Annotated in this window: 895 protein-coding genes, 1 tRNA gene, 1 other RNA gene, 6 pseudogenes, 15 riboswitches and 1 other annotated feature (3 of these 919 cut by a window edge); of the genes and pseudogenes, 246 read left to right on the top strand and 657 right to left on the bottom strand. The window is 38.2% G+C overall.

The window, feature by feature from the left end; genetic code table 11:
* The 5 genes from JNUCC25_RS07970 to JNUCC25_RS07950 all read right to left on the bottom strand — a co-directional run.
* A protein-coding gene (locus JNUCC25_RS07970; RefSeq protein ID WP_064471510.1) for a sigma 54-interacting transcriptional regulator crosses the window boundary here: on the bottom strand, positions 1-2,330 show its 5' portion. It extends 457 nt beyond the left edge of the window; only the first 2,330 of its 2,787 coding nucleotides appear in the window; its start codon is at positions 2,328-2,330; its stop codon lies off the left edge, out of view.
* Between the two features lie 353 nt (positions 2,331-2,683).
* Positions 2,684-4,135, bottom strand: coding sequence for a glycoside hydrolase family 68 protein (locus JNUCC25_RS07965; RefSeq protein ID WP_013056293.1), 1,452 nt, complete (start codon positions 4,133-4,135; stop codon positions 2,684-2,686).
* Positions 4,136-4,723: 588 nt separating this feature from the next.
* Positions 4,724-6,184 (bottom strand): protein adenylyltransferase SelO, encoded by a 1,461-nt coding sequence (locus tag JNUCC25_RS07960; RefSeq protein ID WP_064471509.1) that lies wholly within the window; start codon positions 6,182-6,184, stop codon positions 4,724-4,726.
* 272 nt (positions 6,185-6,456) lie between these two features.
* On the bottom strand, positions 6,457-7,914 hold the full coding sequence (locus JNUCC25_RS07955; RefSeq protein WP_029324235.1) for a glycoside hydrolase family 32 protein: 1,458 nt from the start codon (positions 7,912-7,914) through the stop codon (positions 6,457-6,459).
* A gap of 21 nt (positions 7,915-7,935) precedes the next feature.
* Positions 7,936-9,177, bottom strand: a complete 1,242-nt coding sequence (locus JNUCC25_RS07950; RefSeq protein ID WP_078081655.1) for an MFS transporter — start codon at positions 9,175-9,177, stop codon at positions 7,936-7,938.
* A 309-nt stretch (positions 9,178-9,486) separates the two neighbouring features.
* On the opposite strand from JNUCC25_RS07950, the gene JNUCC25_RS07945 reads away from it, so the two are divergent.
* Positions 9,487-10,470, top strand: coding sequence for a LacI family DNA-binding transcriptional regulator (locus JNUCC25_RS07945; RefSeq protein ID WP_029324231.1), 984 nt, complete (start codon positions 9,487-9,489; stop codon positions 10,468-10,470).
* A gap of 90 nt (positions 10,471-10,560) precedes the next feature.
* A complete protein-coding gene (locus tag JNUCC25_RS07940) occupies positions 10,561-10,770 on the top strand; it encodes an alpha/beta-type small acid-soluble spore protein (protein ID WP_013058452.1) in 210 nt (69 codons plus the stop codon).
* Between the two features lie 89 nt (positions 10,771-10,859).
* Here JNUCC25_RS07940 and JNUCC25_RS07935 read toward each other — a convergent pair whose 3' ends face one another.
* The 3 genes from JNUCC25_RS07935 to JNUCC25_RS07925 all read right to left on the bottom strand — a co-directional run bounded on the left by JNUCC25_RS07935 (position 10,860) and on the right by JNUCC25_RS07925 (position 12,980).
* Positions 10,860-11,060, bottom strand: a complete 201-nt coding sequence (locus tag JNUCC25_RS07935; RefSeq protein WP_013056287.1) for a hypothetical protein — start codon at positions 11,058-11,060, stop codon at positions 10,860-10,862.
* A gap of 156 nt (positions 11,061-11,216) precedes the next feature.
* Entirely contained in the window at positions 11,217-11,438 is a 222-nt protein-coding gene (locus JNUCC25_RS07930; RefSeq protein WP_098287231.1) for a hypothetical protein, read from the bottom strand.
* 156 nt (positions 11,439-11,594) lie between these two features.
* Positions 11,595-12,980 carry an amino acid permease gene (locus tag JNUCC25_RS07925; RefSeq protein ID WP_064471506.1) on the bottom strand — a complete coding sequence of 462 codons (1,386 nt, stop codon included), beginning with the start codon at positions 12,978-12,980 and terminating at the stop codon, positions 11,595-11,597.
* Positions 12,981-13,441: 461 nt separating this feature from the next.
* Here JNUCC25_RS07925 and JNUCC25_RS07920 point away from each other — a divergent pair, with 461 nt between their 5' ends.
* A complete protein-coding gene (locus JNUCC25_RS07920) occupies positions 13,442-14,173 on the top strand; it encodes a ZIP family metal transporter (protein ID WP_064471505.1) in 732 nt (243 codons plus the stop codon).
* Between the two features lie 96 nt (positions 14,174-14,269).
* On the opposite strand, the gene JNUCC25_RS07915 is transcribed toward JNUCC25_RS07920, so the two are convergent.
* From JNUCC25_RS07915 to JNUCC25_RS07900, 4 genes are all read right to left on the bottom strand, one after another.
* Entirely contained in the window at positions 14,270-14,494 is a 225-nt protein-coding gene (locus JNUCC25_RS07915) for a hypothetical protein (protein WP_064471504.1), read from the bottom strand.
* A gap of 148 nt (positions 14,495-14,642) precedes the next feature.
* Positions 14,643-16,229 carry a DNA-binding protein gene (locus tag JNUCC25_RS07910; protein WP_454223059.1) on the bottom strand — a complete coding sequence of 529 codons (1,587 nt, stop codon included), beginning with the start codon at positions 16,227-16,229 and terminating at the stop codon, positions 14,643-14,645.
* Between the two features lie 181 nt (positions 16,230-16,410).
* Complete coding sequence (locus JNUCC25_RS07905; RefSeq protein WP_156622810.1) at positions 16,411-16,557, bottom strand: hypothetical protein; 147 nt, start codon at positions 16,555-16,557, stop codon at positions 16,411-16,413.
* 67 nt (positions 16,558-16,624) lie between these two features.
* Positions 16,625-16,765 carry a hypothetical protein gene (locus tag JNUCC25_RS07900; RefSeq protein WP_170960130.1) on the bottom strand — a complete coding sequence of 47 codons (141 nt, stop codon included), beginning with the start codon at positions 16,763-16,765 and terminating at the stop codon, positions 16,625-16,627.
* Between the two features lie 217 nt (positions 16,766-16,982).
* Between JNUCC25_RS07900 and JNUCC25_RS07895 the strand changes: the two genes are divergently transcribed.
* The gene (locus JNUCC25_RS07895; protein ID WP_064471502.1) at positions 16,983-18,656 is read left to right on the top strand and encodes a ribonuclease J; all 1,674 of its coding nucleotides are present in this window, start codon (positions 16,983-16,985) and stop codon (positions 18,654-18,656) included.
* 227 nt (positions 18,657-18,883) lie between these two features.
* Positions 18,884-19,036 carry a YpzG family protein gene (locus JNUCC25_RS07890; protein WP_014460817.1) on the top strand — a complete coding sequence of 51 codons (153 nt, stop codon included), beginning with the start codon at positions 18,884-18,886 and terminating at the stop codon, positions 19,034-19,036.
* A gap of 51 nt (positions 19,037-19,087) precedes the next feature.
* Here the strand turns inward: JNUCC25_RS07890 and JNUCC25_RS07885 are convergent, their stop codons facing one another.
* From JNUCC25_RS07885 to JNUCC25_RS07875, 3 genes are all read right to left on the bottom strand, one after another.
* Complete coding sequence (locus JNUCC25_RS07885) at positions 19,088-19,228, bottom strand: hypothetical protein (RefSeq protein WP_013056277.1); 141 nt, start codon at positions 19,226-19,228, stop codon at positions 19,088-19,090.
* A 70-nt stretch (positions 19,229-19,298) separates the two neighbouring features.
* Entirely contained in the window at positions 19,299-20,642 is a 1,344-nt protein-coding gene (locus tag JNUCC25_RS07880) for an amino acid permease (RefSeq protein ID WP_454223056.1), read from the bottom strand.
* Between the two features lie 118 nt (positions 20,643-20,760).
* Positions 20,761-21,384, bottom strand: coding sequence for a LysE family transporter (locus tag JNUCC25_RS07875; RefSeq protein ID WP_029324211.1), 624 nt, complete (start codon positions 21,382-21,384; stop codon positions 20,761-20,763).
* Between the two features lie 166 nt (positions 21,385-21,550).
* Here JNUCC25_RS07875 and JNUCC25_RS07870 point away from each other — a divergent pair, with 166 nt between their 5' ends.
* Positions 21,551-21,787, top strand: a complete 237-nt coding sequence (locus JNUCC25_RS07870) for a hypothetical protein (protein WP_013056274.1) — start codon at positions 21,551-21,553, stop codon at positions 21,785-21,787.
* A 136-nt stretch (positions 21,788-21,923) separates the two neighbouring features.
* Here JNUCC25_RS07870 and JNUCC25_RS07865 read toward each other — a convergent pair whose 3' ends face one another.
* The 16 genes from JNUCC25_RS07865 to JNUCC25_RS07790 form a co-directional block, all read right to left on the bottom strand.
* On the bottom strand, positions 21,924-22,772 hold the full coding sequence (locus tag JNUCC25_RS07865) for an MBL fold metallo-hydrolase (RefSeq protein ID WP_029324209.1): 849 nt from the start codon (positions 22,770-22,772) through the stop codon (positions 21,924-21,926).
* A 152-nt stretch (positions 22,773-22,924) separates the two neighbouring features.
* Complete coding sequence (locus tag JNUCC25_RS07860; RefSeq protein ID WP_013056271.1) at positions 22,925-24,364, bottom strand: aldehyde dehydrogenase family protein; 1,440 nt, start codon at positions 24,362-24,364, stop codon at positions 22,925-22,927.
* Between the two features lie 495 nt (positions 24,365-24,859).
* The gene (locus JNUCC25_RS07855; RefSeq protein WP_013056270.1) at positions 24,860-25,150 is read right to left on the bottom strand and encodes a putative quinol monooxygenase; all 291 of its coding nucleotides are present in this window, start codon (positions 25,148-25,150) and stop codon (positions 24,860-24,862) included.
* A gap of 204 nt (positions 25,151-25,354) precedes the next feature.
* On the bottom strand, positions 25,355-26,020 hold the full coding sequence (locus JNUCC25_RS07850; protein WP_013056269.1) for a type 1 glutamine amidotransferase domain-containing protein: 666 nt from the start codon (positions 26,018-26,020) through the stop codon (positions 25,355-25,357).
* Positions 26,021-26,281: 261 nt separating this feature from the next.
* On the bottom strand, positions 26,282-27,502 hold the full coding sequence (locus tag JNUCC25_RS07845) for an MFS transporter (protein WP_140456704.1): 1,221 nt from the start codon (positions 27,500-27,502) through the stop codon (positions 26,282-26,284).
* A gap of 354 nt (positions 27,503-27,856) precedes the next feature.
* A complete protein-coding gene (hutP, locus tag JNUCC25_RS07840) occupies positions 27,857-28,321 on the bottom strand; it encodes a hut operon transcriptional regulator HutP (RefSeq protein ID WP_013056267.1) in 465 nt (154 codons plus the stop codon).
* A gap of 210 nt (positions 28,322-28,531) precedes the next feature.
* Entirely contained in the window at positions 28,532-29,491 is a 960-nt protein-coding gene (locus JNUCC25_RS07835) for an L-threonine 3-dehydrogenase (RefSeq protein ID WP_029324207.1), read from the bottom strand.
* A 37-nt stretch (positions 29,492-29,528) separates the two neighbouring features.
* Positions 29,529-30,719, bottom strand: coding sequence for a glycine C-acetyltransferase (locus JNUCC25_RS07830; RefSeq protein ID WP_013056265.1), 1,191 nt, complete (start codon positions 30,717-30,719; stop codon positions 29,529-29,531).
* 487 nt (positions 30,720-31,206) lie between these two features.
* A complete protein-coding gene (locus tag JNUCC25_RS07825) occupies positions 31,207-32,667 on the bottom strand; it encodes an MDR family MFS transporter (RefSeq protein ID WP_029324206.1) in 1,461 nt (486 codons plus the stop codon).
* 302 nt (positions 32,668-32,969) lie between these two features.
* Positions 32,970-33,404, bottom strand: coding sequence for a ferritin-like domain-containing protein (locus JNUCC25_RS07820; RefSeq protein ID WP_013056263.1), 435 nt, complete (start codon positions 33,402-33,404; stop codon positions 32,970-32,972).
* Positions 33,405-33,511: 107 nt separating this feature from the next.
* Entirely contained in the window at positions 33,512-35,077 is a 1,566-nt protein-coding gene (locus JNUCC25_RS07815) for a glycoside hydrolase family 32 protein (RefSeq protein ID WP_029324204.1), read from the bottom strand.
* A 96-nt stretch (positions 35,078-35,173) separates the two neighbouring features.
* Positions 35,174-36,628: a glycoside hydrolase family 68 protein gene (locus tag JNUCC25_RS07810; RefSeq protein WP_029324202.1), complete on the bottom strand. Its 1,455-nt coding sequence runs from the start codon at positions 36,626-36,628 to the stop codon at positions 35,174-35,176.
* A 586-nt stretch (positions 36,629-37,214) separates the two neighbouring features.
* Positions 37,215-38,903 carry a gamma-glutamyltransferase gene (gene ggt, locus JNUCC25_RS07805; protein WP_454223051.1) on the bottom strand — a complete coding sequence of 563 codons (1,689 nt, stop codon included), beginning with the start codon at positions 38,901-38,903 and terminating at the stop codon, positions 37,215-37,217.
* Positions 38,904-39,133: 230 nt separating this feature from the next.
* The gene (locus tag JNUCC25_RS07800) at positions 39,134-39,850 is read right to left on the bottom strand and encodes a YjjG family noncanonical pyrimidine nucleotidase (protein WP_029324199.1); all 717 of its coding nucleotides are present in this window, start codon (positions 39,848-39,850) and stop codon (positions 39,134-39,136) included.
* Positions 39,851-39,886: 36 nt separating this feature from the next.
* Complete coding sequence (locus JNUCC25_RS07795; RefSeq protein ID WP_029324198.1) at positions 39,887-40,579, bottom strand: Crp/Fnr family transcriptional regulator; 693 nt, start codon at positions 40,577-40,579, stop codon at positions 39,887-39,889.
* A gap of 171 nt (positions 40,580-40,750) precedes the next feature.
* Positions 40,751-42,124: an amino acid permease gene (locus JNUCC25_RS07790; RefSeq protein ID WP_029324197.1), complete on the bottom strand. Its 1,374-nt coding sequence runs from the start codon at positions 42,122-42,124 to the stop codon at positions 40,751-40,753.
* A gap of 290 nt (positions 42,125-42,414) precedes the next feature.
* On the opposite strand from JNUCC25_RS07790, the gene JNUCC25_RS07785 reads away from it, so the two are divergent.
* Positions 42,415-43,029, top strand: coding sequence for a LysE/ArgO family amino acid transporter (locus tag JNUCC25_RS07785; protein ID WP_029324196.1), 615 nt, complete (start codon positions 42,415-42,417; stop codon positions 43,027-43,029).
* Positions 43,030-43,214: 185 nt separating this feature from the next.
* Complete coding sequence (locus tag JNUCC25_RS07780) at positions 43,215-44,357, top strand: SpoIIE family protein phosphatase (RefSeq protein WP_013056254.1); 1,143 nt, start codon at positions 43,215-43,217, stop codon at positions 44,355-44,357.
* 28 nt (positions 44,358-44,385) lie between these two features.
* On the opposite strand, the gene JNUCC25_RS07775 is transcribed toward JNUCC25_RS07780, so the two are convergent.
* From JNUCC25_RS07775 to JNUCC25_RS07730, 10 genes are all read right to left on the bottom strand, one after another.
* The gene (locus tag JNUCC25_RS07775) at positions 44,386-45,240 is read right to left on the bottom strand and encodes a CheR family methyltransferase (RefSeq protein WP_013056253.1); all 855 of its coding nucleotides are present in this window, start codon (positions 45,238-45,240) and stop codon (positions 44,386-44,388) included.
* A gap of 18 nt (positions 45,241-45,258) precedes the next feature.
* On the bottom strand, positions 45,259-48,012 hold the full coding sequence (locus tag JNUCC25_RS07770) for a CHASE3 domain-containing protein (RefSeq protein WP_454223049.1): 2,754 nt from the start codon (positions 48,010-48,012) through the stop codon (positions 45,259-45,261).
* 620 nt (positions 48,013-48,632) lie between these two features.
* Positions 48,633-49,514 carry a glycine betaine ABC transporter substrate-binding protein gene (locus tag JNUCC25_RS07765; protein WP_140456701.1) on the bottom strand — a complete coding sequence of 294 codons (882 nt, stop codon included), beginning with the start codon at positions 49,512-49,514 and terminating at the stop codon, positions 48,633-48,635.
* 21 nt (positions 49,515-49,535) lie between these two features.
* Positions 49,536-50,399 carry an ABC transporter permease gene (locus JNUCC25_RS07760; RefSeq protein WP_078081643.1) on the bottom strand — a complete coding sequence of 288 codons (864 nt, stop codon included), beginning with the start codon at positions 50,397-50,399 and terminating at the stop codon, positions 49,536-49,538.
* A 2-nt stretch (positions 50,400-50,401) separates the two neighbouring features.
* On the bottom strand, positions 50,402-51,655 hold the full coding sequence (locus JNUCC25_RS07755) for a quaternary amine ABC transporter ATP-binding protein (RefSeq protein ID WP_013056249.1): 1,254 nt from the start codon (positions 51,653-51,655) through the stop codon (positions 50,402-50,404).
* Positions 51,656-51,735: 80 nt separating this feature from the next.
* On the bottom strand, positions 51,736-52,884 hold the full coding sequence (locus JNUCC25_RS07750) for an aromatic ring-hydroxylating oxygenase subunit alpha (protein ID WP_013056248.1): 1,149 nt from the start codon (positions 52,882-52,884) through the stop codon (positions 51,736-51,738).
* A 66-nt stretch (positions 52,885-52,950) separates the two neighbouring features.
* Positions 52,951-54,111: an N-methyl-L-tryptophan oxidase gene (gene solA / locus JNUCC25_RS07745; RefSeq protein ID WP_053487048.1), complete on the bottom strand. Its 1,161-nt coding sequence runs from the start codon at positions 54,109-54,111 to the stop codon at positions 52,951-52,953.
* Positions 54,112-54,141: 30 nt separating this feature from the next.
* A complete protein-coding gene (locus JNUCC25_RS07740) occupies positions 54,142-56,565 on the bottom strand; it encodes a GcvT family protein (RefSeq protein ID WP_213019858.1) in 2,424 nt (807 codons plus the stop codon).
* Between the two features lie 362 nt (positions 56,566-56,927).
* Positions 56,928-57,569 (bottom strand): 3-hexulose-6-phosphate synthase, encoded by a 642-nt coding sequence (gene hxlA, locus JNUCC25_RS07735; RefSeq protein ID WP_013056245.1) that lies wholly within the window; start codon positions 57,567-57,569, stop codon positions 56,928-56,930.
* A gap of 201 nt (positions 57,570-57,770) precedes the next feature.
* Entirely contained in the window at positions 57,771-58,136 is a 366-nt protein-coding gene (locus tag JNUCC25_RS07730; RefSeq protein WP_013056244.1) for a winged helix-turn-helix transcriptional regulator, read from the bottom strand.
* Positions 58,137-58,300: 164 nt separating this feature from the next.
* Here JNUCC25_RS07730 and zwf point away from each other — a divergent pair, with 164 nt between their 5' ends.
* Complete coding sequence (gene zwf / locus JNUCC25_RS07725) at positions 58,301-59,815, top strand: glucose-6-phosphate dehydrogenase (RefSeq protein ID WP_078081641.1); 1,515 nt, start codon at positions 58,301-58,303, stop codon at positions 59,813-59,815.
* 152 nt (positions 59,816-59,967) lie between these two features.
* Here the strand turns inward: zwf and JNUCC25_RS07720 are convergent, their stop codons facing one another.
* The 6 genes from JNUCC25_RS07720 to JNUCC25_RS07695 all read right to left on the bottom strand — a co-directional run bounded on the left by JNUCC25_RS07720 (position 59,968) and on the right by JNUCC25_RS07695 (position 65,682).
* Positions 59,968-60,216, bottom strand: coding sequence for a hypothetical protein (locus tag JNUCC25_RS07720; protein ID WP_013056242.1), 249 nt, complete (start codon positions 60,214-60,216; stop codon positions 59,968-59,970).
* Positions 60,217-60,254: 38 nt separating this feature from the next.
* A complete protein-coding gene (locus tag JNUCC25_RS07715; RefSeq protein ID WP_013056241.1) occupies positions 60,255-60,740 on the bottom strand; it encodes a PaaI family thioesterase in 486 nt (161 codons plus the stop codon).
* A 139-nt stretch (positions 60,741-60,879) separates the two neighbouring features.
* Entirely contained in the window at positions 60,880-61,722 is an 843-nt protein-coding gene (locus JNUCC25_RS07710) for an aldo/keto reductase (protein ID WP_029324189.1), read from the bottom strand.
* Positions 61,723-61,839: 117 nt separating this feature from the next.
* Complete coding sequence (locus tag JNUCC25_RS07705) at positions 61,840-63,084, bottom strand: Bcr/CflA family efflux MFS transporter (RefSeq protein WP_078081640.1); 1,245 nt, start codon at positions 63,082-63,084, stop codon at positions 61,840-61,842.
* Positions 63,085-63,290: 206 nt separating this feature from the next.
* The gene (megL, locus tag JNUCC25_RS07700; protein WP_013056238.1) at positions 63,291-64,478 is read right to left on the bottom strand and encodes a methionine gamma-lyase; all 1,188 of its coding nucleotides are present in this window, start codon (positions 64,476-64,478) and stop codon (positions 63,291-63,293) included.
* 154 nt (positions 64,479-64,632) lie between these two features.
* Positions 64,633-65,682 carry an NAD(P)/FAD-dependent oxidoreductase gene (locus JNUCC25_RS07695; RefSeq protein ID WP_029324186.1) on the bottom strand — a complete coding sequence of 350 codons (1,050 nt, stop codon included), beginning with the start codon at positions 65,680-65,682 and terminating at the stop codon, positions 64,633-64,635.
* Positions 65,683-65,870: 188 nt separating this feature from the next.
* Here JNUCC25_RS07695 and JNUCC25_RS07690 point away from each other — a divergent pair, with 188 nt between their 5' ends.
* From JNUCC25_RS07690 to JNUCC25_RS07675, 4 genes are all read left to right on the top strand, one after another.
* A complete protein-coding gene (locus JNUCC25_RS07690) occupies positions 65,871-66,665 on the top strand; it encodes an ABC transporter ATP-binding protein (protein ID WP_013056236.1) in 795 nt (264 codons plus the stop codon).
* The gene (locus JNUCC25_RS07685; RefSeq protein WP_029324185.1) at positions 66,666-67,586 is read left to right on the top strand and encodes an iron-hydroxamate ABC transporter substrate-binding protein; all 921 of its coding nucleotides are present in this window, start codon (positions 66,666-66,668) and stop codon (positions 67,584-67,586) included.
* Between the two features lie 81 nt (positions 67,587-67,667).
* Complete coding sequence (locus JNUCC25_RS07680; protein WP_029324184.1) at positions 67,668-68,678, top strand: FecCD family ABC transporter permease; 1,011 nt, start codon at positions 67,668-67,670, stop codon at positions 68,676-68,678.
* Positions 68,675-69,682, top strand: a complete 1,008-nt coding sequence (locus JNUCC25_RS07675) for a FecCD family ABC transporter permease (RefSeq protein WP_454223042.1) — start codon at positions 68,675-68,677, stop codon at positions 69,680-69,682. Before JNUCC25_RS07680 ends, JNUCC25_RS07675 begins: the two co-directional genes overlap by 4 nt.
* Positions 69,683-69,794: 112 nt before the next feature.
* Here JNUCC25_RS07675 and JNUCC25_RS07670 read toward each other — a convergent pair whose 3' ends face one another.
* Positions 69,795-69,962 (bottom strand): YfhD family protein, encoded by a 168-nt coding sequence (locus tag JNUCC25_RS07670; protein ID WP_013056232.1) that lies wholly within the window; start codon positions 69,960-69,962, stop codon positions 69,795-69,797.
* A 128-nt stretch (positions 69,963-70,090) separates the two neighbouring features.
* Between JNUCC25_RS07670 and ytzI the strand changes: the two genes are divergently transcribed.
* A complete protein-coding gene (ytzI, locus tag JNUCC25_RS07665) occupies positions 70,091-70,225 on the top strand; it encodes a YtzI protein (protein ID WP_013056231.1) in 135 nt (44 codons plus the stop codon).
* Between the two features lie 31 nt (positions 70,226-70,256).
* On the opposite strand, the gene JNUCC25_RS07660 is transcribed toward ytzI, so the two are convergent.
* The 4 genes from JNUCC25_RS07660 to JNUCC25_RS07645 form a co-directional block, all read right to left on the bottom strand.
* Positions 70,257-70,454 (bottom strand): helix-turn-helix domain-containing protein, encoded by a 198-nt coding sequence (locus JNUCC25_RS07660; RefSeq protein WP_013056230.1) that lies wholly within the window; start codon positions 70,452-70,454, stop codon positions 70,257-70,259.
* A gap of 45 nt (positions 70,455-70,499) precedes the next feature.
* Complete coding sequence (locus JNUCC25_RS07655; protein ID WP_013056229.1) at positions 70,500-70,919, bottom strand: MarR family winged helix-turn-helix transcriptional regulator; 420 nt, start codon at positions 70,917-70,919, stop codon at positions 70,500-70,502.
* A 71-nt stretch (positions 70,920-70,990) separates the two neighbouring features.
* On the bottom strand, positions 70,991-72,616 hold the full coding sequence (locus JNUCC25_RS07650; protein ID WP_140456698.1) for a DHA2 family efflux MFS transporter permease subunit: 1,626 nt from the start codon (positions 72,614-72,616) through the stop codon (positions 70,991-70,993).
* Between the two features lie 33 nt (positions 72,617-72,649).
* Positions 72,650-73,288, bottom strand: coding sequence for an HlyD family efflux transporter periplasmic adaptor subunit (locus tag JNUCC25_RS07645; protein WP_013056227.1), 639 nt, complete (start codon positions 73,286-73,288; stop codon positions 72,650-72,652).
* A 279-nt stretch (positions 73,289-73,567) separates the two neighbouring features.
* Here JNUCC25_RS07645 and JNUCC25_RS07640 point away from each other — a divergent pair, with 279 nt between their 5' ends.
* Positions 73,568-74,029, top strand: a complete 462-nt coding sequence (locus JNUCC25_RS07640; protein WP_013056226.1) for a MarR family winged helix-turn-helix transcriptional regulator — start codon at positions 73,568-73,570, stop codon at positions 74,027-74,029.
* A gap of 49 nt (positions 74,030-74,078) precedes the next feature.
* Here the strand turns inward: JNUCC25_RS07640 and JNUCC25_RS07635 are convergent, their stop codons facing one another.
* From JNUCC25_RS07635 to JNUCC25_RS07565, 15 genes are all read right to left on the bottom strand, one after another.
* Positions 74,079-74,882 (bottom strand): endonuclease I family protein, encoded by an 804-nt coding sequence (locus JNUCC25_RS07635; RefSeq protein WP_013056225.1) that lies wholly within the window; start codon positions 74,880-74,882, stop codon positions 74,079-74,081.
* Entirely contained in the window at positions 74,879-75,838 is a 960-nt protein-coding gene (locus tag JNUCC25_RS07630) for a S8 family peptidase (RefSeq protein ID WP_454223039.1), read from the bottom strand. The genes JNUCC25_RS07635 and JNUCC25_RS07630 overlap by 4 nt, the downstream gene beginning before the upstream one ends.
* A gap of 200 nt (positions 75,839-76,038) precedes the next feature.
* On the bottom strand, positions 76,039-76,779 hold the full coding sequence (locus tag JNUCC25_RS07625) for a DsbA family oxidoreductase (protein WP_013056223.1): 741 nt from the start codon (positions 76,777-76,779) through the stop codon (positions 76,039-76,041).
* Positions 76,780-76,922: 143 nt separating this feature from the next.
* Positions 76,923-78,179 (bottom strand): alkaline phosphatase, encoded by a 1,257-nt coding sequence (locus tag JNUCC25_RS07620; RefSeq protein ID WP_029324180.1) that lies wholly within the window; start codon positions 78,177-78,179, stop codon positions 76,923-76,925.
* Positions 78,180-78,319: 140 nt separating this feature from the next.
* On the bottom strand, positions 78,320-79,300 hold the full coding sequence (locus JNUCC25_RS07615) for a DUF3231 family protein (protein ID WP_013056221.1): 981 nt from the start codon (positions 79,298-79,300) through the stop codon (positions 78,320-78,322).
* 253 nt (positions 79,301-79,553) lie between these two features.
* The gene (locus JNUCC25_RS07610; protein ID WP_013056220.1) at positions 79,554-79,781 is read right to left on the bottom strand and encodes an HAD family hydrolase; all 228 of its coding nucleotides are present in this window, start codon (positions 79,779-79,781) and stop codon (positions 79,554-79,556) included.
* An 18-nt stretch (positions 79,782-79,799) separates the two neighbouring features.
* Entirely contained in the window at positions 79,800-80,612 is an 813-nt protein-coding gene (locus JNUCC25_RS07605; protein ID WP_013056219.1) for a BtpA/SgcQ family protein, read from the bottom strand.
* Between the two features lie 84 nt (positions 80,613-80,696).
* On the bottom strand, positions 80,697-82,022 hold the full coding sequence (locus tag JNUCC25_RS07600) for a GntP family permease (protein WP_013056218.1): 1,326 nt from the start codon (positions 82,020-82,022) through the stop codon (positions 80,697-80,699).
* Between the two features lie 78 nt (positions 82,023-82,100).
* The gene (locus tag JNUCC25_RS07595) at positions 82,101-82,817 is read right to left on the bottom strand and encodes a GntR family transcriptional regulator (protein WP_013056217.1); all 717 of its coding nucleotides are present in this window, start codon (positions 82,815-82,817) and stop codon (positions 82,101-82,103) included.
* 11 nt (positions 82,818-82,828) lie between these two features.
* Complete coding sequence (locus JNUCC25_RS07590) at positions 82,829-83,845, bottom strand: sugar kinase (protein ID WP_098399749.1); 1,017 nt, start codon at positions 83,843-83,845, stop codon at positions 82,829-82,831.
* Positions 83,838-84,593, bottom strand: coding sequence for a 2-dehydro-3-deoxy-phosphogluconate aldolase (gene dagF, locus JNUCC25_RS07585; RefSeq protein WP_140456697.1), 756 nt, complete (start codon positions 84,591-84,593; stop codon positions 83,838-83,840). The genes JNUCC25_RS07590 and dagF overlap by 8 nt, the downstream gene beginning before the upstream one ends.
* A 1-nt stretch (position 84,594) precedes the next feature.
* Complete coding sequence (locus JNUCC25_RS07580; RefSeq protein ID WP_064471495.1) at positions 84,595-85,698, bottom strand: DgaE family pyridoxal phosphate-dependent ammonia lyase; 1,104 nt, start codon at positions 85,696-85,698, stop codon at positions 84,595-84,597.
* Complete coding sequence (locus tag JNUCC25_RS07575) at positions 85,676-86,776, bottom strand: amidohydrolase/deacetylase family metallohydrolase (RefSeq protein WP_064471494.1); 1,101 nt, start codon at positions 86,774-86,776, stop codon at positions 85,676-85,678. The genes JNUCC25_RS07580 and JNUCC25_RS07575 overlap by 23 nt, the downstream gene beginning before the upstream one ends.
* A 153-nt stretch (positions 86,777-86,929) precedes the next feature.
* On the bottom strand, positions 86,930-87,853 hold the full coding sequence (locus JNUCC25_RS07570; protein ID WP_064471493.1) for an oxidoreductase: 924 nt from the start codon (positions 87,851-87,853) through the stop codon (positions 86,930-86,932).
* 154 nt (positions 87,854-88,007) lie between these two features.
* Positions 88,008-88,379, bottom strand: a complete 372-nt coding sequence (locus JNUCC25_RS07565; RefSeq protein WP_013056211.1) for a thiol-disulfide oxidoreductase DCC family protein — start codon at positions 88,377-88,379, stop codon at positions 88,008-88,010.
* 420 nt (positions 88,380-88,799) lie between these two features.
* On the opposite strand from JNUCC25_RS07565, the gene JNUCC25_RS07560 reads away from it, so the two are divergent.
* On the top strand, positions 88,800-90,023 hold the full coding sequence (locus JNUCC25_RS07560) for an MFS transporter (protein ID WP_029324173.1): 1,224 nt from the start codon (positions 88,800-88,802) through the stop codon (positions 90,021-90,023).
* Here JNUCC25_RS07560 and JNUCC25_RS07555 read toward each other — a convergent pair.
* From JNUCC25_RS07555 to JNUCC25_RS07510, 10 genes are all read right to left on the bottom strand, one after another.
* The gene (locus tag JNUCC25_RS07555) at positions 90,005-90,232 is read right to left on the bottom strand and encodes a hypothetical protein (RefSeq protein WP_013056209.1); all 228 of its coding nucleotides are present in this window, start codon (positions 90,230-90,232) and stop codon (positions 90,005-90,007) included. The genes JNUCC25_RS07560 and JNUCC25_RS07555 overlap by 19 nt on opposite strands.
* A 122-nt stretch (positions 90,233-90,354) precedes the next feature.
* Complete coding sequence (locus JNUCC25_RS07550) at positions 90,355-91,566, bottom strand: MFS transporter (protein ID WP_029324172.1); 1,212 nt, start codon at positions 91,564-91,566, stop codon at positions 90,355-90,357.
* A 103-nt stretch (positions 91,567-91,669) separates the two neighbouring features.
* The gene (gene galU / locus JNUCC25_RS07545) at positions 91,670-92,578 is read right to left on the bottom strand and encodes a UTP--glucose-1-phosphate uridylyltransferase GalU (protein ID WP_029324171.1); all 909 of its coding nucleotides are present in this window, start codon (positions 92,576-92,578) and stop codon (positions 91,670-91,672) included.
* Between the two features lie 46 nt (positions 92,579-92,624).
* Positions 92,625-93,827 (bottom strand): macrolide family glycosyltransferase, encoded by a 1,203-nt coding sequence (locus JNUCC25_RS07540; protein WP_029324170.1) that lies wholly within the window; start codon positions 93,825-93,827, stop codon positions 92,625-92,627.
* Positions 93,828-94,114: 287 nt separating this feature from the next.
* Complete coding sequence (locus JNUCC25_RS07535) at positions 94,115-95,620, bottom strand: glycosyl hydrolase family 18 protein (RefSeq protein ID WP_223268925.1); 1,506 nt, start codon at positions 95,618-95,620, stop codon at positions 94,115-94,117.
* A 157-nt stretch (positions 95,621-95,777) separates the two neighbouring features.
* On the bottom strand, positions 95,778-95,999 hold the full coding sequence (locus JNUCC25_RS07530; RefSeq protein WP_013056204.1) for a spore germination protein: 222 nt from the start codon (positions 95,997-95,999) through the stop codon (positions 95,778-95,780).
* Between the two features lie 84 nt (positions 96,000-96,083).
* Complete coding sequence (locus JNUCC25_RS07525; RefSeq protein WP_064471492.1) at positions 96,084-96,938, bottom strand: DUF1206 domain-containing protein; 855 nt, start codon at positions 96,936-96,938, stop codon at positions 96,084-96,086.
* Between the two features lie 35 nt (positions 96,939-96,973).
* Entirely contained in the window at positions 96,974-98,476 is a 1,503-nt protein-coding gene (cls, locus tag JNUCC25_RS07520) for a cardiolipin synthase (RefSeq protein ID WP_013056202.1), read from the bottom strand.
* 256 nt (positions 98,477-98,732) lie between these two features.
* Positions 98,733-99,287 carry a hypothetical protein gene (locus tag JNUCC25_RS07515; protein ID WP_029324168.1) on the bottom strand — a complete coding sequence of 185 codons (555 nt, stop codon included), beginning with the start codon at positions 99,285-99,287 and terminating at the stop codon, positions 98,733-98,735.
* A 158-nt stretch (positions 99,288-99,445) separates the two neighbouring features.
* The gene (locus tag JNUCC25_RS07510; protein ID WP_029324167.1) at positions 99,446-99,841 is read right to left on the bottom strand and encodes a ribosomal maturation YjgA family protein; all 396 of its coding nucleotides are present in this window, start codon (positions 99,839-99,841) and stop codon (positions 99,446-99,448) included.
* Positions 99,842-100,064: 223 nt separating this feature from the next.
* Here JNUCC25_RS07510 and JNUCC25_RS07505 point away from each other — a divergent pair, with 223 nt between their 5' ends.
* The 3 genes from JNUCC25_RS07505 to JNUCC25_RS07495 all read left to right on the top strand — a co-directional run bounded on the left by JNUCC25_RS07505 (position 100,065) and on the right by JNUCC25_RS07495 (position 102,967).
* Positions 100,065-101,108, top strand: a complete 1,044-nt coding sequence (locus tag JNUCC25_RS07505) for a fatty acid desaturase (protein ID WP_013056199.1) — start codon at positions 100,065-100,067, stop codon at positions 101,106-101,108.
* A gap of 117 nt (positions 101,109-101,225) precedes the next feature.
* A complete protein-coding gene (locus JNUCC25_RS07500; RefSeq protein ID WP_013056198.1) occupies positions 101,226-102,368 on the top strand; it encodes a sensor histidine kinase in 1,143 nt (380 codons plus the stop codon).
* Positions 102,365-102,967 carry a response regulator transcription factor gene (locus JNUCC25_RS07495; protein ID WP_013056197.1) on the top strand — a complete coding sequence of 201 codons (603 nt, stop codon included), beginning with the start codon at positions 102,365-102,367 and terminating at the stop codon, positions 102,965-102,967. Before JNUCC25_RS07500 ends, JNUCC25_RS07495 begins: the two co-directional genes overlap by 4 nt.
* A 33-nt stretch (positions 102,968-103,000) precedes the next feature.
* Here the strand turns inward: JNUCC25_RS07495 and JNUCC25_RS07490 are convergent, their stop codons facing one another.
* The 3 genes from JNUCC25_RS07490 to JNUCC25_RS07480 form a co-directional block, all read right to left on the bottom strand.
* Positions 103,001-103,525, bottom strand: coding sequence for a cupin domain-containing protein (locus JNUCC25_RS07490; protein WP_013056196.1), 525 nt, complete (start codon positions 103,523-103,525; stop codon positions 103,001-103,003).
* A 127-nt stretch (positions 103,526-103,652) separates the two neighbouring features.
* The gene (locus JNUCC25_RS07485) at positions 103,653-103,835 is read right to left on the bottom strand and encodes a hypothetical protein (protein WP_029324165.1); all 183 of its coding nucleotides are present in this window, start codon (positions 103,833-103,835) and stop codon (positions 103,653-103,655) included.
* Positions 103,836-103,864: 29 nt separating this feature from the next.
* Complete coding sequence (locus JNUCC25_RS07480) at positions 103,865-104,182, bottom strand: hypothetical protein (protein ID WP_013056195.1); 318 nt, start codon at positions 104,180-104,182, stop codon at positions 103,865-103,867.
* 494 nt (positions 104,183-104,676) lie between these two features.
* Here JNUCC25_RS07480 and JNUCC25_RS07475 point away from each other — a divergent pair, with 494 nt between their 5' ends.
* Both JNUCC25_RS07475 and JNUCC25_RS07470 read left to right on the top strand, forming a co-directional pair.
* Positions 104,677-105,228, top strand: coding sequence for a TVP38/TMEM64 family protein (locus JNUCC25_RS07475; RefSeq protein WP_029324164.1), 552 nt, complete (start codon positions 104,677-104,679; stop codon positions 105,226-105,228).
* Positions 105,229-105,316: 88 nt separating this feature from the next.
* Complete coding sequence (locus JNUCC25_RS07470) at positions 105,317-105,619, top strand: hypothetical protein (RefSeq protein WP_029324163.1); 303 nt, start codon at positions 105,317-105,319, stop codon at positions 105,617-105,619.
* Positions 105,620-105,634: 15 nt separating this feature from the next.
* Here JNUCC25_RS07470 and JNUCC25_RS07465 read toward each other — a convergent pair whose 3' ends face one another.
* From JNUCC25_RS07465 to JNUCC25_RS07410, 12 genes are all read right to left on the bottom strand, one after another.
* A complete protein-coding gene (locus tag JNUCC25_RS07465) occupies positions 105,635-108,403 on the bottom strand; it encodes a bifunctional diguanylate cyclase/phosphodiesterase (protein WP_029324162.1) in 2,769 nt (922 codons plus the stop codon).
* Positions 108,404-108,500: 97 nt separating this feature from the next.
* Entirely contained in the window at positions 108,501-109,028 is a 528-nt protein-coding gene (locus JNUCC25_RS07460) for a GNAT family N-acetyltransferase (RefSeq protein ID WP_454223030.1), read from the bottom strand.
* Between the two features lie 109 nt (positions 109,029-109,137).
* Positions 109,138-109,689 (bottom strand): hypothetical protein, encoded by a 552-nt coding sequence (locus JNUCC25_RS07455; RefSeq protein ID WP_013056190.1) that lies wholly within the window; start codon positions 109,687-109,689, stop codon positions 109,138-109,140.
* 341 nt (positions 109,690-110,030) lie between these two features.
* The gene (locus JNUCC25_RS07450; RefSeq protein WP_318251982.1) at positions 110,031-110,792 is read right to left on the bottom strand and encodes a serine hydrolase; all 762 of its coding nucleotides are present in this window, start codon (positions 110,790-110,792) and stop codon (positions 110,031-110,033) included.
* Positions 110,793-110,806: 14 nt separating this feature from the next.
* Positions 110,807-111,814: an ABC transporter ATP-binding protein gene (locus tag JNUCC25_RS07445; protein ID WP_013056188.1), complete on the bottom strand. Its 1,008-nt coding sequence runs from the start codon at positions 111,812-111,814 to the stop codon at positions 110,807-110,809.
* A 12-nt stretch (positions 111,815-111,826) separates the two neighbouring features.
* A complete protein-coding gene (locus JNUCC25_RS07440) occupies positions 111,827-112,732 on the bottom strand; it encodes a C40 family peptidase (RefSeq protein ID WP_407728411.1) in 906 nt (301 codons plus the stop codon).
* 31 nt (positions 112,733-112,763) lie between these two features.
* Positions 112,764-113,708, bottom strand: coding sequence for a S66 peptidase family protein (locus JNUCC25_RS07435; protein ID WP_013056186.1), 945 nt, complete (start codon positions 113,706-113,708; stop codon positions 112,764-112,766).
* A gap of 88 nt (positions 113,709-113,796) precedes the next feature.
* Positions 113,797-115,440: a peptide ABC transporter substrate-binding protein gene (locus JNUCC25_RS07430; protein ID WP_035439263.1), complete on the bottom strand. Its 1,644-nt coding sequence runs from the start codon at positions 115,438-115,440 to the stop codon at positions 113,797-113,799.
* A gap of 23 nt (positions 115,441-115,463) precedes the next feature.
* Positions 115,464-116,462 carry an ABC transporter ATP-binding protein gene (locus tag JNUCC25_RS07425; RefSeq protein WP_029324157.1) on the bottom strand — a complete coding sequence of 333 codons (999 nt, stop codon included), beginning with the start codon at positions 116,460-116,462 and terminating at the stop codon, positions 115,464-115,466.
* Between the two features lie 4 nt (positions 116,463-116,466).
* Positions 116,467-117,423, bottom strand: coding sequence for an ABC transporter permease (locus JNUCC25_RS07420; protein ID WP_170959573.1), 957 nt, complete (start codon positions 117,421-117,423; stop codon positions 116,467-116,469).
* Positions 117,407-118,336, bottom strand: a complete 930-nt coding sequence (locus JNUCC25_RS07415) for an ABC transporter permease (protein ID WP_013056182.1) — start codon at positions 118,334-118,336, stop codon at positions 117,407-117,409. Before JNUCC25_RS07415 ends, JNUCC25_RS07420 begins: the two co-directional genes overlap by 17 nt.
* A gap of 14 nt (positions 118,337-118,350) precedes the next feature.
* A complete protein-coding gene (locus JNUCC25_RS07410; RefSeq protein ID WP_454223027.1) occupies positions 118,351-119,175 on the bottom strand; it encodes a M55 family metallopeptidase in 825 nt (274 codons plus the stop codon).
* A gap of 252 nt (positions 119,176-119,427) precedes the next feature.
* Between JNUCC25_RS07410 and JNUCC25_RS07405 the strand changes: the two genes are divergently transcribed.
* The gene (locus JNUCC25_RS07405) at positions 119,428-120,723 is read left to right on the top strand and encodes a purine/pyrimidine permease (RefSeq protein ID WP_013056179.1); all 1,296 of its coding nucleotides are present in this window, start codon (positions 119,428-119,430) and stop codon (positions 120,721-120,723) included.
* Between the two features lie 30 nt (positions 120,724-120,753).
* On the opposite strand, the gene JNUCC25_RS07400 is transcribed toward JNUCC25_RS07405, so the two are convergent.
* The 3 genes from JNUCC25_RS07400 to JNUCC25_RS07390 all read right to left on the bottom strand — a co-directional run bounded on the left by JNUCC25_RS07400 (position 120,754) and on the right by JNUCC25_RS07390 (position 126,958).
* Positions 120,754-124,959, bottom strand: coding sequence for a tetratricopeptide repeat protein (locus JNUCC25_RS07400; protein WP_454223025.1), 4,206 nt, complete (start codon positions 124,957-124,959; stop codon positions 120,754-120,756).
* 167 nt (positions 124,960-125,126) lie between these two features.
* Positions 125,127-126,368 carry an MFS transporter gene (locus tag JNUCC25_RS07395; protein ID WP_013056177.1) on the bottom strand — a complete coding sequence of 414 codons (1,242 nt, stop codon included), beginning with the start codon at positions 126,366-126,368 and terminating at the stop codon, positions 125,127-125,129.
* A 302-nt stretch (positions 126,369-126,670) separates the two neighbouring features.
* Entirely contained in the window at positions 126,671-126,958 is a 288-nt protein-coding gene (locus JNUCC25_RS07390) for a hypothetical protein (RefSeq protein ID WP_013056176.1), read from the bottom strand.
* A 277-nt stretch (positions 126,959-127,235) separates the two neighbouring features.
* On the opposite strand from JNUCC25_RS07390, the gene cspD reads away from it, so the two are divergent.
* Positions 127,236-127,439: a cold-shock protein CspD gene (cspD, locus tag JNUCC25_RS07385; protein WP_013056175.1), complete on the top strand. Its 204-nt coding sequence runs from the start codon at positions 127,236-127,238 to the stop codon at positions 127,437-127,439.
* 59 nt (positions 127,440-127,498) lie between these two features.
* Here cspD and JNUCC25_RS07380 read toward each other — a convergent pair whose 3' ends face one another.
* From JNUCC25_RS07380 to JNUCC25_RS07370, 3 genes are read right to left on the bottom strand one after another with little or no spacing between them, the layout of a single operon-like run.
* Positions 127,499-127,771, bottom strand: a complete 273-nt coding sequence (locus tag JNUCC25_RS07380) for a DUF2564 family protein (RefSeq protein ID WP_064471487.1) — start codon at positions 127,769-127,771, stop codon at positions 127,499-127,501.
* Between the two features lie 56 nt (positions 127,772-127,827).
* On the bottom strand, positions 127,828-128,010 hold the full coding sequence (locus tag JNUCC25_RS07375; protein ID WP_013056173.1) for a zinc-finger domain-containing protein: 183 nt from the start codon (positions 128,008-128,010) through the stop codon (positions 127,828-127,830).
* A 29-nt stretch (positions 128,011-128,039) separates the two neighbouring features.
* The gene (locus JNUCC25_RS07370) at positions 128,040-128,693 is read right to left on the bottom strand and encodes a ribonuclease H family protein (protein WP_064471486.1); all 654 of its coding nucleotides are present in this window, start codon (positions 128,691-128,693) and stop codon (positions 128,040-128,042) included.
* A gap of 219 nt (positions 128,694-128,912) precedes the next feature.
* On the opposite strand from JNUCC25_RS07370, the gene JNUCC25_RS07365 reads away from it, so the two are divergent.
* The gene (locus JNUCC25_RS07365; protein ID WP_013056171.1) at positions 128,913-129,311 is read left to right on the top strand and encodes a reverse transcriptase-like protein; all 399 of its coding nucleotides are present in this window, start codon (positions 128,913-128,915) and stop codon (positions 129,309-129,311) included.
* Between the two features lie 6 nt (positions 129,312-129,317).
* Here JNUCC25_RS07365 and JNUCC25_RS07360 read toward each other — a convergent pair whose 3' ends face one another.
* The 10 genes from JNUCC25_RS07360 to JNUCC25_RS07315 all read right to left on the bottom strand — a co-directional run bounded on the left by JNUCC25_RS07360 (position 129,318) and on the right by JNUCC25_RS07315 (position 139,939).
* Complete coding sequence (locus JNUCC25_RS07360; protein WP_029324151.1) at positions 129,318-129,593, bottom strand: DUF6123 family protein; 276 nt, start codon at positions 129,591-129,593, stop codon at positions 129,318-129,320.
* A 61-nt stretch (positions 129,594-129,654) separates the two neighbouring features.
* Positions 129,655-130,116: a divergent PAP2 family protein gene (locus JNUCC25_RS07355; protein WP_013056169.1), complete on the bottom strand. Its 462-nt coding sequence runs from the start codon at positions 130,114-130,116 to the stop codon at positions 129,655-129,657.
* Positions 130,117-130,246: 130 nt separating this feature from the next.
* Positions 130,247-130,561: a hypothetical protein gene (locus JNUCC25_RS07350; RefSeq protein ID WP_013056168.1), complete on the bottom strand. Its 315-nt coding sequence runs from the start codon at positions 130,559-130,561 to the stop codon at positions 130,247-130,249.
* Positions 130,562-130,666: 105 nt separating this feature from the next.
* Complete coding sequence (locus JNUCC25_RS07345) at positions 130,667-130,924, bottom strand: DUF2533 family protein (RefSeq protein WP_013056167.1); 258 nt, start codon at positions 130,922-130,924, stop codon at positions 130,667-130,669.
* The gene (locus tag JNUCC25_RS07340) at positions 130,921-131,694 is read right to left on the bottom strand and encodes a nucleotidyltransferase domain-containing protein (RefSeq protein WP_013056166.1); all 774 of its coding nucleotides are present in this window, start codon (positions 131,692-131,694) and stop codon (positions 130,921-130,923) included. Before JNUCC25_RS07340 ends, JNUCC25_RS07345 begins: the two co-directional genes overlap by 4 nt.
* A gap of 5 nt (positions 131,695-131,699) precedes the next feature.
* Positions 131,700-135,317, bottom strand: a complete 3,618-nt coding sequence (locus tag JNUCC25_RS07335; RefSeq protein WP_078081627.1) for a dynamin family protein — start codon at positions 135,315-135,317, stop codon at positions 131,700-131,702.
* A 384-nt stretch (positions 135,318-135,701) separates the two neighbouring features.
* Positions 135,702-136,259: an isoprenylcysteine carboxyl methyltransferase family protein gene (locus JNUCC25_RS07330; RefSeq protein WP_013056164.1), complete on the bottom strand. Its 558-nt coding sequence runs from the start codon at positions 136,257-136,259 to the stop codon at positions 135,702-135,704.
* Positions 136,260-136,264: 5 nt separating this feature from the next.
* A complete protein-coding gene (locus JNUCC25_RS07325) occupies positions 136,265-137,350 on the bottom strand; it encodes a type III polyketide synthase (protein ID WP_013056163.1) in 1,086 nt (361 codons plus the stop codon).
* Between the two features lie 224 nt (positions 137,351-137,574).
* The gene (locus tag JNUCC25_RS07320) at positions 137,575-138,117 is read right to left on the bottom strand and encodes a GNAT family N-acetyltransferase (protein WP_013056162.1); all 543 of its coding nucleotides are present in this window, start codon (positions 138,115-138,117) and stop codon (positions 137,575-137,577) included.
* Between the two features lie 397 nt (positions 138,118-138,514).
* Entirely contained in the window at positions 138,515-139,939 is a 1,425-nt protein-coding gene (locus tag JNUCC25_RS07315) for an NAD-dependent succinate-semialdehyde dehydrogenase (protein ID WP_029324149.1), read from the bottom strand.
* 130 nt (positions 139,940-140,069) lie between these two features.
* On the opposite strand from JNUCC25_RS07315, the gene JNUCC25_RS07310 reads away from it, so the two are divergent.
* A complete protein-coding gene (locus JNUCC25_RS07310) occupies positions 140,070-140,930 on the top strand; it encodes a LysR family transcriptional regulator (RefSeq protein ID WP_029324148.1) in 861 nt (286 codons plus the stop codon).
* 127 nt (positions 140,931-141,057) lie between these two features.
* Here JNUCC25_RS07310 and JNUCC25_RS07305 read toward each other — a convergent pair whose 3' ends face one another.
* The 5 genes from JNUCC25_RS07305 to JNUCC25_RS07285 all read right to left on the bottom strand — a co-directional run bounded on the left by JNUCC25_RS07305 (position 141,058) and on the right by JNUCC25_RS07285 (position 147,249).
* Complete coding sequence (locus JNUCC25_RS07305) at positions 141,058-142,368, bottom strand: nucleobase:cation symporter-2 family protein (protein WP_029325147.1); 1,311 nt, start codon at positions 142,366-142,368, stop codon at positions 141,058-141,060.
* A 1-nt stretch (position 142,369) separates the two neighbouring features.
* Positions 142,370-142,963 (bottom strand): xanthine phosphoribosyltransferase, encoded by a 594-nt coding sequence (locus JNUCC25_RS07300; protein WP_013056157.1) that lies wholly within the window; start codon positions 142,961-142,963, stop codon positions 142,370-142,372.
* 103 nt (positions 142,964-143,066) lie between these two features.
* Positions 143,067-143,168, bottom strand: a riboswitch (purine riboswitch).
* 97 nt (positions 143,169-143,265) lie between these two features.
* The gene (locus JNUCC25_RS07295) at positions 143,266-144,783 is read right to left on the bottom strand and encodes a carboxypeptidase M32 (RefSeq protein WP_029325146.1); all 1,518 of its coding nucleotides are present in this window, start codon (positions 144,781-144,783) and stop codon (positions 143,266-143,268) included.
* A gap of 124 nt (positions 144,784-144,907) precedes the next feature.
* Positions 144,908-146,845 (bottom strand): ATP-dependent DNA helicase, encoded by a 1,938-nt coding sequence (locus tag JNUCC25_RS07290; protein ID WP_013056155.1) that lies wholly within the window; start codon positions 146,843-146,845, stop codon positions 144,908-144,910.
* Positions 146,846-147,069: 224 nt separating this feature from the next.
* Positions 147,070-147,249, bottom strand: a complete 180-nt coding sequence (locus tag JNUCC25_RS07285; RefSeq protein WP_013056154.1) for a hypothetical protein — start codon at positions 147,247-147,249, stop codon at positions 147,070-147,072.
* Between the two features lie 332 nt (positions 147,250-147,581).
* Here JNUCC25_RS07285 and JNUCC25_RS07280 point away from each other — a divergent pair, with 332 nt between their 5' ends.
* From JNUCC25_RS07280 to JNUCC25_RS07265, 4 genes are read left to right on the top strand one after another with little or no spacing between them, the layout of a single operon-like run.
* Positions 147,582-148,673 carry an ABC transporter ATP-binding protein gene (locus JNUCC25_RS07280; protein ID WP_454223020.1) on the top strand — a complete coding sequence of 364 codons (1,092 nt, stop codon included), beginning with the start codon at positions 147,582-147,584 and terminating at the stop codon, positions 148,671-148,673.
* A gap of 36 nt (positions 148,674-148,709) precedes the next feature.
* Positions 148,710-149,957 (top strand): ABC transporter substrate-binding protein, encoded by a 1,248-nt coding sequence (locus JNUCC25_RS07275; protein WP_013056152.1) that lies wholly within the window; start codon positions 148,710-148,712, stop codon positions 149,955-149,957.
* Positions 149,941-150,894: a carbohydrate ABC transporter permease gene (locus tag JNUCC25_RS07270; protein WP_029325144.1), complete on the top strand. Its 954-nt coding sequence runs from the start codon at positions 149,941-149,943 to the stop codon at positions 150,892-150,894. Before JNUCC25_RS07275 ends, JNUCC25_RS07270 begins: the two co-directional genes overlap by 17 nt.
* A 14-nt stretch (positions 150,895-150,908) precedes the next feature.
* On the top strand, positions 150,909-151,721 hold the full coding sequence (locus tag JNUCC25_RS07265; protein WP_013056150.1) for a carbohydrate ABC transporter permease: 813 nt from the start codon (positions 150,909-150,911) through the stop codon (positions 151,719-151,721).
* 34 nt (positions 151,722-151,755) lie between these two features.
* Here the strand turns inward: JNUCC25_RS07265 and JNUCC25_RS07260 are convergent, their stop codons facing one another.
* Entirely contained in the window at positions 151,756-152,250 is a 495-nt protein-coding gene (locus JNUCC25_RS07260) for a hypothetical protein (RefSeq protein WP_029325143.1), read from the bottom strand.
* Between the two features lie 158 nt (positions 152,251-152,408).
* Between JNUCC25_RS07260 and JNUCC25_RS07255 the strand changes: the two genes are divergently transcribed.
* Positions 152,409-152,537, top strand: coding sequence for a hypothetical protein (locus JNUCC25_RS07255; protein ID WP_013056148.1), 129 nt, complete (start codon positions 152,409-152,411; stop codon positions 152,535-152,537).
* Positions 152,538-152,581: 44 nt separating this feature from the next.
* Here JNUCC25_RS07255 and JNUCC25_RS07250 read toward each other — a convergent pair whose 3' ends face one another.
* The 13 genes from JNUCC25_RS07250 to JNUCC25_RS07190 all read right to left on the bottom strand — a co-directional run bounded on the left by JNUCC25_RS07250 (position 152,582) and on the right by JNUCC25_RS07190 (position 165,365).
* Positions 152,582-153,727: a THUMP domain-containing class I SAM-dependent RNA methyltransferase gene (locus tag JNUCC25_RS07250; RefSeq protein ID WP_013056147.1), complete on the bottom strand. Its 1,146-nt coding sequence runs from the start codon at positions 153,725-153,727 to the stop codon at positions 152,582-152,584.
* 209 nt (positions 153,728-153,936) lie between these two features.
* Positions 153,937-155,604: a glycoside hydrolase family 13 protein gene (locus JNUCC25_RS07245; RefSeq protein ID WP_029325142.1), complete on the bottom strand. Its 1,668-nt coding sequence runs from the start codon at positions 155,602-155,604 to the stop codon at positions 153,937-153,939.
* A gap of 132 nt (positions 155,605-155,736) precedes the next feature.
* Positions 155,737-156,363: a response regulator gene (locus JNUCC25_RS07240; protein WP_029325141.1), complete on the bottom strand. Its 627-nt coding sequence runs from the start codon at positions 156,361-156,363 to the stop codon at positions 155,737-155,739.
* Positions 156,356-157,402, bottom strand: coding sequence for a sensor histidine kinase (locus JNUCC25_RS07235; protein ID WP_013056144.1), 1,047 nt, complete (start codon positions 157,400-157,402; stop codon positions 156,356-156,358). Before JNUCC25_RS07235 ends, JNUCC25_RS07240 begins: the two co-directional genes overlap by 8 nt.
* Entirely contained in the window at positions 157,399-158,127 is a 729-nt protein-coding gene (gene liaF, locus JNUCC25_RS07230) for a cell wall-active antibiotics response protein LiaF (RefSeq protein ID WP_013056143.1), read from the bottom strand. The genes JNUCC25_RS07235 and liaF overlap by 4 nt, the downstream gene beginning before the upstream one ends.
* A 137-nt stretch (positions 158,128-158,264) precedes the next feature.
* A complete protein-coding gene (locus JNUCC25_RS07225; protein WP_013056142.1) occupies positions 158,265-158,891 on the bottom strand; it encodes a PspA/IM30 family protein in 627 nt (208 codons plus the stop codon).
* Positions 158,892-158,927: 36 nt separating this feature from the next.
* Positions 158,928-159,272 (bottom strand): lmo0954 family membrane protein, encoded by a 345-nt coding sequence (locus JNUCC25_RS07220; RefSeq protein WP_454223017.1) that lies wholly within the window; start codon positions 159,270-159,272, stop codon positions 158,928-158,930.
* Between the two features lie 247 nt (positions 159,273-159,519).
* Positions 159,520-159,908, bottom strand: an RNA gene (gene rnpB / locus JNUCC25_RS07215) — RNase P RNA component class B.
* 63 nt (positions 159,909-159,971) lie between these two features.
* The gene (gpsB, locus tag JNUCC25_RS07210; protein WP_013056140.1) at positions 159,972-160,304 is read right to left on the bottom strand and encodes a cell division regulator GpsB; all 333 of its coding nucleotides are present in this window, start codon (positions 160,302-160,304) and stop codon (positions 159,972-159,974) included.
* Between the two features lie 104 nt (positions 160,305-160,408).
* On the bottom strand, positions 160,409-160,960 hold the full coding sequence (locus JNUCC25_RS07205; protein ID WP_013056138.1) for a DUF1273 domain-containing protein: 552 nt from the start codon (positions 160,958-160,960) through the stop codon (positions 160,409-160,411).
* Between the two features lie 68 nt (positions 160,961-161,028).
* Positions 161,029-161,493, bottom strand: a complete 465-nt coding sequence (locus JNUCC25_RS07200) for a spore coat protein (RefSeq protein WP_061859656.1) — start codon at positions 161,491-161,493, stop codon at positions 161,029-161,031.
* 346 nt (positions 161,494-161,839) lie between these two features.
* Positions 161,840-163,090 carry a ribonuclease H-like domain-containing protein gene (locus JNUCC25_RS07195; protein WP_029325139.1) on the bottom strand — a complete coding sequence of 417 codons (1,251 nt, stop codon included), beginning with the start codon at positions 163,088-163,090 and terminating at the stop codon, positions 161,840-161,842.
* 4 nt (positions 163,091-163,094) lie between these two features.
* Positions 163,095-165,365, bottom strand: coding sequence for a DEAD/DEAH box helicase (locus tag JNUCC25_RS07190; protein ID WP_013056135.1), 2,271 nt, complete (start codon positions 165,363-165,365; stop codon positions 163,095-163,097).
* A 121-nt stretch (positions 165,366-165,486) separates the two neighbouring features.
* On the opposite strand from JNUCC25_RS07190, the gene JNUCC25_RS07185 reads away from it, so the two are divergent.
* From JNUCC25_RS07185 to JNUCC25_RS07175, 3 genes are all read left to right on the top strand, one after another.
* Positions 165,487-165,738, top strand: coding sequence for a hypothetical protein (locus JNUCC25_RS07185; protein WP_013056134.1), 252 nt, complete (start codon positions 165,487-165,489; stop codon positions 165,736-165,738).
* 149 nt (positions 165,739-165,887) lie between these two features.
* Positions 165,888-167,399: a sensor domain-containing diguanylate cyclase gene (locus JNUCC25_RS07180; RefSeq protein WP_029325138.1), complete on the top strand. Its 1,512-nt coding sequence runs from the start codon at positions 165,888-165,890 to the stop codon at positions 167,397-167,399.
* Positions 167,400-167,549: 150 nt separating this feature from the next.
* Positions 167,550-167,861: a DUF6509 family protein gene (locus tag JNUCC25_RS07175; protein ID WP_013056132.1), complete on the top strand. Its 312-nt coding sequence runs from the start codon at positions 167,550-167,552 to the stop codon at positions 167,859-167,861.
* A gap of 26 nt (positions 167,862-167,887) precedes the next feature.
* Here JNUCC25_RS07175 and JNUCC25_RS07170 read toward each other — a convergent pair whose 3' ends face one another.
* From JNUCC25_RS07170 to JNUCC25_RS07160, 3 genes are all read right to left on the bottom strand, one after another.
* Entirely contained in the window at positions 167,888-168,064 is a 177-nt protein-coding gene (locus JNUCC25_RS07170) for a hypothetical protein (protein WP_170959566.1), read from the bottom strand.
* Positions 168,065-168,169: 105 nt separating this feature from the next.
* Positions 168,170-168,373, bottom strand: coding sequence for a cold-shock protein (locus tag JNUCC25_RS07165; RefSeq protein WP_013056130.1), 204 nt, complete (start codon positions 168,371-168,373; stop codon positions 168,170-168,172).
* A gap of 286 nt (positions 168,374-168,659) precedes the next feature.
* Positions 168,660-168,827, bottom strand: a complete 168-nt coding sequence (locus JNUCC25_RS07160) for a hypothetical protein (protein ID WP_013056129.1) — start codon at positions 168,825-168,827, stop codon at positions 168,660-168,662.
* A 111-nt stretch (positions 168,828-168,938) separates the two neighbouring features.
* On the opposite strand from JNUCC25_RS07160, the gene JNUCC25_RS07155 reads away from it, so the two are divergent.
* The 4 genes from JNUCC25_RS07155 (at position 168,939) to JNUCC25_RS07140 (ending at position 172,476) form a co-directional block, all read left to right on the top strand.
* Positions 168,939-169,484: a YhcN/YlaJ family sporulation lipoprotein gene (locus JNUCC25_RS07155; RefSeq protein ID WP_013056128.1), complete on the top strand. Its 546-nt coding sequence runs from the start codon at positions 168,939-168,941 to the stop codon at positions 169,482-169,484.
* A 292-nt stretch (positions 169,485-169,776) separates the two neighbouring features.
* Positions 169,777-171,255, top strand: coding sequence for a sodium/proline symporter PutP (putP, locus tag JNUCC25_RS07150; RefSeq protein WP_013056127.1), 1,479 nt, complete (start codon positions 169,777-169,779; stop codon positions 171,253-171,255).
* A 232-nt stretch (positions 171,256-171,487) separates the two neighbouring features.
* Entirely contained in the window at positions 171,488-172,147 is a 660-nt protein-coding gene (locus JNUCC25_RS07145; RefSeq protein ID WP_013056125.1) for an SIMPL domain-containing protein, read from the top strand.
* Between the two features lie 62 nt (positions 172,148-172,209).
* The gene (locus JNUCC25_RS07140) at positions 172,210-172,476 is read left to right on the top strand and encodes a hypothetical protein (RefSeq protein WP_029325137.1); all 267 of its coding nucleotides are present in this window, start codon (positions 172,210-172,212) and stop codon (positions 172,474-172,476) included.
* Positions 172,477-172,511: 35 nt separating this feature from the next.
* On the opposite strand, the gene JNUCC25_RS07135 is transcribed toward JNUCC25_RS07140, so the two are convergent.
* The 5 genes from JNUCC25_RS07135 to JNUCC25_RS07115 form a co-directional block, all read right to left on the bottom strand.
* Positions 172,512-173,693: a trans-sulfuration enzyme family protein gene (locus JNUCC25_RS07135; protein WP_013056123.1), complete on the bottom strand. Its 1,182-nt coding sequence runs from the start codon at positions 173,691-173,693 to the stop codon at positions 172,512-172,514.
* On the bottom strand, positions 173,677-174,822 hold the full coding sequence (locus tag JNUCC25_RS07130) for a trans-sulfuration enzyme family protein (RefSeq protein ID WP_029325136.1): 1,146 nt from the start codon (positions 174,820-174,822) through the stop codon (positions 173,677-173,679). Before JNUCC25_RS07130 ends, JNUCC25_RS07135 begins: the two co-directional genes overlap by 17 nt.
* A 71-nt stretch (positions 174,823-174,893) precedes the next feature.
* A riboswitch (SAM riboswitch) is annotated at positions 174,894-175,011 on the bottom strand.
* A gap of 167 nt (positions 175,012-175,178) precedes the next feature.
* Positions 175,179-175,841 (bottom strand): hypothetical protein, encoded by a 663-nt coding sequence (locus JNUCC25_RS07125; RefSeq protein ID WP_029325135.1) that lies wholly within the window; start codon positions 175,839-175,841, stop codon positions 175,179-175,181.
* Positions 175,842-175,905: 64 nt separating this feature from the next.
* The gene (locus JNUCC25_RS07120) at positions 175,906-177,024 is read right to left on the bottom strand and encodes a hypothetical protein (RefSeq protein WP_064471480.1); all 1,119 of its coding nucleotides are present in this window, start codon (positions 177,022-177,024) and stop codon (positions 175,906-175,908) included.
* A gap of 130 nt (positions 177,025-177,154) precedes the next feature.
* Positions 177,155-178,240: a CotH kinase family protein gene (locus JNUCC25_RS07115; protein ID WP_029325133.1), complete on the bottom strand. Its 1,086-nt coding sequence runs from the start codon at positions 178,238-178,240 to the stop codon at positions 177,155-177,157.
* Positions 178,241-178,410: 170 nt separating this feature from the next.
* Between JNUCC25_RS07115 and JNUCC25_RS07110 the strand changes: the two genes are divergently transcribed.
* Together JNUCC25_RS07110 and JNUCC25_RS07105 are read left to right on the top strand one after the other, a co-directional pair.
* Positions 178,411-178,965 (top strand): CotG/ExsB N-terminal domain-containing protein, encoded by a 555-nt coding sequence (locus tag JNUCC25_RS07110; RefSeq protein WP_454223011.1) that lies wholly within the window; start codon positions 178,411-178,413, stop codon positions 178,963-178,965.
* A gap of 145 nt (positions 178,966-179,110) precedes the next feature.
* Positions 179,111-179,257 carry a hypothetical protein gene (locus JNUCC25_RS07105; protein ID WP_013082337.1) on the top strand — a complete coding sequence of 49 codons (147 nt, stop codon included), beginning with the start codon at positions 179,111-179,113 and terminating at the stop codon, positions 179,255-179,257.
* A gap of 31 nt (positions 179,258-179,288) precedes the next feature.
* Here JNUCC25_RS07105 and JNUCC25_RS07100 read toward each other — a convergent pair whose 3' ends face one another.
* Entirely contained in the window at positions 179,289-179,702 is a 414-nt protein-coding gene (locus tag JNUCC25_RS07100) for a YppG family protein (protein ID WP_013056116.1), read from the bottom strand.
* Positions 179,703-179,931: 229 nt separating this feature from the next.
* On the opposite strand from JNUCC25_RS07100, the gene JNUCC25_RS07095 reads away from it, so the two are divergent.
* Both JNUCC25_RS07095 and JNUCC25_RS07090 read left to right on the top strand, forming a co-directional pair.
* The gene (locus JNUCC25_RS07095) at positions 179,932-180,126 is read left to right on the top strand and encodes a YppF family protein (protein WP_013056115.1); all 195 of its coding nucleotides are present in this window, start codon (positions 179,932-179,934) and stop codon (positions 180,124-180,126) included.
* Between the two features lie 126 nt (positions 180,127-180,252).
* Positions 180,253-180,423, top strand: a complete 171-nt coding sequence (locus JNUCC25_RS07090) for a hypothetical protein (RefSeq protein WP_165573332.1) — start codon at positions 180,253-180,255, stop codon at positions 180,421-180,423.
* Between the two features lie 355 nt (positions 180,424-180,778).
* Here the strand turns inward: JNUCC25_RS07090 and JNUCC25_RS07085 are convergent, their stop codons facing one another.
* Both JNUCC25_RS07085 and JNUCC25_RS07080 read right to left on the bottom strand, forming a co-directional pair.
* Entirely contained in the window at positions 180,779-181,129 is a 351-nt protein-coding gene (locus tag JNUCC25_RS07085; protein WP_013056113.1) for a YppE family protein, read from the bottom strand.
* Between the two features lie 45 nt (positions 181,130-181,174).
* On the bottom strand, positions 181,175-181,429 hold the full coding sequence (locus JNUCC25_RS07080; RefSeq protein WP_029325131.1) for a hypothetical protein: 255 nt from the start codon (positions 181,427-181,429) through the stop codon (positions 181,175-181,177).
* Between the two features lie 227 nt (positions 181,430-181,656).
* Here JNUCC25_RS07080 and JNUCC25_RS07075 point away from each other — a divergent pair, with 227 nt between their 5' ends.
* Positions 181,657-181,758, top strand: coding sequence for a spore protein (locus JNUCC25_RS07075; RefSeq protein ID WP_373274930.1), 102 nt, complete (start codon positions 181,657-181,659; stop codon positions 181,756-181,758).
* A gap of 11 nt (positions 181,759-181,769) precedes the next feature.
* Here the strand turns inward: JNUCC25_RS07075 and JNUCC25_RS07070 are convergent, their stop codons facing one another.
* On the bottom strand, positions 181,770-182,765 hold the full coding sequence (locus JNUCC25_RS07070; protein ID WP_029325130.1) for a DUF2515 family protein: 996 nt from the start codon (positions 182,763-182,765) through the stop codon (positions 181,770-181,772).
* A 73-nt stretch (positions 182,766-182,838) separates the two neighbouring features.
* Between JNUCC25_RS07070 and recU the strand changes: the two genes are divergently transcribed.
* Entirely contained in the window at positions 182,839-183,438 is a 600-nt protein-coding gene (recU, locus tag JNUCC25_RS07065) for a Holliday junction resolvase RecU (protein ID WP_013056110.1), read from the top strand.
* A 63-nt stretch (positions 183,439-183,501) separates the two neighbouring features.
* On the top strand, positions 183,502-186,336 hold the full coding sequence (locus tag JNUCC25_RS07060) for a transglycosylase domain-containing protein (RefSeq protein WP_454223007.1): 2,835 nt from the start codon (positions 183,502-183,504) through the stop codon (positions 186,334-186,336).
* Between the two features lie 35 nt (positions 186,337-186,371).
* Here JNUCC25_RS07060 and JNUCC25_RS07055 read toward each other — a convergent pair whose 3' ends face one another.
* The 19 genes from JNUCC25_RS07055 to JNUCC25_RS06965 form a co-directional block, all read right to left on the bottom strand.
* Positions 186,372-186,872 carry a YpoC family protein gene (locus JNUCC25_RS07055; RefSeq protein ID WP_029325128.1) on the bottom strand — a complete coding sequence of 167 codons (501 nt, stop codon included), beginning with the start codon at positions 186,870-186,872 and terminating at the stop codon, positions 186,372-186,374.
* Complete coding sequence (gene nth / locus JNUCC25_RS07050) at positions 186,859-187,530, bottom strand: endonuclease III (RefSeq protein WP_064471477.1); 672 nt, start codon at positions 187,528-187,530, stop codon at positions 186,859-186,861. The genes JNUCC25_RS07055 and nth overlap by 14 nt, the downstream gene beginning before the upstream one ends.
* Before the next feature lie 140 nt (positions 187,531-187,670).
* Positions 187,671-188,378: a DnaD domain-containing protein gene (locus JNUCC25_RS07045; protein ID WP_016763459.1), complete on the bottom strand. Its 708-nt coding sequence runs from the start codon at positions 188,376-188,378 to the stop codon at positions 187,671-187,673.
* Positions 188,379-188,714: 336 nt separating this feature from the next.
* Positions 188,715-190,007 (bottom strand): asparagine--tRNA ligase, encoded by a 1,293-nt coding sequence (gene asnS / locus JNUCC25_RS07040; RefSeq protein WP_028407969.1) that lies wholly within the window; start codon positions 190,005-190,007, stop codon positions 188,715-188,717.
* Between the two features lie 155 nt (positions 190,008-190,162).
* Positions 190,163-191,347: a pyridoxal phosphate-dependent aminotransferase gene (locus JNUCC25_RS07035; RefSeq protein ID WP_013056104.1), complete on the bottom strand. Its 1,185-nt coding sequence runs from the start codon at positions 191,345-191,347 to the stop codon at positions 190,163-190,165.
* A gap of 133 nt (positions 191,348-191,480) precedes the next feature.
* Positions 191,481-191,969: a cell wall elongation regulator TseB-like domain-containing protein gene (locus JNUCC25_RS07030; RefSeq protein WP_013056103.1), complete on the bottom strand. Its 489-nt coding sequence runs from the start codon at positions 191,967-191,969 to the stop codon at positions 191,481-191,483.
* A gap of 11 nt (positions 191,970-191,980) precedes the next feature.
* On the bottom strand, positions 191,981-192,151 hold the full coding sequence (locus tag JNUCC25_RS07025) for a YpmA family protein (protein WP_013056102.1): 171 nt from the start codon (positions 192,149-192,151) through the stop codon (positions 191,981-191,983).
* Positions 192,152-192,339: 188 nt separating this feature from the next.
* The gene (locus JNUCC25_RS07020; protein ID WP_029325126.1) at positions 192,340-193,137 is read right to left on the bottom strand and encodes a ComEC/Rec2 family competence protein; all 798 of its coding nucleotides are present in this window, start codon (positions 193,135-193,137) and stop codon (positions 192,340-192,342) included.
* Positions 193,138-193,226: 89 nt separating this feature from the next.
* Positions 193,227-196,028, bottom strand: a complete 2,802-nt coding sequence (gene dinG, locus JNUCC25_RS07015; protein ID WP_029325125.1) for an ATP-dependent DNA helicase DinG — start codon at positions 196,026-196,028, stop codon at positions 193,227-193,229.
* Between the two features lie 202 nt (positions 196,029-196,230).
* Positions 196,231-196,614 (bottom strand): aspartate 1-decarboxylase, encoded by a 384-nt coding sequence (gene panD / locus JNUCC25_RS07010; protein ID WP_013056099.1) that lies wholly within the window; start codon positions 196,612-196,614, stop codon positions 196,231-196,233.
* Positions 196,615-197,472, bottom strand: coding sequence for a pantoate--beta-alanine ligase (panC, locus tag JNUCC25_RS07005; protein WP_029325124.1), 858 nt, complete (start codon positions 197,470-197,472; stop codon positions 196,615-196,617). It lies immediately after the preceding gene.
* 1 nt (position 197,473) lies between these two features.
* Positions 197,474-198,307 (bottom strand): 3-methyl-2-oxobutanoate hydroxymethyltransferase, encoded by an 834-nt coding sequence (gene panB / locus JNUCC25_RS07000; protein ID WP_014460974.1) that lies wholly within the window; start codon positions 198,305-198,307, stop codon positions 197,474-197,476.
* A 272-nt stretch (positions 198,308-198,579) separates the two neighbouring features.
* A complete protein-coding gene (locus JNUCC25_RS06995) occupies positions 198,580-199,569 on the bottom strand; it encodes a bifunctional biotin--[acetyl-CoA-carboxylase] synthetase/biotin operon repressor (RefSeq protein ID WP_016763453.1) in 990 nt (329 codons plus the stop codon).
* Entirely contained in the window at positions 199,554-200,747 is a 1,194-nt protein-coding gene (locus JNUCC25_RS06990) for a CCA tRNA nucleotidyltransferase (protein WP_013082321.1), read from the bottom strand. The genes JNUCC25_RS06995 and JNUCC25_RS06990 overlap by 16 nt, the downstream gene beginning before the upstream one ends.
* Before the next feature lie 15 nt (positions 200,748-200,762).
* On the bottom strand, positions 200,763-201,890 hold the full coding sequence (gene bshA, locus JNUCC25_RS06985) for an N-acetyl-alpha-D-glucosaminyl L-malate synthase BshA (RefSeq protein ID WP_013082320.1): 1,128 nt from the start codon (positions 201,888-201,890) through the stop codon (positions 200,763-200,765).
* Complete coding sequence (gene bshB1, locus JNUCC25_RS06980) at positions 201,891-202,601, bottom strand: bacillithiol biosynthesis deacetylase BshB1 (RefSeq protein WP_016763451.1); 711 nt, start codon at positions 202,599-202,601, stop codon at positions 201,891-201,893.
* A 10-nt stretch (positions 202,602-202,611) separates the two neighbouring features.
* Entirely contained in the window at positions 202,612-203,010 is a 399-nt protein-coding gene (gene mgsA / locus JNUCC25_RS06975; protein ID WP_013056092.1) for a methylglyoxal synthase, read from the bottom strand.
* A gap of 12 nt (positions 203,011-203,022) precedes the next feature.
* The gene (gene dapB, locus JNUCC25_RS06970) at positions 203,023-203,823 is read right to left on the bottom strand and encodes a 4-hydroxy-tetrahydrodipicolinate reductase (protein ID WP_013082318.1); all 801 of its coding nucleotides are present in this window, start codon (positions 203,821-203,823) and stop codon (positions 203,023-203,025) included.
* A 13-nt stretch (positions 203,824-203,836) separates the two neighbouring features.
* Positions 203,837-204,166, bottom strand: a complete 330-nt coding sequence (locus JNUCC25_RS06965) for a nucleotide pyrophosphohydrolase (RefSeq protein ID WP_013056090.1) — start codon at positions 204,164-204,166, stop codon at positions 203,837-203,839.
* Between the two features lie 312 nt (positions 204,167-204,478).
* On the opposite strand from JNUCC25_RS06965, the gene JNUCC25_RS06960 reads away from it, so the two are divergent.
* On the top strand, positions 204,479-205,345 hold the full coding sequence (locus JNUCC25_RS06960; RefSeq protein ID WP_013082317.1) for a YitT family protein: 867 nt from the start codon (positions 204,479-204,481) through the stop codon (positions 205,343-205,345).
* A gap of 30 nt (positions 205,346-205,375) precedes the next feature.
* Here JNUCC25_RS06960 and JNUCC25_RS06955 read toward each other — a convergent pair whose 3' ends face one another.
* The 4 genes from JNUCC25_RS06955 to JNUCC25_RS06940 all read right to left on the bottom strand — a co-directional run bounded on the left by JNUCC25_RS06955 (position 205,376) and on the right by JNUCC25_RS06940 (position 208,605).
* Positions 205,376-206,053, bottom strand: a complete 678-nt coding sequence (locus tag JNUCC25_RS06955; RefSeq protein WP_013056088.1) for a zinc metallopeptidase — start codon at positions 206,051-206,053, stop codon at positions 205,376-205,378.
* Between the two features lie 64 nt (positions 206,054-206,117).
* On the bottom strand, positions 206,118-206,894 hold the full coding sequence (locus JNUCC25_RS06950) for a sporulation protein YpjB (RefSeq protein ID WP_013056087.1): 777 nt from the start codon (positions 206,892-206,894) through the stop codon (positions 206,118-206,120).
* A gap of 84 nt (positions 206,895-206,978) precedes the next feature.
* Positions 206,979-207,995 carry a CAP domain-containing protein gene (locus tag JNUCC25_RS06945; RefSeq protein ID WP_029325123.1) on the bottom strand — a complete coding sequence of 339 codons (1,017 nt, stop codon included), beginning with the start codon at positions 207,993-207,995 and terminating at the stop codon, positions 206,979-206,981.
* Positions 207,996-208,185: 190 nt separating this feature from the next.
* Entirely contained in the window at positions 208,186-208,605 is a 420-nt protein-coding gene (locus JNUCC25_RS06940; protein WP_013056085.1) for a CBS domain-containing protein, read from the bottom strand.
* 185 nt (positions 208,606-208,790) lie between these two features.
* Between JNUCC25_RS06940 and JNUCC25_RS06935 the strand changes: the two genes are divergently transcribed.
* Complete coding sequence (locus JNUCC25_RS06935; RefSeq protein ID WP_013056084.1) at positions 208,791-209,150, top strand: YugN family protein; 360 nt, start codon at positions 208,791-208,793, stop codon at positions 209,148-209,150.
* A gap of 36 nt (positions 209,151-209,186) precedes the next feature.
* Here JNUCC25_RS06935 and ctaG read toward each other — a convergent pair whose 3' ends face one another.
* From ctaG to cyoE, 6 genes are all read right to left on the bottom strand, one after another.
* Positions 209,187-210,125 (bottom strand): cytochrome c oxidase assembly factor CtaG, encoded by a 939-nt coding sequence (gene ctaG / locus JNUCC25_RS06930; protein WP_029325122.1) that lies wholly within the window; start codon positions 210,123-210,125, stop codon positions 209,187-209,189.
* 57 nt (positions 210,126-210,182) lie between these two features.
* The gene (ctaF, locus tag JNUCC25_RS06925) at positions 210,183-210,515 is read right to left on the bottom strand and encodes a cytochrome c oxidase subunit IVB (RefSeq protein ID WP_013056082.1); all 333 of its coding nucleotides are present in this window, start codon (positions 210,513-210,515) and stop codon (positions 210,183-210,185) included.
* A 4-nt stretch (positions 210,516-210,519) separates the two neighbouring features.
* Complete coding sequence (gene ctaE / locus JNUCC25_RS06920) at positions 210,520-211,140, bottom strand: cytochrome c oxidase subunit III (RefSeq protein ID WP_013056081.1); 621 nt, start codon at positions 211,138-211,140, stop codon at positions 210,520-210,522.
* A complete protein-coding gene (ctaD, locus tag JNUCC25_RS06915) occupies positions 211,140-213,005 on the bottom strand; it encodes a cytochrome c oxidase subunit I (RefSeq protein ID WP_029325121.1) in 1,866 nt (621 codons plus the stop codon). Before ctaD ends, ctaE begins: the two co-directional genes overlap by 1 nt.
* Before the next feature lie 34 nt (positions 213,006-213,039).
* Complete coding sequence (gene coxB, locus JNUCC25_RS06910; RefSeq protein WP_013056079.1) at positions 213,040-214,095, bottom strand: cytochrome c oxidase subunit II; 1,056 nt, start codon at positions 214,093-214,095, stop codon at positions 213,040-213,042.
* 137 nt (positions 214,096-214,232) lie between these two features.
* Entirely contained in the window at positions 214,233-215,171 is a 939-nt protein-coding gene (gene cyoE / locus JNUCC25_RS06905) for a heme o synthase (RefSeq protein ID WP_029325120.1), read from the bottom strand.
* 504 nt (positions 215,172-215,675) lie between these two features.
* Here cyoE and JNUCC25_RS06900 point away from each other — a divergent pair.
* Positions 215,676-216,578, top strand: coding sequence for a COX15/CtaA family protein (locus JNUCC25_RS06900; RefSeq protein ID WP_029325119.1), 903 nt, complete (start codon positions 215,676-215,678; stop codon positions 216,576-216,578).
* 39 nt (positions 216,579-216,617) lie between these two features.
* On the opposite strand, the gene pyc is transcribed toward JNUCC25_RS06900, so the two are convergent.
* The 3 genes from pyc to JNUCC25_RS06885 form a co-directional block, all read right to left on the bottom strand.
* The gene (gene pyc / locus JNUCC25_RS06895; RefSeq protein WP_454223002.1) at positions 216,618-220,067 is read right to left on the bottom strand and encodes a pyruvate carboxylase; all 3,450 of its coding nucleotides are present in this window, start codon (positions 220,065-220,067) and stop codon (positions 216,618-216,620) included.
* Between the two features lie 132 nt (positions 220,068-220,199).
* Positions 220,200-221,390, bottom strand: coding sequence for an FtsW/RodA/SpoVE family cell cycle protein (locus JNUCC25_RS06890; protein ID WP_029325117.1), 1,191 nt, complete (start codon positions 221,388-221,390; stop codon positions 220,200-220,202).
* Positions 221,391-221,533: 143 nt separating this feature from the next.
* Positions 221,534-221,800 carry a YlaN family protein gene (locus tag JNUCC25_RS06885; RefSeq protein ID WP_370506486.1) on the bottom strand — a complete coding sequence of 89 codons (267 nt, stop codon included), beginning with the start codon at positions 221,798-221,800 and terminating at the stop codon, positions 221,534-221,536.
* Positions 221,801-222,081: 281 nt separating this feature from the next.
* Here JNUCC25_RS06885 and JNUCC25_RS06880 point away from each other — a divergent pair, with 281 nt between their 5' ends.
* Positions 222,082-222,582, top strand: coding sequence for a hypothetical protein (locus tag JNUCC25_RS06880; protein ID WP_078081611.1), 501 nt, complete (start codon positions 222,082-222,084; stop codon positions 222,580-222,582).
* A 37-nt stretch (positions 222,583-222,619) separates the two neighbouring features.
* Here the strand turns inward: JNUCC25_RS06880 and JNUCC25_RS06875 are convergent, their stop codons facing one another.
* The gene (locus JNUCC25_RS06875; RefSeq protein WP_013056072.1) at positions 222,620-223,948 is read right to left on the bottom strand and encodes a PhoH family protein; all 1,329 of its coding nucleotides are present in this window, start codon (positions 223,946-223,948) and stop codon (positions 222,620-222,622) included.
* A gap of 216 nt (positions 223,949-224,164) precedes the next feature.
* Here JNUCC25_RS06875 and JNUCC25_RS06870 point away from each other — a divergent pair, with 216 nt between their 5' ends.
* Positions 224,165-224,764 (top strand): YhcN/YlaJ family sporulation lipoprotein, encoded by a 600-nt coding sequence (locus tag JNUCC25_RS06870; protein ID WP_013056071.1) that lies wholly within the window; start codon positions 224,165-224,167, stop codon positions 224,762-224,764.
* A gap of 26 nt (positions 224,765-224,790) precedes the next feature.
* Here the strand turns inward: JNUCC25_RS06870 and JNUCC25_RS06865 are convergent, their stop codons facing one another.
* A complete protein-coding gene (locus JNUCC25_RS06865) occupies positions 224,791-225,246 on the bottom strand; it encodes a pyridoxamine 5'-phosphate oxidase family protein (RefSeq protein WP_013056070.1) in 456 nt (151 codons plus the stop codon).
* Between the two features lie 185 nt (positions 225,247-225,431).
* Between JNUCC25_RS06865 and JNUCC25_RS06860 the strand changes: the two genes are divergently transcribed.
* Positions 225,432-225,632 carry a YlaI family protein gene (locus JNUCC25_RS06860; protein WP_013056069.1) on the top strand — a complete coding sequence of 67 codons (201 nt, stop codon included), beginning with the start codon at positions 225,432-225,434 and terminating at the stop codon, positions 225,630-225,632.
* 1 nt (position 225,633) lies between these two features.
* Entirely contained in the window at positions 225,634-226,068 is a 435-nt protein-coding gene (locus tag JNUCC25_RS06855; protein ID WP_013056068.1) for a hypothetical protein, read from the top strand.
* Positions 226,069-226,094: 26 nt separating this feature from the next.
* Here the strand turns inward: JNUCC25_RS06855 and JNUCC25_RS06850 are convergent, their stop codons facing one another.
* Positions 226,095-226,412, bottom strand: a complete 318-nt coding sequence (locus tag JNUCC25_RS06850) for a YlaH-like family protein (protein ID WP_013056067.1) — start codon at positions 226,410-226,412, stop codon at positions 226,095-226,097.
* Between the two features lie 159 nt (positions 226,413-226,571).
* A complete protein-coding gene (gene typA / locus JNUCC25_RS06845; protein ID WP_013056066.1) occupies positions 226,572-228,410 on the bottom strand; it encodes a translational GTPase TypA in 1,839 nt (612 codons plus the stop codon).
* A gap of 113 nt (positions 228,411-228,523) precedes the next feature.
* Here typA and JNUCC25_RS06840 point away from each other — a divergent pair, with 113 nt between their 5' ends.
* Positions 228,524-228,709 (top strand): YlaF family protein, encoded by a 186-nt coding sequence (locus tag JNUCC25_RS06840; protein WP_016763441.1) that lies wholly within the window; start codon positions 228,524-228,526, stop codon positions 228,707-228,709.
* Positions 228,710-228,817: 108 nt separating this feature from the next.
* Here the strand turns inward: JNUCC25_RS06840 and JNUCC25_RS06835 are convergent, their stop codons facing one another.
* On the bottom strand, positions 228,818-229,624 hold the full coding sequence (locus tag JNUCC25_RS06835) for an inositol monophosphatase family protein (protein WP_013056064.1): 807 nt from the start codon (positions 229,622-229,624) through the stop codon (positions 228,818-228,820).
* A 195-nt stretch (positions 229,625-229,819) separates the two neighbouring features.
* Entirely contained in the window at positions 229,820-230,005 is a 186-nt protein-coding gene (locus JNUCC25_RS06830; protein WP_013056063.1) for a hypothetical protein, read from the bottom strand.
* A 267-nt stretch (positions 230,006-230,272) separates the two neighbouring features.
* On the opposite strand from JNUCC25_RS06830, the gene JNUCC25_RS06825 reads away from it, so the two are divergent.
* Positions 230,273-230,908, top strand: a complete 636-nt coding sequence (locus tag JNUCC25_RS06825; protein WP_013056062.1) for a YktB family protein — start codon at positions 230,273-230,275, stop codon at positions 230,906-230,908.
* Between the two features lie 49 nt (positions 230,909-230,957).
* Here JNUCC25_RS06825 and JNUCC25_RS06820 read toward each other — a convergent pair whose 3' ends face one another.
* Positions 230,958-231,227 (bottom strand): UPF0223 family protein, encoded by a 270-nt coding sequence (locus tag JNUCC25_RS06820; protein ID WP_013056061.1) that lies wholly within the window; start codon positions 231,225-231,227, stop codon positions 230,958-230,960.
* 530 nt (positions 231,228-231,757) lie between these two features.
* Here JNUCC25_RS06820 and JNUCC25_RS06815 point away from each other — a divergent pair.
* Positions 231,758-233,233, top strand: coding sequence for an aminotransferase class I/II-fold pyridoxal phosphate-dependent enzyme (locus JNUCC25_RS06815; protein ID WP_013056060.1), 1,476 nt, complete (start codon positions 231,758-231,760; stop codon positions 233,231-233,233).
* 37 nt (positions 233,234-233,270) lie between these two features.
* Here JNUCC25_RS06815 and JNUCC25_RS06810 read toward each other — a convergent pair whose 3' ends face one another.
* Complete coding sequence (locus JNUCC25_RS06810) at positions 233,271-233,396, bottom strand: GapA-binding peptide SR1P (protein ID WP_013056059.1); 126 nt, start codon at positions 233,394-233,396, stop codon at positions 233,271-233,273.
* Between the two features lie 393 nt (positions 233,397-233,789).
* Between JNUCC25_RS06810 and JNUCC25_RS06805 the strand changes: the two are divergent.
* A pseudogene (locus JNUCC25_RS06805) lies at positions 233,790-235,246 on the top strand (BCCT family transporter).
* Positions 235,247-235,294: 48 nt separating this feature from the next.
* Here JNUCC25_RS06805 and JNUCC25_RS06800 read toward each other — a convergent pair.
* From JNUCC25_RS06800 to JNUCC25_RS06775, 6 genes are all read right to left on the bottom strand, one after another.
* Entirely contained in the window at positions 235,295-235,537 is a 243-nt protein-coding gene (locus tag JNUCC25_RS06800; protein ID WP_029325115.1) for a hypothetical protein, read from the bottom strand.
* A gap of 250 nt (positions 235,538-235,787) precedes the next feature.
* Positions 235,788-237,200, bottom strand: a complete 1,413-nt coding sequence (gene lpdA / locus JNUCC25_RS06795; RefSeq protein WP_013056057.1) for a dihydrolipoyl dehydrogenase — start codon at positions 237,198-237,200, stop codon at positions 235,788-235,790.
* A gap of 3 nt (positions 237,201-237,203) precedes the next feature.
* Entirely contained in the window at positions 237,204-238,505 is a 1,302-nt protein-coding gene (locus JNUCC25_RS06790; RefSeq protein WP_028407941.1) for a dihydrolipoamide acetyltransferase family protein, read from the bottom strand.
* Positions 238,506-238,607: 102 nt separating this feature from the next.
* The gene (locus JNUCC25_RS06785) at positions 238,608-239,585 is read right to left on the bottom strand and encodes an alpha-ketoacid dehydrogenase subunit beta (protein ID WP_013056055.1); all 978 of its coding nucleotides are present in this window, start codon (positions 239,583-239,585) and stop codon (positions 238,608-238,610) included.
* A gap of 3 nt (positions 239,586-239,588) precedes the next feature.
* Positions 239,589-240,704: a pyruvate dehydrogenase (acetyl-transferring) E1 component subunit alpha gene (gene pdhA, locus JNUCC25_RS06780; RefSeq protein ID WP_454222997.1), complete on the bottom strand. Its 1,116-nt coding sequence runs from the start codon at positions 240,702-240,704 to the stop codon at positions 239,589-239,591.
* Between the two features lie 580 nt (positions 240,705-241,284).
* Entirely contained in the window at positions 241,285-241,950 is a 666-nt protein-coding gene (locus tag JNUCC25_RS06775) for a YkyA family protein (protein ID WP_013056053.1), read from the bottom strand.
* A 169-nt stretch (positions 241,951-242,119) separates the two neighbouring features.
* Here JNUCC25_RS06775 and JNUCC25_RS06770 point away from each other — a divergent pair, with 169 nt between their 5' ends.
* Complete coding sequence (locus JNUCC25_RS06770; RefSeq protein WP_078081608.1) at positions 242,120-242,230, top strand: YjcZ family sporulation protein; 111 nt, start codon at positions 242,120-242,122, stop codon at positions 242,228-242,230.
* Positions 242,231-242,404: 174 nt separating this feature from the next.
* Positions 242,405-242,959, top strand: a complete 555-nt coding sequence (def, locus tag JNUCC25_RS06765; protein WP_013056051.1) for a peptide deformylase — start codon at positions 242,405-242,407, stop codon at positions 242,957-242,959.
* A gap of 28 nt (positions 242,960-242,987) precedes the next feature.
* Here def and JNUCC25_RS06760 read toward each other — a convergent pair whose 3' ends face one another.
* The gene (locus JNUCC25_RS06760) at positions 242,988-243,770 is read right to left on the bottom strand and encodes a Cof-type HAD-IIB family hydrolase (RefSeq protein ID WP_013056050.1); all 783 of its coding nucleotides are present in this window, start codon (positions 243,768-243,770) and stop codon (positions 242,988-242,990) included.
* Between the two features lie 549 nt (positions 243,771-244,319).
* On the opposite strand from JNUCC25_RS06760, the gene JNUCC25_RS06755 reads away from it, so the two are divergent.
* Together JNUCC25_RS06755 and rnjA are read left to right on the top strand one after the other, a co-directional pair.
* Positions 244,320-244,529: a DNA-dependent RNA polymerase subunit epsilon gene (locus JNUCC25_RS06755; RefSeq protein WP_013056049.1), complete on the top strand. Its 210-nt coding sequence runs from the start codon at positions 244,320-244,322 to the stop codon at positions 244,527-244,529.
* Between the two features lie 5 nt (positions 244,530-244,534).
* Positions 244,535-246,202: a ribonuclease J1 gene (gene rnjA / locus JNUCC25_RS06750; protein ID WP_013056048.1), complete on the top strand. Its 1,668-nt coding sequence runs from the start codon at positions 244,535-244,537 to the stop codon at positions 246,200-246,202.
* Between the two features lie 42 nt (positions 246,203-246,244).
* Here rnjA and JNUCC25_RS06745 read toward each other — a convergent pair whose 3' ends face one another.
* The 6 genes from JNUCC25_RS06745 to JNUCC25_RS06720 all read right to left on the bottom strand — a co-directional run bounded on the left by JNUCC25_RS06745 (position 246,245) and on the right by JNUCC25_RS06720 (position 253,181).
* Complete coding sequence (locus tag JNUCC25_RS06745; protein WP_029325114.1) at positions 246,245-246,907, bottom strand: potassium channel family protein; 663 nt, start codon at positions 246,905-246,907, stop codon at positions 246,245-246,247.
* Between the two features lie 151 nt (positions 246,908-247,058).
* The gene (locus JNUCC25_RS06740) at positions 247,059-248,864 is read right to left on the bottom strand and encodes an ABC transporter ATP-binding protein (RefSeq protein ID WP_029325113.1); all 1,806 of its coding nucleotides are present in this window, start codon (positions 248,862-248,864) and stop codon (positions 247,059-247,061) included.
* Positions 248,865-248,879: 15 nt separating this feature from the next.
* Entirely contained in the window at positions 248,880-250,616 is a 1,737-nt protein-coding gene (locus tag JNUCC25_RS06735) for an ABC transporter ATP-binding protein (RefSeq protein ID WP_013056045.1), read from the bottom strand.
* A 383-nt stretch (positions 250,617-250,999) separates the two neighbouring features.
* The gene (gnd, locus tag JNUCC25_RS06730; RefSeq protein WP_013056044.1) at positions 251,000-251,896 is read right to left on the bottom strand and encodes a phosphogluconate dehydrogenase (NAD(+)-dependent, decarboxylating); all 897 of its coding nucleotides are present in this window, start codon (positions 251,894-251,896) and stop codon (positions 251,000-251,002) included.
* A 187-nt stretch (positions 251,897-252,083) separates the two neighbouring features.
* Entirely contained in the window at positions 252,084-252,530 is a 447-nt protein-coding gene (locus JNUCC25_RS06725) for a redoxin domain-containing protein (RefSeq protein ID WP_013056043.1), read from the bottom strand.
* A gap of 102 nt (positions 252,531-252,632) precedes the next feature.
* Complete coding sequence (locus tag JNUCC25_RS06720; protein WP_013082283.1) at positions 252,633-253,181, bottom strand: peroxiredoxin; 549 nt, start codon at positions 253,179-253,181, stop codon at positions 252,633-252,635.
* 356 nt (positions 253,182-253,537) lie between these two features.
* Between JNUCC25_RS06720 and JNUCC25_RS06715 the strand changes: the two genes are divergently transcribed.
* On the top strand, positions 253,538-254,401 hold the full coding sequence (locus JNUCC25_RS06715; RefSeq protein WP_013056041.1) for a mechanosensitive ion channel family protein: 864 nt from the start codon (positions 253,538-253,540) through the stop codon (positions 254,399-254,401).
* A gap of 35 nt (positions 254,402-254,436) precedes the next feature.
* On the opposite strand, the gene JNUCC25_RS06710 is transcribed toward JNUCC25_RS06715, so the two are convergent.
* The 6 genes from JNUCC25_RS06710 to JNUCC25_RS06685 all read right to left on the bottom strand — a co-directional run bounded on the left by JNUCC25_RS06710 (position 254,437) and on the right by JNUCC25_RS06685 (position 258,912).
* Complete coding sequence (locus tag JNUCC25_RS06710) at positions 254,437-254,682, bottom strand: YkuS family protein (protein WP_013056040.1); 246 nt, start codon at positions 254,680-254,682, stop codon at positions 254,437-254,439.
* A 56-nt stretch (positions 254,683-254,738) separates the two neighbouring features.
* A complete protein-coding gene (locus JNUCC25_RS06705) occupies positions 254,739-255,866 on the bottom strand; it encodes an N-acetyldiaminopimelate deacetylase (protein ID WP_013056039.1) in 1,128 nt (375 codons plus the stop codon).
* Between the two features lie 144 nt (positions 255,867-256,010).
* Positions 256,011-256,730, bottom strand: coding sequence for a 2,3,4,5-tetrahydropyridine-2,6-dicarboxylate N-acetyltransferase (gene dapD / locus JNUCC25_RS06700; RefSeq protein ID WP_013082280.1), 720 nt, complete (start codon positions 256,728-256,730; stop codon positions 256,011-256,013).
* 129 nt (positions 256,731-256,859) lie between these two features.
* Positions 256,860-257,738, bottom strand: coding sequence for a LysR family transcriptional regulator (locus JNUCC25_RS06695; RefSeq protein WP_013056037.1), 879 nt, complete (start codon positions 257,736-257,738; stop codon positions 256,860-256,862).
* A 99-nt stretch (positions 257,739-257,837) separates the two neighbouring features.
* Positions 257,838-258,293: a cyclic-di-AMP-binding protein CbpB gene (gene cbpB / locus JNUCC25_RS06690; RefSeq protein ID WP_013056036.1), complete on the bottom strand. Its 456-nt coding sequence runs from the start codon at positions 258,291-258,293 to the stop codon at positions 257,838-257,840.
* A gap of 382 nt (positions 258,294-258,675) precedes the next feature.
* Positions 258,676-258,912: a YkuJ family protein gene (locus tag JNUCC25_RS06685; protein WP_013056035.1), complete on the bottom strand. Its 237-nt coding sequence runs from the start codon at positions 258,910-258,912 to the stop codon at positions 258,676-258,678.
* A gap of 280 nt (positions 258,913-259,192) precedes the next feature.
* Between JNUCC25_RS06685 and JNUCC25_RS06680 the strand changes: the two genes are divergently transcribed.
* Positions 259,193-259,429, top strand: a complete 237-nt coding sequence (locus JNUCC25_RS06680; RefSeq protein WP_013056034.1) for a glutaredoxin domain-containing protein — start codon at positions 259,193-259,195, stop codon at positions 259,427-259,429.
* 41 nt (positions 259,430-259,470) lie between these two features.
* Here the strand turns inward: JNUCC25_RS06680 and JNUCC25_RS06675 are convergent, their stop codons facing one another.
* From JNUCC25_RS06675 to fadH, 3 genes are all read right to left on the bottom strand, one after another.
* Positions 259,471-259,944 carry a DUF3993 domain-containing protein gene (locus JNUCC25_RS06675; protein ID WP_029325111.1) on the bottom strand — a complete coding sequence of 158 codons (474 nt, stop codon included), beginning with the start codon at positions 259,942-259,944 and terminating at the stop codon, positions 259,471-259,473.
* Positions 259,945-260,100: 156 nt separating this feature from the next.
* Entirely contained in the window at positions 260,101-261,312 is a 1,212-nt protein-coding gene (locus tag JNUCC25_RS06670; protein ID WP_013056032.1) for an EAL domain-containing protein, read from the bottom strand.
* A 105-nt stretch (positions 261,313-261,417) separates the two neighbouring features.
* Entirely contained in the window at positions 261,418-262,182 is a 765-nt protein-coding gene (gene fadH / locus JNUCC25_RS06665; protein WP_029325110.1) for a 2,4-dienoyl-CoA reductase, read from the bottom strand.
* A gap of 171 nt (positions 262,183-262,353) precedes the next feature.
* Between fadH and JNUCC25_RS06660 the strand changes: the two genes are divergently transcribed.
* Together JNUCC25_RS06660 and JNUCC25_RS06655 are read left to right on the top strand one after the other, a co-directional pair.
* On the top strand, positions 262,354-263,220 hold the full coding sequence (locus tag JNUCC25_RS06660) for a metallophosphoesterase (protein WP_013056030.1): 867 nt from the start codon (positions 262,354-262,356) through the stop codon (positions 263,218-263,220).
* A gap of 145 nt (positions 263,221-263,365) precedes the next feature.
* Positions 263,366-263,704 carry a hypothetical protein gene (locus JNUCC25_RS06655; protein ID WP_029325109.1) on the top strand — a complete coding sequence of 113 codons (339 nt, stop codon included), beginning with the start codon at positions 263,366-263,368 and terminating at the stop codon, positions 263,702-263,704.
* A 39-nt stretch (positions 263,705-263,743) separates the two neighbouring features.
* Here JNUCC25_RS06655 and JNUCC25_RS06650 read toward each other — a convergent pair whose 3' ends face one another.
* The gene (locus JNUCC25_RS06650; protein ID WP_064471474.1) at positions 263,744-265,867 is read right to left on the bottom strand and encodes an RNA degradosome polyphosphate kinase; all 2,124 of its coding nucleotides are present in this window, start codon (positions 265,865-265,867) and stop codon (positions 263,744-263,746) included.
* Between the two features lie 73 nt (positions 265,868-265,940).
* Positions 265,941-267,467, bottom strand: coding sequence for a Ppx/GppA family phosphatase (locus JNUCC25_RS06645; protein ID WP_029325107.1), 1,527 nt, complete (start codon positions 267,465-267,467; stop codon positions 265,941-265,943).
* Positions 267,468-267,576: 109 nt separating this feature from the next.
* Here JNUCC25_RS06645 and JNUCC25_RS06640 point away from each other — a divergent pair, with 109 nt between their 5' ends.
* Positions 267,577-268,089 carry a L,D-transpeptidase family protein gene (locus JNUCC25_RS06640; RefSeq protein ID WP_029325106.1) on the top strand — a complete coding sequence of 171 codons (513 nt, stop codon included), beginning with the start codon at positions 267,577-267,579 and terminating at the stop codon, positions 268,087-268,089.
* 255 nt (positions 268,090-268,344) lie between these two features.
* A complete protein-coding gene (locus JNUCC25_RS06635; protein ID WP_013056025.1) occupies positions 268,345-268,812 on the top strand; it encodes a YkyB family protein in 468 nt (155 codons plus the stop codon).
* 50 nt (positions 268,813-268,862) lie between these two features.
* Here JNUCC25_RS06635 and JNUCC25_RS06630 read toward each other — a convergent pair whose 3' ends face one another.
* Positions 268,863-269,768 carry a chemotaxis protein gene (locus JNUCC25_RS06630; RefSeq protein WP_013056024.1) on the bottom strand — a complete coding sequence of 302 codons (906 nt, stop codon included), beginning with the start codon at positions 269,766-269,768 and terminating at the stop codon, positions 268,863-268,865.
* 296 nt (positions 269,769-270,064) lie between these two features.
* On the opposite strand from JNUCC25_RS06630, the gene JNUCC25_RS06625 reads away from it, so the two are divergent.
* The 5 genes from JNUCC25_RS06625 to JNUCC25_RS06605 all read left to right on the top strand — a co-directional run bounded on the left by JNUCC25_RS06625 (position 270,065) and on the right by JNUCC25_RS06605 (position 273,422).
* A complete protein-coding gene (locus JNUCC25_RS06625) occupies positions 270,065-270,664 on the top strand; it encodes a TetR/AcrR family transcriptional regulator (RefSeq protein ID WP_029325105.1) in 600 nt (199 codons plus the stop codon).
* A 113-nt stretch (positions 270,665-270,777) separates the two neighbouring features.
* The gene (locus tag JNUCC25_RS06620; protein ID WP_013056022.1) at positions 270,778-270,972 is read left to right on the top strand and encodes a hypothetical protein; all 195 of its coding nucleotides are present in this window, start codon (positions 270,778-270,780) and stop codon (positions 270,970-270,972) included.
* A gap of 204 nt (positions 270,973-271,176) precedes the next feature.
* Entirely contained in the window at positions 271,177-271,398 is a 222-nt protein-coding gene (locus JNUCC25_RS06615; protein ID WP_013056021.1) for an IDEAL domain-containing protein, read from the top strand.
* 96 nt (positions 271,399-271,494) lie between these two features.
* Positions 271,495-272,658 carry an aminotransferase A gene (locus JNUCC25_RS06610; RefSeq protein WP_029325104.1) on the top strand — a complete coding sequence of 388 codons (1,164 nt, stop codon included), beginning with the start codon at positions 271,495-271,497 and terminating at the stop codon, positions 272,656-272,658.
* A gap of 152 nt (positions 272,659-272,810) precedes the next feature.
* Entirely contained in the window at positions 272,811-273,422 is a 612-nt protein-coding gene (locus JNUCC25_RS06605; protein WP_013056019.1) for a nitroreductase family protein, read from the top strand.
* Between the two features lie 36 nt (positions 273,423-273,458).
* Here JNUCC25_RS06605 and JNUCC25_RS06600 read toward each other — a convergent pair whose 3' ends face one another.
* Complete coding sequence (locus JNUCC25_RS06600) at positions 273,459-274,244, bottom strand: SDR family oxidoreductase (RefSeq protein ID WP_029325103.1); 786 nt, start codon at positions 274,242-274,244, stop codon at positions 273,459-273,461.
* A gap of 144 nt (positions 274,245-274,388) precedes the next feature.
* On the opposite strand from JNUCC25_RS06600, the gene JNUCC25_RS06595 reads away from it, so the two are divergent.
* A complete protein-coding gene (locus tag JNUCC25_RS06595; RefSeq protein WP_029325102.1) occupies positions 274,389-275,084 on the top strand; it encodes a GNAT family N-acetyltransferase in 696 nt (231 codons plus the stop codon).
* A 297-nt stretch (positions 275,085-275,381) separates the two neighbouring features.
* Here the strand turns inward: JNUCC25_RS06595 and JNUCC25_RS06590 are convergent, their stop codons facing one another.
* Positions 275,382-276,158, bottom strand: coding sequence for a hypothetical protein (locus JNUCC25_RS06590; RefSeq protein ID WP_013056016.1), 777 nt, complete (start codon positions 276,156-276,158; stop codon positions 275,382-275,384).
* Between the two features lie 240 nt (positions 276,159-276,398).
* Here JNUCC25_RS06590 and JNUCC25_RS06585 point away from each other — a divergent pair, with 240 nt between their 5' ends.
* From JNUCC25_RS06585 to JNUCC25_RS06575, 3 genes are all read left to right on the top strand, one after another.
* Positions 276,399-277,274, top strand: coding sequence for a LysR family transcriptional regulator (locus JNUCC25_RS06585; RefSeq protein ID WP_013056015.1), 876 nt, complete (start codon positions 276,399-276,401; stop codon positions 277,272-277,274).
* Positions 277,275-277,913: 639 nt separating this feature from the next.
* On the top strand, positions 277,914-278,282 hold the full coding sequence (locus tag JNUCC25_RS06580) for a CidA/LrgA family holin-like protein (RefSeq protein ID WP_013082263.1): 369 nt from the start codon (positions 277,914-277,916) through the stop codon (positions 278,280-278,282).
* Positions 278,279-278,965, top strand: a complete 687-nt coding sequence (locus tag JNUCC25_RS06575; RefSeq protein ID WP_013056013.1) for an LrgB family protein — start codon at positions 278,279-278,281, stop codon at positions 278,963-278,965. Before JNUCC25_RS06580 ends, JNUCC25_RS06575 begins: the two co-directional genes overlap by 4 nt.
* Before the next feature lie 41 nt (positions 278,966-279,006).
* Here JNUCC25_RS06575 and ptsP read toward each other — a convergent pair whose 3' ends face one another.
* From ptsP to JNUCC25_RS06530, 9 genes are all read right to left on the bottom strand, one after another.
* Positions 279,007-280,728, bottom strand: a complete 1,722-nt coding sequence (gene ptsP, locus JNUCC25_RS06570) for a phosphoenolpyruvate--protein phosphotransferase (protein WP_013082261.1) — start codon at positions 280,726-280,728, stop codon at positions 279,007-279,009.
* Positions 280,728-280,994 carry a phosphocarrier protein HPr gene (locus tag JNUCC25_RS06565; RefSeq protein ID WP_013056011.1) on the bottom strand — a complete coding sequence of 89 codons (267 nt, stop codon included), beginning with the start codon at positions 280,992-280,994 and terminating at the stop codon, positions 280,728-280,730. Before JNUCC25_RS06565 ends, ptsP begins: the two co-directional genes overlap by 1 nt.
* Positions 280,995-281,012: 18 nt before the next feature.
* The gene (gene ptsG / locus JNUCC25_RS06560) at positions 281,013-283,067 is read right to left on the bottom strand and encodes a glucose-specific PTS transporter subunit IIBC (RefSeq protein WP_013056010.1); all 2,055 of its coding nucleotides are present in this window, start codon (positions 283,065-283,067) and stop codon (positions 281,013-281,015) included.
* A 271-nt stretch (positions 283,068-283,338) separates the two neighbouring features.
* Positions 283,339-284,187, bottom strand: coding sequence for a glucose PTS transporter transcription antiterminator GlcT (gene glcT, locus JNUCC25_RS06555; RefSeq protein ID WP_013056009.1), 849 nt, complete (start codon positions 284,185-284,187; stop codon positions 283,339-283,341).
* Positions 284,188-284,318: 131 nt separating this feature from the next.
* The gene (locus JNUCC25_RS06550; RefSeq protein ID WP_013056008.1) at positions 284,319-285,191 is read right to left on the bottom strand and encodes a hypothetical protein; all 873 of its coding nucleotides are present in this window, start codon (positions 285,189-285,191) and stop codon (positions 284,319-284,321) included.
* Positions 285,192-285,628: 437 nt separating this feature from the next.
* A complete protein-coding gene (ribH, locus tag JNUCC25_RS06545) occupies positions 285,629-286,099 on the bottom strand; it encodes a 6,7-dimethyl-8-ribityllumazine synthase (protein WP_013056007.1) in 471 nt (156 codons plus the stop codon).
* A gap of 91 nt (positions 286,100-286,190) precedes the next feature.
* Complete coding sequence (locus JNUCC25_RS06540) at positions 286,191-287,384, bottom strand: bifunctional 3,4-dihydroxy-2-butanone-4-phosphate synthase/GTP cyclohydrolase II (RefSeq protein WP_013082259.1); 1,194 nt, start codon at positions 287,382-287,384, stop codon at positions 286,191-286,193.
* A gap of 16 nt (positions 287,385-287,400) precedes the next feature.
* Complete coding sequence (gene ribE, locus JNUCC25_RS06535) at positions 287,401-288,060, bottom strand: riboflavin synthase (RefSeq protein ID WP_013056005.1); 660 nt, start codon at positions 288,058-288,060, stop codon at positions 287,401-287,403.
* Positions 288,061-288,338: 278 nt separating this feature from the next.
* A riboswitch (FMN riboswitch) is annotated at positions 288,339-288,489 on the bottom strand.
* 107 nt (positions 288,490-288,596) lie between these two features.
* Positions 288,597-289,631, bottom strand: coding sequence for a YkvI family membrane protein (locus JNUCC25_RS06530; protein ID WP_013056003.1), 1,035 nt, complete (start codon positions 289,629-289,631; stop codon positions 288,597-288,599).
* A 344-nt stretch (positions 289,632-289,975) separates the two neighbouring features.
* Positions 289,976-290,082, top strand: a riboswitch (SAM riboswitch).
* A gap of 107 nt (positions 290,083-290,189) precedes the next feature.
* On the opposite strand from JNUCC25_RS06530, the gene JNUCC25_RS06525 reads away from it, so the two are divergent.
* The 3 genes from JNUCC25_RS06525 (at position 290,190) to JNUCC25_RS06515 (ending at position 296,650) form a co-directional block, all read left to right on the top strand.
* The gene (locus tag JNUCC25_RS06525) at positions 290,190-292,028 is read left to right on the top strand and encodes a bifunctional homocysteine S-methyltransferase/methylenetetrahydrofolate reductase (RefSeq protein WP_013082256.1); all 1,839 of its coding nucleotides are present in this window, start codon (positions 290,190-290,192) and stop codon (positions 292,026-292,028) included.
* Complete coding sequence (gene metH, locus JNUCC25_RS06520) at positions 292,029-295,472, top strand: methionine synthase (protein WP_057274553.1); 3,444 nt, start codon at positions 292,029-292,031, stop codon at positions 295,470-295,472.
* 380 nt (positions 295,473-295,852) lie between these two features.
* Positions 295,853-296,650, top strand: a complete 798-nt coding sequence (locus JNUCC25_RS06515) for a Cof-type HAD-IIB family hydrolase (RefSeq protein WP_013056000.1) — start codon at positions 295,853-295,855, stop codon at positions 296,648-296,650.
* Between the two features lie 57 nt (positions 296,651-296,707).
* Here JNUCC25_RS06515 and JNUCC25_RS06510 read toward each other — a convergent pair whose 3' ends face one another.
* The 5 genes from JNUCC25_RS06510 to JNUCC25_RS06490 all read right to left on the bottom strand — a co-directional run bounded on the left by JNUCC25_RS06510 (position 296,708) and on the right by JNUCC25_RS06490 (position 299,805).
* Positions 296,708-296,914: a hypothetical protein gene (locus tag JNUCC25_RS06510; RefSeq protein ID WP_013055999.1), complete on the bottom strand. Its 207-nt coding sequence runs from the start codon at positions 296,912-296,914 to the stop codon at positions 296,708-296,710.
* 48 nt (positions 296,915-296,962) lie between these two features.
* The gene (locus JNUCC25_RS06505) at positions 296,963-297,226 is read right to left on the bottom strand and encodes a hypothetical protein (protein ID WP_013055998.1); all 264 of its coding nucleotides are present in this window, start codon (positions 297,224-297,226) and stop codon (positions 296,963-296,965) included.
* Positions 297,227-297,430: 204 nt separating this feature from the next.
* Entirely contained in the window at positions 297,431-297,805 is a 375-nt protein-coding gene (locus tag JNUCC25_RS06500) for a cbb3-type cytochrome c oxidase subunit I (RefSeq protein ID WP_064471471.1), read from the bottom strand.
* A gap of 174 nt (positions 297,806-297,979) precedes the next feature.
* Positions 297,980-299,278 (bottom strand): NCS2 family permease, encoded by a 1,299-nt coding sequence (locus tag JNUCC25_RS06495; protein WP_078081604.1) that lies wholly within the window; start codon positions 299,276-299,278, stop codon positions 297,980-297,982.
* Between the two features lie 230 nt (positions 299,279-299,508).
* Positions 299,509-299,805 (bottom strand): hypothetical protein, encoded by a 297-nt coding sequence (locus tag JNUCC25_RS06490; RefSeq protein ID WP_029325095.1) that lies wholly within the window; start codon positions 299,803-299,805, stop codon positions 299,509-299,511.
* A 675-nt stretch (positions 299,806-300,480) separates the two neighbouring features.
* Between JNUCC25_RS06490 and JNUCC25_RS06485 the strand changes: the two genes are divergently transcribed.
* Positions 300,481-300,840: a YueI family protein gene (locus JNUCC25_RS06485; protein WP_014461047.1), complete on the top strand. Its 360-nt coding sequence runs from the start codon at positions 300,481-300,483 to the stop codon at positions 300,838-300,840.
* Between the two features lie 25 nt (positions 300,841-300,865).
* Here the strand turns inward: JNUCC25_RS06485 and JNUCC25_RS06480 are convergent, their stop codons facing one another.
* The 4 genes from JNUCC25_RS06480 to JNUCC25_RS06465 all read right to left on the bottom strand — a co-directional run bounded on the left by JNUCC25_RS06480 (position 300,866) and on the right by JNUCC25_RS06465 (position 303,411).
* A complete protein-coding gene (locus JNUCC25_RS06480; RefSeq protein ID WP_078081603.1) occupies positions 300,866-301,567 on the bottom strand; it encodes a cell wall hydrolase in 702 nt (233 codons plus the stop codon).
* Between the two features lie 312 nt (positions 301,568-301,879).
* Positions 301,880-302,206: a hypothetical protein gene (locus JNUCC25_RS06475; protein ID WP_013055991.1), complete on the bottom strand. Its 327-nt coding sequence runs from the start codon at positions 302,204-302,206 to the stop codon at positions 301,880-301,882.
* A gap of 147 nt (positions 302,207-302,353) precedes the next feature.
* Positions 302,354-302,548 (bottom strand): hypothetical protein, encoded by a 195-nt coding sequence (locus tag JNUCC25_RS06470; RefSeq protein ID WP_013055990.1) that lies wholly within the window; start codon positions 302,546-302,548, stop codon positions 302,354-302,356.
* A 17-nt stretch (positions 302,549-302,565) separates the two neighbouring features.
* A complete protein-coding gene (locus JNUCC25_RS06465) occupies positions 302,566-303,411 on the bottom strand; it encodes a patatin-like phospholipase family protein (protein ID WP_013055989.1) in 846 nt (281 codons plus the stop codon).
* A 307-nt stretch (positions 303,412-303,718) separates the two neighbouring features.
* Between JNUCC25_RS06465 and JNUCC25_RS06460 the strand changes: the two genes are divergently transcribed.
* Positions 303,719-303,904: a YkvS family protein gene (locus JNUCC25_RS06460; RefSeq protein ID WP_013055988.1), complete on the top strand. Its 186-nt coding sequence runs from the start codon at positions 303,719-303,721 to the stop codon at positions 303,902-303,904.
* A 316-nt stretch (positions 303,905-304,220) separates the two neighbouring features.
* Complete coding sequence (locus tag JNUCC25_RS06455; RefSeq protein ID WP_064471470.1) at positions 304,221-304,448, top strand: hypothetical protein; 228 nt, start codon at positions 304,221-304,223, stop codon at positions 304,446-304,448.
* 33 nt (positions 304,449-304,481) lie between these two features.
* Here the strand turns inward: JNUCC25_RS06455 and JNUCC25_RS06450 are convergent, their stop codons facing one another.
* The 9 genes from JNUCC25_RS06450 to JNUCC25_RS06410 all read right to left on the bottom strand — a co-directional run bounded on the left by JNUCC25_RS06450 (position 304,482) and on the right by JNUCC25_RS06410 (position 312,240).
* On the bottom strand, positions 304,482-305,183 hold the full coding sequence (locus tag JNUCC25_RS06450; protein WP_013055986.1) for an NAD(P)H-binding protein: 702 nt from the start codon (positions 305,181-305,183) through the stop codon (positions 304,482-304,484).
* Between the two features lie 68 nt (positions 305,184-305,251).
* Positions 305,252-305,749, bottom strand: coding sequence for a preQ(1) synthase (gene queF / locus JNUCC25_RS06445; protein WP_013055985.1), 498 nt, complete (start codon positions 305,747-305,749; stop codon positions 305,252-305,254).
* Between the two features lie 98 nt (positions 305,750-305,847).
* Positions 305,848-306,579: a 7-carboxy-7-deazaguanine synthase QueE gene (gene queE / locus JNUCC25_RS06440; protein ID WP_025749424.1), complete on the bottom strand. Its 732-nt coding sequence runs from the start codon at positions 306,577-306,579 to the stop codon at positions 305,848-305,850.
* A complete protein-coding gene (gene queD, locus JNUCC25_RS06435; RefSeq protein WP_013055983.1) occupies positions 306,572-307,012 on the bottom strand; it encodes a 6-carboxytetrahydropterin synthase QueD in 441 nt (146 codons plus the stop codon). Before queD ends, queE begins: the two co-directional genes overlap by 8 nt.
* Positions 307,012-307,677, bottom strand: a complete 666-nt coding sequence (queC, locus tag JNUCC25_RS06430) for a 7-cyano-7-deazaguanine synthase QueC (RefSeq protein ID WP_013082241.1) — start codon at positions 307,675-307,677, stop codon at positions 307,012-307,014. Before queC ends, queD begins: the two co-directional genes overlap by 1 nt.
* A gap of 230 nt (positions 307,678-307,907) precedes the next feature.
* Positions 307,908-307,951: riboswitch (PreQ1 riboswitch) on the bottom strand.
* A gap of 70 nt (positions 307,952-308,021) precedes the next feature.
* Positions 308,022-309,143, bottom strand: a complete 1,122-nt coding sequence (locus JNUCC25_RS06425; protein WP_064471469.1) for a GerAB/ArcD/ProY family transporter — start codon at positions 309,141-309,143, stop codon at positions 308,022-308,024.
* A gap of 26 nt (positions 309,144-309,169) precedes the next feature.
* Positions 309,170-309,406 carry a hypothetical protein gene (locus JNUCC25_RS06420; protein WP_029325091.1) on the bottom strand — a complete coding sequence of 79 codons (237 nt, stop codon included), beginning with the start codon at positions 309,404-309,406 and terminating at the stop codon, positions 309,170-309,172.
* 11 nt (positions 309,407-309,417) lie between these two features.
* Positions 309,418-310,617, bottom strand: coding sequence for a Ger(x)C family spore germination protein (locus JNUCC25_RS06415; protein ID WP_029325090.1), 1,200 nt, complete (start codon positions 310,615-310,617; stop codon positions 309,418-309,420).
* 24 nt (positions 310,618-310,641) lie between these two features.
* Positions 310,642-312,240, bottom strand: a complete 1,599-nt coding sequence (locus tag JNUCC25_RS06410) for a spore germination protein (protein ID WP_029325089.1) — start codon at positions 312,238-312,240, stop codon at positions 310,642-310,644.
* 207 nt (positions 312,241-312,447) lie between these two features.
* Here JNUCC25_RS06410 and JNUCC25_RS06405 point away from each other — a divergent pair, with 207 nt between their 5' ends.
* The gene (locus JNUCC25_RS06405) at positions 312,448-313,167 is read left to right on the top strand and encodes a 3-ketoacyl-ACP reductase (RefSeq protein ID WP_013055977.1); all 720 of its coding nucleotides are present in this window, start codon (positions 312,448-312,450) and stop codon (positions 313,165-313,167) included.
* Positions 313,168-313,232: 65 nt separating this feature from the next.
* Here the strand turns inward: JNUCC25_RS06405 and JNUCC25_RS06400 are convergent, their stop codons facing one another.
* From JNUCC25_RS06400 to nhaC, 3 genes are all read right to left on the bottom strand, one after another.
* The gene (locus JNUCC25_RS06400) at positions 313,233-313,358 is read right to left on the bottom strand and encodes a DUF6254 family protein (protein WP_013055976.1); all 126 of its coding nucleotides are present in this window, start codon (positions 313,356-313,358) and stop codon (positions 313,233-313,235) included.
* An 87-nt stretch (positions 313,359-313,445) separates the two neighbouring features.
* Positions 313,446-314,327: an alpha/beta hydrolase family protein gene (locus JNUCC25_RS06395; protein WP_013055975.1), complete on the bottom strand. Its 882-nt coding sequence runs from the start codon at positions 314,325-314,327 to the stop codon at positions 313,446-313,448.
* Between the two features lie 293 nt (positions 314,328-314,620).
* Positions 314,621-316,003 carry a Na+/H+ antiporter NhaC gene (gene nhaC, locus JNUCC25_RS06390; RefSeq protein ID WP_029325088.1) on the bottom strand — a complete coding sequence of 461 codons (1,383 nt, stop codon included), beginning with the start codon at positions 316,001-316,003 and terminating at the stop codon, positions 314,621-314,623.
* Positions 316,004-316,424: 421 nt separating this feature from the next.
* Here nhaC and JNUCC25_RS06385 point away from each other — a divergent pair, with 421 nt between their 5' ends.
* Positions 316,425-318,539 carry an AAA family ATPase gene (locus JNUCC25_RS06385; RefSeq protein ID WP_454222986.1) on the top strand — a complete coding sequence of 705 codons (2,115 nt, stop codon included), beginning with the start codon at positions 316,425-316,427 and terminating at the stop codon, positions 318,537-318,539.
* Positions 318,540-318,590: 51 nt separating this feature from the next.
* Here the strand turns inward: JNUCC25_RS06385 and JNUCC25_RS06380 are convergent, their stop codons facing one another.
* Entirely contained in the window at positions 318,591-318,857 is a 267-nt protein-coding gene (locus JNUCC25_RS06380) for a hypothetical protein (RefSeq protein WP_263033090.1), read from the bottom strand.
* A 340-nt stretch (positions 318,858-319,197) separates the two neighbouring features.
* On the opposite strand from JNUCC25_RS06380, the gene JNUCC25_RS06375 reads away from it, so the two are divergent.
* Complete coding sequence (locus JNUCC25_RS06375; RefSeq protein WP_029325087.1) at positions 319,198-320,781, top strand: PAS domain S-box protein; 1,584 nt, start codon at positions 319,198-319,200, stop codon at positions 320,779-320,781.
* A 24-nt stretch (positions 320,782-320,805) separates the two neighbouring features.
* Here the strand turns inward: JNUCC25_RS06375 and JNUCC25_RS06370 are convergent, their stop codons facing one another.
* Both JNUCC25_RS06370 and JNUCC25_RS06365 read right to left on the bottom strand, forming a co-directional pair.
* Positions 320,806-322,500 carry a M3 family oligoendopeptidase gene (locus JNUCC25_RS06370; RefSeq protein ID WP_029325086.1) on the bottom strand — a complete coding sequence of 565 codons (1,695 nt, stop codon included), beginning with the start codon at positions 322,498-322,500 and terminating at the stop codon, positions 320,806-320,808.
* A gap of 170 nt (positions 322,501-322,670) precedes the next feature.
* Positions 322,671-323,141 (bottom strand): MarR family winged helix-turn-helix transcriptional regulator, encoded by a 471-nt coding sequence (locus tag JNUCC25_RS06365; RefSeq protein WP_013055969.1) that lies wholly within the window; start codon positions 323,139-323,141, stop codon positions 322,671-322,673.
* A 199-nt stretch (positions 323,142-323,340) separates the two neighbouring features.
* Here JNUCC25_RS06365 and JNUCC25_RS06360 point away from each other — a divergent pair, with 199 nt between their 5' ends.
* Together JNUCC25_RS06360 and JNUCC25_RS06355 are read left to right on the top strand one after the other, a co-directional pair.
* A complete protein-coding gene (locus tag JNUCC25_RS06360; protein WP_013055968.1) occupies positions 323,341-324,108 on the top strand; it encodes a DUF4931 domain-containing protein in 768 nt (255 codons plus the stop codon).
* Between the two features lie 158 nt (positions 324,109-324,266).
* Positions 324,267-324,998, top strand: coding sequence for a ZIP family metal transporter (locus JNUCC25_RS06355; protein WP_029325085.1), 732 nt, complete (start codon positions 324,267-324,269; stop codon positions 324,996-324,998).
* A gap of 64 nt (positions 324,999-325,062) precedes the next feature.
* Here JNUCC25_RS06355 and JNUCC25_RS06350 read toward each other — a convergent pair whose 3' ends face one another.
* The 10 genes from JNUCC25_RS06350 to JNUCC25_RS06305 form a co-directional block, all read right to left on the bottom strand.
* The gene (locus JNUCC25_RS06350) at positions 325,063-325,302 is read right to left on the bottom strand and encodes an aspartyl-phosphate phosphatase Spo0E family protein (RefSeq protein WP_013055966.1); all 240 of its coding nucleotides are present in this window, start codon (positions 325,300-325,302) and stop codon (positions 325,063-325,065) included.
* 440 nt (positions 325,303-325,742) lie between these two features.
* Positions 325,743-327,083 carry a CoA-disulfide reductase gene (locus JNUCC25_RS06345; protein ID WP_029325084.1) on the bottom strand — a complete coding sequence of 447 codons (1,341 nt, stop codon included), beginning with the start codon at positions 327,081-327,083 and terminating at the stop codon, positions 325,743-325,745.
* 86 nt (positions 327,084-327,169) lie between these two features.
* Positions 327,170-328,204 (bottom strand): ABC transporter permease, encoded by a 1,035-nt coding sequence (locus JNUCC25_RS06340; RefSeq protein ID WP_454222982.1) that lies wholly within the window; start codon positions 328,202-328,204, stop codon positions 327,170-327,172.
* Positions 328,201-329,706 (bottom strand): sugar ABC transporter ATP-binding protein, encoded by a 1,506-nt coding sequence (locus JNUCC25_RS06335; protein ID WP_029325083.1) that lies wholly within the window; start codon positions 329,704-329,706, stop codon positions 328,201-328,203. Before JNUCC25_RS06335 ends, JNUCC25_RS06340 begins: the two co-directional genes overlap by 4 nt.
* 16 nt (positions 329,707-329,722) lie before the next feature.
* On the bottom strand, positions 329,723-330,799 hold the full coding sequence (locus tag JNUCC25_RS06330; protein ID WP_013055962.1) for a sugar ABC transporter substrate-binding protein: 1,077 nt from the start codon (positions 330,797-330,799) through the stop codon (positions 329,723-329,725).
* 122 nt (positions 330,800-330,921) lie between these two features.
* Complete coding sequence (locus JNUCC25_RS06325; RefSeq protein WP_013055961.1) at positions 330,922-331,437, bottom strand: 1,2-dihydroxy-3-keto-5-methylthiopentene dioxygenase; 516 nt, start codon at positions 331,435-331,437, stop codon at positions 330,922-330,924.
* Between the two features lie 15 nt (positions 331,438-331,452).
* Positions 331,453-332,091 carry a methylthioribulose 1-phosphate dehydratase gene (locus tag JNUCC25_RS06320; protein ID WP_013082222.1) on the bottom strand — a complete coding sequence of 213 codons (639 nt, stop codon included), beginning with the start codon at positions 332,089-332,091 and terminating at the stop codon, positions 331,453-331,455.
* Positions 332,088-332,753: a 2-hydroxy-3-keto-5-methylthiopentenyl-1-phosphate phosphatase gene (locus JNUCC25_RS06315; protein ID WP_013055959.1), complete on the bottom strand. Its 666-nt coding sequence runs from the start codon at positions 332,751-332,753 to the stop codon at positions 332,088-332,090. Before JNUCC25_RS06315 ends, JNUCC25_RS06320 begins: the two co-directional genes overlap by 4 nt.
* A complete protein-coding gene (gene mtnW, locus JNUCC25_RS06310) occupies positions 332,750-333,994 on the bottom strand; it encodes a 2,3-diketo-5-methylthiopentyl-1-phosphate enolase (RefSeq protein WP_029325080.1) in 1,245 nt (414 codons plus the stop codon). The genes JNUCC25_RS06315 and mtnW overlap by 4 nt, the downstream gene beginning before the upstream one ends.
* A gap of 79 nt (positions 333,995-334,073) precedes the next feature.
* Positions 334,074-334,180, bottom strand: a riboswitch (SAM riboswitch).
* 130 nt (positions 334,181-334,310) lie between these two features.
* Positions 334,311-335,483, bottom strand: coding sequence for a pyridoxal phosphate-dependent aminotransferase (locus JNUCC25_RS06305; protein WP_029325079.1), 1,173 nt, complete (start codon positions 335,481-335,483; stop codon positions 334,311-334,313).
* A 112-nt stretch (positions 335,484-335,595) separates the two neighbouring features.
* Here JNUCC25_RS06305 and JNUCC25_RS06300 point away from each other — a divergent pair, with 112 nt between their 5' ends.
* The 4 genes from JNUCC25_RS06300 to JNUCC25_RS06285 all read left to right on the top strand — a co-directional run bounded on the left by JNUCC25_RS06300 (position 335,596) and on the right by JNUCC25_RS06285 (position 339,320).
* Entirely contained in the window at positions 335,596-336,378 is a 783-nt protein-coding gene (locus JNUCC25_RS06300; protein WP_029325078.1) for a carbon-nitrogen family hydrolase, read from the top strand.
* A gap of 91 nt (positions 336,379-336,469) precedes the next feature.
* A riboswitch (SAM riboswitch) is annotated at positions 336,470-336,620 on the top strand.
* 135 nt (positions 336,621-336,755) lie between these two features.
* Complete coding sequence (gene mtnK, locus JNUCC25_RS06295; protein ID WP_029325077.1) at positions 336,756-337,928, top strand: S-methyl-5-thioribose kinase; 1,173 nt, start codon at positions 336,756-336,758, stop codon at positions 337,926-337,928.
* Between the two features lie 35 nt (positions 337,929-337,963).
* Positions 337,964-339,022 carry an S-methyl-5-thioribose-1-phosphate isomerase gene (gene mtnA, locus JNUCC25_RS06290; RefSeq protein ID WP_029325076.1) on the top strand — a complete coding sequence of 353 codons (1,059 nt, stop codon included), beginning with the start codon at positions 337,964-337,966 and terminating at the stop codon, positions 339,020-339,022.
* 133 nt (positions 339,023-339,155) lie between these two features.
* Positions 339,156-339,320 carry a hypothetical protein gene (locus JNUCC25_RS06285; protein ID WP_013055953.1) on the top strand — a complete coding sequence of 55 codons (165 nt, stop codon included), beginning with the start codon at positions 339,156-339,158 and terminating at the stop codon, positions 339,318-339,320.
* Here the strand turns inward: JNUCC25_RS06285 and JNUCC25_RS06280 are convergent, their stop codons facing one another.
* The 8 genes from JNUCC25_RS06280 to JNUCC25_RS06245 form a co-directional block, all read right to left on the bottom strand.
* Positions 339,321-339,824: a methylated-DNA--[protein]-cysteine S-methyltransferase gene (locus tag JNUCC25_RS06280; protein WP_029325075.1), complete on the bottom strand. Its 504-nt coding sequence runs from the start codon at positions 339,822-339,824 to the stop codon at positions 339,321-339,323. It lies immediately after the preceding gene.
* An 18-nt stretch (positions 339,825-339,842) separates the two neighbouring features.
* On the bottom strand, positions 339,843-341,999 hold the full coding sequence (locus tag JNUCC25_RS06275) for a PAS domain S-box protein (protein WP_258198329.1): 2,157 nt from the start codon (positions 341,997-341,999) through the stop codon (positions 339,843-339,845).
* Between the two features lie 443 nt (positions 342,000-342,442).
* Complete coding sequence (locus JNUCC25_RS06270; RefSeq protein WP_029325073.1) at positions 342,443-343,159, bottom strand: LutC/YkgG family protein; 717 nt, start codon at positions 343,157-343,159, stop codon at positions 342,443-342,445.
* The gene (locus JNUCC25_RS06265; RefSeq protein WP_013055949.1) at positions 343,134-344,573 is read right to left on the bottom strand and encodes a LutB/LldF family L-lactate oxidation iron-sulfur protein; all 1,440 of its coding nucleotides are present in this window, start codon (positions 344,571-344,573) and stop codon (positions 343,134-343,136) included. The genes JNUCC25_RS06270 and JNUCC25_RS06265 overlap by 26 nt, the downstream gene beginning before the upstream one ends.
* 17 nt (positions 344,574-344,590) lie before the next feature.
* Complete coding sequence (locus JNUCC25_RS06260; RefSeq protein WP_029325071.1) at positions 344,591-345,310, bottom strand: (Fe-S)-binding protein; 720 nt, start codon at positions 345,308-345,310, stop codon at positions 344,591-344,593.
* A 481-nt stretch (positions 345,311-345,791) separates the two neighbouring features.
* On the bottom strand, positions 345,792-346,622 hold the full coding sequence (gene nadE, locus JNUCC25_RS06255) for an ammonia-dependent NAD(+) synthetase (protein WP_013055947.1): 831 nt from the start codon (positions 346,620-346,622) through the stop codon (positions 345,792-345,794).
* A 35-nt stretch (positions 346,623-346,657) separates the two neighbouring features.
* Positions 346,658-348,178 carry a nicotinate phosphoribosyltransferase gene (locus JNUCC25_RS06250; RefSeq protein ID WP_013055946.1) on the bottom strand — a complete coding sequence of 507 codons (1,521 nt, stop codon included), beginning with the start codon at positions 348,176-348,178 and terminating at the stop codon, positions 346,658-346,660.
* 138 nt (positions 348,179-348,316) lie between these two features.
* Entirely contained in the window at positions 348,317-349,036 is a 720-nt protein-coding gene (locus JNUCC25_RS06245) for a FadR/GntR family transcriptional regulator (RefSeq protein WP_013082207.1), read from the bottom strand.
* 193 nt (positions 349,037-349,229) lie between these two features.
* Between JNUCC25_RS06245 and JNUCC25_RS06240 the strand changes: the two genes are divergently transcribed.
* Positions 349,230-350,999, top strand: a complete 1,770-nt coding sequence (locus tag JNUCC25_RS06240; RefSeq protein WP_013055944.1) for a B12-binding domain-containing radical SAM protein — start codon at positions 349,230-349,232, stop codon at positions 350,997-350,999.
* 27 nt (positions 351,000-351,026) lie between these two features.
* Here the strand turns inward: JNUCC25_RS06240 and JNUCC25_RS06235 are convergent, their stop codons facing one another.
* The 6 genes from JNUCC25_RS06235 to phaR form a co-directional block, all read right to left on the bottom strand.
* Positions 351,027-351,200, bottom strand: a complete 174-nt coding sequence (locus JNUCC25_RS06235) for a thiamine pyrophosphate-dependent enzyme (RefSeq protein WP_013055943.1) — start codon at positions 351,198-351,200, stop codon at positions 351,027-351,029.
* Positions 351,201-351,202: 2 nt separating this feature from the next.
* Positions 351,203-351,361, bottom strand: coding sequence for a hypothetical protein (locus JNUCC25_RS06230; RefSeq protein WP_025749458.1), 159 nt, complete (start codon positions 351,359-351,361; stop codon positions 351,203-351,205).
* Between the two features lie 290 nt (positions 351,362-351,651).
* Complete coding sequence (locus JNUCC25_RS06225) at positions 351,652-353,031, bottom strand: TrkH family potassium uptake protein (protein ID WP_255256020.1); 1,380 nt, start codon at positions 353,029-353,031, stop codon at positions 351,652-351,654.
* A gap of 455 nt (positions 353,032-353,486) precedes the next feature.
* Complete coding sequence (locus JNUCC25_RS06220) at positions 353,487-354,575, bottom strand: class III poly(R)-hydroxyalkanoic acid synthase subunit PhaC (protein WP_013055939.1); 1,089 nt, start codon at positions 354,573-354,575, stop codon at positions 353,487-353,489.
* 76 nt (positions 354,576-354,651) lie between these two features.
* Positions 354,652-355,395, bottom strand: coding sequence for an acetoacetyl-CoA reductase (gene phbB, locus JNUCC25_RS06215; protein ID WP_014461095.1), 744 nt, complete (start codon positions 355,393-355,395; stop codon positions 354,652-354,654).
* 81 nt (positions 355,396-355,476) lie between these two features.
* Positions 355,477-356,076: a polyhydroxyalkanoic acid synthase subunit PhaR gene (phaR, locus tag JNUCC25_RS06210; RefSeq protein ID WP_013055937.1), complete on the bottom strand. Its 600-nt coding sequence runs from the start codon at positions 356,074-356,076 to the stop codon at positions 355,477-355,479.
* 353 nt (positions 356,077-356,429) lie between these two features.
* On the opposite strand from phaR, the gene phaQ reads away from it, so the two are divergent.
* From phaQ to JNUCC25_RS06195, 3 genes are all read left to right on the top strand, one after another.
* A complete protein-coding gene (phaQ, locus tag JNUCC25_RS06205) occupies positions 356,430-356,909 on the top strand; it encodes a poly-beta-hydroxybutyrate-responsive repressor (protein WP_013082201.1) in 480 nt (159 codons plus the stop codon).
* 168 nt (positions 356,910-357,077) lie between these two features.
* Entirely contained in the window at positions 357,078-357,590 is a 513-nt protein-coding gene (gene phaP, locus JNUCC25_RS06200; protein ID WP_013055934.1) for a polyhydroxyalkanoic acid inclusion protein PhaP, read from the top strand.
* A 143-nt stretch (positions 357,591-357,733) separates the two neighbouring features.
* Positions 357,734-357,931, top strand: a complete 198-nt coding sequence (locus JNUCC25_RS06195) for an alpha/beta-type small acid-soluble spore protein (protein ID WP_013055933.1) — start codon at positions 357,734-357,736, stop codon at positions 357,929-357,931.
* Between the two features lie 50 nt (positions 357,932-357,981).
* Here JNUCC25_RS06195 and sigI read toward each other — a convergent pair whose 3' ends face one another.
* From sigI to JNUCC25_RS06170, 5 genes are all read right to left on the bottom strand, one after another.
* Entirely contained in the window at positions 357,982-358,692 is a 711-nt protein-coding gene (sigI, locus tag JNUCC25_RS06190) for an RNA polymerase sigma factor SigI (RefSeq protein WP_013055932.1), read from the bottom strand.
* A gap of 370 nt (positions 358,693-359,062) precedes the next feature.
* Positions 359,063-359,878: a TerC family protein gene (locus tag JNUCC25_RS06185; protein WP_013055931.1), complete on the bottom strand. Its 816-nt coding sequence runs from the start codon at positions 359,876-359,878 to the stop codon at positions 359,063-359,065.
* Positions 359,879-359,974: 96 nt separating this feature from the next.
* Positions 359,975-360,070, bottom strand: a riboswitch (yybP-ykoY riboswitch).
* A 76-nt stretch (positions 360,071-360,146) separates the two neighbouring features.
* Entirely contained in the window at positions 360,147-363,185 is a 3,039-nt protein-coding gene (locus JNUCC25_RS06180; protein WP_064471462.1) for a PAS domain S-box protein, read from the bottom strand.
* A gap of 144 nt (positions 363,186-363,329) precedes the next feature.
* The gene (locus tag JNUCC25_RS06175) at positions 363,330-364,073 is read right to left on the bottom strand and encodes a LytR/AlgR family response regulator transcription factor (protein WP_013055929.1); all 744 of its coding nucleotides are present in this window, start codon (positions 364,071-364,073) and stop codon (positions 363,330-363,332) included.
* A gap of 702 nt (positions 364,074-364,775) precedes the next feature.
* Positions 364,776-366,431, bottom strand: coding sequence for an alkaline phosphatase (locus JNUCC25_RS06170; RefSeq protein WP_035439404.1), 1,656 nt, complete (start codon positions 366,429-366,431; stop codon positions 364,776-364,778).
* A gap of 202 nt (positions 366,432-366,633) precedes the next feature.
* Here JNUCC25_RS06170 and JNUCC25_RS06165 point away from each other — a divergent pair, with 202 nt between their 5' ends.
* Genes JNUCC25_RS06165 through JNUCC25_RS06155 form a run of 3 tightly spaced genes read left to right on the top strand, consistent with a single transcriptional unit; the run spans position 366,634 to position 370,391 of the window.
* Positions 366,634-368,154, top strand: a complete 1,521-nt coding sequence (locus JNUCC25_RS06165; protein WP_029325067.1) for a spore germination protein — start codon at positions 366,634-366,636, stop codon at positions 368,152-368,154.
* Between the two features lie 14 nt (positions 368,155-368,168).
* Positions 368,169-369,254, top strand: a complete 1,086-nt coding sequence (locus JNUCC25_RS06160; protein WP_029325066.1) for a Ger(x)C family spore germination protein — start codon at positions 368,169-368,171, stop codon at positions 369,252-369,254.
* A 12-nt stretch (positions 369,255-369,266) separates the two neighbouring features.
* Positions 369,267-370,391, top strand: coding sequence for a GerAB/ArcD/ProY family transporter (locus JNUCC25_RS06155; RefSeq protein WP_029325065.1), 1,125 nt, complete (start codon positions 369,267-369,269; stop codon positions 370,389-370,391).
* Positions 370,392-370,416: 25 nt separating this feature from the next.
* Here JNUCC25_RS06155 and msrA read toward each other — a convergent pair whose 3' ends face one another.
* The 6 genes from msrA to JNUCC25_RS06125 form a co-directional block, all read right to left on the bottom strand.
* On the bottom strand, positions 370,417-371,379 hold the full coding sequence (gene msrA / locus JNUCC25_RS06150) for a peptide-methionine (S)-S-oxide reductase MsrA (RefSeq protein ID WP_078081593.1): 963 nt from the start codon (positions 371,377-371,379) through the stop codon (positions 370,417-370,419).
* A gap of 153 nt (positions 371,380-371,532) precedes the next feature.
* Positions 371,533-371,961 (bottom strand): MarR family winged helix-turn-helix transcriptional regulator, encoded by a 429-nt coding sequence (locus tag JNUCC25_RS06145; RefSeq protein WP_013055923.1) that lies wholly within the window; start codon positions 371,959-371,961, stop codon positions 371,533-371,535.
* Positions 371,962-372,162: 201 nt separating this feature from the next.
* Entirely contained in the window at positions 372,163-372,663 is a 501-nt protein-coding gene (locus JNUCC25_RS06140; RefSeq protein ID WP_064471460.1) for a MerR family transcriptional regulator, read from the bottom strand.
* A 137-nt stretch (positions 372,664-372,800) separates the two neighbouring features.
* Positions 372,801-373,598, bottom strand: a complete 798-nt coding sequence (locus JNUCC25_RS06135; protein WP_257205670.1) for a phosphotransferase family protein — start codon at positions 373,596-373,598, stop codon at positions 372,801-372,803.
* Positions 373,599-373,970: 372 nt separating this feature from the next.
* Complete coding sequence (locus tag JNUCC25_RS06130; RefSeq protein WP_064471459.1) at positions 373,971-375,137, bottom strand: ABC transporter permease; 1,167 nt, start codon at positions 375,135-375,137, stop codon at positions 373,971-373,973.
* A gap of 1 nt (position 375,138) precedes the next feature.
* Positions 375,139-375,876, bottom strand: a complete 738-nt coding sequence (locus tag JNUCC25_RS06125) for an ABC transporter ATP-binding protein (RefSeq protein ID WP_013055919.1) — start codon at positions 375,874-375,876, stop codon at positions 375,139-375,141.
* A 175-nt stretch (positions 375,877-376,051) separates the two neighbouring features.
* Here JNUCC25_RS06125 and JNUCC25_RS06120 point away from each other — a divergent pair, with 175 nt between their 5' ends.
* The 3 genes from JNUCC25_RS06120 (at position 376,052) to JNUCC25_RS06110 (ending at position 379,245) form a co-directional block, all read left to right on the top strand.
* Positions 376,052-376,750, top strand: coding sequence for a LytR/AlgR family response regulator transcription factor (locus JNUCC25_RS06120; RefSeq protein WP_029325060.1), 699 nt, complete (start codon positions 376,052-376,054; stop codon positions 376,748-376,750).
* A gap of 17 nt (positions 376,751-376,767) precedes the next feature.
* Entirely contained in the window at positions 376,768-377,724 is a 957-nt protein-coding gene (locus tag JNUCC25_RS06115) for a sensor histidine kinase (protein ID WP_140456684.1), read from the top strand.
* Positions 377,725-377,943: 219 nt separating this feature from the next.
* On the top strand, positions 377,944-379,245 hold the full coding sequence (locus JNUCC25_RS06110; RefSeq protein ID WP_013055916.1) for an NCS2 family permease: 1,302 nt from the start codon (positions 377,944-377,946) through the stop codon (positions 379,243-379,245).
* Between the two features lie 31 nt (positions 379,246-379,276).
* Here JNUCC25_RS06110 and JNUCC25_RS06105 read toward each other — a convergent pair whose 3' ends face one another.
* A complete protein-coding gene (locus tag JNUCC25_RS06105; protein ID WP_013082184.1) occupies positions 379,277-379,471 on the bottom strand; it encodes a hypothetical protein in 195 nt (64 codons plus the stop codon).
* Between the two features lie 174 nt (positions 379,472-379,645).
* Here JNUCC25_RS06105 and JNUCC25_RS06100 point away from each other — a divergent pair, with 174 nt between their 5' ends.
* The gene (locus tag JNUCC25_RS06100; RefSeq protein WP_013055914.1) at positions 379,646-380,815 is read left to right on the top strand and encodes an MFS transporter; all 1,170 of its coding nucleotides are present in this window, start codon (positions 379,646-379,648) and stop codon (positions 380,813-380,815) included.
* 59 nt (positions 380,816-380,874) lie between these two features.
* Positions 380,875-381,162, top strand: a complete 288-nt coding sequence (locus JNUCC25_RS06095) for a hypothetical protein (RefSeq protein ID WP_162245037.1) — start codon at positions 380,875-380,877, stop codon at positions 381,160-381,162.
* Here the strand turns inward: JNUCC25_RS06095 and JNUCC25_RS06090 are convergent.
* Positions 381,090-381,536 carry a GNAT family N-acetyltransferase gene (locus JNUCC25_RS06090; RefSeq protein WP_013055913.1) on the bottom strand — a complete coding sequence of 149 codons (447 nt, stop codon included), beginning with the start codon at positions 381,534-381,536 and terminating at the stop codon, positions 381,090-381,092. The two genes, JNUCC25_RS06095 and JNUCC25_RS06090, sit on opposite strands and share 73 nt — an antisense overlap.
* Before the next feature lie 113 nt (positions 381,537-381,649).
* Between JNUCC25_RS06090 and JNUCC25_RS06085 the strand changes: the two genes are divergently transcribed.
* Together JNUCC25_RS06085 and JNUCC25_RS06080 are read left to right on the top strand one after the other, a co-directional pair.
* Positions 381,650-382,006, top strand: a complete 357-nt coding sequence (locus tag JNUCC25_RS06085; RefSeq protein WP_454222967.1) for a CotG/ExsB N-terminal domain-containing protein — start codon at positions 381,650-381,652, stop codon at positions 382,004-382,006.
* A gap of 146 nt (positions 382,007-382,152) precedes the next feature.
* Entirely contained in the window at positions 382,153-382,950 is a 798-nt protein-coding gene (locus JNUCC25_RS06080) for a VOC family protein (protein WP_029325057.1), read from the top strand.
* A gap of 18 nt (positions 382,951-382,968) precedes the next feature.
* Here the strand turns inward: JNUCC25_RS06080 and JNUCC25_RS06075 are convergent, their stop codons facing one another.
* The 5 genes from JNUCC25_RS06075 to JNUCC25_RS06055 form a co-directional block, all read right to left on the bottom strand.
* Positions 382,969-384,582, bottom strand: coding sequence for a M20/M25/M40 family metallo-hydrolase (locus tag JNUCC25_RS06075; RefSeq protein ID WP_078081591.1), 1,614 nt, complete (start codon positions 384,580-384,582; stop codon positions 382,969-382,971).
* Between the two features lie 469 nt (positions 384,583-385,051).
* Positions 385,052-385,294, bottom strand: a complete 243-nt coding sequence (locus JNUCC25_RS06070; RefSeq protein ID WP_028414204.1) for a hypothetical protein — start codon at positions 385,292-385,294, stop codon at positions 385,052-385,054.
* A 67-nt stretch (positions 385,295-385,361) separates the two neighbouring features.
* Positions 385,362-385,463: riboswitch (SAM riboswitch) on the bottom strand.
* Between the two features lie 63 nt (positions 385,464-385,526).
* Positions 385,527-386,681, bottom strand: a complete 1,155-nt coding sequence (locus tag JNUCC25_RS06065) for a M20 peptidase aminoacylase family protein (protein WP_078081590.1) — start codon at positions 386,679-386,681, stop codon at positions 385,527-385,529.
* A 47-nt stretch (positions 386,682-386,728) separates the two neighbouring features.
* Positions 386,729-387,235, bottom strand: a complete 507-nt coding sequence (locus JNUCC25_RS06060; RefSeq protein ID WP_078081589.1) for a GNAT family N-acetyltransferase — start codon at positions 387,233-387,235, stop codon at positions 386,729-386,731.
* A 203-nt stretch (positions 387,236-387,438) separates the two neighbouring features.
* Positions 387,439-387,633, bottom strand: a complete 195-nt coding sequence (locus JNUCC25_RS06055; protein WP_223272336.1) for a hypothetical protein — start codon at positions 387,631-387,633, stop codon at positions 387,439-387,441.
* Between the two features lie 301 nt (positions 387,634-387,934).
* Between JNUCC25_RS06055 and JNUCC25_RS06050 the strand changes: the two genes are divergently transcribed.
* Entirely contained in the window at positions 387,935-388,687 is a 753-nt protein-coding gene (locus JNUCC25_RS06050) for a M48 family metallopeptidase (protein ID WP_078081588.1), read from the top strand.
* Between the two features lie 212 nt (positions 388,688-388,899).
* Here JNUCC25_RS06050 and JNUCC25_RS06045 read toward each other — a convergent pair whose 3' ends face one another.
* Positions 388,900-389,220 (bottom strand): DUF1259 domain-containing protein, encoded by a 321-nt coding sequence (locus tag JNUCC25_RS06045; RefSeq protein ID WP_029325053.1) that lies wholly within the window; start codon positions 389,218-389,220, stop codon positions 388,900-388,902.
* A gap of 345 nt (positions 389,221-389,565) precedes the next feature.
* Here JNUCC25_RS06045 and JNUCC25_RS06040 point away from each other — a divergent pair, with 345 nt between their 5' ends.
* The 3 genes from JNUCC25_RS06040 to lepB all read left to right on the top strand — a co-directional run bounded on the left by JNUCC25_RS06040 (position 389,566) and on the right by lepB (position 391,376).
* Entirely contained in the window at positions 389,566-389,904 is a 339-nt protein-coding gene (locus JNUCC25_RS06040) for a YmaF family protein (protein ID WP_013055902.1), read from the top strand.
* A gap of 394 nt (positions 389,905-390,298) precedes the next feature.
* Positions 390,299-390,634 (top strand): LapA family protein, encoded by a 336-nt coding sequence (locus JNUCC25_RS06035; RefSeq protein WP_013055901.1) that lies wholly within the window; start codon positions 390,299-390,301, stop codon positions 390,632-390,634.
* A gap of 190 nt (positions 390,635-390,824) precedes the next feature.
* Entirely contained in the window at positions 390,825-391,376 is a 552-nt protein-coding gene (gene lepB / locus JNUCC25_RS06030; protein WP_013055900.1) for a signal peptidase I, read from the top strand.
* A 35-nt stretch (positions 391,377-391,411) separates the two neighbouring features.
* On the opposite strand, the gene JNUCC25_RS06025 is transcribed toward lepB, so the two are convergent.
* The gene (locus JNUCC25_RS06025) at positions 391,412-391,858 is read right to left on the bottom strand and encodes a YndM family protein (RefSeq protein WP_016763336.1); all 447 of its coding nucleotides are present in this window, start codon (positions 391,856-391,858) and stop codon (positions 391,412-391,414) included.
* A 140-nt stretch (positions 391,859-391,998) separates the two neighbouring features.
* Here JNUCC25_RS06025 and JNUCC25_RS06020 point away from each other — a divergent pair, with 140 nt between their 5' ends.
* Positions 391,999-392,874 carry an aldose 1-epimerase family protein gene (locus JNUCC25_RS06020; RefSeq protein ID WP_454222962.1) on the top strand — a complete coding sequence of 292 codons (876 nt, stop codon included), beginning with the start codon at positions 391,999-392,001 and terminating at the stop codon, positions 392,872-392,874.
* A gap of 144 nt (positions 392,875-393,018) precedes the next feature.
* Here the strand turns inward: JNUCC25_RS06020 and JNUCC25_RS06015 are convergent, their stop codons facing one another.
* Together JNUCC25_RS06015 and gloA2 are read right to left on the bottom strand one after the other, a co-directional pair.
* Positions 393,019-393,885, bottom strand: coding sequence for a gamma-glutamylcyclotransferase (locus JNUCC25_RS06015; protein WP_013055897.1), 867 nt, complete (start codon positions 393,883-393,885; stop codon positions 393,019-393,021).
* 5 nt (positions 393,886-393,890) lie between these two features.
* Positions 393,891-394,289 (bottom strand): SMU1112c/YaeR family gloxylase I-like metalloprotein, encoded by a 399-nt coding sequence (gene gloA2, locus JNUCC25_RS06010; protein ID WP_014461134.1) that lies wholly within the window; start codon positions 394,287-394,289, stop codon positions 393,891-393,893.
* A 147-nt stretch (positions 394,290-394,436) separates the two neighbouring features.
* On the opposite strand from gloA2, the gene JNUCC25_RS06005 reads away from it, so the two are divergent.
* The 3 genes from JNUCC25_RS06005 to JNUCC25_RS05995 all read left to right on the top strand — a co-directional run bounded on the left by JNUCC25_RS06005 (position 394,437) and on the right by JNUCC25_RS05995 (position 396,645).
* Positions 394,437-394,637 carry a hypothetical protein gene (locus JNUCC25_RS06005; protein WP_029325051.1) on the top strand — a complete coding sequence of 67 codons (201 nt, stop codon included), beginning with the start codon at positions 394,437-394,439 and terminating at the stop codon, positions 394,635-394,637.
* Between the two features lie 227 nt (positions 394,638-394,864).
* A complete protein-coding gene (locus JNUCC25_RS06000) occupies positions 394,865-395,230 on the top strand; it encodes a MerR family transcriptional regulator (RefSeq protein WP_013055894.1) in 366 nt (121 codons plus the stop codon).
* Between the two features lie 59 nt (positions 395,231-395,289).
* Positions 395,290-396,645 carry a hemolysin family protein gene (locus tag JNUCC25_RS05995; protein ID WP_029325050.1) on the top strand — a complete coding sequence of 452 codons (1,356 nt, stop codon included), beginning with the start codon at positions 395,290-395,292 and terminating at the stop codon, positions 396,643-396,645.
* A 52-nt stretch (positions 396,646-396,697) separates the two neighbouring features.
* Here the strand turns inward: JNUCC25_RS05995 and JNUCC25_RS05990 are convergent, their stop codons facing one another.
* Genes JNUCC25_RS05990 through JNUCC25_RS05975 form a run of 4 tightly spaced genes read right to left on the bottom strand, consistent with a single transcriptional unit; the run spans position 396,698 to position 401,476 of the window.
* A complete protein-coding gene (locus JNUCC25_RS05990; RefSeq protein ID WP_013055892.1) occupies positions 396,698-397,408 on the bottom strand; it encodes an ABC transporter ATP-binding protein in 711 nt (236 codons plus the stop codon).
* A complete protein-coding gene (locus JNUCC25_RS05985; RefSeq protein WP_029325049.1) occupies positions 397,405-398,547 on the bottom strand; it encodes an ABC transporter permease in 1,143 nt (380 codons plus the stop codon). Before JNUCC25_RS05985 ends, JNUCC25_RS05990 begins: the two co-directional genes overlap by 4 nt.
* Positions 398,544-399,767: an ABC transporter permease gene (locus JNUCC25_RS05980; protein ID WP_029325048.1), complete on the bottom strand. Its 1,224-nt coding sequence runs from the start codon at positions 399,765-399,767 to the stop codon at positions 398,544-398,546. The genes JNUCC25_RS05985 and JNUCC25_RS05980 overlap by 4 nt, the downstream gene beginning before the upstream one ends.
* A gap of 14 nt (positions 399,768-399,781) precedes the next feature.
* Positions 399,782-401,476, bottom strand: a complete 1,695-nt coding sequence (locus tag JNUCC25_RS05975) for a hypothetical protein (protein ID WP_454222958.1) — start codon at positions 401,474-401,476, stop codon at positions 399,782-399,784.
* A gap of 516 nt (positions 401,477-401,992) precedes the next feature.
* On the opposite strand from JNUCC25_RS05975, the gene JNUCC25_RS05970 reads away from it, so the two are divergent.
* Positions 401,993-402,310 (top strand): iron-sulfur cluster biosynthesis family protein, encoded by a 318-nt coding sequence (locus JNUCC25_RS05970; protein WP_013055888.1) that lies wholly within the window; start codon positions 401,993-401,995, stop codon positions 402,308-402,310.
* A 56-nt stretch (positions 402,311-402,366) separates the two neighbouring features.
* Here JNUCC25_RS05970 and JNUCC25_RS05965 read toward each other — a convergent pair whose 3' ends face one another.
* Entirely contained in the window at positions 402,367-402,684 is a 318-nt protein-coding gene (locus JNUCC25_RS05965) for a hypothetical protein (RefSeq protein WP_013082157.1), read from the bottom strand.
* 15 nt (positions 402,685-402,699) lie between these two features.
* Positions 402,700-403,170, bottom strand: coding sequence for a MarR family winged helix-turn-helix transcriptional regulator (locus tag JNUCC25_RS05960; RefSeq protein WP_029325046.1), 471 nt, complete (start codon positions 403,168-403,170; stop codon positions 402,700-402,702).
* 160 nt (positions 403,171-403,330) lie between these two features.
* On the opposite strand from JNUCC25_RS05960, the gene JNUCC25_RS05955 reads away from it, so the two are divergent.
* A complete protein-coding gene (locus JNUCC25_RS05955) occupies positions 403,331-405,001 on the top strand; it encodes an alpha-keto acid decarboxylase family protein (protein WP_098287377.1) in 1,671 nt (556 codons plus the stop codon).
* A gap of 52 nt (positions 405,002-405,053) precedes the next feature.
* Here the strand turns inward: JNUCC25_RS05955 and JNUCC25_RS05950 are convergent, their stop codons facing one another.
* Positions 405,054-405,773: a DUF554 domain-containing protein gene (locus tag JNUCC25_RS05950; RefSeq protein ID WP_013055884.1), complete on the bottom strand. Its 720-nt coding sequence runs from the start codon at positions 405,771-405,773 to the stop codon at positions 405,054-405,056.
* Between the two features lie 163 nt (positions 405,774-405,936).
* Positions 405,937-407,814 (bottom strand): N-acetylglucosamine-specific PTS transporter subunit IIBC, encoded by a 1,878-nt coding sequence (gene nagE, locus JNUCC25_RS05945; RefSeq protein WP_377535824.1) that lies wholly within the window; start codon positions 407,812-407,814, stop codon positions 405,937-405,939.
* 327 nt (positions 407,815-408,141) lie between these two features.
* Between nagE and nagA the strand changes: the two genes are divergently transcribed.
* The 4 genes from nagA to JNUCC25_RS05925 all read left to right on the top strand — a co-directional run bounded on the left by nagA (position 408,142) and on the right by JNUCC25_RS05925 (position 411,671).
* Complete coding sequence (nagA, locus tag JNUCC25_RS05940) at positions 408,142-409,326, top strand: N-acetylglucosamine-6-phosphate deacetylase (RefSeq protein WP_029325043.1); 1,185 nt, start codon at positions 408,142-408,144, stop codon at positions 409,324-409,326.
* Positions 409,327-409,328: 2 nt separating this feature from the next.
* On the top strand, positions 409,329-410,060 hold the full coding sequence (gene nagB / locus JNUCC25_RS05935) for a glucosamine-6-phosphate deaminase (RefSeq protein ID WP_029325042.1): 732 nt from the start codon (positions 409,329-409,331) through the stop codon (positions 410,058-410,060).
* Positions 410,061-410,204: 144 nt separating this feature from the next.
* Positions 410,205-410,930 carry a GntR family transcriptional regulator gene (locus JNUCC25_RS05930; protein ID WP_013055880.1) on the top strand — a complete coding sequence of 242 codons (726 nt, stop codon included), beginning with the start codon at positions 410,205-410,207 and terminating at the stop codon, positions 410,928-410,930.
* A gap of 15 nt (positions 410,931-410,945) precedes the next feature.
* On the top strand, positions 410,946-411,671 hold the full coding sequence (locus JNUCC25_RS05925; RefSeq protein ID WP_064471447.1) for an SIS domain-containing protein: 726 nt from the start codon (positions 410,946-410,948) through the stop codon (positions 411,669-411,671).
* A 215-nt stretch (positions 411,672-411,886) separates the two neighbouring features.
* Here the strand turns inward: JNUCC25_RS05925 and JNUCC25_RS05920 are convergent, their stop codons facing one another.
* From JNUCC25_RS05920 to JNUCC25_RS05905, 4 genes are all read right to left on the bottom strand, one after another.
* Positions 411,887-412,372, bottom strand: coding sequence for a hypothetical protein (locus tag JNUCC25_RS05920; RefSeq protein WP_454222953.1), 486 nt, complete (start codon positions 412,370-412,372; stop codon positions 411,887-411,889).
* Between the two features lie 477 nt (positions 412,373-412,849).
* Positions 412,850-413,308 (bottom strand): GNAT family N-acetyltransferase, encoded by a 459-nt coding sequence (locus JNUCC25_RS05915; RefSeq protein ID WP_029325039.1) that lies wholly within the window; start codon positions 413,306-413,308, stop codon positions 412,850-412,852.
* Between the two features lies 1 nt (position 413,309).
* Positions 413,310-413,588, bottom strand: a complete 279-nt coding sequence (locus JNUCC25_RS05910) for a YesK family protein (RefSeq protein WP_013055877.1) — start codon at positions 413,586-413,588, stop codon at positions 413,310-413,312.
* 133 nt (positions 413,589-413,721) lie between these two features.
* The gene (locus tag JNUCC25_RS05905) at positions 413,722-414,231 is read right to left on the bottom strand and encodes an SUKH-4 family immunity protein (RefSeq protein ID WP_223268954.1); all 510 of its coding nucleotides are present in this window, start codon (positions 414,229-414,231) and stop codon (positions 413,722-413,724) included.
* Between the two features lie 454 nt (positions 414,232-414,685).
* On the opposite strand from JNUCC25_RS05905, the gene JNUCC25_RS05900 reads away from it, so the two are divergent.
* Positions 414,686-417,874 (top strand): Ig-like domain-containing protein, encoded by a 3,189-nt coding sequence (locus tag JNUCC25_RS05900; RefSeq protein WP_454222950.1) that lies wholly within the window; start codon positions 414,686-414,688, stop codon positions 417,872-417,874.
* Positions 417,875-417,913: 39 nt separating this feature from the next.
* On the opposite strand, the gene corA is transcribed toward JNUCC25_RS05900, so the two are convergent.
* On the bottom strand, positions 417,914-418,885 hold the full coding sequence (gene corA / locus JNUCC25_RS05895; RefSeq protein WP_013055874.1) for a magnesium/cobalt transporter CorA: 972 nt from the start codon (positions 418,883-418,885) through the stop codon (positions 417,914-417,916).
* 497 nt (positions 418,886-419,382) lie between these two features.
* Between corA and JNUCC25_RS05890 the strand changes: the two genes are divergently transcribed.
* Together JNUCC25_RS05890 and JNUCC25_RS05885 are read left to right on the top strand one after the other, a co-directional pair.
* Positions 419,383-419,754 (top strand): PilZ domain-containing protein, encoded by a 372-nt coding sequence (locus JNUCC25_RS05890; protein WP_454222948.1) that lies wholly within the window; start codon positions 419,383-419,385, stop codon positions 419,752-419,754.
* Positions 419,755-419,830: 76 nt separating this feature from the next.
* Positions 419,831-420,661: an LCP family glycopolymer transferase gene (locus JNUCC25_RS05885; RefSeq protein WP_029325036.1), complete on the top strand. Its 831-nt coding sequence runs from the start codon at positions 419,831-419,833 to the stop codon at positions 420,659-420,661.
* A 50-nt stretch (positions 420,662-420,711) separates the two neighbouring features.
* Here JNUCC25_RS05885 and JNUCC25_RS05880 read toward each other — a convergent pair whose 3' ends face one another.
* The 7 genes from JNUCC25_RS05880 to JNUCC25_RS05850 form a co-directional block, all read right to left on the bottom strand.
* On the bottom strand, positions 420,712-421,347 hold the full coding sequence (locus tag JNUCC25_RS05880; protein WP_029325035.1) for a cupin domain-containing protein: 636 nt from the start codon (positions 421,345-421,347) through the stop codon (positions 420,712-420,714).
* A gap of 110 nt (positions 421,348-421,457) precedes the next feature.
* Positions 421,458-422,780, bottom strand: coding sequence for an MATE family efflux transporter (locus JNUCC25_RS05875; protein ID WP_223268955.1), 1,323 nt, complete (start codon positions 422,778-422,780; stop codon positions 421,458-421,460).
* Between the two features lie 62 nt (positions 422,781-422,842).
* Positions 422,843-423,976: a DUF2087 domain-containing protein gene (locus JNUCC25_RS05870; RefSeq protein ID WP_454222945.1), complete on the bottom strand. Its 1,134-nt coding sequence runs from the start codon at positions 423,974-423,976 to the stop codon at positions 422,843-422,845.
* A gap of 166 nt (positions 423,977-424,142) precedes the next feature.
* Complete coding sequence (locus JNUCC25_RS05865; protein WP_171843212.1) at positions 424,143-424,280, bottom strand: hypothetical protein; 138 nt, start codon at positions 424,278-424,280, stop codon at positions 424,143-424,145.
* Positions 424,281-424,379: 99 nt separating this feature from the next.
* Positions 424,380-424,838 (bottom strand): VOC family protein, encoded by a 459-nt coding sequence (locus JNUCC25_RS05860; RefSeq protein ID WP_013055867.1) that lies wholly within the window; start codon positions 424,836-424,838, stop codon positions 424,380-424,382.
* 263 nt (positions 424,839-425,101) lie between these two features.
* Positions 425,102-425,965, bottom strand: a complete 864-nt coding sequence (locus JNUCC25_RS05855; protein ID WP_013055866.1) for a GRP family sugar transporter — start codon at positions 425,963-425,965, stop codon at positions 425,102-425,104.
* A gap of 408 nt (positions 425,966-426,373) precedes the next feature.
* Complete coding sequence (locus tag JNUCC25_RS05850) at positions 426,374-427,351, bottom strand: carbohydrate kinase family protein (RefSeq protein ID WP_013055865.1); 978 nt, start codon at positions 427,349-427,351, stop codon at positions 426,374-426,376.
* A gap of 462 nt (positions 427,352-427,813) precedes the next feature.
* On the opposite strand from JNUCC25_RS05850, the gene JNUCC25_RS05845 reads away from it, so the two are divergent.
* Positions 427,814-428,140 (top strand): cyclic-phosphate processing receiver domain-containing protein, encoded by a 327-nt coding sequence (locus tag JNUCC25_RS05845; RefSeq protein WP_025749520.1) that lies wholly within the window; start codon positions 427,814-427,816, stop codon positions 428,138-428,140.
* Between the two features lie 215 nt (positions 428,141-428,355).
* Here JNUCC25_RS05845 and JNUCC25_RS05840 read toward each other — a convergent pair whose 3' ends face one another.
* The 5 genes from JNUCC25_RS05840 to JNUCC25_RS05820 form a co-directional block, all read right to left on the bottom strand.
* Positions 428,356-429,192, bottom strand: a complete 837-nt coding sequence (locus JNUCC25_RS05840) for a formate/nitrite transporter family protein (RefSeq protein ID WP_064471442.1) — start codon at positions 429,190-429,192, stop codon at positions 428,356-428,358.
* A 24-nt stretch (positions 429,193-429,216) separates the two neighbouring features.
* Positions 429,217-429,987: a uroporphyrinogen-III C-methyltransferase gene (gene cobA / locus JNUCC25_RS05835; protein WP_029325028.1), complete on the bottom strand. Its 771-nt coding sequence runs from the start codon at positions 429,985-429,987 to the stop codon at positions 429,217-429,219.
* Positions 429,988-430,058: 71 nt separating this feature from the next.
* A complete protein-coding gene (nirD, locus tag JNUCC25_RS05830; RefSeq protein ID WP_029325027.1) occupies positions 430,059-430,385 on the bottom strand; it encodes a nitrite reductase small subunit NirD in 327 nt (108 codons plus the stop codon).
* An 18-nt stretch (positions 430,386-430,403) separates the two neighbouring features.
* A complete protein-coding gene (gene nirB, locus JNUCC25_RS05825; protein WP_064471441.1) occupies positions 430,404-432,818 on the bottom strand; it encodes a nitrite reductase large subunit NirB in 2,415 nt (804 codons plus the stop codon).
* 608 nt (positions 432,819-433,426) lie between these two features.
* Positions 433,427-434,173: an SGNH/GDSL hydrolase family protein gene (locus JNUCC25_RS05820; RefSeq protein WP_064471439.1), complete on the bottom strand. Its 747-nt coding sequence runs from the start codon at positions 434,171-434,173 to the stop codon at positions 433,427-433,429.
* Positions 434,174-434,623: 450 nt separating this feature from the next.
* Between JNUCC25_RS05820 and JNUCC25_RS05815 the strand changes: the two genes are divergently transcribed.
* Complete coding sequence (locus JNUCC25_RS05815; RefSeq protein WP_064471438.1) at positions 434,624-435,115, top strand: sigma-70 family RNA polymerase sigma factor; 492 nt, start codon at positions 434,624-434,626, stop codon at positions 435,113-435,115.
* A gap of 101 nt (positions 435,116-435,216) precedes the next feature.
* Here the strand turns inward: JNUCC25_RS05815 and JNUCC25_RS05810 are convergent, their stop codons facing one another.
* The 4 genes from JNUCC25_RS05810 to garR form a co-directional block, all read right to left on the bottom strand.
* A complete protein-coding gene (locus JNUCC25_RS05810) occupies positions 435,217-435,696 on the bottom strand; it encodes a competence protein ComK (protein WP_064471437.1) in 480 nt (159 codons plus the stop codon).
* A gap of 140 nt (positions 435,697-435,836) precedes the next feature.
* Positions 435,837-437,195, bottom strand: coding sequence for a GntT/GntP/DsdX family permease (locus JNUCC25_RS05805; RefSeq protein ID WP_013055857.1), 1,359 nt, complete (start codon positions 437,193-437,195; stop codon positions 435,837-435,839).
* 106 nt (positions 437,196-437,301) lie between these two features.
* Positions 437,302-438,741, bottom strand: a complete 1,440-nt coding sequence (locus tag JNUCC25_RS05800; protein ID WP_098315160.1) for a four-carbon acid sugar kinase family protein — start codon at positions 438,739-438,741, stop codon at positions 437,302-437,304.
* Complete coding sequence (garR, locus tag JNUCC25_RS05795; RefSeq protein WP_098287366.1) at positions 438,738-439,640, bottom strand: 2-hydroxy-3-oxopropionate reductase; 903 nt, start codon at positions 439,638-439,640, stop codon at positions 438,738-438,740. The genes JNUCC25_RS05800 and garR overlap by 4 nt, the downstream gene beginning before the upstream one ends.
* Positions 439,641-439,933: 293 nt before the next feature.
* Here garR and JNUCC25_RS05790 point away from each other — a divergent pair, with 293 nt between their 5' ends.
* A complete protein-coding gene (locus tag JNUCC25_RS05790; protein WP_078081568.1) occupies positions 439,934-440,560 on the top strand; it encodes a GntR family transcriptional regulator in 627 nt (208 codons plus the stop codon).
* Between the two features lie 24 nt (positions 440,561-440,584).
* On the opposite strand, the gene JNUCC25_RS05785 is transcribed toward JNUCC25_RS05790, so the two are convergent.
* The 6 genes from JNUCC25_RS05785 to JNUCC25_RS05760 form a co-directional block, all read right to left on the bottom strand.
* Positions 440,585-442,165 (bottom strand): FMN-binding glutamate synthase family protein, encoded by a 1,581-nt coding sequence (locus JNUCC25_RS05785; RefSeq protein WP_454222940.1) that lies wholly within the window; start codon positions 442,163-442,165, stop codon positions 440,585-440,587.
* A 43-nt stretch (positions 442,166-442,208) separates the two neighbouring features.
* Positions 442,209-443,930 carry a pyruvate oxidase gene (locus JNUCC25_RS05780; protein ID WP_454222938.1) on the bottom strand — a complete coding sequence of 574 codons (1,722 nt, stop codon included), beginning with the start codon at positions 443,928-443,930 and terminating at the stop codon, positions 442,209-442,211.
* Between the two features lie 100 nt (positions 443,931-444,030).
* Positions 444,031-444,798, bottom strand: coding sequence for a tyrosine-protein phosphatase (locus JNUCC25_RS05775; protein ID WP_146273828.1), 768 nt, complete (start codon positions 444,796-444,798; stop codon positions 444,031-444,033).
* Positions 444,799-445,077: 279 nt separating this feature from the next.
* Positions 445,078-445,815: a CpsB/CapC family capsule biosynthesis tyrosine phosphatase gene (locus JNUCC25_RS05770; RefSeq protein WP_207371954.1), complete on the bottom strand. Its 738-nt coding sequence runs from the start codon at positions 445,813-445,815 to the stop codon at positions 445,078-445,080.
* 138 nt (positions 445,816-445,953) lie between these two features.
* The gene (locus tag JNUCC25_RS05765; protein WP_207371953.1) at positions 445,954-446,715 is read right to left on the bottom strand and encodes a tyrosine-protein phosphatase; all 762 of its coding nucleotides are present in this window, start codon (positions 446,713-446,715) and stop codon (positions 445,954-445,956) included.
* 194 nt (positions 446,716-446,909) lie between these two features.
* Positions 446,910-447,686 (bottom strand): SGNH/GDSL hydrolase family protein, encoded by a 777-nt coding sequence (locus JNUCC25_RS05760; protein ID WP_207371952.1) that lies wholly within the window; start codon positions 447,684-447,686, stop codon positions 446,910-446,912.
* Positions 447,687-447,863: 177 nt separating this feature from the next.
* Here JNUCC25_RS05760 and tagU point away from each other — a divergent pair, with 177 nt between their 5' ends.
* Entirely contained in the window at positions 447,864-448,820 is a 957-nt protein-coding gene (gene tagU, locus JNUCC25_RS05755; protein WP_207371951.1) for a polyisoprenyl-teichoic acid--peptidoglycan teichoic acid transferase TagU, read from the top strand.
* 206 nt (positions 448,821-449,026) lie between these two features.
* On the opposite strand, the gene JNUCC25_RS05750 is transcribed toward tagU, so the two are convergent.
* The 15 genes from JNUCC25_RS05750 to JNUCC25_RS05680 form a co-directional block, all read right to left on the bottom strand.
* Positions 449,027-449,734 carry a CpsD/CapB family tyrosine-protein kinase gene (locus JNUCC25_RS05750; protein ID WP_207371950.1) on the bottom strand — a complete coding sequence of 236 codons (708 nt, stop codon included), beginning with the start codon at positions 449,732-449,734 and terminating at the stop codon, positions 449,027-449,029.
* Positions 449,724-450,479 (bottom strand): YveK family protein, encoded by a 756-nt coding sequence (locus tag JNUCC25_RS05745; RefSeq protein ID WP_207371949.1) that lies wholly within the window; start codon positions 450,477-450,479, stop codon positions 449,724-449,726. Before JNUCC25_RS05745 ends, JNUCC25_RS05750 begins: the two co-directional genes overlap by 11 nt.
* 176 nt (positions 450,480-450,655) lie before the next feature.
* Positions 450,656-452,404 (bottom strand): phospho-sugar mutase, encoded by a 1,749-nt coding sequence (locus JNUCC25_RS05740; protein ID WP_207371948.1) that lies wholly within the window; start codon positions 452,402-452,404, stop codon positions 450,656-450,658.
* Positions 452,364-453,371 carry a mannose-6-phosphate isomerase, class I gene (manA, locus tag JNUCC25_RS05735; protein ID WP_207371947.1) on the bottom strand — a complete coding sequence of 336 codons (1,008 nt, stop codon included), beginning with the start codon at positions 453,369-453,371 and terminating at the stop codon, positions 452,364-452,366. Before manA ends, JNUCC25_RS05740 begins: the two co-directional genes overlap by 41 nt.
* A gap of 162 nt (positions 453,372-453,533) precedes the next feature.
* On the bottom strand, positions 453,534-454,913 hold the full coding sequence (locus JNUCC25_RS05730; RefSeq protein WP_207371946.1) for a sugar phosphate nucleotidyltransferase: 1,380 nt from the start codon (positions 454,911-454,913) through the stop codon (positions 453,534-453,536).
* Positions 454,914-455,690, bottom strand: a complete 777-nt coding sequence (locus JNUCC25_RS05725) for a WecB/TagA/CpsF family glycosyltransferase (protein ID WP_242647183.1) — start codon at positions 455,688-455,690, stop codon at positions 454,914-454,916.
* Positions 455,691-455,695: 5 nt separating this feature from the next.
* Positions 455,696-456,907 (bottom strand): glycosyltransferase, encoded by a 1,212-nt coding sequence (locus JNUCC25_RS05720; RefSeq protein ID WP_207371945.1) that lies wholly within the window; start codon positions 456,905-456,907, stop codon positions 455,696-455,698.
* Between the two features lie 54 nt (positions 456,908-456,961).
* Positions 456,962-458,464, bottom strand: a complete 1,503-nt coding sequence (locus JNUCC25_RS05715) for an oligosaccharide flippase family protein (RefSeq protein WP_207371944.1) — start codon at positions 458,462-458,464, stop codon at positions 456,962-456,964.
* 14 nt (positions 458,465-458,478) lie between these two features.
* Positions 458,479-459,507 carry a polysaccharide pyruvyl transferase family protein gene (locus tag JNUCC25_RS05710; RefSeq protein WP_207371943.1) on the bottom strand — a complete coding sequence of 343 codons (1,029 nt, stop codon included), beginning with the start codon at positions 459,505-459,507 and terminating at the stop codon, positions 458,479-458,481.
* Positions 459,504-461,021 (bottom strand): O-antigen ligase family protein, encoded by a 1,518-nt coding sequence (locus JNUCC25_RS05705; protein WP_207371942.1) that lies wholly within the window; start codon positions 461,019-461,021, stop codon positions 459,504-459,506. The genes JNUCC25_RS05710 and JNUCC25_RS05705 overlap by 4 nt, the downstream gene beginning before the upstream one ends.
* Positions 461,022-461,050: 29 nt before the next feature.
* Positions 461,051-461,728, bottom strand: a complete 678-nt coding sequence (locus JNUCC25_RS05700) for a sugar transferase (protein ID WP_207372084.1) — start codon at positions 461,726-461,728, stop codon at positions 461,051-461,053.
* A gap of 38 nt (positions 461,729-461,766) precedes the next feature.
* Entirely contained in the window at positions 461,767-462,660 is an 894-nt protein-coding gene (galU, locus tag JNUCC25_RS05695; RefSeq protein ID WP_034263780.1) for a UTP--glucose-1-phosphate uridylyltransferase GalU, read from the bottom strand.
* Positions 462,661-462,963: 303 nt separating this feature from the next.
* A complete protein-coding gene (locus JNUCC25_RS05690; protein WP_207371941.1) occupies positions 462,964-463,731 on the bottom strand; it encodes a tyrosine-protein phosphatase in 768 nt (255 codons plus the stop codon).
* Positions 463,732-464,333: 602 nt separating this feature from the next.
* Positions 464,334-466,199: a transglycosylase SLT domain-containing protein gene (locus tag JNUCC25_RS05685; RefSeq protein ID WP_454222931.1), complete on the bottom strand. Its 1,866-nt coding sequence runs from the start codon at positions 466,197-466,199 to the stop codon at positions 464,334-464,336.
* A 959-nt stretch (positions 466,200-467,158) separates the two neighbouring features.
* The gene (locus JNUCC25_RS05680; RefSeq protein ID WP_207371939.1) at positions 467,159-467,584 is read right to left on the bottom strand and encodes a VanZ family protein; all 426 of its coding nucleotides are present in this window, start codon (positions 467,582-467,584) and stop codon (positions 467,159-467,161) included.
* Positions 467,585-469,093: 1,509 nt separating this feature from the next.
* Between JNUCC25_RS05680 and JNUCC25_RS05675 the strand changes: the two genes are divergently transcribed.
* Both JNUCC25_RS05675 and JNUCC25_RS05670 read left to right on the top strand, forming a co-directional pair.
* Positions 469,094-469,558 carry a VanZ family protein gene (locus JNUCC25_RS05675; RefSeq protein WP_454222929.1) on the top strand — a complete coding sequence of 155 codons (465 nt, stop codon included), beginning with the start codon at positions 469,094-469,096 and terminating at the stop codon, positions 469,556-469,558.
* 303 nt (positions 469,559-469,861) lie between these two features.
* Complete coding sequence (locus JNUCC25_RS05670; protein ID WP_207371937.1) at positions 469,862-471,337, top strand: glycosyl hydrolase; 1,476 nt, start codon at positions 469,862-469,864, stop codon at positions 471,335-471,337.
* Positions 471,338-471,398: 61 nt separating this feature from the next.
* Here the strand turns inward: JNUCC25_RS05670 and JNUCC25_RS05665 are convergent, their stop codons facing one another.
* The 12 genes from JNUCC25_RS05665 to JNUCC25_RS05610 all read right to left on the bottom strand — a co-directional run bounded on the left by JNUCC25_RS05665 (position 471,399) and on the right by JNUCC25_RS05610 (position 483,954).
* Positions 471,399-471,947, bottom strand: coding sequence for an acyltransferase (locus JNUCC25_RS05665; protein ID WP_207371936.1), 549 nt, complete (start codon positions 471,945-471,947; stop codon positions 471,399-471,401).
* Between the two features lie 213 nt (positions 471,948-472,160).
* On the bottom strand, positions 472,161-473,156 hold the full coding sequence (gene rfbB, locus JNUCC25_RS05660; protein WP_207371935.1) for a dTDP-glucose 4,6-dehydratase: 996 nt from the start codon (positions 473,154-473,156) through the stop codon (positions 472,161-472,163).
* A 449-nt stretch (positions 473,157-473,605) separates the two neighbouring features.
* Entirely contained in the window at positions 473,606-475,138 is a 1,533-nt protein-coding gene (locus JNUCC25_RS05655; protein WP_454222925.1) for a hypothetical protein, read from the bottom strand.
* 99 nt (positions 475,139-475,237) lie between these two features.
* Positions 475,238-476,305: a glycosyltransferase family 4 protein gene (locus JNUCC25_RS05650; RefSeq protein WP_454222923.1), complete on the bottom strand. Its 1,068-nt coding sequence runs from the start codon at positions 476,303-476,305 to the stop codon at positions 475,238-475,240.
* Between the two features lie 13 nt (positions 476,306-476,318).
* Positions 476,319-477,104, bottom strand: coding sequence for a glycosyltransferase family 2 protein (locus JNUCC25_RS05645; RefSeq protein ID WP_013055818.1), 786 nt, complete (start codon positions 477,102-477,104; stop codon positions 476,319-476,321).
* On the bottom strand, positions 477,101-478,303 hold the full coding sequence (locus tag JNUCC25_RS05640) for an O-antigen ligase family protein (protein ID WP_454222921.1): 1,203 nt from the start codon (positions 478,301-478,303) through the stop codon (positions 477,101-477,103). Before JNUCC25_RS05640 ends, JNUCC25_RS05645 begins: the two co-directional genes overlap by 4 nt.
* Entirely contained in the window at positions 478,296-479,741 is a 1,446-nt protein-coding gene (locus JNUCC25_RS05635; RefSeq protein WP_454222919.1) for an oligosaccharide flippase family protein, read from the bottom strand. The genes JNUCC25_RS05640 and JNUCC25_RS05635 overlap by 8 nt, the downstream gene beginning before the upstream one ends.
* A gap of 9 nt (positions 479,742-479,750) precedes the next feature.
* Positions 479,751-480,701 carry an NAD-dependent epimerase/dehydratase family protein gene (locus tag JNUCC25_RS05630; RefSeq protein ID WP_454222917.1) on the bottom strand — a complete coding sequence of 317 codons (951 nt, stop codon included), beginning with the start codon at positions 480,699-480,701 and terminating at the stop codon, positions 479,751-479,753.
* Positions 480,702-480,713: 12 nt separating this feature from the next.
* Positions 480,714-481,352 (bottom strand): sugar transferase, encoded by a 639-nt coding sequence (locus JNUCC25_RS05625; protein WP_013055814.1) that lies wholly within the window; start codon positions 481,350-481,352, stop codon positions 480,714-480,716.
* A 31-nt stretch (positions 481,353-481,383) separates the two neighbouring features.
* On the bottom strand, positions 481,384-482,016 hold the full coding sequence (locus JNUCC25_RS05620) for a CpsD/CapB family tyrosine-protein kinase (protein ID WP_338789188.1): 633 nt from the start codon (positions 482,014-482,016) through the stop codon (positions 481,384-481,386).
* Positions 482,006-482,740, bottom strand: a complete 735-nt coding sequence (locus JNUCC25_RS05615) for a YveK family protein (protein WP_338789187.1) — start codon at positions 482,738-482,740, stop codon at positions 482,006-482,008. The genes JNUCC25_RS05620 and JNUCC25_RS05615 overlap by 11 nt, the downstream gene beginning before the upstream one ends.
* Before the next feature lie 41 nt (positions 482,741-482,781).
* A complete protein-coding gene (locus JNUCC25_RS05610; protein ID WP_454222914.1) occupies positions 482,782-483,954 on the bottom strand; it encodes an acyltransferase family protein in 1,173 nt (390 codons plus the stop codon).
* 323 nt (positions 483,955-484,277) lie between these two features.
* Here JNUCC25_RS05610 and JNUCC25_RS05605 point away from each other — a divergent pair, with 323 nt between their 5' ends.
* Positions 484,278-484,613, top strand: coding sequence for a helix-turn-helix domain-containing protein (locus JNUCC25_RS05605; RefSeq protein ID WP_064471389.1), 336 nt, complete (start codon positions 484,278-484,280; stop codon positions 484,611-484,613).
* A 111-nt stretch (positions 484,614-484,724) separates the two neighbouring features.
* A riboswitch (cyclic di-GMP riboswitch) is annotated at positions 484,725-484,811 on the top strand.
* A 20-nt stretch (positions 484,812-484,831) separates the two neighbouring features.
* Positions 484,832-484,954 carry an anti-repressor SinI family protein gene (locus JNUCC25_RS05600; RefSeq protein WP_082888740.1) on the top strand — a complete coding sequence of 41 codons (123 nt, stop codon included), beginning with the start codon at positions 484,832-484,834 and terminating at the stop codon, positions 484,952-484,954.
* Positions 484,955-485,031: 77 nt separating this feature from the next.
* On the opposite strand, the gene JNUCC25_RS05595 is transcribed toward JNUCC25_RS05600, so the two are convergent.
* Complete coding sequence (locus tag JNUCC25_RS05595; protein WP_064471388.1) at positions 485,032-485,823, bottom strand: histidinol-phosphatase HisJ family protein; 792 nt, start codon at positions 485,821-485,823, stop codon at positions 485,032-485,034.
* A gap of 233 nt (positions 485,824-486,056) precedes the next feature.
* On the opposite strand from JNUCC25_RS05595, the gene JNUCC25_RS05590 reads away from it, so the two are divergent.
* Positions 486,057-486,614: an HPP family protein gene (locus JNUCC25_RS05590; RefSeq protein WP_064471387.1), complete on the top strand. Its 558-nt coding sequence runs from the start codon at positions 486,057-486,059 to the stop codon at positions 486,612-486,614.
* 107 nt (positions 486,615-486,721) lie between these two features.
* Here JNUCC25_RS05590 and JNUCC25_RS05585 read toward each other — a convergent pair whose 3' ends face one another.
* The gene (locus JNUCC25_RS05585) at positions 486,722-488,191 is read right to left on the bottom strand and encodes a zinc ribbon domain-containing protein (RefSeq protein WP_454222912.1); all 1,470 of its coding nucleotides are present in this window, start codon (positions 488,189-488,191) and stop codon (positions 486,722-486,724) included.
* Between the two features lie 64 nt (positions 488,192-488,255).
* Positions 488,256-489,167 (bottom strand): zinc ribbon domain-containing protein, encoded by a 912-nt coding sequence (locus JNUCC25_RS05580; protein WP_053486937.1) that lies wholly within the window; start codon positions 489,165-489,167, stop codon positions 488,256-488,258.
* Between the two features lie 376 nt (positions 489,168-489,543).
* Between JNUCC25_RS05580 and JNUCC25_RS05575 the strand changes: the two genes are divergently transcribed.
* From JNUCC25_RS05575 to JNUCC25_RS05555, 5 genes and pseudogenes are all read left to right on the top strand, one after another.
* A complete protein-coding gene (locus JNUCC25_RS05575; RefSeq protein ID WP_013055804.1) occupies positions 489,544-490,248 on the top strand; it encodes a DUF969 domain-containing protein in 705 nt (234 codons plus the stop codon).
* The gene (locus JNUCC25_RS05570; protein WP_055989202.1) at positions 490,249-491,214 is read left to right on the top strand and encodes a DUF979 domain-containing protein; all 966 of its coding nucleotides are present in this window, start codon (positions 490,249-490,251) and stop codon (positions 491,212-491,214) included.
* A 14-nt stretch (positions 491,215-491,228) separates the two neighbouring features.
* Complete coding sequence (pcp, locus tag JNUCC25_RS05565) at positions 491,229-491,870, top strand: pyroglutamyl-peptidase I (RefSeq protein WP_013055802.1); 642 nt, start codon at positions 491,229-491,231, stop codon at positions 491,868-491,870.
* A gap of 229 nt (positions 491,871-492,099) precedes the next feature.
* Positions 492,100-492,828 (top strand): flagellin N-terminal helical domain-containing protein, encoded by a 729-nt coding sequence (locus JNUCC25_RS05560; RefSeq protein WP_061859612.1) that lies wholly within the window; start codon positions 492,100-492,102, stop codon positions 492,826-492,828.
* 346 nt (positions 492,829-493,174) lie between these two features.
* Positions 493,175-493,288 (top strand): annotated as a pseudogene (locus JNUCC25_RS05555) (flagellin); the annotation flags it as partial.
* 106 nt (positions 493,289-493,394) lie between these two features.
* Here JNUCC25_RS05555 and JNUCC25_RS05550 read toward each other — a convergent pair.
* From JNUCC25_RS05550 to JNUCC25_RS05535, 4 genes are all read right to left on the bottom strand, one after another.
* A complete protein-coding gene (locus tag JNUCC25_RS05550; RefSeq protein WP_176525704.1) occupies positions 493,395-494,516 on the bottom strand; it encodes a class II histone deacetylase in 1,122 nt (373 codons plus the stop codon).
* Between the two features lie 38 nt (positions 494,517-494,554).
* Positions 494,555-495,427, bottom strand: coding sequence for a carbon-nitrogen hydrolase (locus JNUCC25_RS05545; RefSeq protein WP_098526629.1), 873 nt, complete (start codon positions 495,425-495,427; stop codon positions 494,555-494,557).
* Positions 495,428-495,479: 52 nt separating this feature from the next.
* Positions 495,480-496,859, bottom strand: a complete 1,380-nt coding sequence (locus JNUCC25_RS05540) for an APC family permease (RefSeq protein ID WP_454222907.1) — start codon at positions 496,857-496,859, stop codon at positions 495,480-495,482.
* Positions 496,860-497,364: 505 nt separating this feature from the next.
* Entirely contained in the window at positions 497,365-499,809 is a 2,445-nt protein-coding gene (locus JNUCC25_RS05535; protein ID WP_098804513.1) for a sensor domain-containing protein, read from the bottom strand.
* Positions 499,810-500,015: 206 nt separating this feature from the next.
* Here JNUCC25_RS05535 and JNUCC25_RS05530 point away from each other — a divergent pair, with 206 nt between their 5' ends.
* The gene (locus JNUCC25_RS05530; RefSeq protein WP_013055795.1) at positions 500,016-500,294 is read left to right on the top strand and encodes a hypothetical protein; all 279 of its coding nucleotides are present in this window, start codon (positions 500,016-500,018) and stop codon (positions 500,292-500,294) included.
* A 36-nt stretch (positions 500,295-500,330) separates the two neighbouring features.
* Here JNUCC25_RS05530 and JNUCC25_RS05525 read toward each other — a convergent pair whose 3' ends face one another.
* From JNUCC25_RS05525 to JNUCC25_RS05505, 5 genes are all read right to left on the bottom strand, one after another.
* Positions 500,331-501,260, bottom strand: coding sequence for an NAD(P)/FAD-dependent oxidoreductase (locus JNUCC25_RS05525; protein WP_454222904.1), 930 nt, complete (start codon positions 501,258-501,260; stop codon positions 500,331-500,333).
* 48 nt (positions 501,261-501,308) lie between these two features.
* Positions 501,309-501,953: a GTP cyclohydrolase I FolE gene (folE, locus tag JNUCC25_RS05520; protein WP_013055793.1), complete on the bottom strand. Its 645-nt coding sequence runs from the start codon at positions 501,951-501,953 to the stop codon at positions 501,309-501,311.
* 57 nt (positions 501,954-502,010) lie between these two features.
* Entirely contained in the window at positions 502,011-504,542 is a 2,532-nt protein-coding gene (locus tag JNUCC25_RS05515; RefSeq protein WP_098278298.1) for an EAL domain-containing protein, read from the bottom strand.
* 314 nt (positions 504,543-504,856) lie between these two features.
* Entirely contained in the window at positions 504,857-505,084 is a 228-nt protein-coding gene (locus JNUCC25_RS05510) for a hypothetical protein (protein WP_263033130.1), read from the bottom strand.
* Positions 505,081-505,299: a hypothetical protein gene (locus tag JNUCC25_RS05505; RefSeq protein WP_041816506.1), complete on the bottom strand. Its 219-nt coding sequence runs from the start codon at positions 505,297-505,299 to the stop codon at positions 505,081-505,083. Before JNUCC25_RS05505 ends, JNUCC25_RS05510 begins: the two co-directional genes overlap by 4 nt.
* A gap of 322 nt (positions 505,300-505,621) precedes the next feature.
* Here JNUCC25_RS05505 and JNUCC25_RS05500 point away from each other — a divergent pair, with 322 nt between their 5' ends.
* Positions 505,622-506,614, top strand: coding sequence for a DUF3231 family protein (locus tag JNUCC25_RS05500; protein ID WP_454222901.1), 993 nt, complete (start codon positions 505,622-505,624; stop codon positions 506,612-506,614).
* A 148-nt stretch (positions 506,615-506,762) separates the two neighbouring features.
* On the opposite strand, the gene JNUCC25_RS05495 is transcribed toward JNUCC25_RS05500, so the two are convergent.
* The 10 genes and pseudogenes from JNUCC25_RS05495 to JNUCC25_RS05450 form a co-directional block, all read right to left on the bottom strand.
* On the bottom strand, positions 506,763-507,401 hold the full coding sequence (locus tag JNUCC25_RS05495) for an SdpI family protein (RefSeq protein ID WP_338789166.1): 639 nt from the start codon (positions 507,399-507,401) through the stop codon (positions 506,763-506,765).
* Entirely contained in the window at positions 507,402-507,665 is a 264-nt protein-coding gene (locus JNUCC25_RS05490; protein ID WP_013082079.1) for an autorepressor SdpR family transcription factor, read from the bottom strand.
* A 105-nt stretch (positions 507,666-507,770) separates the two neighbouring features.
* Positions 507,771-507,944: a Fe3+ hydroxamate ABC transporter substrate-binding protein gene (locus JNUCC25_RS05485; RefSeq protein ID WP_097813325.1), complete on the bottom strand. Its 174-nt coding sequence runs from the start codon at positions 507,942-507,944 to the stop codon at positions 507,771-507,773.
* Between the two features lie 17 nt (positions 507,945-507,961).
* Positions 507,962-508,195, bottom strand: a pseudogene (locus JNUCC25_RS05480) (hypothetical protein); the annotation flags it as partial.
* A gap of 135 nt (positions 508,196-508,330) precedes the next feature.
* Positions 508,331-511,360, bottom strand: coding sequence for an efflux RND transporter permease subunit (locus tag JNUCC25_RS05475; protein WP_454222899.1), 3,030 nt, complete (start codon positions 511,358-511,360; stop codon positions 508,331-508,333).
* A 320-nt stretch (positions 511,361-511,680) separates the two neighbouring features.
* Positions 511,681-513,018 carry an MFS transporter gene (locus JNUCC25_RS05470; protein ID WP_064471377.1) on the bottom strand — a complete coding sequence of 446 codons (1,338 nt, stop codon included), beginning with the start codon at positions 513,016-513,018 and terminating at the stop codon, positions 511,681-511,683.
* A 99-nt stretch (positions 513,019-513,117) separates the two neighbouring features.
* Positions 513,118-513,582: a CBO0543 family protein gene (locus JNUCC25_RS05465; RefSeq protein WP_454222897.1), complete on the bottom strand. Its 465-nt coding sequence runs from the start codon at positions 513,580-513,582 to the stop codon at positions 513,118-513,120.
* 110 nt (positions 513,583-513,692) lie between these two features.
* Positions 513,693-515,102: a sodium:solute symporter gene (locus JNUCC25_RS05460; protein WP_064471375.1), complete on the bottom strand. Its 1,410-nt coding sequence runs from the start codon at positions 515,100-515,102 to the stop codon at positions 513,693-513,695.
* Positions 515,103-515,168: 66 nt separating this feature from the next.
* Entirely contained in the window at positions 515,169-516,485 is a 1,317-nt protein-coding gene (locus tag JNUCC25_RS05455; RefSeq protein ID WP_454222895.1) for an aspartate aminotransferase family protein, read from the bottom strand.
* 73 nt (positions 516,486-516,558) lie between these two features.
* Positions 516,559-517,929, bottom strand: a complete 1,371-nt coding sequence (locus JNUCC25_RS05450) for a sigma-54 interaction domain-containing protein (protein WP_226556010.1) — start codon at positions 517,927-517,929, stop codon at positions 516,559-516,561.
* A 188-nt stretch (positions 517,930-518,117) separates the two neighbouring features.
* Between JNUCC25_RS05450 and JNUCC25_RS05445 the strand changes: the two genes are divergently transcribed.
* From JNUCC25_RS05445 to JNUCC25_RS05430, 4 genes are all read left to right on the top strand, one after another.
* A complete protein-coding gene (locus JNUCC25_RS05445) occupies positions 518,118-518,924 on the top strand; it encodes a MurR/RpiR family transcriptional regulator (protein ID WP_029324966.1) in 807 nt (268 codons plus the stop codon).
* Between the two features lie 22 nt (positions 518,925-518,946).
* Positions 518,947-519,774 carry a GNAT family N-acetyltransferase gene (locus JNUCC25_RS05440; protein ID WP_029324965.1) on the top strand — a complete coding sequence of 276 codons (828 nt, stop codon included), beginning with the start codon at positions 518,947-518,949 and terminating at the stop codon, positions 519,772-519,774.
* Positions 519,771-520,880, top strand: a complete 1,110-nt coding sequence (menC, locus tag JNUCC25_RS05435) for an o-succinylbenzoate synthase (protein WP_029324964.1) — start codon at positions 519,771-519,773, stop codon at positions 520,878-520,880. Before JNUCC25_RS05440 ends, menC begins: the two co-directional genes overlap by 4 nt.
* A 429-nt stretch (positions 520,881-521,309) precedes the next feature.
* Positions 521,310-522,665 (top strand): arsenic transporter, encoded by a 1,356-nt coding sequence (locus JNUCC25_RS05430; protein WP_029324963.1) that lies wholly within the window; start codon positions 521,310-521,312, stop codon positions 522,663-522,665.
* 528 nt (positions 522,666-523,193) lie between these two features.
* Here JNUCC25_RS05430 and JNUCC25_RS05425 read toward each other — a convergent pair.
* From JNUCC25_RS05425 to JNUCC25_RS05365, 13 genes are all read right to left on the bottom strand, one after another.
* Positions 523,194-523,397 carry an IDEAL domain-containing protein gene (locus tag JNUCC25_RS05425; RefSeq protein ID WP_016766443.1) on the bottom strand — a complete coding sequence of 68 codons (204 nt, stop codon included), beginning with the start codon at positions 523,395-523,397 and terminating at the stop codon, positions 523,194-523,196.
* A gap of 49 nt (positions 523,398-523,446) precedes the next feature.
* Positions 523,447-523,614, bottom strand: a complete 168-nt coding sequence (locus JNUCC25_RS05420; protein ID WP_013055774.1) for a Fur-regulated basic protein FbpA — start codon at positions 523,612-523,614, stop codon at positions 523,447-523,449.
* Between the two features lie 197 nt (positions 523,615-523,811).
* Positions 523,812-523,949, bottom strand: a complete 138-nt coding sequence (locus JNUCC25_RS05415) for a hypothetical protein (RefSeq protein WP_157835282.1) — start codon at positions 523,947-523,949, stop codon at positions 523,812-523,814.
* Between the two features lie 134 nt (positions 523,950-524,083).
* Positions 524,084-524,926 (bottom strand): aldo/keto reductase, encoded by an 843-nt coding sequence (locus JNUCC25_RS05410; RefSeq protein WP_029324962.1) that lies wholly within the window; start codon positions 524,924-524,926, stop codon positions 524,084-524,086.
* Positions 524,927-525,109: 183 nt separating this feature from the next.
* Positions 525,110-528,424, bottom strand: a complete 3,315-nt coding sequence (locus tag JNUCC25_RS05405; protein WP_387570428.1) for an Ig-like domain-containing protein — start codon at positions 528,422-528,424, stop codon at positions 525,110-525,112.
* A 216-nt stretch (positions 528,425-528,640) separates the two neighbouring features.
* Positions 528,641-529,516, bottom strand: a complete 876-nt coding sequence (locus JNUCC25_RS05400) for an N-acetylmuramoyl-L-alanine amidase family protein (RefSeq protein WP_338789157.1) — start codon at positions 529,514-529,516, stop codon at positions 528,641-528,643.
* 195 nt (positions 529,517-529,711) lie between these two features.
* Complete coding sequence (locus JNUCC25_RS05395; RefSeq protein WP_013055770.1) at positions 529,712-530,176, bottom strand: C40 family peptidase; 465 nt, start codon at positions 530,174-530,176, stop codon at positions 529,712-529,714.
* A gap of 331 nt (positions 530,177-530,507) precedes the next feature.
* A complete protein-coding gene (locus JNUCC25_RS05390; protein ID WP_013055768.1) occupies positions 530,508-530,687 on the bottom strand; it encodes a YfhD family protein in 180 nt (59 codons plus the stop codon).
* Between the two features lie 337 nt (positions 530,688-531,024).
* Positions 531,025-532,296, bottom strand: a complete 1,272-nt coding sequence (locus tag JNUCC25_RS05385; RefSeq protein ID WP_028407730.1) for a cation:dicarboxylate symporter family transporter — start codon at positions 532,294-532,296, stop codon at positions 531,025-531,027.
* Between the two features lie 216 nt (positions 532,297-532,512).
* Positions 532,513-533,436, bottom strand: coding sequence for a response regulator (locus JNUCC25_RS05380; RefSeq protein WP_029324959.1), 924 nt, complete (start codon positions 533,434-533,436; stop codon positions 532,513-532,515).
* Position 533,437: 1 nt separating this feature from the next.
* A complete protein-coding gene (locus JNUCC25_RS05375) occupies positions 533,438-534,745 on the bottom strand; it encodes a sensor histidine kinase (RefSeq protein WP_029324958.1) in 1,308 nt (435 codons plus the stop codon).
* A 577-nt stretch (positions 534,746-535,322) separates the two neighbouring features.
* Entirely contained in the window at positions 535,323-536,777 is a 1,455-nt protein-coding gene (locus JNUCC25_RS05370; RefSeq protein ID WP_029324957.1) for a sodium:solute symporter family protein, read from the bottom strand.
* The gene (locus tag JNUCC25_RS05365) at positions 536,774-536,974 is read right to left on the bottom strand and encodes a DUF3311 domain-containing protein (RefSeq protein ID WP_263033135.1); all 201 of its coding nucleotides are present in this window, start codon (positions 536,972-536,974) and stop codon (positions 536,774-536,776) included. The genes JNUCC25_RS05370 and JNUCC25_RS05365 overlap by 4 nt, the downstream gene beginning before the upstream one ends.
* A gap of 201 nt (positions 536,975-537,175) precedes the next feature.
* Here JNUCC25_RS05365 and JNUCC25_RS05360 point away from each other — a divergent pair, with 201 nt between their 5' ends.
* Positions 537,176-538,138 (top strand): bile acid:sodium symporter family protein, encoded by a 963-nt coding sequence (locus JNUCC25_RS05360; RefSeq protein ID WP_013055760.1) that lies wholly within the window; start codon positions 537,176-537,178, stop codon positions 538,136-538,138.
* Positions 538,139-538,295: 157 nt separating this feature from the next.
* On the opposite strand, the gene gdh (JNUCC25_RS05355) is transcribed toward JNUCC25_RS05360, so the two are convergent.
* Together gdh (JNUCC25_RS05355) and JNUCC25_RS05350 are read right to left on the bottom strand one after the other, a co-directional pair.
* On the bottom strand, positions 538,296-539,081 hold the full coding sequence (gene gdh / locus JNUCC25_RS05355; RefSeq protein ID WP_013055759.1) for a glucose 1-dehydrogenase: 786 nt from the start codon (positions 539,079-539,081) through the stop codon (positions 538,296-538,298).
* Positions 539,082-539,143: 62 nt separating this feature from the next.
* The gene (locus tag JNUCC25_RS05350) at positions 539,144-539,995 is read right to left on the bottom strand and encodes a RhaT/GlcU family sugar-proton symporter (RefSeq protein WP_013055758.1); all 852 of its coding nucleotides are present in this window, start codon (positions 539,993-539,995) and stop codon (positions 539,144-539,146) included.
* Between the two features lie 289 nt (positions 539,996-540,284).
* On the opposite strand from JNUCC25_RS05350, the gene JNUCC25_RS05345 reads away from it, so the two are divergent.
* Positions 540,285-540,599 (top strand): winged helix-turn-helix transcriptional regulator, encoded by a 315-nt coding sequence (locus tag JNUCC25_RS05345; RefSeq protein WP_013055757.1) that lies wholly within the window; start codon positions 540,285-540,287, stop codon positions 540,597-540,599.
* A gap of 22 nt (positions 540,600-540,621) precedes the next feature.
* Here JNUCC25_RS05345 and JNUCC25_RS05340 read toward each other — a convergent pair whose 3' ends face one another.
* The 13 genes from JNUCC25_RS05340 to JNUCC25_RS05280 all read right to left on the bottom strand — a co-directional run bounded on the left by JNUCC25_RS05340 (position 540,622) and on the right by JNUCC25_RS05280 (position 551,882).
* Complete coding sequence (locus tag JNUCC25_RS05340; RefSeq protein WP_454222887.1) at positions 540,622-542,595, bottom strand: PAS domain S-box protein; 1,974 nt, start codon at positions 542,593-542,595, stop codon at positions 540,622-540,624.
* A gap of 224 nt (positions 542,596-542,819) precedes the next feature.
* Positions 542,820-543,593 (bottom strand): EAL domain-containing protein, encoded by a 774-nt coding sequence (locus JNUCC25_RS05335; protein ID WP_097813336.1) that lies wholly within the window; start codon positions 543,591-543,593, stop codon positions 542,820-542,822.
* A gap of 268 nt (positions 543,594-543,861) precedes the next feature.
* Positions 543,862-544,026: a hypothetical protein gene (locus JNUCC25_RS05330; RefSeq protein ID WP_170959559.1), complete on the bottom strand. Its 165-nt coding sequence runs from the start codon at positions 544,024-544,026 to the stop codon at positions 543,862-543,864.
* A gap of 45 nt (positions 544,027-544,071) precedes the next feature.
* Positions 544,072-544,596, bottom strand: a complete 525-nt coding sequence (locus tag JNUCC25_RS05325) for a hypothetical protein (RefSeq protein WP_240530834.1) — start codon at positions 544,594-544,596, stop codon at positions 544,072-544,074.
* A 343-nt stretch (positions 544,597-544,939) separates the two neighbouring features.
* Positions 544,940-545,062 carry a hypothetical protein gene (locus tag JNUCC25_RS05320; protein WP_258198322.1) on the bottom strand — a complete coding sequence of 41 codons (123 nt, stop codon included), beginning with the start codon at positions 545,060-545,062 and terminating at the stop codon, positions 544,940-544,942.
* Positions 545,063-545,563, bottom strand: coding sequence for a hypothetical protein (locus tag JNUCC25_RS05315; protein WP_252298752.1), 501 nt, complete (start codon positions 545,561-545,563; stop codon positions 545,063-545,065).
* 60 nt (positions 545,564-545,623) lie between these two features.
* Positions 545,624-546,676 (bottom strand): DUF6792 domain-containing protein, encoded by a 1,053-nt coding sequence (locus tag JNUCC25_RS05310; protein WP_257146025.1) that lies wholly within the window; start codon positions 546,674-546,676, stop codon positions 545,624-545,626.
* A complete protein-coding gene (locus JNUCC25_RS05305) occupies positions 546,669-547,352 on the bottom strand; it encodes a hypothetical protein (RefSeq protein WP_454222885.1) in 684 nt (227 codons plus the stop codon). Before JNUCC25_RS05305 ends, JNUCC25_RS05310 begins: the two co-directional genes overlap by 8 nt.
* 263 nt (positions 547,353-547,615) lie before the next feature.
* Positions 547,616-548,005, bottom strand: a complete 390-nt coding sequence (locus tag JNUCC25_RS05300; RefSeq protein WP_029324945.1) for a PepSY domain-containing protein — start codon at positions 548,003-548,005, stop codon at positions 547,616-547,618.
* 205 nt (positions 548,006-548,210) lie between these two features.
* Positions 548,211-548,393: a DUF3973 domain-containing protein gene (locus JNUCC25_RS05295; RefSeq protein WP_013055747.1), complete on the bottom strand. Its 183-nt coding sequence runs from the start codon at positions 548,391-548,393 to the stop codon at positions 548,211-548,213.
* 229 nt (positions 548,394-548,622) lie between these two features.
* A complete protein-coding gene (gene galE / locus JNUCC25_RS05290; protein WP_013055746.1) occupies positions 548,623-549,603 on the bottom strand; it encodes a UDP-glucose 4-epimerase GalE in 981 nt (326 codons plus the stop codon).
* 198 nt (positions 549,604-549,801) lie between these two features.
* Complete coding sequence (locus tag JNUCC25_RS05285; protein WP_029324944.1) at positions 549,802-550,686, bottom strand: fumarylacetoacetate hydrolase family protein; 885 nt, start codon at positions 550,684-550,686, stop codon at positions 549,802-549,804.
* Positions 550,683-551,882: an amidase gene (locus JNUCC25_RS05280; protein WP_263033138.1), complete on the bottom strand. Its 1,200-nt coding sequence runs from the start codon at positions 551,880-551,882 to the stop codon at positions 550,683-550,685. Before JNUCC25_RS05280 ends, JNUCC25_RS05285 begins: the two co-directional genes overlap by 4 nt.
* 203 nt (positions 551,883-552,085) lie before the next feature.
* On the opposite strand from JNUCC25_RS05280, the gene JNUCC25_RS05275 reads away from it, so the two are divergent.
* From JNUCC25_RS05275 to JNUCC25_RS05265, 3 genes are all read left to right on the top strand, one after another.
* Positions 552,086-552,796, top strand: coding sequence for a M50 family metallopeptidase (locus JNUCC25_RS05275; RefSeq protein ID WP_029324942.1), 711 nt, complete (start codon positions 552,086-552,088; stop codon positions 552,794-552,796).
* Between the two features lie 148 nt (positions 552,797-552,944).
* Entirely contained in the window at positions 552,945-553,658 is a 714-nt protein-coding gene (locus JNUCC25_RS05270; protein ID WP_454222882.1) for a hypothetical protein, read from the top strand.
* Between the two features lie 185 nt (positions 553,659-553,843).
* Positions 553,844-554,776, top strand: coding sequence for an aldo/keto reductase (locus JNUCC25_RS05265; protein WP_454222880.1), 933 nt, complete (start codon positions 553,844-553,846; stop codon positions 554,774-554,776).
* A 37-nt stretch (positions 554,777-554,813) separates the two neighbouring features.
* On the opposite strand, the gene JNUCC25_RS05260 is transcribed toward JNUCC25_RS05265, so the two are convergent.
* Positions 554,814-555,167, bottom strand: a complete 354-nt coding sequence (locus JNUCC25_RS05260) for a DUF4181 domain-containing protein (RefSeq protein ID WP_454222878.1) — start codon at positions 555,165-555,167, stop codon at positions 554,814-554,816.
* Between the two features lie 32 nt (positions 555,168-555,199).
* Positions 555,200-556,069 (bottom strand): LysR family transcriptional regulator, encoded by an 870-nt coding sequence (locus JNUCC25_RS05255; RefSeq protein ID WP_029324939.1) that lies wholly within the window; start codon positions 556,067-556,069, stop codon positions 555,200-555,202.
* Positions 556,070-556,200: 131 nt separating this feature from the next.
* On the opposite strand from JNUCC25_RS05255, the gene JNUCC25_RS05250 reads away from it, so the two are divergent.
* Complete coding sequence (locus tag JNUCC25_RS05250) at positions 556,201-556,875, top strand: class I SAM-dependent methyltransferase (protein WP_013055738.1); 675 nt, start codon at positions 556,201-556,203, stop codon at positions 556,873-556,875.
* Positions 556,876-557,444: 569 nt separating this feature from the next.
* Positions 557,445-558,488: a L,D-transpeptidase family protein gene (locus tag JNUCC25_RS05245; RefSeq protein WP_064471363.1), complete on the top strand. Its 1,044-nt coding sequence runs from the start codon at positions 557,445-557,447 to the stop codon at positions 558,486-558,488.
* A 66-nt stretch (positions 558,489-558,554) separates the two neighbouring features.
* Here JNUCC25_RS05245 and JNUCC25_RS05240 read toward each other — a convergent pair whose 3' ends face one another.
* Positions 558,555-560,486 carry a hypothetical protein gene (locus JNUCC25_RS05240; protein ID WP_029324937.1) on the bottom strand — a complete coding sequence of 644 codons (1,932 nt, stop codon included), beginning with the start codon at positions 560,484-560,486 and terminating at the stop codon, positions 558,555-558,557.
* A gap of 136 nt (positions 560,487-560,622) precedes the next feature.
* On the opposite strand from JNUCC25_RS05240, the gene JNUCC25_RS05235 reads away from it, so the two are divergent.
* Positions 560,623-561,216, top strand: a complete 594-nt coding sequence (locus JNUCC25_RS05235; RefSeq protein ID WP_013055735.1) for a YdbC family protein — start codon at positions 560,623-560,625, stop codon at positions 561,214-561,216.
* A gap of 32 nt (positions 561,217-561,248) precedes the next feature.
* Here the strand turns inward: JNUCC25_RS05235 and rpiA are convergent, their stop codons facing one another.
* The 16 genes from rpiA to JNUCC25_RS05155 form a co-directional block, all read right to left on the bottom strand.
* Positions 561,249-561,917, bottom strand: coding sequence for a ribose-5-phosphate isomerase RpiA (rpiA, locus tag JNUCC25_RS05230; RefSeq protein ID WP_013055734.1), 669 nt, complete (start codon positions 561,915-561,917; stop codon positions 561,249-561,251).
* A gap of 82 nt (positions 561,918-561,999) precedes the next feature.
* On the bottom strand, positions 562,000-562,590 hold the full coding sequence (locus JNUCC25_RS05225; protein WP_013055733.1) for a hypothetical protein: 591 nt from the start codon (positions 562,588-562,590) through the stop codon (positions 562,000-562,002).
* A 131-nt stretch (positions 562,591-562,721) separates the two neighbouring features.
* Entirely contained in the window at positions 562,722-563,480 is a 759-nt protein-coding gene (locus JNUCC25_RS05220) for a carbon-nitrogen hydrolase family protein (RefSeq protein WP_064471362.1), read from the bottom strand.
* A 68-nt stretch (positions 563,481-563,548) separates the two neighbouring features.
* Positions 563,549-564,811, bottom strand: a complete 1,263-nt coding sequence (locus tag JNUCC25_RS05215) for a PTS ascorbate transporter subunit IIC (RefSeq protein WP_454222874.1) — start codon at positions 564,809-564,811, stop codon at positions 563,549-563,551.
* Between the two features lie 3 nt (positions 564,812-564,814).
* The gene (locus tag JNUCC25_RS05210) at positions 564,815-565,090 is read right to left on the bottom strand and encodes a PTS sugar transporter subunit IIB (RefSeq protein ID WP_013055730.1); all 276 of its coding nucleotides are present in this window, start codon (positions 565,088-565,090) and stop codon (positions 564,815-564,817) included.
* A gap of 15 nt (positions 565,091-565,105) precedes the next feature.
* On the bottom strand, positions 565,106-567,133 hold the full coding sequence (locus tag JNUCC25_RS05205) for a BglG family transcription antiterminator (RefSeq protein ID WP_223272330.1): 2,028 nt from the start codon (positions 567,131-567,133) through the stop codon (positions 565,106-565,108).
* Between the two features lie 160 nt (positions 567,134-567,293).
* A complete protein-coding gene (murQ, locus tag JNUCC25_RS05200; protein WP_029324935.1) occupies positions 567,294-568,208 on the bottom strand; it encodes an N-acetylmuramic acid 6-phosphate etherase in 915 nt (304 codons plus the stop codon).
* Positions 568,209-568,243: 35 nt separating this feature from the next.
* A complete protein-coding gene (locus tag JNUCC25_RS05195) occupies positions 568,244-569,137 on the bottom strand; it encodes a BadF/BadG/BcrA/BcrD ATPase family protein (RefSeq protein ID WP_029324934.1) in 894 nt (297 codons plus the stop codon).
* 4 nt (positions 569,138-569,141) lie between these two features.
* Positions 569,142-570,230: a DUF871 domain-containing protein gene (locus tag JNUCC25_RS05190; RefSeq protein WP_029324933.1), complete on the bottom strand. Its 1,089-nt coding sequence runs from the start codon at positions 570,228-570,230 to the stop codon at positions 569,142-569,144.
* Entirely contained in the window at positions 570,227-570,562 is a 336-nt protein-coding gene (locus JNUCC25_RS05185; protein WP_013055725.1) for a PTS lactose/cellobiose transporter subunit IIA, read from the bottom strand. Before JNUCC25_RS05185 ends, JNUCC25_RS05190 begins: the two co-directional genes overlap by 4 nt.
* A 17-nt stretch (positions 570,563-570,579) precedes the next feature.
* Positions 570,580-571,725 (bottom strand): anhydro-N-acetylmuramic acid kinase AnmK, encoded by a 1,146-nt coding sequence (gene anmK, locus JNUCC25_RS05180; RefSeq protein WP_013055724.1) that lies wholly within the window; start codon positions 571,723-571,725, stop codon positions 570,580-570,582.
* A 1-nt stretch (position 571,726) separates the two neighbouring features.
* Positions 571,727-573,043, bottom strand: a complete 1,317-nt coding sequence (locus JNUCC25_RS05175) for a 6-phospho-beta-glucosidase (protein ID WP_029324931.1) — start codon at positions 573,041-573,043, stop codon at positions 571,727-571,729.
* 16 nt (positions 573,044-573,059) lie between these two features.
* Positions 573,060-573,326: a hypothetical protein gene (locus JNUCC25_RS05170; RefSeq protein ID WP_013082025.1), complete on the bottom strand. Its 267-nt coding sequence runs from the start codon at positions 573,324-573,326 to the stop codon at positions 573,060-573,062.
* Between the two features lie 54 nt (positions 573,327-573,380).
* Entirely contained in the window at positions 573,381-574,682 is a 1,302-nt protein-coding gene (locus JNUCC25_RS05165; RefSeq protein WP_057274422.1) for a PTS sugar transporter subunit IIC, read from the bottom strand.
* Between the two features lie 82 nt (positions 574,683-574,764).
* Complete coding sequence (locus JNUCC25_RS05160) at positions 574,765-575,070, bottom strand: PTS sugar transporter subunit IIB (protein WP_013055720.1); 306 nt, start codon at positions 575,068-575,070, stop codon at positions 574,765-574,767.
* 14 nt (positions 575,071-575,084) lie between these two features.
* The gene (locus JNUCC25_RS05155; protein ID WP_029324929.1) at positions 575,085-575,939 is read right to left on the bottom strand and encodes a MurR/RpiR family transcriptional regulator; all 855 of its coding nucleotides are present in this window, start codon (positions 575,937-575,939) and stop codon (positions 575,085-575,087) included.
* A gap of 215 nt (positions 575,940-576,154) precedes the next feature.
* On the opposite strand from JNUCC25_RS05155, the gene JNUCC25_RS05150 reads away from it, so the two are divergent.
* From JNUCC25_RS05150 to JNUCC25_RS05140, 3 genes are all read left to right on the top strand, one after another.
* Entirely contained in the window at positions 576,155-577,705 is a 1,551-nt protein-coding gene (locus JNUCC25_RS05150; protein WP_064471361.1) for a glycoside hydrolase family 10 protein, read from the top strand.
* A gap of 90 nt (positions 577,706-577,795) precedes the next feature.
* The gene (locus tag JNUCC25_RS05145; RefSeq protein WP_064471360.1) at positions 577,796-578,290 is read left to right on the top strand and encodes an NUDIX hydrolase; all 495 of its coding nucleotides are present in this window, start codon (positions 577,796-577,798) and stop codon (positions 578,288-578,290) included.
* Positions 578,291-578,433: 143 nt separating this feature from the next.
* Complete coding sequence (locus tag JNUCC25_RS05140) at positions 578,434-578,616, top strand: CsbD family protein (protein WP_013055716.1); 183 nt, start codon at positions 578,434-578,436, stop codon at positions 578,614-578,616.
* 30 nt (positions 578,617-578,646) lie between these two features.
* On the opposite strand, the gene JNUCC25_RS05135 is transcribed toward JNUCC25_RS05140, so the two are convergent.
* From JNUCC25_RS05135 to JNUCC25_RS05125, 3 genes are all read right to left on the bottom strand, one after another.
* On the bottom strand, positions 578,647-579,306 hold the full coding sequence (locus JNUCC25_RS05135) for a haloacid dehalogenase type II (RefSeq protein WP_064471359.1): 660 nt from the start codon (positions 579,304-579,306) through the stop codon (positions 578,647-578,649).
* Between the two features lie 129 nt (positions 579,307-579,435).
* Positions 579,436-579,909 (bottom strand): hypothetical protein, encoded by a 474-nt coding sequence (locus JNUCC25_RS05130; RefSeq protein WP_013082017.1) that lies wholly within the window; start codon positions 579,907-579,909, stop codon positions 579,436-579,438.
* Between the two features lie 222 nt (positions 579,910-580,131).
* On the bottom strand, positions 580,132-580,299 hold the full coding sequence (locus tag JNUCC25_RS05125; protein WP_170959558.1) for a hypothetical protein: 168 nt from the start codon (positions 580,297-580,299) through the stop codon (positions 580,132-580,134).
* 148 nt (positions 580,300-580,447) lie between these two features.
* Between JNUCC25_RS05125 and JNUCC25_RS05120 the strand changes: the two genes are divergently transcribed.
* Entirely contained in the window at positions 580,448-580,897 is a 450-nt protein-coding gene (locus JNUCC25_RS05120; RefSeq protein ID WP_028407691.1) for a staygreen family protein, read from the top strand.
* Positions 580,898-580,923: 26 nt separating this feature from the next.
* On the opposite strand, the gene JNUCC25_RS05115 is transcribed toward JNUCC25_RS05120, so the two are convergent.
* The 6 genes from JNUCC25_RS05115 to pgsB form a co-directional block, all read right to left on the bottom strand.
* Positions 580,924-582,486 carry a gamma-glutamyltransferase family protein gene (locus JNUCC25_RS05115; protein WP_029324924.1) on the bottom strand — a complete coding sequence of 521 codons (1,563 nt, stop codon included), beginning with the start codon at positions 582,484-582,486 and terminating at the stop codon, positions 580,924-580,926.
* Between the two features lie 123 nt (positions 582,487-582,609).
* Positions 582,610-582,813 (bottom strand): CapE family protein, encoded by a 204-nt coding sequence (locus tag JNUCC25_RS05110; protein ID WP_063670776.1) that lies wholly within the window; start codon positions 582,811-582,813, stop codon positions 582,610-582,612.
* Positions 582,814-582,833: 20 nt separating this feature from the next.
* The gene (locus JNUCC25_RS05105; RefSeq protein WP_029324923.1) at positions 582,834-584,396 is read right to left on the bottom strand and encodes a gamma-glutamyltransferase family protein; all 1,563 of its coding nucleotides are present in this window, start codon (positions 584,394-584,396) and stop codon (positions 582,834-582,836) included.
* A 29-nt stretch (positions 584,397-584,425) separates the two neighbouring features.
* Positions 584,426-585,622 (bottom strand): CapA family protein, encoded by a 1,197-nt coding sequence (locus tag JNUCC25_RS05100; RefSeq protein ID WP_013082012.1) that lies wholly within the window; start codon positions 585,620-585,622, stop codon positions 584,426-584,428.
* A 40-nt stretch (positions 585,623-585,662) separates the two neighbouring features.
* A complete protein-coding gene (gene pgsC, locus JNUCC25_RS05095) occupies positions 585,663-586,112 on the bottom strand; it encodes a poly-gamma-glutamate biosynthesis protein PgsC (RefSeq protein ID WP_013055707.1) in 450 nt (149 codons plus the stop codon).
* A gap of 16 nt (positions 586,113-586,128) precedes the next feature.
* Complete coding sequence (gene pgsB / locus JNUCC25_RS05090; protein WP_013055706.1) at positions 586,129-587,310, bottom strand: poly-gamma-glutamate synthase PgsB; 1,182 nt, start codon at positions 587,308-587,310, stop codon at positions 586,129-586,131.
* A 909-nt stretch (positions 587,311-588,219) separates the two neighbouring features.
* On the opposite strand from pgsB, the gene JNUCC25_RS05085 reads away from it, so the two are divergent.
* From JNUCC25_RS05085 to JNUCC25_RS05065, 5 genes are all read left to right on the top strand, one after another.
* Entirely contained in the window at positions 588,220-588,873 is a 654-nt protein-coding gene (locus tag JNUCC25_RS05085; protein ID WP_098448955.1) for a hypothetical protein, read from the top strand.
* Between the two features lie 84 nt (positions 588,874-588,957).
* On the top strand, positions 588,958-589,548 hold the full coding sequence (locus JNUCC25_RS05080) for a TetR/AcrR family transcriptional regulator (protein WP_014461312.1): 591 nt from the start codon (positions 588,958-588,960) through the stop codon (positions 589,546-589,548).
* Positions 589,549-589,590: 42 nt separating this feature from the next.
* On the top strand, positions 589,591-589,932 hold the full coding sequence (gene sugE / locus JNUCC25_RS05075) for a quaternary ammonium compound efflux SMR transporter SugE (protein WP_014461313.1): 342 nt from the start codon (positions 589,591-589,593) through the stop codon (positions 589,930-589,932).
* A 1-nt stretch (position 589,933) separates the two neighbouring features.
* Entirely contained in the window at positions 589,934-590,248 is a 315-nt protein-coding gene (locus JNUCC25_RS05070; RefSeq protein ID WP_029324920.1) for a DMT family transporter, read from the top strand.
* 73 nt (positions 590,249-590,321) lie between these two features.
* Positions 590,322-590,495, top strand: a complete 174-nt coding sequence (locus JNUCC25_RS05065) for a twin-arginine translocase TatA/TatE family subunit (protein WP_013055701.1) — start codon at positions 590,322-590,324, stop codon at positions 590,493-590,495.
* A 28-nt stretch (positions 590,496-590,523) separates the two neighbouring features.
* Here JNUCC25_RS05065 and JNUCC25_RS05060 read toward each other — a convergent pair whose 3' ends face one another.
* From JNUCC25_RS05060 to JNUCC25_RS05020, 9 genes are all read right to left on the bottom strand, one after another.
* A complete protein-coding gene (locus tag JNUCC25_RS05060) occupies positions 590,524-592,056 on the bottom strand; it encodes a diguanylate cyclase domain-containing protein (protein WP_240524177.1) in 1,533 nt (510 codons plus the stop codon).
* A 373-nt stretch (positions 592,057-592,429) separates the two neighbouring features.
* Positions 592,430-592,657 (bottom strand): helix-turn-helix domain-containing protein, encoded by a 228-nt coding sequence (locus JNUCC25_RS05055; protein ID WP_013055697.1) that lies wholly within the window; start codon positions 592,655-592,657, stop codon positions 592,430-592,432.
* 4 nt (positions 592,658-592,661) lie between these two features.
* A complete protein-coding gene (locus JNUCC25_RS05050; RefSeq protein WP_013055696.1) occupies positions 592,662-592,808 on the bottom strand; it encodes a YvrJ family protein in 147 nt (48 codons plus the stop codon).
* Positions 592,801-593,412, bottom strand: coding sequence for a sigma-70 family RNA polymerase sigma factor (locus JNUCC25_RS05045; RefSeq protein WP_029324918.1), 612 nt, complete (start codon positions 593,410-593,412; stop codon positions 592,801-592,803). Before JNUCC25_RS05045 ends, JNUCC25_RS05050 begins: the two co-directional genes overlap by 8 nt.
* 197 nt (positions 593,413-593,609) lie before the next feature.
* Positions 593,610-593,789 (bottom strand): hypothetical protein, encoded by a 180-nt coding sequence (locus tag JNUCC25_RS05040; protein ID WP_055989280.1) that lies wholly within the window; start codon positions 593,787-593,789, stop codon positions 593,610-593,612.
* 148 nt (positions 593,790-593,937) lie between these two features.
* Positions 593,938-594,381 carry a TlpA family protein disulfide reductase gene (locus tag JNUCC25_RS05035; RefSeq protein ID WP_013055693.1) on the bottom strand — a complete coding sequence of 148 codons (444 nt, stop codon included), beginning with the start codon at positions 594,379-594,381 and terminating at the stop codon, positions 593,938-593,940.
* A 117-nt stretch (positions 594,382-594,498) separates the two neighbouring features.
* On the bottom strand, positions 594,499-595,041 hold the full coding sequence (locus JNUCC25_RS05030; protein WP_014461319.1) for a peroxiredoxin: 543 nt from the start codon (positions 595,039-595,041) through the stop codon (positions 594,499-594,501).
* A gap of 612 nt (positions 595,042-595,653) precedes the next feature.
* Positions 595,654-596,640, bottom strand: coding sequence for a Gfo/Idh/MocA family protein (locus JNUCC25_RS05025; RefSeq protein WP_053486894.1), 987 nt, complete (start codon positions 596,638-596,640; stop codon positions 595,654-595,656).
* A gap of 172 nt (positions 596,641-596,812) precedes the next feature.
* Positions 596,813-597,445: an NAD(P)-dependent oxidoreductase gene (locus tag JNUCC25_RS05020; RefSeq protein ID WP_013055690.1), complete on the bottom strand. Its 633-nt coding sequence runs from the start codon at positions 597,443-597,445 to the stop codon at positions 596,813-596,815.
* Positions 597,446-597,868: 423 nt separating this feature from the next.
* On the opposite strand from JNUCC25_RS05020, the gene JNUCC25_RS05015 reads away from it, so the two are divergent.
* On the top strand, positions 597,869-598,066 hold the full coding sequence (locus JNUCC25_RS05015) for a cold-shock protein (RefSeq protein WP_013055689.1): 198 nt from the start codon (positions 597,869-597,871) through the stop codon (positions 598,064-598,066).
* A 47-nt stretch (positions 598,067-598,113) separates the two neighbouring features.
* Here the strand turns inward: JNUCC25_RS05015 and JNUCC25_RS05010 are convergent, their stop codons facing one another.
* From JNUCC25_RS05010 to JNUCC25_RS04970, 9 genes are all read right to left on the bottom strand, one after another.
* The gene (locus JNUCC25_RS05010; RefSeq protein WP_064471356.1) at positions 598,114-599,442 is read right to left on the bottom strand and encodes an amidohydrolase family protein; all 1,329 of its coding nucleotides are present in this window, start codon (positions 599,440-599,442) and stop codon (positions 598,114-598,116) included.
* 500 nt (positions 599,443-599,942) lie between these two features.
* Positions 599,943-600,044, bottom strand: a riboswitch (purine riboswitch).
* A 161-nt stretch (positions 600,045-600,205) separates the two neighbouring features.
* Complete coding sequence (locus tag JNUCC25_RS05005; RefSeq protein ID WP_029324910.1) at positions 600,206-601,081, bottom strand: sugar phosphate isomerase/epimerase family protein; 876 nt, start codon at positions 601,079-601,081, stop codon at positions 600,206-600,208.
* Positions 601,082-601,172: 91 nt separating this feature from the next.
* Positions 601,173-602,621, bottom strand: a complete 1,449-nt coding sequence (locus JNUCC25_RS05000; protein WP_064471355.1) for an aldehyde dehydrogenase family protein — start codon at positions 602,619-602,621, stop codon at positions 601,173-601,175.
* A 149-nt stretch (positions 602,622-602,770) separates the two neighbouring features.
* On the bottom strand, positions 602,771-603,727 hold the full coding sequence (locus JNUCC25_RS04995; protein WP_029324908.1) for a hydroxymethylglutaryl-CoA lyase: 957 nt from the start codon (positions 603,725-603,727) through the stop codon (positions 602,771-602,773).
* Positions 603,727-604,935 (bottom strand): CaiB/BaiF CoA transferase family protein, encoded by a 1,209-nt coding sequence (locus JNUCC25_RS04990; RefSeq protein WP_013055684.1) that lies wholly within the window; start codon positions 604,933-604,935, stop codon positions 603,727-603,729. Before JNUCC25_RS04990 ends, JNUCC25_RS04995 begins: the two co-directional genes overlap by 1 nt.
* 111 nt (positions 604,936-605,046) lie before the next feature.
* The gene (locus tag JNUCC25_RS04985; RefSeq protein WP_013055683.1) at positions 605,047-606,351 is read right to left on the bottom strand and encodes an MFS transporter; all 1,305 of its coding nucleotides are present in this window, start codon (positions 606,349-606,351) and stop codon (positions 605,047-605,049) included.
* A gap of 642 nt (positions 606,352-606,993) precedes the next feature.
* Positions 606,994-607,890: a shikimate dehydrogenase gene (locus tag JNUCC25_RS04980; protein ID WP_029324907.1), complete on the bottom strand. Its 897-nt coding sequence runs from the start codon at positions 607,888-607,890 to the stop codon at positions 606,994-606,996.
* Positions 607,891-608,405: 515 nt separating this feature from the next.
* On the bottom strand, positions 608,406-608,984 hold the full coding sequence (locus JNUCC25_RS04975; RefSeq protein ID WP_225519207.1) for a DedA family protein: 579 nt from the start codon (positions 608,982-608,984) through the stop codon (positions 608,406-608,408).
* A gap of 235 nt (positions 608,985-609,219) precedes the next feature.
* A complete protein-coding gene (locus JNUCC25_RS04970) occupies positions 609,220-610,200 on the bottom strand; it encodes a zinc-binding dehydrogenase (protein ID WP_029324906.1) in 981 nt (326 codons plus the stop codon).
* Between the two features lie 161 nt (positions 610,201-610,361).
* Between JNUCC25_RS04970 and JNUCC25_RS04965 the strand changes: the two genes are divergently transcribed.
* On the top strand, positions 610,362-611,258 hold the full coding sequence (locus JNUCC25_RS04965; RefSeq protein ID WP_029324905.1) for a LysR family transcriptional regulator: 897 nt from the start codon (positions 610,362-610,364) through the stop codon (positions 611,256-611,258).
* A 277-nt stretch (positions 611,259-611,535) separates the two neighbouring features.
* Here the strand turns inward: JNUCC25_RS04965 and JNUCC25_RS04960 are convergent, their stop codons facing one another.
* The 4 genes from JNUCC25_RS04960 to JNUCC25_RS04945 form a co-directional block, all read right to left on the bottom strand.
* Positions 611,536-612,570, bottom strand: a complete 1,035-nt coding sequence (locus tag JNUCC25_RS04960) for an AI-2E family transporter (RefSeq protein WP_029324904.1) — start codon at positions 612,568-612,570, stop codon at positions 611,536-611,538.
* A gap of 168 nt (positions 612,571-612,738) precedes the next feature.
* A complete protein-coding gene (bluB, locus tag JNUCC25_RS04955; RefSeq protein ID WP_029324903.1) occupies positions 612,739-613,392 on the bottom strand; it encodes a 5,6-dimethylbenzimidazole synthase in 654 nt (217 codons plus the stop codon).
* A gap of 470 nt (positions 613,393-613,862) precedes the next feature.
* On the bottom strand, positions 613,863-614,282 hold the full coding sequence (locus JNUCC25_RS04950) for a hypothetical protein (RefSeq protein WP_013055675.1): 420 nt from the start codon (positions 614,280-614,282) through the stop codon (positions 613,863-613,865).
* A gap of 101 nt (positions 614,283-614,383) precedes the next feature.
* Positions 614,384-615,022 (bottom strand): DUF1643 domain-containing protein, encoded by a 639-nt coding sequence (locus tag JNUCC25_RS04945; protein WP_016763237.1) that lies wholly within the window; start codon positions 615,020-615,022, stop codon positions 614,384-614,386.
* 382 nt (positions 615,023-615,404) lie between these two features.
* On the opposite strand from JNUCC25_RS04945, the gene trhA reads away from it, so the two are divergent.
* Positions 615,405-616,055, top strand: coding sequence for a PAQR family membrane homeostasis protein TrhA (trhA, locus tag JNUCC25_RS04940; protein ID WP_013055671.1), 651 nt, complete (start codon positions 615,405-615,407; stop codon positions 616,053-616,055).
* 42 nt (positions 616,056-616,097) lie between these two features.
* On the opposite strand, the gene JNUCC25_RS04935 is transcribed toward trhA, so the two are convergent.
* From JNUCC25_RS04935 to treP, 7 genes are all read right to left on the bottom strand, one after another.
* Positions 616,098-617,285, bottom strand: coding sequence for an NRAMP family divalent metal transporter (locus JNUCC25_RS04935; RefSeq protein WP_013055670.1), 1,188 nt, complete (start codon positions 617,283-617,285; stop codon positions 616,098-616,100).
* Positions 617,286-617,294: 9 nt separating this feature from the next.
* Positions 617,295-618,050: a LamB/YcsF family protein gene (locus JNUCC25_RS04930; protein WP_064471354.1), complete on the bottom strand. Its 756-nt coding sequence runs from the start codon at positions 618,048-618,050 to the stop codon at positions 617,295-617,297.
* 11 nt (positions 618,051-618,061) lie between these two features.
* Positions 618,062-619,060: a 5-oxoprolinase subunit C family protein gene (locus JNUCC25_RS04925; protein WP_078081512.1), complete on the bottom strand. Its 999-nt coding sequence runs from the start codon at positions 619,058-619,060 to the stop codon at positions 618,062-618,064.
* Complete coding sequence (gene pxpB / locus JNUCC25_RS04920) at positions 619,050-619,772, bottom strand: 5-oxoprolinase subunit PxpB (RefSeq protein WP_029324900.1); 723 nt, start codon at positions 619,770-619,772, stop codon at positions 619,050-619,052. The genes JNUCC25_RS04925 and pxpB overlap by 11 nt, the downstream gene beginning before the upstream one ends.
* Positions 619,773-620,127: 355 nt before the next feature.
* The gene (gene treR / locus JNUCC25_RS04915; RefSeq protein WP_013055666.1) at positions 620,128-620,844 is read right to left on the bottom strand and encodes a trehalose operon repressor; all 717 of its coding nucleotides are present in this window, start codon (positions 620,842-620,844) and stop codon (positions 620,128-620,130) included.
* An 88-nt stretch (positions 620,845-620,932) separates the two neighbouring features.
* A complete protein-coding gene (gene treC, locus JNUCC25_RS04910) occupies positions 620,933-622,618 on the bottom strand; it encodes an alpha,alpha-phosphotrehalase (RefSeq protein WP_064471353.1) in 1,686 nt (561 codons plus the stop codon).
* Between the two features lie 15 nt (positions 622,619-622,633).
* Positions 622,634-624,097: a PTS system trehalose-specific EIIBC component gene (gene treP / locus JNUCC25_RS04905; RefSeq protein ID WP_053486886.1), complete on the bottom strand. Its 1,464-nt coding sequence runs from the start codon at positions 624,095-624,097 to the stop codon at positions 622,634-622,636.
* Positions 624,098-624,296: 199 nt separating this feature from the next.
* Between treP and JNUCC25_RS04900 the strand changes: the two genes are divergently transcribed.
* Positions 624,297-624,473, top strand: coding sequence for a YvzF family protein (locus JNUCC25_RS04900; protein ID WP_013055663.1), 177 nt, complete (start codon positions 624,297-624,299; stop codon positions 624,471-624,473).
* Between the two features lie 38 nt (positions 624,474-624,511).
* On the opposite strand, the gene aroD is transcribed toward JNUCC25_RS04900, so the two are convergent.
* The 3 genes from aroD to JNUCC25_RS04885 all read right to left on the bottom strand — a co-directional run bounded on the left by aroD (position 624,512) and on the right by JNUCC25_RS04885 (position 628,603).
* Positions 624,512-625,297 (bottom strand): type I 3-dehydroquinate dehydratase, encoded by a 786-nt coding sequence (gene aroD, locus JNUCC25_RS04895; protein WP_454222859.1) that lies wholly within the window; start codon positions 625,295-625,297, stop codon positions 624,512-624,514.
* Positions 625,298-625,363: 66 nt separating this feature from the next.
* Positions 625,364-627,121, bottom strand: coding sequence for a thiamine pyrophosphate-binding protein (locus JNUCC25_RS04890; RefSeq protein ID WP_454222857.1), 1,758 nt, complete (start codon positions 627,119-627,121; stop codon positions 625,364-625,366).
* Positions 627,122-627,172: 51 nt separating this feature from the next.
* A complete protein-coding gene (locus JNUCC25_RS04885; protein WP_029324893.1) occupies positions 627,173-628,603 on the bottom strand; it encodes an aldehyde dehydrogenase family protein in 1,431 nt (476 codons plus the stop codon).
* Positions 628,604-629,150: 547 nt separating this feature from the next.
* Here JNUCC25_RS04885 and JNUCC25_RS04880 point away from each other — a divergent pair.
* Positions 629,151-629,708 (top strand): shikimate kinase, encoded by a 558-nt coding sequence (locus JNUCC25_RS04880; RefSeq protein ID WP_013055659.1) that lies wholly within the window; start codon positions 629,151-629,153, stop codon positions 629,706-629,708.
* Positions 629,709-629,732: 24 nt separating this feature from the next.
* Here JNUCC25_RS04880 and JNUCC25_RS04875 read toward each other — a convergent pair whose 3' ends face one another.
* The 3 genes from JNUCC25_RS04875 to JNUCC25_RS04865 all read right to left on the bottom strand — a co-directional run bounded on the left by JNUCC25_RS04875 (position 629,733) and on the right by JNUCC25_RS04865 (position 634,187).
* Positions 629,733-630,764, bottom strand: coding sequence for a LacI family DNA-binding transcriptional regulator (locus JNUCC25_RS04875; protein ID WP_064471350.1), 1,032 nt, complete (start codon positions 630,762-630,764; stop codon positions 629,733-629,735).
* A 149-nt stretch (positions 630,765-630,913) separates the two neighbouring features.
* Complete coding sequence (locus JNUCC25_RS04870; protein ID WP_013055656.1) at positions 630,914-632,239, bottom strand: NCS2 family permease; 1,326 nt, start codon at positions 632,237-632,239, stop codon at positions 630,914-630,916.
* A gap of 604 nt (positions 632,240-632,843) precedes the next feature.
* Positions 632,844-634,187, bottom strand: coding sequence for a 5'-deoxyadenosine deaminase (locus JNUCC25_RS04865; RefSeq protein WP_029324890.1), 1,344 nt, complete (start codon positions 634,185-634,187; stop codon positions 632,844-632,846).
* Between the two features lie 522 nt (positions 634,188-634,709).
* On the opposite strand from JNUCC25_RS04865, the gene JNUCC25_RS04860 reads away from it, so the two are divergent.
* Positions 634,710-635,279 carry a YkoF family thiamine/hydroxymethylpyrimidine-binding protein gene (locus JNUCC25_RS04860; protein WP_064471349.1) on the top strand — a complete coding sequence of 190 codons (570 nt, stop codon included), beginning with the start codon at positions 634,710-634,712 and terminating at the stop codon, positions 635,277-635,279.
* A 53-nt stretch (positions 635,280-635,332) separates the two neighbouring features.
* Positions 635,333-635,962 carry a hypothetical protein gene (locus JNUCC25_RS04855; RefSeq protein WP_029324888.1) on the top strand — a complete coding sequence of 210 codons (630 nt, stop codon included), beginning with the start codon at positions 635,333-635,335 and terminating at the stop codon, positions 635,960-635,962.
* A 243-nt stretch (positions 635,963-636,205) separates the two neighbouring features.
* Positions 636,206-636,305, bottom strand: a riboswitch (SAM riboswitch).
* 159 nt (positions 636,306-636,464) lie between these two features.
* Here JNUCC25_RS04855 and JNUCC25_RS04850 read toward each other — a convergent pair.
* From JNUCC25_RS04850 to JNUCC25_RS04805, 10 genes are all read right to left on the bottom strand, one after another.
* Positions 636,465-637,784 carry an aspartate aminotransferase family protein gene (locus JNUCC25_RS04850; RefSeq protein WP_029324887.1) on the bottom strand — a complete coding sequence of 440 codons (1,320 nt, stop codon included), beginning with the start codon at positions 637,782-637,784 and terminating at the stop codon, positions 636,465-636,467.
* Positions 637,785-638,144: 360 nt separating this feature from the next.
* Positions 638,145-638,732, bottom strand: coding sequence for a histidine phosphatase family protein (locus tag JNUCC25_RS04845; protein WP_029324886.1), 588 nt, complete (start codon positions 638,730-638,732; stop codon positions 638,145-638,147).
* 12 nt (positions 638,733-638,744) lie between these two features.
* Positions 638,745-639,551, bottom strand: a complete 807-nt coding sequence (locus JNUCC25_RS04840) for an alpha/beta fold hydrolase (protein ID WP_013081956.1) — start codon at positions 639,549-639,551, stop codon at positions 638,745-638,747.
* Positions 639,552-639,587: 36 nt separating this feature from the next.
* Complete coding sequence (locus JNUCC25_RS04835) at positions 639,588-639,962, bottom strand: DnaJ family domain-containing protein (protein WP_028407648.1); 375 nt, start codon at positions 639,960-639,962, stop codon at positions 639,588-639,590.
* 456 nt (positions 639,963-640,418) lie between these two features.
* Positions 640,419-643,292 (bottom strand): ATP-binding protein, encoded by a 2,874-nt coding sequence (locus JNUCC25_RS04830; RefSeq protein ID WP_064471347.1) that lies wholly within the window; start codon positions 643,290-643,292, stop codon positions 640,419-640,421.
* Positions 643,282-643,650 carry a response regulator transcription factor gene (locus JNUCC25_RS04825; protein WP_013055647.1) on the bottom strand — a complete coding sequence of 123 codons (369 nt, stop codon included), beginning with the start codon at positions 643,648-643,650 and terminating at the stop codon, positions 643,282-643,284. The genes JNUCC25_RS04830 and JNUCC25_RS04825 overlap by 11 nt, the downstream gene beginning before the upstream one ends.
* Before the next feature lie 2 nt (positions 643,651-643,652).
* On the bottom strand, positions 643,653-646,901 hold the full coding sequence (locus JNUCC25_RS04820; RefSeq protein WP_029324882.1) for a hypothetical protein: 3,249 nt from the start codon (positions 646,899-646,901) through the stop codon (positions 643,653-643,655).
* A complete protein-coding gene (locus JNUCC25_RS04815; RefSeq protein ID WP_013055645.1) occupies positions 646,898-648,307 on the bottom strand; it encodes a glycosyltransferase family 2 protein in 1,410 nt (469 codons plus the stop codon). Before JNUCC25_RS04815 ends, JNUCC25_RS04820 begins: the two co-directional genes overlap by 4 nt.
* A complete protein-coding gene (locus JNUCC25_RS04810; protein ID WP_013055644.1) occupies positions 648,297-649,346 on the bottom strand; it encodes a HEAT repeat domain-containing protein in 1,050 nt (349 codons plus the stop codon). Before JNUCC25_RS04810 ends, JNUCC25_RS04815 begins: the two co-directional genes overlap by 11 nt.
* On the bottom strand, positions 649,347-650,954 hold the full coding sequence (locus JNUCC25_RS04805) for a GGDEF domain-containing response regulator (protein WP_029324879.1): 1,608 nt from the start codon (positions 650,952-650,954) through the stop codon (positions 649,347-649,349).
* Positions 650,955-651,439: 485 nt separating this feature from the next.
* Here JNUCC25_RS04805 and JNUCC25_RS04800 point away from each other — a divergent pair, with 485 nt between their 5' ends.
* Complete coding sequence (locus JNUCC25_RS04800; RefSeq protein ID WP_013055642.1) at positions 651,440-651,955, top strand: GNAT family protein; 516 nt, start codon at positions 651,440-651,442, stop codon at positions 651,953-651,955.
* A 30-nt stretch (positions 651,956-651,985) separates the two neighbouring features.
* On the opposite strand, the gene JNUCC25_RS04795 is transcribed toward JNUCC25_RS04800, so the two are convergent.
* The 17 genes from JNUCC25_RS04795 to JNUCC25_RS04715 form a co-directional block, all read right to left on the bottom strand.
* Positions 651,986-652,720 (bottom strand): sugar phosphate isomerase/epimerase family protein, encoded by a 735-nt coding sequence (locus JNUCC25_RS04795; RefSeq protein WP_029324878.1) that lies wholly within the window; start codon positions 652,718-652,720, stop codon positions 651,986-651,988.
* Between the two features lie 51 nt (positions 652,721-652,771).
* On the bottom strand, positions 652,772-653,578 hold the full coding sequence (locus JNUCC25_RS04790; RefSeq protein ID WP_013055640.1) for a carbohydrate ABC transporter permease: 807 nt from the start codon (positions 653,576-653,578) through the stop codon (positions 652,772-652,774).
* A 68-nt stretch (positions 653,579-653,646) separates the two neighbouring features.
* A complete protein-coding gene (locus JNUCC25_RS04785; protein WP_454222851.1) occupies positions 653,647-654,501 on the bottom strand; it encodes a carbohydrate ABC transporter permease in 855 nt (284 codons plus the stop codon).
* Between the two features lie 72 nt (positions 654,502-654,573).
* On the bottom strand, positions 654,574-655,851 hold the full coding sequence (locus tag JNUCC25_RS04780) for an ABC transporter substrate-binding protein (protein ID WP_013055638.1): 1,278 nt from the start codon (positions 655,849-655,851) through the stop codon (positions 654,574-654,576).
* A 351-nt stretch (positions 655,852-656,202) separates the two neighbouring features.
* Positions 656,203-656,814 (bottom strand): flavin reductase family protein, encoded by a 612-nt coding sequence (locus tag JNUCC25_RS04775; RefSeq protein WP_013055636.1) that lies wholly within the window; start codon positions 656,812-656,814, stop codon positions 656,203-656,205.
* A 418-nt stretch (positions 656,815-657,232) separates the two neighbouring features.
* On the bottom strand, positions 657,233-658,501 hold the full coding sequence (locus JNUCC25_RS04770) for a 3D domain-containing protein (protein ID WP_013055635.1): 1,269 nt from the start codon (positions 658,499-658,501) through the stop codon (positions 657,233-657,235).
* Between the two features lie 439 nt (positions 658,502-658,940).
* Positions 658,941-659,861, bottom strand: coding sequence for a ribose ABC transporter substrate-binding protein RbsB (rbsB, locus tag JNUCC25_RS04765; RefSeq protein ID WP_013055634.1), 921 nt, complete (start codon positions 659,859-659,861; stop codon positions 658,941-658,943).
* Between the two features lie 11 nt (positions 659,862-659,872).
* Complete coding sequence (rbsC, locus tag JNUCC25_RS04760) at positions 659,873-660,832, bottom strand: ribose ABC transporter permease RbsC (RefSeq protein ID WP_407728301.1); 960 nt, start codon at positions 660,830-660,832, stop codon at positions 659,873-659,875.
* A 1-nt stretch (position 660,833) separates the two neighbouring features.
* Positions 660,834-662,315 carry a sugar ABC transporter ATP-binding protein gene (locus JNUCC25_RS04755; protein ID WP_013055632.1) on the bottom strand — a complete coding sequence of 494 codons (1,482 nt, stop codon included), beginning with the start codon at positions 662,313-662,315 and terminating at the stop codon, positions 660,834-660,836.
* Between the two features lie 14 nt (positions 662,316-662,329).
* On the bottom strand, positions 662,330-662,719 hold the full coding sequence (gene rbsD, locus JNUCC25_RS04750; protein ID WP_013055631.1) for a D-ribose pyranase: 390 nt from the start codon (positions 662,717-662,719) through the stop codon (positions 662,330-662,332).
* The gene (gene rbsK, locus JNUCC25_RS04745) at positions 662,720-663,598 is read right to left on the bottom strand and encodes a ribokinase (protein ID WP_029324876.1); all 879 of its coding nucleotides are present in this window, start codon (positions 663,596-663,598) and stop codon (positions 662,720-662,722) included.
* Positions 663,591-664,580, bottom strand: a complete 990-nt coding sequence (locus JNUCC25_RS04740) for a LacI family DNA-binding transcriptional regulator (protein WP_029324875.1) — start codon at positions 664,578-664,580, stop codon at positions 663,591-663,593. Before JNUCC25_RS04740 ends, rbsK begins: the two co-directional genes overlap by 8 nt.
* A gap of 116 nt (positions 664,581-664,696) precedes the next feature.
* A complete protein-coding gene (locus tag JNUCC25_RS04735; protein WP_013055628.1) occupies positions 664,697-665,122 on the bottom strand; it encodes a MarR family winged helix-turn-helix transcriptional regulator in 426 nt (141 codons plus the stop codon).
* Between the two features lie 162 nt (positions 665,123-665,284).
* Positions 665,285-665,695 (bottom strand): hypothetical protein, encoded by a 411-nt coding sequence (locus JNUCC25_RS04730; protein WP_064471343.1) that lies wholly within the window; start codon positions 665,693-665,695, stop codon positions 665,285-665,287.
* Between the two features lie 8 nt (positions 665,696-665,703).
* Positions 665,704-666,234, bottom strand: coding sequence for an NAD(P)H-dependent oxidoreductase (locus tag JNUCC25_RS04725; RefSeq protein ID WP_013055626.1), 531 nt, complete (start codon positions 666,232-666,234; stop codon positions 665,704-665,706).
* Positions 666,235-666,252: 18 nt separating this feature from the next.
* Complete coding sequence (locus JNUCC25_RS04720; protein WP_029324872.1) at positions 666,253-667,878, bottom strand: DHA2 family efflux MFS transporter permease subunit; 1,626 nt, start codon at positions 667,876-667,878, stop codon at positions 666,253-666,255.
* Positions 667,879-667,920: 42 nt separating this feature from the next.
* On the bottom strand, positions 667,921-668,559 hold the full coding sequence (locus tag JNUCC25_RS04715) for an HlyD family efflux transporter periplasmic adaptor subunit (protein ID WP_013055624.1): 639 nt from the start codon (positions 668,557-668,559) through the stop codon (positions 667,921-667,923).
* Between the two features lie 352 nt (positions 668,560-668,911).
* Here JNUCC25_RS04715 and JNUCC25_RS04710 point away from each other — a divergent pair, with 352 nt between their 5' ends.
* Positions 668,912-669,367, top strand: coding sequence for a MarR family winged helix-turn-helix transcriptional regulator (locus JNUCC25_RS04710; protein ID WP_029324871.1), 456 nt, complete (start codon positions 668,912-668,914; stop codon positions 669,365-669,367).
* Between the two features lie 93 nt (positions 669,368-669,460).
* Here the strand turns inward: JNUCC25_RS04710 and JNUCC25_RS04705 are convergent, their stop codons facing one another.
* The 4 genes from JNUCC25_RS04705 to JNUCC25_RS04690 all read right to left on the bottom strand — a co-directional run bounded on the left by JNUCC25_RS04705 (position 669,461) and on the right by JNUCC25_RS04690 (position 672,482).
* Positions 669,461-670,222 (bottom strand): SDR family oxidoreductase, encoded by a 762-nt coding sequence (locus JNUCC25_RS04705; protein ID WP_013055621.1) that lies wholly within the window; start codon positions 670,220-670,222, stop codon positions 669,461-669,463.
* 121 nt (positions 670,223-670,343) lie between these two features.
* Positions 670,344-671,171 carry an aldo/keto reductase gene (locus JNUCC25_RS04700; protein ID WP_013055620.1) on the bottom strand — a complete coding sequence of 276 codons (828 nt, stop codon included), beginning with the start codon at positions 671,169-671,171 and terminating at the stop codon, positions 670,344-670,346.
* A gap of 30 nt (positions 671,172-671,201) precedes the next feature.
* A complete protein-coding gene (locus JNUCC25_RS04695) occupies positions 671,202-671,957 on the bottom strand; it encodes an IclR family transcriptional regulator (RefSeq protein ID WP_013055619.1) in 756 nt (251 codons plus the stop codon).
* Between the two features lie 216 nt (positions 671,958-672,173).
* Complete coding sequence (locus JNUCC25_RS04690; protein WP_013055618.1) at positions 672,174-672,482, bottom strand: hypothetical protein; 309 nt, start codon at positions 672,480-672,482, stop codon at positions 672,174-672,176.
* A 498-nt stretch (positions 672,483-672,980) separates the two neighbouring features.
* Here JNUCC25_RS04690 and JNUCC25_RS04685 point away from each other — a divergent pair, with 498 nt between their 5' ends.
* The gene (locus tag JNUCC25_RS04685) at positions 672,981-673,316 is read left to right on the top strand and encodes a DUF485 domain-containing protein (RefSeq protein ID WP_034275644.1); all 336 of its coding nucleotides are present in this window, start codon (positions 672,981-672,983) and stop codon (positions 673,314-673,316) included.
* Positions 673,317-673,332: 16 nt separating this feature from the next.
* On the top strand, positions 673,333-674,883 hold the full coding sequence (locus JNUCC25_RS04680; protein WP_029324869.1) for a solute symporter family protein: 1,551 nt from the start codon (positions 673,333-673,335) through the stop codon (positions 674,881-674,883).
* Positions 674,884-674,923: 40 nt separating this feature from the next.
* On the opposite strand, the gene JNUCC25_RS04675 is transcribed toward JNUCC25_RS04680, so the two are convergent.
* A complete protein-coding gene (locus tag JNUCC25_RS04675; RefSeq protein WP_013055615.1) occupies positions 674,924-675,409 on the bottom strand; it encodes a DUF6985 domain-containing protein in 486 nt (161 codons plus the stop codon).
* A 126-nt stretch (positions 675,410-675,535) separates the two neighbouring features.
* On the opposite strand from JNUCC25_RS04675, the gene JNUCC25_RS04670 reads away from it, so the two are divergent.
* From JNUCC25_RS04670 to JNUCC25_RS04660, 3 genes are all read left to right on the top strand, one after another.
* The gene (locus JNUCC25_RS04670) at positions 675,536-677,278 is read left to right on the top strand and encodes an ABC transporter ATP-binding protein (RefSeq protein WP_029324868.1); all 1,743 of its coding nucleotides are present in this window, start codon (positions 675,536-675,538) and stop codon (positions 677,276-677,278) included.
* 16 nt (positions 677,279-677,294) lie between these two features.
* Positions 677,295-679,079 (top strand): ABC transporter ATP-binding protein, encoded by a 1,785-nt coding sequence (locus tag JNUCC25_RS04665; RefSeq protein ID WP_035439422.1) that lies wholly within the window; start codon positions 677,295-677,297, stop codon positions 679,077-679,079.
* Positions 679,080-679,192: 113 nt separating this feature from the next.
* Positions 679,193-679,327 carry a hypothetical protein gene (locus JNUCC25_RS04660; RefSeq protein WP_013055612.1) on the top strand — a complete coding sequence of 45 codons (135 nt, stop codon included), beginning with the start codon at positions 679,193-679,195 and terminating at the stop codon, positions 679,325-679,327.
* Between the two features lie 87 nt (positions 679,328-679,414).
* Here the strand turns inward: JNUCC25_RS04660 and JNUCC25_RS04655 are convergent.
* Positions 679,415-680,396: pseudogene (locus JNUCC25_RS04655) on the bottom strand (zinc-binding dehydrogenase).
* A 163-nt stretch (positions 680,397-680,559) separates the two neighbouring features.
* On the opposite strand from JNUCC25_RS04655, the gene JNUCC25_RS04650 reads away from it, so the two are divergent.
* Together JNUCC25_RS04650 and rpoN are read left to right on the top strand one after the other, a co-directional pair.
* Positions 680,560-680,907 (top strand): winged helix-turn-helix transcriptional regulator, encoded by a 348-nt coding sequence (locus JNUCC25_RS04650; RefSeq protein WP_034668472.1) that lies wholly within the window; start codon positions 680,560-680,562, stop codon positions 680,905-680,907.
* Positions 680,908-681,119: 212 nt separating this feature from the next.
* On the top strand, positions 681,120-682,457 hold the full coding sequence (gene rpoN / locus JNUCC25_RS04645; protein ID WP_231101672.1) for an RNA polymerase factor sigma-54: 1,338 nt from the start codon (positions 681,120-681,122) through the stop codon (positions 682,455-682,457).
* 57 nt (positions 682,458-682,514) lie between these two features.
* Here rpoN and JNUCC25_RS04640 read toward each other — a convergent pair whose 3' ends face one another.
* The 3 genes from JNUCC25_RS04640 to JNUCC25_RS04630 form a co-directional block, all read right to left on the bottom strand.
* Positions 682,515-683,366 (bottom strand): class I SAM-dependent methyltransferase, encoded by an 852-nt coding sequence (locus JNUCC25_RS04640; RefSeq protein ID WP_029324865.1) that lies wholly within the window; start codon positions 683,364-683,366, stop codon positions 682,515-682,517.
* Positions 683,367-683,464: 98 nt separating this feature from the next.
* Positions 683,465-685,840, bottom strand: a complete 2,376-nt coding sequence (locus JNUCC25_RS04635; protein WP_454222844.1) for a YhgE/Pip family protein — start codon at positions 685,838-685,840, stop codon at positions 683,465-683,467.
* A gap of 187 nt (positions 685,841-686,027) precedes the next feature.
* On the bottom strand, positions 686,028-686,513 hold the full coding sequence (locus tag JNUCC25_RS04630; RefSeq protein ID WP_454222842.1) for an N-acetyltransferase family protein: 486 nt from the start codon (positions 686,511-686,513) through the stop codon (positions 686,028-686,030).
* A gap of 175 nt (positions 686,514-686,688) precedes the next feature.
* On the opposite strand from JNUCC25_RS04630, the gene JNUCC25_RS04625 reads away from it, so the two are divergent.
* The 3 genes from JNUCC25_RS04625 to JNUCC25_RS04615 are packed head-to-tail and all read left to right on the top strand — an operon-like array spanning position 686,689 to position 689,087.
* Complete coding sequence (locus tag JNUCC25_RS04625; protein WP_013055605.1) at positions 686,689-686,919, top strand: FeoA family protein; 231 nt, start codon at positions 686,689-686,691, stop codon at positions 686,917-686,919.
* Positions 686,916-688,886, top strand: a complete 1,971-nt coding sequence (gene feoB, locus JNUCC25_RS04620) for a ferrous iron transport protein B (protein WP_029324862.1) — start codon at positions 686,916-686,918, stop codon at positions 688,884-688,886. The genes JNUCC25_RS04625 and feoB overlap by 4 nt, the downstream gene beginning before the upstream one ends.
* 15 nt (positions 688,887-688,901) lie before the next feature.
* Complete coding sequence (locus tag JNUCC25_RS04615) at positions 688,902-689,087, top strand: FeoB-associated Cys-rich membrane protein (protein WP_013055603.1); 186 nt, start codon at positions 688,902-688,904, stop codon at positions 689,085-689,087.
* A 43-nt stretch (positions 689,088-689,130) separates the two neighbouring features.
* Here the strand turns inward: JNUCC25_RS04615 and JNUCC25_RS04610 are convergent, their stop codons facing one another.
* Both JNUCC25_RS04610 and JNUCC25_RS04605 read right to left on the bottom strand, forming a co-directional pair.
* A complete protein-coding gene (locus JNUCC25_RS04610) occupies positions 689,131-689,454 on the bottom strand; it encodes a DUF3243 domain-containing protein (RefSeq protein WP_013055602.1) in 324 nt (107 codons plus the stop codon).
* Between the two features lie 16 nt (positions 689,455-689,470).
* Positions 689,471-690,052: a hypothetical protein gene (locus JNUCC25_RS04605; protein ID WP_013055601.1), complete on the bottom strand. Its 582-nt coding sequence runs from the start codon at positions 690,050-690,052 to the stop codon at positions 689,471-689,473.
* Between the two features lie 256 nt (positions 690,053-690,308).
* On the opposite strand from JNUCC25_RS04605, the gene JNUCC25_RS04600 reads away from it, so the two are divergent.
* From JNUCC25_RS04600 to hxlB, 3 genes are all read left to right on the top strand, one after another.
* A complete protein-coding gene (locus JNUCC25_RS04600) occupies positions 690,309-690,674 on the top strand; it encodes a winged helix-turn-helix transcriptional regulator (RefSeq protein ID WP_013055600.1) in 366 nt (121 codons plus the stop codon).
* A 268-nt stretch (positions 690,675-690,942) separates the two neighbouring features.
* On the top strand, positions 690,943-691,572 hold the full coding sequence (hxlA, locus tag JNUCC25_RS04595) for a 3-hexulose-6-phosphate synthase (RefSeq protein WP_013055599.1): 630 nt from the start codon (positions 690,943-690,945) through the stop codon (positions 691,570-691,572).
* Positions 691,573-691,582: 10 nt separating this feature from the next.
* Entirely contained in the window at positions 691,583-692,140 is a 558-nt protein-coding gene (gene hxlB, locus JNUCC25_RS04590; protein WP_013055598.1) for a 6-phospho-3-hexuloisomerase, read from the top strand.
* 123 nt (positions 692,141-692,263) lie between these two features.
* Here the strand turns inward: hxlB and JNUCC25_RS04585 are convergent, their stop codons facing one another.
* The 12 genes and pseudogenes from JNUCC25_RS04585 to nei form a co-directional block, all read right to left on the bottom strand.
* Positions 692,264-692,509, bottom strand: coding sequence for a ferredoxin (locus JNUCC25_RS04585; protein ID WP_013055597.1), 246 nt, complete (start codon positions 692,507-692,509; stop codon positions 692,264-692,266).
* Positions 692,510-692,596: 87 nt separating this feature from the next.
* Complete coding sequence (locus tag JNUCC25_RS04580) at positions 692,597-693,607, bottom strand: ABC transporter substrate-binding protein (protein ID WP_013055596.1); 1,011 nt, start codon at positions 693,605-693,607, stop codon at positions 692,597-692,599.
* Positions 693,604-694,347, bottom strand: a complete 744-nt coding sequence (locus JNUCC25_RS04575; protein WP_013055595.1) for an ABC transporter permease — start codon at positions 694,345-694,347, stop codon at positions 693,604-693,606. The genes JNUCC25_RS04580 and JNUCC25_RS04575 overlap by 4 nt, the downstream gene beginning before the upstream one ends.
* A complete protein-coding gene (locus JNUCC25_RS04570) occupies positions 694,344-695,108 on the bottom strand; it encodes an ABC transporter ATP-binding protein (protein ID WP_013055594.1) in 765 nt (254 codons plus the stop codon). Before JNUCC25_RS04570 ends, JNUCC25_RS04575 begins: the two co-directional genes overlap by 4 nt.
* Positions 695,101-695,772 (bottom strand): thiaminase II, encoded by a 672-nt coding sequence (gene tenA / locus JNUCC25_RS04565; RefSeq protein ID WP_029324860.1) that lies wholly within the window; start codon positions 695,770-695,772, stop codon positions 695,101-695,103. Before tenA ends, JNUCC25_RS04570 begins: the two co-directional genes overlap by 8 nt.
* A 5-nt stretch (positions 695,773-695,777) precedes the next feature.
* Positions 695,778-697,055 (bottom strand): acetylornithine deacetylase, encoded by a 1,278-nt coding sequence (locus tag JNUCC25_RS04560; RefSeq protein WP_078081505.1) that lies wholly within the window; start codon positions 697,053-697,055, stop codon positions 695,778-695,780.
* A 114-nt stretch (positions 697,056-697,169) separates the two neighbouring features.
* Positions 697,170-697,272, bottom strand: a riboswitch (TPP riboswitch).
* Positions 697,273-697,491: 219 nt separating this feature from the next.
* Positions 697,492-698,502, bottom strand: coding sequence for a MupG family TIM beta-alpha barrel fold protein (locus JNUCC25_RS04555; RefSeq protein ID WP_454222838.1), 1,011 nt, complete (start codon positions 698,500-698,502; stop codon positions 697,492-697,494).
* Positions 698,499-699,860 (bottom strand): PTS transporter subunit EIIC, encoded by a 1,362-nt coding sequence (locus tag JNUCC25_RS04550; RefSeq protein WP_013055590.1) that lies wholly within the window; start codon positions 699,858-699,860, stop codon positions 698,499-698,501. The genes JNUCC25_RS04555 and JNUCC25_RS04550 overlap by 4 nt, the downstream gene beginning before the upstream one ends.
* 89 nt (positions 699,861-699,949) lie before the next feature.
* The gene (locus JNUCC25_RS04545) at positions 699,950-700,804 is read right to left on the bottom strand and encodes a MurR/RpiR family transcriptional regulator (protein ID WP_029324857.1); all 855 of its coding nucleotides are present in this window, start codon (positions 700,802-700,804) and stop codon (positions 699,950-699,952) included.
* 12 nt (positions 700,805-700,816) lie between these two features.
* A pseudogene (gene murQ / locus JNUCC25_RS04540) lies at positions 700,817-701,218 on the bottom strand (N-acetylmuramic acid 6-phosphate etherase); the annotation flags it as partial.
* A gap of 278 nt (positions 701,219-701,496) precedes the next feature.
* Entirely contained in the window at positions 701,497-701,874 is a 378-nt protein-coding gene (locus tag JNUCC25_RS04535) for an FAS1-like dehydratase domain-containing protein (protein WP_013055587.1), read from the bottom strand.
* Between the two features lie 104 nt (positions 701,875-701,978).
* Entirely contained in the window at positions 701,979-702,797 is an 819-nt protein-coding gene (gene nei / locus JNUCC25_RS04530) for an endonuclease VIII (RefSeq protein ID WP_013055586.1), read from the bottom strand.
* 249 nt (positions 702,798-703,046) lie between these two features.
* Between nei and JNUCC25_RS04525 the strand changes: the two genes are divergently transcribed.
* Positions 703,047-704,048 carry a DUF3231 family protein gene (locus tag JNUCC25_RS04525; RefSeq protein WP_454222836.1) on the top strand — a complete coding sequence of 334 codons (1,002 nt, stop codon included), beginning with the start codon at positions 703,047-703,049 and terminating at the stop codon, positions 704,046-704,048.
* Between the two features lie 176 nt (positions 704,049-704,224).
* Here JNUCC25_RS04525 and JNUCC25_RS04520 read toward each other — a convergent pair whose 3' ends face one another.
* The 7 genes from JNUCC25_RS04520 to JNUCC25_RS04490 form a co-directional block, all read right to left on the bottom strand.
* A complete protein-coding gene (locus JNUCC25_RS04520; protein WP_013055584.1) occupies positions 704,225-705,241 on the bottom strand; it encodes a FecCD family ABC transporter permease in 1,017 nt (338 codons plus the stop codon).
* A gap of 5 nt (positions 705,242-705,246) precedes the next feature.
* Complete coding sequence (locus JNUCC25_RS04515; protein ID WP_029324853.1) at positions 705,247-706,281, bottom strand: FecCD family ABC transporter permease; 1,035 nt, start codon at positions 706,279-706,281, stop codon at positions 705,247-705,249.
* 79 nt (positions 706,282-706,360) lie between these two features.
* The gene (locus tag JNUCC25_RS04510; protein ID WP_029324852.1) at positions 706,361-707,305 is read right to left on the bottom strand and encodes an ABC transporter substrate-binding protein; all 945 of its coding nucleotides are present in this window, start codon (positions 707,303-707,305) and stop codon (positions 706,361-706,363) included.
* Positions 707,306-707,649: 344 nt separating this feature from the next.
* Positions 707,650-708,840, bottom strand: a complete 1,191-nt coding sequence (locus tag JNUCC25_RS04505; RefSeq protein ID WP_013055581.1) for an acyl-CoA dehydrogenase family protein — start codon at positions 708,838-708,840, stop codon at positions 707,650-707,652.
* A 15-nt stretch (positions 708,841-708,855) separates the two neighbouring features.
* Positions 708,856-709,989, bottom strand: coding sequence for an FMNH2-dependent alkanesulfonate monooxygenase (gene ssuD, locus JNUCC25_RS04500; protein ID WP_013055580.1), 1,134 nt, complete (start codon positions 709,987-709,989; stop codon positions 708,856-708,858).
* A 107-nt stretch (positions 709,990-710,096) separates the two neighbouring features.
* Positions 710,097-711,278 carry an acyl-CoA dehydrogenase family protein gene (locus tag JNUCC25_RS04495; RefSeq protein ID WP_029324851.1) on the bottom strand — a complete coding sequence of 394 codons (1,182 nt, stop codon included), beginning with the start codon at positions 711,276-711,278 and terminating at the stop codon, positions 710,097-710,099.
* Positions 711,275-712,660 (bottom strand): LLM class flavin-dependent oxidoreductase, encoded by a 1,386-nt coding sequence (locus JNUCC25_RS04490; RefSeq protein WP_029324850.1) that lies wholly within the window; start codon positions 712,658-712,660, stop codon positions 711,275-711,277. The genes JNUCC25_RS04495 and JNUCC25_RS04490 overlap by 4 nt, the downstream gene beginning before the upstream one ends.
* A gap of 251 nt (positions 712,661-712,911) precedes the next feature.
* Here JNUCC25_RS04490 and JNUCC25_RS04485 point away from each other — a divergent pair, with 251 nt between their 5' ends.
* From JNUCC25_RS04485 to JNUCC25_RS04475, 3 genes are read left to right on the top strand one after another with little or no spacing between them, the layout of a single operon-like run.
* Positions 712,912-713,961: a methionine ABC transporter ATP-binding protein gene (locus JNUCC25_RS04485; RefSeq protein ID WP_454222832.1), complete on the top strand. Its 1,050-nt coding sequence runs from the start codon at positions 712,912-712,914 to the stop codon at positions 713,959-713,961.
* Positions 713,962-713,982: 21 nt separating this feature from the next.
* Positions 713,983-714,633 (top strand): methionine ABC transporter permease, encoded by a 651-nt coding sequence (locus JNUCC25_RS04480; RefSeq protein WP_454222830.1) that lies wholly within the window; start codon positions 713,983-713,985, stop codon positions 714,631-714,633.
* A 33-nt stretch (positions 714,634-714,666) separates the two neighbouring features.
* A complete protein-coding gene (locus tag JNUCC25_RS04475) occupies positions 714,667-715,515 on the top strand; it encodes a MetQ/NlpA family ABC transporter substrate-binding protein (protein ID WP_454222828.1) in 849 nt (282 codons plus the stop codon).
* Positions 715,516-715,559: 44 nt separating this feature from the next.
* Here the strand turns inward: JNUCC25_RS04475 and JNUCC25_RS04470 are convergent, their stop codons facing one another.
* From JNUCC25_RS04470 to JNUCC25_RS04445, 6 genes are all read right to left on the bottom strand, one after another.
* Positions 715,560-716,216 (bottom strand): HAD family hydrolase, encoded by a 657-nt coding sequence (locus JNUCC25_RS04470; RefSeq protein WP_029324848.1) that lies wholly within the window; start codon positions 716,214-716,216, stop codon positions 715,560-715,562.
* Positions 716,217-716,332: 116 nt separating this feature from the next.
* A complete protein-coding gene (locus tag JNUCC25_RS04465; RefSeq protein ID WP_064471338.1) occupies positions 716,333-717,712 on the bottom strand; it encodes an APC family permease in 1,380 nt (459 codons plus the stop codon).
* Between the two features lie 299 nt (positions 717,713-718,011).
* On the bottom strand, positions 718,012-718,968 hold the full coding sequence (gene speB, locus JNUCC25_RS04460; RefSeq protein WP_029324846.1) for an agmatinase: 957 nt from the start codon (positions 718,966-718,968) through the stop codon (positions 718,012-718,014).
* A 122-nt stretch (positions 718,969-719,090) separates the two neighbouring features.
* The gene (locus JNUCC25_RS04455; protein WP_013055571.1) at positions 719,091-720,467 is read right to left on the bottom strand and encodes a putrescine aminotransferase; all 1,377 of its coding nucleotides are present in this window, start codon (positions 720,465-720,467) and stop codon (positions 719,091-719,093) included.
* Positions 720,468-720,492: 25 nt separating this feature from the next.
* Positions 720,493-721,980 (bottom strand): aldehyde dehydrogenase family protein, encoded by a 1,488-nt coding sequence (locus JNUCC25_RS04450; protein WP_013055570.1) that lies wholly within the window; start codon positions 721,978-721,980, stop codon positions 720,493-720,495.
* Positions 721,981-722,115: 135 nt separating this feature from the next.
* Positions 722,116-722,703 (bottom strand): TetR family transcriptional regulator, encoded by a 588-nt coding sequence (locus JNUCC25_RS04445; RefSeq protein WP_029324845.1) that lies wholly within the window; start codon positions 722,701-722,703, stop codon positions 722,116-722,118.
* A gap of 596 nt (positions 722,704-723,299) precedes the next feature.
* Between JNUCC25_RS04445 and JNUCC25_RS04440 the strand changes: the two genes are divergently transcribed.
* The 3 genes from JNUCC25_RS04440 to JNUCC25_RS04430 are packed head-to-tail and all read left to right on the top strand — an operon-like array spanning position 723,300 to position 726,242.
* Positions 723,300-724,163: a glycine betaine ABC transporter substrate-binding protein gene (locus JNUCC25_RS04440; protein ID WP_064471337.1), complete on the top strand. Its 864-nt coding sequence runs from the start codon at positions 723,300-723,302 to the stop codon at positions 724,161-724,163.
* Between the two features lie 35 nt (positions 724,164-724,198).
* Positions 724,199-725,404: a glycine betaine/L-proline ABC transporter ATP-binding protein ProV gene (gene proV / locus JNUCC25_RS04435; RefSeq protein WP_013055567.1), complete on the top strand. Its 1,206-nt coding sequence runs from the start codon at positions 724,199-724,201 to the stop codon at positions 725,402-725,404.
* Positions 725,397-726,242 carry an ABC transporter permease gene (locus JNUCC25_RS04430; protein WP_013055566.1) on the top strand — a complete coding sequence of 282 codons (846 nt, stop codon included), beginning with the start codon at positions 725,397-725,399 and terminating at the stop codon, positions 726,240-726,242. Before proV ends, JNUCC25_RS04430 begins: the two co-directional genes overlap by 8 nt.
* A 37-nt stretch (positions 726,243-726,279) precedes the next feature.
* Here JNUCC25_RS04430 and JNUCC25_RS04425 read toward each other — a convergent pair whose 3' ends face one another.
* Positions 726,280-727,053 (bottom strand): class I SAM-dependent methyltransferase, encoded by a 774-nt coding sequence (locus JNUCC25_RS04425; protein ID WP_013055565.1) that lies wholly within the window; start codon positions 727,051-727,053, stop codon positions 726,280-726,282.
* A gap of 66 nt (positions 727,054-727,119) precedes the next feature.
* Positions 727,120-728,238: an AbrB family transcriptional regulator gene (locus tag JNUCC25_RS04420; protein ID WP_064471336.1), complete on the bottom strand. Its 1,119-nt coding sequence runs from the start codon at positions 728,236-728,238 to the stop codon at positions 727,120-727,122.
* A gap of 140 nt (positions 728,239-728,378) precedes the next feature.
* Between JNUCC25_RS04420 and JNUCC25_RS04415 the strand changes: the two genes are divergently transcribed.
* Positions 728,379-729,251 (top strand): LysR family transcriptional regulator, encoded by an 873-nt coding sequence (locus JNUCC25_RS04415; protein WP_013055563.1) that lies wholly within the window; start codon positions 728,379-728,381, stop codon positions 729,249-729,251.
* Positions 729,252-729,282: 31 nt separating this feature from the next.
* Here JNUCC25_RS04415 and JNUCC25_RS04410 read toward each other — a convergent pair whose 3' ends face one another.
* From JNUCC25_RS04410 to pdxR, 11 genes are all read right to left on the bottom strand, one after another.
* Complete coding sequence (locus tag JNUCC25_RS04410; RefSeq protein ID WP_078081499.1) at positions 729,283-729,462, bottom strand: hypothetical protein; 180 nt, start codon at positions 729,460-729,462, stop codon at positions 729,283-729,285.
* 134 nt (positions 729,463-729,596) lie between these two features.
* Positions 729,597-730,565, bottom strand: a complete 969-nt coding sequence (locus JNUCC25_RS04405; RefSeq protein WP_029324843.1) for a tripartite tricarboxylate transporter substrate binding protein — start codon at positions 730,563-730,565, stop codon at positions 729,597-729,599.
* Between the two features lie 24 nt (positions 730,566-730,589).
* On the bottom strand, positions 730,590-731,261 hold the full coding sequence (locus tag JNUCC25_RS04400) for a response regulator (protein WP_029324842.1): 672 nt from the start codon (positions 731,259-731,261) through the stop codon (positions 730,590-730,592).
* Between the two features lie 27 nt (positions 731,262-731,288).
* On the bottom strand, positions 731,289-732,878 hold the full coding sequence (locus tag JNUCC25_RS04395) for an ATP-binding protein (protein WP_029324841.1): 1,590 nt from the start codon (positions 732,876-732,878) through the stop codon (positions 731,289-731,291).
* A gap of 153 nt (positions 732,879-733,031) precedes the next feature.
* Positions 733,032-734,336, bottom strand: coding sequence for a CitMHS family transporter (locus JNUCC25_RS04390; RefSeq protein ID WP_263033159.1), 1,305 nt, complete (start codon positions 734,334-734,336; stop codon positions 733,032-733,034).
* A 328-nt stretch (positions 734,337-734,664) separates the two neighbouring features.
* Positions 734,665-735,228 (bottom strand): ImmA/IrrE family metallo-endopeptidase, encoded by a 564-nt coding sequence (locus JNUCC25_RS04385; RefSeq protein WP_013055557.1) that lies wholly within the window; start codon positions 735,226-735,228, stop codon positions 734,665-734,667.
* Between the two features lie 287 nt (positions 735,229-735,515).
* The gene (locus JNUCC25_RS04380; protein WP_454222823.1) at positions 735,516-735,767 is read right to left on the bottom strand and encodes a hypothetical protein; all 252 of its coding nucleotides are present in this window, start codon (positions 735,765-735,767) and stop codon (positions 735,516-735,518) included.
* Between the two features lie 77 nt (positions 735,768-735,844).
* Entirely contained in the window at positions 735,845-736,027 is a 183-nt protein-coding gene (locus JNUCC25_RS04375) for a hypothetical protein (protein WP_078081497.1), read from the bottom strand.
* 178 nt (positions 736,028-736,205) lie between these two features.
* Positions 736,206-736,838 carry a fumarylacetoacetate hydrolase family protein gene (locus tag JNUCC25_RS04370; protein ID WP_035439371.1) on the bottom strand — a complete coding sequence of 211 codons (633 nt, stop codon included), beginning with the start codon at positions 736,836-736,838 and terminating at the stop codon, positions 736,206-736,208.
* 336 nt (positions 736,839-737,174) lie between these two features.
* On the bottom strand, positions 737,175-738,110 hold the full coding sequence (mmuM, locus tag JNUCC25_RS04365; RefSeq protein ID WP_013055555.1) for a homocysteine S-methyltransferase: 936 nt from the start codon (positions 738,108-738,110) through the stop codon (positions 737,175-737,177).
* A 134-nt stretch (positions 738,111-738,244) separates the two neighbouring features.
* The gene (gene pdxR, locus JNUCC25_RS04360) at positions 738,245-739,642 is read right to left on the bottom strand and encodes a MocR-like pyridoxine biosynthesis transcription factor PdxR (protein WP_064471334.1); all 1,398 of its coding nucleotides are present in this window, start codon (positions 739,640-739,642) and stop codon (positions 738,245-738,247) included.
* Positions 739,643-739,753: 111 nt separating this feature from the next.
* Between pdxR and JNUCC25_RS04355 the strand changes: the two genes are divergently transcribed.
* Together JNUCC25_RS04355 and JNUCC25_RS04350 are read left to right on the top strand one after the other, a co-directional pair.
* Positions 739,754-740,224, top strand: coding sequence for a GNAT family N-acetyltransferase (locus JNUCC25_RS04355; RefSeq protein WP_029324837.1), 471 nt, complete (start codon positions 739,754-739,756; stop codon positions 740,222-740,224).
* Between the two features lie 229 nt (positions 740,225-740,453).
* Positions 740,454-740,654: a YolD-like family protein gene (locus JNUCC25_RS04350; RefSeq protein ID WP_074893948.1), complete on the top strand. Its 201-nt coding sequence runs from the start codon at positions 740,454-740,456 to the stop codon at positions 740,652-740,654.
* Between the two features lie 76 nt (positions 740,655-740,730).
* Here JNUCC25_RS04350 and JNUCC25_RS04345 read toward each other — a convergent pair whose 3' ends face one another.
* A complete protein-coding gene (locus JNUCC25_RS04345; RefSeq protein WP_029324836.1) occupies positions 740,731-742,659 on the bottom strand; it encodes an LTA synthase family protein in 1,929 nt (642 codons plus the stop codon).
* A gap of 394 nt (positions 742,660-743,053) precedes the next feature.
* Here JNUCC25_RS04345 and JNUCC25_RS04340 point away from each other — a divergent pair, with 394 nt between their 5' ends.
* The 6 genes from JNUCC25_RS04340 to JNUCC25_RS04315 all read left to right on the top strand — a co-directional run bounded on the left by JNUCC25_RS04340 (position 743,054) and on the right by JNUCC25_RS04315 (position 746,153).
* Complete coding sequence (locus JNUCC25_RS04340) at positions 743,054-743,236, top strand: YolD-like family protein (protein WP_013081871.1); 183 nt, start codon at positions 743,054-743,056, stop codon at positions 743,234-743,236.
* A 148-nt stretch (positions 743,237-743,384) separates the two neighbouring features.
* Positions 743,385-743,603: a helix-turn-helix transcriptional regulator gene (locus JNUCC25_RS04335; protein WP_013055551.1), complete on the top strand. Its 219-nt coding sequence runs from the start codon at positions 743,385-743,387 to the stop codon at positions 743,601-743,603.
* Complete coding sequence (locus tag JNUCC25_RS04330; RefSeq protein WP_223268937.1) at positions 743,596-744,063, top strand: MFS transporter; 468 nt, start codon at positions 743,596-743,598, stop codon at positions 744,061-744,063. Before JNUCC25_RS04335 ends, JNUCC25_RS04330 begins: the two co-directional genes overlap by 8 nt.
* 133 nt (positions 744,064-744,196) lie before the next feature.
* Positions 744,197-744,664 (top strand): hypothetical protein, encoded by a 468-nt coding sequence (locus JNUCC25_RS04325; protein WP_318251991.1) that lies wholly within the window; start codon positions 744,197-744,199, stop codon positions 744,662-744,664.
* Positions 744,665-744,676: 12 nt separating this feature from the next.
* Positions 744,677-745,600 carry an FAD:protein FMN transferase gene (locus JNUCC25_RS04320; protein ID WP_064471333.1) on the top strand — a complete coding sequence of 308 codons (924 nt, stop codon included), beginning with the start codon at positions 744,677-744,679 and terminating at the stop codon, positions 745,598-745,600.
* Positions 745,575-746,153, top strand: a complete 579-nt coding sequence (locus JNUCC25_RS04315; protein WP_029324835.1) for a ferric reductase-like transmembrane domain-containing protein — start codon at positions 745,575-745,577, stop codon at positions 746,151-746,153. Before JNUCC25_RS04320 ends, JNUCC25_RS04315 begins: the two co-directional genes overlap by 26 nt.
* Before the next feature lie 32 nt (positions 746,154-746,185).
* Here JNUCC25_RS04315 and gdh (JNUCC25_RS04310) read toward each other — a convergent pair whose 3' ends face one another.
* The 4 genes from gdh (JNUCC25_RS04310) to JNUCC25_RS04295 form a co-directional block, all read right to left on the bottom strand.
* Positions 746,186-746,971, bottom strand: coding sequence for a glucose 1-dehydrogenase (gdh, locus tag JNUCC25_RS04310; protein ID WP_013055546.1), 786 nt, complete (start codon positions 746,969-746,971; stop codon positions 746,186-746,188).
* Positions 746,972-746,988: 17 nt separating this feature from the next.
* Positions 746,989-747,849: a RhaT/GlcU family sugar-proton symporter gene (locus tag JNUCC25_RS04305; RefSeq protein ID WP_028407570.1), complete on the bottom strand. Its 861-nt coding sequence runs from the start codon at positions 747,847-747,849 to the stop codon at positions 746,989-746,991.
* Between the two features lie 219 nt (positions 747,850-748,068).
* Complete coding sequence (locus tag JNUCC25_RS04300) at positions 748,069-748,755, bottom strand: response regulator (protein WP_013055544.1); 687 nt, start codon at positions 748,753-748,755, stop codon at positions 748,069-748,071.
* Positions 748,756-748,767: 12 nt separating this feature from the next.
* Entirely contained in the window at positions 748,768-750,336 is a 1,569-nt protein-coding gene (locus JNUCC25_RS04295) for an ATP-binding protein (RefSeq protein ID WP_029324833.1), read from the bottom strand.
* 108 nt (positions 750,337-750,444) lie between these two features.
* Here JNUCC25_RS04295 and JNUCC25_RS04290 point away from each other — a divergent pair, with 108 nt between their 5' ends.
* Positions 750,445-751,503: a DctP family TRAP transporter solute-binding subunit gene (locus JNUCC25_RS04290; protein ID WP_263033161.1), complete on the top strand. Its 1,059-nt coding sequence runs from the start codon at positions 750,445-750,447 to the stop codon at positions 751,501-751,503.
* A 147-nt stretch (positions 751,504-751,650) separates the two neighbouring features.
* Positions 751,651-752,919 (top strand): dicarboxylate/amino acid:cation symporter, encoded by a 1,269-nt coding sequence (locus JNUCC25_RS04285; protein ID WP_013055541.1) that lies wholly within the window; start codon positions 751,651-751,653, stop codon positions 752,917-752,919.
* A gap of 279 nt (positions 752,920-753,198) precedes the next feature.
* On the opposite strand, the gene JNUCC25_RS04280 is transcribed toward JNUCC25_RS04285, so the two are convergent.
* The gene (locus tag JNUCC25_RS04280) at positions 753,199-753,864 is read right to left on the bottom strand and encodes a TerC family protein (protein ID WP_013055539.1); all 666 of its coding nucleotides are present in this window, start codon (positions 753,862-753,864) and stop codon (positions 753,199-753,201) included.
* Positions 753,865-754,240: 376 nt separating this feature from the next.
* On the opposite strand from JNUCC25_RS04280, the gene JNUCC25_RS04275 reads away from it, so the two are divergent.
* A complete protein-coding gene (locus JNUCC25_RS04275; protein ID WP_013081858.1) occupies positions 754,241-754,423 on the top strand; it encodes a YolD-like family protein in 183 nt (60 codons plus the stop codon).
* An 81-nt stretch (positions 754,424-754,504) separates the two neighbouring features.
* On the opposite strand, the gene JNUCC25_RS04270 is transcribed toward JNUCC25_RS04275, so the two are convergent.
* The 6 genes from JNUCC25_RS04270 to JNUCC25_RS04245 all read right to left on the bottom strand — a co-directional run bounded on the left by JNUCC25_RS04270 (position 754,505) and on the right by JNUCC25_RS04245 (position 760,516).
* Positions 754,505-754,639 (bottom strand): hypothetical protein, encoded by a 135-nt coding sequence (locus JNUCC25_RS04270; protein ID WP_255286047.1) that lies wholly within the window; start codon positions 754,637-754,639, stop codon positions 754,505-754,507.
* Between the two features lie 121 nt (positions 754,640-754,760).
* The gene (gene bioA, locus JNUCC25_RS04265; protein ID WP_013055538.1) at positions 754,761-756,134 is read right to left on the bottom strand and encodes an adenosylmethionine--8-amino-7-oxononanoate transaminase; all 1,374 of its coding nucleotides are present in this window, start codon (positions 756,132-756,134) and stop codon (positions 754,761-754,763) included.
* A complete protein-coding gene (gene bioD / locus JNUCC25_RS04260) occupies positions 756,115-756,837 on the bottom strand; it encodes a dethiobiotin synthase (RefSeq protein ID WP_013055537.1) in 723 nt (240 codons plus the stop codon). Before bioD ends, bioA begins: the two co-directional genes overlap by 20 nt.
* A 32-nt stretch (positions 756,838-756,869) precedes the next feature.
* The gene (locus tag JNUCC25_RS04255; protein ID WP_013055536.1) at positions 756,870-757,433 is read right to left on the bottom strand and encodes a biotin transporter BioY; all 564 of its coding nucleotides are present in this window, start codon (positions 757,431-757,433) and stop codon (positions 756,870-756,872) included.
* 136 nt (positions 757,434-757,569) lie between these two features.
* Positions 757,570-759,006, bottom strand: a complete 1,437-nt coding sequence (locus tag JNUCC25_RS04250; RefSeq protein WP_013055535.1) for an amino acid permease — start codon at positions 759,004-759,006, stop codon at positions 757,570-757,572.
* 316 nt (positions 759,007-759,322) lie between these two features.
* Entirely contained in the window at positions 759,323-760,516 is a 1,194-nt protein-coding gene (locus JNUCC25_RS04245; RefSeq protein ID WP_013055534.1) for a NupC/NupG family nucleoside CNT transporter, read from the bottom strand.
* 138 nt (positions 760,517-760,654) lie between these two features.
* Positions 760,655-760,756: riboswitch (purine riboswitch) on the bottom strand.
* A gap of 387 nt (positions 760,757-761,143) precedes the next feature.
* Here JNUCC25_RS04245 and liaG point away from each other — a divergent pair.
* On the top strand, positions 761,144-762,013 hold the full coding sequence (gene liaG, locus JNUCC25_RS04240) for a LiaG family protein (RefSeq protein WP_029324831.1): 870 nt from the start codon (positions 761,144-761,146) through the stop codon (positions 762,011-762,013).
* Between the two features lie 26 nt (positions 762,014-762,039).
* Here the strand turns inward: liaG and JNUCC25_RS04235 are convergent, their stop codons facing one another.
* From JNUCC25_RS04235 to folP, 3 genes and pseudogenes are all read right to left on the bottom strand, one after another.
* Entirely contained in the window at positions 762,040-762,234 is a 195-nt protein-coding gene (locus tag JNUCC25_RS04235) for a hypothetical protein (protein WP_013055532.1), read from the bottom strand.
* Positions 762,235-762,604: 370 nt separating this feature from the next.
* Positions 762,605-763,065, bottom strand: a pseudogene (locus tag JNUCC25_RS04230) (alcohol dehydrogenase catalytic domain-containing protein); the annotation flags it as partial.
* Positions 763,066-763,183: 118 nt separating this feature from the next.
* On the bottom strand, positions 763,184-764,032 hold the full coding sequence (gene folP, locus JNUCC25_RS04225) for a dihydropteroate synthase (protein ID WP_078081492.1): 849 nt from the start codon (positions 764,030-764,032) through the stop codon (positions 763,184-763,186).
* Positions 764,033-764,385: 353 nt separating this feature from the next.
* Between folP and JNUCC25_RS04220 the strand changes: the two genes are divergently transcribed.
* On the top strand, positions 764,386-765,372 hold the full coding sequence (locus JNUCC25_RS04220; protein WP_013055529.1) for a S8 family peptidase: 987 nt from the start codon (positions 764,386-764,388) through the stop codon (positions 765,370-765,372).
* Between the two features lie 69 nt (positions 765,373-765,441).
* On the opposite strand, the gene JNUCC25_RS04215 is transcribed toward JNUCC25_RS04220, so the two are convergent.
* From JNUCC25_RS04215 to JNUCC25_RS04195, 5 genes are read right to left on the bottom strand one after another with little or no spacing between them, the layout of a single operon-like run.
* Positions 765,442-766,638 (bottom strand): ABC transporter permease, encoded by a 1,197-nt coding sequence (locus tag JNUCC25_RS04215; protein ID WP_016763129.1) that lies wholly within the window; start codon positions 766,636-766,638, stop codon positions 765,442-765,444.
* Positions 766,635-767,324 (bottom strand): ABC transporter ATP-binding protein, encoded by a 690-nt coding sequence (locus JNUCC25_RS04210; RefSeq protein WP_029324827.1) that lies wholly within the window; start codon positions 767,322-767,324, stop codon positions 766,635-766,637. The genes JNUCC25_RS04215 and JNUCC25_RS04210 overlap by 4 nt, the downstream gene beginning before the upstream one ends.
* A complete protein-coding gene (locus JNUCC25_RS04205) occupies positions 767,321-768,046 on the bottom strand; it encodes an efflux RND transporter periplasmic adaptor subunit (protein WP_310335146.1) in 726 nt (241 codons plus the stop codon). The genes JNUCC25_RS04210 and JNUCC25_RS04205 overlap by 4 nt, the downstream gene beginning before the upstream one ends.
* Positions 768,047-768,096: 50 nt before the next feature.
* Positions 768,097-768,450: a hypothetical protein gene (locus tag JNUCC25_RS04200; protein ID WP_310335149.1), complete on the bottom strand. Its 354-nt coding sequence runs from the start codon at positions 768,448-768,450 to the stop codon at positions 768,097-768,099.
* A complete protein-coding gene (locus JNUCC25_RS04195; RefSeq protein WP_057274352.1) occupies positions 768,451-769,137 on the bottom strand; it encodes a Yip1 family protein in 687 nt (228 codons plus the stop codon).
* A gap of 344 nt (positions 769,138-769,481) precedes the next feature.
* Between JNUCC25_RS04195 and JNUCC25_RS04190 the strand changes: the two genes are divergently transcribed.
* From JNUCC25_RS04190 to JNUCC25_RS04180, 3 genes are all read left to right on the top strand, one after another.
* Entirely contained in the window at positions 769,482-770,789 is a 1,308-nt protein-coding gene (locus tag JNUCC25_RS04190) for a homocysteine synthase (protein WP_064471330.1), read from the top strand.
* A 97-nt stretch (positions 770,790-770,886) separates the two neighbouring features.
* Complete coding sequence (locus JNUCC25_RS04185) at positions 770,887-771,624, top strand: ABC transporter ATP-binding protein (RefSeq protein ID WP_029324823.1); 738 nt, start codon at positions 770,887-770,889, stop codon at positions 771,622-771,624.
* The gene (locus JNUCC25_RS04180; protein ID WP_013055522.1) at positions 771,621-772,376 is read left to right on the top strand and encodes an ABC transporter permease; all 756 of its coding nucleotides are present in this window, start codon (positions 771,621-771,623) and stop codon (positions 772,374-772,376) included. The genes JNUCC25_RS04185 and JNUCC25_RS04180 overlap by 4 nt, the downstream gene beginning before the upstream one ends.
* A 30-nt stretch (positions 772,377-772,406) precedes the next feature.
* Here JNUCC25_RS04180 and JNUCC25_RS04175 read toward each other — a convergent pair whose 3' ends face one another.
* From JNUCC25_RS04175 to JNUCC25_RS04150, 6 genes are all read right to left on the bottom strand, one after another.
* Positions 772,407-773,414: an aromatic ring-hydroxylating dioxygenase subunit alpha gene (locus JNUCC25_RS04175; protein WP_064471328.1), complete on the bottom strand. Its 1,008-nt coding sequence runs from the start codon at positions 773,412-773,414 to the stop codon at positions 772,407-772,409.
* Between the two features lie 392 nt (positions 773,415-773,806).
* On the bottom strand, positions 773,807-774,250 hold the full coding sequence (locus JNUCC25_RS04170) for a hypothetical protein (protein WP_013055520.1): 444 nt from the start codon (positions 774,248-774,250) through the stop codon (positions 773,807-773,809).
* 217 nt (positions 774,251-774,467) lie between these two features.
* Positions 774,468-777,236, bottom strand: a complete 2,769-nt coding sequence (gene ppc / locus JNUCC25_RS04165) for a phosphoenolpyruvate carboxylase (RefSeq protein ID WP_454222812.1) — start codon at positions 777,234-777,236, stop codon at positions 774,468-774,470.
* Positions 777,237-777,700: 464 nt separating this feature from the next.
* On the bottom strand, positions 777,701-778,210 hold the full coding sequence (locus tag JNUCC25_RS04160) for an acyl-CoA thioesterase (protein ID WP_013055518.1): 510 nt from the start codon (positions 778,208-778,210) through the stop codon (positions 777,701-777,703).
* 151 nt (positions 778,211-778,361) lie between these two features.
* The gene (locus JNUCC25_RS04155; protein WP_454223280.1) at positions 778,362-779,408 is read right to left on the bottom strand and encodes a DUF5105 domain-containing protein; all 1,047 of its coding nucleotides are present in this window, start codon (positions 779,406-779,408) and stop codon (positions 778,362-778,364) included.
* Between the two features lie 182 nt (positions 779,409-779,590).
* On the bottom strand, positions 779,591-781,186 hold the full coding sequence (locus tag JNUCC25_RS04150) for an APC family permease (protein ID WP_013055516.1): 1,596 nt from the start codon (positions 781,184-781,186) through the stop codon (positions 779,591-779,593).
* Between the two features lie 56 nt (positions 781,187-781,242).
* Positions 781,243-781,321: riboswitch (ZMP/ZTP riboswitch) on the bottom strand.
* 485 nt (positions 781,322-781,806) lie between these two features.
* Between JNUCC25_RS04150 and JNUCC25_RS04145 the strand changes: the two genes are divergently transcribed.
* The 3 genes from JNUCC25_RS04145 to JNUCC25_RS04135 all read left to right on the top strand — a co-directional run bounded on the left by JNUCC25_RS04145 (position 781,807) and on the right by JNUCC25_RS04135 (position 784,388).
* Positions 781,807-782,307 (top strand): cupin domain-containing protein, encoded by a 501-nt coding sequence (locus JNUCC25_RS04145; RefSeq protein ID WP_029324820.1) that lies wholly within the window; start codon positions 781,807-781,809, stop codon positions 782,305-782,307.
* A gap of 378 nt (positions 782,308-782,685) precedes the next feature.
* The gene (locus JNUCC25_RS04140; RefSeq protein ID WP_013055514.1) at positions 782,686-782,889 is read left to right on the top strand and encodes a DUF3311 domain-containing protein; all 204 of its coding nucleotides are present in this window, start codon (positions 782,686-782,688) and stop codon (positions 782,887-782,889) included.
* Positions 782,889-784,388 carry a sodium:solute symporter family protein gene (locus tag JNUCC25_RS04135; RefSeq protein WP_029324819.1) on the top strand — a complete coding sequence of 500 codons (1,500 nt, stop codon included), beginning with the start codon at positions 782,889-782,891 and terminating at the stop codon, positions 784,386-784,388. The genes JNUCC25_RS04140 and JNUCC25_RS04135 overlap by 1 nt, the downstream gene beginning before the upstream one ends.
* A 30-nt stretch (positions 784,389-784,418) precedes the next feature.
* Here the strand turns inward: JNUCC25_RS04135 and JNUCC25_RS04130 are convergent, their stop codons facing one another.
* Positions 784,419-785,849 (bottom strand): alanine/glycine:cation symporter family protein, encoded by a 1,431-nt coding sequence (locus JNUCC25_RS04130; RefSeq protein WP_029324818.1) that lies wholly within the window; start codon positions 785,847-785,849, stop codon positions 784,419-784,421.
* 103 nt (positions 785,850-785,952) lie between these two features.
* Positions 785,953-786,942, bottom strand: a complete 990-nt coding sequence (locus JNUCC25_RS04125; RefSeq protein WP_035439364.1) for a glutaminase — start codon at positions 786,940-786,942, stop codon at positions 785,953-785,955.
* Between the two features lie 266 nt (positions 786,943-787,208).
* Here JNUCC25_RS04125 and JNUCC25_RS04120 point away from each other — a divergent pair, with 266 nt between their 5' ends.
* Complete coding sequence (locus JNUCC25_RS04120; protein ID WP_013055510.1) at positions 787,209-788,459, top strand: ATP-binding protein; 1,251 nt, start codon at positions 787,209-787,211, stop codon at positions 788,457-788,459.
* A gap of 4 nt (positions 788,460-788,463) precedes the next feature.
* Complete coding sequence (locus tag JNUCC25_RS04115) at positions 788,464-789,402, top strand: response regulator (protein WP_064471324.1); 939 nt, start codon at positions 788,464-788,466, stop codon at positions 789,400-789,402.
* A gap of 39 nt (positions 789,403-789,441) precedes the next feature.
* Here JNUCC25_RS04115 and JNUCC25_RS04110 read toward each other — a convergent pair whose 3' ends face one another.
* The 8 genes from JNUCC25_RS04110 to JNUCC25_RS04075 all read right to left on the bottom strand — a co-directional run bounded on the left by JNUCC25_RS04110 (position 789,442) and on the right by JNUCC25_RS04075 (position 798,186).
* Positions 789,442-790,050: a malonate decarboxylase holo-ACP synthase gene (locus JNUCC25_RS04110; RefSeq protein WP_029324815.1), complete on the bottom strand. Its 609-nt coding sequence runs from the start codon at positions 790,048-790,050 to the stop codon at positions 789,442-789,444.
* Entirely contained in the window at positions 790,038-791,738 is a 1,701-nt protein-coding gene (gene mdcD, locus JNUCC25_RS04105; RefSeq protein WP_064471323.1) for a biotin-independent malonate decarboxylase subunit beta, read from the bottom strand. The genes JNUCC25_RS04110 and mdcD overlap by 13 nt, the downstream gene beginning before the upstream one ends.
* Positions 791,725-792,027, bottom strand: a complete 303-nt coding sequence (locus JNUCC25_RS04100; protein ID WP_013055506.1) for a malonate decarboxylase subunit delta — start codon at positions 792,025-792,027, stop codon at positions 791,725-791,727. The genes mdcD and JNUCC25_RS04100 overlap by 14 nt, the downstream gene beginning before the upstream one ends.
* Before the next feature lie 23 nt (positions 792,028-792,050).
* Complete coding sequence (locus tag JNUCC25_RS04095) at positions 792,051-792,917, bottom strand: triphosphoribosyl-dephospho-CoA synthase (RefSeq protein ID WP_029324813.1); 867 nt, start codon at positions 792,915-792,917, stop codon at positions 792,051-792,053.
* A 5-nt stretch (positions 792,918-792,922) separates the two neighbouring features.
* The gene (gene mdcA, locus JNUCC25_RS04090; protein WP_064471322.1) at positions 792,923-794,575 is read right to left on the bottom strand and encodes a malonate decarboxylase subunit alpha; all 1,653 of its coding nucleotides are present in this window, start codon (positions 794,573-794,575) and stop codon (positions 792,923-792,925) included.
* A gap of 37 nt (positions 794,576-794,612) precedes the next feature.
* Positions 794,613-795,539, bottom strand: a complete 927-nt coding sequence (gene mdcH / locus JNUCC25_RS04085; protein WP_029324811.1) for a malonate decarboxylase subunit epsilon — start codon at positions 795,537-795,539, stop codon at positions 794,613-794,615.
* A 433-nt stretch (positions 795,540-795,972) separates the two neighbouring features.
* Complete coding sequence (locus JNUCC25_RS04080; protein ID WP_029324810.1) at positions 795,973-796,929, bottom strand: LLM class oxidoreductase; 957 nt, start codon at positions 796,927-796,929, stop codon at positions 795,973-795,975.
* 57 nt (positions 796,930-796,986) lie between these two features.
* Entirely contained in the window at positions 796,987-798,186 is a 1,200-nt protein-coding gene (locus tag JNUCC25_RS04075; RefSeq protein WP_014461498.1) for an MFS transporter, read from the bottom strand.
* A gap of 329 nt (positions 798,187-798,515) precedes the next feature.
* Here JNUCC25_RS04075 and JNUCC25_RS04070 point away from each other — a divergent pair, with 329 nt between their 5' ends.
* The 6 genes from JNUCC25_RS04070 to budA all read left to right on the top strand — a co-directional run bounded on the left by JNUCC25_RS04070 (position 798,516) and on the right by budA (position 803,014).
* Entirely contained in the window at positions 798,516-798,884 is a 369-nt protein-coding gene (locus JNUCC25_RS04070; protein WP_013055500.1) for a winged helix-turn-helix transcriptional regulator, read from the top strand.
* A gap of 84 nt (positions 798,885-798,968) precedes the next feature.
* Positions 798,969-799,148, top strand: a complete 180-nt coding sequence (locus JNUCC25_RS04065) for a hypothetical protein (RefSeq protein ID WP_013055499.1) — start codon at positions 798,969-798,971, stop codon at positions 799,146-799,148.
* On the top strand, positions 799,148-799,345 hold the full coding sequence (locus tag JNUCC25_RS04060; protein WP_013055498.1) for a YwbE family protein: 198 nt from the start codon (positions 799,148-799,150) through the stop codon (positions 799,343-799,345). The genes JNUCC25_RS04065 and JNUCC25_RS04060 overlap by 1 nt, the downstream gene beginning before the upstream one ends.
* Before the next feature lie 870 nt (positions 799,346-800,215).
* Positions 800,216-800,380, top strand: coding sequence for an aspartyl-phosphate phosphatase Spo0E family protein (locus JNUCC25_RS04055; RefSeq protein WP_078081481.1), 165 nt, complete (start codon positions 800,216-800,218; stop codon positions 800,378-800,380).
* Positions 800,381-800,604: 224 nt separating this feature from the next.
* Entirely contained in the window at positions 800,605-802,284 is a 1,680-nt protein-coding gene (gene alsS, locus JNUCC25_RS04050) for an acetolactate synthase AlsS (RefSeq protein WP_082888735.1), read from the top strand.
* A 16-nt stretch (positions 802,285-802,300) separates the two neighbouring features.
* The gene (budA, locus tag JNUCC25_RS04045) at positions 802,301-803,014 is read left to right on the top strand and encodes an acetolactate decarboxylase (protein ID WP_029324807.1); all 714 of its coding nucleotides are present in this window, start codon (positions 802,301-802,303) and stop codon (positions 803,012-803,014) included.
* 111 nt (positions 803,015-803,125) lie between these two features.
* Here the strand turns inward: budA and JNUCC25_RS04040 are convergent, their stop codons facing one another.
* The 6 genes from JNUCC25_RS04040 to JNUCC25_RS04015 are packed head-to-tail and all read right to left on the bottom strand — an operon-like array spanning position 803,126 to position 812,071.
* On the bottom strand, positions 803,126-803,548 hold the full coding sequence (locus tag JNUCC25_RS04040) for an NUDIX hydrolase (protein ID WP_013055495.1): 423 nt from the start codon (positions 803,546-803,548) through the stop codon (positions 803,126-803,128).
* A gap of 7 nt (positions 803,549-803,555) precedes the next feature.
* Entirely contained in the window at positions 803,556-805,397 is a 1,842-nt protein-coding gene (locus JNUCC25_RS04035; protein WP_263033162.1) for a 2-aminoethylphosphonate aminotransferase, read from the bottom strand.
* Entirely contained in the window at positions 805,390-806,520 is a 1,131-nt protein-coding gene (gene aepY / locus JNUCC25_RS04030; RefSeq protein WP_029324806.1) for a phosphonopyruvate decarboxylase, read from the bottom strand. The genes JNUCC25_RS04035 and aepY overlap by 8 nt, the downstream gene beginning before the upstream one ends.
* Entirely contained in the window at positions 806,513-808,030 is a 1,518-nt protein-coding gene (gene aepX / locus JNUCC25_RS04025) for a phosphoenolpyruvate mutase (protein ID WP_013055492.1), read from the bottom strand. Before aepX ends, aepY begins: the two co-directional genes overlap by 8 nt.
* A 13-nt stretch (positions 808,031-808,043) precedes the next feature.
* Entirely contained in the window at positions 808,044-809,453 is a 1,410-nt protein-coding gene (locus JNUCC25_RS04020) for a Mur ligase family protein (RefSeq protein WP_064471320.1), read from the bottom strand.
* Positions 809,450-812,071 (bottom strand): putative amidoligase domain-containing protein, encoded by a 2,622-nt coding sequence (locus JNUCC25_RS04015; RefSeq protein WP_078081475.1) that lies wholly within the window; start codon positions 812,069-812,071, stop codon positions 809,450-809,452. The genes JNUCC25_RS04020 and JNUCC25_RS04015 overlap by 4 nt, the downstream gene beginning before the upstream one ends.
* Before the next feature lie 245 nt (positions 812,072-812,316).
* Between JNUCC25_RS04015 and JNUCC25_RS04010 the strand changes: the two genes are divergently transcribed.
* Positions 812,317-812,991 carry a hypothetical protein gene (locus JNUCC25_RS04010; protein ID WP_029324802.1) on the top strand — a complete coding sequence of 225 codons (675 nt, stop codon included), beginning with the start codon at positions 812,317-812,319 and terminating at the stop codon, positions 812,989-812,991.
* Positions 812,992-812,994: 3 nt separating this feature from the next.
* On the opposite strand, the gene speE is transcribed toward JNUCC25_RS04010, so the two are convergent.
* Positions 812,995-813,882 carry a polyamine aminopropyltransferase gene (gene speE / locus JNUCC25_RS04005; RefSeq protein ID WP_029324801.1) on the bottom strand — a complete coding sequence of 296 codons (888 nt, stop codon included), beginning with the start codon at positions 813,880-813,882 and terminating at the stop codon, positions 812,995-812,997.
* A gap of 369 nt (positions 813,883-814,251) precedes the next feature.
* Here speE and JNUCC25_RS04000 point away from each other — a divergent pair, with 369 nt between their 5' ends.
* Positions 814,252-815,433 (top strand): MFS transporter, encoded by a 1,182-nt coding sequence (locus tag JNUCC25_RS04000; RefSeq protein ID WP_029324800.1) that lies wholly within the window; start codon positions 814,252-814,254, stop codon positions 815,431-815,433.
* A gap of 49 nt (positions 815,434-815,482) precedes the next feature.
* Here JNUCC25_RS04000 and nasC read toward each other — a convergent pair whose 3' ends face one another.
* Together nasC and nirB (JNUCC25_RS03990) are read right to left on the bottom strand one after the other, a co-directional pair.
* On the bottom strand, positions 815,483-817,633 hold the full coding sequence (nasC, locus tag JNUCC25_RS03995) for an assimilatory nitrate reductase catalytic subunit NasC (protein ID WP_029324799.1): 2,151 nt from the start codon (positions 817,631-817,633) through the stop codon (positions 815,483-815,485).
* Between the two features lie 19 nt (positions 817,634-817,652).
* On the bottom strand, positions 817,653-819,998 hold the full coding sequence (gene nirB / locus JNUCC25_RS03990; RefSeq protein ID WP_078081474.1) for a nitrite reductase large subunit NirB: 2,346 nt from the start codon (positions 819,996-819,998) through the stop codon (positions 817,653-817,655).
* Positions 819,999-820,335: 337 nt separating this feature from the next.
* Here nirB (JNUCC25_RS03990) and JNUCC25_RS03985 point away from each other — a divergent pair, with 337 nt between their 5' ends.
* Positions 820,336-820,770, top strand: coding sequence for a hypothetical protein (locus JNUCC25_RS03985; RefSeq protein WP_057274332.1), 435 nt, complete (start codon positions 820,336-820,338; stop codon positions 820,768-820,770).
* 55 nt (positions 820,771-820,825) lie between these two features.
* Here JNUCC25_RS03985 and lrgB read toward each other — a convergent pair whose 3' ends face one another.
* The 12 genes from lrgB to JNUCC25_RS03925 form a co-directional block, all read right to left on the bottom strand.
* On the bottom strand, positions 820,826-821,506 hold the full coding sequence (lrgB, locus tag JNUCC25_RS03980) for an antiholin-like protein LrgB (protein ID WP_013055484.1): 681 nt from the start codon (positions 821,504-821,506) through the stop codon (positions 820,826-820,828).
* A 33-nt stretch (positions 821,507-821,539) separates the two neighbouring features.
* On the bottom strand, positions 821,540-821,974 hold the full coding sequence (gene lrgA / locus JNUCC25_RS03975; protein WP_013055483.1) for an antiholin-like murein hydrolase modulator LrgA: 435 nt from the start codon (positions 821,972-821,974) through the stop codon (positions 821,540-821,542).
* Between the two features lie 162 nt (positions 821,975-822,136).
* Entirely contained in the window at positions 822,137-822,877 is a 741-nt protein-coding gene (locus tag JNUCC25_RS03970) for a LytR/AlgR family response regulator transcription factor (RefSeq protein ID WP_013055482.1), read from the bottom strand.
* Between the two features lies 1 nt (position 822,878).
* Positions 822,879-824,630 carry a sensor histidine kinase gene (locus tag JNUCC25_RS03965; RefSeq protein WP_013081809.1) on the bottom strand — a complete coding sequence of 584 codons (1,752 nt, stop codon included), beginning with the start codon at positions 824,628-824,630 and terminating at the stop codon, positions 822,879-822,881.
* Positions 824,631-824,751: 121 nt separating this feature from the next.
* Entirely contained in the window at positions 824,752-826,080 is a 1,329-nt protein-coding gene (locus JNUCC25_RS03960; RefSeq protein WP_064471317.1) for a 6-phospho-beta-glucosidase, read from the bottom strand.
* Positions 826,077-826,406, bottom strand: a complete 330-nt coding sequence (locus JNUCC25_RS03955) for a PTS lactose/cellobiose transporter subunit IIA (RefSeq protein WP_013055479.1) — start codon at positions 826,404-826,406, stop codon at positions 826,077-826,079. Before JNUCC25_RS03955 ends, JNUCC25_RS03960 begins: the two co-directional genes overlap by 4 nt.
* Positions 826,407-826,419: 13 nt before the next feature.
* Entirely contained in the window at positions 826,420-827,778 is a 1,359-nt protein-coding gene (celB, locus tag JNUCC25_RS03950) for a PTS cellobiose transporter subunit IIC (protein ID WP_013055478.1), read from the bottom strand.
* Positions 827,779-827,791: 13 nt separating this feature from the next.
* Positions 827,792-828,097: a PTS sugar transporter subunit IIB gene (locus tag JNUCC25_RS03945; protein ID WP_013055477.1), complete on the bottom strand. Its 306-nt coding sequence runs from the start codon at positions 828,095-828,097 to the stop codon at positions 827,792-827,794.
* A gap of 160 nt (positions 828,098-828,257) precedes the next feature.
* The gene (locus JNUCC25_RS03940) at positions 828,258-830,207 is read right to left on the bottom strand and encodes a BglG family transcription antiterminator (RefSeq protein ID WP_029324794.1); all 1,950 of its coding nucleotides are present in this window, start codon (positions 830,205-830,207) and stop codon (positions 828,258-828,260) included.
* A 260-nt stretch (positions 830,208-830,467) separates the two neighbouring features.
* Positions 830,468-831,046, bottom strand: coding sequence for a TetR/AcrR family transcriptional regulator (locus tag JNUCC25_RS03935; protein ID WP_013055475.1), 579 nt, complete (start codon positions 831,044-831,046; stop codon positions 830,468-830,470).
* A gap of 4 nt (positions 831,047-831,050) precedes the next feature.
* Positions 831,051-831,773 (bottom strand): MBL fold metallo-hydrolase, encoded by a 723-nt coding sequence (locus JNUCC25_RS03930; RefSeq protein WP_098278236.1) that lies wholly within the window; start codon positions 831,771-831,773, stop codon positions 831,051-831,053.
* Between the two features lie 282 nt (positions 831,774-832,055).
* Positions 832,056-832,394, bottom strand: coding sequence for a general stress protein (locus JNUCC25_RS03925; protein ID WP_013055473.1), 339 nt, complete (start codon positions 832,392-832,394; stop codon positions 832,056-832,058).
* A 445-nt stretch (positions 832,395-832,839) separates the two neighbouring features.
* Between JNUCC25_RS03925 and JNUCC25_RS03920 the strand changes: the two genes are divergently transcribed.
* Positions 832,840-834,231, top strand: a complete 1,392-nt coding sequence (locus JNUCC25_RS03920; protein ID WP_029324793.1) for an amino acid permease — start codon at positions 832,840-832,842, stop codon at positions 834,229-834,231.
* Between the two features lie 288 nt (positions 834,232-834,519).
* Here JNUCC25_RS03920 and JNUCC25_RS03915 read toward each other — a convergent pair whose 3' ends face one another.
* The 3 genes from JNUCC25_RS03915 to JNUCC25_RS03905 all read right to left on the bottom strand — a co-directional run bounded on the left by JNUCC25_RS03915 (position 834,520) and on the right by JNUCC25_RS03905 (position 836,899).
* Positions 834,520-835,149: a copper homeostasis protein CutC gene (locus tag JNUCC25_RS03915; protein ID WP_013055471.1), complete on the bottom strand. Its 630-nt coding sequence runs from the start codon at positions 835,147-835,149 to the stop codon at positions 834,520-834,522.
* 64 nt (positions 835,150-835,213) lie between these two features.
* Positions 835,214-836,659: a DEAD/DEAH box helicase gene (locus JNUCC25_RS03910; protein ID WP_029324792.1), complete on the bottom strand. Its 1,446-nt coding sequence runs from the start codon at positions 836,657-836,659 to the stop codon at positions 835,214-835,216.
* Positions 836,660-836,827: 168 nt separating this feature from the next.
* Positions 836,828-836,899, bottom strand: a tRNA-Val gene (locus tag JNUCC25_RS03905).
* Positions 836,900-837,029: 130 nt separating this feature from the next.
* Here JNUCC25_RS03905 and JNUCC25_RS03900 point away from each other — a divergent pair.
* Positions 837,030-837,641 (top strand): DsbA family oxidoreductase, encoded by a 612-nt coding sequence (locus JNUCC25_RS03900; RefSeq protein WP_029324791.1) that lies wholly within the window; start codon positions 837,030-837,032, stop codon positions 837,639-837,641.
* 20 nt (positions 837,642-837,661) lie between these two features.
* Positions 837,662-838,417 (top strand): arylamine N-acetyltransferase family protein, encoded by a 756-nt coding sequence (locus JNUCC25_RS03895; protein ID WP_029324790.1) that lies wholly within the window; start codon positions 837,662-837,664, stop codon positions 838,415-838,417.
* A gap of 27 nt (positions 838,418-838,444) precedes the next feature.
* Here the strand turns inward: JNUCC25_RS03895 and JNUCC25_RS03890 are convergent, their stop codons facing one another.
* A complete protein-coding gene (locus tag JNUCC25_RS03890; RefSeq protein WP_013055467.1) occupies positions 838,445-838,894 on the bottom strand; it encodes an Lrp/AsnC family transcriptional regulator in 450 nt (149 codons plus the stop codon).
* Positions 838,895-839,066: 172 nt separating this feature from the next.
* On the opposite strand from JNUCC25_RS03890, the gene JNUCC25_RS03885 reads away from it, so the two are divergent.
* Positions 839,067-839,687 carry a YitT family protein gene (locus tag JNUCC25_RS03885; protein ID WP_029324789.1) on the top strand — a complete coding sequence of 207 codons (621 nt, stop codon included), beginning with the start codon at positions 839,067-839,069 and terminating at the stop codon, positions 839,685-839,687.
* A 38-nt stretch (positions 839,688-839,725) separates the two neighbouring features.
* On the opposite strand, the gene JNUCC25_RS03880 is transcribed toward JNUCC25_RS03885, so the two are convergent.
* The 5 genes from JNUCC25_RS03880 to gnd (JNUCC25_RS03860) all read right to left on the bottom strand — a co-directional run bounded on the left by JNUCC25_RS03880 (position 839,726) and on the right by gnd (JNUCC25_RS03860) (position 846,361).
* Positions 839,726-840,337: a DUF1349 domain-containing protein gene (locus JNUCC25_RS03880; protein ID WP_013055465.1), complete on the bottom strand. Its 612-nt coding sequence runs from the start codon at positions 840,335-840,337 to the stop codon at positions 839,726-839,728.
* A gap of 154 nt (positions 840,338-840,491) precedes the next feature.
* Positions 840,492-841,820, bottom strand: coding sequence for a GntT/GntP/DsdX family permease (locus JNUCC25_RS03875; protein WP_029324788.1), 1,329 nt, complete (start codon positions 841,818-841,820; stop codon positions 840,492-840,494).
* Positions 841,821-842,089: 269 nt separating this feature from the next.
* Positions 842,090-843,616, bottom strand: coding sequence for an NCS1 family nucleobase:cation symporter-1 (locus JNUCC25_RS03870; protein WP_013055463.1), 1,527 nt, complete (start codon positions 843,614-843,616; stop codon positions 842,090-842,092).
* 278 nt (positions 843,617-843,894) lie between these two features.
* Entirely contained in the window at positions 843,895-845,436 is a 1,542-nt protein-coding gene (gntK, locus tag JNUCC25_RS03865; protein ID WP_029324786.1) for a gluconokinase, read from the bottom strand.
* Between the two features lie 25 nt (positions 845,437-845,461).
* Positions 845,462-846,361 carry a phosphogluconate dehydrogenase (NAD(+)-dependent, decarboxylating) gene (gnd, locus tag JNUCC25_RS03860; RefSeq protein WP_013055461.1) on the bottom strand — a complete coding sequence of 300 codons (900 nt, stop codon included), beginning with the start codon at positions 846,359-846,361 and terminating at the stop codon, positions 845,462-845,464.
* A gap of 150 nt (positions 846,362-846,511) precedes the next feature.
* Here gnd (JNUCC25_RS03860) and JNUCC25_RS03855 point away from each other — a divergent pair, with 150 nt between their 5' ends.
* Positions 846,512-847,357, top strand: coding sequence for a MurR/RpiR family transcriptional regulator (locus tag JNUCC25_RS03855; RefSeq protein WP_013055460.1), 846 nt, complete (start codon positions 846,512-846,514; stop codon positions 847,355-847,357).
* Positions 847,358-847,526: 169 nt separating this feature from the next.
* On the top strand, positions 847,527-848,006 hold the full coding sequence (locus tag JNUCC25_RS03850) for a GNAT family N-acetyltransferase (RefSeq protein WP_013055459.1): 480 nt from the start codon (positions 847,527-847,529) through the stop codon (positions 848,004-848,006).
* 125 nt (positions 848,007-848,131) lie between these two features.
* On the opposite strand, the gene JNUCC25_RS03845 is transcribed toward JNUCC25_RS03850, so the two are convergent.
* Complete coding sequence (locus JNUCC25_RS03845) at positions 848,132-848,668, bottom strand: phosphatidylglycerophosphatase A family protein (RefSeq protein WP_013055458.1); 537 nt, start codon at positions 848,666-848,668, stop codon at positions 848,132-848,134.
* A 172-nt stretch (positions 848,669-848,840) separates the two neighbouring features.
* On the opposite strand from JNUCC25_RS03845, the gene JNUCC25_RS03840 reads away from it, so the two are divergent.
* The 5 genes from JNUCC25_RS03840 to JNUCC25_RS03820 all read left to right on the top strand — a co-directional run bounded on the left by JNUCC25_RS03840 (position 848,841) and on the right by JNUCC25_RS03820 (position 851,917).
* Positions 848,841-849,227 carry a hypothetical protein gene (locus tag JNUCC25_RS03840; RefSeq protein ID WP_029324785.1) on the top strand — a complete coding sequence of 129 codons (387 nt, stop codon included), beginning with the start codon at positions 848,841-848,843 and terminating at the stop codon, positions 849,225-849,227.
* 162 nt (positions 849,228-849,389) lie between these two features.
* Positions 849,390-850,115: an alpha/beta hydrolase gene (locus JNUCC25_RS03835; RefSeq protein ID WP_013055456.1), complete on the top strand. Its 726-nt coding sequence runs from the start codon at positions 849,390-849,392 to the stop codon at positions 850,113-850,115.
* 82 nt (positions 850,116-850,197) lie between these two features.
* Positions 850,198-850,710: a YjcG family protein gene (locus tag JNUCC25_RS03830; protein WP_013055455.1), complete on the top strand. Its 513-nt coding sequence runs from the start codon at positions 850,198-850,200 to the stop codon at positions 850,708-850,710.
* A 5-nt stretch (positions 850,711-850,715) separates the two neighbouring features.
* The gene (locus JNUCC25_RS03825; RefSeq protein ID WP_013055454.1) at positions 850,716-851,150 is read left to right on the top strand and encodes a GNAT family N-acetyltransferase; all 435 of its coding nucleotides are present in this window, start codon (positions 850,716-850,718) and stop codon (positions 851,148-851,150) included.
* An 89-nt stretch (positions 851,151-851,239) separates the two neighbouring features.
* A complete protein-coding gene (locus JNUCC25_RS03820) occupies positions 851,240-851,917 on the top strand; it encodes a DUF421 domain-containing protein (RefSeq protein ID WP_029324783.1) in 678 nt (225 codons plus the stop codon).
* 76 nt (positions 851,918-851,993) lie between these two features.
* Here JNUCC25_RS03820 and JNUCC25_RS03815 read toward each other — a convergent pair whose 3' ends face one another.
* On the bottom strand, positions 851,994-852,245 hold the full coding sequence (locus JNUCC25_RS03815) for a hypothetical protein (RefSeq protein WP_029324782.1): 252 nt from the start codon (positions 852,243-852,245) through the stop codon (positions 851,994-851,996).
* Positions 852,246-852,630: 385 nt separating this feature from the next.
* Here JNUCC25_RS03815 and JNUCC25_RS03810 point away from each other — a divergent pair, with 385 nt between their 5' ends.
* Entirely contained in the window at positions 852,631-854,949 is a 2,319-nt protein-coding gene (locus JNUCC25_RS03810) for an ATP-dependent helicase (protein WP_078081471.1), read from the top strand.
* 117 nt (positions 854,950-855,066) lie between these two features.
* Here the strand turns inward: JNUCC25_RS03810 and JNUCC25_RS03805 are convergent, their stop codons facing one another.
* Positions 855,067-855,240: a hypothetical protein gene (locus tag JNUCC25_RS03805; protein ID WP_155727962.1), complete on the bottom strand. Its 174-nt coding sequence runs from the start codon at positions 855,238-855,240 to the stop codon at positions 855,067-855,069.
* Between the two features lie 86 nt (positions 855,241-855,326).
* Here JNUCC25_RS03805 and JNUCC25_RS03800 point away from each other — a divergent pair, with 86 nt between their 5' ends.
* Positions 855,327-855,737: a M48 family metalloprotease gene (locus JNUCC25_RS03800; RefSeq protein WP_228540970.1), complete on the top strand. Its 411-nt coding sequence runs from the start codon at positions 855,327-855,329 to the stop codon at positions 855,735-855,737.
* Between the two features lie 5 nt (positions 855,738-855,742).
* Positions 855,743-856,114, top strand: a complete 372-nt coding sequence (locus JNUCC25_RS03795) for a M48 family metalloprotease (RefSeq protein WP_306471709.1) — start codon at positions 855,743-855,745, stop codon at positions 856,112-856,114.
* A gap of 47 nt (positions 856,115-856,161) precedes the next feature.
* On the opposite strand, the gene JNUCC25_RS03790 is transcribed toward JNUCC25_RS03795, so the two are convergent.
* The 5 genes from JNUCC25_RS03790 to JNUCC25_RS03770 form a co-directional block, all read right to left on the bottom strand.
* Entirely contained in the window at positions 856,162-856,419 is a 258-nt protein-coding gene (locus tag JNUCC25_RS03790) for a stage VI sporulation protein F (protein WP_013055449.1), read from the bottom strand.
* Positions 856,420-856,552: 133 nt separating this feature from the next.
* Complete coding sequence (locus tag JNUCC25_RS03785; RefSeq protein WP_078081470.1) at positions 856,553-856,684, bottom strand: YjcZ family sporulation protein; 132 nt, start codon at positions 856,682-856,684, stop codon at positions 856,553-856,555.
* A gap of 87 nt (positions 856,685-856,771) precedes the next feature.
* Complete coding sequence (locus JNUCC25_RS03780) at positions 856,772-856,951, bottom strand: hypothetical protein (RefSeq protein WP_029324780.1); 180 nt, start codon at positions 856,949-856,951, stop codon at positions 856,772-856,774.
* 61 nt (positions 856,952-857,012) lie between these two features.
* On the bottom strand, positions 857,013-857,183 hold the full coding sequence (locus JNUCC25_RS03775) for a hypothetical protein (protein ID WP_171843210.1): 171 nt from the start codon (positions 857,181-857,183) through the stop codon (positions 857,013-857,015).
* 67 nt (positions 857,184-857,250) lie between these two features.
* Entirely contained in the window at positions 857,251-857,643 is a 393-nt protein-coding gene (locus tag JNUCC25_RS03770) for a hypothetical protein (protein WP_029324779.1), read from the bottom strand.
* 261 nt (positions 857,644-857,904) lie between these two features.
* Between JNUCC25_RS03770 and JNUCC25_RS03765 the strand changes: the two genes are divergently transcribed.
* Both JNUCC25_RS03765 and JNUCC25_RS03760 read left to right on the top strand, forming a co-directional pair.
* Positions 857,905-858,639, top strand: a complete 735-nt coding sequence (locus JNUCC25_RS03765; protein WP_013055446.1) for a BMQ_0737 family morphogenetic spore coat protein — start codon at positions 857,905-857,907, stop codon at positions 858,637-858,639.
* 138 nt (positions 858,640-858,777) lie between these two features.
* On the top strand, positions 858,778-859,611 hold the full coding sequence (locus JNUCC25_RS03760; RefSeq protein ID WP_013055445.1) for an OmpH family outer membrane protein: 834 nt from the start codon (positions 858,778-858,780) through the stop codon (positions 859,609-859,611).
* A 47-nt stretch (positions 859,612-859,658) separates the two neighbouring features.
* Here JNUCC25_RS03760 and JNUCC25_RS03755 read toward each other — a convergent pair whose 3' ends face one another.
* From JNUCC25_RS03755 to mgtE, 4 genes are all read right to left on the bottom strand, one after another.
* The gene (locus JNUCC25_RS03755) at positions 859,659-859,994 is read right to left on the bottom strand and encodes a DUF1360 domain-containing protein (protein ID WP_013055444.1); all 336 of its coding nucleotides are present in this window, start codon (positions 859,992-859,994) and stop codon (positions 859,659-859,661) included.
* A 77-nt stretch (positions 859,995-860,071) separates the two neighbouring features.
* Positions 860,072-860,776: a CotO family spore coat protein gene (locus JNUCC25_RS03750; RefSeq protein ID WP_454222793.1), complete on the bottom strand. Its 705-nt coding sequence runs from the start codon at positions 860,774-860,776 to the stop codon at positions 860,072-860,074.
* A gap of 209 nt (positions 860,777-860,985) precedes the next feature.
* A complete protein-coding gene (locus tag JNUCC25_RS03745; protein WP_029324776.1) occupies positions 860,986-862,845 on the bottom strand; it encodes a monovalent cation:proton antiporter family protein in 1,860 nt (619 codons plus the stop codon).
* A 158-nt stretch (positions 862,846-863,003) separates the two neighbouring features.
* The gene (gene mgtE, locus JNUCC25_RS03740; protein ID WP_029324775.1) at positions 863,004-864,380 is read right to left on the bottom strand and encodes a magnesium transporter; all 1,377 of its coding nucleotides are present in this window, start codon (positions 864,378-864,380) and stop codon (positions 863,004-863,006) included.
* A 177-nt stretch (positions 864,381-864,557) separates the two neighbouring features.
* On the opposite strand from mgtE, the gene prpE reads away from it, so the two are divergent.
* Positions 864,558-865,298 (top strand): bis(5'-nucleosyl)-tetraphosphatase PrpE, encoded by a 741-nt coding sequence (prpE, locus tag JNUCC25_RS03735; RefSeq protein ID WP_025749875.1) that lies wholly within the window; start codon positions 864,558-864,560, stop codon positions 865,296-865,298.
* An 18-nt stretch (positions 865,299-865,316) separates the two neighbouring features.
* Here prpE and JNUCC25_RS03730 read toward each other — a convergent pair whose 3' ends face one another.
* From JNUCC25_RS03730 to JNUCC25_RS03715, 4 genes are all read right to left on the bottom strand, one after another.
* On the bottom strand, positions 865,317-866,225 hold the full coding sequence (locus JNUCC25_RS03730; protein ID WP_013055439.1) for an RluA family pseudouridine synthase: 909 nt from the start codon (positions 866,223-866,225) through the stop codon (positions 865,317-865,319).
* 14 nt (positions 866,226-866,239) lie between these two features.
* On the bottom strand, positions 866,240-867,037 hold the full coding sequence (locus JNUCC25_RS03725; RefSeq protein ID WP_025749877.1) for an NAD kinase: 798 nt from the start codon (positions 867,035-867,037) through the stop codon (positions 866,240-866,242).
* A 61-nt stretch (positions 867,038-867,098) separates the two neighbouring features.
* Positions 867,099-867,734, bottom strand: coding sequence for a GTP pyrophosphokinase (locus tag JNUCC25_RS03720; protein WP_014461566.1), 636 nt, complete (start codon positions 867,732-867,734; stop codon positions 867,099-867,101).
* 27 nt (positions 867,735-867,761) lie between these two features.
* Complete coding sequence (locus tag JNUCC25_RS03715; RefSeq protein ID WP_013055436.1) at positions 867,762-868,148, bottom strand: UPF0738 family protein; 387 nt, start codon at positions 868,146-868,148, stop codon at positions 867,762-867,764.
* A gap of 216 nt (positions 868,149-868,364) precedes the next feature.
* On the opposite strand from JNUCC25_RS03715, the gene JNUCC25_RS03710 reads away from it, so the two are divergent.
* The 5 genes from JNUCC25_RS03710 to JNUCC25_RS03690 all read left to right on the top strand — a co-directional run bounded on the left by JNUCC25_RS03710 (position 868,365) and on the right by JNUCC25_RS03690 (position 871,698).
* Complete coding sequence (locus JNUCC25_RS03710; RefSeq protein ID WP_029324774.1) at positions 868,365-868,955, top strand: CYTH domain-containing protein; 591 nt, start codon at positions 868,365-868,367, stop codon at positions 868,953-868,955.
* 4 nt (positions 868,956-868,959) lie between these two features.
* Positions 868,960-869,649, top strand: a complete 690-nt coding sequence (locus JNUCC25_RS03705) for a lytic transglycosylase domain-containing protein (RefSeq protein WP_064471314.1) — start codon at positions 868,960-868,962, stop codon at positions 869,647-869,649.
* 286 nt (positions 869,650-869,935) lie between these two features.
* On the top strand, positions 869,936-870,346 hold the full coding sequence (locus JNUCC25_RS03700) for a globin domain-containing protein (protein WP_013055433.1): 411 nt from the start codon (positions 869,936-869,938) through the stop codon (positions 870,344-870,346).
* A 26-nt stretch (positions 870,347-870,372) separates the two neighbouring features.
* Positions 870,373-871,224 carry a ClpXP adapter SpxH family protein gene (locus JNUCC25_RS03695; protein ID WP_013055432.1) on the top strand — a complete coding sequence of 284 codons (852 nt, stop codon included), beginning with the start codon at positions 870,373-870,375 and terminating at the stop codon, positions 871,222-871,224.
* Positions 871,225-871,518: 294 nt separating this feature from the next.
* Positions 871,519-871,698, top strand: a complete 180-nt coding sequence (locus tag JNUCC25_RS03690; protein ID WP_013055431.1) for a hypothetical protein — start codon at positions 871,519-871,521, stop codon at positions 871,696-871,698.
* A 31-nt stretch (positions 871,699-871,729) separates the two neighbouring features.
* Here the strand turns inward: JNUCC25_RS03690 and pepF are convergent, their stop codons facing one another.
* From pepF to mecA, 4 genes are all read right to left on the bottom strand, one after another.
* The gene (gene pepF / locus JNUCC25_RS03685) at positions 871,730-873,547 is read right to left on the bottom strand and encodes an oligoendopeptidase F (protein WP_029324773.1); all 1,818 of its coding nucleotides are present in this window, start codon (positions 873,545-873,547) and stop codon (positions 871,730-871,732) included.
* A gap of 163 nt (positions 873,548-873,710) precedes the next feature.
* Complete coding sequence (locus JNUCC25_RS03680) at positions 873,711-874,892, bottom strand: competence protein CoiA (RefSeq protein WP_029324772.1); 1,182 nt, start codon at positions 874,890-874,892, stop codon at positions 873,711-873,713.
* Positions 874,893-875,011: 119 nt separating this feature from the next.
* Positions 875,012-876,529 carry a cardiolipin synthase gene (gene cls, locus JNUCC25_RS03675; protein WP_013055428.1) on the bottom strand — a complete coding sequence of 506 codons (1,518 nt, stop codon included), beginning with the start codon at positions 876,527-876,529 and terminating at the stop codon, positions 875,012-875,014.
* A 214-nt stretch (positions 876,530-876,743) separates the two neighbouring features.
* Positions 876,744-877,424: an adaptor protein MecA gene (mecA, locus tag JNUCC25_RS03670; RefSeq protein ID WP_013055427.1), complete on the bottom strand. Its 681-nt coding sequence runs from the start codon at positions 877,422-877,424 to the stop codon at positions 876,744-876,746.
* 360 nt (positions 877,425-877,784) lie between these two features.
* Between mecA and JNUCC25_RS03665 the strand changes: the two genes are divergently transcribed.
* Positions 877,785-878,450 (top strand): TerC family protein, encoded by a 666-nt coding sequence (locus JNUCC25_RS03665; protein WP_029324771.1) that lies wholly within the window; start codon positions 877,785-877,787, stop codon positions 878,448-878,450.
* Between the two features lie 96 nt (positions 878,451-878,546).
* Here JNUCC25_RS03665 and madM read toward each other — a convergent pair whose 3' ends face one another.
* The 7 genes from madM to JNUCC25_RS03630 all read right to left on the bottom strand — a co-directional run bounded on the left by madM (position 878,547) and on the right by JNUCC25_RS03630 (position 885,118).
* Positions 878,547-879,308 carry a malonate transporter subunit MadM gene (gene madM, locus JNUCC25_RS03660; RefSeq protein WP_029324768.1) on the bottom strand — a complete coding sequence of 254 codons (762 nt, stop codon included), beginning with the start codon at positions 879,306-879,308 and terminating at the stop codon, positions 878,547-878,549.
* Positions 879,305-879,718: a malonate transporter subunit MadL gene (gene madL / locus JNUCC25_RS03655; protein ID WP_013055424.1), complete on the bottom strand. Its 414-nt coding sequence runs from the start codon at positions 879,716-879,718 to the stop codon at positions 879,305-879,307. The genes madM and madL overlap by 4 nt, the downstream gene beginning before the upstream one ends.
* A 195-nt stretch (positions 879,719-879,913) precedes the next feature.
* Positions 879,914-880,810: a LysR family transcriptional regulator gene (locus tag JNUCC25_RS03650; protein WP_029324765.1), complete on the bottom strand. Its 897-nt coding sequence runs from the start codon at positions 880,808-880,810 to the stop codon at positions 879,914-879,916.
* Between the two features lie 201 nt (positions 880,811-881,011).
* Positions 881,012-881,410, bottom strand: a complete 399-nt coding sequence (spxA, locus tag JNUCC25_RS03645; RefSeq protein ID WP_013055422.1) for a transcriptional regulator SpxA — start codon at positions 881,408-881,410, stop codon at positions 881,012-881,014.
* 418 nt (positions 881,411-881,828) lie between these two features.
* Positions 881,829-883,235, bottom strand: coding sequence for an amino acid permease (locus tag JNUCC25_RS03640; protein ID WP_013055421.1), 1,407 nt, complete (start codon positions 883,233-883,235; stop codon positions 881,829-881,831).
* A 259-nt stretch (positions 883,236-883,494) separates the two neighbouring features.
* Complete coding sequence (locus tag JNUCC25_RS03635) at positions 883,495-883,695, bottom strand: hypothetical protein (protein WP_171843207.1); 201 nt, start codon at positions 883,693-883,695, stop codon at positions 883,495-883,497.
* Between the two features lie 58 nt (positions 883,696-883,753).
* Positions 883,754-885,118, bottom strand: coding sequence for an amino acid permease (locus tag JNUCC25_RS03630; protein WP_029324763.1), 1,365 nt, complete (start codon positions 885,116-885,118; stop codon positions 883,754-883,756).
* A 451-nt stretch (positions 885,119-885,569) separates the two neighbouring features.
* Between JNUCC25_RS03630 and JNUCC25_RS03625 the strand changes: the two genes are divergently transcribed.
* A complete protein-coding gene (locus tag JNUCC25_RS03625; RefSeq protein ID WP_029324761.1) occupies positions 885,570-886,145 on the top strand; it encodes a GNAT family N-acetyltransferase in 576 nt (191 codons plus the stop codon).
* A 282-nt stretch (positions 886,146-886,427) separates the two neighbouring features.
* Here JNUCC25_RS03625 and JNUCC25_RS03620 read toward each other — a convergent pair whose 3' ends face one another.
* The 5 genes from JNUCC25_RS03620 to JNUCC25_RS03600 form a co-directional block, all read right to left on the bottom strand.
* The gene (locus JNUCC25_RS03620) at positions 886,428-887,345 is read right to left on the bottom strand and encodes an ABC transporter ATP-binding protein (protein ID WP_454222786.1); all 918 of its coding nucleotides are present in this window, start codon (positions 887,343-887,345) and stop codon (positions 886,428-886,430) included.
* A gap of 1 nt (position 887,346) precedes the next feature.
* A complete protein-coding gene (locus JNUCC25_RS03615) occupies positions 887,347-888,417 on the bottom strand; it encodes an ABC transporter ATP-binding protein (protein WP_013055417.1) in 1,071 nt (356 codons plus the stop codon).
* 14 nt (positions 888,418-888,431) lie between these two features.
* Complete coding sequence (locus JNUCC25_RS03610) at positions 888,432-889,358, bottom strand: ABC transporter permease (protein WP_013055416.1); 927 nt, start codon at positions 889,356-889,358, stop codon at positions 888,432-888,434.
* A 2-nt stretch (positions 889,359-889,360) separates the two neighbouring features.
* Positions 889,361-890,296 carry an ABC transporter permease gene (locus JNUCC25_RS03605; protein ID WP_013055415.1) on the bottom strand — a complete coding sequence of 312 codons (936 nt, stop codon included), beginning with the start codon at positions 890,294-890,296 and terminating at the stop codon, positions 889,361-889,363.
* A 97-nt stretch (positions 890,297-890,393) separates the two neighbouring features.
* On the bottom strand, positions 890,394-892,040 hold the full coding sequence (locus JNUCC25_RS03600; RefSeq protein ID WP_013055414.1) for a peptide ABC transporter substrate-binding protein: 1,647 nt from the start codon (positions 892,038-892,040) through the stop codon (positions 890,394-890,396).
* Between the two features lie 666 nt (positions 892,041-892,706).
* Positions 892,707-892,911 (top strand) — a binding site (T-box leader).
* Between the two features lie 76 nt (positions 892,912-892,987).
* Here JNUCC25_RS03600 and trpS point away from each other — a divergent pair.
* Positions 892,988-893,977 carry a tryptophan--tRNA ligase gene (gene trpS, locus JNUCC25_RS03595; RefSeq protein WP_097824320.1) on the top strand — a complete coding sequence of 330 codons (990 nt, stop codon included), beginning with the start codon at positions 892,988-892,990 and terminating at the stop codon, positions 893,975-893,977.
* 27 nt (positions 893,978-894,004) lie between these two features.
* On the opposite strand, the gene JNUCC25_RS03590 is transcribed toward trpS, so the two are convergent.
* The 9 genes from JNUCC25_RS03590 to JNUCC25_RS03550 form a co-directional block, all read right to left on the bottom strand.
* Positions 894,005-894,754 carry a YjbA family protein gene (locus JNUCC25_RS03590; protein ID WP_013055412.1) on the bottom strand — a complete coding sequence of 250 codons (750 nt, stop codon included), beginning with the start codon at positions 894,752-894,754 and terminating at the stop codon, positions 894,005-894,007.
* A 300-nt stretch (positions 894,755-895,054) separates the two neighbouring features.
* Positions 895,055-895,969 (bottom strand): oligopeptide ABC transporter permease, encoded by a 915-nt coding sequence (gene opp4C / locus JNUCC25_RS03585; protein ID WP_454222783.1) that lies wholly within the window; start codon positions 895,967-895,969, stop codon positions 895,055-895,057.
* Between the two features lie 11 nt (positions 895,970-895,980).
* Positions 895,981-896,946: an oligopeptide ABC transporter permease gene (opp4B, locus tag JNUCC25_RS03580; protein ID WP_013055410.1), complete on the bottom strand. Its 966-nt coding sequence runs from the start codon at positions 896,944-896,946 to the stop codon at positions 895,981-895,983.
* 28 nt (positions 896,947-896,974) lie between these two features.
* A complete protein-coding gene (opp4A, locus tag JNUCC25_RS03575) occupies positions 896,975-898,714 on the bottom strand; it encodes an oligopeptide ABC transporter substrate-binding protein (RefSeq protein WP_318617280.1) in 1,740 nt (579 codons plus the stop codon).
* A gap of 43 nt (positions 898,715-898,757) precedes the next feature.
* Positions 898,758-899,741 carry an ABC transporter ATP-binding protein gene (locus tag JNUCC25_RS03570; RefSeq protein WP_013055408.1) on the bottom strand — a complete coding sequence of 328 codons (984 nt, stop codon included), beginning with the start codon at positions 899,739-899,741 and terminating at the stop codon, positions 898,758-898,760.
* Complete coding sequence (locus JNUCC25_RS03565; RefSeq protein ID WP_013055407.1) at positions 899,741-900,763, bottom strand: ABC transporter ATP-binding protein; 1,023 nt, start codon at positions 900,761-900,763, stop codon at positions 899,741-899,743. Before JNUCC25_RS03565 ends, JNUCC25_RS03570 begins: the two co-directional genes overlap by 1 nt.
* A gap of 226 nt (positions 900,764-900,989) precedes the next feature.
* Complete coding sequence (locus JNUCC25_RS03560; RefSeq protein WP_454222780.1) at positions 900,990-901,763, bottom strand: DUF2268 domain-containing protein; 774 nt, start codon at positions 901,761-901,763, stop codon at positions 900,990-900,992.
* Between the two features lie 105 nt (positions 901,764-901,868).
* The gene (gene fabF / locus JNUCC25_RS03555) at positions 901,869-903,110 is read right to left on the bottom strand and encodes a beta-ketoacyl-ACP synthase II (protein WP_013055405.1); all 1,242 of its coding nucleotides are present in this window, start codon (positions 903,108-903,110) and stop codon (positions 901,869-901,871) included.
* 39 nt (positions 903,111-903,149) lie between these two features.
* On the bottom strand, positions 903,150-904,088 hold the full coding sequence (locus JNUCC25_RS03550) for a beta-ketoacyl-ACP synthase III (protein WP_013055404.1): 939 nt from the start codon (positions 904,086-904,088) through the stop codon (positions 903,150-903,152).
* Between the two features lie 257 nt (positions 904,089-904,345).
* On the opposite strand from JNUCC25_RS03550, the gene JNUCC25_RS03545 reads away from it, so the two are divergent.
* Positions 904,346-904,546 (top strand): hypothetical protein, encoded by a 201-nt coding sequence (locus JNUCC25_RS03545; protein WP_029324750.1) that lies wholly within the window; start codon positions 904,346-904,348, stop codon positions 904,544-904,546.
* 28 nt (positions 904,547-904,574) lie between these two features.
* Here JNUCC25_RS03545 and JNUCC25_RS03540 read toward each other — a convergent pair whose 3' ends face one another.
* The 3 genes from JNUCC25_RS03540 to JNUCC25_RS03530 form a co-directional block, all read right to left on the bottom strand.
* On the bottom strand, positions 904,575-904,769 hold the full coding sequence (locus JNUCC25_RS03540; protein WP_029324748.1) for a ComZ family protein: 195 nt from the start codon (positions 904,767-904,769) through the stop codon (positions 904,575-904,577).
* 78 nt (positions 904,770-904,847) lie between these two features.
* The gene (locus tag JNUCC25_RS03535) at positions 904,848-905,732 is read right to left on the bottom strand and encodes an NAD-dependent epimerase/dehydratase family protein (protein ID WP_013055402.1); all 885 of its coding nucleotides are present in this window, start codon (positions 905,730-905,732) and stop codon (positions 904,848-904,850) included.
* A 182-nt stretch (positions 905,733-905,914) separates the two neighbouring features.
* The gene (locus JNUCC25_RS03530; protein ID WP_013055401.1) at positions 905,915-906,655 is read right to left on the bottom strand and encodes a hypothetical protein; all 741 of its coding nucleotides are present in this window, start codon (positions 906,653-906,655) and stop codon (positions 905,915-905,917) included.
* Positions 906,656-906,864: 209 nt separating this feature from the next.
* Between JNUCC25_RS03530 and JNUCC25_RS03525 the strand changes: the two genes are divergently transcribed.
* Together JNUCC25_RS03525 and JNUCC25_RS03520 are read left to right on the top strand one after the other, a co-directional pair.
* On the top strand, positions 906,865-907,053 hold the full coding sequence (locus tag JNUCC25_RS03525) for a YjzD family protein (RefSeq protein ID WP_013055400.1): 189 nt from the start codon (positions 906,865-906,867) through the stop codon (positions 907,051-907,053).
* A 203-nt stretch (positions 907,054-907,256) separates the two neighbouring features.
* A complete protein-coding gene (locus tag JNUCC25_RS03520; RefSeq protein ID WP_029324745.1) occupies positions 907,257-908,141 on the top strand; it encodes an NAD(P)-dependent oxidoreductase in 885 nt (294 codons plus the stop codon).
* A 42-nt stretch (positions 908,142-908,183) separates the two neighbouring features.
* Here the strand turns inward: JNUCC25_RS03520 and galT are convergent, their stop codons facing one another.
* Positions 908,184-909,707 carry a UDP-glucose--hexose-1-phosphate uridylyltransferase gene (gene galT / locus JNUCC25_RS03515; RefSeq protein WP_078081463.1) on the bottom strand — a complete coding sequence of 508 codons (1,524 nt, stop codon included), beginning with the start codon at positions 909,705-909,707 and terminating at the stop codon, positions 908,184-908,186.
* Between the two features lie 30 nt (positions 909,708-909,737).
* Positions 909,738-910,916: a galactokinase gene (locus JNUCC25_RS03510; protein ID WP_057239519.1), complete on the bottom strand. Its 1,179-nt coding sequence runs from the start codon at positions 910,914-910,916 to the stop codon at positions 909,738-909,740.
* Positions 910,917-911,254: 338 nt separating this feature from the next.
* Between JNUCC25_RS03510 and JNUCC25_RS03505 the strand changes: the two genes are divergently transcribed.
* Positions 911,255-912,148 (top strand): helix-turn-helix domain-containing protein, encoded by an 894-nt coding sequence (locus JNUCC25_RS03505; RefSeq protein WP_013055396.1) that lies wholly within the window; start codon positions 911,255-911,257, stop codon positions 912,146-912,148.
* 28 nt (positions 912,149-912,176) lie between these two features.
* Here the strand turns inward: JNUCC25_RS03505 and JNUCC25_RS03500 are convergent, their stop codons facing one another.
* Positions 912,177-912,428 carry a hypothetical protein gene (locus JNUCC25_RS03500; protein WP_014461601.1) on the bottom strand — a complete coding sequence of 84 codons (252 nt, stop codon included), beginning with the start codon at positions 912,426-912,428 and terminating at the stop codon, positions 912,177-912,179.
* A gap of 200 nt (positions 912,429-912,628) precedes the next feature.
* A complete protein-coding gene (clpB, locus tag JNUCC25_RS03495) occupies positions 912,629-915,232 on the bottom strand; it encodes an ATP-dependent chaperone ClpB (protein ID WP_053486826.1) in 2,604 nt (867 codons plus the stop codon).
* A 114-nt stretch (positions 915,233-915,346) separates the two neighbouring features.
* Positions 915,347-915,526, bottom strand: a complete 180-nt coding sequence (locus JNUCC25_RS03490) for a YjzC family protein (protein WP_013055394.1) — start codon at positions 915,524-915,526, stop codon at positions 915,347-915,349.
* A gap of 129 nt (positions 915,527-915,655) precedes the next feature.
* Complete coding sequence (locus tag JNUCC25_RS03485) at positions 915,656-916,300, bottom strand: SDR family oxidoreductase (protein ID WP_013055393.1); 645 nt, start codon at positions 916,298-916,300, stop codon at positions 915,656-915,658.
* A gap of 103 nt (positions 916,301-916,403) precedes the next feature.
* Entirely contained in the window at positions 916,404-917,354 is a 951-nt protein-coding gene (argF, locus tag JNUCC25_RS03480; protein ID WP_454222775.1) for an ornithine carbamoyltransferase, read from the bottom strand.
* Positions 917,351-920,461, bottom strand: coding sequence for a carbamoyl phosphate synthase large subunit (locus JNUCC25_RS03475; protein ID WP_454222773.1), 3,111 nt, complete (start codon positions 920,459-920,461; stop codon positions 917,351-917,353). The genes argF and JNUCC25_RS03475 overlap by 4 nt, the downstream gene beginning before the upstream one ends.
* Complete coding sequence (locus tag JNUCC25_RS03470; protein WP_013055390.1) at positions 920,454-921,527, bottom strand: carbamoyl phosphate synthase small subunit; 1,074 nt, start codon at positions 921,525-921,527, stop codon at positions 920,454-920,456. Before JNUCC25_RS03470 ends, JNUCC25_RS03475 begins: the two co-directional genes overlap by 8 nt.
* Before the next feature lie 70 nt (positions 921,528-921,597).
* Positions 921,598-922,746, bottom strand: the 3' portion of a protein-coding gene (locus tag JNUCC25_RS03465; protein ID WP_029324719.1) for an acetylornithine transaminase. It continues 6 nt past the right edge of the window; the window shows 1,149 of its 1,155 coding nt (coding positions 7-1,155); the start codon falls outside the window, past its right edge; the stop codon is at positions 921,598-921,600.
* A protein-coding gene (gene argB, locus JNUCC25_RS03460) for an acetylglutamate kinase (protein WP_013055388.1) crosses the window boundary here: on the bottom strand, positions 922,718-922,746 show its end. The gene runs 796 nt beyond the window's last position; only the last 29 of its 825 coding nucleotides appear in the window; its start codon lies off the right edge, out of view; it ends in the stop codon at positions 922,718-922,720. The genes JNUCC25_RS03465 and argB overlap by 35 nt, the downstream gene beginning before the upstream one ends.

Genomic DNA, 922,746 nt, shown 5'->3' with positions numbered 1-922,746 from the left:
TGAGGCGCATCAATCCTTGGATTTTTAGTACCTGCTGTTGCAACAATTTCATATTCTTTTTGAATTTCTCGAATGTTTGCTGCTAATTTAATAGAAGAAACGGTTAGAATTTTAATAGGTTCTTGAGATACTTTGCGTGAAATAATCGTTAAGATTTTTTCTAATTGTTTTGCTGTACCGCTTCCTGTTGTACAAATAGAAACAAGTGCTTTCTTTTTTCCAAACACGTGCTGCTGCTTATCTATAAATTCCATAAAGTCTTTTTGCACCGAATCAAATATGGCATATAAATTTAAATCTAAATAATTTACTTTTCTAACAGTGTCTAACACCATAGACGTCGTCACATTGCTGATGGTTTTAATTTTAGTCCCTGTTTTTTGTTCCAACTTGCTTTCTAACATGGCAAGCGAGCCCATGTCCACAAGCATTAATACGCCTTCTCCTTCATCTACTTTCTTAATTCCTTGGATTAACCTGTCTACAATTTCAACCGGAGATACCGTCAAAGGCACATCAATAGCTATAATAGGAGTGCTTCCTAAAAGCTCCGTAGCAACTTCAACCATAGAAGTTGCCGTGCTGTTTCCATGCGCAGCAACTACAATCCCTACTCGTTTATTTTCTTCTAACGTTCGAATCGATTGAATAACCATTGTGAGATAAATGACTTCTATTTCTGGCACGCTAATGTTAAACCACTTTTCAATTCGATTTTTAAAAAGCAGTGCTACCGCATATTCTTTTGGATATGTTTCGCGAATTTCATCTATCTCCTTTGTATTTAATACGTCTACTTGTTTTTTTCGCTTTAAAAAGGATTCCATATGCATACTTAAAAAATGAATAAACCTGCGATCAAATTTACAGTTCAATTCTTTTTCAGCCAACTGTTTTAATTCTTTTGTAAGCTGAATCACATCGTCTTCTACGAATTTCATTAAATTAGAGCTCTGGCCATTTTTTTGATTAAAAAAGCTCCGAACATTCAAATGAATGTCGGTAAGAATATACTGATTGATGTCTTCTTGAGATAAACCTTCTTTTGTTAAAACATCTACTTTTTCTTCTATTAACTGATATAAATTAAATGATACGTCTTCCTCCATTTTTATTTCTTGGCTCTCCATAGCCGGGGAGATAATCGTTTTAAGGTTTACATATTCAGAAATTTTTTTGCTGCGCTCCATATTTTTACTATTCGAAATCCAATCTCGTTTAATATCATCAGGCAGATCTCGCACTGTAAGTTCCACCATATGTTTACTATCAAGGTTATTTAAAAATCCGTGTGCGCAAACGAGCTGCACATTCGACTTTAACTGCCCTACATTCCCGAATTTTTCAGTGTGGATTAAAGCATTTAATACATCAATGTGGACACTTAGCTTTTTATTAATTCGTTTAGCCTCTTGTTCTAAAAGAAACGTGGTGAGGCGAATTTTTTCTTTTAAAGACCTCTCTTCTAATGAGGGAATATGGATAGTCATCGGAATTCTTCTTAAGAAAGTTTGCAGTAAGGCTGAACCGGGATTTTCAGTTGTAGCACAAATAATTAATACCTTAGACGTTCGCTTGTGATCTGTTTCCCCTAGGCGATTGTACGTACCTTGATCAATGAGGTAAAAAAGCATTTCTTGGCCTTCGGGAGGAAGCCGGTGTACTTCATCCATAAAGAGAATCCCTTCATTTGCTTGTTCTACTAAACCTACTTTACTTTCAGTTGCTCCAGTGAAACTCCCTTGCTTATGACCAAATAACTGAGAAAGAAGTAATTGAGGATTATGGTAATAATCAGCGCAGTTAAAGGTAATGAACGGGGCATCTGTTTTTAGCCTCTCTGAATATAAGGCAAATTGATAAATTCGTTTTGCAAAAAGAGATTTTCCCGATCCCGTGGGACCTAATAGCAGCATATGTAATCCATTAGGCGGGTAAAGAACAGCAGCTTTTGCTTGAGAAATCGATTTTTTCAAACTGCCTGTAGCTCCAATCATTAATTCAAAAGGATTAGCAGGAAGAGCTTCTTCTTTTCCCACATTAGATAGCTGCTCTAGTTTTTCTACTTCCATCTTATTCGTATCCCACTTTTGACGACAAATGGTTTCGACAACCTCTAGCGGAACGTAGCGAACGGGGAACATTTTAATTTTGATTACTTTTTGCATGCGGACAAGTTTATTAAGTTCAAGACTTACATTAGATCTCTCTAAATCTAACTGTTCAGCAATTTCAATCGCTGAGCTTCCTTGTTTATGTAAAAGTTCCACTTCTGTAAACTCTTGAAAATTACTCAACAGCTGATTGTATACCTTATCAATTCGTTTCATTAGAAGCACCTTCTTTATTTTCAGTTCACGATTGGGATTTTCTCTTTCAAAGAAATGATCATTCCCTACTACTACAAGCTATTTCATCTACAAGTACCTTCATGTCATACTAATCTATGAAAACGCTTCAAACCATTATATGTAAATATATTAAGTTAGTCAAACCTGCATGTCAACCGGTTTCATTCTTAAAGTTATAGTCTGTCTGAATGTTTCATTTTCTTTAAATAACTATTAATGTAGATACTGCTTTTTTATTTTAATCACCGCTGCGGTTACAGCACATTTTTGATTAAATAATAAAACGAAAGAAAACAGCAGCAGTTGTCGCCATCTTCTTTCGTTTTTAAAAATTATTTATCCGTACTTAATTGCCCTTGTGGTAAAATACTGTTTTTCACAACAGCTGTTTTTGATCCTTTAATATTTAACAAGAAGCTAGGAGCAAAAGTAGAATGTTCCTCTGAATAGAAGCCTCTGTTTGTCATGTAACTTGTGATTACGACATTGTCTCCTTTCACTTGTGGAACTGCAAAATGTGAATACGTAAACGTTTTGTCATTAGGGTCGAGGTCCATATGTAAAACAAGTCCTGTATCATTTAGCGGCTTGTATTTTCCTGTCAGCGTATTTGATACGTACCCTAGCATATATACATCATCTTGGCCGATACCATCAATAGTCATTTTAGATCCGCGAGAATCTGTGAATAAGTACCATTTCCCATCTTTTTTAAATACATTTGCGCGTTCAATTTCATCTGTCACCGTGTTTGAAGTAATCAGTGGATCCATTACTTTTTTCAAGGTATAATCGTTATTTAGTTCAACAATGCCTAATGCACCGTTTGCTAAAGAGGCTTTCTTTTTATTAGAGCTCTGAAGTAATTTCTCTTTTTCTGATTGGAAAAATGGATTATTTCCACCGTAGTAAGCTCGATTGTAAAGGGAATCTTCACCTTGATAACCATCTTCAGTTCCTGTGTTTGCTTCAAACACAAGGTATTTATGCCCTTTATCCTCTACATAGTGAGGATCTCTCAACGTATGATTATCTCCTGAACCATATGCGCCTTCGTCAATAAACTGCTGAATATTTTGATACTTTTTACCATCACCATCAAAAATGGATTTATGATCTTCAACACCTTCAATTTTTAACGTATCTCCACTTGGCTGGGATACATTTACTTGAGCTGTTGTTAAGGTTTGTTTTCCATAGTTTGTACCTGAAAAGTTAGTATAGAATAAGCGTATTTTTCCGTCTGATGTTAAAGTAGCAGATCCTGACCATTCTTGTGTTTGCTTTTTCAAATGAGGATCATTCGGTACAAATTTGTCACTGTCTTTGAACACTCTTCCTGCATTTTTCCAACTGTCAATCGAATCTTCACCGATTTTTTGATAAAACACATAAATAGATGTATCATCAGCATCTTTCGGATCACCTGCTAGTGCAAATACAACTTGGTAACCATGATAGTTGGCTACTGTTCCGTCAGCATTTTGCAGAGGCCAGCTGTCCCATACGTCTAAATCAATTAAATTGCCCGATTTATCATACCCTTTTGCAGAGGCAATATTTTTGATTGTTGATTTATCAAAAGCTGGAACTTTAAACTGTTCGCTTTTTTGCTGCTGAGGAATTTTCAGCATGTTATCACGCGTAATATGGGAAACTCCATAATTATTGTTGGTATCTTTATGATTGCTTTCAGCAGCCCATGTTTGAGATCCAGCACCTACTAACAGAGCTGTAGCAAAAGATAAAGCTGTAGTTTGCTTTGCGATTTTCTTAATATTCATCTGTTTTTCTCCCTTTTGTATAATACCTTTTCTTGTGTCACTCACAAGCAATTCATTTTCTATGTATCGAGAAGTAATATCAATCTGGCGAAATAACAGAACCGGTTCCATTACCTTTCCAAGATTACTTGCATAATATTGAAAAGTCAAATAGGTAAAATGGAGTGATTATCTCATTTTTCTCCCCTTGTATTTTTTATTTGGTTATAAAGTCTTAAACCTTCAACTTTTTGATTAAATGGGCAAATTCATCATCATATTTAACCTGCTATTTTTTATAAGCTCTTCTACAGCTGTTAAAGTAAGCCATTTTCAAAAAAATATCGTTAATGTATTTTTTGTGAAATAGTGGAATAATTTATTATATAATAGTTCCTATTGGCAATAATAAGAGACAAAAGAATTAGATGATTACTTTTCAATTTGATTCTTTTATCCTGTTAAATTTTATGTAGCTTTTCACGAGAAATCGTTATCATTTTAATAATCAATAATACATTTTTCAGAAAATCAAAAAGAGCTCTTTATAAAGAGCTCTTTTTGATATCATTTATGCTGTTTTTAAATAGCAGTTCTTATTTAAATGAATCAAGTTCCGCAGTACGTTTGATAAGGCTGATTAGACGGAGCAGACGGTGTACAATACTCTGGCTGACCCGGAGATTCATATGGGCTAGAAAGCACTTCAAGAAGGGTTTCCATGACGCTGTAGTCTTCTTTTTGTGCTGCGTCTAACGCTTCTTCCACTCGGTGATTTCGAGGAATGACAGCCGGATTATTATTTTTCATAAGCTCTTGTGAATCCGCTTTAGATTGTTGTTGTCTACCTAGTCTTTTCTGCCATAGCTCATGCCACTGTGCAAACTCTTTGCTTTTAAACAGATCACTATTTTCTAGCTTATCGAAAGTTAATGCACGAAACATATTTGTATAGTCAGCTTTATAGGTTTTCATTATTGTAAGAAGCTCTTGGAATAATGCTTCATCTTCTTTTTCTTCGTTAAAAAGCCCAAGTTTAGCCTGCATACCTGCCAGCCAGTTTTCCCGATAGAATTTTGGAAATTCCATCACGGCGCTTTGCGCTATTTCAACTGCTTTTTCTATATCTTGATCCAATAGCAGTAATAAAGCCTCAGCAAACCTCGCAAGATTCCACCCTGTAATGCCTGGTTGATTTTGATAAGCGTAGCGCCCTTGTACATCAATTGAACTAAATACAGTTTCTGGATCATAGGTATCCATAAATGCACATGGTCCATAATCAATTGTTTCTCCACTAATTGTCATATTATCCGTATTCATGACGCCATGAATAAAACCAATAAGCTGCCATTTGGCAACTAGGGTAGCGTGACGCTTAATCACTTCTTGAAGCAATGATAAATATTTTTTTTCATTCTTTTCTATATGGGGAAAGTGACGTTCTAATGCATAGTCAGCTAAAGCTTGAAGGTTTTCGACCGTTCCCCATTTTGCAGCGAACTGAAATGTGCCAAAACGAAGGTGACTGGAAGCTACACGCGTCAAAATCGCCCCCGGCAGTTCTTTTTCACGAACAATGGATTCGCCTGTTGTTACGACTGCTAGGCTCCGAGTAGTTGGAATACCAAGAGCATGCATGGCCTCACTAATAATATACTCACGCAGCATAGGTCCTAGAGCTGCACGACCGTCTCCTCCGCGGGAATACGGAGTTCGGCCTGAGCCTTTAAGCTGAAGATCTACTTTCTCACCCGAAGGCGTAACTTGCTCCCCTATCAGCATAGCCCGGCCGTCTCCTAGCATGTTAAAGTGACCAAATTGATGCCCCCCATAAGCTTGTGCAAGCGGGAAAGCACCTTTTGGGACACTGTTTCCAGCCAAAATGCTAACTCCTTCTGGGCTTTGCAGCTGCTCTTTTTGTAACCCTAGAGATGCGGCTAAAGAGTCGTTAAATTTAACTATTTTAGGTGAACTCACTGGATTAGGATCAAGAGGCGTAAAAAAGATGTTTGGTAACTCCGCATAGCTATTACGTAAATTCCATCCTGTTTCTTTTTGATTAGTCATCGTATCTCCTTTTCTTTTTGTGTCTTAAAACATAATTCTTTCTTTACTGATCGTTGTTTTATAAGCGCAGTAGCCCTTCTCTGTCCTACTTTCTTCTGGGCATCTTAGAGCAGGACAGTTTCTCTTTCATTCATTATCTCTTTTACTATTATATCGTATTTGCTCGTGCTTTTAATCTAAAGTGCCTTATCCATTTATATACCTCCACTTTGTTGACGGGCTATTAAATGCTCAAAAAAGAAGAAGTATTAATATACTTCTTCCTCTGTATTTTACCCCCAAATATCTTTTAAATTCCAATACGTTAACTCTTTTACGATTACGTTTCCTCCTTCAGTAAATAACTCAATTCCGAGCCTGCTTTCTTTTGGATAAATACGGCTCGTCATGGTCGCTTGTCCTTCGTTTGCAAATACTTCAACGGAAGAACGGTCCACAAATATTCGTAAAGCTAGTGTCTCACCTGCTTGTAACGCTACTTTCCTCACTCCATCTTCTTTTCCCGAGTAAGTACAGTCAAGCAATAGCTTTTGCTCATTAAGGTTGTAACACATAAGCGTTTCTTCGTTGTTTATTCCACGAATTTTTATTCCTACCGATGAAGCTTGGCAGTCCGCTAAATCAAATACAGCTTGTATCTCTAGCAAGTCTTCATTTACTTCTACTACATAGCTGTTAGAAAGAGCTTTATTGGTTAGCATATTATACTGAGTTTTCCGAAGTGATGTAAGCTCTTGGACGGGGTTCATTAACACTTTATCCTCTCTTAAAGTTAGTTCTCTCGGAAGCGTTAGCGCGCCGCACCATCCATCCTCTTTCGTTGGCATATTAGCTTCCCACATGTCCATCCAGCCAATTGCAATTCGCCGCCCTTTATCATCTAAAAGCGTTTGAACAGCATAAAAATCGTGGCCGTAATCTAATTCAGTAAATGACCCATGATGAAATGTATTGGTTTCATAATTATATTCTCCAACTAAATATCCTGTTTGGAAAAGGTTGTGATAAGAATCACCTTTTGCTTCTATCCCTTGAGGAGAAATCATTAACACATGCTTTCCGTCTAACTCAAAGAAGTCTGGGCACTCCCACATATACCCTAGATCTCCATCGCTTTTAGCAAGAACACCAACATATTCCCATTTTCGTAGATTTGAAGATCGGTATAAGATAACACGTCCCTCTTTTTTCTTTGTTGAGTTTCCTAGAATCATATACCAGAAATCTTCGTGCTTCCATACTTTAGGATCCCGAAAATGATGAGAGCTATCTGCTGGCGGCTCAGCAATAACTGGGTTGGTCTCTGCTTTTTCAAAGGTAATGCCGTCTTTACTAACAGCTATATTTTGGTTTTGAAAAAAAGTATCCAGCTCTTTGTCTATATAATTATGTCCTGTATAAATTAACGTAAGCTCTCCTTCGTTATCTACGGCACTTCCAGAAAAACATCCATCTTTATCAAATGTATCTCCAGGAGCTAAAGCAATCGGTAAATGCTGCCAATGAACAAGATCTTTGCTTTTGACATGTCCCCAATGCATCGGTCCCCAATTCTCGTCATATGGATGATGTTGATAAAAAACATGATATTCTCCTTTATACTGAACCAACCCATTCGGATCATTAATCCAGTTCGCTGGCGCCATAATATGATACCCTAACCGGTATTGATGATTTACCTTTTTCTCTGCTTCATTTAATGAATGTTGAGCTTGTTCGATTTTATTTATCGTTAACATCATCATATCCCCCTATATAATCTGCGTTTTTTCTTGTACATCTTTTCTCATAAACTTGTGTTTTTTAGAGTTTAGTAGTGTAAACATCGAAATAACGTTAAATACCAAAACCATACCTCCCATAATTAAATAGGTACGGGAAAAACCTACGCTATCATATAATCCTCCGGCTATAGGTGAAAGAACTGAAGCACCTATTTGTGAAGCGAATTGGAATCCAACCAAATAAAGTATAGAAGATAGGCGCGTGTCAAAGTTAGCTGCCAAATATTTAAAGATGGCAATGAGCATAATAGGAAGTTCTAATGCATGAATAAGTTTCATCGAAGATATTCCAATTGGACCAACAACAAGCCCTGACCCAATAATACGAAACCCCATTAGAAATCCTGCTAAAATTAAACTATTTTTTGCACCGATCTTATTTACAATAAACGGTGCTGCGAACATCATTCCAGCTTCTAAAAATACTTGAAACGAATTTAAGTAGCCAAATACTTGGTTACCTATCGATTCAGTAGGAAACAAAGATGCATAATAGATAGGAAATTGCTGATCGTATACCCCATACACGCACGTAACGCCAACAACATAAATCATAAAAAACCAAAATTCCTTCAATAAGAATAAATTACCTACATCTCTCAGCGTGACGGATTCAGCTTTTTCCATTTCATAGCTGCTCATTTCTACTTTTACAGAAAAAATAATAGCCATTAGGATAACCGCTGAAACAGATGCCACCCAAAAGTTAATATGGGGATTAATATTAAATAGTTGTCCTGCAAAAAATGTAGCTACAGCCCAGCCTAATGACCCCCACATTCTAGATTTTCCGTACTCAAATTTATATTTTCGGCTGACTTTCTCTATGTATGTTTCAATCGCTCCGATGCCCGCCAAAAACGCTACTCCTAAATATAAGCCTCCAATAATAGCTCCTATCAACACATTGTATTGAAGCAAAGGTCCATAAACAAAAATATAAAATGGTCCTACAAACACTAAAAGACAGCTAATAAAAAATAAAATATGTTTCTTTAAACCTATCCTGTCAGATATATATCCGTACAAAGGCTGCATACACAAAGCAAAGATAGCGTTTACAGAAAAGATTAAGCCTGTAGCTGATCCGTTCAACTTAATCTCTTGCCCTAACCAGATAGAAAATAAAGAGTAGCTAGACGACCACGTAAAAAAGAAGAAGAAAAAATATGCACTCAGCTTCCAATATAAACTTTTTGAACTTTTCATTTTAGTTACCCCTTTAGCTTAAGATATAAAATCTTTTATCTAACAAAATGAAAGCACTTTCAATTTGATTTTATGTCAACCGGTTTCATACTTTATATTGCAAAAAGATTGTATTAGGTGTAAAAGTGGGCTTTGTGGTATGTTTAAATTGTTTAATAAACCGTTTACAATTCTTACATAGATTTTTATCGATTAAAATAAAACGTAACGACTGGAAAGCTGCTTGCTTGATTGCATTTATTTTAAGGCTTTTACATGTCTGATATATACTATAAAAGCAATGCTTTGGAGAAATTAGGAGGAAACTAGATGAAAGCCAAAATTAGTGATGTAGCAAAAATTGCAGGTGTTTCACCGACTACCGTTTCTCGTGTATTAAATAACCGTGGTTACATAAGCAAAGAAACGCGAGAAAATGTTTATAAAGCAATGAAAGAAATTAATTATTTCCCAAATGATATTGCGCGTTCATTATTTAATAAGCGAACAAATTTAATCGGTATGATTGTCCCGCAAACGAGCAACCCTTTTTTCGGAGAGTTAGCCTTTCACATTGAAAGTATATGTGCTTCTCTTAACTACAAAGTACTTCTTTGTAACAGTCTTAATCGAATTGATAAAGAAAAAAAATATGTAGAGATGCTCATTAGAAATCAGGTAGATGGTGTTATTGCCGTTACTTATAATAGAGGTATTTTTGATTCAGAAAGTCAAAGTCTTCCTGTGGTAGCAGTGGATCATTATTTATCGAAAGATATTCCTACCGTATCTTCTGATAACTATTCTGGAGGAAAACAAGCCACGGAATTGCTCATTTCAAAAGGTTGTAAGCATATTGTTCATATTAACGGCCCCCTTAAACTTGAAACTCCAGCTAACTTAAGAAGGAAAGCTTATGAAAACGTGATGAAAAAGGACGGAAAACAGCCTATCACGTATGAAATTTCAAATACCTTTGACCGCAACATTCAGCGAGAAACTATTTCTAAGGTTTTCGAAGAACATCCGGAAGTAGATGGTATTTTTGCAAGTGATGACTTACTTGCAGCTTTAGTAGTTGCGGAAGCACAAAAAAGAGGAAAAAACATCCCAAGAGATTTAAAAATCGTGGGCTATGACGGAACGGAGGCCAGTCAGACTTTGTTACCTGGTCTAACTACAGTTCAACAGCCCATTGAATCGATTGCTCAAACAGCCATTGATATTTTACTAAAAGAAATTGAAGGAGAATTCAGCAATATACCTCGTGAAATCTGCCTTCCCGTTAAGCTTCTAGAGGGACAAACAACGTAAAAATACGTTTTTTATAAAATAAATATCAGTTTGTTGCATATTCTTCTTCCTTTGTTCACAACTTAACGTTACAGAAAGGAGTTGAATACAATGGCAAACAACAAAAGCAGCAATAATAATGAATTATTAGTATACGGAGCTGAACAAGCAATCGATCAAATGAAATATGAAATCGCTAGCGAGTTCGGAGTAAATTTAGGAGCTGACACTACTGCACGTGCAAACGGATCAGTAGGCGGCGAAATCACAAAACGTCTTGTACAATTAGCTGAGCAACAACTTGGCGGCGGACGTTTCTAAGACAATTTCATACACACCATGACTTAAGGAAGAATGGATATCCATTCTTCCTTTTCATATATTTACTTTCCATCTTTATATAAAAATTATTATTCTTCCTCCTCTTTACTGACTGATTTTGTTTTTCCTTTCTTTAGTACAGCGCTGATTCCTAAACAACAGACAGCTGCTATCCATCCGGAGATGAGAAAATAAACGGAAGTATTTGCAAAGAGTGTGCCTATTAAAATAAACAGGCCTCCGAGAATAATAAAAAAGACGTGACCCTCACCATTTCTTTTCACCTTCATCACCTCTCCCTACCTATACAAACAAATGTTCAGATACAAAAGAAACTTCTTGATAAACAAGAAGTTTTCTTCGTGCGTTCCTTTTTAAATAAAAAGTAAAGGTGTTTTCTTTTTATTTATTCAACGAAACCCCTCAATATTCTTCTCAATTACATGCTATTCAATAATTTCTGCGGTTTTATACTCTTTCATAAATACATCAATGACATCTCCTGCTTCTTCGTTCTCCTCCTCCATTTGAACGAGTATTTCGTTTTGTGCATTTACCGAAAGGATTCTGACATCCGACATTCGGTTTATATCCAGCTGCAGTTCCAAATCTCGGGCAACTTCCTCAGCTTTTAGTGAATCTTTAATAATATATCTGTGGCTTCTCATAATATTCGCTCCCTTTACGTTATATGAACGAATATAGTTTATCCAAACTATCAGCGTACAATGACATTTTTCTTGTATCTTTCATTTAAACAAAACAAAAAAACGGCTTTTCTCAGCCGTTTTTTTGTTTTGCCTTTCACTTATGAAAAAGCATATTTATTTCTTTATTTGACCGTTCTCTGTATCAGGTATCATACGCTTATTTATTCCGAATGCGTAAAAACTAATGACAACAAGAGCGAGGAAAATAACCCCTACAATAAGTGAAATACGCGTTTCATCATTAAACCACATGCCTACAAGCACCATAAGTAAAAAAGCAATAGTTATATAGTTTGTTACAGGCGCAAAAGGCATTTTGAAAGGATGACTGTTCATTTCAGCACCTTTAGCTTTACGGAAACGAATTTGGCTGATAAGAATAATGAACCAAGGAATCATTCCTGGAAGCACGCTAGCGCTGTATACATAAACAAATACATTCGGTGGAGCGATGTAGTTTAAAATAACGCCAATTACTAACCCAATCATAACAGCGAGTGTGCTGTAAATTGGAACACCGTTACGAGAAATTTTCGTAAAGAATTTAGGTGCTTGACCGTTTACACCAAGCGTATAAAGCATGCGTCCTGCACTAAAAATTCCACTATTACAGCCTGACATCGCTGCTGTAATAACTACAAAGTTAATGATACCTGCAGCTGCTGTAACACCAACTTTAGCAAATGTAGATACAAATGGACTTCCTAAAGAATCTAACTCATTCCACGGATATACCGTCACGATGACAAAAATTGCTCCAATATAAAAAATTAAGATTCGCCAAATGATGCTTTGAATTGCGCTTGTTAACGTTTTTTTAGGATCTTTTGCTTCACCAGCTGTAATACCAATTAGCTCGACTCCTTGATAAGCTGCAATAACAAGAGATAGCGCAAAGAAAAAGCCTGACCATCCACCTGCAAAGAAGCCGCCGTGTGCCCAAAGGTTTGATAACCCGATTGCGTCTCCGCCATTTCCAAATCCAAAGAAAATTAACCCAAGTCCTGCGATAATCATTAAAATAATTGTTACAATCTTAATCATCGCAAACCAAAATTCAAACTCTCCAAATGATTTTACTGAAATTAAGTTTGCTGTGCCTAAAATCAACATGGCGATAATACCAGGCACCCAAGCTGGTAAATGGGGAAACCAGTAATGCATATATGCTCCTACCGCTATAATTTCAGACATACCTACGATTACAAATTGAAACCAGTTGCTCCACGCAGCCATATAACCTGCTAATGGATGAATATATTTGTGGCCAAATGTAGCGAATGAACCTGTGCTTGGTTCCATGTACAGCATTTCGCCCATGGCACGCATAATAAAGAAAATAAACATTCCGCAGATTGCGTAAGCAAGCAATACCGATGGACCTGTCCATTGGATGGTGCTTGCTGATCCCATAAATAATCCAACGCCAATTGTTCCGCCTAGCGCGATCATTTGAATGTGACGGGATTCTAAGCCTCTTTTTAGCTCTTTGTCTGCCATTCCATTTCCTCCTCCTAAACTTGTTATAGCTCTGTTAGGAAAGATACTTTTTGTGTCTGATGGAACAGCTATCGTTTTTAAAACCTTCCATTTTTAACCAGCACCTTTACAACTAAACTATTTTTTCTATTTTTAGCTATTCGACTGTATAATTACTTATTTTATGATAATGAATTTCCCTCAGAAATACAATTGTTTTTTTCAGAAAAACACTCAAGTAAACCATTTACCTTTGTTAAATCAGTCATCTCAGTGAAATAGTTTTTTATTTCAGTATAATTTAAATTTTATGAATATTAAAAACAGATATAGACGCAGGGTGCCGGAACACTCTATTTCTTAAGGATAACGAAATGAAACCACTACTTAATCGAAAAAATTCCTTTCTTCTACTTTTACGTTTTTTCTTTCTCTTCTTAGGGAAAGTATCCATAGAAAATAGAGATGAGGAGGGATTTTTCATGTGGCAAGCTGCGATGTGGGGCGGAATTTCAGGATCAGCTGTCCTTCTTGGTGCTTTAGCAGCAGTTTTTTTGCCTATCGGCAAAAAGATAATTGGTTATATTATGGCTTTTGGGACAGGTGTATTAATCGGAGCATCTACCTATGAGCTGCTTGGAGACTCGGTTCATAACGGTGGTTTAAAAGCTACTTCCCTTGGTTTTCTTGCCGGGGCTGTCGTTTTTACTTTTTTAGACTATCTAATTTCACGTCAAGGAGCGAATAAAAGAAAGAGGTCTACCAAACAAATGGCTGCGAATAGTTCTGGAATTGCTATATTTATAGGAACCGTAATGGATGCAATCCCAGAGTCCATTATGATTGGGGCTAGCTTACTTGAAAATGCAACCGTTAGCTGGCTTCTAGTTATCGCTATTTTTATAAGTAATATTCCTGAAGGACTGTCCAGTACGACAGGTCTATTGAAAAGCGGATTCTCTAAAAAGAAAATTTTTTTACTATGGGCAGCTGTTTTGTTCATTTCAGCTTTTAGCTCATGGACAGGCTTTGTTTTTTTAGACCATGCATCTGAGACACTTATGGCTGCTATTGCTGCTTTTGCCGGCGGTGGTATTATTGCTATGGTAGGTTCTACAATGATGCCAGAGGCCTATGAAGAAGGAGGTTCTATTACGGGATTAATTGCTGCACTTGGATTACTTGCTTCACTGATACTAGATCATTTTTCTTAATCGTCTTCATACTATTTCTATCGTTTCCAAGTAGAAAGCAGAAAGCCTTCTACTTGGAGACATTTTTCCTTATCACATTATTATGAATGTGTCTTCTTAATAAGTAAAATCGTAGTTTTCTTTTATTTCCCGAGTAAAAGCTTTCCAATCCGTAGTTTCAAATTCTGCATTGCGTGCTTTTAACTCTTTTTCCATTCCTTGAATCTCTTGAACAGCTTCTATAGTTCTTTCACTTCCTGGCCCTACTCTCCAAATTAATTCTTTGTATTCTTTAATCTTATCCATTAGATAACCCGTCTCTAATTCTTTATATTTAGACATATTAGCTGACTCCTTTTACTTCTTTCTTTCTTCTAAGATATCATATTTCTCCTTTATGGATAAGCCTCTCGTCTGACGCTTCTTTAACGCTCAAAGATAGAGAATACAACAATAAAAAAGCAAGCACAAGTGCTTGCTTCCGCTCTTATTAAGGCAATGGTTGAACCGCTACGTTCCCTACCGTTACAGCTTCTGTATATGCATTCGTACCGCTGTGGCGTAAGCGAAGATTGGCACTCCCCGCTGCGCTTGGATTTAATTGGACATTCAAAACCTTTTCTCCATTTCCAGCTGCGTCCGTTGTAATTGAAAAATTGCTGCTGTATCCATACGATGAAGGCCAGCTTCCATCTGCGTTTTGAACTTTAGCAATTTGAGTTCCCGATCCGTTATATGCACCTAGATTAAACGTGCTGTACGTAGTGTTAGCTGAAAGCCCGCTTACCTTTACGCGTATTTGGAATACGCCGCTCGTTGGTAAAATGGCTTGATGTTCCAATACGTAAGCACTAGCAGCTGGGGGCTGTGTGGTTCCACCTTTATAACCATATGAACCAGATGCAAAAGTTGACGTATCGTACCATTTATAGCCTGATGTAGGTGCTGACCATGGCTCTGGCTGAGGCTCAGTGGACTGACTTGGCGTTTCCGACGAAAGTAATGCTGTAGCCTGATCTAATTGAAGTCCTGATACTTGATTCAAAGACGTATAGCTTTCTTTCTTCGCTAGCCAATTGACCATATTTACAAGCAGTGTAGAATCGTCTTGTTCCTTAAATCCGTCATATGTGGTTTTAGAAGATCCTGTATCTTCTCGTTTATATTTTGGTGTAGCATCTTCAACCGGTGAAGAATCTCCTATAAAAGCAGCTTTACCTGTCCCTACTTTTGAAACAGCAGCAAAAGGTCCCTCCGCTCTTCCTCCTCCATTATACACTCCTTGATCTACAGCATTTGACCATTTTGTCGTTGTCTTAGGAAGATACACAATTCCTTTTGCTTTGTTTGGGTCCGTAATAGCAACCGTAGAACCTGCATGCATAGCAACGGTGGAAACACCTAGCGTAATACCGAATGCCTGAGAAGGAGCTACAATATCATTGGCTGTCACATCACCAATGGCATTATAGCGAAAGCGAACACCAAAGTTACTCGCTAACCAGTCAGAGCTTGTTACGTTTTGCATTGCATCGGAGGTTGCTTCTTCCGTTGTCATGCCTTTTTGGGGGTTTGTCCATGCTCCGCGACGGTATCCGTTAAAAACTTCTGAAGAGTCCCACCGGTTTTTGTTTCGGTCTGCATTGTAATGATCAGCAATAAAAAAGACGCTTCCCCCGCTCTGAACATATTGTAAAAGGGCGGCTTGTTCAGAAGATTTATACGGAATATTCGCTTCTGGCACAACAAACACGCTATAGCCACTGAGGTCACTGTATGTAATCGGCGTAGATTTTCGCAGCTCTTTTACATCAAACCCGCTACCAGCCAGTCCTTTCCCAAAATCAGAAAAACCTCCGTCAATAACCCAATCTGCTGTACCCGCAGTTTGACCATGGGTATTATCAAACAAGATTTTTTTACCGTTATTTTCATTTACGACAGAGGCTTTAATTTCTGGTGCAGGGTCAGCAGCGCTTTCTGCTGATGCTGAATGAGTAGTAAAAGGCAGTGAGATAGATAAAGCTGTACACATTGTTAAAACGGCATAACCTACGCGAGTATATTTTTTTCGCATATAAAATGCTCCTCTCAAATTTTTGCAAAGCTTGTCTTTTCAAGAGGATTATAGCAGGTTCATTTATGATTTTTTTAAATTTATTGTAAATAATATATATTTTTTCAAAAAAGGTTCTTTATACCTTATATTTGTCGAGACGAGCCCTTTTAAATATGCCCATGATTATATGTAAAATTTGTTAACGATAACGACTTGAATATTCGAGAATACTGCGCAGCATTTGACGTGTACTTTTTGATTCGTTTGCGCGTTCTTTATATTCAAGAGGACGATTAGGAGTTGACACCTTTTCTTCTTTATAATGATAATTTTTATTTTCGGACACGTTTTTCACTTCCCTATCTCTATTTTATTCAGAGCAGCTCAAAGCTGCTCTTTTGGTTGTTATTCTTTTATTTGTTATGACGGCTTACTTTTGCTTTTTGAAGCTCATCTGTATGAATATCGTTTGATAAAATACTTTTATTCACATTATCGACAGCAGCTGCACTGCTGCTGATTCCTTGGTTTTTGCTTTTATTTTGTTTACTCATTACATCCACCTCCATGTGTAACGTCTATATTTTATGGAGTTATGAAAAGAAAATAAGAGGTAGTATTAGGAAAATGACCTTCTTTTCTTTTTGCTTGTATTCCTCCTATTAAATAAAAATAAAATCTCCATATTTAACAGAATGCACCAGAAATAACTGCTCATACTAAGAGTAGAAACTGTATGTGTCTATTTTGAAAATATAGGAGGAAATAAGCGTGAGTACAAATAGCAATACACTATCCATTTTTGCTTTAGGCGGCATTAATGAAATAGGAAAAAATATGTATGCCGTTCAATATGACGATGACATCATTGTGATTGACTGCGGGTCTAAATTTCCTGATGAAAGTTTATTAGGAATAGATTTGATCATACCTGATATTACATACTTACAAGAGAATCGAGAAAAAGTTCGCGCACTGGTTGTGACTCATGGTCATGAAGACCATATTGGAGGTATTCCTTATCTTTTAAAACAGTTGAACCTTCCAATTTATGCAACAAGCCTTACCCTTGGATTAATTGACATTAAACTCCAGGAGCATCAATTATCTGCAGAGACGGAGCTTATTGAAATCAACGAAGAGTCAGAAATTACATTAGGCAATATTCCGCTTTCTTTTTTTAAAACGAATCACAGCATTCCAGATTGTCTCGGCATTGTCTTTCATACCCCTGAAGGAGCTGTTGTGCATACGGGAGATTTTAAGTTTGATTTAACTCCTGTTAACGACCAATATCCAGATCTTCATAAAATGGCGAAAATCGGCAGTGAAGGCGTACTGGCTTTAATATCAGAAAGCACAAATGCTGAACGCCCTGGATTTACGCCTTCAGAAAAGCTAGTTGGCAAACATGTAGAAGAAGCTTTTCGTAAAGCAAAGCGAAAAGTGATTATTTCTACTTTCGCCTCCAATGTTAACCGCGTACAGCAAATTGTAGATGCAGCGATTAAAACGAATAGAAAGCTTGCGCTTCTTGGAAGAAGCATGGTTAACGTTGTATCAGTTGCCTTAGAGAAAGGGTATTTAACCATTCCTGAAGGGATGCTAATTGAACCTTATGAAGTACATTCACTTGCGCCTGAGCAAGTCGCTATTCTCTGCACTGGAAGCCAAGGCGAGCCGATGGCCGCTTTATCTAGGTTAGCCAGTGGAAATCACCGACAAGTAGAGATTCTTCCTGAAGACACGGTCATTTTATCAGCAGGGCCTATTCCTGGCAATGAACGTAATATCTCTCGTATTGTCGACAGTCTTTTCACACTCGGGGCTCATGTGATTTACGGTTCAGGAAGCGCAACAGGTATGCACGTATCAGGACATGGCTATCAAGAAGAGCTAAAACTAATGACTACATTGATGAAGCCGAAGTATTTTATCCCGATTCACGGTGAGTTTCGAATGCTTCATCACCACAGCTTATTAGCAGAATCCGTCGGGGTGGAAAAAGAGAACATTTTTATTATAAATAACGGTGATATTGTTGACATCAAGGACGGAACAGCTGTTCAAACAAGAAAAATCCCTGCAGGCAATGTATATGTAGACGGTTTTGGCATTGGCGATGTTGGAAACGCGGTTTTACGTGACCGTAAACAACTTTCGGAAGATGGCATGCTGGTTATTGTGATTACTTTAAATAAAACGGAAGGAAAAATTGTGTCTGGTCCAGATACAATTTCGCGAGGTTTTGTTTATACAAGAGACTCAGAGCAGCTATTAAAAGACGTTAATCGACAAGTGACTAAAATCGTAAACCAATTACAAAAAGCGCACGTTCACCAATGGAATATTATGAAAAAAGAAATTAAGACCACCCTTGGACAGTTCTTATATAACCAAACGAAAAGAAGACCTATGATTCTTCCCATCATTATTGAAGTTTAATCCCTCCAGCAAAAACTGCCTTAGTCCCCACTAAGGCAGTTTTTGCTTTATAAATCCGAAGCTTAACCTAAAGTTAGAAGTGGCCTTCTGTAGTTTATGAATAGGCACTGCTTTTATATGTATGGTTAAAAGTGTTAGGTGTATTTCTTCTTTTTTATCCCATTCTATAAGAGAGATATTTCACCGCAAATATCTTGTGAAAGTATCCTATCCTTGAGGTGATTATGATGAATGATAAAAATCACGTAGATCAGCATTCAGAACTATTCCGCCACAACTGGACGAGACCGAAGCGTTCAAAGTCCCAAGTAAATGGACATACAGAGATGTCTCAAACGAACATCATCCTGCGAAGTAATGCAAAAGCTCATCGTTGGTAAGGGTACACTTCAACAAAAAAAGACGCGAACGCGTCTTTTTTTTATTTTTTATTATTGGCCGTCTGCCCCGCTTTGAGTTATCTTGCGAATATGACCATCTTCATAATTATTTTCTCGTAGCGCTTTTGCTTTGTCATCTACTATTTGTTTTTGATCTACTTGTGAAGAAGGAGTCTGCTTGTTTTTTGGCATGATCATAACCACCTTTTATTTTTGTAATTGTACAACGTGCATAGTATCCCTCATAAAGATTAAATATATGTTAGCTAGCGGCTTCTTCTTCTTTCCACTTAGGGCGCAGTTTTAAAATAACAAGGCTTATAACAATTAAGAAGCCTAAGCTTGCAAAGAAACCTGGCCTGCTTGCAGATTCTAACAGCGTACCGCTTACCGCTAGCAGGATTAATAAGAGACCAACAGCTTGTTTTACTTTATCCCAAACGGTTTGTTCCATTAGGCGATGAAAAGAAATTAAAATAAAGAACCAGTTATAAATCAGCATCAGTCCCGCTGCTGTTGTAATGTACTCATAAATTTCCCCGGGCAATAGCAAGGAAAGAACAATAGAAACAACTAATCCCGCTGTTGTTAAAAGTAAAGCCGGTAAAGGAAATTGCAGCTTTTTCTTTTTTTGCTTTGAAAATAATGCAGGAGCATCTCCATCTTCTGAAAGAGTGACAATCATTGTTGTTACAGAAAAGAAAGACGCCGACATTGTTGAAAATCCAGCAACAATCATTGCTCCATTAAAAACATGAGGAAAAAATGGAAGATGGTATGTTTCTAAAGCCGTTATAAATGGACTTTGATTTCCATGAAAATCATGAAATGGCACAATTAAAATAGCTAAACTCAGTGAAGCGATATAAATAATTCCAAGGAGAATAAGCATACTTCTTCCCGCTTTCGGTGCGTCTTCTTTTTTTTCTAAACGAACCGTCATGATCCCCATAACTTCGATGCCGCCGAAAGCATAAAAGGCATAAAGCAAAGCGCCCCATAAACCTAAAAATCCATGAGGAAATACTTCACTTATCGTTCGCGGCACTCCTTGTTTGGCACCTTGATCAAGAAATCCAAATAAAGCGAGACTAGCTAATACAATAAACATTAAAATGGCAGCCACTTTTGTGACAGCAAATACATTTTCCATTCGCTCAAAGCCTTTTGTTCCGATTAATACAACAGCAATGCCTAAAACAGCATAAATAGAGGCAAAGACCCAAAGTGGAATACCGTCAAACCAAAAACGTGTAAAAAGAGATAAAGCAGTGAGCTGACTCCCCATGATCAGCATCTCTGAACTCCAGTACACCCATCCGCTGCTAAATCCTGCCCATCTTCCATAAGCCTTTTTAGCATAGGAACGAAAAGAACCTTTTTGAGGATCTTGAGCACTCATTTTAGCAAGCGCATCAAACACAATAAATGTACACACTGCCGCTAATAAAAAGGCGATTAATACAGCGGGGCCGGCTGCTTTTATTGCAATACTTGATCCTAAAAAATAGCCTGTACCGATTATGCATCCTACTCCGATTAAAGACAGCTGCCACCATTTTAATTTCCCTTCAACTTGACTTCCGCAGCCTATTTTCTTTTTCACTCTATCACTCCTCACACTTCGATGTAGTGTGTGATAGTTTGAAAAATTTATGCGTAAAAGAAGCACCTTTTCTATTATTTTTCAACGTACTGAAAACACTTTAGATTTAGCACTTCTTTTAGCCTAATTGCTGTGCGGCTTGCCAGCCGAAATATAGGCCAAACCCTATTAAAGATAACCCCGATACAACGGACACGGCAGTTAAAAACGTCGCAGCTAAGTATCGTCGAAACGTGCTTGCTAAAGCTGCCATCGCAATATCCCAGGACAGAATTCCCGTAAAAATAGCGCAGCTATATAAGATAAGCTGTTCGGTTTCATATGTATTAGCTGTTTTTGCTAAAACAGAGCCATAAATGCCAAGCCAAAAGAGAATTGTAAGCGGATTCGTTAATGACAGCAAAAAACCTGAGAAAAAACACTTTAACACAGAATCACCGTTTGTTTTTCTATGCTGTGTAATCCTCCCTGCGCCCATTAGCCCCTCAACACCTGTATAAATTAATACAAAGCACCCAAACGAAAAAAGAAACGTTTTCATAAAATCGCTGCTTAAAAAATGAACGGACCCAAAATAAACCACAAGCATATAAAGAGCGTCAACCGATGTTGCTCCTATCCCTAAGAACCAAGCATGTAAAAAACCATTTTTGATTCCTTTATCAAGCTGAGCGGCGTTAATTGGACCGATTGGTGCGGCTAACGATAGCCCTAATAACATATAGCTGAAAAAAGCTCCCACATGCATCCCTCCCTGCTTCTGAGGTTTTATAAATTGAACTATGATAAATGTATGCAGCCTGCTTAGCTTGTACTACGTAAATTTTATTTTATTTCTAAATCCGTTTGTATACCTGCGAAAAACCAGCGCATGTTAACTGTAAATACTATACAGAAGGATGAGAAGCATGAATTCATACACTCATATTAAAGAAGCATTACAATTAGCTGAACAGGCTGTTTATCAAGGGCAGATGAATTTGGATGCAGCCAATTTTCAAAAAGCTCAAATGCATTTGAATATGGTTCAGCAGCAAATTAATGAACAAAAAGAAGCGGCGTCTGGTGATAAAGAATTAAGACGAATGGAAGAACACTTAAGACATTTACGCGAAGCCCAGCAGGCTATTCAGCAAAATTTTTAATAAGGGTAGTTATAACTTTTTTTACTTTTATACGAAAAACTAAAAAAGCTCTACGAACTCACTGAGTTCGTAGAGCTTTTGATCTTCACCTGCAGCTTTTAAGAGCTGCGTAAAGAGTATCATTTTTTCTTTAGCCTTATACATACTTTCCGTAATCAGGACGAGCAATTTCATCGAAATTCTTCGTAAGCTTCAATAAATTAGTTGAAAGCCATTCTCCCGAAACTGGTTTTCCATGTCCGGTCACCGCCACAGATGGATAAAGTGACTGAAGCACTTCAACTGATCTTTTGGCAGATGCCCAGTCCGTAGTTAAATAACGAGGAGGTCCACTAATTTCCAATTCTTGCTCTAGTACATCCAGTAAATATTCTTGCTTAGTGGTAACAAAAGCATCTCCTGCGATAAGCGCCAGATCCTGCTTTCTAAAAAGAGAAATATGTCCTGGAGAATGACCAGGGGTGTGAATCCATTCCCATTCCGGCATATGAGGTACGGAGCCGTCGGCTGGTAAAGCTTGCACGTGAGAGCCTAAATCAATGGCTTCCGTTGGAAATAGTGGAGAAAGCTTTGCCACGAGCCCGCCTTCCACTGTACCATCTGGTGTAGGATAATTTTTTTTACCCGTCACATATGGAAGTTCAAGTGGATGTGCATATACCGGTATGTTCCACTTCTCCACTAGTTCAATAATAGATCCAATATGATCAAAATGTGCATGTGTAAGAATAATTGCTTTTGGTTTTTTTTCTTTTCCAAACCTTTCTTCTGCCTCTTTGATAATCATAGAAGCCGAATTAGGCATTCCCGCATCCACAAGTACAAAACTATTTTCTTTGTCTGGATTTCCTATAAAACATACGTTAACAATCTGTGTAGTGTAGCTGTAGATATCCGGCGCCACTTCGACTCCTTTTCCACTGGCTATAGAGCTCATGGGAATGAAACTTTCCGTTGATGAACTTCCGTGCATCTCTCTATTCAATTTATAATTCCCTCCTTTAACGTGTCACTTCGTATACGTGATACACGTTTATGCTATCCACCTTTGCTTTCGTTATTCTTTCTTTAACTGGCTTTCTTTTATGTATCCATAAAAAAAGAAAGGAGAAAAACTCCTTTCTTTTTTTACACCAATTATACTTTTGCCGGAACTTTAACGCCCATGATCGCTTTTGGCTCTAGATATTCTTCGATACCAAATGCTCCCCACTCGCGTCCAATACCAGATTGCTTAAATCCACCGAATGGTGCAGCTCTGTCTTGCTCGGCATCGTTGACGATGATTTGACCAGCTCTAATATTTTTAGCAACATAGTCAAGTGTTTCTTGGTCTTTTCCGACCGCATAGCCTGCAAGTCCATAAATTGTATCATTTGCAATTTCAAGAGCTTGCTCTAGATCATTATACGTAATAATAGTTGTTACAGGTCCAAAGATTTCTTCTTGTGCAATAACCATATCATTTGAAACGTCGGTAAAGACTGTGGGTTTAACAAAGTATCCTGTCTCTAAGCCGTCTGGTTTGCCCGTTCCGCCAGTAAGAAGTTTTGCACCTTCGTCCATTCCTTTTTTAATATAATCCTGTACGCGATCCCACTGTTTTTCCGCTACGAGCGGTCCAGTTACGTTGTCTTTATTTAATGGATCACCCACAGGGAATGATGGTAGAACCTTCTTCACTGCTTCTTCAAATTTTTCTTTCATAGAGGCAGGAATGATAATGCGCGTTGCTGCCGTACATACTTGCCCTGTATTCATTGCAATGTGTGAAACTGCTATTTTAGCCGCTTCTTCTACATCCGCATCCTCTAATACAACTAGCGGTGATTTCCCGCCTAGCTCAAGCGCTACTTTTTTGATTGTTTTAGCCGCATTTTGCATAATTTTTTCGCCTACAGCACCTGATCCTGTAAATGATACAAAATCAATGTCCGGGTGAGAACTAATACCGTCACCGATTGTGCTTCCTGTTCCGTTTACAAGGTTAAAGGCACCTTTTGGTACACCAGCTTCATCAATGATCTCTGCTAATATCATCGCTGCATACGGTGTAAGTTCTGATGGTTTTAATACCATTGGACTTCCTGCTGCGATAGCTCCTGCAATTTTAGTAGACGTCTGATTTGTTGGGAAGTTCCATGGGGTAATAAGTCCGCTTACTCCAATAGACTCCTTCACGACCTTGTAGCTTCCATGATCTTTTTCAAATGTGTAATCTTCAAGTGCATTAGCTGCTTCTTTAAAGTGGCTAAGTCCCATTTCATAGTGAACTTCTTCTGAAATCTTTAAAGGAGCGCCAAGCTCTTCAGTCATAACTTCAATAAGCTCCTGTTTACGCTTTTCATATCCTTTTGCAATATTGCGAAGCATTTTAATTCGCTCTTCTTTTGTTGTTCTTGAAAATGTGGGAAGAGCTGCTTTAGCTGCTGCCACGGCTTTATCTAGATCTTCTTTTGTACCTAAACTAATTTTACCAATTGATTTTTCAGTAGCAGGATTGATCACATCTGACGTTTCGTTTCCTGTTGATTCAATCCATTCTCCGTTAATGAAGTGTTTTAAATTTGTACGCATTGATTTGATCTCTCCTTTTAGTTTGTTACTTTTAGTTTGTTAATTGTTGAACTATGTCATCTAGTTTTTATCTACCCGCCTGTCTGCTTCTCAAACACCGCTTCTATTATTTTTGTTTCTTTCACTGCCTTATCCCTTTTCCAATCCGCTTTTCGCAGCTGAAATTATTTTCCCCCTGAAGCTTTTTAGTTCTTTATAACAAACAGAGATTGAGTCATAACGAAATCAATCCCATCTAAAGCTGAACAATTGGGATAAAGGAGCTAGTATGGATTATTTGTTATACCCCTGTTGATTTCCGTGCAAGCCTTCGCTTTCCGCGGACGGTCGATGAGCCTCCTCATCGCTTACGCTCCTGCGTGGTCTCACTAAATGGAACCTATATTCACCATAACCACAAAAAAATCCCAACGAGTTTGATTCTACGTCAAGAATCTCGGTTCCTCGTTCGGATCTTCCTTTAACTAAAACACTTTTGTTTTCCCCTCTTTTGTATTAACGTACTTCTTGTAAACGATGTACCACTCTGCTTTCAATTAACGGTTCTGTTTGCTGTCTGTATTGTTGATAGTGAGGTGTTTCAATGTGAGCCTCAATATCTTTTTTGCTTTCCCATTTCTCATAAAAAACAAATGTGCCTGCTTTTTCTGTATCCTGGTGGAGAGTGTATTGAATACATCCTTTTTCTCCTCTTGATGGTTCAATAACTTTTACTAACTCTGATCGAAGCTCTTCTTCTTTTCCTGGCTTGGCTTTCAAAATGGCGTTAATAATAATTTCTGACATCGTTTTTCCTCATTTCTTTAAAAAATATTTCCTATAAAAAGCTTCCCTCTTTTTGTATTTATTACACTGACCATCATATTTTTTGTATGATGATTGATTTCTCTAGTCCAAGACAGCAAAACATCCATGTTATCTACAGCGGTCTTTCTTGATGCTGTTGATAAAAAAGCCTGTAGGCTATAAGCCTACAGGCTTTTTTACATCTTATTTCAATAATTGCTTTACGACTGCTTTTGCTACACTGATTGTTGACTGAGGATTTTGACCTGTTATTAGGTTGCCATCTGCTTGTACATTATCTGTCCAGTTTGGAGCAGCTACTACATTTGCCCCAAGTTCACGCAGACGTGTTTCCAAAAGAAACGGCATGAAGCGGTCCAATGTTGTTTCACGTTCTTCATCATCTGTAAACGCAGCGACATCTTTTCCTTCGACCAACGGCTTTTCATCTGATAATGTAACACCTACTAAGCCTGCGGGTCCGTGGCATACAGCGGCTACTACTTTGTCTCCTTCGTATAGTTCACGAATTAAAGCATGGAGCGTTTGATTATCTGGCAGATCAAACATTGTGCCGTGACCGCCTGGTAAGAAAACAGCATCGAATTTAGCACTGTCTGTAATTGTATCAAGTTTTAGGGTATTCTCTAGATGCTTAGCTGTATTTAAGATTTCTTGAGAAGTCTCCCCTTCAAGGCTGCGAGCATCCACCGGCGCTTTTCCTCCTAGAGGACTTGCTACCGTAATCGTAAATCCAGCTTTTTCGAACTCTACGTACGCTTCACCAAATTCTGAAAGCCAAAGGCCTGTTGGATGATTTTCTTTCATTTTGTCAGCCGTTGTTACGACCATTAATATATGTTTAGACATAGTAACGTCCTCCTGTAAATAAAGATAGTATTTTCTGTTTCCGCCTTACACACTATATTGTAAAAGAGGAATTACTATAATACAAATTAGAAAATATCTACTTATCCATAAATATTTTTATAGATAATGTGTCATTGTTAATAAAGCATCTCCGAAAGAAACAACCATATAACACCTGAACTTATTTTTTATACACTCAAAAAAACCGCCCTTTTGAGTAAGCGCGGTTTTTCCAGAAAAGCATAGAATCTGTCTTTTATTTTAAAGAACAGATTGAGCGTTCATTTGTTTCACTTTCTTTTCTCCCGTTCTTTTAAGACTTACCATAAAAATAAACGAAATACAGTACAGCCCCGCCAAGTACGTCATCGCTACTGTCATATCATAGCTTTGCAAAAGATAGCCGACAAGAATGGGTGATAACCCTCCCAACGCTCGCCCAAAGTTAAAAATAGTGTTCGTTGCAGTGCTGCGCACTTCTACTGAATAGTGGCTGCTGATCAATGCTCCGTATCCCGCGAACATTCCGTTTGAGAAAAATCCGACTACAGCTCCTCCTATAAGCAGCCATGCACTTCCTTCGGCATACGAGTATAAAAATACCGCACAAGCTGAAGCGAGAAGAAAGATTCCAAAAGTACGTTTCGAACCAAAACGATCCATAAATTGACCAAATGTTAGCATTCCTATAATCATTCCAACGGCTGTACTGATTGTCCAAAGAGCTGAACTTGAAACAGAGAGGCCTTGTGATTGCTGAAGCATAGACGGAAGCCATATCATGAGTCCGTTATAGCCTGCAATTTGAACTGTAGCCATCACTGCCAGCGAAATAGTCGTCATCGCCGTCCTAGGCGTAGCGAATAATTGACGAAGCTTACCATTATTTTTAACAACCGCTGTTTTCTCTTTTTGAGCTTGTAGCCACTCAGGAGATTCGTTTAAATTTTTTCGTACGATAAAAGCAAAAATGACGGGGATAATTCCGACAAAAAACAGCGCTCTCCATCCGAAAATCGGCAGGATCAGAGAACTTAAAAGCGCCGCAAGGATCACTCCAAATTGTGCGCCAATACTAACATAGGATGAAGCTCGTCCTTGCTTATGTTTCGGCCACGCTTCTGCTACAAGAGCCATACCGATCCCGTACTCTCCTCCAGCCCCAATTCCGGCAATAAATCGCGAAGCATACACTTGTTCAACATTTGCTGCAAAACCTGTCAATGCCGTTCCCACTGCAAATAGAAGAACCGTGTAGGTAAAAACCCGCACTCTTCCAAATTTATCTGCTAAAATTCCGAAGATAACTCCACCTATCAGCATTCCTATATTCGTAATAGAAGAAATAAGTCCACCTGTTGCTAAATCAATGTGAAATTCAGCAATAATCATTGACATAGCAAACGAGATAAACATAATGTCCATCCCTTCTAACGTCAAACCTGCTACTGATGCTACAACTGTCTTGTTACGATAATTCATGTTGTTCCACCCTCCAGTGTATTCTTTCTGTATCAACGCTCTTTCTTTTTTGAAGGAATGGATAAATAACATATCTCCATTCTCTTTTGAAGCCTCTCTGGACTTCGTTTAAAAGAGGTAAGTAACACATAAAAGCCCTTTTGTCGCAGAGGGCAAAAGGGCACAGATAGGCATAGAAGCAGTAAATAAGTGATCCGTCCTTTTCGGCCTCTCTGGACCGTCTTAAAGGCAGTTATTATATTAATCATTATGTTAACACGCCGCACAGAACCTTTCAATAAGAAAAATATCTTCTTTAAAGCAGCTATGTACATCTCTCACTTTTTACATTCATACTATTTCGTTCATTATTTTTTAAATATGGTTAAAACCAAAGCCTAATGTATCATGTTCAAAACCTTTTTTAGGCGCACCTATCGTTCCATACACACAAACGCTAATCCATTCGTCGCTTGATCCTGAAAACTCAATTTTTCCTCGTACGATTGAAAATGTGAGTCCGACCGTCCGTAAAATATCACCCAGCTGCAGCGTTCCTCGACTAACTCCTTGAATGGCTTCAAGTATAGCATGATAAAGAGCGTGAACTTCCCGGTACGACTGGGCATTAATAATTTTATTTGTCTTGGCGCTCGTTTCAATTGCCGCCACGACTTTAGACAGCTCCATCGCTCCCACTTTTCCTACTGTGTAGCTGTATCCTCTCTCATTGATTTCCTTTTCAATACCTTCAGCTAGTTCCGTATTATGTAAAAGAACGAGTAAAGATGTTAATCTTCCCATTGAAAAATCATTAACTTGTTGAAATTTATTACTCAACTGTCATTCCCTCCCTTCTATCCCCTTATTATTTTAACAGACGGTACCTAAAAGGGTGCTGATTATTCAACGAACGAGCGCTCACTTAAAGGGTTAGGAGATCTATGTGTACTGTCCACCACTGTTACGAAGTAGAATTTGCATAAATAAGTAACCCACCGTTTAGTAAGCGCTTACTTTATTTCTAAGGAAGAAATCATTTTTCTCTACTTACGTTAAGACAAGCTGTGATTCAACTTTTAACTTTCCCAGCATCTCTCTCGTCATTTTTTCCAGGTTATATTCTGCTTTAAATCCCCACTCTTCCATCGCACAGCTGGAATCTATATGGTTAGGCCAGCTTTCAGCAATTGCTTGTCGAACAGGATCTACTTGGTAATTCAGCACAAATTCCGGAATCGTTTTTCTGATTTCAGTCGCCATTTGTTCTGGATCAAAGCTCATGGCAGAAACGTTAAATGAATTTCGGTGCTTCAGCTTAGAACCGTCTGCTTCCATTAGTTGGATAACAGCATTTAATGCATCAGGCATATACATCATATCCATATATGTTCCTTTGTCAATATAAGAGGTATATCGCTTATGCTTAACGGCTTCATAATAAATCTCAACAGCGTAGTCCGTTGTTCCTCCACCCGGAGGCGTTACGTATGAAATTAAGCCTGGAAAACGTAGCCCTCGTGTATCTAGTCCGAATTTATGGTGGTAGTAATCGCAAAGTAATTCACCCGCTACTTTGTTAACACCATACATCGTGGTAGGACGTTGAATTGTATCCTGCGGCGTCCAGTCTTTTGGAGTCGTTGGACCAAATGCACCAATTGAACTTGGAGTGAAAAATTGACACTGAAGCTCACGTGCTGCTTCGAGCGCGTTTACTAATCCGCCCATATTTAGATTCCAAGCTAGAAGCGGTTTTTGCTCGGCTGTCGCTGATAACAGCGCAGCCAAGTGAATAATCGTATCAACTTTATGCTTTTTAGCGATCGTAAATAACGCAGTCTGATCCGTTACATCTAAAATCTCGAATGGACCTGAAGTCACGACATCGCTCGTCGTTTTGCGAATATCAGTGGCAATAATATTTTCTGAACCATATATCTCTCTCATTTTCGTCGTTAACTCAGAACCGATTTGCCCTAAAGAGCCCGTTATTAATACTTTTTTCATGTCAATATCCTCCTCGTGTACTGCCTAGATTAAACGTTTAGATTAATTTCATTTCCTTGCCTACCTTTTTGTAGATACGAAGTGCTTCATCTAACATTTCTTTCGTATGAGCAGCCGTCGGCATATTGCGAACGCGTCCTGTCCCTCTTGGAACGGTTGGGAAAACAATTGATTTAGCGTATACCCCTTCTTCTATTAATCTCTCACTAAAAATCTGCGTTTGGTTTTCATCTCCTATGATGCACGGAGTGATAGGTGTTTCACTTTCTCCAATGTTAAAGCCTAGTTCTTTTAATCCTTGCTTTAAATACCGGCTGTTTTCCCACATTTGCTGCTGCAGTTCTGTACTTGTGCTTAGGATTTCAATTGCTTTCATACAGGCAGCAGCCGTGCCTGGTGTAATAGCAGTCGAAAACAAAAACGGACGACTTCTTACTTTTAACCAGTCGATTAAGTCTTTTTTTCCGGCCACGTACCCACCTACAGCTCCAATCGCTTTTGATAATGTTCCAATCTGGAAGTCTACTTTTTCAGATAAGCCAAAATGTTTGACTGTGCCCATGCCGTTCCCTAATACGCCCGACCCGTGAGCATCATCTACGTATGTGATTAAGTCAAATTCCTCTGCGATTTCTACAATTTCCGGAAGCTTAGCAATGTCTCCATCCATTGAGAATACACCATCGGTAATTACCATTATTTTATTATATAAACCGGATTTTTGTGCTTCGCCTGCTTTTGCACGAAGATCTTCCATATCTGAATGCTTAAAAGGAATAATTTTTGCTTTTGATAGCCGGCATCCGTCAATAATTGAAGCGTGATTCAGCTCATCTGATAAAATCGCATCATGTTTATCCATAACCGCGGAGATGGCTGCCATATTACAGTTAAAGCCAGACTGATAAGCTATAGCTGCTTCTGTATGCTTAAACTCGGCTAGCTTTTCCTCTAGCTTAATATGAATATCTAGAGTTCCATTAATCGTTCGGACAGCTCCAGCCCCCACTCCGTATTTTTCAGTGGCTTCGTTGCACGCATTAATAAGCCTCTCGTCTGTAGCAAGACCCAAATAATTGTTGGATGATAAATTAATTAATTGCTTTCCCTCAATTTGAATCACAGGTCCGTTTGGCCCCTCTACCGGATTAATGACATTGTATAATCCTTTATCTTTTAAATCTTCTAAATTATTATTCAAGAATTCTTTTAAACGTCTGCTTGTCATCTTCCATACCCCCTCATTGTTGTTCAACACGTCTTATAAACTTCTCTTTTCCCCATTAAAAGATTAATCTAAGCACTTACAGTATATGAGTTGAAAATCAAGTGTATTCCTGAGAAAGACAAATGTTTCTTTTGAAAGCGCTTAAAATTCAATACTTATAGAATTCATAATAATAAACAACTAGGTAAATGTCCATACTAAAAAAACAAAAAATAAAAAATTTTCTGCATTGATAAGAATCTTTCTTATTATGAATGAGTTTACGGGAACGTTATCAGACAATATCTTTTTTATTTTCTTTCTTTGATAATTCTTTTAAGGAAGAGACTGATATATAACGAAATCAATCCAATCAACAGCTAGAAGCAGCCACATACATGAAACCTACCTTCACCATACCCATAAAAAAATCCGAACGAGTTTGGTTCTTAATCAAACTCGTTCGGATGGTCCTTCAACTAAAATACTTTTGTAACAGCCTCTTCCGTTACTTTTGCATAGATATGGTCTTTATTTTTTTATGTTCGTTTTTTACTAATAAGCATGAAACAGCAAAGCTTAGTAATGCAGCTAAAAACGTTCCACTGTAAATAATGTGAACACCCGATGCAAGAATTTCATGCAGCTTTGACAGTTCTTCTGCTGGTACTCCACCTGTCTCAAACGAAGCATTTAAATTTTCTTGCCCTAATTTCTTTGCTTGTGAAAGTGTCACTAAGTTAAAGATTGTACCAAACACCGCAGAACCTAGCGTTTGACTAAATGTATTTGTAAACGTATTAAGAGCCACCGCTACTCCTCTTTTGCTAGCCGGGACCGCTGATTGAATAACTAGCATAAAAATAGGCGTAATAATACCCATTCCTAACCCAAGGACCCCAACGGCTACATAAATTAAAAATACGGGTGAGTGGGTGGAAACTAAAAACAGCATAAAACAAGCCGTACTTACAATTGCCGTGCCCAGCGTAAGGATGGAGTGCGTTTTAAGACGCCCTACTAAATTCCCTGAAAGCAGTGAACCAATCGTCCAGCATACTGGCATAGGCATTAATACAAAACCAGCAGCGGTTGCACTTTTCCCCAGCACTCCTTGACTCCAAATTGGAAGGTAGACCGTAATACTAATAACTACTGATCCCACAAGAAGTGTTAATAAGTTTATAACAGATACACTTCGAATGGAAAACAGTTCAAGCGGGATAAGAGGTTCGGGAGATTTCTTTTCTATATAAATAAAGCCAATGAATGTTAGAACAGCTAGAACAAATAACCCTATAATGGTGAGATCTCCCCAGTTTTGATGCTGACTTCCGGTTAAAAGCGCATATAAAAACGCAATTGTTCCCACTGAAAACGTCACCGCTCCAATATAATCGATATAGCGTTTTTCTTTTACCACTTCTTCTTTATAGTTTACTAAAAGAACAAAAAAAGCCATTAGTCCAAACGGTATATTTAAAAAGAAAATATAGCGCCAAGACAGCGTATCCACTAAGAATCCCCCAAGAAGAGGCCCGAGAACTCCCGCAACTCCCCAAACTGCGCTAATCCACCCTTGCGCTTTGGCTCTTTCTTTTGCTTCTTCATACAAATCGCCAATAATAATCATTGTAAGCGGCATAACGACCCCGGCGCCCAGCCCTTGGATAGCTCTATAGACAATTAATTGCTGCATTGAAAAGCTAAGTCCGCAAAGTATCGATCCAATTAAGAAAATAATGATTCCAACAAGCATAACTTTTTTGCGGCCGAATAGATCCGCTAACTTTCCGTATATAGGTGTAGATACAGCAGTTGTCAGCATATAAATGGCATATACCCAACTAACTAGCTCAATGCCCGACAAATCACTTGTAATTCTTGGAACAGCCGTACTGACAATGGTTCCTTCCATTGCAGCTAAAACAGTGACAAGCAGCAGCGCTGTCATGATTCGTTTCCTCATCTTTCTCTCTCCTTGCAACTGCGGGCATACCATGGTTTTTCTTATAGAAGATAAAAGCGGTTTCAATATACGGATACCCTTTTAACCTTTATATGTATGTGATGCCCCGCATATAGTTGCTGCCATATGCAGCCAAATAATTATTTTACTATAAATTTTTTCAAAGCGATAGATAATTTCAAAAATATGACTTTCCTCTCATTGATAGAAACATGCTTACATGATGTTTTATTTCCTTTTTAAATTACAAAAAAGCATCCCGTAATACCTGGTACGGGATGCTTTTTTGTAATTTTGTATGATTAGCTTAGTCGGGGATCTTTTAATAAACGTTCCATTTCTTCCATATGATTTGTTTCATCTGCAATCATATCTTCAAGCTTTACAACAAGCTCTGTTAACCCTAACTCTTCGGCTTGCTTTTTACGCTCTTCGTAGCGCTGGATAGTTTCTTTTTCAGCCTTGCTCGCTTCTTTAAGCATTTCCGTCACGTTTGAAACGTGCTTCACCTCAGCCGGCTTTGTTGTTGGTTCACCGCCAAGGTTTTTGATTTTTTCTGATAAATAAAGGGCGTGTCCTTGCTCGTCAGGAATTTCTCCTTCAAAGAAAGGTTTTAAAATTTGATATTCTAGGCCGGTTACTGTAGACGCATAGTAAGTGTACTGAATAACCGCCGAATATTCACCCGCTAAATCGGTATTAAGTCCCTCTATTAGTTGTCTCATTTTCTCTTCCATTTGAATAAACACCCTTTCATTTGCTGTTAGTAGACATGTACCCTTTCTACCTAGTCCTAAACCGCAATAAGGCGATATTCTGCTCTTTCTTTTTAAAAGTAGGGAAATTACTGAATGGAGCGAAGATGTTTGATTTCTATATTTTTAAAGAGAGCCGTTCCTCCTTGAGAGAAAAGCGTAATTCCTTGGTCGTTGTGACGCGGAAACACCTCGCTAGAATGCACGGTTTTTCCATCATCAACAAAGACTTCAATGCTTGTTTTATCTACCAATATCTTCAAATGAACATTTTTCTTGCCTGCATCAAAATAATCACGGCTTTCCACATACTTTTTGCTTTGATCAGGCTGATTGCTATAGCTTCTGTTCACATACGAGACGTTATCTTTTGCAAAAATGCCCACATCAATGTGCCGCTTTTGATCTGCGGACTCTCGAAGTCGTAAGCCTACATTTTCTGCATCTGACCATGAAATATCTGTATCAAGCTGATAAGCTTCACCTTTTATCTTTAACTTTTTCTCTCCGTTTACTTCTACTTGTTCAAGAGAGTTTGTTGAATCAGTTAGCTGATTTAATTCTTCAACAGGCTTTGATAACAGGCTGTACTGATCGTCGTCTTGTTTTGAAAGCGTAACTTCACGGGTTACTGAATCGAAGCCGTTAAACCCTTCTTTCATCGTTGGCGTCTTATCTGGATAATCCCAGTTGTTCATCCATGCAAAAGCGTAGCGTTTTTCTAAGGAACCTTTATTTTTACCGTCTTCAAACGTGACTGCTCCGTACCAATCAAAGCCATGATCGAGCCATTGTGGCTCATCCATATCGGGAGTGAATGTTGTTCCATCGTAATTTCCTGTCCAATAAGCATAGGTGTTTGGCTTTCCGCTTTCTTTTCCATTTGCACTTGTCCCGAGAACCCACTTAACTGTCCCGTCATCTGCCTTCATTTGAAAAAGATCTGGACATTCGGTAATGCCAATATCTTTAGTTACAAATCCTCCCGTATACGTCCAATCCTTTAGATTAGAAGATTCATAAAATCCGATTTTTTCACCTTCTGACATGACGAGAACCCACTTGTCATGTTCATTATCCCATATGACTTTGGGATCTCTAAAATCTTTGGTGCCTGGATTAGGCATGATAGGATTTTTGCTATATGATTTAAAGGTTTTTCCTCTATCGGTACTATACCATAGATACTGTTCTTGCTTTTGTCCATCAGCAGAAGGCTGGGTCATAATCGCTACAATTGCGCCTTTACCAAAGCCTGCTGTATTCTCTTTATCTTCTACAACGGATCCGGACCATATATCGCCATTTTTATTTGTATACTTTGGAATAGCTACTCCTTCATCTTTCCAGTGAACCAAATCTTTAGACGTTGCATGTCGCCATTCCGTCCCGTTGCCTTTAGGGTAATCATGATTGTATAAGTAATAGTAATGATACTCCCCGTCAAAATAAATAGGCTTTTGAGGATCATTTTTCCATTTATCAGGCGTGCTAAAGTGATACACCGGGCGATAAGTGGATTCACTTTTATTCCCTTTTTCTTTTCCTTGGTCTTTTGTATCCTCTTTTTTGGATACGCCTGCTATAATGAGTCCGGCTATTACAACTAAAAGAACGGCAAGCATTATCCATTTATAAGCACCTTTTTTCTTCAAACAAACCCCGCCTTTCTCTTTTTTGTCTACATCGAATAAAACAAAAGAAAATGGTGATTACAATCACCATTTTCTTTTGTTGCTATTGCAAAGCACTTAGTTTTCATCCACTGTTAACTGACCTTGCTCAAGAACGCTATCTTTTACAACCGATGTTTTTGAACCGTCAATATTTACTAAGAAGCTTGGTGCAAATGTAGAGTGGTTGTCTTCATAAAAGCCTCTATTTGTCATGTAGCTTGTAATAACGACATTATCGCCTTTTGTTTGAGGTACAGCAAAGTGAGAATACGTAAATGTTTTATCATTAGGATCTAAATCCATATGAAGAACTAATCCCGTATCATTTAAAGGCTTATATTTTCCTGTTAACGTATTTGAAACATAGCCTAGCATATACACATCATCTTGTCCGATTCCATCAATCGTCATTTTAGATCCGCGAGAATCAGTGAACAAGTACCATTTTCCATCTTTTTTGAAAATGTTTGCACGTTCAATTTCGTCTGTAACTGTGTTTGAAGTAATAAGCGGCTTCATTACTTTTTTAAGCGTATAGTCATCATTTAACTCAATAATGCCCAAAGCCCCGTTTGCTAAAGAAGCTTTTTCTTTATTAGATCCTTCAAGAAGCTTTTTCTTTTCAGATTGGAAGAAAGGATTGTTTCCTCCGTAGTATGCTCTGTTATATAGAGAGTCTTCGCCTTGATAGCCATCTTCTGTTCCAGTGTTAGCTTCGAAAACAAGGTACTTATGTCCGTTGTCTTCTATGTAATGAGGATCTCTTAGCGTATGGTTATCCCCTGTGTCATAACCGCCTTCATCAATAAACTGCTGAACCGTTTGATAAATCTTTCCGTCACCGTCAAAGATTGACTTGTAATCTTCTACTCCATCAACTTTTAACGTATTATCGTTGGGCTGTGACATGTTTACTTGAGCTGTCGTTAACGTTTGTTTTCCGTATTGTTTACCTGAATAATCCGTGTAGAATAAACGAACTTTACCATCTTTTGTTAACGTGGCAGAACCAGACCATTCTTGTGTTTGATTTTTAAGATGCGGGTCATTCGGAACGAATTTATCGCTGTCTTTAAACACTCTTCCAGCGTTTTTCCAGCTGTCAATAGATTTGTCTCCAGCTTTTTTATAAAAAATATAAACAGACGTGTCATTCGAATCTTTTGGATCACCTGCTAGGGCAAACACAATTTGATATCCATGATAAGTCGCCACTGTTCCGTCAGCGTTTTGTAATGGCCAGCTGTCCCATACATCTAAGTCAATTGTATTTCCCGATGCATCTTTTCCCTTAGCAGAAGCAATGTTTTTAATAGTTGATTCATCAAAAGCAGGAACTTTAAACTGATCACTGTTTTGCTGCTGTGGAATTTTCACCATATTATCGCGAGTAATATGCGAAATTCCGTAGCTATTATTAAAGTCTTTGCTGTCATTTCCTTTAGCAAATGTTTGATATCCCCCGCCTACTAGTAGGGCTGCAGCCAATGTAGCAGCAGTTGTATGCTTAGCAACTCGTTTCATTTTCATATGTTTTCTCCTTTTGTGTTAGTAAAGAATATAAATTTATTAATTCAATTAGCTATCAAAAATCCGAAAACAGAACCGGTTCCGTTCAACCAAAAGATTACTTGGATAAATGACGAAAGTCAAACATGCCAAATGTAGCTATTTCTCATTTTCATCTTTTTCATTGAGCTGTAACTAGGACCAAAGTTTACGTGTAAGAGCCTTTTTTATGTAACCGTTTTTCCAACAAAAGTGGACGGCTTTTTTACATTTCAAACCACGATTTCCAGACGTTGCGTTTTATACTTTCTACATGATTAAACACTTTATCTTTCCAGCATTGAAAACGCTATTCCGTTTTTTATACTTTCCGATCATTTCGTTTTCCTCAATCTCTTGAAAAATTAGTACCTTTTTTTATTATCCGGACATGAAAACGTTCTATTCTTTTTCCTTTCTGAAGATTAGGCTGATAATAATAAAGGTCTAAAGTATGTTTTCAGAAAAAAATTTTCCTTCTTTTTACCTACTTATTTTTATCTTTTTTAATGCATTATACGCTCTCCCTTTTTACAAAAGAGAGAGCGTATAATGCATTTTTTAAATATTAAGAGTCTAAGCCAGTCGCTTTTCCTTCACGGCTGGAATCAGCTGCTCCAAATAAACGGCCGTTTTCTTTATCAATTTGAATACCTTGAACATTTCCGATTGGGAATGGCCCATCTCCAAAATTAAACCCCATGGCTTCTAGCTCTCCTTTGGCATTCATATCCACTCCGGCTTCCCAACCGATAAGTGATCCTGTACTATTAAAAATTCTTGGTTCTTCAATCGCTTCTTTTATATCCATCCCATAGTCTAAGACATTCATAAGCGTTTGAAACACAGACCCTACAATCGTTGGTCCGCCTGGAGACCCTAAAGTGAGTACAGGTTCACTGTCTTTAAAAACGATGGTGGGACTTTTACAGCTAACCGGACGCTTTCCTGCATCCGCTTGATTTAACCCTCCAGGAACAGCATCAAAATCAGTAAGCTCGTTGTTGAGTAAAAATCCATGGTCTTTAACCATAATTCCTGTACCAAAAGGATGTTCCACAGTCGATGTACAAGCGACAATATTGCCCCAGCGGTCAACTACCGTGAAGTGAGTTGTTTCACTAAGCTCACGTTCAGGTTCATAAGGCTGACGCACAACGTTCACTTTTTGGCCTTTCTCATAATCCCACGGGTTGCCAAAATCAACTTTCTCATTTTTATGCTTCCAATTAATTAATTTTTGACGTTCCTTTATATATTCGTCATTTAAAAGCCCTTTTAATGGAATGTCACTGTAGGCTGGATCTCCAGAGAATGCAATTTTATCTGAAAATGCAATGCGCATAGCCTCTGCAAACAAATAATACTTTTCCCAAGATTTCACGTCGTACTGAGACACATCAAAGTCTTCTAATAGCTTTAAGATTTGCAGCACGGTGGCTCCTCCTGCACTAGGCATGTTGGAAGAAGCAATTCGGTATCCTTTATAATCTCCCCACACTGGCTCATCGATCTTAATCTGGTATTCTTTCAAATCCGACAGTTCCATAAAACCGCCGTGCTCTTTGATCGTTGAAATAATGGCTTCTGCAATTTCACCTTCATAAAAAGCCTCGATACCTTTTTCCTGAAGAATGCGAAATGTTTTAGCAAGATCTTTTTTATTAATCATATCTCCTTCTTGTATCGGCTTGCCGTTTGGAGAATATAGCTGCTTAGCATGTTCTCCTAGTCGGTAGGCATATGTTTTTAAAATATCTCCAAGAACCCAGTTTGTTTCCACACCTGCTTCTGCTGCTTTGGCAGCCGGTTCAATCAATTCTGCAAGGGGTTTTGTTCCATACTCTTTACGGGCTGCTTCCATCGCCTTTAAAATCCCTGGAATTCCAATTGCTGTTGCATGAGTAGAACGCTTTCTAAACGGAATAACTTCTTTATTTTCATCAAGAAACATTTCAGGATAAGCTGCTTTAGGAGCCTGCGAATGACCGTCAAAAATTTTAGTTGTTTTGCTTTCATTGTGGTATACCATAAAAAAGCCGCTGCCTCCAATACCGGTCATCATCGGTTCTCCAACGTTGAGCCCAAACTGAACGGCAATTGCTGCATCAATTGCATTGCCTCCAGCTCTTAGCACCTGTTCTCCGGCGTCTGTTGCAATTGGATGAGCACTGGCTACCATTCCTGTTTTTCCAACCGCTGTTTCTCTTCTATATGAACTCTTTCCTGAACGAGATAAACTTTTTCCATTAATCATCTTTTATGACCTCCTAGTTACTTACTTTATCTGGGATATTGGTAAAATACCCTATTGCTTTTGTGATAAAACTGTTTAAATTTGTATTGATTACTTTAGCCATCCTATTTATAGACCAATATCCCTAGCGTATTTTAAGCCTTTGAAAGCCATAAAATAGAAAAAGCGCCAACCCTTTTTGTTTTAAAAAAAGGTTAGCACTTTTTGCGTTCTCTAACGTTTATACACTTTTACACTTGTACCGAAGCTACTTCATTATTTACGTTCAGCAGGTCATAAAGCTCTTGAAGCCTTCCTATTTCATAGGTTGAATTCCAATTTGTATCATTCTTTTTTTCCTGAGGATTAAACCAGCACGTGTCAATACCCGCTAGCTGCCCGCCTTGAATGTCTGCACTCAAAGAATCTCCAACAATTAATGTTTCATGTACGGACAACTCCTTTATACGTGAAAAAACATAATCAAAATATTCCTTCATAGGTTTTTGGAAGCCCGTATCTTCTGAAACAAATACTTCTTTAAAATAAGGATATAGACCCGAGTCCTGAAGGCGCTTATATTGCGTAGCCGATACGCCATTTGTAACAACATATAACTCATAGTGACAGCTCAGGTTTTTAATTACCTCAATTGCTCCGTCAATTAGCTGATGACCATTGTTCAAATACGTTCGGTACTCTACTTCAAGCAGCTTTCCGTCTTTTTCTATTCCATATTCTTTACATAGAGTAGAAAAGCGAGTATTTACAACTTGCTCACGGCTTATTTTATTTTCTTCAAAAGCTGTCCATAACCCCTGGTTTATCAAGCTATAACGTTTTTTGCTTTCCTCAGTCAGCGGAATATCGTGGTTAGCAAAAAGAAGCTGTAAAGCCTGCTCTTCGGCTGCGTTAAAATCTAAAAGCGTATTATCAATGTCAAATAGCAGCGTTCGGTACGTTTTCATTCTTCTCTCTCTCCTTCAACTAATCTATTACTTTGTCTACTCGTATATATTGTCGTTTGCTAGACAGCTCAGTTTTTCCTTATCTTTAAGAATAATGGAGCCTTTCTTTTTTTCAATAACTCCTTGCGCTACAAATTTCTGAAGAACACGATTTAAATGCCGGTAAGTCGTTCCGATTAAATTAGCTATATCTTTTAAGCTTTCTGTTTTTTGATTCATAACCAAATGCGATTCTTCACAAAAAATAGAGAGCAAGTAACTAGCCAGCCGCACTTCAACTGGGTACATTAAATTAAAGCTTAGCGAGTTCGATTTTGCGCAAAACTTTTTTGTGAGCATTTCCAGTAAAAACGTCAGCAGCTGTGGATCATTGCTCGCATGCTGTTTTAATCGTTTGTATGGTATACCGATAACAACTAAAGGTGAAACGGCTTCAACCGTATTCATAATATCAACATCTTGTACATACTCAATATCGCCTATTACTTCAAGGGGCTGTTTAAAGGAAAGAACAAGCGTCTTGCCTTCGGGCGATATGGTATAAACTTTAACCTTGCCTTTCATCAATATGTACAAACAGTGAGACGCATCTCCTTGAGAACAAAGACGTTCCCCTGCCTCGACATCATACAATGACAAATGCGGTAGTAACTCTTTTTTGAAAACCGACTCTAATTTATAAGTATTTATATACTCCAGCAGCTGTTTCTCACTCGTAATTTCCCTCATGTTTTCCTCTCCATCATAACGGTTTCTTTTATTAAACAATAACATTTCCTAAAATAAAAAGGACATATGTCTCAAATAAATTTTTAATTTTTACGTTATGTTCATAGCTCACTTTCAAGATAAATATATACACAAAAAAGACTCTAGCTTGTTCGCTTAGAGTCTTTTTTGCTAAACGCTCTTTTTATTTCTGCCGTATCCAACGTAAATAAAGACGCCAATCAGCATCCAGCCGATTGAATATATCCACGTTTTCATTGATAAGTTAAACATAAGAAAGATACAGCAAAGAATAGCAATAATCGGAATGAATGGCACAAAAGGTACTTTGAAACCGCGTTTTAAATTAGGCTGAGTTTTTCGCAGAGCCAAAATTGAAAATGAAACGGCAGCAAACGTAACAATCGCTAGCATATTTGCTAAATCCGCCAGCTGTTTTAAATCAATAAAACCAGCTACAATCGCCCCTAACGCCCCGACAAGCCATGTCGATATGACAGGTTCACTGTTCTTTCGGTTTACTTTCGCAAAAAGAGACGGCAATAATCCATCATGACTCATTGACATCAGTACGCGAGGCACAACAAACAAATAAGCAAACACGACGGCCATAATACCAATAACGGCTCCTATAGACAAAATAAGAGCTGCCCATTCTTGCCCAACACTATTGAGCGCATATGACAACGCATCGCCTACGTTTAGCTCTTTGTAAGAAACCATCCCTGTTAATACTAACGCAATGACTACATAAATGACTGCACAAACACTTAGTGCAATCAAAATACCTAGCGGCAAGTTTCTTTGCGGATTTTTCACTTCTTCTGCCGACGTAGAAATAGCATCAAATCCGTTATAAGCGAAAAAGACAGAAGCGGCGCCTGCAAAGATTCCTTTCACACCAAAAGGAGTAAATGGATGCCAGTTATTTGTATTAATAAAAAAGACGCCGACGGCTACAAATAAAAGAACAATGCCTATTTTAATTAAAACCATTAAGTTATTTATTTTTTTACTTTCTTTTACCCCTCTCGTTAATAAAAACGACATGCACAGCACAATAAATACTGCCGGAAGGTTAATGATACCTCCGTTGCTCGGTATGGCCGTGAACGATTCAGGAAGTCTAATACCAAATTCAGTAAGCACATTATTCACATAAGATGACCATCCACCCGCTACTGAAGCTAAAGATACCGTATAGCAGCCTACGATGGACCACCCTATTAAATGCGCTACAAATTTCCCTAGTGAAACATATATGTATGTATATGCGCCTCCCGAACTTGGAATAGCTGAACCAAATTCTGCATAACACAGCGCAACAAGAATACAGGCTACTGCAGAAATAACAAAGGAAATGGAAACCGAGGGCCCTGCATCCCTGGCGGCAACTAACCCTGCTATAACCAGAACTCCTGTCCCAATAGTTGCTCCTACTCCCATCAAAATCACATCAAATAACCCTAGTGTCTTAGTTGATTCTTTTGCTGCATTTTCCTCTAACAGCTTGTTAACATCTTTTTTTGCAAACAGATTACTCATGATGACTAACCTCTCTTTATCTCATTACGAATGACTACTTTTTAGTGGTAGATCTTTCTATATATGTAACAGTGAATTATTTTACTACATTTAATTTTCTGTGTAAAATAATTTAGTTTTTTAACTTTTTAATGATTAAAACAAATTTACTAGGGATGTTTTTTTATAACACCATCATGATGTACCCGAACAGACTAAAAACATGTGTTAACAACTTTCTCAAAATTGGCTTCATTCACGATTGCTTTTGTACTATACTAAAGAAAAACTTCATAGGAGCAACGTAAAAGATGAACTTATTTTATTTTCTAAAGGGGTTAGTGATCGGTTTTTCCGTTGCTGCTCCCGTCGGCCCCATTGGTATTTTATGTATTAATCGCACGTTATCTAAAGGGCAATTACACGGATTTGTATCCGGGCTGGGAGCAGCTACAGCAGATGCTCTTTATGGATGCATCGCTGCGTTTGGCCTAACGTTCATTACAACCTTTTTACTAACCCAAAAGATTTGGCTTCAGCTGATTGGGGGATTATTTTTATGTTATTTAGGTGTACAAACCTTTCGTTCTCAACCTGCAGAGCACGCTGCCGCTGCTAAAGGAGGGGGTTTGCTTCGTTCTTATACATCCGTTCTTTTTTTAACGGTTACGAATCCAATGACGATCTTATTTTTTATTGGCGTATTTTCTGGTGTAGGCATTAGTAAATCAGCATTTGATGTTGCTTCTGCTTTGACAATGGTTGCAGGCGTATTTTTAGGATCGGCCTGCTGGTGGCTTTCGCTCAGTTTTGCTATTAGTCTTGCCCGGTCGAAGTTTACGAATAACAGCTTGATCTGGGTAAATCGTATTTCGGGAGCAGTTGTACTGACTTTCGGGATATTTGCGTTATACAAGTTGCTATAAAAAGTAATCCGTCTCCTTTTATGGGAGTAAATTACTTTTTTGATAAAAAAGAATAATCTTAAAAAATACCCTAAACGCTGTCTTTTCTGTATAATAGATAAATAGAAAAACAGAAAAAGTATAAAAATGCTTGAAAACTACATACTCAATCATTAGTCTTCAAACATAATAAGGGGAAATAAAGCATGACCATTCTTCTAGTAGATGACAATCAAGTCAATCTATTTGTGATTGAAAAAATTTTAAAAGGTGCTGGCTACGATAACTGTGTGTCTCTTACGTCTGCCCATGCCCTTTTCGACTATCTTAACCTGGACGATGAGAACTCAAAAACGAATTCGGTCGATTTGATCTTACTTGATATTATGATGCCCGAAATTGATGGAATTGAAGCCTGCAGGCGAATTCAACAGGTAGAACGCTTAAAACATATTCCAATTATCTTTGTCACAGCTCTAGAAGACAGCAGCAAATTAGTAGAAGCTCTAGACGCCGGCGGAACAGATTACGTCACAAAGCCGATTAATAAAGTGGAACTGCTGGCTCGTATGCGGGTAGCCTTACGCCTTAAAGCAGAAATTGACTGGCACACGGAACATGAAAAGAAAATTCAAACTGAGTTAGATTTAGCTACGCACGTACAGCAAAACTTACTCAGTCCCCCTTTACGAGAGAAAGATATTCAAATGGAAGTTTCATATTATCCTTCTTTTAAATTAGCGGGTGATATGTACTATTGGCACAAAATTGACGAGCATCGGTACGGAATTATTCTTTTTGATATGATGGGGCACGGCATCTCTGCCTCGCTTGTTTGTATGTTTATTTCGTCTGTGCTCAGAGAAGCTATCAAGTCTCTCATAGACCCTGAGCAGGTTATTACAGAGTTGAATCGCTACATGGAATTATTGCACAGCGAAAAAGATGAAATCCCTTACTATTTCACTGCTATTTATTTAGTGATTGATACGGAAGCTAAGACAGTAGAATATGTGAATGCCGGGCATCCAGAAGGTTATATGTTAGTGGATGAACATACGCTCGTTCCTCTTCAACGAGGAAGCTGTCCTGTAGGGTTTTTTGAAGAAATGGACGTTCAGAAATCTGTTGTCAGCTTTGAAAACGATGTGCAAATTTTGCTATTTACAGACGGAGCTCTTGAATCAATGGGCCCTTGCGAAAATGAATCTGCTCTTCGTCTTCAAAAGCTTACTGAACAAAAATGGACAAATCCGCAGACATTTATGAATGAAATTTTTTCAGAAGAACAAAAGTTAAATCAGCCTGATGACATGTGCGTGCTTATGATTCAAGCACAAGCAGAATAAAAAAAGACCTCATAAATGAGGTCTTTTTTTATTGTTTTTGATAGATGCGCTCGTTCCCTGCAAACTCGATATAAGAAGCTGCTCCTTCAGCAAAGCGAAGCGTTTCTTTATCACCAAGCCCAAGAAATCCTTTTGCACACAGGCTTTCTGAAAATAAATTATACACTTGATTTTGCAGCTGAGCTGTAAAATAAATAAGGACGTTTCGGCAAATGATGACGTGAAATTCATTAAATGACTGATCCGTGACTAAATTATGCTGAGCAAAGATAATATTTTTTAACAGCGACGGATGAAAATATGCATAGTGATGGTCCGTCTGATAATATTCCGAGAAGGCGTTCTTTCCACCGGCTTGAATATAATTTTTTGTATATGACTTCATTTTACGTAAAGAAAAGGCACCTTGTTTTGCTTTTTCTAATACATCTTCGTTCATATCGGTTGCGTAAATGACCGTTTTATCCATTAACCCTTCTTCTTCTAAAAGAATCGCCATAGAAAATACCTCTTCACCCGTTGCACAGCCAGCGTGCCAAATGCGAATTTCCGGATAATCCTTTAATACCGGAATCACTTTTGTGCGAAATGCTTTAAAAAAGCTTGGATCGCGAAACATCTCTGTTACATTTATCGAAAAATCATTTAAAAGCTGATTCATAAATTCTTCTTCATGAATCGCTTTTTCTAACAATCGAGATACGGTTGGAATACGTTCAATTTTCATTCGATTATAGACCCGGCGACAGATAGAAGATTTAGCGTACTGTCTGAAATCGAATCCTGTTAATCGATAAATAGCCGTCAGCAGTAAATCAATCTCTAAATCTGTTTTTTTATTCATAACTAAGTCTTCACTTAAATCTAGGTGCTTCATATCCATTTATGTTTCATACCCCGCTTAATTTACTAGCCATACACGCATAACGGAGAACAGCTGATTTAAATCTAAAGGTTTGCTGATATAATCTGATGCTCCAGCTTCCAAGCATTTTTCACGATCATTTTTCATCGCTTTAGCGGTTAGTGCAATAATAGGCAAATCACCAAGCTTTAGCTCTCCTCTAATTTTCTGCATCGCTTCATATCCGTCCATTTGCGGCATCATAATATCCATTAAAATGAGATCAAATGGTTCACTATTCTTCATCATTTCAAGACACTCTATTCCGTTATGAGCTGTCATAATGGTCATACCTTGTTTAGCTAGCGCAGTTTTTAAGGCAAAGATGTTGCGCTGGTCATCATCTACGATGAGCACTCGCTTATCCTGAAACACATTTTCATCATCTGGCAATGAAGGTTCAACTGGTTGTACAGGATGGTCAATTTCAGTTATTTCTGCTTCAGGTTCAGCTTCTTCTATAGATACTGCTACTTCTTCATATGCAAAATTTACTTTTTCATAGTCAACAAGACCGTTAGAGAGACTAGGAAGATAGAGTGTAAACGTACTTCCTTTTCCTACTTCACTGCTTAGGGAAATCCAGCCGCCCAATAATTTTGCAAACTCACTGCAAATAGATAAGCCAAGTCCCGTTCCTCCGTACTTGCGAACCGTAGCTCCATCCGCCTGCTGAAACGCTTCAAAAATAAGCTGATGCTTTTCTTTTGGTATACCAATCCCTGTATCAGCTACAGCTATTTCTAGCCAGCAATCCGTATCCACTGTACGCATAGCTGTTGTAAGACGATGGTCAGCCACTCGTTGAATGGATACTGTGACAGATCCCGATTCCGTAAATTTAAATGCATTTGATAAAAGATTTTTCACAATTTGCTGGAATCTCTTTTCATCTGTGTGAATGATGTTCGGTACATCTTGTGCTTTATTAATTTTTAATTGTACTTTTTTCTGTTCAGCAACGTGGCTGAAATTACGTTCAATTTGATCTGGAAGCTCACTCATATTCATCTCAGCAAGCAAGACATCTAGTTTTCCAGACTCTACTTTTGATAAATCCAAGATGTCGTTGATTAATGCCAACAAGTCTTTTCCTGAAGAATGAATAATACGAGCATATTCTTCTTCATCTTCAGATAGCGTTTTAGCCGCGTTTTCCTCAAGCATTTCAGACAAAATAAGAATGCTGTTAAGCGGTGTTCGAAGCTCGTGCGACATATTAGCAAGGAATTCAGATTTGTATTGAGAATTCAATTCCAGCTGATGCGCTTTTTCTTCTAAATCTTCTTTTGCAGCCTCTAATTCAAACGATTTTTCTTCTGCATCTTTTGTTCTTTCTTCTAGCTGCTCATTAATCATACGCAGCTCTTCAGACTGCATTTGCAGTTCTTCTGATTGTGTTTGAAGTTCTTCAGACTGAGCCTGGAGCTCTTCTGTCATCGCCTGAGATTCTTTTAATAGACGGGCAATTTCCATACGTCTGATTACACCATTGATAGTGAGACCAAGCGTTTCAATCACTTGACTAATAAGTTCTTGCTCTAAAACTGTAAATTCGTGCAGCGATGCCAGCTCGATAACTGCAATTACTTCATCTTCAAACAAGACGGGTACAATAAAAATACTCTTAGGTTTTACGTCTCCTAATCCTGAAGCAATGAGCTGGTACGTGTCAGGTACCTCGTTTATGACAAGGGTTCTTTTTTCTAAAGCAGCTTGTCCAATGAGCCCTTCGCCTATCAAAAAGCTCTCTCTTCCCGCGTCGCCTTTTCTATCTGCAAAAGCAGCTTGTTTGACGAATAGATCTCCTTTATCATTTTCCTCTCGAACATAAAATGCTCCGAAAGAAGCTCCTGTCATTTCTGAAACCGTAAAGAGAAATTTTTCCGCAAGCTTGTCTACAGATGCTATGCCTTGGTACATCGTTACAGCATGAGCAATGTTCGTTTGAAGCCAGTTTCGCTCTTCAATATTTTCTAACAACGCGTTCGTGGCTATCCCTAAATCTTTAATTTCATCATTAGATCGAACTTTAATTCTTCCTTTTAACTCGCCTTTTGAAGCCGTAATTCGTTTGATCGTTTGCGTAACTTCTTTAATCGTATTCACAATGGACTTGGACAAAACAATAGCGATAGCAAGTGAAATAAGCGTAACAAATAACAGCAAACCGTAAAGTCCAATTTTAATTTTTTGATTTTTCTCGTCTAACTCTGTTGCTCTTGTTTCAGTCGATTTTTTCTCTACATTTCTAAAAGAAGTAAACTGGCTGCGTATATCGTCCATATACTGGCGCCCAGGATCTTTCTCAAAAAACTGCTGAAGCTCTTTTGTATTATTTTCTTTTTTTAATGCAATGGTCGGTTCACCAGCAGCTTCAATCCAGTCTTGAATGCTTCCTTTAATCTTCTCCAGTTTCTCCTGCTGATTTGGATTATTATTTAGAAGCTGATACAGTGCATTATAATCTTTTTCCCAACTTGATGCTGCGCTGTTATAAGGTTCTAAGTAACTCGCTTCTCCTGTAATAATATAGCCTCTTTGTCCGGTTTCCATATCGAGCAGGTGTTTTTCAATTCGATTGGTCAGATCATGCACTTCAATATCATGATCAATGATAAAATTTCGTTCTTTTTGCAAAGATGAAATTTGACTGTTTAAAACAATAAATGCAATAAATAAACAGACAATAACAATTAAATATCCAATAATAATTTTGGATTTGATGCCAAACCTCATTTTCTTTTCCATAATGTTCCTACTTTCATTCTAGATATTCTTCTAGAAGCATTCGAAAAACATGTTTATTTTTGCCGCTGGACAATTTTACTTTCAGTACACACTCTCCGCTCCATCTTCCTTTACTTGATAGGGCTTCTCTCTTTTTCCTATCAATTCAACATTCCTATTATACACTCTATTTTTGTACAGAAGAATATTTATTGTACAAGAGGGAAAGATTAATTTTCCAGTTTGTAAATATCTATTTTCAAGCTGTCTGTAAAAATAGGCCCATGCTGTTAAAAGCATGAGCCTATCTTACAATATTTTTGTACACAATAAGGTAATGAAAAGTAATTTATGCTTTGGGGAATCACATAAATTATGACAACATAGGTATAAATAAATACTTACATGCGAAACGTAAAGCATTCATTATTTAAATTGTACTTGGATAATAGAAAGCAGTGCCACTTTTTTAAATTTAAATATATTTTTTTAATTTACATATCAGGTTAAAAAACTTTCATTTATTGAGCTTTTACCGACCTTGATCCGTTAGAAAAGCTGCAGATAAAAAGTTCTCCCACAAAAAAACCGTCTCTAAGTCAATAGCTTCACTTATGAGACAGCCTTTTCTTTTCCTTTTATTATTTTACCCAGCTTTCCGTCACTTTTTTATTTTTAGAAATCCAGTTTTTCACGCCTTTTGTTTCGTCTTTTGCACTGTTAATTTCTGATTCCAACGATGCCAATTGATCAGCACTAATAGAAAAATCTTTCAGCCACTTTGCTGCTTCTGGATAATCTTCTTTAAATGCCTTTTTGCTAATCGACTGTATTTTTTCAGGTCCAGTTGGATTCATCGTATTTTTGGGATCTTTTAAGTATCTGAGATTATACTTTTCAAAAGCCCAGTGCGGGCGCCATAACGTAACAACAATGGGTTCTTTATTAGCAATGGCTTTATCTAATTCCGATAACATGGCGGCTGTGCTGCTTTCTACTAAATTCCAGTCTGTTAACCCATAGCTTGGCATCGCATGATCTTTAGTAAGACCGTTTATTCCAGATCCTGGTTCAATACTAATAATCTTTCCGTTAAACTCATCTTTCTTATTTTTTAAATCAGCTAGTGACTGCGCATCTACGTAGTCGGGAACGGCCAATCCGCTATCTGCTTGATCATACCAAGTATCGAGCACATCAACTTGTTTTCCAAATCTTTTCATATAAGAACTATGGGTGGTCGGCATCCATACATCCAAAAATAAATCAATGTTTCCTTGAGCAACTCCTGAGAAAAGCGGAGCTACGTCGCTTTGAACTGCTTTAACTTTATAACCTTTTTCCTCTAATAATTCCTTCCATAGAAACGTAACAGCTACGGCTTCGTCCCATGGTATGTATCCAATTGTAATTTCTTTTTTAGTCGTGGTGCTGCTTGCCGTATTGCTATTGCCACATGCGGAGACAAGCAGCATAATGACGATTGTTAGCATAATAAAAGAAATTTTTTTTGATTGTTTCATATACTCCCACCTTTATTCATTTTATTCACTTGATTGAATACCTTCTCTTTTTTGAGTAGAAAAGTGCGTCAGACGATCTAAAATAACGGCAATAATGACAACTGCAATCCCACCGATAAATCCTAAGCCTACATCCAACATACTGATGCTTCTTAATACCTCAGCACCCAAGCCCCCTGCACCGACCATTGAAGAAATAACAACCATCGAAAGAGATAGCATAATAACCTGGTTTACACCCGACATAATCATAGGCAAAGCGAGCGGCAGCTGGACTTTAATTAATTTTTGCCATTCCGTCGCTCCAAAAGCTTCTGCCGCTTCTAAAGTGGTTTGGGGAACTTGCTGAAGTCCAAGCAGCGTCAGACGAACGGCAGGCGGCATTGCGAAAATAAAAGTAGCAATAAGAGCTGTAACATTCCCTAATCCAAATAAAAGTACGGACGGAATTAAGTAAACAAAAGCAGGCATTGTTTGCATAATATCAAGAATGGGCTTTATCACTGCTCCAACTTTGTTAAAACGGTGTGATAATATGCCTAAAGGAACGCCAAATAGAAGTGAGATAATAGTAGAAGCTAAAACGAGAGATAAGGTCAGCATCGATGCTTCCCATAAATTCAAGCTAATAATAAGAAGTAAACCAAAACACGTAAATACAGCTATCTTCAAATCTGTTAACCATAGCGCTAATAGAACAAAAACAACGACCGTTACTAGCGGAGGAGAAGCGGTCAATACCCATTCGAGACTGCTTATTAAGCTGGTCATTATCTGGTTGATTCCAGTAAATACACCTGAAAAACTATCAATCATGTAATCAACAAATGAGTTTGCCCATTTATCTAAAGGGATACGAGGAATCGTCGCGGAATTTACCATCATATTTATCGGACCTCCATTTGATATGACTTAACTTCTTGTTGCTCGGTCACTGCAGTACGCTCAGTGAGATTTGCAATAAGAGTGTTTGGGGAAATCATACCTTGTAGGCGATGATGATTATCAACAATGACTACAGGCGAATGACTGTCTGTAAATAAAGGAATCATTTCTTGTAAAGACATATCCGGATTAACACAATGCGGCTGTGTCATTTCTTTTCCTTTTAAATCATGCTTATGAGCTTCTATCAGCTCCATCACCGTATAAATGCTTATTAAGCCCAATAAGCGGTCAGCACTATCAAGAACAAAAATAGTAGATAAATGATTGGTTCTCATTCTTCTTAATACGACTTGCGGTGATTCATACTCATAGGCAGCCGTTTCTACCGGAACCACCGCGTCTTTAGCAAGGCGAATTTTGCCGTAATTAACGTCTTGAACAAGCAGCTTTACATAACCAGTTGCCGGTTGACTTAAAATATCTTCAGCGGTTCCAAGCTGTACAATTTCCCCATCTTTCATCACGGCAGCCCGGTGGCCTAAAGTTAATGCTTCATCCAAATCATGCGTCACAAAAATAACTGTTTTTTGTACTTCTCCCTGAATATCAAGAAATAGCTTTTGCATATCTCTTCGAATAAGAGGATCTAAAGCTGAAAAAGGCTCATCCATCAGCAAAATCTCCTGTTCAGAAGCAAGAGCTCTGGCTAATCCAACCCGCTGCTGCATACCTCCTGATAATTCATAAATTCTTTTATAAGCTTGTCCATTTAAGCCCACCATTTCAAGCGCTTTTTTCCCTCGCTTTTCTCTTTCGTTTGCTGATACACCTTGTATCTCTAGACCGAACGTAATGTTGTCAATCACGGTGCGGTTTGGAAGGAGGCCCACATTTTGAAAGACCATCCCAATTTTATTTCTCCGGACTTCCTGAAGCTGTCTTTTTGGCATATGAGAAATATCTGTGTTTTCTAGATATACCGTCCCTTCCGTCGGTTCTACAAGCCCGTTCAAGCATCGAAGTAAAGTAGATTTCCCGCTTCCTGATAATCCAATTAACACAAAGGTTTCTCCCTTTTTTACTTCGAAATGAGCATTGTAAATAGCAACGGTTGTCTTAGTAGCTTGTTCGACTTCATATTTACTTTCTCCAGCTTCTCGTAGCTTAAGAGCCTGTTCTTTTTGGCGACCAAATACTTTTGAAACATCGGTAACGCGGATAATGGGTTCTGTTAGTTTAGAACTTGTACTCAATTTATTTCCCCCTTATTTTAAAGTAGATTGTTAGAGGTGGTCTGACACCTTAAGGTAACGTATCAGACCACTTCTACTTACTATTCGACCTTCATACCGATTGCTTCCAATACATAATTGTAAAAATGAGAAACGTGCTGTTCGATAGGTACTAAAATACCTCCTTCTTTATAAGATTTTGAGCTCATATTTTCTTGACACCACTCACACGCTTCAAAGTCTTGTAAATTAACGCGGTGAAATAATTCCACGGCATCTTTTGGGTCAAAATCAGGCTTAGCCATTTCTTCCGGGTCGAATAACCATTCACAAATCACTTTAGACTTTTCCGCACTAATTGGAATAATACGATGAATAATAACGTGATCCGGTGTTAAATTGATAAATACAAGCGGCAGAACGGTAATGCCAAAATACGTGCGGTCATCTTCAGGAAGCAATCCTTTTAGCATAGGACGGCTTCCTTTCCCGCTGATTGAAAAAGCTTCTAATTCATTCCCAAACTTAGCTCCGCCTCCCACGGAACTTTGAGTGCCGATTCCCGAACGAAATTCAGGCAGCGTTGCCGTAAGTTCAGGATGAATAGAGGAACAGTGATAGCACTCTTGAAAGTTTTCTACAATAAGCTTCCAGTTTGCCTCGACTTCATATTCTTCACGATGAGCGGATTTCAAGTTTTGAATTTCATATCTAGCAAACGTATAAAGTTCTCCAAACCGATCAAAAATTTGTGCGTCTAGCTGATATTCAACAGACATAGGATTGTCAGATAAATTAACCCAAACCATGCCGTGCCACACTTCAATGTGAACGGATGTTAGTCCGTAATTTTCATTATGCACGAGTTCTTCTCGACAGTGGCTTGTGTTAGGAACACCTACTAAATCACCATCTAAGCTATAGCTCCACGAATGATATGGACAGCGAATGACACCTGCTTTACCGGATGCTTGGCTGCACAGCTTAGCTCCTCGATGCCGACATACGTTCAAGAATCCACGCAGCACGTGATCTTTTCCTCTAGTAATTAAAATATTTTCGCCTTCAACTCTCGTCGTAATATATTGTCCTGGTTCTGCTATTTCGTATTCAAATGCAACTAAACTCCATGATTTAGAAAATATATGATCTTTTTCTAACTTAAAAATGTCCGAAGATGTATACAGCTCTCCTTTCAACGTGGGCTCAAGTCTCCCATTATCATTCACTAAACCATGTTCCATAACCATCTACTATTCCTCCTTCGCTTCTTTAGAAACATTTAAATAGAACCATTCGCAAGAGCTGACGACGATTTATACTATTTTATTCGCCGCAAATCGCTGCGGAGTAAACAAATCAATTGGGTGATTAGTTTTTCCCTCTATCACTAAATCTGCTAAAATCTCTCCTACTACGCTTGCAAACTTAAAACCATGTCCAGAAAATCCCGCTGCAATCGCTACTTGAGGATATTCAGGATGCAGTGAAATGACAAAATGTTCATCTGGTGTATTGGTATACATGCACGTTTTCCCTTGTAAAAATCGACCGTTAAGCTGCGGAATACCTTGAGCTAAATAGTGCCGCATCATGTTCACTTCGTCTTCATATATATTTCGATCAATCGTTTCCGGCGTACACGCTGTTCCTTTTCGGAAAAACGCCACTTTTGCTCCTTCAGCCTTTAATCCAAAAGAAGGGAAACCATACAACTGTACATAATCATCTGCTTCCCAAATATAAATCGGCTGTTTTCCCACTGAAAAAACATCTATTCCTTGTGTTGGTTCAAAAAACATTTGCACATGACGCTCTACTTGTAAGCTAACACCTAAATCCCGTAATAAATCGGGTGCCCAAGCGCCTGCAGAAATAATGATTTTTCCAGCTTCGTATATTCCATTAGCTGTTACAACGCGCACGCCTTCACCAGAAGGATGAGCTTCCCACGACACCACTTCCTTAAAAAAATGAAGCTCAGCTCCGTACTTTTCTGCTTGAAGAAGGTGAGTATATACGCTCGCTTCCGGCCTAACGAATCCAGCTCTTTCTTCATATAGAGCAACCGTAGCAGGTGAAGGTGTAAACGCCGGAAACCGTTTGTAAATATCCTTTGCTTCTAGAATCTCATACGCAAGATTCCACTGTTTAGAGCTTTCGATGCTTCCAGAAACCGTCAAGCTATCAGGAGGTCCCATCATAAGTCCACCGGTAACCGTAAGAATTTCTTGACCGCTTTCTCTTTCAATTTCATTCCATAATTCGTAGGCGCGAAGCAATAATGGAACGTAAGCAGGGTCTTCAAAATACGACTGTCGAATGATTCTAGAACCGCCGTGACTCGATCCTAGGTCATGAGCGGGACCGTATTGTTCTAACCCCAATACCCGCTGACCTTTTTTGGCGAGCTGATAAGCAGCCGTACTCCCCATAGCTCCTAATCCGATAATAATGACATCATAATGTGTTGACATCTGCATTCCTCCTGTCTTTCGATTGATCAATTAAACTACCGCTGGGGAGTGTGTCATCATTTTTGCTTTATAACGCTGACCAAAGTATTCAACTTCTAAAACCATTTCTTCATGTACAGCTTGAGATAATAAAGTGTATACAATTCCTTTTCCTAAGCTGTATGAATAGCCGGCACTTGTAACAAATCCGAGGGCTGTTTCCCCATAAAAGACCGGTTCATATCCCATTACTATCGCTGAAGGATCATCTAATATGAGCGTCGCTAATACTGTTTCAGAATCTTTTCGCTGACGATCAAGCAATGCCTCTTTCCCAATAAAAACTGGTTTTGTTAAATCAACCATTTCATGAAGGTTAACTTCATATGGATGATGCTCGCTCCAAAAGTCTTTCCCGCTTTTTAACGAAAAAGATTCAATTCGAAGGTTTTCAAGAGCTCGGTCTCCCGCGGCAATCAGCTGATAAGGCTGTCCTTGTTCAATTAATAAATCCCATAAATTCAGGCCTTGATCAGAAGTCGTAATCAACTCCCAGCTCTCCATTCCCCCGTAGGAATCACGCAGAGCAAGAACTGAACTATTTTCAATAAACAGGGTTTTCGCTTGCCCTTGAAGCCAAGTGCTGCTAAGGTCTGAGCGTTGAACCACGGACTTCATTACTCCTGTAGCTTTAGGACCAATTAATGCTATACTGCATGTCCCTGACGTTACATCTTGAAAAACAACTTGACCGTCTTGAGGCACGTGTTTTTGAATCCAGCTTGCTTCTACAGCTCCCGTACAAACAATCAAGAAAGTGGATATATTTTTGCGAATAACCGTTATTTGATCTTTTATGCCGCCTCGCTCATGCAACATACACGTACGTATGCTTTGACCTACTGTAATGTCTATATTTCCTGTCGTTAGCTTCTGTAAAAACTGGAGAGCTCCTTCCCCTTTAATCTCCAACCTTTTCTTTGCTGCCGTTGTATCGTAAATCGCTGCGTACTGACGAGTATGCAACTGTTCAGCTTCGATAATTGGTGACCAATATTCAGCGGACCACCCCTTTCTTATTACCATCTTCTTTTCATATGTGGATATAAGCGGATAGTTAGCTTCATACCACTGCGGCTGCTCCCACCCTGCTTTTTCGTTAAAATACGCTTTTAGTTCTTGCTGACGCATATAAAATGGACTTACGCGCATGTTTCGCGATACTTTTCGCTGCATAAATGGATGATGAATGCTATAAACCTCTTCATACTCTTCAATAGACCGCTGTTTGTAATAAACAGGGCTGCATGCATACGTATCGAAACGATTAATATCGCATAGCTCCAAATCCACAGTCGGAGCACCATTCATCACCCATTCGGCCATTTGCCTAGCGACACCCGCAGAGTGCGTTACCCATATGGCTTCCGCTACCCAAAATCCCCCTACTGCTTGTGATTCGCCAAGCAGCGGCATCCCATCAGGTGTGAATGAAAAAATGCCATTCATTCCTTTTTTTATTCCTGCTTGTTTTAATGCCGGAATTAATTCCATTGCATCTTCCCACGGTTTTTCAAAATCTTTTGGTGTAAAGGGTTTAACAGAAGGCATTTCTTTTGTTTCTCCGTATTTTGTAATGTCACTGAGTTCGACTGGAAACGGCTCATGCTGATATGATCCAATCCCAAGCCCTTTCTCTACCTGACGAAAATAAATTGCATTATCCTGATCTCGAATAAGAGGAGTCGCGGTTTCTTCCGTTTCTCCGTTTAATTCAAGTAAATCATTTGTAAACACATATTGATGAGCCATCGGCTGAAGAGGAATCGTTACACCGACCATTTCTCCGATGCGAGGTCCCCAAAATCCGGCACAGCACACGATTACATCTGCTTCAAATTTTCCAGCGCTCGTGTACACTGCTTTTACTTGACCATTTGTCACTTCGATATTCGTCACTTCTGTATGACCGTAAAATTCTACTCCGCACTCTTTAGAAAAACGAGTCATTTTATCAACGGCATGCAAAGGTTTGGCAATACCGTCTGACGGAACATAGAGACCTCCGCAAATACGCTCAGGACAAATCAGCGAATTTTTTTCCGCGCATTCCTGCGGTGAAAGAAGAAAAGCTTCGATTCCCCATGAGCTGGCAACACCAGCCTTTCTCTTTAGGTCTTCTAATCGCTCGGATGTACGGGCAACTTCTAAACTGCCGACCGGGTAAAAAGAGCGCTGTTCATCTGTACTCAACTCTTTAAAGGTCTCGACCGTTTGAGAAGCTAGTGTTGTCAGGATTTTTGAAAAGCTAAGCTGAAATACAAGCCCCGGAGCGTGAGAAGTAGATCCTCCCGTTTCAAACAAAGGGCCTTGCTCAATCACTGTTATGTTTCTTTGCCCCATTTTACTTAAATAGTAGGCAATGCTGCACCCGACAATTCCAGCTCCTATGACTACTATCCTCTTATGTTCCATCACTTCATATCTCCCTCCTTTTTTGGTTTAAAGATGTTAAATATTGTCGATAGTTAATTATATTTTTAATATTCATAATTTTCAAAGTATTTTGTCAAAAAGTGTGACATAGATTTTTTTGCACTTTCTTCCGCTAATGTTCGGATAACGCTTTCTTAACTTTAAAATCCCAGAAAAACCGCCGTCTTTTTCTTTTGAATAACGAATTTTAAAGAAACTATCTATCTGTCAAAATGACTCTTATCAATGAATGGTTATACTAAAAATGACGGAAAGAAGATAGCTAAAATAACTTAGCTATCTTCTTTTTAAACCATTTACCGATTAATTAATTTTGAAGGCCTAAATACTTTTGCTTATTTTTAGACCAAAGTTGCTTGTTTGACTACTTTTTTCATTTCTTCTGCAACGTTTCTTTTGTCTTTTTCACTTGTAATCCCCCCGCCTACAATCACAAGATCAGGCTGTGACTGCACAACTTCAGGAAGTGTATTCAGTTTAATGCCTCCTGCCACCGCTGTTTTTGCATTTTTCACAACTCGTTTAATCGTTTGAAGCTGCTCGAACGGGGTTTCTCCTTCAGCTTGAAGATCATACCCTGTGTGTACACAAATATAGTCAACACCGAGTGCATCGACTTCTTTTGCACGTTGTTCAAGGTTTTTTACATTAATCATATCAACAAGAATTTGTGTTCCTTGTTTTTTGGCCTCTTCTACAGCGCCTTTTATAGTCGAATCATCAGTAGCGCCAAGAATGGTAATAATACTAGCACCCGCTTCAGAAGCTTTCATTACTTCATAAGCACCTGCATCCATAATTTTCAAATCAGCTAATACCTTTAAAGACGGAAAGGCTTCCTTGATTTCTTTGACTGCTTTTAGCCCTTCGTTAATCACAACTGGAGTTCCAATTTCTACAATATCGATATACTCTTGAACCTCCTGCACTACTTCTTTTGCCTCTGAAATATTTACAAGATCCAATGCTAATTGAAGTTCCATACCTACTTCACTCCTTCATTAAATGGGGTTGTCTAGCATGAATTCATTGTAAAACCGTTACTTTCAAAAAAAAAGTAGGCACTTTTAAAACATATAGTCACTAAAAATATACTATGGACGCTTCAATGCAGCGTATCATTCGTATTTATGTTAGAAAATTCTGAATAATAAGTGTAATTTTATCCTTTTCAACAAAAGATTTTAACCCATATGGCTGGAATTATTCATTTCAGGCTCTATAACGGTTTCCATATAATTTTTTCCCCACTCATCCATGCTCTCAAGGATGGGCATCAAGCTTCTCCCGTGTTCAGTCAAGGAATATTCAACTTTTGGAGGGACAACCGGATAGACTTTTCGGTGAACGATTTGATCTTCTTCTAATTCTCGCAGCTGACTTACTAACATTCGCTGAGTAATTCCCGGCATCATGGACTTTAACTCCCCAAATCGTTTCGTCCCTTCTTTTCCTAGGTGCCACATAATCAACATTTTCCACTTGCCTCCAATAATCGTTAACGTTAATTCCTTTTCACAGTTAAACGTTTTGCTAAAAAGTCTGCTCAATCCTTTTTCCTCCCTTTTTATGCGTAATAGTATAGTTTTAGACACTATATGAAAATAAAGTGTCTACTTATAAAGGAAAATTGTACCTGCTATACTGTAATCTGTAAAGGTGGTAAAAGACTATATTCACTGCAATAGACCGTTAAAATAAAGGAGGAGATCAATTGGGCAGTGTAGCTCGTTCACGTGATAATTGTCTCAAGTCTCATTCACCACAAGCGTTAGAAGTGGATTCCATGACCTTTATCTTATTTGGAGCAACAGGAGATTTAGCTAAAAGAAAAATTTTTCCTGCGTTATATAATTTATTTTTAGATAAAAAGCTGCCTTCTTCCTTTTCTATTGTTGGTACGGGTAGAAGCAACTGGTCTGATGATGCCTTTCAAATATATGTAGAAGAATCAGTAAAGACTTTTTCAAGGCGCTTTAGCCAAGGTGAATCCAAGATAAAAGAATTTCTTAAGACAGTTCGCTATCATAAAATGGATGTTACCAATAGTGATGGATATGACCAGTTGCTGCATGCTATTCAAGAAGGCGAAGCAGAATTAAATATTCCTGAAAATCGTCTTTTCTATTTATCAGTGGCTCCTGAATTTGTAGACGTTATTGCTTCAAATATAAATAGCGGCGGATTGGGATCTACAAAAGGCTGGAAACGCCTTATTATCGAAAAGCCTTTCGGACACGATTTACAATCTGCTCAAGTGTTAAATCAAAAGCTTACTGAAACGTTCAATGAAGAAGAGATTTATCGTATCGACCACTATCTGGGAAAACCAATGATTCAAAATTTGGAGGCTCTAGCATCTGCAAACCCTATTTTACAAGCACTATGGAATCATCACTACGTTGCAAATGTCCAAATTACAGCTAGTGAAACAGTTGGTGTAGAAGAAAGAGCGCATTACTATGATCAGTCCGGTGCAATTAGGGATATGTTCCAAAACCATATGCTTCAAATGCTTATGATGACTGCCATGCAGCTGCCAAAGACACTTAACATCGCAAAGACTCGCCAACAAAAGATAAAAATTATGAAAAGCCTTCGCCCTCTACAAAAAGAGTTTATCCATTCTAACGTCATAAGAGGTCAATACGAAGCGGGAAAAATCCAAAATCGTTCCGTTATAGGATATAAAGATGAGCCCGACATCAATGCTGCTTCCGTTAATGACACATTTATAGCAGTCCGGGTATGGATTGATCATGAGCTTTGGAAAGGAGTTCCTTTCTATCTTCGCACAGGAAAAAGAATGAGTAAAAAATGCACGCGTATCGTCATTGAATTTAAACATCCTTTAAAGGATGTTTATACAGACGAAGAAGTTATTCCCAACCTTTTGGTTGTCGAAATCAGCCCAAATGAAGGTATATCACTGCAATTAAACAGCAAAAACCCTTTGAATGACAATAAAATCGAACCGATTTTTATCAATTTCTCAACAAATCAAAAAGAAGTACCCGAAGCTTATGAACTGCTGTTATTTGATGCTTTACAGGGAGACTCCACATTTTTTGCTCATTGGGAAGAAGTTGAATTATCTTGGAAATGGGTGCAACCTATTTTAGAAGTTTTTAATGATGAACGCTTTCCTCTTCATTTTTATCCTGCGGGTACGATGGGACCAGCAGCTTCAAATCATTTGTTAGAAGACGACGGGTTTAAGTGGTGGTGATTACTTTTAATCTCGTTAAAAAGAGGCTGGGGTAAAAGTATTTTATTTGAAGAAAGATCCGAACGATGAAGCGAGATTCTTGATGGAGAATCCAACTCGTTCGGATTTTTTCATTGTGGTCGTAAGCGTAGGTTTACTGTATGTAGTTGCTTCTAGTTGTTCGTCTCTTCTTTATTTAATATCAGCCATTTGATTTTTCGATCTCGCTCTTTTCTTTCTTGTTCATCAACCAAATCATATTTCTTCAGCAAATGAAACATCTCGTTTAATGTTGTTTGCGAAGGATTTCGTACGAGAAACTCATGAAATAACGAGCGAATATCTTCTGGCAGCCATTGTGACTGCGAGTTAAACTTCTGCTGTACATCTTCTACCGAGTGGTCTAAATTACATTTACCCATACCTTTTCCTCCCTTTTTATGTAACTGTTTTGCATTTTTTAGTCTTCTTTGCGTTTAAACGTACTTGGCATAACAACTGCCACAACTTCTCCGGTCGCAACAATGATGTCACTCGCGTATACTTCTGTTTTAACTCTCCATTTCTTCGGGTGAATTTCTTCAACCGTTCCTATCGCTTTTAGTACTTCACCCTGTGGCGTTGGTTTTTTAAAATCTACGTGGAGAGAACCGGTAACAAACCGCGGCGGCTCTGCTGAATCTCCTATTTCGTAGCCATTTTTACGGTATAGAGCAAGAGATGCAGAGCCTGTTCCATGGCAATCAATCAGTGATGCAAGAAGTCCGCCATAAACAAATCCTGGTATAGCTGTATGTTCAGCCTTAGGTGTATAAAGGGTAATAGTTTTTTCTCCTAGCCATCCTGTGCGAAAATGATAGCCGTCCTGGTTTAATCGGCCGCAGCCGTAACACCATGCAAAATCATCCGGATATTCGTCTTGAATCGCTTTTACTACTTCTTCCATGGTTCACCACTCCTTTTTTCGGAATATTTTAACACATTTTCTCCTACAATCGTTAGAACTAAACGGACTATTTTCACTCTTAAATAATGAAAAACCATAGAATAAAAGCCTCACTTAAAAAATAAGTGAGGCCTTATAGTTAAAATTCTTCATAAGCAGCGGGGTCTTGATTATTAAGTCTTCCATCCTCGCGGTTCAATTCTGAAATCATATTCATCTCAGTTTCATCTAAAGAAAATGAAAAAATAGATATGTTTTCAAGCTGCCGCTTGCGAGATGACGATTTTGGAATTGAAATCGCCCCTAGCTGATAATGCCATCGCAAAATCACTTGTGAAACTGTCTTATTATGACGGTCGGCAATTTGTTTAATTGCTTCATTTTCTAAAACAGCACTTGCTCGCCCTAGTGGACTCCAAGATTCAATTTGAATGTTTTTCTCCTGATACCAATTTCGATATTGATGTTGATTAAAAAAAGGATGCAGTTCTATTTGATTGATACTTGGTAAAATGCCGGTCTCTTTTTCCAAGCGCTCAACATGCTCGGGAAGAAAATTGCAAACACCAATTGAACGAATCAAGCCCCAGCGCTTCGCATCAATCAATGCTTGCCAAGCTTCTACATAATGATCTTGTTTAGGATTAGGCCAATGAATAAGATACAAATCATAATAGTCTAAATTCGCGCGATATAAAGATTCTTGGATGGTAGGAATTGCTTTGTCATACGTATGGTATCGCCCTGGGAGTTTAGACGTAACGAATAGTTCTTGTCTAGAAACCGGCGTTCTTCGAAGAGCTTGGCCCACGGTGCCTTCATTTTCGTAATTATAAGCCGTATCAATTAGACGATACCCTACATCAATCGCACTCGTTATAGCGTTGACTCCTTCATTTCCGTTAAGTTTGTATGTACCAAAGCCTATAGCAGGCAAGGTTACCCCGTCATTAAGGGTTATTTCAGGAACTACTTTACTCATTATTATCCACTCCTTTCGATCATGCCCTAAGGTTAGCATATATTATCCAATACTTGAATAAATTTGCATCACTCATTTTCACAAAGGAGTGATGCTTTCAAACAATCAAAAAAGTGATTACGGAGAAACTTCCGTTTTAAACTCGTTAACGTCGCACTTTTCTGTTTCTTTCTTGTTTTTAGTTAACGTAAAGAAAGCTACAAAACCCAAAAGCGCCGTACTAAATAAAATAGCAGCCATCGGAATCGCTGTGGTTTCGTTAATACCCACTAAAGGAGAAACAATTGATCCTAAAGTTAGTGGAAGCATGCCTAACACGGCACTCGCACTTCCTGCTCTATGTCCTTGATTTTTCATTGCCAATGTCACCGAGCCTGTGATCGTCATTCCTATAGAGATCATGTAAATAAAAATGGGAATAACAATCGTAGCCAGCGGCCCTTTAAGCATGGTCATGATAAGAAGTACGCTAGTAGCACTTACAGCCGTAATCACGGCAATGCGAAGCAGGCTTCTTTCATGAAGAATTCCGCTAAAGCGCCCAATAATAAAGCTTCCAGTCACAATGGCCAAGCCGTTAATCCCAAACAAAATGCTAAAAACTTGCGGAGAAACATGGTAGATCCCTTGATAGACAAATGGAGTGCCTGATACATAAGCAAAGCTTCCTCCGTGGACCAGTCCGACAATTAAGGCATAACCAATAAAAGAACGGTCTTGTAATAAACTGCCCATTGTGCGAACGGAATGACCAATTGAACTTGGCGTTCTATTTTCAATTGGCAAAGTTTCTTTTAAACGCATTGAGATTGTTAAAACAATTAAAAGACCTATTAAACTTAAAAACAAGAAAATAGTATGCCAACTTGCAAAAGGAAGAAGTAAAATAGCACCTCCGGCCATTGGTGCTATCATTGGTGCAAAGGCATTGATAACCATTAACAGAGCAAAAAACTTCGTAAGCTCTCTTCCACTAAAAACGTCTCTGACAATGGCTCGAGAAAGAACAACTCCTGCCGAAGCCGTAAACCCCTGCAAAAAGCGTGTGATAACTAAAGCCGTGATAGTAGGAGCCAGCGCACAGAGCAATGACGATAGCATAAATAAAGAGATGGAAATGAGTAAAGGTCCTTTTCTTCCCTTCGCATCACTGATTGGACCAATCACGATTTGACCAACGGCAAGGCCTAGTAAACACGATGTTAAACTAAGCTGAACAAGTGAAGCTCGCGCATCTAAATGATCAGCAATAGCAGGAAAACTTGGCAAATACATATCGATATTAAGCGGACCTAATATCGCAAGCGTGCTGAGAAGAAACGCCAATCCTAGACGTTTTTTCCCAGTTGGATTATGAAGCATAATAGCAGAGCACCTTCCTTACCTAAATATTGTATTTTCACAGATAACCTTTAGTCTATTGAAAGGCATCTCTTCTGTCTAGGACATTTGTCTAAAGATGTAGGTAAAGTTCCACTCGCAAAAAAGGATGTATGAGTGATGACATACGGTTGATATTCAAAAAACAACGCTTGAAATATCCTTAAGATACTTCAAGCGTTGTTTTTTTATATACTATCTAATGCCTGCTGTAAATCTCTCATAATATCTTCCCATGCTTCCAGTCCAACTGATAAGCGAAGGAGTTCGTTTGAGATTCCCATTTCTTTTCGAGCTTCTTCCGGCACAACTGCATGCGTCATCGAGGCAGGATGCTGAATAAGTGTTTCAGCATCTCCAAGACTCACCGCAATGGAAATGAGCTTAAGCTGATTAACCACTTTTACGGTTTCTTCATAACCTCCTTTCACTTCAAAGGAGAGAAGCCCCCCTCCTTTTTTCATTTGCTTTTGCATGAGAGAATAAGCAGTGCTCTTTTTATCACCTGGATAATAAACGGCTTTCACCTTGGGATGGAGACTTAATTGTTTTGCGATATATTCAGCATTTTCACAGTGACGATCCATTCGAACGGCCAGCGTTTTTAAGCCTCGGAGTAACAGCCAAGCATCAAACGGTGAAAGAATGCCTCCGATATCTTTTTGCGTCGTTTTGCGCAGTACGGAAATAACCTCTTCGTTCCCTACTACAATTCCCGCGACAACATCTCCGTGTCCACCAATAAATTTTGTTGCGCTATGAATGACTAAGTCGCATCCAAGCTTCAGCGGCTGCTGCAAATAAGGAGTTGAAAAGGTATTGTCTACTACCACAGGAATTCCTTTTTGTTTGGCGATAGAAGTAACTAACTCTAAATCTACTAAAGTCATAGTCGGGTTAATCGGTGTTTCAATATAAATACATGCTGTATCTTTTCTGATAGCAGCAAGAATTTCTTCCTCAGTTTCCAAGTTGGAGAAAGAATGACGGATTTGATATTTTTCCTCAAGCATTTCTAAGAGACCAAACGTGCATCCATACACTCCTTTAGAACACAAAATATGATCGCCTGCTTTTGTAAGTCCAATCAATACAGCCGATACTGCAGCCATTCCCGATCCAAATGCCAAAGCGGCTTCTCCTTCTTCAAGCTGTGCCATACGCTCTTCTAAAATGGTGATCGTTGGATTAGATAACCGGGAATATACATAACCATCTTCTGCTCCGCTAAACCGGTTTGCACCTTGTTCTAGAGATGAAAATGTAAATGTAGACGTTTGATAAATAGGCGGAGCTAAACTATCAAAATGATGTTTTGATTCATACCCTGCGTGAATGGCTTTTGTTTCAAACTGATATTTCTCTTTTTCGTTCATACGACTTCCCCCTTATGCAAACAAGCGCTGTGTCATCTTTAAAAATGTAAGCGTTTTCTTTTATTATATTTCTCTTTTCTTTTTTCGTTCCCTTCCTCCTTACTTAGATAATTCTACCGTAGAGAAAGAAGCGACATGCACCCTGCATCTCGCTTTACTTCATCATTTGTTTAATTAGTGTTGAATTACGCTTTTTGAATACTTCATTGTGAGAAGAAACCATAGCTGTCTTAGCCGCAGAAGGCTGAACGAATTGTTTTGCTTTGTTTACGGCATTAGCAGCATCTTGAAAAGCACCCGTAATTAAATGGACTTTCCCTTCGTGCATGAGAATATCTCCCGCTGCATATACGCCTTCTACAGACGTTTCGCTTGCTGCATTACCTGCGATGTAATAGTCATCAATGGTTTTGATATGTAGTTTACTGTTTTTTAACAGCTCTGTATCTCTTTCATAACCGTGATTAATGATAACTTCTTCAACCGGCAAATAAGAAATCTCACCGGTTTGATGATTAGTCAGCTCAACTGTTTCAATAAATTCATGCGTCGCATCAGCCACTAATTTTGTAATAGATGTGTTAAGCAGACAGTGAGCTGAACTGTTTATTAATTGTCTCACCTGTGCTTCATGACCAGTTAGTTCACTGTTTCGATACGTAATATATACCTTTTCAGCAACGGGCTCTAGCTCATTTGCCCAATCAATGGCTGAATTACCTCCTCCGGAAACAATCACCGTTTTATTTTTAAAATGCTGCAGAGATTTAACCGTATAGTTTAAGTTTGTTACTTCAAATCGTTCTGCCCCTTCGATTTTGAGCTTTTGCGGATTTAAAATACCTCCTCCCACAGCAAGGATAATCGTTTTAGAGTAATGATGTTTCCCTGAAGAACTCGTCAGCTGGAAAATACCATCTTCTAAGCGGGAAATGGAGTCAACTTTCTCATTTAAAACAACAGTTGGAGCAAACGTCAGCCCTTGTTCAACAAGCTGTTCAATAAGCTTCGCACCAGTAATAGGAGTTTGGCCTCCGACATCCCAAATCATTTTTTCAGGATAAACGTGAAGCTTTCCGCCTAGCTTTGGCTGATATTCAATTAGCTTTGTTTTCATTTCTCTTAGTCCACTATAAAAAGTCGAGTAAAGGCCAGCCGGCCCCCCTCCTATAATTGTCACGTCAAACAGTTCGTTTTTTGTCATAAACATCCACTCCTTGCAATTAATCGTTATTGATTATCATTCTCATTTGAATATACATCTTCTTCACCGTTTTGACAATAAAAATAACTATTGACATCTGAAAACGTTCGAATTATAGTATGTAAAGTAAACGACATTGATAATCATTATCAAGTATCGTTGTATTAAACGCAAACGGAGGGGCAAATATGGTTCGCCTATATACAGAGAAATTACATATTAGTTATGGTGAACGTCTAATAGTTAAGAATTTAAGCGTTAACATTCCAGACAAAAAGATTACCACGATTATTGGTTCAAACGGATGCGGCAAATCAACGCTTTTAAAAGCCATCACCCGCATTATTTCCCATCAATCTGGCTCCGTCATTTTAGATGGCGAAAACATTTCAACAGAACATACAAAATCACTCGCTAAAAAAATGGCGATTCTCCCTCAGACACCAGAAAGTGCCAGCGGCCTAACTGTTGGAGAACTTGTATCTTATGGGCGATTTCCCTATCAAAAAGGTTTTGGGCGTCTATCGAAAGAAGACTATAAAATGATTGACTGGGCGCTTGAAGTAACCGGAACAAAAGATTACAAGTTTCGTCCCGTTGACTCTCTTTCAGGCGGTCAGCGCCAGCGAGTGTGGATTGCGATGGCTTTAGCTCAAGAAACCGATATTATATTCCTCGATGAGCCTACTACCTACTTGGATATGGCTCATCAGTTAGAAGTACTTGAACTCCTGCAAAAACTAAACAAAGAGCAAGAACGTACAGTTGTAATGGTGCTTCATGATCTAAATCAAGCCGCTCGCTTTGCGGATTATATTATCGCTTTAAAAGATGGAGAAATTGTCAAAGCCGGAAAATGTGAAGAAGTCATTACGCAGGACGTTCTAAAAAAAGTGTTTCATATCGACGCTGAAATTGGGCGGGATCCGAGAACAAATAAACCAATGTGCATCACATATAACTTATTAAGAGGAGATAACTAAATGAAAAAATTACTGCTTCCATTCATGCTTATATTCGTACTACTTATTAGTGCCTGCAGCAACGGTTCAACTGAAAGTAAAAATGATTCTAGCAAAAACAGCGAATCCAAGACGATCACATATCAATCTGAAGACGGCCCTGTAAAAGTTCCGGCTAATCCGAAACGTGTTGTTGTTTTAGGTTCCTATGCAGGTAACGTACTTTCTTTAGGTGTTAACATTGTCGGAGTGGACTCATGGTCTAAAATGAATCCCCGCTTTGAAAAGAAATTAAAAGGCGTCGAAGAAGTATCAGAGGAAAATTTAGAAAAGATCATTGAATTAAAGCCTGACTTAATTATTGGCTTATCTACTACAAAAAACATTGATAAATTGAAAAAAATTGCCCCTACTGTCACGTATACATACGATAAAGTAGATTACCTTACTCAGCATGTAGAAATTGGAAAGCTATTAAATAAAGAAAAAGAAGCACAATCATGGGTAGACGACTTTAAAAAGCGTGCGGCAAAAGCTGGTTCTGACATCAAAGCTAAAATTGGCGAAGATGCCACGGTTTCAGTTATTGAGAACTTTGACAAACAGCTTTATGTGTTTGGGAATAACTGGGGACGCGGAACGGAGATTCTTTATCAAGAAATGAAATTAAAAATGCCGCAGAAGGTAAAAAAAATGGCTTTGAAAGATGGGTACTATGCAATTTCACCGGAAGTTCTTCCTGAATATGCCGGAGATTATTTAATCTTTAGCAAAAACCAAGATGGAGATACATCATTTGAGAAAACAGATACGTACAAAAATATTCCTGCTGTAAAGAACAATCACGTATTTGAAGCAAATGCAAAAGAATTTTATTTTAATGATCCAATCACACTAGATTATCAACTAGATTTCTTTACTCAAAAATTTCTTGGTAAGTAATTCATTCAAGAGGAATTCTTTTTAGGATTCCTCTTGCTTTGTGTTACTAAATTTATTCTCACATGAAAAGATGGGTGTTTTATGAAAAAAGACAATCAGCGTTTCATTCCCTTTTTATATAAATTAATAGGTATGCTGTTCGTATTCATCACAATGTTTGTTTCTTCAATGGTTTTTGGCGCTGCTGATATATCTATAAAAGATGTGTGGTTAGCACTTTCATCAAGCACTGTAAACGAACACATCTCGATCATCCGGGATATTCGTTTACCCCGTGAAATCGCCGCTGTTTTTGTTGGCGCTGCTTTATCCGTATCAGGAGCAATTATGCAAGGTATGACAAGAAACCCTCTTGCAGATCCAGGACTCTTAGGGCTAACGTCTGGCGCAAATGCGGCTTTAGCTGTAACAATTGCCTTGATCCCTTCTATAAATTATTTGGGTATTACGATTGCTTGCTTTATAGGAGCCGGGGTTGGCGCAATCCTGGTGTTTGGAATTGCTGCTATAAAAAGAGGAGGATTTTCTCCGCTTCGAATTGTACTAGCGGGGGCTGCCGTTTCAGCATTTCTATATGCCATTGGAGAAGGCTTCGGTATTTATTTTAAGATTTCAAAAGATGTATCCATGTGGACTGCTGGCGGAATTGTAGGCACTTCTTGGGAACAGCTTCAAATCATCGTTCCTTTTATTGTCGGCGGTATATTCATTGCCCTTTTGCTTTCTCGGCAGCTTACTATTTTGAGCTTAAATGAAGAAGTCGCTGTAGGGTTAGGCCAGCAAACAACAAAAGTCAAAATCATTTTATTTGTCGTCATGATTCTTCTTGCCGGCGCTTCTGTTGCGCTAGTCGGAAACATGGTGTTTATTGGCTTGATGATTCCTCATATTGTACGAGGAATCGTAGGAACCGACTATCGTTATATCATCCCTATGTCCGCTATCACTGGCGCAGCGTTTATGCTGCTTGCTGATACATTGGCTCGAACAGTAAGTGCTCCTTATGAAACACCGATAGCAGCAGTTGTATCGATGATTGGTTTACCTTTCTTTTTAGTCATTGTTCGTAAAGGAGGAAAAGCATTCTCATGATTCACCCAGTGCTTATTAGAAAACAACGAATAATTATGATGCTGCTCACTGTTTTGATTCTTGGAACGGTTGTGATAGGAATGGCGCTCGGTGATGCACCCCTTCCTTATAATAAAGTGTTTCCTACTCTTTTTGGCAAAGGTGATTTTGCAGATGAGTTCGTCCTTTTTTCAATTCGACTTCCGCGCATTATCATCACGCTTCTAGCAGGAATGGCTCTAGCTTTATCAGGAGCTATCTTACAAGGTGTTACGCGCAATGATTTAGCGGAACCTGGGATTATAGGAATTAATTCAGGAGCAGGAGTCGCAATTGCTGTATTCTTTTTATTTGCCCCAATTGAAGCTGGTTCTTTCGTCTATGCCCTTCCGCTAGTAGGGTTCATCGGTGCCTTGTTTACAGCTAGTCTCATCTATCTTTGTGCATATAGTAAAAGCCAAGGACTGCAGCCTGTAAAGCTTATCTTAACAGGCGTAGGTTTTTCGATGGCTCTTTCTGGAATGATGGTGATGATTATGTCATCAGCTGATCGCGCTAAAGTTGATTTTATTGCTAAATGGATTGCAGGGAACATCTGGGGGACAGACTGGCCTTTTATATGGGCTCTTCTACCTTGGCTTCTTGTCTTGATTCCTTTTATATTGTACAAAGCAAACTCATTAAACATTTTTAATTTAAATGAAGCTGCAGCTATTGGAGTCGGCATTTCTATGGAGAAAGAACGTATAACATTGCTTTTAGCCGCGGTTGCATTAGCGGCAGCGGCAGTTTCAGTGACGGGCGGCGTTGCTTTTATTGGACTTCTTGCTCCTCATATTGCTAAAGGCTTAGTGGGACCGAGAAATCAGCTTTTTATTCCCGTCGCTATTTTACTTGGCGGTTGGCTTTTGCTGATTGCAGACACAATAGGACATAATATTGCCGATCCTAACGGTGTACCAGCAGGAATTGTCGCCGCCGTAATCGGTGCTCCTTATTTTGTTTATTTGCTTTTGAAAAAATAACAAACGAGGCTGAGAGATAACAACATTAATCCAATCTAAAAACGAACAACTAATCAAAATGTTTGATTAGTTGTTCGTTTTTCACTTGGGCCAAAATACTTTTATCCCAGCCTCAGTTATTATTTTTTTGTCTTTCATCTGCAGCGTTCGCTCTAGCCTGTGCTTCTAAATCGGCTTGGTCTGCTAATTCACGAGAAAACTCTTCGTCTACTCCATCTGCTTTAGATGCAGGATAATCCGCTACCTTTTTTAATTGTTTTTTCAACTCTTTTTCATTCATTATAAACACTCCTTTATTCTAGACTGTTATTAGTATGCGTTTGTCATTTCTGCACTATGTGGGGAAAGAAGGAATTTTACTAATAAGACCGAAAGCATACATAACGAGAAAAAGAAAGGATGGTTTAGATGATTGTCATTATTACGCTCTCTATTATCATTGTATTTGTTATTTTACTGCTATGCGTAATTACTACTTCGAAAGCTTATGATTACAAACATACCGTAGATCCTCTTACAAAAAAACAAGACGAAAAAAAGTAGGTGCGCTCGTTTCACACACCTACTTTTTGTATTAGCTCTGCAGTGTTTTTAAATCATGATCATTCAATTGAAATGCTTGTTTAATTTTGTCCTCCAAGTTTTTTGTTACTCTTCGCTTACCCACTTCAACCAGTGCAATTAAAGAAAAACTGCAGTTCACCGCTTGAGCAAAGCTGCGCTGATTCATATTGTAGTTTTTCCGAATGTTTTTTACCATCTCTTTATCCATTTACACTCACTCCGCTTAACTCAATATACTTTTGTCTATTCAAGTTCAAGTCACATGTTCATCTAGCTGCCGACAGAGCGTAAGAAAGTGCTGCTGTTCTTCTTCTTTATAGCATGCAAACAGTTTTTCAACTTCTTGCTGCATGTCTTTCTCAGCAGCTCGAATGACTTGTTTCCCCTTGTTTGTAAGTTCAATCATAACTTTACGCCGATCATCTTTTGAATGGTAGCGCTCCACAAGATTCAGTTCATACAAACGTGTAATCGATGCTGTGATAACGCTTGGACTCGCCTTCATTTCGTCTGCCACTTTGGTAACAGGTATTGTATGTGATCGTTCAACAATCAGTAAAATATGATATTGAAAAGGGGTAATTCCGTAATGCTGTAAAAGACTTTTTACATTTGTCATTACTTTTTTGTTTAAAGATATTGAAATTTTTTGAATTTCTTCACCAAATATCATTGGATCCATCCACCTCACCGCCCCTTTCTCTCTAACATGTCTTATGATGAACGTTAGATTTCTATAGCTCCTTATGAATTTATACTTTTGGGAGCTGGAAGCATACGAATATCTTCCTCTTGAGCTTCTGATTTCTTTTCTTCGACTACTTTATCTTTACGTACGTCACGAAGGAAGAAGCTTAAAATCAAACCGATAACAGAAATCGCTGTTGCCCAGTAGAAGGCATCGTTAATACCTTGAATCGTACCTTGCTGCGTCATTTTTCCAGATAAAATCGTGAGCGCTTGCTGCTGAGCTTGATCTTGTGATAAATGCAAAGTAGCGGCCACTTTTTTGACGAATAAATGAAAGCTATTCATAAAGAATGGATCTGACGTATTCATGGAACTGCTGATTTCATTTACATGATACGTTGTACGGTTCGTAAAAATCGTCGTCATCAAACTAATACCAATTGAACCACTTACTTGACGAAGCGTATTAGACATTGATGTTCCGTGACTGCTTAGTCGCTGCGGAAGCTGATTTAAACCGGCTGTCATAATCGGCATCATTAAAAGTGACATACCAAACGAACGGATAATATAAATCCCTAAAATATGATTAAACGGTGTATCCATCGTCAGCTTCGTAAATTCAAACGTTGAAATAGATGTAATGAGCATACCAACGATTGCTAGCGGACGAGGTCCCACTTTATCAAACAATGTACCTGAAATTGGCGACATAACCAGCATAACAAGTGCTCCAGGAAGTAACAGGAGTCCTGAATCAAAAGCAGAATAGCCGCGGATGTTTTGCAAGTAAATTGGAAGTAAGAACATACCTGCGTACATACTGATTGTAATTGCAATACTAATAATATTCGATAATGAAAAGATATTATATTTAAATACCCGCATATCCAACAGCGGCTTTTCAGATTTAATTTGCTGAAGGACAAATATAATTAACAGCACTGCCCCGCCAATGATTGTAGAAAGAACAACTGGATCCGTCCAGCCGTCATTTCCAGCTTCACTGAATCCATAAAGCAATAACCCCATACCTGCAAGTGATGTCACAACAGAAGGCATGTGTACTTTTACATCTTTTGGAGGCTGAATATCTTTTAATTGAAAGAAAGCAATAATCAGTACAATGGCACCTAATGGCACCATGCCGTTAAAAAGGATGTGCCAATCATAGTTTTGAATAACCCATCCAGATAAAGTTGGACCAATAGCCGGTGCGAACATCATGGCCAATCCAAAAATCCCCATCCCTTTTCCTCTCATGTGAGGAGGGAAAATAAACACAATAATAGTCATGACAAGAGGCGATAAGACACCTCCGCCAATAGCTTGAATTAAACGGCCCGTAAGCATAATGGGAAACGTAGGTGCAATTCCGCAAATCAATGATCCTACTGTAAAACAAAACATTGCAAATAAGAACAAGCGACGTACACCAAATCGTTCAATTAAAAAAGCTGAAAGCGGAATTAACGCCCCGTTCACAAGCATATATCCAGTTAACAGCCACTGAGCTGTATTTGCCGTTACGCCAAACTCAGTAATCAAATGCGGGATGGCTACGTTTAGTAACGTTTGGTTTAATATTGCAAGAAACAAACCAAGCATTAAAACAATTAATAGCGGAATATGCTTTTTGATGGATCCATCACTTGTGTTTTCTATACTGGCTGTCATCATATTTCCTCCCTTCTTGAACTGTTGTAGTAAGAATTAGTCTTTCGAAATTTTCACTTCGGCGTTCATACCTGGCAGAACATGCTCTGAATAATTAGAAATAGAAATTTTCACAGGAACCGTTTGAGACACTTTTGTGTAGTTTCCATCTGAGCTTGAGTTGGATGTTAAAGATGAAAGTGAATTGGTTGCATATCCAATTTCTTCGACTTTACCGTCGATTTTTGCACTGCTGTCTCCGTCTACCGTTACATCTACATCGTCGCCTTCTTTAATATCCTTAAGCTGATCTTCTTTAATATTTGCTACGATAAATAGGTCTTTCATATCTACTTCCGTTGCAATTTGCTGTCCAGCTTGAACCATTTGATTTTCTTTTACGTTTGTTTGAATAATTTTTCCATCTGCTGGTACTGTAGCAGCTACAGACCCTTTTTCAGCTTGAATTTTAGCAATTTCAGCATCTTTTGATACATCATTTCCTTCTTCTACTGTCCAGCTTGCTACTTTACCTGCTGCAGGTGCAACTACATTGTATACATCTCCGGATACTTTAGCGTTATCCGTTGTAATATAGTTCGATTTTTGAACGTAATAATATCCTCCTCCAATTAATAAAGCTAAAATAACGATGATTCCAATAAAATTTGTTACCATTAAGCGACTTCTAGACATTCATTACTCCTCCTTAATACTTCAATAATAAAATTACTTTTTTATATAGCTTTTTCATAAAGATATTATCCCCATCTATTATGAGATATGTTTCTTTATAATCATCTATTTGGTTAACCACCTAAATAACTTTATCATAAAGATATTTTTTCGTAAAGATATTAATTTAAAAATAATAATGGTGGTTAAAGATAATCATTGCCATCCTTTACAATTGTTTCATTTTATTTTAGAGTTAGTTTATATATGTCGGTAGTGTACAAGGAGATGGAAGCTAGCATGGCTAACAATTTAGAGTCAAAAATTGAACACCTTTATCAAATTAACACATCTTTTTTTCAATATATGCGACATTTAGTCGAAGAAACATTAAAAACACAGCCTTATCACTTAACACCCACTAAATTTTATATCTTAAACTACATTGCCAGCGGCACAAAGTATATGGTAGCAGATATTTCAAATAAACTTCACTTAACCTCGGGCGCTACAACTAGCTTATTAAATCAATTGGAAGAAGAATCTCTCATTAAGCGCGTGCGAGACGAAAAAGACCGGAGAGTCGTGTGGGTTTCATTGACCGATGAATCAAAGAAACTTGTTTCAATAATTACAGAGAAGCGAAATGGATTTTTAAAAGATATGCTGTCAGCTCTAACTGTAGAAGAACAGGAAGAATATTTTCGCTTATTAAATAAAATGGATGCCCTCTTAAGCGATAAATATGGATTTTCATATTAGGATACCTAAAAGAGCCCCGTTTCGAATAGAAACGGAGCTCTTTGTTATTTTAGAAAGCAGAATTTATTAGTGCAGCTGCTTTGTCAGGAAAATCGATAAAAGGATTTCGGTTGCCTTGCAACTCAAAGATTGCTGCATTGCGATGTTTTTCATAAAGTGAAACAGTAAATTCTTCATGCCATTTTAGTAAAAGAGGAAGATCTACTCGCGAAGAGTCAATTTTATTATGATAGCGAATTAAAAAATAAAGAGTTGATCGAGCCACAATTCCTTTTCCATATTCGGGTTCAAACTTACCTTTTTCTGCTTTGCCACATCCTTCTTTCACATCTGATTGCTTTACTTCCGGCGTATAATCGGGGAAGTCAATATAAGAAGAATTACCTCTTCGACTGTTACAAGAAGGTTCACACGCAAATAAATGATGCAAATCGCCTCTCATAGGCTCTTGTTTCCCAAACCAAGATTGCGGGACAACGTGCTCACAGTTTAGCAGTATATCATTGCTTGAAAGAGAGGAGTTACTAAGCGACTGAAGTTGATCAATATCTTGCTGTATAGTTTCTAACGGATCCATCCCTTTCCCTGAGTATAGACTTTTCAGCTCCCCATTCTCCTGTAGATCCACCCATGGATATACATATTTATGCGGCGAATAACTTAGCAAATGCTGATGCGTTTCCTTTAACAAAGTTTGCATGGCTTCTCTTTCAAAGAGCGTATCTTGATAATAAAGATTTTTATTTTCTTCATCTGTCTTTTCATCATAATAACTTCGATTGTTTGCGTATTCGTGATAAAGAGCTTTTGCCTGCTGCTTTTCCATCATTAACATATCTAAACTGCTTCTCATCCGATCACCTCTGAAGTCATTTGACGTTGAATTTCACGCAACAGCTTTTCAACAACGGTCAAGTGCACAAATCCGTTTCCTACTTCTCTTGGTGATTCATTTAATGGAAGGGTTCTTCTGATTAACTGTGCATAAAGCTCTGGTTCTGTAAGTTCTCTTCCAAACATTTCATTTGAAAGAACTTTTATCAATCCTAAGGCCCCTGCTACGTGAGGTGTTGCCATAGAGGTTCCGCTCAGTGCAGCATACTTTCCATTCAAGTAAGTTGATACGATCTTCTCTCCCGGAGCCACTACATCTACTTCGTTGTTTGAGTTGGAAAACAACGAAGATCGTTTCTCTAAATTAACAGCTCCTACGCTAATCACTTCATTATATGACCCTGGGTACGCAAACTCATCTGTGGAGCCTTCTCCATCTCCTTCATTTCCCGCTGCGCAGACAACTAAAATATTCTGATCAACAGCATCTTGAATCGCTTCATGTAGCTCAGGCACATCCGACGGACCTCCAAACGACATCGAAATGATATCTGCTTTTTGCTCGATGGCGTAGTTAATACCTTGAATAATCCACTCGTATTGACCTGAACCATTTCCATCAAGTACTTTTAGGATAAGTAAGCCCACTTCAGGAGCCACTCCTACAACACCCGTTCCATTATGCGCTGCTGCAATTGTGCCTGCTACGTGAGTGCCGTGACCATTATAATCTTGAAAAATATCTGGATTTTGTTGATCATCTTGTGTAAAGTTTTTTCCTCCAATAATTCGCTCCTGCAAATCTGGATGTGTAACATCACAGCCAGTATCCAAAACCGCTATGGTTATTCCCCGTCCCTTTGTTTGCTTCCATACTTGCTCTGCTCCAATTAGAGCGACTCCTTCTGGGACTTCATTAAATTGATTCAATTGTTCAACTACTTGAAATGGGATAATGCGCACTTTGCTCTTCATTCAGATTCCCCCTGCAGGATTAAATGGAAGCTGGTTCATGGTTGGATCACTTTTAATCGCTTATTTTTGGAGCTTACTCATCGAGGTTTGTTACTTCTAAACTTATTATAACACAAAAACAGAACGCATGTTTGTATTTTTGTAAATTTTTTTGCAAATAAATAAAAAGCAGAAGCGAAATTTCCGCCTCTGCTTTTTATTTATTGTTGGTTTTTAGAGGAATCAGGAACGGCACATTGACCATCTGCACAAAAGGCATCATCTGCGCCTTCTGGAGAAAGGCTCTTCAAAGCGGGAGTCGGATTTTCTTCTTCCCATACTTGTTGGAGAGCTCCTACAAATGTTTCGATTGGCTGTGCACCTGAAATCGCATATTTTTGATTAACAACAAAATATGGAACACCGCTAATACCATATTGCTGAGCCGTTGCTTCATCACTGCGCACTTCATTTGCGTATGCGTTTTTATCCGCGAGAATTTGACGTGCTTCTTCTCGGTCAAGACCTGCATCTTCTGCAACAGCAACCAGCGTCTCTTTTTCACCTAGATGTTTTGATTCAGTAAAGTATGCATATAAGAGTTTTTCTGTAATGGCTGCTTCTTTTCCTTGAGCTTTTGCAAATTTAGCTAAGCGGTGAGCATCAAATGTATTAGTTGGCTTCATATCGTCAAAATTAAAGGATAAGCCCACACTAGCTGCCTGCTGTCCGATTCCTTCATTTGCTTGCTTCGCTTGTTCAATCGTCATTCCATATTTAGCAGCAAGAGCTTCATTAATCGTTTTGCCAGTATCAACTGGGGCGTTTGGATCCAGCTCGAAGCTTTTAAATTCAACCTGCACATCATCTTTGTGTGCAAATTGCTGAAGCGCTTGCTCTAATCGGCGCTTTCCAATATAACAAAAAGGACAGACAAAATCTGACCATACTTCTATTTTCATCGTGACACCTCTTCAATTCAAGATAATTCTTATCGTAGCATACCTTTGAAGAAACTCCATCATAACTTGCTCACACAAAGCAAAAAACACGGTGTTGATTTACATACTAAGTGTATTAAATCAACACCGTGTTTTTATCTCACTTATTTTAAATTCATTGCTTTTAGAAGAGCATCATGTAAATACGTATTTTCGTATACTCCAGTAAATCTTTCTGAGCCGGCACCCATTGCATTTAAAGGAACGTCTGATGACGTATGCTCTTCAGTTGTCCAATCCGCAACGAACTGCTCTTTTGAATGAGCGATTGCAAATGGCCCATCTTCTTTTGATGCTTCATCTCCACCGTTATCTTTATTGTCTACTTTTTCAAGTGCTAAACCTCCGGTTGCATGGTCAGCTGTTACTAATACGAGAGTGTCTGGGTGTGTTTTAGCATAAGCTTTAGCCATCTTCACCGTATCATCAAGCTGCTTACCTGCTTTAATCATGAGTTCAGCATTATTATTATGAGCCATTTCATCAATGGCTTCCTCTTCTACTACAAGAAAGAACCCTTTTTTATTTTGTGATAGCGTATTGATTGCTTTTTTTGTCATGTCTTTTAGAGATACTTGAGGGTTGTACACATCACCTTGGCCTTCAGGAGCTTGTTGAAACATTTCTTCATTAGCAAACAGACCAAGCAATTTTGTTCCTTTAGCATATTTTAATTCATTTTCGTTATTAACGTACGTATACCCAAGTTTTTGTGCTTTGTTTACTAAGTTTCCTTGCGTTCCTTTGCTTCCTTCAGTTTTATCTTCTGGCGGGGCATCTGGATGTGCACCTTCATTTCCTTTTGTGTACCAATAATCTTCTCCGCCACCTAGAATCACATCTACTTTACTGTTTTCAAGATACTGCTTCGCGATGTCACTTTGAGCACTTCGATCTTTAACATGTGCGCCAAAAGCAGCTGGAGTTGCGTCTGTTACTTGACTTGTTGTCACAAGCCCCGTCGTTTTCCCAGCTAATTTTGCTTTTTCTAAAACTGTTTGAACAGGCTTTCCTTTCATATTTACGCCAATAGCGCCATTATAACTTTTAACTCCTGAAGCCATGGCTGTAGCAGCTGCAGCAGAATCCGTAACAAATGAATTTCCTGAAGATGTATGGACTCTCCCTACTGCCGGCATATCATCCATTGCTAACTTTCCATTTGCTCCTACGGCGGCCAGTCGGATCGCATCACGATGATCGGTACCCATACCGTCTCCAACAAAAAGAATAACATTTTTAGCTTTTTGGTTATTTACGCCTTTAGCTGCTTTAGCATCTGTTGGTGAATTTGTTCCAAATGCTAGCGCTGCTACAGTTACCGCTGATAATACTGCCGCTCCAATTGCACGTTTTTTCATTGTTTACACCCTTTACTGTTTATTATTGACATAACTTAACTGTACACGCAGTCTGTTAAATCAACTTGAATAAAAGGTTAAAGGTGTGTAAAAATATATAAACTTCCATTTACAATGCATGAAAGAGGCTTTCCTTTTAGCTAATCAATACTTGGCGGAACTTCAAGCCAGCCTTTTTTAATCATAATTTCTGTTGCTTCGCTTGCATATTGAAACGCATCTTCTCCTATCAGCATCATTTTAGCCACAATATCTCTTCGAAAACTAAATGCTGCTCCAAACGCCTGACTTCCGATACTGAAGTTACTTAGTAAAATATCGCATGTCAGCATCAAACGATCCGAAAAAGCAGGCGTTTCAGAAGTCGTTATGCTTCCTGTTGAGGCAACAGAAGGTGAAATATCGTCTTGTATAATTATTTCTTCAAGTCGTGTAATAATTTTTTTACTGAGCTCTTTTCCTTTCAAAAAATGCTTTTTCACTTCGGTATCTGTCGCCGTTTGAGAAAAAGCCTTCATTAACTTCATCCCGACAATGTTTGTTTCGACTCCATGATAAATCTGCGCTAGCTCCATCGTATTTAATACTCTTTTGTCCGCAAATACATTTAAGCCGCTCAGATATTTTCTATCCGAAACAAACTCAACGGTAGTTGGCATTGGAATATAGGGTGGGCGTGATAAAATTCCTTTTCTCAATAAGTACTGCGTACAGGAATCGTAGCACTCTTGCGTAATTTTTGTTAAATCTTGATAAAGTTTCACCACATCTTCTCTGTAGGCCTTGCCTAAACTTAATGTATACATCCCCATACTAATTTCTTTGATGACACGAAGAAACATAATATCAAATCCGTTAGTAAATAGTTTTGGAGCCTGTACATTTACGTCTTGAGATGAAAGCCCCGTTGGCACTACCGCTCCTTCTTTTTCAAATATTGTTTTTATTTTCCGTATGTATATAATAAGCTGCTCACGCAAGTCCGTCATAATTGTTTTAGCATCTTCATCATCCGCATGTTCAATCATATAATCTAACAAGCAAATAATTAACGTTTTCTGCTGATATGTCATCCACAGCGTCCCAATTTCGCTTGAGGTAATACTAGGTTTGTCAGGCACTGTTACTTCCCTCCGCTTCTTCAGATTTGTTGAGTACGTCTGCTTCTTTGAAAAGAGAGCATACTCATTGTACATTTACTTATCATTATGCTATCCAACATTCTTTTTTTTATTTAAATCTCTAACAAACAGCTTTTCAGGCAACAAAAAACAGCTCCGATTACAGAGCTGTTTTTACGTTTAATTTGTATAGTTAAGATTCTAATTAATATGAAAAGGCTCGTTTTTTATTAAATCGTTGCTACAATAAAAGTTAATTGACCAGAGAGTTTGTATTCTCCAAATTGGGTGGGGACAGTGAAAATTGCTCTTTTAATATTGTCCATTTTCTTTTAGCTGTTCCTCCAATGAAATTGAGCTGTGTATCCTCATCTACTTCTATTCCCAGCTTTTTAAAGATGTCTTTATTACGGATGCGGTATACAGGTTCACTGTCGACAATTACGCCATCCATATCAAAAATAAAAGCTAATTGATTCATCTTTACCCCTTCTTTCGTTTAAAGATTGTCACGAAAAACTTTTACTTTGTCCATGAATTTTTTTACACGATCAACATCCACATGGTTTTCAAATTTGCCGTCGTATTTAAATGTTGTACCTACAACTGCCCCATCAGCAATAGATAACTGTTCTTTGAAATTAGTGAAATTAACTCCTGTATTAACAAGTAGAATTGTATTGGGAACAGCCTCCTTTACGCGCATTAATAACTGCACGTCCGTCTTGGCCCCTGCTGTTAATCCAGATACACATAGTGCATCTGGTCTATTATTAAATACCGTAGATGCAGCAATACTTTCAATTTCCCGCTCAGCCAAATACGCAGCAGATTCAGGAACAACATTATATAATAATTTAACGTTTTGTGCCCCAATTCGATGCTGATGTCTAATTGTTTCTCCAACGTTGGTATTCCAAGTACCAAAATCACTTGCATATACGCCTGTAAAAATTTCTCTAACAAATTTAGCCCCTGTAGCAGCCGCTAAATCCAAAGATTTCTTAGCATCCCACAATACATTTACCCCAAAGGGCACTTTAATTTCCGACATCAATTCACCTATAATTCGGGCCATCGCAGCTACAGTTTCCGTTTTAACATCCGTTAAATATGGCATGCTAAACTCATTTGAAAACATAATGGCATCCACTCCGCCTTCTTGAAGAGCATGCAAATCCTTTCTTGCCATTTCTACCACATAGTCCATGCCTTTTTCATTATTAAAATATGGATCTCCCGGCAACGGTAACAAGTGACACATAGCAATAATAGCTTTTTCCGTTCCGAGTATTTCTTTTAACCACGTCATATACATTGCCCCCTTATTCTACAAATACTATATTTCAAGTCAACTAGGAAACCTCCTTCCAAAATAATTAGAAGGAGGCAATTTTTAAATAAAAATATCAAATAATAAAACGCCTCCAAAAGCAATAAACGAGAGCAGTGTTTCTAGGACCGTCCAAGTTTTAAACGTCTCTTTTACTGTTAAACCAAGATATTCTTTTACTAGCCAAAAACCTGCATCATTTACATGAGAGAACATTAGTGATCCTGCTCCTGTCGCAATAACCAGCAGTTCCAGATTAACTCCAGACATATGCACAATGATTGGTGAAACAATGCCGGCGGCTGTTGTTAATGCAACGGTTGCTGATCCTGTAGCAATACGAATTAATCCTGCTACCATAAATGCTAAGACAATAGGAGAAAGCGATAATTGCTCAGACATTTGAGCAATTGATGTACCTACACCGCTATCAATTAAAATTTGTTTAAATCCCCCTCCAGCTCCAATAATTAAAATAATAGATCCGACCGGAAGTAAAGACTCTTCCACTAATTTTTTAATCACATTTTTCTTCATTCCCTGACGCATGCCCAAAAGATAAAATGCGGCAAAGCAAGAAATTAAAAGTGCGATGACAGGACTGCCGATAAACACAAAAAATTTAGTTAAAAAGCTAGAAAGCGGTATATACGGAGCCATAACAGATAACACCATTAATAACACAGGTAATAAGATAATGAAAAATGAAATACCTGTTTTAGGTAATTTTTTAGATGAAGTGCTGACACGAATTAATTCAGGTTCCCCTTCAGGAATCACACGTTTATGCACCCATTTTGCGAATACGGGACCTGCTACTATTGCTGCTGGAAGAGCAATAACCAATGAATAGAGCAAAACTCTTCCTAAGTCTGCATTATATATTCCAATGGCTGTCATCGCTCCCGGGTGGGGGGGAACAAGACCGTGTACAATCGATAGTCCTGCAATTACAGGTAGTGCAATTAATAGAATATTTTGTCTTGTTGTTTTATGAATAGAAATTACTAACGGCAGTAAAATAACAATTCCGACTTCAAAAAAAACCGGAATGCCTATTATAAAACCAGCAAAGAGCATCGCCCATGGCAACTTTTTGATTCCAAAAAACCTAATGAAAAACTCCGCGACCTGCATGCCAGCACCTGAGTCTGACATCATTTTTCCTAAAATCGTTCCAAGCGCCAAGATTCCAACAAGGTGACCTAAAACACTGCCCACTCCTGTTTCATAAGCTCCCACAATTTTGTCCATCGAAAGCCCTGACATAATAGCCAGAAATAAACTGGCAACGGTTAAGCTGATAAAAGCATGCCACTTCCACCAAGAGACTCCTAATACAACAATAACAATTGCTAGGCATGTCACAAGCAATAGATACATATCCATACTAAATTCCTCTTTTCCCCCATTTAGTAAACGCTCTCATTTTTCAGCCGAAAAGAATATGTATTCTTCTCGCACTTCTTAAATATCGTAATTCACAATGTATTGCTGCATCTCTGTATTATAATAGCCCTCACTGTATTCGATGATATTTCCTTCTTCATCATATGAATATCGTGATCTTTTTAATAGCGCTTCTCCGGCCTGCATATTTAGTCTTTCTCCTACATAAGAATCAGCTTTTGCAACAGCAAACTGATCTCGAAATTTCTCCAATGAAATATCCTGTTCTTCAATCAAATCGTATAACGATTGTGCATTTAAGTGTGTTAATTCTATCCCTTCCATGCGCTGCATGGTTAAATAATGCGTGTAATGAATATAAGGTTCATTATCTAAATAGTAAAGACGTTCTATTCGAATGCATTGCTCACCGAACAGCGTATATAAAGTTGTTTCTGGTGCATTTTCAATTGTCTCTGCCCCAAGCAGCCTTTTTTGAATGATATGCCCTTTTTCCACCAACACTTCGGTAAAGCGTTTTCCTTTTGACAGCCTTGAAATGGATGTATTTCGAATAACTTTTGTTCCTTTACCGCTTTTTGTTTCTAAATATCCATCTTTCACAAGTTCTTTGATAGCATTTCGAACCGTAATTTTACTTACTTGAAATTCCTCTTCCAGCTGCGGTTCAGAAGGAATATTTGTTTGAATGGGATACACGCCATGCAAAATTCGATCTTTTAAGATATTTTTTATTTGCAAATACAATGGTCCTTTTTTTCGAGATACGTTCACTATTACATCCTCTACCTTTCTACATCGCCTACTGATTCTGTCATCGCTTTTTGTATATCATACTGAGATGACATAGGAGTATCGCCTACGATTGTATGAGCAAGCACTCCCGCTGTTACAGCGAATGCAACAGTTTTTTCTGCTGAAAAGCTCTCCAACTCGCCATATAAAATGCCGCTTGTATAGGCATCTCCTGCGCCTATTCTATCATAGACAGAAAAAGTAATCGTATCAGAAAATGTAAATGTATGATTTTTATATATAAAACCGCATAAAGAGTGCTTATTGTCCTTATTAATAGATCGGTGCGTGCCGGCTACGACAGAAAGGCCGTATTTCTTTGCTACCTTTGGAATTAGTTTCATCAGCTGCTCTTTTCTGCTTGCTTCTTCTGTTTCCATCTTAAGAATGTGCATAGCATCTTGTTCATTCATCATTACGATATCTGCAAGGTACAGCATATCTTCATAATGAGGTTTTGCGTTTTCATATCCTCCATCTCCCCATAGAGACGGACGGTAGTTACAGTCAAATACGACCGTACCACCGCGTTCTTTTACCGCTTTGGCAAAGGATTTCATATGGGACCGGACGGAATCATTCATTGCCAGAGAGATTCCGCAAAAATGCACCACATCTACTTTCTCTGCAATATTCTCAAAATCATATATGCCTTCAGGAGCTCTGTTGAAGCTGCTTTCTAAACGGTTGGTATATGTAACCCGGCTAGACCGGGACCCAAATCCATTTTCTAAAAAATACATACCGACATGTTTTCCGCTGCGTTTAATAAATGACTGTGAAATACCTAACTTTTTAAGATAAGATAAAGCCGCATCTCCCACAGCATTATCCGGTAAAGCAGAAATCAAATATCCCGTATATCCGAAGTTAGCTAATCCCGCCGCTACATTTACCCCTGTACCAGAAAACGAATAGCTTAATGTATTAGCTTGAGAAAGTAATTCATATCCTGGTACTTGTAAACGCATCATTACCTCGCCAAATGCTGCAAAATTCTTAGCCATGCTGATCAACTAACTTTTTCATCTTTTCAAGTAACTCACGTACATCATCTACTTTTGTCTTTTCTGTTTTTTGGTCAATAATTGACGAGTAGACATGTGGAATAATCTTTGGGACGTCCGCTTCCAAAGCAATACGCAAAATTGTTTCAAAGTTTTCTTTATCAATTCCGCCAGTTGGCTCTAGAGCGAATCCTTCTTCGCCGCATGCTTGTGCCACAGCTCGGAATTCTTCTTCATGGCTTAACCCTTTCATAGGAAAATACTTGAGCGCGTTGCCTCCCATGTCACGTACTAGGGCAATAGCCGTTTTTACTGGTACAATAGCTTGTTCATTATGCGCTGCACTAACTGGACCAGTCGAAATATTTACGTAGCCGACTTTTCCAGTTGGGGACACTAAACTATTAATCCAGCTATCCTTTTCACCTAGATTAGCACGTGTTGCTCCAACAGCGGGAAATACTTGATTAATATGACTGCCAGCATAGTTCTTTGCAATTTCTGCTACTACAGCTGCCTGACGATTGTCTCCAGCCCCTAAACCGATTGATACTGCTTCTTCAATTTCTTTTCCGTATTCTTCCATTGCTTTTACTGCTTCTTCGACAGTAGAATAATCCTTGGATAACACGCCTACTAAGACATGCCCTTCTGCAGCCTCAAATACTTCTTTGGCATTTTCGATACTGTTTGCTAATACGTTTAACGCTGCGCGCTCTTTATAAAAACGTTTTGTAATGTTTGACATGTCACTTTCCTCCCACAATTTCGCGTATTCTAGACTCAATTACATGTATATCGTCGCCCTTTAAAGGTCTGGGATCGATGTCAAAATATCCTTGTCTTATCCCATAATCGCGTGTATAAATAGCAATTTCACCTTCACACAACTCTTTTACAACCTCTTTCGCAGTTGTATTAGCCCGTTCTGGACTGATTTGAATTCGTGCACGGAATATAGCTCGACCTGCTTCATCTTGTACAATTGTCACATTCACGCCTTCTATATCTTTTAATGACATCAATGCTTGTAAACTTTCTTTTTCTTGTTCACTTTTATCTTTTTTCTCGCGATACTCATCAAGAGCTTGAAGTAATCCAAACGTTGTTTCCTTACCAACTTTCATACTTCTTCCAATGCAATGTAATTGAACTTTCAACCATTCAATGTAGTTACGTTTACCACCAACAATTCCAGACGTTGGACCTTCAATTGCCTTTGAACCACTATAAATCGCAAGGTCTGAGTATTTTACATACTTTTGAAGGTCTTCTTCTGCCGCGGCATCCACAATCAATGGAATATTATTCTTCTGTGCAACTTCCCACGCTTCTTCCACAGAAATCATATTTTTTTGAACAGTGTGATGAGACTTCACATAAAGGATAGCAGCTGTATTTTCGGAAATCGCTTCTTCAATATGAGTTGCTCTACCCTCATTAGCATAGCCAACTTCAATAAGCTTTCCGCCACCTAAATAAACCATGGTTTCAACTGGGGCCCCGTACTGTACGTTATGACCTTTCAGCATAATAATTTCATTTTTTGAGATGACTTCTTGATGAAGGCGCTCGCTTTTACGGCGGTTTCCTTCTGTAACAAGAGCAGCAATAGAGAGAGCAATTCCACTTGAAGCTGAGTTAACAACCACAGCTGCTTCTGATCCTAGAATGTCAGCAATATGGTCACCTGCTTTATCAACTAAATCAGCAATCTCAACGTAATTTTGTCCTCCTTGCTTCATTGCATCCATTACTGTATCAGTTGGTGCTGATACTCCTAAGATGCTCATTCGGCCGCTCGCATTAATTACTCGTTTCAAGCCATATTTAGCATTCAATGAACGTTCCATTTACAACTACTCCTTTTGCTTTAATTATTTGCTTACCTTCTCTCTGCTCTCCTTCGGAATCAATAAACAGAACAGGCTCGTCTTCTATAGTAAAGAGAGTTAAATTGGCACGCTCTCCAACTTGTATCCTTCCTAACTCGGGTCTGTTAAGCCATTTTGCCGCATTAACAGTAACACCATTAACTACTTCTTCAAGGCTGTATCCTAAATAAAGAAATTTAGATAATACATGAGCTAAGCTATATACAGGCCCATTTAGTCGGTTCTTCCGATAAATATCTGTACTGATTGTATCGAATTTAACATTATGCTTTTTGGCAGCTTCTGCTACTTGAAACGAAAAGCTTGCATTTCCATGCCCTACATCCAAATGAACACCTCGTTGGATGGCCTCCATTAGGAGTGGAAGCGGCTTTCCTTCATTATCAAATAGATTATTAGCTTTTCCATTCAAATAGTGAGTAATAATGTCTCCTTTTTCTAGAATCGAAACAACTTCCTCAATAGCAGGAGGGCCAGATCCGATATGAACCATTAATGGAAGTGAAATTTCACTAGACATTTTTCGAGCAAAATATAAAGGCTCAATACCCCTTTTACCTACTACACTTTTACTTATACGGGCTTTTAAACCTACAATAATGCTTCTATATGCTTTCATGGCTTCCAAAATTTTTTCCGCTTTTAGCCACTCCATATTTGAAAGCTCATCTGTGCGTTTTAGACCAATACGCGAAATATTTAAAAACGCTAACAAATTAGTTTTTGCTGCATATTGGCTTTGAACTAAATCTGCTATTTGATCAGCACCGCAGCTACCTGCATCTACAAGTGTTGTTACTCCTTGTTTCACTCCTATCTCGTCTATCTCATCTCCATACGGCTCGAAATCTGGAAATGCATGAACATGTAAATCAATCCATCCGCTTGATATGTAGGTTCCTGAGTAATCATAAACAAGCGGTGCTTTTCCTTCACCAGCTTTTGCTATCTCAGAGATTTTTCCATTTTCTATAACAATATCAAACTCTTTTTCAGTGACCGATTTGACATTCCGTAATAGAAACCGATTCTCCATTTCGTTCACTCCCCTTATGATGACGCTTACACTAATGTTAATTATTTTTCTGCTTTTACAAATGTAGAATAACATAAAGAATTAAATAAGTAAATATAACGTTATAATGTTTTAATTCAAAAAAAATAAAAAGCGGCCAATAGCCGCTGGTTTTTACCTTTTCTTGAATATATATGTCACTTTTGTTAACTCTTCCGATGCGCTCCATAGTTTTTCCGCTACGTTCGCTTTAAATAAAACATCTCCCATCATATCTTTTACAGGATATCCTTTTTTAGCAGCTTTTCCGTCTGGCCCAATATACGCACCTCCTTCTATTGATTCAGTGGCTGCATAAAGAGTAGGCAGCGCGCCCATTTCTGCAGATTGACTAAATAGCTTGACTAAAAATTTCAACAAAGCGTTTGGCTCTTTGCCTGAACCGCGTGATAATAGGTTAGTATTCGAAATGCCTGGATGCACAGCGGCACTAATTGTCGTTGATCCAGCTGCTTCTAAGCGGTTTTGCAATTCTTTTGCAAACAACAGGTTGGCGAGTTTACTTTGTCTATAGAACTTCATTGGACTGTAGCCTTTTTCCCCGTCTAGATTATCAAAATAGATTTCTCCAGAATTAGCAGCTATACTGCTTACCGTTACGACTCGTGAATGTGGAGTTTCTATTAGCAAAGGAAGAAGCAAACCCGTCAATGCAAAATGCCCTAAATGATTACAGCCAAACTGCAGTTCAAATCCATCTTTCGTTTTGCTGTGAGGCGGCACCATCACGCCTGCATTATTAATGAGAAGATTCAAAGACGAGTATTGTTGAAGAAATTGATTGGTGAAATGTCGAATAGAGCTCAAGTCACTGAGATCTAATGACATAATCGTCACTTTAGCATTCCCGTTAGCCGCTTTAATTCTCTTTTCAGCCTCTTTCCCTTTTGCTTCATTACGCACAGCAAGAATGATTTCTGCTCCGCGCGCAGCTAGAGCCTTTGCAGCTTCAAATCCAATACCGCTGTTTCCTCCCGTTATAAGGGCTGTTTTTCCCGTTACATCGGGCATTCGTTCAGCTGTCCATTTTGTTATCATATAAGTTCTCCCTTTCAGCTATAGCTGTTTTTCTAGAATTTAAGCGTCTAAGTCACACTAAATTAACGTTTTTTTAAAATTAAGGTATGTATAAAGTATAATGTCTTCAAAACAAAAGGAACAAGCTTTTTCAAAGCTCGTCCCTTTTATATGTTTATGTGGTTCGCGGCGAATCGTAGCGTCCAAACCAGTCGTATCGGTTTGTGGAGACCCATTTATATAGCGGACTGAACGCTTTTTTCATCAATGGTAAATGCAGAAGTACGCCGATTGGAAATGTAAGAGGTAAAACAGTTAAAAGCCGTCTAACCGTCTCAAATCCTGCTAGCACTTCACCTTTTTTGGTTACCATATGAATTTGGTCATACAAATCCCTTCCTTCTTTTTTTAAATAACTATACTCTGTTCGTTCAATGTATTGAACTGGAATCCACTGGATTTGGTTCGTCCAGTCCAGCGCTTTAATTATTTTTTTTACGTTGTAACATAAAGGACATTCCGCATCAAAAAATACTTTGTGCTTCATTGTTTCCACCTTTCTTCCTTTGTTTCTTTTTCCTTAGTTTATAAATACCCTTTTCCCCTTTTTAATAACCACCATTAGGAGGCATTTCTTGTATAGCCTGGCTTTAAAGCGAACATTTTTTGTGGGGTTTCTTTAGTGAAGCCGCGAAAGAAGACAGGATTTTTTTATAAAATATCACTTTTTTGGTTTAAAGCACTAAAAACATGTTAGAATAGATTCCATATTGATTTAAAGCACTAGATGCACGCATTTAGTCACATACTAAAAAGAACTGAATGAATCCAATGATAAAAGGTAAAGGTAATGTCTTCATAAACTTATCATGGAAGTAGGTTTATAAATGACGGAGAAAAAAGGAGAAACAGGTGATTACTTTTATCCATTTCATATAAGCTTTATTTACGTAAGGATGTGTAAACGATGAAAAATAAGTACATGCTGTCAGCTTCAGGTATGTATATTAACTACTTTCTACTTGGCATGGTAAATATCATGCTTGCATCAAATATGTCATTTTTGACAAAACAATTAAATACCGACGGTGCCGGAATCAGCTATATTATTTCTGCTATCGGAATTGGAAAGCTGCTTTCATATTCTCTATCAGGCATCTTGTCTGATAAATTCGGACGAAAGCCTTTGATTCTTGTTTCGTCTCTGACGATGGCTATTTTCTTAATTGGCATTCCATTATCGCCAAATTATCCAACAGCCTTTATCTTTGCCATTATTGCGGGTATTGCAAATTCTGCTATGGACGCTGGAACGTACCCTGCTTTGATTGAAGTTTTTCCTAAATCTTCAGGTTCAGCCAGTGTTCTTGTAAAAGCATTTATTTCAGCTGGAGCGGCACTTCTTCCGTTTATGATTGCCTTTTTTGCGGATCGTGATTTGTTTTATGGGTATGCTTTTTTCCTTCCGGCTCTTATTTATTTACTAAATATGATCTTTATGTTCAAACTGCCTTTTCCCAATCATAAACGCGAACAGAGTACAGTTCAACAACAAAATACAGCGGAGAATAAATTCATCTCTCCTCCTAAAATGAAACAAGAAGGAATTGCTCTTATTGTGATTGGATTTACTTCTACAGCGCTGTTTACAGTGGCTCAAATTTGGCTCCCTACTTATGGTCAACAAGTATTAGGTATGGCTGAAAGCAGCTCGGTTCGCCTTTTAAGCTACTACAGCATCGGAGCTTTAATCTCTGTTTTAGTATTAGCTGTATTATTAAGCAAAGTGCTTCGTCCTGTAACGGTTATTCTCGTTTACCCGATGATTACTCTTATAGCCGTACTTACGCTTCTGTTTGTTAAAGTACCTGCTATTGCAATTGTAGCTGCTTTTTTCATGGGGTTTTCTACGGCTGGGGTCTTTCAATTAGCGATTACTGTTATGACCGAGCTTTTCTGGAACAAAAAAGGAACGGTTACTGGAATTGTAGCCACGGCTGCTGGATTAGCTGCTATTTTATTGCCTTTAGCAACAGGGCTCATGTCTAAAACTGGGCATATTTCAATTATCTTTATCTTTGATGCGATGCTTTCAGTAGTAGGTATGGCAGCGGCAGCTTTTGTTAATTACCGCTACCGCAAAATTTTAAATAAAAATCGCAGAGAACAAATTCAAGAAACAGCCTCATAAAAAAAGAGGCTGGACATACCGAAATGAATCCAACCCAAAGACGAACAATCTGGATACATGATCTGGACTGCTTGCTCGAACGCTGTTGCTTTCCGTGCAAGGCTTCGCTTTCCGCGGGCGGCCGATGAGCCTCCTCGTCGCTTGCGCTCCTGCGGGGTCTCATCTGTTCCGCTGTTTCCGCAGGAGTCTTCACCTTGCCCTTCAACCAACAGCTAAAAGCACCTGCGTTCATCATGATTATAAAAAAACACGAACTATTTATCCATTTTTGATAGATAGTTCGTGTTTTAATTTAATGAAACTACTTTTTTTTCACCTTCTTCTTAACTTTTCAACTCATTTCCTCAGCTGATTTTTGCTTCATAAACAAGAACATCACACCTGAAATAACCGCGAAAACAGCTAAAATGTAAAAAGTAGAAGGCAGCGGAATCACGCTGACTAGCGACCCCATAGCTAAGCTGCTGACAACTGCTGAAGTTTGTATAGCCGTCATATATGCCGTTGTGGCTAGTCCAATTTGACGCGGAGCCAGTGACTGAGCATACACCATTCCCACTCCCATTGTAGCGGACAGAATAAAAGCATAAAATACTTGAAGCACAATTAACCCACTCAGCGGTAAGTGAAGACTCGTTAAAATAAAATAAAGCACTTGGCAAGCAATTCCAATGATAAAGAATCGTTTAACTCCGATCTTATCAGAAAAATAGCCCCCTAACGGCATAAATACTAGCTCAAAAACAGATGTAACGGTAAAGAGAATCCCTACAATCGAAACGGATTGTTTTAACGTATTCGTTATGTAGAGCGGCAAATACATAGAACGCCCGGAATCACCCGCAAAAATGAAAAGAGCTGCTACGAATACAGCTATTAATACAGAAGGTATACCGGCTGGCGCTTTTGAAGATGCATGAGCTGAAGTTTGAGGCATACTGTCTTCTTTAAGCGCAAAAAGAACCCACCCTAAAGTTGCTAGCGATAACAACCCTGATAATAAAAATAAAAGAGTATACCCTCCGTGGTCAATAATTAAAGCGCCAAGCATAGGTCCAAAAATATAGCCTTGTGAAAAAGCCATTCGCACGGTACCAGTAATCGTACCTGCCTGCGATTTGCTTTCTTGCTTTTTAACAATAAAATCATTCAGCAGGGCAAAGAAAAAAGAAAACGCATTAAACCCTCCTATAGCAAGTAAAATGAGTGCTATTGTATAAGAATGCGTAAACGCTAACGGCACTCTTGAAATGGTTCCAATCAGTAACGCCCAAATAATAAATGGCTTTCGTTTCCCCCATTTGTCTGATAACGAAGCTAAATAAAACGATACGATTAAACCAATAATGCTCATTGGCACAAATAAAAATCCTGCTTGAAAAGAAGTCGCATGCAATGTATTTGTTGCCCAAACCGTTAAATAAGGCATAAAGCCGCCAACAGATAATCCAATAATAAATAATGAAATAAAAATCGTTAGAAAATCCCGGTCTGTAAATACAATCTTTATGCCTGATACAAACGAATTTTCTGTTTTCGACATAAACTCATTTCAACCCTTTCTATCCAGCTGTCAAACGTTCAATTTCCGCAAAAAAATGCACCTTTCTTCCAGAAACAGTAGAAGAAAGGTGTGTAAATGAAGGTTATTTTCCAATTGGTACAGCAATTTTTTCTTTTTGTTCTTCCTTGTTGATCAGCTCTTTGAATTTAGTTAAAAGAGGTGCTTTTAATTCTTCATCCTTTAATGCAAAAGCAAGGGTCGTAAAAATAAAATCTAATTTTTCTCCTGCATCATAACGTTCGCCCTCGAATTCGTAAGCATAAATAGAACGGTCTATATTCATACGCTGAATAGCATCCGTTAGCTGAATTTCCCCGCCTTTTCCAGCTTCCTGCGTTTCAAGATAATCAAAAATGTCAGGTGTAAATACATAGCGTCCAATAATCCCTAAATTAGACGGAGCTTCTTCGACTGATGGTTTTTCTACAAAACCATTCACTTCGTATAACCGGTTTTTATTTGCTTTTGGATCTATAATCCCGTAACGGTGAACGGATTCTTCCTCTACGCGCTGTACGCCGATAACCGACGATCCCGTTTGGTTATACTGGTCAATCAGCTGTTTTAAACAAGGCTGGTCTGGGTCTGTTAAGTCATCTCCAAGTAAAACTGCAAACGGTTCGTTTCCAATAAACTGTCGAGCACAGCCAATTGCATGGCCAAGGCCCTTCATTTCTTTTTGACGAACGTAATGAATATTCGCTAGTTCAGAGATATGCTCCATTTCTTCTAATAGTTCAGTTTTTCCCTTTTGATGAAGCAAGTGCTCCAGTTGAATATTGTGATCAAAATGATTTTCAATTGCTTGTTTCCCGTTTCCTGTAACAATTAAAATATCTTCGATTCCTGATTTTAAGGCTTCTTCTACAATAAATTGAATTACGGGCTTATTTACAATTGGAAGCATTTCTTTTGGGATAGATTTTGTAACGGGTAAAAAACGAGTACCTAACCCTGCTGCTGGTATAACTGCTTTTTTTATAGTCTGCATATTATATTTACTCCTCTCTGTTAGTTATCTAGCTGCCTTACATCTATTACGCTTTGACAGGCACCACATTGAAAATTTCTTTCACTCCTTGCTTGTATCCTCCCGCTGAGCGAAGTGATTCTCCAATTTGTTGTGCATGCTGTTTATATGTGTGAGTAGTTAAAACGTCGTTAACTGTATTTTTGATTAGCTCAGCAGATACATTATTTTTATCTAATTTTACACCTGCTCCTAACTCCTGCACGCGATCGCCAACCATAAATTGATCCACTGCCATTGGAATAACGACAAGGGGCGTATCGTAGTATAAACCTTCACTGCTGCTGTTCATTCCGCCGTGAGTAATGAATAAATCCGCACGTTTTAAAATTTCTAGCTGCGGTACGTATTGTTTCACAACGAAGTTTTCTGGAATGTGTGCTAATTCTTCAGGTTTTGTATTTTTACCAATAGATAAAATAACTTTACCCTCAAAATCTTTTAATGCTTCTACACATAAGTTATAGATTTCTAGCTGCTGATTAAAAATAGTTCCCATAGAAACAAAAATAATTTTTTCATTTTCATTTTGTAAGTAAGAAGGATCTTCAATGTCTAATCGTTTAACAATTGAAGGACCAATAAACTTGTACTCACTCGTAAATTCAGATACGTTTGGCTGAAAGAATTCTGACGTAAATACTAGCGTAATATCCCCTGGATTCGACATAATGTCAATGGAATCTTTTAACTGAGTATTATATTGGTTGTTGAACTTATTTAATGATTTTTCGAATTGAGGATAAAAGGAAGATTGGTCAGGTTCTGTTTGACCACTTGGCATCATACAAGTTGCTAACTCTTTATTTAACGCAAATGTTGTACAAAGAGAAACCTTCGGAAGCTGAAGAAGGTCGGCCACAGCGGAACCTGCTAAAAGGTGATAATCATAAAGTACATAATCATATGTTTCATGTTTCGTTTCACTCATAATTTTAGTAATAATATTTTCAGATTCATTTAAAAACAAATTCATTATTTCATAGCGGTCATAAGACTCTTCGTTTGTCATCCGGTTGCTCATATCAAGACTTGGACGAAAATCTTCGTATTCACGAAATTCCGCGCCTGATTTCCGAATTTTTTCAGCATAGTCTTCAATGCCGTAATAGACGACCTTTTCCCCTTGAGCCATCAACTCTTTTACAATTCCTAAAGAAGGATTCACATGCCCTTCACCTGGAAAGCCTATTACTAATACTTTTCCCATAACATTCATTCCTTTCACTTAGTTAATAATTAAATAGCTTAATTGTTCATTTAGTAAATTTATTGTATAGAAACTGAATTTACTATAAATTATCTTTATCGTAAAGTCATTAAGCGTTTTCAACTAAAAAAAGGTTAAATAGGCTCATTTTGGAATATAGTTATAAACTAACTCAAGAAAAACAAATATTGTAAAATTTATCTTGTTTGTAAATAGATGTATGCGCTTCATTATGATGCAAATAAAAAACACACCTCACTAAATCAAGCAAGAGGTGTGTTTTTTATTTAAAAGGTGTATAACTCCCATATATCTGAGGTTTCTGAACCAATATACCAAGCTGCCGCCCCACCTAAATGATAGTCATTAATTAATTTAACCCGACGCTGCATAGATGCTTTGTCTTCGAGCCATATTTGATGCTTCGTACCATTTTCCGTGTATTCTACATAGTACTGTGAGGCTTGGCTATCCCATTTTTTAGTTAACTTTTTAGAAGAGATAACAGCTTCGGCTTCTTTCATCGTTAAGTCTTTTGTGACAACTTTTTTGGTCGATAGGTCCGTTTTCCATTCTCGCGTATAAAAAGGAACTCCCAGAAGGATTTTGTGTGCAGGTACATCTTTCATAAGAAGTTGTGTGCCTTCTTTCACCCAAGGCAGTGAAGCAACAGATCCTGGAACCTGACTCCCTCCCCAGTGTTCTTCATATCCCATCATAATGACATAGTCTGCCACTTGACCAATCTGTTTTCTATCAAAGCTTCCCGACCAAAAAGGATCATTATTTTCTCTTGTTACGTCTACTGAAATAGTCATACCATGAGGTTTTAACGCTGCTTTTAATTCCTTAATAAATAAAACAAAATCTTGTTTGTTTTTGATATTAATGTTTTCAAAGTCAACATTGATCCCATCGCTGTTTGTTTTTACTAGCGAACTTTCTACTGATGATACAAGCTTTTTCCGCTTTGCTTTGTTGCTTAGCACATCACGTGTAAGTACATCATCAAAATTGTTACCAATAAGCGGCCAGACTTTTTTGCCGTTTTTATGAGCCGTTTGAACATATGATTCATTTATAGAAGATGAAACAACTTTGTCATTCGACGTTAGCGTAAACCAACGAGGTGAAACAACGTCTAAATTCTTTTGCTTCATCGATTCTGTATAGCCTGCTGTTTTTTCATTAAAGCTCCAACCCATAACTACAGGCTGATGCTTCCTTTGCGCTAAATCAGATTTTTTGATCCAGCCCTTTTTCCCTTCCAAAAGCTGTACTTGTACATAGTAATCAGGAATAATAAGCATTTGTCCGGGCTTAATATTTGTTGAGGATAGCTGATTTAACTTTGTTAATTCATTCGCTTTTACACCGTACTTTACGGAGACTTTCCAAAGCGTATCTCCTGATACTACTTTATGTAACAAGCCTTTTGGTGGTATTTTCAGCGTTTGTCCTGGAATCAGCTCCGTCTTTTTTAGCTGATTTTGTTTTATTAGATCACTGACTGTTACACCGTATTGCTTAGCTAGTAGCCATAGTGTATCTCCCGGCACTACCGTATGAGTAGTAACCTGAGCTGCATCTCCAGCTTCAGATGAAATGACAGGAAATTCTTCTCCTTTTTTCACTGTCTGCATAATAGAAGAATGTAAGGAAGGAGAACGATATACGTTTACGTTGTCACCTTTGACAGTGCCCACTGAAGAAGCAGCGGCTCCTTTACTCATCGGGGCCAATCCTCCACTTAAAAGACAGAGAACGATCAGGCTCATACATATTTTCTTCATTTTATAATTTCGCCTCCCCACTTTTTGACATCACCTGTCTAGTTTACTACTCCTATAAGATAGAATCCTAGAGGTACATTGTGGTAAAGCAACGTCTGGGTATACGTAAAATTCAAATAAAAAAGCTTACCGTCCGATGACGATAAGCTTTCGTTTCTTATGCATTTCCCACTACATTTTGATCCTTAATATCCATATCAATTGTATTAGCGGTACTGGAACTGCTTGTAATATTCATAAAATTCCCTGTGTTCCCGCTGCCAGAACCGACTGTTGTAAAAGCTGTACTTTTTGGCTTAATAGCCAGACAATCACCAAACTCCACTGAAGATGAAACCAATACATTCGAGATATTTACGGCTCCTACTACCGATGGCATCTGCCTCTCCTCCTGTTCATTATCTATCTGCTATATGATATGAGCAGAAGGCCAAAAAGTAGCTTTTTCATCTTTTTAATTTTATTAAGGATCAATTCGTTTATACCTTGATTCTGCAAACATATATACTCCGTATGCCATAAGCCCTATTGATACGATAGCCAGCAGTACAGACCCAAAAGGACGCTGTGCTACTTCAGCAAGGGCTCCATCTAACCCTTTCGTTTCGTCTGGATCCGCTTGAAGAGCCGTGCGAATAAGAAAGAAACCAATAATGCCAAAGACGATACTTCGAGCAATAATACCTACTTTTCCAATATGCCCGCTCCATCGCCACTCTTCTTTTGACATTTCGTTTTTCTTTAGTTTTTTTAGGAAGCGTCCTGAAAGAGCCCAATATACTTGTCCAATCCCAAAGATAATAACGCCGATACCTGTAAGCGCAATGATGGTTTGCCCAAAGGGATAAGATAACAACTTGGCCGATACCGTTTGATAATGCTTACCTGACGTATGAACGTGAGCATGAAGCAAAATTTTTACCGAACTCACACAAAGACTAATATAAAACGTGGCTACAACTAAATAGCCTAAACGAGTAAAAACGCCTTTTCCCCCATGCCCAACGTGGTGAGGATCAAAAATAGCAGAAATGATTTGCCAAAACGCATATCCACTTAAACCTACTGCCAAAACAATTAAAATTAAAAATCCAAACGGCTGCTTTGCAATTGTGTGTAGGGCTCCTTGAGAAGTAACTAAATCGCCTTTTAATCCGAAAGCTGTCTGAATCGCTAATATACCGATGATAAAATAGACCACACCTTGAGCCACATGACCAAACCGTGAAAAACGCACGACAAATGGCTTAGTACGTTCTTTTAAGCGATGTAACTTTCGACCAAACGTATCTTTTTTAACAAATGGAGATTCACCCATACGTTTCCTCCTGCTTTTTGAAAACAAACTTTATTTTATAAAACACCTGAAAATAAGCGTGCAAATGACTCTTTCGAACGTTCTACTAAGCTTCGCTTGTAAAATGCTACTGGTTTGATCAAATGACTGTCTTCAATATCTTCTTCGTAATTTTTGATGAGCGTTTGAATCGTCTCTCCCTCAATTAAAAATGCATTAACTTCAAAGTTCAGATGAAAACTTCTCATATCCATATTTGCAGTACCGACCGAAGCCATATCTCCATCTATAATCACAATTTTTTGATGCAAAAACCCTTTTCTATACGAATATACTTCAATTCCACATCGAAGAAGTTCAGCAAAATATGACCTCGTTCCATATTGAGTCAGAAAGCCATCATTAATTTCTGGTACCATAATTCGTACCTCTACACCTTTTCTAGCCGCAATACGAAGGGCGGTTCTTATGGCTTCATTTGGAACAAAATAAGGGGTTGAAATCCAGATTGATTTCGTCGCGCTTGTAATCATAGTATAGTAATAATCACTCATATTTTCCTGCGTATCCGGCCCCGTCGCCACCACTTGCACAAAGCCTTCGCCTTCGACGGGATGAGGCTTTGTATATGCTTCATTGTTAATTAAGCATTCTCCAGAAACGTATTCCCAATCGAACATAAAGATTGAATGCAAGGTTTGAACAGATTCTCCTTTTAGCATCAGATGAGTATCTCTCCAAAAACCAATTTTTTTGTTTTTTCCTAGATACTCATCCCCAACATTCAATCCCCCTACAAAACCTACTTCCCCGTCAATTACGACTATTTTACGGTGGTTTCGAAAGTTAAATTTTTGATTAAAAAACCCATACTTAATAGGTAAGAAAGGATGCACTTTAATATTCGCTTTTTTCATTCGTTTAATATCTGAACCCGATAGTGTAAAGCTTCCCATTGTATCGAATGTAAAGCGCACTTCTATACCTTCGCTTGCTTTTTTTATTAAAATATCAATGATTTCTTTTCCTAGAGAATCTGAGTGAAACATATAGTATTCCATATGAATAAACTGTTTTGCTGATTGCAAATGCTTTTTGATTTCATTAAACGTTTCTTGCCCGTTCTTAAGGACGTAGGTTTTTGTATGAACATTCATCTTGGTCAAAGATACACATTGAAGATACTGAGCAAAGTAACGCTGATGAGATTGAAGCGGCGATAGATCAGGCGTCGTTTCTTTATCTGCCATCTTTCTAAGCATCTCTCGGTTATGCATACGCTTTTTTTTGAACATATGCCCCTTTAAATAGAGCTGTCCTGAATACAAATAAAAGAAAAAGCCTGCAACAGGGAAGAAAAAGAGGACATACATCCAAACCAACGTACTTTCAGGCGTTCGATTTTCAAGCATAAGTGAATACATACAAATGAAAATAATGACACCATATAATCCAACTAAGGCATACTTCCAATGAACATCAATAGAGGTAAAAAAGAAAGCATAAATGGAAAGTAAAATAATAAATAAAAAAATAAAGTCCAACCGGCGTTTTTTCATAAAAGCTCTCCTAAAAACAAACTGTATTGTATCACTTGTCTATCTTTCATATGAGGTAGTATATGGAATACACAGAATTCTTATCATGCATGCTACATAAAATGTACATATATTTGCACAAAAAGCAGTTTAGCCGCTTAAGCAACTAAACTGAACTACCTCAGACAAGCATCATTCATATACCTATACCCTGGATGGTAAAATAAAAACCTCCCTACGGGGAGGTTTTTTGTTTTACACGCATGACGATGTCTTTTTATGAGTTGGTATAACCGGACTCTTTTTCTTTTTTAGGCCAAACGAAATTAGAAAGAGATAATAAAAAATCAATTCCTACAATAACTGTCCAAAATTCCACTACATTTTGCAGCACGTTGGTTTTTCCATTTGGTACTATATACATCATCGCCGCTAAAAGAGCTGCTCCAATAGCGTAAGCAACAAGATGCTGTATCCATGACTTAAAATAATGCTTTGCATATTCTTTTCCATAGCGCCTACGAGGTTTCTCCCCGCTTTTTATCACATAATATTGAAAGCGTTCGTCTGCCCATTGAATCATACTTTTTCCAAAAGCGATCGAAATTCCAATATACACGGCTGCAATAGCGTGAGCATAGGTCGCTGTAGCACCTCGGTAAAGGTCTACACTCGTCACAATCAGAAGAAAAAAATCAACAACAGGTGTTAGAGCTAAAATAAAAAAACTGAGCTTTTGTTTTTTAAACATATACCTTGTTGCTAATCCTAAAATGATGACTATCCAAAAAGCGATTTCACATGCAATAATCATCCAGGCTATTAAATTCAAATAATCCCCTCTCTTCCTCTCGTTCAACGAATAGATAATTGGTTTTAAATAAAAAATTTTTATGCATAAGTTTATTTTTATGTATATACATCCTGCTTCATAACCTTACGGCTTATTCCATCCTCAGCTGAGTTCTAAGATTCGTTGAACCGTATTTGCTAGGCGGATCTTTTAAATCGATATCTATAATACTCCCAGCTCATTCCTGCCGCGACTCCAATCGAATAGGCTAGTATATCTCTCCATAAGAAGCCATACCCCAGAATGAGCCCTCCTAGCGCATTTTTTCTTATGTCATCAATCCACGGAGCGTGATACAGCTGTGTAAATTCAATGAAGTAACAAAACACTATAGCAAACATACCAATCGTTTTTGTCTTCCATGCAGGAAACAAAAAACCCGCACTGACAAAAATCATTAAGGCCCATAACGAATCTCCCGCATATATATTTACGATGTGAGGAAGATACGCGGTAAGTTTTCTTGATAAAAGGCCTGCTCCCATGATAACAATAGCTAGAAGCAGATATACCCATCTATTTCTTTTACTCATTTCAAACTCCTTTTTTCTTCTTAAATGCTCCGTAACAATAAGCCTTCACTGTATAATTTTATCAGAACCGAAGACTGTTAAATACCGCTTTTTTTCATTTTTTACAGCTTCCCCCTACGTATATATGACAAGTGTCATAGTTTCTATATGACACGTATGTCTTAAATAGTCAGAAAAATCCCTTTATACTGAGGGTAATATACGGTGATGAAAGGAATTTCATATGACTATACAAAAACAAAAGAATTTACGAAAACAAGTTGCACCTTTTGAAAAAGCAGTAATGAAAGACAGCATAAGACAATTGATCAATACTTTTTTACCTTTTTTCACACTGTGGTTTCTCGCTTATGAGAGCCTTTCAATTTCTTATTTTTTAGCATTTCCGCTAACTGTTATCGCAGCAGGGTTTTTAGTAAGAATATTCATTATTTTTCATGACTGTTGTCACTACTCTTTCTTTAAGAGTAGACAACACAATAAAATTCTCGGAACAATTACCGGTGTCTTAACGATGTTCCCTTACAGTCAATGGGGACATAGCCATGCAATTCACCATGCAACAAGCAGCAACTTAGATAAAAGAGGTACGGGTGACATTTGGGTGTTAACCGTAACAGAATATAAAGAAGCTTCTATTTGGAAAAAAATCGCTTACCGTATCTATCGCAACCCGTTCATTATGTTCGGCGTGGGACCTATATATGTATTTTTGATTACAAACCGATTCAATCAAAAAAATGCGAAGAAAAATGAAAGAATGAATACGTACCTTACAAATGTATTGATCGTTGCATTAGCGGCAGCGACCTGCTGGTTGGTAGGTTGGCAGGCGTTCCTATTAATTCAAGGACCGATTTTCTTCATTTCAGGTTCAATTGGAATTTGGCTGTTTTATGTACAGCACCAGTTTGAAGACTCTTATTTTGAAGAAGATGAGCACTGGGATTATGTAAAAGCAGCCGTTGAAGGAAGTTCATTTTACAAGCTTCCAAAACTATTGCAATGGCTAACAGGCAATATTGGGTTTCACCATGTACATCATTTAAGCCCAAGAGTGCCCAACTATAAGCTTGAAGCTGTTCATCAACACACACAGCCTCTTCAAAATGTACCAACCATTACACTCGCAACAAGTCTTCGCTCTCTTCGATTCCGTCTATGGGATGAAGAAAACAAAATGTTTGTGAGCTTTAAAGAAATAAAAACACGCTCAGCTGTACCAAAAGCAAGCAGAATGTCATCTCAAACAAAAGCAGAACTTTAATAAAACAAAACAGTCAAGCTTTCAAAAGCTTGACTGTTTTATCTATCCGTCTAAACTTATTTCATTCTACTTTGTGGTAAACTAATAGTGTATTTTAACAAGTAAACGAGGTTCTTTATGAAAAAATATACGTTTTTCCAAAAAATCACTGGGCTATCTCCTTACATATGGACGGTATTTGCCATTTTACCATTTTATTTTATCTTACAGTCTTCATCCATGAATCACATTATTGTTGGTTCGTTACTCACCATCTTATTTTTTATTTTCTATCGTTTTGCATTTGTTTCAACGGACAAGTCCGTTTACGTATGGACGGCTTTGTTAATCGTTATTTCCTTAGCCCTGACAACTATTTTCAATTATATTTACTTTGCCTTTTACTTTGCTTTTTTTATCGCTTATTTTATTGGAAATATCCAAAAACGGCTCGCTTTCTTTACTTTGTATGCTGTTCATTTAATTAGCACCGTTATTTCGGTAAACTTTAACGTTGTTATGCAAGAAGAGATCTTTTTAAAACAGCTGCCTTTCATTTTTGTAATTTCCATCAGTGTGATTGTACTGCCATTTAGCATTTATAATCGGAAGAAGCGAGACCGGCTGGAAGAACAGCTTGAAGATGCAAATAAACGTATTTCTGAGCTTGTAAAACAGGAAGAACGCCAGCGGATAGCTCGCGATCTGCACGATACGTTAGGACAAAAGCTGTCTCTTATCGGTCTAAAAAGTGATTTAGCAAGAAAACTTATTACAAAAGATCCTGAAAAAGCAAAATCAGAATTAAAAGATGTCCAGCAAACAGCGCGCACGGCTCTTAATGAAGTGAGAAACATGGTTTCTCAAATGCGTGGAATCCGCCTTAGTGAAGAACTAAAACGCGTTCAGGAGCTTTTAGAAGCTGCCGAAATTAAGTTTGTAGGAGAAGAAGCCATTTCATTAGAGAATGTGTCGTTGCTAATTGAAAATATTCTTAGCATGTGCTTAAAAGAAGCTGTAACCAATGTGGTCAAACATAGTCAAGCCACCGTTTGCACGATTACTTTACATCAGTCTGCAAAAGAAGTAGGCATAACGGTAGAAGACAATGGAGTTGGTATTAATACGAAGAAAACCTGCTGGAAAGGAAACGGTCTTTTAGGAATGAAAGAACGGCTGGAGTTTGTAAACGGCCATCTTGATATCTCCAGTCAAGGGGGGACGATTATTCATATTACAGTTCCAAACATCGTTAAACATATTAAGGAGGAACAATTATGATTCGAATTGTCATTGCCGAAGATCAGCAAATGATGTTAGGGGCTTTAGGCTCTTTGTTAAATTTAGAAGATGACATGGAAGTTGTCGGAAAAGCTTCAAATGGGGAACAAGCGGTATCACTTGCTAAGCAGCACCAGCCAGATATATGCGTAATGGATATCGAGATGCCTCTTAAAACTGGACTTGAAGCTGCAGAGGAACTGAAAGATTTAAACTGCAAAGTCATCATTTTGACAACGTTCGCTCGCTCCGGCTATTTTCAAAGAGCTTTGAAAGCAGGCGTAAGCGGATACTTACTAAAAGATAGTCCAAGTGAAGAACTCGCAAATTCCATTCGAAGCGTGATGGCAGGCAGGCGCCTCTATGCTCCAGAATTAGTGGATGACTTATATAGTGAATCTACCAGTCCTCTTACAGCTAGAGAGAAAGAAGTATTAGCTCTAGTAGCTGATGGAAAAAACACAAAAGAAATTGCTGACGAACTATCTATTAAGACTGGAACGGTGCGCAATTATATTTCTACCATTCTGGACAAACTCGAAGTAAAGAACCGCATTGAAGCCATTACTCGCTTTAAGGAAAAAGGCTGGTTCAAATGAAAAAAGCATGCATCAAACCGAGATGCATGCTTTTTAATCATTTGGCAATTTATCGTACCCTAATTTGTCGATGATCACAACATGCTCGGGGAATTCATCAAGCAGCTGCTGTTTTGTGAATAATTCAAAGTCACGGAAATCAAAACCTGGTGCGACCATGCATCCAACGAGAGAAAACGTATTCTCATTTGCCACAGAGGAACCAAAAATCGTATCTCTTGGAACTAAAAATTGAGGAACTTCTCCATTTTCTAAGTTTGTACCTAGTTTTACTTCTTGATAGGTTCCGTCGCGGTAAATAATATGAATGGTTAAAGGGCTTCCCCCATGATAGTACCATAGTTCATCTGATTGCAGCCGGTGGAAATGCGATACATCTTGAGACCTTAATAAAAAGTAAATACTCGTGTATAGAAATCGTTTATCATCAAACTGCGATGACACTTCTTTATCAGAAATTTCATCATTGGAGCGATAGGTTTGTTTATAAAACCCTCCTTCTGGATGAGGCTGAAGCTCGAGCTTTGAAATCCAATATTCCCACTTATGTAAATCCATTACGTTCCTTCCCTTCCTTTTTCTTTTATCATTAACTACATCATAGTAAATCATTCTTTCTAACACAACAAACGGCTTCATTATTCCATCAGGAAAAATGAAGCCGCTTACCACTGGTATCTTATCATTACATCCTACCCTTTCTGTTAGCACGGTTATATCTATACCTGCTAGAATGGCAGCGATGAAATAAATATGTCATATACAAATCTAACTGAAATCGATCTCCCTCAATGAAACATTGAAACGGCTGTTCTCTGCCTTGATCATTTTTTGCAGATGAACGCTGCTTAAATGGGACAATATTCATCTCTTTCCCCCCTCAGACAGATGTACTTTTTAGTGTAAATGCTGATGACAAACGTAATATTTTTTGATAAAAGTGAGGGCTGCCTGTGCATCTTGAATGCCAAGCTTTTTACAAACACCAGCTAACATGAGCAGTTTGTACATAACCAGCTTTTGATTATTTGTTGCCAGTACGTAATAAACAATCGTATTAGCAACTGCCCGCGGTAATCTTATTTTTTTCAACTCATATAGCGCAGCAGACGAAGACATGCCTGCTTCAGTTAAAATCTGCTCAGTTGTGTACGTCTCCAAATAGCGAGCAAGCTTTCTTTCTTTATCGTTAAATATACCTTTAGAATCGTTCATTTTCTCTCCCTCTGTTATTTTAATAATCCATTAAATGCTGCATTAATTAACCATAATGCAATAGCTCCCCCTGATAAATAAGTGCTGAGATAGAATAATAATTCCATATACCTCCCTCCCATTTCTATCTTACCCCTTCATTTTTCTAGCTGCAGTGATATTCATCACAGGTAAAAAGTGTATTGTTGAGCTACTGAATAGCTCCGCAAAAGAGCTCGTGAGAAAGATCTCACGAGCTGCTTAGTTAGCATTTTTATTTTCGGATAAAGCGTTTAAAAATCATAATAATTAATAATACAACTACAATAACAAGCAAAAATTTCAACATGAGTTGTCCATCCCTTCAAATCAGTAAATCATCTTTCATTAGTAAGTATTTACCCTGTTTCGTTTTTTATAAACTGCTTACCTACTTATTTCATGCCAAAAATTATATAATAGTAGAAAATCATCTAAAATAGCCCTACAAGTAAAACATAAATGGGAGTATAACCATGACTGACTATCTTCAAACATTTCTGCTTGAACATTTAGAAGCAGCTGAGTTTATCAGCATTCTCTTGAACATTCTTATTAGCATTACGGGCGTATTTCCAAGCGCACCCCTTACGTTCGTAAACGTAAAATTATTTGGTTTTTGGAACGGATTTTTACTTTCTTTTATTGGAGAAGTTTTAGGTGCAGCTCTCTCTTTTTGGCTGTATCGAAAAGGTTTCCGTACACTTGTTCATACAAAAACACCTTCTCACTCCAAGTCGCTAAAGCTGCTGCGCGTACAAGGGAAAGAGAGTTTTATATTGATTCTTTCTTTGCGTTTACTTCCCTTTGTTCCATCAGGCCTCATTACATTCTTCAGCGCTGTAGGAAAAGGCTCCTTTGCCGTATTCATTTCTGCTAGCGCACTTGGAAAAATTCCAGCGCTTTTTATTGAAGTTTATTCGGTTTATCATATTTCACAAGGATCTATGCAAGGCAAAATCATTTTAATGGTTTTATCCATCATTTTACTTTTTTATATAAGTAAAAAATGGAAGAAAAAAGCTTAACAGACTATAAAAAGGGAAGACTATCTAAAAATAAGCAAAAACATTATCGTATGTAACTGTAATAAGATAACGTATTGGAGATGGTCCATTGATTTTTCTGTTAGTTTCTGGAAGTATTATTATTCCTATTATCATGCTCTTTTTCTCACTCAAATGGAAAGGAGCAGAGCCAGTTTTTAATACGCTAGCCCTTCTTTCAGCGCTAGTATTTGGAAATATAGCTGCTGCTTCTATCTATCGTATCTTAAAAAACCATACTGTTTTTATGACGAGCATTCATGCAATCTTTTTAAATTCAGCTTTTTTATTAACCGGTGCATACCTTGGAATCTATGTATTGTATAAACTGTTAGCTCTGACCTTAAATGTAAAAAGCCGTTCTTTTAAATAAGAACGGCTTTTTACATTAATGAACAAATTCCATTTTCTCTTCGATTTTATGAAATTTCTCATAAAATTCCTCCGCTGAAATCGGTTTGGAGAAATAGTATCCCTGCACCTCATCACATTTTTCTTTATGAAGAAGTTCTACTTGTTCAACTTCTTCTACACCTTCTGCTACGACGGATAGCTGCAAACTTTTGGCTAGTGTAATAATGGCTCTGACAATCGATACTTCCGTTGTATTAGGATCTAAATCTTTAATAAAAGACCGGTCAATTTTCAGCGTATGAATAGGTAGCTTCTGAATATAGCTGAACGAGGAGTATCCTGAGCCAAAATCATCAATCGAAATAAATACTCCTGCATCTTTTAAGATTTGTAGCTTTTCGATTGTTTGCTCAACATGCTTCATCGTTACACTTTCTGTAATTTCAAGTTCTAAATATCGTGATTCTAACTCTACTTCACGCAAGACACCTAACACATAATCAACAAAATCAGTTGTACCAAAATCAACGCTTGATATGTTCACACTCATTTTTAAGGGAGGAAGTCCTTGAAGCTGCCAATACTTATTTTGATGGCACGCTTTTTTTAATACCCATTTCGTCAGTGTAACAATAACGCCTGTTTCTTCAGCAATCGGAATAAATTCTGCGGGAGAAATGACGCCCATCTCGGCATGAGTCCACCGGATTAAAGCCTCCACTCCAACAATATGGCCACTTTGAATATTGACTTTCGGCTGATAGTGAAGCTCCATTTCGCCCAGCTCAAAAGCCTTGCGTAACCCATCTTCAATTCTCATTCGTCGCGTAGTATGAACCTGCATTTCTTTTTGATAAAACAGATAATGATTACGCCCTTGTTTTTTGACTTCGTACATCGCTAAATCAGCATGGCGAACTAGCACTTCAAGCAACTTTCCATCTTTAGGAAATAAACTAACTCCGATGCTTACCCCTAAATAAACATCTCTCGATAGCACTACAAAAGGAGTGGATAAGCAGTCATTTAATGATTGACAGATTTTTTTCACTTCTTCATCAGTCCTATCATGCAGTAAAACTAAAAACTCATCTCCTCCAAAACGCGAAAGCACATCTTGGTTTCTTAGGCAGCTCTTCATTCGATCAACAACCTGAAGCATAAGCTGATCTCCAGCATGATGACCAAGCGTGTCATTTACCTGTTTGAAACGATCTAGGTCTAAAAATAAGAAATGAAGCTTTTTTCCTGAAGTAGCTGCTGAATCAATGGATTTCTCTACAATGCTTGAAAACATACTTCGATTTGGTAAATCTGTTAGCATATCGTGAAAAGCCATGTATTGAAGCGATTCTTGAGCTTTTTTCTGTTCCGTTACATCTCTAGTTACTGTCTGAAAAAGCGTCTCTCCATTAATTTGAATGAGCGTAGATTTTACTTCTAAGAAGAGTTCCTTACCTAACGCATTAAACATTTTCAACTGAGCTAATGGAGATCTTGGCTCATCTTTTCTATCCTTTACTGCCTTCAATCCTTTTTTAATATCAGGAACTTGTTCAGATGAAAAGAAATCATATAACGATTTACCAACGAGCTGGTCTTCCGTTACTCCTAAAAGCTGAATCATAGCATCATTCACAGACACGACCTCTTCTTCTCGATGGACCATAATTGCCAATGGAGAGGAGTAAAACAAGTTTTCATAGCGATTTTTTGCTTCAATCAACGTTTTTTCCGCTTCGCGCTCTTGCGTCATATTGCGGATATACAGCATATACTCAACCGTCTCTTCAATTCCTACCGCCATCACCGTTATCTCAACCGTAACTTCTCTATTACTTATCAAAAGGGAGTGCTCAGTTCGTCCATCTTGTAGAGAAGAAAATTCATAGAAGGGCAGCAGCTTAACAACATTACTCCCGATTACATCTGATGCTTTAAGAGAGAAAAGCGTTTCCGCTGCATAATTGAGCGATAAAACATGTCTTTTTTCATCGATTACCAAAATAGCATCCAGGGCGGATTCAAAAAAAGCCCATTTTAAAACTTCTTGTTTTTGTACGCGTCGATCCATAAAAATGGTTAAAAACACAGCCGTAAATAGGCAGACAATAAAAAAAACAATAACGACGGATAAATATATTGGATTTAAGGCAAAGCCGTTTGAGTGTTCAGATATTGACATTCCTGAAAAAGAAGCTGCCTGCATGCCCGTATAGTGCATACCTGCAATAGCAATGCCCATAATAGTAGAACAAATAACCTTAGCAAAAACGGTAAGCTTCCCTTCATTTAGCTTTGAATAAAAACCAAGCCACAAAGCTGTATTAGAAGCAACAACAGCAATAAGAATAGAGAGAAAAACGATAAATGGATCATATGAAATCATAATTGGCTCCATAGCCATCATGCCCAAATAGTGCATAAAAACAATTCCAGCTCCCATAAAGCTCCCTGCAATGATAAGTGCTTTTATACTTTTCTTTTGTTTGTGAATGAGGTAGAGGCCTATATAACATCCCGTTATCGCTCCCAAAATTGAGAGAAGAACAAACCATAAATTATATGAAACATCTACGGGCAAGTGAAAAGCAAGCATGGCGATAAAATGCATTGACCAAATGCCTATTCCCAATGTAAATGCCCCGCTGATTAACCAAAACTGAATAAATTTTGCCCGGGAAATTTTCACACGATTAGCTAACCCAAAAGAAGCGTACGCCGCAGTAATAGCGATAAGGAAAGAGAGTGTAACGAGTAACTCATTGTACGTCCCTTCTAGTAAATGTGTATGATGATTCATTCATGACCTTCCTTCAATTCGTTCTTTTCTTTGTTATCGGTTAAGGCCTAAAAATATTTACTATTTCAAAAGAACTTATGCAGAACTTATGCTTGATTTACTTCTTACCTTTTGAACGTCCTGACAATATCGCGCTCACTTTTTCCTTGTTGACGGTGTATAAATAAGTACAATCATCTGACTCATACTCCTCTTCTAGTTGAAACGAAAATTTTTTTAAAAGAGTAATTGAATCTTTATTATTAGGATCAACTTTTGCTTCAATTTCTTGTATATGAAACTCTTCAAAAGCTTTTTCTAGCAAAAGGCAGAGCGCTTCTGTCATGAGGCCTTTTTTCCAAAAAGGTTTGCCTAAATCATACCCAATCTCTGCTTGCTTTTTAACATAATCAATACGGTTTAGACCGCAGGTTCCAATGATCTCATCGGAAGTCTTTAATCGAATAGCATAGCGTGTTGCTTTCCCTTCTTTCGTCAAATTTTGGAGAAGTGCAATCATGCTTTCCGCTTGATAAAGCGTCGTAAAGGGCTCAATATTCATATATCTAGTAACCTCTTCATCCGACCAATATGCAAAAACTTTAGAAGCATCTTTTTTTTGAAGAGGAGATAAATATACCCTCATCTATGTTCTCCCTCCTTTTGGTGAATGATGGAGCAAGACATTTTCATCTGCGCCTCTTTCACATCTTAAAAAATCTCACATGGTGCACGGAACATGTGAGATTTGACATTTAACTATTCTTTGATTGTGCATCGCGCAGCTGCGTATATAAACGATTAATTGCTACAGTCATTGACTGTTCATAGGAATGATGATCATAATAAACCGCTATATTTTTTAACATTTCATACGTTTGATGATCAAGCTGCACCTCAAGCGTAATTTTTTCGTCAATTGTTGCTGTTTGCAAATGATGAGGCAAGTCCTCTTTTGTAGACACTTGCTCTGCAATATGAATTGCTTCTTCTACTGTTTCAATTCGGCCGTACTGATGCACCCATCTTCTGCCCATTTCAATCGTATCTTTTACAAACTGACGATTGGTAATGGTATCTTTAATATTAAATTGATGATCTGCCACATATACAGATTGATACAAGATTACACTGATCACTTCGTCTTTTAAATTTAATTTTCTCAGCTCATCAATTAAATCCGCTATATATTTAGGTAATGGACTAAATGTCCCTCGCACTTCCTTAATTAAATCCATGGCAATGGATTCAGTTGAATTGCGTTTAAATGCTTTTATAATATCTATCATTACATGTTCGTTTGCCATACATACACCACCATTTATGAATCGAATAATTTCATGCTCCTTGCTGCTTTGCATAGACATTCACTATTCGTTTAAAATATATACTATTATTCTATTATATAAAAAATACGAATAAGTTGGTATAGGATGAATGATTTATCATTATTTTTTCATAAAATTTCATGAAAAAGAACATGTTTATCTATTACTAGCACAAATCCAGCACAGCAAACAACGGCCTCGCCAAAATCTGAGAAGACAAGCATTTATTATTAGTAAATGTGAGTTTTTCTTTGATAGAAGACATTAAATAAAAGGGAGCAAACCAATCTCGCTTATTGAAGTATACGGTTAAAAGATTTTTAGATGTTAGATGACAGAAGGTATCCAATATCAGCAATTAATCTCCTTCCCTGTTCATTGTCACTTAGTCCATCTATCAAAATAACGGCATAATACGTTTCGTTACCTCGCATGAGAATAGCACTATCATGTTCTGCTCCCTGTAGTTCTCCAGTCTTATTCGCAGCTTGAAACGCTGATCCTATACGTGCTGGAAGCTTATGCTGAAACTGCTGCATTTCTAACATTCTCATTATTTTTTCGCGACTAGATTTTTGCAAAAGGTTTCCTTCATATATTTCCCTTAAACACTTTACTACGTCAGAGGCACACGTATAATTATCAATCCCTTTTTCAACAGCGATTTCGTCCATCATATAGCGGTTTAAAACAGTTTTCTTTAATCCTAGATTTTTAGCACATTCGTTAATTTTTTCAAATCCTACTAAAGAAATGAGCTCATTTGTAGCTGTGTTGTCAGAAACAATTATCATAAGGGTAAGCAGCTCTTCCACTTTAATATGTGTTAACCGCGGAAGAGCTCTAAGTACACCTGCTCCACCAACCGTGTTTTTTTCCATTCTTTGAATGACAGATGTTAAAGCCAAGATGCCCTCATCAATTTGACGAAACGCTTCTATTGCAAGCAGCAGCTTGATTGTACTTGCTGCTCGTTGTTGGATAAAAGAATTAATCTGTATGGATTCTTTTCCTTCAATATGAATACGTATAAGTCCATTATTACTCCGCTTCCATGTAGTAACTGCATCTTCTATTTTCATTCTCGCTCTTTCCATCATTTTGTCGCAGCTGTTTCAATATAGTTGTTACTCATTATCTTTTGATTGTATAAGTGACAGGCTACAAAGTGATTGTCTTCAACTTCCTGCCACTCTGGCTTTTGAGTCTTACAGGCTGCTACTGCAAGAGGACAGCGCGTATTAAACACGCAGCCAGAGGGCGGGTTAATTGGACTCGGTAATTCTCCTTTAAGAACAATCCGCTTCCGATTATCCTCAACGTCAGGATCAGGGATAGGAATAGCTGACAGTAGAGCTTGAGTGTAAGGGTGAAGCGGTTTTTGATACAGCTCCGAACTTGTTGTTAATTCTACTAAATGCCCTAAATACATAACTCCAATACGATTGCTTATATGCTTTACCATCGACAAGTCATGTGCAATAAATAAATAAGTTAATCCTTTTTCTTTTTGGAGTTTTTTTAATAAATTAACTACTTGAGCCTGTACAGACACATCTAAAGCAGAAATAGGTTCGTCTGCAATAATGCATTCTGGATTTAGTGCTAAAGCTCTTGCAATCCCTATACGCTGGCGCTGCCCGCCGCTGAATTCATGAGGATAGCGATTGGCATGATCACGATTTAGCCCGACATCTTCTAGCAACTCATACACGCGGTTCAGCATCTCTTTTTTATTCGAATAAAGTCCGTGAACCTCCATTGGTTCTGAGATAATCTCCTTCACGGTAGAACGAGGGTTTAGTGAAGCATATGGATCTTGAAAAATCATTTGCATATTACGATGAAAAGCAAATTTTTCTTTCTCTGATAGCTCATGCACGTTTTTCCCTTTATAGAGCACCTCTCCTGATGTACGGTTATACAATCCAATGATTGTTCGCCCGGCAGTTGATTTTCCGCAGCCGGATTCACCAACAAGTCCAAAGGTTTCTCCTTTTGAAATATGAAAAGACACGCCGTCTACTGCTTTCAAAACCTGCTTATTCGTAATCGGAAAATATTTGCTCAGCTGCTTTACTTCTAACAAATGCTTCGTTGTCATAACTGCCACCTCCTAATAATAGCGCCGGGCTGCGCACAGCTCTTCTTCATAAAGCGTTCCTTTTAATTCAATCAGTTCAACGGTTTTACCTGTTTTAGGTGAATGAAGCATTTTTCCTTTACCATAATAAATACCAACATGGTGGATAGCCCCTTCACCTTTTTCATGAGCGAAAAACAGCAAATCTCCAGGTTGAATAGAGGCTAACCCTACTTCTTTTCCTTGCCTTGCTTGATCGGTTGCATCTCTTGGAATAAGATATCCGTTTGCTTTATGAGTAGCATAGGCAAACCCGGAACAATCATATCCCCAGGCACTCATGCCACCCCATAAATATGGAAGATTCAAAAACTGTTCTCCTGCTGCAATAATCATATCCCCAGTTCCTTTTACTTTACGGTTTCTATCCTCTATTACAACAGCATCTTGACGTTTTATTCTCCCACTGCCAACCGGCGTTTGAACTTGTAGCCATTCTTTATCTTCTTTTAAAAGAGGCAGCTGCGTTTGATAACTAATTTGCCAGGCTTCTTCCGCTAGGTGCAGGGTCGCAATCGTTGCTGATACCACTGCCGTTGGTTTATTCAATGGAAAATATTCGGCTTGAGAAATCAGTTGGTGGAAAGGAACCCACCCGGGATATCCTCTTTCATCTTTAGAAGAAAACTGAGAAGGAATAACGATTTTTGCCCATTTACCTTTCATTTCCGTTACATATACTTCTTCTCCTAGTAACAGCTGCGTTTGAACTAAATTTTTCTCACAAAGCTCCAACCGGCGTGTATACGTTAATTGTTCTAGCCATTTATCCAGTTTTACTGGGAAACTTATTGCATTGTCATCTATTTCTCTGCTAGAGTCATAGGAAGTCCAAACAGTCGCCACAGCTACACAAACGTAATACGCTTTTTTATCCATCACTTATTTATCCTCCCCGCAGGTTTAACCTTCAGCGTTCGACTTTATCTTTTGGTAATGTAATACCGGATTCAAATTCCACCATTCGTTCATAAGTCGACATCGTGGCATAGCTTCCAATCGCCACAGCTGTTTGAGGAGAGCAATGCCCGATGCGAAACCCTCTCATAACAGGCTTTTTTAAAGAAGTCAGGTAACTTGTTAATGCCTCTTCTAATGAAAGCGACTCCTTACGTTTTTTAGGATAGCAGTTATGAAAATCTCCGATAATAATTCCCGCTGCATCCTGCAGTTTATTGGCCATATACAGCTGTGTCATCATGCGGTCAATTTCATACGGCTCTTCATCAATATCTTCAATAAATAAAATTCGATTTTTTGTATCTAGTTCAAATGGAGTGCCAAGCGTGCTTACCAGCAAAGTAAGATTTCCTCCTATCAGCTGACCAGTTGCTTCTCCTTCACAAATAGTGTCGAGCGGACTAATTTGATCCGTATAGCACAAAGAACGGTGAGAAAATAATTGATAAAAAGCTTGCTTCGTCTCTATATGAACATCTTCTTTTCCGAGATCCGACGAAAGCATTGGCCCGTGAAAGGTAACCAAACCTGTGCGCTGATGAATAGCCGTATGTAAAAACGTAATATCGCTATACCCCCAAAAAACCTTTGGGTTTCGCTTAATTAAATCGTAGTTTAATTGCGAGGCAAGCCTAGCAGTCCCGTAGCCTCCGCATGCACAGATAATTGCCTTTACTTCCTTATTGGCAAACATCGCATGTATATCGGCTGCTCGCTGTTCATCAGTCCCTGCCAAGTACCCGTTTTTTTTATATAAATGCGCGCCTGTTACTACGTTTAATCCTATTTCCCTTAAATATTCTATTCCTTTTTTTAGATTGTGCTGATTAGGCGGACTAGCAGGTGCAATAACAGCTACTGTATCACCTTTTTGTAATGGTTTTGGTTTTATCATTTGTTACACTCCTTTTGTGTAAAGAAATGAAGAAAGTGAAACTTGGGTCAGAAGGGAATTGAAATCCCCTCTGACGAAAAGTTCCACTTTACTGTTTATCTGCCCACTTCAAATCTAAATAGCCAACAGGATGACGAACAATTCCAGATACGTTATCTTTGATTAAAAACACATAGTTGTAGAAATGGATAGGAATGATCGGCATCTCATCAAATAAAATACCTTCTGCTTTATACATAAGCTCAAAACGTTTTTTATTATCCGTTTCGTTCATAGCTTGTTTAATTAACTCATCATATTCTTTATTGCTCCAAGCTGTACGGTTCATTGAATGACCCGTCTGGAAGCTCTCTAAAAAGTTAATTGGATCTGCATAATCAGCTAAAAATGAACTTCGTGACAGCTGAAACTTTAACGCTTTTTGTTCTTCTTGGAAAACATTCCATTCCATATTGGCAAGCTTCACATCTACGCCTAGATTTTCTTTGAACATTTGCTGCAGTGCTTCTGCTATTTTTTTATGCGTATCGTCTGTACTGTATGTTAGCGTAATAGCTGGCAGCTTTTTATATCCTTCTTCTTTCATTCCTTTTTTCAGAAGTGCTTTTGCTTCTTTGCCATCTGTTTTTAATAAGTCGCCGCCCGTTTTTCGGAAATCCTTTCCATCTGCATCTTTAAATCCATAAGATACGAACCCACGAGCTGGTTTTTCTTTATTCTTTGTAACAAAATTAACAATTTGATCTTGATCTACAGCCATTGCAAATGCTTTACGGATATTTTTGTTTTGAAAGGGCTCTTTATCTAAGTTAAAGCGATAGAAGTAAGTTCCCGCTTGGTCTTCGATATGAACATCTCCATCTTTCAGCAGCTTTTCACTTAAATCCGATGGAATTTCAGAAACATCTAGTTCTCCATTTTGATACATTTGATATTCTGTGTTTGTATTTTCAACAATTACCCATTTTACCTTGTCGAGCTTTACATTTTCAGCGTCCCAATACTGATCGTTTCTTTCCATGACTAGATTACTGTTATGCTTCCATTGAGTTAATTTGAAGGGACCATTAGCAACAAACGAATCTGCTTCTGCAAACCATTTCGGATTTTTTGTTGCTACTTTTTCATTAATTGGGAAGAACGCTGGATTGGAAACTACGCTTAAGAAATAGGCTTGAGGGCTTTTAAGCGTAACTTCAAAGGTTTTGTCATCTAGCGCTTTTACCCCTACTTGATCAGCACTACCTTTACCCGTATTAAATTGTTCTCCACCTTGGATGAAATAACCTAAAAATGCCGCTGGAGAACCCGTCTTAGGATCTAACAGCCTCTTCCAAGCAAATACGAAATCACTTGCTTTCACGTCATCTCCATTTGACCATTTAGCATCTTTTCGTAAATGAAACGTATAGACCTTTTTGTCCTCAGAGATATCCCATTTCTCGGCCATTGCTCCTTCAGGCTCATCGCTTTTTCCTAAACGAGTCAGCCCTTCCATTAAGTTATTAAGCATATTCCATGAATATGAATCAAATCCAATAGGTGGATCAAAAGACGTAGGTTCTGCGCCATTATTCATATAAAGGACCTTACCGTCTTCTTTTGCTGTACTGCTTTTCTTTTCTGGCTCCGCGCCTGAATCTTTTGTGGCCGTACAGGCAGCAAGTGCAAATATAAGTACACACATCATTAGTAAAGACCCTATTTTTTTCATCATTTCCCCCTCTTTCATAAGTTCTCTATTCATCTATAAATCTAGCTTATAGTTGTTACAAATTTTTGGGCTCTCTCATCTTGAAGCCAGCAGTGCACTTGGTGACTTTCTTTCAGCTTTGTCGACGCAGGATACATGCGGTCACACACTTCCATTACGTAAGGACAGCGAGGTGCGAACGAACATCCGGATGGAGGTGCAAATAAATCGGGAGGCGATCCTGCAATAGGCACAAGTTCACTTTCGTATAAATCTAACCGAGGAACTGAACGCAGCAATCCTTTTGTATACGGATGCTGCGGCGTATAAAAGATGTCTCTTCTCGTTCCAATTTCTACAATCTTTCCTGCATACATTACGGCAACACGGTCAGCTACCTGAGCAACTACACCTAAATCATGGGTAATTAAAACAATAGAGACATCCGTTTTCTGCTGAATATCCTTAAACAATTCTAAAATCTGCGCTTGTATCGTGACGTCAAGAGCTGTGGTAGGTTCATCAGCAATGAGCACTTCGGGATTGCATACAAGAGCCATTGCAATGACAATACGCTGTCTCATTCCCCCGCTAAATTCATGAGGATATTGCTTTAGGCGTTCTTTAGGATTTGGAATTCCGACTAGCTCCAGCATTTCAAATGCTTTTTCTTTGGCTTTTTCTTTTGAAATGTTTTCATGTTGCATAATATTTTCTGCAATTTGCTCACCTACGCGAAGAGTTGGGTTAAGCGCAGTCATAGGATCCTGAAAAATCATCGAAATATCAGCGCCTCGAATGTCTCGCATTTTCTTTTCTGATAGTTTCGTTAAATCCTGGCCTTTAAATAAAATAGATCCGCTTGTGATCCTGCCCGGAGGTGTCGGAATTAACCTCATAATACTTTGAGATGTTACGCTTTTTCCGCACCCTGACTCTCCGACAATCGCTAGTGTTTCTCCTTTATGTAAATCAAAACTAACGCCTCTTACAGCTTGAACTCGCCCTCCGTAAGTTGAAAACTGTACGTGTAAGTTTTTGATTTGGATCATTTTTTCCATTTGCTTACCTCCTTAATTTCGGATCAAGTGCATCTTGCAGTCCGTCTCCAAGGACATTAAAAGCAAACATGGTAAGAGAAATAAAAAAAGCGGGAAAAAACAAACGCCACCAATAGCCTGATAGAATCGTTGATAAACCATCGTTTGCCATTACTCCCCAGCTGGCATAAGGAGCCTGTACACCCAGCCCTAAAAAGCTTAAAAAAGCTTCAGCAAAAATGGCAGTTGGTACGGTTAGTGTCATTTGAACGATAATCGGCCCCATCGTATTTGGAAGCAGGTTTCGCTTAATGATACGACTAGTTTTTGTTCCAAACGTTTTGGATGCAAGCACGTATTCATAGTTTTTTATTTGCAATACTTGCCCCCGTACAATTCTCGCCATCCCGATCCAACCTGTAACGGAAAGTGCCACAATAATCGTAGAAAGCCCGGGGCCCATGACTACCATTAGTAAAATCACCACTAATAAATAAGGAAGACCGTATAAAATTTCAATTACGCGCATCATGACATTATCTGTTTTTCCACCTTTGTAGCCTGAGAATCCCCCGTAAATGACACCGATGATAAAATCAATAAGCGCTGCCATCAGTCCTACAAATAAAGAGATTCTAGCTCCATACCATGTCCGAGTGTACATATCTCTGCCTAAGTCATCCGTTCCAAACCAATGACTAGCTGAAGGAGGAAGGTTTTGCTCTGTAAAAGAAGCTTTCGTTACACTGTAGGGTGAAAACATAGGACCGAATATAGCCATCACAACGAGAATGACTAAAAAAAAGAGACCCAGCATGGCCAACTTGTTTTTTACAAGCCTGCGCCAAGCATCATGCCAATAAGAAAGACTCGGCCTTACAACTGCTTCAGCTTCAGATTTCTTTTTTTTCTTTGGCACAAACCACTCATCAGGAATTTGCTTATACTCCTGTTTTTCCAGCACGTTATCCCTCCTTCTTATACAGTTTGATTCGTGGATCAAGTATTCCGTAAGCAATGTCTACTAAAAAAAGCATAATGATGAGAATCGAACTGTAAAAGACCGTCGTGCCCATAATTACCGGGTAGTCTCTCGTATTAATACTGTCCACAAAATATTTTCCCATGCCAGGAATAGCAAAGATTTGTTCAATAACAAATGTGCCGGTTAATACGCTGGCTGCAATCGTTCCAAGAACTGTTATAACGGGCATTAAAGCATTTCTAAGCGCATGCTTAAATACAATTTTTACTGGCGAAAGCCCTTTTGCACGCGCTGTTCGAATATAATCTTGAGTTAGTACTTCTATCATGCTTGAGCGAGTCAAACGTGCAATAATAGCCATAGGACCTGTGGCAAGAGCTAGAGTCGGAAGAATCATATGTAAAGGGCTTGTCCACGTAGCGGCAGGTAAAATTTTCAAATTGACAGAAAGCTGTTGAATTAACAATGTGGCCATAACAAAATTTGGAACCGACAATCCGATAACTGCTATGCTCATCGCCATGTAATCAATTATTCCATTCCTTCTAAGAGCAGCGATAATGCCTAGTGTAATACCGGAAATCACCGCAAGAATTAACGTCACCATTCCAAGTTCAAATGACACGGGAAACCCTCTTCCTAAAAGGTCGTTAACCGTTTGAGACGGCTGTTTAATGGAAGGACCAAAGTCAAAGGTAACAATGGATTTTAAATAAAGAATATATTGCACAGCTAGCGGCTCATCTAAGTGATAAAATGATTCCAGGTTTTTTTGAACTGCATCGCTTGTCGCTCGTTCTTCATTAAATGGAGATCCAGGAATCGAATGCATTAAAAAGAAGGTTAAGGTCACAATTACCCACAGCGTAACAAGCATGGATAAAAATCGTTTCAAAATATAACTTTTCACCTTTATCCCACCTTCTAACAGAATGTTGTGCGCGTAGCTAATTCAGTCATAACAAGCATGGCCTGATAAGCTTCTAAAATATCTTTTGCTTGAAACCGAACGGTCGTCGTTCCAGGCTCAATTTCTGTTCCCGGCATTAAATGCGCCCACTCTGCTTGACCATAATTTGCAAATTCTATTCGTAAGGTTGGATGTTTAGGTGGATTTAAAGGTTTAACAAGGTGTTTGTGTTGAATAGCTGCGGCTGTTTTTTCTTGAAGTAATTGTTCTGCTTTCTTAGGGGTTAATGTTTTGGCTGCAGAACGTGAAATGGCCTGTTTGACGATAGCGGTCGTCACGTTTGGAATAAGCTGCTGTGCTTCCAGCGCCGTTTGGTCATCACCGGCTACCATTAAAACTGGCACGCCGTAATAGCCTGCGACGTATGCGTTGAAGCCTAACTCTCCAATATTCGTACCGTCTATGTACATATTGCGAGCACCAAATATCATTGAATGAGACATGACACCAGGCATGGATGCTTTAGCATGATACCCTAGAAACATAGCACCATCAAAAGTCTGATCTAATCCCTGTACCATTGAATATGGTTTTACGCTCCCTGAAATAAGCTGAGTTTCTGGATGAAGCCGTTCAACAAGGAGATTATTCATACTCGAATGACTGTCATTTACCACAACTTCTGAGCACTTTTCTCTAAATCCTGCATAAATTACTGCATTTGCTTCATCCGTCATTATTTTGCGGCTTCTTTCATAATTTTCTTTCTGTCGCAGAACATTTGTGTGATCGACGAGTCCCGTAATTCCTTCCATATCAACCGACAGGTATAGTTTCATTTGTCTTATTCCTCCTCCTTCCTTGACTGTTAGTCAGTTCATTATAAATTATTCTTATGTTTATAATTTATAATTGTAAGAAAATTATAAATTATCTTTCTTCTTTTCACAACAATATATTGAATTTTTTGACACTTTATTCATCTTCCTTTTAACAAGATATCGCTTACAAATTGGAAATCCCATGGTAAAATAATAGAGCAGCCTGTTGGTTCATTCAGCCGCTCGTCGGCATTAATTGAGGTGTTAAGAATGTTTCGAGTTTCCATTGCTTCACTACAATGGTTTTTATTTATGATTTCTAATAGTATGATTGTTCCTATTGTAATTGCTTCTCAGTTTCATTTAAACGCAGCGGATTCTATTCAATTTTTACAGCGAACGTTATTTATTTTAGCTTTATCCGGGCTCTTGCAGGTATTTATAGGGCATAAATACCCAATCATGGAAGGGCCAGCTGGCGTTTGGTGGGGCGTCTTTTCTCTGTATGCGAGCCTTGGAACCGTTCTGTTTGGTTCTCACTCTGAAACGCTCCGCGTGCTGCAGTTCACCCTCCTTATAAGCGGGATAATTGCTATTTTGATGAGCCTGCTTGGTCTCATTGATAAACTAGCAAAATACTTTACCCCGACAGTTACCGGTACATATTTAATTTTATTAGTGACGCAGCTAAGCGGTTCCTTTTTAAAAGGAATGTTTGGCATTACAGAAATGAATTCAGCTATTAAACTTCCAATTGCGCTGGCTTCAGCTGCGATTTTGCTGCTGACTTTTTATTTATTATCGCACCGGACGTTAAATAAGCTTAGCATTATTATTAGTATTGGTGTAGGCTGGGGAGTATTTGCAATACTAGGGTTAGCTAAACCTATCGAGTTTCAGGCGCAGTTATTTTACATACCTAAAGTGTTCGTATTTGGAGCTCCTCGCGTTGAATGGAATATGGTTGTTACTGCTTTTTTTGTGACGCTCATTTTAATTACAAACATGCTCGCTTCTATTCGTGTTGTTGAGTCTGTTTATAAGCACAAAGGAGAAAAAATTGAAAAAGACAATATTAAGCGTTCCGGGATGGTTTCGGGTATAAGTCAGCTGCTTGGAGGATTGTTTTCAGGTGTCGGTGCCGTTCCTATTTCAGGTTCCGGTGGGTTTATTTCAGCTACAAATCTTTATAGCCGAGTTCCTTTTATTGTAGCATCGTGTCTTTTGCTTTTTCTGAGTATCTTTACTCCTTTAACGTCCATTATGTCCGCTCTTCCTCCTGCCGTCGGATACGCGGCAATCTTTCCTGTTTTTACAGGTATGATGGCTCTTGGAATTGGAGAATTCAAGCATGCCAAACAGCCCGAAAAAGCAATGAAAAAAGCCGGTATTGCGTTGCTGTCGGGGATAGGGGTTATGTTTTTGCCTTCTCAAGCTTTTTCAACACTGCCTCCTTTAGTTACTACGTTTTTAAGCAACGGATTAGTTCTTGGCACCATTATCATTCTTACACTGGAAATTTCCGAATCCATTTCTTTGAAAAGACAAGGTGCAAAAGAGGGATAAAAAAAGAAGCTGAAACCCAGCTTCTTTTTTTTACCTTCTTACCGTTAATCCTTTTAGTTCATCGTCTTCCATAGCCATTTCATAAAATTCTCCTGTTTCATCGTGCGCTAAAACATAATCCAACTCTTCCTGAGCAGAAGCAGTTTTTCCAAGAACAGCTAGATAGCATGCCAAGTTATAGCGAATAAAAAGATCTTCGTCTCCACTTTCTACTCTGGTTATCATAAGCGAAGCTGCTGCTTCCGTTTCACCTTCTAAATGATACGCGATACCTAAATCGGTATACATCCCTTCATACTCTTGACGCTGTTCAATCGCTTTTTGAAGAAGCTGAACAGTTTCATGATAACGTTCCGTTTTATTATATAGTTTTGCTAATCCTGCATATATGTCAGGCTGATAAATCTCCTGCTGAAGTAATTCTTGAAAAGCTGCCTCCGATTTTTCTACCTCTTCAAGGCTACTCAAAATAAATGCTCGGTATATCTGCAAATCTATATGATATGGCTGCTGTTCAAGAAGTTTTTGAACTAAGTTTAGCGCTTCATGTGCAGCCTGTTCATTTTCATGGATATTAACGAGTATATTGGCTAAATGATAGGCAACATCAAAATCCCAGCTTTGATGCAGCCATTTTTTCAGCACGGTGATGCTATCTTCAATCAATCCTTTCTCTTCGTAAAAAGCCGCAAATGCATGCACAGCCTCTTTATTATTCCGATCCGTTTTTATAGCCAGTTCATACAGTTCAATCGTTAAGCCAAGTAGCGTAACCGTTTTTGCTTTTGCTTTGAACTTTGCTAAGCTTCGTTTGAAGATAGATCCTTGCTGCTCTTCTACGATCGAATCGGCATACTCATTTAAAGCCTCCGCTGCGTTTTTAAACAGCATGCTTTTGCTTCGTTTTTCCATTTTTATCTTTTTTAAATTTGCCGTAAGCCCGGACAGTTTTTTTCCATTTGGAAAGCTAGACATGAACGTTTGAAATAGAGCGTAATCTTCCGGATCCTCACTTAGTAGCTCTGTAAGAATTGTTCTAGCTTCTTCATATCTATGCTCTATGATGAGCCATTTTGCCTGATGATGGCGAATAACAAGATTCTGTGGATCTAGTTCAAGCGCCTTCTCTAAATACGTTTCAGCCTGTGAAATGTCTCCTTTTAGGCGATACACATGAGCTTGGCTGTCAGCGAGCCATTGGGGCAGCACAATTTCCTCTACGCTTTTTAATACCTCTAACAGCTCTTCATACTCTTTCTCTGTTTCACAAAGTGAAGCTGCGTGCTCAACGTTTACTTCCATAGGATTCAGCTGTATCCATTGAAGCAGCCAATTCCTTTCAGCCGTTCGATTTTGTTCTTCACAAGCCATTTCGGCAAGCTTCATACAAGCGGCTTCAAATGTTTTATCAAGAGTTAAGCATTTTTGGAAGGCCTCTTTTGCTTCAGTGATGCGATTCATTGATTGATATATTTCACCTAACCGATAATATGGCAAAGCATCTTGCTTGATACGAAGCGCTTGCTGATAAAGTTTCTCACTTTTTGTTAGCTGCTTGGCTTGTTCGTATAATATACCTAAATAGCACATGTACAAAATCTCATTAGGGTGCTCTTGATGTTCTCCAGTTAAGAACTTAATTCCACGAGTCAGTAAAGCCGTGTCTTCTAAATAACTCGTATATGCTTCTAACACTTCATCTAGCGCTGTTTGAGCAAAATGAATTCCTTCTTCATAAAGAGCAAATCCAAACTCTATCGTTTGGCTGTCAAGCTTCTTCTCTTTTGCTGCATCTAAAAGCATGCTGCCTGCATCCAACATGACGTCGCTGTTCGATGAAAACTTCTGCGCAATAAGCGTGAGCGTATCAACTGCCGTTAAATGTTCATCTGTTTCCAGATACGCATAAGATAAGCCCAAATACATAAGGGCATCTTCTTCTATTTTTAAGCCTTCTTTATACAGAGCAATAGCTTCTTCGTACCTTTGATTCGCGACGTATAAATCGCCTAGTCTTCCTCGAATTGTCATGTCGCTCGGGAGATGCTTCATGCCTTCTTTGAGATAGCTTTCAGCTTCGTCTGTTTTTTCTAGTTGATATTGTAGCAAATCAGCTATCGAAAGATATGGATAAGGGACAGTGGGCAAAAGCTGTTTAGCTACTTGAAATCCCCGGTAAGCTTTACGAAACTTTTTTAAATGTTCATCACAACGGGCTCTTTCAAACCAGCTGTGCGCATCTTTTGGGTTTTCTTTTAATAACGCGTCGAAAAGATTTCTGGCTTCTGCGTATCTTTCTTTCTCCATTAAAATAAGTCCGTGATTCATTTGTGTATAAGATTCATCGCCATACATATTTAAGGAAATAGTCGAGCATTCAAAAGCCTTTTCGAGGTTTCCTTTGTACATATATGCAAGTGCTAAATAGCTCCAGTTCAAGTGCTGCTCTACGTCTAATTGCAGCGAGCTGCGCAGTGCTTCAACAGCCTCATCATATTTCTCTTCATCCAGCGCAATTCTTCCTTTAAGATAGTGATAAAAAGAGCTATGCTTTTTGTTATCTACGTGGTGTAACAAGGAAGATGCTGCCTTACTGTCGTCAAGTTTAAAAAAGGCATATGCGGCGTGAAGCTTAAGATAATCTTGATTGCTATATTTCTCTAACACATGATTAATACACGTACGAATATAGGCTTCATGCTCTTTTCTGTACAAATGCTTCATACTGTAAATAGAGGCAAATGGAACATGCTCATTTGCTTTTAATAAAGAAACGAGATCGTTAATGTGTGCCTCTTCATCCGCTTCAACTAGTTCGATTAAGTCATACAGCTGACGAATAAACACATCTTGCTCTTTAGAAAGTGAAGCGAGATCCGCTGCCGCTTTAGAAGCAACAATTGATAAAAACCCCGAATTAGCGTAATGCTGATCAAAATTTTTATATTCTACATACGTTGGACTTAGAAAATTAGCATCCTGTACATGAAAAAGTTCAAGTTCATCATCATAGCCAAATACAACTTGAACGTGGGAAGCTTGTTCAAATTCCAGACTGACCAAAATAGGCAGCCCTTTGTCTAATAGTTCTTTAAACTGTTCAACTGTGCCTGTAAAAAACATCGCTGCAAAGCCAAGAGATTCAAAGTAGCTCACCGCAGTTGACAGTTTGGATCCTAAGCCTCCGTAAATACGCGTTCCAATCTCATCCTGTGTTTTTTCGGTATGTAAAAGCCTTAACATCATACTCATACTAGCTGGCACGCAATAATTATCTTTTTGAACAATTGGTACAATAGGAAGCTTGATTGTACTGATTCTATCGTCTGTATGCTTTCCGATTAATTTTTGGTAGGGTGAATCTTTTAAACATCGCTTAGTCGAGAGCAGATGCGTAAGCTGAGATTGCTGCTGCTGCTCAAAATAAATGTCGGCGCGCAGCAGCGTAAAAAAATCTTGATAATCGTGATAGGGTAACTTTGAGTTGATAAATTCAATGGTTTCAAGCAAGAGAGAATACTCTTTTAAATCTTTTAATCGCATCACTTTATCCATATATAAAGACGGAAGCTGTGGATAGCGGACAATAGCCTCGTTAATTGTTTCAAGCGATTGTTTATGCTTCCCTTCATACGCATATAAGTCTGCGAGCATTGCATAGCAAAAATCTCCATTCTCTTTATATGTCGTTCCTTCTTTTAAGCAGGATTCAGCTTTTATTCTGTCGTTGAGCTGCAAATAAAAATATCCCCATCTGTCAGCCATACCCTTTTGATTATGTGACGTTACTTGTTTCATCCACTTAGAAGCTTCATCCGCTTGTTTCATTTCTAAAAGAATTCTTACCTTTAAAAAATAGATTTTCTCAAGCTGTTCCTCTTTAACTGATTCCGTATCCAGCTGAGAAATTAATACAGAAAGTCTATCATCAGCGTCGAGTATCTTGCCTTCTCGCAGGAGATCATCACAATAAAGAGTCACCATTCGAATCGAGCCAAATCGACGATAGCCATATGTCGTTAACATTCGACTTAAACGATTTAATAAAGCTTCATCACAAAAGCGGATAAGCTCGTACAGCTCTTCTTCCGTTTGTAAGTTTGTTAACCATTCTTTCACAATCCCCGCAAGGCTCTTTGATTGAAGGCTTTGTACTTCTTCTGTTATATACGCTACAAGATCAAATATTTGATAATGATCCACCATGCTTTTTAATTTCTGATAATTTATACTCAATTCAAAACCACCTTATTCAATAAAATAAGAACTATTGCATCTGCTGTCTATAAATTGAAGTATAAGAAATTTCAAGGATTTTTTCTAGACACAATATAAATTTAAGCATATTGACGGGTCTTTAAATAGCAAAGAGCTGTCTTTTATCATAAGACAGCTCCATAAAATCACACTTCAGCTTTCTTCAGTTTTACGCCGCCTTCAGGTTTTGGTTTGATAGCTTTTAAAACTAAAATGGCACCTACTGCACTAATCCCTAGAGACGTTTGGAACACAGCCATGTCCGACCACTTCATAAGCAATGTATAAAGAGGAGGGCCAGCTGCTACTCCGACAAAGCGCATCGAACTGTAAAGAGACGTAATGGTTCCTCTCTCTTCCTTTTCAATTCCTTCTGTAATAAGCGCATCAAGACTAGGAAGAGCTGCTCCAATTCCAATTCCACCAAGCACTAAAGTGAGTAAAATACTAAAAAGAGACGTATTAAAAAATAAAATGATGAAAGAACACGTTAACAATAAAAAGCCAAAAAAAGCAGACCACTTCATAACGATTTTATTGTTTCCAACTTTTTTCCCCGCCACAAAAGAAGAAATAGATAAAGCAAGCAAAGGAATAGCCATCACTAAACCTTTTTTCGTATTCACAATATGATAACGCTCCTCTAGTATGGTCGATAGGTAAAATAAAACACCGAATAATACAAGCATAATAATGGCGCCTAAAATAAAAATAGCCATAAGCCATCCAATATTTTCTTTGAGCGTTTTCTTCAAATCCTTCAAAAACTGCGTAATACTTTTCTTTTTTTGTTCAGATTCAGAAGAACTATCATTTTTCGGAACTTTTACTAAAAAGATAACCAAAAGAATCGAAATAAGGCAAAGAATAGGAATGAACCAAAAAGGAAGAAACCAAATCATAGCCGCTAAAAAAGCTCCCAGTATTGGGCTTAGTACTTTCCCAAACGTATTAGCTGTTTCAATTAAACCTAGTCCTTTTGTAATTTCTTGCTCGTCTTTGAACATATCTCCTACACAAGGCATCACAACAGGCATAGCTCCTGCTGAACCTATTCCTTGAATCGCGCGGCCAATTAAAATAACCCAGAAAGGATTGGCCATTTGCCATGAAGCCCAGCCTGTTAAAGCCCCTCCTGCTGCAGCAAGCAGCAAACTGGGAATAATAATTTTCTTGCGGCCAAATCGATCTGATAAATAACCAGCAATCGGGATTAAAAAAATAGCGAAAATTGAGTAGACCGTGATAATCATGGATACCTGCAGCGAGCTTATCTGTAGACGTTTTTCAATCACCGGCAATACCGGAATTAACATTGAATTTCCGAGGGTCATGATAAGTGGCACAGAAGCAAGAGCAAGTAAATCCAATTTTTTTCTACTTTCCATAGCGTCCTCCAAACCTTACTTCTAATTAACGTCACAATCACACGTTTTTCAATTTAAGCTTTATAAAACCTCTCGTGTTCATTGATTTTAAAGCTTAACTATCTCATTACATAAGATGATGTGTATCTATATTTTTTAGCTAAAAAGGTGATTGCTATTCATGGTTTCACTGTTCTTCTTTAATTTATTGAACTTTGTTATTTATCCCTGTTAATACTTGTAAAATCGCATATTTTTAATCCTATATATGAAGAAGCGTACGAGTATCTCCGTACGCTTCTTCATATATAGGTGTCATCTTGTTACACTACTTCACCTCGATGACCATCTCCATCATACATAAACTGTTTATCAATGATATGTTCGATATATATGGTTGTCAAATCACTTTTTTTCACTTGAGCTACAATTAATCCTAACGGATCGCCAATGGTGAAGCTTGTTCCATTTTGAAACATTAGCAGCTGCTCATTTAAATGCAATACTCGCTTATAAATTTGCTCTTTCTCTAGGTTGCTGCGGCTCTTTGCTGCTTCGAGCGTTGAAAATAACAAAATGATTTCTTTTCCATTTACTTGTGTACGATACATACACGACCCACTCCTTATCACCGCTTTAAAATTATGCTGACTATACTTTTATTATAAACTAAATTTTCAGTTATTTTTCATCTCATAAGAAATTTTTTTAGTTATAATTGTACTACGTCCACGTTAAATAAAAATTAAATTTTCAGAAAAGTTAAATTTTAATATTGAAATTTTATTTCTTCTTATTATATAATATAAACAATCATTTACCTCTATTGGAAATGATAATTCGAGTTTCAGCAGCATGAGGCTGCACAGTACTAGGGGGATTCAAGTTATGCAAAATGGTAAAGTAAAATGGTTCAACAATGAAAAAGGCTATGGCTTTATTGAAGTTGAAGGCGGCAGCGACGTGTTTGTACATTTTTCTGCCATCCAAAGCGAAGGTTATAAATCCTTGGAAGAAGGCCAAGAGGTATCTTTTGAAATTGTAGAAGGCAATAGAGGCCCGCAAGCCGCTAATGTCACTAAGCTATCATAAATAGATCTTTTTATTTTATAGTAAAAGAGACTCTTTTCCGAGTCTCTTTTTTGTTATACCTAGCGTTTGGCCTCAGTAAGCTGCTGTTCACATGTTTGAATAGACTGCATGCACTGCTGAAGAAATTGCTCGTCTACTCCTGTGTCATGAGCTTTGGCAGATTGAAGCTGTGCTTTTGCATCATTAAGCGCATTCGTTGCCTCTTCAAGCTGCTGGGGACTCATACTCATCGTAGCTGTCCCAATCATCTTTTGAGCAGATTGAATAGACACTTCTACTTGCTTTAAATCATTATATCCTGTTGTTACTTCTTCATTTGAAAACTTATCCATTGAAAGAACACCTCCATATGGATAGAATGAAGCTGCTGCCGGCAAATTATACACGCTTACTTTTTAGTCAGCAAATCTCCATACTGCTTAATTTTTTCTCCTACGGTACACTCTTTAATACAAAACGTCTGAGCGTATGTTTTGCCCTTTTCTTTATTAAACGTTTTTTTTACAAAACAATCACTACAGTAGTAATCCAATAACTCCGTTACTTCTTCTAATAATTGTTTACGTTCCACTCTCGTTCATCTCCATTTCGTTCTGTGTGTTACACTTGCTTCCTGCTAGCAATTGGTATCCCTTGAAGAGCTTGAGTAGCAAGCTGGTCAGCCTCTTCATTTTCCTTCCTTGAAATAGGCTCATATACGGGTCGGATACCAAGTTCCTGCATTTTATCTTCTATTCGATCTAAGTACCGATTAAACTCTTCTTCGAAACAAGGCCACTCCCCAGCCAGCTGATTTAATACAACCTGAGAGTCACCTCTAAACGTTACAGGTATATGATGAACACCAAGTTCCTCAAGCACTTGTATTAAATAATAAAAAGCAGCATACTCTGCCTCATTATTTGATTCAATCTCTTGCAACCTTGAGTTGCGTCGTATTCGGTAAGAGTTGTTGTTCTGTTTAAAATAAATCACAACCCCAAGCCCCGCTAAGAGCGTATCATGCTCATAGCCTCCGTCAAAATATGCCACAATATCGTGAGGCTCTGTCTGTACTTCCTGTAAGAGCTTTTTCGCTTCTTTTACAGTCCATTTTTGCTGTTGCTCATCAAGTAGAAAAATTTCCTTCGTTCGACCTGTTTTTTCTAAATCACCCACAATCATTAGCGCCTCATTCGCATCTGTGAAATCGGATGCGAAAATTAACTGTTTTTGTTTCGAGGATTTATAATGCCATTCAATTTGGAAATTCATAACGAGCATTCCTTTCATCAGCAATTTTGAATTCAACACTTTTTCTGCTTTTTTGTATTTTATCTTCTATTATGTCTTTTCATGACAGTTTTCTTACCTAATAAGCGGATTTTAGCGTTTATACGTGCTAATATAAAATAGCTGAAGTACTTATGATACAATACTATTGATGAAAAAACATGGTTTAAGCTTATATTGTTTTAACAAGGAGGCTGTAGGATGATTGAAGTTTATATAGACGGAGCCACTGCTGGCAACCCTGGTCCTTCTGGAGCTGGTATTTTAATTAAAGGAAATGGTGAACATCATCGTTACGCTATTGCTCTTGGGATAATGACGAATCATGAAGCAGAGTACCATGCACTTCTTCATGCATTAAAAATTTGTTTAGAAAAAAAGTATACGAGCGTATCTTTTCGAACGGACTCTCAGCTAGTAGACCGCGCAATGAACCAAGAATACGTTAAAAATAAAGCGTTTGCTCCTTTACTGGAAGAAGCCCTCAAATTGTCCAGTCAATTTGAGTTATTTTTTATAAAGTGGGTCCCTAGCTCTCAAAATGCAGGTGCTGATCAGCTGGCCAGACAAGCCATTAATCAAAAAGAAGCAGGAATGTAATCCTGCTTAAATCATACCTGATGACTTTAAATATTGAATGGCTTGTTTTTGATTGCTAATACGATTTGATGTCAAATTCTCGAGGAGCGATACAAAAAAACTGCCGTCAAATTCTTTTTGTACTTTTAGTGTCCATTCAATTGTAAATATGACCATCTCGTCAGCTGCACGCGTATACTGCTGACCAAATGAAATAAATCCACGTGCATCTTCTGCTAAATGAAAGCCTTTTTCTTCAAGATAAAGAAGATACTCTTCAACGGTTTGAACTGTTTTTGTCACTTTTTCGTCCCATCCTTTTGCAAAGGTTCTTCTTTATCTTAGCTTACTTTTGGCTATTTGACTATGATTTCCCTTCTAAAAAATAGCCAATTGCTCCAAGTGCTACTCCTAAAATGGCTCCGCCAATCACTTCTTCGGGCTGATGCCCAAGCATTTCTTTCAAGCGCTGTTCCGTCAAATCGTGAAAGCCTCCGTCTGGAAGACCCGCAAGCTTTTCAATTTCTTCATCTAACGTATTCACTTTAATAGTAATTTCGCCAGTCTGCCTTCGAATTCCTTGTGCATCGTACATCACAATAATTCCAAAAACAGATGCTAACGCAAAGTCAATCGTAGAAACACCTCTTTTTAACGCTACATAGGTAGCCAAAGAAGATACGCCGGCTGAATGAGAGCTTGGCATTCCACCCGACGCAGCAATCATCCGCATATCCCATTTTCCTGTTTGATACTTTTTAATTGGGATTTTTAAGGCTTGGGCTAAACCGATTGATGAAAGAGCAATGACAATTCCTTTATTCATATTGCTTCACCTCATCTATAGTTTGCGATGGATTGACATCTCGTACCCAAGCAAATATTGCCCAACAAAAAACGCCGGGCTAATCTGCTGACAGAGCAGACTAATCCAGGCGCTTTTGGAAACAGTTCTGTTATTTTTTACGCTTTTTTTGTGCAGCATTATTCATTTTGGCAGATTCAACTTCAGCATAAGAGCCGAATTCTTGGCCATATTGATTATTTGCACTTTTATTAGCTTCTAACTTCTTGTTAACAGAATTGTTTTGGTTTTGTTGCACGTTGAACTCAGAAGCAAACTCCCCAGCATAAGTGTCATTTGCACTTTTTGCACGCTTTGCTTTTTGAGCCTGATTTGCTTTAAACTCAGAAGAGAACTCTTGGTTATAATTATGCTTTGCATTGTTATTCGCTTGCGCATTTTTATTACCTAATTTTTGACGACCCATCGCTATCTCCTCCTATTTGTACCTCGTTGGTACACTATTAGTATGGATCAAGCGGCACGTCATATCCTGTTCAAATTAAGGTAAAAACACCAGAGCTTAGCACGTTTATATTCTTGCTACGTACTCTTTAACCATTTCTTCTGTCACTACTTTACGGCCTGGAATGATGGTATATTTTTGAGACAGCTCATTAATTTCTGCTGTTACAGCATTAATACCGTCTACAGAAAAGGGTTTCCCTTCTTTGCAAAGAAGCACAGCTGCTTCAATAGCTTGCTCGCGTCGAGCTTCTAAACTGGCAAAAGTACGTACTAATTCGTGTTGTTTTTTAGAATGGGCTGAAATTTCTTTATGTACACTCATGTTCGTTCCTCCATTATATTATGCTGAGTTAGTAAAAATAAGTTAATGTCCTCATAACTGATTTGCTTTTCCGGTAATTCTTTTAAGCTTTTTTCTATCGCTGCAGCTTCTTTCTTAATGCTGTCCAAAAAGTTTTTCATCTTTTCATTAAAAGCAACTTTCCCGCTTATCTTGCACTGTACAAATTGCTCAATGATGGATTGCTGCCTATCGTCGAGATTTGCCTGCTTACATAAATCGGCAAATAAAATGACAGGGAAACTGCGCTGCTTTACTACTACTTTCAGTGATAAAAATGCACGAATCAGTTGAAGCATCACTTTTATATCCTCTATTGTAACAGAAGATGTCAGATTTCTTTTACTATTTATCGTTAAAATTTTAAAATAATGATACCCCAGTGCTTTTAAGGAATATGATTGAGCCATCATTTGCCGCAGTGGCTCAGCAAACGATGGCTTCTGATAATAAACAAAAGGCGACCATAGCCACTCATAAAGCGAAGGGTTTGATTTTGTAAACAAATAAACGGTTTTGTACAAATCCCACCCTTGCATATCATAATTGCCTTCTGCTACATTAATGACCTCTTGAGGTCTATTGAGATGAAGATAGCATGATGCTTTATACTTGTATATAAAGCGGACGTCAAAATCACTCGCTGACGTGTCGAGTCCATAAGCACGGCTGCCTGATTCACATGCAAACAAAATTTCCACATTATATTCTTTTTCAATTTCCTGTAAACGTTTATTTATGTGTGTAGACATAAAAATTAATGACCCTTTCTTTCCTCCAATACATGTTCTAGCACCGTCATTGTACTTACCAACTCTTGAATTGGAAATTCTTCAGACACGGCCGCTTGCAGCTGTTTGTAATAATCATACCATTCTTCAGATACAGACTGTTTATGCGCTAAAACGTACTGATTCACTAAATGGGTATAGTGTGAATGAAGAGCGGCTTCTTCTTTCGCAATGTAGTGATTAACATCCGGCTTAATACGTTCTAGTAAAGCAGCGTGAAGCTTTACTTTCTCATTTTTTTCAAAAAAGCTTTTATTGTTTTTATACAGTGAAAGCTCTTTTTGATACGATTCATTCTCATCAAATTGATGACTTGTCACAACTTCACTGCCATTTGGAGGCTCTAACGAGTTCAACGTTGGAGTAAACGTCGGTTCATAGCGCTGTAGCTTTGTAATGATCATTCGATGCCAGTCTTCGATTAATTTTACGATGTATTTTTCGATTCGCAAAGTGGTCGCACGCACTTCTTGCGTTGCGTCGAAGGAAATAGACGTTAACAGCTCCTGCAAACACAGGCGCAGCTGCTTTTGCTTTTCACCTCGATCATCCCTTAAGTTTGCCGGACTGAAGGCTTCTTTAAAGAAGTCATCGTACCTCACAAACAGACGTTTTTTTACATAAAATAAAAGCTCTTCTAATTCTCGGTCAAACTGCTGTTGTTCATATTCAAAATGAATTTCATGCAGTTTTGCTGCTACCTGCTCATTTTTTATGTGAAGAGATTGAATGTATCGCTTTTTATCCACTTCTGATTTTGTTTGCACCTGTTTCATTTCATTGGCAACTGCTAAAATTTGTTCGAAATCTGCATAAACACTTTGGATAGCCAGCTCTGGTAATTCATAATTTATGAAGCGGTAAAACGCATTTTTGAATGGCAGAAACATTTTATCCTCGTGGTTTTGCAAAGCCTGCAAGCTTGATACCGGGTATAAGCGCGGAAAGCGTATACCGTACTGTTCAAGCTGCTCTTTTACGTACGTCTGAACTAACTGCAGCTCTGTATCCGAACTGGCTAGGTCCGCTGCATTTACTAAGAAAAACATTTTATCAAGCGCAAATACATCTTTTACACGGCCAAGCTGAATAAGAAATTCGCGGTCAGCTTTTGAAAACGCATGATTATAATACGTTACAAATAAAATGGCATCTGCATTTTTGATATACTCAAACGCTACTCCCGTGTGTCTCGCATTGATTGAATCAGCTCCGGGTGTATCAACGAGCGTAATGCCTAAGCGAGTAAATTCACAGTCATAATACAGGTTAATAAATTGAACAAAACACGCTTTTTCTTCTTTGGCTACATAATCATGAAATCCTTCTGTATCCACTACTACTTCTGAACCGATATGCTGCTTGACTTCGCCGTAGCCTTTTTCTACTGCCTGTAAAAACGACAAATGCAGCTGCAGCTCTTCTGTTGCCTGCAGGGTTGGAATAATTGTTAGCGCTTCGTCAATTGATTCTACTTCATGATGAAACAGCTTAAGTGCACCATTTAAATCTTGGATCATCTGCTCGTTTGTTTTCATTTGCACAACAGCTGTTTTATGCGGCCGTTTTTCTGTTGGAGGCATAATTTTATTGATGGTTGCTGTTGTTGGATTCGGAGATACTGGAAGTAATCTTTCTCCAATCAACGCATTAGCAAAAGATGACTTACCGGCACTGAATGCTCCGAATAAAGCTACGGTAAACGTTTGATTTGATAGCTTTTTACGCTTTTCTTGAAGCCTGTTAATAAAGCGGTCTAGCTTTCCAAATGAACGAAGCTGTTCGAGAACAGCTGATACATCTTGAAGAACCTTTTCTGTTCCTGTTTTATGCACAGCTTCCTCAGACTGTGAAACTAACTGCTGCTCACTCACAGCTTCTTGCTTTTCTTCAGCTTTCATGATGCCCGTTTCATATTCTTCTTGTAACATATATGACAACTCGTTTGTATCTTCTGCCGTTAGGTCGTCATCAGTTTGCTGTAAAGATTGAAGCAAAGCTTTTGTACGTGCCAATTTTGCTTTCATTTCCTGAAGAGATGTATACGCTTCTTCAAATACTTCACATTCCTGCAAGTGTTGATAAATTTTTTCACGCATTACTTCATCTTGCTCGATTTTGCTCTGTTCGATTTGCGCATAAAGCTCGTATAATAATCGCGTCGCTTTTTTCTTAATATGATCGGCTACATCTTTTGCGTACGTTAAAACATAATCACCATTAATCGTAGCTCCTGCCTTTACCGTTTCAATTAAATCATGCGGCTCTAACGGGATTTCAAACTGCTGAACCTGGCGTATAAGATCCGGGTCGGTAAGATTTTGATTTTTCACCAGCTCTTGCACATATTGCTGCAAGTGCCACTGCAGCTGAGAAGCTGCTCGTTCTTTCATATCATCAAAAAATAACGTCAGCCGCTCTTTTTTTACTTCCTCGGTCTTTTTCTTAGCAAATAAAAGACCTACTTTAAAATCAGGCTTTGTCGTTTCTAAAAACAGCCTAGCTTTTTCTCTCATTTCATATGGTGTTAAATTGGCGTTGCTTAGTATCTTACCTGTTTCTTGTTGGTACGTTTCTGCTAGCTGCTTTTCAGCACGCCTCATTTCCGCTTCTTTTTCGAGAAGCTGCTCTTTTTGCTGCTTATTCATTTCATGGTTCTCAAGCGTCAGCTTATGGCGCAGCTCGTCATGAATCGTTAACTTTTCTTCTTCTTGGTCCTCAATAAAGGCAAGGTGATCGTCAATTAACATTTGCATCGCATGTTGAATATGCTGATGTCGGTTTTCTTTTTCCGTCATCATAGCAAGTAATAGAGATTTTACGTACGAAAGGTCATTATGACGGTTTGTTGGCTCTTTTAACGACGTATAGAAGATTCCTTCTGGTCTCACATTCCACTTTAAAAATGACGTTTCTACAGATTCTTTAAATGCTTGAAATGTTAGCTGATCTTCTTGGTGTTTATCGATTTGATTTACAATTAAATAAAGCGTTTTATTAGCTTCTTGCAGCTGTTTTGCAAATTGAAGATTTAATTCTGCCTGCACATGATTATAATCCATCACGTAGAAAATAACGTCCGCTAAGTGAAGAGCTGACTCGGTCGATACACGATGCGCATCATCTGTTGAATCAATTCCCGGTGTGTCCATCACCACAACACTTTTAGGAATAGCATCTGTATCTATCGATAAATGAATGGACTCTACTTCATCTCCATCCACAGCAAACTGCTTAATTTGCTCATACTCATAAGGCGCTTCATAACGCACCGGCCGCTGTTTGCGGTAATAAACGGTTGCATGCTCATCCCCAGCTTTTACTGATACTAAGTTTGCACTTGTTGGAATAGGACTTGCAGGCAAAATTGCTTGCCCCATTAATTCGTTAATCATGCTCGATTTTCCAGCCGAAAAATGTCCGCAAAATGCTACAACAAATTCGCCGTTCACCCACTTTTTTAACAGCTGTATTGCTTTTGCTGCCTGCTGTTCATCTCCAGCTGCTTGAAATTGCTTATGTAAATGAAAAAGAGATGCTTCCAATCGGAGATTTTCTTGATGTTTCACACTCACTTTACCCATTATTACTCTACCCCTTTTGCCTCATTCAAGACTGTATTTAAATGTTCTCTATCCATATTCATTTCTGCTTATTCTTTCTCTATTTTACTTGATTCGCATGCGTTTTCCCATAAAAAACTGAATTTTTAGTTACAAAAACAATAAAAAAAGCTGTCAATAATTTGACAGCTTTGCATCGTACTTTTTATTCATCGCATGTATGTTACGCCTTTTGGGCTTTTTCAATATTTTTCATTACATACGTTGTGACGCCAACATATGTAGCAAGTGCTCCGATCACAAAAAGACTAACCATTACGTCCACCACCGTTTCTACTTGATGAAATTGATAATCTTTATCATTTGTTTTATCTTATCATGAAAGATAATCATTTTCAATTAGTTTTAAGATTTTTTTACAGGAAAGAAACGTCCCCTGTTTTGCATCACTTCGCCGTAATTTGTTTCATTCGTTAACGCTTGCTCTTCTAAGGGAATTCTGACGGCTAATATACACAAATTGAAAACAGAAAAAATAGCTAACGTCCAGTATGCCTGAAACATAAGCGGAACTAACACCAATTCTGCCGCTACTACTGCATAGTTAGGGTGCTTCATAAAACGATAAGGACCTCTTAGCACAACCTTCGCATTAGGCAAAACGATAATTTTGGTATTCCAATACTTTCCTAACGAAGAAATAGCCCATATTCTTGCAAGTTGCACAAGCACAAAAAAGCTAAACAACAAAAAAGAAAAGTGATACATTCCATCGTTTAACACATACACTTCCGTAAAAAGAGCAGCAAAAAAAGCGGCATGCATGCTTACCATCCATTTGTAGTGACTTTGACCAGCTTCGTATGCTCCCTGCTTCTTCATCCAAGCTTCATTTCTTTTGGCAATAACCAATTCACATAGACGCTGTAAGATAATAAATACAAAAAAGCTATAAAAAAACAATCGCTTTACCTCCACTCTAATAGAAGCATTTCAGAACTAAATCCAGGGCCAAGAGCTGTTAATAAACCGTATTCTTTACTCGAAATTTCTTTCTTCATAAAGCGGTCTAGCACATACAAAACGGTTGCCGAAGACATGTTTCCATGGTTTTTAAGTACATCTAGGGAATCAGCAATCATATTTTCGTTTAACGACAGCGTTGATACATATGCTTCAAGCACTTTTTTTCCTCCAGGATGAGCAACAAAATGCTTCAAATCGCGACTGGTCAAATGCTGTGTTTGTAAAAATGACTCAACTTCTCCGCCTAACCACGAATCGATAATCGTGGGAATATCTTTTGAAAAGACAACAAATAGTCCATCATTTTTAATCTCCCACCCCATTACATCTTCTGAATTGGGCATGAGCGTCGATTGTGTATGTAAAATGTAAGGATAGCTTTTTGCAAGGGCAAAAGTGGTGTCAGCTTCGTCACCTGCGACTAAAGCAGCCGCTACTCCATCAGCAAATAAAGATGTACCGATTAAGTTGCTTTTTGAACGATCATTTCGCTGAAAAGTTAAACTGCAAAGCTCAATGGATAAAACAAGGACTTTGGCACGCGGAAAGGCTTTGCAATACTCATAAGCTCTTGAAAGCCCAGACGCTCCTCCAGCACACCCTAATCCCCAAATAGGAATTCTTTTTGTATGGTCTGAGAACGCAAGCTTATTCATAATTCGCGCTTCAATGCTAGGCGTAGCTAAGCCGCTTGTTGAAACATAAAAAATAGCCTCAATTTCTCCACACGGCAAAGGGGTACTTACATAGTTCTTATTTGTTAAGCAGTCTTCAATTGCTTTTGTACCTAATTCAACAGCAGATTCTATAAAAGCATCATTTTTTTCTTCGAATGTATGATCTTCTTGAAACCAAGATAAGTCTTTGGCAAAATTACGTTTCTCAATTTGGCCATTTTGAAAAACGGTTAGCAGACGATTAATATCTTTAAACGATTCGGAAAAAAGTTCTTTTGCAAATAGCAGCGTGTCTTGCTGAGTTAATTCATAAGGGGGAACTCCAAATCCAACTGAGATAATCTTTGGCATACACTTCACCTCTTTGATTGCGTTACATTTAATATTTGTAATAGCTGGGGATTTATTCAATTCTTTTTTAGTGGAATGGAGGCGAAACACAAAAAAACTTTCCTGTAACTCAGGAAAGTCTACGTTTTGAAGAAGTGTATGTTTGTTGTGCACTTTTATTATAGCGCAAATAATCTGAATGTACAGATACAATTTATGGATTGACGAAAATAAGTGCTTATTTTTTATGAAAAGAAAATGGACATATAGATTTCATCTACATATTCATTGTTGAAATAAGCTTGTTCTTTCATAACGCCTTCTTGTTCAAATCCTACCTTTTTATACAATTCGTATGCCACTTTATTCGAAGCAAACACAGTTAAAGAAAGTTTATGAAGATTATTTTCTTTGCACCAGTTTAGTGTATAATTCATAAATTGTTTTCCTATCCCCATTCCCTGTGCTTTTGAAATAAGCCATGTACGGAAGAGCCCCGTGTGGCGCTTCATTTTAATTTCGCCTCTAAGAACACGTGCAATTCCAAGCACTTCACCTTCGACTTCAGCTACAACGTACATGTGATTGTTCTTTTCTACTGATGCAATAAAATCTTGCTCTTCTTGGACTGTGCGCGGCTCATCTTTTTGAATAAATTCCCCAGCCTCAATAATTTCTCTTACCGCTGTTGTAATATGCTCCGCATCACTTGCCTGTGCGGGGCGAATAGTGACTTCACGTCCGTCTTTTGCTTTAAATTTCACTATGTTTTTCTCTGCTGTAATCATCTATATCAACTCCTATATTTTTCACTATTCAGTACTACTATTTTGGTTCTAGCTTGCGTAATTTATCAGTGGTAAAGTTCCGCTTTTCATTTCATCTAACAAGCAATCATGTGCATTTGTTGTATTACCCACGCTTTAAACAAAGCTAAACCATTTTTGAAATATTTATTCTTGCACAGACATCCTAGAAATGCAATTAATTGCGTTAAAGAACTATTATTCCAAATTTTCTTTACAAAAGTTCATAAAAAAAGGCTGGGACACAACGAAACACATGAAAGCTACGTCCATCTTAACAACAAAAAAATACGAACTAACAACCAATAATTTTGATTATTAGTTGCTAGTTCGTATTTCACTTCGAATAAAATATTTTTGTCCCAGCCTCTACTTTTTATTAAAGTCCCATTGAGATATATTTCACTTCTAAATAATCTTCAATGCCGTAATGACTTCCTTCACGTCCAAGACCACTTTCTTTAAAGCCGCCGAATGGAGCTTGAGCTGCAGATGGGGAGGCGTCATTTACTCCTACAATGCCGTATTCTAACTCTTCAGATACAAACGTTGCTTCTTTAATGTTTTCTGTAAATACGTAAGCGGCTAAACCATAAGGGCTATTGTTTGCTCGTTCTACGGCTTCTTCTACTGTTTTGAATGTTGCTACAGGTGCCAATGGTCCAAACGTTTCTTCAAACATGCAATTCATGTCATCAGTTACATTTGTAATAATTGTCGGTTCCATAAAGAAACCGTTTTTAGTTGTTATAGCTTGTCCGCCAACCACAACTTTAGCTCCTTTACTTTTTGCATCCGCAATTTGTGCTTTTACTTTCTCAACCGCTTTGTCGTTAATTAACGGTCCAACTTGTGTACCTTCTTCTAATCCATTTCCTACTGTTAATTCCGCCGCTTTTGCTGCAAATTTTTCAACAAAAGCATCTGCAATGGATTCTTGTACATATACGCGGTTTGTGCAGATGCACGTTTGACCTGCGTTGACAAACTTAGAAGCAATTACGCCGTTTACAGCAGCGTCTAAATCTGCATTTTCTGTTACGATAAACGGTGCGTGACCGCCTAATTCCAGCGATAATTTTTTCACAGTATCCGCAGCACCGCGCATTAAATGTTTACCAACCGCTGTTGAACCAGTAAATGTTAATTTTCGGATGCGTCCGTCTTTTTGCCATGTGTCGCCAATAGCTGCTGCATCTCCAGTAACAACATTGATCACACCTTTTGGAACTCCCGCTTCTTCTGCGAGCTCTACTAAACGAAATGCTGTAAATGGTGTTTCTTCAGATGGTTTGAGAACAATTGTACATCCTGCTGCAAGAGCTGGGGCCACTTTACGCGTAATCATTGCTGCAGGGAAGTTCCATGGTGTAATAGCTGCTACAACGCCGACAGGCTGTTTTTTAACCGTAATACGTTTATGCGTATGATGAGCTGGAATCGTTTCACCGTATACACGCTTTCCTTCTTCAGCAAACCAAGCAATATAATCATTCCCATACTGCACTTCACCTTTTGCTTCTGCAAATGGTTTGCCTTGTTCCGTTGTCATAATTTCTGCTAGTCCATCTTTATGATTTTCAATTAGTTGATGCCATCTCATTAAAATAGCACTGCGCTCTTGAGCGGTTCTTTTCGACCATGTTTTAAAAGCTGCAGCCGCTGCATCAGCGGCAAGTGCTGCTTCCTTTGCGCCTGCCTTTGGAATTTGTCCTATAACTTCTTTTGTTGCTGGATTAATCACATCAATTTTCTCTTCAGTTGTTGTCCATTCACCGTTAATATATAGTTTGTTTGGATACATCATTCATCCTCCTAGTTGTGTGAATTTCTTTGTGCTGTGTTAACTACACTATATACACTAGCATCTTCATTGATTTATGAGAACTTCCCTTCTATACTATGGGTATAACAAAAGGTTATAGGTGATAAATATGAAAACAGAATGGCTTAAGTCTTTTATTGAAACAGCCAAAACAAAAAGCTTAAGCAAAGCAAGCGAACAGCTGCATATGACGCAGCCTGCACTTAGTAAGCAAATGAGAAAACTAGAAGAAGATTTAGGAGTAACATTATTTATTCGCTCCGCTACAGGAGTAGAATTAACCTCAGCAGGTGAAATTCTTTTACAGGAAGGTGAATCCATACTATCAAGCGTTCATGCTCTTCAAAAAAAATTAGTGGCTACGCAAGAAGCTTGTGATTTAACTATCGGAACGTGGCAGAGTATGGCTGCTTTTTACTTACCTTATCAACTGGCTTCTGCTGAAGACCACAATCGCCATATTGATATAAAAACCTCGCATCACTATTATGATTTGTTAGAGCAGTTAGAAAGCAATAAAATTGACGGGGCTTTATTTGATGATCGAGAGATTCAACATACTTACTGGTCAAAACTATTGTTCAAAGAAGACTTTTATTTATTTGTGAATGATCAGCACCCGTTAGCCGAAAAAGAAAGCGTATCATTTGAAGATTTCAAAGAAGAACCCATTGTAGTTCTCCCCCCAGGGTGCGATGTTCGGACACTAGTAGAAAAAGCGTACAATCGTCATAACTTAAAGATTCCCATTGCCAATGAAATTGAATTTGCTCAAAGCATTATGGGATTTATTTCAGCTAATTTAGGTATTTCAATTCTACCTGAAATTTTTATGCGCCATTTACAAAGCTCAAACATTAAAGCTTTACCCATCACAGACTTCAAATTCAAAAGAGAAATTTCATTAGTGGCAAAAAACCCTGACGTGGGAAAAATGCTTTATACGCTGTTTTTCAAAACACGATCTTAATAGGAAAGACAAACAAATTAGATGAATGATCTACTATGGATCACTTGTTGCACCATGACAATGAAAAGATCCGAACGATTAATCGTTCGGATCTTTTCAACTAAAATACTTTTGTTCTAGCCTCTTTTTATTTCGATACTACTTCATTTGTTAACTTTGTTTCTGCAACTTGCGCACGTGGTGATTTCATCATATTAAAGACAATGTTTAAAAAGATTGCTGTAAAACTCCCCATTACAATACCGCTTCCAGTAAGAACTTGAAGACTCTCTGGTAAGTTTTTGAAGAGTTCAGGTACAACCGTCACCCCTAGACCCATGCCAACCGAACATGCAATCACAAGAAGGTTTTCTTGTTTTGCTAAATCAACTTGACTAAGGATTTTAATACCTGAAGAGATTACCATTCCAAACATAGCTACCATTGCTCCTCCAAGTACAGAGCTCGGGATAACTGTCGTCACGGCTGCGATTTTAGGTAGGAAACCCAAAATGATTAAAATTCCACTCGCTGCAAATACAACATTTCTTGTGCGAACACCTGACAACTGTAAAAGGCCTACATTTTGAGAATACGCTGTATAAGGAAATGCGTTAAAAAATCCGCCTAATAAAATCGCCAATCCTTCTGCACGATAGCCTTTAGATAAATCTTTTTCATCCACTTCTTTTTTACAAATATCACTAACGGCAAAATAAACGCCTGTTGACTCGACAATGCCAACAAGTAAAACAAGGAACATTGTCAGAATGGCCATAATATTAAAAGTTGGCATCCCAAAGTACAGCACATGTGGCATATGAACCCACGCTTCTTCTTTTACGCCGGAAAAATCAACTTTCCCCATAAAAGACGCAGCAATTGTTCCAACAACTAATCCTAATAAGACAGAGACCGAGCGCATAAACCCTTTTGTAAATCGATACAGAACAATAATCAATAGTAAAACGCCAAAACCTAAACCTAAATTGCTCAAGCTCCCAAAATCTTTACTTCCTTCTCCTCCGGCTAAATCTTTTATCGCTACGGGAATTAACGTAATTCCAATAATCGTTACAACCGAACCTGTAACTAAAGGAGGGAAAAACTTAACCAATTTACCTAAAAAAGCAGAAAGAAGGACGATGAGTAAACCAGCGACGATAATAGAACCATATATGGAGGAAACGCCGTAAGAACCTCCAATTGAAATCATAGGTCCTACGGCAGTAAACGTACACCCTAATACAACTGGAAGACCAATTCCAAAAAAACGATTTTTCCATACTTGCAGTAGCGTTGCCACACCGCACATAAATAAGTCAATCGCCACTAAATACGTAAGCTGCTGCTGAGTCAAGCCAATGGCTCCTCCAACAATAAGCGGAACAACAATCGCACCTCCGTACATAGCTAAAACATGCTGTAAACCAAGTGAAAAGACTTTTCCTTTATTCATATTAAACCTCCACTGTTGGTTTATCTTCAACAAATGTCACTTTACCATTTGATAAAGACTGAATGCGTGCTAATGATTCTACTTTAACGCCTGATTGACGAATTTGTTTTCCTCCATCTTGGAACGCTTTTTCAATAACAATACCAATGCCGCCTACTTTAGCACCTGCTTTTTGCACGATATCCATCAAGCCGAATGCAGCTTGGCCGTTTGCTAAAAAGTCATCAATAATTAAAATCACGTCATCTTCTTGAATAAATTTATCAGCAACTGAAATTTCATTTTCTTCTTTTTTTGTAAATGAATATACTTTTGATGTAATGAGTCCGTCTTGAAGTGTTAAAGATTTTCTTTTTCTAGCAAACACCATCTCAACGTTTAGCTTCAATGCGGTCATAATCGCTGGAGCAATTCCTGATGATTCAATCGTTAAAATCTTCGTAATTCCTGCATCTTCAAAACGCGAAGCGAATTCTTCTCCAATTTCTTTCATTAATACAGGATCCATTTGGTGGTTTAAAAATGTGTCTACTTTTAAAACCGTGTCCGATAATACGATACCATCTGTTAAAATTTTGTTTTGCAAAGCTTTCATAGTTCGTTCCTCCAACGTTTGTATTAAAAAAGCTCAAAAACATAGCTGCACTCGTATATGAGTAGAGCAATGTCTTTGAGCTTTTACGCACAAAAGTGAAAAACAAACTTCATCGCTCACCCATAGTCAAACTATTTACGGTAGTTTGGTAGATACTTACGAGCCTTATTCTCGTCATTATATGAGTGCGTTATTGAGTTAATTGTATTATATCAGCAAATCTTTTATTTGAAAATATCTAAAAACGATATTTTCGAACATTTACTTGTGATACAAAACATAATATTCGTTTATAGCGCCTTTTATACGTGATAAATTTCTCCATATTTCTTTTCTAGATACTGAATTAAATAATCTACATTTAAGCCTTCTCCCGTTACATCGTTTAAAATTTCAAGAGGCTTTTTCATTTTTCCGTACTGATGAATATGTTCTGTTAGCCAATTTGTGATCGGCGAAATTTCTCCTTTTTCGAGGAGTTCATCATAATTGGGCAAGTCTTTTAACATGGTATGCTTAAACTGCGCTGCGTACATATAGCCAAGAGCGTAGGAAGGGAAGTACCCAAAGCTTCCTCCGGCCCAGTGTACATCCTGAAGCACGCCTTCTCCATCGTGACTTGGACGAACTCCTAAATATTCTTCGTATTTCTCATTCCAAATTTCCGGTAAATCTGCAACTTTATATTCTCCGTTTATTAATCCTTTTTCAATCTCATAGCGAATCATAATATGAAGAGGATACGTTAACTCATCTGCTTCAATACGAATAAGCGACGGTTTCGCCTCATTTACTCCTCGGTAAAAATCTTCTAAATCTACATCGTCAAATTGTCCCGGCGCATGCTTTTTTAGTACGTCGTAATGATGCTGCCAAAATGCTTTATTTTTCCCGACAAACTGCTCAAAAAACAGCGACTGTGATTCATGAATTCCCATTGAAGTACCTTCACATAGAACCGTACCCACAAGATCCTTTGAAATATTCTGCTCATATAAAGCATGGCCGCATTCGTGAATCGTTCCAAAAATAGCCGTTCGGAAATCGTTTTCAGCATACTTAGTCGTAATGCGCACATCTCCCGGGTTTAAGCCAGTAGCAAAAGGATGGACTGTTTCATCAAGTCGCCCCGCTTCAAAATCGTAGCCAAGCGTTTTTAACACGTCTAGACTAAATTGCTTTTGCGCTTCTTTTGGGAAAGTACGGAATAAAAATTCCGTATTTGGCTTTGTATTCGACCCGGCGATTCGCTGAACAAGAGGCCCAATATGCTCCCGTAGCTTTCCAAATACCTCGTCTAAGATTTCAACCGTCATCCCCGGTTCAAAAAGGTCTAATAAACGGTTATATTTGTTTCCTTCATACCCCCAATACTCCACAAACTTCTGATTGAAAGCTACAATTTTTTCGAGGTACGGTTGAAATAAAGCAAAATCTGCTTTTTCTTTTGCGTCTTCCCAAACCGACTCAGCTTTTGAAGTTAATGTAACGTATTCTTTATATTCATGCGGAGGAATCTTTTTATTTAAGTCATATTCTTTTTTACATTCTTCCACTGCTTTTTTCGTAATATCGTTTATGTAAGGCTGTGACTCAGGGGTCGTTAATTTCTCAATAAAACCTGCCATGTCATCAGAAACAGAAAGATTGAACGCTTCTGATGACATCATGCCAATAACTTCAGAACGCTGATCCGCCCCTTTTTTTGGAGCACCCGTCCTCAAATCCCAGTACATCACTCCGATTGCCTCGTGATAACTTTTGATTTTATTCATGTATTCATAAAACTGTTTCTCAATTTTCTGTATGTCTTCTCTCATTGTTTTTCCTCCTTACTTTCCTTATTTCACCATAAATTATTTTATCATAATAGTAACGGTGTGTATATAACTGAATATTCAATCTATTATGCATATAAAAAAACGCGGCTACAACCGCGCTTTTTTATACGTTTTCTATTTTTGTTGGGACATTTTGTTCAATGATTGAACGCACTTTTGAATCTGTGCTTTTTGGCATAAAGATCGTGATTAGACCCTTATCGTTATGAGAGCGAATCAGTCTTCCAACTCCTTGCTTTAAGCGAAGAAGCATATACGGCATATCTGCATCCCAAAATGGATCGACTACTTGATTGCGCTTTGCTTCAAAGACCGGATCATTTGGCGGATATGGCAGAGACCAAATAATTACATTAGATAGCGAAGGTCCAGGAATATCCAATCCTTCCCACAAATGAACAGCGCATAAAATCGTTTCTTCTTCCCTTTGGAACTGAGATACTAATTTACTGATTTCTTGATCGCCTTCAAATAAAAATGTGTACTGATTTAACTCTTTGGAAACTTCTTTGAACATCTCTAGTTCTTCTTTGCTATTAAACAATAAAAGTGCTCGTCCGTTCGTTTTTTCGAGCTGAGCAACAGCAAAGGCGAATTTTTCAGCAAACGCTTCTTCTTGATCATCCGAAACATTTTTTACCGCAATTTTCATTTGCTCATCATAATCAAATGGCGATTCAACAGAAAAAGAAAGCGGCTTTGCAATTCCTAAGCTATATGCTAAATAATCGAACGATTGGTTATCTGAAAGAGTCGCAGAAGTGAAAATATATGGTATTTTCTTCGCAAATACTCGTTCTTTTAAGACGTCTTTTACTGCTTGCGGCATAATAACCAACGTCAGTTGCCAGTTATTTTCTTCTACCCAGTAGATGGCATTTTCGTTGTCCATAAATAAGCGCAGCGAATAATCAATTTGATCTAGGTACTCATCTACAATTCGCAGCGTATATTCGTCTACTGTATAGGTCTCACTCTCAAACACAAGCTCGTTTCCGATATGCTCAAGCAGCGATAAAAGTTCTTTTCCTACACTTTGTAATCCGTTTGTGCGGGCTACTTCTTTACGGCTAGAACCAACGATTTCTGTGCTTGCTTCACTTAAACGGTCAAAGAACATTGCATATACATCGATAGCGTGCTCGATCTTCACAGCAAATTCTTCTCGCACGTCATTTTCTAATAGACGCGTTAACAAGTTTTCTAACGTATCTTCTTGAATGCGATATGTTAAAGCCTTTTGTGCAGCAAATTCCAGCAGGTGACCTTCATCAAATACAACACAGCTGCTTTCAGGAAGAAGGGGAAGCTGTCCTTCACGCTTGCGGGCTTCATATGTCCAAATGTGCTCCATGTAAAAATCGTGAGAGCAAATAATTAAGTCATGTGCTTTTCTATAGTGCTCACGTGAAAGCGTTAAGCCGCATCTATGACGCTGCTCACAGGAAGAGCAGTCTTGAAACGTATCCCAGTTAATTTGATTCCATTCCTCATCCGTTAAATGAGGATATTCTTTACGGTCTCCGTAGTGATAGAACGACTGCATACCGCTATGATCATGAACAAAATCAGGAAGCGTATCGTAAATTTCTTCAATGTTTTCATTATCTGTTCGTGCTGTCACAGCATCTAATTTCTTTAAACACAGATACTGATCTTGAGATTTTGCTAGGCGAACATCCATGTTAATATCTAAAATACCAGAGAGCTTTGCAATGTCTCCTTCGGCTTTTACTAACTGTTCAATTAATGTTTCATCCGCACAGGCAATAATAGCTGGCTTGCCAATATACCTTGCATAACAAATAGCGTACAGCAAATACACAATGGTTTTCCCTGTTCCTACACCTGCTTCTGCAAATATTACATTTTTTTCTTTAAAAGCTCGTTCGATTTGAAAAGCCATAAAAATTTGTTCATCCCGAAGTTCTAACCCTGCGTCTGGAAGATGATCATAAAAAACATCACCTATCCATTCATTTAATTTGTCAAAAAAGTTTTCATCCCGCTCAATTGTAAAAGGCAACCGCTCTCTCATCATCGATACTGACTCCTTTATTTATGTAAATATCTATCAATAAAAATTAGCTTCACTTCTTTTTATCTAGTAAATTTCTCATGTAAGCAAAACTTAATTATTGACTACTTTATCTAAAATGTCAATAAAAAGAGCTGAACATAAAAAAGTTCTGCCTGTAAGGACAGAACCTTTTTGTATAAAAGCTGAGTGTATAGAACGCAAACGGAATAAGTGCTATTAAAAAATTAATTACAGCGGAATTTTGAGTCCGTGGACTGAGACAATAAAAAGGCCGCTTCATACTCGGCTTTTGCTTGTTCCAGCTGAGTAAGCGTCTCTCCGCTCACTTCTATTCCCTGCTGCATTAAATGATAGCTGTTTTCCAACGCTTGACGAATCATAGTGAACTGCGTGTTTCTATCCATTTATAAACATCCTCTCTCTGTAATGCTTACTATAAAAGTGAATACTATCATTCTATACACCAGCTGTTTATTTTATTCTCAAAACTAGCATCTCTGGCTTAATAAATGGATTCTTTCATTTAAAAAAATAATCTAACTTATTAAAATATTTTAATTCTCACTTGACGTATAGGAATAATATATTTTAAAATTACTTACATATTCAATCACTCAAAACTACATAATACAGGCTTACCGGTCAACCGATAGCCTCTAATTGCCAGATACACGTACAATCCGTCTGTGCAATTAGAGGCTTTTATTTTTTAAAAAGCCTGCTGAAAGGAGAAAAAATGGCAGAACTGCAGTTACAGCATGTGTATAAAAAATACGGAAAAGATAGTCTTGCAGTTGATAATTTCAATCTTCATATTCAAGACAAAGAATTTATTGTATTTGTAGGACCTTCAGGGTGCGGCAAATCCACTACCCTTCGAATGATCGCCGGCCTTGAATCGATAACAGAAGGAGAATTGCTTATTAATGGAGATCGTGCAAACGATTTGCCTTCTAAGGACCGAGATATTGCAATGGTGTTTCAAAACTACGCGCTTTACCCTCATTTAACAGTTTACGACAACATGGCATTTGGCTTGCAGCTCCGCAAAGTCCCAAAACAAGAAATTGATGAGCGCGTTCGTGAAGCGGCTCGTATTTTGGACTTAGAACCCTATTTAAAACGCAAGCCAAAAGCGTTATCAGGAGGGCAGCGTCAGCGGGTGGCTTTAGGAAGAGCCATTGTACGGAATGCCCAAATTTTTTTAATGGATGAGCCTTTATCTAATCTTGATGCGAAGCTTCGCGTACAAATGCGTGCTGAAATCAGTAAGCTTCATCAGAAGCTGCAGACGACCATTATTTATGTAACCCACGATCAAACAGAAGCGATGACGATGGCAAGCAGAATCGTAGTTATGAAAGACGGAAAAATTCAGCAAATAGGTTCACCTATGCAAGTGTATAATGCTCCAGAGAATACGTTTGTAGCCAGTTTTATAGGATCACCGGGAATGAACTTTTTCACAGGAAAAGTAGTGAACAGCAAACTGCACATCAGTGAACATGAGTTTCAACTGACAGAAAATCAAATGCATTCGTTACATGAAAAAGGCTACAACAATCAGTTTATTACTGTAGGAATTCGACCTGAGCATGTTACGCGCGCCTCTTCTGATGCTCCTCATATTTCATTACTGGTAGATGTGTCTGAGTTATTAGGAGCAGAGTACATACTATACAGTAGTTTAGGAGACCAGCTCTTTGTGGCTAAAATCCCTGGGGATGAACATATTCAAGTTCATCAGTACTTTCCATTTCATTTTCAAATGAATCATGCTCATTTCTTTGACCAAGCATCTACCAACCGTATCAAAATTGACCAATAACTATCTAAAAAGAATTCTATAAGTGGGGGAACTAAAATGAAAAAATTATTAATTCTGTTAGCAATGCTCACCGTGATCATCGCGGGCTGCGGCAAAAACAGTTCAACAAGCGGCGACAGCAGCGACTCTTCTAAAAAAGTAACCATTAACTTTACGCATTGGCGAGGAGAAGATTCGAAAGCTTTTGATTCTATCATTGAGCAATTTGAAAAGAAAAATCCAAATATTCATGTAGAAATGACCGTCTTTCCTTCTGATTCATATCAATCACAAATTCAAGGATCTCTACTATCTGGAGAAGGTATCGATGTATTTGCTAGTTTTCCAGGAAGTCAATTTGAAACGATTCGCAAAGCAAATGGTTTTGCAAAGCTGGACGACCAAAACTTACTCAGCAAATTTGACGAAAAGCTAATCCAAGCGGGTAAATCGGATAATACGCAATATGCTCTTCCTTATCAGCTAGTCTATAACATCCCTGTCTATAACAAAGGCATTTTTGAAAAACTAAATTTAGATATTCCTAAAGATTGGAGTAGCTTTTTAAAAACATCTGAAACATTAAAGAAAAATGGATACACGCCGATTTTATTTTCAGGAGACGTAAGTCCTTCTCAATTTATTAATCCAATGATTATGAATAACGAACCTACAAACAACGCCCTTCACGAGGTAGAAACGGGCAAGCGCAAGCTAACTGATGAATGGTTTATCAAAACCCTATCTCAAATTAAAGAATTAAATGACAAAGGTTACTTCCAAAAAGATGCTCTTGGTACGAAAAAAGAAAGTGCTGCAGCACTTTTTGCTCAGGAAAAAGGCGCAATGCTTGCTCAAGGTTCTTATATGATGGCTACAGTCAAACAGCAAAATCCGAAGATTGATCAAGGTTTGCTTGCACCGATTACAGTGGATCAAGATAAAGCAAAATACGAAGGTGTTCATACCACGACATTCTTATTAGGTGTTGCTGAAAAATCAAAACACAAAGAAGCTGCTAAGAAATTTTTAACTTTCCTTGCAGATCCAAAGATTTCTTCTGAGTATGCGAATGCTACTGGCCAGTTATTAACGGTCAAAGACGTGAAATATGATTCACCTGAACTCAAAGAAAGCGCAAAATGGAAAGACAAAAAAACGGTCTTCCAACCTCGATTCACAATTTTAAATGAGCGCGTATCAAAAGCTGTTGAAACATCTGTACAGGACGTACTATCCGGTATGTCAGCGAAAAAAGCTGCTGAAAAAGCACAAGGAGAGGTAGAACGTGTCGCTAAAAACTAATACGTCTATTCAAGAAGAAGAAAAGAGAACCCCTTCGTTCTCTTTTCCTCTCTTTTCATTTAAAAGTATCTCTAAAAGCAGACATCTATGGTTGTTTTTACTTCCCGGTTTTGTCATATATACTCTTTTCTTTGCATTGCCAACGCTTTCTGCTTTATTTTTAAGCACAACTGATTGGAATGGATTATCTTCTCAGTTCTCATTTGTAGGGTTTCAAAACTTCAAAGAAATTTTAACAAACGATGCTATTTTTACACAGTCTCTTACAAACAACTTAAAGTTCACAATTGGCGTGCTGATCTTTCAAACGTTATTGAGCTTAGGCTTTGCACTCTTACTTTATAAAAATTCTGCATGGAATACATTTTATCGCTCACTCTTTTTTGTACCGACGATTATTTCGTCCGTGTCGATTGCTTTCACGTGGAACTTTATGTATGACCCCAACATTGGAGGAGTTAACCTATTTTTAAGTAAAATAGGCCTTGAGCATTGGACCCAGTCTTGGATTGGAAATGGGCATATCGCAATTTACAGCTTGGCTTTTGTACAATTTTGGGCACATACTGGTCAAATGCTTATTATTTTTGTAGCTGGAATTCAAGCTATTCCCAGTGAGTTATATGAAGCTGCTAGTATTGATGGAGCAACAAGATGGCAAAAATTCAAGCGCATTACGTGGCCTCTTTTAGCTCCAGCTACGACAATGGTTGTAGCTTATACGACCATACAAAGTTTTAAAGCATTTGATTTAATCATTGCAATGACAAATGGAGGTCCCTCCAATTCAACTGAAATTCTTTCGACGCTTCTTTATCACGAAGCTTTTATTAATTTTCGTTTCGGCTATGCCTCTGCCATTTCAGTTGTATTTATGATTGTGATTGCTCTTTTAACGTTTCTTCAATTTCGCGTACTTCGCTTGACCAAAATGTAAAAGGAGATTCTTTTATGAAACAAAACCCATTCAGACAACTGATTTTAGGGATATACGGTTTAATCATTCTGTTGCCCTTAAGCTTGGTTTTATTAACAACCTTTAAAACAACGCCTGAACTTTACAGCAACCCAATCGGATTACCAGCAGGCTGGAATATTGAAAATTATAAACAGCTGCTCGTCAATGAACCCATCTTTGGCTATATTAAAAACAGCGTGATTGTTACCGTCTTTAGCACGTTTTTTATTCTATGGTTTTCAAGCATGATTGCTTATGCTATTATTCAGCTACCTCAAAAGCTTGGATGGATTGTATACGGCTTTTTTGTTTGCGGAATGATTGTCCCTACTCAAGTCAATATGATTCCTGTCTTTTTGCTGATGAATAAGCTTGGGCTCGTCAATACGCTAACAGGCGTCATTATCGTCTCCATAAGCTTTTTGCTTCCCATCGGTGTGTTTATTATCACGGGGTTTATGAAAACTTTGCCAAGGGAACTATTCGAAGCTGCTCGCATGGACGGAGCGTCAGAATGGAAAATATATTCAAAAATCGCTCTTCGACTCTCAATACCATCAATGGCTACAGTGGGAATTTTTTCGTTTGTGATTGTGTGGAATGATCTGTTATTCCCTTTGCTATTGTTAAAATCTAAAGAAGTAAAAACGCTGCCTATTGCACTACTGGACTTTCAAGGGGAATTTCTGACTAATTACCCTATGCTGTTTTCAGCAGTCGTTCTTTCTTCTATCCCACTATTGATTGCGTACGTGTTTTTGCAAAAGCATTTCATTTCAGGAATGACATCTGGGGCATTAAAATAGCAGGCAAGAAAATCACGCTTCCCTGCCTGCCCCTTTATTCTATAGGATTATTTTTTAAAGCACGCTGAGGTTTCGGTTTCTCTACTACTAGATGTTGGTAAACGTACATTAAAGCAGCTTTCAACAGAAAGATACCTAGCAAATGGTACTCTTTAAATGTGCCTACGCTAAAAAGCTTTGCACGGCTCATAGCTCGTTGAAAAGGATAAACAAAAAATGTATCTACGATTGCATTTAATAACATATACCTTCCAAAATGGCCGTATGTGAACTTTTTAATCCATAAAGAACCTGCTAAAAATGGACCTAAAAGTAAAGCAGCTTCACCTGTTAGATATGGATGAGGAGGATTAGGGAATATCCACCACTTCTTTTTTTCAGCAATATAGCTTTCAACCATAATTAAAAAGGAAATAAACATAGTAGATGATAAATAGCGCTTAATATGCTGTCGTCCTATAAAAGGGATGGTTAACCATGAAAGAAGCATCATCCCCCCAAAAATCCGTGCTGATCGGTTTTTTCTCATTTTATCACCTCTTAGGTTTTAGTATGAGATTTCCCTTTCGTAAATATGTTAGAAATAAGCTAATCATTTCTCGTTTTAAGCCTGCTATTGAAAAGAAATGAATACATATATTGCCCTGCTACTCGCCCATACTATAAAAAACATAATGGGGTGAGTATATGCATGATTATTATGACGGACTATATAAATACCTGCTTAATGCTACATTTTGGTTTATTTTATTAATTGTCGTGCTCGGTATAGGCATGTTTGGAATGCTAGCTTATCGAGGTTTGAAAAAAAAATAACGTACAAAAGCCAAGCTGGTTTTTACACCGCTTGGCTTTTGTATTTATTGATCGTTGCGTGGAGGACGAGGTCCCCAGTATTGATAGTAGTCTGTTTTAATAAACCCGTTAAACAATTTGCGTTTTTTCGTTGCTTTTTTACCGTAGTATTGTTCAAATTGTTCATGAGATGTAAGCATATAAATCGACCACGTATCAAGTTTAGAAAACGCTTCGCCCATTTCAGCGTACATTTTTTCAACAGAAGGACGATCGCTTAAACGTTCGCCGTACGGAGGGTTACCAATAATGATTCCATATTCTTTCGGCGTCGTAAAATCGCGCACTTGCATTTGCTTAAATTGAATTAAATCTCCAAGTCCAGCTTCAAATGCATTTTGCTCCGCTACTTTTACCATACGATGATCAATATCATGACCAGCAATATCTAGCACTTGGTCGTAGTTCGCTAAGTCTTCTGCTTCTTCGCGCGCTTTGTCCCAAATGCTTGCTGACATCCATGGCCATTCTTCTGATAAGAAGTCACGGTTAAATCCTGGTGCAATATTTTGACCGATAAGCGCTGCTTCGATAGCAATTGTACCAGAGCCGCAAAAAACATCGACAAACGGACGATTCGCATTCCACGGCGTTAGCATAATTAGAGCCGCTGCCAGCGTTTCTTTTAAAGGAGCTTCTCCTTGTCCAACGCGGTAACCGCGCTTATGAAGTCCTGCACCGCTTGCGTCAATTGTTAATGTAGCAACATCTTTTAATAGCGCTACTTCAATTTTAAACGTTGACCCTGTTTCTTCGAGCCAGCCTGTTGTTTTGTTATAATGTTTTTTCATGCTGTCAACAATTGCTTTTTTCACAATGCTTTGACAATCTGATACGCTGAACAATTTAGATTTAACTGATTTTCCCGATACAGGAAACTGTGCATCTACGGGCAAATAATCTCCCCAATTTAATGCTTTTGTTTGTTCAAAAAGCTCATCAAACGTACGAGCTTTGAACTGTCCAACCTGCACTTTAATTCGATCTGCTGTACGAAGCCATAAATTGCAGCGAGCAATTGCGAGCTCGTCTCCTTCAAAGATAACCTTGCCATTATCTACTTCACAGTCATATCCTAAAGCACGCACTTCTTTAGCGACCAGTGCTTCAATTCCCATTGCTGCTGTTGCAATAATTTTATATTTCGCCATTTTTCAACCTCATTTTGTTTCTAATTATCTACACTAAGTGTAAAAGTACCATATACATGCGCCGTAGTCAAAGCTTTCTCCGTCTTTTTATTAAAATGCAAAAACTGCTCGCTCTTGATAGAGCCAGCAGTTTCTTCACCTATGTCGCATATAAATGTGTTTTTAAAAGCTTTCCACTTTAAAATTGCGCAATCGGTTGCTCAACTTGTTTATGAAAGTAAGTATACACGTGTTTCATATGGGTGCAGCGTACATTTTTCAAGCGTTTCGTTTTTATCCAACGGATAATTATGAATCAGCACTTCTCTGTTTACAAATGAGCTCTCTGAAGGAAACTCGAACGTTTGATTTTTCGGTGACATATTACAAATAACAACAGCGGTTTTACCTTCTAATGTTCGCATATACGCATAAATAGCGGAATCTTCTTCTGCCAATAGCTTATAAGTTCCATACACCAGCACATCATGCTGTTTTCTAATTTTAATGAGCTGTTTGTAAAAATTCAGCACCGAATTTTTATCACTTTTCTGCTCTTCTACGTTAATATCTACGTAATTTGGATTCACCTTCATCCAAGGGGTACCAGTAGAAAATCCTGCATTTCTTTCTGTATTCCACTGCATTGGCGTTCTTGAATTATCGCGGCCTGTTTCCCAAATCACTTTCATAATCTCGTCATGTGTATCGCCTTTTTCACGCTGAATACGGTAGTAGTTAATCATACCAACATCATCATAATCGTCAATAGAATCAAACTTAACATTGGTCATTCCAAGTTCTTGTCCTTGATAAATAAACGGTGTTCCTTTCATTAAAAAGTATAGTGCAGCTAAGCACTTTGCACTTTCCACTCGGTAAGCTACGCTGCCGAATTTATTTACAGAACGAATTTGGTCATGATTTTCTAAATATAAAGCATTCCAGCCGTTGATTTTTTCTAAACCATTTTGCCAATTAGTTAAAATCGTTTTTAACTCGATTAAATCAAGCGGTTTTTCTTCTCCTTTATCCCACAGTCCCATATGCTCGAACTGAAAAATCATATTGAAGTTTCCGCCATCTTCAGCTACCCACTCATCTGCGCTGTCCGATGTTACACCATTTGCCTCTCCAACCGTCATAATATCATATTTGGCAAACGTATTTTCTTTTAGCTCTTTTAAATGTTCTTGAATTCCCGGTCGATTCATATGCCCTTCAAACGATGGCACATAATCTAGCTTTTCAGGGTTCGGTAGATCTGGGAAGCCAGCCACTTTCTTAATATGCGAAATAGCATCTACACGAAAGCCGTCAATTCCTTTATCTAACCACCAGTTAACCATTTCATAAAGCTCATGACGTACTTTTTCGTTTTCCCAGTTTAAATCAGGCTGTTTTTTAGAAAATACGTGCATGTAATATTCTTTTGTCTTTTCGTCGAACTCCCAAGCTGATCCGCTAAAAATAGATTCCCAATTGTTTGGCTCTTTTCCATCTTTACCTTCGTGCCAAATATAATAATCACGATATGGATTCTCTTTAGAAGACCTGGATTCTAAAAACCAAGGGTGTTCATCTGAAGTATGATTAATAACTAAATCCATAATCAGCTTCATTCCGCGATGGTGAACTTCATCTAGCAGCTCATCAAAGTCTTCCATTGTTCCGAAATCTTTCATAATATCTTTATAATCACTGATATCGTAGCCATTATCGTCGTTAGGAGACTGATAAATCGGGCAAATCCAAATGACATCAATTCCAAGATCAGATAAATAGTCTAATTTTGAAATAACCCCTTGAATGTCACCAATTCCGTCGCCGTTTGAATCCATAAAGCTTCGCGGGTAGATTTGATACGCAACAGCTTCTTTCCACCATTTCTTTTCCATGTGCTCAACCCCTCAAAATAGTGCTTTTACGTAAGCGTTCGCCTTTACGCATATCGCTATTTTATAATGAATACATGCAAAAAAATAGGTTTTTCACAAAAAAAATCGTTATTCTCTTTTGAATAACGATTCTCACTGCACTAATTTGTGTTTAAAGGCATAGATGACTGCTTGAGTCCGGTCCTGTACATCCAGCTTACTTAATAAATTGCTCACATGTGTTTTTACCGTCTTTAGCGCAATAAATAATTCGTCTGCAATCTCTTGATTTGTTTTGCCTTGCGTCATTAGCAATAAAATTTCCATTTCACGAGCTGTTAGTTCTTCATGAGGTAAAGACGGTTTTCTCATTTTAGACATCATTTTACCGGTTACTTCGGGCTCTAATACAGATTGCCCCTCATATGTACGGCGAATAGCAGCTGCAATTTCTCCTGCTTTAGACGTTTTTAATAAATAGCTTGTTGCCCCTGCCTCTAGAGCGGGATATACTTTTTCATCATCTAGAAAGCTAGTGACAATGATCACTTTCGCTTCTGGCCACTGCTTAATCAGTTGTTTCGTTGCTTCAATCCCGTCCATTTCTTCCATGACTAAATCCATTAAAATAATATCCGGGCGCAGCTGAAGCCCTAATTCAACGGCCTGTTGGCCATTTGCTGCTTCAGCTATCACATGAATGTCTGCTTGAGCCGACAAATACGCTCCTACGCCAATACGAACCATTTCATGATCATCTACTAACAGTACATTAATCATTTTGCTTCTCCTCTCTTTCTACTAACGGTACTTTCACTTCTAGCTTTGTTCCTTTGTCGGGCAAGCTAATAATTTTTAATAGGCCTCCAATTTCAACTGCGCGTTCGTACATATTTTGCAGGCCGTACGATCCGACTTTTTCCTTTTCTACATCAAAACCAACTCCGTTATCAACAATACGTAAAATAATGGAAAAATCACGTTTAATCAGCAGCACATCTAAAGCTGTTGCATTGGCATGACGCAGCGTATTTGATACGGATTCTTGCAAAATTCTAAACAAGTGGTCTTCAATGCCTTTATCGAGTTCAAATCCTTCTATTTTCCAATTTAATTCAAGCGGTACTTTTTGAGCAAGCTCATTCATCAGTTCTTTCATTCCAGCCTGTAGCGATTTTCCTTTTAATGCTGCAGGACGAAGATGAAGAAGCAAAGCCCTCATTTCAAGCTGTGATTGATTAATCATTTTTTCAACCATCTTTAATTGCTTAGCTTCAGAGTCTTGTAGCGTAAGATTGGATTCCGTAATAGCAGACATAAGCATCGAAGCGGCAAATAGCTGCTGACTAACGGAGTCATGCAGTTCTCTAGCAAGCCGATTTCGTTCCTGAGAAACAATTTCTTGCACTTGCTTTTGCTGATTTTCCACTTTTTCCGTTGCCATCTTTTGAGATTGCTGTGCTTGAAGAATCATTTTATGATCTACTTTATTTAAACGGCTTATAATTCGAGACGTTTCTTGAATAAGCGGTTCATTTGCCGACATATGCCGGTGGCCATTTTCTATTTCATATAATCGGTTTTCAACATATGTCCACTGCTGTCTCCACATAAACCCCATGATTCCTCCAATCACGCTTCCAATCGTAAGGCTTAAACTGAAGGAAAACAGCACAAAAGGCATGCCAAATACGCTTGTTTTCCATAAGTCGCTAAGTTGAAAAACAGGATATGCAAAAAACACGGTAAGGAGCACGGATACAAATACAAAAAAACTTAAGAAAATCCCCCATAATAACTGCCGTTGAAGAATACTCATATCCTTTGCACCTCTAAATCTCCAATCACAACAGTTGTAACAATCTTCACCCTATGAGCAGATTGATCAAATTCCTCTGTTTTGATAGACAAATTTTCATTGAACGAAAAGCCGCGCTGATGTCCAAAAACCGTTACGTTTCCTGCTAGTTTAGAATGATTCACAGATACTTCCGTTTCGTAAGGAATGAGCACTTTAATATTTCCAAACGCTTGACGAATAAAAATAACCGCATCGCCTTTTGGCAGAACGGTATTGCTTAAATCAACCACAATGTCTCCCCATACGCTTTGAATATTAATATCATCCCATTCGTATACGGAGTCTTCGGTTCTTTGACTACCAAGAAGTTTATTCGTCAAAACCGGCCGGACCTGCACCAAACTTTGGTTTGGCTGCTGGGTAAATTCGTCAGTCGGTCTGAATTCAACGGGATGCTTTCTTGATTGAATAAATCTAAGTAAAAAATACAGAAAAAGAGCAATAACTAAAAACTTAAAGGCAACCGTATTAAATATATTCAACACAAGCCCAATAACGCCAATCCAAAATAAAATGCGCCCTAGTTTTCTTCTCATTTTTTTTCGCCCAATATACATGAACGCACCGGCAATTAATACAGAAAAGATCAAGCCGCTGTGAAAAAACATAATTTCAATAAACAGGACAAATAAACTGCAAATAAAAATGAACATAAGAGATTCTGTTTTGTTTACGCTTTGCACAGCTCTCTCTCCTTTCTCCTCGTAGATGACATAGCGTTCTTTGGATGCTCTGCAGGTATCTGTTCTCTCACCTTAAAAAGACGCAGAAACCTACGCCTTTTTTAGAATACCATGTTTTATGCAGAAACACTGATTTTTTACGATGATTTTACTCTTTTTTCTAATTCAGCAATTTTGCTGTCTACCGTTTGTCTATAGTAATTTGTATTAATTTGATTTTCAAGCTGGTCAATATAGGTTTCCATTTCGTCAAACTGGCTGTAGGACGTATAAGATGCTTCTGTTTTCATTACTGAATTCATACGATGATGCGCACGAGCAATATTTTCGCGCCCCATTAGTTCCATACGGCGAATATGCATATCTTTTACCTTATGCTTCATTTCTTCATACTTTTGTTCAAGCTCTTCTAACTGCTTGGATGCATCTTCATAAGATTCTTTTACACGCTTTGCTCTCTCTTCGTAGTGAGCATGTTCTTTTAAAATAAATTCATGTAATTCCGCTTCTTCAGCTGCTTGTGCTACTTGTGCTTGCTCATGACGTTTTTTCATCATGTCAAGGGCCAGATGGTATTCGCGATTAAACTGTTCTTTTAACGTGTGCTGTCGCTCAACAAGCTGCCTTACCTTTTCGGTCTCCTGCTCGCATTGACGCAAATAGTGGTTTAGTGCAGCAATTGGATTTTTTTGTTCTTTGTGATCAAGCAATTGATGAAGATCTGCAGAAATCGTTTCTTTCATTCGAGTAAATAAGTTTCTCATTTTGTTCATCTCCTTAGATAATAAAGTAAACTTTTATTATTTTTGATTTAAGTCAGCCCACTGACGTTCAAAATGCTTAAACGGATCTTCTTTTTCCGTTTTTATAGGGCTGCTGCTGTTCCACTTTTTATATACAATGTAAAGTACTACTGCTGCGATGATACCAGTAAGGGCCGGGAGGTTTGAAACAGTTGTTAAGAGTACGACAACACCAATAAATCCCCAGAGCCATTTTTTAAAGGGGGCCTCTGCTTTAACAAACCCTTTAAATGCTACGTACAAAATAACCAAGCCAAGTGCAAGTCCTACCATCGGACCAGCATTTGCAAGAAGAACGATAGCAGCTACCGCTCCAATCAAAAACAAACCAACTTTTTTCATTTTGTCTCCTCCTTTCGCTTATCTATATACTTAGTTTAAGGATTATGACGTTTTTTCAAAACGAGCTAGAGCTTTATTTTCTCCTAAGACCTGAGGCTGACAACAAGCTCAGTCTGATTGTACAAAAAAATGACAGCTTATGATAAGCTGTCATTTTGACATAAAAAAAGCTCTTCCGTTATACGAAGAGCTGGGTTGGATTAAAATATAGTGTATAACAACAAGTGTCGATTGCTTTTCAATAACGTTCTGTAAGCCATGTTTTGTACCATTGTACTGCAAGCGGCTAGCTACCTCGTACTCCGGTGGCAATTATCTATCTACAAAATGTAACCATTTTGTCCTTCCTTCCGTTCAGTTCCTTCCAGAAAGTTCCCCTACCATTATTTGGGTTTCTCGCTCGAGGGGTTTACCTCGTTCCACTCTTACCATTTCTGATAAGACTTCGTCACTGTGGCACTTTCAGAGTAGTCAAGCCATATCTTAAAAAGACTTAGGCTTTTTCCCCGCCGTTAGCTTTTAACAGCTACCCTAGCTTATGACTTCGCTAGGCACGAACACTACAGACATCGCAGTCTGTGCGAGCATGGACTTTCCTCTACATCCTCATATGTGATGCAGCAATTACCCGAACGTTATTGATAACGACTTTCCTTAGTATAATAAAAATAGGAGTTGAATGCAACTCCTATTTTTAGGTTATTCGTATAATTTACTTCCAAACACATGTTTTTCTAAGTTAGACAAACGTTTTAAAATATCAAAGTTTGTCGTACCCGCTTGCTGCTGCTGTTGAGCCGGCGGCGGGGTAAACGAAGGTTGTTGCGGCTTTTTAGATAATTCTTCTACTTGCTTTTTTAAGCGTAAATTTTCAGTTTGTAATGCTTCAATTTCTTCATGAAATGCTTCATAATCTTTAATAACAGAATCTAGATACTTATCTACTTCTTCTTGATTATAGCCTCTCATGCCTGTTTTAAATTCTTTTTCTAAAATTTCTTTGGCCGTTAAACGGATTTTATCAGCTAACATCTCTATCACCTCGAATACGATAAACCTTATCTTTATTATAATTCATTTTTTCAAAAATAGCTTCAAATGTCAATTTATCTTTTAAAATGTTTCGCCAAGTGGCGTTAAAAAGATGAAAATTTTTCTTCATCCACGATATCCTGTAAGTCGTGAGACGTCACCATTATAATAGGGTATTCTTCTCGTTCAGCACGTTTTTTAGCCGTTTCTAACATATATTTAGGACTTCCTTCGTGCTCTTCGTCGTAAACTAAACAAATACCTTCACTTTTTTCTACTAAAAATTGATTTTTTAACCGAAACTGTGCTGGACTTTCATATTTCTTTTTTGTAATGCTATCTACATAATCTGCTTGACTTAAGACGAATTCATACAATTCTTTATTGACTTCATTCCATTTTTCTTCTTGCTCCAAAAACGGTGTTAAAACAGCTAACTGAAGCTCGGGATAATCGAGTTGGAGATCAAATACCACTTCTGCTGCCCAAATCTCTACTCCTAGCTGGCCACTAATCAATACCCATTCTAATCCATCTTCTACTAATTCCTGTAATTTTTTATAGAGCGCTTTTTTTATGTATGTAATGCCTTGATGTTTTTCATTAAAAATCCCAAGTTCGAATGGCTTATAACCAGTAACCGTTAGCACCTTCATTATATAACTCCTTTGTAACAAAATAGAATAGGAACTGATGTAATCAGCTCCTATTAACGTACAGTACATTATCTAAAATACCCTGAATTAGGTCCTTGATGCGCGCCTTTTGTATGACAGCTTCCTTGGCCGCAACCTTTGTGTCCCGGATAACTAGCACCTGCTACTTGACCTGGGTAGCCTCCTTGACCTGGATAACCAGCACCTGCTACTTGACCTGGGTAGCCTCCTTGACCTGGATAACCAGCACCTGCTACTTGACCTGGGTAGCCTCCCATTTGACCTGGATAGCCTGCTCCCCCTACTTGAGTTGGATATTGCTGCGCACCGCCAAAAAACTGTTGATTTGAAGTTTCATTTACAACAGATTGCGTTTGCGGGAAGTAATGCACGTGCTTCACATTTGTATGATTCACCAATGTATTATGACTTGGATGAATGTGAGGTACAACTACCTCCTGAGAAGTAAACTGCGTGCAGCATTTTGTTGGATGCACAATTGGTGGCATACATTTTGTTGGTCTTGGATACATATCCTTTTTCCCCTTTCACTGTTTAGTTATTACACTATTACAATATGTGAAGGGCAGTGTACATGTACTAAGACAAACACCTATTTTTGGCCTACATAAAGGAGTTATACGAATTTTTCAAACTGTTTAAGACAATTACTGTTAAACAAATTAATGCGAAAAATGATACTAAAATCACATTTTTCATGAGGCCTCTCTCCATCTCACCAAAGTTCTGTTTTTAAGCTGTAAGAATAAGTCTTACATTGACTAATTTTATCAATGACTGAAAAATAGAACAATATAAAACATCCACAAAAACAAAAGAATAATATTTCTGAATATTTCAAAATAAATCAGCTGAAGTCTATGCTTTAGCTGATTTATTTTTTAGTCTAACAAGTCTTTTTTCAAGCGCTTCCTTCGACGTTTTTTTAGTCATTTCTCTGAATTGATTCCACTTTTCCAAGGCCAGTTCAGTATATAGAAGTGCTTGATGAACATCTTTGAGACGATGCTCATAAATTTTAGCTAGCTCAACCAATGCTTCTATAGCGACGTCACCTTCACATGTTTGAACCAAGGGTTCAAACATGTCCACTGCCTCTTTCCAACTCTTCTCTTTTTTATAATGATAAGCCATCGCTAGCTGAGCTTTTTCATGCTCCTCTTTTTCTTTTTCCGCTACGCCCTGATAAAGAGAGAAAGCGTGCTTATTCTCCCCTAACTGCTCATACCACCTTGCTACTTCATATGTTTCTTTTTCTGTAAACTCCTCACTAGTAAGGAGATGTTTTGATAAATGAATGTATAAGGTGATAAGTGATAAAATATCATGTTCATTATGTTTCATAATGTCGAATAAGCCTCTTGGATTTTTCGTTTCAATAAAATCAAAATAAATCATGGGAGCTAAGAAACCTGGAATATCATCCACTCGTTCAATTCCAAGTATTTCATTTTCGACATTCGCAAGCTTAACCGAATTCATTTTATGTTTCCACAGCCTTCTTGATGCATGCAGTAAATCAAAGTGACCGAACTTAGGCAGCTTGGGCAAATGATCTCTCAATAGCGTATGACGAGTCTTCACATGAGGCCAATCGAAAGATTTTCCATTATAAGTCACAAGCGTCGTATAGTCTACTTCCTTTAAGAAACTTTCGTAAAATGCTACTTCTCCACTTGGCTCTGTTAATATATGCTGACGAAAAACGACGGAATCTTTTAGCACCCTTGCATATCCTAGCAAAAAGATAGTCGTTCCCGTACCTGTACTAAGCCCCGTCGTTTCCGTATCAAAGAAAAATAAATCTGAATATGTGCGGCCTTTTGATGAAAGCGGATGAGCAACTGTAGACCGATTCCATACTTCCACTACTTTTTTCAGCTCATTAAATTCATAATGTCCATGCTTGTAGTCGAGCGGGTAAACCACTTCTCTGATCATACAGTAGCTGTCTTCGGCAAAGTAAGGAACAGCATAATTTCCCTTCCATTCCTGCTCATAGGGAATAGACGCGCTTTTAGGTCGCTGCGGGTTGCTTTCAACCGGCGGCTTTGCTTCTGTAACATGAAGATGCTTTTTCATACGGTTTAATTTATTTTTAAAAGACACGAGTTCACCTACTTTGCAGTTGTTGTAGCAGCACGAGCGCATCGCTTTTTGCGTATTCTCCCTGTGCTTCCATACCGATACAAGACGGACAGCCGCTTTCGCAAGAACAATTTACAATTAATTGATTGGTTTGATTTAGCACATCATTCATTTGTTCGTATACTTTGTCACTTAGCCCAATGCCTCCCGGGTATCGATCATATAAGAAGATAGTCGGCTGTTCGTTGTGCACCGCTTTTATCTGAGGCACTACATGTAAATCAGACGGATCGCACATCACCATAAGCGGTGCAATTGACTGAAGGGCATTTGCCACGGAAATGAGCGCTTGTTCCAATCGTTCTTCAGATTCGTTAAACTGTTCTTTTTCAAAGCTTAGCCACACGGCATTTGTATGAAGCTCTTCTTCCGGAAGTGAAATGGGACCTGACCCTATGTTTTCATGCGTCTCAAACTTTATTTTTTTAAATATCGTAGCCATAGCGCTGACCATTACATCGCCATAACCGATTGAATATGTTCTCTCCATCCGTTCTTTATCAGCTTCTAGAACCTTTAAGTTAACCGCTAAGTTTGCATCGGTGAAATAGTCTACATCCACTTCACGAACATACGCTTTTTTCTCATCCCAGTCCAAGTATTCTACTTGATACTGAATGCCTTGATGCAAGTAAATCGCCTCATCATGAAGAAGCGTCATGGCACTAAAGCGATCCATTTCTCCAATTACTTTCACATTTGCAACGTCCGATTGATCAATGATGACAACATTTTCTTGGGATGCAGAGCGCAGACTGATATTATGAGCTGGGAACGAATCATTCATCCAGTACCATTTGTCTCCGCTAAAATGAATCACTCGCTCTTCTTGCAAAAACTCCAGGACGTCTTCAATTTCTACCCCATCAAATGTTTCTCCCTGCTTAAACGGCAGCTCATAGGACGCACATTTTAAATGATCGACTAAAATAACAAGATTATCAGGATTAATTCGAGCTGTTTCTGGATTTCTGCTAAAAAAGTAGTCCGGATGCTGAATCATATACTGATCAAGCGGACTTGAACTTGCGATCATCACAATGACGGCTTCTCCGTGACGTCTCCCTGCTCGTCCTGCTTGCTGCCAAGCGCTTGCAACCGTGCCTGGATAACCTGTCATCACACACACCTGCAGCTGCCCGATATCCACTCCTAGCTCTAAAGCATTCGTACTGACTACCCCGTAAATACTTCCCTCTCGAAGTCCTCTTTCTATTTCGCGTCGCTGCTTCGGCAAATATCCTCCGCGGTACCCTTGAATAGACTTATTTTGAAGCTGGTTTTTTACGAGCTCCTGCAGATACGTTAAAATAATTTCCACTCGTACTCGGCTTCGTGCAAATACAATCGTTTGAATTTTATTTTTCAAAAACTCTCCTGCAATATTTCGCACTTCAAGCGTAGCACTTCTTCTAATGTTTAACGGTTTATTAACAATAGGAGGGTTATAAAAAATAAAATGCTTGCGGCCGCTAGGCGCTCCGTTGTTATCTACTAACATAACATGAGCTCCCGTTAAATGTTCAGCGAGTTCTTTTGGGTTAGCGATGGTCGCTGATGTACAAATAAAGATAGGATTGCTTCCATAGTAGCGGCAAATTCGCTTTAACCGGCGTATAACGTTGGCTACATGGCTTCCAAAAACACCGCGGTACGTATGAAGTTCATCAATCACAATGTACTTCAAGTTTTCAAACAGTGATACCCATTTAGTATGATGAGGTAAAATAGCTGAATGAAGCATATCTGGATTCGTAATAACAATATGACCTGCTTTTCTCACCTTTTGACGGATGTTTGCCGGAGTATCTCCATCATACGTGTAGCTATTGATTGGCACTTCCATTTCTTCAATGATTTCATTTAACTCACTTTTTTGATCTTGGGCAAGCGCTTTTGTTGGAAACAAATAAAGAGCTCTAGCCTGATCATTCTCCATAATACTCTGGAGTACCGGCAAGTTGTAGCACAATGTTTTCCCTGATGCTGTCGGCGTCACAGCCACAACATTCTTCTTAGCTGTCGCCAAATCAAACGCTGTTTTTTGATGCGTATAAAGCGAACCAATTCCTCGATTCTCAAGTGCTTGCCGCAGTTTCGTATGCAAAGAAGCTGGAAATGGCGCAGTTTTAGCTTCTTTCTCTTCGATTGTATGCCAATGAACGATATTTTGCTGATATGACGGATTCGTTTGCAAGATATCCATTACTTCTTGTAAGTTTTTTCGTATTCTCATTTTCATCACCTGCTTCTATTTTAACGAATGAACGTTCGATAGAAAACCATAAGTTTTTGTATGTTTTTGGTGGATTCGGACATGGTATTAATACAGTAAATTTTTCAAGGAGATGTTAAAAATGGGAAGCCCTTATCTTTGCCCTAGCTGCAAAACAAATCGAACGCGCTTTAATATCATTGAACAAAATGCAAAACCTGTAAAAATGGATCCAAGAAGCGGAGACGTCGTAGAAGAATACACAAACGATACACTCGATGCCTTTCATGCTGCTTATAACGGACCGCAAAAACGCATTCAGTGCGGAGCTTGCGGCTTAGTAGAAGATGAGACCATGTTTGTACGGCATGCTGAATCGAATAAACTTCAATAAAAAAGGTGAGGCTCTTTGTCCTCACCTTTAATCATATAAATCTTTATGCTTTTTCTTAATCAAAAAGCAGACATTTTCATCTAAAAAATTCATGTCTTTTCTTATACAAACATGCTAAAATACCTAAAAAAGATATGGAGATGATGGTCATGTCATTCCTTCTTTCTCTTTTACCTTTCTCCTTTTTGAAGAAATTTCGTTTTCCTTCTGGAAGAGAAGTTAATGAAGATAAAATGTTCGATAAAACGAATGTAGAAATGCTTCAACAAAGAGTCAAGCTAGTTTCACTTGCTCTTGTAGTTTCCTATCCTATTTATATTTATATAGGTTTTTCTTTACTTCAACATGCGGGAACATCTCAGTTTAGACATACACTAATTGGTATTCATTTCACTAGTTTTGCTCTCTCCTCTCTTTATTTATTTTTCTATTATGTTAGTAAGAGAAAAGAGCGGTTTGCTAACTGCTTAAGCACCATTGTATATGGCTATATATTTTATTACGTATTTGCTGCAGCACTTTCTACTATTAACAGTCAGCTTTTCACAGGTCGCGTAGACGTATATATGATGCTGTTGATTTCCACAGCTGTTTTGTGTCCTATGAAATTAAAACAGCTGTGCATCATTTTTATTCCTAACCATCTTTTTTTACTATACGGCTTATCACGATATGTACCGGATTCTTTTTCTCTTATTTCAAAGCAGATCAATACAACTGCAGCAGTTGCTATCGCTTTACTTATTTCATACATTCTTTATACATACCGTCACAAAGAATATATGAGTCATTTACAGCTAAAAAAAAGCGAACGTAATTTTTTTACGCTGTTCAAAATTAATCCCTACCCTTTACTATTAACAAGATTATCCGACCACAAAGTGCTGCTCATTAACAATAAAGCTATTCATTTTTACAATCTTGCTTCTCAAGATCTTGATCAAATAGACGGATTTATAATCTATCCCACCGATGAAGATCGAGAGGAGATTTTAAAACGTCTTCAACAAGAGAAATATGTAAAAAACTACATCCTAGAAGCAAGGGAATATGGAGATTCTAAGTGGGTTATGATCAATTATGAATTACTAGAGTATCAAAGCGAAAGCTGCATACTCGCAGGTATTACCGATATAACCGATTTAAAAGCGGTTGAGCATGAATTGAGCTTGCATGCTTCAACTGATATGCTAACCGGAATTTTAAATCGAAGAAGTGGAATGGAAAAACTGCACCTGGAGCTGCTGAGAGCAAAAACCAATGATACACCTTTTCTATTATGTTTTATCGATATTAATTCTTTAAAACTAATAAATGATCAATACGGTCATAGAGAAGGCGACTGGCTTATTAAAACAATAGCAGAATCAATTAGTGGTTATATTAGCAAAGATGACACGCTCTTTCGCTACGGAGGCGATGAGTTTTTATTAATTGCTCCTGAACAAACGGAAGAATACGTACAAGAGCTGTGGCAAAATATTAATGAGCAGCTAGAAGGTAAAAAGAAAGAATTTAATAAGCCATATGCACTGTCTGCGAGTTACGGATTTATTATATGTGCGCCTTCAGACGACACCAACCTAGATACATTAATTCAAAAAGCAGATGCTGCCATGTATAAGCAAAAACATACGCGCGTTTCTTCCGCCTTTAAGTAAATCATCGAAGTCCTTGCGCCATCGATTCGCTAAATAGAATGATCAAGGAATAAATCCGTGCATGAATTACGCATGCACTTTCTTTCTTTGCAAAGAAAAACTATAATAGATGATGCAAGTATTTTACTGATATATGGAAAGGACGTACATATGTTTACAATTAAAGAATATACAGCTGAACAATTGCAGGATCCATTTGGTCTCCTTCTAGGTGAACGCTATGAATTTCATTTATACATTGAGGTAGAAGAAGATGATGAATTATATACGGGCAACGACCTAGCACTACGCTTAGTATATATTAAAGGCGAAGATAACACTTCTATTGCCCAAACTCATTTCTACGAAGTTTCAACAAATAAAGTATTAGACTTCGACCTTGAAGAAGAGGAAGAAGAAGCTGTAAAAGAGTTTTGCGGGAAGCATTTACCTTCAGAGGAAGGTACAAATAACGAGGAATAATCAAAAATAAGCTCTTTAAAAAGAGCTTATTTTTGATTTCGTTTTTCCATTAGTTTTTTAACTACTTCTTTTGGCTCCCAGCATGTAAACTGATAAGAAGGTCGGGTCTCATAGCCTAGTCTTTTGCAAAGATACTTCATTCCCTTATCCAATTTAATGCTTTGAAAATGTTGACATGTGGCACAGCAATGAAATGAACTCATGCCTTCCCTTCTCCCCTACTTTAATCTATTTTCTTAATCATACAAATAAAACAAATTTGTATAAAAAAAAGCTGCCTATCGGCAGCTTTCATATGTAGCGTTGAATTATAATTTTACAACATTCTCCGCTTGAGGTCCACGTTGACCTTCAACGATTTCAAATTCAACTTTTTGGCCTTCTTCTAATGTTTTGAAGCCTTCAGATTGGATAGCTGAAAAATGAACGAATACGTCATTTTCGCCTGGTACTTCGATAAAACCGAAGCCCTTTTCACTGTTAAACCATTTTACTGTACCTGTAGTAGCCATGTAAAAAACCTCCAAAAAATGTAAAAATTTTAATATGTTACTCTATATTTACATTTATACCGTAAATAAAAAATTCACATATTATAAAAGAGACCTACGCGAAGTAGATCTCCTTTATAACAAGTGAATTTTCACTAAATCTAATTCGAGTATATGGTCAAACGTAGTATTCATTACATTTATTAAATTTGGTTGCGTTTACATTATACTATACCTATATGTAGAATGCAAATATTGGGCCATTCTTAACATATGGCTCATCCGTTTTGCAAAATATTTATCTTCCTTACGTCAGCATGTTATCAATATGGGCGTCGATAATTTCTTTTCGTTTATTTTGCAGGGTCTCAAATAATAGCTTAGCTTCTTCTGAAGTTAGTGCAAACGTTGTTGTTTCTTCATGGTTTTCTTCTTTTGTATGAAGCACAAATATGCTTTGTTGGATTCCACTCATACATATTCCTCCTTTTTCGATAGTATAGGCTTTTTTATATTTTTCATGTATGCTTCACACGTTTTTAACAAATTATAAGAAAGGTTAAAACTTATAAGGAGTGATACTATCATGAAGAAATCGTTTTTGTTTGTTGTAGGCTGCATGACGACCCTTTCTTTATTCGGCTGCAGCACAGCAGATCAAGGTAAAGATGGCGTCATTGATGATGACACAGTCCGCAACGTCACATATGAAAATGGGAACAATAAAACGAAAATGAATGACGTAAACGATACGCAAGACGTACAGCGTAACGAAAAAGAACAGTATAATCAGTCCGGCGGAATGAGAGTAGCCGATGTGGCGGCTGATCGTATCGTAGCGTTAAAAAATGTAAAAGATGCTAATGTAATCGTAACCGATCATACAGCTTATGTAGCAGCTGTATTAGACGATAACAAAGAAGGTAATCTCACAAAAGATATGGAGCATAAGATTGCACATGAAGTGAGAAAAGCCGACGGCAGTGTTCATCGAGTGTTTGTATCAACAAACCCTGATTTTGTAAACCGTATGAACGGATATGTAGACAAGCTTCAAACGGGCAAACCAGTTTCTGGACTGTTTAACGAATTTTCCGAAGTTGTTCGACGCGTATTCCCGAATTCACGCTAATATACATGAATGTCAAAAGAGCATTTTATAAAATGCTCTTTTTATTTTACCTATTGCATAAAATATTGCATAAAAAATACGCTGATAAATATCTGAATATTTTTATTTTACTTTATTTTGAAAACGATTTCATTTCTTTTGTATAAAGGTTTGGGGGATTTTAGACTTAGAAAATTTACGATTTTACGGGTTGATAGTATAGGAAAAGTTTGTTAGTTTTAAAAACCATAAGACGTTTTCATGGGATGTGTTGCTTATCCCGTGCATAAAAAATGCATAAAGGGGAGATTTTGTGGATATTGGGGTTTATATTTCACTCGGCATTTATTTTGTAGGAATGCTCGGAATAGGATGGTATGCCTATACAAAAACCACTGAAGATGTAGCTGGCTATATGTTAGGAGGACGCGGGCTAGGTCCAGCCGTTACCGCCCTTTCAGCTGGCGCTTCGGATATGAGTGGGTGGATGTTAATGGGTCTTCCTGGCTCCATGTATGTAACGGGCCTTTCTAGCGTATGGCTAGCAGTAGGATTGTCTATAGGTGCTTATTTAAACTATTTAATCCTTGCTCCGCGCCTTCGCACTTATACGGAAGTAGCGAACGACTCCATTACAATTCCAGACTTTTTTGAAAATCGCTTTGGCGACCATGCCAAGGTTCTTCGAACAGTATCAGCAATCGTTATCTTTATCTTCTTCACTCTTTACACTTCAGCTGGTATGGTATCAGGTGGACGATTATTTGAATCGGCATTTAGTTTAAATTATCAAATTGGCTTGTTCGTAACAGCATCTGTTGTTATTGCCTACACTCTTTTCGGCGGATTTTTAGCCGTTAGTTTAACAGATTTTGTTCAAGGTGTTATTATGTTTCTTGCCTTAGTTTTAGTACCCATTGTAGCTTTTACCAATGTTGGAGGCGTTAACACAACAATGGATATTGTACAGGACATTAATCCAGCATACCTTGACATTTTTAAAGGTACGACCGTTTTAGGTATTATATCTTTCTTAGCCTGGGGACTTGGCTATTTCGGACAGCCACATATTATCGTGCGCTTTATGGCTATCTCTTCTGTTAAGGAGTTAAAACCCGCACGTCGTATTGGAATGAGCTGGATGATTATTTCTATTATTGGTGCTATGCTGACAGGGCTTGTTGGAATTGCATATGTAGAAAAAACGGGTATGAAACTAGCAGATCCTGAAACTATTTTTATTAAATTTGCGGATATACTCTTCAATCCGTTAATTACTGGATTTTTATATGCAGCTTTACTAGCGGCAATTATGAGTACCATTTCTTCTCAGCTGCTTGTAACGGCAAGCTCTGTTACAGAAGACTTTTATAAAACATTTTTCCGACGCAAGGCCTCTGACAAAGAGCTTGTGACGGTTGGAAGAGCTGCGGTTTTAGGTGTTGCAATTATTGGCATTTTGCTTTCTTTAAAACCTAGTGATACGATTTTAGGGCTGGTTGGATATGCTTGGGCTGGATTTGGTTCAGCTTTTGGTCCTGCTATTTTACTAAGTCTTTACTGGAAGCGTATGACTCGATGGGGAGCACTTGCAGGGATGATTGTAGGTGCTGCTACAGTATTAATTTGGGTAAATACTCCATTGAAGGATGCCCTTTACGAAATGATTCCTGGGTTCTTTTTAAGCTTATTAGCTGTTATTATTGTAAGTTTACTAACAAAGAAACCGTCAAACGATGTTCAAAATCAATTCATTGAAATGAAAGAAATCTTAATAAAAGAATCGAAATAAACAAAAAGAAGCTGAAGAAAAGTATGTTAGTTGAAGGAAGATCCGAACGATGAATCTAGATTCTTGATGAAGAATCAAATTCGTTCGGATTTTTTTATTGGTATGGTGAATGTAGGTTTCATGTATGTAGGTGCTTCTAGCGGTTGATTTAGTTATGTCTCAATCTCTTTTTGTTTTTAATCTCCTTTTCTTATCATATATATACTAAAGATCAATAAAGGAGGTTTTTGGTATGCAACATTCTTATTTCCCGTATGAACCTACACAGCAACTGCGCGTAGATACACAAAATAGAGAAATTAAAGTAATTGGTGAAGGAAGTGTTTCAGCAGTTCCAAATGAAATTTCCATGACGATTGGAACGCGCACGGAAAACCGAGACGTTCAAGAAGCCTTAAAAGAAAATTCAGCTGTTTCAAATACTCTGCTGCAAGAGATAAAAAACCTTGGAATTAATGACCAGCAAATTGAAACGGCTTCATTCACCATAAATCCTAAATATGATTATAGCGATGGAAAATCGACTCTTACAGGATACGAAGTACAGCACTTATTTAGAGTAAGAGTACAAGATGTAAAACAAGCGGGCGACGTCTATAACGCTACGTTTTCGAGCGGAGCCAACGTAGCGCAAGACCTTCAATTCCACGTTACAAATGATGATAAATATGAACAAGAAGCGATAAGTAAAGCTTTGCTTAACGCTAAGGAAAAGGCCTTTACCATTGCCAACACGCTGCAGCTTCCTATTAACCAAATCCCTATTTTAATCGAAGAAGGATCCGTCTATCAGTCATCTGGCTCCTCGCCTAAGTTATTAGCGGCCTCTCCCCCTATTCAAGCTCAGTCCTTGACTGTATCTGCTTCTGTAAAAGTTACGTACACGTATTAATACTTATGGTAAACTATAGATTATTATAATGAAGAAACTAATCTAAAGGAGCACTTTGCACAATGACTTCTGAACATTTACTAGCAGCTTATCAAACCCTATGGTTGAACCGTTCGTTCGCTTCTAAACAAGCCATGACAAGTGAAGATCAGCTTCACGAAGCCATTATGAAAGATTTAAAGGATGAAATGACTCATCCACGCGTCCGGCAAACACCGCATGTAAAATATCATCTTGGCATAAAAAGAATTCTAAACAGCAGTCTCTCCTCTGATGAAAAAGTTGCGCTTACGTTCCTATACACAAACCTTTTAGATAGCTGTATATAACGATAAAAAGGACTTCCTTGATGGAAGTCCTTTTTTTATTTAATTAACGCTTTTTCTTCTAAGCTTTGAAAAACGGCGTCAAAGTCTTGCTTCAAATCCTCGAATTCCTCTAACCCTACTGAAAGGCGAAGAAGTGAATCAGTAATTCCTTTTTCTTCACGTACTTCTTTTGGGATACTTGCATGAGACATTGTTGCAGGATGCGTTAGAATGGATTCAACTGCACCTAGACTAACGCCAATTGAAGCCAATTTCACTCCTTGTAAAATATGTCGTGCTACTTTTTCATCCTGTACTTGGAAAGAAATCATAGCTCCGTATCCATTTGCTTGTTCTGAAATCAGCTTGTGGTCTGGATGACTTTCTAAGCCTGGATAGTATACACAGCTTACTAGAGATTGTTCTTCAAGCCACTTTGCAAACTGCAGCGCTGTTTTTAACTGCTGATCTAAACGAACTTTTAATGTCTTAATTCCTCGAAGCAGTAAAAAACAATCCTGTGGTCCTAAGATAGCACCAAAAGCATTTTGTACAAACTTTACTTCTTCTGCTAGCTTTTCATCGCTTACCACAACTAGACCGCCAATGACGTCACTGTGACCGCTGATATATTTTGTAGCACTATGAATCACAATATTTACACCAAGGTCAATCGGCTGCTGTAGATAAGGTGTTAAAAACGTGTTATCTACAATTGTAAGGAGATTGCGCTCCTTCGCCAAACTTGCTACTGCTTTAATATCCGTTACCTGTAAAAATGGATTTGAAGGGCTTTCGATATAAATAGCTCTCGTATCTTTTGTGATTGCTTCTTCTACTTTCTCAACCTTCGTTGTATCAACAAAAGTTGTTTTGATACCAAACTTTGAAAATAACCGTGTTAATACACGATATGTCCCGCCGTACGTATCGTGTGAAACTAAAATTTCATCCCCTGATTCAAAAATAGATAACACCGATGAGATAGCAGCCATACCTGATGAAAAAGCAAAACCAGCGTATCCATTTTCTAGCTGAGCAATGGTGTTTTCTAAAGCCTCACGAGTTGGATTTCCTGAACGAGAATAGTCATAGCGGCCGTTGTTCGTCTCATCTTCTTGGTTAAATGTAGATACCTGATAAATAGGTACGTTAACCGCTCCAAAATGACCGTCAATTCCTGTATTTGCATGAATTAAGTTCGTACCGAATCTATGTTTATTATTGTTGGTATGCATCAAATGCCTCCTTCAAATCTTTAATTAAATCATCTGCGTGCTCAATTCCAACTGATAATCGCAGTAAACAGTTTGTTACTCCAACACGATTTCGAATTTCCTCGGGAATATCAGCGTGTGTTTGACGAGCTGGGAATGTCATTAAACTTTCCACGCCTCCTAAGCTTTCTGCAAATGTAATAACTTTAACATTTTCCAAAAGCGTGGACACGATGTCAGGGTGTGAGACAGCAAAAGAAATCATGCCTCCAAATCCAGTCGCTTGTTTCTTCATGATTTCATAGCCTGGATGTGTTTCAAGACCAGGGTAATACACTTTTTCTACGAGATCATGAGCAGTAAGCCAATTTGCAATTTCCAGTGCGTTTTCGTTATGCTTTTCCATACGAAGCGCTAGCGTCTTAACACCGCGCAACAACAACCAGCTATCTTGTGGACCTAAGATTGCCCCAGCTGCATTTTGATAAAAACGAATTTTCTCTCCTAAGCTACTACATCGAGCGACTACAAGACCAGCAACTACATCATTATGCCCCCCAATGTATTTGCTCGCACTATGTATCACAATATCTGCTCCAAGCTCTAAAGGACGCTGATAGTAAGGGGACATGAATGTATTGTCAACGATAGTAAGCAAATCATGCTGTTTAGCTAACGCAATTGCTTCGGGCAAATCAGTCACGTGCATCATTGGATTTGTAGGTGTTTCAATAAATAAAGCTTTCGTGTTGGGACGAAGCGCATCTTTTACTTGCTCGAGATGGGCTGTGTTGACGTACGAAACAGTAATTCCTTGCTCTGAAAAGATTTCATTTAGTACTCGGTACGTTCCTCCGTATAAATCTTCTGATACAATTAAATGATCTCCGTTTTTAAATAGTGCTAAAACTGCCATTACGCCCGCCATTCCTGAAGCAAATGCTACTCCTACTTCTCCTTTTTCTAAAGCAGCAATTGCTTCTTCCAATGCTGTACGAGTAGGATTTGCCGTACGTGCATAGTCAAATCCTGTACTTTGCCCTAAAGCAGGATGAGCAAATGTTGATGCTTGATAAATGGGTGTTGTAATAGAACCTGTTGAAGGGTCGCGACCTACTCCTGAACGAACTAATAAAGTTTCAATTTTCATCTATTTCTCTCCTTAACTCAAAATAAAAAACACTCTTCACAGATGGAAGAGTGTTCGTTTATACACGATTTCTCTCATCTGTTAGAACAATACTGATGTTCCACAGGAATTAGCACCGTTCAAATGAATGTTTCATTTGATGGTTGCCGGGCATCGCAGGGCCAGTCCCTCCGCCACTCTTGATAAGAGTTCTATATAATTGTTGGTGGTTAACATTTGTTGTTAATAACTTTAATAAAGATTTTCTTTATTGTCAACATAATTTTCTAAAAAATTCAAATCATCTCATTTGTTTATTCAATATACTTGTCCTGATAAGCACATAAAAAAAAGAGACGACAGCCAGGTCTCTTTTTCTAAGGCAAGTGCACAGATTTTACGTGAGCTAACTTCCAATACATACTTTCTCCATTTGCCGTAATTAGTTCAACAATATTATTAGAAACTTCTTTAAGTACGCCAATTTTTTCTGATTGATCCCCTAAATCTAATACGACCAGTTGATTTTCATATTTTTTAAGCTGCTCTTCAAAGTTTCTGACAAAAGGTGCAGAGGCGGGCCTTACCGGGAGCTCTTTGTCACTTAAAGAATAAGGGGTTAACTCATTACTGTAAGGGGTAAGCCATTTCAAATGATGTAGAGAAACAAAGACATTTTTATACACTGGAGAATAAAACACAAGATAATCATTCAGCACGCTTGTGATATAGCCATGCAATGATTTCCCTCCCGTTACATAAATTTCAATAAATTTCCCTTTTGCCTGCTGTAAAATATTACGATAAGAAATTCGCTGACTTTCTTCTATCAAGTTCTCTTCTATTTCACGTAAAACCGTATAGTCTTCTTCTGATACTTCTCGCAAACGATGCATGTGTAAAAGAGGAATATACAAATAATCATGTCCATTATACAAAATCATGACATCTAACCCTAAGTCAACAAGTCTGCCAATAAAATTAGTTTTCCCTGAAATATCTACTTCTACAATTTTATTAATATAACGATTTATACTCATTCTCCTCCCTCTTTCCTATATGACAGAAAAGGTGCTTTATAAGCACCTTTTTTGTTCTTATTCATTATGCTTTCCAACGATAATTTTTTGTTTGGATGACTTGCTCTCTTGACGCTGACGAGTGTGAACCTGTGCGGCGGCTTTTTCCTGACGAGTGTGAACCTGTGCGGCGGCTTCTTCCTGTACGACCTTCTGGAACGCCTTCCGTTGATCCTCCGTCTTCAGTATTTGTATTTTCCTCTTTCTGCTCATCATCTTGATTATTATTTTGTTTAAAAGATCCTTTTGCTCCTACACAAATGGTTTTAACATGTCTTGGCTGTAAGCGTAATACTTGATTGTCCTGAACAAGGGTAAAAGTACCATTCCGACTTTGCACCAATACACCTTCTACAGCTTCTGGACCGCCGCCGTTGATCGATACCCATTTGTGTGATAGATGAGTAAATAAATTATTAAAGTTTTTTGATTTCATATAAGTTGGTTCCTGATTTGTAGCAAATTGATTATTCATTTGAATGTTATTATTGTTATTATTGTTATTATTGTTTTGATATTCACTTATACTTTTTACATGTTCAACATTGATATAGACGATACCATCATCTTCCGACAGTAATACAAGGTAAGCAGACTCTGACGAACCTAATACGTCAAGGAGCTGGCCTGCTTTTTTCTCAGGACCCCCTTGATTTATTTGAACATATTTACTTTTCAGTAATGATAAAGTACTAGCAAATGTCTTGCCTCTATACAACTCTAAAGTACCTTCATTATCAAACCCGGTAAACGTCTGTGCTGAATTTGACATAGCATCTTCCGTAATACTCTTAACATGGGATAAATGATAATATACAACAGTATATTCTTGTTGATTATTTTGATTATTTTGGTTGCTTTGGTTGTTTTGGTTGCTATTTCCCTCATTATTATTTTCATCATTGTTATTATTGTTATCGTTTTCTACTGCTAATATTAAATAATCAGACTGAACATCAAGTAAATAACCTGTTTTTGATTCAGGACCTCCTCGATAAACTGTCACCATTCTTCCTTTTAAAGGTTTAAACTGCGAAGAATAGCCTTTATCAGGTCGATTTGCATTTTTGCTGTGGCTGCGTTTTCGGTTTGGATTTGAATCTTGACCTTGATTTTGCCCATAATAATAATAATAGTTTTCCATTCTTTTTCCTCCTTGTTAGTCATCCATATTGGTCATTCATACTGTATATATACGTATCATGTACAGCTATTGATTTCGTACATTTGCCTATTATTAACAAATTCCACTTCTGCCTATCATTCTATGGTATCTAAAAAGTAAGAAGATTATTTTTAATATATGCTGTTCGGTCTTTTATAAAGGATAAAATAAATGCCGGCTCCTCATAAAATTGTTCTATATTGTTTTTTACATAAGGATCTTTCAAAATATAAGGCTTAAGCTCTTCGTGCATTTGATAGACGATGGGTTTCATATATTCCACTGTAAATTGATTATTTAGAACATTGTTCATCTTTTTAATATAACGCTTTTTAATTCCATCTACTGCCAATAAACGAGCTGTAAGCGTGTTGAATCCTTGTGCACGGACATAATCTCCTTCCATTACTTTTCCATTTACATCCCTTCCCCAAGTCGCATCATAATCCCATGGAATCAGTTCAAAGCGTCCACTGTCATGGTTTCGATAGAGAGCATAATTATGAACAAAACCGTCATAATTTTGCATACAAATAATACCAACTAACCAAGATAAGTACCGGTCGACGTTTAGATACTTCTCAATATTCTGTTCGAATTCTGTATTTGTCCATGTATTAACATTAAATATAAACTGTTCTAATTTTTCCTTATCTCCTTGTTTCACTACTTTATCTTCATAACCTGATAATAGGGATGTTTTCGGCTTTTTATCCAAATCACTCATTAAAGAAAAATTAGCATCTCCGTCTACTGCATAAAATATGGATCCATCCGCCAAATTTCTTTTTTTCAAAAATAGTTCATCTACCGATTCGAGCTGAAGATATATTCCTTCATTTTTACCGTTAATTGTGAGGTTTATAAACTGAGACTGAGGAGATAAAACGTCTAAGGAGGAGAAAAAATCGAGGGATAATTTGTTACGCATAAGGGATGGATCTTTGTATTCAGCGTTCAAATGTATTTCTTTAGAATGCTGAAAGATTTTTGGGGAATAAAATTCAATAAAATATGACTTTTTCTTCATCTTCCGAATATGTGAGCCTCTTAGCAACAAATCAATATCGTAGCGCTTTTTGTTAAATTTCATCGTTGCCTGAACGACTTCTTCTGACCAAATGTCTCTGTGCATTTCTTTTAAATCTTTTACATTTACAAACAAAGCGTATTGAGGAATTTCTTTTTGTTTCATTACTTGACCACCTTTCTTCAATTAATAAATTATATGAACCTCAAATTCACCGTGATACCTCATCCTATCAACTATTTATGTAAATTCCACTTTTGCCCTATATCAAAAATCAATACTGCAACGTATCCTATTAAGACAATACCTAGTCCAATATATAGGAGGTTTTTTAATTGCATATTACAGCTCAAAAAATTAAAGAAGCTGCAGAGGCCCTGGAGTGTACAGAATTAAAATCTTTTATGTTTCAAGAGCCGACTGCCGGCCCTCTGACAAGACGTCGCCGTTCTTCTCGTAGTTCTTCTCGTAGTTCTTCTCGTAGTTCTTCTCGTGGTTCTTCTCGTGGTTCTTCTCGTCGTTCTTCTCGTGGTTCTTCTCGTCATTCTTCTCATCGCTCTACTCGCCGTTCTACTCGCCGTTCTACTCGCCGCTCTTCTCGCCGTTCTACTCGCCGTTCTACTCGCCGTTCTACTCGCCGTTCTACTCGCCGTTCTACTCGCCGTTCTACTCGCCGTTCTACTCGTCGTTCTTCTCGTCGCTCTACTCGCCGCTCTTCTCGCCGCTCTTCTCGCCGTTCTACTCGCCGCTCTTCTCGCCGCTCTTCTCGCCGTTCTTCTCGCCGCTCTTCTCGCCGTTCTACTCGCCGCTCTTCTCGCCGTTCTTCTCGCCGTTCTTCCCGAAGTACCCGCCGTTCTTCTCGTGGAACTCGCCGCTCTCGCCGTGCTTAATTTCTCTAAACGCTCATCTTTATTGAAAAAAAACGCCGAAGAGCCATGAGCGTCTTCGGCGTTTTTTTCCACTTATAGAAGAGGAACATTTGGAAATATACTAAGATGGAGCGTTATTCATTTTACATAGAAAAGGAGAGGTTTTATGAAAAAAAACAAACATCAAATTTCAACTTCATCAACAACAGATATCGAAGAAGTCAAACGTTTAAATGCTCAGTCTGGATTAACTTACAATGAAGTATTTACACTTCTTGGAGAAAACTATTTGAAAAATCAAAAGAAGAAATAATAAGCAGGGACTAGAAAACACCTTCTAGTCCTTATACTTTGAAAATCCCGGAAAATCCTTTTACTAGGGATGTTAATTGGTTCATAGCTCCCATCATCTGCCCTGCAGTATTCATCATCTTGTTCATATCGTAATTGCCATCACTTGATTTAAACTGGGACATTAATGACTGAAACTGAGAAGGCTGAGGCTTTTGTTGCTGAGCTTTAGGGTATGGATTAAAAGGCGCACCTGCATTATTGTACATGGGCTGCTGGTACATTCCGTTCATATAGGGAATTTGCTGAGGACCAAAAGGCATTTGTTGCTGAGCGTACGGATGTTGCGGCATATAAGCTTCCGTCCATGGCTGCTGATGATACTGCGGAAATGGATGTACCTGACTTAAATCAAAACGTTCTGGTTGATGTTGCTCATAATACGGATAGTGCTTACTTGTATACATGCAAAATCAATACCTCCTTTTTAATATTACATAATATATAGTATGTATGCAGAAATAAGAGGTGACGTTCGTCTACTTGTACTTTTGGAGAACGCATTCAAAAATATGTAGGTTTCTGTCGAAAGTTTAAATTTTTCAAAAAAACGAGATTATTTAAATATATGGTACGATAAGAACAAGTGATACTACGATACGTAGTGGCACAAATGGGGATTAGGAGGGAATTTACATGTATGTGAACGAACTTCAAGAAGCTTTTATAGCGGTGAAACAGTATGAGCCGCAGTCAAGTAATGAATTACTCGATTTTGCTCAGCAGCAGTATTTAAAAGGTTTTTTAACTCCTATGAATTACAAAGCCGCTGTACGTGAACTCGAACAAATTGGAGCTACTAAGCCCGATTTTAGTGCACAAGACGATTAATTTTTTTTACTACCACCGAGAAATCGGTGGTTTCTTTGTTTCCTTTAAAGTGGACACATACTTCTTTTTTGACTTGTTTATACTATAAAAGCTTTAACGTAGTATTCAATAAAGGAGGTCTATCTCATGAGTCGTGGAAAACATTTTGATCACAAAAAACAGGGACAAAGTGCAGTAAATAAAACAAATAACGCCGTTGCTTCTAAACATACCGAAAAAGTTGATTATCATATCGATACAGTCGCTTCACAAGATCACCCAGCTGTTTCTATCCAATCTCAAAAAGATTTTGATTAACTTTTTATTGATCATGATAAAAAGAGGCTGGGACATAACAAAATGAATCCAATCTAGAAACGAACAAATGGGATACATGAGCTGAACCGCTTATGACCCCGCAGTTGATCTCCGTGCAAGGCTTCATTTTCTGCGGGGTCTCATCTGTTTCGCTTTTCCCGCAGGAGTCTTCGCCTTGCCCTCCAATCAACTACTCGACGGAACGAAACAGATGAAACCTATGCTGATCATCAAAAAAACGAACTACGAATCAAAAAATGATCGATAGTTCGTTTTTCACTTCGAGTAAAATACTTTTGTTACCATTTCATACATAGAAAATCCCCACCTTGTAGATCTTAACGGAAGGCCGGGATTAATTATTCAATATCGACTCGAGCACATACTTATTTGAGTGATACATCTTTTTAAATCGCTTTTCTCGCGTCTCGGGATAAAATGACTGTAGTACAACGTTTTGTAAATTTTCTTTTAACGTCTCTACTTGATTAACATGAATATATTTTGGTCGCTCTTTCTTCAGCCATTCCGTTACGAGACTAGCCCATTCATCAAGTTCTTTGAAGAAAATATCTCCATAAGGCTTTACTTCTTCAAAAAATTTCACTTCATAATTTTCTTCCTGTTGAATAGACGCTAATCGTTCTACAGCTACTTCATTATATTGAAACATGATCTCCGTACTTTTTTTCACATCTTCATTCATCGTTATTCGTCACCTCTACGATGACTATTGTAACATAAACAATCTTTATACTGTATGAAGAACCATTTCTCTTCGGCTTCTACTCCATTCTGTTTCGGAAGGCATGCTTTCATACACAGCTACTTCAATTTCTTGCAGTGATTGGTCAATGCGATGAACTTGTTCCATATATGTTTCTTCACAATGTGTAAATGCTTCATTTATAGATGTAGACATCGTTTTATCCACTAAATCTACTTGCTCTAGTAAGCTATCTAATAAAGTCATCATTTCGCTTGTTTTAACCATACTTTGTTTCATCGCCATCCCTCCAAATTTTCCTTTGCATAACGTATTCTCTTTTTTATTTAATGTCCCTTCACACATGACAAAACTAGTTTCTATTCGTCAAAGAAAGATGTTTTCGACATTTTCATTTATGGTGAATCGAAAGAGAACATATTGAAAACACTAGTATAGACATTTCAGCTAAGCGGATACATTCTGCTGCTGAACGTTCATTACAACATGATAGGAGGTGCCTAGATATGGCCAACAAAGAGCAAAAATCACAGCCTAAAAATAAGCCTGAAACAAAAACCTACGGTGATCCTAAAAAGTTAAACGGTCCTAACCAGCCTTCTACTTAAGAACAAAACGGTCACTTGTGACCGTTTTTATTTACATTAACTACTTGCGCTACTTTCATTAATATATGCAGCTGCTTTTGCTTTTGAAGATACCACTTTGTAAAATGAACTTTCTTTGGAAAATGCGGCTTTTTCATGAGCTTTTGTTCCTCTTTTTTTGTTAAAAACCACTTTTCTCTCTTTTTTTCATGATGTCTAATAGCCGGATACACCTTTCGAAGTGCAGGTGTACAGCAACTGGTTTCATCCACAAAATACTGCTCATAATCGTATCTCGAACCCGTATGCTTTGTTTTCAAAGAAAATTCATAAAACGAGGGATAATACTTTTCATGAAATAATAAAGCCGCTAATTTCTTCCCCAAATCAATCCGATTATTTACTTTTGTAAAATCATGAACAGAACAACCGTATAGCTCCCCTTTTGTAGTAGGAAAAAGGACGGAGCTAAAGTGGAATATATCTTGAAAAAAAAACAGCATACTTTTAAACACTTTATCTTGATAAAAAGGCTGTTCAATAACGGGCTTTTGAATAACGTGCTGCTCATTCACAATTAACGCATGAATAAGCTCCAGTTCACAAGGTTTCTGCATAAATTGCCTCCACTTCTCTTCGATAAAAGATGAAACATTTAAATAGGGAAGTAAATGAAGGTAAGAGACATGTTTTTTACGCGAAACAGCATACAATAGTAATTGCGGGAAGGCATCTTTGAAAATAAGCCAATTTGCTCTTTCGTACGTCAAAAATAATAAATCGCGCGTTTGCTTTGATAACGCTTTTTTCATGGTTTTCCCTTGCAAATCACACATATTCCACCCTGCGTTTCGGGATACCATACTTGCGAGAAATGCCCACTTTACTTCAGGATATCTATGATAAAAAGTTGCATAAGCTTGGGTTCTTGATATATTATCAATATTCAGCTTGTCTGTTGTTTTTTTAATCGCCGTCAACAGCGCTTGTTCCGAACTATTGAGTGACATCTCTTCATCTTCTTTCATCTATTTTTATTTGTAGGATTTGGTATAATAGAATTTGTTTGTTTAATAGATTTACACTAAAGGAGTGATGGTTATGATTCGCTATCCTAACGGAAAGGCCTATAAGCCATTGAATACCAGCAGTCCTTCCCCTAAAAAGCTAGAAGCTAGCTATAGCAATCGTGGTATGACGCTGGAGGACGATTTAAACGAAACAAATGAATACTATGTTTCAAAAGGAATAGCCATTGTTCACAAAAAACCAACCCCTGTTCAAATTGTAAAAGTAGACTATCCGAAGAGAAGTGCCGCTGTTATTAAAGAAGCTTATTTTAAACAGGCTTCTACTACAGACTATAATGGAGTCTATAAAGGAAAACACCTTGACTTTGAAGCAAAAGAAACGAGAAATAAAACCTCATTTCCGCTGCGTAATTTTCATGAACATCAAATTGAACATATGAAGCAAATTGTGAAACAAAACGGGATTTGTTTCGTTATATTAATGTTCTCTACTTTACAAGAAATATACTTGTTCGAAGCACAGTTCCTTTTTCCTTATTGGGATGCCATGAAAAAAGATGGACGAAAATCAATCCCTAAGGCAGATATTGAAAAAAAAGGACATTTCATGGAACTTGGTTACCATCCGAGAATCGATTACATAAAAACTATAGATAAATTATACTTTTAAGAGTATGATATATATGTTTACGGAAATCATTCTCTTACAATGCGTTGAAAGGTAGGAGTTTTTATGTCAGATAATTATCGCTCTCGTGAAGAACGACGAAGAGCTATGAATGACAACAAACCAGAAGGTAAATCTCAAGGAAAACCGAAAAAGAAGAAAAAAGGAGGCCTATTTCGTAAAATTGTTGCCGCAGTTTTACTGATAGGAATCATCGGGCTCATTGCCGGAGTGGGAACTTTTTTTGCTATGATAAGTGATGCTCCAAAAGTTGATGACTCGGTATTAAAAAACTCTTTTTCATCTAAAGTATATGCAAACGATGGAAAGACAGTTGTAAAAGAAATTGGAGCTCAAAAACGTACATATGTGCAATACGATGAAATCCCTCAAGTCGTCAAAAACGCATTTATCGCTACGGAAGACGTTCGTTTTTATAAACATCACGGCGTCGACTTTTACCGAATTGGCGGAGCATTAATGGCGAACTTTAAAAACGGCTTCGGTGCTGAGGGCGGTAGTACCATTACTCAGCAAGTGGTAAAGAATTCGTTCTTATCACCAAAGAAGACGGTTAAACGTAAAGTACAAGAAATGTGGTTAGCTTACCAGCTTGAGCGTAAATATTCCAAGCAACAAATTCTTGAAATGTATTTAAACAAAATATATTTCGCATCAGGTGAAGTATACGGTATTGAACGAGCAGCTGAGAAATTTTACGGAGTTAAAAGCGTAAAAGATTTAACTCTTGATGAAGCTGCTATGTTGGCAGGCTTACCAAAAGCGCCAACTACTTATAACCCAGTTACAAACCCAGAGAATGCTACTAAACGCCGTAACACAGTATTAAACTTAATGGCTAAAAACGGCTTCATTACACAAGCCGAGGCCGACAAAGCAAAACAAGTAGATGTACAGGCTCACTTAGCTAAACAAACTGAATCAACATCTAAGTACGATGTATTTATTGACCAAGTAATCGAAGAAGTAAAAAAGAAAACAGACGCGGATCCATTTTCTGCGGGCTTAGAAATTTATACAACGCTTGACACTAATGCTCAGGACTATGTGGATGATGTGATGAATAACAAAGTAGTCAACTTCCCGAACGATAAATTCCAAGCAGGTCTTGTCGTTGTAGATAATGAAACAGGCGGTATTCAAGCAATTGGAGGCGGACGTAATCGTGTATCAGGCGGCTTAAACTTTGCAACAAATATGAGACGCCAGCCCGGCTCAACAATTAAGCCGATCTTAGATTACGGCCCAGCGATTGAGAACTTAAAGTGGTCCACTGGACAACCGCTAAAAGATGAAGAATATCATTATTCAAACGGCACGCCAATCCGAAACTTCGGACGAAACTATAAAGGCTGGGTTTCAGCGCGTGAAGCTTTAGGACGCTCACTGAACATCCCTGCTTTAAAAGCGTTTCAAGCAACCGGTGCGGACAAAGCAAAAGAGTTCGCTACGGGCCTTGGGCTAAAATTAGACGAAGAAGACGGCGAAGCTTATTCTGAATCTTATTCTATCGGAGGATTCCGTACAGGTGTTACACCTCTACAAATGGCTGGAGCCTATAGCGCTTTTGCAAATGAAGGTATGTACAATGCACCGCATACAGTGACAAAGGTAAAATTCCCTGATGGAACAGAAATTGATTTAACGCCAAAACCAAAACGCGCAATGCAAGATTACACGGCATTTATGATGACGGACATGATGAAATCTGTCGTAAACGAATCATATGGTACAGCTCGTGCTGTTCGTACACCAGGATTAGAAATCGCGGGTAAAACGGGAACTTCAAACTTTAGTGCGGCAGACAAGCAACGATACAATATTCCAGACGCTGGTGAAAAAGACGTTTGGTTTAATGGATTTACGCCTAACTATACGATTTCCGTATGGACAGGCTATGAAACTCCTAAAGACGGCTATATTTTAAGTCCTAATGAAACAGGCATGGCAAAAAATATCTTTAAGCATGTTATTACTCATATTTCTGAAGGCAAACCTAAAGGAAGTTTCAAGCAGCCGGACAGCGTAGTTGAACGTTCCGTGGAAAAACCAACGGGCAAAGACTTAAAACGCCCAAGCGGCTCTACTCCTTCGAGCTTAATTACTAAGGAATACTTTGTACGCGGTACTGCACCGACAAAAGTATCTCAAACGTTTGTGAAGAAAGAAAAAGAAGAAAAGAAAGAAGATAAAAAAGAGAACAAAAAAGAGAAAAAAGACAATAAAGATGTGAAGCCAAAAATTACTGCTTCGTATAGCGGAGGAGCAATTTCAGTTAACTGGTCAGCTTCAAACGCAGCCAGTGATACGACCTTTACAGTCACAATGTCATCTCCTAACGGTTCTGAACAACTCGCATCTGGCGCAGGAGCCGGTGGAAAGACAATTTCCAATCCAGCACCAGGCGCAACGTATAGTTTCACCGTAACAACAAATACGGGCGAAAGCGCTAGTTCTTCTGTAAAAGTCCCTGATTCATCAGATCAAGCTACCGAAGATGATTCTACTAAGCCTGAAGATGACGGAACAACGGACGATAATCAAAATGAAGACAATAGCAACACTGATCAAAACAACGGCTCTGATCAAGGTGACGATTCATCTACTCAGCCGGATGATAACCAAAACAACAATAATGGCAACAATAATGGCAGCAATAACGGCGGTAACAATAGCGGCAATACCGATAATAACAATAATGATAGCGGCAATGCTAACGATGGTAATAGCGGCAACAACAGTAATAACGGAGGCACAACAACTCCTCCAGCAGACAACGGTGGAAGTGACTCAGGAAGTCAAACACCACAAACCCCTGCTACGCCATCGACGCCGGCAACACCTGCTACACCGCAGCAAGAGCCAACAACTGAAAATTAACGTAGCAGTAAAAAGCCCCTACACGTGTAGGGGCTTTATTTCTTGTGAAGAATAAGCATTTTTGCATACTGCTTACGCAGCTCATTAAATAATTCTGTCAGCTGAATATACGCTTGATAAGAAGAAACTCGCTGCAGCAAAAACATAAGTCTCTCAGCACAGTTAATAGGCTTATAGGTTAGGTCCGCTATATCTTCTTGCAGCCGATTTAAACGCCGAACGGGCTGTCCGTTAATCCAAAACAGTAAACTAATATACATCGCAGCAGCTTGTTTCATACAAGGGGCTGCTTCTTTTGCTTTTCGCACAGAAAAAAGCGTATACAGTTCTTCCCTTTGAGTTTCCCACTTTTCAAAAAATGGCCGTATGTTCTTTTGAACATCCCTCCAAGGTGTTTTCGTTTCTTTATGTACATCGTATAAAATATCATAAGCAAAATAATTTCTTCCATTTTTTTCATCTACTTCAAGAACCCGATCTTCTTTTGAATAGAATGGTTCGCATATGAAATGTGACGGCACTTCAATCGGTAACATCTGTCTTCTTCTCTTTTCCTTTCATTCGTTTCTTTCCTTCTCGGCAAAGATCAAGAAGCGGGCAGACATGACATTGAGGAGACTGTGCTTTACAGTGATAGCGTCCAAAAAAGATAAGTCGATGATGCGTAACAGACCATTCATCTTTCGGAATTTTTCTCATCAGCGTTTTTTCTACTTCCAAAACAGAATCTTTCCACCTGCAAATCCCGAGGCGCTTACTTACACGTTCTACATGCGTATCTACTGCTATTGACGGTACTCCAAAAGCTACGGATACAACAACATTAGCCGTCTTACGCCCTACTCCTGGAAGATTGGTCAGCTCATCACGATCTGTTGGAACTTCTCCTCCGTACTCATCAATGAGCATACGGCAGAGCTTTTGAATATTTTTAGCTTTGTTTCTATATAAGCCGATTGATCTAATATCTTGCTGCAGCTCTTCTAACGAAACGGCTAAATAGTCTTCAGGCGTTTGATATTTTTTGAATAAATCCGCTGTTACGCGGTTGACTAGAGCATCTGTGCACTGAGCAGATAGCGCCACAGCAATGACTAAATCAAAGGGATTCCGATGATTTAACTCACAGTGGGCGTCAGGAAACATTTCTGCCATAGCATCTAGGCACTGTCTGATTTGTTTTAACGTTAACATACTAGTTCTCCTTCTTCTTACAGGTAGTTCCCTCCTATTTTACAATAGGGTTCCTGTCAAATGCTACTTTTGTCCATATTCTTTTAAAAAAGCTGCTTCAAGATTCAATTACTTGGATCTTGAAGCAGCTTTTTATCCTGTCATTGCTCTAGCCAGTTAAAAAAAGGAATGGCTGATGTAGACTGAGAAGGGTTAACAGAAGATAGTTTTTTGGGCTGTTGATTTTGACGAAATTTTTGGCTATGCTTGCGGGCTTGATCAATGGTTTGAATACCATTTTTCTTCCATTCAAATAAAATACGATCAATATACCGGAAGTTTAATTTTCCAGACATCACCGACTCTCTTAGTGCCGCTTTAATAATAATGGGATCATGATGATCTTGATCAATCCACATCGCTAGCGTTTCGCATTCAAACGGAGACAATGCTCTGCCGAACTCTTTTTCAAACATTGTATATAAATTAAGCTCTTCTTGTTCTTCTTCGCTTTTTTCTACTTCTCTTGTTTCTTGCATCATATGATGAATAAGCTTTTCCCAAAGCGGTTTTAATGAATAACGTTCACAAATAAGGGCGTTTTGCTGTTGATCTTGCTCAATAGATAAAAAGCCGCGCTGAATTAATGCTCGCAGCGTATCCATACAGACAGCACTTGAAATACTCATTTTTGCCGCCAATTCGTTAGGTGTCGGGAAACCTTCACCGCCTTCAATGGAAACATAAATATGCATTAACGTCATGAATTCCGTTTCGTTCATTCCCAAATCGCTATAGTGATTAAACAGCAGCTTCGGAATTGAAACTGTGCCTTGTTCAAACCATTCAATTAACGTTTCTTTTTTCATATCCGAACACCTCAGTAGTTAGTATATCATGAAGTTTATAGTCAAAGTAATAATTATTCGAAGCTAAAAAAGCTTCTATGTAAAACTTTCCGCTGAAACCGTACCATTGCTCTGCACATATAAAATATATACGAACGATGACTTCCTTCCAAGAATATTACACTAACTTATTTTTTCGAGAATTGCAACTCCCTTTTAAGTTAGACTCTTTTCTATGTTTGCCTTTGTTTCCTTATGATATAAGTAAAAGCCTCGTTTTTCTTTTCTTTTTATGATTCATAAAGAACGCTAAAAAAGTATCCTGACTACAAGAGTCAGAATACTTTTTTCACTTCCTTACGGGTATAGACGGTTTAATAAGCGTGGGAATGGAATCGTTTCACGAACGTGTTCTACGCCGCTAATCCATGCTACCGTACGCTCAAGGCCTAAACCAAATCCTGAATGTGGAACTGAGCCATACTTACGAAGCTCTAAATACCACTTATACGTTTCAGTATCTAATTTGTGCTCTTCTACACGCTGAGCTAAAAGCTCTTGATCATGAATACGTTCAGAGCCTCCAATGATTTCTCCGTAGCCTTCTGGTGCGATTAAGTCTGCGCATAATACTACGTCTTCATTTGTTGGATCTGGCTGCATATAAAATGGTTTTAATGACGTTGGATAGTGTGTAATGAATACCGGCTTGTCATAGCTTTCTGCGATAGCCGTTTCATGCGGTGCTCCAAAGTCATCTCCCCACTGAATGTCTGTAAATCCTTTTTCATGTAAGAATTTAAGAGCGTCATCGTACGAAATACGAGGGAATGGCGCTTTAATTTGTTCTAACTTAGATGTATCACGGCCTAGTACATTTAACTCTAACTTACAGTTTGTTAAAACAGACTGTACGACATGAGACACATACTCTTCCTGTACTTTCAAGTTATCTTCGAATTGGTAGAAAGCCATCTCTGGTTCAATCATCCAAAACTCAATTAAATGACGGCGTGTTTTAGATTTTTCAGCACGGAACGTTGGACCGAATGAAAATACTTTTCCGAGCGCCATTGCCGCTGCTTCCATATAAAGCTGTCCGCTTTGAGAAAGATATGCATCTTCGTCAAAATATTTCGTGTGGAATAATTCTGTTGTTCCTTCAGGAGCACTTCCTGTTAGGATTGGCGGATCTACTTTTGTAAACCCGTTTTCGTTAAAGAATTCATACGTTGCACGAATAATTTCGTTACGAACCTTCATAACAGCATGTTGACGTTTAGAACGGAGCCATAAATGACGGTTATCCATTAAGAACTCTGTTCCATGTTCTTTTGGCGTAATTGGATAATCAACAGCTTCATGAATAACTTCAAGGCTTGTAACTGTTAACTCATAGCCAAACGGTGAGCGCTCATCTTCACGTACCACACCTGTTACATATAGTGATGATTCTTGCGTCATAGATTTAGCTAATTTAAAAGTTTCTTCTTCTACTTCAGCTTTTACAACTACCCCTTGCATGAATCCTGATCCATCGCGCAGCTGTAAAAAGGCAATTTTACCACTTGAACGTTTATTCGCTAACCAAGCACCAATTGTTACTTCTTTTCCTACATGCTTGCTTGCTTCTGAAATCGTAATTTTCACGATTAATATCCCTCCAAAAAACTTACATTTCGTAATTATGTATGCCATCCTATTATACATTTCGACAAACATAATAACAAGTAACAAACAAAAAGAGCCTTCTAACACGTGTGATTTGTGCTAAAAGGCTCCTTTGTTTTTAAATATAATCTTTTTTATTTCATATGACGAGTCATAAATGAATGGATGCGTTCCACTGCTTTTTCTAGCAGATCTAGTGATGTAGCATAAGAAAGACGTACATTTTCAGGTGAACCGAATCCTGAACCAGGCACTAGCGCTACCTTCTCTTCTTCTAAAATAGCTTCTACCCATGCATCAACTGTATCAAAACCAGTTAACTTTGCAGCTTCAATTGCATTAGGGAATAAGTAGAAAGCACCCTGTGGTTTTAAGCATGAGAACCCTGGAATGTTAATCAGCTTTTCATGAATTACGTTTAGACGCTCTTCAAAAGCTTGTCGCATCATTTCCACCGGCTCCTGAGTGCCGTTATAAGCAGCAATTGTTGCATATTGAGCAATAGATGTTGGATTTGACGTGCTGTGACTCGCTAGGTTTGTCATCGCTTTAATAACTGTAGCATCACCAGCTGCATATCCAATGCGCCAGCCCGTCATGGAATGTGACTTAGAAACACCGTTAATGATAATTGTTTTTTCTTTTAACGCTGGTGAAAGCTGTGCAATCGATACATGTTCATTTTGACCATACACAAGCTTTTCATAAATTTCATCTGATACGATAAAAATATCGTGCTTCAAGCAAACTTCTCCTAAAGCTTGTAGCTCTTCTCTTGTGTAAATCATACCTGTTGGGTTGCTTGGTGAATTGATAATAACAGCTTTGGTTTTAGCAGTAATAGCCGCTTCTAATTGTTCAGGTGTGATTTTAAATTCGTTATTTTCAGAACCTTCAACGAATACTGGTGTACCTTCTGCTAACTTTACTTGCTCAGGATAACTTACCCAGTAAGGAGTTGGGATAATCACTTCGTCACCTTCGTCTAACAGAACTTGAAATAACGTATACAGTGCGTGCTTAGCACCTGTACAAACAATAATTTCAGAAGGTGAATACGTCAGGCCTTGGTCGCGTTTGAATTTTTCAATTACCGCTTCTTTTAATGGTGCAAGGCCGCCTGCTGGCGTATATTTTGTCTGACCATCATTCATTGCTGTAACAGCCGCTTCTAAAATGTGCTGCGGCGTATTAAAATCAGGTTCCCCTGCTCCAAGTCCAATCACATCATGACCAGCCGCTTTCAATTCTTTCGCTTTTGCTGTAATCGCTAATGTTGATGATGGCGTTAATGCTGATACACGTTTTGCTAACTTCACTAAAATCTCCCCCTATGAACTAAAGCTATAATCAGCCCGCGGGCTGATTATAGATAAAAAATTGGCTTCATTTTCATAAAGCGCTGAAATCTTATATTATGACACATATGGTATTTCATATGGTATAAACGATTTATGATTGAGATAAGCTGTATCGTTTTATAAATTCACCGCTAGAGAAATCAAGATAATAGTATGTTAAATGTTTCTTATCTTTATCCACATATGTTACTTCCCACAGCGGCTTTTTATTTTCAATGCCTAGGCGCACCGACTTAATTTCCTGCGGATTTTTATCATTTTTCACAATGGAAATGGCTTTCTCTTTTGTGATCCCGCTGCTTGCTTTCTTTAAAACAGCTGTTTGTTTTTTGCTTTTAGGCATCCAAGCAATTACCTTTTGATTGCTTCGGTTTGTACCTTCTACTACATAAAATGCATGATTGCCGAAATATGGCTGGGTGCTTGTGACAGATTTCAAATTAAATTCTTTTTTTGCTTGGGATGCTGCTTTTTCCTCAGCAGACTGCACATCCTTCACGGACGAGTGATAAATGCTAAAAGAAATGCCCCCGATAATTAAAAGCACAGCAGCTACCGCTACAATAATTAACTTTTTCATAAAATCCCTACTTATGTACGATAAATTGTAAATACAGCTTTGCTTTGATCTTCTTCATCTAACGCTAATCCGAACATCAAATCTTGCTTTTTCAACGTGCGATTCAAACTATCAACAATTTTATATAAATCCGAGGAATTTTCCACGCGGACAGTTGATAATACTTCAATCCTACTTTCCATTGTAAACCTCCTAGCTCGTCTATCACGACGCAAAAATGACGATATCCGTATTATAACAGGTATCAAAAACCATCGTCATCTTTTTCACTCATCAATCCAATCTGTACGTTTTGCGTAAAAACCGAATAAATAAGTAAACATATATAATATTATAAGGAATTTACCTCTTTTTGCAAAAGGAAATTTATTTATTTTGCAGAAAATTTCATCACATCATAGGATTTTAGCGACATTTTAATAGAGTAAGCGCTCCCCTCTCTTACGTCATATAATTCAATCCATTCAGCTGTTAAATTTGAAAGCAGTCGAGGGGAATAGGAACGGCCTGGTTTCGTAAACGCAACCGCAAGCTGTGTATCTATTTGCTTCAAAAATGCATTCGAAAAAAACGTTCCCTCTCCAAAATTAGGAATTTTCAATACATCTACATGGGTAAGAGGAATGCGTAAAAACTTTTCTTCTACTTCATCTGAGCTGCTCATTGCATATAGAATCCGATGTTCTCCGATTGTAAATAATAGATCCATAGCCGCTGTTTTTTGCTTCGATGCATGCAAGACATCAACGTGTATATTATTTGTTAACTGAAATAAATCACTTTCTTTCCACTTCTCTGTTTGAAATTCCGCCTGGTACTCAGCCGGGACAATAATACGCTCTATATGATAATCATTCACAGCTCGCTGAACATTTGAATCATAGTACTTTTGCTGTTTCGTAATCACTAATTGGTTGATTTTTTTTACTTTATATCGCTTCAACCACTTCTTTAGCTCGGGATAGGAAGATGCATTCCCGGTATTTATTAAAATAGTCTCACCGCTTCCGTCTTGAATCAGACTCGCTTCTCCAGCTGAAAGAGGTAAAAAGGTGATCACTACTTCATCAGCTTGTAAACCAAAATCTACGTTTTTAATGACGGCTGCTGAAACCGAACAGTTCATAAAACTAAAAAACAGTACAGCACTTATTAATATTTTAATCATACACTGTCCTCATTTGCTTATCATAGTATATTACTATCGTCTCTCAAGTGAAGAAACAGTATGCATAAAAAAAAGACTTAAGCGTATGCTCAAGTCTTTTCATTCCACCATTCTTTGTAGTCCAGTAATATATTCGAAAACGTTTTTTGAACAACCTGGACTTTTGGAAGTGAGTGAAGGAAATGGTACCCATATGCTGTTCGCGTAATACGATTATCAAAAATAAATATAGCTCCTCGGTCACTTTTGGAACGAATCAACCGTCCAAATCCTTGTTTAAAACGGATAACGGCCTGGGGAAGTGAATAATTCATAAAAGGACTTTTTCCTTCTTTTTTCATCTGCTCAAATTTAGCTGTCAGCAGAGGTTGATTTGGAGATGAAAAAGGAAGTCTGACAATTACGAGACATGATAATAAATCTCCTGGCAGATCAATTCCTTCCCACAGACTGTTTGTACCTAATAGAATGGAATGCTCAAACTGGCTGAAGTCCTTTAGCAGTCTATTACGATTTCTAGTTGTGACTCCTTGACCGAGCAGTACAAACTCTTCAAGATCGTTTAACTCTTTTAAATAACCATACGTAGCTTTCAACATGTCATATGAAGTAAAAAGCACCAGCATACGACCATTTGTTACTTTAGCTACGTCAAGAATACTTTCTGCCATCATAGCGCTATACTCATATAATGATACTTCGTTAACAGCAGGCATATCTTGAGGAATATAGACTCTAGCTTGCTTCTCATAATCAAACTCGGAAGGGAGAATGAGTTGAGCAGGCTGAAAGTCATATAACCCTAGCTCTTGAATTAAATAATCAAATGTTCCATTCACCGTCAATGTAGCCGATGTTAAAATAACGCTTTGTTTCTTAGCGAAAAATTCATCAGCCAGCGTATCGGCAATGGAGGTAGGCTGACTATAGATATACGTAGCATTCGCTGCTCCTTTTGGTTCAATCTCAAACCACGTTACGTGATGACTCTGCTGTTTGAACAAAAGCTTTTCTATTTGCTGAGATATATGCTCAAATCCTTTAACAGCCGTTTGAAATTCATGAAGAGACGACTGTTCATTTTTTGTGACTTTGTCATATAGTTCGTCAAAGGAATGTTTTGCCCCATCATTCCATGTAAAAAGATCGTGAATTAAAAAACGAATGCGCGACGCTGCTTCTTGAATAGCCGTCCAGTAATGCCCATGCTCCTTTTCCACTTTATATCGATAGCTGCTTCTTCCAATCTCGCCCTGCTGATTGCCGATTCTTTTTTGGACAAAAGAATGAATCAAGCGAAATAAGTCATCGCACTCAGAATGAAGCTGCACAAACAGGTTTTGAAGAAGTTCAGTGTTAAGCTCGATGCTATATTTTACAAACGTATGATGAACTTTTTTTAACAGCCCTTTGTCTTGAATAGTTCCGATTCTGTTTAATAGCGCATGAACTGCAAAATAATCTAAGCGCTCTCCCAGTTCTTCTCCGGCAATGTCTTCTAAGTGATGAGCCTCGTCAATAATAATTTGTTCATAATCAGGCAGCAGCTCATGATTACTCATCACATCCATCAACAGCAAGCGATGATTTGTCACTACGATATGGGCATTTTGCGCTCTGTTCTGCGCTCGTTCATAAAAAGAATAAAGTTTCCAAGGATGCTTAAAATCACTTGGAGACGGATTGCTTTCATTTAGCTGTTCCCAAAAAAGTTTGCCGCCAGAAGGCAGGTTTATTTCATCGCTGTCGCCCGTTTCCGTTTCCGTCAGCCAAATAAGCAGCTTCGCTTTTGTGAGGATTGCATCGTAATTATTATTGCGCTCTTTTAAGAGCTGAATAAACTTTCTTATACTAATGTAGTGTTCTCTTCCTTTTAAAACAGCTGCTGTAACAGGAAACGGAACAATCTTTTCTAGAATGGGCACATCTTTTTCGATGATTTGCTGCTGAAGCGTTACCGTGTTAGTTGAGATAATGACTGGTTGATGATGAACAGAAGCATAAAACACAGCAGGAACTAAATAAGCGTAGGTTTTACCAATACCGGTCCCGGCTTCAATTAAAGCATGCTCATTACCTGCAAAGCACTCTTGTACAAAGTTCATCATCTCCCACTGCCCTTTTCGTTCTTCAAACAATGGCAGAGCCTGATGGAACAGCTTTTGCTTTTCAGCTTCAAATATTTCGTAAGTATGAGAGTGCTGCTTTTCATTAGCTGAATGCGGCTGATATTTATTTAGCGCAATGCCATGTATAAATTCATAACAATCATCCTCGGCATAACTTTTATCATCTATAACTTGTTGAATCAGTTCTCCAATTTCACTTTTAAAGTGCAAGCTTAGCGCATACAGCTGCTTTAAAGTTGTTAGAGGTAGCTTCTTTAATTTTTCAATTAGTAATAGTAAAATACGTGCCGTTACTTCTGCATCACTATCTGCTTGATGAGGGTTTTCATGTTCAATATGTAAATACTCAGCTAATTGGCTAAGTTTGTACCCATCAACTGTAGGCAGCAGAATCCGGGCCAGTTCGACGGTATCTACGGTTGAATTATAAAGTGTCTCCCTTCCGCACTGATAGAGTTCTTCTTGTAAAAAAGTTAAATCAAATGCCACATTATGTGCAACAAAATAAGCATCATCTAGCAATTCTATAATTTTAGGTGAAATTTCTTCAAATAAAGGCGCATCTTTCACCATATCATTTTGAATGTTAGTTAGTTGTGTAATAAAAGGCGGAATATCCATACCCGGATTTAAAAAACTAGAAAAACGTTCAACAATTTTGCCGTCTTCTACTATGACAGCAGCAAATTGAATCATTTTATCTCCTTGTTTTGGAGAATGTCCCGTCGTTTCAAGATCTACCACAACAAAGCGTTTATTCACGGTCAACACCTCGCAAGTCTGTCTTTTTATAGTATAAAGTGAAAGCCTGCTCTATATGCTTTAAAAGCGCAACTCCTTCTCGTGAAAAACAGAGAGGCTTTCATACATAGAAGTTTTACTTTAGTGTGTATAGAGGTTTATACCGTTCACTTACTAGCGTATGTATTCAAATAAAAATCCCCCTCATAAAGGGGGACTGTTCTTATAGAATTGTACCAGCTGGTTCTTGTTTAAGCAATTGTTGGATTTTATTCTGCTCATTCATAATCGCTACAGTTGGATGATGGTGGGCTACTTCTTCATTTGCTACGAGCGCATAAGAGATAATGATGATAATATCTCCAGGCTGCACAAGTCTTGCAGCAGCTCCATTTAAACAAACTACGCCGCTCCCGCGTTCGCCGGGAATCACGTACGTTTCCAAGCGAGCTCCGTTATTATTGTTTACAATTTGCACTTTTTCGTTTGCCGCTATTCCTACTGCGTCTATGATATCTTCATCAATGGTGATACTGCCAACATAATTTAAGTTGGCTTCAGTTACATGAGCTCTGTGTATTTTAGCGTTCATCATCGTGCGAAACATTTAGTTATCCCCCTGTACGTCTACAATTACATTATCAATCAAACGAGCTTTAGAGAATTGAACAGCTAAAGCAATAATGATTTTGCCAGCGGCTTGTTTAATCGGTTTTAGCTCTGGATACGTATAAACCTCGATATAATCCACTTTACCGCTCGTATATTGCTCAATTTCTTTTCCAATGGTCTGTTTAATAATTTCTACGTGCTTCTCTCCGCTTTCAAGCAGCTGCAGAGCGCTTTGTAAACTCTTAAATAAAACAGGTGCCTCTTCTCTTTCTTTATCTGTTAAATATACGTTACGAGAACTTTTAGCTAAGCCATCTGCTTCTCTCACCGTATCTACTGCTCTAAGCTCCACTGGGAAATTAAAGTCTTCAATTAAGCTATCTACTACAGCAACTTGCTGTGCATCTTTTTTACCAAAGTATGCACGATCTGGTGTTACAATGTGAAAAAGCTTTGTTAGTACCGTGGCTACTCCATCAAAATGGCCGGGGCGCTTCTGTCCACACAATACGTCTACACGATCTGTCACGGTTATAGCAACTGAACGGCTTGACTTATACATTTCCTCTACTGAAGGATAAAACAAATAGTCGACGTTAGCTTCTTTTGCCACGCGCTCATCGCGCTCAAAATCTCTTGGATACGTATCAAAATCTTCATTCGGCCCAAATTGAGTCGGGTTCACAAAAATACTTAGCGCCACTACTTCATTTTCTGTGCGGGCCGCTCCAAGTAAAGTAGCATGGCCTTCATGCAAATAGCCCATCGTCGGGACAAATCCAATTGAGCGTCCAAGCTGCTTTTCTTTTTTCATCTCCTGCTGCATGTCTTTAATTGTTGTAATGACTTTCATCTTATTTCCCTCCGTACAGTGCTGTTAACTGCTCTTCTTTCATTGAAAAAGTATGTGCTTCTTTCGGAAACTCTCTTTTTTTCACTTCACTTACATACTGTGAAAGCCCTTGTGAAATAGGCTCATTTATTTTCGCAAATGACTGAACAAATTTGGGCACACGCTCTACGCCGTACGTTAATACATCGTGGTATACAAGTACTTGACCATCCGTGTCAGCTCCTGCTCCGATTCCGATTGTAGGAATGCTTAAGCGTTCAGCTACTTGTTTTGCTACTTGTTTAGGAACACACTCTAATACAACAGCAATAGCTCCCGCCTGCTCACACTTGATCGCGTCTTGGATTAGCTGTTTTGCTTCTTTCGCTTCTTTCCCTTGCACTTTATAACCGCCCAGAACACCGACAGACTGAGGTGTTAACCCGAGATGTGCAACAACCGGAATACCAGCTTGCGTCAATTCTGAAATTGTATAAAGAACATCATTTGCTCCTTCTACTTTTAAAGCATGAGCTCCGCTTTCCTGCATAATGCGAGCAGCATTTCTCATCGTGTCTTCTTTCGACACGTGATAGGACATAAATGGCATGTCGGTGACGATAAATGTATCAGCAGCTCCTCTTTTAACCGCTTTTGTATGATGAATCATGTCATCTACCGTTACAGGAATCGTAGAGTCATATCCTAAAACGACCATTCCTAGAGAATCGCCTACTAAAATCATGTCTACGCCTGCTTCCTCAGCGTACTTAGCTGACGGATAATCGTACGCAGTCAGCATCACAATTGGTTCATTGTTTTGTTTCATACGTAAAAAATCTAATTTTGTTTTCACTAACTTTCTCCTCCTTCTCAGAGGAGATGAGCGCACGTCTGCACACAAAAAGCCCTTCTACCTATAAAAGGAAGAAGGACTTTGACAGACTTCATCTATAAAAAGCACACTTTACCTAATGTGCTTACCTATGCGTCATCCCTCTGTCCTAGTCCTTAATGGATCAAGGCAGATTTATTGTCGTATTAAAAATAAACAAACGAGTATCAAGTGAAGTTCTTGCGATACTACCTTGATACTCGTATTATAATAAAAATTTCTTTATTTTTCTACTATTTTTTAGCAGAGAGCTCAATATCTGCAGAATGAATTCGGTGTATAACTCCTTCATCATCTTCAATCAATAAAACGCCTTCATCTGTTATGCCTTTTGCAAAGCCTTCAATGTTGGCTGTCATCGTGCGCGCTATAATTCGCTTGCCAATACTAATTGCATACGTTTCCCAAAGAACTTTAATTAAACCAAAGCCATTTTTTAAGTATTCTTCGTAAAGGGTTTCTAACTTTAAGAAAAACGCTTGCATCAAAGCTGCACGATTAATTTCTTCACCTTTTTCAATACGTAAAGATGTGGCAATGTGTTTGATTTGTTCATTAAAATCCGTTTCCTGCTGATTCACATTGATGCCGATTCCAATGATGACCGAATGAATCCGGTCAAAATCAGCCTGCATTTCTGTTAAAATCCCAACTAGCTTCTTCCCATTTAATAAAACATCATTAGGCCATTTAATGTCTGGAGAAAGGTTCGTCACTTCTTGAATGGCCTGTACAACAGCCACTGCTGATAGTAGAGTCAGCTGAGGAGCCTGCTGCGGAGGGATAGAAGGACGCAGTATAATACTCATCCAGGCACCAGTATATTTTGGGGAATACCACGCTCTATCAAGTCTTCCTCTCCCTGCGGTTTGCTCTTCAGCAACTACAACCGTTCCTTCTTTTGCTCCTTCTTGAGCGATTCGATGAGCAATTTTCTGAGTAGAATGCACGCTTTCCTCATAATGAATATACTGACCGATTTTTGTTGTTTGGAGCCCTAATAAAAGCTCGTTGCTGCTTACTTTGTTCGGCTTCCCAACAATACGATAGCCTTTTTTACGAACAGCTTCAAGTTCATAGCCCTCTTTTCGCAGCTCTTCGATATGCTTCCATACAGCTGTTCTTGAACAGCCTAATAAATCGCTGATCTTTTGTCCGGAGACATAGTCCCCATCTGCGTTCGTAAACATTTCAAGCAGCGTTCTTCTTATATCTGACTGCAAGACTGCACCCACTTTCTTATTGAAGATTTCGTGTTCATTAACTCATTGTATAGAACTTTCTCCTCAATTTCTTTTAACAGTTGAGACACCCATGGACCACCCTTTTTACCTGTCCACACTAAAAGATCTTGACCATTTATATCTAAATCTTTTAAAGAATGAATAGGCAGCTCGCTATAGATGTAAAGAAGCTCATGTTCATTCATATACTCATTGCTTCGAAGAAGTTGTAAAATACGATTCACACTTACGCTGGCCTGCTCTCCAATTGTATACATGATGCGTTTTGACCATCCATTTTCCAACACGTCTCGAAGACCAATAGACTGAAGCTGAATATCTTTAATTTGCTTATTAGATAATTTCCAGCTTTTAAAAAATGCCTGCTTGTCTTGAATGTCGAGTAGATGTACCAGAAGTGTCCATGACTCCGATACTCGCTGAAGCATCATCCAATCGTGTGCACAAACAGATCGGAATTTTTGCGGATCTACATTCAATTGGGGCAAGTAGCGATACAGCTCCGTATCTGCTACAAGTGCTAATGCTAAAGACGGACGCTTTCCGCTCAGCATTTTTTCGAATTCAACTGTAATGCGTTCAATAGAAACATGCCTCAGCAGTTCACCGTATTGTTGAATGGCTCTTTTAGTTTGATCAGACAGCGAGAACGCCAGCTGACTGACAAAGCGAACGGCTCTCATCATACGAAGAGCATCTTCATGAAAGCGTTCTTTAGCATTTCCGACAGTACGAATTAACTGGTTTCGTAAATCTTCTCTTCCATTAAATGGATCAATAATTTCTCCTTTTGCATTCATAGCCATTGCATTGATTGTAAAATCGCGACGCTGCAAATCTTCTATCAGAGACGAAATAAACGTAACGGACGAGGGACGACGAAAATCATCATATTCTCCCTCAGAGCGAAAAGTGGTTACCTCATAGGTCTCGTTCTCATGGACAACGACAACCGTACCATGCTCGATTCCTACATGAATCGTCTTAGGAAAGAGTTCCATCACTTGTTCAGGCCTAGCTGACGTAGCGATATCAATATCTCCAATCGTCCGATTTAAAATGAGATCCCTAACCGCTCCTCCAACAAAATACGCTTCGTAACCGGCTGTCTCCAGTTTTTCAATAACATAAAGCGGATGAATGAACGGTTCTTTCATAACTTCCTCCATTCTTCAACCCTGTACCAATTTATAATAAAGTTTTTCATATTGACTCACAATCTCTGTTGAATGAAATTTATGATTAACTGCGCTTAGAGACGCTTCCCTCATTTGGTGATGCAGCTGTTCATTTTCAAGTAGCTGAATTGCTTTGCTCGCTGCGTCTTCGACGTCTCCCACTTCGCAAATATATCCTGTTTTTTCGTGTTCAATTACTTCAGGAATTCCGCCTATATTTGTTCCGATGCATGGAACACCACAAGCCATAGCTTCTAAAAGTACAAGCCCAAAGCTTTCTTTTTCAGACAATAACAGTTTTAAATCGCTAATCGAATATAATTCTGCTACATTTTCTTGTTTCCCAAGAAATAATACAGAATCTTGAAGATTTAGCTCTCTTACTAATTGAGACACAACCGTCATTTCAGGGCCGTCTCCTACAAGCAGCAGCTTAGACCGAAGCTTTTTATTAATAATAGCAAATGTTTTGACTATATCTGTAACTCGTTTGACTTGACGAAAGTTTGAAATATGAATAACGACTTTTTCATTTTCTAATATGCCATACTCCGCTTTTAAATACTGCACTTCTTTTTTATGATAAACTCGTTCATCAATAAAATTATACATCGTTTCAATTTCTTTATCTGGACTAATCAAATGGTGAGTTTGATCAACAAGTGACTGAGATACAGCCGTCACTGCATCTGATTTCTCAATTCCAAATTTAATTAAGTCTTTTAACGATGGATCCTCTCCTAGAACCGTAATGTCTGTCCCATGAAGAGTCGTCACAATTTTCACTTCGTGCTCCACCATTTGTTTAGCTAAAATCCCGCAAACGGCATGGGGGATTGCATAGTGCGTATGAATAATGTCAAGCTTTTCTCTTTTAGCCACTTCAGCCATTTTACTGGATAAAGCCAGATCATACGGAGGGTATTTAAAGACGGAGTACTGATTTACATCTACTTCGTGAAAATAAATATTTGGATATACTTTCGTCAATCTAAAAGGCATGCTAGAGGAAATAAAATGAATTTCGTGCCCTTTTTCAGCCAGCAGCTTCCCTAGCTCCGTTGCTACCACTCCTGAACCTCCAACGGAAGCATAACATGTAATACCAATTTTCAACTTCATTTATTTTCCACCTACTAAATCGTCGTACATCAAAATCGGTTTTTTAGATAAAAAACCTTCACCGTAGGCTACCCCGACTTCTTTGCCAAATAATCGCTCTCTGCTCTCTACCGTTTCAATATATCCGTTTACCAGCGGCGTATCAAACGTATCTGCTGTTTTTATAAATTGACTTTCATAAGCCTCTAGACTAGCTACTTTCTTTTGAAACGTGCTTGATACATCTACGATAAAATCTGGCTTATGAAATCCATTTATCATATAGAAATAAAGAGACTCAGCACGATGAGCTTTTTGCTTTTTATAATCGATATAATTTTTAACGCCAGCGGAAAACATGGCCTCTTCTACAAGCTTTGCACAATTTCCATGATCAGGATGACGATCTTCAAAGTAAGGAGCAAATATAATCCTTGGTTGATACGTGCGAATGACTGAGGCTATTTCAGCTATATACTCTGCCTTTAAAACCAAACCTCTGTCTGGTAAATGCAGATGAATTCGCTCATGAACACCTAAGACATCAGCAGCTTTAGACGCTTCTTGTTTTCGAATTTCAACCGTTCCATTTGAAGAAAGTTCAGCTTGCGTCAAATCGCAAATAACTACCTTCAAACCTTGTTCACTCATTCTTGCAATGGTTCCACCCATGCCGATTTCTACATCATCGGCATGAGCACCAAAGGCAAGGATATCTATTGTTTCTTTCATTATCTTCACCCTATTTTTTTATAATTGAACGCCAATGCAAATCGCCTCGTTCAAGTCCATGAATTAAAATCTCTGCTGTTCCCATATTCGTTGCAAGAGGAACCGCATAGACGTCACATAGGCGCATCAGAGCTGAAATATCAGGTTCATGAGGCTGAGCTGTTAACGGATCTCGGAAAAAAATAACCATATCCATTTCATTTTGAGCAATTAAAGCTCCTATCTCCTGATCTCCTCCAAGCGGTCCTGATTGAAAGCGGTGAACCTTCAAACCTGTTGCTTCTGAAATACGCGTTCCTGTTGTTCCTGTTGCGAACAGCGAATGTTCCTGTAAAATCGCTTGATAGGCTGTTGTGAATTGTACCATATCATTTTTCTTTTTATCATGTGCAATTAAGGCGATTTTCATTTTTCTCGCTCCTTAGTCAATAATATTTTCTAATCCATATACAAGTGTGTCTACGTTCATAACTGTGTCAACAGCTAGCTTCACACCTGACATAAAAGAAGCACGGTTGTATGAATCATGACGGATTTTTAATGTTTGTCCAAATCCTCCGAACATCACTTCTTGGTGAGCAATCAGCCCTGGCAGGCGTACGCTATGTAGGCGGATTCCTTCATAATCTGCACCGCGCGCCCCTTCTAGCAATTCTTTTTCCTCAGGATGACCCTGTTTTTTTGCTTCACGAACTTCACTGATAAGCTCCGCTGTTTTTAAGCCTGTTCCTGATGGTGCATCTAACTTTTGATCGTGATGCATTTCAATAATTTCAACATCATCAAAGTACTTAGCTGCCATTTGTGAAAACTTCATCATTAAAATAGCGCCAATTGCAAAATTAGGTGCAATGATACAGCCAAGTTCCTTCTCTTCAGCAAGCTGCTGTAATTCTTTTAAATCTTCTTCTGAAAAGCCAGTTGTTCCTACAACAGGTCTTACTCCATATGTTAGGGCTGTTTTAGTATGAACGCGCCCAATTTCAGGTGTTGTCAAGTCAACTAAAACATCTGCCTTAACGTCTTGAAAACATTTTTCAATATCCGTGTAGATTGGTGCCTGTACATTTGGCATTCCTTCAATATCACTTATGTATTTTCCTTCATTGATACGATCTACCGCTGCTACTAATTCAAAATGCTCTGTTTCTTCTATTAATAATACAGCTTCTTTTCCCATACGACCTCTTGGTCCTGCAAGTACAATTCGAATTTTGTCCATTCTTTTTCTCTCCTTAGTCTTCTTTTTTCGTCCAGCGATCTTTGTCACGCGTATTAAATTTATTCATAACGCGATCATGCGCTTCTTGTAAATCAATATTTAATGAATTTGCAAAGCAAATTAATACAAATAAAATGTCGCCCATTTCTTCTTCGACCGTACGTTCTGCTTCAGTCGTTTTCTTCGGCTTTTCACCATAATAGTGGTTAATTTCGCGCGATAATTCGCCCACTTCTTCCGACATGCGCGCAAGCATAGCAAGAGGACTAAAATATCCTTCTTTAAATTGGCTAATATATGCATCAACTTCTTGCTGCATTTGCTCCATCGTTTTTTTTGACATCTTTTTATTTCACCTCTTTTAGAAGTACACTCAGCTTACTATTATAACATCTTTACTTCAAATTATTTAGTGTAATTACTTCTTCTTACCAAGCCTTTATCAGATGCTCTTTCACAATATTCCTCACGTTTCCCTTAATTCTCAAAAATCTGTCTATATTTTACGAATTGAGGATACTACTAATACATAGCACTAGAAGAAACATCATCACTTTTTACTATTTTCAAAAATCTTTTCGATAGTTATTTACGAAATGAAATATATTCCTTTATGATAAGGTAGTGCAAAAACGGTCATAGGAGGTTTGTAAGTATGAAAGGTCTCAGATTAAAAAATATTATTTTTATACTGCTTGGTGCTGCCATATTTGCGTTTGGACTTGTTAATTTTAACATGCAAAACAATTTAGCTGAAGGTGGATTCACAGGCATTACCCTGCTTTTATTTTTCTTATTTAACATTGATCCCTCTTATTCTAACTTAGTGTTAAATATTCCTTTGTTTTTTGTAGGGTGGAAACTATTAGGGAGAACAGCATTTATTTATACCATGCTCGGAGTCGTTAGCTTATCCCTATTTTTATGGATATTCCAGCGCTTCCCGGTGAATATGCCCCTGCGTCATGATATGACTCTAGCAGCTCTTTTTGCCGGTGTTTTTATTGGAGTGGGTCTTGGCATTATTTTCAGGTTTGGAGGAACAACAGGAGGAGTCGATATCATCGCACGTGTTGTTCAAAAATATATCGGGTGGAATATGGGAAAAACGATGTTTCTTTTTGACTTTATTGTGATTAGTGCGTCTCTCATTTATTTATCCTACCGAGAAGCTATGTACACACTTGTTGCAGTCTTTGTCGCTGCACGGGTTATTGACTTTATGCAAGACGGCGCGTATGCCGCGAAAGGAGCAACGATCATTTCAAATCATAACGAAGCCATATCGGATAAAATTATGAAAGAAATGGATCGAGGCGTGACGATTTTAAAAGGACAAGGTTCTTTTTCTAAGCAAGATACCAACGTGCTATACTGCGTGGTTAGTAAAAATGAAATTTTCCGTTTAAAGCAAGTTATTACTTCTGTAGATCCACACGCATTCGTTGCAGTTACGGATGTTCATGATGTCTTAGGCGAAGGATTTACCCTTGATGAAAATAAAAAACCGCTTGAAAGATAAAAAAAATACCGCTAATGCGGTATTTTTTTATTAGTCGTCGTTATTCATTCCTGTATAAATCATGATTAAACGAACCAACTCAAGAACTGCTACTGCTGCGGCTGCTACGTATGTTAAAGCCGCTGCGTTAAGCACTTTACGCGTCTCGCGCTCTTCGTCATTTCGAATCGCTCCGACTGAGACGATTTGCGTCATCGCTCGGCTTGAAGCGTTAAATTCAACAGGCAGTGTTACAACTTGGAATACGACCGCTGCTGCCATGAAAATAATACCTAACAATAGCAACGGCTTAATCGACGCGATAATTCCAATCATAATTAAAATCCAAGAAGCGTTTGATCCAAGGCTTGCCACCGGCACAAGGGAGTGGCGAAGACGTAAAAACGAATAGTTTTCTTTGTCTTGAATCGCGTGTCCCACTTCGTGAGCCGCAACGGCAGCGCCCGCAACAGACGTTCCGTAATAGTTGTCTTCTGATAAACGAATTACTTTTGAACGAGGATCGTAGTGATCCGATAAAAATCCGCCTACAGGCTCTACGTGAACGTTGTACAACCCGTTTTCATCCAAAATTTTTCTTGCCACTTCTGCGCCTGTCATTCCTGATGAGTTGCTTACTTGTGAATATTTTTTGTAAGCACTTCTCACCTTAAACTGTGCCCAAATTGGCACAAGGATAATAATGAGAAAATAAATCAAAAAGCTCATTTACCCACACCTTTCATTATGTGTTTGACTACTCTTTTATTTTAGACAATTCTGCGCTTTTACGTCAATCATTACGCCCTCTAGCTGACTTTCTTTTCTGGTCAGCAAAATATTTTCGCGCTCCTACATAAAAAAGTGTAGCAATAATAATACTTCCGGTGGTAATTGTAACCCAAATAAAAGACGGGTCTGTACGATTTTCTTTTACTTGTTCAAAAAAATCTTTTAAGTTTTGTTCCATTTGGTTAAACTGCTCATCGTTAATCTCACTTGGCGTTCCTTCAGTTTGTAAAAAGTGAACGTCCGCGCTCACACGCTGTACGTAGGGAGACGACACGTCTACCTGCGCGCTCGGTAAGATCATATCATATTCCTTCAAAAATTGCTTAAGCTGCGCTTCATAAGCCGCTTGTTCTCCTTTTACCGCTTCATTTCGCATCTCTTTAAATGTTGCTAGCATACTGCCTTCGAGCTCAGTCCACATAGGCTGATGCTTGCTGTGCAGCGCATCGACTAACAATCGAAATTGAGTAGCTTTTTGAAGACGTTCTTCATCACTGGAATCAGAAGATAAAAGAGACCTTTCTACCTGTTCATAACAAAGAGTTAAAATACGTATATCTTCGGCCGATACGCCCAAAGAAGCTGTATTGAGACTGGTAAATTCATTCGAAAAGTTTCTGAACAAATGTTGGGCTGCTTTATACTCCTTTTGCTCTACAAGCGATAGCGTTTGATCAGATAAGTTATCAAGCTTTTCCCACTGCCCTTCAGCTGCATGTACAGTAGTCGTATATGCAAAGAAAAGTACGAGCAATATTCCTACTATTCTTCCTTTCATTCTCGTCCCTCCTCTAACCTCTACTAAAACTTATGAGAAAGAGGACAAGAGTAGACCTATTTTCAAAAGGAAGTTTTAATCTTACTATTCATTCATCGGAGTGATAAAGTTTTGCGTGTAATATTTCTCATATACACCTACACCAAGACGCGTAAACTCTTTATTGAGTAAAGCCTTACGATGTCCCTCACTATTAAGCCACCCTTCAACCGCAGCGATTCCATCCTGATAATTCGAGGCAATATTTTCGCCCGCGATACGATATACTACATCACCTTTTTGCAGACGGTTGCCTAAATCACCTTGTGCTGGTGAAACGTGAGAGAAATAGTTTAAGTCGCTCATTTCTTTGCTGTGTAAATAAGCTACTCCAGCAGTGGCTTCGTCCCAAGCTAAAGGTGACAGCTGAAACCGGTCTCGAATTACATTTGTAATATCGATAATTTGCTGCTCTTCTCCTTCTTGGACACTTTTCCACTCCTCCGATGTCAATGACGGAGCTGTTGGAAGCTCGCCGCGATAAACAATTTCGTACGGGCGCTGTTTTAATAGCGTGTCCATGTCCATAATTCGAATACTTGAGATTGTATTAAGGAACTGATCAAAATATAGTTGGACGTATACATCTCCATATTTAATAATGGGACGCATTTTCATATCCTCTTCACTCAGACGAAATCGGTATTCATTTCCGTCTTTTTGAAGCGTGAGTTCGGATGAAAGTGAAACTCTTTTTTCTACTTCCTCTCGCTTCTCACCAATCTCAAAAGGATCTGTATTTGTTTTTGAGCCAATGACGTATACAGATACGACTTGATTATTTTCTACTCCTACCTGCGCATACGTTTGACGATTCTTTTTGTAAATCCACCAGTCATAGCCATATGCAGAAGAATCAATACGATCCGGCTCTCCAAGCATTCCAATTAACTGTTCTGAATGATCTCCAATAAGCCTCATCATATTTTCACTTTGTTTTTCATAAGAAGCCACTTCTTGTGTGGGCTGACTTTTGGAATCCGTTTGGTTTTGCTCAATATTTTGACCCGTTAGATATTTTTCTAGCTGAGGTAAATAATCCTCCGCGTATACAAATGCCACTATTAATACGAGAATAAAAATAACTTTTTTCAGCTTTTCTTCCTCTCCTTACACCTGTTTTCTTTACCTGTTTAACTTATTTTTATCTCTATTATACATGCATTCAAAAAAAAATAGCTATCGGTATGAAGGAAACAAAAGAAAAAGCCAACTATTTACGAATATACTGCAAACAGTTGGCTTTCGCTTTTTAATGCGTTTGTTGTGAAATGTCTGAGAGCGCTTCTCCTGCACGTTCATTTGCATAGCGAAACGTTGATAAATCACCTAGCGATACAATCCCTACTAGCTTTTGATTTTCCACAACGGGAAGACGACGGATTTGATGTTGAGCCATAAGCTTAGAAGCTTCTTCTACAGAGGCTTCCGCTGTAATAGTTATAAGCTCTTCACTCATAACATCCGTTACTTTACTTGAATTTGGCTTCTTTTCTGCAATGCCTTTTATAACTAAGTCTCGATCTGTAATCATTCCTACTAGCTGATCTCTATCGACAATTGGAATTGCTCCTACATTCCATTCCTTCATTTTCACTGCTACTTCATATACGTTATCAAGCGTGGTGCATGTTTCCGTATCAGCTGTCATTACCTCTTGTACAGTTTTCATTGTTTTATCCTCCTTTACATCGTGTGTTCGTTTTATAGTGTGACCAACTTTTTAGTAAACTTTCATATTTAAAACGTTTAAATAAAAATAGATAACGTTTACATTTTTCCTTATTAGATATTGCAAGTTTTATCCATTCGGCTTATGATTTAATTGGGGTATATCTGTTTTGGGAGGGAGTTCATATGAAATTTGAATATGCAAAATTTGATTCATTAAAGGTTGATTTAGATTTATTAGATGAGATTATGCATCAATTTGGTCTGGTCCGCGCCGGACAATGGGATTATGAACGCGTCACGTACGATCGAAAATTCGAATTTCAGCGAGATACCTTCTATTTGCGAGTCCAAGGACATGCTATTTCAGGCGATGTAGGGGGCAGGCATGCTGTTATTCATCTTATGACACCTCTACTAGGCAAACATTATTATCCTCACGGTGTAGAATATGGAGACGGCGAATACTTTCCGCCATCCCTTGTAGAACAGTGTGAAAAGATATTAACACAAATCAAATCACAGCTTGAAACCGTTCAGCTATAGAATTAGAAAAAGCGCAGTAATCACACTGCGCTTTTTTTAATTCAAAGGAGGAGTAGACGGAAATTCCTTTGGTTTTATATCTTGAGGCTCAGTAAAATCGAGCATGTACGTATCTTTCTCTCGTTCTTTTCGAGCCCACTGAAAAAAAATAAATCCTAAAACCGTTCCATACACAATTTCTTGAATGATCTTCATAATAACACCGCCTAGCTGCTGATCTTCCACGGGCGGCAGCGTATTAAACATCTCGGGAGCAAGCTGCCCTAAATTTGCAATCATAGAAGGTGGTACACAAAGGGAAAGAGCTTGTACCCAAGCGCTTGAGTCTGTATACGTCGCATATAAAGAGTGATTTGCAAAAATAATCAGCGCGCATGCTGGAGTAAGGAGTACACCATCTGCAAAAATGTATCCAAGTTTTTTTAAAGAACTTAGCGTTTGTTCTTCTTCTAGCTGATTAACGAGTGGCCACCACATGCAAAATGCAGCGATAAATAATACAACACTCACGATTCCGTGGAGCATCATATTCGTTTTAATAACATCAAAAAGCAGCGGAATATGATACAAAGAGAATAACCCATTAAATAATAGCAGAGCAATTAAAGGCTTTGTAAAGAATTTAAAAACATGTTTAACCCCTTTTACATAAATAACAGAACGAGCTAGCCACGGCGGAATTCCTAAAATAAAAAGCGGAGGAATCACCAAGTAAACGATGGCCATTTGCGTCATGTGAGCACTAAACATAAAATGCCCTAGTAAATCTACGGGTCCTCCTTTACATATATATAAAAGAACCATGCTAATAATAAAATACGCTTTTGTTTTTCTGTTTACGGCCTCCGCTCCCATAAAATTCCCTCTCCATCTACCAACGATGAAAAAATATAAGACGGTCACCAGACAAATAGTTAGAAAATAATAAGGACTCCAAAGTGCTTCAAAACCAAACATCCGCAAATTGTTAATCAACGTCTATTCCTCCTTCTACAGATGATGAAAAGGACTGGCGCATGCCAGCCCTTTTCTTTACCACCAAATAATGGTTACAAAAGCTAAAATGGTTAAAAGAGCTACCAATACGCCTGAATACAAGAAAAATGCTGGTATGGTATGTCCTTTGTGGTTCATATGCATGAAATAATAAAGTTGAAAGATGACTTGAACAACTGCCAAGAGCACAATCACCGGCATAATGTACCATCCGCTAAACTCTTGATAAACCGCAAAAAAAGCAATTAGTGTTAAAAACAGCATCATCGCAAAAGAGACAACTTGCATTTTCATATCTTCTGCATTTCTTTTTTTGCGATACTCTAAATTGAGCCTTGGGTTATCTGAGTTTGATTGATTTGTCGTCATCAGCTTATCCCACCATTCCCATTAAATATACAACCGTGAAAATAAAGACCCACACAACATCGATAAAGTGCCAGTATAAACTTGCTACATAATATTTTGGGGCGTTATATAAGTTTAACCCCCGCTTCGCATTTCGAATCATTAAAGAACCAATCCAAAGCAATCCAAACGTTACGTGAGCTCCGTGAGTTCCAACTAGCGCATAGAAAGAAGAACCGAATGCGCTGCTTGTGAACGTATGCCCTTCATGAACATAATGCCTGAACTCATAAATTTCTAATCCTAAGAAAGCTAAACCTAAAAGCCACGTAACGCCTAACCATAGCTGCATCTTTTTAAATTCAAAATTTTTCATATGATACATAGCATATACGCTTGTTAGTGAACTTGTTAATAAAATCATCGTGGCTGCAAAAACAAGCTTAATATCAAACAATTCTTCCGGCTTAGGTCCTGACATCGTTGAGTTGCGCAAAGCTAAATAAGTAGCAAAAAGTGAAGCAAACAAAACCGTCTCTCCGCCTAAAAAGAGCCAAAAGCCAGTAAATTTATTTTTCCCTTCGAGCGTTGCTTTTTCAGGCGAAGCAGGGAAAGTTTCAGCAGTTAGCTTTTGTTCAGTCTCCATTACATCTTCGCCTCCTTGTCATCATCAACTAAGTCTTCTTTATGAATATGAAAGCCGTGATCATCAATCCATGAACGGAAGAACATCGATAAAAACATGACGATCATTCCAATAATCCCCACAATATCTCCCCACGCATGGTCATTTCGATACAAAAATCCAATCCCTGCAATAAACATTCCAAGCGAGATCATAAATGGAATAAACGACGAGTTTGGCATATGAATATCACCAAGAGGTTCGGCTGGCGTCATTTCTTTATTTCCTGCCATTTTTTCAATCCAATATGCATCTAAACCGCGTACAAGCGGCGTTTGTTTAAAGTTATACTCTGGAGGCGGAGATGAAATAGCCCATTCTAATGTACGTCCGTCTCCCCAAGGGTCTCCTCCTACCTTTTGTCCTTTGGCAGTTGTTTTTATAATATTAAACAGTAAAATGAGCGTAGCAACCGCCATGAAAGCAGCTCCTGATGAACTGATTGCATTCCCAAGGTCGAGACCTTGATTAGGCAAGAACGTCCATACGCGGCGAGGCATCCCCATTAGACCTAAGAAATGCTGAATAAAGAACGTTAAGTGGAAACCAATCAAAAAGAGCCAGAACGTTGCTTTGCTTAACTTTTCATCTAACATCTTCCCAAACATTTTTGGCCACCAGTATGTGACACCCGCTAATATAGCGTATACGACACCGCCTACGATAACGTAATGGAAGTGGGCAACGATAAAATAAGAATCTTGAAATTGATAATCTGCAGGTGCTACAGCTGCCATAACTCCTGTTACTCCCCCGATAACAAATGATGGAATAAAGGCGACAGCATACAGCATTGGAGACGTAAACTCAATACTTCCTCCCCAAAGCGTAAACAGCCAGTTGAAAATTTTAATTCCAGTTGGAACGGCGATAGCCATCGTAGCGACAGCAAAAATGGCATTTGCAATCGGACCAAGTCCGGTTGTAAACATGTGGTGAGCCCACACCATGAACCCTAAAAATCCGATTAATACGGTAGCAAAAACCATCGACGAGTACCCGAATAATCTCTTTCTTGAAAAAGTAGGTAAAATTTCAGAGAAGACACCAAACGCTGGAAGAATTAAAATATATACTTCCGGATGACCGAATATCCAGAAAAGATGTTCCCAGATAATGGTGTTTCCACCCATTGTGGCGTCAAAAAAGTTTCCACCGAATAAGCGGTCAAAAATCATTAAAAACAATCCAACCGTTAGTGCTGGAAACGCAAACAAAATAAGAGCTGATGCAACAAACGTCGTCCACGTAAACAGCGGCATACGCATATAAGTCATACCTGGCGCCCTCATGTTAATGATTGTCACGAGAAAGTTGATACCTGAAATCAATGTCCCGGCTCCCGAAATCTGCAAACCTATCGCATAAAAATCAATTCCGTGACCAGGTGATGCAATAGACAGCGAAGCATATGATGTCCAACCTGCATCAGGTGCTCCTCCTAAAAACCAGCTTAGATTTAAAAAGAGTCCCCCAAAGGCAAACAGCCAAAAACCTAACAAATTTAAAAATGGAAATGCTACATCTCGAGCTCCAATTTGCAGCGGAACAACTGCATTCATCATGGCAAAAAGAAGCGGCATTGCGGCTAAGAAAATCATCGTTGTTCCATGCATTGTTAAAATTTCATTATACGTTCCTGCACTGACAAAGTCATTGCTTGGTATAGCCAGCTGAATACGTATAAATAGCGCTTCCACTCCTCCGACTAGAAAAAAGATACCGCCGGCAATTAAATAAAGAATGGCAATTTTCTTATGGTCAACGGTTGTCATAAAGTCCCAAATTGTTCCACCTACACCCTTCTTTTGACTGAGTGTACTCATCGCTAAACCTCCCCTTTTAAAAACGACTGGACGTTTATTTTTCTTTTAAACTCATTAAATAGTCTGCTAGCTCATTCACTTGTTCATCTGTTAAGTCAGGATATGTACCACTCATCTTATTACCCGGCTTAACTTTTTCAGGGTCTTTTAACCATTTTTTGATATTTTCCTTGTTGTGAGGAAGCACCCCAGCTACACGCTCACGTTCAGAAAAACCGGCTAAGTTTGGTGCTTGACGAGCTTGCTCTGGACGATTGTCTTTGACGTCAACAGCATGACATCCGATACAGCTTTCATTAAAGACCTCTTGACCAGCTTTTGCGGATGCTGTTTCTACATCAGGCTTTGCCTTTTTCAAATCTTTTGCCCACGTATCAAATTCACCGCTTGATACAGCCCGTACTTTAAAGTCCATAAGAGAATGAGATGGACCGCAAAGCTCAGCACATTTTCCGTAGAAAACCCCGTTAGCTTCCTTCGATTTTTTAGAATCAAACACTAGCCAGAATTTATTATCATTTTCTGTGTTAGCATCGAGCTTTCCTCCAACTGAAGGAATCCAGAATGAGTGCTTGACGTCAGAAGCTTTAATATTAAAGTAGACCTTTTTATCCGTTGGCACAACTAGATCTTGCGATGTAATAATTTTTTGATTAGGATACTCAAATTCCCACCAGTACAAGTTAGCGCGCACATTTACTACGACAGCATCTTTGTCCTTCATTCCTTTTACGTCCGCTAGCTTAAATGTTGAGATGACCGTTGGAACAGTCAAAATAATCAGCAGCAAGATAGGGATCACTGTCCATATAATTTCTAACTTTCTGCTTCCCTCTACTTGCTTTGGAATCACATTTTCTTCGCCTTTGCGACGACGAAAGCGCAGAATAACAAATATAAAGATAATGGTGACAACAATAATAACTAAAACCATGATGGCTGTACTAAGCAGCATAAGCGAATATTGTTCTTCAGCTACCTCACCTGCAGGCTTAAGTGTTGACAAAAACGGTTTTCCACAGGCCGATAACACGAATGCAAGCAGCGTAAATAACGACAAAACACGAAAGTTCAATCGCCATTTTTTCATACCATTCCCCAACCTCTCTTTCATTGACGTGATTTCATCTATGCCCTCTTGAGCATAAAACTTATTCCTTCTATAATGAATTCTACATGTAGAAGAAATCCCCCTTGTGCAGTGTCGCATTCAGTGAAAGATTTTATCTAGGCAAAAAGCGTTGCGACAATCATTGAGACAAATAAAATAGTTAAATAGTTTAGTGAGTAGACAAACATCATGCTAGCCCACTTTGTGTCTTCTTGTTTATTGTATTGAGCAATTCCCAAAAATAGCCATCCTATGTTTAAAACAGTGGCCAAAATTAGAAATGGAGTGCCTAATTCGTATAAATAAAGAGGTAATGGCAACAAACAAGCAATCCAAATGAGAATCTGTCGTTTTGTAAGCTCAAAACCGTGTACAACAGGCAACATAGGGATTCCCGCTGCCCGGTATTCTTCACATCTTCGCATAGCAAGAGCTAGAAAATGAGGCGGCTGCCAAATAAACATGATTAAAAATAACACCCAAGCCACTACATGTAAGTTGGGATCGATAGCGGCCCATCCAATTAAAGGAGGGACAGCGCCTGATATACTTCCGATTACTGTATTAATTGTGTATAGTCTTTTGGACCACATGGTGTAAAGAACTACATATGTAAGTATTCCTGCTAATCCAATGAGAGCGGCTACGGAAGAAACAACTAGTAGCATAAGCAAGCCGGTTAACGTAAAACCGATTCCAATCCCAAGGACCGTCAAAGGTGTAAAACTTCCTGTCACTGTAGGTCGTCCCTTTGTTCGTTCCATTAGAGGGTCAATGTCACGATCTATGTAATTGTTCAAACTGCATGAACCGGCGATGATAAGTGAAGAACCTATTAAAGTAAAAAATGCTTTATCCAGGTTTTCTAAGAAGTGTTGTTCGTTGAAGAAAAGAGCTAGCCAAAAACCAGTAAAGGTGGTGATGAAATTTGAATTGACTATTCCAATTTTAATCGTAGCTAAAAAATCTGACCAAATGGAGCTATTTTCGCTTACATGAGCTGTGTTAGGCGATGCAGAAAGCGTTGAATCTTCCACCATTTTTGAATCTTCCATGGCGCGTCCTCCTTTACTCATCCACAGACTTTTATCTAGTAAATAAAGAGTCTATAAATGAAGGCGTTTTCAACATATTTTTACAAAAATCTCCTCTTTGTTCACAAAGAAGTCATATTCCTCTCACCAAAGCTACTTAAAAGCTTCACATGTAAACGATAAAATAGTAGAGAAATATCTATTTCTCATGTTTATTAAACCATATTTTGCCGCTACTTTGTGAAGAATTCATGAAAAAAATATGGATTTTTTTTGACATGAGCTAAATGCATGTCCCTGTCACTTGTTAAAAGATATTTGTGCAAGTAAAATAGTTTTCTGTACGGTACCTTTTACATATCTGCAGAGTCAAACTCATGAATAAACCTTACACTTTCTACCATTATAACAAATTCAATCAAGTTTATGGAGAATAAATGAAATTTATGTTTAATATACAAAAAGATTAGGATAAATTGTTTAGCTCGTTATATTACTTACTTTGCTTTTAGGATGGTGATTATTGTGCGACTTGGATTAAAATCTTTATCCGTTGTGACGAGCATGGCCATGTTACTTATTCTACTTGGCGGTGCCCTTGTCACGAAAACTGGTTCAGCAGACGGGTGCGGAGATTCTTGGCCTCTGTGTAATGGACAGCTCATTCCTGACCCTTTAACATTTGAAACCGTTGTTGAACTAAGCCACCGTTTAGTTTCTGGCGTGTCGGGCTTTCTTGTGCTCGCTTTATGCGTATGGGCATGGATTTCACTAGGACATATAAAAGAAGTTAGACCTTTAGCATTTATCTCTTTTTTCTTCCTAGTACTGCAAGCATTAATTGGGGCTGCTGCCGTTATGTGGGGGCAATCAGATGCAGTGCTTGCTCTTCATTTTGGTATTTCCCTTATTTCGTTTGCTTCTGTGCTGCTGTTAACACTTATTATCTTTGAAGTGGATCAAAAGCTCGACGCAACTAATATACAGCTAGGCTCTAAAATGAAAAAACACATTTACGGGGTTATCTTGTACACATATGCTGTTGTGTACACGGGCGCGCTTGTTCGCCATAAAGAAGCTAGCTTGGCTTGTCCAGACGTTCCATTTTGTTCAAACGGAAACGGTTGGCTACCTGTTGATTTGAATCAGTGGATTCAAATGGGACATCGATTCGCTGCTGTTTTAACGTTTGTATGGATTTTAGCTGCCTTTATCCATGCAGTTAAATATTATCGCCATCAAAAAAATATTTTTTACGGATGGTTAACTGCTCTCATTCTAGTTATTTTTCAGGCGGTTTCCGGTATGCTTGTTGTTGTCACACGTTTGCAGCTAGAGCTCGCGCTTGCTCATTCTTTAATTATCTCTTTCCTATTCGGTGTATTAAGCTACTTAACCTTACTTGCAACGCGTCATACACATAATTGATCAAAAAAGGTACGAGCTCAGAGCTCGTACCTTTTTTAATTAGCTTTCTAATTCAATTAACAGATCTCCCGGCTGGATGCCATCTCCACTCGACACGTGTACTTGTTTAATCACGCCGTCAAATGGTGCTTGCACGGTTGTTTCCATTTTCATTGCTTCTGTGATCATTAAGTGATCACCTTTTGAGACTTTATCGCCTTTTTCTACTACTACTCGAATAACGGTTCCAGGCATTGAAGCGCCGATGTGGGCCGGATTTCCTTGGTCGGCTTTTTGTTTTGCCGTAACGGTTGTTTTGACACTTTCGTCTTTAATCACGACTTCGCGAGGCTGACCGTTCAATTCAAAGTATACCGCTCGCGTACCGTCTGCCTGCGGTTCTCCAATGGATACAAGGCGGACAATTAAGGTTTTTCCTTTTTCAATCTCAATTTCAACCTCTTCTCCTAAACGCATGCCGTATAGGAAAGTCGGTGTATCAAGAACAGAAATGTCCCCGTATTGTTCGACTGCTTTGTGGTAATCCATAAATACTTTTGGATACAGCGCATAAGCAATGGCATCAAAACTCGTTACTTGACGATTTAAGTCTTTAAACAGCTTCTCTTTCACTGCATCGAAGTCCACATCTTCTAACAATTCTCCAGGACGAACTGTAATAGGTTTTCTGCCTTTTAGAATGATGCGCTGAAGCTCTTTAGGGAATCCCCCGTGAGGCTGCCCTAAATACCCTTCAAACAATTCAATAACTGAATCCGGGAAGTCAAGCGTTTCACCGCGCTCAAACAGCGTTTCTTCTGTCAAGTTGTTTTGAACCATAAACAATGCCATATCTCCAACTACTTTTGATGATGGCGTAACTTTTACAATATCACCAAATAACAAATTCACGCGTGAATACATATCTTTTACTTCATCCCAGCGGTTTCCTAAACCAACTGCTTTCGCTTGTTGCTGTAAGTTGCTATATTGACCCCCTGGCATTTCATGCTCGTACACTTCCGTATGAGGAGCGTTCATGCCGCTTTCGAAGTCTTGGTAATATTTTCGCACGTCTTCCCAATAGTAAGAAAGCTGTTCTAGATTTTTAATATCCAGATTTGGTCTGCGGTCCGCACCTTCTAATGCGTAATAAAGAGAGTTAGCACTTGGCTGAGACGTTAAGCCTGCCATTGAGCTTACGGCTACGTCTACAATGTCTACACCTGCTTCAATTGCTTTTGCATACGTGTATACACCGTTTCCGCTTGTATCATGCGTATGAAGGTGGATTGGAATATCAACCGTTTCTTTTAGAGCCGATACTAAATCATAAGCTGCCTGTGGTTTTAAAAGACCCGCCATATCTTTAATGCCCAGGATATGTGCTCCAGACTGCTCAAGCTCTTTTGCTAAGTTCTTGTAGTAATCCAAATCATACTTACGGCGCGTGGGATCTAAAATATCACCTGTATAACACATCGCTGCTTCTGCAATCTTTCCTGTTTGACGAACGGAGTCAATTGCAAGAGTCATTCCTTGCACCCAGTTTAAGCTGTCAAAGATACGGAAAACATCAATACCTGCATAAGCTGATTTTTCAACAAATTCTTTAATTACGTTATCAGGATAGTTTTTATATCCAACCGCATTTGACGCGCGAAGAAGCATTTGGAAAAGAACGTTTGGCGCTTGTTGACGTAAAGTAAGCAAGCGATCCCACGGATCTTCTTTTAAGAATCGATAAGCGACATCAAACGTTGCTCCCCCCCACATTTCCATAGAAAATAAATCTGGAAGCAAGCGTGCAGTTGGGTTAGCTACTTGTTTTAAGTCGTTTGTACGGATACGCGTTGCTAAAAGAGACTGATGGCCATCACGGAAGGTTGTATCCGTTAATAGCACTTCCTTGCGTTCTTTCACCCAATTTACTAAACCTTCTGCACCTTTTTCATCTAAAATCTGCTTTGTTCCGTTTTGAATTGGTTTGCTTATATCCACACTAGGAACGCGCGGTTTCGTAAAGATCGGCTTTTTCTTTTCCGATACACCTGGGAATCCGTTTACCGTAACATTCCCAATGTATGTAAGCATTTTAGTTCCGCGGTCTTTTCGCTTCGGGAAAACAAAAAGTTCAGGCGTTGTGTCAATAAATGATGTATCATAAGCACCTGTTAAGAACTTATCATGCTTCACTACATTTTCAAGAAACGGAATATTTGTTTTAATTCCACGAATACGAAATTCTTTTAAGTTCCGTACCATTTTTGATGCGGCTTGATCGAATGTTAATGCCCATGTTGTTACTTTTACTAACAGTGAATCATAATAAGGCGTAATTACAGCACCTTGGAAGCTGTTTCCCGTATCTAAACGTACGCCAAAACCGCCACCAGAACGATAAGCCATAATCTTACCCGTATCCGGCATAAAATTGTTTAACGGATCTTCTGTCGTTACACGAGATTGAATCGCATATCCATGTACGTGAATTTGATCTTGTGCAGGAATAGACACTTCCTTGCTGTGAAGCGCGTAACCGTCTGCAATTAAAATTTGCGATTGAACGATATCAATACCTGTAATCATTTCAGTAATTGTGTGCTCTACTTGAACACGTGGATTTACTTCAATAAAATAAAAATCGTTTCCTGATACTAAAAATTCTACTGTACCAGCATTTATGTACTGCACTTTTTCCATCAGCTGCACAGCTGCTTCACAAATGCGGAGACGTAAGCCTTCATCTATAGAAACACTTGGTGCTACTTCTACTACTTTTTGGTGACGACGCTGCACAGAACAGTCGCGTTCATAAAGATGCACAACATTTCCTTGTTCATCACCTAAAATTTGCACTTCAATATGTTTTGGATTTTCAACTAATTTCTCGACATACACTTCATCATTACCAAAAGCCGCTTTTGCTTCTGATTTGGCACGGTCATAAGATTCATTCAGGCTGTCTGCATCGTGAACGATACGCATGCCTCGACCGCCTCCGCCTAAAGCCGCTTTGATCATTAGAGGATATCCATGCTGATTAGCAAATTCTTTTGCTTCGTCAATTGAATCAATAGGACCATCCGTACCAGGAATAACGGGAATATCTGCTTGAATAGCCTGATGACGTGCTTTTACTTTATCGCCAAACATATCAAGATGCTTGGATTTTGGGCCAATAAAAATAATGCCTTCTTCTTCGCAACGTTTCGCAAATTGGATATTTTCTGACAAAAAACCATAGCCAGGGTGAATAGCATCTACATCATGAGACTTAGCAATGTCGATGATGCCTTCTATATCTAAATAAGCATCAATCGGTTTTTTCTCCGCTCCTACTAAATAGGCTTCATCCGCTTTGTAACGGTGATAAGAGCCTGCGTCTTCCTTAGAATAAATCGCAACAGTCCGAATATTCAGTTCAGTACATGCTCGAAATACACGAATTGCAATTTCTCCTCGGTTTGCTACTAATACTTTTTTGATTTTTTTAGTTACAAAACTCATGTTGCTAATCTCCTCTCAATTTCGTATAAACTTCAATATATAGCAAAATTAGATAAAAGAAAAGCAAAAATCAATGGAAAATGATAAAATTCCAATAAATTTTTGCTTTTTTTACACATTTTTTTACGAAAATCAATCGCTTGTTGTTGGTGTATTGTTCGGATGTAGCACAATATTTTCCGTGTTTTTCTGTTTTTTATTTTGATAATTTACGAAAAACGAAATATTTACAATAATTCCCATAGATACCATCAGCGTTAGCAGCGAAGACCCTCCGTAACTGATAAACGGAAGCGTGACGCCGGTAATCGGAATGAGTCCCGTAAGCCCTCCAAGGTTAATGCCTGTCTGAATACCTATCATACTGGCTACTCCAATACAAATCATGCTAGCAAACGGATCCTGAGATTTTTTAGCCAACATTAAAATCCTGAAAATTAAGAAGCCTAAAAGGCCCAGCACGAGCATAACTCCAAAGAACCCTAATTCTTCTGCAATAATAGCCATAATGAAATCGGTATGAGGCTCCGGAAGATAACCATACTTTTGTACACTTTCTCCTAAACCAAGGCCTTTTAAGCCTCCTGTACCTATTGCTAAATATGAATTAACCAGCTGATAACCGGTTCCTTGAGCATTGGCAAACGGATCTGATGCACCGGTAAAACGGCCAATTCGATTGGTAGTAAACTGCCCTGTAAAAAAACCAATCGTAATAATTACCGTAAGTAAAATGATACCTAGTGCTAGCATGCGGAAAAAGGTTTTTTTAGAGATTCCCGAACATAGCATAATGGTAACGGCAATAGCAAAAATAATTGATCCCGTTCCAAGGTCAGGCTGAATCGCTACAAAGCCTAATATTAGAAATACAAGACCCATAGGTCCAAAAAAAGCTTTTTTGATGTTGTCAATATACTCTTGCCTTTTAGACAAAACATACGATAAGTATAAAATGACAACAAGCTTGGCATACTCAGCCGGCTGCATGTTTGCCCCGCCAAGCTGCAGCCAACTTTGCGCATTGTTACTCGTATGCCCCATTACAAACACAAGCAAAAGCAGTACAAAAATGCCCAGAATCGCATAAGGCAGTATTTTAGGATACAGCTTGTAAGGTGTTAGCATTGTTAAAATGAACAATACAAGCGTAAAAGCAAGCCACATTTTTTGTCTGTTGTAAAAGAAATCACTTGACGTATGATATCTTGTAATACTTACAATCATACTTGAACTGTAAACCATAACTAGTCCAACCGCACAAAGAAGCAGCACTGGAATTACAATTGAATAGTCAAAATGCCTAAATATTTTTTTTACCATAACCCTCTTCCTTTAAAAATGACGTGTTTCTGTTTCGTTTCATCTTTTATGTACAAATTTAAGTAAATTAGGAAATTTCAACCACCTGTAATAAAAAACTCAAACTACGTTTGTATATAGTTTGAGTTTCGATCGCGTGATTTTTATTTTTTTGTAAACGCTTCATGCAGTGCAGAAAGTTCACGCTCGAGGCGGTCTAGCAATGTTTTTCCAACACGTTCATCAATTAAACCAAGACGAACTGCAAAATCAATTTCTCTTGATAAACCAAACATTTGTGTATCTAAAACCTCTTCATAAAGAGGACATTGTGGCATTGTTAAGTTATCCATTTGAACTTGAATTAATTGCAAAATCTTATCTGCATCAGCTTTTAACAACGCATACGCTTTTTCACGATGATCTATCATTGTCTCAGGCGTCAAACTCAATCCCTCCGTTCGCGAGCGATTACCTAATCTATCTCTCAATTTTAAAGGCTATGCTCCAAAAAAGCAAGGATAAACATGTCCGTGAGGCTGGCCGTCTTTTTTATACTGTTACTTTCTCAAAACCGTTACCATAGATGTAGGAAATTTCGCACTTTCGTTGACCTTTACATTATATCATACGAGAATCACTCTCAACTAAATTTTTTCATCAAAGTGACAAATAAGTAGAAAGCGCTTATACTTTTAGCAAGGGGGCATTTATGATGAATTCAATTATTATGTTAAAAGGAAAAGTAAAATATACGCTGACACTCGACCCAAGCGTGTGGATTTTCGATGACCGCAAGCTCGATATGGACGTTTTCTTTGAACATCCACCGGAGAAAAAAGACGAGACAGAAGCGTACACAAAGGCTGTTTCGAAGCATTGGGACCGTGAAATTCAAGAGGGAGCCGTCTTTCCTCCTACGTTAAAAACCGAAAAGAAATTCAAAAAACAGGAGCTAGTAAATGGAACATTTGGTATTTTATTTGCACCTTTTCTAGCAAACGCTTCACCTACTGAAGAAGCTACCAACGTTTCATTTAAAACAAAAGACGCGCTGATTTCTTTTTCATTAGAAGAAGCTCAAAAACTAATCTTTGGTTTCAGCCAAGATGGAAAGCCTCTTAGAGAAGATGGGCCTATATATGTCTATTTACCTGACGGATCTAACCGAAATAACCCTATTAAATATGTGGAAGAAATCATCGTTACATAATAAAAGAAGCGGGGTTCCAAAAGGAACCCCGCTTCTTTTAAAGAATATCAGCTGCTAATTGTGCTAGCCCGGAGCGCTCTCCTTTGATTAACCGAACGTGGCCCGATACTTTTTGCTCTTTAAACTTTTCAACTACGTACGTTAATCCGTTGTTATACTCATCTAAATAAGGATGATCAATTTGAGCCGGATCTCCCATAAGGACAATTTTACTCTTTTCCCCTACCCTTGTTAAAATTGTTTTAATTTCATGCTTCGTTAAATTTTGCGCTTCATCAATAATAATGAACTGTTCCGGAATGCTTCGGCCTCTTATATACGTCAAGGCTTCCACTTCTATTGAACTGAGCCCCGCTAGAATCGCATCCAGTTCTCCAGGCTTTTTAGTGTTGAATAAGTACTCTAGGTTATCATAAATTGGTTGCATCCATGGACGAAGCTTCTCCTGCTTTTCTCCTGGCAAGAATCCAATATCTTTCCCTAAAGGAACAATAGGACGAGCTACAAGTAGCTTTTTAAAACATCCTAGATCTTCCGTCTGCATAAGTCCTGAAGCTAAAGCAAGCAGCGTTTTACCCGTACCTGCCTTTCCAATTAACGTGACCAGTTGAACGTCGTCTCTAAGAAGAAGTTCTAAAGCCATAATTTGCTGAACATTTCGAGGTTTGATTCCCCAGATATGATCATATTCAAATAAAAGCTTTTTTACTTTCGTTGTTGTCTGATCGACAATGCCGATGGCTGATCCGGATCCCCCAAATGCATCTTTCATCACTAAGAATTGATTTGCAAAAAAGGAGTGGTTCGCAATTTGAGACGTTAGCAGCTCTCCTTTTTCGTAAAATTGACTCAGCAGTTCTTTTGCAATATAGACTTCCGAAAAGCCTGTATAAATACTATTGAATTCCACTACTCTATCACTTAAAAAATCTTCTGCTCTTAAGCCGATTGCGTCAGCCTTCACACGTACCAACACATCTTTACTCACTAGTATCACTTCACGTCCATCTTCTTTTGTTTCCTCTTCAAGAGATAGATTTTTAGCAACCGCTAAAATTCGATTATCATTTGTTTTTTCCACAAAGATTTCTTGAAGCTGTTGAAAAGAGCGATGATTGAGTTCAATTCGCAAATGGCCCCCATTTTCTAAAGGGATTTTCTCATATAACTTTCCATGTTGTCTCAAGTTATCAATGAGTTTGGATACCTGCCTTGCATTTCGTCCGACTTCATCCATATTTCTTTTTTTCGAATCAACTTCTTCTAGCACAACGGCCGGAATCACTACTTCGTTATCATCAAATGAAAAAATTGAATGCGGATCTTGTAATAAAACATTCGTATCTAATACATAAATTTTTCCCAATAATTCAGCCTCCTACTCCGATTGTTTTTCCTGTAAGGAGTGAAACAAGGCACCCATCCATTTATATACTATGTAACGCACATGTGTGAAGTGACCTTAAATGGACGGACCATTTTCTTTAAATATATGAACACGTGTATAAAGATAGAAGAACTATTAGAAACTAAATACAAATTACTACAAAAAATGAGTCATTCATAAGGAGGAGTCTCCCACATGAACAAATTTTTTCTATCCATTAGCTTATGTTTTATTACACTAACCGGCTGTAACAATAACCAAGCAGACGTTGAAGAAGGACAAAAAACAGATCGAATTGTACAGGTCAAAAATTCATCTCCTGAACGCTCTCACAAGCGTACTGCTAATGAAATATCAGCTCATTTAGTTGAACTGGCTTCAAGCGTTCCGAATGTAAATGATGCTACTGCCATTGTGCTTGGTAAGTATGCAATCGTAGGCATTGACGTCGGCAAAGATATTGATCGTTCAGAGGTAAGTTCAATCAAATATACAGTTGCCGAAGGTCTGAAAGCTGATCCGTACGGCGCTAATTCTGTTGTTATTGCAGATCCTGATACGGTCGCTCGGCTAAAACAAATTGGAAATGAAATTCGCAAAGGTCGGCCAGTTACAGGATTTTTAGATGAATTAGCAGCCATTGTAAACCGAGTGATGCCTGAATTTGCAGAAGAAATTCGCCGAAATCCTAGCTCAACAGATACAAACAATCAAAAATTAAATAATAAACAAGAGCAAAATTTAAAGAATGAGCAGGAAAAACAATCTAATAATCATCTTCAAAAAAATGAATAAGAAAGTCGCTTAGCGGCAGGCTGCTGCTAAGCTTTTTTTATCGCTTCAATTACTTGCTTATCGAGTTTAGCAGCTGCTACTGGATCATAGGTCTTTTCATATGAAGGGTTTACTGAAATCTTAGAACCATAGAACATGACATCTCTTACTTCATTAATATCTAGTTCAATTAGCGCCAGCTTTAAAGCTACTCCTTCTAACTTTTCTTGCGCTACCTCAGCTATTCCGCTGATTGAGTAGCATGATTCATTAGCAAGAATATTTACCACTGCTTTATTCGTATGTTTAATGTTTTCTACAATCCTCGATTTGACATCTACGGCAAATCGAATTTTTTGTTTAGTCGGAGCTACTAACCACGAAATGGCACTAACATTTGGACCGTTTGTTTCAAAATCAATAGTTGAAATGGTTGCAAATCTCTCTGTCTGTAGCTCATCGTATAATGCATCTACTAATTGAGTCTCGACTTCGTTGGCCATTTTCATCCCTCCTACTGTTTATGTACTTACTAGTTACTATCTTCGAGCTAACAAGCAAAATTACCTGCTTCTTTAGGAATGTTTTCCTATCGTTCCTTTTCTACTGAGAGATAGCACCGCAAAAAAACTTTATAAAACAAGAATTTTCGGCTAGAATGATGTATAGAGAAGTTGAGGTGATAGAAATGAGAGTACAATGTGTCATGTGCGATAAAATTGAAACAATTGAGGATGAAACGCTTGTGGCAAAACGACTGCGCAACCGTCCTATCCATACATATATGTGCAATGAATGTTCTGAACGGATTGAAAAACGAACAAAAGAACGCATAGCTACTGGTAACTTTAAACTATATGAGTCGAAAAAGACAGAGGAGGATTGGTAAGGTGCTCCGATTAGGAATAAGTATTGGCATGTTAAGCGGGATTATCCTTGGGTTATGTTTAAAATGGATAGAATGGCTAACCGGCAAACAAGTTTATACCCTTTTATTAAATGTTGATTTTATTCCTATCATTGGCCCTATTCAATGGCCTGAATGGGTAGAGTTTGTTTTTCATTTACTCATTGCCGTTGCAATTGGGATCGTTTTTGTTTACATAGTAGGTAAATTAAATAATATGTCTATTCGAAAAATCGTATTGTGTTCCTTTTTATTAACACTTCCAACCATTCCTTTGTATTTTCCGTTGACGCTGCTTGCGCTTAAGCCTACGCCTGCGGTGGATGACGCAGTAGCGATTTTTTATTGGACAGCTGGCCATTTAATTTTCGCAGCCGCTCTTGTCTTCGGCTATATCATACTAAAAAGACGCTTGTAGCTACAAGCGTCTTTTTATGTAGTCTTTTATGAACCCAACGTGGAGTTTTGCTTTTTAGCCTGATACAGCCGTATTTTATAAATAATTAATACAAGCGCTGCAACCACAAGCCCTTCAGCTACAGGTAAAAAAATGCCTAAAAACGTTAAGATCGTACATCCAAAAGCTAAAAATAGATAAATAACCACAGATTTTAAAAGCGGCAGCTTCTTTGCAAACCCGAGTTTGTACACGAGAACAGATAGCCCTAAAATGGTAAAGTATAACAGCCACATTCCTATTTTTGCATGTTCATCTACTTGATACAGAGCAGCAAAAAATGAAAGGTGTTCTTTTACATCCATACTTCTTCCCCCTATTCCTTACTTTACATTATTCGATATAAGCCACCTTTTTCCTTTCCAAATTCCTTATTTATAAAACGCTTTCAAAAATAGAAAATTCTGATATAATAGATAAAAAACAAGCCGCTAGCAGATAGAGCTAACGACTTACTTTTTTTATTATTTCGTGTCAGCGTACTTTTTCTTTTTCGCTGCTTTTTCACGTTCATTTTTATCAAGAATTTTTTTACGTAGACGAATAGATTCTGGTGTGATTTCACAATATTCATCTTCGTTTAAATATTCAAGTGATTGCTCTAAAGACATAATACGAGGTTTTTTCATACCTGTTGTTTGATCTTTATTAGCAGAACGCATATTCGTCATTTGCTTCATTTTACAGATGTTAACAACGATATCATTTTCACGAGTGTGTTCTCCTACGATCATACCTTCGTATACTTCTGTACCTGGCTCAACGAAAATTGTGCCGCGGTCTTCTACGCCTTGGATTCCATAAGTAGATGATTTACCGCTTTCCATAGAAACAAGCACACCTTGACGGCGACCTCCAACTTGACCTTGCTGCATTGGCTGGTAGCTATCAAATGAATGGTTAATGATACCGAATCCACGAGTTAACGATAAGAACTCAGTTGTATAACCGATTAAACCACGTGCAGGAACCATAAAGATCAGACGAACTTGACCGCTGCCGTTGTTAATCATATCAACCATTTCACCTTTACGAGCACCCATTGATTCCATAATAGAACCCGTATGTTCTTCAGGCACGTCGATTTGCACACGCTCAACTGGCTCACAGCGAACGCCATCAATTTCACGAACGATTACTTCAGGTTTTGATACTTGAATCTCATATCCTTCACGACGCATATTTTCAATTAAAATAGATAAATGAAGTTCTCCACGTCCTGAAACAACCCATACATCCGGTGAATCAGTATTTTCCACGCGTAAACTTACATCCGTCTCAAGTTCAGACATTAAGCGCTCTTCAATTTTACGAGATGTAACAAATTTACCTTCACGACCAGCAAACGGTGAATTGTTTACTAAGAACGTCATTTGTAAAGTAGGTTCATCAATACGTAAAATTGGCAGTGCATCTTGGTGGTCAAACGGACATACGGTTTCACCTACGTTGATGTCTTCCATTCCTGATACAGCGATCAGGTCTCCTGCTTTTGCTTCTTCGATTTCAACACGCTTTAAGCCTAGGAAACCGAATAATTTTGTTACACGGAATTGTTTTACCGTACCGTCAAGCTTCATTAATGCAACTTGCTGGCCTACTTTCATTGTTCCGCGGAATACGCGACCTACACCGATACGACCAAGATAGTCATTGTAGTCAAGCATTGCCACTTGGAATTGAAGTGGTTCGTCGCTGTTGTCTACTGGTGCTGGAATGTGCTCGATGATTGAGTCAAATAGAGATGACATGTTCTCATCTTGCTTTTCAGGGTTCGTGCTAGCCGTTCCGTTGATTGCTGAAGCATAAACAACAGGGAACTCAATTTGTTCCTCGCTTGCACCTAGTTCAATAAATAAGTCAATTACTTCATCAACTACTTCAGTTGGACGAGCAAAGTCACGGTCAATTTTGTTAACAACAACAATCGGCGTTAAATTTTGCTCTAATGCTTTTTTCAATACAAAGCGAGTTTGAGGCATACATCCTTCATATGCATCTACTACAAGTAGAACACCGTCTACCATTTTCATAATACGCTCAACTTCTCCACCGAAGTCAGCATGTCCTGGCGTATCCATAATGTTGATACGCGTATCTTTATAATTAATAGCTGTGTTTTTCGCTAAAATTGTAATTCCACGCTCACGCTCAAGGTCATTTGAATCCATCGCACGTTCTTCAACATGCTCATTAGTACGGAATGTTCCGGACTGATGTAATAATTTATCTACTAACGTTGTTTTCCCATGGTCTACATGGGCAATAATGGCAATATTACGTAAATCTTTACGAATGTTCACGCATTTCACTCCTATGCTTGTAATAACTAAGCTATTATATCACACTAACTCTAGAATTGCAGAATGATTTTGTTGTACACTATAAATATCCGTTATAAATGGGAGGAATCAACATGAGAAACATTAAGTGGGTATTTGTTTTATATGCATTTATCGCAACTGCGGCAATTATGTCAATCGGCATATTTATCGGAGAAGGAAGCGCTCTCGGGGTCATTTTAGCTATCGCAGCTTTAATTGTTGTAATGGGCCTTGGCTTTACGACTAAGAAAAAAATGCGAGAAAAAGGGCAGCTGTAATTTTTTTGCGATGATTGAAAGCGTCATGGCCATTTGCAACATCAAAATGGTTCATGACGTTTTTTCATCACAAAATTCTTTGACTACACGTAAGTCTTCACTTCTATTTTATTTATTCCACTTTCCTTCAAGGTACGTACGAAAGATTTCGTCATGTAATGTTGGTTTGCTTACAAATACACTGCTTTTTTCAAGAATCTCTAACGGCTTTCCTTCTAAATCCGTCATAACTCCTCCAACTTCTTCAATCAATACTTTACCGGCAGCAAAGTCCCATGGAGCCAAGCGTAAAGTAATGTATCCATCCAAGCGTCCAGCCGCTACGTAAGCAAGCTCAATAGCTGCGGATCCATATGAACGGGTCCCTCTTACTTTACGCACAAGCGGACTTAATACGGAAGGATCAATACGGCGGTTCTCCGTCACCCATGTTGCATTTAGGCTAATAATAGCTTGTTCAACTGGTACAGGTTCAAGTTTCGGCAATTGGATGTTATTCATAAACGCGCCCTGTCCTTTTAAAGCATGATACAGCTCATTATGAATAACATCGTAAATATAACCTGCTTGTCCTACACCATCTTCAAATATGCCGATGGAAATAGCAAAATTTCGCTGCTGATGAACAAAGTTCATCGTACCGTCGATTGGATCGATAATCCAAATCGTTCCTTCGTCTGATTCAAGCTCTTCTCCATATCCTTCTTCTCCGAGAATATGATGTTCCGGAAAGGTTTCATTGATTTTTGAGATAAAAAACTGTTCAATTTCTTTATCCATATTTGTTACTAAATCATTTGGATTAGATTTCGTTTGAATGAGAAGTTCTTTACTAAACGACTGTTGAATTTTTTGTCCAGCTTCTTTTAGCCACTCTTTAACGTATGTATCAATTTCTTTCCAGCGTTGCGTCATCTCAATTCCCCCTCAAAAATACGTCTCTTATTTAAGCTTAAAAAAACCTCTGCAAGATGTCAATTAACAGAGCACGTGGGAGAAGAACTGCCGCTTCTTCTCCCACGTGCTCTGTTACCACTTATGAATCTGCTCATTCAGTTTAATCCTTTTTTACAGTTTACCCTTATTTGTTCTATTTTATTCCCGTATCTGCTACTGAAGAGATATCATTTCTTCACGAAGTTTCTCGAGCTTTCGCTTACATTTTTGTTTTTGTTCCTCATTATTCTCCATCATGGCTTCATATAACGTTGCTAACTCGTAATCTAACTCCAAACGAATTACACCTAATCTTTTTTGTCCATCATTCTTCTTATACATATTCACCACTTGTTTCATGTTTCAAACACCCCTCTCAAATTATTGAACCCGCTTATAGAAAACTAAATTTTCAGATATTTTGATTGATATAGTCTATGTCGAAACCTAATCTCATGTAACTAAATTGTGTGATTACCTATAAAAAAATGATAGACACGTTTTGACAAGCATATGCGAATTAATTGGTGTTTATGCTTTTCATGTGGTAGAATCTTCGCGTAAATCATACTTACTTGCATAGATGCACAGCAGCTATACATATTCACTAAAAAACGGAGGTTTCACATGGCATTCTCAGGATTTTCACAAGATGACTTTAACGTATTCCGTATCGAGGGACTTGATGCACGTATGGAAGCCATCAAGACAACGATACGCCCAAAATTCGAACAATTGAGCAATCATTTTGCTCCTACTCTTTCTTCACTTTGTGGAGATGAAATGTTCGTACACATTGCCAAACATGCACGAAGAACAGTTAACCCGCCAGCAGATACGTGGGTAGCCTTTGCTAACAGTAAACGCGGGTATAAAAAGCTCCCTCATTTTCAAATTGGCCTTTGGGAAACACATGTCTTTGTGTGGTTCGCCGTCATTTACGAATCACCTATTAAAGAACAATTTGGAAAGCTGCTAAAACAAAACATTGAGGAGATTCGTCAAAATATCCCAGCCTCGTTTGTTTGGTCGAAAGATCATACAAAACCTGATAGTGACAAAATGGGCGACTTATCTTCTGAAGACTTAGAGAGTTTGTTTGAACGTCTAGAGACGGTTAAAAAAGCTGAGATCCTATGCGGCATTACAATTCCAAAAGAAGAAGCGATTGCAATGAACGGCGAAGAATGGATAGCTCGTATTGAACAAACATTTCATACGGTAACTCCATTATATGAACTAACTAAAAAAGCATATGCATAATTTTAACGAATTGATATAAAAAAAATGGAGCCAAGCTTGGCTCCATTTTTTACATTTTTATGATGTCTCCAGAAGAAGCAGCCTTTGCTTTTTGAATCGTTCGATAAGAAGAATATTTGCTTTGATCTTCAAAATCGTTACAGATTGTTTTTTCTTCTGCTTTACTTGGCACAATTTCTTTAAATCGGCGATAGACTGCCATTAGGTGATCACGCTCAATACCTTTTTCATAAGCTCGTTCAATGCTTTCAAAAAACTTCACTACATCAATAATTTCTTCTGTACTCCAATCAAGGGAGATAGGGTATTGATATTCCACTTCTCATCACTCCATTTATTTCTTCAATCTATGTATATCTATATTCTTAACTCTATCACAATCTATAATGTACACAAAATTTATTCTCTTTTCACACAAAAGAATTTCTCCTTTTTTTTCTTTTTATTTTCTCTTTAAAATATCTTTGCAAATGGGTTAATAAGTGCTATAATTCTTTTGTTTTATGGGGATTTTCAAAACATAAAGAACTATAAAATAATAAGTAATAAACAGTTTACAATTACTTGTATTTTTTTAACTAAAAATTGTATTTATATTATCAAACAGTAGTAAACATACACGTTTCATTCATTTATATAATGGTTAAAATCAAGAAAACTGCCGAGTAGAATTTCTGTTGAATTTCTTTTATAGAAAAAAGATCTGATATTTTAATATGTAGAATTCAACAGCCACTAGTTTTTGGTATATAAAATTGAATGCTGTAATTTGATAAAAAACAATCAAAGTCCCTCTAAGCTTTGCTTAGAGGGACTGACAATTTATGATAAAAGAGGTGTATAGCAAAGTTGTCTTCTCAATTTTCAACTCCATTATTTACTGGATTGGTTAATCACGCTAAGAAAAACCCAACACAATTCCATATCCCTGGACATAAAAAAGGAAATGGAATGGATCCTGAATTCCGCTCATTTATTGGCGATGATGCTTTATCCATTGATTTAATTAATATCGGTCCTCTTGATGACCTTCACCAGCCAAAAGGCATTATCAAACAAGCGCAGGATTTAGCTGCAGAAGCATTTGGTGCTGACCATACTTTTTTCTCTGTTCAAGGAACGAGCGGAGCAATTATGGCAATGGTCATGGCGACATGTGGTCCTGGAGATAAAATTATCGTTCCTAGAAACGTGCATAAATCTGTTATGAGTGCGATTGTTTTTTCAGGAGCTACGCCTATTTTTATTCACCCTGAAATTGACGAAAATCTTGGCATTTCTCACGGTATTACATCGGACTCTGTAGAAAAAGCCTTAAAGCAGCACCCTGAAGCAAAAGCAGTGCTTGTTATCAATCCAACTTATTTTGGAATTTCTGGAGACCTTCGTAAAATCGTAGAAATTGCCCACTCGTATCAAGTGCCTGTACTTGTTGATGAAGCTCACGGCGTTCATATTCACTTCCATGATGATTTGCCTCTGTCTGCTATGCAGGCCGGTGCAGATATGGCAGCAACAAGCGTGCATAAATTAGGGGGCTCTATGACGCAAAGTTCAATTCTAAACATACGCGAAGGCTTAATTTCTCCAAAACGTGTACAGTCTATTTTAAGCATGCTCACAACAACATCAACATCTTATCTGCTGCTGGCTTCTTTAGATGTTGCACGAAAACGTTTAGCTACAGAAGGAAAAGAGCTGGCTGAACGTGCAATTTCTCTTGCTGAAAAAGCACGAAAAGAAATTAATACAATTGAGCATATCCGATGTATAGGCAGAGAAATTTTAGGGACAAAAGCTACGTATGATTTAGACCCTACTAAATTAATTATTTCTGTTTCAGATTTAGGAATTACGGGCTATGACGTAGAAAAATGGATGCGTGAAGCTCATAATATCGAAGTTGAAATGTCTGACCTTTATAATATTCTATGTATTATCACGCCTGGAGATACAGAAGAAGATCTGTTACGTCTGGTCACAGCTCTGCGTGAATTATCTGCAAAATTCCATAATCTTTCTGAAACAACGGCAAAACCGGCTATTTTATTGCCTGATATTCCTGTATTGGCTTTAACACCTCGCGATGCTTTTTACGCTGAAACAGAAGTGGTACCTTTTCATGAGTCGGCAGGTCGTATTATTGCGGAATTTGTGATGGTCTATCCTCCTGGTATTCCTATTTTTATTCCTGGGGAAATCATCACTGAGGAAAATTTAACCTACATTGAAACAAACTTAGAGGCAGGTTTACCAGTGCAGGGTCCGGAAGATTTTGAATTAAAAACATTTCGTGTCATTAAAGAACATAAAGCAATTCAATAAAAAAAAGGTGCGAATTTTCGCACCTTTTTTTATTGAATTAATCTAAATCTTCATCTGCTTTTTGACATTCTCCGCTTTTACATGTTGAGTATAATCGCGTCACTTTCTCATCTTCGAAATGATCAATTGTGCAGTTACATGTTTGACATACGATTGTTCCCATTTTGTAAACTCCCCTTTAACCGTCTTTTTTTATAAGCGTTTTACAACTCTTGATATTATATTATTATGTCACATTAAATATGTCAACAACTAATTAGTATGTCACATTAAAAATATTTTTCTCATAAATGTTATATTTGTTTTCAAAAAGCTGAACGCTTAGCATCATCTCTATTTATATGAAAAAACAATGTCTAATTTCACATCTATTTCAGCACTTTAAAATAATTACGAAAAATAAGAATTTGAGCTCTTGCCGTTTTTTCTTACTAATAGGGTAGACATTTCATACAAACTTTACTAGAATGTATAACCATGTGGTTTCATGTATAGCTAAAAAGGTTATATGAGAAAACATGTTATGTAAAATAGAATAGGAAAGAAGTGATAATCGATGAAAAAACTGACTCCTGTTTTTATCATTTCGGTTATTATTGCTGCAGTATTTATCGTATGGGGTGTTATTCCGGAATCTGTGCTAGGAAGCGCAGCGCTTACACCTGTCATATCGGCAATACATAGTTTTATCATCGAGAAATTTGGCTGGTATTACTTATTAGCAGCTACATTATTCTTAGTTTTTACGCTGTACTTAATTTTTTCAAAGTACGGAAATATTAAACTAGGTAAACCTGACGAAAAGCCTCAGTATGGTTATGTCTCATGGTTTGCCATGTTATTTAGTGCTGGTATGGGGATTTGACTTGTATTCTGGGGTGTTTCAGAACCAATCAATCATTTTCATACTCCACCTTGTGGTGAAGTCGGTACAGCAGAATCAGCTCGCGCAGCTCTACGTTATTCGTTTTTCCACTGGGGTTTACATCCTTGGGCTATTTATTCCGTTCTTGCACTGGCCCTTGCATATTTTCAATTTAGAAAAGGTTACCCGTTCATAATCAGTAATATTTTACGTCCACTATTAGGAAAACGTGTTGATGGACCTCTTGGAACGATCATAAACGTCATCGCCGTATTTGCAACTGTTTTTGGGGTGGCAACATCTCTAGGACTGGGCGCTATTCAAATTATTATCGTGACGTTCTTGTTCATGCTGTCAGCACAGACGGGTTTGAACAAAGGTATTAAGAGTATTTGAGTAACATTAATATTGTTTTAGCTATTCTGTTAATGCTATTCTTGTTATTTGCAGGTCCAACCAACTTTATTATGGACTTATTCGTTACAACAATTGGCAGCTACATTCAAAACTTGCCGTCGATGAGTTTTCGATTGAGCCCGTTTGATAACAGTACTTGGGTTCAAGATTGGACAATTTTCTACTGGGCATGGTGGATCGCTTGGGCACCGTTTGTGGGTACGTTCATTGCTCGTATTTCACGTGGTAGAACCATTCGAGAATTTTTAATTGGTGTACTAGCTGTTCCGACCGTATTTGGTGGATTATGGTTTTCCGTATTAGGAGGTTCTGGGGTCTATTTAGACTTTTTCAAGGATCTTCCTGTTATGGATGTTATTAATAATAAAGGAACAGAAGTTGCTTTATTCTATGTACTTGAACAGTTTCCATTTGGTACGTTCATGTCCATTGTCGCTATTTGCTTAATTGCTACATTCTTCATTACATCAGCTGACTCAGCTACATTTGTTTTAGGAATGCAGACAACAAATGGTGATCTAAATCCTTCAGGCTCTATTAAGCTTACGTGGGGCTTAATTCAATCGTTAACAGCAATCATTCTGCTTTGGACAGGTGGTTTGGATGCGCTCCAAACAGCTGCGATTATAGCAGCACTTCCATTCTCAATTGTGCTGGTGCTAACGGTCTTCTCATTAATGAAAGCATTTAAAGAAGAAGGCGCATTGAAAAGAGAAAAGAAATCTGTGTAAGACAAAAAAGCGTTAGCTTATATAAGCTAACGCTTTTTTTATGCAATCTTACGCCGTGCAAAATAAAATTAGTTGATAACATGCCAAGCAGACAGCTGAAGTTGTACCCGTCATCATAAGCGCCAGTCTTTTAGATTTGACGTTCATTTCTGCTATGCCGTAAGCTAAATAAGCAAATACTAAAAATAAAATAATTTTAGATGTCAACTGATCACGTTTTGATAGCAATTCAACCAGTGAATAACCTATCCAAATAACAATGTGTAAGCTCCAAACGAAATACGTCTTCATAGCCCCTTCGCCGCCTTTTCATTCGTTATCCAAAAGAGCAATTTTTTATCTACCTATAAGGAAAGCACGTCCCACTTCATATGTATGCATCTAGAGCTCATTTAAGACTGCCTCAGCGCTTTTTACACGTTTCCTCTAAAAGAGTATACTCATCAGCAACAAAAACTGTATGACAAGCATCTGATACTTTAGGAAAACCGTTTTCTTCAAAAAAAAAAGCCGATGCATACGCATCAGCTTTTTAAAAACATTATTTTACAATGTGAATTGGGCTTCCAATAGCTACTTCAGCAGCTTCCATTGTGATTTCACCTAATGTTGGGTGAGCGTGAATTGTCAATGCGATATCTTCAGCTGTTACGCCAGCTTCGATAGCAAGACCAAGCTCAGCAATCATGTCAGATGCGCTAGGTCCAGCAATTTGAGCACCAACAACTACTCCGTCTTCTTTACGAGTGATAAGCTTTAAGAAGCCTTCTGCAGCGTTAAGTGCAAGCGCACGTCCGTTAGCAGCAAATGGGAATTTAGAAGCTTTAACAGCTAATCCTTCTTCTTTCGCTTGTGCTTCAGTATAACCTACAGATGCAAGCTCAGGCTCAGAGAATACAACTGCTGGAATTCCTAAGTAGTCAATTTCAGCAGGTTCGCCAGCGATTACTTCAGCTGCGATTTTACCTTCGTAAGAAGCTTTGTGTGCAAGTGGAGGTCCAGTTACGATATCACCAATTGCAAAGATGTTGCTTACAGATGTACGAGTTTGGTTATCGATTTCGATAAGACCACGGTCAGTCATTTTAACGCCAACTTGCTCAAGACCAAGCTCATCAGTGTTAGGACGACGACCTACAGTAACTAATACGTAGTCAGCATCGATTACTTTTGACTCTCCGCCTACTTCAAACGTAACTTGTACGCCGTTAGCAGTTTCTTCAACACCTTTAGCCATTGCTTTTGTATAGATTTCAACGTTTCCTTTTTTCTTAAGGTTACGTTTAACAAGTGAACTCATTTGTTTTTCAAAACCAGCTAAGATTTCATCAGCAGCTTCTACAAATGTAACTTCTGTACCGAAGTTAGCAAAAGCAGTACCAAGCTCAGTACCGATGTAACCTCCGCCGATTACAACTAATTTTTTAGGAACTTCTTTAAGCGCTAATGCACCTGTAGAGTTGATTACGCGCTCAGAGAATTTGAATCCAGGGATCTCGATTGGGCGAGAACCAGTTGCAAGGATAGCATTTTTGAATTTGTACGTTTGTGCAGAATTTTCATCCATTACACGTACAGTTTCGCTGTCAACGAAGTAAGCTTCACCTTTTACGATGTCAACTTTGTTACCTTTAAGAAGGCCTTCAACACCGCCAGTAAGTTTGTTTACAACGCCGTTTTTGAATTCTTGAACTTTAGAGAAATCAACTGTTACATTCTCAGCGATAATCCCCATGTCTTCAGAATGTTTAGCGTGTTCAAAACGGTGACCTGCAGCGATTAATGCTTTTGAAGGAATACAACCAACGTTTAAGCATACGCCTCCAAGGTTACCTTTTTCTACGATTGTAACTTTTTGACCTAATTGAGCTGCACGAATTGCTGCAACGTAGCCACCAGGGCCAGCACCAATGACAAGAGTATCAGTTTCGATTGGGAAATCTCCTACTACCATTTATTACGCCTCCATTAATAATAATTCTGGATCATTTAATAAACGCTTGATTTGGTTAAGAGCGTTTTGAGCTGTTGCGCCATCGATAATACGGTGGTCAAAGCTTAGTGATAATGCTAATACTGGAGCAATTACAATTTCACCGTCGCGTACAACTGGTTTTTCAGCGATACGTCCGATACCTAGAATTGCAACTTCTGGGTGGTTGATAACAGGAGTAAACCATTGTCCACCAGCAGAACCGATATTTGTGATTGTACAAGAAGCGCCTTTCATTTCAGCAGGAGCTAATTTACCATCACGTGCTTTTCCAGCAAGGTCGTTAATTTGATCAGAAATTTCGAACACAGATTTACGGTCAGCATTTTTCACAACTGGTACTAAAAGACCTTTTTCAGTGTCAGCAGCGATACCGATGTTGTAGTAATGTTTTTGAATTACTTCATCTGTAGAGTCATCGATTGAAGTGTTAAGAGCTGGGAACTTCTTAAGTGCTGAAGTTAACGCTTTTACCACGTAAGGTAAGAATGTTAATTTAATACCTTGATCTGCTGCAACTGTTTTGAATTTTTTACGATGAGCAACAAGAGCTGTTACATCGATTTCATCCATTAATGTTACGTGTGGAGCAGTGTGTTTAGAGTTAACCATAGCTTTTGCGATTGCACGACGGATACCGCTCATTTTCTCGCGAGTTTCTGGTAAGTCGCCTTCAGGAATAGCTTGTGCTGCTGCTGCTTTTGGTTCAGCTGAAGCAGTTTCCTCTTTAGCTGGAGCTTCAGCAGTTGCTGTAGCTGTAGAACCACCAGATAGGAAGCTATCGATGTCATCTTTAACAATACGTCCGTTTTTACCTGAACCAGGAACAGCTTTAATGTCTACACCTTTTTCACGAGCATATTTGCGCACTGAAGGCATAGCAATTACTTTACGGTTAGGATCAACATCAGCTTGTGCTGCAGGAGCTGTTGCTTCTTCAGTCACTTCTTCAGTTGAAGCTTCTTCTTTAGCTTCTTCTGCTGGTGCATCATCATGATCGTCACCTTTGAATTTTAAGTCTTCGTATCCAGGAGCATCAAAAGTAACGATAACTTGTCCTACAGTAGCTACTGTACCTTCGTCAACTTTTACTTCTAATACTTTACCTTTTACAGGAGATGGGATTTCAACAACAGCTTTGTCATTTTGTACTTCTGCTAGTACATCATCCTCATCAATTTCATCTCCAGCTTTTACGAACCATTTTACAATTTCACCTTCGTGGATACCTTCACCGATATCCGGCAGTTTAAATTCAAATGCCACGTGTCTTCACCCTCCTAGTTAGTTGCGTTCAATTTGTTAGTGTTTATTTTATCTAAGACAGAAATCAGCACAAAGCTGATTTCTATCACAGTAAAATGCTAATTAAAATTCAAGTACTTTCTTAGCTGTTTCAACAATATCTTTGTGGTCTGGTAACCATACGCCCTCAGCTTGAGAGAATGGGAACACAGTATCCGGTGCTGTTACACGTAATACTGGTGCTTCTAAGCTTAAGATTGCACGATCGTTAATTTCAGCTACAACGTTAGCTGCGATACCAGCTTGTTTTTGAGCTTCTTGAACTACTACTACGCGACCAGTTTTTTCAACTGATGCAAGAATTGTATCGATATCTAAAGGTTGAACTGTACGTAAGTCCACTACTTCAGCAGAGATACCTTCTTTTTCTAGTTCTTCAGCTGCTTTTAATGATGAGTGTACCATTGCACCGTAAGCGATAAGCGTTACGTCTGTACCTTCACGTTTCACATCAGCTGTACCTAAATCAATTGTGTATGATTCTTCAGGTACTTCTTGACGGAATGAACGGTAAAGCTTCATGTGCTCTAAGTATACAACCGGATCGTTATCACGAATTGATGAAATTAAAAGACCTTTTGCATCGTATGGAGTTGAAGGAATTACAACTTTTAAACCAGGTTGAGATGCTACGATACCTTCTAAGCTATCAGCGTGAAGTTCTGGTGTATGAACGCCTCCACCAAATGGTGAACGGAATGTGATTGGTGCATTCCAGCGACCGCCAGAACGGTAGCGCATACGTGCAGCTTGACCTGATACAGAATCAAGTACTTCGTATACGAAACCAAAGAATTGAATTTCAGGAACCGGACGGAAACCTTGAGTCGATAGACCCACAGCAAGACCACCGATACCAGATTCAGCTAATGGCGTATCGAATACGCGATCTTCGCCGAATTCTTGTTGAAGACCTTCAGTCGCACGGAATACTCCACCGTTTACGCCAACGTCTTCACCAAAAACTAATACGTTTTCGTCGTTTTTCATTTCTGTGCGTAACGCATCAGTAATCGCTTGAATCATTGTCATTTGCGCCATGGCTTACTTCGACTCCTTCTCTTTGTAGATTTCATATTGCTCTTGTAAGTTTGAAGGCATAGTTTCGTACATGATTTCCATTAAATCTGTAACTTTTTGTTTTGGATAATCGTCAGCCTTCTTAATAGCTTGTTTGATATCTTCTTTAGCTTGCTCGATTACTTTGTTTTCCTCTTCTTCATTCCAGATGCCTTTAGCTTCTAAGAATTTACGGAAGCGAACAAGTGGATCTTTCTTTTCCCACTCAGTGTCAAGCTCAGCTGTACGATAACGAGTTGGATCGTCACCAGCCATTGTATGTGGACCATAACGGTAAGTTAATGTTTCAATTAAAGTTGGACCTTCACCGTTTACTGCACGCTCACGAGCTTCGCTTACTGCAACGTATACTGCTAGTGCATCCATACCGTCTACTTGAACGCCTGGGATACCAACAGCCGCTGCTTTTTGAGCGATTGTACGTGCTGCAGATTGCTTTTCAACTGGTGTTGAAATTGCAAAGCGGTTGTTTTGTACAACAAAGATTGCTGGAGCTTTGAATGCACCTGCGAAGTTCATACCTTCGTAGAAGTCACCTTGTGAAGCTCCGCCGTCACCTGTATAAGTGATCGCTACTGCTTTTTTACCGCGCTTTTTAAGACCTAGTGCCACACCAGCAGTTTGCACGATTTGTGCACCGATGATGATTTGTGGAGAAAGTACATCTACACCTTCTGGCGCTTGGTTACCGTGGAAATGACCACGAGAGAATAAGAACGCTTGATATAGTGGAAGACCATGCCAAATTAACTGAGGCACATCACGGTACCCAGGTAAAATGAAGTCTTCTTTTTCTAATGCGAAATGTGAAGCGATTTGAGAAGCTTCTTGCCCAGCAGTTGGTGCATAGAAACCTAAACGACCTTGACGGTTCAATGAAATTGAACGTTGATCAAGAATACGAGTGTATACCATGCGAGTCATTAACTCTTTTAATTTTTCGTCAGATAAATCTGGCAACGCTGATTTATTTACTACTTCGCCCTCTTCATTAAGAATTTGGAACGTTTGGTACTGCTCAGCGATTTTATCAAGTTGCTTTGATACATCAATAATAGTCTTTTTAGTTTTAGCAGCCATCTAAGTCACCTCTTCCTTTCATTTAAGCCGTATAAATTCATTTTACTAATCAAACAAACATACACGCTTTTAGAATGTCCCAAATGGACAAGTAAAAGTCATATTTTGTCGAGTAGCTTTTTGAATTCGCTAATCCTTAACATTTCTATGTATTCCCCAGCGAATTCTGTGCAAACATTTACGTAAAAGGAAAGTTTAAGCGAAACGAACGTTTCGTTAAACTGTATTAATTATTTTGCAAAAATGATTAATACAACACTTACTACGCTACCTAGTTTACAATACACTAAAACAGTTCGTCAATGCATTTACATCAAGAAATTACGCTTTTTTAGTTTGTGAAATAAAACACATAAAAAAGACATGCTGTACTATTACACAGATACAAACTGTATTATATGTTTTATAATAACCTTCTCTTTTTTTACGTCTGCACATCTCCTATCTTGCCACAAATAAACGATTTTTTAAAACAATAACCTTTTGTAATTTTCACTTGAATCATGTCGAAACTCTTTCTTTATTTCAGAAAACCTTCCTTTTCAGCCAAAAAAAAGACCTGTAAACTTCACAGGTCTTCTTATTTATCCTCGCTATTTTTCACCTTTAACTTCGTTTTGTTATAAAAATCCTCTTTGGCTTTATTATAGTCAGCTGTTAATGTGTTAAACGTTTCTTTTTTCTTTTCAACTTCTTTATAAGTAGCATTGATCGAAGCGATTTGTGTTTCAAGATTCTCTAATTTCACATTGTCTTTTTCAAAGAGCGTATATAGCTGACGATCTAATTCAATGGAATGAAGATAGGCATCATGTAAGGACTGGTAGGCATTATAACGCTTCTTCATTAACGAAGATAGTTCAAGCGCCTCTTCTTTTGCTTTGCCATCCTCTAGTTTTTGGATCTTTGGCTCTGTCGCTTCAAATTGTTTTTGCGAAGCGCTGATGCTTTTTTCTTCTTTTTGTAATTTACTTTCACGCTCATCTAATAACTGCTGCGCTTTTTGTGCTTTATTTTTTATTTTCTTTTTATCTTTAATCCCTAGCTCAATAATTTGGTCGTATATCGCATTTTCTTGCTGTTCTAAATCAGCTAACGGTTTTTGCTGATCAGCAAATTGTTTTTCTTGTGCTACCACTTTTTCTAATCCATTATATACCTCAAGTTCAGGCGATGAGCCTTCTGCGCAGCCTGCTAGTGACATAGCAGCAATGCCGATAATTATATATCTTCCGACGCATTTCATATCTGGTAAATCCTCCCTTATTCATGGGTCATTATACAATTTTTGTAGGAAATTAGCAATTTCTCTACACCCTTTTTCCACCTTTTAATATATTATACTAACCCAATCGTGAAAAAAAGGGAGTTTATGACTTTTTACCTTGGGATTGATAACTACGGGAGGTTATATTATGTTGGGTTACGGTGGATATGGCTACGGCGGTTCTAATAAAGGGTTTGTTTTATTAATCGTACTGTTCATTTTATTAGTTATTATTGGCTGCAGCTGTGGCGGCTGGTAATTATACAATAAAAGCGGCTAACGGTCGCTTTTATTTTTTCTTATACATGTTTTTCCATATGCGTGATACATATAATTAGTAGAAACATTTATGTGTTCAAGGTCGAGGTAATGACTTTTTTATACGGATTTGGTACACTTTATACCTATAAAATAGCCTAGGGAGATGTGAAAGTTGATTACAATGAACGATATTATTCAAGACGGACACCCAACGCTGCGAGAAGTAGCAAAAGAAGTACCGTTACCTGCTTCTGAAGAAGACAAAAAGATTTTACATAGCTTATTAGAATATGTAAAAAACAGCCAAGATCCTGAAATTGCTGCTAAATATGGACTGCGATCTGGTATCGGGCTTGCCGCTCCTCAAATTAATGTATCAAAACGAATGATTGGGGTACACGTTACGGATGAAAAAGGCAAGCTATACAGCTATGCATTATTTAACCCTAAGATCATTAGCCACTCAGTTGAAAAGACATACCTTACAGGCGGTGAAGGCTGCTTGTCTGTCGATCAAGATATCCCAGGATTTGTTCCTCGATATGCACGTATCACAGTAAAAGGCACAACGCTGGAAGGCGAAGAAGTGAAAATTCGTTTGAAAGGTCTTCCTGCTGTTGTATTTCAGCACGAAATTGATCATTTAGACGGCATTATGTTTTATGATTACATTAATAAAGAAAATCCATTTCAAGAACCTGAAAATGCTTTTCCATATGAACGCTAAAAAACGCGAGCTAGAGCTCGCGTTTTTCTTACTTTAATAATCCTACTAGCTCTAATCCGTGGAGAATACCATCTTCTGCTACATCTTTTGTAACAAGATTAGCAACTTCTTTCACGACTTCTTCCGCATTTCCCATCGCTACGCCATTTCCGACAAATTCCAGCATTTCGATATCGTTTAAGCCGTCTCCGAATGCATATACATCTTTTTTGTCGAAGCCAAGCTTTTCAATCATGGTCTCAATTCCTCGCGCTTTTGATCCACCTTTTGGCAGAACATCAGTTGAAAATTCATGCCAGCGAATAAAGTCAAATTTCTTAAATTTTTCTTCATAAGGAGCTTCTTCTCCCGCTGTACAGAATAAGAGGGATTGATAAATTTCACGCCCTTTGAAATAAGTAGGATCGTGGTGAGGGTGGGTAAATCCAATTTTCAGCGTGCTGATGCTGGATTCGATATAGTCATGAAATTCAATGTTTGATTTCATATCTTCATGATCCATGTATACGACAGGGTGATCATGCTCAACAGCAAAAGCTGTTAAATCTTGAAGCTCTTCTTTATTTAACGGGTTTTTGTAAAGAACTTCTCCATTTAAAACAATGTACTGACCATTAAAGCTAATATATGTTTGAATATCCAACTCTTCACGCAGATCTTTAAACATAAAAGGAGCCCTTCCAGTTGCAATTGCCACTTCATGCCCCTGCTCTTTTAACAGCCGGACAGCTTTTTTTGTAGAAGCAGGCAGTTTTTTATCATGATCCAATAACGTTCCATCAATATCAAAAAAAATAATCTTTCGTTCCACGTTTATCACCTTATTTTTTATAATTTTTTATCTCTTTGTTAAGCCTTTCCAATTATATCAAACAAGCCCTGGTTTCTCTATAAATGGACGGTCCAATTTACATTTTTTCCATATTTAACCACGAGAAACCTCTCCCTTTTCATCATATAATAAAAGTACAGAGAGAGACAGGCAGGTATCGCAAAAAAACAAAGGAGCTGAAAAATCATGTTAAAAGATTTTCGAAAAAGGCTGCTAAAACGCTGGAATGAATTATTGCGTAAAAAAACGATGGCATAATCGATTTTTTTAGGGCTTTCTGTTGTAAAATTTGCAGAGTGTGTGTCTGCATCGTACAATGGAATAGCCCTTATTTTTTATACGCCCGGAAAATATAGTCTTGTATCCGTTTCCTATTAATATTATTCTATAATTAATTGACTTGTTATATTTAGATGACTAAAATGTAGTGAAAGCAAGTTTCTTTAGAAAATACATGAAATACATACACATTTTATAATATAATAAAATAAGTTATTTGAATTTCGGAATTAAGGAGAGATTTTTGTTATGATTTTTAAAGTTTATTTTCAAGAAAAAATGAGTGAAGTAGCTGTACGTGAAAATACAAAAACTGTGTATGTGAACGCAGATTCTGAGCGTGACGTTCGTAAAAAGTTAAAAGCGCGTTCAATTAATATTGAGTTTGTTCAAGCAGTGACTGGAGACTATCTAGAATATGAACAACAGCATGAAGATTTTAAAGTATTGGAGATATGATGAAAATGAAATTTGTAAAAAATAATCAAACGGCAGTTTTCGCCCTGGGTGGACTAGGCGAAATCGGTAAAAATACGTATGCCGTACAGTTTCAAGATGAAATTATTCTTATTGATGCAGGAATTAAATTCCCTGAAGATGAGCTTTTAGGAATTGACTACGTTATTCCTGACTACAGTTATTTAGTAAAAAATGCAGATAAAATCCGTGGCCTTTTCGTTACACATGGTCATGAAGATCACATCGGCGGAATTCCTTACTTATTAAGAGAATTAAACATTCCTATTTATGCAGGGAAATTAGCCCTTGGGCTTCTTCGCAACAAATTAGACGAGCATGGGTTGCTTCGTACAGCTCAGCTTCATGAAATTACTGAAGATGACGTAATTAAATTCCGTAAAACATCGGTAACGTTCTTCCGCACAACTCACAGTATTCCTGATTCTTACGGAATTGTGGTAAAAACACCAAACGGACAAATCGTACATACAGGAGATTTCAAGTTTGATTTTACACCAGTGGGCGAACCGGCTAACTTAACAAAAATGGCTGAAATCGGTAAAGAAGGCGTTCTATGCTTGCTTTCAGACAGCACAAACAGTGAAATTCCTAACTTTACGATGTCTGAGCGCCGCGTAGGTGACAGCATTCATGACATTTTCCGTAAAGTAGACGGCCGTATTATTTTTGCAACGTTTGCTTCAAATATTCACCGCTTACAGCAAGTAGTGGAAGCAGCCGTATTGCATAACCGTAAAGTTGCTGTATTCGGACGCAGTATGGAAGCAGCTATTGAGATTGGCCAACAGCTTGGATATATTTCATGTCCAAAAGATACGTTCATTGAGCCTTCTCAAATTAACCGAATTCCAGCTAACCGCGTGACTATTTTATGTACAGGCAGCCAAGGTGAACCGATGGCAGCGCTATCTAGAATTGCAAACGGTACTCACCGCCAAATTCAAATTATCCCTGGAGATACGGTTGTATTCTCATCTTCACCTATTCCAGGAAATACAGTAAGTGTTAGCAAAACAATTGATATGCTATTCCGTGCAGGAGCAGAGGTTATTCACGGTGCTCTAAACGATATCCATACTTCTGGACACGGCGGACAGGAAGAGCAAAAATTAATGCTCCGTTTGATGAAACCAAAATACTTTATGCCAATTCACGGTGAGTATCGCATGCAGAAGATGCACATCAAACTTGCAACAGACTGTGGAGTTCCTGAAGAAAACTGCTTCATTATGGATAATGGAGAGGTGCTAGCTTTAAGCGACAGCGAAGCTTCAGTAGCCGGCAAAATCCCTTCAGGCTCTGTATATATTGACGGAAGCGGAATTGGTGACATTGGAAATATCGTACTTCGTGACCGCCGCATTTTATCTGAAGAAGGTCTTGTTATTGTGGTTGTAAGCATCAATATGAAAGACTTCAAGATCGCTGCTGGTCCAGACATTATCTCTCGTGGTTTTGTTTATATGCGCGAATCTGGCGACTTAATTAATGATGCACAGTCCCTCATTACAAAACACTTGAACAAAGTGATGGAACGTCGTACGTCACAATGGTCTGAGATTAAAAATGAAATCACAGACACATTGGCTCCATTCCTTTACGAAAAAACAAAGCGCCGTCCAATGATTTTACCAATCATTATGGAGGTTTAATAAAAGAAAAAGAGCGGATGCAATTGCATCTGCTCTTTTTTATTAAGCACTGGCAAATTTATTTTCGAAGCGGTTAATATCTGCATCTGCTCCAATAACAATCAACACGTCCCCTTCTTGAATCGTTTCGGACGCCTGAGGAGAAACGATGATATCTCGATCACGCTTAATGGCTACAATGTTAATGCCATATTTTGCACGAATGTCTAACTCAATCAGCGTATTGCCAGCCATTCTTTTGCTCGCTATTAATTCGACAATGCTGTGTTCTTCAGATAGCTCTAAATAATCTAGAACGCTGTTTGAAATCATGTTATTAGCAATTCTTCGTCCCATATCTCGTTCGGGATGCACGATAAAATTAGCGCCAATTTTTGATAATACTTTGGCGTGATAATCATTTTGCGCTTTTACCGTTATTTTTTCAACACCCAGCTCTTTTAAAATAAGGGTCGTCAAAATACTTGCCTGAATATTGTCACCAATAGCTACGATAACATGATCAAAATTACGAATTCCTAAACTTTTTAGAACCCCTTCATCCATTGAATCGCCTACTACTGCATGGGAAGCAACGTTAGCATACTCATTTACCTTTTCTTCATCAATATCAATCGCCAGAACTTCCATTCCTTGATCGCTTAATGTTTTACAAATACTTCCTCCAAATCTACCTAATCCGATGACTGCAAATTCTTTTTTCATTTGAATTCCTCCATTATGTACAGGAAAAAATCTGAACTACCGTTATTTTACCACAATTCTTTTGTATCAACCTCATTTTCCCGTTAACACTTATATCTCTTTACTATTTCTCACACTCATAGAAAAACAGAAGGATCAGCTCCCTCTGTTTTTAAGCTGTAGCATGGGTTTGAACAAGGTAATAATATACGCCTTTTTGCTGCATTAGTTCCCCGTGATTCCCTGTTTCAATAATGCTTCCGTGATCTAATACAATGATGTTATCTGCTTCTCGTATAGTAGATAACCGATGAGCAATCATGATGGCAGTTCTGTTTTTTAACAGCGTTTTAAGCGCCTGTTGAATCTTCACTTCTGTTTCTGTATCGATGCTTGCTGTCGCTTCATCTAAAATGATAATACGAGGATCAGCCAACAGCGTTCGAGCAAATGAAATCAATTGACGCTCTCCCACGGATAAGACGTTTCCTCGCTCTTCTACTTCCGTATCATAACCTTTTTTCAGACGCTTTATAAAATCTGCAGCCCCTACCGCTTCTGCGGCCTTAATCACTTCATCATCAGTAGCATCCGGTTTTCCAAACCGAATGTTTTCCATAATGGTTCCTGAAAAAATAAAGGTTTCTTGCAGCACAATACTAATTTGCGCTCGTAAACTCGCTAACGTAATATCTTGAATAGGCATATTATCAATTAAAATCTGCCCTTCGTTTACATCATAAAAACGTGTGATTAAATTAGCAATGGATGTTTTTCCAGATCCAGTATGCCCCACTAAAGCAACCGTCTGGCCTTCTTTTATGTCAATTGATACGTTGTTTAGAGCTTTCCGCTTCCCATCATAAGAAAATGAGACGTGCTTGAACTCAACTTTTCCTTTCATATCCTCTAAAGACGTAGCGGTTTCCAAATCTGCGACGAGAGGTTTTTCATCTAGAAATTCAAAAATACGCTCGGATGAAGCCATTCCCATTAATAATTGATTATACACTTGCCCTAAACGAGAAATCGGTTCCCAAAACATTCCAAGATAAAAAGCAAATGATACAAAAATACCAATTGTTAGCCGTTCATCTTGAATAAGTACAGCACCGAACCAAATTAAAATAGCCGTTCCGACAGCATTTGTGAGTTCTACAAACGGTCGAAACATGGCATTTTTTCGAGTAGCTTGCCTCCAGCTCTCGTAATTTTCACTGTTTATGCGCTCAAAAAACAGCATATTTTCTTGTTCTTGAGCAAATGATTGAGTGACGCGAATGCCTTGAATACTCTCATTTAAATGTGAATTTAATACTGACTGCTTCATACGAACAACTTGCCAAGACCGACGAATTCTTCTTCTCAGCTTTGTGGAAATCAAGAACATAATCGGTAAAATGATTAAAACAGCACATGTCAAAGCAGGACTGAGAGAAAATAATATAACTACAATCCCAACTAACAATAAGAGGTCCATAAACAGGTTAACTACCCCGTTAGTAAATAAATCTTGAAGAGAGTTAATATCATTCATGATCCTTACAAGAATAGAGCCTCCTGAACGCGTATCAAAAAACCGGTGCGACAGCCCTTGAATATGCGTAAATAAATGTTTTCTTAAATCATATATAACGTGCTGCCCGAGTTGGTTCATCCATTTAATTCGAAAGATATTCGAAATATAAGATAGTACATACAAGCTAAAGATTATGAAAACTAACTGCATGAGCAGCGTGCTATTCTTATCTTTTACAGCATGATCAAGCGTATATACACCTATCAAAATAGGAATAGCGAGTCTAATGACCGTCGTGATAATGACCATAAGAAACGAGAAAGGAAGCAAGTTTTTTCGATATGGATGAAGATAACGAAACAAGCGGGCCATTTGCTTCCAGTTAAACATCTTATCAATGATTTGATCTGTTTGATAATAAAAGCGCTCTCGCACAACTTTATTTTTTTCGGCTTCCATTCTATTCCTCCCTTGTTATACGTTCATCACTGACGTATTGCTTTCATATTGAATGTCATAAATATTTTTATAAATCCCTTGCTTTTGAATGAGCGTTTCATGGCTTCCTCTCTCTTTTATTTGCCCTTCATGCAAGACTAAGATTTCATCGGCATGTCGCAAAGAAGAAAGGCGGTGTGCGATAATAAACGTAGTACGATTTTTCATCACTTCTTTTAAAGCCAATTGAATTTCTCTTTCTGTTTTCATATCAACAGCACTCGTGGCATCATCTAATACTAAGATGCTAGGGTTTAAGATAAGCGCTCGTGCAATCGCAATGCGCTGCTTTTGTCCGCCTGATAACCCCAGGCCTCTCTCTCCCAGCATCGTGTCATACCCATCTGGAAGCTCCATAATAAAGTCATGCGCCTGCGCTCTTTTTGCAGCATCAATAATGTCTTCTCTAGAAATACCCGGCACGCCATAGGAGATGTTGGTTCCTATACTGCTTGAGAACAAAAACGTTTCTTGAAGTACAAAGCCAATTTCTTTCCGAAGAACAGGGAGCGGATACTCTTTAATCGGACGATGGTTAACTAAGATTTTTCCTGAAGTGGGTTCGTAAAACCTCGTGAGCAGCTGTGTTAAGCTTGTTTTGCCGGCTCCAGTTGCTCCGATTAAACCTACTACTTTTCCTTTAGAAGCAGAAAATGATATGTTCTCAAGCGACTTTTTTTCTTCGTTTGGATAGGATAAGCTAACATGTTGAAATTCGACCGTTCCATTAATAGAGAAACTTCCGGCATGCTCATGGACTTTTTCTTCTTCTTCTAAAATTTCTAGCAGCCTTTCACCTGAAGCTTTAGACTGTGAAAACATATTGATAACAAACCCTAGATTCATAATAGGCCACATTAAATAAGAGGTTAAGCTAAAGAAAGCAACAAGCTCTCCCGGACGTACACTTCCGTTCATAACAAGTGCTCCTCCGTACGCAAGGAGACCAACAATAGATAAGTTTCCTATAAACTCCATTAACGGGAAATAAGTTGCCCACACATTCGCGGTTTCAATGTTTCGATTTTTATAAACTCCGTTGGAGTCGTTAAATTTAGAAGTTTGAAATTTTTCTCTTGATAATGACTTGACCGTTTGTATGCCGCTTATATTTTCTTGAACATTTGTATTAAGTTCCCCAAACGATTGGCGAATTAAGCGAAACGCTGGATGAACGCGTTTATCAAAACGATAAACAGCTACCCCCAAAAAAGGCAGCAGGAAGATTGTGACAAAAGTGAGTGAAATAGAGTAATAGAACATAACGGAAAAACTGGCAGTAAGTAAAATAACGAAGCGAATTAATTCTGAGAAGCCAAAAGATAGAAAAAAACGAAATCCTTCTACATCAGCTGTCAACCTGGACATCAAGTCCCCTGTTTTAGCATTGTCATAGTAAGAAAACGGTAAATACTGAAGTTTGCGGTAAAGTTTATTGCGAAGAGTATACACGGACTTAATTCCAAATAAGTCGCCGTAATATTGCTGAATATATGTAAAGATTCCTTTGACAATCATCAGCCCAATAAAAATAAATGCTACATTATCGACTAGCTGATATTGTTTTCCTAACACAATATGATCAATCGTATATTGCAGCACAATAGGGTAAATCACAGTGATGGAGGTTACAAACAACAAGCAAATAGCAGAATAAAAAAAGTACATTCGGTACGGCAAATAAAAATCTTTTAGTTTTTTAAACGTTTCCATATACCCCGTCCTTCCTTTAGCAAAAATGTGGCACACATATTTAAATATATCGGTTCCCGAAATAAATTACCATAATTTTTAGATACTTTTTCAAAAAAAGGTAAATAGTCATAAACAAGAGGCTGAGATATAACTAAATGAATCCAATCTAAAGACAAACAAATGGAATACATTAGTTGAACTGCTTGAGATACCGCAGTTGATTTCCGTGCAAGACTTTGCTTTCCGCGGGAGTCTTCGTCTTGCCCTCCCATCAACTGCTAGAAAGATCTAAGCAGACAAACCTATTCATCATAACAAAAAAAACGAACCACTAATCAAACATGTTGATCAATGGTTCGTTTTTCAATTCGTCTAAAATACGTTTGTTCTAGCCTCTTTTTTTATTGTTTTTCTACTGCGTGTCCGCCGAACTCATTGCGAAGAGCGGCAACTACTTTACCTGTAAACGTATCGTCTTCAAGTGAGCGATAGCGCATCATTAACGATAGAGCAATAACTGGCGTTGGCACTTGTAAATCTAAAGCTGATTCAACCGTCCATTTTCCTTCACCGGAAGAATGCATAACTCCTTTAATACTGTCAAGTTTTGCATCTTTTGAAAATGCACGTTCCATTAATTCGATTAACCATGAGCGAATAACAGAGCCATTATTCCATACGCGGGCTACAGCTTCATAGTCATAGTCAAATTCACTTTTCTCTAACACATCAAAACCTTCAGCAATTGCTTGCATCATGCCGTACTCAATTCCGTTATGAACCATTTTCAAGAAGTGGCCGCTTCCTGCTGCACCTGAATAAAGATAGCCGTTTTCTACGTTGATGTCGCGGAAAATAGGTTCGATTGTAGCAAATGCTTCTTTATCTCCCCCAATCATCATACAAGCACCGTTTCGGGCACCTTCCATTCCGCCGCTTGTTCCGACGTCAAAGTAGTGAATTCCTTTTTCAGCAGAAGCTGCAGCACGTCGTACAGAATCTTTATACTTGGAATTACCGCCTTCAATAATCATATCTCCTTCTTCAAGTAGTTCTTGGAGCTCAGAAATTACTTTTTCTGTGAGCTCTCCAGCCGGAACCATGACCCAAGCAATGCGTGGTTTCTCTAATTTGCTCACTAATTCTTTAATGGAAGAAGCGCCTTCTGCTCCCTTTTCTGCTACTTTCTGTACGGCTTCGTTGTTCACATCGAATGCTACCACAGAATGGTTATGATCTAGTAAATTCAATACTAAGTTTGCTCCCATTTTCCCTAAGCCAATCATACCTAATTTCATATGTAAATTACCTCCAATAGTAAGTTTCGTATCATGTTGTTAGTGTTAGTATGGTGTAAACTCACAAGAAAAAATCCACATTTTTATATTTCCTTTATCAGTTACTTCCTACACACAAAAAAGAAAAACATTCGATGCAAGTTCTACTAAGCATCGAATGCTTTTCACCTGTTACAACTGCCTGTATTTATTCGTTCTCGCCTAATACACGATTCACGCGCTTTTCAAGCATTTTCATACCGCTTCCACCAGCTTGGAAGTGGCGTAGCTGACCTGTTTTGTCAAATACATAATATGCCGGTACATATTGATTTTCAAATGCATCCGTTAATTTATGCTCACTGTCTACAAAAATTGGCTGCGTAATATCATGTTCTGCTGCTACTTCTTTAATCTTTGATAAGTCTAAATCATCTTCAGAGCGCGGCATATGAACTGCTACTACGTTTAATTGATCTTTGTACTGGTCGCGAAATTCATTTACTTGAGGCATTGCTTCTTTACATAAATGACAGCTTACTGACCAAAAATGAATAAGCGTTGGCTTTTCGCCGATTAGCTGCTCTTTTGTAACCTCTCCGTTTAACCATTCTGTAGCGCCCGTTAACTCAGGCATTGGCTGACGTAATTTCATGAATAAAAGCCTCCCTTATTTTCACTATTATTAACTATATGTTCTTTATTATCCGATGAAAAAAAGGCCTAACGTGGACGTTAGACCTTTTAAACGTTGTGCTTACGCGTTTAAAGTAGCTTGACCTGGTTTCCAGTTAGCTGGGCAAAGTCCGCCAGTTTGTAACGCTTGAAGAACACGTAAAGTTTCATCAACGTCACGGCCAATATTGTTGTGGTTTACAACTGAATATTGTAATTCGCCTTCTGGGCTGATGATGTATAAACCGCGAAGTGCTACACCTTCTTCTTCAATTAAAACGCCGTACTCACGAGAGACAACGTGATTTGTATCAGCTGCTAATGGATATTTAAGATCACCTAAACCATTATCTTTACGATCAGTGTTGATCCAAGCTAAGTGTGTATGGATTGTGTCTGTAGAAACACCGATTACTTCTGCGTCAAGATCTTCAAACTCATCATAACGGTCAGAAAGTGCAGTGATTTCTGTTGGACATACAAATGTAAAGTCCATTGGATAGAAGAATAATACTGTCCATTTGTCATTTTTAATATTTTCTTCTAAGCTAACTTTACCGAATTCTTTGTTTGATAATACAGCTTCCATTTCAAAGCGTGGAGCTTGTTTACCTACCATACGTTCTGGCATACATGATCCCTCCAAATAATTATTAAATGAGAAAATGTATAAAACATTCTCACTTATGTACTGTTATAACGGTTTTCATTATAATGGATATTGTTTTTTTAGTCAATATTAATTAAGAATGAATTTAAACAACATCTTATAATGGTGACATAGTTGTTATGCCCGCCTTTAGGACAAATTAAACCCTGATTCCAGCAAAAAAATGCTATAAAAGGGTTGCATTTATTTACCTTCTCAGTTTAGCATGTCTAATATCGGGAATAAACAAATGTGCTCATACTCTTACAAAATCTTTTCCACAGAATAAATTCCCACTTATTAATATTGAAACAGAACATAGGAAGGATGAACAACTAATGTTTAAGATGCAAGACATCAACTGGGAACAGCTTCTTACCAATGCTGGAGTTATTGTGTTAAAACTCATTGCCATTACCATTGTATTTTTACTTGTACGAGCAATTGGTAAAAAAGTTATTGAACGTTCCTTTGAAAAAATGAGTGAGCGCGAAAATGCTACGCGCGGACGTATGCTCACACTCAAAAGTTTAACCGTTAATGTGTTTTCATATGTACTTATTTTTATTTTTGTCGTTATGCTGCTTGAAGCAGTAAATATCCATGCCACGGCTCTATTAGCTGGTGCCGGAGTTGTGGGTCTAGCAATCGGGTTCGGTGCTCAAGGACTGGTTAGCGACGTTGTAACAGGTTTCTTTTTACTTCTTGAAAAACAGCTTGATGTTGACGACTATGTAACAACCGGAAGTTTTTCAGGAATTGTCGAATCAGTAGGTCTTCGTACTACTCAAATTCGCGGGTTTGATGGAACTCTGCACTATGTGCCTAACCGTGAAATTACAAGCTTAAGCAATCATTCCCGAGGCAATATGCGCGCGTTAATTGATATTGGCATTTCGTATGATGATGATATTGACAAAGCTATTTCCGTACTAGAAAAAGTATGCGAGCGCGTTGCTGCAACAAATGAAAATATTGTAGAAGGACCAAACGTGATAGGAGTTCAAGGTCTAGGCGCATCGGACGTTGTGCTTCGTGTAGTTGGCAAAGCTAAAAACGGTGAACAGTGGGGGATTGAACGTCAGCTTCGCAAAGAATTTAAAGAAGCGTTTGACGCAAACGGTATTGATATTCCGTTCCCTCATCAAGTAAATATTGATAAAAAGCAGCCTGAAGATGTCAAGCAGCCTCAGCATGCATAAAAAATAGCCGAAGGATTTATTCCTTCGGCTTTCTTTTATCCTTGTACCTTGTTGCCTACTTGCTGACAAATTTCTTCTGCCGTTAACCCGCTAGCTGTAATAACTGAGCCTTGCGTTACTGCATCAGAAATCCCCATTACGTTTGAATCCTGTCCTGTTACAACACAGCAATCGCACCCTTGTGCATCACTTTCGTTGCGTAATTGTACCACTTCATGTCCGAGCTGCTGAAGTGCAGCCTGTACATCTGTTAAACCGTATTCTACACCAATTCGTGCCATCGTTGCCCACCTCCTCATGGTATTAATTTAGCCATAAGGAAAAATGATTATACGATTTATTGATTGCCTTTATGTTCAAAATATTTTGTAATAAGTGAAATCGCAATATCTATTGCGCCTTCATGAGGCTGCAGCTTTGCATGATGAAGCCCATATTCAGACTGAACGCCAAGCCAAAACATAAATCCAGGAATATCTTTTAGCATATAGCCAAAATCTTCGCCTGTCATTGCTTCTTTGCACTCAATGACATCCACGTCCGTTTGCTCTTTGGCAAATTCCATGAACTCTCGCGTGACTTCATGGTGATTATATACTTGATGATACATACAACCATAATCAATGGCTGTTTCACACTGGTACCCTACTTCTACTCCTTTAACAATCGCTTCAATTCGTTCTTTAACACGCGTCATTGATTCAGGAGATAGCGTGCGAATGGTTCCTTCTATGCGAGCTCGCTCCGCAATAATATTTTGAACCGTCCCGCCTTGAATTTTTCCTACTGTAATTACAGCGCTGTCTAGCGGATCAACGTTGCGAGCAACAATAGTTTGAAGCTGTGAAACGAGCTGGCATGCCGCAACTACCATATCATTTGTTGTATGTGGATAAGCAGCATGGCCGCCTTTTCCTTTTAAATCAATAAATAGCTCAGACGTGTTAGCAAATAGTAACCCTTCCTTCAGCGCAATCGACCCAACCGGATATTCAGGCGCTACGTGAAGGGCGAAGATGAAATCTGGAAGCCATTCTTTCATGATGTCGCTTTGGAGCATTGGCTGTGCTCCTCCTGGACCTTCTTCTGCAGGTTGAAAGATAAACAGTACATTATCTTTGATTTCATGCTGAGCAAAGTAAGTCAATACGCCTAACCCAATGGCCATATGCATATCATGTCCGCAGGCATGCATGAGTCCTTCATGCTGTGATTGAAAAGAATAATTCGTTTCTTCCGTGATAGGAAGACCGTCAATATCTGCTCGGTAGCCTATTGTTTTAGTTGGATTTGTACCATGTACTTTAACAAAGAGTCCTGTTTTCCACGTCTTTACTTCTAAGCGCTCTTGCGGAAGAGTGTTAATATAATCAAGCAAAAAACGCTGTGTTTTCACCTCTTGAAACCCTAATTCAGGAATTTTATGTAGCTCTCTTCTTATTTTCACAAATTCATTTTCAGCCATGTGTATGTCCTCCTCACGAAATAAAGAAGAAAGCGTGGTTGCCCACGCTTCCAACTTGTCCATATGATACGTTCAAGGATTCAGTATCCCAATCGCTAAAACCTATTAATTCAGCAAAGAAAAAGCGCAAACTGATCGTTTTTCTTATTCTTCGTTTAATTGACGCAATTCTTGCTTGATTTCTGTTTTAGACTTTGTTTTTTCGTCAATTTCTTTAATAACGCGAGCCGGCGTACCTGCTACTACTGTGTAAGGAGCTACATCTTCTACCACAATTGCACCTGCAGCAACTACGGCACCTTTACCTACTGTTACACCTTCAAGAACAACAGCATTAGCACCGATTACTACATCATCTTCTACTACAACTGGTTTTGCAGAAGGTGGCTCAATAACACCAGCTAATACAGAACCTGCGCCAATGTGACAGTTTTTACCTACTGTCGCACGACCACCAAGTACTACGTTCATGTCGATCATTGTTCCTTCACCGATCACAGAGCCGATGTTAATAGATGCACCCATCATAATAACAGCGTTGTCGCCGATTTCAACTTGATCGCGAATAATAGCGCCTGGCTCAATACGAGCTTTAATTCCTTTCATATCTAATAAAGGAATCGCAGAGTTGCGACGATCGTTTTCAATTACGTAGTCTTCAATTTTTCCTTCGTTTGCTTCAATAGCAGCTTTGATTTCTTTCCATTCACCAAATACTACACCTGTGTTGCCCGTTACGAATGTTTTAGAAGATGAACCAAAGTCAATTCCTTCTACTTCACCTTTTACGTAAACTTTTACCGGTGTTGATTTTGTGCTGTTTTGAATAAATGAGATAATCTCATTAGCATCCATCATTTTCATTATGTATTCCTCCTAAGTAAGCAATGTCTCATTTAATGTAACAAAATGCTTTCACAATGACAAGCATCATTATCGTTTTAATAAAAAGATAACGATTGCAAATAAAAAAAGCGAGCATCTAGGCTCGCTTTAGACCGTTTCTCTTACATATTCACGTACAATATCAACAAATGCTCGAACTTGCTTCAGTTTAAACGCTGATTCATATCCAACTAAAGAAGTGTCTCGAGTAATTGGCTCTCCATTTGCTTTCAGAAGCGGCGTCCGGTGAATATGGCTTCCAGCTTCTTTAATAGCAATCGATGGTAAAATAGCGAAGCCAAGACCATTTAAAGCCATTTGCTTACACGTCTCAATCTGATCCACTACAATCGTACGCTTCGGTGTAGTATGAAACTCTCGATGCCACCATTCTAAAATTTCTTGATAATACGTTGAGTCACTTTTAAATTGAATAAATGGTCGATGAGTATTTACTACTTCCGCTGCCCTTTCAATTTCTGAATCAACTAGGTAAAGAGGATCTGTAAACAAATGTTCTTTGACACCTTTCCAATCCGGATTTCCGCGTATGATTCCAATATGTACCTCATCTTCGTACAGATAGCGAAGCATTTCACTGCTCCAGCCGGTTACAAGAGAGATTTTAGCATGTGGGTAACGATCCATATAGCGTTTTAAAACCGCCGGCAGCCAGTGCTGTCCAATAATCGAAGCCACCGCTAATTTGAGTGTACCATATACTTCATTATCTAAATGATGCAGGTCCTCACGAACCCGATCTTCTTTTTCTACCACTTCTTTTGCAAATTGAACAATCTTTTCTCCAGCAGGCGTTAATGACAGTCCTTTTTGCGAACGAATGAAGATTTGTGTATCCCATGCTTTTTCAATGGTTTGCAGCCTCTGTGATAAAGCTGGTTGCGATACAAATAATCTCTCTGCAGCTTTTCTCATATTTAATTCTTGAGCTAATACAACGAGCATTCGACATTCTATTAATTGCATTCAGTTATTCCTTTCAAGCCTCTTTTTACTTTCATTTTACCTTTATCATATAAGAAAAAAACGGAGAAAGATAGGCTGAAACACGATTTCTTAAAAAAATTATTGAAATGACTCTTTCGGGAGAATGATGGACTGCCTTCTTAATGACTTTAACAAATTTCTTCGTGTTAAAATCCCTTCAAAAATGCCATCTTCATTCTCAACGCACAAAAAAGGATGGTTAATCATGGCATTTATGACTTTTAATACGGATTTTTTCATGGAGACACGAGGAACATTTTGATTCATAACTTCTTCTACTTTCATGGTTTCTAATCGCTCAAATTCAATGCGCTTTAATCCTAAAATCGAATCTAAAATAAGCGTCATGCTCACGAACCCCTGCAGCTGAAACCTTGGATTTAATACGGGAATGGACGTATAGCCAGTCTTTGTTAACACAAGCAAAGCATGTTCTAAATTATTTCCCACTTGAACATGAGCAACTTTATCAGAAGTGACAAGCAAATCTCGAAGTTCAATTTGATTTAACTGATTGTGATCAATATCAATCATTTATACATTCTCCTTCCATTTCTCATAACTTCCACGTGTGTAAAGAGAAAAAGAACAAGCTACAAAATGAAAATAGCTTGCTTACGTAAATGCGAACTTTTAAGAGGGAATAGAAGCAGACACACTCGATGTTCTCCCTTATATGTTAAGTCTAGATTTTTTTAAAACAAGTGTCAACGAAAGTTCATAATTATCTGAATTTTTTATTTTGATTTTTTTACAGCATTCGACCCGTTCCTTCCATTTATCAGAAAATCCGCTATGACTTTGTCGATATTTCTCGGGAAAATAGGGCAGAAGCCACCGCAAAAACTCCATACGCAGTAACAAAAAAATACCGCAAAGTATAAAATCCTTTGCGGCATTCGTTTTGCTTTATCCCTTAATGAATAAGTTCAAAAATTTCAATTGCAATCATATCAACGTTATCAAATTGATAAACGGCTGGCTTTTCACCATCTTGATATACTTCAAGTTCGTATGTTTCAGTTTTTGCATGATATTTCACGCTGCAAATTCTTTTTCCCTCTACTTCGAAGAAGCGTTGTGGCGCTTCACTTCCACTTGCTTGCTCACGGAGATTCACAAGACGAGTTAAAATACCTTGTAATTGTGACATATAATCTCTCCTTTCACCTATTACATCATTACGCATTCGACTTTTCTACAATATCAATTCAAATAAATACTTTATCTAAACTAATACTTAAAAGACACCATTTCACTATATGCCACATACTAAAAAAACACAAGTACTTTACGTGATTTTTCATAAGAAAATGCCTTATTATAGCGATATATGTCGTTTTTTATTATAATAACATAGCGATATACTATGTATCATACAAAACTTCATTCTACTTTAACACCATTCATTTTAATATAGGGAGGTGCTTTCATTGAGATCTATAGAGTTGTACACACAACCAGCTTGCCCACCTTGCGAAATTGTTAAACAGTTTTTACAGCATCATCACGTTTCCTATAAAGAATTTGACGTATCTAAAGATGCTTCTGCTCGAAAACGAATGACTACTGAGTTAGAGTCTTATTCCACTCCGACCATTCGTGTTGACCAGGAAATTATCAGAGGATTTGACCTTCAAGCGCTTGAGAAGCTTCTTAACATCGGGTAACAGAAACACTCAAAATAAGCTTTCCTCGGCTATTTTGAGTGTTACTTACTATATATAAACTTTTGCACTTTCCATTTCTCCTGTTTTTTTACTAACGTGATCATTTCGTAATGATCTTGGTATTTTACCCGTTCATTATGCACAGCCGGAAAAAATTGATAGACATAAGCTTTGTTTTGGTCGGAATGAAGAGCTACCTTCGTCTGTTCATCAAAAGAAAAGAAAGGGATGTAGTGTGTTAAATATTCAGGTCCCTCTCCAACATACCCTTGAGCTTTTTGTAAGAGAGCCTCATTAAAAAACACAGATGCATACTCATCATCTAAAAACAATTTCAGCTCACGAACAACAGCGTCTTGATTAGTATGGGCAGACGCAGCTCTTAGCTGAGCCTGATAAGCGTCCTGCAAATTTATAAAGATTTCATGCCTAATCTCTCCTGATACTTCTGCATGAACAGATTTTCCTGAGTACAAGACAATCAGCAAAAAGACAAGTAAGCATATTTTCTTCAAATTAAATCAGCTCCTTAACTTCTTTTTTATTAGAATTCCGAAATTTTCTCTGCCTATGCATATCTCTATAACCGACTGTCCTTCTCCTCTAAAAAAACATAAAAAACCGGCAACCACTTTTGCAGGTTGCCGGTTTAACTTCAACTTATTTATTCTCTACAAAACGTCTCTTTCGTATAAAAAAGAATATGAAATATCAAGGAATATATAGTGCATATTATCAATCGGATACGAAAAAGTTCGGATATTCTCACCTGTTTCAATATCATTATACAAATCTGATAATATGCCTTTTTTTTCATAGCTCATTCGAATAATATTCTCAAGAAAATATGGGCGCCAGCTCCAATTTTTCTTTACATATTCAGGTTCAAGAATCCAATCCTCGTTTTTCTTTACATAGTTAGAAGACTTTTGAAATCCATTTTCATCGCAGATGTAAAGGCGAAAACACACGTTGGATAGTTCTTCTGCAATAACAGGCAGCATATCGTCATACGTTTCTAGCTTTCTGCACTTTGTCATTACCTGCTGCATTTTATCTTGAAAGCGTTCTGTCAGCTGGTAAACAGCAAGCAGCTTTTTCTTTTCGTGAGCGATATACATTTCAAAACGTTCCTTTAGTTTATCCTTTAAGATGTTCGGATCGACAAGTTCAGCAGCCGGCTTATGTAAATAATAACCTTGAAAATATCTGCCTCCGTTTCTCCATGCATATTGCAGCTGATAGGAGGCTTCTATATCTTCGTATAGAAGCGTAGCACCCATTTTTCTTGCTAACAGAGATAAAGAATACAATACGTCTTGATACGACTGCGCCATGTCCGTTTGTCTCAGAATATGTAAATCTACTTTTAAGATATCTGGTGAAAGCAACCCAATCCTGTCTAGATTACTACTTTCTTTTCCTATATTATCAATTGCAATCTTAATACCATATGTTTGATAATACTTTAGTAAGTGTTGAAGTGATTCCAAATCTCCACTAAAATTGTGTTCTGTAATTTCGAGAACAATTCGATCAAGAGATAATCCTTTATTTTCGAAAAGTTGCAATAATTCTAGCAAGGATTCTCCATGATCGTTCATTAATAAATTAGGGTTCTGATTAATAAAAATTAAAAATTGTTCTTCCTGGGTCAACATATGCTCGAGCGCTTGTGTTAAAACAGCATAATCAACTTCTATGCGATATTCATCCGGAATCGCATCATCATGAAAGAATGGGCCGAGACTTTCAATTTCCCCTTCATTTTGAAACCTGGCCAACACTTCATAGCCAATTACTCTATGTCCATCTGCACTAAAAATTGCTTGATAATACGGAAGAGTTTTCTCTATGTTTGTTAATACATCTAACGGGTCCACTCAACTCTCCCCTCTCCTTGTTCACTTTACGTTAGTATAATACGAATAGCATAATTTTGCTAGTCCTTCTCAGTTTGCTTTGTACTTTTTAGTGCGTACCCACCTTTAAAAAGGATGCTGATTTAGCCACTGTCCCCCGTCCATTGTAATGCATTCCCCATTGATATAAGACGCTTCATCGGAGAATAAGAAACTGGCTAATCCTGCTATTTCCTCAGGAGTTCCAAGGCGTCCTAATGGTACAGAATCTAATGTACGCGCTTTCATTTTTTCTGACTCAAATAATTTATCAGCTCCTCCTGTTCGCTCGATCGGTCCTGGCGCAATCGCATTCACCCGTATACCATATTTCTTCCCCCACTCTACTGCAAGCGTGCGCGTCATGGTTAAAACTCCTGACTTGGCACAAGCTGAATGAATAACGCCTGCTCCTGCGTTCCAGGCGTATGTAGCCACAATGTTTGTAATGACCCCTTTTGTACCTTTATCGATCCAATATTTCCCTACTGCGGAACTGCAATAAAATGTACCATTTAATACGATATTAATTACGCTGTTCCATCCGTTAATGGATAAGTCTTCAGCTGCACATATAAAATTGCCTGCAGCATTATTAACTAAAAAATCAATTTGTCCAAATGCCTTGTCTGTTTCTTGAACCATACGTTCCACATCTTCTGGATTGCGTACATCCATTACCACTGAAAGTACCTGTCCATCAAACTTTTTAATTTCATTTTCTGTCTCTTGTAATCGATCGGCTGATCTACCTGTGATTACCACATGAGCACCTTGTTCTGCAAATCGCTTCGCCATATGTTTTCCCATTCCACTTGAACCGCCAGTAACAATTACGACCTTGTTCTTCAATTTATCTTCCTCCCCAAAATATAAGTGTTTTACAACTATCATTTTACTATTTTTTCTGAATAAAGTGAAACTTTTATCTATTTAACTTAAAAGCAGACTTCTCGTTGTGATGATAAAAAAAACAATGCTATAATGAAAACTTGAAAACTATAAGGAATAGGTTGATTTTGCATGAAAAAGACGTATACAAGACGATCTTTTTTGAAAGGACTAGCGTCTATTTCGTTAGGGTCTTTGCTCACCACGTCTTTTGGGTATACATATGCCAAATATATTGAGCCTAGACGTCTGCAAATTGTTCGTCATACAATTACTTCTAAAAACATTCCGAAAAGCTTTAACGGAATAAAAATTTTACAATTTAGTGATATTCACCTTGGACTCTCTTACGATTTATTACAACTAGAACAGCTTATGGTGACCATAAATAATTTGAAGCCTAATATTATATTATTTACCGGAGATTTAATGGATGTACCTAATGAATACCCGCATCCAGAAAGAATCCCCCCAATTTTACAGAGGCTTCAGGCTCCTCTTGGAAAATACGCAATATATGGAAACCATGATCATGGAGGGTATGGAACAAATATCTACAAACAAGCCATTGAAGACGCAGGATTTAGACTTCTAGTAAATGAAGTTGATACGGTTTCCATGCCTGATAAAAGCTACATTCATATTTGTGGACTCGATGATATTATGCTTGGGAATCCACAATATGAGGGAACGCTAGGGCAATTACAGCCGAATATCTTTTCTATTGCTATGATTCATGAACCTGATGTTGCTGTCAAAGCAGCTCCTTTTCCAGTAGATCTTCAGCTCTCCGGCCATAGTCATGGAGGCCAAATTCAAATTCCTTTTTACGGTCCTTTGATTACACCGCCCTTTGGGACGGTTTACCCTGAAGGAATGTACGAAGTTGGAGATTCTAAAATGAAGCTTTATGTGAACAGAGGCTTAGGAACCACTCGCATTCCTTTTCGTTTTTTAGCTACACCTGAAATTACGCTTTTCACCTTGCAAAAAACATAAAAACGCCCTTACGGGGCGTTTTTATGTTTTTTGTCTTTTTTTAGCTGATCATGACCGCCTAATTCTAGTCTTAAAGAAATAAACCAGGCTCAAAAGCTTCCGTTCAGCCATACACTACAAAGACAACTGACAAGGAGGTTAAATTATGTACTATCAATATCCCTATACAGGATATCGTAATATTCCAAATGGTGACGAGCGCTTTTTTGGATTTCCTTTTGTTGCTGGCTTAGCTGGTGGGCTGCTTGGCGGACTAGCTGTTGGCGGTTTTGGAGGCAGACCTGGGTGCTGTCCACCACCTTATCCTTATCCAGTTCCGTTTTACGGCGGTGGATTTCCTGGAGGAGGCTATCCTGGTGCCGGCTATGGAGGCGTTGGATTTTCTGGAGGAGGCTACCCTGGTGCCGGTTATGGAGGCGGTGCCCCTGTTTATAACACATACTACGGACCTGGATACGGTCCTGGTGGTCCCATTCCTAGATAATAACATGACTAAAAAGCCGAGCACTCGGCTTTTTTTATGTTATTCTTGGTCGTCGCAAAGAGCATATTGACAAAAGATCTCTTGACTGTTAATAGAGAGCTCATGTTCTTTTTTTATAACGTAATGATAATTCCCTTCTTGATCTTGTTCTCGTGCTTTTACATTATCAGCAAGCATAACTTCAAGCCACTTCCACACTTTTTTTTTCAAATGTGTATCCAAGATAGGAAATAAAATTTCTACTCGTTTCACCATATTTCTTGTCATCATATCTGCAGATGACAAGAAAAACTTTTCCTGTTTATTATGATGAAAATAATAGATTCGGCTATGCTCTAAAAATCGTCCGACAATGCTTCTTACCCTTATATTCTCGCTAACGCCTTGAATTTGAGGGCGCAAGCAGCACGTTCCTCTAACAATGAGTTCGATTGTCACACCAGCTATAGAAGCTTCATATAGCTTCATAATTAAAATTTTATCCGTCAATGAGTTCATTTTCCCAATGATTCTTCCATTGCCATACCGTCTGTGATAATGGATTTCCTTATCAATGAGATGCAAAAAATCATTTCTTATATCAAATGGTGCAACGGATAAATGATGATATACTGGTTTTTGCGTATAGCCACTTAAGTAATTAAAAAAATTGGCCGCATCTATCCCGATGTTTCGATTGACAGTAAAAAGACTTATATCCGTATAGATCTTTGCCGTCGCATCGTTGTAATTCCCAGTACCAAGATGAACAAACCGTTTAATATGCTCTCCTTCTCTTCTCACCACGAGCGTAATTTTACCATGCGTTTTTAAATGAGTCATTCCATATATCACGTGGCACCCTGCCCGCTCTAGCTCTTTAGCCCATTGCACATTATTCTCTTCATCAAACCTCGCTTTTAGTTCAACTAGTACCGTCACTTGTTTACCTTTTGCAGCTGCTCGTTTTAATGCTTTAATAACGGGAGAATCTCCGCTTACCCTGTATAACGTTTGCTTAATAGCGAGCACATTTTCATCGTCTGCTGCACCGTTAACAAAATCAAGTACCGGCTTAAACGATTCATAAGGATGGTGAAGCAAAATATCTCTTTGAATCATTTGGTCGAAAACATTTTGATCCGGATGTAACTCTGTTGTAAGCTTAGGAATAAAGGCTTTGTCAGCCAACTCTTCATGCGTAGATTTAAGTAATCTATAAAACGAAAATAAACTGGTTAAATCCAGCTGTCCTTCGATCTCATACACATCTTCATCGTCAATTTCAAGTACTGACTTTAAATACGCTAGTACACCCTGATCATATGGACTCTTAATCTCAAGCCGAACAGCCGCTCCCCATTTTCGCTTCTGTAACTCTTCTTCAATTTCTTTTAGTAAATCTTGAGCGTCTTCTTCGTGAATAGTCATATCTGCGTTGCGGGTAATTCGAAATTGAGAAACGGATGAAACGCGGTATCCCTTAAACAACTTTTTAATAAAATAGGCAATTACATCCTCTAGCAATACAAATAGACGGGTAGAATCTGACGTGGCTATTTCAATGTAGCGCGTTAGCACCGAAGGTACTTGAACGATAGCTAGTCTTTCTTTTATCTCGGCAATTTGCTGCTCATCATTTAAATTTTCTGAAAGGACGACTACTAAGTTCAAGCTTTTATTCATCAACATAGGAAACGGCCGGTAGGTATCAATAGCCATAGGAGTTAATACGGGAAAGATTTGCTCGTCAAAATACTGTTTAAGCTTATCTAGATTTGATTTCTCCAGCTTTTCAACCGTAATGATTTCCACGCCGTATTTCTGTAATTCAGGAAGAAGTGTATGAATATACGTATCATACTGCTGCTTGACTAGATCGTGGTTTTGTTTGGAGATAGAAAATAGCTGCTGTTTAGGAGTTAAGCCTGCTTTGTTTTCAGGTTTGCTAAATCCAGCTTTCACTTGATCTTTTAATCCGGCTACCCGAATCATAAAAAACTCATCCAGATTTGAACTGAAAATCCCTAGAAATTTAAACCGCTCAAGCAAAAGGTTTTTCGTATCTACTGCTTCTTCCAGCACCCGCTTGTTAAAAGCCAGCCAGCTCAATTCACGATTATTGTAATAAGCTGAATCAGCCACTTGTATGGTTTGCTTATAAGTGCGATTACTTTCTAACACTGGCCTCACCTTCCAGGATAATGGATTTAATCTAGTTAGCTATACTGAATATTCTAACCGATCCAGCGTTATTCTAAAGCTTAGTAAATTCAAGAACAATATTTTTTTTCACTACTTTTTCTAGATGCTTTTTCTGTTTTTCAGCCTGATATTGTTCAGGACGAAAGGTTTTTGTACATAATAGTTTAATCGTAACTGTGTTTTCATTGCTTTTCATGTCAATATGTTGAACAACATTTCGCTTTGTTGCATGTAAACCGTCAGCTATTTTTAAAACCGCACCGAGCAGCTGGACTTTTTTTTGTTCTTCTTTTGTTAACCACTTTTTAAAAGGAGCAACATATTGCCTAAAAGAAGACTTCCCTTTATATGAAGAAACAAGTGCCAGCTTTAAACGTTCTCTATGTGAAATTCCATCGATTGTACGATTAGCAAGCACATAAAACGTATGCTGGCTGCTTGATTCCGCATCAATATACTTTCCTATATCATACACTTGCGCAGCTTTTATAAGAAGCGCTAAGTCATCCTCTTTTAAATCAACCGGTCCCTGCTCCCTAAGATGCTGAAACATCATAATAGCTGTGCGCGTAAGCTGTTTGACATAATCTTTATTTACTTCAAACTCTTCCATTATTTCTTGAAAACTTTGCTGTATGACATCGGGGTACATTGGCTGGATATTAGCATCAGAAGCCTCCTTAAATAACACCCCTTCTCTTAAGCCTTTGCGGCTTAAGATGAAACGAGTCGCGTTGACTGTTTCATATAATGATTGAAATACTTCAATCGCTGGCAAAATTGTATCCGCACGATCTTTTGACAAGCGGTCTAGCTTTTGAAGATTGTGATAAGACAATGAGCCTATAGCAGATTTCACATGCAATATATCAGCTAAATTCATTTCATATTGATGCAGCCCGGCGAGAGGATAGTGGATAAAACCTTGATGCACTTGCACCATACTTCTTGCACTTCCTCCAATTGCTACAATCGGAACTTGGCGATTTAAAAGCCATGGGACAGTATGGAAATGCCGGATCACGAAATCGCGGATTTTTACTTTTTCTTCTGCAGTGGGAATATTGCCTTTGACGAACTGCAGACGCAGAGATAAGGCACCGAACGAAAAGCTGTGGTACTGCACTAACTCTCGATTGCGAAAATACGTAACTTCCGTACTTCCCCCACCAATGTCAATTGTAATGGCTTCTTCGATCGAAGTGGAATGAATAACGGCAACAAAGCCGTAATACGCTTCTTCATATTCAGACAATAGTTGAATAGAAAAGCCCGTTTCTTTTTTTACAAGCGCTAGAACTTCTTTTGCATTAGCCGCTTGACGGATGGTAGCTGTGGCCACACAGGTAACGTGCGGCAGCTGCTGATGCTTGGTAATAACTCCAAACGTTTCAAGCGTATCAAGCAAGGTACATATTCCTTTAGCCGTTAACACTCCTTCTTTACTTAAATAATTTCGAAGCCGTGCAGCTACTTTCACGTTTTCAATTTGCTTAAACCCTCTGCCTTTTTTGTATTCATAAATAACAAGGCGTATCGTATTTGAACCTATATCAATCAGTCCATGTTTATAAGTCAATGTAATTTCAACACCTTTTTCAAAATAACTTTATGCTCACAAAAGTCACTTTTACTTTTTTCAATCGTATACTGTTACAACATAGTCATATATCAAAGGAGCGAAGTTAATGAGATATATAGTAAAGCGCGGTGAAACCTGGCAAAGCGTTTCAGGTGACTACCGGATTCCGGTTGAAGACCTGTGGATGGCTAATCCTTTTGTAAGCCATAGTACGCTGAAGCCTGGGCAAGTAATCATCATTCCACACCTCCCTGATAAAGAGCTCATTCCTTACACGATCCACGTGTTTATTGCTGAAAAGCAGCTTGAATTACGAAGAAATAATATCATACAAAAAGTCTATCCCATTGCAGCAGGAAAAATGCTGAGCGCAACCCCTACTGGAGACTTTATTATCGTTAACCGGGAGCCAAACCCCGGGGGGCCTTTTGGCACAATGTGGCTAAGCTTGTCTAAAAAGTCATATGGCATTCACGGAACAAATGATCCAAGTTCTATTGGAAAAGCCGTATCCAAAGGATGCATTCGCATGTATAATGCCCAAGTAAATGAGCTAGCTAAAATTGTGCCAAATGGGACTGGTGTTTATATTCGACCTTCTCGACGAATGGCTCAATAGTTCGGGATTTACTAGTCAATAATTGTTTAACTGTGGGAGCAGCATTTTTTTTAAAATAGAAAGTATGGCTTGCTGTTCCACTTTACTTGTATAAGGAAGCGTAACAAAACAAACCCTATACATAGGAAATTTCATTAATTACCAAAATACTTCTTCGTGTAATTATTTTCAAATGGGACAAGACACGCTATAATGAACGTATCAGCTTTCACCTTATAGGTTGAACAGCTGATATGATAGAAAGGGAGTGAACGTATGTCTCAAGCAAATGGACAAGGCTCTTTGACCCCGTCTGTATCTGAGATTGCACAAGCTATTTTCACTGTAAATCGTCACGCAAAAGCTGCTCCTGATCCTAAGCAGTTATATACGTTAAAGAAAATTGCATTAGATCAACTAATTTTAGAAGGAAAAGCCAAAAAAGAAGGACTTCACTTTTCGCCAAACCCTGGTAAAAGTCAACAAAAATCAGATGTACTTGTATCAGTTGGAGACTACTTTTTCCATATGCCTCCAAAGAAAGAAGACTTCAAAGAGTTATCACACCTCGGCCATTTAAACCATCAGTATCGAAATCCCAAAACGACTATGTCATTATCTTATGCGAAGCGCTTATTATCTAAATATACGGGTCATCTCGTACAGCCGGCTAAAAGCCCTGTTTCGACTCCAAGAAAACGGCAAGCACCTGTGTTTAAACCGCTGGGTAAAAGTTATTTTTAAAAAAAGTGCCTGAAGTGGAGCGATCTGCTTTCAGGCACTTTTTTGTGATTCTACAAAATATAAAGATCGATCAACTCAACAAGCTCTCCGATTTCTGGCTTACTTACTTGTCCTTCCGCTCCTACCATCTTTCCCTTGTGACGTAAATCTTCTGTGATAAGAGAAGAGAAGATAATGACTGGAAGTACAGAAAGCTGAGGATTTTCTTTTACTTTTTTAGTTAAATGATGCCCATCCATTTGCGGCATTTCTATATCTGTAATAAGCAGCTGGACTTGATCACTGATTTCCACTCCTTCATCGATCACCGAGCTTAGATAGTTCCATGCTTCCTCACCGTTCTCAAAAAATTCCGTGTTCTCATAACCTGCTTGTGCAAGAGTATCTTCAATCATTCGGCGCAGCAGCGGCGAGTCTTCAGCCACGACAATCTTTTTATTAGAGCGTTCCCTAGCCCCTAGCTTTTTTATTTTCGACTGATTAATACCCGCATCAGGGTTCACGTCAGAAATCAACTTTTCAAAGTCTAACAGCAGAATCATTTGACCGTTTAATTTCACCACTCCAGTAATCTGTGTTTCCAAACCTTGATACAAATCTGAAGGCTTCTCAATTTCTTTCCAAGAAATACGGTGAATTTGCGTCACTGCATGGGTATGAAAGACAATTTTTTGCTGATTGAACTCTGTAACAATTAACTTATCTTTTTCCGGCGTATTTGAAGGTTCCATTTTTAACGCTTTTGCTATGTCAACAACAGGAAGTACTTCCCCTCTTAGCTCTGTAATACCTTCTATGTAAGAATGCGCATTTGGAACAGGTGTAATAGATACGGGATTAATAATCTCTCTAACTTTTACTACATTGATGCCAAACCAAACATTTCCTATCTCAAATTCGACAATTTCCAGTTCGTTTGTGCCACTTTCCAACAAAATTCCTTTATCTCGATTCATATACTTACTCCTCTCATCTCACCTGCTTATCTAATAGTCCATATTTCCTATTATAGTGACCGCCTCTTATATCCGTAAAGAAAAATTTTCTTATTTTGGTATCCTTTTCTCCTAAAACATATACATAAAATATTGTTTTATGAATTGACAGAATATTATATACTATATAAAAACATGAGCGTTGATCCCTTTCGTCTCATCCTCTGCTCAGTTTTTTACTTGCTCTACTTTACTTCTCTATACTAGCTTATGAACTTGAGTCAAACGACTACTCCTATTAAAACGAGGTGTAATTTATGAACAGAGGATTACAAAAAGAAGAAACAAAAAAACGCATCCAAAAGGCCGCTATTTCTTTATTCCAACAGCAGGGATATCAAAAAACGACTGTGTCTCAAATTACCCATGAAGCGGGTGTAGCAAAGGGTACATTTTTTAATTACTTCAAAACAAAAGAAGAAGTTCTTCACTACCTTGGAATTAATTTCACAAACCGTATCTCCTATAAATTAGAACAGCTCCTTCAAACAGAAGAATCAACTGCTTCTATTGTTAAACAACTGTTTTTATTACTAGCGCAATCAAACGAAGAAGCGAACCCTCACCTAATCCGTTCTTGGTTTCATATTGCTATTACCAACAGTTCCTTTCAACAATCTGAAATTCTTCAAATTGAAAAAATGCGCGCTCATTTTACAAAAGTTTTTCAAACAGGACAAGACCGAGGTGAACTTATAGTCGATATTCCTGCCGAAGAAATGGCTTCCATTGCTATACTTAATTTTTTTGGCACACTTCTCTACTGGTGTACCAACCACCCCGACTCTACTACCCTTCAAGAAAGAATAGACAAGTCGGTTACTCTTCTATTTAGAGGGTTTCTTATTCATTCCTAAAAGCCTGTTCACAAATTTTTAACAAGAAATCGAAGATAGCTGTGGACTCTACAGCCAAAACGGTTTATACTACACAAAGTGAATGAATAATCTTAAAAGAAGGTGTTCGTAATATGAAAGGCTCCGTCATTCTTTTTAATGACGATAATGAAATGACCATTATTGAAAACGTAGAAGAAGCTGTATATCAAGATATTAAAGAACAAGAAGGCTCTGATCACTGCGTTGTAACATTGGACGATCATGAAGTTGATTTTGGCTACGTTTCCCCCGTTTATTGGCGTGAAGGCCAAATACACACTGACTAATATACAAGACCTGCATATATATGCAGGTCTTTTTATGCGCTTATTATTTTGAATCTAGAATTGAACGTGAAGCGAGGAACCTCTGATTTCCTAACACATACCTTAGCACATTCGCAGCTAAAAAACAGGGTTAACAACTATATAGAAAGGGTACATTTCAAGTAATAGAAGCTGCGTTTTATTTTTAAAAAGGAGGTTTATGTTATGAGTTCTTATCGAAAAAATATGAATCACTATCCTCACTCATCTCAGTACACACCTTACCAACACTATTACGCGAAAGAAGCTGATCGTATTTTAACGACTATGAGTACAAACTTTAATAAACAGCATTTGAAATCTCTTATCGACGATGCGTTAGATAACAGAGATGAAGAACAATTTTATGAACTAACAACAGCTTATAATAAGCTGTATAATACCTAACTTAAAACCACTATTTGCAAAATGCGCAAATAGTGGTTTTTTACCTATTTTCATTGTGATAAAATGAGTTGAAAATACGCGGAAGGATTTGAAACTATGGAGCACTTAATCAATAAACGTGTCAAAGAAATTGAATTATCAGGAATACGTACATTTTATAATATGGTCTCACAATATCAAGATGTTTTATCCCTCACAATTGGACAACCTGACTTCTTAACACCACAGCATGTAAAAGAAGCGGCAAAATCTGCAATTGATGATAACCAAACTTCTTATACCCACAATGCTGGAACGATAGAACTGCGCGAGGCAGCAGCTCAATTTGTCAAAGAAAAATATGACTTGCACTATAACCCAGCTGATGAAGTGATTGTGACCATTGGAGCTAGTCAAGCAATTGATATTGCTCTTCGCACCATTTTAGAAGAAGACTCCGAAGTTATTTTACCTGGACCTGTTTACCCAGGATACGAACCGCTTATCCGGTTAAACGGCGCTAAACCTGTACATATTGATACAACCGAAACAGGATTTCGACTAACAGCGGATTTAATCCAACAACATTTGACGTCTAAAACAAGATGCGTCATCTTACCTTATCCGTCTAATCCTACAGGCGTGACGTTGTCACAGCAAGAATTAGAAGAAATTGCTGCTCTTTTAAGCGATAAAAATATTTTTGTACTATCTGATGAAATATACAGCGAGCTCGTTTTTGATAAAAAACATCAGTCCATTGCCTCCATTTCATCTATGAGAGAGAAAACAATTGTTATTAACGGAGTATCAAAGTCTCATTCCATGACAGGCTGGCGAATTGGCCTTTTATTTGCTCCTTCTTATTTAGCCAAACATATTTTAAAAGTTCATCAATACAACGTGAGCTGTGCTTCTTCTGTCTCTCAAGCAGCTGCACTCGAGGCACTGACAGCAGGCAAAAATGATGCGGTAGATATGAAAAAAGAATACGAACAAAGACTGAATTATGTTTATGACCGGCTAGTAAACATGGGATTTGACGTAGAAAAGCCGACGGGTGCTTTTTATATCTTCCCTTCTATTCAGAACTTCCACAGTAATTCATTTGATTTTGCCCTGGAGTTAGTAAAAGAAGCGGGTGTTGCACTAGTACCCGGCAGCGCTTTTTCTTCCCACGGTGAAGGATATGTACGCCTGTCGTATGCGTATTCCATGAACACGCTGCATGCAGCCTGTGATCGAATTGAAGCTTATCTTACCTCTCGTCAATCACGTTAAGCCGATGGTAAGAAGTGTATGCATTTTTTTGTGAGTGATAGCACATAAGAGCGGGTATACTAGAAGCATATAAATTGACTTCAATAGTGTATCATTATAAAATGTGCATCGATTCACTAAAGAAATACATACTTTTAACGGAGGTTTTTATTATGACAAAAGATTTTTTTGATGTGGTAAATGAACGTACATCGATTCGAGAATATGACTCTTCAGCTAAATTAAGCAAAGAAGAATTAACGGAACTTTTAGAAGCAACAGTGAAGTCACCATCAGCTTGGAACTTACAGCACTGGCATTTCGTTGTTATTACAGACCAAGATGCGAAAGAACGTCTACTTCCAATTGCTTACAACCAAAAACAAATTACAGAAGCAGGCGCTGTAGTAGCTGTCTTAGGTGATTTAGAAGCCAATAAAAATGTAGATGAGGTGTACAATCCACTAGTCGAAGCAGGTCACATGACAGAAGACGTAAAAAATATTTTGTCAGGACAAATTAACGGCGCTTATAAAAACGGTGCTTTTGCCCGGGATGCAGCGTTTACGAATGCTTCTCTTGCATCTATGACATTCATGCTTGCAGCAAAAGCAAAAGGATTAGACACTTGCTCAATGGGCGGATTTAACGCTCAAAAATTTGTAGAAGAATTTAAAATTGAGGATCGATACATTCCGGTTATGCTTATCTCAGTGGGAAAAGCGGCTAAAGAAGCTCACGCTAGCGATCGTTTACCATTAGATCAAGTTACAACTTGGATTTAACAAAAAACCCTGCAACTGCAGGGTTTTTCTATGTAACTAAATGGATTTCACCATGCCTCCGTCGATTAGAAATGACTGGCCTGTCATATATGAATTCGCTCCCGAAACAAAGAAAGCAACGGCTTTAGCAAACTCTTCAGGCTGACCGTAGCGTTTAAGAGGAATTTGGTTTCTCATCTCTTCTTCAATTTCTGAAACGTCTACTCCCAGTTTTTCAGCACGAATGGTATCTAGCTCTTTCACTCGGTCTGTTGCAATTCTTCCTGGCGCAACCGTGTTAATTAAGATACCGTCCTCTGCTAGTTCTGAAGCAAGTGTTTTGGTAAGTCCCACGATTCCTGTACGGAAGGTATTTGACAGAATAAGTCCAGCAATTGGCTCTTTAATGGAAGAAGAAGCAATATTGACGATACGTCCTCCGCTCTTTTTCATAACGGGCACTACCTCACGAATAATACGAATATAGCTGAGGAGATTTAACTCAAATGCATGCTTCCAATCATCATCTGTTAACGAAAGGAAGTTCCCAGCTTTAGGACCTCCTGTATTATTAATTAAAATATCAATGGTTCCAAACGTATCTACTGTATATTGAATAACATCTTGAATGTCTTGAGTTTTCGTGACATCTGCCGTTTTATGTAACACTTGTCCGCTTCCAAGATATGAAATCTCTTCCGCTACTTGGATTAGTTTCTCTTCTGAACGACTTGCAATCATAACGTTTGCGCCTTCTTCTGCGAGCCTGGCAGCAATCGCTTTGCCGAGCCCTTGGCTGGCCGCAAATACAAGCGCTGTTTTTCCTTTTAATTCAACATCCATTTCTTTCACCTCGTCTAATAGTTTGAATCTTTTTAACTTTATCACGTTCTCGTCAAATTCTTCAATAAATATGAAATAATTTCTTTTTTCCATATGGTATACTTAATTATCTGAAAATTATTTCTTAAAGGAGGCAAAAAAGCAGTGTATAAAAAGCAATGCTTTGTCTTTCATCAAAATAAGCCTGTAACATGTACGGTACGATCATATACATCAAATGACTTCGATGAGCTGATTCGGATTCAAGAAGAAAGTTTCCCCCCTCCTTTCCCTTCTGAATTATTATGGAGCAAAGCTCAGTTAAATAACCATGTTTCCCTATTTCCGGATGGAGCGCTATGCGTGGAGATAGACGGGACAATATGCGGATCTATCACAAGCGCGATTGTTTCAGTGGAAGGAAATGAGGCTCACACATGGGATGAAGTAACAGGAAGCGGATATATTCATACGCACGACCCTTCTGGTAATACGCTTTATGTAGTGGACGTATGCGTCATTCCTTCGCATCGATCGATTGGGCTTGGGAAGCTGCTTTTGCAGTCTTTATATGAAGTCGTGATTCATTACAATTTAGAAAGGCTGCTCGGCGGGTGCCGCATCCCTGGATACGCATCAGTGTCTTCCTTGTACACGCCCGTTGAATACATGAACCTTGTATCAGCCGGAACTCTCTACGACCCGGTTATGACCTTTTTAATGCGCTGTGGCAGAACGCCTATTGGTCTCGCAGCAAACTATATTGAAGATGAAGATTCACACAACTACGCCGTACTAATGGAATGGAAAAATCCATTTTATACGGCTATTCAAAAAGAGGCTGGAGCAAAGGTATTTTAGCCCAAGTGAAAAACGAACCGTTAATCAACAGGTTTGATTAACGGCTCGTTTTTTTGTGATTGTGAATATAGTTTTATCTGTTTCGTTCCTTCTAGCAGTTGATTAGAGAGCAAGGCGAAGACTCCTGCGGGAAGTGAGACCCTATAGGGGCGGAAGCGACGAGGCTCAGCGGCCGCCCGCGGAAAGCGACGCCTTGCATGGAAATCCACTGCGGTGTAATAAGCAGTCCAGCTCATGTATCACATGTGTTCGTCTTTAGGTTGGATTCATTTAGTTATGTCTCAACCTCTTTTTAGATTATTGAACTTCTTCAATGCTCCACTCTAGCTCTTTATGAGTGAGAACAAGATGCGCCTGCAATTTACTCATCTCTTTGTGCTCAAACCGATCATTATACATTTCATTCATGTCGTCAAAGTCACCGATTGTATACAAAGGAATTTTAATATCTCTACGGGATTGCACCATGTGTTCAAAATCAATAAACAAACCGTCATTCGTTAAAGTAAGAAGCGTATTTGCTAACACTAGAGGCAATATTGGATATTCTAACTTTTTCCTTCTAAATACAAATCTTTTTTGCTTAATTTCTGACATTTTCAACGGAATGATTCGGCTTAAAATATGCTTCATATCATACACGTCTCGAAAATAGATTTTGTTGTAAAATCCATCATCATGAGCTAAATAAACAAATTGATTACCGAGTTTATTATTAAATGGCGAGTTGAGCGGTTTTTTTAAATGACCTAAATACAGCAGCGCTGCAATATCTTGAGGTTCTAACAAATCCAACGAAGATACATCCTCAAAATCAATCCAACAAAAATCACCATAATTATAAACATCATCTTCTGCTAAAAGATGAATTTGTTCTTCTTCTACGTAGTCCATATGGGTTTGGTAATGGTAATCACTGTCTTCAAAACCGTGCTTTAACAATAATATATTTGCAAGCGGCGTAGGAAGGGAATGATAAAACTCTTTAAATTCAATTCCATATGTAATAAAGCATTTTTTATTTACATGGCCATTAATATAAACGATATCTCTTATTTCATCTGCTTTACTCAACCGTTCTAACCACCTTATTGATTGATTCTGTGATCGATATGTAACCGTTCTACTGATTTATATATTATACTTCTAAAATAAACAATGTGTAAATATATATTGTTGGCAATTTCTTTCGTATTCACTCCTCTTCTACTGATCATTTTATTTGATAGGAAAGAAAGGTATAGAGCTGATTGTGAATGTGGTAGAATGTGTATATCTTATTAATTAGCATGTATGAACACGGAGGTATACAAAATGGATGTTCGCCATTTGCATTACTTAACAGAAGTGGCTAAACATAAAAATTTCACAAGAGCTTCTGAAGCGCTGCATATTTCGCAACCTTCTCTCAGTAAAATGGTTAAATCATTAGAAGAAGAGCTCGGCACACCTTTGTTTGATCGCGCTGGCAAACAAGTTCAGCTTACCGATGCAGGAATAATTGTGTACGAGCAAGCAGAAAGCATTTTATCTTCTCTCCGAGATTTATCGGATTCCCTCTATGATTTAATGCATTTAAAAAGAGGAACCATCAAAATAGGCATTCCCCCTATTATTGGTACATTGTTTTTTCCTACTATTATTAAAGCATTTCGAGAGCAATACCCTGAGATTCATATTCAATTAGTGGAATATGGCGCTAAAAGAATGCAAAAATTTGTGGAACAAGGAGAAGTGGATGTGGGCGTAGTTTTACTTCCAGTTGATGAAAACATGTTTTTTACGACTCCTTTAGCCCGAGAAACACTGCAGCTTGTTGTTCATAAATCTCATCCGTTAGCTCAGCATTCTACGATTTCATTAAAAGAGTTAAAAGACGAAACGCTTATTTCCTTTCATGAAGACTTCACCATGCATGAAATGGTCTATAACGAATGTTTAAAAAATGGATTTACACCTAATATTGCTTTTAAAAGCTCTCAGTGGGACTTCATTGGAGAGTTGGTAGCTGCTAATCTCGGCATTGCTCTTTTCCCTTATTCATTATGTGAAAAGCTTGATTTGGAGCATGTGAAAGTAATTAATCTCGAGAATGCTATTCCATGGGAAATTGCTTTAATCGTTAAAAAAGATCGCTATATCTCTTATGCTACACAGGCTTTTATTGATTATATTAAAAGTACAGTTTAACAAAGCTGAGACAAAAGTAGTTTAATTAAAAATCCAAATGAGTTTGATTCTTAATAGAAAATCAAACTCGTTCGGATTTTTTTATGGTGGTGAACGTAGGTTCCATATATGTAGCGGCTTTTAGCTGTTGATTGGAGAGCAAGGCGAAGACTCCTGCGGGAAAAGCGGAAGCGACGAGGAGGCTCAGGGGCCGCCCGCGGAAAACGAAGCCTTGCATGGAAATCAACAACGGTGTAATAAGTCATTCATGCTAAATCACTTTTCCCATTGGTTCGTCTTTAGATTGAATTGATTTAAGCATGTCTCCATCTCTTTTTTTAATTACCTTTTATTAAATAATTAGACCTTATATTTCACAAACTCTTTTTTTGAAAAGGTTACCAACGCATTTGTAAAGAGATTTCTTTCAACTATAACTAAAAAGAATAGTTATCATAGTTATTATATATTTCATATTATAGTCGTTTTTTTGTAAGATAAGTGTGTAGCATTCATTTACTTAAGTTGTATCCCCATTTGCAAAATCCAAATAGTTTCTCTTTTCCCATGATGGAGTCGTCTTTTCAGCATAGACGACTCCATTATTGTCTCAACAAACTAGGAATGAATGAATAAAAACATAAATAAAGGAGGCTAATCATGAAACTGATTATGGTGATTTTACAGATTTTATTACTAACGGCTCTGTTTTTAATAGGAGAAAGTATTTCACAGTGGTTTGACCTCCCAGTGCCAGGTAGTATCATCGGATTTTTCTTACTGTTTTTCTTACTGTACTTTAAAGTAATTAAATTAAGCTGGGTTGAACAAGGTGGAACACTGTTAGTGGGAGAACTATTACTATTTTTCATACCAGCCGTCGTTGGACTCATCAATTATGGAGATGTATTGATGCATTTTGGAATCCAGATTGTGATTATTATCACAATCAGTACGATTATTGTGATGTCTATAACGGGAATCATTGCAGAACATATTTCAAGAAGAAAGGAAGGTTCGCTAAAATGACATTACTCACATGGATTGCTCTTCCGCTTACACTGCTCGTTTATGTCGGCACAAAAGTGCTCTATAAAAAATATAAGTCTATGCTAGTTTCCCCTATTTTACTAGCCCCCATTCTTTTAATTGGTATCTTATTAGTAACGAATGGCTCTTATGATCATTATAAGCAAGGTGCCAGTGCTATTAGCTTTATGCTTGGACCAGCAACCGTTGCTTTTGCTGTTCCTATGTTTAAGTATTTTGATTTACTCAAAAAACATCGTGTTGAAATCAGCTTAAGCGTAGGGCTCGGCACGTTTGCTGCCATGATATCTTCCATGCTGTTAGCATTAGTGTTTCATTTACAATCAACGCTGGTTCATAGCTTGATTCCAAGATCGGTTACGATTCCTATTGCTGTTAATGTATCTCAGACGCTAGGAGGAGATCCAAATATCACCATTATGTTTGTGATTATAACCGGTGTAGTAGGATGTATGGTCGCTCCAAAACTGATTAAGCTCCTCGCACTGCACTCTTCTCTAGCAAGAGGTCTTCTTTTAGGAGTAGCTTCTCATGGGACAGGTACAGCAAGAGCTTTTGAATTTGGAAAAATTGAAGGTACTTTTTCTAGCCTTGGCATGATCGTAGCAGCACTTCTTACAATGCTGTTTGCGAATATGCTTCTGCCTACTATTTTCGCTTAAAAGATAAAAAAGGTGTGATCATATATGATCACACCTTTTTATTATCCAATATGAAAAGTTGATTTTACGAACTCAATAACTTCTTCCGTAGAAGACATTGATAGAATTGTATCTAAATGAGGTTCGATATCAGCTTTTGATAATTGACGGATTTGAGAACGAGCTTTCAGAATAGATGTTGCACTCATTGAGAATTCATCTAAGCCTAAACCTAAAAGAATTGGAATTGCAATCTCATCTCCTGCCATCTCTCCGCACATGCCTACCCACTTACCTTCTTTGTGAGCCGCTTTGATTACCATATTCACCAAGCGAAGAATCGCTGGGTTATACGGTTGGTATAAATAAGACACGCGCTCATTCATGCGGTCAGCAGCAAGCGTGTATTGAATTAAATCGTTTGTTCCGATAGAGAAGAAATCTACTTCTTTAGCAAATAAATCTGCGATTACCGCTGAGGAAGGAATCTCTACCATCATCCCTACTTCGATGTCTTCCGAAACTTGTACGCCTTCTTGTTGAAGTTTAGCTTTTTCTTCTAAAAGAATAGCTTTTGCTTGACGGAACTCATCAACAGTAGCAATCATAGGAAACATAATTTTCAGATTACCGTATACGCTTGCACGTAGAAGCGCACGAAGCTGTGTACGGAACATGTCTTGCATCTCTAGACATAAGCGAATGGCACGGAATCCTAAGAATGGGTTCATTTCTTTTGGTAGATTTAAATAAGGAAGCTCTTTGTCTCCACCAATGTCAAGAGTACGAACAACCACTGGTTTGCCTTCCATACGTTCAAGAACTGTTTTATAAGAAGTAAACTGCTCTTCTTCCGTCGGAAGATCTTCGCGACCCATATATAAGAATTCTGTACGATAAAGGCCAACGCCTTCGCCGCCGTTTTCTAATACGCCTTTTACATCTTCTGGTGTACCAATGTTAGCTGCAAGTTCAACGTGATGATCATCAGCTGAAACCGTTTTTTCATTCACAAGCTTAGCCCACTCAGCTTTTTGTTCTGCATACTCAGCGGCTTTTTTCTCGTAAGCTTTTACTGTTTCTTCGCTTGGATCAACGATAACTTCGCCATCTAAACCATCAACAATTACTAATACACCGTTTTGAATGTCTTCCATAACTGTTTTTGTACCTACAACAGCTGGGATCTCCATTGAACGCGCCATAATTGCTGAGTGAGAAGTACGTCCGCCAATATCTGTTGTAAATCCTTTTACGAACTTACGATTTAACTGTGCTGTATCAGACGGCGTTAAATCTTCTGCGATAATGACAACTTCTTCTGAGATTAAGCTTGGATTTGAAACGTTTACACCTAAAAGATGAGCTAATACACGTTTTGTTACGTCACGGATATCAGCAGCACGTTCTTTCATATATTCATTGTCCATTGACTCAAACATATTAATAAACATTGCCGCTACTTCATCAAGTGCATGTTCAGCGTTTACATTTTCATTTGTAATTTTATCTTTAATTGGATTAATAAGTTCAGGATCGCTTAGAACTAATAAGTGAGCTTCAAAGATTTCTGCTTTGTCATCTCCAAGTTCTTTACGAGCGTGCTCTCTAATAATTTCAAGTTCTGATTTTGACTTTTCTAGCGCAGCTTCTAGACGTGCTACTTCTGCTTCAACTTCAGTTACTGATTTTTTTTCAACGGTTAATTCTGGATTTTCTAGACGAAATGCTTTAGCAATAGCAATGCCGCTAGAAGCGGCAATGCCTTGAATTTCCTTTGTCATTATTCGCCTAATCCTTCTTTGCTCATTGTATCTTCAAGAGCAGCAAGTGCATCTGCTTCGTCAGAACCTTCTGCAGAGATAGTGATTGTAGCGCCTTTTTGAATACCTAAAGACATAACGCCCATGATTGATTTTAAGTTTACAGTTTTACCGTTGAATTCTAAGTTGATATCAGAATCAAATTTGCTTGCTGCTTGTACTAAAGTTGTTGCTGGACGTGCGTGAATTCCTGAGTCTGCTGTTACTGTAAATGTTTTTTGTGCCATGTTAAATCAATCTCCTTTTTACTTTGAAATGTTAATAATATTTGCTTCTTGTTGAGAAACTTGGCCCTGCTTTAAGATATCAATTTTTTCATCAGCTTGTAAATTCGTGAAAATGATCGGCGTAATCGTCGATGGCGCATTTTCTTTTACAAAGTCTAAATCAATTTTCAATAGAGGCTGTCCTTTTTTCACTTCATCGCCTTGGGCAACTAAAGCTTCAAAACCTTCGCCTTTTAAATTAACTGTATCAATACCAACGTGAATTAAAATTTCACGTCCAGTCGTTGATTCAATACCTAAAGCATGTTTCGTCGGGAATAAGTTTACTATTTTTCCGTCCACTGGTGCAACTACCGTGCCTGTTTTCGGAATAATCGCAAAACCGTCACCCATTAATTTTTGTGAAAATACCTGATCTGGTACTTCCGATAAAGGTACCAATTCTCCCTCAATCGGTGAAACAATATCATTACCATTATCGCTTCCTACTTCAGATGTTGCAACAGGTTTTTCAATTGTTTTTGTCTCTTCTTTTGTGACAACCGGTGTTTTGCCATTCATAATGTCTTGAATTTGACCTTTTAACGTGTCAGATTTCGGACCGAAAATAGCTTGAATATTGTTACCAACTTCAAGAACACCAGCTGCTCCAAGTTTTTTCAAGCGGTTTTTATCAACATTACCTACATCATCTACTGATACACGCAAACGCGTAATACAAGCATCTAAATGTGTAATGTTTTCTTTACCGCCAAGTGCAGCTAAAACATTTGTTGGAAGCTCTGCTGCTTCTACTTTTACATCTTCTTCTCCTTCTTCTTTATCTTCACGACCCGGTGTTTTTAAGTTAAATTTACGGATTGCAAAGCGGAAACCGAAGTAGTAAATAACTGCTAGAACTAAACCTACTGGAATAACTAGCCACCATGCTGTACGGTTTTGCATAACTCCAAATAGAACGTAATCGATAACCCCACCTGAGAACGTCATACCGATTTTAACATTTAATAATTGCATAACCATAAATGATAAACCAGCAAATACTGCGTGAATTGCAAATAGTACTGGTGCTACGAATAAGAACGAGAACTCAAGCGGCTCTGTAATACCCGTTAAGAAAGATGTTAAAGCAGCTGAACCCATGATACCAGCTACATATTTTTTGTTTTCAGGACGAGCTTCGTGATAAATCGCAAGAGCTGCTGCTGGTAATCCGAACATCATGAACGGGAATTTACCAACTTGGAATGTTCCTGCTGTTAAAGGCACGCCATCTGCTAATTGAGCAAAGAAAATCTTTTGGTCACCGTGAATATGTTGACCTGCTTTATTAACGTAATCACCAAACTCAAACCAGAACGGAGAGTAGAATATGTGATGAAGTCCAAATGGAATTAATGAACGTTCAATCAATCCAAATACAAAAGCTGATAAAGTTGGGTTTGCATCAATCATGTTAGTAGAGAAAGCATTTAATCCGCTTTGAATTGGCGGCCAAATGAAAATCATAATAACACCTAAAACAATTGAAAATACCCCAGTAATGATTGGTACAAATCGTTTTCCTGCAAAGAACCCTAAATAAGATGGTAATTCAATATTGAAATAACGATTATACATGGATGAAGCTAAAATACCTACTATGATACCCCCGAATACACCTGTAGCTAACGTAGGAATTCCTAAGATGCTAGTGTAAGCTGGATTGGCACCCATTTTGTCAGGATCTAGTTGTCCTGTAGCAACTAAGATTGTGCTCATCGTTTTGTTCATAATTAAGTAGCCTACAATTGCAGCAATACCTGCTACACCGTCACCACCAGCTAAACCAACGGCAACACCAACGGCAAACAATAGCGATAAGTTGTCAAATACAATTTGACCCGCTTGCGACAAAACATTTGAAACCAATTGAACCCAGTCTGCACCAAGTGCCGGTACTGCATCTAACAATGTAGGGTTTTGAAGCGCTGTCCCTACTCCAAGTAAAATCCCTGCTGCCGGTAAAATCGCAACCGGCAACATAAGCGCTTTTCCGACTTTTTGTAATACTCCAAAAAGTTTTTTAAACATGGCGCTTACCTCCTTTTATATATTTAGTGTGCAACAAGCTATTTATTTGATACGTGAATCATTAACGCGCTTTCATAAAACGCTTTCTTTAACTAGAAAACTCATTACATCTCCTGGTGTCCTGAAGCCTAAGCTTTAAATGATTGCGCTTTCTTATAACAAAAAAAGGCATGAGGAAAAAGAAACGATAAATGGATACACTCATCCAATTACACATCGCTTCATTTCTCACTCATGCCTGATCGTATCAGTAACACGTATTGAAATGATTTTATAAATCCGTTTTTGTTATAAGTCGCTGCAGATGCATCGTTAAGTAAACTGCTTCTGCTTCATATACAGGTAAATGTAACGCTTGCTGCATTACTTTTATCACTTTCCAAGACACATTGTAACACAGGGGATATTCTTCTTTCAATAGCAAAGCAATTTTTTTTGGCTCTTCTATTTTTTCTCCTGTTTTTACTCGATCAATAGCAAAATGCAAATGACGAATCAATCTCATATAGTGCACAGATTCTTTGTCTACCTGCAGATGAAGCGATTCTTCAATCACATTAATAATCGTTTGAATAAGCTGCGAGTCTTGATTCACTTCCAGCAGGTTTTTTTCAGTCAGCGCACTGTGGATATGAAGCGCAATAAAACCAATCTCTCCTACCGGAAGCTGCACGCCTATTTTGCGACTAATAATTTCTACCACTTCAGATGCGATCGTATATTCCTCTGGATATAAAGCTTTTGTTTCAAGTAAAAATGGATTTTTAAGCCCCATTCCCTGCTGAAAACGTTTTATCGCAAACGCGATATGATCCGTCAATGAAATGTGTATATGCTCATTCAAAGGAATGTTAACACGCTTTTGAATGTGCGTTACAATATCATTCATCATTTCAATCACGTCTTCATCTACCTGAGCTAAAAGCTGCTTGTACTGTTCTTGCTCTTCTTCACTCTTTAACAAAAACATTTTCTCCACGGCTTTTGCATCGATTTCATCGCCTTTTTTCTTATTGAACCCTATTCCTTTCCCAATTAGCACAACTTCATCATAGGTAAGGTGTTTAGCAATTAATACATTATTATTAAGTACCTTTTCTACAAAAAAGGACTCTTTCACGAATCCTTCACTCCCCTGTTTCGGCTTTCTATTATTTGCTTTCCTATCTTACAAATAATACGCATAACCGTCAATTCATTTTTCTTTGTTTCAAATATTATTGAACTAAACTATTTGAGTTACGTATTATCTTAGTAGTTCTTCGCTGGAAACGCAACGTCTTTTTTGCTCGTCCCATAACAATTTTTCATAATAAAGTTTTGAAGCATAACGCTCAGAATGAATGCACCCGCTTGTAAAAGCGTAAAAAGAACAAGTGAAGTGGTAATAGATACCAGCAAAACCCCATAGTGAATCAGCAAAATATCTACTATACGCAGCCCCGCTATAATCATTCCAGCTCCAACAAAAAATTCTTTGGCTACACTCCAAACGAGGAGAATCGTAACAATACAAACGTAAATCATCGTGGCATTTACGGAATCATGAGTAGCCGACGCAAACCATCCCGTATAAAACCAATTATTATGAAAATATGCTAACAGCATAAACATAATAGTAGAAGTAATGGCGAGCATCCCGAGAAAAAATGTAGCGTAATGCACAAATGTCATATACCGTTCTGTTAGCCATACATACCAAATCTTTGAAATGCTAAAGCCTATGGTCATTAAAACGCCTGTATAAATTGTTTTCCACCAGTGATGTGTATAAATATCCCAGTGTAAAAATAATTCTTCAATCCCCATAAATATAGCTGAAATGAATAAAATATAGCGGAATTTTAATTGATAAGCAGCTACCACCATAGCCATGATTGGAAAAGCAAACGCTTGAGAAGTTAAGGAACCAAACAAATTATCAAAATATTCATTGGTCATAAAATCAGGATCGTAATCGTAACTTTCAAACAACACAAATACAACATACTCTAGTACATAAGCCATTCCAATGATAAAAAAAAGCAAAACGACTAGCTTTTTATCTTTTTTACGTATGAATACTGTAAGCAAAACGGCTGTGCTGATAATAATCAATGCAAAAAAAGCAGTATAATGAGGCATAGACGTCTCCCTTTTACGACCTAATTATTACTTAGAGTAAGACGTTTTAGCCAAATTATACATAGCTAGCTTCTATTCAAAAGAGCTTGAGACATAACTACCTCAATCCAATCTAAAGGCGAACAAACGGGATACATGAGATAGTTTGGATCGCTTTCTACACTGCAGTTGATTTCCGTGCAAGACTTCGCTTTCCGCGGGCGGCCGCTGAGCCTCCTCGTCGCTTCCGCTTCTCCCGCAGAAGTCTTTCTTCCGCTTCTCCCGCAGAAGTCTTTGCCTTACCCTTTAGTTAGAAGCCACTACATACCTGAAACCTACGTTCACCATGCCAATGAAAAAAATCCGAACGATTCATCGTTCGGATCTTCTTTCAACTAACATACTTTTGTTTCAGCCTCTTTTAACTCTTCAGCTTATAAAAACTGGAATGGTATCTATTATCCTTCAATCATTTTTGAAAGGTTAGCCATTTCGATAGCTGATGCTGCAGCTTCCCATCCTTTATTTCCTGCTTTTGTTCCTGCACGTTCAATTGCTTGCTCAATTGTTTCAGTTGTTAATACACCAAAGATAATTGGCACGCCTGTTTGTAAGCTTTGAGATGCAACGCCTTTTGCTACTTCATTACATACAAAATCAAAGTGTGGAGTAGCTCCTCGAATAACGGTTCCTAGCGTAATCACTGCATCATATTTTTTAGATTCAGCTAATTTTTTGGCGATTAATGGGATTTCATAAGCGCCCGGTACCCAAGCCACGTCTACGTCTTCATCAGCTACGCCGTGACGTTTGAGCGCATCTTCTGCTCCACTAAGTAAACGGCCTGTAATAAATTCATTAAAACGCCCTACCACGATTCCGATTTTTAATCCTGTGCCTACTAAATTTCCTTCATATAAATGATTCATCTTTTGTTCCTCCTGCTAGTATTAATATATAGTTATTTACATTTCTTTTCATGAATTAGCTTCATTTGTTATAACGAAAAAAAGTGTAAAATTATAAATGTAATAAATGACCTAATTTTTTAGCTTTTGTATCTAAGTATTTTTTATTGGCATCCACTGCCGGCATTTGAAGAGGCACTCGCTCGATCACTTCAAGGTCGTAGCCTTTTAGCCCAGTAATTTTACGAGGGTTATTCGTTAAAAGCTTCATTTGTTTGACTCCAAGGTCTTTTAAGATTTGAGCACCGATTCCATACTCTCGCAGATCCGCCGCAAACCCGAGTTTTTCATTCGCTTCTACGGTATCGTATCCTTCTTCCTGCAGCTTATATGCTCTTAGCTTATTTAGTAAGCCAATACCTCTGCCCTCTTGACGCATATACAGCAGAATGCCGCGTCCTTCTTCTTCAATTTGCGTAAGAGCTGCGTGAAGCTGAGGACCGCAGTCGCAGCGTTCAGAACCAAACACATCTCCAGTCAAACACTCAGAGTGAACGCGAACGAGAACGGGGCTATTATGATCAATATCACCTTTGATAAGAGCCACATGTTCTTTATTATCAAGTTTATTTGTATATCCTACAGCTTTAAACTCACCAAATGCCGTAGGTAAGCTCACTTCTACTTCACGGCTAATAAGCTGGTCATGTTTGCGGCGGTAGGCAATCAAATCTTTTATTGTAATCATTTTTAAATCAAATTGCTCTGCAATTTTTGTTAAATCCGGTACACGTGCCATTGTTCCATCTTCATTCATAATTTCACAAATAACACCCGCAGGCTTTCCTCCTGCTAATACTGCTAAATCAACAGCAGCCTCTGTATGACCTGCACGCTGCAGAACGCCCCCGTCTTTTGCAATCAATGGGAAAATATGTCCTGGGCGTTGAAAATCACTTGCTACCGTCGCTTCATTTACAAGAGCCATAACCGTAGCAGAGCGTTCGTATGCACTGATACCTGTTGTACTTGAAATATGATCAATACTTACTGTAAATGCTGTTCCATGTACATCCGTATTGTTCGCTACCATCGGGTGAAGATTCAATTTATGCGCAATTTCTTCATTAACAGGTGTACAAATTAATCCTCTTCCATGAGTAGCCATAAAGTTAATAACCTCAGGCGTCGTTTTTTCGGCTAATGCAATAAAATCTCCTTCGTTTTCTCGATCTTCATCATCGCATACAATAACCACTTTTCCCTTTTTTAACTCTTCAATGGCTTCTTCTACTTTATGAAACATCTCTTTCACCTCACTGTTAATTTGTAAAACCATGCTGCTGCAATAAATCCTTCATGTTACCTGAACGATTCGAGGCGCCAGGGGTTGACTTATTTGTCATCATCTGATGCATATATTTAGCTAACATATCGCATTCAATATTTACCTTGTCTCCTCGCTGTTTGTCTCCAACGACTGTGTGAAGCACCGTATGAGGAATAAGAGAAATAGTAAATGATTGGTTGCTGACATCAAAAATAGTAAGACTTGTTCCGTCTACGGAAACAGACCCTTTTAACATCATAAATTCACGAAGTTCGGGATCGACTTGAATTTCATAATAAAAGGCATTTCCTTTACGTGTTTTGCTTACAATGGTTCCAATTCCATCAACGTGTCCGCTAACGAAATGCCCTCCAAACCGGCCATTTGCAGCCATCGCCCGCTCTAAGTTAACACGTGATCCAACGGTTAGAAGCTGAAGGGTACTTGCTTTAATCGTCTCCGGCATGACATCGACCGTAAATTCATTTTGAGAGTAAGCCGTTACGGTTAAACAAACGCCGTTAACTGAAATACTGTCCCCTAAGTTCACATCTTCTAACACGGTCTTCGCATCAATCGTAAGAACAATTGCTTCTGTGGCCTTTTGAATACGTTTTATTTTTCCAATTTCTTCAATGATACCTGTGAACATTTTCTTCACCTGCTTTGGCGCTATTCCAACTTCTTATACCGTTTTGAAATAGCAGCTGCTTTTTTTTCATATTTATCTTTCCCCCAACCACTGAAAATAAAAAAGCCCCTTGAACAAATGTCCAAGGGGTCGGCTGAGCTGAATCAGTTTTATCTATGCAAAATTCCGCTAATTGTATACGAAATAAACAGTTATATTTTGTGTACAAAAACAAGGGTAGCTTTAAAAAAGGCAAACGTGTCCCTTATTAATTCAACACAAAAAAACAACTGTGCTTCCTGATCCTTCTCCCATCCAGACTTTTACTGTCGGCTCTAGATTTTAACTAGATCCACCGCTAACATACATCGTATGAAAACGGGTCACGGGCTTAAAAGCATACGCTTTATCACCGCCGGTTGGGACTTACACCCGACCCCGAAGGATAATATATTCGACTGCTATAGTCTTATTTGTTTTACATTATAGCAAAGTAAAATCGACTTGTCACATCATTTAACTTCGTTTTTTCACATCTATTCTTTAAAATCCAGCTTTTAGCTTATTTTTTCTTTTTTAATACATAGCATCCATACAAAAGCTAGTCCAATATAGCCAAATATCGGATACAAAAACTCAAGAAGCTGGGCATATCCGAATTGCCCAATAATAAAGCAGGCCAAGATAATAAACGCAAAAGCTTGTTTGTCATTCAGGGGAAGAAATGACTGAAGCTGCTTAGCGATTCCAAATACATTTCCAATCAATGTAGTAAAAATCTCGCCTAACACAACTACCGTAAATAAAACATTCACCCACGCTGAGATATTTTTAACAACGGCACTCATCGGAATATCAAGTTGAAATGAATAAGGCAAATTGGAAAGGGCAAGATGAGTAGAAACAAGCATAAACGTAAGTACACACCCTCCTATTACGGCCCCTTTTTTAATCACGCTCCTATCTTTCACGGAGCTTCCTAATGGAACCAAAACGGCCTGAGCCAAAGCTAGATTTAGGGAAATATATAAAAAGGGACTAACCGCCCACTTCCACTGCGTGACGAGCGTTAAATCCGGCTTCGTTTGAATCAGTGAGAAATAGCTGATATTTGGTACAAAGATGATAAAAGCAAATGAAAGCATCATCGGCACAACAAGAGAATTAACCATTAAAATACCGTTAATTCCTTTTGCGATAAATATATAAGTTAAAACAATTGTAAAAATCATCCCAACAGGAGGCCACAGTCCAAACTGTTCTTTTCCTATTGCCCCCGTACTCGCTAGCATGACTGAAGTTACTCCAAATAAAATGACAATCATTACACCGTTTACCGCTTTTCCAAGCACATCACCAAATAAATATGTATTAAGCTGCTGATAAGAAGAAGCCCCAATTGCGTGCGAAAGCAGCATCATTTTTGAACCTAGCCAAATAAAAAACAAGCCGCTGACCAAAATTCCGACCATTCCAAGTTCCCCGTACTGTGTAAAAAATTGAACGATTTCCTTGCCTGTTGCAAAACCGGCTCCTACAACGGTGCCTACATACGTAGCAGCAACCTGCAGCGTGAGTTTCCACCTTTTCATGCCCATCACCCTTCTACCCTTCATAGTTCACTATATGTAGAAACGATTAAAAAAAGACGAGCCTTTTTACGTGTAAATCTACGCATATCCCAGCGCTTGTACCTTTTCGTTTATTTTTTATTTTTCATTTTCTTTTTGTATTTCTCACAAAAAACTCCTTAACCCCTAACATAACAGTCATTTTTAAACAAAATATACGGATATTTTCCCTTCAGCTTTTAAATTTCCCTCAATATTTGCTGGAAATTCACAATTTACTGTTGTATAATTTCTAAAAATCAGATAAATTATTAAATAAGTATTCTTTCTATTTAAAAAAATATGTTTCAATTATATACAATTGATTCTTATCATGAGAGGTGGAGGGACTGGCCCTTTGAAACCTCAGCAACCAGTCGTTAGAGACATGGTGCTAAATCCAGCAAGCAATTTATTGCTTGGAAGATAAGAAGGCGAAAAAAGTCTTCTTCTTAAGAAGACTTTTTCTATTTTATCGGCATATTGCATAAAACGAATCACTCGTGAAATAGAAGCGGAACAATTTAAGGAGGTTTTGACATGGGGTTACTTGAAGATTTAAAGTCTAAAATTTTAATTGGGGATGGTGCCACTGGTACCCTCCTTTACTCACACGGTATTGACAGCTGTTTTGAAGAACTAAACATCACCAAACCAGAAGAGGTTTCTCGTATTCACAGAGCCTATGTAGAAGCTGGTGCAAACGTTATTCAAACAAATACGTACGCTGCTAATTATCAAAAACTTGCCCGTTATGGATTAGAAGATTCAGTCAAAGACATCAATGTTGCTGGTGTAAAATTAGCGAAACAAGCTGCAAAAGATCAGGCTTACGTGGTTGGTACACTCGGCGGAATTCGTTCTTTCCAAAAAAACGCTATTAGTTTAGAAGAGGTTAAGCGAAGCATTCGTGAACAAATGTTTTGGCTTTTAAATGAAGGCGTGGATGGCCTTTTATTTGAAACATACTATGATTTCGAAGAATTAAAGACCGTTCTTACACTGGCAAGAAAAGAAACGGATAAGCCTATTATTACCCACGTTTCCCTGCATGATATTGGCGTGCTGCAAGATGGCCGTCCTTTAGCAGATGCATTAAAAGAATTAGAAGCGTTGGGAGCAGATGTTGTCGGGCTAAACTGCCGCTTAGGTCCTTATCATATGATTCAGTCTCTTGAAGAAGTACCGCTTCCTGATCGTGCTTTCTTATCTGCTTACCCTAATGCCAGCCTTCCGGCGTATGTGGAAGGAAAGCTGGAATATGAAACTAATGAAGACTACTTTGTAGAAAGCGCGCGTTTATTCCGCGAACAAGGGGTTCGCTTAATTGGAGGATGCTGCGGTACAACACCAGCTCACGTACGCGCAATGTCATCTGCCTTAAAAGACCTGCCTCCGATTACAAGCAAAGTCGTTAAAATGAGACCAGCCGTTACGGTTCAAGAGCGTGAGCAGCAGGATAAACCTCATATGCATGAAATTGTGAAGAAACGCCGCTCGGTTATCGTCGAGCTAGATCCGCCTAAACAGCTTGGTCCGACGAAATTTTTAGAAGGCGCAAAAGCACTTGATAAAGTCGGCGTAGATGCTATTACATTAGCTGATAATTCTCTTGCCTCACCTCGCATCAGCAACTTGGCAATGGCAACACTGATGCAGCAAGAAACAAAAGCACGACCGCTTATTCATATTACCTGTCGCGACCGAAATTTAATTGGACTTCAATCTCATTTAATGGGACTTCATACGCTAGGAATGAATCAAGTGCTTGCAATTACCGGTGATCCGTCAAAAGTTGGCGATTTCCCTGGCGCCACTTCGGTCTACGATTTATCTTCATTTGACTTGATTAGTTTAATCGCTCAGTTTAATGAAGGACTATCTTATTCCGGTAAACCGCTTGGTCAAAAAACCAATTTTTCCATCGCAGCTGCCTTTAATCCAAACGTGCGTCACTTAGACCGAGCCGTTCAGCGTTTGGAAAAGAAAATCGACTGCGGGGCTCACTATTTCATTACTCAGCCTCTCTATTCAACTAAGCAAATTGAAGAGGTATATGAAGCAACCAAACATTTAACAACACCGGTATACATCGGGATCATGCCGTTAACAAGCGCAAGAAATGCTCGATTTATTCACCATGAAGTACCTGGAATTAAATTATCAGAAGATATTCTAGAACGCATGGATGCAACGGGAAATGACCGGATTCGCGGTGAAGTCGAAGGTCTTGCGATTGCAAAGAACTTAATTGATACAGCATATGAGTTATTTGACGGTATTTACTTAATTACGCCGTTTATGCGCTATGAAATGACCGAGATTCTAACACGCTATATTCATGACAAGCAACTTGTTACATCAGAAAGGAAGATATAAATGAGCTCACTTATCGAACAACAACTAAAGAAGCGAATACTCGTCATCGATGGAGCAATGGGAACGATGATTCAAGATGCTGATTTAACCGCTGAAGATTTTGGCGGCGAAGAATATGAAGGCTGTAACGAATATTTGACTCGAACAGCGCCTCATGTGATTCAGCGCATTCATGAAGAGTACTTTGCAGCAGGTGCCGACATCATTGAAACCAATACGTTTGGCTCAACATCTACCGTACTTGATGAATACGATTTAGGTCACTTGGCTTATGAATTGAATATCGAAGCTGTGAAGCTTGCTTGTGCAGCCCGCGATAAATATTCAACTCCCGAATGGCCTAGGTTCGTAGCTGGAGCTATCGGTCCTACCACTAAAACTCTCTCTGTTACCGGAGGCATTACATTCCCTGAGTTAGTAGAATCGTACGAAGAGCAAGTTCGGGGTTTGTTAGACGGCGGCGTTGACTTACTTTTAGTCGAAACCTGTCAAGACATGCTGAACGTAAAAGCCGCGTTTCTAGGGATTACAGCGGCGTTTGAAAAACTAAAAACCGAAGTTCCTATTATGATTTCAGGAACAATTGAGCCTATGGGAACAACTCTCGCTGGTCAAGATATCGAATCTTTTTACTTATCACTGGAACACATGAAGCCTCTTTCAGTCGGACTTAACTGCGCGACAGGCCCTGAATTTATGACGGATCATATTCGCTCTCTTTCAGACCTAGCCACTTCAGCAGTTAGCTGTTATCCAAACGCTGGACTTCCGGATGAAGAAGGCAATTATCATGAATCCCCTGAGCTGCTTGCTCAAAAAATTAAAGGGTTTGCTGATAAAGGCTGGCTGAACTTTGTAGGCGGATGCTGTGGTACAACGCCTGCTCATATTAAAGCACTGGCTGAAGCGGTAAAAGAGGTTGCGCCTCGTTCGCTCGATCGCTCCGAGCATAACCATGCTGTAACCGGTATTGAACCACTTGTATATGACGATTCTATGCGCCCTCTTTTTGTGGGAGAACGTACGAATGTAATCGGTTCTCGCAAGTTCAAGCGTCTGATTGCAGAAGGAAAAATTGAAGAAGCATCTGAAATTGCGCGTGCTCAAGTTAAAAATGGTGCTCACGTTATTGATATTTGCTTAGCAGATCCAGACCGTGAAGAAATGGAAGACATGGAGGAATTTATTCAAGAAGTTGTAAAAAAAGTGAAGGTTCCTCTTGTAATCGATTCAACGGACGAGAAAGTTATTGAAAAAGCTTTAACGTACTCACAAGGTAAGGTCATTATTAACTCCATTAACTTAGAAGATGGTGAAGAGCGTTTTGATGCAATCTTACCGCTAGTAAAAAAATTCGGTGCAGCTCTGGTTGTCGGTACAATCGATGAAACAGGCATGGCCGTTACTGCAGAACGAAAAGTAGAGATTGCTAAACGCTCACATGATTTGCTTGTTGAAAAACATGGCTTTAATCCAAAAGATATTATTTTTGACCCTCTTGTGTTTCCTGTAGGGACTGGTGATGAACAATATATTGGTTCTGCTGAAGAAACAGTTAAGGGAATTAAAATGATTAAAGAAGCCCTGCCTGATTGCCTGACCATTCTTGGCGTAAGTAACGTGTCATTCGGTCTTCCTCCAGTCGGACGTGAAGTACTAAATGCCGTTTACCTTTATCACTGTACGCAGGCTGGACTCGATTATGCCATTGTCAATACCGAAAAGTTAGAGCGCTATGCTTCTATTCCAGAAGCTGAAATTGAGCTGGCTAATGCGTTATTATTTAACACAACTGATGAAACGTTAAGCACGTTTACCGACTTTTATCGTGATAAAAAGAAAGAAGCAAAAGTAGAAATTTCTACGTTAACACTCGAAGAACGATTGGCAATGTATATTGTCGAAGGTACAAAAGAAGGATTGCTTCCTGATTTAGAACAGGCTTTAGCTCAATATGATGATCCGTTAGATATTATTAACGGACCGCTTATGAAGGGCATGGCGGAAGTTGGACGTTTGTTTAATGACAACCAGCTGATTGTAGCAGAAGTGCTTCAAAGTGCGGAAGTGATGAAAGCATCCGTTGCCTTTTTAGAACCTCATATGGAAGCAACTGAAAATGATTCTGGAAAAGGCAAAGTTATTCTTGCAACGGTTAAAGGCGACGTGCATGATATCGGTAAAAACTTAGTAGACATCATTTTAAGCAACAATGGTTTTAAAGTAATTGATTTAGGGATTAAAGTAACGCCGCAGCAGCTGATTGAAGCAGTAAAAGAAGAAAAGCCAGACATCATTGGCCTGTCAGGTCTTCTAGTAAAGTCAGCTCAGCAAATGGTTTTGACTGCCCAAGATTTAACACAATCAAGCATTGATGTTCCAATTATGGTAGGAGGCGCTGCCCTTTCCCGTAAATTTACTGACTTTAAAATTGCCCCGGAATATGAAGGTGCGGTCCTCTACGCCAAAGATGCGATGGACGGATTAGCGTTAGCAAATAAGCTGCAGAACAAAGAAGAAGTTATTCAGCTTTTAGCAGATTTAAAAACGCGGCAAGAAAAGAAAGTAACGGTTCGAGAACGCCAGCCTCAAACCGCTCAAGCAGCTACGGCTGTTTTAGAAAGATCCGCCATTTCAACGGACGCTCCTGTTTTTGTACCGGCTGATTTAAAGCGGCACGTTGTCAAACACTACGATTTGGCACAGGTTCTTCCGTATATTAACTGGCAGATGCTTTTAGGCCATCACTTAGGACTAAAAGGAAAAGTGAATAAGCTGCTTGCTGAAAAAGACGAGCGTGCTGTTCAATTAAAAGAAACCGTTGATGACCTGCTCGAACTGGCACTAAAAGAAAACTTAATTAAGCCAGCGGTTATTTATCAGTTCTTCCCTGCTCAAGCAGACGGAAATGATTTAATTATTTATGATCCTGCTGATGAAAAAACAGAAATTGAACGCTTTACCTTCCCTCGACAAGCAAAAGGACAGTTCCTGTGCTTATCTGATTTTGCAAAACCTAAAGAAAAAGAGATGGACTATGTATGTTTCTTCTCTGTAACAGCAGGAACAGGCATTCGCGAACGCGCCGCGAAATTCAAAGAAAACGGCGAGTTTTTAAAGAGTCACGTGTTCCAAGCTCTTGCGCTTGAACTAGCTGAAGGATTAGCAGAACGTGTTCATCAGCAAATTCGTGACCGCTGGGGATTCCCCGATTCGCCTGACTTTACAATGGCGGAGCGTTTTTCAGCCAAATACCAAGGTCAGCGTTTTTCATTCGGATATCCTGCATGTCCAGACCTTGAGGACCAAGCAAAACTGTTTAAATTACTTAAACCTGAAGACATCGGCATTCAGTTAACAGACGGTTTCATGATGGAACCAGAAGCTTCTGTTACAGCCCTTGTTTTTGCACATCCTGAAGCGAAATATTTTAACGTATTATAAAATATGGCCGCGGTCTTTTAGACCGCGGCTGTTTTTTTACAGTGAACAAATCTGAAAAAAAGGCTGCGACAAATGTATTTTAGCTGAAGAAAGATCCGAACGGTGAATTCAGATTCTTGACTGAGAATCAACTCCATTCGGATTTTTTCATTATGATGGTGAACTAGATTTCATGTAGCTGTTTCTAGCTGTTGATTGAAGGGCAAGGCGAAGACTCCTGCGGGAAAAATTGATGTAGTTATGTCTCAATCTCTTTGAATTCACCGCCGGTTTGAGCTTTTTTTATGAGTTTCTTGGGAAACACTGATAGAATAAGGAATGTAATAAATTTGTAACACTCTTATCACAGCAAATTTTTCAGGGAAAGGAATTTTCAAGAAATGATCAAATTATTTGTAAGCGACTTAGATGGCACTCTTTTACACGAAGAAAAATACGTAGAACAGCATAATGCAGACGCACTTAGTGAACTTCAGCGCCAAGGAGTAGAGGTTTGTCTTGCTTCTGGACGAATGGATACGGAAATTTTAAAAATTTCTACTGATATTAACAATACATTTCATCGCATAAGCCAAAACGGAGGATTTGTGTGGACCAAAGAAAATCAAGAACTTCATGGAAAAGTGTTTGAAGATGATTTAGCGGTTCAACTTTATAAAAAAACGATAGATCCTAACCGTATTACGCTTGTCTGTTCAAACGACACCAATTATGTAGAGCAGCGAAATGAAATTATTGAAGCAATTGAAACTCACATGTTTTTCCCTATCGAAGAACAAATTGAAATGACAGATTCATTTGGTCACGCTCTTTCTCCATCTAAAATCACGGTTCTTGGAGATCATGATGAAATGGTAGCTCTGCAAAAAGAAGTGAACGAAGAGTTTGGTGATTATATTGATACATATATTTCTGCCAAGCAGTGTTTGGATATTATGCCTAAACATATCAGCAAAGGAAATGCCATTGAAATTTTATTAAATCATCTTCAGCTAAAACCAGAGGAAATTGCATGTGTGGGGGATTCATTTAATGATATTCCTATGTTCCAATTAACGCCGAACAGTTTCGCTATGGCTACAGCTCCTGAAGCTGTTCAGCGCCACGCCTCTGCTGTTGTGTCATCAGTTAGTGAAGCAGCGCGTATTGTTTTAGAAAAAAATAAGCAAACAACCTAAAAAAAGCGGTCAACGTTTAAATTGACCGCTTTTATCTATTTAATAAGAAAACGGTAGTTATTTTTTTCGTAAAGAACGAAAAAATTCACCTAAGCTTTTTTGCTTCCCATCTGCATGCTCTCCGTGATTAACCAAGCTGCTGATTCTTTCTCGTCGAACAACAACCATAATAAGAGTGGCAAAAAAGATAATGGAAACGGCAATGACAACCAGTGCAAGAACGGATGCTACAATAGCTTCAGAAGTCGTTAGTGACGATAGCATCTGCCTCGTACACCTCCATTTCGTTTGTGGCGAAAAGGAGCCTAGCAATTAGAAATGCAAATAATCTTTTTTCTCAGCTTGATGCATGTTATTATACACCATTTTCATTTTAGAAGCTGTAGCTTTTAAAGACGTAGACGAATCCACATCTTCGGCTAACATAATGTTTACTAAGTCAACCACAGAACGAGACAACAACTCTACATTATTTTGCAACTCTAATTCGTCATAAGTCGTACGGTCTTGAAGACGAAGTCGAATAATTTCATTTGCTAGCTCCCTAACACGCACTAATTGTTGATGTTCTCCCATAGTATCTCCGCCGCAAGAAACTTATAATCAGCCCTTTTATTGGCTTTTATAAGAGCTAGAAATCCCTGCAGCTTACCCCTCCTTATAAAGATGCCTAGCACATCTTTATGTAAATCACACTTTCACCTTGTTTACATGTATATTCGCTATAGCTGGTTCTTTTTCCTTTTGAAATTAGCAGCCATCGTCAACGACCTTCTTCGTTCATCGTTCAGATTTCAAATTTTTAAGGATGTGATATACGAAAATTAAAACGCCAATAGCCGTAAGTGTTGCTCCTGCTGCCACTACGAGTGTAAAAGCTTGGTTTTCTAGTACGATCATGAAAAATAAACCAATCATCATGACCGGTAATCCTATATTATGCAACCATACGTGCAGTTTGGCTAATTTACTTTCGCTAAACGCAGGAAACAAATAATAAATAATTCCCGCTAACGTAAGCGATGTCCATCCTAATAAATTGATGTGCACGTGAACAGGTGTCAAAGCGTAGCTGTGAACAATTGACATATAATACCCCAATATGATGCCAATTCCAAAATAAACGGCTGATATTTTAATTAATTTAATTCCCATCGTTTTCTCCCCCTTATATCCCCCTCCGACTTCTGTACTACTTTACGCAGGAAACGTCATTTTAGAAGCGGCAGATTAGCCAAAGGACACGAAATACGGAGTATGATATCTAAAAAGAGGATTCTTTACCGCAAACACAAAAAACAGCTGAGCAAAAGTACTCAGCTGTCTATTTTAAGCAATATAATGCAGCACAAAATTCAAGAAAAACAACAGCGCGCTTACATACATAAACATCGATACTTCACGCATTTTACCAAGGAATAATTTAAGCAGTGGATACGCAATGAACCCAAATGCAATTCCATCAGCAATGCTGTACGTAAGAGGAATAAGCGCAATAATTAAAAATGCAGGGAAACCTTCTGTTAAGTCCTGTAAATTGATGTTTTTGATATTTTGAATCATCAATGCTCCAATAACAATAAGAATAGGTGCAATAGCACTATCTGGAACCAGCTTGATAAATGGAATAAACAGAAGTGAACTTAAAAATAAAACTCCTGTAATCAGCGATGTTAAACCCGTTCGCCCTCCAGCTGCAATACCAGATGCTCCTTCTACAGAAGACACCGTTGGACTTGTTCCAAACACGCCGCTTAGCAAAGCTGAGGCGGCTGTTGCTTGAAAGGCCCGCGGAAATTTGCTATCTTGATTCATCATACCTAGCTGACCATGCAGCAAACCGATATTTTCAAAAATCAATACCATTGTTAATGAAAAGACAGCTGCCCAAAACGCAACGTCTCCAATAGCTCCAAAAGACAATGTGCCAAAGCTGCTAAAGAAGTCGTTCACGCTCCCAGCCGACTGTCCTTTTTCTGCACCGCTTCTTACACCAAGTAAGAAGGCAAGGACTGATCCAGCAATCATGCTTAACAAAAAGTTACCTTTCACATTTCGGATAAACAGTACGATTGTGATAATTAACGTCAACAGCGTACTGATCACAAACGGATCTGACAAGTCTCCAAGTGCTACAAAAGTGTTTTCGCTTGGAACTACAAGCTTCCCTTTTTGCAAACCGATAAATGTTAAAAATAAGCCAACACCGACTGTTATCGCTTCTTTTAGCGAATGCGGAATCGAAGAGACAATTTTGGCAGACAGTCGTGAAAAAGCTAATGCTATAAAAAGAAAGCCGGATATCACTACTGCTAATAACCCTTCTTGCCAAGATAACCCCATTGATTGAACCATCGTATACGTAAACAATGCATTAATCCCCATACCTGGCACCAGGATGAGAGGCGCATTTGCCCAAAAAGCCATAATAACACAGCCTACAAAAGCCGAAGCTATTGTTGCAAATATTCCTGCTTCAAGCGGAATACCGGCATCAGACAAAATGGTTGAATTAACAGCAATAATATACACGATGGAAAGAAATGAAATGACCCCAGCTAAGCTTTCTTTTCCGACAGTTGTTTGGTGGTCGTTTAAACGAAACAACTTTTCAAATAATGCGTTCAATCTAATTTCCTTCTTTTCATCTATCCCTCGCCCACCCAGTGACCAAAAATGCCACCGAAGTTATTATAGCAAAATCAACAATTGTTGCAAGGAAAACTTGTCTCCTTTAGCTTAAGCGTTCATTCCTTATTTAAAACTGTTATCATTTTCTAAACGTAACGTCTTGCATTCATTCTATATATACCTTGGATTGGACATAATAAAAGAGCGCTTTATCAGCGCTCACTGTTTTAATAATAATAAGGATAATATGGTGGGTACGGCGGATAATATGGGGCTGGATAACCGTAATAACCTGGACCTCCTAGTGCACTTCCAAGAACTAATCCTCCAAGAAATGGAGCTCCAAAGCCCCAACCCCAAGGGCGACCAAAGCCAAAGCCGAACCCCGGACGGCCGAAGCCAAAACCAGGACGACCGAAACCAAAACCTGGGCGACCGAAACCGAATCCTGGACGACCAAAGCCTCCAAATCCTCCAAAACCACCGAATGGTCTTCTTATGTCATTAATATCAAATTCTTGCATGATACATGCCTCCTCAAATTATATTTCATTCTCTTTATTACATATGTTATTCACCTACTTCTTGCATAGGCAATCGCCTCTTTTTTTGTGATTTCTTAAAAAATATTCCTTTTCTACCACCTCATTAGGATTAAACAAGCGTACAGACATATATTTTTTAAGTCTTTGAAACATACTACATGTAACTTATGTAAAATAAGAGAGATGAAACGAGGAATGCACCTTTACAATTTTCAGCACCTGCTGCAATGAGGAATAAACATAATATGAACGCATAAAAAGAACGCTCAACAAAAATGTTGACCGTTCTTCTTATGAAAATACATAGCGATTTTTTATTAATTTATCTGACCCTTTGCTTGACCGTATATGCCCTAAAGCTATATAATCCCCTTTTTATACAATGCGCTTTGAACATAAAATCATAGGAGCGTCTCCCCAAACGCTGCTATGTATGTATATCTGTAATCGCTTACAAACCTTTAATAAAAAACCGATATGATTTTCTATCTATTTACATTAAACAATATTTCAGGCTAAATTTCAACACATTTTTTGTTTTTCTTTGTACTCAGCAAAAAAACAGGTGATATAGCACAGTGATTTTCCTTTTTTCCTAAGCCTTTTACTTATAGCCATAATCGTTTATAGTTTATAACGAAAGGAAGTGACGCAATGTCTGATCAACTAGAAGAATACTTAGAACGAGGAATGTACGGAGCAAAGGAAACAAAAAGAGACGAAAGAAGATATTTCCTAACTGCTCTACGTGAAAATATTGAAATTGCGCTAAAAAAAGGGCAAGTCATGAAAAAGGATGCAGCAAAAATAAAGCCTCTTTTAAAAAAAGTGAAAGACGGTCATTTGTTTTTAAATGGCTCCTTGTCTTATTCATACCTCTCCCCCTATATTCAAGCGGCTAACCAACATAAAGTGCCTTTTACTATCGTTCAGAACTTAGAAGCTGATACCGATATTGGTCTGGTTTTAACAGGTTCTGAAGGCAGTTTGGAACGAGATATCTTTTTAGACTAAAAAAAAGAGCCAGAACGGCTCTTTTTTATTTGGCAAATACATGATGATCAATTGTTTTAATTACAGCACGTGAACGAATCCAGTTATCGGTAGCTGTTTTTGGATTATAAAAGTAAATGGAATCGTCTAAACGATCTTTTCTAGTCAATGCTTGCTCTACTGCTTTTTTCGAATCTTCTGAAGCAGGTTTGTTAATTGATCCGTTTTGGACCGGTGAAAAAGCGTATGCTTTTCCGACAACTTGTTTAATAACTCCTGTTACCGTATCTGGAAACTTCGGAGAATCTACACGGTTTAACACCACTGTTGCTACCCCTACTTTTCCTTCATATGATTCGCCTTTTGCTTCAGCTTCTACTAAGCGAGCTAATAAATCTTTTTCACTTGCAGAGATCGAAACTGCAGGTGTTTCCTGCTCTGCAGGTTTTGCTTCTGGCTTAACCTTATTAGCCGGTGCTGCCGTTGAAGGTTCCGTTGTTTCAGCAGCCAGCACTTTTGTCTCACTCGGAATCGCTAATGTTTCACCAATATAAATCATATCTCCTTGACGATTGTTTATTTTTTTAATATCGTCAATTGTTACACTATATCTTTTACCTAACTTCCAAAGACTATCGCCTTTGACTACTTTATAATTAGTTGCAGCCGTAGCTGTTGCATTAAAACCTATAAATGAAAGAGTAGCTAAACAAGCTACTACCATTGATTTCATATAACTATGTTTCATAGGTAATACCTCCTGAAATTTCGTATGGTATTACTCTATCATAGCTATATAGGGGTTTCACCGAACGATTCAGTTACATTTCTTTAAGTTTGATGAACAAAATTACGTTCGAAACACAATTATGACATTGTACCTTGTTTTTTGTCATAATCACGGTAATTTTTCTAAAATACAGGTATATTTTCCCGCTTTATTTCAGTTTAATCAGAAATTTCTTCATTTGTTTTTCCCTTATAATTCTTATGATAAACATTTAAATTCATCTACTTTTACACAAAAAAGCTGAATGTTGTAATCAACATTCAGCTCTTTTTAATCTTCGATCTCAATTTCTACAACATCATAGAAATCAATCACTAGCTTAGCACCCGTATCATCCATAAACGTAAAGACGTCTTGATCATCTGATAAATGTATCACGTATCCGCTCAACTGCTGTTCACTGTTGTCGTAAACAGTAGTAATTAGAATTTTTTTATGATCTACATATGCTTCTTCTAATAACGAATGGAGGTCATAGTCCCCGTCATCTTCGGGCCGGTTCGTTAACAGCATCCCATAAGTCGTCATTCCATTTTTATCTTTCCATATATGATCTGCAAAATAAAAAGGTGCTGTACTTTTTCGAAACTCATCCATAATATCCCTCCTATAACTAAACACGTTTATTCGCTCTTACCGTACGTTACTAAATAAACGCACAAGCACTTGTAACAGTATATTCTCTACTGTACAGGCTCATACATCCATTATATAAGGCATAATCAAATAATGCCATCATTTCGTTTAGCTCCTAGGAATTTCTAGATACGTATAGGTGAAATCTCCACCGCGTCCAGCTATTCCACGAAAATGTTTGAAATCAGGGCGATTTACTAAAAAAGGGCGAAAAGCAAGAAAGTCTTCTTTTTTAACTTTAATTTCGGTTACTTTTCCTTCACTTAACTCATTCAACATGTTTATTGCTGTTTGTTCATCCATTCAGTTTCACCTCGCTTTTAACTGTTCAGCCAATTTTGCAGAGATGCAAATTGAGCTTCAGCTTCTTTATATCCTTGGTTGTAAAGAGCGTCGAGACGCTCACGATTCTTCTCAATTCGCCCTACTACAAGAGGGGTTTGCGGACGAATCACAAAGATATTCCCCTGTCTTTCCTGTTCTTCAATATATGACAATGTTTCATTATACAATTTATAGCGGTTCTCAAGCGCACGAGTCAGCCCATCATAATGACGGTATTTGCGCTTCAATAACCAAAGCATATTTGATTTCTTTTTTCGATATCCTTCGTTTCGCGTTAGCACAACAATATTTTTTCTATATCCATCCTGCACTGCTTTTTTGATTGGAATCGGATCACTGATTCCTCCGTCTAACAGCTCTTTTCCTTTATATGTAACGACAGGTGCTAAAAATGGAAGGGAACTAGAAGCGCGAACCGCTGTCAAAATGTCCCGGTCATACTCATCAAAATAAACAGGTTCTCCCGTCACGCAGTCCGTTGCTCCTACTACAAGCTTCTCTGTACGCTCAGCAAATGCCTCAAAGTCAAATGGAAGAAGCTGATTAGGAATTTCATCAAAAACGAAATCCATCCCAAATATCTCTTTTGTTTTAAAATAATTTTTCCACGACAAGTAGCGAGGATCCTCTAAAAAATCTAAATTAGCTTTGCGACTTCTTCCTATTTGTCTAGATAAATAAGAAGTGGCATGACAAGCGCCGGCTGAAACGCCAATTACATACGGAAGATACAGATTTCTTTCCATAAAGTAATCTAAAACTCCAGTTGTATAAAGGCCTCTCATACCGCCTCCTTCGAGCACGAGTCCAGTATCTTTCAATTTCTACACCTTCTAATTCTTATAATTTATGACAAGATTATACCTCGTTTATTATAACGAAAGATGAACAAAGATGGAACTGTCCTGCTTCTCTCTTTCGTTAAAGCTACCAATTCCTTTTATTTCTCAGCACATTTTACTTATTTTTTCAATTTTATTTTATATTTTTTCAAAAAACCCTTTACTAATTCCCAGTTTTAAGGCAAAATTGTAAAAAAGAAAACGCTAACTAGTTTTATTATTTTTAAAATTAAAATTATTTAAAAAATTTATAATGAACTAATTTAAAACAAAGGAGCGATGAATCATGAAAATAGCAGAGGTAGGAAACTTGATAGAATTTAAAAATGGCTTACAGGGCATTGTCGAAAAAGTAAATGAAAACTCCGTGATTGTAGATTTGACTTACATGACAAACTACCGCGATTTAGACTTAGAACAGCGAACTGTTGTCAACCACAAAAACTACACCATCATTAATCCAGCTATGTAAAGGAAAAAAGCAGCCGGAAAGAAAAAGCGGTTGCTTTTTTATTGGTTTTGAAAGAATTGATTCTTTTGTTCTTCTGTAATAATCCCCAGCTTATACATGAGGTAAATATACTGTTGCACCTTAACATCCTTCGAACTTTTTTTCACTGTACTCCCTCTTTTCTAAAATGTTTCTTTATACAATAATATATGGTTAAGATAAAAAAAGTTTCCTTAAAGAAACAAAAACAGGCCCCATTTTTTCTTGAAAGGGGCTTATTTTCGTGTGACAATAAGAACAAGCTACTACTATCTTCTTACCGAAAGGAATTACTAGCATGTTTGATACTGTATTGTTTATCGTTGCTCTTATTGTCATTCTTTTTTTCATCCTGCAGTTCGTTTTTAAACGCAAACAAACTTCAAATAAAAAAACATCCGTTGAACCCATGAATTATGCCGAAGAAGATTCTAACTCCTACACAAGCTGGAGTGAATCTGCTTCTAACCACGATCATGATGGCGATGGAGATAGCGGTGGAGATGCGGATGGTGACGGAAGATAGAAAAAAAGCCCCTTCTTATGAAGAGGCTTTTCTTTATTTTGATAATACTCGCTTACCGTTGGTAAACGAATAATAGCATTCACCTGTATAAATGTCTTGGCTTTCATGTACATGAACGCCACATTTATCTTCAAGGGCAGCTTTCATCATCGATTTGGCTACGTTATACGCTTTAATTGGACGATACTTTCTCCACTTTCCTACAAGGCAAAATGAACACGACTTTAACGTGTATCCCCCAATCTTTTCAAATAGGCGAAACTCTTGGCGCTTTCCTAATAATAACGATGGGCGGAAAAAGTGAGTAGAACGGATATACAAGCTTGCGATATCTTCTTCTACTTGCCCCTTTACTTTACTGTAAAAGAATGGCGAACGAAGATCAGCACCAATTGCTGTAATCGTTAAAAAGTTTTTGCAGCGATATTTTTCTGCACATTTAGCCGCTTTTAAAGGAAATTCGTAGTCCACTTTAATGAATTTCGCTTTTGTTTTTGCTTTTTTCATTGTCGTGCCTAAACAGCAATATACATCATCAACTGCAAAGCATTCTTCGTGCTTATCAAGCTCTGAAAAATCAATTTCAAGCTGACGTAGCTTTGTGTGTTCGATTGGTAGCTTTTTTCGAACAAACACTGTCACATGGTTATATAAGCTGTTGCTTAATAACATTTTTAAAAGTTCTTGACCAACAAGTCCGCTTGCACCTAATACTAATGCTGATCTCTGTGACATTCTTTCACCTTCTCACCTGTTGTTTTTGCAATGGAAAACAGGTTGCATACACAACCTGTTTGTTCGAATTAACGATTATCAATTGTTTCTGGGTATAAATCATGATTCATCAGGCGATAATTAGCCATTTCTTCATACTTCGTACCGGGACGGCCGTAGTTTGTATATGGATCAATTGAAATTCCGCCGCGTGGTGTGAATTTTCCCCATACTTCAATATATCTTGGATTCATCAGTTTAATTAAGTCATTCATAATAATGTTCATACAGTCTTCATGGAAATCTCCATGGTTACGGAAGCTGAACAAATAAAGCTTTAACGACTTGCTTTCCACCATTTTTTCATCTGGAATGTAACTAATATAAATGGTTGCGAAATCCGGCTGACCTGTTTTTGGACATAAGCTCGTAAATTCTGGACAGTTGAATTTCACAAAATAATCACGATTTGGATGTTTGTTATCAAATGCTTCTAGAATCTCTGGTGAATATTCAAACAAATAGTTTGTTCCTTGATTTCCAAGGAGTGATACACCTTCTAATTCTTCATCTTTTCGACCGCTCATTTGCATTTCCTCTCTTTCTACGATTGTCATTCTAACAGCGTTTTTTTATTTTGTATATATCTGTTTTTATTTTTCTTTGTAAATTTTTTGCTATGCGCTTACACGCCTCGTTTATTTCCCCAAACAAGGGCGTGAACCTGCGGCAGAACTCTTACATCGTTCATGTTTTTAGCTGCCACTGCCTTATCGATTAACCACTCATACTTCTTAAGCAATTCTTGTGTTAACGACGCATTATCGATTGTCGTTAAGTCCTCGTTGCCTACCTGAACAAAAAATGGAACCTCAGGATAACGTTCATGAACAGAGGCTGCATACTCAAAGTCCTCATCATTAAATACAACGACTTTTATGCTTATATGCGCCATGCGTTTTTCCTTTATTAATGTCTCTATAATATCGTCTAATACGGAGAAATTTGTTTTCATTAATGAACTTGGAGGCTTAGGAGAAATCGTTAAATCATCGATTTTTAGGAACCAATCCTGATAACGGCTTCCCTGTGTTTCAAGAGCTGCTTTTACCCCATGACTGTGCAAAAGCTCTACAAGTGAACCAATCGCCTTGATAAGCGCAGGGTTTCCTCCAGAAATGGTGACGTGATCAAAGCACTCTCCTCCAATTTCTTTTAGCTCCGTCCAAATTTGTTCTGCTGTTAGCTGACGAATATCGTTTTTAGCAGATCCATCCCATGTAAAAGCTGAATCACACCAGCTGCAGGAATAATCACAGCCCGCGGTACGAACAAACATCGTCTTACGTCCTACAACCATTCCTTCCCCTTGAATCGTTGGTCCGAATATTTCAAGTACTGGAATTGTATTAGCCACGTTTTTTCACCTTCTTTGGGCGGTAAACTACGTAACTTGTCGGCGTTTCCCGCACGAATACTTGTACGCAAGAAGGCTTATTTGGTAGTGTGTCTAGATATTCTTGAACCAACTCATAAATTTTACGAGCAACAACTTCAGTTGTAGGAAAATCATTTGGATTTTCTTCGTTAAAGATAGAATGATCGTTCAATAATGTATGATCAAATTGACCAGAAACAATTTTTTTCAATAGCGCAAAGTTTACTAAAAAGCCCGCTTCGTCTAATGTATCTCCGGCAACAGTTAAGTTTACAAAATACGTATGTCCATGGACTTGACGGCATTTTCCTGCTTCTGTGTGAGGAACAAAGTGTGCCGCAGCAAACTGCATATCTTTGTTCAGTTCATATTCATAGTCATGAAATACTTGAGGATACATTTGTTGCAGCATTATTCCTCTCCTCCTTCTTTTGTTTGCATGTATTGATCTAACCCGCGTTTTCGCAATTGACATGCGGGACATTCGCCGCATCCATCAGCAACAATACCGTTGTAGCATGTTAATGTTTTTTCACGCACATACTCAAGCGCCCCTAGCTCATCCGCTAACGCCCACGTTTCTGCTTTATCAATCCACATAAGCGGCGTATGAATCACAAATTCAAAGTCCATTGATAAATTAAGCGTGACGTTTAACGATTTTACAAATACATCTCGACAGTCTGGATATCCCGAAAAATCAGTTTCACAAACGCCTGTTACGATATGACGGCCTCCGCTGTTTTTAGCCAGTACGGCTGCAAATGATAAAAATAACAGATTGCGGCCGTCCACAAACGTTGTAGGCAACTCTCCTTCTTTTTGCTCGATCTCAATATCATCTCGCGTTAAGGCATTTGGTGCTAATTGATTTAAAAGTGACATATCTAGTACGGTATGCTTCACACCTAAATCAGCTGCGATAGCTTTTGCTACCTCTATCTCTTGACTATGACGCTGACCGTATTGAAAAGTAACCGTTTCTACTTCTTTAAAGTTTTTCAAAGCCCAAAATAGACATGTTGTACTATCTTGACCTCCGCTAAATACAACAATAGCTTTTTCATTTTTCATCATTATTGTTCGTCTCCTTTTTGATTGAAATCAAAAGAAGAAGAAACTTTATTGAACCGTTCGTTCCCTTTGTGACTAATTTTATAACACAAAAAAGAGACTGCTCTTTTCCAGCAATCTCCCTAAAAAGCAACTAAGATACACGTCCTCGCCAGCATACACGTCAAAAAGACGCGTTGATAGAAAAGCACGTGAAAGAAGACACGCTAAAACCGTGTCTTTTGTCATCAACGATGATCTTAGTTTTTTATAGAGGGAGTTTTCGAACCTCTCCCGTACATATACAAACGTGCACGGAGTTTCTTCTTGAATTGTCATCGTATTATACCACATGCGTATAAATAATGCTATGTTTGTTGGCTTCTATCTCCTTTAGCTGCCTTATTTTTCTTTATATAAGAAAGCGCAATAAATAACAACGGAAAACAGACGCTTAGTACAAATAAATAAAACGGCCAGTAATATTTTTCAAAATAATTGAAGTACGCTGTATTGGGAATAATGTAATACGCCACACCTGTAATAATTAGACCTAAAGGAAAGCTTAAAAAATTGCGCACCCGTAAATTACACAGTTGGACGATACTTAACTGAATAGCATAGAACACAATGACAACTTTAAAAAAGATAGATAACATCCAAATAATAGCTACTAATACTTCAACATGCTGAATCGTTGCACCTAACGAAATCATTTTTCCTAATAAATAAACTGGGTAGCTGTGCATCGATGCAATATTCGCGCCAAGAGCTAATATACAAGCCGCAACTGCAATCGTAATCGTCAAGCCCGATGCGACAGTGCCGATAACAAACATTCTTTTTACCTTTTTTCCACCTTTTACATGAGGCGTAATCATTAGAATAAAAACCAATTCCATAAACGGGTTTCCTAAAAAATAAGTGGTCCCTAATACTAAATCACCCATGCTGAATTCAAAAAAAGGATAAAGACGATCAATTTTCATTTGAGGAATATTTAAAACAATTAACAATAAAAAGGGGACCGCAATCCACGGCAAAAAGATTTCCGCGGTTCTCCCTACCACTTCAATACCTAGATACCCTCCGTATATAACAGCTAAAAGAACAAGCGCATGAATCCACGTAGGCAGCGTTTCAGGGACAATTTGAGTCGTCATAAATGTACTGATGTCTCGAAGCGAAAACGTAGATTGAATGAACATAAAGAAAATGTAAATAAGAGAAATACACGTTCCGGCATAACGACCTAGCGCCTTTTTAGCTATTTGAATGAATGTTTGCTGAGGGTAACGCTGAATCAGCCATAAAAGCACCGCAACGATTAAAAGTGCAAAGCCAATAGCAAGCACACCGCAAAACCACGCATTTTGTCTATTCGTCTCTAATAATGTAGCCGGAACTGCCAAGATGGCGCTTCCGATACAAAAAACATAAATTAGAAAAAGAAATTGTTTCGGACTAATAAATTCTTTTATTTGCATCATACACACCTTCTCTCCTACATGCTTGCTCACGTGAATAACAGATGATGAACGGTTCTAGTAAGAGGCTTAATTAGTGCCTCTAAAAAGTACAGAGGCGTAGGAACTTCTTTACGGAGTGTAATCGCTCCCCAAAAGAATAGACCCAAACCTATGAGACAAAGGTAGACGACTATTTCACGATAATAATTTTCCTTTCGGAAGTTGATCATTATTTTTTTAGTCAAATAAGCAAGCAGTACAAGTAAGGCGATAAATCCCTCCATTTTCTTTCTCCTTAATGCTTCATTTGCTTCATATATGAGTTATTTAACGTGCCTAAGCGACGGATTTGAACTTTTGCATCTAAATCGACGGTTAAATCCTCTGCGTAAATTCTGTTCCAGTCTCTTTTCATTTTGTACCATCTCTTTACATCTTGTCTGTAAAACGCTTCGCCAAAACCAAAGATATCGCTTTTATAGGTTTTTTGAGCTTTTTCTACTGCATCATTCATTTTTTCTTTTACGTCGGCTGCTGTTTTTCGTTCGAGCATATTGATTACAGCTGGGTCCTGTAAATTTACTTGACACTCTACATCAGCTACGTTAGCTTCTCCTTTTAAATCAACGTGAATATGAGGTTTATGATTTTTCATAGTAGCTGTCACCTTGACATTCGTTCGAAGCATTTCTACTCCGATAATATCATGCTTTTTTTCTTTTTTTTCGCATGGAATAACAATCAACGTACTTTTTACATTTCCTGTAATATAGTTATATCCTTTACTTTCGTCTTCATTGAACCAGCCGATAAGCTTATCATTTTGAAAGACACCTAATCCTTTGAAATTGAGCAGTGTGGAAAGATTGGTGCGAGAAATGCTCGACATATCTCCTGCATTTTTTACATTGCCTTTCACCAATACCCCTGATAATACCGCCTGCTTTCCCTCGCTGGTTAAGTTGCTGATCAGTTCATTTAACTTTACTCCTCTAGTAGGTGCCCAAATACGCTGTGACACGTCTAATGAAGCAAACATATGGTTAGCTGGTATTTTTTCTATTGTTGTTAATACGTTCAGAACGCTCGATGCTTTCGTATTTTTAGCAACAACAACAAAATAATCGGTACGCACTTCATGATCCCGAGCAAAGAAATCAAGCACTTCAGCAATACCCTCTTCCGCCATGCTTTCGCTAATGACTAGCATTCGTAAATGAGAAAGATAAATTTTCCGCGGGGATTTCGTCGTTATTTTTCTTAGCCCTTCCATTACAGACGAAGCCTTAATAGAAAATGTGGTAACAGAAGGCCCGTTTGTAGGGGTTTTGGCCTGAATATCACCAGGGTTAATCAGCTGAACTGTAACAATGATGCCATCTTCTGCTTTATCAATTCCGACAGCAACCGTAATGGCTAGCTCATTCAACTCTCGACTGCTCCAGCAGCCGCTTAATAGCAATGAACAGATACATAACATTAGAAATGCTTTCATAGTAAACGGCCACCTTTACACAGTTTAGTTTTTTTGCGTCTTTTGACGTGAAATATTCTTCTCGTTAATCAGCTTTGGCCTTGTTTTCATTTTTTTGATCGAACGTCTAATCAGAACATCCTTTTGATCACGCTTCACAAATGGAGCCATAGGTGTCATATAAGGGACTCCAAATGACCTTAAGCTGCATAAATGTAAAATCATTAAAATTAACCCCAGGATAATACCGAACAAGCCAAAAGTAGCTGCTAAAACCATTAAAATAAAGCGCAGCATCCTTACTGCAATAGCCATATCATACACAGGTGACACAAAGTTACTAATAGCGGTGATGGATACAACGATAACCATTGCAGGTGAAACTAATCCCGCTTGTACGGCGGCTTCTCCTAAAACGAGTGCTCCCACAATCGAAATAGCTGAACCTACTGCTCGAGGCAATCGTACTCCCGCTTCTCGCAAAATTTCAAACGTGATTTCCATAATAAACGCTTCAATAATAGCAGGAAAAGGAACACCTTCCCTTTGAGCTGCAATACTAATTAACAAAGCAAAAGGAAGCATCTCTTGATGAAAAGTAGTTAAAGCAATATAAGCAGAAGGTGTTAAAAGGGCTAAGAAAAATGCCATGTAGCGCATTAAGCGAATCAATGTACTAATATCTGCGCGCTGGTAATAATCTTCGGCCGCTTGAAAAAATTGAATAAATAGGGCAGGAACCATTAATACAAAAGGTGTACCGTCTACTAAAATGGCTATTCGTCCCTCTAAAAGACCTGCTGCCACAGAGTCTGGACGCTCCGTGTTATGCATAGTAGGAAAAGGTGTATAATCTTCATCTTGAATCAACTCTTCAATATATCCGCTCTCCAAAATACCGTCTATATCAATTTTAGAAAGACGCTCCTTTACCTCTTGAATGACCTGTTCATCCGCAATGCCGTCTATATAAACGAGCGCAATATCCGTTTTTGTAAACTCTCCTATTTGCTGAGATTCAATCCAAAGTTTTGGAGATTTTATTCGGCGCCGAATCAATGCGGTATTCGTTCGCAGTGTTTCTGTAAAACTGTCTCGAGGCCCTCTTACAACGGTCTGAGATTGTGGTTCAGAAACAGCCCTGTCTCTCCACCCTCTTGTACTTGCCACAATACACGTTTGATACCCTTCTAAAAACAGTACGGTATCTCCTGATAAAACATGAAGAAGAGCATCATCCAATGTCTTTGCTTCCATGATTTCACCCGCTGCCAAACTATAGCTTTTAATCAATTCGTACATATTAACGATGCCATCATCATGTTTTAAATGTTCATCGTGATAGTGCATAATGGAGTCCAGCGCATAGTGTTCAACTTCGTCTTTATTTACTAATCCGTCGATGTAAGCAACACCTAAAGTGAATTTTTCTTCAATCGAAATTCGAAACTCTCGCACAACTAAATCCGTGCTCTGTCCCAGTGCTTTTTTCATGCGGGATAAATTATCTCCCACCCTCTCCGATAATTTCTGCTCTTCCTGTGTAGAAGAAGCACTAGTTTCCTTAGAGTCCTTGGATTCATCAGCTTTTTCTTTCCGCTGCTTGGATTTATTCGTTAACTCAGATAGTTTTTTTATACGCATTGTTCATCCTCCACTACATTGAACGAAAAGAAACCGAATTTCTTCTTTTTAGTCTCTATAGTTTTTGTATGAAAAGGAAATTTATACTTGAAGCCATTTTAATAATCTTTATTTTTGACATCATTTGTGCATTTCTATAGGATAGTAATGGATAATTCTTTGTTATTATGAAGAATGTTTATGCGGAACATTGAAAGGAGTCTATACATGGCACAATCACTTAAAGGCAAAGTAGCTCTTATTACAGGAGCAGGAAAAGGTATCGGTCGTTCAACTGCGATTGAATTAGCAAAAGAAGGCGTAAATATCGGTTTAATTGCTCGTACAGAGTCAGATTTAAAGGCTGTTGCTTCTGAACTAGAAGCATTTGATGTACAAGTTGCTTATGCAACAGCAGATGTTTCTTCTATGGAAGAAGTAAACGCAGCAGTTGAGCATCTACATACAAAATTAGGGGCAACGGATATCTTAATCAACAATGCAGGAATCGGTAAATTCGGAAGCTTTTTAGAGCTAGACCCAGCTGAGTGGAAACAAATCATTGATGTGAATTTAATGGGCGTTTACTACGTAACGCGCGCCGTTCTACCTCAATTAATCGAAAAAAATGGTGGAGACATCATCAATATTTCATCCACTGCTGGTCAAAAAGGCGCTCCCGTTACAAGTGCTTACAGCGCTTCAAAATTTGGCGTGCTCGGCTTAACTGAATCTCTAGCGCTAGAAGTGCGCAAACACAATATTCGTGTAACAGCGCTAACACCAAGTACAGTAGCAACGGAATTAGCATATAAAGAAAACTTAACGGATGGCAATCCTGATAAAGTGATGCAGCCTGAAGACCTAGCAGAAATTATGGTAGCACAATTAAAACTGCATCCGCGTATTTTTATCAAATCTGCGGGCATGTGGTCCACAAATCCATAAACAAACATAGAAAAAGGAGAGCTTCAGCTCTCCTTTTTTGTGTCTTCCTTTATATGATGGTTACCTTATTTACGTTTAGGCGTGATTTCTTGTGATAGTTCTTCAAAAGATTTTACTTTTCCATGCGATGGGTTTTGTGATTGTTTTCGTACATTCCACTGACGCTCTTTTTGACTTTTAGACTGAGTCATTTTGCTTCATCCCCTTTTTAAATGCTTACATGTAGTAGGATAAAACAAGGTGCTCTTTTCCATTCATCAAAACTGCTTCCAATTTCTTTACTGCTTAGCTAAATGTACTTTAAACCATTTATCAATTTCCGCGTTATATTGATCATAATAAGCAGTTAGCGGATGGTCTCCGTTTTTGTACAGTACGTATTTGTATTCTTTTCCCTGCTCATCTAGTTGTTTCACAAGCTTTTCAGCCTGAGTGTGGTGAACTTTACGATCATGATCACCCTGTAAAATTAAAAGAGGTGAATTTACTTTATCGCTCCAATAGACAACAGAACGACTTTTATACCTCTCTGGATACTGCGCCGGATCTCCTACAATTGTCCGCAGCACTTGTTTCATTTCAGGCCCTCTTTGATCATAGAATTGAAACATGTCGGTAATACCTGATTGTACGACAACTGCATCAAATTTAACGCCGTTTTTCATCGTTAAATACGTCATCATGCCGCCGCGTGAATATCCTAGCGCTACCTTTTGCTGGTGATTTACATAAGGAAGCTGTTCTCCCCATTTAATAAGATTTAATACGTCGTCAATATCTTTACCGCCGTACGTCTCTGTTCCTTCACTTCCGCCATTTCCCCTGTATTGAGTCGCAACAACGACGTAGCCTTTACTTGCCCAGTATGACAAATACTGAAGTGTTTTTGCGCGAATCATGCCATGTTCGCGATTTCCTCCGCGATTATATACTAAAAGCGGATAATGTTTGTCTGCAATGTCTTTAGGCTGTACTAAAAACCCTTTTATCTTTAAATTATCACTAGGATACGTAATGCTATATACATCTACTTTATTTGAATAAGGCGATAATAAATTCAATTTTTCTTTATTTACATCATCACTTTCAGCTCGGTTGAAAACCGCTGTCACACCGAGCACAGCTACAGTGATTAATGCAATGATGCCCCATTTTTTCAACAGAAACCCTCTCCTCAATAAATATCTTTTCTCTTTTATAATGAGTGTTTTCATTTGGCTTTACCCTTCTTAAATGTTTGCTAAAAAGGGCATTCATCCCATCGCCAATACAGCTTATTTATCATACCGCAAAACCCAAATTTCTTCATCTGTAAAGAAATAAGAATTCATACAAATACATTAACAAGAAAGACGTATAGTAAATTGTATTATTAAATTATAGATTTGAAAAGTGGAATGATACTTTTTTTGTCGTTTTTTACCTGTCCTTTTTCAAAAAGAAAAAAGCCCAGTTAAGACTGAGCTTTTTTCTTGGCAATACCAATGCCTGTATATGCTAAAATAACTGAAAAGATCGGACAGAGAATGCTAAAGAATGTAAATGGAATATAGTCAGCCGCGGGAATATTTAATGCAGTTGAAATAAAAGCGCCGCTGACACCCCACGGAATAATAGCATTAATAACCGTTCCACCGTCTTCAAGCGTTCGTGATAAGTTTTTCGGGTCTAAGTTCCACTTTTCATACAGTGGCTTAAACGTCTGTCCAGGCAGAAGAATCGATAAATACTGTTCGCCTGTAATAACGTTCACTCCAATTGAAGATAGAAGCGTAGCAAAAATAACGTCTCCGCTGCGGCGGATTTGTTTTGCTAATCCTTCTAATAACGCATCAATAATTCCAACCGCTCTCATCAAGCCACCTAGCGACAAGGCAATCATGATAAGAGAAATAGAAAACATCATGGACTGTAATCCGCCTTTGTTTACAATCGCATCGACTACTTTATTTCCTGACTCTACTGCCGGCCCGCTTTGAAGAACGCCTAGCAATTGACTCAGCGTAAATTCATGCTGTGTAATCATTCCTGTAATAATGGCCGTGACAATCCCTAAAACTAACGTTGGCAATACATCGACTCTTCTCATGGAAAAAATAAGAACTAAAAGTGGAGAAAGCAACGTTAACACGTGTAAATTAAACGTATGCTTTAATGCGTCTTGAATTCCTTGGATTTCCCCGTAATTGACGCTTTCATGATTTCCGTTCATCCCAATGACCAATGCAATAATTGCGGTAATAACAATACTTGGAACCGTCGTCCACGTAATGTGCTGAATATGTTTAGGAAGCGGCACTTCAACGATGCCAGAAGCAAAATTTGTTGTATCAGACAAGGGAGACATCTTATCTCCAAACACAGCTCCTGAAACAATCATCCCCGCTGCTAGCCCTGGGTGTACACCAATAGCAGTTCCTACCCCAAATAAAGCGACCCCTACCGTACTGACGGTTGTTAATGAACTTCCCGTGAATGTTGAAACTAATACGGTAATAACCAAAGCACTAATTAAAAAGTACTGCGGTGAAATCCAGTGGAAGCCGTAGGATAAAATCGTCGGTATCGTTCCTCCTACCATCCAAATCGCAATAAGCATCCCGATCAGCATTAAAATAAGGATAGGCTTAATGCCCAGTCTAACACCGTCTAAAATCCCTTTCTCCATTTCTGTCCACTTATATTTCAACAAAAAGCCAATCACACTAATAAATGCTACACCAAATATCAGCGGAATATGAGGCGGCAGCTTTAACGTAAATAATGAAACAAAAATAATAGCTAATAGCACCAAAACCACCGCTATTGATTGTATAAATGAAATTTCTTTTTTCATGAGGTATTCCCTTTCTATCTTTCTTTTTCACTTAAACGCTTTTATGCTTTTACGCAGTTAAGTGCAAACCTTCTTGAGTATAATTTTTATCCTTCTTGCTGTCAATAACTTATTTTATCCAACGGTAAGCTCTGCACTCATTTTGTCCACTTTTCTTCTTATTAATATTTGTTCTCTATCTAAGCAAATTATTGTACAAAATGCTTCTAATGTTTTTACATATATAAAACGGGTACACACAAAACACACGTTTTTTTAATGTACTACCTTTTGTACATAAGAGAGGAACTTCCCTCAAAAAATTTTTTAAGCAAAAGACTTGAAAGTCAAAAAAGGTCAAAGTATAATGAGATTACGAAAGGTCAATAAAGGTCAAACACCTGCTGATCTTCGATTAAAATCATTTAGGGAGGCTAATTAAATGATTTGTCAAAACTGTAATAAACGCGAAGCATCTATTCAATTAAATGTACAAACAAATAATCAAAAATCTCAATATCGTTTATGTCATACATGTTATCAAGCACTAATGAACGAACATAAAATCCCATCAGGTTTTGGAGGTGGCGGCTTTATGAACATCGATGATTTATTCAAGCAAATGTCACAAGAACAAGCTGCACCGGAACAGCCGCAGCAAGGAAATGGCGGCAACGGATTTTTAGACCAGTTCGGTCGAAACTTAACTCAAATTGCGAAAACGGGATTGATTGACCCTGTTATTGGCCGCGAAGAAGAAGTAGAGCGCGTCATTGAAATTTTAAATAGACGAAACAAAAACAACCCTGTACTAATCGGAGAACCCGGTGTTGGTAAAACGGCTGTAGTCGAAGGGTTAGCTTTAAAAATCGCGGAAGGAAAAGTTCCTGCCAAGCTGTTAAATAAAGATGTATATCTATTAGATGTAGCATCTCTCGTAGCTAATACGGGCGTGCGCGGTCAATTTGAAGAGCGCATGAAGCAGTTAATTTCTGAGCTTCAACAGCGAAAAAACGTGATTTTATTTATCGATGAAATTCACCTTCTTGTAGGAGCTGGTTCAGCGGAAGGTTCAATGGACGCAAGCAATATTTTAAAACCAGCTCTTGCACGAGGCGAACTTCAAGTAGTCGGAGCTACAACTTTAAAAGAGTACCGCTCCATTGAAAAAGATGCGGCTCTTGAACGACGCTTCCAGCCGGTTATGGTTCACGAACCGTCTGTAGAAGAAGCCGTTGAAATTCTAAAAGGAATTCAAAGTAAATATGAAGATTATCACGGCGTTAGCTATACAGATGAAGCGATCCGCGCTTGTGTAAATTTATCACACCGCTACATTCAAGATCGCTTCTTGCCTGATAAAGCAATTGACTTGCTAGATGAAGCAGGCTCAAAAATGAATTTACAGGCAGGCATTACAAATAAAGACGACGCGGCCGCTCGCTTAAAAGAAATTACAAAAGAAAAAGAGCAGGCGTTAAAGAATGAAAAATATGAAGTAGCGGCAAAACTGCGCGATGAAGAAGCTGCTCTTGAAAAACAATTGAACGAAGAACAGCAAAAAATGAATGTGGATATTGCTGACATTCAAGCAATTATTGAAAAGAAAACGGGTATCCCTGTTGGTAAACTTCAAGAAAATGAATCAGCAAAAATGAAGCATCTAGCAGAGCACTTAGCTCAAAAAGTAATCGGACAGCAGGAAGCTGTAGAAAAAGTAGCAAAAGCGATTCGACGTTCTCGCGCTGGATTAAAAGCGAAGCATCGCCCAATTGGTTCATTCTTATTTGTCGGTCCAACAGGTGTCGGTAAAACAGAGTTAACCAAAACATTAGCTGAAGAACTATTTGGCTCAAAAGATGCTATGGTTCGTCTAGATATGAGTGAATACATGGAAAAACACGCGGTGTCTAAATTAATTGGTTCACCTCCTGGCTACGTAGGTCACGAAGAGGCAGGACAATTAACAGAGAAAGTACGTCGTAATCCTTATTCCATCATCTTACTAGATGAAATTGAAAAAGCTCATCCAGACGTTCAGCATATGTTTCTGCAAATTCTAGAAGACGGACGTCTGACAGATAGTCAAGGTCGCACAGTAAGCTTTAAAGACACAGTTATCATTATGACAAGTAACGCTGGTGTAGGTGAAAAGAAAATTACGGTTGGATTTGACGCAAAAAATGACGCACTTAAACAGGCATCCGTTTTAGATTCACTTTCATCTTATTTCAAACCAGAGTTTTTAAATCGATTTGATACAATCATTGAATTTAATCACCTTGAAAAAGATAACTTGATTAAAATCGTTGACCTTATGCTTGCTGAATTAAAAGAAACATTACAAGAACAAAACATCACGCTGAGCGTAGCAGCTGAGGTAAAAGAAAAACTGGCTGAACTTGGCTATCACCCTGCATTCGGTGCTAGACCGCTCCGCCGAGCAATTCAAGAACAGCTTGAAGATCGAATTACAGACTTACTGTTAGATGACGCAGACGTATCTACAGTGAACGTAACGTTAAATGAAGCAAGCGAAATCACCGTGCAAAACTAATAGAAAAAGCGACTCTACTTGAGTCGCTTTTTTTTATAGAAATACTTACGTTTATTTACTTTCATCTGTTTTTTCGTCAGCACTATCCGTTGATTCTTCTTGATCATCAGCTGCTTCATCCCCAGATGAATCATCTACTTCGTCTTGCTTCATTGTTTCCTGTGAATCATCTGTAGTTGTATCCTCCGCTTGAGTATCATCCGACTGTTCTGTTTGCTGTTCTGTGGCATCTTTTTCATCCGTTTGTGAGTTGCATGCTGTGATTAACATAATTGCTAGAAGTGATCCAAATAACTTGACTAATAAACTTTTGTTCATTTTACCGTCTCCTTTCGAATCATCTGAGCCTCTATGTAGTTACCATTCATATGGCTCTACTGGCAGTATAGCCTATCCAATTAGAAAAAAGTTCACTTTTACAAGGTTATCACAAAAGCTTTACATCCCCTTCATTTCGTCCATATTCCCCTCATATTTCCTTAATAGTTTATGACCAGCTACATTCTAGATCTATCTTCCTTGGTCTAAGTGCTCAATTCGGCTATTCACACAGTTGTAACTATGCTAATATGAGTGATATATTACTATATCGTGCAACTAGCTGACTATAAAGTTATTCTCCTATAAAATTATTCACCATTTAAGAAAGGGATTTTTTATGGAATCACACAACCTCATAAAAAAACGGAATTTTATTCTTTTACTTATTTTTTGGCTGCTATATTTTGTCCACATTGTGTTATACCACTTCATTGCAGCTGACCCTCATTTGATTGTTTTTATAAGCGGAGGAATTTTATTATTGGTAGTGACGGCTATGTATTACTTTCGTTTTCATCCTACCATCATTATGTATTCTTTTTTTATATGCTATTATGCCTATATTGCGTACATGACATCTATTGAACCTGCTGTTATTAATTATTTATTTTTGTTTCTTGGAATTATTGTTAGCTTTATTTATTATAGCTATATCGCTATTGTAATTTCTACATTGATGTCTATTGTGATTGTTTTGTACTTTTATGTAAGCAACACTCTTTTTACATCTGTGACCTTCGTAAAATTAGATATTGTTTATTTTATTTTGTTTACGCTGATCACAATGATTATTTTGTTGTACTGTGCTCATTTCTCTAAAAAGCTGATTGCTATTACCACGATCAAAATGAACAAAACCGAAGATGAACTGTACTCAGCTCAAGAGTATTTACAATCTTTTTTTACATACAATCGCGACGCCATTGCCGTGTTCAGCCTAGATGGCAAAGTGATTAAAGTAAACGATGCTTTTGAGCAAATATACGGATGGAAAGCGGAAGAAATTGTCGGAAAAGCCATTCCATTTATTCCTGCTGGCTCAAAAGGCGGCGCTGAAAACCGATTGAAAAGGGTTAAAAAAGGAGAAAAGCTGGTAGCCTTTGAAACCCAAGATAAGCGAAAAGACGGAAAAATAATTGATGTAGAAATCACTGTTTCACCTATTTTTAATCGTGATAAACAGGTCGTTGCGCTTTTTGGTATTTCACGGGACCTTACCGAAGAAAAGGAAACAGAAAAATTTCTTCGCCAAACCGATAAGTTATCTTTAGCCGGCGAAATGGCAGCGGGAATCGCTCATGAAATTCGAAACCCGCTTACTTCTCTGAATGGGTTTATTCAGCTTATTCATGAAGACAGCAGCCGCTATCATTCTTATACAACCATCATGCTGAGCGAACTGAATCGTATTAACTCAATCGTTGGAGAATTTTTATTGCTCGCTAAACCTCATGATACGGTTATGAAAAAGCAGGCATTCTCTACTATTTTAAATGACGTTATTCTTCTGTATGAATCAGAATGTATATTAAAAAATGTCGTAGTTAAAACGCAGGTGGAAGCCCCGCATACATACATCTGCTGTGATGCAAATCAAATTAAGCAAGTACTCATTAATTTATTAAAAAATGCGCTCGAAGCTATGCCTAGCGGAGGAGAAATCCATTTAAACGTTACTCAGCATACTAAAGATCTTACTATTTTCATTAAAGATACAGGAGTCGGCATTCCTTCACATTTGCTTACGCACATTCAAAAGCCTTTTTTTACCACGAAGCCCTCAGGTACCGGTCTTGGACTTGTTGTGATTAAAAACATTTTGTATCAGCATAAAGGAACATTTGAGATTAAAAGCACTGTTGGCAAAGGAACCAGCGTTACCCTTACGATTCCTCTATGGAAAGAAGGAACATGTCAATAAAAAAAGCCGCAAACGCGGCTTTTTTTATAGCTTTTTATCATCAATACTATTTAAATAGTTTTCAATTTCATCTACTACAGACTGCACGCAGCCCTCTTCGAATGGAGAGATCAAATTCGCTTCCTCTACTAATTCTAAAAACGGCTTACTTCCGCCAAGCTTACACAAATGAACGTAATCTTGCCATGCTTGTTCGTGATTTTCTCGATCTTTTTTCCAAAATTGAAATGCACAAATTTGAGCGAGCGTGTAATCAATATAATAAAACGGAGACGTGTAAATATGAAGCTGGCGCTGCCAGAAGCCCCCGCTTTCTAGATAGTGATGGCCGTCATAGTTTTTAGAAGGCATATATTTCTTTTCGATTTCTCGCCACGTTTGTTTTCGTTCCGAAGGCGTCATCTCAGGGCGTTCGTATACAGCATGCTGAAATTCATCTACCGCTACCCCGTAAGGCAAGAAAGTTAAGCCTGAGCTTAAATGAGAAAACTGGTATTTATCTTTGTCTTCTTTAAAGAACAACTCCATCCAAGGCCATGTAAAATACTCCATGCTCATCGAATGAATTTCAGCTCCTTCATGCGTAGGCCAGTGATACTCATTGGTTTCCATATCTCGGCTGGAATACACTTGAAAAGCATGCCCTGCTTCATGCGTTAACACATCAATATCGCCTGATGTTCCATTAAAATTTGAAAAAATAAACGGCGCTTTGTATTCTTCAATAAACGTACAGTAGCCTCCGCCTGCTTTGCCTTTTTTAGCGACTAAATCCATCAAATTATTTTCAAGCATAAATGAAAAAAATTCGTCCGTCTCTTTAGAAAGCTCCTTATACATTACCCGTCCATTTTCAATAATCCACTTTTCATCACCTTTTGGCACTGCGTTTCCTGTTTCAAACTGAAACGGTTCATCATAATAAGTTAAGCTCTCTACTTGAATTCTTTCCTGCTGACGCTTTTTTAGTTTTTCAGTAAGGGGAACAATATACTCTTTTACTTGTTTGCGAAAAGCGGCAACCATTTCAGCATCGTAGCCTATTCTAGACATACGAGCATAGCCCACTTCTACGAAATTTTTATAGCCTAATTTTTCAGCAAGCTTGGTCCGCACTTTTACAAGCTTGTCGTAAATATCATCAAATTCCTCTTGGTGATCGGTGAAAAATTGAAACTTCGCTTCTGCTGCTTTTTTTCTCATTTCTCGATCAGGTGACTCCATAAACGGATCGAGCTGAGCTAACGTTCTTTCTTCTCCTTCAAATAAAATTTTGGCTGACGCCACTAGTTTCGTATATTGAGACGATAGCTTATTTTCTTCCTGCAGCTCTTTTACTATTTCAGGAGAGAACGTTTTTAACTGCATTTCAGCAAGAGAAAACAGCTGCTTGCCCCACTTTTCTTCTAGTTTCTCTTTAAAAGGCGAAGAGATTAACGCTTTGTAAAATTTCTCTACATATCCTTCTAAAAGCGGCTGTGTTTCATCAAAATAGTCTTGTTCTTCTTTATAAAATTCATTCGCTGTGTCGATAGAATGACGAATATAGCAGATGTTCCCCATTGTGCTGTACTGAGAATACGCATCGTTTGCTAGACGAATTGCCTCGTTTTGCTGACTGACTGATGCTGCTTCCGTAAAATGTGTAATGGCCTTTTCAAACTGCTTTTCAATTTCATTCATATCAGGTCGCGTATATGTATAATTCTCAAATTTCATCATTTGTTCCCCTTCCACTATTGTCTGTATGTAACCTAATTCGTTTTTATCCAGCTGTATTCCTGTAAATTTCAATTTTTTGTAACTTTTTATTTTTTATGTCGATTGGTTATGAAAGAAGTCATAGAAAAAACTCGTTTGTTCAACAGAAACAAACGAGCTTTCCTTAATTAATTAGTCGATTCCGGTAAAAATTCATCTGCATAGTGCCCCAGTTTCTTAAGCATCGAAATAGCAACTTCCTTTTCTTCGCTAGATAAAACGGATAGAATATCATGAATTCTTTTTTCATGACTCGGAAACATACTTTCAATCATTTCCTTGCCTTGCGGAGTGATCGCTGCGTAGGTTACGCGGCGATCGTTCGGACAAGCAACGCGCTCTAAGAAGCCTTTTTTCTCAAGTTTGTCTACTACATAAGTAATACTGCCGCTTGCGAGTAGAATTTTTCCGCCAATTTGCTGCAGAGGCTGTTGACCTTTGTGATACAATAACTCTAGGACAGCAAATTCGGTTGGATTCATTCCATGCTGTTGAATAAATTTATGCACATGATCATTAATTGAACGATTGGCACGAGATAGTACAATAAATAATTTAAGAGATTGGTCTAACTCTTCTCTAGTTACATCATTCGTCATTTTAATCAGTTCCTTTAATATTATCTTGATATCAAGATAATACTAAAATTTCCCTTCAAAGTCAATCAAAGCAGGCTTATTTCATCGGTTATTCTCTCCGCTTGTACAATTTTTTTGATAAAAAATGTATATAAGTGGATTTATACATATGCTTTTAATACAATAAACATATGACCATTACATAAAAAGGTGAATGATTATGAAACCAACCCATTTATTATTTAATTCCGCGATTGGTTCACAAAAGCCTGAAACAATCGTTAACCGGCAAAATCCCTGTCCATTTTGTGACGTTGAATCTCTCACAGGCATCATTGAAAAACAAGGACCTATCATTTGGCTAAAGAATAAATTTCCTGTTCTGCAAGATGCTTATCAGACGGTTATTATTGAGACCGATGAATGTTCCTCGGAACTATCTGTTTATCCAAAAGAACATCTGTACACCTTGCTGAGCTTCGCTACTGAACGATGGATATCTATGATGAACAGCGGTGAATATGCTTCTGTTCTTTTCTTCAAAAACCATGGACCTATGTCCGGAGGATCGTTACGGCATCCTCATATGCAAATTATTGGTTTAAATGAGATGGATGTAAATGAAAATGTGAAGCTAGAGCAGTTTGAAGGAGTCACAATTGCCAAAAATGAACACGTCACATTTAATTTATCTGTAAAACCTAGAATGGGCTTTTTTGAATTTAACGTGATAACGGATAAGCTTGACAAAGAGCTGCACGCATTTGCAGATTATCTTCAAACGGCTGCTCACTATTTATTAAATCATTTTCATCGTAGCTGCACGAGCTACAACTTATTTTTTTATAATCTTAAAAACGGCAAAATTGCGGCGAAAATCATTCCTCGCTTTGCCACATCTCCTTTGTATGTAGGATATGGCATTCCTCAAGTTTCCAATAAGCTTGAGCACATTGCTAACCAAGTTCAGGAGCTGTACTTTACCTAAAAAGTTGAACCTTCACTGGTTCAACTTTTTTTGTAAGGTTATTGCATAAAGCTATTCATTTTTAAAATAGTCATGCTCATAGAAAACAAAAAAAACATACACTAAAAGAACGATGTGAATTGAGGATAAAAAGAAGAATACGTAAAAGGAGACGGTTTATGACTGAGGTACTAATTGGAAGCATTCTTTCTGCACTATCGACTGGAGTAGGCGCTTTGCCTATTCTGTTTTTGAATCAAGAACTCACTCATCGGTGGAAAGATATACTTCTTGCGCTCACTGCAGGTATTATGACAGCTGCTTCTACTATGAGCTTGATTCCTGAATCTCTTCAAAGCGGCGGATTTTTTCCCTTAGCCATTGGCTTACTGCTTGGAGTTGTAACATTAACACTCTTGGAGCAGAATATTCCTCACATTGACCTTGAGCATTCTAAAACCGGCATTCAGTTTGACGAAAAAGCACTTTTAATTGTTTCCGCTATTACTTTGCATAACCTTCCTGAAGGACTGTCTGTTGGTGTTAGCTACGCTTCAAATGTTGAAAATACAGGGAACTTAATCGCCCTTGCAATCGGTCTTCAAAATGCACCTGAAGGACTGTTGGTCGCGCTATTTTTAGCTCAGCAAAATATCAATAAAATAAAAGCATTTTTAATTGCTACCCTTACAGGCTCCGTTGAGATTGTAACGTCTTTACTCGGGTTTTATTTAACTAATTTTGTTGATTCTCTCGTTTCATATGGATTAGCTTTTGCTGCTGGAGCCATGCTTTTTATTATTTATAAAGAGTTGATTCCAGAAAGTCACGGCGATGGAAACGAAAGATTTGCTACTTATTCGTTTATTTTTGGTATTTTGTTTATGATCTTTTTAATTAACATTTTTTAAAGGTGAAGAGAGGCCACGGGCAGCATAATTGTTTTACTGCCCGATCCCGAATGCTTGTCCTGCATTACAGCTTTGAAAAAGATAAAAAGCGGCTAATCAGTGTGGCAAACGATGTCTTTTCTTCCTCTTCTTTTAAACGCTGCTTTTGATAAACGAGTAAGAGCTGATCAAGCTCTTGACTACAGGTAACGGTTTCTTCATTAGTCAAACCTTTTTCTTCTCCGATCTGCACCATCTTTTGTCTTTTTTGGACGATTTCTACTAATAATCTCTCTGATTTCGTTCTATTTCTCACTCCAAACACAAAATCCTCTCCTATGACAAAAAAATTAGCTTATAACGCATTATTACAAATTCTACTAAATATGTAAATAGAGTCGCAATAATAGACATTTTTTTTGCAAAAAAATTATTTTGTCGGATTTTAAAAACGCTTACATTATTATAGGAATACCATTTATCTTTTTTTTACAACTTGTTTTTCGACAAAAGATGCTGCTTGTCGAATAGAAAAAAGATTGAGACATAACGAAATCAATACAATCTAAAAACGAACAAATGGGATACATGAGCTGAACCGCTTGTCTCGCAGGAGTTTTCGCCTTGCCCTCCAATCAACAGCTAAAAGCAGCTAAATATATGAAGCCTGCGTTCACCATCACCACAAAAAAATCCGAACGAAGTTGATTCTTAATCAAGAATCAATTTGTTCGGATCTTCATACTTTTGTCCCTGCATCTTTTTCTATTCAGCTTTCTGAGCAGCAATTTGTACAGCATCCCATACCGTAGCAAAAGGAGGAGCATACGAAAGATCTAGCATGGTTATTTCATCTGTTGTGAGGCGGCAAGTAATAGCTGTCGCAAATACATCGATTCGTTTTGCTACTCCTTCTTTACCAATCATTTGAACCCCCAAAATCTCTTTTGTTTCAGGATGATAAACAAGTTTTATTACAATCTTTTCAGCTCCTGGATAGTAAGACGCATGACTCGGAGCTTCGGCCGTGATGGCTTTGTATAAAAGAGAATTTTCTCTTGCTTCTCTTTCTGAAATGCCGGTTTTCCCAATTTCATAGTCCATCACTTTGACAATACTTGTACCTACAACACCCGGAAATTCTCTATTTTCTCCCCCTAATCGGTAACCAAGAACCCTTCCCTGCTTATTGGCAATGGTTCCAAGAGCAATATGAACATCTTTTTTTAATACGCGGTGATAGCTCGTTGCACAATCTCCTGCTGCGTAGATATGAGGCACGTTGGTTTCCAACTTCTCGTTTACTAAAATAGCTCCATTTTCAAGCATCCTTAGTCCGTTTCTTTCTAAGAATTGCGTATTCGGACGAACTCCTACATTTACAATCACTAAATCTGTTTGATACGTTTGACGGTTTGTTTGAACCTGAGTGACGGAACCATCTGAATGCAGCAATGCTTCCACTTCTTCTTCGAAATGAAATAAAATATCGTCATCTAACTGCTTTTGTAAATGTTCTGCCATTTCTTGATCTAAAATAGATAGAATCTGCTTTCCCTGTTCAATAACCCGTACTTCTTTTCCCAAAGCCTTCATTGCTTCAGCTACTTCCATTCCGACATATCCTCCGCCGATAATGGTGACTTTCTCTACGGAGTGAGCCTGTAGATATGTATAGATTCTTTCGCTGTCTTCTAATGACTTTAATGTGCATACATTCGGCATGTTATCACTCATAAAATTGGGTTTAACAGCCGTTGTTCCAGTTGCAATGATGAGTTCATCATATGTTATCTCTTTTTCCGTTTGCGTCTTTACATTTTGCACTACTATGTATTTTTTTGTATGATTTACTTCTTTAACTTCGTGAAAAAGATGGACGGAGATGTTTCGCTCTTCAAATTCTTGTTTCGTCCGAGCAATCAAATCGTCTTTTTCTTTTACAACACCTGACAGATAGTAAGGCATGCCGCATGCGCTGTAAGAGATATCTCCACCTTTTTCAAACACAAGGATTTCCACTTCTTCTTTTTCTTTCATCCGGCGAAGCTGTGAAGCTGCGCTCATTCCGGCGGCTACTCCTCCTATAATGACGACACGTTTCATCTATACTCCCTCTTTCTACATAAATAATAGGCTATACTATTGTTTTTCCTTATTCTTCCCGATTTCAAACGAAAAAAAACGGCTGTTCACACAGCCGTAGATGTTTGTTTCGAGCGGTAATACGTCAAAGCCAAGGCTCCTGCTAATACAGCTCCTTTAATAATGTCTTGCATATAATACGGAACATTTAGCATCGTTAACCCATTTAACAGCACACCAATTAAAATAGAGCCAATCAGCGTCCCGAATACATTTGGTTTCCCTGCTCCAAATACGGAAAAGCCAATGTATGTAGCAGCTACGGCATCCATTAAAAATGGTGAGCCGGCGTTCACTTCTCCTACTCCAATACGGGCAGCTAAAACGACTCCTCCAATTCCAGCAAGCAAACCTGAAAACATATAGGCATACATACGGTAACGGTTAACCGGTACACCCGAAAGTCTTGCAGCTTCTATGTTCCCTCCTGTTACGTAGAAAAAACGCCCAAACTTCGTATAGGAAAAAACGATATGAACAAGCAGCACAGTCAGCAGCATAATGATAACAGGAACAGGAATACCTAGAAAGTGACCTTGCCCTAGCGCAAGGAAAGATGGAATAAAAATTCCCGGAGCTCTGTCTCCGCTTGGTAAAGGCATATTGGTATAAATAGCTGAGCCTTTTGTATACGTTAATAAAATCCCCTGTACGATGAACATCATTGAAAGAGTAGCTAAAATATCAGGAATCTTTACTTTCACTACTAAAAAAGCATTTACTAACCCGATAAGAAGCGATGCAATAATCGGAACAATGATAGCGACTGCAATTTCTTGTCTGTGTAAAACAAGCATAGAGGCTGATAAAATAGTGGCTAATCCAGCCGTAGACCCTACAGATAAATCGAGTCCGTTGACGGTTAACGATATTGTTACACCAAGCGCGATTAAGGTAACAATGGAAATAGAGCGCAGGATATCACTAATGTTTTCTCCTGTTAAAAAGTTAGGTGTGGCAATGGAAAAAATAATCATAATAATAAAAATCATTAAGACTGTCCCATATTTATAAAAAAAGTCGAAAATGCTTATTTTTCTCTTTGGTTTCGCTACAGGTTCTGTTACATACTCCGCACTCATCCTTTTACTCCTCCTGCTGTATAATAAAATAATTTTTCACTAGTTGCTTCTTCTTTGGATAATTCTTTCACGATTTTTCCGTTGTACATAACATAAATTCGATCCGCTACCCCTAGCAGCTCCTCGAATTCACAGGTTGCATAAACAACTCCTTTTTGCTGTGACACAAGATTTGTAATTAAATCAAATATCTCTCGCTTGGAGCCTACATCGACCCCTTTAGTTGGCTCATCGAACAACAGTACGTCAGAGTCCGTAACAAGCCATTTTCCGATTGCTACTTTCTGCTGATTTCCACCGCTTAACGTTCCAACTGACTGCTCGATAGAATGAGACTTTACTCCAACTTGCCCAGTCGTTTTCTGCGCTTTTTCTTTGATCTTTCCTCGCTTTAGAAACGAATAATTTGTAAAGCGGGACAGACTTGGCAAAACTAAGTTATCCGCAATCGATTCATGAACAAAAATCCCTTCTTTTCTTCGTTCTTCAGGAACAAGAGAAAGACCTTGTGCAATATAATAATAGGGCTGCTTATTCAACTTTAATTTCTTGCCTTTTAACTCAACACTGCCGCTGACATATTGCTCCAATCCAAATAGACTTCGGCAAAGCTCCGTTTTTCCTGCTCCCACAAGCCCTGCAATACCTACTACTTCTCCTTCTTTTACATGAAAAGAGATATTAGAAAGCCGCCCTGGAAGAGATAATGCTTCTACGTGTAAAAGTTGGTTTCCAACTTCTACTGATTTTTTGACCCACTGCTTTACAGAAGCCGTTCCTAACATAAGTGTAATCACGTCTTCGATCGAGGTATGTGAAGTTTCTTTTGTGGCTACATAGCGTCCGTCTTTTAAAACCGTTAAGCGGTCACAAATATCTACCACTTCTTGAAGACGATGTGAAATGTAAATAATACCTACTCCATTTTTCTTCAGCTCTCTCATCACAGAAAACAATTGTTTCGTCTCTTCCACACTAAGAGGTGCGGTTGGTTCATCCAAAATTAAATAGTCAACGTTCTGTACAATTGCACGTGCAATAAGCACCTGCTGCTTCTCTGATAGAGTTAAATCAACAACATTTTTTCTAACGGATAGAGAAGAACCAAGTAAAGCAAGAGCTTCTTCCGCTTTTTTATAAATAGATTTCCAGTTTACAAATGTCTTACTTTTCTTAGAAGCCTGCACATCTAGCACGATGTTTTCAGCTACTGATAGCGAAGGAATCAGCGCTACATCGACTTCTTGATGCACAATGCCAATGCCGTGGCGCTTAGCTTCTTTAGGAGAAGAAATGGAGATTTCACCTCCGTCTTTGTAGATCTTTCCTTCGTATTCGTCGTAAGCTCCGCACAATATTTTCATCAACGTACTTTTACCGGCACCATTGGCTCCCAATAAAGCATGAATTTCCCCTTTTTGAACAGTAAAATCGACTTTGTTCAGGGCTTGAAAAGAACCAAAGTTTTTTATAATGTTCTTCATTGAAAGCTCGTTCGTCATCTCTATCCCTCCACTTCTATTCTTTTTTACCCCATTCTTCTACGTACTGACTAAGCTGATCCATATTAATCGTTTGATTAGGCAAATCTGTTTGTTTGACTAAAACGGGATCAAAGGAATAATAGCGAGGGATGTCTTGACCGGAAATCTTTTTAAGAAGCAGATCAACTTGCTTTTCTCCTACTGAAGCTGGATTTACGGCAGCTGACGCTTTCCACGGGCTGTTTTTTGCCTGCATCATTTGCAAATCTTCATCAGATAAGTCTACTCCGTACACTTTAATCTCGTCTCGTCCTGCTTCTTTAATCGCTCTTGTTACTCCTTTTGCAAATTCGTCCCAAGGTGCCCAAACGGCCGCAATGTCTCCTTTATTTGGATACTGCTTCAACACAGCTGCCATTTTATTTTGTGTGTCTAATGAGGTATTGTCCGTTGCGCTTCCGAACGTGGCAATTTGTTTTACATCTGGATAGCGATTCATCATAATTTTATAAATACTGTCGCGCTTTTCCATCGGCGCAAAGCCTCCAACAAACGCATATACAATGTTTCCTTTTCCGTTAATGTCCTGCATCATTTGTTTCAAGCCCTGGAGCGCAAGCATATAATCGTCTTGATCGATGGTTGTAACGCCTTCTACTTTTAATTCTACGTCTGTTGCAATAACGGGAATTCCTTTTGCAATCGCGCGCTTCACACCAGGTTCAAGAGTTTCAGCCCGGCCGTGGTCAATCATAATACCGTCAACATTTTGGTTAATAGCCGTGTCTAAATAAGCAGCCATTTTGGATTGATCATTGTTTGAATCAGAAACGGATAGCTGTACTCCTGCTTTTTTAGCCGCTTTTGTCACACCTGTTATATATTGAGCAGCATGAGTGCCTGACGTAAATTCAGAAATAAGCGCAATTTTTGTATCTTTCGTAACCTTTTTTCCTTCTTGCTGTACAGGCTTAGCAGAAGCCGCTTGCTGCGCTGGAGCTGCCTGTGCTTTCTCGTTTAGACTTGGCTGTTCTTTCGTGCAGGCAGCCAGCGCAAAGACTAGAAGCACGAGCAAAGTAAGTGGCCACAGCATTTTTTTACTCTTTTTCATGGTGTTCCTCCCATTAAACTTATTATTCACATAAAAATAGTTAGTTTTATAATAATCCAAAGAATACCCCGCTTTTAGATGTAAAAGCGGGGTGATGATGACCTATGCTTTACAAGTAATTGTTATGCGTAAATAGGTACCCATCCTTCAGTTGTCACGAAAATTCGGACAGCGACTACTTTACGATCTTCCATTAGTGTAAAGTAATGAAGAATGTTTTCTGGTACTGAAATTAAATCGCCCGGCTCTAATTCAACATCAAAAAATTCGCCGTCTTTTCCTTGAATAACAAAAATTCCATGACCACTTACAATAAAGCGAACTTCGTCATCTGTATGAATATGCTTGCGCTGAAAGTTTTTTAACAATTCATCAATATTTGGTGTAGATTCCGATAGCGAGATAACATCTTGAGCTTTATAGCCGCGGCGTTCAGAAATATCTTTAATATCCTCACCAAAAGCGTTTAAAATTTCTGTTTTTTCTTCATCAGTTAAATCATATTTTTCACGAAGATTTTCTGGAAGTTTTGTAATATCCCAGTTTTCATAAATAACTTCATTGTTTGCCAGAAAAGCTGATACTTCCTCTTGAGTTTCAATTCTTTTATTGTTTACATGTAAGCGAATTTGCGCCATTGTTGTTTCCTCCTTTTATAAATGCACTTTTGGCTTAATGCCTTTAAGTGACAGTAATTTGACATGGTAGCTAAATAGAAATTCATAGGCTTCTAGCGCTTTTTTTGTTTCAAATGCATTTTTCCCCCATACCGTAATCCCGTGGTTACGAATCAAAATCGCGCCTTGATCGCCTTTTATATGGTGAGAAAACTCTTCTGCTAGTGTCGGAATATCTGCGTAATTCGGAATAATCGGAACAGTAATTTCCGCATCTTCTTCCCAAATGCCTAGCGCCTTAATAATTTCTTGACCTTTGAATGAAATAACGCCTTCATCTCCGTACAGTTCAGAGATCACGTTGTTGTCGATTGTATGTACATGAAGACTGCACCCAGCATTCGTTAAATCGTAAATCTTAACGTGCAAAAGCGTTTCAGCAGAAGGCTTTAAATGCGTGTCTTCTGCAGGCTTTCCGTATTGATCAACTAATAAAAAATCTTCATTTGTACGTTTTCTTTTGTCTTTTCCACTTGCTGATACAAAGAAAGTTGTCGGATTTTGATCCACTTTAATTGCTAAGTTTCCGCTTGTACCGAAGAACCAATCGCGCTCTGCCAGCTCATCTTTTATATCCGCAAGCTCATGCAATCTTTGCTGAGCCATGATACTCATGCTTTCACCTCTTCTGTTAATTCTTGTAAATGATGAATCACATCATAAAAAGTAGAAAAAGGACGATACGGTAGAGATAGCTCTTCACATTTTTTGATTAAAAAGTCACGTGCAATGACCGTATCAGCTAATTTGGCAGCCTGCAAATCCGTAATGGAATCGCCAATAACAACCGTATGATCTCTTTCATCTGCAAGATGGCGAATAATCGTTGGCTTACAGCAGCCGCAGTTATTTGTACACTGTTTATCACATGTATGAGGCCACGTAATGGAAATGCGCTCACCGGAAAAATCAGATCCGTTGCAGTAGAGCATTTCCTCTGCAACTCGATTTCCCAAAAGTGGTTTTACAAAAAAGTCAATTCCTCCGCTTACAATATAAAGCGGAATATGGTGCTCTTTTGTATAGGCAATAAAATCATCAAATCCATCTCGAATAGCAGACGTCTCTAAAATATAAGAAATAATATCTTCCTTTAATTCCACGGGGAGCAAGGCAAACATTTGCCCTACTCCTTCTTGAATGGAGACGCGCTGTGCCAACACGTCGTCTTTAATACTTTCCCACTCCGGAGGAGCAAATTGCTTCATAATAGCAATAATGTTATCGCTATTTGTGATTGTTCCATCAAAGTCACAAAAGATTTTTAACGATGTCATGCTTTCACCTCTACTGTTCCCCATAGTTCTAAGGCTTTTTGCAACTCTTTTGATTCTTCCGCTTTTTCGGCTAGTGTTTGATGAGAGAGTACTGCATCTATCGCCGCACGGAATGCCTTTCCTCCTCCGATAGCTCCGTCTGGATGACCGTGAACTCCGCCTCCTGCATTAATAATGCTGTCGATTCCAAAGTCCTTCATAAGCTGCGGTACCATTCCAGGATGAATTCCTGCTGAAGGAACCGGGAAAGACTGCTTATATTTGTATACAGGACGCGTTAATTCGTAGGCAATTCCTGTCGTATCTTCAAGAGAAAGCGCTACGCTTCCGTATGGTGATGGAAACAGTGAAAAATCTGCTCCGGCTAAGCGTAATAGCTTTCCAAGCAGTAATGAATTTGAAAAACCGTAAAACTCTGATGGCGTAAGCGCTCCGCTAACAGCTGGGTGAGCCATAATCGGCAAGTTAATTTCATCATCTTCTCGAAGCGCCTGCAGTACGTCTAACCCGTAAGCAAATACATTAAATAAAAGTGCATCAGCTCCTAGCTCAGCTGCTTTTCTCGCTTTTTCTTTTAATTCAAACGTTCGTCCCGTTAAATTAACAGCATACAGCGTGCGGTGTCCCGTTTTTTCGTATACTTCATTCAGTACTTTTTTCCCTTCTGTAACACGAGCTTCAAAAGGCGTTCGTTCACTATCAAACAAAATCTCGTCGTCTTTAACCAAATCCACTCCGCCAAGCGCTTGCTCACGCAGCTGAGTTGTTAAGTACGTCATATCTCTTCCAATCACGCCTTTAAAAATACTCATCACAAGCGGACGGTCATAAACGCCTAATTTCTCTCGGATACCTTCTATTCCAAAGCGCGGTCCTGGGAATTCAGCTAATAATTCATCAGGAAAATCCAAGTCTAATAATTTCACTTTTCCATCAAGTGATAGTTTTCCGAAAACCGTAACTAAAATAGCCGGTAAATCTTTTGAAAAGTTGGCAGTTGGATAAGCAATTTTGACAATAGCCTGCTTAATTTCTCCGCCTAAATATCCGTTTACACGTTCGCAATCTTGAAGCTCAGTTACTGACACGACGCGCCCTTTATGCTTTTGAAGCTGCTGTTGATCTAAAAGCGGCAGATCTGTCCATGAGCCGACGGTTAGTCCTAAAGCGATTCCTTCCGCTTTTTTATGAAAATTCCCTTTATTATCATGTAGTAAGTAGCTTGCAACGATTTCGCTCATTATGCTAAAAACTCCCTTGCTGTTTAATATCGTTAATAAAAAAGCCTCTTCTGTGATTAAGAAGAGGCTTTCGTTGCTCTTCTTATCTCTCAGCTGCTGCTGCAAGAATTAGCACCGTGCTTAACATGCGTTAAGTCGGTTGCCGGGCTTCATCGGGCTAGTCCCTCCACCTACTCTTAATAAGAAAGTTGCTATTTATTTAAATTGAATTCGTAGATTATATACTAAATAAAAAATACCGCTAGGATTTATAGGTTATTAATCTCGTTAACTTCTTACATATTAAGCCAACTCAAAAAGAGTTGTCAATGCGTTTTTAAAATAAATTTAATTTTTTTATTCGAGATACAGCTTCTCTCATGCGCTCTTCATCCGTCAGCAGTCCTACGCGCACATAGCCTTCACCATATGTTCCAAAGCCTACACCAGGCGCAACTACAACGTGCGCTTTTTCAAGAAGTAAATCTGAAAACTGTTCGGAAGTATATCCTTTAGGAACTTTTAGCCATGCAAAAAAGGAGCCTGCTGGAGATGTAACATCCCAACCAATTTCTCGAAGCCCTTGAATAAAGGTATTGCGTCTAGATTCATAGCGCTTAACTAAATCATTCACACATTGTTGAGATTCCAACAGAGCTGCGGCTGCTGCCTCTTGAACCGCCCCAAAGAGACTGACATACATATGATCTTGAAGAAGATTAATAGCTTCTACTACACTTTCATTTCCTACAGCAAATCCAACTCGCCATCCCGCCATGTTATACGTTTTAGAAAGAGTATAAATTTCAATTCCCGTCTCTTTTGCACCAGAAGTCTGTAAAAAGCTGATTGGCTTTTTACCATCAAATCCAATTGCTCCGTAGGCAAAGTCGTGTACCACACAAATATCGTGCTTGGCAGCAAATGCCACGGTGTCTTCAAAAAATTCTGCCGTTGCCACTGCACCAGTAGGATTATTCGGATAGTTTAAAAACATGAGTTTTGCCTGTTCTTTAGCACTTTCACTTATCTCTTCGTATACGGGTAGAAAATGATTTTCATCCGTGAGCGGCATCACTTCCATCTTTGCCTTTGCAAGCTCTACTCCAGACCAGTAATCAGGATATCCAGGATCCGGAACCAGCACCGTATCTCCAGGGTTTAACAAGCACTGCGGGATTTCAACAAGTCCACCCTTTCCGCCAAATAAAATAGCTACTTCTTTTTCAGGATCCACATCAACGCCATATTCTCGCTTATAAAAAGTCGCCACAGCCTCTTTTAAAAACTGGTGCCCCCGAAATGGAGAATATTTATGATGCATAGGATTAGCACTTGCTTTTTGCAGTGTTTCTACAATATGTGAAGGAGTAGGCTGATCAGGATTTCCCTGCCCTAAGTTAATAACGTCGTGCCCTTGGGCCATTACTTTTCCTACCTTGCCTACAAGTGATGCAAAAAATTGTTTTGGTAAACTTTTTAATAGTTCCGATTGCTCAAATTGTTTCATCATCGCACACCTTCTCAAAAAATTCTTGAAATTCTAGTCACAAATAATATATTGTAATACTCAACTTGTAAAGTCATTTTTTTCAACTACTAAAAAAAGGACGGATGATAAAGTGAGTGTAAAAATTACGTGTTTGCAGCTTGATATTGCGTTTGGAAACCCAACTAAAAACCGAAAATATATCGAACAAAAAATGACGGAAGCCCTGAAAGAAAACCCTGATATCCTTGTGCTTCCGGAGCTATGGGATACAGCTTATGATTTGACGCGGCTAGACGAAATTGCAGATGATGAAGGGCAGCAAGCCAAGCAATTAATCTCTCAGTTTGCTAAAACAAACGAAGTAAATATTGTGGCAGGTTCGATTGCAAAAAAAACAGAGCAAGGCGTCACGAATACGATGTATATTTTTGACCGAAAAGGTCGTGAAGTATCAGAATACAGTAAACTGCACTTATTTAAATTAATGGATGAACACCTCTATCTCGAAGCAGGAACAGCAAAAAATCTTTTTACACTTGAACAGTCACTGTGCGCAGGAGTTATTTGTTACGATATTCGTTTTCCAGAGTGGATTCGGGTTCATACTAGCAGCGGAGCAGAAGTCTTGTTTGTTGTCGCTCAGTGGCCGGCTCCAAGACTTGCCCACTGGAAAGCCCTGCTCATTAGCCGTGCAATCGAAAATCAATGCTATGTAATTGCGTGTAATCGTGTAGGCCAAGATCCTAATAACACATTTGCCGGACATTCCTTAGTCATCGATCCGTGGGGAGAAATAATCGCTGAAGCTGGCGATAGCGAAGAACTTTTAAGTGCTGACGTTAACCTGGAACTTGTAAAAGAAATTCGTAAACAAATTCCTGTCTTTACAGATCGCCGCACAGAATTTTATTAATTATATATTGACAGCCGTTTTTTTGCATGATACGATTTTCACCAGATATCATAAAATATTCAAACAAATCAAAATTGAATAAGTAATCGTACTCTTATCAAGAGTTGGCTGAGGGATTTGGCCCTGTGAAGCCCAGCAACCGACCGTCATTCCATCCTAAGATGGATCACACCCGTAAAACATGTTTTACAAAGGCACGGTGCTAATTCCAACAGAAAGTAATTCTTTCTGGCAGATAAGAGGTTTGAACACTACAATCAAGCCTCTTTCCAACGAAAGAGGCTTTTATATTTTCTAAAATTATAAAAGCCTCCATATATTCTTAAACCTATTAACTTAGTAAACAAATCAGTTTAATAAACTATGGAGGGATTCCGATGTCAACAACAAAAACAGAGAAGTATCAGCCTTTAACAGAAATTTCAGCAATCAAACTTGTGAAAAAGCTAGGTCTTTTTGATGCCACAGAAGCGCTGACTGCCCGTGAAATTGGTGACGGCAACTTAAATCTCGTCTTTCACATCATAAATGATCAAACGAATAAATCCATTATCGTCAAACAAGCACTTCCCTATGCAAAAGTTGTAGGCGAAAGCTGGCCTCTATCATTGAACCGTGCCACAATTGAAAGCAATGCGCTCAAGCAATTTGGTGCATTTACGCCAGAACTTGTGCCCGCTGTTTATTACCACGATGAAACGCTTGCTGTTACGGTCATGGAAGATCTGTCTCATTTAACGATTTCTCGCGCCGGACTTATTCAAGGTGAAAGTTATCCTCTGCTCTCACAGCATATCGGTTCTTTTTTAGGACATATTGCGTTCAAAACGTCTGATTTCGCCTTAAAGCCTCAGGATAAAAAAGAAGAAGTTGTTAAGTACAGCAACCCGGACTTATGCAATATTACGGAAGATTTAGTGTTTACAGATCCTTTTTTTGATATTGATACAAATGAATTTGAAAAAGCACTGCGTCCTGATGTAGAAGAATTGTGGAATGATGGTGATGTAAAGCTACAAGCAGCAAAATTAAAATATAAATTTTTAACAAATGCGCAAACCCTAATCCACGGTGATTTACATACAGGCAGCATCTTTGCTAGCAGTCAAGAAACGAAAGTGATTGATCCAGAGTTTGCTTTTTACGGTCCGTTTGGATTCGATTTAGGGCAATTTGTTGCGAATTTATTTTTAAATGCTCTTTCTCGAGAAACAAATCGCGAACCGTTATTTGCACACATTACGAACACATGGAACGTATTCAAAGATACCTTTACTGCGCTTTGGCATTCTGAAAACACTGAACCTTTCGCTAAAGATGAGCGCTTATTACATGAAATTTTAACGCAAACGTGGCAAGATGCTGTTGGATATGCAGGATGTGAAATCATTCGACGTACGATTGGCTTAGCTCACGTGGCGGACTTAGACGAAATTTCTTCAGAGGAAAGAAAAATTAACGCTAAACGTACTGCGTTAAAAATTGGACGTTATTTGCTTCTGCACCAACAAGACGTTTCACCAAATGAATTTGAACATTTACTTCGATAACCAATAATGTACACAATGAAAGGATCGGTATCAGCATGACAAATACACTATCACTTCCGCGCTCAGTGGAATGGAATGAATCATATATTACTTTATTAGATCAGCAGCAGCTTCCTGGCAAAGTTGAATATATTAAGCTGCAAACCATTAAAGACGTATGGGATGCTACCACTACCTTGAAAGTACGCGGAGCCCCTGCAATTGGCATTACGGCGGCTTTTGGTCTTGCTCTTTCTGCGCTTAGCTATGACACAGATTCAGTCAAGGAATTTAACAAAAAGCTAGCTCTTGATCAACAGTATTTAGCTAGTTCACGCCCTACTGCCGTCAATTTATTTTGGGCATTGGAGCGCGTAGCGAAAAGCGCTGAATCCGCTTCGTCCGTTAATGAAGCTAAAACAAAAGTTGTTCATGAAGCTATTCAAATTCAAGTAGAAGATGAAGAAACGTGCTACCGAATTGGAGATCATGCTCTTTCTTTATTTAAAAAGAAAGATAAAATCATGACAATATGTAATGCTGGTTCAATTGCTACAGCTTATTATGGAACAGCATTAGCACCTTTTCACTTGTCTAAGCAGCGCGATATTCCGCTTGAAGTATTTGCCTGTGAAACAAGACCCGTTCTTCAAGGTTCTCGCTTAACAGCATGGGAACTTCAGCAGTCGGGAGTGGACGTGACGCTGATTACGGATAATATGGCCGCTCATACAATTAAAACAAAAGGAATTAATGGGATTATTGTAGGTGCTGACCGCATTGCAGCAAATGGCGATACGGCTAACAAAATTGGAACATATGGACTTGCTCTTTTAGCGAAAGCATTCGGTATTCCATTTTACGTAGCAGCGCCGCAGTCCACATTTGATTTATCTATTCAAGACGGCAGCAGCATCCCTATTGAAGAACGTTCACCTAAAGAAGTAACGCACATTGGAGATACACAAATTGCTCCAGACGGAATCTCTGTGTACAATCCAGCTTTTGATGTGACGCCAAGCGAACTGATTACGGCCATTATTACAGAGCATGGAATTATCCATTCTCCGTCTTTTGAATCCATTCAAAAAGTTTTGCTGCAATCTGCTCAATAAAAAAAGCCGCATAGCAGCGGCTTTTTTTGTTGAGCACTGGTTTTCAACTGCATTTGTAACACAATTGTAACAGTACTCTCTTCTTTTTCTACATATATTATAGGGGATTCTTTTTGAATAAGGGGGAGTAAATATGAGTTCAGAGCAAAAAACGGATAAAAACAAAGCGCTGAATCGTAAGCAGCAATATCAGCTATTCGATTTATCCAAAGATGAAGAACTAAATTCCCTCCCTTCTCCTCAACAAATTGACGGTGTTTTTGTGCAAGGAGAAGGCTGGAAATTAGACGGTGAATAGTTATTTCAACTCCAGAGCGCCTTTTGCTACATTTCTTTCAAGCATTAATAGTTTCTCTTTTATATGAGTTTGGGAGCCTGCATAACCTGTTAATGCTCCATTTTTTCCAATCACACGGTGACAAGGTAAAATAATAGGCAGTGGATTTCGACGATTCGCTTGTCCCACAGCCCTTACGGCTTTAGAGCGATTAACAGACTCCGCTACCTCACTGTAAGACCACGTTTGTCCATAAGGTATACCTTTAAGCGTTAACCACACTTCTTTTTGGAAGTCTGTTCCTTTTACATCCAAAGGCAAATCAAATGTTAGCGTGCGCCCTGTAGCATAATCCTGCAGCTGTCTCTTTGCTTCTTTCACATGGTGATAATCCTCATCATGGACAAGTTTTTTAAGTTGCTCGTTATGATCATCGCTATCAAACCAAATATGTTGAACCCCTTTTTCCGAGGCTACAATATAAATTTTTAAATCAGAAAATAAATTCATTTCTCCGTAGTACATATTTTTTATCCTTTCTAATTAAGCTGGAAGAATAACATGAAAAGCTGTGCCTTCTCCTATTTTGCTTTCCACTTCAATTCGCCCTTTATGTTCTTCGATAATTTTATATGAGACCATCAAACCGAGTCCCGTTCCTTTTTCTTTTGTCGTATAAAATGGTTCTCCTAAGCGCTTGATGCGCTCTTCGGGCATTCCGTCTCCTTGATCTCGAATGGAGACCGTCACGTAGTGCGGCTCTGTAGAGTAAACTTCAACAATAATTCTTCCTCCGTTTGACGTGACTTCAATTGCATTTTTAATTACATTTATTAGTACTTGCTTAATCTGGTTAGGCTCGCAGTACACCATTGGCAGCTGAGGAGACACACTTAGTTCAAACTGAATATTTTCTAAAAGCGCTTGAGCATTTAATAAATCAATCGTTTCTTTAACAACCGCAGCTAGATTTTTCTTTTCAAACTTTACGGCCTGTGGCTTAGCGAGTACTAGAAACTCTGTAATAATGGTTTCAATTCTTTTTAATTCAGATTTAATAATATCAAAATAAAGAGAGTGATCTTCTTGAATGCTGCTTTCTAACAGCTGAACAAACCCTTTTAAAGCCGTCATCGGGTTGCGGATTTCATGCGCAATCCCAGCTGCTAACTGTCCGACTACTTGAAGCGTATCCGATTTCCGAATCTGCTCTTGCATTTGATTTCGTTCCGTTACGTCTCTTAAAAGCGTCATATATAGACCTGGCAAGATATCTTTTTTCGTAGAAAATTCGATATTTTTAACTTTTTCGTTCCCCGTAACGTACGTAATCTCTCCTTCAGCTTCCCCTTTTTGCTCAATCGTTTCTTTATGCTCAATGACCACATCTAAATTCGCTGAAGAAATAAAATCCTCCATGGAGTGCGCACAAATCTCCTCTTTGCTGAGTTCTAGAATATCACAAAGAGAAGAATTTACATCAATAATATTTCGCTTGCCGTCCCATAAAACTAACCCATCGATCGAACCATTAAAAATCTGTCTGAATTTCTCTTCGTTATTCCGAAGCTCCTGTTCAATTTTTGTACGTTCACTGATGTTTCGAAAAATCGTTAAATGGTCTCCTTCTATAATGCCTTTTTTCCCTGTGAATTCCAACTGTTTGATTTCTCCATTTGGCATGTAAAAAGGAAGCTGATTGCGAATTTCTCCTTTTGTTTGAAACGTTTGGAGCACCTTTAACGCACTAAAGCTTTTTGTATCGATAAACGTATACAAATTGCTTCCAATTAATTTGTTTAACGGCAGCTCAAATGTACGCGAAGAAGCAAGATTAGCGTTCAAGATTTCACCATCGTCTCCCCAAATCAAGATCGCTTCAATCGCATTTTCAAAAATAGCCCTGAAATTTTTTTCGCTTCTCAACAGCTGCTGCTCCATCAGCCGTTTTTCCGTCACGTCTCTCATAATGGACATATAGTATTGACTGTATATATTAGCCGTTGTGGTAAATTCAAAAAAAGTAACGTCTCCATTTTCGAGCCTGATCGGTAGCTCACCGCTTGTCTTTCCTTCTTGATGCAGAGTTCTCCATAATTTTTTCACCTTATAATGATAAGTAGGTTCTACAAGCTCTTCTAATGTTTTGGTTAGAAGCTGTGCTCTTGTATAATTTAATCGTTCGCAAAATGAAGGGTTCGCGTCGATAAGCTGACCCGTTCGATCAAAAATGACAATTCCGTCTACCGCTTCATTAAATACATCCATAAACATATGATGACTAATAAACCGTTCATTTTCCATCATTTTGTGCTGCGTAATATCTCGAAATGTACACACAATAATGCCCGACATGTGACTATGTTTGTGTGAAGTAAATTCAACATGTTTCATCATGCCGCTTCGAAGCGTCATCGCGCCTTCATATTTGAAATAGCTTTCTTCTAACAGTGCAGGATAATACGCTTCAATCATGTCATACGGAAAATACATCAGAAAATCTTTCATTTGATGCGTTAATAGCTCATCCTTTGTTTTTTCAAACAGCCCGCAGGCTGATTCATTTGCATTTATAACTTGAAAATACTCATCAAATACGACAATGGCATCTAATACGTCATTAAAAATAGCTCGTAGCTGCTGTAATTCACCTTGCTGCTTTTGCGCAGCTTCAGATGTTAATTCTCTATGTGGTGACATGCTCATTGCTCCTTTCTTTTGCACTTCCCATTTCCCCACCTTTTATCTATAGACTTAGTATTCTACAAGATTTGCTTTTTACCTTTTTAAAATTAGGCACGTTTATTCAAAATGCGACATTTCTTCACATTATCCCGCTATTTAGAAAGAAAGTATGAATAAAAGAGGCTGGGACATAACTACATCAATCTAATTTAAAAACGAACAAATTGGATAAGCGCCCTAGTATAGATCAATTGTTACACCGCCGTTGATTTCTGTGCAAGGCTTCTCTTTCCGCGGGCGGCGGCTGAGCCTCCTCGTCGCTTGCCCTCCAATCAACTGCTAGAAGGAACGAAACAGATAAAACCTACGCTCAACATAACAAAGAAAACGAACCATTAATCAAACACGTTGATTAATGGTTCGTTTTTCACTTGGGCTAAAATACTTTTGTCCCGGCCTCATCGATCATTCACTACAATATAAGTTGCTTGAATAGGCCCATGCACACCAACTACTAAATTCATTTCAATATCAGCTGAATTACTCGGTCCCGTAATAAAGTTAATGCAAGAAGCAATCGTTTCTCCTCGCTCTACTTTTTCATGAATCATTTCAGCGGCTTGTGTCATGCGAGGGACAATTGAACTTTGAGGTATGATTGCAATATAAGTGGCGGGCAGCAAGCTTACCGCTCGTCCCTTTGCAGCACTGCTGAACAAAACAACTGTTCCAGATTCCGCTAGCGTCAAATCACTGAACGTGATGCCGACGTTTGCTTGTTCAGCTAGTTTAACATTCTCATCGCCTTTTACTGAATTCCATACGTGAAGGTTACGGTTTGTTTCCCATTTCTCCATCAGCGGATTCAATCCATATTCAGAAAACCTGGGATCATTCCACGTGCAGACAAGACCATTTCCATAGTTCGCTACGGCTTCCTCAAGGGCATCTGGTAAGTGTTGTGATGAGGTTTCTACATAGCGAGTATGAATACGTTCGCAATGGTTTTCAAGCTCTTTCTTTAATTGATCCGGCGAATAGTTGCGGTAGACCTCATGCTGAGGAGCATGCCTCCATTGTGGCTTTACTACACCGCCTGTTCGCCTGCTTCGCTTAAGATTAGCAGCAACATTGTCTAAAAAACTGTCTCTATTTTGAATGCTTCCGTTCATCATCATCACTCCTTTTATCAAACCAATCTCGTAAGCGCTCTTTTGTAGGCGCTGGAAACTCTCTGCTTTCCGTCCACGCTTTTAATGGACCAGGCCCTTTGGAAATACTACTTCCTGACATAAAAGGAGTAAGAGCTGCCGGTGCTACTTTAGCGCCCACTGTATATAGAGAAGAAGAAGCTGCTCCCAAGCCAAATGCTTTCATCGCCAGCTTTTCCGAAATAGGTGCTTTTCCTTCTTTTTCAACAATTCGCTGACGATGCTTGTGCAATAGCTCATGCAGCGGAATTTTGACCGGACAGGCATCTGTGCAGGCTGCGCATAGCGTTGAGGCATATGGAAGCTCTTTGTAGTCTTCATAGCCTCCAAGTAAAGGAGATAATACAGCTCCAATCGGCCCTGAATAAATAGATCCATATGAATGTCCTCCAATATGGCGATACACGGGACATACATTCACACATGCCGCACAGCGAATACACTGTAAAACAGATTGAAACTCAGTTCCTAAAATCGCAGATCGTCCGTTATCTACAATCACTAGGTGAAATTCTTCCGGTCCGTCTACTTCCCCTGGAAGTCTAGGTCCCGTAAGTGCCGTTACGTAGCTTGTAAGCCGCTGACCTACTGCACTTCTAGTTAACAGACTTACCAACACTTCAAACTCTTCAAATGTTGGCACAATTCGTTCCATTCCCATAACCGTAATTTGCGTTTTAGGAAGGGCGGTCGTTAGCCTTGCATTTCCTTCATTGGTAACAAGTGAAATAGATCCAGATTCTGCAATCGCAAAATTACATCCTGTGATGCCAATATCTGCTGATAAAAATTCTTTTCTCAGCATTTCCCGGGCATGAAGAGCTAGTTCTTCAGGTTTTTCTGTCTTTTTATAAGAAAGCTTTTCCTGAAATACATCTCTAATTTGTTCTTTATTTTTATGAAGCGCAGGAGCTACGATATGAGAAGGCGGATCGTGATCATCTACTTGCAGGATATATTCTCCTAAGTCCGTTTCAATAACTTCACAGCCTAGTTCTTCTAAAGCAGCGTTCATATGAATTTCTTCTGTAACCATTGACTTGGATTTAACCACTTTCTTTGCCTGTTTTTTCCTCGCTACATTTTTTATGTACTCATTCGCTTCTTCAGCTGTTTGAGCGAAAAAAACGTGGCCTCCGCGTTTAGCTACATTATCAGTGAGCTGCTCTAAATAGTAATCTAAATTTTCAAGCGTATGCTGACGAATTTCTTCGCCAAGCGCTCTCCATTCTTCCCAGTTTCCTAGCTCTTCTGCCGCATCTAATCTACGGCTTCTTAAGCGCTCTTGAGCACTTGAAACTGCAAAGCGCATAAACGCATTATTGACTCCATCATCGACGCGTTTTTTAAACTGATCATTTCCTATTTTCATAGACATTCGGTATTCTCCTTTCTTTACATTCTGCTATTTAATACTTCAGCGATATGCATCACTTTTACAGGCTGTCCTTTTCGTTCAATTCTTCCTCCAATATTCATAAGACAGCCGCAGTCAGCTCCAATTAAGTACTCTGCGTTTGTCTTAGCTATACAGCCTACTTTTTCATCGACCATTTGTTCAGAGATTTGCCCCATTTTAACCGAAAACGTCCCACCGAATCCGCAGCAGTTATGACTGTTTTCAAGGTTCTCCATTTCAAGACCCTTTACATTGTTTAATAGTGTAAAAGGTTCTTTTTTTACGTTCAGCAAACGCGTCATATGACAGGAAGAATGATAAGTGGCTTTCCCATTTAAGCTGGCTCCTACATCTTCCACTTTTAAAACGTTTACAATAAAATCTGTTAGCTCATACGTTTTATCAGCAAGCTTCACGGCAGGTTCATGCCATGCAGCATCACCTTCAAAAAGATGAGGATACTCTTTGAACATTGTCACACACGATCCAGACGGAGATACAACGTACTCTGCATGCTCAAACGCTTTTATCATGTTTTTCATCGCTTCTTTTGATTCTTTTACGTAACCGCTATTATACGCAGGCTGCCCGCAGCAAACTTGACTCTTTGGAAAATCCACTTCACAGCCTAATCGTTCTAACAATTCTACCGTCGCTTTTCCTACATTTGTTTGAAACATATCAATCAAACATGTGGCAAATAAAGATACTTTCATCATTTGCTCCCTCCAAGCTGATCATTTTACTTCTTTTTAGTTAACAGGTCATCAGATGACTTAATGCTATTATACTCCTATGTTTTTCTAATTTCACTAGTTTTTCAAAAATACCTTTCTTTGTTTGCTATCTTTTTTTCATAAAAACTAGGAAATTGAGGCATAACTAAATCATTTCAGTCTAAAGACGAGCAAATTGGATAAATGATTTAATGTGAATTACTTGTTACACCGGGGTTAATTTCCGTGCAAGACTTCGCTTTCCTCGTCGCTTCCGCTCCTGCGGGGTCTCATCCCTTCCGCTTTTTCCGCAGGAGTCTTCGTCTTGCCCTCCAATCAACCGCTAGAAGAAACGAAACACGTGAAACCTACGTTTGCCATAACATTAAAAAAATCCGAACGGTGAAGATTCTCTATCAAGAATCTTCACCGTTCGGATCTTCCTTCAACTAAACTACTTTTGTCTTAGCTTCTTACTTATTTATTTCCAAAAATCATCAAATACTGTGATTGGCAATTGGCGTTTATGCTGCGTTTTTAAGAAGTGACCTTCAATGACGTTACTAGCATGTTCACCTACATCTTTGCCTTCTAAATAATCGTCGATTTGCTCATACGTTACGCCAAGCGCTTCTTCATCCGGAAGCTGTGGACGATCTTCTTCCAAATCAGCCGTTGGTTTTTTCATATATAGATGCTCGGGACAGCCTAATTCTTTTAGCATTTGTTTTCCTTGTCGCTTGTTCAGACGGAAGATAGGGACTAAGTCAGCTCCTCCGTCACCGAATTTTGTATAAAATCCTGTAACAGCTTCAGCAGAGTGATCCGTTCCGAGTACGACTCCACTGTACATGCCCGCTACCGTATATTGCGCAATCATTCGTTCACGTGCTTTTACATTTCCTTTGTTGAAGTCGGAAACTTTATCATCTGCCGCTTCTTCAACAGCAGAAAGCATAGCATCTACTGCTGGTTTTACGTTAATAGAAATAGATTTTGTTGGTTGAATAAAAGCAAGTGCATCTTGACAGTCTGCTTCATCTGCCTGCACACCGTATGGAAGACGAACAGCAATAAACTGATAGCGCTCTTCTCCGGCCTCTTCATTCAACTCATTAACCGCTAGCTGCGCCAGCTTTCCAGTTAACGTAGAATCTTGGCCGCCGGAAATACCTAGTACAAACGAACGTAAAAAAGGATATTTGTTCATGTAGGATTTCAGAAAATCAACGCTGCGGCGAATTTCTTCCACGGGATTAATTTCTTTTTGTACGTTCATTTCTTCAATAATTTGCTTTTGTAGCTCTTTCATAAAAAAACTCTCCTCTCATTACTAGCTGATGGAATCTACACAAGCACTGTATCAGATAGTAACTTGCTTCTAGTCTCTTCGATATTTTGCATTTTGTTATCCCAGCAGCTCGTACTCAAGTCTACCGGATACTCTGTAGGACGAAATACATCTTCGTTCGACTTTGTAATAACTTTATAGTCATCCCATAGATGCTTTAAGTTTTGTAAGCAGTAGGCTCTCATTTCTTCAATGGTAGGCTGCTCATACACAAGCTTTCCCTGTGCAAAGATTGGCTGGTGAATTTTACGTGCGTTAAAGTTCGTTACAAACTTGCTGACGTGCGTATGAATCGGATGAAACATTTTTAAATGCTGCTCTTCGTTCGGCACTTCGTCCTGCATCGTAATATAATCGCCTTCCCATTTGTGGTTCACTTGATTTACAATTCGATATACTTCTTTTAGGCCGGGAGTTGAAATTTTCTCTGGATTTTCTGACAGCTTAATCGTATCCACCATGTTTCCATAATCATCTTCAATAGAAACCAGCTTGTACACAGCTCCTAGCGCAGGCTGATCAAAAGAGGTCATGAGCTTTGTTCCAACTCCCCATCCATCAATTTTGGCACCTTGCGCTTTCAAATCTAGAATGCTGTACTCATCAAGGTCATTCGAAGCAAAAATTTTCACATCATGATAGCCAGCTTCATCAAGCATTTTTCTTGCCTCTTGAGAAAGATATGGAAGTCTTCCGCTATCTAATCGAATACCGATAAAATTAATGCGATCTCCCATTTCTTTTGCTACTTTAATAGCATTGGGAATACCTGATTTTAACGTATTATATGTATCTACTAAAAAGATACAGTTACGGTGTGATTCCGCATACTTTTTAAACGCGCTGTATTCATCACGATAGACTTGAACAAGCGCGTGAGCATGAGTACCAGACACGGGAATTCCAAATACTTTCCCCGCTCTTACATTACTGGTTGCATCAAAGCCTCCAATATAAGCAGCTCTTGCCCCGTAAAATGCAGCATCCATCTCGTGTGCTCTTCTTGAACCAAATTCCATAAGCTGATTCGTACCCGTATGCTCATATAAATTATCTTCTCCCGCGGCTAGGCGAATACGCGATGCTTTTGTCGCAATCAGCGGGTGGAAATTTAAAATATTTAAAAGCGGCGTTTCAATAAGCTGCGCTTCCGCTAAAGGAGCGTCAATCTGCAGAATTGGTTCGTTAGCAAAAATCATTTCGCCTTCTACAACCGAACGAACATTACCGCTAAAGCGAACTTGCTTTAAATAGTCGATAAACTCCGCTTCATAATGCAATTCTTCATATAAATAATCTAAGTCCGTTTCGCTAAACCTAAAATTAGCAATAAAATCAATTACTCTTTCTAGCCCGGCAAACACAGCATAACCGCTTTCAAACGGCATCCGACGAAAGTAAGCTTCGAATACAGAACGGCGTTTATGAATATGGTCTTTAAAATACGTATGTGCCATATTCAGTTCATATAAATCTGTATGCAAAGCTAAACTATCATCTCTATATTGCTTTTTCATACTTTGTAACCCTCCATTTGACAATCCTAGTTTCTATTATGTAAATCTTTTCACAATAGAGCAAGCATAAATTATCAGAAGGTGCTTGAATTTTAGTTTTTCTGTTATTTGGTGCACACTTTTCTACCTGAAATGGAATTATTTCTCTTCGGGTATGTATTTCATTAACACATGTTCAACATTATCAAGATGACTCATCATAAAATGCTGAGCGTCTTCTGCATGCTGAGAAAGAATAGCTTCATAAATTTGCTGATGCTCTTTATAAATCCGTTCAGCCGTTTTCTCTTCTGCATAAAGCCAGATGCGTCTTGTCTCTTTCATCGTTTCAATCATCATTTCTGATACGTTATTCATAAGCTTCACTAAAAGAGGGTTTTGCGAGGCTTTAGCAATGGCTAAATGAAAAGCAAAATCTGCTTTCTCTCCCAGCTCTTCATTGCCAAACGCTCCTTTCATTTGTTCCAGACTATCGGACAGCTGCTTGAGGTCCGCATCTGTTCTCTTTTGAGCTGCAGCACGAACAGCCCCAATTTCTAATACCTTTCTCACTTCAAGCAAATGTTCAATATCATTTTTATTCATTAATACAGCGCTAGTTACAGGCAAAGACAGCATATCGGAGTTAAACTCTCGTACAAATGTGCCTTCCCCCTGCTTCATCTCGAGCAGCCCCATCGCCCGCAAAGCACTAAGAGCTTCACGAATAGCTGAGCGCCCTACCTGAAAGTTTTCCGCCAGCTGCTGCACTGAATCCAAACGGTCACCAGGCTTTAAACTGCCTTCTTTTATATTCTCAAGAAGCGTTTCGGCTACTTCTTCGTATATTTTTTTTGGCTTAATTCGCTTATATTCCACGTTTTCCACCTCATTTTTTTCGTTCACCAAGGTTTACATTAACCGAGACTTTTTCTTCTTTTACGTTTCTGTTACATTTTACCGAAATCCTTTCCCCTCCACAACAAAAGTGGCAAGGTATTTATACTTTATTTCTCAAATGTGCTAAAATAGTAAATTGATTTCATATTACGAGTTAAAAGGAGCTTTTTGAATGAACATTGTTGTCAGTACATTGAATGCGAAGTATATCCATACTTCTTTAGCCCTTCGATGTTTAAAAGCCTATGCCGAGCCTGACTATAAAGTGGATATGGCCGAATATACGATTAAAGATCCTGCTATGAACATTGTCACGGATTTATATAAACGCAACCCTGATATTATTGGTTTCAGCTGTTACATTTGGAACATTGAAGAAACAATTAAAGTCGCACAAATGCTTAAAAAAATTAACCCCGAGCTCATCATTATATTCGGTGGACCAGAAGTAACCTATGATGTGACTCACTGGCTAGAGCGCATTCCTGAAGCTGACTTTATCGCTATTGGTGAAGGAGAAGAAACATTCAAGCAGCTTTTAGATGAACTTCACGGAGACCGTCAGTTTGAAAATGTAAGCGGCGTGGCTTTCCGAAAAGACGGCAAACCAGTTGTTAACCCGCAGCGCAATAAAATTGACCTGCGCGAAATGCCTTCTCCTTTCCGTTTTGAAGAAGACCGCCAAGAACTTTCAAAACGCGTTGTGTATATTGAAACAAGCCGCGGCTGTCCGTTTAGCTGTCAGTTCTGTCTCTCTTCTATTGAAGTAGGCGTTCGTTATTTCGACAGAGAAAAAGTAAAAGAGGATATTCGCTATTTGATGGATAACGGAGCGCGCACCATTAAGTTCGTAGACCGCACGTTCAACATCAGCCGCAGCTATGCCATGGAAATGTTCCAATTTTTAATTGATGAACACCGTGAAGGTACGGTATTTCAGTTTGAAATTACGGCCGATATTATGCGCCCTGAAGTCATTCAGTTCTTAAACGACAATGCGCCAAAAGGATTATTCCGCTTTGAAATTGGCGTGCAGTCTACAAATGATGCCGTTAATGAATTAGTTAAACGCAAACAAAATTTCAAAAAATTAACCCGTACCGTAACGATGGTAAAAGAAGGCGGAAAGATCGACCAGCATTTAGATTTGATTGCGGGACTTCCAGATGAAGATTATAACTCATTTAAAAATACGTTTAATGATGTATTTGCACTTCGTCCTGAAGAGCTTCAGCTGGGCTTTTTAAAAATGCTTCGCGGCACCGGCTTACGCTTAAGTGCATCTCGCTATAATTATCAATACATGGATCAATCGCCTTATGAAATTTTAAGCAATAACGTCTTGCCATTTTCAGATGTCGTACGTATCAAACATGTAGAAGATATTTTAGAAAAGTTTTGGAATGACCATCGAATGGATGAAACAATAGAGTTTTTAGTAGAGCACTGCTACGATACACCTTTTGATTTCTTCCAAAACTTCGGGACGTATTGGGATGAAATGGGCTGGGTTCGAATCGGCCATCAGCTTGAAGATTTATTCAGACGCCTTAGACAGTATATTGAAACAGAGAATTTTTCAAATGAAGAAATGATTGAAGGGTTTATGAAAATTGATTATTTACAAAACCAAAAGCATAAGCCTCGTAAACCTTGGTGGGACGATAAAGTAGAAAAACAAGTCCGCTCTCATTACTATCAGCAAATGCTTGCTAATCCTTCTATTATGGGACAGGCTTTTGAAGCTGAACAGCTTGCTGAAAAAGAATTATACAAACACACCGTTTTAGAAATTCTTCCATTTGACTATATGTATTATAAACAAACAGGAAAAATAAATGAACAACCATCTGTTCTTCTTGCTTATTATGATCAAAAAGCAAATGATACAAAACTTTATTCAGCACCTGTAGAGGCATTTGGCCTTCCAGTTGTAAGCTAAAACCTCGGATACCCGAGGTTTTTTTCTTTAACATTCTTTTTTCTTTTTTTGCTCTTTATCAGACTTTGTCTTTCCTAAGGATTCATATATTTTAGCTGCGTTGGGATCGCCCATTTCCGCTCCGAACTCTTCTTGCAGTAACTGTTTTTGCTTTGCTTCAGTGCTTGCGATATGCTTATTATTTTGTTTATGTTTGCTCATCGTTATTTACCTTGCTTTCCTTTTTTCGAATTGCGATTCGCGCCTTTAGCCGGCTCCTCGCCGCCAGCATATTCAGCAGCAAATTCTGCATCTGAAAGGCTCTCTTTTGGTGTATTATTGTTAGTCAGTGCTGATTTGTACCCTACTTTACGCTTTGCCATCATATATCCCTCCTATGCTTGGAAGTCCATTGAACTTCCTTTTCTTAGAATACACTTTCTGATGCGTAATATAAGCAGAAAAAGCTGTAAAAAAGCGGTTGAAACATAACGAAATCATTTTACTCGAAATACGAACAAATGAGATAAATGGATTGACCCTCTTGTGACCCAGCTACATGAAACCTGCGTTCACCATCATAATAAAAAAATCCGAACGAGTTTGATTCTTAATCAAGAAACAAACTCGTTCGGATCTTCCTTCAACTAAAATATTTGTGTCCCAGCCTCTTTTATCCAATAATAATACGTTCTTTCGGATAGTGATAATCCGGTCCAGACGTTGGACGGCGAAGCATTAAAATAAATGAAAACATGCCGATTCGGCCAATGAACATTAAAATCATAATAACGCATTTACCGATATCAGAAAGCCCTCCTGTAATTCCCATTGATAAACCTGTTGTCCCAAAAGCTGAACACACTTCAAAAATAAGCTCAATGAGAGAAAAATGTTCTGTAATACTTAAAATAAGAAGCGAAATCGAGCAAATGATTACGGCTAACATCGATACAGCTACTGATTTAATAATGTCATCTTCATGAATTTCGCGGCGAAAGATTTTAATCGTCTTATTTCCTCTTACGTAATAAAACAGGAAAAGAATATTTAATGCAAACGTCGTCGTACGAATTCCTCCCCCTACTGAGCTCGGTGAAGCACCGATAAACATCATCGCACTCATCATAATTAACGTAGGAAGCGAAAACTCATTAATATTCATGGTCGCAACTCCTCCGCTCCTTGTGGCAGCAGATTGGAAAAACGCATAAAAAAACGATTCATCCCAAGACTTATCTGCTAGAAATCCTGAATGCTCTAGCACAAGAATCAAGATTGTTCCCCCTGCTAACAGCAGAAAAAACATGATGGTCGTTAGCTTCGTAAATAGCGAAAATTGAAATTTACGCTTATCTTTAAATGTTAAAAAATAGTGCTTAATTTCAATTAATACAGGGAATCCAATCGCTCCAAGCGTAATTAAAATAACGGTTACCACTTGTACAAAATAATCATGGGCATACGGAATAAATGAAGATCCTGTAATATCGAAGCCAGCATTTGTTGTAGCGCTGACAGAAGCAAAGAACCCATGCAGAAAAGCATCTGTCCAGCTTGAGTAATAACGGAGAAAATGTAATCCTAAAATAATGGCGCCAACTAGTTCAATGGCAAAAATAATAAATAAAATATTTCTCATCAAGTCAACTAATCCTGATAAACGGGATTGGTTATGGTCTGTCATAATGAGCTGACGTTCCTTTAAACCGATTTTTTTACCCAAAATCATCCAAATAAATGTACTGAGTGTCATTACACCAATACCACCGATTTGAAAAATAAAAGCGAGCAAAAAATAGCCCGTCGTACTAAATGTATCCGGAGTAGAGACAGGTGTCAGCCCTGTTACACTTACCGCACTGACGGCAATAAATAAGCGATCAATAAATGCTAACTTCACTCCCGGCTTTAAAGCTTCTGGGATACTAAGTAATAGAAATCCAAGCGTAACAGCCACTATGTAAAATGTAACAATAATTTGAGCTGAAGACATCTGCCTTACTCGTCGTTTCCATGGTTGCGGCATAATCTGACATTCCTTTTTTGTTATAATACTAATAGTTTTCTTCTTTCTTCCCAAAGCATACTCATTGTTACACGGATTGCAATATCCATGTAAAAAATCCCATGTTCAAGAAGGTGACTACATTAGTATAAAAGAAGTCACCTCACTTGTCATTAGATATCATAAATCCCAGCAGCCCGCATAAAGGATCGTCACTCAATATTGTCTGTTCACAAAAAAACGAGGTTGCGACATAATTAAATGAATCAATCTAAAGACGAACAAATAGGATACATGAGCTGAACCGCTTGTGACACCGCTGTTGATTTCCGTGCAAGACTTCGCTTTCCGCAGGAGTCTTCGCCTCGCCCTCCAATCAACAGCTAGAAGCAACGACATATTTGAAACCTACGTTCACCATAACAAAAAACGAACCACTAATATCAGTGGTTCGTTTTTCACTTCGGCTAAAATACTTTTGTACCAGCCGCGTCTTTATTTTATTTAGAGCGTTTTTCTAGCCAATCGCCGATTGAAGGATATGTTTCCTTCACTGCTTTTGGACCAAATACAACAGATACGTGACCTGTTTGCAACAATTTGTACTCTTTATCTTCACTTGAAACAGCGTCCATTAAAGCTGCCACTTGATGCGGCATCGCAATATGATCACGGCTAGCGGCAATGTTTAAAATATTAGCTTTAATATTTTTCAAATCTACTTTGCGTCCGCGAACTTCAAGTTCACCATTGATTAATTTATTTTGTTGATAGAAGTCACGAATCCACTGACGATAAGCTTCACCAGCAAATGGGATTCCGTCAGCAACCCACTTTTGCATTAGCTTCCAGCTTTCAACAAACCGCTGATTTTCCGAACGGTCCACCAACGTTACATATGGGCCATAGAAATTCGTGATTGGCTTTAACATCTTGTTTCCAAAGTCAATCATCTCTGGAGGGATGTTTCCGAATGTATCTACTGCTTTATCTAAATTAAAGTAGCGATCGTCTAGGAATGCTCCGTATAAACCTGTATCCGAAAAATCAAATGGACTTGTCATAAAAATTAAGTTTTTAATCGGCAAGTCTTCATTTAATGCAGCAAAAATAGATGTCATAGTTCCGCCCATGCAGTAACCAAGAACAGACAAATCAGGAGATTTAGAAGTGCGCAGCACCTTTTTCGCTGCTTTTGGAATATAATCTACAATATAATCATCTAGCTTCATATTGCTGTCTTCAAGCCCAGGAGTTCCCCAGTCAAGCAAATACACGTCAAAACCGCGGTTCAATAAGTATTCAACAAGGCTGTTTCCAGGTGTTAAATCCAAAATATACGGTTTATTGATCAATGCATATACGAGTAAGATTGGTGTTTTATGCAGGTTATCTTTTACTGGCGTATAGCGGTATAATTTCGCTTTGTTCTTTTTCCAAATAACCTCTTTTGGTGTTAATCCAACTTCCGGTTCCGCTTCTGTTGTCATAATTTCATATGCACGCTTAAAACGTCTTGCAGAACTTTTATATTCACTTGGCATTGATTTGATTAATTTTTCCCACTCTTGCACGTAAGGAATTGCCACGAATATACACACCCTTTCATTTCATTAGTAGTTAGTTAACAAGCACAGCCCCGACAAAAGTCAGGGCCAGCATTTATTACATGTATAAGCCGCCGTTAATGTTTAACTGTTGTCCTGTAATGTACGCGCCGTCTTTTGCTAAGTAAACAACTCCACGTGCAATTTCTTCAGCGTGGCCTAAGCGACGAGTTGGGATTTTTGCTACAACTTTTGCACGAACTTCTTCCGGCATTGCCATTACCATTTCCGTTTCAATAAATCCTGGGCAAATTGCATTAACTGTTACGCCTGACTTAGCTAGTTCAAGAGCTAATGATTTAGTGAATCCTAGCATACCTGCTTTAGCAGCTGAGTAGTTTGTTTGACCAAATCCGCCCGCTTGACCAATAATTGATGAAATATTGATAACACGACCACCTTCAGATTCTAAAAGGTGCGTTAGCGCAGCTGATGTTGTGTTGTATACGCTATGTAAGTTTACATCAATTACTTTTTTCCAATCTTCTTCACCTAACTTCTTGAATGAACGGTCGCGCGTAATTCCAGCATTGTTTACTAGAATGTCTAATTGGCCAAACGCAGCTTTTGTTTCTTCGATTAGGTGTTTTGCTTGATCTACATAAGACACGTCAGCTTGAACCGCAATAGCTTCTCCGCCGTTGTCTTTAATTTCTTTTACGATTGCTTCTGCAGATTCTTTACTGCTGTTATAGTTTACTGCTACTTTTACTCCATTAGAAGCAAGCTCACGTGTAATTGCTGCCCCGATACCTTTAGATCCGCCTGTTACGATTGCTACTTTACCTTGTAATGTTGTCATGAAAAATTTCCCCCTTGCTTCTTCAGCTATGATTTTTACTGTAAATACAGCAGTTAATGTTGTTATAAAATCCCCTATACCTTACTTGCGAGCTGGCTGCTCAGTTTTTTGAGCGTTTGATGGTTTTGCTTCAGATTTAGCTTCTGCCTTTGGCTTTTCAGCTAATTTTTCTTGTTTTTCTAGCAGCTGAGCCTGAAGCTGCTCACCTTGAGTTTTAATTTGTTTTTGAATAGTTTCTTTTAACTCGTCTTGTGTTTTTTGCTGCCCTTCAAGAAGAGATAAAACTTTGTCGAGTTTTTTGTCTAACGATTTGACATCAGATTTCAGCTTAGTTACATCTTTTTTCAAAGCAGATGCGCTTTCTTGCTGTGCTTCTAATTCATCAAAACGATCGTCAAATTGCTCTTCTAATAATTCTACTTTTTCTTCCACATTAATGACTAATGACGCAACGTTTGCTACATCTTCTTTTGTTGGTACATTTACTTGGTGCAGATAGCGCCCCGTTACTTCATTTACTGCTTGTTGATATTGAAGGTTCATATTTAGCACATTTCCCATGAGCTGGGAAAATTCTTCACGATTCATATTGTCCCCAATAACTTTACCCCAGTAAGATTCGGTTTTGTCATATACGTCTTTCCATGCTTGAAACGGATCAAATACTTTTTGCTGTTCCAAAACTCCATCTCCTTTCTTGTGTACGTTAAAAGTGATGGCTTTCAATATGGACACTTAATGTGACAAGCGACATATTAGAAGCTCTAAGTAAACGCAACCAATTTTGCGTTTATTTATTGGATAATGTAAATCTTTTCACAATTCACTTACCAACAAATTATAAATGTTATAAAAATTACCTACATGTACTATTATAAATACGTTTTCCGAAATAAACAATTCTAAATCTTTGTTTATTTTTGAATTTTTTTGACGCTTTTTGTCGAAATCCAAAAAATCGTTCTTTTTTCCTGTATTTGAAAGACCTGTTTTAAAGTGTTGACAATTTTTTCATCTAGGTGTAAATTACACATATGGAAAACAAATTCTCTTTTTTCGAAGGGGTGATTACCTTGGGATCAAGTGAAAAAGATAACACCTCTAATTCAAACAACTTAGAAAAATCGATTAGCGGTGCACCAAAAAACTTGATGGTTCCTTTTCTTCTTTTAAGTTTAAGAGGTTGGAATCTACATGGTTACAAGCTCATTCAGCAACTAATGAGCTTTGGATTCACATCAGTTGATCAGGGAAATGTCTACCGCACGCTGAGACAGCTTGAAAAAGACAACTTGATTACATCGCAATGGGATACGTCAGCTGAAGGACCTGCACGCCGGATTTATTCATTAACAGATGCCGGCGAACAATATTTAAGCATGTGGGCTAATTCACTTGAACAGTATCAAAACATGTTAGATTCATTTTTTCACATGTATACCGACATGTTGTTCCCTTTTAGCTCTTCTTCTTCTAAAAAGTCAAAAGAATCAAAAGAGGAAGAAAACGATTAAAGGGATTCACGCAGTACATCTGCGTTTCCTAATATAATGTTAAATTTCACGGTCAACCAGCGAGCGCGGAATGTTAGGTTTATCACACAACTACGAATTTCTTCTTTAACGTTTTGTTCATTACGATAACTGTTCGCCAGACCAAATTATTCAAGGAGGAATTTGATTATGTCAACAGTAAAGTATGATACAGTAATTGATGCAATGTGGGAACAATGGACAAAGGGGTTACAAAACATTGCAGAAGGAAACAAACAAATTGAGCAATGGACGTTAAAAGCACTTGAGCAACAGCAAGAATTTGTAACAAAAGCAGTTGAACAACTTCAAGCAACAGACAAACAATGGAAAGCTGAATTAGAAGATCTTCAACAAAAAACAGTTGAAAACTTACGTAAAACAGCTGGAAACGCTGTTGCCGATTCTTATGAAGAATGGACAAACCGCACGCATGAAGCATTAAATAAATTACAAGAGCTTTCTCTTAACCAAAGCAAATCAAGCTATTCTTTAGTAAAGCAAGCTCAAGAACAATATCATCAAGTAGTAACACAATTAGTAGAAGAGCAAAAGAAAACGCGCCAAGAATTCCAACACGTATCTGATGCATACGTAGAACAAGTAAAATCTCTTCAAAAGTCATTTGCTCAGTCTCTTGAGCAATATGCAGTTGTAAAATAATATATAAAAAAGCCCAGCTTCTTTGAAAGCTGGGCTTTTTTATACTTTCTTGCAAACCATTACCAGTATGCAAAATAGGAAACAACAAATAATACAGGTACAGCAGTAAACTGCTGTACCACTAAAAAAGGAGATGACTAATCATGGCTAGAACAAATAAACTATTAACACCAGGTGTAGAACAATTTTTAGATCAATATAAGTATGAAATCGCTCAAGAATTTGGGGTAACTCTAGGTTCTGACACTGCTGCACGCAGCAACGGTTCAGTAGGCGGAGAAATCACAAAGCGCTTGGTGCAACAAGCTCAAGCTCACTTAAGCGGCAGCACACAAAAATAAAACATAATTTCATAACATGGCTAAAAAAGGCACCTGCGTGTGCCTTTTTCTTACATAATATAGTCTTTTAAATACACGTAGTCCCCCGCTAATATAATAACCATCGCGATAATATATTTACGGTTTCTTTCAATTGTTTTCCGGCTGACTTTCACATGTTTTTCAATCAAGCGAATAGGAAGCTGCCGCTTTAAAAACAGCTTATCTTTTAATTCTTTTTCCTTGACGATAAAGGATGCAACTTCCACTGCATTTCCCCTTGCATCCTTATGTTTAGGAGACGTGTTAATAATGTCTTCAAGAGTTAATTTAAACAATTTTAGCGTCTGACAAAAATAAGTCATTTCCTCTTGAATATATGAAGTTTCACTTTGCCTCTTATAGTTAGAAAGCGATATATCCCTTTCTACCTTACCTTGAATAAAACCTTCATTTTCAATTCGGTTATAGAGCAGCGTTTGATTTCTCTTTTCTTTTCGAATATAGTCAATTACTCTTCTTTTAATAATAAGTTCCGCAAATGCAAGAAGGGATCTGCCTTTTTGGATTGTGTAATTTTCAATGGCTTCATTAAATGCAATCAGACCAATGCTAAATTCATCGTCAGCTTCACTTATATAACGTTTACATACAGCTGAAACAACTTTAGCAATAAACGGTTTATATTGTTGAATCATTTCGTTATGTAATTGTTTATCCCCTTGCTGAATCGTCAGTACAAGCGTTTCAAGCGATGGAGGCGTTTGAACTTTTGTGAGCATTGGCTTCACCTCTTTTACTATACTCAATTACTTTATACCATGTTAATATCCATTCTTTTGATGACGAACAGGGTTTAGAAGCGCTCTGCTCCTCTTAATTTCCCTTTATTATAACCCATAATAGCTCAATTTTACCAATTAACATACATTTGAAATATATGTTTATAAACTGAAATAAACTTCATTGAACTGAATTACTCACGGATGCTTCTGTTCTCTACAGAATATGAACGAAAAAGCAAAACATTCGGATATAAAGTAATTAAACAGTAGTTAGTTCTTTTACCCTTTATCTAAACAATCTAAACTAGGCATTTTGTCTCAATAATAAAAAACGCGCCTTCAATTAGCATTGAAGGTACGTTTTTTATTATTGATTTTCAATTTTTTTTAACGATTCTTTTTCTTTCTCTGAGCCTTCAAGATCAGTTTGTTCTTTATTTTTAGATAGAAACCAGCCTGAAGCTGCTATGGCAAGTAACACAATCCAAAACGTAATTTTCCACACTTTTGATTCAGGGAAATGTTCATTAATAATACCTAACTCCGGATGAGCAAGGGTATAAACCGCTAACTTAACCCCTACCCACCCTACAATAGCAAAAGCCGCCGTTTCTAGGCCTGGGCGCGTATTTAATAGCTTGACGAACCAAGTTGCAGCAAAACGCATAATAATTAATCCCATAATTCCTCCGGCGAAAATCACCAAGAATTGTCCCCCATCGAGTCCGCCAATTTGAGGAAGATCTGTTGTTGGCAATGTAACGGCGAGAGCCACAGCGGCCAAAATTGAATCAACGGCAAAAGCAATGTCTGCTATTTCTACTTTTAAAACCGTCATCCAGAAACTTGAGCCCTTTTTCTCGTCTGCTTCTTTCACTTTTTCATGATCGTCTTTTTTCACATATCGCTTCACAATATGATTAATGGAAATGAACAACAAGTAAATGGCTCCTATAGCTTGAAGCTGCCATACGTCGACTAAAAATGAAATCAAGAACAATGAACCAAATCTAAAAATAAAGGCACCGGCTAGTCCGTAAAATAATGCCTTCTTACGTTTTTCTTCCGGTAAATGTTTGACCATAATGGCCATCACAAGAGCATTATCCGCCGCCAAAATTCCTTCTAATGCAACCAGAACTAGCAATACCCATCCATACTCTAACAAAAGCGATGCATCCATAAAAATCCCCTCTCGTTTCTTTATATAAGTTTATTTATCCTCATTACCGGAATAAAACACAAAAAGACCTTTGCCAAATATGGCAAAGGTCTTGCTAAGCATAATCATTATGCCAACAAAGCCGATGGAATACTCCATGTAATGACGACTTTGTTTCAGGTTTCCCTGACGCTACTCCCCTTTACTCCGTAAGAAGTAAATGTATTAAGTTGTTTTTATTTTATAAAAGGTTCACTAATAAGTCAATTAAAAGCCCTCTAAACTTTTGTTAAGCTTTTGTTAAGCGTTTTAATACATTCAAAAACGTTGAAATATGAATAGGCTTTGTTACGTATTCACTAAAGCCGACTAAAAAAGCTTGATCAATATCGCTTTGCATCGCGCTTGCACTCAGGGCGACTCGCGGAATATGCTTCAATTCTTTTTCTAGCTGCAGCTGTGTGCATACCTCAAAACCATTCATATCAGGCAGATCAATATCAATTAAGATCATATCCGGTGAAATGGACCTGATTAGCCCGATGCCGTTTTCTCCTGTTTTGGCAACTAAAAGCTTAACGTTTTTATATGGAGAAAGAATCGATTGCATAAGCTCAATATTTGTATCGTTATCCTCAATATATACAATTGATGTCGGCATGGAAAAACCTAAAAACGGCTCGGCTTCTCCTTCACTGGATAATCGTTTAGGAACAGGTGGATGTACTAAGGGAAAACGCACCCAAAATGTACTGCCTTTTCCTTCTTCACTTCGCACTCCGCACGTACCATTCATTAATACAACAAGCTGCTTTACAAGCGCCAATCCAATCCCTGTTCCGTCTTTTTCTAGTCTATTTACACGGTAGAAAGGCTCAAAAATCCGATTCAATTCTGAAGCTGGAATTCCAAAGCCCCTATCTTCAATCAATATGGTTACGTGATGCTGAGTGATCTCGGTATAGATAGTGATATCGCGATAAGCGGGCGAATATTTAATGGCGTTTGTAAGCAGATTTAATAAGATCTGCTGAAACCGAAGTTCATCTACTTCAACAAAGACTTCTTGGTATGCATGAAAGCGAGTATAAAGTATACTATGCTTATCTTTTGCTAATGGTTTCATAATTTTAAGCGCGTCTTCAATCGCCTCTTTTACCGACACCGGTTCAAGGTTAATCGCTAAGTGACCTGATTCAATTTTCGATAAATCAAGCGTTTCATTTATCAAATAAAGAAGATGATTACCTGCTTTTAAAATTTTTCGTATACGATTCAATTGTTTTTCTGTTAAATCTTTTTCCCCTTGCTCTTCCAATATCTGTGCATAACCTAAAATACTGTTTAAAGGCGTACGAAGCTCATGGCTTACTTTTGATAAAAATTCAGACTTGGCTTGATTTGCTTTTTCAGCTTCTTCTTTTGCTATAATCATTTGCTGATTAGAATGAAGCAAATCTTGTTCTTGTTCCTGCTGTTTTGTAATATCATAAAACGTGACAACTACGCCTTTATAATATTTGCTTTCTTGAAGAGGTTCAGCATTCACCGAAAGCCAAGTCAACTTTTTCTCATTTAAATAAATGCCCATAACTGTATTTCGCACAGGCTCTTTTGTACGAAGACATCGAACAGATGGAATGTCTTCCAGTGCAAAAGGTGTGCCGTCAGGATGAATGATTTCCCAGTCTAAACCAAACGGGTTAACCGATAATATTTGGTCATAAGGCACGTTTAAGATTTTAGCAGCGTACGCATTAGCAGCAATTAAGTTTCCTTCAAGATCATGAAACACAACCCCTTCTGACATCGTAGAAAGAACGGAGCGATACATGCTTTCACTTTTAGCTAGCTTTTCTCTTGCTTCGTGAAGATCGGTAACATCTACTATAGAACCAATAACTTCTTTTACTTCTCCTTTGTAAATATGAGGTATTAACTTCGTATAGTAAGCAAAATCGTTCAAAAGTACTTCATACGATACCTTCTCTCCCGCCCATGCTTTCTCATAGTACTCCTTATTTTCTTTTGCGTAGGATTCAGGTAAAAATTCTTCAAGTGTTTTACCGACAACATCTATTTCCTCATATCCCATTTCACGAATCATTTTGCCTTCGCACATGGTATGAATATACCCTTCATCGTTTTTCACAAATTTAAAAATAGCGCCATCTTGCTGTGAAAGCGTGCGTTTTAAATCTTCTTGTAAATCCAGAAGCTGCTGTTGCGCCTTTTTTCGGTCTGTCACATCTTTGGCAATGACGTAACTGCCTTTAATTTGACCATGAACAATAATAGGCATTTGCGTTACTTCAACATATACAGGCTGATTATCTTTGCGAATGAGCGTTGCCTCATAATAAACAGAGTCTCCGTTCAGGGATTTCCACATATATTCTTCAGCTTTTTCAGCTTCTCTAAACATATAGGGAAACGGAATTTTCTCCATTTGATGCAACGTGTATCCTGTTAGTTCTATTCCTTTTGGATTAATCGTTTGAATATTGCCGTACAAATCAACCGCACACACAATATTGGGATTGTAGTTAAAAAGAGATTGATAATACTCTTCTTTTAGTTGACTATCCCTCACTTCTTCCTGGCGCTTAAAAGCAGCAACGAGCAAAAAGACAATGAGTAGCGTAATCGTGATACTTGCAATCATATTGGAAAATGGCGCTTGATAAGGCAGCCACTGGCCCCATCTTCTGACAACTGAGTGTTCAATATGCAGCTTCATTCCATACATACTGATGAAATGCATAGCTGAAATTCCAATGCCCAGCAAAATAGAGCTAACAAGTTTGAGAAACGGATTAGCTTTCACGCTTTTCGAACGAAAAAACAAGTGCATCGCATAAAATGCAACGACCAGGGCGATGATGATGGAAAGCAAAACAGATAGCACGGCATAATGGATGTGTGCTTCTGTTTCGATTGCTGCCATGGCGATATAATGTGTACCCAGAATACTGCTTCCCAAAATGAGCCCTGACCATACCGACGTGCCCCATTTCCAAAATGTCCAAAACGCACCTAGTGATCCGCTAATCGCTATTATTAAAGCAATGACAGAAAGTACAGCATTAAAATGAAAGCTAACAGGCACATAATAAGCAAGCATCGCAATATAGTGCATCGCCCCCACTCCAATTCCCATTGAAGCCGCTGACAGTGTAAGCCATAAATAATTGTTCCGCTGTTTTTTCATCATTTTACTCATAATATCAAGTGCTGTATAAGAGGCAAGAATTCCTACAATGACAGCAAGAAATACGGTAAATTCATTATAGTGACCAGTAATTGAAATCATTTTCTTTCCTTTCACTTCAACGTTACTTCTTCTATCTAACTCTCCTCATAAGAACTATATTACGATCATTTATTCCGAAAGCAGACACATGAAATAGACGAAACTTACATAAGCTTCGTCCTTTCATCAGCATAGCTATTTTAGAAGCAGCAGCATCTCTTAATTCATCATTAACTGATGCAGCTGTTTTTGAACGTCTTGTATTTTTAATTTTGAGATATGAGCATATTCATCAATTTCTAAGAAATAAACAAGATATGTTTCGTTTTTTGGTGTGATGTGCGAAACTTTCTGTAAATTCACGATATAAGAACGGTGTGTTTGACTAAATACAGAAGGGTTCAAATACGTATAGATATCACTAATATTTTCATATGTCTCATAGACACGTGATTGAGTATAGATCAAGCATTTTTTTCCGGATTTTTCGATAAAAATAATTTGATCAATTGGAATGTAGTAAGTAGATCCATTAAATTTTACAGGCAGTCTTTTTAATTGCTCACCTGGCTTTTTTGACTGATTTCTATCAATTCCAATGGAGTTTTTTGCCCGCTCTAACGCCATATAAAGCCTTGTTTTTTCAATCGGTTTTACAATGTAATCCAATGCTGACAACTCAAATGCCTTCACCGCAAATTCATCATAACCAGTGATAAAAATGAAGTTTAAATTCGGCTTAATGCGCAGGCACTTTTTTATTGCATCTACACCGTTAATCGTAGGCATATTAATGTCGACGAGCAAAAGGTCTGGACTCTTAGCCATCACTTCCTGTACAAGCTGCTCTCCGTCTTTACAGATGCTAATCACTTCAAATTCCGGAAGCTGTTCTATAAAATAATCTAAAATTTCAACCGAATCTTCGTTATCATCGGCAATAATTAAGTTAATTTTGTTCATCCTGACTCCCCCTAGGATACAATGTTAAAGTATAGTACGAACTATTGCCCATTCTGGTTTATGCATGTCTACACATAGTTATAGTGTTTTTATGTTGAGATGAATGATCTACACGGACGCTAATCGTTAATGGAACGCACAACGATTGTTCATGGGGAATATTGCAATAATTGTAGGTTTTCTAGAAGAAGACATAAAAACCGTTTATCTATTATCATTTATTTTCCTAACAATGATTTAATACCCTTTTTATAATCTGTAAATCAGCATGCCAAAATCTTTATTTAACATTTTCGATAAAGGCGGCACGCTCTTTCACTCATACTTTTATTAATTTTTTACTTTTTTTCAAGGTAATTACTTGCATAATGTCCTTAATAACCTTGACTTTGTGATTTCATCCAGAAGAATTTATGTATTTTTTATTCATTTTATTATAAAAATTTTAGCATACAAAGTTATGAACTTACATATGTATTCCGAACTAGTTCCCTTTAAAACTATGATTATTATACCATTTCATAGTATAAATCACATATAGTTAAACGTGAAGACTTTCCATTTCTTTAAGTGTTCCAAGCTATTTATTTGTAAAATAAATAGCTTCATTCCTCTATAACGGCTACATAACCTAATTAACCAGCTATTATTTGTAAAAAAACAGGCCTAAAGTTATAACCCGGCCTGTTTTGCATTCATTTCTTATTTTTCATTTTTTACAATTTGCTGTGCTTGTTTCGATACAAAGAAGCGATTCTTTTTATCCTGTACCACTACGCTGTCCATTTGAATTTCTCTTCCATTTACAATAGCAATATTTTTATTTACTGGGAAACGCACCGTTCGCTTATTGTTTGTAACAACCAGCACAGGGTTGTTTTTGTCTTTTGAGTCAACCGCTACCTTTGAGCCTTTAAAAGCTTTATTCGCTTCAATAAATAATTCATTTGTTAACTCATTTAAGTTAATATTCATTGATTTAGCCATATGTTTGGCAATATCCGTATTATCAAAGTGCCCCGTTGGTCGATTTACGCCGTATGAATACAGAAATACATCCTCACCCGTATGACCGCCTGTTGTGAATCCAAGGTTTGCTCGGCTGGCTAATAACTTCGATAGTGTAGCACTGATTTCTTTTTTATCTCTTGTTTTAGTCAGCTGCGCTTTTTCCTCTGAAGTTAGATTTGATAAACCATACAAAGCAGCTACTTCTTCTTTATTTGATAAATCTTCTTTTAATTTAGACATAGCACCTTCTAACGTCATTTTTGCTTTTTTTAATGGATCAATATAAGCAGAAACAGGTGTGGTATCGTATCCTTTTGTTGTATTTGCATTACCAATTGAAAGACCGCTGTTTCCGTGATCGGCAATCGCAATAACCATCGTATTTCCATCTTTTTTAGCGAACTCTACTGCTTTGCCCACTGCTTCATCAAACGCTAGTACATCGCTAATCATTCCTATTGGATCATTTGCATGAGCTGCCCAATCGGTTTTGCTTCCTTCAACAAATAAGAAAAAACCGTCTTTATCTTTGGATAGTGTTGTTATTGCTTTATTTGTCATCTGGGACAACTTTGGCTGTTCTGCTTTTGTCTGCGGTCGGTCCATATCATAGGCTAAGTCTCTGTCGGCGAAGCTCCCCCAGATTTTTTTGGCGCGTGACTGCTCTAATTCCTTTTTATTTTCTACAAAGTCATATCCTCTTTTATTCAATACATTGACTAAGTCTTCACCGTCTTTCCGGCTTTTTTCTTCTTTTCCTGGAAGAAGAGATTGCTTACCTCCTCCAAGCACTACATCAATGTTTTGATACACTTGCTGCTCTGCTAGCGTTTGAAAATCATCACGGCTATAGTTGTGGGCTGAAAAACCAGCTGGTGTGGCGTGCTGGATTTCAGAAGTAGCCACAATTCCTGTCGCGCGCCCTGAAAGCTTTGCTCCTTCTAGAACATTTGCTACGGGACGAAATTGATTTTCTTTTTCTACGGATTTAACCCCAGGTGTATTCACTACTGAAGGAAGCACACCTACATAACCTGAATTTGATTTATTTCCTGTTGCTAAAGCAGTAGCTGCCGGAGCGGAATCTGTAATAGCAGATTCTGCCGAATACGCACGTACTCCCCCGGCCATCAGCTGATCCATATGTAACGGTTTTCCCTTGTACCATCTTGCGAGTGTAGTAGCATTTGAACTCGTCCCGTCCATTACCATCATAATGACATTTTGAGGTTTCTTAGCTGACTTATGCTCCACTTTTGCTTCCGTTTGAATAAGTGAGTTTCCTACACCAAACGAGGCCAATGCTACTGCTCCTGCCAGTGTAATACCTGCTAATTTTTTCTTCATATAAATGTACCCGCTCCTTTATTTAATTGTCTTCGACATGTCTAAAGTTACCATTCAAACGTAAACCCACTGTTTATCTGCTGTAAAAGAGTGTAAAGTTTGTCTTTATATTCTTCCTTTCTTCTTAAGAAAAAATAGTCGAATAAAAAGGAAGTACATGAACAAACTACCAGTAATAGAAAGTCAAGCGAGGGGCACGGTTATGTTTAAACATTTATTTAAAAGAAAAAATGCAGACGATCAGCCCAAAAAATCATTGGATGAACTGATTAACCAATTCAAAAAATCAAGTGATTTTACAACATTAGCCATTGGCTCGCAGCACCGAAAATACATCATTACTTATTTTAAACAGCTCGTAAACATGCAAAGTGTTGAAGATAAAATACTTGAGCCTTTTCAAAAACTAGACTTCACGTTAAGCAGTATATATGAAGTTGAAAATGTTCTGCCGATTGAAGATATTTCAGTCACAAAAGATACAAAAGAAATTTTAGAAAAGATGCTGCGCGGCTATGTGATGTTTCAACTGCATAAAGACGATAAGCTAGTAGCTCTTATTAAAGTTCAAAGCTTTGATACGGGGTTTCGAAAAGAAAACGAAACAGAAAATGAGTTCAGCGTCGTTGGTCCTAAAATTGGTTTTGTAGAGGATTTAGATGTCAATCTCTATTTAATGAGAAAAACGGTCATTTCCGAAAACCTTATTTTTAAAGAACTCACCGTAGGAAATAAATCGAAAACGCGCGTGGTGCTTGTTTACTTAGAAGGCGTAACGAACCCTCAGCACGTAGACACCATGACCCAGCGCCTTGAAGATATAGATTTCGATGTCATTTTTGATAGTACAATGCTTGATCAATTAATTTCCGATAATTCTTCTACGGCGTTTCCGCTTTTTTTAACAACAGAGCGGATTGATCGAGTCTTGTTTAGTCTGTTAAACGGGCAAGTTGCCTTCTTTTCGAGTGGTTCACCCTACGCAGTTACGGGACCTTCAACATTGCTTGACTTCTTTATTTCACCTGAAGACTACTATTTACCGTGGGTTCTAGGGTCATTTTTCCGGGTTATTCGTATTTTGGGCGTCTTTTTCTCTATTTTTGCTACGCCTCTTTATGTAGCCATTGTTACGTATCATTATGAGATGCTTCCAAAAGATTTGCTGGGTCCTATTATTTTTTCAAGGACAAACGTTCCTTTTCCACCGGTCATCGAAGTACTTTTTTTAGAAATCACCATTGAACTGCTTCGAGAAGCTGGAGCCAGGCTTCCAACAAAAGTAGGTCAAACGCTGGGAATCGTAGGCGGGATTGTTATTGGGCAAGCAACAGTCGAAGCGGCGTTAACAAGCAATATTTTGCTTATTATTGTTTCACTGACAGCTTTAGCTTCTTTTACAACGCCTATTTTTAAAATGTCTAATACCATCCGGTTATTACGTTTTCCGTTTATTTTGTTTGCTACTGCGTTTGGTTTAGTCGGCATCACCTTTGGCTTTTGCTTCTTGCTGGTTCACTTGCTTCGTTTAAAATCTTTGGGCATGCCTTATCTTGTTCCGCTTTTTCCGTTTCGTCCAACAGAGTATAGGGATACCTTTCTGCGATTGCCCTATAGTCATACAGCAAAGCGTCCAAGTTACTTGCGTCCTTTAGAACGCTTTCGCTATAACCCTAATAAAGCGAATAAGACTAGACGAAAAAGTAATTTAGATAATGAGTAAAGCGGGGAAACGTTATGAAGAGAATACTTATTTTATGCACTTGCCTTACTTTCTTAACGAGCTGTGCAGACCGTGAAACGATTGACGAAATTCAAGTAGTTAACTCCATAGGATATGATTATATTCCTCAAAGCAATAAAGTCAGAGGAACCATTTTATACCCTATCTATAAATACGGCCCAACGGAAGAGCCAAGTATCATTGCGGCTACTGCTAATTCATCGTTTGATATTCCACTTCGCTTAAACAATAAATCATCTCTTCCGGTCGCTTTTGGGCAGTTAAGGAGCATCGTCATGGGAAAAGAATTTGCAACACATGGCGTGGAAGAATTAGTAAACACAATTGCTAGAAATCCAGACCTTGGACGTAATATTAAATTAAGCATTGTAGATGGCAACGCACATGAATTATTGAGTTCCGTTACCAAAAAGAAAATTAAGGACTATCAGTTTATTTCTAATTTAATTGAACAAAATATCCGCACAGAAAATTTACCTAACACCAATTTACAAATTTTTTTATTTAGTTTTTTTAGTGACGACCGCGACCCGTACCTTCCTGTTTTAGCTCAGGAAAAGGATGCCATTAAGTTAAAGGGCCTGGCGCTATTTAAAGAACAAAAAGTCGTTACAACTATCGGAATGAAAGAAACGTTTTTATTTAAGCTGCTAACAAGCGGAACAAAGCACGGCCGCTACTCAGTAAAAATTAAAGAGAGTGACCGTAAGGGCGAGATCATTCTTCAAAACTTGCGCACCAAAACAAAGTATGAAATTAAAGGAAATCATCAACATCCAAGTATTGTTGCACACTTAACTGTCGACGGCCTTGTAAAAGAGTTTCCCGGATGGATAGATTTAACAGACCCGGCTAGTATTAAAATGGTTGAAAAAATGCTTCAAAAAGATATTGAAAAAGATGGGGATGCCTTTATTAAGAAGCTTCAGCAGCACAAAATCGATCCCATTTGTTTTACAGATTATGTTCGAAGTAAAACACGCGGGTTTAACAGTGAAAAATTCAAATCGCAATATCCGGATATGAATATTGAAGTAAAATCTCGCGTTCATCTTATTCAAACCGGTATTAGCAACTAGGAGGAAGAAAAGATGCACAATACAATTAAAGAAGAAAATCAAGTTTCCCCTTCTTTTCTTTTTTTCTTAGTTCACTCTACTCAGATTGGCGTTGGAATACTAGGATTTCAGCGTTATATTATTAAAGGTGCCGGATATGAAGCATGGATATCTATCATCCTTGCAGCGATCAGCACCTGTATTTTATTGGCAATGATTTTTAATATTTTAACCCGTGAAAACAGCGATATTATTGATATTCACCGGCTATATTTTGGAAAATACCTTGGAGGGGCTTTAACCCTTGCCGCTTCCATTTATTATTTTATCTTTGCATTAACGATTTACCGAACATATGTAGAGATTTTGCAAATATGGATGTTTCCACAGTTAGAAACATGGGTGGTATCACTTGTATACCTGCCTATTATTTACTACACAGTTTCCGGTGGATTTCGTGTGATTACTGGAATTGCCTTTTTTGGAATCATGCTTCCCTTGCCGCTCGTATTTGCCTTACTCTATCCGTTAAAGTATGGGCACCTTAATAATTTATTTCCTTTATTTGACCACACAATATGGGAATTTTTAATTTCAACTAAAATGATGACCTTTGAGAATTTGGGATTTGAATCCGTGCTTTTTTTCTATCCATTTATAAAAAATGGCGCTACTAGTCAGAAGTGGGGGCAATATGGCGTTTTGTTCAGTACTTTTTTATATTTGTGCACAGCATTAGTGTCATTTGCTTACTTTAGTCAAGGACAGTTAGGCCATACCATCTGGCCAACTTTAACAATGGCTAAAATTATTGAAATCCCATTTTTACAGCGTTTTGAATATATTTTAATTTCTCTGTGGCTTTTAGTCGTTCTTCCTACTATTGCTGTCAGCGTATGGTGTACAATTCGTGGATTTAGTAAAACATTTAATAAGCCGCCTACGATTTTTCTCATATTAGTTCTTATTGCTCTTCTTGGCTTTTCTATTTTCTTTGATGATAGAGAAACCATCGATCAGCTTAATACACGATTATCCATGACCGGCTTTTACTTTATTTATGGCTACATTCCTTTCCTTTTTCTCTATAGCCTTATTCGAGCCAAAATAAAACAAAAGAAAGCACAAAAAGAAGAGCGTGAGCCAACTTTAAGTTGAATCACGCTCTTTCTTTCATATTATTTTATTTGTTAAATAAAACAGCGTATTCCCCGTATCCTTCTTTTTCTAAATCTTCCTTCGGAACAAAGCGAAGAGCCGCTGAGTTGATGCAGTAGCGCAAGCCGCCTGCATCTTGTGGACCATCATCAAATAAATGGCCTAAATGAGAGTTAGCCGTTTTGCTGCGTACTTCTGTACGAACCATATTATGACTAACGTCCATGTTTTCTTTTACTTCATCTTTATTAATCGCTTTTGTGAAAGACGGCCATCCGCATCCGGCATCATATTTATCAGTTGAACTAAACAACGGCTCTCCTGATACGATATCTACATAAATACCATCTTCTGTATGGTCCCAAAATTCATTGCGAAACGGAGGTTCCGTTGCGTCATTTTGAGTAACTTCATATTGAATAGGCGTTAATGTCGTTTTCAGCTGCTCGTCGCGTCCAAAGTCTTTCCAGTTTTCTTTAATAAAACGATCACGTCCAGACCCGCGTCGATACATAGCATAGCGGAATTTATTTTTCTTATAGTAACCTTGATGGTATTCTTCCGCTTCATAAAACGGTTTTGCCGGTAGAATTTGTGTAGCAATCGGCTCAGAAAAACGGCCGCTTGTTTCTAATTGTTGCTTAGATTCTTCAGCTAGTGTCTTTTGGTGTTCATTGTGATAAAAAATAGCTGTTCGATATGAATCTCCTCGATCCGCAAATTGTCCGCCTGCATCCGTTGGATCAATTTGAGGCCAGTATAGTTCTAAAAGCTTTTCATATGGAAAAACTTCTGGGTCAAATGTAATTTGGACCGCTTCATAATGGCCCGTTGTTTCTGAGCATACTTCTTTGTACGTCGGGTTCTCTTTGTGACCGCCTGTATAGCCAGATACAACTTTTATAATGCCTGGCTGTTCGTCAAATGGCTTCACCATACACCAAAAACAGCCTCCGGCAAAAGTTGCTACTTCATATTGTTCTGTCAAAAAGATGACCTCCTTCATGTGTTCTTTCTATTATTATACGCTGATTTTATGTTCTCACCAACTAACTTGCCTTTTATACTCTTTGCGTTTTAAAACAAAAAAATAATCAGTGAAGCTCATACTCACTGATTATTCTTCCGTATTTAAAGCGCTTTATTTTTGATCGCCTTTAATTTTGTGAAACAGTTTATTTACCGTTTCAATTTCTTTATCTGTAAAGTGCTCAAAACGCTCAAGGAAATAGGCTCGTTTCTTCTCTTGAATAGCATTAAAAATATCCTGTCCTTCCTCGGTCAGTTCAATATCAATAATACGCCGATCGTTTTCAGACCGTTTGCGTGCAATGTAGCCTTTTGATAAAAGCAAGTCGGTTACTGCCGTAATGTGGCTTGCTGACACTTGAAGATACTTTGATAAATCAGTTGATCGCTGCCTGCCGGAATCAACCAGCATACGAAGCACCATAAATTCATTTGTTGATAGCTCTGAATTGTATACTTCATTAATTTCTTGGCGAAGCTGTCTGAACACAAAGCGAAACAGCGTCTCCATTTCTTGAACGAGCTCTTCTCTTTTTTTCACTTGTCACTCTCCTTAACGCTATCACATGATAACGAATATGTATTTACGAAAGTATTTCACTTTCTTAACTTAATTAGTTTTATCAAATTACTAAGCGTTTCGTCAACTATTATTGAGATTTTTTTCCACAAACCTGTACGAATTGATGTATTTTTCATAAAATTCCATAAAAAAGCGATTTACCGTTATGGTAAATCGCTGCTAGTAGCTAAAAATACCGGTTAAAAAGCTTCTCCATCTAGGAACAGGCTTTTTGGCTTTTAAGCTATCTTCACTTTTTAACTGACTTTCAAGTTCAACTACTCGATTTTCTAATTTCGTAATAACTTTATTTAATCGATCGATTTCTGAACGATGCTCTAAAATTTGAAACGTCACTACTTCTCCTGCTTTTTCTTCTGTACGCTTTTCATTTTCAATCAGCCTTAAAAAAAGCTGATCAAGCTGCTTTTGCATGTCTTGCGCACGTTCATCAGATATAACGACTTCCTCTTTTTCTACTACTTTTTCTACCACTTTGACGACGGCTTGACGATTGCGGTTTTTTTGAAACTTTCTAAGTGCTTCAACATTTTCTTCTGTAAACTCACAGTGTCCCGACTCATTTCTCTCTAGCTCGATATCGGCTATTTTAACCCATTTTAATACCGTACTTGGATGTATTCCCAGCGACTTTGCCACATCTACCGTTTTCATCGTCATGTTCCATCCCTCCATTTTTTTCATTTACTAGCCATTTCGAGAGAAATTTTTAAATCCCTTCATACGTGACAAAACTAGTATGAATTCGTCAAAGAAAGTGGACGTTCAACAAATGAAGAAAATGATGTCATTATTGCTTAGAAAAACTCGTACAATCCTTCTGCAAAATAACAAAATTCGTGCTGTGAAATCCCCTTGCCGTATCCATTAAAAAAAGCCGAGCGTTCTTTACCTGTGAAAATTCCGTCTTCAAAGCGCACAGCAAGCGCCATATCATAACGAGCGTCTCCCCAAGTTCCTCCGCTCCAGTCAATAACAGCTGTTATCCGACCGTCGTGCACAAGTACATTATCAATCGTGTAGTCTCCGTGAATAAGCACCTCTTGTTTGCATATCATGTTTTGCTTCTGCAGTTGTTTTAGCAGCTGTTGATTTCCGTCTACCTTATAGTGGATTAAATTGTACTCTGCCTCTTGCAGCATTCGGTGGATCCACAGCTGCTTACTCACTAATTGTTCTGGACACTTCGCATCGTGAATACGAGCAAGAAGACGCCCCATTTCATAGACAATGTACTCGCGCTTTTTTTCATTATCTTCTTTCTCTAAATACTCTCTTACCGTCTTTCCTTCAAAAAATTCTAGCAGCAGCCAGCTTTGTTCTGCTGTTTGAACAAACTTGTAAGCTCTCGGGCTTTGAAAATCTGTCAGTGCTTGTATATTCTTTAATACATAATATTCCTTATATAACCATTTTCTGTACTTTTCCCCTTTTGTCCGCTTTAAAACATACCTTCCTTTAGCGGTATGAAGGATACCAACATCCGACGTACATCCCTGCTTTGGAAACGTCACTTTTTCGATTTGTTTCACATACTTTTTTATAGAGTCAGGAATTTCTTCTACTATAATAGGAATAGGCTGCAACTGTCTCACTCTCCTTTCTTTCTACATTCTCTTTTGATTGCTCTTTCCCTACAAAAAGGATAAGAGACATAACGAAATCACTTTAATCTAGAAACAAACAAATGTGGTAAATGAGCTGTTATGAAGCGCTTGTTACGCCGCTGTTGATTTCCGTGCAAGACTTCGCTTTCCGCGGGCGGCCGGTGAGCCTCCTCGTCGCTTCCGCTACAGCGGGTTCTCACCTGTTCCGCTTTTCCCGCAGGAGTCTCCGTCTTTCCCTCCAATCAACAGCTAGAAGCAGCTAACTACATACTTGAAACATACGTTCACCATTCCAATAAAAAAATCCGAACGATTACTCGTTCGGACCTTCCTTCAACTAAACTACTTTTGCCCAGTCTCTTAACCTTTACCAAGCACCCAGCGGCTTTTCGTAAACATCGTATAACCAATCGTAAATAAAACAATAATGCAAACCGACAAGCTGCCTATTGTATAAGTAAGACTTTGCATGTCATAGACGCCGTAGAGAAGCTGTTTCATGAGTGCAAATACGTTATAAATAGGAATTAAAAAGACATTGGACTGCAGCTCGTTTACGGATTTTCCCATCAGTAAAAAGCATGGCAGTATCGCTACTGTAACAATTTGCGATGTATAGCTTTGCGCTTCTTTAACGGAACTTGCTAAGAGACTAAAGATACAAAGAATTAGCCCTGCTAATAAGGCAAACAAAGTGATAGCCACTAGTAATGAAGCGCTAAAAGCAATGAGATGATTATTTAGGTTCAAGGCATCATTTAACGTCACGGTAAAGTAGCGTACAAAAAGCACAAATGAAATAGTAGAAAGCACTCCGCTTAAGACCCCAAATGTAGAAATAGTGAACCACTTCCCTATTAGTAAATGTAGTCTTTTAATAGGAGCCATGAGTAGAGCTTCCATCGTTTTTCGCTCTTTTTCTCCTGCAAAAATATCATTAGCGGAAGGTACAATACCTCCTAACACCCCTATAGCAATAATCATAGGAGCATAAATTGCCACCATAATTAATGAACTATTATCTTTATTTGAAAGGCTTTGTTCCTTGACATAGAAGGGCTGAATCGTTTGATCATTAATATTTAATTGTGTTAAACGTTCTTTTATAATGCCGTCCCTCTGTTTATTTAATATAGCTGTAACGTACTCTGTTGTATGTGAAGATTCTACGCTATCTGGACTTGTATAAATCATTACGTCCGGCGATTGCATATGGAGAATTTTATCAGAAAATTTCTTATCAACCTTTAAAGCTACTGATGCTTTGCCTTTTTCTACTGTTTGAAGTGGATCTTCGCTTTCCACAACTTGAAGGTTTCTATCTTCCTTTAACCATTCCACTACACTTGTATCTGAGCCTTTCTCAACAGCTATGGACATACCATCAGGTTGATTACTAGACATCATTCTATCTACAAAAAACAGCATCCCTATATTTAACAGAATCGGAATCAACACGCTAAAGATAATCGTTTTGCGATCTCGCAAACAATCAATTAACTCTTTTTTATAAATATGCCAAATCATATTAAGCCCCCCTCACGATACGCGACATAAAGATGTAGTTTAAATCTGTGCTTTCCTCTTCTTTATACAGCTGTTCGTTTGTTCCTTGATAAATCATTTTCCCTTTATGAATCATGATGATAGACTGACACAGCATCTCCACTTCTTCCATAATGTGACTGGAAAAAATAATCGTTTTCCCTTCTCTTTGCAGACTTTTAATAAGCTCACGAAACATGTTTGCCGATGTAATATCTAATCCTGTAGTCGGCTCATCAAATAGGATAACGTCCGGGTTATGGAGAATAGTGCGTGCAATGGCTACTTTTTGACGCATTCCTTTTGAAAAGCCTCCGACGCGGCGATCCAAGTAGTCTTTCATTCCAAAACGTTTGGCCAGTTCCTCAACCCTTATCTTTGTTTCATGTTTGCTCATGCCATAAAACTTGGCAAAATAAGCTAAGTTTTCACGAGCGGTCAAACGGTCGTATAAGCCTGTTTCACCGCCAAAAAGCACGCCAATTCTTTGTTTTATTTTATCGGGCTGTTTATGAATGTTAATTCCGTGAATGAACATATTACCTTCCGATGGTTCAAGTACAGTCGACAGCATACGTAAAAGAGTTGTTTTCCCTGCTCCATTTTCACCTAATAGCCCTACAATTTCTCCTTGTGCGATGGTTACATGAATATCTTGAACAGCTGCAATTGTTTGCTTTTTCTCTTTAAAATATTTCGTAACACCTTTGATTTCAATCATATCCGCTCTCCCCTTTTACTGTGATTGACTATATCTTAGCTTATTTTTCATACAGCATCTTCCATCTTGTCATAAAGAGGGTTTTTTATGTCGCGAAACGTCCTTTCCATCTTGAAAATAATGGTAAAATAGTGTGGTAATATCCAATAGAATGAAACAAAGAGGGTTTTTATTTATGAAGGTAGGATTAGTGGACGATCATTCATATGATTTAGAGAAATTGAGGATTTCTTTAGAAAGAGAAGATGATATAGACATACTTTTTTCGACTAGCAGCGCAGAGGAAGCTTATAACAAAATTAAAAAAAATGAAATTGATTTATTAATTACAGATATTGAAATGCCAAAGCTATCAGGTTATGAGCTTGCAGACTTTATCAATGCTTACGCACTTGATATTCAAGTCATCTTTGTCACTGGGCACAGCGGCTTTGCCGTTCATGCATTTGAACTCAACGTTTTAGACTACATTATGAAGCCTTATTCTAAAGAGCGTCTGTTAAAAGGCATTCAGCGTTTTCATCAAAAAAAACAATCAACTGACACAAGAGATAAGCTTATTTTAAAACAAAAAACCGAAATGCAGGTGCTGAACAAACAAGATATTATATTTGCAGAACGAACGGGTCGCTCTACCACAATCATAACGACAAATGGAGAGTTTAGTACCTATCAATCATTAAACGAAATTGAAAAAGAATTAACAGGGAGTCATTTTCTAAGGTCTCATCGAGCTTTTATCGTCAACATTTCCTATATTCAAAATTTCTCCCTGTATACTAAGCACTCCTACTCAGTGATGTTTCAAAGCACCGAAAAAACAGCTTTAATCACGAAAACAAATTTAGACATCTTGCAAAAAGAATACTTTTAAAGGAGGGACTATCTAAAATGAAACTATTTTACATACTAGTTTTACTAACTGTTTTCGTGCTCCTCTTTTTTAAAGACCTGCCTGTTAGTTTACATCTCCTACTTAGTTCTTTTATAATTGGTTCATTTTTTATATGGAGAAAGAAATATCAAACGGCTCCTTTAATAAATATAAAAAAAGCAATCGTAATCACGATCACGTCTTTTTTCCTGCTTTTATTTAGCCTATCTTCACCTTTTAGTATTGGCTTAACCGTTATCGCAATGATTGGTTACATGACCGACATGTTTTCTTCTTGTCAACAATACATATTTGTAACCAACCGGGAAAGCAGTGCTTCGCGTGAAATTCAAAAGAACAATGAGCTTTTTCAAGCGTTAAGGGCTGAAAGACATGATTTTATCAAACATGTCAGTGCCGTATCCTATCTTCTAGAAACAAATCAAAGACAGCAGGCACAAGAGTACATTCAAGATTACGTTGAAGCTTTGAATGATACACATTCATATATTCAAGGTGAACATTCGCACGTCGCTTCTGTTGTACATCAATGCAAGAATCAAGCACATACGTGGGGAATACATATGAATGTTCAATTAGATTCACCGTTATCACAGCTGCCTTTAAAGCACCTTGACCAAATGAATCTCATCATGAATTTACTGCATAATGCTTTAGAAGCCGCTCATTCTTCTGAGAAAAAAGAGATAACTGTTTCGAGTATGATTCGAAGTGGCATTTACATTTTAGAAGTCAGCAATTCTACCGCTCCTTTATCACGAGAGCGTCAAGATCACTTGTTTACTTCTTTTCATGTTACAGAAAAGAAAGAACGCCACGAAGGCCTTGGCACGTGGATCATTTCTGAACTTGTTTCCAACTACCACGGACGCTTGGAATATACGTATCACGATTTAACTCTTTCCATTAAAATAAAATTTCCGATAGTCGTTGCCTCAAAACAAGCAACATAGCCGCTGTAGCCCAAGCGGCTTTTTTTCGTATGAGCCTCTTCGATACGCACACACTATAAAAAGCACCGAAAATAAGAAATATTTCACACTTGTTTTAGCTCTTTTATCGTCACTTTTTTAGTTTTTGATTTTTTATATGCAAATCTATTGCATTTCAAGTAAAAAACGAATATTATATATCATGTTGCTTTTAATGTTCGTTATTTTTGGAGGTTACTTATGTTTAAGTTAAAAGAATATAACACGGATGCTAAAACGGAGATTTTAGCTGGTATTACAACGTTTTTAACCATGATTTATATCGTCATTGTGAACCCAGTTATTTTGTCCAGCGCCGGCGTTCCTTTTGATCAAGTATTTACAGCTACTATTATTTCAGCAGTCGTAGCTACGCTATGGATGGCTCTTGCAGCTAACTATCCAATCGCTATTGCTCCCGGTATGGGAATGAATGCATACTTTGCTGCTTTAGTTGTTGGTTCAAATGGAAGCATCGACTATGCTACTGCTTTTTCAGCTGTATTCGTAGCAGGTATTATCTTTATCATCCTATCGTTAACATCGTTTCGTGAAAAATTAATTGAAGCTATTCCAAACAATTTAAAGCACGCGATTAGTGCTGGTATCGGTTTATTTATTGCTTTTATCGGGCTTCGTTCAGCAGGTATTATTGTTGCAAATAAATCAAATTTAATTGGACTTGGTGATTTGCAGTCTGAAAAAGTAGTTTTAACACTGATTGGACTTGCGATTACAATCATTTTATATACGCTAAATGTAAACGGCGCTTTATTCTTCGGTATGATTATTACGGGATTAATTGCTTTCTTTAGAGGACAGCTTTCATTTGATAAAGGTTTGTTTGCTTCTCCTCACCTTCCAGACGGCTTAATGATTTCAAATCCTTTTGCTGCTTTTGGAGATGTTATTCATCATGATTTGTACACAGTTGTTTTTTCTTTCTTACTTGTTACAATTTTTGATACAACAGGTACAATGGTAGGAGTAGCTCAACAGGCCGGTCTTATGAAAGGTAATAAGATGCCTCGCGTACGTCAAGCATTGCTTGCTGACTCATTTGGTACAACGATTGGAGCTTTATTTGGTACAAGCCCAACAACAGCTTACGTTGAATCTTCATCTGGTGTAGCAGCAGGCGGACGTACAGGTCTAACGGGTGTGACGGTAGCCATTTTATTTATTGTTGCAGCGTTCTTTAGTCCGGTTGTAAGCTCGGTTTCTGGCGTAGCAGCTATTACTTCACCTGCATTAATTATTGTCGGAAGCTTGATGATGGGCGCTGTAGCTAAAATTAATTGGAATGACTTTGATGAAGCGTTCCCTGCCTTTTTAGTTGTTCTAGCGATGCCTCTTACATCAAGTATTGCCACAGGAATTGCGCTTGGTTTCATTTCTTATCCGTTAATGAAGCTGGTAAAAGGAAAAGGCAAACAAGTCCATCCGCTTGTGTATGTCTTTGCTGTTTTATTTCTCTATCAGCTCATCTTTTTACCGCATTAAAAAAGCTTGGAGATTCGTCTCCAAGCTTTTTTTATTGAAAGTGATTGTTATTTTCTTTTGTTTGATAAAGATAATTTTCCACATAGATTTGTTCTGCATCAGAAGCATTCTTTATTCCTTCTTCTGGATCTAACTCGATACTTCTCTTTTTAGCTATATAATCCACTAGCGCCCCAAACCCTAAAAGACCGCCTATGATCCCAGCAAATACAATCCATATTGGCAATCGCTTCACGTCCTTTTTCTTTTAATTGTATCATTCTCAGCACAACAGGTAAATATTAACATAGTTATCCATTTGTAAATAAAACGCTTTTTACCAAATATACGTAAAAAACTTCTTTGTATTTGGTATACTAAACTCACGGCATGTTCTACAGAGAAAGGGGCTTAATTGCATATGAACAAACAGCTTGGAACGTTAATGTTTGTTATTTTTATGGTATTTGTCGGCTTTGGAGTGATCATCCCCATCGTACCTGAAGTTATTCGTGCCACGGGTGCAAGCACGGTCAATTTAGGAATACTAATGGCTAGCTATTCGATCGCATCTTTTATTACTGCACCTTTTTGGGGGAAGCTTTCCGATATAAAAGGCCGGCGTCCCATATTACTTTGGGGCTTACTCGGCTTCAGCGCAAGCTTTTTTCTTTTTTCGGTGGCAGAAAACTCTCTGACTTTAATGTATACGTCGCGCATCATCGGAGGTTTGTTCGCAGGAGCTGTTATTCCTTGTGCTTTTGCATATGCTTCTGATAGTACAGATGAAGAAAACCGCACGAAAGCAATGGGACTGTTAGGAATGTCGATTGGCTTAGGCTTTATTTTTGGACCGGCATTAGGCGGCGTCCTTTCATCTTTCGGCTTGTTTGTTCCCTTCGTTATCTCTGGTATCTTGTCACTGATTATGACAGCGTTCTCATTCTTTACGTTAAAAGAATCTTTACGAAAAGAATCTGCTGCCAAAGTACAGACATCGAGATGGCATGACTTCACGTCAGATTTTCAAGGAGCTATGAAGTATTTATATGTTCTTTCATTTTTAGCGACTTTTACGCTCGCTGGTTTAGAAGCTACTTTTCAATTTTTTCAAATAGCGAAAATTAATGCTACTCCTACGACAATCGGATGGATGTTTATGGCGAGCGGTTTAACTCAAGCGCTGATTCAAGGCGGTGTGCTGCAGCGATTTAAAAAAGGAAATGAAAAAAAACTGATGGCCATTGGCTTATTGGTTTCAGCAATAGGATTTACGTCTATTTTGTTATCTTCTAGTGCCGTTAATGCTACCTTATTTTTGTGCATATTTACAGCAGGAAATGCCCTTATTCGTCCTTGTGTCCTCTCATTAATTACGATGAGAACCAAAGTAGGATATGGCTCTGCTTCGGGGCTAACCGCCTCAATGGATAGCTTAGGGCGTATTTTTGGCCCTCTGCTTGGTGCATTTGCCTTTAAACTCAATATGACGCTGCCTTTTATTATCGGAGCAGTTGTCACTTTAGCTGCTTTACTGCTGATTCAGCGCCATACAGCTCTAGATTATTCTGAGCAAACACTCTCATCGTAGAGGCTGGGAAAACATTATTTTAGTTGAAAGAAGATCCGAACGATGAATCGAGATTCTTGATGGAGAATCCAACGCGTTCGGATTTTTTTATTGTTATGAGTATACTAGCTGTGTTGATTGGAGAGCAAGGCGGAGACTCCTGCGGGATAAGCGGAAGCGACGAGGAGGCTCAGCGGCCGCCCGAGGAAAGCGAAGTCTTGCACGGAAATCAGCAGCCGATTCCTACTAGCGCATGTAGCTCATTTGTTGGTCTTTGGATTAATTTAGCGATGTCTCAATCTCTTTTCATCGTTACTAACACAAGATTATCAGCAGCTGCAGTACGTTTTATAATTGAAAACCGATGAGCTTCGTATAGCTTAATCGCAGGTGTATTTTTTTCGGCTGTAGACACGATACATTCACATTCAGAATATCTTTGAAGTACATGTGTTAAAAGACGGCTTCCGATTCCCTTTCGAAAGTCCCGAGGACGCACAACGAGGCGGCAAATCGTTAATCGCTCATTTTCTTTTTCAAACGACAGCACTCCTGCTAGCTTACCTTCAATCATTTCTCCGATAAACACTTCCTTGCTTTTCATAATATCTTCTTTGCTTTCTGTAAGCTGAGGAATATCTGAAAAACCAATGAGCCTTGCTTCTTCTTGATAAGCTTCTACTTGCACAGCTACTATTTGAAGAGCGATATCCACTCTTTGATGTTCGAGGATTTGAAGCATGAAAACCACTCCATTTCTTTCACAAATTTAGACTAATTCCATGTTTTCACTATATCCAAACGCCTTCCTTGTACATATTGTATTATGTACCGAATTAGCCAGGAGGTGTTTATATGCATATCAATGCTGAAAGAATTAGAGAAGCAACAGAAGCGATTGCTTCTACTGAGCTTGAAACATTTATGTACCAAGAGCCAACTGCTCGTCACAGATGCTCTCGTCGTCGTTCTACTCGTCGCACTACTCGCCGCACTACTCGCCGTTCTACTCGCCGTTCTACCCGCCGTTCTACTCGTCGTTCTACTCGCCGTTCTACCCGCCGTTCTACTCGCCGTTCTACCCGCCGTTCTACTCGTCGTTCTACTCGTCGTTCTAGCCGTCGCCGCTGTCGCTGCGGTTCACCTTGCTGCTCATATCCATGGTTTAATAAATCATTTGGCTGCTTTAAAGGGCATGGCTGTCGTCGCTAAATAAATCTAAAGCAAGTCGAGTTTAAAACATACGCGGCTTGCTTTTTTAAGATTTTTGTTTTACATAATCATTCGTTTTACTCTTCTAAAAAAAGAAAACAACGTATAATAATGGGAAAGAATCTCTCTTAAAAGGAGGCCTATCCATGCACTTATCTTTTGATCATCTTGTTCATTTTTCACCTGATCCTATTAAAGCTCAGAAAGAACTAAACGAATACGGAATAAATGTCGTTAAAGGCGGCATCCATGAAAAATGGGGCACTTTTAACACGTTGGCTTATTTTAACCTCAGCTATATTGAATGGCTTGGGCTTAGAGATATCGCGTTAGCTCAAACTGTTACAGATAATGACCTTATTCAGCAGCTTGTTAACGAACATACACCGGTTGGTCATTTTGGTCGATTTGCACTCCGTACAGATGATATGGATTTGCTAATAAAAGAGTTGGAAAGCAAGAATGTCACTGTAAAAGGTCCTGTAGCGGGTTCTCGTCAAACCAATGATGGAGAAAGACTTGAATGGAAAATGTGTTTTATTGAAGCTGACCACGATTCCCTGCCTCTTCCTTTTTTTATTGAATGGGGTGAACCAGAAGAAAAACGCAAGCCAAAGCTAGCGGCTCTTTCTTCTCACCAAGCTGGTCAGCTGCAGCTAAAAAATATTTACTGTGCTGTACATAACCTCGAAGAATCCATCAGCAAGTGGACGAAACTGCTGGACATTCAGTCTGCCGAAAGCTACAAAGACTCTTTACTTAATGCACGTTGTCAAAAACTATATGTCAATGGAGGAAACCTTATTTTTTGCAGCGGAACACAAGGTGTTGTCCATGATACATTAAAAAAAGTTGGAGAGCGTCCATTTTTGGTTGAATTAGATCACGCTCTAACACCGCAACAAATTACCGTACAAGGAGCTTCTTTTAAATTCAACAAATAAACATCCGCAGACGGATGTTTATTTGTGTGCTTCCTTTATAGCTTGATAAATGAAATGAGGCAAAATTTCAAAGGAATACTGAACGGCTAATCTTTCGGTCCATTGATGCGCATCTCTTCCCAGCGGTCCAATGTTCAGCACCGGCATCTTCAGCTCCTCTAGCTCTTCTAGCGGGATATGATACCCTTTATTCCATAGCGGCATATTTGCTACCAACGTGTTAAATGTATGAAGCGGATGCTGCAGGCTGGCATAGCTTAAATCCGAAATTCCGCCAAAATAACTTTGTTCAACTAGCTCCACTTGGAATTGCTCTTTGGCAATTGCCTGTACGTTTGACAAAATCTCTTGTACAAACGGATCATCATGTGAACAAACGGCCGGATAAAGAGGCGGCGTAAAAAATAAGACCATCATCGGAGCTGCTTCTTTACATAAACCAGCTAAAGAGTTTACTAATTTAATGGTTTTATTTCTATCATCATCCTCTTGTGCCAAAAGTGCTGCTTCCATTTCTTGCACATATTTTTCACCGTGCTGTTTGACTGCATGAGTATAAAGTTCTTCATACGTCCATACGTTCACGTCAAGAGATGAACCCTCCATTCCCGCAGCGTACTGCCTAGCGGCTTTATTATAGTGTTTTTTCACATTCAAAGCCGCTTTGTCAGCCGATTTCAACAGCAGATCTGTTACTTCTTTAAGAGAGCGGTTTAACATAAATAAATTAAATAATACAACGGCAGAGTGCGGAACTTGAACTGAATACTCTTCTTTTAAATCTTTTTGTATCAGCACCGTAGGAGGTGGACTCGTTTCTTCTCTTACTTTTTCGCAAAAATCAACGTTTAATTCTATTTCTTTTGTTAAATAAGAAGCTAGTAAATTAGCATTTAAACCAGCTAGCGGTTCCCCTACATGAGTTTCTTTTCCATAACACAAAAAGCTTGGCATGATCTTCCCAATCGATCCTGAGTACACATAGTTCGTTTGATCTCCAGGATAGCGGCTGAACACTGGTTCTGCATTTAGCATGAGAGAAAAATCCAGCTGATGTTTGCGGGCAAGTTCTAAAAGAACAGGCACTGCTTTTCTCATCCCAAGCGAATTTACTTCTTCATCCGGCACCGACAGCAGCAGGATGTTTCCGTCAAACTCTCCGTTGCATGCTCGTTCAACCATACTGATATGCAGAGCAATGCCTGCTTTCATATCCATCGTTCCTCTGCCAAAAAGCCAGTCTCCTTTTATCATATCCTTTTGTACGTGCGCCGGAACTTGTTCCATATGGCTATAAAAAGTACTCGTTAATGTATCAGCGTGAAAAGCATCCTTTTTCCACTTTCCATAATCTTGTACATCCACTACATCGTAATGACTTACTAGTACAACTGTTTTATTCGTATTTTTCCCTTGAACAAAAGCTGTGACAATCGATCGCCCGTCTCCTGTTGAATGAAGCTCGACTTGCTCGTTTTTTTGAAAGTAAGGCAGCTTCAATAAATAAGACGCTATCGATTCAGCCATTTCCACTTCTGCCATCGTTCCTGTCACGCTAGGTATAGAAACCAATTCGCTTACAAGTTTTTTTAACTGTTCTTTTGTTTGATACAAAGATGTTTTGTTCGACATAACCTTCATCTCTTTCCTTTTTCTAAATTTTCTATCAAACAAAACCATTCGTCAATCCCTTTGACAGAGACTCTTTCATTCTATCCCTATGTATCATAGTATGGCGCTGCCTTTACGCACATGATAAAAAAAGAGTGTGCGGCTAGGGATAGCACCGCACACTCTTTTTTTACTTTTCGTCATCTTCTAAAAAGTCTAGGATACGATCAATAAGCTGTTCGCTTCCTGCATCGTTTCCGTGTTCAAGAGACATTTCCATTTCAATGCTCCTTTCATAAAATATTCTTGTTTTATAACATACCACAATTCATTTCGAATGTAACCTTTAATTTGTGTAAAAATTTCGACAATTTATGATTAATTTTAAAACCTGTTGAGTATTGATTATACCCACCAGATTCTTTGCTTGTCAAAAACCATGCTTTCTATTTAAAAACACTTAAAAAATAGAGGCGCGAGCAGACTTCTTCTATAAAAGACAGCCTACTCGCTCAAGCTTGGAACAGCATGATGAATAAATTTCTAGTTCATTTGCTTTTTGTACATCTTTAATATCTATGCCTACAGCATATGTACGAACATGGTTTTCGACCACAATTTCATAAAATGTTTCTAATTCCCGATAAGCTACTTGATAATGCTTTCCTAATAATTTCACTGCTTCCTTTAATGCTTTCTCTCCTGTATGTGCTGCAACTGCTGTATGGCTCATAAAACCCTCTCCTTTTAGAAAAATAAAAAAACTCATTTTGCTTTGATGCAAAATGAGTTTTTCACCCGTTTTATCACCCAAAGCACATGCTTTGCTGGTAGGAGCACCTTACATTCGTAGGTTGCTGTGGAGTCAAAGAGCCAGATCTCTCGTCCACTCGTGATAACTTTTTTAATTTAAAATTTATTTTATCAAACAATTCCATCCCCGTAAATAGAAAAATAAAAATATTTTAATTTTTTTGGTAATGGAATGAATTCAAAAAATGAAAGCTTAGATTAGCAAAATAAGAAGCTGCTACAAGTAATGCCTCTTCATTTAATGAAAAAGAAGGATGGTGCCATTCATATTCTCCAGCTGTACCCATCCATACAAAAAATCCTGGTACATGCTGCTGATATACGGCAAAATCTTCTCCTCCAGGCGATTGTTCAGCTTCTACGACTTGATAACTAAGATCCTCTGCCGCTTTAGTAACTAATTTTTCCAGCGTATCATCATTGTTTACTACAGGAAGATATGGATACCATTTAACGTCTACTGAAGCCCCGAAAGCTGCGCCAATCCCTTCAGCAGTTCGTTTCATAAGAGCCGGTATTTTTTCTCTCGCTTCTTCTTGAAAGGTACGCACAGTTCCTTCAAGCGTTACTTTGTCAGGAATGACGTTCCACGAGCTCCCTCCATGGATTTGAGTTATGCTGACAACAACATTTTGAAAGGGGCTGAGATTACGGCTGACAATGGTTTGTAAACTAGTAACAATTTGACCAGCAGCAGCAATTGGGTCTATTGTTTTTTCAGGGATACCTGCGTGACCTCCTACTCCTTTGACGTCAATTTCAAAACGATCAACACTTGCCATTAAAGATCCCGATTTGATACCAATGGTTCCTACAGGAAGATCCGGTTTGTTATGCATCCCAAATATCGCTTCTACTCCTTCGAGCACACCTTTTTCAACTAGCATTTTTGCCCCAGAAGCCGTTTCTTCAGCCGGCTGAAAGATAAATCGAACCGTGCCGCAAAGCTCCTGTTGACGCTGTTTAAGAAGAATGGCTGCTCCGATTATAGAAGCCGTATGAAAATCATGGCCGCATGCGTGCATAACACCGTTCACTTCAGATGCAAATGGCAGATTGGTTTTTTCTTCAATTGGCAGCGCATCAATATCAGCTCGAATAGCAATAGTAGGTCCCAGCTTTCCTCCCACAATTTCTGCTACTGCTCCTACGTCTAATTGGAATGCATCTGCTATAGAAATATCATAATGCTTTAACCACTTTTTAATACGTTTAGTTGTTTCATATTCTTTCATTGAAAGCTCTGGAAATCGGTGCAGCTCACGACGTATGTCTATTAGTTTATTTAGTAGTAATTGATCTGTCATATTTATCACTCTTTCACATTCCTTAATTTGGAATAATTCTCTATTTTTTACGACAAAGAATGTAACTCATTGAATTTTTTATAAAGAAATACGGTCGTATAACCTTCTGCAAGGTGCTTTTCTTTAGCTTGAACATATCCTTTTCGTTCATACATCTCAACTAACCAAGGATGTTCTTTTGCTGTTCCTAAAGACACACCCGGTGATTTAAACGTATTTTTTATTACCTCTTCCTCTACTAGACGCAGCAGCTTAGATCCAACGCCTTTCCTCGCAAACGACGGGTCCACTGCAAACCACCAAAGATGCGGAACAGCAAACGGACCTGGATGTTCTCCCCAAGGCATTCGTATAGACACAGTAGCAGCGATTTTTTTATCTTCTTCATATACATAGCAAAGGTTTTGAGAAATATTTTTCTTAACGAGAGCAAGATCAGCAGTAGCTGCTAAGAAAGGAATGCCTAGCTCTCGAATAGGCTTATATGCTTGTAGAGTTAAGTTCAATAAGTTATCTGCGTCGTCATTTGTTGCCAAACGGAATTCATTCTTCATCTCTTCGTCTCCTTATGCAGTGTTTAAATATTTTATTTAACTTATAAGTTTACTAAGAATTAAAAAAGACAGACTGCCGCCTTGCGTACTCACTATACAACTGCTTTTATAACGTGTCAATTTTCATTATCTCTTTCTATGAAAGCTATCATAAAAACCAATACTTACAGTTTCTTATACTGAACAAATATCAATAAATCCCCTTACGAAACCCCTTTCATTACTTTCGTTAAATTTTCAACCGCAATTATAGAGCGACGTATGATAAAATAGAACACGGTAGTTGTAAGAAAAGCAAACAGAAATGTAATCACTAGCATAATCGAGGCTGCTTGCTCTTGTTTCATAATAAGATAATAATTTGTCACTTCAATTACAGTAAGTGTTATGACCATCATATATAGCATTTCACATGTAAACTTTGAAACGCTTTTTTTATTTTTCATTTCCTATACCATCTAAAGAAATAGAATGTCTAATCTATATTAGTAGTATCGGCATATTTTTATATGTTTTTGTAAAAACTAAAGAAAAATTGAAGCAATTATTATTGGCGCTTTTCCACTAAATATTGGAATACATATCATTCTGCAAGGCGCTGCAACAGCAGTTGATAACTGTCTGATTATTCTTTTATTTGACCAACCTCTACCTTTGCTTATAAAATGAAGATTTGTAGAAAGGAGTACGAAAAATTTTATGTATACGTATCAAACAGGCAATCAAACAATTGACTACAAAATTGAAGTCGTTCCAAATAGAACCGATATCACGGTGCAAATTTGTGACAAAGAAGGGGTAAAAGTTATTATCCCGAGAGGTCTTAATGAAAATAATGTGCGTTCAATCATCGCACGCAAAGCAACATGGATTTTAAAACAACTAAACGGTTCACAGCCAGCTGAGGAAAAGCCAGCTGCTCCAAAGAAAGAAGCAGTAAAAAAAGAAACAGCTAAAAAAGAGGCTCCTAAAGCAGCAGCTTCTGCAGCTAAAACTGGTTCTTTTGAAGAAGGAGACAAATTCCCTTACCTAGGACGTCAATACCGCTTAAACATCGTTCGTGGAGATGTAGCAAAGGCTGAAATGACATTCCGTGCAAAATTTATTGCTACAGTACCTGAGAGCTGGAACGAGCAGCAAATAAATGAAGGTATTGGACAACTATTAACAGAATGGTACCAAGGCCGCGCAGGTGAAAAATTCCAAGAAGCTTTGAAATCTGTTAAAAAAGCAGCAGACAATGCTCCTGAATCTGTTAAGTGGGACGAGTTAGGTGAAGAATACGCTACGACTCAAGATAATACAATCGTATTAAACTGGCGTTTGCTAACAGCTCCTCTTGCAACAATTGAATATGTCATTGCTTCTCAATTTACAAATGCAGATGAGTTATTCGAAGATGCAGCTGAACGCAAACAGTGGTTAAGCGATAACACCCTAAACGCATTTTAAGTTTATACATAAAAAAAGCACGCGGCGAACGCGTGCTTTTTTTATTTTGATAGAAGTACTCGAATAATCTCACTGCTCAAAAATTAGTTAACCTGATAGGTTCATTCAAGTGCATCTTATAAACCAATATATAATATACATGTTTAAAGTTTTATTAACCTAATTTTAAAAGCAGTAAGTAAGACTAAACTTATTCTATTAAAAACTGCTTTCTATCCTTTTAATACTCTAAACGCTTCTCTTACTTTTCGTGCAAAATCTAACGGTGGCTCTACGGATTCAAAGTGCATATACATTGCTCTCGGCTCTTCAAATAGCCAATGGTTGTGAACGGCCGTAACCTTAATATCTCTTTTTCTAAGCTCCGTTAATAATGGATTTACCTCTTCTTGCAAAAGCACGGTTTCACCTAGATTTAGCGCTCTTCCTTTGCTATCTAAATCTTCAAAAGTGAAAAATTGAGGAGTAACTAATGGAGAGCGTGTTGGACGCCCTAAAATTTTAAAACGAATCGTCCGAAACTTTTGTACCAAACAAACGCCATTTTCATCTAAACTGCCTTGTCCACCTAGAATTCTCGCAAACTCCTGATCCTGACATAGACCTTTTTATTTTCCCAACTCATTATGCTGACTTCCTCTCTTATAATAACTTGTCCTTCCTTAATAAATATATGTGAAAGTTATCAAGTAGAAACGGCAAACACATAGGAAAACTACCCATTTTATAAATCCTGATTATCAAAAGTCATATTTATTTTTCTTTGTTCATATCAATAGCATGTATTTTTGAATTTAACTAAAAAGAGAAATTCAGATGCTCATTTAAAGAATTTACTTAAACAGTTTTTTTAAATTGAATTTGTAGGGGGAAGTAAAATGAAAAAAATAGGCAAAGATGATTTTATTTCAGGGTTTGTTCCTCATCATAATCATGGCTCAGTGGACTACACTTCTGTTGCGTCAGGACATGTCCATCAGTGCCTCGATGTAACGTCTCCTCCAATTCAAAGCGAGGATGGAAGCCACATTCACTATACAGAAGGCTATGTTGTTTTTGAAGACGGACATACACATCATTACAAAGCCTACTCTGGTCCCGCTATTCCCATTGGCAACGGTATGCACGTTCACTATTATGACTTTTATACCAGCGAAGACAACCAGCATCGACATCATGTCAAAGGTGTAGACCACCCTGCTCCGGGCGATAGATAATGAAATAATTTAATGCACTTAAGACAAAGTCTCAGCTTCTGTACTGATTTATATCTTGTGTTTATATACCCCTTTATTAAAAGTGAGACCTTTAATAGATAAAGGTCTCTTTGTACATATATGAGCTAAATGCAAGTCTCTCCCTCTGCTTAAGCAAAAAAGGATACGCGAGCTCTTTATTCCAAAAATTCGACATACCAGGTCTTTGCACATGTCAAAGTTTCTACACCAATCGATATATTGTGTTTTAAAAGAAAGATATATATAATCAAGAAAATGTTTGATTTTGTTTAAATGTGGATACGTATACCTATAAGCAAGATAGCAAACACTTAAGATGAGTGGTTACGCTATAAAAGTTGTAATGACCATGTAAAGAAAGGAAGTGCAGCTTATGAAAGGACAGAGCTTTTTTATTTTAGGACTTATATTTGCTCTTATCATTGCTGTTTTAGCTGTAATTAACAACGATCCGGTACAATTTAACTATGTATTTGGTTCACAAAAATGGCCTCTTATTTTAATTATCTTAACAACGGCCGTGTTTGGAGGAGTTGTTGCTGCTTCATTGAGCTTTGTAAAAATTGTTCAACTAAGAGGACAAGTGAAGCAGAAAAACAAGCGAATTGCTGAACTTGAAGAAGACATCAAGCAGCATAAGCCTGTTGAGCCTGTTGTGGAAGAAGAACCAAATCAACCAGCTACTCGAACTGAGCGCGCTCAGTTATAATAAAGAAGAGCCGTTATTCTCTAGAATAACGGCTTTTTTCATTTTTTGTTCCCTCACGCATATTTTTGGCATACACGCATAAACAGATAGATATGGAAAACTTTAGTTCTGAGTGGTACAATCAACACTGTTATATCTCTATGAAAAACTTAAATTGACAGTCTTACCGTTAAGAAGGTGTTCATCCATTATGGTCAATAAAAAAATAAAGCGTGAAATTCTTACATACACAAGCGTCATCCTCGGCACCGTTTTGCTTTCTGTTGTTGTTCAGCACTATTGGTTTCAGCCCTACACTGTAAAAGGCGATTCGATGAAGCCTATTTTACACGAAGGCAATCGAATTATTATTAACAAACACAGCAAGCTGGAGCGCTTTGACATTGTCGTTTTACAAGCTCCCTATAGCAGTGATTTTCTAGTAAAGCGTATTGTGGGCTTACCAGGAGAAACGGTGGAATACAAAGATGATGTTCTGTATATAAATAACAAAGTCAAAAAAGAGCCGCATCTTCATAAATATTTATCCAAAGTACCCGCTTACGAGCGATTTACTGAAAACTTTTCAACTTACGAACTGTCTCCAGACGGCACGATACCGGATGGATACGTATTAGTGCTAGGTGACAACAGACGCATTAGCCGAGATGGCAGGCATTTCGGCCTCACTCCGATTTCTTCGATCATGGGAGAAGTCAATATGAAATACTGGCCTTTAAAGGAAATGACTTTTATGCATTAACAAAAAAAAAGAAAGCTCGAAAGTGAGCTTTCTTTTTATTTTGGATTTTCCTTGTTTTCTACATGCTGTTCTTCAGCAAATTCTGTGTCATATGCTAGTTTTCGCTTAAAAGCGGGACGCGTTCTTGCTGTATGTTTCGTTTCAATATGGTTGAATAAGTAGCGGTGAACAAAAACCTCAGCGAATGTAATAATAGCTGCAGAAATAATACTTCCCCAAGCAATTTGAACGTAGCTGTCTAATAACAATGTGCCAAAAATCCATACGCTCATATAGGTTAGAACAAATTCAACAATAATGGCATCACGGTTGCCCACTCGAGGCAGTACAATTCGATCCACTACTAAATATGTCACAACTGTCGTTAGCAAGCTAAAGGAAATAATGTCTCCGATGGTTGCATCAAAAAACAAATCAAGGCCTATACCAAACGCAATAAGTGCCGCTGCAAATTTAATGAGCAATAATGTTGCATGATTCATATTTGAACCCTCCTTTTTCTATTTAATTTGAACAAAAATAGGGAAATTAATACCTTTTTTGCCAAGAAGGGTATAATATAAGCAAAGCCAGTACGTTTGAGACTGCTCTAGCGTACAAGAATAATTTAGGAGATGTTGTAATGATTGTACTAGAAAACAACGAAATGAAAGTCAGCATTCAAGAAAAAGGGGCGGAAGTTGTAGAAGTATTTCATAAAGAAAAAGACCTGCAGTTTATGTGGAGCGGCGACCCCGCTTATTGGGGACGAGTATCGCCCGTATTGTTTCCGATTGTAGGCCGATTAAAGAATGATCAGTATACCGTTGATCAGCGCGTATACTCTTTGCCTCAGCACGGTTTTTTACGTGATTCTACTTTCAGCGTGATCGAACAAACAAACGAAACAGCACGGCTGCAATTTGCTACAAATGGCCGCTTTAAAGACGTATATCCGTTTGAATGTTCAGTTGAAATCAGCTATCGTCTGGAAAACAACCGATTAACGTTTCAGTGGAAAGTAGTAAATGAAGATAAAGGCGATATGTATTTTTCAATTGGAGCCCACCCTGCTTTTCGTATTCCGTTACGTGAAAACGAGCAGATTTCTGATTACTTTTTAGAAATAGAGCCTTCTGAAACTACGCCAAAGGAATTTGTATTAAAAGACGCTCTTATTCATGAAAAAGGGGCTGCAGAAAATTTGCACCACCTGCCGCTAAGCGCAGATTTATTTGCAAATGATGCGTTAATTTTTAGTGATATTGACGGAATTACGATTAAATCGACGGTTAATGAAAATCAAATTAACGTTCAATTCAATGATTTCCCGTATGTCGGTATTTGGTCAAAGTATGATGCAGAAAATCATACAATCGCTCCTTTTCTTTGCATCGAACCTTGGTTTGGAATTGCAGATACGCATGATCACAACGGAAATTTTAAAGAAAAATTAGGCATCAACCGTTTATCAAAAGACGGTGTATTTCAAACAGAGTTCTCTGTTTCCTTTAGCTAATGCAACACATAACAAAATCAATCCAATCAACAGCTAGAAGCAGTTAAATAGATCTTCGTTCACCATAATAATGAAAAGCTCCAAACGATTACTCGTGCGGAGCTTTCTTAAACTAAACTACTTTTGTCTCTGCTTCTTTTTATATTAGTTATTTACAACATCACTATTTTTTAGCGCATGGACTTGCTCTATTAGCTTCTGAACGTATTCTTCGCTGAGTACACCTGTTGCTCCTCGAATAATTTCAGTCGAATAGTGATCCGGAGGTGCGACTTCTTTTTCTTTATTTAACACAAAAAAAGTAAGAACATGATCCACCATCTTACCTTCATGCTCGACAGAAATAATAGCAGGACGATAACCGTTATTATCTACGCCTTCTCTGCCATACAGGTACGTAATGGCTTCAGGCGGGACGCGGTATAGTTTACCTTCAACGACTCCGCCTTCTTCAACCATGTCTGCACGTCCTCCGTCATGAATAACGTGGTTATATCGAAGCGTATAGCCTTTAAAAACAGCTCTGCCAAGACAGTCTTGGAAATGCTGATCCACCCCGTGCTTAATAAAACGATCGTTATCCATACATGAACCGTAAGCAAAATACAGCATACCTTCTAATAAATCTTCTTTCCACACGCGCCAGTTTCCGCTCGGGATAAATTCGTGCAGCAGCGAACGATCGCTTGCCACATAAACAACGGCTTCAAATTCACCTTGGTCCGTTTCAACCGTTTGCACAACTTTATCATATTCATTGTCTTTATGACTTTCATGAATGTATCCTTCCAATTCATCAAGAGCCTTCCACATAAGCTGATCGGTCACTTCATATACTTCTCCGTATACAATATGTTCACTGTCGATATCGAGCATAGGGTAGCCTTGCTTTGTGTCATATAATTTCCCTTTCGTTTTTGCCTGCTTGGCAATAGGGCGCGCATGATGCAGCAATCCGTGATTACCTTCTCCTTCAAGAAGCGTTCCGTATACAAATAAATAATTGCACATACTCCTTATTCCCCCTCTTTCTCTTCATAAAGCTCTAGCGGTAACCCGTCCGGATCAGCAAAAAAAGTGAATTTTTTTCCCGTTAGTTCATCTACCCTAATAGGTTCCACATCAATCCCTTGCTGCTCTAGTTCACGCTTGGAATCCTCTACGCTTTCAACCGCAAAAGCTAAATGGCGTAAGCCGCACGCTTCAGGTCTTGAAGGACGTTGTGGCGGATTTGGAAACGAGAACAACTCAATTTGATAGCCAGGAGCTACTTCTAAATCTAGCTTATATGAATCTCTTTCTTTTCTATATGTTTCTTCTATAATCTTGCATCCTAACACATTTACATAAAAAGCTTTTGAACGTTCATAATTACTTCCTATAATGGCTACGTGGTGCATTCGTTTTAAATTCATTTCATTCTCCCATAAAAACCCTTTTCTAATCATCCTACACAAAATGCCGGCAAACATCAAATAATTACGTTATCACCTTTGACTAGAGTGATAAAAGTCACGGACATGGCGCCTCATAACAAGTAACATAACAACGAGGTGAATAACATGATTTCGTTAACATTTAAAGCAAGAATTGACCGAACTCAAAATTTAGATTCGTTAAAAGAAGAAGCTGCTATTATGCACCGTATTGCTGATCAGCTATCTCCAATGAGCCCTGAGTTCATAGAATATACTGAACGTATTCAATATGTGTATGAACGCATGCACATTATCGTACGTCATCCTACCAAAAAACTCGCTTAATATAAGCGAGTTTTTTTATAAAATCTTTGTCAAATTACCTTATTTTAAGATATACTGAATGCTAATAAAAAAATGAAACTTTTTGATCTTACGCGCGTATACTTAATTACGATAGGATAAAAGATAAATAGTTACGTAGATGAAAACCATCACGTGATGGTTGACATAGTTAAAGGAGGTGGTATTCTGATGGGGTTGCGACATACAAAATTGGCGAACTTGCAGAGATGGCACATGTAACGAAACGCACGGTCGACTATTATACCAACATTGGGTTGTTAAAAGCAGAACGCTCTGCTTCTAACTATCGCTTTTATAACGAAGAAGCGCTGAAACGTCTTTACTTAATTGAAAAATTAAAAAGCGAAGGCCGTTCTCTTGAAGAGATTTCTTCTCTATTTTCTATAGAGCAATCCGAGAATAGCCACTCCAAAGACGAATTAGCATCCAAATTTTACGTACTAAACGACAGTTTAAAAGAAGTTGCACCGCTTATGGAAAAGCTTAATGAAGAAGATCGAAAAGTAATGATGAATCGGCTCTCACCAGAAAGCGTCACTCTTTTGCACTCTTTACTGCTGCTGCTGTCGTAAATTTATTATTTACAGGAGGTGTTTACTTACTTTATAGCACTATAAAGTAAGTATATTCATTGATAACCATTAACTTAATTATTTTTGCGATTTTAATTGTACTCACTGCTTTTTTCGTTGCTTCAGAGTTTGCAATTGTGAAGCTTCGTAGTTCACGGGTAGATCAACTTGTTGCTGAAGGAAAAAAAGGAGCGAATGCGGTTAAAACCGTGACGACACACTTAGATGAGTATTTATCTGCGTGTCAGCTTGGTATTACGATTACTGCTTTAGGACTCGGTTGGTTAGGAGAACCGACTGTTGCGAAGATTTTAGAACCCCTGTTTGACAAAATGGGTGTTGCTGCATCTTTAACACATATTCTTTCATTCATTATCGCATTTGCGCTTGTAACGTTTGTTCACGTAGTAGTTGGTGAATTAGCGCCAAAAACATTTGCGATTCAAAAAGCTGAAACAGTTACGTTATTGTTTGCTCGTCCGTTAATTTTATTCTATAAAATTATGTTCCCCTTCATTTGGTTACTAAATGGTTCTGCCCGTTTATTAACTGGAATGTTTGGATTAAAGCCAGCTTCAGAGCATGAACTTGCGCACAGTGAAGAAGAGCTGCGCATCATTTTATCAGAAAGTTTTAAAGGCGGGGAAATTAACCAGTCTGAATATAAGTACGTGAACAACATTTTCGAATTCGATAACCGTGTTGCTCGCGAAATCATGGTACCAAGAACAGAAATTTCAGCTGTTTCTGAAGACGACAGCATTGAAGATTTCTTAAAGCTTGCTGTAGAAGATCGCTACACCCGTTACCCTGTTACCGTTGACGGAGACAAAGATAACATTATTGGATTAGTCAACGTCAAAGAGATTCTAAACGATGTCGTAATTAACGATGCGTTAAAAAAGCAAAGCGTGAAGCTTTATATGAATCCTATTATTCAAGTAATTGAAACTGTAGCGATTCAAGACCTATTGCGCTCGATGCAAAAGAAACGTACGCATATGGCTGTGTTGATTGACGAGTACGGCGGTACGGCTGGTATCGTTACCGTTGAAGATATTTTAGAAGAAATCGTTGGAGAAATTCGAGATGAGTTTGATACAGATGAAAAGCCGCTTGTTCAAAAAATCAGCGATCAGCATTTTGTCTTTAACTCAAAAGTACTGCTTGAAGAAGTTAACGAAGTGCTTCATATCGAAATTGAAAACGACGATATCGATACAATCGGCGGCTGGATGCTAATGCAAAATATCGATATCCAGGAAAGCGAATCGTTCAAACTTTTTGGATACGAGTTTATTGCAAAAGAAATGGACGGTCACCAAATGAAAGAAGTAGAAGTACGTGCCCTTCCTGAAGAAGAACGCGTGCAGTCTGAAAGTCATTCACCAGAACAAGAAGTTACACAAGCATAATAGAAAGAGCCGCTTCTTTATGAACCGGCTCTTTTTTTATTATTGCTTTATCTTAATCATGTAGCAGCTTATACACAACGTTCTCTTCTGCCTCTTCCCCAGTCTTTTCCTTCGCCTGGTCCATGGTGCCGACAAATTCCAGCTTTCCCTCCTTTAAGACCGCAAACCGATGACACACGTCTAAGATTTCATTCAAATCGTGGGTAATATAGATAATCGTCTTTCCTTTTGCCGCCAGCTGTTTAATATAACGAATGATCTCAAGCTTGGACTGCAAATCAATTCCGACTGTCGGCTCGTCCATTAACAAAACGGACGGTTCATGAATAAGTGAAACGGCTATGTTTAGCTTTCGCTTCATGCCTCCTGATAAATTTTTTACTTTTTCCTTCCATCTTCCTTCGAGCTGTACAGCTGAGCAAAGAGACTGAAGCTGTTCATTCGACAGAGAGCGTGAAGTCATTTTGCTCCACATTTTCATGTTTTCTTTTACGCTAAGCTCTTCCCACAGCGCTATGTCTTGTGGAACGTAGCCAATGACTTCTCGAATCGCTTTTTGATTTTTCTTAAGCGATAAGCCTCCAATCGTGACATTCCCGCTTGAAGGAGCCGTAATGGTAGACAAAATAGACAGAAGCGTCGACTTACCAGCGCCGTTTGGTCCTAAAAGACCAATGACTTCTCCACTTTCTACGGTCAGCGTAACATTTGCTAACGAACGTTTTTTTCCGTATGTTTTGCTAACATTGTTAATTTCAATCATTTGATGCTCCTCACATTCCACACTATTTTAAATGCGCACAAACATATACATGCAATGGAAACAGCTATCTCTTTCCAAATGAACGTAAGCGGCAGTGCATGCTGATACAGAAGCAGATGCTGCGGAAGCCACTGACTTATTTTTTCAATCGTTGCAGAAAGCTCTCCTACCGGGAAAAAGCTCCCTCCTATTATACTGAGTCCTGTGACCATGACAACGCTGATCATATAATAAGATCCAACTCGCTGACTTTCACTTGCAAGCCATGTGCTAAAAGCAACGCACACAATCACATAGATACACATATACAGCAGCACACCGTAAGACTCTACTCCATACAGCCATTTAAATAGAGCAAAGCTTATGAGAGCTTGAAGCACGTATAGCACAGCATAAGCAGCGCTGACGCTTCGAATATAACCGTAAAGTCCTTTTTGCATCGTTTTCATTCGTTTGAAAAGGTGCCTCCGCTCTTTAATCATCCAATCTGATGTAATGCAGCAAAGTAAAAGCGTAAAGAATCCCCATAGCGGCACGTATCCGGTCATTTGAACGTTCCCTTGCTTCGTACGCTTCGTTCCTTGCGCCTCGTAATCAATTGTCATCAGCGGCTTTGGCTTCCACTGGTTATCGGTATAACGATACGCTTCTTTCCATAAATCCGGTCCCGCATGAATGTTATAAACTTTATATAAAAAACGCACTTCATTTGCCGCTTTAACATTTGTCGTTAACCTTGTCACTTCACTCGCCACGACTTCTCGAACCGCTTCTGTGGCAACTGAAGAAGGCAGCGTGAGCAAATCAATGACTCCTTGATAATTCCCCTCTTCTACTTCTTGTTGAAATCCGTTAGGAAACATAAAAATGCTGTCAATTTTATTTTTAGCCAGCTCCTTTCTCGCTTGTTCTTCGTTCAGAGAAAGAAACTGAATTTCTGTTGTTTTCTGTAGTCGATCCATCACTTGTTTAGACATGTTGCTGTGATCTTGATCGACAAGAGCAACGGGTATTTTTGAATCACTTTGTACTTTTGCTAAAAATGAGCTGCTAATAATCGTTCCTATTAAAGGTAAAAAGAAAATCATGATAACAAGCATAGGGCGCTTCAGCAGCTGCTTTATTTTTTCACTAATCATTTTCTCCACCGCCTTTGCAAAGTCATCACGTAGCCAACAGCAAGAACAAAACTTCCTGTTGCCGTAATGAGAATAGGCTTAAGGTAAAGAAAAGCTTCGTTTGTGTTATATCCATCAAATTCATAAAATAACAATTCCAAGACTCTGGTGTTGAGTGACCATTTCTGAAAACCACTCGCCCAGTCCGGTAAATAGACGACCGGCACAACATGTCCACTTAAAATCGCACTCAGCAAAATAAACAGCAAACCGGTTATTTGATAAGCTTTTTGTGATAAAAAAAGAACCCGAAGCAGTAAAAACAAACATAAAAAAGCAAACAAACTTCCGCTTACCCCTAAAAAAAGCTCTCCGTACGTACCGGTTACAGGCAGTTTCAGTTCTTTAATGAGACTTCCAAACAAAACGACAGAGACCGGTAGCAAAAGAACATACAGAGCCGTCAGCTGTGCTAAATAAATGTGAACAAACGATACACCTCTTGTTTTCATTCGAGCCAGCACGGGAAAAGTCTGCGTTTCACTAGCAAGCAGCCATCCGCCGTAGCTCCAAATCATAAGCAGCAAAGCAGCAAAAGACAGGACATAATATTGCTTCATATCCTGCTGAAAGAAACTCGTTTCTATTTGTTCATCAAATAAACTTCCTCTATCTAGTACGTGAAGCCCAAACGTCACCAAGCTCTTCTTAAATTCTGCGCGTCTATTTTTATCGGAAACATTTTCTTTTTCTAAAAAGGCATCAACCGTATTAATACCGCTTTGAGCAGCTGACGTGTAGTCAGCTGCACTTTCCATCACGTAGCGAAACAGCTGTGACTGAAGCGGCTTATTGCTATTTCCAATGACGTGTAAAGGCTGATTTTTTCCATGAGCAATATCGTGACTAAAACCTTTTGGCAGCGTCACAATGGCTGCCACTTTATTTTGCTGCAGCAGCTGTTTAGCTTTCTGTTCATTCGTGTAAAGAGGCTTCATGATCTTGCGAAGCTTACCTTCAGTCAGCTGTTCGATGACGTACTTCGTTTGTGCAGTATCATCTTTATCCACAATTGCCACGGGGAACCGATTTACTCTCTCCTCACCTTGCATGGTCTGACTAATAATGATCCCTGCTCCAAGTAAAAACAGAGCAGGGATCATTATTAGCAGTATGAAAGATTTTATATTTTTCAATAGAGCTTTACATGTAAAAAGAGTCAAAGAGAAATATATCTTCATCTGCTTTGCACCTTTTAGTAACCAGCGGTTCCCATATTCATCATGAGACCTTGAACATTTTTAGCGAAATTTTCTTGAATCGACAGCATATCTTCAGGCGTTACATCTTTTACGTTTGTTGCATTAGATGCGTCAAGCTCTGGAATAGTTGCTGCTTTTTTTAATTGAGAAGCAGAGTCAATTTTTAACGTAACGTTTGCCGGATCTGCTTTTGGTCCTATCTTTGTACGAATATCAAACGAATAATCTGCTTTTCCTTTTGAAGCACTTATTGCTTGATTCTGCTTTACTTCCCCGTTTACTACTAGATCTTCTTGATCACCTAAGTCTAAAGAGAAAGTACGGTCAGCCGTTTGTTTCGCATCGGTTTTACCATTGATTACCGAATTCATTTTAAACGTCATATTCGTGTCTTCATCTTTTGAATCTTTTGTTAACAAATGAATAGACATGTTTTCTTTTCGTTTTTCACTTTCCGTTGTTACGTCATTTTTCATATCAAACGTAAACGCATCATCGGTAGTGCTATCCGCTAGAACTGCTTTAAACTGCTTAGCCGTTTTGTTATCTTCATACGGAATATTTTTAGTCACCACGTTAAGTTTGCCTTTATCGTTAGAAGCATTTTTTACGCCCATGTTCATATCGCGAGCTACCACAACATCATCTTGAACGTACACAGTTGATTTCACACCGCCAGGGTAAGTCGTATCTTTTGCTTCTTTTTGGAAGTCTTGAAGACTTTCTTTTACTGATTTTTTCAATTCTTTTGGATCTGCCATATCTTTTAATTCTGGATTCGTTGCTGCCGAAGATTTAAACAGCTTAGATACGTGATTTGCATAGATGGTATGAAGCTTGTCATCTTTTGCTACTTTCGCAATAAGCTTATCCATAAATTGTTTTGTTTCTTTATCAGACATGTTAAGCGTCACGCTTGTTAACTGAAGCGTTTTGCCATTTGTTTTATAATCCACATTTTTTTCTTTTGTAAAATAATCGCTGTCTAACTCATCATAAATGAACGTTCCGTACTCTTTTGCAATGTAGGTCTTTTCTTTTTCCGTTAACTTTAAGTCTTCTAAACTCACGTTGCTTGTGTTAATATCAAGCGTTTCAGGACCAGAATAAGAAGGATCGAACTTACGCGCTACCTGTCCATATTCGTCTAAGTTTAAATAGAAATATTCATTTGCTAGAATCGGGGCTTTAAAGCCTATTCTTTCTTTCGTTTGAAAACCTTCTAGGTCAAGCGCTTTTGAACCGCCGATATTAAGAGCCAGTGAACCGTATCCTTCACTTTTTTTCGGATCTTGTTCCGCTTTAATTTTAATTTCAGCTTTACTGATAAGATCTTGAATCATTTTAAAGCTTGGATCATACGAAAGTGAATCCATGTTAAAGCCGCCTTTGATAGTAGCATTTGTAGCAGAAGGCTGCTTCATCGCTTTTTCCTGATAAGCCATCGTTTCACTGTACTTTGTTTCTAATTCATCAGCTGCTTTTTGATACGTATTTACTTCAGAAATTAAGTATAATTGCTTAGGAGATTTTTTAAATACCGTAGCAAATGTAATTGCTCCTCCAATAATAACAATTAAAGCTGCTAAAATGATAATCCATTTAGCCGGCGCTTTTTTGGGAGCGGGCGCTGTTTCTAGCGAAGCCGCTGTTTCGTCTGTTGTTCTGTTTTGATCTTTCTCACTCATCTACACCAGAACCTCCTATGTATTTTGTTAGTCACTTTGTACATGATAAGGAATGGTTTCCATAAATTCTACTATTTCGACAAAATAAGACAATAATTAGTCCGATAAACCGATGTCTTTCGGTGCAATATCGTGTGCAAAGCACTCTACTTAAGTACCCAATATATTGAAAATAAAACCAATTATTCAAAACTATCTCAATAACTATTAAAATAGGTAAATGACTTAACTTCTTATTTTTTTACAACATATTCCTATTTTTAAGCATTTACACCTAAGAATTACGAATCGGCGTTTTTCTATAGTCGATCTCTTTTTCATTTAATAACATACAGGTGATATCTATGTACGCCTTTATGAAAAGATGATAAAAAAGCAGCGTTTTGTTCTAGTTCGAAAGGGAAATAATAAATATAAGAAAGCTTTTTTCTTGCCGGTGATATAAAAATCGAATAAAGTATTGTTAAATATATTTTACACAATTTAATTTGAGGATAGAAAAAGGAGGATATCATTATGAATATACGCGTCACTCCTTCTGCAAAAGAAGCGTTGCAGAACGTAGAACAAAATCAAATGATTCAGCTTTCTTTTGATCGAGGAAGCTGCGATATTGTTAATACAATTTATGAAATGAAGATCATCTCAAAGCGCAGCCTTCAACCCTATGAAAAAGTTGTAACGGTTGAAGACTTAGAATTTATTGTTGATGATGACATGGAAGAAGTATACGACAATGAGCTGGTGATTGATCACGCAGCAGGTGCTTTTGTCTTCAAAAATCACAACCAAATCTTTAATAACCGCGTAGGATTGCGCTATATTAATTCATAGAAAAAAGCAGGGAACTTCCCTGCTTTTTTTCCTTGCATATGTTAGTAAACTCGCTTCTATCGATTGACCTTTAACCGCTCTTGGATAAATAACAACACGTTCACAAGGCTATTTTCTTCATATACATTCACCTGCTGACGCTTAAATTCTCCTTGTTCATGATAGTAAATAATATCTCCCGTTCCTTTGTCTTCATTCATATGTAAATGAAAACTGAGCGGCGTTGCCAAAATAGATCCGTCTTCATCTCGCTGAAGAATTTGACAAAGCGTTTGATTCCCTTGTTTTTCAGATAAAAAGTCATAGCCAAATTGACGTGCTAACTTCTCCACTTGTGCAGCAATAAGAGCTGTAATCTGTTGATTGTCTTTCATATCTCTAGTTTCTCCTTACTTATTTTCTTTTTTTATATTCCATGCTTCATAGCCGGAACGAGTTTTTGATAGTTTTTCCATAATATCGAACCACGCTTGTTCATGACCTTCACCAGCTTCAGAAAAAATAGCCGATAACTGCTCACGCTGTCGATTACTTAATTCTTTTTCTAATTCCCGTCCTTCATCCGTCAAAAACAGCTGCTTTACTCGACGATCATGCGCTGCTTCTTCACTAATCATTAATTCTTTTTCAACCAATTTTTTCATTGGACCGTGCAGCGCTTGTTTTGTGACTTCTAGCAATGCCAACAGCTCGTTCACACTAAGTCCCGGAAACCTCGCAATGAAAAATAAAATACGATGATGAACGCGCTGAATTCCATACTTTTGAATAATTTGATCCGGCTCCTCCGTAAACGTTTTATAGGCAAAATAAAATAAAGCCAGCACATCATTCATTTGCTGCTTCTTATTTTCGTCCATTTATGTCACCTGCTTTCTCTACGCTCTGAGTATCTTCTTATCAGTATACTATATTCTGAACTTATAGCGCTAAAGGTCAATATACTTGACTAAAAACACTTATTCTTCTACACTTTATTTAAGTCAACTATGTTGACATATTATTTCGAGGTGATGAAGTATGAGTAGCAACTATACAATCGGACATTATTTATTAGATCGTTTAGCCGAATTAGGTGTTCACCATATGTTTGGTGTACCTGGCGATTATAATTTATCTTTTTTAGATGAAGTCATTGATCATAAAGAAATAGAATGGATCGGAAATTGTAATGAGTTAAATGCAGCTTATGCTGCTGATGGCTATGCAAGAGTTAATGGAATGGCCGCGCTCATTACAACATTTGGTGTCGGTGAATTAAGTGCTGTTAACGGTATTGCAGGATCTTACGCTGAACGTGTACCCGTCGTTAAAATTACGGGAACTCCTACAACAAATGTAATGGATAATGGTTTGTACGTTCACCATACGCTTGGAAACGGAAAGTTCGATCATTTTTCAACTATGTATAAAGAAGTAACTGTAGCTCAAACGTTCCTTACACAGGAAAATGCAGCTCAAGAAATTGACCGCGTACTTCTTACATGCTGGACTGACAAAAGGCCTGTTCACATTAATTTGCCAACCGACGTATATGATAAGCCCATTAGCAAACCCTACAACTCATTATTAGACAGTGCCATTTTAAGTAACGAAGAAACATTGAAACAAATGATAGTAGACGTTCCCGAAAGAATCAATTCAGCCAAAAGGCCCGTTATACTGGCAGACTTTGAAGTAACTCGATACGGAGCACAGAAAGCTTTGCTGCAATTCGCTGAGAAAACCGGTTTTCCTGTTGCAACATTAAGTATGGGAAAGAGTGCTTTTAATGAAGCACACCCTCAGTTTATCGGTGTTTACAACGGAGATTTAAGTTCTTCTTATGTGCAAAAACGTATAGATCAATCAGATTGCATCATCAGCGTTGGAGTAAAATTAACGGATTCAATAACAGGCGGATTTTCTCACCAATTTTCAAAGGACAATGTTATTCATATTCACCCATTTTCCGTTCAGTTTAACAGCACAAAATATGCACCTGCTACAATGATTGATTCTTTACACGCATTAAGCAGTGCAATTACAAAAAGAAAAGCGGAAGATTTGGATATTCTTTCTCTCACTTCACAGATAGCTGCTAAATCATATACTGCAGCTGAAACCGAGATAACGCAAGAAAGGTTCTTTGAACGAATTGCTGCTTTCCTTCATGAAAATGATGTACTGTTGGCGGAACAAGGAACATCTTTTTTCGGAGCAGCAACCATGCCGCTGCCAAAAGACACAACATTTATCGGCCAGCCGCTTTGGGGATCTATCGGCTACACACTCCCTGCTCTTTTAGGATCACAGCTTGCCGACAAAAACCGACGCAACGTATTGCTTATCGGCGACGGTTCATTTCAATTGACAGCACAAGAGCTGTCAACTATGCTGCGTCAACATATTAAACCGGTAATTTTTCTAATTAATAATGACGGCTATACGGTAGAACGTGCGATTCACGGCGAAAATCAAGTATATAATGACATTCAAATGTGGAATTATCAAGAGCTTCCCGCTGTGTTAGGCCCTAAAGACCGGAGTATAACTTTTAAAGTTCGTACAGAAATAGAGCTGGAGGAAGCTTTAATATTGGCCGAACAGAATTATCAACATCTCGTATTTATTGAAGTTATGATGCACCGAGACGATAAACCTGCTCTGCTTGCCGAACTTTCAAAACGATTTGCAAATCAAAACGTATAAGCTAATAACTGTAACACAAAAAGCTTGTGAGTCATGCTCACAAGCTTTTTCCTCATAAAAAATATGTATGCTGCACAACTACAATCACAACCGCAATTAAAATCGAAGGCAATAAATTAGCAACTTTGATTTTAATAATTTCTAATAAATTAATCCCTATTGCTAAAATTAGCACGCCGCCTACTCCTGTTACTTCGGCAATGATACTATTCATTAAATCTTGCGGCACGACCGCATTAATTTGCGTAGCAAATAACGAAATGATGCCTTCGTACAGAAACACGGGCACCGCTGAGAAAATAACGCCTATTCCAAGCGTAGTGGTTAATAATAATGAGATAAATCCATCCATCACCGCTTTCGTAAACAATACGCTGTGATCGCCTCGTATTCCGCTGTCTAATGCTCCTACAATCGCCATCGCTCCAATAACAAAAATTAAAGTTCCTGTCACAAAGCCCTGTGAAATACTGAATGCTTGCTTTTCGTTTTGCTGCGATTGAAATTTTCGTTCAATCATATTACCTAAAAGGTTTAGCTTTTCATCTAAATCGATGAACTCACCAATAACCGCTCCAATGGCTAAGCTCAAAATTACAATTAAAAACTGATGGCTTTTAAAGCCCATTTGCAGACCGAGCGTGATAACCGATAAACCCATCACTTGCATCACCGTCACGCTTACCTTTTCAGGAATGCGGTGAGCAAGCTTGCCCATTAATGTTCCTACAACAATCGCTAGTCCATTTACTAATGCTCCTATAATAAACATGTTGTCACCTTTACTGCAAATAATACCGCTTCTTTTTTCATTTGCTCTACTTCCTCTCTGCTCCGCACTAGCTGTATCAAACACACTAAATTTTAACACAAAATTCTTTCAATTATGAAGAAAAGAAAAAAAGCATAAGCTCAGACGAGCTTATGCTTTTTTATTAAAATGTAATAACGTCTTTTGTACCTTGCTTTTGGTAGCCTGTTTTTAACAGCTTCACTTCTTTATCTGCAGGCAAGTTGGTAAATACAACTGGTGTCACAATAGACGGCGCATGCTTTTTAACATAGTCTAAATTCACTTGTAAAAGCGGCGTTCCTTGTTGAATGCTGTCACCTTCTCGAACAAGCGCTTCGAATCCTTCTCCTTTTAAATTCACCGTATCTAATCCAACGTGAATCAGGATTTCAATTCCTTCTGCTGTTTTTAATCCAATCGCATGTTTTGTTGGGAATACGGTCATCACTTCACCGTCAATCGGTGATACGAGCGTTCCTTCAATAGGTTCAATCGCAAAACCGTCGCCCATCATTTTTTGTGAAAACACTTGATCTTCTACTTCACTAAGCGGCTTTACAACGCCTTCAAACGGTAACACAAACTCTGTGTGTGCGTCTGCTTGGACAGCCTGTTGTTCAACAGGTGCAGCGGTTGACGCTGTGCCGTATTTAACTAATTGATTCATTGCGTCTGCAACAAACTCTACTTCTGTTCCGACAATGACTTGAACATTTGTTTTGCTGAGCTTCATGATTCCTCTCGCTCCGTGACGCTTTAAGGCAGCTTCGTTAATGTTGCCGGCATCAGCTACTTGTAAACGAAGACGAGTCGCACAGTTATCAATTACGGTTAAGTTTTCTTTTCCGCCTAAATCTTCAATAAAATAAGACGCCATATCCACATATTTATCGCCTGTTGCCACAACCGTTTCGTTTGATGTGTCTACTTCTTCATCATCTTCACGTCCCGGTGTTTTTAAATTTAATGCTTTGATCAGCGTGTAGAAAATGACAAAGTAAATGACTGCATACACAATTCCAATTCCTGCTAACAGCAGCGGTTTTTGTGAAATTCCGTAGTTTAAGAAGAAATCAATGGCCCCTGCTGAAAATCCAAATCCAGCGTGAATACCAAGTGCAACGGCTAAAGCCATCGAAATTCCCGTTAAAACGGCATGAATAACGTATAATAGCGGTGCTACGAACATAAATAAAAATTCAATTGGTTCCGTAATTCCCGTTAAAAAAGAAGTAACAGCAAGTCCGATTAACATACCGCTGACTTGTTTGCGTTTTTCTTTTTTAGCTGCTGCAACCATCGCAAGCGCAGCTGCCGGTAAACCAAACATCATAACCGGGAAGAATCCAGACATAAATGTTCCTGCCGTTGGATCGCCTTTAAAGAAGCGGTTCAAATCTCCCGTTACGCCGTGATAGTCTCCGAATACAAACCATACTAAGCTGTTTAACACGTGATGCAGTCCAATTGGAATCAACAGACGGTTCAAAAATCCGTATATACCTGCACCAAGCGCTCCTGCTCCTGTAATCCACGTTCCTAAGTTGTTAATTTGATCTTGAATCGGCGGCCAAATAACGCCAAAGATTCCTGCAAGCGCGAGCATAACGACTGACGTAATAATCGGTACAAACCGCTTTCCTGCAAAGAAGCCGAGCCACTCTGGCAGCTTAATGGCTGAGAAACGATTGTATAGTAAACCAGCCGTTACCCCTGAGACAATCCCGCCCAGTACACCCATGTTAATATCTTTATCAATAGCTACAGTCCCTTTTGTTAAAACAAAATAACCGACTACTCCGGCAAGTGCTGCTGCGCCGCTTCCATCTTTTGAAAGCCCTACAGCAATTCCGAGTGCAAACAGTAGTGCTAAATTCGCAAAAATCGCATCTCCGGCTTGAGCCATAAACGGAATATCCAATAAGTCCTTTTGACCCAAACGAAGAAGCAATGCCGCAGCAGGTAATACTGCGATTGGCAGCATAAGCGATTTACCAATACGTTGTAAAAAATTCAGCATGTTTCTATCCCCTTTGTATAACGTATTTAACCCGATGTTACGAGCAAGGATTTTCGTAACAATATTTATCGGATGACAAGTTACCGCATTCATCCCGGCCTATGATTACATCATCAGCTGACATAACGGCGGTTTTACTGCATGGACTCATACTAGCACATAAAATATATAGTTGTCTATACCAATTTTCTTTTTAAAAACCTTTCTATATCAATGTTAAAAGCCCTTACAAAACTTTCTAGTTCACAAAAAAAAATCAACTGGTCTAGACAACTATTCCAAAAAGCGTTACACTTAAATCAATACAACGAGCAAAGGAGTGTATGTATGGATACACATTCATCCATCATTATTTATAATGTAACCGTTTATAGTGAAAATCAGACATTAAAAAACGGGTATATTAAACTAACGAACAAAAAAATCACTGAAATCGGAGAGATACATCAATACGTACGTCAGCCAAAAGACCATGTAATTGAACTTTCTCCTTCCTATAAAGTTATTCCGGGTGCCATTGATGTGCATATTCATGGCGTTAACAATGCCGATGCGATGGACGGTACAGCAGAAGCATTAAAAACAATGGCGCGCACGCTCCCAAAAGAAGGTACAACAAGCTTTTTAGCAACCACTATGACGCAGTCGAATGAAGCGGTTGAAAAAGCGCTTCGCAATGCCGGCACTTATATCGAAGAGCAAACAGATGCGGATGCTGAAGTAGTTGGTATTCACTTAGAAGGTCCGTTTATTTCACCAAAACGTGCGGGCGCACAGCCGCCTACTCACATTCAAGATCCGAATGTGACACTGTTTCAAGAGTGGCAAAAAGCAGCCGGAGGACATATTAAACTTGTTACATTAGCTCCGGAGCAGCCAAACGGCTTAGCGCTTACTTCTTATTTAAAAGAAACAAACGTCGTCGCTTCTATTGGCCATTCCGACAGCACATACGATCAAGTTGGTGAAGCCATCGAAGCAGGAGCATCTCATATTACGCACTTATATAACGGCATGCGCGGTCTTCACCATAGAGAGCCGGGCGTATTAGGGGCCGCGTATTTGAGAGATGAATTATTTGTAGAGCTGATTACAGACGGCATCCACTGCCGACCTGAAATGGTCAAGCTTGCGTACGATCAAATTACAAGTGAACGCATGATTCTTATCACGGATTCTCTTCGTGCCAAATGGCTAAAAAACGGTACGTATGATTTAGGAGGGCAGCCTGTTCACGTAAACGACACAACCGCTACACTTGCAGATGGAACATTAGCAGGAAGCATCTTAAAGATGAACGATGCGATTAAAAACACGGTGAGCTTTACGAACTGTTCATTAGAAGACATCGTAAAAATGACTGCTGAAAACCCAGCAAAACAGCTTAATCTGTTTGATACAAAAGGAAGCATCAAAATTGGAAAAGATGCGGATATCGTGGTGTTAAATGAAAACTTAGATGTTGAAATGACATTTTGCCGAGGCACATTGAGCTTTAAAAAGGAGGACTAACAATGAATATCATCCAAGTGAAAAATTACAGTGAAATGAGCGCAAAAGCAGCTGATATGCTGATTAGCAAACTTCATGAAAAACCAAATATGAATCTGGGACTTGCAACGGGAGGCACGCCGAAAGGATTATATGATCGTTTAATTCAAGATCATAAGGAGCACGGCACGTCTTACAAACACGTTACTTCATTTAACTTAGATGAATATGTCGGAATGAAGCCGCAAGATCCAAACAGCTATCACTACTATATGGCAGATGCGTTATTTAATCATATTGATATTGACGTAAGCAACACGCACGTTCCTAACGGCCTAGCTGATACGCCTGAAGAAGAATGCCGCCGCTACGATGAAATGATTCAAAATCACGGAGGCATTGACCTTCAGATTCTTGGAATCGGCCAAAACGGACATATTGGCTTTAACGAACCTGGTACGTCATTCAACTCTCCTACTCATATTGTGACGTTAGAAGAGTCAACGCGAAAAGCGAATGCGCGCTACTTTAATTCTCTTGACGAAGTGCCTACTCAGGCCATTACAATGGGAATTGAATCGATTATGAAAAGTAAAGAAATTTTACTGCTTATCTCCGGGGAAGCCAAAGCAGAAGCGATGTATCAGCTGCTTAACGGAGAAATCACAGAAGACTTTCCTGCTTCTATTTTAAAGAAGCATCACTGTGTTACAATTATTGCGGACCAAGAAGCTTTAGCTAAAGTGAGCCTTTGAAAGAATAGTCAAGTAGGCTGTCCCGACTATAATCAATCCGTCTTTATGAAAGAAAGGTGTCTGGCTATTAGTTAGAGTATATATAGATAACATACCTCCTCGTCTTTTTTAGATGAGGAGGTTTACATAAAGGAGAGAACTTAAGTGATTGATAAAAGCTCACCTCTTCCGATTTATTATCAAATTGAAGAACAGTTGAAAAAACAAATTGAAAACGGAGAGTTAAAACCAAATGATTCGCTTCCTTCTGAACGAGAGTTTGCAGAACGATTTGAAATCAGCAGAATGACCGTTCGCCAAGCGATTAACAATTTAGTAAACGACGGTTATTTATACCGTCAAAAAGGCCGGGGCACCTTTGTGTCTGAAAAAAAACTGGAGCAGCAGCTCGTTGGATTAACGAGTTTTACAGAAGATATGAAAGCGCGCGGAATGGTGCCAAGCAGTAAGCTGCTGAGCTTTGAAATTATTGCGGCTTCAGAAAAAATTGCCGAGCAGCTGCAAATTTCTCTTCATGCACCTGTTTATGAAATCAAGCGTATTCGTTTAGCTGACGACGTGCCAATGGCACTTGAAAGCGTGTATGTATCCGCTAACTTAGTCAAAGGCTTAACAGAATCCATTGTTAATGACTCGCTCTATCGCTATATTGAAGAAGAGCTCGGGCTGAAAATCGGCGAAGCCAATCAAACGTTAGAATCCATTTTAGCTTCTGAAACCGAAGTGAAGCATCTTGGAATCAGCTCATATTCACCCGTTCTATTGATTCAAAGAAATACGTATTTGCAAGACGGCACGCCGCTTGAAGTGGTGAAGTCTTCGTACCGAGCAGACCGCTATAAGTTTACGATTAATATGACACGATCTTAACTAAGGAGTTTTTTTATGTCTAGTTTATATCTACAGGAACTAACAAAACTGCTTGCCAAAGTGGAGGCGCATGAACAGCAGGCCATGGAATCCGCAGCCGAGAAAATCTCACAGCAATTAGCTTCTCATCACCTCATTCATTTATTTGGGTGCGGTCATTCTCATATTTTAACGGAAGAAGTGTTTTACCGTTCCGGAGGGCTTGCGCCGATTCACCCTATTTTTGTAGAAGAACTGATGCTTCATAAAGGAGCTTCGCGCTCTTCGCAGCTAGAGCGTAAAAACGACTATGCCTCTACCTTTATGGAAAAAGAAGATATCGTACCAGGCGATATCATGATTGTAATTTCTACGTCGGGCGTAAATCCCGTTCCGGTTGATGTGGCCTTAATTGCAAAAGAAAAAGGCGCCTTTGTTATCGGGCTTACCTCTCCTTCTTATGCCACGAGCCGGGCTTCGCGACATAAAAGCGGAAAATATCTTCATGATGTCGTGGATCTTGTTATTAACAATCACATTCCAAAAGGAGACGTTCTTCTTCATCAGCAAGACATTTCTTTTGCTTCTGGTTCCACTGTAATTGGAGGCGCTATCCTAAATGACGTCCTATCTAAAGCCATTCAAAAACTGCTCAGCCGCGGCATTACGCCTCCTGTCTTTTTAAGCGGAAACATGGAAGGTTCAGATAAACATAACCAGCGGTTGATTGATGCTTACAAAGGAAGAATTACTGCCCTATAACAGCCCCTGCGGCTGTTTTTTGCACAAAAAAAAGATGCTTGAAAGCATCTCATCAAAGTCGGACTGTACGATTTGGACTAGATCTCCTCTTTATCAGTAGAAGTCTTGTTCACAGCACCATAACCTACTTATCCGACATAATTACTATGTTTAACATAAGTATACTCTTTTATACCTTAGGTGTCAAATAAGTTATAAGAAATTTCGTAGTGCATTCATTTGAAGATTTTCTTACGGTAATGTTCCAGCTGACTTTTAGCTTCTTTCATAATTGTTGTATGTATGATTTCATCCGTGATGTTAAAATAATTGTCTCCGTACTGATAGTCATCTATCATATCACTAATTTCAAGCCAACCTACTAACTCCCTCGGACAGTCGAGTTCAATGAACATGGTGTATAAGTGATCGGCTTCTGTTAGCGCCATTTCTTCATGCTGCACAATTGTTTGAAGCCGCATATAGATCAGGTAATCTGTACATTCCTGTTCACTCGGTTCCGATAAGGAAAGCTCTTTTAAAGTACGCTGAAAATAATCTTCTATTTCAAAGAGATTATAAGGTGGGCGGAGAGAAGCTAAAATAGAAAGAGATAAAGAATCCTGTTCATGTTCCAGCATAGAAAGTGCCCATGGTAAATAATGTTTTTCCGCTGTGACACTCTTTTGATAAATGTAATAAAAGAGCTCGCGTGTATCCATAGAACTCCTCCTTCCTTTTTCATGCCGACACAATTTCAAATAGTTTACCATATCTATAAATTTTTATCTGTAGCTTTCTGCCAAAATTTTGTATAAGATTTTCTGCTGCATCTCACAAAAAAGAACCTGCATCAAAACTGATGCAGGTTCTTCCCTTCATATCATGCTACTTATTTCATGTTCATTTGCCCTTGTGAGGCCCTTTCGCTACGTATATCGGTTCATAACGAGAGTGCCAATTGTCAGATCAGAATATCTGCTTTTCATGTGAGGTAATACGTTTGCTGAAGTTGCTGTTAAGTATTCCAAAACGAAACCAGTCCCTTCATGAAGCTAAGTATTTACCTTTCACAGTAGCCTTAGAAAAATTTCTATCGGCTCTGTACTATTTGTATACCACGTTTCAATTGAACTAAACTAAAAAATTCATTTTAATCAAAAAATTCTTACCACAGGGATACAACCATTAACAGCGAATTACAAATGAAGCTTTAATCCTTCGTGAGAAGCTGTGAATCCAAGCTTTTGATAAAAACGCAAAGCCTCTGACCGTTCCTTGTCGGTTGTTAATTGTACTAACTGACAGTTACGTTCTTTCGCTCGTTCAATCGCCCATGTAATCAGCTGATATCCAACTCCTTTTCCGCGCTCTGACGAAGCGGTTCGAACTCCTTCAATCGTTGCTCTCCACCCGCCTTGTCGTGCAATGTGGGGCGTAAAGGTTATTTGTTGAACACCTATTACTTCACTATCTTTACATGCGACAATCAGTTCATTGTTTGGGTCCGCATCAATTGCCTGAAATGCTTGAACATAACAGTCTGGAAGCGGTAATTCGTAGCGCTCTCGTTTGCTGCCAAGCATATCATCAGCGAGCATTCCAACAATTTGATCTAAATCTTCCCGCACTGCTTCTCTAAAGGTTATTTCTCTCATTTCAAACAGCACCTTTCCCGTGTCTATTTATGATATTAAAAAGAACACTGACGAACAAGCTCAGAACCGACGCCAAGAACAAAGCAGCCGCTAAAGCACCAAGACCCATTCCTTCAAAGCCGCCAACTCCAAATATGCTATATAGAAATAGAAATATGCTTATTAGCATGCTGCTAAGTGAAATTCCGTACTGCACGGGCGAGTTCCTTCTATAGAAGAAATACGACGCACCAGCAAGCAGCACAAAGAAAGCACCCATTAATCCAAATAAAGAAATCATTTACACCTTCCTCCCTCTTCAAAAAAAGGAATTTATATCCATTATATACTATCATTTTTATTTATTCTATCTAGCCCTGCAGCCACAACTAAATAGACATGACCAAAACGGTCATGTCTATTTTTCTACTATATTAAAAAGAAAGTTCTTTGAACCAAAAAGAATAAGGGGCTAAGCAAGCTTCATCAATTTCATTCATACGTTTTTTGCATCGCTGCAGCACCTCAGCAGGAATGTGTCTCTCTAAGTATGCAGATTCTCCGTTAGCTTGAATCGTTTCTTCTACTAGCTCTTCAAACACATCTAAGCATGCTAAAAACTGCGGAAAAGTTGTATTAATAAAACGCTCACAGTCATCGTTGGACGTATCGAGCAGCACAACCGAACCGTTTTTTTGATGAAGACAAATTGGATCTCCAGCGCCTGTTGTTCCTAAAAACCAATAGTGCTGGTAGCGAGATGATAACTCAAATGTTTCGCATAGCGTTATTAGCTTTCCTTTGGATGAAACGAACTCTAGAAATGGTGAAGCTTCTTTGGGCAATCCTTTTTCTGTTAGCAACTTCTTTGTCTCTTTATCAATATCAAGGGGTGCAAGCTGTTCGGCATCAAACTTCATTCGTTTTTCCTGTCGTTGCATCACATTTGACAACTTCTTTCACTCCTTTTCACCATTTGCTCTTTCTTTGCTTTTGTTTATTATAAAAGAAATCCAGCTCGTATTATATGCTACAAATGAACTTAATTAGACTGAAAATTTTTCCAATCTTTATTTATATAGCCCGATTTCCTCTTTATAAACACAGGTAAAAAGAAACCGACCAGATTTTCTCCAGTGAATTCTGCTTTGAAAAATAATTCTCATTCCCTTCTTCCCTTTTCAGCGTACTCTCGCCTCTTATAAACAGGCTCAATCTTTATTATTCCAATTTTTTCTACTTTTTGCAACTAGGACTTATCTCACCATTTCTTATGCAAGATTAATAACTTGACAAAATAATAAAATAAGCAACAGTAATTATTTACAAATTTTTAAACTTTATGGTTTAATAGGTATGTAATTCCTGTTTTTTACTATATTTTTTTGGAGGTTTAACATGAAAAAAGGGTCAATTTATCGTTTTATTGCTTTTGCTTTAATGTTCACCTTGTGTTTTAGCCAATTAGGCTTACTGAAAACACAAGCGGCAGGCAATCCTCCTGCTAATGAAAAAACATTAAGCATCGGTAAAGCAGCAAAAGGAACATTTACAGAACCAGAACAAACACATTGGTACAAAATTAATCCTTCTAAGCAAGATGTAGCAAAGTTTTCACACTACCGAATTAAGCTTCAAAGTGATGATGAAGTAAACATCACGGTTTACTCTAGTCTTGAAAATGCCAAAAACAACGTGGCATTTGACCGTTATATGGGATACTCCTACAAAGATGAGCCTGCTCAGCTTGATTTTCCAATCGCTTGGACTGGCCCTTATTACGTGAAAGTTGAGTATTATGGAAGCGAAGACGGCATGATTGAAGAAGATGCGGAAGATGGTTCAACTTCTCCAGAACCACAGCCGGAAGAAAAAACAGAAGTTCCATATACAATCAGCTATGAAGGCGCTTCACTTCCTCCTTCTCAAATGATGGAAGAAGAATGCCCGGCTGAATTAAGTGCAAGCCAAAAAGAAAACGGAAAAGGTATTTTAAAAGATTTGCGTACGATTCGCGACGCTGTGCTTTCAAAAACAGCAGGCGGAAAAGACCTTTCTTCTCTTTACTACAAAGCCGCTCCGTTTATCAGCTCTAAAATGATTATCGATAAATCGATGCGCGAACAAGTATACAAAGATTTAGTTCAGCTAAAGGGTCTATTTACAGATGTGGCGAAAAACGGCGCATCAAGCACATATATGATTACAAGTGCTGATCAAAAAGCAATCAATGATTTATACAGCATCGCTTATAAATCCGTTCCGACTGCTTTAAAGAAAGACTTAGAAAAAGTAGCAGCACAAACAAAATTAAAAGACGTAACGGACTTAAATGTATCGTCTGTATTAGTAAGAGCTAAGTTAGTCAGCGCAAACAGCGTTTCAACAAAAGCTGAAACTCGCTATATCGTTAAATTAAAAGATGGTGCAAATGCTAAATCATTCAAAACAAAAGCACAGTCAAAATCAGCAAGCATTGAATCTATTAATCCATTAAAACAATCAGCTGCTTCTTTTGATAATATGTTTGTTATTCAATTAGATGACAGCAATGCAAAAAGCTTCAGCACGTCATCTGCTCAAGGTAAAATGACGGCAAAACAAATTCAGGCACTTCCTGAAACTGAATTTATCGAGCCGGTTCAAGAGTACCACGCTCTTTCAATGGATTCACAATATCCGTATCAATGGTCATTAAACAATACGGGTAAAAATGACGGTACGCAACATGCCGATATTCAATACGAATCGCTTGAAAAATTACTAAACGGTCAAAAATTAAAAGATACGGTTATTGCCGTTGCGGATACGGGCGTCGATTCATCACTAGCTGATTTAAAAGGCGTGGTGGATACAAAAACAGGCTATAACTACGTGGATCGTTCGTCGAATGCAACTGACGACAACGGACACGGAACTCACGTAGCAGGTATTATCGCAGCCTCTGCAAACAATAACTATTCAATGGCCGGCATTAATTCTCACGCTAAAATTTTACCGGTTAAAATTCTAGACGCATCTGGAAGCGGAGATACAGAACAAATTGCGTACGGTATTAAATACGCGGTTGATCACGGTGCAAAAGTCATTAACTTAAGCCTTGGCGGATCTTACAGCCGCGTGCTTGAATATTCGTTAAAATACGCATACGATCATAACGTAACGGTTGTAGCTGCAAGTGGAAACGACGGTATGGAAGAGCTCTCTTACCCTGCTTCATCTGCCTATGCGATTTCAGTAGGCGCGTCAAACCGTTTAGATATCGTATCTGACTACTCAAACTATGGAAAAGGATTAGATATTACAGCTCCTGGCTCTGATATTCCAAGTCTTGTTCCAGACGGGAACGTCACTTATTTAAGCGGAACATCAATGGCAACACCTCACGTCGCAGCCGTTGCGGGATTATTACTATCACAAAACCCAGGCTTAAAGCCAAAAGACGTTGAAAAACGCCTAACGGATACAGCTAAAGATATTAAATTCGATGAAAAAGATGCTCCTGTATACGATGATGAAGAAAGTCCGTTAGAGCCCCCTGCTCCAGGCTACGATTACGTATCAGGATGGGGACGTTTAAATGCGTACAGCGCGGTAAGTGCACAACAGCTGCAAGCGCAGGTAAATACATTTGTCAGCACGCAAAAAATTGTTACAGGTAAAGCTCAAAGCGGTTCAACTGTTAAAGTAATGAACGGCTCAAAAACACTTGGCACAGTTAAAGCTGATGCAAAAAATACGTTCTCTGTGAACATTCCAGCTCAAAAAGCTGATACCGTTTTACAAGTGGTTGTCACAAATGGAAAAGCAAGTACGAGCATTCGTGCAGTTGTTCAAAAAGCACCTGCCAAACCAGCGGTAAAAGCCGTAACGAATAAAGATGAGTACGTAACAGGAACGTCTAAAGCGAATTTTACGGTAAATGTTAAAAACAGCGCTAAGAAAGTGATTGCTTCAGCAAAAGCTGATGCAAAAGGCGCGTTCAAAGTGAAAATTCCAAAACAAAAAGAAAACACAGTCTTGTACATCACGGCTACAAACAGCCAAAAACAAGAAAGTGAAGAAGTAAAAGTAACGGTGCGTGATGTTATTGCTCCAAATGCCCCTAAAGTAAATCAAGTCAGCGACGCGGATACAACTATTAAAGGAACAGCTGAAGCAAATGCATCTGTTGTAGCGAAAGTGAACAACAAAGAAATCGGCAAAGCAAAAGCCAATGCAAAAGGTCAGTACAGCATAACAATTAAAAAACAAAAAGCAGGTACAGCAATCAGCGTAACAGCAGCAGACGCAGCCAACAACACAAGTAAAGCTACGACTGTAAAAGTGAGCGATAAAACTCCCCCTGTCGCACCAAGCGTAAATGCTGTCACAACAAAAAGCACGGCTGTAACAGGTAAAGCAGAAGCAAATGCTACCGTAACGGTAACAGTAAACAAAAAAAGCATTGGCTCTGCTGCTGCTAACAGCAAAGGGCAATACTCAGTAAAAATTAAAAAGCAAAAAGAAAAAACAGTCTTAAGCGTAACCGCAAAAGACAAAGCGAACAATACGAGTAAAGCAACAGCAAAAACGGTGACAAAATAAAAAAAAAAGGCGCTTGGCTTATGGCCAAGTGCCTTTTGGTTATAAAAGCTGTTTGTTTTTAAAGTATTTCCACATTCCCCACGTTAACACAATTAACATAACGATAATAACAGCAGTAGCCCAGTGGGAATTTTGATATGGAATCGGTACGTTCATCCCAAAAAATCCGGTTACGAACGTCAGCGGAAGCATAATCGTTGAAATCAGTGTTAAGACGTTCAGCTTTTCAGATGAAGTTGCATTGGTAATAGAATAATACGTATCAAGTGCACTGTTTACGAGGTCTCTAAATGTTTCAGCAGAGTCTACAATACGCTCTAAGTGGTCAAGCAAGTCAATGTAGAAAGGAACATTTTCTTCTCGTATGTCGAATTTCCACTTTCCATTCACCGTTAAGAAAATTCGGCGCTGAGGCAGAATAACGCGACGGATTAAGATAATCGTTCTTTTTAACGCCAAGAACTCTTCCGTCACTCCGCGCACTTCTTTGTTGTAGATTTCATCTTCTAATTCATCAATACGCATGTCAATTCGATCTAAAATCGGAAAGTATTCGTCCGTGATGCCATCAATCAAAGCATACAGTAAAAAGTCGGCGCCGCGGTTCATAAACTTTGGATAGCGTGAGCACACAGCATCCATTTTGCGAAGCCAGCCCATTTTATGTTTATGAATCGTCACTACGTAATTTGATCCGACAAAGGCATTTAACTCAAGCGTCGTAATCTCATCATCACTTTCTTCGTTATAGCGAAGCGCGTGAAAAACGAAAAATTTATAGTCTTCGTAATCATCCATTTTAGCGCGAGGACTGTCGTGTAAGCAGTCTTCAATCGCCAATGGGTGAAAATCGAATAATTTAGCAATTTGAGCAAGCTCTTGTCCGTGGACATCATACAAATCAATCCACAGCAAATTATCAGGATTGCGCAATTTTTCATGCACGTCTCCTAAATCAAGATTCGTTACCATTTCTTTTGTTTCATCATCATATAAGTATGTTTTAATCATTGATTTTTCACCTCACATCATTGAGGCATTAAGGAGTATTTTCCTTCGTTGAAATGAGAGGAACATATACACCTTTGTTGCCCCTATCTTGTTTTGCAGTAACCTTCATCGAAATGGGGTCATCAGTGCCCATTCATCTCACCTCCTAATTAGTTGAAGGAACGCTGACTTGTAATACAGCTACTTCACAAAGTTTAATTTTAACATACAATCCAACTCTAGCGTAGCGCTTTTTTCAAAACCTTTCCCTCTCTATTTAAAGTTTCAAACAAAACTTCCGATACTATAAAAGCAGTTATAATCGGCAATCGATAACTAAGACCGCTTGAATCCTCCCGCAAAGGTCTAGAAAATCTCACATGACCGGTCTGTGGTCATATGAGATTTTCTACACCGATAAACATTATATGGGTGATGTGGAAAAACGTGTAGGAATTTTTAGACTTTCATCGAATACTTACTTAACAAACTTAGATTACGAAAAGGACTGATAATACATGCATTTTAAACGTGAAGAACCGTTTCGCTTTTTATTTGAGACTCCCATTGTTGGAACGTTTTCCATTGCTAAATACGACAACAAAGAAATCGATTCTAAGCCAGGTCCTTTGTCTGTTATCGACCTTTCACCGAAAGGAATCAAAATAATTACGCCGCTTGATTTACCTATTTTCAACCATCAAATTCAGCTAAAAATCAGCTTTTATTTAAATGAAAAACCCATCCATATTACCGGACTTTGCGTGTGGAAAGAAAAACAGCACACCGAATACCTTTATGGCATCGAAGCGTTTAACGATGTGGAAGAACAAGCGATCTTAATTACAGAGCTCAAAACCTACGCCAAGAAAAAGCGAGATACACAATAAAAATAGCGCTCATTTGTTTTACTCCCCTTTTAAGATGGCAATACTACGAACGACTTCGATAGAAAAAGGTGAGGCGATGAGCAGCAAAGCAAAAAAAGAGTGGATTGGCGGTCTCGTACTATTTTTACTCGTCAGTTTTGTCAGCATCACATTTGCAGGCTATCATACGGTGAAAGCTGCCGTTGATCAAACGTATGTACCGCTTGAGCATGGTAACAAAACACACGTCAATTTAAAAAAAGGGCAACCGTTTTCCCTGCTTTTAATTCAAGAAAACCATCAAAATACGTCATTTGTGTATATGACTGTTAATAAACAGCATGAATCAATAAAAATGACCCACTTGCCAGGGTCAACTCAGCTCGGCAATGAAACACTGCGAACCATTTATCACCGAGGAAATATGAATGCTGTCGTAAAGAACGTCGAAACGTACGCAAAGCTTCCTGTTGATTATTATGTCAAAATGGATCAGCAGTCAGTCGTCGATGCTGTAAATAAATTAGGCGGCATTATCGTCACAAACAAACGTGCTTTTGAACATAGCAACATTGTTTTTCCAAAAGGATCGATTCGCCTTAACGGAGAAGAAGCGCTTGTTTTTTTAAAGGAGCGTAATGAGCAAGATATCTTTACTGCGCATGAAAGACAGCTGTCCGTCGCGAAAGCCATTTTCAGCCAAGCAGCTACGATTCCCAATGTTGCAAAGCTGCACTCTCTTGTATTTACGCTCGCTGATCACATTGAAACCAACGCAACCTTTAATGATATCAAACGGATTCAAAAAACCTACAAACCGGCCGTTTCTCACGTAGACAAGCAGCAGTTTCCGCAAAACGAATGGAACCAAAAACAAGTCACAACGCGGCTGTATAAGCATTTAGAACGCAACGAGCTGTTTTTATAAAAAAAGCCTCGCGAAAAAACCATTGACCATAGGCTCAATGGTTTTTTATGCTACTTATCTTCAGCAGGCACTACTTTCTCATTTATTTTAATAACAACTTTTTCATCACGTTCATAGCCCTTCTTATAAGAAGAATGATCATTAGGCGGCCCAATCACAACCGTATCCGTAATTGGCGCTACGGCTTCTGCTACTTCGCCTGCGCTTACTCCGTATGCTTTTTGAAACACGATCGGAGGCGTTAAGCGCAGCACGTCGGATCCTTCTGTAGATTCGAATTGATCATTGTTAAAAAAGAGATGAAGATGCGCTTCTTCCGATAAGGGCTCAATCCAATGCCACCAGCCCATCGGTATAAACACAACTTCCCCTTGTTTTATCCGGTAATTGTGCATGCTGCTTGTATCAGGATCCAAGACAGACACCTGCACTTCACCTGAAACGACGACATCTAATTCCCACGCGTTTGGATGCCAGTGGGGTTCTCTCATATGCCCTTTCGTCATATATAAATCAACAAAAGCACCTCCAAGCATAGCAGGCAGCTGAGTTGAGGTTAGTTGATACGCTATATTTTGATCATTTCGTTTGAACAGGACGTTTTGCTTATAGTTCACTGACAGATTAGGCGTTCCTGAGCTTTTTTTAATATTTGAATTATCCGGTACAAATCCAGATTTACTCATAGTGTCATACCCTCTTTTCATCAAAAAGTTATATGCACTATCCTATTAAAACTCTTAGCTAAGGGTGTTTTAATTAGGAAAAATAAAAAACGAGCGTTTCCGCTCGTTTTTTATCCGACAAGACGTTCAATTTTCTTTTTCTTCCATACAAATTGATAATAGCTGTACTGCAGGATTAAGCTGACAACAAACGCCGCTGGATATCCAATCCAAATCCCTTTGATTTCAAGAGGTGTAAACTGCGATAACACGTAGGCTACGGGTACTTCTACACACCAAATAGCCATAATACTAAATACCGTAGGCCAAAGCACCGTACCGCTTGCTCGCATTGTAGCGGTAATAATTTGCGCATGACCGAAAATCAAATAGCTCCAAAGTGTTATCACTAAAAGCTCTTCGGCAATATGGAGCGTGTGCTGACTTGTTAAAAACAAAGCTAAAATTTGATTAGAAAAGAGATAAATAAGTAAAATTAATACGCTACCAATAACGTAATTCAGCATAATTCCAGAGCGAATAACTTCTTTTAAACGCTCAAATTTATTGGCACCAATCGACTGCGCCGCAAAAATAGAAACCGCAATCCCTAAGCTGATTGCCGGCATTTGTACATAGCTTGCCACTTGGTTCACCGCTCCGTACGCTGCTGTAGCGTCTGAGCCAAATCCGTTTACAAACGTAATGACCGCGATTTCAGAAAGAGAAACTAAAATCATGTTGATACTAGCTGGAATCCCTAAACGCATAAGCAGCTTTAAAAGCGTTCCGTCCATTTTTAATGAAATAGATGAGTCAAACTTTAACGGATGATTTTTCTTGCGTAAATAGATAATCATAATAATGAACGTTAATACGGTTGAAAACACCGTTGCGTACGCAGCGCCGTACACTCCAAGCTTTGGCACTCCGATCCATCCAAAAATTAAAATCGGAAGGAAAATGATGTTTAAGACCGTACTCACAACTAAAAAGTAAAAAGGCGTTTTAGAGTCTCCGGTTCCGCGCATAAACGTCGTATAAACAAAGTATAAAAACAAAACAGGAATTGCCACAAACAAAATGCGCGCATAGTGAACCGTTACGTCAATAATATTAGCCGGCGTTCCCATAATCCGAAGAATATCCGGAGCAAATATGCTTCCCAAAACAGCAAGCACAATCCCGACTAAAAATGTAAACGTGAGCGTGGTACCGATAATTTCTTTGACTCGTTTTTCATTTTGCGCCCCGTACGCTTGCCCGATTAAAATGGAACTTCCTGAACCAATTCCAATCGAAAACGACACGAGCAGAAAAAACAGAGGAAAAAAAGCGGAAATAGCGGCTAACGCATCAACTCCAAGCGCTCTTCCGACAATAATACTCCCCGCCAGCTGCCCAACGGACTGCATGGCATTACTTAACATGAGCGGAATCAAAAACACAAGCATCAGCTTACTGACGGACTTTTCTGATTCCACTACTTCACTTTTAGCATCTTGATTCTTCACACCTATTTCTCCTTTGTATCAGCTTTCGGCGAATGATAGCCTTTTTCGCCGTAAGGCTGCAGCTTCTCTAACCATTTCGCTTCCAGTTTCAGCAAATCCTTTTTTGAAAGTGCTTTTTCTTCTTCTCTTTTAATCGTTTCCAGCATCTCAATTAAAAAAGCATCCGCCCCGTACGTATTCCACTCGTTTTGAAGCTCTTTATTTTGATGAGTGTTCGTCTTTAACGTGAACTTTACGCCGTTTAACGTTTTGATGTTAGGCGTAGAGCCAATGTAAATCTTATCGTTGTGAAGGTTTTTAATTTGATATACGCCGCCTTCTGTTTTTACTTCTTTCGCTAGCTGCTTCATTTGCTTTTTATAGTCTTTTGAGTCCATACTCATCCCTGTCTCTCCTTTTCTCCAGTAGCTGCTTCCATCTGCGCTGCGCTCTAAAAAACCGTACTCAATTAAATAACGTCGCAGCACCGCATAGTCGTCATAAAAAGGTGCTAACCTATCATTTACTTCTTTTTCGGTATATGTGCTACCGAAATCAAAATGCCCGCTTAATTCTTCAAGAACAACAAGACGGTGTTTTTCTTGCAAATGAAAAGTACGAAGAGGTCCGTTTAAACCTTGCGGAAAATTCTTCGCTAAAATCTTTTCACGCTCTTCATCACTGACGCTGTAGCGCTGACTTCTTCCAGGCGCAGTATTTGTTACGGGTACCGCCTTCTCTTCTTCCCCGTCGTTTAACAGTTCCATCAGCGTTAAAAACACTTTTGCCTGACGCTCTTTTTTCTTTAACGTAAAGCGGTGATTCCGAATGGTCGATGAACTGCCGATTCCCATTTCTTTTTGAATATCACTATCACTTTTTCCTTCTTTAAAAAACTTCACTAAATTTTTTTGATGATCAGAAAGACCGGTTACATCTTTATCTAGCGCTATTAAATGTTGGAACACAGACCCGTGCTGCTGTTCCACATGAAGCTTCATATAGCGTTTTGCTTCATAAAAAACACCTTCCACCGGATAAATAATGCCTTTTTCAATGCTTTCACCGCACAGTAAGCAGTGGTAGTAATCTTCGCTTTCCCCGTACCCTTTCTTCATATCTTCAAAAGATGATTCCCAAAACAAATCGTTTACCATTTGAATAGACACCTTTCTATTTTGTTTATTAATTTATAAACAAATATATTATATGTTTATTATTATGTCAAACTTTCGTTTATGATACACAAAAAAGGTTGAAACATAACGAAATGAACCCAACCTAAAGACGAACAAATGGGATACATGAGCTCATATAGATCGCTTATGACACCGCAGTTAATTTCCATGCAAGACTTCGCTTTCCGCGGGCGGCCGGTAAGCCTCCTCGTCGCTTGCGCTCCTGCGGGGTCTCACCTGTTCCGCTTTTCCCGCAGGAGTCTTCGCCTTGCCCTCCAATCAACTGCTAGAAGGAACAAAACAGATCAAACCTGCGTTTACCATAACAAAAAAAACGAACCGCTAATCAAACACGTTGATCAATGGTTCGTTTTCACTTCGGCTAAAATAATCCCCTCCGGTTCTCTTTGTTCCATTCACTTAAATATGGAAAATCCTTAGATACAACGGGCTTATCATCCAAAAGCGTAATTAATTCCAAGCGGTTACCGTCAGGGTCATTAAAATACACGCACGCTGCCGGCATCCACGTATGAACGATCGGCTCTGTTTGCGGCTTTCCAAACGACGTTTCTTCAGGTTCAATGCCTTTTGAACGCAGCCACGTTAACGCTTCATGAATATCTGCTGCTTCAATTCCAAAAGCAAAATGACTCCTTTTCAACTCTTTTTCATCTGTTTCCCAAAGCCCGAGCATCTGCTTTTGTTCCCCAACAAAGAAAAAAGCACAGCGCCTCTCTTCAATTTTATGAACAAACGTCAGCCCAAGACGTCTATAAAATTCAATCGAATCCTCCAAATTCCGAACCTGCACATGCGTCTCATAAATACTCTTAATCATAGCCTTCCCTCCATCCTTTTCTCCTACTATAAGCCATCTCACACCAAACAGCTTCCTAACAAAGAATGAAAAATCATCAGTCTTAAGAACGAGAAACACTCAACAGGAACATACAGCTTTGAAATTCAGAAGAGCACTAAGGTTTTGATCTTGACTTTGACTAAGGGTTTGAGGCTACCCCGCAAGGGGTGCCTCAAACCCTTAGATCTAGAAAAACCCCCATGGCTGCACTCTAGCCATGGGGGTTTTTCTACATCGATAAATTAAGCGTGTGCTTTTGCGAGGCCGATACAGATACCGCCTGAAATAATCAGTACACTCGCAAGAGATACATAAAATAATTGACGCTTTGTTTTCTTTTCTCCCAAGAAGACAATACCGCCAAAAATTGAAATAACGATACCCATTTGCGATAATGAAAAGCTTGTTGCTACGCCTAGTCTTGATTGAGATAAGAATAAGAACATGTTTCCAGATGCCCAGATTAGCCCTGGTAAGATATTGCGAATCGTATATTTGTTAAATGGCTTATGTTTGTATGTAATGATTAAGCCCCCAATTAACATACCGATTGCTTGCGGGAATAGAGCTGCCCATGCGTCTACGTTGAAGATACGTGCGATAACTACGTAAACTAAGAATCCAAGACTTGAAATGATAAGAGTGATAACTCCTTTTTTTGTTTGTCCCGGAGCCCCTTGTGCCCCTTCTTTTTTACCGTCTAATGAAGAAAGCACAACGCCTGCTAGTATTAAAAGAATCGCAATAGACCCAAGTACAATCGTTTGAAGCGTTGACCATTCTTTAAATACAATAACACCAAAAAGAGCTGTTGATACTAATTGCATACCCGTTGAAATCGGCATTGACTTTGAAACGCCAAGGTATGGAACACTTTTAAACTGATTGCTTTGACCTACTGACCAGAACAAACCTGAAACAATTCCGACAATAACGAGCGTTGGCGTTAACACCGGCTGCACAATCATAAACTGAACAAATGAAAGAATCAAAGCTCCAATAATTGTTCCCAGCGTTTGACTGTAAGGTCCACCGCCCATCTTCATACTAACTAAAATCATGCTTCCCCACGCAACGGAAGGAAGAACACCTAGCAAAATATCCATCTTTCTCTTAACCTACTTTCCTATTTCTAATCTATGTACGTGATACGTAATAACCTGCTGCTTTTCTTTTATCAAGGGCTAAGGGCCAAGCACTTATACTCCCTTGAATATTCCCCAAAAGGTCTAGAAAATTTAATAGGATCGCTCTTTGATCCTATTAAATTTTCTACATCGATAAATATATAACGTTTTCATAAATAGTGGTAAAACTGCTATTTCTTGCTGCTCGTATTATACTAACACGAACATTTATTATTTAGCTAGAAATTTTTTTGATTATTTTTTAAAAAAAGAAAAAATTTTTTTCTTCTTACTCCACAGCTCGCTTCTCCCTCTTATGTGATCTGCAATCAGCAGAAACGGACGCCTCTGCTGATTGAAAATAAGAAGAGATAAAGCCTTTTCATTTTAGTTAGCTACAGGCTTACAAAATTGCTCTACTACTTCTTTGGCTGGAATTGAACTGATCGCACCTTTTCCAGTTGTCGTTAAGGCACCGCTTGCATTTGCAAAGCGCAAAATAGCATCGTGGTCGCGGTCAAGGATAGCCGTTAAGTTTTCTTGTGACACATCGCGGCTTAATAGCTGATAAAGGAATCCGCCAATAAACGCATCTCCCGCACCTGTTGTATCAACAACCGCTACTTTGTAACCGTTTGATTCATAGACAGCTTGTTTTGTATAAAGCGTTGCGCCTTCTGCTCCTTTTGTGAACACAACTACTTGAACGTCACCTGTAAATAGAGACTGAATCGCTTTCTGTTCATCTTCAATGCCGGTGATAAACGACAGCTCGTCGTCTGAAATTTTGACAATGTGCGCTTGAGGAATAAATTCTAAAATCGTTTGACGGCATAGCTCATGATCTTTCCACAGCGGAAGACGTACATTTGGATCAAAGCTGATAACGCCGCCTTTTTCTTTCATGCTTTTAATCGCTTTCATATGAGCGTATTTCATAGGGCTTTCAACTAAATCAACCGAACAGAAATGAAGAAGATCGTTGCTTGCAAACCAATCAGGGTTAATTTCGTCTTCTGTTAGTAATAAATCTGCTGAAGGATTACGATAGAAGCTGAAATCTCTTTCTCCGTCTTCACGCAGGGAAACAAAAGCTAAAGCTGTGTTTGCTTCTTCTGTACGATAGACCATATCAGTACCTACTCCTACTTCACGAAGCGTATCTACTAGAAAGTCTCCAAACGCATCTTCTCCAACTTTTGTAATAAGCGCTGACTCATTACCGTATGTAGCAACAACTGCCGCAACGTTTGCCGGCGCTCCCCCTGGCACACGCGTAAACGATTCCACTTCTTTCAATTGAAGACCTTTTTGAGCTGGAATCATATCAATTAATACTTCACCGATACTAAATAACTTACCCATTCTATTCACCTTACTTTTCTTTTTTGTCATATTGTCATACTGTCATACTATGTTCCAAAAAATCCTTAAATCAAATTATACGTCCCAACCATCTTTTTCGTAAAGAGAAATTTCCAATTTATTTAAAAAAAATCGTAAATGATAGTTTTTTTCTGACAATCTTTTATTGGTTAATCCCCTTCCATCCCTTGTAAAATCTGGGATTAAAATGACCTTCTTACATAAAGATAGAGGGATAAAAAAAGCAATGTCCAGTTTTAACTGTTTATTTATTCATTTTTCGTTCGACATCTCTTTCCTTATTCCCTCTTTATTCGCCGCGAATATGCAAATAATGATAAAGATTCGTGTTTTTACCCCTATTTAAGAAGGAGTGCAGTAAAATGTGTCGAATAGACTTAGGTAGGTATATGACATTATGTATGTTACACTAAATACAAGGCAAGGAAGGGAGAATCAGTCATGAAAATCAATGTTTTTCTAGACGACTATCGCAAATGCCCTGACGGTCATGTTTTAGCCGAAACGATTGATGAATGTATTGATCTGCTAAGATCATTCGATGTTGAACATTTATCACTCGATCACGATTTACTGAGTAAGACACGGAATGGATTAATGCTCGTGCATTTTATGGTAAAGCATCATTTATATGCCGATCGAATTACGATTCACTCCGCTAATCATTCAGGCAGCAAAGCAATGTACAACTGCTTTAAGGACGCTCAAAAAGAGCATAAAATGCCAAACAACATTAAAATTCTAAGATGCCCTCTGCCTCTTCGATGATACCTGCACCCTCACACATTCATTTCAACAGAATCTGTCCGATTCAATTCTCACAGACATCCTGTTTCTATAAAATGAAGAACGATACTGCTTGTTCGATACGTATAGATGTGAATACGCTTTAAGCAGTTTATATTATATAGAAGAAACCGCTCTAAAATACCGTGATGATAGCTTTAAAAAGCAGACTATATGGTACAAAGAGCGGTTTTTTGCTATTTAGACAGTTTAGCAGAATCCAAGTCAGCTGAGAGAGCAGCCGGCTGTTTTTTAGCTTCTTTTAGCTGCCTAGCGTTCACGAACCAGTAGAGGCTTCCTACAAACAGTCCTCCCCCTGCTATGTTCCCGAGTGTAACAGGAATTAAATTATGAAATAGTCCAGCAGCCGAAATCGCATCAGGATGCGGAAGCAATAAAGCTAGACCAAGAAACGTCATATTTGCCACGCTGTGCTCGTATCCTGAAGCAACAAATGCAAACAGCATCCAAAAAATAAGCATGATCTTTGCCGCATCGCTTTTAGTACGCGCAGCCGTCCAAATTGCCAGGCAAACAAGCCAGTTGCAAAGGATGCCGCGAAAAAATAATTCACTGACCGGCAAATGCATTTTTTTAGCTGCCAGCGTCATAAGTAAATGATTGGGTTCAATTCCTTTAAACAAACCGGTTCCGGTAATTAACAAACAAAGCCCAAACGCACCTATCGCATTTCCGATAAAACACCACGTCCAGTTTTTAAACGTATCTTTCCATGTGGTGACTCCCGATAGCGTACTCACCGTATACACCATGTGATTTCCGGTAAACAGTTCGGCTCCTGCAAATACGACAAGCAGTAAAGCAACAGCAAAAGATAACCCCATCACAAGAGAAACGACCGGTAAAGAAGCAGAGGCTAAAGGCGCTCCTACCGATAGAGCTAATATAACTCCAAGTCCTACGTAAGCACCCGCTAGCACCGCTAACAGCAAGTAACTCGGCAAATGATCATTAACAAGCTTCTTTTTTTCTCGGGCTAACTCATTCATTGACTGCAGTGAATTCTTAAACAAAAGTGTTTCCTCCTTTTATTCATCTTAGACGCATACTTTTTCTTCTGTTTTTTCCAAAAACCAAGAAAGAGCAGAAGCTTGCTTCACCACTTCACCAATCACAATCATCGCGGGATTGCTGACTTGCTGCTCGGCAGCCGTTTCTACAATTGTGCCAAGCGTGCCTGTAACCGTGCGCTGATAAACCGACGTGCCTTGTTCAATAAGAGCGACCGGCGTATCCGCGCTTTTTCCGGCGTCTAAAAGCTGACGGCAAATATAAGGCAAGTTTTTAACGCCCATATAAATAGCAAGCGTATCAACTCCTTTTGCTAAATGCTCCCAGCGAATACTTTCCGGCTTGCCGCTCAGACAGTGTCCCGTCACAACGGCAAACGAACGGCTCAGCTCACGATGCGTCACAGGAATTCCAGCATACGCCGGCGCCGCAATTCCCGCTGTAATACCTGGAACGATTTCAAATGGAATTCTATGCTGAACAAGGACTTCTGCTTCTTCACCGCCTCTTCCGAAAATAAACGGATCTCCGCCTTTTAACCGGACGACGGCGTTTCCTTTTCTTGCGTAGAATACAAGCAAATCATGAATATCTTCTTGAGAAACGCAGTGATCACCAGGCTTTTTCCCGCAGTAGACGAGTTCGGCTCCTTCTTTTGCATACTGAAGAAGAACAGGGTTCACTAATCGGTCATATAAAATAACATCTGCTTTTTCTAAACATTTGGCTGCTTTTATCGTTAGTAAATCTGGATCTCCTGGTCCGGCTCCTACAATGTACACTTTTCCTGTTCTCATTTTTGCTTCGCTCCTTTTAGTGTGTCCCCTTAAATTTTTGTGGCGCGTTGAAAATCAACGCGCCCCGTTATTTATTCTTCAATTAAAAGATACAGTAAATCTCCTTCAACAGACGCTTTGTACGTGTCTACACATCCGCTGTCAGGCTCTTGCACGTTGCCGTCATGCAAGCAAATTTTCCAGTCGTGCATCGGACAGAACACCGAGTCGCCGCTCACGATTCCTTCACTGAGCACCCCGCCTTTATGCGGACAGCGATTTTCAATTGCCCGTATTTTTCCGCTTGATAGCTTAAACACCGCAATTTCTTTTCCGTTTACTTTCACTGTTTTACCTAGGCTTACCGGAAAATCATGAATCGATCCTACGCATACTTTTGTAATGTTTTTATTCACCATCTTTATTTCCCCCCAGCTTTATGATGTGACAACTGTTTCGAACAGCTCTTTTTTCGTCTTTTTACTTTCGACGATTTCTTTCCAAGGATCACGGTACGTAGATAACGCTTCGTCCATACGCATATTCAGCTCTCTTCTCATCTCAGCGTCATCAAGCACTGACTGGATGTGCGAAAGTCCCATGCGCTCAATCCATGCAGACGTACGCTCTAAGTAATTAGCCGTTTCTCGGTAATACTGTAAATAAGCTCCTGTGATGTCCATTAATTCTTCGTCTGTTTTTACTTTATACAACAAATCTCCGCCGCGAAGATGCGTACCTCCATTTCCGCCCACGTAAATTTCCCAGCCGCCGTCGATTCCAATAAAGCCAATATCTTTAATGCCTGACTCAGCACAGCTTCTCGGACAAGCAGATACAGCCATTTTTACTTTATGAGGCGTCCATAATCCTTCAAATTTTTTCTCAAGCGCAATTCCAACGCCCATTGAGTCCTGCGTGCCAAAACGGCAAAACTGTTCGCCGACGCATGTTTTCACCGTCCGCAGCGACTTACCGTACGCGTAGCCAGAAGGCATATCTAACTCTTCCCATACGCTAGGCAAATCTTCTTTTTTAACACCAAACAAATCAAGACGCTGACCACCCGTCACTTTTACGAGCGGAATTTCATATTTATCAACAACATCTGCAATTTTTCGTAAATCTTCTGCATTTGTGACGCCTCCGTACATGCGAGGAACAACAGAATACGTGCCGTCTTTTTGAATATTTGCGTGCATGCGTTCATTCACAAATCGTGATTCGCGTTCATCAACGTATCCGGTCGGATTCACCATGCCTAAATAATAGTTCAGCGCCGGACGGCATTTCGAACAGCCTTCTTCATTATTCCACCCAAGTACATTCATAACTTCACGCGTATGCGAAAGTCCTTTTGCTTTGATTTCTTCGACAACTTCATCTCGTGACAGAGTCGTACAGCCGCAAATCGCTTCTTTTTGAACCGCCGCGTCAAAATCAGCGCCAAGAGTATGCTGAAGCACTTCCGCTACAAGCGGCTTACATCCTCCGCAGGAGCGAGAGGCACTTGTACAAGCTTTAATTTCATCAACCGATGAGCATCCTTGCTTTTGAATAGCTTCCACAATCGTACCTTTTGTTACGCCGTTACAGCCGCAAATAATATCATCCGCGCTCATGCTTGCTACTAAGCTTTCACCCGCGTTACCGCCAGACGGCTGTAAAATCGACACTTTTGCGACATCGGATACATCTTCTTGCTTTTGTATCATTGAAAACAGTCGATTTCCGTCGCAGCTGTCTCCAAAAAGAACGGCTCCGACGATTTGATTGCCTCGCAGAACAAGCTTTTTATAAATGCCGTCTTGTTCATCGAACACTTTGATCGCTTTTTTCTCTTCATCTTCCGTGAAGTCTCCTGCTGAGAACACTTCAACACCTGATACTTTTAGCTGGGTGGATAAAACCGATCCTTCATAAGGTACTTTTTCTGCCCCGCAAATCGCTTTTGCTAATGCTTTTCCTTGTTCATACAGAGGTGCCACCAGTCCGTATACCATTCCTCTATGCTCTGCACATTCTCCAACGGCGTAGATGTTTGGGATGTCCGTTTGCATATAGTCATTCACGACAATTCCTCGGTTTACGTTAAGTCCCGCTTCTTTTGCAAGCTGAACGTTTGGCTTAATTCCAACGGCCATCACGACTAAATCAGCTTCTAAAAACGTCCCGTCTTTAAAAGATAATCCTTCAACTCGCTCATCCCCAACGATTTCCGCCGTTTGTTTTTCAAGCAAAAACTTCATGCCTTGTTTTTCTAATTCGTTTTGAAGCAATTTGCCGGCTGTTGGATCAAGCTGACGTTCCATTAAATACGGAGCTAAATGAATCACAGATACGTCCATTCCCAGATTTAACAGTCCGCGCGCTGCTTCTAATCCAAGCAGTCCGCCTCCAATAACCGCTGCTTTTTTATACTGCTGAGATGCCTGCAGCATTTCGTCCGTGTCTTTTATATCTCGAAAAGCCGTCACTCCTTTTTTATCAGACCCTGGAATCGGAAGAATAAAAGGAAGAGAACCCGTTGCTAAAATTAACTCATCATACGGTTCTACTCTGCCGCTGTTTGTCGCTACTTCTTTTTTTATCGAATCGATACTAGTAACCGTTTCGCCCGTATATAATGTAATATTGTTTTCTTGATACCAGTTCCAATCGTTTAACGTAATGTCTTCAACATTCGTATCTCCTTGCAGCACTTTTGATAGTAAAATACGATTATAGTTCGGATGCGGCTCGCTTCCGAAAATCGTAATTTCAAACGCTTCGCTTGAAACCTTCAATACTTCTTCAATCGCTCGAACTCCAGCCATTCCATTTCCAATCAATACGAGTTTCTTTTTTTGCATCTTCCATTCCTCCCCTGGCGTCTATACCTGCTTGTTTCAAAGATATATTTTCTATGCATCTTTAAAGATATATTTAAGATATATGAATTTTCTGAATCGTTCAACTTGTGTGTTAGATTATCTAACACAGTTATGGTATGTATGCGATTCCATTGCTTTAACAGTAAGCAAAAAAAATAAGTGATCTAATTACGTTTTAATTTGGATCATCCTTTGCATTTTATTTTGTGATATTTTTCACAACATTAATTTAGCAAGAATAAATAACCTGAGCTATGATAAAAATCACTACTAAATGTTGATAAGCCAAAAATAAAAATCTCAAAAATTCTTTATAAAGAATTTTTAAAATAAACCGTTCTTTATAGTATTTACTATTACTCTCATATTCTTTATAATGAATATATAGACCTTTATAAAGAACAGAACGGAGAATTAGAATGCCACTCGTAAACATTAAAAAACTTTGGACTCCTTTAGAGATCTTTGGCTTTAAGCTTTATAAGTGTAGAGATACAAAAAGCTACTACTATAAAACGAGGAAAAATCATAATCTAATAAAATTATAGAAAACAAGCCCTATTCCTTTTGAAATAGGGCTTGTCTTTTTATTTTCCTGTAAACCAATTCACAACGTACTCTCCCCACACTTCATTTCCTTTTTTCGTTAAATTACCGCTGTCTTTATTTATATACTCTCCTAAATGAAACGGCCAAATGAGTGAGTGGTTCATATAATACACCCAGTTTGCTTCAGAAACTCCCCTAATCGCTTCTACTCCTTCTTCATAGGACTCCGTTTGTGAAATATATGGCTGTGACGGCTGAATCATAAGCGTTTTTTTCAAGTCTTTGAGCTGATGAATCAGCTTGTCTGTATTTTCAAGCGTCTCATCTAGCGTAAGGTGCTGATAGTCATTTTTAAGAGGTGCTTCGAACAGAATAATGTTTGGCTGAAGTTGATCAATTTGATCGGCAATATGTGAGGATAAAAGTTCATCCGTTGTTTGACTGCCGTATGAAAGTGTTTTAACTGTAAATACATCACTTCCATATGTAGCTGCTAGCTCTTTTTTTAATTGCTGAGGCCACCCTGCTTCCTTCGCGGATGTGGCAACCACAAGAGTCAGAGGCTTTTTATTTGCGATAGATGACTGGATTTGCTTTGTAATAAAGTCTGGAAGATTTTTTGTATAAGCAGATACATCAGAAAACTGTTTTTCTTTATGTACAACAGCAGTTTTTACTTCACTTGCCTGCGCTTCCGTTTGCTCTTGCCAGTGCTGCGTCCCTGCATACATCACAGCCCCGCACAAAACAGCCGCCGCCACATTTACCCCAACCATCGCCTTCATTCAATCTCCCCTTTACAAGTTCTTCTTACAATCTCAGCAACTTGCTTTCGTAAAGAAGAACTCAAAATTAGTCGCTCCTGCGAATATACCCTCAAAGGTTCACCTATCCGGATGAGACCAGCCCGCAAGGGAGGGTCTCATCCGGATAGGTCTAGCAACTCTACCATCACCGCTCTTCCCTGATGGTAGAGTTGCTACATCGATAATAGATATATAAATAGTATAGATTAGTAGAATTTGGAATGGGTGACCTTTCGTACGTAAAATCTCTACAAATACATATATACTTCGCATATTTCCTAGCGAAACGTGAAGTTTCCGGGGAAATTACGTCACGTTTCTTAAAAAGAAAACATAATGTACGTTCATTCGCACATGTGATCTTCCCCTTGTACAGTAGAGATACCGGCGGAATACAGCAAAAACGCGTTTTTGAAAAAGGAATGCTGCATGCAAAAAAGCTCGTTTGATCAAATCGCTTCATCTTTTCATCCATTAATTGTGTCGATGATTAAAAAATTTCATATTTACAAAGACTACGACGAATATTATCAAATTGCGTTGATTGGTTTATGGAGAGCGTATCAAAAATTTGATGAAAGCAAAGGATCTTTTTCTGCTTATGCCTACACAACCGTGCGCGGTACGATCCTTTCTCATTTAAAAGGCACCATTTTATACGAAGAACGTGAAACACCGGCTGAGCAGAACCTGCTTTCACTAAACGAAGATCCCGCTCTACCCGTTCCTCTAGAAAGTGAAATCATCAAGCAGCATATCGAACACTTAACGGAAAGAGAAAAAATCTATGTAATCGAACATCTGCTAGAAAGCTACTCGTATAAAGACATTGCTTACAAATACGGAGTATCCACGGGAGCCGTTAAAAACTGGGGAAAAGCAGCCCGCAAAAAGCTAAAGGCCTCACTTCTTAGGGAGTAAGAAAAGGAGGAAGCTTATGATAAGCTTCCTCCTTCCGTTCATATGGGTAGTCCAAACGATTGTTCATATGTAATACAAGTTTGTTCAATAAATCGAACGCATTATGCCAAGACAACCGGACTTTCTAAACAGTAATTGCGAATAACAGCCGCTCTGGCCAGCTTTTTTTCTAAACTATAATAAGAAAGCTTCACTGGAATGAACGTTCCGTCTTTGAAGTGAATCAGCATAGAGGGTGAATGAACTGAAGCAAGCGTGTGTGAAGTATGAACATGAGAGGCAAAAATCCAGGCGCAGCCATAGTCATTTGGCGAAGATGTCGGAAACGCAATGATGGCTTGTGAACGATTAATAACAAGCGGCGTAAGCTGTTTGTACGGAAACATTTTTCGAACGGCGGCAATGGACCCCTTAAACGTACTTAATTCTCGAATGCACGCTTCTTCTAATAATTGCTTACACGTCTTGCTTAGCATGTATTCTCCTGCTGCATCCAGTACCTTTGTGCGGTGTATAGGATCATTCACTGGAATTAATGCTTTTGTCGTCAAACCAATTTGATAATTTTCAACATTTGTCATACATCTACCCCCTTTTGCTACTTTATAACTATTCTATACTATCAAAAAGGGGAAAATCTAGTCTTTTTTTCTCATTATTTGAAATATTTTATATTTTTATGTTAACAAGGAAAAAAGCGCTGATTGCAGCGCTTTTTCTCTTAGATAAAAATGTCTAAAATAAGAACCATCGCAAACGCTGCAAATGATAGAATCGTTTCCATCACTGTCCACGTTTTTAGCGTTTGAGCCACTGACATATTGAAAAATTCTTTAATTAACCAGAAGCCAGAATCATTTACGTGCGATAGCATCACAGAACCTGCGCCTGTTGCTAGTACTAACAGCTCCGGGCTTACGTTTGGCATTGTTGCTGCAATTGGTGCTACAATACCTGCTGCTGTTGTCATTGCTACTGTTGCTGAACCAACTGCTGCACGAATTAACCCTGCAATCACAAACGCTAGCACGATAGGAGAAAGATGTGCATCTTGAGCAAATCCTGCAATCGCGTCACCTACACCGCTTGCTGTTAAAATTTTATTAAAACCGCCGCCTGCACCAATGATTAGAATGATCGAAGCAACGGGTCCAAGACATTCGTTTGTGAATTTTAATAAATCATCTTTGTTGTACCCTCTTGCAAAACCGAACGAATAAAAAGCAAACACTAGCGAAATTAACAGCGCAACGATTGGACTTCCGATAAAGTTTGTTACGTAGCGAATCGTACTTGTTTCTGGATAAACAAACCCAGTAATTGTTGCTAAAAGCATTAATAGTACCGGTAGTAAAATTGTAAATAACGTAATGCCGAAGCCAGGAAGATCTTTATGCTTCGACTCTGTGAACTGCTCCATAATTTCACCCGTTGGCTCGACGTGAACACGGCGTGAAATGAACGACCCATAAATCGGACCTGCCACGGCTGCAGCTGGAAATGCCACAACTAATGAATACAAAATCGTTTTACCTAAATCTGCTTTAAAGATATCCACTGCTAGCATCGCTGCCGGATGCGGAGGTACTAAACTGTGAACAACGGCTAAGCCGGCAATTAACGACAAACCAATTTTAATAAGTGACGTACCCGTATGCTTGGCAATTACAAACACAAGCGGAATTAATAACACAACACCAACTTGGAAAAAGACCGGGATACCACAAATAACGGCTACAACCATCATTGCCCAGTGTACGTTCTTTTCACCAAATACTTTAATTAACGTGCGGGCAATACGCTCGGCTCCGCCTGACTCTGCCATCATCTTACCTAACATCGTTCCAAGACCAAGAACAATCGCGATAAATCCTAAGACGCTCGCTACTCCTTCTTGGAAAGCCGTTACGATATCAGGCAGCTTCATTCCTGAAATAAGACCCATAAACAAAGCCGCGACAATTAGTGCTACAAACGGATTTGTTTTAAACTTAGCAATTAAAAAGATTAGTCCGACAATCGATACAATTGCATACAGCAAAAGACTTGCTTCATGACTTAATCCGAATACTGAATTCATATGTTCATCCCCTTAGTGTGACCATTTTTCATGTACGTACATCCAAATAATGTATACGCTTTCAAATAATTTTTAAAGTGAACGCACCTCGTACGTTCACTTCTGCTTATTTACTTAATAACTCAACCGTTTCACGAAGCGTTGTTTTGGCTCCGACGTTTCCAGGGAAAATGATGTACGCAATGCCCGGAAACTTACTTTCTTCTCCCGTTACCCATACCGGAATGCCCGGCTTGATTTGTCCAGCAACCGTCGCACGCTTTACGGATAAGCCGTTTACGCCAATATCACTTGACGTAATGCCGCCTTTTGCAACGATAAAGTTTGGACGAACGTTTAAGCGGCGAACAATGCTTGTAACCGCATCTGAAATTTTTACCGATAATTTAAGCTCTTCTTCTTTTTTGCCTTCGCCAAGATCTAAGCGCTCGCGTCTTGTATACACAGCTACCGTTTGACCTTGTGAAATAAGCTGCTCTGCTTCATTGATAATACGATTCACTTCTTCTTCAAACTTTTCAGGTTCTAAGACAAGATGACAGTCAAATTCAATAAATTCAATGAAGCTGCATTTCTTCAATTCTTCTAACTGCTCTGTCGTTTTTTTAACATGCGAACCAACCATAATTAATCCGCCGTTTGACGACTTTTCTTTAATGAGCTCTTCTTTTGTTAAAAGGTCTTTGTCGCTCACGCCGCCCATCACTTTTGTTAGAGCCGCAGCGCTGCGATACATAAAGTGCTTTCCAAGCTTCATCGCGCGAAGAAGCGCAATCGTCACAACTTTCACGTCTACATAATCCACTGCGTTCACGATCACTTTGTTAAAGTCTTTCACTTCCATTAACTGATTTGTAATCGTCACTAAATCAAGTGAGCGAATGCTCCCGAGCGAAATATACGTCGTATGACTTGCTTTAAATTTCCCTTCTGACTTTTCTTCTACCCACTCGCCTAAATGAGACTTACTGTAGCCAAACGTACGGTCTTTTGCAAACTCCGTTTCTCCTGCCGGCACTAAGTAGTCTTCATCTTGCACGTAGTGAATGTTATCAACTGTGAATCGTCCGCCTTCTTTAAAGAAAGGAAAAATCACTTCGCCGTCAAGCACTTGATTGGAATGCTGTTCAACCGTTTTCTTTAACACTTCTGTTTCTAGCGGATAGTGACCGCGAAGAGTCGAATCACCTCTGCTGATAATTAAAAACTCTTTATCTACTTCAGCCGCTACTTCTGTAATAACAGCGGCAATGTCCGCGTGGGCTTTTTCCGTTTCAGAAGCGGTAAATCCACGTGAATTTGTTAGAATAAAAAACATTGAATTTTCTTCTAAAAACCCTTGCTTGATGCTGTCTTTGCTCCAGTCTGTATAGACCGAAATGCCGTTAACGGTTTGAACACCCGTTGGATCATCATCTAGCACAATGATTTTTTGATTAAACGTCAGAAGCTCTGCGTCTAGCATTTCTTGTACAAGTGCTTCATCAACCGCTGGAATGTCTTTAAACACATCGCTTACAAGACGTTTTTCATGTTGTTTAATCATGCTTCCACCTTCTTTTTCACTTCAACGTTTGCTAATTTTTCATAGTACTGTACAATTCCGCCATGATCATCGCTTGCTTTTCCGTCTACTTTTAACGCATGGAAAATTTCCACAAGCTGACTTGAAAGCGGAAGCGGTACGCCAATGTCATGAGCCGTTTCCATCACGTTTGTCATATCTTTTAAGTTAATATCAATGCGTCCGCCTGCTACGAAGTTGCGGTCTAAAATAAGCGGTACTTTTGCATCTAATACAGCGCTTCCTGCTAATCCGCCGCGAATCGCTTGATACATTTTTTCAACGTCAATGCCTGCTTTGGCTGCTAATACAAGTGCTTCAGACATCGCTGCGATGTTTAAGTTCACAATGACTTGATTTGCAAGCTTAGCCGTTACGCCGCTTCCATTGTCTCCAACAAGCGTTACTTCCGTTCCCATCGCATGAAGGATAGGTGAAACGCTTTCAAAGATGTGTTCATTTCCTCCGACCATAATCGCAAGCGTGCCGTCAATTGCTTTTGGCTCTCCTCCGCTAACCGGAGCGTCTAGCATGTGAATTCCTTTTTGTGCAAGTTCAGCCGCAATTTCTTTTGATGCTACAGGCGAAATTGAACTCATATCAATGATAACGCTTCCTTCTTTTGTGCTATGAATTAACCCTTCTTCTCCAAGAACCACGCTTTTTACATGATGTGAAGCCGGAAGCATCGTGATCATCACGTCGCTGTTCACTGCAACTTCCGCAAGGCTTTCTGCTCCAAATCCTCCTGCTGCTTTTACTTCTTCTACTGCTGCTTTATTAATATCGTAAACCGTTACCTCAAAACCTGCTTTTAATAAATTGAGTGTCATCGGTTTTCCCATAATTCCAAGTCCAATAAATCCAACGCGTTTTGTCATTTTCGTTTCCTCCCCTTGTTGTATACGTTTTCAAATACATTTTAAAAAATAATGTATACGTTAAAATATTTTTTGTATACATTTCTAATAATTTTGTATACACTCATCATATTCGCATTTTATTTATTTGTCTAGACTTTTTTTAAATGAAATTTATTTCCAAAAGCGAAACTTTCCGTCCCACCTTTTCGCAAGTTATAGTATGATTTGGGTATACGCGTACAAAATGATAAAAAATAAAGAGAGAAAGAGACGAGATCCCCTCGTGTCGAATGCTAGAGGTGAAGTAGAGTATGTTAAGAAATCAAGGTTCTCGTTCGTCTCATCACCCTTCTTATGAGATGATTCGAGATAAAATTTTAAACGGTGAGCTCGAAGGCGGTACAAAAATCGTCGAAGAAAAATTAGCGAGCGAGCTTGGATTCAGCCGAACGCCGATTCGTGATTCCATCAGACGCTTAGAATATGAAGGACTGATCGTTCGAAAAAAAGTGGTGTCGCCGACAGAAAAAGACTTACGCAACTTGTTTGAAGTGCGAATGCTGCTAGAAGGCTCAGCTTCTAAAGCTGCCGCGACTTTTTTGTCTGATAACGAATTAGAAGAATTAAAGGAATGCGTAGACATCGGAAGAAACGGCTCGTTTGAAGAAATCATGAGCGCGAATGAACGTTTTCACGCCATTATTGTGAATGCAAGCAACAATGACGTAATGATTAATATCATCGACCGCATGCAGTCGATCATTTACTTATTCCGTCATACGGTCGTATTTTACAACCGCCCGTTTTTAATTGATGAACACGAAGACATTTATAACGCTATTAAAGAACGCAATGCTGAAAAAGCACAAACGTTAATGCAAGAGCATCTTCAAAAAGACTTAGAGTTTTGCCTGCATTTGCTTCAGAGAAGACAATAAAAAAGCTGCCAATCGGCAGCTTTTTTATACGTACATCTTTTCCTTTACAGAAATATCAGCTAACTGTCCGCTGCTGTTTTTGAACACCACGTGTTTCCTTGAAAACTTCGTTGGCGAATCAATACCGGCGGCGGCGGCTAAATTAAACAATCCTTCACGTAATGACAGCACGTAGTTGCACACGCGGTATGACTTTTCTTCAATAATAAGCGCTTTTTGCAGCTTTGGATCTGTTGTGGCTACGCCTACTGGACAACGGTTATTGTGACAAACCTGCGCTTGAATACAGCCAACAGAAAACATAAAGCCTCTGGCAATATTAACGCAGTCGGCACCCAGCGATAAAGCCGTTGCAACTTTATCAGCCGTTAACAGCTTGCCCGATGCAAAAAGCTTCACTTCATCACGAACGCCATACTTTTTAAGCAGTTCATCCACAAAAGGAAGTCCTGAAAACAAAGGTACGCCCGCTCCGTCTGCTAATTCTTGAAACGATGCGCCTGTTCCTCCTTCTGCTCCGTCGATCGTAATAAAATCAGGTCCGCTTCCCGTCTCTTTCATATACGCCGCCATTTCTTCAAGATCATTTGTATTTCCGACAACCATTTTAATGCCTACTGGCTTGCCGCCTATATCTCGAAGTTTTTCAATAAACTGAAACATTTCAGGATACGAAGCGAACTCTTTAAAACGGTTTGGGCTGTCTACAGATTCTCCTGGCTTTAAGTTGCGGATTTCAGCGATTTCTTCCGTTACTTTTGAACCGTCCACGTGACCGCCTCGCGTTTTAGCTCCTTGGGCGAGCTTGATTTCAAACGCTTTGATTTGCTTTATTTCACTTTTCTTTTTAAATTCTTCCCATGAAAATTCGCCTTCTTTTGTCCGAACGCCAAAAAGCCCTGGACCAATTTGAAAAATAATATCCACGTTTCCTTTTAAATGATACGGTGACAGTCCGCCTTCTCCCGTGTTCATCCACGTGCCGCCTGCTCGTCCTAATCCTAGTGATAAAGCGGTAATCGCATGGTCACCAAGTGCTCCAAAGCTCATGCCGGATTGGCCGATTAATCCTTTTACAACAAACGGATTTTTGCATGAAGGACCTATGACGACCGCATCTTCATCCCGCAAATAAAACGGATCCGCTTCTTTTTCTTCGCGGTGCTCTCTTCGGCTGAATAAGTTATCCGCGTCCATTTTATATACTTTCGTTTTAATTTTTTGCGTATTATCCGCTTTCATTTCGTCGCGCTGCTTTGGAAATACTGCATTTCGAATATAATAGCCCGGTTCGCTAAAATCACGCTCTGAGCCAAATCCCATCATTCGGTTCAAGTATTTACCTGACTTAACGGTTTGTTCATATTGATTTCTAGAAAACGGCTTGCCTTCATTATTATTTAAAAATAAATACTGACGCAGTTCAGGCCCCATTTTCTCAGAAATATAGCGCATTTTCCCGAGCAGCGGATAGTTTCTCAAAACCGAATGCTCTTCTTGTTTTTCATCTTTCATCCAAAGAATAATAGCGATAATAACCGGCACTGTAATCACAAGCATCATTACCGCGCCAAAAATAAGTAAAATGATTTCAAACACTCCCATGATATCCCTCCTAAAAAGACTCCCCTGTAAGGAGAGTCACTGATTAAAGCATTCTGCTTAGTCCTTTACGAAGCGGCGGCATTTCGAGCTCATGTTCTTTGAAAAACTTTTTCATGATGTGCTTCGAATAATTGGCCGCTTGTCCGAATGAAATTTTGCCTGGGAGCGGCGGTTCATCCGCAATAACGACATCAATCACAACAGGAACATTCGCAAGCGCTGCTTTTTCAAACGCTGTTTCGAGCTCCTCGTATTTTTCAACGCGGTAGCCAATTCCTCCGCATGATTCAGCGAACTTCGCAAAGTTCATTTCACCAAGCTGCGTTTGATAATCTAAGTGACCTTGAATGGCTTGTTCATATTTAATCATCCCAATTTCACTGTTATTAAGGACGACGACAACAATCGGCAGCTTGTACTTCACAGCCGTTACAAAGTCTTGCATGACCATCGTAAAGCCTCCGTCACCGCATACGGCTACTGATTGTTTTTCAGGATGGGCAAGCTTTCCTGCAATGGCTGCCGGAAGTCCGCAGCCCATTGTTGCCAGCCAGCTTGAAACCACAAATTTTTGATTTGTCATGCGGAAATGTCTCGCCATCCATACCGTCACGTTCCCGACATCAACAGATACAATCGCATCATCCTCAACGATTTTTTGCAGCTTAGAAATGACTTGCTGCGGCTTGATTGGCGTACTCACTTCGTTTTCTTCTTTTTCTACGTGCTTCCACCAGTTTTCCATATTAACTTGACACTCTTCGAGGAATCGGCGGTTTTCTTGATAATCTAAATTATGCGTAAGCTGCGACAGCGTCGTTTTAGAGTCACCGACTAAGCCGATCGATACAGGATAGCGTCTGCCAATTTGTGTGGCATCTGAGTCCAGCTGGATTGCTTCGGCTCCATCTGGTAAAAACTCACGGTATGGATACGAAGTCCCAACCATAATTAACAAATCGGTTTCTTCCATTGCTTCATACGCAGGCTTCGTCCCGAGCTGGCCGAGCTGGCCTAGATTATAAGGGTGACGGTCAGGCAGTATTCCTTTAGCGGGAAGCGTAAAAATAACCGGCGCTGCAATTTTCTCCGCAAACTGCGCTAGTTCGAGCTTCGCATGCTTTGCACCTGTTCCTGCTAAAATAACCGGTTTTTTTGCATATTTAATCGCTAGAAGCGCTTTAGCTACATCTTCCGGATCACTGTGAGAAATCGATTTTGATACATTCGCAATTGGCGTTTTTTCATCAATTTTAATCGTTGAAGACGGAATATCATCTGGAATGACTAATACCGCGACGCCTTTTTTCGCATAAGCTGTTCGGATGGCTTGCTGCAGAAGGTGCGGAAATGATTCAGGCGAATCTACTCGGTGATTAAACACCGACACATCGTCAAAAACACGTTCTAAGTTTACTTCTTGAAATGATTCATTGCCAAGCTTCGCACGCGGCACCTGTCCCGCTAGCACTAGCACCGGTGCACCATCTGCTTTGGCATCATATAAGCCATTTAACAAATGAATCGCACCCGGCCCTCCAATTGACAGACACACGCCGATTTTACCTGTAATTTTAGCGTAAGAAGATGCCGCCAGCGCACCTACTTCCTCGTGACGGACTTGAATAAACTCAATTTCATCTTTTTCACTGCGCAGATTGTCCATAAAATGATTGATGGAATCTCCCGGCATACCGAAAATGTGATCAATCTTCCATTCTTTTAATACCGACATAGCTGCTTTTCCAGCTGTAGTTTTTATCATATTCAGCCTTCCTTTCTTTAACTTTGTTTCTATTCCATACCACAATGAGAGAAAGACAAAACAAGGGACTTTCCCGTTTTTATGGAAAAGTCCCTTGTTTTCAGCTGAATAATTTAAATAAACTAAATTTTTTCATCGGCTCAGGCTCTAATTGATGAACCGGACGACCGTCGATAATCGCTTCTGCATTTTCAATAAAAAAATAAAGTTCTGACGCACCGTACATATCGGAAATATAATCATACGCTTTTGAAAGTGAATAGTCGTGGTAATTGCGAGCATGAACGCCAGAGGCAATCACGTGGGCTAAGCGGTATTTAATAAATGTACACGCCGCTTTTCTTTCTTTTTTTCCATTTAAACCAAGAATACTAGCCGCGCTTAGCTGAACGAGTACGCCTTTTTTAACAAGCTCATACAAACGCTCGGGATGATCTCGGAAAATTGGATGACATTCTGGTGAACGAAGAATAGGCACAACGCCTTTTGTTAGAAGATCAGACAGTATCTTTTCAAAATAAGGTGAGACATCATAGTCAGGCAGTGAAAGAAACAAATATTTATCGGTGTGATTAAGCGTAAGAAGCTGATTTCGCTCATAGTTTCGCAGAAGCTGAGGCGATAAAGGGACAAGCTGACCTGGTAATACTTGAAGAGGAATATATGAATTTGTAAGCCATTCATTAGCTGCGTTCACATAGAGAAATAAATGGTGTTTCATAAACTCTTGATCGCTGTCATAAAGCGGCGTAGCCACAACGGACTGAACGCCTTGATCCGCTAAGGAGCGTGCCATCTTCAAAAAGCCGTCTACTTCCTCAGGTCCGCTATCGATATTAGGCAATATGTACGTATGAATATCAATCACTTTATTTCCCTCCCTGCGTTTTGTATAGCTCTATTCTACGACGATTTCTCGTGTGAAACTATGTATTCTTCTCGACATTTACCACCACGAACCCCGGAAAATCGCGTACTTTCCTGTCATCTACTCAACTAACAATATTTTACTATCACTCTATGTGAAAACGCAAACATAATTTGTAAAATAACTCCAAATAATGATGATAAAAGAAGGGATTTAAATAGGTCTTTGTATGCAAATACCCTGATTAAACAGAAGTTAATCAGGGTACAAAGGGAAAATTTAAAAGATTCCTAGGAATTTTGTTTTTTTGATGCGTTCAGGCGGTAGGATTTGAACGCCTCGACCATTAAATATAGATTCAGCGTTTTGTATCAATAGCTGAGCCTTCTCGGCTCCTTTTTCTTTTGCAATTACATCATAAGCCTGACGCAGTGAATGCTGCTTATAGTTATCCAAGCTTGCGCCAGAGGCAATCACATGAGCAAGATTGTGTTCAATAAATTGCATCGCGGCCTTTTTAGCAGGCTTTCCATTTTTCCCGATAATACTATCTGAGGATAATTGTAAAATTGCACCTTTTTTCACAATCTTATAAAACACATCTTTATTCTCTAAAAAATAGGTATGACATTCTGGTTGACTGATAATTGGCAAAATTCCATTCAACTGAATTTCGTATAACAACTGCTCAAGATAGGCTGGCTCTTCCTTTTCAGGGATCGTTAAAATCATATATGTTTCATTTGAAGGAAGCATAATGTCCCGGCGATGATAAGAGGCTGCAAACGTACGATCCGCTATCACCTCTGTCCCTCCAACAATTGTAAGGGAAATATTGTTATCTTTTAATGTTTGGTTCGCTTCTTTTACATAGAGAGAAAGCGAAGTATTCGTTTCCTTATCTAAAGTTGTCGATACTGCCTTTACGCCTTGACTAACTAAATATTTAGCGGCATCTAAAAACTTCTGCTTGTTGCCTTCTACTCCTGGTAACATGTGGGTATAAATATCTATCACAAAATCTTCTCCTTATTTTAGACAATTATCTGGAAATTATAACATTATATTCATTATTTTAGCACATTTGTCTTATCTGAATAATAACCTTTAGGACCATAACAAAAAGCCTATTTATAACAAATAGGCTTTTGTGAATTAAAATATACCTAGAAATTTCCCTTTCTTTACCCGCTCTGGTTGTTCTTTAAAGATAGCCTTACCCTCGACTATATAATCTGCATTCTCCATGAACTTATAAAGTACCTGTGTTCCAAACTGTCTGGATACTATATCGTAGGCTTTAGGTAAAGTATAGCTCTCATAAGTATCCGCACATACACCTGAAGCAATTATATGTGCCAGGCCTTTATCAATAAAAGTTAAAGCGGCTTTCTTCTCTTTTCGACCATTTTCACCAATTATACTATCTGATGATAACTGAATAATAGCTCCTCTTTTTACGATTTCATAAAGCTGATCAGGGTCCTCAAGAAATATTGGATGACGTTCTGGCTCATTAATAATGGGGACAACACCTTTTAGCTGAAGCTCATAGAGAATTTGTTCATTTAAAACGTTCGTGTGTTCGTTGGGAAGCTGTAAAATCATGTATTTCGTAGAGTGGTTAATCGGAAGATGTACATTCTGTTCAAATGCTTGAATAAGACCGTAATGAATTGTTATCCTCTGTCCAGGAAGAATAGTAAGAGGAATAAAAGCATGCTGCAAGTGTTTATTCGCCGCGTCAACGTACAGCATAATATTTTGTTTCTCTAAATCTTGTCCGTTATAAGTGGGGGCAGCCACCACAGCCTTTATACCTTGATCAACTAACGATTTTGCCATTGTTAAAAAAGCATTCACATCACGCGGACCTTTTTCTACGTTAGGTAAGATATGAGTATACAAATCTACCACAGTGATTCCTCCTTTAGTAACTATGCTATAGATTAATATGTATTATCTTAATACTTCCCTTAATAATTTTCAATAAATCCCAATTATTCTTACATAATTTTTACATGTTAGTCATCTACAAAATATATATATTAGTTATTCCCTTCATCTTTTACTCCCTTATATACAATAAAAAAACCTGTCGTTCGACAGGTTTAAGAAGCTGTAAAATATTCTTTTAAGTAGCTTGCCCATGCTTTATTACCTTTTTTAGTCGGAACATGCTGTTTTTGTATTAAATAATCTAGTATTTTGTCTGACCTATAATCAGGCCACGCACTCCAGTGGTTTAAGTACTCATATCCCTTCTCTTCGGCAAAATCTTTTAAGGCATCTACTTCTTTCGGATAATTACTGGCATTATATATGGGCTGTGAAGGCTGAAGAATCGTCACAAGATTTGAATTGGCATTTGTCACGTGAGACATAATAACATTTATATTATCCAGCGTATTTGTAATACCTACTATACCATTGTCATTTAGTAGAAATGGCTCAAATAGTAATACATCCGGCTTCTCTTTTATAATATCTTCATATTCTCTATTTCGAACAAAATCTAATGTTGTAGTATCTTTATATTCTAATACTTTCACATTAATAAGTGAACCATATGTATTTTTCAATGTTTCTTTGAGCATGGCAGGCCAGCCTGTTGAATCTATTGATGTCGCCTGTGAACCCACAATTAATAAATTCATTGGTTTTCCTGATTTTTCTGCTTCTTTAAGTTTAGCTATTATAGATTTTGGAAGATTTTTAGTGTATTCTTCCCAACTTCTATTTTTTGTTTCACTTGACATCTTGTTTGATGTAACTATAGTTTCTACTTTTGACGTTTCCGCAGATGTTTGCTTATTCCAATATAACTTACCTCCGACAATAGTCCCGATAAGCACAACAATTGCTATAATATTTACCATTACTTTCATAAACTAACTCCCTTATTTTTTACTTGTCTTTCCATTATAATATATTTTTTACTTAATTTTTATAAAAAATGATTAAAACTGACAATTTTTTGATAGAATATAAGAATGGTTGTGTACTTTATCACATAATGGAAGACACGAACTATATACCCGATAAAATTGTAAAGGACGATAAAAATGGAAACAGAACAAGATCTGCAGCGAAAGCGTAGAAAACGTAAACCTAAAAAGAAAAAAGGATTTAAAATTGCTTTAGCTATTATTCTACTTCTTATTCTTGGCATAGGAATTTATGGTTATTCAGTTTACAGTTCAGTAGCAAATACCCTAAATCGCACACATGAACCACTAAGCCGAGAAAAATCAGAAAAACGTTCTGAAAAAGTAAGTCTTGCAAAACACGATCCAATTTCAATTCTATTACTTGGTGTTGACCAGCGCGGAGCTGATCGGGGACGTTCAGACTCACTTATGCTGTTAACGGTAAACCCAGACAAACAGTCTGTAAAAATGGTAAGTATTCCTCGTGATACACGCACTGAAATTGTGGGAAAAGGCACACAAGACAAGATTAATCATGCTTATGCTTTTGGTGGCATTGATATGTCAATTAATACGGTTGAAAACTTCTTAGATGTACCCATTGATTACTATGTACAAGTAAATATGGAAAGCTTTAAAGATATTGTAGATGCAGTTGGAGGCGTCACGGTAAATAACACGCTAGATTTCACATATGAAGGCCATCACTTCGAAAAAGGAACGCTCGAGTTAAATGGGGAAAACGCCCTGAAGTACTCTCGTATGCGCTATGACGATCCACGTGGTGACTTTGGTCGTCAATCTCGTCAGCAGCAAATCATTCAAGCCGTTATTGATGAAGGAGCAAGCATCAAATCTCTGACGAATTATGGTACAATTCTAGATGCGATTGGGAATAATGTTAAAACCAACCTTACGTTTAATGATATGAAAGAAATTCAATCAAACTATAAAGAAGCCCGTAATGATGTGGAGCATATCCAAATTAACGGTACAGGTGAAAAAATCAATGGTATTTACTACTATAAAGTACCGGATGCGGAACGTACTAAGATTTCACAGACTTTAAAAGAGAATTTAAATTTAAAATAAATAAATTTAAAAAATCCTCTTATACCATATTTAAATTATGAGTATGATATAAGAGGATTTTGTTATAAATGAACATATTATTAGTATTGATAGTTACATAATAATTTATTTATTTTATAATACTCCACTGATAATTATGAGTTCAAAGAAACTTAAAATAGCGTGGACCTCTACGAAGTCGGTAAAGGTCCACGCTATTTGTAAATTTAATTACTACCGTAATAGTAGTAATAATCTTTTGACTCAATTTTGCGGTTATTCAAAATAACACCTAATAATCTAGCCTTAGCATTAGTTAATAATTCTTTAGCTTTTTGAGCAGCATTTCTATCTGTTGTACCGCTGCTGACGACTAAAATTGTAGCTTCAGCCTTGTTAGACAAAATTTGAGCATCCGTTACAGCCAAAGTAGGTGGCGTATCAAATAAGATAAAATCAAAGTTGTCATGCATTGTTTGCAACAATTCATCCATATTTTTAGAGGCCAAAAGCTCCGAAGGATTTGGAGGAATTGGACCACTTGTTAAAACTGATAGGTTAGGAATATCAGTTTGGTGAACAGCATCTAATAATTTCGCTTTTTTAGTTAAGACATTTGTAAAACCAATGTGATTCTCTAATCTAAATGAGAAGTGCGTTGTGGGCTTACGAAGGTCGGCATCAACCAACAAGACTCTCTTACCTTGCTGTGCATATACAATAGCTAAGTTAGCAGCGGTTGTTGATTTTCCTTCTCCTGGACCAGAAGACGTCATTACCAAAGAGCGAATGTCTTCGTCTAGACTAGAAAACTGAATGTTGGAACGTATTGTACGATATTGTTCAGCTACTGGTAACTTAGGATTAGTATGAGCAACTAATCGGCGCTTTACTGTTAATGTTTTATCGTTGACTTGATTCTTTTTACGAGCCAATTGATTCCCCCCTTACTCTACTACTAGCTTGATTAGAAACTCGAGATGATCTAGAGGAAGAGACCGGAATGTCCTCAATATTTGCTACAACACCCATAACTGGGAGGTCTAAATACTTCTCAATATCTACTTCTGTTTTAATTGATTTATCAGAGAATTCCAATATAAATGCAGTCGCAATGCTTATAATTAAACCAATTACAATACCAATTAAAATATTTAAAGCTGGTATTGGTTTTACCGGTTTAATATTTTCTTTTACTACAGCTTTAGATAATATATTTACATTATCTACGTTCATAACCTTAGATACTTCTGCTTTAAAAACTTTGGCTGTTTCATTAGCAATTTTGGCAGCCATTTCTGGTGACTTGTCCTCTACTACTATTTCAACAATCTGAGATTCTTCAGCACTTGTCACTGAAATTTGTTTATTAAGCTCGTCCGTGTTTTTTTCTAGGTTTAAGTTTTTACGTACTTTATCCAGAACAGTCGGACTTTTAATAATCACATTATAAGTATTAATTAATTGGACGTTTGCCTGCAATTCAGTAGTATTATAGATTTGTTGCTCAGACTTAGTTTGGTTTACAAGTAATTGTGTTTTCACATCGTACATTGGCGTTAAGACGAAAAAAGTAAGTACTGCACTAACTATGGCAGTAATAACTGTAATAAGCCCAATAAGCCAAAGACGCTTTTTTAAAGCCTGAAACAACTCCTTTAAAGTAAGTGTTTCTTCCATGATGACCTCCAATAAAAAAGATAAATTCACATAACTTCTATTATAATAGAGTTTTTATACAACATCTATAATTTTTTATAAATTTTAGATAAAAATAGAAAAAAACGTCAAGATATTAAGGTTAAAATGAATCTTTTCACACTAAAAAACCTATTAAAAATAAAAAGTATTAATTTTCAGTTCTTTAAACCTACTATCTCATCCACCATTCCCATGACATAAGACTCTAGTAGTTCAATTGCTGTATCACTATCCTGGGTAGAATTCCCCTTAACTGCAAAATAAAATTTCGCTTTAGGCTCTGTTCCCGATGGACGAATTGTAAACCAAGAACCATTTTTTAGATAGAACTTTAATACGTTTGATTTTGGTAAATGAATTGTTTCAGTAATATTAGTCTCTAAAATTGTCTTTTGACTAATTTGATAATCCTCAATTGCTACTACTTTAACGCTAGCCACCTCTTTTGGCGGGTTTGTTCGGAATGACGTCAAGATATTGCCTATTTGTTCTGCTCCATCTTTTCCTTTTAAAGTTATTGATTGAAGTGATTCTTTATAAAAGCCATACTCTTCAAAGATTTCTAGCAAGCCTTCGTATAAAGACTTACCTTGCATTTTATAGTAAGCAGCTACCTCCGCAGCAAAAATTGCTGACTGAACTGCATCTTTGTCACGTACAAATTCCCCTATTAAATATCCATAACTTTCTTCATAACCAAATTCAAATGTATATTCTTTTGTTTGTTCAAATTCATTAATTTTTTCACCAATAAATTTGAAACCAGTTAACGTATCAATTGTATTTAGACCAAAACTTTCGGCAATTGCACGTCCAATTTCAGAGGTAACTATAGTTTTAACCACAACGCCATTTTCAGGTAGCATCCCTTTTTCTTTCTTTTGAGACAGTAAATAGTGAAGCATAAGTGCACCCATTTGATTTCCTGTTAGTACAATATAATTGTCATTGTTATCTTTCACAGCAATACCCAAACGGTCTGCATCTGGATCTGTTCCCATTAAAATATCAGCTTCAATTTCTTTACCATATTTAATCGCCAGTTCAAATGCTGCATGTTCTTCGGGATTAGGTGATTTAACTGTTGAAAAATCTGGATCAGGTAGTTCTTGCTCTTTAACAACTGTTACATTGCTAAAGCCGAAAGCTTCTAATCCTGCACGAACTAGTTTGTTAGCTGTGCCGTGTAATGGCGTAAACACAACCTTTAAGTCCTTTCCTAACTTTTCAACCATTTCTCGGTTAAGTTGAATCGTTTTTAACTGTTCAATATAAGCAGAATCTATCTGTTCACCAATATACGTTAACAATTCCTTTTCGAGCAGTTGACTTTCTTCCATTACTGGAATTGTTAATTCGTTTTTTACTGCATTAACATAACTAATAATTGTATCTGCAACTTCTGGAGGAATTTGCCCTCCATCTTCTCCATAGACTTTATACCCGTTATATTCCGGTGGATTGTGACTTGCTGTAATAACAATACCAGCAAATGCACCTAAATGACGAACTGCAAATGATAACTCAGGTGTAGGTCGCAATTCTTCAAATATATATGTCTTAATATCATGTTGTCCTAGTACTTTTGCAACCTCTAGGGCAAATTCAGGGGATTTATGGCGTGAATCATAAGCAACAACTACACCTCGTTTTTTCGCTTTTTCACCATTTTCTTCAATATAATTAGCCAATCCCTCTGTTGCTTTACGAATCATATATAAGTTTAAACGATTCGTACCTGGTCCTAGTTCTCCTCGCATACCACCTGTTCCAAATTCAAGATTTTTATAGAATGCATCTTCTACTTCTTTCTGGTTTTCTTTCATTAATAAAAGCTCTTCTTTTAATTCACTGTCTAAATGATCAAATGTTAACCATTTCTCTAGTTGTGTTTGCCATGTCATAGTTATGTCCTCCTTTGTTATTAGGGTGTGAAGCAATTAGTTCTACATTTCCTATAATAGCAAAAGTATCTATTGCATTCGGCAAGATAAAATGATCACCCTTCTTCAAAGGAAACTCGCCTTCTTCTGTAATAAGCATTCCATCTCCCTTAATAACACTTGCTAATATAAAATGTACACCATGCGTTAGTTCCAAGGAAGTTTGAACATCCCACTTATAAACAGTAAAATAATCTTCCTCTACAAATGTTGTAATTGTTCCTCCATTTATTTTTGCAGTTGCAGATTCTACTTTCTCTGCTACATGTGGGACCGTGGTCACTTCAATTGCTTTATTTAGATGAAGTTCACGTAATTTCCCATCTTGGCCAGGGCGATCATAATCATATACGCGATATGTGGTATCAGAACTTTGTTGAGTTTCTAATACTAATGTTCCTTTACATAAAGCATGTATAGTACCACTTGGAACATAGAAAAAGTCTCCTGGTTTAATCTTTACTCTTTGTAAAAGCTTATTCCAGTTTCCTTCTTCAATTAATTTAACCAGTTCTTCCTGTGATTTTGCATGATGACCAAAAATCATCTCTGCATCTTCATCACAATCAATAATGTACCAGCATTCTGTTTTACCTAGCTCGCCATTTTCATACTCATCTGCATATTCATCGTCTGGATGAACTTGTACTGATAAATCATCATTTGCATCCAAAATTTTAATTAATAGCGGAAACCGGTCACTCTCAAAATGGCCAAAAACTTCTGGGTTTTCTTCCCATAACTGTCCTAATGTTTTCCCCTGTAATTCACCGTTTTCAACAATGTTTTGACCATTTGGATGAGCTGAAATAGCCCAGCATTCACCTGTTTGGTTTGAAGGAATTTCATAGCCATAAAGCTCATTTAATTTCGCTCCACCCCAAATCCTTTCTTGAAATAAGGGCTTTAAAAATAATGGTTGTTTCAATGCTTACACATCTCCTCTAATACTGTTTGCTAAAATGTATGTATAATCTTATTTAAATTCATAACTGAATTTTCAACTTTATAAGTTATAGAACATGCTGGAGTTAAATGATAAACCAAAGAAAGAGTAGGATTAACAATACCTACTCTTTCTTGAGGATAATTAGGCCTTCTTCAAACTCAATACATGTTCAGTTATTTCTTCCCAAGTCATGAATAAGCGGACAATATCTTCTTCAATTAATTGTGACCCCGTTTGAACTTCAATGATTTCCAAATCAGTATTGGCTTTTATAGCATGCTTGTCTCCTGATTGAATTCGAAGAACATCGCCAGGTTTCACAGTGCTAAGCTTATCATTTAAGATAAACTCTCCTTCGCCTTTGATAATAGTCCATACTTCATCACGATAATCATGTAATTGATAACTTAAGTTTTTACCGGCATCTACGCCAATTCGCTTTGTTAAGACTTCTTTTCCTTGTTCAAACTTCGTATAATCTAATACTCGATACCATCCCCAACGACGCTCTTCATACATAGGACGATTATCAAATTCTCCCACTAGTTCTTTAATTCTTGGACTAGCTTCTTTATCAGAGACTAAGATGCCATCTGGACTAGATGCTACAACTAAATTAGAAGCCCCCAACACGGTAACTGGAATATCTAATTCATTAATTAAATGAATATTTGTACTGTCCTCACTAATAACACCTTTACCAATTTGGCTTGTTGCCATTTCTTCTGTTAATGTATTCCAAGTACCTAAGTCTTTCCAGTATCCATCGTATGGAAGAACAACGATTTTTTCTGCTTTCTCTACTACCTCATAGTCAAAACTGATTTTAGGAAGCCCTTCATACTGTTTTAACAACTCATCATATTGAATTGGCAAGCCTTTTTCTTCTAAGATTGAAATGACATAACCTAATTTAAACGCAAATACACCGCAATTCCACAGTGCACCTTGTTCGATAAGGGTTGCTGCTTTATCTTCGGATGGTTTTTCTGTAAAACGACTTACTGGCAAATACTCATTATTACCTTCGCTATTTGCTGGTACAATATAGCCATATTTAGCTGAAGGATAAGTCGGTTTTACTCCTATCAATGCAAGTTGAGCATCGCTATCATGTACAGCTTTTTCTAAGTCTTTTACACGGTTAAAAAAGCGATTCTCCACATAAGGATCTACAGGTAAAACAGCTACTACTTCTTCTAGCCCCGTGTCTTGTACACTATATAAATATGTAGCAGCTAAAGCGATAGCTGGAAAAGTATCTCGACGACAAGGTTCTACAATTAAATCAGCTTTGTTATCTAATTGACTATGAATCATGTCCACTTGTGATTTACTAGTAGCTAATACTGCCGAATCAGCTAACTCAACATTTTCTAACTGTTTCCAAACACGTTGTACCATAGATTGTAATTCTTGATTATCATCTTCTAACACTTTTAAAAATTGTTTAGATCTAGCATCATTTGATAAAGGCCATAGTCTTTTTCCTGAACCACCTGATAAAAGTATCGTTTTCATTTAATTCCCTCTTTTCTTCGCAACATATTCTTGAATAAAAATCTTAAAAAATAAACTGTCATTTATAAAGTATCTTCTAAACATGCGTTTAGGTTCTTTGATAAAACGATAAAACCATTCTAGACTGGACTTTTGCATCCATACAGGTGCTCTTTTTACAGTACCAGCAATAAAATCAATTGAAGCACCTATCTGTAAAGAGACAGGTACCTTTAGTTCTGATAGATGATTATAAATGAAAAATTCTCCTTTTGGAGAACCTAAAGACACTAATAACATATCAGGTTGGTAATCTAAGATTTTCTGTATGCATTCTTGCAGTACAATAGGATCTTTTTCAAATCCAAAAGGTGGTGAAAAACCCTTAATTGGAAAATCATAATTAAACTCTTTTTGAATTTTTTGTATAGCTAAATCTGCTACACCTTCTCTAGAACCAAAAATAAAAACTTTAAACTGTTTTTTTTGGGCTAATTTAAATAATTCTGGAGTTAGATCTGAACCGGATACTTTTTCTTTCAATTCCGACTTTAGCGCTCTAGACGCTTGTACGATAGGCATCCCATCTACTAAAATTAAGTCTGCATTATCGTACACTTGTTTGAATTTTTCATTCTTATAAGTATTTACAATATGATCAACATTTGGAGTAACAACATAACTATATTGGTTATTTTTTTTATTAATTTCAACTGTGTCTTCAATTCTATTAATAGCTTCTAGCATGGTTAAATTATCAAAATTAATATCAAATAATTTAACTTGATTAGTTGTCAATACACTCATCCTTTTATATCCATTCTTTGTATAATTTTCTCTATTTTTCTCGGTAACTTATCAGATGAATAGTGTGTTTCAAATGTATTCATGGCATTTACTGATAAATCTTTTAACATATTTGGATTAGACTTTATAGTATTTAATTTATTTATAAACTCACTACTATCATCTGCTATTAATATTTCTTTTCCATTCTCCCAGATAAGTCCCTCCGCACCAATTGACGTAGAAATTACAGGTATACCTTTTGCGAAAGATTCAATAATTTTCACACGTTGCCCGCTTCCTACAAAAAGAGGGACAATGCTGATATCACATAACTCGATATATTCATCTACATCATCTACATAGCCAGTTACAAAGACATTTTCTCCATTATGATAGGACTGAATAAAAGCAGGAGGCTTACTTCCCACAATGTAAAGTTCATACTCAGAATGATTTAACTTTGGCCATACATTTTCCATAAACCATTTCAAGCCATTTTGATTGGGATACCATGACATGGACCCTAAAAATAATAGTTTAAATTTTCCACCTTCATGCTTTTTAGGTTCATACCTTTTATTTAATTTTATATGAATTGGTAAAACTGAAAGCTTTTCTGTTGAAACTCCAAATTCATGAAACTCCTGCTGATCGTTTTTACTTAAGCAAATAATCTGAGATGATTCATGCATAGATTGAATTTCGAATTTTTTTAATTTTGAGTATTCATAAGACCCTAGTATCTTTTTCACAGGGCTGCTTTCTGTTTCTATAAAACGCTTAAAGATTAAGCTTTCTACATTGTGCTGATCTAGTAATATGGGAATATCATTAAAATGTTTGTTATATACCATCATCGGCAAATGATCAACGTAAATAAAATCATAGGTATTCTTCTTTATGTAAGTTAACAAATACTCTTTAAAGCGATTATCATAAAACTTATTAATACTATAAGGCCATGCACTAAAAAGACTGCTTGCATAATCTTTTATAAAAGCTGATTTAGAGGAGCTTCTAACTAAAGTTTTAACAACGACATCTACGTTATCGGTAATATTTTTTAAAGCATCTACATGTTTTAACTCATCCTGTGAGTTAGCAAAGCAAAGTAAATCAATATTGTAAATTTTTGATAAAGCTACGATTGTATTATAGCTTTTTATCTTCCCACCATTATCTAACGGGTAAGGAATGAGGTTTGTGATGAAAAGAATCTTTTTCATAAGTCTCACTTCTCCCTAAATCTTTTCGTTGACAATAAAACTTCTACTTTAAATTTAAAGTAGAAGTTTTTTAACTGAAACAATTAAATCATTTTTTATTAATTTAACTAGTGAATAGATTAAAAATATACCAATTACTACAATTGGTATAAAGAATCCAAAGGCAGTTACATTATTAGACAAAACATAAAAATAATAGATAACTAATAATGTTGTAACTAACAGTAGGTTGGTGAATTTCTTAGTATTCTTCCATTTATGGTTCTTAATCGCTGGCACATAGGAATTTACACCTATTATAAATAAAATCATAACAATGAATTCTGTAATGATTGTCGCAAAAGCTGCTCCATAAACCCCCCAAAGATTTATGAAAATAACATTTAAAACAATACTTACTATTGCACCTGTCATTTGATAATATGCTTTTTTCACCACATGTTTTTCTGTCACTAAAATACTGCCAAGGTTATTACAAAGTAACCTAAATGGAATCGTTATCGATAAAAGCATCAATATTAAACTCGCTTCTGCATAACGTTCTCCAAATAACAATGGAACGACAAATGAAGCACAGCCTGCAACTGCAAGCATAATAATAACCCCAATTGTTAAAACAATCTTACTTCCTTGCTTAAATAACAATGCCATTTTTTCTTCATTGTTTTCTCCCCATCTATGAACTTTAGGAATTAGATAACTTTGATAAAAAGTGGTAGGAAACAGATAAATGACATTCAGTATAGTAAAGGCTACATTATATAGTGCAACACTTTCTTCTCCGCTCATTAGACCTATAATAAATATATTGCTTTGAAAGTAAATAGAATAAAAGACAATTGTTGAACCATAGGGTAATAAATACTTAAACGCTGTTTTCGTACTAGTTTTATCATTTATGGTCCGATTTCCATATGGCGCATGTCCTTTCAATTCTACTTTTCGCTTATATAATCTTCTTATTATTCTAAAATAAACATAAATTAATATAAAAGCACCTAATGCATAACCTATTCCAATGAATAACAGGTTTGCACCAATAAAAGAAGCAGCGAGTACTACTAAAAATCTCAAGCCCTGAACAGAAAACTTTAGCAAAGAAAGTTTTTGATATTTTTCTTCCAATTGATATACAGCCTCAGCGGCAGTCGAAAAAGTTAAAGACAATAAAATTGAAATAAATATAATTGTAAGGATTTTCGTTGAATCTGATACAGACATATAGTACGTAGAAACTAGTAGCCCGATGATAACGATACTTGCAATTATTAGATTAATTTTAATTGTAGGCCTTACCCATCTATGTGCCTTCCATCCCTCAACTCCAAAGGCTCGCAACCAATTCGATCCAGCTCCAAAGGCAGCTGCCCCTCCTAGAATAGTTACAATATTAATAGCTGAAGTAAACGAACCGTAATCTTCTACTTTTAATATACGTGCTAATAATAATTGGGTGAAAAAGGCTATGCCCACAGCCCCGAATTGGGATATCCATAGAACAGAGATATCTAGGATATTTTTATTTTTGCTACTAGCTAACTTTTTCTTTAATGACATCTAAAAAACTCCAATTAAGCCGATTTGATAGTTAAGTCTTTATCAATCAGCTGAATTTTATTATTGCCTTCCTCTTGAACAAAATAACTAATCTTAGGAGAATAATTATATACAAAACATTCTTTATTTAAATACTTAGCTGCTACAGCTACGTGCAACCTAGAAGTGAAAACTACTTTACTTTCATTTATTACTGCAAGCTTCTCTTCATAGTTTGTACAGTCATTGTACTCAACAGATATATTGCTATTAAGCTTTTCAATGCTGTCTTTTAAAGAGATACTCAGCTCTTTATCTCTTACCGAATCAGTATCCATAATTACAATTCTATTCATTTCGTGAGCTTCACATAATTTAATAGCCATTTCTGATACAGGCAATAATTCAGAACCTATTGTAGTATTCGAGTAGTCGCTTAAGTCACGCCATGCTAATACAAGACTATTATTATTTGTTTGCACTGGCAAAGAACTCGCCAATACCTCTAACGTTTGATTTGCAGGATCTTCTACTAGCTCAATTGATGCTTTTGATGATTTCTTTTTCCAATTTAAAGCTTTCTTTAACGATGTTTTATCTCTAAACGTTAAAATGCTTGAAATGTTAATGAGCTTTTTAGTCTTAAATAATCTCGAAGTCTTGCTAAGATTACCAATTCCTACCCCTAAATAGCCAACTTTTTTGCCTAATAGTTTTGCATAAAGCATGTACTTGAAATATCCGTCTCCATCTTCATCCGTAAAGCAGGTGCCCCCGCCCCAAAAAACTGCTTTGCTGTTTTGGGAAGCTTTTTTAAAGAGCTGAAATTTCCCGAGCTTGGAATCAGGCCAAATCCAGACTTTCACATTAGGGTAGGCTTCTGTTAATAACCAGCTCACCTCTCGATAAGCTAAAATATTGACTCTCAAATCATGCTTTCCGAATTCATCTAACAAACTCTTTAACATAAGGTCATCGCCAAAATTGTCCATACCATAATAACCTACAAGAGTAATTTCACTGCCTCTATCAACAACACTTAAAAAATTAGTTCCTAAAGTCATAACTGTCCCAACCTTGTTTGTTTATGTTCTTCATAAATTTTTATAGAGAATATACAAATTATCACAAATAAAATAAAACTTTGATTGTTATTATTTGCCCAGCCAGTAAAGTTATAAAGAAAGATGTTGATTATACTTATGGCTACTGCTAATGCATAGTATGAATGTTTACCTTTTTGAACAATTACTGTTGTCATTTTAAATAACACAGTCCCCAATAGACTCACATAACACAAAGCAAAAAAGATACCGCCTTCAGCAAATAATAATAAATACATATTGTGAACGGGCTGAGTATACGCAAACCCGCTTCCCATTGTCGCTACTGTATCTGTATAATTATTAGGGCCTACTCCTAAAAAGAAGTTCTTAAAATTATCAGTTATAATACTCCAGCTGATAACACTTAAATTGCCTCTATAGCTCGCTTGATATAATAAATCTGAGTCTCCAAATCTCTCTATCAAAGCATCTGAAAATACAAAGACGAATGTTAAAATGGCCAACGTAAAAATAGATAGATACCACAGCAGCTTATTTGCAGGCTCATCCGTTCTATACCGAATAATGGATGTTCCTACAAATCCCAGAAAGAAAGTTGCTAACATAATTACAATTGACGTTCTTGCATTTGTTAATATGATTAACGATGCACAAAGCAAAATTGAGAAAAACACTAAACTACTTCTGATCTTTGTTTTCTTTTCTGAATTCAAATAATATAAAAGAAGAAAAGGCATTACAAGCGTTAAAAAAGCACCTAATATACCAGGGTGCCCAAGCGTACCACTTAAACCTTTTTCGGCTGCACCAAATACAGTTTCTGCCCGAAATGGGTTTTTACTTTCTCCAAGTATACGGAAGCCTGCATATTGACCAGTAATATATTGAGTAATTCCAATTCCAAATTGTACTGGCAAAAGTAAAATAACCCCTTTTAAAAAGAAGTCCCATATAGAAGAAAAATTTAATTTAAGCATCATAAATACAAAAAGCGTCATAAATATTAACCTTACAACAGTGTAAGATGCTGCTGGTTTATTATCCGCAAAGAAAAAGGAGATAATTGAAACCAATGTAAATGATACAAACAATACAATTTCTAGAGAGCTTAATTGTCTGTGTGAAGCTAAATGCTTATCTGTAACTTCTTTTAAAAAGACCGGAAATAAAGCAAGAAGTATTAGAAAAAACTGATTGATAACTAAAGCTCCTCTTAATCCACCCGGGTGACTTGCAGAAAATCCTCCATTAAATGGATACAAAGGAAATTCGATATTAAAAGCTAGAGTAAAAAAGAATAAAATAATTAATGTCTTTTTAATACCTGAGAAATTGAGTAAAAAGAGCATGATTGAGCCTAACAAAATAACAGCAAACATACCTACTCCGATTAAAAAATTTTTATAAGCAACAAATGATAAAAAAGCAACAAGAAAGATGCTTATCAAAACACTAAATAGAATAAGTACTGTTTTATTACGTTCTTTTATAAACATAGTTAAAGAATTCATTTATTTTCACCTTATATACTCATTAACATTTAAAAAGCATCATTGGAGCCAAAAAGTACTTTAAATGTTTTTAATATTATTTTACAATCTAACAGATTGCTTTGATTTGCTATGTAATACAAATCTAATTCAACCATTTCTTCAAATCCAATATTACTTCTGCCTCCCACTTGCCACATACCTGTACAGCCCGGAGTTACAAGTAAACGCTGTTTGTGATATTCATTATATTCTGCAACTTCCCTAGGTAAAGGTGGTCTAGGACCAACTAAGCTCATATCGCCTTTCAACACATTAAACAACTGAGGCAATTCATCAATACTGGTCTTTCTTATAAATCTTCCTACTTTAGTTACACGAGGATCATTTTTCATTTTAAACATAGCGCCGCTTGTTTCGTTATGTTTCAATAGTTCCTGGAGCTTCGCTTCAGCATCTGTAACCATTGAGCGAAACTTATACATATTAAATTCTTTACCGTCTTTGCCGATCCTTTTTTGTGAAAACAAAACAGGCCCCTTAGGATCTTCAATCTTTATCGCTATGGAAATTATTAAGAAAACTATTGAAAGAAGCATTAACCCCACAATAGTAAGCACTATATCTAGGGTTCTTTTGGCAAATTGAAACGACATACTATTATTTACTATTACATTTGGATATTGTCTAGCAACAGATGTATCTGAAACAGCTTTATTTTCTACCATTTCTGACAATGTTTAATCCCCTTTCCACCGTAGTATGATTAATTAATATTCACTTTTTTCTTACTTTCTCGTTCAATAATAGAAGTCATCACTTCCAGCAATTCATCTCTCATTTCTTCATGTTGCAGTGCAAATTCTAGTGTGGTTTGAATGAAACCCAATTTCTCTCCAACATCGTAACGCGTACCTTTAAAATCATAAGCAAAAACACGCTGAATTTCATTCAACTTTTGAATCGCATCCGTTAATTGAATTTCGCCGCCTGCACCTACCTCTTGCTGTTCTAAGAACATGAAAATTTCCGGTGTAAATACATAGCGTCCCATAATTGCTAAATTAGAAGGTGCAGTACCTGCTGCTGGCTTTTCAACAAATGTATTTACTTGATAGCGTCTTCCTTCTTTCGAAATTGGGTCTACAATTCCATAACGGTGCGTTTGTTCATCCGCTACAGTTTGAACGCCAATTACAGAAGATAATGTGTTTTCATACTCATCCATTAACTGTCTTAAACAAGGCGTTTCAGCTTGGACAATGTCATCGCCTAATAACACAGCAAATGGTTCATTTCCAATAAATTTACGAGCACACCATACAGCATGGCCCAACCCTTTTGGTTCTTTTTGTCGAATATAATGAATTTCTACGTTTGAAGATTGACGAACTTTTTCTAATAATTCAAACTTCTCTTTTTCTACTAAATTATTTTCTAACTCTGGTGCATAATCAAAATGATCTTCAATCGCTCGTTTTCCTTTGCCCGTTACAATAATAATATCTTCAATACCAGACTCAATTGCTTCTTCCACTATGTACTGAATAGTAGGTTGATCAACGATTGGCAGCATTTCCTTTGGCATTGCCTTTGTGGCTGGTAAGAAGCGGGTTCCTAAACCGGCTGCGGGTATTATAGCTTTACGTATTTTCTTCATACTTTCTATACCTCTTTCTTCTTTATTATTTAATTATGTAATAGTAGAATAAATACTTACGATAAAGTTACTAACAGTAACTTTATCGTAAGTATTTATTTAATAAAATTGGGCATCTAACCCACCCTCACACCGTACTTTTGACGACAAGCGTCTAAGGTGTCTATCACCCACAGTACAATCGAGTATCTCCATTGATAAAGGTTAGGAGACATTACCTTACTATTTCATTTCTAATATTGAATAATAAACGATATAATCTAAACAATTAACAAACTTGTAAGAAGCTTTAACATACCTTGACTAAAATATCCCTAAAAATTTCTTGCGCTGAATTCGTTCTGGTGGCTCTATAAAACAAGTTTTCCCTTCTACCACGCATACTGCATTTTCGTTAAATTGATAAACTAAGTCGATGCCGTACTCTCTTTCTACTATGCTTAACGCTTCTTGTATCCTGAAAGACCTTCCAGTTACATTATGAGCATCTGAAGCAATAAAATGAGTTAGTTGAGCTTCAATCAATTGGTGAGAAAACTTTTTAATTTTCTTACCGAAATCACCCGCTAGACTAGAAGCGGTTAATTGTGTTAATGCCCCTCGGCTAACAAAATTATATAGAAGATCAGGTTCTTCAATTAAACGGCTGTTTCGCTCTGGATGTACAATAATGGGTGTAAGCCCTTCTGACTGAAGATTAAATAAAAGTTGTTCTGTATATCGTGGCACTTGACTAGATGGAAACTCTACGAATATATATTTACCTGTATTGTTTAGCGTAAGAACTCGGCTAGCACGATATTCCTCCACCATTTCTCCAAAGATACGCGACTCTTGACCGGGTAAAATGGTTAGAGGCAACTCCCGTTCTTCCAACACTTGATTTAATAAGCCTACCTGCTGCTCAATGCTTGCTTTTTCATTTATGTATTTTCCATTCTGATGATGAGGTGTAGCGACAATAGTATGAATCCCTTGTGAGATTGCTTGTTTAGCCATTTCAATGCTCGATGCTATATCTTTTGCACCATCATCAACACTAGGTAATATATGACAATGTATATCTATCACGCTCAACTTCACCGTCCTTCAAAAGTCCTATAAAAACATTATCAATACTAGCATAGCTTTTTTATAGGTTCAATGTCTGTTTTTGTCGAAATACCCCGAATACCAGTTTTGTGTGTCTTTAATATCCTTTTTATCATTCAAACAGGTCATATTACTCATTAAAATTATAGTAAATATATTTCAAAATTATAACAATGTAATATTAACGTCATAAAATAAATGTAAATGTATAGGGTATTGACCAAAATTATCTATTTAAAATTTTACCAATAATATCTTATATTTTCTTGAGCCAACAGACTTGTTTATATGAAAAAATCTTAATTTTTCCGAACTTGCTAAAAAAATATTTGATATCGTTTCCATCGTTGCTAATATAAAGTTATTAGTATCTCTAAACTTCGTAAGAAATAACACGAATAGGTTATTATATCTATATAAATATAATTCTAAAGACCCATAATATATTAACGTTCTTTAAAATTATATGTCGTTAATTGTTTAAAATCTGACATGAATAACTTTATTGGATAACAACCGAGTCTGAATTCTTTGGTCAATAAAAAACTCTATCATTTTTCAATGATAGAGTTACATGTCAGTCATTTTATAGTATAAGCAGTATATATCCTAGCTTCATAATAACTATTTGCGCCTGACTTACTTTTATCTTTGGCATGCACAATTAAGGTGTAAGTTCCTTTACTTTGAGGGATCCATGTCACTTTATTACTTGTTCCATACTCCTGTAACGTGGTAAGTGTTCCTTTTTCATCTCTCACATAAAAACGGTATTCCGGGTCACTGCTTCCTTCAGATGTTGCTGTCACGGTTATAGGTGTTCCTTCTGTTTGAGGGCTTGCCATGTCCGTACTCATACTCACCTTCGTAACTTTTTCTGCTTCTACTTGGTAAGTCTTCTCTGCGCGTGCTTCATAGTAACTATTTGCCCCCGACTTACTCTTATCTTTGGCATGCACAATTAAGGTGTAGGTTCCTTTGCTTTGAGGGGTCCATGTTACTTTATTACTCGTTCCATACTCCTGTAGCATCGTAAGAGTTCCTTTTTCATCTCTCACATAAAAACGGTATTCCGGGTCACTGCTTCCTTCAGATGTTGCTGTCACAGTTATAGGTGTTCCTTCTGTTTGAGGGCTTGCCTTGTCTGTACTCATAGTCACCTTCGTAACTTTTCCTGCTTCTACTTGGTAAGTCTTCTCTGCGCGTGCTTCATAGTAACTATTTGCGCCTGATTTACTCTTATCTTTGGCATGCACAATTAAGGTGTAGGTTCCTTTACTTTGAGGGGTCCATGTTACTTTATTACTTGTTCCATACTCCTGTAGCATCGTAAGAGTTCCTTTTTCATCTCTCACATAAAAACGGTATTCCGGGTCACTGCTTCCTTCAGATGTTGCTGTCACAGTTATAGGTGTTCCTTCTGTTTGAGGGCTTGCCTTGTCTGTACTCATACTCACTTTCGTAACTTTCCCTGGAATATAACTTTTCATAAGGTAGGCTGATGAAATATATCCCGTTAATTGCTGATCTAATGTACTAACTGGATACCATACAAATTGCCTTTCACTGCTTGAATCTTGATTATATTTAAAATCTCCATCAACGATCAACGTTGTACCTTTAACTAATTTGCTAGCATCCGATGGCGTACCTGGTTGTGACCTTAAATTAGCGACATCACCTGTTACCGTTACTTTATTACCTAATACAAAATTGTAGGCTGATGAATGCAACTCATCAGTTAAAGTATACTCTTTTTTTAGGAATTTAATATTTTCATCTTGAGATACATCGTAGGAAAAATCTTCTGTAGCAAAAGGAAATTTTCCTAACTTAAGTTTAGGGTCATCTACAAAACTGTAGTATTCTATCAAAGCAAAAACTTTTTCTTGATACGCTTCCGTATTTCTTTCACCAGTGAATTGATAAAGAGGGCTATTTACCGGCTTGATCCCATTGTAAGCCATTACTGGGAAATACCAATTTTCAATAGTTTCTCTTCCCGCTCCTTTTATTTTAGGAAGATCAGTTCGACTATACATATTACTGAGTATTTGAACACCTGCCTGAATATTGTAATAAATATCATATTTTAATCTTTCTTGATCATAGGTTGAATGATTGGTAATTTGCATAAGCCCAATTCCACCATCTTGAGAAATCCTAGGCTTACCTTCGTTGTCAAATTGACTCCAAATACGACTCTCTTCTGTTGCTCCGCTTTCTTTTGTAGCTACTGCTTTTACGATTTCTGGAGGGATATTTGCTTCTAGCGCTGCATTCGTCAATAAACAATTTACATGCTGCAGTGAGGGATTCTGTTTTTGCTTAATTTCACCATATGAGGCACATTGAGAGGGTTGTTCAACTTCTGCAAATGCCTCTCCATGAAACCAGCCTAGTGCTAAGCATGTTAATAAAGCCACGCCCATTAAAATTACTTTCATTAATTCATTCTCCAATCTAGTTAATGAAGTATATTTTACCATAGAAGGATTTTATTTTAATATAATCAAAGATTTTTTAAAACCTAAATAGTTTAGTAGATAAACCAATTTTTTCTTTATATATAATTCTTTTAAGCAGAAATTCTTTGTTTTATTAGATCAGCATTTGTCTTTAGTTAAATAATTTATCTACCAACCAATTGATATACTCTCAAAGAGAATCATCACTACCCTCATGCTTTTGAATGTGCGACTATTAAAATTATCATATCCTTCAGCAATTTCACCTAATTAATCTGTATATATAATTCTTATAGCCCTCAATATTAGGATGTTTATCTTCTTGCTTTTCCACTATGGGTGCCTGACATTTCTTACTTATAATAACGAGTGCGCATAAAAAAGCCCCTCCAATCTTGGAAGGACTTTTCTCTCAATCAGACATTACTTAACGATTTCTTTTCCACATCGAATACATCTACCAGAAGAAATTTCTACTTTATGTTGCTCCTTAATCTTACACTTTAAAATCTTTTTAAAAAACTCTATCACTTTAAGTTCCCCTTTTACCAGACATTCCAGCTGTCATAGTTATTTAACTTAGACTGTTAGCTTTCCATCCTAATCTTTTGATTTTTGTATAGGAATTTTCACGTGAGTTATTATAGCGATGAAAAATGAAAAAACCATGAAAATATACTAAAAATACACTGAAACTTACAAATAAAGTTAGGTCTGCTAAATTACTAGAACATATCTAAGGAATAATTTTATTTCAATTAAGGAACAAAAGATATATTTTAAATTATTTATTTTCGCAAATAAAAGAGCGCAGAAATTAGCGCTCTTCTATTTCTATATTTTGTTTAAATTCGCATAGTTGCCTTCCTAGAAATTAGAAATCGCACCTTTTTCTCAATAAAGATAGAACTGGTATACACTCTCTTGCTTGTATATTTCTATGCTGTTTTCGAAATATTTTTTAATAATTTAGATAAGCCGTAACCGATCCCCGTTCCTAAAGTATTTAAAATAACGTCATCTATATCGGTCCACCTATTAGGCATGGACAGTTGAACAATTTCAATCAGCAATGAAAATGCCATTCCTATTAAGCACGCTTTTGAAAAACTACTTATACTATGGAATTTAAAGGGTAACAAGATACCAAAAGGGACAAACAAAATAATATTCCCCATATTATTTATTATAAAATCGCCAAAAGAGCGATGAAGTAATAAATCTCCAATTGTATAAAAGGGCACAAGATTAATGCCCCCTTGGTCTACACCGATACCCAACGAAGCTTCTGGAAACATCGTTAAACCAATAATAAATAGAATTGAACCTAAAAATAAAGCATTAATTACATTACGCTTAAACATTCCTTGCAATCTCCTATAGCTTTTTTTATGTAGTATTTCTTTGTACTATTTCCCTCTTTCGAGAGGATTAAAGTTAGTCTTTTGATACTCTCTCATTTTCTGCTTATGATAGTTAATTTTGCTCTTTAATTTATTTTTTATTTTCCGGTCCACACAGCCTTCTATTAATAGTTCCAAAAATGCTAATCTAATACGGTGCCAGTGATAAAATATTTTAGACGTAAAAAACACGTTATTTCTCCTATAAATTATATTTTAGTTCTTGCCCTTTATGTATATACCCTATGTCTTTTTAGTGAAAATTGAATGAAAGGTAATTTACTTTAATATTATCGGCACTTAGAAGTCTTTTTTTACCTCAAGACGAAAAAAGAAGGATTTTAAGCCTCCCTTAATTGCTTACTGTTTGTAATTTCTACTGCAATTAATTCCTTTCAACTATCCCAAGTGAAAAGATATCGGTTTTGAAAAAACATGAATGTTACAAAATATAATTATACCTGTAAAAGTGACACAAAGGATTATTATTTGCTTCTATTTTAAGATAGATAACTACTATATTCGTTTAACTATTATAAAGAAGGAAGTAACTCAATTGTTATAAAAATATAAGGATAGACAAAATGAAGTAAAGGTTCAGGTGGACGAAGAATAACATAGCGGGAATTTTACTTTTGGAAGAAAGAATATCTGTATTTTGGCGAAAGTCCTGCCAATATCATACGGAGAAAGCGACTACGGCGCAAGTTCATATATATTACAAAATATAAAAAAGAAGTTTTACAAAATCTTAGCGAACTCATGAGAAGTCTCTGATTTTTATCTTTTTCTAGATTAAGGCATCATTTATTTAGGATCGTTTTTTCTCAGCTTAATACAGAGGAATTACCCTCTTCTTTACATAAGATAGAAAATAAATTGGTTTAAGCAGCCGAGGTATATACCTAATTTTACTAGTCACCAAGACTTCAAACAAAATAAGCCAGTATGCTCCGGTGAATACCGAAACATACTGGCTGTGTAGTTTTTTTCATTGTTTACTTAACAAAAGCAAGACTCTTCTCAAGGGTCTTTTTTTAAACTATTTTGTACCATAGTAATAATATTGTTCATCAACAAATGTTTAAAAATTGGATTTTATTAATACTTTAGAATTATCTCGAAATCAATATTATCATATAGAATTTTTGTTGGATATGAGTTTTTTGTCGAATATTGTCATCTGTATTCTAAAAAGCATAAAATGACTTAAAAAGCTCCTCAAAAGATGGTTTTTCGACTTTAGTTGTTTTGACCTATTTAATATTCTGAATAGTAAATTAGTAATATTTAAACAAACGTCAGCTCTAAACAAAGATATTAAAATCCCCTTTAAGATTTCACTTATATAAAAAGAAAAAGCTTATAAAAAAATTTTCTTTTATAAAGTATGCACTAGAAAATAACTTGCATTTCAGGCCTTTTTCTCTTACTATATGTGAATAGTCTAATAAAGAAGGAATTTTTTGTATGATAAAAAAAATAGTACTTTTATTAATGATGTTAAGCATTGCACATTTCTCCCATACCCCCCACTTATTAATTACAGACCCTAGCACGTGGCGAAATTCATCTGTATGGAATCATGATGCAACGTTATGGGACATTTTGAAACCTGGCAGTGATTTTTATGACGCTTATTCCTATGGGTTTGATTTAGAATTTATTTTGCGTAAACTGGCTCATATTTCATTTTTCGGTATACTGGCTCTATTATTTTATTGGAATTTAAAAGAAATACGGGGACGTTTTTTAAAAGCATGGCTTCTGCTAGCCGCTTTTGCTTTTTTAGATGAGATTCATCAAGCATTTATTATTGGCCGTGATGGACGTATTGCTGATGTAATGATTGATTCATTTGGAGGAGCCCTATTTTTATTTTTCTTGTATAACTTTAGAAATAAAAAAACGAGTAAAGTCTCCAATTTAAATTGAAGCTATTCCTCTTAAAACCCCTTGAGTGAAAGACGTGTTCAAGGGGTTTTAAATTTAACTTTATCTTGGTCTTGCTTACTAACTAATCAGCAATAGATGAATATGAACGTTTATTTCCAATATGATTTCTCAATTATCATGGATTATCCGCACTAAAACTTCACACTAAATTAATTTTATAAAGTTGATGATCCATTTCCATTTTATGATAATATTACTGTATCTATTTTAGTAGATACTGAATTCATACATACATTTATCGTTGTTTTATAATTAATAAATCAATTGTAAGGAGATGAAACTTTGAAAAAGAAGCTTGCACTTTATCTGCTGCTCACTCTATTATTAATCGGAATTATTTATGTAGTTACTAATAAGCCTAATAACCCCCCTACCATACAAAAAACTAACACCAGTCAGATTTATGAAGCTGAAAAATCTATATTAAACGGAGCAAAAACAAGCAAAGAAGTTAGCGGTTATTCCGGAGATGGATACGTAACTAATTTTCATAAAAAAGATGATTCTGCTATTTTTATTATCGATGCACCTCGAGAAGGTTTGTATAAATTAGCTATACGCTATAGAGTTTCAAGCGGAAATGGGGAGAAACACGCTGCGATAAATTTAAATAGTGAACCTTCTGTGCAAATAATATTAAAAGAATCTGATAAATTTAAAGAATTGAACGTGGGGAAAGTACTGTTGTATAAAGGCAAAAACACTATAAAAATAAGATCCGGATGGGGCTATTACGATTTAGATTATATTAAACTTACTCCACAGTCTGCATCGAACACTTCCACATATAAAAGTAATAAAGCTTCGATTAATAAAGAACCTGTAAATCAACATGCAACAAGAGAAACTAAATCATTAATGAATTTTCTTGTAGATCAATATGGAACGAAAATTTTATCTGGCCAACAGGATATGTCCGGTGTTCAATGGCTAAATAATAATATTGGTAAGAAGCCTGCCGTTGCAGGGTTTGATTTTACTGATTATTCTCCGTCTAAAGTTGCCTACGGACGTCAATCAAGTCAAGTAGAAGAAGCAATCAAATGGCATCAGCAAGGAGGAATCGTTACATTTTCATGGCATTGGAATGCTCCTAAAGACCTTGTTAAGCAGCCCGGAAAAGAGTGGTACAAAGGTTCCTATAAAAGTGCAACGACCTTTAATCTTCAATATGCTATGGAACATAAAGACTCCGAAGATTACCGTTTGCTTTTACGGGATATTGACGCAATTGCCGTGCAGCTAAAAAGACTGCAAGATGCCAAAGTTCCAATTCTATTTAGACCGTTGCACGAAGCTGAAGGCGGATGGTTTTGGTGGGGTGCAAAGGGTCCTGAACCAGCTAAGCAGCTATACAAACTGATGTATGATCGAATAACTTACTATCATAAAATTAACAATATTATTTGGGTATGGAATTCTGTATCTGAAGATTGGTATCCAGGTGATAGATATGTAGATATTGTTAGCTATGATTCCTATCCTAAGGCTGGGAACTACAATGCGATAAGTTTGCAATATGATCGATTGAATTCACTTGTAAGCAACAAAAAACTTGTAAGCTTATCAGAAAATGGACCTATTCCTGATCCAACTGATTTGAAGGATTACCATATCTCATGGAGTTGGTTTCTTACTTGGAAAGATGAATACTTGAAAGATGGTATTATAAATAGCCGAGAGCATTTATTGAGGGTGTATAACAGCCCTTATGTCATTACACTTGACGAACTTCCTGACCTTCAAACTTATGAATAGCTATATGAGAACATCCCCATCAATAATTGATGGGGATGTTCTATGTAAACACTATAATTTTCTAGTCTCTGATCCATCCGTCTTTTATTTCCAAATTTTTAACTATTTTTGCTGGGGAACCGGCTACTAGCACATTAGGCGGTACATCTTTATTTACTACACTTCCAGCTGCCACAACGGAATTTTCACCAATTGTTACGCCGCTCAAAATTGAACAACCTCGTCCAATCCAGACGTTATTTTCAATTACTACTTGCTCACTCTTTAGAGAATCATTAGAATCTACAAGATGATAATTACTGTCAATTATATTTGTCAATGGACCTATCTTTACATTATCCCCAATTCTAACTGATCTAGCACACCCTATATCTACACCGTAATTAATAAACACATTATTTCCAAATACTATTTTCGATTCTTTGTTCTCGGTATTCAAGCTTACTTTTATGGGACGCCCTGTAATTGACAAGTTGTCTCCTGCTACAATCTGGCCTTGAGATTTTACTGAACATCCTCCTCTTAATCGTGGCAACTTACCTGATTTCGAAAGCTTAAACTTTAGTAAACTCCCCTTAGTTACTGCAAATGCTTTATCTATAACTGTCATCTAATATAACTTCCTTTCCATTATTATCAAATACCTTCAAAATACTACATTATTGGTTACAAAGGAAGTACTTTAAGATAAATAGGTATATATTCACTAAGAAACCATATTCAAAAAGGCATTTCATTATCTATACATTCGTTTTTATCTTCTCGTTAAATATATTTTTATTAGTTTCTTGATTAATAAACAGATTATCAGACAAATACTTATTTAACGTAATAACAAACTCTCTTTTCCTATATCTTTTAAGGGCTGCCACCAAGTGTTGTTATGTTCATACCATTTAATTGTTTCGAGAATCCCTTCTCTAAAATCGTAAGTAGGAAACCATCCTAATTCTTCCATAATTTTCGAGGGATCATTAGCATATCGATAATCTTGAGATAGCCGGTCATCTACAAAATGTATCAAACTTTTTGGCTTATCCAATATTTCTAAAATTGTCTCTACCACATCTATAGTGCTCCTCTCTTCTCGAGCTCCTATATTATATACATTTCCTGCTTTACCTTTATGAATAACCAAATCAATGGCACGTATGTTATCCTTTACAAATAACCAGTCACGTATGCTTGCTCCATTACCATGTACAGCAATATAGTTATTTTCTAAAGCATTTGTAATTGTCATTGGAATCAATTTTTCAGGGTATTGAAATGGTCCATAAGTATTGGCAAAGCGCAAAAAGCTCACGTCAATTCCATAGGTATCATGGTAAGCTTTAACTATAAAATCTGCTCCTGCTTTACTGGCTGAATAAGGGTTCGTGGGAGATAAAGAGGTTTTTTCATTAAAATAACCATTATTCCCTAATTCACCGTACACCTCATCTGTAGATATTTGTACATATTTCTTAATATCATTTTTCATCGCTAAATCTAATAATATTTGTGTTCCCATAATGTTAGTCTGAACAAATACATGAGGCGTTAGAAAGCTTCTATCGACGTGAGATTCAGCGGCAAAATTAACAATTACATCTATTTCTTTCTCTTTAATCACAGTTTCTACTAACTTCGCGTCACATATATCCCCTTGAACGAACTTATAACTACTATTACTTTTCACCTTTTTTAAGTTATCTAAATTTCCTACATAAGTAATTTTATCTAAATTAATAATCTTACATTCTTTGTAACTTGCAAGCATAAATTTAATAAAATTACTTCCAATAAAGCCTAACCCTCCTGTGACCAACAAATTCATTATTATCCTCTTTAAAAATTACATTAATAACCATATTACAATCGTATGTACCTATGTCTGTATATAGTTAAATTATAATGACAATTCTCTTGACGTTGTCTAAATAGGGTTTCATCCTCCTCCATTATTGAAGTTGCCTGCTAAAAAAATATAAACTAATCCTCTTTAACATATCTACGGGTAAAGCTTTCAACCTTCAAGAAGTTTTTATAACTAGGAACAAAAACTAAATAAAACCACTCATTATAATACTGGGTGGATGATTTTACTATATTAAGAAAAAAACTTTAAAGAGGCGATTCTTTGCCTCCCTGAGTAAAGCACTTGATTCACTTCGTTGTATTCATCGGTCATAGGGCTTGTTCTATCCATAGTACATTCATGACTTTTTATTGACATAAAAAATAGCTTCTCATAAAAAGAAGCTGGTTTAAAAATAATTTCTCTACTTAGATTTTTGTCCCGGAGACTTTCCCTGTGTTATCGACGCTTAGCTTCCAGCTTTGTCCGTCAGGAGATTTAAGGATCAGGCTGTTTCCTTGCTGAAACTCGAGGTTTCCATACATTTTGCTTCCGGACGTTGCCACCCAAGAGGAACCTGGCATCATAGAAGACGTACCGAATATGCGGTTAATTCGAAAGCGTTTGTGGTCTTTTGTATATTCGCTTAGCGTAAGTCTCATTTTATACAGCGTATTGGCTCGCACTTCTGCCGTTACCGTGTTTCCTAAGTTGTTTTTTACGTCTTTTGCTGTTGTCCATGCCCCGTCTAGTGCTGTTAGATATTCAAATTTAATATTTTTAGGCGACTCACCCCATCCAAATGAAACGCCTGCCATATTCAGCATTTTAATTGGATTCGAGCTAAAATCCATTTCGATTACAACAGGAGCTGAAGCCGGCACGTCGAGGTAGTTCATGCTTTGTTCATCAATTAAGCTGAAGCAGTTGCTGATGCTTCCTCCGTACGGGGCTTTTCCAGCAATTTGCTTGACGGTATATTTTTTATCAGCTTGTACGAAAATATCGTCTTGATTGCCGATTATATCCGGTTTTCCTGGAAGACCTGGAGCAAATATGTTTCGGGTTTGTTCAAAAGGAGAAATAATATCATTATACTGTCCGTTGTTTAAAATAGATGTGGATAAAAGGTTGGAGGCAAGCTGATTTCGATGTGCGATACTCGTAAATTCTACGGGCGGTTCTCCGCCGTTCATTAAATACGTATCCCAAATATGTCCTTCAAAGGTGTTGTAAGCACCTGAACATTTAATTGCTCGTTTCGTTTGGCTGCGGCACTGCATTTGAAAATGACTAAAGCTGTTTCCTGACGTTTCATACGGCACGTCGCTAATGCCAGCTACGTCAATTCCATACTGACAGCCGTCAATTGATAAATAGCTAAAGTTATTCGCGTTAATCCATGCAGGCGTATTGATGTTGGTGATTTTTTCGGTTTGCAGCAGCACACCCCTTTCAAAATTGCGAAGGTGTACAAATGATACGTTCACAAAGCTAATAAAATCCCATGCCTTTTGGCAGTAAAAATAAATGCCTTTTCCGTTATAAGCACCAGACGTATTAATCATGCTGATGTTGCTTATCGTCGTTTTGTTTCCTGTTTCTAATTGCTGCGATCCGTGAAGGTAAATGACCGAAGAGGTAAATGATGGGTCGGCCACTTCAACTGTTCCACCTGAAATCGACGCATCTTTTTGCAGCGTAAATACATGATAGTTTCCCGTTACTTTAAGTTTGGTTCCGCTGTCCATTTCAAACGAAATAGACGGCTTAATCACAATGGGTGATGCGATGGCGTACGTATAGTTTCCTGTTAGTAGTACGCGTGATAAATTGTTGCTAGCTGCGTAATCAATTGCTTGCTGTATCGCAGGGGCATCATCCGTCACGCCGTCTCTTTTCATACCGAAACAAACGGCGTCTACTATTCTTTCTTCACTGCAGTTTTCCATTAAACTCATCTCGCTTTCTCAGCAGGTGTAAAGCATGTACTGCTTCTATTAATTTATGCTTTTTGACTACTTGTGGTTCACTGTTTTCATAGAAAAAAAGCTTCTGTGTTAGAAGCTTTTTCCGCTCACGTTTACGTATTGATTAGCAGTGGATGCAATCATTTGACTCGATGTAAAGTGCTGCTCGACTTTTTTTCTAGCGCCTTTCGCAAAACGCTGCTTTTGTTCTTGCTCGGCGTACAGTTCCGTTATTTTTTCGGCAAATGCTTGAGGTGAATAAGTCGGGATTAAATAGCCCGTATCTCCGTCTGCTATTGCTTCTTTCACGCCTCCTACATCAATTGAAATCATCGGTGTACCGACGGCCATTGCTTCTAAAACAACCATTGGAAAGACTTCACGGTGAGAAGTTAACAGAAGCATATCCATTTTTGCAATAAACGCTTCTGGATCTTCTACTTCTCCCCATATCTTTATCTTATGAGACAAGCCTTGCTGCTGGATAAGCTCTTGAATTCGCTGCAGCTCAGGACCTCCTCCTCCGATATGAAACTTCATATGTTCATGATCTCGGAGCAATGATGCAATTTCGATAAACAGCTCGTGATTTTTTTCTTTTGAAGCTCGTGCCAACAGGCCAATATGACAGTCGAGTGAAGCAGACTTTTCTTTAAATACAAACTGATTCAAATCCACTCCGTTATAAATGGTTGTTACTTTACCACTATTCACGCCGAGGTTCATCAACTGCTCTTGTTCAAAACGGCTGACCGTAATCACTCCATGCACATAAGAGTTTACGAGTTTACAAAAAAAGCTTTTTGCCTTTTGTTCAAGCACCGTTACATTATGCTTTGTATAAAGTATTTTTACTTTTTTTTGCAGCATTCGATTTACGCATACTGCATACATCACCATGCGCAGGCTGTTGGCATGAATGATGTCAATTTGACAATCACGCACTTTTTTCCAAAGTACATAAAGGTTGTGAAGATGATTTTTTCTGCTTAAAGGCGTAAACCGTTTTTTATATTGAATTTTGTTGTACAGTTCTCCCATTGCAGCTGCTGTGTATACGGTGATATCCGGATGATTCAACTGATTTTCGAGCTTACAAAAATACGTTTCTGCTCCGCCTGTAATCAATTTATCCGTAATTAAAAGTACGTTTTTCACGACTTCACATCCTTTACGATTTTGAGAGGTTTTTACTTTTGGCATACGCATTCACGCTGTACTGCACAAAATAAGTCGTGCTTTTCCATAGAGGCAGCCGCTCTTGCTTACGAAGAAGGTTCCAATACCTTGTCGCTGCTTTCAGCTTGTTTCTAGAAACCGAGTGAGATACAAGACGGTAATAAGCAAGTGACTCTTGAAGACCGTACGCAGTATAGCCTTTTCTCAGCAGCGACAGCCACAGTGCCGTGTCTTCTGGCTGAATGCTTGGCATTGAAATTGCGGAAATTTGTTTTTTATCAAGCATCACCGTCAAACAGCCGATAATGGTGTTTCCCACAAGCGTCTTGTAATCAACGCTTTTAGGAACGTTCACTTCAACGCCTGTTTTTTCACCTTTTTCATTGATGATGCTGTAGCCTGTATAGGAAAAAGCGCAGTTTTTTTCAAGCATAAATGCCACTTGTTTTGTAAGTTTTTCTGCGTGCCATACATCATCGCTGTCTAAAAAGGCAAGAAAACGTCCGTTTGCTGCATTTATACCTTCATTACGTGCCGCTGCGGCTCCTGAATTTTTTGTAAGCTGAAGCAGCTGAATACGTTGATCTTTTCTACTGAATTTCTTTACTACTTCAGCCGTTTCATCTGTTGAACAGTCGTCAATCACAAGCAGCTCCCAGTTGAGGTAGGTTTGCTGCTGCACGGATTTGATGGTGGATGAAATGAAGGCTGCGCAGTTATAGGCAGGTGTAACGATTGAAACGAGGGGCTGATTTTGTTGAAAGTTTAAAAGATTCATCTCGCACTCTCCTCACTTTGATGATTTCGTAAATAGCCTGACAGCAGCGCTAAGTATAAAAAGAACAGCTCATTTACAATTAACGAAAGTGACATCATTTGAAGCAAAAAACCAACAAACGTTAAAAATAAGTAAGGTTCTTGTTTATGAATTTTTTGTTTCAAAAGCTGAAGCAACACAAGAAGTAAAAAGCTGAAATATAAGCAAAAACCAATCATACCCGTCTCTGATAAAATCTCTAAAAACGTGTTATGAACGTACAGCGCTTCACCGTAGTAAAACGAGTTGTACTCTAAAAAGTTAAAAGCGCCGATTCCGGCAAACGGATGCGATGAAAAAAACTCAAATGCCCGATTCCACAGCGAAAACCTTCCGCTTCCTCCGTCATGTAAAAAATCATCGGCCCGTTCCGTTAAAATTGTAAACACGTTAAAATTCGTCATAAAATGGGCGATAAGAGCAAGCAAACCAAATAAAAACACAAACGAAAGAACTGTTTTGAGACTGTTAAGCGATCGAGTAATGAGCAAATACAGAATCAACACAGCGACCATGGCAATTAATCCGCCTCGCGAGAACGTTAAAACGCTTGCTAATGTGCTAAGTAAAAGTCCGACTTTATTTTTAGTACTACCGCTATTCGTTAAAAAGTAAGTGAAAAACAGCGTATTATAAAATACATAAATATTAGGATCATCCAGCACGCCAATCAAACGCGGATAGCTGCGGTCAATCATCACGCCCCATTTGATAATTTCTACATCGGAGGCAAATTGAAAATGAACAGCTTGAAGACCCGCCATATAAAGCAGCAAACTCACGCCGTTAAAAAGAATGCCAGCTCCGGTTAACGCACGTTTGATGCTGCCGCTATGAAACTCTGCTATGACATATTTCATTAAAAAGTAGCAAACGAGAATAAGCAAAACTCCTAGCATAATACGAAGACTCGCTTCTGGATACAGAGAAAACGCTCCGGTCATACAGTAAAAAAGATAAAATAAAAGCAGCAGCACTTCATATGCTTGAAGCTTATAGACGTAAAAAGAAGCAAAGCTAAGCAGCAGAAGTGCAAATAAAAAAATCATGTACGGTTTTAATGCAAAACCAATATTGACGTTATATTTGCTTAGCGTGACAAGAACAAAAAGGCAAAACAAAACGGGCGATTTTCGATTCTGTACATATACACTATCCATTTTGTGCCTCCTTTCTGTTCTCTACGTTTACTGGTTTGTTTTTTTGCAGGTAGCCTAGCGCTTGATTTCTAATCTCTTTATCTAGCAGTGTTAATACAAACACAAGCAGCATGTTTACGCATAGCGCGATAAACGGATGCTTTGAAAAAAACAGCGTGGTAATTGCAAGCGTGCTTCCAAATAATAAAACAAAAATTGGAAAGGTTTTACGCATGATAATGACTCTTTCTGGATTGCATAACCAGCAGCCGATAAATAAAATGCCTTCAATTAAAAGCGCGGCATACACAGCTCCCATCACAGAATAAGCAGCGCTTAAAAAGTAGTAACAAGCAATTCCAGCTATAACAGCAACCAGCTGAACGCCCGTTCTTCTTCCTTGAAGTCCTTTTGTTGTTAAACCGTCCGCTAATGCTACACTTAGGCCTTGGAAAATCAGCATCAGCGACAGCCACTTTAACGCATCTCCGGCCGCAGCCCATTTCTCTCCAAACAATAAAGACACGGCAAGATCGGATAAATGATAAAAAGGTAGCGCCGTTATCATTCCTACTAAACTCATAAGCTTCACTTGAAGAATATTTAACTGTAAATGTTTGTCTGTCTTCTGATGATTATAGTGGCGAAATAATACTGGATAAAACGCACCTGCTACAATTCCTGGAACTTGATACAGCGCCGATGGAATGCGGTACGCAACGGCAAACACGCCGACGGCTGCAAGCGGAATTGTATTTTCTAATACGATTGGACCAAGCTGCGGCAGCAGCATAATCAGCAGTCCGCTTACAATAAATGAGCCGATATTTTTCAGCAGCCCCCGTTGAATTCGCTTTTTAAAATTAAACGATACTCTTTTCTCAACCATCCACAGACCGTACACTCCTGCTAAAAAGTAGGAAAAGCCAAACAAAAACGAAATAAAAAACGCGCTTGCATGCATCAGCATCCCAGCTGTGAGTAAAACAACAAGCAAAAGAGCTGAATAGATCCGAATGGCTCCTAAGTGATGCATTTGTTCAGTAAGCTGAAAATACGTAATCCCGATGCTTTGCATCGCAAGTCCTGTCACCATCGGCACAATCAAGTAATACATCATCTTTACAAGTGATGCTTCGTGATAAAACAAGGAAATCACTATATACGCTCCTGCAAACGTCGCAAGCAAAAGCAGAATTCTCATTTTCACATACGATGACAAAAGATGATCCACGTCCGCCTGCTTTTTAGAGCCTTCGCGAAGAACCGTATTGCTTAAGCCAACGTCAGTAAAGTAGCCTAATATCATTGCAAAAGCTAGCGCTACGCTGAATCTACCGTAACTAGCTGCGCTTAAATACTGTGCCAGTACGATAAGCGCAGCTGCATTTAACAAACGTGATACAACGGTACTAATAAATAAGTGAACAATGTTTTTCCAAATGGAATTTTTCTTCATACATCCCTCTTACTCCATCGTTTTAGCAAATCGCTGAGCTAGCGTTTCATGATAATAGTCATACGTTTTGGCCAAGCCTTTTTCAAGCGTAAAAGCAGGCGACCACTTCAGCACTTTGATGCTTTCTTTATTGCACAGTCTGCTGTCTGCAATATCACCTTCACGCACGCTGTGATAAGCAGGTGTTAAGTGACTGCCGGATATGCTTTTCATCGTAAAAAAGAGTTCGTTGATGCTGATGCTGCTGTTATTGGAAATATTAAACGTGCCGCATCCTTCATACTGAATGGCTTGTAAACACGCCTGGCTCACGTCTTCTACGTAAATAAAATCTCTTGTTTGACGGCCGCTTCCGTAAATAATCGGCTGCTGGTTCGTAACAAACCGGTCAAAAAAGATTGAAATTACGCCGCCTTCCCCCTGCGAATTTTGCCGTGGACCGTACACGTTGCTGTAGCGAAGAATAACGTAGTCAATATCATACAGCTGTTTGGCAAGCTTCAAATATTCTTCAGACGTAAACTTTGACAGTCCGTAAGGTGAAGCTGGACTCGTTGGATGAGTAAGCGTAATTGAAGTAACGTTCGTATTTCCGTACACGGCAGCTGATGAAGCAAAAATGATTTTTTCAGCTCCGTGTTTTTTGCATGCATTAATAATGTTGATCGTTCCTTGAATATTAACATTGGCGTCATGATGAAAATTAGTAACGGAATGAGCCACGCTCACTTGAGCCGCTTGGTGAACAACATAATGAGGTTTAAACTCGGCAAATACTTTATCTAATTCTTCACTCACAATATCTCCGTAGTGAAAAGAAATGCCTCGATTTTCTAAGTTTGCTATTTTTCCCGTTGATAGATTGTCGATTACCTTTACTTCAAATCCGTTTTGATAAAGAAGCTCTGCCATATGTGACCCAATAAAACCGCATCCGCCTGTAACTAATACTCTTTTCATGTTATCCCTCTCCTATCTTGATCCGTCTCCTGTTACAATGACTCTTAGCGTTTTTATCATAATCTTCACGTCAAACCGTATATTCGTATGTTGAATGTAGTAAAGATCGAGCTCCAGCTTTTCTGCTGGCGTTAACTCATATCCTCCGTTAATTTGCGCCCAGCCTGTTAGTCCAGGCTTAACAGCAAGCCGCTGACTAAACGAAGGAAGTGTTTTTTGAAATTCTTCTATAAATACTGCTCTTTCAGGTCTTGGACCGACAATCGACATATCGCCTTTTAATACATTCCACAGCTGAGGCAGTTCATCAATTCGCGTTTGGCGAATCAGCTTTCCTACTCTGGTAACGCGGCTGTCATTTTTAACTGCCCACTGCGCTCCGTTTTTTTCCGCGTCACTGTACATCGAACGCAGCTTCATGATGGTAAATGGCCTGCCGCTTTGACCCAGACGCTCTTGAAGAAAGAAAGGTGAACCCGGTGTTTCAATCATCACAATAAGCGCAAACAACAAAATAACAGGTAGCAAAACCACAAGAGCTATAAACGAAATCACAATATCAAACATGCGTTTACACAGTGAGTAAAAAAGTGTAAATTCTTTTTTTAGCACGTCGGAATCACTAATCGTTTTCGAGACAATTTGATTCATCGTTTCACTTCCTTCTATATAAAGTGAGGAGCTAGTGAGACGGACTCCAAATAACGCCTAGTACATGAATCCGCGCTTTTTCCAGCATATTTTTTGTTTTGACAACGGCATCTGCTTTTGTTTTGCGTTCTTCCACAACAAGCATGGTGGCATCACATTTTGCTGCAAGAATATGAGAATCTGTCTCTTCTAAAAACTGAGGTGTTTCAAAAAGAATCAAATCGTATTCTTCTTTCCATCTTTTTATGAGCTCATCAAAATACTTGGAAACAAACAGCGTGGATGCGTTTCGAAAGTGAGATCCGGCCGTAAGCACGTCCAGTCCTTTGTATGATGTTTGTTTAATGGGTACATGCCGGCCTTTCCCGTTTACTAACACATCCGTTAATCCTTCTGAACTTCCAAGGTCAAAGAGCTGATGAAGAGAAGGACAATGCACGTTTCCGTCAATAAGAAGAACGTTTTTCCCTTGTTCGGCAAATGAAAGTCCTAACTTTGCCGTTATAAGAGGCTTTTTGTCATTCAATTCCGCTGATGTGATTGTCAGGCATTTGGCTTCACTATTCAGCAGAACCTCAACATTTTTTCGAATCATATTTGTTTGGTTGATAGTTTTGGCATCTTGATAAAGTGAAAATGGATACTTTCTTCGTTTAAAACTCAAGGTTCTCCCTCCTATTCTTTGGCTGATCACTGCCTTGCTTTTGGTTTCGCTTCATTTTTCGAGGTTGGAGTTCAATATGCCCAATGACAGGGAGACCGATAAGCTTCTCAATTTCATCTTCATTTCGAAGTGAGTCATCTGCGTATTCACGAAGGACAGCAATCGCTATTCCAAGCATGAAGCTTACGACAATTGCTATGGCTGCTACAGGAAGCGGCTTGGGGAAAATTTGTTCACTGTCAGAAGGATCTGTCAGCACTTGAATATTGCTTCCTTTCATCAGCTTCTCAGCTTGATTTTTTGATAGAAAAGCGACTCTGTTTGCAATTTCACTTACTTGTTTAGAATCGTGATCTCTGACTGTAATATTAATAAACTGAGAGTTTTCATTGTGCTGAACGGTGATTTCATCACTTAAATCTTTTATTGAGCTTTTTAAGCTCAATTCATCTTTTACTCCTTTTAACACAATAGGATTTTTAATAAAATCGATGTACGAAGAAATCAATTGTGTGTTCAGCTGTGTAATATTTGCGATTTCATCTACATTTTTAGAAGTTGCTTGATTTACCAGCACTTGAGCTGAAGCTTGATATGTTGGCTTAAGCACATAGAAACTTACCGCAGCAATACTTGTGCTGGCTAACAGCATAGTGGCTAAAACAGTCAGCCACCTTTTTTTTAAGATGTAAAAGAAGTCCTTAAGCTGAAGCTTATCTTGCATAATAATGTCCCTCCAACTAATCATTTATGACTCAGAATGCCTTAATAGCGGCTAATTGTACCTCTATTATTTTTTAAAGCTATATTCTTATTTTTAACTAACATCTTTCCAAATTTGCATGAAGGTTTCTCAACAAAACGGTTAACTCCAATAGCCAAACAAAATGATGCAAAGAAACAAAGACATAAAATTATTTCATACGGCAACCGTCCATGCAGAAGATAAATAAACGAAAATAAGACAATTAAATGGACTAAATATAAGCTATATGAAATTTCACCTAATAAAGTAAACAGCTTTTTTTTCAACATTTTAGAAGCAGCTGGTGATGCTAATGCGAGAACGATTAGAATACAGCTTCCTGCCATTACTAATACATTTCGGCATAAAAAGTTATTTGTAATATCATAGTTTGTTAGTACGCCTTCAGAAAGATAGAGTGCAAAGCCAATAGTGATAATCCCTATTTTTTGCATCCAGCTTCTTGCACGGTATACATGAATTAGAGTATCTCTGTACTTAGCTGTTATGGCACCAGCCATAAAAAGAAGCAAATAATGAAATGAAAGTAAATAACTCGTAGGTGCTAATGAAGATTGATTTATCAATAACAACAGAGATGACAATGCAAAAATGAAAAAGAAAAGCCTCATTACTTTTTGACTAGATAGCTTAACTAATACCAACAAAATTAAAGGAAACAAAAGAGAAATTCTCATTTCATGAACAAGTGACCAAATCACATTGTTGTAGGCATCAGTATTGTATGTCCCGATTAAAAAGAAATGTTCAATTAGTAATCTTGGCGATTCTCTTATGTTCCAAGAATTGTTAAACCATAGACTTAATTCATTGATTCCTCCTTGAGCAAAAAGTACTTTACATCCAATCGCAAGACACACAGAAAACAGATATGGAAGATAGATCCGGCACACTCGCCTAATTACATATTCTCCGTAACGAAAAGAACTGCTTTCATAAAACGGAAGAGCTAATACAAAACCGCTTAAAACAAAAAACAAAACAACCGACTCATTGCCGCTGCTAAAAAATAACCGTAGCGGACTTTCTTTTAACACGTACAGCAGGAAAGAAGAATGAATTTGATAGCTGTATTCACTGAAACTTGGGAAAATCATGAGGTAATGATTAATCACAACAAATAAAGCGGCCAATCCTCTTACAGAGTCGAGTTCTACGTAACGCTTTTTCATACAATCCCCTGTCTAAAATGTAGTAGCACAACGCGATCACTCTTTTAGATCACGTAATTCGGCTCGTTCATTCTCTTTCTGTACGCTCGGCAGAACGTTCATTATAATGAATAAAAAATACTATATATCGACAAATATTCTTAATAAAGAACAATTTGTAAGTGAATTATAGCATGATATACCTGCATCAAGAATAGGTATTTAAGCCTATTTTATTCTTTATAAAGAACAAAATATTATTTATTTTATATTTTCATGTACACAAGATGCACAAATATGCGTTATAATGAACAAAAAACCTATAAGAAGAGGATGAACTGAATGTGATAGGGGAAAAGATTAAGAATTTGCGACTAAAAAAAGGCTATTCTATTACACGCTTGGCTGAAGAAGCCAATATTTCAAAATCGTATTTGTCTCATTTAGAAAAAGGGTTAAATAATAATCCTTCTCTTCAAATGCTCGATAAAATCGCGTCTTCTCTTCACACAACGATTGATGAATTAATTGAGGGAGATATCAGCTGTCCAGCTCTAACTTCAAAGCCAGTCCTCAACCTAGAATGGCTTCAATTAATTGAACGAGCCGTTCAAGACGGCATGACAAAAGAAGAATTTATTGAATTTCAGTATTATTTAAAGTTCCGAAGAACAAACTGATACGTCAATTAATTGATTTGTAATTTTTCTATAACTATCGACCTATTTCGACACCTTTTACAAATATTATTTTGTATAATAGCCGTATATTAAGAATACTATTACAAATTATCCAGATAAGGGCAAAACTATTGAAAAATAGTGACGCAAAGCTTCAGGTCTAAGGCCATTTTTGGCTACGACAGCTGGGTTCCCTGGCAAAGGGTGGATGAATCGTAATGAAAAAAGAAAATGTACTGTCAATCGATCAAGAGTGGGTAAGTCTTATGGAAGCAGCTCGCACGCTGGGGCTGACTATCGAAGACGTCCGGAGATTTTTATCGGAGCTTAAGCAGAACTAAATTAAAAAAGCACGCTCAAATTAGAGCGTGCTTTTTTCAGTTATTATTATTCTAGAAGAAAGTGAAACACACTTCTATTAAATACGAATTCCTTTTGGCTTACGTTGATCAAACGTATAAATCTCCGTAAATCCGCACTGTTTTGCCATTTCAACTGCTTCTTTCATATGTGCTCCTACCGTTTCGGAAAAGTGTGAATCAGATCCAATTGTTAGAATTTCTCCGCCCAAATCGCGGTACAACCTAACGACTTCAAGTGCCGGCAGCGCTTCGCCCAGCTTCCCTCTTATACCGGAAGTGTTAATTTCAATTCCAATATTACGATCAATTGCTTTTTTCAAAATATCTGCAAGAATATCTTTAAATTGATGGAAGTCATATATGCCATATTGCTCAAACGCATAGCGTTTCATTAAATCTAAATGAGCCAACACGTCAATGTCCGCTTCGCTTACTAGCTTATACATTTCATTAAAATAAGCGCGGTAAATTGCTTCTTTATCGTTCAGCTCCAAATGTTTGCGAAGCTTGATGTTATTAATGTTATGCACCGACCCTAATATAAAATCAAAATTCTCTTGCTTCATCGTTTCTTGATACTTCTCTTTTAAATAGTGCGGCTCACAAATTTCAATTCCTTTTTTAATCACTAGCTGATTTTGAAACTGATCTCTGCATTCCGCTAGTTCTCGTTCATATTTATCGAAATCCATATGACCGTACGTTGGCGCTAATGGATTTAATGAAAAGTGTTCGGTAAAACAAATTTCGTTTATGCCGTTTTTTACAGCTTGCTCGCACACTTCTTTCATGACTGCCTGTGAGTCAAATGAATTGTTTGTGTGATGATGGTAGTCTACTAGATACATAATTTTAGTCACCTCTAGGTTTATTATACATCTCTCTTGCCCTTACTGCACATAGAGACCCTTCTACCGCCTGCCCCACCTTTTTTCGTTCATAAAAAGAATTTCCACTAAAAAAAGATATTTTTCCTCTTCCAGTAATCCTTCTTTTCTTATAAACTAACTTAATATAGCAGATGTTCTGACATACAACTTGACATATAACTTTTACTCACACAAGAGAAAGGAAATAAGAAATGGAATTTGAAAAAAGTTTTTCACAAACAAAAAGCCCCTTTCTGTCTTACTTAAGCTCTTATGCTAAAAAGATGAAAGGAGAACTAAAAGAAGAACCGAAAATCAATTATAGAGACGCAGTCGTTTCTTCTATCGGAGGCTTAATTGCGATTATCATCAGCAGCGCCATTGCACTAGCACTTGGTTATCCAATGGCGCTTGCTCCGATTGGCGCAAGCTGCGTACTTGTCTTCGGAGCTCACAAAGGTCCTTTATCACAGCCGCGCCACGTGCTTGGAGGTCATTTACTCGCAACGGTTTCAGCACTTATTATTTGGAGTTTATTTCATCGAAGTCTAATCACTATCGCGATTGTGCTTGCTTTTGTTCTTATTTTAATGATTCTTACCAAAACCGTTCATCCTCCCGCGGCGGCGAGCGCAATTGTAGCTATTAATACTCAAGCAGGCTGGGGATATTTAGGTATTATTATGATTTGTGCATGTGTGGTTGTATTGATTTCTACCGTGTATAATAATTTATTTCAAGATCGGCAGTATCCCAGGTATTGGGTTTGATATCGGGATTCATTCATAAAAAAAGACGTCTTTTCATAGAAGACGTCTTTTTTTATTTGTTTTCACCTACCGTGTTATTTGCTGTTTCAGGGGTGATTTATTAGCTATTACTTTACTTCAGTTGAACTAATAAGCTGATAAACACCTAAACTTCCATCAGATAACTCTTTTACTTTATGAATACTGTTGAATTTTTTATATTTCACAGATCCGTCTCCATACGAAATGTCATACTCTTCTGTTGTATATACTTTATACATAGAGTTATCAATTTTTGTTACTCTATTTACGTTAAAGCTTAATAAATCTTCTGTTATGCCTTTTTTGATTAGGTAAGCTGTATAATCTTTTTGTTCCTTGTATTTTGGTCCGTTAGTATCGATATACGGCTCTGCCACAGAAAAGTCTCCACTGTTAATTGATGAAATTGTAGCGTACATATATTGTTCAATAAAACTAGAAACTTCACTAGTAGATACTCCAGAATTAACTTCTGAACCTTTGTCCGTCGTCTCTTGATTCTTAGAAGGGGCCGATGCTTTTGCCGTAGCTTCTGTCGTATTTTCTTCGTCAAAATTAAGCGCAACATCTTCAATTCCTTTTTTAATTGACACTTCTTCCGTTTTCTTTTCTCCAGAATCAAATTTACGTTTTGCATATATTTTTATAGAACCATCCATTGGCAGTGGGCCTAAATAATCAATATCGCCAATTTCTGTTTTTGTGTCTTTACCATTAACGAACAGCGTCGCATCATCATAATCTGAAGAAATGTACACCGCATGATCTGACCAATCAAACTCAACGTCCACATCTTCTCCGTTAGTGGCTTCAATCTCTTGTTCGTTTTCAACTTTTCCATAATCGTTTTGCACTTCACCTTTTACAATATGCGTACCAGGTAAAAATGGACCAACCTTTTTAGAAGAGTCACTGCTTACCGTTCCAGCTTTTTGACCGTCAATATATACTACTGTCGCATCTTCTGTAGACTGAGCTTTTGCATATACAGGGTTTATTTGTACCGTGTAATGATCAAAGATTCCCCACTTCTTTCCGTCTTGTTCTAGCTTAGCGTATGAAGAGTGATCTTCGCTTGGAACTCCTGCTTCAAGCGCTCTGCTATCTGCCGCTAGTCCTTCAGAGATTGATTTCATTACATCCGGATTTTCGTGCAAATATGTAATAAATGATTTTGTTTGTTCATCGTTGGCTTCTAGTTGAATTTGACCATCATTTACATATTTTTTTACTTTGTCAACATCATTGCCCTTTACTGAAGCAATAAATTTTTCTGACACGGCTTTAGGAGCCATCATTGTTTTATCTATTCCGTAATAAGCACCGCCAAGTATAGCAGCTGCTGCTATAACTGAAATGGTTATAACCTTTGTTTTTTTGTTTGAAGGCTTTACCGATTGTCTTCCTTCCTCTACTGAAGATGATGCAGGTTCTGCGTAACGCTGTGATGCTGCTCCTTCACTAGAAGCCGCTTTCCTTTCGACGGGATGTCCACACTCCGGGCAAAATTCATGCTCATTTGTTAACTGATGGCCACACTCTCTGCAATATCCCAATTTCTACACTCCTTTTTTATAATGGTATGAAAAAGCACCGCTGTATACGATGCTTTCTGTCGACTTAAAATAGATCATTCAATTCACTGCTGTTTCCCATTCTCGTAATAATGGTTTTGGCTTCTTCTCCTAAACCATTCGCAATAAACGTCAGCACAATCGTAATTACTACATACACAATAAGAGTGCTATAGATACGATCAAGCCCATTTGTTCCGTTTTGCTTAAAGCTGGCAATCGTAAATGGAACGACAAGGAAAATACTCAATAAACCAAAATTCATAAAATAAGAGAAGTATTCCACATGAAGAAATGCAAGTACAAGTCCAATTAGAAGAAGCGCTGTTGGAATAATCATAAACGTGCCAAAGCGTGAGAAAAATTCTTTAAAGGAAACGTCTACTTTTCCAAACTTTGCTGCAACATATGTTGCTCCAATAATAACCGCGAGTCCGATAAAAATGAAAATCCCTTGCTTAAAGACAAAATCGGTAAAATTAAAATGAATAATGCTATTGATATCTGTGGCTTTTATTAAATCAGTGCCCGTATTAAAATCCTCCATGTCGGATGGAGCCAGCTCTTCACTGATAATAGGAAGTTTGAACATGCTTCGAACAAATTGAATCAATAATAGCTTCCAGCCTACATACAGCATAATAGGTATACTAAGAGCATAAAGAATGACCGTGATAAGAGCATTAACGAATTGACTTTCACCTGCTGCGTGCGCTATAGCTGTTGGATTTTTAATTCCTTCTGTAAAATAACTAAAAAATGATTTTGACACTTTTTTCGCCTGACGAACACGCTGATTAGGTTGTTGAGGCACATACGCTGTTTGCGGCTGAGATTGAGACTGATATTCGGATGCTGCTGCCGTCTGGCTTACAGCTGCCTCTTCTTGTAATTTATGACCGCATTTCACGCAAAACTTCCCTCCATCATTAAGATGGCCGCAATTTGAACAATTCAAATTCTCCTTCCCCCTTCAATAAATTGTTTAAAACATAGTCATATAGTTTTACCTATATGTAATCTATATAATTCTATATTCTTACCTTTTAGCATTATACACCATTTTTGGTATTTCAGGAGAGGTGTTTTCAGCAGATCAGCTTAAAAAGTTTCTGCCCAAACTTCTTGGCAAAATTCTCTCTTTTATTTCTACATGCATGTTGTGTATAAACCTTCTTTTTATGCTTTTAGTTCACCAATATAACTATTTTATGTCTTAACTATCTTGTTTTAATTTTCAGAATTGTTTATACTCAAAACATCTTTGTTTTTTTAGAAAAGCAATGGAGGTGAATTTACAGCACGATTTATACATACTCAGGGGGGATTTTTTTATGTTGAAATTAATTGGGGTTTTGTTAGTGGCAGTGGGATTTTTATTTCGTCTAAATACACTGCTTGTGGTGACTGTTGCAGGCATCGTGACAGGCCTTGTATCAGGCTTGTCGCTGCATGAAGTAATCACGATGTTTGGACAGTTCTTTGTAGATAACCGCTATATGTCTATGGCTATTTTACTTACTCTTCCTATCTTCGGCGTGTTAGAAAAATACGGGTTAAAAGAACAAGCAGAAGTGCTGATCAAAAAAGCCAAAAACGCTTCTTCTGGAAATGTTTTACTTATATACCTTTTCATCCGTGAAATCTCAGCCGCAGTCGGCTTAAATATCGGCGGACACGCTCAATCCGTGCGTCCGTTAGTTGCACCTATGTCTGAAGGGGCAGCTCGTGCAAAATACGGAGAGCTTCCTCCTAAAGTAAAAGAAGATATTCGCGCCCACGCAGCGGCAGCTGAAAATACAGGCTGGTTTTTCGGAGAAGATATCTTTATTGCAACGGGTGGAATTCTCTTAATGAAAGGTTTCTTTGACTCAGTAGGCATTCACGTAGACGTCTGGGATATGGCGCTTTGGGGTATTCCCACTGCAATATCAGCTCTAGTAATCAGCGCTATTCGTTTCCGTCAATTAGACCGACGTATTCACAAAAAAATGACGAAGCACAAACCAACATCATCTTCAAAGACGGAGGCGAGTTAAATGAAAAGCATCCTGACACTTGATACGATTTACTACTTACTCGGTATTATTGTCGCTTTTATCGCGATTCGAATTGCGCGTGACCCTAACCATCCTAACCGTTTAGGATCTTCCCTATTCTGGGCGCTGTTTTCCATTACGTTTTTATTTGGCAACGTGATTCCGCCTTTTTATGTAGGGTGCTTAGTTATTATCATGGTGCTGCTTGCTTCGTTTAACCGCGTGACTAAATCCAATGAAGCGGAAACACCTGCTGAAGAACGAGTGGCTCACGCACAAAGATTAAAGAATAAAATCTTTTTACCAGCTTTATTTATTCCTATTTTTACAATTATCGGTACCCTTCTTTTTGGCAAAATTAAATTTGGAAACTGGGCGTTAATTGATCCAGAAAAGGTCACGTTAATTTCACTGGCAATCGCTGCTGTCATTGCTTTTATCGCTTCAATGGGCGTCACAAAAGCGAAAATGGACGTGCCTGTTAAAGAAGGAAGCCGCTTGCTTCAAGCAGTCGGCTGGGCAGTTATTTTACCGCAAATGCTGGCAGCACTTGGCGGTATCTTTTCAAAATCAGGCGTTGGAACAGTAGTCTCGGATATTGTAAGTGATGTACTGCCGACTAACTATGCATTTGTTGCTGTACTTGCATACTGCTTGGGGATGCTGTTATTTACGATTGTAATGGGAAATGCATTTGCGGCGTTTGCCGTTATTACTGGAGGCATTGGACTTCCGCTGATTGTACATATGCACGGAGGGAACCCTGCTATTATGGCGGCGTTAGGGATGTTTGCGGGTTACTGCGGAACGCTTTTAACACCTATGGCAGCGAACTTTAACGTCGTGCCTGCCATGCTGCTTGAATTGAAAGACAAAAACGCAGTCATTAAAGCACAAGTACCAATTGCTCTTTCAGTTTTTGTGATTAATACGTTGCTGATGTACTACCTTGTATATCACTTTTAAAGGAGATTAATAGAATGACAACTGTATTATTAACCGGGTTTGAACCATTTGAAGGCGAAAGCATTAATCCATCGTTAGAAGCTGTAAAAACTTTAGACGGTGTTGCTGTTGAAGACTACCGAATTATTGCCAAGCCTCTCCCTACTGTTTTTGGTGAATCACTCTCAAAGCTTCATACTTATATAGAAGAAATAAGCCCCTCCATCGTCATTTGCGTTGGACAAGCAGGCGGCAGAGAAGGAATTACGGTCGAACGCGTTGCTATTAACGTAGACGACGCTCGAATCCCTGACAATATTGGCCAGCAGCCCATTGATCGCCCTATTATTGAAAACGGCCCTGCCGCATACTTTTCGACACTGCCAATTAAAGCAGCTGTCGAAAACCTGCGCCAAGCAGGCATTCCAAGCAGCGTCTCTCAAACTGCTGGAACCTTTGTCTGTAACCACGTGTTTTACGGACTCATGAACATGATTCAAAACTGTTGTATTAAAGGTGGATTTGTTCATATCCCTTACCTTCCTGAACAAGCCGTGAATCATCCAGGGAAAGCGAGTATGTCGTTGGATTTGATTGTGCAAGGGTTGCTTTCCATCGCAAAAACCACAATTGTAACGGAAGATGATATTTTAGTTTCAGGCGGAGCTACTCATTAATGCTAAAGACCAGTTCATATAGAGAACTGGTTTTTCTTTTTATATACGCACAAATTTTTTATTTAATAAATTAATGGAAAGTATAAACAACCTCACCTCTCAGTCGATATATAGTATGAACATATTTTCCAAAGATGTTCGATTGCTTTTATCCCGGCTCAAAGCGGGACACTTCTTGCATACAAGGATGTAAACCAAGAAGTAAAACCATTATACGGAGGTAAGGAAAATGAGAATTAATCACAACATTACAGCTTTAAACACGTACCGTCAGTACAACACAGCTAACAATGCACAAGCAAAATCCATGGAGAAATTATCTTCTGGCCAGCGTATTAACAATGCCGCTGATGATGCAGCAGGTCTTGCAATTTCTGAGAAGATGCGCGGGCAGATTCGCGGATTGGATCAAGCTTCTCGTAATGCTCAAGATGGAGTATCAATGATCCAAACTGGGGAAGGTGCATTAAACGAAACGCATTCTATTTTGCAACGTGTTCGTGAATTGGCTGTTCAATCAAGTAGTGATACAAATACTACAGATGATAGAGCTGAAATTCAAAAAGAAGTGACTGACCTAATAAGTGAAGTAGATAGAATTGCTACCGACACAGAATTTAACACTCAGAAGTTATTAGACGGTACAGGTGGAAATGCTGGGAAGTTCACTTTTCAGATTGGGGCGAATAAAGATCAAAAAATTGATGTAACGTTTGCTAAAATGGACTCAACTAGTTTAGGAGTTAAAGATATTGATTTAAGTGTAGATGCTGCTACATCTACTGCTGCAATCGATACAATCGATACAGCAATTAAAAATGTTTCAGATGAGCGTTCTCAACTTGGTGCTAAACAAAATCGTTTAGAACACACGATTAACAACCTAAGCACATCATCTGAAAACCTAACAGCTGCGGAATCACGTATCCGTGACGTAGATTATGCTTTAGCTGCCTAAGCAGCAACAAGCACAGTCGTCCTAGCTGGTAACGGCTAGTGATTATAATTGGGTGAATTGCTGGAAACCCCTAAGAGCTTTTCTTACCACAGCGTAGTTGGAAACAACAGGCGCAACGGTTTAAAAAAAGAAAAGATTGGGCAATCAGCAGCTAAGCTCCTGTGAGGAAACTCTGGAGAAAGTTCAACGACTAAGATAGACCGTCTAAGGCAGCCTGCTATGACGATGAAATCTGTAGGATAAAAATCTGCTGTTCCGCTTATTTATATCCGAAGTGCCCAACCCCTACTTTTTTTGAGAGGGTGAAGATATAGTCTAGTCATTTGTAAAAGCAAATGTTCGCGCGATGGCGAAAGAAATGATGGAACAAACAAAGAATTCAATTTTATCTCAGGCTTCTCAAGCTATGTTAAGTCAAGCTAACCAGCAGCCGCAAAACGTACTTCAATTGTTACGTTAATTGGTATTTTAAAAGAGTCTCCGTTACGGAGACTCTTTTTTGTCATGTGATTTCATTTATTTGTTTCTAACATATCGACGCTATTAATTGCTTTAATAACCTTACCTCAACAAAAGCTTTCCTTCTCAGCAAACTTCCAAAACCTTTTCTGATAGTTTACAACGTTATCTACTGCTTGGAATAGAGCAGTCGGTGTTGTTCTGTGCGGCAAAACGTGCGGATCTTTCCAGTTCACATCTACACCGGTAAGTCCTTCAATAACTCCCATGGTGGCGATAGGAAGATATGCTAGGTTATATCCTCCTTCTTGTGCTACAATCAGCCTTCCTTCGCAATATGTTTCTGCTAATTCTCGCACTTTGTTTGCCATATATTTAAATCCTTCTCTTGTCACCATTAAGCGAGAAATAGGATCTAGTGCATTTGCATCTTGCCCCGCTGATATTATGATAAGCTCCGGCTCAAATTGGCTAATAACTGGTGCAATGATGGATTCGAATACATATCGATAGCCTTCATCTCCGGTCAGGGAAGGTACGGGTATATTTACATTATACCCTTCCCCTTTTCCTTGTCCGGCTTCATGTACCTGACCGGATTCTAATGGAAAATAATCTTCTTCATGAATCGAAATAACGAGTACGTCGTCACGTTCATAAAAGATGTCTTGCGTTCCGTTTCCGTGATGAACATCCCAATCCAAGATGGCGACTCTTTTTAACCCGTAATGTTCAATTGCATAGGCAGCGCCTACAGCTACATTGTTATAAAAACAAAAGCCCATTGCTTGGTCTGAAGACGCATGATGCCCTGGCGGACGTATTTGAGCATAGACTTTACTTATTGTTTCACTTTCCATCACCGTATCTACCGCTTTCATGACGGCACCTGCAGATAGCCTCGCGATCCCTTCCGTTTCAGCAGATGCATAGGCCTCAGGTCCAACCTCCCTTGTTTCCGCTTCACATGCTTTTTGAACATGCCCGATATGGTTTTTAGTATGAACCCGAAGTAAATCTTCATCTGATGCTTCATAAGGTGATTGTCTAACTAAGTGATGCACTAAACCGCTTTTTTCAATCATTTCTTTGATTACATTCATTCGATGTTTGTTTTCAAACTCGTCACAAGGCTCTACTGTTTCTCCACCTTCAAATACATACTGAATCTTGCCCGTGTCATGGCGTAAAAATCGATCATCCCAAATCCAGCTTGTTTTATGTATCATTCTGTTTGGCTCCTTTCTTTTTATACTAGAAATCAAGCTCATATATTTAAAGGTGCGCGGAATGCTTCTTTTTTTAATAATAATTCGTACGTATCTGGTCTTCTGTCACGCATAAACTGAAGCAGATTACGTGTTGAATCAATTTCTTTTAAGTCAACTTCTTGAATCAGAATCCCTTCTTCATCCGTTAAAGATTGTAGAATTTCTCCCATTGGATTGCTTACAAAGCTTCCTCCGTAAAAGGTCATCTCTTTTTCAGTTCCCACCCGGTTCACCGCAGCAACAAAGACTCCATTTGAAATCCCGTGTGCTGAAATAGCTTTTTCCCATGCAGGACGAGTTGAAAGCTCAGGATGATCAGGCTCTGAACCAATCGCAGAAGGATAGAATAGAATATCCGCTCCTTGCAGGGACAGAATTCGTGCTACTTCTGGGAACCACTCATCCCAGCAAATTCCTACTCCGATTGTTCCATATTGCGTTTCATATACAGGATATCCCGTATTTCCTGGAACAAAATAATATTTTTCATGATAGTTCGGACCATCAGGAATGTGGTTCTTTCTTGTAATTCCTAAGCAAGTTCCGTCTGCGTCGAATACGGCTGCACTATTAAAATAAACGCCTCTAGCTGCTTTTTCATAAAAAGGAACAATTAATACAACTTTCAGCTCTTCTGCAAGTTCTGCCATTTCTTTTAATACGGAGCTCTCTGCTGGTATAGCCAGCTCATATCCTGCCGGTGAAACACTTTGAGGGAAGTACTGAGCGTTAAATAGTTCTTGTAGACAAATAATTTGAGCTCCATTCGCTGCGGCTTCTTTAATTTTTGTGAACGTGTAGTTAATATTAGCTTCAACGCTTTCTTCACACTTAACTTGAATAAGACCAACTTTTACTGTTTCTTTCATTTTAACCTCTCCTTTTATATTAGAAATTTCAGATAATTATTAACGTACTTTATCAAGATATATGTTCGGTTTTGAGCTGGTTTGGCTCTGTTTTTTCATCAAAAGTAAATTGGGGCGGTGCTTTTGTAAAAAATGACGTCTTGTATACTAGATAAATAAAGCCTATAACAACCCAAACACTCCCTAACGAAATAGATTTTATATCTAAGCTTGTCCATAGCCAAATTGTAAAGCCTGCTCCAATAATGGGACTGATTAAATAACGGCATGTGCCTTTAACATCTCTTTGTTTTCCACGGATATAATAGTGAAAGATAACTGAGATATTTACAAATGTAAATGCAATTAACGCGCCAAAATTGATAAAGGAAGCAGCTGTAACGAGGTCCATTGCAAGTGCACTTAATGAAAGTACTCCAATAAAAATAACGTTTCGCGATGGTGTTTTATATTTGGGATGTATATAGGCAAACAGTCTTTTAGGCAGCATTGATTCTCTGCCCATTGCATAAAGCAGCCGCGAAGCACTGGCGTGTGAAGAAATTCCTGATGCAATCGTTGAAGTGATAATTCCGGCAAGAAAAACAGATGAAAAGAGCGTTCCTCCAATATAGGCTGCTATTTCAAACGAAGCAGAATCTACAACTTTAAATGAATGATAGTTTGGATAAACAAGCTGGGTAATGTACGAAACGAGTATAAAAAGTATTCCCCCTATAAATGCTACAAGAAAAATAGCCTTTGGTACATTTTTCTTTGGATCAACCGTTTCTTCAGAAAGTGTAGTCACAGCATCAAATCCAAGGAAAGATAAGCAAAGAATTGAAGCTCCTGAAAGAACAAAAGAAAAAGAATTCCCTGAATCGAAGAGCTGTAAAGAAGAAAAGAACAGAATATCACTTTCTCCTTCTATCATTTTCTTAATCGATAAGACAACAAATAGAGCTGTTACAAGAAACTGAAAAAGAACAAGTATCCCGTTCACTTTTGCTGTCATTTGAATACCAAACACGTTTATACAAGTAATAATAACAATAAAAAGTAAAATCCAAAGAGACGATGGAATAGACGGAAACGCAGCTGATAAAAAAGTTCCCGCTAACAAAAAATTAATCATTGGTAAAAAAAGATAATCTAAAAGCACAGACCAGCCGACAAGAAATCCTATGTGAGGACTTATAGATTTTTGCGTATACGTATAGGCCGAGCCTGATAAAGGATATTCTTTAGCCATATGCCCGTAGCTGTATGCGGTAAATAGCATCGCTGCAAGGGCAAGGACATATGCCATAGAAACCATGCCATGCGTAGTTTGAGCTACAACTCCATATGTAGTAAAAACCGTCATTGGAGCCATATATGCAAGACCTAAAATGACGAGTGATCGAAGCGTTAGCGTACGAACAAATGTAGCACTTGGCTTACCTTCCATCTTGTTTCCTCCATTCAACTAATATAATTCTCATACACACCCCCTTCTATTTTGATGCGCATAAATGAATGACTATCATTCATTTATGATTAATGTGATGGAAATTTATAAACAGCAAGAAGAATAATGAATGACTATCATTCATTATTCTTCTATTATAATCGATAACGTTTTCTTTGTCTTTGGTTTTGTCAGAATTTTTAACATATTTAAAACAATTTACCTATAGTACTTCCATAAGATTCTGCTATAACTTACTTCATTTTCTTCTTCAGCTAGCTTAACAATCATTTCTGAACCTCCCTCTCTTGACCCCTCCCAGTTTACATGCCTTATCAGTAATCTACTCTGTATAGCAAGCCATTTATCCGTACTTAATGAACGGCTGAATCTTGCTGACGTATTTGACAATCTATCAGTCTCTTTATATGTTTTACCAAATTTGGACGCTTCGAAAACCTATTCAAGCGTAAAAAAGTGATGTCTCGACGGAGACATCACTTTTTTATAGAAATCGCCTCTTTAAATATTCAGCAATTTTTTGAGGAGCAGCCGGCTGGCTGACAATATAGCCTTGGATAAATGTACATTCATGCTTTTGTAAAAAGGCAAGCTGCTCTTTTGTTTCAACGCCTTCTGCAATTACTTTCATGTTAAGAGCATGAGCTAAATATAAAATGCTTTTTGTAATCGCCTGCTGCTTTCCTTTATCGGTCACGTGTTGAATAAATGTTTTATCGATTTTGAGCGTGTTAAATTCGAAGTCTTTTAAATGTGATAACGAAGAAAAACCGGTGCCAAAATCATCTAATGCAAACGTTACGCCAATTTTCTTTAATTCATCCATGACTTTTTTTACGTGTTCTTCATACTGAATAATGGAGCTTTCCGTCACTTCAAATTCAATGAATGAAGGATCGATGTTGTAATGAGCTAACGTTTGTTGAACGTGCTCTACAAATCCGCGTTTCAGCAAATGTTTAGACGAGACGTTAATCGAAACGGGCACGATTTGTAATCCTTGATTCTTCCACTGCTGCAGCTGCTTGCACACATGCTGGATTACCCAGTCGCCGAGTTCAATAATTAAATGAGTTTCTTCTGCTAATGGAATAAAGTCTTCCGGTGATACGCGTCCCCATTCCGGATGATTCCAGCGAATTAACGCTTCGATACTATCAATCTCTCTGCTGTTTGTATGAACCTTTGGCTGATATTCAATAAAAAACTCATCTTGAAGAAGTGCGTTGCGCAGTCCTTTTTCCAGATGGTAGCTTTTATACGTCTCGCTGTCCATTAACGGAGAGTACAGCTGCCAGTCGCTTCGTCCGACTTCTTTTGCACGCCGCATAGCAAGGTTAGCATTCGTTAGTAGCATCTTCGCATCTTCACCGTCATGCGGATAGATGCTGATTCCTATACTGGCTGTAACGTACAGAGAAAAGTCGTCAATGGTAATTTCTTTTTCGATTTCTTGTAAAAGAGCAGCAGCTAGCTTTTGACATTCATTGATATGTGCAAGAGATAAAAAACAAATCGCAAGCTCGTCTTCTCCTGCTCTAGCTAGCATCACATCTGGCGTAACGCACTTTTTTAACCGATTGGCGATACGCTGCAGCAGGCGATCGCCTACGTCATGGCCTAATGTGTCATTAATATGTTTGAAGCGATTCAGTCCTAGATAAAAAACCGCTAATAAATCTCTTTCTTTTTTCATTTGTCGAATGAAATTTTTTAATTCTCTTTCAAACTTTCTTCGATTCGGTAAGTTTGTCACATGATCATGAGTTGCAAGATATTCAACATGATCCATGTACTTTTTTTCTGCGGTAATATCTTCAACAATGCCGTCTATGCGCATCAGCTTGCCGTTTTCGTCAAGCGTGGGAATGCATCGATCTTTTACCCATTTCATCTCACCTGTTTTTGTGTAGATTCGATACTGCTGACGAATCATTTTTCCTTTTTGTAATTGATGCTGCCCTTTTGCCACAGCTGGTTTATCTTCTGGATGAATACAGCTTTCCCACAGATCTCTATTTCCTAAAAATTTAGCCGCATCTTCTCCGTAAATGTTGCTAACACCACTAGAGCAGACAATCATTTCATTGCTCTGCACATCAACGGACCATATTCCAGCATCCAAATTGTTGTAAATCGTTTGAAACTGCTGTTCTTTTTGCTTTAATTCATTCGTAATTACTTTTGATTCGGTAATATCGTGCACAACGCCAATCAGCTGTACGATGTTCCCTTGCTCATCTACTAGTGCATCCGCTTGCTCAAACACCGTACGTTCTTCACCGCTCGGCCGCAGCAGTGTATATTCAATCGTGTAGCTTCCTCCCGTCGAAAGTGCCTCCATAACGGCTTTTTCTAATCTTTTTTGGCCACAGCGATTGACGAATTGAAGAACGTTCTTTAAAGAAGGAGTAAAGTGCTGATTAGGATTTAATCCGTAAATATTATACAGCTGAGGCGACCAATAGCTTTTATTTTCCCGCACATCGTAATACCAGCTTCCTACATTCGCAAGCTTTTGCTCCATTTTTAAATGCGTTTCTAATTTAGAAATGTGATTAGAGCGCTCTTGTTCTTTTGAATCATCTCGGCACACGGCGTAGACTCCTGCTACTTGCTCACTTACGATAATAGGAATGAGAGTAATATCCAAATGAAGTTCTTTTTTTGTGTTGTGATTAATCGTCGTCGAAAACTGAACTTTTTCCCCTTGTAAAGCACGTTGAAAGAAATCTTGTGCCTGCTGTTGTTTCGACGTATGTATAAGAGCTGTCAGCTGCTGGCTTTTTTCTTTGTGTTCATTTCCCGTTAGCTTGAAGGCTGCTTCGTTGCTAAACATGATATCGCCTTCACAGTTGATAAAAAAAATACCTTCACTGTATTCTTTTAAAAGCTGCGTATTCAAACGATCAAGACGTTTCATGATCATGATCGACTGCTCCTTCTCCGTGTTTTTATCCGGCAAGATCTCATGGCGCCTCCTTTTATCTATTTCTTTTATATTATTATAAGCTATATTTGACATATATTTTACCTTACTTTCCCCAATTGAGGAACATCTCAGGTAAAGATAGCTGAAAACGTTTTTAAAGTCTTTTTAGTTTGGTAAAATAAAACATATAAAGGAGGGATAGCGTGACTCAAAGTCCTAAAAAATATGACTTATTTTCTAGAGGTTCCTTTCAAACCGCTGCTTTTCTACTTCTTTTCTCGCCTCTTTTTACTCGTTTGTTTCAGCAGAACGTCTGGGCGTATATAACGGTCGCTTCTATCATTATTCTTTTTAATTTCATTACCGAGTGTATTCTAGTAAAAAGAATCAGCGCTGTGCCTAAAAACTACATTGCTTTTTTCCAAACGATTTGTCTGCCTGTGAATATACTTCTGCTATGTTTTTTCTACTACGTTACGTAAAAAAAGCATCTATCGATTTGATAGATGCTTTTGATCTCATGACTTTTTCAAAAGGCTCGATACATACTTGGCTACAATCGCTCCTTGACCGGCTGAAGAGCTGATACTAGAAAACAAAGGAGTCGTGCACGCGTCTCCAATTGCATAGATAGATGGGTCGCTGCTTTGATGCACTTCATTGATGACGATGAGCCCGCTTTGTGTAGTGGTGACTTTTTCTTTAATAAGTTCAACATTGGGTGCTATGCCTAGCCTAATCAGCACTGCGTCTACCGATAGGTTCTTACATTCACTGTTTTTACTTTTTAAATCGATCGATGTGACGTGATGCTTTCCGTGGATAGCCGTCACTTCGGTATCTGTAATTACCTTAACACCGGGGTCGGAAAGAACTTTTTCAACGTATTGCTCTCTTGCTTTGAAATGCGTAGAACGATGAATCAAATATACTTGTTTTGCTTGTGATGCTAAAAGATGTGCTCCTTCAAAAGCCCGGTCTCCTCCGCCAATGAGAGCAACCCTTTTGCCTTTTAACCGTTCTCCGTCTGCTGAAGCTGAATATACTTCTCCTCGGTCAATCATTTGCTGCTCACCAGGCACTCCGAGCTTTCGCTGACTAGAGCCCGTTGCTAAAATAAGATACGTATAGCCAATTTCCTTTTCTGTTTCTTGCTGCTTTACTTTTACTGTTTTAGAACGTTCATCAATGGAAATTACTTTTGTATTCACTTCATATAGGCAGCCCATATCGATAAAATGCTGAACCATTTTACGCTGCATCTCAATTCCATTTTCCGCTTGTATTCCGGGATAATCAATAATCTCATTATAAATAGTAAACAGCTGTCCGCCTAACTGTGCCTGCTCTTCAAGAAGCAAGCAATCAACGCCTAGCCTTTTACACCACACGGCAGCAGAGATACCAGCGGGTCCTCCGCCAATAATCAGTACGTCAACATGTTGCATACAGCTCACCTCGCTTCTGCTTCTCAGCTTATATGGCTTTTTGTTTCTTTACATTTGTCGCTGTAAAAGAGATAAAAATTCTCCACGAACCTCTGGTTTTTCCATAAATGTTCCTCGAACGGATGAAGTGGCTGTAGAAGCTGAAGATTTTTTAATTCCTCTTCCGCACATGCACATATGCTTTGCTTCAATAATCACCATAACTCCTTTCGGTTCTAACACTTCTTCGATTGCATCTGCGATTTCATTTGTTAGACGTTCTTGAACTTGAAATCTCTTTGCGTATCCTTCTACCGTACGAGCGATTTTAGATAAACCTGTAATTTTTTTATCCGGTATATACCCAACGTGGGCAACGCCAAAGAAAGGCGCAAAGTGATGTTCACACATTGAGTGAAATTCAATGTCTCGTATTAACACCAATTCATTGTGATTCACATCAAATGTTTTTTCCAAATGAGCTTTCGGATCTTCTCGGTAGCCTTCCGTGTATTCTAAAAACGCCTTTAGCACGCGGTACGGCGTCTCTTCAAGGCCGTCTCTTTCCGGATTGTCTCCGCATAAATCAATCAGCTCTTTCACCGCATTCATAAATGTGTCAGCTTGACCTATTTTTTTATCTATTTCAGTTGAATTCGTGCCTAGTGTTTCTAAAAATTTTTGAGCAATTAAATTTTGTGTACTTAGTGCCATCTTTTTATGTCCTCTTCCCTTTTCTTAGTAAGTTTATTTTTAAATGATGGTTTTGCTTCAGCTATTTAAAAACGCTTCTTCAAAATCTTCTGCAGCAAGAGGCTTGCTAAACAAGTATCCCTGCATGTGATCACAGCCATTTTTCATTAAAAACGCTTTTTGATATTCTTCTTCTACACCTTCTGCGATTACCTCCAGCTTTAAGCTTTGAGATAAGCTGATAATCGCCTGGGCAATTTCACTGTTGCTGTAATCTTCTTGAATATCTTGGATAAAAGACCGGTCGATTTTCAAACAATCGATTGGTAATTTTTTTAAATAACTCAACGAAGAATATCCGGTTCCAAAATCATCGATAGAAATTGATATACCATATTTCTTTAACAGATGTAAAGCTTTAATCGTTTCTTCCGCGTTCATAAGCAGTGTACTTTCTGTAATTTCCATTTCAAACCAAGCGGGATCAAATCTATGCAGCGAAAGAAAGTGTTTAATTTCATTAACCAAAACAACCGGATCTTGAAATTGCCGCGGGGAAAAATTGACCGCCAGTGTCATTTTTTCGTCTGAGACCTTATTCCATTCGCTGACTTGAGAACAAGCTTTCTTCATCACAACTTCCCATAAGTATTGAATCAAACCAGCTTCTTCTGCTATAGGGATAAACGCTTCTGGAGAAACAAATCCAAGCTCTGCGTCATTCCAGCGAACTAATGCTTCTACGCCGGTGATTACATTGCGCTTTGCTTCTATTTTCGGCTGATAGTAAACGTCAATGTCGCCTTTTTGAATTGCTTTTCGCAAGCGCGTTTCGATGTGAACTTTTTCAGCTTGTTTTTTATTTAACGAGTCATGATAGATACTTACTTTACTGCCGCCTTGTCTTTTTGAAGCATACATGGCAACATCTGCATACGTAATAAGCGTATCTAAATTCGTAGAATGCTCGGGATAAAAGCTTAATCCGCTGCTTATACTGACGAACACTTCATCGTTGTCAATGTAGCAGGGCTGTTGAACATACGCCATGATCTTCTCGGTGATACCTTTAACTTCTTCCGGTGTAAAATCACTGAATAAAATGACAAACTCGTCTCCTCCTTGCCTTGTAAGAAAGCTGTTAGCAGAAGGAAGACATTCTTTAATTCGGTTAGCTATCAGCTGTATAAGCTGATCTCCTTTTGAATGCCCTAGCGTATCATTAATATCTTTAAACCGGTCTATATCCATAAATAACACGGCTACGTGACGAATGGACTTTTCCTTCGACTCAATTAAGCGCCTGTTTAATTGTTCTTTAAAATATCTTCTGTTCGGCAATCCTGTCAAAAAATCGTGGTACGCATGATACTCACTTTCTTCCTGACTTTTCTTTAAATCATCTACATATGTTTTTAAAAAGTGAGAAAGGTGGTTGATGTTTGCTACAAGTCCTCCCAGCTCATCTTTTCTTCTTGTATTCAGCACCTTGCCGAAATTACCTTTAGCGATTTGGTTCACGTGCTCCATAATATGTTTAATCGGCCGCGTAATGGATGTAGAGAAGATAAAGCTTATAATAAGGACAATAAAGATAAACGGAAGAGACAATAATAAATGTTTAATTAATTCTTGCTGCAGTTCTTTTTCAATAAGTCCGTAGTCATACACTACGCCTATTACATAAGCTGGAGTGTTTTTTTCTTTAATCGGTACCAATGTCTTTAATACTTTTTTATGGTTAATTTCAGCAAGATAGCTTTGTGATTTTCCCGTTTTTAAGACCTCTTGTATGGATTTTTTATCCCGTTCGGTATTTCGGTACGTGTATGTTCCGTACCAAATCGGCTGATCTTTTATTTTAATATATTTATTGCCGTTTAAGTATACGTTTTGATTTCTTTTCCCGAAATTTTTGGGGTTAAAAACGGTTAGTTCAAGAACGCCTTCCAGATTTTCTGTGAAGCGGTTCATCACGTTCGTAGGACCGAACCTTTTTTCAAAATCCAGTACGTGCCGATCACGGAAATAAGGATCAATAATATAATTAGTAGACCCGTCGTAATAATAGCCCCACTTGTCAATGTGATTAGGGTTGCTGGAGGCTACTTCAATCGGACCGCTCCAAAAGTGAGGTAGAGTCACTCCTTTTTTGGTAGTAATCGTCTGCTGAGAAAGCAGCTGCCGAAAAGATGTATACCAATAGCCCCACTCTTTTGTAGACATATTGATTTCCTTAGGATCAGAAGATTTTACGCCTATAATATCATCTCCCGCAGGAGCTAATAATGTAATGTGAGATATCATCAGTTTTTTAGCCAGTCGCTTTAACTCGTCATTGCTGACGTCATGGTAATCAGCAGGCAAAGAATCCTGAATCGCAACCGAAGCCGTTCTTAATTCTTGTGCCATTCGATTTTCCATATAGGAAGCACTATTTTTTGAGTTTTCGACTTCGTACGCAATTTCCTCTGTTACCAGCGTGATTTCTTTTTTGTTAAATTCTATTAATCTATTTTTTGATCGAATGTAGTGCAAGGTATTATTCGCTAGTAGAATACACAATACCAGCAAAGTAAAGAATACGGATAACTTTTTCTTTATCGACACTAGTTGGCTGCCTCCTGTTTAAAGAACGGATCCGACAGTTTTAACACCTGCCTATATGCTCTAGCTTTACATCGGATACTATTCTTCAATTTCCACAAAAAAAGAATGAACTCATACAAAAAACCAACCGCTTTGGTTGGCTCTATTCTTAACTAATTATAAAACATATTAAATACATACTTTTATTTACATGGGTAGAACAAATTTGTATTACTATAATATTTTAACTTCTTTTTTCAAAATATCAAAGGGGGAAAATTTAACTTTCTTTATTCCTGCCCCTATTTCTTAAACTTCTTCAAAATTCGATGATATCAATAGATTCCCACGCCCGTTAATAAAATAATCGTTCCCCACTGATGAGGTAAAAACTTCAGCAGCCATATGGACATTATAATAGTAGCTACCGTTAAGTTACTCAGCCACAGTTCTCGGCTTAGCTTTTTCTTATTCACGATCACAGCCACATAACCAATAGGCGGTGCAAAAAAGCACAGCAGCAGCAGAAATTTTTCTGAACGGTGCCAAGGCTGTTTATTCATTTTTTCTCACTTTTTCTATTTAAAATAAACTGATAGCCAAACGTCACAACGATCCCTGTCCAAAACATAGAAGATGACGACACTAACTCGGCACCTTTATAGGTATACATTATTATGTTCACAAACAGCAGCAATAAAAGTATATAAAAACCTGCCGACACAGCTTTATTCCAATTTTGATGCTCCCGTTTAGAAGCATCCTTAAAAAACTTCATCAAAAAACTTCATCGAAACTCTCCTTTTACATCTTATCCATCACTTGTCCATTTAGGGGTTCTATCTTTATGTTAGCATATTGGGTAGTTTTGGAAAACAGATAGAGGAAATTGTTAGAGTACAGAGTTGAGAAAAATTCTTTTGGTAGTTCCTATTCATAACAGTAAAACGAAAAAACAATGTTTCTCTAGACGTATACCCTAGCCGTTATTTTCTTTTTCCAAATTGACCTATGGAATAATTTAACACACCCTTGTCCACACTATACTTATCTGTTTTTTCATAGATACGTAACATTTTTATAGATAGGAGGAAAGCCTATTGAACGCAGAAAGCAAGCGTTTGACTTCAACTGAAATAACGAGTCTATGCGCGCAGTACCATCAGGATACGCTGGCGGTTTGTGTCGCGAAACACGTTCTTGCAACGGTGACGGATGCCAAGATTCGGTCGCTGTTTGGCTTTTCGCTGGAGTTATCGAAAAAGCATATTGAGCTGCTGACTGCCATTTTTCGGGCCGAACATTTTCCGCTGCCAAACGGATTTACAGATGAAGATGTGGACTTGCACGCACCTCCGCTTTTTACAGACTCGTTTTGGCTGAAATATCTTCACGACATGACGATTCACGGCTTGTCAGGGTACGGCATTTCGTTTAGCGTGTCGATTCGCCGGGATATTCGAGATTATTATCATCAATGTAATTTAGATGCGATGGAAATCTACAATCGGTCGCTCGATTTGCTTTTAGCAAAAAATCTTTATGTGCCGGCTCCTTATTTTTTAAATCCGAAAAAACAAGAGTCGATCACAGATTTGTCTTACGCTCTTGATTTTGTCGGAAAGCAGCGTCTTTTAAACGCAAATGAAGCCGGAAATATTTATTTTAATTTACGTAAAAGCATGGTAACCAAAGCTCTTTTAATTGCGTTTAAACAAGTAAGTAAACGAAAAGACGTGCGGAAAGTCATGGAGACGGGGCTTGATGTAGCCCACAAGCATATTGAACTTTATTCTTCCATTATGCACGAAGAAAACCTTCATACTCCTCCGCTTTTGGATAATGAAATCACAACATCTACACACGCGCCTTTTTCAGAAAAGCTGATGACGTTTCACGCAGGAGCAATGTTCAAGGTAGCCATTACATACTATGCAACTGCGATGACCACCAGCATGAGGCTTGATATTGTCGGTCACTGTGAAGCATGTATTTTACGAGACTTAAAAGTAGCGGGGCGCTGCAGCGAAGTGATGATTAAAAACGGGTGGATTGAAAAGCCGCCTGAAGCAAGCGACCGCAAAGAAGTGTAAGTTTTTCATCGTAAGTCTTGACCTGAAACGCGTTTCATACTTTATGCTTTAGTTATTCCCATCAGCCGGCGTGACACGAACGGTGGCGTTACGGCCGATATGTTATCCATAAAAAAATCCGGTGGATTCACCGGATTTTTTGGTATGCTTACATATTCATTTCTTTTTTATACGCCAGGTACGAATACAGATAAGGAATCGCCACGCACAGAACGATACTCCCCCACATGATAACTGACTTGTATCCATCAGGTAAAAAAGCGCTAATAAGAATTAGCAGTCCGCCGATAAAAAAGAGCTTTCCAGATAACCGATGCGTCTTTTTCCATACGGTTTCATTGCTCAATGTCCACGGTGTACGAATCCCCATAAAATAGTTAGAGCGCACGCGCTGCAAGTAGTTTCCAATAATGATAAAAACGAGTCCAGCGATAATCGGAGCAATGTACGCCATCGGCACGTTATAGCCCAGCCCCTGTAAAATAGTACTCATATTTACAAAAAAGAATAATAGCAGTACGGCGTTTAACAGGATGTTATACGTTTTTGAAAAGTACTTATAATTTTCTTTACGCGGGTCAATTCGCGGAACAAATGCGATGATAAAATAAATCAGTGCCATGATTCCTACTGTTAAGATCATTGCATTTATCTTTGTTGCAAATCCGTCTGCTTCTCCATTTGCCCCCCAGTGGATGGGCATCGTAGCTGGAAGGTGCGGCAGTGCAATCAGCCATGCAACCAGTGTTAAAAGGGTAATGCCTAAAGGAAATAAATGCTTTTTCATTTAACTCTCTCCTTTCTGAAAGCTGAAAAACCAGCCGATTAAATCTTGAAAAACGGTTGTATTTAGCGAATAAATCACAAACTGCCCTCTTTTTTCATCTTGAACGAGGTCCGCTTGCTTCAAGATTTTTAAATGATTTGAGATGCTTGGTTTGGTCATGTTAAAATACTCGGAAATTTCTCCTGCGGTTAAATCCCGTTCTTTTAACAGCTCTAAAATCTTCCTGCGAGTGGGATCCGCCAGGGCTTTAAACGTTTCATTCAATTGAAGTTCATCTCCATCATATTTAAGTATTTAGATAATTATCTAAATATTAAACTATAGAATATACTATGTCAATATTTTGAAAAGAGAACATCTGCATTTGACTCATTTTTTTGTTTTTTCAAAGCAGTCCATGCATACAAACTGCGCTTCTTGATGTAAAAAAGCTTTAATTTCAGTCATGCCTCTTTTACTTGGATACTTCATCCGTATCCATACTTCTTCACCAGGCTGAATTTCTTTTTGACAAACAGAGCACAGCTCTTTTATTCCAAACACACTATCCCTCCATTTCTTTATATAACTATACGTTTGACTAGCCAAAGGGTTTCATAAAAAAGAGCCTGAGACATATCCAAATCAATTCCACCTAAAGACAAACAAATGGGAGGAATGAATTGAACCGCTTGTGACACCGCTGGTGATTTCCATGCGAGACTTCGCTTTCCGCGGGCGGCCGGTGAGCCTCCTCGTCGCTTGCGCTCCTGCGGGGTCTCACCTGTTCCGCTTTTCCCGCAGGAGTCTTCGTCTTACCCTCCAATCACCAGCTAGAAGCAACTACAGACATGAAACCTACGTTCATTCTACCAATAAAAAAATCCGAACGATTTATCGTTCGGATCTTCCTTCACCTAACATACTTATGTCCTAACCTCTTTTAAACATTATAGCGGCGTTACGTCTTCCTGCTGTTTTTGCTGTATTCTTTGCTTTTTCGATTTTCTGAAATGAAGCAGTTCATATACAACGGGAATGACTACAAGTGTAAGCAGAGTCGCAACGGCCAATCCTCCGATTACAACGACTGCTAGACTTTGAGAAACAAGGCTTCCGCTTTCGCTTTGTTTAAATAAAAGCGGCAGCATTGCACAAATCGTAGCAGCGGACGTCATGACAATTGGACGCATACGCGTAGCGGCTGCTTCGACAATGGCATCGCGCATAATCATTTTCTTTTCATTTTGCTTCACGCGGTCTAGAAGTACAATTGCATTGGTCACAACGATACCAATCAGCATTAATGCTCCAAGTAAAGCCGTTATATCTACTGGAATACGGCTGATTAATAAACCTAACACGGCACCGATTGCAGCAAGCGGAAGTGAAAATAAAATCGCAAACGGCGTGCGAATCGTTTTAAACGTAATCACCATAATTAAGAACACAATACCAATTGACACGAGCATTGTAATGAACAAGTCAGAGAAATCTTCTCCTTGCTGAGTGCTTGCTCCGCCGATTACAACGTCAACATCTTTTGAAATGGACAGTCCTTTATTCTTACCGTCTCCAAAAATCGTTGTTTGAATGTCTTTATTAATCTCTGAAAGCTTTTCTGGATTGACATCCGCTGTTACTTGAATATACGGGTCTCCATTTTTATGAAACTGATTTGTTGGCTTTTCAGATTGCGTTAGTGAAGCCACCTTTGAAACAGGTGACGGTCCTGCCTCTGTCATAATAGAAATATCTTTTAACTCTTTTGGTGATGTTGGATTTAGGACAGATTCAAGAAGTACGTTTGCTTGCTTGCCTTCTAAATCTATCGCTCCAATCGGCGTTTTATTCAGCATAACGCCAAGCTGCTGCGCTAATTGCTGAGTGTTCGCTTTTGTTGGATCTACATCTAAAGAGTAAATGGTTTTCTTTTCGTCTTGGTTGGTAGAAACTTTGTCTACTCCTTTTATATCGCTGATTTCTTTCTTAATGCTGCTTGCTGTTTTTTCTAATTTGTTCATGTCGTTTCCAATCACATCAACGGTAATGGAAGTAGTGGAAGCTCCCATTAGTGAAGCAGCACTGACGCTAAGGTCCCCTCCGTCATAGAGTTTCTTTTGATTTTGGATTCGTTTCATCAGCGAATCAATGTTTTCACTGTCTTTTACTATAATCGTATACGTAGCTTCAGTAGGCGACCCAACGTCTCCCCACTTTGCTCCTTCGTCTGTATTACCAAGCTGCATATATACATCTTTCACTTCTTTTTGAGCTAAAATATAGCGTTCAAGCTGCAGTGATTTTTCTTCTACGGTTTTAATTGGCGTATTATTTGGATAGCTTAACGTCGTGCCTACAAAGTCAGATGAAGAGTTATCCACCGCTCCTTTAGGCATCATCGTGTAGGCACCAATAGATCCGACAAATAAAAGCAGCGAAAGCAGCAGCACAACCCATTTATGATTAAGCGACCACGTAATAACCTTTGTAAAACGAACCGGCTGTTTGTGCTTGCGAAGTTTTTCATTTTTTAATAATCCGGCGCTCATTAACGGTACAACGGTAAGCGCCACAATTAATGAAGATAGCAGCGAATACGTCAGCGTTAGAGCAAACGGAAGCATAAAGTCTTGAAGACCTCCATTTACAAGGCCGATTGGTAAAAAGACGGCCACTGTCGTTAGCGTAGAAGCGGTAATAGCAGAGCCTACTTCTTTTGTCGCATCAATAATCAAGCCAAGCGAAAATTCTTCTTTTTGCATTTTTCGAAAGATGTTTTCAATAACAACGATGCTATCATCTACCAATCTTCCAATCGCTACCGCTACTCCTCCAAGCGTTAAAATATTAAGCGTGACACCTGATTTGGATAATAGGAAAAGCGTAAAGCAAAGCGATAAAGGAATGGATACAATTGTGATAAACGTAGAGCGAACGCTGCGTAAAAACAGCATGATTACAACGGTCGCAAAAAATGCGCCTAGCAACACTTCTTTCATCATGGAATGAACAGAGTTTTGCACGCTGTCTCCTGTGGCAAAAAATACAGAAGCGTGCACATTGTTATAGTCTTTGTTAATTTGCTGAGACAGTTTTTTTACTTCTTTTGTAATGCTAACGGCGTTTGAGTGACTGTCTTTTGTCACAATAAGTAAAAGTGCATCTTTTCCGTTAATATGCGTCACGACGCCTTCAGGCTTTTTCACCTCTACTTTTGCAAGGTCCCCTAGCGTTACATTCGGTGCAACCGTCAGCTTTTTCACTTTATCCAAGCTGTCAATTTTACCAGTTACGTTGATGTTGCTCGACTTGTTATTAATGACTTTTTCTCCAACTGCAAGCGACGTGTTTTTTCCTTCTAACACGCTGATGACTTTATCAATCGTCACGTTCTTTTGTGACAATTTTTTATTATCAACTTTAATAGACACGTAGGAATCCGCTGTTCCATACGTTTGAACACTCGCAATGCCTTTAACGTCTTTATATTTAGGGATCAGTTTTTTCTCTGCAAGATCCAGATTGTCTCTTGTTAATCCTTCTTTAAATGTGAGTGAAATATCTGCGATGGGAATCATTGAGGTATTTAATTGAATAACATTAGGCTCTGATACGCTGGCTGGAAGTTGCACCGAAGACAGCGCTTCTTGGACGTTTGTTTTTGCTTCTTTCATATCCGTTTTGGATTCAAATGAAATATCGATTTTGGAATAGCCGTCTCCCGTCGTCGAATACACGTTACTTTTTCCTTTAACACCGGCTACCGCTTCTTCAATTGGTGACGTCACTTGTTTTTCCATCGAGTCTGCATCCGTTCCTTGCCCCATAACCACTACTGACACTTGAGGCTGATCAGCGGTCGGCAGGAATTCCATCGGAAGTGTAAAATAACTAATGACTCCTAAAGCTAAAATTAAAATAGACATAATGGTGATAGCCGCTTTATTTTTAAACGACCATTTGGTGATCCAAGACATGAAATTTCCCCTTTCACTTTTTCGTACAAACTTAGCCAAACATTTCTAGAATATGCTAAATAACTACTAAATTATACCTAATCTATCTTACCATTTAAAGACTTATTTTTGTAAAAAGTCCCATTATTTGAACAAGATTATTTATGGATAATATAAGCAGCTCCTTTACAGCACAAAAAAAAGACGCCGATACCCGGCGTCCCACATGTAGTAAGTGAAAGAAGAAGAAGAATATGCCTACGATTTCTCAGGCAATTCTATGACCTTACTTGGTTTCTTCCCGTTTTTTTATGAAATAAACATATTTAGCATAAATTCCCTCAACTAGCAGCTCGGCTGTGCTTTGATTCCGTATCGTTTTGAATTTTTAAGGAAGTCAATAAAGCCACGATGCTTCCTGCAAAGCCAAATAAAAACAAGTGATGAATGCCTCCCATAAAGCTTCCGCCTGAAGTCAGCAACGCACCCATAATGGTAACACCGATTGCTGTTCCCATGTTTCTGCAAAACATAAAAAACGACGTTGAAATACCTCTTTCATGTCCTCCTACTAATTGCTGTACACCAATGACTCCAACCGTAGAAAGCAGACCAAACGATAGTCCTTGCACAATCATGACGCAAAACACATAAAAGAAACCGTGACTTTCATTTAGCATAAGCAGAAGTGTTCCCGAGCCAACCAGCAGCACATTCCCGATTAACAACAGCTTTCTGTAGCCATGTTTTAAAATCCATTTACCTGCAGGCACGGATACAGACATCCATCCGACCGCCGTCCCTAACAGCGCTACTCCGCTCATAAACAGTGACAGATGCGCTACTCGCTGTAAAAATAACGGAATGTAGCTTGACGTACCGAATAAGGCCACCGTTCCAATAAACGCATTGATATTAATCCATGACAGCGTTTTGTTTTGGAACATGGACAGCGGTACAATCGGAGAAGCATGTTTTCGTTCATGGAGATAAAAAATCACTAATAAAATAAGTCCCGCGACTGTATACACAACTCGGTTCTGTTCCACTACCGTAACAAGCAGCAGCGACGTAACGCCCGCTCCAAACAAAATGGCACCGATGTAATCGACTTTTGCTCTTTTCGGCTCATAGCTTTCTTGGTACGGCATTAACGTAAGAAATGAAACGATACATACCGGTAAATTAATAAAGAAAATCCATCTCCACGTTAAATAATCCACAAAAAAAGCGCCTAAAAGCGGAGCTAACACAGCTGATAATCCCCACATCGTTGTAAACAGCGCCTGAATTTTCCCTCGTTTCTCTACGGGAAATAAGTCTCCGGCAATAATAGCGGGAAACGCCACCATAAACCCTGCTCCTATTCCTTGAACCGCACGGAAAAGAACAAGCTGAATCATCGTATTTGCCACGCCGCAAAGCATCGAACCAATTAAAAAAGCAATAATTCCAAACCCAAATACTTTTTTGCGGCCAAATAAATCCGATAATCTTCCCGCTACTGGAGATAAAATCGTGCTTGCGATCATGTACGAAGCAAACGACCACGCGTACAAATCAAATCTTCCAAGCTCTTTTGCAATAACGGGCATCGTCGTATTCATAATCGTTGAATCAAGCGAAGCCACTAGCATTGCCAGCACAATACTAACCATTACGGACGTTCTGCTTTTCATTTGACAATCTCCTTATCTGTATAATCTGAGCATTTAGTTTACTCCTGCTTGATAGATGTTGTCTAGATTTGTGCATAAAAAAGCAGATAAAAAGCTGAACTATAGCTTTTTATCTGCTTTTTTGACAAGGCCAGCTAACCCCCTGATTGTCAGCAATGTAAAACTAATACTTGCAAATGTATGAAAGATGGTCCACTTTTTCCATTTAAACAGATTGCTATTTCTCTCTAAATACCACTGGCTGATACTCATCGGAACGCTCCACATCAAGCTTTTTAGTAAGATTGCAGGAAGCTTGTCTTCATAAGATTGTCTAACCCAAACCATACTTAGCAAAGGAAAAAACAGCAGATCATATAAAATATTAGTTGAAAAAATGCGAGGATACGGCCGAACAGGATATTTGATTCGATTCGTGTTTACAGCATAAGCATCAATAAGCGTGGCCAAAATCCCTTTTGCAAAAAAGACAATCAGCCTTTCTTTAAATTTCGATTTTTTTACAACAAAAGGAAAAAGAACTGTACACAACACAGTTAGCCCTTTTAGCAGTGTTCGTTCCATTTGTAACACTCTTTTCTTTGGGAATATCCATTAGTATGTACGATTACTGGCTAAAATAATAAGCAGGAATATAAAAAGCTTCTCACCGTAAAGGAGAAGCCTTTCTTTTCTTATTTTACATCTTCGCTTACCGGCTCTTGGTCAGACAGTTCTTTGTTTCGAGCCATAACCGCAAATCCAGCCATCACGATGATGCTGCTTGAAATACCGTATAGAATTGGCGTGGTAGAAGAAAGCCCTTCAATTAATAGACCTCCAAGTACTACTAGCGTACTGACAACAATCGCTGAAACTCCTGCTTTTGGATGAATGTCTTTCCAAAACAGCGACACAACAAACGGAACAAAAATCGCTCCTGATAAAATCGCATACGCCACGTCTAGAGCAACAAGCACGTCTTGAATCCAAAGAGCAAAAATAATAGCAAGTACGCCGACAATAAGTGTATTCACACGGGTTAAAACTAAATAGTTTTTCTCTGAAATATTTTTAAGCCACACTTTTTTAATAATATCGTTACTAATCAGCGTAGAAGACGCAAGCAGCGTTCCTGAAGCAGTTGACATCAGCGCCGAACAAACGCCCGCTAGTACGAGACCTAATAACCCTTGAGGCAGAATTTGAATCGCAAGCGTCGCAAAAATGCTTTGACTGCTTTCTGCGTTTGGCAGCAGCAAATACGCACACATTCCAATTACGCTTCCCGCAATTGCGTAGGCAATGCTGTACACCCCTGCAAAAATGGAGCCGTTTCGCGCAATTCTTTCTGTTCGCGCCGTAAATACCCGCTGCCAAATATCTTGAGATACTGCCATACCAAGCGTATACAAGAGGAAATACTGAAAGATTTGACCGTATCCAATCGATGAAAAATCAAAATACGATGATGGTAAATCTCCGGTAAGGGCTTTAAAACCTCCTGCTTCTGATACGCTCATTGGAAGCATAAATCCAAAAATCGCCACCGTCATCACAACAAATTGAATAATATCAGTAACCGTTACGCTCCACATTCCGCCTAAAATCGTGTAGAACAAAACAATCGAACCGCCAATTAACATCGATGCCGTCATGTTCCATCCAAGCAACGCATGAATGATCGTTCCCATTCCAATCACCTGAGTGACTGATACCATGAGTGTATAAATAGCGGCAACAACCGCGCTGATAATTTGCGCTTGAGCGTTATATCTTTTTCCTAGCAGCTCACTGATAGTCGTCACTTTCAACGACGAAATCCGCTTAATAAAAATCGTGCCAAGCGTAATGATTCCAAGTCCAATCATCGTCACAAACCAAATGCCAGACAGCCCGTGCTCGTAGCCAAGCTGAGCCGTTCCAATCGTTGACGCTCCGCCTAAAATAACGGCTGATAAACATCCTAAATACATAAACATCCCTAAGTTTCTTCCGGCTAAAATAAAATCTTCTGATGACTTTGCTTTTAACGAGCCAATAATACCCGCTACAACCAATACGCCAAAATAGACAAACATAACCGTCATATCCAGTCCGTTCATAACAGATTCCTCCTTCGTATAGGTCAATCTATCTTTCACTGAAGCCAAGAGCTGTCTTGATTTTACTTAAATCACGTGAAGACTTGTGATTTCCGTTAGCGCTTCATCTAAAACGCGAAGCCCCGAATCAATTTCTTCTTTTGTAATCGTTAAAGGAGGAATCATTCGAATCACTTCTCCGCTATTTCCGCAAAGGTAAAACAGCACCCCTTTTTCCAAACATTTGTCTAAAATCTCAAGAAGAAGATTTCCGTCACCTTGCTTTGTTTTCGGATTAATAATTTCAATTCCAATCATTAGTCCTACTGAACGAATGCTTCCGATAACTTCATGCTTCGCCTTTAAATGCTGAAGCTGATCCGCTGCATATTTCCCCATTGCTTTTGAGTTTTCAATCAGCTTTTCTTCTTTTAGTACGTTTAGCGTCGCAAGTGCTGCTGAACAAGCGATGGGGTTGCCTCCAAAAGTTGTTCCGTGTGTACCAATCGGCCACTTTTCCATGAGCTGTTTAGAAGCTACGGTAGCACTTAACGGAAGTCCTGATGCTATGCCTTTTGCGATTGCCATAATGTCAGGCGTCACGTCAAACGTTTGAGCTGCAAACCACTCGCCGGTACGTCCGAACCCTGTTTGCACTTCGTCAAAAATAAGCAGAATGCCGTGTCTATCACATACTTCTCTTATTTTTTGCAGCCATGCTTTCGGAGGGATTACGTAGCCGCCTTCTCCAAGAACCGGCTCTACAATCATGCACGCCACTTCTTCCGGCGTTACTTGATGCTTAAACAACGTGTCAAAATCTTTTTCTAACTTTTCCACGCAGTAGATTTCCGGATCTTCTCCTTTTGGACACTGAGTCACGTCTGCATAAGGCACTTGATACGTTAAGCCCGATGGCTGAAGAAATTTACGGTATTTGCTTTTGGATGTCGTCACGCTAAGCGCTCCGAGAGAACGGCCGTGAAAGCAGCCCATAAACGAAACCGTATAAGGTCTTTGCGTCACGTACTTTGCTAGCTTTAACGCTCCTTCTATTGCTTCAGTTCCGCTGTTGGCAAAGAAAAAGCAGTCCAGGCCTCTTGGCAATACTGTTTTTAATTCTTCAGCAAGCTGTAAAATAGATTTGTACATAATCACACCTGACGGGCCGTGCATAAGATGATCAACGCTATCTTTAATCGCTTGTACAACTTTAGGGTGACGATGACCTGTATTAGCTGTTGCAATACCCGATGTAAAATCTAAATACGTTTTTCCGTCAGCTCCGTAGTAGTAGCAGCCCTCTGCTTTTACCACCGGTAAATTAGGATGATCTTTCGCCATGCTTGGTGCTAATAAATCCGGTAAACTGTTCATTAACTGTGTAAGTGATGTCTGCGTCATCTGACTTCCTCCTCGCAATCTATCAAGTAATGTGTTTGTACTTATTTTACATGCAAAGAGCGTGCCAAAGACGTTAAAAAACGGAATGTTTTTTTAATTTTCTAACAACTGAAGGCTGACTGATTCCGAGTGCTTCACCTATTTCTGTTGTCGTTTTATACTGTTTTTTTGCTCTTACTAATATCTCTTTTTCCAGCTCGTTTAACGCGTCATTAAGCTTCATTTCCCCATGTTCTTCAACGTGCTGAACCCGTTTTTTTCTATGCAGAGAATGCGGCAAATGCTCCATTGTAATCAGCGTTTGTGAAGATACAACCACGGCGTGTTCAATCACATTGATTAACTCTCGTACGTTTCCTTTCCACTCGTGGGAAAGCAGTGCGTGAATAACCGCATTATCAAACGTTCTTTTTCGATTATATTTCTTTTCAAACTGCTCGGCAAAATGTGTGAGCAGCGGAAAAATATCTTCAGGGCGCTCGTTCAAAGATGGAATGGTAATCGGTACGACGCTTAAACGAAAATACAAATCTTCTCGAAATTCTTTTTCAGCGACGGCTTTTTCTAAATCTTTGTTCGTCGCTGCAATTAAGCGAAAGTCCACGGTTTTGGGCTTTCTTCCTCCAACGGAATAAAACTGTTTTTCTTGAATGAGCTTTAAGATTTTTACTTGATGAGCCGGTGACAGTTCTCCCACTTCATCTAAAAAAAGCGTGCCCCCGTCTGCTAATTCGACCAGTCCCACCTTTCCGTTTTTCGATGCACCGGTAAAAGCACCCGCTTCGTAGCCAAACAGCTCAGCCTCAAATAAATGATCTGGAATCGCCCCGCAGTTCACTTCAATAAACGGCCCTTTTCTTCTTGTACTTTTGTTATGTATCAGCTTGGCTAAATGCGTTTTTCCTACTCCTGATTGCCCTAAAAGTAAAATATTTACGTCCACGTTCGAAACGTGAACGGCCGTACGAAGAACGTGCTGCATCTTATCGCTGTTGCATACAATTCCTTCAGTTGATAGGTTTTGGTTTCTCAGCAGCATAAGCTCGCTCTTTACGCGCTGCATTTCGCCTTCCATCGCATCAAGATATGTCTTCATTTCCATAAGCTCCGTCACATCGTGAGAATAGCTGACGATTCTTTTAATCTCTCCTTTTTCATCTTTGACAGGAATGCCCGTAACGAGCACTTGCTTGCCTTGTTTAGTTGTTTGTACAAGCGTAATTTTCTTCTTTGTTTCAAGCACAATTGGGGTAACGATTGGTGTAAAAAGCCCTTGTTTTTCAAGTTCATAAACAGACTTTCCCAGCAGTTTTTCAGCTTTTACATCGTAAATGTTTCCCGTTCCTTCATGTATTCGCACAATGATGCCTTTTTCATCCGTCACAAGCAAATCATCTTTTAATGAATGAAGGATCCACTGATTTTCATTCCATTCTGAATTCATGCATGCTCCCCGCTTTCTATTCATTTTTGAATAAAACACAATTCGTTTTTGAATACGGCATTTATTTTTGAATAATCAATTTATTATATCACAAGGACTTCTTTTTATTTTGAAACAGCAATTGAAATGAAGTTAAAAATGCATTAATATATTTTTATGAAGTTATAACTTCTTTTCTAGGAGGCTATATGAAGCAATCATTTCAAGAATTAATTAAACATAAATTCCCTGACCTTTCTCGCGGTCAAAAAAAAGTAGCTGAGTTTCTCGTTAATTTTACGGAAAAAGGCTCGCTGTACACGGCTGAGCAAATTGGCAAAGAAGCAGGTGTCAGTGAAACAACCGTTATTCGTCTAGCTTACGCACTGGGGTTAAATGGTTTTTCCGATTTGCAGGAGCTAATGCGAAAAGAATGGCTTTCTTCTGCCGAATCAAAAGAATCAGCTAGCAAGCCTGCAGCTGATTCTGCAGCGGAAGAAAAGAAACCTTTTAGTGAATGGCTTTCCCCTGTTGACGAAAAAGAATTATCTCAAGCTGTAGATGCGCTTATCAAAAGTGATCAAGTGTATATTGCAGGTTTCCGTGAATCTCATACGGCGGCTTACTGGCTGTATTATAAAATGAATCAGCTTCGCAATCATGTTCTTTTATCTTTTCCAACAGGATTTTTGCTTGAAACGCTATGCAATCTTACTAGTGAATCTGCTGTTGTTGTATTTTCACTGCCGCGCTATACAAAAGAAGCGCTCGAAGTAGCTCAGCAAGCTAAAAAACAAGGAGCGAAAGTAATTGCCATTACAGACCGCCGTTTGTCTCCGGTAGGCCAAATCGCTGATATCACGCTTTTAGCCGGAACAACCGAACATATTTTATCGCTTCTTGCCCTATCTCAAGTTGTAATTAGCAGCATGCAAAAAAGAGATGAAAAAACGGCTGGAAAACGACAAGAACACTTGGAAAAACTCTATGCCGAGCAAGGCATCTTTTTAGAATAGATAATAGAAAGGAAGTAAGCAAATGACTGAAGCCTTAACGATTCGTTCACTTACAACAACCACTGAACTAGAAGAGGTACGCGCATTAGAAAGCCGCGTCTGGGGAGAAGAAGAAGCCACGCCTGTCCATCAAACCTTGACCGCTGTTAAAAATGGAGGTCTTGTTCTCGGTGCGTTTCTAAATGAAAAGCTGATTGGCTTTCAATATAGTTTTCCCGGGTTTGACGGAACGTGCGTCTATTTATGTTCTCATATATTAGCAGTTGACCCTGCCTATCGCAGCATGGGTATCGGTGCCAAGCTTAAGCATGCGCAGAGACAAGAAAGTAAAAAAAAGGGTTATTCATATATTAGCTGGACGTATGATCCTCTAGAAAGCGCCAATGGGTATTTAAATATTGGAAAGCTTGGAGCCGTTTGTTCTACGTATATTGAAAACTGCTACGGAGACATGAACGATCCGTTAAATGCTGACTTGCCTTCTGATCGATTCGTTGTAGAATGGGCATCCGCAGAAGATACAAAACGAGCTCAGCCTCTTTATACGCCAGAACAAATAATGGACGCATCGCTCATTCAATGGACGTTAACGGATGAAAGGTTTCCTTCTGTTAGAGATATTGACGAAAAACTGTTAAATGATGACGTTGTAGCTGTAGCTATTCCGTCTGCTTTTCAGCAAATGAAAGAAGCTTCTCCTTCTCTGGCATTGGACTGGCGTATGCGAACAAGACGCGTATTTCAAACGTGTTTTGCAAAAGGATTTGAAGTAACAGACTTCATGAAGCATCCAGAGAGCAGCGCACCCGTTCATTTTTATATTTTAACGAAAAAAGAGGTGCAAAAATGAACATAAAACACGTCATTTTACGGCATTTAAAAATGGATTTACTTCATCCGTTTACCACAAGCCTTGGAAAAGAAGTGGATCGAAATTTTATTTTAGTAGAAATTCAAGACGAAGACGGACGATCCGGCTGGGCTGAATCCGTAGCGTGCGCGGATCCTTTTTATAAAGAAGAAACGCTCAAAACAAACTGGCACATTATGGAGGATTTTTTAATTCCCTTGCTTCAAGAGAAAGAAATTCAGCACCCTGACGAAGTATCTCAACGCTTTGCTCATATTCGAGGCAATTACATGGCAAAAGCGGCGTTAGAAGGCGCTGTTTGGGATTTGTATGCGCGCAGGCAAAACCTCTCTCTATCTAAGGCGCTAGGAGGCAGTAAAAGTCAAATTGAAGTTGGTCTCAGCGTTGGCATTCAGCCTACGATTGACGAAACGCTTCGAAAAATTGAAGCCGGCTTGAATGAAGGATATAAGCGGATCAAAATTAAAATTAAGCCGGGCTGGGATCTTAACTTGACGCGCGCAGTTCGAAACGAGTTCCCTTCTATTCCCCTGATGGTTGATGCGAACTCTGCTTATACGCTTGCAGATGCTAATTACCTTGCTCAGCTTGATGAGTTTGATTTAATGATGATCGAACAGCCATTGGCTCATGATGATTTAATTGATCACGCTGAACTGCAGGCCCGCATGCGCACGCCCATTTGCTTAGATGAAAGCATTCATTCAGCTGAAGACGTTCGAAAAGCTATTAAACTTGGAAGCACACAAATTATTAACATTAAAATTGGACGAGTAGGCGGACTAACAGAAGCCAAAAAAATTCATGACCTTTGTCAAACTCACGGTGTGCCCGTATGGTGCGGTGGCATGCTGGAATCGGGTATCGGACGAGCACATAATATTGCCATTACCACACTTGCTAATTTTACGCTTCCCGGAGATACGGCCGCATCATCTAAATACTGGCCGCGTGATATCGTTCATCCGGAAATCGCGGTCGACAACGGTATTATTTCCGTTCCTGATACACCAGGCATCGGCTACGAACCTGATCACGATCAGATAAAAGCGCTAACTTTACACGAAAAAGTCTATACTTGCTAATCTTAAACAGACTGGAACAAAAGTTTGTTAGCTGAAGGAAAATCCGAACGATGAATGGTTCGGATTTTTTTATTGATATGGTGAGCGCAGGTTTCATGTATATAGTGGCTTTTATCTGTGCAAGAAGAAGACTCCTGCGGTACAAGCAGAAAGAAAAGGCTGGCATGGAAATCAACAGCAATATAAAGCAATGCCTACTAGCTCCTTTATCCAATTGATTTTTCTTTAGATTGGATAGATTTAGTTATGTCCCAGCCTCTTTTTCATAGGCGTCTCTCCCGATACGACACGTGCCTTGGCAAGATAAACAAACATATTAGCAAAAATGGTCTTATGCACAATCCTTCTAGTAATAAATGAATATAAATAGAGTGTAAGGGACATGCAAGGGTATATTCATTACAAATTTTAGAAGAAAGGAGCATACTGATGAATATTGAAATTGGAATTGCCATTTTCGTGTTTACAATGACAATGCTCGTCATTTTTTGGAGGCCGAACGGCATCAACGAAGCATGGCCGGCATCCATAGGAGCAGCCATTATCCTCCTTACAGGCATTGTATCCAAATCAGACATTGTTGATATTTTCGGAAAGATAAGCGGCGCTTCTATCACCATTATTGCCACCATTGTCATGGCCGTCATATTAGAAAGTTTCGGATTCTTCCACTGGGCAGCTGCACGGCTAGTGAGTTTATCCAAAGGCTCAGGGTACCGATTATATTGGTACATTCAACTGCTTTGCTTTTTAATGACTTTACTATTTAATAATGACGGCAGTATTTTAATTACCACTCCAATTTTAATTCTACTTTTGAAAAACCTTCAGCTAAAACCCCACCAGCAGATCCCCTACCTTTTAAGTGGAGCGCTTATTGCTACCGCTTCCAGCGCGCCTATAGGTGTAAGTAATATTGTCAATTTGATTGCCTTAAAAATTGTTCATATGTCGCTTTATATGCACACTGCGATGATGTTTGTACCGGCGACACTTGGTTTATTATTTATGTCTTGGCTCATGTATACGGTCTTAAAACGCCATTTGCCAAAAAAACTGCCGCATGCTTCAAAAGATATAGAAGAGAGTTTCTTTACGAAACAGTTTCACCCCTTAAAAGGAAGCATTTCTGTTGAAACAAAACGTAAACGCACACAATTTATGCTGAAAGTTTTATTATTTGTGTTTGTTATGCGCTGTCTCCTATTTGTCGCCTCTTATTTCGGCATACCAATCGAATTGGTTGCTGTACTGGGCTCACTGATCTTACTCATTTGGAGATGGTATCACTTACGTACAAACCCGATTGATATTTTAAAGAAAACGCCGTGGCACATTTTCGTTTTTGCATTTTCAATGTACGTTATTATTTACGGATTGCATAACGTAGGATTGACGGAACTACTTGTAAAAATTTGCGAACCAATTGTGAATCGAGGGCTTTTTGAAGCAAGCTTTATCATGGGAGGACTTGTTTCCATTCTCTCTAACTTGTTTAACAATCACCCTGCTTTAATGGTCGGAACCATTACCTTGACTGAAATGGGGCTCGATCCTATTACTCTTAAAACTATTTACCTTGCTAATATTATTGGAAGTGATATGGGCTCGCTTTTATTGCCGATTGGAACACTGGCTTCTCTTATTTGGATGCATATTTTAAAAGAAAATCATATCAAGGTAAAATGGAAAGATTATTTAAAGGTATCACTTATCGTTATCCCGCTTACCACCATCGTTACTCTTTTCCTCCTGTTCTACTGGGTTCAGCTCATTTTTTCTTAATACTGATTTACAGGACGGATTGTACTCTTTTGAAGCTTACAGTCCGTCAGAAACAAACAAATGTCTCTCATAAAAACCAACTATATTTTTCTATTGTTTTTTTATAGATACACATTCACCCAATAAAAACATTTTTTTACATTCACTAATTATTTAGAACAATTTAAAAAGAAAATCAATAAATATATTGAATCGAATTTCCTTCATGTGATAAGATATGGTTATATTGTTACTTTAACAATACATAGAGCGAATGAATTAGAAAATATGCAGTTGCATAGAACTTTCTAAACCCCACACGCAACATTTAGAGAGTGACATTCATTTTCTCAGTAACACCCATACCTTTCTGAAAAGAGTGAGTACATTAGACTTGCTCTTTTTGTCTGTTCAGTGATAAGGTTCATTTCTTATGTGAGGCCTTCGTTTACAATAAGACAACAAAAAAACAGGTAACTAAGCATGCCGCTTCTTACCTGTTTTTATATGCTAAAATGATAAAATCAAATTCTATCGCGCGAACGCCCTCTACGAAATTGATTTTAATTCTTCAATTAATTGAAAAAATTTTTCTTTGTTTCTTTCTTCTAATGTTTGATCGACTTCACGTAAAATTTGATCTCTTCTAAAATCTCGGATAGCCTTATTTAATACCATTTTAGCAAATATAGAATCGAGGATATCCATACGGATGGGCTGCGAGTCTGTCGGGTGCTTTTCGATATAAATCAACTCCTATCCTTTCCTCTATTATAACAAATTCTAGCAATGTATCAAAATTTCATCGAGATATGCGCTGTTGTGAAATAGCTTCGTATTCTGTTTCTAGCTCTTGAAGCGTAAGCTCATATAGCTGCTTGTTTCCTTTTTTATAAACCCCTGCATCCAGCAATAAATCAATCATTGATGTTTTTTTACATTGTATGTGAGAGTAAGCTTGTTTTGTCATCGTTACACCGCCTATTTTACACTTAAAAATGAAATGATTTCTCTATCTTTCACGACCTTTCTTTATCATAAGGCCCGTCCTTTAGCTTACTGTGAAGAAAATGTTAAATTTATGTAATAATGCATAAAAAGAGGCCGGGACAAAACTAAATGAATCCAACCTAAAGACGAACAAATGAGATACATGAGCTGAACCGCTTATGACACCGCCGTTGATTTCCGTGCAAGGCTTCGCTTTCCGTGGGCGGGCGCTGAGCCTCCTCGTCGCTTGCGCTCCTGCGGGGTCTCATCTGTCCCGCTTTTCCCGCAGGAGTCTTCGCCTTGCCCTTCAATCAACGGCTAGAAGGGACGAAACAGATGAAGCTGTATTCACCATAACAAAAAAAACGAACCACTCATCAAACTTGTTGATGAATAGTTCGTTCTTCACCTGGGCTAAAATACTTTTTCCCAGCCTCTTAGTTCTTCTATTAAAAATCAAAGTTGTCCGGATCTGGACCTACTCGGTGATTTTGGTTTAATTCATTAATTTTACTTACGTCTTCAGCATCCAATTCAAAATCAAATAACGATGAATTTTCAACAATACGATGTTCTTTTGTCGATTTTGGAATCGTTACAACTCCGTTTTGCAGATCCCATCGCAGAATAATTTGAGCAACTGATTTACCGTGCTTTTCAGCAATTCCTTTTAACACATCGTTATCTAGCAATTCTCCTTGCATAAGCGGAGACCATGCTTCTAGCTGAATATCATGCTTTTGACAAAAAGCATGCAGCTCTTTTTGTGTCAAACGAGGATGATACTCCACTTGGTTAATAACAGGCTTAACATCTCCATCTTTCATTAAGTCTTCTAAATGATGAATTTGAAAATTACTTACGCCCACAGCTCTTACTTTTTCTTCTTTATAAAGCATTTCTAATGCTTTCCACGCTGCTTTATACTTACCTTCTACCGGCCAGTGAATTAAGTATAGATCTAAATATTCTAAGCCAAGCTTTTGTAAGCTTGTTTCGTAAGCAGCCAGCGTCTCTTCATAGCCTAAATCTGCGTTCCAAACTTTTGATGTAACAAAAATGTCTTCGCGTGAAAGACCTGCTTCTTTCAGACCTTGGCGAATTCCTTCTCCTACACCTTCTTCATTTCCATAAATAGCTGCCGTATCAATGCTGCGATAGCCTTTGACGATAGCTGTTTTCACCGCGTTCACTAATTCAGGCCCTTCTTCTACTTTAAATACACCTAGTCCAAGCCAAGGCATTTTGACTCCGTTGTGAAGTGTGACTGTATCTTGCAAATGATTACTCATTATAAAAAACCCCCTGCTAATTTCTTTACATTTGTTATTATGAAACAGAAAAAAAGAAAAAGATAGAACCCACTTTAAAGTAAGTTAGGCACTTCAAAGTTCTAAGGTAACTTTTTAGTAACCTTCTATCCCACTTAAAAATCACTAAAAAAAGAATCCTCCGCAGAGAATTCTTTTTTGTTTTTATTTAACGTTTATATTGACTGCTGAACTTGTATTTCCAGCGGCATCTTTTGCCGTCACAGCCAGCTTTACGCCTGGTTTTTGTTTTGGGATAGTTACTTTAAACTGTCCTTTGCCATCTGCTTTGCCCGATGCGATCAGCTTTGTACCGCTTTTAATCGTAATCACGGCATTTGCTTCTGTTTTTCCAGAGATAAAGGTGGACAAAGACGTAACGGCATTCACTGCCGGAGGTGCCGGCGGGGTTGTGTCTTGCACTTTTACAATTTTATACGGGCTGTATCCTACTTTATTTTGCAGCACGGCCGTTACTTCTGTTCCTGCTTTTTGAGCAGGAATTTTTACGCTGAACTTGCCGTTTCCATCAATTTTACCGCTCGCAATAATCTTTCCGCCTGCTTTAATATAAATAGACGCATTTTTTTCTCCTGTTCCCGTTACGGCTGTACTTTTTTCAGTAAGCGTATTAACGGTTGGAAGCGCTGGTTTTGTCTGCGCGGCACTGACCATTACAAACGTGTTGGAGCTGTAGTTATTGGCTGCATCTTTTGCAATAACAGCTAATTTTGTAGAAGCAGGCTGCTTTGGAATGGTGATGCTGAACGTTCCATCCGATTTTGCATTTCCTTTGCCAATTACTTTTTTGTCAATTTTCACATGCACTTCTGCGCCCGCTTCTGTGCTTCCCTTTACGACTGTATCTTGATTGCTTACAGCGTTTACTTTTGGTGTAACGGGTGCTGTTTTATCCTGCACGGTTACGGTTACAACTGGACTTACGCCCGCTGTGTTTCCAGCCGTTACAGACAGTTTGCTTCCTGCTTTTTGTTTTGCAATCGAGATGCTGTATGTTCCTTTGGCATCCGCTTTACCAGCTGCAAGCTGAAGACTTCCGTTTTTAATGATAACGGTCGCATTTGCTTCTGCTGTACCCGTAACAGCTGTACTTCGATCACTCACTTCATTAACTGTCGGTTTTACCGGAGCTTTTTGCTTTGCTGTAACGATTACAGTCGATGCAGAGCTGTTATTTCCTGCTGCATCTTTTGCTTGTACGCTTAGCTTTGTATTCGCTTTTTGCAGAGAAATGGCAACAGAAAACGCTCCGTTTGCACCTGCTTTAGCCGTTCCCACAGTTGTTGTTCCCACTTTTACAGTAACCGTCGCATTTGCTTCTGCTGTACCTGTAACTTTTGTATCTTGATCACTTACTGCGTTTACTTTTGGCGCAGCTGGCGCCGTTTTATCCTGTACGGTTACCGCAGTGACTGAACTTGTTCCACCTGCATTTTGAGCTGTTACAGACAGCGTGCTTCCTGCTTTTTGTTTCGCAATTGAGATGCTGTAATTTCCTTTAGCATCTGCATTGCCTGCTGCAAGCTGAAGACTTCCGTTTTTAACGATGACCGTCGCATTTGCTTCAGCCGTTCCTTTGATCATTGTGTCTTGATCACTTACTGCATTTACTTTTGGTGCAAGCGGTGCTTTTAACGTAGATTTAACCGTAAAAGAAGGAGCTTGACTTTCGTTTCCTGCTTTATCTTTTGCACTTACCGCTATTGTTGTCCCACCTATTTGTACTGGAATTGAAACAGTAAATGTACCGTTACCATCCGCTACTGCAGAGAACGTTGCATCGCCTGCTTTTACCGTTACGGCAGCGTTTGCTTCTGTGACGCCTGTTACGGTCGTATCTTGGTCACTTACTTCATTTACAATTGGAACAGAAGGCGGCGTTTGATCCGTTACGGTCACTACTGTGGCCGTGCTTTCATTTTCAGCTGCATCTTTAGACGTTACCGACACTTTTGTATCTGCTGGCTGCTTGGCAATCGTAATTGCAAATTTTCCACTTTCATCAGCAAGCCCTGTTCCAATTACTTCATTTTCCACTTTTGCAATAACAGAAGCATTTGGTTCTGTTACACCCGTAAGCGATGTTTCATTGTCTGCTAGTGCATTAACTGAAGGTGCATTAGGTGCAACCGTATCTTTCGGTGCTTCTTGCTCTTGCTCTTTTCGCGGATATTTTGTTGTGTAAAAACTTAAAAGAGTAGTTGTTGGATAATAAAAATCTAAAATTTCACGATAGTCTTTTCCTAGGCTTGCCATTTTTTGAGCACCGTATTGACTCATTCCAACACCGTGTCCATTTCCTTTACCATTAAAAGTTGTTGATGTGCTTGTTTCATTTGTTTCCGTTACAAGCAGGCTAAGCATCGCACGACTGTTTAACATCGATTTTAGCTTCGTCGATGTTAAATCTGTTAATTCCAAATGATGAACCACTAGTTTTTGCGAACTGTCTACATCTCCTTTAACAAGGTAGTCCACTGTAATCGCACCTTTAGTCACACGGCCTCCTGATGAAGGAGCATAAAAACTCACCTTTGGAATAGACGTAATTTTAATGGTTTTACCAGGATGCTTATTGGCTACTAACCATGACTTCAAATTATCTGTAACAGTTTTATCTTTTTCAGAAACCGTATTCCACCAAGCGCTATAGTTAGCTAAATCTTTTCCTGTTAAATCAATTTGCGTTTTTTGAATAGCTAACGTCCACGGCGTCTGCTTATCGTATGGATCTTCTTTCACTGGGAAATAAGAAAGCTGAGTTCCTCCCCAAGCATTGCTGTTTGATTCGGTTCTTCCCCCGTTGCTTGATGAGAAAACGGCGTTGATTAATTTATTGTTGTATGTGACTACTTGTCCGAATGTCTCATCTACTGCTTTGTTTGTGCTGTCGTACCACGTATAGCCACCGTATACTTGATAGCTTACCGTGTCATTGATCACTTTTCCTGCATAGCTCATTGCGTATGTTCTCGCTGCTACTGCCTGAGTTTTTAAAGCTTGCAGATTCCAAGATGTATAGACTTCATTTGGCACAACACCTTTTAAATAGTCTTCAATCGGCAGCGTATTAACAGGTCTGACGTACGTTCCTTTTTCATTTGTAAACGCAACGTCCCCTAAGTACTGTCTGCCGTTAATAGATACGGGATTTTTATAAAGAGACGGTGTAATTTCAAAGCTTGTAAAATCACCTAAGACATTGCTTCCTTGTTTTAGAGTGACACCTTGAGTTGTTGCTGCTACCGTATACTCTGTATTTGCCTTTAAGACCAAATCCGAGTTTTTAATAGTGTATAAATAAGACGGCTTAATTGTAATTGCATGATGATCTCCTAAATAGTTTACTAATTTTACAGACACAACTGGTTCTACCGTTTCAGCTTTCACACTAGCAAGCGGCGTGAATTGAAACAGCAGTACGCTTAGTACTAAAGCAAATGCCGTTAACTTTCTCATCTTGTTCCCCCATTTTCATGTACTGTCTAACGCATTTTAATATCAATCGTTATATCGACACAGTTCTATAAAAATTAAAGCATTTTACCTAGTTTTCTTTTCTGCTCGTCCATTTTTTGTCGAAAAGATGCTTTTTTATATCATATGAACGACAAAAAAAACGTGTGACATAAATCAATTGATTTAGTCGCACGTTTTTATAGGTCTTTTCACCTTTTATTTTTTCATTTCTTCATATGCCACGATACCGTCTGCAACATGATTCATCAGCTTTGTAAGGTAAGCCTGATCAGACAGGTTCCGGTCCTCTTCTGGATTCGTCATATATCCGAGCTCCACTAGCGTTACAGGTACAGTCGACCAGTTAAATCCCGAAAGATCACTGCGATAACGAATGCCGTCTGCTTCGACAAACTGATCTTTTTTCACCTCTGTCAGAATAGCCTGAGATGCCTGCAGACTGCTTTGATAAATAGACTTTGTATACGAATTATCTTCTGCAGGAGTAAGCACAGAAAATCCTTTTACAGAAGCATTTCCAGAACCATCTGCATGTATACGTACGTGCAGATCAGCTTTCGAATTGTTCGCAAGCTCCGCTCGTTCCCGGTTACTGATATTCACATCGTGAGAACTGCGAGTAAGCTTTACCGTTATGCCTTTTTCTTCGAGCAGCTGTTTTAATATCATAGAGGCTTCCAACGTCAGCTTGTATTCCGGCTTCTTGGTCACTACGCCTGATGTGCCTCCGGAAACCTTTATTTTTGCTTCTGCTGATCCCGGTCCGATTGGCTCTGTCTCTAGGTTAGCCTGAGATTGATGACCTGGGTCAATGTAGACTAAAAAAGGAGGAGGATCCGCTTTTTCAGGCATGTTGTTTTTTACATTTTTCACTTCATTACCTGCTTCATGAGGCTGTACTGCTTGGGACTGTGAGATGGGCTGCTTCACTCTTTCTCCCTGCGCATGATCTTTTGGTACATTTCCGCTAACGACGGCTTTCTCTGTTTGCCCTTTCATCATAAAGAAAAATGAGAGTACTGCTACTAATGCAACAATACCTATTCCATAACTCCATACTAAGCGCTTCATCTTCGCTCACCAAACTTTCGAATAGAGTGGGATATTCCTTATGTTAAAGTACAAAATGTGTTAACGTTATTATCTCACAGAATATGGATTTTTTTGTATAAAACGTTAAAAATAATTTCGGCAATATGTTATGTATATGCAAACAAAAACAACACTACATAATGTAGTGTTGTTTTCCAAAAAAATGACGGATGGTTAAATCCGTTTTGCACCAATATAACGTGCTTTCCAGTAGCTGTTGCTAAGAGATGTAATCGTCACGCCTTTAGACGTAGAAGCTTGAAGAAACTGATTATTTCCTAAGTACACGCCTACATGTGAAGGACCTTTTTTATACGTTTGAAAGAAAACCAAATCTCCTTTTTGAAGCTTTGCTTTTGAAACGCTTGTCCCTACTCGATACATTTGTTCCGTTGTGCGCGGAAGTGTTTTTCCAGCCTTTTTGAAAATGTATTGAATAAATCCTGAGCAGTCAAAACCTTTTGTTGTTGTACCTCCCCATTTATAAGGAACACCAATTAATTTTTTACCAGTAGCAATAGCCGTGTCCTTGTATGAATATGACGCTGCTTCTACTGTTTGAGCAGGTGCAATAAACGGACTGGCTCCACTAAATAAGACTGCCGCTGCCGTTATAGACCCAATGATGGCTTTTTTCATTTTTTTCCTCCATTATGTAACCGAACGTTACGTTTCTATGAACTTATTTTTCAATATGTTCGGTTTAATTATAATGAAAAAAGCCTCAAAAACTATTACGCTATGATTAAATAATGTTACAAAATGGTTACTGAGGTATTTTTATCTTGCGGTATATATAGAAGAGGTTGAGACATACCGAAATCAACCGCTAGAAGCAACTACATACCCGAAACCTACGTTTACCATCATCACAAAAAAATCCGAACGAGTTGGATTCTCCATCAAGAATCTCCATTCATCGTTCAGATTTCCCTTCAATTAAAACACTTTTGTCCAACCTCTTTTTCTCTTACTTTTCTTTTTGCTGTTTCAAAATTAAGTCCTGTTTCGCTTTAGCATCGTGATGCTGCGCTAACTCACGTGAAAATTCTTCATTTGCTTGATCCGGAGCAATTTTTAACTCTTTTGGTGTTTGAGGCAGTGACCCTTTGTTATTATGTGATGATTTGTGATTATTTGCTCTTCCCATGTTGAGACCTCCTTGTATCAATCATTTGTTTTTTATCTTTAGTTACTATTCCCAATTTTTCAAAGCAAATTCAAACGAAAAAAGATTGAGACATAACTAAATAAATTCCATCTAAAGCCGAATAAATTGGATAAATGAGCTGGTATGGATCACTTGTTGCACGGCCGTTGATTTCCATACAAGATTTCGCTTTCCGCAGGAGTCTTTGCCTTGTTCTCCAATCAACAACTAGAAGCAACTGCACAGATAAAATCTACATCAACATGAAAAAAATCCGAACGAATAATCGTTCGGATCTTTCTTCAACTACAATGCTTTTGTCCCAGACTCTTTGTTGTTACGATACTTTTTTTGTTACTTCGTTAATATAAGCTTCCTTGTCTTTATCATTAAATTGACCTTCCCACTTCGAAATGACAATCGCACCAAGTGAGTTTCCAATTACGTTTACCGCTGTACGTCCCATATCTAACAAACGGTCGATTCCAGCGATAAAAGCAAGCCCTTCTACCGGAAGTCCTACAGATCCAAGCGTTGCAAGCAGTACAACAAACGATACGCCCGGAACTCCTGCAATTCCTTTAGATGTAACCATTAAAATTAATATCAGTGAAATTTGCTGTGTGATGCTCATATCAATACCGTACATTTGCGCGATAAAAATCGCAGCAAGCGCTTGATAAAGAGTAGATCCGTCTAAGTTAAACGAATATCCCGTCGGAATAACAAAAGATGTAATGGCTTTAGGACATCCGAACTTTTCCATTTTCGCAATAATACGCGGCAATACTGTTTCTGAACTTGCAGTTGAAAATGCCAGTAGCAGTTCATCTTTTAGCACTTTTAATAAGTGGAAGATGTTAACGCCAGCCCATTTAGCTACAAGTCCTAGCACAACTAATACAAAGAAAATCATTGTGCCGTAAGCAACAATTACAAGCTTACTAAGCGGAATCAGAGACGCTAGTCCAAATTTTGATACGGTTACACCGATTAATGCAAATACGCCAAACGGTGCAAACTTCATAACTAAATTCGTTACCCAAAACATCGCTTCTGCCGTGCCTTCAAAGAATCTTAAAACCGGCTTGCCTTTTTCGCCGATTGATGCAATTCCAAGTCCAAATAGGACCGAGAAGAAAATAATTGGCAGCATATCGCCTGCAGCAATTGACTCAAATACATTCGTTGGAACGATGTGAACAAATGTTTCTACAAATCCTTTTTGCTCTGTAGCTTCTGCCGTTGATGTGTAGCTGCTGATATCTGATTTTTCAAGACCGCTGCGGTCCACACCAGTACCAGGGTGAAGCAAGTTAGCTGCTAATAAGCCTACAACAATGGCAACCGTTGTAATGATTTCAAAGTAAAGAATTGTTTTTCCGCCTAATTTACCAAGCTTCTTAATATCACCAACACCCGCAACGCCCACAATGATACTAGATATAACAATCGGCACCACGATCATTTTAATTAAATGAATGAATACGTCTCCAATTGGCTGGAGCACCTCAACTGCTTTAGGATTTCCGTAAAAAATAGCCCCTACAATAATACCTGCAATCAAACCAATTAGAATTTGTCCTGCTAATCCAAGCTTTTTGAACATATCTTTGCACCTTCCTTCTTTTTTCTAACAGCTTGAAGCTGTTTATTTGAACTTAATGTATTCAACAGATACAATCCCATTAAGAACTGTTTATTAAGTAGTTCTTTTATTCATAAGATTACATTATCACAGGCATCACAAAATCTAACAAAAACCTACTGAAACTAACAAAAAGTTTTTAGAAAATTACAAAATGAAAACGCTGTAGTTTTTTTACTACAGCGTTTGTTTGACTTCATAATAGAGCATTTGGATAAATTTTTTTACGTTTATACGACTCGGAGTACTGCTTTTTCCCGTCCCTTTTTCTATATCTCTCATGCGCTGATGCACCATTGAAAAATCGAAAAACTTAGAAGCATAATTTTCAAATTTAGGATTAAAGAAGTCAACCATACCAAGAGAGGTCAAATGATTTAAAGACTGATAAATGGCTCTTCTTACTCGCTGCTCGGCTGCTTTCATTTCTTTTTGCAGCACGTCTTCTGAAAAAGATGAACCAAGCTTTCTCACAGTAATTTTCTCAAATATTTCTTTGAGAGACGGAAAATGCTGTTCATACATCGTGCTTTTTTCCGTTTGATGCAAGTAATTGATGATTTCAATCAAATCTTTACTTCCGCTTTCTCCTAAAATACCCAGTTCTCTTAAAAGAAACCTGCACGCTTCTGCCGGATCGCTTTCTTTTTTACCAAAAGAAGGTGTTTTTTGCTGATTTCCTACATTAAGTATGGTATTTAACGATTCTTGAATTTTCTCCATTGATTGTTGAACATGAATTCGTTCAATTACTTTTTGAATGACCATAAGCACTTCCATACGATTGAGCGGTTTTGTAATATAGTATTCAATGCCAAGAGAGTAGGCTTTCCCAATCAAATCTTTCGTTTCTACTTGTGACATCATAATAATTTTCCCTTTAAAACTATCCTTTATTTTGCGCACGGTTTCGATTCCGTCTTGAATGGGCATTAACAAATCGATAAATAAAATATCGATCTGTTGCAATAGAGAAAACTGATCGTTTAACACAATCCCGTCTTCTGCTTCTCCTATAACCTCCCCTAGATCATTATCTTCAATGATTTCAGCTAACATTGAACGAAAGACTTCGTCATCATCTATAATATAAAATCGCATATTAGTCCTTATCCCCCATTAACGTAGAAATAGGTAAATCTATAGCAAATTGAACACCGGGGCTTGGAGACAGATTAATAAACTGAATATTCCCTCCCAGCTGCTCGGTCATTTGCTTAACGTAGACAAGCCCAAGACCCGTAGAAGGTGTCCCGTCCTTTGCGTATTTGGATGTAAATCCCGCTTTAAAAATGAGATGTTCATGCCTTTTTTTCACGCCGGGACCGCTGTCTCTCACATACAGTAAGATTCGGTCTTCTTCTCGGCATACGTCGATAATAATCGTCCCTTCTTTTTCAATTGCTTCAACTGCATTCGTTACTAAGTTGTTAATTAATGACAAAAATAAGTACACGTGATAGCGAGAGTGTTCTCCTAGAATCGAATATGAAAAATGAATATCTTTTGCTAACATCACCGCATATTTTTCATTGCTGCGCATGACGATTTGAAGCAGACTTTCGATTTCCATATACTCAGAAAATTCTTCTTTTGTAATGACCTTGGACAGTCCTGCTGATATCCGCTGATTGTCTTTTTTAATATCATGTACTTCTCCTGCAATTTGTAATGCTTTTTGGCTAAATTCGTGCAGCGAAGTAAGCTGTTCTATATTCGCTTCGTGTAATTCTTCATATAAATCATACGACTTTTTCGTAATTCTCTCAGCGTCCTGCAGCGTTTTTTTCAAATGAATGGATTCCTCATATAAATTTGAAAGCACAACAAGCAGCTGATCATTTTTTTGAGAGATTTGTCGTTCTCTCAGCTGCCCTTCGTAAAGTTTGATCATGCTAAACAGACATAAAACAAAGAAACTTCGAAAGACGCCTACAATAAAAATTTGCATGAACTCCGGAAACACAATATGATGCTGAACCATTACATACATAAAAAACAATTCCATTCCGCCTGAAACCGTTTCGATGATGATGCTCCATATGCCAATAATCCACGGCTTTGAATGAAAATCGTTAATTTTAAACCAAGAAAAAGCAATTGCATAAACGAGATAATAGACCCCTGCTGAACACCTGATCTGCAACGAATGAATAAAATCAAATGATTCGTAGCTATACCAATCAAGCCACATCCGAAAACCCACTATAGCACCAGCAACTAAAATACCTGGTATAACAGGAGAAACTCTTCTTAAAAGCAGCAGTGAAAAGAAAAAAATGGGCACAGCAAAGCTAACTCTATACGTATCATGAAAAGGATAATATTTAAGCTCTCCTGCTAGCGGCACAACGACTATCATCACCAGAATGAGTAAAACATCTTTTTTTACTACCGTATCAACTTTCATCGTTCACTTCCTGCACTTTTTGAACATAAGTATATAGTTTAGCAATCTAAAAGACAATCGCTCTTCCCCATATTTTTTTGCGTTCCTACTTCCATTTATAAATATAGCCCATATATAAACGGTTATTTATTCTCTTTCATTATTCTCTGTAGTTTTTTAGATTTTCTTGTTTTATTTTGTAATTTTTGTTGTATAGTAGAAGTACCTTTTAAAATGTGAGGCTGTATCACAACTATTCAATTATTATTACATCACCTGATAGCTACACTAAAAAGGAAAACTATTATTTTATAGGGGGAGCTTATTTTACAATGTGGATCATTACCGTTTACTCGAAAAACCAAAGTCCGACTATGTTTGAATTTGAATCAGAGGTAGAGGCGAAAAAGACATTTCAGGAGATTAAAGGGTGTAAGATCCTATCGGAAGTTATTTACTATAACGACCGAGTTCCCGCTTTAGCGTAAATCAGTTGATGTAGGAAGTTTACAAATTACCGGTTAAAAGCCACGTAAAGAGCCAAAGGATGATCCTGTTCCTTTGGCTCTTTGCTGTTTGATCAAAAAAACAGCGCTTCTTATGCAGAAACGCTGTTTTTCTTCGTGAGCATACTGACTGCCAACATTACTATAAAGTTGACAAGCAGCGCAATAAATCCGACGTTGATATCTTTCATTTGCTGAGGCAGTGATGGAAATAACGTACCAATAGTAGATCCGCTGATTGTAATATAGGCTACTACAATAATTCCAGCAACAATCCCCCACGCTGCTCCTTGTTTCGTTACAAAGTTATTTTTCTTCAAGCTGAAAAGCAGAGATGGAAACAGCTGTGTCATTAGACTATAGCCCATTAAAATAATTGTTGACAGCGTCGTTCCTCCGTTTAGCGTAAAGTAAACGGAAATGAGAGCCACAACCGGTACAAAACTTTTCGCTAAACGAGCAATACGCGCTTCGCTTGCTTGAGGCGCAAACGGTTTGTATATGTTTTTAGCCAGCAGCGTTGACGCACTCATTAACAGCATCGACCCCGGCACAAGCGCTGTCAGCAAACCCGCTCCTCCTATAATTCCAATAAACCAAGGATCAAAGGTTTGGATTGAGATCCGTAATAGCGCAAGATCCACGTCTCCTCCGCTTAAACCAGGAACTTTTAAAATAGCTGCAAATCCAACAAAAAATACAAAGAGCAGCATCAGCGTATAAAGAGGACTAATGATTGCATTTTTACGAAATACCTTTGCATTTTTCGCTGTATAGCTTGAACTAAACACCTGCGGCCACATATAAAAACCAAGTACTAGTAAAATAACGGTCGAAATAAACCACGTGACGCTTAATCCTTGCTCAGGAAACTTTAAAAACCCTGGCTTCGCTGTATTCACCGCTTCAAACATCGGACCGTATCCTCCGTAATAATGAAAAGGTAAATAAATGCCTAAAAATCCAATCACAGCAAGCATCATAATGTCTTTAATAACGGCCGTCCATGCAGAACCATGGATACCGGATATCATAACATACAGCGTTAAACTGATAGCTCCCATCCAAATGGCTGCCGGCATTGAAATGGCGCCGTATGATGCCTGTGATACAATAATCCCCAATCCTTTTAACTGCACAACAATAACAGGAATGACAGCAATCACTCCTACAGCAGCTACAAGCACACCAAGATAAGGGCTTTTATATTTGCTTACAAAAAAATCAGGCTGCGAGACGAGCTTATGATCTCTTGCATACTTCCAAATAACAGGAAGAAGCCAGTATGATAAGACATATGATAAGCTAATATAAATTAAGACATAAAGTGCAGGTGCTCCTTTTCCATAAGCCCATCCGCTTCCGCCTAGAAACGAAAACGTTGTATAGATTTCTCCGGCCATCAGCACAAACACTAAAACAGCCCCGAAACCGCGTCCGCCTACCGTCCACTGCTCCAAGTTCATATCCTTGCCTTTGGTTGATCGTATGCCAAGAAAAATAGCTGCCACTAAAAATAATAAAATAATAATAAGTGCACTATTCATTCTTCTTCCCCTTCCCGATTTCTGGGATCAAGCTTGTACATAACCCCTAAAATAATGGACGTAAGCACTACCCATATCACCATCCAAAACATATTGAACGGCATACCGAGAACAAATGGAGTCACTCGATTAACAAAAGGGAGAAAACCTAATATGCCTACGAACGGAAGGACAGACAAAATATAGATAAATCTCATGACTAAACTCCTCCGACTTTCTAAAACTAACTTCTTTATATTACCACATATTCTGTGTATTCAATGAAGGAATGCTTGCATTTAAACTGAAATAATCTCCAAAAGATAAAATATTCTGTACTATTTTACAAAAATACTGTTTTTATTTTTCTGAATAAATAGTATAATTTCTTCCTATAGTTCGCAGGAGGTATCGTACAGATGAAAACAATAGAGAAAATCAGTACATTTGCAGGAAAAACGTTTACGCTTTGGGTTATTTTAATTTCCGTTATTGCCTACTCATTCCCAGAGCACTTTGTATGGATTGGAAAGTACATCGTTCCGCTCTTAGGAATTGTCATGTTTGGAATGGGATTAACGCTGTCAGCGTCTGATTTCAGTGAAGTATTTCGAAGACCGAAAGAAGTAGCACTAGGCGTGGTGGGACATTTTATCATTATGCCGCTTCTTGCATTCGGTTTGGCGATTGGCTTAGATTTACCAAAAGAAATAGCAGTGGGCGTTATTTTAGTAGGCTGCTGTCCAAGCGGTACATCATCAAACGTAATGGTCTTTTTGGCTCGAGGAAACGTTGCGCTCGCAGTTGCTATCGCTTCTGTCTCAACCATTTTAGCACCGATTGTTACACCGCTTCTTATTTTATTATTTGCAAGCAAGTGGGTCGATATTGATATCATGTCTCTTATTATTTCCATTATACAAGTTGTCATCATTCCGCTTGCTCTTGGATTTACGATCAAAAAGTTTTTTGGAAAAGCTGCAGAAGCAAGTTCCAAAGCCCTTCCCCTTGTTTCAGTAGTCGCGATTGTCTTGATTGTATCCGCCGTTGTGGCAGGAAGCCAAGCACAGCTTGCTAAAACAGGCGGTATCATTTTTGCCGTAGTTGTTCTTCACAACATTCTTGGTTTCACAATCGGCTTCTTCTTTGCCCGCTTATGCGGAATGGATCTAGCCAAACAAAAAGCAGTGGCAATGGAAGTTGGCATGCAAAACTCAGGGCTCGGCGTCACTATCGCTTCCACTCACTTTTCGCCACTAGCCGCTGTCCCAAGCGCCATCTTCAGCGTCTGGCACAACATCTCAGGCTCAGTGCTAGCCTTTATCTTTAGCAAACTAAAAGACAAAAACCAGCCTTCTTCTAACAAAAAAATGGCTGGCTAATACAATAAAACTTATAAGGGAAGTACAAAAAGCTTTTAAAAGGTTTTACCTAGGAGAATTTCACCACCCCAGAAAGGGGGGGTGAAATTCTCTTAGGTATAGAAAAAAGACATGGCAATTTTGCCATGTCTCTTTTTTCTACATCGATTAAAAACTATTAGCCTCTTCCTGCTTGGAAAGAAGGATATTTTGTCATACCGCCATCCGCAAATAATGTAATACCTGTTACATAGCTTGCTTGTGATGATGCTAAGAATGCTGCAACTGCTGCTACTTCTTCTGGTTTACCGATGTAACCCATTGGAATCATGCTTTCTACGTCTGCACGTTGTACAGGATCTGCAAATTTCTCTGCGTTAATTGGTGTGTTCATCGCACCTGGTCCAATGTTATTTACGCGGATACCTTTTGGCGCATATTCAAGAGCTAATGTTTCCGTCATTAGTTTCATACCGCCTTTACTTGCTGCGTAGTGAACAAATAATGGCCAAGGAATCATTTCGTGAACGCTAGACATGTTAATAACGTTTCCTTTAATGTCGTTTTCAACGAAATATTTAATTGCTTCACGGCTTCCTAAGAATGCACCTGTTAAGTTTGTATCAATAACTTTGTTCCAGTTATCTAGAGATAGCTCATGAGAAGGAACTGGGTTTTCAACACCAGCATTATTAATCATAACGTCTAATGTACCAAATTCTTTAATAGCTGTTTGAACAAGATTTACAACGTCTTCTTCTTTTGTTACGTCGCCTTGAACGATGATTGCTTGTCCGCCTGCTTCTTCTACTTCTTTTTTCGCATCTAAAGCTTCTTCTTCATTGTTGTAATAGTTAATAACAACTTTTGCTTCTTCTTGACCGAAACGAACAGCCATTGCGCGTCCTAAACCTGTTGATCCACCTGTAATTACAACTACTTTATCTTTTAAATCTGTATACATAATAAAATCCTCCTAGTGTTTTCATTTATTCATACATACTATCATTAACTTTTACGTAAACGTTAACTTTTAGCCATTCCGAGGAATACGCCACCTAAAATGATGAGCACAATACCAATCGTAATCGAAATAAGCTGACGCTTTGTTTTCTTTTCTCCTAATAAGAAGATACCGCCAAGCGTTGAAATAACAATTCCCATTTGTGATAATGAGAAGCTTGTTGCAACCCCTACTTTAGGTTGAGAAATAAATAAGAACATATTACCAGCTGCCCAAATCAGCCCTGGAATAATGTTGCGAATTGCGTATTTATTAAACGGTTTGTGTTTATAAGTAAGTATAAGTCCCCCAATTAACATACCAATAGCTTGTGGGAATAGCGCCGACCATCCGTCTACATTAAATAAACGAGCGACAACTACATACACTAAGTATCCAATTGTTGAAATAACAAGGGTAATAATCCCTTTTTTGAATTGTCCAGATTGCTCTGGGTTTTTTTCGCTTTCTAGTGATGTTAACACAATACCAATAACAATAAAGATAAGAGCTAACACGCCTAAAATAACGGTTGTTGTTGTTGACCACTCGTGAAATACGATAACACCAAACAATGATGTCGTCACAAGCTGCATACCAGTTGAAATTGGCATGGTTTTTGAAACACCAATATAATCAATCGTTTTCAACTGATTACTTTGCCCAACTGCCCAAAATAATCCTGAAACGATTCCGACAATAAAAATAAGCGGCGTCAACACTGGATGAACTACGAAGTAAATAACGGCTGAAAAGATCAGCGCACCAATTGTAGTCCCAAGCGTTTGACTGTAAGGACCTCCGCCCAATTTAACGTTGAACAGGACAATACTTCCCCAGAAAATCGCAGGAAGAATAGCCAAAAGGATATCCATTTGATACTAACCTTCTTTCTCAAACTCTTGATGTAATTGTAAATTTAAAGTACCTTTTATTTAACTAGGTAACTTTATGTAACCAATCTTAGACCTTTTTTCTTGATACGTCAATAATAATATGTCGATTCTGTGACTTTTTTTAAAAACTTTACAATACAGCGTTTCCAAGCTACTGAAAGTTTTGAAAATAAAAAAAGATAGCCTTTTCATTATCCAAATGCTAGTATATAATAACATTATAAGAGTTACTTTTAATATCCTATATACGATAAAGTAGGTGACATCAATGAATGAATTTGATGAGTTATGTCCAAAAGTGTGGAAAACGTTTGATATAATAGGAAAAAGATGGAATGGGTTAATTATTTATGTCCTGATGAGCGGTCCTAAACGCTTTAGTGAAATTCACAGCAGCATTCCCTCTTTAAGTAAACGAATGTTAACCGAACGAATGAAAGAGTTAGAAGAAGAAGGAATTGTGATCCGGCACGTTATTCCTGAACGTCCCGTTCGCATTGAATATATCTTAACCAAAAAAGGATCAGAGCTTGGTATGATCTTAGGGCCCGTCAGTAAGTGGGCAAAAACATGGATAAAATAAAAAAGCCTCCAGTGAGGCTTTTTTACGTTTGATAGAGGATATAATTATTTTTCCCTTCTCTTTTCCCTTTGTATAACGCATCATCTGCATTTTTTAATAATAAAGCAGCCGATTCCCCGTCCTCTGGATAAATAGATACGCCAATGGTAGTTGTTGTGCGCAAACAATAGCCCCGTACATTCCAGCTTTGCTGAAGAGATACATGAATCCGCCTAGCAATTTGTTCAATTTCCCTTCCATTTGTTACGTTTAAAATAATGATAAACTCGTCTCCGCCCAAACGATAAATGCGATCGCCTTTCCGTACACAGCTTTTTAATCTCTTCGTGTATGCTTTTAGAAATTCGTCGCCTATATGATGGCCATATTCATCGTTAATCTGTTTAAAATTATCACAGTCGAGAAACAAAAGCGCAAAAAACTCATCGCTTTTCCGCTGCCCTTTTTCAATTACTTTGTTTAACTCTTTTAACAGCATCGCCCGATTGGGAAGACCTGTTAAACTATCGTGAGTGGCTTCAAAATGAAGTTTATTTTCTAGCGCTTTTTGTTCAGTAATATCATTATGAATAGATACATAATGAGTAATATTTCCGTCTATATCTTTTAGGGGCACAATTGTTTTCGATACCCAGTATGACTGATGATGCTTCGTCCCCATTTCAAGCTGCCCTCGCCATACCTTTCCGCTTTTTATTGTTTCAAGCAGCTCATCGTGGTTATGATGAAGCCCTGCATCTCGATAATACTTCCCCAATAAATCTTCTTTTTCATAACCTGAATACTGTACATACATATCATTTACATAGGTAATAGTTCCACTTGCATTTATAATCATAACGCTAGCTGATTCATCGAGCGCATATTTTATATTTTCAAGTTCTTTCAGCGTATAAGCCAGCTGTTCTTCTGCTTCTTTTTGAGGCGTAATATCGTGTAAGATGGCATAGGCGCCAACCGTTTGATTATTTACTTTAACAGGAATCGTTGTAATGTACACGTGCTGTGCGGAATGTTGACTTCTACGAAATGTTAGCTCTGTGCTGTAGCTGATTTCTTCATATACATTCCAGCGTTTGTAATTACAGGCTCCCAGTCTTTTAGCAATATCTCGGTAATTTTGATACAGCACATCGCTTGCAGAAAGCTGCAGCGTTTCTAAGAATGCGCTGTTGACATTTAAAATCGTGCCGTCCAAATTCAGCATACAAACCGCGTGGTGGTGGTTTGTAAATAGCGATTTGTACCACTGTTTGCTTTTTATGAGCTCCCATTCTAATTTTTTAATAGCTGTGATATCTCGGTAAATCACCGAATAGGCGACCAGTTGATTTTGATAGTCATAAATCGGTGAACAGCTGACAGATACACACACGCTTTCGCCGCTTTTTGTGTACCTGACTGTTTCATAAGGAGGCAGCGTCTTACCACTTTTTAATTCTTCTATTAATTTAAGGTTTTCTTTTTCCTCTTTCTTTGACACGATGTTCATCTCTTGACGGCTTTTTCCTATAACTTCTTCTTTTCTCCACTGAAATAGCTTTTCAAATGCTCCATTGACTGTTAAGACCTTCTCATCACAATCAGCAATTAGAATGGCATCTACCGTGTTTTCTAGAAACGCATCGAGTAAACGCGTGCTCTCTTCCTGCGTTTTTTTACAATGAATTTCTTGAGCCATGACAAGGACATGTGAAGGGGTTGTCGCTTGATTAAAAAGAGGGGTAAATGTTACTTCATATGCATGCCGGTCGGGCTGGAAAAGCTGTATGTATTGATATTGAATTGGTTCTTTCGTGGCAATAGCTTTTTCACAAAGTGTGTAAAAAAGCAGATTTTCTGCTTTATTGATTATCTTGTCTTCCATTTTGTCAAAGAATTGCTGAGCTGCTTTGTTACATTCTTTATAATATAGCTGATGTCTTTCTTGCTGGATTAAAATCACAGGCTGCGGCATATTCATAAAATAAAATCGGAATACCCCTTCACTATACATACTAAATATCCTCCATCTGCCTTTGGAATTTCACTAAACGTCTTGTTTTGATATGCAATTCACTCATTCTTCCAAACCAACACGTCTTCTTTATCCCTTAAAATATTTTAACAATCGCATAAAATCACATAATTTTATAAAAATTCAAGACATCTGCGTTGCATATAGGTCTAATTGCTTATTCCTATATTACGATAAATTATCTATTTAGTGAAGTGTATGGTTTAAGAGTTCAGCAGCCTTTCTCGTCTGAATAAACTGCGGTACTTATTATAAGTTAAGTAGGAAGAGATCGACTGCGGCATGCCCAGCAAATAGCCCTGAGCAGCATGTAGGTTTAACGAAATCGCTGCGGCTAAATCTTTATCTCGTTCAACGCCTTCTAAAATGAGATTCGTATGCGGATAATAGTTAACAAGCAAATCAATCAGATCTTTCTTTTGCTTGCAGTCGGCTAGCCCTTCAGCATAGCTTCGGTCCAATTTCATATAGTGAGGCTCATACATGCTTACCTGTCTCATCGCTGCGGCTCCTGCTCCAAAATCATCAATCGCAATTTTGAAACCGGCCTCTTTCAAACTCATTACTCGGGCAAAAAGAGCAGACGATTCCCATAAAATCTTTTCATGAAGCGTTTCATTTAACTCCCATACAATACGATGTTTCGCATTTTTATAGGTGTTCAACAGATATGTTAAAAACAGTTGGAAATGCGGGTGGAGAAGAGTAGATGGAAACACATTGATAAATAAATCTTCAGATTTCAATACCTCAAACGGAAAGTTCTTTATAGCCCCTTCAATTGCCATCGTATCAAGCTTGTACAAATAATTATGGCGTCTTGCCAGTGAAAACAACTCTTCAATCTGCCCTTTTGCGAAAGCCGTGCGCAGCAAAGCCTCAAAACCTAGCGTGTTCCACGAATTCAACGCATAAATAGGCTGATATACAAACTGAAAGTCTTCATACGTCAGTTCCTTTAAAACATGAGCATCCATTCTTTCGTTTAATCACCTTTCGTTTTCAATATACTATTTCTTCCATAACCTAAACTTATAAAAATATATCCTAAAAACAGATAATTGTCCATTAAAAGTAAGATATTCCATTAGGCGATTTAGGTATTCCGAGACTTGCTGGAGGCTTATGATAGCAACAAAGAAGTGTTTTAGAGACTTTTATGCTTTTGGATAGATAGGCTGTAAAGGATGTTCCAAAAAAGAGATTGAGACATAAGTAACTCAACCCCATCTAAAGATGAGCAAATTAGATAAAGGGACTAGTATAGATTGCTTGTGACACCGCGGTTGATTTCCGTGCAAGGCTTCGCTTTCCGCGGGCGGCCGCTGAGCCTCCTCGTCGCTTATGCTCCTGCGGGGTCTCACCTGTTCCGCTTTTCCCGCAGGAGTCTTCGCCTTGCCCTCCAATCAACCGCTAGAAGCACCTATATACATAAAATCTACGTTTACCAGATACTTAGCGCAATAACCTCTTATCGTTATGTACTATATGTTGGTTAGTACCACGAAAATATGTATAGGCATAATCATAATAAATTCTTGTATTAGAGGTTTCTACCTGTTTAGTTTTTTTACTGTCTAATTGTTCTTTAAATAAACTCGCTACATAAATTGATTCTGATTTTGTGTCGTTCTCCGAAAATTCAACCTTGATAGCGTACGTTTGTTTATCATTTTCGTAGGGTTGAATATAAGCGGCTGACCAATTTTCATATGATTCGTCATTTCTAGTATAATCTTCGCGGTATTTATGTAAAACTTGATACTCCTCTGGAAACCACATCGTATACTGATTTGTCTTTGATTTGAACTCATAAAATCCATCGGACACTTTTTTATCTTTGTTCAAGAACTTACGCGTGAAGTGATCATCAAAAGCTGGAACGTTGGGGTAGCGGCTTTCGTTTATGAACCATATTGCTCCTATTAAAATAGCTGCTCCTACAATGATTGCAGGGAGGGGCTTTATACGTTTTTTCATGGTCATACACTCCCTTTATTCTTTTGAAATAAATAAGACTTAATGTAAATTGTTGAACATATAAAAATTCCTCAGACCGCTGTCTGAGGAATAGCAGTATTCCCTATGCTAATTCACTTTCATCCATTGATTCTTTATATTGAATTTCGTACTCTCTCTTATACATATCTTTAATAGAATGCATAAAACTCATAATATGCTGAAATGCTCCAGTATCATACTGCTGAGCCCTTAGCGTATATCCCCGCTCAGCTGCTTCTAATTTACTTTTAACAGCATCAGCAAACTCACCCGTTTGGTTTTCTAAATAGCTTTTAGCATGCCAAAGCTTTTCATTTACTTCTTAATCCTTTTTGATTAACTCTTTAATCCTTTTTGCCTGCTCGTCCTTAAAGTCATCACTATCAAATTGGAACGTATATTTACCGCTCGTTGTTCCTGTGTGTGTAAAATCAAAATCAAACAATTAAATCCCCCCTACTACTTCTTTCATGCTTTTAATATCTGAAGCTACCGATTCGTCTGCTTCCATCATCTTCTCGAAATTTTGGAAGAACGCTTCAAGAAACTTTTGATAGTATGTAACTTCCTCTTGAATAGAAGAAATAATCTCTTCAACAGGGGTAAATACACTATCGTCTAGCGAATCAAACGTTTTGTCAAACGTCACTTTTTCAGCCACACGCTTTTGTCCAAACCAAGCGAGAGTAGCTTCGTCTTTATCTGCCTTTTCCATAAATGACTGGGGAGAAGCTTCTTCTCTGGATATTTTCATTTTTAATTTTTTCTTCTTAGCTTCGAAGACTTCGTTAATTTCACTATGTAAATACTGCTTTAGTGCATTTAAGTTTGCCTCTTTGTCTTTAATGGCATTAGCACAGTAATAAACAAACTTCTTCATTTGTTCATAATCTAGCAAGATTTCTTCCTGAGATCCTGAATCAAAAACCTGATAATACGTCTTCATAGCATTAGCTTCTGTGTATTTGACAACATAATTAATTCCGTGGAGTTTTGCTTGATCTCTTTAAGATATTCCTTTATAAACCTGTGAGAACCCCCCGGGACTAGTTAGTAAATTAACTCCACCTGCTGCACCTAGAGCAACTCCAGCTTTTATCTCACCTAAATGGAGAAAAGGATACTTTTTTATATGCTCAAGGTATTGCTCACTCTTATTAGGAAGGTCGAGTAACGTTTCCTGTTTTACATGATCATTTGCAAAGCCTAAGCCACCTAGTATCGTTTTCACTCCAAGATTATAGCGAAATTGGTCTATCATATACACTGGGTTCCATTTTGCTTCTTTCTGAAAAGGATATTTTCCAATGTTAATCATTTCTTCTGTATCTAAATCTCCAAGCATGGTTACTTTATTGCCTGCATACCAGCTGCCAGGAAACGATTGGGCATGCATTGGTTCACCTTTCACCCAAGTATGGCTGATAGCAGCTTTTTGTCTCTCATAGTAGATGTTGGCTAGTTCTGTTAGCCTTTTAGCAGATATTTTATTTTCTCTGCCTACTTGATGCTCCACGTACCTTGCAAAGGTCTGATCAAGCTCCACTAGTTGCTTTACATTAACAGGTGCATCATTTAGGCCCCTTACACCTGTAAAATTCTTCGTTATCAAGCTCAATGTTACTATAAGGTGGCCTCCCAAAGAATGCCCATCGCCATATCTTTTTACTTTCACATTAGAGCCTTTTAAATTTGCCTCTACTTTTTTATACATCTTTACTGCATCGTTAATCTGTGCATTATTTTTTCCAGCCCCAACACCTAAAGCATCATAAACAACATCTCCAAAGTCCTTAGACGGCTCAGTGCCTCTAAAAATATAATAGACTTCGTTAATATTTCTTTGTTTATCATAAAAATGAATAGCAGCTCCGTCAAATCCAGACTTTTTTCCAATCCCCATCTCTGAGCTACTATAAATTTCAAAATTAGGAATTTCTCTCCCTGTATGTTTTTTGTATATCTCTTTAATTTCTTTTTCTTTATTAGATAAGTTTTTATATTCAAGTTGAGTTATTTTATTTCTTAAACTATCATCTAAAATGCATTTATCATTCATGCTTCTTTCCCTCTTTAAAATGAATACTATTCAGTACTTTTCCAAACCAATCTTTTTTGTCAGATTCCCTACCAACTTGATTATTTAGACTGTCATCGAACCATAATTCTATTACTTTACTAGAATTCTTATCTGCTACGTATGCTATATATGTATTGGGAGCATGTTTATTTTTATCATAGATAACATGTTCTTCTGTTCCCTTAAAATAAAGATATCCTGTATCAAAGTATATACGTGTATTAGCTGTTTCCCACTTTTGAGGATTATTTACTCCAAACTCATCTTTAAATAAACTCTCCACGTAAATAGATTCATCATCAGGATTGCTCTCTGATAACTTTACTTGTAAATAGTTCAACTGATTTTCTTCTTTATTCTTAACTGATGAAGCTTTCCATCTTTCATAAAAATCTCCATCCCTTACATACTGTTGCTCATTTTCATGCAACAACTGATACTCCTCCGGAAACCACATCGTATACTGCCCGGTCTTCGACTTAAATTCATAAAATCCATCGTCCACTTTTTTATCTTTGTTTAAGAATTCACGCGTAAAGTGATCATCAAAAGCAGGGACGTTTGGGTATCGGCTTTCGTTTATCATCCATATTCCTCCTATTAAAATAGCAGCTCCAGCAATGACTGCAATAATGGTCTTCGTACGTTTTTTCATTGTCGCACACCCTTTTAGTTATGTTATAACCTATGTTTTATACATGTTCGATACTATCATACTTATAATGGGAGAGTCATAAGCAGAACGAATCAAAGAACCATAATTAGGAAGTGGTTATTTTTCACTATCACTTACCCTTTCTATTAAAGAAATAATTGCTTCTTCTTTTTTATTATTATTGTTACTTTTATTAATGGTTTCTCCCAATAAAGAAAACCCCACTTTCAAAAAAGTGAGGTTGATTACATAATATAAGACGTTTACTGAACGGTTCGCTCTTCTTGCGCCAGCACATCAATTTCAGCGTCAATCTTCACGCTATGGGTTTTTCCATCAAGTCCAAGAATCACAATTTCATATTGCTTGTTAGCAAGAACAACCGATTCAATAATGCCTTTATGCTGTCTTAACGCGTATGCTTTTGCACGGCTTTTGGTTAAAGGAATCGTTTTTTCTTTCAAAATACTGCCGGTTTGGGCGTTAATTTTTACTTTATGCTCTTCTCCGTTTAACGTAAGGATGTCTACTATATAAATAGGAAGAGTGAGTATTTTACTCAGCGATATGGATTTGACAATGCCTTTATATTCTTTTAATGCGAGAAGCTTTGCTTGTTCTTTCAACAAAAGTGATCGTTTTTCAGAAATCATTTGACGCCATCCTTTCTAGTTTATAAAACGGACTGCTGTTTCAATTTCTTAACGTACCATATCCTATGTATACGTCTACTAACTAGTATAGCGGGCTTGTCTTAAATTTCTCTTAATATTACATGAAAGATAGCTGAAGAAAGCTGTTATTTACTGAAAAAACTAGACCTGGTTAGATCTAGCTTCTTATTTGTGAATGTGAATTCTACATTTTTTTCGTTTCGAATCGTTCTACGGCTCTCATTTGTTTGATTGACGGGGATTTGTGTACGCACATGCCCAGATGAACTTTTTGAAGCAAATAGGGATCAATGTAAAAACCATTTTGAAAGATGTTTTCTTTTTCCTGTTCGTCATGAAATTTGGAGCATCTTACACAGTAATACATATCATAACCTCCTTGCGGACTATTTTATAAACGGGATAGTTGTGAATGGTATATTTACCTACATCATATGGAAAAGAACAAAAGTCGTGCTTGTTTAGGGAAAATGTCCGAAAAGGAGAAGGCTTGTCCATGGGCTAAACCACTGGCTTTTCAAAATGATTATTTAGAACATAAATCAGTTTGATTGTAACAAAAAAGCCTCTTTCAAAAAGAAAAGAGGCACTTTTTATTAATTTGTTACTTTTGCGCTGTTTTGATGCCAGTTCCAAGCTGATGCGATGATTTTTTCTAATGAAATTTGCGCTTTCCAGCCTAATTCTGCGTGGATTTTATCAGAAGATGCAACTAGGCGTGCCGGATCTCCAGCTCGGCGGTCTGCCATAACGACATTCGCTTTTTTACCGGTTACTTTTTCACACGTTTCGATCACTTCTTTTACAGAGTAGCCAAGGCCGTTTCCAAGATTGTACGTTGCTGTTTTCTTCGTGCCGTCTAACAGGGCTTGAAGCGCTGAGATATGAGCATTCGCTAGGTCCGTTACGTGAATGTAGTCACGGATGCACGTTCCGTCTTCAGTATCGTAGTCTGAACCGAATACAGAGATGTTTTCACGTTCACCAAGCAGGTGCTGAAGAATGATTGGAATTAAGTGCGTTTCAGGATCATGGCACTCACCAATTTCTGCTGTTTCGTAAGCACCCGCTGCGTTGAAGTAACGAAGCACCACATATTCCATATCGTAAGCACTTGCAAAGTCAGCTAAAATCTGTTCAATCATTAACTTTGAACGTCCGTACGGATTAATTGGGTTTGTTGCCGTATCTTCTGTAATGATATCTACAGAAGGAATCCCATATGTAGCAGCAGTAGATGAAAAAATAAACTTTTTCACATTGTGCTTCATCATCGTTTGTAAAAGGGTTAACGTCGCAGCTACGTTGTTTTGATAATATTTAAGAGGATCTGTTACTGACTCCCCTACTAAACTATTAGCAGCAAAATGCATGACAGCATCAATTTTATGATTTGTGAATACGCTTTCTAAATCTTTCTCATTACCTAGATTTCCTTCTACGAATACCGCTTTTTCATCGATTGCCCAGCGATGACCCGTTGATAGATTATCAAGTACCACAACTTCATTTGTTTTCACTAATTCTTTTACTAGGTGGCTTCCGATATAGCCTGCTCCTCCGATGACTAAAATCATACTGTCAGTCAGCTCCTTTTTATTAAGTGTCGCTACAGATATCGTACCCGTTTCTTTTCCATTTGTAAATATTTCATTTTTCAGTATATGATAACGCAAATGCTATCTTTTAATTAGTATATCTACTAATTGTGAACTGAGTGTGAAGATATTCGTTTCTACTTAAAAACCCGCGCGTGTAAGCAACGGGTTTTCTTCTTAGATTTGCTGAGGCACTTTCTTCATATCTTTTACTTTATTTTTTAATGGAAGCATCCCTTCAATCTGACATTCAATACAGTCCCCGTCTTCAATAACAGCCGGTCCCGGCGTTCCGGTGAGGATGATATCACCTGGATGCAGCGTCATGACTTTTGAGAAAAATGAAACACAGTATGCGATGTCGTAAATCATATTAGACACTGTATTTTCATGCTGTACGTTTCCGTTTAGCAATGTGCGCACTTGAAGTGATTTCACGTTTGATATACTTTCTTTTGTGATAAATTCTGAGCCTATACTGCAAAATGTATCAAAGCTTTTCGCTCGCATTAAGTAGCGATGATTCGCCGCATGAATATCAGCTGCGGTTACGTCAATTGCTGACGTATAACCAGCAATTACGTTTATGGCTTCATCTGGCTCTATATCCTTACACGTTTCGCCGATTACCACCGCTAGTTCTGCTTCAGCCGTTGTTTTGTAGGACTGCTTTGGAATACGAATGCTGTCATCTGGTCCAATAATGGTGGTCGCGGGTTTTAAAAAACTAACTGGATCAATGGCACGGTCGTAGTCTTTTAGTTTTTCTTCAGAAGCCGCATAATTAAACCCAATGCCTAATAATTTCGACGGATTACTAATGATAGGAGCTGTTTTTCTGCCCTGCAAGTGCATTAAGGGAAAAGAGCTGTTCATACCAAATTTATTATGGGCATACCATGTTTCAAGGTGGCGAAGTTCTTTATATTGAATAAGATCCCAAATTGTTGTAGACCAGTTTGTTAAATATTTAGTATTGATATCTTCTATAAGCAGAATGCTGTCATTGTCTAAAATGGCTGCTTGTTCTTTCCCTTGCTCTATTATATTTACTAATTTCATGATACGCTCCTTACCGATGCTTGAATGATACGATCGCTGTTTTCTTTTACCCAATTTAATAATTTTTCATCTTGGTTGTATCCTGCAATAAAAGATAAACCGATTGGCAAACCGTCTAGTTCTCCTGCAGGTATCGTAACTTGAGGAAGACCGCTTAGGCCGGCAATACACGTCATTTGAAGTGTTCGCAATCTTCTGTTTTCTAACTCCGGCCCTTTTGCATCTTTTACAGGCGCTGGTCCTGGAGCTGTAGGAAGTACTAATATTCCTTCTTCCCCAAGCTGTGAGTACATAAAATAGCGAAGTTCACGACGCTTTTCTTCTATATAATTCATATTTAATAATGTAAGAGTGCTGGCCCATTGAAAGCGGCTTCCGATGTCTTCTCCAAACGTTGGATTTTCTTTTTGAATCCACTCTCCGTGCGTTTGCCAGATTTCTTTTCCTTGCAGCAGACGGAAGGTTTCCATATATGTAGAAAAACCCTGAGGAGCAATCGCTATCTCTTCTATAGTAGAGAAAGACTCCATTACGTGGTTGATAGACGGCGCAAGAGCTCGCATGCTTTGTTCATCCACAAGTTCCATCACATCTGTTGGTACATACAGCCGTGTAAATCCACTAGCACGCGACGTTGAATTCAATAAAACCGCTCCTACTTTTTGCAGAGTGTGGCCGTCTCTAGCCATTACACCAACTGTATCAAAGCTTGGAGCAAGTGGAATCAGACCGTTTGTAGAAATGCGTCCGTGAGAAGGACGATACCCAAAAATACCGCAGTAGCTTGAAGGAATTCGAACCGATCCTCCCGTATCTGTTCCAATTGCAAAATCAGTTATTCCCGCTGCCACAGCAACCGCTGATCCGCTCGAAGATCCTCCCGGAATTCGATCTGCGCTTTTTGGATTTATAGGTGTTCCGTAATGTGCATTTTCACCATTTAGTCCGTACATAAGCTCGTCGGTGTGCGTAACTCCCTTCAGTACAGCTCCTTCTTTTAAAAGAGCAGCTACTACGTCTGCATGTTCGCTTGCAGGCTGATGCGTGGCGAGCCAATCCGGATTTCCTGCACTTGATATATGTCCTTGTACATCAAATACGTCTTTTAACGCAAAACTCAAGTTATTTAACATTCCCGTTCCCGTTGGAGGTACGTAAAGATCACTGTCTACAAATGCGTTCCACGTATCTTTCATTCAACCATCTCCTCATTTCTTATATCTGTTTAGAATATAAAATTTGGAATAAGCTGGTCAATGAATGTGTCAGGTCTGTTAACATTAATATTATGTAGATCTCCCAGCTTCCCTTTCCCTAGAGAAACTAGCCGTTTTATTTCCCTTTTAGCACGTTTGCGAGTAAAGTAGAAACATATCATTTTACGAAAAGGACTATCGCGATGGAACAATCTACTACGCTTTTTTTATTTATTTTATTAGCTTTTGTGCTAACAAGAGGTATTCCATTTATAGGTTCACTTGCTCCTAGCATTAATACACTGCTTCGGCATATTGGACGTTATTTTTCAAATTTAAATACGATGTTTCATGAAGATGGCCACGCGTTAATGGGGCTTATTGTCGGAAAAGGCGTCAATCGCATTGAGCTTTATACCAATAATGAAGGTGTAGCTGTGACTGCCACCTACGCGGGATCCCGTGGATGGTTGCCGCGCGTCATTATTGCTTTAGCCGGCTACCCGTTCAGCTCAGCAATGGCTTATTTGTTTTTCTACCTGCTCGTTCACCATCACTACGACTGGCTTTTTTACGGGTTAGGAAGTGTTGTTGTTATTAATTTACTGCTTTGGGTACGTAACGGATACGGAATTGTGTGGCTTTTTTCTATCGGTTTGATCCTCGGAGGCATCTATTATCTGCAAGATCCACAGCTTATGCGCTACAGTATGATGTTTGTTGGTGCGCTGTTGCTTGTAGAATCTCTATTTTCTGCATTTATTATCTTTGTATTAAGTATTAAATATCCAAACGATGCAGGTGACGCTACGAGTTTAAAGCAGCTGACCCATCTTTCAGCACGCTTTTGGGGTTTGTTATTCTTCGCACAGGCCGTGTATGTGGCTTATTTGATTTTTCACCTGATTTATTAAAGACAAAATACTATGCTCTCCTAAGAAAACTTTGGGAATTTTATAATTTAAAGGAATAATTTACTTTCATGCACTAAATAATGGTTTACGAGTTCCCTTAATGAGGTATATATTGGGTACTATGAAGTCGTAAAGAGGTGTGGGATACTTGTCATTATTTTTAAAGTGGAAGCAAAAGAAGCAGGAAAAAGAAGTAGAGCGTGTTCTTGAGGAATCAATCTCAAAAAGAAAAGACTACTGGAACACAATTGGACATGTAGACGGAGACGTATTAACTCATTTGTTAAATCCCATGTTTTTTGGCGGACCTGCTTGGCCATCTGGACGTCAAACATTTATTCGTGTTCAAAAAACAGAGACGGTTATTCTCGCAAGCGACGGCTTGTCCGATCCGTTTCAATCCCCCGAAGAAAAGAGCCGAAAGCAAGGAAAAGGATTAGAATTCTATATCGAATGCGATGATGAATCTCTGCGCGGACCTTTATCTGATATCCAGGATCACTGGGCATTTGACCTTCTTTATCAAATGAGTCAAAATGCTGCCGCTCATCCTAATATGCTAGAACTATTCATGAAGCACGATATTCTTTCAATTGAATTTACTGATTTGGACGTACCGTCTCATTTTGTAAATGAAAATGGAGAAATTGGTGTATTGCTAGGCGTTCAGTCTCCTTCTGTTTCAGTTAGCCTCTCTTTACCTTACGAATCTATTAAACTGATTAGCATGAAGCTTCTTACACCAAACGAATTAGAGTATGTACGCGAACAAGGAGCGCAAGGACGCAGGCAGCTCGCTGAAACATTTCAGCTGTCAAAAAGTTATCATATTACCCTGACCAAAAGAGAGTCTCTTATTTAAAAGAGGTTCTTTTTTTATTTTTGCCGCTGAAGACGAAGCCCTATAGAATATAAGCGTCATTTATATGAAGCTCTAGTTCCAATACTTTTTTAAGGCTGCTTTTGATATGAGCGTACTATTTTTGATTCATGGTATATTTTGCTATAGTAAAAAAGAAGATATAAAAAAGGAGATGGACGTTAGACATGGCAGAAAAAGTACAGATTGGAAAATCCGAATTATATGTTAATCCTATTGGACTTGGAACAAACGCTGTAGGAGGACATAACTTATATCCTAACCTAAACGAAGAAGTCGGCAAAGACCTTGTTCATAAGGCGCTAGATAATGGCATAAACCTCCTTGATACAGCGTTCATTTATGGTCCAAAACGCTCTGAAGAACTAATTGGTGAAGTGCTAAAAGAACGTGGAAATCGTGAAGAAGTGGTTATCGCCACAAAAGGAGCACATAAAATTGTTGGAGATGAGGTACTGCTAGACAACTCTCCTGCGTTTTTAAAACAGGCGGTTGAAGATAGCTTAAAACGCCTTCAAACAGATTATATCGATTTATATTATATTCATTTCCCTGATAAAAACACACCAAAAGACGAAGCGGTCGGTGCGTTAAAAGAATTAAAAGATGAAGGAAAAATCCGTTCTATTGGCGTATCAAACTTCTCGTTAGATCAGTTAAAAGAAGCAAATAAAGATGGTTATGTAGACGTGGTGCAAGGGCAATATAACTTAATTCAAAGAGAAGCAGAAAACGATATTTTACCTTATACGGCTGCAAACCGCATTTCATTTATTCCGTACTTCCCGCTAGCTGCTGGTTTACTTGCTGGGAAATACGATAAAAACACAAAGTTTAATGACTTGCGCGAAGATATGCCTCATTTTATCGGGGAAGCATTTCAGCAAAATCTAGAAAAAGTAGAGCGTCTTCGTCAAATCTCTAGCGCAAAAGGCGTAGAAGTAGCTCATCTTGTTCTGGCTTGGTACTTAACGCGCGATTCAATTGATGTATTAATTCCGGGGGCAAAACGCGCTGATCAAGTACTTGATAACTTAAAAACATTAGATGTTCAGCTCACTTCTTCGGAAATTAAAGACATTGATCATATTTTTAAATAATATAAAAAGAGCTTTGCCATAGGTAAAGCTCTTTTTTCTATACAATTCCGCTGGTTAATAGAACAAAAGCCGTAAGGAAGAATCCCATCTGTACAAAGCTTGTTATGTACTCTTTGGTTTCTTGTTTATATTTCCATTCATCTATACCTTTCAGCAAAATAGCCGCAACTAAAAATAGGCAAGACACGATATAAGGCTGGACAAATATAAAGATCATATCGAGTACTAGAAAAAGAACAAAAGCTATCGTCACATATTTATCCCATCGTCCTAAAGCTAGACTTTCATACTCATATTTACCCCAAAATTTGCTACGAGGTATATCAAGCACTTTTCTTAAAATAAAATCTACTAAGACTGCTGCTGCTACTAGCATGACCAATATATACATCGCCATCTCCCCTTCCTTTTTATGGTATCATTTCAACTCGTTTCTGTTAAGGTCTCAGCCACAAAGTGCTTAAACTGCTTTGTTTCTTCTGTTTCGCCTTTTGTTACGATATACGTATGTGAAGAAGGCCGGATAATTTTTTGCTGTGAAATTACGCTTAACGTTTGATTTTCAACTTCCTTTTTCACCATAGAAAATGGCAAATAAGATACGCCTAGGCCTTCTTCAATAAAGCGCTTTGTAATTTCTACTTGCGTCACAGGAAGCAGCTGAATGTGAGGATAACAAGCCTTGATTTGAAGGAGTAAATCTTCCCAATAAACAGGATGATTATTCGTAAGGAGCCGGTAGGAAGATAACAGCTCCTGTTCCGTACGTGCTCCTGCAGAAAACGGGGCAACTAAGACTGCTTTTTCTTTATGAATTAACTCATAAAAAACGTCTGCCTGACCCGGAAGCATCCTTGTTAATCCAATATCTGACCTTCTGTCGCTGATGTCTTTTCCCACTTGAAACGAATTTGTGATATTAACCGTTACTTCAATATGTGGATATCTCTCTACAAATTGTTTGATTAGACTCGGCAAAACAGATGCTGCTATTTGAGGAGCAGCGGATATAGTCAGTTTTCGGTTATATCCTTGCTTCCATAACCTAAAATTCCCTACTCCTTCTTCATATGCTCTCACCATTTTTTGAGCATGAGGCAAAAAAAAGCGTCCTGCCTCAGTCAGCACGATATATTTACCTTTTTTTTCAAAAAGCTCATCTCCTAATTCTTGCTGCAGTCGCTGAATATGCTTTGATACAGCAGGCTGTGTTAAAAATAAATCTTCAGACGCTTGCCTGAAATTTTCATAAGAAGCCGCTATGATGAATGTTTTTAACCATTTGATCTCCATTCTCTTCTCTCCATCTCTTTCTATTCATAACAAACTGGAATCAATACTGCTTATTTTTGTTTATTTTCTTTTCTATTAAACTTCTATACGATATATGTATCTCAATATTACCAAATAAAGGAGCTGTAAAAATGAAAAATAACGTTAAAGAAAAATTTAATGCTCATGCTTCTCAGTATGATGAGCAGCGCCGCAAACTCATTCCTTGTTTTTTTGATTTTTATTCTATTCCCGTTTCGCTTCTTCACTTTCCAAAAAAGACGCTTCGCATACTTGATATGGGAGCAGGTACAGGCTTGTTTTCTTCTTTTGTTAAAGAAAAATACCCAGATGCGCATTTCACGTTGATTGACGTCTCAGATCAAATGCTTGAAAAAGCAAAGGAACGCTTTAAAAATGAACAGCATATAGAATTTATCGTATCAGATATAACAAGCTACAAATTTGAGCACTCATTTGACATTGTGATTTCCTCACTTGCTATTCATCATTTAGAAGACGAACAAAAACAAAAGCTGTATGAACAAATTTATGATTTGCTGCATACAGGAGGAATATTTATTAATGCCGATCAAGTATTAGGCCCTTCTTCTATTATCGAAGAGTTATATAAAAAAGACTGGAGCGAAAGAATTGCCGCAAGCGGATTAACTCATGAGCAAATTGAGGCTGCTCATGAACGTACGAAGTTAGATAAAATGGCAACTTTGCACGATCAGTTAAATTGGTTAACAGCAAGCGGGTTCAGCACGGTGGATTGCATCTATAAATTTTTTAATTTTGTTGTAATGTATGCTCAAAAATAACGGTTTAAAAACTACTTGTCTCTTTGCAAGTAGTTTTTTTACTCTTTCCCTCCCTATATTCGAATAAGAATATTTATCTATTTCCACAAAACTACGCATACTTCTTTTCCAGTTTCGTATATCTAATAATAGCTTCGTTCTCCTGAACTTTTGATTTTTTTGTACATAAAACCCATATAAAGTATTTTTATACTATTTTATGTCTTTTTATGGTACAAAAAATACAACTATGTTACAATACGATTACAAAACAATCTATATAACGCTTTCATTTCTTTACACAAAAATGAAGAACTGGAAAGGATGTGATGCTTATGTAAATGTGAATCCGCTAGATTAGTAAACTTATATTCCTAAAGTTGTACAAAGAATTAAGAAAAACTTAGTTATTCTTATTATTATAAATTCCCGCTAGTAAAGTCTTTCTACTTAATGATTTCCTTATTAAGCGCATACATACAGGGATAGAAAATGCAGCTATTCGTCTTTTATTTTATTAGTGAAGAATTTATAGCACAGCCCAAAGCATCATACGTTTTTCATTAATGCAGCCTAAGGAGGCGCAGCACATGGCAAATAGAATATCAAGAACAGCAATCGTACTCATAGCAGCTATTTTAGCTCTAGCCTGCTTGTTTGTAGGAGTTCCAAAAACAGAAGCTGCTTCAACACCATCTCATTTAATTATCATTAACAAAGCGACGAATAAACTCGCTTATTACCAAAATGGTTCACTTGTCCGAACGTTTTCAGTAGGAACAGGACGCACGCAGTCTCTTACACCAGAAGGCCATTTCAAAGTAGTAAATAAAATCGTCAATCGCCCTTATTACAAAGGGAACATTCCTGGTGGAGATCCTAGAAATCCCCTTGGCAATCGCTGGCTAGGCCTAAATGCGAGAGGTACATACGGCACGACGTATGCTATTCACGGAAATAATAATCCTGCTTCCATCGGCAAATATGTAAGCAGCGGATGCGTTCGTATGTACGATGAAGAAGTAGAATGGTTATTTAGTAAAGTGACCGTCGGTACACCGGTTGTGATTACAACTTCTTCTAAATCATTTAACGACATTGCAGCAGCAAACGGATACAACGTTTCTGGAAACTCAGGTTCTACTCCAGCTCCTTCTACAGGAACTGTTTTAAAGAAAGGCAGCAAAGGAAATGCAGTTAAAGAGCTTCAGCAGAAACTAACTTCACTTGGCTATAATACACAAGGTACGGACGGTGTGTTCGGTGCCAATACAGATTCAGCTGTTCGTAAGTTCCAAAAAGACCACGGCTTAACGGCTGACGGCATTGTTGGCCCATCAACATATAAAGCTTTAGGAAGTTCAGGAACGAACCCGACGACACCAACAAACCCAACAAATCCACCAGCAGATACAACAATTAACACAAAACAAACGCTTAAAAAAGGAAGCAAAGGCAGCAATGTTCAAGCTCTTCAAAAGAAATTAACAGCGATTGGCTATAATACAAAAGGTACGGACGGTATCTTCGGTGCCAATACAGAAGCTGCTGTACGTAATTTTCAAAAAGACAATAAGCTAGCAGCTGACGGCATTGCCGGACCTAATACTTTAACTGCTATTTCCAAACGCTAATAGAGCCTGATTTCAGGCTCTGTTTTTTTATTGATAAACCTCTTTTTTACATCGCGCCTTGACCCCTTAATGAACCAGTACGCCGTCTTTCTTTTCTACGACATACTTAATCAGATGATAAACCGTTCTCATAAGAATTTGCTGCTGATAGATATCATTTTTGGCAGGAATTACGTTTTCTATCAGTCTGCTATATTTGTAGGCTTGATCGTCTTCTTTTTGTTTATAAAGAGCGAGCCAGTCATTACGAGATTTTTCAAGCAACTGTTCATTGAAATAGGAATAAACGACGGTTGCAAACTCACCTGCCAATTCTTGAATAACCTGCTGTCGGTCGGTGACCGAATGATAGGTACTTGACCACCCAGACGGCTGGCTTAGAAAATGCTCGTAGACAGATGAAATAAAAGCGGACGTAATGACTGGCACCGGCCCTTCATGCTCTCCTAAGGAAATGTTCAAACACGTTTCTCTGTCCATATAAGGAATGTTCAGCGACTCCATCGCTTCATAAAAAGCCTGAGAGACAGTCAAGTTTAAATAAATAGGATGCAGCTCTTGCTGCTTTTTTCTCGTTTCTGATACTAAAGCTGCCTTTAAGTCTTTATACAGAAGGTGACTCTCTTTGAATTCCTCGTGTACACATTCTAAAATAGTCGTATTCCCTACTGTTAAATAGTAGTGAAGCTGCTTTTTCATAAGAGGTGAAACGCTTTTAAGCGCACCATCTATCATTTTAGCCATGGCATGTTTTTTAGCATAATCCGTACGGCAGCTTGGAGAGGTAAGCAAATCTCCGTGTGTAACACAAACGTTTACTTTAGCGCCATGACCATGTACGATGAGCTGTTGAAGAAATTGAATATCTAATTCTTTAAGCCCATGATGTACGTATAAAATAGAAGCTGCTTTTTTAAAAGAATCGTGGATGGTGCTCGTATATTCAAAATACGGATGCTCGCAAATCGCTAACCCTTTTTTAAAAGAAAAAGGGCCGCAAACTTCAATTCTACGAAACAATGGATAAATAAGACGTCCGTTATTTTCTTCTTCTTCATTTGTTAGCGGACCAAGGGAAGACAGCTCTTTTGCTGTGAGACGGCAGGATATTGGCCAGTCGTCTTCTCCTATTTCCCATGTTCCTTCCTTGTATTCTTTCAACCGGGATTCAATGGCCAGAAGCATTTGCTCGGTGATTTTCCTACATTCAAGCCGCTTGTGCCATCCCTCTGCAAAATCTCTTCCTTCTTGATCAACAGCGTCTTTTACTATTTCACTTTCTCGTTTAATTGCATCTACAAATTGTTTGAATGAACTATTTTCGTCGTTCATTCTTAAAGGAACATCGTCATTAAAATAACGGGCTTTGTATGGGATATCTCCCAAAAGAGCGCGCAGATTGAAAGAGGAATCTCCGTGTAACAACTCAAAGACCAAGTCATAATCCGTGCCTCCTTCAGCATACACTTCAGCGCTTCTTAGTAGGATATTCTCCAATTTCCTTTGCACTTCACTTCGCGTAAAAAAAGAGACAGCAGCTTCATAGTGTTGGGAATCCTTCACCTTATACGTAGCAGAATAAGCTCCTTTACTGCCTATTCCTAGAAAGCCACATTCCTTTTTTATACCAAGAAGCTGGCGGATTAAGGCTGTTTTTCCGCTTCCTTGTTCTCCGATTACATGAATGTACTCATACTTGCTGTCAATTTGTTCGCTCGTTCTTTTTTCAATATCGTTATAAAAAGCATTCACTACTCGTTCATCATATCTTGCTTTTGCTCTTCCTTTTGCAGTACTTGTCCAAAAATCCTGCACTCTCAGCAGTTCATTCATCTCTTCAACCAGAATGTCAATTTCATCGTGTTGCTCTGTATACATAAACCGTTTAACAAACGGGTTCGATCTTCCTCTTTCATCTTTTTTAAACGGATGCTGAAACATAATTGACCAGCCTTTTCGCATAGGAGATTGACAGGCTTTTGCACGAAAAACTTTCATTCATTTCCCCTTCTTTCCCTAACATTGTCCTATTTGAAATGTATGGCTTTTAAAGGGGGGATATGTCTATGATTTTCCTCTTTTTAGAAGGATTTTTCCTTCATTTATCGAAGTAATTAATTGAGGTGATGGGAGAATGTTGACAAAAATTGTGAAATGCAGCATACCGACTGATAAAAAAGCATCTTTTTCATATACGCAACAGCATTGGGCTGCTCTTGCACACGTGAATGGTTTCATTGGCCAATTAGGGGGTTGGAACGTGGAAGATGAAACAGATGCTTGTATTCTAGCTCTGTGGGAAGATGGAACAACTTATCAAGAATTCATGAAGCATACTCATGATTCTATTTTTTATAAAAGCAAGCAGGATCAAACATATACGAATTTGGACGTTTCAACATCAGATCCGTCCTACTTCATAGGAGCACGCTACAATTATTATCGAAGCAGCGCCATTGAAAGCCGTTATTTAGTAAAGACGGAAATTGAAGTCGATTTTTACGACAAAGAAGATATCCATGAGATGGTAAAAAGCTTGATAAATCCTTCTTATCGCTGTTTATCTCACGTTGTATCACCAATCGAGCATAGCAAGCTTGTCATTTTTTCATTATACGGATCTGCTTGTCCGCAAAAAACAATTGATACTTTCGTTCATCCAAATGTACTGAACGCGTCTCAATACATATATCAATTAGAGAAAAATTGGAACGTTCTTTCCAATTAAAAAATAGAAGCCTAGGCCCGACGCCAAAGCTTCTATTTTTTTATGATATGAACATCTTGGTTTTGTACGGTAATGACTTCCTCCGTCATTCCTACAAACAAACCGCTCTCTACTACGCCCGGGATCCTTATCAGCTGTTTTTCCAACTCAGCAGGATTTTCAATTTCTGAAAAATGGCAGTCTAGAATGTAATTTCCGTTATCGGTGATAAACGGGGTATGATCATCTAAAAGCCTAAGCTGCGGTACACAACCTGCACTGCGAATGTGCTTCGCCGTCATTTCCCAGCCAAAACGTATAACTTCAACAGGAAGAGGAAAAGCTCCTAGCGTCTTCACTATTTTCTTAGAATCCGCAATCACAATAAACCGCTTCGCTGCGTACGCAATCATTTTTTCTCGAAGCAGCGCGCCTCCTCCTCCTTTAATTAAAGAAAGTTCGCTATCCACTTCATCCGCTCCGTCAATTGCTATATCAATATATTCAACATCCGCTAAGGTAACAATGGGAATACCTAGTTTCCTTGCCAGCTCTTCTGTTTTTTGAGAAGTAGGAACCGCTTTAATGTTTAATCCATTTTTTACTCGTTCACCTAGTTTTACAATTGTATAATAAGCTGTTGAACCTGTCCCTAGCCCTACAATCATTCCATCTTCCACAAATTGTGCTGCTTTTTCACCAACTGCTTGTTTTTCAATCATACAAAGGCCTCCTTACTCATATTGTACCCGTTTACATAAAAAAGAAAAAGTATTATGAACCCTTACGAAAAAACTCAGCTGACTATTGAGCTGAGTTTTTTTGAAACTGTGTATTTAGAAGAATTTTTTCTACCCAATACTGCTGTTTTGTACTGTTTGTCTGTTCGCTGCTTTTTAGTTCAAACGTATAGTAAATATACTTGTCTGAATAATCATCATTCACATAAGCATGATAAATGCTATACTTTCCATCTCTTGTTTGTTTTTTCACATAAATCGTTGCATTTTTACCTTTTAACATGTAATCAGGCTGAAATGCATCCAATTTATTTTGAGCTGCTTTGCTTTTTTTCTTAGAAAATAAAGCCGTTATTTTCCCAGCATTGTATGAATCATTTTCCTTCGTTGATGCTGTCCATACTTCACTTTCATCTTCACTGCTTTTATAAGAAGATTTATGAATAACATACTGAAGCGGAAACCACATCCTATATTGATTGGTATCCGAAGTAAATAATTCAAATCCATTGTCTGTTTGTTCGTGATCGACCAAAAATGTACTCGTAAACTTATCTGCCTGCGCTTCACTTTTAAATTTCCCGCTTTGAAACAGCCAAATTCCTACGGCAATGACCAATGCTCCAGCTACTGATGCGGCTTTTTTTCGATCCATTGTTTCCACACACCTTTTAATACCCCTTTAACTTTCGATAATACCATATTGATGTTTATATCGTCATAAGGAGAAATAACCAAAGGATTATCAGAGCGCACATGCTAATTTAACTAGAAAAATAAACTTTTTTACAATAGTAAATTTGATAACAGACGCTGAGCTAACAGGCGGTTAGCCTCACCGGGCTCTATCGTATACGTTAGCAGTTCTTGCTTTTCAGCTTTCGCTTTTATCAAACATTCACCCTTTGGAGAAAGAAGAGAAGTCGTGCTTTTTTGGTTCTCTAAGGCATAATTCACGCTTGCAAAGTAAATACCATTCTCCGTACTTCTTGCAATCATTGCATAATCATAAAATTGCGGATCTGGTACTTCACCAGTAAACTGTGGATGAAACACAATGCTTGCTCCTCTTACAGCAGCCCATCGGACAGTTTCAGGATAGCGCCATCCCTCATGGCAAATAACAATACCGAATTTCACGCCGTTTATTTCAAACAACTGGCGGCCATTTCCAGGCTTGTAACCAAATTGATCTTCTGCTGGATCAATTTGATTTTTAGTTTGATACCCTAATTCTTTTCCATTTTCATCAATTACAAAAGCAGTTAAATGCATACCAAGTTCGTCGCGCCACTCCAGTGGTAAAATTACGTTGAGCTTTAACTGTTTGGCAAACAACTTAACTTTATAAAGCGTATTTTGTTGAATTTCGTGATTGTATGTCTCAACTTCAAAACCAACTCCTCTAAGTCCCGGCACAATTGATTCTGGAAAACATACAAGGTTACATCCTTCTTCTGCTGCTTGTTTCATACAATTTTCTACCGTTTCTGCACCCTCTGCGGCTGACTTTGGAAATCTCACTTGCGCTAATCCAATTTTCATTCATTGCTCCTCCACTTCCAATATCATAAAAAAACTCATGCTACTAGCGTAACATGAGTTTTTTATCTTTACGTAAATAATTTAATTAGCATGCTAAGAAGAATACCTACCGCACTAAAGTCCGAATCTCCAAATGTTGTGCCTTTAAAACCTAACGACGCGAGAACAGGCAGTAAAATAGCCGGTAAAAAACTAATTAAGATTCCATTGGCAAATGACCCGACCACTGCTCCTCTTCTTCCCCCCGTCGCATTTCCAAATACTCCAGCAGCTGCTCCCGTAAAAAAGTGCGGAACGAGGCCTGGCACGATAATACTTAGACCAAATAGAGGCAAAAAGAACATTGAAATGAGACCTGCGATAAAGCTTGAAAAGAATCCAATGACCACTGCGTTAGGAGCAAATGGAAACACCGTTGGACAATCTAGAGCTGGAATGGCATTTGGTACCGCTTTGTCAGCAATTCCTTTAAATGCTGGTACAATTTCTGCTAAAAGCATACGAACACCCGCCAGCACGACATATACTCCTGCTGCAAAGGTGATTGCTTGAATTAGCGAGTACACAATAAAGTTTTGACCCCCGCTTAATTTTGTTTCGATAAATGCAGGACCTGCAAAAAGTGCAACAACAATAAATAAAACGGTCATGGTCAGTGAGACAGAAACAGATGTATCCCGAAGAAATCCTAAGGATTGAGGAACTTTAATTTCTTCTGTTGTTTTTTCGCGATTTCCTACTCGCTTGCCGATAAATCCTGCTACTAAATAGCCTAAGGAACCAAAATGACCAACGGCAATATCGTTTGACCCTGTAATTTCACGCACATACGGCTGAAGCAGTGCAGGAAATAAAACCATTAAAATACCTAATAATAGTGCACCGATCAAAACCAAAGGTGCTCCCGTTAACCCGCCGGTAGATAAAATTGCTGCAATCAAACAAGCCATAAACATGGTTTGATGCCCAGTTAAAAAGATATACTTAAATTTCGTGATGCGCGCGATAATGATATTTACAATCATACCTAAAAGCATAATCATCGCTGTTTCTGTACCAAACGTTTGTTGAGCTACAGCTACAATTGCTTCATTATTAGGAATGATCCCTTCAACGGAAAACGCTTTATTAAACATTTTCCCAAACGCTTCAAGTGAAGCAATTAATATGTTAGCTCCTGCTCCTAATATAAGAAAACCCATAATTGTTTTTAACGTGCCTGATACAATATCTGCACTTTTTTTCTTTTGAAGCAACAAACCGATGAGCGCAAACAACCCTACTAGAATAGCCGGTGTTCCTAATATATCTTTCATAATTAAATCAAACATGGCTTACGCCTCCACGAAGTATTTTTGCAGTGCTCCTTTAATTTCCGCTTGATTTAAAATGTTTTGCAGTGCCACGACCGTGCGAGTGCCATCATCCAATTGATTTACAATATCTGCAGATCCTAAATAGATATCTGCCTGCTCCGTTTTACTAGTTGTTAAATCCGTATGAGATACCTGTGCTTCAACACCAAGCTCTACTAAAATTTTCTTTACATTCATTTCCACAATAAAACTGCTTCCTAAACCGTTTCCGCATACAACTAAAATCTTTTTCATTTTTTATCTCTCCTTTTAATTTGAGTAAGCTTCAATTAACGCAAGCATTTCTTGTTTTGTATTCATAGCAATAAGCTTGTCAATATTATCGTTTTCAGATAGCATCATTGAAAGCTGTGACAGTGCTTTTAAGTGGGTTTCATTATCAGTAGCAGCAAGTACGATAATAAGCTGCGCTCCGTGCTGTTTTTCAGTAGAAAAATAGACCGGCTCCTTTAAACGAAGCATGCTCATACCCACACGATTTACACCTTGTTCCGGTCTTGCATGAGGGAGCGCAACTTTTGGCGCAATAACAATATAAGGGCCTAACTGCTCTACACTTTTGATCATTGCTTCTACATAAGAAGGTTCAATATATTCATAGTTCAACAAAGGCTTGGCAGCCAGCCTAACAGCTGATTTCCAATCATCTGCTGAATCTGTAAGCTGCAAGAATGGCTCTTGCAATACTTCATGCAACATTGGCTTTTTATCCTCTCTTACCATTTTTTTAGATTGCTGTATCACTAGTTTTAAATTAGCTAATAGAGCTGGTTCATCTTGAATATTTGCATGCTGCTTAATAATACCCATGATGGCTTGAGTGGTTAGCTGAGAAGAAGCTGGTTCAACTAAGTCGATTAACCGCTGCTTTTCATCATCCGTTAAAATAGGATTCACAAGCATCACGTTCATTCGCTTTTTTAATGGCGTAGTTGTAATAACTAAATCATAGGTTTCTTTAAACTGCTCATAATCTCTTACCGTCATTGGCCCTATCAATTCAGCATCTGTTAACAGTTGTTCAAGCTGATACTGAAGCATACGGGACGTTCCAATTCCATTGGCACAAACAATAACAATACGCTTTTGCTTTTGCCTTCCCTCTTGTTTTTTCATCCACCCTCCGAAATGAAGAGCAAAATAAGAAATTTCGTCTTCATTAATACGTGTTTGAAGGCTGTTTTCCAAAGGAAGCAACGCTTTTTTTGTCAGTTCCACTATATCCTGATACTTTGTTTGAATAGCCGAAAGCATAGGGTTAGGGAGGTGAATATTATAGAGAAGCCTGTAATAAGCCGTCTTCAAATGAATATATAAATTTTGTTCAAGACGATTTCGATCTTCAAATACCACACAAGCATATGCTTGAAACCGCGATACCATTTCTTTTACAATGGTTCTCATCCAATCATCACTATCTGCTTGATTTACTACATTTACTTTTGCACTTAGTAAAACCGTGGCCAGATAATGTTTTTCATGAGGTGGAAAATCAAATCCTAAAACGCTTTCAATTTCTTGCAGCGCTTTGTACTGCCTGGTTTTTTCTAATTCTTCTTTTCTAGTAATCAAGGCGTCTACATAGCGCTTGCCTCCAATACGCTGAATACAGCACGTGAGCATATAGGCTAATTGCGTCAGCATCTTGTCTGTAAACGCCATTCCCAGTTTATCTTCACACTCTACAAGCCAGTTATAAATCAGTGAATATTCGTAATCTGCTTTCATAACCCTTTTCAACAACTCTTCTTGATGTTGACTTAATAATTCTGTAATGTGTATATAAAGCAAATTTCGAATGTCGCTTTCAGATCCTTTTACCTCGTACCCATCTTTATAGCTGTATGTCAAAGATATGCCTTTCTTTGCCCACTTGTTTTTTAAGTCTTTAATATCTTGTAATACAGTGTTGCGACTAACTTCTGTTTCATCCATGAGCTGCTGAGTTCCAATTTTTCCCCCTCGAAGTATACACATCAAAGCAACGTATATTTGACGGTCCTCAACTGATAAGTAAGCAGATGGCATAACATGAGAAAATTGTTTAGCAACTTGGTCCTTTGCTTGATCGTTTAGAAAAAAGCCTTTTCCATATGTGTACTGAACAAACTCTAATTCTTGCTGACACAGCCAATCGTTAATTTTCTCAATATCATAATAGATGGTACGTCTTGACACTTGAAACTGCTTCATTAACTCTTGTACTGATATAAATGTTGCGGCTTGAAGCAAAACTTGCAATACGGCCGTACTGCGTTTGTCTAACAAATGAATCACCTTCAGTCCAATTCGTGCACAAATTGAAATACTTACTATGTTTTATGCTTTTACTATACTACGGGGCTTGCAAAATGATTAGACCGAATTCACCCACATACATTGTGCAAAAAATGTGCTCAACAAAAAAAAGAAGTGCTGTATGCACTTCTTTTAAGGGTTAATCTTTAATCTGCTGTTCCATTGCTTCTCCAATGGCTTTTTTTAAATGTCCGTCATGTTTATCAAGCAGCCGATGCACCTCATCACCTTCTATAGAAGTAAGAAGCGCAAGAATGGCGGCTTTTGGCGTTTTGTATGTTTGTAAACTTTCCGCTGCCTCCTCTGGTGAGACGCCTGTTAGTTCCGCAATAATATTTTTAGCACGCTGTACGAGTTTATCGTTAGTCGGCTGTACGTCTACCATTAGATTACTGTAGACTTTACCGATTTGAATCATAGAAGCGGTCGTCAGCATATTAAGAACAAGCTTTTGAGCAGTTCCGGCTTTCATTCTTGTTGAACCTGTTACAACTTCCGGCCCTGATTCTGCTACTATTGCATATTTTGCTTCTTGTTCCATAGGTGATCGAGGAGAATTTACAACACAGCCCGTTACTGTCCCCAGGCTGTTTGCATACGCAAGCGCTGAGAGTGTATAAGGAGTTCTTCCACTTGCAGCTATACCTACAAGAATATCTTTATTTGATAAATTAATCGCTTTCAAATCTTCTATCGCTTGTTTCTTGTTATCTTCTGCTCCTTCTAACGCATGACGGAGCGCTTTGTCTCCCCCGGCTATGATCCCAATTACTTGTTCGGCAGGTGTACCGAATGTTGGTACACATTCAGATGCATCTAACACACCTAGCCGCCCGCTTGTCCCTGCTCCGATATAAATAAGACGTCCGCCTTGTTTAAAAGCACTGACAATTTCATCTACTAACAAAGCAATAACAGGCAGCACCTTATTGATTGCATGAGGCACTTGATGATCTTCTTCATTAATTTTTTTTACAATTTCCAGACTTGATAATTCATCAATGTTTAAGGTTTGCGGATTGCGTTTTTCAGTTAAGATATGATTTAAGTTCACTGTGATCCCCTGCCTTTTCCACCATCATTTTTTCTCTATTTATACTCGTTCATGAACAGCTGATAAGCTCCTTTAGCAGATGATACTCGCTGTGTTGCCCACTGGATATGCTTTATTTCTTTCTCACATGCTTTTTTATAAACATCAAACACTTCTGGAACTTCCGTTAAAATGCTGCCTTTGCATGCCAGCAAGCAGCTCCCTTCAAACCGCTGTTTCTTATATAAATGAAGAGTCATGTTTGCAAGGTGCTTTCCAGCTTGTTGAAGAATGTCACTTGCTTCTTGTTTATGATTTCTTGCTTGATTTACAACAAGCGGAGTGAGTAAAGCAACTTCTGATTTAGGAGATGAATAGACAAACTTTTTTATATCGTGTATGGTATCTGCTTTTACATGTTGCAAGATTGTCTGACTAAGGCTGCTGTACGGACGGCTTTGATCATGCTCCTTCGTCAGCAATATCAGTGCTTGAAGACCAATCCAATATCCGCTTCCTTCATCTCCAAGAAGGTGTCCCCACCCTCCTCCGTATTCGTATACCCCGTCTTTTTTTCCAATGCTGACGGCTCCAGTTCCTGCAATGGTTAATATCCCGTCTTTTCCATGCAGTAGTGCTTCGTGTGCAATCATGGCGTCATCATATAAACCTACTTCTACCTGATAACGATCATAAAAATATCTTTTTATTTCTTCCTTAGATAATGCTTTACTTCCAGCAAGTCCTAGTGAAATGCCTTTACATGTATAACCAGTAAGCGCAGTTTTGCACGCCGTAATACATTCATCAATATGAGTAATAGCCGTATTGTAATTAATGAGTAAATTTCCATAGCCGCTTTTTGAAGCAGCGAGCTCTTGACCGTTTAAGCTGTAAGCAACGGCTTCTGTTTTTGTTCCGCCCCCGTCGATACCAATAATATAGTCCATTTTATCACCGTTCACAAAAAGCAAATTTGTCCCATGGCTGCAGTTCATTTAGTAAGAATATTTCCTCTTCTGCAATGCGTCCTACTACGTTTGTTTTACCTGAGTTTTCCATGTCTAACAGCGCAATTTGCAGCTCTCCTTTGTACTGTCCGTAGAGTTCATTTTCTATTAAAATATCGCCTCTTCGAATGGAAGGAGTATGCGTAGGCTTAAATTCTTCTTTTTTATATTTTACTCGGCTTTGCGTAGAGCGAATTAAATAATCGGATACGTCTCCGCGGTAAAAATGAAACTCTTCCAGCACAATTTTTTTCTCAAGTTCAGTAATCGTATCATACAGCGTCACATTAAAAGTAAAGCGCTCTTGCTGAACAACATCACGCAGCGCCTTCATTTCTTCTTCTGATGCATAAGCATTGGCAATAATTGCACAATCAATCAACTCCGTTTTAAAAAGATGCTTAGCCTGCACGTCGACCGGAAGCGTGCGATGCATTTCAAGCGTACAAAGCCCTTCAGTAACAGGCCACGGTCCAAACGTAGCGCTTGGTGAATTAATAAAGGCTGCTGTTTCAAGGTTATGTTCTTTAAACAATGCTGAACACTTTACAAAGTGATCATACGACAATCCTGCGTATCGATGAGGATAAAAATTATGCGACCCCAATAGCTGTTTTCGGTTTGGCTGGTAACTTAAAATATTATCCACATACTTCGTCGCATTGCTCATATTAATTTCAATTTTTAAGCCGTATGGATTAAAAGTCATAATAGACTCTTCATTTCCCGTATACCCTAGATCAAGGCGAATAGCATAAGCCCCTAATTCGTGAAAAAAAGATAAGTCATCATAAGAAATGCCAAGCGCTCCAAATACGCGAGGAGCAATATCCACTACTACTTCCATCTTTAGCTCATTGGCAAACTCAATAATTTCTTTAAAATTTGCCATTACTTTTTTCTGATCGCCTTCAACAGAAAGCAAGCATGTAAAAATGCGGGTAAATCCGTATTGATGCGCAAGTGCTATATACGCTTTATCTTTTTCGACAGTCGAATGTTCCGGGTAAATCGCAATACCTAGCTTTTTCATTGATTTTCGCCTTCTTTTTTAAATTTTTTAATAAGCTTAATCATATGTTCAATTAATTTTTGCTCTGAAATAGCCGTCATTAAATGATCTTGTGCGTGAATTAAAAGCAGTGACTTTTCAATTGTTTTTCCGTTCAATTCACGTTGAATAAGCGCAGTTTGCGTTTTATGAGCATGACTGAGCTCTTCTTGAGACTGCTTTAAAAGCTCGTCAGCTTTATTAAAATCATAGTCTTCAGCTGCTTCTAACGCTTCATATGCAAGTGACCTAGCATTTCCTCCATATGCAATAAGTTCAAAAATTTCATTTTCCATATTTGCTGCTTCTGTCATTTCTTCCATCCCCTTTTTTATAGTGGTGCAGGCGTAATGTTTCCTAGTATTACAGGAGACAAGGCGCCAGTTGCGCTTGGTACATTGCTTGGATAACCTGAAAGTGTTTCATTTGCAAGCACCGCAAATGCTACGGCTTCTTTTGCTTCTGAAGACATTCCTATTTCTTCTTGTGTATACACCCTGCAGCGCTTCCCGAGCTGCGCTTTAATCATATTCATCAGCGTATTATTATAACTTCCGCCTCCTCCAATAATCACTTCGTCAATAGAATAGGCAGGAAAAATAAATGTTTCATAGTGATGTACAATGGATGATGCCGTGAACATAGTAATCGTAGCTAGCAGATCTTTCTTTTTATGTTTGCTATATTTCTCTAGCAGTCTCTTTGTGTACTGTGTACCGAACAGCTCTCTTCCCGTCGATTTAGGAGGAGAAAGCTTCATGTAATCATGATTCATACAGTCTTCTAAAAGCTCTGAAATAATCTTTCCTCCAGCTGCTAAACGCCCATTTTCATCAAATGAAACATTAAAAAGCTGCTGACACGCTTCATCTATCATCATATTTCCCGGCCCCGTATCAAAAGCTACTACCGGTATAGGAGGGTGTTTTGGAGGAATCAACGTTACATTTCCAATACCTCCAATGTTTTGAAGCAGCCTTGTATAATTATTGTGGCTGTACAAAATCCGTTCCGTGTGAGGAACTAACGGAGCACCTTGCCCGCCTGCTGCCATGTCCATCACTCTGAAGTTTGCTACTACCTTCGTTTTGGTTTCATAGGCAATAACAGCCGGCTCTCCAATTTGGAGTGTAGACATCGCTGTACTTCCCGAAGCATAAGGCTGATGGTAAATGGTTTGCCCATGCGATCCAATAACATCTATTTGTTCAAGAGAAAAGCGGGCTTCTTGGCACACTTTTTTCACTGCATCTGCAAACGCATAGCCAAGTTTAAAATTCAAGCTGCAGATCAGCTGGACATTTGAATGTTCAAAAGAAAGCGCCTGCTCAATTTCCTTTTTTAACTGAGGTGAAAAAGGCATGGTAATGAAATGAAGAAGCTTAACTTTACTTTCATAGCCGCTTCCTTCAATTTGAACAAGAGCTGCATCAATTCCATCAAGCGACGTTCCTGACATAAGTCCAACAGCATACATACTATGCGTTCACTTCCTTAAAAAAAGCAGGTAAATACTCGCGATGAGCTTGAAGCAGTTCGTCTAAGACCGACTTAGCCAGCTCGTCACTTGGAACAAGCGGATTAATACTCAGCGCAACCAGTGCTTTTTCATAAGATCCTGTAACCGCAGCTTCTGCCCCTACTCGTTCAAACGATTTAATTTGCTGCACAAGTCCATTCACTTCTACCGGAAGTTCACCGACAGTGAGTGGTACCGGCCCTTGCTTTGTTACTACACAGTTTACTTCAACCGCAGATTCGTTTGGGAGTGAGGAAATAGCGCCATTGTTTTTTACATTTAATGTTTGAATATCGCCTTTATCGTTATGAATGGATGAAATTAAATTGCATGCAGCATCGCTGTAATAAGCGCCTCCTCGTTTTTCCAGCTGCGGTGGCTTACTTTCTAGATTTGGATTTTTATAGAGTTCAAAAAGCTCGGCTTCTAATGCTTTGACCACTTCAGCGCGTGTGGTACCTGACTGAAAGGCCAGAAGCTCTTCTGCTAATATTTCGTTTGTTTTGTAGTAGTAGCGGTGATAAGGACATAAAATCACGCCAAGAGCTTCCAAAAAGTCCGGTTGCCACGGAATAGGAGCTATGTTTCTCATTGTTACTTGGGACTTTGGATCACTTAATCGCCGAATGACTTCTTGCGTTACTTCCTTTCCTTTTGCATACACATGCAGTCCATATACCAAGTGATTTAACCCTGCAAATTCAATGTGAACATCTTCTTTTTCTATTTGAAGCAAGCTGGCGATGGAGTTTGTCATATGTACAGGCAGGTTACAGACTCCTACTACTTTAGAATGCTTTCCGTAGCGAAGCAGTGCCTCCGTTACCATACCTGCAGGATTTGTAAAATTAATAAGCCAGGCGTTTGGACAAACTTCGTGTATTTCCTCGGCAATTTTCAACAAAACGGGTATCGTTCGCAAGCCCTTAAATAATCCTCCCGCCCCGTTTGTCTCTTGACCAATCATTCCGTACTTAAGAGGGATGCGTTCATCTTGAATACGCGCATCAAGCTGACCTACTCTAAGCTGTGTCGTTACAAAATCAGCATTTATCAACGCTTTTTGTCGATCAAGCGTTAAATGAATTTCCATATCAACACCTGCTTTTTTGACCATTCTTCTCGCAAGTGCTCCTACAATTTCAAGCTTCTCTTTTCCTTCTTCAATATCTACAAGCCATAGCTCTCGAATTGGAAGCTCATCATATCGTTTAATAAACCCTTCGACCAATTCCGGTGTGTAGCTTGATCCTCCCCCTATTGTCACTACTTTCATTTTTTGTCCCTCCTTGTTAAAAAACGGCTAAATATGTAACGGCTGTGCACCCTATTCCAAGCAAAACAAAGCGTATACAAACGGCGGTTTTAGATAAAGCTGCGTTTGAAAGCCGAATGGAAATAAATGTTGTAAGCAGCGCTGCTGATAGACTTGTAATGGCAAATAAACTATGCTGCGCTGATAAACCAGCATACTGCAGCAGAGGTGTAAAAATAACGTTGCAAAGAACCATGGTTAGCAGAAATAAAAACACAGTTTTATATCGAAACCGAACAAACATTGACCCTCACTCCTACTAAAGAGATAGAAGCCAAACAAGTTGGCTTCTCTTTCTTTACATTTGAACTGAACTATCGGATGGTGCAACCGTTGCTTCATCGCTTTTTTCCATTTCGACCATCTTTCGGTCGTACATTTTAAAGAACGGAAGATAAATGACAACAGAAATAGCAATATTGATAATGACTAGCACAACCGCCCGCCAGTCTCCTCCGGTTGATAGATAAGCTCCGATCGGCGCCGGGAGCGTCCATGGAACCATTACGTAGGTTGGCGTAATAAGACCTGTCGCCGTTGCTGCGTATGAAATGATCGTTGTAATAATCGGGATAATGATAAATGGAATAATTAAAATAGGATTTAAGACAATTGGCAAACCGAAAATAATTGGTTCGTTAATATTAAAAACCGCTGGAATAAAAGATGTCCTAGAAAGCGCTTTCGAATATTTAGATTTTGAGAAAAACAGCATCGCTAAGGCAAGACCTAGCGTCGCTCCAGATCCTCCAATCCAAACAAACCACTGAAAGAACGTTTCAGGTGCAATATACGGAAGTGTGGAAGCTCCGTCCGCTACCGCTTCAGCATTTTTTGCTAAGTACACTTCCCATACAGGCCGTGCCACTGTTCCAACAACAGAGACGCCGTGGATTCCGAATGACCAGAAAAACGTGATTAAGAAAACCGGTATTAACACTCCTGCTAAACTATCTCCAGCTTCCACAAGCGGAGCAACTAGTTTATCAACTAAATGATGAAGGTCGATACCTAAAACAATCGTAATAATTGTCATAAGTACAACAACAATAGCCACTGGAATCAGCGCTTCAAAAGACCGTGATACTGAAGGAGGCACTTGTTCCGGCATTTTAATGGTGACATTTTTTGCTTTACAAAACCTGAGAATCTCGACCGATAAAATCGATACAATCATCGTCACAAATAAACCGTGACCTCCAAGGTTTGTCATTGGCAGCATAAAGCCTTCTTCTTCAATCAGCTTTGGAGTCACCGTAAGAAGTAGTGCAGCTACTGCAATTTGCGCTCCTGACAGCGGATCGAGATTATAGCTTTTAGACAAGTTGTATCCTATCCCAAAGGCTATATATAAAGACATAATAAACATCGTTACGCGATACGGTATTAAAATATTCGCGCTGTTATCAGCTGCCCATTTCGCGATTGTGCTATCTTGCGGCACAGGCGGAAATGCTAGAATCAAGAAAAAACTTCCGATAATGATAAACGGTAAAGCGGAAATTACACCATCGCGAATGGCTTGAAGATGCCGCTGTTCCGATAACCTGGCCATAGGTCCTGATAAATTGTTCTCTAAAAACGACACAAATTTGCTCATATACCCTTTCCCCCTCTATATTCTCCCCTTGTGTAAATAAAACCCCTTATCTATTTAAAAAGCAGGAATACACCTGCTTTTCTTAGCTAACGAGCTGTTGAACCGTTTTAAAAAGCGTTGGACCTCCAAGCGGCGTATAAGCCTGCGGCGGAATAGGTCCGCATGGAACGGAAGCTTTATCCGCTTCTGCTTTAACTGCGTTAAACCGGTGACGAATCTGCGGTGCAACCATTACAACGTCCCAGCCCTTTTGAATTTCCTCTGCCACTTCATTTGTTCCAATTGCCAGCACTTCCATATCCGTTCCGTGCTTCTGTGCTTCCGTTTTTAATGCTTTTACCACAATCGCACTTGACATTCCTCCAGAACATACAAACAATACCTTCATTTTCTCGTTTCCCCCTACCTCTTTATTTTTTGAATTACATTATGTGTATCGATTATGCGTTCAAACACTTGATTGCCTTTTTGAATACATAACCGTATAAACATCGCATCTACAATGGCTAACTGAGCAATACGAGCGCTCATCGTTCCAATTCGAATATGCTGTTCTTCTACCGAAATAGTCAGCAGAATATCAGCTAATCTAGAAGCTGGCGATGATCCGTGCTGCGTTAGCAAAATGACGGCTGCTCCTTTGTCTTTGGCTATTTGCATCAGCTCTACCACTTCTTTTGTTTGACCCGAAGTGGATACCACAAACAGCACATCATCTTTTGTCATATTTGTAGCCATCACCATTTGAACATGACTATCTAATGAAAACAGAGCCGAAATATCAATTCGAAGCAGTTTATACTGAGCATCTAGTGCAACTACAGCTGATCCTCCCGCTCCGTATAAAAACACTCGTTTCGCTCCATGAATAGCTTCCGCAGCTGCATCAATTGCAGAAGTGCTCACTAATCGACTTGTATTCATCAGTGCGCTCATACTTTTGCTTATGACTTTTTCAAGCACAGCATCGGTCTCATCTTCAAAATTAACTGGAAGATTCGGCAGCTGTTCGGTATTCACCTTATGAGCATCTTTTGCTAATTCAATCTTTAATTCTTTAAAACTATTAATGCCTACACGCTGACAAAAGCGAATAATCGTAGCTTCGCTGCACTGACACTGCTTAGCTAGCTGTTTGGTCGTTAAGTTCAACGTGGTCGTGGGATTTTCTAGAACGTAATCGGCTACTCTTCCTTCAGCGGGACTGTAATGATTCATTTGTGCATCGATTAAAGTAAGTACGGAAAATTGGCGCATGAATTCCTCCATCGTTAAGTAACGTATTTCTAAAACATTCTTTAAATTACCATTATTATATTTTTTCTGAAGTTTAATTTCAATATTTTTCTGATATTTTTAAAACTTTATTTTATTTTTCAGAATATTTCATTAAAATCTATTGTGAATATAACGACCGCATGCTATATTATGAAAGAAATTTTATCTCAACCAAAAAAGAAGGAGGAACGAACATGCATATTAAAAAATGGGTTGGAGGCATCTTGTTTTTGCTGCTGTTTTGTTCGAGCACATTGCCTGCTAAAGCAGACGTACCTACCACATATCAAAAACGGGAGCTCCGAGCCGCTTGGATTGCAAGCGTATACAATATTGACTGGCCTTCTCAGCCTGGTCTTCCGGTTGAACAGCAGAAAAAAGAGTTTACCTATTTGCTAGATGAAGTCAAAAAGATGGGGATGAATGCTGTTGTCGTTCAAATTAAACCGACCGCCGATTCCTTTTATCCGTCAAAATATGGCCCGTGGTCAGAATATTTAACCGGTACACAAGGAAAAGATCCCGGCTATGATCCTCTGGCCTTTATGGTAGACGAAGCACACAAGCGCAACTTAGAATTCCACGCATGGTTTAACCCTTACCGCATTACAATGAATCATACTGATTTAAACAAACTAGCCGATAATCATCCTGCCAAACAACATCCTGATTGGGTCGTCTCCTACGGAAAACAACTCTACTACAACCCAGGTATTCCAGAAGTAAAAAACTTTATTATTGAAGAAGTGCTCGAAGTCGTAAGAAACTATGATATTGATGCTGTTCATATGGACGACTATTTTTATCCTTACAAAATTGCAGGTCAAACGTTCCCAGATCAAAAAACATATGAAACCTACGGTGTTCAAACGTTTCCCAATATTGAAGACTGGCGGCGTGACAATGTGAATCAGCTTGTTCAGGATTTAAATAAGTCTATAAAAAAAACAAAATCATACGTGAAGTTTGGCATCAGTCCGTTCGGCGTATGGCGAAACATCGCTAATGATCCAACCGGCTCTGAGACGACTGCCGGACAAACAAACTATGATGATTTGTATGCCGATACGCGTAAGTGGATTCAAAATGGATACATTGATTACATCACTCCGCAAATTTATTGGAATATCGGATTTGAACCCGCTGCTTACGATACGCTGCTCACCTGGTGGAGAGATGAAGTGCGCGGAAAGCCAGTCCACCTTTATATTGGACAAGCTGCTTACAAAATTAATAACAACGCGGTGGAAGCTTGGTCTGATCCCGATGAGTATCCAAGGCAAATTGCTCTAAATCACCAGTTTCCAGAAGTACAGGGAAGCATGCATTTTAGCCTGAAAGATTTGAACCGAAACCCGCTAGGAATAAAAGACAAGCTGCAAAACGATATTTATAAACACCCTGCGCTTATTCCAGCAATGCCTTGGCTTGATAATACGGCACCAAAAGCACCAAAATTAAAAAATGCGGGCCCTCATACAAAAGAAGCAGCATTTGAAATTCGAGATCACCAGCAGAATGATTCCGCTTATTATGCCATTTATCGCTTTCAAGGCAATAAAAAAGGCGACATTAACGGCGCAGAAAACCTGCTGACAACCGTTCGAAAAACAGGAGAAAAACAATTGTTTGTAGATCCAAATGCACTCAAAAATCAAACATACACATATGTTGTAACCTCTGTTGACCGTTTGCATAACGAAAGTGCCGTTTCCCGCACGCTTACTGTAAAAGCATCTCATTAAAAAAGGTTCTATAGCAAAATGTATGGTAGGATAAAGAAATCAAACTATGCTTTATCAAGCCATTCTGTTATAGAAAGTAGTGAAAAAAAGATGGAACCAAACTATGATCGCGCCTTTGGCGTATATGGAATTTGTATGCGAGATAACAAGATGCTTGTTATTCGAAAAAATAGAGGTCCGTATATTCATCGTTTTGATTTGCCAGGCGGACAGCTAGAGCACGGTGAAACATTAACGGCAGCGATGAAAAGAGAATTTGTGGAAGAAACAGGCTTTGAGATTAACATTGTTTCTCAAGCGGGTACAACAGATTTTCAGTATCCCTGTAAGTGGAAAGAATTTACTCACGTGCATCACATTGCCGTATTTTATTACGTAGACATTGCCGGCGGTGAGCTTCTTTCCAACCCCGTACAGTTTGAAGGACAGGATTCTTTGGAAGCATTGTGGATTGCAACGCAAGATCTCAACATCAATAATGCTTCACCTCTTGTTCTAAAAGCAGTGGAATCTTTGAGCTTATTATCATGGCCTTATGAATCTCAGATTTATGATGATTGGGAGCTTAAAACCTCCGAACAATAGTAATGATAGTGCCTAAACATTACTCCTGAATATCGTACGCTTAGCTTCTGTTTAAGTTAAAATCAGAAAATATGTTTAATTTCTTTCTAATGGTGGAACAGACAAGTAACACTACTTAATTACTAATAGAAAGGAAGATTAAAATGAGTAAAGGTTTAGGAGATAAAATTAAAGGAAATGTATCAAAAGCTAAAGGTGAAGTAAAAGATCAAGTGGGAAATGCAACGAATAACCGCGACCTTCAGCGTGAAGGAAAAGCTGAGAAAACAAAAGGAAATGCTCAAAAAGCAGTAGGCGAAACAAAAGATACATTTAGCAATAAATAAAAAAGGACGAGCTTAATGCTCGTTCTTTTTTTATTTAGTAAGCTGATTTAAGCTCTTAATGATTACGTTTGGCTGCAATTCTTTATGTTCAGCTACATTTCCTTTTCGGTTGACCCAAGCCGTTGCGAACCCGTAGTTTTTAGCACCGGCAATATCCCATGTATTCGATGACAAAAATAATACTTCTTCTCTTTTTGCGTTCATTTTATTTTTTGCATAGTGATAGCTTGCCATCGTAGGCTTGTACTGTTTGATTTCGTCTACGGAAATAACGTCTTCAAATAAATGATTCATGTTGTGATAAGAAACAAGCGGATCAATCATGTGCTTAGGACCATTCGTAAAAATAGCCAGACGATATCCTTTTTCTTTTAAATAGGCGAGCACCTCTTTGACCTCATCGTAGACATTCAGCTTCATGTAAGCACTCATCAGCATTTTTTCTTCGTGTTCCGTTAAATCAATATCATTTGCTTCTGCTGCATATTTCAGGGATTGATTTGTTAATGTATAAAAGTCAACGTATCGTCCCATCAGCTGATATTGCATTGCATATTCAATTTGCTTCAAACGCCATAAATGGCTAATCCTTTCTCCTCGTTCCGGATACAGCTTATCACACGTTTCAATAACGGTATGTACATCAAACAGTGTTCCATATGCATCAAATAAAATCGTTTTAAATTTCATCTGTGTTCGCCTCCTTCTTTCATTTTACCCACTCGCAAAAAAACATAACGTTTTTTCTGTTAAAAAAGAGGCCTATTAACAGCTGAGGTATGCTCATTTCTTATGAAGATAAAAAAACAGCAGGCTCTCCTACTGTTTATAATCCCACACGACTTTCCATTCTCCTTTTTCACGAACAGCATACACTTTTTGCACCAAATCAAAGTTTCCATATTTCCCTTTATACGTTTGGATAACGGTCATTTCGTAAACCACAGGAAACGCTTTACGATCATTTTCCATCTTCCAGCTCTTTCTTTTTTCAACATCTTCAATGGAATACGTAAAAGTGTCTACCCCGAAATGATTGAGAAATACGTGTGCTCGATCTTGTATGTATGCACCTTTTGTCCACTTCTTTTTCATGGATGAATGAAAAAGATCCCATGATTCCGAAAAGTTCCCTTCCTGTTCTAGCGTATAAAATTCTTTTACAGCAGATTTGGCTTGATGACTCGGAGAAAAAAATGTAAATTGAAACATCCAAACTCCCAGCGCAATAACAGAAAGAAACACAGCTACTCCTAAACTTCGCTTCAAAAGCAGTGTTTTTTTTCGATACAAGTAAAAAGCCCCTTTATCAAAAATGCAGTATACAACAGCTTATTCGATATCGGGGCTTTTTAGTATTGCCGGACTAAACTTATCCGGCATATCTTTAAAAAAGAGATTGAGACATAACGAAATCAATGGAATCTACGTTCACCCTAACCATAAAAGATCCGAACAATTCATTGTTCGGATCTTCCTTCAACTAAACTACGTTTGTCCCAGCCTCTTTCGTCGCTATACAATGTGAAAAGCCATTTGCATGGCTGCTAAAAAGCCCACGAACACAAGGCCCGTCACGAAACCCTCTTTCCAATCTGGCCGGTCCCCTCGAACAAATTTAGCAATATCATACGATAGCATCGCTGCTAAAAAAATTGATAAGACAATATACAGCGGCTCCATCTTTTATCACCCACTATTTCTTTTCTTCAGTGTAACAACTTTTTCATAAGTATGCATGTAAGAAAAACAGCTTAAAATTCTTGACGAATGTGTGAAATTTCTCTTTTTTATGCATAAACTACTTAAAAGCGTGAAAGGAAGATGCCCTTTGTCTGCTTTTAATCCTCAGCAATTTAGCGTCACATACCGGCAAGGAAGCACGCCTACCTTTCCTTTTATTGGGCGACGCTATACGCTCACACATTCTGAACAAACAGACGATTTATTTCTTTGGATCGACGAAAAGTTTGCTGTTGATCAATTAAATGAGCAGCGAAATGAGCTTTTTGCCGAATGGCTCCACAAAGACGGTGTTGATACGCTGTATGTATACGTATTTATTGGAAATGAACAAACGGAAAAATCCGTTCAAGCCATACGATATGCTATTTTCAAACAGGAAATGCCTTACTTGCTAAAAGCTTTGCGCTACGGTGATGCCACGTTTTTCAACGCTCACCCTGCTTTAGATCGTTCGCCTATTTACGTACATTTTCATTCCAGCGACAAAGATTTTCATTCCATTCGATATTTTCAAACGCCTTCTCACTATGCCTAAGCATATGAGAAGGAATCTTTACTTCGTTAATCTCCTGTTTTCCAAACTCCATTTCTTCTAGGGTCTCCGGCTCCTTCCATTTGTTTATCTTGAAAATTAATGGTTAACGCTTGGATACCTCCATAAAAGACGTCGCTTTCCTTTGTTTCTATTCGAAACGCAGAAGGAATATTTTTTGTATTTAAATCGGGCTCTACATAAATAATCGAATCGTCAAAAATAAATCGCGGTTCGTTTACAGCTTCTTGAAGCGGTTCATTTCCTTCAAGGTTTTTAGAAAGTACCTGAGTTAAAATTTGAGGAATCCGCGTTCCGCCCGGAGAACCTATTCCCATCGCCCACTCACCTTTTTCTCTTATAATAGTTGGAGCCGTAAAAGTTCTTGCTCTTTTTCCCGGCTCGCGATTATTCGGTTCTTTGCTTCCAAAGGTATCAGCATTGTTATTAAGAAAAAAGCCGTCAACTTGTTCGCCTGTACCAAAGAAGTTACTCAACGTATTGGTTGTAGATACGACGGTTCCTTCTGAATCAATAACCACAAAATGTGTTGTACTTTCGTGTTCTTCATCGCCTTCACCTGAAGAACGTGTCGGGTGATTGACCAAGTTTGTTATATAATCATCACTAACTAATTCACTTGAGTTTTGATTATGAAAATCTGGATCGCCGATTTGTTTTAACCGGTCGGAGTAAGCTGCTTTTTTAATTCTGTTCATCGTTTCGTAATATTCTTTGTCAGGCATTGTTTCAAGATTTTCTTTCTCTGCCATTTTTAACATTTGAATCAGCGTAATTCCGGAAAAAGGCGGAGGCGCTGAAATCACTTCCGTTCCATTGTAAGCAGAAACGACAGGCTTGGTTTCTGTCACTTGATAGGAAGATAAGTCTTTTTTAGAAATAGGCGTTGCATCAGCAAGATCTTGTGCCACGTCTCCTTTATAAAATGCAGATGCACCTTCCCGCTGAATCTTGATTAGCGTTTTAGCTAACACGGGCTGCGACAGCGTTTCCCCTTCTTCGATTGCTTCTCCCTTCGGATAAAAAGCGGATAGATCGTCTACATCCATCCTTCCTCTAGAGTAATACAATCGAGAAGATAAAAGAGAGTCTACTTCAAACCCTTTTTCAGCGTATTCAACAGCCGGCTGAATTAAATCATTCATTGATTTTGTACCATACTTCTGCTGAATATATTCCATACCAGCGACAAATCCCGGCACGCCGTTTTTACCGTTCATAGAAGCTGGAGCGGTTTCCCGGTAATCGATAAAGGTAGCAGGCTGATCTTTTTTGGCAATCAGCATACCTCCACCTCCACCAATTCCGGATCCAAAAGGTTCGACTACATTGAGGGCATACGAAATAGCAATGGCCGCATCTACTGCATTCCCCCCTTCTTTTAATACGTCCATCCCTACATTTGCTGCCAGAGAATTAGAAGAGCTCACACCATAAGAATGATCATTATTTTTTTTTAGGAGCTTTTTAGGATTAAATTCTGTACTTGATTGAGTCATAAAGAAAACGGCTATAACGCCGATTAACAACAAAACAGCAACAATATTAAATAACAGTAATTTTTTATTCACACATTCCCCTCCATTTTTACTCATATGTATATTTTGTGAAGCGCTTTCATTTTTATCCATAAAATACATTGGACACAAAAAAGACATCGCCCCGGACGATGCCTTTTTATCACTATATATGTTTTATTTCCCAGACACTGCTGCAGCATCATTTACTGCATCTGCAGCAGCAGATTTTGTTTGTTCAATCATTTTTACGTTATTTTCAATTTTTTGCTGTTCATCTGTTGAAAGAGTAGCCGGATGTTTTAAAGCTCCAAGTCCTGCTACTACTCCTGCTACAATAGCAATTGGTCCTACAATCCCTACGATTCGTTTTGCGATCATTTTCTATTCCTCCAATTAAGTTAGTCTGTACTTTTTTCCCATAAACCGTGGCGGCGCGGATCAGCGTCACCTTGAATCTTATTTTTCTTTAAGTCTTTCACAAGTGCTTGAACGCCTCCGTAAAACATCGCGTTATCATTGTTTTTTAAGTCATAGCCGTACGTTTTTAAACCATCTTTAGTTGACTGTTTAAGCTTAGCTTCTGAATAAAACTTATGAGAATCAAAAATGACACGCTTGTTTTCTACTGCGTTTTTAATGGAATCTTTGTCTTCAAAATAATCCCCAATTACTTGCGTTAACACTTGAGGAATGCGATTTCCTCCCGGTGTGCCAATGGACATTACCCATTCATCACCTTCACGAATAATGGTAGGGGCTGTAAATGTTCTTGGACGCTTACCAGGTTGACGCTTATTAATTCCTTCCCCAAACGTATTGAGCGTATTATTTAAAAAGAATCCATCTACATATTCACCGCTGCCGAAGAAATTACTCAGCGTATTCGTTGTTGATACAACGGTTCCTTCACCGTCCATGACAACAAAATGAGTGGTACTTTCATGTTCTTCGACATCGCTTACTTTGGTATGATCTGTTTCAGTATTATTTAATTTATTACGAAGTAAATGCACGTAATGATCGTCGATCCAATCATTTGGCGTTTCTTTTATAAAAGCCGGATCAGCAATTTTTTTCAAGCGGTCTTGATAAGCTACTTTTGAAATTTGACCAAGAAAATGATAATAAAGACTAGGATGCGATTCCTTCAGCTTCCAAATATCTTCTTGATCCGTCATTTTTAACATTTGAATAAGCGTAGCACCAGCAAAAGGCGGAGGTGCTGAAATAATTTGATGACCTTTATAATTTGTCGATAGAGGTTTGCGTTCAACAGGCGCATACTTTCGCAAGTCTTTGTGACTTACTTTTGTTTCTTCTGTAATATCGTCTGCAATTTTTCCTCTATAAAAAGCATTTGGCCCTTCTTCCTTAATCTTTTGCAGCGTGTTCGCTAATTCATGCTGTTTGACAATTTCACCTGTGTTAATGGCGTCCTTATCTGGATAAAAGCTAGGAATTTCATCTTCATTCACATTACTTTTGTATGAAACCAGCCTATCGTGCAAATCTTTGTCCACTTTGTACCCATTCTCGGCATAGTTAATGGCCGGGTCGATTAGTTTGCTCATCGACATAGATCCGTAGTGGTGCTGAATATAATCCATACCAGCGACGAACCCTGGTACGCCAATCTCATCTTCTTTATCATTCTTAGGTGCAATTTCTCGGTAGTCAATAAATGTTGGAGAGGCATCTGCTGGATCAATCAGCATTCCGCCGCCTCCCCCAAGTCCTGATCCGTACGGTTCCACAACACCAAGCGTGTAGGAAATGGCAATAGCTGCATCAACTGCTGTACCGCCTTGTTTAAGAATTTCCATACCTACTTTTGTGGCGCGAGGATCTGAAGTACTTACTGCATATTCTTGTTTTGGAAACATAAATTGATAAACACATACACCTACTATGAGTGAAAAGATGACAATGGAAACAATAATTGTATTACGTTTATTTATCATCTTTTACCTCCTCTGTGTATGACGGGCTATTAGTTAGCTTGCGCTTCGTTCTTTTTGCGCTCCTCTGCATGTTTTATAATGCGAGAATGATCTAAGTTTAATTCAAACTTGTTTCGTTCTTTTTCTAACAGTTCAGGGTTTGAAGAAAACTTGTTTAAATCGTTATAAATACGCTTCATGCGCCAAGGGTTATCTGTTGGAGTTGGTGTACCTGCTTTAATAACCATTGGAATAACATCAATTTTAGCTTGTCCCTGCTTGTTTAAATGATATTGAACCATCGCTGTATTTTTTGTACTTGACCACCCTTGGTCAAAAATAAAGTTTCCTAAGCTATAGAAAATAACCGAACCTTTATATACGTCATATGACTGTAAAACATGCGGATGGTGACCAATGATAATGTCCGCACCAGCGTCTACCATCGCTTTTGCTAGTCCTTCTTGACGAGGACTTGGCTGTGCATCGTATTCTTCACCCCAGTGGGCATTTACTACAACTAAATCAGCATTTGCTTTCGCTTGCTGAATCGTGCTGAAAATAAGATCCGGATCTGCTTTTAAAATACCTGGGTTGTTTTTTCCAGCCGACATTCCGTCTGAATGTACATCTGTAAAACCTACTGTTGCAATGCGGATACCGTCAGCATCTTTATACGAAATATGCTTTGCTTCTTCAGAGTTACGGCCAGCACCAACAAAATCTAATTTGTTTGCTTCAAAAGTAGAGATCGTATCTTCTAACCCTTTTGCACTGTAGTCCATTGAATGGTTGTTCGCTAAGTTTAATACGTCGAAACCTGCATTTTTAACAGTCGCTAGATCAGCAGGCTTACTATATAAATGAATACCTTTTTCCATTGCTTTATATGAATCTACGTCATTTGTTAAAATCGGCGTTTCGTAGTTCCCGCTTACGTAATCCGAATTTTTAAAGAACGGCTCCACGTTGCGGAATACAAAATCTTCTCCGTAGCGTTCAGTTACTTCTCTTACATGGCGACCCATCATAATGTCTCCGACCATAGTCATCGTTAAATCATTATTGGCCTCTGGATTAGCCGTCTCAGGGTTTTCAAGAGCATCCGAACGCTCCATCCATCCTGAAAGAGCTAAAATTACGATTAAAATTGGCGTTAAGATAAGAGCTTGCTTGCCCGTGGTAGGCTTTGTTTTCTTTATAAACATCAATACTTTTTCTTGAAAGTTTAATTTTTTCTCTTTCAACGCTTTCACCTTCCTTTACCAGCTGCGGTTTGTTTGTGTATTAAAATAAATAATAAACTTGCATAATTCCAAATGTTACACCACTTAATAAAACCGTTGTTCCAACTGTTAAAGGAAGACCTTGCTTTTGCATTGTATTTGCAATTAAGCCCGGTACAATGATACCAATTCCGCGTAATTCAAACACTTCAAACGGCAAGATCGGGAAGAAATAATCAAATGCAACTTTAATCACAATACCCGTAATTAACATCGCTGTAAATTTGCGACGTCCATATAAAATAACTACTTTTGAGATTCCGTACACGACGATAACATACGTTAAAATACTAATTAAGAAAATCATTAAAATGGTAATTGGCTGATCAAATACAAGAGCTAAATACCCCGGTACGATAAGACCGGCTGGCAATACGCCCGTTTTTTCTGTAAAAATTAAGCTTAGTGTAACCCCTAACACAAGGGCGATATATAAATCTGATCCGAACATGAAATGGCCTCCTAGATTAAACTGCTTTTCTCATCTTTTTCATTTCAATAATAGCTTCAACAAGCGGCTCGGCTGAACCGTGGATATTTCCGACACCGTATACGATACGATCTTTTAAATAAGGCTTCATGCGCTCTAAAATTTCTTCTGTAGAAGCGCCTTCCATATCCCAGAATTCTTTTGTTGGCAATTCGCCTCTTTGATATGCTGCAGCGATTGGTGAGGTCGTCTGACCAATTGCAATCATTACGTCCGCTTCAATGTATGGCATTACATCTTCAGCAAATTGCTCCGTGCGATCTACACGGTCCGGACGGCAGTTCATAATGACAATAGGAAGCTTTTCACTATAGTTCATTGAATCTACACGTTCCCAAATACGAAGCGTGGAAGAAGCGTCGTTGGCAGCAAATCCATTTACTAAAAATGCTGGATTTTTTTCATCGCCAAACGTTGTAATTCTCATAGCTCCTGGGTCAGGCTGAGCATTTAACATTCCTCTCATCGCTGTTTCAGCATCGATACCAAGTGCTTCTGCTACTGCTAAACCGATGGAAGCATTATCAGGGAAAACCATATAATCAAATTCACGTAAATACTCTTCAGATACTTTATCATTGTCAGCTACAATAACTTTTGTGTTGCGCTCTGCGGCTATTTTTTTATAGTATTCCAAATATGGACCTTCAATTGTAACAAGGTGGCCATCGTAAGGAATAGTAGCAGTGAACGCTTGAGCAACTTCATCTAGAGTTGGACCCATTACATCCATGTGATCTTCTAGTACGTTTACAATTACGCCTACCTTAGCTTGAATCAGCTGATTTTGGAATGTGATTTGATAATCAGGCTGTACCGCCATACATTCACAAATAAGAGCTTCCGCGCCAATATCGGCAACTTCATTTACCACTCGTCGCTGTTCTCCAATGTTCGGACCTTCTTTACGACGAATAATTGGTTCTTCTTCACTTGTATGCCAGTAGATCATACGCGCTTGTGTTCCTGTCGTTTTCCCTACTGTTTTGTAACCTGCTTCTTTTACAATACCTGTAATCAATCGTGTAACGGTGGATTTTCCGCGAATACCATTAACATTCACTCGTACAGGAATTGAATGCAGCTTGCGTAAATGTCTGCGATACTCCCAAACGCCATACCCTACTAAAAATAGGCAGCATAGGATAATTAAGATCATGTTTCATTCTTCTCCTTCCAAACTTCTCCTGTTGGATACGTTATGAATGCTTTTGATTCATAATGATAGATATACGATTTCATAGTTTCACTCCCTATATATATGTATGGGAGCTAAATCAATTAACAGCGCTAGCATGCTGCTAAAACACCTGCTTTGAAAAATGGACTCGAGTACCAATTTCAACAGCTCTAAAACTATCATCTGCGCTCATTAGTGGTCAATAGCTCAAATGTTATATATTCTTACAATTCCGATTGTCTATTCACCGAATTAAAAACTCATCGTTTTATTTGAAATTTACAGAATAGGTCTAAAGTTTATTTACCTAGAAAAATTCCATCGATACCTTTTTTTACCATAATAACAGGAATATTTTATACACCACTCTTACAATTAACACACGGAATTATTACGTAATTAAAAATTTCTTAACTTTAGAAAACGTTTTGTAATATAAAGGTGGGATAAAAAATATTTTATCCCATTAATTCCTTTTTATGGATATACCAATTGGATTTGTCTAACAACCGTACCTGTAAGGATGATAGATAGATATAAAAGTAAGAAAAATACATTTATTTATCATTTTATGCTTACATTTAACTTACTTAAATAGAAAGGACATTAAATATTTTTTTCTAATTATATAAGCATTTAGACTCAATGTATTCCTAGTTCTTTTGTTGTTATTTTATAGATTTCCTTTATTTAATAATCAATTCAGTAAATCTAAATCTCTTGACTATGGCCTCTTTTCCTATTTTTATTTCAATATTTTCTGAATCTTTCTACCGATAAAGGCGTCTTTCGTCCGTTAAGATTTCCTAGAAAAATGCATGATTTCTCACTTTTTTGGCATATGATGCTATCATAAAAAGAAGAAGTATCATCAAAAGGAGGAAAACAATGGTTGATACAATCCTTTATTTTCTATTTTCTTTTTGCTATATTGTCCTGTTTTTCTTTAGCATATATGTAGTGCGAAAAAACACTTCGCCGTTTTACATGCTTTTTCTTCCTTTAGTAATAGCTGGACTAATTTACGATAATATAATGATTGGGATTGGTTCATTTATCGGTGAAGGCGATACTTTACGTTCACTTAGCATGCTTCGCTTTTGGTTTCACGCTTTATTTACCCCTACTTTGGTGCTCTTTGCGTATGGCGTAGCGAAATATTCGACGATTACATGGGCTAAAAAACCTGTTGCCGGCATTCTTTTTTTGCTAACTACGTTTGCCTTAATTAGCTATGAAACACTCGAGACGATTAGTCAGCGTATGGAAGTTGTACGTGAATATGGCATTGTTCGCTATACATTAGTGGGATCATCCGGTCCACCCCTTATGGTTCTCATTGTGGCGATTATTTTGCTTTTTGTTGGAATTTCCTTATTTCGCAAGACGCGCTGGAGCAGTATGATGATTGGAGTAGCCGTGATGATTGTAGGAAGTGCCGTGTCAATTCCTATACCAAGCACAGCTGTAACAAATACGTTTGAGCTTATTTTTATCTTCTCTTTATTTTTAACTCAGCGTCATTTAATGAAAATACATTAAAAAGAAGCGATTCCCTTGCTTCTTTTTTTTATATTTGATATCTTTTACCTAACGACCGTTAGTTAGATTGAGGAGGAGCTTTTCTTGAGTGAATTATCAACTGTAGAAAAAATTAGAGCTGCAGCAATGGAGCTCTTTGGAGAAAAAGGCTATACAGAAACATCGCTTGCTGATATCTCATCAAAAGTAGGCATAAAAAAACCTTCCCTGTACGCTCATTTTAAGAACAAAGACGACTTATTTTTACTAACCGTGCATGATTTAATGAATTTATTTTTAACAAAGTTATCTGTTATATACGAACAGCATAAAACAAAGTCTGCTAAAGAACAGCTTCACTGCTTTGTTGTAGATTTCTGCACGATGATTGAAAAAGATTCTTTTGGCCAGATGTACCGTCGTCTTATTTTGTTTCCACCTGAACATTTACAGTCGGAAGTAAAAGCTATTTTCTTAAGAAGCGAACGATTGTCTGATCAAATTCTGCATGCTATTTTTACACAGGGAATGGCTGAAGGCGAAATAATTGAACGTCCGATTGATTTGTATATCAATAGCTTTTATTGTTTAACCGACGGACTGTTCATTCAGCGCTTTTATTATGAACCAGAGTATTATGACCAAAAAATCCACGATGCTTGGACAATATTTTGGGAAGGCATACGTGCTAAATAGGCCCTGTAAAAAGGGCTTATTATTATGTAAGGAGGAATTAAAATGGCTTGGATTTACCTTATTATCGCTGGTTTACTCGAGATTGTATGGGCAATTGGCTTAAAATATTCACACGGATTCACTGAATTAACTCCAACAATTATTACGATCGTCACAATTGTCATCAGCTTTTATTTCTTTTCAAATGCCTTAAAAAAAATTGCTGTCGGAACAGCTTATGCAGTGTTCACTGGTATAGGAGCTGCAGGCACAGCGATACTTGGAATGACCGTTTTAGACGAAGGCGCAAATATTGGAAAGATTTTATTTTTAGGATTAATGATCTTTGGAATCGTTGGTTTAAAGTTAATTTCTACCGAAGAAACAGAAAGAGAGGAATCTTAACATGGCTTGGATTGCATTAATAGCTGCCGGTTTTTGCGAAGTGGGATTTGTGATTTTCTTAAAACTTTCAGATGGATTTAAGCGATTGTTTCCTTCGATTGGATTTATCCTTTTCGGTGCAGGAAGTTTTTATTTTCTCTCCTTAGCATTAAAGCAAATACCTCTTGGAACAGCTTACGGTATATGGACGGGAGTAGGGGCTGCCGGAAGCGTACTTCTTGGCATGTTTTTCTTTCGCGAAGCAAAAGATATGCGTCGAATTTTATTTATTTTTTGTATTGTAGCAGGTGTAATCGGCCTTAAAATCACTGGATAAGGGTGTACTACTTCCCCTCTTTTCATGCTATACTAAACTTGTAAACACTTTCAAAAAATAGGAGACGATGACAATGAACCTTGGGTTTGGAGAAATTGCCTTAATTGTATTTGTCGCTCTATTGCTTTTTGGCCCAAAGAAACTGCCGGAATTAGGCAAAGCTGCCGGAAAAACGTTAAAAGAGTTTAAAAACGCTACAAAAGGAATTATGGAAGAAGACGAAAAAGAAAAAGCTCCTCCTAAATAAGAGGCTTATATCTGTTTTAAAAGCTGACTCAAACGTTTGAGTCAGCTTCTTTGTGGTGAGAATATACTGAAATTCGATTTCGACCCGTACGCTTTGCTTCATATAAAGCCTGATCTGCTTGATGGACAATTGAAATGGGGGGTATGTTTTCGGATGGAACGACTGTCATTATTCCAACACTGATTGTGACACACTTAAACACGTCAGAAGCTTGATGGATAATTCCACGCTGCTCCACTTGCTGTCTAATAGCTTCTGCCATTTTTATCGCTTCATATTGATTAGCTCTAGGAAGCAATATACCAAACTCTTCTCCTCCGTATCTTGCGACAAAAGCCGGTTCATCAAAAACAACGCTTTTAGCAATATTCGCTACTTCTTTTAAGCATTCGTCTCCTTGAATATGGCCATAGGTGTCGTTATACGCTTTAAAATAATCAATATCAAATAAGAGAAAAGAAAGCGGCTCTTTTTCTTTCTTTGCGTATCCCCACTCAATTTCCAGCTGTTTATCAAGAGATCGGCGGTTGTTCAGACCTGTTAAGCCATCTTTCATAGACAGCATTTCAAGCTTTTTATTGGCTTTGCGAAGATCACACTCAGCCTTCTTTTTCTCCGTAATATCTCGATATTCCCAATAGTGACCAATATACACATGACCTTCATAGATTGGAATGTAGTCCCGCGCATAAATTTTACCGTTAATAAACGTAATTTCTTCATCTACTATTGACTCTTTTGAATAAACGGTGCTTTCTACCGTTTTTAAAAACCTAGCAGGATCTTTCAACATAGGAGCGTGAGATAAAAACAGCTGATTACTTTTCAATCCAACGTATTGATTAGGAGGTCCGGGTATATCAAACATGTCACAAAAAGTTTGATTAATAACGGCTACTTCGCGCTCTGGCGTTTCAATCATGGTACCTGTCTTTGCATTTTGAACCATAACCGAAAACATTTTAGACAGCTTTTTATGCTGACTTGTCGTTACTCGAGATACATATATATATCTACCTACCAGATACACCAAACACCCACCTATAAAAGAAGCAGGCAGTAAATAAATGATAATTGTAGCAGCGTGCTTGATATCTTTAAAAAGAAAGGACAATGAGAAGAATACGCAAAGCAAGCTAATAGAATTCATTAATTGAAAACGAATAAATGGACGATAAGGTAAGCGAACCGTCCACCCAGACAGTAAAGCCATTACGATAATTGTAGCAGCGCCTATTATTCCGCTTGCCGTAATTCCAAACAAAAGCAGACGCATTACCCCTATAATACAAGCCGCAATGATAGCCGGTACCATTCCTGCATAAAGACAAACAATTGTCACCGCTAAAAAGCGAAGGTCAAGAATAATAGTAGAATCTATTTTAATTGTATATATCATTAAAATGCTGCCTAATAGGCCGTAAGAACATCCGTAATAAATTAAGCGATACATTTTGTACCGGTTTATTCCTTCTACTCTATAAATGATTTGCTCTCGAACTATACTCGCAGCAAACATGAAAGAAATAATTAACGTGATATTAAAGAGAAGTTGACTCACTTTATTCTTCACCTCTTTCCAAAAGCTAAAACAAAAAACAATAGGCTTCTTAGCTTACATATTATTTACTGCCGCTTTTTTATAAATCGTGCTGTTTGATTTATCGAACAGCACGATTTTTTCCTTCATTAAATAAAACTCTTCTATCCTCTATTCGTTGCCGACAACCCTCTCTATATGAAGAGTGATTATCTTCCTTTTATACAAGAAATTCTACTTGTTAGTATACTACTAAACTCTATTTGCACACATCACTTTTTACCTTTTTTTTAATATTTATCCATTTTATATTTTTTGGATTTTTCACTGTAAGGTAAGTAGTGAAACTGCAGCAAAAATAAAAAAAGAGCGTCGATACAACGAGCGCTCTTTTTTATTTATGGCGTAAAAATTCCCAAAGTCCTGGCGTTTTGGAAAAATCAAACGTCTTAACAGCGGAAAGAATTTTAATCTTTAAATCTTGCTTTACGTCTTCTCTCTCATGCAGCGAAAAGCTTTGAACAGCTTTATTTAGTTTTGGTTCCAGCTTTTTTAATAAACGCCTTGACGCCTCTTCATCTCCAGCTTTCACTTTATTTACAAGCTCATATAGAGTTTCCATTTCTTCACTTCTTTCTTAAGTCAGTTGTTAATTCTTCCACTTTTTCTTCAAGTCGCTTTATATTGTTTTCTACACGCAGTAATAAATAAAAAGAAAGGACAGCGGGAAATCCTACGTTTCCAACAAGTTGAAGCCACTGAGGATCAAACATATCTATCACTCACCTTCATAATTTTTTTTAACTTGCTTAGCGCACGTTGATAATGACTAGAAACCGCTTGCTGAGAAATAGAAAAATAAGCAGCGATTTCTTTATGAGTCCAGCGTTCGACAATAATCAAGTGCAGCATACACTGCTGCTTGGCCGTTAATTGGCGAAATGCATGATGAAGAATACGATTTTCGAGTTGATTTCCTAAAAATCCATGCTCCCATACAGCCCCGTCCTGTACTCCTAGCATATCTTCCACTGTTCGATTTCCATCTAGCGCAGCCGGCTGCTGCAGGCGAAGAGGAATATAAGAACGCTCTTTTTCTTTGACACGCATAACATCTCTGGAATAATGTCTGCAAAGCTTGTTAATATAATGAAGCAATCTAACTTCGCTATAAAACTGATGAAATTCTTTGTTTAGAAGTATTTGTTCTTTTGTATCATTTTTAACAACCGCTTTTTGTAATCGCTCATAGCGTTCTGGTGTCAAAAATGTATTCATTATATGAGTCTGAAGAGTTGCGCTGTGGTTTGTAAGAAATGTATGAAAGGTACATTCTTTGTCGTGCCGCTTTTCTTGCTGCGAATAGAGCTGAGTCATTGTGCAAATCTCCTCCTTTTTTTCTTATACTTATTAAAAAGGGAGAAAAGAGTAAAATAACAACACCAAAACGAACATTTGTTCTTATATAAATTTAACTATATTAGGTTTTTTATGTCAATATGATGAAAGGCTTATTAATGATTGAAATGACTCAGTAAAAAATAAAAAAGAGATTGAGACATAACGAAATGAATCTAATTTAAAGACGAACAAATAGGATACATGAGCTGATCCGCTTGTGACACGGCCGTTGATTTCCGTGCAAGACTTCGCTTTCCGCGGGCGGCCGGTGAGCCTCCTCGTCGCATGCGCTCCTGTGGGGTCTCACCTGTTCCGCTTTTCCCGCAGGAGTCTTCGCTTTGCCCTCCAATCAACTGCTATAGGAACGAAACAGATGAAATCTACGTTCAGCCTAGCAAAAAAAAACGAACCGCTAATCAAACATGTTGATCAGTGGTTCGTTTTTAACTTCGTCTAAAATATTTTTATCCCGGCCCTTTTTATTTCTTCTTCATGTAGAGATTATTCTTCGCCTAAGACGCGGTTAATACGTTTGCGAAGCATCGGCATTCCATTTCCACCCGCTTGGAAATGACGAAGCTGACCTTCTTTATCAAATACATAATATGCTGGTACATATTTATTTTCAAAAGCGTCTGTTAACTTATGCTCACTGTCTACGTAAATTGGCTGAGTAATATCGTGTCCCATGGCCATTGCCTCAATAACACCCATATCTAAGTCATCTTCCGAACGAGGCATATGAACCGCTACAACATTCAATTGATCATCATACTCATCACGAAGATCATTAACTTCAGGCATTGCTTCTTTACATAAATGGCAGCTTACTGACCAAAAGTGGATAAGCGTTGCTTTATCACCTACTAAGTCTTCCTTTGTTACTTCGTCGTTAATCCAAGATGTTGCTCCAGTTAATTCAGGCATTTGTTCACGTAATTTCATTTTAAAATCCTCCTTATTAATAAAAACTGAATATTCTGTCTTTTATAGTTAGAAAACTATCTTTTCTATTTTAATGGCAGCAGTAGAGGAATTTCTCCTCTACTCCACCGCTATTTATTAAAGTGTTTTTTGACCTGGTTTCCAGTTAGCTGGGCAAAGTCCGCCAGTTTGAAGGGCTTGAAGTACACGTAATGTTTCTTCTACGCTGCGGCCGATGTTGTTATGGTTTACAACTGCGTATTGCAATTCACCTTCTGGATTAATAATAAATAATCCGCGAAGCGCTACGCCTTCTTCTTCAATTAACACGCCGTAATCACGTGCTACTGCATGAGTTGGATCTGCAGCTAATGGATAATTCAAATCTCCAAGTCCATTATCTTTACGATCTGTGTTAATCCAAGCTAAGTGAGTATGAATTGTATCTGTAGAAACGCCTACAACTTCAGCATCTAGATCTTCAAACTCTTCGTAGTGATCTGATAGAGCTGTAATTTCTGTTGGACATACGAATGTAAAGTCCATTGGATAGAAGAACAATACTGTCCATTTACCGTTTTTCATATTTTCTTCTAAACTTACTTTTCCAAATTCCTTATTTGCAAGTACTGCTTCCATTTCGAAGCGTGGTGCTTGTTTTCCTACCATACGTTCTGCCATGTCAAAACCTCTCCTTGTACAATGTATTTCACAAGCTTATGCTTGTATGTATTATTTTTAATGCAATCAATGACAGTTTCTATTTGATAACGATTATTAGTATCATTATAAACTAGTAATGACTATTGATTACATTCTTTATTATACACGAGCTATTATTATAGTCAATACTTTTTTATAATCATTTTAATCTAGGATTAATTATCGAATGTTTTGCACTCTTTTTATTCTTTACTTTGATTAATCCTATGTATGCAGGGATGAATAAAGATAGAAGATACTAAAAAACTTCCCTTGTTTCAACATATTTGCTTTTAAAATGTGCTGTAGCAAGATTTCGAATCTCAATTATGCTCTTTATAACCACAATAAAAGAGAATGAGACATAACTATCTCAAACCAATTTAGAGACGAACAAATTGGAAAATGATCTAGTATGGATGACTGGTTACACCGCTGTTGATTTCCGTGCAACAGCTAGAAGCAACTTCATACATGAAACTTACTTTTACCCTACCCATGAAAAAATCCGAACGAGGTTGATTCTCCATCAAGAATCAACCTCGTTCGGATCTTTCTTCAACTAAACTACTTTTGTCCAGCCTCTGTTATTTATTTCTCATCATTTGGATATACAAGACCGATTTGCTCTCGCACTTTATCCATCACGTGCATTGTTAAATATGAATTCTCATAAGAATTTGTGTCTGATTCCATCTTTCCTTGCTTTAACAGCTCTACGAATTCATTTAGTTCATAGTACATAGCAGGATAAGGCTGATCGACCGTTAACTCTTCTACCCGTCCGTCATTGTATCGAATTTCTACCTTTTCAGCGGTATGTATTTTGTCAATAATCATACTGCCTTTTTCTCCTTGAATTTCACTTGGCAAATGCGAATTTGTAATCTTAGAATACATGATGACCGCGTCGCGATCTTCGTACTCTAACGCAACTGACCCTTCTCCATCTACTCCAGATTCTAGCATAAACGCCGTTGCCTTTATTTTATGAGGCCCTCCAAACAACGTAATCAGAGGATAAAGACAATATACACCTAAATCCATCAGTGAACCATTGGCAAGCTCTGGCTTAAAGGCATTAAGCACGATACCTTCTTTGTATTTATCGTAACGAGAAGAATACTGACAGTAAGATGCAACGTATTTCCGAATTGGCCCAATTTTATGTAAGTTCTCTTGAATCACTTTGAAGTTAGGAAGAAGGGTTGATTTCATCGCTTCCATTAGTAACACCTTGTGATTTTTGGCTGTTTGAATCATGCGGGTTACTTCTGCTGCATTGGCTGCGAGCGGTTTTTCACACAGTACATGCTTGTTATTTTTCAAAAATAAGATAGCTTGTTCCGCATGATAAGCATTTGGAGTAGCAATATACACTGCATCAATTTCAGCACTCGCTGCCATTTCCTCTAAATCAGTAAATATATGAGGAATATCATATTTACCTGCAAATTCTTCTGCTTTTTCAATGGTTCGAGAATAAACAGCTGCAAGCTGAAAGTCGTCTACATACTGAGCTGATTCTAACAGTCGATCTGTTATCCAGTTTGTTCCTATTACGCCAAAACGAATCATCTTTTCATCTCCTTTTTATCATCTATGTTGTATTGTATCGTTTTTAAAAAGAAAAACGAAGAAATAATAAAAATTCTATACCATTTTCCATTGCTTTATATCTATTTTGTTTTATATAAAAAACAGCTCACAACAAATGTAAGCTGTTTTTCAATATGACTCAAACGTAAGCTTATGCTTTCTCACCCACTACAGCAAAACGTTCATTCACATGGTTTTTATTTTCTAACTCATCTATTAAAGCAATCGCATAATCAGCATAGCTAATATAACTTTCATTTTGACTATTTGTGATCACATGATCTTTTCCTAATTGATAGGCTCCCGTGCGAGCACCTTCTGCATCAAAAAAGGCTGCTGGGCTTAAATAAGTCCAATTTACAGTCGACTTTTCAAGTTCTTTTAAACCTTTCCCCATGTTTGAAGCCGTTGGATAATAAGCTGCTGGAAAACCTTCTGTGCTCATTAAAGGCGTTGTTTTTTCTGCATCTACAAATAAACTTCCCGCTCCGCCCACTACTGCGAGTCGCGTTTGAACACCTTGAAATACTTTAATAAGTGATTGTATAGACTCAACGTGGAGCTGTTCGCTTCCAGGAGGTGCATTAAATGCATCTACCACAGCATCGAACTGTTCAATATCTTTTGAAGTAATGGCAAAAATATCTTTTTCCATTACGTTTGTTTGATTTTTTAGTTTAGAAGCATTTCGAACAATGGCTGTTACTTCATGTCCTCTCTGTTTTGCTTCTTCCATAATTAATTGACCTGCTTTTCCTGTTGCTCCAATAACACCAATTTTCATTTTTATTCTCTCCTTTTATTTTCGTTGTAACCATTATAGTTACATAAAACACAAAAAATTTGAGCCTTTTATAGCACTGCTAATTCTTCTCAGCTTGTTGTAACCATTATAGTTACACATTATTCAATTTGTCAACCTCGCTATTCATTTTTTTTACGAGATAAAAGATTTTAGTGATTGCTAAAGATCCACAAAACAATAGCTTATTTGCCATTTCAAAATATATCCATATTTTCAACTTATTTTTATCTCAGAGTACTTTTTTATGAAAAAAGGTTTCTTTTTTATAAAAAAGTGTTATACTAGGTATATTATTTCTTGTTCGGTGTTAACAAATAGAAAGACTTTCTTTAAAGTGATTCTTATTGAAATTGAGCAGAGATAGTAATATATTCGTGGATTTTCCACACAGGAGGTACTACAATGGTACAAGGTAAAGTAAAATGGTTTAATGCAGAAAAAGGTTTTGGATTCATCGAAGTAGAAGGACAAGACGACGTATTCGTACACTTCTCAGCTATCCAAGGCGAAGGTTTCAAATCACTTGAAGAAGGTCAAGAAGTTACATTTGAAATCGAAGATGGAGCTCGTGGACCACAAGCTGCTAACGTTCAAAAGTAATTGATTAAGAAGCTGTCACTAATGTGACAGCTTCTTTTTATGTCTATTTAACCAATTAAAATTTGATTTTCCTGCCAAAGGTTAGTTAAGTTCGTATCAGCGAGCCGCTGATGCGTCTCCTTTACGCTAAGCCAGCGATGCTTGTTGAAAACAAAGCGAGTTTCGGGAAGTTCAGTCCATATTTCCTGTACAGACTGGACATTTAATAGAACAAAGTTTGCTTCGTTTCCTTCTTCCACTCCATACTTTTCTTTTCCAATCAGCCGGGCTGGTATACTTGTAATCATTCGGAGCAACTGCCGCTGATCATCCGGACTTCCCATATGTGCAGCATAGGCAGTTAGTAACCCTACTTGCAGCAAGTCTGCTTTTCCAAACGGATGAAAGGGGTCGTTCACGTTATCAGATGCAGTAGCAATTGGAATCGCTGCTTTTTGTATGTCGCGAATACGCGTTACGCCTCGTCTTACAATTCCTTTATCTTCTCTTCCCTGTAAATATAAATTAGAAGCAGGTAATGTGACAACTCCAATTTTCGCCTGTTTCAAAAGGTTTAAGATTTCTTTCACTTTTGCATCAGTCATTCCTCCAAGCGAGCAAAGATGCCCCACTACCACTTTTCCTTCCATATTCAGTTCAATTGTTCTCTGAGCAATATTAATTATTGTATCAACAGACGGATCATCGCTTTCATCCACATGTAAATCAAGAGGTTTATTGTAGGCTTGAGCCAGCGAAAATAGAGCATCAATCTCTTTTTCTGGATTTCTAGCTAAATGAGGACAGCCTCCAATTGCATCAATTTCAAGATCGAATGCTCGTTCAATTTTATTCATCTTATGCATATCATCAATGTCTAGGTTAGAGAATAGCGGAACAACCTGCATGTCCATATATGGGCTTAATTCATCTCTCACTTCGACAGCCGCTTGTAAACTTCGAAATAAACTATCTTCTTCCATGCTGCAGTCAAAATCAATATGCGTTCGAATCGTAGTCGTACCGTTAGCTAATGCCTGCAAAGCAGTTTTAAACATTCGCTGCTTAATTTCTTCTTCTGGAAATGCCGGCAGGCTGCTGCTGTAATTTTTAATGGCTTCTTGAAGAGTTCCAGATATATTGGGCACTTGAGGAAGCGAATGAGCTTTGTCTAAATGCATATGCATATCTACAAATCCTGGTAATAGCACACGACCCTGTGCATCAAGTGACGTTTCTTTTCCTAACACGGCCGCGTGCAGCGGAAAAAACTCGTCACCTTCAAGATAACCGTTTTGTAAAACGATAGAAGTATACATTCCATTTGAAATTTTCACTTCAAAAAGAGCGTGATCGTGCATAATTGGCAAACGAACATTAATTAAGTGAAGCAACATAATTCCCTCCTCAATTTTTCAACTTCTTCATTTTTCATAGACCGCTTTATCTTCTCTATCATTTATTGTTTAAAGCATTAATTCGCCAAATTTCGCAAATCACCTTCTCTTTAGAGACCTTTATTTACAGAGAAAAAAGCAAGAACAAAAAAAGGAGCAGCGTCCCCACGCTGCTCATCAAAGAAAAAATGCTAGAAAATAGATAGAATGTACTTCCCATGGTTAAATGAGGGCTTACAGATAAAGCTTCAGTGAGTGATTTCATGCTTTGCATCGCTATTCTCCCCAGAAAGCAATGCAGATACAAACAAGAAATTTCCATCACTCGCTCATACTGCAAATAGACACATAAGAAAAAGCCCAAACAAAGGCAGGTCTCTCAAATACAATGAGCAAAAACCTACCCGCCTGGGCTTTTATCCCTTCGGTGTCATATCCACTTCAAAAATGAATATGTGAATCGCTTGGACCAAACTTTCTACTAACGTAGAAATGGGAACCTAGATTCACTTTTTACTCATAGTCCTATCATTTACGGTGATAAGGTAGAAACGTCTGAGCCATATTCTCAAACATATATGAGTGAACCGTATTTAGCTTTTTCTTGTCTACAAATATACTATAGGTCTTTCTGTAAGTCAACTATAAACGAATAATCTTTTTAATAAAATTATATATAGTTCGCCTTTTACAAAAGTTTACTTTTTTAAAAAGTTTGTTAAACTATCTAACATCAGTTAGACTTAAAAGGGTATACAAGAACCTATCGTGTAGAATGAAAACGCAGCTGATCTTGTCCCACAGCGTCATGAGAAACATACTTCTTGCGCGGATGCTTATCTAAGTATTGTTTAGCAGTTTGTAAACATTGGCGCGCAAACTCTTCATATCCTAGTTCGTTGGCACGTTTTACATTTGGCAACTCTATGGAATAAGGAACCTGCGGGATACGATTAATAATACTTGCAACATCAATGCCTTCTTCATTTAAATACAATCGTTCTTCTCTAAGAACTCGAGTCATCTCCTCCTTTGAACTCGGAATTTCCGCAGAAGCATTGCAAAGATGAAGATAGCGAAACCACTCACGAGGCACGTCTTCCAAATCTTCCACCTTATCTCCTGATCGATGAAAATGGTGGATATCAATCATAAGACCTGCATTTTCACGATTAGCCGTATGAAGAACATCCATTGCGCCTTTAAGGTTGTATACGCTCGCAATAGGAACAAATTCTAATTCAATGGTTAACCCAAAAGGCTTAGCTAGATCACAGAGTTCAGCAAAGCATTCGATACCAAAATTGCGATCGTCCGTCCAAATGCTGCTAAGGACGTGGCGTCCTCCAAGTTCAGCAGCTGCTTCCATTGCAGGTAAGTAACGTTTTGGATCAACTCCCTCATAGATACGTGCTAACTCTATATCAAGAAGCTTCACTCCTGTTTCTGACATAGCAGATTTTGTTTCTCGCATCAGCTGCTTATTTTCAGTTAACGCATAGTTAGGCTCTCCAGGCAACCCCATGTAAATAGGCCTTAAACTAACAAAATCATATCCTGCCTTCGCAGCCATATACGTCATTTCAGGTGGCGAACATCCAAGAACAGTAAGATACGCAAGGGAAAATTGATTAGGCATTTTATAAATTCCTCCTTTATTGAAACGAATTAGATCGATCTAATTAAAATGGCGATATATACTTATAAACGTCCTGCATATTGATTTGATTTTAATTCTCTGTAGGCAGTCTTAATACAATCATCTTCGTTTCAGTCATTTCTTCAACAGCGTAACGTGGACCTTCTCTGCCAATACCGCTGTTTTTCACTCCGCCATATGGCCAATGATCTAATCTAAAGTTAGATGTTCCATTAATAACTACACCGCCCATTTCAAGAGAATGAGCCACTTTATAAGCCAAATCCATTTTGTTCGTAAAAATCCCTGCTTGAAGACCAAAAGCAGAATCATTTGTCTCTTCAATAGCTTCTTCAATCGTAGCGTACGGGACAATACTAATAATAGGACCAAATACTTCTTCACAAATAACTTTACTTTCTTTAGAAGGATTTAGTAGAACGGTAGGTTCCACCGTAGCTCCGCGGCGCTTTCCTCCGCATATCACTTGTGCCCCTGACTGTACGGCCTCATCAATCCAGCTCGTCACTCGTTCAGCTGCATGGACATCTACTACACACCCTACATCCGTATCAGGCAATAAGGGATCTCCGATTTTAAGTGTTAGCACCTCGTCTTTTAAAAGATTGGTAAACTCAGAGAGCACGGATTGATGTACATAAATTCTCTGAACAGAGATACAGCTCTGCCCGGAATTGCTAAATCCGGTTTTAGCACACATAGCTGCAGCACGGTTTAAATCTGCGTCGTTATGGACGATCGTTGCAGCATTTCCTCCTAGTTCGAGCAATACTTTTTTCATTCCAGCTAGCTCACAGATGTTTTTGCTAGCTACTGTTCCACCTGTAAATGAAATAATATTCACACGATCATCTTTTACAATTTGCTGTGCAACCTGTCTTCGACCAAGCACCATATTTACAGCATTTTTAGGGAATCCCGCCCGCAGCAGCAGCTTTAAGAGTTCTGTTGCGATTAAAGTTGTTTGGGAAGATGGCTTTAAAATCACGCTATTCCCAGCAGCAAAAGCCGGCCCAATTTTATGGCATACAAGATTTAAAGGGGCGTTAAACGGTGTGATAGCCGCTACAACACCAACGGGCACTCGGAAAGTAGATGCAATAGCTTGTGCACCTCGTTCTGAAACGTCGCCAGGCAATGTTTCACCAATCAATCTTTTTGCCTCTTCCCCTGACAGTTCCAACGTTTCGATTGAACGGGCCACTTCGTCCAGCGTGTTTTTCAAAGGCTTTCCTAATTCTAAAGAAATAAGTCGAGCAAATTTTTCTTTTTCTTGTTCTAGTAATAGAGCCGCTTTCTTTAAAATTTTAGAACGCTGGTAAGAAGAAAGGGCGGCGACATGTTTTTTTGCTTCATAGGCTGATGCCAATGCTTTTTCAACATCTTCTTCATTTGCTAATAGCTGCTCACCTATGACTTCTCCAGAATAGGGGTTTTTTATTAAAGCAACTTCTCGATTTTCAATAATCCATCCACCGTTAATATAAGGCTGTGATTTCTTTTCAATAGTTTCTATCATATTTAGCACCAACTTTTCATTTTTATTAAACAAACTTTTATATAAGACAAGACCTGAACGTTTTTACATGAGATGAAAATAGATCGATCTAATTTTTTGATTTAAACGCTCTCATCACCTCCTAAAAGGCTATCATGTTCACGGCTTAGTTATACTAATTTCTCTTGAACCTTTGGCTTGGCATGAAGTTGTGAACAAGGACCTGCTTGCAGCATATAGCTTCCACCGTCATGACCAATTACTTGCTTCACCTCTTTTGCTGCTTCAATAAGCTTGTTAAGATCAATGCCCGTATGAATTCCCATTTCACTTAATCCATGAACCAGATCTTCTGTAGCTATATTTCCAGTGGCGCCTGGAGCGTAGGGACACCCTCCTAAACCGATAATAGAACTATCAAAATGAATAACACCCTGCTGCAAAGCAGCCACTACATTAGAAAATGCCATTCCTCTCGTATTGTGCAAATGCATGGAGAAAATGATGCCGGGATAATTTTGTTTAAGAAACCCTAGCATACGATACACTTGCTGAGGATTTGCCATCCCCGTTGTATCCGCTAAAGAAATTTCTTCGACACCCATCATTTTGTATCGTTCTACAATAGAAGAAATGCGTTCTATAGCAACTTTTCCTTCATAAGGACATCCAAACGCTACCGAAATTGAACCTCCCACTTTAACGTTATGCTTTTCCGCTAATTCGATAATAGGATAAAAACCTTTTTGGGCCTCTTCTACAGAACAATTTGCGTTAGATAAGCTGTGAGAATCTGTAGCTGAAAGCATAAGCTTTAACTTTTTCACTCCGGCATCAATGGCTCTCTGTGCACCTTTTACATTCGGCACTAACGCGCGAAATTTGATATTTGTTAAATCTTGAACACTTTCTACGACCTGCTCGGCATCCTTTAACTGAGGAATCGCTCTCGGATGTACAAAAGATGTAATTTCCATTGATTGAATGCCTGTCTTGGCTAGCTGACGGATAATAGATATTTTTTCTTCTGTAGGAATCCACTCATGTTCAGCTTGAAACCCATCCCTTGGGGCTACTTCACAGATTATGACTTTTTCCGGTAATTCTATTTTTTGAATAGTATTCATTAAATAACCCCCTTTTCTTTTAACACCGCTAAGTCTTCACTTGATAACCCCAGTTTTCCGCCTAGAATTTCTTCATTATGTTCTCCCAATTCAGGGGCACGATGACGAATTGCTCCCGGTGTATGTGAAAACTTTGGTACTACTCCCGGAACCTTAATTTTTCCTAGGCGGGGGTGCTCTACTTCTACAATGTTTTCTCGTTCTCTATACTGAGGATCGTTAAATATATCTTCAATGCTGTAGATAGGACTAACTGGCACACCAAATGAATCTAACTTTGCCTGCAGCTCGTCTTGAGTGAAGGACTTAATCCAATTTGACACAATTTCCTGAACTTCATGATCATGTTTTAGACGCTCTACGTTGGTATAGTATCGCGGATCCTTTAACATATCTTTTCTTTCCATTGCCTCTGCAAGACGATCAAAGGTAGAGTCTGTACTGCATACTAAAACAACAAACTTTCCGTCTTTTGTTTCATATGTGCCTGCAGGGCTTGAGTGACCTGCAAGTCCAGGGCTTCTTTCTCTTACTTTTCCGTTTTGATCATATTCAGCGATTAAAAACTCCATCATTCGAAAAATAGATTCATATAATCCCATTTCTACTACTTGACCTTCCGGCTGTTCGTGTACATCTCTATGATAGATAGCGCTTACACAAGCGAACGCAGTGTATATGCCCGTTACATAATCTAGTAAAGAATAAGAAGGACTGACGGGCGGACGATCTGAATATCCTTGTAAATAAGTATGTCCGCTAAATGCTGTCCCTGGTGTACCGAATCCAGCTTTTTCTCGATAAGGACCTGTTTGTCCATAACCTGATACGCGCACCATTACTAGCTTAGGGTTAACTTTTTTAAGCTCTTCATATCCTAAGTTCCATTTTTCCAGTGTACCCGGGCGAAAATTTTCAATTAAAATGTCTACTCCACTAATTAGCTTTTTGAAAATTTCTGCTCCTTCTTCTGACCGAATGTCCAGCGTAACAGACTTTTTATTGCGAGCAAGTCCCGGCCACCTTAAGGGTTCAGTCCCTTTCCAAGGCCCTACAGTCCGAAGTGTATCTCCTTTTCCCGGAAGTTCAATTTTGGTTACTTCCGCCCCCAAGTCCGCTAGTAAAGTAGCTCCAAAGGGAGCAGCAATCATAGTAGAAATATCTAGTATTTGAACTCCTGTTAAAGGTCCATAATTTTTGGTCAACACGTTGAATCCCCTCCGGTAATAACTGTTTGCATAGTTAATTAAGATAATTAATTTGTAGATTTCCTTTTGTATGTTAAAAACCAATGATAGTAGTCAAAATATTAAGATTATTTATTTTTCTAAAGTTAACTCTTTTTCTTCTAATAGGATAGACTCTTTGCTTTCAATCGGGTCTAAATCTGTTAGCAGAAACGTATAGCTTAAAATTCCAATCACTAAAAAAGCAGCTGCTAAAAGGAAAGCATACATAAATGAACCCGTGGCCTGAACAATAAACCCAGTCGTAATAGGTGCAACAATAGCCATCGAGTTATTCCCAAATGTTAAAAGTCCCGTTAATGTTCCTACCGTTCCTTTGGGTGCAATAAATGTAGGAATACTGTAGGCAACAGCAGATGTGACAACAAGACCTCCAAGTGCTGTTGAAATCCAAAATACAGCTACGTTCGCACTGTGAGTAAACGCTGCTCCAATAATTGACAAACCAAATACCATACCTATTACTAGAAAAAACTTGCTGACACGCGTCCGGTTATACCCTTTGTTAATAAGACGATCAACAAGCCAGCCCCCGATTACTATTTCAGTAATGGTACCTACAATCCAAGGTATAGCCGAGTACCAGCCTGATTTTAAAATAGACATGTTCATTTCTGTTGCTAAATATCCAGGAAGCCAAGTCAAGAACAAAAACCATGAATAGCCGTATGCCGCAAACCCAATGAATACTGCCCAGACTTTTCTTTTAGTTAGCAAATATCGAATGTTCTCCATTGCACTGCCTTTCGCTTCTTCTGAACTTTGAGAACCGCCTTGAACAATGTAGTCATATTCTTCTTTCGTCAAACGCTCATCTTCATGAGGTTCACGATACCAGATCCAATAAACAATAGCATATATGAAACTAAGAATAGCAGTTGCTAAGAAACCGCCTCGCCAGCCCCACTCTGTTACAATTAGTGCTAATATAGGCGCCCCGATGGCGTTGGAAAGTTTGGATTGAGAATCATAAGCTGCGATAGCTTTTCCGCGTTCCTGACGCGGAACCCAATGGCTAACTGCTTTGGCAGCAGATGGAAAGAATGGTGCTTCTCCAACTCCTAACAGCACCCGAGATAAAATAATTAACCCCCATCCATTTGCTACTGCAGTTAAAAGACAAGCTACTGTCCATATCACGGTCGCTACACGCGTTACCCATTTTACGCCTATTTTATCTAGCAAAGGCCCTATAGGAAGTTGAAGTAAAGCGTAAGACCATGCAAATGCTGATAGGAAAATCCCCATCTGACCTGCTGTCAAGTTAAATTCTTTTTGTAACAATGGCATAGCAATGGACATATTAATTCGATCAAAATAGTTTACAACTACACCAACCGCAATCAAGAATACAATCGACCAACGATGTTTTTTCATTATCTTCCCTCACTCATAAGATTTTAAGTATGCGCTTTCATTTTTACAAAATATTTCTTTGCTCAGATCCCATTTATAATTGCTTGCTTACATAAAGTCTGTCTGAACTAAAGTTGAAAGATGGCAATGCTGAAAACCTAATCCTCTAGCTATTTACTTGTTCTTTTATCCTTTCGTAAAAACATTTTATTAGTGGAATTAAAAAGATTAATAGAAAGTTCTAATTAGAACGATCTAATAAATTTTTATTAGAACGATCTAATTCCAGCGGGAATCTCTTCACATATTGCGGAACGGTGCTGTATATTTTATGATCTACTCAAATATCCGAACATGATGATCAACGTCTGCTTTTTTAATTTCTCATTGTAACACCTGCCTTTTTTACTAAGCGTCGTCGTTTGACACAGCCTAATATAAAATCAATTCAAACTTGAGTTTTAGTATACTGAATTACATTTCTCTGCGCAATATATATTTTTAATTTTTAGAAAATTAAAAATATACACTTTTTTAATATAACAAAACCTTTTATATATTAATCATCTGGACTTAGAATCATTTTTTTATTTTGCTAGAGAAAAAGAAGATATAGCCACTTCATTCATACAACTTTCTAGCAAAGTTAAAAAATACGCGTTTTTAATACTGTAAGCTCGGTTCAAACATTTGTTCCTTAATATACTCCACAGGCATCTCTTTTCCTGTCCACAATTCAAATGCCATGGCCCCTTGCCAGATCATCATTCCTATTCCATTAATGGTGTGACATCCAATTGATTCAGCTTGTTCTAACAGTTTTGATCTCATAGGCATATACACGACATCGGTTACAATTAAATCAGGACGCAGCATTGATATATCTTCAATAATGCTGAATTCTTCTAACGGTTTCATTCCCACTCCTGTTCCATTTGTCAAAATATCGCTCGTTCTAATTTCTTCTCTTAACATGTCTGTATCCTCAAGAGAATACAGCTTCGCTTTACATGAAACATGTTTCATCTCTTCATTAATAATTTTTACGTTTTCTACAGCTTTTGAATAAAATTCATCGTCACGAGCAAAAATTGTTAATTCTTCAAGTCCTTCTAAAGCCGCTTGAATAGCAATAGGCGTCGCTGCTCCACCCGAACCGATCAACGTCATTTTTTTCCCTGTGATATCTACGCCGTGCTCTTTTAAATTTCGAATGTAGCCCATGCCGTCTGTGCTATGCCCAACTAGTACGCCATTATCGTTTACGACGGTATTGACAGCTCCTGAAAATTTGGCGCTGTCTGCTAATTCATCAAGAAACGGGAGAATTTTTGTCTTATTGGGCATGGATACATTAAAACCTTTAACATTTAACGCTCTCAGCCCTTTAATCGCATCTTCTAACGAGTCATTTCCTACCTCAAAAGCTAAATAAGCATAATTTAATCCCAGTTTCTTAAAGGCCATATTATGCATAGATGGTGATAATGAATGTCCAATTGGAGTTGCTAAAAGGCCGATGAGCTGAGTTTTGCCATTAATACGCCCTACGCTTTTCATGATTTTACCTCCTGTTTTATTAAAATTTCAGAAATACTTGTGGTACCTAGCCTGTACTTTTTAAGCTTATTTTCATTTACGATCAAACACATTTCACATTCATATAATACAGATAATTAGATCGATCTAATTTTAACCTATACTTATTATTCACCAACCTTTGACAAGCCGCATTCAAAACCAAATTTGCTCTACTCACATGTAAAAAACAAGAAATCGCTTACAAGTTTACGGTTTTAATAACATACGTTTGACACGTACTGTACGTCTTACCTCCCTTCACAAGGCAGCATTTCTCAACATTACTAGAAACAAAGCTTTCACCTATACCTAGATTCTTTTATTAAATGACTGCATTAAACACCCGGTGAACCAAGACAACTCTTAGCGACCTTATGTATCATAGTATCACATTTTTTTAAAAGGAAAAATGTTTTTTTGTTACTTTTCAGAAAAATCTTTTTATTTAAAGAATTTCTTTATATTAAAATAAAGCTATAACCATAATTATAGCTTTATTCTTGAGCGTGGCTTTCTCTTCTCTTTTTCATCCACCAGCCTGCACCAACTGTCACTCCGATTATAAGAATAACAATTATTAAACGATCTACATCATGCAAATATTTTTGGATTTTTTCAATATCTCCAAGTCCTCCTACATAGAGCAAAAAAACAAACCACGGAAAAATGCCTAAGGTGCTGTATAAAACAAAGTCCTTAGATTTGATTTTACTAAGGCCTGCCAAATAGGTTATATAGTTTGCGATACTGATGGGACGAGAAATCGTAATACTCCATTTTCCATATTTATGAAACCATTTTTGGGCACGCTTTATATTTTTTTCACCAAACCAGCGCTTGGTAATAGATTCAAACCTGTATCCCATAACGAACGGAATATAGTTGAATGCGATATAAATAACGGTATTGACAGCTGAAACAATAAGGATTTTCCATATTGAGAGCTGCAGCACCGAGCCAATGAGCAAAATCGATAACGTACACGGAAAAGGAATTGCCGCAGCTTCGATTGCTGTAGCAATAAAGATGCCCACTATGCCTAAATTTTGTACAAAATCAATAAACCCCTGCACCTTTTTTCTCCTTTCAATCATACAAATTTCACGTTCTTTCATCATAACTCAAACTATTCAAAATTTCACGATTTCAAAGCAATTTTACTAGTAAAAAAAGCTCATACGCACCCGTTTGCTATATTTGATTATCTTCTATCATATGCAGTTCATAAGTGAAGTAACGCAAAAAAAGAAAATAGCAGAAAAAAACTCTTTTATTAGTTGTAATAAAAGAGTCTTTTCTGTCCTGCTATTATTTAACTTTAGTAATAATTTTCCCTTTCACATGGCGTTTTGAAAGCTCTTCTAATGCACTTGGCACTTCTTTTAACGAGATGATGCGCTCAATCATCGGAGCTACTTTCTTCTCTGCTACTAATGCTAAAAGCTCATCGCCCATTTTTGCTAAATCCGCTTGCGCAATCATGTCATCAATGTGGTGTGCAGCATTTAAAGCTACTTCATGATAAGAAATCACCTTTGTAAAAGGCTTTACTTTTGTATAATCAGGTGCACCAGCAATATGTGCTAAATGTCCTCTATAGGCAATCATATCTAAAGAATCCGTTGCGTTCTTTGCGCTCACCGTGTCAAGCACAGCATCTACGCCGCGGCCATTTGTCAGCTCCAATACTTTTTCCACGACATTTTCCTCGCGATAATCAATTACATAATCAGCTCCTAACGACTTCACATACTCATGATTATGTGCTGAAGCTGTTGAGAAAACGGTTTTTCCAGCGTTTTTAGCAAGCTGCACGCCAAAGCCCCCTACACCTCCAGCTCCTCCGTGAATTAAGATGGTTTGAATATGGTTCATTGGAAGTTTACGAAATAGTGCTTCATACGCCGTGTAACCTGCAGTAGGCAAAGCAGCAGCTTCTTCAAATGTAACAGCATCAGGAATGCGCGAAATTGAATGAGCAGTTGTAACCGCATATTCAGCATATCCGCCTTTTTTCATAAAGTCCCCGTGATAGACAACGCGGTCTCCTTTTTTCCAGTCAACTACTCCTTCTCCAACTGCATCAATTGTCCCAGCTACGTCTAAACCCAGAATGTGAGGATATGTCCAATGAGGGTTTCCGTTAGTAGCCGTTTTATAATCTACGGGATTAAGTCCCACTGCGTGAACTTCAACTACTACTTCCCCTTTATTTGGAAGAGGTTTTTCTATTTCTTCTACTTTCATTTCTGTCCATTTATTTTTATCTTGCAATAATAATGCTTTCACAGTCTAACTCTCCTTTTTAAATCATTTTCCTAGCGTTGCTTTTATTATTTTATCTAAAAATGATTTGCTTACTATTTTTATTTTAAAGAGAGCTTGTCTATAATACAAATTAGAAAATAAATAGATATCCATAAATAAAATTATAAGAAAGGATAGCATAAATGATTGATTTTGAATGGTATCGTAGCTTTATAAGCATTTACAAATATAGATCCGTTTCTGAAGCAGCCAGAGCGAGGATCTTAACTCAGCCGGCCATGAGTCAGCACTTAGCTGCTTTAGAAGCTGAAATAGGCGAAGGTTTATTTATCCGTGCACCGAGAAAGATGATTCCAACAGAAAAAGGTAAAGAACTGTACACGCGTATTGTCCCGTTAATTGAAAGTCTAGAAGCTGCTTCAATTGAATTAAAAATGACCGCTTCATCTGCCGACGCGCTGCCGGTCGTAAAGATTGGTTCTCCCGTAGAGTATTTTACCGAACAAGCTTTAGAAAGAATAAAAGATGCAGGTATCCGCTGCTACAGCCAGTTTGGTATTGCTTCTGTTTTACTTGAAAAGATACAAAACGACGAAATTGATATTGCTATTACAACCCAAAGATTGCAAATACCAGGAGTCGAATATACGGTCATTGAAGAAGAAGAGTTTGTCTTAACCGTCCCTCCTTCTTTTGAAATGACAGCTAGTAAAGACGTAGAAGATTTTTTATATAATCAGCGGTGGATTAGCTATGGTCTTGAACTTCCTATTATCAGGAGATTTTGGCGGCAACATTTTAAAAAACGACCTGAAATTCAGCCTCATCATGTAATTCCAAATCTTCAAACGGTGTTAAAAGCCATTCAGCATCACATGGGAATCAGCCTGCTTCCCCGCTATTTAATTCAAGAAGCGATTCGAGAAAAAAAAGTGAAAATCGAACTTGAACATTTAGCAGTAAAAAATCAGATCTTTCTTGCTTATAAACTTAAGCATGGCGATCATCCTACTATTCAAAAAACGATACGCTCGCTAAAAAAGAAGAGGTTGAGACATAACGACATGAATCCATTCTAAAGACGAACAAATAGGATATATGAACCGAACCGCTTGTGACACCGCAGTTGATTTCCATGCAAGAATTCGCTTTCCGAGGGCGAGCGCTGAGCTCCTCGTCGCTTATGCTCCTGCGGGGTCTCATCTGTTCCGCTTTTCCCGCAGGAGTCTTCGCCTTGCCCTCCAGTCAACTGCTAGAAGGAACGAAGACAGATGAAACCTACGTTCACCATAACAAAAAAAACGAACCACTAATCAAACATCTTGATTAATGGTTCGTTTTTCACCTCGTCTAAAATCATTTTGTTCCAGCCTCTTCTTTTTTTGACAGTTTCTGTGCTGAATCTACTCCTACTAAATCTAAAAAGAAAATAAAAATAGGAATGCCAAGAATTAGCCCCCATACGCCCAAGAAGTGTTCACCAAACACTAAAATGATAAACGTAATGAACGTTGGCAAGTTTGTTTTAGATGACATGAGCTTTGGATTTAATACATAGCTTTCAAGTGCGTGAAGTACTACCACCATAATTAACACAGATAGTACTTTTACACCGCCTCCTAAACTGTAAGCGATTGTACAAAGTGGAATGAGTGAAACAAATACCCCAAGAACCGGCACTAGCCCTAGTAGAAAGACCATAACGCCAAGTGCAAGCAAATTAGGAAACCCTAACACCCACAGCGCAATAACGGATAAAATGCTGTTCACAAAAGCGATAATAAACTGAACTTCTATTACCTTGCCGAAGGAATTAACAAATTTTCTCCCCAAGTAGCCAGCTTCTTTGAAAAACCAGCCCAGCCTAGATTGTTCCAGTTGGACAAATAATCGGTGAATCCGCGACTTTTCAAGTAAAAAGAATAGGCTTAACAGGAGTGCTAAGAAAACTTGTGCACTTACTTTTCCAATATTAGATAAATAGCTGTATACTAAATCAATATTCTGCTGAATATTTTCTGGTGATTTGAATCTCTTTAGATTATCGATAATATAGGTGACGAATGTATTATCAGGGGGATGCTTGTAAAAATACATCAGCTTCTGTACAAGCTCGGTAACTTGCGTCATAATAACCGGGATATATACATACCCTACAATACCGAGGGCCCCAATCAGTGCGATATAGATGACGATGAGTATAAGCGTTGAATTAAGCGGAAGCTTTCTTCTTAACGTTTGTTGAAGACGACCAATTAAAAAGGTAAAAATAAACGTAAATAACAGCAGCTGAAGCATACTTCTAATGCTGACAAGTAAAACTGTAATGATAATAAGCGTAATGATGCGAACAGTAAGTTTGTTGTGAAGCCAACTTCTTGCAATATTCATGAAACCTTCAATTCTCCTATCTCTCTTTTTCCCAAGTCATTTGTATACATATAAATAAAACGGATACGCTAGACGCTCATATCCGCTTTCGCTATATATAGTGTATCATTTAATATTCAAATTTTACTATATTTCGGCGCTTTTTAGTATGTCTTTATTTTCTCTCCGCTATTCTTTTTCATTTTCCCATACATTATGATAAATTAGCTTGTCTAAATCCCTTCTTTTTTCCCAGTTTGCTTGTTCTAAGATTGGTTTCTCAGGATATTTATCTGTATAGCCAATTGACATGAGCGCTACAGGATCAATATGAGGAGGAATATGTAAAATGTCACGTACATCATTTTTCTTATAAAAACTTACCCACCCCATTGCCAGTCCTTCTGCATATGAAGCAAGCCACATATTTTGAATCGCACACGCAGTTGACATCATATCAGTTTCTGGAATTGAGTTTCTTCCGAGAACATGAGAGCCCCCTCTTGTTGGATCACACGTTACGCAAATAGTTAACGGCGCTTCTTTTAATCCTTGAATCTTTAGTCCTAAAAAATCTTCTTTCTTTTCACCTTCATAATGAATAGCCAGTGCTCTTCTCTCTTTATCTGCTGCCCAGGCAAGTTTATTTTTCACTTCTGTATCAGATACTAATATAAAATTCCAAGGCTGCATAAACCCGACGGAAGGTCCGCTGTGAGCAGCCTGTAGAATGTTATAAACCGTTTCATTCGGAATCTCATCAGACAAAAATGTTCGTACATCTCTTCTTCCGTAAATCGCTTTGTATACCGCTTGCTTTTCGTCGTTTGTAAACGAGTTCATCTTCTTCAACCTCCATTAAACTCTCTTTTTAACTATTTTTCTAAAAAAACATTAAAAAAATGTGATCCAAACTTTATGTTTTCTCGTATTACTATATGAATCTATCATAAAGGAGGTTGCAAACATGTTCAACGACGTTTTAATGAACTTATTTAACGCGGTAAGCAGCATCATTAACACTATTGGATAATTTGATTGTACATATTTAGTAAGAGAGGAGGCATATTACATTGCTAAACGAGGTACTTATGAACTTTTTTAACGCAGTAAGCAGTATCATCAACACAATCGGATAAAAAAAGCACAAAGAAAAGGGTAACTGCCATTACCACCGTCTTTATGCTTTGCTTTACTAGTTCAAAATCATATATTTTACAATAAAAAGAACTCTTTGATTAGGAGTTCTTTTTATTTATCCTAACATGTTCCCTTTTATTTGTATATATGCCTTGCCAGTTCAACAGATTCACTTATATGTTGCAAGCATACACATAGGTCTGCAGCTCGTAGTGCAGTTCTTTTAAGTCTTCAGCTGCTTGAGTCAATAACTTCTTTCGCTGAGCTGTATACACATCTAGAATAGCTCTTTCTACTTTTACCTTTTCTTCATATAAAATATCTAACTTATCTTCATTTCCTTCAAGGGAAATAGGCTTTAACATAGCAAATTGATAAATGGGTTGTCCATAATCCAATTTTGTTAAAATAGAACTTACTAATACATCCTGCGAGCATTCATATACGAAGTTTAACAGCGTACTTAATTCTTCTAGACGAGAAATATCCAGCTCTGCATTTTCGTTGATCACAGCCCCTATATATTGAAAGCACTCTTCTTCTAACTCATTATAAATAGTTGTGATGCGGTGCAACACTTCATTCAACTTCATAAAGTTCCCCCTTCACACACGCTTCTTGATACAACCATATGACAAAACTTGATGTTTTATACTAACGAAAAAGCGAGGAATATAAACCTCGCTTCTTCTTTTCACCGATACATACTGGCAATATCTTCAATAAACATAAGCGGTTCTTCTTCTGTTAGTTGTTTAATTGGAGAATAATCCTCTCCACCAAAACTTTGATCTATGTCTTCAATAAATGAAGAAACTTCTTCTGACTCTTCACGATTAGCTGGCATTTCGTATTTTTGTAATTCTGTACGGTGCACGACGGATAAAATATGGCGAGGAAATTGCTGCTTTGTTTTTCCAAAACAGTATACCGGCTTGTGTTTCAAAAAGCGTTCTACTTCCTCTTGCCGGTTATAAATGCTTCCATGATCACCCCAAGCTACCACAACCAGTTCAGCATCTTCCACTGCTTTTTGAATATATTCACCTGTTCTTGTTCCAACAGCTTCTTCTTTTGAAAGCATGCGTAAAAACGAAACATGGTCGGTTTGATAGCTGAATAAATAAACGATTTCTAAGACTCCAAATCCCCACTTTTGCGCCAGTTCTATGCATTTGGATACAGCTGTATCATCGCTGTATTCATACGTATTTTCTGGAAATGACAAGATAAACGTAAGTTTACGTTCGTTTACTTCACTCCATTTGCATAATAGAGAGTATTTGTATGTGCCTGTTTCATCAAAAATAACTTCTTTTTTCACTGCTTCCATCCCCCTGCCTTCTTACAATCTTGTTACTTATCTATTGCAAATGAGCTAAGCAGTAATCGTAACCTTGACTGTTAAAAGTTTTATTTTATATGTATTTCAAAATCATGCCTTCATGACAACTTTTCTTCCATTTTTTCAAAAAGCAATTTTTTCTTCTATACATGCTTTTTACAGCTATTGAACATTCACATATACATCTTTCCTCTTTTCGGACCTCCAGTCAAAATAGATAAAATCAAAAGAATGGTCTATAATAAAGAAATAACCAATGACCTTTTCACTCATGTTTTTGACAGTTACGGATTTTTTCTCAGCAGGTATGTTCAAAACTGATCCTCTGAGAACATAGAAGATAAATTTGTGTAAAGAAAGGATTTTGTAAATGGCTACTACACACACATTTACAAGAGGAGAAGAAATTGCAAATGCGATTACACACGGCGTTGGAGCCGTACTCAGCATTGTTGGATTAACGCTTTTAATCGTACTTTCTTCGTTAGAAGGAACGCCTTGGCATGTTATCAGTTTTACTATTTACGGAGTAACTATGCTGCTTCTCTATGTCTCCTCTACGCTTGTCCATAGCTTTCCGGAAGGTAAGGTAAAAGATCTTTTTGAGATATTTGACCACTCTTCTATTTATTTGTTTATTGCCGGTACGTACACTCCATTTTTATTTATCGCAGTAAAAGGAACCACCGGCTGGACACTGTTTGGAATTGTATGGGGCATCGCTCTTGCAGGAATTGTATTCAAAGCTTTTTTTGTAAAGAAATTCCTTTTTATTTCCACCATTCTTTACGTATTTATGGGATGGATGATTGTGTTTGCTTGGGATTCGTTAACTCAAAACATTGCCCATCAAGGAATTGTCCTTCTCGTAGTTGGAGGCGTGTTGTATACAATCGGGGCCGTTTTTTACGTATGGCGAGGATTTCGTTTTCATCATATGATTTGGCATATGTTTGTTCTTGGCGGAACCGTACTCCACTTTTTAGCAATCATTTTATATGTATTGCCTATAACCAATTAAAAAAGGGCCCGAAGGCCCTTTTTTAATTGGTTATAGAATTCCTTACCACAGTTTTGCCATTTGAGTCACAAGCGTATAGACTCCTAGCACAGCCATAATAACGACCACAAAACCGCCAAAAACGGTAAGCCAAGTCGGATGCTTGTAATCGCCTACTATCTTCTTTTTATACGCCGCTATAAGCATTGTTCCGAGTGTAATAGGTAAGATTAACCCATTTAATGCTCCAGCTAAAATAAGCAGAGTGACCGGCTGACCAATCGTTAAGAAAACCAGGGTTGAAATCGTAATAAATGCAATGATAATCCAGTTTTCATATTTCTCAATCCTTTTGCTGAAGGATTTAATAAAGGAAACCGATGTATATGCCGAACCAATAACTGAAGTGATAGCCGCCGCTGCCATGACGACACCGAATAATTTATAGCCAATATCCCCTGCGGCTAACTGAAAAACAGAGGCAGGTGGATTATCAGGATTCAGTTTTAACCCTTGACTCAACACACCTAATGTCGCTAAAAATAGAAAAATTCGAATGATCGAAGCAATCGTAATACCTGATACTGCTCCTCTTGTTACTTCAGGAATCGCGGCTTTTCCTTTAATTCCTGCATCTAATAAACGGTGACCTCCTGCAAATGTAATATATCCTCCTACTGTTCCTCCTACAAGAGTAACAATCGCCATTACGTCAATGTGATCCGGCCAAAATGTTTTAGAGACTGCTTCTCCTAATGGCGGAGCGGAAGAAACTGCAACATAAACCATTAAAACAATTAATATTCCGCCCATTAATTGAGCAAAACGATCCATTAATTTTCCGGCTTCTTTGACTAAAAAGATTGCGATAGAAATGATGGCTGTAATGACTGCACCCGCTTTAGGAGAAATACCAAATAGCGCATTGAAGCCAAGACCCGCTCCTCCTACGTTTCCAATATTAAATGCTAAGCCTCCGATTACAATTAAAATAGCAATAAATAAGCCGAGACCTGGCAAAACACTGTTAGCGATATCCTGTGCTCTTTTTTCTGAAACGGCAATAATACGCCATACGTTTAGCTGAACGCCAATGTCTAATAAAATCGACAGTAAAATGACAAAACCAAAACTTGCGGCGAGAGCTTGTGTAAAGACCGTTGTTTGAGTTAAAAAACCTGGACCCACTGCTGAAGTAGCCATTAAAAATGCTGCTCCAAGCAGCACGCTCCAGTTGCGTTCTTTTTTCATGATGTCACCTCATTGTGGTTGAATAATGATTTGTTCTTCTTTTAGCTTGTCACAAATAGCTTTGGCAAATTCAACAGCATGTGCACCGTCTCCATGAATACAAACGGTATCTGCTTGAATGGGAATCTCTTCATTTTGCACAGTGAATACTTTCTTTTCTTTGACCATTTTAATTACTTGAGAAATAGCCGCTTCTTCATCTTGAATCACAGCGTTTTCAACGTTTCTCGGCGTCAGCATGCCGTTCTGTTGATAGGTTCGATCTGCAAATACTTCCTGAGACGTACGCAAGCCTATTTCGTTTCCGGCTTTAATCGATTCACTTCCAGCCAAACCATATAGAATAGCTTCCTCACTAACATTATAAACGGCTTCAGCAATAGCTTTAGCTATGTCTCGATCCCCTGCAGCCATATTATATAAAGCGCCATGAGGTTTCACATGATGAAGGGTCCCTCCTTCTGCACGTATAAAAGCTGAAAGAGCCCCCATTTGATACACCATTAAATCATAAGCTTCTCGAGGCGTAATTTTCATATATCTACGTCCAAATCCAGCTAAATCTTGCAATCCGGGGTGCACGCCAATCGCCACATTTTCACTCAAAGCCAGCTTTACTGTTTCTCTCATAACCGAAGGATCTCCGGCATGAAAGCCACAAGCAATGTTTGCTGACGTTACATAGCGTAAAATTTCTTTATCATTTCCTAATCTATAGTTCCCAAAGCTCTCTCCTAAGTCACAGTTCAAATCAACGGTAGCCATCTTCTTCCCCCTTATATTTTCATTCGAAGTGCTCTTTTAATATGATTTATTTTCTTTTCCTGCTCCATATATAAATGCTGCGCTTCATCCAGTGAAATTGCTTGAAAAGAAACCTTTTTCCCTGGGGAAATTTGCGCCAGCGCTGAAAAATCTGCAGTTGCTACCTGTCCGATTCTAGGATATCCTCCTGTCGTTTGATGATCTGCTAATAAAACAATGGGCTGCCCTTCTTTTGGTACTTGAATCGTACCGAACGTCACAGCGCTAGAGAGCAGCTCTTTTTCTTGACCAAGGACTAATTTCTTCCCTTTTAGCCTATAGCCCATGCGGTCAGATTGAGGGGTAACGTCAAATTCTTGATTAAAGAAATGTTGTTGACTTTCTTTTGTAAACCAATCAAATTCCGCACCTTTCATCGTGCGGATAATAGACGTCTCGTATGAAGGAAGAAGTTTAGGATGAATCGTCCAAAAAGCCTGCTGAAAAGAGCGGTCCGTTTGCTTTTTCACCAGTTTCTTTATAATTGCTTCCCCTGTTTCTGTAGGAGGGTGGCTTAATACTTCGTCACCTGACTGTAATGCTTTACCGTGCAGCCCGCCTATCCGAGCGCGAAGTGAAGTAGATGTACTTCCCATAACTGCAGGAACATTAAAAGCACCGGAAACCGATAAATAAGAACGGCACCCTAAAGCCGGAACACCAAACTGTAGCACGCTCCCTTTTTTCACATATAAAGGCCGCCACATCTTTACGGCTTCATCATTAACAGTTGGCGATAAATCCCCTCCTGTCAGGGCAATCAAAGCATCTTGCTGAAATTCAATTTTTGGTCCCATTAACGTAATTTCAATAACCGGCTGGTTTTCTTGATTTCCTACTAATAAGTTGGCAATCCTTAAAGCAACTTTGTCCATTGCCCCGCTGACAATCATGCCGTCCTTTTGATATCCATGTCTGCCGATATCTTGAATCGTTGTTAATAAACCGGGACGTATCACTTTAATACTCATCTTCATCCACCTCCTTTTGGGCTTCATATTCCGTTTCAGAAATGGAAACAAATCGGATGCGATCACCTGCTTGAAGCAAGCTTGGCGAATCTTTTTCTGGGTTAAATAGTGTAAGAGGAGTACGCCCGATTAACTGCCATCCTCCAGGTGTCTCAATTGGGTACACGCCGGTTTGCATTCCTGCGATGCCAACTGACCCTTTTGGGATGCTGTTTCTCGGTGATTCTTTTCTTGGAGTCGCAATTTCTTCGCTCATCCCTCCCAAGTAAGGAAAACCAGGAGCAAAGCCTATCATATACACCAAATATTCTCCATTTGTATGAATGGAGATAACTTCATCAGGCGTTAATGAATGAAAAGCGGCTACTCTCTCTAAGTCCGGGCCGTACTTTCCTCCGTAACACACCGGAATTTCAATTTGTCTAGCGACCGCTTCAGATTTTTCTTCCTGGCGGAAAAGCAGTTCTTCAATATATGTAGATATTGCTGTGTAAGGATTTCTTCTTCCTTTTCCACTCATTATCCAAGGATCATAATAGATTGTAACTGTTGCAAAAGCCGGCACATATTCAATCATTCCCTTACATAATGATTGCTCTAGCACCTCAGTAAATTGCTGAATACGTTTGTGTATGCCGAAATTAATTTCGTCTCCAAATGAAACGACAATGCCGCTGTCACCAAGAGGATAAAGTCGATAATCGTGACTCATTCCGTCTCCTCCTTTTTACTTAATATTGTTTGAGCAGCTCCCTTTAATGCTGTAGTTAGATACATTCATTAGAATTACTAATGGAATTGTTGTTTTTAAATAACATTTTCTTATATATCTAATAAAAAAAAGAACAATAAATCCCTATCCTGTATGGATAACATTATACAAATATAAAATAATCTTATGTTCTACTAAAACAAACTCCAAAGAAAAATTCAACCTTTTTAAAGTTTTATCGTCAAAAGGATCACGTTTTTTCAATTTTCCCCATAAAAAAACTGCTTTGTTTTTTATACTAAAGCAGTTTTTTGTAAACATGTACAAAAAGGAAAAACTCATGGGCAGTAAAACATTATATACCTCTTCGAGCAAAATCTACAAAACGAAACTTATCAAGACGATGACGTGATTCCGTATATTGAAAAAGGCTTGCATCTTCTAAATACACATAGTTTCTTACTACCACAATATGTTCATAGTCTTTTAAATCTAAGTAACACTTATCTTCGTCCGTCAGCTCGTCAACGGAAATTTCTTTTTTGGCAAAGCTTATTTTCAGCCCAAGATCTTTTTCTAAGTATTCATAAATAGAGCCTTTGCATATGTCTTTTGTGAGGTGAGGAACATACTTTTTATGAAAAAAATCTTTATCTAAAATAATTTTCTCTCCATCGATTTCCCGCGCTCGAACCACTTTCCATATAAGATCTTTTTTCGTCGCCCCAAGCTGTGTGCACAGATCTTGATCGGCCTTAACTAATTCAAATTCTTTTACAATAGTAGTCGATGTATGCCCTAGCTTTTCCGCCACTTCTTTGAAGCTAACAAGTCCTGATACTGGAAAATCAAAGCGTGATACGTCCAATACAAATGAGCCTTTTCCTTTCATTTTTTGAATGTACCCATTTTGTGAAAGTAAATTTAACGCTTTCCGTATCGTTTCACGAGACGTTTGATACTGTTCAACAAGCTCATTTTCAGAAGGAAGTTTTGTATTAGGACGCCAGTCACCACGTTTAATTTTATCGACTAACTGTTCGTAAATACTGATAAATTTATTTTCTTTCAATTGCCATCACCTATTTTACTTTCTATATATACCCAATTGTATAAAAAGAACGATAGATTGTCACCCATCGTTCTTTTTACTTTTTTCTCTATTTTTTTAAATGATACACGATTGATTCATACGGCCGAAGTAAGACTTGCTTGAATTCCTTTGATGAATCTTTGTAGTTAGACAGCAATATTTCACTATGATATCCTTCAAAAGTTATATCTTCTGGCAGTTCAAAGGCTGTTTCGCTGCCGTAGAAATTATTTAACACCAACAGCTTTTCATCTGCTCCATTTCGGATATAAGCGAAAATCTGCTCGTCTTCTCCAAGAATCAATTCATAGTTTCCATAGGTGATAATGTCGTACTGCTTGCGTAATGCAATAAGTTTTTGATAAAAATAAAAAATTGAATCTTCATCATCTAACGCTTTTTCTACATTAATTTCACGGTAGTTATCGGCCGGATTGATCCATGGAGTTCCTTTTGTAAAACCTGCATTTGGCTCATCGCTCCATTGCACCGGTGTACGGGAATTATCTCTTGATTTATGTTTTAAAATCTCCAAAATTTCATTTTCGTTCATTCCTTGTGCACGTTTTATCTCATGCACATTTAATGACTCCACATCTCTATATTCATCAATAGAGGAAAACTTCGGGTTTGTCATACCTATTTCTTCCCCTTGATAAATATAAGGTGTTCCCTGCATCAGATGAATCGTTGCAGCGAGCATTTTGGCAGATTTATTATGATAGAGTTCATCGTTTCCATAGCGGGAAACAACGCGAGGCTGATCATGGTTGCACCAAAATAGTGCATTCCATCCCCCTCCTTTATTCATCTCCGTTTGCCAAGTTGATAAAATCTCTTTTAATTTAATGAAATCAAAATCTGCTAGCGCCCACTTTTCTCCGTTTGGGTAATCGACTTTCAAATGATGAAAATTAAACGTCATGCTAAGCTCGCCCCGGTCCGGATGAGAATATTGAATACAGTGGTCAACCGTTGTCGACGACATTTCCCCAACGGTCATGCTATCGTATTTTGAAAAAACTTCTTGATTCATTTCTCGCATATATTCGTGAACGCGAGGACCGTCGGTATAAAATTTCCGTCCATCTCCTGGCGCGATAGAACCATCATCATCTAAAAAGCGCTGATCTTTTGAAATTAAGTTAATAACGTCCAGACGAAATCCATCTACTCCTTTTTCAAACCAAAACGTCATCATATCGTACACGCTGCGGCGCACACGCTCATTTTCCCAGTTCAAATCCGCTTGCGTGACATCAAACAAATGCAGATAGGATTGTTCTGTCAACTTATCATGCTCCCACGCCGAACCTCCAAATTTTGAAACCCAATTCGTCGGAGCACTTCCATCTTCTTTTTGATCTTTCCAAATATAAAAATCTCTGTACGGGTTATCTTTCGATTTTTTAGCTTCTTGAAACCATTCATGTTCAGTTGACGTATGATTAACGACAATATCCATGATGATTTTAAGATCCCGCTTATGCGCTTCTGTTATTAAACGATCGAAGTCCTCCATTGTTCCGTATTCTTCTTGAATAACAAAATAATCACTTATATCATATCCATTATCCCGCTGCGGCGATTTATAAATTGGCGTTAGCCACACAACGTCTACACCAAGCTTTTTCAAATAATCTAGCTTTTCAATAATACCAGCTATATCACCCACGCCGTTGCCAGTCGTATCGTAAAAGCTTTTAGGATAAATTTGATAGACAACCGATTTTTTCCACCAAGGTTCTTGCATTTTTAACACCACCATTTAATTCTTTGGATTATGTTGAAACGATTCTGTAGCCGCGACAGTTGATGTAACGGTTGATTTTTTCTGAAGCTTTCCAAGTGTTAACGTTAAAAGAAACGGCACCACAATTACGATTACCATTCCAATAATGAAAGCTGACCAGCTCTGTGGAACAATCGATAACGGAGCTGGGATACCACCAATTCCCACCGATGCTGCTTTCACTCCCGCTACGGATATGACGACACCTGCAATAGCTGAACCAATCACTGCAGAAATAAAAGCAAATCTAAAGCGTAAATTCACGCCAAACATTGCAGGCTCCGTAATGCCAAGCCACGCTGAAATCCCTGACGTTAAAGACAGTCCTTTTAATTTCTCATCGTCTTTTGAAAGAACCATTATCGCGAAAGCCGCAGAGCCTTGTGCAATATTAGATAATGCTACCATCGGCCATAAGAACGTACTTCCTACGCTTCCAATCAGCTGTAAATCTACAGCCAAAAATGTATGATGCATGCCTGTAATAACAAGGGGAGCATATAAGCCTCCGTATACAAGCCCTCCAATAAATGGAGCCGTTTTAAACAGCCATACAACTGCACCTGTAATCACATTTCCTATTGCAAATGTAATCGGACCAATCACAATAAAAGCGAGAAACCCTGTTACTAAAAGAGCTACAGGCGCTACAATTAAAAGCTGAAAACCATCCGGTATTCGTTTTCGTAAAAACAATTCGATTTTAGCTAACACAAACGAAGCAGCTAGCACAGGTAAAACCTGCCCCTGATAGCCAACTTTCTCAACGTGCAGACCGAATAAATTCCACGTATCGATGCTTCCTTTTTTTAATGCTTCTCCATAAGACCAGGCATTTAGCAAATCAGGATGGACCAGCATGAGCCCAAGGACAATTCCAAATAAAGGACTTCCTCCAAAACGCGTAACAGCTGACCATCCTATAAGAGCCGGCAAAAAGGCAAAAGCCGTATTAGCAATTAAATTAATCATGCTCGCGAAGTCTTTCCACTGTGTATGAACATCTACGATAGATTTATCATCGTAAAAAATTCCGGCTCCTGTTAATACATTATTGATTCCCATTAATAAACCCGCGGTTACGATAGCCGGTAAAATGGGAATAAAAATGTCAGCTAATGTTTTTATTGCGCGCTGCAGAGGATTTAAGTTTTTAGCCGCTTCGTTTTTCACTTCCTCTTTTGACAGTTCACCTATTCCTGTAAGCGTCACCATTTCTTTATATACTTTATCAACCGTGCCTTGACCAATAACAACTTGAAACTGGCCGTTTGTAGAAAAAGATCCTTTTACTAATTCGTGCTCATCTAGCATACGTTGATTGACTTTACCTTCATCTTTTAAAACAAGTCGAAGACGCGTTACACAATGCGTTGCAGCAGAGATATTTTCTTTTCCGCCAACGGCTTCTACAATGCGTTCAACAGATTCTCGATTCATGTCTTTTCCCCCTTGTTTCCGTTTTCATTTTACTCCTGTATTTCCTATCCCCCATATAAATCTCACCGCAAACCTGTATATACAAGTTTTATGTTTTTATTCTAACCTGTATATACAAGATCGTCAACAAAAATAAAATTACTTCTTTTTCATTTCATGATATAGTCAAAAAGCAAAGTATATGAAAGGAGACGTTACAATGCTGCAAGTAAGATTAATGGGAAAACAAGAAGAAATTAATGAAGCGATCAAACAGTTTGCACAGAACTACCATATAGAACATCAGTCAAAAGAATATACGCGAAGCGCTAATCCAAAGTACGAGCGCAAAAAAGATACTCGGGTGTATCTTTCCATGCATTTAAAGGATAAATAAAAAGCACAAGAGCATAGCATGCTCTTGTGCTTTTTATTTTACATCGAAACAATTTGATGGGAATGATAGTTCTCAGGATCCGTAACTTTTTTTGTTAACTGAATTATTTTTCGTAATTCATCAATTGGAACTTGCCCAGGAGCTGAGCTGCTTTTCCCTACAGCGAAAGTAACAGAAGAGCCATACATCCACCCGACGATTCGGGTAATAGCTCCTAACCCTCCCATCGACATGGTAATGAGAGGAATGCTGAGCTCTTTTTCAGCCTCTCTTGTAGCTTCTAATAAAGTTAAAACATCTTGATTGTTCTGAGGCATGACAGCTGCTTTCGCTGCATCTGCTCCGTAAAATTCAGCTAGAAATAAGCTTTTAAAAATTTCCGCTTTAGGAGGAGTAAAAGAAAAATTATGATAAGAAAGCACAAGTTTCTTATTATTTTCCTTGGAAACTTCACGTAAATAGCGGATATGCTCTGGCTGATTTGATACTTCAAAATCAATAATTGCTACATATGGATGCTTACATACCTCTGCAAGTATCGCTACTACTTCCTTTTCTGATAAGGAAATAGGCTGCCCCCCTTCTTTTTGAGAACGTACAGTAAGCAAAATAGGCGTGCGCTCGCCATTTTCATATATATCTTTAGCTGCAGAAAGGATGCTGTTTATATCTTGAATTTCTTCGTAAAAATCTAAGCGCCATTCAATTATATCCGGTTTTTTTAATAGAATTTCCGCTAGTTCTGTTAAAAGCTCTTTGCGATCTTTGCCCACTAAAGGCGTACAAATAGATGGAGAATGAGTTCCTTCTCCTCGTCCTAACATAGGAACAGCTCCTTTTTATCAAAGTTAAATGTTTCCGTTTTCATTTCAGCATTTGTTCCATACTTGTTAAACAGATACATGGTGTACTTTCTTATCCGGTGAGTAAATATCCATGATGTTCCAATGTCCTGACGTTGGTACAGGATTGTTTAACATCGCTACATCAATTACAACTGGTTTATTAGAAGCAACAGCTCTTTGAAGTGCCGGTTTAAACTCTTCGGCTGATTGAATTTTTATGCCTTCTACTCCATAAGCTTTAGCGATACTTGCAAAGTCAGGAGAATATACCTCTCCATCTTTTTCAAATATCGTGCCTAGAGTGGTTCCAAAATGTGCTTTTTGCAGTCCCGCGATCGTACCAAACGCAAAGTTGTTCATAATGATCCAAACCACAGGAATATTCTCTTCGGCTGCCGTAGCAAGCACAGCTGGATTTTGGCCGAATCCCCCGTCTCCTACTAGAGAAACAACTACTTTATCAGGCTGAGCTACCTTTGCTCCTAAAGCTGCCGGCGCTCCAAATCCCATTGTGGCAAAGCCTCCTGGAGTTAATATACTTCCAGCTTCATAGATTGGAAACTGCTGTCCTACCCCATTCTTATTCCAGCCTACATCAGTAGTAATATAGGCATCTTTCGGCAGGACTTCGCGAACTTCATTTAAAATTCGCTGCGGCTGCATTGGGAATGAATTGTCGTGAATATATTCTTCATTGCTAGCTTTAAACTCTTCACGATAAGAAGCAATCTCTTTGACTAATGCTTCATTTTTTACTCCTTCCGGAATAAGCTGTTTAGCTACGCGATTTAAGACTTTAAGGGCTTGTTTTAAATCAGCCACTGCACCGATTTCGGCAGGGTAATTACGCCCTATCTCGCTAGGATCAATATCAATATGAAGCAATTTTGTTTGTGAAAAATCAAACGTATATTCCGGCTCCCAGGAGCTAGAATCTGCTTCTGCAAATCGTGTTCCTAATGCTAAAATATAATCAGCAGTCCGACACTTTTCATTAATAAACTTCGTGCCCCAAAAACCAGTCATCCCTAGAGTCAAGTCATGATCATCTGGAAGTGCTCCTTTGCCCATTAAGGAGTGGGCTACCGGAATGTTCAAGTGGTCCACAAGCTCTTTTAATTCATTTGCTGCATCTGCTAATAGGATGCCTCCGCCTACATATAACACTGGATTTTTAGCATTAATTAATTTTTGTACAATACTCTTTGCCGTTTCATCATCGATAGAAGGTTTTTGCAAAGATTTCGTTTGGCGATGCAATCGGTCAAATAAAGAAACATCGATCTTTTTTGAAAAGATATCCATAGGTACAGATACTAATACGGGGCCAGGATTTCCACTTTCCGCTAGTAAAAATGCTTTCTCTAATATTTCTGGAAATAAATCTGGACGGTCAACTCTCCATGCACGCTTAACGAATGGACGATAAATTTCATATTGCGAAGCATCAGCATGTAAATTTACCTCTTGATGCGGATGCTTTCCATAATAATGAGTAGGAACATCACCAGCGATGACAACCATTGGAATTGAATCTAACGCTGCATTGGCTACACCTGTAGCAGCATTTGTTAAGCCAGGACCTAAGTGACTTAATACTACTGCTGCTTTTTTCGTCACACGTGCATAGCCATCAGCTGCATGCGCTGCAATTTGTTCGTGTCGAACGTTGATAAATTTAATTTTGCTTTCTTCTAAGGCTGTTAGTACCGCTATGTTTGTATGACCACACAACCCAAAAATATGCTCGATGCCTCGTTTCTCAAGATAATTTACTAATTGATGTGATATTAATTTTTCCATTGTATATCCTCCTTTAAATTCACTATATATTTTTTCAGGTAATAAATTCAGCTACGATAGCTGCAGGACAATCATTTTTGTTTCTGTCATATCTTCAATCGCAAATCGAGGTCCTTCTCTACCAACGCCGCTGTCTTTTATCCCGCCGTACGGCCAATGATCGAGTCGAAAATTAGAGGTCCCATTAATCACAACTCCTCCTACTTCTAAAGATTCAGCAACACGGTAAGCTAAATCCATTTGATTTGTAAACAGCCCTGCTTGCAAACCGAATGATGAATCATTTGTTTCCCGAATAGCCTCTTCAATATCTTGATAAGGAATAATGCTTACCACAGGCCCAAACACTTCTTGACACACTACTTTGCTTTGTTTAGGAGGATTTAATAGAACAGTAGGTTCTATAGAAGCCCCTGTCTTTTTGCCGCCGCATATCAGCTCTGCACCTAGAGCGACTGCTTCTTCAATCCAAGCCAAAACTCGGTTTGCTGCTTTTTCATCTACTAAACATCCAACATCCGTCTGCGGCAGCAGAGGATCACCAACTTTTAAAGACGTTACCTCATTCTTCAGAAGCTCTGTAAATTCAGAAACAACTGAGTCATGTACATAAATACGCTGAACTGAAATACAGCTTTGACCGGAGTTGCTAAACCCTGTTCTCCCGCACATTTCAGCAGCTTTCTTAATGTCGGCATCTTCATGAACAATCGTTGAAGCATTTCCTCCTAATTCTAGAAGCACTTTTTTCATTCCAGCCAGTTCACATATATTTCTGCTTGCCACTGTTCCACCGGTAAAAGAAATTATATTTACACGGTCATCTTTTACGATTTGCTGTCCTGTTTCTACTCCCCCTAAAACCATATTAATAGCGCATTCAGGCATTCCAGCTTCTAATAATAGAGCTATAAATTCTGAAGCAACTAAGGTTGTTTGCGGAGCCGGTTTTAAAATAACACTGTTGCCAGCAGCAAAAGCTGGTCCAATTTTGTGGCATACTAAATTCAAAGGTGCATTAAAAGGAGTAATAGCAGCAACAACCCCGACAGGCACACGGAATGTCGAAGCTATCGCTTTTCCCCCTCGTTCGGAAGCATCTCCTGGTATCGTTTCACCGATAAGCCTTTTTGCTTCTTCCGCAGATTGTTCTAATGTTTCTACAGATCGAGATACTTCATCCAACGTATTCTTCAACGGTTTTCCTAACTCATTTGAGATGAGAGAAGCAAACTTTTCTTTTTGCTTTTCCAAAAGCCGTGCTGCTTCTTTTAAAATTTTGGCCCTTTCATAAGAAGACAGACTCGCAATTGTTTTTTTAGCTTCATAGGCGGCTGATAGCGCTCGTTCAACATCTTCTGGCGTTGCTATAATTTGCTCACCAATTACTTCCTGCGAATACGGACTTTTAATACTTACTGCTGATCGATTACCTTCAAGCCATTCTTTATTTACATAAGGCCTTGCTCGTCTAAAGCTCATTGTTATCTCTCCTTTTAACAATTGACCTGACTGCTATTTTTAGATCGATCTATTTTTATATTTAGATCGATCTAAAATTTAATGCAGTTTTCTATAAATCCTATTGATTTAAAGTAATAACTCGTTTTGTAAACGTTATCATAATCCTACAACAGAAATTTTAATCTAGCAATAGAAAATTAAAGAATTTTCTAAAAATATTCATTGATCCTGAGTTCAGTTTGCCTATACTCGCTTACGTAGTCTCACATTCACTTCTTTTTTTTTCTTACATACACTGTAGGAGTATGTAAGATAGCAGCACTGTCAATATGACAAAGATTTATGATTGTGATCGAGCTTAACTATTACTTATTTGTTTTCGTTACAGCGTATCACCATCTGTTGACTAACAAAAATTTTATAAACGTGAGCTGATACTTGCTTCTTAGGACATAATATACCTTTCACTGTTTTTACAAACAGTAAAATTTGTATTATAATTCTAATAACTAAAATACAAAATAATAAGTTTTTTATTGTTAAAAACAGAAAGAGGCTTTGAAAAATGACTTACAGCGAGATGTCTCTTAGAGAAAAAAGCATTGTATTTATTGGCTTTATGGGCGTAGGTAAAACAACAATCGGCGAACTAGTCGCTAAGAAATTATACAGAGATTTTGTCGATATAGACCAAGAAATTGAAAAAATGTTTCAAATGCCTACATCACAAATTTTTAAAGAGTTTGGTGAAGAGTTTTTCCGAAATAAAGAAAAAGAAGTAATTAGCCAGTTATCTCAGCAGCGTTTAAAAATTATATCCGTTGGCGGAGGCGCATTTCTTCAAGAAGAAATTCAAAAAATATGCTTATCAAATTGTATTGTATTCTTTTTAGACCTTTCATGGGATTCGTGGAAAGAGCGCATCAGCCTTATTATTGACAGTCGCCCTGTTTTACAAGGAAGAAGTCTAGAGGATATTGAAGAATTATTCTATACGCGACAAGCAATTTATTCCAACCACCACTCCAAAGTAGAAACTGACAATTTGGATATTGAAGAAGTAGCAAATTATATTGTTGATTCCCTGAAAATGGCTTGGGATATTTATGAACCGTCTAAATAATTCACAAGGAAAAGAAGCAGTTCATTAACTGCTTCTTTTTTTTGATGACGATTCTCGAACAACTAACTGAGGCGTTAAAATAATGCGATGATGATGTTCTTTTTTATCAACAATTTGGTTATGAAGACACCGTGCAGCATCTTTTCCTATTTGTCTTGCAAAAGAAGAGACGGTTGTTAGAGTAGGGTGACATACGGATGATTCCATGACATTATCAAATCCCACTACCGCTATATCTTCTCCCGGAACAATCCCTTTCTCTTTTAAACCTTGCATAACACCAAATGCGACTAAGTCGCTAAAACAAAAAACTGCTGTTGGAGGTTCAGAAATGTTCAATACTTGATGAGCAGCTTCTACACCGCCGCTTCTTGTCGGACCGCTCGGAATAACAAGCTCTTCATCAATAGAAATCCCTGCGTTCTCCAGAGCCAACCGGTAACCTTCCATTCGTTCCTTCCACGTTGTAGAACCCGTTGTTCCTCCTAAAAATGCAATTCTTTTGTGTCCCTGTTGAAGTAGATGTTGAACCGCTTTTTGAACGCCTAAGCTATAATCTACCCCTACATAATCTGACTCCACCTCAGGCAATTCCCTTACTGCTAGTACTGAAGGAACATCTAAATGCTGAATTTTTCTTATCGTATCTTCCGATGTACCCGCAACAGGACATAAAATAATGCCTCCTACCCGATGCTCTAGCATCGTAGAAAGCAGCTGATCCTGTCGATTATCCGAATCAAACGTCGTACCTAAAAACACCGTATACCCGTCTTTCTCGAGCTCCTCATGTACTCCAATTAACAATTCTGTAAAAAACGTATTAGATATATCCGTAATAATAACTCCGATTGTTGATGAAGTTTGAGATCTTAAATTTGCTGCAATTCGGTCATATACGTATCCTAACTCTTTCATCGAAGCTAGAACTTTTCTCCTTGTTTTTTCAGAAACACTTGGACTATTTCGCACAATAAGCGAAGCGGTAGCTCGAGATACTCCCGCGTGTTCTGCCACTTGTTGTAAGGTTACACGTTTGCGTTTACTTTGTTTCAATTTATTCCACCAACCCTTTATAACGCACCTTTTATAATTATTTTACAATTATCTAAAATAAAAGAAAAGCTTCATTCTTTCACGATGTTCCCTGACAAGGACTCAGTAACAAAAAAAGACGTAGCTTAATGCTACGTCTTTTTTCATTCCTAATGGGAACTCATATAAAAATTGATAAAAAAGGCAATGGTGATTACATACATCATCCAATGAATTTCGCGATGGCGTCCTGTAAACAGTTTAATCGCTGTGTATGAAATGAAGCCGAATGCTAACCCTTCTGCAATGCTGTAGGTTAACGGCATCATGACAATTGTTAAGAAAGCGGGAACAACCTCAGTAAAATCGTCGAAGTTAACATTTCGAATGTCACTTAGCATAAGCGAACCAATAATAATGAGTGCTGGAGCAGTAGCAACGCTTGGGATAAATTGAATGAGCGGTGCAAAAAACAAGGTAAATATAAATAAGATGGCAACCGTTAATGCCTTTAAGCCGGTACGTCCTCCTTCTGCAATACCTGTTGCATTTTCAATATACGTATTTAACGCTGTGCTTCCAAAAATAGCACTCGCCATTGTACCGATTGAATCCGCTGCAAGCGCACGGTTTAATCCTGGAATTTTACCGTTTTTATCTACTAAGTTTGCTTTTTTAGATAGTCCAATCAATGTCGCTAGCGTATCAAATAATTCTACGATGGTGAAAGAAAATACAACTGAAAAAATACCGTAGGCAACTGCACCTTTTAAATCCATTTGAAAGAATGTTTCTCCGACGCTTGGCGGCGTAGCTGAAAAGACGTCTTTCACCGAATGAGGAACTGCTTGTACTCCTACAATCATCGCTAATATTGTCGTAGCAAAAATACTTATAATGAGAGCGCCTTTTACATTTTTAGCCATCAGCACAGCTGCTAATATCAGCCCAAAAATAGCCAGTAAGGGGCCTTTATCCATGACATTTCCAAGCCCTACAAAAGTAGACTCGTTTGCCACAACTAATCCAGCGTTTTTCAAACCGATAAACGCAACAAAAAGACCAATTCCAACTGCTATTGAAGACTTTAATACGTTCGGAATGGCATCAATAATCTTTCCACGTATTCCTGTTACCGTTAAAACAAAAAATAAGACCCCGGATATAAAAACTGCTCCAAGTGCCGTTTGCCATGACAATCCTTGTCCTAATACTACTGAATACGTAAAAAACGCATTTAAACCCATCCCTGGACCGGTTACAATCGGGAAGTTTGCCCACAGGGCCATCAGTAACGTACTAAATACAATGGCGTAAATGGTAGCTGCAAGAGCCGCTTCACGGGGGATACCCGCGTCAGACATGATAATGGGGTTGACGATTACCATATAACTGACCGTCATAAAAGTTGTAAGTCCTGCTAGTATTTCTTGTTTTGGTGTTGTGTTGCGCTCTGATAGTTTAAACAAGCGCTCTAATATTCCGTTACGCTCCAACACGCGCGCCTCCCTACTTCTAAAAAAAATAAAAAACCCTACCTATTCAAATGTCCTAAAAAGGACACGATTTAGGAGGATTTTACGTTACAAAGTAAAATCTTTTGTCCTATTATAGTCTTAATTTGTAGATATGCAAAGGTAGAAAACGCTATCATTATAAAAATTTTTATCTTCCGTTAGTTTGGAATTTTGAAAATTTATTTCTTCTATCCCTTTAGTCTGTGGCAAGAGTGCTCTTTTTAATCATTTATACAAAAAAAGAGATTGAGACATAACTAAATCAATCCCATCTAAAGACGATCAAATTGGATAAATGATCTGGACTGCTTGTGACACCGCTGTTGATTTCCGTACAAGGCTTCGCTTTCCGCGGGCGGCCGATAAGCCTTCTCGTTGCTTGCGCTCCTGCGGGAGTCTCATCCCTTCCGCTTTTCCCGCAGGATTCTACGCCTTGTCTCCCATCAACAGCTAGAAGCAACTAAACAGATTAAACCCACGTTCACCATGACAACAAAAAACTCGAATTATTAATTAATAATTCGAGTTTTACTTCAACTAAAATACTTTTATCCCGGCCTCTTCTTTGTTTTACATCTTATGATTATGAAATTAAAAGCGGGATTCTTTTTAAAAGACGATCAATCGAATGATTTGCTTCTTTCAATACAATTCCTTGGTCAATTGTTTTCAGCACGCGATTTTCCATCACAATTTCTCCATCAACCATCGTTAGTTCTACATCTCCTCGCGTTGCTGAATACACAACTCTGGAAATAGGGTCTACGCCGTAAGATGGAAAGGTATGAAGCTGATTTAAATTTAAAATAGCAAGATCCGCTTTTTTCCCGACCTCTAAACTTCCAATTTCTTTTTCAAGCCCAACTGCTTTCGCTCCGCCGATTGTAGCCATTTCTAGCACGTGCTTTGCATTCATGGCCGTTGGTCCGTACGAGGGTTTATGAATCGTAGCCGCCAGCCTCATTTCGTTGAACATATCCAAATTATTATTACAAGGAGCACCATCAGCGCCAAGACTTAAAAATACACCTTGCTCTAATAAACCGGGCACATCTGCGATTCCGGATGCAAGTTTTAAGTTTGATCCTGGGCAATGACTGACTTTTACTCCTTGATTCTTAATAATTTGCTTTTCTTGATCATTTAGCCACACACAGTGCGCTAAAATAAGGCGCTCATTGGCTAATCCTAAATGGTCTAAATACATAATATTTCTCATACCCGTTTCAGCTTCTACGATGCGAATTTCTTCTTGATTCTCAGAAGCATGAGTATGGACATGAACATTATAGGCAGCTGATAAATGGCTCACTTCACGCAGCAAATCTTCCGTACACGACAGCACAAATCTTGGGGAGAATGCGTATCGAATACGACCGTTATTTGAATTATGCCATTTTTCAAGCAGCTCTACACTTTCTTTGATCGAGTCAGCCGTTGTCTCCTGCAGAGCTTTTGGCAGATCATCGCCTTTTTTATCCATCATTACTTTTCCTGCAAGAGCTCGGATTCCACTTTGAGATATAGCTTGAAAAGCAGAGTCCGTATGATGAACAGTTTCCATATCTACAATTGTTGTAGTCCCGCTTTGAATGAGTTCGCCGATCCCTAACAGTGCTGAATAATAGATAGATTCTTCATCATGTGAAGCTTCAAGCGGCCATATTTTCTTCTTTAGCCAGTCTAGCAGCTCTAAATCATCTGCTTGCCCTCTAAAAAGCGTTTGACATAAATGAATATGAGTATGTATAAAGCCCGGCACAATTGTTTTATTTGCTGCGTCAATGACTTTATCTACCTTTTCCGGATGCAGGTTTTTCCCGATGGCTGCAATACGATTTCCAACAATATAAAGGTCACCGTAAATAATATCATTCTTCTCATTCATCGTAATAATCTCTGCATTTTTAATTAATGTGTGCGTCATACCTTCTTTCCCCTCTTTCGTAACATCTATCTATTTCTAGCTCAAGCCGAACACTAACATCTTCAAGCAATCTTTCTTACACTGGTCTTAAATATATATGGTGTATGCTCTGAGTTGAATAAGTGTAGGTAACCTCATGCGCGATAGAGAGTTTGGGTAAAAAAAATTCCTAGCTGATTATACAGCTAGGAGGTTGGATTTATGATAAAATCCCAAGTCCCTTTTTCAAGAGGTTATACGAAATCGCAGGAGAATAATGTGATCTTGTATTTATAATATGGTGTTTTCAGTCTATATACCAGCTTTTTGTCAGAAGTTCTAACATTGTTTTTTTATTCTTTTTTATTATGTGACTTTTCTTAACACCCTTATTTTTCATGTTATGCAATTTATTTTCGTTTCTTCTATGTAATATTTCCTAAAAATAAAGAATCTATCTTCTGTTTCTATACAAAACAGAAAAGTTATTTTATGATTTGTATGATTAAAAAACTACAAATCTATATTTTAGGGGTGATTAACTTGGAAAAAATAAATGTTGGCTGCCGTTTTACGCTTTCCGTTATGAGTGATAACTTTATCGATATTATTTTAGGCGCACTAAACGAAGTGGATATGTCTAAAGTTCAGCGAAAAACAGACCGTGTTAGTACGTTTATTGAAGGAACTGCCAAAGACGTATTTGAAGTTGTTCAAGCCGTTTATAAAAGTGCTGGAAAATCAGGAAAGCATATTGTGCTGAATGCCACGTTTTCAACAGGGCAGCACGAAGAATATTTCGAAGAAAGAAAAATAAAACCAAAAGAAAACATGTCTTCAAACCAACAGTTTTGTGCTTCGTTCCCTGTATCCACTCAATTTTCTTTGTATCCATTAGATACGCCGCATTATGTAGACATCATCAAAAGCGGAATTGGCGCAGTTAAACAACAGGGAGTATTTGCCGAAACCGTGCCTTTTGCAACAGCTTTAGAAGGAGATGTGGATAAAGTATTCGCTTCTCTATACGAATGTTTTATGAAATCTGTACAGCAAGCTCGTGTCGTGATGACAGTTAATATGTCAGCACACAGTCCTTCTTCAAAACGATAAATTACTTCTTATCTATTTATAAAGATAGAATACTAGAAAGGATTTATATAAATATGGCTACAAAAAGAACGTTTTTTTCTTTTTTCCTGATAAGTGCGTTATTATGTCTATTAGTCGTACCAAACTCTGTTATGGCTAGTGAAAAACCTGCACATTTAACGCTTGCTTCTTACACGCAGTTCTTGAAAGCGCAGAGTGATAAAAGTTCACTGTATGAATTTTCAAAACTGTCGCGTCAACAAAAACAAAAAGTTGTACAATCACTAAAGGATCCATCTCTGTTAAAAATGGATATTGAAGAGACTAGCGGCACAGTCGAAGCTGCAAGTACAGCAGCATACGGAGCAAGAACGGCTTCACCTTTATTCAAAACAGCAGCTTATACGGCTTCTTATAAAGCGGCTGGATTTACAACAACAAAACTAACGGTGTATGTAGACTATTACACGAAAAACTCATCGGTGACTTCAGTCAAAAGTGTACGAGGCGTCGTCACGAAAAATGTAAACCCCCTTGTGTCTATTTCAAAAAAGAGCTCAAAATCTTGGGTGCAAAATAATCGAGCCTACGGGCGAATTGACTGGCAGTGGAAAATTGCAGCTAAAAATGCCGGAATCAAAAGACAAACTGCTTACGGTACAGCTTCCGGCGCTTCAGGCGGATCAACAGCTACAGTTAATTGATAAAGAGGAAGAAATAATGAAAAAAATGATGTGGTGGATTGTTGGTATTACGATTGGAGTACTTTTACTAGGAATTCTGGTAGGTTATTTATCATTTTACAGCATATAAAAACAGCAGGTAATTTCGCCTGCTGTTTTTTATCTAAATGTCATATTCTTGTCATAAAATTAAAACCTCCACTTACAGTGTCTAAGTGCCTGTAAGAAGAGGTTGGGATCACAATTGTTAGTAAGCCTGGTCTCTTCTTATCTTTCAAGCACTGCTTGTGGGAGTTGGCACGGTTCTATAAAGTCCGTTGCCGAGGTTTCAAAGGGCCTATCCCTCCACCTCTCTTGATAAGAAGTTTGTCGAATTTTGTTGATAATTGTTGATAAGATAAATATTATGTTACATGCTGCACAAACAGATGTCAACTACTTTTCAGAAAATTCTTTTCCCTCTAAAACTATGATATCGCTACCATTACTATGACAACTAGGTTACAAATATATAATTTTTTCATCACGCTTTTACAGCTGACTTTTTCTCAAAAGAAGTGATAGCCTCATCTAGCATGCGAATGCCGTCATCTATCTGTTCTTTTGTTACAGTAAGCGGAGGTACCATGCGAATAACTTCACTTGCATTTCCGCAAAAATAAAATAACACGCCTTTTTCTAAAGCTAAGTCCAAAATCTCGAATAAGGCGTCTCCATCGCCTTCTCCCGTATCCGGATTAACAATTTCAATTCCAATCATAAGTCCTAAACCACGGATATCCCCAATAATTGAATGTTTTTCCTTTAAAAGATGCAGCTTTTCTAACGCATAAGCGCCCATTTTTTTCGTGTTATCCAGCAGTTGTTCTTCTTTCATCACTTCAAGAGTTGCAAGGGCTGCTGAACATCCAATAGGATTTCCTCCAAATGTTGTACTATGTGTGCCAAGGGGCCACTGCTTCATTAATTCTTGAGAAGCTACCGTTGCACTAAGCGGAATTCCAGAAGCAATTCCTTTTGCTATAGCCATAATATCTGGCACGACATCAAACGTTTGTCCAGCAAACCATTCGCCGGTACGGCCAAACCCTGTTTGCACTTCATCGAAAATAAGTAATATTCCGTGACGATCACAAATCTCTCTTAACTTCTTCATCCAACTTTTCGGAGGAATAATATAGCCGCCTTCTCCTAATACTGGTTCCAAAATAACGGCAGCCACTTCTTCAGGCGTGACTTGGTGCTTAAAGAGTATTTCAAAATCTTTTTCAAGCTTTTCAGTAAAGTACACATCGCTGTCTAGCTCCGCAGGGCACTCTTTTGGATTGGCATATGGAATCTGATACGTCAGTCCCGAAGGCTGCTGAAATTGTCTATATTTGCTTTTCGAGGTTGTAACACTTAAAGCTCCCATCGAGCGGCCATGAAAACACCCTAAAAAAGAAATAACATACGGACGCTTTGTGACATGTCTCGCTAATTTCAAGGCTCCTTCAATTGCTTCGGTGCCACTATTTCCAAAGAAAAAGCAGTCTAAATTGCCCGGCGTTACTTTTCCTAACTCATCGGCTAAATTTAATATCGATTCGTACATAATAACACCTGAAGGACCGTGCAATAATTGATCTGCTCCGTCTTTGATTGCTTTTACTACTTTCGGATGTCTGTGTCCTACATTTGTCGTAGCGATTCCGGAAGTAAAATCGAGATATTCTTTACCATCCAATCCATAATAATAGCATCCTTCTTCCTTCACAACGGGCAAATTCGGATGGTCTTTAGCCATCGTCGGTGCTAGCAATTCAGGCATTCTTTCAAATAAGTGACTCCAATCTTTTGACATACTACATCCTCCTTGAAATTATACAAATCAATTAATCTTATTCCGAAATATAGTTACTTATTAAACAATATTAGGAAATTCAGTTATACTAAACGCTTTAATAGAATAGTAATAAAACTTATTTTACTATGCATTTTTATTAAAATCAATTGTATAAATATTTATATATAAAATTAATATGCGGGGTCTCATCCCTTCCTCTTTTCCCGCAGGAGTCTTCGCCTTTCCCTCCAATCAACTGCTAGAAGTACTTACATATATGAAACCTAGGTTCACCATCACCATAAAAAAATCCGAACGATTAATCGTTCGGATCTTCCCTCAACTAAAATACTACTGTCACAGCCTCTTTAAGTATATTTATTCAAGATGTTTGGCATCATTAATCGTTTCAAGGCGCCATTTTCCACTTTCATAAGCAAAAGTTGTAATCGATGTATTTTGTAAAATAGTAGTCCCTGTTCCTTGTTCTCCGCTTGTTACATGATGAATGAATGTATTAATTGCCGCCCCGTGACTAACAACTGCTACTTTCTTTCCGATAGACTTCTTCATAATTTCCGTTAACCGCTGAACCATCCGTTCTTGAGCGGCTTCGAGTGTTTCGATATTATATAAAGGTTCTTCTCCCCAATTTGTCGCATAGTTTGGCACAAGCTCATGCAGAACTTCTACGTTCTTTGATTCTAGTTCTCCAAAAGAGCGCTCACGCAGCTGCTCACAAACCTCGACTTTCTCTACTTTAGCAGCTGCTGCAATTTCCCTAGCCGTCTCCTGCGCACGAAGCAAATCGCTTGTATAGATTACATCAATATGGATATCTCGAAAACGTTCCGCTACGCGTTTAGCTTGTTGCTTTCCCGCTTCGTTGAGCGGAATATCAGCATGCCCTTGAATAAGTTTGTTTTTATTCCAATCTGTTTGGCCGTGCCTAATTAAGTAAAGCATCGTAATCCCCCTTTAATCCCGTTTTAAAAATTGATAGACAGCTTTATCAACCTCTGAGCTTTCATGTAAATCTGAATGTGCTTCATGAAACGTTTGGAGATGAATGTGTTCGGTGAACTCTTGCAGCCCGTACGCACTTTCTACTGTTACCACTCCATCTGTCTTATCTCCCACATCTCCTGCTCCTGAAAAAACGTCGATTTCTTTTGAGAAATCTTGACGACTTTCGTACAGCTTGTTTAACGCTATAGAGTGAAAAGCTAAATCACGAGCACCCATAGATTCAATATGATTGCGTGCATGAGGATACATCTCCATTAATTCCTGATAATCTAATCCTTGAATTGGCGATCCTAACGTAACTAACTTTTGAATATACTGAGGGTTAGACAAACTAACAGCTGCTGCTGTTACTCCTCCCATACTATGTCCAACTAAATCAACAGAAGATGCTTTATATGTATCACGTACATCTTGCATAATAGCTTCAATCCATTTTTGCTGCTGTGCAATACTGGCATCTGGCTTTTTAAAAACGATATGAATAAGCGGAAGTTTTCCCTCTTTTGCTTTCATAATATGCTTCCACTGAATAGCTCCATCTTTTTGAACAACGCAGTAACCTACTTTAGTTCCCCATCCGTTTTGTTCAAATCGTTTAATCATTTTCCCTAAGCTTTTTTGACTGCCTAAATAGCCATGAATAAATAAAACCGGCACATTTTTCGATTGGGCACCTCGTTTTATTTGTGGGGCAAAAATATAAAAACAAAGCGAAATAAATAGTATGATACTGATCAATAAAATTAACAGCCGCAAGTTCTCACCCTCCGATCGTCTCGTTCATTACACTCATTAATAAAAAAATTTGGAGTAAATTTTATTCTGATACGTCCTGTAAGCTGCAGAACTTGTCATCTTTTTCTTGCCAACGAGCTGCTCAAAGCGCAAACGCTTTTCCGTAAGCATCTCTGTTAGCCTTTGTTCTTCATTAGCATCCGTGCATATAGAAATCAATTCTTCTATTGTAGCCATATCTCGTTTTAGCTCTTGTTCATCCGTTATCATGTTTGCATTTTTTAATATCCTATACGCTTGGCGCAGTTCTTCAGGTATGTGTGACAAATCTTCTAACTTTAATGGTTTTCCTTCCCCAGGCAGCTTATCAAAGTCACCGTCTTTTATTGCTTGTCTAATTCTTTCTTCAGCAATTATATACGCAATATCCAAGGAAAGACCTCCTTTAAGCAAATATAAAATTCAATCTTACCTTCTATATAAAAGATGTATAACAAACACAACTTTTATAACCGTATTTTTTATTATACTATGATTATAAAAATTGAACTACCTTCACTTCTAGGATAGACTATCCTCCCTTTGTGAAATGATTTCCAGAGCTTCACTCCTTTCACTATCAAACTTTCTTGAGCAGTTTCTTAACTAGCTGAAATTCAATAAACGATTCTGCATCAGGTTTTGTTATCTTATCTTACTATATTTATACAAAAAAGCCTCCTTACGCATGTAAGGAGGTGGAAAAAGGTAATTCTAAGGTCATCATGTTATGCCTACTTTCTATAAAACCACATTTTGATAGCGTTTTCAATATTTTTTTATATTACTTTGCTAATTTTCTTTTCGTTTAATGAGACTCCGCAAATATAACGAAGCCTCACCAAATTTCTACTCTTCTTTATCTGATGGAATCATAATTTCTCCTTCGTGCTCTTGTTTTTTCAAAAGCAGCTGGAGAATCGTTTTGGATAATTTACTAGGCTGATAGGGTTTAATCAGAAACTCACACACTCCAAGCTCTAACCCTTTGCTTCTTTCGTCTAAAGCGGATGAGATTAAAATAGGAATTTTTTCTGTCTCTGTATTTTCTTTGAGCTGTCTTAAAACATCCCAGCCGTCTAACTTATTTTCTCCCAACATAATATCTAGAACAACCACTTCAGGCTTTTGCTGATGAATAGAGTTTAATGCGTCTTCTCCGTTGTTAAAATACCGAACGTGAAAACCGCTTTCTTTTAATTCTACCTGTAAAAGCGTCGCTAAACTTTTATCATCTTCTACAATCACTACGCTTTTACGGTTATCATTCGTACTTATCATCTCTTCATCGTACTGAACTTCATATAGAAGCGGGAGAACAACCGTGAATGTTGTTCCTTTTTTCCATTCCGATTGTACAGTAATGTCTCCACCATGAGCTTTTACAATTTCCTTTACAATTGCTAATCCTAGACCTGTTCCGCCAATTTTGCGCATATCGGAGTTATCTACTCTGTAGAATTTGGTAAACAATTGACCTAGCGCTTCACTTGGTATACCAATTCCTTCATCTTGAATATCAATATAAACAGCGTGTTCCTTTTGATATACTTTAACTGTAACGTTCCCTCCATCGGGGGAATATTTCACTGCATTGCTAATTACATTATTAAACAATTGCAGCAGCTTATCTTTATCTCCCATTACTGTAAAATGCTCTTGATCGGAAATCATATCAAATTCATGCTTACTTGTTTGTATTTTCTGGACCTCAATCACCTGCTTAATAAGCGGCAGAATGTCTTGATACTTTTTGTCGTAGGTTTGTTTCCCCGCTTCCATTCTTTGGACGTCCAGAAAATCGTTGATTAAAGACGTTAACCGCTGTGCTTCCTGATAAATAGTAGTTAAGTACTTCTTCTGTCTTTCTTCTTTTAATGTTTTGTTTAGCATAAGCTCAGTGAACCCTAATACACTTGCTAAAGGTGTGCGCAGCTCGTGACTCACAGTACTTACAAATTCCGACTTCATCTGATCAACTTCAAATTCTTTCGTAATATCCCGATGAACGAACAATACGCCAAACATCTGACGGTTTCGATATACGTATTCACTATAAACTTTTATAACTTTTCGCTTACCTTCCGTGTACAGGTAATAAACAAAAGACTTTTCTACTTGCTCTCCCTTACAAATGGCTTCAACGTATTGTCTCAGCTGCTGTATATTTTCGACTTTTTGAGAGAGAGCATCTAGCCATTGATCGAGAGAGAGCTGAAGAAGCCCGCTTTGATGCTCATATTGAAACAATTCGCTAATCTTCGTATTCACTTGTAGAATCGTACCGCTTGTATCTACAAGCTGCATTCCTTCTTGAATCGAATTTAAAATATCTTGAGATAGCAATCGGTCATGCTCAGACTCTTCGTAAATATAAATTTTTTCAAGAGCAATCGTGATTTGTTTGGCCAGTATTTCAAATGTCTGTAATTCATGGTCTGTGTATTCATCAGCGTAGCGGCTGTAAAACATATAGGCTAGCATATCTCCCTGTGAAGACAGCACCGGTACGATAACATCATACAAATAAAACGTTTGCTGATGATATAGGCGCTCATGTTCTATACACTCTCTTTTTACTACCATACATTTTTTCGTCTTCTGCACATGATCAACGTAATCATTATGAAGATTTGCCACCATCTGTTGAACACTTGATGAAGATAGACCAAATGAAGCATGTGTCTTTTCATCGGCTAGCATAATAAACCCGTGATCAGCTTTCATCACCCGGCTCATGTTTGTGACAGCACTCGTGAGAACCTCTTGCTTGTGAAGAGAATTTGTTAGTCCATGCACAAATAAATTGCGCAATTCTAACTCCCCTTCTCGTTCCTTTGTCAATTCTAATGCGTGCTGAAGTTCATCTTGCTGACTGTGCAATTCATCTTGCTGTGCAATCAGCTCCTCATTTTGAGCCGTTAACTCCTGTTCATTATTTTGCAAAGTCGATACCATTTTGTAAAAGGCTTGCGATAGCATACCAATTTCATCTCTTCTATGTTCATCAAATGTCATAGGCATTTCTTTTCCGGCAGCAATTTCGCTTGCGGTATATGCTAGCTGACTCAGTGGCTTTACAAACTTATTTAGCAGTACCCGTGTAAGCAATAATAAAATGACCACTGTAAACGCTAAAAATAAAATAAAGAATGTTTGACTTTTCTGCATGTCACTCGACGTATCATCGTACTGTGTATTTAAGTCTTTAGTTAATTCATTTTGGTAGTCATCAAGTTCTTTTTGCATTTGTTCTATTGATTTAGAAGCAGCCTTCCGCTCAGGACTAGAGCGGACTCCTTCAATACCTTTTTTGTCGTAAATATCTTTAAAATAAGGAAGCGTTTGATTAAAATACGTGTTTAGCATCACCGTCGCTTCATTTACAAACGTACGCTCACGTCTATCTGCGGCTAGACCTGAAATTCGGTCAAGATTTTCTTCGATAATTTTTTGCTGACTTGCAGCCTCGTTATACATATCCTCTGAATCAAACGCAATAAACCCACGAGCCTGCAAAAAAGCCTTGTTCATTGATTTATCAATTGTAGATAGCAGCTGTGCCTTTTCCCGTACTTGTGCCCTGTACTGGGCATAATCAGCTGTAATTTCTTTTTGCCGTACAACAAGTACAGTTGAACCCGCCGCAAAAGCAAGTAAAAGGATACTTGCTAAGAGGATGAACTGGGTTGAGATACTTTTTCGTTTTAGTTTATTGTTCATCTAAAATTTCCTCGACACGTTCAGCTAGTAATAGGGGACTAAACGGCTTAGACATAAAATACGCAGCCCCTGCTTCTAACACTCGGCTTTGATCAGCAGCTTGACTCTTAGCTGAAAGCATCAATACTTTTGTATGGCGCTTATCTTTCATTTCTTTCAGCTGCTGAATGACTTCAAGCCCGGTGAACACGGGCATCATATAATCCAAAATAATTAAGTCAAAATCACGTTCTTTAATAAATTCCAAAGCTTCTTCGCCATTTTCTGCTTCCGTCACATCATGTCCTTCATCTTCAAGCGTATCTACCACTAACATACGAAGCACTTCTTCATCTTCCGCTAATAAAATTTTTGCCATTGTTATTCCTCCGCTTGTAGTCGTCCATACGTTTTTTGCAATATGAAGTAGGACGGCTTTATTCGTTCGTGAAAAGTTGGATACTCCCAATTTTTCCACTTGTATAAGTAAAAATCTTTTAATAAAAGTTCGCCTTTTTTCTGAGTCGGAAACGTATCTTCTACGTCATTGCTCTTCTTATTAACAGCTACGACTCCCACTTGAATTCCTTTTATTTTCTCGCTGGATTCTAATCCTTTTTTGGACCAAATATCTCCCATTATTTCTTTTTGACTCGGGTCTTTTACATTTAAAAGCGCCCAGGGAATGCGAAGTTCAGCAATTCCATTTGATTCATTCACTTTAAAATCTGCTAGCGAATCAAATGAAGAAGAGTTAGGATCGCTGTTTCCTTCTTGGAGCTTCCCTGTTTCATAGGCGTCAAAAGGAATGGTTCTCTTGTTTTTCCCCTCTCCAATCGCTAACTCTTTGTTAAGGGCGAGCCTGATTGGATTAAACATGCCGTTGTCTTTTGTATCGGTTCCTTTTACCGCGGGAATCATTTGGAGCTGATGAGCATATGAAAAATAATACGTATCGTAATAGCTGTCTATCCATAAATGACTGTCTTCTTTTCCGTTTAATTCTGCTACAAAATCAATTCCTTTTGTTTTTAAGGAAGGGATTTGAGGAATCTTTGACTGTCCCTGATTGTTAATCGTGTTAAACAAGAAATAAAGCTTTTGATTTTCCAGTTTTTTTGCACTCACGTGTAGATATAGATAACCTTCATCACTTGTAATGTTCAATGCTTTTAACTTCTTAGACGGCTTATATACCGACTTGCTGTTCAGCTTTTTCCAATCATCTGATTTACCGTCTACTTTGACTTTCAGCTTCGTTCCTGGATCAAAACTCAGCAATCCAAAATGTTGCTCTCCCGTTTGCAAATTCGTCCAAAATGGCCTGCGGTTCGGATTGTCGTACTCCATCGTATTCCACGTTCGCTTAAACCATTCATCTTGCCATGTAAAGACCATACCGCCAGCCATTTTTTCTTCAACAATGTCTTCGTATAAGCGTGACAGAATCTTTCCTTGTTCTTGTTCCGTATGAAAGCCTTGATCCCACCCGTATACGTTTCTATGGGTGAGTCCTCGCGAAGCCGGAATGCCAAATTCAGCAACAAGAACGGGCATATGATGAACTTCTTTCATATTTTGCAAATAGCCTGCGTAGTTATTTTTCTCTCCTCGATGATCTCGATAAGCGAGATAACGAGGTTCATAGTTTAAGAAATCAGGATAGTACGGATAAATATGATAAGAGGCAAATAAGCCCGGCTCAAATTTTTTAGTTGTGTGAATTAAATTAGGATTAACAGACACTTTATCTTCGTCTTCAGAAGGCTCATATGGATGAGTAAGCAAATCCGTCGTCACCCAGTTCGTAAAGCTCATAGGCCGCTGCCAATCATATTTATCCTGCTCATAGGAAATTGTTTTTTCCATAAGCTGAGCAAGCCAAATTTCAAAGGGATTGCCTTTTTCGGTATAGATGTACTGCCCTTTAAAATCTTTCATTCCTTTATGTTTTTCATTTGTCGAAAGGGCTACCGTGGGATCCCATTCAACTCCTATAATCCAGCCTAAAACATAAGGAGACACGTCTGCTGTATACGTTCCGCTTGCATGTCCTGTCCGTTTTGGCAGTGTTGCATTTCCGTGAATAACGTTTACAATCCTTTTCATTTCAGCTTCAAATTCTTTTGTATTTTCCTTTGCAAAAGCATCTTGTGAATCATAGAAAACTTCTTCATTCACCCATACCCCATGAAAAAGATAAATGGGTTCTTTGGCTTTTTGGTTATACTCAGCAAGCGCTTCATAAAAGGCGGGAGGATGAATGGTGTATACGCGGATTGAGTTTGCATTCATCTTTCCAATTTCTTTAAACCAGCGCAAATATTCTTCTTTCGAAATAGCAGTCTCACCAGGGAAATGGCCTGGCTTACTAATGCCCATATTTACTCCTTTAATCAGCACATCTTGCCACTTGCCGTTTTGATAAATTTGCAAATAATCTTTTCCTACTTTCCCTGCTACTTTAAGGTCAGCATCTTCATAGATTTCCATATTTTTATTAAAAGTAACAGAAGCAGGCTGCGATTCATTTTGCTGTTGATCTATGATCTTATTCATAAGAGGCAGGTAAACAGTCCAGTAAAAAGAAGACTCATCTTCTTTTCCGATTTTCTCTGTCCATTTCTTCCACAGCGGGTAAAAAGAGGTTTGATAAATGGAAGGTATTTCTCCTTGATCTGCAAAATCTCCTGCAAAGTAATAGGTATCATATCGCTCTTTATTATGATGAATGACTGCTGGTATGGACAAAGGAATACCATTTTCCTTTAGCTTGTTTTTCCCTTCAGAATCCAAGTGAAAGACAAACTGAGCCTGCACATCACTTTTTTGCTGCGGTGCAATTACGTCAAACCAATATTGATAAGCAGATTCATCCTGTAAATTCAATGTTTTCTTTCCTTGTTTTGTGTATTGAAACCATACTGGATTTTCTTTTAATTCTTTTTCCGTTATAATAACGAGCTTATTGGATTCATTAACGAATAATAAGCCTTTTCCTGTAAGGCTCCACTCTTTGTTGTACTGCTTTTTGTAAGCACTTTTCACCCAAGCAGGAACTTCTTCACTGCCGAATTCCTCAAAATAGCGTCCAATCCAGCCGGACCACGTAACATTGTACAATTCATACAATTCTTTGCGAACGTCTAAAGAAGTAGGACTCCCAAATGTATTAAACTCTCCAATCAGCGTTTTTGTACGTCCATTTAGAGCTTTCTTAACGTAGCTCACGTCTTCAGAAGTCATGCCACCATACACCAATTGAGAGCGATCTCCTCTTTTAGCTTTTACGCCTAAATCTTCTTTGTATACGCCATACGTGTCCGTGATATAAATCATATCTGCAGAGTTTGTTTTTGGCAGAGATTTAATGCTGTATGTTTTATCTCCTTTTGGGTAAAACCCTGCATAATCTTTTGAGATTTTATAAGGCTTCCCGTCTTTGCGTACTTTCGCTTGATTCAGCATCCACATTAAACCTTGATGCTCTCGAAACGTTTGATCCGGCACTGTTTTATCAATGACAAGCATATTCAAATCAGTTGGTTTCTTTAGCTGCCAAATAAGAAATGGAGAAGCCGTTACTGCCATAACCAAAATAATGCCGCCAATTAACAACCATTTTTTCATTGTGAAACTCCTTTTCGCTGCATGTCTCCCCAGCCTTTTTTATTGCGAATAACATCCAACAATCCATGACAGCGCCATATAACAGTTAGAGGGCGATACCAAAAGGATTCAGTCAGGGAAAAGACAAATAGCTTAGCAATATCGGATACTCTTGGATATTTGCGAAGGCTCCACTCTTCTAGCAAAACGGCCGCCATCGAATAAAGAGAACCATATACAACCATCAAGAGAAAAAGCAAATAAGCAAATTCTACATAAATCCCGCCTACAACTAGAGAAATAACAATAAACAAATAGCCTAACATTTCCATGACCGGACCGATTAGTTCAATAAACACAAAATAAGGCATAGAAATCATTCCGATACTTCCGTATCTCGGATTAAACAGCATCTCTTTATGCTTCCAAAGACTATCAAATAAACCGCGGTGCCAGCGGTTCCGCTGTCTTCGCAAATATTTGATTTCATCGGGTGCCTCTGTCCAGCATACGGGATCTGGAATATAAACAATTTGATTGTTGGTTTTTTTCTGTTTAATCAATCGGTGCAGGCGAACAACAAGTTCCATGTCTTCGCCGACTGTATGAGAATAACCCCCAGCCTCAATCACCCAGCGTTTAGAAAATACGCCAAATGCTCCTGACACAATAAGTAATAAATTATGGCGACTGAGACCAATGCGCCCCATAAGAAAGGCACGTAAATATTCAATAATCTGCATCACAACAAGCGGCTGCGTATCAAGTCCAATCGATACGACCGCACCGTTTTCGATTTTACATCCGTTTGCAATTCGAATACTTCCCCCTGAAGCAATTACTTCTCCGTCTGAATCAATAATTGGCTTCATAACTTTTAAAAAAGCATCTCTTTCTAACACTGAATCGCCATCGATCGAACAAAAATAAGGATAGTTGGATAAATTAATTCCTGCATTTAATGCATCTGACTTTCCCCCATTTTGTTTATCGACTACATATAAATAATCGTATAATTTAGAACGATATACAGCTTTTACTTCTTTCGTCTCTACTTGCTTTCTCACAACTCGATTCATTTTCACAAGAGAAAACTCCTCGATTAGCTTTTCTAACGTATCATCTGAAGATCCGTCGTTTACTACAATTACTTCATATTCCGGATATTCAATTCCAAGCAGCGAACGCACGCTTCCAATAATCCCGACAGATTCGTTATAAGCGGGAACTAATATAGATAACGGTGTTGTATAGCTAACCGCAAGCAAATCTTCATAAGGTTCTTCATCATTTAATTGATATTGCTTTCGCAGTTGAAAAGCAGAGATGATAAACATCATAAAATAAAAACAAAGCACAAAAATCATATAAGCAAATACAGCCCATCCGCAAATAGACAATAAAAGATGCCAAACACTATTCCACAACCGTAACTCCTCCTTTTTCAAGCCATTCTGCTGCCATATCTTTCGAAAACTTGTCATCGGTCGTTTTGTATACATGAACTAAATATTCTTTACCTGTTGGGATTTTCATCATTGACTGAGCAGCATTCGAACGCACAAGAAAATGAGAATCTTTTAGCGACTGCTCAAGAAGTGACAATCCCTTTTCATCTCTCGTTTTGCCTATTAGTTTTGTAGCCATCATTCTTTCTTGCCAAATACCTGACTGAAGATGTTTCGTGAGCTCCTCTATTCTTAATGGAAAAGATAAAGCATTAAGTGATTTCAACGAACGAATTCGCAGTTCTTCTGATGAACTTTTCATGTGCATTTTTAAGAAATCTATATACTCTAACTTATGATTGATACCTATCATATCGATAAGAGGCAGCTGAATTTCTTCTTGTAGATGTTCAAATTTATTAATAAATTGCTGAAACTGCTCACTGTTCATAGTTCCAAACAAAGAGCGGTACATAAATTCAGACAGCGGTCTAGAAGCGTTCGTCATGTACACAACAAACTCAGGGCGGTTCAGCTTAACTAAAATTTTTAAAATTTGATTTTTTTCAGCCGCTGTACTATTTTTTTTCTCATACATTTCTACTAATTGGTGTGTTAGCGTAGTTAGACCAAAGTCTTCGATAGCATAAAGGGCATTCATTCTGACACTCCATCTAGAATGATGCAGCTCTTTTTTATATTTGGGTGTAAAAACCTTCTCCGCATAGAGCGTGATGTTATTTAGAATTTCATCGCCTTGCACAGCTGCAGAAAAACTGCTCAATAGTTCCTCTACGCCCGCCAGCTCTATTTTATTTTTAGGCTCTACCCGATGTTCTTCATCTTTTCTGTATAAATAAATAAAAAGAGATTCTTTCATACTATCTTTATAGGATTCTACTTTTGCTCGAAAAGCGTTTAAACGCGCTTTTTGAATAAGTAAATAACTCAGAAAACAGACTAAAAGCAATAGCAATCCGCCAAATAAGACATATACCACTTGAATTGACATCGCCATTTATTTCACCTTCTTCATTAAATGACGCACGCGCGCTTCAAGCTCCATTAACTTAAATGGCTTTGTCATGTAATCGTCTGCCCCAAGTTCTAATGCTCTTTGAATATCTTGTTCGCTGTTTCTTGATGTAAGCATAATAACCGTGTACTGATCGTGACGTTTATGCTGTCTTAATTTTTGCAGCACTTCTAAGCCATCCATCTTAGGCATCATTCCGTCTAAAATAACAAAGTACTGATCGCTAGAATGAATCCATTGGGACTCAAAAAATTCGATGCCATCTTTAAACACTTCTATTTTCACTTCATAGCGATCTCCTACATCAATCTTACTTAAAAGCTCTTTCAGCATCGTTCGAATGATAGAATCATCATCAATAATAGCCATACGAAGCGTTCGCTTTTTGACCAGCTTGCTTTGAGAAGAAGCTACAATTTTTTGACGTCCTGATTCCTTCGCTATATATAATGCCTCATCAGCTTGATGAAGAGCTTTTTCTAACGGCCATTCAGTGTTATGAACTTCTACAACTCCGCCGGAAAAGCTGCAATAAAACGAATTGCTTTGATGTGTGAACACTTTTTTCACAAACAAATCCAACAGTCTATTTAATACTGTTTCTGCCTCTTTTATATTGGTTTTTGGCAGTAAAAGAATAAATTCTTCGCCTCCATATCTAAAAATGTGATCTGTTGGACGAATTTCATGCTTCATATACTCTACAAATGCTTGCAGCACACGGTCTCCCATAAGATGTCCATATTGATCGTTTATTCTCTTAAAGAAATCTAAATCTAAAATCGCTAAACAAAAAGGATCTTTTAAGCGGTCGTAGCTGGATAGCTGCTGACTGTAGATTTCTTTTAAATACGTTCGGTTATAGGCTCCTGTTAATTCATCAAACATTAAATAGGAGTTAAACATCTGCTTTCGTTCAATATGGTGACCAATTCGAAGTAGACTTTCTTCCATATCGAGAGGTTTAACAAAAAAATCATCGGCCCCTAATTTAAAAGCCTTCAAACGCGTCTCTCTTTGATTATCAACGCTCATCATGACAATGGGGACGAACAGTTGCTTTGTTTTATCACGTAAAAATGAAAGAATGTCAAAGCCTGTACAGTCTTTCATATGTACATCAACAACAAAACAATCCGGCTTTAATTCGTAAAAAGCCGTAATGGCTTTTTCTTTAGAGGCAGTTGCTAATACGTACCACCCTTGTTTTTCAAACTGTTCTTTTAAATACATCAGCATTGAAAGATCATCATCCACAAGTAAAACATTAGCTGTTTGTTCACTAATTTCTATCGGTTTATTTATATCTTCTACGGATTGAATTTCATCTTGATAACAAATTTTAATAATATCTAATAAAAATGTATTCAACTCCGCGTAATTCCAGGTTTTTTTCTGATTTTTTTCAACAGCTTCCATTAACTCGCGGGAACGATCTCCTAAATAATTCAGTCCAATGGTTGCAGACGTTCCAGAAATTGAATGCAAAAAGCGGTACACTTCTTCATGAGGTATTTCTTCATTTTGATCGGTCCACTCTTGCAGCTGCTTACGCACATTAGCTAATAATGCAATTTGATATTTATCCATCTTATACACCCTTTGTTCGATATAGTTAACACTTACCCCATATTACTCCATCCATTTTTTATAATATTTTGTAAGTAAATGAAATATTTTCTTACTTTTATTTTAAGTATGTTTTTTTAAAATGAAAAGCAATTCCTTTTTAACCATACTTTTCCTCCAATGATTTTACTTTAAAATGATTCTTTTTTCACTCATTATTTTTTCTTCCCAATAAGCAAAATGTCCTGTTATCTTCTTTATAAATAGACTTACAACCTTATTGACAAAATTAATGAGTCTTTGTTACCCTTATACACGTTGTGAAAAATTTAAAAGTGAATGTTAAGGAAAGCAGCCGTTTTGATGAATAATCAATCAAATCAGGTTCTTTCCTTTTTATATTTTTACTAAGGTAGATACTTTGCTAAATAAAGTTTCGCTTTATACACCGTGTCCTCTTTGTCATAGGCGCACTTAGACCGAAAACAGACGGAAAGGAGTATAAAATGTTTACTCAGCTTACAGAAAAAAACCAGAATGCAGAAGAACTAAAAGAAACACTTGATGATTTAGAGTTTCAGCTATTTCGCATGCAGGATAATTTAAAAGAAATTGCTAAAAAGTATGAAGTTATTGGTGTCGATCAGCCTGAAGATAATCAGTTAGTTATTGTATCGGCACAAAATGACGGAAACGCATGTAAAATTATGCTAAATGAATGTACAAAAGCCTATAGAGGGGCTTGGGATTTTGCCATCGATGGCGTATATGAAGATAATCACACGATTTTTATTGGTGACATTAAAGGGCCCGCTAATAAGGGATATGGCTCTGTATGTATGAATTATTTAAAAGAAGTAGCGGTTGATCAAAATGTTCATGTCATTAAAGGCGATATCGCTGAGCGCGATTGGGATCATCTCGAAAGATTAATTCATTTTTATGAAAAACATAACTTTGAGGTAAATATTGATTATACGAATAAGTGCGGAGAAATTGAGTGGACTCCAGCTTATCAATAAAAAAACGAACAGACGCTGTCTGTTCGTTTTTTATTTGATATATGCTAAGCTTTTTTTAATACTGCTAAGAGGACTTTCTTTGCATTGATCTTGTTCAACGATCCACCATTTTACGCCTGCTCTATGTCCTTCTTGCATTACAGCCTTCACATCTACTCCTCCGGTACCAAGAGGAGCAAAAAATTGCTCGCCGTCTGTTGTCATATCTTTTAAATGGATGAAAGGCGTCCGATTTTGATAATGCTTCATCCATTCCACTGGATCTTCGCCTGCTTTAGTCAGCCAATAAATGTCCAGCTCTACGTTTACCTCAGTTTCTTCTAAGATTGTTTGGAGAGCTGACTTTCCAGTTGACAATTTCTTCAGCTCAAAATCATGATGATGATAGCTAAACGACATGCCTTCTTTTTTACAATACGTATCAATATCATTTAAAGAATCAATAAGTTCGTAATACCCTTTTTCCGTTTGACGTTCAGGCATTAAATAAGGACAAACAATATGTGAATTGCCAACTTGCTGTTCAAAGTGAAGCACTTGTGCTAAATTAGATTCTAATTGTTCAAGCGGGACATGACTAGAAGCTGGCTTCAGCTGTAAATCCGTTAACCATGCTTTTACTTCTTGCGCTGTATGTCCTTCATACCCTGCAAATTCTACTCCTTGATATCCTAATGCAGCTACTTTTTGAAGAGTTTCTTTAAAATCTTTTTTCGTTTCTTCACGCAGCGTATAAAGCTGAACTCCTACAGGTATTTCTCCCATCTTCTCTCCCCCTGTTCATTGAGAAAGCTCCTATAGTAGGAGCTTCTGCTTTTATTTTACTGCACTTCCAAGCATTCCTGAAATAAAATGACGCTGAAGTGCCAGGAAAAATACAATGATTGGAATGGTTGCAATCGTTACCCCCATCATTACTTGACCGTAATCAATAATCGATAAGCCAATTAAGCTTGAAAGAGCAACTGGCAATGTAGCCATTTCGTTAGATGTAGTCGCAACTAGAGGCCACATAAAGTTATTCCACTGTGTCATAAATAAGAAAATAGCTGCTGCAGCCATAGCAGGCTTCATAGAAGGAAGCACAATGGTTAAAAAGATTCTCATCTCTCCAGCTCCGTCCAAACGAGCTGCTTCAATAAGTTCTGTTGGAAAAGCTAAAAAGTTCTGACGTAATAAAAAGATAGCAAACGGAAAGCACAGCTGCGGAACAATAAGTGCAAAATACGTATCAAGCAAATTAAAATTCGACATCAGCTGAAAAAGCGGAATGAGCGTTGCTTGATATGGAATCATCATAGACAATAAAAGCGTAGTGAAAATTGCGTTTCGGCCTTTGAATTCAAATTTAGATAGCGCATATGCAGCTGTGGAGCAGACCATTAAAGCTACAATCACATACACGACTGAAACAAATACTGAGTTAAAAAAGACGCGCCCTAAATCAATTGAAGCATTTAAATTTTGTAGATTTGTCATAAATTGATCGCCAGGCTTCAGCGTTGGAGGGTTTGTAAACATTTTTCCTGATTCATTCGTAGCGCCGATAATCATCCAGTAAAAAGGAAAAATAGAAATAATCGTGAACAGCCCAAGCATGCTGTATAATCCTATTTTGCGCATAATGTTACTTTTCTTTTTAACCTTAGGCACGGTAGCTACTGCGGTTGCTTCTACTCTCTCTAATACACTCATGATTTATCACCCGTAAATTTAAATTGGAAGAACGTTAAAATACCAACTAATAATACAACAACGTACGCAATGGCTGAAGCATATCCAAAATCAAAGTATTTAAAGCCATTTTGATAAATATATAAGCCTAGCGTCATCGTTGAATCAGCAGGGCCGCCTTTTGTTAAATTAAAAGGTTCGTCAAACAATTGAAGCGTACCAATTGTCGATAAAATAGTAGCGAACAAGATAACGGGTTTTAATTGTGGAACCGTTACGTGGAAAAACTTTTGAATACGATTTGCTCCATCTAAATCAGCTGCTTCGTAAACTTCATGAGATAAACTTTGAAGAGCTGCTAGAAAAATAACCATGTTATAACCTGTCCATCTCCAAGTCATCGCAACGATGATTGAGACTTTAGCCCAAAATGGATCTCCCAGCCACTGAATGGCATCAATACCGAAAAATCCTAAAATAGTATTCATAATTCCTTCATCTTGAAGAATGATTGAAAACAAAATAGAGTAGGCAACTAGTGACGTTACCGCCGGCAAGAAAAAAGAAACTCGGAAAAAACCTTTTAGTCTTAAAAGCTGACTGTTTAAAGCGTTAGCTAGTACAAGCGCTAATAAAATCATAACGGGTACTTGAACGATTAAAATAATACCCGTATTTCCAAGCGCTTTCCAGAAAATATCACCTCCGAGCAAACGTGTATAGTTTGATAACCCGGTAAATACATACTTTCCGCCTTCCATACTCTGAAAGCTTAAAACAAACGATGAAAAAATAGGGTAGATTGTAAACAGCGCGAACAGAAAAAGTGCTGGAGCAATAAATAAGTAAGGCAACGATTTATTTATCTTCATGATGACCTCCTAGTACCGCAAGAAGAAGAGATAGAAGGCAATTTTCTAGAAATCACCTTCTATGCTTCTTGATTATTTTTGAATTCGGTTTTCTAAGCGTTTTTGAGCTGCTTCAAGCGAGTCTGTAACGCCCTTACCATTTGTTACTTCTGACACAGCTTTGACTGCTTCACTGTTTGCAACTGAGTAATTGCCCGTAAAGTTAACCGGCTTAATATCTTTCATTTCATCTGCGAATGTTTTCCAAATCGTTTGATTGTTAAAGTACTCATCTTGTGCAGTGAATAATTTTGAAGAATATACGGTATTTAATGACGGGAATAATCCGCCCTTCATCGCTTCTTCTTGAACTTTATCCGTTGTTGAGAAATACTCCATAAATTTGTACGCTTCATCTGCTTTTTGACTAGTTGCTGAAATCACATAGTTGCTTCCGCCTAAGTTAGAAGCACGGTTGCCTCCTTCTTCAAACGAAGGTAATAAAAACACTCCCCATTTTCCTTTTAAATCCGGAGCCTGCTGCGTAATAGAACCGGATAGCCAAGCACCAGATGGTGAACTTGCTACTTTACCTTCTGCTAAAGCACTGATTGAAGCATCCCAACCCACTGTATTTTTAACAATGCCTGCTTCTTTTAACTTCTTATTTAACTCCATTGCTTTTTTCGCTTCTTTAGAAGTTAAATTCAACTTTCCTTTGTTATTAAAATAGAACGTACCTTGCTGCGTCAGCGCCATTCGGAATAAGCCATCGTCATTATTAAAATCTAAACCTAGTAAATCAACGCCAACTTTTTCTTTAATTTTCTTACCAGCCGCAATGTAATCATCCCATGTTTTGATACTGTTTGGATCTACGCCTGCTTTTTCAAAGTAATCTGTGCGGTAGAAAACGCCTGTTGGACCTGCATCAAACGGGAAGCCGTACATGTCCCCATCCTTTGATAAAAGAGCTTTCTTAAACTCTGGAAACTTATCTTCTTGCTTATCAAATCCTTTTTTAGATAGGTTTAAAAATGCTTTTGGAAATGCATCCAAGTATCCTTGGAAACGATCGTCTTCTACTAATACAATATCAGGAAGGCCTTTTCCGCCAGCTTGCAATCCTGTTGTTAATTTTGAATAAACGTCTTCACGTCCCATATCCACTACTTTTAATTTAAACCCTGGATTCTCTTTTTGGTATTCTGCTGCTGCTTTCTTTAATACCGGTACGTTAATATTCCAAGCCCATGCAACAACTTCTTTTCCACCGCTACCACTTGTTTCATTAGCGGACTTTCCTCCGCATCCTGCAAGTACTAGGGTTAAAATGAGTGCAAAACTGATTAAACTAAACCAACGTTTCAATGAATACCCCTCCTATAATCTCGTCTCCTAGCGTGGCAAGTTTTTTTGTAAACGCTCATGATTCTTTCTCGAGAGAATTATTGAAAAATAATTCTGTATATTGAAAGCGTATACAATTTACTTAATCTAAATTATATGAATGAATACCCTTTTCCTCAATGGTAAATATAAAAGGCAAAAACCTTACATTTTTGCCTTTTTCTAAATTGATTTTGTTATTATGGTTTCTATTAACTTTTTCGTTCATGAAAAAAAGCGAATGTACTGTCGTTGTTGAAACAGAACACAATCGCTTATTTAAAAAAATCCAATGTATACTATTTTTTTGCTACATAAGTAACACTTTCTTGCTTATTTGGGACGTTCTAAGGAAAATAATTGCCCCAATTTACTATAGTTAGAACCCGCAAGTCGGCTGACTGGCTTCACACGTTCTGCAGAAACGCGATCGTTTTCTATCACTTTTTCACTAATATGAAACATCACAACTTCACCGATAAATAAATCTGAGCTGTATGCCTCATCCGTTCCTAATGGAACAATTTGGTGAAGCTTACATTCCATCCGAATGCTGGCTTCTTGAATTCCAGGAACCTGCACTTTTTTGCTCGGTGCTAGTGTTAATCCTGTTTCTTCGACTTCACTGACGGAAGAAGGATAAGAAGATGCCGCTTGATTCACCTGTTCCACTAAGTTTTCGTCTACAAGATGAACTACAAATTCTTTAGATACACTAATATTTTTGGCCGTATCTTTCGTCATTTGACCTTCACTTCTCGAAACCGAAACAGCAATCAGCGGAGGCTCTGCCGCAACTACATTAAAGAAACTAAACGGCGCGGCATTCACTACACCGTCATCGTTTTGGCTTGTAACAAACGCAATCGGCCGGGGAATGACGACACCTGTTAACAAATGATAATTGTCTTTTGCACTTTGTACCGCTGGATCGACTATCTTCATTTTACCCACTCCTTTTCTTCCATTTACTTTATTGTATAGTAACGAAAAGAGTATAGATTAGCTAGCAACTTGCTCACCAAACATGCAAAAAAGTGATTGAGACATAACTCCATCCACCTAATCCGAAGACGAACAAATGGAAGTAATGAGCTGGTATAGATCACTTGTGACACCACTGTTGATTTCCATGCAAGGCTTCGCTTTCCGCGGGCGACCGATGAGCATCCTCGTCGCGTACACTCCTGCGGGGTCTCATCACTTCCTCTTTTCCCTCGGGAGTCTTCACCTTCCTCTCCAATCAACAGCTAGAAGCAACTAACTAGATGAAACCTACGTTCACTACAACAATGAAAAAATCCGAACGATTCATCGTTCGGATTTTCCTGCAACTAAAATATTTTTGTTCCAGTCTATTTCTTTAATTTAACACCGTAATTTTCACTGTACGACGTCCAAATGCTTTTGCAGCTGACTCGGAAGGTACTAATACGTCAATTCGATATCCTTTAATCGCACCGCCCGTATCACCTGCTGTTGCCACTCCGTATCCTTCTACATATACTTTCGAACCTAATGGAATAACGGATGGATCTACCGCAATAATTTTATGAGTGCCTGAACTTACATTTTGTCCAGTGGCTGTTACTCCGCTACAGCCTGCACAATTAGCTGTATAAGCTGTTGCTTCTACATACATTTCTTTTCCAGAATGCTTTTGTGTGCTTTCTTCTTTTTTCGTTTCTTTTGCTTCTGAAGAAACGGATGCTTTCTTCTCTGTAGCCGCAGCTGTTTTTACTTCTTGTTTTGGCTCTGTTTTTACTTCTTTTTTAGCTGTTGCCAGTTCAGCTTGACGCTTTGCTTCTGCATCAGCCTCAGCCTTTTCAGCTGCCTGCTGTTTTGCCACTTGCTCAGCTTGCTTTTGAGCTGCTTCTTTTTCTTTTGCAATCTTATCTTGAATGCCTGTTAATTCAGACTGAAGGTTTGCTTTTTCTGAAGAAGCTGCATCGATTTCATTTACGACCGTGCTGTATTTTTCTTGCATAGTTGTTAACGTTGCTGTTTGTTTAGCAACGTTTTTATCTAATTCAGCTTGTTTAGCCGCTAAGCTACCTTTTGCTGCTTCTAATACTTTTTCTTGCTTATCAATTTCTTTTTTATCTTTTTCAATTTGATCTAAATCATTTTGATGCTGCTTTAAAATATCATTATCTGCTGACAATAAAGTTGTGACAGCACCCATACGTGCAACAAAATCTCCAAAGTTATCAGCATTCATTAATGTATCAATAACAACGCTTGTTTTATCGTCTTGCTGTAAAGCAACTAATCGATTTTCAATAATATCTTTACGACTTAACACTTTTTCCTGAAGCAAAACGATTTCTTTTTTCTTTTTCTCAATCATTTTGTTCGCTTCTGAAATCTGCTTTTCAGTCGATGCTAACTCTTTTTTATTGCTAGAGATTACTGTATGTAATGAATTTAATTGTGATTGAATGTTTTGAACATCTGAATTGATAGACTGTTTCTCTTTCTCTTTTTGTTGAACAGCCTTTTCTGTTTCTTTAATTTTATTTTCAGTACTCTGGAGCGCTTCTTCATTCGATTGGGCGTGAGTCTCTGTGATGCCGGTCATGAAGAAAATTCCTGTGACTGCTGCAAGAGTCATACGCTTAAAAATTTTCATAAAGTAATAGTCCCCTTTCCTCATAGACATAGTTATACCATAAAAAACTATCTGTTTATGTTACAATACAGTTAAAAGTTTCCCATAATCTGTATAACCAAGAATCTCTTTCTGGGAATTCATCCCCAGAATCCCTTGATAGAGAGGTTTACTGTTTATTAAAAAAGATATATTTTTGTCATAAACAGGGCAAAATTGCTCTTTGAAAATAGAAATAAACGCTTATTATTACAGGTATATTACAAATTTTTCACAGAAAATTATGTGTTTTACCGTCTTTTTTCGGTGTTTTTTACTTTTTATTACATAAATTCCACCTACATAATTCCTACACTATTTATAAAGTTGTGACTTTTTCACTTCTTTTTTACACTTTATATACATAAAAAGACGCCCATAAATCAAATGAGCGTCTTTTTTCTACACACGTATAAAACTATTATTTGTCAGAGGTTACTAGTTTTAAAGGCACTGGAATTTGCTTATCTACCTTTTTGCCTTGAAGAACATTTTTAGCAGACTTTACAGCAAGTTTACCAATTAAAACAGGCTGCTGGGCTACAGTTGCTCCTAGCTTCCCTTCTTTTACCGCTTTAATTGCATCGTCGTTTCCATCAAACCCTACTACTAGCACATCTTTTCCTGAGCTGTTAATCGCTTGAATAGCTCCTAATGCCATTTCATCATTATGAGCAAATACGGCTTTGATACCAGGATTTCCTTGAAGAACATTCTCCATAACGTTTAAGCCTTTTGTACGGTCAAAATCAGCCGACTGTTTAGCCGTAATATCTAGCTTTTGATCTGCAACGTTGTGGAACCCTTTTCCTCGTTCACGAGTTGCTGAAGCTCCCGGCACGCCTTCAAGTTCTGCTACTTGAGCTTTTTCCCCTACTTTTTTCACAATGTAATCAGCAGCCATTTGACCACCTTTTACATTATCTGAAGCTACCAGTGTTTCTACTTTTCCTTTTTCTGCTGAACGATCTAGCGTAATAACTGGAATGCCTACATTATTAGCCGATTGTACAGCTGTTGAAATAGCAGCTGAATCCGTTGGGTTAATAAGCAGAATGTTAACACCTTGCTGCATTAAATCTTCTACATCGTTAATTTGTTTGGCTGAATCATTTTGAGCATCTACTACAACTACTTCCATGCCAAGTTTTTTTGCTTCTTTTTGTACCCCTTCTTTTAGCGAAACAAAGAACGGATTGTTTAATGTAGAAACGGATAAACCAATTTTAATATCTTTTAAATTTTTACTTTCAGATGGTTTCGCCCACTCAGGAGGCTGAAGTGAACAAGCCCCTAACAGTAATAATGAAAATGATAATAGCACGAGCCAAATTTTCTTCATGTTTTTCCCTCCTAAGCTGACTTTTTGCGATCAATTAATACCGCGATTAAAATAACAATTCCTTTTACGACCATTTGGTAAAATGACGAAACGCCGAGTAAGTTCAAACCGTTGTTTAACGTTCCGATAATCAGCGCACCAATTAACGTTCCAACAATGCGTCCACGTCCTCCAGAAAGGCTTGTTCCACCCAGTACTACTGCAGCGATAGCATCTAACTCGTAAGACGTACCTGCCGTTGGCTGAGCAGAGTTCAAACGAGAAGTCAAAATCGTTCCTGATAACGCTGCCAATAATCCTGCTAGTGAGTAGATCATAACCTTAACTTTTGGTACTTTAATTCCTGAAATAAATGCTGCTTTTTCATTTCCCCCGATTGCATATGTTCTGCGGCCAAACGGCGTTTTATGCAAAATCACCCATAGGACAGCAAATGCTAGTATCATCGTAATCGCCGGAACAGGAATACCTAGAAAATAGCCGCGACCAAATAACTGGAAGTAATAGTTTTCGCCTAAGCCCGTAATCGGATTTCCATCTGTATAAACAAGCGTTAACCCTCTAAAAATTGTCATCGTCGCTAGCGTCGCAATAAACGGCGCCATTTTTCCTTTTGTAATAAGCAAGCCGTTAATCATACCCATTACAGCTCCTAACACACATCCTATTAAAATAGCTAAAATAGGATCTACGCCTGACACTATCATACCAGCCATTAACGCACTTGACAGAGCAAGTATAGAGCCAACCGATAAATCAATTCCGCCCGTTAAAATGACAAACGTCATACCGAATGCAATTAAAGCATTAATGGCTACTTGACGCAGCAAGTTTAAAATATTTAAAGGTTCTAAAAAGCTTGGATTTAAAATTGATACAATGACAATAAGAATAAATAGACCTAGTAACGGACCTAGCTTTTGCATCACGTTATCAACGCGATTTTCTTTTATCGCTGTGTTTGCTTTCATTTTACTGACCCCCTGTTGCAAATGTCATAATTTTTTCTTGAGTTGCTTCTTCACTTGTCAGTTCACCCGTTATTTTTCCTTCATGCACAACAAGAATGCGATCGCTCATGCCGAGTACCTCGGGAAGCTCTGAAGACACCATAATAATGGCCACGCCTCTGTCTGTCAGTTCATTCATAAGCTGATAAATTTCACGTTTTGCCCCGACGTCAACTCCTCGAGTTGGTTCATCTAAAATCAGCACTTTTGGTCCAATGCCAATCCACTTGGCAATAACTACTTTTTGCTGATTTCCTCCCGATAAGTTACCCGCACTCGTCTCAGACGACTCGGTTTTGATCGTTAAACGTTTAATAAGTAAATCTACAAATTGCTGCTCGCTTTTTTGTTCAATAAATCCTTTTGGCGAAAAGCTGAATAGACTTGGAAGCGCAATATTTTCTCGAATAGAAAAATCCAGGACGAGCCCTTCTGTCTTACGGTCTTCTGTAATAAAGCCGAGACCCAATTTGATGGCTTGATCGGGCTTTGTGATGTTGACACGCTTTCCATTTAAGATAATTTCGCCTTTTTCTAACGGATCAAGCCCGAAGATAGCGCGCATAATCTCGGTCCTGCCAGCTCCCATTAGCCCCGCAACGCCAACAATTTCTCCTGATCGCACTGAAAAATGAACGTCTTGAAAGACACCTTTTCTCTCTAAGCCTTTTGCTTCAAATACAACGTCTCCTTTAGGAGAAGTTCTAGCAGGAAATCGATCTGTTAGTTCTCTTCCTACCATTTTGCGAACAACATCATCGAAGCTAGTTTCTGGAATCGGCTTTTTGTCTACCGTCTGTCCGTCACGCATGACCGTAATGGAATCACAAATAGCGAAAATCTCTTCCATACGATGTGAAATATAGACAATCGATACACCTTGTTTTCGCAGCGCATTAATTACGTCAAATAACTTTTGAATTTCTCTTTCAGTAAGCGCTGCGGTTGGCTCATCCATAATAATGACTTTTGCATTCGTCATCAGCGCTTTGGCTATCTCAATCATTTGCTGCTGTCCTACAGAACAAAGTCCCGCTTCTTGGTCAAGAGGAATGGTCACAGCTAATTTTTCAAACTGCTTCTTTGCTAACGCTTTCATTTCTTTTGTTTTTAAAAAACCTAAAGGCGTTTTTAATTCTTTGCCGATAAATAAGTTCTCAAGCACCGTCATTTCAGGCCAAACGTTCAGCTCTTGATGAATAAAGGTAATTCCGTTTTGTTCTGCTTCTTTTGGATTTTGAAAATACGTCTCTTTGCCATCAATCAGAATCTGCCCTTGATCTTTTTTATGAAGGCCGGTTAAAATATTCATCAGCGTAGATTTCCCCGCTCCATTTTCCCCCATTAGTGCGTGAACTTCACCTTCATGTAATTCAAAATCCACGCCCCTTAGTACACGGTTTGCTCCAAAGGCTTTATGAATCCCTCTCATTGCAATATGCATGCTGTTCACCTCTTTTAAAAAATAACTCCCGCTTGTAAAATGCAGTTTGCATAAGGAGTTGCTTCTCCTGTACGAATCACAACTTTCGCTTTGCTTGTCAGCATTTTTAATTGTTCATGCGATACTTCTTCTACTAAGATGTTTTGCTTCTCCATCAGCTCGTAAGCCTTTTGATTTCTTTCTTTCATTTCAGAAGCAATCACTATTTTTTCTGTAGCCATATCTTCTAACACAGCTACTACTACATCTTCAAAGCTAGGCACCCCTAGCTTTAAAGATAAATCAATTTTAGGCACGTCACTCGGAACAGGTAACCCTGCATCTGCAATGACAATAGTGTCTGTATGACCTAGATCTGTTAGTATTTTCGTAATATGACTGTTAATCATTCCGTGACGTTTCATTTACAGACTCTCCTCCACTTCTTTTCGAGTCGGCATACCGCCTTGCGCACCAAATTTAGTGACGGATAGCGAAGCTGCGCGATTAGCAAACTGAATTCCTTTTTCAAAACCCATTCCTTCGGCAAGTGCCACAGCAAGCGCTGCGTTAAATGTATCTCCTGCTCCTGTTGTATCAATCGTTTCTACTTGATAAGAAGGAACCAATACTTCTTTCTCGCCGTTAAAATAGCGTACACCTTGTTTTCCTTCTGTAATAAACAATTTATTTGGATACTGTTTTAATACTTCTTCTTTTTCTTTTCCTTCAAATAAAAGCTCTGCTTCATGTTCATTTGGAGTGATGTAAGAAACTTGTTCAATCACTTCTGCTTTTAATGGTCTTGCAGGCGCTGGATTTAACAAAAGCGGTACTTTAAGTTCCTGACAAAGCTGAGCAACATATTCAACCGTTTCTTCTGGAATCTCTTGCTGAATAAGTACGATATCAGCTTCTTTAATTTTTTCTTTTGCTTTTTCTACGTAGTCTGGAGTAATATAATCGTTTGCTCCTTTGACAACTACAATGCTGTTATCTCCTTCAGCGAGTATAATGTGAGCTGTTCCGCTATCTGAATCTGTAACCGGTTTCACATTTTCCACGGATACACCGTTTGATTTGAAATTCTCCAGGATTGCTTTTCCGTAATGATCTTCGCCCACACACCCAATCATACTCACATCAGCTCCAAGACGGGCTGCTGCAACAGCTTGGTTCGCTCCTTTTCCTCCAGGAACGGTTTTGAATGATTCTCCTAACACTGTTTCTCCAGCTCCAGGACGAATATTTGATGTTACTACTAAATCCATTGATGAACTTCCAATCACAGTTACTTTAGCCATGTTCCTCAACCTTTCGTGTCGTATTTCGTTCAATAAACGTAACGGGTAGTTGTACTTGCTTTTGAATTAAAGGTTCTTTCTTAATGCATTTCATTAACAGACATGCTGCTTGCTTGCCCATTTCATAAGCAGGCTGACGAATTGTAGACAGCGCTGGAAACGAAAAGCGGCTTTGCGGAATATCATCAAAACCAATTACTTGCAGATCATCAGGCACGCTTTTTTCTAATCGAAACGCCTCATGTAAAACGGCTGCGGCTACAATGTCATTACTTGCAATAATCCCGTCTGTTTCCGGGTACTTTTGAAAGATTTCCTTTGCCCATTTCTGCGCATCGTCAAACGCTAGAGAATTTGTATTTAATACGTAAAAGTCTGCATCAGACTGACTCAAAACAGACAGAGAGCCTTGAAAACGTTCCTGGGCAGGCTTTACATTTACTGGACCTTTGATAAGTGTAATTCTTTTACTTCCTCTTTTAATTATTTCTTCTGCAGCAAGTTTTCCACCTTCAAAACCATCAGCATAAACGGATGGATACTGATCAGAACTTCTATCTAAAAACACAACGGGAAATGTAAGACCTTCATATAGTTTCTGAGCTAGACTTGTTGTTGCCGTGATCATCCCTACTACATGGTTTTGCGTAAACGTTTGGAGATAGGTTAATTCTTTCTCTAACTGCTCATCACTATTGCCAAGAATTAAACGAAATCCATGGCTATGTACTTCATCTTCTATTCCTCGTGCAAGCTGAGGGAAAAAAGGGTTTGTAATGTCTGGAAGCAAGAGACCAATCAAACGCGATTCACGTGTATAAAGCGAACGGGCTACCTCGTTAGGGCTGTAGTTTAATTTTTGAATTGTATTCATTACTCGCACACGCGTGTCTTCTTTTACATATCCTGTACTGTTTAAAACGCGCGAAACGGTCGCAACGGATACGCCTGCTTCTTTTGCTACATCGCGAATTGTTACCACCTTATTTCCCTCCCTTCATATATGTAACCGTTTACACAAATGATAACATGGAAAAGTGAAGTTGACAATCTTTTTATTAAAAAAAATCACTTCATTAAGAAGTGATTTCTCTTTCATTAGATATTAGCGTCTAGTTTCTTAAATAATTTCAAAAATTGCTCTTGATCTTTCGGTTCATAGCAAGAAAAGAAATGAGCAATCATCTTTTGCACAATTTCATTTGCTTCTTCAATCACTTGTTCACCTTTAGCTGTTAACTCAATGTTTACTTTACGGCGATCCTCTTTAGAGTGATAGCGTGAAACTAACTCTAAGTCTATTAAACGATTAATAACAGGAGTAATCGCACTAGGCTTGACGCGCATCTCTTCTGCCAGCTTGGTTACCCCAATGTGACTGCACTTACCGATAATTAATAAGATATGATATTGAAAAGGTGTAATCCCTTGTGAAAGTAACCTTTCTTTTATCTCTGTCATTACCTTTTTGTTAAGGGATATCGAAATTCTCTGGACCTCTTCAATAAATGTGAGCTGTTCCATGTTTTGACGTCCCCTTTCTTATAATCAGGGAGTCGATGTTAACATGTCAGCCCCCTGCTACACTCCAAGCGAAACCTAGCCTGGGGAGAGCGGCTGGTTTCGCGGAATGCTTATAACCTATTTTCTATCTATTTTATTCCGTACTATTATAATAGAAGAAACTCATTCACTATCGTTTTTCTTAAACGATCTTAAAGCCTTACGAAAAGCGTCATCATTCATAACGTCACGTTCCTCTTTTGTAAAAACCGTGTCGTCTTTTTCGCCTTCTCTAAACTTTTGCAGCACTTGACGATACATATCATCGTTCATGACATCTTTTTCTTTCTTATGTTTAGATGTTCTTGTTTCCGTCTTCGTCTGCGGCTCTTTTGGCTCTTCTTTTGGTGCTGCAGGTTTTTCTTCTGCTACTTTTTTCTCTTCTACTTTCGGCTCTTTAGGAGCATTTGAAGCAGCCGCTTCTTTTTTAGGTGGAACTGTACGCTGGCGCTTAGAAGATGATGCTTTGGCATTCATTGTAATAATTAGTACAACCAGAATCACAGCTACAACGATCAGTAAAATACCTAACATACCGTCACCTACTGTCCTTGTGTCATTCGTTTAGTCACTTGAACAACACGTTCTCCTAATGCTTTACCTAGCGCTTGGTCGTTCTCTGTTAATAATTCGTCACCTTCGATTGGACAAGTAATTCCAACACCGTAATAAGTACCGTAAAGCGCATTTTCTGGGATGTTACCTGGTAACCCAGCAATAATCATACCTTGATGAAGCATAGGTGTAATTAAATTTAAAAGCGTCGCTTCTAAGCCACCATGCGTTGTAGCTGTTGTACAGAACACCGCACCTACTTTATTAATTAATTTACCTTCTGCCCATAAATAACCTAATTTATCGATCCACGTTTTTAACCCTGAACTAATTGTTCCAAAATGCCCTGGGCAGCCCCAAATAATAGCATCCATTTCAGGCAGTTCACGTACATCTGCATCTTCGACATGCTTTACATATACGGTTGCTTCTCCAGACAGCTCGGCGCCAGAAGCAATCGCTTTTGCTAATGCCTCTGTATGTCCGCCTTCACTATCATATACGATACAAATTTTCATCCTTTATCCCTCCGTTGCTTATGAGTTCATATCTTTTGGTGCCGGTAACATACGAATATCGTCTGTTGTTTCTTTTTCTGTCTCTTCTACTTCTACTACTGCATCTTTACGAACATCACGTAGGAAGAAACTTAAAATCAATCCAATAATGGCAATAATAACTGTCCAGTAAAACGCGTCGTTAATTCCTTGTACAGTTGCTTGCGCTTGAACTTTTCCAGCTAATGTTGTTAAAGCTTGTTTTTGCGCCTCTGTTTGAGAAAGGTGAAGCGTTTGAGCAATCTTTTGAACAAATACCTGGAAGTTATTCATAAAGAATGGATCGGATGTAGTCATTGAACTGCTCATTTCATTCACATGATATGTTGTGCGATTTGTAAAGATTGTAGTCATTAAACTGATACCGATTGAACCACTCACCTGACGAAGCGTGTTCGCCATTGATGTACCATGGCTGCTTAATTTTGCCGGCAGCTGATTTAAACCAGCCGTCATAATTGGCATCATCAATAATGACATACCGAATGCACGGATCATATAAATAATAACAATATGACTAAACGGTGTTTCAAGCGTTAATTTTGTAAATTCAAATGTTGTCACAACCGTAATCAACATCCCGACAATCCCTAGTGGACGCGGTCCTAATTTATCAAACAGTGTACCAGAAATTGGTGACATAACTAACATAACAAGTGCACCAGGCAAGATTAATAAACCTGAATCAAATGCTGAATAGCCACGAATATTTTGCAAGTAAATTGGCAATAAGAACATACCAGCATACATGCTAATTGTGATGGCAATACTAATGATATTAGATAATGAGAAAATACTGTATTTAAATACTCTCACATCAAGTAATGGACTCTTAAGTCGAAGCTGCTGCACGACAAAGATGATTAATAAGACAATACCGCCAATCATCGTTGACAATACAACTGAATCCGTCCAGCCATCGTTTCCAGCTTCACTGAAGCCGTATAGAAGTAAAGCCATACCTGCAAGAGATGTAAACACAGAAATTAGATCTACTTTTACATTTTGAGGTGGTTTAATATCTTTTAATTTAAAAGCTGCAATAATAAGTACGATCGCACCTAGTGGCACCATTCCCGTAAATAAAATGTGCCAGTCATAGTTCTGAATAACCCATCCTGAAAGCGTCGGTCCAATTGCCGGAGCGAACATCATGGCTAAACCAAAGATACCCATTCCTTTTCCGCGCATATGAGGAGGGAAAATAAATACGATAATGGTCATAACTAGAGGTGCTAGCACTCCGCCTCCGACTGCTTGAACCAGACGTCCGATTAGCATAATCGAGAAAGTAGGCGCAATTCCGCAGATAAGTGCCCCTATTGTAAAGCAGGCCATTGCAAATAAGAATAAGCGACGAACTCCAAAACGTTCAATTAAATAGGCTGATAATGGAATAAGCGCACCATTTACAAGCATATATCCTGTAAGCAACCACTGTGCCGTATTAGCCGTAACACCAAACTCTGTAATCAGATGCGGAATCGCAACATTTAGCAGCGTTTGGTTTAAAATTGCTAAGAACAATCCAAGCATAAGTACGACTAGCAGCGGAATATGCTTTTTAACTGAGCTTTCCTCTGGTTGTATCGTGTTTGCTGACATCAGTTCCTTCCTCCTTTCTTCTCTTCTTAATCATGTACGTTCTTAGTTTTTAGAGATTTTAACTTCTGCGTTCATACCTGGTAGTACGTTTTCAGAGTAGTTAGAAATAGAGATTTTAACAGGAACTGTTTGCGATACTTTCGTATAGTTGCCGTCTGAATTAGAACTTGGCATTAATGAGAAAATTGAGTTTGTTGCATAACCGATTTCTTCTACTTTTCCATCGATTGTTGTTTTAGTATCTCCGTCAACTGTTACATCAACGTCATCGCCAGCTTCAATATCTTTTAATTTGTCTTCTTTAATGTTTGCAATGATGAATAAGTTATTCATATCTACTTCGCTAGCAATTTGTTGACCAGCTTGAACCATTTGATTTTCTTTTACCTGTGTTTTGATGATTTTACCGTCTTCTGGTACTGTAACTGTTTTTTCTCCATCTTCTGATTGGATTTTAGCTACCTCATCATCTTTTGAAACATCTTTACCTTCTTCAACGTTCCAGCTTGCTACTTTACCTGCCGCTGGCGCTACTACTGTATAAAGGTCGCCGGACACTTTTGCATTGTCTGTGGATACATAATTAGATTTTTGAATATAATAGTATCCCCCACCAATAATTAAAGCTAATACTACAATAATTCCGATAAAGTTCATTAAAATTAAACGCCCTCTTGACATTTATTTTACCTCCTTAATATTTCATTCAGTTAAGTATTACGCTAGATAACTTTATCACAAAGATATTTAGTTGTAAATAACTTTGATTTTAATTTATTTTTAAAACTAAACATTTATGTTTCATAAAGTTTTCCCGACTGAATACTTTACTACATCTTTAACTGAAATACAACTTAAAAGTTTTGGTTTCTTTACAAGTACTTTACTTTACTTTAAAGTTAGATATATAAGCATAGGATTATACACAAAAACAGCTCCTTTTTTTGGAACAAACTCCCTATATACATAAACCACAATAGGTAACTAGCAGCAATTGTTTAACACCTATAATAATAAAGAAAAGGTGATTATAATGGATCAGCGGTTAATAGATAAACTAGAAAAACTTGACCAAGTTAAAACCTCATTATTTGAACTCAAGCGAAAGCTCTTGGAAGATAAAATCAGTGAGCAGCCCTATAATTTGACCATTACGAAATTTTTAATTCTAAAATTCATTGGAGCCAGCTCTAAACGTATGGTAGCCGAAATTTCTTCAAATCTAAAGCTAACCTCCGGGGCTACTACCATTTTATTAAATCAATTAGAAGATGATGCACTCATTAAGCGCGTACGTGACCAAAAAGACCGCCGGATTGTATGGATATCCTTAACAGAGGCTGGCGAAACATTAGTGAACTATGTAATTGAGCAGCGAAATTTATTTTGGCAAGACATGCTTTTTGCTCTAACTCCTGAAGAACAGGATGAGTACCTCCGCATGCTTGAAAAAATGGAAAAACGAATTAGACAAACTGTGGATCGTTAATGCCAAAAAGCGTGTGTTCATTTATTTTATGGACACACGCTTTTTATGACCCTCTACTCTTGACGAGTTTAGGAAGCTTTTTATTTGCTGCCTTTAAAATTCAGGATTATTTTTCAAAAATCCATTCCAAGCCTGTGCTGTAGCTTTCTCAATTTCTTCTTTGGAAGCTTGAAGCCTCTTAGCGCTATCTCCATAGCCAATTTCGATTTTACCTTTTTTCAATTCTTCAAATATCGAATCAGCAAAGTCATCAAGCGGTGCTCCAAATGTATGAAGTCCCGGTCCTCCTAAATCCGTGTTCACGGCTGGAGGAAGAATTTCTATCACTTCGGTATTTGTTTCTTCTAATTGATGTCTTAAACTAATCGTAAACGACCTTAACGCTGCTTTTGTTGCGCTGTAGATTGGCACCCATGCTCCAGGTGTTAAAGACAGCCCGGACGTTACGTTAATAACCGCAGCACGTTCTTGCTGAACGAAATGAGGAATCAATAACGACGTTAAATGAATAGGAGCACTTACATTACTCATTAGTTCTTTTTCGTAATACTGCCACTCTTCGTGCATATGTAAAAGATTTACGCGCTGCTGAATGCCTGCATTATTCACAATAACATTTAATTTTGGGAACCTTTCAGTCACCCATTTTACTAGCTCTACTCTGCTTTCTTCCATTGATACGTCGCACACTTTTGTATGTAATGAAGGGAATCTTTCTTTTGCTTCTTGCAGCTTTGATTCCCTTCTTCCACAAATAATGACTTCATTTCCTTCATTTAAAAAACGTTCTGCAAGCGCCAACCCAATTCCGGATGCTCCGCCCGTAATTAAAAGAGTGTTTCCTGACATTTTCATTACTTTTCCTCCTCGTTCAACCGTCACATTTACTTTTTAATAAACAAAGCGCTACTGCATGAATGACAATAGCGCTTTGTTTATTATTTATCTTACAAGACGTTTTAGTCTTGCTTTAAAATTAAAAGTCAAAGTTATCCGGATCTGGACCTACGCGATGATTTTGATTTAATGCGTTAATTTTTTCAACTTCTTCTGCATTTAATTCAAAATCAAATACGTCTGCATTTTGGATAATACGATGTTCTTTTGTTGACTTAGGAATAGTTACTACTTCGTTTTGTAAGTCCCAACGTAAGATAACTTGAGCAGTTGATTTTCCGTGCTTTTCAGCAATTTGAGTTAACACTTCGTTATCAAGCAGCTCACCTTGTGCAAGCGGTGACCATGCTTCCACTTGGATTCCTTGTTTTTTGCAGTATTCACGCACTTCTGTTTGTGTTAAAAGTGGATGAAATTCGATTTGGTTTACCATCGGCTTGACTTCTGCATCTGCAATTAAGTCTTCTAAATGATGAACTTGGAAATTCGATACGCCGATTGCACGAATTTTCCCGTCTTTATAAAGCTTTTCAAGTGCTTTCCACGTATCTTTATACTTACCTTGAACTGGCCAGTGAATTAAGTATAAATCTAAATATTCAAGACCCAGCTTGTTTAAGCTTGTTTCAAACGCTTGAAGAGTTGTGTCATATCCTTGATCTGCATTCCACACTTTTGATGTAACAAATAGTTCTTCGCGAGAAACACCTGATTCTTTGATCGCTTGTCCCACGCCTTCTTCATTTTCATAAATTTTAGCCGTATCAATGCTTTTATATCCAGCTTTGATTGCATATTTAACTGAATCTACAACTTCTTGACCATCTTCTACTTTATAAACACCTAAACCTAACCAAGGCATTTTAACGCCGTTTGCTAAGGTCGTCGTTGACTGTAAGTTTTCCATGTTGCTGTTCATCCCCTTTTTACTGTTGAATTATTCGTAAAGAGTAATTGCTTGTGAAATTTGTTCTGCGCACTGTTTAACAAGTGCAGCATGCTTTTCGTCTTTCTCTTGTGAAATACGAACGGATGGACCTGATAAAGCAATAGCCGCCATTATTTTTCCTTTTCTGAAAATAGGGGCTGCAATACAGCGAACGCCAGGCTCCCGTTCTTCATCATCGACAGCATATCCTCTTTCCTTACTTAAAGCCAAATCAGCTTCAAGCTCGTCCAGCTCGGTGATCGTTCGATCTGTATAAGCTTCAAGCGAAAGTTCGTGAAGAATAGATTTTTGCACGCTGTCCTCTTGATAAGCAAGAATACACTTCCCAATAGCATTTGCATGAAGCGGCTTTTTATTTCCTACTTCGGAATGCGTACGAGTGCTATATTGCCCGTTCACCACCTGAGTTGTAACCATTTGTTTATGATGGAGAATTCCCGCGTAAATGGTCTCATTGGTCTCTTCACTCAGCTTCTGCATAGCAGGAACAGACAGCCAATTCATTTCATAGTTCGTATGCATCGTATTTTGCACGAGTGCCAGCACCAGTTGTGGTGAAACCGTATAGCGGTTAGACGGGTTTCTTACAATAAATCCATTTTGTTCAAGCGTGCTCACAAGACGATACATCGTACTCTTATTAAAACCGAGCGCTTCCATCATTTCTGGAATAGTCATATTCGGACGGTTTAAAAGCAAAGAGAAGATATCTAATCCTTTTTTTAAAGTTCCAACCTCGGACATGCCCTTCTTCCTCCTTTTATCCGAACAACAATTTTATTATAAAGCAAAGCTCTTTATTGTATCAAATAAGGAAACTTTTCTAATTTATTTTCCCTATAAGAGAGAATACATGACGTAATTGTTCTTCTTAATCTATTCCACTGTTTTTTCTATTTAAACATAAAAAAAGCCTTAACAATAGAATTTTTTTACAGTTTTTTAAATTAGTTTTGCTTCTCACTCATTAACTTCTTCAAATCGCTTCAGCTGCTCCAGCTGATTTTCCTTTTTCATAATTTCTTTCTGACGCTCGCCTAGTAAATCGAAATGAGGATAGCCGGATCGATTATCAATATACTTAGCGGGAATACCATACTTTTTTCCCCACTTAATCAGCTTATTTAAGTCACTGCAACCTACTTTTGTTACGGTAGTTGCATGTGGAAAACGCTCATCAAGCCAATAATGAGTTAAAAATGCGATCTCTCCTCGCTTAACAGCCGCTTTCCATGCGTTTAGTTCCGGGCGTTTAATTCCAAATGCCATTCTTTCACCTTTTCTCTTTTATATAAGTAGTCACATTATTTGTTTACTATAAAGAAAAAATATCATTCATATAGAAATCTTTCATAATATCTTGTCTATTTATAACCATCTCTAAATAATAGCTTATTTTCTCAACCTGTTTCCTCTCTAAGCATTATTGTGTGCTTATGATTTTATCATCATCTTCTCTTCTTTTTCAAAAGATCAAACAACCAAATAACGTTTAAATAATAAAGAAAAGCCTTATATATAAAAGAAACTAAGGATGAATTTCAACATTTCTTTTGCGAATGATTTTTCCTTTGTATTGAATGTTGTTCTTTTTTTATTATGGCAGTATGCATTTATTGTGAACCTTCAGTATATTAAAAAACTTACACAGTTACCATTCTCGCAAAAAGACAGAATTTACTTTTTATTCCGAAAATAATATAATTCAAGTGATATGAAGCTTTTCGCTTCATCTATTTATTATCAAAGGGGGAATTCCGCTTGGCGATGAATGAAAATTCTTTAAAGAAGGTAAACAATGCTTCTTCCTCTCCTGATTACACAGAAATTGTACAGTCTGCTTCATTTCAAAAGCTTTTGAAACAAAAACGCAATTTTATTTTACCGCTCTCTCTGTTTTTTCTTGCTTTTTATTTTACCTTGCCTATCTTAACGGCTTACACAACCGTCTTAAACAAACCAGCTTTTGCTTCTATGACCTGGGCATGGGTATTTGCTTTCGCACAGTTTGTGATGACCTGGACCCTATGCATTCTATACACAAAAAGAGCCTCGAAATTTGATGAACTTGTTGACACGATAAAAAAAGAAGCTGCAAATTGAATAGGGGGTTAAATGAATGAACGTACTAGCTTTTTCACTTTTTTTAGCCATTGTAGGTCTTACGCTAATCATTACGTATGCGGCATCCAAGCGGACAAAAACGACCAGTGACTTTTATACAGCAGATGGAAGTTTAACCGGCTGGCAAAACGGCATGGCGATTGCCGGAGATTATATGTCTGCTGCGTCATTTTTAGGCATAGCTGGAATGGTAGCGCTTTCTGGATTTGACGGTTTTTTTTACAGCATCGGCTTTTTAGTTGCCTATCTCGTCGTGTTATACATTGTAGCTGAACCACTTCGCAACTTAGGAAAGTACACGATGGCAGATATGATAGCAGCTCGTTTTAACGAAAAGAAAGTGCGGGGAGTTGCTGCGTTAAACACGATCACCATTTCCATTTTTTATATGATTGCACAGCTTGTTGGAGCAGGGGCATTAATTCATTTATTACTTGGTCTAGATTACGTGTATTCTGTCTTGATTGTCGGCGTCTTGATGACGGTTTACGTTGTATTTGGAGGGATGACGGCGACCAGCTGGGTGCAGATTGTCAAAGCCTTGCTTCTGATGATTGGTACGTTCATTATTTCCATTATTGTATTTTCAAAATTTGATTTTAGCTTAGCTAAAATGTTTTCTGAGATGAAAACCGCAACTCCTCTTGGTGACGGCTTTTTAAATCCAGGAAATAAATTCAAAAATCCGCTGGACATGATTTCGTTGAATTTAGCTCTTGTTCTTGGTACAGCAGGCCTTCCTCATATCCTTATTCGTTTCTTTACAGTAAAAGATGCCATCACCGCACGAAAGTCTGTTATTTATGCAACGTGGATCATTGGCGTTTTTTACATTATGACAATCTTTTTAGGGTTCGGTGCTGCTGCATTTGTAGGGTACGATGATATTATCAAAGCAAATGCAGCAGGAAACATGGCAGCTCCCCTGCTCGCTCAAGTTCTTGGCGGAGACTTTCTCTTTGCGTTTGTCTCAGCTGTAGCTTTTGCTACGATTTTAGCTGTTGTAGCTGGGCTGGTGCTCTCAGCAGCTTCAGCATTCGCGCACGACTTCTATAGTCATATTCTCCGTAAAGGAGCTGCAACTGAAAAAGAACAGGTAGTGGCTGCACGATGGGCTTCTATTGGGGTATCCATTCTATCTATTATTCTTGCATTATTTGCTCAAAACATGAACGTAGCATTTTTAGTTGCACTTGCCTTTGCTGTAGCAGCGAGCGCTAACTTGCCAATTATTCTTCTTACTATTTTTTGGAAACGTTTTAATACAGCAGGAGCAGTCACTGGCATGCTGGTTGGACTATTCAGCTCACTGTTTTTAGTTGCCATTAGTCCAAACGTGTGGGCACCTGATCCTGGAGCTGCTATCTTTGTAGGTGAACCGCTCATCACATTAACAAACCCTGGCATTATCTCTATTCCTCTAGGCTTCTTAGCTGCTTTTATAGGAACACTTCTTTCGTCTAAAAAAGCAGACGAAAAGAAATTTGATGAGATTTTAGTAAAAGCAAATACAGGTATGGGAATCGAAGAGCCTGTCAAACATTAATGCCAAAAAGCCTTGAAGCAGGTTGCTTCAAGGCTTTTTACTAGAATAAATCTTCTTGTAAACCAATAGCGGAAATTTGTTCATTTCTAAACTTTACAGCTAACATATGCTCTTCTTCCCACGTACATTCAAAAAACAAACCAAGTTCTCTTGTATCATGAGGTGCTTCAGGAACAAAGATTTGAATACACTCAACTAAAAAACCGATGTCTTTTCGCTTTTTTACATTCGGAACTAATAAGTCTACCACGTCTTTTTCAACTTGAGTTCTGTATTCATCTCGCACCTGTTGATAATAATCAAAAAGAGCTTTTTCCGTCCTCTTTAACAATAATTCACCTTGAAGCCAAAATGCTTGAAAGGCCTCTTCTTGTCGTTTTTGAAATGGCTTCTCTTTATCTCCATCAATTGTCAGCAACACTTGTTGTTTTTGTCCAAAGAAAGTGACCTGTTTTTCTCCAACCCAGGCCGAGTCATATAACAAAGATCCAAAAAGTGGATGATGTACTCGTAATGTTTGATTCATTGCATACCTGACCCTCTCAAAAAGTGGATTTCTGCTTGCATTGGCGTATAATAAATGGTGCTTGAAACAAACTTCTAAACTTATTCTATGTTACCATATTTTTTACAGAAAGGAGTGCCACAATGTGTGAATACAATTAAATCTTTGTACCCTTACTTAAAACCTTACAAATGGCTCGCGCTGTTTGCCCCGCTATTGATGGTAATTGAAGTGTTAGCTGACCTTCTTCAGCCTACTATTATGCAGCATATCATTGATTATGGCATTGCAAACAACAATCAAACATATGTTATCACCCGAAGTATCCTTATGCTCATGTTAGCACTCATTGGTTTAGCTGCCGGTATCGTCTGCGCCATCCTTAGCACAAAAGCGGCAGTAAATTTTTCTACCGATATTCGGAAATCGCTTTTTGAGAAGATTGAAAACCTCTCAAACAGCAACAGAGACAAACTAGGGACTGGTCACTTAATTACCGTCATCACAAATGATGTAACGAGTGTTCAAAACGCATTGAATATGACGCTCAAAGTATTAGTTAGAGGTCCTTTACTTTTTGCAGGAAGTATTGTCATCGTGTTATTAACCGCTCGTTCTTTGTTTCCTATTATCGTCGTGGTCGTCCCTATTTTATTTTTATGCATTTGGTTTGTGATCACGAAAGCTGGAAAACTTTTTAAAAAAGTTCAGCAAAGCGTTGATGGTGTAAACACAAAAGTCCAAGAAAACTTATCAGGGATGCGTGTAGTAAAAGCGTATGTAAGAGAATCGTATGAAATCAATCAGTTTAAAGAAGCAAACAGTTCCTTGACGCGAGCTAATATGAGTGCTGTTCAGCTTATTTCGCTTTTAATGCCCGTTATTTTATTTGTAGTAAATATCGGAATGGTAGCTACTCTATGGCTGGGAGGACTTCAAGTCGAAGCAGGAAAAATTGAAGCAGGTGTGATTTTAGCTTTTATTAATTACTTAACGATTATTTTAAACGGACTTATGTCAAGCAGCATGGTGCTGATGCAAATTACACGCGCATTCCCTTCAGCTGAACGAATCGATTCTGTTTTAAAAACAAAAATAGACATTCCTCCAGCAAACTCTGCTGCTCAAATCAACAGACTTAAAGGTGATCTATCGTTTCAAAACGTTACATACAGCTATAGTAAAAATGGCGAAAACGTATTAAAAGATATTTCGTTTACTGCTAGACACGGGGAAACCATTGGCATTATTGGCTCTACTGGAAGCGGAAAGTCGACGCTTGCAAAACTTATTTCCCGCTTATATGATCCCGATGGCGGCGAAATTTTTGTAGATGGAAAAAATCTTACGGACTATGACGTAAAAGAGCTTCGCTCATCCATTGGGTTTATTCCTCAAAAAGCTACGCTGTTTACCGGTACGATTGATATGAATATTCGAATGGGAAAAGATCATGCTTCTTCCTCAGAAATTGAAGATGCTGCGGATTTTGCATGCGCAACGGAGTTTATTGAAAAACTCCCAGAAAGATATGAGTATCCTTTAACGCGAGGGGCGACCAATTTATCAGGAGGGCAAAAGCAGCGTCTTTCAATCGCGCGTGCATTTGTTAGAAAGCCCGCTATCCTGGTCATCGATGATGCAACTTCGGCATTAGACGCTGTCTCAGAAGCACAGGTACTAAAACATTTAAAAGAAGAGTTTGCTGATGCGACCGTTATCATCATTGCTTCTAAAATTTCGTCTCTTCTCCACGCTGATCATATTATCGTCATGGATGAAGGCAAAATTGCTGAACAAGGGACTCATGAAGAATTGCTTCGTTATCGCTCTCTTTATTACGACATTTATCTTGCACAAGGCGGAAAAGAGGTGTTGCCTAGTGAATAATCAAGGTAAAAATCAAATGAGCTCTATTCGCGGCCCTAGAGGAATGATGAAAGGCCCTGTAGTTAAGCCAAAGAATGCGAAAAAAACACTGTACAGAATCTGGTCATATATGGGGAAACGAAAACCTCCGCTTGCAGCTGCGATAATCTTAGTTATTGTGACTTCCCTGCTTAATTTATTAGGCCCTTATTTAATTGGGGTTATTATTGATGAGCATATTATTCCTAAAGATATCAGCGGGACGATACGAATGTCCCTTATTCTTGCAGGAATTTATATCACGACATCTTTATTAACATGGCTGCAAACCTATTTAATGGTGAACGTTTCGTTTACGACTATTGGAATGCTCCGCCAAGATTTATTTGCAAAGCTTCAGACTCTCTCCCTTCGCTTTTTTGACAAACGAGCTCACGGAGAGTTAATGAGCAGAGTCACAAATGATATTGATAATCTAAACAACGCTCTGAGTCAAAGCGTTATTCAGGCTCTGTCCTCTATTTTGTCTTTAGTAGGCATTACCATTGCGATGTTCTCGCTCAACTGGATTCTTGCCATTATCACGCTGATTGTTATTCCATTGATGGTTATAATCGTTCGACAAATATTAAAACGAAGCAGTGAAAATTTTGTCAAACGCCAAAAAGATTTAGGTGAGCTAAACGGCTTTGTAGAAGAAGCAATCTCTGGAGGAGAAGTTGTTACGCTTTTTAGTAAGGAAAAAGACTTTTTAACTGTTTTTAATGAACGAAATGAACAGCTGAGAAGTTCAGCAACAAAAGCGGAAACATTTTCAGGCTTTTTAGGTCCTGTCACAAACTTTATTAACAACTTAGGCTTAGCACTAGTGATTGGAGCGGGAGCATTTATGGCTGTTCAAGGTAGCGTTACAGTTGGGATGATCGCTTCATTTGTTAACTACTCACGTCAGTTCTCTCGCCCAATCAGTCAAATGGCAAACTTAGTAAACACCATTCTTTCGGCTATTGCCGGCGCAGAGCGCGTGTTTGCGATTATGGATGAGCAGCCGGACGTCACAAACAAACCAAACGCTCTTTCTGTTACAAAATTTGCAGGAGACGTTGCTTTTGAGAACGTATCATTTGGCTATAACGATGAAAAAATGATTTTAAAAGATGTTACACTGACAGCAAAAAAAGGTGAAATGGTTGCTTTGGTCGGTCCGACAGGTTCTGGTAAAACAACAATCATTAACTTGCTCACACGATTTTATGACATCTCAAACGGAGACATTAAAATTGACGGACGTTCCATCAGTGACTATAACATCCATGATTTACGAAACCGAATCGGCATTGTTCTTCAAGATACCTATTTATTTTCCGGTACGATTGCGGATAATATTCGATTTGGCCGGTTAGATGCCAGCGACGAAGAAGTTAAAAGCGCCGCAAAGATGGCCAATGCTCATTCGTTTATCAAGCATCTGCCGCAGCAATACAATACCGTGATTTCAGCTGGCGGAGGAAATTTAAGTGAAGGTCAAAAGCAGCTTTTATCGATTGCTCGAGCCATGCTTTCTGACTGTGATATTTTAATTTTAGACGAAGCTACTTCCAACATTGATACAAAAACAGAAATTGATATTCAAAGAGGAATGAGTAATCTATTAAAAGGAAAAACAAGCTTTGTGATTGCCCACCGCCTTAAAACGATTGAAAATGCAGATCAAATCCTTGTCTTAAAAGACGGACAAATTATTGAAGAAGGAAATCATCGCGAGCTGCTAGAAAAACAAGGGTTTTATCACAAGCTCTATACGCAGCAGTTTACGATTTAAAAGAGGTAAAATAAAAAGTATGTTAGTTTAAGGAAGGTCCGAACGAGTAATTGTTCGGACCTTTTCATTGTGTTGGTAAACGTAGGGTTCATCCAGTTAGTTGCTTCTAGCTGTTGATTGGAGAGCAAGGCGAAGACTCCTGCGGGAACAGCGGAACAGATGAGACCCCGCAGGAGCGCAAGCAACGAGGAGGCTCATCGGCCGCCCGCGGAAAGCGAAGCCTTGCACGGAAATCAACAGCGGTGTAATAAATGGTCGATACGAGTTCCTTTATTCCATTTGTTTGTCTTTAGATTGAATTGATGTAGTTATGTCTCAATCTCTTTTTCGTTCTATCATTTATCTATTACAGCTACAATTTTCCCTTTTACTCGACGAGTCGCCAGTTCATCTAATGCTGCTGGCACTTCTTCTAGTGAAATGACTTTTTCCACGAGTGCATTTAGCCTATTTTCTTGTAAAAGCAAAAGCATTCTATTTCCCATCTCAGCAAGCTTCCGCTGTTCTTTTACGTTATTAGACTGATGTACACTTCCTAATGCAACTTGATGAAACGATAGTGGGTGCACAAACGAAATCGCATCGTTTACATTAGGCGGTCCTGCGATGAATGCAATTTGACCATTAAAAGCAAGAGCCTTTACCGACTCGTCTGCATTGTCTCGTCCAACGGTATCCAAGACTAAATCTACACCGATTCCATCGGTAAGCTCCAGCACTTTTTTCACAAAGTCTTCTTTACGGTAGTCGATTACATAATCAGCACCTAAACTTTTTACAAACTCATGATTGGCAGAAGATGCGGTTGTGAGCACTGTAAGGCCTGCATTTTTGGCAAGCTGAATGGCAAACCCTCCAACCCCTAGCACCTGCGTGAATTAAAATCGTTTGGCCTTTTGAAGCGTTCATTTTGTGAAACAATGCTTGATATGCTGTATATCCCGCACATGGAATAGCCGCAGCGTCTTCGAATGAAACTCCTTGTGGAATAAGAGAAACTGTGTGGGCTGTTGTCACTCCGTATTGTGCAAACCCGCCTTTTTTTGATAAATCGCTATGATATACAACGCGGTCTCCGACTCTGACAGTTGTGACTTCTTCTCCCACTTCCTCGACAACGCCAGCTGAATCAAGTCCTAATACGTGAGGATATGTCCAACTAGGATTGCCGCCGTTTCCTGTTTTATAATCTACAGGGTTCAGGGCAGTAGCTTTAATTTTAACTAAAATTTCACCTTTAGCTGGATGCGGCTTTTGGATATTTCCGACTTTCATCTCACTTACTTTCCCTTTGCCTTCTAGCAGTAAAGCTTTCATCAAGATCTCCCCTTTTACATTTCTTCCTTCAATTAAAAGTTCTTTTTCAGTATAATAAATACATGTTGTTTACAAAAGACGGCACTTTCATGTAACCAGGTACCTTCCCGGTAACCTAGGTCTATGGATATTAAATTATTATATCCATATTTCATATCTGTTTATGAATGGAGGATTAACGGTGAAAGCACCCCACTATAATGTACCTGTTGAAGCAACGCTTGAAGTAATCGGCGGGAAATGGAAAGTCGTTATTTTATGCCTATTAAAAGAAGGCGAAAAACGTTTTAGTGAACTTCAGCGAGCTATGCCTGCTATTACCAAAAAAATGCTGTCCCAACAGCTAAAAGAATTAGAAAAAGACGGTGTGGTTAATAGAAAAGTATACAATGAAGTTCCTCCTAAAGTAGAGTACTCACTCAGTGAAGAAGGCGAAACCTTACGAGAAATTTTAAATATGATGTGCGCATGGGGAGATAGAAGAATGGGAAACACCCCAAATTGCAGCTAAGTTCTCCTAGCGGTTCTGTTAAAACAAGCGAATAGCTATTGCCAGGAGCTATTCGTTTTTGTTTTATCTATTCTCCTACTCTTTCTTGCGATTGGTCCCTGTGTAAGAACATCTGACAACACTATAGAATTCTTTCGCATTTTCAGCTATGATGATGTCGAACGATGCAGCCAGAATTGTCGAAATAAAACTCAAGAATGATAGGTGATTCAATGATGCAATTAGGTTTAGATTTATCCCAAAAACAACTATTAAAATTGGCCATGACACCTGAATTACGTCAGTCTATCAACATTTTAAATTATTCTACGGCCGATTTAGTTCATTATCTTCATCAGCAAGTCAATGAAAATCCTGTAATTAAACTGTCTGCTGGCGACTCTCAGCAAAAAGATTCATTTGATACTCGAGAACAGCGTTCATATTCAAAAGGTTATACCGACGACGAGTATAATCCGTTTAATTATATATCTGATCAAACTGTGACATTAGAGAGTCATTTATTAGAGCAGCTGTCTATGCTAAATCATTTACACTCACATCAAAAACACATCGTTCAATTTCTAATTGGAAACTTAAATAAAAACGGCTTTTTAGCAATTGAGCCAAAACTGGCAGCCGAACTGTTGAATGTTTCAATTAACGAAGTCAACGATATGATTCACGTTTTACAAAGCTTTGATCCGATTGGCGTGGGCGCTCAAAATTTTGTCGATTCACTGCTTATTCAAATTAAGGCCAAAACGTCAAAGCCTCCTCTTTTATACGACGTGGTAAAACACGATATTGAAGATATTGCTAACAAAAAATATCGGAACATTTCAAAAAAATACTCTATTTCGATGCGTGAAGTACAAGAAATTGTTGACTGCTTGCGGACATTAAATCCTCGTCCAGCAGGAGATTTCCACGTCCCGCTTACGAAGTACATCTCGCCTGATGTAACGGTACAAAAAGTTGACGGCCGCTATCATGTTATTCTTCATAGCGAGTTGCTTCCGCCCATCGAAATTAACGGTACCTATCAAAAGCTGGTTCATCGCTCTGCATGCGTAACAACCGATCGATACGTACAGGAAAAAATTCATGAAGCTACTTGGCTAATCAATAGTATTGAGCAGCGTAATGCGACGATTTACAACGTGTCCAAAGCCATTGTGGAACATCAGCAAGATTTTTTTGAAATGGGTATTTCGGGGCTAAAGCCGCTTACCTTAAAAGATATTGCTCAAAAAGTAGACTGTCACGAATCAACGGTAAGCCGTGCGACTAACGGAAAGTATATTCAAACGCCACGCGGGCTGTTTGAGTTAAAATACTTTTTCACCAATTCTTTAGAGCGAACTGATGGCGAACAAAGCAATTCTACTGCCTTTATAAAAGAAAAAATTAAAACATTAATTGCCGAAGAAAATAAATTAAAACCTCTTTCAGATCAAAAGCTCATGTCTCTTCTTTCCAGCGAAGGAATTCAAATTTCAAGAAGAACAGTAGCTAAATACCGTGAAGAAGCAGGAATTGAAAGTTCTTCTAAGCGGCGACGATTTTAATATTGCTTATTCTAAATTACAGCTTTATCACTACTAAAAAGAACCCGTTGATTTTACTCAACGGGTTCTTTTTATCGGTTTCCAATAAATAAAAGCCATATGATATTGATACGTATATTCATATCTGCCATTTATTTTCTTTACATGCTGTAAAATAATCTTCTCAATTTCTAACTTGTCAATATCTTTAGAAAGCACCTTTGTCGAGTTCTTCTTGATGAGATTTTCGTACGTCTCATAGGTTACCGTTTTGGTTATAGGAACCAGCTTACAATCTGCGTAAATACCCAGTTCATATAAAATATTTAGTAAGTCAATATATTCCTTACGGCGCCATTTAATCTCGTACCCAAGTTTTCTATGTAACTCTACGTAATGAGGCTTTTCTGGACCCGTTGACATGCCGATAACCGCTAAACGATTAGCCGAATCATTCATATTTAAGAGACCATCGACAATATTATGCATACGGTAAAAACAGTTTATTCCTACTACGGCATCATAGCTATCTGTTAGACGCTCATACTCCCATTTACCTTCTATAAACTTTAGATTAGAGCGGGCATCTGATTGCGTTTGTAAGTAGCGAATAATGCTTGGCGAACAATCCATACACGTAAGTTCTTTTACATAATCAGCAATCGAAAACGTATAATTCCCCCAGCCAGGGCCAATTTCCATAACAGAGTCATTTGGATTCAAAAAAGCAAGAAGTTCTTGTTGAAGCTGTTTTACTACAGGGTCATTTACTGAATTAAAAGACATTTTCTCTAAATACTGCTGCCAAAATTCATCTTCAGCTCGGTCGTTTATCATCCGCTCCGATATTGAACCGTCCCATTCCTTCAGCCCTTCCTGCCACTTTTTTACACGATCACTTTCATATACCGAAAATTTTGTAAGCTGCATGCATTCACGTTCCCCTCTTTATATACGTAAACCTATACTATCATAAAGAAAAAGAGAGTTCCTTTTTAAACTGGAACTCTCTTTTTGTATTAGTTAAATTATGCTGCTGCCTCTTCTTCTGTGTGATGCTTCTCTTTTCTGGCATTGATATAAAACATTATCAATGAAAGAGTGATGAAGATTGCTGCAAAGATTCCAAGTACGCCAGCCTGATGCCATACATAGCCGAAATCATCACCAATTGAAATGATTTCACGGAAACCGCGAATTGCATAGGTCATAGGCAAGTACGGATTAATTGCCTGGAAGAATTCCGGCACAAGTGCTTTAGGGAATGTACCTGCACTGCCCCCAATTTGAAGCAGCAGAATAATGAAGGCTAAATACTGCCCTACTTTTCCTAACCCTGTTGTTAAGAACAAGATAAGTGTAAAGAACGTCACACCTGTAATCATGGTAAAGATATAGAAGTGCCAAATGCTTGTTACGTTTAAATGCAAGCCCCATAGAAGAGCTGTAACAGCAATCGCTGCCTGCAGCATACCTACAATAGTGATGACACTAAACTTACTTAAGAACCACGAAATGCCTGATGTCGGTCGAATTGATGGCTCTTTCATTGGATATACCGCTGAAAACATTAATGTTCCCGCAAACAAGCCAATACATAAGATGTATGGAGCTAATCCGACACCGTACTTATCTACGTTGTTTTGTTTATCTGATTTTAAATCCGTTGGATTTGAAAACATACTATATGTTTTATCATCCGCTTTAACATCTTTTGCATCTTTTGCACCATCTGCTAAAGATGAATGAAGCTCGCTCGTTCCATCTGATAATTTAGATGAACCATCATATAGTTTGGACGAACCATTTGTTAACTCTTTAGAACCATTTGCTAACTTGGTTGCCCCGTTTTCTAGCTGTGTTAAACCATTTGCTAGCGCTGCGCTTCCTTGTTCAGACTTCTTAAGCCCATCCACAATTTGCTGCTGCCCGTCAGCAAGCTTTCCAGCTCCTGTATGAGCGTCAGCAATACCGCTGTTTAGCTCTGCAAATTTGCTGTTGAACTGCTTTTCTCCGTCTGCTAGTTTAACAGCACCGTTGTATAATTGAGTTTGGGCATTATATAATTTTGTTTGGCCATTGTACAGCTGACTTTGTCCATCAGCAATTTTATTAATAGCGCTTTGAATATCTTCTCCGCCTTTAGACAGCTTTTGAAGAGCCGCAGATAACTCTTGCACTTTATCTACTTTTGCTTTTAACTGCTCTGCTTTTTGCTGCTGTTCATCCATAAACTGCTGCGACGTGAGTTTTTTAATTCCTGCAATCAGCGTTTGTTTTTGCTCATCAGGAATGGACTCGTTGCTGTTAATGCTGTCAATGAGGGCTTGCTGCTGCTGTTCAAACTCTGATTTTTTTGAATCGACCTGCTGTTTAATCTGCGTAATTTCCTGTTCCGCTTGATTAATTTGCTGCGTAACACTGCTCACTTCAGCGTCCACTTGATTTAAGCCGCTTGTAAACTGCGGTAATTTCCCTTGAAGTGTCTTTGTTCCTTCATTGAGCTGTTGTGTCGCACCTTGCAGTTTTGCAGTTCCGTCTTGTAGTTGTCCTAATCCATTGCTAAGCTTTCCTGCACCTGTTTCAAGTTCTTTAGAAGCTGCATAAAGCTGTCCGCTCCCACTTTCTAACTTTCCTAAACCGCTGTTTAGGCTGCCTAAGTTTTCATTAATTGTGTCCGCACCGTTTAGTAGCTTAGCTGCACCAGCATTTAAATCTGTTGCTCCTTTTCGTGCATCCGTTAACCCGTTTGCTAATTTAGCTGTACCGTCTTCGAATGTAACCGTGCTGTCTGCTAATTTCTTCATGTTATCTCGCAGCGTTTTTGAGCCGTTTTCGAGCTCTTCTGCACCGTCACTTGCTTTTTGAAGACCGTCCGCTACTTGCTTAAAGCTGTCAAATACCGTTTCAGCATACTGCTTTGTGACCGCTTCTTTAATCTGATCATTGATTTTAGCCACTGCATTTGAGCTAATTTGAGCGCCTGAATAGTTCTTTCCGGCATTTGTATGATAGATAAATTTCATTTTTTTAGGATCTTTATCCATTAATGTTGTTGCATTTTTGGAGAAATTCTTTGGAATTTCTAAAACTAAATAGTAGTCCTCATTTTTTAAACCTTCTAACGCTTTTTCTTTGTTCGTAAATTTCCAGTCAAATTTATCGTTTTTCTTTAAATCATCAACAAAATCACGACCGACATTCAATTTCTTTCCATTTAATGTAGCACCTTTATCTTCATTTACCACTGCAACTGGAATTTGATCTGTTTTTCCATATGGATCCCAGTAAGCAGATAAAAAGATGACATTATAAAGTAATGGAACAAATAACAATCCGCAAATCACAACAATAGTCATTGGTTTGGAAAAGATTTTTTTCCATTCTCCTTTAATCATATTCATGTTTTTTAGCCTCCAATAATCCTTACTTCCGCCTGACTGTTTGACCGAAAAACATTTTCGGTCATTAAGTTCTGATTAATGTTACCATATTCACAAGAATAAGGTCAATCGTTATTCTGTAATTAAAAGCTGATTTTAGCAGAAAGTTTAAAATCAGCTTTTTTAAGATAACGTTCATGCTATAGGCTTAAATCATTAACTTCATCCGCATCGTTTTTAACAAATGCCCTTCAAATTCCTCATCAAATTCACCCACGAGCTGGAAACCTTTTGATTGATAAAAAGCACGGCCTATTCCGTTTTCCCTTTCTACGTTAATGTAAACGATTTTTAATTCCTTCGAGCGCTTCATTCCTTTTTCTAACAATTGCGAACCGATTCCTTTTCCTTGATAAGCAGGCAGTATATAGATAGATCCTAGTTCTATTTCCCCTCTGTTTTGTAGTCGGAAAAAGTTAGCGTATCCTACGATTTTCTCATCAATAGTTGCTACATAAATGAACGAATTGCGCAGGCGCCACAGCAGCCTTTTATTGGAGTATGCTTCTGAAAGAAACCGATTCTGAACGCTTCTAGGAATAATTCCTTCATATGTATCATACCAGCTCATCTTTGCGACGTATTGAACAGACGTAATATCTTCTTTTCTCATTTTGCGAATGATTACCTCCACTCACATCCCTCCTGACAATTTGCTGCTAAAATCGTACATAATTTCACCTGAAAAATATAGTTATAAATATATATTTTTAATTGTAACGCTCTAGAAGCATTGATTGATTTTAGAACCTTATGTATAATCGAGATAGATACAAATTGAAAATGATTATCATTAACAGGAGTGCTGAATGATGAATTTAACTACCGTGAGTATTGGCGACAAAGTAAAAGTTAAAAACATTGAATTTTTAGATAGATCATTAGAACGCCGCCTTCTTTCTTTTGGAGTAAAAAAAGGCTGCGAACTATGCATGAAGCAAAAAACCATCTTAGGAGGACCTTGTATTATTGAATGTCAAGGTCAAATGATTAGCATCCGAAAACGCGATGCAGCTAAAATTGAGGTTGAGACAGCATGAGTACAATTGCACTTTTAGGAAATCCAAACACAGGAAAAACTTCTTTATTCAATATATTAACAGATTCCTATGAATACGTAGGAAACTGGAGCGGTGTAACCGTTGAAAAGAAAGTTGGGTCTATTAAAAAGCAAAACAGCCAGCTGGTTGATTTGCCGGGTGTGTATGATTTTACTCCTCTTTCTTCAGATGAAGCAGTGGTAACTAACTTTTTGTTAACCGGAGAATTTAACAGTATGCTGAATATTGTAGACGCTTCTCAGTTTGAAAGAAGCATGCATCTCACTATTCAAGCATTGGAATATGGAAAGCCATTAGTAATCGGCTTAAATATGATTGATGTAGCGGAAAAACGCGGATTGACTTTTCATTTGGAGAAGCTTAGCAAATCATTACATATTCCGGTTTCTGCAATTATTGCCCGCAATGGAAAAGGAATTAATGAGCTTCTCTCCACTTTGAAGCAAGATTTAAAAGCCCCGTTATTTCAACTAAATTACGGGGAAACCGCTGAACACGCAATTCATATGATTCAAACAAAAGCGGATGTCAGCAGATGGATTGCCATTCAATTTTTAGCTGAAAATAGCGTAATTGAATCAACATTAAAAGAAAAAACGAGTTACTCAGAGCTGCTTGAGCTTCGAAAAGCAGCTGCACAAAAATTAACCAAGCCGCTTAGCGAGCATTTCTTCGACGTGCGTACAGCATTTATCGAGCGCATTTCCAGCGAGTGTATCGTAAAGGGCAGTGAAACACCTCTAACCTTCACAGATCGAATCGATCGAATTGTGACGCATAAGTGGCTTGGTCTCCCTATTTTTCTTGGCTTAATGTATTTGATTTTTAATATTACGTTTACTTGGATTGGCGTTCCTCTTTCTGATAAACTGGACGGTTTTTTTGGCGGAACGCTTAGTAAAGGCGCTGATTCTCTTCTAAATGCAGCTGGTGCTGCTCCATTTATTCATGATTTAATTGTGGACGGCATCATCGCAGGCGTAGGCGGCGTACTAGTATTTGTACCACAAATCTTTGTCCTGTTCTTTTTCATTTCACTGCTTGAAGATTCAGGATACATGGCTCGAATTGCTGTAGTAATGGATCGTATCATGGAATTTTTCGGTTTGAACGGAAAAGCATTTATTCCGATGATTATTAGCTTTGGATGTAACGTACCGGGGATCATGGCCGCGCGTACAATTGAACAGCGAAAAGAGCGCCTTATGACCATTTTAGTAAATCCATTTATGAGCTGCTCAGCACGCCTTCCTGTATACGCTTTGTTTGTAGGTGCGTTTTTTGTGCAAAACGGAGCAGCTGTGGTGTTTTCTATGTACTTGCTTGGCATTATTTTAGCACTTGTTGTAACGAAAATTTTATCAGTAACGCTTCTTAAAGACGAACAATCAACTTTTATTGTCGAACTTCCTCCTTACCGCGTACCTCAAGCCAAGACTCTTTGGAGAAGCACGTGGGAAAAAGGCCGAAATTTCGTCCGAAAAGCAGGTACGGTTATTTTAGCTGGCTCTGTATTTATCTGGCTATCATCTTACGCTGGCCCTGGCGGTTTTGGAGTAGATATGGAAAATAGCTTTATGGCTATTATTGGAGGTGCTATCGCTCCTCTATTTATCCCTTTAGGTTTTGCGACATGGCAAGCTGTAGCATCACTGATTACAGGCTTCCTAGCAAAAGAAGTGGTTGTTTCAACTATGAGCATCATTTATAAAGTACAAGAAGGACAGCTTGGCGACACAATGAAGACATTCTTTACACCGCTAACAGCCTATACGTTTATGGTGTTTGTTCTTCTTTATGTTCCGTGTCTAGCAACCGTCGCTGTTATTCGACGAGAAACCGGCTCATTGAAATGGACAGCATTTGCTGTGGCCTACCCTTTGGTTGTCGCTTATCTCGTAGCTTTGCTTGTACACACTATTGGAAAAGTACTTGGTTTTTCTTAAAAGGAGTGAATAATATTGATTATTAACATTTTAATTGGGGTTTTGATATTTGGATATGCCCTTTATCATATGACAAAATTCTTCCGCAAGAGTACTCAGGGAAAATGTGCAAGCTGCGCACAGCAATCTTCTTGTACAACGGATGATTGCGGTATTGACTGGGATAAAACGATTCAAGAGGCTCAAAATCAATCATCTTAATACATTAAAAAAGCATCCTGATAGATGGGATGCTTTTTTAATGTTACGCAACTAGTTTTAAAATGAGATGAGAAAGGACTTCCTTTTCCTCTTCACTGCTGACTTTCCATAACTCATGAAGGACTTTTTCTTCTCGGTTTCGAGGCTCCTCATTTTTGGCTAAATAGCTAGCCACTTTTTTTGTAGCGGCCGTTAATTGTTCCTCGCTTAACCCGAGCTTTTTACCGACATGAACTTTTTGACTCAAATAATCAGTAAACGTATCAAAGTTCTGCAAAATTGCTTCTTTTTTCTCCGTCCCTAAATTATCTGCCGTTTCTTCAATTTTATTCATGTCTTTTGTAGTTCCTTCATTCATTTGACTCACAGTTAACATCTCCTTTTTAGTGAATAGACTGGTATGTTCTTTCACGCTCAGCTTCTGGTTTTTCGTCTGGTGTCATTTTTTCTTTACTTATTTCAGAAGTTGCATCTTTCACTTTTTCACCAATTTGCTGTAAATCACTTTTAGCATCTTCTACCGTCGATTTTGCATCATGCGTAACGCTTTTCACATCTTCTGCTTGCTTAAAGAAATCTTCATTTACACGCTCGTACAAATGTTTAGCATCATTAATTGCATCTTTTAAAAGATTCGATGCGTTTTTCATTTGTTGCACCATTTTTTCTTTTGTTTCTTGAGGGTTCTCTTTTACTTGATTAATCATGTTTGCAGAAGAGTCCTTTAATGTAACGGCTCTTCTTTTAACAGATGAACGAGTTTTATTATCAAGCAATGTTATACATCCACCCACAACTGCCCCGACAACAACACCTTTTACTAGCTTGCTGCTGCAGCTTTTTCCAGCGCTAACAGCAGTAGTGCTATTAGCTGTCTGTGGATTGTTATTGATTCCTACGTCGTTATTAATGCCTGCGCTGTTGCTTAAAGCAGGGTTTTGTAATTCAGATCGGCTTCTTTCCATTTTTACTGCCTCCTTTAGCATTGTTATTGAGTGATTTCCCATCTTTTTTTATATTTAAACAATTGAATTCCTTAAAAATAAAAAACATGACTAAAGGCCACCTTTTACACCTCACTAGTCAAGAATAACTATATAGTAAGAAAAGCTGAGCTTTTTAATGGGAAGATACAAGCCGGATTTTTGTAAAAGGATTGTCAGCACCGGTATAATAAGTAGTACTTTAAATTTTATACTATTGGTCATAGGGGTGAAGCAATTGAGCCAGCTTAATAAGGAATTTAACTGTGAAAAAGAATTAACGCTTGCTATTATCGGTGGAAAATGGAAGATGCTGATACTATGGCACTTAGGACGTGAAGGAACAAAACGGTTCGGGGAACTAAAATCGCTTATTCCTGATATTACGCCGCGCATGCTGGTTAACCAGCTGCGGGAACTGGAAGAAGATCTAATTGTTAACCGTAAAGTTTACCCTGTCGTACCACCTAAAGTCGAATACTCACTTACAAAAGAAGGAGAAAGTTTAATGCCCATTTTGACAGCCATGTATGATTGGGGTAAAAATTACCGGGATACAGTGCTGATCAATCAAGAACAAAAGGCGGAAACGTTAATTAAATGATGGAAACTACTCCTTCTATTCCATAGTTTTTATTTTTTTATGCGGATGATGTTACTCAATGTCATTCGTATTTTTAATGAAAATTAAGCGGTTACAAGACTGATATGTCCATTAGTATACTTCTGTATACTATCATTTCCCACACTATTTGTGGGAAAAGTGCGTACTTTTAAGAACCTCAAACTGCGGGTACAATAACTACACCAGCTGCTTTTTATGTAAAAAAGCACAAAAGGTATTTATAGATTTCTGTAAGGAGTGGAGTAGAATGGAATTACAATTAGCATTAGATCTTGTTAATATCTCTCAAGCAAAAGAGGTAGTAAAAGAAGTTGAAGAACATATTGATATCGTGGAAATCGGTACGCCCGTTGTAATCAATGAAGGGCTTCGCGCCGTTAAAGAAATTAAAGAAGCATTTCCTAATTTAAAAGTATTAGCTGACCTAAAAATTATGGATGCAGCTGGCTATGAAGTACAGCAAGCTTCTCAAGCTGGAGCAGACATCATTACCATCTTAGGTGTTGCTGAAGATATGTCAATCAAAGGTGCAGTTGAAGAAGCCAAAAAACAAGGTAAAAAAATTCTAGTCGATATGATTGGTGTAAAAGATATTAAAGGACGCGCAAAAGAGCTAGACGAATTTGGCGTTGACTATATCTGTGTACACACAGGATACGATCTTCAAGCAGTTGGCCAAAACTCTTTTGAAGATTTAGTAACAATCAAAAGCGTTGTAAAAAATGCAAAAACAGCCGTTGCTGGCGGCATTAAATTAGAATCTTTACCTGAAGTAGTAAAAGCACAGCCTGATCTTGTTATCGTTGGCGGAGGAATCACGAGCCAAGACGATAAAAAATCAGTTGCTTCTCAAATGAAAGAGCTTATTACAAATTAAGGAGCTTTCTATGCAGACGAGCGAACATTTAAAAACGGTTATGAATGAGCTTTTACAAACAACAGCTCTAATCGCTGACGATGAAGCTGAACAGCTTGTAAATGGCATCATCTCATCTAAAAAAGTGTTTGTCACAGGAGCAGGCCGTTCAGGCCTTATGGGCAAGTCGTTTGCTATGCGTATGATGCATATGGGCATTGATGCTTATGTCATTGGAGAAACCGTGACGTCCACTTTCACGCAGGATGATTTATTAATCATCGGATCAGGTTCTGGCGAGACGAAGAGCTTGATTCCTATCGCTCAAAAAGCAAAAGAACTTGGGGGAAAAGTTGGAGTAGTCACAATTTCTCCCGACTCCACGCTTGGCAAGCTGGCTGACTTTATCGTGAAGCTGCCCGGTGCTCCGAAGGATCAAGAACAAAGCAGTTATCAAACAGTGCAGCCTATGGCGTCACTGTTTGAACAAACGCTTCTTCTCTTTTACGATGCGCTGATTCTTCGCTTCATGGAGAAGAAAGAACTTGATACCCATACAATGTACGGAAAGCATGCAAATTTAGAATAAAAAAAGGTCTTGCCTAGGCAAGACCTTTTTGTTTTGAAACCTTATACTGAACATGCCGAAATGTTAACTTATCTCACATAGAAACTAAATGTACTTTATCATTATTTACTTTTTTCAAAAGCCCTATTCGAATTTTTGTGCATCTCCATAAAAGGGCTGCTCTGCAACTTTAATCGATTCTGTGGGGCATCCTTCGTACGCTTCCATCATCTCATCTTGCTGATGTTCAGGAACTTCTTTTGTTCCTTCGTTGTTATCTAACACGGCATAAGCAAGACCTTCTGAATCATAATCATAAAGATCTGGTGCGCTTCCTCCACATGCTCCGCAAGCAATACATGTTTCCTTATCTACTATCGTAAAAGCCATAAAAAAAACCTCCTTTACCTTTTCACTTTCTCGTTCAGAAAGTTACGTTCAGTATAAGAAGGTTTTTTTAAATTTGTCTTAAATTATTTACTTGGATTCTCCGATATTCTCAAACATTTCATCTACATTTGGCTTTTTCTTAATTAATCCCGACTCTTTTAACCAGTCCACATTTGACTGCCATGATTCTTTCGTTTGACTGCCAAATCCGTGTTCAGACTTCATTTTCGGAAGTAAAATATTCAAACTTTTTGTTTCCACGTCTTTTTCAAGAGGAAAGTTTGACTTATCTTGGTTATCTAACAAAATTTGAAGTGAGTCTTTTGGATGCTTCTCTGTGTACTCATACCCTTTTGTCGCAGCACGCCAAAACGCTTTAATCGTATCAGAATCTTTTGCCCACGTTTGATCCCCAGTAACTGCCACTAGCTCATAATAAGATGGTACACCGTAATCTGAAGGATCAATGTCAACCGTTTTGTATCCTTTTTTATGAAGCAATGGTACTTCGTGGTTAATATACGCACCTATTACGGCATCTACTTTTTTACTAATCAGCGATGAATTCAACTCAAATCCTACGTCTACTAGTTTTACTTTATTAGGATCTCCTCCATCGCTTTTTACCATTTTCTTTAGAACAGACTCGCTTAATGGTGTTCCGCTGTAGCCTACTACTTTTCCTTCTAAATCTTTAGGACGCGTAATACCGCTATCCTTCAGCGCCACAACTCGGTTTAACGGAGACCTTACAATCGCTCCTACCGACTTTACCGGCACATCTTCATTTGCTCGTGCCATTGCTACATCAGGCTGATAGTAAAGGCCGAGCGTAACTTTCCCCGCAGCTGCTAAATTAAGCGAGTCTGTTGGATTAGCAGGAAACTGTACTTTTACATTCAGCCCTTCTTTTTTAAAATATCCTTTTTCTTGTGCAGCGTAAATGAAGCTGTGCACTGCATTTGGGTACCAATCAAGCATAATTGTAACGTCTTTTAATTTTTTACTGTCACCAGCTTTATTTTCCTTGTCTTGGCCGCAAGCAGCGAGCATCAAAACAAGCATCAGGCTTAACCCAATCGCAAACCATTTTTTCATTCTGTTTTCCTCCACTTTAATGAACGTTTTTCGAAACCTACTACAATAATAAAGAATAAAATACCAAGCGCGGATAAAATCACAATTGGTGCAAATACACCAGCTGCATCAAACTGTGTCATCATGCGACGACTGAAATATCCTAAGCCTGCTTGTGCACCTAACCATTCCCCAATGGCAGCACCTATTATACTAAAGGTAACCGCTACTTTGAGCCCTGAATAAAAATGAGGCAGTGCAGAAGGAATGTTCAACTTAAAGAAAATATCTTTTTTTGTTGCTCCCATCGTTAACATGAGTTCTTTTAACTCTTTGTTTGTGGAACGAAGCCCGTCGAATGTGCTAACCGTAATAGGAAAAAAAGTAATTAATACGGTCACAATCACTTTGCTCCAAATGGAGTAGCCAAACCAGAGAACAAATACAGGAGCAATGGCAATGGTCGGGATCATTTGTGACGCAATAATAAGCGGATAGAAAGCACGCTCAATAAGCGGACTCCAATTCATCCACACGGCCAGCAGAACCCCTAGCACAACGGATATAAGCAGCCCAATTACGACAATAGATAACGTAGCTGGTAAATGCTTAAACAATAAATCCATTCGCAAATCCCAAAGCTTTGTTAAAATACCGGTGGGCGTTGGTAAAATAAACGGATAGTTTACAATGCGTGCTCCAATTTCCCAAGCAGCCAGTAAAATGACTACTAATATCACTGAAGCTCCGTACTTTTTCATGTGTTCACCTTCGATCTAAGCTGTTCAATTAAATAATCTTTCACGTCAAGCACACGCTGTTGATTCAAATCTTTTTGCGTTCGAGGTCTGCTAAGCGGCACTTGAATCTCTTCAAGATGACTTACCGGCTTGTCTGAAAAGATAAAAATACGATCTGATAAAAAAAGCGCTTCGTTTACGTCATGAGTGATAAATAAGATGGTGTGTTTACGCTTTTGCCATTGTTCAAGCAGCCATTCCTGCATCGATAGACGCGTAATGGCATCAAGCGCACTGAAAGGCTCATCCAAAAGCAGCACGTTAGAACCGCTTAATACCGTTCGCAGAAAAGAAACACGCTGCTTCATCCCTCCGGATAAATCACTTGGAAAACGGTTTTCATACCCTTTTAACCCAAACTCTTCGAGCAGCTGAGATACTTGCCTATGAGCACTTGCCTTTGACACATTGTGAAGCTCAAGAGGCAGTGCTGCATTGTCTAGAATCGTGCGCCACGGAAGAAGCAAATCTTGCTGCGGCATGTAGCCTACTTTTCCAAGACGTTTTTCGTAAGACTGTCCGTTAATCATGATATCGCCTTCACTCTGCTGTTCAAGACCTGTAATGAGACGAAACAACGTACTTTTTCCAGATCCGCTTGCTCCAACGATACTTACAAACTCGCCTTCTTTCACGTCTAAATTTAATGATTTTAAAATCGCTTGATCACCGTTTTTGTACGTAAAACTTACGTTTTGAAAAGATAACACAGACTTATTCATAAATTGGCCACATCGCTTCGTTATAAGCCATATCCCAGAACATATACTCAAAACGCGTTGTGTTTAAGAAAATTTCTTCGAGCTTTTCTAACTCCGCTTCTGATTTGTCTTCAGTAAGTGAGTCAAATAAGTTGATACACCACGTCGCTAGTTCTCCAAATTCTTCTGAGCTGTACATTTCAATCCACTCACGATAAAACTCATTGTTAGCTCCAGGCTTTTCACTGAGTTCTTTTCCTATTTCCCAGTAGCTCCACATACAAGGCAAAAGAGCCGCCACTAATTCAGCCAATGTTCCGCTTTGACCAACGTGCAGCATATAGTGTGTGTATGCAAGCGTTGTAGGAGATGGCTGCGCTTTTTCTAATTCTTTTTCGCTGATTTCAAATTTCTTGGCATACTCACGGTGCAGGCTCATTTCTTCGTTTAATGTAGAATCTAAAAGTGCAGCAAATTTCCCCATCGTTTGAACATTGGTAGCTTTCATGGCTCCAATCGCAAATAATTTAGCATAATCAATTAGGTAAAGATAATCTTGAATCATATAAAAGCGAAACTTCTCCTTTTCAAGCGTTCCGTCTCCCATTCCCTGTACAAAGGGATGATTATGATTTTGGCGCCAAATCGGCTGCAGCTTTTCATATAATCGTTCACTAAATTTCATGATGATCACTCCTTATGCGTATGCAGCCACGTATAAATGAACTGCACCATCACTTTTGTATATTGAATAAGCTGATTGATATCTAATTGTTCGTTCACAGCATGTGCATTTGCTAAATTCCCAGGACCGTAAATAGCTGCTGGAATACCCGCATCAGCTAGCCAACCGCCATCTGTTACGCTAGTTGACACATCAATTGGAGGCTTTTCCCCTTCAATTTGTTCGTGAGTATGTGCAAGCAGCTGCACTCCTGCATGACCTTCATCAATTTCTAATGACGGAAAGATTTCTCCTCTGTCTTCAATCATTGATGTGCCTCCCCATTCAAAGGTTGGCAGATTATCTTTTAACCATGGATCTGCTTTTGCAATAGCTAAAATGTATTCTTCCACTTCTTTTGATACTTGGTCGTATGATTCATTAGGATAATAGTGAACGGTGATCCACAGCCTGCATTCATCTGCAATAAACGCAGCATGCCTTCCGCCTTCGATTACTGCTGGGTTAATCGTGTTTGTTCCTGGCAAAAATCCTGGATAGCTCTTTGTAACAGCCCAGTGGCGCTCCAATTCTTGTAGCCCTCCGATCACTTTTGCCATCTTTTCGATAGCGCTCGCAGCTAACAGCCCTCCTCCAGCATGAATCATGCTTCGGCGTGTACCGTCATGATAGGTTTTGCTGCTTTTTATCGTAATCCATCCTGTGATTACTCCGCCTTGACCTTGAATATGTAAATCACTCGTATCGGCTACAAGCGCAAAGTCAGCTGTATATCCTTTCTGACAGCATTGCAGCGTACCTGCTTCTCCCACTTCTTCTCCTACAACGGATTCAAAAATCAAGTCTCCCGGCAGTTCAATTCCTGCTTCCGTTAAAAGCTGCACTGCAAATAATGCTCCTGCCAAGCCGCCTTTCATATCAGCAACTCCGCGTCCGATTATCATATTGTCTTTTACCACAGCTTCAAACGGATTTGTCCCCCACTTTTCATTTTCTTGTACCTCAGCAACATCCATATGCCCGTTAATAATCAAGCTTTGATAGTCAGCTGATTTTTGTCCTTTTAACGTACCTACTACGATGGGATCGTTGGAATATAAGTCCCACATATCGATGGAAAAACCGCAGTTTTTAAGGAAATCCGCTACGTATAGCTGCGCTTCATGAGAATTTCGTGCAGGAGGCGCCGGCGTTTTATATGAAACAAGCGTTGTTAATAACTGGATTAGCTCCCCTTTGCGCTCCTCTACCTGTTTGACAAGCAAATCAATTGTTTCTTCCATGTATGACACCTTCCTTTATGCATAAAAAAACACTTCTTTCGCAGGAAAGAAGTGTTTTTGTTTATATACACAAAATTATTATAACGAGTTCGTAAGGAAATCCCATACAAAACATCCATTACAATACCTCTTTCCTACGCTAGTATTACCTAGTTCAGGTTATAAGGGTTAAGACTTCTCGTCTCTCTCAGCTTCGAAAGCACCCCTAGTGGTGTTGTATCTCTATGAAATTAAACTATTATCATATGTTTACCTTTAATAGTTTTATCATAGTAAAGCGGTTTATTCAATAGAAAGGTTCATGATTCAGCAATGAAAATAGTTTCCTTTTTAGTAAAATAAAAAGCACACACCTTTTTTAAGCAGTGTGTGCTCTTTACTTTTATAAGCTTACTAGTTAGCTATCGGCTTTTTTAAAAATACACGATTTTTCCATTTAGACAGTGACAAGCTCAAGTTTTCGCCCCGGTCTCACTAATGAAAGTAGCTCATGATCTTCCTCTATCACATACCCAATCACGTTAACATTAGTATTTGCAGGCAAATTCGTTTTAGCTATTTGAACCTCTCCTCTGTAGCGTCCGTAGCCATCATTGTCCATTGTAATTGCTCCGATTCTGCGTTCTACTGTACGAAATGGCGGCACTGGTTTTACAGATCGAGTATCAACCAACCGCAGAACGTCTCTTGATACATCCGGACGCACGCTGTACGTTCCCTCTATATGAAGTGAACGAATGCGCAGCGGAATAATGCGGTTTTCTTGATATCGAACTAAACGCTTTAATAAACTTGAACCGGCGTATGGATCTCCAATATAAACCTCCGTTACTCCGCATCCGTATAAATCTACTGCAGAGGTAAAAGGACATCTATTACGGTCTTTTTCTCTAGTAGGAAGACCTTGATAAACAGGGCCTCTTTTTTCGCCTTCTCCAGGAATATAAGCGCAGACTGGGATACGAAGTTCATTAAATAAATCTGTCTGCTGTTGAAAAAACGTTTCTTCAAGTCCTGTTTCAGGCCGCGGATAAAAATTATGCCATGCAAGCAGCTGATGATGATGAAGGCCTGCAGATAACAGCGATTCTATTTCTTGTTTGGATAACGTACTTGCATTAACAGCAATATAAAATTCATTCGCAAGCGAAAGAGTTTCTTTTACACTAAAGCCATCGTCTAGTCTAATACCCGATACGCCAAGTGAAGATAGCGTCATAAGGCTTTCAATACCTAAATGAACCGGCGTATGCTTGGATACGTCTGCATACACGCTTATTCCACAATCTCTAGCCACATGAAGCAATTCTTTTGCCCGTTCAGCCAAATCTCCTTTTTCTTCTGGAATGTGAAGCGAAGTGAATGCGCGTGTAACTCCGCATTCACTCGCTTCTATTAATCTTTTTTGGGCATCACTATCATTTAAATAAAACGAAATACCGATCATTCAAACTCCCTCGCCATTTCATCGTTAAATCCAAAGAAATAGGTACAAATAAACCCTGCTGCATAAGCAATAACTAATCCAAGTAAATAAAGAAGAATTTGATGCGCATGAACTAAAAACGTAAGCGGCAAACCGGATACCCCCACTGCTACAGTTGCAATATGGAAGTGCGCCTGAAACGCTCCTCCGATTCCGGCTCCAAGACAAGCGGTTAAAAATGGGCGCCCTAAAGGAAGTGTGACTCCAAAAATAAGCGGCTCTCCGATTCCCAGCAGACCTGAAGGAAGTGCCCCTCCAATTGCTCGCTTTAAACGTTTTTTCTTTGTTTTGATATAAATAGCAAAAGCTGCACCTACCTGACCGGCTCCGCCCATTGCTAGTATAGGAAGAAGCGGATCATCTCCAATTGAATTAATAAGCTCTAAATGAACAGGAGTAAGACCTTGATGCAGTCCTGTAATAACGAGCGGCAAAAACGTTGCTCCTAAAACAAAGCCTGCTACAACTCCTCCAACCTCTAGAACTCCTAAAAGACCTTTTGTGATTCCATCTGAAATTAAGCCTCCGATTGGCATGAATACTACATACGTAATAATGCCTGTAATTAACACCGTAACGGTTGGTGTAATAATAATATCCAGTGACTGAGGGACAAATTTACGTACTCGTTTTTCTACCACGGCCATAAAGATTGCTGCAAGCAACACGCCTATTAAGCCGCCACGCCCCGGCAAAAGAGCTTCACCAAAAAGTTTAATATCAGCTACGGCAGGATTAATGACTAAAATGCCTGCTAAGCCTCCTAGAGCCGGCGAACCACCAAATTCTTTTGCGGCATTAATACCTACTAAAATACCAAGATAGGCAAATAAACCGCTCCCGATAACGGTTAAAAGAATAGCAATCTGTGAATCTGCCGGAAGCCACTTCGCTTGAACAGCTGCTTTTGTCACTCCGGTGATAAGTCCGGATGCTACAAGAGCAGGTATTAACGGAATAAAAATACTCGCAATTCGGCGAAGCAAGAGCTTAAACGGAGTTGCATTTTTTTCTTTCAGCTCCGATTTCCGCTGAGCCGCACGATTTTCTAAATTAATACCGCCGGATTCATCAATTAACTTTCCAAATTCCTCTGTTACTTTGTTTACTTTTCCAGGACCAATAATGATTTGCAGCGTTTCTTCTTCAACTAATCCGAGCACGCCTTCAAGCTTTCGTATATCTGCTTTTTTTACAATTGAATCATCTTTTACAGTCACCCGCAGCCGAGTCATACAATGCGTATACGCTTCAATATTCGATGCTCCCCCAAGCATCTCCAAAATAACCTTTGCTAATTGATGATTATCTAAAGACATGTTAATCCCCCTTTGTATTTTCCTCTTAGATGGATACGGTACTGAGGAAACAGACCACAAAATCCCCTTTTTGTAATCGCTTTCTTTTTTTATTTCTTAGTTTTCAAAAACTGAATGGCATCTCTTGTTTTATCAATATACTCAATCGTCTGGTCATACTGCTGCGCTGCAATACTTAAAAATAACACATCAATCACATAAAGCTGGGCTAAACGAGACGATGTAGCCGCGCTTCGAAACGGCGCTTCTTGAGAACAAGACGTATACAAACAAATATCAGCTAAAGACGAAACGGTAGACTGTCCATACTTGGTTAAGCTAATCGTCTTTACTCCGCGATTTTTAGCTAAAGATAAGACGTTGCTTACTTCAGGAGTCTCCCCTGAAAAAGAAATACCCACAACTACATCGTCTTTACTTGCATTTGCGATGAGTGTAGCTGCTAGATGGCTATCTGCAAAAGCCGTAGCATTTTTATTAATTCGAAGAAATTTTTGCTGCGCATCTATAGCAATAATATGTGAAGCACCGATTCCAAAAAAATGAATATTTTTGGCTTCAATCAGTGCCAAAACAGCCCGCTCTGCTTCTTTATAATTCACAAGCTCGGCCGTATCACTTAGACTTTGAATGCTGTTGCTTGCCGTTTTTTTGACAATAGATTGAATCGTTTCATTTGTTTCAATATCGCGGTATCCTTGCTCCGTATCTCTAGCTAAATCTCCGGCTACTCTTACCTTTAATTCTTGAAACCCGCTAACCCCGATAGATTTACACAAACGAATAACAGCAGCACTGCTAGCATTCGCTAGTCTACCTAATTCCCCAGCCGTACTGTTTACCACAGTATGCGGATTATTTAAAATATATTCAGCAATTTTCCTCTCCGAATCAGGAAGCTTTGCCACCGTGTTTTTAATCATTGTTAATCCACCTGTTGACATCGTTTCTCTCCTTTATACGTAATGTTCAATCGCTTTTCTCACATAACCGCCCGCATCATTCAGTAACATCTTCGCAGTGTCGTAATTTTCATTTGTTTTGATCATAACCACTGCTGTTTTCACCTCATTATTTGCTTCTTCAAGCGTTTGATTTGCTTGTTCATAAGAAACACCTGTAATTTTACAAATAATACCTATCGCTCGTTCTTTAAGCTTTTTATTACTCACATGAACATCTATCATTAAGTTTTCATACGCTTTTCCTACTTTAATCATAGCCGCTGTAGAAATCATGTTGAGAATCATTTTATGAGCGCTTGCTGCTTTTAACCTTGTGGAACCTGTTAGCACTTCCGGACCTACTACTACCTCAATACTATGGTCCGCTTCTTTTCCAATAAGAGAATTACCATTTATTCATTACGTTTAAAATTTCTTTTTTACTAGCCGCATCTACCTTCATTGCCTACTCGTTTTGAGACTCTGTGGTTAACAATGTAAGCTGTTCATTCATCTTTTTAGCTCCTTTTTAATCTTGTAGTAAAGTTATGGTTATTATAATCTCTTTAAAATATAATTTCGATAATTTTCTTTCTTTTTAAAATTTCGTTTTAAAAAACAACATAAAAAAGTCACGAACCCGTGACTTTTCTAACAACATTCATAACTTATTTCTTGTTAGCGTTTTCATTTTAATCTCTAATAATTCCATTACTTGTTCCTATCAGTACTTCTTTACCTTGTTGATTTCGATACACTGATTTGATTTTCACTTTTTGAAAACCATCTGCTTTTTCTACTTCAGTTAATATGCATTCACAGGTAACTGTATCTCCCGCAAAAACTGGACGAAGAAATTCACTCACCATTTCTCTTGCAATGTAGTTTAAGTCTCCTCCTATTTTTGTCCCAATACTAGCAGTCATAAGTCCATGCACCATTAGCCGCCCTTTTTCGTCACGTTCTATATGATGTTTGCCCCGGTCTCCAGTCATCTCCGCAAACTGCATGATTTCTTCCTCTTGAAACGTTCTTTGCCACGTAAATGTATCTCCTGCTTTACATTCCATCTTATCCCTCCCCTTAAGATTATGACTTTACTTTTTAACTATATCACAAAAATGAACAGTCATTCATTTACACATCAAAAAAATAGCAGAATAAATATATCCTGCTATTTTTGACAAGTAGGACAGTAATAAAGCCTTCTAGAAGCAGCTTGCACTTTTAAGATAGGCGTGCCGTCAATTCGGCAAGCTTCTCCTTCACGGTTAAAAACCCAGTGGCGGTATTGAGAGCGCTTTTGGCCTTTCTTTTTTAACGTTTCAGCAAGCTTTACATCATTTGTAATGCCACCTGTTTCATAGGACTGTTTTACAAGAGAAATGGTTGCTTCAGCTGCCTTTTTAAGCTGTTCTTCCGTGCAGTCTACTGGACGAGCAGCAGGATTAATTCCCGCTACAAATAGGATTTCACTGCGCAAATAATTTCCAATCCCCGCTATAAAGCTTTGGTCTAGCAGCAGCGACGCCCATTTTCTGCGGTAAAATGGCTTAGAGTAAAAGCGATCTAAAAGCTCATCTGCCGTTACTTCTTCACTTAAAGTATCCGGACCTACTCTTGATACAAAAGGATGAGCAGAAACTTCTTCATCACGTAATACTTCAATATCAGAAGCGCTATAGAGCAGCGCTGATTTCTTTTCATTATGAATAGCAAGACGCAGCTGTCTGTTTGTAGATGGATAATTGTAAGACGAACGTACATACCATTTTCCATAAAGCTGATTATGTGAATAAATGGTATAGCCGTTGTCAAAACGAATAAGCATAGCCTTCCCTTTTGTATCTACCCTTTTAATACGAGCACCCGTTAATACTTCTTCGTAATGCTGTAAAGATGGAAAAGCAAACCATATCTCTCTAACGGGAAGACTGATAATCGCTTTTTCCACTTCATCAGCTGCTCGTCTAATTTCTGGACCTTCTGGCATATAATGAAACTCCTTTCTTGCCTGACTTTCTTCATTTATTATTTCGGTTTTATTTCTGCTTTGCAAGAAAGAAGCGGTTGAACTCTTTTTTTCCTAAAAGAACCTTTAAATTATGCATGACGGTTACTCTTATAGTAAAATGTTGATACCTTTTTTTACTTTCTATAGTGCTTATCTTACTTCCTTTGACTTATACTAGTTGATAACCTTTTAGAAACTTGTTAATTATCTATATATGAGGAGTTTATTATGAACAATCAATCATTTTCTCCACTATCAGCCGCCGAGATGGCTGTTATTTGGAAGCAATATATGAACGATAAAGCAATTTCTTGTATGCTTAAACATTTTCTGTGTCATGTAGACGATTTAGATATTCAAAAAGCGATTCAATGTACACTGCACATCACAACAAAAAACAGTGATGCGCTCACTGCTATCTTTTTAAAAGAAAATATGCCAATCCCGCTCGGTTTCGGCGAAGAAGACCTTGATGTTGAAGCTCCAAAATTATTTTCGGATTCTTTTTATTTGCTTTATTTGAAGCATATTTCAAATGTCCTTCTGCTATCAGCAACTACGGGTGTCGATGTTGCCGCAAGAAATGATGTACGATCTTTTTTTCGCAGCTTGCTATTAAAAGCAGAAAAGCTTAACCAAACGATTACAGATTTGCTGTTAGAAAAACAAATTTTTATAGAGCTTCCTCCTATTCCTATTGCAGATGCGTCTGATATGAACGATAAAGAACTCTTCTTGGGAAGCTATTTTGATGAAAAGCGGCCGTTAACCGTCATTGAAATTTCTCATATCGTGTCAAGCATACAGACGAACTTAATTGCAAAGGATTTAATTTTAGGGTTTGCTCAAACAGCTCCTTCTCAGGAAATTCAAGCTTTTTTGTTAAAAGGTAGAGAGCAGGTACAGCAGCACATTGAATCCCTGTCACAACCGCTAATGGTAGAAAACATACCGGTCACAATGAAGTGGGATTACGGAGTAGAAAAGTCTTCCATTCCTCCATTTTCAGAAAAACTCATGATGTTTCACCTAGCCGCGATGATTACTGAAAATGTACGTGGATACGGGCTTGCGATGTCAACGAGCCCGCGTTTAGATCTCGCTTTAAACTATACAAACTTCACGAATGAAATTTTGGAATACGCCAAAGAAGTATCAAGAATAAGTATTGAACAAGGATGGCTAGAAGAGCCTCCTCATATTCCATTCCCAAAAATTCATTTGGAATAAAAATGAGATTGGGACATAACGAAATGAACCCAATCTAAAAACGAGCAATAGGAATATATGAGTTGGACTGCTTGTGAAACCTACGTTCACCATGATTACAAAACAACACGAACTATTCATCCATTTTTGATGGATAGTTCGTGTTTAACTTTAACTACACTACTTTTGTCACAGCCTCATTTTTTAGATTCTCTCCACAGTAAATAAAGAAAATACGGAGCGCCGATAATGCCAATGATTAATCCGGCCGGAATTTCAATCGGAGGAGCAATTCCTCTCCCAATTAAATCTGCTCCTAGTACAAACAAAGCGCCAAGCAAAGCGGCTATAGGAATCAATTTTTTGTGTCTCGGTCCCACTAACCGTTTGGCCACATGAGGAATAATAAGCCCTACAAAGCCAATGGTGCCAACAACCGATACAACCGCAGCCGTCATTGCCACCGCGCTTGCTAGCAATACTAAACGAATTAACTCTACTCTAGCCCCTAGTCCTCGAGCCACTTCATCACCTAAATGAATTAAATCTAATCGGGCAGCTAACAGCCAAATCAGCGGTACTAATATAACGACCCAGGGAAGTAAACCAATTAATTGATCCCATGTCCTTCCCCATAAGCTGCCGCTCAGCCAAATCAGTGCCGCATTTACGTTTGGATTTGCTTTTGAAATTAACAAGTGAATACCGGATGAACAAAAAGCGCTGACTGCTACACCTATTAATGCAAATCGAATAGGTTCTACTCCTTTTTTATAAGCAAGCAAATAGACGATGACAAAGACAAGCGATCCTCCTGCAAACGCAGCGGCGGATAAAACAGATGGGCTTGCTAAAGGCAGTAAAATAGTGACTGCAACAGCTGCTAATCCTGATCCGCTTGATAGACCTAATGTATCTGGACTAGCGAGCGGATTTCTCATAATGGACTGTACGACGACTCCGGACACAGCTAGGCCGACTCCTGTTAAAATAGCCAGCAAAATACGAGGTAGACGAAATTCTACTAAAATGGACGTCAAGTCAGGATCGCCAATACCAATAAAAGACGTAATAATGTCTAGAGGAGGTATGTTAATGTCTCCTAAGCTAAGGCTTATGACACTCAGCGCTATAATTAAGACAGAAAGAATGATAAACAGGCCGACAGACTTGAATCGAGATGGCTGCTTTTTTGTTTTATTGACAGTCTGCATATAACTCATGCCTTCCTTTCTGTTTTTTTGCGTCTCGCTAAGTAAATAAAGTACGGCGTTCCGAGCAATGCTGTTACTGCACCTACAGGAGTCTCATACGGGTATGTAATAAATCGTGATAATACGTCTGCTAATAGCAATAAAGATGCACCAAGCAGCGCGCTCATTGGCAAAACGACCCGGTAATCTACACCTATTAAATAGCGTACCATATGAGGAACAACAAGCCCTACAAAGCCAATGGGACCCGCAATTGCCACCGAAACACCTGCTAATACAATCACAACAACTGCAGTGAACGCTCTAATGGCAAAGACTCGCTGTCCGAGTCCTCTAGCTACGTCATCTCCTAAAGACAATAAAGAAGACGCTCTTCCCAGACCAAACGCAATAAGCAGGCCCGCGATGCTAAAAGGAACCAATACATGAACATGTCCCCAATCTCGCCCAATAACTGAACCGGTGAGCCAGAACATAACGCCTTCTGTTTTGCTTTCATTAAAAATCAGCAGTGTTTGCGTGAGAGACATAAGCATACCTTGTATAGCAACACCTGTTAAAGCAAGCTTTACATCACTGTCGCCTCCTTTAATCAACGAACTCATGACATAAACAATAACAGCAGCAAATGCGCCTCCTAAAAATGCACCGAATACCCCGCCAATCATGCTTACACTAGGCACTAAAACCGTTAAAAATACCATTGCCGCTGATGCGCCGGCATTAATACCAAAAATACCAGGAGAAGCTAATGGATTTCTAGTTAATGCTTGCATCAACGCTCCAGCGACAGCCAAATTAGCGCCAACAAATGCGGTTACCAGTAAGCGAGGCAGACGGACACTTTGAATAATAGACTGTTCTTTTGATCCGTCAAAATTTAGTATAGCTTGCTTAATCGTTCCAAAAGAAATATGTATAGAACCGATGGAAATAGATAAAAACATTGAAATCAGTAAAAGAATAATAACCGCAAGAAAAATAGCTATTATACGAAGCGGAGATTTGTTTCTTTTGGATAAGCCGTGAACAGCTTTCATAGTAGACTGCGCCTCCTTTCATTTGAAAGTTCAATAAAAAGAAAAGAACAATCCCGCTGGATTGTTCTTTTCTTCGTTATTATTTGCCTTCAAATAATAACTTTTCTGCTTCATCTGCAATACCATTTGCACCTTGTACACTTCGGCGAAGAGACCATTTAAATACATCAACTTCATACACTTGATTATTTTTAACCGCTTTTAGCTCTTTCCATAATGGCTGTTTTGCTAAAGGCGTATGACCTTTTTCATTTCGCATAACAATGAGTTTGTCCGGATCTGCTTTTACGAGCTGTTCCATTGTCATTTTTACACTGTACTCTTTTGTAGGATCTGTTAATGCATTTTTGAAGCCTAATTGCTCAAGAACACCCGTTGTAAAGAAATTTGAAGTTCTAGCATTAATATTACCATTTGCATCAGCGATAACAAGTACATTGCCCGGATTTTTTGGTGCTTTTGCTTTTAAATCCTTCATTTTTTGCTTATGCTCTTCTACCACTTTTTCAACTTTTGCTTTCTTGCCAACCGCTTCTCCTACTTTTAACTCTGTATTTAGTAAATCATCGTAATTAGCATTTAAGTTTTTTAACTCAATCGTTGGCGCAATTTCCGATAATTCTTTGTATACATTTTTATGACGTTCTGAATCGGCGATAATCAAATCGGGCTTCAGCAGTTTAATCGATTCCAAGCTTGGCTGCGCTCGCGTGCCAACTGATTTGTATCCTTTGATTTCTTTTAGTACATCTTTATCAATAAGCTGTTCTGCTTTATCATCATCAGCTACTCCTACAGGTTTGATACCAGCATCTAACAATGCATCAATAAAGCCTAACTCTAATACGACTACTCGCTTTGGATTCTCTTTTACCTTTGTCTCTCCAAGCTCATGCTTGACCACTCTTGTTTTTTCACTTTTTTCATCAGCTGAATTTTCCTTATTCGTGCTGCTGCAGCCGATAAGCATTCCGATTGCCAGCATTGTAATAAAAGCCAGCAGTCCTATTTTTTTCTTATTCAAATGTCATTCCTCCTGCTTGTATCTTTATGTAGATAATCGACTCTTGAAACTGATAATCGTTATCATTATATCAGTTTTATCTATTTAAACAAGCTGATTCGTTATTTTTTAATTAAAAAAATTATATCTATTCTACAAAAAAAGAGATTGAGACATAGCTACATCATTCCAATCTAAAGACGAACAAATGGGATATATGAGCTGAACTGCTTGAGACACCGCTAGAAGCAACTCAATATACGAAACCTACGTTCACCCTACCCATGAAAAAAACCGAACGATTCATCGTTCGGATCTTCCTTCAACTAAACTATTTTTCTCCCAGCCTCTTTTTAGCAGACTTTCTATGAATATGGTGTAATAGGCGGCAGTTCACTGCTAAGACACCATTTACCTATGTCACGCAGCTTATAAGCAATAGGATCGTGTAAGCTAATTGTCCGGGCGTTGCGCCAGTATCGATCAAATTTATACTGATCAGACGTGGCTCTCGCTCCCATCCCATCAAATATAGTAGAGGTAATATGTAAGACCGTTTTGACAGTAAATGTTTTGGCCAACGCAATCGCAACTCCGGACTCGCCCCGCTGCTGTTTCGTTAGCGCATCTTCTTTTTTCCATGCATGATCAAATTCTGCAACAGCTTTTTCTATAAGTGCTGAACAAGCATGAAGATTTAAACTCATTTCACCGTATTGCTGAATAATGTAAGGATCTTGCTCCGCTGCTTCAACATCCGAACTTATCCACGGCTTTGTATGAGCCTTCACATAAGCTTTTGATTCCTCCAAAGCTCCTTGAGCAATACCGTACAATAAGTGAGTGAGCATAAGCTGAGCCAAATGCGTTCGTACCGTAGGAAAAACCTTTTGCTCTTCGGCTGCTTTATACAATATTTCTTCTTCATAAACGATAACATCTTCAAACTTTACACTTCCGCTATCCGTTTGGCGCTGTCCAAATCCGTCCCAATTATCTTCAGTAACGATTCCGGCTCTATGAGTAGGAAGTACACATAGCAATACCTCATCGCTTCCTTCTTCTTGAGCCGACACTAACAAACGGTCTGAATCCGTTGCCCCGGAACAAAAACTCTTGCTTCCGCTGAGCATTAATCGTCCATTTTCTCGAACTGCTTTTAGTCCTGAATCTCTAGGATTAAAGGCATTGCCCCAAAATAGCTGCTGAGAGGCTGTTTCTTTGTAAAAAGTTTTGTACTGCTTAGTACTTCCAAACAGAAACGTTGAACAAACCGTCAAATAATGATACCCCAACAAGTGTGCAAGTGAACTATCTGCTTTCGCAATGATATTCACGACTTTAAAAACAATCGGCCAGCCGGCTCCATAACCTCCGTATTCCTTAGGAATTGGGAGGGCTAAAAGACCGCTTTTTCTAAGCAGATTACGCTCATGTAGAGGCGTTCCACCTTCTCTATCTCTTTTTACAGCAGTTTTGGAAAACTCTTTAGCCAACTGGTTAGCCAATTCAAGGATCTTCTCTTGAGACGCTGCAATCGTTTGGGTGTTGTTCATGATTACCCTCCTTTCTCACCTTTTAGCGGGTGCTTTATCATTCACTTTCACTTCACCAAATGGACTGATAAATGTGCGCTCGTTCTCATCGTGCTTACACTTAACTGGAAGCCTTGGAAACAAAAGCTCTGCTGTTCGATATGCTTCTTCTAAATGAGGATATCCAGATAAAATAAATGTTTCGATACCTAACTCTGCATATTCTTTGATTCGTTGTGCCACCGTATCAGCATCTCCTACTAAAGCAGTCCCTGCTCCTCCTCGAACTAACCCTACACCAGCCCATAGGTTAGGACTTACCTCTAAGTTTGAACGGTCACCTTGATGCAAGGCGCTCATACGTTTTTGACCTTCTGAATCCATTCGAGAAAATACTTTTTGGGCTGATTTAACAGCTTCTTCATCTACATGTTGAATCAGTTCATCTGCAGCTTTCCAGGCTTCTTCTTCAGTTTCACGAACAATGACATGAAGCCTGATGCCAAATCGAATTTCTCTTCCTGTCTGCTTTGCTTTTTCTTTCATTCGTTCAATTTTTTCTTTGACTTGTGCAGGAGGCTCTCCCCAAGTCAAATAGACGTCTATATGCCTTGAAGCAACGTCCATCGCTACAGGAGAAGAACCTCCAAAATAAAGGGGAGGATACGGTTTTTGGATCGGCGGATAAAGCACGTCGCCACCTTTAACACTCAAGTAGTCTCCGTCGAAGTGAACATCGGATTCATTTAATACCCTTCTCCATATTGTCAAAAATTCATCTGTCAGCTCATAGCGATCGTGATGGTTTAAAAACACTCCGTCTCCTTCTAACTCAACGGGATCTCCTCCTGCTACGACATTAATAAGGAGCCTTCCTTTAGAAAAGCGGTCAAACGTTGCAGCCATTCTTGCGGCTTGTGTAGGCGACATTAAACCCGGGCGTACCGCTACTAAAAACTTCAGATTTTCAGTAACTGGCACTAAAGTAGAGGCAGCAATCCATGCATCTTCACATGATTTTCCCGTCGGAAGCAAAACTCCGCTATAGCCTAGCTCATCCGCAGCTTGTGCAACTTGTTTGCAATAAGAATAGCTTGCAGCCCTGGCTCCCTCATGGCTTCCTAAATAACGTCCATCTCCATACGTTGGAATAAACCAAAATAACTCCACTTGTATTCGCCCCTTTTTAAAGCTACATAAAAAAACTCCGTTATTACAAATAAACTGCAATAAGGAGCCTCAGTTGTCTGATAGCTTCATTTTTTACTATTTTTAAATCAAGCATATGGATTAGGTATAGGGTACTGCTGATTCAACACCCAGTTCCCAACCGTTCGAAGCTTGTATTCAGCTGGATTATGAAGAGTATGAGTTCTTACATTACGCCAGAATCGGTCGTATCCGTATTCAGCATGAACCGAACGCGCTCCCATAACTTCAAATATCTTACTTGTGATATCCAGTGCAGCATTACCAGCAAAAACATTGGCAGCCGCTACGTGAACTGCTAAGTTTCCACGTTCTTCTTCCGTTAATTTTTTGCCTTTTTCCCACGCTTCATCCAATATGAGAGCTGCTTCATCTGCAAGTGCACTGGCTGCTTTTGCTTGAATCCAGAGTTCACCGTATTTTCGCAGTATACCTGGATCATCAGAAGCTTTTTCTACTCCTGATGTTAACCAAGGCCTTGTTTTAGAAGCCGTGTAGTTTTGTGCTTCTTCAATTGCTCCAAAAGCGCTTCCTATAAAGACATTCGTTAAAATAATTTGCGACAGCGCGGCTCCAATAGTTGAAAAAGGAGTAGGATTTTCAACAAAATCTCGAATCACTTCATGTTCTTCTATTCGTACATTTTTAAAATCTACATTTCCACTTCCCGTCTGTCTTTGTCCCATCGCATTCCAATCATCTTTGACGGTAATGCCTGTTCTGTCAGTAGGCACGACGCCGTTTAAATATTGCCCTGTTTCTCTGTCATTAAATGATAGCCATAAGTACTGAGAATCAGGTGAACCAGAACCGAACGCTTTCGTTCCATTTAACAGATAACCTTGTAATTGCTTGTCACCTTTTAGGCTTTCTACTAAAGGATTAGAGGCATTTCCCCAAAAAGCTTGCTGCTGAACAGATAAAAGATAAAAATAGGCCTGCTGTTCTTCTGTGCCTTTGATTCGAATATCTGAGACAAACAAGGAGTGATAGCCGTATAGATGACCCAATGCTGCATCGCCTTTCGCCAACTCTCGAACAATAGCTAAAGCCGTTGACCATCTCCCGCCTTCTCCGCCATATTTTTGAGGAATTAATAAATTTAACAGCCCACTTTGGCGAATAGCATCTTTTTGCTGTTTAGGTGTTCCGCCTTCTTTATCTCTCTGTGCTGCATCCTTTGCAAAAAAAACGGACAGCTTTTTTGCTTGATCAAGATAAATTTCTTCCTTTACAGTTGTTGCAGTCATGTTAAACTCTCCTTTTGGCTCGTCTTTCGATACTGAGCGCCATAGTGTTCATCAGGCAAGAAATGTGATTTTTTAAATAGCTTTTCTCTATAAGTTCCTTCACTGTAATCTGTTTTGAATAAATCTCTTTCCTGCAAAACAGGAATCACTAAATCAATAAAGTCAGCAAACGTTCCCGGCGTGGTCACATAAGCCATATTAAATCCATCCATGCCTGTATCGTCTATCCACTCTTCCATAAAATCAGCTACTTGTTCCGGACTTCCCACAGTAACCGGTCCCATTCCTCCGATACTGACAAATTTCACTACTTCTTCTACCGTCCACTTTCTATCGGGATCACTTATTGTAAATTTCTCTAAAGCGGAACGAACTGAATTCGTCGCAATAAATTCAATAGGCTGTTCTGGTTCATAGGCAGAAACATCGATTCCCGTCCAGCCGCTAAACAGCGTAGCTGCTCCTTCGAAATTGACATAGCTCTCAAACTGAGCAAGCTTCTCCTCAGCCTCTTTTTCAGTTCGTCCAACAATTGGTGTAAATAAATTAAAAATTAATATGCTCTGTGGGTCTCTGCCTTCTGCAGCGATTTGAGCGCGCATTTTTTTCACATAATCTGCGGCTACTTTTTTAGTAGGAAAACTTGTAAAGATACACTCAGCATGTTTGGCGGCAAATGCTCTTCCTGGGGCAGAAGCCCCTGCTTGAAATAAAACTGGAGTTCGCTGCGGGGAAGGTTCTGATAAATGTACACCAGGAACACTAAACCACTTCCCTTTATGATTAATCGGATGAACCCGGTCTGGAAGTGTAAAGATCCCTTTTTCTTTATCTTTTACAACAGCTCCTTCCTCCCAACTTCCTTCCCATAATTTATAGCAAACTTCTAAAAATTCATCGGCAATATCATAGCGGGTTGCATGCGTAAAATGTTCTTCTAATCCTAGATTAATTGACCCGCTTTCAAGATATGAAGTCACAATATTCCATGCAATACGTCCATTTGTTAAATGGTCCAACGTCGAAAATTTTCGCGCAAACGCATAAGGCTTCTCATAAGTAGTAGACACCGTTACCCCAAACCCTAAATGCTTTGTGGCATAGGCCATAGCGGAAATAAGCGCAGTTGGTTCATTCACTGGAAGCTGAGCAGCTTGCTTAAGAGCTCCTTCGTTACTTTTCCTGTAAACGTCATAAACACCTAATACATCGGCTAAAAACAAACCGTCAAACTTTCCTTTTTCCAATAGCTTAGCTAACTTCACCCAGTAATCTAACGTTTTATATTCGGCCGCCTGATCACTTGGGTACGTCCACAAACCAGGTGTCTGATGTACAACACAATTCATATCAAACGCATTTAAATAAATATGTTTCCCCATAGAAACCTCCAAAACTAATTAAATACATAAATTAACTAAGAATTAAATCTGTTTGGAAGTAATCTTAAAACATATTCTTCCAGAGTGTCAATGAAACTTCTCTCTTTATAATGAAAAATAAATGAAGCCATTACTAATGCTGAATTAGGATTTCTTTAAAGGTTATTGACTTATGATTCTAATAACTGTAAATTAACTAACTATACCAATAAATTTAGTTGGTTTATACAATAATTAAAGGAGTTGATAACATGATTGAACTCAAAAATGTAAATAAGGATTTTTTTATAAAAAACAAACCTGTTCAAGCTTTAAACGAGATTAATTTAAAGGTGGATAAAGGAGAAATTTACGGGATTATTGGGTTAAGCGGAGCTGGTAAAAGTACCTTGTTAAGAACAATAAATTTACTAGAACGTCCGGATAATGGACATGTTTTTGTTAATAACCTTGACCTAACTACCTTAACTGAAAAGCAATTATTAAAGGCCAGAAAGAAAATAGGAATTATCTTTCAAAACTTCAACTTATTATCTTCACTTAATGTTTACGGGAATATCGCAGAACTGCTAAAAATTCATCACTACCCTAAAAAAGAAATCAACTCACGCGTAATGGAACTCCTCAAGCTTGTTGGCTTAGAAGATAAGGTTTACGCATATCCGGCAAATCTTTCTGGGGGACAGAAACAACGTGTTGGTATTGCACGAGCGCTTGCTATTAATTCGGAGATACTTTTGTGTGATGAAGCAACTTCAGCATTAGATCCTCAAACAACAGAATCTATTCTACAACTTTTAGTAGATATCAATAAAAAGTTCAACTTAACCATAGTACTTATTACGCATGAAATGGAAGTAATAAAGAGAGTTTGCGATAAGGTTGCTGTTATGGATAAAGGAAAAATTGTAGAATCAGGAAACATCATTAACGTATTTAGTAATCCTCAACACTCTATTACGAAAAGTTTTGTAAAGACCATTTTTAATGAGGAACTTTCTTTTTCAACTGTTAATAAAAGCTTTAAAGATTCGCTAATAATAAAAATTATCATGAGAGAAGAACATAATACCGCTACATTGTTAGAAGAATTAAAACAACAGTTTAATGTATCTACGTTTATTTTATCTGGTACCATCACTGCCGTTAAAGGCTATCCATTAAGCATTTTACTTCTTCGAATCAACGGCCCACACCTAGATATAGCGAATGCTAAGAACTATATACAAAATCATGTTTTTTACACAGAAATAATTTCAAAACCTCAACTAAAAAACCAAGGAATGTCTATTACTTCATAATCATTTAAAGGAGAATATCTAATGCAAGAATTATACTCATTATTTTCTCAAGGTATCATTGATACCATTGTTATGGTTTTGATTTCACTCATTCTTTCTACTCTTATAGGAATACCCTTAGGAATTCTTCTGGTTATCACTAGACAAAACCACTTATTATCTAATACATATATCTTCACAATACTCAACACGATTATAAATATTTTAAGATCGGTACCTTTTATCGTTTTACTCGTAGCTATTATTCCATTTACCACTTTTATAGTTGGTACTCCTATTGGTATAAAAGGAGCTGTTGTACCGCTAATTGTATATACTGCCCCCTATATTGCACGTTTGATGGAAACTACTTTATTAGAGGTAGATTGGGGAGTCATCGAAGCTTATAGAGGAATGGGAGCTTCTAAAGTACAAATTGTTTTTCGAATCATGTTACGCGAATCTAGATCCGGTATTATCTTATGTCTTACTATTGCAACTATTGGTTTAATTGGGGCTTCTGCTATGGCAGGTGCGGTTGGAGCCGGGGGACTTGGTGATTTGGCGTTAAGATATGGATATCAACAGTGGGATTTAAAGATAATGTTTATTACTGTTATTATCTTAATCGCAATTGTTCAACTCGTTCAATCTAGCGGTAATTATTTATCTAAAAAATTGCAGCGAAAATAAAGCTAATTATTACCAATAAGGAGGAAAATCAAAGTGAATAACAAACTAGTAAGGTTATTAATTGTTATTTTAATCATTTTTGCAGTTGCAGGATGTAGCAAACCGGATTCTGTTGCGACTTCTGAGAAAACGCAAATCATTAATATTGGAGTTACATCTGGTCCTTTTGAAAAAATTGCAAATAAACTAAAAGAAGTAGCAAAAAATAGAGGTATTACTGTTAAAGTCACTACGTTTAATGATTATATTTTACCTAATCAAGCTCTAGTACAAGGTAAAATCGACGTAAATGTTTATCAAACAAGTCAATTTTTAGAACAATATAACAAGGATCACAAAACAAATATCACCGCAATCGCTAAAGCATATACTAGCTCTCAAGCTATTTATTCTGAGAAATACAATGATATTAAAGATATTCCAAAAAACGCCACAGTAGGCATCCCAAATGACCCAATTAATCTTTGGAGAGGCTTACTTATCTATCAAAGCGCCGGTCTTATTACATTAAAACCCGGTACAAACAGCAAAGCAACCATAAAAGACATTGAAGAAAATCCTAAAAACCTAAAGTTTAAAGAACTCGAAGCAGGAATGTTAGCACCTACTTTAAAAAACTTGGATGCTGCTATCATACCTAGCAACTATGCATTGCAAAATGGATATAATCCTAAAAAAGACGCATTGTTCCTAGAAGACAGTGATAAGTTTGCAACATTTGCGGCAGTCACTCCCAAAAACAAAGACAATAAACAGATTAAAAAACTAGTTGAATTATATGGCTCAAAAGAAATGAAAGCATATATTAAAAAGCATTACGACGGCGTCTATAACCCTGTAGATAATCCTTTTGATTTGACTGAAGAAACAGTAAAACAATAAAAAAAGCGCCACATTTTCTTTTGAAAAATGTGGCGCTTTTAGCGTTAGTCTTCAATACAAAGATACTGAATTACTTCTTTTAAAGTTTTCTCTTTCATCGATTCAATGTGTAAGTGATATCTCTCGAATGACAGATGTTTAGTTAACGGATTTGGTACAATCACACAGCGTAAGCCTGCTGCCATAGCAGCTTTCGCACCATTAGAAGAATCTTCAAATGCTAAAGCTTCAGAGGGCTCTACTCCTAGCTTTTCAATTGCATTTCGGTAAAGAGCCGGATCTGGCTTCACTTTTTCTACATCATCGCGCGTTTGAATGACTTCAAAATAGTGCAGCAAATCTAGCTCTTTTAAAAATGCTGTTACCCAGTCTCGATATGAGCTGCTTGCTAAACCAATTTTTAATCCAAGTTCTTTTGCTTCTGCCAAGTACTCCGCTACACCTTCTCGGGCTACTAATGATTTCATTTTTTCTTGATGACGTCTTAACGATTCTTGAGCTAGTTCCTCTTTTGTGAACTCATTGTTAAACTGCTGAAGCAAGTAATCGTAAAGTGCTGTAGCATCCGTTCCTACATAAGAAGCAAACGTTGCAATCGGTAGATCTACTCCCCTGTCTTCTAACATTTCGCGGTATACCTCATACCACACTGATTCTGTATCAATAATTAATCCATCAAAATCAAACACAACTGCTTTAATCATAATTTACCTACCTTTTTCTATCTTATCGTTCTTACATAGTAACACGTTCAAAATACGTAATCCATAAATGTGGCTTCCTTAATAAGATAGGCTTAAACAGGTAGTTTCTATCCTTACTTTTCTCCGACTTTCATCAAAGGTGACATTTCTTCTGTTTCCTTAAACTCAATGGAAGACAGCTGCCTTCTAAAACCTTTCGTTGCATACGCTAAATAAACTAAACCAGCAATCGCCCAGCCAATACCAAGTAAAAATGAATTGCGCTCCAAGTTAAGCCATAAAACGCCAATCGCCGCTGCTCCTAATAGTGGCATAATAATGTATGACCAAAAACCCTTAGCCGACCGGTGCTGCTTTTGATGAACAGCATAGTGCGCAATAACCGAAATATTAACAAAAGAAAACGCAATGAGTGCTCCAAAATTAATAAATGACGTAGCCGTTGCCAGACTGAAGAAAATGGCAGTTGCTGATACAAATCCGACTAATACAATATTTCGAGAGGGAGTGCGCAGCTTAGGATGAACATAACCAAAAAATGACTGAGGTAAAATTCGATCGCGTCCCATTACGTATAATAAACGCGAAACGCTTGCATGCGATGACATGCCTGATGATAATGTTCCTGCAATTCCTCCAGCTAAAAAGACAATTTGAAACAGCGTACCGCTCACATACATAGCAATTTCAGGAGCCGCAGCGTCTGGATGCTTAAATCCTTCTAACGTTGGAAAAACCGCTTGAATAAAATAAGATGTCACGGTAAACATGACTCCTCCGATTAATGCAACTAAAAAAATAGCTTGCGGAATCGTTTTTTTAGGATTGGGCGTTTCTTCTGATAACATAGCCACTGCATCAAATCCTAAATAGGAAAAACACATAAGTGTGGCTCCCGCTATTAGCCCTGATGACGTCATGTTCTGATTAAAGAAAGGCTTCATAGAAAAAAGAGTACCTTCTCCCATTCCTCCTAGCAAGGCTTTGATTGAAACAGCAACAAACAATACTAAAATCGTCATTTGAAATATAACAAGAAACGTATTGAAATTGGCGGTGAAATTAACGCTTCGTAAATTTAGCAGCGTAACGATAATGACGAAGCTGACAACCCAAATCCACGATGGTACCGAAGGAAAAATAGATGATAAATAAATTTGAAAAATAAGTGCGTTAACCATCGGTAAAAAGAGATAATCCATTAGTGCAGACCAGCCAACTAAGAACCCTAAATGCGGATTGATTGTCTTTTGCGTATATGTATAAGCTGACCCTGCATTTGGAAACACTTGAATCATCTTTTTGTAGCTTACTGCCGTGAGAAGCATCCCGACAAGGGCTATTATATAAGACGTGGGAACGTGTCCATTCGTCATATCAGACGCAATCCCAAACGTATCAAACACTACCATCGGAGTCATATATCCGATCCCCATTAATACAATCTGCCATAATTTCAACGACCTTTTTAATGTTACTGTTTCATGTTTCATTTATCTTCCCCCTTCTATTTATTAAGAACATTCTGACAATTAAATCCATAAATGCCTGTATTTAATTTCTTTATATAAAAATGAATGACTTTCATTCATTTTTATATAAAGAGTAGTTACATTTACTATAACAAATATATGATTTATTTCTTTAAGTTAGTAAGGGTTGCTAACAAACTCTCTTTTTCTTTTATCATATTATGAAAGCGCTTTATTTTAAATAGCTATATGTTCCTAATCTCCTGCTATATCAACGCAGAAATACCCTCTGAATAAGAGGGATTTCTGCTTACAAGCCGTTATTCAATCATCGTATCTAATGACTCTCTTTTCGTTTTCACTGCAACTAAACTAGCAAAATCATGAATGATTGTAGCTGCAAGCAACGAGGTTATCTGAGTTGGATCATAAGAAGGCAGCACTTCCACCAGGTCAAATCCAACATAGTTAAATTCCGTCAGAGAACGGATCATTTTTAGCGTTTCTCTGCTGCTGAATCCTCCTACTTCAAGCGTTCCTGTTCCTGGTGCACAAGAAGGATCAACAAAATCAATATCAAACGTTAAAAAGCACGGCGTATCTCCAATCGCTGTCTTCATTTGCTCTAAAATCACTGAAAATCCTTGATGTTCAAGCTCCCCTGCCGTTACTACATGATAACCAAGGTCTTTGCTTTCTTGAACATCTCCCGGATGATTTAATGTTCCTCTGATACCAATTTGAAAGACCTTCTTTGGATCTACTAGCCCTTCTTCATATGCGCGTATAAAAGGAGATCCGTGCCAATATTTTTCATCGTAATACGTATCCCACGTGTCTGTATGAGAATCAAAATGAATCATAGCCACTGGACCATATCTTTTAGCAGCAGCACGAAGGCTTGCTAAGGTAATCGAATGATCTCCTCCAATTCCAATTGGAACAATTCCTCTATCCATAAGAGTGCCTACTGCTTCCTCCATTAATTCATAGCTTCTGTGAATATTATGCGGAATAACGGGCACATCACCAATATCGATAGCATTTGTATCATCGAATGGATATACGTCGTGTACCGGGTGATAAGGAAACAGCGTCATGGAAGCTTGCCGAATTGCCTGAGGTGCAAAGCGCGCACCTACTCTAAAAGATGCTGCCGTATCAAACGGCATCCCTACTAGCCCTACTTTTGCATTTTCTCTTTCCGCTGGCAGCCTCATAAATGAGCCCGTTGTACAAAATTCTGGTTTGACATCTGGGGACAATGGATATTTCATAATTTACTCCTCCGTTTCAATGATTTCAGTTAGTCGCTAGGCATTTCCACTACTAAAATCATTGAAAGCAATACGGGAATAAGAAACGTTTGCCGACTCATATTCATTGCTCCTTGTTACATTTATTGGTGGTTCAGCTCATTTAATACTTTTTCAAATGTAGAAATGACTTGATCTACTTCTTCCGCTGAAATAGTCAACGGCGGCTCAATACGAATTGTTTTAGAGTTTACAAGCGTCCCGGCTACTAGAATCCCTTCATCAAACATACCTTTAGAAAGCGCGTAGCCAATTTCATCTTGGTGAAACTCAATTCCAATCATTAAACCTTGCCCTCTGATTTCAAGTACTTTATCTCCATGTTTTTCAGCGGCTTTCTTTAAACCAGCAAGGAAATATTCTCCCAGCTCTTTTGCACGGTTTGGCAGCTGTTCTTCAATCAACACGTTAATGGTTGCAATAGCGGCTGCGCAGGCAAGCGGGTTGCCTCCAAACGTTGTTGTGTGCATAAAAGGATTATCAAAGAAGCTTGAAAACACTTTTTCTTTTGCTACGACTGCCCCAGCAGGCATAACTCCTCCTCCAAACGCTTTAGCAAGACATAAAATATCGGGTACAACATCATATAGTTCTGATGCAAACATTTCACCGGTACGTCCCATACCTGTTTGAACTTCATCAAAAATTAAGATAGCGTCGTACTCATCACATAGTGCACGCACTTCTTTTAAATAATTTTCAGGAGGAAGAATAATGCCACCTTCTCCTTGAATCGGTTCTAATAAAACAGCTGCCACATCTTCCCCTACAAGCGCGCACGTTTCAAATGTTTTACGCATCATGTCAATATCACCAAACGGCACGTGACGGAAACCTGGAATTAACGGCAGAAATGGTTTACGGAACATTCCTTTTGCCGTACCTGATAAAGAACCTAGACTTTTTCCGTGAAAAGAACGTGTTGTGGAAATAAACGTTGTTCGATCACTATACATTTTCGCTAATTTTAAAGCGGCTTCTACACTTTCTGTTCCGCTGTTTGTGAAAAAGGAATACTTCAAATCACCCGGTGTAATATCCGCTAAAATTTTCGCAAGCATCGCACGAAGTGGATCTAATAAGTCTTGGCTATGGAGCGCTTGACGCTGAAGCTGATCTTGAACAGCTTTGACTACTTTAGGATGGCGGTGCCCCACGTTATAAATTCCAAATCCGCCCAAACAATCAATGTATTTTTTACCGTTTACATCCGTAAAACAAGAGCCTTCATCTGACCATTCAACAGCTGCAAACTGCGTATCCACCGTTACTGTTTTGCGATATTCTAAAAAGCCTGGGTTGACATGCTCACGAAATCCGTCTACTGTTTCTTTCGTAATCCACTGTGCTTCTTCAGCTGACACTTGGCTTTTTTCAATAAGCCCCAATACTTTGTTGATATATTCGTTTACTTCACCATATGCTTTGTTTACCTCTTGATTTTTCGTCACTGTATTCATTTTTATATCGCTCCTTCTCTACTTTTTAATTTTTAAACCAGCCGATTGGCTCTACTTGTAAATTAATATTAATTTGTTTTACTTCTTGAAATTCTTCCAATCCAAACGTGCCCAGTCCTCGACCAATTCCGCTCTGCTTATATCCGCCCCAAGGCGCTTCGTTAAATGTAAAATGATATGTGTTTACCCAAGTGATGCCTGCACGCAGCTTTTTAATCACCCGAAGAGCTTTTGCGCCGTCGTTTGTAAACACACTGCCTGCCAAACCATATTCCGTATCATTTGCAAGCTTAATAGCTTCTTTTTCGTCTTTAAACGTTTGAATAACGACAACGGGTCCAAAGATTTCATCTTGCACAATTTTCATATTTGACGTAACGTTACTAAAAACCGTAGGTTCTACAAAGAATCCTTTTTCCAATCCACTGCTAGTGATTCGATTGCCTCCGCATACAAGGCGGGCGCCTTCTTGCTTTCCGATTTCGATGTACTTTAATACTTTTTTCATATGTTCTTCACTTACAAGAGGGCCCATTTCAATCTCTTGATCCATTCCATTTCCTACTTTAATTTTTTGAGCACGCTCTGCAAAACGTTCGATAAATCTCTCAGCGATGCTTTCTTCTACTAAAATACGAGAACCTGCAGCGCAAATTTGGCCGCTCCCTGCAAAAATTCCAAATAAGGCATAATCTACAGCTGTTTCAAAATCAGCGTCAGCAAATATAATGTTCGGTGACTTTCCTCCAAGTTCTAAAGAGACTTTCGTTACATTCTCTGCTGCTTGACGCATAATGTGTTTTCCAGTTACCGTTCCTCCTGTAAAGGAAATCTTATCAACACGCTTATCTTGAATAAGCGTATTTCCCACAGTATCTCCGGCTCCCATAACAAGGTTTGCTACTCCTTTTGGCAATCCTACGCTTTCTAAAATCTCAAAAAGTTTTGTAGGAGTAACCGGTGTCACTTCAGAAGGTTTAAATACAATCGTATTTCCTGCAGCTAAAGCAGGTGCAATTTTCCACACGCTCATCAACAGCGGATAATTCCAAGGTACAATCAGTCCGCACACCCCAATTGGTTCTTTTATAACCATTGCTTGCATAGGTGCCGGAACACTGTACGTTTGACCGTCTGGCTTTGTAATTAATCCAGCGTAATACCTAAAACAAGCAGCTGCATCTTCCACATCAGCCTCAGCTTCGCGATAGGGCTTTCCGTTATCCATTGTTTCTAGCGCTGCTAATTCTTCTTTCGCTTCTTCAAGCTTATCGGCAATTTTAAATAAGATAGCTGCTCTTTCAGATGCAGAAGTCTCAGACCAAATTCCGCTGTCAAAAGCTTCTCGTGCTGCTCCAATCGCCGTTTTCATATCTTCTATGCTGCCTTCTGCAGCATATCCAATCACTTCACCTGTAGCTGGATTAACAGTAGGACGCTGCTTCTCTGCTTTTTTCCACTCTCCGTTTATGTACATATTCAAAGTTAACGTTTTAACGGCTGTACGATCCATAAGATACCTCCTTATTAAATAACGACTGATTGTCAGTCATTTTAAACTTTTAAAAACTTATAATTCTGATAATTGATTATATATTTTGAATGAATGTCAGTCATTTTGATAGGTGTAATACCAGCAGCGCTAATATTACACGGATGGCACAAGAGAACGCTTTAAGAATTGAAAAAGTTCTTCCTTCGATTGCTCAAGTGTGACATCTTGCTCTCGCCCGATATAAAAAAGTTCAGCAGCATTTTCAATCAAATTGATCATCGTTTTAGCTGTCCATTTAACGTTAAGCTGCTTGATGACTTCTTCTTTTTTTACAGCCTCATTTAATACCTCTTCAAACCAGTTGTAATAAGGTAAATAAATAGCTTCCCATGTTTCTAATGAATAGTCAAAAGCAAGCCCCGAATAGCATAAAACAAGAACATCTCTATATTCATCTGTTGTTTTATACGTTTCGTCAATCATTACCTCTAATGTACTTAAAAAATTTGTTGCTGCTTTAGCTCTTTCTTTAATTTTTTCAAGCGACAAAGAAAGTAAGTTTTCTGCAATAGCAGGAACAAGGGCATTTTTGGATCTAAAATAAAGATAAAAAGTTCCTTGAGCTACGCCTGCACGCTTTACAATGTCTGAAATTGACGTTTTATCAAGCCCCTTTTCAGATATAACTTCAATCGCTGCCTGTAAGATTTTATCGTATTTTTCACTTGTGCTTGTAACCAACTCTTTCCCTCCACCTATAAAATGAATGACTTTCATTCATTTTACTATAAGCAACCAGAATTACGCAAGATAAAATTTTCTGAATCTTTAAATTTAATTAAAAAATTGGTCGTATGCCGGCTTCCAAAATATTTTTTATTTTATCAATTTCCCTTCAGGGTTCTTATATATCTCACTGTTATTTCCCTTCCTTTTATAATTCAAGGCAAAAGCTGATACAACGCTCTTTAAGCACCTATTCTTCCGGAAAAATAACTATATTAGAAAGATACTTTTTCGCGTTTATTTATACAGCTTGATCGTCTAATTACTCTTGACTTGAAGTTGACGGAGTAAAAAAAAGAGTGGTAACATGTAAAACTGATTCAACAGTCACTTATTCCATCCATTTATTTCCCATAATTTCTCTTAACTACGATGTACATTTTTAGTTAAAAATAACTTTACATCATCTAAAATCATCCACTATGTTTATTTCACATTTTAAATTTTCTAGGTTTATCATTTGAAAAAGCGGGTATACATTTCGTTGTGTTTAGTAGCCGTTTTACATATTAATCAGTTTGATTTAAAACTTTATAAAGGAGTTACATTGCATGAAGAAACTATTGTTAATCAGCATGACTTGTTTTCTTCTAGTTATTACTTCAGCTTGCGGTAACGGTAATGGAGCATTTAAAGATAAAAAAACCATTACCATCGGCATGAATAACTATACTGAAAACATCGCCTACACGTACGTCTGGAAACACATTTTAGAAGATCGAGGCTACAAGGTTAGAACTGTTTTCTTAGAGAAAGCTGGTGTTTGGGTAGGAACAGCTAATGACGACATTGATATCTCATTTGCACCATGGCTCCCTACAACAGATGCGCCTTTTTACAAAAAATATAAAGATCAAGTGAACATTGAAGACCCTTGGCTTAAAAACGCACGCTTAGGATTCGCAGTTCCCGCCTACATGAAAGACGTGAACACAACGGAAGACCTTGCTAAAGTTGCTTCCGATGTCGATAACAAAGTCATTGGAATTGACCCAGGCTCCAGTATTAACGGATTAGCCGAACAAGCGTTAAAAGATTATAACCTAAAAAGCTATACGCTTGTAAAATCGTCTGAAGCAGCTATGCTCAGTGAACTGCGCAAAGCTTATGATGCCAAAAAACCAATTGTTGTTACTATGTGGAATCCGCACTGGGCTTTTGCAGACTTTGATATCAAATACTTAAAAGATCCTAAAAATTCGTTTGGAGACCCTGACAACATATACACAATGACAAGCAAGGAATTTAAAAAGACAAATCCTCAAGTCATAAAATTGATGAATAATGCACAGATGAATGATAAATTAATCAGTCCTCTTCTGTCACAAGTCGAAAAATCTTCCAATCCTGAAGAAGCAGCGCAAGAATGGGTAAAAAAGCATAAAAAGCTAGTCGACAGTTGGACAAAAGATTAATGAACGTAAAAGAAAACAACAATTGAGGTGGACATATGGAACACGTAAAATTAAAAGTAAAAAATATAACCAAAGTGTTTGGTAAGAATCCGTCAAAAGCGATTGATTTACTTCAAAAAGGAAAAACAAAAAAAGAAATTCTAGAAGAAACAGGAATGACAATCGGAGTTAATCAAGCAAACTTCGAAATCAAATCCGGTGAAATCTTCGTTATTATGGGACTGTCTGGAAGTGGTAAATCCACTTTAGTTCGTATGTTTAATCGCCTTGTTGAACCAACATCTGGATCCCTTATTTTAGACGGTGCCGATGTAGTAAAAATGAACAAAGAGGAACTTCGCGACATGCGCCGAAAAAAAATGAGCATGGTCTTCCAAAACTTTGCCTTATTCCCTCACCGTACAGTTCTTGATAACACAGAATACGGATTAGAAGTTCAAGGTACACCAAAGGCCGAACGTGAAAAAAAAGCAAAAGAAGCGCTTGAACTAGTAGGTTTAAAAGGATACGAAAATCAATATCCTGGTGAACTGAGCGGCGGTATGCAGCAGCGTGTCGGACTCGCTCGAGCGCTTGCCAATGACCCTGACATTTTACTAATGGATGAAGCATTCAGTGCATTAGATCCGCTTATTCGTAAAGATATGCAAGATTTCTTACTAGAGCTTCAAGAAAAAATGGAACGAACAATCATTTTTATTACCCATGATCTTGATGAAGCCCTTCGAATCGGAGATCGAATCGTATTAATGAAAGACGGCAGTGTTGTTCAAGTAGGAACACCCGAAGAAATTATGACAAATCCCGCTAATGATTATGTCGAGCGCTTTGTCGAAGACGTTAATGTAGCTAAAGTATACACAGCTGAAAGCGTGATGAATCGTGCCGAATCCATTACCGTAGACCGAGGTCCGCGCGTGGCGCTTAAAATTATGCAAGAAGCTGGTTATTCAAGCATCTATGTAGTAGACAAGAAAAAAACTCTTCTAGGAGTTGTAACTGCAGATGATATTAGCCGCGCCATTAAACAAGATAAACTGACAGCAGACGTATTAGATACGGATATTCCGACTGTTACAACAGATACGCTACTAGAAAACTTGTACGACAAAATGGTTATCAGTCGCTTTCCGCTACCAGTTGTAGATGAAAACCATCGTCTGCGCGGCATCATAAAAAAAGAACGAGTGATTGAAGCACTCGCCGGTACTGATAGTAATGAGGTGAACGTAAATGAATAGTATCCCTAAAATTCCCGTTGGCAATTGGATTGACCATTTTGTCACGTTTTTAAATGACAATATCAAAGGATTCTTTGATGTTATTTCAGCTATTGTCGATGGTATTGTAAGTTTTATTGTACTAGTGCTAACCTTTCCCCCAGCATTAATTTTAATCTTAATTGTCGGAATCATTGCTTGGTTTTCAAGTAAAAAATGGTCGTTTACTATTTTATCGATGATTGGCCTGTTATTTATTCTTAACCTTGGCTACTGGCAAGAAACAATGGACACACTCGCCCTCGTTTTAACAAGCGTATTTATTTCGATTATAGTAGGAATCCCGCTAGGCATTTGGGCATCTCAAAGCGAAAAGACGGCTCGAATTATTACGCCAATCTTAGACTTTATGCAAACAATGCCCGCATTTGTTTATTTGATTCCAGCACTTTTCTTCTTTGGAATCGGTGTGGTACCAGGTGTTATCTCATCTGTTATCTTTGCAATGCCTCCAACGATTCGCTTAACGAACTTAGGTATCCGTGAAGTACCCGCTGACTTAGTAGAAGCAGCAAATGCCTACGGTTCAACAACAAAACAAAAATTATTTAAAGTACAGCTTCCATTAGCTACAAAAACAATCATGGCAGGAATTAACCAAAGCATCATGCTATCTCTCTCAATGGTTGTTATCGCCTCTCTTGTAGGTGCTCCGGGACTTGGTGCGGAAGTATATCGTGCAGTTTCTCGACTTGAAGTTGGCACGGGCTTTGAAGCCGGAATTTCAATCGTTATTTTAGCGATTATTTTAGACCGTATTACTCAATATTTTGGAAATCGTTCAAAACAACGAGCATAAGTAAAAAAGAAGCCAACTCCGGTGAGTTGGCTTCTTTTTATTTATTCTTGTAACAAGCTACAAAGATTGCTTCTCCTTGAAACGATTCAATTCTTTGTTGATTCGTTTTGATTTCGAAAAACTGCTTAAATCCGCTTGGTATATTCAGCATATATTGAGTAAGATCACGCTTTGTCTCTTCCGGAACATTCATCATCCCACACCAGTCATCAAATAAAAAGCGCTTTGGAAAAGTTGTCAGCACTTCTATACGGAATCCTTGCATTTCAAGCATAGAAAGCCACTCTGTTTTTTTATAAGCACGATAATGGCTTGGATCTCTTGTCTTTTCAACTCGATTATAAAACTCGTCATAAGCATTCACTTCCGGGGCTACATTGTCAATGAGCAAGAATTGTCCGCCTGGCTTTAACACTCGATATACCTCTTTGATGAACTGTTTAATGTTTGGAAAATGGTGCGGTGCAATTCTGCACGTTACAGTATCAAACTCGTCATCTTGAAATGGCATATCTTCAGCATCTCCTTGAACAAAAGATACGTTTTCATGACCATTTCCTGTAATGAAGCCTTCAGCACTTTGCAACATTTGAGGAGTTAAGTCAAAAGCCGTTACTTCTTGAAAGACAGGTGCTAGCTTATTTGCCACGTGTCCTCCTCCTGTTGCTACATCAAGCAGCTTTCCTCCTCTATTTTCTTCAGCAATTTCCGCTAAAACAGCTAAATCTTTGCCTTTCGCATGACCTTTACTTTTGACGTACTTTCCAGCATTCCCCCCGAACTGACTGACCACCATTTCTTTATTACTCATCTATTCTCCCCCCCATTTCCCTCTTTAAAACTCTCTCTTACTTTGCCTAGTGCATTCACATATTTATTATGAAACGTGTGAATGTATTCTTTTTCTTTCTCCCCATTGATGAAACATGCGAAACAGCGGAGGAAGAAGCAGCCAAATGGTTAAAATTCGAAGCACTTGGACCGCTACTACCAACGTCGAATCGGCTTGCAATACAATGGATGTAGTCGCCATTTCTGCAATGCCTCCAGGAGCAAAAGCTAAAATAGACGTAATAAGCTCAATTCCAGTTATTTTGGAGACGAATAGTGCACAAACAAACATAGCAGCAATTAAGCCGATTGTATTAATAAGCGCAACAACTATAATTTTTTTTACGCCAATAAACATTTCTTTATGGAAGCGAGAACCAATGCTTGACGCGATAAAAATTTGCGATAAAACCATCACAGAATGAGGCCAGTATGCTTGAAGATTATAGCCCGCGTACGATGAAGCAGCTGTTTGAACAATCGCAACAGTAAGCATTCCCCCTACTAACCAAGGAGCAGGAAATTTTAGTTTTTTTCCTATATAATAGCCTACTACTGCTGTAACGATTAAAACGCCTGTCCATAGCAGTGATTCCCACCCAAAAATACTTGGAGTAGCTGACACTGCATGCCGACCTGTATTACTTCCCCAATAGACCACAAATAAAGGAACAGCAAGCACAACTAAAAACACGCGCATCGTTTGAATGATGCTTACAACTGCCGTATTGGCCCCTACCTCTTCAGCCATGCCTGGCATTGCGCTCATTCCTCCAGGAGTCGTGCCGAAAAAGCTTGTTAATAAGTCTGTGGAACTGAACTTCCATAGCAAATAACCGGATAAAAGAGAAAAAACAACGGACAGCAAAAGCATGATCGTAATGGTGGACCAGTGAGATTGAAACGTAGTTAATACAGACAAGTTAATCTTTTGACCTAATTCAATTCCTAAAATACACTGTCCTGCGTACAGCCAATATTTTGGAATACCTTTTTTGCTTGTTTGAGATAAAAAACCCGGCTTTCGGAAAGCTAGAATAGCAGCTAAAATGAGGGTCCCAAGCATCCAGCCAATGGATAAGCCTGTTAACGATAAAAGAAATCCTCCCACGCTTGTTAATAAAATAAAAAATATAGATTGTAAAAAAATAATTCTTGCGTTCATATCTACTTCCTTCCTTCTACAAGGCTTTTCTTTCTTACACCGAACATTCCTCTTCTTAACTATAGTATAATTTTAGAGATAATTAAAATATCGAAATTTTATTATAAACCATTCATTTTTTTTATTCCTGGAGGGGTAGTATGGACGATCGAGATTGGCTTATTCTACAAGTGTTGTATCGAGAAAAAAACATTACAAAAGCAGCCAAGGAGCTGTTTATCTCTCAGCCTGCGCTTACGCATAGACTGCAGCAGATGGAGAAGGAATTTCATGTTCAGATTGTGAACAGAGGACGCCGCGGAGTTCAGTTTACACCGCAGGGAGAATATTTAGTGAAGTGCGCAGAAGAAATGCTGCTCACGCTTCAAAAAATAAAAGAAAATGTGTTAAACATGGATGATCAATTAACCGGTACTTTACGTCTAGGAGTGTCTAACTTTTTCACTGACTACAAGCTCCCTGGACTATTACGGTTATTTAAAGAGCGATTTCCTGACGTTGAATTCAAAGTCACGACCGGATGGAGCAGTGACATGGCCCACTTACTTTATAAGCACGATGTTCATATTGCGTTTGTAAAAGGTGATTATAACTGGCAGGATCAGAAAGAGTTGCTTTTTAAAGAAACGATTTGCATTGCGTCTGCACAGCCTGTTGACATAAACAACCTTCCCAATATACCTCGAATTGACTATCACCAAGATCGTTTTTTAAAAACATCTGTTGATAACTGGTGGGCTGAAAATTACTCTCAGCCTCCCCTTGTCAGTATTGAAGTGGATAAAGCAGAAACATGCAAAAAGATGGTTGTAAACGGACTCGGTTATGCGATTTTGCCGAGTATGCTGCTTGATGACGCAGCAGAGATTTACAGATACACGTTAAAAACAAAAGACCAGCAGCCTTTAACACGCAGTACATGGATGTTTTATCATGAGGATTCATTAAAAATTAACATCGTAAAAGCTTTTATTGAGTTCATTCAAAACTTGGATTTAAAGGATGTACACTGATAGAAAGAGGTTGAGACATACCGAAATGAATTCAATCTAAAGACGAACAAATGGGATATATGAGCTGAACTGCTTTTGACACCGCAGTTGATTTCCGTGCAAGACTTCGCTTTCCGCGGGCGGCCGGTGAGCCTCCTCGTCGCTTACGCTCCTGTGGTGTCTCACCTGTTCCGCTTTTCCCGCAGGAGTCTTCGTCTTGCCCTCCAATCAACTGCTAGAAGGAACGAAACAGATGAAACTATGCTTAACACAACAAAAAAACGAACCACGAATCAAACATCTTGATCAATGGTTCGTTTTTCACTTCGTCTAAAATTCTTTTGTCCCAACCTCTTTCTATTGTATTTATTCATCATTTGTTCCACCCATTAAGTCAGAATACAGCTTGCTTTGCTGTTCAAGAAATACCTTAGCACCGCTGCTATTTTTATAAAAAGAGGTTAAATCGTTATCTTTAAGCAGTTGTTCCCATTCTTTTGTATGAACCATTTCATACACTGTCTTATTCCAATATGCTACCTGCTCTTTGGTCATATTAGGCGGTCCCATTAGACCTCTCCAATGGCTAAATGTTACGTCAATTCCCGCTTCTTTCCACGTGGGGATCTCTTTTAGCTCTTCTAGCCTGCTGGGAGAAGAAACGGCGAGTATTCTTACCTGCCCTTGTTCGTACTGCTTTTTTACTTCTGATAATGACATAGGTGCTACATCTAGCTGATGATGAACGAGCGCATCGATCACTTTATGACTGCTGTTGTAAACGAAGAACTCAAGCTTGGAAGAGTCTACGCCTGCTTTTTTATTTAGCTGCATGAACGATAAATGATCGTCGTTTCCTAAGCGAGGTGATATTCCCACTTTCATACTGGATTCACTTTGATTTAACGTGCGTATGAGCTGTTTTAAATTATATATAGGAGAGTTAGCAGGGACTACGATGACCTCCCATTCAGATGTTAAAATAGCGAGCGGAGTAAAGTCTTTATAGGTTAATTGACTTTGCCCTAGCAAATTATTTGTAATCAGCAAACTGGAATTTCCGGAAACAATATTCCCTTCTTTTCTCTGTTTAATATATTTCCATCCTTCTTCACCTTGCCCACCTATTTTATTACTAACAGAAACGGGTACCTTCACAATCTTCTTTTCCGTTAGCACTTGTTGAATGGCTCTTACTGTTGCATCTGCTCCTCCGCCTTTTGCACCGGCTGCCACAATTTCAATTTTTTTCATATCAATACGTTCTTTTTTAGAGGGAGAAGAACAGCTAACAAGCAATACACTTATAAACACTATCATGAGCTTTTTGATCATATATACCATCCTTCAAGGCTAATGCTACGCTAAATAGTACTTGCGCTCCGGCCGTCCAATAATCCCATAATCATATTCAACGTGACATTCACCAGTTGATACTAGATACTCTAAATATCGTCTAGCTGTCGTTCTAGATACTCCCATTTGTTGCCCCATCTCTTCGATTGTAATTCCTTTGATGCTTTTTAAAATGTCTTTTGACTTTTGTAATGTGATACCATCAATACCTGAAGGAAGAGATTTATCCGCTTTTGGCTTTGTTCTGACATGTCCAAAGTACGCATCAATAAATGATTGATCAACTTCTTCATGCGTACTAAACAGTTCCTTTTTCTCTTGATACTGTTTAATAGCATTAATGAAGGATTCCATCATAACGGGCTTAATCAAATAATTAACGACGCCGTTTCTCAAACAGATTTCTACAATGTTTTTTTCTGTTGCAGCCGTTACCACGATAACGTCAACTTGTGGAAACTGCGCTCTAATTTTTGGCAGTAAATCCGTTCCCATTTCATCTGGCATATAGATGTCTAAAAGAAGTAAATCAACTTTCTTCTCCTTTAACATCTCAAGCGTCTCTTTTGCATTCAACGCTTTGCCTACAACTTCTACACCATCTACTTCTAATAAAAATCGCTCTTGAACTTGAGCAATTCGAAAATCGTCTTCTGCAATTGCGACTCGTAACATTTCGACTCTCCCCTTACTTCTCATGATTCAGTTTTTTGGAAGGTAAACTGAAAAAATGGCTCCTCCTTCTGGCTGATTATACACTTCAATAGATCCTCCAAGTTCATCTACCATTTTCTTTATATTTGCCAGTCCGTATCCTCTATCTGTACCTTTGGTTGAAAAACCTTTTGTGAAAATTTGATTTAGTACTTCTTCTGATATACCTGGTCCGTTATCCATCACTTCAATAATTAAATCATGACCAATATCGGTAATAAAAAACGACACTTCTTTTTTAGACTGCTGACTCACCGCTTCAAATGCATTATCAATTAAGTTCCCAATAATGATAATGAGATGAGAAATTTCAATATGTTCTGGGAGCGTATCGAGTGTACTCTCCGAATCAACCGAAAAGTGAATTTTCTTTTCAGATGCTTTTCCAATCTTCCCAAGCAATATTGCTTGGACTTTAGAATCTAATATCTGATCAAATAGAATACGATTTTGTGTTTGGTGTACGGCTGATTCTTTTTGAATAAACTCAAATGCATCTTTGTACTGCCCTAACTGCAGCAAACCCGACAAAACATACAGCTTATTCGTAAACTCATGCGTTTGAGCCCGTAAATCCTCTGAATACCTTCGTACTTCTGAAATCGTATTGATTAAGCTTTTTAATTCTGTCTTATCACGAAAACTAGCGACCACTCCTACAATTCGTTGATGTTCAATAATAGGTGTTAAGTTTAAGATAAACGTTTTTTCATTTAGAAAAATCTCTTGGTCGCTTCGGGCTATTCCTGTATCTAGCACTTCAATCATATTCGTATAAGGAAATACTTCAATGATATGATGATGTAAATATTCCGCCTGTAGCCCTAGCATATTTTTAGCTGATGTATTCATCATCGTAATAAAGCCTTGATGATCAATAGCAATAATTCCTTCTTTTATCGAAAGTAAAATCGCATTTCGTTCACGATATAAAGAAGCGATTTCATGGGGCTCAAGACCGAGAGTATCTTTTTTAATACTTTTAGCTAAAAAAATACCTCCGATCATACCAAGTAATAAAACAGCTAGTGAAAATAGGATAATTTGCTGAATACGCGTAATAAGCTGAGCATGAACATGAGACTTTAAAAACTCAACTGTCACTACTCCTACGACCTCCGTATACTTTCCGTGACTGATGACAATAGGCGCTTTCCCCATAATAGCAGGACCTGTGGTTCCCTCTCCGTCAAGCGTATAATATCCGCCGAATAATAGTGCTCTATCGTTAACCGCCTCTTTGTTTTTCTTTCCTATCCATTTTTGATTAGAATGAGAATAGATGATTTGCTCACGGTTTTGAACCACAATACTTGCTGCTCCGATTTGTTCCCTCACTTGCTCGGCAAGCGGCTGAATATAGCGACTCGGCTGTTTTTTTTGAAAAGCAGCTTTGACTTCGGGCATAAATGATATTGATTTGGCTGCTTGTAGAGCCAGCTGCTCGGCTTGCCTTTTAGATTCTACAAACTGCATGTAAGAGAAAATACTCGCTAAAAGAACAATAACAGTTATGATTAATGCTGCGGATAAACCTACGATTTTTGTTTGCAGCGATACTTGAAACCATTTTTTCATTTCATCGCACCTTTAGCCTTTACCTTATAGTTCTATTCCTCTTTTATTTTATCAAAATTTTTTGTATATCCGCTCCTTATTCCAAAAGCTTTTTAGACAAAAAAACTTATCAATCCCAAAAGCGGAATTGATAAGTTTTTAGGTTCATGATCTTTACAGCGTAATAACTCCTGTAATAATAGCTAATAAAAGCATCACCATCGCTGTTCCAATCGTCCACTTTAAAGTAAAGCGCTGGAATTCACCAAGCTCGACTTTTGCCATACCGACCAATAGATACGTAGAAGCAACTAAAGGACTTAGTAAGTGAACAGGTTGACCAATCAATGAAGCACGGCCAATTTCTGCAGCATCAATACCGTATGCTGAAGCTGCTTGAGCAATAATTGGTAAAATCCCATAGTAGTAAGCATCATTTGACATAAAGAACGTAAATGGCATACTTGTGATGGCTGTAATCACAGACATGTAAGGCCCTAACGCATCTGGAATTAATCCTACTAAACTATTACCCATTGCATCTACCATTTTTGTACCAGATAAAATGCCTGTGAATACGCCTGCTGCGAATACAAGAGATACAACAGCAAGTACATTACCAGCATGTGCTGTAATACGCTCTTTTTGAACTTCTAAATTTGGATAGTTAATCATGATAGCGATTGCAAATCCAATCATAAATAGAATTTGAAGCGGCATAACTGCTGTGATAAGTCCTACTAATAATAGAGCTGTTAAAGCAAAGTTTACCCATAAAAGCTTCGGACGCTTGTACTCGATTCCTTCAGCAGCGGCTGCTTCTGCAAAAGCTACTTGAGCATTTGTGACGTCTTGAATATCAATAACACCTAAGCGCTGGCGCTCTTTTTTCCCGAAATAGTAAGCCGTGAATAATAACCAACCAGCTCCACCAATCATGGCTGGAATAAGTGGTGTAAACACCTGTGAAGCATCTAACTTCAATGCGCTCATCACACGAGCAGTAGGTCCGCCCCAAGGCGTTAAGTTCATAACTCCACTACCCATAATAGCGATACAGGCTAAAATCATCGGCTTCATGTTTAGCTTTTTATAAAGCGGAAGCATCGCTGAAAGCGTAATCATATATGTTGTTGTTCCGTCTCCGTCTAATGAGATAATAAGAACTAAAATAGCTGTACCAATTGTGATTTTTAGTGGATCACCTTTTACGATTTTTAAAATTCTTCCTACAACTGGATCAAACAAACCAGCATCAATCATAATTCCAAAATATAAAATAGCAAACATTAACATAACGCCTGTAGGTGCTAATTCTTTTACACCATTTAAAGCCATTTCTCCAATATCACTTGTGAATCCCCCTATGATGGCAAACAATACTGGAATAACCATTAAAGCAATAAGCGGCGTTAATCGTTTTGTCATAATTAGAAACATAAATGTACAAACCATCAAAAACCCAAGAATAGCTAACATTATTACCCCTCCTATTTTTGAATCCGCTTTCATAACAGTGGAAGCGATTCGTTTGTATGTATGACTCGCATATGTATGCCAGTTCGTCTATACGATTACAACATCGCTTGTTCACTATTAAGTTGTACCTTAAAACTTTAAAATTTTCTGTTTTTTCTTAAAATAATCATAATTTACAGGAGGGTATAGTGTAAATAATTCGTACTATAAAAACTTTTAAAACTTTATGGGTAATTAAATCCTTTTTGTTCATTGGAAGGATAAAAGAAAGGAAGAGGAAAAAAGATAGGAAAATAAAAAACGGAGAGAGAGGAACTATTCTCGTGAATTATTCAATTTGAACTCTAAGAGAATAAGCTCCAGGATGAGGAGTTTTATTCCATTGAGTAAGAGACTCCTCTAAAAATGGAATGTTTTTCAACTTCTTTGTTTGGAACTTTTCTATTTTTGAATATTTCTCTAAAGCATACGTATTAGCAAACATTTCTTGCGTTCTATTTCCTTCTTTTAAAAGCGTTCCATTTGTCATACGATCCACATGATGGCCTAATTCATGCAGAATGATAAAAGCAAATTGATGAGGCTTTTTATTTTTTGTTGTATCGATAAAGACAATAGGACATTCTGTTACTGTATATTTAATATAGTCAATTTCAAACTGAAGTTTGCGCTTCTCTTTTGGAAGGTTATCATTAAATTGGCCATAGTACACACCTAGCACATCTTTTCCTTGCACCTTTACACTGCCTAAGCAATATACACCTTTTAGCCCATCCCAGTCTTTTTCGTCTGTTACATTAGCAATTTCCTGCAGGACGGCTTTTTGCTTCGCACTCATGACTCCATGAAATGTTACGCCATGAATTTGGATTTTTTCACTACGCTTAAACATCTTCTTGCCTCCTTTGCTAAATTCCTTCTACAACATATTATTTAGCAATAAGTATATTCATTCACAATACATGGTTAAAAACATGAAGTTAATGTCAAGATTCCCGTTTTGATGTTTTTTAACCCTGCTTATATGCTGCTTCGTTTATTTTCTATTTTTACTATATTACATATGTAGCCATTAATAAAATATCATTTTTTTATGATTTATCATTACTTTTTTTTATTTCTATTTTTGTTTATCGATAATCTGAAGCCTGCGTATCATTTTTAAATTTAAAACCATTGCTATATAAAGAAAAGGATAGCAAAAAAATGAGTATAGCGTCTTCCATTCGTTATAATAAAACACTTCTGTTTGGGTACTCCTTTTGTAAAGAATCCATAAAGATTATATTTAACATCAAGATATACATCTGCTACTGATCCTAAAAACATGACAAACAAAGAAGTTGTGTACATTTCTATCCAGCTGATACGTTTTGGCATAACTAGTACGCTCAAAATAGAAATCACCGTTGTAAGGATTAAGAGCATCATGCTGAGGACCTCGTTTTCTACAGGAGATAGAAACAGCTTTCCCATTGAATATTAAATTCATTCTGAAGGCTAAAAAATTAAGACTTCGCAAAAAAAAAAGATTGAGGCATAACGAAATCAAGACAATCTAAATACGAACAAATGGGATAAATGATTTGGACTGCGTGGTACGCCGCTGTTGATTTCCGTGCAAGACTTCGCTTTCCGAGGGCGGCCGCTGAGCATCCTCGTCGCTTACGCCCCTGCAGGGTCTCATCCATTCCACTTCCCCCGCAGGAGTCTTCGCTTTGCCCTCTAATCGACAGCTAGAAGCAAATATATAATCTACGTTCACCATCACAATAAAAAATCCGAACGAGTTGGATTCTCTATCAAGAATCTCGATTCATCGTTCGGATCTTCCTTCAACTAAACTACTTTTGTCCCGGCCTCTTTTTGTTAACGAAAGGAAATGATGCAGGAACCAAGCTCTTGCTGTCCCCATTTAAGTGAAAGCTCATCATGATGAGAAAGCGGACCTACTCCCTCAGGTGTCCCTGTAAAAATAAGATCTCCTTTATCAAGACCAAAATGTTTTCCTGTAAAATCAATAATCGTTTGTAAGTCAAAAATCAAATTTTTAATATTCCCCAGCTGCACGCGTTCATTGTTTTTCACTAGCGAAAAGTCTTTCTTCTTAGATGCTTCTACTCCTTCAAATGGAATAAAGTTTCCCACGACCGCTGAATGTTTGAATCCTTTTGCAAGCAGCCAAGGGTGCTTTTTTTGTTTTAATTCGCTCTGCACGTCTCGAAGCGTCAAGTCTAATCCAATCGTCATCTCGTCAACAAGTTCATCCACTGTTATGCCTTCTTTGTAAGATTGTCCAATATGAAGAATAAGTTCAGTTTCAAAGTGCACCTCTCCTTGGTCGCTAGGAAGAGTAATTGATTGTCCAGCTGCTTCAACGAGAGCGTGAGTAGGTTTGGAAAATAAAAAAGGTGATGTTGGAATATCATTATGTAATTCTTTTGCATGCAGTGCGTAGTTCCGGCCTACACAATAAATATTTTTAATATCTTTCACTTTCATCATCCCTTCTTTCGTTCAAATAAAGATTTTTCAACTTGTATTCTTTTATTTTACAGAAAAAAAAAGGTTGGGACATAATAAAATGAATCCAATCTACAGACGGAAAATGGGAATAAATGAGCTGAACTGCTTGTGACACCGCTGTTTATTTCCGTGCAAGGCTCCGCTTTCCGCGGGAGTCTTCGCCTTGCCCTCCAACCAACAGCTAGAAGGACCTGCGCACACGAAACCTACGTTCACCATGACCATAAAAAACACGAACTATCTATTTTTGATAGATCGTTCGTGTTTAACGTTAGCGAAACACTTTTCTCACATTCTCTTTCTTTCAATCTGTTATTTTCTAGCCCATTTTGTAATGCCTTTGATATCATCTGGAGTTGTACGACAGCACCCTCCGATTAACTGAGCACCTGCTTCATACCAGCTGTGAGCGCTGCAACCATACGTTTCGCCCGCAGATGTCCCGTTCCATGTTTTAGATTCAGCATCATAATGCTCCCCTGAATTTGGATACACAATGACCGGCTTATCCGTTTGAGATTTAATTTCTTTAATAAGTGAAGAAATATATTGAGGCGGCGTACAGTTAACTCCAAGGGCCGCTACTTGCTCATAGGAATCCAGGTAGCGTGCACACTCCGAGATTAATGTTCCGCTGCTAATGTGCAGATCATCTTTTGCGCTGAACGTAATCCATGCGTACGCTCCTTCAAACTCTTCTAGCAGCCTCGCAATGGCTCTTGCTTCCATTACATTAGGAATGGTTTCACAAGCTAACACGTCCGCTCCTGCTTCAATTAATGCTTTCATACGAGGACGATGAAATTCCATTAACTCTTCTTCTGTTACGTCATACTGTCCAGTATATTCCGATCCGTTTGCTAAAAATGCTCCGTAAGGCCCTACCGAAGCGGCGACAATTGGTTTTGGACGATTACGACGATTCTCTTCTTGCTGCCAAAATTCATCTCTTGCTTCAGCCGCAATTTTTACAGATGCTTGAATTAACTCGCGAGCCTCTGCTTCACTCAAACCACGTTTAGCAAAACCTTCAAATGTACTTTGATAACTTGCTGTAATTGCACAGTCAGCTCCCGCTGCAAAGTAATCTTGGTGGACTCTCTTAATCAGTTCCGGCTGCTCCATCAACACTTTTGCAGACCATAAGCTGTCGTTTAAATCACAGCCATATCTTTCAAGTTCAGTTGCCATTGCACCATCTAGTACAATCACAGGGAATGTATGTAAAATTTGTTGGATAGGATTCATTGTTTAATCTAGGGTTGTCCACTAGCAGTTAGCTTCGATTACCCTATCCTCCTTTCAGATAATTTAAAATATATGCAAAAAAGTCTAAAGGACTAGGCAACTTTTGTCAAGAAACCGAAAAAACGAGCATGGATTTATAACCAAGCTTTTTTTAATCGTTTTATTCCTTCTTCTATTTCTTCTCTCCCTAAACTCCCGAAGCCTAACAAAATATGAGGCTTTTGTTTAGGTACTTCCGTAAGCCAATAACGAGAGGTACCGTAGACGGAGACATCTTGCTTTCGAGCTGCGTTAATTAATTGCTGTTCGTTCATATCGTTGTGCACGCGTACAAGTATATGCAAACCTGCAGATTCTCCTGACACCGTGATGTTTTTGTTAAACCCCTTCTGTAAAGCTGCTAAAAGAGTACCGTGTTTCAGTTGATAAGCAGTTCTCACTCTTCTTAAATGCTTACTCCACTCTCCATTTTTCATTATCAGCCCGAGCGTCTGTTGATGGAGAGTTGGAACAGCTTGCTCGTATAAAGAGAAACGTTCATGATATTCTTTTAGAAGAACTTCAGGTAGTACAAGGTAGCTGATTCTTAAAGAAGGCATAAAAGATTTTGAAAATGTACCCGTATAAATGACACGCCCCTTAGTGTCTAAGCTTTGCAATGAAGGGATGGGGGAGCCTTTATAACGAAATTCTCCGTCATAATCATCTTCAATAATAAACCCGTTGCGGTCATTCGCCCATTTAAGAAGCTCTATTCTTCTTGAAACAGGCATGATCATTCCGTATGGAAACTGATGAGATGGTGTAACATAAACAGCTCGTGCTAGGCTATCATAAAGCTCTTGGATGTTTATACCTTTGTTATTAAGCGACACGGGTTTTAAGGAAAATCCATGCTGCTTAAATACAAAGCTAGCCCCGTCATAACAAGGATTTTCAAAGGCAATATCTCTGATGCTTTGCTTTAACATCTGCGCTAATAAACTGAGTGATTGCTGCGTACCTGCTCCAATAATAATTTGATGTTTTGAACAAACCACTCCTCTTGACTGATAAAGGTACGTCGCAATTTCTTCTCGCAGTGATTCTTCTCCTTGACTTTCTTGGTACGTGAACAGCGCTTCTCTATAAGTTTGAAGACTTTCATTGTATCGTTTTTTCCACTCATTCAAGGGAAACAAACGGCTATCAACTTTTCCATACCGAAAATCATAGGTACACAACTTTGTTTCTGAGTGAGGGTGTAAAAATACAGTCGGCTTTTTATCTGTTTGCAGTAAATCAAACTGTGTATTCGTTACGTACAGTCCACTTTTGGGCCTGCTTTCTACATATCCTTCAGCTAAAAGCTGCTGATAGGCCATATCTACAGTATTTCGACTTACATTCAAGTAATCAGCAAGAGACCGGATAGACGGCAGTTTGTCATTTACTTCAACCCTGCTGGATACAATTTCTTTTTTTATATATTCATATAGCTGGTGATACAAAGGCATATCATCTTTGCGGTTTAATAAAGGTGTGAACTTCACGCTAGCTCCTTTCATCTGTCCCTATTTTATTTTTCAAATCTGGCTCTTTTAGAGGGGATACATTTCTTTTACTATAAGTGTAGATCATCTGATTAAAAAGGAGAAGATTTAATGACTACTATTACAATTCGTCAAGCTAATGCCGCTGACATGGAAGCACTTATTTCATTAATGAACGAATACATTGTTGATTTTTACAAGCGCCCTCAGCCTACCAAAAAGCAGCTGAGAAATTTAATTAATCACTTGTTTCACCATCCGGATGCTGGCGTTCAGTTTATCGCGACTCAAAATGACGAGGCAGTAGGGTTTTCGACGCTTTATTTTACATTTAGCACCACGCGTGTAAAGCCTGTAGCGATCTTAAATGACTTGTACGTTACTGAAAAAGCAAGAGGACAAAAAATTGGAGAAAAGTTATTTTCGGCCAGTCATCAGTATACAAAAGAACATCAGTATGCAGCTATGTCTTGGGAAACGGCTTATGATAATACGAGAGCCCAAATGCTTTACAGAAAAATGGGCGGAAATGTAACGAACGATGAATGGATTCACTACGACATTTCAAACGATATTTTATAATATTCTTCCATCCATAAAGTTTTAACACGTTCTTAACACTCCTTTCATAAATGTGTTTTATGATGAATACGACAAATAAATCAGTTTATGTATGTATTTGTCACATTCTCTGTTAAAGTTTTCACAAAGTGTTCAAACTTTAAGTGAAAACGCTTTCTATTTTTGTGTATAATAAAAATATGCAAATGAAAATGAATGTTACAGCTTGTTAATCATACACATTTTAAATATGGAAGGAGTTTTGAAAATGATTTTAAAAGCATTAAGAAAAAACGGGGCCGTTACAATTAACTATTATAAAAACGGTTTGCTTCAAACGTTTAAAGGAAAAGTACAGCGCCTAGATTTAACAGACCAAACGCTTTCATTAAAAGATGAACAGCAAAATACTTTCTCTATTCGCTTATCGGGAATTAAAGAAATTTATTGATGAATAGTTTACAGTAAAAAAGAACATGATGTTCATTCTGTTTTGCAGAAGTCATCATGTTCTTTTGATTTTAGCTTTATTTAGCTGATGTTTCTGTTTCTTCTTTCCCGTACATATATTTCGAAGGGTCGACTGTTTGGAAATCCTTCAGCTTGTGGAAACGAAGTAAGTCTCCATAAAGCACTTGATCAGATAATTCCAGTTCTTTCGCTACCTTCTGTTTATAAGCTTTCATTTGATTATTTTCTTTAAGCGCTTGGCCCGTCTTAGAATCATAATACGTTCCATCCACTAATGTATATTTCGGAGATACGTAGTTGCCATTGCGGAATGCCACTACATCATCATGATCCTTAGAAAATAAATCTGTGCCAAATTGGATAAACTCTTTGCTGTCAATCCCTACTAAATGAAGAAGAGTTGGCACAACGTCAATTTCTCCACCGTACGTATGATTAACTCCGCCTTTCACTCCAGGAACGTGAATGAATAGAGGTACACGCTGCAGCTGAGCATTTTCATAAGGCGTAATTTCTTTTCCCATTACTTTTTCCATTGCCGCATTATGATTTTCAGAAATACCGTAGTGATCTCCATAAATCATAATTACAGAATTATCATAAAGCCCAGAAGCTTTCAGTTCTTGGAAGAAAGATTGCAATGATTCGTCTAAATAACGAGCCGTTTGGAAATAACGGTCAACTGTTGCATCGCCTGTGTTAGCCGGCTGTATGCTTGCCTCATTGTTTCCAAGTAAAAATGGAAAATGATTTGTTAACGTAATTAAATGCGCATAGAACGGCTGTGGTAAAGACTGCAGCATTGGAACAGATTCTTTAAAGAACGGTTTGTCTTTTAAGCCATAATTAATTTTATTTTCACCCGTCATATTGTAATAACTTGCATCAAAGAACTTATCTACACCGAACTGCTTGTAAATTTCGTTACGGTTCCAAAACGTCTTATAGTCTCCGTGCAGCACAGCGCTCGTATAGCCAGCTTTTTGATCTAAAATAGCTGGTGCTGCCTGATACGTATTGCTTCCTTTCAGTACAAAGGCAGAACCTTGAGGAAGGCCGTATAGAGAGTTGTCCATCATCAGCTCAGCATCTGATGTTTTTCCTTGTCCTGTTTGATGAAAGAAGTTATCAAAATACGTAAAGTCATTTCCATGGGCCAACGAATTTAAGAAAGGTGTCACTTCCTGGCCATTTAATTTGTAATCAATTAAAAAAGACTGAAATGATTCCAAATGAATTTTAATAATATTTTTCCCTTTAGCTTTTCCAAAATAAACAGAATTAGGTTCCGCATAATGACTGTTTTTAAAATTAACGACGTTTGTTAAATCATTGCTGCTTGCAAAAGCTCGCTGTTTAGAGTTTTGAGCAGTTTGAACACCGTCATACATCGTATAATTATAGGCGCCTAGATACTTTACTAAATAATTGCGGTCAAAAGTTCGAGATAGAAGCTGCGGGCGATCAATTTCTGCTAATGTTAAGTTGACAGAAAAGACCATGAATCCTAAAGAAAGAATAGTTACAGCATTCTTAACCGATACTTTTTCATTATGCCAGTCAATTTTTTTACTAAAAAAGAAGAAAAAATAAATAATAAAATCAACAAAATAAAAAACATCATGTGCTTTTAATAAATCCATAATGCTTCCGCCCATACTTCCCGCATTACTTGTCTGCAATAGTGTAGGAAGCGTTACAAAATCGTTAAAAAAACGATAGTAGAGAATGTTGCTGTATAACAGCAGCGTCATAATGAAACTGCCTGCAAGAATCCAAGCTCCTGCTTTCTTTCCTTTAAAAAATAAGCCGATTCCTAAAAAAATCAGCACTGAACTCACAGGGTTTATGAACAGCAGTATTTGCTGCATTACGCCGCTTACGCCTAAGTTAAATTCAGTTTTATAAGCCACGTACGACTTTATCCACATTAAAACAGCGGCTAATATGAAATAGTGCAGCGGCTTAGAAACGATTCGCTTCATTTTGATTTTCCTTTCTCGATTAGTTTATGAGTAGATTCACAAAGAACATATAGAAAACCTTTATCATTATACTCATAGAAAATGAAAATTAAATGAAATCCTAGCCTTCACAACTATAGATAGATTCTTTAAATTCATCTACTAGTTTACCTAATACCCACAAATAAATAAACTAAAATCACCTTTTTTTATCATAAAACCCCTTCTCCCCTCATATACTGTATTCTGTTGCAACACCCGTACTGCAAACTTGTGCATTTTTTCACAATTTATCTACAAACTATTCTCATCTTGCTGTATAATAATAATTCTGCCTTGAGCATTCTCCAAATTCCTATGCTTAAGCCACAGCTTTCTTTTCATAACAGATGCACACATGAAAGGAGATGAATAAATGATTTTAAAAGCGCTAAAGAAAAACAAACATGTAACCGTGAATTATTACGAAAATGGCCTGCTTCAAACCTTCAAAGGAAAAATCCAAAATTTAAACCTAACCGACCAAACCCTCTCCCTACGAGATGAAAAACAAAACATTTTTTCCATTCGTTTGTCTGGCATTAAAGAAATTTATTAACAAAAAAGATCCTGAAGAATTCTTCTAGGATCTTTTTTGTATTTTTTATCCATTACTTATTGAAAAATCATCCCATTGGTGTTAAATTAACTTTACATAATGTTAAATCAACTTAACAAATTTATTAAAAAGGCAGCGGGTGATCATATTGACTCTTATTAATCACGTAAAAGAGCTTAGAGCTAAACATGGATATACACAAGGAGATTTAGCTGAAAAAGTTGGAGCCACTCGCCAAACCATTGCAGCTATTGAAAAGGGAAATTACGTTCCCTCCCTACTACTTGGTTTAACAATTTGTGATGTCTTTCAATTAAAAATGGAAGATGTTTTTAGACTTCAAAAGGAGGAGAAAAATATTGAGTAATGTTATTAAATCTTATTTATTGAATGTAGTGTCTCTGTTATGCGTAGGGTGGTTTTTATATGATTTTTTAAGCCTAAATATTCAATTTAGTGAAGTTATGACCGACCCTGAACCCCCGTGGGAAATTACTATGTCTATAGGCTCTTTTGCTTCTTTAATTGTCCTTTTAATTGTCTCATTTTTTTACTACCGCGCGCGTAAAAAGACGAAGAACGTTTCGCCTTTATTATTTCCTTTTGAATTTGCAGAAGAAGATGAACGTGAAAAGATGATAACAGCAGAAGCTTGTAAAAAAGCCTTTGTTTTTCTCCTATTTTCTATTCCTATAGGTGCTATATTAATAGCTTTTTATCCGCTGTTGCCTAATTCTTTTAGCTTCTATCCCATTGCCGTTCTTTTGCTTCTTTCTCTTGTGCAGTTAACGGTTTATTACGTATCAATTAGTAAGATTTATCGCTGATTAAAAAAGGGTTGTTCTAAAAAGAACAACCCTTTTTTAATCTAATAATTCACTGAATTTCCTACAAAAATAATCCAACCTACATCTATTTCACTATTTTTTCATTTTTTCTGTCTATATTGAACTATAACAATTGAACGATGAATGTTACCTTCCACTGCAGTTTTTCTTCAGTGTTCAGTTGCAAAATATGAAAGATAAAAGGAGCCTATCAATGGCAGCTAATAAATGGACAAAATGGATGGTTGGTTTATCGAGCGTTGCTGCATTTACCACTTTTGTAGGACTTTCTCAAAAATATGATCAAACAAATTCAACAGCTACAGCACTAAATAACGATACATCAGCCGATAATTCATCTCAAACTCAAACGGAAGATGAGACGGACCTATTTCCAGATTCAGGATCCGACTCCAATATGGACAATGGAACTAACGGGCAAGATCAATGGTCAAATGACAGTTCTAGTGAACAAAGTGGTCAATGGTCAGACGATGATTCAAGTAGCCAGCAAGATCAGTGGTCTAATGATGATTCCGGAAATAGTCAGGATAATTGGGGCAATAACGATGATTCTTCTATGCAGTCAAGACCTTCTTAAGGATGTGATGTAATGAGCTACTCATTTAAAGCAATGAATACTACATTTAACGTATACCAGCTTGAAACACCTGTCAGCCAAAAAGTGGAGAGCTGGTGTTATCTTGTAGAAGAAACGCTAAGCCGCTTTCTTCCAACAAGCGAGCTTTCACAGCTTAATTCGCTGAACGGAAGATTATTTTTACCGTCAAAAATGTTGTATGAAGCTGTAAAAACGACCTCTTACTATTACAATGAGACAAACGGAATTTTCAACCCATTTCTGTATCATTCTATTCAAACTCTAGGATATGACCAAAGTTTTGAACAACTGCCTAACAATCAGCTTCCTCAAGAAGTAGCAGCTTTTGATGCTGTTAACCCTATTATGATTCATAAAGGAATGAGAAGTATTCAGCTTGCTTCTAATGTCGGTCTGGATTTAGGCGGAATCGCAAAAGGTTGGAGCATTCAGCAAATGGCGAATCAATTAAAGAAAAAAGGAACTTCACTTGGGGCAATCGATGGAGGCGGTGATATTGTAACGTGGGGGCCTGCTAGCAAGCACTGGTCTATCGCGCTCTCTCATCCATTTGATTTATCAAAAAATCTCATGAGCATTAAAGTAAAGAGCAACAGTGGCATTGCCACAAGCAGTGTGGGCAAGCGATTGTGGAAAGTAAACGGACACACTCACCATCATATTATTGACGGCAGAATCAGCAAGCCTAGTTCATCAGAGCTTCTGCAAGCAACGGTTGTTTCAGAAGACTTGACCGTTTCTGAAGTCTATGCAAAATGCATGCTTATTCTCGGATGGGACGCCGGATTAAGATTAGCTAAAATGCATCACCCTTCTTTAGAGGTAATTGCGGTTACAAAAGAAGGCAAGGTGTTAATCGAAAAAAATGCGAAAGGTCAGGTATACCACTATGGCTACTCTCCTCGCGCAATTTAGTGCCCACTTTCCCGTTTGGAATACCATTCGGGCAGCCGGCTTAACTTCTTATTTACTAATGTTTGTATCGGTTGCCGCTGGCATTTCTCACAGCTTTTCGTTTTTTAAACCAAAACGAAAAAAACAGTTCTTGCTGGTTCATCAATCATCAGGGTGGTTCGGGTTATTATTTGGCATGATTCACGGACTTGTTTTATCATTTGATCAATCGATTCATTTTCCACTTTATGACATTTTAATTCCGTTCACTTCCGATTACAAACCAATTAGCACAGGTCTTGGTACTATTTCACTCTACATTTTATTCGTACTGATTATTACATCCGATTTTATAAAACAGCTGGGGAGAAAAACTTGGAAAGCCATTCATTTTCTTGCTTTTCCAGGCTATTTGCTCGCACTGTATCACGGCATTACTTCTGGAACAGATACACAGCAGCCGCTTATTCTTGGGATGTACAGCATCACTGGCTGCATCGTTTTGATTTTGCTTTTTTTACGAATTCAACACCAGTCAGCTCCTAAGAACCAAAAAAAAGCTCAGGAAAACTAAAAAACGCACTCTATTATAGAGTGCGTTTTTTCTTATCCTCGTCCTGCTTGGAATGATGGGTACTGTGTCATACCGCCGTCAGCAAAGAGCGTAATCCCTGTTACATAACTTGCCTCTGAAGAAGCTAGCCATGCAGCAACCGCTGCAATTTCTTCCGGCTCTCCAATGTATCCCATTGGAATCATGCTTTCTACATCTGCACGCTGCTCAGGATCAGCAAATTTCTCAGCGTTAATCGGTGTATTAATCGCTCCCGGTCCAATGTTATTTACACGAATACCTTTTGGAGCGTATTCTAATGCAAGTGTTTCGGTCATGAGCTTCATTCCGCCTTTACTTGCTGCGTAATGAACAAATAATGGCCAAGGAATTTTCTCGTGAACACTCGACATGTTAATAACTGTTCCCTTAATATCATTTTCCACAAAATATTTAATCGCTTCACGGCTGCCTAAAAATGCTCCCGTTAAGTTCGTATCAATTACTTTATTCCAATCGCTTAAAGACATTTCATGAGATGAAACCGGATTTTCCATTCCTGCGTTATTAATCATAACGTCTAACTTTCCAAATTCTTTAATAGCAGATTGAACTAAATTGATCACGTCAGACTCAACTGTTACGTCACCTTTAACCGCAATTGCCTCTCCGCCGACTTTTTTTATTTCTTCTAAAACGCTGTTAGCTTCTTCTTCTTTCGAACGATAATTCACAACTACTTTAGCTTTTTCTGTCGCAAAACGAATCGCCATTGCTTTTCCTAAACCGGTAGATGAACCTGTTATGACAACTACTTTTCCTTCTAAATCTTTATACATTGTTAATAACCTCCTAGTTAGCTTTTGGCGAGCCCTAACATGACTCCTGCTATGATGATCAGTATAATCCCGATAATAATCCCAACTAGCTGACGCTTCGTTTTCTTCTCACCCAAAATGATGATCCCGCCTAATGTTGAAATGACGATTCCCATTTGAGAAAGCGAAAAGCTTGTCGCTACGCCTACTTTAGGTTGTGAGATGAATAAAAACATATTACCAGCGGCCCAAATAAGACCTGGGATAATGTTGCGAATTGCATATTTATTAAATGGCTTATGCTTAAACGTCAGCAATACTCCTCCAATAACCATACCAATTGCTTGAGGTAATAAAGCCGACCATCCGTCTACATTAAATAGACGGGCTACTACAACATAAACTAAATAACCAACGGTTGAAATTAATAAAATAACAATTCCTTTTTTGAAGTTTCCTTTTCCTTCTTCAGCCTCTTTCTCTTCTTTGCTTTGAAGTGATGCTAAAACAATCCCTACAATAATAAAGATAAGAGCGAGCACACCAAGAATGATTGAAGTTTTTGTAGACCACTCGTGAAACACAATTACTCCAAATAATGAAGTGGAAACTAACTGAAGCCCAGTTGAAATAGGCATCGTTTTAGAAACTCCAATTAAATCAATACTTTTCAGCTGATTACTTTGTCCAACTGCCCAAAATAGCCCCGATACAACTCCAACCCCAAAGATTAAAGGTGTAAGCGTAGGGTGTACAAAAATATAAATACCGATGGAGAAAATCAAAGCTCCCAATGTGGTTCCAAGCGTTTGACTATAAGGTCCTCCGCCTAGTTTCACATTGAAAAGCACAATGCTTCCCCAAAATATGGCTGGTAAGACAGCTAAAAATATGTCCATGTTTCAAAACCTTCCTGTGCTAAAATTAAATGTCAAAGTGCATATTCCCCAATTTTTCCGCCATTAATCCTTTTTCAGGGACATTTTATGAATTAATGACCGCACGAAATATTCTTTGGATATCGAAAACTGTATACCTTAATTTGTTCTAGGAGAGAAAAAGATATACTTTCTAACGCAAAAAAACAGCTTTTCCAAATAAAAGCTGTTTTGTATCATTTAATTTATTTTTAACATATAGCGATTAATAGGTCTCCCTACTCTGCCGTATTCAACTGATAATTTCAGCTCGTTTTCCTGTTCTAAAAACTCTAAATACCTTCTTGCTGTAACACGCGCAATTCCTACGCCGTCCGCCACTTCTTCAGCAGAAATTGGATGATTTTGTTCGGAAAGATATTGTTGTATCCTCCTTAGCGTAACCGCATTTAGCCCTTTTGGAAGCAAATCGGCTTTTTCTTCAAATTGCTGAAACAGCATAGAATCTAATTCAGACTGAGTAATATGTTCTTTTTGACTTATTTTAACTTGAAACGAACGATACTGCTCAAGCGCTTGCTTCATTCGTTCAAACTTGAACGGTTTCATAATATAATCTACCGCGCCGTATTGAAGAACTTTCCGTACGGTTTCAATATCACTTGCAGCCGTAACTGCTATCACGTCTGTTTTATAGCCATTTGCTCGAATTTGCTGTAAGGTAGTTAAGCCATCTTGACTAGGCATATACATATCAATAATCGTTAAATCAGGCTGATGCTGTTTAATAAGCTGTACCCCCTCTAAACCATTCGAAGCTGCAGCGATAACGATGAATCCTTCAACTTGTTCAATAAATTGGCGGTTCACTTCTTGTACCATAGGATCGTCTTCTATGAGAAGCACCGTCCATTCTTTTTTATTCATTTCCCACTCCCCCTATAAAAAGAATGTAATGATAAAAGTCGTTCCAACATCTAATTCTGACTCTACTTCGATCTGACCGTTTCCTTTTTCAACAATTTGTTTTACTAAATGCAAACCAATTCCTCTATTTTCCTTTGCTTTGGTTGAAAAACCTTCATCAAAGATTCTCTCTACTTGATCCTCATTCATGCCACACCCGTTATCTTCAACTAGTATAGAAAGAATGCCGTCATTTTGTTCCATACTTATATAGATCTTCCGTTCACGACGCTCCATATGTTGATACGAATCAAAAGCGTTCTCAATTAAGTTACCAATAATAATCACAAAATCATGATGATCTAAGTAAGGAGGAAATGAGTGAAGCTCGCTGTGGCGATCGATAGCTAACTCAATTCCAAGTTCTTTGGCACGGCTGACTTTGCTCAACAGCAATCCCGATATACTTTCATCTTTAATATGCTTATGAAGAAATTGGGTGAGCTCTTCTTGCTGTTCAGACACTTGAAAAACATACTGAAGAGCCTTGTCTTTATTTCCAAGTTGGATAAGCCCTGCAATCGTATGAAGTTTATTCATGTATTCATGGTTTTGAACTCTAAGAGCGCTTACAAATGATTTAACTCCTGTTAACTCTTCGGCTAATTTTTTAACTTCTGTTCTGTCTTGAAAAATAGCGACCGCACCGACTGTGTGATTATTAACCTTAATCGGCACACGATTGCTTAAAATATTCAAATTTCGAACTTGAAGCTCTCGATTATAAACAGGCTGATTGAGCTGCAGAATTTCTGGAAGCCTTGTATCTGGAATCACATCATAGATCTTTTTTCCAATTACCTCATCGGGTACATCCATCATAATTTTCGCTTTATGATTAAAAATAGTGATATTCTCCTCTTTATCAATGGCAATGACTCCTTCATGCATGGCATTAAAGGTCTCCGTTCGTTCTACGAACAAACGAGCAATTTCATGAGGTTCAAGCTCAAACATCTCTTTTTTGATACGAGATGCAAGCGCCCACGCTCCCCATCCTCCAAAAAAAAGAGCAAGACCTGAGATAAGAAAGATTTCTTTTTTTAAACTTAAAATGACCTCTGTAAATTTCGGAAGAAGATAGCCTGAGACAACCACTCCTACTTGTTCATGCTGATCGTTTACAACGGGCACAAAAGAGCGAATGACCATTCCGCCTTCTCCTTTTGCTTTATCGGTATAGGTATGTTCTGCAAACGCCTGTCCCTCATCATCTCCTTTAGAGATTTTTCCAATCATGCTTTGCAAAGGGTGAGACAAACGTTCATGATTCATATTCATAACTACTACATAATAAGCACCGTGAATAATGCGAATCGGCTCTACAATTTGATTAATGTTCTTACTATCTTTTTCAATTTTTTCTCGAATTTCAGGCATTTCAGCAACTGTTCTCGAAGTGATTAAAGCCCTTTGCTCTAAATCATTTTCTTTTGACTGTACAAAATTATTAATCACCACGATACTTGCTAAAAACAACGAAAAGGCCACGATAAAAAAGATTAACCCCGTCATTTTCGTTTGCATCGATAAGCGCATCATAGCGGAACACCTACTGCTGATTGAAGTTTATTTTAATTTTACCACGTTGAGAAATTGCGTGTTAGAATATTTGTAGAGAAAAATTATTGAATCGCGGGGTTGGACATTTTGAAGATGTTTATAGGGGCAAGTATAATTGTCAGCGTTTTCTTGATGGTCTATGTTTTTTTGCAGTATACGGTTATAAATCAGGATAATGTGTATCATGACGATGAGCAAAAAGGATTAAATAAGCAAATTGTGATTAATTTTAGCCATGTGGTAGCTGAAAACACTCCAAAAGGCTTAGCCGCTCAAAAATTTGCTGAAATCGTTAATCAAAAATCGGATGGTAAAGTTAAAATTGAAGTATATTCAAACGGTGTATTGTATTCAGACGACGAAGAACTTGCCGCCCTTCGCCGAAATGATGTACAAATGATTGCACCTTCCATTTCCAAGCTAAGCGACCTCTCCCCTACGTGGCAACTTTTTGATCTTCCCTTCATTTTCGATGATTACAGCGAGGCAAAACAAGTGTTTACCGGTAAAATCGGACAGGATTTGTTAAGTACGCTGCAAGAGAAAAACATTAAAGGGCTTGCTTTATGGAGCAACGGCTTTAAACAAATGACTAGCAATACGAAGCCTTTGCTCTATCCAGCAGATTTTCAAGGTCAAACGTTTCGCATTATGCCAAGTGAAGTAATCAAAAAACAATTCGAACTTCTTGGCGCCAAGCCTCAGGCTGTCTCGTTTAATAAAGTATATCAATCCCTTGAACGACAGGAATTTGATGGACAGGAAAATACCATTTCTAATATTTATTCAAAACGTTTGTACGAGCTGCAAAAATATATGACCATCAGCAACCATGGATACTTGGGCTACGCTGTTTTAATGGATGAAAAGTATTGGGACAGCCTCCCTGAAGATGTAAAACAACTATTAAGTGATGCAATGGTAGAAACAACTAACTGGATTTGGACTCAATCAAAAATGATGAACGATGAACAGCTGCAGCAAATAAAAAATAAATCTGGCATGCGCGTTTATTACTTAAATGATTTACAAAAAGCCGAATGGAAAAAACAGTTTAACTCTCTTTATCAATCGTTTGAAAACAATGCAACAAAACAAACGCTTGATATCATTCAACAAATAAAAAATATCGAAAGCAAAAAGTGATGACTATATAGTCATCACTTTTTTTGACCAAAATGACCAAAAAGAACATTATCACCAGAAATATAAATAGTTAAAATTATCAGTTAATATAAGGATAAGAATAATGTAAGCGTTAACAAAAAAACACTCTCGAAAGGAGCATTACGTATGAAATTAAGTTTTAAAAATCTAACTGTTCAAGTTGTTATCGGTATCCTTCTTGGTATTGCAATTGGCTTCATGTTTCCTGAATTTGGAGCTAAATTAAAAGTATTGGCTGATATCTTCATTAAATTAATTAAGATGGTGATTGCCCCAATTATTTTCTTAACAGTGGTCATCGGTATCGGAAGCATGGGAGATTTAAAGAAAGTGGGACGAATTGGAGGTAAAGCTCTTTTATACTTTGAGATTGTCACTACTTTTGCCTTAGCAATTGGAATTATCGTTGTAAACTTTATCAAACCTGGGGCTGGATTTAATATCAATGGTGCAAGCGGAGCTGATGTTACTCAATATACGCAGCAAGCAGCTGAAGCGGAGCATGGCTTTATGGAGTTTATCATGGGAATTATTCCAGACAGCGTATTTGGGGCAATGGCAAATGGTGAATTATTGCCAATCTTATTCTTTGCCGTACTATTTGGAATGGCTACAGCTACACTCGGTGAAAAAGCGGCTCCTGTCATTACATTCTTTGAACGCTGTACAGATATTTTCTTTGGAATTGTTAATATGATTATGAAACTTTCACCTATTGCGGCGTTTGGAGCGATGGCTTATACGATCGGTAACTTTGGAATAGGCTCTCTTCAAAAACTCGGTTTCTTAATGGGATCTGTTTACATTACTATGTTCTTATTTATTGTATTTGTACTTGGAACCATTGCTAAGATTTATGGATTTAATATTTTTAAATTCATTGCTTTTATTAAAGAAGAAATTCTACTTGTATTAGGTACGTCTTCTTCGGAATCTGCACTGCCAAAAATGATGGACAAAATGGAGAAGTACGGATGTTCAAAATCTGTGGTAGGACTTGTCATTCCAACTGGTTACTCATTTAACCTAGATGGAACAGCCATCTACTTATCCATGGCTGCTATCTTTATCGCTCAAGCGTATGGAGTCGACCTGTCGTTAATGCAAGAGATTACGCTACTTGGTATTTTAATGCTAACGTCTAAAGGAGCTGCCGGAGTTACTGGCTCTGGATTTATTACACTAGCAGCTACGCTTGCTGCATTCCCGATGATTCCAGTTGAAGGAATCGCGCTGTTAATTGGGGTAGACCGCTTTATGTCGGAAGCTCGTGCCATTACAAACTTAATTGGAAATGGTGTAGCAACTGTAGTTGTATCGAAAATGGAAAATGAATTTCATCCTCCTGTAGAGACGATACAAGACGTTAATTCCGCACCTCCATTAGCTAAGTAATAAAAAAAGAGGTTGAGACATAGCGAAATGAATCCAATCTAAAGACGAATAAATGGGATACATGAGCTGAACCGCTTATGACACCGCAGTTGATTTCCGTACAAGACTTCGCTTTCCGCGGAAGGGATGAGCCTTGTCCTCCAATCAACTGCTAGAAGCAGCTAAACAAAGGAAGCCTACGTTCACCACAACAAAAAAACGAACCACTAATCAAACATTTTGATTAGTGGTTCGTTTTTCACTTCATCAAATACTTTTGTCCCAACCTCTTTTTTAGGATTAATGCGTTTCTTTTTTAGAACGTCCGCTAAGTTTCCCAACAACAACAACTAAAATAGCTAACAAAATAGGAACAATCATATGCAAATGCGGATTTAATCCTTCTAATACATGTCCCACCGCTTTGTCTTTAAAAATCATTTCACCAGCAGTATAGCCAAGAAGCGCTGCTCCGGCAATGATGATAATCGGGAATTTTTCCATGATTTTCATTAAAAGCTGACTTCCCCAAATGATTAACGGAATGCTGATAACAAGACCAAGGATAATGAGTAGAATATTGCCGTTAGCCGCACCCGCAACCGCTACTACGTTATCTAAACTCATAACAAGATCCGCTATAATAATTGTTTTAATAGCACCTGCTAGAGTTGAATTCGCTTTAATATCTCCGTCATCTTCACCTTTTAAAAGACTAATCGCAATCCATAGAAGAAGCAGGCCTCCGATGAAATTTAAAAATGGGATTGTTAATAAATATACAGCGACAAACGTTAGCCCTACACGTAATACAACCGCTCCTAATGTACCGAAAACAACCGCTTTGTTTCGATGCTCGTCCGGAAGATTCCTACAAGCTAAAGCAATCACGACTGCGTTATCGCCACTCAGTACAATGTTAATCAGTAAAATTTCTAAAAGATTTAAAATAAAACTCTGATCCATAAAAAAACTCCTTGATTGATTTTTATTAGTCTATTTCTCTATCTCTTATTTCATTACTAGAAATAGAGAACTAAAACTCTATCAATATAACCCGTTCTTACCCTTTAATGAAGAGAAGTAGTTATTTCAATAACAGTATTTTATCACTAAAAAGAAATTTGAAATAGGGATTTGTAAAGGAAAAGTCAGTTCATTACAATAAATCAAACCTTATCCTTTATCTTTCATCTATTTTTCACCATCACCCTCTACTATTAGTAGCAGGAGAGCATTTATAAAAAATAGAGTAATTTTTATAAATAATACAAGCCTCCAATGCTTCTTCGTTATTTTGTAGTTTTTCGACAGCTACGACATAAGAAGGGAGAAAATAGGTATGATTTTAAAAGCGCTAAAAACAAATAAATTATTAACTATTAACTATCAAAACAACGGTTTTGTTCAAACGGTAAAAGGTTATATTCAAAACTTAAACTTACTTGAACAAACTCTTCTATTAAAAGATGAAAATCAGCATGTACGATCACTTCGCCTATCAAGTATTAAAAATATTTATTGATAAAAAAAGAAGAGATTGAGACATAACTACACCAATCCCATCTAAAGACGTACAAATTGGACAAATGATCTGGACTGCTTGTTACACCGCGGTTGATTTCCGTGCAAGACTTCGCTTTCCGCGGGCGGCCGTTGAGCCTTCTCGTCGCTTACGCTCCTGCGGGTTCTCACCTGTTCCGCTTTTCCCGCAGGAGCCTTCGCCTTGCCTTCCAATCAACCGCTAGAAGCAGCTAAATAGAGTAAATTCACGTTATCATAACCATAAAAAGATCCGAACGATTCATCGTTCGGATCTTCTTTCAATTAAATAAAATACTTTTGTCCTACCCTCTTTTTATTTAGCTCACTTTATAGCGTGCGATTACTTCTTTAATTGATTCATATACAATTTCAACCATTCTTTTTAATTCTTCGTCCGTCATTGAAAGAATAGGCATCATTGTAACCACAGGACCTAGTTCTCTAATAATTAAACCTTTTTGGCGAGCCGCTAAAATAATGTCTCCCATCACTTTTTTATCTTCAAAAACAGATTTTGTTTGGCGGTCTTTCACAACTTCGATTCCTGCCATTAATCCTCTTTGTCTAATGTCTCCCACGTTAGGCAGTTCATAAAGCTTTAATAGATAACGTTTAAAAACTTTTGCCTTTTCTTTTACACTACGGATTAACTCTCTTTCTTCTATCAGTTCAATATTTCTAAGCGCTACTGCACAGGCTAATTGATTTCCCGTATACGTATGTCCATGAAAGAAGGTTTTATTTTCATCTGGATGAGCTAAAAAAGCATTAAATATCTGTTCGGTTGTTAACGTAGCAGCAAGCGGCATATACCCTCCTGTTATCCCTTTTCCTACACACATAATATCCGGTACAACATCTTCTTGCTCACATGCAAACAGCGTTCCTGTTCGTCCAAATCCAACGGCTACTTCGTCACAAATCAGCAATACCCCATACGCTTTACACAAACGCTCTACTTGTTTTAAAAAACCAGGAGGATGTGTAATAATACCCGCTGCTCCTTGCACAAGCGGTTCAATAATCAAACCGGCTACTTCTTCTCCTTTGTTCTGCAAGAGCTTCTCTAGCTGGTGAATACAGTAAGCTGAAGCTTGCTCTTCCGTTTCGAATCCTTCCATACGGTAAGTATAAGGAGAAGGTGTGGGAATTCGTTCAAACAGCAAAGGCTTAAAGATGCGATGAAATAAATCCATGCCTCCCACACTGACTGCCCCAATTGTATCTCCGTGATATGCCTCATTCAATGAGATAAATTTACTTTTGTTTTTGTACTTTACAGAGTCGAGATTTTGCCAATATTGATAGGCAATTTTCAACGCAATTTCGACAGCGGCGGAGCCTGTATCAGAGTAGAAGACTTTCGATAAGCTGTCAGGAGTAATTTCCGCTAGCTTTTTGGCTAACAAAATGGATGGAACGTTTGCGGATCCAAGCAGCGTAGAATGCGCTAATTTTTCCACTTGTATATGTAAAGCTGTATTTAATTCCGGATCATTATGTCCATGCACGTTCACCCATAGAGAAGCGTATCCATCTAAATATTTGTTTCCCTCTACATCATATAAATAGCTTCCTTCTCCTCTTTCAATAATAAGAGGATTCGATTGACGGTAAGCTTTCATTTGTGTAAACGGATGCCATACATATTCTTTATCCCATTTCTCCAGCTCAGCTTTTTGATACGGCACAGTCAAACACCTCCTGAATATGTTGAATAACACTTTTTTGCCTCATCATTTTCTCAATATATGCATCTAACTCTTCATCGATATGTGTGAATACTGGAACGGTCATTAAAGATGATATTTGAAGCAGCTTTTCAATCGTTCGAACATTATCATTATGAATGATACTGCTGTGATTAAAACGATTAAAAATGAGTCCGTTGATTTTAAGGTGATGCTCACTTGCATATGAAAAGGTAGAAAGCGCGTCGTGAATGGCTCCTAACCCCGTTGTTCCAACAGCAATAACCGGCATTTGTGCATCTATGATCAAATCTTTTGTCATATAGAATGTTGTTTCCTCCTCAATTAAAGGTACGGCAAGACCTCCCGCTCCTTCCACGAGCACTACATCAAATTTCTTTTTTAATTCATTAATGCGTTTTAAGACGATTGAAGGCTCTACTTGCTTGTTGCTCAGTGCAATAGCCAAATGAGGAGACGTCTCCGGCTTTAACTGATAAATACCCGTATCTGCTACTCCGAGCCTTGTTTCAAACCAGTGAATATCCGGATAACCTCCAATTTCGTCTTGGTAGCCGGTTTGAAATGGTTTGCAAATTGTCGTTTTTATTCCTAGACGACCAAGTACTTTATACAAAATACTTGTAACCAGGGTTTTTCCAATATCTGTTCCAGTTCCCGTAATAAAATACGCTTTGCCCATTTTCTTTTTTCTCCTTTTTTTCTATGTCTTAGTTACCCTGCTTTAACCCGCTTTGATGACAAACGACTAAATTGAGGCTGCATTCGGTGAATCAGCACTGAACATAAAATACACAATAAAAGATCTCCAGGCATTGGCAAAACAGCTCCAAAAAGAAGTGTATCACTCAGTGAAAGAGGCTTTTCAATTATCCATTTCATTGCTCCGTAAAGCCAGAAGCAGCCGACTGCGTACACAATAGCTAACGTAGATAAATTAGCTAAAAAGATAGAAAAAGGTTTCTTTAAGTCATATTTTTGAATAAGATAGCCGTTCATAAATGAACCTGCAGCATAGCCAATTAAATAGCCAAACGTTGGTTTGAAGATATACCCTAAACCTCCTCCTTCTGCAAAAACCGGAACACCGATTAAACCAATACCTATGTAGCATAGCTGACTATACAAGCCTAAACGCGGACCTAACAGCGCACCGGCTAAATAAACAGGAACAATTTGAAGAGTAAACGGTATGTAGGGAATAGGAATTTTTATAAATGCACCAATCGCCGTTAAAGCTGCAAATAAGGAAACATACGCCATTGTTTTCGGTTTCATATTCACCCTCCTTTCTCTTTTCGTTGCTTTAAGTTTGCAATAATTTCTTTTTATTTGTCAACTTAATTTTATTTTAAGTTTACAAATAAACAATAAAAAAAGACGCAAAAACCTGGGCTTTTGCGTCTTTTGATTTTTATAAAATTACTTTTTTGTCGTCTTTAAGCTGCACTTCTTGACGGCTGATAGATAAATCAACTTTCTTTTTTACACGTGCATGATAATAAGCATAAAACAGCAGCGCTAGTGGAATACCAACATACAGTGCCATTCGCTGTTCTGCATCAAATGCCATGCTTCCCAATACGATTGTATTTAATACTAATGCGATTAAAGGTAATACCGGGTAAAGAGGGACTTTAAATTTTAAATCCTCGATTTGCCCTCCTTGATTGATATATCTTTTTCTAAATGCAAGCAGTGATGCAGCAATCGTAATCCAGCCGATTTGTGCACCTAAACCCGCTGCAGAAATGAGCCATACAAATACTGTTTCTTGAGCAAAGAATCCTGAAAGTAAAGATAAAAGCGCAATGCCTAATGTTAAAAGCAGGGCATTCATCGGCACACCGCGTTTATTTACTTTCATGAAAGCTGAACTTGCCATGTTATCTTTTGACAATGAATACAGCATACGCGTTGCTGCATAAAGACCTGAGTTAGCTACAGATAACAGTGCCGTTAGGATAACAAAGTTCATAATATCTGCTGCATATGGAATACCAATTTGGTCAAATACAACAACAAACGGACTCTCAACTACGCCTGCTTTTTCAAGCGGAATCATACCCGCTAAGACAGCTACAGCTAGTACAAAAAATACAAGTGTTCTCCATACCGTTTGTTTAATTGCTCTTGGTACAGTCTTGTCTGGGTTTTCACTTTCCCCAGCCGCTACACCAATAAGCTCCGTGCCTTGGAATGAAAAATTAACTGTAATCATGGTAATCAACACGGCACTAATTCCGTGAGGAAACACGCCGTGAGCCGTATAATTAGAGAAAAGCGGTGCGCTGTCTCCATTACTTAATGGAAGAAAACCAAACATAGCAGCTCCACCAAGCACGATAAATAAAATAATAGCTAACACTTTAATGCTGGCAAACCAAAACTCCGCTTCACCAAACGCTTTAGCTGACAGTGCATTTAATGAGAATAATAAAAGTGCAAATATAGCACACCAGATCCATACAGGAGAATCAGGAAACCATCTTTGCATGAGCTGACCTGCTGACAAAAATTCTAATGCAACCGTTACAGCCCAGCCCAACCAATATAACCATCCAAAAGCGAAACCAACACCAGGGCCAATAAATTTTGTTGTATATGTCTGAAACGAACCGGAAACTGGCATTGCTACTGCAAGTTCCCCCAAGCAAAGCATTGTTAAGTACATAATGAAGCCACCTACGATAAACGAAAGGATAGCTCCAATCGCTCCTGCTTGGCTAATCGTGTATCCTGTTCCTAAAAAGAAACCGGTACCGATAACCCCGCCGAGCGAAATCATAAACAAATGTCTGCTTTTCATCGTCTTTTTTAATTCATTTGTTTGCTGTTGTCCTTCTATCATATTAACGACATTTCCTTTCAACCTATTTATTACGAGATATTACCTAGAAAAAAATTAATAAACCTTTGTTTTCTATGCATATTTACTTACATATTTATGCGGTGTTCTCAATTTAAATGAAACAGCCTTTTGTAATCTTAACATAATGCTCACTAGATTTAAAATGTTTTTCTGCAAAAGTAAAATGAATTTTTCTTGAATAGTGTAATTTTCTTTTACTGTTGATATTCATAACCGCTTTTCTTCAAATGAATAGAGGATGCAACAAGAAAAAAGCTGTGCTTTCGAAGACGAAAGCACAGCTTTTTCACACTTTTTACCAAACAAACAATCCAACAATCATAGCACTTAATAATGAAACAGCGATACCGCTCACAAGCAGTTTCCATACGTTTTTTCCAATAATCGTTGATTTACCTTCTGATAACGTAGAATTATACGTTCCATAAATCATACCCACCGTACTGAAGTTAGCAAAAGATGTTAAGAATGTTGTAGCAACTGCAATCGTATGCGGTGGAAGTGTATCTAGATTTTTCTTCAAATCCATCATCGCGACGAATTCATTTGTTGCTAGCTTGATACCCATCAGCTGAGCTACGTACATTGCATCATGCCCCGTGAGCCCTAGTAAGAATGCGAATGGACTAAAGATATAAGAGAAAATCTTTTGTACAGTCAAGCCGTCTACGATAACGCCTAAAATACCGTTAAGCGCAGATGTAAGAGCTACATATCCAATAACCATCGCTAAAATAACAATTACCATGTTCATTCCGACTAACATACTGTTTGAAATGGTAGAGAAAAAGTCTTTTTTCTCCGACTTTGGCGGTACGTAAATCATATCTTCTTCTTTTGTAACATGAACTGGATTCAATAAGCTCACTAAAATAAGCGCGTTTAAACAGTTCAGTGGAATTGCTGTAAACACGTACGTAGCGGGAACCATCGTTAAATAAGCACCGATAATAGACCCGCTAATACTGCTCATACTCATAATTCCAAACGTAAGCAAACGGTTGTCTTTTAACACAGAAAGTTGATTACGAATAACAGCCAATGCTTCCGTGTTTCCTAAAAACATCATTTGAATAGCGAAAAAGCTTTCTAATTTAGGCAAACGAGAAACTTTCGAAATGACCCAGCCTACTTTATCGATAATCCACGTTAAAATACCAAAGTAAGATAAAATATCAAAAAATGTCACGACAAAGATGATAGGCAGTAATGCACTGAAGAAAAAGTCAACCGTTTCATTTCCCATTACGGATGGGAACGCAAAAGCAATTCCATCGTTAGCACAGGAAATTAGCCAAGTAAAGAACGAAGCAATTTTATTAATGATCCATGTTCCGATTGAAGTTCCTAACATAAACCAAGTAATGAGCACTTCAACGACCAACAGTGAAGCAATAGGACGCCACTTTATTTCTTTCTTTTTAGGAGAACATAAGAAGACGACACCCATTACTACAAAAACGCCTAATAAATTTAATAAAAAGTACATGCAAGCCACTCCCAGGTGTGTATTTGAAAACCAAAAAAAGCTCTTACTTTTCATAAATTCTGACAATAACAGAAAGTATGAAAAGTAAGAGCTTTGAAAGAAGGCTGTATCTATGATAATACGCCCTTCTTTTTGCTGCTTATATCCAAACTTTCTTGTAGTCTAGTTTTTTACGGTTACTAGGTAGAGACTATCAGACCATATTACTGATAATATACAAGATCGTAATCTTAGCTGTATTCAATTGATATGAACAAATTCTACCCTTTATTTTTTTAATAATCAACACTTTAAAAGTTTTTCGGAATAATAAAATTGGTATGAAAATTCTATTTATTTATCACTTCTTTTGAACTACTTATCCCAAAATCACACAAAAAAAGTGAATTTAGTCGTTCTTTTAACTCAATTATTTTCCTATTTTTGAAGCAAAGAAATTGATTCTTTGATGAGTATGTTTAAATATCTACTTCGCTTTTCATTTAATTCCTCAAAAAAATGTTTCGTTTTTACGACTTGAGACGTAGAAAAAAATAATCCTGCTGTTCGTTGAAATTAACCGCTTTTCAATTTACACTTTATGGTAGAGGAAAACAAATTTAATTTAGGTAGAAAGCGGGTTATAACGTGAAAAAAATATTGGCTTTTATTTTAGTGATAGGTGGTACGGCAGTCCTCTTTTCTACTGCGTTTGCACCTTCCTCTTGGTCGTTAAGTTCATTCAAGACGTCCAAGTCTGAAGCAGCGTTATCAAGTGATATTCAGCATATTCAAATTGACTCTCCAAGCATTAGTACAACTGTCGTGCCGCAAGATCGTCAAGATATTAAAACAAAAGTAGAAGGGAAAGGAAAAGTAGATGTAAAGCAAAATGGAGACACCCTAGTCATCACTTATCAAAAAAGTCCTTTTCAATGGCTTTCTATTTTTTCAAACACAAAAGTGACAATCTACATTCCTAGAGATTATCACCACAACCTTGCGCTTACGGTAGGTTCTGGGGACCTTCAAGTTGCTGCACAGCCTGAGCAAGCGCTTCAGCTGAAAGATGTTTCGATTAAAGTAGGTTCTGGAAATGCAAGTATTTCAAACTTGATTAGCACCTCTCTTCGCACGGATGTCAATTCTGGAGATTTACAGCTGAGTGATGTTGAAAGCCAAACGGCTAAATTTGCTGTAGGCTCTGGGGAAATTAAAGGAACAAACTATAAAGGAAAACTTCAGGCGCGCATTGGATCTGGTGATCTTTATATGGATTTTAAAAAGCTAGAAGAGGCCGTTTCTGTAGATGTAGGATCTGGAGATGCCGTGCTGGTTCTTCCGAAAAGCGCTGGTTTTAAAGTGAATGGAAAAGTAAGCAGCGGTGATATAAACAATGACTTTAAGTTAAGCAATGCAACCGTAACAGAAGATGTATTAAAAGGAAAGCATGGAAATGGAAAATATCCTATTGATGTAGCTGTTTCAAGCGGAGAATTAACGTTAAAATCAAAATAAAACGAACACGGAAGTGTTCGTTTTATTTATGGTCTCACTGCAATATACCACGCTACTCCTACGATTGATCCTATGAATACGACTCCGTAAATAATAGATAAATTCACTATACTTTTCTTTTTAGATTTTCCGTAATCTTCATCTACTTTCTTTGCAGCACTGATCGTACCTGCAAGGGCAGCAACGCCGATAATAATGACAAGAAGCAATGCTAATTTCATTCATTCTCTCCTCCATATTTCGGTGATTGAATAAGACTGAATACCATGATGTTATTTATTTCATTTTAAGCAGCACGATTTAATCAGAATATGAAAGCGTTATATCTTCTCTTTCTATCATAAAGCTAAATTATGTAAAATCAACCATCCAATCGTGCATTATTTTCCTCCACCACTTTACATACATAAAAAATTCCCGAGCTTCACTGCTCAGGAATCTTCACCTAATAGAAATGGCATTTTAAGGTTTTAAAATGACTTTAATGCAGTTATCTTGATGATCATTAAAGATTTTGTAGGCATCAGCTGCGTCTTCTAAAGCGACTTTATGAGTAATAATTTCTTTTGGATCGAATTCTCCTTTTACAATTTGATCATACAATTTCGGCATAACCGGAATGACAAATGGTGTAAAATTTCCAAATGGCACTTTTAAATATTCGGCTTGACCTCCTGGATGATTTCCAAACTTTTCAGTATAACCAAAATAGCCGCCAGAATCGTAATATGGATTAGAATTATCACATTGGCTCGTTAAATCATCCTTACAGTACGCACACTGTCCGCATGCTACGTTAAACGGAATAATAACGCGATCTCTTTTTTTACTTTTGTAACATCCGGTCCTACTTCTTCCACAATCCCCATTGGTTCATGACCAATAATATAACCGTGAGGCAATGGCATGCTTCCTTGATATAAATGCAGATCAGAACCACAAATAGCCGTTGACGTTATTTTAATGACAATGTCATCTTTCTTCTCTAACTTCGCATCTTCTACTTCTGCTGCTTTTACCTGATTAGGCCCTTAATACGTTACCGCTCTCATTTTCACCCTCCATTTTTACAAACTTCATATTACTTAAATTTATCTAAAGGCATGTATTCAATCTGGAGAAATCAAGGAAAATAAAAAAGCAGCGCTTACGCGTCTGCTTAAATGATTATTAAAACTTAAATAAATGTTTTCCTACCAGTACATCTGCCATCTTTACAAAGCGCTTGATTTCTAATACGTCATGAACTCGAACCATTTGAACGCCTTGTGCAATCCCTGCATATACAGTAGCTGCAGTTCCTTCCATTCTTTCCGTAGGAGGAGCATCGACTATTTGCCCAATAAATCCTTTACGAGAAGTAGCAAGCAGGACAGGATAGCCCATCTTTGTCAGCTGATCTAGATGCTGAATCGCTTCTACATTATGCGCAGCCGTTTTTCCAAAGCCAATGCCTGGATCTAAAATAATTTGATCATCTCGAACTCCTGCAGCTTTTGCAATTGATATGCTTTCTTCCAAATCACTTATCATATCTGTAATCAGATTTGTATAATTGGGCTCATGACGGTTATGCATTAAAATAATAGGAACATTATAGTCAGCTGCAACTTGAGCCATTTTGGGATCAGCCTTTGCGCCCCATATATCGTTAATAATATGTGCTCCTGCTTTTAGCGCATGCTTGGCCACTTCCGACTTGTATGTATCTACAGAAATCGGCACCTCTACGCGCTTAGCCACTTCAGAAATAACAGGCACAATCCGTTTAATCTCTTCTTCATCGCTAATTCTTGTATAACCAGGACGAGTTGATTCTCCCCCGATATCAATGATGTCTGCTCCTTGCTTCACCATTTCCTCAGCATGAGCAACCGCTTTATCTACATCGTAGTATTTTCCGCCATCTGAAAATGAATCCGGGTTTACGTTTAAAATCCCCATAATAAGCGTACGGTCTGCATAATTAAGTTCATACTTTCCGCATTTAATGACGGATTGAGACGTTAAAGTTGACACTATCCTCAGCCCCTTCGTAATTTGCAAATTGATGTATATTTATAAATATCATGTATTTTGAGAATGTCATACCGTTCGTAATTATATCAAAAGTCACCAGTCCTATGTGATTTTTCTTGGAGTTTCTTTCTTCTATAGTGTGAGATAAACATTAAAAGTGAATACACAGATAACATTAAAAATCTCTATCGGGCTTGTCTTTAGGGTCTTTTTTCCTCTTCTCATATCTTTTGTGAGTCTTTTTATTCAAAAAGAAAGGATTCGCATGAAAAGCGTTTAATTTATAGCAATAGTTGGGAATTTATAATTAAGTAACTTCCATTTTTATGGAATTCATTTTAAGGAGGATGACTATGACTCAACAACCGTTACAAGTCAAATTAATTCCTTATACAATTGAGTCGATTATCGACTCAACAAACGAAACGCCTAAAGGAGTAAGCTTAATTCAAGCACCTGCTATTTGGGAACAAAGCAATCAAGGAGAAGGCATTGTAATTGCAGTTATCGACACTGGTGTTGACACAAATCATCCTGACTTAAAAGATTGTATTATCGGAGGAAGAAACTTCACTTCGGATCATAACGGAGATTCTTCTGTATTTGAAGATAATAATGGGCACGGTACTCACGTGTCTGGTACCATTGCTGCTGCGCTCAACAATGAAGGGGTAGTAGGAGTGGCACCCAAAGCAAAAATTCTCAGCTTAAAAGTACTTACCAGTGAAGGATCCGGAAATTACGAATGGATTATTGACGCTATTAACTACGCCGTCGAATGGCGGGGCCCTAACAATGAACGAGCACGAGTTATTTCCATGTCACTCGGCGGACCACAGGACGTTCCAGAACTTCATGAAGCTGTTCAAAACGCTGTGAATAAAGACGTTTCTGTTGTTGTTGCAGCTGGAAATGAAGGTGATGACCGTGAAGAAACCTTTGAATATTCATATCCGGGAAGTTATAACGAAGTCATTCAAGTAGGAGCTGTAGACAGCAGCTTAAGTTTAGCTCCTTTTACCAATGTCAATGAAGAAGTAGACTTAGTCGCACCCGGAGTTAACATCATCTCTACTTTTTTAGAAGGTAAATATGCTACTCTTTCAGGAACTTCAATGGCAACTCCCCACGTGGCTGGAGCTTTAGCTCTATTGATTAACTTATGTGAGAAGGAATTTGGCCGGTCTTTAATTGAAGCTGAAATCTATGCTCAACTTGTAAAAAGGACGCTTCCTCTAGGATATCGAAAAAGCTCTGAAGGAAACGGATTTCTCATGCTCGATTTGGTAGAAAAAATACATGATATTATTAACGTAGCCCGCATCAGTCCTAGTAAGTAATAAATAAGAAAAACGAGAAATCTTCTTGGTTCTCGTTAAATTGAAATAAAGACATGCGAACGCATGTCTTTATTCATATCTTAATGCTTCGATTGGATCTAGCTTTGCCGCTTTGTTTGCAGGAAGCATGCCGAATACAATGCCAATCGTCATGGAAAACAACACTCCTCCAAGTACTACTTGCCACGAAATTAATGACGGCCAGCCAGCAAATAACGAAACAAGAGCTGCACCGCCCGCGCCGAGGCCAATTCCAAGCAAACCACCAATTAACGTGAGGGTAATGGATTCAATCAAAAACTGAGTTAGAATTTGTCTTTTAGATGCTCCCAACGCTTTACGAATACCAATTTCTCTTGTACGTTCCGTTACAGAAACCAGCATAATGTTCATAACGCCAATCCCGCCAACAAGCAGGGAAATGCCTGCAATCGATCCAATAATCGTTGTCATAATTCGCGTTACATTTCCAATGCTATCTGCTATTTCTTCTAAGTTCTGCACTTGGTAAGCATCTTCCGCATCATGCAAATTATTTAACAAATCCGTTGCGTCATTGCCTACTTTTTTTAGTTGATCAGAGCTTTTTGCTTGAACACTAAGGTTGGTGTAATCGAGCTTACCGAAGCTTGATTTATACGTATTATTCGGAATATAAATGGTCGGTATTTCAAATGCTAAAAAGCCCGTTGCCTTTTTTGTGACACCAATAATTTTGATAGGCTGTCCTTGAACCCATACTACTTGCCCAAGAGCTTCTTTCTTATCAAATAGCTCTTTTTTCATATCGCTTGTGATAACACCTACTCGATTACCTGATAAAAAGTCAGAGCTGTCTAACATTCTTCCTTTTGAAACTTCCAGCTGATTAACTTCAATATATCCTTCGTTAATAGCATTAACAGTCGTATCAGATTCCTTGTCTCTATATCTTATCCCCATTCCCATTGAGCTAGAAGCCACCACATTCTTCACTCCGGGAATAGTCGAAAGAGCTTTAATATCATCCTCTGTAAAGATGGGCTCACCCGTCATTGAAAGGTCATCAGCTTGCATCTCGTCTTCAGGAGGCTGATAGTATACATCAACTGTATTGCTTGCTCCTGTTATTTCCGACTTAATCATTTGTTCTCCGCCTTGACCAATGGCTACAACGATAATAACAGCCGCTACGCCAATGATAATACCAAGCATCGTCAAAATAGAGCGCATTTTATGAGCAAGAACCGAAGAGAGAGCCATACGAATATTTTCTATCAAACTCATAAGCTATCGTTCTCCTTATCGCTATGACTTAGCACTTTACCGTCACGAACGATAACTGTACGCGATGTGTATTCTGCCACTTCAGGTTCATGGGTAATGACTACCACTGTTGTGCCATCTGCATTAAGTTTAGAAAATTGTTCCATAATATCAGCACTTGTTTTTGTATCTAGAGCTCCTGTCGGTTCATCCGCTAAAATAAGCGTCGGATTATTAACAATAGAACGAGCAATAGCAACACGCTGCTTTTGCCCTCCTGATAACTCGCTCGGTAAATGTTTCATCCGCTCACTCAGCCCTACTTTTTCAAGCGCAGCTTCTGCTCTGGCTCGTCTTTCCTTACGCGTTACACCGGCGTATACCATTGGAAGCTCTACGTTTTCTACCGCTGTTAAACGCGGCAACAGCTGAAATTGCTGAAAAACAAAACCGATATGAATATTCCTTACTTTTGCAAGCTGCTCATCACTATAAGTAGAGATTTCTTGTTCATTTAATAAATAGGACCCTGAAGACGCACGGTCTAAACATCCGATAATGTTCATTAGCGTTGATTTACCTGAGCCAGAAGGTCCCATAATCGCAACAAATTCACCGTCATAAATCTTCAAATTAATATCTTTTAAAATTGGCACTTCCTCTTTGCCAAGATGATAACTTTTATGAATATTCACAAGCTCAATCATTGAACAGTCACTTCCGCACCGTCAGTTAAGTTCTTTGTAGGATTTGTAATGACTTTGTCTTTAGAAGATACGCCGCTTTTGATTTCAATAAATTTATTTGTTGTTTCTCCAATCTTTACTTCCTTACGAACCGCCTTTTTATCTTTCACTACATATACATATTTTTCTCCGTCTTCATTTACAACTGCTTTTATCGGCAAAGATGAAGCTTTTTTACTGCTTGTTTCAATTTCAAGCAGCAACTTAAATCCCGGCTTAATCATCGTGATATCCTGGTCATCTACTTTTACTTCAATTGGATATTGATTAGCCGCATCATTGCCCGCTTCTGCTGATGCCTGCTGCTGAGGTAGATAGTCAATTTGTTTGACGCTCCCTGCCCATTCTTTATCAGGCAGCACATCTGATGTAATTTTAACAGCTTGACCGGTTTTAATTTTTAATGCATCATACTCAGACAGCACGCCAGTAGCTAAGTATTCATCGGTATTACCAATATGTATAAGCGGTTTTTGAACGTCACTTGTGTTATTAACCGCTTCTTTATCTACTTCTAGCACCGTCCCATTAATATCACTCGCTACGTCTAAATTACGTTCTTTTTTAGCAATTGATTTGGCTTCTAGTTTGTTTCGTTCTAAATCAATTTTAGCCGTTTCTAAATCGAGATTGAGCTGCGTACGCTCTGTATCGATTTGATCTCTCGCTTCTTGCTTACTCATTTCTTTTTCCAATTCTTTTTGTTTTTTATTTAAATTAGAAAGCTGTTTACTTACTGAGTCAATTTGCAGCTGACTGGATTTTTTTCTAGATTGTTTTGTTCTTGCTCTAAATCAAGCGCATCGCTCTCGTATGTTACAAGAGAGGTGCCCTGCTGTACACGAGAGCCTTCTGTTACGTGAAATCGTTCAACCTCGCCTTTTTCAGCATCAAAATAGACATATTGTTCATCAGCAAGCTTTAACGTACCCGGAACCATAACTGTATTTCTTAACTTTTTTTCCTTTATATTTGCTACGTGAACATTGACTGCTTTCCCACTTACACTTTGTGCACGATATACGTTAATCCCAATAACCGCAACAATAACAACTGCTACAGCTGTAATAATTATTCCTTTTTTCATTTACAACCCTGCTCCTTTAAGCGCTTCTGAAGCAGCTCCTCCAACTCCTGAAATAGCGGCTCCTAAGATGAATAAAATAATCACTGTAATAATAGAAGCAGCTTTTGATACATTTGCCACTTTTTGTAGTCCTACTGCTGTCAGAATAAGTCCCCAGATAGAAAAGATTTCAATGGAAGTAAATACTCCTCCCATAGCACCTTTAGCACCAACCATTCCATTTAACGAAGTCACATTAGCTGAAGTATGGGCTAGTGCAGCTACTCCCGTATTAATTAGCTGACCGATTGCTGTGATGAACGTAACAAACAAATTCAAACTAAACATTTGGCGGTAAGTTGTTTTTCCAGTCCCTAACTTTGCAATTAAAAACAGAATCAAACTTGTGAATGCCAGTGTAGCAACTACTGCAATAACTCCTCCAATCGCTCCGCCAATCATACTAAATGTTGAATTCACTTCAATGCCAGCTTCTTTTTGCTGTTGCAGCGCTTCTTGTCCCTGAGGGGTATAGACGGCTAGAATCGTTGTTGCAGCTGTTAAGATGAGGATAAGAAAAAGAGGTCCCCAGATGACCGGGCTGCTTTTCATTTTCTCAAACTGTACAACCGGACTCGTAATAAAACCAAAAATAGAAGGCTTTCCTTTCTCTTGGACTTCCGAAGATACATTGACTTCTGTGCTCATAATCAAACTCCTTTTATTTTGTTTCGTTATTAGCTCTTAAGACCCGTCTTTTACTATTTTTTAAAGTCTTCTAGCAAAATCGGCTCTCTCTAAGAAACTCTCAAACACCTAATATTCTAACATAATTATACAAATAAATTTACATTTTTCTTACATTTTATATTTTTTATGGTATTTTTAGAAATTAAAGAGATGTCTTAATGCTGAATTACAGTATTAATTTTATTTATATTTTCTAAATATTCTAATTATAATTTGACATCGTTCAATATAATTCGTATATTATGATTAAAGTTTATTATTCCTATGTTTTTTGTAAGTTTTATATTTAAGGAGGAGTTTCAATGTCTGCTAAGAAACCATTTCGTCCTGAAACACAAGCCATCCATTCTGGCCAACAGCTTGACCCGGCTACTTTTTCGCGTGCGGTACCTATTTATCAAACAAGCTCATTTGGTTTTAAAGATACGGAGCACGCTGCATCTTTATTTAATTTAAGTGAACAAGGCTACATCTACACTCGAATTGTAAACCCTACTACGGACGTTTTTGAACAGCGAATTGCTGAGTTAGAAGGCGGGGTAGGTGCTCTAGGAGTAGCTTCGGGTCAGTCAGCTACTACCTTTTCCATTTTGAATATCGCTTCCGCAGGAGATGAAATTGTATCAGCAAGCAGTTTATATGGGGGAACATACAACCTCTTTTCGTCTACGCTTCCTAAACTGGGCATTACCGTCAAATTTGTAAACGCCGATAATCCAGAAAATTTTAGAAGTGCAATCACTTCCAAAACAAAGGCAATTTATGCTGAATCCGTTGGAAACCCGCAGGGAAATGTGCTAGACATCGAAGCAGTTGCAGACATTGCCCATGAACATGGAATTCCTCTTATTATTGATAATACGGTTCCAAGCCCTTACCTTCTTCGTCCCATCGATTTCGGAGCAGATATTGTCGTTCATTCTGCTACTAAGTTTCTTGGAGGACATGGAACAGCAATTGGGGGTGTTATCGTAGACAGTGGAAAATTTGATTGGGAAGCGAGCGGGAAATTTCCAGACTTAACAACTCCAGATCCAAGTTACCATGGCCTTGTATACACAGAAGCTGTCGGTGAAGCTGCTTATATTACAAAAGCGCGCGTTCAGCTTTTACGAGATATTGGAGCTGCTTTATCACCTTTTAATTCCTTTTTACTCCTTCAAGGGGTAGAAACACTCCATCTGCGATTAGAGCGTCACAGCGAAAACGCATTAAAGGTAGCGAAATTTTTAGAGCAGCATGAATTAGTAGAATGGGTAAATTATGCGGGGCTTCCTTCCCACCCTTCCTATTCTTTGGCACAAAAATACTTGCCTAAAGGGCAAGGAGCAATTTTAACCTTTGGTGTAAGGGGAGGAAAAAACGCTGCGGCTAAGTTAATTGATTCGGTTCAGTTATTTTCTCATTTAGCCAATATCGGCGACTCTAAATCACTCATTATTCACCCGGCAAGCACCACTCATCAACAGCTATCTAAAGACGAACAAAAAGCTTCGGGTGTGACGCCAGAACTCATTCGTTTATCGGTTGGAACAGAAGCAATCGACGACCTTCTTGAAGATTTAGATTATGCCTTAAAAGCCAGCCAAAAAGTGAATACAACTGTTTAAAAGCTGTGATTTTTCACAGCTTTTTTTATATCATCCAATAACTTTTTATACTTTCGCTTATGCTACAATAAACAAAACGAATGAAAAAGGAGTTACTATGAACACGTTCAATTCAATACCTGCTATCACATTTACAGACGTTCATAAAACATTTAAGGATAAAGAACATAGTGTTTTAAAAGGCATATCGGGTACAGTGATGCAAGGCTCGCTCGTCATGATGGTAGGACCATCAGGATCCGGAAAAAGCACCCTTCTTTCCATGTGCAATTTACTTTCCGCACCTGATGAAGGAAGCATTGAAGTATATGGAAAAGACATTAGCAAATGGAATATTTCTGATTTACGAAAAAAAGTGGGCATTGCTTTTCAATCAGCTCCTGTTATTGATGGAACAGTGCGTGATAATATGATGCTTGTTCAAAAACTGCATGGCAAGCAGGATATTATGCCTGAAGAACTCTGTGCCTTAACCGGTCTTTCCCCTGACTTGTTAGAGCAGGATGCAAGAGATTTATCCGGTGGTCAAAGACAAAGGTTATCATTAGCCCGCACGCTGTCGAACGGATCTGACCTTTTACTTTTAGACGAAATCACTTCCGCTTTGGATGCCACTTCTGCTCATGAAATTGAGCAGCTTATTTCTCATTTACATAAAGAGCAGAATAAAACGATTATTTGGGTTACCCATAATTTAGATCAAGCGAAACGTTTAGGAGAGGAAGTCTGGCTTTTAATGAACGGAGTGATTGTAGAAAAAGCGAAGACGGAGACCTTTTTTCATGCTCCTGTAAAAGCTGAAACAAAACAATTTATTGAAGGAGCCTTTCTATGAGTTCACTTTCACTGATTTTTACAATCATTTTTGTTTTTATTGCTCTTTTTTTATCAAAATCTTTTCGGATAGGACTCGAAAAAGATATTATCATTGCCAGTATTCGAGCAGCCGTTCAGCTGTTAGTGATAGGATATGTTTTATCTTTTATTCTTGACGCGAATCACCCTGCTTTTATGATTCTCATTTTATTCGTTATGCTGACGGTCGCTTCCCAAAATGTTGTAAAGAAAAAAAAGCAGGGATTTAAAGCTTTCTTTCGTGTATTTGTCACTCTTTTTATTGTAGAAATCCTGACCCAAAGCGTTATGCTCGGACTACATATTATCCCTGCTACTCCGCGATATATCATTCCTGTCAGTGGTATGATTATTGGAAATTCGATGATTTTGGCCAATTTATTTTTAAATCGGTTAGATGCTGAAGTAAATAGAAGACGAGACGAAATTCAATTGATTCTGGCGCTTGGCGGCACTCCTCAACAAGCTATTCATAGTATTTTAAATGCCGCAATCAAAGCTAGCATGATTCCTACTGTAGAAAGTCAAAAAACAATTGGACTCGTTCAGCTTCCGGGTATGATGACAGGCCAGATTATTGGAGGGGCAGATCCGATACAAGCTGTCAAATTCCAGCTGCTTATCGTTTTTACTATTCTAGCGTCTGCTACGCTTTCCTGCGTCATCTTAAGCCGATTAACATACCCTACCCTTTTTAATAGCTATCAGCAGCTTATCCGTGAGCATACATAAAAAAAGAAAGGAGACTCCTTTCTTCTTTTTTTATTGAGCAGCTTTTTTTAATCCTGATCCTATGTCACTTCCAAAGGTTACTCCTAAATCGCCGAGCCATCTTCTATACGCAATACTCAGTCGGTCCGGATTCAAATGAAGCTCTGCTTGTAAGTCAAGCGGCAGCTCTTCTGGTTTTTGACTTTCCACAATACTGGTATCTTGTTCAATAATAAGCTGCTGAAAATCGCGGAAATATTGATCAGGTGCATCAAACGAATAGTTTCTAGAAACCAGCGCAAACACCGTGGACTTCCTTTCCTCTTCAGGTAAAACCGCAAACAGCATTGAAAAGATTTCACCCGTTTCGTAGTTCACTTTTTTCAACCTTGCAACGGTAGGACGAAGAATTTCAAAGGTATAATAAATAGTCGCAAAGTTACCCGTACCATCTGCATCTGCGTACACAGCGATTTCATCAGAAACGTATCGGTTATCTTTCCAATGCACCTTATAATCAGGAATTTCAGCGTAGTCAGAGTGTCCAAGGCTTCCTTCGTGAACAAAAGCCAAATGGCTTACATCTAGGAAGTTTTCTACGACACGAGGAGCTGCTGCCTGCAGAGTATGAGGGTTGGCGCAAACCGTTTTGAATCCGGAGTTAAGATGTTCATCATAAAAGGGAAGAGGAGTATCACCTGCCTCGCTGTTCATCTTCACCCATATAATCCCGTACTTTTCAACGCAGGCATATACCTGTGCTTTTGCTTTTGAAGGAATAGCTCTTCCCGGCGGCTGTTGAGGAATTTTCACACAAGCCCCGGCATCATCGTATTTCCATCCGTGATAAGGGCATACAATGCAATCATCTACCACTTTTCCAAGAGATAACGCTGCACCGCGGTGGATGCACAAATCTTTAAATGCTTTAATGGCATTAGTTGTGCGAAAAAGCACAACTCGCTCTTCTAAAATCGTTACTTGCAAGGGCTGATCTGTTAAATCATGTGAATAAGCTGCAGGCAGCCATTCCTTAGCCAATACTAAATCTTTAATCATCTACATCGCCTCCGTACAATAAGTAAATTTATTTCTTGTTTATAAAAAAAACCGCAGAAATAGAAGGAGTGCTTCTAATTCCGCAGCTTTTTCGTTCCGTAAAACAGACTATAAGCGCGCGAAGATTCTACATGATTGCAGATAGAGCGACCTTAGCACTTCATCTACAATGACAATACGTATTCATCGCTATTTTTTTAATCTTAAAATCTAACCCTTATATATTGAATAAAGAGCGGCCAGCCGATAAAAGCTTTTCTGTCCACTGATTTCTCTTAGTTTTACTTTATCAATTTCCCACTGAAAAATCTCTTGCTTTGTAAGCATCTCTAACATAATTTTTTCGGTTAAACGAATAAAAGCTGCGGTTTTTAAAACCGCAGCTTGCTTTATTATGAGCTCATATAACTGGCTGTATATTTTTTCGTCTGCTTTTGTATTTCTTGATTTAAATGTTTGAAAAATGAGAGGGTTTCTTCATAATCCGTCGCTTTTTCATGAAACTTCAATGTAAGATTTTCTTCAAACAACGTTTCTCCCTGATGACCGACCGCTTTCAGCTGAACATCTGTAACAATACCTTGCGAAATCGAACATAATAAATAATTAAAGCAATGAACCGGAACGATATGCATCAGATGAAAATCGTCGATAGTTCTATCACTTTTTGTTTTCTTAAATTCCACAGTGAGTTCTTCTGGATGAATAAACACATTTATATGCTGTTTGGACAAACAAGTAGGATTCATTTTTTGTGTATACTCACAAAATTCCAGTCCAATAAATATAGAATTCTCGGAGTCAGCTTCAATGAAGATTTGCGAATTTTTTACCATTGTCCTCGTCCTCCATATTCAATCTAGTTATCCCGTCACCCGCACCCATTTGTAGAATATTTCCATTCCTTCTCTATTCTATCATTGATTTTTCTCAATGCCTATTTCGCAAGCGGAAGTTCTCTTTAAAAGAGAGGGAACTGACAGGCAGTTCTTTATGTGAGAAGAATAAACAAAAGACACCTCTTTTATTTTGTTGAGGTGTCTTTTAGTATCATCAGCCTGTGTTACGTAACCCTGCTGCAATGCCATTAATCGTTAATAACGCTTCTTTTAAAAGTTCTTCATTTAACGTTCCAGCCTCATCTTCACGCAGCTTGGAAATGACCTTAACTTGTAAGAACGTTAGAGGGTCCACATACGGATTTCGTAATTTAATAGATTCTTTAATCGTTGGAAGATGATCCATTAATTCTTTTTGACCTGTGATTTGAAGAATCATTTCTTTTGTGAGATTATACTCTTTTTTAATGGCGGTAAAAATCCGCTCTGAAATAACCGGATCTTGTACCATTTCCGTGTATTCTTTTGCTGCCATTAAATCTGCTTTTGTTAAGGCCATTTGCAGATTATCGACGGTCGAGCGGAAGAATGGCCATTCTTTATACATTTGCTGAAGAAGCTGTATATCTCCGGATTTCTCTACTAAATGCTGTAAGCCTGTACCTGCAGCGTACCAGGCTGGAAGCAGCTGTCTGCTTTGCGTCCATGCGAATACCCACGGAATTGCTCGCAAGTCTTCAAAGCGATCACTTCCTTTTCGACTCATTGGACGTGACCCAATATTTAAAGCCCCCAGCTCAGGAAGAGGTGTAGCTTGTTTAAAGTACGTTAAAAAGTCTGGATCTTTGAAAACAAGCTCTTGATACTTACGTAAAGAAGCAGTTGAAATCTCGTCCATTGTTTCTTCCCATTCATGTGTACGAATATCACATTGTTCAGCTTCTTGAGAAACATTTGCTGCCGCTGTAAGAAGAGCTGAAACCGCTTGTTCAAGGCTTCGGTAAGCAATGTCATATAAAGAGTATCTAGAAGAAAGAACTTCTCCTTGCTCTGTAATTTTGACGCCGTCTCCTAGCGTCTCAACAGGCTGAGATAAAATGCTTCGGTTTAACGGCCCACCTCCTCGGCCTAGTGAGCCGCCTCGGCCATGGAAAAACTTCAGACGAACTTGATACTTCCTCGCCATATCGTGAATTTCCTGCTGCGCTTTATAGAGCTTCCAATTAGCAGTAAGCGTTCCTCCGTCTTTACTTCCATCTGAGTAGCCAAGCATAATTTCCTGCAAATCCTGCTGTTTCCTTAAGTGCTCTCGATAAAAATCTAATTGAAATAGCTGTTCCATGATTTTAGGACCTGCTGTGAGATCATCAATCGTTTCAAGCAGCGGAGCTATATTTAACTTACTTTCAATGCGGCCATCTGCATGAAGGCGATAAATACCCGCTTCTTTGGCGAGTACCATGACTTCTAATAAATCACTTGCAGACTGCGTCATACTGATTAAGTAGACTTCAATAGATCTTTCTCCAAATTCTTTATGTGCTCGATGTATCATATTAAATACTTCAATTACTTGCTGCGTTTCTTTAGAGTAATTCTCTACAAATGATATCACAGGTCTTGGGTCTTGAAGAACTTTCCCTAGCAGCTCAACTTTTTTCTCTTCCGTTAACGCTGAATAATCTTCAGCTAAAGAAACAGCATGGAAAATTTCTTTGATTGCCGCTTCATGTTCCCCGCTGTGATTACGGATATCAAGCGTTGCTAAATGAAAACCAAACAGCTCAACTTGGCGAATTAATTTACATAAGCTTCTTAACTGATAATCCTGAGGCTGGTGCTTTTGCAAGCTATCTTTGATTAGAAATAAATCATGTAGAAGTTCTTCCGACCTTTGATAGCCTGCTTCCGATTCTCCAACTAAATTTAATTTATGAAGCATAATCGTAAGCTTGCAGCGATATACTTCGTGTTTGATTCTCCATCGCTTTTTCTCAGGCAGCAGCGATATTTCTTGATTAATAGAATCAAGAAGATTATCTGAAACTGCGACTCTTTTTGTAGACTGACTTAACCTTTGTCTCAATTGAGTAAGCGACTCTTTATATTTACGAATAGCTAACTTCCTTTGTTTGACAAGCGTTTGCCACGTTACTTTAGGAGTTACGTTTGGATTTCCATCTCGGTCTCCGCCAATCCATGAACCAAATCGAAGAATATTAGGCACCTTCCAATTTTCTTCAGGGTAATTCTCCTGCAATGAATTTTCTAACTCCTGATGAAGTTGAGGAAGCACTTCAAATAACGTTTCATCAAAATAATATAATCCATTGGATACTTCATCCATCACAGTCGGCTTGCGATCTCGCAGTTCATTTGTTTGCCATAAAATTAATACTTCGCTAAACAGTCTTTCTTCAATTTCCGTACGTTCACGTTTTGTTAACGTTGGATTATCCAAGTTTTTCAGAAGCTCAGCCATTCGTTTATGAATATCAAGGACACTTCGTCTAGTGGCTTCTGTTGGATGAGCAGTGATGATGAGCTCTAGAGATAGAGTTTGAAGCAAGTTAGCAATTACGTCTGGCGCCACGCCATTATTTTTAAGCGAAACAACGGCACTTTCCAATGAGCCCGGCTGCATAATAGAATCTTCTTGCTGCTGATATTCGCGTCTACGACGAATTCGATGATTTTGCTCTGCAATATTAACTAAATGAAAATAAACTGCAAACGCCCGAATAACCTGCTCGCGCATCGGCTGTTCAAGAGTAACGATTTCATTTTTTATTTCTTTATAGATAACTTCATCTTTGTTTTCTCTAAGTGATTTTGCTACTTCGCGTATTTTTTCTACTTTGCTGAGCAGTTCTTCTCCACCTTGGTGAACCAGAACTTTCCCTAACAATTGACCGAGAAACTTTACATCACGGCGCAGGGCAGTGCTGCTGTTTTGTCTTTCTGCTGCTTCTACTGTTACCATTAGACACGACACCTTTCTTCATAAATATTGCACTTTTTAAACTTTTTAGAAAATTATATTAAATTCATATTACCATGAACGAAAATAAATTTCATATAATTTTATTTCCTCCTCTCGTTCAGGAGAGGAGATTCATCAAATATAAAAGAGAGGTTAAGACATAACTAAATGAATCCAATCTAAAGACGAACAAATGGGATACATAAGCCGAACCACTTGTGACGCCGCAGTTGATTTCTGTGCAAGACTTTGCTTTCCGCAGGTGGTCGCTGAGCCTCCTCGTCGCTTCCGCTTTTCCCCCCGGGAGTCTTCGCCTTGCCCTCCAATCAACTGCTAGAAGAAACGAAACAGATGAAACCTACGTTCACCATAACAAAAAAAAACGAACCGCTAATCAAACATTTTGATTAATAGTTCGTTTTTCATTTGAGCTAAAATACTTTTGTCTCGGCCTCTCTTTTATGCTACCAAGGTTGTCCTAAATCCAATACCGAGGCTAGTTCATTGCTTTTTTTACGCACTTGTTTACGCGTGGCAGCGCGATCTGCCCCCGTTTGAAATAGGTATTTTTCTTCTTCTGTTTCTGGAATAAGCTCCGGTACTGCGCGGGGCTTTCCATCATCATCCATTGCCACAAAAGTTAAAAATGATGTAGCTGCAATTTGACGCTCCCCGGTTTTTAAATTTTCTTTAATCACTTTCACAAACACTTCCATGGATGAACGACCTGTCCATGATACGTATGACTCCAAACATACAGAATCCTGAGGCGTAATAGGGTGCAGAAAATGAATAGAGTCTGCTGAAGCTGTCACACACTCTGTACGACTGTGACGATAAGCTGAAATGGACGCAATCATATCAATATCACTCATTAACTTTCCGCCAAATAACGTATTGTGATTATTAATATCATTAGGAAAAATGCGGCTCGTTCGAACGGCCTTTGTATCTTTACAATAATTTGCTTTCATTAGTAAGAACCTCCATTGATGCCTATCATAATAAGAATAAAAGAATGAATGAACCTATACTAGCATATTTTGATAAATTTAGCTTTACAAAAAACTCGTTGATTTATTTACAGAAAACAAAAAAGAGAAGAAAAATTCTTCTCTTTTTTGTCTATCGAATATAGCTTGATCCAAACGTTTTACCTAAAGAATCACTGTATAGGTCACTTGACTTTACAGTCCATTTCCCATCTTCTTTCACCATAAAAATTCGTAGGGGACGACTTCCTTCTTTCGTTTCTAATTCATTTACAATATCTTTGAATTTAGAAGCCGCAAACTCTTCAGAGTGTTGTGTATCGTAATCTTTCGTTTCATCTGTGTATGCTCGCTTAAGCTGCGATACGTATGAATATAAGTCTGATAAATCAAGAGTAGTGTACTCCACTTCTACTACGGCTTTATTATTTGCATTCGCAATCACATTTGTTTTCACACTTGCTTTTTCTTTTAAAACATCTTTATACATGTTAAAAAAATCTTTTTTTGCTTTGTCGGTTAAACTGTTAGAAAACGCACCTTTTAATTCCTCATTAAACGCTTTTTTCTGTTCTTCTATGACAGCTGTTTTATCTGCTGTTACATATTTATCATAGTCTACGTTTTCTTTGTTTAAGTAAAGGACTTCTGTGTAAGCTTGCAGAGCTTTTTCTGGCTCTTGCAGCTTATTATAGCTTTTCGCGTACTTTTTCGTATCCAGTGTTAATGTCACTTCGTCAATCTCTTCATCATAATCAGATGATTTTGGCTGAAGCCCAATTTTGTACTTTTTATCTTTTTTGACTTCAAAGACAAACGTTAAATTTTTTTGCTTTCCAGCGCCAATCTTGTCAGATGCACTGCTTTCTAGTCCAAGCTCACGACTGTTCACTCCCGTTTTTGGAGACAGCTGTTCATCTCCTTCGTATAAATACACACCGTCATAATCCGATAAAGATATACTGTTTTTGGATACATTTTTCACTTTTAAATCAACTTTCAACAGCCCTTTTTCTTCACTTGTAGCTCCTTCATCACTATCTACTAAAATATAAGATGCGCTGTCAATGGATGCTTCAATCGCCTTATTTTTATCCGAAGTGGATCCTCCCGTTTCCTTAGAACTGTTGCAAGCCGCTAATACTAGCATAAGTACAAAAGCCAAAGCCAAAACATTCATTTTTTTCACAGCTGCCTAATCCCCTTTATTTTGTTTTTTTAGAACTTTATCCCGAATAAAGGTTCCCTCTGTATAAATACTTAAACCTTAAAATCTATTTTTTTTACAATATTTTGATAAAAAATAAGTCTAAATTCTCTACTCACCTAAATAAAAAAACACGAGCACGGGCTCGTGTTTTTTTATTTAGATTTAAAATTTTCTTGATTGATTTGTTCAGCTTCTTTCATATATCGGTTAGATTTGCCGCTTTTAATTCCCCAGTAATAAAAAGCTAATGATACGCAAGCAATCACTAGCATATCCCATCCGAAAGGCAAAATATTTTTTCCTCCGAATTTTTCGCTTCCTATGTAGGAAATAAAAATCATGCACGCTAAATAGATAAGCATCCAAGCCCCGGTTAAAAATTCTTTTTTAAAGCCCACCCATTTATTTTTCGCTTGGTAATAAAAATAAACAGGCAGGCCAATTGCCATAATAAAGATCACTTCACCTGTAAGTGGCCACCTTGCCCAGTAAAGCGTCAAGGAAGCAAAAACGAAGCCGCATGGCGCAATAACTGATGCCCCTTTTAAATAAAATGGACGGTAAAAGTGTGAAGCCGTTTTTCTTAATGTTATAAGCGCTACAGGACCCATAATATAAGAGATAAGCGTCGCTACTGAGATCACTTCTGCTAAGACACCCCATCCTCTAAATAAAAAGAGAAACAAGAAGCACGCTGCTAAATTTAGCCACATAGCTGGGCGCGGGACATTGTAAAGTGGATGAAGAGTACCAAATATCTTTGGCAAGTATCCATTTTGCTGCATCCCGTATAACATTCTAGAAGTAGTTGCCGTATATGTAGCACCTGTGCCGGAAGGAGAAACAAATGCGTCTGCGTATAACACAATTGTTAGCCAGTTAATTCCAAGCGCAATCGCTAAATCAGCAAAAGGAGAGTTGAAATTCAAATGATTCCATCCATCAGCAATTGATGACGGACTTACTGCTCCGATAAAGACAATTTGCAATATAATGTATACAATTCCTGCAATAAAGATTGAACCAATTACAGCTATCGGAATCGATTTATTAGGTGATTTTGCTTCTCCTGCCATATTTACAGGACTTTGAAACCCATTAAATGCAAACACAATACCTGATGTTGCCACTGCCGTTAAAACACTGGCCCATCCGTAAGGTGCTACCCCATGCTCACTTGAAAAGTTTCCACTATGAAAACCAGCAAAAAATAAAGCCCCTGCCGTTAAACCAGGAATAATTAATTTAACAATCGTAATAAATGAGTTTGCTTTAGCAAAGAGATTTACCGTCCAATAGTTCACAAAAAAGTAAACGAATAATAACAAAGACGCAACTGCCAAGCCCTTGGACGTTAAAATGCCATTGTCTACTAATTCATGAGTCCAGCGAGCCCATTTCCACGGCCAAGTACTCATATATTGCACAGATGCAATAGCCTCCACTGTTATCGTTGAAGCGATTGAAATCCAGTTAGCCCAAGCAGCCAAAAAACCAATAAATGATCCGTGTGAATACTGAGGATATTTGACCATCCCCCCTGCTTGTGGAAACATCGCGCCCAGTTCAGCATATGATAGAGCAATGGTCAAAATAACCACCATTCCAATAACCCATGAAAAAATAGCCGCGGGTCCCGCAATTTGAGCTGCTTTCCATGCTCCAAATAGCCATCCTGAACCGATAATCGAACCTATGCCTGTCATGGTTAAAGCAAATGTTCCCATCTTCCTTTGCATATTGCTCATCCAAATCTACTCCTCTTCCCTAGGAAAATAAAAAAAACACTTGCGAAATTTTCTCAAGTGTTTGCCCAGGCGCGCGGCTTATACGCTATATGCTCCCCCATGGTCATCCATGTTGCGCCAGTCACATATAGGAATATATTTTTTATCAGTATATAACATTCATTACTATTACTCAATACACAAAAATGTTTACATTACTTTTCTAAAAATAATAAATTATTCGTAAAATTCCGAATTAATCTTCTGAAAATCTCTTTTTAATTATAAAAAGAACTAAAATCCTAACTTTTTCTATTATTTGATTCTTTTACTCCACGAACAGATCACCTTCTAAAAATTATATTAATATACATTATTTATTTACAAAATAAGAATTAACAGCTATATATCCATAGAATTCTTGCACTAGACCCTTTACTTATATACAATATGAAGAAAAGATACTAAAGGGAACTGCCCACCACATAGCTACGCTTGAAGTGGGAGACTTCTTTTAGGAAAACGTTAAAACCTACATATCATGCACTTCGCAACAAATGAAGTACTTCGAGCAAACTTCTCTGTTTACGCCAGCAAAAAACAGGGAAAATTACGAAAAAAAGATTGTTAGAGGGATGCTTATGAATTATGCAAATGTAAAAGTTCTTTATTTTGATGACGACGGAACCATTCCAAATCACCCTCGTCTTCCAGTTTTGTTGTATGAACACGTATTTATTAGTAAGAAAGAGAAAGTGGAGAGCATTTTTAATTCTCACGACTGGAAAAATAGCTGGGTAGGCGGCATATATGATTTTCACCATTACCACAGCAATTCTCATGAAGCACTAGGTGTAATTAGGGGATCTGCACGTTTAAAACTAGGTGGACATATGGGGGAAAATATCGTGGTGCATGCTGGTGATGTGCTCGTACTTCCTGCAGGTACAGGGCATATGCGTCTGCAGTCAACTGCTGATTTTAAAGTGGTTGGAGCTTATCCAGAGGGCATGGAGTACAATTTACGAACAGGAAAACAAACTGATCGCCCTCACGTATTTGATGAAATTGCACAAGTACCTATTCCTACAACAGATCCTGTTTATGGCGACAAAGGACCATTGACAGAGTGGTGGAACTAGACAAGCACTTATTGTCTAGTTTTTTTATTTGCTTTGTTTTATTCTTTCCATGAATCTCTATTTGAACATACAAATTCTTTTCTTATGATGCAATAGCAATATACTTTATCTCAGCGAAATAACAAAAACTTCCCGGTCAAAACTAAATTTCTTCTTTTCCGTTCTCTTTTTTGCTTCAAGAGCAACTTCGCTTAGATTATCCCCCTTTTTTTCTTGCATAATCATTTCAAATATACTCCCACCATAAGCTCTTTTTTGTTTTCCTAAAAAAATTTCCATAGATTATAACTAAATTTTCAAAAAACTTATTGCTTTACCATGTCAGACTTGCTATCATAGTGAACATTGTTAGATAAATTTTTAGTAGGAGGAGTAAAATTGAACAGAAAATTCATAATTTTTATTTTATTCATCATTCCATTTATTGCTCAATTCGCTTTTTTACCTTTTGTAAATAACATTCATCCAATTATTTTTGGATTACCTCTTTTGCATTTATGGTTATTTTTATGGGTCTTCTTAACGCCTGTGTGTACATTTATTATTTATCGTTTACAAAAATCTTGGGGGGACATTGAATAATGCAAGGAAATTTAACCGCACTTTTAATCACATCAGCAATTGTTCTTGTCGTTATCGCAATTGGCTTTATAGCGGGACGTGACAAATCATCTAGAAGCTCAGTTGAAGAGTGGGCTGTAGGTGGAAGACGTTTTGGAAGCCTGCTCGTCTGGCTTTTAGTAGGAGCAGATTTATATACTGCTTATACATTCCTAGGTCTTACGAGTACAGCTTATCAGGGAGGAAGCATCGCATTTTTTGCCATTCCTTACTCTGTTTTAGCCTTTTTAATTTCATACTTTTTTCTTCCAAAGCTTTGGACTGTTGCTAAAAAGCACAAACTTACTACGCTTGCTGATTATGCCAGAGAACGTTTTAGCAGTAAATTTCTCTCCTCTTTAATTGCCATAGTAGGTGTATTGATGCTCATTCCATATATTGATCTTCAGCTTAGCGGTATTCAAGATACTCTTCGCGTTGCAGGAACTGGCTACATTAACGTAAAAGCTGTCGTTATTCTTTCATTCTTTCTTGTGGCTCTTTATACCTTTTTCAGCGGAATTAAAGGTCCCACATATACGGCAATTATTAAAGATATTTTAGTATGGGCGATTATGTTATTTATGGTTGTTTCTCTGCCAATTATGCATTTTGGAAGCTGGGGCAACATGATCGACAATGTTGCAAAGGATGCACCTCAGCTATTAACGATCCCAACACAAGGACCTAAAGGCATTCCATGGTTTATTACAGCATCACTCGTATCTGCTTTAGCTTTATTCATGTGGGCCCACGCTGCTACAGGTGTTTTCACTGCTAAAAGTGCAGATTCGCTTCGTAAAAATGCTATTTTCTTACCGCTTTACAATATCGTTTTAATTCTAGTCATCTTCTTAGGATTTATTGCTTATCAAGTATTACCTCAAGATACGACGGATCCTAGATTAGCATTATTAACCTTAATTCAATATTCATATGGCGGCATTGGCCAAGGGTTAGCTTATGCAACGATTGCTCTTGCTTCATTAATTCCATGCTCTATCATGGCTATCGGAGCGTCTAACTTATTTGCAAATAATATATTTAGAGATTTAATTAATCCAAATGTACAGGGTAAAACATTAACAATGGTTACTCGTTCTATGGTTTTCGTTGTTATTGGACTGGCACTTTTATTTGGTTTATTATTCCCTCAAGCACTTGTTTCCCTACAGTTACTAGGGGTATCCGGTATGGTACAAATCTTCCCGGCTATCGTTATCAGCCTGTTTTGGAGAAATCAATCGAAAGAAAGTACGATTGCTGGATTAGTAGTAGGGCTGGTTGTAACGTTTACCGTTCATGCCACAGGAAATTCATTTGGTCTTTATGAAGGGTTTTGGGGATTGTTATCTAACTTACTCGTAGTTGTTATTTTAAATCCAATTTTTGCGGTAAAAACGAAAGCAGCAACTAACGGTGTGAAAGAAACATTATTTTCTAAAGACACTGTGCAATCTGAATTAAAGAAAAACGCATAAAAAAAGTTCAGCCAATTGGCTGAACTTTTTTTAGATAATATTCTCTTTTTCAGAAGAGGATGGAGTAGATTCTCTTTCCCAACATTCAATATTTTGATTGTTTTCTAGCGTATCTCTATAAAAGACTGGATTTTTCCCTTCCTTTTTCTGCTGAGTATAGTCATGCAAGGCAGAAAATGCCACTTTCGATAATAGAAAAATAGCAATCAAGTTCACGACTACCATCATCCCCATAAATAAGTCTGCCAAATTCCATACAAGCTGAAGCTGAGCGACCGATCCAAAAATAACCATCGCTAAAACACCTACACGATAAGACCAAAGCCACACCTTATTTGAATTTAAAAATTCAATATTCGTTTCTCCATAATAATAATTCCCAATTAACGTACTAAAAGCAAATAGAAATACCATAATAGCTAAAAACCCTGATGCCCAAGAGCCGATATGAGTACTAAGAGAAGCCTGCGTTAATTCAATGCCGCTTAGTCCCTGCTTATAGGCGGGGGATAAGAGAACGATAAATGCTGTGCTTGTACAAATCACGAGTGTATCCGTCAAGACACCAAATGCTTGGATAAGACCTTGTTTAACTGGATGACTCGTCACTGCAGTTGCCGCGGCGTTGGGAGCACTTCCCATTCCTGCTTCATTGGAAAACAGTCCGCGCTTTACTCCGTTGATTAACGTTGCACCAATTGATCCCCCAAGCGCCTGTTCAAACCCAAATGCATTTTTCACAATTAGAGATAGAACCGCAGGCATTTGATCAATATTTTTAAAGATAATGAACAGAGCCATTCCAATGTATAAAACGGCTAATACGACCACGATGTATTCCGATATCTTGGCGATGCGTTTGATTCCGCCAAAAATAATTATCGCAAATATAACTGTCATAATAATCCCAATCAACAAGCGGCTCATTCCAAAAGAGTTCTCAAATGCTAGCGTAATCGTATTAGACTGCACAGCGTTAAACACCAGGCCAAATGATAGTGTAATGAGTACAGCAAATAGCCCGCCCATCCACCTTTTATTTAACCCTTTTTCCATATAATAAGCGGGCCCTCCTCGAAACCCGTTTGATCCTTTTACTTTATAAATTTGAGCGAGTGTACTTTCTACAAAACTTGATACTGAACCGATAATGGCAATAATCCACATCCAAAATACAGCACCCGGGCCACCAAGTGCAATAGCAATCGCTATCCCTGTAATATTTCCCGTTCCTACTCGAGCTGCCATGCTTATGCAAAAAGCTTGAAACGGGGAGACTCCTCCACCTTTAGCCGCTCGTCCTTCTTTCAAAACAAGTACCATTTCTTTCAACATGCGAAACTGCAAAAAACGAGAGCGAATCGTAAAATAAATACCAATTGATACAAGTAAAATAATTAATAAATTCGACCAAAAAAAATCATTGATGACGCTAATCACACTTTCAACTGCTTGTTGCATGCCTATCACCTCATTAAAAAATTTGGTAGAACAAATGCAAAACATGAAAGTTTTTTCTCTTGGTGTTTATATTATTGAAGCGAATGAAGAGTACGTAAATAGACTAAAAAATACTCAAATCCCATTCTTTTGCGATTTTTTTTAACAGCGTAACGCCTTTTACGCTATTCCCGTACTCATCAATAGCTGGACTGTATATTCCTATACCGCATCCGTCTGGAAATGGAGACTGCTTTTTCGTATTAGGCGGCACCAATGACATGATTCCTCCCGATACACCGCTTTTAGCTGGCATACCAACAAATGCCGCAAACTTTCCTGAAGCATTATACATACCGCATGTAAGCATGAGCGCTTTTGTTAATTTAGCTACTTCTTTTGGAATTACTTGTTTGTGAAACACTGGATGATATCCGTCTAATGACAGAATTAATCCAATCAGTGCAATATCTTCAGTCGTTACTTCAATTGAGCACTGCTTTAAGTAAACCTCTAGAACCTCTTCTACTTCTCCTTGTAAGTAGTTCGTTTCTTTTAAATAGTAGGCAAGCGCACGATTTCGATGAGACGTTTGCCATTCTGATTCAAAGACCGTTTCATTAATGAGTGGTGTTTTCCCGGTAAGCATTGTTATCACATCAAACAAATAGCTTAATTTTTCTTTTGCCGTCTCCCCAGATAAAAGAGATGAAACCGTTAAAGCACCGGCGTTAATCATAGGATTGAACGGCTTTCCTGGTTTATGCATTTCCAGTCTTATAATAGAATTAAATGCATCTCCAGTTGGCTCTACATCCACTCTCTCTAGCACATAAGGAATGCCGCAGCATAAGCAAGCTGCTATAAAGCTAATAACTTTAGAGATACTTTGAAGAGTAAATACCGATTCATAATCTCCAGACTGGATAACAGTACCGTCAGCACCAATCAAACAAATACCTAGTTGAGACGAGTCCATATCTTTCAGAGCTGGAATGTAATCAGCCGTTTTTCCTTCTGAAGAAAATTCTTTTATTTGCTCTACCCACTCATGTAACTGCTCTTTTGCAGTGACCTGTAAGTAAGACATTTCCTGTTCAATTTCTCTTTTCATTAAAATCACCTCATCACTTAATTAACTTTTTATTTTAAAGCGCTTTCATAAAGCGAGATTTCATTTTCGTTTTTAATGTACAATGCAACCTACGAGAGCATACAAAAACCTACAAAACTTTTTGGAATTATATTTTTATCTTTAGCACTCTTCTCCATTGTGCTGGACGCTGTCACAATGTATACTAATTCACGAATCACTTCAGGAGGTGAAATTATCTGAATTTTAAATCTTTCATTCGAAAAGATCCGTACATTTTATTGCTCATGCTCATTACTGTCCCCCTGGCGGGAGAGTTAAAATTTTATCCGTTAAATGAAACATTTCGAATTACATTTGGAGCTCCTACATTTTTCTTTTTCCTGTTGCTTTTAAAACGGAAAACCGTTTTAGCCGGGGGCTTGTTAACCGCTTTAAGCGTCGTTCTCTTTCGCATCATGCTCGATTATATCATGCTCGATCATTTTCAATTTGCGGCTTCTGCACATACGCATTACCCTACGTTTTTCTTCTACTTTACGTATGCACTTTTATTTTTTGTTTTTAAGGTAAGCCGCATGAACTATAGTGCTATTGTAATTGGATTGATTGGACTCATCATTGAAATTGCTGCTGATATAGTGGAACTAACTGCGCAGTATATAGTTTTGCACACAACAATCCATGTCGATTCATTATCTGACATGGCGGTTATTGCTTTTGCTCACAGCTTCATTGTACTTAGCTTTTTTAATATGATGACGATTTATGAATCACAGTCACGAGAACGTCAAATTCGCAAACAAAATGAGCACATGCTAATGCTCATTACAAGCCTTTATGAAGAAACCGTTCATTTAAAAAAGACCCTTCATAATACAGAAGCGATTACAAAAGCTTCGTACGATTTATACCGTGTATTAAATCAGCAGGAAAAAGATCATTCTGTGCTAAACCAAACGCTCAGTAAAAAAGCGCTTCGGATTGCCGGAGATATTCACGAAGTAAAAAAAGACAATCAGCGTATTTTTGCGGGCTTATCTAAAACAATTTCAAATGAAAGTTTCCAAAATTATATGAAAGCAGAGGAATTAATCGAGCTGATCGTACGCATCAACAAAAAATATGCCGATTCTCTTCACAAACAAATTACCTTTTTTTCTTCTGTAAACGGGGAACATTTCAGCTACCACGTTTACACCATTTTATCGATCATTAATAACTTGGTAGCCAACGCAGTGGAAGCGATTAAAGATGAAGGAAGGATTGTTTTATCGGTACATAGACAAGCTGAACATGTAGAATTTCATGTACAAGACAACGGTCCTGGAGTACCTTTAAAGTACGAAAAAGCTATCTTTGAGCCTGGTTTCACCTCAAAGTACGATCAATTTGGAAACCCCTCTACTGGCATTGGCCTTTCTTATGTAAAAGATATTGTTCAAGAACTTGAAGGTACGATTAAAGCTACACAAGAAGACAGCGGAATGACGTTTATCATTCAAATCCCCCTTCGTAATCTAATTCAGAAAGGATGAGTTTATGCGATTTTGTATTACAGATGACGATTCAGCTATTCGTTCAACGCTCAGTCAGCTGATTGAAGATGAGGATTTAGGAGAAGTTGTAGAAGAAGTCGTCGACGGAAGCTTTTTAGATGCCTCTACGTTAAATTTAAAACAAATTGATATTTTATTTATCGATTTACTTATGCCAGGACGGGACGGAATCGAAACGATCCGTCATTTAAAAGATTCATTTAAAGGAAAAATGATTATGATTTCACAGGTAGAGTCCAAAGAATTGATAGGAGAGGCCTACTCATTAGGAATTGAATACTATATTACAAAACCAATTAACCGAATTGAAATTTTAACGGTTATTCGAAAAGTAATGGAACGAATCTCCCTTGAGAAATCAATCGATGATATTAAAACCTCCTTGAATAGTTTAGCGACAGCTCATCACCCCCTCCCTTCAAGTCAGCCGGTAACGAAACAAGCCCATCTATACGATGTAGGTAAATTCTTATTAGCCGAGTTAGGTATTGTAGGAGAAAATGGTGCAAAAGATTTACTGGATATTTTACAGTTTCTGTACACTTATGACCAAAGAGAAAGTGTGGAAAAATATTTCCCTTCTCTAAAAAATATTTTTGTGAATGTGGCTGAGAAAAAATTAGGAGCTCACGCGTCTTCCATTGAAATTAATCGCGAAACCAAAGCCTGTGAACAGCGAATAAGACGAGCAGTTACTCACTCACTAAATCACTTTGCTTCTATTGGATTAACAGACTTTTCAAATCCGAAATTTGAAAATTATGCTTCTAAGTTTTTTGACTTTACAGCTGTTCGTAAAAAAATGAAAGAATTACAGGGAGATTCTAAAATTTTGCCGATTCGCATTAACACCAAAAAATTTATTCAAATATTCTTTTTTGAAGCAAAGCGCTTGTTAAGCAAGGAAAAAAGCTGGTATTGACAGAAAAGACGGAAAAGGTGCAAATACCTCTTCCGTCTTTTATACTAATTGATTCAGTTTTACTAAGGAAGGTCCATATACAGTACGCAGAAGCAGCGTCTTTTCTCCCCTTGCATATTCCACCAGAGAAAATGCTCCTTTTTCTGTTTCTACCTGTACATCTACAGAAACTGGACACTCTTTTAACTGATTAACTATCAGTTGCGCTTGTTCCACCGACAAATAAGAAGAAAGGCGAATAAGTATATCCAAATCACTAGTTGTTGTAATAACTTCGGCACCACTTGCAAATTCGAATCCCACACTGCCGGTTGGTCCCCACGCAAAATCTTTTAAAATAATAGCGACTTCTTTTAAAGCACCTATGGCTGGCATGTTTCTAAAGTGCCCGTTTTGAAAAACAGAAACGAGATCTTCCGGCCTAATTCTTTGTTTAACGGCCTGCTCAGATACAAATGCTCCAAAACGCTGATTTCTTCTTTCTCCTCTTACTCCAACAGGTATCAGGCTATCTTGGTGAACAGCCCGCCTTACAACTACAAACGGAGCCTTCGCTAAAGAATGCTCCACCCACTCGGGGATAGGTGTATAACTGATAAGCTTTGCTTCCTCTTTTAACTGAAGCAAATCATGAGCTATATATTCCATTGTCTTTCCAACTCACCTCTTACTACTAAAGAAGCTTTACGCCCTTCCTTCCTTGCTTGCTCACTGTATAGCCGGCTGCTTAAATCGTACACACCTTCACGGCGTACATCTTCTACCGCTCCAGTCAAAATATCTTGAATCGTTTGAACATCGCGATCTGTGGGCTGCTCTGCTTGAATACCGCTAACCAGCTCATATAAAGCGCCAAGTGAGGCAAATGATTCAATATCATAAGCCATGGACGGGACTTTCTTTGAAGCTTCTTCAAGTTCTTTTATACTTCTTTTAGTAATGCGCGCTGCCGACTGTTTGGACATGGCGTGAACATTCACTCCTTCGTCTTTTAAAGCCACAATTCGATTTGATTGGTATCCATGAGCCAGAAATGCTCCTGAAATTGCTTTTCCGACAATTAACGTAATAACCGGATGACCTGCTAAGCGCGCTGATGCATAAGCATCAGCCGCAGCACCGCAAGCATAGTGAATACCTAGAAGTTCTTCATGATAGCCATACGCTTGACTCGGTACGTCCACAATGGCGATTATAGGGCGCGGAGATTGATTTCGATCTTCTTTTATTACTTCACGAACGTGCTTGGCAATTGCCCAGCCTTCATCTAGTCCTACTTCCCCTTTCCGTGCACGTAAGAAACGATTATAAGGATTAGGTACAACGGAGATATATCGGACCTTTTCTCTTCCTAGCAATGCGTCTTTATAAAGAACGGAAGGAATTTCAAAATCTGCTTCTTCATCATTTATTAAGGCGTTGATCCACACGCGACCGCGGCTGTTGGGCATGTTACCTGGAACTTCATTTAGTGAATAAGAGACTGTTGAAGGGATAGGTTCATTTTTTGTTGCTTTATACAATTCTTGAAACTGATCAGAAGCCAGTTTTTCTGAAGGATCAACCTTACTAAGCAAATGTCTGTAAAAATCTACTTGTTCTGTTTTACTAGTTACTTTTTCTTTCTTCTGAAACGTCTCTTGAACCGCTCGTTGAATAGCAGTGACATCATCTTGTGCTAAGGCATCTGCAAACCCGGTTTCATAGCGTTGAATACCGCCAATCGTTTTCCAGATTAAGCTTCGGTCTCTTGCATCAAACTCTTCAACCCCTGCTTCTTGTTCGATCACTTCAGGGCCGTTAAGGCCAAACCTTGCTTCTTTTGTCATAATGAGATAACTAAAGAGTGAAGCAGTGATGGACATTCCTCCAAAGCAGCCTACATTTCCTGAAATAACTCCGACAACAGGTGTATGCTCACGCAAAGCAACCACAGCTGAGCCAATTTCAGATATCGACAAAAGTCCATAATTCGCTTCTTGTAGCCTTACCCCTCCTGTATCGAATAGAAAAACAGGTCTAACAGGAATACCTTTTTTGTGATTATTAAGGGCTAGTTCTAAAGCTCCTGCAATTTTAGCTCCCGATACTTCACCAATGCCTCCCCCTTGAAACCCTCCTTCTATTGAAATGACAACGGCTGGCTCTCCTGCTATCAGCCCACCTGCTATAATGACACCATCATCGCTTTGAGGAACAATATTTTGCTTAGGTAAATGAGGCGATTCGATTCCGTCAAAGGGCCCAAGCAGCTCAAAGAATGTTCCTTGATCTAAGATTGCCTGCGCTCGTTCTCTTCCATTTAACTCAATAAAGCTTTGATTATTCACTCCCATTTTCACTCACCTCCAAAGCTTGTGCAAGACGCAAGGCGACTACACCAGGCGTAGCACCAAAATCATTAATTACAATTTTCGCTTGAATGGTATGAACACTAAAGAACCGGTCTAATACGGCTTTCCAGGTTTCGCTAAACCCTTCACTTCCTGTTCGTACTGATACGTGAGCATGTTCTTCATCAGAAGGAACCATTAAAATTTCTAAATCCCCTGAACCAACAACACCTACATGTGCGCGCTGAGTTAACTTTCGATCGGCTTTATATTTAAACACTAACGTTTCCATTAGCCACTCCTCCCTGCAGACGTTTACGATTCTTTAAAAAGAGATATTCGATCTAAAAATAATACAGCAGCCAGCAAATCTGCACTTCCGCCTGGAGAAGCGTTAGATGATAGAAGTATATGATCTAACGCTTCTAGCCGCTGTTTTCCCATTGATGTAGATACCCCTCCAGCTTCTAACACATTGGATGCCGCCATTTTAACCTCCTCTAACACAACCGGACCAGCACGATGCAAAATACACGTATCATCAAGGTTGGCGATTAGTGTTACTAAAGTATCAATCCTTGCTGATGTTTCATGTATGCCTAGCTTGCGAGCTTTATGTAAAGCAGGCAAGCCTATATGAATTACGTGAGGAAATCCTTGCTTCGCCTCTCCAGTTGCCCCTTTTGCGCCATACTGCTTTTTCACACGAAGTCCATTAGATGAATGCAGAGGACAAAAACGATCTGCATAACGAGCAATTTGTCCTGCAGCTTCTGTGATGGATGCAGGTGATGCTTGAATGCCGCAAACCGCTGTTGCAGACGCAAGTAGGCCTAATGCCCAAATGGCTCCTTTGTGTGTATTAACACCATCCGTAGCCGCGTACATAATTTGTTCGCCCTCGCGTCCAATTCGAGCAATTTCTTCCCTTAGCATCTGACTTGGCTGCTTTCCTTGACTATATAATGCAATCTGTAAAAAGGTCGGTTGTAAAGCATAAGCAGAAGTTAACAGCGTCTCAATATTCATATCTTGATGAGATCCAGTTGTTGCTGCATCCACAAGCCCAGGCTTAGGTGTAAGCACCGCTTCATCAACCAGAGCGGTAACTGCCATTTTAGCTATTAGACATGAGTAAAACACAGCTGGTCTTGGCTCTTCTTGAATACTTTGAATACGCATATTCCTTACCAGTTTCTAAATTTAGCAGGCGGATTATACAAGCCATCCGACCATTCTACTAAATCTTCGACACTTCTTGCTGCCAATAATGAACGCTTTGCTTCTGTACGGCGAATCTGTAAATCTTCGGGAAAAGCCACCAGGCCATCTCTGCGCATCTTTTCCACTTTATTTTGGTTATGTCGCAGGCCTATAGGTGTTACCCCTGCTACTGCTTCAAGCGCTGCTTTTCTTTCGTCCAAGCTTTGTGCTTTATATAAATAAGCAATTCCTTCTTCCGTCACAACATGCGTCACATCATCCCCGTAAATCATGACAGGAGCAGTAGCTAAGCCTGCTTGTTTTGCTACCTTTATCGCATCCAAAGACTCCACAAAAACAGGCTCATTTCCTGATTGAAAGGTTTCAACCATTTGAACAACTAGCTTTCTGCCTCTTGCTAGTTCGTGCTGCTCGTTTATCATATCCAGCCAAGCAGGCGTAGAATGTCGGCGGCCTCTAGGGTCATGCCCCATATTAGGCGCTCCGCCAAACCCTGACAAACGTCCAGATGTGACGGTAGAAGAATTTCCTTCTCCATCTATTTGCAAAGTTGATCCTACAAAAGCATCTACCGCATATTGACCAGCCACTTGACACATCGCACGGTTTGAGCGCAGGCTGCCGTCGCGTCCTGTAAAAAACACATCTGGACGCGCTGCTGTGTATTGTTCCATTCCTACTTCTCCGCCAAAGCAGTGCACGCTCTCAATCCATCCGCTTTCAATAGCCGGAATTAACGTGGGGTGAGGATTCAGAGCCCAGTGCTTGCATATTTTACCTTTCAGTCCTAACTTTTCTCCATAAGTAGGCAGCAAAAGCTCAATTGCAGCGGTATTAAAGCCAATGCCATGATTTAATGATTGTACGCTGTGGCGCTCATAGATACCTCGAATCGTCATCATAGCCATTAAAATTTGGAGTTCTGTAATATGACGAGGATCTCGCGTAAATAAAGCTTCCAATTGATAAGGCTGATCCGCCACGACGATACAATCAATCCAAGAAGCCGGAATATCAACTCGCGGAAGTTCTTCAACAAGTTCATTTACCTGCACAATAACAATTCCATCCTTAAACGCGGTTGCTTCGATAATGGTTGGTGTTTCTTCCGTATTTGCTCCTGTATATAAATTGCCTTGTGCATCCGCTTTGTCAGCAGCCACTAAGGCAATGTTCGGAATTAAATCAATGAAAAGGCGTCCGTAAAGCTCTAGATATGTATGAATTTCTCCCATTTTCAACGTCTCATCTTCAATCATTTGAGACACGCGAAGGCTTTGAGCACCGGCGTACGAAAAATCAATTTTTTCAGCAATTCCTTTTTCAAATATGTCGAGATGTTCCGGACGTGAAATACTAGACATAATCATATGAAGGCCGTTTATTTTATCAGCGCTTACTTCATTCAGCGCCTTTGATAAAAAAGATGCTTGCTTTTGATTGTCTCCTTCAAGCACTACTTTATCTCCGGGTGATATAAGCAATTCTAACGCTTCAATAATGTGTGCATTACCCAATAACTTTCCTTTAAGAAGATGGTCTATTTTCGCAAGGCGAACTGCTTTTTGATCTCGGCGAGTTGTCCATGATTTTGAAGTTTTTTTTATGCCACTCATGTTCTATCTCCTTTCTGACACTTCTAAATTAATACGCTTACATTTTTTCTTTTTCCATTAAAATCAGCAAAGTTTTCATCGTAGATTCGGCTGCCGAAATAGCCCTTGCTTCAGGGAAACTCTTAGCAGCCAAATCCGTTAGCACTCTTCCTGGAGCCATTTCAATATATAATCTTGTGCCCATTTCATACATAACTTCCGTCGTATCATGCCAACGGACGGGCAGGGCAACACTCGCTGCCAAATCTTCCTTAATATCAGCAGCTTTCCATAATTTCCGAGCTTTACAATTACCTATAAAAGGAACGGCCGGGTCCTTTCCTTTCACTTCCGTTATGGTTTTTCGTAATTCACTCGAAACTCCTTCCATAAGAGGACAGTGAGAAGGCACCGTTACATGAAGCATTTTAGTTTTTCTAGCCCCTTTTTTAGATGCTTTTTCAAGAACTTTCTCAATTGCTTTTAAGGTGCCAGAAATCGTTATTTGATCAGGAGAATTTAGATTCGCTACGTACACAGGAGCTGCATCAGTTGATAGTTCATGTACAATAGAGAGAATCTGATGTTCACGCAGTCCCATCACAACCCCCATACCATAACCATCAGGATAAGCATTTTCCATCAATTCCCCTCTTTTTTCCACAAGAAGAAGAGCTTCTTTAAAAGATAACACTTCAGATGCAACTGCTGCTCCAAACGCCCCTATAGAATGCCCTCCTACCACGTCTGGCGAGTATCCTTTGTTTTTAAACGACCTAACCGTAGCCACTCCTGCAATAAAAAGACATATCTGAACATTTTTATTACATTTTAATTTTTCTGACGAATCTAATGATAATACGTCTTGATTTAAAACCTCACTTGCTTCTTCAAACGTAGGGGATAATCCCCATTTATTTTTTATATCATGAAGCATACCAGCGTATTGTGCGCCTTGTCCTGGAAATAGAAATGCAACACTCATCGTGTTTCTCCTTTCGACTTTATATCATCCAAGGAGATAATGGATAATTTTATTATAAAGAACATAGGATCAATAACTCTAATACATATTTCTTATATATCCTATAACTTGAAATCTATATAAAAAGAGATTGAGACATAACGAAATCAATGGAATCTAAAGACGAACTAATTGGATAAAGGAGCTCATATGGGTCGCTTGTTCCATCACAGTTGACTTCCGTGCAAGACTTCGCTTTCCGCGGGCGGCCCGTGAGCCCCCCAGGAGTCTTCGTCTTGTCTTCCAATCAACCGCTAGAAGCAACTACATACATAAATGCTACGTTCATCCTACCAATAAAAAAATCCGAACGAGTTAGATTCTCCATTAAGAATCTCGATTCATCGTTCGGATTTCCCTTTAACTAAACTACTTTTGTCCCAGCCTCTTTTTGCTACATATGAGACGGAAAATGCGGAAGCACTTCTTCACCAAGCTCATGTATGACTTCCTCAGCCGGACGCTTACTATCAAAAAGAGCAAAAAACAGGTGATTAACTCCTATTTCTTTATAAATAGAAAGAAGCTCAACTAATGCATTGCGCCCTGCTCGAAATCCTAAACGAATCGGCGTTGGCATTTCATTTGGATCTTCTGCCAAATCTAGATGCATAGGTTGTGTAAAAGGTTTAAAAACGCCTGGATGATAGATGTCAACCAGTTTCCTCCATTGTGTAATAGCTTCTGCTTGAAAATGGGGGTGACGAGGATAATACATCCAGCCGTCTCCATACTGTGCAAACCACTCCATATTTTGCTGACTGTATCCCGTGATCATCGTTGGAATACGTTTCGTTGGCTTAGGAACGACATTTGCTCCTTGAATGGATCCCAAAGCAGACTGGATAGATGGAAATTCTTTATTTAACGCTTCTTCTAAATAATGAAAAGCTTCTGCAAATCGCTTTCCTCTTTCTTCATGAGGAATACCTAACCCTCCAAAATCTGCTTGACGGTCTCCAGAAGATACGCCCATAATCAAACGCTCAGGAAAAAGCTGATCAATGGTTGCCATTTCTTTAGCTACGCGAAGCGGATGGCGCAAAGGCAGCACAATAGCAGCTGTACTAAGAGCAATTTCTTTTGTTTGACTGGCCAGATAAGTCAAATAAATAAGCATATCATAAATTTGACCCGTGGCTGGATCGCCAAATGATGGATCTTGAAGAAGGACATCGCGGAACCATAAGCTTGTAAATCCATATTGTTCTGCAAGCTGCGTGAGCTCTACTTGTTTTTCCATCGTAGGCGTGGCATATTGATAATTTTCAAGTGGCATATGCAAACCTAACGTTAACTCATTCTTCTTGTACATACGACGATATGCCTTATGATGTTGAAATGTAGTCATTTGCTTCCTCTCCTTTTATAGCTAAGAGATCATCGCAAAAGGCGATGATCTCTTGTTTTATTTTGCTTTTGCTTCTATTGAGCGGCTCCATGCTGTTAATAAGACCGCTCCTAAAACCATAACTCCCCCAATCCAAGGAGTATGAACAAGACCAATCGAATCAACAATCAGGCCGCCTACAAAAGAACCAATAGCAATTCCAACGTTAAATGCAGCAATATTAAGCGCAGAGGCTACGTTCACTGCTGAAGGAACATACTTTTCAGCTAAGTTCACAACCAGTACTTGCAGTCCAGGTACGTTCATAAATGCCAATAAGCCCATGGCAAAAATCGTAATTGTTCCCGCTACTTTAAACGATGCAGTAAACGATAAAATAACTAAGATAACTGCTTGAATTAAAAACATCCAAAATAATGCTTTTAACGGGTTTTTATTCGCAGCTTTTCCTCCGATCGTATTTCCGATGGCTACTGCTACACCGTATACCAGTAGCAAGATACTAACCGCACTTGGTGCGTATCCTGTTAGTTTTTCAAGAATAGGTGCTAAATACGTATAAGCTACAAACGTTCCGCCATACCCTAAGGCGGTAATAGCAAACGATAGTAAAAGCGGCCCGTTTTTCAAAATTTTCAATTGATCACTAAACTTTGCTGGCGGCGCTTCCTTTAAGTTTTTAGGCACTAAAAGAGCACTTGCAATAATGGCAATAACCCCAAGTAACGCTACTCCCCAAAATGTTGCTCTCCAGCCGAAAGCTTGTCCGATAAATGTACCAAGCGGAACACCTGTAACAGTTGCAACTGTCAAACCTGTAAACATTAAAGCAATGGCACTTGCTCGCTTATCTTCCGGCACCAAATCAGCAGCGATAGTCGCACCGATGGAAAAGAAAATTCCGTGTGAAAATGCAGTAATAATTCGTGCTATAAGCAGCAGCCCAAAGCTTGTTGATAAAGCTGCTACTGAGTTTCCTACGATAAAAATAACCATCAATAGCATCAACAGTGATTTTCTGCTCATTTTACTTGTTAAAGCTGTTAATACGGGAGCTCCAAATGCAACTCCCATTGCGTATCCTGAAATTAATAACCCTGCTAGTGTAATGGAAATATTTAAATCATCTGCAAGCGATGATAATAAACCTACTGGAACAAACTCTGTAGTCCCGATTCCAAAGGCGCTAATAGCTAGCGCTAATAGCGGCAAAGCACCGCTTTTTTTACTTTGTTGTGTTTGTGAAAGTGTGTTCACTTCTTAACGCCTCCTGTTCGTTATGATAACTTCTTCATAATAGCTTCTCTTACGGCTGATTAGCTTAGGTACCTTTCATATATTCGCTAACTCGCCATCAACAATTGTTATTATGAGCGATGTAAAACCAAAGAAAAAGTACGCACTTTCAAGTGATATAGGCACCTGGAGGTTACAATAAGCGTAAATACTAAAGTCATGAACTATTGGGTATTCTAAAAAAATGCTTACACCTAGAAAATTTTGCTCTATAGTGATATGATAAACATCAGAAAAAATGCGAAAACATGCATTTGACCGTTATCTCTAGAACAAGGAGAGTTGTTAACGTGAAAAAATATAATATTCCAGTGGAAGCGGCACTAGAAGTCATTGGAGGCAAGTGGAAAGTCGTTATTCTTTGCCACTTAATTAAAGGGACAAAGCGCCCTGGAGAATTAAAAAGAATTATGCCGCGCGTTACGCAAAAAGTATTAACGCAGCAGCTTCGCGAACTTGAAGCAGACGGCATCATTGTTAGAAAAATGTACAATGAAATGCCGCCTCGAGTAGAATACTCTTTAACAGATTACGGATGGTCTTTAAAAAGCATTCTTGATTCATTATGCTCTTGGGGAGAACATCATATTGAAAAAACGTATCCTGATAAAGAAGCTGTACTTATGCAGCCTGTAGAAGAAGTCACTGTTTCTAATTAAAAAAAGCTGACTATCTAGTCAGCTTTTTCATTCCCTTACTTTCTTTGTTTTTTCAGATGATGTATATATTCAGGAGGAACCCATATGACAGAACAACTTAAAAAGAAAATTAGTCTTCAAGATGCTATCAAACAGCAGCTTGCTAATAAGAAAAATCAATCTTCAAGTAAAGCTCAAAATAGCAGCACCAATCAAGCAACCAAAAAGCTGACGAGTCAACAAACAAAAAAAACGAATAATCAGCGAAAGAGAACAGGTGTATAATGAACGGACAAAATAGAAAAGACGTAGCTCCTGGAATTGAAGTCGACATTGTTTTAAAAGCAGATCAGCGTTCTGGAAAACTTACACACGGAACGGTCAAAGACATTCTGACCAATTCAAGCTTTCACCCACACGGCATCAAAGTCCGTTTAACAGATGGACAAGTCGGACGCATAAAAGAAATTTATCCAAATTAAAAAAGCATGTATTCTACATGCTTTTTTAATTTACACTTCAAATAAATCTACTTATCATTTCCTACTTTTGTTAAAATAAAGAAGCACTGTCGTCCCCTTTCTTTCCCTTGGGAATTCACGCAAGGAAGAAAAAGGTGGTGGATAGTCTGAGACGAATCCTCAAGTCATTTTTCCTAGATGCTGAGAATGTTCAGCTCCTAACGGCTTACGTAGAGCTTTTAGGAGCCATAGTCGCTCTTATTTTGCTATTTTTCCAGTAGTAAAATAAGTAATCACCGATAAGTATCGTCTAAAAGGTTCTTCATCCATAAGGCTCGTGTGCTGATTGTCTTTAGGGAATGGTGTTTGGCGGCACTTCCCTATAGTAAAAAGACAGCTTCCTTGCAGAAATGGACAAGGTGTAATCAACTACGGCCGATTATGGGTGCGGGACCTTTTTCTTTATTAGTCTATGTCTTTTTTTCACTTCCCATACACAAAAATAAAAAAACCTCCGAGTTGGCGGTCTCGAAGGTTTTTTCTAGTGAATCGTTTTCGACAAATCCTCATCCGGGCTAACAAGGTTCAGATCTAATAAGATTATGTGATGAATTTCTTCACCTTACAAGCTAAACTTGTCAAAGCTAAGAATTCATTCGCTTGTTAAGAATAACTGAACGTGCGCTCCAGATTGTCATTTTTCCTAGCCTCAGTATATCATACTTGTTGAAAACAGGTAAAAAAAGTGTTCGACAAAGCTTGTCAGCAGCTCTTCACCTATGTCATATTTTTCAAAACAAAAAACATTTTACAAATATGAAGGAATTTCATACTATTAGATAAAAGATACAACATAGAAGATAGAAGTATTCTGACTTGGAGAGGATTTCAATGAAGCAACCTCAGTTAGAAAAAGAAATTCGAGCCTTACAATCAGATATTTACCAATTAGCTAAAAAAACAAGCAGCTATTCTCACGGTGAGATTTTAAAATTAAGTCAAAAGCTAGATCAAAAAATTGTTAGTTACCAAAAGCTTTTTAACCGTACCAAATAAGAGCCGCGTAGGACTTTCACTTGCTATCCCTCAAGTACCATAAACTACAAATAAAACAGATATGTTTTATTCGCAATAGGTATATCTCTGCTTCCCTAATTAATAGGGAAGTTTTTTATTTAGAAAATTAAACCTTCTCCTTTCCTTAGGTTAGTTGTCATACAAATTGGGTATCCAATCAGTAGGCCTTAAAACCTATCTAAGAAATATAAAGGAGAGAGTGCATGATGAGTAATGCTGATACTACCCAAACAAAAAAAGGCGCCGACTTACTAGTAGAAAGTTTGGCAAGTCAGAATGTGCCTTATATTTTTGGCATTCCAGGAGCCAAAATTGATGGCGTATTTGATGTTTTGAAAGAAAAAGGACCAGAAGTAATTGTTTGCCGCCATGAACAAAATGCTGCGTTTATGGCAGCTGCTATGGGAAGACTGACAGGTACGCCGGGCGTTTGCCTTGTCACATCAGGTCCAGGTGCCGCTAACTTAGCCACTGGCCTTGTCACTGCTACTTCTGAAGGTGATCCAGTGGTAGCCCTAGCAGGAGCCGTTCCAAGAGCAGATCGATTAAAAAAGACGCATCAATCAATGGATAATGAAGGACTATTTAAATCTATCGCCAAATTCAGCGTTGAGGTAGAAGACGCTGCAAACGTTCCAGAAGTGATAACAGACGCCTTTCGCGAAGCTGTTTCTTCTCCTTCAGGAGCATCTTTTGTCAGCTTGCCGCAGGATGTAATGGATAACGAAACATCAGCTTCCACTCTATCCGTTTTAAAAGCTCCTACGATTGGCGCTGCTAATTTAGACGCTGTTGCCCAAGCTATACACACTATTCGCACAGCAAAACTACCTGTTTTACTTTTAGGTATGAGAGCAAGTAAATCTAAAGCAGTGGAATCAATCCGTCAGCTTATAGCAGAACATGACCTTCCTGTGGTGGAAACGTTCCAAGGTGCGGGAGCTGTTTCACGAGAGCTTGAAACTCACTTTTTTGGGCGAGTAGGTCTTTTTCGCAATCAGCCTGGAGACGTGTTATTGAAGCATGCTGACGTCGTCTTAACAATCGGATATGACCCAGTTGAATACCCTCCTTCTCTTTGGAACTCAGAAAGTCAAAGAAGCATTATTCATTTAGATGATTTACAAGCACAAGCTGACCGCCATTATCAGCCGGAAATTGAGTTAGTAGGGGATATTCCAAGCACAATTGACATATTAGCGGATAAACTCCCACATTTAATACGTTCAAAAGAAAGTGCTTCTTTTTTAAAAATGCTAAAAAGCAAACTTGAACAACCTGACGATCAGTACGAGTTTTCTAATGACACTCACCTTCATCCCCTACAATTAATTGAAGCTCTGCAGAACTTTGTTGAAGATGATACTACCATCACATGTGACGTTGGTTCGCATTACATATGGATGGCTCGTTATTTTCGTTCCTATGAACCTCAGCATTTACTATTCAGCAACGGCATGCAGACACTAGGTGTTGCTTTGCCTTGGGCTATTTCAGCTGCACTCGTTCGCCCCCATAAAAAAGTTCTGTCCATGTCTGGAGACGGGGGGTTTTTATTTTCAGCTATGGAGCTCGAGACAGCCGTTCGTTTAAACTTACCAATTGTTCACATTATCTGGAACGATCAAACCTACGATATGGTTGGCTTTCAACAGCAGATTAAATATGGCCGAAAATCTGCAGTAGAGTTTGGCAGTGTAGACTTTGTTACGCTTGCTGAAAGTTTTGGTGCCAAAGGATTTAGAGTTAACTCACCAGAAGAATTTTCGGACACTCTAGCAAGCGCTTTTCGTGAACAGGGCCCCGTTATCATCGATGTTCCTGTAGATTATAAAGATAATGAAAAATTAAATACACAGCTACTGCCAGATCAAATTAACTGAAAGGACTGAGTAAAGAATGAGCAATAAAGAAAAATTAACGATTCACCAAACTTCCACTATGATCGCTTTATTAGACGGAGTATTTGACGGTGTTGTCACATACAAGGATTTAGCTAAGAAAGGGGATTTCGGCATTGGTACCTTTAATCAATTGGATGGTGAAATGATTGCCTTTGACGGAGAATTTTATCATATTGCTGATGGTAAAGCCTCACCTATTAGTAAAGATGCAAAAACACCTTTTGCCATTATGACAACCTTTTATGAAGATATCTCTTATCGTGTAGAAAAGGAAATGAATCGTGAACAACTAGAAACCTTAATGAACGAGCTTATTCCTAGCCCGAATTTATTCTATGCAGTTCGCATTGACGGGAAGTTTAAAGAAGTAAAAACGCGCACGGTTGCAAAGCAAGAGAAGCCCTATCCTTCCATGGTAGATGCGGCTGCTGATCAGCCTACATTTACATCTTCAGATGTAAATGGAACACTAGCAGGTTTTTACACGCCAGAATATTCTTCAGGCATCGGTGTTCCCGGCTACCACCTGCACTTTATTGATGAATATAAAAAAGAAGGGGGGCATGTTTTAGATGTCTCCGTTCAGGATGTTACAATTCAAATCTGCAAAAAAACGAAATTAAATCTCAATTTATCGGAAACAAGTGAATTTTTAAGTGCTAATTTAGAAGACCATGATGTAGAAGAAGAAATTGCCACGGCTGAATAAACAACCATACTTTTACTGATAAAAAAACGCTCATCGTCACGCATGACGATGAGCGTTTTTTATTTAATCGCGTTCAGGCTTCATTTCTAGCACAACACAGAAACCTTCCGCCTATACGTAAAAGGAGCCCGTGTCTTTTAAAACATAGAAAAATGGTATTTCAGTCTCTTTTAGACATCTAGCCATTCGATCCTTAAAGTTATCTAATTTAATTATATTTTTTGCTTCTTCTAACGTAAAATATCCCACATCCTGCGTTTCATTGGAGACAGAAATTTTTCCGCTAATCGCTTTTCCCTTTAATAAAATAACAGTAGTAGATCGTTTAACATCTTGTTCTACTCCTAGAAAGTTGGTCACTTCAATAACAATTCCAGATTCTTCTTTAACTTCTCGTATCCCCGCATCTTTTATTGATTCACCTGCTTCAACAAAACCGCCTGGAAATTCCCATCCCCGTCTATGGTTCTTGACTAGAAGCACGTGATGATCTTGATTTACCACCATAACTGCTACAGCTAATTTTTGATTCAACTTTTTCTCACTCTCCTTTTAAAGCTTTAAGATATTGTTCAAGAAGGTGAAGAAATCTTTCTATATCTCTATATGTGATATCACCAATATTTGCTATTCGAAACGTTTCTAATTTATCAATTTTACCAGGATAAATGGTGAATCCTTGTTTATAAAAAAAATCATGCATAATATCAAAATTATACTTTCTATTGGAAGGCTCGATGATAGAGGTAATAATTTTAGAATGATGTGTTTCAGGAACCAAATAGGTTAACCCAAGCCGAGTAATTCCATCCGTTAAAGTAGTCCATGATTTTGAGTAGCGTTCATATCGTTTCTCAATTCCTTCCCACTGAGTTTCTATAATTGCCTGCTTTAAGGCGTACATAGTCTGAACAGGAGGAGTAAAACGCATTTGTTTATTCATTTGGAAATATTGATACTGATCATATAAATGAAGATAAAGGTTACGAGGCTTTATTTGCTCCGTTTTTTCTAACCGGTCTTTATTTGCTATAACAAACGACACGCCTGCCATTCCTTGAAGGTTCTTATTTGCACTTGCGGCCAGATAGCTTATATTCATTTTTTGCATGTCAATTGGAACAGCTGCATACGAACTCATTGCATCCACAATCATTTCGATATTTTTCACTGCACAAAATTCCCCAATTTGTTCAATATCATTAAGAAGCCCCGTGGAAGTTTCACAGTGAACAAGCGCCAGATAGGAAACGTTCGTTGAAATCTTTTTTATAAAAATTTTTAAGTCGTTCATATCAATAGCCTGCTGGGCGGAGCTTTTATATTCTAAATAATTCAGTCCATAAATTTCAGCGATTTTACACATTCTTTCACCGTATGGACCATTATTGATAATAACAACCGTACCGTTATCAATTACTGAACTTAAAATCGATTCCACTGCCGCCGTTCCAGATCCGCCGAATAATACCGTAGTATACTTCTCTGGATTCCCAACAAATTTTGTTAGTTCAGCAGAGATAAATTCCATTGTCTCTCCAAATTGTTTTTCTCTCGGGCAAATGTCCTCCACTATTTGAGCATATTTGACGGTATCTGTTGTAGTTGCCGGTCCGGGGTTTAGGAGTATATTTCTTTTAACTGTATGTGGAATACCTTCTCGAGCTTTAATAATCGGATAAACAATAGTAGTTGCTCTTGCCCAGTGATCTTCATCATCCACTTCACACCATGCCAAATTATCCAGTTTATGAACATACACATTTGCTTTTTCGGAAATTTTAACGAGGCCATATTCATAATCGATCGTTTGATTAAACTGAAACAGCGTATTTGCTTCATCACAAAGTCTCTGAAATGTAGCATAAGAGAGTTTGGTTAAACCAACTAGTTCTGCATAGATACTATTCAACTCTTCTTTTTGTTTTGACATATTCTTAAGGTTATTATCTTCATCAGCTTCAATATAAACTTCATCGCCAGCACCGTTCAATTTACTCGCTAGTATGACATCTGATCTCGAATGATTTACTAATGTTTCCAACGCATTCTTTTCATAAATTACATCCGATTCCAATAGTAAAAAATCTTCTTTAATATAATTTTTAAATTGATACAGCGTAAACAGACTTCCCGTTGTTTCGTATCTAGAATTATAAACACATTTTATTTGAGGATATCTAACCATTAGCTTTTCATATTCTTCTTTCATATAACCTGTTCCAATAAAAATCGTCTTGACTCCTGCTTCTATTAACTTGGAAATGGAATGTTCAATAATCGATTTTTCATCAATCATCAAAAAACCTTTAGGGCGGTTTCCAGCTCTTTTACGAATCCTGCTCCCCATCCCTGCAGCTAGAATAACAGCTGTTTTAATCATCTAAAAACACCTGCAGTCTTTCTCTGACTTCATAAGGCTTCATTTCAGGACGCCCCAGGTTCTTTTTAGATCCTTTCGCTATTTTAAGATATAAAAACGTTAATTTTTTATCACTTTTCCACTGTTTGATATACGTCTCTAACTCATATAAGTTATGAACATGAATGGAATTTTGATACCCACAGGAAGAAGCAATATCTACAAAATTAATGTTATGAGAGACCGTATGTTGTCCCCCTGTAGAGTCATGGGTTTGATTGTCTAAAAGAATGTGTAATAAATTTGCTGGACAGTAGTATCCGTTGGTTGCTAGATTTCCCATGCGCATAAGCAACGCTCCGTCTCCATCAATTGTAATGATGTTCTTTTCATTTCTGCTCAAAGCTAAGCCTAAACCAATGGAACTAACGCACCCCATAGATCCAACCATATAAAAATTATTTCTTGCGTCTTCTATTTCGTAAAGCTCTCTTCCTGTTTTTCCTGTAGCGGCCAATTGAATAGTATCGTTGTCTTTTAATGAATTAACTACTTGTAATGCCTCATACCTTGAAGGTAACTCGTCGGTTGTTATCTGTTCACTTTTCATTTTAGGAGTAACGTTTTTTATTGATTTTTCTAAAAGCTTAACTGGCTCAAACGTTCCTTTTTTTACAATAAAGAAGTAGCTTTCATTATTTTCAACAGCTTGATTAGCCCGCTGTAATTGTTTTTTAACTTCCTCAAAATCAAAAGATAAATATTCCCATTTTATTTTCATCGTATTTAGTAGGGCAGGAGTAATTTCTCCCATTAATTCATGCTGTGGTTCATCTGGACATCCAGGTTCTCCGCGAAAACTGACAAATCCAAGGACAGGAATTTTAAACGGATGAATAAGAGAGGTTAAAGGGGAAACAGCATTTGCTAATCCGGAGTTCTGCATTAAAACAACCGCTTTGTTGCCAGCAATTGATGCCCCAGCAGCAATCGCTACCGCTTCTCCTTCGTTTGCTGCTGCAACATATTCACATTCGTTGATAGCGTAGTTAATAAGATGTTTAAGATAGGAACAAGGAACCCCGCTATAAAATTGAAAACCTAGTTTTTTTAATTGAGTTCCAAATACGGGCGTACTAATCATTTTTCCCACCATCTTTTTGAATCTTTGTATACGTTTCGGTATCTATCCATGACCCCATCGTATATTTAACAGCAACTGGGTGAATTAGATTAATATAATTAAAGAAATCAGAAAACGTGAGCTGAGCAAAATCTTTTCTTTGTGCCAGTTCTTCCAAAGCTTTTTTTACAACCTCAGTGCCTTTTCCAGAAACTTTCCAAAGACCAATGAATTCACCATGAATGTTGTTAGAGTTTGGATTGCACGACATTTGAATCAAGTCTACTGTTTTAGAATACAGCTGCTTGGAATAGGGAAGTTTAGCAGTTACATAAGATGTTTGATTCCCTTTTAACTCATAATCAGCTCCTGCTACGATAGTGATATCGCCACTTTCATGAATTAACTCCTCAAAAACATGTGTTTTATATACGATGTTACTATCGCTTATTAAAGTAGCCGTTCCTAGCTTATCTCTTGCAGCATAGAGATGATATAATTCTCCTTTATTAGGAAACGCCTTATCTTCCATAGCTTTGTTAGAACCTGCTTTTATACTATTTGTCACGCCGACTTTTTTTAACTGATTTATCTGCTCGGTTATCAAAGCTTCATTTGCTGATTCTTTTACCAGAATCATAGCGTTCGTGCTATGATTGGCAGAGCTTAAATAAAGTTTCTCTGCCATATCGAGCTCTTCAGCTTTTTGAAGACGGAAAACTTCCTCAAGCGGAGAGACATTTTTTTCTACATTAATCAAACTTTTATCGCAATAAATCTGAGCGGACGTTTTTTGCATAGCTGTAATGGAAGATCTTAAGTTATGGTTGGCCCAAATGCTCAAGCTAATTCCTAAATCACTAAATTTATCAGTTGGAACCGAATAATATTTGGTTGGAACAATAATAACCGGAAGCCTGTTTCCCCACTCTTTCATAAAAGCTTCAATCTCTGTCATATCTGACCTTTTACTATGAATCAAAACGGCGTCGGTTCCTGCTTGGCGATAAGCTTCTGCACGCTTTAAAGCTTCCTTCAGCCCCCACCCTGCAATAAAAGCTTCTACACGCGATACCACTACAAAATCTTCGTCATTTTGGCTATCTTTCATTGCTTTAATTTTGCCGCAAAATTCATTAATATCTGCAAGCGGCTGTGCTTCACCTTTAATAAATGAGTTTGTTTTTGGAAACAATTTATCTTCAATACATACGCCTGGAATGTCTCGCTGCTCCAATTTCTTAACTAATCTTCTTGCATTATTAAAGTTCCCATAGCCTGTATCACCATCAAGAAGAATTGGAACGGACGTTGCGTCACTCATAAACTCTAAGATGTCTAACACCTGTGTCCATGAAGCCTCGTTATTATCTCTTACACCCAGTGCTGCAGATAATGACAGGCCGCTGGCCCATATCCCTTTGAACCCAGCTTCTTCTACAATCTTTGCAGATAGCGCACTGTGAGCCTCCATAATAAACTCTAGCTGTTTACTTTCTATCAACTCTCTTAGCTGTTTAGTCTTCTTCATGTCTATCCTCCTTTTACTCTGCGTTGTCTGGAATAAGTTTATTTCTTAATTCTTTAAAAGTAGGTTTTGTCATAACACGGTGCGTTACTTTTAATAAAATTATTGTATTTTCATTTAAATATGGAGCTAGCACATTGTATACTTCATCACCAGTCTTGCAAAAATAGACTTTATTAGGGTCCATTCCACATTTTAAAGCTCCTGTTCCAATAGCTTTTGCTTCATCTCCTACTACAACTAGAATGTCAATTTTGGATTCCGCTGCTTTTTTTCCCATATCTTCATATTGTTTAATTGCATATGGTCCTTCTCCTAGTTGAGGCATGTAGCCTAATAAAGCGATAGACTGTTTCTCTTTTGACATATCACTAAGAACTCCAAGAGCTGTAGCCATCGATAAAGGTGAAGAGTTCCATGTGTCGTTAATTACCGTACATTCATTCAGTCCTCTTTTAAATTCCAAATGTTCTTCTACTTGTTCAAATAAGCTAAGTCTTTGTATGGCAACGGAAATATCAACTCCCACATAAAATACTGCAGCAATGGCAGCCAGTGCATTATACACATTATGTTCACCATATCCAGGGATAAAGGCATCGTACTCTTTGTTTTGGTACTTTAAAGTGAAAGCCATTCCTCCCTTAGCATATTTAATATCTTTTGCTTGAAATTGGGAATCATCACCTTTACCTATATATACAACACCTTGAAGATGACTAACATCAAGCACTCTCTTAATATTTTCATCATCTGCGTTTAAAATCAAAATGCCGCTATTTGGATCTAAGCCTTCTACAATTTCGGCTTTTGCTTTCATATATTCTTCAGGTGTTTCACAATCAGCGAGATGGTGCACGCCTATATTTAATAGAATTCGTATTTGTGGCTGAAAGTAGCGACACGCAACTTTTAAATAGCCCGGATAAGCGACCGGCATTTCAAAAACAGCTACTTCTGTCGTATCATCAATACCTGTTAAATAACGTAGATTTACAGACATAGAATTCATACTCATCCACGTAGCTTTCACTTTATAATCTTCAATTAATATTTGTCGGATCATCTCTTTCGTGGTCGTTTTTCCACAAGTTCCTGTAACACCAATAACAGGAAGATCAAAAAGCCCTCGGTAGTATTCGATAAATTTCCAATAAGCCTCTTCTAATTGAGCTGTTTTAACAAGAATAATATTTCCCTCTAAGTTCGTGCACAGCTCAGGGTGATCTGTTATAACGACAATTGAATGATTTTCTTTCCAATACTTCCCTCTAATCGGTTCTCTATCTAAATGAAAGATGAGTGTATGATCCTCTATATCCTTTTTAGCGTAGTTTATAGCATGTTTAATAACAGGATTTCCTGATCCATAACAAAGGTCTCCCCCCGTTTGTTTAAGGATTTTATTTAATGTGAAGTGCTTCATGTTAAATCCTCCTTTTCTTCTTCGTAGCCAGCCAGTGAAGACGCATAATTGAGCAGGCGAATCCCCGCCAAAGTACGCAGCTTGTAGGCTCTAATTTGTGAGAATAGACTATCTGGTTTTGCATTTATTTCAAGTAACTTTATGGAACCGTACTGATCTATACATAAATCTACCGCCAGCTCCCCAAAAGGACCCACTTTCTCCTCTACTGTTGCAACAATATTTTTAGATATTTTAGCTAATTGGTTTATAATGAGCCTTCTGTCTGTTGGATCGGGATATAAACTGTTTAATATTTTACTGAGGCGCATATTCGTTTCAGAATCTTCCGTTAGCACATCTTCACCAGTGAGACGCGCAACCATACCCGTTCGAAGCCAAATTTGCTTTTCATTTTTTTGCATATAAACCCGTATTTCTAAATTTTTATCTTTATGCTGTTTTCTGCGAATTCCTTCTTGAACAAGATAAGGATTGTTTTTCATCAAAGGAGAGAGCAAAGTAAATAATTCTTCCATATTACTGAATTGATGCAGCTCTTTTTTATTAAGATCAAACCAAAAGATGCCTGTTGGTCGGCGAACGATACGCATGACTCCTTTACTTAAGGCCCCGCCAAGCGGTTTTAAATAGACTTCTCCGTAGCTATCAAGCATTTCTGCAATGTCAGCAGATTTTTGTACGAGACGTGACTCTGGAAGAAATTCTTCATATTCTTTCATAAGAAGTTCATATGTTGCCCACTTATCTCCCGTGAGCTGAAACAAATTTGAAGAATTAACAAAAGGAATTTTATAAATCGCCTGAAGTTTTGCCCTTACTTCATCTATTAAAATATTTTTTCTACTATCTATGAAATAACGGTCATAGATAACAGCAGGAAAAGGAAAAAGCCCTTCACCGTTAATGGTTGTTCCTTTAACCAATTTTTTCTCCCAATCAATATCTTCGGGTTCAAACACATATACAAGCATTCGCTTTTCATTTGCTAAGCGACATAGATGATGGAAATAGGTTGTTTGTCTTTCAAAAGGACGGTTAGCAAGAATGCCAATGATAGGACCTAAAGTTATGATGCCTTCTGAAGCTGATAGCTTGGGGCACCAATCTTTCGGGAGAGATAGTTTATCACGGAGAGATTTAGAGAGTTGAACCATATTTGGATGGCGAAATGAAAAAGGATAAGAATGAACAGTTGCAGTTGATATTGCCTTTCCTGCACTAACCATCGTAGACTGCCCCTCTTTGAGGCCGTATTTTAAACGGAGCTTTTTGGGGATTTGGATAATATGTCCGCGGTCATAGATTTCTTTAGAAATCTTTACATTCCAATTCCGGCGAATATCATTTGATTCATCACAAGGAATTTCTTTTTCTATCATTTCAAATAGAAAAGATAGTTCATTTTGATAGTGTGGATAGCTGGATGTTTTCATAAGATTGGCTTTGATATCTTTCCACATTCGTTTAAGAAAGATTTTATTCCCTTGATAGTAGGCACGCTGCGTAAGTGGATGAAATAAAAATTCGCTTTTTAATTCATGATGATGGGTAGCAACTAGCTGAGCAAGAGCTAAAGTGGAGAGAGTAATTCTAGGGTCGATAATCCAAGAGCTTAAAGTTAAATACTCAAATCCATACGATTTCTCACGATAGCGTCCAAGACCTCCATGGTTCGTTTTCCGTCTGAGTTTAGCGGTCTTAGATTCTTCTATCAGCGCTACTGGAATAGCAAGGTAGTGGTCAAGAGCTCTTAATAAGGATAAAGAAAGCGGAATACCAAAATGAATATGTCCTCCACATTGATACCCTGAAAACGGCATGCTGCCTGCCCGAAAATGAATATTTTCATATGGTACCTGTGCAGATGCTTTTTCTATTAACTTTTGGATATTCTCAAATAGTTCTGTTGATGAATTTGCTTTTTCAGGCCTAACTTCTACTAATGCATACTCACCGCTATCTTGCTCTATTTGTCTTTCATCACAGCCTACCGGACCTTCAACAGAAAAAAAAGTAGAAGCTGGTAGAAGCTCTCCATCACAACTTAACATAAACTCAACGTCAGCACCCATGCTAAAAGGAACGCTAGGCTTTAATGGATTTTCTATCCATTCACTTTCTGATGAGTTAATATCTGTGACGATACACTCTCCATTTTCTAATACCCCCATTTTGACAAAGCCGCTTTTAGCTCCCGTTACGTAGAGCGCTCGAATGGCTACGTTCATCAGCATTTCCGGTACATCCATGCCGTTTACCTGTTCTAATTTCCAGCCGAAGGCTTGCGTTCGAATGGGTATTTCATTAAATACAACATGTTCACTGGTCACTACTTGTACTGTTTTTACGCTCAGTCCTTCTACTTCTAGACAATATTCTTTGTCTATTGCATATATTTTCGTAAAATAGTCATATCCTTCATATATTGCTTGATCCTTTGTATTTACGATAACAATATCTCTTCCGCTATGGTGACCATACTTCCTCCCTATCACTGGATATGAACAGGTTTTGGGGTCAACTAATTCAACAGACGGTATATTATTCAGATTAAGAGTTTGCAACGTCATTTCTTTATCAGATAATATCCCTAACTCTTCTCTCATTGGATCCATTTTAAAGCCTCCTAATTAGAACTTTCTATCGTATTTTGCTACTTTAATGCCTTATAACAATAATCAGCTACTCATATAGTATGTAACTATTCAAAATAATCCTGTACATTTATCTATTTATCTCCACCATCTCTAAAAACTTTTTATGTATGTATTTAACACGTGTAATAATTCACCGATTTTATTTTCACTGCATTTATTATAGAAAGGATAGATTTCAAACGATATAAAAGGAGAAATAGTCAATGACATTAAAATTCATTCATGGAAACTACTTAAAATACAACAAAGGAACTGGTTTTATAAGCTGTCATGTGGATGCACTTCATGCAGAACCACCTGCTGCTGATTTATTTACGGATAAAGTTGTAGAAAATTTAGTCAAGAAAACAGGATGTGCAGGAATCGTTAGTACGGTTTCCAGAACCATAGCAGATTTAAATAGAAATCTAAATGAAACAAACCATGAGGGGATACATGAATATAGAAGAACAATCCAAGAAATTGTTAAATATTTAAAAATAGCAGATAGTAATAATCGCCTTCTAACGCCCTATTTGCATTTATCTTTTCATGGAATGAAGGATACACATTACGGACCTTATGCAATTGAAGTGGGGACTTTATATGGACAATCTTGCTCAAAGGAAGTTAAAGATTGGTTTCAACAGGCGCTGACTAAAAAATCTGAAGATTCGTTCCCGAAAATCCATGTAATATTTGATAATAAATTTGTTGGAAACGAATCAATTGCCTTTCACAGAAAAGGCGACAACAGCCGCTATTTAGGTTACAGTCATAATTTTAATACATTTCAAATTGAATTATCCCGGACCCTGCGCAGCAAACACAGAACTACTATAACAAATATATTTTCCGAGATTATTGATGACTTTCAACAAACATTCGTCGCTACTTAGTTTTTAGGAATCTTTTCCGTCTACTATTTCTTTTATATATTTAGGTAAAACAAATGATGCACGGAAAATTTCAGGATCAATATATTGAGTATCTGTATGCTCTAGCTTCGTCAAATCGGCCTGAAGAGGATCCATTTTTTTAGAAGCAATCGTAAAACTCCAAATGCCGCAAGGGAAAAGAGGTATAGTCACTAAATATGTGCGGACAATTGGAAATAGCTCCTTTAGATTTTTAATTGTGCCTTGTAATGTAGAAGTATTGTAGTAAGGAGATCCTGATTGAAAAACAACCACGCCATCATCCTTAAGGCTGTTGTAGACATATTGATAAAAATCAGGTTGAAATAGTTTTTTTCCCGGTCCAACAGGGTCAGGCCGATCAATTATGAGAACATCATAAACTCCCTTGTGTTCTTGAATCCAATCTATTCCATCGCGATGTATCATATTGAGCCTGGTTTCACCATCATAACAAGAAGCCGGAGTTAGCCATGTGCGGCAGATTTCTGTAACTTTTGGATCGATTTCGACTACATCAATTTGTTGAATTCCGTCATACTTCATGGCCTCCCGTGCAGGACCGCAGTCTCCTCCGCCAATCATCGCAACTTTTTTGGGATTTGAATGCGTTATAATTGGCACATGGCTAATCATTTCATTATAAATAAACCCTTCTCCTGTTGAAATTTGTGGAGTACCATCTAGCACCAACATTTTCCCATACCATTTTGTATCCACAATACTGATTTGTTGATAGGAAGATTGCTCATAGTGAAGCAGGCTTTTTACTTTATACCCCATTGTCACTCTAGCCTGTCCAACGTAACTCCATATCCAGAGCACTCCGTTATCATCCTTTTTATAACCTGAAAGAGGATGCTTTTCTGTCACTTTTTCCACCTTCTATTTCAAAAATTTGTGTTCTATATAAAATATGAATTATTTTTTATTTCGCTATAATTCGATAGCACAAATTTATAGATGCTTACTCTATTAATCTCTTCTAATTTCAATTTTTCTTCCATTCTTTCGACAATATTTCTACTTACTGTTCTTTCAAAGCTTTTTAACCGTTTCTTCATCAGCACTTAGATAGAGTGTAAGTCTAAGTTATCTCTCCACTTTTATCTGCGTCCGTTCTTCAGCAAAAGTACGGAAGAAAACCTAACACAGAATGATACATAAGAAAGAAAGCGTAGTATCATAATTACCATATTGCAACAGCTTTACGCTGCATATAAAAAAGGAGGTTTTTAAGCAATGTTTTCTAAACGGCCCTTATCTGTACTTCTTATCTCGACTTTATCTATGATTATTGCTTTTTCAGTATGGTCTGTCTTCGCGCCTATCGCTGCAGATATTCAAGTGATGTATTCATTAACCAATGCTGAAAAAAGTATCTTAATTGCCACTCCCGTCTTATTAGGTTCCCTCATGCGAATTCCGATGGGGATTTTAACAGATCGCTTCGGGGGAAGAAAAGTCTATTCTTTGACTATGCTGGCTCTTTTACTCCCTACCATTTGTGCAGGCTTTACTCATTCTTATTCCATGCTGCTCTTTTGGGCATTTTTTATCGGCATGGCTGGAACAACATTTGCTATTTCCATTACATATGTCTCTAAATGGTATTCACCTCAAAAGCAAGGTTTTATTTTAGGAATTGCCGGGATGGGCAACTTAGGATCGGCGGTAGCAAGCTTTAGTATTCCACTTATCTTTTCTTCTTTTGGCTTGCCTTGGGTATTTTGGAGTTTAGCAATTGCGGTAGCCTTAATGGCTCTTTTATTATGGGTAGGAACTTCAGACCAGCCTTCTGCTGCTTCCCCCAAAACGCTGCAGGAATCTTTATCGGTATTAAAATTTAAAGAAACGTGGTTTTTATCCATTTTCTATTTTTTAACATTTGGTGGATTTGTAACGTTCAGCATCTATCTCCCTACCATTTTGCATGATCAATTTAATGCTTCAACTGTAGACAGTGGGCTAAAAACAGCTGGATTTGTCGTACTAGCAACGTTTGTACGACCTCTTGGAGGATATTTATCGGATGTCTTCGGAGCAAAAAAAGTACTCACCTTCGTCTTTACCGGAATGCTACTAATAGGGTTATTTATTGCATTTACCATCACTGCCTTCTCCTTATTTAGCGTAGGTTGTTTACTTGCAGCCATTACTCTTGGTATCGGAAATGGAGCTGTTTTTAAAATGGTCCCATCTGTTTCAACAGGAAATATTGGAGCTGTTACCGGGATCGTAGGGGCATTCGGAGGAGTAGGCGGCTTCTTTCCCCCTATTGTGCTAGGCTTTATAAAAGATACAAGCGGAGATTACGTTGTCGGTTTTTCCTTACTAGCGCTTTTTGCCCTATTCTGTCTCTTACTGAATTATTCTGGATTCAAAAAACAAGATGTACGTATTAACCAAAAGCACCTTGCCTGATTCCATGTAAAAAGCCTCTTTTTTCAAGAGGCTTTTTGCATCAGCATTTTTAATAGCTGCTTCTTTTTACAGAAGGGCTAATATTCACAGCACTTACTTTAAACCCTGGCATCTTACAGGCAGGATCTAATTTCTCAGAGACAAGGTTATTAACATTTTGAGAATCCGCCCAGTGAAAAGGAACAAATACGGTATCTGGCCGAATGCCCTCTGAAAATTTGCTTCTTACCACAATCCTTCCATATGAAGATTCAATTTGTACTAATTCTTGATTCGAAATTTCATATTTTTTCGCTGTTGAAGGGTGGATTTCCATAAAAGATTCGAAATTTCTAGCAGATAAAGACGCACTTTTTCGCGTTTGTACACCCGTTAAATAGTGCGACATCACTCTCCCCGTTGTTAAATAGAGAGGATATTTTTCGGTTATTTTTGCTTTAGGAACAATAGCTTGATTCGAGACAGGGACCATCATCGCTTTTCCATCACTATGAGCAAAACGCGTCTCAAACAGGCGCTCGGTTCCTTTATCTGTTAAGCTTCTGCATGGCCATAAAATTCCTTTTTCCTCTCGTAATCGTTCGTACGTAATACCGGAGTAATCGGCGATCCCTCCTTTACTTGCTATTCGCAGTTCATTAAATATTTCTTCAGCTGATGCAAATGAAAAATGTTCCTCTTTTCCTAAAACTTTAGCAATTTCACATAGTATTTCCCAGTCGTGTTTGATTTCGCCATGGCATGGAAAGCTAGCTTCGCGTAATGTAACTCTTCCTTCTATATTTGTCATGGTTCCTTCATCTTCCAAGTAGGAAGATGCTGGTAAGATCAAGTTTGCTAATTTTGCCGTTTCTGATTCAAACATATCTGCTACTACTAGAAATTCAAGCTTTTCAAAAGCCTTCTTAACAAAATTAGCGTTTGGATTTGAAACTGCTGGATTTGAACACATCAAAAACAACCCTTTAATTTCACCATCATGAATTTTTTCAATCATCTCATATGCAGAAACACCTTTTCTAGGAAGATCTTTCTCCTCTATGTTCCACACATCCGCTATATACATCCGGTGCTCGTGGTTTTCGATTGAACGGTAGCCTGGAAGCTGATCCGCTTTTTGACCATGCTCTCGGGCTCCTTGCCCATTTCCTTGACCAGTAATGGCCCCATATCCGCAGCGAGGTTTACCAATTTTCCCAACAGAAAGTAGAATATTCAAAAAATTTTGCACCGCAGCACTTCCGTCTGTTTGCTGCTCTACCCCTCTAGCGGTAAAAATCATTCCCGTTTTTCTTTGGCCAAACATACGGGCAGCTTGGTACATCTCTTCAAGTGGCACTCCCGTTATTTCTTCAATGATATTAAATTCCAGAGACGCCACATATTGAATTACTTCTTCAAATCCATTGACACGTTCTTGTAGAAATCGTTCATCTAGATAATTTTCTTCGATAAGAACCTTCAAGATTCCATTGGCTAATGCCGCGTCGCTCCCCGGCTTAAGTTTCAAGTGTAAATCAGCTATTTTAGTTGTAGCTGTTTCTCTTGGATCAATTGCAATAATAAAAGCTCCGTTTTCTTTTGCTTTCTCAAAATAAGGCATAATTGTTGGCTGACATTCCGCAATATTTGTTCCAGCTAACATAATACATTCAGTAAACGGAATCTCTTGCAAGCTATTCGTAAATCCTCTGTCCATGCCAAATGTTTTACTAGCAGCAGAAGCAGCAGCCGACATACATAAGCGTCCATTGTAATCAATATACTTTGTTTTTAACGCAACTCGAGCAAATTTCCCTAATAAATAAGCTTCTTCATTTGTAATAGAGGCACTTCCATAAACACCTAGCGCATCTGCTCCATTCTTCTCTTGAATCTCTGTAACGTTTTCTTTAATATAGTGAAGAGCTTCTTTCCAAGAAATCTTTACAAACTCTCCGTTTACTTTTAATAAAGGATATTGAATCCGATCTTTATGCAAAGGATGCTGATGCGCATTCATTCCTTTGATACATAACCTTCCTTGAGAGGTAGGGTTATCTGTTCCAATTGTTTTATACGTTTTCCTTTTTACATGTGTTTGTTCAACTAACTGCATTTTGCACTGCATGCTGCAGTAAGGACACTGAGTATTATAGATACGCTCGGTTTCAACTTGCTTTTGCTGCTCACGAAAATATTTCAATAGCATCTCAGTCATCGTAGGTCACCCTTCTTTCCTATAATAAATATGTGATTGCACGAGAGCGTTCTGAGCTGAGCCGCTTCATTAAATACTCTCGATTGTCTACCTCAAACAAAACTTCTCTGACATGAACAATTCCTACTCGCTCGATCCAGCTCCCGACAGTTTCTAAATAGTTCCCCGTTTCACGGTAATATTGAATCAAAGAACAGCTGATTTCTACTGCTTCTTCGTTTGTTTCGGCCACATAAAACAGCTCCCCGCTTCTGGCTTCTGCGCTGCTTCCGCCGGCATATATTTCCCATCCTCTGTCTATTCTTCTTAATCCTATATCACTTGTTGTTACATTCTCTGAAATGTGAGAGCACGAAGCAATACTGATTTTGATATCACATGGGGTCTTTACATATTCAAGCTGTTTATCTAATTCATTTGATAAAGCAAGAGCAGGTTCATACTGACAAATACACGTTCCTTTTCCTATATAAACAGATACATTTTTAACTGTACGTTCATATAGCTGCTGAAGTCCTCTATCTATTTCCTCACTTATCAACGGAAGATATTCTTTTTTCACTCCAATAAGTTGAATGCGCTGATCACTTGTTAAACGAATATTAGAGATGTTGTACCTTTCAGCTACATTTGCTATGTTCCTTAATTCCTGTACATTTGTCAGACCACCGTGAATTTGCGGTACCACTGCATAAGTCCCATCGTGAAGCAAAACGGCCTGTTCATTCTCCGTAGTAAATAAAGAATGTCGATTGTTTTCATAATGAGGATTCATCATATCTAAATAGTAATGAAGACCGCCTTCACATAACGAACAGCCTTTCATGTCTTTAAACTTTAATATTTCTCTTACTTGCTGAACCGTCTCAAATTGATATTGCTGCATTTCTCTTACCAGCTCATCTTCTGATAAATGTGTACATGTACAAAAGGTTTTTTGTTCAATGATTTCATCAAACTCATCGCTTTGAATATATGTTAAAAGATCTGTTACAAGGGGTTTGCACCCTCCACATGAACCAGAAGCTTTCGTGCAATTTTTTATTTCATCTACTGTCGTTAAATCATTTTTCTGTACTGCTTCAATAATGGCTCCCTTTGTTACACCGTTACAGTTGCATATGATACCCGTAAGTGGCATAGAAGTTACTGCATTTTCTTTTTCATGTTGAGAAGGAAATAATTGTACTTTTTCCGCTTGCGACAAATCCTTTTTTTCATTAATCATTTGTGATAGCTTTATAGCCTCACTGGTATCTCCAAAAAGAACAGCTCCCACTATTTTCCCTTCGCGAAAAACGACTTTTTTGTATATACCATCTAACATATTCGAAATCGTAATGGCTTTTGCACCTTGATTTTCCTTGAACTCTCCGACTGAGTAAACGTCTATTCCTGATATTTTTAATTGAGTGGAAAGAACGGACCCGCGATAACCATCGTTTTTTATTTGGCAAAGATGTCGCGCTAAGACTTTTCCTTGTTCGTAAAGAGGAGCAACAAGGCCGTATGTCATCCCTCGATGTTCAGCGCATTCACCTACTGCATAGATATTCGGGATGCTCGTTTCTAAATAATCGTTTACGATGATTGCTCTATTTGTTTCTATTCCGCTTTTTTTAGCTAGATTAACATTTGGCCTCACTCCTGTAGCCATTACAACTAAATCAGCTGCAATTTTGCTGCTATCGTTAAATCGGACGCCTTCTGCTCGATTTCCCCCTATAATCTCATCCGTATGTTTGTTTAATAGAAAACTCATGCCTTGCTTTTCTAATTCTTCTCTTAACATAGCAGATGCTGCTCTGTCTAACTGTCGCTCCATTAAGAAACCCGAATGATGAATGACTTGAACATCCATTCCCAAATTCAATAGTCCCCTAGCAGCTTCCAGCCCTAACAGACCCCCTCCAATAACCGCTGCTTTTTTATACTGTTTAGAAATTTCAATCATTTCCTGACAGTCTTCGATGGTACGAAAACCGAGGACACCTTCTTTGTCAGACCCTTTAACGGGGAGCATATACGAGCTCGAACCAGTAGCAATAATAAGCTTGTCGTACCTCGTCCCTCTGTTTTTATCTGTTTTTATTATTTTTCTCTTGGTGTCTATGTGCGTAACGCTTTCTCCTTTAAATAAAGTGATATTATTTTCCTTATACCATGCCAAAGAATGAATATTGATATCTTCAAGCTTTGTACTGCCTTGTAAAACGGTTGATAATAAAATTCGATTATAGTTAACGTGAGGCTCACTTCCAAAAACAGTAATATCAAAACAATCTGGAGAATGAATAAGAATTTCTTCAATACAGCGCATTCCTGCCATTCCATTTCCGATTAATACCAGCTTTTGTTTTGTCATATAAAAACCTCCAACACATAGATTCAGACCGTAAAATATACAGTTTTTATTATTTCATAAACTTCTCTAAAAGAAATGAACCTTGTTATAACTTCTAACATTAAAATCTGTTTAAAGCGTATGAATACGCCGATACCATTCGTTGAAAGCAAGCTTTTATATAGAAGATTACTATACTTTAAAAAGGGGTAGAAAAAAGGATGCTATGCTTATATCACCTTTCCCTACGCCTTATAAGTAATCTATATAAAATTTTGTTATCTTCTTTTTGCCTACTATTTATTTATTTTGAAATCAATTATGATAAAAGAAAGAGTCTGAATTGGAGGTTTAAAACATGTCAATAACCGTTCACGCCACTCAGTGGATTCATTTTCAAATTAAATTGCATAACCTTCATTCCAAAACGAGATCGCTTAAAGATCAAAAACTAGAATTACCTCTGCCAGAATTCCATCAAAACCTAATCATATTTACATCAGCAGCTCATCATGGCCTTACGTTTGGATATCAAGCCATTCAATGGGATACACCCTATACTTCCTGTCCGATTTACATAGAGCATCAGTCTATTCCATGGTCCACTTTAGAACAACGTTCCCATAAGCACATAACTGAACATATTACAGCTATTTTCTTAGAGACAATGTTTTATAGACAAAGTCAATTCAAACAATGTCAATTTTGTTTTGAATTTATCATTCCTGAGAGTCTTTTTGACCATACAACCTGTCAAAACTGCGCATCACGACATTTTGGAGTGGTGTATTAATTAACAAACAAAAGCCTGAAGGAGTCAGAAAATCTCTGACTCCTTCAGGCTTTTGTTACATGACTAGCTGAACAAAAAGTGGAATAACGGCAACTGTGACAACGCCTACAATAACAACTGCAATACTTGCCATGGCTGCCTCTACTTCTCCCATTTCAATCCCTACGGCTACTCCCAGCGCATGCCCAGAAGTTCCAAGAGCTAACCCTTTCGAAATTGGATTCTTCACCTTGAATACTTTTAAAAATAAAGCGCCCAGCGCATATACGATGACTGCATTAAAAATAACAGCAAAGGAAGTAATAGCAGGAATCCCTCCAATATCTTGAGACAATGGCAGCGCAATCGCTGTTGTAGCTGCTTGTGGAAGCATTGATTTCATCACAACTTCATCCATATGAATACCTTTAGCAATCGCAAAAATAATCGCTACCGAACAAACTGACCCTACCGCAATAGAAGAAAGAATTTGCCACCAGTACTTTTTTAATTTATCGGCTTGCTTATATAAAGGGATGGCAAAAGCAATTGTTGCCGGTTCTAAAAAGAAGCTGATAATCTTCCCGCCGCTGCTATATTCCTCATAAGAAAAATGACCAATTTTCAAAAAAGCAATTCCGAGTACCATTGCCACAAATAAAGGAGTAAATAAGAAAAAACCTTTTGACTTTTTAAATAAATACGTTCCAATGCCGTACGCAGCTAAAGAAACCACGATTCCAAAATACGGATTCATCTTTCCAACCACCTTGTCTCTTTATAATTGATGTTAAGCAATACCTTGTTTTTTCGTTTTTTCACTCATATCTGCATCTTTTATTTCTTCTTTTGCTTTATTATCTTTTGTCATGCCAAGTATAAGCTGTGAAAATAAGCCTGTAACGCCTAACAAAATAATCGTTGCCACGATAATAACTAAACAAATTTGAATGCCGTACTGCTGCATAACACCTAATGAATTCATAACAGAAATACCTGCTGGTACAAATAAAAATCCGATCAAAGAAGTTAAAGCCGTTCCCAGTGATTCAACTTGCTCTAGCTTAATAATCTTCAAGCAGAGTGCAAGAAATAACAGCACAAGTCCAATGACTGAAGCAGGCATTGGAAAAGGCAAATGCTCTGCAATAAAATCTGAAATCAACATAATTACGGAAAAAATAAATGCTTGTGTTAAAAAGCCATACACTTTTTTAGCACTCATTTCTTTCACCTCTCTCTGTTTGTTGACTTCATTATATAAAATGAAAATCAATAAGAAAGCGTTTTCAAATTAAAGAGTCAAATATTTGTGCTCACTTACAAAAATCGAGCCTTGAAATGCAAAAAACAGCTTGCCAAAATGCATACGCAAGCTGCTTTTTCCTTAAATTCCTAAACGTTTCTTCAATTCTTTAGCATATGTACGGCTGACAGGAACTCGCTCATCGTTTTTCATTACTAAATTATACGTAGAATTAAACCAAGGCTGTACTTCGGAAATATGATTTACGTTGACGATATACCCCCTGTGCACACGACTAAACGACTGAGAAGGGAGCTTTTTTTCTAGCATAGCAAGCGTATCAGCAGTATGGTAGGATTCTGTTATGGTCTGAATGGTGACTTCTCCTTCTATTAATCCTACAAACAAGATGTCCTTTATACTCACCAACACAATCGAATCATCTACAGAAATCGCTAACTTTCCAGTTTGAGAAGAAGACTCTCCTATCGATTCTTCTTCTTTTACAGCGGGATGAGGAACACGCATTTTTTTATATTTATGAATAGCCTGCATCACTCTTTCTTCATCAAAAGGCTTCAAAATGTAATCAATTGCATCTACTTCAAAGGCTTGTAAAGCGTACTGATCGTACGCGGTTGCAAATATAATAGCTGGCGGATTTTTCATTTTTTTAAGCCTTTTAGCAATATCAAAACCGCTGTCATCTGACAATTGTATATCTAAAAATAATAAATCCGGCTTTTCATCCATCATTTTATCCAACGCCTCTTCGATACTTTCAGCTTCTTCAATGAAGTCTACTTCTTTCGTTCGATGTAATAAATATTTTAATTCATCTCGCGCTAACATTTCATCATCTACTATTAGTACTCGCAGCATATTACATACCCTCGCTTTTTAATTCAATTGGTATAACAAACGAAACCGCTGTTCCTTCTGTTACGTCAAACTCCAGCGTTGTTTCTTTTCCAAACAATCCATGCAAACGTTGTTTAATATTGTAAAGAGCCGTCCCCGTTCCTTTTTCTGAAAAAACGGGCTGATTGCCAAGCATTTGCAATCGTTTTGTGTCTATACCTTGTCCATTGTCTTTTACCTTTACGTATACATATTTATCTTTTGTCTCAATATAAACTTCTACGCGACAGTGCTTTTGTTTACGCGGAAACGCGTGCCGAATGGCATTTTCCACAAGCACTTGAAGAATAAATGGCGGAAGCAAGACATCATCTAGCCCTTCTTCAATATACATGTCAATTTCGTATTTATTAGGGAACCTGGCTTGTTCAAGCGATAAGTACGCGTGGACATGATCAAGCTCTTTTGATAACGGAATCAACAGCTGCCTTGCACCTTGCAAATTGGAACGAAAATAAATGCTTAACTGCAAAAGCAGCTTTCTGGCTTTTTCTACGTCCTGTCTGCACAGCGCCGATATCGTATTAATGGCATTAAATAAAAAGTGAGGATTCACCTGTGCCTGTAAAGCTTTAATCTCCGCATCTTTTAGCAATTTACTTCGAAGCTCTGCTTCGCCGAGCTCTAGCTGAGTTGAAAAAAGTTTAGCCAATCCTTCTGCCAGCTCTTCCTCCACCCGGCTTAACCCGCTCGCATCTTTAAAGTACATTTTTAGTGTTCCAATGGTAGTACCGTGAGAAGTAAGCGGCATCACAATAGCGGCATGAAGCGGGCAGTCTTTATGCTGACAATCAATTTGTTCTCTCGATTTTGCTTTCATAATTTTTCCTGTCTTCAGCACTTCGTGAGACAGCCCGGTAATTAAACTATGCGAAGGAACGTGATGATCAATTCCTTCCCCTACATGAGCTAAAATTTTGTGCGTATCAGTTAGCGAAACAGCATCCGTACCTGTGAAGCGATGAATAATATTTGCAACATTTTCACATGATTCACTAGTAAGACCCTGACGAAAATGTGGAAGAGTTTGATCCGCGATTAATAATACTTTGTGTGTCTGGAGCGCTCTCATTTGTTCCTCTTGCCGTAAAATGGACTGAATGATAGATAAGAAAATATAGCTTCCCGTGCCATTTACAATAATCATTGGAATAGCAATAATACTCACTAGCGTCCATGCCGAATCAAACGGTTTAGCAAATAATAAAATAATCAGCATCTGAAGCGTTTCCATCGCTATGCCTACAAGTGCAGCAAAGCGCGGTGTAATCGTTCGATGTTTTTTCCGGTAGGCATAGCCGATATATCCAGTTAACACCCCTGCTAAAACGGATGAAACTGCACAGCTAAACGCCGTACTCCCTCCTAACATAAAGCGATGAACGCCAGCAAGTATTCCTACTCCTAAACCAACAAATGGACCGCCAAGCAGACCGCCCATTTCCACACCCATAATTCGTGTATTTGCAATCGAGCTTGATGGATCTACTTTTAATAATAAGTCTTCATTTCGAATAATTGTTCCTTGAATTTCAATTCCCGTGTAGTTACTAATAATGCTAAAAAGAGAAAAAATAAAAATAAGTACAGCTTTCCCTTTATATCCTTGCTGTTTACGGAGAAATTGCCGAAAAACTTTTGTATGTGCTAGCAAAAAACCTAAGATGACAATAACTCCGACTCGTTCTACCATCATAATTAATAAATGAATCATTTCTAGCCACCCTTTGCTGTCCGTTTCTATTTTATATTGTTACATTGATGGTGGCAGAAATCTAGCTTTACAAATAGAAAAAAAGCTGTGCGAATACGTACTGTATTCGCACAGCTTGATTTTAAGCTTGAACCGTTTTAAAAAATTGAGGCAAGTAATCTTTATGAGCTTCTAGCATCTCATCGACAATTTGCTTAGCTAGCTTATCAGAAGCCACAAGAGGATTAATGGTTAATGCTAAAATAGCTTTGTCATAATCTCCGGTCACTGCTGCTTCAGCTGCAACACGCTCAAATGACTTAATTGTTTGAACAAGACCTCGTACAGGTACAGGAAGGTCGCCGACTGAAATTGGCTTCGGTCCATCTTTTGTAATAATACAGCTTACTTCTACGGCAGAATCAGCAGGAATGCTTGCTATGGCACCATTATTGATAGTATTTACGGGCTGAATATCGCCTTTATCCGTGTAAATGGATGTAATCAATCGAACGGCTGCATCACTATAATAGGCTCCGCCGCGCTGTTCTAATTGAGGCGGTTTAATGTCTAGATTAGGATCTTTATACAGTTCGAACAGCTCTTTTTCCAACTGTTTTACGACTTCTGCTCTCGTTTCACCTTTTTCATAATTAATAAGCTCTTTTTCTACCATTTCACGCGTTTTATAATAGTACATGTGATATGGACACGCTAACGCATTTAGGGCTTTTGTAAATTCTGGCTCCCATCCAAGTCCCGCTACATTTTTCACAAAGCTGCTGTTAGTTGGATCACTCAATAAATCAATAACTTGATCTTTAACGCTTACACCATCTACATATACATCTAATCCATAGACCATGTGATTTAAACCAGCAAAATCAATTCGAATGCGGGAGTGATCTACATCAAGCAGCTTAGCAATCCCCATTTCCATTCCGATTGGTACATTACAAAGCCCTACAATCTTTTTAATGTTACTATAGCGGAGCACAGCTTCTGTTACCATGCCTGCAGGATTTGTGAAGTTAATCAGCCAAGCTTCTGGACATAACTCTTCAATGTCACGGCAGATATCTAAAATAACGGGAATCGTGCGAAGTCCTTTAAATAATCCGCCCGGTCCATTTGTTTCTTGACCAAGCACCCCGTATTTAAGCGGTATTCTTTCATCTTTCGCTCGTGCATCTAACAAACCAACGCGAAATTGAGTCGTTACGAAATCCGCATCTTTTAGTGCTTCTCTTCGATCTAACGTTAAATGAACATTAATTGGCAAACCTGATTTTTTCACCATTCGTTTCGCCAAATTACCAACAATCTCTAGCTTTTCTTTTCCTTCTTCAACGTCTACTAGCCACAGTTCTCGAACTGGAAGTTCATCGTATCGTTTAATAAATCCTTCTATTAGTTCAGGCGTATAGCTTGAACCTCCGCCAATCGTTACAATCTTAATACCTTTTGTCATAGTGTAATCCCCCCAGAAATTTTGATTGCTTCATATAAATCTACAAATTCAGTAGCCATTTCTTTTATCGTCATCGCATTCATTAAATGATCTTGAGCATGAATCATGAGCAGAGAAATTTCTGTGCTTTCCCCTCTAATTTCACCTTGAATTAACGACGTTTGGATATGATGAGCAGCATTTAATTCTTCTGCAGCTTGTGTAAGCTTTTCACGTGCTTCTGAAAAATTTCCGCTTTTGGCAGCTGCTATCGCTTCCATGGCTGAACTTCTGCCGTTTCCACCGTGTAAGATTAATTTAAAAATATATTCTTGAATGCCTTCCATCCTTTATCCCTCCTCACACAATATCTTTCTTTGTATCACTTGGTACCCCTTCAGCTGCAGGCTGTATACCATTTTCTTCAGTGAATTTTTGTTTATCCCACATTCTAAAGAAAGGATAATAAATGCAAACAGAGATTCCGATATTAATAGCTTGCATAACTGCACCCGATAACTTTCCTCCTGTTGCCAAATAGCCAGAAATAATCGGAGGCATGGTCCAAGGAACCGCAATACCTGCTGGTTTTGCTACCAGTCCTGTCGACATCGCAATATAGGTTGCTACTACCGTCACAAGAGGGGTAATAATAAACGGAATAAGCATCATTGGATTCATCACCATCGGAAGTCCAAAGATGATCGGCTCATTGATATTAAAAAGAGCTGGTCCTATTCCTAACTTACCAAGCTGCTTCATTTGTTGACTGCGTGCTTTTAAAATCATAGCTACAACTAGAGCTAACGTGGCTCCGCTGCCTCCGATATTAATCCAAATATCAAAGAACTGCTGTGTAAAAATATTTGGTAATGCTTCATGATTAGCAAATGCAATTCGGTTTTCATCCATAGCTCCATACCAAATGGGAGCCATAATTCCACCGACAATATTCGCTCCATGAAGTCCACATGACCACATGAGCATAATAACAAGTTCGGCAACTAGCGTACCGCCTAAACTGCCGCCTAACACACCTAAAGGCTTTCCAAGCAATTCTCCAACGATATTATGCAGACTTCCAAAATGCGTTTGTTCTACTAACAAACGTAAAATCCAAATAAATGCTATTACCGTAAAGCCAGGAATAAGAGCAGCAAACGATTTTCCAACAGCGGGAGGAACTCCATCAGGCATCTTGATGATAATGTCTTTTTGAATAAACCATCTGTAAATTTCCGTAGAGAGAATCGCGACAATCATTGCTACAAAGAGTCCTTTACTTCCCATTAAAGCGGTTGGAATTCCGCCGTCTACTAAAATAGCTTCTTTGGCTCCACTTGGGAGAAAGGACACTTTATACGGAGTAGCAAGTAAAAAAGCAGCAAGTGAAATAGCCCCTGCGGACAAAGCATCTACTCCGTATTTTTCAGCTAACCGGTAGGCTATTCCGAAACAAGCAAGCAGCGCCATAATATCGAATGTAGCTCCAACTGGATAGGCCATTTTTGTTGCCCATTCTTTTCCGAAAATCCCTGCCATAAAGTCGTTATAACCTGGTATCGGTAAATTCGACAGTATTAAAAATACTGAACCGATAATAATGAGCGGCATTGTCAGAACAATACCGTCTCGAAGTGCTTGTAAATGGCGTTGACCCGCCATTTTTCCAGCGATAGGCATTACTTTGCTTTCAAGCATACTATTAAATTTGCTCATGTAGTCCACACTCCTATTTTGAAACTAGTTGAACTGCAAATTTTAACACTTGTTCTCCATTACACGTTCCGTAGTGAACAGGATTTATAACGTCAACTGGCACTCCTTTTTCTTCACCTAGCTTCTTAAGCTGCGGCAATAGGTAACGCACTTGAGGTCCTAATAAAAGTACATCCGCTTGATCAATATGGTTGCGAACAGAGTCACCAGGAACCGCCCAAATTTTATACTCCGTGCTTTGCTCCTGAGCGCTTTTTTCCATTTTTGTTACTAGTAAACTTGTAGACATTCCAGCTGCACAACATAATAGAATATTCATTTGTCATTCCCCCGTTTTTTATTTTGCTATCTGTTTTGTTGATAGTTTTATCTTAAAATAAAAGCGCTTACATTTATACACAACCTTTTTCCGTTACTAACGGAAAAAATATGTTTGAACATTCAGATAAAAAAGAAGCCCCTCTCTTAGACTTCTTTTTTTATCTAATATTTTTCATAAACACCTCTATAAATTCCTCATAACCCTTGCACTTTACTAAGCGCTGCACGACCTGCTTATCATCTACAACTTGAACTAACAAACTGTACATCTTCTGCAAATCGCCTTGATTATTCGCTTTTACACTTAAAAGGCAAATAAATTGTACGAGGTTTCCTTCCCACATAATCGGTTTTTTTAACGTACAAATGGCCCAAAACGTCGTATCCGTTTGAGGAACCATAGGATGAGGAATCGCAACGAGATTGCCAAAACTTGTTGGTGATGCAGCTTCTCTTTCAAAAACAGATTCTATAAATTGAGAAGAAGCTAGTCCTAGATGAGTTAATTTCTCTCCTAAAAAATGAAGCACTTCTTCTCTTGTTTGAAATTCTTGCTGTAAATATACCAATTCTTTTTTTGTGTATTCTAATGAAGGCTGCGGTTTGTTCTTCATTAAACAATCAATTTTTTTAAAATCACTGTTTCCTAGAATAGTACTTACTTGTACTACAGGAACAGGAAGATGATCTGGAATTGGAATGGTACTAACAATAAAATCTAAAGAGTGCAGCGACATTTGGTGAAGCTTATAATACTGCGTTGTTCCTAAAATAGTCAGATTTAATCCAAACGTAGCCTGCAGCTTATATGATAATAGCTTGGCACTCCCTACTCCCGATGCGCATACAATCAAACAGCGCTTAGGCTGATTGATAATTTTCCGACGTTCAATGGCACCTCCAATATGTAAAGCTAAATAGCCAATTTCTGTTTCATGCATGTCGATTTCAAGGCGGTTTTTTAGTACCTTTCCAGCTATAATTCCAGCTTCAAAAGCCAGAGGGTAATGGCTCTTAATCCCTTCAAGCATTGGGTTTCGTAGATTCATTCCATATTTATAGCGGTTGATAGCCGGTTTCAAATGCAAGCTCATACCAAGGATCAGCTCTGAATCTTCACTAATTTCTAAATGAAGCTCCTTTTCAATTGCTTCTAATATAGCCGCTGTTAATTCATAAATATTTGTATCAATAAACTGCTTCACTTCTTTTTCTTCATGATTGCCATTATTGAGCATTTTTGTCCCTAACAAATGAATGGCGATATACGCTGTTTCTGACTTCGGAAAACGAACCTTGAATGCCTTTTCAATTTCTCGTACAATTTCAGCTGCTACTTCATATTCTTTGTGCTCCATAATCTCAAGCAGGTCTTCTGAATACAAAGAGATAAAATTTTCTTCTTGTATTCGCTTACAAGCTATAGCTAAATGAATGATTAAATTGTTTAATCCAATGTCTGAAACCATAATATTGTATCGTTTTATTTGATTTAAAATGTGGGCTTTAATCGTTAAGATTGATTCTTGGGGCAGGATAGATATTTCATTGTGTACCATATCTACTTCTTTATCTTTTCGGTTGAATATGTACTCAGACATACAAAATCTCATTTTCATTTCGTCCCCTTTAGCTTTCAAGCCATAGTTAGGACGTTTTTCTAAAAGGATATCATACTTACACAGCTGTTTTTTAACATCTCTTAAATCGTTTTGAACCGTTGACTTGCTAATATACAACTCGTCTGCTAAATCTTCGAGCTTCAAATATCCGTCTGCTAGCAGCAATCTTTTGATCAAATAATGCACGCGTTCATCAGGAACGGTTGGAATAGACGCTGTATCAAATAATTGATTAGCTGAAAGTTCTTTTAATAGCTGATGAAACTGTTTTTCATCTAAAACGCTAAGTTCATATCCTGTCCCTCGAGCTGATTTAATTTTAGCCCCGTACTGAGACAAAATGTCATCTAGCTGTTTTATATCCGTTCGAATAGTTCGAGAAGATACTTGATTTACTGTTGCCAAATATTCGCTCGTAACGGTTGATAATGTAGACTGTACGGACATTAGTTCTCTTAATATAACGATCATTCTTGAATTAAGCATGTTTGCTTCTCTCCATTCTCAGAAGATTTCCCCCCTTATAAAACAAATCAAAAGGGCCGGTTATTTTAAACAAAAACAAAAAATACCTAAACAGCAACAAACAGAAACTACCTTTTCTGTCCTTGCAGCTTAGGTTTTGCCTGCTTCATCAGTAACAACCCTAAAACAATAGGAATAAATGTCTTTATTTGTAATCTATCATTCTTTCTCTTTTTTTTCAATTTTAACTAAAGCGTTAGGCTTAGTGGCATTAATAGAATTTATGTGGTCTCTTCATACCGATGTAGCCCCAATACAAACGTACGAATTAAAAAGTCCAGGGTCTCATCAGTGCTTAAAGGCATTCCAAATCCCCCTTTTTGCTCCAAAGAAGCAAATCCATGTAAAATGCTGCGAAGACTTCTAACAGCATGAAGGGCTTCATCTTCTGGAAGATGATACGGTTTCAACACATCCAGCACTAAAAGCACAATGTTATCAGATGCTTTTTGTACTTCTTCATCTTGTATCCTTGGTGCTACTGTTGCTGTTGCTTCGTATATTCCCGGAGACTTTCTTACAAATGAAACGTACGCTTTGCTTAGCTGATAAACAGCGTCTTCTGCAGAAGCATGTTCAACAGCACTTTTTAAAAGATGATATAGCTGCTGCAGTCCACTTAAAGCCAGTTCTTTGCGCAGCTCTTCTAATCCTTTTATATGATTATATAAAGACGGTGGACGAACATCTAATTCTTTGGCTAATGAAGCAATTGTAACAGCATAAAACCCTTCACGATTGGCCAAATTTCCACCTGTTTGAATAACCTTTTTAAAATCTAGTCCCTGTCGTGGCGACATCCCTTCATCCCCTTTTTTCCATTTTCACTTTTGCTTGTTGTATTGCTTTTCCCATCAATTTCAGCGGCCGAGAAAGGAGTCTTCCGTGTCCAACAGCAAGAAGTGACGGGTTTAGTTGATATAGCTTTTCTGCACTTTTAAGTGACAGCTCCTTACTCCACGTTCCAAAAGCGGGAAACGGAAACAGCGGCTTTAACTGACCTGATACCGCAACTCCTCCTCGCACTTGGAAAGAATCTCCCGCAATTAATGCGTTCGTTCTCTGGTCTAAAAAAGACATAGACCCAGGTGTATGTCCAGGTGTAAAAATAGGAGCAAGTGAGCCTATGTAAGACTCTTCTTCAATGAAATGATCAACTTCAGTTGAGATCTTTCCTAGCTTTGGTACTCCTCCACGGATTGGGTTTTGAGGTTCTTCAGAATCGAGTGTTAAATCTCCTGAAAATAATCGATAATCTCTTTGCGACATATAAACAGAAGCATTCGGTAAACTTTTCTTCAAAGTATCAATCGCCCCGATGTGATCTTCATGAGTATGTGTAAAAACAATTCGCGTAATCGGTTTTCCAATTCGATCTGCAGCTTTCAAAATACCTGACGCGCTGTACGGAAGAGCTGCATCAATTAATGTAAGGCTATCTTTTTCTTCAACTAAATAACAATTCACTGGAAAAAAACGAGGCAAAAACGTCAGTTGATACAACATTTTCTCACGAACTATTCTCATTTCCTCATCCCCTATTATCAAAATAAAAACTAATGGTATTAGTTTTTATTTTAACTAATATCATTAGTTTTATCAATCATATAGTGGAAAAAACAAAAAAAGTGTGAGACATAACGAAATCAATTGAATCTAAAGACGAACAAATGAGATAAAGAAGCTCGTATAGATCAATTGTTACACTGTCCCCACAAAAAATCCGAACGCGTTTGGTTCTCCATCAAGAATCAAACGCGTTCGGATCTTCCTTTAACTAAACTACTTTTGCCCTAGCCTCTATTAAAATTAAATGTCTTTTCTCTCCCCTGTAGCAGCCACTACAATCGCACTGCCTTTCTTTAACTCTTCTTCATATTTCTTTGTTTCGTCTTTTGATAAGCCTAGTGAAGCCATTTTTGTTCGAAGCTCATCTTCTCTTGTTAAAAATAAACTCGCTGCTGAATGTAAAGGACCTTCTTCAGACAGTCGAATAATATTTGTGTCCGTTACTTCTGTTAAATTTTTAGAATCTTCCTTGTCATAAGTAAACACGTATACTTCATTTTTCTCAAAACCTTTGTCTGCAAATTGATTAATTGCTTCGTTAATATCCGCTCCGCTTTCTACTACTTCAACATGTTTCATTATTTATAACCTCCTGTTTCTATAGCACATCTTTCTTTTATACTTAGCAAAAGAATAAACTTCTTACTACTATATATACCCGTTTTCAGAAAGGGAAACCCGCATTTAACGCTTTGCAGAGAGTTTGAATATCATTCCACATTATCCTTTAATAGGATGTATACCTCTTTTGATTAACTTATTTGAAACAATCATTCAGCTTATTTTCAGCTACCATTCATAAGAAATTCATCTACATTGCTTATTATAAAAAAGAAAAAAAACGCTAATCAGGTACTTTATACGCATAATGAATGTCTGTGTCAGAGTAAGCCGGATATGAATGCAACAATTCATATCCGTTTTTTGTATGAAAGAACCTCTAACAACATTCTGTCCATACGTCTTACAACATACTATAATTCTCTATATTAACTAAAAATTCAGGTTATATAGGAGGTTACAAATGAACAGCCATCCACAGCCACAGTTAAAAAAAGAGTTAAAGATCCGGCATATCACCATGATTTCTCTTGGAGGAATTATCGGGGCTGGATTGTTTATCGGAAGCGGATCACTCATTAACACCGCTGGACCGGGATCTATTTTTTCGTACGCGTTTGCTGGTTTGCTCGTTATTTTAGTCATGCGAATGCTTGGAGAAATGTCTACTGCAAATCCTTCCAGCGGTTCTTTTTCCACTTATGCAAAAGAGGCATTAGGCCCTTGGGCAGGCTACACGATTGGCTGGCTCTACTGGTTTTTCTGGGTTATCGTTATTGCTGTTGAAGCTATTGCAGGTGCAAATATTATTCAATACTGGTTCCCGTCTTTGCCGTCTTGGGGAGTAAGCCTGGCTCTTACTTTTTTATTAACGATGACCAATCTGTACTCTGTTAAATCTTTCGGAGAATTTGAATATTGGTTTTCCCTCATTAAAGTCGTCAGTATCGTTCTTTTTTTACTTTTAGGTATAGCTATTATTTGTGGATTCATTCCAGGAATTGATTCTCCCGGCACTTCCAACCTTTTGCACAAAGGCGGCTTTTTACCGAATGGAATTAGCTCTGTATTTTTAGGAATTGCCCTTGTCATGTTCTCCTTTATGGGAACAGAAATTGTCGCAACCGCAGCAGGTGAATCGTCTCAGCCTGAAAAAGCCATTACCATCGCCACCAATACCGTTATTTATCGCATTTTGTTTTTCTATTTAGGCTCTATTTTTATTTTAGTAACGGTTCTTCCGTGGAATTCGTCAAGCATAATGAAAAGCCCATTTGTATCTATTCTTGAATTAGTAAATGTACCGGCCGCAGCTCAAATTATGAACTTTATTATTTTAACAGCCGTTCTTTCCTGTCTGAATTCTGGTCTGTATACAAGTTCTCGCATGCTGTTTTCCATGTCTCAAAACGGCGATGCGCCAAAAAGTTTTTCAAAATTAAATAAAAAAGGCGTGCCAGTTAGTGCGATATTAGCATGTACAGTTATCTCGTACATTAGCGTTATCTTTAACTACATTTCACCGGACAAAATCTTTTTGTTTTTAGTGAATGCATCAGGCGGCGTAGCGCTTCTTGTATATCTTGTTATTGCATTTTCACAGATTAAAATGAGAAAAAAATATGAAAAAGAAAATCCTGAAGCATTAAAAATTAAAATGTGGTTATTTCCTTACTTAACTTACGCTACAATCCTTGCCATCACTAGTATTTTTATTGCCATGGCATTTATTGATTCATTACGTTCTCAGTTCTTCTTAACTCTTTTAATTGCTGTACTCGTCGTAGGTTCTTTTTTCTTTCAGCGTACAAAAGTGACGAGCGGCTTAGCAGCAAAAGAAAATACATCAAAATAAAAGAGGTTGAGACATAACTAAATGAATCCAACCTAAAGATGAACAAATGAGATAGATGAGCTGGACTGCTTATTACACCGCAGTTGATTTCCGTGCAAGGCTTCGCTTTCCGCGGGCGGCCGCTGAGCCCGCAGGAGTCTTCGCCTTGCCCTCCAATCACCTGCTAGAAGGAACGTAACAGATGAAACTATATTCACCATCAAAAAAAACGAACCACGAATCAAACATATTGATTAATGGTTCGTTTTTCACTTGGACTAAAATGCTTTTGTCCCAGCCTCTTTTTATTTAAGGAGATAAATCTCCTACAATTTTTGTTCCGTGTAATTCAGCTGCTTTTGTTTCTTTCATAACCCGCTCTGCGTTGCCTTCATGAATTCCTCCGCCGGGCAAAATAATAATACGTTCATTAGCATATGTGATCAATTCTCGGATCATATGCAGATTTTGCAAAGCAGATCCTTTCCCTCCTTTGGTCAAAATACGGTCTGCTCCCAATTCACTAAGTATATCAATGGCTTTGTATTTATCTTTAATCTCATCAAATGCCATATGAAACGTAACGCTTAAAGGATGAGCTTCTGCTATTAACTCTTTAGTGCGTCCGTAATCGATTTCAGCTTCTTCTGTTAAAATGCCAAATACTACTCCGTTTACTCCAAGGTCTTTACATGCTTTAACGTCTTTTTTCATAATTTGAAATTCTGCTTCGGAATATATAAAATCACCGCTTCTTGGGCGAATAATCACGTTGATATCTGTATCAAGATGTTCGCTTGCATATTGAATGGTGCCGTAACTTGGCGTAGTGCCTCCTTGACTGAGATTGTCACATAATTCAATGCGGTCTGCTCCTAGCTTCTCTGCTTTTTTTGCCTGCTCATACCCTTCTACACACGCTTCTTTTATGTACTTCATACTCTCAACTCCTTTATTGGCTGTATAAATAAAGCCCATCTTTAAAAAGATGGACTTCCCTCTGCTATTTAATCGCTTTATGAACTTTTAATTTCTTTCCTTTAATTGTCTTGTTCTTCATTGCTTGTAACACTTTGGTACCTTTTCCATTCAGAATCTCCACATAAGAGACGTTTTCTTGAATCGTAATAATTCCAATATCGTCCGCGGTTACTCCGTCTAATTTCGCAATTGTTCCTACAAAATCGACCGCTCGAATTTTCTTTTTCTTTCCTCCGTTAAAATACAGCTTCATAATGTCTTTATTTAATGACTCGCTTTTATCTTTTTTAACTTCTGGACGCTCATTAATTTTTTCAGTAAAAGCGGATGCTGCCTGCTGTACTTCTTCTTTAGAAGGAGGAGTAGATGTTGGAATTGAAAAGCCGATATATTCCTCAATTTCCGATAGCATTCTCTTTTCATAAGGCGTTACAAATGTGATAGCCTTCCCTTTTTTACCGGCACGTCCCGTTCTTCCTGTACGGTGAACGTAGCTTTCTTTTTCTAACGGAAGATCGTAGTTAATAACGTGTGTGATATTATCAATATCAATTCCTCTCGCAGCTACATCTGTCGCCACTAAATAGCGGAATTTACCTTTTTTGAAATCATTCATAACCTCAAAACGGTCTTCTTGCACCATTGCCCCGTGAATTTTATCACAAGGATACCCAAAATCATCTAAATCATCTAACAGCGTATTTACCTGCTCTTGCGTGCGGCAAAAAATGATGCAGCTGTCAGGGTTTTCTACTGTGGTTACGTCTTTTAGCAGTTCAAATTTATATTCGTTTTCTACTGATATAACAGAATGGTCAATCGTACTTGTCGTTAATCCATTTGCTTTGATTTCAACATCAACCGGCTTTTTCATATACTTGCGAGAAAGCTCTTCAATATCTTCAGGAAGCGTAGCGGAGAAAAGCATCGTTACACGCTCACTAGGAAGATGTTGAATAATTGCTTCTACTTGGTCAATAAAACCCATATTTAGCATTTCATCTGCTTCATCAATAACCAAATAACGAATTTTCTCTAATGCAAGCGTTTCTTTTTCTATATGATCAAGCACTCGTCCAGGCGTACCTACAACAATATGTGTTTTTTGCTTTAACTCTACTTTTTGCTTGGCAAATGGTGATTTTCCGTAGACAGCTGCTGCTTTAATTCGCTTAAAACGGCCGATATTAGTAATATCTTCTTTTACCTGCGCAGCCAGCTCTCGTGTCGGTGTTAACACTAAGGCCTGGGGCTTATTTTCTTCCCAATTAACTAATTCACACAGTGGAATACCAAAGGAAGCCGTTTTTCCACTTCCTGTTTGAGACTTCACGACCACATCTCTTTCTTCTAGCGCGATGGGAAGCACCTTGCTTTGTACTTCCGTGGGATGATTGTATTGCAGGCTAGAAAGCGCCTTAGCTACCTTGTCACTAAGACCATATTGACTAAAACTTCTTTGATTCATTTTGTACCCTCATTTATTTTAAATTAGTGATTATCTTTATCATGACCTGATGCACTATGTTTCATTATACTTTAATTCTTCTATACGCGCTCAAGATTTAATATAGCATTGATTTGTCAAACAAAAGAGAAAAGCCGCTCTCTTATTAATAAGAAAACGGCTTTGGTATGAGCGATGAGGGATTCGAACCCCCGACCCCATCCCTGTCAAGGATGTATTCTCCCACTGAACTAATCGCTCGTGATATGTATTGACTTTATTATAGAAAGAGTTATCCAATTTTGTCAACTATTTTTCCACAGTTCCCAAGTTGGAAGGATCGTCTTTACTTTTGATAAAATAAAAACATGCCATAAAGGAGCGTGACGGGATGAAAGCGCATATTGAATTTTATTTTGATTTTGTCTGTCCACTATGTTTTCTAGCCACTAAGCCTTTAAGAGAAGTCATTAAAGAACAAAAAGCTGAGATTGAATGGAAGCCTTTTGAACTTTGTCCTGAGCCAGCCCAGCAGATGGAGCAAATAGAAGATTTTTTAGAGAGACCTTGGAATCAATCGATAGCTCCCTTAGCACAACAGCTGCACGTAGAAATAAATATGCCGGACATGCCTCCAGTCCCGCGCACTCATTTAGCACATGAAGGCTTTCATTTTGCTAAAAAACATGGTCAAGAAATTGCCTATATAGATGCTGTTTTTAAAGCTTATTGGGAAGAGGAAAAAGATATTAGCCAGATTGAAGTCTTAGCAGAAATCGCTGATTCCTTGCATTTAGATCAAGAAATATTTACACGTATCTTAAAAGACCGGACGTTCGAACAAGTTCATAAAGATAGCTTAGTTCATGCGTATGAAGATGCTCATGTAACGAAAGTACCAACTTTAAAAATTGGCAGCCGTGTATTTCAAGGATTCGCTTCCAAAGAGACACTCGAAAAAGCGCTGTTCCATGAACGTTCTGCTAAAGACAGAGAGAAATGATTTACTAAGAGGTGCATTTGATGAATATTAATTATTATTTTAGTCGGTTTTTAGCTAAGAAACCGGATAGCCCAACGTATGAAAGCTTAGCTGCTTTACAGAACAAACACATGCTTCATGTTCCTTTTGAGAACTTAGATGTTCTGTCTCAAACCCCTATCATAATTGATTTAGAACGAATTTTTCAAAAAGTAATTGTAAATTTGCGTGGAGGATTTTGCTACGAATTAAACGGTCTATTTGGCTGGCTGTTAAAAGAAAGCGGATATGAAGTCTCTTACGTTTCAGCTACCGTCAAAAAACCCGACGGCACGTGGACCATTGAAGGAAGTCACGCTACAAACCTTGTGATGGTTGAAAATCAATCTTACATCGTAGACGTTGGATTCGGGGATTCTGTGCGCAAACCAATGCCTCTAAATGGCGAAGTAGTAAGAGATGTAAGCGGCTCTTATCGTATGACAAACGTTGCTGAGCATATGTATGATTTGCAGCGATGGGAAGATGATGTATGGAAAACGCTGTACCGTGTGTCTACGCTTCCTAAGAAACTGACTGACTTTACTCCCATGTGTGAGTTCAATCAAACGTCAGCCGATTCTCCGTTTGTACACAAACGTCTTGTTACGATCGCAACCCCTACAGGGCGCATTACCCTCTCTGGTGAAACGCTAACTGTAACAGATGGAGAAAAAAAGACGAAAAGGAACGTTTCAGAAGAAGAAATACCTGATATTTTACAAAATCATTTTTATATTATTAAAGGATTTTATTAATATCTCCTTACACGAAAAACCGGCCTCTTATGGGGCCGGTTTTTGTACAGGAGTAATCATCCTGTTTTCTACAGGCGACTTTAAAATAATTGAGGTATTCACATTTCCATAAGGAATCAGTTCATCCACTAGCATTCTAAGTCCATCCATTCCAGACACGGCTGCTTTGATAAAGTAAGAAACCGGTCCAGTTACGCGATGACATTCAAGCACGTCTTCATTTTGCTCAATAAAGTCTTCAAATTCCTCCGGTTTTCTTTTTAATTCGCTTACTTGAATAAACAGCTGTGTATCTCTTCCTAAAGCTTTCGGAGACACCGTAGCGCTAAAACGCTGGATCACTCCTCGTTCCTGAAGACGCTGAAGTCTTTCTGATACGCTTGGACGGCTAAGAGCCAGCTTTTTTGATAAATCACTAATCGTCATACGTCCGTCCCTTTGCAAAATAGACAATAGTTGTGCATCGATTTGATCCATACAAACCTTTCCTTTCAAAATGAATATAATAAATAAAATCTTTATTCAAGTTGATAACAGAACAAGTATTATTTCCTTCATTTATACATGTGTTTTCTTTATTTAATATCCTATCATTAAAGTAGATGATTGAAAATGAAAATTCCGAAAAAACAAACAAAGGGGTTTATTTATGAAAAAAGTTTTATGGATTATTCTTGGATGTACGATTGCAAGTATTGGTGTTCTTATCTTGCGGCACTCTCACGTAGTGACGGGGGGAACAGCTGGTCTGTCTCTTAGCTTGTCATATGCCCTTCCCTTATCGTTTGCGGTGATCTTTTTTCTCATTAATATTCCTTTTTATCTCTTTTCCTTCTTTCAAATGGGATGGAAATTTACCGCCACAACTATAGGATCAGTGTCTTTGCTATCGCTTCTCACTTCACTCGATCACTTGCTTCCTTCTTTTACACTTCCCAGCCTGATGGGTGCTGTTACGGGCGGACTAATTGCCGGCCTTGGCTTATCCATTTTATTTATGAACGGAGCTTCTCTCGGCGGTGCTAATATTCTAGCGTTATTCGCACAGCGAAAATTCGGCTGGGATCCTGGAAAAGTGAATTTTTCATTTGATTTCCTTGTCGTGCTGTCGAGCATGTATTCAATTGGACTTTCAAAAGGAATTTTCTCTGTTATATCCATTGCGATTACAGGTTTTGTCATCAGCTACTTCAAGCAAAAAATTGCTTTACACAATCAACCGACATCCGCTTCTGCCACACAGCCTTTAGATAATGCGCTTTCTAAATAAAAACCACGATTTAGCTGTGGCTAAATCGTGGTTTTTATTTACATTTTTTCTACTTTTATAAAATCAAATTGGGCTTCATACCCTGCTCCTTGAGGACTACAGGCATAAATACCAACTTGAACAGGTTCTTTGGCTGAGTTCAATAAGTGAGCGAGTCGGAGCTGAGTCCAAGAATCTCCATCACTTGAATAACAAACGGTGTAATCATCGTTTTTGCGCTGAATTTTAAAATAAAGCGCTGATTTGTTTTGAGTAAAATTTTGACTGGACCAATCTGAGAAGCCCTGGTTGGTTACGACTGCTCCTAATTGGTTAGGACCATCGGGATTGTATTCAACTGACGTTTTGATCCACGTATCTTTTGATACACGAATCATGAGACCTGCTTGATCGTAGCGATTAACTGGATATGTATGCACCTTTGTCATGATTTCAAAGTCGCCTTCTACTTCACGGTAAAGAAAGTGTCCATTGTCCGCTTCAAAGCCATAATGAGTACGCTGCCAAAAATCCGTTTTAGCGTCTGTTTTAATCACTAATCGATTCGTTTCTGTGTCAATTTGAAATTGAGCTGGTGGACAATACCAAGAAACGTCTGAATCTAATTTTCCTTCTGAAAAGTTTGTGAAAAATACTAGTTGATTACTCACTCTCTGTCATTCCCTTCTTAGAAGCTATTATTCTTCTATTTCTATTTTGCCATAATTTAACGAATAAATAAAATATTTTGATTATTTTTCTTGTAAATTCTTTTCTTTCATAAAAAAATAAGACTCTTTTACATAGAGTAAAAGAGTCTTATTTTTAAATTAATGCATTTAGAATAAGTGCTCCTGCAAAAGCAATAAAGGATAGAAGCGTTTCCAGAACGGTCCATGTTTTGAACGTTTCTTTCACTGTTAATCCTAAATACTCCTTCACCATCCAGAAGCCAGCATCATTAACGTGAGAGAACATTAGTGAACCCGCACCCGTAACGATAACAAGCAGTTCTAAGTTAACACCGGACATGTGCTCAATGATTGGTGAAACAATACCAGCCGCTGTTGTTAATGCAACTGTTGCTGAACCTGTAGCAATACGGATTAATCCAGCAATTAAAAATGCAAGCACAAGTGGTGATAGAGATAGATGTTCAGACATTTGACCAATCGTTGTACCTACTCCGCTATCGATTAATACTTGTTTGAAGCCACCCCCTGCACCAATAATTAAGACAATAGATCCTACAGGAAGCAAACATTCTTCCGTTAGTTTTTTAATCACATCTTTTGTCATACCTTGACGTTTTCCAAGCAGGTAAAACGCTGCAAAACAAGCAATTAAAAGTGCAATTAATGGACTTCCTATTAATTCTACAAACTTCACTACGCCGCTTGGCAATCCGTTAATAACAGGTGCTATAGCTGCTAAGACCATTAATAGAACGGGCAGTAAAATGACAAAGAATGAAACGCCTGTACCAGGAAGATCTTTTGATGTTGTCGTAATACGAATTAGATCAGGTTCTCCTTCTGGAATCACTCGTTTGTGAATCCATTTTGCAAAAACTGGTCCAGCGATAACTGCAGCTGGAATTGAAATGATTAATGCGTATAAAAGCACTTTCCCCGTATTTGCTCCGTAAATACTAATAGCTGCCATCGCTCCTGGATGAGGAGGAACGAGACCGTGAACAATTGATAATCCTGCAATAACCGGCAGAGCAATCAATAATATATTTTGTTTTGTCGTTTTATGAATGGAAATAACTAAAGGCAGTAGAATTAAAATTCCTACTTCGAAGAAAACAGGAATACCAATAATGAAACCTGCTACTAGCATCGCCCATGGCAGTCTTTTCACACCGAATATTCTTACGAAATAATCCGCTACCTGCATGCCGGCACCTGAATCGGCCATCAGCTTACCTAAAATTGTTCCCAACGCTAAAATTCCTACTAAGTGGCCTAAAACACCGCCCACTCCCGTTTCGTAAGCGCCAACAATTTTATCCATTGATAACCCAGAAGCAATTGCCAAAAACAAACTCGCAACCGTTAAACTAATAAACGCATGCCATTTAAAAACTGAAACACCTACAATAACAATAACAATTGCGGCAACTGTAATAGCTAATAAGTATGCATCCATCTTGCTTTCCACCTTCCCTTTAAGTAAACGCTTTCTCTATGTAGCAAAAAAGCTCTACACCCTGTGAATTTTTTAAAAATAAGTTCCAATTATCGAAATCGTTTACATCAATTATTTTAGAAAACGATTTCATTTTTTTATTACTTAAATTATATGAAAAAAAAATTCTTAAATCAACAAAAAAACTCAAAAAAATTTTATCAATTTTCTTCCATACAATTTTAACACATAAAAAAATCCAATCATGTTAATGATTGGATTCATCTTATTTATTTGGTGATGGTTGGATCAGCCGTTTGACTGTCAATAATCGGTTTTTCGCTTGTTTTTAACGTTATTTCTTCATATTCCCCCGGCGCTAATACGCTTTTATCTCCTCTCATGAGATACGTGTAAACGATGATAGAAATGAATAGACCAAATGTCCAGGCATTATCCCATAAAAAGCGCAGTCCAGGAATCAGTAAGCCTAAAACGGGTATGGCCACGCCAATTACTAATGCATAAATACCGTTTTTATTAAAACCTGTTGAATAACTGTAGCGACCGTTTACCTCATATAAATCCTTTAATGCCATCTGTCTCCTTCTTACAAGCCAGTAGTCAGCAATGGCGATGCCGTCTATAGGGCCAAGCAGCGCTCCGTATGTTCCAAGCCAGCCGAAAATATAGTTCCCGAAATTAGACATGATGTACCATGGCTGAAGTAAAATAGCAAAAATACCGGTCACTAGCGCCCCCATCGCAAACGTGATTTTCTTTGGATTCAGATTCTCAATTGCACGAGCTGGCGCGACGATATTTGCTCCCACATTAATCGTTAAAGAAGAAAGCACGATAACGATTGTTCCTAAGAAAATGATAAACGGAGGGAATTTAGCTACTAAGGCCACTGGATCCCAAATAGCTTCTCCAAATATAACGATTGTTGCTGAGGTAACAGCAATCCCAATAAATGAAAAAATACTCATTGTCAACGGTAAAGAGAAGGTTTGTGCAACCATTTGAGATTTCTGACTTCTAGCATATCGACAGAAATCCGGAATGTTCAAAGCGAGCGTCGCCCAAAATGCAATAACTCCCGTTAAAGCTGGGAAAAATACGGCTAGAAATTCTCTGGTTGATGTAAATTTAGAAGGCGTAGATAAAATGGGGCCCCACCCTCCCGAGTTTGTATAAGCCCATATAAAAAGAATAATAGCTGAAATACCAATAACCGGAGCAGCAATCGCTCCTAACACTTTAATCGCTTGCGGTCCTTTATATGCTACTCCTACATTTAAAAGCCAAAAAAGAGCAAATACAATGGCTGTATGACCAGCTAAACCGTTCCAAGACGAAAACGAAGCGCTTAGGAGCGTATCAATTGCTTCCGTTCCAATCCATGTATTAATTCCAAACCACCCAGCAGCCACAATGGCCCTAGCCAGTGCTGGGATATGTGCTCCTTTATCTCCAAACCACAGGCGGGCAAATACTGGATAAGGAATGCCAAACTTGGTTCCAGCGTGAGAATTAAGCAAAATAGGAATAAGAACAATAACATTTCCTAAAAAGATTGTACCAATTGCTTGCCACCAGTTCATTCCAAGCGTCATCATTCCGCTCGCCATTGTGTAAGCTGGAATACACAAACACATCCCAATCCAAAGCGTGGCAAAGTTAACTCCTTTCCAAGAATGCTCTTTCATCGTAGTCGGACGTAAATCCTCATTCCAAAGGTCACTGCCGCTCAGCTGGTTGTGCGTCTCATCTGTGAGCGTCACAATTCCATCTTGCTCAATTTGTGTTTTCATCCATAAAACCCCTTTTCATAAAATAAGTTCATTCCAAAAAACAAATTTTGTTTGAATTTTCTGAAATATAAAGGCGTTTGTGACGATTCCTTCTAGTATGTGATAAATACTAACGTTATCCCTTATTATATTTAATGCGAAACGGGGATACACTGGACAAATTGTAACATTATTTGAGGGAACTTTTATATATTGTGTAGTGTCAACTCTTTTTGTTGTTAGATAACCTAACACACAAAAAATCATCGCTTGAAAACTTCAAGCGATGATTTTTAAACTTAATGTACATATTTTTTTTGAAAAGCCGTAATGCTTTCGTATTCTTCTTTAAATAAGCGAGCCAAACGAATATAGATAGCCGTTAACTCTTTATATACTTCACTGTTTTCTTTGATTGGATAATGATGATTAGTCGCTCCAACCATATCAGAAACAACGTTTAATGAGTCAACTTCGCCAAGGCTATATAAGCCAAGGATAACTGCTCCTAGACATGAACTTTCAAAACTTTCCGGCACGGATACTTCTTGGTTAAAGATATCTGCCATCATTTGACGCCAAAGTGAGGAACGTGCAAATCCGCCTGTTGCCTGAATTTTTGTAGGCTCTCCAATTAACTCTTCAAGTGCCAATAATACTGTATACAAGTTAAAAATAACGCCTTCTAATACAGCACGAATCATATGTTCTTTTTTATGATGCAAACCTAGGCCAAAGAATGAACCTTTAGCATTTGCATCCCAAAGCGGCGCACGCTCTCCTGAAAGGTATGGATGAAACAATAAGCCGTCCGCTCCCGGTTTCACTAAAGCCGCAATATCCGTTAATACTTCATACGGATCTTTTCCAAGGCGTTTAGCTGTTTCTACTTCAGACGCTCCAAACTGATCGCGAGCCCATCTGAAAATCATACCTCCGTTATTTACTGGGCCGCCAATTACCCAGTGGTCTTCTGTCAACGCATAACAGAAAATACGACCTTTAGGATCGACTACTGGCTTGTCAGTCACTGCTCGAATAGCTCCGCTTGTCCCGATTGTCACAGCAACAACGCCTGGTTCAATTGCATTTACGCCTAAATTTGATAATACACCGTCACTTGCACCTACAATAAAGGGCGTATCCGGAAGTAAATGCATGTCAACTGCAAGCTCTGGGTTTAACCCTTTTAACTGATGCATTGTTGAAACAGGAGTAGATAACTGATCGGTTGTAACACCTGCTACTTTAAGTGCTTCTTCATCCCACGCAAGATTTTTCAGATTAAACAAACCCGTTGCTGATGCAATCGAATAGTCGATAACATATTCGTTAAACAACTTAAAGAATACATATTCTTTAATCGAAATAAACTTATGCGTTCCCTTCACTAATTCAGGCTGTTCATTAGAAAGCCATGTTAGCTTGGAAAGCGGCGACATCGGATGAATAGGCGTACCCGTACGCAAATAAATTTCATGACCATTGTATTCATTTTTAATTTTTTCCGTCCATTCTGCACTTCTATTATCTGCCCACGTGATACATTTTGTCAGCGGTTTTCCCTGCTGATCAACGGCAATAACACTGTGCATAGCTGAGCTGAATGAAACGCATAAAATATCCTCAGGTTTTACATCGCTCGTTTTTACAACCGTTTGAATTGTACGTACAACTGCTTGGAAAATTTCTTCAGGATCTTGCTCAGCCATCGCGGGCGTCGGCGAGTATAATGGATACTCAATCCCATGATTTGCAATGACTGTACCGTCTACTGAAAACAATACAGACTTTGTACTCGTTGTTCCGATATCTACACCTATTGCATATTTTTTGCTCATGCTGCTGTCCCCCTACTTTACTACTTTACTTATTTACAACACCGTGGCCGCCGAATTCATTTCGAAGTGCTGCTACAACTTTTCCTGTAAATGTATCTTCCTCTAATGAACGATAGCGCATCATTAGCGATAAAGCAATAACAGGAGTTGCCGTTTGAAGATCAAGAGCAGTCTCTACGGTCCATTTCCCTTCGCCAGAAGACTGCATGACTCCTTTAATACTGTCTAGTTTAGGATCTTTTGAAAACGCATTTTCCGTTAGTTCCATCAACCAAGAACGAACAACAGATCCGTTATTCCAAACGCGTGCTACGGCTTCATAGTCGAAATCAAATTGACTTTTTTCCAGAACTTCAAATCCTTCAGCAATGGATTGCATCATTCCATATTCTACACCATTGTGAACCATTTTTAAAAAGTGACCGCTTCCGCTTTTACCTGCGTACATAAATCCATTTTCTACGCAAATATCATTAAAAATTGGTTCAATTGTACGGAATACTTCCGCATCTCCCCCGATCATTGTACACGCTCCATTTCTTGCGCCTTCCATTCCGCCGCTTGTCCCTACATCAAAGAAGTAAATACCTTTTTCCTGAAGATCCTGAGCACGTCGAACAGATTCTTTATAATTAGAGTTTCCTCCATCTATTATAATATCTCCTTCTGACAGAAGTTCTTTTAGTTCTGTAATAACATTTTCCGTTACTTCTCCAGCCGGAACCATAATCCATACAACTTTAGGTGAAAGAGGAAGTTCATTGACTAACTCTTCAACAGTAAAGGCGCCAGTTGCTCCTTCATTTGAAAGTTTTTCTACCGCTTCTTTATTTACATCATAAGCTACTACTTCATGATGGTTGTCCATTAAATTTAATGATAAATTATATCCCATTTTTCCTAAACCGATTAATCCAATTTTCATTTTACAAACTCCCTTTGAAAAAAAATTTCACATTACCTCCATTATACGAATTATTTTTCATTTTGCAATCGTTTACAAGAAAATTTTTTTCACTCATATTTTTGTGCTATACTCTTTTTACTACTAAATTCGTGGAAAGGAACATCAGTTATGACGCAAAATTGCTTAGGAAAAATTCGTTCTCACTATGCTAGATTCAGTGAAAAAGAGAAAAAAATAGCAAATTATATTTTAGAACAGCCGGAACAAATTATTCACAGTACCATTAACGAAGTGGCAGACGATTTAAATGTAGCTGATGCAACAGTCTTTCGCTTTTGTAAACGAATTGGCTTCAAGGGCTATCAAGCGATGAAAATAGCGCTGGCTGCTGAAATTATGACGCCTATTCAGCAGATTCACGAGGAAATTGCTGAAACGGATAATGAAAAAACGATTGCTGAAAAAATCTTTCGCTCCAATGTGCGAACGCTTGAAAATACATTACAAATACTAGAAAGCAACGCTATTGAAAAAGCCGTTAAACTTCTTATGAAGGCGGATAAAGTTCAGTTTTATGGCACGGGCGGTTCTTCCGTAGTGGCTATGGATGCTTTTCATAAATTTGTTCGAACAGGAATTAAAACGTTTGCATTTATTGATTCCCACTTCCAGCTTATGTCCGCTTCTCAATTAACAAAACAGGATGTAGCGGTAGTGATTTCTCATTCTGGAACAAATAAAGACACGATGAACATTTTAAATACAGCAAAAGCGAACGGTGCCAAAACGATCGGTATTACGGGTTTTCCAAAATCTCCATTAAGCCAAAATGTCGATGTTTCTCTTTATACGAGTTCAGAAGAAACAGAATATCGATCTGAAGCTCTTGCCTCGAGAATTGGACAGCTAAGCCTCATTGATGCTTTGTACGTTAATGTAATGATTGCGAATAAAGATGCCTCTAAACACTCGCTTGAAAAAGTACGCGATGCCATTGCTGAAACTAGAATTTAATGTTTCGCCCTTATATATTCTTCAACTATAACACCAAACAGAGCATAGAATATATGCTCTGTTTAGTGCAGTTCTTCGCTTAAAATTTTCAGGTTTTAATTCTCATTTAACATTTTCTAAGTTACTACATATGATAAAGCACAACTTTTAAAAAGTAGGTGAAGTGTGTATGGATATTATCTATCGCACTGCAAAACTAGATGATTATACAGAAGTAAATAAAATATTAGGGGAATCACTAGAACTCCACGCAAATGCGCTTCCTTCTATGTTTGATAATCAAATGGCTGTTTTATCTCCGGAACAATATCAAGCTACTCTTTATTATGCAACCATTGATATTCTTGTAGCTCAATATCGAAATCAAATTATTGGGGCGTCTGTTGTTGAATTAAAATATAACCCTCCCACCACATTAGCTCCTCTTTCCTACACAGCGTACATCCAATATTTTGGCGTTAAGAAAGGCTTTCAAAATTATGGCGTCGGAAAAGGTCTTTTTTCTGCTACAAAACAGTGGGCTGTACAAAAAGGAGCAAATGACCTCCAGCTTACCGTATGGGCATTTAACGAGAAAGCACGTGCTTTTTATGAAAGTCTGGGGCTGAAAAACTTAAGCTACCTTATGACTACTTCACTACAGCCATAAATCGTTCTATTAACGGAGACTAGACACGTAGGTGATACGTGCCTAGTCTCCGTTATTCAAATAAAAGACTAAATCATTTCGACGCGTTAATTTACGCAGCTTATATACATACTAAAAGAAGTTTATTACGTAGCCGGATTGCCTTCTTGCAGCTGTTCTTGTTCATCACGCTGACGGTGAGCTAAACGACTTGCCGCACTAGAAGCTACGCTCGCTACTAAATCATCTAAAAAGGTATTAACTCCTTTTTCTTTTTTACAGTCCAGCTTTTCAATAATGCCTACTTTTACTTTATCTAAATAGCCAAAGGTCGTCACAGCGATACTGCCATAGGTTAAAACGGCACCAAGAGCAATCGTTTCGTCAACACCAAACAACCCTTCGTCTTGTTCTACAATACTTTGAAGAGGTTCTGATAATTTATTTTGCTCAGCTAACTTATCAAGTTCGATTCCAACTAGAAGCGCATGCTGAATTTCTCTCTTTTGCAGTACTCTTTCTACGCTTTCAGCGCATTCCTGAATGGTTAGAGCTGGATGATAAGGAAGCTGTAAATCATACACAATTTCAGCAATATCCAAAACTGTTACGCCACGCTCTTCTAGCAAATCAAATGTTGCCTTTGCTACTTCTTTGCTCGTTGGGATTTTTTTCGCTGTCATGTCTCTCTCTCCTTTTCAAGTTGTTGTCTCTCTTTATACTAAATTCGATGAGAGGCGCTAAAAACCTTTTTTGTTCATCTGCCTGAGTTCATAAACTCGTCACATATCTCTTTAGGCGTTCATTACATTTACTTGCTATAATGAAATTATCTAATCAGGAGGTTTGTCTACTGTGGAAGAAAAACAAAGTAAATTTAGCAGAGGCTTATTATTATTTTTCATTGGCGCAACAGCCCTTTTCTTTATCGTCTTAATCGTTCTGTTTCTCATGTCTACTTTTGGAAAAAGCGAAAAAGAAGCCGTAGCTCTTCTAGCAGGGAATCACTACGCTATCGTTAAGGAAGAGAATTCATATACTCTTTATGATCAAAAAGAAAACAAGCCTATTTTAGAAGATGTAAACGGCTATTTCGGTGCTCGCAATATCCGAAGTTATGTAAAAAATGACACAGAATTGGTTTCGATTGATGAAAAAGAAGAAGAATATACGAAGAAGCCGCTAGAAAAAGCCAGCCAAGCGGAAAAAGCTATGTTTAAAAAAATGAAAAAATTAGATTAACCAAAAGCGCTTCAGTCGATTCTGAAGCGCTTTTTTAATGACACATGCCTCTTTCTCGTCATTTGCTAAAAAATTCGTTACAATAAAATAAAGAACGGTTATTAGAAAATGTGTTACAATAAAGGTAACGCTTTCATTCAAATGCATAGGAGTCGATTATTCATGTCAGAAAGTAAGCGGAAGTTAGAAGAAATTTCTTTTTATAGTGACGCACTGCAAGAAGATGTCACGTTACTAGTCTATTTGCCGTCAAACTATTCTACGCTCTATAAGTATTCCTTACTTATTGCCCAAGACGGAAAAGATTATGTTATGTACGGACGGACACCTCGTTTAATTGATGATTTAATGAACGAGTCGGAAATCGATCGTACTATTTTTGTTGGAATTCCATATAAAAGCGTGGAAGACAGACGTGATAAGTATCATCCAGAAGGAAATCAAGTAGATGCTTACATTCGCTTTTTAGCACATGAACTTGTGCCATTTTTGGATAAAACATATCCTACATATCAAATGGGAAAATCACGTGTTCTAATTGGTGATTCGCTTGCTGCTACAGTTTCACTGCTGACGGCCATTGCGTATCCTCACACGTTCGGGAAAGTAATTATGCATTCTCCTTTCGTGAACGATGCTGTATTACAAACGGTCAACTCATTTGCTTCTCCTTCACTTCTGGATTTGTATCATGTTATTGGAACTGAAGAAACGGCTGTCAAAACAACACAAGATGGTATATTGAATTTTATTGAGCCTAACCGCCTGTTGCACGAACAAATGAAGCAGCGTGGATATTCTGTTTTCTACGAAGAATTTAATGGAAATCATACGTGGAAATACTGGCAAAAAGACGTAAAGCGGTCGCTTCAATATATGTTGAAGTAGAAAGATATCATATTTTTTGAAAATTTGTTATAATAAGCTCGCTTTATACATATTTTATGATCTTACTTTGGAGGGATTTTTTATGAAATTTGGCGTTGTACTTTTTCCATCTAAAAAATTGCAAGATGTAGCGAATTCTTATCGAAAGCGCTATGATTCTCACTATTCATTAATTCCGCCTCATCTTACATTAAAAGAAGTCTTTGAAGCTACAGAAGACCAAATTGATGAAATTGCGGCTAACTTGCGTAAAATTGCCGAAGAAACAAATCCATTTACATTAAATGTAACGAAAGTAAGCTCATTTTCACCAGCCAATAACGTTATTTACTTAAAAGTGGAACAAAAGCCAGAACTGACGTCACTTTACAATAAACTTCATGAAGGCAATCTTGAACAGCCAACTGAATATTCATTTATTCCACATATTACAATTGGTCAACGCCTTTCAGATGATGAGCACTTAGATGTGTATAGCCAGTTGAAACTTGTGGATGTCGCTCATGAAGAAACAGTGGATCGCTTTCATTTAATGTACCAGCTTGAAAATGAAACATGGACTGTGTTTGAAACATTTCGTCTTGGAAAGGGATAAGATACGTGAACATCAAGGTACTAACGAACAAACAAGATCATTCTGATGCTTACTTCGTACGTCAAAAAGTATTTGTAGAAGAACAGCAGGTTGATGTAGAGCAAGAAATCGATGAATACGATTCTGAAGCCCTGCATTTAGTTGTATACAAAGGAACTGCACCAATTGGTGCAGGACGCTTCCGTATGGTAGAGGACTATGGAAAAGCCGAACGGATCTGCGTTCTTTCTTCTTATCGAAAAGACGGTGTAGGAAAGCTTTTGATGGATAAGTTAGAAGAGCTCGCAGCGGAGCATGAGATTGAAAAGATTAAGCTGCATGCTCAAACGCATGCGGAAGGATTTTATAAAAAGCTAGGCTACGTAACGGTTTCAGGTGAATTTATGGATGCTGGAATTCCACATGTAGAGATGGTAAAGAAACTAAGTAAAAAACACTAGGAATTGAACCTGGTGTTTTTGCTTTTTTAAAGGATAAGAACCTTCGCTTTGCTTATACTAATACCTAATCATGTGAATTAGGTGAAAATATGGATGAACTTATCGGAATTGCACTAGAACTCTTTATCGGATTTATCTGCTTGTTTATTTTAACTAAATTTTTAGGCAGAGCGACGATCACTCAGCTTACCACTTTTGATTTTATCTCTGCTCTTGTATTAGGAGAGTTAGTAGGAAATGCGTTATATGACTCAGAAGTAGGAATAGGCAAAATTTTATTTGCTGTTATCTTTTGGGGAGCGCTTATTTATGTCACCGAAGTTGTTACTCAAAAAAATATTCGCCTGCGCTTGTTTTTAGAAGGACGGCCATCTATTATTATTCGAAAAGGGAAAATTTCGTACAAAGAACTTAGCAAAAATCGATTAGATATCGATCAGCTTCTTCATATGCTTCGTTCAAAAGACATATTTTCCATTCGTGAAGTTGAATATGCGATTTTAGAAACAGATGGATCACTAAGCGTATTGCCAAAATCTGATTATGCTAAGCCAACAAGAAGCGACCTGCAGCTCCCTCCTTCTGAACCTGTTTTATCTATCGCCTTCGTCAGTGATGGACGTTTGCTTTTGAAAAACTTGATTCAGTCAGGCTTTGATGAAGACTGGCTAAAGACACAGTTGAAAAAACAGGGATTTACCGATTATAAACAGGTGCTTTATGCTGAATGGCAGCAGGGCAGTACTCTTTTTATTGAATCTTACTAAGGTGTTTTTTACTTGTTCATTACTTTGTGAAAAAATCGTGAGCGCATTTATTCTGCTGCGTTCACGATTTTTTCTATTATGCCCGTGTATTAATCACTAGGCCCTTATTTGTCAGCTTGCTGTATACACGCTCTGCTGCTTGAAGCTTTTTTCGCTTTTGTACTGAACTTGGCGTCAATTCCAGTGAGTGAGAACGCGATTCAAACTCTTCGTCAAAGCTTTTTTTCTCAATAGGCCAAATACGATTTGAAAAAGAAGCATTATTTTTTTGAAGGCGATTTGCATATTGAATAGATTGATAAGGCGTGACGGGCAGTATATATCCCATATGAACCCTCCTCTTTTTCAAGATACCTTCTACTCCCAGACCTCAGTATTTTTCTCAAGAAGTATCGAAATTGAAACAGCTCACTTAAATCCTCTACTTTAGACTTGTTCAAAACAGATGACGCATTGTATCTATACCGCCTTTTTTGAACATATGCGAGGTCTTATTCAATATATACCCTTTTTTACATCCTATCCCTCCAAAAATATCCGTGCTCTTTTTAAAAAAAGGTGATTTTGATATGATAGACTTTGACTATAAAACAAAAACTGTGCGTATACACACATCTATATCGATGTAGAACGAGAGCGGCTTCTTGCTTTAACTCCCTCTTATTTACTATTTACTATTGATTATTCATGTTTTAAAAAGGAGGCCATGTTTTTTGCAACGTGCACTTTATCAAAATCAGATACTTAATCTTGCTATAACGGCTAGAGACCGATTTCAATATTTATATGAAGCTAGTCTTCGAGGAGAAATAACGTGTGCTCACTGCGGAGAACCAGTTAAATTATATCTGGGGATTGAGCATTCTCCTTACTTTTATCATGCTCAAGTTCCCCATGAAAGAGAAGAGTGTTCAGACACACTATCAGAAACAACAGCTGTGCAACAAATAAAAGAAAATCCGGCTGAATACAGAGAAACCAATGGATTTCGTATTCCTAAAGGACGGGCTATTGGTGAGAAAAGTTCAACTGTAAAAGAGAAAGCGACATGGAGGTCTTCCGCACCTTTTTCAAGTGTTCCTGCTTTTCGCTTAAAACCAGCTGTTCCTAAACACTCTGACTCTCCTTATTTAAATGAATTCAAAGAGAGCGGTATTGAATTAGATTCGAACCAATGGAAAGCTGTTACACATTCAGAAGGACCGCTCCTTATTCTAGCCGGTGCAGGCAGCGGAAAAACGCGTGTATTAACAGCTCGCACCGCATATATGATACAAGAAAAACAAATTGATCCAAAATCCATTATGCTGGTGACTTTCACGGCTAAATCAGCTAAAGAAATGAAAGAACGATTGGCTACATACCCAAAGATGTCCGGCTTACATCTTCGTCAAATGCTAGTTGGAACTTTTCACAGCATTTTCTTACGTATGATTGTTCATCATAATCCTCAAGCGTGGCAAATGGACCGCCTGCTAAAATGGGATTGGCAAAAAGAACAGATTGTGAAAGAAGCAGCAAGAGAGCTCCACGTGGATGAAAAAGATTTTCCGTTTGATCAGGCACTTCAGCAAATCGGCTATTGGAAAAACACGCTTGTTGGCGTGAAAGACGTTCGCCCAAAGGACAAATGGGAACAAGATGTGCACTTTTTATATCGTCGCTATGAAGAAGTCAAAAAGCAAAAACAGCTATTCGATTTTGATGACATGCTGTATGGATGTTATGAAATGCTAAAACAAAATCCCGATTTACTAACTCGTTATCAAAAAAGGTTTCGCTATTTTTTAATTGACGAATTTCAAGATATCAATAAAGTTCAATATAAAATTATGAAAATGCTAAGTGAAGACTCTAAAAACTTGTGTGTCGTAGGAGATGATGATCAATCAATTTACGCTTTCCGCGGAAGCGACCCTTCGTTCATTTTAAACTTTGAAAAAGATTTTGCTAATACAACTGTTATTACGTTAAACCAAAATTATCGTTCAGCTCACGCCATCGTTTCTTCCGCTAATAAAGTCATTGCACGAAATACAGCGCGACGACAAAAAGAAATGGCTGCCCAGTTTGATAATGAGTTGCCACCTACATTCTTCTTTCCATACGACGAAGAAGAAGAAGCAACAATGATTGTAACGGATATGAAAGAAAAGATTAAGCAAGGGGCTTCTCCAACTGAATTCGCGGTCTTGTACCGAACTCACGCTTCTTCACGCGCCATCTTTGAACGTTTATCGCAGTCAAACCTGCCATTTTCAATCGAACAAGATGCGGATTCGTTTTATAAAAGACGAATGGTTCGAAGTTTACTTTCATTTCTACGCTTGAGCGTGAATCCAAATGACGCAAGTTCGCTACAAGATTTAGTAAACGCACTCTTTTTAAAGAAAACAGCAGTCAATGACTTAAAAGCAGCAAGTATTCTTCATGATGGTACATTTATTGATGCACTTGAATATCTTCAAGATTTAAAACCGTTTCAGCAAAAAAAGCTCAAGAAAGTAATTCCTTTATTCAAGTCGCTAAAATCAATGTCTCCTTCTTTGGCACTTGAGACGATTTCTAAAGATATGGGATTCGATGATTTTGTCAAAAAACGCGGAAATGAAGGAAATATGATGGAAAAAGGTTCGGATGACGTGCGGGATTTAAAAGTTGTAGCACGTAAATTCAAAACCGTACCTGAACTTTTAGAGCATGTGGATCATATGATTGCCATGAACACAGAGATGAAAGCTTTAAGCAAGCAATTTAATGAAAGTATTCAGCTAACCACAATTCACCGAGCAAAGGGTCTTGAATATAAGCATGTATACGTACTGAGCAGCGTAGATGGCGGATTGCCTCATGATTATGCACTCGAAGCTTATCGAGGCGGAGATGATGTGCCGCTTCAAGAAGAACGCCGCCTTTTATATGTAGCAATGACGCGTGCACAGAATTCACTTTACTTATCTGTTCCGCAAACTAGAAGAGGTAAAACTGCTTATCCTTCAAGATTCCTGAAGTCGTTTATAAAAAAAGTATAAAGGAAAAAGAGGCTGGGACAAAAGTATTTTAGTTAAATTGAAGTACGAACTGTTAATCAGAATTATTGATTAACGGTTCGTATTTTTTATTGTCATATAAATGTAGATTTAATATGTTTAGTTGCTTCTAGCTGTTGATTGGAGGGTGAGGCGAAGACTCCAGCGGAAAGCAAAGCCTTGCACAGAAATCAACAGCGGTGTAACAAATGATTCACACAAGCTCATGTACCCAATTGGCTCGTCTTTAAATTGGATTGATTTCGTTACGTCTAAACTTCTATTATTAACCAAATATTCCACCAAGAGGTAGATATTCATAAATAGATGCGTTACACTACGTTATGTACTGTACTACTATATTTTAGGGGGCTCCATTATTGAACACAAAGCTTATTCATGAAAATGAAAAGATTTTTTTCATTCTGTGTATGGTTATCAGCTTATTAACCTATTTCTTTTTAATCATTTCACTCATTGGTATTATCTACCTTGTAATTGGTTTTTTAATTACATTTATACTCCACGGCTTCTCTATTGCTCAAATTCGCAATAATGGAGTTAGATTGACAGAAAAGCAGTTCCCGCACACTTATCATCAGGCAAAACAGTTATCTTCAGAGCTGGATTTGGAGCTGCCTGATATTTATATTGTTCAATCAGGCGGCTTGTTAAACGCGTTTGCTACACGTTTTTTTGGACGACACTTTGTCGTTTTATACTCGGACATTGTTGAAATGATTGAAGATAATCAAGAAAAAGACCTTTCTTTTATTATTGCCACGAATTAGTTCATATCAAACGTAAGCATACACTCTACCACTCACTTATTCTACCTGCTCTTTGGGTTCCTTTTTTAGGAAAAGCTTACTCTAGGGCCTGTGAATATACGTGTGATCGCATAGCTACCGTTGCGATTGGTGATGCAAAAGCTGCCACTCAAGCACTCACTATACTTGCGGTTGGTCATTGTCTAAATAAAAAAGTAAATCAGGAGGAATTTGTTCATACGCACTCACAAGAAAAAGGTTTTTTTATGTGGTTGAATCAAGCTACTTCAACTCACCCCCCTATCGCTCATCGTATTAAAGAAATTAATTACTTAGCACAGCATCCGGAACTGTTTGATCTTGATTCTAACGCGTTTCAAACAAATGAAATTGCATAAATGGAAAAAAGCCCTGACGTGTCAGGGCTTTATATAAAAACATTAAATTATTTTTTCTCATTTAGCATTTTAGCGATGGTCGCAAAATCAATGGATTGATTATTGTTTGCAATCGCCTTAACAATTTGTTCTTCCTTTTGTTTTGAAATTGGCTTATTCGCAATTTGTGCTACTCGCTTCACAATATTACGCACCGTTTGCTCATCTTTAAAATTAGCATTTTGTACAGAATTTGCAAGTTCAAAAATATCCTTCATATTAACGCCTGTTTTCTTTTCTATATTTTTAAACATATTATTATCCATTTTGCATGACCTCCTTTATTTATACTTCATCGTATGCACCATGTGCCTAGATGGTGCCCTTTACATTTAATAAAAAAATAAAGTGCGAGTAAAGCTTCACCCGCACTTTTCGGTGCCTTATTCATAGAAGGGATTAATTGTAAAAACAAACACAACCAACAATAATTAATAGAATGAATAATACAACGATTAACGCAAAACCACCGCCGTAGCCACCACCGTAACCACAACCACCGTAGCCGTATCCTCCGAATCCACAGCCCATAATATTACACCCCCTATGTTTGACTCTCTATACTGTATGTTCAATCACATGATTTCGTATGGGCTTTTCAACTGTTCTCTGTAAATTTCATTGTCCAAACGGATCTTCAGCATCCTGCTCATCAAGTTTTTTTACATTTTGCTGCAGCTTCCTCTCTTGCTGATTCATCTGCTTTTCTGCTTTTTCTACTTCTTTCATTCTGTTTTGATGCTCTCTCATCATATGCTGTTCAAAAAACCGTTCAAATTCATCAAAAAAATCCGGCATATTTACACCTCTCTTCACTATATGTAAAAAAGCATTGTCAGGGTGACAATGCTTCTGGAGCTTATCGCTTTGGTAACTTTGAACCACAGCCGCAACCATCTTGTTTGGGAGAAGGGTACTGAACTGGCTTAGAAATAGACTGATCTTTCTTCACCGATTGCTTTGTCATAGGTTGTGGATGATAAGGCAGTGGCTGAGGGTATTGATTAGGATTATAATTATAATACATCATGTTTCCCTCCTTTTCACAGCATCCTATCTATAACATTATATTCAGGACTAAAGAAAGACGTTCTCTCTTATTTGTCCATTTTACGCTGCATAGACAAAAATAAATCGGTGCTGCTTTTTGGTTTCCTTGCTCTTGGTGCTTCCACCCTTTCTTGCTCTGTTACTTCTCCCAGCCTGCTCTCTAGCTCCTGAATCGTTTCTCGTGCATGATCATGATCATCATACTGCACAATAGACTGTTCATTTTTTGATTTTTGTTCATTGACACATGCCTTAAGCCAATCTATTTTTTCTTGCAGCTTTCTTTTTTCTTGTTCATGCTTTTCCTTTAATTCAGCTAACTCTTCTTTCATATCTTCATATTCAAATTCTTGGTGCTTGAACTTTTGATATTCTTCCTTATAAAAAGCCAGCTCTGACTTTAATGAAGAGATCTTTTGTTTCACTTTTTCCTCACTCATGCTGCTCACTCCTTCATTATAAACAATGCACAAACCTCTGAAAATCAATTAAAGATGAATAACACTTTTTACTAACATGAATATGCTGTAATTGAGTTTATTATTTCCTTCATTTTTTATGCTCGCTTCATCCAGAAATTATTGCTATAAATTCCGCTTTTACTAAGGAACATAAAAGTAAGTCATTCATACACTATAGTAGTCCGATACCTAGTAACGAACAGCGTAAAGGAAGGACAATTACAATTAGGAGGTTTAAAAATGGGAGAACATTTTGAAGCATTGTGTATCCGCGTACCTAAAGTGTACGATTGGGTCAGACGTCAAGTAGTTTTGCCACAAATCTTTACTAATGACGCTTCACTATTTGATGAAGAGGCGCTTGAAGATTTAGGCCATGATGTAGAAGTAGAAGTTATTTTAACTGATAGTAAAGGACACTCGGTAGACGTTTCTGATGAAGAGGCGCTCGATCATGTAATTGAGCTTGTACCACAAGGTGGTCGCAAACCTAAGAAGGTCATTTTACCAGACGGAGAAATTGTTATTCTTCATGAAGTAAAATTATCAATTAGCGGTTTTTATAAAATTAGGTTAATTAATTTAGGTGGACATCATAAATACAGCGATGTCGAATCTAGTGTTATTCCTTGGAAAATACATCAAACATTCTATCTTTGCGCACCTGAAGGAACAGAACCTGTTGTACACCTTGATTCTTTTGAAGGAACTGATGGTTCTATTAGATTATCAGACATTCACTTACAGCAGCTAAGCTTCGACCTTGTGTTAGGTCTAAGTGTGCAAATTGAAAAAGATGTTAAGATTGAAGTAGAAGGAAGCTTCTGTTATCCTCGCCCCGAAGTTATTTCTACAAGCAGCGGTTTCTCACCGATTGAATATCCACCTCAGTGTGAAGCTATCTTCCCTGGAAGACCTTATCGTGATTCTGATGAAAGTGACTTCGAAAGTGACTTTGAAAGTGACTTTGATTAACTGGATAACCTCAGAGGAGAATATTTCTCCTCTTTTTTCATCGTTTACAAGCTTTGTGCATACATATAAATAAAACTGCTGTGAGCAGCTCTGTTTTACAAAGCTGGTTCATAGCTCAGCAGGAAAGGAGACTAGTAGATGAGTCGTAACTCCCCTTCTCCTAAAGATGATTTAACTCAATTAAAACAAAAGCTCATTCACTATAAATCGGAAATTCGGCACGTGCAAAACCAATTAAAAAGCTATGAACGAGCTTTAGAGCGAGAAAAAGAAAATACATCATTTTGGAAGAAAAAACACGCTGAGACGCTTTCTACATCTGAAAAAGAAGTAGAAATTGAAGGGTTAGAAAGAGAGCTGGATTTACTGAGAAACGAGCTTTCCGAACAAAAAATTATTGCCGAAGCATTTCGAGAGAAGGCATCAAGAAAACAGCCGGTTATTGAAGAAAAGATCGTGGAAAAAATAATCGAAAAGGTTGTAGAAAAGCCCGTAGAAAGGTTTGAAAAGAGTGATATCCTCTGTTTTTTTCAACATTCTATACTGCTGCCAGAACAAAGTGAAAGAGAGCTGATGATATTCGGCAACGTAATTATTCAAAATCAAACGAGCAGTACTTTACACTCTCCCGTGCTCTGTTTAAAGATGAAACCCGTCGCTTCGTCCACATTAAGCGGGAAGATTGTTGATGAGAAAAGCATTGAAGCTTCTAGTATTCCATCTTCTTCTTTAGAATGGCGCTACGCTCATCCAAAATGGAACGAAAAAATTCAACATGACGGTGAGTATTGGATCAAACCTATTAAGCAAACATCATTAAAGCCAAAGGACAAATTACTATTTGACTCTTTCCAAGTAGTTATTCCTCTATCCTCTGATACGACCTCATTTATTCTCGAAGGCTTTTTCTATAGTGAAGAGTGGCAAGAAGGCATTCCTTTTTTAAATAAAGTCGTGCTAAATTTCCCTTAATTATTAAAAGACATATTGATGTTCAATATGTCTTTTAACTCGTCCATTTATTTCATAAAAGATTCTATAATCCCCGCACATCCCGCAATAGCTAAGATCGTAATGACAGGAATAGCAATGTGCGGAACAGCTACATAACTAAAATAAATTCCTACTGCACACCATATGCCCGTACACCAGTAACAGCTGAGCAGCTCTCCAATCCATCTCCGCAACCCTTTACCTTTTATCTCTAAATATGTTATCCTATTTCCTTCTTCATCTTGATCTTCTACAATTTTGTGAAACGGTTTACGAATAAAAGCCGTAATTTTATCAAAAACGATTAGGCGAGTGAGCCGAAACGTCGCAAAGACAAATAACGTTAGATAAATCCATGTCATCTTCATTCCTCCGTGCATTCCCAAGCTTATGAAAATAAAAGCTAACGTGCTTTTTCACTGTTAGCTTTTAGGCTTACTTAAATTTTAATGATAGATATGGTCTGAATATCATTAAATGTCAACACTTTCTTCTCTTTATTAGGAGGGATGCTTACGTACAAACTTCCTTCTTTAAGTTCTAAAATTGTTCCTATATATTTTTGATTTTGACACACAATTTCACAAATAGGTTGAGACATATGAGCTGGAAAACTGCATAGAAACTCAATTTTTTCTTTGATCGTCATAGACTGAAACATTTTATTTGGCTTTTGAGTCTCTGATTGCGGTATATTCACAGGAACAATTGAATGTTCTACACCTTTTTCCTGCTTAATTTCCTGCTTAATTTCCTTTTTAATTCCTATATCTTTTTCCTGCTTAATTTCCTTCTTAATTCCTATATCTTTTTCCTGTTTAATTCCCTTCTTAATTCCTATATCTTTTTCCTGTTTAATTTCCTTCTTAATTCCTATATCTTTTTCCTGCTTAATTTCTTTCTTAATTTCTATATCTTCTTCCTGCTTAATTTCTTCCACTTTTTCTACCTCAGGCTCGTTAACTTCTTGAATAGAAGAAAAGCTGGGCTCTTCTTTTAATACATGCTCTTTCTCTATTCCTTTATTGTCTTGCTGTTTTGAACTAAAATAATATTGCATAGAACGCTGATTTTGCTTAGCGTTTGGCTGGACAATGTACATTAGCGGCTCGTTTTCTTCTGACTTAGATTTTGAGTTAGTCATGAAGCATACCTCCAATTGCTTGTTATCGTTCTTTTAAAAATGTATGCTTGCACACGGAAAAACTTGTTTATTTTTTTGCAGTAGCCTTTTTTGATGTAAAACCAGCACTATACTTTTGTCTCCCGCATTGAAAGAAACGCAAAAAAAAGCGCTGCATATGCAGCGCTTTTTACTGATTCAATAAGGTAGAAGGATAAGTCCACACCTAATCATCTAATTTTATACTCAAGAAGCATACGCAATTCATTCACATACGAACGAGACCCTGTTACAATCAAACGATCATCAAATTCAAGTTCCGTATCACCATGAGGTACAATTGAATCTTTGCCTCTAAAAATTCGAACAAAAATCACATCTCCTGTAAATGGGAACTTGCGAAGCTCTACCCCCTCATATTTAGGGTTACGCATATTGATTTGATAAAGTGCTGTTTCTTGATTTGTTAAGATATTTAAAATATTTGGCGATTCGATTAAAGCTTTTAGCAATGCAGTCGTAGATAACAGCACAGAAAAAACTTCAATGTTATTTTCTTTCATCTTTTCATCTAATACAGGACTTTCTACGCGGGCAATAACCCGTTCTGTACCATATTCTTTTGCAAATAGAGCAATGTCGCTATTTCTTTCTTCTTCCCCTGTTGTTACAACTAATACATCCGCATCTAAAATCCCCATACGTATTAAAGTTTCCTTACTATATCCATCGATGTCGACGATATTAAAAATGGAATCCGACGTACGGTTTTCAATTTTGTCCTGAGTAGGATGATAAATCGTAACATCATATAAATCAAGATCCATTTCTCGAATAACCGGGAGTGTAAATTGATTTGCACCGAGCATATTAACCTTCAGCTTTCTGTCACTGATTTCTGGCTTTGGAAACAGCTTTCTAAAGATAATAGGTGTAATAATACATGTAATAATCGCCACCAAAATCAGCGCACCGGACATTTGTGAATCAATAACACCAATATTTTCACCAACCGTTGCTGCCGCAATAACGAGTGATAAAGTCGATGTTAAAAGAAAACCCGATGCCAAAACGGTTTTCATATCATACCATTTTCTTAAGATTAACGCTGGGACTAGCTTGGATATCAACAGTGCAATGAATAATAAAGGCATTAATATCAGCACTTTTTTATCACTGAACAATGACCAAACGTCAAGCTTCACTCCTACCATCACGAAAAAGATAGGAATTAAAAATCCGTAGCCAAACGAATCTAATTTATGAACTAAGTTTTTGTTAGGCGCAAGAAGAGAAACGAGTGATCCCGCTAAAAAAGCGCCTAAAATGTTTTCAACGCCAATTGACTCCGAAAGACCCACCAGAATAATAATGAGTGCAAATACCGCGCGCGTGTCGATTTGAATTGTGCCTTTAGACATTGTCTCAAGAAACGATCGGTTTTTAAACTGCTTCCCTATGAAGTATAAAATCACTCCTACTCCAAATAAGATTAAAATCAACCATGTATTGCTATTTCCTGATTTATCATAGACGGAAGCAAATACGGCTAGTAAAATCATCGTGACTAAGTCCGCAATAACCGCAATCAATAAAATGGTTTGTCCAATCGGCTTTTTCATAATCTGTGCATCTTTTAATGTCGGCACTACTACTCCTAGTGAAATGGTAGAAATAATAAGCGTCATCAAAAAGGCGTTATCAATAAAACCTGTCCATACAAAAACATAGGACAAAAATAGTGAAACCGCAAAGATAGCTGCAAACACTATTATAGAAATGGAAAAAGCATTTGGCACCTTCGCTCCTGATACCTTTTTATCTTTTGAATTTCCTCCAGCAAAAGCAGAAAAATCAATTTCTAAACCACTTAAAAACATCAAAAAGATAAAGCCTAGAGTGGAAAGTGTTTCAAGCCACATATCCTGCTCCACAAGGTCAAAACCACTTTTCCCTATAATTAATCCCATAATAATTTCAGCTACGACTACAGGTATAATGTTGAGTTTAAACCGATGCAACAGTATAGGCGTTAAAAAGGCCAAACTAATGACGATAACAAGTGATGTAAAGGACGCGTGCTGTTCCATTAGATTCCCCTCCTTTTACCTTCGCTATTTATAAAACGAAGACGTTAGTATTCAAAATTAAAGCTTAATCATAAAAGCTTGAAGGTTCTCTGTCAACTATATGAACTGATAATGAAAATCCGACATGATTACTCATGTCGAATTCTAAAGTCCTTTCATTATTTTAAATAACTCATAAATGTTGTCGCTAGACCGAAGTAAATTAAAATACTGATAAGATCATTGATCGTTGTAATAAATGGTCCTGATGCGACTGCAGGGTCAATTTTGAACCTGTGCATGAGAAGCGGGATAAACGCTCCTGCTAGTGTAGCCACAATCAATGTTGAAAATACAGAGACGCCTACCAAAGCGCCTAAAATAAGATCACCTTGCCAAATATAAACAATTAATACAACTAAAAGTCCGCATGATGCGCCCGTAATCATTCCGGTAGCTGCTTCTCGGATTAACAGCTTAATTTTGCTTTCTTCTTCGATTTCTCCCGTCGCCAGTCCGCGAACCGCAACGGCTAGTGCCTGTGTTCCTGTATTACCAGCCATACCGCCAATCAAAGGTATAAATACAGCTAAAATAGCTACTTGATTCAACGTATCTTCAAAACGTCCAATTAAACTCGCTGTCATCATTCCTAAAAACAGCAAAATGATAAGCCAAGGCAGCCTCTTTTTGGCCGCTACTAAAGGATTGTGGTCAATCGTATCATCTACATCACTAATACCCGCTAATTTAGAATAGTCATCCGATGCCTCTTCATCAAGAACGTCCATCACATCATCAACCGTAATGATCCCGAGAAGATGCTGCTGAAAATCAACAACTGGAAGCGCAAGAAAGTTGTAATCGCGCATAATACGCGCAACTTCTTCTTGGTCTTCTGCTACTGACACAGATACGACTCGTTCATTCATAACTTCGCTTATCATCGTATCTTCATCTGCTATAATTAAATCACGAAGAGAAATAACACCTGCTAGATGCTTTTGTTCATCAATAACAAATACATAGTAAATCGTTTCCGCTTCTGGAGCTTCCCTGCGTAGAATGTGCATGGCTGAATGTACGGTTTGATTTTCACGAATGGACACAAACTCAGTCGTCATAATACTTCCAGCGGTATATTCCTCGTAATGAAGCAACTCTTTAATTTCATCGGCTGCTTCTTCATCCATAATCGTTAAATAGCTCGCCACTTGTTCTTTATCCAATTCATTTAATACGTCAACGGCATCATCCGCCGACATTTCCGACAGCATGTCTGCTGCAAAATTGGGATGCATCTCTGAGAGAATTTCTTGATAATCTTCTTCTCGTATCTCTACATTTTCAAAGATATCCGCCATTTCTTCCGGAGATAACATCTCGTACAGCGCAAATCTAGAACGCTCATCTAATTCTTCAAAAAATTGAGCTTGGTCATACGTATGCATATGTAAAAATTCTTCACGAAATGCATCAATTTCATTTTTTTCTAAAAGTGATAATAAATGTTCGGCGAACCATGCCTTTTCTTCTTTTTCAATTGAATCTGTCATGTCTTCAACCTCCCTGTCGCACAAAACTCATTTAACTTTATGATGAATTTTGTTTTTTTTCAACTCACAGCTCTTTACTCTTTTCCCAATAATATATAAGTTCTACACATAGTTTGCTCCATATAAGGGTAATTTTATATCGTCAAAGGAAAAACCTTTTAAGGATGTGGATAAAAGATGAAAGTAGATATAATAGGCGATATCCATGGGTGCTATGATGAATTAAAAGCGTTAACAGAAAAACTTGGGTATGAGTGGCAAGACGGGATTCCTGTCCACTCTGACGGACGGCGCCTTGGATTTGTAGGTGATTTAACAGACCGAGGACCTCATTCACTAAAAGTGATTGAGCTCGTATGGTCACTTGTAATAAAGCATCAGCAAGCTTACTACTGTCCAGGCAATCACTGCAATAAGCTATATCGCTTCTTTTGCGGTAACAAAGTGCAAATTACTCATGGGTTAGAAACGACCGTTGCTGAGTACGAAGCTTTACCTTCAAGAGAACAGAAATTCATTAAGAAAAAGTTCATTGAGCTTTATGAACAATCGCCTCTATATGTGCAGCTTGATCAAAACCAATTAATTATTGCTCACGCCGGTCTTAAAGCTGAATACATCGGCAGAACGGATAAAAAAGTAAAAACCTTTGTGCTATACGGAGACATTACGGGTGAAAAACATCTAAACGGCATGCCTGTCCGACGGGATTGGGCCCAACATTATAATGGAAAACCTTTTATCGTGTATGGGCATACACCCGTAGTAAAAGCCAGAAAAATTCATAATACCATTAATATTGATACAGGCGCAGTTTTTGGAGGGGCTTTAACGGCGTTTCAGTATCCTGAAAGGAATATTATATCGGTGCCTTCATCTATGCCTTACGTAGAGGAAAAATTTAATCACTTCGTGTAAAAAGAAAGTCGCTTTTCATTAAAAAAAGCGACTTTCTTTTACGATTTGAAGTTTCTGCATATCTGGCGGCAAAGGTGCTGTAAAAGACAAAGTTTTTTGTAAAAAAGGATGAAAAAAAGTGAGCTCATAGCTGTGAAGAGCTTGACGAGAAATAAGATGATTCGTTCCGCCATATAAGGTATCTCCAAGCAGTGGATATCCTTTATAAGCCATATGAACACGAATTTGGTGAGTTCTCCCCGTCTCAAGCGAAAGAGCAACTTCTGTAAAAGAAGAATACTGACGAAGCGCCGTATAGTGTGTAATAGCAAACTGCCCATCTTCTCTTACTTCCCGTTCAATGATACTTGACTCTTTTCGGCCAATCGGTGCCTCTATCGTTTCTTTGCCAACAAGCTTACCATGAACAAAAGCTCGGTACACGCGTTTAATTTCATGTTCTTTTTGTGCTTTAGAGAATAAGTAATGAACGTGCCTATGCTTAGCGACAATAAGCAGCCCAGATGTGTCTCGGTCCAACCTATTCACAAGATGAACAGTCGAGTTAATGTTATTTTCCTCATAATAATAGAGCACAGCATTACTTAGTGACCACGTTAAATGTTCTCGAGAAGGTATACTTGGCATGTTTGGCTGCTTATTCAAAACTAATATATACTCATCTTCGTATACAATATCCAAAGGTATAGCTCTAGGAAGAAGACTTTCACTTGCTTTTTCTGGTGGAAACGCCACCTTGATTTCGTCACCTTTTTGCAGAATATATCGAACCGTTGCATGCTTTCCATTTACTTCAATTGCTCCTCCTCTGAACTTAATGTCCGTCAGAGAAGCTTTGGAAATATCATGTTCTTTTAAAAATTCACGAACCGCTACACCCTCGAAAGAATTATCTACGGTCCAACTCAACGTAAAAACTTGTTTCATTCTCTTCCCTGCCTTTAATCATCACATACAAAAGAGTCTCTGACACGCTGCCAGAAAGGAAACGCACGAAAGCGAGCAAATCGAATTTTTTCGCTTGCTACCCGAAATTGAATCGACTTTACATCTTTATGTAAAAGAGTTAAATGATCAATGGTAATTTGAAAGTCTGCGTCGTTGACAGGCTTTAACAGCGCTGTATGATGTCCAGGAAGAACCAATGGAGAACCTATCGTACGGAACACTCGATTGTTAATAGAAGCCATTTCAGCAATTTGAATAGCTTGAAGCGAAGGATGTAAAATCGCGCCTCCAAGGGATTTGTTGTAAGCTGTACTTCCCGAGGGAGTGGATACGCAAAGGCCGTCTCCTCGGAATGTCTCAAATCGCTGCCCTTTAATTTCCACATCCATTACTAAAGAACCTTCTACACTTTTTACCGTACATTCATTCAGAGCTAAGTATCGAGCTTCGCGTCCACCGTTTGTGTAGCGAATAATCACTTCGAGCAGTGGATACTCTACAGTCTGATAGGGTGTCTTTGCAATAGCAATCACCAGCTTCTCAATCTCATCAGGTGTCCAATCTGCGTAAAAGCCTAAATGGCCGGTATGAACCCCAATAAAAGCCGTCTTGTCAAGTCGGTTTCGATAGCGGTGAAACGCGTAGAGAAGCGTTCCATCCCCTCCTACTGACACTACAATATCAGGCTGGTTTTCATCATATTCTAAATGAAAATCTAATAAATACGTTTTCATTTTTTGCATAAGCGTATTTGATATTTGGTTGCCTTTTGATGTAATAGCAAATTTTATTTTCTCCACCTAATTCTCTCCCCCTATCCATCCAATGTACAAAGCTGTTGCTGAGTCATACCTAAGATTCTTCCGCCGATTCTTTTTTTCGTGAGAAAATAGCCTGAGCTTCTTGAATCTCACCTCGTATTTGAGACATTTCTTCATCGAGCTGAGTAGCCGCTTCAGAAGCACGCTGAAGTCGTTTTTTGATATTCTCAGGAAATTTCCCGCTGTACTTATAATTTAAAGAATGCTCAATTGTAGCCCAAAAATTCATAGCCAGTGTACGAATTTGAATTTCCACTAAAATTTTCTTTTCACCTTTAATTGTTTGAACAGGATAACATACGACCACATGATATGAACGATAGCCGCTTTCTTTTTTATGAAGAATATAATCTCTTTCTTCAATCAATTCAAAGTCTGTTCGCTGACGAAGGAGCTCTACGACCGCTTTAATATCGTCTGTAAATTGACACATCATACGGAGTCCCGCAATGTCCTGCATCTCTTCCTCTAAGCGATCGAGAGAAATTCCTTTTCGAGTCGCTTTATCCAAAATACTGGCGATAGGCTTTACTCGTCCCGTCACGAATTCAATAGGTGAATGTGTAGACTTCATATCATACTGTGAACGAATTCCCTTTAATTTCACCTTAAGTTCTTCAACGGCTTGTTTATACGGTGCTAAAAATAAATCCCAATGCCTGATCATTAATAACACCCCCCTTTTTTCTCTCTATTACTTATTTTCTTTATCTAAAAAAACTTCCTCTACTCTTGCTACCATCTCGTCTCCATAATTCACATTTCCTTCGATGTTACTGATGAGATAAGATAGCTCTTCTTTAACGGCTGATAGCTCAATTACTTTCTTATTAATTTCTAAAAATACTTTCATATCTTTATGTAAGACGTGCTTTAAATTTGCCCAAATATTATCACTAAGGCCAACATACATAAATTGATCATTAATATCTACAACATATACAAATGACATGTTATCTGAGTCAACAAGCATTTGTTTTGTATCTTCCAATTGTTCAATTTCCGTCTCAATAGGGTCTGCTTTTAAATGTAATTCATTTGATTTCATCACACAGGTAGTGATGTCAATTCGATTGTGCATAAATAAACTCCTTCCAACTATACAATTCGTTACTATTTTAACACATTCCAGGAACGTTTAATAAAGGTAAAACCTAAACAATCCGTATTTCTTCATTTTCCAAGTTCCCCATATGGTTATTCCTGTTAGGAAATGTAGTTTTACTGTCTCAAAAAGTGTGATAAATTAAGATGGAAAGTGCCTTACCAAAAGACCTAAATTAAAAGGATGATTTCATTGAAACAAGAAATTGAAATTGAATTTAAAAATATAGTAACGAAAGAAGAGTTTGATCGTCTCCGCTCACACTTTCAACTAACTGAAGATCAGTTTGTTTCTCAAGAAAACCACTATTTTGATACACCTGCTTTCTCATTAAAAGACTGCGGGGCTGCCCTGCGAATTAGAAGCAAAAAAGATAAGTCCGTTCTCACGCTCAAACAGCCTCATCAAGAGGGTCTTTTAGAAACACATGAAGCATTAACAAATGAACAAGCTAAAGAATTGCGAGATGGCAGCGCCAAGATTCCGTCAACAATTCAACAGCTTATTACTGATTTACAAGTCGATAGCCATGCGCTAACTTATTTTGGCACTTTGCGTACAAGTCGAGCAGAAATTCCATATAAAAACGGGTTACTTGTACTCGATCATAGCTTTTATCTAGGTGCTGAGGATTATGAACTTGAATACGAAGTAACCGATGCCAATGAAGGAGCAAAATATTTTGAGCAATTGCTTACGGAGCTTGATATTAAAAAGAAACCAACGGAAAATAAAATTCGACGGTTTTACAAGCGAAAGTATACGTTAATGGATGGAGAATAAATTCATGAGCATGAATATTAACAATTACATGTCTTCCGTTCAATTTCCTGGAACTCAGCCATTTTCAGTTAACAACCAGATGCCAACAGCTAACGTGATGCTTGGTACAACTTTACTCTCTGTATTTGCTCAGCTTTTTCAAGACTACGTCAATCAAGAGCCTCAAATGAGTACCAATCTTTACTTGAAGGCAGCGCAGATGTTTCCATCTACGGCGGTTCAAATGCAGTCCGAGCCATCTATTTCTTCCTCAAGTAAGGCAGCGGCTTCAAATGCTGCCTTACCTGCACAAAAAAATGAAACGGCAAAGGCCAGTTCTCAGGATGTACAAACGACAATTACAGAAGCAGCTGCACGCTACCAGCTGGATCCTAAACTTATTCGTTCTGTTATTAAACAAGAATCAAACTTTAATCCATCTGCCAAAAGTTCTGTAGGAGCGGCTGGGCTTATGCAGCTAATGCCAGCAACCGCTAAAGCTCTTGGTGTAGAAGATCCGTATGACTCCAAGCAAAATGTGTTTGGAGGAGCCAAATATCTTCGACAAATGTTAGATAAATACAACGGAAACGTGAAATTAGCATTGGCGGCCTATAATGCTGGACCAGGTAACGTTGATAAATACGGCGGAGTACCCCCTTTTCAGGAAACGCAAAAATATGTAAATAAAATTATGTCTTCTTATCTTGTGTAAATGAGCCAAAGCATTCGCCACTCGAACATGGAATGGCTGTAGTTTGTCGAGGTTACACTATATAAATAGAAGGAAACGTTTGTGAAAGTATTCCTTTGTTTCTCATAATTAGTGATTTGCCACAGCATCATAGACTTTTCTTATGTAAAATTCGACTTTATCTCTTTTCCAGTAGAAGAAGTAAGCGGATAGTTTGAGTTAACGAAATGACACTGCTAAAATTAAGGAAAGTAAAAAACACCAAAGAGTTAAGACGTATATTTCTTATAACAAAGGAGTTATCAACATGAGAGAAAAAATCCACTCCCCTTACGAATTATTAGGCGGTGAACATACGATTTCAAAACTTGTTGATGCTTTTTATACACGCGTTGGACAACATCCTGAGCTCGCGCCAATTTTTCCTGATGATTTAACAGAAACAGCACGAAAGCAAAAGCAATTTCTGACACAATATTTAGGAGGGCCTTCGTTATACACTGAAGAGCATGGTCACCCTATGCTGAGAGCTAGGCATCTTCCTTTTGAAATTACACCGTCAAGAGCCAAAGCCTGGCTGACATGTATGCATGAAGCAATGGACGAAATTAATTTAGAAGGCCCTGAGAGAGATGAACTTTATCATCGTCTTATTTTAACTGCCCAACACATGATTAATTCACCGGAACAGACAGATGAGAAAGGATTTTCACATTGAGTAATCTAAATAGCCAATACCCATCCTTGCATCAGCTTTGTCAAGGTTCAAATAAAAAACCGCTTGAAATCTATGTATTTGTTGACCCTCTTTGCCCGGAATGCTGGGCACTCGAGCCTATTCTAAAGAAGTTACAAATAGAATATGGTCAGCTGTTATCCCTCAAGCATGTGCTTGGCGGAAACTTACAGCAATTAAATATTGGAGCACAGCAGAAATTTGAACATATTGCAAAATCGTGGGAGAAAACTGGAAGCCGCTCCGGTATGTCATGTGACGGCAATCTGTGGCTTGAAAACCCAATCGATACTCCTTACGCTGCGTCAATTGCGATTAAAGCGGCCGGTCTGCAAGGAAAGAAACAGGGCATTCGCTTTTTGAGAAGACTTCAAGAAGTAGTATTTTTAGAAAAACAAAATGTTACAGAAGAATCTGTCTTAATACAATGTGCAAAACATGTGGGGCTAGATGTTAATGAATTTGTAAAAGATTTGCATTCAGATTACGCTGCGAAGGCCTTTCAATGTGATTTAAAAATCACGTCGGAAATGGATGTCGATGAAATTCCAACTCTTGTGTTCTTCAACGAAAAAGTTGAAGAAGAAGGCATTAAGATATCAGGATACTATTCGTACGAAACATATGTACACATCATTAAAGAGATGTTAGAAATTGACCCAGATCCAGCTTGTCTTCCGCCTCTTCGTTCATTTTTAAGCTATTTTCAATTTGTTGCTTCAAAAGAAGTTGCGGTTGTGTATGGTTTATCATTAGAAGAGGCTGAAAAAGAATTGAAAAAACTTCAGCTTCAGCAAGTGGTTGAGAGAGTTCCTGTCAAATACGGCACCTTTTGGAGAAGTACTGAAAAGAGCTGTTAATCATTAAATGTTGATGCTTATCCTAAGCATCAAATAAACAAAAAAGACTTGGCTTTCGCCAAGTCTTTTCGTTTGTCTTAAGACAACAAGGGGATGGGAGAAATTTTTCACGGTCAAACAAAGGGGTATATGTTTGTTTTGTGATAAACTTCACGATTAATACTATAGCAAATTATGTCGACTTTTGGCAACCCCTTTTTTCAATTTTATTCACTTTTTTATAAAAAAACTTCATAAACAGCCAGATTCACTCATATAGTACAACCAATTAGGCTTTTAATAGAGGTGTTAACTATGAAAATTGCTGGAATTACTCTAGGGGTTGTTATTCTTTTGGTTTCTTTTTTATTCTATATTTTATCTCTTATGCAGCTTGTTCCTCTCATTATCGCAGGCCCTCTCTTATTTTTAGCTATTCTTATTATTTTTACATTGCTTAACAATCACAACAAATTTCGAGGATTTAAAAAATGAAGCAGGATACAGCTCCTGCTTCATTTTAATTTTATTGATTTAATAAACGTTCCATTTCCGTTAATTTCTCTTCAAATACAGCTAGCGCTTCTTCAATAGGCTGAGACGTTGTCATGTCTACTCCTGCTTTTTTCAACACTTCAATTGGATAATCAGAGCTTCCTGACTTTAAGAAACCTACATAGCGCTCAACAGCTGCATCTCCTTCTTCAAGGATTTGCTTGCTTAATGCCGCTGCTGCACTGAACCCTGTAGCATATTGATAAACGTAGTAATTGTAGTAGAAATGCGGAATACGAGCCCATTCTAATCCAATCTCTTCGTCAATTACTAAGTTGTCTCCAAAATACTTTTTATTTAAGTCATAATATAATTTTGTTAATAATTCAGGTGTAAGCGGCTCTCCGTTTTGAGCACGCACGTGCACATCGTGCTCAAATTCAGCAAACATCGTTTGACGGAATACCGTACCGCGGAATCCTTCTAGATAATGGTTAAGCAAGTACAAGCGCTGCTTTTCATCATCGATCGTTTTTAGTAAATAATCGTTTAGAAGCGCTTCATTACACGTTGAAGCTACTTCTGCCACAAAGATTGAATAATCTCCGTAAGGATATGGCTGCGTTTTTCTTGTGTAATAACTGTGTACAGAATGGCCAAATTCATGGGCTAGTGTAAACAAGTTATTTACATTATCCTGCCAGTTCATTAAGATATAAGGATTGGTGCCGTACGTTCCTGAAGAATAAGCACCGCTTCGCTTGCCTTTGTTCTCATGAACGTCTACCCAACGGTTTTCAAATCCTTCTTTTAACACGTTAAGGTAGTCTTCACCTAGTGGTTTCAGGCCTTTTAAAATATAATCTTTTGCTTCTTCATAGGTTACTTCCATTTTTACGTCTTTTACTAAAGGCGTATAGAGATCATACATATGAAGGTCTTCAATTCCCAATACTTTCTTACGTAAATCAATATATCGATGCAATAAATGCAAATTATCGTTCACTGTTTTAACTAAGTTATCGTATACTTCTTCTGGAATGTTATTTGTGCTAAGAGCTGAGTGACGAGCTGAATTATAGTGACGAACGCGGGCGCTAAAATTATCTTTCTTCACCGTGCCGCTTAACGTACTTGCAAACGTATTTTTAAATTTACCGTACGTTTCGTACACCGCTTTAAACGCTTCTTTTCGTACGCGGCGATCGCTGCTTTCTAGGAAACGAATATAGCGCCCGTGTGTAATTTCTACTTCTTCTCCATTTTCATCTTTAATGGAAGGAAATTCTAAATCTGCGTTGTTTAACATTCCAAACGTGTTGCTTGAAGATCCTAACACTTCAGAAGCCTGAGCAAGAAGCGCTTCTTCGCTTTCTGATAAAATGTGCGGACGCTCGCGAGTAATTTCATCTAATGCATGAGCATATAACTTTAGCTCTTTATGTTCCGCCATGTATTGTTTAATTTTTGATTCTTCAATAGACAAAATTTCTGGTGTTACATACGATAGTGCACTTGCAATTTGGGTATAAAGTGTTTTGATACGATCATTTAACCCTTGATAAAAAGAGTTAGTGGTATCTTGATCGTAGCGCATATGAGCATATGTATAAAGTTTACTAACGCGCATTGTGAGCTCGTCTTGCTCTTGAAGAGCGTCGTATAAAGTTTGAGCGGACTCTCCAAGTTTCCCTTTGAATTTTTCCATTTGCGGAATAAGAGCTTTTACTTCTTCAAATTCTTTTTCCCATGCGTCATCTGAAGCAAAAATATCCTCTAGTTTCCACGTATCTTCTACTTTTATCTCGCTTCTACTTGGTAACTTTTTTACTTTTGATTGTTCACTCATGGTCATCCCTCCATCTTTTTCTACCTGTCTATAACTGTTCGCTTTTTCTAAGGCGAATCCTTTTTATTTCTTTCGTTATTGTATGTTGTTTTAAAAGAATTAATCAAAAGTCAGTACGCTTTTGAAAAAAGGATTCTTTCTTAAGCGTACTGATTTTCAGTGATTATGTCACTTCTTTTGCTTGATTTAACCACCTTTTCATCATTTGTCCATCTTCTAAAAAAGCATCAGATGTTTGCTTTGGAATCGTGTAGGGCCTTCTGATTTTGTATACCCCAGAAGTTATATACGTTAGCATCCCTAGCCGGCATAATACCTCTATATACTCAAACAGGGGCTGTTCCACAGCAACAGGGGCCATCGGCAAAGACCGAAATACAATATGCCTCTTACGAATTCTGTAGAGCCATAGCCGGCCTAACTCTTTCTCTGTAACTAAATCCCCTACTTGCTTCTGCTGCATTAAATCGAGAAGCAGCCACGTTTGCCATATAGTAGCAGACGTTTCAACCATGTATAAAGAAGGCAGCGGCATGCCTGCTTCTGCTGGAATATGGGAGGGAGGAATATTATTTTCATAAAGAGCGTGTAAAAAAGGCTGAAGCTTCTGATTAGGATAGAGGATATAATGCGTTCTCCATGCCTTCTTTTTCTTTATCCATGAAGAGAAAAATTGAGGTTGTGTATGTGTAGAAAAAAGATCATGAAAGGTATGCTCGTGAGGAGAGAGCACGACAAGCTGTGCATAACAAATCTGAGATGAAAAAGGAATAAGATGTTCAAGTTTCAACAGTTGATTAGTAGAAGGTGAAAAATAAAGAAGTGTGGGCGTATAATCGGAAAGAGTAAGAAACTGCCACTCTTGAAAAGAAAGTTGATACATATAAGTGGATAAGCGCTTCATTCTTTTTGCCCCCATAATCCAAAGGGGCATATAATTTCCTTTCTCATAATGAATAGAACGTTTGGTTAGCGCTGAGGAAGATAAGGAAGCACATTGAAATTCGATTGCATATTTTTGCGAGGGCGTATCTACAAGAAGATCTGGACGCTGCATAATGTCAGGAAGATAACTTTCTAACTCGACTTCAAGATGAGAACTAAACCAGTGAAACAGCTTTCGTTTTCCGTCGAGATGATAATCTGTTTCACCTTCATGCTGAGCGACGCATGTTTTTTTCAGGTGAGCAAAATGAGGGATTTTTTTTGTACCTGCCTTTAACTGTACAGGGGATTGACAAGAGGGACAGTAGAACTGCTTTTCTTTTTTCCACAGCTTAAGCTGTTCAAGCGAAAAGCGCTGAGCTAGTGAAATGAGGCCTTCTTCTGTTTGTGCAACTAACAATCGTACATTTCTCCTTCCTATAGTAGCGAGCTATATCCTTGTATTCGACACCTTTCTACTAAACCCTTTTCTTTCAGAAAAAAACCACATTACAGCATACGCAATGTGGTTTACAGCGATTATAATAGCGGTGAAAGCAAACGGGCTGTTGATTCAAACAGCCGCTGTATAAATGGCCGCTTTTCAAAGTCTTTAAAGTGAAGCTCATTAGTTTCTTCTAAATCTTGCATATATTCATATACAAGATTTTGAGTACTAGCTGTGCGATATAAAAAAGCATTTACTTCAAAATTCAAATGAAAGCTTCTCATGTCCATGTTAGCTGTTCCAATAGAGGCGATTTCTCTATCAACAATCACAATCTTGCTGTGCATAAATCCTTTTTTATACTCGTAAATTTTCACACCTGCTTCTAGCAGCTCCGGAAAATAAGAGCGTGATGCATGAAAAACAATTTTTTTATCGGGCTTCTGAGGTACAAGAAGCCTTACATCTATACCGCTTAGAGCAGCTACTTTGAGGGAAGTAAAAATATCTTCATCAGGTATGAAGTAAGGAGAAGCAATCCAAATGGACTCTTTCGCAGACGTAATCATCGAAAAAAATAAGTGTTTGATAATTTCCCACTCACGGTCTGGTCCGCCAGCAATCATTTGAACACCGCCGCACTTTTCCATATCAATGTCAATTAAATCCGGCGATAGATACGTTTGAGTAAGCATCGTCTGACCTGTCATATAATACCAGTCTTGCAAGAAAATAAGCTGCAATGAACGGACTGCCTCACCCTTCACCATCAAATGGGTATCTCTCCAAAAGCCAAAATGCCGACTTTTCCCGAGATATTCATCACCAATGTTCAAACCTCCTACAAATCCAATTGTTCCATCAATGACTACAATTTTACGATGATTACGGAAGTTGATTTTATTATTGAGAAATGGAAGTCTGACCGGCAAGAACGGAATCATTTCTACGCCCGCGTTTCTTAACTCGTGAATATAATGCGGTGAAAGCTGAAAACTGCCCACGGCATCATACAAGAAACGTACATAAACTCCTTCTTGTACCTTCTGAATTAAAATATCTTTAATTTGTTCTCCTAAGTGATCATGTCGTACGATGTAATACTCTAAGTGGATATGATGCCTTGCATGCTTTAATGATTCCATAATTTCGTGAAACGTCTCTTTTCCATTCGTCAATGCGCGCGTATCTGATGAAAAAGAAATTGGACTCTTGCTAAGCCTGACGGCTAGCTTCAGCATTTGCTTTCTACTGGTGCCCAACTGCTCAAAGTGATTTTCTAATATACCGGAATCTCTTTCCATCTTTAAAAGCACCTGTTCATCCAGCTTTGCTTTTTTAGCAAATAAACGCCGTTTTCGCGTATTGCGTCCAAATAACAAATAAAAAAAGAACCCTATTACCGGGAAACCGCCTAATACTACGAGCCACGTTAGCGTTTGAGTTGGATGACGGTTTTCTAATGAAATAACAAGACCGATGAAAACAACACTAATCGTAATTAAGATACTTAGCACGCCAATAAATTTACCGTCCCAATACCCTTTTGTAAAATAAAGCAAAGCAATAATACCAATAACAAAAATTAAAAGCTGTAATCTATTTTTCAACTTGTTTTCACCTATCCTAAAACCAATCTTTCATCATTAATAACAGGTCTCTATGCCGTTATTATCCTCAAACTTGTTATTTTAACACTACACTTTCCCGTGTAGGAAGCAGCCGCCTGCTTTTTCCACCTATATTGTTCGATATGAGCGGAGAGCATTTCCAAAAAAGAGGGCAAAACAAAGACCGATTTCATATACATGAAATCGGCTGCTATTATCGTAAAGGAAAATACTGCTTTACTTGTTCAAGTGCATTTTCACTGATTAATTCTTTTCCATATTCCATTAAACGATGAACGGTTACATTTGATTCATTTGCATATTCTAAAATGATACTTAAAATGTTATCAATTTCAGCTACAAAGTCTTCATCATCTGTAAACTCAACGTATAAATAATATTTTCCTTCAAACACGTACATGCTGTTGATAATATCATCTAACTCTAAATGGTGACTTAAGGAAATTAAATGTTCTAAGTCTTGAAAGCGTGCGACGAACTGTAGCCCTTCGTCTTCTATAATTTCTTCTTCAAAATCAGCTTTTTTATTTTGATTCGCTTGATGATCAAGCAACGCTTCAATTTTTCCATCTACAGGGATATCGATTTTATCATTTTCACCAACAGGTACTTCGAACTTTTGACCGTCTTTTGAAACTTGTGCTCTTGTTACAATAACCTCTAGCCCCTTCTCAAGCGCATGTACTTGAATCCAAAGAGGACCTTCTGCTACAAACTCTTCTTCTTGATGAATTTCGTCCATCATCTCCCAGAATAGCTCTTCACTGCGCTCTCGGCTAAACCAAATTTCATTGCGATCAAATCCACGTTCTTCAATATCTACGTAAGTGACAAAGAATTTTACTGTGTTTTCATTAATGCGTTCGATTTCCATTATCATCTCTCCCTTCGGAAAAATCAGTGAAGGTAATCCGGCCATTTCGAACATTACCCCTAAACGATGAAGGGACTATTTTACCCCCGTGTTAAAGCAATATTACATGTACTTTCTCACTTTGTAAAGCATTCTAACTTGGGATATACAAGCATACACTATTTGAGTGAACCTTGTATATCTATTTTATGACAAAATGCGAAAGAAAGGAAATAAAAAATACTCTGACAACTCATAGCCACCTTACACCTTACTTTGTTATATACATAATCTCTTTACCCTATGAACGCTTTTTGTTAAAAATGAACACAGATAAAGCAATATGAGCTACTTATCCTTACATATTGGGAGGGAAGACTATTGGATTTAGAATTAATAACCTCCATTCTTCTTATTATCGGTATCGATATTGTATTAGGTGGAGACAACGCTATTGTTATTGCCTTAGCAAGCCGCAACTTACCTGAATATCAGCGAAATAAAGCTATTTTTTTAGGGACTGGCTTAGCTGTGATAGTTCGCATTGTACTTACTATTTTAGCTGTTTATTTACTAACTATTCCTTACTTGCAGCTCATAGGCGGTTTTTTATTAGTGATCATTGCCTTTAAGCTTCTTGTATCAGAAGGTGATGATGCATCTTCAATCCGTGCAGGTGTGACATTAGGCGCCGCTGTAAGAACAATTGTATTTGCTGATATTGTAATGGGACTAGATAATGTAATAGCTGTAGCAGGCGCAGCTCATGGAAATATTACCTTGGTTGTCACCGGATTACTCGTATCCGTCCCCATTATTGTTTGGGGAAGCAAGCTCATTTTGTATTTGATGGAACGATTTCCCCTGCTCGTTTATGGTGGGGCAGCTATTTTAGCTTATACTGCTGGAAATATGATTGGACATGAAAAGAACTTACATTCATTCTTTGCAGACCATACATCTCTAGGAACATTTATTCCGTTTATAACAATTGCTGTTGTGCTGATAAGCGGCATGGTTGTTAATAGCTTTCGTTCAACTAAATGATAAAGAAAAGGCCATACTAAACATTTTTATTTAGTATGGCCTTTTCTTTAGTTTAATGAGCACAGCAGTCTTTTATTCATAAAACACTTTGTACACTTAAAAAATAATCTCTGTGAGTAAAAAAAGAATAGATGGTACGAGTAAGCAACCAAGACCTGTATAAAATGTAGCTGTCATGGCTCCATAAGGTACAAGTTTTACATCTGTCGCGGCTAAACCAGCTGCTACACCGCTCGTCGTCCCCATAACTCCTCCATAGATCATTGCTGTACGAGGATTGTTTAATTTGATTTTCTTAGCAAATATCGGTGTCAAAATCATAACTGAAATGGATTTAATTAATCCTACAGCTATACTTAACGCGATAATATCAGAAGAGGCTCCAATCGCAGTTCCAGAAACCGGCCCCACAATATAGGTCACGGCTCCTCCTCCGATTGTGGTCAAAGCAACGGGATCTCTATATCCAAAACAAAGAGCAATAATTACACCTATTACAAAGGAATAGAAAACCCCAAAAAACAAGGCCGTAATCCCGCTGATTCCCGTTTTTTTGACTTCGCTAAAATTGGCGCCGAACGCAGTAGCAATAATGGCAAAATCTCGCAGCATCCCTCCGCCCATTAAACCAATTCCTGAAAATAACTGTATATCAGAAATTCCTTTCTCTCCTCCTGTGTTCACTCCACCGATATAAGCAAGGATTAATCCAAACATAATAGCAATAGCAGATCCGTGAACTCTTCCTTTTGTTAATTTATCTGATAAAAAATAAGCAATATACATGACAATCCCAATAATAGCAAATGCCGTAATCAGCCCGTTATTTTCTAATCCTTCTTTGATCATATTCATCATTTGATTTGCTCCTTAGGTAAAATAGAAAGCTCTATTTCTTGTTCTTTCACCTTCGCTTTCTCTCCTATTCTGCTGATAAATGGTATGGATAAAAAGCCTACTACGACTACTACCACCCCTGCAAGAAGCGCCATGCCTCCTCCATCAAGAGCAGCTACAACATTTTGCTGTGCAGACATTGCTACCACGATAGGAATATAAATACCTCCCCAAAAAGCAATGCCTTCTTCGGATTTTACTTGGAGCTTATTTTTCTTCTTTAAATAATCCACCGCTAGTACAAGAAGAAGCATGGATACCCCTACTCCTCCAACGTTGGCTTCGACTCCCATCAGCCCTCCTAATGCGTCCCCTACAATTACCCCTATCAACATGCAAATAGACAGCAGCGCTACACCGAAGATTATCATATTACTTCCTCCCCACTCCATTATTGAAAGCGTTTACTTTATGATTTAAAAATAGTGTAAAGGAAAAAAGTTGAATAACCTATGCATTTTTAGTTATATACTTATATCAAAAATGACATAATGCAGTTTTTCTCTACTGTTCACTTTAGGTTTATTCGAAAAAGAAATAAAAATCATGACATTTAGTCATGATTCTTATATGTATTCATGAGGCATACCGGAGGGTAAATGTTTAAAATAATCAATCACAAACTGCCTGAAGATTTGTTGTAAATCCGTCACGTAGCCCCCGTTGTTCCAAGCTAAAAAGATAGTACGTTCAAATGTTCCCTCTTCAATTTTCAGCAGTTTTACATCTTTGCCTGTAGAACCTCCCCAAGTTACTTCAGGAATAAAACCTATTCCTTGCTTCGCTCTAATCAAACCTCTTACTGTTGCTGGATCATCGCTTTCAAACGTAATTTGAGGTACAAAATTCTGTTCCTTACAAATTACATCCGTTATTTTCCTTAGCTCTTTTCCTTTCTTTAGCACAATGAATTTCTCATTTTTAAGTTCATTTAACTTTACACGTGATTGTTTGGCCAAAGGATGATCAAGAGGCACTGCAAGCAAAATCGATTCACGAAGCAAAGGAGTATGTTCGATCTGACGGGTTGTTAATGGAAAAGCTGAAATACATAAATCAAAATCAGGCTGTGAATTAGAATTAGTCAAATGCTGCATCAGTCGAAAACGCACCTGAGGATATTGCTCACGAAATCTGCTTAATAGCTCTGGAAGTAAATGTGAACTAGCTAATACAACAAGGCGAATTTCTTCACATGGATCGTTCGACATATCCTTTAGCTCGTGCTTTGCGTCTTCCAATGTTTTTAAAGCAAGTTCTACTTTGGCACAGAATGCTTTACCATACCGATTTAATTTAATGTATTTACCGTTTCGATCAAACAAACGAATGCCTAGCTCTTTTTCTAACTGTGAAATCGTTTTGCTGAGTGCAGGCTGAGATACGTATAGCTCTTCGGCCGCTTTACTGATATGTTCTAGTCTAGCAACTACTTGGAAATATTTTAGCTGTAAAAGCTCCAATCCGTTCACCACCACTTTTATATGTTTAAATATTCTCTTTCTTTACTAATTACATATATACTTCATTTCCCCTGCTATTTCGACAAAAAATAAGCAGCAGAGGCCATTTGGCTCCCTGCTGCTTATTTTTTATATACCAACTTCAAGCAAACGTTACTTGGTTGGTTTCTTATTTAAATCTTAAACAGACAAATATAAAAATTAACCATTCACAAGTCTTTGAGCTTCGCGAAGTTGGAAAGTACGCACTTTACGTGGTAAGAAACGACGGATCTCGTCTTCATTATAACCAACTTGTAGACGTTTTTCATCAATGATAATCGGACGGCGCAATAAGCCAGGATTTTGCTGAATTAATTCATACAAATCTTGCAAAGGCATAGCGTCTACCTGAACGTCTAGTTTTTGGAAAGTTTTCGAACGTGTTGAAATGATTTCATCTGTTCCATCTTCTGTCATACGTAAAATTTCTTTAATCTCGTCGATTGATAACGGCTCTGAAAAGATATTACGCTCTGTATATCCAATATCATTTTCCTCTAACCAAGCTTTCGCTTTACGACAAGATGTACAACTTGGTGATGTATATAATGTAACCATTTACTCCTTCACTCCTTCTATCATAATCGGTCATAACATTTAAAACATGAACTGTAAATCATGTTGTTTTATACAAACTTCAACGAGTGTAAATATTTAATGACTGATAATGAAAATCGATACTACTTTATAATTACTTTTAAAAAATAATATCTATTTGCATTATACTATAAACTTCATCGGAATGATATACTTTTTGAAGCGAACTAGTACATTAGTTCGTTCCTTCACTGTCATTATTTTCATTGCCGATTTTCTTCATTATTTATTTACCACACTACTATTACGAATAAACCTGTAGATTAGTTTCATTTTTTTATTATTTTTTTCTTTTACAAATTCCTCAAATTTTTCAGTCACTAAAAAAGCCTTGCAGAAGAACTGACTTTTCTGCAAAGCTTTTGAGATAACCTCTTATTTATTTAATAGCTGATGTGCTGCTTTTTCCTCGTCTCATTAAGATAGGATACAGTAACAGCCCGATTACAAATAAGCCAATACCTAAGAAAAATGTTTTTAAATCAGCTGTCCCTGTCTTAATCACCCAAAGTGAATAAATAAGTGCTAACGAGGCAATGATTCCGTCTTTTACTCGCGATCCTTTAATGATATCGTACGTCTCACCCGTCACAATAAGCTTTAATTGATAAACTGTCGTCACGAAATAAGGAACTAAATAAGCGAGAGTAGCTACAACAATAGCGAAATTATAGGCTTGCGAAACTGTACCTGAAATAGTCGCAAACAAAAACAGCTGTGTTAAGCCATTTGTTAATGTTAGTGAGCGGGCTGGACTATTGTTCTGATTTGTTTTAGCAAACCACTGTGGAAACAACCCTGATTTTGCTGCTTGATAAGGAACTTCTGCACTAACAACAATCCATCCAACAGTAGAACCTAATAAAGAAATAAGTGCTAAAATGGCCATTACGTAAGCACCTTTATGTCCAATCACCATTTCTAACGTATCTACCAAAGGTTTTTGAGACTGCTGAAGCTGAGCTGTTGAAAGAATCCCCATAGCTAGAAGCGTAATCCCCACATAGATAACCATTGAAATCAATAATCCAAGCAGCGTTGCTTTCTTCACTACTTTTTGTGATTTTGCACGGTTAGATAACAGTACAGCCGATTCAATTCCGATAAACGCCCACAGCGTAGCAATGGCTGCCCCATTGACCTGACTTCCCAATCCTACATTTATCCCCTTTGAATTAACAAATTCTGTACTGACCAGGTTGGATGCGCTAAATAGCGATAGCGCTACAACAATAAATAAGCCGAATCCAATAATTTTAGCTGCCGTTGTGATAAAGTTAATATTACCGGCGCTATTAATATCTCGCTGCAAAATAGCTTGAATTCCCCATAGGACAATAGAACATACTAAAAACGTAATGAATTTTCCAGCTTCTAATTGAAAATTTCCGACTGAAAATAAAATATCCTTACTCTCCATTACTGGAAAGAACGTTGTTAAATATCCCGCAAACGATATGATGACAGATGCTGTTGCAGCCCAGTTAGCTGCCCAATAGCCCCAAGCCATGCTATATCCTGCTACTTTACCTGCTTTAGGCGATGAAAAAAGATTCGCTGCATAACTTTGAGGCCCTCCTTTTAATTCGGGCTTTCTCATGACTAAATTCCCGAATACAAGAGCAATCATGAATACGCCAAGACCTGTTGCAATCCAAGCAAGTGTTGAACCGATTGGACTTGATACGTTTGCTAAATTAGAAGGAAGCATAAATACTCCGCCGCCTACCATATTACCAACTACAAAGGCTGTTAAAAACCAAAGTCCCCATTTTTTATCTTTCATTTGCTCTGTCTCCTTTTGCTTTCTAAAAGCTTAAACTTTTGAGATAGAAAGCTCGATGCTAATCTATTAACACGTAAAAATTATTTGTTTCTTCATTCATCTCTTCATTTGTTTAACAATATAATATATTAGCACACTAAAGCAAAAAGTGAAATAATAAATCCTTCATTTTCTTTTGGAAAAAAATGCGGCTGGAACACAACTACATCAATCTAAAGGCGAACAAATGGGATATATGAGTTCGTATGGATCCCGCTTGTTACACCGCTGCTGATTTCCGTGCAAGACTTCGCTTTCCGCGGGCGGTGAGCCTTCTCGTTGCTTCCGCTCCTGCGGGGTCTCGCTTTTCCCGCAGGAGTCTTCGCCTTGCCCTCCAATCAACAGCTAGAAGCCCTACATACAGTAAACCTACGTTCACCATCACCATAAAAAAATCCGAACGAGTTGGATTCTTAATCAAGAATTCAACTCGTTCGGATCTTTCTTCAACGAAACTACTTTTGTCCGAGCCTTATTTTTTATCTTTTATGAAAACCTTTTGAATAGTAGACAACAACCAATAAAATAAACCATATCGGACCTACAATAAGGGCTATTCTTGTATCAGAAGAAAAACCCATCACCACTACTACTCCCGCTAAGAAAGCAAGAGAGAGATATGACGTATACGGGAAGAACGGAAGCTTATATTTTAAATCACTTACTTGCTGATCGCTTAATCCCTTGCGGAAGCGAATTTGAGAAAGTAAAATAATTCCCCATGTCCAAATTGCTCCAATAGTGGCAATACTCGTCACCCACGTGAACACCTTATCAGGAACAACATAGTTTAAGCCAACTCCGATTAGCAGTACAACAGCTGAAGCAATAACTGCTGCACCAGGCACGCCGCCTTTTGTTAAGTTAGCATAGCGTTTTGGAGCTTCTCCGTGCTGAGCTAAATTAAATAACATACGGCCCGTACTAAAAATTCCACTGTTACAAGAAGATAAAGCCGCTGTTAACACTACAAAGTTTATAATCCCTGCTGCAGCGGGTATTCCAGCTTTATCAAATGTTAAAACAAATGGACTTCCTTGTGTTCCAATCTCTGGCCAAGGATAAATAGACATAATAACAAACAAAGCTCCGATGTAAAAAATCAAAATTCTCCACAGTACATTATCAATTGCTTTTGTTAGTGTTTTTTCCGGATTTTTCACCTCTCCTGCTGTTACCCCAATCATTTCAATACCAAGGTAAGCAAACATAACCATTTGAAGTGATAAAAGAACACCTTTCATACCATTCGGGAAAAAGCCCCCGTGACTCCATAAATTACTGATTCCTGTTGCAATACCGCCATTTCCAATTCCAAAGATAATCATGCCCAGTCCCAGCACAATCATAAGGATAATCGTTACTACTTTAATAAGAGAAAACCAAAACTCTAGTTCGCCATATGCTTTTACAGCTAAAAAGTTAACCCCTGTCATGATAACGAGTGCTGCAAGTGCCCATATCCACTGAGGTACACCTGGGAACCAAAAATCCATATATACTCCAACAGCTGTAATTTCAGCCATACATGTAATAATCCACATAAACCAGTAGTTCCAGCCTGTTAAATAACCAGCAAGTGGCCCTAAATAATCGTTAGCATACTTACTAAAAGAACCGGCTACTGGATTTTGTACTGCCATTTCACCTAACGCTCTCATAATAAAAAACATAATAAGACCACTGATTCCATACATGATAAGAATACCAGGACCCGCTAACCGAATAGCGGATGCAGAACCTAAAAACAGTCCAACTCCGATAGCTGCACCTAAAGACATTAAGCTAATATGTCTTTCCTCAAGTCCACGGCTTAATTCTTTTTCTTGCGTGTTCCCTTGCATAATTCTCTCTCCTAACATATCCATTTCATTTAATAGCGATAGCGGCTACTTGTATGGTATTAACTTATTTTCCAGCCAAATAATTCTAGGCAGTGTATGTACTAATAATCTGATATTGCAAGTTTCACACCTTCACTTTTACCGCTATCACATCTATAAAATACAATATTAAAAAAACTTCACTTTGTTCATTTTATCAAAAATCACAAAAAATGCGATAGTTTTTTGTGATTTTCACAAATAAACTTACGATCGAAATATAATAAAAACCATTTTTTTCATTATATGTTCTTATCTCACTATAATTATCTAATTATTAAGAATAATCAATCGATTATTCTTCTATATTTTCAATTATAGATGCTTACTTTTCCCTAAAAAGGGTAAAGATAAGATAACTGTTTAAACACTATTATGAACATCATCATGAAACGATCAGTAGGAGGGTGCTATGAATTGGTATGAAAAACTAAGTCAATATTTTCCCATTGAAGAAATGAAATCAAAGAAGCATATCGAAACGCTTTTACAAGAACGCAGCGATATTTATCATAAAAATGAAGGACCTCACCACGTATTAATGTACGTGGAAACAGACCAATTTATCTTTATTGATTACCTCTTTGTTTCAAAAGACGCTCGAGGTCAAGGGCTTGGCGGTAAATTAATTGATGAGTTAAAACAGCATAACAAACCAATTATTTTAGAAGTAGAGCCTGTAGACTATAAAGATTCAGACTCAGCAAAACGACTGCATTTTTATAAACGTGCAGACTTTAAGCATGCTCAAACAATTGGCTATAACCGCCGGTCATTAGCTACAAATGAAATTAACCAGATGGAAATTCTATACTGGTCTCCTACCTCTGAAACAGAGGAAAGCATTTTAAATAAAATGAAAAAAACGTACGAGTTAATTCATACGTACAAAGACACAGAAATATATGGTGCGTCTTATCAGCCGGCAGATCAAGTGTTAAAAATTGACAAAAATCGTAAAGATGGCGATATCTTAGCAGATTTATAAAAAGAAGGTAGACATGCGTCTACCTTCTTTTTATATTTTTGAATTATTATTCAAAATAAAACATTATTAATCACTTATATTCCTTTAGTTATAAGGTTTATACATAGATATTTTGTCTTAAATATAAAATTCTGAAAATTTTTAATAGTATTTTTCAACCCTTTACTGTATAATACCTGTAAAGCGCTAATGTTACTTGTTCTTACATGTTTTTTGCAACTTGAAGCTTAGTGTTCTTTGATAACTAAATAAAAAAACGACCTCGTTGTGAGATCGTTTTTGTTATGTTGTATATGTGGCAAACTCTGCTTGAGAACAAGACACGTAGTGACCTGGAGATACTTCTCTAAGCTCTGGTTCTTCACCGTTATAGTCATGGATACTTGGATCATAAATTTTGCGCTGACGCGTTTTTTCACTGTCAGGATCGGGAAGCGGAATAGCTGAAAGCAACGCTTTTGTATATGGATGAACAGGGTTTCGATAAAGTTCATCACTTGGTGCAAGCTCTACAATCTTACCTCTGTACATAACGCCGATGCGGTCACTGATGTATTTTACCATTGACAAATCATGGGCGATAAATAAATATGTTAGTCCACGTTCACGCTGTAACTTCTTCATTAAGTTAACAACTTGAGCTTGTATAGACACGTCCAAAGCTGAGATTGGTTCATCTGCGATGATAAAATCAGGTTCTACTGCCAGTGCTCTTGCGATACCGATACGCTGACGCTGGCCGCCACTAAACTCATGTGGATAGCGATTTGCATGTTCTTTGTTAAGCCCCACTGTTTCAAGAAGCTCGTGAACCTTTGTCATACGCTCCTTTCTCGTCTTAGCTAAACCGTGAATATCAATGCCTTCTGCTATGATATCTGCTACGGTCATACGAGGGTTAAGCGACGCATATGGATCTTGGAAAATCATTTGCATTTTACGATTGAATTTTTTAAGCTCTGAGCGAGATTTGCGACCATGTACATTTTCGCCATTAAATAGCACCTCACCGCTAGTAGCGTTATATAAACGAATAATCGTTCTGCCTGTCGTTGACTTTCCGCAACCGGATTCACCTACAAGCCCTAATGTTTCTCCGCGGAAGATGTCAAACGTCAGACCATCAACTGCTTTAATTGTTCCTTTACTTGTGAAAAAATGTTGCTTTAAGCCTTTAATCTCTAATAATTTATCTGTCATGTTATTCACCATCCTTCGCTACGAGTACAGGTGTCCTGTATACATTATCAACTTTACGCATGCGGCGCTGAACTGAAGCAGGCGGCTCTACTTTTGGTGCATCGGGATGTAACAGCCATGTTTTCGCATAGTGCGTATCAGATATTTTGAACATTGGAGGTTCTTGCTCAAAATCGATTTTCATTGCGTATGGATTTCGCGCTGCAAATGCATCTCCTTTTGGAGGATTCGTTAAATCTGGCGGCGTTCCAGGAATAGCAGCCAGCTCTTCTTCTGCCTCGTTATCTAAGCTTGGCATAGAAGCTAGCAGTCCCCACGTATACGGATGTTTTGGATCGTAAAACACTTCATCCACTGTGCCCATTTCAACAATTTGACCAGCATACATAACGGCTACTCGATCTGCTACATTTGCTACTACACCAAGATCATGGGTAATAAAGATAATAGATGTATCCGTTTTTTTCTGAATGTCTTTCATCAATTCTAAAATTTGAGCTTGAATTGTTACATCAAGCGCCGTTGTTGGTTCATCAGCGATCAATAGCTTCGGATTAGAAGCAAGAGCCATCGCAATGACAACACGCTGTCTCATCCCGCCGCTGAATTCATGCGGATATTGATTCACACGCTGTTCTGGAAAAGGAATTCCTACAAGCGTTAATAACTCGACTGCCCGTTTTTTTGCTTCTGCTTTAGACACTTTGGAATGCTTGATTACGACTTCACCAATTTGAGCCCCAACTTTCATCGTTGGATTCAAGGAAGTCATCGGATCTTGGAAGATCATACCGATATCTTTACCGCGAATAGCTTCCATTTCTTTATCCGTTTTCTTAGCTAAATCAATGCCGTCAAACAGCATTTCGCCGCTTTTGATTCGGCCAGGAGGCATCGGAATAAGGCGCATGATCGTTTGTGAAGTTACACTTTTACCAGATCCTGATTCACCAACAATTGCTAAAGTTTCACCTTTATTTAAGTGGAAGTTAACGCCGCGAACAGCTTGAACTTCTCCGCCATATGTTTTAAATGATACAGCTAAATTTTTTACTTCTAATAAACGTGACATATGAGTTCACTTCCTTACTTACGTAGTTTTGGATCTAACGCATCTCGTAATCCATCACCAATTACGTTGAACGCTAAGATTGTTAAACAGATAAACAAACCTGGGAAAAATAAGCGCCAAGGATAGTATTCCAAAGCAGGTAAGCCTTCTGAAGCCATTGTTCCCCAGCTTGCAAGCGGTGCCGGAACGCCTAGTCCCAAGTAGCTTAAAAATGCTTCTGTAAAGATTGCTGAAGGAATCGTTAGTGTCATTGTTACTAAAATTGGACCTGTTGCGTTAGGAATAAGATGTTTAAATAAAATACGTTTTGTTGTTGCTCCTAATGTTTGTGAAGCCATTACGTACTCTTGGTTTTTCAACTGCAATACCTGTCCACGCACAATACGGGCCATGTTAATCCAGCCGGTAATGGTCATCGCTAAAATCATCGTGCCTAACCCTTGGCCAAGCATAACCATTAAAATAATAACCAGTAAAAGGTAAGGAACACCATATAAGATATCCGCAACACGCATCATTGTTTCATCCGTACGGCCGCCGCGGTATCCAGAGATGCTTCCCCAAACTACGCCGATGAATAAATCAATTAAAGCTGCTGCTAACCCGATAAATAATGAAATACGAGCGCCTTCCCACGTACGAGCAAAAACATCACGCCCTAATTCATCTGTACCGAACCAGTGCTCAGAAGATGGAGCCTGATTAGCATTCAGTAAATCATTGGTTGCATAATCATATTTCACCATCAATGGACCAAATATAGCCATAAAAACAAGGAGAACCATTAGTACTACACCAAACATAGCAAGCTTGTTTTTGCGAAAACGAATAAAAACATCTTGCCAGAATGAAAGACTCGGTTTTTCAATCTTTTCTGCCTGAGCGCGGTCAATCCCTGCTGTTTCAAACATTTCTTTAGGAATCTTCGGAAGTTGCTGCATAGTTACTCTCCTTTCTTAGCACCTGTAAGTTTAATTCGAGGGTCAATGAAGCCGTATGCAATATCTACAAGCAAGATACAAAAAAGTAGTAAAATACTGTAGAACACCGTTACGCCCATAATCGTTGTGTAATCTCGGTTTGAGATACTGAGTACAAAGTGTGAACCTAATCCCGGGATACCAAATATTTTTTCAATAACAAAGCTACCCGTTAAAATCCCTGCTACTAAAGGTCCCATATAGGATACGACTGGAAGCATCGCATTTCGCATGGCGTGCTTAACTGTAATAACGCCTCTGCTTAAACCTTTTGCTTTCGCTGTACGAATATAATCATTGCTTAATACTTCAAGCATACTCGAACGAGTCAATCGTGCGATAAATGCCATAGGGGTTGAAGCAAGCGCGAGAGCTGGTAACACCGTGTGTGCCCAAGATTCCCAGCGTGCAACCGGAAAAATTTGTAGTTTCATAGCCAGAACGTATTGTAATACCGCTGCCATGATAAAACTCGGAACTGAGATTCCTAGAACTGCAATAACCATCGCCGTGTAATCTTGCCACTTATTATGTTTTAAAGCAGCAATAACACCAAGTACTACACCAATAGCAATTGCTATTAAAATAGCTTCCATCCCTAGCATGAATGAAACAGGGAATCCGCCGTTAATCAAATCATTTACCGTTTGGCCTTTATATTTGAAAGATGGACCAAAATCCCACTTTAAAATTGATGTTAAATAATCAAAGTACTGATGGTACCAAGGCTGGTCTAAACCGTAATACTGATTTAGATTTTTTTGAATTTCAGGGGGAAGCTGCTTTTCTGATGTGAATGGACCTCCTGGAACAGCACGCATTAAGAAAAAGGTCGCTGTTACGATCAGCCATAATGATAGAAACATATAAATAAGTCGTTTTCCTATATATTTGAACACCCCGACACACCTCCATATTTTTACAAAATTCGCGCACAAGAAAGAAAAGTATATGGAGCACCAGGCCCCATATACCCTTTGTCACAATTGATGTTACTTACTCAAAATGAGCCCACTTAATCTGAATGTCTCCAAGTCCAGACATCACAACATCTTTCAGCTGCTTGTCTTGTACCCAAGCGTTTGTGTAGAAGTAGATTGGTGCCACTGGCATTTCATCCATGAAGATACCTTCTGCTTTTTTCAACATTTCCAGACGTTTTTTAGGATCTGTTTCTTTTTGAGAGTCAATTAATAACTTTTTATATTCTGGGTTTTCCCAGTTTGTATCATTGTTTCCGCCTTTTTTATCACGGAACAATTCTAAGAAGTTGATTGGATCGTTAAAATCCCCTAACCAGCCCATACGTCCAACCTGATAATCTCCTTGGTGTAACTTTTCAATGTAAACAGCCCACTCAGAGTTGTCTAACTGTACTTTAATGCCAAGGTTTTTCTTCCACATATCTTGAACAGCTTGTGCAATTTTTGCATGTTTTTCATCCGTGTTGTATGAAACCTTAATTGCTGGTAGTTCTGAAGCATCTTTAAGGCCCATTTCTTTCAAGCCTTTTTCTAAATATTCTTTTGCTTTTTTCACATCATTGTCTTTGAAGTAGCCTTTTTTGTTATCTTCAAACATTGTTGGTGGTACAGCCGCCATCGCTGGAACTGAACCGTCTTTTGTAATTTGTTCTGTAATACCTTTACGATCAATTGCATAAGCTAATGCTTTACGAATGTTCACATTGTCTAAAGGTTTTTGTTCTGTATTAAACTTGTACCAGTAAGTACCTGCAATCTCTTGAATGTTTAATGAACCGTCTTTCTTTAATTCAGGAAGTGCATCAGCCGGTAATTGACCAGTAGGCATACCCGCCCAGTCTAATTCACCGTTTTTGAACATTGAAAGTTCAGTGTTGTTATCATTGATCATGTACATTTCAACTTTTTTAAGTTTTACAGCATCTTTATCCCAATAGTTTTCATTAGGAACTAACTCGATTTTGTCATTATGTTTCCAAGTTTTAAGCTTGAAAGGACCGTTTGACGTATAGTTTTCGCCTGCATTTGTGTACCATTTTTCATTTGATTCAGCAATTTTCGTATTCACTGGGAAGTACGTATAGAAAGCTGTTAATTCTAAGAAATATGGCGTTGGGTTTTCTAATGTTACCTCAAGCGTTTTATCATCTGTTGCTTTAACGGCAACATCATCTAATGAACCTTTTCCTTCATTGGCAGCTTGTGCATTTTTAACATAGTATAATTGATATGCATATTGAGATTCGTTTTTAGGATCTAACGCCCATTTCCATGCATATTCGAAATCTTTTGCTGTTACAGGGTCACCATTTGACCATTTTGCATCGTCGCGAATAGTAAACGTATATTTAGTTTGATCATCGCTGACCTTCACATCTTTCGCCATTGCATTTTCAGGTTTTCCATCTTTACCGATACGAGTTAAACCCTCAAATGTTTGTAATAATACGTTTGATGACGTTGAATCATTAGCTAAGCCTGGGTTCAGTGAAAAAGGCTCAGTTTTAATGTTTACGCGAAGCTCTTGCTCTTTCTTCTTGTCGCCGCCATCACTGCTAGCATTTTCACTGCCACCAGATTCTTTGTTAAATCCACATGCAGCTAAAAACAAGCTCATTACAAGCAGCAAACTGAAAAGAATCGACAACCTTTTCTTCATTGCGTGTTACCCCCTATTAAATTTTGTTTGTGTGGCAACCATATTTTTTTGATATGTACTAATTTCTTAATCCTCTTTCAATACAAAATAATCAGTTATTTTTTCGCGTAGTAGAGCATTAAAGACCTCACTGCAAAATTATTCTTCTACCCTATGAAACTGTCATCAATTGTTTACATGCTGTAAATCCAATGTATGCGCTTAATATGTAGAAGACTCATTCATTACAAAATTCGCTAATTGAAACAAAACATTGTCTATTTTGTGTTTTCTGAAAACTTAAGAAATTGTAATACCTTTGTAAAAAATATGTTTGTTACGCCTATTATAAATATTTTAAAAATTTATTGCAATACTATTATTTAATGGTATTTTTTTGTCACGAGAGAAAAAACCTTATCTTATAAGGATTGTGCCTACTTGTCAGACGTCCAAAATCTTTTTTGTAGTATAGGTATTACAATAGTATTACAAAGCCATTAGAAATACTAAATAAAAGATTTTTACCAAATTCTCCACCAAATTTTCATTAAGAAATGCTTTAATTAAAAGGTTCTTGTCTTTTTTTGCCGCTGAAAAATTCCAGTAAATTGTCTTATAAAACTTTTTAGCGATAAGATGTTTAAATTCCTGCTTTTTCGCGTTATAATAACGAATAACTATATAATTAAAGCTGTGAAAAAGAGTAGTATGCAGAATTTTCATTTTTAGAGAGTTTGTGGCTGGTGAGAACAAACATTGAAACCTGCAGAATGGACTTTGGAGCTTTCAAGTGCAAAGCTTGAACGTTGACCTCAACGTTATATGAATAAAGATAGTTCACAATTATGTGTGCTAATTAGGGTGGCAACGCGGTCCATTCGCCCCTAGCTTATGCTAGGAGCGGATGGGCCTTTTTATGTTGTATCCGTAAATTAGCATCATATATGTGCAGATGAAAGGAAGATTTGATGAAAACAATTTTTTCAGGTATTCAACCAAGCGGTACAATCACTTTAGGTAACTACATTGGAGCGATGAAGCAATTTGTTGAACTTCAACATGACTATAACTGTCATTTTTGTATTGTAGATCAGCATGCGATTACAACGCCTCAAGATCGTTTAGCACTTCGTAAAAACATTCGCGGCCTTGCTGCTCTGTATGTAGCAGTAGGAATTGATCCAGCAAAATCGACTTTATTTATTCAATCGGAAGTGCCCGCCCACACAGAAGCGGGATGGATGCTACAGTGCGTAGCGTATATCGGTGAACTTGAACGTATGACTCAGTTTAAAGATAAGTCCGCTGGAAAAGAAGCAGTATCAGCAGGATTACTAACTTATCCTCCATTAATGGCAGCTGATATTCTTTTATACAACACCGATTTGGTTCCAGTTGGTGAAGATCAAAAGCAGCATTTAGAATTAACGCGTGATTTAGCTGAACGCTTCAACAAAAAATACAATGATATCTTCACTATTCCTGAAGTACGTATTCCAAAAGTGGGCGCACGCGTCATGTCTCTTCAAGATCCTACGAAAAAAATGAGCAAGTCCGATCCAAACCAAAAAGCTTTCATTACGCTCTTGGATGACGCAAAAACAATTGAAAAGAAAATCAAAAGTGCCGTAACGGATTCAGAAGGTATTGTTCGCTATGATAAAGAAAATAAGCCAGGTATTTCAAACTTATTAAGTATTTATTCAATCCTAGCCAATAAATCGATCGAAGACATTGAAGCAATGTACGAAGGCAAAGGTTATGGTGACTTTAAAGCTGACACAGCTAAAGTAGTAGCTGAGGCCCTCGCTCCAATTCAAGAAAGATATTATGAATTAGTTGATTCTAGCGAGCTAGATGATATTTTAGATCAAGGTGCCGATAAAGCAAATGCAACGGCTAATAAAATGCTTCGCAAAATGCGAAACGCAATGGGAATTGGCCGTAAACGTTAAAAAAACGACTGCTATGCAGTCGTTTTTTTAATTAACTTTTGGCTCTTGTTCAATTTCCCAAAGTTTTTCAAAGAAAGGTTGTCCTTTTACTAAGCGCTCGCATAATAATTTATGCTTCGGTGACCACCCTGACTTCGTTTCATCGTATAGCTGATTCCATACGTCTTGAAACGACATCTCTTGAATGTCTTCGTACTTCGTTGGATTCCACTCTGTGTACCAGTAGCGGATTTGAGCTGTATTTTTTGTTGTATGTAGCTGATCAAGTGCCATAAATAACAGCTGTTTTAGCTGACGTTCTTTACGTGTTAGTCCTCTCATCGTTTCAGGAGACGGCGAAAGAATATGATGCTCTTTTTTATTCAGCTCGTCTTCACTGAACTTATATTCTAGCTCTTCTTGATCCGCAATCATCTCATAGACTAACTGTTCTTGTCTTGGAATTAAGCGGCTTTTTCGAATCGGAATATGATATCCCATCGTATCAATTGCTAAAATATTCGTTCCATCTGTAACGATAAAACAATATTCCACCTGCGTGCGTTCATGATTTTTCCGAATGTATGCTTTCTGATAGACATCTTGTAGTAGTTGTTGAGGTAGCTCGGAAAGATCATTTTCAATGTAATGAAATAAAAGCGGATTTACTTTTAATAATGGTGCTTGATCGAGCAGTTCTACACAATCGTCTTTTCTCCACTCATGGAAATGACACACATTATAACCGTTTTCTTCGCCTTCAAACCAATTAACCCATACATCATGAAGATATAGCATAATTTACCCCTCACTTACTATCTGTTTGTTATCCATCAGTATAGGCAGAGAAAGGAATTTTTATTCCAAATGATGTTATTTTTCTAAAAATTAATTGTAAAATGCCTTCGTTTTTGGCTATTATTCAAATGCACTTATTTCGAAGCTCAGATATAACGCCAGTGCTAATGATTACTAAAGGCTTCATGAGCTATATCCACCCCTATAAGCAGAAAAAAATCCGAGTTTCTTCTATAGTAATAGGTTTGTCAGGAGGTCTGACAAACCTAAAAAAATCTATCACACTTTTGTGATAGATTTTTAACGAAGAGATTTGGGATTCAAAGCATCTTTTAATCCTTCACCAATGAAGTTGATAGCTAGGATCGTTAATGTAATAGCTAAACCTGGCGGAACCCACATCCAAGGCTTATTCTGCAGCACATCTGATTCCCTTGCTTCTGTAAGCATATTCCCCCAGCTTGGCGTATCAGCCGGCACGCCAAAACCGATAAAGCTAATCGCTGACTCAAACACAATAAGGATCGCCATTTGCAAACTGGCTTGAACCACAATCGTTGAAAATACATTTGGCAGCAAATGTTTAAAGATGATTTTAAACGGGCTGCACCCAATGGAAACAGCTGAAAGCACATATTCATTTTCTTTTTCAGCCAAGATTTTGCTTCGAACCAACCGGGCCGTACTTCCCCAGCTTAGGAAACTAACAACTAGGATAAGCGTCCAAACGCCTGAGATCTTTCCAATTAGGATTGTATTTAACACTACAACGAAAACAATTAGCGGAAAGTTTAATACAAAGTCTGTAAAACGCATTAAGAATTGATCCACTTTGCCTCCGTAATAACCCGCAATCGAACCAATAAGAGTTCCGATTAAAATAACGAGTGTTGTACAAGCAACTCCAATCAGTAACGAAGTTCTTCCTCCATACAATGTACGTGCAAATACGTCTCGCCCATTAGTATCCGTTCCAAACCAATGCTCACTAGAAGGCGCTGCATTCATCGCCATATAGTCGATACGTGTAATATCTGCTTTTGTAAGCAGCGGTGCAAAAATGGCAAGAAGCGTAATCACAATCATAAAAGCTAAACTTATCATGGCTAGTTTATTTTTAACAAACTTCTTTCGCGCAATCGCCCATGGAGAAAGGTTTTTAGGAGCTTTCATATTCACTTCTGTCTGTACATCTTTTTTCGTTACAATTTCCATACTTTCTCCTCCTAATCCAAACGAATACGCGGATCTGCTACGCCGTATAACAAATCAGCAACCAGATTCCCAACCAGTGTTAAAATTGAAAACAACATTGTAAGCGACATCATAACTGAGTAGTCACGAGTTGCTACAGAGTCAACAAACAACTTTCCGATTCCTGGATACGTAAAGATCGTTTCTGTAATGATAGAACCGCTAATGATTGTTACAAGATCAAACCCTAAAAACGTAATAAGCGGAATCATTGAGTTGCGTAAGATATGAACATTATAAATTTTAGATTCTTTTGTCCCTTTTGCTCTAGCTGTGCGTACAAAATCTTTGCGACTGTTTTCAATAATATCATTGCGCAAAAATTGGGTATACTGCGCGGTCGACATCAAGCCAAGAATCAGCGCGGGTAATATAACGTGATGAATTCTACTTTGAATAAATTCCCATGATCCCTCTTTCAATCCTACTTCAACAGAACCGCTAAATGGAAACCAACCTAACTGAAAGGAAAATAAATAAATGCCTACGATTCCTGCGATAAACGATGGAACCGCTAATGCAAAGTAATTATATCCTGCAATAAAGTTATCTGCTAAGGTATACGGTTTTCTTCCTGCATACATACCTAAAATAAATGCAAACACATACGTAATCAAAAGCGAAGTCAAAGCTAAAAAGATAGTATTAGGCATACGCTCTAAAATAATATCTAATGTCGGTAACTTATGAGTTGTTGACTTTCCTAAATCTCCTTGTGCCACTCCCTTTACCCAGTTCCAATATTGAACGTAGATAGGATCGTTATATCCTAGCTTATCACGCATTTCCTCAATGTATTTTGGATCTGTATTACTAGGGTTGATTTCTCCCCCAAAAGGGTCCCCTGGCATCATTTTTGCCAGGGAAAACACAACAAAGGAGATCAGAATCAACATTGGAATCATCCCTAAAATACGTCTTAGTGAGTATTGCAGCATCGTTGACTCTCCTTTACATGTAAAATACTTATTCCGTTACAGACCATTTCTCCGGATCTACAACTACCGTTGATGGATCTAGAGTTACGTTTTTCACACGCTTATTCACAGCATAAATATTGATATTTTCCCATAAAGGAAGTGCTGGCAGCTGCTCATTAAAGAATTTTTGCCATTTTACATATACATCTTTACGGTATTTATCATCAAATGATTTTTCACTCAAACCGTCTTTAAGCATTTCATCAGATTCCTTATTTACCCAACGGCCATAGTTCCATTCAGCATCAGAGCTCCATAATCCTGTAGGATCTGGATCTGAACCAGTGTCCCAAGAACCAAAGAACGCTTCTAACGCCTTATCGTCGTTATCTTTCATTTCATTGTACAAGTTAAATTCAACAAGTGAACCCGTTGCTAATTTTGTTTTAATACCAATATCATTCCATGCTTGCATAATAGCCTTCGCACGACCCTCGAAGTTGGCTGGACCAGCATAGTGGCCGAATGAGATCGTAAATGGTTTTCCGTTTGGATCTTCTACAAAACCGTCATTATTCTTGTCTTTATAACCAGCTTCAGCTAATAATTTTTTAGCTTTTTCAGGACTATACTTGTACTTTGTTAAATCTTTTTGGTCAGCAGCAATCCAGAATACAGACGGAATAACTGTGTTAGAAACAACCGCTTTGTCGTTCATAAATGCTTTTACCATTGCTTTTCTATCTATTGCATAAAGCAATGCTTGGCGAAGTTTTAGATCTTTGAACTTTTCGTAATCATCTACGTTTTTACCAGCTTTTTGATCACGATGTCCAAATCGTAGACCAATATACGAATAACTAGTTGATTTCCCTTCCAAAAAGTCTAAGTTTTCTGCTTTTTCAACTTGCCCTAGATCAGCTGGGCGAACATCCATAATGTCGACATCGCCTTTTTTCAATGCTCCGGCGGAAACAGATGGATCCAGTACTTTTACAACAACACCATCAAGGTGAGGTTTACCTTTCCAATAATCATCATTACGTTCCATTTGGACATATTCACTTGCTACCACTTTTTTCACTTTAAACGGTCCAACACCAATAGGCTCTTTACGAACTTGTTTGGACTCTGCAAGATCTTTTACAGCAATTCCTTCATAGTACTTTTTCGGCATTGGATACGGCCACAGATTGTCTAAGTTATTTACACGAACTTCTTTAAACGTTACTTTAAATGTTTGCGGATCTACTACTTCAACTCCAGAAATAGAATCCGCTTTGCCGTCGTGATATTCTTGAGCGCCTTTAATATGCTCAACGTTTACATAGCGTGGACCTGTATAGTCTTTATTGGCAATCGTTTCATACGTATATTTAAAATCATCTGCAGTTAATGGATCTCCGTTATGCCACTTAATGCCCTTCTTTAATTTAAACGTGTAAGTTAATTTATCACCACTCACGTCCCAAGTAGCTAAGTCAGATTTAATCTTTAATTTCTTATCATAAGTAAAGAGACCTTCATTGATAAATTCTAAGATTTGGCTATCATATGCACTACCATACAATGCGTACTCAAAAAGCCCTTCCGGCGCTCCGTCAATCCCATACGTAATCGTTCCGCCATCTTTTGGCTTGTCTGTTTTCGCACCTTCAGTTTTTGTTTCTCCGCCTTCTTTATTACTAGAAGATGAAGAACTGCTTCCACCGCTGCATGCCGCTAGAAAAAGCGATAGCACAAGCAAAATGGAAACAAGTGATAAAAACGATTTCTTTTTCATCATGACGTTCCCCCTATTTAACTAATAATCTGTTCGTATGTAGCTTTTACGAGTTATATAAATGGCAAGCTACTTGATGGCCAGGTCTCACCTCCTTTAAGGCAGGTTTCGTTTGGGCGCACTCTGCCATGGCATGTATACAGCGAGGATGAAACGCACAGCCTTTTGGCGGATCAATTGGACTTGGGACATCTCCCTGTAAAATAATACGCTGTTTTTTCTTTCGCGGATCTGGTTCAGGTATAGCCGATACAAGCGCTTGCGTATAAGGGTGCAATGGCTCTGCGTATAGACTTTTCTTATCAGCAATTTCCACTAAACCGCCTAGGTACATAACACCGATACGGTCACTCATATGTTTAACAACACTCAAATCATGGGCAATAAATAAAAAGGTTAGGTCGAATTCTTGTTGAAGTTCTTTAAGAAGGTTTAAAACTTGTGATTGGACAGAAACGTCGAGTGCCGATACCGGTTCATCAGCAATAATAAGTTTTGGACGAAGTGCAAGTGCACGTGCAATTCCAATCCGCTGACGCTGTCCACCGGAAAATTCGTGAGGATATTTATAGTATGCATCTTCCGGTAACCCTACTTTTGTAAGTAGATTCATAACTTCTGATTTTAATTGATTGGTTGATTTTCCTGTAAAATTCCGAATTGGTTCAGAAATAACATCTCCAACCATTTGCATTGGATTGAGGGAAGCATAGGGATCTTGAAAAACCATTTGAAAATCTTGTCTAATTTTACGGAGAGAAGTTCCTTTTACTTCTGTGATATCTTTACCATCGAAAATAATTTTTCCGCTAGTTGGTTCCAACAGTCTTAGAATCGTTCTTCCTGCCGTGGATTTTCCACAGCCAGATTCTCCTACTAGACCGAGCGTTTCTCCTTTTCGAATAGCAAAAGAAATACCGTCAACTGCTTTTACATCACCAATTTTCTTTCGAAAAAATCCGCCGTGAATAGGATAGTAGGTTTTTAAATGCTGAACTTCTAGCAATACATCTTTCACCGCTTTAGTCATTAGCTTGTCTTCACTCCTTTTGACGGATAGCTATTTTTATACAGCAGACATGCGACATCATGCCCCTGTGAATCCTGGCGAAGAACAGGCGTAACGGAACTGCAGTCTTCCATTGCATGAGGACATCGGTTAACGAAACGACAGCCTGTCCGCGGCATGTTTACAAGAGAAGGCACAATTCCTTTGATCGTATTTAATACTTCTACATCATCTTCCATGCGTGGAATTGAGTGAAGAAGCGCTTTCGTGTACGGATGTTTTGGGGCATAAAATAACGTATCAACATCTGTATGCTCAACAATTTTTCCGCCATACATGACAATCACTTCATCACACATCTCAGCAACTACTCCTAAATCATGTGTAATCATAATAATAGACATATCATTGCTTTCTTGAATCTCTTTTAGCAATTCTAAAATTTGAGCTTGAACCGTAACATCTAGGGCTGTTGTCGGCTCATCAGCAATTAAAAGTTTAGGCTGACAAGCTACCGCCATGGCAATCATGACACGCTGCCTCATTCCTCCTGACAGCTGATGCGGATATTCATCGACGAGCTTTTCAGATCTCGAAATACCAACGCTTTTTAAAAGCGCAATGCTTTTTTCACGCGCTTCCGCTTTCGATATATTCATATGGTTAAACAATACTTCCTGCAGCTGATACCCAATGGTTAACACAGGATTAAGGGATGTCATCGGTTCTTGGAAAATCATTGAGATGTCTTTCCCCCGCACATCATTCATCTCATCTTCTGATAAGTGCGTAAGATTCTTTCCTTTAAATAAAACGCTTCCGCTTCTAATTTGACTATTCACTTTAGGTAATAGCCCAATAACGGATAAAGACAATACGCTTTTTCCACAGCCAGATTCTCCTACAACTCCTACAATTCGCTTTCGTCCGACTTGAAACGACACGTCGTCCACAGCATTATGCCAGGAATCATTAATGGAAAAAGCAGTTTGTAAATTTTTTACTTCTAGTAAAGGTGTTGATTCGACGGGCTTTTTATCCATTTATAGTGCACACCTCATTTTTCTAAAAATTGTTATATTTGAATAAGATATTATTACAATTTTATTACAAAATCAATATATTTTGAAAATTAATTATATTTTTTATTTTTAAAATAATGATTTCTGAATATCTCTTCGGCACTTTAACGCACAAACCTCCTAATTTTTTGTTGGAAATAGGATAAAATTTACTATTTTCAACTTCAGGTATATAGAACTTGTTTTTTTACAGTTGGAACGCAGATTTTTTTAAGATAGTATTGGTGCTAAGAGGAAGCAGCTGGGTAGTAGTTAAAGTGTGAGGCTTCATACATGAAGTAACAAGATGATAACCAATATTGTAGCCCATCATTTCTGGATACCAATTTTGACCGAATAACAGTTGATCATATTTCTTTTCGTCAGCGTGCAGATTGTAATAAGGTTTAACATGCTTTTCCCACATTTTTTTAGCTTCTTCAATGGTATAATAATTTGTCCAAGGAGCTAAATATTTTTTACCACAATACTCCTCTACAGCTCTTTCAGCTAACCCTTCCATCATCATAGCGTCTAACAAAGTAATCGTTTCATCAGATTTATTAATGGCTTTTAGCCTGCAAACGTGATGGTATTCATGGGTAAGTACCGCTAACATTTCTTCATCGGATGTATGACTTGTCATAAACACAAATAATTTATCGGTAAAAGCGACACCTGCTCTTCCGTTAAATTCACGCTGCATTTTTCGATTTCTAGGATTGCTTGGAAGCAATAACACCGCTACATCGGGCCCATTCCATGCTTTTTTAAGCTTCTCGTAATGTGCTTTAACTTTCTTCCAAACCTGTCTTTTCTTCATTTCTTCTAGTTCTTTTATAAACATTAAAGAAGGCGGACACATTCCATAGTTAAAAAGTAATTCCATATATTCTTTTTCTTTTAATTTCTTAAAATAGCGCGCAAGATAACGGCTTATTTCTTTCGGCTCCGTCCAAGTAGAAGTTGAAACAATCGGCATGTTTTCCCCTCACTTTCTTCATCCTTTTGTTTCATGATATGTTCACTGCTACTCTTTTGGTTATTAAAAATAAAAAAATTCTAGGCATCAGCCTAGAATTTTTCATTATGCTTCGTATTTTTTAAAGATGATTGTTGCATTGTGACCGCCAAATCCAAGTGAGTTGCTTAGCACCGCTTTTACTTCCTGCTTACGCGCTTTGTTTGGAATGTAGTCTAAATCGCACTCTTCATCAGGTGTTTGATAATTAATTGTTGGAGGAAGAATACCGTCTTGAATTGCTTTCACACTAAAAATAGCTTCTACTCCACCAGCAGCTCCTAACAAGTGGCCAGTCATTGACTTTGTTGAACTAATTGCTACTTTTTGAGCGTGGTCACCAAATACTTCTTTAATAGCCATTGTTTCAAATTTATCATTGTATCCTGTACTTGTACCGTGAGCATTGATGTAATCAATATCACTTGGCTGTAGGCCTGCATCTTCAATCGCATGACGCATTGCACGAACGCCGCCTTCTCCTCCTGGAGCTGGCGCTGTGATATGGTGAGCATCTCCTGTCGAACCATAGCCCACAATTTCAGCATAAATACGTGCGCCGCGCGCTAGTGCATGTTCAAGCTCCTCAAGCACAATAACACCCGCACCTTCTCCCATAACGAAGCCGTCGCGGTCTTTATCAAACGGACGAGATGCTGTTGCAGGATCTGGATTTGTAGAAAGTGCTTTATTCGCACAGAAACCAGCAATAGATAAACGCGTGATTGGCGCTTCCGTACCGCCCGTCACCATCACGTCTGCATCTCCGCGTTGAATTACTTTAAACGCATCACCAATAGAGTTTGTACCTGTTGCACATGCCGTTACCGTACAAGAGTTCACGCCTTTCGCCCCTAAAGCAATAGAAACTTGTCCTGTTGCCATATCAGGAATCATCATCGGAATGAAGAATGGACTTACACGGCGGGCACCTTTTTCTAATAACGTTGAATATTGGTTTTCAAACGTTTCCATACCGCCAATTCCAGAACCAATCCAAACGCCAACGTTTGGAGCAATTTCTTCTGTAATAGTCAAATCCGCATCTTTAACAGCCGCCAATGCAGCTACCATTGCATATTGAGTAAAGCGATCCATCTTACGAGCCTCTTTGCGGTCAATAAAATCTTCCACGTTAAAATCTTTTACTTCAGCCGCTACTTTAGCCGGGAATTCATCTGCATCTAGTCTTGTTAAAGGACCAACGCCAGACACGCCTGCTACTGCGTTTTTCCAAGCTGTTTCTACATCATTTCCAATTGGTGTAAGCCCACCAAGTCCTGTTACAACTACACGTTTTTTATTCATCGTACATTCATCTCCTTCAGTTGCTTTAAAAATGTAGTGTTATTTTCCCCATCTAATAGCAATAGCTCCCCATGTTAAGCCGCCTCCGAAGCCAACCATTACAATTAAATCATCATCTTGAATTTTCCCTGCTTCAAGCTCATGAACAATTGAAATTGGAATCGATGCTGCTGATGTATTGCCGTAGTATTGGATTGTTTTAGACATTTTTTCTTCAGGCAAGTCTAATCGCTGTCTTGCAGCTTCCATAATACGAATATTCGCTTGATGAGGTACAAGAAAATCAACATCCTCTTTTGTTAAACCTGCTTTTTCAATTACATTAACAGCAGATTCCCCCATTTGTCGAACAGCAAACTTAAATACTTCACGTCCGTTCATGACAATATGATCAAGCTCGTTTTGATACAAGTGCTTGCCTCCCGTACCGTCGGACCCTAGTTCAAAGGATAAAATACCTCGTCCTTCTGATACAGGTCCCATTACAACTGCACCTGCTCCGTCTCCGAATAAAACAGCCGTGTTACGGTCGTCCCAATCTGTAATCTTAGAAAGCTTTTCTACACCGACCACTAATATATGCTTGTAAGCATTGGTTTCAATAAATTGCTTAGCTGTAATCATGCCGTACATAAACCCTGCACATGCGGCACTCACATCAAAAGAAGCTGCTTTTTTTGCTCCCAATTTTTCTTGTAGCATACATGATACTGTAGGAAACGGTTGATCTGGCGTTACCGTAGCAACAATGATCATGTCAATATCTTCTGCCTCGACGTTAGCTTTATGTAAAGCTTCAACTGCTGCTTTATAAGCTAAATCAGATGTGTCCTCGTTATCGGCTGCAATTCGGCGCTCTTGAATACCTGTGCGCGTACGAATCCACTCATCTGATGTATCCATTACTTTTTCAAGATCTAAATTTGTTACAACTTTCTCTGGTACATAACGTCCAATTCCTAGAACACCAGCGTTCATATCAACCTCTCCTTTAAATAAAAAGGCTTATATTCCTATAAAACCTATATCCGTCATTTCATTTATCGATTATATAATCAATTATTATGAGTTGGTACTAATTTTACTTCATTTTTTATTTTTTGTCTATATAGGTGTTCGTCCTACTCAGGTATCTATCATGCTACATATAGTAATCATACGGGACCCTCTTACTCTAGTATGGGACATTAGGTAAGAACTTACCCACCATTAAAATAGTGAAAGGAATGAGTATCATGGCAAGAAGACAAAGAAATGAAGCTTTTTCTGATTTTATGTTTGGAGCTAGGGGCAGAAAATCAAGAGAAGAAAGAGAGCGAGAGGAGTGGGAAAGATTATTTAAACAAATCGATGAAATTGTACTCGCCGTCGAAGAACTAGCTCCTCTTCTTAAACAGTTTGCCCCTTTAGTCGATTTATTTTCCAAACAAAAATAACAGCTCGGATTCTACCGAGCTGTTTTCTTTAGTTGTTTTCATTTTCAGCTAATGCATCTTGCTTGCCAAGCTCATAGGCGTCGCTCATTACTTTTGTTAGTAATGTCAATACCGGCTGCACGTGTTCCATTGATAACTCAACGCCTGTTTCATCTAAGATCTGCTTTGCTTCTGGCAAGTACTTCATTGCAATTTGCATGAATTGCATATTTTGCTCTTCCATAGTGAAATCTCCTTTATTAAAAAACATTTATTCCTCCTTATATTAGCGAATCTATTCTATAAGTACAACTTTCTCCTTTTAATGAAGAGGTAAAAAGAATGTTCTCATATGTTTTTTTTGCAGATAAATGCCTTCTTTAGCCGTTACTCTTGAAGAAAAATGCAGCAGTTCTTTCGCTTTCCTGCTGATTTCATATTTTTCTTGAGCCGCTTCTTCCTTCACCTCCATATGAGTAATGTTTGCTCCTGCGCTCCAAGGCTGTAACTTTTCTTCAACTAAATGAACCACTTCATATGAATATGCAGCAGTTTTACAGAGTCTAAGTGCACTGACGGCATCTTCAATATAAATAATAAAATCCGTGCCTTCCATAATGTTAAAAGCTTCTTCGTACCCGGCAATATTTTTAGAATAGCACATTGACAAAGGCTGCCAAGGTCCGTAAAGAGTCGGCGTTCTGACAATTATAATGGGCCATCCATCATCTTTATATTTTTCTATCATTCGCTCAAAATGAACGTATAGCCTTCCTTCACTACTGTCCGGTTCTGGAATCGTTGTTTCTTCAATCTTTCGCTGCTGGTCTCCAAATACGCGCATGGTAGAAACAAACACAAATCGAATGTTGAATTGACGGCATTTGTTAAGTGCTTGAATGAGCACTTGCTGGGCTTTTTGCATTTCTTGTCTTAAAAAAGCAGGATGATAAAAATCTCCTCCATCGAAATACGTGAAGTAGACAATATCCGTTTCTGAGGTAATCATATCTAATGACTCTCCTACTTCAGTCGATGCATAATTAGCGTTTCGCCCTAAGAAAAATTTCATCTCTTCCTGCAAATCATCTTCTTCTTTATGAGCAGAATGTGTATATCCTTTTACTTCTGTACCTTCGTCTAAAAAAGCCATACATAAATGAAAACCAATAAAGCGGTTTGCCCCTATTACTACTACATTTCCCATATCGCTTCCTCCAATTCTTCATTCATCATTTATTCAACAAAAAGCTTAAAGCCCTATAGTTATAGAGAGTACTCATTCCTTATTTCAAAGAAGTTCATCTGTAAAAGCATCACGAACTCTTTTTTTCCTTTTATCTCTTATACAAAAAGCCCCTATGATATGTATAATCATAGAAGCTTTGCTTATAACACTTTTTCATGCTGTTTATAAAATTGGAGAAGGGACCGTTCAAACAAATAGTTTTTTTCCGGCAAATAAAGTGAAAGCATAATCGGAGAGTGAAGTTCTTCACGATGTAGTTCATATTTTTTACTGTGTGCAATTGGATAATGAGTAGAGGCATTAGGCGCGGTCCATATCTTCACGGGCAGCGTTGATTTTAATTCTGTAACAGAAGGGTACTCCTTAATTAGCTTTGATACTTGCTTCCGCTCCACTTTATAAGCTTGAGTCAAGTCCTTCGTGAATTGTTTATAAAAGAATTTATTGTTTTTTTCATGTTCTGCATGCGTATGAAGATCAATACATGGATTTAGTAAACCAGCTGATCGAATGAACGTATTCCCGTCATTTTCCATTAGCTGCAGCGCTAACAGAGCCCCCATTCCTTCAGCTAAAATATGAATTCGTTTATTTAAAATTTCTTGTTTCATTACTAAATGATAAAGTTGTTTTGCAAGGTGATATGCTTCAGGGGACCCCCAATGCCGGCCATATAAATTGGAATAAAATACTGTGTATCCTTCATCTTGTAAACATTGCAACAGCTGTGACCTTCCGCCGTGCTGAATCCATAAGCTAGTTGAACTTTCAACAAAATGATCTTTATCACCCAATACTAACACACCGAAACCATTCGGTCGTTCAGGGACATGTACGACATTCCATTGCGTATCTAAGCTAAAAAAGCGTCGATGTATCATAGCTCTTCCTCCGTAACTTACTAGTTGTTCCATACAGTGTATGATAGAACCATCAAAAAGCGCACTAGAATAATGCCTATTTCTGACTTATTGCTCTTTTGTTTCTATGTGGGAACACGCCCCTTATTTATTCATAAAAAATTCAATTTCTTATTTGACTGCTATATGCTAAAATGAAATCAAACTGTACTGTAAACGAGGTGAATAGAATGCGTGTCGTAATGGCTTTTGTTTGGGGCTTTTTACTAATGAATATGGCAGTGTACGTAATCTCTGCAATGACGGGCGGTACTTACAGTTTCGCAACCGCTTCCATCCTTGGAGTAGTTTTCACGCTAGTTGTAATTTTGATTGGAGAACTGGGTGTACCGAATAAACCAGCAAATAATCACCACTAAAAAGTGTTGGCTGTAAAGCCAGCGCTTTTTTTATCTTTTGGCATAGGCTCTTCTCAGTACTTTCTTTCCTTACCTCGTATTCAAGACACAGGACTGAGAGTACTTTTCTAGATTTGTATATAGTCGGAATCATTGATTATCCCAAACTTTAACTATATAATTTTAGAATAATCAAACTATTAACTTTAGGAGTGAATACTGCTGTGACTAAAGAAAAAATTGGTTTTATCGGAACAGGCGTTATGGGTCAAAGCATGGCCGGGCATTTAATTGACGCAGGATATGAAGTCCTTGTTTATACACGAACAAAAACTCGTGCTCAAGCATTACTTGAAAACGGGGCCAAATGGAAAGAAACCGTTCGAGAAGTGGCCGAACAATCTGATGTTATTATCACCATGGTAGGCTACCCTCACGATGTAAAAGAGATTTATTTAGGCAAAGACGGCATTATACATAATGCAAAGAAAGGCTGCTATACAATTGATATGACGACATCGAGCCCTATACTTGCTCGTGAGATTTATCAAGCAGCAAAAGAGAAGCACATTCATGCGCTTGACGCTCCTGTTTCAGGAGGCGATATTGGGGCTCAGAAAGCAACATTAGCGATTATGGTAGGAGGCGATTCTGAAGCATTCTCTGCCGTTACGCCTATACTTGAAAAAATGGGGACAAATATCGTTCTTCAAGGAAGCGCTGGTGCTGGTCAACATACAAAAATGTGCAATCAAATCGCTATTGCCTCTAATATGATGGGTGTATGCGAAGCTATACTTTATGCTGAAAAAGCCGGATTAGATCCGAATACTGTTCTAAAAAGTATTGAAACAGGCGCAGCGGGAAGCTGGTCGTTAAGTAATTTAGCTCCTCGCATGATTAAAGGAGACTTCGAACCAGGTTTTTATATTAAACACTTCCTTAAAGATATGAAGATTGCCATTGAATCAGCTGAAGAAATGGAGCTGTATACACCAGGGCTAAAATTAGCAAAATCGCTTTATGAACAGCTCGAAAAACAAGGCGATGATAATAAAGGAACACAGGCTCTGTATACCCTTTTAAAACAGCATGCCCTAACTGTATAAAAACAGGCAGCTCATTACGAGCTGCCTGTTTTTATTAATGATTTACGCTTCATTTAACGAATTCATAAAACGACTGAATGCGAACTGCCCTTCAGCAGTTTGTTTAAATACACCTGCATGTTCTAAAATAGTTGCAAAGACCAAACCGAGCTCTTGTTGGAGAATGCTTTGGACATTTTCTGCTTCAATATGTGGATATTTTTTCTTGATTTGTTCGGCCCACTTCACGTGTTTTTTCACTTGATCATGTCTGCTGGCTAATTCGCTCAGGTTATTCTGAACTAACCCTTTGGCCACTAGACTCATTTCGTCTTTCAAACGACCGGGTAAAACCGCAAGCCCCATTACTTCAATTAAACCTATGTTCTCTTTTTTGATATGATGAACTTCTGCATGCGGATGATAAATGCCATCTGGATGTTTGCCGTTTGTTCGATTGTTTCGCAGTACTAAATCTAATTCATACAAATCTCCTCTTTTTCGAGCAATAGGCGTGACCGTGTTGTGAGGAGTTTGATCTGTAAAAGCTAAAATATCAGCACTTTGATCACTATATGATTTCCATTTCTTCGAAATGAAATCCGCTGCTTCCACTAATGGTGCAAGGCGCGAACTTTGAAGACGAACGACCGACATCGGCCAATGAACAATTCCAGCTTTCACGTCTGGATATGCTTTAAGAGAGAACAATTTATTTATTTTTGCTTTAGCCATAGGAAAATCATGATAGCCGCCTTGAAAGTGGTCATGAGTTAAAATAGATCCTCCTACGATGGGTAGATCTGCATTTGATCCTAAAAAATAATGTGGAAATTGTTCAACGAAGGCAAGCAGCCGCTTAAACGTTTGCTTTGAAATATGCATGGGTGTATGTTCACTCGCAAAAACAATGGCATGTTCATTATAATAAACATAAGGTGAAAACTGCATGTACCACAGCTCTTCCTGCAATTCCACAGGAATAATCCGGTGATTTTGACGAGCTGGGTGGTTAATGCGACCTGCATAACCAGCATTTTCTTTACAGAGAAGGCACAGCGGATAGTTGCTTTCCTTCAATGATTTGCTTGCTGCAATAGCTTTTGGATCTTTTTCCGGCTTTGATAAGTTGATGGTAATTTCAAGTTCTCCAAAGTCAGTGTTTGTTACCCATCTTTCGTTTTTAGCAATTCGATCTCTGCGAATATAGTGAATGTCTTTTGACAGCTTATAATAATAGCTTGTGGCTTTTTGAGGGCTTTGCTGATAGTGATCATAAAATGTCCGATTAACCTCTGAAGGCATGCTTGCAAAGCATCCCATTATTTTGGTATCGAATAAATCTCTATACGTGATAGAATTCTCGGCGATTCGATTGTTTTCTGCAGCCCAATCAAGCATGTTGTCTAAAATAGCAGCTGGATGTTCCAGACGTTCTTCATTGACTTCTACTATAATACATTCGTCGAGCCTTAACACTTCCAGCAGTTTATTTCTCACCACATCTATATCCCATTTTGTTAATAGATTCTTTTGTAAACCATATTGAATAAGTCGGGTGATTTCTTCATGAATGTTGACTGACATACACTCGTTCCTTTCTCTATCTGTTTTCTCTTATACTGCTTCTAATGTGAGTTCACGCGCTCCTTCTCCAACCGTCACCACATAAAATTCAGCTTCTAAACTCGTTTTCTCATAATAGGTATTCCTTACTTTTTCAACAAACCTATCAACCTGTGCTTTTTGTACGATGCTAATTGTACAGCCGCCAAAACCTGCACCTGTCATGCGTGATCCAATCACGCCTTCTTGCAGCCAAGCTGCTTCTACAAGAGCATCTAGTTCTTTCCCACTTACTTCATAGTCATCTCGCAGTGAGCAGTGCGATTCATTCATCAATTGGCCAAACCCTTTTAAATCACCGTTTTGCAATTTAGCAACCGCTTCTTTTGTGCGTTCATTTTCATATACCGCATGTTTAGCGCGCTTACAATCTACTTCGTTTTGTATCAAAGATTTGTGCTTTTCAAATTGCTCTTTGGTTAAATCTCCAAGCGAATTAATGGAAAGTGAAGTTTGCAAGTCTGACAGCGCTCTTTCACACTCCATGCGGCGTTCATTATATTTTGAGTCTGCCAGCCCTCTTCGCTTATTTGTATTAGAAATAACGAGCACAGCATCTGTTAATTGCAGCGGGCTATACTGGTATTCAAGAGTTTGACAGTTTAACAATACGGCTTGATTTTCCTTTCCCATTCCAATTGCAAACTGATCCATAATCCCGCAGCTTACGCCGATAAATTCATTTTCAGCTTGCTGCGCCATTTTTACAAGGTCCATCATATCAATATTCAATTCAAGAATTTTATTTAAAAGTACGCATGTGACTAACTCAATTGATGCCGACGATGAAAGCCCTGCTCCGTTAGGAATGTTGCCGAAAAACAAGATATCAAAACCAAAAGGAAGATCATATCCGTGCTTTTTAAAGGTGTCCATTACTCCTTTTGGATAATTAGCCCAATCATCTTCGGTTTTGTACGTTAATTGCTCTAAAGAGGATTCAATAACGCCTGCTTCAGAGAAGTTTTTAGAGTACATACGTATTTTTCGATCATGACGTTTTTGTACTACCGCATACGTTCCTATACTCAATGAACAAGGAAAAACATGCCCTCCATTATAATCAGTATGTTCTCCAATTAAATTGACACGTCCTGGCGCAAAAAAGCAGCGAATAGCTTCTGACGAATGAAATATTTGTTTGAACTCTTCGATTAATTTTCCCAGCATTTATTATCACCTATTTTAAGTAGTTTTTTGGAAACGGATTCATATGTACATTGTAAAGTCCAATTTTCCTTGCCTCAATGGTAAAATTACTATCGATAATCGGTACTTTTTTGCTTATCACTTTAAAAATGATTCTTTTGAATTGACGATGAACTACTCTTGCGCCAAAAAGGTGTTATCTTTATGTGAGCCTTGACTTGCAAATGATAAGAAAATAATAGATTTAGAGACATTCCCTAAAAATAATCACGATATTTTCAAAAAATTATAGAAAAATGAAAGCGATTACGTTAAAGTAAGAATTAAGTACTGCTTTATTTCAAAAAGAAGGTGAAAATTTGCTCTCACATTTCCAAACTCAAGAATATTCAACGTACGCATACAGGTTTTTAGAATCCCGCACAAATGAAGTTGCGCAGCTATGGTCGGTTGGATGGGATGAAGTTTTCTCTCCCCTTTATAACTGGAGCGGAAATCAGCGAAAAGACGTAGGGAAATATATTTTTCAATACACGGTTTCTGGGTACGGGATGATTGAAATAGATGGACAAGAATATAAAGTGGATGCTGGTAAAGCATTCATCGTCAATATACCTGGAAATTATCGCTATTACTTACCAAAGGAAAGTGAAAACTGGGAGTTTATTTTTCTTACATTATACGGAGATGAAGTACAAAAATGCTGGGATTATATTCAGTCAACCCACTCCCCTGTAATTAGGTTTCATCCTGAATCAGCACCTGTTCAGCTGCTTGCTCAAATATATAAGCGGGCAAGTGAAAAACATATAGCAGATCCATTTCATGCCTCAAGCTTATCTTACCGCTTTGTAATGGAGCTGTACCAATATATTAAAAGCATGGACAGTTTTACAGAAGATTGGCCTGAAAGTATCATTAGCTCTATTTTATTTGCCCGTAATCATTATCATGAAGAAATCGGTCCGGATGAAATGGCAGATGCAGCTCATTTATCTCGCTATCATTTTAGCCGGTTATTCAAACAAACAACTGGAATTACGCCGATTCAATATTTAACGAAGCTTCGCATTCAAAAAGCGGCCGAGCTATTGCATCAAACCAAGTATTCAATCGAAGAAATTGCTGAAAACGTCGGCTATGCAAATGCCAATTATTTAACAAAAGTATTTCGCAAAACAACCAATATGACACCCGGACAATATCGAAAAAGTGATGCATCCATTGATGAGCACTTTGCATTGCCAAAATAAAAACGACTTCCATAAAAGGAAGTCGTTTTTATTTTTTATCGGGAATTTCTACTACCACAGAACCTTTTTCGTAAATAAAAGTCAATTTTTTACCCGGGATAATCATATTTTCTAAAATATCTCGTGCAGCTTGAAGTGCAAACTCTGTCCGTTCTGCCTTTTCCTGCACTTCTTCATTTTCAGCTTGAAGATCATTTTTATCCAGCGCTCTTATTTTAGTTAATGCCTGATCTATAAAATCGTATGCTTCGTCATATATAAGCTCTATACGGTCCTTCATGTGCTCATTCATGCTCCTTTGCCCATTTTGTATTATCATAAATGAATTAGATATATTCTACAACCTAAAACTGAATAAGTTTTTACGCTTAGCTCTCATGTATTTTTCTTTTATTTCTTTTTATTTTTTTTAAAAAGAGAGCTGCTTTTAATAGCAAAAAAAGACCATTCAATTTATCATGAATGGCCTTTTTAGAAAACTTATACGCTGACAACAAACTCATCATCTTTTACATCAACTGTCACTTGACTATAATCTTCAATTTTCCCTGCAATTAATTCTCTGGCAATTTTTGTTTCAATATATTTTTGAATAAACCTTTTTAAAGGGCGAGCTCCGTATACCGGATCAAACCCGGAGGCTGCAATATAATTTTTTGCTTCTTCTGTTAACGTTAACGAAATATGACGATCGGATAAACGCTTTTCAAGCTGAAGCAATAGCTTATCAATAATCCCTTTTACTTCATGAACAGTTAGCGGTTTGAATAAAATCGTGTCGTCTACTCGATTTAAGAATTCTGGACGAAAATGCTGTCTTAATTGAGCCATCACTTGCTCTCTGGCTTTTTCAGTAATCTCGCCTTCACTTGTTAAACCGTCTAATAAAAATTGAGAACCGATATTCGACGTCATAATAATGACTGTATTTTTAAAATCAATGACTTTTCCTTTTGAATCTGTTGCTCTTCCATCATCTAGTATTTGAAGGAGCACATTAAATACTTCGGGATGGGCTTTTTCAATTTCATCCAACAAAACGACTGAATAAGGCTTGCGTCTCACCGCTTCCGTTAGCTGGCCGCCTTCTTCGTATCCTACATAGCCAGGAGGCGCTCCTATAAGCCTAGAGACCGCATGCTTTTCCATGTACTCAGACATATCAATACGAACCATTTGTTCTTCACTGTCAAATAAAGAATGTGCCAACGTTTTGGCTAGCTCCGTTTTTCCTACTCCGGTAGGTCCTAGGAAAATAAATGATCCAATCGGACGGTTCGGGTCTTTAATGCCTGCCCGTGCACGAATCACAGCATCCGTCACTAAGGATACGGCTTCGTCTTGTCCAATTACACGCTGCTGTAAAATTGACTCAAGCTTCAACAGCTTTTCTCTTTCCCCTTCAACTAGTTTTGATACTGGAATTCCCGTCCATCTTCCTACAATTTCAGCAATTTCTTCTTCTGTTACTTCTTCTCTTAACAAACGGTTTTCTTGTGCTTTTTCAGCAGCTGTTTCTTCCAGCTGTTTTAGTTCTTTTTCAAGAGCTGGAATGCGTCCGTGGCGAAGTTCAGCTGCTTTATTTAAATCATATTTCCCTTCAGCTTCTTCTAGGTCTCGCTTCGCTTTCTCAAGCTGCTCCCGGACATCTTGCACCGTCTGAATCGACTGCTTTTCTTTTTCCCACTGCAGCTTCATTGTATCTGCACGTTCTTTTAAATCAGAGACTTCTTTTCGAATTGCCTCTAACCTTGTGATGCTTGCTTGATCTGTTTCTTTACTTAATGCCGCTTCTTCAATTTCAAGCTGCATGACACGTCGTGTTACTTCATCTAATTCTGATGGCATCGAATCTATTTCTGTTCGAATGGTTGCGCATGCTTCATCAATTAAATCAATTGCTTTATCAGGTAAAAAGCGATCTGAGATATAACGATCAGACATAACCGCTGCTGAAACAATCGCTCGGTCGTGAATATTCACGCCGTGATGAATTTCAAATCGTTCTTTTAAACCACGCAAAATAGAGATTGTATCTTCTACTGAAGGTTCTTCAACCAGCACCTGTTGAAAGCGTCTTTCAAGCGCTGGATCTTTTTCAATATACTGACGGTACTCATCAAGAGTTGTAGCTCCTATACAGTGAAGTTCTCCTCTAGCAAGCATTGGTTTTAAAATATTCCCTGCATCCATCGCTCCATCCGTACGGCCTGCTCCAACGATTGTATGAAGCTCGTCAATGAATAAAAGAATTTGACCGTTGCTTTTCTTAACTTCTTGAAGAACAGCTTTTAAACGCTCTTCAAATTCTCCCCTGAATTTCGCTCCTGCTACTAAAGCTCCCATATCTAATGAAAAGATGGTTTTATCTTTTAATCCTTCAGGTACATCTCGGCGAACAATACGCTGTGCTAGACCTTCAACAATCGCTGTTTTACCAACGCCAGGTTCTCCGATCAAAACTGGATTGTTTTTTGTTTTTCGCGATAAAATGCGAATAACGCGGCGAATTTCTCCGTCTCGTCCAATGACTGGATCAATGTTCCCTGCTCGTACCTCTGCTACTAAGTCTCTTCCATATTTAGCTAACGCTTCATATGTGACTTCGGGATTTTGACTTGTAATTCGCTGATTTCCTCGAAGGCTGGTAAGCACATCTTGCAGAGCTTTTTTTGTTATACCGTGACTTGAAAATAACTTGCCATATTCACTAGAAGACGGTTCCTGTGCTAATGCTAAAAAGATGTGCTCAACTGAAACATAATCATCTTGCAAACGAGATGCTTCTTCTTGAGCTTTAACAAACAGCTGCTGAAGTTTATTCGTAATATAAACCTTCCCTGCTTCAGCACCACTTCCTGTAACGGCTGGTTTTTTCGCAAGCAATTGATTTACCTGCTGCTGAAAAGATTGATGATCTATATGTAAATGATCTAATATGCGAGGAGCAATACCATCTTGCTGATGAATGAGCGTATAAAGCAAATGAGCAATATCCACTTCCTGCTGATTTCGTTTAATAGCTTCGGACTGTGCTTCCATCACGCCTTCTTGCAATTTTTGGGTCATTTTATTTATATCCATTGAACATCCTCCTTCGATACATTTGACCTTTATTGACCTTTATTTCATTATACCCAGCAATAGGAAAACAAGTAAAGCCATTCAATTTAGAATGGCTTCTTTATTTTTTACTATTTAAGGCTTGCGCATGTACGTCCAGTGGCGATCATCGTTGGCCGTCTCTGGAAAACGCTCTCCTGCTTTTAATTTAACCTTTTGAGGATTATTTACGTTGCTTCCTGTTTCACCAATTTCAATATACACTCCGTTATTAGGAGCTTTTTGACCCGGTGTAAAATGACGATTTTGTCCCATTGTCCTGCCTCCTCATTCCTGAAATGAAATGTTCTCCTATACTATTCCCTTAAGATTTCTGTTTCATAATGGAGATGTTTTCATATTAGGAAGAGAAAAAGAGCAGACCTTTAGATCCGCTCTTTTATATTAATGAGTAAATTTAATAGCTTTTTCGATTTCAGTTTCTCCAGCTAGCATTTCAAACGTTTTTCCTATCGTAGCTTCTTCGTTTAGGCATTCTACAAGCACGGTTGCTACATCTGCTCGGGGAATCGTCTGAGATTTATCTTCAATATCATTATTGATATCAATTTTCCCAGTAGCTTGATCATTCGATAAAGTTCCTGGTCGTACAATTGTATACTGTAGATTAGACTGCTTTAGGTATTCATCCGCTATCGCTTTAGCACGCAGGTAAAGCTGTAAGCCTTCTGGTCCTTGCTCAGGTGCGTCTGTTCCCATTGAACTTAACATAACAAAGCGCTTTACACCTTGATTTTTTGCTTCATCAATGATATTTTTAGCACCGTTTTGATCTACAGCGATTGTCTTTTTGTCTCCGGTATGTCCTCCAGAACCTGCTGCAAATATGACAGCGTCCATACCTCTTAAAGCATCTGAAACATCTTGCTCCAAGTCAGCAAGCACAACGTTGGCACCTAGCTTCTTTAACGCGTCTGCTTGCTTTTCGTCGCGAATCATCGCATAAGCTTCGTGCTGCTTGCTGTTTGCAACTTTTTCTACCACTTGTTTTCCCGTTGTTCCGTTTGCTCCAACAACTAATACTTTCATCATAAATCACCTTTCGTTCTGTTTAGTATACAATGGGTGTTCCCTCAATTAATTCCCTTTAAACAAAAAACCCCTTCTGATATTCTCAGAAAGGGTTTTTCTCTTAAGCTAAAATGGCTTGTAGCAAAGCTTTTTGTACATGCATACGATTTCCAGCCTGCTGAAAGACAACAGAATTTGGTCCGTCAATAATGCTTGCTGTTACTTCTTCTTCCCGATGCGCAGGCAAACAGTGCAGAAATAAATAGTCTGACTTAGCATAGGCAGCTAGTTCTTCATTTACTTGATAAGGAGCAAATATTTTCAAGCGCTGCTGTGCTTCTTCTTCCTGTCCCATACTTGTCCATACGTCTGCATAAATAGCATCGGCATTTTTCACAGCCTCTACAGGATCTTTTGTAATCGTAACCTTCGCACCTGTTGTAGCAGCTATTTCGTTAACATAAGCTGTTACAAAGTCTTTTGGCTCATAACCATCAGGGCATCCAATTGAAATATCTATCCCCATTTTTGCACATGCAATCATTAACGAATGCGCTACATTATTTCCGTCTCCAACATAAGCTACTTTTAGCCCTTCAAATGATTTCTTGTGCTCGTAAATTGTTAATAAATCAGCTAGAGCCTGACAAGGATGATAATCATCTGTCAAACCATTAATAACGGGAATGGATGCGTAATCTGCAAGCTCTTCGATCTTGCTGTGTTCAAACGTACGAATCATTATAGCATCGATGAATTCAGATAGTACGCGTGCTGTATCAGCAATCGTTTCTCCGCGTCCAATCTGTAAATCTTGGCTGCTTAAAAAGAGGGCGTTTCCTCCAAGCTGCATCATTCCCGCTTCAAATGAAACTCTTGTTCTTGTTGAAGATTTTTCAAAAATGAGCCCCAGCGTTTTTCCTTTTAACGATGTTACGATTTCACCATTTTTATGCTTTTGTTTCAGCTCAATGGCGTTTTCCAAAAGTGACATAATATCGTCTGATGATAAATCTTTAAGCGTAAGCAAATCTTTTCCTTTTAAATTGGTATTTACCGATACTGTACTCATGATACTGTCACTTCCTTTTTAGTTTTTTGAAACCATTCTTGTAGTGATGAAACCTGATATTCATCGACTTGGAACGATTGGAAAAATAGCGATGCCGTTTCTGCCTCCGTCATGACCATCAAACCGTGTTTTAATGCTGACATACGGCTTTCTTTATCTTCAGGCTGTAAGCTTACGTATAATAAAGCTTCTTTCGTTTTCACCCATTCACTAACTTCTTTATCTTTAACAAGAGTTAAGCCCGCGCTTTGCACAAGTGCTTCAAGACCTTGCGCTTCTCCGTTGATATATACTTCCGCAGCACCGTTTTTACTTAACACATACTGATGGAATACTTTTTTTGCTGCTTCTTCAATCGTTGAAGAAATCGCAATTCCTTCACCAGTTGACTTCATTTCCGGTCCAACAAGTGGATCAACTCCTGATAATTTACTTGTCGAAAACACTGGAAACTTGATAGTTGTGTAAGCCGGATCTGGCAATAAACCTAGCTTTTCACTAATTTCCGACAATGATTTCCCAAGCAATATTTGAGTTGATAGCGAAACAAGCGGCGTGTTGCATACTTTGCTTACTACAGGCACTGTACGGCTGGCACGCGGATTAACTTCCAGCATGTAGACTTCATCGTTGTAAATAACATATTGGATATTCATAATCCCTTTATATTGAAGTTTGTTTACAATTTTTTGAGCGTAGCTCACCATTTTTTCTTTATGTGCTGCTTCTACTGTTTTGGCTGGTAAAAGCGCATAGCTGTCTCCTGAATGAACCCCGGCTTTTTCAATATGTTCAACGATTGTCGGAATCAACACATCTTTTCCGTCTGCTACCACATCAACTTCTGCTTCTTTTCCAGGGAAGTAAGCATCAATAAGCATTGGGAAATGAGACGCTTTAATAGCCGGTAAACAAGCCTGAAGCTCTGTTTCGTTTTGAATTGTCAGCATCCCTTTTCCGCCAATTACGTAAGAAGGACGAATAAGTAATGGGAATCCCATATCTTTTGCTTTTTGGACAAGCTCTTGCTCATCTTTCGCCATTTCACCTGGGATATGAGGGATATCACACTCATCTAAAAGCTTGTAAAACAAGTCACGATCTTCAAGTGCATCAATGACATCATTTGTAATCCCTAGTAAATTGACGCCAGCTTCTTCTAGCCCTTTAACAAGCGAAATAGCTGTTTGACCTCCGTATTGAACAATTACATCCTTCACATTTTCAGCATCAAGAACATTTAATACGTCTTCTACTGTTACAGGTTCAAAATATAAGCGATCTGCTACTTCAAAATCCGTACTTACCGTTTCTGGATTATTGTTAATTAAAATCGTTTCGTATCCTTCTTTTTCAAGAGCTAGCACACCATGTACAGAGCTGTAGTCGAACTCTACTCCTTGCCCGATACGAATTGGTCCAGAACCGATAATCGCAACTTTTTTATTCGTTGATGGTTCAATTTCGCTCTCCCCGTAATAACTGGAATAGAAATAAGCCGTTGAAGATTCAAACTCCGCTGCACATGTATCCACCATTTTATAACTCGGCGTAATATGTAGTGCTTTACGCTTCGCTCTTACGTCAAGCTCAGGCACATTCCATACGTTTGCTAGATACGCATCTGTAAATCCATGCTCTTTCACTTGCTTGAAGTGTTCAGCTGTAATCGAATCAAAACGCACTTCCTTTAAAGAGGCTTCCATTTTAATCAGCTGTGCAAAGTGTGTTAAATAGAAATAATCAATTTGCGTTACTTCATGGATATACTCAGGCGTTGTGCCACGGCGTAAAAGCTCTAAGATAACAAAAATACGTTCATCGCTTTGTTCGCTAAGCTTGCTTTTTAATTCATCCGTTGAAAGTTCTTGCAGTTCTTCTACTTCTAATCCTTGTAAGTCAATTTCTAAAGAAGACAATGCTTTTTGGAAGCTACGTGTAAAGTTACGGTCAATAGCCATTACTTCTCCAGTTGCTTTCATTTGCGTACCAAGCGTTCTTTCAGCGTAGAAAAACTTGTCAAACGGCCATCTTGGAAATTTGACTACTACGTAGTCAAGAGCAGGTTCAAAGCTTGCATACGTGTCTCCTGTGACAGGATTTAATAACTCATGAAGCGTGTAGCCTACCGATAGCTTTGCAGCAATTTTGGCAATCGGATAGCCCGTTGCTTTTGATGCAAGAGCAGACGAACGGCTCACACGCGGATTTACTTCAATTAGATAATACTGCTTGCTTTTTGGATCAAGCGCAAACTGGATGTTGCAGCCCCCAATAATGCCAAGCGATGAAATAATTTTAACTGAAGCAGAGCGAAGCATTTGATATTCCACGTCTGTTAACGTTTGAGAAGGAGCAACGACTACCGAATCTCCAGTATGGACGCCTACGGGATCGATGTTTTCCATATTACAAATTGTGATGCACGTATTGTTCACGTCACGCATAACCTCGTACTCAACCTCTTTAAATCCAGCGATGCTTTTTTCAATTAAGCATTGAGTAATAGCACTTTCACGCAAACCTGACGCTGAAAGCTTTTCAAGCTCTTCCATAGAATGAGCAATTCCTCCGCCCGTTCCGCCTAACGTATAAGCAGGACGTACAATAACAGGAAAACCAATTTTCTCGGCAAAAGCTAACGCTTCTTCTACTTTTGTGACAACTTCACTTTCCGGCACCGGTTCATTCAGTTCATTCATCAATGCACGGAACTCTTCACGGCTTTCACCTTTTTTGATTGATTCAATCGGTGTTCCTAAAAGTTTCACATCGTATTTCGGCAAAATGTTTTGTTCATGAAGCTCAAGGGCTAAGTTTAAACCCGTCTGTCCGCCTAATGTGGCTAACAAACCATCCGGCTTTTCTTTTGCAATAATTTTCTCCACGCAGTCTACTGTTAATGGTTCAAAATAGATTCGATCTGCTACGTGAGTGTCCGTCATAATTGTAGCTGGATTATTATTGATTAAGATAACTTCATAATCTTCTTCTTTTAATGACAAGCATGCCTGAGTTCCTGAATAATCAAATTCTGCTGCTTGCCCGATTACGATTGGTCCTGATCCGATTACTAAAATCTTTTTTAACGTTTGGTCTTTAGGCATATACTTTTCCGCTCCCTACTTGCTGTACTTTCGTCATAAATTCATCAAAGATATACGTGCTGTCACTTGGTCCAGGATGTGCTTCTGGATGGTATTGAACCGACATAACAGGAAGGTCTTTATGCATTAAACCTTCAACCGATCCGTCATTCACATTTTTAAATCGAACGTTTAATGGCGTAGACGTAATCGTCTGTTCGTCTACGACATAGCTATGGTTTTGAGACGTCATACACACTTTGTTATTCGTTAAATCAATTACAGGCTGATTAGCTCCTCGGTGACCGAACGCCAGCTTTTTGGTTTGTGCCCCAAAAGCAAGCCCAATTAACTGATGTCCAAAGCAAATTCCCAAAGTTGGATAAGATGAAATAATTTCTTTTAATTCATCCAGCTGACTGCTCACTTGAGTTGGATCTCCAGGTCCGTTTGATAAGACAATGCCATCCGGCTGCAGTTCTTTTACTTTTGAAGAACTTGTAGAATAAGGAACAACTGTTACTTTGCACTCTCGATTTAACAGCTCTTGTAAAATTGATTTTTTATAGCCAAAGTCCATTAATACAACGTGTTTTTCACCGTTTCCGTAAGTAACAGGCTCTTTTGTTGATACTTCTTTTACTACATATCCATCGCATTCAGCAGTAAATGCTGGCGGCTCAGCAGATGTCGAAAAGGCAGATTGCATCGTACCTTCTTTTCGAATTCGTTTTACGACCGCTCTCGTATCCACATGTGTAATAAGCGGAATGTTCCATTTCTTTAAATATTGTTTAAAGCTGTACATCGCTTCGTAATGGAACCCTTCATCTGAACATTCGTATACGACAACGCCTGCTACATGAGGCTTTTTGCTTTCATAATCTTTTTCATTGATACCATAGTTCCCAATCAAAGGGTACGTAAAGACGATAATTTGATCTTTGTAAGATGGATCAGTCACAACTTCTTGATAACCAGTCATTCCAGTAAAGAAAACAATTTCTCCTTCTGCCTGGTGCGTTGCTGTATGTTCAATGTGTCCGGCGAACGAATCGCCGTTTGCTAAGTGTAAATATCCGTTCATTGTGCATCCCTCTTCGAATAATTATTTATAAAACAGAATTTTTATACAAACATATTCAAAAAAATTTGTATTATGAAGTAATTTTTGTTTGGCTAAACGCTTCTTCAATGATATGAATCGCTTGGTCCAACTCTTCTTTTGTTACAGTTAAAGGCGGCAGCAATCGTACTACGTGCGGTCCTGCTCCCAGTGCTAGCAATCCTTTTTCACGCATAGCTGCAAGCAATGCTGACTGATGTTCTCCGCATTCAATTCCAATCATAAAACCTTTTCCACGAACATCGGTTACAAATGAATAATCTGCTATGCTATTTTTCAAAGCATTGGTAAAATAAAGGCTTTTTTCTGTAACCTCTGCCAAAAATGCTTCATTAAAAATAATGTTTAAGGTTGCTTTGGCTGAAGCTAGTGCAATTGGGTTTCCTCCAAAGGTTGTTCCGTGAGTACCAGGTCCAAATGCATCTTTGAGATAGCCTTTTCCAATCATCGCACCAACCGGCATTCCGCTTCCTAACCCTTTGGCTGCTGTAATAATGTCTGGTGACACGTTAAAATGCTGATAAGCGAACGGTTTTCCTGTTCTGCCGATTCCAGTTTGCACTTCATCGACTATAAACAGTGCTTCGTGCTTTTTACACAGCTCTTGAATGGTTAATAAAAATGCTTCGGTTCCTGGAACCACTCCGCCTTCTCCTTGAATGACTTCAACCATAATTGCTGCTACGCTATCGTCCATTTCTTGTTTTAATGCTTCTTCATCATTGTATGGCACGTAAACAAACTCATTAACAAGAGGACCGAAGCCATCATGAATTTTTGCCTGCCCTGTAGCTGTCATTGTAGCAAATGTACGTCCATGAAATGATTTTGTAAACGTAATAATTTTGTGTTTTTGCGTGTACTTGCGCGCTAATTTAATCGCCGCTTCGTTGGCTTCTGCACCGCTGTTACAGAAAAATACTGCATCACCGTTTGAGTGTTCCAAAAGCTTACCTGCTACGTCTTCTTGAATCGATTGATGAAATAAATTTGACACGTGCCACACTTTATTTAACTGCTCTTCGACCGCTTTTTGAACATCAGGATGACGATGACCTACGTTACAAACAGCGATACCTGAAATAAAATCTAAATACTCATTTCCTTTGTTATCTATTAATTTTGTTCCTTGCGCCTCTTCCACATGGATATCAAACCGTTGATATGTTGGAAACAATGA

Source organism: Priestia sp. JNUCC 25, assembly GCF_053667915.1.
Note: the sequence above shows the minus strand (reverse complement) of the source record. Positions and strands in the feature narration are given on the sequence as shown.

Coding starts and splice junctions, on each gene's coding strand:
- JNUCC25_RS07965 (WP_013056293.1), bottom strand. CDS start 4,135: ATGAATATTAAGAAAATCGCAAAGCAAACTACAGCTTTATCTTTTGCT.
- JNUCC25_RS07960 (WP_064471509.1), bottom strand. CDS start 6,184: ATGACTAATCAAAAAGAAACAGGATGGAATTTACGTAATAGCTATGCG.
- JNUCC25_RS07950 (WP_078081655.1), bottom strand. CDS start 9,177: ATGAAAAGTTCAAAAAGTTTATATTGGAAGCTGAGTGCATATTTTTTC.
- JNUCC25_RS07945 (WP_029324231.1), top strand. CDS start 9,487: ATGAAAGCCAAAATTAGTGATGTAGCAAAAATTGCAGGTGTTTCACCG.
- JNUCC25_RS07940 (WP_013058452.1), top strand. CDS start 10,561: ATGGCAAACAACAAAAGCAGCAATAATAATGAATTATTAGTATACGGA.
- JNUCC25_RS07935 (WP_013056287.1), bottom strand. CDS start 11,060: ATGAAGGTGAAAAGAAATGGTGAGGGTCACGTCTTTTTTATTATTCTC.
- JNUCC25_RS07930 (WP_098287231.1), bottom strand. CDS start 11,438: ATGAGAAGCCACAGATATATTATTAAAGATTCACTAAAAGCTGAGGAA.
- JNUCC25_RS07925 (WP_064471506.1), bottom strand. CDS start 12,980: ATGGCAGACAAAGAGCTAAAAAGAGGCTTAGAATCCCGTCACATTCAA.
- JNUCC25_RS07920 (WP_064471505.1), top strand. CDS start 13,442: ATGTGGCAAGCTGCGATGTGGGGCGGAATTTCAGGATCAGCTGTCCTT.
- JNUCC25_RS07915 (WP_064471504.1), bottom strand. CDS start 14,494: ATGTCTAAATATAAAGAATTAGAGACGGGTTATCTAATGGATAAGATT.
- JNUCC25_RS07910 (WP_454223059.1), bottom strand. CDS start 16,229: ATGCGAAAAAAATATACTCGCGTAGGTTATGCCGTTTTAACAATGTGT.
- JNUCC25_RS07900 (WP_170960130.1), bottom strand. CDS start 16,765: ATGAGTAAACAAAATAAAAGCAAAAACCAAGGAATCAGCAGCAGTGCA.
- JNUCC25_RS07890 (WP_014460817.1), top strand. CDS start 18,884: ATGAATGATAAAAATCACGTAGATCAGCATTCAGAACTATTCCGCCAC.
- JNUCC25_RS07885 (WP_013056277.1), bottom strand. CDS start 19,228: ATGCCAAAAAACAAGCAGACTCCTTCTTCACAAGTAGATCAAAAACAA.
- JNUCC25_RS07870 (WP_013056274.1), top strand. CDS start 21,551: ATGAATTCATACACTCATATTAAAGAAGCATTACAATTAGCTGAACAG.
- JNUCC25_RS07860 (WP_013056271.1), bottom strand. CDS start 24,364: ATGCGTACAAATTTAAAACACTTCATTAACGGAGAATGGATTGAATCA.
- JNUCC25_RS07855 (WP_013056270.1), bottom strand. CDS start 25,150: ATGTCAGAAATTATTATTAACGCCATTTTGAAAGCCAAGCCAGGAAAA.
- JNUCC25_RS07850 (WP_013056269.1), bottom strand. CDS start 26,020: ATGTCTAAACATATATTAATGGTCGTAACAACGGCTGACAAAATGAAA.
- JNUCC25_RS07845 (WP_140456704.1), bottom strand. CDS start 27,502: ATGAATTATCGTAACAAGACAGTTGTAGCATCAGTAGCAGGTTTGACG.
- JNUCC25_RS07835 (WP_029324207.1), bottom strand. CDS start 29,491: ATGAAAAAAGTATTAATAACGGGCTCTTTAGGGCAAATCGGTTCTGAG.
- JNUCC25_RS07830 (WP_013056265.1), bottom strand. CDS start 30,719: ATGACAAGCAGACGTTTAAAAGAATTCTTGAATAATAATTTAGAAGAT.
- JNUCC25_RS07825 (WP_029324206.1), bottom strand. CDS start 32,667: ATGAGGAAACGAATCATGACAGCGCTGCTGCTTGTCACTGTTTTAGCT.
- JNUCC25_RS07820 (WP_013056263.1), bottom strand. CDS start 33,404: ATGGAAGAGAAAATGAGACAACTAATAGAGGGACTTAATACCGATTTA.
- JNUCC25_RS07810 (WP_029324202.1), bottom strand. CDS start 36,628: ATGAAAATGAAACGAGTTGCTAAGCATACAACTGCTGCTACATTGGCT.
- ggt (WP_454223051.1), bottom strand. CDS start 38,903: ATGATTAATGGAAAAAGTTTATCTCGTTCAGGAAAGAGTTCATATAGA.
- JNUCC25_RS07800 (WP_029324199.1), bottom strand. CDS start 39,850: ATGAAAACGTACCGAACGCTGCTATTTGACATTGATAATACGCTTTTA.
- JNUCC25_RS07795 (WP_029324198.1), bottom strand. CDS start 40,579: ATGAGGGAAATTACGAGTGAGAAACAGCTGCTGGAGTATATAAATACT.
- JNUCC25_RS07790 (WP_029324197.1), bottom strand. CDS start 42,124: ATGAGTAATCTGTTTGCAAAAAAAGATGTTAACAAGCTGTTAGAGGAA.
- JNUCC25_RS07785 (WP_029324196.1), top strand. CDS start 42,415: ATGAACTTATTTTATTTTCTAAAGGGGTTAGTGATCGGTTTTTCCGTT.
- JNUCC25_RS07780 (WP_013056254.1), top strand. CDS start 43,215: ATGACCATTCTTCTAGTAGATGACAATCAAGTCAATCTATTTGTGATT.
- JNUCC25_RS07775 (WP_013056253.1), bottom strand. CDS start 45,240: ATGGATATGAAGCACCTAGATTTAAGTGAAGACTTAGTTATGAATAAA.
- JNUCC25_RS07770 (WP_454223049.1), bottom strand. CDS start 48,012: ATGGAAAAGAAAATGAGGTTTGGCATCAAATCCAAAATTATTATTGGA.
- JNUCC25_RS07765 (WP_140456701.1), bottom strand. CDS start 49,514: ATGAAACAATCAAAAAAAATTTCTTTTATTATGCTAACAATCGTCATT.
- JNUCC25_RS07760 (WP_078081643.1), bottom strand. CDS start 50,399: ATGATGGTAAATTCCGCGACGATTCCTCGTATCCCTTTAGATAAATGG.
- JNUCC25_RS07750 (WP_013056248.1), bottom strand. CDS start 52,884: ATGGTTATGGAACATGGTTTAGTGAATGATAATGGGAGACTTGAGCCC.
- solA (WP_053487048.1), bottom strand. CDS start 54,111: ATGTCAACACATTATGATGTCATTATTATCGGATTAGGAGCTATGGGG.
- JNUCC25_RS07740 (WP_213019858.1), bottom strand. CDS start 56,565: ATGGAACATAAGAGGATAGTAGTCATAGGAGCTGGAATTGTCGGGTGC.
- hxlA (WP_013056245.1), bottom strand. CDS start 57,569: ATGGAACTTCAATTAGCATTGGATCTTGTAAATATTTCAGAGGCAAAA.
- JNUCC25_RS07720 (WP_013056242.1), bottom strand. CDS start 60,216: ATGGGTAAATGTAATTTAGACCACTCGGTAGAAGATGTACAGCAGAAG.
- JNUCC25_RS07715 (WP_013056241.1), bottom strand. CDS start 60,740: ATGGAAGAAGTAGTAAAAGCGATTCAAGACGAATATCCGGATGATTTT.
- JNUCC25_RS07710 (WP_029324189.1), bottom strand. CDS start 61,722: ATGAGTAAAGTAGTTCCTGAAATAACCCTTAATGACGGGGTAACCTTG.
- JNUCC25_RS07705 (WP_078081640.1), bottom strand. CDS start 63,084: ATGCTTCATAATCCAACTGGGAAAAAACGTCTAGGATTGGCGTTTCTT.
- megL (WP_013056238.1), bottom strand. CDS start 64,478: ATGAACGAAAAAGAGAAATATCAGTTTGAAACAAAAGCCATTCACGCA.
- JNUCC25_RS07695 (WP_029324186.1), bottom strand. CDS start 65,682: ATGACAAAAAACGAACTGTTTGACGTGACAATTATAGGAGGGGGGCCG.
- JNUCC25_RS07690 (WP_013056236.1), top strand. CDS start 65,871: ATGGTTCGCCTATATACAGAGAAATTACATATTAGTTATGGTGAACGT.
- JNUCC25_RS07685 (WP_029324185.1), top strand. CDS start 66,666: ATGAAAAAATTACTGCTTCCATTCATGCTTATATTCGTACTACTTATT.
- JNUCC25_RS07680 (WP_029324184.1), top strand. CDS start 67,668: ATGAAAAAAGACAATCAGCGTTTCATTCCCTTTTTATATAAATTAATA.
- JNUCC25_RS07675 (WP_454223042.1), top strand. CDS start 68,675: ATGATTCACCCAGTGCTTATTAGAAAACAACGAATAATTATGATGCTG.
- JNUCC25_RS07670 (WP_013056232.1), bottom strand. CDS start 69,962: ATGAATGAAAAAGAGTTGAAAAAACAATTAAAAAAGGTAGCGGATTAT.
- ytzI (WP_013056231.1), top strand. CDS start 70,091: ATGATTGTCATTATTACGCTCTCTATTATCATTGTATTTGTTATTTTA.
- JNUCC25_RS07660 (WP_013056230.1), bottom strand. CDS start 70,454: ATGGATAAAGAGATGGTAAAAAACATTCGGAAAAACTACAATATGAAT.
- JNUCC25_RS07655 (WP_013056229.1), bottom strand. CDS start 70,919: ATGATATTTGGTGAAGAAATTCAAAAAATTTCAATATCTTTAAACAAA.
- JNUCC25_RS07650 (WP_140456698.1), bottom strand. CDS start 72,616: ATGATGACAGCCAGTATAGAAAACACAAGTGATGGATCCATCAAAAAG.
- JNUCC25_RS07645 (WP_013056227.1), bottom strand. CDS start 73,288: ATGTCTAGAAGTCGCTTAATGGTAACAAATTTTATTGGAATCATCGTT.
- JNUCC25_RS07640 (WP_013056226.1), top strand. CDS start 73,568: ATGGCTAACAATTTAGAGTCAAAAATTGAACACCTTTATCAAATTAAC.
- JNUCC25_RS07635 (WP_013056225.1), bottom strand. CDS start 74,882: ATGAGAAGCAGTTTAGATATGTTAATGATGGAAAAGCAGCAGGCAAAA.
- JNUCC25_RS07630 (WP_454223039.1), bottom strand. CDS start 75,838: ATGAAGAGCAAAGTGCGCATTATCCCATTTCAAGTAGTTGAACAATTG.
- JNUCC25_RS07625 (WP_013056223.1), bottom strand. CDS start 76,779: ATGAAAATAGAAGTATGGTCAGATTTTGTCTGTCCTTTTTGTTATATT.
- JNUCC25_RS07620 (WP_029324180.1), bottom strand. CDS start 78,179: ATGAAAAAACGTGCAATTGGAGCGGCAGTATTATCAGCGGTAACTGTA.
- JNUCC25_RS07610 (WP_013056220.1), bottom strand. CDS start 79,781: ATGAATCAATTAGCTTTTATTTTTGATATGGATGGCGTAATTGTCGAC.
- JNUCC25_RS07605 (WP_013056219.1), bottom strand. CDS start 80,612: ATGACGTGGTTAAAAGAAATACTCGGAACGGAAAAAGCTATTATTGCT.
- JNUCC25_RS07600 (WP_013056218.1), bottom strand. CDS start 82,022: ATGGATATGTATCTATTGCTTGTGACATGCCTAGCAATTGTTATTGTT.
- JNUCC25_RS07590 (WP_098399749.1), bottom strand. CDS start 83,845: ATGGCTAAGAATTTTGCAGCATTTGGCGAGGTAATGATGCGTTTACAA.
- dagF (WP_140456697.1), bottom strand. CDS start 84,593: ATGTCAAACATTACAAAACGTTTTTATAAAGAGCGCGCAGCGTTAAAC.
- JNUCC25_RS07580 (WP_064471495.1), bottom strand. CDS start 85,698: ATGGAACGTTCATTGAATGCTAAATATGGCTTGAAACGAGTAATTAAT.
- JNUCC25_RS07575 (WP_064471494.1), bottom strand. CDS start 86,776: ATGGAGAATCGGTTTCTATTACGGAATGTCAAATCGGTCACTGAAAAA.
- JNUCC25_RS07570 (WP_064471493.1), bottom strand. CDS start 87,853: ATGATAACAAAATGGACAGCTGAACGAATGCCCGATGTAACGGGAAAA.
- JNUCC25_RS07565 (WP_013056211.1), bottom strand. CDS start 88,379: ATGAAGCACAAAGTATTTTTTGATGCGGAATGTCCTTTATGTTACAAC.
- JNUCC25_RS07560 (WP_029324173.1), top strand. CDS start 88,800: ATGAAAAATAAGTACATGCTGTCAGCTTCAGGTATGTATATTAACTAC.
- JNUCC25_RS07550 (WP_029324172.1), bottom strand. CDS start 91,566: ATGTCGAAAACAGAAAATTCGTTTGTATCAGGCATAAAGATTGTATTT.
- galU (WP_029324171.1), bottom strand. CDS start 92,578: ATGCAGACTATAAAAAAAGCAGTTATACCAGCAGCAGGGTTAGGTACT.
- JNUCC25_RS07540 (WP_029324170.1), bottom strand. CDS start 93,827: ATGGGAAAAGTATTAGTAATAGGCTTTCCAGGTGAAGGGCATGTGAAT.
- JNUCC25_RS07535 (WP_223268925.1), bottom strand. CDS start 95,620: ATGAAGAAAATATGTATGAGCCTGATCGTTCTCTGTCTTTTAAGTGGA.
- JNUCC25_RS07530 (WP_013056204.1), bottom strand. CDS start 95,999: ATGCCATCGGTAGTAGGAGCCGTAAATATCTCGAATGTATTGGTTTCA.
- JNUCC25_RS07525 (WP_064471492.1), bottom strand. CDS start 96,938: ATGGGTGAATCTCCATTTGTTAAAAAAGATACGTTTGGTCGAAAGTTA.
- cls (WP_013056202.1), bottom strand. CDS start 98,476: ATGAAAAAACGCCGGTTGGACTTTATTTTTTTATTTATTATTTTACTT.
- JNUCC25_RS07510 (WP_029324167.1), bottom strand. CDS start 99,841: ATGAGTAAAAGAAATAGATGGGTATATCTGCTTCTAGCTATTGTTATC.
- JNUCC25_RS07505 (WP_013056199.1), top strand. CDS start 100,065: ATGACTATACAAAAACAAAAGAATTTACGAAAACAAGTTGCACCTTTT.
- JNUCC25_RS07500 (WP_013056198.1), top strand. CDS start 101,226: ATGAAAAAATATACGTTTTTCCAAAAAATCACTGGGCTATCTCCTTAC.
- JNUCC25_RS07495 (WP_013056197.1), top strand. CDS start 102,365: ATGATTCGAATTGTCATTGCCGAAGATCAGCAAATGATGTTAGGGGCT.
- JNUCC25_RS07490 (WP_013056196.1), bottom strand. CDS start 103,525: ATGGATTTACATAAGTGGGAATATTGGATTTCAAAGCTCGAGCTTCAG.
- JNUCC25_RS07485 (WP_029324165.1), bottom strand. CDS start 103,835: ATGAATATTGTCCCATTTAAGCAGCGTTCATCTGCAAAAAATGATCAA.
- JNUCC25_RS07480 (WP_013056195.1), bottom strand. CDS start 104,182: ATGAACGATTCTAAAGGTATATTTAACGATAAAGAAAGAAAGCTTGCT.
- JNUCC25_RS07475 (WP_029324164.1), top strand. CDS start 104,677: ATGACTGACTATCTTCAAACATTTCTGCTTGAACATTTAGAAGCAGCT.
- JNUCC25_RS07465 (WP_029324162.1), bottom strand. CDS start 108,403: ATGAATCATCATACACATTTACTAGAAGGGACGTACAATGAGTTACTC.
- JNUCC25_RS07460 (WP_454223030.1), bottom strand. CDS start 109,028: ATGAGGGTATATTTATCTCCTCTTCAAAAAAAAGATGCTTCTAAAGTT.
- JNUCC25_RS07455 (WP_013056190.1), bottom strand. CDS start 109,689: ATGGCAAACGAACATGTAATGATAGATATTATAAAAGCATTTAAACGC.
- JNUCC25_RS07450 (WP_318251982.1), bottom strand. CDS start 110,792: ATGAAAATAGAAGATGCAGTTACTACATGGAAGCGGAGTAATAATGGA.
- JNUCC25_RS07445 (WP_013056188.1), bottom strand. CDS start 111,814: ATGACAACGAAGCATTTGTTAGAAGTAAAGCAGCTGAGCAAATATTTT.
- JNUCC25_RS07440 (WP_407728411.1), bottom strand. CDS start 112,732: ATGGATAAAAAAGCGTATTACGTTTGTGTAGCTGTGGCGACTGTTTGG.
- JNUCC25_RS07435 (WP_013056186.1), bottom strand. CDS start 113,708: ATGATAAAACCAAAACCATTACAAAAAGGTGATACAGTAGCTGTTATT.
- JNUCC25_RS07430 (WP_035439263.1), bottom strand. CDS start 115,440: ATGAAAGAGGGGGAAATGATGAAAAAAATAGGGTCTTTACTAATGATG.
- JNUCC25_RS07425 (WP_029324157.1), bottom strand. CDS start 116,462: ATGGAAAAAATGATCCAAATCAAAAACTTACACGTACAGTTTTCAACT.
- JNUCC25_RS07410 (WP_454223027.1), bottom strand. CDS start 119,175: ATGAAACTATACCTGTCGGTTGATATGGAAGGAATTACGGGACTCGTC.
- JNUCC25_RS07405 (WP_013056179.1), top strand. CDS start 119,428: ATGTTTCGAGTTTCCATTGCTTCACTACAATGGTTTTTATTTATGATT.
- JNUCC25_RS07395 (WP_013056177.1), bottom strand. CDS start 126,368: ATGGAAAGTAGAAAAAAATTGGATTTACTTGCTCTTGCTTCTGTGCCA.
- JNUCC25_RS07390 (WP_013056176.1), bottom strand. CDS start 126,958: ATGTATCGTACACAAGTAAATGGAAAAGAAATCATTTTGTTATTTTCA.
- cspD (WP_013056175.1), top strand. CDS start 127,236: ATGCAAAATGGTAAAGTAAAATGGTTCAACAATGAAAAAGGCTATGGC.
- JNUCC25_RS07380 (WP_064471487.1), bottom strand. CDS start 127,771: ATGGATAAGTTTTCAAATGAAGAAGTAACAACAGGATATAATGATTTA.
- JNUCC25_RS07370 (WP_064471486.1), bottom strand. CDS start 128,693: ATGAATTTCCAAATTGAATGGCATTATAAATCCTCGAAACAAAAACAG.
- JNUCC25_RS07365 (WP_013056171.1), top strand. CDS start 128,913: ATGATTGAAGTTTATATAGACGGAGCCACTGCTGGCAACCCTGGTCCT.
- JNUCC25_RS07355 (WP_013056169.1), bottom strand. CDS start 130,116: ATGAATAAAGGAATTGTCATTGCTCTTTCATCAATCGGTTTAGCCCAA.
- JNUCC25_RS07350 (WP_013056168.1), bottom strand. CDS start 130,561: ATGGGTCGTCAAAAATTAGGTAATAAAAATGCGCAAGCGAATAACAAT.
- JNUCC25_RS07345 (WP_013056167.1), bottom strand. CDS start 130,924: ATGAGTGTACATAAAGAAATTTCAGCCCATTCTAAAAAACAACACGAA.
- JNUCC25_RS07340 (WP_013056166.1), bottom strand. CDS start 131,694: ATGTCTACACACATAAATAAACGTTTACAGGAAATTGAAAAAGAATAT.
- JNUCC25_RS07335 (WP_078081627.1), bottom strand. CDS start 135,317: ATGGGTAAAGTGAGTGTGAAACATCAAGAAAATCTCCGATTGGAAGCA.
- JNUCC25_RS07325 (WP_013056163.1), bottom strand. CDS start 137,350: ATGCCAAAGATTATCTCAGTTGGATTTGGAGTTCCCCCTTATGAATTA.
- JNUCC25_RS07320 (WP_013056162.1), bottom strand. CDS start 138,117: ATGATTACAGCAGAGAAAAACATAGTGAAATTTAAAGCAAAAGACGGA.
- JNUCC25_RS07315 (WP_029324149.1), bottom strand. CDS start 139,939: ATGTATCCAAACAAACTATATATTAACGGTGAATGGACAACAACTGAA.
- JNUCC25_RS07310 (WP_029324148.1), top strand. CDS start 140,070: ATGAAAACAGAATGGCTTAAGTCTTTTATTGAAACAGCCAAAACAAAA.
- JNUCC25_RS07305 (WP_029325147.1), bottom strand. CDS start 142,368: ATGAATAAAGGAAAAGTCTTTTCACTTGGTTTACAGCATGTTTTAGCT.
- JNUCC25_RS07300 (WP_013056157.1), bottom strand. CDS start 142,963: ATGAAAGCTTTGCAAAACAAAATTTTAACAGATGGTATCGTATTATCG.
- JNUCC25_RS07295 (WP_029325146.1), bottom strand. CDS start 144,783: ATGAGAGAAGACATACAGAAAATTGAGAAACAGTTTTATGAATACATG.
- JNUCC25_RS07290 (WP_013056155.1), bottom strand. CDS start 146,845: ATGATGAGAGAGCGGTTGCCTTTTACAATTGAGCGGGATGAAAACTTT.
- JNUCC25_RS07285 (WP_013056154.1), bottom strand. CDS start 147,249: ATGGATAGAAACACGCAGTTCACTATGATTCGTCAAGCGTTGGAAAAC.
- JNUCC25_RS07280 (WP_454223020.1), top strand. CDS start 147,582: ATGGCAGAACTGCAGTTACAGCATGTGTATAAAAAATACGGAAAAGAT.
- JNUCC25_RS07275 (WP_013056152.1), top strand. CDS start 148,710: ATGAAAAAATTATTAATTCTGTTAGCAATGCTCACCGTGATCATCGCG.
- JNUCC25_RS07265 (WP_013056150.1), top strand. CDS start 150,909: ATGAAACAAAACCCATTCAGACAACTGATTTTAGGGATATACGGTTTA.
- JNUCC25_RS07260 (WP_029325143.1), bottom strand. CDS start 152,250: ATGAGAAAAAACCGATCAGCACGGATTTTTGGGGGGATGATGCTTCTT.
- JNUCC25_RS07255 (WP_013056148.1), top strand. CDS start 152,409: ATGCATGATTATTATGACGGACTATATAAATACCTGCTTAATGCTACA.
- JNUCC25_RS07250 (WP_013056147.1), bottom strand. CDS start 153,727: ATGGCGAAATATAAAATTATTGCAACAGCAGCAATGGGAATTGAAGCA.
- JNUCC25_RS07245 (WP_029325142.1), bottom strand. CDS start 155,604: ATGGAAAAGAAATGGTGGAAAGAAGCTGTTGCGTATCAAATCTACCCG.
- JNUCC25_RS07240 (WP_029325141.1), bottom strand. CDS start 156,363: ATGATTAATGTACTGTTAGTAGATGATCATGAAATGGTTCGTATTGGC.
- JNUCC25_RS07235 (WP_013056144.1), bottom strand. CDS start 157,402: ATGAGTATTCTTCAACGGCAGTTATTATGGGGGATTTTCTTAAGTTTT.
- JNUCC25_RS07225 (WP_013056142.1), bottom strand. CDS start 158,891: ATGAGAAACTTATTTACTCGAATGAAAGAAACGATTTCTGCAGATCTT.
- JNUCC25_RS07220 (WP_454223017.1), bottom strand. CDS start 159,272: ATGAAAAAAGTTGGTTTGTTTTTGATTGGAGCGGTAGCTGCTATCGTT.
- gpsB (WP_013056140.1), bottom strand. CDS start 160,304: ATGTTAGCTGATAAAATCCGTTTAACGGCCAAAGAAATTTTAGAAAAA.
- JNUCC25_RS07205 (WP_013056138.1), bottom strand. CDS start 160,960: ATGAAGGTGCTAACGGTTACTGGTTATAAGCCATTCGAACTTGGGATT.
- JNUCC25_RS07200 (WP_061859656.1), bottom strand. CDS start 161,493: ATGTATCCAAGACCAACAAAATGTATGCCACCAATTGTGCATCCAACA.
- JNUCC25_RS07190 (WP_013056135.1), bottom strand. CDS start 165,365: ATGAGAATACGAAAAAACTTACAAGAAGTAATGGATATCTTGCAAACG.
- JNUCC25_RS07185 (WP_013056134.1), top strand. CDS start 165,487: ATGGGAAGCCCTTATCTTTGCCCTAGCTGCAAAACAAATCGAACGCGC.
- JNUCC25_RS07180 (WP_029325138.1), top strand. CDS start 165,888: ATGTCATTCCTTCTTTCTCTTTTACCTTTCTCCTTTTTGAAGAAATTT.
- JNUCC25_RS07175 (WP_013056132.1), top strand. CDS start 167,550: ATGTTTACAATTAAAGAATATACAGCTGAACAATTGCAGGATCCATTT.
- JNUCC25_RS07170 (WP_170959566.1), bottom strand. CDS start 168,064: ATGAGTTCATTTCATTGCTGTGCCACATGTCAACATTTTCAAAGCATT.
- JNUCC25_RS07165 (WP_013056130.1), bottom strand. CDS start 168,373: ATGGCTACTACAGGTACAGTAAAATGGTTTAACAGTGAAAAGGGCTTC.
- JNUCC25_RS07160 (WP_013056129.1), bottom strand. CDS start 168,827: ATGAGTGGAATCCAACAAAGCATATTTGTGCTTCATACAAAAGAAGAA.
- JNUCC25_RS07155 (WP_013056128.1), top strand. CDS start 168,939: ATGAAGAAATCGTTTTTGTTTGTTGTAGGCTGCATGACGACCCTTTCT.
- JNUCC25_RS07145 (WP_013056125.1), top strand. CDS start 171,488: ATGCAACATTCTTATTTCCCGTATGAACCTACACAGCAACTGCGCGTA.
- JNUCC25_RS07140 (WP_029325137.1), top strand. CDS start 172,210: ATGACTTCTGAACATTTACTAGCAGCTTATCAAACCCTATGGTTGAAC.
- JNUCC25_RS07135 (WP_013056123.1), bottom strand. CDS start 173,693: ATGCATACCAACAATAATAAACATAGATTCGGTACGAACTTAATTCAT.
- JNUCC25_RS07130 (WP_029325136.1), bottom strand. CDS start 174,822: ATGAAAATTGAAACTTTATTAGTTCGTTCAGGAGTAGGTCGCGACCCT.
- JNUCC25_RS07125 (WP_029325135.1), bottom strand. CDS start 175,841: ATGAGTATAAATCGTTATATTAATAAAATTGTAGAAGTAGATATTTCA.
- JNUCC25_RS07120 (WP_064471480.1), bottom strand. CDS start 177,024: ATGGAAAACTATTATTATTATTATGGGCAAAATCAAGGTCAAGATTCA.
- JNUCC25_RS07115 (WP_029325133.1), bottom strand. CDS start 178,240: ATGAAACAAAAAGAAATTCCTCAATACGCTTTGTTTGTAAATGTAAAA.
- JNUCC25_RS07105 (WP_013082337.1), top strand. CDS start 179,111: ATGAAAAAAAACAAACATCAAATTTCAACTTCATCAACAACAGATATC.
- JNUCC25_RS07100 (WP_013056116.1), bottom strand. CDS start 179,702: ATGTATACAAGTAAGCACTATCCGTATTATGAGCAACATCAACCAGAA.
- JNUCC25_RS07095 (WP_013056115.1), top strand. CDS start 179,932: ATGTATGTGAACGAACTTCAAGAAGCTTTTATAGCGGTGAAACAGTAT.
- JNUCC25_RS07090 (WP_165573332.1), top strand. CDS start 180,253: ATGAGTCGTGGAAAACATTTTGATCACAAAAAACAGGGACAAAGTGCA.
- JNUCC25_RS07085 (WP_013056113.1), bottom strand. CDS start 181,129: ATGAATGAAGATGTGAAAAAAAGTACGGAGATCATGTTTCAATATAAT.
- JNUCC25_RS07080 (WP_029325131.1), bottom strand. CDS start 181,429: ATGAAACAAAGTATGGTTAAAACAAGCGAAATGATGACTTTATTAGAT.
- JNUCC25_RS07075 (WP_373274930.1), top strand. CDS start 181,657: ATGGCCAACAAAGAGCAAAAATCACAGCCTAAAAATAAGCCTGAAACA.
- JNUCC25_RS07070 (WP_029325130.1), bottom strand. CDS start 182,765: ATGAAAGAAGATGAAGAGATGTCACTCAATAGTTCGGAACAAGCGCTG.
- recU (WP_013056110.1), top strand. CDS start 182,839: ATGATTCGCTATCCTAACGGAAAGGCCTATAAGCCATTGAATACCAGC.
- JNUCC25_RS07060 (WP_454223007.1), top strand. CDS start 183,502: ATGTCAGATAATTATCGCTCTCGTGAAGAACGACGAAGAGCTATGAAT.
- JNUCC25_RS07055 (WP_029325128.1), bottom strand. CDS start 186,872: ATGTTACCGATTGAAGTGCCGTCACATTTCATATGCGAACCATTCTAT.
- nth (WP_064471477.1), bottom strand. CDS start 187,530: ATGTTAACGTTAAAACAAATCAGACAGTGCCTAGATGCTATGGCAGAA.
- JNUCC25_RS07045 (WP_016763459.1), bottom strand. CDS start 188,378: ATGAAAAAAGAAACGTTAATTGAATGGTTTGAACAAGGCACAGTTTCA.
- JNUCC25_RS07030 (WP_013056103.1), bottom strand. CDS start 191,969: ATGAAAAAGTTAATTATTGTAGCGGTAGCTGCTGTGCTTTTAATTATC.
- JNUCC25_RS07025 (WP_013056102.1), bottom strand. CDS start 192,151: ATGGAAAGTAGGATTGAAGTATTATCAACTGTCCGCGTGGAAAATTCC.
- JNUCC25_RS07020 (WP_029325126.1), bottom strand. CDS start 193,137: ATGATTAAAATATTAATAAGTGCTGTACTGTTTTTTAGTTTTATGAAC.
- panD (WP_013056099.1), bottom strand. CDS start 196,614: ATGTTTCGCACGATGATGAACGCTAAAATACACAGAGCTCATGTAACT.
- panC (WP_029325124.1), bottom strand. CDS start 197,472: ATGAAAGTCATTACAACAATTAAAGACATGCAGCAGGAGATGAAAAAA.
- JNUCC25_RS06990 (WP_013082321.1), bottom strand. CDS start 200,747: ATGAAAGAACCGTTCATTCATCCGCTTTATGTTATTGAAAAACTGGAG.
- bshA (WP_013082320.1), bottom strand. CDS start 201,890: ATGAAGTTGAAAATTGGTATTACATGTTATGCTTCCGTTGGAGGTTCA.
- bshB1 (WP_016763451.1), bottom strand. CDS start 202,601: ATGAAAGAAACAATAGATATCCTTGCCTTTGGTGCTCATGCCGATGAT.
- mgsA (WP_013056092.1), bottom strand. CDS start 203,010: ATGAAAATCGCCTTAATTGCACATGATAAAAAGAAAAATGATATGGTA.
- dapB (WP_013082318.1), bottom strand. CDS start 203,823: ATGGACAAAATTCGAATTGTACTTGCAGGACCAAGAGGTCGTATGGGA.
- JNUCC25_RS06965 (WP_013056090.1), bottom strand. CDS start 204,166: ATGTCAAAAAAAACGATGGAGCAAATGCAGCAAGAAGTTGATGCATAT.
- JNUCC25_RS06960 (WP_013082317.1), top strand. CDS start 204,479: ATGAAAGGTCTCAGATTAAAAAATATTATTTTTATACTGCTTGGTGCT.
- JNUCC25_RS06955 (WP_013056088.1), bottom strand. CDS start 206,053: ATGAGCTTTTTGATTTATTTTCTCATTATTATCCTTGTGCCAATTTGG.
- JNUCC25_RS06950 (WP_013056087.1), bottom strand. CDS start 206,894: ATGAAAGGAAGAATAGTAGGAATATTGCTCGTACTTTTCTTTGCATAT.
- JNUCC25_RS06940 (WP_013056085.1), bottom strand. CDS start 208,605: ATGAAAACTGTACAAGAGGTAATGACAGCTGATACGGAAACATGCACC.
- JNUCC25_RS06935 (WP_013056084.1), top strand. CDS start 208,791: ATGAAATTTGAATATGCAAAATTTGATTCATTAAAGGTTGATTTAGAT.
- ctaF (WP_013056082.1), bottom strand. CDS start 210,515: ATGACGACAAATCAATCAAACTCAGATAACCCAAGGCTCAATTTAGAG.
- ctaE (WP_013056081.1), bottom strand. CDS start 211,140: ATGGAGACTGAACAAAAGCTAACTGCTGAAACTTTCCCTGCTTCGCCT.
- ctaD (WP_029325121.1), bottom strand. CDS start 213,005: ATGAGTACACTCAGTCAAAAGAAGGGTGTAGGTGGAACAATTTGGGAC.
- coxB (WP_013056079.1), bottom strand. CDS start 214,095: ATGAAAAAATGGCGATTGAACTTTCGTGTTTTGTCGTTATTTACGCTG.
- cyoE (WP_029325120.1), bottom strand. CDS start 215,171: ATGGAAGATTCAAAAATGGTGGAAGATTCAACGCTTTCTGCATCGCCT.
- pyc (WP_454223002.1), bottom strand. CDS start 220,067: ATGAGTTTTGTAACTAAAAAAATCAAAAAAGTATTAGTAGCAAACCGA.
- JNUCC25_RS06890 (WP_029325117.1), bottom strand. CDS start 221,390: ATGGTAAAAAAAATATTTAGGCATTTTGACTATTCAATTGTAATTCCA.
- JNUCC25_RS06885 (WP_370506486.1), bottom strand. CDS start 221,800: ATGATAGATCATCGTGAAAAAGCGTATGCGTTGTTAAAAGCTGATGCA.
- JNUCC25_RS06880 (WP_078081611.1), top strand. CDS start 222,082: ATGATGAATTCAATTATTATGTTAAAAGGAAAAGTAAAATATACGCTG.
- JNUCC25_RS06870 (WP_013056071.1), top strand. CDS start 224,165: ATGAACAAATTTTTTCTATCCATTAGCTTATGTTTTATTACACTAACC.
- JNUCC25_RS06865 (WP_013056070.1), bottom strand. CDS start 225,246: ATGGCCAACGAAGTCGAGACTCAATTAGTAGATGCATTATACGATGAG.
- JNUCC25_RS06860 (WP_013056069.1), top strand. CDS start 225,432: ATGAGAGTACAATGTGTCATGTGCGATAAAATTGAAACAATTGAGGAT.
- JNUCC25_RS06850 (WP_013056067.1), bottom strand. CDS start 226,412: ATGGATGTAAAAGAACACCTTTCATTTTTTGCTGCTCTGTATCAAGTA.
- JNUCC25_RS06840 (WP_016763441.1), top strand. CDS start 228,524: ATGAGAAACATTAAGTGGGTATTTGTTTTATATGCATTTATCGCAACT.
- JNUCC25_RS06835 (WP_013056064.1), bottom strand. CDS start 229,624: ATGACGCAACGCTGGAAAGAAATTGATACATACGTTAAAGAGTGGCTA.
- JNUCC25_RS06830 (WP_013056063.1), bottom strand. CDS start 230,005: ATGAAACAAGTGGTGAATATGTATAAGAAGAATGATGGACAAAAAAGA.
- JNUCC25_RS06825 (WP_013056062.1), top strand. CDS start 230,273: ATGGCATTCTCAGGATTTTCACAAGATGACTTTAACGTATTCCGTATC.
- JNUCC25_RS06810 (WP_013056059.1), bottom strand. CDS start 233,396: ATGGGAACAATCGTATGTCAAACATGTAACTGCACAATTGATCATTTC.
- JNUCC25_RS06800 (WP_029325115.1), bottom strand. CDS start 235,537: ATGAAGACGTATTTCGTTTGGAGCTTACACATTGTTATTTGGATAGGT.
- lpdA (WP_013056057.1), bottom strand. CDS start 237,200: ATGGTAGTAGGAGATTTCCCAATCGAAACTGATACTCTTGTCATTGGT.
- JNUCC25_RS06785 (WP_013056055.1), bottom strand. CDS start 239,585: ATGGCGCAAATGACAATGATTCAAGCGATTACTGATGCGTTACGCACA.
- pdhA (WP_454222997.1), bottom strand. CDS start 240,704: ATGGCTGCTAAAACTAAAAAGACTATTATTGATGTATCAAAGCAACTT.
- JNUCC25_RS06775 (WP_013056053.1), bottom strand. CDS start 241,950: ATGAAATGCGTCGGAAGATATATAATTATCGGCATTGCTGCTATGTCA.
- JNUCC25_RS06770 (WP_078081608.1), top strand. CDS start 242,120: ATGTTGGGTTACGGTGGATATGGCTACGGCGGTTCTAATAAAGGGTTT.
- JNUCC25_RS06755 (WP_013056049.1), top strand. CDS start 244,320: ATGATTTTTAAAGTTTATTTTCAAGAAAAAATGAGTGAAGTAGCTGTA.
- rnjA (WP_013056048.1), top strand. CDS start 244,535: ATGAAATTTGTAAAAAATAATCAAACGGCAGTTTTCGCCCTGGGTGGA.
- JNUCC25_RS06745 (WP_029325114.1), bottom strand. CDS start 246,907: ATGAAAAAAGAATTTGCAGTCATCGGATTAGGTAGATTTGGAGGAAGT.
- JNUCC25_RS06740 (WP_029325113.1), bottom strand. CDS start 248,864: ATGGAAGCCGAAAAAAATAAAGTTGTGCGAGAGCGCTTTTATTATCAA.
- JNUCC25_RS06735 (WP_013056045.1), bottom strand. CDS start 250,616: ATGGAAACGTTTAAAAAACTAAAAGATTTTTATTTGCCGTACCGAATG.
- gnd (WP_013056044.1), bottom strand. CDS start 251,896: ATGAAATTAGGTATGATTGGCTTAGGGAAAATGGGAGCAAACTTAGTA.
- JNUCC25_RS06725 (WP_013056043.1), bottom strand. CDS start 252,530: ATGAAATTACGTCAGCCAATGCCTGAGTTAACGGGCGCTACAGAATGG.
- JNUCC25_RS06720 (WP_013082283.1), bottom strand. CDS start 253,181: ATGCCAGAACGTATGGTAGGTAAACAAGCTCCACGCTTTGAAATGGAA.
- JNUCC25_RS06715 (WP_013056041.1), top strand. CDS start 253,538: ATGTTTAAGATGCAAGACATCAACTGGGAACAGCTTCTTACCAATGCT.
- JNUCC25_RS06710 (WP_013056040.1), bottom strand. CDS start 254,682: ATGGCACGAATTGGTGTAGAATACGGTTTAACAGATGTACAGGCTGCA.
- JNUCC25_RS06705 (WP_013056039.1), bottom strand. CDS start 255,866: ATGGCTGAAAATGAATTTGTGAAAATAAGAAGAGAGCTACATAAAATT.
- dapD (WP_013082280.1), bottom strand. CDS start 256,730: ATGAAAATGATGGATGCTAATGAGATTATCTCATTTATTCAAAACAGC.
- JNUCC25_RS06695 (WP_013056037.1), bottom strand. CDS start 257,738: ATGCAATTAATAGAATGTCGAATGCTCGTTGTATTAGCTCAAGAATTA.
- cbpB (WP_013056036.1), bottom strand. CDS start 258,293: ATGATTGATATTGATCACAATCAGTTAAATCAAATTGAACTTCGAGAT.
- JNUCC25_RS06685 (WP_013056035.1), bottom strand. CDS start 258,912: ATGTCACAATTACAAGGTATTTTAACTCGTCTTGTGAATCTCCGTGAG.
- JNUCC25_RS06660 (WP_013056030.1), top strand. CDS start 262,354: ATGAAAAAGACGTATACAAGACGATCTTTTTTGAAAGGACTAGCGTCT.
- JNUCC25_RS06655 (WP_029325109.1), top strand. CDS start 263,366: ATGTACTATCAATATCCCTATACAGGATATCGTAATATTCCAAATGGT.
- JNUCC25_RS06640 (WP_029325106.1), top strand. CDS start 267,577: ATGAGATATATAGTAAAGCGCGGTGAAACCTGGCAAAGCGTTTCAGGT.
- JNUCC25_RS06635 (WP_013056025.1), top strand. CDS start 268,345: ATGTCTCAAGCAAATGGACAAGGCTCTTTGACCCCGTCTGTATCTGAG.
- JNUCC25_RS06630 (WP_013056024.1), bottom strand. CDS start 269,768: ATGAATCGAGATAAAGGAATTTTGTTGGAAAGTGGCACAAACGAACTG.
- JNUCC25_RS06625 (WP_029325105.1), top strand. CDS start 270,065: ATGAACAGAGGATTACAAAAAGAAGAAACAAAAAAACGCATCCAAAAG.
- JNUCC25_RS06620 (WP_013056022.1), top strand. CDS start 270,778: ATGAAAGGCTCCGTCATTCTTTTTAATGACGATAATGAAATGACCATT.
- JNUCC25_RS06615 (WP_013056021.1), top strand. CDS start 271,177: ATGAGTTCTTATCGAAAAAATATGAATCACTATCCTCACTCATCTCAG.
- JNUCC25_RS06610 (WP_029325104.1), top strand. CDS start 271,495: ATGGAGCACTTAATCAATAAACGTGTCAAAGAAATTGAATTATCAGGA.
- JNUCC25_RS06605 (WP_013056019.1), top strand. CDS start 272,811: ATGACAAAAGATTTTTTTGATGTGGTAAATGAACGTACATCGATTCGA.
- JNUCC25_RS06600 (WP_029325103.1), bottom strand. CDS start 274,244: ATGGATGTTGAATTAAAAGGAAAAACAGCGCTTGTATTTGCGGCCAGC.
- JNUCC25_RS06585 (WP_013056015.1), top strand. CDS start 276,399: ATGGATGTTCGCCATTTGCATTACTTAACAGAAGTGGCTAAACATAAA.
- JNUCC25_RS06580 (WP_013082263.1), top strand. CDS start 277,914: ATGAAACTGATTATGGTGATTTTACAGATTTTATTACTAACGGCTCTG.
- JNUCC25_RS06575 (WP_013056013.1), top strand. CDS start 278,279: ATGACATTACTCACATGGATTGCTCTTCCGCTTACACTGCTCGTTTAT.
- ptsP (WP_013082261.1), bottom strand. CDS start 280,728: ATGACAAAGGAAATTCAAGGCATTGCCGCTTCTAGCGGCATTGCTATT.
- JNUCC25_RS06565 (WP_013056011.1), bottom strand. CDS start 280,994: ATGGCACAAAAAACATTTACAGTAACAGCAGACTCAGGAATTCACGCA.
- ptsG (WP_013056010.1), bottom strand. CDS start 283,067: ATGTTTAAAAAACTTTTTGGAGTATTACAAAAAGTCGGAAAAGCGCTT.
- JNUCC25_RS06550 (WP_013056008.1), bottom strand. CDS start 285,191: ATGCCTCATTATACTGCTTTTTTTGCATTGATTATTATCAGCACAGCC.
- ribH (WP_013056007.1), bottom strand. CDS start 286,099: ATGAATCATTTATATGAAGGAAATTTAGTAGGCACAGGATTAAAAATC.
- JNUCC25_RS06540 (WP_013082259.1), bottom strand. CDS start 287,384: ATGTTTCATAAAGTAGAAGAAGCCATTGAAGAGTTAAAAAAGGGAAAA.
- ribE (WP_013056005.1), bottom strand. CDS start 288,060: ATGTTCACAGGTATCATTGAAGAAATTGGAAAAATAAAACGTATTCAA.
- JNUCC25_RS06530 (WP_013056003.1), bottom strand. CDS start 289,631: ATGAAAAGGTGGAAACTCACGCTGCAGGTTGCTGCTACGTATGTAGGC.
- JNUCC25_RS06525 (WP_013082256.1), top strand. CDS start 290,190: ATGGGGTTACTTGAAGATTTAAAGTCTAAAATTTTAATTGGGGATGGT.
- metH (WP_057274553.1), top strand. CDS start 292,029: ATGAGCTCACTTATCGAACAACAACTAAAGAAGCGAATACTCGTCATC.
- JNUCC25_RS06515 (WP_013056000.1), top strand. CDS start 295,853: ATGATCAAATTATTTGTAAGCGACTTAGATGGCACTCTTTTACACGAA.
- JNUCC25_RS06510 (WP_013055999.1), bottom strand. CDS start 296,914: ATGCTATCGTCACTAACGACTTCTGAAGCTATTGTAGCATCCGTTCTT.
- JNUCC25_RS06505 (WP_013055998.1), bottom strand. CDS start 297,226: ATGGGAGAACATCAACAATTAGTGCGTGTTAGGGAGCTAGCAAATGAA.
- JNUCC25_RS06500 (WP_064471471.1), bottom strand. CDS start 297,805: ATGGGAATTAAATTAATTAAAATATCAGCCGTTTATTTTGGAATTGGC.
- JNUCC25_RS06490 (WP_029325095.1), bottom strand. CDS start 299,805: ATGCAAGAATTTGATATTAATGACATAAGAAGACCATTCGGTGGTTTT.
- JNUCC25_RS06485 (WP_014461047.1), top strand. CDS start 300,481: ATGTCTGATCAACTAGAAGAATACTTAGAACGAGGAATGTACGGAGCA.
- JNUCC25_RS06480 (WP_078081603.1), bottom strand. CDS start 301,567: ATGAAACATAGTTATATGAAATCAATGGTAGTAGCTTGTTTAGCTACT.
- JNUCC25_RS06475 (WP_013055991.1), bottom strand. CDS start 302,206: ATGGATGAGTTTCGAAAAAGTACAGCACCTTTTTATTTTGCAGATCAT.
- JNUCC25_RS06470 (WP_013055990.1), bottom strand. CDS start 302,548: ATGGATGAACAAACAGCAATAAACATGTTGAATGAGTTAAGTGAAGGA.
- JNUCC25_RS06460 (WP_013055988.1), top strand. CDS start 303,719: ATGAAAATAGCAGAGGTAGGAAACTTGATAGAATTTAAAAATGGCTTA.
- JNUCC25_RS06455 (WP_064471470.1), top strand. CDS start 304,221: ATGTTTGATACTGTATTGTTTATCGTTGCTCTTATTGTCATTCTTTTT.
- JNUCC25_RS06450 (WP_013055986.1), bottom strand. CDS start 305,183: ATGTCACAGAGATCAGCATTAGTATTAGGTGCAAGCGGACTTGTTGGT.
- queF (WP_013055985.1), bottom strand. CDS start 305,749: ATGAGCGGTCGAAAAGATGAAGAATTAGAAGGTGTATCACTCCTTGGA.
- queD (WP_013055983.1), bottom strand. CDS start 307,012: ATGCTGCAACAAATGTATCCTCAAGTATTTCATGACTATGAATATGAA.
- queC (WP_013082241.1), bottom strand. CDS start 307,677: ATGATGAAAAATGAAAAAGCTATTGTTGTATTTAGCGGAGGTCAAGAT.
- JNUCC25_RS06425 (WP_064471469.1), bottom strand. CDS start 309,143: ATGATGCAAATAAAAGAATTTATTAGTCCGAAACAATTTCTTTTTCTA.
- JNUCC25_RS06420 (WP_029325091.1), bottom strand. CDS start 309,406: ATGGAGGGATTTATCGCCTTACTTGTACTGCTTGCTTATTTGACTAAA.
- JNUCC25_RS06415 (WP_029325090.1), bottom strand. CDS start 310,617: ATGAAAGCATTTCTAATGTTATGTATCTGTTCATTGCTATTAAGCGGC.
- JNUCC25_RS06410 (WP_029325089.1), bottom strand. CDS start 312,240: ATGCGTATAAAAAAACTATCTGAGTTAACGAATAAATCCAAGCAGCGG.
- JNUCC25_RS06405 (WP_013055977.1), top strand. CDS start 312,448: ATGGCACAATCACTTAAAGGCAAAGTAGCTCTTATTACAGGAGCAGGA.
- JNUCC25_RS06400 (WP_013055976.1), bottom strand. CDS start 313,358: ATGACTCAGTCTAAAAGTCAAAAAGAGCGTCAGTGGAATGTACGAAAA.
- nhaC (WP_029325088.1), bottom strand. CDS start 316,003: ATGAAAAAAGAAATTTCATTTATACAATCAATAGCGGTGGTTTTGGTG.
- JNUCC25_RS06385 (WP_454222986.1), top strand. CDS start 316,425: ATGATTTGTCAAAACTGTAATAAACGCGAAGCATCTATTCAATTAAAT.
- JNUCC25_RS06380 (WP_263033090.1), bottom strand. CDS start 318,857: ATGAACAAAAGTTTATTAGTCAAGTTATTTGGATCACTTCTAGCAATT.
- JNUCC25_RS06375 (WP_029325087.1), top strand. CDS start 319,198: ATGGAATCACACAACCTCATAAAAAAACGGAATTTTATTCTTTTACTT.
- JNUCC25_RS06370 (WP_029325086.1), bottom strand. CDS start 322,500: ATGAAATTTGAGAATTATACATATACGCGACCTGATATGAATGAAATT.
- JNUCC25_RS06365 (WP_013055969.1), bottom strand. CDS start 323,141: ATGACGAATGATGTAACTAGAGAAGAGTTAGACCAATCTCTTAAATTA.
- JNUCC25_RS06360 (WP_013055968.1), top strand. CDS start 323,341: ATGAAACCAACCCATTTATTATTTAATTCCGCGATTGGTTCACAAAAG.
- JNUCC25_RS06355 (WP_029325085.1), top strand. CDS start 324,267: ATGACTGAGGTACTAATTGGAAGCATTCTTTCTGCACTATCGACTGGA.
- JNUCC25_RS06345 (WP_029325084.1), bottom strand. CDS start 327,083: ATGAAACGTGTCGTCATTATAGGAGGAGTAGCCGCCGGAATGAGCGCA.
- JNUCC25_RS06340 (WP_454222982.1), bottom strand. CDS start 328,204: ATGAGTGCGGAGTATGTAACAGAACCTGTAGCGAAACCAAAGAGAAAA.
- JNUCC25_RS06335 (WP_029325083.1), bottom strand. CDS start 329,706: ATGACGAACGAGCTTTCAATGAAGAACATTATAAAAAACTTTGGTTCT.
- JNUCC25_RS06330 (WP_013055962.1), bottom strand. CDS start 330,799: ATGAAAAAGAGTAAAAAAATGCTGTGGCCACTTACTTTGCTCGTGCTT.
- JNUCC25_RS06325 (WP_013055961.1), bottom strand. CDS start 331,437: ATGGCGCAAATTCGCTTACATGTAAACAATAAAAGAATTGAAACTCAA.
- JNUCC25_RS06320 (WP_013082222.1), bottom strand. CDS start 332,091: ATGAGTATCATGGCTCAGCAAAGATTGCATGAGCTTGCGGATATAAAA.
- JNUCC25_RS06315 (WP_013055959.1), bottom strand. CDS start 332,753: ATGACATCGTTAAAAATCTTTTGTGACTTTGATGGAACAATCACAAAT.
- mtnW (WP_029325080.1), bottom strand. CDS start 333,994: ATGAGCGAAATCGTTGCAAGCTACTTACTACATGATAATAAAGGGAAT.
- JNUCC25_RS06305 (WP_029325079.1), bottom strand. CDS start 335,483: ATGAAACAATTTGAGCAATCGGAACTATTAAAAAGTTTACCAAAACAA.
- mtnK (WP_029325077.1), top strand. CDS start 336,756: ATGTCAACAACAAAAACAGAGAAGTATCAGCCTTTAACAGAAATTTCA.
- mtnA (WP_029325076.1), top strand. CDS start 337,964: ATGACAAATACACTATCACTTCCGCGCTCAGTGGAATGGAATGAATCA.
- JNUCC25_RS06285 (WP_013055953.1), top strand. CDS start 339,156: ATGAGTTCAGAGCAAAAAACGGATAAAAACAAAGCGCTGAATCGTAAG.
- JNUCC25_RS06280 (WP_029325075.1), bottom strand. CDS start 339,824: ATGTACTACGGAGAAATGAATTTATTTTCTGATTTAAAAATTTATATT.
- JNUCC25_RS06275 (WP_258198329.1), bottom strand. CDS start 341,999: ATGTCACCACATAGAGAATTAACATCTGAAGCTGCGCAAAAGCAGCAA.
- JNUCC25_RS06270 (WP_029325073.1), bottom strand. CDS start 343,159: ATGATGAACGGAAGCATTCAAAATAGAGACAGTTTTTTAGACAATGTT.
- JNUCC25_RS06265 (WP_013055949.1), bottom strand. CDS start 344,573: ATGTCTATGAAAATAGGAAATGATCAGTTTAAAAAACGCGTCGATGAT.
- JNUCC25_RS06260 (WP_029325071.1), bottom strand. CDS start 345,310: ATGAAAGTATCTTTATTTGCCACATGTTTGATTGATATGTTTCAAACA.
- nadE (WP_013055947.1), bottom strand. CDS start 346,622: ATGAAAGAGCTACAAAAGCAAATTATTGAAGAAATGAACGTACAAAAA.
- JNUCC25_RS06250 (WP_013055946.1), bottom strand. CDS start 348,178: ATGAAAAAGCAATATAGAGATGATAGTTTAGCTTTGCATACAGATTTA.
- JNUCC25_RS06240 (WP_013055944.1), top strand. CDS start 349,230: ATGAACATTGTTGTCAGTACATTGAATGCGAAGTATATCCATACTTCT.
- JNUCC25_RS06235 (WP_013055943.1), bottom strand. CDS start 351,200: ATGAGCAAACATAAACAAAATAATAAGCATATCGCAAGCACTGAAGCA.
- JNUCC25_RS06230 (WP_025749458.1), bottom strand. CDS start 351,361: ATGGCAAAGCGTAAAGTAGGGTACAAATCAGCACTGACTAACAATAAT.
- phbB (WP_014461095.1), bottom strand. CDS start 355,395: ATGACAACATTACAAGGTAAAGTAGCAATCGTAACAGGCGGATCTAAA.
- phaQ (WP_013082201.1), top strand. CDS start 356,430: ATGGAAAACAAATTCTCTTTTTTCGAAGGGGTGATTACCTTGGGATCA.
- phaP (WP_013055934.1), top strand. CDS start 357,078: ATGTCAACAGTAAAGTATGATACAGTAATTGATGCAATGTGGGAACAA.
- JNUCC25_RS06195 (WP_013055933.1), top strand. CDS start 357,734: ATGGCTAGAACAAATAAACTATTAACACCAGGTGTAGAACAATTTTTA.
- sigI (WP_013055932.1), bottom strand. CDS start 358,692: ATGCTCACAAAAGTTCAAACGCCTCCATCGCTTGAAACGCTTGTACTG.
- JNUCC25_RS06185 (WP_013055931.1), bottom strand. CDS start 359,878: ATGGATGCATCGCTTTTGTTAGAGTATGGATGGGTATTGCTAGTTCTG.
- JNUCC25_RS06175 (WP_013055929.1), bottom strand. CDS start 364,073: ATGAACAAAATTAACTTAATTATTGCCGATGATAACGAAGATTCGGTT.
- JNUCC25_RS06170 (WP_035439404.1), bottom strand. CDS start 366,431: ATGAAGAAAAAATTAGCAGGTATTACACTGGCAGGAGCAGTAGCATTG.
- JNUCC25_RS06165 (WP_029325067.1), top strand. CDS start 366,634: ATGTTTAAACATTTATTTAAAAGAAAAAATGCAGACGATCAGCCCAAA.
- JNUCC25_RS06160 (WP_029325066.1), top strand. CDS start 368,169: ATGAAGAGAATACTTATTTTATGCACTTGCCTTACTTTCTTAACGAGC.
- JNUCC25_RS06155 (WP_029325065.1), top strand. CDS start 369,267: ATGCACAATACAATTAAAGAAGAAAATCAAGTTTCCCCTTCTTTTCTT.
- JNUCC25_RS06140 (WP_064471460.1), bottom strand. CDS start 372,663: ATGACGATGAAAACGGTAGATGTGGCAAAGTCGCTGGGAATACATCCA.
- JNUCC25_RS06130 (WP_064471459.1), bottom strand. CDS start 375,137: ATGATTTGGCATATTTATAAAAAAGAGTTAATTGATTGTTTGCGAGAT.
- JNUCC25_RS06125 (WP_013055919.1), bottom strand. CDS start 375,876: ATGATTGAAATCAAAGGTGTTACGAAATATTTTAAAGAGAAAAAGCAA.
- JNUCC25_RS06120 (WP_029325060.1), top strand. CDS start 376,052: ATGAAGGTAGGATTAGTGGACGATCATTCATATGATTTAGAGAAATTG.
- JNUCC25_RS06115 (WP_140456684.1), top strand. CDS start 376,768: ATGAAACTATTTTACATACTAGTTTTACTAACTGTTTTCGTGCTCCTC.
- JNUCC25_RS06110 (WP_013055916.1), top strand. CDS start 377,944: ATGTTTAAGTTAAAAGAATATAACACGGATGCTAAAACGGAGATTTTA.
- JNUCC25_RS06100 (WP_013055914.1), top strand. CDS start 379,646: ATGAACAAACAGCTTGGAACGTTAATGTTTGTTATTTTTATGGTATTT.
- JNUCC25_RS06095 (WP_162245037.1), top strand. CDS start 380,875: ATGGAGAATCCAACGCGTTCGGATTTTTTTATTGTTATGAGTATACTA.
- JNUCC25_RS06090 (WP_013055913.1), bottom strand. CDS start 381,536: ATGCTTCAAATCCTCGAACATCAAAGAGTGGATATCGCTCTTCAAATA.
- JNUCC25_RS06085 (WP_454222967.1), top strand. CDS start 381,650: ATGCATATCAATGCTGAAAGAATTAGAGAAGCAACAGAAGCGATTGCT.
- JNUCC25_RS06080 (WP_029325057.1), top strand. CDS start 382,153: ATGCACTTATCTTTTGATCATCTTGTTCATTTTTCACCTGATCCTATT.
- JNUCC25_RS06075 (WP_078081591.1), bottom strand. CDS start 384,582: ATGTCGAACAAAACATCTTTGTATCAAACAAAAGAACAGTTAAAAAAA.
- JNUCC25_RS06070 (WP_028414204.1), bottom strand. CDS start 385,294: ATGAGCCATACAGCAGTTGCAGCACATACAGGAGAGAAAGCATTAAAG.
- JNUCC25_RS06065 (WP_078081590.1), bottom strand. CDS start 386,681: ATGACAGATCAATTACTACTAAATAAACTAATAGACATACGTCGTGAG.
- JNUCC25_RS06060 (WP_078081589.1), bottom strand. CDS start 387,235: ATGAAGAATGAATTCCGTTTGGCAACAAATGACGACGCAGATAACTTA.
- JNUCC25_RS06055 (WP_223272336.1), bottom strand. CDS start 387,633: ATGATGGTCATAACACTTACTGTAATTGAAGTGACAAATTATTATCTT.
- JNUCC25_RS06050 (WP_078081588.1), top strand. CDS start 387,935: ATGTATACGTATCAAACAGGCAATCAAACAATTGACTACAAAATTGAA.
- JNUCC25_RS06040 (WP_013055902.1), top strand. CDS start 389,566: ATGAAAAAAATAGGCAAAGATGATTTTATTTCAGGGTTTGTTCCTCAT.
- JNUCC25_RS06035 (WP_013055901.1), top strand. CDS start 390,299: ATGAAAGGACAGAGCTTTTTTATTTTAGGACTTATATTTGCTCTTATC.
- lepB (WP_013055900.1), top strand. CDS start 390,825: ATGGTCAATAAAAAAATAAAGCGTGAAATTCTTACATACACAAGCGTC.
- JNUCC25_RS06025 (WP_016763336.1), bottom strand. CDS start 391,858: ATGAATCATGCAACATTATTGCTCATTAAATTTGCAGCGGCACTTATT.
- JNUCC25_RS06020 (WP_454222962.1), top strand. CDS start 391,999: ATGATTGTACTAGAAAACAACGAAATGAAAGTCAGCATTCAAGAAAAA.
- JNUCC25_RS06015 (WP_013055897.1), bottom strand. CDS start 393,885: ATGTGCAATTATTTATTTGTATACGGAACGCTTCTTGAAGGAGAAGGT.
- gloA2 (WP_014461134.1), bottom strand. CDS start 394,289: ATGAATTTAAAACGAATGCACCACGTAGCCATTATAGGAAGTAATTAT.
- JNUCC25_RS06005 (WP_029325051.1), top strand. CDS start 394,437: ATGATTTCGTTAACATTTAAAGCAAGAATTGACCGAACTCAAAATTTA.
- JNUCC25_RS06000 (WP_013055894.1), top strand. CDS start 394,865: ATGGCACATGTAACGAAACGCACGGTCGACTATTATACCAACATTGGG.
- JNUCC25_RS05990 (WP_013055892.1), bottom strand. CDS start 397,408: ATGATTGAAATTAACAATGTTAGCAAAACATACGGAAAAAAACGTTCG.
- JNUCC25_RS05985 (WP_029325049.1), bottom strand. CDS start 398,547: ATGATTAGTGAAAAAATAAAGCAGCTGCTGAAGCGCCCTATGCTTGTT.
- JNUCC25_RS05980 (WP_029325048.1), bottom strand. CDS start 399,767: ATGAAGATATATTTCTCTTTGACTCTTTTTACATGTAAAGCTCTATTG.
- JNUCC25_RS05975 (WP_454222958.1), bottom strand. CDS start 401,476: ATGAGTGAGAAAGATCAAAACAGAACAACAGACGAAACAGCGGCTTCG.
- JNUCC25_RS05970 (WP_013055888.1), top strand. CDS start 401,993: ATGAATATACGCGTCACTCCTTCTGCAAAAGAAGCGTTGCAGAACGTA.
- JNUCC25_RS05965 (WP_013082157.1), bottom strand. CDS start 402,684: ATGAAAGACAATCAACAGATTACAGCTCTTATTGCTGCACAAGTGGAG.
- JNUCC25_RS05960 (WP_029325046.1), bottom strand. CDS start 403,170: ATGGACGAAAATAAGAAGCAGCAAATGAATGATGTGCTGGCTTTATTT.
- JNUCC25_RS05955 (WP_098287377.1), top strand. CDS start 403,331: ATGAGTAGCAACTATACAATCGGACATTATTTATTAGATCGTTTAGCC.
- JNUCC25_RS05950 (WP_013055884.1), bottom strand. CDS start 405,773: ATGTTTATTATAGGAGCATTAGTAAATGGACTAGCGATTGTTGTAGGA.
- nagE (WP_377535824.1), bottom strand. CDS start 407,814: ATGCTGAATTTTTTACAACGTATTGGTAAATCGCTTATGCTGCCAATC.
- nagA (WP_029325043.1), top strand. CDS start 408,142: ATGGATACACATTCATCCATCATTATTTATAATGTAACCGTTTATAGT.
- nagB (WP_029325042.1), top strand. CDS start 409,329: ATGAATATCATCCAAGTGAAAAATTACAGTGAAATGAGCGCAAAAGCA.
- JNUCC25_RS05925 (WP_064471447.1), top strand. CDS start 410,946: ATGTCTAGTTTATATCTACAGGAACTAACAAAACTGCTTGCCAAAGTG.
- JNUCC25_RS05920 (WP_454222953.1), bottom strand. CDS start 412,372: ATGGATACACGCGAGCTCTTTTATTACATTTATCAAAAGAGTGTCACA.
- JNUCC25_RS05915 (WP_029325039.1), bottom strand. CDS start 413,308: ATGAGAGAAATAACCTTTAGAGAAGCAGTGCGGGAAGATTTAGATCAA.
- JNUCC25_RS05910 (WP_013055877.1), bottom strand. CDS start 413,588: ATGATTTCTTTATTTGGATTAATGGGTGCTTTCTTTGTGCTGCTTGCT.
- JNUCC25_RS05900 (WP_454222950.1), top strand. CDS start 414,686: ATGAAAAAAGGGTCAATTTATCGTTTTATTGCTTTTGCTTTAATGTTC.
- corA (WP_013055874.1), bottom strand. CDS start 418,885: ATGATTAAAACATACTTATATGATGATGAAACAAAAGAAATGGTAACG.
- JNUCC25_RS05890 (WP_454222948.1), top strand. CDS start 419,383: ATGCATTTTAAACGTGAAGAACCGTTTCGCTTTTTATTTGAGACTCCC.
- JNUCC25_RS05885 (WP_029325036.1), top strand. CDS start 419,831: ATGAGCAGCAAAGCAAAAAAAGAGTGGATTGGCGGTCTCGTACTATTT.
- JNUCC25_RS05880 (WP_029325035.1), bottom strand. CDS start 421,347: ATGAGTAAATCTGGATTTGTACCGGATAATTCAAATATTAAAAAAAGC.
- JNUCC25_RS05875 (WP_223268955.1), bottom strand. CDS start 422,780: ATGCTTGTGTTTTTGATTCCGCTCATGTTAAGTAATGCCATGCAGTCC.
- JNUCC25_RS05870 (WP_454222945.1), bottom strand. CDS start 423,976: ATGGTAAACGATTTGTTTTGGGAATCATCTTTTGAAGATATGAAGAAA.
- JNUCC25_RS05860 (WP_013055867.1), bottom strand. CDS start 424,838: ATGATTAAGAGTATTTATGAGACGCATGTGCAGGTTCGGAATTTGGAG.
- JNUCC25_RS05855 (WP_013055866.1), bottom strand. CDS start 425,965: ATGGATATTTTGCTAGGTGTTCTTCCTTCCGTTGCGTGGGGAAGCATG.
- JNUCC25_RS05850 (WP_013055865.1), bottom strand. CDS start 427,351: ATGGGTAAGTTATTTAGTATCGGTGAAGTATTAATTGATATGATTCCA.
- JNUCC25_RS05845 (WP_025749520.1), top strand. CDS start 427,814: ATGAAAATCAATGTTTTTCTAGACGACTATCGCAAATGCCCTGACGGT.
- cobA (WP_029325028.1), bottom strand. CDS start 429,987: ATGAGAACAGGAAAAGTGTACATTGTAGGAGCCGGACCAGGAGATCCA.
- nirD (WP_029325027.1), bottom strand. CDS start 430,385: ATGGTGAATAAAAACATTACAAAAGTATGCGTAGGATCGATTCATGAT.
- nirB (WP_064471441.1), bottom strand. CDS start 432,818: ATGCAAAAAAAGAAACTCGTATTGATTGGAAATGGAATGGCTGGAGTT.
- JNUCC25_RS05820 (WP_064471439.1), bottom strand. CDS start 434,173: ATGAAGGCGATGGTTGGGGTAAATGTGGCGGCGGCTGTTTTGTGCGGG.
- JNUCC25_RS05815 (WP_064471438.1), top strand. CDS start 434,624: ATGCAAAAAAGCTCGTTTGATCAAATCGCTTCATCTTTTCATCCATTA.
- JNUCC25_RS05810 (WP_064471437.1), bottom strand. CDS start 435,696: ATGACAAATGTTGAAAATTATCAAATTGGTTTGACGACAAAAGCATTA.
- JNUCC25_RS05805 (WP_013055857.1), bottom strand. CDS start 437,195: ATGAATTCAGTATTCGGATTAAGTCATGAAGCAAGTCTTTTGCTGTAT.
- JNUCC25_RS05800 (WP_098315160.1), bottom strand. CDS start 438,741: ATGATTAAACAACATGAAAAACGTCTTGTAAGCGATGTGTTTAAAGAC.
- garR (WP_098287366.1), bottom strand. CDS start 439,640: ATGACAAAACGCGTTGGATTTATTGGACTTGGAATTATGGGAAAACCG.
- JNUCC25_RS05790 (WP_078081568.1), top strand. CDS start 439,934: ATGTTAAGAAATCAAGGTTCTCGTTCGTCTCATCACCCTTCTTATGAG.
- JNUCC25_RS05785 (WP_454222940.1), bottom strand. CDS start 442,165: ATGGGAGTGTTTGAAATCATTTTACTTATTTTTGGCGCGGTAATGATG.
- JNUCC25_RS05780 (WP_454222938.1), bottom strand. CDS start 443,930: ATGATAAAAACTACAGCTGGAAAAGCAGCTATGTCGGTATTAAAAGAA.
- JNUCC25_RS05760 (WP_207371952.1), bottom strand. CDS start 447,686: ATGAAAGTAATGGTAAATATTATAGCAATTGTTGTGCTTATCGGGACT.
- tagU (WP_207371951.1), top strand. CDS start 447,864: ATGGAAACAGAACAAGATCTGCAGCGAAAGCGTAGAAAACGTAAACCT.
- JNUCC25_RS05745 (WP_207371949.1), bottom strand. CDS start 450,479: ATGGAAGAAACACTTACTTTAAAGGAGTTGTTTCAGGCTTTAAAAAAG.
- JNUCC25_RS05740 (WP_207371948.1), bottom strand. CDS start 452,404: ATGACATGGCAAACACAACTAGAGAAATGGTTAACATTTGATCATTTA.
- JNUCC25_RS05730 (WP_207371946.1), bottom strand. CDS start 454,913: ATGAAAACGATACTTTTATCAGGTGGTTCAGGAAAAAGACTATGGCCT.
- JNUCC25_RS05720 (WP_207371945.1), bottom strand. CDS start 456,907: ATGAAAAAGATTCTTTTCATCACAAACCTCATTCCTTACCCGTTAGAT.
- JNUCC25_RS05715 (WP_207371944.1), bottom strand. CDS start 458,464: ATGTCATTAAAGAAAAAGTTAGCTAGTAGCAAAAATAAAAATATCCTA.
- JNUCC25_RS05710 (WP_207371943.1), bottom strand. CDS start 459,507: ATGACTTTAGGAACTAATTTTTTAAGTGTTGTTGATAGAGGCAGTGAA.
- JNUCC25_RS05705 (WP_207371942.1), bottom strand. CDS start 461,021: ATGAATTCTTTAACTATGTTTATAAAAGAACGTAATAAAACAGTACTT.
- JNUCC25_RS05700 (WP_207372084.1), bottom strand. CDS start 461,728: ATGGTAGAAAATAAAGCTGTTTCAGATACATCTGTTGCTAGACAATAT.
- galU (WP_034263780.1), bottom strand. CDS start 462,660: ATGAAGAAAATACGTAAAGCTATAATACCCGCAGCCGGTTTAGGAACC.
- JNUCC25_RS05685 (WP_454222931.1), bottom strand. CDS start 466,199: ATGAAAGTAATTTTAATGGGCGTGGCTTTATTAACATGCTTAGCACTA.
- JNUCC25_RS05680 (WP_207371939.1), bottom strand. CDS start 467,584: ATGTTTAAGCGTAATGTAATTAATGCTTTATTTTTAGGTTCAATTCTA.
- JNUCC25_RS05675 (WP_454222929.1), top strand. CDS start 469,094: ATGATAAAAAAAATAGTACTTTTATTAATGATGTTAAGCATTGCACAT.
- JNUCC25_RS05665 (WP_207371936.1), bottom strand. CDS start 471,947: ATGACAGTTATAGATAAAGCATTTGCAGTAACTAAGGGGAGTTTACTA.
- rfbB (WP_207371935.1), bottom strand. CDS start 473,156: ATGAATTTGTTGGTCACAGGAGGGTTAGGCTTTATTGGAAGTAATTTT.
- JNUCC25_RS05655 (WP_454222925.1), bottom strand. CDS start 475,138: ATGAGTTTAATGGAAAACTGCAGTGAAGAAAGAATAGTAGACGCCGTT.
- JNUCC25_RS05645 (WP_013055818.1), bottom strand. CDS start 477,104: ATGAATCTTTTAAACTTTCAACAAAATCAGCCCCTCGTTTCAATCGTT.
- JNUCC25_RS05640 (WP_454222921.1), bottom strand. CDS start 478,303: ATGGATAGTGTATATGTACAGAATCGAAAATCGCCCGTTTTGTTTTGC.
- JNUCC25_RS05635 (WP_454222919.1), bottom strand. CDS start 479,741: ATGAAGAAAAATTCCATTTGGAAAAACATTGTTCACTTATTTATTAGT.
- JNUCC25_RS05630 (WP_454222917.1), bottom strand. CDS start 480,701: ATGAAAAGAGTATTAGTTACAGGCGGATGCGGTTTTATTGGGTCACAT.
- JNUCC25_RS05625 (WP_013055814.1), bottom strand. CDS start 481,352: ATGAATCAAATTGTCTCGAAAACGATTAGTGATTCCGACGTGCTAAAA.
- JNUCC25_RS05615 (WP_338789187.1), bottom strand. CDS start 482,740: ATGCAAGATAAGCTTCAGCTTAAGGACTTCTTTTACATCTTAAAAAAA.
- JNUCC25_RS05610 (WP_454222914.1), bottom strand. CDS start 483,954: ATGAAAAAGCGTTACGTAGAACTCGACTCTGTAAGAGGATTGGCCGCT.
- JNUCC25_RS05600 (WP_082888740.1), top strand. CDS start 484,832: ATGAAAAAAGAAAATGTACTGTCAATCGATCAAGAGTGGGTAAGTCTT.
- JNUCC25_RS05595 (WP_064471388.1), bottom strand. CDS start 485,823: ATGTATCTAGTAGACTACCATCATCACACAAACAATTCATTTGACTCA.
- JNUCC25_RS05590 (WP_064471387.1), top strand. CDS start 486,057: ATGGAATTTGAAAAAAGTTTTTCACAAACAAAAAGCCCCTTTCTGTCT.
- JNUCC25_RS05575 (WP_013055804.1), top strand. CDS start 489,544: ATGTTGAAATTAATTGGGGTTTTGTTAGTGGCAGTGGGATTTTTATTT.
- JNUCC25_RS05570 (WP_055989202.1), top strand. CDS start 490,249: ATGAAAAGCATCCTGACACTTGATACGATTTACTACTTACTCGGTATT.
- pcp (WP_013055802.1), top strand. CDS start 491,229: ATGACAACTGTATTATTAACCGGGTTTGAACCATTTGAAGGCGAAAGC.
- JNUCC25_RS05560 (WP_061859612.1), top strand. CDS start 492,100: ATGAGAATTAATCACAACATTACAGCTTTAAACACGTACCGTCAGTAC.
- JNUCC25_RS05550 (WP_176525704.1), bottom strand. CDS start 494,516: ATGATACATAAAACAAGCTGGATTTGGGATGATCGATTTTTACGCCAT.
- JNUCC25_RS05545 (WP_098526629.1), bottom strand. CDS start 495,427: ATGAAAGAAACAGTAAAAGTTGGTCTTATTCAAGTTAAGTGTGAAGAA.
- JNUCC25_RS05540 (WP_454222907.1), bottom strand. CDS start 496,859: ATGGAAGGTAAGCCAAGTGCTACATTTGTTCGTACGCTAACGCTTCGA.
- JNUCC25_RS05535 (WP_098804513.1), bottom strand. CDS start 499,809: ATGATCATGAAACGTCTTGATCGTTTGAATACGCAGCTTTTAAAAGAA.
- JNUCC25_RS05525 (WP_454222904.1), bottom strand. CDS start 501,260: ATGCAACATGTTGACGTACTGATTATTGGCGGAGGACCCGCTGGTATC.
- folE (WP_013055793.1), bottom strand. CDS start 501,953: ATGGCACTAAGTACACAAAATTTAATTGCTCAAAAATTTTTAGAAACA.
- JNUCC25_RS05510 (WP_263033130.1), bottom strand. CDS start 505,084: ATGAATAAACAGCCTTGGCACCGTTCAGAAAAATTTCTGCTGCTGCTG.
- JNUCC25_RS05505 (WP_041816506.1), bottom strand. CDS start 505,299: ATGAAGTTTTTTAAGGATGCTTCTAAACGGGAGCATCAAAATTGGAAT.
- JNUCC25_RS05495 (WP_338789166.1), bottom strand. CDS start 507,401: ATGAAAAAGCATTTATTTCCTTTAGGCATTACCCTTTTAACACTGGTT.
- JNUCC25_RS05475 (WP_454222899.1), bottom strand. CDS start 511,360: ATGTCTTGGATCACCAAATGGTCGTTTAAAAATAAAGCGGCTATCACC.
- JNUCC25_RS05470 (WP_064471377.1), bottom strand. CDS start 513,018: ATGAAAAGCAGAACGTCCGTAATGGTTAGTATTGTGCTGGCAATGCTA.
- JNUCC25_RS05465 (WP_454222897.1), bottom strand. CDS start 513,582: ATGGAACGAACACTGCTAAAAGGGCTAACTGTGTTGTGTACAGTTCTT.
- JNUCC25_RS05460 (WP_064471375.1), bottom strand. CDS start 515,102: ATGAACGGACTGGATATGACGGTTATGTTTGTCTATTTTGGCGTATTG.
- JNUCC25_RS05455 (WP_454222895.1), bottom strand. CDS start 516,485: ATGACGCAGACATCACTTACACAGTTAATGAACAGTTTACCGGATTTA.
- JNUCC25_RS05450 (WP_226556010.1), bottom strand. CDS start 517,929: ATGAATTCAGAATGGAATGAAAATCAGTGGATCCTTCATTCATTAAAA.
- JNUCC25_RS05445 (WP_029324966.1), top strand. CDS start 518,118: ATGAAGCAATCATTTCAAGAATTAATTAAACATAAATTCCCTGACCTT.
- JNUCC25_RS05440 (WP_029324965.1), top strand. CDS start 518,947: ATGACTGAAGCCTTAACGATTCGTTCACTTACAACAACCACTGAACTA.
- menC (WP_029324964.1), top strand. CDS start 519,771: ATGAACATAAAACACGTCATTTTACGGCATTTAAAAATGGATTTACTT.
- JNUCC25_RS05430 (WP_029324963.1), top strand. CDS start 521,310: ATGAATATTGAAATTGGAATTGCCATTTTCGTGTTTACAATGACAATG.
- JNUCC25_RS05420 (WP_013055774.1), bottom strand. CDS start 523,614: ATGACAAAACAAGCTTACTCTCACATACAATGTAAAAAAACATCAATG.
- JNUCC25_RS05410 (WP_029324962.1), bottom strand. CDS start 524,926: ATGAGTAATCATTTGCAAGATACAGTCACACTTCACAACGGAGTCAAA.
- JNUCC25_RS05405 (WP_387570428.1), bottom strand. CDS start 528,424: ATGAGAAAGTTAACGGCATTTGCTTTAGTACTAAGCGTACTGCTGTTT.
- JNUCC25_RS05400 (WP_338789157.1), bottom strand. CDS start 529,516: ATGAAGCGCTTAGTATGGAGTTATGGAATAGGTATTGTTGCATTAGTA.
- JNUCC25_RS05395 (WP_013055770.1), bottom strand. CDS start 530,176: ATGAAAAAAGCCATCATTGGGTCTATAACGGCAGCGGCAGTCTTATTT.
- JNUCC25_RS05390 (WP_013055768.1), bottom strand. CDS start 530,687: ATGGGAAGAGCAAATAATCACAAATCATCACATAATAACAAAGGGTCA.
- JNUCC25_RS05385 (WP_028407730.1), bottom strand. CDS start 532,296: ATGTTCAAAAAGCTTGGATTAGCAGGACAAATTCTAATTGGTTTGATT.
- JNUCC25_RS05380 (WP_029324959.1), bottom strand. CDS start 533,436: ATGCGATTTTATATTATAGATGATGACGAAGTCTTTCGTTCAATGTTA.
- JNUCC25_RS05375 (WP_029324958.1), bottom strand. CDS start 534,745: ATGAAAGTTGATACGGTAGTAAAAAAAGATGTTTTACTCATTCTGGTG.
- JNUCC25_RS05370 (WP_029324957.1), bottom strand. CDS start 536,777: ATGAATAGTGCACTTATTATTATTTTATTATTTTTAGTGGCAGCTATT.
- JNUCC25_RS05365 (WP_263033135.1), bottom strand. CDS start 536,974: ATGAGATTTATCTATATTTTGTCTGTCCTTCCGTTCGTAGGCATATTA.
- JNUCC25_RS05360 (WP_013055760.1), top strand. CDS start 537,176: ATGAAAACAATAGAGAAAATCAGTACATTTGCAGGAAAAACGTTTACG.
- gdh (WP_013055759.1), bottom strand. CDS start 539,081: ATGTATACAGATTTAAAAGATAAAGTAGTTGTAATTACAGGTGGATCA.
- JNUCC25_RS05350 (WP_013055758.1), bottom strand. CDS start 539,995: ATGGATATCCTTTTGGCTATTCTTCCTGCGATTTTCTGGGGAAGTATT.
- JNUCC25_RS05345 (WP_013055757.1), top strand. CDS start 540,285: ATGAATGAATTTGATGAGTTATGTCCAAAAGTGTGGAAAACGTTTGAT.
- JNUCC25_RS05340 (WP_454222887.1), bottom strand. CDS start 542,595: ATGTATAGTGAAGGGGTATTCCGATTTTATTTTATGAATATGCCGCAG.
- JNUCC25_RS05335 (WP_097813336.1), bottom strand. CDS start 543,593: ATGGATGCTCATGTTTTAAAGGAACTGACGTATGAAGACTTTCAGTTT.
- JNUCC25_RS05325 (WP_240530834.1), bottom strand. CDS start 544,596: ATGAAAAAACGTATAAAGCCCCTCCCTGCAATCATTGTAGGAGCAGCT.
- JNUCC25_RS05315 (WP_252298752.1), bottom strand. CDS start 545,563: ATGAAGACGTATTATCAGGTTTTTGATTCAGGATCTCAGGAAGAAATC.
- JNUCC25_RS05310 (WP_257146025.1), bottom strand. CDS start 546,676: ATGAATGATAAATGCATTTTAGATGATAGTTTAAGAAATAAAATAACT.
- JNUCC25_RS05305 (WP_454222885.1), bottom strand. CDS start 547,352: ATGAAAAAACGTACGAAGACCATTATTGCAGTCATTGCTGGAGCTGCT.
- JNUCC25_RS05300 (WP_029324945.1), bottom strand. CDS start 548,005: ATGATTTCTGAAAAACGATCACTTTTGTTGAAAGAACAAGCAAAGCTT.
- JNUCC25_RS05295 (WP_013055747.1), bottom strand. CDS start 548,393: ATGTATTACTGTGTAAGATGCTCCAAATTTCATGACGAACAGGAAAAA.
- galE (WP_013055746.1), bottom strand. CDS start 549,603: ATGATTTTAGTCATCGGAGGAGCAGGCTATATCGGAAGCCACCTAGTA.
- JNUCC25_RS05285 (WP_029324944.1), bottom strand. CDS start 550,686: ATGAAATTAGTAAATATAATAGAGCAAGGGAAAGAACAAGCAGCCATT.
- JNUCC25_RS05280 (WP_263033138.1), bottom strand. CDS start 551,882: ATGAAAGATACGTGGAACGCATTTGTAGACAGTGATCTTTACGTACCT.
- JNUCC25_RS05275 (WP_029324942.1), top strand. CDS start 552,086: ATGGAACAATCTACTACGCTTTTTTTATTTATTTTATTAGCTTTTGTG.
- JNUCC25_RS05265 (WP_454222880.1), top strand. CDS start 553,844: ATGGCAGAAAAAGTACAGATTGGAAAATCCGAATTATATGTTAATCCT.
- JNUCC25_RS05260 (WP_454222878.1), bottom strand. CDS start 555,167: ATGTATATATTGGTCATGCTAGTAGCAGCAGCAGTCTTAGTAGATTTT.
- JNUCC25_RS05255 (WP_029324939.1), bottom strand. CDS start 556,069: ATGGAGATCAAATGGTTAAAAACATTCATCATAGCGGCTTCTTATGAA.
- JNUCC25_RS05250 (WP_013055738.1), top strand. CDS start 556,201: ATGAAAAATAACGTTAAAGAAAAATTTAATGCTCATGCTTCTCAGTAT.
- JNUCC25_RS05245 (WP_064471363.1), top strand. CDS start 557,445: ATGGCAAATAGAATATCAAGAACAGCAATCGTACTCATAGCAGCTATT.
- JNUCC25_RS05240 (WP_029324937.1), bottom strand. CDS start 560,486: ATGAAAGTTTTTCGTGCAAAAGCCTGTCAATCTCCTATGCGAAAAGGC.
- JNUCC25_RS05235 (WP_013055735.1), top strand. CDS start 560,623: ATGTTGACAAAAATTGTGAAATGCAGCATACCGACTGATAAAAAAGCA.
- rpiA (WP_013055734.1), bottom strand. CDS start 561,917: ATGATTGAAAAACAAGCAGTTGGTGAAAAAGCAGCACAATTTGTGGAA.
- JNUCC25_RS05225 (WP_013055733.1), bottom strand. CDS start 562,590: ATGGATCGAAAAAAAGCCGCATCAGTAGCTGGAGCATTGGTCATTGCC.
- JNUCC25_RS05220 (WP_064471362.1), bottom strand. CDS start 563,480: ATGAAAATTGGATTAGCGCAAGTGAGATTTCCAAAGTCAGCCGCAGAG.
- JNUCC25_RS05215 (WP_454222874.1), bottom strand. CDS start 564,811: ATGTTTGATTTAATTATGAAAGATATATTAGGAACACCGGCTATTCTA.
- JNUCC25_RS05210 (WP_013055730.1), bottom strand. CDS start 565,090: ATGAAAAAGATTTTAGTTGTATGCGGAAACGGTTTAGGAAGCAGTTTT.
- JNUCC25_RS05195 (WP_029324934.1), bottom strand. CDS start 569,137: ATGGACTATATTATTGGTATCGACGGGGGCGGAACAAAAACAGAAGCC.
- JNUCC25_RS05190 (WP_029324933.1), bottom strand. CDS start 570,230: ATGAAAAAGCTAGGTATTGCGATTTACCCGGAACATTCGACTGTCGAA.
- JNUCC25_RS05185 (WP_013055725.1), bottom strand. CDS start 570,562: ATGACAGAAGCAGCAAATATGGAAAATGAAATTTTTGAACTTATTGCA.
- anmK (WP_013055724.1), bottom strand. CDS start 571,725: ATGTATGCTGTTGGACTTATGTCAGGAACGTCGCTTGATGGAATTGAT.
- JNUCC25_RS05175 (WP_029324931.1), bottom strand. CDS start 573,043: ATGAAAGTAGTGACAATAGGGGGAGGATCAAGCTACACACCGGAATTG.
- JNUCC25_RS05170 (WP_013082025.1), bottom strand. CDS start 573,326: ATGTTTGTTCGGTTTCGATATAAAACTGTGTTTTTATTTCTGCTAACC.
- JNUCC25_RS05165 (WP_057274422.1), bottom strand. CDS start 574,682: ATGAGCAAATTTGTGTCGTTTTTAGAGAACAATTTATCAGGACCTATG.
- JNUCC25_RS05160 (WP_013055720.1), bottom strand. CDS start 575,070: ATGAAGGTATTGTTTGTATGTTCTGGAGGAATGTCAAGTGCGATTGTG.
- JNUCC25_RS05155 (WP_029324929.1), bottom strand. CDS start 575,939: ATGCGCCAATTTTCCGTACTTACTTTAATCGATGCACAAATGAATCAT.
- JNUCC25_RS05150 (WP_064471361.1), top strand. CDS start 576,155: ATGCATATTAAAAAATGGGTTGGAGGCATCTTGTTTTTGCTGCTGTTT.
- JNUCC25_RS05145 (WP_064471360.1), top strand. CDS start 577,796: ATGGAACCAAACTATGATCGCGCCTTTGGCGTATATGGAATTTGTATG.
- JNUCC25_RS05140 (WP_013055716.1), top strand. CDS start 578,434: ATGAGTAAAGGTTTAGGAGATAAAATTAAAGGAAATGTATCAAAAGCT.
- JNUCC25_RS05135 (WP_064471359.1), bottom strand. CDS start 579,306: ATGAAATTTAAAACGATTTTATTTGATGCATATGGAACACTGTTTGAT.
- JNUCC25_RS05125 (WP_170959558.1), bottom strand. CDS start 580,299: ATGGAGCCGCTGTATATTGTCTTATCAATTTTTTTAGCAGCGATGCTA.
- JNUCC25_RS05110 (WP_063670776.1), bottom strand. CDS start 582,813: ATGATCGCAAAACGAATCGTAGGGATTGTAGGACCAATTGCTATTGTA.
- JNUCC25_RS05105 (WP_029324923.1), bottom strand. CDS start 584,396: ATGATAAATAAACGTAATACAATTATTGTTTCCATTGTCATCTTTTCA.
- pgsC (WP_013055707.1), bottom strand. CDS start 586,112: ATGTTCGGATCAGATTTATATATCGCCCTTGTGTTAGGGGTTACACTA.
- pgsB (WP_013055706.1), bottom strand. CDS start 587,310: ATGATCTTAATTATCCTATGCTGCCTATTTTTAGTAGGGTATGGCGTT.
- JNUCC25_RS05085 (WP_098448955.1), top strand. CDS start 588,220: ATGGTTGATACAATCCTTTATTTTCTATTTTCTTTTTGCTATATTGTC.
- sugE (WP_014461313.1), top strand. CDS start 589,591: ATGGCTTGGATTTACCTTATTATCGCTGGTTTACTCGAGATTGTATGG.
- JNUCC25_RS05070 (WP_029324920.1), top strand. CDS start 589,934: ATGGCTTGGATTGCATTAATAGCTGCCGGTTTTTGCGAAGTGGGATTT.
- JNUCC25_RS05065 (WP_013055701.1), top strand. CDS start 590,322: ATGAACCTTGGGTTTGGAGAAATTGCCTTAATTGTATTTGTCGCTCTA.
- JNUCC25_RS05055 (WP_013055697.1), bottom strand. CDS start 592,657: ATGGAAACTCTATATGAGCTTGTAAATAAAGTGAAAGCTGGAGATGAA.
- JNUCC25_RS05050 (WP_013055696.1), bottom strand. CDS start 592,808: ATGTTTGATCCTCAGTGGCTTCAACTTGTTGGAAACGTAGGATTTCCC.
- JNUCC25_RS05045 (WP_029324918.1), bottom strand. CDS start 593,412: ATGACTCAGCTCTATTCGCAGCAAGAAAAGCGGCACGACAAAGAATGT.
- JNUCC25_RS05035 (WP_013055693.1), bottom strand. CDS start 594,381: ATGAAATTACGTGAACAAATGCCTGAATTAACTGGAGCAACATCTTGG.
- JNUCC25_RS05030 (WP_014461319.1), bottom strand. CDS start 595,041: ATGGCAGAACGTATGGTAGGAAAACAAGCACCACGCTTCGAAATGGAA.
- JNUCC25_RS05025 (WP_053486894.1), bottom strand. CDS start 596,640: ATGATTCGTTTTGGCGTAATAGGAACAAACTGGATAACAGATCGACTG.
- JNUCC25_RS05020 (WP_013055690.1), bottom strand. CDS start 597,445: ATGAAAATTGGTGTTATTGGAGCAACAGGAAAAGCAGGTCAATTAATT.
- JNUCC25_RS05015 (WP_013055689.1), top strand. CDS start 597,869: ATGGTACAAGGTAAAGTAAAATGGTTTAATGCAGAAAAAGGTTTTGGA.
- JNUCC25_RS05010 (WP_064471356.1), bottom strand. CDS start 599,442: ATGTTGCTTCACTTAATTAATGTTCGTTTGCCAATTATGCACGATCAC.
- JNUCC25_RS05005 (WP_029324910.1), bottom strand. CDS start 601,081: ATGCCTAATCAATTTTCCCTTGCGTATCTTACTGTTCTTGGATGTTCG.
- JNUCC25_RS05000 (WP_064471355.1), bottom strand. CDS start 602,621: ATGATAGAAACTATTGAAAAGAAATCACAGCCTTATATTAACGGTGGA.
- JNUCC25_RS04995 (WP_029324908.1), bottom strand. CDS start 603,727: ATGAATACTATTCAAAAAATAGAATTACCGGAAAAAGTCATAATCTGT.
- JNUCC25_RS04985 (WP_013055683.1), bottom strand. CDS start 606,351: ATGAAAAAACATCGTTGGTCGATTGTATTCTTGATTGCGGTTGGTGTA.
- JNUCC25_RS04980 (WP_029324907.1), bottom strand. CDS start 607,890: ATGAAAAGCGTAGGGCGTATTAATGGCAAAACTCAGCTCATCGGCCTT.
- JNUCC25_RS04965 (WP_029324905.1), top strand. CDS start 610,362: ATGATTGATTTTGAATGGTATCGTAGCTTTATAAGCATTTACAAATAT.
- JNUCC25_RS04960 (WP_029324904.1), bottom strand. CDS start 612,570: ATGAATATTGCAAGAAGTTGGCTTCACAACAAACTTACTGTTCGCATC.
- bluB (WP_029324903.1), bottom strand. CDS start 613,392: ATGAACTCGTTTACAAACGACGAAAAGCAAGCGGTATACAAAGCGATT.
- JNUCC25_RS04950 (WP_013055675.1), bottom strand. CDS start 614,282: ATGAAGTTGAATGAAGTGTTGCACCGCATCACAACTATTTATAATGAG.
- JNUCC25_RS04945 (WP_016763237.1), bottom strand. CDS start 615,022: ATGGAAGCAGTGAAAAAAGAAGTTATTTTTGATGAAACAGGCACATAC.
- trhA (WP_013055671.1), top strand. CDS start 615,405: ATGGCTACTACACACACATTTACAAGAGGAGAAGAAATTGCAAATGCG.
- JNUCC25_RS04935 (WP_013055670.1), bottom strand. CDS start 617,285: ATGAAAAAAGAACGCAACTGGAGCGTGCTGCTTGGAGCAGCATTTTTA.
- JNUCC25_RS04930 (WP_064471354.1), bottom strand. CDS start 618,050: ATGGCTACCGTTGATTTGAACTGTGACTTAGGAGAGAGCTTTGGGAAC.
- JNUCC25_RS04925 (WP_078081512.1), bottom strand. CDS start 619,060: ATGAGTATTAAAGTGATACGTCCCGGTTTATTAACAACGATTCAAGAT.
- pxpB (WP_029324900.1), bottom strand. CDS start 619,772: ATGAGTCACGATTATCGACTTTATCCTCTTGGTGACAGCGGCATTGTC.
- treC (WP_064471353.1), bottom strand. CDS start 622,618: ATGCAAGAACCTTGGTGGAAAAAATCGGTTGTCTATCAAATTTATCCT.
- treP (WP_053486886.1), bottom strand. CDS start 624,097: ATGAATCGAGAATCTGTTGAACGCATTGTAGAAGCCGTTGGCGGAAAA.
- JNUCC25_RS04900 (WP_013055663.1), top strand. CDS start 624,297: ATGCTGCAAGTAAGATTAATGGGAAAACAAGAAGAAATTAATGAAGCG.
- aroD (WP_454222859.1), bottom strand. CDS start 625,297: ATGTTAGGACGAGGAGAAGGAACTCATTCTCCATCTATTTGTACGCCT.
- JNUCC25_RS04890 (WP_454222857.1), bottom strand. CDS start 627,121: ATGGAAAAATTAATATCACATCAATTAGTAAATTATCTTGAGAAACGA.
- JNUCC25_RS04885 (WP_029324893.1), bottom strand. CDS start 628,603: ATGAGCTTTAGACGAGCAAGGCCTTATGTAAATAAAGAATGGCTTGAA.
- JNUCC25_RS04880 (WP_013055659.1), top strand. CDS start 629,151: ATGACTTACAGCGAGATGTCTCTTAGAGAAAAAAGCATTGTATTTATT.
- JNUCC25_RS04865 (WP_029324890.1), bottom strand. CDS start 634,187: ATGACGCACACATTAATTAAAAATGCAGAGATTATTACGATGAATGAG.
- JNUCC25_RS04855 (WP_029324888.1), top strand. CDS start 635,333: ATGGCTACAAAAAGAACGTTTTTTTCTTTTTTCCTGATAAGTGCGTTA.
- JNUCC25_RS04850 (WP_029324887.1), bottom strand. CDS start 637,784: ATGTCAAAAGATTGGAGTCACTTATTTGAAAGAATGCCTGAATTGCTA.
- JNUCC25_RS04845 (WP_029324886.1), bottom strand. CDS start 638,732: ATGCTTTACTTAATTAGGCACGGCCAAACAGATTGGAATAAAAACAAA.
- JNUCC25_RS04830 (WP_064471347.1), bottom strand. CDS start 643,292: ATGAACAATAAACTAAAACGAAAAAGTATCTCAACCCAGTTCATCCTC.
- JNUCC25_RS04825 (WP_013055647.1), bottom strand. CDS start 643,650: ATGGCAAAAATTTTATTAGCGGAAGATGAAGAAGTGCTTCGTATGTTA.
- JNUCC25_RS04820 (WP_029324882.1), bottom strand. CDS start 646,901: ATGAAAAAATGGTTGTTAATTGGCGGCATTATTTTGGTTATGGCAGTA.
- JNUCC25_RS04810 (WP_013055644.1), bottom strand. CDS start 649,346: ATGGCGATGTCAATTCAAGTGGTATATGTCTTATTTGGCGGATTGCTA.
- JNUCC25_RS04805 (WP_029324879.1), bottom strand. CDS start 650,954: ATGGATAAATATCAAATTGCATTATTAGCTAATGTGCGTAAGCAGCTG.
- JNUCC25_RS04800 (WP_013055642.1), top strand. CDS start 651,440: ATGTTTACTCAGCTTACAGAAAAAAACCAGAATGCAGAAGAACTAAAA.
- JNUCC25_RS04795 (WP_029324878.1), bottom strand. CDS start 652,720: ATGGGAGAAATACCTGTAGGAGTTCAGCTTTATACGCTGCGTGAAGAA.
- JNUCC25_RS04790 (WP_013055640.1), bottom strand. CDS start 653,578: ATGCGCAAAATAGGATTATACAGCATGCTTGGGCTGTTCACGATTATT.
- JNUCC25_RS04785 (WP_454222851.1), bottom strand. CDS start 654,501: ATGAAGATAAATAAATCGTTGCCTTACTTATTTATTGCTCCAGCACTT.
- JNUCC25_RS04775 (WP_013055636.1), bottom strand. CDS start 656,814: ATGAAGATAGTCGATCCAGCGGTACAAAGTGCAAAAGACAATTATCAT.
- JNUCC25_RS04770 (WP_013055635.1), bottom strand. CDS start 658,501: ATGAAAATTTTTAAGCGTATGACTCTTGCAGCAGTCACAGGAATTTTC.
- rbsB (WP_013055634.1), bottom strand. CDS start 659,861: ATGAAGAAAATTTGGCTCGTGCTATTATCATTTTCATTATTACTGTTA.
- rbsC (WP_407728301.1), bottom strand. CDS start 660,832: ATGAAAGCAAACACAGCGATAAAAGAAAATCGCGTTGATAACGTGATG.
- JNUCC25_RS04755 (WP_013055632.1), bottom strand. CDS start 662,315: ATGCATATTGCAATGAGAGGGATTCATAAAGCCTTTGGAGCAAACCGT.
- rbsD (WP_013055631.1), bottom strand. CDS start 662,719: ATGAAACGTCACGGAATGATTAACAGTCATATTACGAAAATACTAACA.
- rbsK (WP_029324876.1), bottom strand. CDS start 663,598: ATGGCTAAAGTAACTGTGATTGGAAGTTCATCAATGGATTTAGTAGTA.
- JNUCC25_RS04735 (WP_013055628.1), bottom strand. CDS start 665,122: ATGGAACAGCTCACATTTATTGAAGAGGTCCAGAGAATTTCGATATCC.
- JNUCC25_RS04730 (WP_064471343.1), bottom strand. CDS start 665,695: ATGTTAGGTATTTTACTGATCGTTGTAGCTGTGATTCTGGTTGTACTA.
- JNUCC25_RS04725 (WP_013055626.1), bottom strand. CDS start 666,234: ATGAAAATTTGTATCGTATATGATAGTGAAGGCGGACATACAGAGGCA.
- JNUCC25_RS04720 (WP_029324872.1), bottom strand. CDS start 667,878: ATGTCAGCAAACACGATACAACCAGAGGAAAGCTCAGTTAAAAAGCAT.
- JNUCC25_RS04715 (WP_013055624.1), bottom strand. CDS start 668,559: ATGTCAAGAGGGCGTTTAATTTTAATGAACTTTATCGGAATTATTGTA.
- JNUCC25_RS04710 (WP_029324871.1), top strand. CDS start 668,912: ATGGATCAGCGGTTAATAGATAAACTAGAAAAACTTGACCAAGTTAAA.
- JNUCC25_RS04705 (WP_013055621.1), bottom strand. CDS start 670,222: ATGAAAATGTCAGGAAACACTCTTTTAATTACGGGCGGAGCATCCGGA.
- JNUCC25_RS04700 (WP_013055620.1), bottom strand. CDS start 671,171: ATGGAAAACTTACAGTCAACGACGACCTTAGCAAACGGCGTTAAAATG.
- JNUCC25_RS04695 (WP_013055619.1), bottom strand. CDS start 671,957: ATGTCCGAGGTTGGAACTTTAAAAAAAGGATTAGATATCTTCTCTTTG.
- JNUCC25_RS04690 (WP_013055618.1), bottom strand. CDS start 672,482: ATGGCATTTGGAATTAAACGCCCGGAACTAAACGCATGGAAAGCGGCT.
- JNUCC25_RS04685 (WP_034275644.1), top strand. CDS start 672,981: ATGAATGAAAATTCTTTAAAGAAGGTAAACAATGCTTCTTCCTCTCCT.
- JNUCC25_RS04680 (WP_029324869.1), top strand. CDS start 673,333: ATGAACGTACTAGCTTTTTCACTTTTTTTAGCCATTGTAGGTCTTACG.
- JNUCC25_RS04675 (WP_013055615.1), bottom strand. CDS start 675,409: ATGAATCAAACATTACGAGTACATCATCCACTTTTTGGATCTTTGTTA.
- JNUCC25_RS04665 (WP_035439422.1), top strand. CDS start 677,295: ATGAGCTCTATTCGCGGCCCTAGAGGAATGATGAAAGGCCCTGTAGTT.
- JNUCC25_RS04650 (WP_034668472.1), top strand. CDS start 680,560: ATGAATGGAGGATTAACGGTGAAAGCACCCCACTATAATGTACCTGTT.
- rpoN (WP_231101672.1), top strand. CDS start 681,120: ATGATGCAATTAGGTTTAGATTTATCCCAAAAACAACTATTAAAATTG.
- JNUCC25_RS04640 (WP_029324865.1), bottom strand. CDS start 683,366: ATGCAGCTTACAAAATTTTCGGTATATGAAAGTGATCGTGTAAAAAAG.
- JNUCC25_RS04635 (WP_454222844.1), bottom strand. CDS start 685,840: ATGAATATGATTAAAGGAGAATGGAAAAAAATCTTTTCCAAACCAATG.
- JNUCC25_RS04625 (WP_013055605.1), top strand. CDS start 686,689: ATGATGAATTTAACTACCGTGAGTATTGGCGACAAAGTAAAAGTTAAA.
- feoB (WP_029324862.1), top strand. CDS start 686,916: ATGAGTACAATTGCACTTTTAGGAAATCCAAACACAGGAAAAACTTCT.
- JNUCC25_RS04605 (WP_013055601.1), bottom strand. CDS start 690,052: ATGGAAAGAAGCCGATCTGAATTACAAAACCCTGCTTTAAGCAACAGC.
- hxlA (WP_013055599.1), top strand. CDS start 690,943: ATGGAATTACAATTAGCATTAGATCTTGTTAATATCTCTCAAGCAAAA.
- hxlB (WP_013055598.1), top strand. CDS start 691,583: ATGCAGACGAGCGAACATTTAAAAACGGTTATGAATGAGCTTTTACAA.
- JNUCC25_RS04585 (WP_013055597.1), bottom strand. CDS start 692,509: ATGGCTTTTACGATAGTAGATAAGGAAACATGTATTGCTTGCGGAGCA.
- JNUCC25_RS04580 (WP_013055596.1), bottom strand. CDS start 693,607: ATGAAAAAATGGTTTGCGATTGGGTTAAGCCTGATGCTTGTTTTGATG.
- JNUCC25_RS04575 (WP_013055595.1), bottom strand. CDS start 694,347: ATGAAAAAGTACGGAGCTTCAGTGATATTAGTAGTCATTTTACTGGCT.
- JNUCC25_RS04570 (WP_013055594.1), bottom strand. CDS start 695,108: ATGAATAAGTCTGTGTTATCTTTTCAAAACGTAAGTTTTACGTACAAA.
- tenA (WP_029324860.1), bottom strand. CDS start 695,772: ATGAAATTTAGTGAACGATTATATGAAAAGCTGCAGCCGATTTGGCGC.
- JNUCC25_RS04560 (WP_078081505.1), bottom strand. CDS start 697,055: ATGGAAGAAACAATTGATTTGCTTGTCAAACAGGTAGAGGAGCGCAAA.
- JNUCC25_RS04555 (WP_454222838.1), bottom strand. CDS start 698,502: ATGATCGGTATTTCGTTTTATTTAAATGATAGTGATGCCCAAAAAAGA.
- JNUCC25_RS04550 (WP_013055590.1), bottom strand. CDS start 699,860: ATGTCTTTAGATAATCATCAATTAGCAAAGGTTATTTTGGAGATGCTT.
- JNUCC25_RS04545 (WP_029324857.1), bottom strand. CDS start 700,804: ATGTCAACAGGTGGATTAACAATGATTAAAAACACGGTGGCAAAGCTT.
- JNUCC25_RS04535 (WP_013055587.1), bottom strand. CDS start 701,874: ATGGAATGTAAAGCAGGAGATACATTTACGTGGCAAAGAACGTTTCAA.
- nei (WP_013055586.1), bottom strand. CDS start 702,797: ATGCCAGAAGGTCCAGAAATTAGACGAGCAGCTGATGAAGTGGAAAAA.
- JNUCC25_RS04525 (WP_454222836.1), top strand. CDS start 703,047: ATGAACAATCAATCATTTTCTCCACTATCAGCCGCCGAGATGGCTGTT.
- JNUCC25_RS04520 (WP_013055584.1), bottom strand. CDS start 705,241: ATGCAGACTGTCAATAAAACAAAAAAGCAGCCATCTCGATTCAAGTCT.
- JNUCC25_RS04515 (WP_029324853.1), bottom strand. CDS start 706,281: ATGAAAGCTGTTCACGGCTTATCCAAAAGAAACAAATCTCCGCTTCGT.
- JNUCC25_RS04505 (WP_013055581.1), bottom strand. CDS start 708,840: ATGAACAACACCCAAACGATTGCAGCGTCTCAAGAGAAGATCCTTGAA.
- JNUCC25_RS04495 (WP_029324851.1), bottom strand. CDS start 711,278: ATGACTGCAACAACTGTAAAGGAAGAAATTTATCTTGATCAAGCAAAA.
- JNUCC25_RS04490 (WP_029324850.1), bottom strand. CDS start 712,660: ATGGGGAAACATATTTATTTAAATGCGTTTGATATGAATTGTGTTGTA.
- JNUCC25_RS04485 (WP_454222832.1), top strand. CDS start 712,912: ATGATTGAACTCAAAAATGTAAATAAGGATTTTTTTATAAAAAACAAA.
- JNUCC25_RS04480 (WP_454222830.1), top strand. CDS start 713,983: ATGCAAGAATTATACTCATTATTTTCTCAAGGTATCATTGATACCATT.
- JNUCC25_RS04465 (WP_064471338.1), bottom strand. CDS start 717,712: ATGAAACATGAAACAGTAACATTAAAAAGGTCGTTGAAATTATGGCAG.
- speB (WP_029324846.1), bottom strand. CDS start 718,968: ATGAAATATCCATTGTCCCCAGATGTCAAACCAGAATTTTGTACAACG.
- JNUCC25_RS04455 (WP_013055571.1), bottom strand. CDS start 720,467: ATGAATACAGTGACGAAAAATCAAGAGGTAAACAAAGCATATGGTGAA.
- JNUCC25_RS04450 (WP_013055570.1), bottom strand. CDS start 721,980: ATGGATCGTACAGCCGTTAAAACGTTAACTTTGAATATGTACATAAAC.
- JNUCC25_RS04440 (WP_064471337.1), top strand. CDS start 723,300: ATGAAGAAACTATTGTTAATCAGCATGACTTGTTTTCTTCTAGTTATT.
- proV (WP_013055567.1), top strand. CDS start 724,199: ATGGAACACGTAAAATTAAAAGTAAAAAATATAACCAAAGTGTTTGGT.
- JNUCC25_RS04430 (WP_013055566.1), top strand. CDS start 725,397: ATGAATAGTATCCCTAAAATTCCCGTTGGCAATTGGATTGACCATTTT.
- JNUCC25_RS04425 (WP_013055565.1), bottom strand. CDS start 727,053: ATGAGTAATAAAGAAATGGTGGTCAGTCAGTTCGGGGGGAATGCTGGA.
- JNUCC25_RS04420 (WP_064471336.1), bottom strand. CDS start 728,238: ATGAACGCAAGAATTATTTTTTTACAATCTATATTTTTTATTTTATTA.
- JNUCC25_RS04415 (WP_013055563.1), top strand. CDS start 728,379: ATGGACGATCGAGATTGGCTTATTCTACAAGTGTTGTATCGAGAAAAA.
- JNUCC25_RS04405 (WP_029324843.1), bottom strand. CDS start 730,565: ATGATCAAAAAGCTCATGATAGTGTTTATAAGTGTATTGCTTGTTAGC.
- JNUCC25_RS04400 (WP_029324842.1), bottom strand. CDS start 731,261: ATGTTACGAGTCGCAATTGCAGAAGACGATTTTCGAATTGCTCAAGTT.
- JNUCC25_RS04395 (WP_029324841.1), bottom strand. CDS start 732,878: ATGAAAAAATGGTTTCAAGTATCGCTGCAAACAAAAATCGTAGGTTTA.
- JNUCC25_RS04390 (WP_263033159.1), bottom strand. CDS start 734,336: ATGTTAGCTATTCTTGGGTTTTTGATGGTTTGTACATTTATGTTTCTA.
- JNUCC25_RS04385 (WP_013055557.1), bottom strand. CDS start 735,228: ATGTTTAAGCGTAGTGAAAAAATCCAAATTCATGGCGTAACATTTCAT.
- JNUCC25_RS04380 (WP_454222823.1), bottom strand. CDS start 735,767: ATGATGCTCTTAATCCTTACAACGGTGATTTCTATTTTGAGCGTACTA.
- JNUCC25_RS04375 (WP_078081497.1), bottom strand. CDS start 736,027: ATGGATGAGACCCTGCAGGGGCGTAAGCGACGAGGATGCTCAGCGGCC.
- JNUCC25_RS04370 (WP_035439371.1), bottom strand. CDS start 736,838: ATGAAAGTGAAAGATATTAAAAATATTTATTGTGTAGGCCGGAACTAC.
- mmuM (WP_013055555.1), bottom strand. CDS start 738,110: ATGAATCCTATCCAACAAATTTTACATACATTCCCTGTGATTGTACTA.
- JNUCC25_RS04355 (WP_029324837.1), top strand. CDS start 739,754: ATGACTACTATTACAATTCGTCAAGCTAATGCCGCTGACATGGAAGCA.
- JNUCC25_RS04350 (WP_074893948.1), top strand. CDS start 740,454: ATGGAAGGAGTTTTGAAAATGATTTTAAAAGCATTAAGAAAAAACGGG.
- JNUCC25_RS04345 (WP_029324836.1), bottom strand. CDS start 742,659: ATGAAGCGAATCGTTTCTAAGCCGCTGCACTATTTCATATTAGCCGCT.
- JNUCC25_RS04340 (WP_013081871.1), top strand. CDS start 743,054: ATGATTTTAAAAGCGCTAAAGAAAAACAAACATGTAACCGTGAATTAT.
- JNUCC25_RS04320 (WP_064471333.1), top strand. CDS start 744,677: ATGAGCTACTCATTTAAAGCAATGAATACTACATTTAACGTATACCAG.
- JNUCC25_RS04315 (WP_029324835.1), top strand. CDS start 745,575: ATGGCTACTCTCCTCGCGCAATTTAGTGCCCACTTTCCCGTTTGGAAT.
- gdh (WP_013055546.1), bottom strand. CDS start 746,971: ATGTATAAAGATTTAGAAGGAAAAGTAGTTGTCATAACAGGTTCATCT.
- JNUCC25_RS04305 (WP_028407570.1), bottom strand. CDS start 747,849: ATGGACATATTTTTAGCTGTCTTACCAGCCATATTTTGGGGAAGCATT.
- JNUCC25_RS04300 (WP_013055544.1), bottom strand. CDS start 748,755: ATGAATAAAAAAGAATGGACGGTGCTTCTCATAGAAGACGATCCTATG.
- JNUCC25_RS04295 (WP_029324833.1), bottom strand. CDS start 750,336: ATGATGCGCTTATCGATGCAAACGAAAATGACGGGGTTAATCTTTTTT.
- JNUCC25_RS04285 (WP_013055541.1), top strand. CDS start 751,651: ATGAAATTAAGTTTTAAAAATCTAACTGTTCAAGTTGTTATCGGTATC.
- JNUCC25_RS04280 (WP_013055539.1), bottom strand. CDS start 753,864: ATGGATCAGAGTTTTATTTTAAATCTTTTAGAAATTTTACTGATTAAC.
- JNUCC25_RS04275 (WP_013081858.1), top strand. CDS start 754,241: ATGATTTTAAAAGCGCTAAAAACAAATAAATTATTAACTATTAACTAT.
- bioD (WP_013055537.1), bottom strand. CDS start 756,837: ATGGGCAAAGCGTATTTTATTACGGGAACTGGAACAGATATTGGAAAA.
- JNUCC25_RS04255 (WP_013055536.1), bottom strand. CDS start 757,433: ATGAAACCGAAAACAATGGCGTATGTTTCCTTATTTGCAGCTTTAACG.
- JNUCC25_RS04250 (WP_013055535.1), bottom strand. CDS start 759,006: ATGATAGAAGGACAACAGCAAACAAATGAATTAAAAAAGACGATGAAA.
- JNUCC25_RS04245 (WP_013055534.1), bottom strand. CDS start 760,516: ATGTACTTTTTATTAAATTTATTAGGCGTTTTTGTAGTAATGGGTGTC.
- JNUCC25_RS04235 (WP_013055532.1), bottom strand. CDS start 762,234: ATGAAATTAGCATTGCTTCTTGTCATTATTATCGGCGTTGCTGCCCTT.
- JNUCC25_RS04220 (WP_013055529.1), top strand. CDS start 764,386: ATGACTCAACAACCGTTACAAGTCAAATTAATTCCTTATACAATTGAG.
- JNUCC25_RS04215 (WP_016763129.1), bottom strand. CDS start 766,638: ATGAGTTTGATAGAAAATATTCGTATGGCTCTCTCTTCGGTTCTTGCT.
- JNUCC25_RS04210 (WP_029324827.1), bottom strand. CDS start 767,324: ATGATTGAGCTTGTGAATATTCATAAAAGTTATCATCTTGGCAAAGAG.
- JNUCC25_RS04205 (WP_310335146.1), bottom strand. CDS start 768,046: ATGAGTAAGCAAGAAGCGAGAGATCAAATCGATACAGAGCGTACGCAG.
- JNUCC25_RS04200 (WP_310335149.1), bottom strand. CDS start 768,450: ATGAAAAAAGGAATAATTATTACAGCTGTAGCAGTTGTTATTGTTGCG.
- JNUCC25_RS04195 (WP_057274352.1), bottom strand. CDS start 769,137: ATGAGCACAGAAGTCAATGTATCTTCGGAAGTCCAAGAGAAAGGAAAG.
- JNUCC25_RS04190 (WP_064471330.1), top strand. CDS start 769,482: ATGTCTGCTAAGAAACCATTTCGTCCTGAAACACAAGCCATCCATTCT.
- JNUCC25_RS04185 (WP_029324823.1), top strand. CDS start 770,887: ATGAACACGTTCAATTCAATACCTGCTATCACATTTACAGACGTTCAT.
- JNUCC25_RS04180 (WP_013055522.1), top strand. CDS start 771,621: ATGAGTTCACTTTCACTGATTTTTACAATCATTTTTGTTTTTATTGCT.
- JNUCC25_RS04175 (WP_064471328.1), bottom strand. CDS start 773,414: ATGATTAAAGATTTAGTATTGGCTAAGGAATGGCTGCCTGCAGCTTAT.
- JNUCC25_RS04170 (WP_013055520.1), bottom strand. CDS start 774,250: ATGGTAAAAAATTCGCAAATCTTCATTGAAGCTGACTCCGAGAATTCT.
- ppc (WP_454222812.1), bottom strand. CDS start 777,236: ATGGTAACAGTAGAAGCAGCAGAAAGACAAAACAGCAGCACTGCCCTG.
- JNUCC25_RS04160 (WP_013055518.1), bottom strand. CDS start 778,210: ATGAAAGCAAATTATTGTAAAGATACAAAGGCCGTTCGAACGAGCCGC.
- JNUCC25_RS04155 (WP_454223280.1), bottom strand. CDS start 779,408: ATGAATGTTTTGGCTTTGGCTTTTGTACTTATGCTAGTATTAGCGGCT.
- JNUCC25_RS04150 (WP_013055516.1), bottom strand. CDS start 781,186: ATGAGCAATATGCAAAGGAAGATGGGAACATTTGCTTTAACCATGACA.
- JNUCC25_RS04145 (WP_029324820.1), top strand. CDS start 781,807: ATGAATTATGCAAATGTAAAAGTTCTTTATTTTGATGACGACGGAACC.
- JNUCC25_RS04135 (WP_029324819.1), top strand. CDS start 782,889: ATGCAAGGAAATTTAACCGCACTTTTAATCACATCAGCAATTGTTCTT.
- JNUCC25_RS04130 (WP_029324818.1), bottom strand. CDS start 785,849: ATGCAACAAGCAGTTGAAAGTGTGATTAGCGTCATCAATGATTTTTTT.
- JNUCC25_RS04125 (WP_035439364.1), bottom strand. CDS start 786,942: ATGAAAAGAGAAATTGAACAGGAAATGTCTTACTTACAGGTCACTGCA.
- JNUCC25_RS04120 (WP_013055510.1), top strand. CDS start 787,209: ATGCTCATTACTGTCCCCCTGGCGGGAGAGTTAAAATTTTATCCGTTA.
- JNUCC25_RS04115 (WP_064471324.1), top strand. CDS start 788,464: ATGCGATTTTGTATTACAGATGACGATTCAGCTATTCGTTCAACGCTC.
- JNUCC25_RS04110 (WP_029324815.1), bottom strand. CDS start 790,050: ATGGAATATATAGCTCATGATTTGCTTCAGTTAAAAGAGGAAGCAAAG.
- mdcD (WP_064471323.1), bottom strand. CDS start 791,738: ATGGGAGTGAATAATCAAAGCTTTATTGAGTTAAATGGAAGAGAACGA.
- JNUCC25_RS04100 (WP_013055506.1), bottom strand. CDS start 792,027: ATGGAAACGTTAGTGTTTAAATATAAAGCCGATCGAAAGTTAACTCAG.
- JNUCC25_RS04095 (WP_029324813.1), bottom strand. CDS start 792,917: ATGCGTATTCAAAGTATTCAAGAAGAGCCAAGACCAGCTGTGTTTTAC.
- mdcA (WP_064471322.1), bottom strand. CDS start 794,575: ATGAGTGGCATAAAAAAAACTTCAAAATCATGGACAACTCGCCGAGAT.
- mdcH (WP_029324811.1), bottom strand. CDS start 795,539: ATGAGTGTTGCATTTCTATTTCCAGGACAAGGCGCACAATACGCTGGT.
- JNUCC25_RS04080 (WP_029324810.1), bottom strand. CDS start 796,929: ATGACTACATTTCAACATCATAAGGCATATCGTCGTATGTACAAGAAG.
- JNUCC25_RS04065 (WP_013055499.1), top strand. CDS start 798,969: ATGACAGAACAACTTAAAAAGAAAATTAGTCTTCAAGATGCTATCAAA.
- JNUCC25_RS04060 (WP_013055498.1), top strand. CDS start 799,148: ATGAACGGACAAAATAGAAAAGACGTAGCTCCTGGAATTGAAGTCGAC.
- JNUCC25_RS04055 (WP_078081481.1), top strand. CDS start 800,216: ATGAAGCAACCTCAGTTAGAAAAAGAAATTCGAGCCTTACAATCAGAT.
- alsS (WP_082888735.1), top strand. CDS start 800,605: ATGATGAGTAATGCTGATACTACCCAAACAAAAAAAGGCGCCGACTTA.
- budA (WP_029324807.1), top strand. CDS start 802,301: ATGAGCAATAAAGAAAAATTAACGATTCACCAAACTTCCACTATGATC.
- JNUCC25_RS04035 (WP_263033162.1), bottom strand. CDS start 805,397: ATGATTAAAACAGCTGTTATTCTAGCTGCAGGGATGGGGAGCAGGATT.
- aepY (WP_029324806.1), bottom strand. CDS start 806,520: ATGATTAGTACGCCCGTATTTGGAACTCAATTAAAAAAACTAGGTTTT.
- aepX (WP_013055492.1), bottom strand. CDS start 808,030: ATGAAGAAGACTAAACAGCTAAGAGAGTTGATAGAAAGTAAACAGCTA.
- JNUCC25_RS04020 (WP_064471320.1), bottom strand. CDS start 809,453: ATGAAGCACTTCACATTAAATAAAATCCTTAAACAAACGGGGGGAGAC.
- JNUCC25_RS04015 (WP_078081475.1), bottom strand. CDS start 812,071: ATGGATCCAATGAGAGAAGAGTTAGGGATATTATCTGATAAAGAAATG.
- JNUCC25_RS04010 (WP_029324802.1), top strand. CDS start 812,317: ATGACATTAAAATTCATTCATGGAAACTACTTAAAATACAACAAAGGA.
- JNUCC25_RS04000 (WP_029324800.1), top strand. CDS start 814,252: ATGTTTTCTAAACGGCCCTTATCTGTACTTCTTATCTCGACTTTATCT.
- nasC (WP_029324799.1), bottom strand. CDS start 817,633: ATGACTGAGATGCTATTGAAATATTTTCGTGAGCAGCAAAAGCAAGTT.
- nirB (WP_078081474.1), bottom strand. CDS start 819,998: ATGACAAAACAAAAGCTGGTATTAATCGGAAATGGAATGGCAGGAATG.
- JNUCC25_RS03985 (WP_057274332.1), top strand. CDS start 820,336: ATGTCAATAACCGTTCACGCCACTCAGTGGATTCATTTTCAAATTAAA.
- lrgB (WP_013055484.1), bottom strand. CDS start 821,506: ATGAATCCGTATTTTGGAATCGTGGTTTCTTTAGCTGCGTACGGCATT.
- lrgA (WP_013055483.1), bottom strand. CDS start 821,974: ATGAGTGCTAAAAAAGTGTATGGCTTTTTAACACAAGCATTTATTTTT.
- JNUCC25_RS03970 (WP_013055482.1), bottom strand. CDS start 822,877: ATGCTGCGAGTACTAATAGTAGATGATGAAATGTTAGCGCGAGATGAA.
- JNUCC25_RS03965 (WP_013081809.1), bottom strand. CDS start 824,630: ATGATTCATTTATTAATTATGATGGTAGAACGAGTCGGAGTTATTGTC.
- JNUCC25_RS03960 (WP_064471317.1), bottom strand. CDS start 826,080: ATGACAAAAGGTATTAAGATTGTAACGATTGGCGGAGGTTCAAGCTAT.
- JNUCC25_RS03955 (WP_013055479.1), bottom strand. CDS start 826,406: ATGGAAGGCATTCAAGAATATATTTTTAAATTAATCTTACACGGTGGA.
- celB (WP_013055478.1), bottom strand. CDS start 827,778: ATGAGCAAATTTAATAGTATGCTTGAAAGCAAAGTAATGCCTATCGCT.
- JNUCC25_RS03945 (WP_013055477.1), bottom strand. CDS start 828,097: ATGAATATTCTATTATGTTGTGCAGCTGGAATGTCTACAAGTTTACTA.
- JNUCC25_RS03940 (WP_029324794.1), bottom strand. CDS start 830,207: ATGCTTAATTCAAGAATGATCGTTATATTAAGAGAACTAATGTCCGTA.
- JNUCC25_RS03935 (WP_013055475.1), bottom strand. CDS start 831,046: ATGTCGCCACGACAGGGACTAGATTTTAAAAAGGTTATTCAAACAGGT.
- JNUCC25_RS03930 (WP_098278236.1), bottom strand. CDS start 831,773: ATGAGAATAGTTCGTGAGAAAATGTTGTATCAACTGACGTTTTTGCCT.
- JNUCC25_RS03925 (WP_013055473.1), bottom strand. CDS start 832,394: ATGAAACATGTTGAAGTAGTAGAAAGCGGAGCGGATATTAACGAAGCA.
- JNUCC25_RS03920 (WP_029324793.1), top strand. CDS start 832,840: ATGAACAGCCATCCACAGCCACAGTTAAAAAAAGAGTTAAAGATCCGG.
- JNUCC25_RS03915 (WP_013055471.1), bottom strand. CDS start 835,149: ATGAAGTACATAAAAGAAGCGTGTGTAGAAGGGTATGAGCAGGCAAAA.
- JNUCC25_RS03910 (WP_029324792.1), bottom strand. CDS start 836,659: ATGAATCAAAGAAGTTTTAGTCAATATGGTCTTAGTGACAAGGTAGCT.
- JNUCC25_RS03900 (WP_029324791.1), top strand. CDS start 837,030: ATGAAAGCGCATATTGAATTTTATTTTGATTTTGTCTGTCCACTATGT.
- JNUCC25_RS03895 (WP_029324790.1), top strand. CDS start 837,662: ATGAATATTAATTATTATTTTAGTCGGTTTTTAGCTAAGAAACCGGAT.
- JNUCC25_RS03890 (WP_013055467.1), bottom strand. CDS start 838,894: ATGGATCAAATCGATGCACAACTATTGTCTATTTTGCAAAGGGACGGA.
- JNUCC25_RS03885 (WP_029324789.1), top strand. CDS start 839,067: ATGAAAAAAGTTTTATGGATTATTCTTGGATGTACGATTGCAAGTATT.
- JNUCC25_RS03875 (WP_029324788.1), bottom strand. CDS start 841,820: ATGGATGCATACTTATTAGCTATTACAGTTGCCGCAATTGTTATTGTT.
- JNUCC25_RS03870 (WP_013055463.1), bottom strand. CDS start 843,616: ATGAAAACACAAATTGAGCAAGATGGAATTGTGACGCTCACAGATGAG.
- gntK (WP_029324786.1), bottom strand. CDS start 845,436: ATGAGCAAAAAATATGCAATAGGTGTAGATATCGGAACAACGAGTACA.
- gnd (WP_013055461.1), bottom strand. CDS start 846,361: ATGAAAATTGGATTAATCGGTTTAGGAAAAATGGGATATAATTTATCA.
- JNUCC25_RS03855 (WP_013055460.1), top strand. CDS start 846,512: ATGACGCAAAATTGCTTAGGAAAAATTCGTTCTCACTATGCTAGATTC.
- JNUCC25_RS03850 (WP_013055459.1), top strand. CDS start 847,527: ATGGATATTATCTATCGCACTGCAAAACTAGATGATTATACAGAAGTA.
- JNUCC25_RS03845 (WP_013055458.1), bottom strand. CDS start 848,668: ATGACAGCGAAAAAAATCCCAACGAGCAAAGAAGTAGCAAAGGCAACA.
- JNUCC25_RS03835 (WP_013055456.1), top strand. CDS start 849,390: ATGTCAGAAAGTAAGCGGAAGTTAGAAGAAATTTCTTTTTATAGTGAC.
- JNUCC25_RS03830 (WP_013055455.1), top strand. CDS start 850,198: ATGAAATTTGGCGTTGTACTTTTTCCATCTAAAAAATTGCAAGATGTA.
- JNUCC25_RS03820 (WP_029324783.1), top strand. CDS start 851,240: ATGGATGAACTTATCGGAATTGCACTAGAACTCTTTATCGGATTTATC.
- JNUCC25_RS03815 (WP_029324782.1), bottom strand. CDS start 852,245: ATGGGATATATACTGCCCGTCACGCCTTATCAATCTATTCAATATGCA.
- JNUCC25_RS03790 (WP_013055449.1), bottom strand. CDS start 856,419: ATGGATAATAATATGTTTAAAAATATAGAAAAGAAAACAGGCGTTAAT.
- JNUCC25_RS03785 (WP_078081470.1), bottom strand. CDS start 856,684: ATGGGCTGTGGATTCGGAGGATACGGCTACGGTGGTTGTGGTTACGGT.
- JNUCC25_RS03780 (WP_029324780.1), bottom strand. CDS start 856,951: ATGCCGGATTTTTTTGATGAATTTGAACGGTTTTTTGAACAGCATATG.
- JNUCC25_RS03775 (WP_171843210.1), bottom strand. CDS start 857,183: ATGATGTATTATAATTATAATCCTAATCAATACCCTCAGCCACTGCCT.
- JNUCC25_RS03770 (WP_029324779.1), bottom strand. CDS start 857,643: ATGAGTGAGGAAAAAGTGAAACAAAAGATCTCTTCATTAAAGTCAGAG.
- JNUCC25_RS03765 (WP_013055446.1), top strand. CDS start 857,905: ATGGGAGAACATTTTGAAGCATTGTGTATCCGCGTACCTAAAGTGTAC.
- JNUCC25_RS03760 (WP_013055445.1), top strand. CDS start 858,778: ATGAGTCGTAACTCCCCTTCTCCTAAAGATGATTTAACTCAATTAAAA.
- JNUCC25_RS03755 (WP_013055444.1), bottom strand. CDS start 859,994: ATGACATGGATTTATCTAACGTTATTTGTCTTTGCGACGTTTCGGCTC.
- JNUCC25_RS03750 (WP_454222793.1), bottom strand. CDS start 860,776: ATGACTAACTCAAAATCTAAGTCAGAAGAAAACGAGCCGCTAATGTAC.
- JNUCC25_RS03745 (WP_029324776.1), bottom strand. CDS start 862,845: ATGGAACAGCACGCGTCCTTTACATCACTTGTTATCGTCATTAGTTTG.
- mgtE (WP_029324775.1), bottom strand. CDS start 864,380: ATGACAGATTCAATTGAAAAAGAAGAAAAGGCATGGTTCGCCGAACAT.
- prpE (WP_025749875.1), top strand. CDS start 864,558: ATGAAAGTAGATATAATAGGCGATATCCATGGGTGCTATGATGAATTA.
- JNUCC25_RS03730 (WP_013055439.1), bottom strand. CDS start 866,225: ATGAAACAAGTTTTTACGTTGAGTTGGACCGTAGATAATTCTTTCGAG.
- JNUCC25_RS03720 (WP_014461566.1), bottom strand. CDS start 867,734: ATGATCAGGCATTGGGATTTATTTTTAGCACCGTATAAACAAGCCGTT.
- JNUCC25_RS03715 (WP_013055436.1), bottom strand. CDS start 868,148: ATGCACAATCGAATTGACATCACTACCTGTGTGATGAAATCAAATGAA.
- JNUCC25_RS03705 (WP_064471314.1), top strand. CDS start 868,960: ATGAGCATGAATATTAACAATTACATGTCTTCCGTTCAATTTCCTGGA.
- JNUCC25_RS03700 (WP_013055433.1), top strand. CDS start 869,936: ATGAGAGAAAAAATCCACTCCCCTTACGAATTATTAGGCGGTGAACAT.
- JNUCC25_RS03690 (WP_013055431.1), top strand. CDS start 871,519: ATGAAAATTGCTGGAATTACTCTAGGGGTTGTTATTCTTTTGGTTTCT.
- pepF (WP_029324773.1), bottom strand. CDS start 873,547: ATGAGTGAACAATCAAAAGTAAAAAAGTTACCAAGTAGAAGCGAGATA.
- mecA (WP_013055427.1), bottom strand. CDS start 877,424: ATGGAAATCGAACGCATTAATGAAAACACAGTAAAATTCTTTGTCACT.
- madM (WP_029324768.1), bottom strand. CDS start 879,308: ATGATGAATATGATCAAAGAAGGATTAGAAAATAACGGGCTGATTACG.
- madL (WP_013055424.1), bottom strand. CDS start 879,718: ATGATAATCTTCGGTGTAGCGCTGCTGTCTATTTGCATGTTGATAGGG.
- spxA (WP_013055422.1), bottom strand. CDS start 881,410: ATGGTTACATTATATACATCACCAAGTTGTACATCTTGTCGTAAAGCG.
- JNUCC25_RS03640 (WP_013055421.1), bottom strand. CDS start 883,235: ATGAAAGATAAAAAATGGGGACTTTGGTTTTTAACAGCCTTTGTAGTT.
- JNUCC25_RS03630 (WP_029324763.1), bottom strand. CDS start 885,118: ATGCAAGGGAACACGCAAGAAAAAGAATTAAGCCGTGGACTTGAGGAA.
- JNUCC25_RS03625 (WP_029324761.1), top strand. CDS start 885,570: ATGAATTGGTATGAAAAACTAAGTCAATATTTTCCCATTGAAGAAATG.
- JNUCC25_RS03620 (WP_454222786.1), bottom strand. CDS start 887,345: ATGACAGATAAATTATTAGAGATTAAAGGCTTAAAGCAACATTTTTTC.
- JNUCC25_RS03615 (WP_013055417.1), bottom strand. CDS start 888,417: ATGTCACGTTTATTAGAAGTAAAAAATTTAGCTGTATCATTTAAAACA.
- JNUCC25_RS03610 (WP_013055416.1), bottom strand. CDS start 889,358: ATGCAGCAACTTCCGAAGATTCCTAAAGAAATGTTTGAAACAGCAGGG.
- JNUCC25_RS03600 (WP_013055414.1), bottom strand. CDS start 892,040: ATGAAGAAAAGGTTGTCGATTCTTTTCAGTTTGCTGCTTGTAATGAGC.
- JNUCC25_RS03590 (WP_013055412.1), bottom strand. CDS start 894,754: ATGCTATATCTTCATGATGTATGGGTTAATTGGTTTGAAGGCGAAGAA.
- opp4C (WP_454222783.1), bottom strand. CDS start 895,969: ATGGAAATTGTAACGAAAAAAGATGTACAGACAGAAGTGAATATGAAA.
- opp4B (WP_013055410.1), bottom strand. CDS start 896,946: ATGCTGCAATACTCACTAAGACGTATTTTAGGGATGATTCCAATGTTG.
- opp4A (WP_318617280.1), bottom strand. CDS start 898,714: ATGATGAAAAAGAAATCGTTTTTATCACTTGTTTCCATTTTGCTTGTG.
- JNUCC25_RS03570 (WP_013055408.1), bottom strand. CDS start 899,741: ATGACTAAAGCGGTGAAAGATGTATTGCTAGAAGTTCAGCATTTAAAA.
- JNUCC25_RS03565 (WP_013055407.1), bottom strand. CDS start 900,763: ATGGATAAAAAGCCCGTCGAATCAACACCTTTACTAGAAGTAAAAAAT.
- JNUCC25_RS03560 (WP_454222780.1), bottom strand. CDS start 901,763: ATGCCGATTGTTTCAACTTCTACTTGGACGGAGCCGAAAGAAATAAGC.
- fabF (WP_013055405.1), bottom strand. CDS start 903,110: ATGAATAAAAAACGTGTAGTTGTAACAGGACTTGGTGGGCTTACACCA.
- JNUCC25_RS03550 (WP_013055404.1), bottom strand. CDS start 904,088: ATGAACGCTGGTGTTCTAGGAATTGGACGTTATGTACCAGAGAAAGTT.
- JNUCC25_RS03545 (WP_029324750.1), top strand. CDS start 904,346: ATGGCAAGAAGACAAAGAAATGAAGCTTTTTCTGATTTTATGTTTGGA.
- JNUCC25_RS03540 (WP_029324748.1), bottom strand. CDS start 904,769: ATGGAAGAGCAAAATATGCAATTCATGCAAATTGCAATGAAGTACTTG.
- JNUCC25_RS03535 (WP_013055402.1), bottom strand. CDS start 905,732: ATGGGAAATGTAGTAGTAATAGGGGCAAACCGCTTTATTGGTTTTCAT.
- JNUCC25_RS03530 (WP_013055401.1), bottom strand. CDS start 906,655: ATGATACATCGACGCTTTTTTAGCTTAGATACGCAATGGAATGTCGTA.
- JNUCC25_RS03525 (WP_013055400.1), top strand. CDS start 906,865: ATGCGTGTCGTAATGGCTTTTGTTTGGGGCTTTTTACTAATGAATATG.
- galT (WP_078081463.1), bottom strand. CDS start 909,707: ATGTCAGTCAACATTCATGAAGAAATCACCCGACTTATTCAATATGGT.
- JNUCC25_RS03510 (WP_057239519.1), bottom strand. CDS start 910,916: ATGCTGGGAAAATTAATCGAAGAGTTCAAACAAATATTTCATTCGTCA.
- JNUCC25_RS03500 (WP_014461601.1), bottom strand. CDS start 912,428: ATGAAGGACCGTATAGAGCTTATATATGACGAAGCATACGATTTTATA.
- clpB (WP_053486826.1), bottom strand. CDS start 915,232: ATGGATATAAATAAAATGACCCAAAAATTGCAAGAAGGCGTGATGGAA.
- JNUCC25_RS03490 (WP_013055394.1), bottom strand. CDS start 915,526: ATGGGACAAAATCGTCATTTTACACCGGGTCAAAAAGCTCCTAATAAC.
- JNUCC25_RS03485 (WP_013055393.1), bottom strand. CDS start 916,300: ATGAAAGTATTAGTTGTTGGAGCAAACGGAACAACGGGAAAACAAGTG.
- argF (WP_454222775.1), bottom strand. CDS start 917,354: ATGAGTACAGTATCGGTAAATACCAATTTAAAAGGAAAAGATTTGCTT.
- JNUCC25_RS03475 (WP_454222773.1), bottom strand. CDS start 920,461: ATGCCTAAAGACCAAACGTTAAAAAAGATTTTAGTAATCGGATCAGGA.
- JNUCC25_RS03470 (WP_013055390.1), bottom strand. CDS start 921,527: ATGAACGGATATTTACACTTAGCAAACGGCGATTCGTTCGCCGGACAC.